The 914,317-nt window shown below is 57.6% G+C and carries 855 protein-coding genes, 13 tRNA genes, 3 other RNA genes and 43 pseudogenes (2 of these 914 only partly in view); 438 read left to right on the top strand and 476 right to left on the bottom strand.

All coding sequences use genetic code 11. From position 1 onward, the window contains the following. The 10 genes and pseudogenes from DY250_RS08335 to DY250_RS08290 form a co-directional block, all read left to right on the top strand. Positions 1-979, top strand: partial view of an ABC transporter substrate-binding protein gene (locus DY250_RS08335; RefSeq protein ID WP_115611892.1) — the 3' portion only. 119 nt of this gene lie to the left of the window's left edge; the window shows 979 of its 1,098 coding nt (coding positions 120-1,098); its start codon lies off the left edge, out of view; it ends in the stop codon at positions 977-979. 3 nt (positions 980-982) lie between these two features. Further along, positions 983-2,110: a FecCD family ABC transporter permease gene (locus DY250_RS08330; protein WP_115611891.1), complete on the top strand. Its 1,128-nt coding sequence runs from the start codon at positions 983-985 to the stop codon at positions 2,108-2,110. Then, positions 2,107-2,913 carry an ABC transporter ATP-binding protein gene (locus DY250_RS08325; RefSeq protein WP_115611890.1) on the top strand — a complete coding sequence of 269 codons (807 nt, stop codon included), beginning with the start codon at positions 2,107-2,109 and terminating at the stop codon, positions 2,911-2,913. Before DY250_RS08330 ends, DY250_RS08325 begins: the two co-directional genes overlap by 4 nt. Beyond that, a pseudogene (locus DY250_RS08320) lies at positions 2,910-3,344 on the top strand (pseudoazurin); the annotation flags it as partial. The gene DY250_RS08325 and the pseudogene DY250_RS08320, both read left to right, overlap by 4 nt. A gap of 448 nt (positions 3,345-3,792) precedes the next feature. Then, the gene (pflA, locus tag DY250_RS08315; protein ID WP_115611888.1) at positions 3,793-4,536 is read left to right on the top strand and encodes a pyruvate formate lyase 1-activating protein; all 744 of its coding nucleotides are present in this window, start codon (positions 3,793-3,795) and stop codon (positions 4,534-4,536) included. A 14-nt stretch (positions 4,537-4,550) separates the two neighbouring features. Then, entirely contained in the window at positions 4,551-5,051 is a 501-nt protein-coding gene (locus DY250_RS08310) for a hypothetical protein (protein WP_115611887.1), read from the top strand. A 64-nt stretch (positions 5,052-5,115) separates the two neighbouring features. After that, a complete protein-coding gene (locus tag DY250_RS08305) occupies positions 5,116-8,838 on the top strand; it encodes a phosphoribosylformylglycinamidine synthase (RefSeq protein WP_115611886.1) in 3,723 nt (1,240 codons plus the stop codon). Positions 8,839-9,313: 475 nt separating this feature from the next. After that, positions 9,314-10,906, top strand: coding sequence for a leucine-rich repeat domain-containing protein (locus tag DY250_RS08300; protein ID WP_115611885.1), 1,593 nt, complete (start codon positions 9,314-9,316; stop codon positions 10,904-10,906). Positions 10,907-10,943: 37 nt separating this feature from the next. Then, the gene (locus DY250_RS08295) at positions 10,944-12,146 is read left to right on the top strand and encodes a coiled-coil domain-containing protein (protein WP_147293495.1); all 1,203 of its coding nucleotides are present in this window, start codon (positions 10,944-10,946) and stop codon (positions 12,144-12,146) included. A 335-nt stretch (positions 12,147-12,481) separates the two neighbouring features. Then, positions 12,482-14,005, top strand: a complete 1,524-nt coding sequence (locus DY250_RS08290) for a leucine-rich repeat domain-containing protein (protein ID WP_115611883.1) — start codon at positions 12,482-12,484, stop codon at positions 14,003-14,005. A 436-nt stretch (positions 14,006-14,441) separates the two neighbouring features. On the opposite strand, the gene DY250_RS08285 is transcribed toward DY250_RS08290, so the two are convergent. From DY250_RS08285 to DY250_RS08270, 4 genes are read right to left on the bottom strand one after another with little or no spacing between them, the layout of a single operon-like run. Then, on the bottom strand, positions 14,442-15,029 hold the full coding sequence (locus DY250_RS08285; RefSeq protein WP_115611882.1) for an ankyrin repeat domain-containing protein: 588 nt from the start codon (positions 15,027-15,029) through the stop codon (positions 14,442-14,444). A 4-nt stretch (positions 15,030-15,033) separates the two neighbouring features. Continuing rightward, on the bottom strand, positions 15,034-16,497 hold the full coding sequence (gene pyk / locus DY250_RS08280; protein WP_115611881.1) for a pyruvate kinase: 1,464 nt from the start codon (positions 16,495-16,497) through the stop codon (positions 15,034-15,036). Further along, positions 16,494-17,093, bottom strand: coding sequence for a 5-formyltetrahydrofolate cyclo-ligase (locus tag DY250_RS08275; protein WP_115611880.1), 600 nt, complete (start codon positions 17,091-17,093; stop codon positions 16,494-16,496). Before DY250_RS08275 ends, pyk begins: the two co-directional genes overlap by 4 nt. Further along, on the bottom strand, positions 17,081-18,055 hold the full coding sequence (locus DY250_RS08270; protein ID WP_115611879.1) for a LysR substrate-binding domain-containing protein: 975 nt from the start codon (positions 18,053-18,055) through the stop codon (positions 17,081-17,083). Before DY250_RS08270 ends, DY250_RS08275 begins: the two co-directional genes overlap by 13 nt. Positions 18,056-18,253: 198 nt before the next feature. Here DY250_RS08270 and cysK point away from each other — a divergent pair, with 198 nt between their 5' ends. Further along, positions 18,254-19,201: a cysteine synthase A gene (cysK, locus tag DY250_RS08265; RefSeq protein WP_115611878.1), complete on the top strand. Its 948-nt coding sequence runs from the start codon at positions 18,254-18,256 to the stop codon at positions 19,199-19,201. Between the two features lie 211 nt (positions 19,202-19,412). Further along, positions 19,413-20,129, top strand: a complete 717-nt coding sequence (locus tag DY250_RS08260; RefSeq protein ID WP_115611877.1) for a DedA family protein — start codon at positions 19,413-19,415, stop codon at positions 20,127-20,129. 23 nt (positions 20,130-20,152) lie between these two features. Here the strand turns inward: DY250_RS08260 and DY250_RS08255 are convergent, their stop codons facing one another. The 4 genes from DY250_RS08255 to gshA all read right to left on the bottom strand — a co-directional run bounded on the left by DY250_RS08255 (position 20,153) and on the right by gshA (position 25,057). After that, positions 20,153-20,707, bottom strand: coding sequence for a DUF4276 family protein (locus DY250_RS08255; RefSeq protein ID WP_115611876.1), 555 nt, complete (start codon positions 20,705-20,707; stop codon positions 20,153-20,155). After that, entirely contained in the window at positions 20,707-21,894 is a 1,188-nt protein-coding gene (locus DY250_RS08250; RefSeq protein ID WP_115611875.1) for an AAA family ATPase, read from the bottom strand. The genes DY250_RS08255 and DY250_RS08250 overlap by 1 nt, the downstream gene beginning before the upstream one ends. A 61-nt stretch (positions 21,895-21,955) precedes the next feature. Then, positions 21,956-23,197 carry a DUF945 family protein gene (locus tag DY250_RS08245; protein ID WP_115611874.1) on the bottom strand — a complete coding sequence of 414 codons (1,242 nt, stop codon included), beginning with the start codon at positions 23,195-23,197 and terminating at the stop codon, positions 21,956-21,958. A 342-nt stretch (positions 23,198-23,539) separates the two neighbouring features. Next, positions 23,540-25,057 carry a glutamate--cysteine ligase gene (gene gshA, locus DY250_RS08240; RefSeq protein ID WP_172542286.1) on the bottom strand — a complete coding sequence of 506 codons (1,518 nt, stop codon included), beginning with the start codon at positions 25,055-25,057 and terminating at the stop codon, positions 23,540-23,542. 74 nt (positions 25,058-25,131) lie between these two features. On the opposite strand from gshA, the gene gshB reads away from it, so the two are divergent. The 8 genes and pseudogenes from gshB to DY250_RS08195 form a co-directional block, all read left to right on the top strand. Continuing rightward, complete coding sequence (gshB, locus tag DY250_RS08235) at positions 25,132-26,064, top strand: glutathione synthase (RefSeq protein WP_115611872.1); 933 nt, start codon at positions 25,132-25,134, stop codon at positions 26,062-26,064. A 259-nt stretch (positions 26,065-26,323) separates the two neighbouring features. Next, positions 26,324-26,791 carry a protein-export chaperone SecB gene (secB, locus tag DY250_RS08225; RefSeq protein ID WP_115611870.1) on the top strand — a complete coding sequence of 156 codons (468 nt, stop codon included), beginning with the start codon at positions 26,324-26,326 and terminating at the stop codon, positions 26,789-26,791. Then, positions 26,791-27,786, top strand: coding sequence for an NAD(P)H-dependent glycerol-3-phosphate dehydrogenase (locus tag DY250_RS08220; protein ID WP_115611869.1), 996 nt, complete (start codon positions 26,791-26,793; stop codon positions 27,784-27,786). The genes secB and DY250_RS08220 overlap by 1 nt, the downstream gene beginning before the upstream one ends. Beyond that, positions 27,786-28,406, top strand: coding sequence for a pseudouridine synthase (locus tag DY250_RS08215; RefSeq protein ID WP_115611868.1), 621 nt, complete (start codon positions 27,786-27,788; stop codon positions 28,404-28,406). Before DY250_RS08220 ends, DY250_RS08215 begins: the two co-directional genes overlap by 1 nt. Before the next feature lie 129 nt (positions 28,407-28,535). After that, complete coding sequence (locus DY250_RS08210; protein ID WP_115611867.1) at positions 28,536-30,257, top strand: DUF945 family protein; 1,722 nt, start codon at positions 28,536-28,538, stop codon at positions 30,255-30,257. Between the two features lie 145 nt (positions 30,258-30,402). Then, positions 30,403-30,798 carry a hypothetical protein gene (locus tag DY250_RS14615; protein ID WP_147293494.1) on the top strand — a complete coding sequence of 132 codons (396 nt, stop codon included), beginning with the start codon at positions 30,403-30,405 and terminating at the stop codon, positions 30,796-30,798. A 33-nt stretch (positions 30,799-30,831) separates the two neighbouring features. Beyond that, positions 30,832-31,182, top strand: a complete 351-nt coding sequence (locus tag DY250_RS08200) for an IS630 transposase-related protein (protein WP_172542185.1) — start codon at positions 30,832-30,834, stop codon at positions 31,180-31,182. 8 nt (positions 31,183-31,190) lie between these two features. Further along, positions 31,191-31,667 (top strand): annotated as a pseudogene (locus tag DY250_RS08195) (IS630 family transposase); the annotation flags it as partial. Positions 31,668-32,150: 483 nt separating this feature from the next. Here the strand turns inward: DY250_RS08195 and DY250_RS08190 are convergent. Then, the gene (locus DY250_RS08190; RefSeq protein ID WP_115611864.1) at positions 32,151-32,504 is read right to left on the bottom strand and encodes a MerR family transcriptional regulator; all 354 of its coding nucleotides are present in this window, start codon (positions 32,502-32,504) and stop codon (positions 32,151-32,153) included. A gap of 70 nt (positions 32,505-32,574) precedes the next feature. On the opposite strand from DY250_RS08190, the gene DY250_RS08185 reads away from it, so the two are divergent. Both DY250_RS08185 and DY250_RS08180 read left to right on the top strand, forming a co-directional pair. Further along, a complete protein-coding gene (locus DY250_RS08185) occupies positions 32,575-33,159 on the top strand; it encodes an RBBP9/YdeN family alpha/beta hydrolase (RefSeq protein WP_115611863.1) in 585 nt (194 codons plus the stop codon). Further along, positions 33,152-33,499, top strand: coding sequence for an EthD domain-containing protein (locus DY250_RS08180; protein WP_115611862.1), 348 nt, complete (start codon positions 33,152-33,154; stop codon positions 33,497-33,499). Before DY250_RS08185 ends, DY250_RS08180 begins: the two co-directional genes overlap by 8 nt. 55 nt (positions 33,500-33,554) lie before the next feature. Here the strand turns inward: DY250_RS08180 and DY250_RS08175 are convergent, their stop codons facing one another. Together DY250_RS08175 and DY250_RS08170 are read right to left on the bottom strand one after the other, a co-directional pair. Further along, complete coding sequence (locus tag DY250_RS08175) at positions 33,555-34,244, bottom strand: peptidoglycan L,D-endopeptidase MepK (RefSeq protein ID WP_225756101.1); 690 nt, start codon at positions 34,242-34,244, stop codon at positions 33,555-33,557. Between the two features lie 35 nt (positions 34,245-34,279). Beyond that, positions 34,280-34,356, bottom strand: a tRNA-Met gene (locus DY250_RS08170). 135 nt (positions 34,357-34,491) lie between these two features. Here DY250_RS08170 and uvrD point away from each other — a divergent pair. Further along, positions 34,492-36,663, top strand: a complete 2,172-nt coding sequence (gene uvrD / locus DY250_RS08165; RefSeq protein WP_172542284.1) for a DNA helicase II — start codon at positions 34,492-34,494, stop codon at positions 36,661-36,663. Positions 36,664-36,731: 68 nt separating this feature from the next. On the opposite strand, the gene DY250_RS08160 is transcribed toward uvrD, so the two are convergent. Then, positions 36,732-37,589: a 4-hydroxybenzoate octaprenyltransferase gene (locus DY250_RS08160; protein ID WP_115611860.1), complete on the bottom strand. Its 858-nt coding sequence runs from the start codon at positions 37,587-37,589 to the stop codon at positions 36,732-36,734. Positions 37,590-37,704: 115 nt separating this feature from the next. Continuing rightward, on the bottom strand, positions 37,705-38,781 hold the full coding sequence (locus DY250_RS08155; protein WP_115611859.1) for a tetratricopeptide repeat protein: 1,077 nt from the start codon (positions 38,779-38,781) through the stop codon (positions 37,705-37,707). Between the two features lie 189 nt (positions 38,782-38,970). On the opposite strand from DY250_RS08155, the gene cysE reads away from it, so the two are divergent. From cysE to DY250_RS08100, 12 genes are all read left to right on the top strand, one after another. Further along, positions 38,971-39,636 carry a serine O-acetyltransferase gene (gene cysE / locus DY250_RS08150; protein WP_115611858.1) on the top strand — a complete coding sequence of 222 codons (666 nt, stop codon included), beginning with the start codon at positions 38,971-38,973 and terminating at the stop codon, positions 39,634-39,636. Continuing rightward, positions 39,623-40,771 (top strand): cysteine desulfurase family protein, encoded by a 1,149-nt coding sequence (locus DY250_RS08145; protein ID WP_115611857.1) that lies wholly within the window; start codon positions 39,623-39,625, stop codon positions 40,769-40,771. The genes cysE and DY250_RS08145 overlap by 14 nt, the downstream gene beginning before the upstream one ends. Further along, positions 40,758-41,540 carry a threonine/serine exporter family protein gene (locus DY250_RS08140; protein WP_006984633.1) on the top strand — a complete coding sequence of 261 codons (783 nt, stop codon included), beginning with the start codon at positions 40,758-40,760 and terminating at the stop codon, positions 41,538-41,540. Before DY250_RS08145 ends, DY250_RS08140 begins: the two co-directional genes overlap by 14 nt. Next, a complete protein-coding gene (locus DY250_RS08135; protein ID WP_115611856.1) occupies positions 41,537-42,013 on the top strand; it encodes a threonine/serine exporter family protein in 477 nt (158 codons plus the stop codon). Before DY250_RS08140 ends, DY250_RS08135 begins: the two co-directional genes overlap by 4 nt. A gap of 18 nt (positions 42,014-42,031) precedes the next feature. Continuing rightward, positions 42,032-43,435 carry an SLC13 family permease gene (locus tag DY250_RS08130; RefSeq protein WP_006984631.1) on the top strand — a complete coding sequence of 468 codons (1,404 nt, stop codon included), beginning with the start codon at positions 42,032-42,034 and terminating at the stop codon, positions 43,433-43,435. Positions 43,436-43,591: 156 nt separating this feature from the next. Beyond that, the gene (locus DY250_RS08125) at positions 43,592-44,374 is read left to right on the top strand and encodes a BUD32 family EKC/KEOPS complex subunit (RefSeq protein ID WP_115611855.1); all 783 of its coding nucleotides are present in this window, start codon (positions 43,592-43,594) and stop codon (positions 44,372-44,374) included. Further along, positions 44,371-45,006 carry an FABP family protein gene (locus DY250_RS08120; RefSeq protein WP_115611854.1) on the top strand — a complete coding sequence of 212 codons (636 nt, stop codon included), beginning with the start codon at positions 44,371-44,373 and terminating at the stop codon, positions 45,004-45,006. Before DY250_RS08125 ends, DY250_RS08120 begins: the two co-directional genes overlap by 4 nt. Positions 45,007-45,053: 47 nt before the next feature. Next, on the top strand, positions 45,054-46,130 hold the full coding sequence (gene serC, locus DY250_RS08115) for a 3-phosphoserine/phosphohydroxythreonine transaminase (protein WP_115611853.1): 1,077 nt from the start codon (positions 45,054-45,056) through the stop codon (positions 46,128-46,130). A 108-nt stretch (positions 46,131-46,238) separates the two neighbouring features. Beyond that, on the top strand, positions 46,239-47,240 hold the full coding sequence (locus DY250_RS08110) for a quinone-dependent dihydroorotate dehydrogenase (RefSeq protein ID WP_115611852.1): 1,002 nt from the start codon (positions 46,239-46,241) through the stop codon (positions 47,238-47,240). 8 nt (positions 47,241-47,248) lie between these two features. Beyond that, positions 47,249-47,614: a hypothetical protein gene (locus DY250_RS08105; protein WP_115611851.1), complete on the top strand. Its 366-nt coding sequence runs from the start codon at positions 47,249-47,251 to the stop codon at positions 47,612-47,614. Continuing rightward, the gene (locus DY250_RS14025) at positions 47,577-47,720 is read left to right on the top strand and encodes a hypothetical protein (protein WP_172542282.1); all 144 of its coding nucleotides are present in this window, start codon (positions 47,577-47,579) and stop codon (positions 47,718-47,720) included. Before DY250_RS08105 ends, DY250_RS14025 begins: the two co-directional genes overlap by 38 nt. 42 nt (positions 47,721-47,762) lie before the next feature. Further along, positions 47,763-48,302, top strand: coding sequence for a DUF4274 domain-containing protein (locus DY250_RS08100; RefSeq protein ID WP_115611850.1), 540 nt, complete (start codon positions 47,763-47,765; stop codon positions 48,300-48,302). A gap of 279 nt (positions 48,303-48,581) precedes the next feature. On the opposite strand, the gene ssrA is transcribed toward DY250_RS08100, so the two are convergent. Beyond that, positions 48,582-48,930, bottom strand: a transfer-messenger RNA (tmRNA) gene (ssrA, locus tag DY250_RS08095). Positions 48,931-49,023: 93 nt separating this feature from the next. On the opposite strand from ssrA, the gene DY250_RS08090 reads away from it, so the two are divergent. Further along, the gene (locus tag DY250_RS08090) at positions 49,024-50,646 is read left to right on the top strand and encodes a SulP family inorganic anion transporter (protein ID WP_115611849.1); all 1,623 of its coding nucleotides are present in this window, start codon (positions 49,024-49,026) and stop codon (positions 50,644-50,646) included. A gap of 488 nt (positions 50,647-51,134) precedes the next feature. Here the strand turns inward: DY250_RS08090 and DY250_RS08080 are convergent, their stop codons facing one another. Beyond that, positions 51,135-51,776 carry a transaldolase family protein gene (locus DY250_RS08080; RefSeq protein WP_115611847.1) on the bottom strand — a complete coding sequence of 214 codons (642 nt, stop codon included), beginning with the start codon at positions 51,774-51,776 and terminating at the stop codon, positions 51,135-51,137. Positions 51,777-51,882: 106 nt separating this feature from the next. On the opposite strand from DY250_RS08080, the gene miaB reads away from it, so the two are divergent. The 6 genes from miaB to DY250_RS08050 all read left to right on the top strand — a co-directional run bounded on the left by miaB (position 51,883) and on the right by DY250_RS08050 (position 58,081). Continuing rightward, positions 51,883-53,253, top strand: a complete 1,371-nt coding sequence (gene miaB, locus DY250_RS08075; protein WP_115612805.1) for a tRNA (N6-isopentenyl adenosine(37)-C2)-methylthiotransferase MiaB — start codon at positions 51,883-51,885, stop codon at positions 53,251-53,253. Between the two features lie 2 nt (positions 53,254-53,255). Next, positions 53,256-54,239 carry a PhoH family protein gene (locus tag DY250_RS08070; RefSeq protein WP_115611846.1) on the top strand — a complete coding sequence of 328 codons (984 nt, stop codon included), beginning with the start codon at positions 53,256-53,258 and terminating at the stop codon, positions 54,237-54,239. After that, entirely contained in the window at positions 54,236-54,712 is a 477-nt protein-coding gene (gene ybeY / locus DY250_RS08065; protein WP_115611845.1) for an rRNA maturation RNase YbeY, read from the top strand. The genes DY250_RS08070 and ybeY overlap by 4 nt, the downstream gene beginning before the upstream one ends. Before the next feature lie 38 nt (positions 54,713-54,750). Next, complete coding sequence (locus DY250_RS08060; RefSeq protein WP_115611844.1) at positions 54,751-55,800, top strand: DUF1176 domain-containing protein; 1,050 nt, start codon at positions 54,751-54,753, stop codon at positions 55,798-55,800. Between the two features lie 42 nt (positions 55,801-55,842). Beyond that, positions 55,843-56,727: a DUF808 domain-containing protein gene (locus DY250_RS08055; protein WP_115611843.1), complete on the top strand. Its 885-nt coding sequence runs from the start codon at positions 55,843-55,845 to the stop codon at positions 56,725-56,727. 130 nt (positions 56,728-56,857) lie between these two features. Beyond that, positions 56,858-58,081, top strand: a complete 1,224-nt coding sequence (locus DY250_RS08050) for a transferrin-binding protein-like solute binding protein (RefSeq protein WP_115611842.1) — start codon at positions 56,858-56,860, stop codon at positions 58,079-58,081. Between the two features lie 286 nt (positions 58,082-58,367). Here DY250_RS08050 and DY250_RS08045 read toward each other — a convergent pair whose 3' ends face one another. Together DY250_RS08045 and secA are read right to left on the bottom strand one after the other, a co-directional pair. Continuing rightward, a complete protein-coding gene (locus tag DY250_RS08045) occupies positions 58,368-58,766 on the bottom strand; it encodes a (deoxy)nucleoside triphosphate pyrophosphohydrolase (protein WP_115611841.1) in 399 nt (132 codons plus the stop codon). Then, positions 58,766-61,483, bottom strand: a complete 2,718-nt coding sequence (secA, locus tag DY250_RS08040) for a preprotein translocase subunit SecA (RefSeq protein ID WP_115611840.1) — start codon at positions 61,481-61,483, stop codon at positions 58,766-58,768. Before secA ends, DY250_RS08045 begins: the two co-directional genes overlap by 1 nt. Positions 61,484-61,633: 150 nt before the next feature. Between secA and DY250_RS08035 the strand changes: the two genes are divergently transcribed. After that, positions 61,634-62,041, top strand: a complete 408-nt coding sequence (locus DY250_RS08035) for a hypothetical protein (RefSeq protein ID WP_115611839.1) — start codon at positions 61,634-61,636, stop codon at positions 62,039-62,041. Between the two features lies 1 nt (position 62,042). Here DY250_RS08035 and DY250_RS08030 read toward each other — a convergent pair whose 3' ends face one another. The 11 genes from DY250_RS08030 to DY250_RS07980 form a co-directional block, all read right to left on the bottom strand. Then, positions 62,043-63,206 (bottom strand): multidrug effflux MFS transporter, encoded by a 1,164-nt coding sequence (locus DY250_RS08030; protein ID WP_115611838.1) that lies wholly within the window; start codon positions 63,204-63,206, stop codon positions 62,043-62,045. A gap of 16 nt (positions 63,207-63,222) precedes the next feature. Further along, complete coding sequence (locus DY250_RS08025) at positions 63,223-63,720, bottom strand: GNAT family N-acetyltransferase (RefSeq protein WP_115611837.1); 498 nt, start codon at positions 63,718-63,720, stop codon at positions 63,223-63,225. 57 nt (positions 63,721-63,777) lie between these two features. Further along, a complete protein-coding gene (locus DY250_RS08020) occupies positions 63,778-65,580 on the bottom strand; it encodes a glycosyltransferase family protein (protein WP_115611836.1) in 1,803 nt (600 codons plus the stop codon). A 499-nt stretch (positions 65,581-66,079) separates the two neighbouring features. Continuing rightward, positions 66,080-67,447, bottom strand: a complete 1,368-nt coding sequence (locus DY250_RS08015) for a sigma-54-dependent transcriptional regulator (RefSeq protein ID WP_006986223.1) — start codon at positions 67,445-67,447, stop codon at positions 66,080-66,082. Next, complete coding sequence (locus tag DY250_RS08010) at positions 67,444-69,663, bottom strand: sensor histidine kinase (protein WP_115611835.1); 2,220 nt, start codon at positions 69,661-69,663, stop codon at positions 67,444-67,446. The genes DY250_RS08015 and DY250_RS08010 overlap by 4 nt, the downstream gene beginning before the upstream one ends. Positions 69,664-69,779: 116 nt before the next feature. Then, a complete protein-coding gene (locus DY250_RS08005; RefSeq protein ID WP_115611834.1) occupies positions 69,780-71,255 on the bottom strand; it encodes a DASS family sodium-coupled anion symporter in 1,476 nt (491 codons plus the stop codon). 219 nt (positions 71,256-71,474) lie between these two features. After that, the gene (locus DY250_RS08000) at positions 71,475-72,110 is read right to left on the bottom strand and encodes a hypothetical protein (protein ID WP_147293493.1); all 636 of its coding nucleotides are present in this window, start codon (positions 72,108-72,110) and stop codon (positions 71,475-71,477) included. A 495-nt stretch (positions 72,111-72,605) separates the two neighbouring features. Then, positions 72,606-74,006, bottom strand: coding sequence for a glucuronate isomerase (gene uxaC, locus DY250_RS07995; protein ID WP_115611832.1), 1,401 nt, complete (start codon positions 74,004-74,006; stop codon positions 72,606-72,608). A gap of 134 nt (positions 74,007-74,140) precedes the next feature. Beyond that, a complete protein-coding gene (locus DY250_RS07990; RefSeq protein ID WP_115611831.1) occupies positions 74,141-76,498 on the bottom strand; it encodes a glycoside hydrolase family 31 protein in 2,358 nt (785 codons plus the stop codon). 3 nt (positions 76,499-76,501) lie between these two features. Beyond that, on the bottom strand, positions 76,502-77,815 hold the full coding sequence (locus DY250_RS07985) for a TRAP transporter large permease (protein ID WP_115611830.1): 1,314 nt from the start codon (positions 77,813-77,815) through the stop codon (positions 76,502-76,504). Next, entirely contained in the window at positions 77,812-78,384 is a 573-nt protein-coding gene (locus DY250_RS07980) for a TRAP transporter small permease (protein WP_225756063.1), read from the bottom strand. The genes DY250_RS07985 and DY250_RS07980 overlap by 4 nt, the downstream gene beginning before the upstream one ends. A 133-nt stretch (positions 78,385-78,517) precedes the next feature. Here DY250_RS07980 and DY250_RS07975 point away from each other — a divergent pair, with 133 nt between their 5' ends. The 9 genes and pseudogenes from DY250_RS07975 (at position 78,518) to DY250_RS07930 (ending at position 87,088) form a co-directional block, all read left to right on the top strand. After that, on the top strand, positions 78,518-79,501 hold the full coding sequence (locus DY250_RS07975) for a TRAP transporter substrate-binding protein (protein WP_115611828.1): 984 nt from the start codon (positions 78,518-78,520) through the stop codon (positions 79,499-79,501). Positions 79,502-79,874: 373 nt separating this feature from the next. Continuing rightward, positions 79,875-80,822 carry a hypothetical protein gene (locus DY250_RS07970; protein WP_115612804.1) on the top strand — a complete coding sequence of 316 codons (948 nt, stop codon included), beginning with the start codon at positions 79,875-79,877 and terminating at the stop codon, positions 80,820-80,822. 87 nt (positions 80,823-80,909) lie between these two features. After that, entirely contained in the window at positions 80,910-81,893 is a 984-nt protein-coding gene (locus DY250_RS07965; RefSeq protein ID WP_115611827.1) for a virulence RhuM family protein/type II toxin-antitoxin system death-on-curing family toxin, read from the top strand. Between the two features lie 301 nt (positions 81,894-82,194). After that, positions 82,195-83,970, top strand: a complete 1,776-nt coding sequence (gene frdA / locus DY250_RS07960; protein ID WP_245951073.1) for a fumarate reductase (quinol) flavoprotein subunit — start codon at positions 82,195-82,197, stop codon at positions 83,968-83,970. A gap of 12 nt (positions 83,971-83,982) precedes the next feature. Next, a complete protein-coding gene (locus DY250_RS07955; protein ID WP_115611825.1) occupies positions 83,983-84,747 on the top strand; it encodes a succinate dehydrogenase/fumarate reductase iron-sulfur subunit in 765 nt (254 codons plus the stop codon). 1 nt (position 84,748) lies between these two features. Beyond that, complete coding sequence (locus tag DY250_RS07950) at positions 84,749-85,141, top strand: fumarate reductase subunit C (protein ID WP_115611824.1); 393 nt, start codon at positions 84,749-84,751, stop codon at positions 85,139-85,141. 10 nt (positions 85,142-85,151) lie between these two features. Continuing rightward, positions 85,152-85,550 carry a fumarate reductase subunit FrdD gene (frdD, locus tag DY250_RS07945; protein ID WP_115611823.1) on the top strand — a complete coding sequence of 133 codons (399 nt, stop codon included), beginning with the start codon at positions 85,152-85,154 and terminating at the stop codon, positions 85,548-85,550. A 187-nt stretch (positions 85,551-85,737) separates the two neighbouring features. Beyond that, a pseudogene (locus DY250_RS15115) lies at positions 85,738-86,605 on the top strand (IS256 family transposase, variant Zn-binding type); the annotation flags it as partial. A 105-nt stretch (positions 86,606-86,710) separates the two neighbouring features. After that, positions 86,711-87,088, top strand: coding sequence for a hypothetical protein (locus DY250_RS07930; RefSeq protein ID WP_115611822.1), 378 nt, complete (start codon positions 86,711-86,713; stop codon positions 87,086-87,088). A 52-nt stretch (positions 87,089-87,140) separates the two neighbouring features. On the opposite strand, the gene DY250_RS07925 is transcribed toward DY250_RS07930, so the two are convergent. The 5 genes from DY250_RS07925 to DY250_RS07905 are packed head-to-tail and all read right to left on the bottom strand — an operon-like array spanning position 87,141 to position 92,237. Continuing rightward, complete coding sequence (locus DY250_RS07925; protein ID WP_115611821.1) at positions 87,141-87,818, bottom strand: epoxyqueuosine reductase QueH; 678 nt, start codon at positions 87,816-87,818, stop codon at positions 87,141-87,143. 5 nt (positions 87,819-87,823) lie between these two features. Continuing rightward, a complete protein-coding gene (locus tag DY250_RS07920; RefSeq protein WP_115611820.1) occupies positions 87,824-88,666 on the bottom strand; it encodes a hypothetical protein in 843 nt (280 codons plus the stop codon). Next, positions 88,659-89,876: a beta-ketoacyl-ACP synthase I gene (fabB, locus tag DY250_RS07915; RefSeq protein WP_115611819.1), complete on the bottom strand. Its 1,218-nt coding sequence runs from the start codon at positions 89,874-89,876 to the stop codon at positions 88,659-88,661. Before fabB ends, DY250_RS07920 begins: the two co-directional genes overlap by 8 nt. 23 nt (positions 89,877-89,899) lie before the next feature. Further along, on the bottom strand, positions 89,900-90,427 hold the full coding sequence (fabA, locus tag DY250_RS07910) for a 3-hydroxyacyl-[acyl-carrier-protein] dehydratase FabA (RefSeq protein ID WP_115611818.1): 528 nt from the start codon (positions 90,425-90,427) through the stop codon (positions 89,900-89,902). Between the two features lie 10 nt (positions 90,428-90,437). Beyond that, positions 90,438-92,237, bottom strand: coding sequence for a L,D-transpeptidase family protein (locus DY250_RS07905; protein WP_115611817.1), 1,800 nt, complete (start codon positions 92,235-92,237; stop codon positions 90,438-90,440). Between the two features lie 125 nt (positions 92,238-92,362). On the opposite strand from DY250_RS07905, the gene DY250_RS07900 reads away from it, so the two are divergent. The 3 genes from DY250_RS07900 to DY250_RS07890 all read left to right on the top strand — a co-directional run bounded on the left by DY250_RS07900 (position 92,363) and on the right by DY250_RS07890 (position 94,649). Further along, positions 92,363-92,839, top strand: coding sequence for an RDD family protein (locus DY250_RS07900; RefSeq protein WP_115611816.1), 477 nt, complete (start codon positions 92,363-92,365; stop codon positions 92,837-92,839). Further along, positions 92,832-94,016 carry an amino acid aminotransferase gene (locus tag DY250_RS07895; protein WP_115611815.1) on the top strand — a complete coding sequence of 395 codons (1,185 nt, stop codon included), beginning with the start codon at positions 92,832-92,834 and terminating at the stop codon, positions 94,014-94,016. The genes DY250_RS07900 and DY250_RS07895 overlap by 8 nt, the downstream gene beginning before the upstream one ends. Positions 94,017-94,202: 186 nt before the next feature. Then, complete coding sequence (locus tag DY250_RS07890) at positions 94,203-94,649, top strand: hypothetical protein (protein ID WP_174904602.1); 447 nt, start codon at positions 94,203-94,205, stop codon at positions 94,647-94,649. A 159-nt stretch (positions 94,650-94,808) separates the two neighbouring features. Here DY250_RS07890 and thrC read toward each other — a convergent pair whose 3' ends face one another. The 3 genes and pseudogenes from thrC to rlmH all read right to left on the bottom strand — a co-directional run bounded on the left by thrC (position 94,809) and on the right by rlmH (position 99,458). Then, positions 94,809-96,221 carry a threonine synthase gene (gene thrC, locus DY250_RS07885; RefSeq protein WP_115611814.1) on the bottom strand — a complete coding sequence of 471 codons (1,413 nt, stop codon included), beginning with the start codon at positions 96,219-96,221 and terminating at the stop codon, positions 94,809-94,811. Between the two features lie 87 nt (positions 96,222-96,308). Next, a pseudogene (mutS, locus tag DY250_RS14915) lies at positions 96,309-98,908 on the bottom strand (DNA mismatch repair protein MutS). 79 nt (positions 98,909-98,987) lie between these two features. Then, positions 98,988-99,458: a 23S rRNA (pseudouridine(1915)-N(3))-methyltransferase RlmH gene (gene rlmH / locus DY250_RS07875; protein WP_115611813.1), complete on the bottom strand. Its 471-nt coding sequence runs from the start codon at positions 99,456-99,458 to the stop codon at positions 98,988-98,990. On the opposite strand from rlmH, the gene DY250_RS13735 reads away from it, so the two are divergent. The 6 genes from DY250_RS13735 (at position 99,453) to DY250_RS07850 (ending at position 104,096) form a co-directional block, all read left to right on the top strand. Beyond that, complete coding sequence (locus DY250_RS13735; RefSeq protein ID WP_147293492.1) at positions 99,453-99,704, top strand: hypothetical protein; 252 nt, start codon at positions 99,453-99,455, stop codon at positions 99,702-99,704. The genes rlmH and DY250_RS13735 overlap by 6 nt on opposite strands. Positions 99,705-99,738: 34 nt before the next feature. Further along, the gene (locus DY250_RS07870) at positions 99,739-100,284 is read left to right on the top strand and encodes a hypothetical protein (protein ID WP_147293491.1); all 546 of its coding nucleotides are present in this window, start codon (positions 99,739-99,741) and stop codon (positions 100,282-100,284) included. Between the two features lie 100 nt (positions 100,285-100,384). Beyond that, entirely contained in the window at positions 100,385-100,825 is a 441-nt protein-coding gene (locus DY250_RS07865; RefSeq protein ID WP_115611811.1) for a DUF4878 domain-containing protein, read from the top strand. 38 nt (positions 100,826-100,863) lie between these two features. Continuing rightward, entirely contained in the window at positions 100,864-101,286 is a 423-nt protein-coding gene (locus DY250_RS07860; RefSeq protein ID WP_115611810.1) for a DUF4878 domain-containing protein, read from the top strand. A 366-nt stretch (positions 101,287-101,652) separates the two neighbouring features. Next, complete coding sequence (locus tag DY250_RS07855; protein ID WP_115611809.1) at positions 101,653-102,210, top strand: YiiX/YebB-like N1pC/P60 family cysteine hydrolase; 558 nt, start codon at positions 101,653-101,655, stop codon at positions 102,208-102,210. After that, positions 102,207-104,096: an ABC-F family ATP-binding cassette domain-containing protein gene (locus DY250_RS07850; protein ID WP_172542419.1), complete on the top strand. Its 1,890-nt coding sequence runs from the start codon at positions 102,207-102,209 to the stop codon at positions 104,094-104,096. Before DY250_RS07855 ends, DY250_RS07850 begins: the two co-directional genes overlap by 4 nt. Before the next feature lie 401 nt (positions 104,097-104,497). Here DY250_RS07850 and DY250_RS07845 read toward each other — a convergent pair whose 3' ends face one another. Continuing rightward, on the bottom strand, positions 104,498-106,369 hold the full coding sequence (locus DY250_RS07845) for a TonB-dependent receptor domain-containing protein (RefSeq protein WP_115611807.1): 1,872 nt from the start codon (positions 106,367-106,369) through the stop codon (positions 104,498-104,500). Positions 106,370-106,543: 174 nt separating this feature from the next. On the opposite strand from DY250_RS07845, the gene DY250_RS07840 reads away from it, so the two are divergent. Both DY250_RS07840 and DY250_RS07835 read left to right on the top strand, forming a co-directional pair. After that, a complete protein-coding gene (locus tag DY250_RS07840) occupies positions 106,544-109,174 on the top strand; it encodes a WG repeat-containing protein (protein WP_245951070.1) in 2,631 nt (876 codons plus the stop codon). A gap of 122 nt (positions 109,175-109,296) precedes the next feature. Then, on the top strand, positions 109,297-111,957 hold the full coding sequence (locus DY250_RS07835) for a WG repeat-containing protein (RefSeq protein WP_115611805.1): 2,661 nt from the start codon (positions 109,297-109,299) through the stop codon (positions 111,955-111,957). A gap of 112 nt (positions 111,958-112,069) precedes the next feature. Here the strand turns inward: DY250_RS07835 and DY250_RS07830 are convergent, their stop codons facing one another. Next, positions 112,070-112,768 (bottom strand): MBL fold metallo-hydrolase, encoded by a 699-nt coding sequence (locus DY250_RS07830; protein ID WP_115611804.1) that lies wholly within the window; start codon positions 112,766-112,768, stop codon positions 112,070-112,072. An 8-nt stretch (positions 112,769-112,776) separates the two neighbouring features. Beyond that, positions 112,777-113,247 (bottom strand): SsrA-binding protein SmpB, encoded by a 471-nt coding sequence (gene smpB, locus DY250_RS07825; RefSeq protein WP_006986951.1) that lies wholly within the window; start codon positions 113,245-113,247, stop codon positions 112,777-112,779. A 40-nt stretch (positions 113,248-113,287) separates the two neighbouring features. On the opposite strand from smpB, the gene DY250_RS07820 reads away from it, so the two are divergent. Both DY250_RS07820 and DY250_RS07815 read left to right on the top strand, forming a co-directional pair. Continuing rightward, positions 113,288-113,728, top strand: a complete 441-nt coding sequence (locus tag DY250_RS07820; protein WP_115611803.1) for a type II toxin-antitoxin system RatA family toxin — start codon at positions 113,288-113,290, stop codon at positions 113,726-113,728. After that, entirely contained in the window at positions 113,709-113,987 is a 279-nt protein-coding gene (locus tag DY250_RS07815) for an RnfH family protein (RefSeq protein ID WP_115611802.1), read from the top strand. Before DY250_RS07820 ends, DY250_RS07815 begins: the two co-directional genes overlap by 20 nt. Positions 113,988-114,136: 149 nt before the next feature. Here DY250_RS07815 and DY250_RS07810 read toward each other — a convergent pair whose 3' ends face one another. The 3 genes from DY250_RS07810 to DY250_RS07800 all read right to left on the bottom strand — a co-directional run bounded on the left by DY250_RS07810 (position 114,137) and on the right by DY250_RS07800 (position 116,112). Then, the gene (locus DY250_RS07810; RefSeq protein ID WP_245951068.1) at positions 114,137-115,051 is read right to left on the bottom strand and encodes an OmpA family protein; all 915 of its coding nucleotides are present in this window, start codon (positions 115,049-115,051) and stop codon (positions 114,137-114,139) included. A 146-nt stretch (positions 115,052-115,197) separates the two neighbouring features. Beyond that, a complete protein-coding gene (locus tag DY250_RS07805) occupies positions 115,198-115,971 on the bottom strand; it encodes a methyltransferase domain-containing protein (protein ID WP_006986947.1) in 774 nt (257 codons plus the stop codon). 64 nt (positions 115,972-116,035) lie between these two features. Continuing rightward, positions 116,036-116,112, bottom strand: a tRNA-Pro gene (locus DY250_RS07800). 182 nt (positions 116,113-116,294) lie between these two features. Between DY250_RS07800 and DY250_RS07795 the strand changes: the two genes are divergently transcribed. Beyond that, positions 116,295-116,966 (top strand): nuclear transport factor 2 family protein, encoded by a 672-nt coding sequence (locus tag DY250_RS07795; protein ID WP_115612802.1) that lies wholly within the window; start codon positions 116,295-116,297, stop codon positions 116,964-116,966. After that, positions 116,945-117,439, top strand: a complete 495-nt coding sequence (locus tag DY250_RS07790) for a hypothetical protein (RefSeq protein ID WP_115611800.1) — start codon at positions 116,945-116,947, stop codon at positions 117,437-117,439. The genes DY250_RS07795 and DY250_RS07790 overlap by 22 nt, the downstream gene beginning before the upstream one ends. 79 nt (positions 117,440-117,518) lie before the next feature. Here the strand turns inward: DY250_RS07790 and DY250_RS07785 are convergent, their stop codons facing one another. From DY250_RS07785 to DY250_RS07750, 8 genes are all read right to left on the bottom strand, one after another. Beyond that, positions 117,519-118,007, bottom strand: a complete 489-nt coding sequence (locus DY250_RS07785; RefSeq protein WP_115611799.1) for a hypothetical protein — start codon at positions 118,005-118,007, stop codon at positions 117,519-117,521. 89 nt (positions 118,008-118,096) lie between these two features. Then, complete coding sequence (rlmKL, locus tag DY250_RS07780; RefSeq protein ID WP_115611798.1) at positions 118,097-120,247, bottom strand: bifunctional 23S rRNA (guanine(2069)-N(7))-methyltransferase RlmK/23S rRNA (guanine(2445)-N(2))-methyltransferase RlmL; 2,151 nt, start codon at positions 120,245-120,247, stop codon at positions 118,097-118,099. A gap of 216 nt (positions 120,248-120,463) precedes the next feature. Next, positions 120,464-121,129 carry a hypothetical protein gene (locus DY250_RS07775; RefSeq protein ID WP_147293490.1) on the bottom strand — a complete coding sequence of 222 codons (666 nt, stop codon included), beginning with the start codon at positions 121,127-121,129 and terminating at the stop codon, positions 120,464-120,466. Positions 121,130-121,183: 54 nt separating this feature from the next. Further along, the gene (locus DY250_RS07770) at positions 121,184-121,927 is read right to left on the bottom strand and encodes a carbonic anhydrase (protein ID WP_115611796.1); all 744 of its coding nucleotides are present in this window, start codon (positions 121,925-121,927) and stop codon (positions 121,184-121,186) included. Positions 121,928-122,101: 174 nt separating this feature from the next. Next, a complete protein-coding gene (gene xseA / locus DY250_RS07765; protein WP_115611795.1) occupies positions 122,102-123,307 on the bottom strand; it encodes an exodeoxyribonuclease VII large subunit in 1,206 nt (401 codons plus the stop codon). After that, positions 123,304-123,687 carry an MAPEG family protein gene (locus tag DY250_RS07760; RefSeq protein WP_115611794.1) on the bottom strand — a complete coding sequence of 128 codons (384 nt, stop codon included), beginning with the start codon at positions 123,685-123,687 and terminating at the stop codon, positions 123,304-123,306. The genes xseA and DY250_RS07760 overlap by 4 nt, the downstream gene beginning before the upstream one ends. Before the next feature lie 53 nt (positions 123,688-123,740). Continuing rightward, complete coding sequence (locus DY250_RS07755; protein WP_115611793.1) at positions 123,741-123,947, bottom strand: hypothetical protein; 207 nt, start codon at positions 123,945-123,947, stop codon at positions 123,741-123,743. 45 nt (positions 123,948-123,992) lie between these two features. Beyond that, positions 123,993-125,042, bottom strand: coding sequence for an alpha/beta hydrolase (locus DY250_RS07750; RefSeq protein WP_376799650.1), 1,050 nt, complete (start codon positions 125,040-125,042; stop codon positions 123,993-123,995). Between the two features lie 272 nt (positions 125,043-125,314). On the opposite strand from DY250_RS07750, the pseudogene DY250_RS14910 reads away from it, so the two are divergent. The 10 genes and pseudogenes from DY250_RS14910 to DY250_RS07715 all read left to right on the top strand — a co-directional run. Beyond that, positions 125,315-125,630, top strand: a pseudogene (locus DY250_RS14910) (ATP-binding protein); the annotation flags it as partial. A gap of 39 nt (positions 125,631-125,669) precedes the next feature. Beyond that, positions 125,670-126,122: an AAA family ATPase gene (locus DY250_RS14295; protein WP_218565564.1), complete on the top strand. Its 453-nt coding sequence runs from the start codon at positions 125,670-125,672 to the stop codon at positions 126,120-126,122. Between the two features lie 92 nt (positions 126,123-126,214). Continuing rightward, positions 126,215-126,649, top strand: a pseudogene (locus DY250_RS14905) (ATP-dependent nuclease); the annotation flags it as partial. 502 nt (positions 126,650-127,151) lie between these two features. Beyond that, a pseudogene (locus DY250_RS14590) lies at positions 127,152-127,804 on the top strand (IS1595 family transposase). 27 nt (positions 127,805-127,831) lie between these two features. After that, the gene (locus DY250_RS13730) at positions 127,832-128,227 is read left to right on the top strand and encodes a hypothetical protein (RefSeq protein WP_147293489.1); all 396 of its coding nucleotides are present in this window, start codon (positions 127,832-127,834) and stop codon (positions 128,225-128,227) included. Positions 128,228-128,238: 11 nt separating this feature from the next. Then, the gene (locus tag DY250_RS07735) at positions 128,239-129,177 is read left to right on the top strand and encodes a LysR family transcriptional regulator (protein ID WP_115611791.1); all 939 of its coding nucleotides are present in this window, start codon (positions 128,239-128,241) and stop codon (positions 129,175-129,177) included. Positions 129,178-129,252: 75 nt separating this feature from the next. Further along, on the top strand, positions 129,253-129,849 hold the full coding sequence (locus DY250_RS07730; protein ID WP_115611790.1) for a CDP-alcohol phosphatidyltransferase family protein: 597 nt from the start codon (positions 129,253-129,255) through the stop codon (positions 129,847-129,849). A gap of 67 nt (positions 129,850-129,916) precedes the next feature. Continuing rightward, positions 129,917-131,659 carry a bifunctional alpha/beta hydrolase/class I SAM-dependent methyltransferase gene (locus DY250_RS14585; RefSeq protein WP_115611789.1) on the top strand — a complete coding sequence of 581 codons (1,743 nt, stop codon included), beginning with the start codon at positions 129,917-129,919 and terminating at the stop codon, positions 131,657-131,659. Continuing rightward, positions 131,656-132,087, top strand: a complete 432-nt coding sequence (locus DY250_RS07720; protein WP_115611788.1) for a hypothetical protein — start codon at positions 131,656-131,658, stop codon at positions 132,085-132,087. Before DY250_RS14585 ends, DY250_RS07720 begins: the two co-directional genes overlap by 4 nt. Positions 132,088-132,214: 127 nt before the next feature. Next, positions 132,215-133,243, top strand: coding sequence for a WG repeat-containing protein (locus DY250_RS07715; RefSeq protein WP_115611787.1), 1,029 nt, complete (start codon positions 132,215-132,217; stop codon positions 133,241-133,243). Positions 133,244-133,420: 177 nt separating this feature from the next. Here DY250_RS07715 and gmk read toward each other — a convergent pair whose 3' ends face one another. Together gmk and DY250_RS07705 are read right to left on the bottom strand one after the other, a co-directional pair. Further along, positions 133,421-134,032, bottom strand: a complete 612-nt coding sequence (gene gmk / locus DY250_RS07710) for a guanylate kinase (RefSeq protein ID WP_115611786.1) — start codon at positions 134,030-134,032, stop codon at positions 133,421-133,423. Between the two features lie 101 nt (positions 134,033-134,133). Next, positions 134,134-134,901: a class I SAM-dependent methyltransferase gene (locus tag DY250_RS07705; protein WP_245951066.1), complete on the bottom strand. Its 768-nt coding sequence runs from the start codon at positions 134,899-134,901 to the stop codon at positions 134,134-134,136. A gap of 74 nt (positions 134,902-134,975) precedes the next feature. Here DY250_RS07705 and nagA point away from each other — a divergent pair, with 74 nt between their 5' ends. The 6 genes from nagA to pcp all read left to right on the top strand — a co-directional run bounded on the left by nagA (position 134,976) and on the right by pcp (position 139,957). Continuing rightward, positions 134,976-136,100, top strand: a complete 1,125-nt coding sequence (gene nagA, locus DY250_RS07700; protein ID WP_115611784.1) for an N-acetylglucosamine-6-phosphate deacetylase — start codon at positions 134,976-134,978, stop codon at positions 136,098-136,100. 36 nt (positions 136,101-136,136) lie between these two features. Then, positions 136,137-136,376 (top strand): hypothetical protein, encoded by a 240-nt coding sequence (locus DY250_RS14020; protein ID WP_172542280.1) that lies wholly within the window; start codon positions 136,137-136,139, stop codon positions 136,374-136,376. Between the two features lie 456 nt (positions 136,377-136,832). After that, positions 136,833-137,276: a gamma-glutamylcyclotransferase family protein gene (locus tag DY250_RS07690; RefSeq protein ID WP_115611782.1), complete on the top strand. Its 444-nt coding sequence runs from the start codon at positions 136,833-136,835 to the stop codon at positions 137,274-137,276. A 314-nt stretch (positions 137,277-137,590) separates the two neighbouring features. After that, on the top strand, positions 137,591-138,334 hold the full coding sequence (locus DY250_RS07685; RefSeq protein WP_115611781.1) for a DUF969 domain-containing protein: 744 nt from the start codon (positions 137,591-137,593) through the stop codon (positions 138,332-138,334). A 9-nt stretch (positions 138,335-138,343) separates the two neighbouring features. Continuing rightward, on the top strand, positions 138,344-139,321 hold the full coding sequence (locus DY250_RS07680; RefSeq protein ID WP_115611780.1) for a DUF979 domain-containing protein: 978 nt from the start codon (positions 138,344-138,346) through the stop codon (positions 139,319-139,321). A gap of 15 nt (positions 139,322-139,336) precedes the next feature. Further along, positions 139,337-139,957, top strand: coding sequence for a pyroglutamyl-peptidase I (gene pcp, locus DY250_RS07675; RefSeq protein WP_115611779.1), 621 nt, complete (start codon positions 139,337-139,339; stop codon positions 139,955-139,957). Here the strand turns inward: pcp and DY250_RS07670 are convergent. The 10 genes from DY250_RS07670 to DY250_RS07620 form a co-directional block, all read right to left on the bottom strand. Next, positions 139,920-140,123 carry a hypothetical protein gene (locus DY250_RS07670; protein ID WP_147293487.1) on the bottom strand — a complete coding sequence of 68 codons (204 nt, stop codon included), beginning with the start codon at positions 140,121-140,123 and terminating at the stop codon, positions 139,920-139,922. The two genes, pcp and DY250_RS07670, sit on opposite strands and share 38 nt — an antisense overlap. Positions 140,124-140,308: 185 nt before the next feature. Further along, positions 140,309-140,890 (bottom strand): IMPACT family protein, encoded by a 582-nt coding sequence (locus DY250_RS07665; RefSeq protein WP_115611777.1) that lies wholly within the window; start codon positions 140,888-140,890, stop codon positions 140,309-140,311. A gap of 325 nt (positions 140,891-141,215) precedes the next feature. After that, positions 141,216-141,731, bottom strand: coding sequence for a protein disulfide oxidoreductase (locus DY250_RS07660; protein WP_115611776.1), 516 nt, complete (start codon positions 141,729-141,731; stop codon positions 141,216-141,218). After that, positions 141,728-142,168: a cytochrome b/b6 domain-containing protein gene (locus DY250_RS07655; protein WP_281270402.1), complete on the bottom strand. Its 441-nt coding sequence runs from the start codon at positions 142,166-142,168 to the stop codon at positions 141,728-141,730. Before DY250_RS07655 ends, DY250_RS07660 begins: the two co-directional genes overlap by 4 nt. 49 nt (positions 142,169-142,217) lie before the next feature. Next, positions 142,218-143,906 carry a caspase family protein gene (locus tag DY250_RS07650; protein WP_115611774.1) on the bottom strand — a complete coding sequence of 563 codons (1,689 nt, stop codon included), beginning with the start codon at positions 143,904-143,906 and terminating at the stop codon, positions 142,218-142,220. A 50-nt stretch (positions 143,907-143,956) separates the two neighbouring features. Next, complete coding sequence (locus DY250_RS07645; protein ID WP_115611773.1) at positions 143,957-144,997, bottom strand: FRG domain-containing protein; 1,041 nt, start codon at positions 144,995-144,997, stop codon at positions 143,957-143,959. Between the two features lie 65 nt (positions 144,998-145,062). Beyond that, entirely contained in the window at positions 145,063-146,394 is a 1,332-nt protein-coding gene (locus tag DY250_RS07640) for a replication-associated recombination protein A (RefSeq protein WP_115612801.1), read from the bottom strand. A gap of 202 nt (positions 146,395-146,596) precedes the next feature. Then, on the bottom strand, positions 146,597-147,403 hold the full coding sequence (gene lolA / locus DY250_RS07635; protein WP_115611772.1) for an outer membrane lipoprotein periplasmic chaperone LolA: 807 nt from the start codon (positions 147,401-147,403) through the stop codon (positions 146,597-146,599). An 80-nt stretch (positions 147,404-147,483) separates the two neighbouring features. Continuing rightward, entirely contained in the window at positions 147,484-150,369 is a 2,886-nt protein-coding gene (locus tag DY250_RS07630) for a DNA translocase FtsK (RefSeq protein WP_115611771.1), read from the bottom strand. A 103-nt stretch (positions 150,370-150,472) separates the two neighbouring features. Beyond that, positions 150,473-150,754 carry a helix-turn-helix domain-containing protein gene (locus tag DY250_RS07620; protein WP_115611770.1) on the bottom strand — a complete coding sequence of 94 codons (282 nt, stop codon included), beginning with the start codon at positions 150,752-150,754 and terminating at the stop codon, positions 150,473-150,475. A gap of 67 nt (positions 150,755-150,821) precedes the next feature. Between DY250_RS07620 and DY250_RS07615 the strand changes: the two genes are divergently transcribed. Further along, a complete protein-coding gene (locus tag DY250_RS07615) occupies positions 150,822-151,781 on the top strand; it encodes a GTPase family protein (protein WP_115611769.1) in 960 nt (319 codons plus the stop codon). Positions 151,782-151,834: 53 nt separating this feature from the next. Here the strand turns inward: DY250_RS07615 and DY250_RS07610 are convergent, their stop codons facing one another. Next, complete coding sequence (locus tag DY250_RS07610; RefSeq protein WP_115612800.1) at positions 151,835-152,287, bottom strand: copper resistance protein NlpE; 453 nt, start codon at positions 152,285-152,287, stop codon at positions 151,835-151,837. Between the two features lie 158 nt (positions 152,288-152,445). Here DY250_RS07610 and DY250_RS07605 point away from each other — a divergent pair, with 158 nt between their 5' ends. The 5 genes from DY250_RS07605 to DY250_RS13725 all read left to right on the top strand — a co-directional run bounded on the left by DY250_RS07605 (position 152,446) and on the right by DY250_RS13725 (position 159,713). Further along, on the top strand, positions 152,446-155,817 hold the full coding sequence (locus DY250_RS07605; protein WP_115611768.1) for a chromosome segregation SMC family protein: 3,372 nt from the start codon (positions 152,446-152,448) through the stop codon (positions 155,815-155,817). A gap of 218 nt (positions 155,818-156,035) precedes the next feature. Beyond that, a complete protein-coding gene (locus tag DY250_RS07600; RefSeq protein ID WP_115612799.1) occupies positions 156,036-156,563 on the top strand; it encodes a GNAT family N-acetyltransferase in 528 nt (175 codons plus the stop codon). Between the two features lie 253 nt (positions 156,564-156,816). After that, a complete protein-coding gene (locus DY250_RS07595; protein ID WP_115611767.1) occupies positions 156,817-157,581 on the top strand; it encodes a ferritin-like domain-containing protein in 765 nt (254 codons plus the stop codon). A gap of 829 nt (positions 157,582-158,410) precedes the next feature. After that, entirely contained in the window at positions 158,411-159,268 is an 858-nt protein-coding gene (locus DY250_RS07590) for a hypothetical protein (protein ID WP_115611766.1), read from the top strand. 112 nt (positions 159,269-159,380) lie between these two features. Then, positions 159,381-159,713 (top strand): hypothetical protein, encoded by a 333-nt coding sequence (locus DY250_RS13725; protein WP_147293486.1) that lies wholly within the window; start codon positions 159,381-159,383, stop codon positions 159,711-159,713. Positions 159,714-159,766: 53 nt separating this feature from the next. On the opposite strand, the gene DY250_RS07585 is transcribed toward DY250_RS13725, so the two are convergent. Beyond that, complete coding sequence (locus DY250_RS07585; protein WP_115611765.1) at positions 159,767-159,952, bottom strand: hypothetical protein; 186 nt, start codon at positions 159,950-159,952, stop codon at positions 159,767-159,769. Between the two features lie 79 nt (positions 159,953-160,031). On the opposite strand from DY250_RS07585, the pseudogene DY250_RS07580 reads away from it, so the two are divergent. From DY250_RS07580 to DY250_RS14015, 9 genes and pseudogenes are all read left to right on the top strand, one after another. Then, a pseudogene (locus DY250_RS07580) lies at positions 160,032-160,169 on the top strand (IS5/IS1182 family transposase); the annotation flags it as partial. 79 nt (positions 160,170-160,248) lie between these two features. Next, a complete protein-coding gene (locus DY250_RS07575; protein WP_115611764.1) occupies positions 160,249-160,767 on the top strand; it encodes a hypothetical protein in 519 nt (172 codons plus the stop codon). A gap of 3 nt (positions 160,768-160,770) precedes the next feature. Further along, positions 160,771-163,149, top strand: coding sequence for a hypothetical protein (locus DY250_RS07570; RefSeq protein ID WP_115611763.1), 2,379 nt, complete (start codon positions 160,771-160,773; stop codon positions 163,147-163,149). Between the two features lie 61 nt (positions 163,150-163,210). After that, a complete protein-coding gene (locus DY250_RS07565) occupies positions 163,211-171,109 on the top strand; it encodes a MuF-C-terminal domain-containing protein (RefSeq protein WP_115611762.1) in 7,899 nt (2,632 codons plus the stop codon). Between the two features lie 83 nt (positions 171,110-171,192). Beyond that, entirely contained in the window at positions 171,193-171,402 is a 210-nt protein-coding gene (locus DY250_RS07560) for a hypothetical protein (RefSeq protein ID WP_115611761.1), read from the top strand. After that, complete coding sequence (locus DY250_RS07555; RefSeq protein WP_172542276.1) at positions 171,402-171,866, top strand: DUF2335 domain-containing protein; 465 nt, start codon at positions 171,402-171,404, stop codon at positions 171,864-171,866. Before DY250_RS07560 ends, DY250_RS07555 begins: the two co-directional genes overlap by 1 nt. Before the next feature lie 77 nt (positions 171,867-171,943). Beyond that, positions 171,944-172,720 (top strand): hypothetical protein, encoded by a 777-nt coding sequence (locus DY250_RS07550; RefSeq protein ID WP_115611759.1) that lies wholly within the window; start codon positions 171,944-171,946, stop codon positions 172,718-172,720. A gap of 9 nt (positions 172,721-172,729) precedes the next feature. Next, positions 172,730-174,058, top strand: a complete 1,329-nt coding sequence (locus DY250_RS07545) for a hypothetical protein (RefSeq protein WP_115611758.1) — start codon at positions 172,730-172,732, stop codon at positions 174,056-174,058. A gap of 9 nt (positions 174,059-174,067) precedes the next feature. Then, positions 174,068-174,244, top strand: coding sequence for a hypothetical protein (locus DY250_RS14015; protein ID WP_172542274.1), 177 nt, complete (start codon positions 174,068-174,070; stop codon positions 174,242-174,244). 7 nt (positions 174,245-174,251) lie between these two features. On the opposite strand, the gene DY250_RS07540 is transcribed toward DY250_RS14015, so the two are convergent. The 3 genes from DY250_RS07540 to hslV all read right to left on the bottom strand — a co-directional run bounded on the left by DY250_RS07540 (position 174,252) and on the right by hslV (position 177,274). Then, positions 174,252-174,905: an IS1595 family transposase gene (locus tag DY250_RS07540; RefSeq protein WP_115611757.1), complete on the bottom strand. Its 654-nt coding sequence runs from the start codon at positions 174,903-174,905 to the stop codon at positions 174,252-174,254. Between the two features lie 294 nt (positions 174,906-175,199). Beyond that, the gene (gene hslU, locus DY250_RS07535) at positions 175,200-176,567 is read right to left on the bottom strand and encodes an ATP-dependent protease ATPase subunit HslU (protein WP_115611756.1); all 1,368 of its coding nucleotides are present in this window, start codon (positions 176,565-176,567) and stop codon (positions 175,200-175,202) included. A gap of 167 nt (positions 176,568-176,734) precedes the next feature. Next, positions 176,735-177,274, bottom strand: coding sequence for an ATP-dependent protease subunit HslV (hslV, locus tag DY250_RS07530; RefSeq protein ID WP_006985110.1), 540 nt, complete (start codon positions 177,272-177,274; stop codon positions 176,735-176,737). 115 nt (positions 177,275-177,389) lie between these two features. Here hslV and DY250_RS07525 point away from each other — a divergent pair, with 115 nt between their 5' ends. Next, positions 177,390-178,229 carry a pilin gene (locus DY250_RS07525; protein WP_172542272.1) on the top strand — a complete coding sequence of 280 codons (840 nt, stop codon included), beginning with the start codon at positions 177,390-177,392 and terminating at the stop codon, positions 178,227-178,229. Positions 178,230-178,750: 521 nt separating this feature from the next. On the opposite strand, the gene DY250_RS07520 is transcribed toward DY250_RS07525, so the two are convergent. The 4 genes from DY250_RS07520 to DY250_RS07505 all read right to left on the bottom strand — a co-directional run bounded on the left by DY250_RS07520 (position 178,751) and on the right by DY250_RS07505 (position 181,913). Beyond that, positions 178,751-179,416 carry a SanA/YdcF family protein gene (locus DY250_RS07520; RefSeq protein ID WP_115611755.1) on the bottom strand — a complete coding sequence of 222 codons (666 nt, stop codon included), beginning with the start codon at positions 179,414-179,416 and terminating at the stop codon, positions 178,751-178,753. Between the two features lie 201 nt (positions 179,417-179,617). Further along, positions 179,618-179,926 (bottom strand): hypothetical protein, encoded by a 309-nt coding sequence (locus DY250_RS07515; protein ID WP_115611754.1) that lies wholly within the window; start codon positions 179,924-179,926, stop codon positions 179,618-179,620. Between the two features lie 80 nt (positions 179,927-180,006). After that, on the bottom strand, positions 180,007-180,999 hold the full coding sequence (locus DY250_RS07510) for a hypothetical protein (RefSeq protein ID WP_245951065.1): 993 nt from the start codon (positions 180,997-180,999) through the stop codon (positions 180,007-180,009). A gap of 143 nt (positions 181,000-181,142) precedes the next feature. Beyond that, entirely contained in the window at positions 181,143-181,913 is a 771-nt protein-coding gene (locus DY250_RS07505; RefSeq protein ID WP_115611752.1) for an SDR family NAD(P)-dependent oxidoreductase, read from the bottom strand. A 165-nt stretch (positions 181,914-182,078) separates the two neighbouring features. Between DY250_RS07505 and DY250_RS07500 the strand changes: the two genes are divergently transcribed. Next, the gene (locus DY250_RS07500; RefSeq protein ID WP_115611751.1) at positions 182,079-182,996 is read left to right on the top strand and encodes a DMT family transporter; all 918 of its coding nucleotides are present in this window, start codon (positions 182,079-182,081) and stop codon (positions 182,994-182,996) included. 41 nt (positions 182,997-183,037) lie between these two features. Here the strand turns inward: DY250_RS07500 and DY250_RS07495 are convergent, their stop codons facing one another. Next, the gene (locus tag DY250_RS07495) at positions 183,038-184,168 is read right to left on the bottom strand and encodes a hypothetical protein (protein WP_147293485.1); all 1,131 of its coding nucleotides are present in this window, start codon (positions 184,166-184,168) and stop codon (positions 183,038-183,040) included. A 223-nt stretch (positions 184,169-184,391) separates the two neighbouring features. On the opposite strand from DY250_RS07495, the gene DY250_RS07490 reads away from it, so the two are divergent. The 3 genes from DY250_RS07490 (at position 184,392) to DY250_RS07480 (ending at position 186,485) form a co-directional block, all read left to right on the top strand. Then, entirely contained in the window at positions 184,392-185,612 is a 1,221-nt protein-coding gene (locus DY250_RS07490) for a solute carrier family 23 protein (protein WP_115612797.1), read from the top strand. Positions 185,613-185,620: 8 nt separating this feature from the next. Further along, a complete protein-coding gene (locus DY250_RS07485; protein WP_115611749.1) occupies positions 185,621-186,352 on the top strand; it encodes a nitroreductase family protein in 732 nt (243 codons plus the stop codon). 46 nt (positions 186,353-186,398) lie between these two features. Next, positions 186,399-186,485 (top strand) — tRNA-Leu (locus DY250_RS07480). A 290-nt stretch (positions 186,486-186,775) separates the two neighbouring features. Here DY250_RS07480 and DY250_RS15110 read toward each other — a convergent pair. From DY250_RS15110 to DY250_RS07455, 5 genes and pseudogenes are all read right to left on the bottom strand, one after another. Then, positions 186,776-187,021, bottom strand: coding sequence for an IS1 family transposase (locus tag DY250_RS15110; protein WP_115611748.1), 246 nt, complete (start codon positions 187,019-187,021; stop codon positions 186,776-186,778). Positions 187,022-187,268: 247 nt separating this feature from the next. Continuing rightward, the gene (locus DY250_RS07470) at positions 187,269-187,922 is read right to left on the bottom strand and encodes an IS1595 family transposase (protein WP_115611747.1); all 654 of its coding nucleotides are present in this window, start codon (positions 187,920-187,922) and stop codon (positions 187,269-187,271) included. A 210-nt stretch (positions 187,923-188,132) separates the two neighbouring features. Next, positions 188,133-188,833, bottom strand: a pseudogene (locus DY250_RS07465) (subtype B tannase); the annotation flags it as partial. Between the two features lie 21 nt (positions 188,834-188,854). Beyond that, entirely contained in the window at positions 188,855-190,282 is a 1,428-nt protein-coding gene (locus tag DY250_RS07460; RefSeq protein WP_115611746.1) for a glycoside hydrolase family 32 protein, read from the bottom strand. A gap of 22 nt (positions 190,283-190,304) precedes the next feature. After that, positions 190,305-190,808: a UPF0149 family protein gene (locus DY250_RS07455; protein ID WP_115611745.1), complete on the bottom strand. Its 504-nt coding sequence runs from the start codon at positions 190,806-190,808 to the stop codon at positions 190,305-190,307. A gap of 96 nt (positions 190,809-190,904) precedes the next feature. Between DY250_RS07455 and DY250_RS07450 the strand changes: the two genes are divergently transcribed. Both DY250_RS07450 and DY250_RS07445 read left to right on the top strand, forming a co-directional pair. Continuing rightward, complete coding sequence (locus DY250_RS07450; RefSeq protein ID WP_115611744.1) at positions 190,905-191,330, top strand: hypothetical protein; 426 nt, start codon at positions 190,905-190,907, stop codon at positions 191,328-191,330. Beyond that, on the top strand, positions 191,323-191,628 hold the full coding sequence (locus DY250_RS07445) for a cell division protein ZapA (protein WP_006984749.1): 306 nt from the start codon (positions 191,323-191,325) through the stop codon (positions 191,626-191,628). Before DY250_RS07450 ends, DY250_RS07445 begins: the two co-directional genes overlap by 8 nt. 296 nt (positions 191,629-191,924) lie before the next feature. Here the strand turns inward: DY250_RS07445 and DY250_RS07435 are convergent. Further along, a pseudogene (locus DY250_RS07435) lies at positions 191,925-192,715 on the bottom strand (IS5 family transposase). A 194-nt stretch (positions 192,716-192,909) separates the two neighbouring features. Between DY250_RS07435 and DY250_RS07430 the strand changes: the two are divergent. The 5 genes from DY250_RS07430 to DY250_RS07395 all read left to right on the top strand — a co-directional run bounded on the left by DY250_RS07430 (position 192,910) and on the right by DY250_RS07395 (position 201,166). Next, the gene (locus tag DY250_RS07430) at positions 192,910-194,457 is read left to right on the top strand and encodes a type I restriction-modification system subunit M (protein WP_115611743.1); all 1,548 of its coding nucleotides are present in this window, start codon (positions 192,910-192,912) and stop codon (positions 194,455-194,457) included. Then, positions 194,454-195,467, top strand: a complete 1,014-nt coding sequence (locus DY250_RS07425) for a virulence RhuM family protein (RefSeq protein WP_115611742.1) — start codon at positions 194,454-194,456, stop codon at positions 195,465-195,467. Before DY250_RS07430 ends, DY250_RS07425 begins: the two co-directional genes overlap by 4 nt. Beyond that, entirely contained in the window at positions 195,464-196,882 is a 1,419-nt protein-coding gene (locus DY250_RS14275) for a restriction endonuclease subunit S (RefSeq protein WP_218565560.1), read from the top strand. The genes DY250_RS07425 and DY250_RS14275 overlap by 4 nt, the downstream gene beginning before the upstream one ends. A gap of 511 nt (positions 196,883-197,393) precedes the next feature. Further along, on the top strand, positions 197,394-197,930 hold the full coding sequence (locus DY250_RS07400; RefSeq protein ID WP_115611741.1) for an REP-associated tyrosine transposase: 537 nt from the start codon (positions 197,394-197,396) through the stop codon (positions 197,928-197,930). A 104-nt stretch (positions 197,931-198,034) separates the two neighbouring features. Next, entirely contained in the window at positions 198,035-201,166 is a 3,132-nt protein-coding gene (locus tag DY250_RS07395; RefSeq protein WP_115611740.1) for a type I restriction endonuclease subunit R, read from the top strand. 288 nt (positions 201,167-201,454) lie between these two features. Here DY250_RS07395 and purM read toward each other — a convergent pair whose 3' ends face one another. Together purM and purC are read right to left on the bottom strand one after the other, a co-directional pair. After that, positions 201,455-202,450: a phosphoribosylformylglycinamidine cyclo-ligase gene (gene purM, locus DY250_RS07390; RefSeq protein ID WP_115611739.1), complete on the bottom strand. Its 996-nt coding sequence runs from the start codon at positions 202,448-202,450 to the stop codon at positions 201,455-201,457. Between the two features lie 102 nt (positions 202,451-202,552). Further along, complete coding sequence (purC, locus tag DY250_RS07385; RefSeq protein WP_115611738.1) at positions 202,553-203,284, bottom strand: phosphoribosylaminoimidazolesuccinocarboxamide synthase; 732 nt, start codon at positions 203,282-203,284, stop codon at positions 202,553-202,555. Positions 203,285-203,387: 103 nt separating this feature from the next. On the opposite strand from purC, the gene DY250_RS07380 reads away from it, so the two are divergent. From DY250_RS07380 to rnhB, 3 genes are read left to right on the top strand one after another with little or no spacing between them, the layout of a single operon-like run. Then, positions 203,388-203,576 carry a 2-hydroxymuconate tautomerase gene (locus DY250_RS07380; RefSeq protein ID WP_006986785.1) on the top strand — a complete coding sequence of 63 codons (189 nt, stop codon included), beginning with the start codon at positions 203,388-203,390 and terminating at the stop codon, positions 203,574-203,576. Further along, positions 203,573-203,785, top strand: a complete 213-nt coding sequence (locus DY250_RS07375; protein ID WP_172542270.1) for a SlyX family protein — start codon at positions 203,573-203,575, stop codon at positions 203,783-203,785. Before DY250_RS07380 ends, DY250_RS07375 begins: the two co-directional genes overlap by 4 nt. After that, complete coding sequence (gene rnhB / locus DY250_RS07370) at positions 203,785-204,372, top strand: ribonuclease HII (RefSeq protein ID WP_115611737.1); 588 nt, start codon at positions 203,785-203,787, stop codon at positions 204,370-204,372. Before DY250_RS07375 ends, rnhB begins: the two co-directional genes overlap by 1 nt. On the opposite strand, the gene mgtE is transcribed toward rnhB, so the two are convergent. The 9 genes from mgtE to DY250_RS07325 form a co-directional block, all read right to left on the bottom strand. Next, complete coding sequence (gene mgtE / locus DY250_RS07365; RefSeq protein WP_115611736.1) at positions 204,358-205,791, bottom strand: magnesium transporter; 1,434 nt, start codon at positions 205,789-205,791, stop codon at positions 204,358-204,360. The genes rnhB and mgtE overlap by 15 nt on opposite strands. A gap of 41 nt (positions 205,792-205,832) precedes the next feature. Further along, positions 205,833-207,212, bottom strand: a complete 1,380-nt coding sequence (locus DY250_RS07360; RefSeq protein ID WP_115611735.1) for a patatin-like phospholipase family protein — start codon at positions 207,210-207,212, stop codon at positions 205,833-205,835. 2 nt (positions 207,213-207,214) lie between these two features. Next, complete coding sequence (locus DY250_RS07355; protein ID WP_115611734.1) at positions 207,215-207,490, bottom strand: hypothetical protein; 276 nt, start codon at positions 207,488-207,490, stop codon at positions 207,215-207,217. 250 nt (positions 207,491-207,740) lie between these two features. After that, on the bottom strand, positions 207,741-209,408 hold the full coding sequence (locus tag DY250_RS07350; protein ID WP_115611733.1) for an ABC transporter ATP-binding protein/permease: 1,668 nt from the start codon (positions 209,406-209,408) through the stop codon (positions 207,741-207,743). Between the two features lie 182 nt (positions 209,409-209,590). Next, entirely contained in the window at positions 209,591-211,783 is a 2,193-nt protein-coding gene (locus DY250_RS07345; RefSeq protein ID WP_115611732.1) for a TonB-dependent siderophore receptor, read from the bottom strand. Between the two features lie 222 nt (positions 211,784-212,005). Continuing rightward, complete coding sequence (locus tag DY250_RS07340; protein ID WP_115611731.1) at positions 212,006-212,869, bottom strand: energy transducer TonB family protein; 864 nt, start codon at positions 212,867-212,869, stop codon at positions 212,006-212,008. A gap of 1 nt (position 212,870) precedes the next feature. After that, positions 212,871-213,266 (bottom strand): biopolymer transporter ExbD, encoded by a 396-nt coding sequence (locus DY250_RS07335; RefSeq protein WP_115611730.1) that lies wholly within the window; start codon positions 213,264-213,266, stop codon positions 212,871-212,873. Continuing rightward, on the bottom strand, positions 213,253-213,699 hold the full coding sequence (exbB, locus tag DY250_RS07330; protein WP_006986796.1) for a TonB-system energizer ExbB: 447 nt from the start codon (positions 213,697-213,699) through the stop codon (positions 213,253-213,255). Before exbB ends, DY250_RS07335 begins: the two co-directional genes overlap by 14 nt. A 246-nt stretch (positions 213,700-213,945) precedes the next feature. Next, on the bottom strand, positions 213,946-214,449 hold the full coding sequence (locus DY250_RS07325) for a retropepsin-like aspartic protease family protein (protein WP_172542268.1): 504 nt from the start codon (positions 214,447-214,449) through the stop codon (positions 213,946-213,948). A 19-nt stretch (positions 214,450-214,468) separates the two neighbouring features. Here DY250_RS07325 and DY250_RS07320 point away from each other — a divergent pair, with 19 nt between their 5' ends. Beyond that, positions 214,469-215,161 (top strand): tellurite resistance TerB family protein, encoded by a 693-nt coding sequence (locus DY250_RS07320; protein ID WP_245951063.1) that lies wholly within the window; start codon positions 214,469-214,471, stop codon positions 215,159-215,161. A gap of 89 nt (positions 215,162-215,250) precedes the next feature. Here the strand turns inward: DY250_RS07320 and speD are convergent, their stop codons facing one another. Next, positions 215,251-217,500, bottom strand: coding sequence for an adenosylmethionine decarboxylase (gene speD, locus DY250_RS14575; protein WP_115611727.1), 2,250 nt, complete (start codon positions 217,498-217,500; stop codon positions 215,251-215,253). A gap of 133 nt (positions 217,501-217,633) precedes the next feature. Then, positions 217,634-218,605 (bottom strand): Acg family FMN-binding oxidoreductase, encoded by a 972-nt coding sequence (locus tag DY250_RS07310; RefSeq protein ID WP_115611726.1) that lies wholly within the window; start codon positions 218,603-218,605, stop codon positions 217,634-217,636. A 127-nt stretch (positions 218,606-218,732) separates the two neighbouring features. On the opposite strand from DY250_RS07310, the gene DY250_RS07305 reads away from it, so the two are divergent. Then, positions 218,733-219,614, top strand: coding sequence for an aldo/keto reductase (locus DY250_RS07305; RefSeq protein ID WP_115611725.1), 882 nt, complete (start codon positions 218,733-218,735; stop codon positions 219,612-219,614). 217 nt (positions 219,615-219,831) lie between these two features. Here the strand turns inward: DY250_RS07305 and DY250_RS07300 are convergent, their stop codons facing one another. From DY250_RS07300 to dacB, 6 genes are all read right to left on the bottom strand, one after another. After that, positions 219,832-221,979, bottom strand: a complete 2,148-nt coding sequence (locus DY250_RS07300) for a S9 family peptidase (RefSeq protein ID WP_115611724.1) — start codon at positions 221,977-221,979, stop codon at positions 219,832-219,834. A gap of 6 nt (positions 221,980-221,985) precedes the next feature. Next, entirely contained in the window at positions 221,986-222,867 is an 882-nt protein-coding gene (locus DY250_RS07295) for a hypothetical protein (protein ID WP_115611723.1), read from the bottom strand. A 398-nt stretch (positions 222,868-223,265) separates the two neighbouring features. After that, positions 223,266-223,577: a hypothetical protein gene (locus DY250_RS13720; RefSeq protein ID WP_147293484.1), complete on the bottom strand. Its 312-nt coding sequence runs from the start codon at positions 223,575-223,577 to the stop codon at positions 223,266-223,268. Between the two features lie 13 nt (positions 223,578-223,590). Beyond that, positions 223,591-223,914: a hypothetical protein gene (locus DY250_RS07285; RefSeq protein ID WP_115611721.1), complete on the bottom strand. Its 324-nt coding sequence runs from the start codon at positions 223,912-223,914 to the stop codon at positions 223,591-223,593. 290 nt (positions 223,915-224,204) lie between these two features. Next, entirely contained in the window at positions 224,205-225,524 is a 1,320-nt protein-coding gene (locus tag DY250_RS07280; RefSeq protein ID WP_115611720.1) for a L,D-transpeptidase family protein, read from the bottom strand. Between the two features lie 12 nt (positions 225,525-225,536). Beyond that, positions 225,537-226,949: a D-alanyl-D-alanine carboxypeptidase/D-alanyl-D-alanine endopeptidase gene (dacB, locus tag DY250_RS07275; protein WP_115611719.1), complete on the bottom strand. Its 1,413-nt coding sequence runs from the start codon at positions 226,947-226,949 to the stop codon at positions 225,537-225,539. Positions 226,950-227,006: 57 nt separating this feature from the next. On the opposite strand from dacB, the gene yjgA reads away from it, so the two are divergent. The 7 genes and pseudogenes from yjgA to DY250_RS07240 all read left to right on the top strand — a co-directional run. Then, a complete protein-coding gene (gene yjgA / locus DY250_RS07270) occupies positions 227,007-227,567 on the top strand; it encodes a ribosome biogenesis factor YjgA (protein ID WP_115611718.1) in 561 nt (186 codons plus the stop codon). 111 nt (positions 227,568-227,678) lie between these two features. Beyond that, positions 227,679-229,184, top strand: a complete 1,506-nt coding sequence (locus DY250_RS07265) for a Fe-S-containing protein (protein ID WP_115611717.1) — start codon at positions 227,679-227,681, stop codon at positions 229,182-229,184. Positions 229,185-229,188: 4 nt separating this feature from the next. Continuing rightward, positions 229,189-230,475, top strand: a complete 1,287-nt coding sequence (locus DY250_RS07260) for an ABC transporter permease (protein WP_115611716.1) — start codon at positions 229,189-229,191, stop codon at positions 230,473-230,475. 4 nt (positions 230,476-230,479) lie between these two features. Then, a complete protein-coding gene (locus tag DY250_RS07255) occupies positions 230,480-231,595 on the top strand; it encodes an FtsX-like permease family protein (RefSeq protein ID WP_172542417.1) in 1,116 nt (371 codons plus the stop codon). 73 nt (positions 231,596-231,668) lie between these two features. Next, positions 231,669-231,845, top strand: coding sequence for an HD domain-containing protein (locus tag DY250_RS07250; protein ID WP_218565558.1), 177 nt, complete (start codon positions 231,669-231,671; stop codon positions 231,843-231,845). Between the two features lie 29 nt (positions 231,846-231,874). Beyond that, entirely contained in the window at positions 231,875-232,225 is a 351-nt protein-coding gene (locus tag DY250_RS07245; RefSeq protein ID WP_172542185.1) for an IS630 transposase-related protein, read from the top strand. 8 nt (positions 232,226-232,233) lie between these two features. Beyond that, positions 232,234-232,710, top strand: a pseudogene (locus DY250_RS07240) (IS630 family transposase); the annotation flags it as partial. 1 nt (position 232,711) lies between these two features. Here DY250_RS07240 and DY250_RS07235 read toward each other — a convergent pair. Beyond that, a pseudogene (locus DY250_RS07235) lies at positions 232,712-232,990 on the bottom strand (transposase); the annotation flags it as partial. 223 nt (positions 232,991-233,213) lie between these two features. On the opposite strand from DY250_RS07235, the gene cas3 reads away from it, so the two are divergent. From cas3 to DY250_RS07190, 11 genes are all read left to right on the top strand, one after another. Beyond that, positions 233,214-235,331 carry a CRISPR-associated helicase Cas3' gene (cas3, locus tag DY250_RS07230; protein ID WP_425455473.1) on the top strand — a complete coding sequence of 706 codons (2,118 nt, stop codon included), beginning with the start codon at positions 233,214-233,216 and terminating at the stop codon, positions 235,329-235,331. A gap of 247 nt (positions 235,332-235,578) precedes the next feature. Beyond that, positions 235,579-236,910, top strand: a complete 1,332-nt coding sequence (locus DY250_RS07225) for a hypothetical protein (protein ID WP_115611712.1) — start codon at positions 235,579-235,581, stop codon at positions 236,908-236,910. Positions 236,911-237,137: 227 nt separating this feature from the next. Beyond that, on the top strand, positions 237,138-237,815 hold the full coding sequence (gene cas5c, locus DY250_RS07220; protein WP_115611711.1) for a type I-C CRISPR-associated protein Cas5c: 678 nt from the start codon (positions 237,138-237,140) through the stop codon (positions 237,813-237,815). After that, positions 237,812-239,668 (top strand): type I-C CRISPR-associated protein Cas8c/Csd1, encoded by a 1,857-nt coding sequence (cas8c, locus tag DY250_RS07215; RefSeq protein ID WP_115611710.1) that lies wholly within the window; start codon positions 237,812-237,814, stop codon positions 239,666-239,668. The genes cas5c and cas8c overlap by 4 nt, the downstream gene beginning before the upstream one ends. Positions 239,669-239,679: 11 nt before the next feature. Beyond that, positions 239,680-240,546: a type I-C CRISPR-associated protein Cas7/Csd2 gene (gene cas7c / locus DY250_RS07210; protein WP_115611709.1), complete on the top strand. Its 867-nt coding sequence runs from the start codon at positions 239,680-239,682 to the stop codon at positions 240,544-240,546. Positions 240,547-240,742: 196 nt separating this feature from the next. Next, positions 240,743-241,417: a CRISPR-associated protein Cas4 gene (cas4, locus tag DY250_RS07205; protein ID WP_342772559.1), complete on the top strand. Its 675-nt coding sequence runs from the start codon at positions 240,743-240,745 to the stop codon at positions 241,415-241,417. A 14-nt stretch (positions 241,418-241,431) separates the two neighbouring features. After that, on the top strand, positions 241,432-241,818 hold the full coding sequence (locus tag DY250_RS13715; RefSeq protein ID WP_147293483.1) for a hypothetical protein: 387 nt from the start codon (positions 241,432-241,434) through the stop codon (positions 241,816-241,818). 51 nt (positions 241,819-241,869) lie between these two features. Beyond that, positions 241,870-242,400 carry a hypothetical protein gene (locus DY250_RS13710; protein ID WP_147293482.1) on the top strand — a complete coding sequence of 177 codons (531 nt, stop codon included), beginning with the start codon at positions 241,870-241,872 and terminating at the stop codon, positions 242,398-242,400. Between the two features lie 123 nt (positions 242,401-242,523). Beyond that, positions 242,524-243,537, top strand: coding sequence for a type I-C CRISPR-associated endonuclease Cas1c (gene cas1c, locus DY250_RS07200; RefSeq protein WP_115611707.1), 1,014 nt, complete (start codon positions 242,524-242,526; stop codon positions 243,535-243,537). Between the two features lie 16 nt (positions 243,538-243,553). Next, on the top strand, positions 243,554-243,847 hold the full coding sequence (cas2, locus tag DY250_RS07195; protein WP_115611706.1) for a CRISPR-associated endonuclease Cas2: 294 nt from the start codon (positions 243,554-243,556) through the stop codon (positions 243,845-243,847). 370 nt (positions 243,848-244,217) lie between these two features. Beyond that, positions 244,218-244,784 carry a YceI family protein gene (locus tag DY250_RS07190; RefSeq protein WP_115611705.1) on the top strand — a complete coding sequence of 189 codons (567 nt, stop codon included), beginning with the start codon at positions 244,218-244,220 and terminating at the stop codon, positions 244,782-244,784. Between the two features lie 168 nt (positions 244,785-244,952). On the opposite strand, the gene DY250_RS07185 is transcribed toward DY250_RS07190, so the two are convergent. The 3 genes from DY250_RS07185 to DY250_RS07175 all read right to left on the bottom strand — a co-directional run bounded on the left by DY250_RS07185 (position 244,953) and on the right by DY250_RS07175 (position 247,505). Further along, positions 244,953-245,900, bottom strand: coding sequence for an ankyrin repeat domain-containing protein (locus tag DY250_RS07185; RefSeq protein ID WP_115611704.1), 948 nt, complete (start codon positions 245,898-245,900; stop codon positions 244,953-244,955). A gap of 203 nt (positions 245,901-246,103) precedes the next feature. Further along, a complete protein-coding gene (locus DY250_RS07180) occupies positions 246,104-247,093 on the bottom strand; it encodes an SPFH domain-containing protein (protein WP_115611703.1) in 990 nt (329 codons plus the stop codon). 10 nt (positions 247,094-247,103) lie between these two features. Then, on the bottom strand, positions 247,104-247,505 hold the full coding sequence (locus DY250_RS07175) for a DUF350 domain-containing protein (protein ID WP_115611702.1): 402 nt from the start codon (positions 247,503-247,505) through the stop codon (positions 247,104-247,106). A gap of 159 nt (positions 247,506-247,664) precedes the next feature. Between DY250_RS07175 and rsxA the strand changes: the two genes are divergently transcribed. The 13 genes from rsxA to DY250_RS07115 all read left to right on the top strand — a co-directional run bounded on the left by rsxA (position 247,665) and on the right by DY250_RS07115 (position 257,856). Further along, positions 247,665-248,240 (top strand): electron transport complex subunit RsxA, encoded by a 576-nt coding sequence (rsxA, locus tag DY250_RS07170; protein WP_115611701.1) that lies wholly within the window; start codon positions 247,665-247,667, stop codon positions 248,238-248,240. Between the two features lie 3 nt (positions 248,241-248,243). Next, the gene (gene rsxB, locus DY250_RS07165; protein ID WP_115611700.1) at positions 248,244-248,828 is read left to right on the top strand and encodes an electron transport complex subunit RsxB; all 585 of its coding nucleotides are present in this window, start codon (positions 248,244-248,246) and stop codon (positions 248,826-248,828) included. Further along, positions 248,825-251,833, top strand: a complete 3,009-nt coding sequence (rsxC, locus tag DY250_RS07160) for an electron transport complex subunit RsxC (RefSeq protein WP_115611699.1) — start codon at positions 248,825-248,827, stop codon at positions 251,831-251,833. Before rsxB ends, rsxC begins: the two co-directional genes overlap by 4 nt. Further along, positions 251,830-253,191, top strand: coding sequence for a DUF6882 domain-containing protein (locus DY250_RS07155; protein ID WP_115611698.1), 1,362 nt, complete (start codon positions 251,830-251,832; stop codon positions 253,189-253,191). The genes rsxC and DY250_RS07155 overlap by 4 nt, the downstream gene beginning before the upstream one ends. A 20-nt stretch (positions 253,192-253,211) precedes the next feature. After that, complete coding sequence (locus DY250_RS14010; protein WP_172542266.1) at positions 253,212-253,361, top strand: hypothetical protein; 150 nt, start codon at positions 253,212-253,214, stop codon at positions 253,359-253,361. Beyond that, on the top strand, positions 253,358-254,278 hold the full coding sequence (locus DY250_RS07150) for an RnfABCDGE type electron transport complex subunit D (RefSeq protein WP_115611697.1): 921 nt from the start codon (positions 253,358-253,360) through the stop codon (positions 254,276-254,278). The genes DY250_RS14010 and DY250_RS07150 overlap by 4 nt, the downstream gene beginning before the upstream one ends. Continuing rightward, entirely contained in the window at positions 254,275-254,871 is a 597-nt protein-coding gene (locus DY250_RS07145; protein WP_115611696.1) for an RnfABCDGE type electron transport complex subunit G, read from the top strand. The genes DY250_RS07150 and DY250_RS07145 overlap by 4 nt, the downstream gene beginning before the upstream one ends. Positions 254,872-255,018: 147 nt before the next feature. After that, positions 255,019-255,939 (top strand): hypothetical protein, encoded by a 921-nt coding sequence (locus DY250_RS07140; protein ID WP_115611695.1) that lies wholly within the window; start codon positions 255,019-255,021, stop codon positions 255,937-255,939. 18 nt (positions 255,940-255,957) lie between these two features. Next, positions 255,958-256,626, top strand: coding sequence for an electron transport complex subunit E (locus DY250_RS07135; protein WP_115611694.1), 669 nt, complete (start codon positions 255,958-255,960; stop codon positions 256,624-256,626). An 83-nt stretch (positions 256,627-256,709) separates the two neighbouring features. Further along, positions 256,710-256,786: transfer RNA gene (locus tag DY250_RS07130), tRNA-Arg, on the top strand. A 24-nt stretch (positions 256,787-256,810) separates the two neighbouring features. Then, positions 256,811-256,887: transfer RNA gene (locus tag DY250_RS07125), tRNA-Arg, on the top strand. 22 nt (positions 256,888-256,909) lie between these two features. Next, positions 256,910-256,988, top strand: a tRNA-Arg gene (locus DY250_RS07120). A 55-nt stretch (positions 256,989-257,043) separates the two neighbouring features. Beyond that, positions 257,044-257,856 carry an ATP-grasp domain-containing protein gene (locus DY250_RS07115; protein WP_115611693.1) on the top strand — a complete coding sequence of 271 codons (813 nt, stop codon included), beginning with the start codon at positions 257,044-257,046 and terminating at the stop codon, positions 257,854-257,856. Positions 257,857-257,974: 118 nt separating this feature from the next. Here the strand turns inward: DY250_RS07115 and DY250_RS07110 are convergent, their stop codons facing one another. The 7 genes from DY250_RS07110 to DY250_RS07080 all read right to left on the bottom strand — a co-directional run bounded on the left by DY250_RS07110 (position 257,975) and on the right by DY250_RS07080 (position 264,139). Further along, complete coding sequence (locus DY250_RS07110; protein ID WP_115611692.1) at positions 257,975-258,340, bottom strand: VOC family protein; 366 nt, start codon at positions 258,338-258,340, stop codon at positions 257,975-257,977. Positions 258,341-258,400: 60 nt separating this feature from the next. Continuing rightward, the gene (locus DY250_RS07105) at positions 258,401-260,461 is read right to left on the bottom strand and encodes a protein-disulfide reductase DsbD (protein WP_115611691.1); all 2,061 of its coding nucleotides are present in this window, start codon (positions 260,459-260,461) and stop codon (positions 258,401-258,403) included. A 404-nt stretch (positions 260,462-260,865) separates the two neighbouring features. Then, positions 260,866-261,006 carry a type II toxin-antitoxin system HicA family toxin gene (locus DY250_RS14900; RefSeq protein ID WP_376799664.1) on the bottom strand — a complete coding sequence of 47 codons (141 nt, stop codon included), beginning with the start codon at positions 261,004-261,006 and terminating at the stop codon, positions 260,866-260,868. Between the two features lie 53 nt (positions 261,007-261,059). Further along, positions 261,060-261,527 carry a nitrous oxide reductase accessory protein NosL gene (locus tag DY250_RS07095; protein ID WP_006987049.1) on the bottom strand — a complete coding sequence of 156 codons (468 nt, stop codon included), beginning with the start codon at positions 261,525-261,527 and terminating at the stop codon, positions 261,060-261,062. Continuing rightward, the gene (locus DY250_RS07090) at positions 261,524-262,315 is read right to left on the bottom strand and encodes a Cof-type HAD-IIB family hydrolase (RefSeq protein ID WP_115611690.1); all 792 of its coding nucleotides are present in this window, start codon (positions 262,313-262,315) and stop codon (positions 261,524-261,526) included. Before DY250_RS07090 ends, DY250_RS07095 begins: the two co-directional genes overlap by 4 nt. Beyond that, positions 262,312-263,127: a Cof-type HAD-IIB family hydrolase gene (locus tag DY250_RS07085; RefSeq protein WP_006987051.1), complete on the bottom strand. Its 816-nt coding sequence runs from the start codon at positions 263,125-263,127 to the stop codon at positions 262,312-262,314. Before DY250_RS07085 ends, DY250_RS07090 begins: the two co-directional genes overlap by 4 nt. Positions 263,128-263,359: 232 nt before the next feature. Then, on the bottom strand, positions 263,360-264,139 hold the full coding sequence (locus DY250_RS07080) for a Slam-dependent surface lipoprotein (RefSeq protein WP_115611689.1): 780 nt from the start codon (positions 264,137-264,139) through the stop codon (positions 263,360-263,362). A gap of 152 nt (positions 264,140-264,291) precedes the next feature. Between DY250_RS07080 and DY250_RS07075 the strand changes: the two genes are divergently transcribed. The 3 genes from DY250_RS07075 (at position 264,292) to asd (ending at position 266,701) form a co-directional block, all read left to right on the top strand. Further along, positions 264,292-264,954 carry a heme exporter protein CcmB gene (locus tag DY250_RS07075; protein ID WP_115611688.1) on the top strand — a complete coding sequence of 221 codons (663 nt, stop codon included), beginning with the start codon at positions 264,292-264,294 and terminating at the stop codon, positions 264,952-264,954. Positions 264,955-264,957: 3 nt separating this feature from the next. Next, positions 264,958-265,521 carry a DUF2726 domain-containing protein gene (locus DY250_RS07070; RefSeq protein WP_115611687.1) on the top strand — a complete coding sequence of 188 codons (564 nt, stop codon included), beginning with the start codon at positions 264,958-264,960 and terminating at the stop codon, positions 265,519-265,521. 70 nt (positions 265,522-265,591) lie between these two features. Then, entirely contained in the window at positions 265,592-266,701 is a 1,110-nt protein-coding gene (gene asd, locus DY250_RS07065; RefSeq protein WP_115611686.1) for an aspartate-semialdehyde dehydrogenase, read from the top strand. Between the two features lie 570 nt (positions 266,702-267,271). Here asd and DY250_RS07055 read toward each other — a convergent pair. The 3 genes from DY250_RS07055 to DY250_RS07045 form a co-directional block, all read right to left on the bottom strand. Next, positions 267,272-267,910, bottom strand: a complete 639-nt coding sequence (locus DY250_RS07055) for a hypothetical protein (protein ID WP_147293481.1) — start codon at positions 267,908-267,910, stop codon at positions 267,272-267,274. A 202-nt stretch (positions 267,911-268,112) separates the two neighbouring features. Next, positions 268,113-270,263, bottom strand: a complete 2,151-nt coding sequence (gene mobH / locus DY250_RS07050; RefSeq protein WP_115611683.1) for a MobH family relaxase — start codon at positions 270,261-270,263, stop codon at positions 268,113-268,115. Positions 270,264-270,266: 3 nt separating this feature from the next. After that, entirely contained in the window at positions 270,267-270,710 is a 444-nt protein-coding gene (locus DY250_RS07045; protein WP_115611682.1) for a hypothetical protein, read from the bottom strand. A 295-nt stretch (positions 270,711-271,005) separates the two neighbouring features. On the opposite strand from DY250_RS07045, the gene DY250_RS07040 reads away from it, so the two are divergent. The 18 genes from DY250_RS07040 (at position 271,006) to DY250_RS13705 (ending at position 290,322) form a co-directional block, all read left to right on the top strand. Continuing rightward, positions 271,006-272,115, top strand: a complete 1,110-nt coding sequence (locus tag DY250_RS07040) for a hypothetical protein (protein WP_115611681.1) — start codon at positions 271,006-271,008, stop codon at positions 272,113-272,115. A gap of 197 nt (positions 272,116-272,312) precedes the next feature. Next, positions 272,313-273,143 (top strand): lytic transglycosylase domain-containing protein, encoded by an 831-nt coding sequence (locus DY250_RS07035; RefSeq protein WP_115611680.1) that lies wholly within the window; start codon positions 272,313-272,315, stop codon positions 273,141-273,143. Next, positions 273,143-274,222 carry a lytic transglycosylase domain-containing protein gene (locus DY250_RS14745; protein WP_281270365.1) on the top strand — a complete coding sequence of 360 codons (1,080 nt, stop codon included), beginning with the start codon at positions 273,143-273,145 and terminating at the stop codon, positions 274,220-274,222. Before DY250_RS07035 ends, DY250_RS14745 begins: the two co-directional genes overlap by 1 nt. Before the next feature lie 23 nt (positions 274,223-274,245). Continuing rightward, positions 274,246-276,516, top strand: coding sequence for a type IV conjugative transfer system coupling protein TraD (gene traD / locus DY250_RS07025; RefSeq protein WP_172542262.1), 2,271 nt, complete (start codon positions 274,246-274,248; stop codon positions 276,514-276,516). Between the two features lie 2 nt (positions 276,517-276,518). Then, the gene (locus DY250_RS07020; protein ID WP_115611678.1) at positions 276,519-277,241 is read left to right on the top strand and encodes an IncC plasmid conjugative DNA transfer DtrJ family protein; all 723 of its coding nucleotides are present in this window, start codon (positions 276,519-276,521) and stop codon (positions 277,239-277,241) included. 9 nt (positions 277,242-277,250) lie between these two features. Beyond that, the gene (locus DY250_RS07015) at positions 277,251-277,688 is read left to right on the top strand and encodes an RAQPRD family integrative conjugative element protein (protein ID WP_115611677.1); all 438 of its coding nucleotides are present in this window, start codon (positions 277,251-277,253) and stop codon (positions 277,686-277,688) included. Continuing rightward, positions 277,688-278,002: a hypothetical protein gene (locus DY250_RS07010; protein WP_115611676.1), complete on the top strand. Its 315-nt coding sequence runs from the start codon at positions 277,688-277,690 to the stop codon at positions 278,000-278,002. The genes DY250_RS07015 and DY250_RS07010 overlap by 1 nt, the downstream gene beginning before the upstream one ends. Positions 278,003-278,114: 112 nt before the next feature. Continuing rightward, positions 278,115-278,588, top strand: coding sequence for a hypothetical protein (locus DY250_RS07005; RefSeq protein ID WP_115611675.1), 474 nt, complete (start codon positions 278,115-278,117; stop codon positions 278,586-278,588). A gap of 11 nt (positions 278,589-278,599) precedes the next feature. Beyond that, the gene (locus tag DY250_RS07000; RefSeq protein ID WP_115611674.1) at positions 278,600-278,974 is read left to right on the top strand and encodes a hypothetical protein; all 375 of its coding nucleotides are present in this window, start codon (positions 278,600-278,602) and stop codon (positions 278,972-278,974) included. Continuing rightward, complete coding sequence (locus tag DY250_RS06995; RefSeq protein WP_115611673.1) at positions 278,958-279,602, top strand: DUF2895 family protein; 645 nt, start codon at positions 278,958-278,960, stop codon at positions 279,600-279,602. The genes DY250_RS07000 and DY250_RS06995 overlap by 17 nt, the downstream gene beginning before the upstream one ends. 59 nt (positions 279,603-279,661) lie before the next feature. Beyond that, complete coding sequence (locus DY250_RS06990) at positions 279,662-280,480, top strand: DUF3438 family protein (RefSeq protein WP_172542260.1); 819 nt, start codon at positions 279,662-279,664, stop codon at positions 280,478-280,480. 11 nt (positions 280,481-280,491) lie between these two features. Continuing rightward, entirely contained in the window at positions 280,492-282,069 is a 1,578-nt protein-coding gene (locus DY250_RS06985; protein ID WP_115611671.1) for a TrbI/VirB10 family protein, read from the top strand. A 13-nt stretch (positions 282,070-282,082) separates the two neighbouring features. Beyond that, positions 282,083-282,502, top strand: a complete 420-nt coding sequence (locus tag DY250_RS06980; protein ID WP_172542258.1) for a TIGR03751 family conjugal transfer lipoprotein — start codon at positions 282,083-282,085, stop codon at positions 282,500-282,502. After that, complete coding sequence (locus DY250_RS06975; protein ID WP_115611669.1) at positions 282,489-285,422, top strand: conjugative transfer ATPase; 2,934 nt, start codon at positions 282,489-282,491, stop codon at positions 285,420-285,422. The genes DY250_RS06980 and DY250_RS06975 overlap by 14 nt, the downstream gene beginning before the upstream one ends. Positions 285,423-285,494: 72 nt before the next feature. Further along, entirely contained in the window at positions 285,495-286,481 is a 987-nt protein-coding gene (locus DY250_RS06970; protein WP_115611668.1) for a hypothetical protein, read from the top strand. Next, a complete protein-coding gene (locus DY250_RS06965) occupies positions 286,478-287,806 on the top strand; it encodes a hypothetical protein (protein WP_115611667.1) in 1,329 nt (442 codons plus the stop codon). Before DY250_RS06970 ends, DY250_RS06965 begins: the two co-directional genes overlap by 4 nt. A gap of 11 nt (positions 287,807-287,817) precedes the next feature. Continuing rightward, positions 287,818-288,498: a hypothetical protein gene (locus DY250_RS06960; protein WP_115611666.1), complete on the top strand. Its 681-nt coding sequence runs from the start codon at positions 287,818-287,820 to the stop codon at positions 288,496-288,498. 15 nt (positions 288,499-288,513) lie between these two features. Then, positions 288,514-290,322, top strand: coding sequence for a hypothetical protein (locus tag DY250_RS13705; protein ID WP_147293480.1), 1,809 nt, complete (start codon positions 288,514-288,516; stop codon positions 290,320-290,322). A gap of 182 nt (positions 290,323-290,504) precedes the next feature. Here DY250_RS13705 and DY250_RS06950 read toward each other — a convergent pair whose 3' ends face one another. The 5 genes from DY250_RS06950 to DY250_RS06930 form a co-directional block, all read right to left on the bottom strand. Further along, a complete protein-coding gene (locus tag DY250_RS06950) occupies positions 290,505-290,852 on the bottom strand; it encodes a hypothetical protein (RefSeq protein ID WP_115611664.1) in 348 nt (115 codons plus the stop codon). A 112-nt stretch (positions 290,853-290,964) separates the two neighbouring features. Continuing rightward, the gene (locus DY250_RS06945) at positions 290,965-291,639 is read right to left on the bottom strand and encodes a hypothetical protein (protein WP_115611663.1); all 675 of its coding nucleotides are present in this window, start codon (positions 291,637-291,639) and stop codon (positions 290,965-290,967) included. A 104-nt stretch (positions 291,640-291,743) separates the two neighbouring features. Continuing rightward, complete coding sequence (locus tag DY250_RS15105) at positions 291,744-292,103, bottom strand: DUF3275 family protein (RefSeq protein WP_115611662.1); 360 nt, start codon at positions 292,101-292,103, stop codon at positions 291,744-291,746. Between the two features lie 197 nt (positions 292,104-292,300). Continuing rightward, entirely contained in the window at positions 292,301-292,522 is a 222-nt protein-coding gene (locus DY250_RS06935) for a hypothetical protein (protein WP_115611661.1), read from the bottom strand. A 320-nt stretch (positions 292,523-292,842) separates the two neighbouring features. Further along, a complete protein-coding gene (locus tag DY250_RS06930; protein ID WP_115611660.1) occupies positions 292,843-293,829 on the bottom strand; it encodes a tyrosine-type recombinase/integrase in 987 nt (328 codons plus the stop codon). A 94-nt stretch (positions 293,830-293,923) separates the two neighbouring features. Here DY250_RS06930 and DY250_RS06925 point away from each other — a divergent pair, with 94 nt between their 5' ends. The 29 genes and pseudogenes from DY250_RS06925 (at position 293,924) to DY250_RS06795 (ending at position 316,168) form a co-directional block, all read left to right on the top strand. Continuing rightward, a complete protein-coding gene (locus DY250_RS06925) occupies positions 293,924-294,820 on the top strand; it encodes a tyrosine-type recombinase/integrase (protein ID WP_172542256.1) in 897 nt (298 codons plus the stop codon). A gap of 104 nt (positions 294,821-294,924) precedes the next feature. After that, positions 294,925-296,208, top strand: coding sequence for an AAA family ATPase (locus tag DY250_RS06920; RefSeq protein ID WP_115611658.1), 1,284 nt, complete (start codon positions 294,925-294,927; stop codon positions 296,206-296,208). A 250-nt stretch (positions 296,209-296,458) separates the two neighbouring features. Further along, a pseudogene (locus DY250_RS06915) lies at positions 296,459-297,004 on the top strand (recombinase family protein); the annotation flags it as partial. A 392-nt stretch (positions 297,005-297,396) separates the two neighbouring features. Next, positions 297,397-298,068, top strand: coding sequence for a DUF3577 domain-containing protein (locus tag DY250_RS06910; protein WP_115611657.1), 672 nt, complete (start codon positions 297,397-297,399; stop codon positions 298,066-298,068). A gap of 723 nt (positions 298,069-298,791) precedes the next feature. Continuing rightward, positions 298,792-299,169, top strand: a complete 378-nt coding sequence (locus tag DY250_RS06905) for a hypothetical protein (RefSeq protein WP_115611656.1) — start codon at positions 298,792-298,794, stop codon at positions 299,167-299,169. Positions 299,170-299,293: 124 nt separating this feature from the next. Beyond that, positions 299,294-299,467 (top strand): hypothetical protein, encoded by a 174-nt coding sequence (locus tag DY250_RS14000; protein WP_172542254.1) that lies wholly within the window; start codon positions 299,294-299,296, stop codon positions 299,465-299,467. Positions 299,468-299,551: 84 nt separating this feature from the next. Next, entirely contained in the window at positions 299,552-300,199 is a 648-nt protein-coding gene (locus DY250_RS06900; protein ID WP_245951060.1) for a hypothetical protein, read from the top strand. 91 nt (positions 300,200-300,290) lie between these two features. Continuing rightward, positions 300,291-300,950 carry a DUF1281 family ferredoxin-like fold protein gene (locus DY250_RS06895; RefSeq protein WP_115611655.1) on the top strand — a complete coding sequence of 220 codons (660 nt, stop codon included), beginning with the start codon at positions 300,291-300,293 and terminating at the stop codon, positions 300,948-300,950. A 70-nt stretch (positions 300,951-301,020) separates the two neighbouring features. After that, positions 301,021-301,719: a hypothetical protein gene (locus DY250_RS06890; RefSeq protein WP_115611654.1), complete on the top strand. Its 699-nt coding sequence runs from the start codon at positions 301,021-301,023 to the stop codon at positions 301,717-301,719. A gap of 417 nt (positions 301,720-302,136) precedes the next feature. Next, positions 302,137-302,499, top strand: coding sequence for a hypothetical protein (locus tag DY250_RS06885; protein ID WP_115611653.1), 363 nt, complete (start codon positions 302,137-302,139; stop codon positions 302,497-302,499). 132 nt (positions 302,500-302,631) lie between these two features. Beyond that, on the top strand, positions 302,632-303,171 hold the full coding sequence (locus DY250_RS06880) for a hypothetical protein (protein ID WP_115611652.1): 540 nt from the start codon (positions 302,632-302,634) through the stop codon (positions 303,169-303,171). Between the two features lie 80 nt (positions 303,172-303,251). Then, the gene (locus DY250_RS13700; protein ID WP_147293479.1) at positions 303,252-303,431 is read left to right on the top strand and encodes a hypothetical protein; all 180 of its coding nucleotides are present in this window, start codon (positions 303,252-303,254) and stop codon (positions 303,429-303,431) included. 86 nt (positions 303,432-303,517) lie between these two features. Then, positions 303,518-304,294, top strand: coding sequence for a DUF3275 family protein (locus DY250_RS06875; RefSeq protein ID WP_115611651.1), 777 nt, complete (start codon positions 303,518-303,520; stop codon positions 304,292-304,294). Between the two features lie 8 nt (positions 304,295-304,302). Continuing rightward, entirely contained in the window at positions 304,303-305,364 is a 1,062-nt protein-coding gene (locus tag DY250_RS06870; protein ID WP_147293478.1) for a DUF6094 domain-containing protein, read from the top strand. Between the two features lie 76 nt (positions 305,365-305,440). Next, positions 305,441-306,016, top strand: coding sequence for a hypothetical protein (locus DY250_RS06865; RefSeq protein ID WP_115611649.1), 576 nt, complete (start codon positions 305,441-305,443; stop codon positions 306,014-306,016). Beyond that, positions 306,013-306,198: a hypothetical protein gene (locus tag DY250_RS06860; RefSeq protein WP_115611648.1), complete on the top strand. Its 186-nt coding sequence runs from the start codon at positions 306,013-306,015 to the stop codon at positions 306,196-306,198. The genes DY250_RS06865 and DY250_RS06860 overlap by 4 nt, the downstream gene beginning before the upstream one ends. Before the next feature lie 288 nt (positions 306,199-306,486). Continuing rightward, positions 306,487-307,263, top strand: coding sequence for a thermonuclease family protein (locus DY250_RS06855; protein ID WP_245951059.1), 777 nt, complete (start codon positions 306,487-306,489; stop codon positions 307,261-307,263). 334 nt (positions 307,264-307,597) lie between these two features. Beyond that, the gene (locus DY250_RS06850) at positions 307,598-308,362 is read left to right on the top strand and encodes a hypothetical protein (RefSeq protein ID WP_115611646.1); all 765 of its coding nucleotides are present in this window, start codon (positions 307,598-307,600) and stop codon (positions 308,360-308,362) included. Between the two features lie 133 nt (positions 308,363-308,495). After that, positions 308,496-308,855: a hypothetical protein gene (locus tag DY250_RS06845; protein ID WP_115611645.1), complete on the top strand. Its 360-nt coding sequence runs from the start codon at positions 308,496-308,498 to the stop codon at positions 308,853-308,855. A gap of 79 nt (positions 308,856-308,934) precedes the next feature. Continuing rightward, positions 308,935-309,390: a hypothetical protein gene (locus tag DY250_RS06840; RefSeq protein ID WP_115611644.1), complete on the top strand. Its 456-nt coding sequence runs from the start codon at positions 308,935-308,937 to the stop codon at positions 309,388-309,390. Beyond that, positions 309,387-309,767, top strand: a complete 381-nt coding sequence (locus DY250_RS06835) for a hypothetical protein (RefSeq protein WP_115611643.1) — start codon at positions 309,387-309,389, stop codon at positions 309,765-309,767. The genes DY250_RS06840 and DY250_RS06835 overlap by 4 nt, the downstream gene beginning before the upstream one ends. A gap of 75 nt (positions 309,768-309,842) precedes the next feature. Then, a complete protein-coding gene (locus DY250_RS06830; RefSeq protein WP_115611642.1) occupies positions 309,843-310,289 on the top strand; it encodes a hypothetical protein in 447 nt (148 codons plus the stop codon). 149 nt (positions 310,290-310,438) lie between these two features. Further along, entirely contained in the window at positions 310,439-310,888 is a 450-nt protein-coding gene (locus DY250_RS06825) for a hypothetical protein (protein ID WP_115611641.1), read from the top strand. A 276-nt stretch (positions 310,889-311,164) separates the two neighbouring features. Beyond that, positions 311,165-311,482 carry an AbrB/MazE/SpoVT family DNA-binding domain-containing protein gene (locus DY250_RS06820; RefSeq protein WP_115611640.1) on the top strand — a complete coding sequence of 106 codons (318 nt, stop codon included), beginning with the start codon at positions 311,165-311,167 and terminating at the stop codon, positions 311,480-311,482. Continuing rightward, positions 311,479-311,814, top strand: a complete 336-nt coding sequence (locus tag DY250_RS06815) for a type II toxin-antitoxin system PemK/MazF family toxin (RefSeq protein WP_115611639.1) — start codon at positions 311,479-311,481, stop codon at positions 311,812-311,814. Before DY250_RS06820 ends, DY250_RS06815 begins: the two co-directional genes overlap by 4 nt. A 105-nt stretch (positions 311,815-311,919) precedes the next feature. Beyond that, positions 311,920-312,177 (top strand): hypothetical protein, encoded by a 258-nt coding sequence (locus tag DY250_RS06810; protein WP_115611638.1) that lies wholly within the window; start codon positions 311,920-311,922, stop codon positions 312,175-312,177. A gap of 90 nt (positions 312,178-312,267) precedes the next feature. Further along, a complete protein-coding gene (locus DY250_RS06805) occupies positions 312,268-312,453 on the top strand; it encodes a hypothetical protein (protein WP_115611637.1) in 186 nt (61 codons plus the stop codon). Between the two features lie 135 nt (positions 312,454-312,588). Next, positions 312,589-315,360 (top strand): DUF2958 domain-containing protein, encoded by a 2,772-nt coding sequence (locus DY250_RS06800; RefSeq protein ID WP_115611636.1) that lies wholly within the window; start codon positions 312,589-312,591, stop codon positions 315,358-315,360. A 124-nt stretch (positions 315,361-315,484) separates the two neighbouring features. Beyond that, on the top strand, positions 315,485-316,168 hold the full coding sequence (locus tag DY250_RS06795) for a DUF1281 family ferredoxin-like fold protein (RefSeq protein ID WP_115611635.1): 684 nt from the start codon (positions 315,485-315,487) through the stop codon (positions 316,166-316,168). Between the two features lie 451 nt (positions 316,169-316,619). Here DY250_RS06795 and DY250_RS06790 read toward each other — a convergent pair whose 3' ends face one another. Both DY250_RS06790 and DY250_RS06785 read right to left on the bottom strand, forming a co-directional pair. Continuing rightward, positions 316,620-317,246, bottom strand: coding sequence for a TIR domain-containing protein (locus DY250_RS06790; RefSeq protein ID WP_115611634.1), 627 nt, complete (start codon positions 317,244-317,246; stop codon positions 316,620-316,622). Positions 317,247-317,741: 495 nt separating this feature from the next. Further along, positions 317,742-318,473, bottom strand: coding sequence for a hypothetical protein (locus tag DY250_RS06785; protein ID WP_115611633.1), 732 nt, complete (start codon positions 318,471-318,473; stop codon positions 317,742-317,744). A 272-nt stretch (positions 318,474-318,745) separates the two neighbouring features. On the opposite strand from DY250_RS06785, the gene DY250_RS06780 reads away from it, so the two are divergent. Beyond that, positions 318,746-319,153 carry a LexA family protein gene (locus DY250_RS06780; RefSeq protein WP_245951058.1) on the top strand — a complete coding sequence of 136 codons (408 nt, stop codon included), beginning with the start codon at positions 318,746-318,748 and terminating at the stop codon, positions 319,151-319,153. Then, complete coding sequence (gene umuC, locus DY250_RS06775; protein WP_115611632.1) at positions 319,137-320,378, top strand: translesion error-prone DNA polymerase V subunit UmuC; 1,242 nt, start codon at positions 319,137-319,139, stop codon at positions 320,376-320,378. Before DY250_RS06780 ends, umuC begins: the two co-directional genes overlap by 17 nt. Positions 320,379-321,173: 795 nt before the next feature. Here umuC and DY250_RS06770 read toward each other — a convergent pair. The 45 genes and pseudogenes from DY250_RS06770 to DY250_RS06550 form a co-directional block, all read right to left on the bottom strand. Continuing rightward, positions 321,174-321,533, bottom strand: coding sequence for a type II toxin-antitoxin system HicB family antitoxin (locus DY250_RS06770; protein WP_006986626.1), 360 nt, complete (start codon positions 321,531-321,533; stop codon positions 321,174-321,176). 229 nt (positions 321,534-321,762) lie between these two features. Continuing rightward, the gene (locus DY250_RS06765; protein WP_174904601.1) at positions 321,763-322,017 is read right to left on the bottom strand and encodes a helix-turn-helix domain-containing protein; all 255 of its coding nucleotides are present in this window, start codon (positions 322,015-322,017) and stop codon (positions 321,763-321,765) included. Between the two features lie 2 nt (positions 322,018-322,019). After that, positions 322,020-322,730, bottom strand: coding sequence for a hypothetical protein (locus DY250_RS14260; protein WP_218565557.1), 711 nt, complete (start codon positions 322,728-322,730; stop codon positions 322,020-322,022). A 217-nt stretch (positions 322,731-322,947) separates the two neighbouring features. After that, complete coding sequence (locus DY250_RS06755; protein ID WP_147293477.1) at positions 322,948-323,985, bottom strand: AcrVA2 family anti-CRISPR protein; 1,038 nt, start codon at positions 323,983-323,985, stop codon at positions 322,948-322,950. Between the two features lie 119 nt (positions 323,986-324,104). Further along, a complete protein-coding gene (locus tag DY250_RS14255; RefSeq protein ID WP_218565556.1) occupies positions 324,105-324,794 on the bottom strand; it encodes a hypothetical protein in 690 nt (229 codons plus the stop codon). 193 nt (positions 324,795-324,987) lie between these two features. Then, positions 324,988-325,590, bottom strand: a complete 603-nt coding sequence (locus tag DY250_RS14170) for a hypothetical protein (RefSeq protein ID WP_174904600.1) — start codon at positions 325,588-325,590, stop codon at positions 324,988-324,990. 49 nt (positions 325,591-325,639) lie between these two features. Beyond that, entirely contained in the window at positions 325,640-326,077 is a 438-nt protein-coding gene (locus DY250_RS06740) for a hypothetical protein (RefSeq protein WP_115611630.1), read from the bottom strand. Between the two features lie 656 nt (positions 326,078-326,733). Beyond that, positions 326,734-328,053: a VWA domain-containing protein gene (locus DY250_RS06735; protein WP_115611629.1), complete on the bottom strand. Its 1,320-nt coding sequence runs from the start codon at positions 328,051-328,053 to the stop codon at positions 326,734-326,736. A 28-nt stretch (positions 328,054-328,081) separates the two neighbouring features. Beyond that, positions 328,082-328,525 carry a hypothetical protein gene (locus DY250_RS06730; RefSeq protein ID WP_115611628.1) on the bottom strand — a complete coding sequence of 148 codons (444 nt, stop codon included), beginning with the start codon at positions 328,523-328,525 and terminating at the stop codon, positions 328,082-328,084. 141 nt (positions 328,526-328,666) lie between these two features. Then, positions 328,667-329,311, bottom strand: a complete 645-nt coding sequence (locus DY250_RS06725; protein ID WP_115611627.1) for an AcaB family transcriptional regulator — start codon at positions 329,309-329,311, stop codon at positions 328,667-328,669. Beyond that, on the bottom strand, positions 329,308-329,580 hold the full coding sequence (locus DY250_RS06720; protein ID WP_115611626.1) for a hypothetical protein: 273 nt from the start codon (positions 329,578-329,580) through the stop codon (positions 329,308-329,310). Before DY250_RS06720 ends, DY250_RS06725 begins: the two co-directional genes overlap by 4 nt. Positions 329,581-329,998: 418 nt before the next feature. Beyond that, the gene (locus tag DY250_RS06715) at positions 329,999-330,847 is read right to left on the bottom strand and encodes a hypothetical protein (RefSeq protein WP_147293476.1); all 849 of its coding nucleotides are present in this window, start codon (positions 330,845-330,847) and stop codon (positions 329,999-330,001) included. Between the two features lie 143 nt (positions 330,848-330,990). Continuing rightward, positions 330,991-332,043, bottom strand: a complete 1,053-nt coding sequence (locus DY250_RS06710) for an AAA family ATPase (protein ID WP_115611624.1) — start codon at positions 332,041-332,043, stop codon at positions 330,991-330,993. 30 nt (positions 332,044-332,073) lie between these two features. Then, entirely contained in the window at positions 332,074-332,346 is a 273-nt protein-coding gene (locus DY250_RS06705) for a hypothetical protein (RefSeq protein WP_115611623.1), read from the bottom strand. A 20-nt stretch (positions 332,347-332,366) separates the two neighbouring features. Next, positions 332,367-333,290, bottom strand: coding sequence for a DNA-methyltransferase (locus DY250_RS06700; protein WP_115611622.1), 924 nt, complete (start codon positions 333,288-333,290; stop codon positions 332,367-332,369). 14 nt (positions 333,291-333,304) lie between these two features. Then, entirely contained in the window at positions 333,305-333,643 is a 339-nt protein-coding gene (locus DY250_RS06695) for a hypothetical protein (protein WP_115611621.1), read from the bottom strand. Next, the gene (locus DY250_RS06690; protein WP_115611620.1) at positions 333,640-334,851 is read right to left on the bottom strand and encodes a hypothetical protein; all 1,212 of its coding nucleotides are present in this window, start codon (positions 334,849-334,851) and stop codon (positions 333,640-333,642) included. The genes DY250_RS06695 and DY250_RS06690 overlap by 4 nt, the downstream gene beginning before the upstream one ends. Then, a complete protein-coding gene (locus DY250_RS06685; protein ID WP_115611619.1) occupies positions 334,848-335,822 on the bottom strand; it encodes a GIN domain-containing protein in 975 nt (324 codons plus the stop codon). Before DY250_RS06685 ends, DY250_RS06690 begins: the two co-directional genes overlap by 4 nt. A gap of 48 nt (positions 335,823-335,870) precedes the next feature. Further along, on the bottom strand, positions 335,871-336,167 hold the full coding sequence (locus DY250_RS06680) for a hypothetical protein (protein WP_115611618.1): 297 nt from the start codon (positions 336,165-336,167) through the stop codon (positions 335,871-335,873). Continuing rightward, a complete protein-coding gene (locus tag DY250_RS06675) occupies positions 336,164-337,009 on the bottom strand; it encodes a DUF1828 domain-containing protein (protein WP_115611617.1) in 846 nt (281 codons plus the stop codon). The genes DY250_RS06680 and DY250_RS06675 overlap by 4 nt, the downstream gene beginning before the upstream one ends. Positions 337,010-337,018: 9 nt before the next feature. Further along, positions 337,019-337,528, bottom strand: a complete 510-nt coding sequence (locus DY250_RS06670; RefSeq protein ID WP_115611616.1) for a single-stranded DNA-binding protein — start codon at positions 337,526-337,528, stop codon at positions 337,019-337,021. 11 nt (positions 337,529-337,539) lie between these two features. Then, positions 337,540-337,977: a hypothetical protein gene (locus DY250_RS06665; protein WP_115611615.1), complete on the bottom strand. Its 438-nt coding sequence runs from the start codon at positions 337,975-337,977 to the stop codon at positions 337,540-337,542. A 36-nt stretch (positions 337,978-338,013) separates the two neighbouring features. Continuing rightward, complete coding sequence (locus DY250_RS06660; protein WP_115611614.1) at positions 338,014-338,283, bottom strand: hypothetical protein; 270 nt, start codon at positions 338,281-338,283, stop codon at positions 338,014-338,016. 51 nt (positions 338,284-338,334) lie between these two features. Next, positions 338,335-339,234, bottom strand: a complete 900-nt coding sequence (locus DY250_RS06655; RefSeq protein ID WP_115611613.1) for a DUF3825 domain-containing protein — start codon at positions 339,232-339,234, stop codon at positions 338,335-338,337. Between the two features lie 789 nt (positions 339,235-340,023). Next, positions 340,024-340,698 carry a hypothetical protein gene (locus tag DY250_RS06645; RefSeq protein WP_115611611.1) on the bottom strand — a complete coding sequence of 225 codons (675 nt, stop codon included), beginning with the start codon at positions 340,696-340,698 and terminating at the stop codon, positions 340,024-340,026. A gap of 29 nt (positions 340,699-340,727) precedes the next feature. After that, positions 340,728-343,142, bottom strand: a complete 2,415-nt coding sequence (gene topA, locus DY250_RS06640) for a type I DNA topoisomerase (RefSeq protein ID WP_115611610.1) — start codon at positions 343,140-343,142, stop codon at positions 340,728-340,730. After that, on the bottom strand, positions 343,139-343,711 hold the full coding sequence (locus DY250_RS06635; RefSeq protein WP_147293475.1) for a hypothetical protein: 573 nt from the start codon (positions 343,709-343,711) through the stop codon (positions 343,139-343,141). The genes topA and DY250_RS06635 overlap by 4 nt, the downstream gene beginning before the upstream one ends. Next, positions 343,708-344,388 (bottom strand): hypothetical protein, encoded by a 681-nt coding sequence (locus DY250_RS06630; RefSeq protein WP_115611608.1) that lies wholly within the window; start codon positions 344,386-344,388, stop codon positions 343,708-343,710. Before DY250_RS06630 ends, DY250_RS06635 begins: the two co-directional genes overlap by 4 nt. 51 nt (positions 344,389-344,439) lie before the next feature. Next, positions 344,440-344,955 (bottom strand): hypothetical protein, encoded by a 516-nt coding sequence (locus DY250_RS06625; RefSeq protein WP_115611607.1) that lies wholly within the window; start codon positions 344,953-344,955, stop codon positions 344,440-344,442. A gap of 4 nt (positions 344,956-344,959) precedes the next feature. Beyond that, the gene (locus DY250_RS06620) at positions 344,960-345,400 is read right to left on the bottom strand and encodes a hypothetical protein (RefSeq protein WP_115611606.1); all 441 of its coding nucleotides are present in this window, start codon (positions 345,398-345,400) and stop codon (positions 344,960-344,962) included. Next, a complete protein-coding gene (locus DY250_RS13695) occupies positions 345,363-345,707 on the bottom strand; it encodes a hypothetical protein (RefSeq protein WP_147293474.1) in 345 nt (114 codons plus the stop codon). The genes DY250_RS06620 and DY250_RS13695 overlap by 38 nt, the downstream gene beginning before the upstream one ends. A gap of 12 nt (positions 345,708-345,719) precedes the next feature. Further along, entirely contained in the window at positions 345,720-346,007 is a 288-nt protein-coding gene (locus DY250_RS06615; RefSeq protein WP_115611605.1) for a hypothetical protein, read from the bottom strand. Between the two features lie 45 nt (positions 346,008-346,052). Further along, positions 346,053-347,618 carry a TraU family protein gene (locus tag DY250_RS06610; RefSeq protein WP_172542252.1) on the bottom strand — a complete coding sequence of 522 codons (1,566 nt, stop codon included), beginning with the start codon at positions 347,616-347,618 and terminating at the stop codon, positions 346,053-346,055. 15 nt (positions 347,619-347,633) lie between these two features. Further along, positions 347,634-348,128: a single-stranded DNA-binding protein gene (locus DY250_RS06605; protein WP_245951057.1), complete on the bottom strand. Its 495-nt coding sequence runs from the start codon at positions 348,126-348,128 to the stop codon at positions 347,634-347,636. Positions 348,129-348,242: 114 nt separating this feature from the next. Continuing rightward, a complete protein-coding gene (locus tag DY250_RS06600; protein WP_115611602.1) occupies positions 348,243-348,950 on the bottom strand; it encodes a hypothetical protein in 708 nt (235 codons plus the stop codon). Then, positions 348,947-349,663: a DUF2786 domain-containing protein gene (locus DY250_RS06595; protein WP_115611601.1), complete on the bottom strand. Its 717-nt coding sequence runs from the start codon at positions 349,661-349,663 to the stop codon at positions 348,947-348,949. The genes DY250_RS06600 and DY250_RS06595 overlap by 4 nt, the downstream gene beginning before the upstream one ends. Then, complete coding sequence (locus DY250_RS06590; protein ID WP_147293473.1) at positions 349,660-350,244, bottom strand: hypothetical protein; 585 nt, start codon at positions 350,242-350,244, stop codon at positions 349,660-349,662. The genes DY250_RS06595 and DY250_RS06590 overlap by 4 nt, the downstream gene beginning before the upstream one ends. Before the next feature lie 353 nt (positions 350,245-350,597). Next, positions 350,598-351,227: a hypothetical protein gene (locus tag DY250_RS06585; protein ID WP_115611599.1), complete on the bottom strand. Its 630-nt coding sequence runs from the start codon at positions 351,225-351,227 to the stop codon at positions 350,598-350,600. After that, entirely contained in the window at positions 351,228-352,394 is a 1,167-nt protein-coding gene (locus tag DY250_RS06580) for an AcaB family transcriptional regulator (protein ID WP_115611598.1), read from the bottom strand. Next, positions 352,391-353,605 (bottom strand): hypothetical protein, encoded by a 1,215-nt coding sequence (locus DY250_RS06575; protein WP_147293472.1) that lies wholly within the window; start codon positions 353,603-353,605, stop codon positions 352,391-352,393. Before DY250_RS06575 ends, DY250_RS06580 begins: the two co-directional genes overlap by 4 nt. Further along, entirely contained in the window at positions 353,602-355,230 is a 1,629-nt protein-coding gene (locus DY250_RS06570; protein WP_115611596.1) for a hypothetical protein, read from the bottom strand. Before DY250_RS06570 ends, DY250_RS06575 begins: the two co-directional genes overlap by 4 nt. Beyond that, a complete protein-coding gene (locus DY250_RS06565) occupies positions 355,223-355,855 on the bottom strand; it encodes an STY4526/YPO1902 family pathogenicity island replication protein (RefSeq protein ID WP_172542250.1) in 633 nt (210 codons plus the stop codon). The genes DY250_RS06570 and DY250_RS06565 overlap by 8 nt, the downstream gene beginning before the upstream one ends. After that, positions 355,852-357,729, bottom strand: coding sequence for a hypothetical protein (locus DY250_RS06560; protein ID WP_115611594.1), 1,878 nt, complete (start codon positions 357,727-357,729; stop codon positions 355,852-355,854). The genes DY250_RS06565 and DY250_RS06560 overlap by 4 nt, the downstream gene beginning before the upstream one ends. A 1-nt stretch (position 357,730) precedes the next feature. After that, on the bottom strand, positions 357,731-358,669 hold the full coding sequence (locus tag DY250_RS06555; protein WP_172542248.1) for a ParA family protein: 939 nt from the start codon (positions 358,667-358,669) through the stop codon (positions 357,731-357,733). A gap of 107 nt (positions 358,670-358,776) precedes the next feature. Further along, positions 358,777-358,929, bottom strand: a pseudogene (locus tag DY250_RS06550) (IS5/IS1182 family transposase); the annotation flags it as partial. Positions 358,930-358,969: 40 nt separating this feature from the next. On the opposite strand from DY250_RS06550, the pseudogene DY250_RS06545 reads away from it, so the two are divergent. Further along, a pseudogene (locus DY250_RS06545) lies at positions 358,970-359,170 on the top strand (cupin domain-containing protein); the annotation flags it as partial. A gap of 70 nt (positions 359,171-359,240) precedes the next feature. Here DY250_RS06545 and DY250_RS06540 read toward each other — a convergent pair. The 10 genes from DY250_RS06540 to DY250_RS06495 all read right to left on the bottom strand — a co-directional run bounded on the left by DY250_RS06540 (position 359,241) and on the right by DY250_RS06495 (position 368,187). Beyond that, complete coding sequence (locus DY250_RS06540) at positions 359,241-359,939, bottom strand: tetratricopeptide repeat protein (protein ID WP_245951056.1); 699 nt, start codon at positions 359,937-359,939, stop codon at positions 359,241-359,243. A 104-nt stretch (positions 359,940-360,043) separates the two neighbouring features. Then, the gene (tal, locus tag DY250_RS06535) at positions 360,044-360,997 is read right to left on the bottom strand and encodes a transaldolase (RefSeq protein WP_115612788.1); all 954 of its coding nucleotides are present in this window, start codon (positions 360,995-360,997) and stop codon (positions 360,044-360,046) included. Positions 360,998-361,016: 19 nt separating this feature from the next. Then, entirely contained in the window at positions 361,017-361,475 is a 459-nt protein-coding gene (locus DY250_RS06530; RefSeq protein ID WP_115611590.1) for a NanQ anomerase/TabA/YiaL family protein, read from the bottom strand. A 194-nt stretch (positions 361,476-361,669) separates the two neighbouring features. Further along, positions 361,670-362,376 (bottom strand): IS5 family transposase gene (locus DY250_RS06525; RefSeq protein WP_172542246.1). Its coding sequence is split into 2 segments (ribosomal slippage): positions 361,670-362,088 and positions 362,088-362,376, totalling 708 coding nucleotides; the frame shifts between segments, so codons are not numbered across the junction. A 13-nt stretch (positions 362,377-362,389) separates the two neighbouring features. After that, entirely contained in the window at positions 362,390-362,833 is a 444-nt protein-coding gene (locus tag DY250_RS06520) for a hypothetical protein (protein WP_115611589.1), read from the bottom strand. A gap of 316 nt (positions 362,834-363,149) precedes the next feature. Then, the gene (locus tag DY250_RS06515; protein ID WP_115611588.1) at positions 363,150-364,655 is read right to left on the bottom strand and encodes a helix-turn-helix domain-containing protein; all 1,506 of its coding nucleotides are present in this window, start codon (positions 364,653-364,655) and stop codon (positions 363,150-363,152) included. Then, on the bottom strand, positions 364,652-365,254 hold the full coding sequence (locus DY250_RS06510) for an STY4526/YPO1902 family pathogenicity island replication protein (protein WP_115611587.1): 603 nt from the start codon (positions 365,252-365,254) through the stop codon (positions 364,652-364,654). The genes DY250_RS06515 and DY250_RS06510 overlap by 4 nt, the downstream gene beginning before the upstream one ends. A gap of 5 nt (positions 365,255-365,259) precedes the next feature. Next, positions 365,260-366,891 (bottom strand): ParB family protein, encoded by a 1,632-nt coding sequence (locus tag DY250_RS06505; RefSeq protein WP_172542244.1) that lies wholly within the window; start codon positions 366,889-366,891, stop codon positions 365,260-365,262. Then, positions 366,881-367,861 carry a ParA family protein gene (locus DY250_RS06500; protein ID WP_115611585.1) on the bottom strand — a complete coding sequence of 327 codons (981 nt, stop codon included), beginning with the start codon at positions 367,859-367,861 and terminating at the stop codon, positions 366,881-366,883. The genes DY250_RS06505 and DY250_RS06500 overlap by 11 nt, the downstream gene beginning before the upstream one ends. Further along, a complete protein-coding gene (locus tag DY250_RS06495) occupies positions 367,858-368,187 on the bottom strand; it encodes a hypothetical protein (protein WP_115611584.1) in 330 nt (109 codons plus the stop codon). The genes DY250_RS06500 and DY250_RS06495 overlap by 4 nt, the downstream gene beginning before the upstream one ends. Before the next feature lie 250 nt (positions 368,188-368,437). Between DY250_RS06495 and DY250_RS06490 the strand changes: the two genes are divergently transcribed. Continuing rightward, positions 368,438-368,791, top strand: a complete 354-nt coding sequence (locus DY250_RS06490) for a hypothetical protein (RefSeq protein ID WP_147293471.1) — start codon at positions 368,438-368,440, stop codon at positions 368,789-368,791. Here the strand turns inward: DY250_RS06490 and DY250_RS06485 are convergent. Then, positions 368,775-369,570 (bottom strand): IS5 family transposase gene (locus tag DY250_RS06485; protein ID WP_115611582.1). Its coding sequence is split into 2 segments (ribosomal slippage): positions 368,775-369,203 and positions 369,205-369,570, totalling 795 coding nucleotides; the frame shifts between segments, so codons are not numbered across the junction. The genes DY250_RS06490 and DY250_RS06485 overlap by 17 nt on opposite strands. Before the next feature lie 42 nt (positions 369,571-369,612). Here DY250_RS06485 and DY250_RS06480 point away from each other — a divergent pair. Next, on the top strand, positions 369,613-369,942 hold the full coding sequence (locus tag DY250_RS06480) for a site-specific integrase (protein WP_115611581.1): 330 nt from the start codon (positions 369,613-369,615) through the stop codon (positions 369,940-369,942). Here DY250_RS06480 and DY250_RS06475 read toward each other — a convergent pair. Next, positions 369,926-370,680 (bottom strand): IS5 family transposase gene (locus DY250_RS06475; protein WP_115612787.1). Its coding sequence is split into 2 segments (ribosomal slippage): positions 369,926-370,344 and positions 370,344-370,680, totalling 756 coding nucleotides; the frame shifts between segments, so codons are not numbered across the junction. The genes DY250_RS06480 and DY250_RS06475 overlap by 17 nt on opposite strands. A gap of 558 nt (positions 370,681-371,238) precedes the next feature. On the opposite strand from DY250_RS06475, the gene DY250_RS06470 reads away from it, so the two are divergent. After that, entirely contained in the window at positions 371,239-371,874 is a 636-nt protein-coding gene (locus DY250_RS06470) for a glutathione S-transferase family protein (RefSeq protein WP_245951055.1), read from the top strand. A gap of 53 nt (positions 371,875-371,927) precedes the next feature. On the opposite strand, the gene DY250_RS06465 is transcribed toward DY250_RS06470, so the two are convergent. The 6 genes and pseudogenes from DY250_RS06465 to rpe form a co-directional block, all read right to left on the bottom strand. Further along, the gene (locus DY250_RS06465) at positions 371,928-372,638 is read right to left on the bottom strand and encodes a helix-turn-helix transcriptional regulator (protein WP_115611579.1); all 711 of its coding nucleotides are present in this window, start codon (positions 372,636-372,638) and stop codon (positions 371,928-371,930) included. Positions 372,639-372,899: 261 nt separating this feature from the next. Then, a pseudogene (locus DY250_RS15100) lies at positions 372,900-373,004 on the bottom strand (Imm7 family immunity protein); the annotation flags it as partial. A gap of 10 nt (positions 373,005-373,014) precedes the next feature. Continuing rightward, on the bottom strand, positions 373,015-373,305 hold the full coding sequence (locus DY250_RS06455; protein WP_115611578.1) for an Imm7 family immunity protein: 291 nt from the start codon (positions 373,303-373,305) through the stop codon (positions 373,015-373,017). A 201-nt stretch (positions 373,306-373,506) separates the two neighbouring features. After that, positions 373,507-374,019, bottom strand: coding sequence for a tetratricopeptide repeat protein (locus DY250_RS06450; protein WP_115611577.1), 513 nt, complete (start codon positions 374,017-374,019; stop codon positions 373,507-373,509). A gap of 30 nt (positions 374,020-374,049) precedes the next feature. Then, a complete protein-coding gene (gene trpE, locus DY250_RS06445) occupies positions 374,050-375,486 on the bottom strand; it encodes an anthranilate synthase component I (RefSeq protein WP_115611576.1) in 1,437 nt (478 codons plus the stop codon). Beyond that, a complete protein-coding gene (gene rpe, locus DY250_RS06440; RefSeq protein WP_115611575.1) occupies positions 375,483-376,160 on the bottom strand; it encodes a ribulose-phosphate 3-epimerase in 678 nt (225 codons plus the stop codon). The genes trpE and rpe overlap by 4 nt, the downstream gene beginning before the upstream one ends. Positions 376,161-376,224: 64 nt before the next feature. On the opposite strand from rpe, the gene DY250_RS06435 reads away from it, so the two are divergent. The 8 genes from DY250_RS06435 (at position 376,225) to dld (ending at position 382,902) form a co-directional block, all read left to right on the top strand. Further along, complete coding sequence (locus DY250_RS06435) at positions 376,225-376,698, top strand: hypothetical protein (protein ID WP_115611574.1); 474 nt, start codon at positions 376,225-376,227, stop codon at positions 376,696-376,698. 2 nt (positions 376,699-376,700) lie between these two features. Then, positions 376,701-377,441 carry a type III pantothenate kinase gene (locus tag DY250_RS06430; RefSeq protein WP_115611573.1) on the top strand — a complete coding sequence of 247 codons (741 nt, stop codon included), beginning with the start codon at positions 376,701-376,703 and terminating at the stop codon, positions 377,439-377,441. 23 nt (positions 377,442-377,464) lie between these two features. After that, complete coding sequence (gene ypfJ / locus DY250_RS06425) at positions 377,465-378,298, top strand: KPN_02809 family neutral zinc metallopeptidase (protein WP_115611572.1); 834 nt, start codon at positions 377,465-377,467, stop codon at positions 378,296-378,298. Positions 378,299-378,378: 80 nt separating this feature from the next. Beyond that, on the top strand, positions 378,379-379,884 hold the full coding sequence (purF, locus tag DY250_RS06420) for an amidophosphoribosyltransferase (RefSeq protein WP_115611571.1): 1,506 nt from the start codon (positions 378,379-378,381) through the stop codon (positions 379,882-379,884). A gap of 10 nt (positions 379,885-379,894) precedes the next feature. Next, positions 379,895-380,143, top strand: a complete 249-nt coding sequence (locus DY250_RS06415) for a DUF1902 domain-containing protein (protein WP_115611570.1) — start codon at positions 379,895-379,897, stop codon at positions 380,141-380,143. A 6-nt stretch (positions 380,144-380,149) separates the two neighbouring features. Then, the gene (locus tag DY250_RS06410) at positions 380,150-380,614 is read left to right on the top strand and encodes a carboxymuconolactone decarboxylase family protein (RefSeq protein WP_115611569.1); all 465 of its coding nucleotides are present in this window, start codon (positions 380,150-380,152) and stop codon (positions 380,612-380,614) included. Positions 380,615-380,761: 147 nt separating this feature from the next. Beyond that, positions 380,762-381,124 carry an immunity 22 family protein gene (locus DY250_RS06405; protein ID WP_115611568.1) on the top strand — a complete coding sequence of 121 codons (363 nt, stop codon included), beginning with the start codon at positions 380,762-380,764 and terminating at the stop codon, positions 381,122-381,124. A gap of 44 nt (positions 381,125-381,168) precedes the next feature. Continuing rightward, positions 381,169-382,902: a D-lactate dehydrogenase gene (dld, locus tag DY250_RS06400; protein WP_115611567.1), complete on the top strand. Its 1,734-nt coding sequence runs from the start codon at positions 381,169-381,171 to the stop codon at positions 382,900-382,902. 507 nt (positions 382,903-383,409) lie between these two features. Here the strand turns inward: dld and clpA are convergent. Both clpA and clpS read right to left on the bottom strand, forming a co-directional pair. Continuing rightward, complete coding sequence (gene clpA, locus DY250_RS06395) at positions 383,410-385,695, bottom strand: ATP-dependent Clp protease ATP-binding subunit ClpA (RefSeq protein WP_115611566.1); 2,286 nt, start codon at positions 385,693-385,695, stop codon at positions 383,410-383,412. A gap of 18 nt (positions 385,696-385,713) precedes the next feature. Further along, on the bottom strand, positions 385,714-386,028 hold the full coding sequence (gene clpS / locus DY250_RS06390) for an ATP-dependent Clp protease adapter ClpS (protein WP_115611565.1): 315 nt from the start codon (positions 386,026-386,028) through the stop codon (positions 385,714-385,716). Between the two features lie 112 nt (positions 386,029-386,140). On the opposite strand from clpS, the gene DY250_RS06385 reads away from it, so the two are divergent. The 3 genes from DY250_RS06385 to rnr are packed head-to-tail and all read left to right on the top strand — an operon-like array spanning position 386,141 to position 391,769. After that, positions 386,141-387,958, top strand: a complete 1,818-nt coding sequence (locus DY250_RS06385; RefSeq protein WP_245951054.1) for a M61 family metallopeptidase — start codon at positions 386,141-386,143, stop codon at positions 387,956-387,958. Between the two features lie 21 nt (positions 387,959-387,979). Further along, on the top strand, positions 387,980-389,017 hold the full coding sequence (gene pyrC, locus DY250_RS06380; protein WP_115611563.1) for a dihydroorotase: 1,038 nt from the start codon (positions 387,980-387,982) through the stop codon (positions 389,015-389,017). Between the two features lie 28 nt (positions 389,018-389,045). Next, positions 389,046-391,769, top strand: coding sequence for a ribonuclease R (gene rnr, locus DY250_RS06375; RefSeq protein ID WP_245951053.1), 2,724 nt, complete (start codon positions 389,046-389,048; stop codon positions 391,767-391,769). A 321-nt stretch (positions 391,770-392,090) separates the two neighbouring features. On the opposite strand, the pseudogene DY250_RS14895 reads toward rnr, so the two are convergent. Further along, positions 392,091-392,958 (bottom strand): annotated as a pseudogene (locus tag DY250_RS14895) (acetamidase/formamidase family protein). Positions 392,959-393,023: 65 nt separating this feature from the next. Here DY250_RS14895 and DY250_RS06365 point away from each other — a divergent pair. The 3 genes from DY250_RS06365 (at position 393,024) to DY250_RS06355 (ending at position 395,205) form a co-directional block, all read left to right on the top strand. Then, a complete protein-coding gene (locus DY250_RS06365) occupies positions 393,024-393,704 on the top strand; it encodes an NUDIX hydrolase (protein WP_115611562.1) in 681 nt (226 codons plus the stop codon). Continuing rightward, on the top strand, positions 393,704-394,903 hold the full coding sequence (locus DY250_RS06360) for a sugar transporter (protein ID WP_115611561.1): 1,200 nt from the start codon (positions 393,704-393,706) through the stop codon (positions 394,901-394,903). The genes DY250_RS06365 and DY250_RS06360 overlap by 1 nt, the downstream gene beginning before the upstream one ends. Before the next feature lie 62 nt (positions 394,904-394,965). After that, the gene (locus DY250_RS06355) at positions 394,966-395,205 is read left to right on the top strand and encodes a hypothetical protein (protein WP_245951052.1); all 240 of its coding nucleotides are present in this window, start codon (positions 394,966-394,968) and stop codon (positions 395,203-395,205) included. 50 nt (positions 395,206-395,255) lie between these two features. On the opposite strand, the gene der is transcribed toward DY250_RS06355, so the two are convergent. The 11 genes from der to DY250_RS06300 all read right to left on the bottom strand — a co-directional run bounded on the left by der (position 395,256) and on the right by DY250_RS06300 (position 405,555). Then, positions 395,256-396,623: a ribosome biogenesis GTPase Der gene (gene der / locus DY250_RS06350; RefSeq protein WP_115611559.1), complete on the bottom strand. Its 1,368-nt coding sequence runs from the start codon at positions 396,621-396,623 to the stop codon at positions 395,256-395,258. A gap of 94 nt (positions 396,624-396,717) precedes the next feature. Then, the gene (gene bamB, locus DY250_RS06345) at positions 396,718-397,884 is read right to left on the bottom strand and encodes an outer membrane protein assembly factor BamB (protein ID WP_115611558.1); all 1,167 of its coding nucleotides are present in this window, start codon (positions 397,882-397,884) and stop codon (positions 396,718-396,720) included. Continuing rightward, positions 397,881-398,510: a YfgM family protein gene (locus DY250_RS06340; RefSeq protein ID WP_115611557.1), complete on the bottom strand. Its 630-nt coding sequence runs from the start codon at positions 398,508-398,510 to the stop codon at positions 397,881-397,883. Before DY250_RS06340 ends, bamB begins: the two co-directional genes overlap by 4 nt. Further along, entirely contained in the window at positions 398,507-399,778 is a 1,272-nt protein-coding gene (gene hisS / locus DY250_RS06335) for a histidine--tRNA ligase (protein WP_115611556.1), read from the bottom strand. Before hisS ends, DY250_RS06340 begins: the two co-directional genes overlap by 4 nt. Further along, entirely contained in the window at positions 399,771-400,709 is a 939-nt protein-coding gene (locus DY250_RS06330) for a helix-turn-helix domain-containing protein (protein WP_115611555.1), read from the bottom strand. Before DY250_RS06330 ends, hisS begins: the two co-directional genes overlap by 8 nt. 2 nt (positions 400,710-400,711) lie before the next feature. Continuing rightward, positions 400,712-401,500 carry a tetratricopeptide repeat protein gene (locus DY250_RS06325; RefSeq protein WP_115611554.1) on the bottom strand — a complete coding sequence of 263 codons (789 nt, stop codon included), beginning with the start codon at positions 401,498-401,500 and terminating at the stop codon, positions 400,712-400,714. Beyond that, positions 401,497-402,600, bottom strand: coding sequence for a dual-specificity RNA methyltransferase RlmN (gene rlmN / locus DY250_RS06320; RefSeq protein ID WP_006985070.1), 1,104 nt, complete (start codon positions 402,598-402,600; stop codon positions 401,497-401,499). The genes DY250_RS06325 and rlmN overlap by 4 nt, the downstream gene beginning before the upstream one ends. After that, a complete protein-coding gene (ndk, locus tag DY250_RS06315) occupies positions 402,600-403,022 on the bottom strand; it encodes a nucleoside-diphosphate kinase (protein ID WP_115611553.1) in 423 nt (140 codons plus the stop codon). Before ndk ends, rlmN begins: the two co-directional genes overlap by 1 nt. A 126-nt stretch (positions 403,023-403,148) precedes the next feature. Beyond that, entirely contained in the window at positions 403,149-403,808 is a 660-nt protein-coding gene (murU, locus tag DY250_RS06310; protein ID WP_115611552.1) for an N-acetylmuramate alpha-1-phosphate uridylyltransferase MurU, read from the bottom strand. After that, positions 403,805-404,779, bottom strand: a complete 975-nt coding sequence (locus DY250_RS06305) for an aminoglycoside phosphotransferase family protein (protein WP_115611551.1) — start codon at positions 404,777-404,779, stop codon at positions 403,805-403,807. The genes murU and DY250_RS06305 overlap by 4 nt, the downstream gene beginning before the upstream one ends. Positions 404,780-404,781: 2 nt before the next feature. Next, positions 404,782-405,555 carry a thiol:disulfide interchange protein DsbA/DsbL gene (locus DY250_RS06300; protein WP_115611550.1) on the bottom strand — a complete coding sequence of 258 codons (774 nt, stop codon included), beginning with the start codon at positions 405,553-405,555 and terminating at the stop codon, positions 404,782-404,784. Between the two features lie 371 nt (positions 405,556-405,926). Between DY250_RS06300 and DY250_RS14890 the strand changes: the two are divergent. Beyond that, positions 405,927-407,112: pseudogene (locus DY250_RS14890) on the top strand (DUF819 family protein). Between the two features lie 50 nt (positions 407,113-407,162). Further along, positions 407,163-407,351, top strand: coding sequence for a hypothetical protein (locus DY250_RS13690; RefSeq protein ID WP_147293470.1), 189 nt, complete (start codon positions 407,163-407,165; stop codon positions 407,349-407,351). A gap of 253 nt (positions 407,352-407,604) precedes the next feature. On the opposite strand, the gene DY250_RS06290 is transcribed toward DY250_RS13690, so the two are convergent. Next, positions 407,605-408,129: a PH domain-containing protein gene (locus tag DY250_RS06290; RefSeq protein WP_218565553.1), complete on the bottom strand. Its 525-nt coding sequence runs from the start codon at positions 408,127-408,129 to the stop codon at positions 407,605-407,607. Between the two features lie 370 nt (positions 408,130-408,499). Between DY250_RS06290 and hemB the strand changes: the two genes are divergently transcribed. The 3 genes from hemB to apbC are packed head-to-tail and all read left to right on the top strand — an operon-like array spanning position 408,500 to position 411,314. Next, on the top strand, positions 408,500-409,510 hold the full coding sequence (gene hemB / locus DY250_RS06285; protein WP_115611549.1) for a porphobilinogen synthase: 1,011 nt from the start codon (positions 408,500-408,502) through the stop codon (positions 409,508-409,510). Then, positions 409,507-410,283, top strand: coding sequence for a shikimate dehydrogenase (aroE, locus tag DY250_RS06280; RefSeq protein WP_115611548.1), 777 nt, complete (start codon positions 409,507-409,509; stop codon positions 410,281-410,283). The genes hemB and aroE overlap by 4 nt, the downstream gene beginning before the upstream one ends. Next, positions 410,280-411,314, top strand: coding sequence for an iron-sulfur cluster carrier protein ApbC (apbC, locus tag DY250_RS06275; RefSeq protein ID WP_115611547.1), 1,035 nt, complete (start codon positions 410,280-410,282; stop codon positions 411,312-411,314). The genes aroE and apbC overlap by 4 nt, the downstream gene beginning before the upstream one ends. 446 nt (positions 411,315-411,760) lie before the next feature. Here the strand turns inward: apbC and DY250_RS06270 are convergent, their stop codons facing one another. The 6 genes from DY250_RS06270 to DY250_RS06245 form a co-directional block, all read right to left on the bottom strand. Then, entirely contained in the window at positions 411,761-412,240 is a 480-nt protein-coding gene (locus DY250_RS06270; RefSeq protein ID WP_006985054.1) for a hypothetical protein, read from the bottom strand. Beyond that, on the bottom strand, positions 412,237-413,274 hold the full coding sequence (gene tsaD, locus DY250_RS06265; RefSeq protein ID WP_115611546.1) for a tRNA (adenosine(37)-N6)-threonylcarbamoyltransferase complex transferase subunit TsaD: 1,038 nt from the start codon (positions 413,272-413,274) through the stop codon (positions 412,237-412,239). The genes DY250_RS06270 and tsaD overlap by 4 nt, the downstream gene beginning before the upstream one ends. Positions 413,275-413,337: 63 nt before the next feature. Then, positions 413,338-413,754: a roadblock/LC7 domain-containing protein gene (locus tag DY250_RS06260; RefSeq protein ID WP_115611545.1), complete on the bottom strand. Its 417-nt coding sequence runs from the start codon at positions 413,752-413,754 to the stop codon at positions 413,338-413,340. Between the two features lie 9 nt (positions 413,755-413,763). Further along, entirely contained in the window at positions 413,764-414,297 is a 534-nt protein-coding gene (locus tag DY250_RS06255) for a GTP-binding protein (protein ID WP_006985051.1), read from the bottom strand. A 24-nt stretch (positions 414,298-414,321) separates the two neighbouring features. Further along, positions 414,322-415,317: a hypothetical protein gene (locus tag DY250_RS06250; RefSeq protein ID WP_115611544.1), complete on the bottom strand. Its 996-nt coding sequence runs from the start codon at positions 415,315-415,317 to the stop codon at positions 414,322-414,324. A gap of 83 nt (positions 415,318-415,400) precedes the next feature. After that, positions 415,401-415,757, bottom strand: a complete 357-nt coding sequence (locus tag DY250_RS06245) for a roadblock/LC7 domain-containing protein (RefSeq protein ID WP_006985049.1) — start codon at positions 415,755-415,757, stop codon at positions 415,401-415,403. Between the two features lie 188 nt (positions 415,758-415,945). Here DY250_RS06245 and tsaE point away from each other — a divergent pair, with 188 nt between their 5' ends. From tsaE to DY250_RS06230, 3 genes are all read left to right on the top strand, one after another. After that, complete coding sequence (gene tsaE, locus DY250_RS06240; protein ID WP_006985048.1) at positions 415,946-416,383, top strand: tRNA (adenosine(37)-N6)-threonylcarbamoyltransferase complex ATPase subunit type 1 TsaE; 438 nt, start codon at positions 415,946-415,948, stop codon at positions 416,381-416,383. A 100-nt stretch (positions 416,384-416,483) separates the two neighbouring features. Then, on the top strand, positions 416,484-418,082 hold the full coding sequence (locus DY250_RS06235; RefSeq protein WP_245951051.1) for an N-acetylmuramoyl-L-alanine amidase: 1,599 nt from the start codon (positions 416,484-416,486) through the stop codon (positions 418,080-418,082). Between the two features lie 9 nt (positions 418,083-418,091). Beyond that, a complete protein-coding gene (locus DY250_RS06230) occupies positions 418,092-418,631 on the top strand; it encodes a shikimate kinase (protein WP_006985045.1) in 540 nt (179 codons plus the stop codon). Positions 418,632-418,695: 64 nt separating this feature from the next. Here DY250_RS06230 and azu read toward each other — a convergent pair whose 3' ends face one another. Further along, positions 418,696-419,187, bottom strand: coding sequence for an azurin (gene azu, locus DY250_RS06225; RefSeq protein ID WP_115611542.1), 492 nt, complete (start codon positions 419,185-419,187; stop codon positions 418,696-418,698). Between the two features lie 242 nt (positions 419,188-419,429). Next, positions 419,430-419,681, bottom strand: coding sequence for a hypothetical protein (locus tag DY250_RS06220; protein ID WP_147293469.1), 252 nt, complete (start codon positions 419,679-419,681; stop codon positions 419,430-419,432). A gap of 25 nt (positions 419,682-419,706) precedes the next feature. On the opposite strand from DY250_RS06220, the gene lipA reads away from it, so the two are divergent. The 7 genes from lipA (at position 419,707) to DY250_RS06190 (ending at position 426,943) form a co-directional block, all read left to right on the top strand. Next, positions 419,707-420,687 (top strand): lipoyl synthase, encoded by a 981-nt coding sequence (gene lipA, locus DY250_RS06215; protein WP_115611540.1) that lies wholly within the window; start codon positions 419,707-419,709, stop codon positions 420,685-420,687. Next, the gene (cmoA, locus tag DY250_RS06210) at positions 420,687-421,400 is read left to right on the top strand and encodes a carboxy-S-adenosyl-L-methionine synthase CmoA (protein WP_115611539.1); all 714 of its coding nucleotides are present in this window, start codon (positions 420,687-420,689) and stop codon (positions 421,398-421,400) included. Before lipA ends, cmoA begins: the two co-directional genes overlap by 1 nt. 48 nt (positions 421,401-421,448) lie before the next feature. Further along, positions 421,449-421,595 (top strand): hypothetical protein, encoded by a 147-nt coding sequence (locus DY250_RS13990; RefSeq protein ID WP_172542242.1) that lies wholly within the window; start codon positions 421,449-421,451, stop codon positions 421,593-421,595. A 180-nt stretch (positions 421,596-421,775) separates the two neighbouring features. Next, positions 421,776-422,135 (top strand): YbaN family protein, encoded by a 360-nt coding sequence (locus tag DY250_RS06205; RefSeq protein WP_115611538.1) that lies wholly within the window; start codon positions 421,776-421,778, stop codon positions 422,133-422,135. 2 nt (positions 422,136-422,137) lie between these two features. Then, entirely contained in the window at positions 422,138-422,791 is a 654-nt protein-coding gene (gene aat, locus DY250_RS06200; RefSeq protein WP_115611537.1) for a leucyl/phenylalanyl-tRNA--protein transferase, read from the top strand. Positions 422,792-422,857: 66 nt separating this feature from the next. Continuing rightward, positions 422,858-425,599 carry a bifunctional [glutamate--ammonia ligase]-adenylyl-L-tyrosine phosphorylase/[glutamate--ammonia-ligase] adenylyltransferase gene (gene glnE, locus DY250_RS06195; RefSeq protein WP_115611536.1) on the top strand — a complete coding sequence of 914 codons (2,742 nt, stop codon included), beginning with the start codon at positions 422,858-422,860 and terminating at the stop codon, positions 425,597-425,599. Positions 425,600-425,830: 231 nt separating this feature from the next. Beyond that, a complete protein-coding gene (locus DY250_RS06190; protein WP_115611535.1) occupies positions 425,831-426,943 on the top strand; it encodes an IS481 family transposase in 1,113 nt (370 codons plus the stop codon). Between the two features lie 657 nt (positions 426,944-427,600). Here DY250_RS06190 and DY250_RS06185 read toward each other — a convergent pair. Further along, entirely contained in the window at positions 427,601-428,713 is a 1,113-nt protein-coding gene (locus DY250_RS06185; protein WP_115611535.1) for an IS481 family transposase, read from the bottom strand. 286 nt (positions 428,714-428,999) lie between these two features. On the opposite strand from DY250_RS06185, the gene DY250_RS14555 reads away from it, so the two are divergent. The 4 genes from DY250_RS14555 to DY250_RS06165 all read left to right on the top strand — a co-directional run bounded on the left by DY250_RS14555 (position 429,000) and on the right by DY250_RS06165 (position 435,723). After that, complete coding sequence (locus DY250_RS14555) at positions 429,000-432,362, top strand: ATP-binding cassette domain-containing protein (protein ID WP_115611534.1); 3,363 nt, start codon at positions 429,000-429,002, stop codon at positions 432,360-432,362. A gap of 2 nt (positions 432,363-432,364) precedes the next feature. After that, on the top strand, positions 432,365-433,486 hold the full coding sequence (locus tag DY250_RS06175; RefSeq protein ID WP_115611533.1) for an ABC transporter permease: 1,122 nt from the start codon (positions 432,365-432,367) through the stop codon (positions 433,484-433,486). Between the two features lie 16 nt (positions 433,487-433,502). Further along, the gene (locus DY250_RS06170; RefSeq protein ID WP_172542240.1) at positions 433,503-434,966 is read left to right on the top strand and encodes an efflux transporter outer membrane subunit; all 1,464 of its coding nucleotides are present in this window, start codon (positions 433,503-433,505) and stop codon (positions 434,964-434,966) included. A gap of 76 nt (positions 434,967-435,042) precedes the next feature. Further along, positions 435,043-435,723, top strand: coding sequence for an HAD-IB family phosphatase (locus DY250_RS06165; RefSeq protein WP_115611531.1), 681 nt, complete (start codon positions 435,043-435,045; stop codon positions 435,721-435,723). A gap of 347 nt (positions 435,724-436,070) precedes the next feature. On the opposite strand, the gene DY250_RS06160 is transcribed toward DY250_RS06165, so the two are convergent. The 5 genes and pseudogenes from DY250_RS06160 to DY250_RS06140 form a co-directional block, all read right to left on the bottom strand. Then, complete coding sequence (locus tag DY250_RS06160; RefSeq protein ID WP_218565550.1) at positions 436,071-436,976, bottom strand: DMT family transporter; 906 nt, start codon at positions 436,974-436,976, stop codon at positions 436,071-436,073. Positions 436,977-437,075: 99 nt separating this feature from the next. Next, positions 437,076-439,229 carry a RelA/SpoT family protein gene (locus DY250_RS06155; RefSeq protein WP_115611530.1) on the bottom strand — a complete coding sequence of 718 codons (2,154 nt, stop codon included), beginning with the start codon at positions 439,227-439,229 and terminating at the stop codon, positions 437,076-437,078. After that, positions 439,226-441,874 carry an aminopeptidase N gene (gene pepN, locus DY250_RS06150; RefSeq protein ID WP_115611529.1) on the bottom strand — a complete coding sequence of 883 codons (2,649 nt, stop codon included), beginning with the start codon at positions 441,872-441,874 and terminating at the stop codon, positions 439,226-439,228. Before pepN ends, DY250_RS06155 begins: the two co-directional genes overlap by 4 nt. Positions 441,875-441,900: 26 nt before the next feature. After that, a complete protein-coding gene (locus tag DY250_RS06145; protein ID WP_115611528.1) occupies positions 441,901-444,186 on the bottom strand; it encodes an NADP-dependent malic enzyme in 2,286 nt (761 codons plus the stop codon). A gap of 147 nt (positions 444,187-444,333) precedes the next feature. Further along, positions 444,334-444,948 (bottom strand): annotated as a pseudogene (locus tag DY250_RS06140) (transposase). A gap of 34 nt (positions 444,949-444,982) precedes the next feature. Between DY250_RS06140 and DY250_RS06135 the strand changes: the two are divergent. Beyond that, positions 444,983-445,116: pseudogene (locus DY250_RS06135) on the top strand (IS5/IS1182 family transposase); the annotation flags it as partial. A 68-nt stretch (positions 445,117-445,184) separates the two neighbouring features. On the opposite strand, the gene rdgB reads toward DY250_RS06135, so the two are convergent. The 6 genes from rdgB to DY250_RS06105 form a co-directional block, all read right to left on the bottom strand. Then, a complete protein-coding gene (gene rdgB, locus DY250_RS06130; RefSeq protein WP_115611527.1) occupies positions 445,185-445,781 on the bottom strand; it encodes an RdgB/HAM1 family non-canonical purine NTP pyrophosphatase in 597 nt (198 codons plus the stop codon). Beyond that, positions 445,778-446,494 (bottom strand): ribonuclease PH, encoded by a 717-nt coding sequence (gene rph / locus DY250_RS06125; RefSeq protein ID WP_115611526.1) that lies wholly within the window; start codon positions 446,492-446,494, stop codon positions 445,778-445,780. The genes rdgB and rph overlap by 4 nt, the downstream gene beginning before the upstream one ends. Positions 446,495-446,582: 88 nt before the next feature. Next, on the bottom strand, positions 446,583-448,007 hold the full coding sequence (lpdA, locus tag DY250_RS06120; RefSeq protein ID WP_115611525.1) for a dihydrolipoyl dehydrogenase: 1,425 nt from the start codon (positions 448,005-448,007) through the stop codon (positions 446,583-446,585). Between the two features lie 78 nt (positions 448,008-448,085). After that, positions 448,086-448,922, bottom strand: coding sequence for a YwqG family protein (locus DY250_RS06115; protein WP_115611524.1), 837 nt, complete (start codon positions 448,920-448,922; stop codon positions 448,086-448,088). A 273-nt stretch (positions 448,923-449,195) separates the two neighbouring features. After that, on the bottom strand, positions 449,196-450,350 hold the full coding sequence (gene odhB, locus DY250_RS06110) for a 2-oxoglutarate dehydrogenase complex dihydrolipoyllysine-residue succinyltransferase (protein ID WP_115611523.1): 1,155 nt from the start codon (positions 450,348-450,350) through the stop codon (positions 449,196-449,198). A gap of 8 nt (positions 450,351-450,358) precedes the next feature. Continuing rightward, entirely contained in the window at positions 450,359-453,187 is a 2,829-nt protein-coding gene (locus tag DY250_RS06105) for a 2-oxoglutarate dehydrogenase E1 component (protein ID WP_115611522.1), read from the bottom strand. Positions 453,188-453,334: 147 nt separating this feature from the next. Between DY250_RS06105 and rlmB the strand changes: the two genes are divergently transcribed. Beyond that, positions 453,335-454,069: a 23S rRNA (guanosine(2251)-2'-O)-methyltransferase RlmB gene (gene rlmB, locus DY250_RS06100; protein ID WP_115611521.1), complete on the top strand. Its 735-nt coding sequence runs from the start codon at positions 453,335-453,337 to the stop codon at positions 454,067-454,069. 250 nt (positions 454,070-454,319) lie between these two features. Further along, positions 454,320-454,627: pseudogene (gene ssb / locus DY250_RS15095) on the top strand (single-stranded DNA-binding protein); the annotation flags it as partial. A 233-nt stretch (positions 454,628-454,860) separates the two neighbouring features. Here ssb and DY250_RS14545 read toward each other — a convergent pair. The 4 genes from DY250_RS14545 to DY250_RS06070 all read right to left on the bottom strand — a co-directional run bounded on the left by DY250_RS14545 (position 454,861) and on the right by DY250_RS06070 (position 456,201). Beyond that, positions 454,861-455,232 (bottom strand): addiction module antidote protein, encoded by a 372-nt coding sequence (locus DY250_RS14545; RefSeq protein ID WP_245951049.1) that lies wholly within the window; start codon positions 455,230-455,232, stop codon positions 454,861-454,863. Next, positions 455,181-455,291 carry a hypothetical protein gene (locus tag DY250_RS15090; protein WP_376799550.1) on the bottom strand — a complete coding sequence of 37 codons (111 nt, stop codon included), beginning with the start codon at positions 455,289-455,291 and terminating at the stop codon, positions 455,181-455,183. Before DY250_RS15090 ends, DY250_RS14545 begins: the two co-directional genes overlap by 52 nt. A 309-nt stretch (positions 455,292-455,600) precedes the next feature. Then, entirely contained in the window at positions 455,601-455,909 is a 309-nt protein-coding gene (locus DY250_RS06075) for a HigA family addiction module antitoxin (RefSeq protein ID WP_115611517.1), read from the bottom strand. Positions 455,910-455,922: 13 nt separating this feature from the next. Then, a complete protein-coding gene (locus DY250_RS06070) occupies positions 455,923-456,201 on the bottom strand; it encodes a type II toxin-antitoxin system RelE/ParE family toxin (protein WP_115611516.1) in 279 nt (92 codons plus the stop codon). A gap of 309 nt (positions 456,202-456,510) precedes the next feature. On the opposite strand from DY250_RS06070, the gene DY250_RS06065 reads away from it, so the two are divergent. The 5 genes from DY250_RS06065 to DY250_RS06050 all read left to right on the top strand — a co-directional run bounded on the left by DY250_RS06065 (position 456,511) and on the right by DY250_RS06050 (position 463,005). Continuing rightward, entirely contained in the window at positions 456,511-457,251 is a 741-nt protein-coding gene (locus tag DY250_RS06065; protein ID WP_147293467.1) for a hypothetical protein, read from the top strand. A gap of 2 nt (positions 457,252-457,253) precedes the next feature. After that, the gene (locus DY250_RS13985) at positions 457,254-457,397 is read left to right on the top strand and encodes a hypothetical protein (protein ID WP_172542236.1); all 144 of its coding nucleotides are present in this window, start codon (positions 457,254-457,256) and stop codon (positions 457,395-457,397) included. 60 nt (positions 457,398-457,457) lie between these two features. After that, the gene (locus DY250_RS06060; protein WP_115611514.1) at positions 457,458-458,201 is read left to right on the top strand and encodes a class I SAM-dependent methyltransferase; all 744 of its coding nucleotides are present in this window, start codon (positions 457,458-457,460) and stop codon (positions 458,199-458,201) included. A 145-nt stretch (positions 458,202-458,346) separates the two neighbouring features. Next, complete coding sequence (locus tag DY250_RS06055) at positions 458,347-459,573, top strand: exonuclease SbcCD subunit D C-terminal domain-containing protein (protein ID WP_115611513.1); 1,227 nt, start codon at positions 458,347-458,349, stop codon at positions 459,571-459,573. Between the two features lie 21 nt (positions 459,574-459,594). After that, entirely contained in the window at positions 459,595-463,005 is a 3,411-nt protein-coding gene (locus DY250_RS06050) for an AAA family ATPase (protein ID WP_115611512.1), read from the top strand. Positions 463,006-463,454: 449 nt separating this feature from the next. On the opposite strand, the gene DY250_RS06045 is transcribed toward DY250_RS06050, so the two are convergent. Both DY250_RS06045 and yccS read right to left on the bottom strand, forming a co-directional pair. Next, a protein-coding gene (locus DY250_RS06045; RefSeq protein ID WP_115611511.1) for an IS5 family transposase occupies positions 463,455-464,250 on the bottom strand; the annotation gives its coding sequence in 2 pieces (ribosomal slippage) (positions 463,455-463,883 and positions 463,885-464,250; 795 coding nt in all). Between the two features lie 268 nt (positions 464,251-464,518). Continuing rightward, entirely contained in the window at positions 464,519-466,669 is a 2,151-nt protein-coding gene (gene yccS, locus DY250_RS06040) for a YccS family putative transporter (RefSeq protein WP_115611510.1), read from the bottom strand. Between the two features lie 135 nt (positions 466,670-466,804). Here yccS and DY250_RS06035 point away from each other — a divergent pair, with 135 nt between their 5' ends. The 7 genes from DY250_RS06035 (at position 466,805) to DY250_RS06005 (ending at position 472,767) form a co-directional block, all read left to right on the top strand. After that, positions 466,805-468,250: a tetraspanin family protein gene (locus tag DY250_RS06035; RefSeq protein WP_115611509.1), complete on the top strand. Its 1,446-nt coding sequence runs from the start codon at positions 466,805-466,807 to the stop codon at positions 468,248-468,250. 16 nt (positions 468,251-468,266) lie between these two features. After that, a complete protein-coding gene (locus tag DY250_RS06030) occupies positions 468,267-468,992 on the top strand; it encodes an HAD family hydrolase (RefSeq protein ID WP_115611508.1) in 726 nt (241 codons plus the stop codon). Between the two features lie 24 nt (positions 468,993-469,016). Further along, positions 469,017-470,081 (top strand): DNA polymerase IV, encoded by a 1,065-nt coding sequence (gene dinB / locus DY250_RS06025; RefSeq protein ID WP_115611507.1) that lies wholly within the window; start codon positions 469,017-469,019, stop codon positions 470,079-470,081. A gap of 71 nt (positions 470,082-470,152) precedes the next feature. After that, a complete protein-coding gene (locus DY250_RS06020) occupies positions 470,153-471,202 on the top strand; it encodes an aldo/keto reductase (protein WP_115611506.1) in 1,050 nt (349 codons plus the stop codon). 10 nt (positions 471,203-471,212) lie between these two features. Further along, positions 471,213-471,626 carry a type II toxin-antitoxin system RelB/DinJ family antitoxin gene (locus tag DY250_RS06015; RefSeq protein WP_115611505.1) on the top strand — a complete coding sequence of 138 codons (414 nt, stop codon included), beginning with the start codon at positions 471,213-471,215 and terminating at the stop codon, positions 471,624-471,626. Next, positions 471,616-471,882 (top strand): type II toxin-antitoxin system YafQ family toxin, encoded by a 267-nt coding sequence (locus DY250_RS06010; RefSeq protein WP_115611504.1) that lies wholly within the window; start codon positions 471,616-471,618, stop codon positions 471,880-471,882. Before DY250_RS06015 ends, DY250_RS06010 begins: the two co-directional genes overlap by 11 nt. Before the next feature lie 12 nt (positions 471,883-471,894). Then, positions 471,895-472,767 carry an alpha/beta fold hydrolase gene (locus DY250_RS06005; RefSeq protein WP_115611503.1) on the top strand — a complete coding sequence of 291 codons (873 nt, stop codon included), beginning with the start codon at positions 471,895-471,897 and terminating at the stop codon, positions 472,765-472,767. Between the two features lie 246 nt (positions 472,768-473,013). Here the strand turns inward: DY250_RS06005 and DY250_RS06000 are convergent, their stop codons facing one another. From DY250_RS06000 to ubiG, 11 genes are all read right to left on the bottom strand, one after another. Next, positions 473,014-473,595, bottom strand: coding sequence for a hypothetical protein (locus DY250_RS06000; RefSeq protein WP_115611502.1), 582 nt, complete (start codon positions 473,593-473,595; stop codon positions 473,014-473,016). Positions 473,596-473,865: 270 nt separating this feature from the next. Further along, entirely contained in the window at positions 473,866-475,959 is a 2,094-nt protein-coding gene (locus tag DY250_RS05995) for a prolyl oligopeptidase family serine peptidase (protein WP_115611501.1), read from the bottom strand. Positions 475,960-476,058: 99 nt separating this feature from the next. Beyond that, positions 476,059-476,589: an inorganic diphosphatase gene (locus tag DY250_RS05990; protein WP_115611500.1), complete on the bottom strand. Its 531-nt coding sequence runs from the start codon at positions 476,587-476,589 to the stop codon at positions 476,059-476,061. Positions 476,590-476,686: 97 nt separating this feature from the next. Beyond that, a complete protein-coding gene (gene rpoN / locus DY250_RS05985) occupies positions 476,687-478,135 on the bottom strand; it encodes an RNA polymerase factor sigma-54 (RefSeq protein WP_115611499.1) in 1,449 nt (482 codons plus the stop codon). Between the two features lie 8 nt (positions 478,136-478,143). After that, positions 478,144-478,866, bottom strand: coding sequence for an LPS export ABC transporter ATP-binding protein (lptB, locus tag DY250_RS05980; protein ID WP_115611498.1), 723 nt, complete (start codon positions 478,864-478,866; stop codon positions 478,144-478,146). A gap of 16 nt (positions 478,867-478,882) precedes the next feature. Continuing rightward, the gene (lptA, locus tag DY250_RS05975; protein WP_115611497.1) at positions 478,883-479,524 is read right to left on the bottom strand and encodes a lipopolysaccharide transport periplasmic protein LptA; all 642 of its coding nucleotides are present in this window, start codon (positions 479,522-479,524) and stop codon (positions 478,883-478,885) included. Next, positions 479,508-480,059 carry an LPS export ABC transporter periplasmic protein LptC gene (lptC, locus tag DY250_RS05970; RefSeq protein ID WP_115611496.1) on the bottom strand — a complete coding sequence of 184 codons (552 nt, stop codon included), beginning with the start codon at positions 480,057-480,059 and terminating at the stop codon, positions 479,508-479,510. Before lptC ends, lptA begins: the two co-directional genes overlap by 17 nt. Beyond that, a complete protein-coding gene (locus DY250_RS05965; protein WP_115611495.1) occupies positions 480,059-481,042 on the bottom strand; it encodes a KpsF/GutQ family sugar-phosphate isomerase in 984 nt (327 codons plus the stop codon). The genes lptC and DY250_RS05965 overlap by 1 nt, the downstream gene beginning before the upstream one ends. Beyond that, positions 481,039-481,716, bottom strand: coding sequence for an SDR family NAD(P)-dependent oxidoreductase (locus DY250_RS05960; RefSeq protein ID WP_115611494.1), 678 nt, complete (start codon positions 481,714-481,716; stop codon positions 481,039-481,041). The genes DY250_RS05965 and DY250_RS05960 overlap by 4 nt, the downstream gene beginning before the upstream one ends. Continuing rightward, positions 481,713-482,384 (bottom strand): HAD family hydrolase, encoded by a 672-nt coding sequence (locus tag DY250_RS05955; protein WP_115611493.1) that lies wholly within the window; start codon positions 482,382-482,384, stop codon positions 481,713-481,715. Before DY250_RS05955 ends, DY250_RS05960 begins: the two co-directional genes overlap by 4 nt. Then, a complete protein-coding gene (ubiG, locus tag DY250_RS05950; RefSeq protein WP_115611492.1) occupies positions 482,381-483,076 on the bottom strand; it encodes a bifunctional 2-polyprenyl-6-hydroxyphenol methylase/3-demethylubiquinol 3-O-methyltransferase UbiG in 696 nt (231 codons plus the stop codon). Before ubiG ends, DY250_RS05955 begins: the two co-directional genes overlap by 4 nt. A 145-nt stretch (positions 483,077-483,221) precedes the next feature. On the opposite strand from ubiG, the gene DY250_RS05945 reads away from it, so the two are divergent. The 11 genes from DY250_RS05945 to DY250_RS14230 all read left to right on the top strand — a co-directional run bounded on the left by DY250_RS05945 (position 483,222) and on the right by DY250_RS14230 (position 494,692). After that, positions 483,222-484,166, top strand: a complete 945-nt coding sequence (locus DY250_RS05945) for an AAA family ATPase (RefSeq protein ID WP_245951048.1) — start codon at positions 483,222-483,224, stop codon at positions 484,164-484,166. Further along, entirely contained in the window at positions 484,166-485,116 is a 951-nt protein-coding gene (locus DY250_RS05940; RefSeq protein WP_115611490.1) for a DUF58 domain-containing protein, read from the top strand. The genes DY250_RS05945 and DY250_RS05940 overlap by 1 nt, the downstream gene beginning before the upstream one ends. Further along, positions 485,113-487,104 (top strand): transglutaminase TgpA family protein, encoded by a 1,992-nt coding sequence (locus DY250_RS05935; RefSeq protein ID WP_115611489.1) that lies wholly within the window; start codon positions 485,113-485,115, stop codon positions 487,102-487,104. The genes DY250_RS05940 and DY250_RS05935 overlap by 4 nt, the downstream gene beginning before the upstream one ends. Before the next feature lie 83 nt (positions 487,105-487,187). Then, complete coding sequence (locus DY250_RS05930; RefSeq protein ID WP_115611488.1) at positions 487,188-487,628, top strand: SUF system Fe-S cluster assembly regulator; 441 nt, start codon at positions 487,188-487,190, stop codon at positions 487,626-487,628. Continuing rightward, positions 487,625-489,067, top strand: a complete 1,443-nt coding sequence (gene sufB, locus DY250_RS05925; protein ID WP_115611487.1) for a Fe-S cluster assembly protein SufB — start codon at positions 487,625-487,627, stop codon at positions 489,065-489,067. Before DY250_RS05930 ends, sufB begins: the two co-directional genes overlap by 4 nt. A 61-nt stretch (positions 489,068-489,128) precedes the next feature. Then, positions 489,129-489,899, top strand: coding sequence for a Fe-S cluster assembly ATPase SufC (sufC, locus tag DY250_RS05920; RefSeq protein ID WP_006984922.1), 771 nt, complete (start codon positions 489,129-489,131; stop codon positions 489,897-489,899). After that, positions 489,899-491,011, top strand: coding sequence for a Fe-S cluster assembly protein SufD (sufD, locus tag DY250_RS05915; protein WP_115611486.1), 1,113 nt, complete (start codon positions 489,899-489,901; stop codon positions 491,009-491,011). The genes sufC and sufD overlap by 1 nt, the downstream gene beginning before the upstream one ends. After that, positions 491,001-492,197 carry an aminotransferase class V-fold PLP-dependent enzyme gene (locus tag DY250_RS05910; RefSeq protein WP_115611485.1) on the top strand — a complete coding sequence of 399 codons (1,197 nt, stop codon included), beginning with the start codon at positions 491,001-491,003 and terminating at the stop codon, positions 492,195-492,197. The genes sufD and DY250_RS05910 overlap by 11 nt, the downstream gene beginning before the upstream one ends. Then, positions 492,197-492,637 carry a Fe-S cluster assembly sulfur transfer protein SufU gene (gene sufU / locus DY250_RS05905; protein WP_006984919.1) on the top strand — a complete coding sequence of 147 codons (441 nt, stop codon included), beginning with the start codon at positions 492,197-492,199 and terminating at the stop codon, positions 492,635-492,637. Before DY250_RS05910 ends, sufU begins: the two co-directional genes overlap by 1 nt. A gap of 389 nt (positions 492,638-493,026) precedes the next feature. Then, positions 493,027-493,386 (top strand): iron-sulfur cluster assembly protein, encoded by a 360-nt coding sequence (locus DY250_RS05900; protein ID WP_115611484.1) that lies wholly within the window; start codon positions 493,027-493,029, stop codon positions 493,384-493,386. Positions 493,387-493,555: 169 nt separating this feature from the next. Further along, entirely contained in the window at positions 493,556-494,692 is a 1,137-nt protein-coding gene (locus DY250_RS14230) for a restriction endonuclease subunit M (RefSeq protein WP_115611483.1), read from the top strand. Between the two features lie 2 nt (positions 494,693-494,694). Here DY250_RS14230 and DY250_RS14225 read toward each other — a convergent pair whose 3' ends face one another. Further along, positions 494,695-494,958, bottom strand: a complete 264-nt coding sequence (locus DY250_RS14225; protein ID WP_218565645.1) for a hypothetical protein — start codon at positions 494,956-494,958, stop codon at positions 494,695-494,697. Here DY250_RS14225 and DY250_RS14220 point away from each other — a divergent pair. The 10 genes from DY250_RS14220 (at position 494,884) to DY250_RS05845 (ending at position 509,769) form a co-directional block, all read left to right on the top strand. Next, complete coding sequence (locus DY250_RS14220) at positions 494,884-496,518, top strand: site-specific DNA-methyltransferase (RefSeq protein WP_218565549.1); 1,635 nt, start codon at positions 494,884-494,886, stop codon at positions 496,516-496,518. The genes DY250_RS14225 and DY250_RS14220 overlap by 75 nt on opposite strands. 836 nt (positions 496,519-497,354) lie before the next feature. After that, positions 497,355-497,897, top strand: coding sequence for an REP-associated tyrosine transposase (locus DY250_RS05885; protein WP_115611481.1), 543 nt, complete (start codon positions 497,355-497,357; stop codon positions 497,895-497,897). A 174-nt stretch (positions 497,898-498,071) separates the two neighbouring features. After that, on the top strand, positions 498,072-501,353 hold the full coding sequence (locus DY250_RS05880; protein WP_115611480.1) for a DEAD/DEAH box helicase family protein: 3,282 nt from the start codon (positions 498,072-498,074) through the stop codon (positions 501,351-501,353). Continuing rightward, positions 501,350-504,178, top strand: coding sequence for an SNF2-related protein (locus tag DY250_RS05875; RefSeq protein WP_115611479.1), 2,829 nt, complete (start codon positions 501,350-501,352; stop codon positions 504,176-504,178). The genes DY250_RS05880 and DY250_RS05875 overlap by 4 nt, the downstream gene beginning before the upstream one ends. 92 nt (positions 504,179-504,270) lie before the next feature. Then, positions 504,271-504,579 (top strand): RNA chaperone Hfq, encoded by a 309-nt coding sequence (gene hfq / locus DY250_RS05870; RefSeq protein WP_006984903.1) that lies wholly within the window; start codon positions 504,271-504,273, stop codon positions 504,577-504,579. A gap of 51 nt (positions 504,580-504,630) precedes the next feature. After that, entirely contained in the window at positions 504,631-505,926 is a 1,296-nt protein-coding gene (gene hflX, locus DY250_RS05865) for a ribosome rescue GTPase HflX (RefSeq protein ID WP_115611478.1), read from the top strand. A 6-nt stretch (positions 505,927-505,932) separates the two neighbouring features. Beyond that, the gene (hflK, locus tag DY250_RS05860; protein ID WP_115611477.1) at positions 505,933-507,189 is read left to right on the top strand and encodes an FtsH protease activity modulator HflK; all 1,257 of its coding nucleotides are present in this window, start codon (positions 505,933-505,935) and stop codon (positions 507,187-507,189) included. Between the two features lie 9 nt (positions 507,190-507,198). Further along, on the top strand, positions 507,199-508,215 hold the full coding sequence (gene hflC, locus DY250_RS05855) for a protease modulator HflC (RefSeq protein ID WP_115611476.1): 1,017 nt from the start codon (positions 507,199-507,201) through the stop codon (positions 508,213-508,215). Further along, positions 508,212-508,412 carry a DUF2065 domain-containing protein gene (locus tag DY250_RS05850; protein WP_006984897.1) on the top strand — a complete coding sequence of 67 codons (201 nt, stop codon included), beginning with the start codon at positions 508,212-508,214 and terminating at the stop codon, positions 508,410-508,412. Before hflC ends, DY250_RS05850 begins: the two co-directional genes overlap by 4 nt. 64 nt (positions 508,413-508,476) lie before the next feature. Continuing rightward, positions 508,477-509,769, top strand: a complete 1,293-nt coding sequence (locus DY250_RS05845; protein WP_115611475.1) for an adenylosuccinate synthase — start codon at positions 508,477-508,479, stop codon at positions 509,767-509,769. Positions 509,770-509,875: 106 nt separating this feature from the next. Here DY250_RS05845 and DY250_RS05840 read toward each other — a convergent pair whose 3' ends face one another. From DY250_RS05840 to DY250_RS05830, 3 genes are all read right to left on the bottom strand, one after another. Continuing rightward, the gene (locus DY250_RS05840; RefSeq protein WP_245951047.1) at positions 509,876-510,865 is read right to left on the bottom strand and encodes a dipeptidase; all 990 of its coding nucleotides are present in this window, start codon (positions 510,863-510,865) and stop codon (positions 509,876-509,878) included. Between the two features lie 131 nt (positions 510,866-510,996). Continuing rightward, positions 510,997-511,914 (bottom strand): oxygen-dependent coproporphyrinogen oxidase, encoded by a 918-nt coding sequence (hemF, locus tag DY250_RS05835; protein ID WP_115611473.1) that lies wholly within the window; start codon positions 511,912-511,914, stop codon positions 510,997-510,999. Further along, positions 511,911-512,369, bottom strand: coding sequence for a hypothetical protein (locus DY250_RS05830; RefSeq protein ID WP_115611472.1), 459 nt, complete (start codon positions 512,367-512,369; stop codon positions 511,911-511,913). Before DY250_RS05830 ends, hemF begins: the two co-directional genes overlap by 4 nt. Positions 512,370-512,550: 181 nt before the next feature. Between DY250_RS05830 and DY250_RS05820 the strand changes: the two genes are divergently transcribed. After that, positions 512,551-514,551, top strand: coding sequence for a hypothetical protein (locus DY250_RS05820; RefSeq protein ID WP_147293466.1), 2,001 nt, complete (start codon positions 512,551-512,553; stop codon positions 514,549-514,551). 329 nt (positions 514,552-514,880) lie between these two features. Here DY250_RS05820 and DY250_RS05815 read toward each other — a convergent pair whose 3' ends face one another. From DY250_RS05815 to DY250_RS05680, 32 genes and pseudogenes are all read right to left on the bottom strand, one after another. Then, entirely contained in the window at positions 514,881-515,294 is a 414-nt protein-coding gene (locus DY250_RS05815) for an SMI1/KNR4 family protein (protein ID WP_115611469.1), read from the bottom strand. Between the two features lie 13 nt (positions 515,295-515,307). After that, positions 515,308-515,568, bottom strand: a complete 261-nt coding sequence (locus DY250_RS05810) for a helix-turn-helix domain-containing protein (protein WP_115611468.1) — start codon at positions 515,566-515,568, stop codon at positions 515,308-515,310. Continuing rightward, on the bottom strand, positions 515,565-516,548 hold the full coding sequence (gene dusB, locus DY250_RS05805) for a tRNA dihydrouridine synthase DusB (RefSeq protein ID WP_115611467.1): 984 nt from the start codon (positions 516,546-516,548) through the stop codon (positions 515,565-515,567). Before dusB ends, DY250_RS05810 begins: the two co-directional genes overlap by 4 nt. Then, positions 516,549-517,430 carry a 50S ribosomal protein L11 methyltransferase gene (gene prmA / locus DY250_RS05800; protein ID WP_115611466.1) on the bottom strand — a complete coding sequence of 294 codons (882 nt, stop codon included), beginning with the start codon at positions 517,428-517,430 and terminating at the stop codon, positions 516,549-516,551. A 50-nt stretch (positions 517,431-517,480) separates the two neighbouring features. Then, a complete protein-coding gene (gene accC, locus DY250_RS05795; RefSeq protein ID WP_115611465.1) occupies positions 517,481-518,824 on the bottom strand; it encodes an acetyl-CoA carboxylase biotin carboxylase subunit in 1,344 nt (447 codons plus the stop codon). Between the two features lie 18 nt (positions 518,825-518,842). Continuing rightward, complete coding sequence (gene accB / locus DY250_RS05790; RefSeq protein WP_006984882.1) at positions 518,843-519,307, bottom strand: acetyl-CoA carboxylase biotin carboxyl carrier protein; 465 nt, start codon at positions 519,305-519,307, stop codon at positions 518,843-518,845. Positions 519,308-519,310: 3 nt separating this feature from the next. Next, positions 519,311-519,766, bottom strand: a complete 456-nt coding sequence (gene aroQ / locus DY250_RS05785) for a type II 3-dehydroquinate dehydratase (protein ID WP_115611464.1) — start codon at positions 519,764-519,766, stop codon at positions 519,311-519,313. Positions 519,767-519,997: 231 nt separating this feature from the next. Then, positions 519,998-520,474: pseudogene (locus tag DY250_RS05780) on the bottom strand (IS630 family transposase); the annotation flags it as partial. A gap of 8 nt (positions 520,475-520,482) precedes the next feature. Beyond that, on the bottom strand, positions 520,483-520,833 hold the full coding sequence (locus DY250_RS05775) for an IS630 transposase-related protein (RefSeq protein ID WP_172542234.1): 351 nt from the start codon (positions 520,831-520,833) through the stop codon (positions 520,483-520,485). Between the two features lie 181 nt (positions 520,834-521,014). Then, the gene (locus DY250_RS05770) at positions 521,015-521,785 is read right to left on the bottom strand and encodes a hypothetical protein (protein WP_115611462.1); all 771 of its coding nucleotides are present in this window, start codon (positions 521,783-521,785) and stop codon (positions 521,015-521,017) included. 3 nt (positions 521,786-521,788) lie between these two features. After that, a complete protein-coding gene (locus DY250_RS13680; protein ID WP_147293465.1) occupies positions 521,789-523,123 on the bottom strand; it encodes a hypothetical protein in 1,335 nt (444 codons plus the stop codon). A 57-nt stretch (positions 523,124-523,180) separates the two neighbouring features. Further along, positions 523,181-524,767: a VENN motif pre-toxin domain-containing protein gene (locus tag DY250_RS05765; protein WP_115611461.1), complete on the bottom strand. Its 1,587-nt coding sequence runs from the start codon at positions 524,765-524,767 to the stop codon at positions 523,181-523,183. 50 nt (positions 524,768-524,817) lie between these two features. After that, positions 524,818-524,982, bottom strand: a pseudogene (locus DY250_RS15085) (hemagglutinin repeat-containing protein); the annotation flags it as partial. Positions 524,983-525,567: 585 nt separating this feature from the next. Then, positions 525,568-526,089, bottom strand: a complete 522-nt coding sequence (locus DY250_RS05755; RefSeq protein ID WP_115611460.1) for an SMI1/KNR4 family protein — start codon at positions 526,087-526,089, stop codon at positions 525,568-525,570. 1 nt (position 526,090) lies between these two features. Further along, the gene (locus DY250_RS05750) at positions 526,091-526,411 is read right to left on the bottom strand and encodes an HNH endonuclease (RefSeq protein ID WP_115611459.1); all 321 of its coding nucleotides are present in this window, start codon (positions 526,409-526,411) and stop codon (positions 526,091-526,093) included. Between the two features lie 370 nt (positions 526,412-526,781). Continuing rightward, complete coding sequence (locus DY250_RS05745; protein ID WP_115611458.1) at positions 526,782-527,402, bottom strand: hypothetical protein; 621 nt, start codon at positions 527,400-527,402, stop codon at positions 526,782-526,784. Between the two features lie 10 nt (positions 527,403-527,412). Next, a pseudogene (locus DY250_RS15080) lies at positions 527,413-527,622 on the bottom strand (hypothetical protein); the annotation flags it as partial. 266 nt (positions 527,623-527,888) lie between these two features. Continuing rightward, positions 527,889-528,203 (bottom strand): hypothetical protein, encoded by a 315-nt coding sequence (locus DY250_RS13675; RefSeq protein ID WP_147293463.1) that lies wholly within the window; start codon positions 528,201-528,203, stop codon positions 527,889-527,891. A gap of 125 nt (positions 528,204-528,328) precedes the next feature. Continuing rightward, the gene (locus tag DY250_RS13670) at positions 528,329-528,643 is read right to left on the bottom strand and encodes a hypothetical protein (RefSeq protein WP_147293462.1); all 315 of its coding nucleotides are present in this window, start codon (positions 528,641-528,643) and stop codon (positions 528,329-528,331) included. Between the two features lie 4 nt (positions 528,644-528,647). Next, positions 528,648-529,607, bottom strand: coding sequence for a hypothetical protein (locus DY250_RS05735; protein WP_115611457.1), 960 nt, complete (start codon positions 529,605-529,607; stop codon positions 528,648-528,650). A 787-nt stretch (positions 529,608-530,394) separates the two neighbouring features. Further along, positions 530,395-532,869: a hemagglutinin repeat-containing protein gene (locus DY250_RS05725; protein ID WP_172542230.1), complete on the bottom strand. Its 2,475-nt coding sequence runs from the start codon at positions 532,867-532,869 to the stop codon at positions 530,395-530,397. Positions 532,870-533,209: 340 nt separating this feature from the next. Then, positions 533,210-533,617 carry a hypothetical protein gene (locus DY250_RS05720; protein WP_115611454.1) on the bottom strand — a complete coding sequence of 136 codons (408 nt, stop codon included), beginning with the start codon at positions 533,615-533,617 and terminating at the stop codon, positions 533,210-533,212. Between the two features lie 2 nt (positions 533,618-533,619). Then, a complete protein-coding gene (locus tag DY250_RS05715; protein ID WP_115611453.1) occupies positions 533,620-533,844 on the bottom strand; it encodes an HNH endonuclease in 225 nt (74 codons plus the stop codon). A 37-nt stretch (positions 533,845-533,881) separates the two neighbouring features. Beyond that, positions 533,882-534,025, bottom strand: a pseudogene (locus DY250_RS15195) (MafB family polymorphic toxin); the annotation flags it as partial. A 279-nt stretch (positions 534,026-534,304) separates the two neighbouring features. Further along, positions 534,305-534,493, bottom strand: a pseudogene (locus DY250_RS15190) (polymorphic toxin-type HINT domain-containing protein); the annotation flags it as partial. After that, a pseudogene (locus tag DY250_RS15070) lies at positions 534,490-534,678 on the bottom strand (polymorphic toxin-type HINT domain-containing protein); the annotation flags it as partial. The pseudogenes DY250_RS15070 and DY250_RS15190, both read right to left, overlap by 4 nt. 107 nt (positions 534,679-534,785) lie before the next feature. Continuing rightward, positions 534,786-535,010, bottom strand: a complete 225-nt coding sequence (locus DY250_RS13665; RefSeq protein ID WP_147293461.1) for a hypothetical protein — start codon at positions 535,008-535,010, stop codon at positions 534,786-534,788. A 129-nt stretch (positions 535,011-535,139) separates the two neighbouring features. Next, positions 535,140-535,373 carry a toxin glutamine deamidase domain-containing protein gene (locus DY250_RS05700; protein ID WP_147293460.1) on the bottom strand — a complete coding sequence of 78 codons (234 nt, stop codon included), beginning with the start codon at positions 535,371-535,373 and terminating at the stop codon, positions 535,140-535,142. Between the two features lie 196 nt (positions 535,374-535,569). Then, positions 535,570-535,896: a hypothetical protein gene (locus DY250_RS05695; RefSeq protein WP_115611450.1), complete on the bottom strand. Its 327-nt coding sequence runs from the start codon at positions 535,894-535,896 to the stop codon at positions 535,570-535,572. Beyond that, a complete protein-coding gene (locus tag DY250_RS05690; RefSeq protein ID WP_115611449.1) occupies positions 535,883-541,552 on the bottom strand; it encodes a hemagglutinin repeat-containing protein in 5,670 nt (1,889 codons plus the stop codon). The genes DY250_RS05695 and DY250_RS05690 overlap by 14 nt, the downstream gene beginning before the upstream one ends. Next, a complete protein-coding gene (locus tag DY250_RS05685) occupies positions 541,537-545,835 on the bottom strand; it encodes a two-partner secretion domain-containing protein (RefSeq protein WP_115611448.1) in 4,299 nt (1,432 codons plus the stop codon). Before DY250_RS05685 ends, DY250_RS05690 begins: the two co-directional genes overlap by 16 nt. Before the next feature lie 102 nt (positions 545,836-545,937). Then, complete coding sequence (locus DY250_RS05680) at positions 545,938-547,680, bottom strand: ShlB/FhaC/HecB family hemolysin secretion/activation protein (RefSeq protein WP_115611447.1); 1,743 nt, start codon at positions 547,678-547,680, stop codon at positions 545,938-545,940. Between the two features lie 582 nt (positions 547,681-548,262). Between DY250_RS05680 and DY250_RS13660 the strand changes: the two genes are divergently transcribed. Next, entirely contained in the window at positions 548,263-548,547 is a 285-nt protein-coding gene (locus tag DY250_RS13660; protein WP_147293459.1) for a hypothetical protein, read from the top strand. Positions 548,548-548,583: 36 nt separating this feature from the next. Here the strand turns inward: DY250_RS13660 and DY250_RS05675 are convergent, their stop codons facing one another. The 6 genes and pseudogenes from DY250_RS05675 to DY250_RS05650 all read right to left on the bottom strand — a co-directional run. Beyond that, a complete protein-coding gene (locus DY250_RS05675; protein ID WP_281270398.1) occupies positions 548,584-549,924 on the bottom strand; it encodes a DUF927 domain-containing protein in 1,341 nt (446 codons plus the stop codon). Between the two features lie 18 nt (positions 549,925-549,942). Beyond that, the gene (locus DY250_RS05670) at positions 549,943-550,263 is read right to left on the bottom strand and encodes a hypothetical protein (RefSeq protein ID WP_115611445.1); all 321 of its coding nucleotides are present in this window, start codon (positions 550,261-550,263) and stop codon (positions 549,943-549,945) included. Between the two features lie 392 nt (positions 550,264-550,655). Next, positions 550,656-550,925 carry a helix-turn-helix transcriptional regulator gene (locus tag DY250_RS05665; protein WP_115611444.1) on the bottom strand — a complete coding sequence of 90 codons (270 nt, stop codon included), beginning with the start codon at positions 550,923-550,925 and terminating at the stop codon, positions 550,656-550,658. A gap of 777 nt (positions 550,926-551,702) precedes the next feature. Beyond that, complete coding sequence (locus tag DY250_RS05660) at positions 551,703-552,875, bottom strand: tyrosine-type recombinase/integrase (protein ID WP_245951045.1); 1,173 nt, start codon at positions 552,873-552,875, stop codon at positions 551,703-551,705. A gap of 200 nt (positions 552,876-553,075) precedes the next feature. After that, positions 553,076-553,165 (bottom strand) — tRNA-Ser (locus DY250_RS05655). Between the two features lie 126 nt (positions 553,166-553,291). Beyond that, positions 553,292-553,596: pseudogene (locus tag DY250_RS05650) on the bottom strand (IS5/IS1182 family transposase); the annotation flags it as partial. Between the two features lie 369 nt (positions 553,597-553,965). Here DY250_RS05650 and DY250_RS15065 point away from each other — a divergent pair. Further along, the gene (locus DY250_RS15065) at positions 553,966-554,220 is read left to right on the top strand and encodes a transposase (RefSeq protein ID WP_115611441.1); all 255 of its coding nucleotides are present in this window, start codon (positions 553,966-553,968) and stop codon (positions 554,218-554,220) included. Positions 554,221-554,242: 22 nt separating this feature from the next. Then, entirely contained in the window at positions 554,243-554,500 is a 258-nt protein-coding gene (locus tag DY250_RS05635) for a transposase (protein WP_147293458.1), read from the top strand. A gap of 275 nt (positions 554,501-554,775) precedes the next feature. On the opposite strand, the gene greA is transcribed toward DY250_RS05635, so the two are convergent. The 3 genes and pseudogenes from greA to DY250_RS14215 all read right to left on the bottom strand — a co-directional run bounded on the left by greA (position 554,776) and on the right by DY250_RS14215 (position 557,286). Further along, entirely contained in the window at positions 554,776-555,258 is a 483-nt protein-coding gene (gene greA, locus DY250_RS05630; protein ID WP_006985167.1) for a transcription elongation factor GreA, read from the bottom strand. Between the two features lie 175 nt (positions 555,259-555,433). Further along, entirely contained in the window at positions 555,434-555,973 is a 540-nt protein-coding gene (locus DY250_RS05625) for a hypothetical protein (protein ID WP_115611439.1), read from the bottom strand. Positions 555,974-556,008: 35 nt separating this feature from the next. Beyond that, a pseudogene (locus DY250_RS14215) lies at positions 556,009-557,286 on the bottom strand (alanine/glycine:cation symporter family protein). On the opposite strand from DY250_RS14215, the gene DY250_RS14205 reads away from it, so the two are divergent. The 3 genes from DY250_RS14205 to recJ all read left to right on the top strand — a co-directional run bounded on the left by DY250_RS14205 (position 557,170) and on the right by recJ (position 560,576). After that, complete coding sequence (locus DY250_RS14205) at positions 557,170-557,463, top strand: hypothetical protein (RefSeq protein WP_218565546.1); 294 nt, start codon at positions 557,170-557,172, stop codon at positions 557,461-557,463. The pseudogene DY250_RS14215 and the gene DY250_RS14205 sit on opposite strands and share 117 nt — an antisense overlap. Positions 557,464-557,534: 71 nt before the next feature. Beyond that, positions 557,535-558,845 carry a homoserine dehydrogenase gene (locus tag DY250_RS05615; protein ID WP_115611438.1) on the top strand — a complete coding sequence of 437 codons (1,311 nt, stop codon included), beginning with the start codon at positions 557,535-557,537 and terminating at the stop codon, positions 558,843-558,845. A 57-nt stretch (positions 558,846-558,902) separates the two neighbouring features. Further along, positions 558,903-560,576, top strand: coding sequence for a single-stranded-DNA-specific exonuclease RecJ (recJ, locus tag DY250_RS05610; protein ID WP_115611437.1), 1,674 nt, complete (start codon positions 558,903-558,905; stop codon positions 560,574-560,576). A 56-nt stretch (positions 560,577-560,632) separates the two neighbouring features. Here recJ and DY250_RS05605 read toward each other — a convergent pair whose 3' ends face one another. After that, entirely contained in the window at positions 560,633-560,995 is a 363-nt protein-coding gene (locus tag DY250_RS05605; RefSeq protein ID WP_115611436.1) for a hypothetical protein, read from the bottom strand. A gap of 110 nt (positions 560,996-561,105) precedes the next feature. Further along, positions 561,106-561,624: a hypothetical protein gene (locus DY250_RS05600; RefSeq protein WP_115612781.1), complete on the bottom strand. Its 519-nt coding sequence runs from the start codon at positions 561,622-561,624 to the stop codon at positions 561,106-561,108. 23 nt (positions 561,625-561,647) lie between these two features. On the opposite strand from DY250_RS05600, the gene trmA reads away from it, so the two are divergent. After that, positions 561,648-562,715: a tRNA (uridine(54)-C5)-methyltransferase TrmA gene (gene trmA, locus DY250_RS05595; protein WP_115611435.1), complete on the top strand. Its 1,068-nt coding sequence runs from the start codon at positions 561,648-561,650 to the stop codon at positions 562,713-562,715. Between the two features lie 501 nt (positions 562,716-563,216). Here trmA and DY250_RS05590 read toward each other — a convergent pair. After that, positions 563,217-564,086 (bottom strand): DUF2167 domain-containing protein, encoded by an 870-nt coding sequence (locus tag DY250_RS05590; RefSeq protein ID WP_172542224.1) that lies wholly within the window; start codon positions 564,084-564,086, stop codon positions 563,217-563,219. 162 nt (positions 564,087-564,248) lie between these two features. Between DY250_RS05590 and DY250_RS05585 the strand changes: the two genes are divergently transcribed. Beyond that, positions 564,249-566,006: a bifunctional chorismate-binding protein/class IV aminotransferase gene (locus DY250_RS05585; protein ID WP_115611433.1), complete on the top strand. Its 1,758-nt coding sequence runs from the start codon at positions 564,249-564,251 to the stop codon at positions 566,004-566,006. On the opposite strand, the gene DY250_RS13655 is transcribed toward DY250_RS05585, so the two are convergent. After that, the gene (locus tag DY250_RS13655; RefSeq protein ID WP_147293457.1) at positions 565,996-566,376 is read right to left on the bottom strand and encodes a hypothetical protein; all 381 of its coding nucleotides are present in this window, start codon (positions 566,374-566,376) and stop codon (positions 565,996-565,998) included. The two genes, DY250_RS05585 and DY250_RS13655, sit on opposite strands and share 11 nt — an antisense overlap. Between DY250_RS13655 and DY250_RS05580 the strand changes: the two genes are divergently transcribed. The 11 genes from DY250_RS05580 to DY250_RS05530 all read left to right on the top strand — a co-directional run bounded on the left by DY250_RS05580 (position 566,352) and on the right by DY250_RS05530 (position 575,750). Next, positions 566,352-567,290 (top strand): DMT family transporter, encoded by a 939-nt coding sequence (locus tag DY250_RS05580; protein WP_115611432.1) that lies wholly within the window; start codon positions 566,352-566,354, stop codon positions 567,288-567,290. The genes DY250_RS13655 and DY250_RS05580 overlap by 25 nt on opposite strands. Before the next feature lie 50 nt (positions 567,291-567,340). Next, positions 567,341-568,075 carry a YebC/PmpR family DNA-binding transcriptional regulator gene (locus DY250_RS05575; protein WP_115611431.1) on the top strand — a complete coding sequence of 245 codons (735 nt, stop codon included), beginning with the start codon at positions 567,341-567,343 and terminating at the stop codon, positions 568,073-568,075. After that, the gene (gene ruvC / locus DY250_RS05570; protein WP_115611430.1) at positions 568,076-568,600 is read left to right on the top strand and encodes a crossover junction endodeoxyribonuclease RuvC; all 525 of its coding nucleotides are present in this window, start codon (positions 568,076-568,078) and stop codon (positions 568,598-568,600) included. A gap of 1 nt (position 568,601) precedes the next feature. Further along, complete coding sequence (gene ruvA / locus DY250_RS05565) at positions 568,602-569,201, top strand: Holliday junction branch migration protein RuvA (protein ID WP_115611429.1); 600 nt, start codon at positions 568,602-568,604, stop codon at positions 569,199-569,201. A 5-nt stretch (positions 569,202-569,206) separates the two neighbouring features. After that, positions 569,207-570,217 carry a Holliday junction branch migration DNA helicase RuvB gene (ruvB, locus tag DY250_RS05560; RefSeq protein WP_040389319.1) on the top strand — a complete coding sequence of 337 codons (1,011 nt, stop codon included), beginning with the start codon at positions 569,207-569,209 and terminating at the stop codon, positions 570,215-570,217. Positions 570,218-570,288: 71 nt separating this feature from the next. Beyond that, complete coding sequence (gene tolQ, locus DY250_RS05555; RefSeq protein ID WP_115611428.1) at positions 570,289-571,008, top strand: protein TolQ; 720 nt, start codon at positions 570,289-570,291, stop codon at positions 571,006-571,008. Further along, on the top strand, positions 571,005-571,463 hold the full coding sequence (locus DY250_RS05550; protein ID WP_006986159.1) for an ExbD/TolR family protein: 459 nt from the start codon (positions 571,005-571,007) through the stop codon (positions 571,461-571,463). Before tolQ ends, DY250_RS05550 begins: the two co-directional genes overlap by 4 nt. After that, the gene (gene tolA / locus DY250_RS05545; protein WP_115611427.1) at positions 571,460-573,202 is read left to right on the top strand and encodes a cell envelope integrity protein TolA; all 1,743 of its coding nucleotides are present in this window, start codon (positions 571,460-571,462) and stop codon (positions 573,200-573,202) included. The genes DY250_RS05550 and tolA overlap by 4 nt, the downstream gene beginning before the upstream one ends. A gap of 82 nt (positions 573,203-573,284) precedes the next feature. Beyond that, entirely contained in the window at positions 573,285-574,541 is a 1,257-nt protein-coding gene (tolB, locus tag DY250_RS05540) for a Tol-Pal system beta propeller repeat protein TolB (RefSeq protein WP_115611426.1), read from the top strand. 37 nt (positions 574,542-574,578) lie between these two features. Further along, entirely contained in the window at positions 574,579-575,148 is a 570-nt protein-coding gene (gene pal / locus DY250_RS05535; protein ID WP_115611425.1) for a peptidoglycan-associated lipoprotein Pal, read from the top strand. A gap of 20 nt (positions 575,149-575,168) precedes the next feature. Beyond that, positions 575,169-575,750, top strand: coding sequence for a tetratricopeptide repeat protein (locus tag DY250_RS05530; RefSeq protein ID WP_115611424.1), 582 nt, complete (start codon positions 575,169-575,171; stop codon positions 575,748-575,750). A gap of 217 nt (positions 575,751-575,967) precedes the next feature. On the opposite strand, the gene mutY is transcribed toward DY250_RS05530, so the two are convergent. The 4 genes from mutY to cutA form a co-directional block, all read right to left on the bottom strand. Continuing rightward, positions 575,968-576,990, bottom strand: a complete 1,023-nt coding sequence (gene mutY / locus DY250_RS05525; RefSeq protein WP_115611423.1) for an A/G-specific adenine glycosylase — start codon at positions 576,988-576,990, stop codon at positions 575,968-575,970. A gap of 2 nt (positions 576,991-576,992) precedes the next feature. Further along, positions 576,993-578,336: a sodium-dependent transporter gene (locus DY250_RS05520; RefSeq protein WP_115611422.1), complete on the bottom strand. Its 1,344-nt coding sequence runs from the start codon at positions 578,334-578,336 to the stop codon at positions 576,993-576,995. Positions 578,337-578,529: 193 nt separating this feature from the next. Next, positions 578,530-579,150 (bottom strand): LysE/ArgO family amino acid transporter, encoded by a 621-nt coding sequence (locus DY250_RS05515; RefSeq protein ID WP_115611421.1) that lies wholly within the window; start codon positions 579,148-579,150, stop codon positions 578,530-578,532. A gap of 146 nt (positions 579,151-579,296) precedes the next feature. Then, positions 579,297-579,632 (bottom strand): divalent-cation tolerance protein CutA, encoded by a 336-nt coding sequence (cutA, locus tag DY250_RS05510; RefSeq protein WP_115611420.1) that lies wholly within the window; start codon positions 579,630-579,632, stop codon positions 579,297-579,299. 78 nt (positions 579,633-579,710) lie between these two features. Between cutA and DY250_RS05505 the strand changes: the two genes are divergently transcribed. Beyond that, a complete protein-coding gene (locus DY250_RS05505) occupies positions 579,711-580,799 on the top strand; it encodes an ABC transporter substrate-binding protein (protein WP_245951043.1) in 1,089 nt (362 codons plus the stop codon). 181 nt (positions 580,800-580,980) lie between these two features. Here DY250_RS05505 and creB read toward each other — a convergent pair whose 3' ends face one another. Beyond that, positions 580,981-581,646, bottom strand: coding sequence for a two-component system response regulator CreB (creB, locus tag DY250_RS05500; RefSeq protein WP_115611419.1), 666 nt, complete (start codon positions 581,644-581,646; stop codon positions 580,981-580,983). A gap of 97 nt (positions 581,647-581,743) precedes the next feature. Between creB and DY250_RS05495 the strand changes: the two genes are divergently transcribed. Next, positions 581,744-582,307 (top strand): cytochrome b562, encoded by a 564-nt coding sequence (locus DY250_RS05495; protein WP_115611418.1) that lies wholly within the window; start codon positions 581,744-581,746, stop codon positions 582,305-582,307. A 33-nt stretch (positions 582,308-582,340) separates the two neighbouring features. Here DY250_RS05495 and DY250_RS05490 read toward each other — a convergent pair whose 3' ends face one another. Next, entirely contained in the window at positions 582,341-582,694 is a 354-nt protein-coding gene (locus tag DY250_RS05490) for a hypothetical protein (RefSeq protein WP_115611417.1), read from the bottom strand. 95 nt (positions 582,695-582,789) lie between these two features. Here DY250_RS05490 and DY250_RS13955 point away from each other — a divergent pair, with 95 nt between their 5' ends. After that, complete coding sequence (locus DY250_RS13955; protein WP_172542222.1) at positions 582,790-582,957, top strand: hypothetical protein; 168 nt, start codon at positions 582,790-582,792, stop codon at positions 582,955-582,957. Here DY250_RS13955 and DY250_RS05485 read toward each other — a convergent pair. Next, positions 582,954-583,340, bottom strand: coding sequence for a helix-turn-helix domain-containing protein (locus tag DY250_RS05485; protein WP_115611416.1), 387 nt, complete (start codon positions 583,338-583,340; stop codon positions 582,954-582,956). The genes DY250_RS13955 and DY250_RS05485 overlap by 4 nt on opposite strands. Positions 583,341-583,511: 171 nt before the next feature. On the opposite strand from DY250_RS05485, the gene DY250_RS05480 reads away from it, so the two are divergent. The 7 genes from DY250_RS05480 (at position 583,512) to DY250_RS05450 (ending at position 589,419) form a co-directional block, all read left to right on the top strand. Next, a complete protein-coding gene (locus DY250_RS05480) occupies positions 583,512-584,414 on the top strand; it encodes a helix-turn-helix transcriptional regulator (RefSeq protein WP_115611415.1) in 903 nt (300 codons plus the stop codon). A gap of 11 nt (positions 584,415-584,425) precedes the next feature. Beyond that, positions 584,426-584,614 carry a hypothetical protein gene (locus DY250_RS05475; protein ID WP_115611414.1) on the top strand — a complete coding sequence of 63 codons (189 nt, stop codon included), beginning with the start codon at positions 584,426-584,428 and terminating at the stop codon, positions 584,612-584,614. Positions 584,615-584,626: 12 nt separating this feature from the next. After that, positions 584,627-586,138: a hypothetical protein gene (locus DY250_RS05470; RefSeq protein ID WP_115611413.1), complete on the top strand. Its 1,512-nt coding sequence runs from the start codon at positions 584,627-584,629 to the stop codon at positions 586,136-586,138. 11 nt (positions 586,139-586,149) lie between these two features. Continuing rightward, positions 586,150-586,893: a hypothetical protein gene (locus DY250_RS05465; RefSeq protein ID WP_115611412.1), complete on the top strand. Its 744-nt coding sequence runs from the start codon at positions 586,150-586,152 to the stop codon at positions 586,891-586,893. Between the two features lie 87 nt (positions 586,894-586,980). Beyond that, a complete protein-coding gene (locus DY250_RS05460; RefSeq protein WP_115611411.1) occupies positions 586,981-588,057 on the top strand; it encodes a tellurite resistance TerB family protein in 1,077 nt (358 codons plus the stop codon). A 10-nt stretch (positions 588,058-588,067) separates the two neighbouring features. Then, the gene (locus DY250_RS05455) at positions 588,068-589,081 is read left to right on the top strand and encodes a hypothetical protein (protein ID WP_115611410.1); all 1,014 of its coding nucleotides are present in this window, start codon (positions 588,068-588,070) and stop codon (positions 589,079-589,081) included. 50 nt (positions 589,082-589,131) lie between these two features. After that, complete coding sequence (locus DY250_RS05450; RefSeq protein ID WP_115611409.1) at positions 589,132-589,419, top strand: YkgJ family cysteine cluster protein; 288 nt, start codon at positions 589,132-589,134, stop codon at positions 589,417-589,419. 398 nt (positions 589,420-589,817) lie between these two features. Here the strand turns inward: DY250_RS05450 and DY250_RS05445 are convergent, their stop codons facing one another. From DY250_RS05445 to DY250_RS05435, 3 genes are all read right to left on the bottom strand, one after another. After that, the gene (locus tag DY250_RS05445) at positions 589,818-590,660 is read right to left on the bottom strand and encodes a 23S rRNA (adenine(2030)-N(6))-methyltransferase RlmJ (RefSeq protein ID WP_115611408.1); all 843 of its coding nucleotides are present in this window, start codon (positions 590,658-590,660) and stop codon (positions 589,818-589,820) included. A gap of 95 nt (positions 590,661-590,755) precedes the next feature. Next, positions 590,756-592,303 (bottom strand): tannase/feruloyl esterase family alpha/beta hydrolase, encoded by a 1,548-nt coding sequence (locus DY250_RS05440; RefSeq protein ID WP_245951042.1) that lies wholly within the window; start codon positions 592,301-592,303, stop codon positions 590,756-590,758. A gap of 20 nt (positions 592,304-592,323) precedes the next feature. Continuing rightward, positions 592,324-592,830 carry a phenolic acid decarboxylase gene (locus DY250_RS05435; RefSeq protein ID WP_115611406.1) on the bottom strand — a complete coding sequence of 169 codons (507 nt, stop codon included), beginning with the start codon at positions 592,828-592,830 and terminating at the stop codon, positions 592,324-592,326. A gap of 99 nt (positions 592,831-592,929) precedes the next feature. Between DY250_RS05435 and DY250_RS05430 the strand changes: the two genes are divergently transcribed. Next, complete coding sequence (locus DY250_RS05430) at positions 592,930-593,898, top strand: LysR family transcriptional regulator (RefSeq protein WP_115611405.1); 969 nt, start codon at positions 592,930-592,932, stop codon at positions 593,896-593,898. 103 nt (positions 593,899-594,001) lie between these two features. On the opposite strand, the gene DY250_RS05425 is transcribed toward DY250_RS05430, so the two are convergent. The 6 genes from DY250_RS05425 to DY250_RS05400 all read right to left on the bottom strand — a co-directional run bounded on the left by DY250_RS05425 (position 594,002) and on the right by DY250_RS05400 (position 598,470). Then, positions 594,002-594,637 carry a carbonic anhydrase gene (locus DY250_RS05425; protein WP_115611404.1) on the bottom strand — a complete coding sequence of 212 codons (636 nt, stop codon included), beginning with the start codon at positions 594,635-594,637 and terminating at the stop codon, positions 594,002-594,004. A 222-nt stretch (positions 594,638-594,859) separates the two neighbouring features. Further along, positions 594,860-596,113: a phosphoribosylamine--glycine ligase gene (purD, locus tag DY250_RS05420; protein ID WP_115611403.1), complete on the bottom strand. Its 1,254-nt coding sequence runs from the start codon at positions 596,111-596,113 to the stop codon at positions 594,860-594,862. 129 nt (positions 596,114-596,242) lie between these two features. Next, the gene (gene purN, locus DY250_RS05415; RefSeq protein WP_115611402.1) at positions 596,243-596,806 is read right to left on the bottom strand and encodes a phosphoribosylglycinamide formyltransferase; all 564 of its coding nucleotides are present in this window, start codon (positions 596,804-596,806) and stop codon (positions 596,243-596,245) included. Further along, positions 596,803-597,414: a YcxB family protein gene (locus DY250_RS05410; protein WP_115611401.1), complete on the bottom strand. Its 612-nt coding sequence runs from the start codon at positions 597,412-597,414 to the stop codon at positions 596,803-596,805. Before DY250_RS05410 ends, purN begins: the two co-directional genes overlap by 4 nt. Then, positions 597,411-597,974, bottom strand: coding sequence for a hypothetical protein (locus DY250_RS05405; protein WP_115611400.1), 564 nt, complete (start codon positions 597,972-597,974; stop codon positions 597,411-597,413). The genes DY250_RS05410 and DY250_RS05405 overlap by 4 nt, the downstream gene beginning before the upstream one ends. Further along, entirely contained in the window at positions 597,964-598,470 is a 507-nt protein-coding gene (locus DY250_RS05400) for a DUF6630 family protein (RefSeq protein WP_115611399.1), read from the bottom strand. The genes DY250_RS05405 and DY250_RS05400 overlap by 11 nt, the downstream gene beginning before the upstream one ends. Before the next feature lie 179 nt (positions 598,471-598,649). On the opposite strand from DY250_RS05400, the gene DY250_RS05395 reads away from it, so the two are divergent. Continuing rightward, positions 598,650-599,663, top strand: a complete 1,014-nt coding sequence (locus DY250_RS05395) for a hypothetical protein (RefSeq protein ID WP_245951041.1) — start codon at positions 598,650-598,652, stop codon at positions 599,661-599,663. 229 nt (positions 599,664-599,892) lie between these two features. Here the strand turns inward: DY250_RS05395 and DY250_RS05390 are convergent, their stop codons facing one another. From DY250_RS05390 to DY250_RS05375, 4 genes are all read right to left on the bottom strand, one after another. Next, positions 599,893-600,792, bottom strand: a complete 900-nt coding sequence (locus DY250_RS05390; protein ID WP_115611397.1) for a TIGR01459 family HAD-type hydrolase — start codon at positions 600,790-600,792, stop codon at positions 599,893-599,895. A gap of 9 nt (positions 600,793-600,801) precedes the next feature. Next, a complete protein-coding gene (locus tag DY250_RS05385; RefSeq protein ID WP_115611396.1) occupies positions 600,802-601,641 on the bottom strand; it encodes an NAD-dependent epimerase/dehydratase family protein in 840 nt (279 codons plus the stop codon). A 240-nt stretch (positions 601,642-601,881) separates the two neighbouring features. Next, positions 601,882-602,241, bottom strand: a complete 360-nt coding sequence (locus DY250_RS05380; RefSeq protein ID WP_115611395.1) for a hypothetical protein — start codon at positions 602,239-602,241, stop codon at positions 601,882-601,884. Positions 602,242-602,341: 100 nt separating this feature from the next. Next, complete coding sequence (locus tag DY250_RS05375; RefSeq protein WP_115611394.1) at positions 602,342-602,683, bottom strand: cupin domain-containing protein; 342 nt, start codon at positions 602,681-602,683, stop codon at positions 602,342-602,344. A 196-nt stretch (positions 602,684-602,879) separates the two neighbouring features. Here DY250_RS05375 and DY250_RS05370 point away from each other — a divergent pair, with 196 nt between their 5' ends. From DY250_RS05370 to epmA, 3 genes are read left to right on the top strand one after another with little or no spacing between them, the layout of a single operon-like run. After that, positions 602,880-604,640: a potassium/proton antiporter gene (locus tag DY250_RS05370; RefSeq protein ID WP_115611393.1), complete on the top strand. Its 1,761-nt coding sequence runs from the start codon at positions 602,880-602,882 to the stop codon at positions 604,638-604,640. Between the two features lie 3 nt (positions 604,641-604,643). Next, positions 604,644-605,618, top strand: a complete 975-nt coding sequence (locus DY250_RS05365) for a DMT family transporter (RefSeq protein WP_245951038.1) — start codon at positions 604,644-604,646, stop codon at positions 605,616-605,618. Between the two features lie 15 nt (positions 605,619-605,633). Then, positions 605,634-606,563 (top strand): EF-P lysine aminoacylase EpmA, encoded by a 930-nt coding sequence (gene epmA / locus DY250_RS05360; protein ID WP_115611392.1) that lies wholly within the window; start codon positions 605,634-605,636, stop codon positions 606,561-606,563. A gap of 197 nt (positions 606,564-606,760) precedes the next feature. Here the strand turns inward: epmA and DY250_RS15060 are convergent. The 3 genes and pseudogenes from DY250_RS15060 to DY250_RS05340 all read right to left on the bottom strand — a co-directional run. Beyond that, a pseudogene (locus DY250_RS15060) lies at positions 606,761-607,628 on the bottom strand (IS256 family transposase, variant Zn-binding type); the annotation flags it as partial. 102 nt (positions 607,629-607,730) lie between these two features. Then, positions 607,731-608,444 (bottom strand): hypothetical protein, encoded by a 714-nt coding sequence (locus DY250_RS05345; RefSeq protein ID WP_115611391.1) that lies wholly within the window; start codon positions 608,442-608,444, stop codon positions 607,731-607,733. A gap of 29 nt (positions 608,445-608,473) precedes the next feature. After that, entirely contained in the window at positions 608,474-608,833 is a 360-nt protein-coding gene (locus DY250_RS05340) for a hypothetical protein (protein ID WP_115611390.1), read from the bottom strand. 261 nt (positions 608,834-609,094) lie between these two features. Between DY250_RS05340 and DY250_RS05335 the strand changes: the two genes are divergently transcribed. The 3 genes from DY250_RS05335 to DY250_RS13950 all read left to right on the top strand — a co-directional run bounded on the left by DY250_RS05335 (position 609,095) and on the right by DY250_RS13950 (position 611,859). Next, positions 609,095-609,430 (top strand): helix-turn-helix domain-containing protein, encoded by a 336-nt coding sequence (locus DY250_RS05335; RefSeq protein ID WP_115611389.1) that lies wholly within the window; start codon positions 609,095-609,097, stop codon positions 609,428-609,430. A gap of 757 nt (positions 609,431-610,187) precedes the next feature. Beyond that, positions 610,188-611,675, top strand: coding sequence for a DUF4178 domain-containing protein (locus DY250_RS05325; RefSeq protein WP_115611385.1), 1,488 nt, complete (start codon positions 610,188-610,190; stop codon positions 611,673-611,675). 16 nt (positions 611,676-611,691) lie between these two features. Then, positions 611,692-611,859 (top strand): hypothetical protein, encoded by a 168-nt coding sequence (locus DY250_RS13950; RefSeq protein WP_172542220.1) that lies wholly within the window; start codon positions 611,692-611,694, stop codon positions 611,857-611,859. A 194-nt stretch (positions 611,860-612,053) separates the two neighbouring features. On the opposite strand, the gene dapE is transcribed toward DY250_RS13950, so the two are convergent. Continuing rightward, positions 612,054-613,202, bottom strand: coding sequence for a succinyl-diaminopimelate desuccinylase (gene dapE / locus DY250_RS05320; protein WP_115611384.1), 1,149 nt, complete (start codon positions 613,200-613,202; stop codon positions 612,054-612,056). 87 nt (positions 613,203-613,289) lie between these two features. Here dapE and DY250_RS05315 point away from each other — a divergent pair, with 87 nt between their 5' ends. Next, positions 613,290-614,063 carry an ABC transporter ATP-binding protein gene (locus DY250_RS05315; protein WP_115611382.1) on the top strand — a complete coding sequence of 258 codons (774 nt, stop codon included), beginning with the start codon at positions 613,290-613,292 and terminating at the stop codon, positions 614,061-614,063. Here DY250_RS05315 and DY250_RS13650 read toward each other — a convergent pair. Beyond that, positions 614,033-614,305, bottom strand: a complete 273-nt coding sequence (locus DY250_RS13650) for a hypothetical protein (protein WP_147293456.1) — start codon at positions 614,303-614,305, stop codon at positions 614,033-614,035. The two genes, DY250_RS05315 and DY250_RS13650, sit on opposite strands and share 31 nt — an antisense overlap. 33 nt (positions 614,306-614,338) lie before the next feature. On the opposite strand from DY250_RS13650, the gene DY250_RS05310 reads away from it, so the two are divergent. From DY250_RS05310 to DY250_RS05280, 7 genes are all read left to right on the top strand, one after another. Next, complete coding sequence (locus DY250_RS05310; protein ID WP_115611381.1) at positions 614,339-615,112, top strand: transporter substrate-binding domain-containing protein; 774 nt, start codon at positions 614,339-614,341, stop codon at positions 615,110-615,112. Positions 615,113-615,129: 17 nt separating this feature from the next. Next, positions 615,130-615,831, top strand: a complete 702-nt coding sequence (locus DY250_RS05305; protein ID WP_376799546.1) for an ABC transporter permease — start codon at positions 615,130-615,132, stop codon at positions 615,829-615,831. Continuing rightward, positions 615,832-616,512 (top strand): ABC transporter permease, encoded by a 681-nt coding sequence (locus tag DY250_RS05300; RefSeq protein WP_115611377.1) that lies wholly within the window; start codon positions 615,832-615,834, stop codon positions 616,510-616,512. 233 nt (positions 616,513-616,745) lie between these two features. Further along, a complete protein-coding gene (locus DY250_RS05295) occupies positions 616,746-617,105 on the top strand; it encodes a hypothetical protein (RefSeq protein WP_147293455.1) in 360 nt (119 codons plus the stop codon). A 162-nt stretch (positions 617,106-617,267) separates the two neighbouring features. After that, the gene (locus DY250_RS05290; RefSeq protein WP_115611373.1) at positions 617,268-617,519 is read left to right on the top strand and encodes a helix-turn-helix transcriptional regulator; all 252 of its coding nucleotides are present in this window, start codon (positions 617,268-617,270) and stop codon (positions 617,517-617,519) included. Next, on the top strand, positions 617,503-617,952 hold the full coding sequence (locus tag DY250_RS13645) for a hypothetical protein (RefSeq protein ID WP_147293454.1): 450 nt from the start codon (positions 617,503-617,505) through the stop codon (positions 617,950-617,952). The genes DY250_RS05290 and DY250_RS13645 overlap by 17 nt, the downstream gene beginning before the upstream one ends. A 91-nt stretch (positions 617,953-618,043) precedes the next feature. Continuing rightward, complete coding sequence (locus DY250_RS05280; protein WP_115611370.1) at positions 618,044-618,580, top strand: hypothetical protein; 537 nt, start codon at positions 618,044-618,046, stop codon at positions 618,578-618,580. An 89-nt stretch (positions 618,581-618,669) separates the two neighbouring features. Here DY250_RS05280 and DY250_RS05275 read toward each other — a convergent pair whose 3' ends face one another. Continuing rightward, the gene (locus DY250_RS05275) at positions 618,670-619,704 is read right to left on the bottom strand and encodes an AraC family transcriptional regulator (RefSeq protein ID WP_245951035.1); all 1,035 of its coding nucleotides are present in this window, start codon (positions 619,702-619,704) and stop codon (positions 618,670-618,672) included. 275 nt (positions 619,705-619,979) lie between these two features. On the opposite strand from DY250_RS05275, the gene hisE reads away from it, so the two are divergent. Next, positions 619,980-620,471, top strand: coding sequence for a phosphoribosyl-ATP diphosphatase (gene hisE, locus DY250_RS05270; protein WP_218565543.1), 492 nt, complete (start codon positions 619,980-619,982; stop codon positions 620,469-620,471). A gap of 662 nt (positions 620,472-621,133) precedes the next feature. Here hisE and DY250_RS05265 read toward each other — a convergent pair. The 11 genes and pseudogenes from DY250_RS05265 to DY250_RS05215 all read right to left on the bottom strand — a co-directional run bounded on the left by DY250_RS05265 (position 621,134) and on the right by DY250_RS05215 (position 629,048). Then, positions 621,134-621,508 carry a hypothetical protein gene (locus DY250_RS05265; protein WP_115611366.1) on the bottom strand — a complete coding sequence of 125 codons (375 nt, stop codon included), beginning with the start codon at positions 621,506-621,508 and terminating at the stop codon, positions 621,134-621,136. 262 nt (positions 621,509-621,770) lie between these two features. Next, positions 621,771-623,345 carry a glutamine-hydrolyzing GMP synthase gene (gene guaA / locus DY250_RS05260; RefSeq protein WP_115611364.1) on the bottom strand — a complete coding sequence of 525 codons (1,575 nt, stop codon included), beginning with the start codon at positions 623,343-623,345 and terminating at the stop codon, positions 621,771-621,773. A gap of 26 nt (positions 623,346-623,371) precedes the next feature. Continuing rightward, positions 623,372-623,572: a type II toxin-antitoxin system RelB family antitoxin gene (relB, locus tag DY250_RS05255; protein WP_218565542.1), complete on the bottom strand. Its 201-nt coding sequence runs from the start codon at positions 623,570-623,572 to the stop codon at positions 623,372-623,374. A gap of 13 nt (positions 623,573-623,585) precedes the next feature. Continuing rightward, the gene (locus DY250_RS05250) at positions 623,586-623,975 is read right to left on the bottom strand and encodes an MmcQ/YjbR family DNA-binding protein (RefSeq protein WP_115611363.1); all 390 of its coding nucleotides are present in this window, start codon (positions 623,973-623,975) and stop codon (positions 623,586-623,588) included. Continuing rightward, positions 623,962-625,035 (bottom strand): hypothetical protein, encoded by a 1,074-nt coding sequence (locus tag DY250_RS05245; RefSeq protein WP_245951034.1) that lies wholly within the window; start codon positions 625,033-625,035, stop codon positions 623,962-623,964. Before DY250_RS05245 ends, DY250_RS05250 begins: the two co-directional genes overlap by 14 nt. A 6-nt stretch (positions 625,036-625,041) precedes the next feature. Further along, a pseudogene (locus DY250_RS14875) lies at positions 625,042-625,209 on the bottom strand (ATPase); the annotation flags it as partial. Positions 625,210-625,331: 122 nt separating this feature from the next. Further along, positions 625,332-625,559: a hypothetical protein gene (locus tag DY250_RS05235; RefSeq protein ID WP_115611359.1), complete on the bottom strand. Its 228-nt coding sequence runs from the start codon at positions 625,557-625,559 to the stop codon at positions 625,332-625,334. Then, a complete protein-coding gene (gene nadE / locus DY250_RS05230) occupies positions 625,556-626,302 on the bottom strand; it encodes an NAD(+) synthase (protein WP_115611358.1) in 747 nt (248 codons plus the stop codon). Before nadE ends, DY250_RS05235 begins: the two co-directional genes overlap by 4 nt. Then, complete coding sequence (locus tag DY250_RS05225) at positions 626,299-627,105, bottom strand: Fic family protein (RefSeq protein WP_115611357.1); 807 nt, start codon at positions 627,103-627,105, stop codon at positions 626,299-626,301. Before DY250_RS05225 ends, nadE begins: the two co-directional genes overlap by 4 nt. A gap of 13 nt (positions 627,106-627,118) precedes the next feature. Beyond that, a complete protein-coding gene (locus DY250_RS05220) occupies positions 627,119-628,564 on the bottom strand; it encodes a nicotinate phosphoribosyltransferase (RefSeq protein ID WP_115611356.1) in 1,446 nt (481 codons plus the stop codon). After that, on the bottom strand, positions 628,557-629,048 hold the full coding sequence (locus DY250_RS05215) for an FxsA family protein (protein WP_115611355.1): 492 nt from the start codon (positions 629,046-629,048) through the stop codon (positions 628,557-628,559). Before DY250_RS05215 ends, DY250_RS05220 begins: the two co-directional genes overlap by 8 nt. A gap of 105 nt (positions 629,049-629,153) precedes the next feature. Between DY250_RS05215 and DY250_RS05210 the strand changes: the two genes are divergently transcribed. Continuing rightward, positions 629,154-629,717 carry an SEL1-like repeat protein gene (locus DY250_RS05210; RefSeq protein ID WP_174904598.1) on the top strand — a complete coding sequence of 188 codons (564 nt, stop codon included), beginning with the start codon at positions 629,154-629,156 and terminating at the stop codon, positions 629,715-629,717. Between the two features lie 183 nt (positions 629,718-629,900). Here DY250_RS05210 and ilvA read toward each other — a convergent pair whose 3' ends face one another. Beyond that, positions 629,901-631,421 carry a threonine ammonia-lyase, biosynthetic gene (gene ilvA, locus DY250_RS05205; protein WP_115611354.1) on the bottom strand — a complete coding sequence of 507 codons (1,521 nt, stop codon included), beginning with the start codon at positions 631,419-631,421 and terminating at the stop codon, positions 629,901-629,903. Positions 631,422-631,451: 30 nt separating this feature from the next. Here ilvA and rpiA point away from each other — a divergent pair, with 30 nt between their 5' ends. The 3 genes from rpiA to DY250_RS05190 all read left to right on the top strand — a co-directional run bounded on the left by rpiA (position 631,452) and on the right by DY250_RS05190 (position 633,653). Continuing rightward, a complete protein-coding gene (gene rpiA, locus DY250_RS05200; protein WP_115611353.1) occupies positions 631,452-632,108 on the top strand; it encodes a ribose-5-phosphate isomerase RpiA in 657 nt (218 codons plus the stop codon). Between the two features lie 100 nt (positions 632,109-632,208). After that, positions 632,209-632,685 (top strand): signal peptidase II, encoded by a 477-nt coding sequence (gene lspA, locus DY250_RS05195; protein ID WP_006984068.1) that lies wholly within the window; start codon positions 632,209-632,211, stop codon positions 632,683-632,685. After that, a complete protein-coding gene (locus tag DY250_RS05190; protein WP_115611352.1) occupies positions 632,682-633,653 on the top strand; it encodes an asparaginase in 972 nt (323 codons plus the stop codon). Before lspA ends, DY250_RS05190 begins: the two co-directional genes overlap by 4 nt. Positions 633,654-633,703: 50 nt before the next feature. Here DY250_RS05190 and DY250_RS05185 read toward each other — a convergent pair. Further along, a tRNA-Pro gene (locus DY250_RS05185) sits at positions 633,704-633,780 on the bottom strand. Between the two features lie 35 nt (positions 633,781-633,815). On the opposite strand from DY250_RS05185, the gene pgeF reads away from it, so the two are divergent. After that, entirely contained in the window at positions 633,816-634,568 is a 753-nt protein-coding gene (pgeF, locus tag DY250_RS05180; RefSeq protein WP_115611351.1) for a peptidoglycan editing factor PgeF, read from the top strand. A gap of 25 nt (positions 634,569-634,593) precedes the next feature. Here pgeF and lpxB read toward each other — a convergent pair whose 3' ends face one another. Beyond that, the gene (gene lpxB / locus DY250_RS05175; protein WP_115611350.1) at positions 634,594-635,733 is read right to left on the bottom strand and encodes a lipid-A-disaccharide synthase; all 1,140 of its coding nucleotides are present in this window, start codon (positions 635,731-635,733) and stop codon (positions 634,594-634,596) included. Between the two features lie 118 nt (positions 635,734-635,851). Between lpxB and DY250_RS05170 the strand changes: the two genes are divergently transcribed. Together DY250_RS05170 and DY250_RS05165 are read left to right on the top strand one after the other, a co-directional pair. Continuing rightward, complete coding sequence (locus DY250_RS05170; protein ID WP_115612778.1) at positions 635,852-637,849, top strand: UvrD-helicase domain-containing protein; 1,998 nt, start codon at positions 635,852-635,854, stop codon at positions 637,847-637,849. Positions 637,850-637,884: 35 nt separating this feature from the next. Further along, positions 637,885-639,366 carry an SEL1-like repeat protein gene (locus DY250_RS05165; RefSeq protein WP_115611349.1) on the top strand — a complete coding sequence of 494 codons (1,482 nt, stop codon included), beginning with the start codon at positions 637,885-637,887 and terminating at the stop codon, positions 639,364-639,366. Positions 639,367-639,537: 171 nt separating this feature from the next. On the opposite strand, the gene DY250_RS05160 is transcribed toward DY250_RS05165, so the two are convergent. The 16 genes and pseudogenes from DY250_RS05160 to DY250_RS05085 all read right to left on the bottom strand — a co-directional run bounded on the left by DY250_RS05160 (position 639,538) and on the right by DY250_RS05085 (position 666,018). Next, positions 639,538-640,026: a PAS domain-containing protein gene (locus tag DY250_RS05160; protein ID WP_006984062.1), complete on the bottom strand. Its 489-nt coding sequence runs from the start codon at positions 640,024-640,026 to the stop codon at positions 639,538-639,540. Positions 640,027-640,150: 124 nt separating this feature from the next. Continuing rightward, complete coding sequence (gene thiE, locus DY250_RS05155) at positions 640,151-640,765, bottom strand: thiamine phosphate synthase (RefSeq protein ID WP_115611348.1); 615 nt, start codon at positions 640,763-640,765, stop codon at positions 640,151-640,153. Then, on the bottom strand, positions 640,762-641,559 hold the full coding sequence (gene thiM / locus DY250_RS05150) for a hydroxyethylthiazole kinase (protein WP_115611347.1): 798 nt from the start codon (positions 641,557-641,559) through the stop codon (positions 640,762-640,764). Before thiM ends, thiE begins: the two co-directional genes overlap by 4 nt. A 36-nt stretch (positions 641,560-641,595) precedes the next feature. Beyond that, on the bottom strand, positions 641,596-642,288 hold the full coding sequence (locus DY250_RS05145) for a LysR substrate-binding domain-containing protein (RefSeq protein WP_115611346.1): 693 nt from the start codon (positions 642,286-642,288) through the stop codon (positions 641,596-641,598). 34 nt (positions 642,289-642,322) lie between these two features. Then, a pseudogene (locus DY250_RS05140) lies at positions 642,323-643,113 on the bottom strand (IS5 family transposase). A 331-nt stretch (positions 643,114-643,444) separates the two neighbouring features. Beyond that, positions 643,445-643,520, bottom strand: a tRNA-Lys gene (locus tag DY250_RS05135). Positions 643,521-643,532: 12 nt separating this feature from the next. Next, positions 643,533-643,607: transfer RNA gene (locus DY250_RS05130), tRNA-Lys, on the bottom strand. 35 nt (positions 643,608-643,642) lie between these two features. Further along, positions 643,643-643,717: transfer RNA gene (locus tag DY250_RS05125), tRNA-Lys, on the bottom strand. A 98-nt stretch (positions 643,718-643,815) separates the two neighbouring features. Further along, positions 643,816-644,343: a GNAT family N-acetyltransferase gene (locus DY250_RS05120; RefSeq protein ID WP_115611345.1), complete on the bottom strand. Its 528-nt coding sequence runs from the start codon at positions 644,341-644,343 to the stop codon at positions 643,816-643,818. Between the two features lie 4 nt (positions 644,344-644,347). Further along, a complete protein-coding gene (locus DY250_RS05115) occupies positions 644,348-645,214 on the bottom strand; it encodes an NUDIX hydrolase (protein ID WP_245951033.1) in 867 nt (288 codons plus the stop codon). Between the two features lies 1 nt (position 645,215). Further along, complete coding sequence (locus DY250_RS05110) at positions 645,216-646,187, bottom strand: bile acid:sodium symporter family protein (protein WP_115611343.1); 972 nt, start codon at positions 646,185-646,187, stop codon at positions 645,216-645,218. A 64-nt stretch (positions 646,188-646,251) separates the two neighbouring features. Then, the gene (locus DY250_RS05105; RefSeq protein WP_115611342.1) at positions 646,252-647,856 is read right to left on the bottom strand and encodes an AmpG family muropeptide MFS transporter; all 1,605 of its coding nucleotides are present in this window, start codon (positions 647,854-647,856) and stop codon (positions 646,252-646,254) included. A 348-nt stretch (positions 647,857-648,204) separates the two neighbouring features. Further along, positions 648,205-653,571 (bottom strand): immunoglobulin-like domain-containing protein, encoded by a 5,367-nt coding sequence (locus tag DY250_RS13945; RefSeq protein WP_172542218.1) that lies wholly within the window; start codon positions 653,569-653,571, stop codon positions 648,205-648,207. Between the two features lie 141 nt (positions 653,572-653,712). Beyond that, positions 653,713-664,701 carry an Ig-like domain-containing protein gene (locus DY250_RS05095; RefSeq protein ID WP_115611341.1) on the bottom strand — a complete coding sequence of 3,663 codons (10,989 nt, stop codon included), beginning with the start codon at positions 664,699-664,701 and terminating at the stop codon, positions 653,713-653,715. A 180-nt stretch (positions 664,702-664,881) separates the two neighbouring features. Continuing rightward, entirely contained in the window at positions 664,882-665,574 is a 693-nt protein-coding gene (locus DY250_RS05090) for a glutamine amidotransferase-related protein (protein WP_115611340.1), read from the bottom strand. A 108-nt stretch (positions 665,575-665,682) separates the two neighbouring features. Beyond that, positions 665,683-666,018: a carboxymuconolactone decarboxylase family protein gene (locus DY250_RS05085; protein WP_040389426.1), complete on the bottom strand. Its 336-nt coding sequence runs from the start codon at positions 666,016-666,018 to the stop codon at positions 665,683-665,685. A 157-nt stretch (positions 666,019-666,175) separates the two neighbouring features. Here DY250_RS05085 and lplA point away from each other — a divergent pair, with 157 nt between their 5' ends. Then, positions 666,176-667,186 carry a lipoate--protein ligase gene (lplA, locus tag DY250_RS05080; protein WP_115611339.1) on the top strand — a complete coding sequence of 337 codons (1,011 nt, stop codon included), beginning with the start codon at positions 666,176-666,178 and terminating at the stop codon, positions 667,184-667,186. A gap of 55 nt (positions 667,187-667,241) precedes the next feature. Here lplA and DY250_RS05075 read toward each other — a convergent pair whose 3' ends face one another. Then, entirely contained in the window at positions 667,242-667,754 is a 513-nt protein-coding gene (locus tag DY250_RS05075; RefSeq protein ID WP_115611337.1) for a Smr/MutS family protein, read from the bottom strand. A gap of 145 nt (positions 667,755-667,899) precedes the next feature. On the opposite strand from DY250_RS05075, the gene dapB reads away from it, so the two are divergent. Genes dapB through fbaA form a run of 8 tightly spaced genes read left to right on the top strand, consistent with a single transcriptional unit; the run spans position 667,900 to position 674,040 of the window. Beyond that, positions 667,900-668,700: a 4-hydroxy-tetrahydrodipicolinate reductase gene (dapB, locus tag DY250_RS05070; protein WP_115611336.1), complete on the top strand. Its 801-nt coding sequence runs from the start codon at positions 667,900-667,902 to the stop codon at positions 668,698-668,700. Between the two features lie 16 nt (positions 668,701-668,716). Then, on the top strand, positions 668,717-669,019 hold the full coding sequence (locus tag DY250_RS05065; RefSeq protein ID WP_115611334.1) for a LapA family protein: 303 nt from the start codon (positions 668,717-668,719) through the stop codon (positions 669,017-669,019). Next, positions 669,019-670,158: a lipopolysaccharide assembly protein LapB gene (locus DY250_RS05060; RefSeq protein ID WP_115611332.1), complete on the top strand. Its 1,140-nt coding sequence runs from the start codon at positions 669,019-669,021 to the stop codon at positions 670,156-670,158. The genes DY250_RS05065 and DY250_RS05060 overlap by 1 nt, the downstream gene beginning before the upstream one ends. Further along, complete coding sequence (gene pyrF / locus DY250_RS05055) at positions 670,155-670,853, top strand: orotidine-5'-phosphate decarboxylase (protein WP_115611330.1); 699 nt, start codon at positions 670,155-670,157, stop codon at positions 670,851-670,853. Before DY250_RS05060 ends, pyrF begins: the two co-directional genes overlap by 4 nt. A gap of 13 nt (positions 670,854-670,866) precedes the next feature. Continuing rightward, positions 670,867-671,619, top strand: a complete 753-nt coding sequence (gene pssA, locus DY250_RS05050) for a CDP-diacylglycerol--serine O-phosphatidyltransferase (protein WP_115611328.1) — start codon at positions 670,867-670,869, stop codon at positions 671,617-671,619. After that, the gene (locus DY250_RS05045; protein ID WP_115611327.1) at positions 671,619-672,272 is read left to right on the top strand and encodes a hypothetical protein; all 654 of its coding nucleotides are present in this window, start codon (positions 671,619-671,621) and stop codon (positions 672,270-672,272) included. Before pssA ends, DY250_RS05045 begins: the two co-directional genes overlap by 1 nt. Further along, complete coding sequence (locus DY250_RS05040) at positions 672,269-672,934, top strand: TIGR04211 family SH3 domain-containing protein (RefSeq protein ID WP_245951032.1); 666 nt, start codon at positions 672,269-672,271, stop codon at positions 672,932-672,934. Before DY250_RS05045 ends, DY250_RS05040 begins: the two co-directional genes overlap by 4 nt. A 26-nt stretch (positions 672,935-672,960) precedes the next feature. After that, a complete protein-coding gene (gene fbaA, locus DY250_RS05035) occupies positions 672,961-674,040 on the top strand; it encodes a class II fructose-bisphosphate aldolase (RefSeq protein WP_115611323.1) in 1,080 nt (359 codons plus the stop codon). A gap of 89 nt (positions 674,041-674,129) precedes the next feature. Here fbaA and DY250_RS05030 read toward each other — a convergent pair whose 3' ends face one another. Next, positions 674,130-675,599, bottom strand: coding sequence for a DUF4139 domain-containing protein (locus DY250_RS05030; RefSeq protein WP_115611321.1), 1,470 nt, complete (start codon positions 675,597-675,599; stop codon positions 674,130-674,132). 278 nt (positions 675,600-675,877) lie between these two features. Here DY250_RS05030 and DY250_RS05025 point away from each other — a divergent pair, with 278 nt between their 5' ends. The 3 genes from DY250_RS05025 (at position 675,878) to DY250_RS05015 (ending at position 678,427) form a co-directional block, all read left to right on the top strand. Beyond that, positions 675,878-676,411: a copper chaperone PCu(A)C gene (locus tag DY250_RS05025; protein WP_115611320.1), complete on the top strand. Its 534-nt coding sequence runs from the start codon at positions 675,878-675,880 to the stop codon at positions 676,409-676,411. 226 nt (positions 676,412-676,637) lie between these two features. Then, a complete protein-coding gene (locus tag DY250_RS05020; RefSeq protein ID WP_115611318.1) occupies positions 676,638-677,789 on the top strand; it encodes a WD40 repeat domain-containing protein in 1,152 nt (383 codons plus the stop codon). Positions 677,790-677,917: 128 nt separating this feature from the next. Further along, positions 677,918-678,427 carry a disulfide bond formation protein B gene (locus DY250_RS05015; protein ID WP_115611316.1) on the top strand — a complete coding sequence of 170 codons (510 nt, stop codon included), beginning with the start codon at positions 677,918-677,920 and terminating at the stop codon, positions 678,425-678,427. Between the two features lie 57 nt (positions 678,428-678,484). Here DY250_RS05015 and hpf read toward each other — a convergent pair whose 3' ends face one another. Then, complete coding sequence (hpf, locus tag DY250_RS05010) at positions 678,485-678,775, bottom strand: ribosome hibernation-promoting factor, HPF/YfiA family (RefSeq protein ID WP_006986675.1); 291 nt, start codon at positions 678,773-678,775, stop codon at positions 678,485-678,487. Positions 678,776-678,853: 78 nt separating this feature from the next. Further along, a complete protein-coding gene (locus DY250_RS05005) occupies positions 678,854-679,210 on the bottom strand; it encodes a YraN family protein (RefSeq protein WP_115611314.1) in 357 nt (118 codons plus the stop codon). A gap of 12 nt (positions 679,211-679,222) precedes the next feature. Between DY250_RS05005 and rsmI the strand changes: the two genes are divergently transcribed. From rsmI to DY250_RS04985, 4 genes are all read left to right on the top strand, one after another. Beyond that, positions 679,223-680,050 carry a 16S rRNA (cytidine(1402)-2'-O)-methyltransferase gene (rsmI, locus tag DY250_RS05000; RefSeq protein ID WP_115611312.1) on the top strand — a complete coding sequence of 276 codons (828 nt, stop codon included), beginning with the start codon at positions 679,223-679,225 and terminating at the stop codon, positions 680,048-680,050. 317 nt (positions 680,051-680,367) lie between these two features. Beyond that, the gene (gene clpB, locus DY250_RS04995; protein ID WP_115611310.1) at positions 680,368-682,935 is read left to right on the top strand and encodes an ATP-dependent chaperone ClpB; all 2,568 of its coding nucleotides are present in this window, start codon (positions 680,368-680,370) and stop codon (positions 682,933-682,935) included. A 126-nt stretch (positions 682,936-683,061) separates the two neighbouring features. Continuing rightward, on the top strand, positions 683,062-684,093 hold the full coding sequence (locus DY250_RS04990) for a hypothetical protein (protein ID WP_115611308.1): 1,032 nt from the start codon (positions 683,062-683,064) through the stop codon (positions 684,091-684,093). Then, positions 684,090-684,734 (top strand): hypothetical protein, encoded by a 645-nt coding sequence (locus tag DY250_RS04985; RefSeq protein WP_115611306.1) that lies wholly within the window; start codon positions 684,090-684,092, stop codon positions 684,732-684,734. Before DY250_RS04990 ends, DY250_RS04985 begins: the two co-directional genes overlap by 4 nt. A 145-nt stretch (positions 684,735-684,879) precedes the next feature. On the opposite strand, the pseudogene DY250_RS14725 reads toward DY250_RS04985, so the two are convergent. From DY250_RS14725 to DY250_RS04970, 3 genes and pseudogenes are all read right to left on the bottom strand, one after another. Next, positions 684,880-685,005 (bottom strand): annotated as a pseudogene (locus DY250_RS14725) (threonine synthase); the annotation flags it as partial. A 138-nt stretch (positions 685,006-685,143) separates the two neighbouring features. Continuing rightward, positions 685,144-687,033 carry a M48 family metalloprotease gene (locus DY250_RS04975; protein ID WP_115611304.1) on the bottom strand — a complete coding sequence of 630 codons (1,890 nt, stop codon included), beginning with the start codon at positions 687,031-687,033 and terminating at the stop codon, positions 685,144-685,146. Next, positions 687,033-687,614, bottom strand: a complete 582-nt coding sequence (locus DY250_RS04970) for a LemA family protein (protein ID WP_115611303.1) — start codon at positions 687,612-687,614, stop codon at positions 687,033-687,035. The genes DY250_RS04975 and DY250_RS04970 overlap by 1 nt, the downstream gene beginning before the upstream one ends. Positions 687,615-687,716: 102 nt before the next feature. Here DY250_RS04970 and rnpB point away from each other — a divergent pair. The 10 genes from rnpB to DY250_RS13635 all read left to right on the top strand — a co-directional run bounded on the left by rnpB (position 687,717) and on the right by DY250_RS13635 (position 695,179). Next, an RNA gene (gene rnpB, locus DY250_RS04965) (RNase P RNA component class A) lies at positions 687,717-688,053 on the top strand. A 10-nt stretch (positions 688,054-688,063) separates the two neighbouring features. After that, positions 688,064-688,140 (top strand) — tRNA-Arg (locus DY250_RS04960). Between the two features lie 113 nt (positions 688,141-688,253). Beyond that, positions 688,254-688,889 (top strand): hypothetical protein, encoded by a 636-nt coding sequence (locus tag DY250_RS04955; protein WP_115611301.1) that lies wholly within the window; start codon positions 688,254-688,256, stop codon positions 688,887-688,889. A 74-nt stretch (positions 688,890-688,963) separates the two neighbouring features. Next, positions 688,964-689,536 (top strand): rhomboid family intramembrane serine protease, encoded by a 573-nt coding sequence (locus tag DY250_RS04950; RefSeq protein WP_115611300.1) that lies wholly within the window; start codon positions 688,964-688,966, stop codon positions 689,534-689,536. A 33-nt stretch (positions 689,537-689,569) separates the two neighbouring features. Next, a complete protein-coding gene (locus tag DY250_RS04945; protein ID WP_115611298.1) occupies positions 689,570-690,208 on the top strand; it encodes an endonuclease III domain-containing protein in 639 nt (212 codons plus the stop codon). Between the two features lie 32 nt (positions 690,209-690,240). Beyond that, complete coding sequence (locus DY250_RS13940; RefSeq protein ID WP_172542216.1) at positions 690,241-690,393, top strand: hypothetical protein; 153 nt, start codon at positions 690,241-690,243, stop codon at positions 690,391-690,393. Between the two features lie 33 nt (positions 690,394-690,426). Next, positions 690,427-691,212, top strand: coding sequence for a prolipoprotein diacylglyceryl transferase (lgt, locus tag DY250_RS04940; protein WP_115611296.1), 786 nt, complete (start codon positions 690,427-690,429; stop codon positions 691,210-691,212). Then, the gene (locus tag DY250_RS04935) at positions 691,196-691,972 is read left to right on the top strand and encodes a thymidylate synthase (protein ID WP_115611294.1); all 777 of its coding nucleotides are present in this window, start codon (positions 691,196-691,198) and stop codon (positions 691,970-691,972) included. Before lgt ends, DY250_RS04935 begins: the two co-directional genes overlap by 17 nt. An 18-nt stretch (positions 691,973-691,990) precedes the next feature. Further along, entirely contained in the window at positions 691,991-694,414 is a 2,424-nt protein-coding gene (mrcB, locus tag DY250_RS04930) for a penicillin-binding protein 1B (RefSeq protein ID WP_115611292.1), read from the top strand. A gap of 252 nt (positions 694,415-694,666) precedes the next feature. Next, positions 694,667-695,179 carry a hypothetical protein gene (locus tag DY250_RS13635; protein ID WP_147293453.1) on the top strand — a complete coding sequence of 171 codons (513 nt, stop codon included), beginning with the start codon at positions 694,667-694,669 and terminating at the stop codon, positions 695,177-695,179. 720 nt (positions 695,180-695,899) lie between these two features. On the opposite strand, the gene DY250_RS14520 is transcribed toward DY250_RS13635, so the two are convergent. From DY250_RS14520 to DY250_RS04905, 3 genes are all read right to left on the bottom strand, one after another. Next, positions 695,900-696,043 (bottom strand): hypothetical protein, encoded by a 144-nt coding sequence (locus DY250_RS14520; protein ID WP_245951031.1) that lies wholly within the window; start codon positions 696,041-696,043, stop codon positions 695,900-695,902. 116 nt (positions 696,044-696,159) lie between these two features. Beyond that, positions 696,160-696,570, bottom strand: a complete 411-nt coding sequence (locus tag DY250_RS04910; RefSeq protein ID WP_115611286.1) for a hypothetical protein — start codon at positions 696,568-696,570, stop codon at positions 696,160-696,162. A gap of 16 nt (positions 696,571-696,586) precedes the next feature. Then, positions 696,587-697,270 (bottom strand): hypothetical protein, encoded by a 684-nt coding sequence (locus tag DY250_RS04905; RefSeq protein ID WP_115611284.1) that lies wholly within the window; start codon positions 697,268-697,270, stop codon positions 696,587-696,589. 105 nt (positions 697,271-697,375) lie between these two features. Between DY250_RS04905 and DY250_RS15055 the strand changes: the two are divergent. Next, a pseudogene (locus DY250_RS15055) lies at positions 697,376-697,879 on the top strand (transposase family protein); the annotation flags it as partial. Between the two features lie 158 nt (positions 697,880-698,037). Here DY250_RS15055 and DY250_RS04895 read toward each other — a convergent pair. From DY250_RS04895 to DY250_RS04885, 3 genes are all read right to left on the bottom strand, one after another. After that, on the bottom strand, positions 698,038-698,508 hold the full coding sequence (locus tag DY250_RS04895) for an invasion associated locus B family protein (protein WP_006986540.1): 471 nt from the start codon (positions 698,506-698,508) through the stop codon (positions 698,038-698,040). A gap of 69 nt (positions 698,509-698,577) precedes the next feature. After that, a complete protein-coding gene (gene ubiM / locus DY250_RS04890) occupies positions 698,578-699,762 on the bottom strand; it encodes a 5-demethoxyubiquinol-8 5-hydroxylase UbiM (protein ID WP_115611282.1) in 1,185 nt (394 codons plus the stop codon). A gap of 86 nt (positions 699,763-699,848) precedes the next feature. Then, complete coding sequence (locus tag DY250_RS04885) at positions 699,849-700,772, bottom strand: LysR family transcriptional regulator (protein WP_115611280.1); 924 nt, start codon at positions 700,770-700,772, stop codon at positions 699,849-699,851. 97 nt (positions 700,773-700,869) lie between these two features. On the opposite strand from DY250_RS04885, the gene DY250_RS04880 reads away from it, so the two are divergent. Further along, entirely contained in the window at positions 700,870-701,454 is a 585-nt protein-coding gene (locus DY250_RS04880; protein ID WP_115612777.1) for an NAD(P)H-dependent oxidoreductase, read from the top strand. Between the two features lie 85 nt (positions 701,455-701,539). Here DY250_RS04880 and recR read toward each other — a convergent pair whose 3' ends face one another. The 6 genes from recR to DY250_RS04850 form a co-directional block, all read right to left on the bottom strand. Beyond that, the gene (gene recR / locus DY250_RS04875) at positions 701,540-702,145 is read right to left on the bottom strand and encodes a recombination mediator RecR (RefSeq protein ID WP_115611279.1); all 606 of its coding nucleotides are present in this window, start codon (positions 702,143-702,145) and stop codon (positions 701,540-701,542) included. Beyond that, positions 702,145-702,471 (bottom strand): YbaB/EbfC family nucleoid-associated protein, encoded by a 327-nt coding sequence (locus tag DY250_RS04870; protein ID WP_115611277.1) that lies wholly within the window; start codon positions 702,469-702,471, stop codon positions 702,145-702,147. The genes recR and DY250_RS04870 overlap by 1 nt, the downstream gene beginning before the upstream one ends. 9 nt (positions 702,472-702,480) lie before the next feature. Next, positions 702,481-704,415, bottom strand: coding sequence for a DNA polymerase III subunit gamma/tau (gene dnaX, locus DY250_RS04865; protein ID WP_115611275.1), 1,935 nt, complete (start codon positions 704,413-704,415; stop codon positions 702,481-702,483). Positions 704,416-704,446: 31 nt separating this feature from the next. Next, positions 704,447-704,543, bottom strand: an RNA gene (gene ffs, locus DY250_RS04860) — signal recognition particle sRNA small type. 73 nt (positions 704,544-704,616) lie between these two features. Continuing rightward, entirely contained in the window at positions 704,617-705,990 is a 1,374-nt protein-coding gene (glmU, locus tag DY250_RS04855; RefSeq protein ID WP_115611273.1) for a bifunctional UDP-N-acetylglucosamine diphosphorylase/glucosamine-1-phosphate N-acetyltransferase GlmU, read from the bottom strand. Between the two features lie 4 nt (positions 705,991-705,994). Further along, complete coding sequence (locus DY250_RS04850) at positions 705,995-706,450, bottom strand: DUF1775 domain-containing protein (protein ID WP_245951028.1); 456 nt, start codon at positions 706,448-706,450, stop codon at positions 705,995-705,997. Between the two features lie 304 nt (positions 706,451-706,754). On the opposite strand from DY250_RS04850, the gene DY250_RS04845 reads away from it, so the two are divergent. Further along, positions 706,755-708,311, top strand: coding sequence for a glycerol-3-phosphate dehydrogenase/oxidase (locus tag DY250_RS04845; RefSeq protein WP_115611271.1), 1,557 nt, complete (start codon positions 706,755-706,757; stop codon positions 708,309-708,311). Between the two features lie 274 nt (positions 708,312-708,585). On the opposite strand, the gene DY250_RS04840 is transcribed toward DY250_RS04845, so the two are convergent. From DY250_RS04840 to ccoS, 4 genes are read right to left on the bottom strand one after another with little or no spacing between them, the layout of a single operon-like run. Then, on the bottom strand, positions 708,586-709,335 hold the full coding sequence (locus tag DY250_RS04840; RefSeq protein WP_115611270.1) for an SDR family oxidoreductase: 750 nt from the start codon (positions 709,333-709,335) through the stop codon (positions 708,586-708,588). Continuing rightward, positions 709,332-710,309 carry a biotin--[acetyl-CoA-carboxylase] ligase gene (locus DY250_RS04835; protein WP_147293452.1) on the bottom strand — a complete coding sequence of 326 codons (978 nt, stop codon included), beginning with the start codon at positions 710,307-710,309 and terminating at the stop codon, positions 709,332-709,334. Before DY250_RS04835 ends, DY250_RS04840 begins: the two co-directional genes overlap by 4 nt. 41 nt (positions 710,310-710,350) lie before the next feature. Next, positions 710,351-711,007 (bottom strand): sulfite exporter TauE/SafE family protein, encoded by a 657-nt coding sequence (locus DY250_RS04830; RefSeq protein ID WP_115611266.1) that lies wholly within the window; start codon positions 711,005-711,007, stop codon positions 710,351-710,353. Further along, the gene (gene ccoS, locus DY250_RS04825; RefSeq protein ID WP_115612775.1) at positions 711,004-711,177 is read right to left on the bottom strand and encodes a cbb3-type cytochrome oxidase assembly protein CcoS; all 174 of its coding nucleotides are present in this window, start codon (positions 711,175-711,177) and stop codon (positions 711,004-711,006) included. Before ccoS ends, DY250_RS04830 begins: the two co-directional genes overlap by 4 nt. 131 nt (positions 711,178-711,308) lie before the next feature. Between ccoS and DY250_RS04820 the strand changes: the two genes are divergently transcribed. The 9 genes from DY250_RS04820 (at position 711,309) to arcC (ending at position 722,931) form a co-directional block, all read left to right on the top strand. Further along, on the top strand, positions 711,309-712,880 hold the full coding sequence (locus tag DY250_RS04820) for a peptide ABC transporter substrate-binding protein (protein ID WP_115611264.1): 1,572 nt from the start codon (positions 711,309-711,311) through the stop codon (positions 712,878-712,880). Positions 712,881-712,904: 24 nt separating this feature from the next. Next, a complete protein-coding gene (locus DY250_RS04815; protein ID WP_115611262.1) occupies positions 712,905-714,470 on the top strand; it encodes a peptide ABC transporter substrate-binding protein in 1,566 nt (521 codons plus the stop codon). A 117-nt stretch (positions 714,471-714,587) separates the two neighbouring features. Continuing rightward, positions 714,588-715,484 (top strand): peptidylprolyl isomerase, encoded by an 897-nt coding sequence (locus DY250_RS04810; RefSeq protein ID WP_115611260.1) that lies wholly within the window; start codon positions 714,588-714,590, stop codon positions 715,482-715,484. Between the two features lie 149 nt (positions 715,485-715,633). Continuing rightward, complete coding sequence (allE, locus tag DY250_RS04805; RefSeq protein WP_115611258.1) at positions 715,634-716,410, top strand: (S)-ureidoglycine aminohydrolase; 777 nt, start codon at positions 715,634-715,636, stop codon at positions 716,408-716,410. Between the two features lie 48 nt (positions 716,411-716,458). Continuing rightward, positions 716,459-717,487 (top strand): aspartate/ornithine carbamoyltransferase family protein, encoded by a 1,029-nt coding sequence (locus DY250_RS04800; RefSeq protein ID WP_040389388.1) that lies wholly within the window; start codon positions 716,459-716,461, stop codon positions 717,485-717,487. Positions 717,488-717,564: 77 nt separating this feature from the next. Further along, entirely contained in the window at positions 717,565-718,995 is a 1,431-nt protein-coding gene (locus tag DY250_RS04795) for a YfcC family protein (protein WP_115611257.1), read from the top strand. A 52-nt stretch (positions 718,996-719,047) separates the two neighbouring features. Further along, positions 719,048-720,472, top strand: a complete 1,425-nt coding sequence (locus tag DY250_RS04790) for a YfcC family protein (RefSeq protein ID WP_115611255.1) — start codon at positions 719,048-719,050, stop codon at positions 720,470-720,472. A gap of 19 nt (positions 720,473-720,491) precedes the next feature. Next, positions 720,492-721,850 (top strand): allantoinase AllB, encoded by a 1,359-nt coding sequence (gene allB / locus DY250_RS04785; protein ID WP_115611254.1) that lies wholly within the window; start codon positions 720,492-720,494, stop codon positions 721,848-721,850. Between the two features lie 151 nt (positions 721,851-722,001). After that, positions 722,002-722,931 carry a carbamate kinase gene (gene arcC, locus DY250_RS04780; protein WP_115611252.1) on the top strand — a complete coding sequence of 310 codons (930 nt, stop codon included), beginning with the start codon at positions 722,002-722,004 and terminating at the stop codon, positions 722,929-722,931. Between the two features lie 123 nt (positions 722,932-723,054). Here arcC and DY250_RS04775 read toward each other — a convergent pair whose 3' ends face one another. The 4 genes from DY250_RS04775 to DY250_RS13625 all read right to left on the bottom strand — a co-directional run bounded on the left by DY250_RS04775 (position 723,055) and on the right by DY250_RS13625 (position 731,484). Continuing rightward, entirely contained in the window at positions 723,055-727,761 is a 4,707-nt protein-coding gene (locus tag DY250_RS04775; RefSeq protein ID WP_172542214.1) for a calcium-binding protein, read from the bottom strand. Between the two features lie 1,374 nt (positions 727,762-729,135). After that, positions 729,136-730,116: a hypothetical protein gene (locus DY250_RS04770; RefSeq protein WP_115611249.1), complete on the bottom strand. Its 981-nt coding sequence runs from the start codon at positions 730,114-730,116 to the stop codon at positions 729,136-729,138. 324 nt (positions 730,117-730,440) lie between these two features. Beyond that, on the bottom strand, positions 730,441-730,722 hold the full coding sequence (locus DY250_RS13630) for a hypothetical protein (protein ID WP_147293451.1): 282 nt from the start codon (positions 730,720-730,722) through the stop codon (positions 730,441-730,443). A gap of 21 nt (positions 730,723-730,743) precedes the next feature. Continuing rightward, positions 730,744-731,484, bottom strand: coding sequence for a hypothetical protein (locus tag DY250_RS13625; protein ID WP_147293450.1), 741 nt, complete (start codon positions 731,482-731,484; stop codon positions 730,744-730,746). 108 nt (positions 731,485-731,592) lie between these two features. Here DY250_RS13625 and DY250_RS04765 point away from each other — a divergent pair. After that, positions 731,593-732,388, top strand: a protein-coding gene (locus DY250_RS04765; protein ID WP_115611247.1) for an IS5 family transposase whose coding sequence is annotated in 2 segments (ribosomal slippage) — positions 731,593-731,958 and positions 731,960-732,388 — 795 coding nt in all. Because the reading frame shifts where the segments join, the coding sequence is not laid out codon by codon here. Between the two features lie 39 nt (positions 732,389-732,427). Here the strand turns inward: DY250_RS04765 and DY250_RS04760 are convergent. From DY250_RS04760 to DY250_RS04725, 9 genes are all read right to left on the bottom strand, one after another. Further along, positions 732,428-732,607: a hypothetical protein gene (locus tag DY250_RS04760; protein ID WP_115611246.1), complete on the bottom strand. Its 180-nt coding sequence runs from the start codon at positions 732,605-732,607 to the stop codon at positions 732,428-732,430. Positions 732,608-733,091: 484 nt separating this feature from the next. After that, the gene (locus DY250_RS13935) at positions 733,092-733,247 is read right to left on the bottom strand and encodes a hypothetical protein (RefSeq protein WP_172542183.1); all 156 of its coding nucleotides are present in this window, start codon (positions 733,245-733,247) and stop codon (positions 733,092-733,094) included. Between the two features lie 14 nt (positions 733,248-733,261). Further along, entirely contained in the window at positions 733,262-734,104 is an 843-nt protein-coding gene (locus DY250_RS04755; RefSeq protein WP_115611244.1) for a hypothetical protein, read from the bottom strand. Between the two features lie 425 nt (positions 734,105-734,529). Continuing rightward, positions 734,530-736,131, bottom strand: a complete 1,602-nt coding sequence (creC, locus tag DY250_RS04750) for a two-component system sensor histidine kinase CreC (RefSeq protein ID WP_115611243.1) — start codon at positions 736,129-736,131, stop codon at positions 734,530-734,532. After that, on the bottom strand, positions 736,128-737,168 hold the full coding sequence (locus tag DY250_RS04745) for a hypothetical protein (RefSeq protein WP_115611241.1): 1,041 nt from the start codon (positions 737,166-737,168) through the stop codon (positions 736,128-736,130). The genes creC and DY250_RS04745 overlap by 4 nt, the downstream gene beginning before the upstream one ends. Before the next feature lie 154 nt (positions 737,169-737,322). Next, positions 737,323-740,097 (bottom strand): isoleucine--tRNA ligase, encoded by a 2,775-nt coding sequence (gene ileS, locus DY250_RS04740; RefSeq protein WP_115611239.1) that lies wholly within the window; start codon positions 740,095-740,097, stop codon positions 737,323-737,325. Next, positions 740,090-741,025 (bottom strand): riboflavin biosynthesis protein RibF, encoded by a 936-nt coding sequence (ribF, locus tag DY250_RS04735; RefSeq protein WP_115611237.1) that lies wholly within the window; start codon positions 741,023-741,025, stop codon positions 740,090-740,092. Before ribF ends, ileS begins: the two co-directional genes overlap by 8 nt. Positions 741,026-741,049: 24 nt before the next feature. Further along, positions 741,050-741,475: a TIGR01244 family sulfur transferase gene (locus DY250_RS04730; RefSeq protein WP_115611235.1), complete on the bottom strand. Its 426-nt coding sequence runs from the start codon at positions 741,473-741,475 to the stop codon at positions 741,050-741,052. A gap of 167 nt (positions 741,476-741,642) precedes the next feature. Next, positions 741,643-742,344 (bottom strand): DUF6796 family protein, encoded by a 702-nt coding sequence (locus DY250_RS04725; RefSeq protein WP_115611234.1) that lies wholly within the window; start codon positions 742,342-742,344, stop codon positions 741,643-741,645. Positions 742,345-742,615: 271 nt separating this feature from the next. Between DY250_RS04725 and pckA the strand changes: the two genes are divergently transcribed. Then, positions 742,616-744,211: a phosphoenolpyruvate carboxykinase (ATP) gene (pckA, locus tag DY250_RS04720; RefSeq protein ID WP_115611232.1), complete on the top strand. Its 1,596-nt coding sequence runs from the start codon at positions 742,616-742,618 to the stop codon at positions 744,209-744,211. A 132-nt stretch (positions 744,212-744,343) separates the two neighbouring features. Here the strand turns inward: pckA and dsr1 are convergent, their stop codons facing one another. Beyond that, positions 744,344-748,129 (bottom strand): anti-phage defense-associated sirtuin Dsr1, encoded by a 3,786-nt coding sequence (dsr1, locus tag DY250_RS04715; RefSeq protein WP_115611230.1) that lies wholly within the window; start codon positions 748,127-748,129, stop codon positions 744,344-744,346. A 393-nt stretch (positions 748,130-748,522) separates the two neighbouring features. Between dsr1 and glpK the strand changes: the two genes are divergently transcribed. The 3 genes from glpK to DY250_RS04700 all read left to right on the top strand — a co-directional run bounded on the left by glpK (position 748,523) and on the right by DY250_RS04700 (position 751,080). Continuing rightward, positions 748,523-750,013, top strand: a complete 1,491-nt coding sequence (gene glpK / locus DY250_RS04710) for a glycerol kinase GlpK (protein WP_115611228.1) — start codon at positions 748,523-748,525, stop codon at positions 750,011-750,013. Positions 750,014-750,025: 12 nt separating this feature from the next. Further along, positions 750,026-750,775, top strand: coding sequence for an MIP/aquaporin family protein (locus tag DY250_RS04705; RefSeq protein ID WP_115611226.1), 750 nt, complete (start codon positions 750,026-750,028; stop codon positions 750,773-750,775). Positions 750,776-750,849: 74 nt separating this feature from the next. After that, complete coding sequence (locus tag DY250_RS04700) at positions 750,850-751,080, top strand: hypothetical protein (protein WP_115611220.1); 231 nt, start codon at positions 750,850-750,852, stop codon at positions 751,078-751,080. 79 nt (positions 751,081-751,159) lie between these two features. On the opposite strand, the gene DY250_RS04695 is transcribed toward DY250_RS04700, so the two are convergent. The 6 genes from DY250_RS04695 to DY250_RS04675 all read right to left on the bottom strand — a co-directional run bounded on the left by DY250_RS04695 (position 751,160) and on the right by DY250_RS04675 (position 757,991). Further along, positions 751,160-752,692, bottom strand: a complete 1,533-nt coding sequence (locus DY250_RS04695; protein ID WP_172542212.1) for a DUF945 family protein — start codon at positions 752,690-752,692, stop codon at positions 751,160-751,162. 31 nt (positions 752,693-752,723) lie between these two features. Beyond that, positions 752,724-753,215: an SMI1/KNR4 family protein gene (locus DY250_RS13930; protein WP_172542210.1), complete on the bottom strand. Its 492-nt coding sequence runs from the start codon at positions 753,213-753,215 to the stop codon at positions 752,724-752,726. 14 nt (positions 753,216-753,229) lie between these two features. Next, entirely contained in the window at positions 753,230-753,646 is a 417-nt protein-coding gene (locus DY250_RS04690; RefSeq protein ID WP_115611216.1) for a putative periplasmic lipoprotein, read from the bottom strand. A gap of 55 nt (positions 753,647-753,701) precedes the next feature. Continuing rightward, positions 753,702-755,777: an EAL domain-containing protein gene (locus DY250_RS04685; protein WP_115611214.1), complete on the bottom strand. Its 2,076-nt coding sequence runs from the start codon at positions 755,775-755,777 to the stop codon at positions 753,702-753,704. Positions 755,778-755,847: 70 nt separating this feature from the next. Beyond that, positions 755,848-757,062 (bottom strand): phosphoglycerate dehydrogenase, encoded by a 1,215-nt coding sequence (serA, locus tag DY250_RS04680; protein WP_115611212.1) that lies wholly within the window; start codon positions 757,060-757,062, stop codon positions 755,848-755,850. Between the two features lie 122 nt (positions 757,063-757,184). Next, the gene (locus DY250_RS04675) at positions 757,185-757,991 is read right to left on the bottom strand and encodes a YwqG family protein (protein ID WP_172542208.1); all 807 of its coding nucleotides are present in this window, start codon (positions 757,989-757,991) and stop codon (positions 757,185-757,187) included. 108 nt (positions 757,992-758,099) lie between these two features. On the opposite strand from DY250_RS04675, the gene DY250_RS04670 reads away from it, so the two are divergent. The 7 genes and pseudogenes from DY250_RS04670 to DY250_RS04645 all read left to right on the top strand — a co-directional run bounded on the left by DY250_RS04670 (position 758,100) and on the right by DY250_RS04645 (position 764,113). Then, complete coding sequence (locus DY250_RS04670) at positions 758,100-758,723, top strand: TetR/AcrR family transcriptional regulator (RefSeq protein WP_172542205.1); 624 nt, start codon at positions 758,100-758,102, stop codon at positions 758,721-758,723. A 10-nt stretch (positions 758,724-758,733) separates the two neighbouring features. Then, positions 758,734-759,792, top strand: coding sequence for an HlyD family secretion protein (locus DY250_RS04665; protein WP_115611209.1), 1,059 nt, complete (start codon positions 758,734-758,736; stop codon positions 759,790-759,792). Between the two features lie 343 nt (positions 759,793-760,135). Beyond that, positions 760,136-761,626: an NCS1 family nucleobase:cation symporter-1 gene (locus tag DY250_RS04660; RefSeq protein ID WP_115611207.1), complete on the top strand. Its 1,491-nt coding sequence runs from the start codon at positions 760,136-760,138 to the stop codon at positions 761,624-761,626. A 107-nt stretch (positions 761,627-761,733) separates the two neighbouring features. Next, positions 761,734-762,108 carry a YqcC family protein gene (locus tag DY250_RS04655; RefSeq protein WP_115611206.1) on the top strand — a complete coding sequence of 125 codons (375 nt, stop codon included), beginning with the start codon at positions 761,734-761,736 and terminating at the stop codon, positions 762,106-762,108. A gap of 206 nt (positions 762,109-762,314) precedes the next feature. Then, positions 762,315-762,407: pseudogene (locus DY250_RS15050) on the top strand (IS1/IS1595 family N-terminal zinc-binding domain-containing protein); the annotation flags it as partial. A 57-nt stretch (positions 762,408-762,464) separates the two neighbouring features. Continuing rightward, positions 762,465-763,193 carry an IS256 family transposase, variant Zn-binding type gene (locus DY250_RS04650; RefSeq protein ID WP_425455472.1) on the top strand — a complete coding sequence of 243 codons (729 nt, stop codon included), beginning with the start codon at positions 762,465-762,467 and terminating at the stop codon, positions 763,191-763,193. Between the two features lie 467 nt (positions 763,194-763,660). Continuing rightward, positions 763,661-764,113, top strand: a complete 453-nt coding sequence (locus DY250_RS04645; RefSeq protein WP_006984305.1) for a nuclear transport factor 2 family protein — start codon at positions 763,661-763,663, stop codon at positions 764,111-764,113. Positions 764,114-764,376: 263 nt separating this feature from the next. Here DY250_RS04645 and era read toward each other — a convergent pair whose 3' ends face one another. From era to DY250_RS04620, 5 genes are all read right to left on the bottom strand, one after another. Continuing rightward, positions 764,377-765,279 (bottom strand): GTPase Era, encoded by a 903-nt coding sequence (gene era / locus DY250_RS04640; RefSeq protein WP_115611202.1) that lies wholly within the window; start codon positions 765,277-765,279, stop codon positions 764,377-764,379. After that, the gene (gene rnc / locus DY250_RS04635) at positions 765,276-765,941 is read right to left on the bottom strand and encodes a ribonuclease III (protein WP_115611201.1); all 666 of its coding nucleotides are present in this window, start codon (positions 765,939-765,941) and stop codon (positions 765,276-765,278) included. The genes era and rnc overlap by 4 nt, the downstream gene beginning before the upstream one ends. Positions 765,942-765,943: 2 nt before the next feature. After that, positions 765,944-766,966 (bottom strand): signal peptidase I, encoded by a 1,023-nt coding sequence (gene lepB, locus DY250_RS04630; protein ID WP_115611199.1) that lies wholly within the window; start codon positions 766,964-766,966, stop codon positions 765,944-765,946. A gap of 13 nt (positions 766,967-766,979) precedes the next feature. Then, positions 766,980-768,785, bottom strand: a complete 1,806-nt coding sequence (lepA, locus tag DY250_RS04625) for a translation elongation factor 4 (RefSeq protein WP_115611197.1) — start codon at positions 768,783-768,785, stop codon at positions 766,980-766,982. Positions 768,786-769,193: 408 nt separating this feature from the next. Beyond that, positions 769,194-769,883, bottom strand: a complete 690-nt coding sequence (locus DY250_RS04620; protein WP_115611196.1) for a class I SAM-dependent methyltransferase — start codon at positions 769,881-769,883, stop codon at positions 769,194-769,196. A gap of 147 nt (positions 769,884-770,030) precedes the next feature. On the opposite strand from DY250_RS04620, the gene DY250_RS04615 reads away from it, so the two are divergent. The 5 genes from DY250_RS04615 to DY250_RS04595 all read left to right on the top strand — a co-directional run bounded on the left by DY250_RS04615 (position 770,031) and on the right by DY250_RS04595 (position 773,963). Continuing rightward, positions 770,031-770,699, top strand: coding sequence for a thiamine diphosphokinase (locus tag DY250_RS04615; protein ID WP_115611194.1), 669 nt, complete (start codon positions 770,031-770,033; stop codon positions 770,697-770,699). Between the two features lie 10 nt (positions 770,700-770,709). Continuing rightward, a complete protein-coding gene (locus DY250_RS04610; protein ID WP_115611192.1) occupies positions 770,710-771,555 on the top strand; it encodes a penicillin-insensitive murein endopeptidase in 846 nt (281 codons plus the stop codon). Then, a complete protein-coding gene (locus DY250_RS04605) occupies positions 771,552-772,385 on the top strand; it encodes a DUF1444 domain-containing protein (protein ID WP_115611190.1) in 834 nt (277 codons plus the stop codon). The genes DY250_RS04610 and DY250_RS04605 overlap by 4 nt, the downstream gene beginning before the upstream one ends. 144 nt (positions 772,386-772,529) lie before the next feature. After that, positions 772,530-772,844, top strand: coding sequence for a hypothetical protein (locus tag DY250_RS04600; RefSeq protein WP_245951027.1), 315 nt, complete (start codon positions 772,530-772,532; stop codon positions 772,842-772,844). A gap of 219 nt (positions 772,845-773,063) precedes the next feature. Next, positions 773,064-773,963, top strand: coding sequence for an AraC family transcriptional regulator (locus DY250_RS04595; protein WP_115611187.1), 900 nt, complete (start codon positions 773,064-773,066; stop codon positions 773,961-773,963). A gap of 43 nt (positions 773,964-774,006) precedes the next feature. Here the strand turns inward: DY250_RS04595 and DY250_RS04590 are convergent, their stop codons facing one another. Both DY250_RS04590 and DY250_RS04585 read right to left on the bottom strand, forming a co-directional pair. Beyond that, positions 774,007-775,098, bottom strand: a complete 1,092-nt coding sequence (locus DY250_RS04590; protein ID WP_115611186.1) for an AI-2E family transporter — start codon at positions 775,096-775,098, stop codon at positions 774,007-774,009. 54 nt (positions 775,099-775,152) lie between these two features. Beyond that, a complete protein-coding gene (locus tag DY250_RS04585; RefSeq protein ID WP_245951026.1) occupies positions 775,153-776,079 on the bottom strand; it encodes a lysophospholipid acyltransferase family protein in 927 nt (308 codons plus the stop codon). Positions 776,080-776,192: 113 nt separating this feature from the next. On the opposite strand from DY250_RS04585, the gene DY250_RS04580 reads away from it, so the two are divergent. Continuing rightward, positions 776,193-776,789, top strand: coding sequence for a Maf family protein (locus DY250_RS04580; RefSeq protein WP_115611184.1), 597 nt, complete (start codon positions 776,193-776,195; stop codon positions 776,787-776,789). Here the strand turns inward: DY250_RS04580 and sppA are convergent. Together sppA and DY250_RS04570 are read right to left on the bottom strand one after the other, a co-directional pair. Further along, complete coding sequence (gene sppA, locus DY250_RS04575) at positions 776,727-777,680, bottom strand: signal peptide peptidase SppA (protein ID WP_115611182.1); 954 nt, start codon at positions 777,678-777,680, stop codon at positions 776,727-776,729. The two genes, DY250_RS04580 and sppA, sit on opposite strands and share 63 nt — an antisense overlap. Beyond that, the gene (locus DY250_RS04570; RefSeq protein ID WP_245951024.1) at positions 777,677-778,615 is read right to left on the bottom strand and encodes an RluA family pseudouridine synthase; all 939 of its coding nucleotides are present in this window, start codon (positions 778,613-778,615) and stop codon (positions 777,677-777,679) included. The genes sppA and DY250_RS04570 overlap by 4 nt, the downstream gene beginning before the upstream one ends. Before the next feature lie 151 nt (positions 778,616-778,766). Between DY250_RS04570 and DY250_RS04565 the strand changes: the two genes are divergently transcribed. From DY250_RS04565 to bfr (DY250_RS04550), 4 genes are all read left to right on the top strand, one after another. Further along, a complete protein-coding gene (locus DY250_RS04565; protein WP_115611179.1) occupies positions 778,767-779,279 on the top strand; it encodes a c-type cytochrome in 513 nt (170 codons plus the stop codon). A 198-nt stretch (positions 779,280-779,477) separates the two neighbouring features. After that, on the top strand, positions 779,478-780,467 hold the full coding sequence (gene lpxK / locus DY250_RS04560; RefSeq protein WP_115611177.1) for a tetraacyldisaccharide 4'-kinase: 990 nt from the start codon (positions 779,478-779,480) through the stop codon (positions 780,465-780,467). Positions 780,468-780,918: 451 nt separating this feature from the next. Further along, a complete protein-coding gene (gene bfr / locus DY250_RS04555) occupies positions 780,919-781,383 on the top strand; it encodes a bacterioferritin (protein ID WP_006984372.1) in 465 nt (154 codons plus the stop codon). 9 nt (positions 781,384-781,392) lie between these two features. Continuing rightward, entirely contained in the window at positions 781,393-781,875 is a 483-nt protein-coding gene (gene bfr / locus DY250_RS04550) for a bacterioferritin (protein ID WP_006984373.1), read from the top strand. A 227-nt stretch (positions 781,876-782,102) separates the two neighbouring features. Here the strand turns inward: bfr (DY250_RS04550) and fbpC are convergent, their stop codons facing one another. The 6 genes from fbpC to DY250_RS04520 all read right to left on the bottom strand — a co-directional run bounded on the left by fbpC (position 782,103) and on the right by DY250_RS04520 (position 790,194). Further along, positions 782,103-783,161, bottom strand: a complete 1,059-nt coding sequence (gene fbpC, locus DY250_RS04545) for a ferric ABC transporter ATP-binding protein (protein ID WP_115611175.1) — start codon at positions 783,159-783,161, stop codon at positions 782,103-782,105. 9 nt (positions 783,162-783,170) lie between these two features. Then, complete coding sequence (locus DY250_RS04540; RefSeq protein ID WP_115611174.1) at positions 783,171-785,228, bottom strand: ABC transporter permease; 2,058 nt, start codon at positions 785,226-785,228, stop codon at positions 783,171-783,173. A gap of 218 nt (positions 785,229-785,446) precedes the next feature. Then, positions 785,447-786,472, bottom strand: coding sequence for an ABC transporter substrate-binding protein (locus DY250_RS04535; RefSeq protein WP_115611172.1), 1,026 nt, complete (start codon positions 786,470-786,472; stop codon positions 785,447-785,449). 59 nt (positions 786,473-786,531) lie between these two features. Next, entirely contained in the window at positions 786,532-787,566 is a 1,035-nt protein-coding gene (locus DY250_RS04530; protein ID WP_115611170.1) for an ABC transporter substrate-binding protein, read from the bottom strand. 168 nt (positions 787,567-787,734) lie between these two features. Continuing rightward, a complete protein-coding gene (locus tag DY250_RS04525; RefSeq protein WP_115611168.1) occupies positions 787,735-788,757 on the bottom strand; it encodes a Gfo/Idh/MocA family oxidoreductase in 1,023 nt (340 codons plus the stop codon). A 240-nt stretch (positions 788,758-788,997) separates the two neighbouring features. Further along, positions 788,998-790,194: a glycerophosphodiester phosphodiesterase family protein gene (locus tag DY250_RS04520; RefSeq protein ID WP_115611167.1), complete on the bottom strand. Its 1,197-nt coding sequence runs from the start codon at positions 790,192-790,194 to the stop codon at positions 788,998-789,000. Positions 790,195-790,312: 118 nt separating this feature from the next. Between DY250_RS04520 and DY250_RS04515 the strand changes: the two genes are divergently transcribed. The 5 genes from DY250_RS04515 to DY250_RS04495 all read left to right on the top strand — a co-directional run bounded on the left by DY250_RS04515 (position 790,313) and on the right by DY250_RS04495 (position 795,997). Beyond that, positions 790,313-790,660, top strand: coding sequence for a hypothetical protein (locus tag DY250_RS04515; RefSeq protein WP_115611165.1), 348 nt, complete (start codon positions 790,313-790,315; stop codon positions 790,658-790,660). Next, complete coding sequence (locus DY250_RS04510; protein WP_115611164.1) at positions 790,657-792,756, top strand: RecQ family ATP-dependent DNA helicase; 2,100 nt, start codon at positions 790,657-790,659, stop codon at positions 792,754-792,756. Before DY250_RS04515 ends, DY250_RS04510 begins: the two co-directional genes overlap by 4 nt. A gap of 2 nt (positions 792,757-792,758) precedes the next feature. Beyond that, positions 792,759-794,093 carry a DNA-processing protein DprA gene (locus DY250_RS04505; protein ID WP_115611162.1) on the top strand — a complete coding sequence of 445 codons (1,335 nt, stop codon included), beginning with the start codon at positions 792,759-792,761 and terminating at the stop codon, positions 794,091-794,093. A 205-nt stretch (positions 794,094-794,298) separates the two neighbouring features. Then, the gene (metK, locus tag DY250_RS04500) at positions 794,299-795,444 is read left to right on the top strand and encodes a methionine adenosyltransferase (protein ID WP_115611160.1); all 1,146 of its coding nucleotides are present in this window, start codon (positions 794,299-794,301) and stop codon (positions 795,442-795,444) included. Between the two features lie 73 nt (positions 795,445-795,517). After that, positions 795,518-795,997, top strand: coding sequence for a DUF2569 domain-containing protein (locus DY250_RS04495; protein ID WP_115611159.1), 480 nt, complete (start codon positions 795,518-795,520; stop codon positions 795,995-795,997). A gap of 359 nt (positions 795,998-796,356) precedes the next feature. Here DY250_RS04495 and DY250_RS04485 read toward each other — a convergent pair whose 3' ends face one another. Beyond that, positions 796,357-798,384: an OPT family oligopeptide transporter gene (locus tag DY250_RS04485; protein WP_115611156.1), complete on the bottom strand. Its 2,028-nt coding sequence runs from the start codon at positions 798,382-798,384 to the stop codon at positions 796,357-796,359. Between the two features lie 131 nt (positions 798,385-798,515). Here DY250_RS04485 and DY250_RS04480 point away from each other — a divergent pair, with 131 nt between their 5' ends. Next, a complete protein-coding gene (locus tag DY250_RS04480) occupies positions 798,516-799,304 on the top strand; it encodes a M48 family metallopeptidase (protein WP_006984387.1) in 789 nt (262 codons plus the stop codon). A gap of 131 nt (positions 799,305-799,435) precedes the next feature. Here DY250_RS04480 and DY250_RS04475 read toward each other — a convergent pair whose 3' ends face one another. The 5 genes from DY250_RS04475 to DY250_RS04455 all read right to left on the bottom strand — a co-directional run bounded on the left by DY250_RS04475 (position 799,436) and on the right by DY250_RS04455 (position 805,387). Then, the gene (locus DY250_RS04475; protein WP_115611154.1) at positions 799,436-800,239 is read right to left on the bottom strand and encodes an alpha/beta hydrolase; all 804 of its coding nucleotides are present in this window, start codon (positions 800,237-800,239) and stop codon (positions 799,436-799,438) included. Further along, the gene (locus tag DY250_RS04470) at positions 800,236-801,360 is read right to left on the bottom strand and encodes an AI-2E family transporter (protein WP_115611153.1); all 1,125 of its coding nucleotides are present in this window, start codon (positions 801,358-801,360) and stop codon (positions 800,236-800,238) included. The genes DY250_RS04475 and DY250_RS04470 overlap by 4 nt, the downstream gene beginning before the upstream one ends. Positions 801,361-801,791: 431 nt before the next feature. Beyond that, positions 801,792-802,940 (bottom strand): mannitol-1-phosphate 5-dehydrogenase, encoded by a 1,149-nt coding sequence (locus tag DY250_RS04465; RefSeq protein ID WP_115611151.1) that lies wholly within the window; start codon positions 802,938-802,940, stop codon positions 801,792-801,794. Positions 802,941-802,949: 9 nt separating this feature from the next. Beyond that, positions 802,950-804,839, bottom strand: a complete 1,890-nt coding sequence (locus tag DY250_RS04460; protein ID WP_115611150.1) for a PTS mannitol transporter subunit IICBA — start codon at positions 804,837-804,839, stop codon at positions 802,950-802,952. A 167-nt stretch (positions 804,840-805,006) separates the two neighbouring features. Continuing rightward, positions 805,007-805,387 carry a MerR family transcriptional regulator gene (locus DY250_RS04455; RefSeq protein ID WP_115612772.1) on the bottom strand — a complete coding sequence of 127 codons (381 nt, stop codon included), beginning with the start codon at positions 805,385-805,387 and terminating at the stop codon, positions 805,007-805,009. Between the two features lie 66 nt (positions 805,388-805,453). On the opposite strand from DY250_RS04455, the gene DY250_RS04450 reads away from it, so the two are divergent. Both DY250_RS04450 and DY250_RS04445 read left to right on the top strand, forming a co-directional pair. Next, entirely contained in the window at positions 805,454-806,083 is a 630-nt protein-coding gene (locus tag DY250_RS04450) for a cation diffusion facilitator family transporter (RefSeq protein WP_115611148.1), read from the top strand. A gap of 112 nt (positions 806,084-806,195) precedes the next feature. Continuing rightward, a complete protein-coding gene (locus tag DY250_RS04445; protein ID WP_115611147.1) occupies positions 806,196-807,512 on the top strand; it encodes a hypothetical protein in 1,317 nt (438 codons plus the stop codon). Between the two features lie 34 nt (positions 807,513-807,546). On the opposite strand, the gene DY250_RS04440 is transcribed toward DY250_RS04445, so the two are convergent. After that, complete coding sequence (locus DY250_RS04440; protein ID WP_245951150.1) at positions 807,547-808,014, bottom strand: flavin reductase family protein; 468 nt, start codon at positions 808,012-808,014, stop codon at positions 807,547-807,549. A 62-nt stretch (positions 808,015-808,076) separates the two neighbouring features. On the opposite strand from DY250_RS04440, the gene DY250_RS13925 reads away from it, so the two are divergent. From DY250_RS13925 to DY250_RS13920, 4 genes and pseudogenes are all read left to right on the top strand, one after another. Beyond that, positions 808,077-808,586: a hypothetical protein gene (locus DY250_RS13925; protein ID WP_172542203.1), complete on the top strand. Its 510-nt coding sequence runs from the start codon at positions 808,077-808,079 to the stop codon at positions 808,584-808,586. A gap of 182 nt (positions 808,587-808,768) precedes the next feature. After that, a complete protein-coding gene (glmS, locus tag DY250_RS04430) occupies positions 808,769-810,586 on the top strand; it encodes a glutamine--fructose-6-phosphate transaminase (isomerizing) (protein WP_115611143.1) in 1,818 nt (605 codons plus the stop codon). A 278-nt stretch (positions 810,587-810,864) separates the two neighbouring features. Then, positions 810,865-811,215, top strand: coding sequence for an IS630 transposase-related protein (locus DY250_RS04425; RefSeq protein WP_218565537.1), 351 nt, complete (start codon positions 810,865-810,867; stop codon positions 811,213-811,215). 8 nt (positions 811,216-811,223) lie between these two features. Continuing rightward, a pseudogene (locus tag DY250_RS13920) lies at positions 811,224-811,634 on the top strand (transposase); the annotation flags it as partial. Between the two features lie 69 nt (positions 811,635-811,703). On the opposite strand, the pseudogene DY250_RS14510 reads toward DY250_RS13920, so the two are convergent. From DY250_RS14510 to rpsF, 5 genes and pseudogenes are all read right to left on the bottom strand, one after another. Further along, positions 811,704-811,839 (bottom strand): annotated as a pseudogene (locus DY250_RS14510) (IS5/IS1182 family transposase); the annotation flags it as partial. 200 nt (positions 811,840-812,039) lie between these two features. Beyond that, complete coding sequence (gene glpT / locus DY250_RS04415) at positions 812,040-813,491, bottom strand: glycerol-3-phosphate transporter (RefSeq protein WP_115611140.1); 1,452 nt, start codon at positions 813,489-813,491, stop codon at positions 812,040-812,042. Positions 813,492-813,859: 368 nt separating this feature from the next. Then, entirely contained in the window at positions 813,860-814,309 is a 450-nt protein-coding gene (rplI, locus tag DY250_RS04410) for a 50S ribosomal protein L9 (protein ID WP_115611138.1), read from the bottom strand. 9 nt (positions 814,310-814,318) lie between these two features. Beyond that, complete coding sequence (gene rpsR / locus DY250_RS04405) at positions 814,319-814,531, bottom strand: 30S ribosomal protein S18 (protein ID WP_006984037.1); 213 nt, start codon at positions 814,529-814,531, stop codon at positions 814,319-814,321. Between the two features lie 3 nt (positions 814,532-814,534). Beyond that, positions 814,535-814,867: a 30S ribosomal protein S6 gene (rpsF, locus tag DY250_RS04400; protein WP_006984038.1), complete on the bottom strand. Its 333-nt coding sequence runs from the start codon at positions 814,865-814,867 to the stop codon at positions 814,535-814,537. A 161-nt stretch (positions 814,868-815,028) separates the two neighbouring features. Here rpsF and DY250_RS04395 point away from each other — a divergent pair, with 161 nt between their 5' ends. From DY250_RS04395 to DY250_RS04385, 3 genes and pseudogenes are all read left to right on the top strand, one after another. Beyond that, the gene (locus DY250_RS04395; RefSeq protein ID WP_115611136.1) at positions 815,029-816,060 is read left to right on the top strand and encodes a ribonuclease D; all 1,032 of its coding nucleotides are present in this window, start codon (positions 815,029-815,031) and stop codon (positions 816,058-816,060) included. 2 nt (positions 816,061-816,062) lie between these two features. Then, positions 816,063-816,416, top strand: a pseudogene (locus DY250_RS14870) (TIGR02328 family protein); the annotation flags it as partial. Positions 816,417-816,458: 42 nt separating this feature from the next. After that, on the top strand, positions 816,459-817,247 hold the full coding sequence (locus DY250_RS04385; RefSeq protein WP_115612771.1) for a Cof-type HAD-IIB family hydrolase: 789 nt from the start codon (positions 816,459-816,461) through the stop codon (positions 817,245-817,247). A gap of 83 nt (positions 817,248-817,330) precedes the next feature. Here DY250_RS04385 and DY250_RS04380 read toward each other — a convergent pair whose 3' ends face one another. Beyond that, positions 817,331-817,789 (bottom strand): hypothetical protein, encoded by a 459-nt coding sequence (locus tag DY250_RS04380; RefSeq protein WP_115611135.1) that lies wholly within the window; start codon positions 817,787-817,789, stop codon positions 817,331-817,333. 84 nt (positions 817,790-817,873) lie between these two features. Beyond that, positions 817,874-818,063, bottom strand: a pseudogene (locus DY250_RS14865) (carbamoyl-phosphate synthase domain-containing protein); the annotation flags it as partial. A gap of 17 nt (positions 818,064-818,080) precedes the next feature. Here DY250_RS14865 and DY250_RS04370 point away from each other — a divergent pair. Next, the gene (locus DY250_RS04370) at positions 818,081-819,622 is read left to right on the top strand and encodes a S41 family peptidase (protein ID WP_245951023.1); all 1,542 of its coding nucleotides are present in this window, start codon (positions 818,081-818,083) and stop codon (positions 819,620-819,622) included. Between the two features lie 161 nt (positions 819,623-819,783). Beyond that, the gene (locus tag DY250_RS04365) at positions 819,784-820,272 is read left to right on the top strand and encodes an O-acetyl-ADP-ribose deacetylase (protein ID WP_115611131.1); all 489 of its coding nucleotides are present in this window, start codon (positions 819,784-819,786) and stop codon (positions 820,270-820,272) included. Positions 820,273-820,352: 80 nt separating this feature from the next. Here the strand turns inward: DY250_RS04365 and DY250_RS04360 are convergent, their stop codons facing one another. From DY250_RS04360 to DY250_RS04280, 18 genes are all read right to left on the bottom strand, one after another. Then, on the bottom strand, positions 820,353-821,138 hold the full coding sequence (locus tag DY250_RS04360; protein ID WP_177720002.1) for a DNA adenine methylase: 786 nt from the start codon (positions 821,136-821,138) through the stop codon (positions 820,353-820,355). A 186-nt stretch (positions 821,139-821,324) separates the two neighbouring features. After that, a complete protein-coding gene (locus tag DY250_RS04355; RefSeq protein WP_115611129.1) occupies positions 821,325-821,708 on the bottom strand; it encodes a Mor transcription activator family protein in 384 nt (127 codons plus the stop codon). Next, positions 821,705-822,118, bottom strand: coding sequence for a regulatory protein GemA (locus DY250_RS04350; RefSeq protein ID WP_172542201.1), 414 nt, complete (start codon positions 822,116-822,118; stop codon positions 821,705-821,707). Before DY250_RS04350 ends, DY250_RS04355 begins: the two co-directional genes overlap by 4 nt. A gap of 1 nt (position 822,119) precedes the next feature. Next, positions 822,120-822,293 carry a hypothetical protein gene (locus DY250_RS13915; protein ID WP_172542199.1) on the bottom strand — a complete coding sequence of 58 codons (174 nt, stop codon included), beginning with the start codon at positions 822,291-822,293 and terminating at the stop codon, positions 822,120-822,122. Beyond that, positions 822,256-822,753 (bottom strand): hypothetical protein, encoded by a 498-nt coding sequence (locus DY250_RS04345; protein WP_147293447.1) that lies wholly within the window; start codon positions 822,751-822,753, stop codon positions 822,256-822,258. The genes DY250_RS13915 and DY250_RS04345 overlap by 38 nt, the downstream gene beginning before the upstream one ends. 7 nt (positions 822,754-822,760) lie before the next feature. Next, positions 822,761-823,234: a hypothetical protein gene (locus tag DY250_RS04340; RefSeq protein ID WP_115611123.1), complete on the bottom strand. Its 474-nt coding sequence runs from the start codon at positions 823,232-823,234 to the stop codon at positions 822,761-822,763. After that, the gene (locus tag DY250_RS04335; RefSeq protein WP_115611122.1) at positions 823,231-823,506 is read right to left on the bottom strand and encodes a hypothetical protein; all 276 of its coding nucleotides are present in this window, start codon (positions 823,504-823,506) and stop codon (positions 823,231-823,233) included. Before DY250_RS04335 ends, DY250_RS04340 begins: the two co-directional genes overlap by 4 nt. Next, on the bottom strand, positions 823,503-823,688 hold the full coding sequence (locus DY250_RS04330) for a hypothetical protein (RefSeq protein WP_115611120.1): 186 nt from the start codon (positions 823,686-823,688) through the stop codon (positions 823,503-823,505). The genes DY250_RS04335 and DY250_RS04330 overlap by 4 nt, the downstream gene beginning before the upstream one ends. Beyond that, complete coding sequence (locus DY250_RS04325; protein WP_115611118.1) at positions 823,688-823,900, bottom strand: hypothetical protein; 213 nt, start codon at positions 823,898-823,900, stop codon at positions 823,688-823,690. The genes DY250_RS04330 and DY250_RS04325 overlap by 1 nt, the downstream gene beginning before the upstream one ends. Continuing rightward, complete coding sequence (locus tag DY250_RS04320) at positions 823,897-824,418, bottom strand: host-nuclease inhibitor Gam family protein (RefSeq protein ID WP_115611116.1); 522 nt, start codon at positions 824,416-824,418, stop codon at positions 823,897-823,899. The genes DY250_RS04325 and DY250_RS04320 overlap by 4 nt, the downstream gene beginning before the upstream one ends. 24 nt (positions 824,419-824,442) lie before the next feature. Further along, a complete protein-coding gene (locus tag DY250_RS04315; RefSeq protein ID WP_115611114.1) occupies positions 824,443-824,970 on the bottom strand; it encodes a hypothetical protein in 528 nt (175 codons plus the stop codon). Continuing rightward, positions 824,967-825,191, bottom strand: coding sequence for a molybdopterin biosynthesis protein MoeC (locus DY250_RS04310; protein WP_115611112.1), 225 nt, complete (start codon positions 825,189-825,191; stop codon positions 824,967-824,969). Before DY250_RS04310 ends, DY250_RS04315 begins: the two co-directional genes overlap by 4 nt. Before the next feature lie 9 nt (positions 825,192-825,200). After that, positions 825,201-826,307 carry an ExeA family protein gene (locus DY250_RS04305; protein WP_218565533.1) on the bottom strand — a complete coding sequence of 369 codons (1,107 nt, stop codon included), beginning with the start codon at positions 826,305-826,307 and terminating at the stop codon, positions 825,201-825,203. Beyond that, positions 826,304-828,064, bottom strand: a complete 1,761-nt coding sequence (locus DY250_RS04300; RefSeq protein ID WP_172542197.1) for a DDE-type integrase/transposase/recombinase — start codon at positions 828,062-828,064, stop codon at positions 826,304-826,306. Before DY250_RS04300 ends, DY250_RS04305 begins: the two co-directional genes overlap by 4 nt. Positions 828,065-828,086: 22 nt before the next feature. Then, the gene (locus tag DY250_RS04295; RefSeq protein WP_115611109.1) at positions 828,087-829,031 is read right to left on the bottom strand and encodes a hypothetical protein; all 945 of its coding nucleotides are present in this window, start codon (positions 829,029-829,031) and stop codon (positions 828,087-828,089) included. Beyond that, entirely contained in the window at positions 829,024-829,398 is a 375-nt protein-coding gene (locus DY250_RS04290; RefSeq protein ID WP_115611107.1) for a hypothetical protein, read from the bottom strand. Before DY250_RS04290 ends, DY250_RS04295 begins: the two co-directional genes overlap by 8 nt. 10 nt (positions 829,399-829,408) lie before the next feature. Then, positions 829,409-829,729, bottom strand: coding sequence for an IclR family transcriptional regulator (locus tag DY250_RS04285; protein WP_115611105.1), 321 nt, complete (start codon positions 829,727-829,729; stop codon positions 829,409-829,411). A gap of 48 nt (positions 829,730-829,777) precedes the next feature. Further along, positions 829,778-830,038: a hypothetical protein gene (locus tag DY250_RS04280; RefSeq protein WP_115611104.1), complete on the bottom strand. Its 261-nt coding sequence runs from the start codon at positions 830,036-830,038 to the stop codon at positions 829,778-829,780. Positions 830,039-830,173: 135 nt separating this feature from the next. Here DY250_RS04280 and DY250_RS04275 point away from each other — a divergent pair, with 135 nt between their 5' ends. Further along, a complete protein-coding gene (locus DY250_RS04275; protein WP_115611102.1) occupies positions 830,174-830,980 on the top strand; it encodes an XRE family transcriptional regulator in 807 nt (268 codons plus the stop codon). Then, positions 830,974-831,444: a thermonuclease family protein gene (locus DY250_RS04270; protein WP_172542195.1), complete on the top strand. Its 471-nt coding sequence runs from the start codon at positions 830,974-830,976 to the stop codon at positions 831,442-831,444. The genes DY250_RS04275 and DY250_RS04270 overlap by 7 nt, the downstream gene beginning before the upstream one ends. Before the next feature lie 342 nt (positions 831,445-831,786). Here the strand turns inward: DY250_RS04270 and DY250_RS13615 are convergent, their stop codons facing one another. The 32 genes and pseudogenes from DY250_RS13615 to DY250_RS04110 form a co-directional block, all read right to left on the bottom strand. Further along, on the bottom strand, positions 831,787-831,987 hold the full coding sequence (locus DY250_RS13615; RefSeq protein ID WP_147293446.1) for a DUF7210 family protein: 201 nt from the start codon (positions 831,985-831,987) through the stop codon (positions 831,787-831,789). Positions 831,988-831,998: 11 nt separating this feature from the next. Then, positions 831,999-832,754, bottom strand: a complete 756-nt coding sequence (locus tag DY250_RS04265) for a phage tail tube protein (protein WP_115611098.1) — start codon at positions 832,752-832,754, stop codon at positions 831,999-832,001. Further along, positions 832,755-833,213 (bottom strand): phage tail terminator protein, encoded by a 459-nt coding sequence (locus DY250_RS04260; RefSeq protein WP_115611097.1) that lies wholly within the window; start codon positions 833,211-833,213, stop codon positions 832,755-832,757. 1 nt (position 833,214) lies between these two features. After that, positions 833,215-833,688 (bottom strand): phage protein Gp36 family protein, encoded by a 474-nt coding sequence (locus tag DY250_RS04255; protein WP_115611095.1) that lies wholly within the window; start codon positions 833,686-833,688, stop codon positions 833,215-833,217. Then, positions 833,685-834,194, bottom strand: a complete 510-nt coding sequence (locus tag DY250_RS04250; RefSeq protein WP_115611093.1) for a DUF7210 family protein — start codon at positions 834,192-834,194, stop codon at positions 833,685-833,687. The genes DY250_RS04255 and DY250_RS04250 overlap by 4 nt, the downstream gene beginning before the upstream one ends. A 9-nt stretch (positions 834,195-834,203) precedes the next feature. Beyond that, positions 834,204-835,151: a major capsid protein gene (locus DY250_RS04245; protein ID WP_115611092.1), complete on the bottom strand. Its 948-nt coding sequence runs from the start codon at positions 835,149-835,151 to the stop codon at positions 834,204-834,206. A gap of 9 nt (positions 835,152-835,160) precedes the next feature. Beyond that, positions 835,161-835,478: a capsid cement protein gene (locus DY250_RS04240; protein ID WP_115611090.1), complete on the bottom strand. Its 318-nt coding sequence runs from the start codon at positions 835,476-835,478 to the stop codon at positions 835,161-835,163. A 3-nt stretch (positions 835,479-835,481) separates the two neighbouring features. Then, positions 835,482-836,438, bottom strand: a complete 957-nt coding sequence (locus DY250_RS04235) for a peptidase (RefSeq protein WP_115611088.1) — start codon at positions 836,436-836,438, stop codon at positions 835,482-835,484. A 227-nt stretch (positions 836,439-836,665) separates the two neighbouring features. Then, positions 836,666-837,124: a phage virion morphogenesis protein gene (locus DY250_RS04230; protein ID WP_218565532.1), complete on the bottom strand. Its 459-nt coding sequence runs from the start codon at positions 837,122-837,124 to the stop codon at positions 836,666-836,668. A gap of 427 nt (positions 837,125-837,551) precedes the next feature. Beyond that, complete coding sequence (locus tag DY250_RS04225) at positions 837,552-838,808, bottom strand: phage head morphogenesis protein (RefSeq protein WP_115611087.1); 1,257 nt, start codon at positions 838,806-838,808, stop codon at positions 837,552-837,554. Beyond that, positions 838,805-840,286, bottom strand: coding sequence for a DUF935 domain-containing protein (locus DY250_RS04220; protein ID WP_115611085.1), 1,482 nt, complete (start codon positions 840,284-840,286; stop codon positions 838,805-838,807). Before DY250_RS04220 ends, DY250_RS04225 begins: the two co-directional genes overlap by 4 nt. Positions 840,287-840,295: 9 nt before the next feature. Then, a complete protein-coding gene (locus DY250_RS04215) occupies positions 840,296-841,738 on the bottom strand; it encodes a terminase large subunit domain-containing protein (protein WP_115611083.1) in 1,443 nt (480 codons plus the stop codon). A 2-nt stretch (positions 841,739-841,740) separates the two neighbouring features. Further along, positions 841,741-842,280, bottom strand: a complete 540-nt coding sequence (locus DY250_RS04210) for a DUF3486 family protein (protein WP_115611081.1) — start codon at positions 842,278-842,280, stop codon at positions 841,741-841,743. Beyond that, positions 842,280-842,597, bottom strand: coding sequence for a VpaChn25_0724 family phage protein (locus DY250_RS04205; RefSeq protein WP_115611080.1), 318 nt, complete (start codon positions 842,595-842,597; stop codon positions 842,280-842,282). Before DY250_RS04205 ends, DY250_RS04210 begins: the two co-directional genes overlap by 1 nt. Further along, entirely contained in the window at positions 842,594-842,941 is a 348-nt protein-coding gene (locus DY250_RS04200) for a DUF2730 family protein (RefSeq protein WP_172542193.1), read from the bottom strand. The genes DY250_RS04205 and DY250_RS04200 overlap by 4 nt, the downstream gene beginning before the upstream one ends. Before the next feature lie 11 nt (positions 842,942-842,952). Beyond that, positions 842,953-843,261: a TraR/DksA family transcriptional regulator gene (locus DY250_RS04195; protein ID WP_115611076.1), complete on the bottom strand. Its 309-nt coding sequence runs from the start codon at positions 843,259-843,261 to the stop codon at positions 842,953-842,955. Next, on the bottom strand, positions 843,204-843,476 hold the full coding sequence (gene lysC / locus DY250_RS13610) for an Rz1-like lysis system protein LysC (protein WP_147293445.1): 273 nt from the start codon (positions 843,474-843,476) through the stop codon (positions 843,204-843,206). The genes DY250_RS04195 and lysC overlap by 58 nt, the downstream gene beginning before the upstream one ends. Then, positions 843,473-843,781, bottom strand: a complete 309-nt coding sequence (locus DY250_RS04190) for a hypothetical protein (RefSeq protein ID WP_115611074.1) — start codon at positions 843,779-843,781, stop codon at positions 843,473-843,475. The genes lysC and DY250_RS04190 overlap by 4 nt, the downstream gene beginning before the upstream one ends. Continuing rightward, positions 843,763-844,383, bottom strand: coding sequence for a transglycosylase SLT domain-containing protein (locus DY250_RS04185; RefSeq protein WP_115611072.1), 621 nt, complete (start codon positions 844,381-844,383; stop codon positions 843,763-843,765). The genes DY250_RS04190 and DY250_RS04185 overlap by 19 nt, the downstream gene beginning before the upstream one ends. A gap of 2 nt (positions 844,384-844,385) precedes the next feature. Then, positions 844,386-844,664, bottom strand: coding sequence for a putative holin (locus tag DY250_RS04180; protein WP_172542191.1), 279 nt, complete (start codon positions 844,662-844,664; stop codon positions 844,386-844,388). Positions 844,665-844,876: 212 nt separating this feature from the next. Further along, entirely contained in the window at positions 844,877-845,104 is a 228-nt protein-coding gene (locus tag DY250_RS04175) for a hypothetical protein (protein ID WP_115611068.1), read from the bottom strand. Position 845,105: 1 nt separating this feature from the next. Then, on the bottom strand, positions 845,106-846,902 hold the full coding sequence (locus tag DY250_RS14505; RefSeq protein ID WP_245951022.1) for a hypothetical protein: 1,797 nt from the start codon (positions 846,900-846,902) through the stop codon (positions 845,106-845,108). After that, positions 846,893-847,210: a hypothetical protein gene (locus DY250_RS04165; RefSeq protein WP_115611066.1), complete on the bottom strand. Its 318-nt coding sequence runs from the start codon at positions 847,208-847,210 to the stop codon at positions 846,893-846,895. Before DY250_RS04165 ends, DY250_RS14505 begins: the two co-directional genes overlap by 10 nt. Before the next feature lies 1 nt (position 847,211). Then, positions 847,212-848,063, bottom strand: coding sequence for a hypothetical protein (locus DY250_RS04160; protein ID WP_115611064.1), 852 nt, complete (start codon positions 848,061-848,063; stop codon positions 847,212-847,214). Between the two features lie 8 nt (positions 848,064-848,071). Further along, positions 848,072-851,683, bottom strand: a complete 3,612-nt coding sequence (locus DY250_RS04155) for a hypothetical protein (protein ID WP_115611062.1) — start codon at positions 851,681-851,683, stop codon at positions 848,072-848,074. Between the two features lie 13 nt (positions 851,684-851,696). Then, positions 851,697-852,095 carry a hypothetical protein gene (locus tag DY250_RS04150; protein ID WP_218565531.1) on the bottom strand — a complete coding sequence of 133 codons (399 nt, stop codon included), beginning with the start codon at positions 852,093-852,095 and terminating at the stop codon, positions 851,697-851,699. Next, positions 852,095-857,110, bottom strand: a complete 5,016-nt coding sequence (locus tag DY250_RS04145) for a phage tail tape measure protein (RefSeq protein ID WP_115611058.1) — start codon at positions 857,108-857,110, stop codon at positions 852,095-852,097. Before DY250_RS04145 ends, DY250_RS04150 begins: the two co-directional genes overlap by 1 nt. Before the next feature lie 458 nt (positions 857,111-857,568). After that, entirely contained in the window at positions 857,569-858,408 is an 840-nt protein-coding gene (locus tag DY250_RS14860; RefSeq protein WP_115612766.1) for an ATP-binding cassette domain-containing protein, read from the bottom strand. A gap of 3 nt (positions 858,409-858,411) precedes the next feature. Continuing rightward, a pseudogene (locus DY250_RS14855) lies at positions 858,412-859,257 on the bottom strand (NAD(P)H-binding protein); the annotation flags it as partial. Beyond that, on the bottom strand, positions 859,254-859,784 hold the full coding sequence (locus tag DY250_RS04120) for a ClbS/DfsB family four-helix bundle protein (RefSeq protein WP_115611054.1): 531 nt from the start codon (positions 859,782-859,784) through the stop codon (positions 859,254-859,256). The gene DY250_RS04120 and the pseudogene DY250_RS14855, both read right to left, overlap by 4 nt. After that, complete coding sequence (locus DY250_RS04115) at positions 859,781-860,734, bottom strand: zinc-binding dehydrogenase (protein ID WP_115611052.1); 954 nt, start codon at positions 860,732-860,734, stop codon at positions 859,781-859,783. Before DY250_RS04115 ends, DY250_RS04120 begins: the two co-directional genes overlap by 4 nt. Before the next feature lies 1 nt (position 860,735). Next, a complete protein-coding gene (locus DY250_RS04110) occupies positions 860,736-862,250 on the bottom strand; it encodes an ABC transporter permease/substrate-binding protein (RefSeq protein ID WP_115611050.1) in 1,515 nt (504 codons plus the stop codon). A 185-nt stretch (positions 862,251-862,435) separates the two neighbouring features. Between DY250_RS04110 and DY250_RS14495 the strand changes: the two are divergent. Both DY250_RS14495 and DY250_RS04100 read left to right on the top strand, forming a co-directional pair. Continuing rightward, a pseudogene (locus DY250_RS14495) lies at positions 862,436-862,672 on the top strand (IS630 transposase-related protein); the annotation flags it as partial. Next, positions 862,602-863,210: pseudogene (locus tag DY250_RS04100) on the top strand (IS630 family transposase); the annotation flags it as partial. The pseudogenes DY250_RS14495 and DY250_RS04100, both read left to right, overlap by 71 nt. Positions 863,211-863,405: 195 nt before the next feature. On the opposite strand, the gene DY250_RS04095 reads toward DY250_RS04100, so the two are convergent. The 3 genes from DY250_RS04095 to DY250_RS04085 all read right to left on the bottom strand — a co-directional run bounded on the left by DY250_RS04095 (position 863,406) and on the right by DY250_RS04085 (position 867,131). Further along, a complete protein-coding gene (locus DY250_RS04095) occupies positions 863,406-864,764 on the bottom strand; it encodes a hypothetical protein (protein WP_115611046.1) in 1,359 nt (452 codons plus the stop codon). 69 nt (positions 864,765-864,833) lie between these two features. After that, positions 864,834-866,627: an aspartate--tRNA ligase gene (gene aspS / locus DY250_RS04090; protein WP_115611044.1), complete on the bottom strand. Its 1,794-nt coding sequence runs from the start codon at positions 866,625-866,627 to the stop codon at positions 864,834-864,836. A gap of 138 nt (positions 866,628-866,765) precedes the next feature. After that, positions 866,766-867,131: a dihydroneopterin aldolase gene (locus DY250_RS04085; RefSeq protein ID WP_115611042.1), complete on the bottom strand. Its 366-nt coding sequence runs from the start codon at positions 867,129-867,131 to the stop codon at positions 866,766-866,768. A 46-nt stretch (positions 867,132-867,177) separates the two neighbouring features. Here DY250_RS04085 and plsY point away from each other — a divergent pair, with 46 nt between their 5' ends. Further along, positions 867,178-867,843, top strand: coding sequence for a glycerol-3-phosphate 1-O-acyltransferase PlsY (plsY, locus tag DY250_RS04080; RefSeq protein ID WP_115611040.1), 666 nt, complete (start codon positions 867,178-867,180; stop codon positions 867,841-867,843). A gap of 43 nt (positions 867,844-867,886) precedes the next feature. Here the strand turns inward: plsY and DY250_RS04075 are convergent, their stop codons facing one another. Then, positions 867,887-868,072, bottom strand: coding sequence for a (2Fe-2S)-binding protein (locus DY250_RS04075; RefSeq protein WP_083826155.1), 186 nt, complete (start codon positions 868,070-868,072; stop codon positions 867,887-867,889). Between the two features lie 113 nt (positions 868,073-868,185). Here DY250_RS04075 and DY250_RS04070 point away from each other — a divergent pair, with 113 nt between their 5' ends. The 11 genes from DY250_RS04070 (at position 868,186) to DY250_RS04020 (ending at position 878,841) form a co-directional block, all read left to right on the top strand. Beyond that, entirely contained in the window at positions 868,186-868,791 is a 606-nt protein-coding gene (locus tag DY250_RS04070) for an RNA pyrophosphohydrolase (RefSeq protein ID WP_006984163.1), read from the top strand. 190 nt (positions 868,792-868,981) lie between these two features. Next, positions 868,982-869,863: a metal ABC transporter substrate-binding protein gene (locus DY250_RS04065; protein WP_006984164.1), complete on the top strand. Its 882-nt coding sequence runs from the start codon at positions 868,982-868,984 to the stop codon at positions 869,861-869,863. Continuing rightward, a complete protein-coding gene (locus tag DY250_RS04060) occupies positions 869,847-870,680 on the top strand; it encodes a metal ABC transporter ATP-binding protein (protein ID WP_115611038.1) in 834 nt (277 codons plus the stop codon). The genes DY250_RS04065 and DY250_RS04060 overlap by 17 nt, the downstream gene beginning before the upstream one ends. Further along, positions 870,677-871,510 (top strand): metal ABC transporter permease, encoded by an 834-nt coding sequence (locus DY250_RS04055; protein WP_115611037.1) that lies wholly within the window; start codon positions 870,677-870,679, stop codon positions 871,508-871,510. Before DY250_RS04060 ends, DY250_RS04055 begins: the two co-directional genes overlap by 4 nt. Further along, positions 871,507-872,334, top strand: coding sequence for a metal ABC transporter permease (locus DY250_RS04050; RefSeq protein ID WP_115611035.1), 828 nt, complete (start codon positions 871,507-871,509; stop codon positions 872,332-872,334). The genes DY250_RS04055 and DY250_RS04050 overlap by 4 nt, the downstream gene beginning before the upstream one ends. 392 nt (positions 872,335-872,726) lie before the next feature. Beyond that, positions 872,727-873,671 (top strand): TPM domain-containing protein, encoded by a 945-nt coding sequence (locus DY250_RS04045; protein WP_115611033.1) that lies wholly within the window; start codon positions 872,727-872,729, stop codon positions 873,669-873,671. A 312-nt stretch (positions 873,672-873,983) separates the two neighbouring features. Beyond that, positions 873,984-874,059: transfer RNA gene (locus DY250_RS04040), tRNA-Thr, on the top strand. A gap of 362 nt (positions 874,060-874,421) precedes the next feature. Then, positions 874,422-875,669, top strand: a complete 1,248-nt coding sequence (gene pepT / locus DY250_RS04035) for a peptidase T (RefSeq protein WP_115611032.1) — start codon at positions 874,422-874,424, stop codon at positions 875,667-875,669. Between the two features lie 126 nt (positions 875,670-875,795). After that, the gene (gene dcuC / locus DY250_RS04030) at positions 875,796-877,172 is read left to right on the top strand and encodes an anaerobic C4-dicarboxylate transporter DcuC (protein ID WP_115611030.1); all 1,377 of its coding nucleotides are present in this window, start codon (positions 875,796-875,798) and stop codon (positions 877,170-877,172) included. Positions 877,173-877,212: 40 nt separating this feature from the next. Further along, positions 877,213-878,376, top strand: coding sequence for a M20 metallopeptidase family protein (locus DY250_RS04025; protein WP_115611028.1), 1,164 nt, complete (start codon positions 877,213-877,215; stop codon positions 878,374-878,376). Positions 878,377-878,427: 51 nt separating this feature from the next. Continuing rightward, positions 878,428-878,841 (top strand): DUF302 domain-containing protein, encoded by a 414-nt coding sequence (locus tag DY250_RS04020; protein WP_083826157.1) that lies wholly within the window; start codon positions 878,428-878,430, stop codon positions 878,839-878,841. A 216-nt stretch (positions 878,842-879,057) separates the two neighbouring features. Here the strand turns inward: DY250_RS04020 and DY250_RS04015 are convergent, their stop codons facing one another. Then, a complete protein-coding gene (locus tag DY250_RS04015; RefSeq protein ID WP_115612765.1) occupies positions 879,058-879,321 on the bottom strand; it encodes a hypothetical protein in 264 nt (87 codons plus the stop codon). Between the two features lie 372 nt (positions 879,322-879,693). Between DY250_RS04015 and DY250_RS04010 the strand changes: the two genes are divergently transcribed. From DY250_RS04010 to DY250_RS03970, 8 genes are all read left to right on the top strand, one after another. Then, positions 879,694-880,245: a pseudouridine synthase gene (locus DY250_RS04010; RefSeq protein ID WP_218565530.1), complete on the top strand. Its 552-nt coding sequence runs from the start codon at positions 879,694-879,696 to the stop codon at positions 880,243-880,245. Between the two features lie 7 nt (positions 880,246-880,252). After that, positions 880,253-881,284, top strand: coding sequence for an anthranilate phosphoribosyltransferase (gene trpD / locus DY250_RS04005; protein WP_115611025.1), 1,032 nt, complete (start codon positions 880,253-880,255; stop codon positions 881,282-881,284). After that, positions 881,284-882,084: an indole-3-glycerol phosphate synthase TrpC gene (gene trpC / locus DY250_RS04000; RefSeq protein WP_115611023.1), complete on the top strand. Its 801-nt coding sequence runs from the start codon at positions 881,284-881,286 to the stop codon at positions 882,082-882,084. The genes trpD and trpC overlap by 1 nt, the downstream gene beginning before the upstream one ends. Before the next feature lie 205 nt (positions 882,085-882,289). Next, positions 882,290-883,000, top strand: coding sequence for a hypothetical protein (locus tag DY250_RS03995; protein ID WP_115611021.1), 711 nt, complete (start codon positions 882,290-882,292; stop codon positions 882,998-883,000). 4 nt (positions 883,001-883,004) lie between these two features. Beyond that, positions 883,005-883,949: a glycosyltransferase gene (locus DY250_RS03990; protein ID WP_115611020.1), complete on the top strand. Its 945-nt coding sequence runs from the start codon at positions 883,005-883,007 to the stop codon at positions 883,947-883,949. Further along, the gene (locus DY250_RS03985) at positions 883,949-885,403 is read left to right on the top strand and encodes a hypothetical protein (protein ID WP_115611018.1); all 1,455 of its coding nucleotides are present in this window, start codon (positions 883,949-883,951) and stop codon (positions 885,401-885,403) included. Before DY250_RS03990 ends, DY250_RS03985 begins: the two co-directional genes overlap by 1 nt. Continuing rightward, positions 885,400-886,380, top strand: a complete 981-nt coding sequence (locus DY250_RS03980; RefSeq protein ID WP_115611017.1) for a KamA family radical SAM protein — start codon at positions 885,400-885,402, stop codon at positions 886,378-886,380. The genes DY250_RS03985 and DY250_RS03980 overlap by 4 nt, the downstream gene beginning before the upstream one ends. 108 nt (positions 886,381-886,488) lie before the next feature. Next, a complete protein-coding gene (locus tag DY250_RS03970; protein ID WP_172542189.1) occupies positions 886,489-892,005 on the top strand; it encodes a spherulation-specific family 4 protein in 5,517 nt (1,838 codons plus the stop codon). A gap of 367 nt (positions 892,006-892,372) precedes the next feature. On the opposite strand, the gene DY250_RS03965 is transcribed toward DY250_RS03970, so the two are convergent. From DY250_RS03965 to DY250_RS03955, 3 genes are read right to left on the bottom strand one after another with little or no spacing between them, the layout of a single operon-like run. Beyond that, the gene (locus DY250_RS03965; RefSeq protein ID WP_115611013.1) at positions 892,373-893,263 is read right to left on the bottom strand and encodes a tyrosine recombinase XerC; all 891 of its coding nucleotides are present in this window, start codon (positions 893,261-893,263) and stop codon (positions 892,373-892,375) included. Continuing rightward, a complete protein-coding gene (dapF, locus tag DY250_RS03960) occupies positions 893,260-894,084 on the bottom strand; it encodes a diaminopimelate epimerase (protein WP_115611012.1) in 825 nt (274 codons plus the stop codon). The genes DY250_RS03965 and dapF overlap by 4 nt, the downstream gene beginning before the upstream one ends. Continuing rightward, entirely contained in the window at positions 894,081-894,344 is a 264-nt protein-coding gene (locus DY250_RS03955) for a GlsB/YeaQ/YmgE family stress response membrane protein (protein ID WP_006985631.1), read from the bottom strand. The genes dapF and DY250_RS03955 overlap by 4 nt, the downstream gene beginning before the upstream one ends. A 164-nt stretch (positions 894,345-894,508) precedes the next feature. Between DY250_RS03955 and hemE the strand changes: the two genes are divergently transcribed. Further along, positions 894,509-895,549, top strand: a complete 1,041-nt coding sequence (gene hemE, locus DY250_RS03950; RefSeq protein WP_115611010.1) for a uroporphyrinogen decarboxylase — start codon at positions 894,509-894,511, stop codon at positions 895,547-895,549. Positions 895,550-895,558: 9 nt separating this feature from the next. Continuing rightward, positions 895,559-895,915, top strand: a complete 357-nt coding sequence (locus tag DY250_RS03945) for a RidA family protein (protein ID WP_115611009.1) — start codon at positions 895,559-895,561, stop codon at positions 895,913-895,915. Between the two features lie 163 nt (positions 895,916-896,078). On the opposite strand, the gene DY250_RS03940 is transcribed toward DY250_RS03945, so the two are convergent. From DY250_RS03940 to DY250_RS03925, 4 genes are all read right to left on the bottom strand, one after another. Continuing rightward, complete coding sequence (locus DY250_RS03940; RefSeq protein WP_115611007.1) at positions 896,079-896,582, bottom strand: DUF4411 family protein; 504 nt, start codon at positions 896,580-896,582, stop codon at positions 896,079-896,081. Beyond that, positions 896,582-897,733 (bottom strand): ImmA/IrrE family metallo-endopeptidase, encoded by a 1,152-nt coding sequence (locus DY250_RS03935; RefSeq protein WP_115611005.1) that lies wholly within the window; start codon positions 897,731-897,733, stop codon positions 896,582-896,584. Before DY250_RS03935 ends, DY250_RS03940 begins: the two co-directional genes overlap by 1 nt. A 391-nt stretch (positions 897,734-898,124) precedes the next feature. Then, entirely contained in the window at positions 898,125-899,684 is a 1,560-nt protein-coding gene (locus DY250_RS03930) for a DUF4139 domain-containing protein (RefSeq protein WP_115611004.1), read from the bottom strand. A gap of 135 nt (positions 899,685-899,819) precedes the next feature. Continuing rightward, a complete protein-coding gene (locus tag DY250_RS03925; protein ID WP_115611002.1) occupies positions 899,820-900,761 on the bottom strand; it encodes a D-2-hydroxyacid dehydrogenase in 942 nt (313 codons plus the stop codon). Between the two features lie 158 nt (positions 900,762-900,919). On the opposite strand from DY250_RS03925, the gene DY250_RS03920 reads away from it, so the two are divergent. From DY250_RS03920 to DY250_RS15040, 8 genes and pseudogenes are all read left to right on the top strand, one after another. Next, positions 900,920-902,434 (top strand): polyamine aminopropyltransferase, encoded by a 1,515-nt coding sequence (locus DY250_RS03920; RefSeq protein WP_115611001.1) that lies wholly within the window; start codon positions 900,920-900,922, stop codon positions 902,432-902,434. 34 nt (positions 902,435-902,468) lie between these two features. Continuing rightward, the gene (locus DY250_RS03915) at positions 902,469-904,109 is read left to right on the top strand and encodes an NAD(P)-binding protein (RefSeq protein ID WP_115612763.1); all 1,641 of its coding nucleotides are present in this window, start codon (positions 902,469-902,471) and stop codon (positions 904,107-904,109) included. 577 nt (positions 904,110-904,686) lie between these two features. Continuing rightward, complete coding sequence (gene queA / locus DY250_RS03910) at positions 904,687-905,727, top strand: tRNA preQ1(34) S-adenosylmethionine ribosyltransferase-isomerase QueA (RefSeq protein WP_172542187.1); 1,041 nt, start codon at positions 904,687-904,689, stop codon at positions 905,725-905,727. A gap of 19 nt (positions 905,728-905,746) precedes the next feature. Then, positions 905,747-906,226 carry a Cys-tRNA(Pro) deacylase gene (gene ybaK / locus DY250_RS03905; RefSeq protein WP_115610998.1) on the top strand — a complete coding sequence of 160 codons (480 nt, stop codon included), beginning with the start codon at positions 905,747-905,749 and terminating at the stop codon, positions 906,224-906,226. A gap of 9 nt (positions 906,227-906,235) precedes the next feature. Then, positions 906,236-907,732: a YifB family Mg chelatase-like AAA ATPase gene (locus DY250_RS03900; protein WP_115610997.1), complete on the top strand. Its 1,497-nt coding sequence runs from the start codon at positions 906,236-906,238 to the stop codon at positions 907,730-907,732. Beyond that, on the top strand, positions 907,729-908,805 hold the full coding sequence (recF, locus tag DY250_RS03895; RefSeq protein ID WP_115610996.1) for a DNA replication/repair protein RecF: 1,077 nt from the start codon (positions 907,729-907,731) through the stop codon (positions 908,803-908,805). The genes DY250_RS03900 and recF overlap by 4 nt, the downstream gene beginning before the upstream one ends. 147 nt (positions 908,806-908,952) lie before the next feature. Further along, positions 908,953-909,243 (top strand): hypothetical protein, encoded by a 291-nt coding sequence (locus tag DY250_RS15045; RefSeq protein WP_376799482.1) that lies wholly within the window; start codon positions 908,953-908,955, stop codon positions 909,241-909,243. Continuing rightward, positions 909,156-909,607: pseudogene (locus DY250_RS15040) on the top strand (IS1595 family transposase). The gene DY250_RS15045 and the pseudogene DY250_RS15040 overlap by 88 nt, the downstream one beginning before the upstream one ends. 83 nt (positions 909,608-909,690) lie before the next feature. On the opposite strand, the gene DY250_RS03885 reads toward DY250_RS15040, so the two are convergent. From DY250_RS03885 to DY250_RS03870, 4 genes are all read right to left on the bottom strand, one after another. Continuing rightward, positions 909,691-910,539, bottom strand: coding sequence for a hypothetical protein (locus DY250_RS03885; protein ID WP_115610995.1), 849 nt, complete (start codon positions 910,537-910,539; stop codon positions 909,691-909,693). 363 nt (positions 910,540-910,902) lie between these two features. Then, positions 910,903-912,063: a polyphosphate kinase 2 gene (gene ppk2, locus DY250_RS03880; protein ID WP_115610994.1), complete on the bottom strand. Its 1,161-nt coding sequence runs from the start codon at positions 912,061-912,063 to the stop codon at positions 910,903-910,905. A gap of 8 nt (positions 912,064-912,071) precedes the next feature. After that, positions 912,072-912,599 (bottom strand): TIGR00645 family protein, encoded by a 528-nt coding sequence (locus DY250_RS03875; RefSeq protein WP_115610993.1) that lies wholly within the window; start codon positions 912,597-912,599, stop codon positions 912,072-912,074. 52 nt (positions 912,600-912,651) lie between these two features. Beyond that, positions 912,652-913,134 carry a TlpA family protein disulfide reductase gene (locus DY250_RS03870; protein WP_115610992.1) on the bottom strand — a complete coding sequence of 161 codons (483 nt, stop codon included), beginning with the start codon at positions 913,132-913,134 and terminating at the stop codon, positions 912,652-912,654. 191 nt (positions 913,135-913,325) lie between these two features. Between DY250_RS03870 and DY250_RS03865 the strand changes: the two genes are divergently transcribed. Further along, positions 913,326-913,784 (top strand): four-helix bundle copper-binding protein, encoded by a 459-nt coding sequence (locus DY250_RS03865; RefSeq protein WP_115610991.1) that lies wholly within the window; start codon positions 913,326-913,328, stop codon positions 913,782-913,784. A 176-nt stretch (positions 913,785-913,960) separates the two neighbouring features. Continuing rightward, positions 913,961-914,317, top strand: the start of a protein-coding gene (locus DY250_RS03860; RefSeq protein ID WP_115610990.1) for a sugar-binding transcriptional regulator. 624 nt of this gene lie beyond the right edge of the window; only the first 357 of its 981 coding nucleotides appear in the window; its start codon is at positions 913,961-913,963; its stop codon lies beyond the right edge, outside the window.

The raw sequence follows: 914,317 nt of genomic DNA, 5'->3' as shown, positions 1-914,317 counted from the left end.
GCGCATCATGCTGGGTTTCTATTACACCGATTACCTCGCGGTTGGCGGTGAAAAAGCGCTGGATAACGTCGTTGGCTTCTCGAAAGCTGTCTGGACCGACTGGACGCCGAGCAGCTGGGAGGTGTACAGCAAGACGCTGCCGAAACTGAACGAACTCGCCGATGTGGGCGAAGTCGAAGTCGGCACCTTCTCGGTGGAAAAAGTGCTGGCGCTGAAGCCGGATCTGGTCATCCTTGCCGACTGGCAATGGCAGGCGATCGAAGACGACCTCGAACCGCTGGAAAAAGCGGGCATCCCCGTCATCGTCCTTGACTACAACAAGGAACAATTGCCGCTGCATCTGGAAAGCACCCGCGTTCTTGGCGAAATCACCGGTCAGGAAGCGCGTGCCAAAGAAATCGCCGCCTGGTATGAAGGCGTGGTGAAAGACGTGCACAGCCGCGTGGAAAAATCCGGCCAGCCCAAGCCGAAAATCTATCTCGAATTCGGCAACAAAGGCCCGACCGAATACGGCAACAGCTTCGGCAACACCATGTGGGGGCCGCTCGCCGAGCAGGCGATGGGCAGCAACATCGCCGTCGGCCACGTCGAATACGCCGGCCCGATGAACCCCGAACAGGTCATCGTCGATAAACCTGAAGTCATCGTTATCAGCGGGCGCGAAACCGAGCTGAAGAAAAACGAACAGGCGCTGGTGATGGGCATCAACATCGCCAAAGACGAAGCGCTGAAACGCCTGAACGGTTACAAAACACGTCAGGGCTGGGCGGAACTGCCAGCCATCAAGGATGGCCGCCTCTACGGCATCTACCAGGGCGCCTCGCGCACACTGGCCGATGCCGCCTCCATCCAGTACATCGCCAAAGCGCTCTATCCGGACACCTTCAAGGATGTCGACCCGCTCGCTACCTACCTCGACTTCCACAAGAAGTATCTGCCGGTCACCCCGGAAGGCACCTTCTTCCTGAAAGCGGAGTAATCCGTGCCGCAGCAAACCGTTCAAGACACGATTGCCGCCCACCGCCGCCGCGAAAAGCGGCGGTGGACCATCATGCTGCTCTTCATCGTGTTCTGCCTCATCACCTTCATTCTCGATCTCACCAATGGCGCGGCCGGCGGCAAAATCAGCGCCAAAGATGTGCTCTACGCCCTGCTGCAATTCCGCGACACCGCGCCGGAAGCGGGCGCGGGCAGCCTCGCCCTGCACTGGTACAGCTTCCAGCAATGGCTCGGCATCGGCGGCGTGGACAACATCACCCACATCATCGTCAACCACCTGCGCCTGCCCATCGCCCTGATGGCGCTCGTCGCCGGCGCAGCGCTTGGCGCGGGCGGCGCGGAAATCCAGACCCTGCTTAACAACCCCATGGCCAGCCCCTATACCCTCGGCATGGCCGCTGCCGCCGGTTTCGGCGCCTCGCTTGTCGTCGTTTTCGGCACCTTCGGCCTCTCCGTGTACGTCGCCCAGCCACTATCCGCCTTCCTCATGACCATGCTCGCCGCCGGCATCATGTTCATCTTCGCCTCCATGCGCCGCTTCTCCTCATCCACGCTGGTGCTGGTCGGCATCGCCCTGCTCTTCATCTTCCAGTCCGCCTCCTCGCTCATGCAATACATCGCCACCCCGGAAGAATCGCAAAAAATCCTCTTCTGGCTCTTCGGCGCCCTCAGCAAAGCCAAATGGCAGACCCTCGCCATCACCGTCGTCGTCACCCTCACCTGCATCCTGCTGCTCTTCGCCAACGTCTGGCAACTCACCGCCCTGCGCCTCGGCGAAGCACGCGCCGCCAGCATGGGTGTGAACCTCACCGCGCTCAGAATGCGCGTACTCGTCATCGTCGCCGTCATGACCGCGACCGTCATCAGCTTCATCGGCACCATCGGCTTCATCGGCCTCGTCTCCCCGCACGTTGCGCGGATGCTCGTCGGCGAAGACCAGCGTTACTTCCTGCCGACCGCCATGCTGGCCGGCTCCGCCTTCCTCTCCGCCGCCTCCGTCCTCTCCAAACTCATCAACCCCGGCGCGGAATTTCCCATCGGCATCATCACCTCCTTCATCGGCGTGCCGTTCTTCTTCTGGATCATCCTCTCGCGCAAGGCCAACACATGATGCAGATAGACCACCTCACCATCCATCGCGGCCAACTCTGCGTCGCCGACAACATCTCGCTCGAATTGCACCACGGCAAAACCTACGCCATCCTCGGGCCGAACGGCGCAGGCAAATCCTCGCTCATCAAAACCCTCTTTGCCGAACTGCCCTACAGCGGACACATCCGCTACCGCGACAAAACCCTCAGCCACGGCCATCACATGGCCTGGCGCAAACCCATCGGCTACATGCCGCAGGACACCATCGTTGATGCCTCGCTCACCGCGCTGGAAATCGTCCTGCTTGGCCAAATGACGAACCTCACCATGCGTGTCTCGGACGAACAACTCGCCCGTGCCGCCGCCATGATGGAAACCCTCGGCATCGCCCACCTTGCCGGACGCGACGTCCTTGCCCTCTCCGGCGGGCAGCGGCAAATGGTCATGTTTGCGCAAGTCCTGCTGCGCGATCCGGAAATCCTCCTGCTTGACGAACCGGTGAGCGCGCTCGACATGCACCACCAGTGCGTCCTGCTCGAAGCCGTGCGCCACCACACCCGCGAACGCGAGCTCATCACCCTGATGATCCTGCACGACCTCAACCTCGCCGCCCAATTTGCCGACGAAATCATCCTGCTGGCGGACGCCAAAATCCAGGCACAAGGCACGCCGCGCGACGTCTTGCAAAAAGAAACCATCGAACGCATCTACCGCGTCGAAGCCGCCGTGTACAACGACCCCGACGGTGCCCCGGCCGTCGTCATGCCGCGCCGCGCCATCCGCGCCCCCAAACCCAACCCACCCACGGAGACAACACCATGAAAAAAGCCCTCCTGCCCCTCGCCCTGCTTGCCGCAGCCGCATCCGCCCACGCTGTCGAACACGAAGTAAAAATGCTCGACATCGGCAGCGACAAAGAGACCATGGTCTTCGAACCCGCCGTGCTGAAAATCGCACCTGGCGACACCGTCACCTTCCTGCCGGCCACGCGCGGCCACAACGTCGAAAGCAAACTCGTCCCCGACGGCGCGGAAGCCTTCAAAAGCGAGCCGGACGAAAAATACAGCGTCAAACTCGATAAAGAAGGCGTGTACATTTACGTCTGCCCGCCACACAGCATGATGAACATGGTCGGCGTCATCCAGGTGGGTGAGGCGACCAACATGGACACCGTCAACAGCCGCCTGCCCAAACTGGAAAAACGCGCGATGAGCAACAAAGGCCGCCTGACCAAATACATCGAACAACTCAAAGGCGACAGCGGCGATAAACCCGCTGAAGCAACGGCAACGGAAAACCAACCCGCTGATGGCAACAAAGCGGCGGCAGCACAATAAAAAAGGCGGGCTTGCCCGCCTTTATTTATGTCCGTTTGGTGGGAAGCCAGCGTTTACACCGCTTGACGGGCTCAGTAATAACGCCGCTTGGCGAGGCCTGTAATGACGCCGCTTGACGGGCGTAGGATGGGCTTTAGCCCATCAAGCAGGTACGGCCTGCTTTTTGCATTTCGGGTAAGCGCAACCGCCAAGCGGGAAACCGCGCGTTTTTTGATTTTGAGATGTTGCAGGCAACGTCTCTACGAAAGTCAGCAACCACGCTGCTTGGCACCACACCCCGCATCACTCGTCGCGGCGGCGAGAGGACAGCCGTCCGGCGCGTAATCCGCTAAAATTACGCCATTCCTCACCCGAGAGTCTCCCCATGCGCTACGGCATCATCCACTCCATCGAAACCTGCGGCACCGTGGACGGCCCCGGGCTGCGCTTCGTCGTCTTTACCCAGGGCTGCCTGATGCGCTGCCTCTACTGCCACAACCGCGATACCTGGGACATGGAAACCGACAAATCGCGCAAAGTCACCGTAGACGAACTGATGCAGCAGGTCATCCAGTACCGCTTCTACCTGAAAGCCACCGGCGGCGGTGTAACCGCCAGCGGCGGCGAATCCCTGCTGCAACCCGAATTCATCCGCGACTGGTTCGTCGCCTGCAAGGCCTACGGCATCCACACCTGTCTTGACACCAACGGCTACGCCCGCCACTACGACGACACCCTGAAAGAACTGCTGGATCACACCGATCTTGTCATGCTCGACCTTAAACAGCTCGATAACGAAATCCACAAAAAACTCGTCGGCGTGCCGAACACCCGTACCCTGATGTTCGCCAAACACCTGCAAGAGCGCGGGCAACTTACCCGCATCCGCTACGTCATCGTGCCGGGATACAGCGACGACGACCGTTCCGCGCATCTCCTCGGCGAATACATCGCGCCGATGGACAACATCGAGAAAGTCGAGCTGCTGCCGTATCACGAACTCGGCGCGCACAAATGGGCGCTGTGCGGCGATACCTACCAGCTCGAAGGCGTGCACCCGCCGCCGAAAGAAACCGTCGCCCACATCGCTGATATCGTCAAAAGCTACGGTAAAGACGTCATCTACTAACCGCAAGGAACGCCATGAAACACGCCTTCATCCTGCTCATCTGCCTACCACTCGCCGCCTGCCAGCTCTTTCAGCCCCGTATCGACGAAGAAGACGCCGTCATCGAACACGTCCCCGACGACGTCAACCTCGCCCAGCTACACCACCTGATGAAAGCCAACCGCGAGTGGATGAAGCCGGGCAAACTCTCGCACAAACCCGTGATCAGCCAACTCTTTCCCGGCGAACAGGCGGATATCGAAATCGAACTGGACGCCGGCAAACCCTACACCTTCTTTGCCAACTGCACCGAAGACTGTCACGATCTCGACCTGGCTCTGACCCGCAGCGACAACCTTAGCCAGCCGCTTGCCGTTGACACCAGCGGCGGCAGCAAAGCCCCTGTGCTGCACTACACCCCGACAGTGAGCGGCAAATACCGCGCCAGCGTCATCATGGCCTCCTGCACCGCCGCCCAGTGCTACTACAGCCTGCAAACCTTTACCACGTCTGCCGACAGCGCGCCGCCGCGTTAAGAAAGCCGCAGATTCCCCCCGCCGCAGTACAATCCCCGCCACTTCCCCTTCACAGGACATCGCCATGCACCAGCGCCTCTACATCGAAAAACGCCCCGAATACGTCGACGACCACGCCCTCACCGAGCGCCTGAAAACCCGCCTCGACCTCGCCGGATTACAGCGGGTGCGCCGGCTTGCGGTGTACGACCTTTACGACTGTCCGGCGGAACTGCTTGACCTCGTCGTCAGCCGCGTTTTCACCGATCCGGTGACCGACCGCACCCGCGACGCCCTGCCGGAAGCGGACTACACCCTCGTCATCGAGCCGCTGCCCGGACAGTACGACCAGCGCGCCGATTCCGCCGGACAATGCCTGCGCCTGCTGGACGATGCCTTCGCGCCGACCGTCGTCACCAGCGCCACCGCCTGGCTGTTTGAAGGCAACCTGGATGACGCAGCTAGGGAAAAACTGCGCGCCCACCTCATCAACCCCATCGACAGCCGCGAAAAGAACCTCGCCGACACCAGCCTGCCGCCGTATCACGCTGCATCCCCCGTGCCGCGCTACGACGACTTCCGCGCGCTGGATGGCGACGGCCTCACCGCCTGGCACGCCGCGCACGGCCTCGCCATGACGCCCGCCGACCTCGCCCACATCCAGCGTTACTACCAGGCGGAAGGCCGCGACCCCAGCGAAACGGAAATTCGCGTCCTCGACACCTACTGGTCGGATCACTGCCGCCACACCACCTTCGCCACCCAATTGCACGATATCCGCTTCCCCGATAGCGCCTTCGGCCAGGCATTGGCCGCCGACTACGCCGACTACCGCGCCCAGCGGGAAGCCGTCTATGGCGAGGCGGCGGCTGCCCGCCCCGACACCCTGATGGAACTTGCCACCATTGACGCCAAACACCGCCGCGCCGCCGGCGGCCTGCAAGATGTGGAAGTCTCGGCGGAAATCAACGCCTGCTCCGTTTACGTGGACGTGGACGAAGACGGCAAAACCCGCCCGTGGCTGCTGCAATTCAAAAACGAAACCCACAACCACCCGACCGAAATCGAGCCCTACGGCGGTGCAGCGACCTGCATCGGCGGCGCCATCCGCGACCCGCTCTCCGGCCGCGCCTACGTCTATCAGGCCATGCGCATCAGCGGCAGCGCCGACCCGCGCGAACCCTACGCCGCCACCCTGCCCGGCAAACTGCCGCAGGCCGTCATCGCCGAAGGCGCGGCGGCAGGCGCCTCGTCCTACGGCAACCAGATCGGCCTCGCCACCGGACAAATCGTCGAGTACTACCACGAAGGCTTCAAAGCCAAACACATGGAAGTTGGTGCCGTCGTCGCAGCCGTGCCCGCCGAAAACGTGCGCCGCGACACCCCGCAGGCGGGCGACCTCGTCCTGCTCATCGGCGGCGCGACCGGCCGCGACGGCTGCGGCGGCGCCACCGGCTCATCCCGCGCCCAGCACACCGACTCCCTGCACGAATCCGCTGCCGAAGTACAAAAAGGCAACCCGCCGGAAGAACGCAAACTGCAACGCCTCTACCGCAACCCCGACTTCGCCCGCCGCATCAAACGCTGCAACGACTTCGGCGCGGGCGGCGTTGCCGTTGCCATCGGCGAACTGGCGGACGGCCTCGACATCAACCTCGACGCCGTCCCCGTCAAATACCAGGGCCTCAGCGGCACCGAACTCGCCATCAGCGAATCACAAGAACGCATGGCCATCGTCATCGCCGCCGAAGACCTCGCCGTGATGCAGGCACACGCCGCTGCCGAAAACCTGGACGCCACCCACGTCGCCACCGTCACCGCCGACGAGACCCTCACCATGCGCTGGCAGGGCGACACCATCGTCAGCCTGAAACGCAGCCTGCTTGACAGCAATGGCGCGGAAAACCACCAGCACGGCGTCGCCCCTGCCGAACCTGATCCTGCCGCCAGCCCGCTTAACATCACAAAAACCGACAACTGGGTGGACGCGCTTAAAACCCAACTTGCCAGCCTCACCCATGCCGACCAGAAAGGCCTCGGCGACCGCTTCGACCACAGCGTCGGCGCCTCCTGCGTCCTCCTCCCCTACGGCGGCAAACACCAGCGCACCCCGGTAGAGGCCAGCGTGTACCAACTGCCGACCGACGGCAAAACCCACACCGCCTCCATCCTCGCGCATGGCTACAACCCCGCCGTCAGCGCCTGGTCGCCCTACCACGGCGGCCTGCTTGCCATCGTCGATGCCACCGCCCGCCTCGTCGCCTGCGGCGGTGACGCCGACTGCGCCCACTACTCCCTGCAAGAATACTACCGCCGCCTCGGCGACGACCCCGCCAACTGGGGACAACCCTACGCCGCCCTGCTCGGCGCGCACCATGCCCTCACCGCCCTCGGTCGCGCTGCTATCGGTGGCAAAGACAGCATGAGCGGCAGCTACCACAACCTGCACGTCCCGCCGACCCTCATCGCCTTCGCCGTCGGCACTGTGGACGTGCGCCACGTCATCAGCCCCGAATACAAACAAAAAAACCAGCAAATCTACTGGCTGCGCTGCCCGCAAGATGCGCTGGGGCGCCCCGACCTCGCCGCCTTTGCCGCCAACAACCGCTTCATCCTTGAAGCCATCCGCGAAGGCAACATCAAAAGCATCCGTGCCGTGCGCCACGGCGGCATCATCCAGGCCCTCTACGAAAGCGCGCTCGGCAACCATATCGGCGTACACATCGACCGCCTCGACGACCCCTTCCAGCCCGAATACGGCGGCTACCTCATCACCAGCGACGGCGGTCTCGGCATCAGCGAACACCTGCACCACCTCGGCTACACCACCGACGACGGCAACCTCACCATCAACGGCCAAACCGCCGCCATCAAAGACCTCTACACCATCGCGAGCGGCGTCCTTGCCGACGTATACCCGCTCAACCCCGCCGATAACGACAGCACCCGCCCGCCGCTTGCCACCGCCAAAGACGCCCAGCGCCAGCCGCGCAACCATAGCAGCCTCGCCACCCCGCGCGTCTGCCTGCCCGTCTTTCCCGGCACCAACAGCGAACTCGACACCGCGCGCACCTTCCGCCGTGCCGGGGGGGAAGTCATCGAGACCGTCATCTGCAACCGCAACCGCGACGCGCTTGCCGCCAGCCTGGATGCCCTTGCCGATAACCTTGCCGCGAGCCAAATCCTTGTGCTCGCAGGCGGCTTCAGCGCTGGCGACGAACCGGACGGCTCCGGCAAATACATGGCGAACCTGCTCGCCAACCCGCGCATCGCCGACGCCGTGATGGCGCTGCTCGAACGAGACGGCCTCATCCTCGGCATCTGCAACGGCTTCCAGGCGCTTATCAAAAGCGGCCTGCTGCCGAACGGCGTCATTGCCGCGCCGCAGCCGGGCGACGCCACCCTCACCCACAACCGCATAGGCCGCCACATCGCCCGCGTCGCGACCACCGTCGTCGCCAACAACCACAGCCCGTGGCTGGCGGACTGCCAAATCGGCGAAGCGCACGACGTCAACTTCTCGCACGGCGAAGGCCGCTTTGCCGCCTCCGATGCCGTGCTGAAAACCCTCATCAAAAACGGGCAAATCGCCTTCCAGTACGCCTCGCCCGGCGACCTCATGCCGAGCATGAAACCGCAGCACAACCCGAACGGCTCCCTGCACGCCATCGAAGGCATCACAAGCATCTGCGGCCGCATCCTCGGCAAAATGGGGCACAGCGAACGCCACCAGCCATTCGGCCAGCAGAACTACCCCGACTTCCGCGCCCAACCCATCATCGCGGCAGGCATCAAGGCCTTCAAATAAACCCACACAAAATCCCCCGCTTGCGGGGGATTGCCTTAAAAGCCGCCAAGCGAGGTAAACACTGGGCTCGCGTAGGGCGGGCTTCAGCCCGCCGGGTAGGTGTCGCCCGCTTCGCGTAATATGGAAAAGTCGCCAAGCGGGACAATCACTGGGTTCGCGTAGGGCGGGCTTCAGCCCGCCGGTTAGGTATCGCCCGCTTCGCGTTCTATGGAAAAGGCGCCAGGCGAGATAAATACTGGGTTTGTGCGTAGCCCGCCGGGCAGGGGTTGCCCGCTTCGCGTTCTATGAAAAAGCCGCCAAGCGAGGTAAACACTGGGTTTGTGCGTAGCCCGCCGAACAGGTGCAGCCTGCTTTTGGGCATTCTCGATAAGGACGGCGCCAAGCGGCGAAAATACTGAACCCGCCAGCAAACCAACCCCGTCCCACACCAGAAAAGACTACAATCCCGCCACCATCAACCCCCGGAAAACCCACCATGACCGACGACGACCACAAACAGCTCAAACCCCGCGCTGACAACCTGCCCGCCGCCCTGCAACGCAGCAAGCAACTGCTCGCACTCAACGCCGCTATCCGCGCCCGTACCCAGGCGCTGGCGACCGCCGATGACGACTGGTTTGAGCGCCTCTGCGCCTGGGCGGATGAATTTTATATTTCGGAAGAAGAATTGCCGAGGGATAAGGCGCAGCTATTAGCTCTGCAAGAACTGGTTTTATTCTGGAATCAACTCACCACCCTGCCAGCCGCAATCGGACAACTCGGCAATCTGCAAGAACTGTATTTATCAGGTAATCATCTCACCACCCTGCCGCCGGAAATTGGGCGACTCGGTAATCTGCAAGAACTGTATTTATCAGGTAATCATCTCACCACCCTGCCGCCGGAAATTGGGCAACTCAATAATCTGCAAAAACTGGATTTAACAGGTAATCGATTAAACACCCTGCCTGCTACAATCGGTCAACTCGAGAATCTGCAAAAATTATTGTTATGCGACAATCAACTCGTCATCCTGCCTGTCGCAATTGGTCAACTCGGCAATCTGCAAGAATTGGATTTATGGCACAATCAACTTACCGCCTTGCCTGCCACAATTGGGCTGCTTGGTAATCTGCAAGTATTGAATTTGCGGGAAAATAAACTTACTACCCTGCCTGCCGGAATTGGTCAACTCGGCAATCTGCAAAAACTGTCTTTAGGCAGCAATCGACTCACCACCCTGCCTGCTGCAATCGGTCAACTTGGTAATCTGCAAAAACTATATTTATCAGCTAATGAACTCACCACCCTGCCTGCCGAAATTGGTCAACTTGGTAATCTGCAAAAACTATATTTATCAGCTAATGAACTCACCACCCTGCCCGCCACGATCAGCCAACTCGACAATCTGCAAGAACTCACTATAGATGGTCATTTGCTTTTAGAACTAGTTGATATGGCACCGCATCTGCCCAAACTCAAATCTCTTCGCTTGATTAAGCTCACCACCCTGTCTGCCGCAATCGGTCAACTCGGCAATCTGCAAGAACTGGATTTATCTGGTAATAAACTCACCACCCTGCCTGCCGAAATTGGGCAACTCGGCAATTTGCAATCACTGAATTTATCAGAAAATCAACTCACCGCCCTGCCTGCCGCAACTGGCCAACTTAGCAATCTGCAAAAACTGGATTTAAGATACAATCAACTCACCGCACTGCCGCCGGAAATCGGCCAACTCAGCAATCTGCAAATATTGGATTTACAGAAGAATCAACTCACTGCTCTGCCTGCTGAAATTGGGCAGCTCGGCAATCTGCAAAAACTGGATTTATCTGGTAATAGACTCACCACGCTTCCTGACACAATTGGTCAACTCGACAATCTGCAAGAACTGGATTTATCTGGTAATAAACTCACCACTCTGCCTGAATCAATGGATCAACTTCGCAATCTGCAAATCATAAATTTAAGGGATAATATGTTAGGTTATATACTTGACATTCTGCCCAATTCTATCCAGCGTCTTTATCACAAGCGCAATGGGGCATTAGAAATATGGCTGAATGACCCTGTCGCTGAGCGATGAAGACCTGATAGCCTGACAATTACCCGCGCTGCGCGCCGTGTTGCCGCAGTTGGACGGCGCGGCGGGCGAGACCCTCGCCGCCATCATCACTGCGCTGGCAGGCGGGCATTACCCGCAGGCGATGCGCCTGATTAACCGCTTCCTTACCGCACAGGCGGCGCTGGTCGTCAGCGAAGATGCCGAGCTCGTCGCGCTGCGCCTCGAACTCGCCGCGCTGGAGCGGCAAATCACCGCCGAAACCCTCGAACGCGACGAAATCCAGGCGCTGCTGGAACGCTTCAACCGCGATTTCCTCCTGCACTGCGGCCCGACGCTGACGGAAATCCTCACGGCGCAGGAGCAAATCGCCAGACTGCAACTGGAAAAAGCGCTACACGCACAGCGCGGGCAGCGGCAGGAAAAGCGCGATACGGGGCATCAGGAAGAAGCGGAAACGGATTACCGCGCGGAAATGGACGAAGAAGAGGTTGCCCGCGCGGAAGCAGAGGACGAAGAACAGGCAGAAATTGCGGCAGAAAGTGCTGACGAATGGGAAGAAACCCTGGCCGCTTACGATGCCTGGTGCGACTGGCTGGAAGAACAGGAAGCATTGGCCAACGCCGCTGCCGAAGACGACCCCGACCTTGAAAACGCCCGCCGCACCTACGAAGAGACCAAACAGCAGCGCGAAGCCTTCAGCGACGAACAGACGCAGGCCGAAATCGAGCAGCAGGACATTGCTGCCCTGGATGCCGACGCGGAAACCCGCCTCAAAGCCGCTTACCGCCGCGCCAGCCAGTTATGCCACCCCGACCGCGTCAGCGCCGAACACAAGGCACAGGCGGAACAACTCTTCAAAGAACTGGGTCAGGCCTACAAGAAAAAAGACCTGCCGACCGTCGAACGCATCCTTGCCCAACTGCAACGCGGCATCTTCACCGCCGCCAGCGACACCCTGAGCGACACTGCCGCCCTGCACGCCCGCATCGCGGAACTGCGCGAGAACCTCGCCATCCTGCGCGCGGAAATCGCCACCTTGCAGGACGACGACACTTACACCCTGCTGCGCGGCTTCGCGGATGAAGCAGCCTATCAAGCCTACCTCGCCGAACAGTGCACCATCCTCGCAGGCGAGCTCGAACAGCTCTACACCCTCTTGCGCAGCCTTACCGAAGAAGAAGCGGATGATGCCGGGGGCGTCGCCGATACGGCTGATGACGACGCTGACGATGACGATGCTGACGAGACATTTTTCTTTTGAGTCGCCAAGCGAGATAAATACTGGGTTTGTGCGTCGTCCACCGGGTAGGTGCTGCCCGCTTCGCGTTCTATGAAAAAGCCGCCAAGCGAGATAAATACTGGGTTTGTGCGTCGCCCGCTTCGCGTTCTATGGAAAAGCCGCCAAGCGACGTCATTACTGGGCTCGTCAAGCGGGGAATATTCCCTTCCCCCGTTTACGGGGGAAGGTGTCGCGCAGCGACGGAAGGGGGGATACGGTCGCCAAGCGACGAAAATACTGAATCCGCCAGCAAACCGGCCCGTCCCACACCCGAAAAGACTACAATCCCGCCACCATCAACCCCCAGGAAACCTACCATGACCGACGACCACAAAAAACCCAAATCCCGCACCCAAACCCTTGCCACCATCGATGACGGCTGGTTCGAACGCCTCTGCGCCTGGGCGGATGAATCTGATATTCAGGAAAAAGAACTGCCGAGGAATAAGGCGAAACTATTGGCGATGCAAGAACTGTGGCTAAATAGAGCACGATTCACCACCCTGCCTGTCGAAATTGGGCAACTCGGCAATCTGCAAGGGCTGTATTTATGGGACAATCAACTCACCTCTCTGCCTGCCGAAATCGGGCAACTTGGCAATCTGCAAACACTGGATTTGTGGAGTAATAAACTTAGCACCCTACCGCCGGAAATCGGCCGACTTGGCAAACTGCAAACACTGGAATTGAGGGGGAATAAACTTAGCACCCTGCCGCCGGAAATCGGTCAACTCGGCAATCTGCAAACACTCGATTTACAGTGGAATAAACTTAGCACCCTGCCACCGGAAATCGGCCAACTCGGCAATCTGCAAAAACTGGATTTAAGAGGAAATCAACTCACTGCCCTGCCTGCTGCCATTGCCCAACTCGGTAATCTGCAAGACATCACCATAGAAGGTCATTTACTTTTAGAACTCATTGATATGGCACCGTATCTGCCAAAACTGAAATCTCTTAGCTTGTTTAATCTCACTGCCCTGCCTGCCGAAATTGGTCAACTCGGCAATCTGCAGACACTGGATTTAAGCGGCAATGAACTCACTGCCCTGCCTGCTGCCATTACCCAACTCGGTAATCTGCAAGAAATCACAATGGACGGTCGTTTGCTTTTAGAACTCATTGATATGGCACCGCATCTGCCAAATCTGAAATCCCTTATCTTGTATAATCTCACCACTGTGCCTGGCGAAATTGGACGACTCGGCAATCTGCAATCACTGGATTTGGCCTGGAATCGACTCACCAACCTGCCTGCCGAAATCGGCCAACTCGGTAATCTGCAATCACTGGATTTGGCCTTGAATCAACTTACCAACCTGCCTGCCGAAATTGGTCAACTCGGCAATCTGCAAAGACTGGATTTATCAGACAATCAACTCTCCACTCTGCCTGCCCAAATTGGCCAACTCAGCAATCTGCAAGAATTAGATTTAGATAACAATGAACTCACCGCTTTGCCTGATTCAATTGGTCAACTCGGCAAGTTGCAAGAACTGAATTTAAGGGAAAATCAACTTACCGCCCTGCCGCCGGAAATCGGTCAATTAAGCGAGTTGAGAAGGCTGGATTTATGGGACAATCAACTCACCGCCCTGCCGCCGGAAATCGGCCAACTCGACAATCTGCAAGGCCTGAATTTAGAGTGGAATAAGCTCACCGTCCTGCCGCCGGAAATTGGTCAACTCGGCAATCTGAAAAGGCTGTATTTAATAAGAAATCCACTCACCGATCTGCCCGATTCCCTTAAACGTCTTTACCTCGAACGCAATGGTGCATTGGAAATAACATTAGATAATAAACTTCTTGATAGAGTTCTTGCGGAAATATTAAACCTCTGACGACGAATTTTTCTTTTAAGCCGCAGGCGGGATAAAACACGGGCCTATCCGACGGTCTGAACCGTCATTAAGCAGCCATCGGGAGGCTATTTGTAAAGCGTCCAAAATAGCAGTGGCAACAAAAAAGTAGGGCGGGCTTTAGCCCGCCGAATATGGTTAAACATCTAAAAAATCGTAACGGCATTGCGTCGCCTGACCAGACTCCATAAGAATCGCTACGCGATTTTTATGAGGCCCGCTGTACTACCTGTACCGTCTGCGGCGACGTGCCTTGTTACGCTTTTTTATCTATTCAACGGTAAAGCTTCCTTACGGTTTGGAATCGCGCCAAGCGGCGTAAACACCGGGTTTGCGGGAGCCGCCAAGCGGGCTGATGGCTTGTCGCCGGGTGGAGACGAAGAAGGTGGGCAAGCCCACCTCTTTGTGATGTATCCGCTCAGCGGTATTTTTGCAGGGCGGTTGCCACTTCACTGTAATCGCGCGGGCTGCCGTTTTTCCGTGCTTTTTCTTTTTCCTGGATTTTTTCAAGGAATTGGAAGCTGTTCATGCCGTCAATCGGGCTGTTCGCTTTGTGGATAGGGCTATAGGGGTCGGCACCTTTTTCCAGCAGCATTTGCACCGCTTCCGCATCGTTGAAGAGGATGGCGGCGTTCAGCGGTTGCAGGCCGGCGGCGTCGGGCTCGTTGATGTCGCAGCCGTTTGCGATCGTGGTGCCGAGGGCGATCAGCAGTTGTGCCTGGTTATTGCTGTTCATGCCGCGTGAGGCGAGCAGGGCGTGGATGACGGGCAGTGGTTTGCCGCCGTCCGGTGTTTTGAAGTGGCATTCTTTGGCGTCGCTGTATTCGAGGTCGGCCATCGGGTTAGCGACGGTTTTTTCTTGGGCGGCGCCGTCGTCTGCAGGAGCGGCAGGTTTGGCTTCGTTTGCGGTTGCCGGGGCAGTGGCTGCGGCAGGTGTGTCGGCGGCATATGTGTTTGCCGCCATCGCAAGGATGGCGGCAAGGGTCAGAATGATCCGTTTTTTCATGTGCTTAGCGAACCCGACGGACTTGCAGGGTGTCAGTTCCACCACTGACGCCGATGGCACCGCTGGTGATGACGTAGAGATCACCGCTTTTCAGCTGGCGGCGTTGCACCAGGTATTCTTCCGCTTCGCGGATAGCATCGTTATGGTCTTTGCTGGTATCCAGGCGGTTGGGGCGGACGCTGCGGTAAATCGCCATTTTGCGTTGCACGCCGAGGCTTGGCGTCAGCGCGTGGATGGGCATGTTGATGCCGAAGCGGCTGATCTGGAAGGGGGTGGTGCCGCTTTCGGTAAGGGTAACGATGGCTTTGGCACCAAGGATTTCGGCACTGAAGACGGCGCTGTTCGCGATGCCCTGGTCAAGACGTTCGACCGGGACTTCGTCGAGTTGGTGCACATCAAAGGGGGAACTGTTTTGTGCCTGTTCGGCGGCAGCACAGATTTGCGCCATGGTGCGCACGGTTTCGAAGGGGTAGTTGCCGGCGGCGGATTCGGCGCTGAGCATGACAGCGTCGGTGCCATCAAGTACGGCGTTGGCGACGTCGGAGACTTCCGCACGGGTCGGCACAGGGTTGGTGATCATGCTTTCCATCATTTGCGTGGCGGTGATGGAGAAGCGGCGCAGACGGCGCGCGGTTTTGATGATGCGTTTTTGCAGGGCCGGAACAGCGGGGTTGCCGACTTCGACAGCAAGGTCGCCACGTGCCACCATGACGCCATCGCTGGCGAGCACGATTTCTTCGAGGTTTTCGATGGCTTCAACGCGTTCGATTTTGGAGATGATGCCGGGTAGGATTTCGCCGCTACCTTCGGCCTGGCTGATGAGCTGGCGCGCGAGCTGGAGGTCGGCAGCGGATTTGACGAAGCTGACGGCGATGTAGTCGGCACCGATAGCGACGGCGGTTTTGAGGTCCTGATAGTCTTTTTCTGTAAGTGCCGGAGCGGTCAGGCCGCCGCCTTGTTTGTTAATGCCTTTGCGGGATTTGAGGACGGCGGGGTTTTGTACGGTGGTGTGGACTTCGGCGTCGATGACTTTTTCGACTTTGAGGGTGAGCAGGCCATCGTCGAGCAGCAGGATGTCACCGGCTTTGACGTCGTTCGGCAGTTCGCGGTAGTCGAGGCCGACGCGACCGTTTTTGCCTTCGCCTTCATAGGCGGCGTCAAGGATAAGGGTGTCGCCGCGTTTGAGTTCCATTTTGCCGCCTTCGATGAGGCCGACACGGATTTTCGGGCCTTGCAGGTCGGCGATGATGGCGACTTCGCGACCGGCACGTTTTGAGGCTTCGCGTACTTTGCGGGTGTTTTCGCCGTGGAAGGCAGCATCACCGTGGCTGAAGTTGAAGCGGACGACGTTCAGACCGACGCGGATCATGTGTTCGAGCATTTCTTCGTCGCTGCTGGCCGGGCCGATGGTGGCGACGATTTTGGTGTGGTGGCTGATGCGGGTGAGATCGCGGTGTTCTTTTGTCATGAGTGTTCCTGTTCGTAGGTATGTAGGGAGTGGGCGCTGGCGAGCGCGTCGAGGGGGATGTCCCAGGCGCGGCGTGGTAGGTGCGCGACCGCTTGACAAGGGTAGGCAATGCCGATAAGCCACGGCCTGGCGCGCGGTATTTTACGCTGAAAGGTACGGTCATAAAACCCGCCGCCCATGCCGAGGCGGGTGCCATGTGCATCATGGGCGACAAGCGGGGTGATGACGACATCGAGATCAAAAGCAGCGATAGCGGGCGCGGTTGCGGGATCGGGCGCGGGGATGCAGGCGGTATCGGGGATGAGCGGGGTGCTTTCGGTATAGGGATACCAGGTGAGCGGCAGGTTTTTGCCTGCAACGTAAGGCAGGTAGAGGTGGTAGCCGTTTTGCCATAGCAGACGGTTCAGCGGGGCGGTATCGATTTCTTCGGGCAGCGAGCGGAAGGTAGCGATGCGGCGCAGGGCAGGGCGGGTTTGCAGCCAGTCGTACACGGTGGTAGCAGTTGCGTGGCTGATGCGCTCGCGTTCAGCGGGGGATACGGCACGGCGGGCGGCACGGATTTCGCGGCGCAGTAGGGCGAGGTTTAGATCGCCCATCCCTGTTCCCCGCCGTTGATGCTTTGCTGGTGGCGGACGTAGTGTTCGACGGCATCGCGGGTCGCTCCCGGCACGATGCGGTCGATAAAATCGTAGTGGTAAGCGCGCAGGCGCAGGTCGCTGTGCCAGACGAGGTAGGTGTTGAAAAGCGGCATCCAGCGGTCAAGCGGGTACATGGCGAGATCGCTATCGCGCTCGGGGTCGTAGGCCATGTCGGCGATGATGCCAAGACCAAGCCCTTGGCGGACGTAATTCTTGATGAGTTCGGCGTTGCGCGCGGTGAGGACGACGCGGGCGGCGAGGCCCCGTCCCGCCATCGCCCGCACCAGCGCCGAGGGTTCTTTGTGCGAGGTGATGTAGGTAATGAGCGGGTAGGGCGCAAGGCTGGTGAGGCCTTCGAAGGGCTTGTTGTTCAGTTCGTGGTCGCGCGGTACCACCAGCACGGAGGTCCAGCTTTCCGCCGGCAGCATGAAGATGCCGCGTAGTTGCAGGCTGTAGGGGGTGAGGTCGCTCGCGGAAAACCAGCCGAAATCGGCGTCACGTTCCTGCACCATTTGCAGGATTTGCGTGTTCGTGCCTTCGATGATGTTCATCGGCAGTTTCGGGTATTCGTGTTGCATCGCCGGCAGGATTTGCACCAGGCGGTAGTGCGACAGGGTATGGGTGGTGGCGATGCCAAGCTGGGCGAGGGCGGCGATGTTGTGGTGCTGGCTGAGGTTGAGGATGTTTTCCACCGAGGCCATGATGCGTTCGATGTCGGGCATGATCGCCTCGCCGACTTCGGTCAGGCCGACTAAGGTTTTGCTGTTGCGCCGGAAAATCGGCAGGCCGAGCAATTCTTCGGCGAGCTTGATGTGTTTGCTCACTGCCGGCTGCGACATATGCAGTTTTTCCGCCGCCGCGGTCACGTTGTAACCGGAGCGGGCCACCGCCGCGATGCACTCCAACTGTTTTAATTTCATGATGTTTTTCTACCTGATGCTGCGGGCCTAACCAGAAGCAGTTTTTATACCAACCTCGCAAAATGCCGCACGCATATTAGCTTGCATGGTGGAAAGGGGGTATAACTAAAACGGCGGCGTACATGCCAAAGTGCTATTTCCCCAGGCTGTGGCGCCGCCTTACCATGCCCCGCAGACACAAACCCCACAGGAATATCCATGAAATACGCTTCCGTACTCGATACCATCGGCAACACCCCGATTATTCGCATCAACCGCCTCGCGCCGAAAAATGTTCAGCTCTACGTCAAAACCGAATCGCGCAACCCCGGCGGCTCCGTCAAAGACCGCCTCGCCTACGCCGTCATCAACGACGCCGAGCGGCGCGGCGTGCTGAAGCCGGGGCAAACCGTGGTTGAAGCCACCTCCGGCAATACCGGTATCGCGCTTGCCATGGTCTGCGCTGCCAAAGGCTATCCGTTTGTCGCCGTGATGACCGAAACCTTCTCCGTTGAGCGGCGCAAACTCATCCGCAGCTTCGGCGGCAAAGTCATCCTGACCCCTGCTGCCGAACGCGGGGTGGGCATGGTGCGCGTCGCCAAAGAACTTGCCGAAAAAAACGGCTGGTTCCTCGCCGACCAGTTTGAAAACCCCGCCAACCCGCAATACCACCGCGAAACCACCGCCGCCGAAATCCTGCGTGACTTCGCCGGCGAACGCCTTGATTACTTCGTCAGCGGCTACGGCACCGGCGGCACCATCTCCGGCACCGGCGAAGTGCTGAAAGCCGCGCGACCTGATCTGAAAATCGTCGCCACCGAACCGGTCAACGCGCAACTGCTCGCCGGCAAAGAGTGGGGACCGCACAAAATCCAGGGCTGGACGCCGGATTTCATCGCCGGCACCATGAACCAGAACATCTACGACTATCTCATCCCGGTCGGCGACGAAGAATCGCGCGATACCGCTCTGGCGCTTGCCGCCCAGGAGGGCATCCTCACCGGCATTTCCGGCGGCGCGACCTTCAATGCGGCGCTGCAATTCGCGCAACAGGCACCGGATGGTTCCGTCATCCTCGCCATGTTGCCGGATGGCAGCGAACGCTATATGTCCACCTTCCTTTTCGAAAGCATTAATGAAGGCTCGGACGACCACCTCTTGCCCTGATGCCATCTGCTGACATCAATCTACCTAAAACAACAGGTTCCGCCGGACGCGCAAGCACCGGCGGTTTTTTCTGCCCGCTTGTGGTGTGCGAGCGCTTGCTGACAAACAACATGGCGGCGCTTTTAGGTCAACATCCGCTGCACAAGCCAAATGCCAACATCCCCCCGGTGGCCGCTATACTGCCCGCCCCGTCACGTTCACCGGTTTCATCATGCACAAAAAAGCCCTTTTCCTCACCGCTTGCGCCGCCGCCGTCCTCCTCGTCCTTGTCTTTATCCTGCATGCAAGCGGCGCACTCGGCCCCATCCTTGATTTTGTCCTGCACATCGACCGTCACCTCGGCGAGATCAGCGCCCGCTACGGCACGCTCATCTACGCCATTCTCTTCCTTATCATCTTCTGCGAGACCGGCCTTGTCGTCACCCCCGTCCTGCCCGGCGATTCCCTGCTTTTCGCCGCCGGTAGCATTGCCGCGCTCGGCGAGATGAACATTCACCTGATGGTGGCGTTGCTCATCACCGCTGCCGTCCTCGGAGATGCCGCCAACTTTGCCATCGGCAAACACCTCGGCGACCGCCTCTTCGCCAATCCCGACTCGCGCCTTTTCCGCCGCGAATATCTGCACCGCACCGAAGCCTTCTATGCCAAACACGGCGGCAAAACCATCATCATCGCCCGCTTCGTCCCCATCGTGCGCACCTTTGCGCCCTTCGTCGCCGGTATGGGGCATATGCACTACCGCCGCTTCCTGCGCTACAACGTGCTGGGTGGCATCGCCTGGGTCATGCTCTTTGCCTACGCGGGCTATGCCTTCGGCCAGCATCCCGTGGTCAAACAGAATCTGACCCTCGTCCTCGCCGCCATCATCGTCATTTCCATCCTGCCCGCCATCATCGAAATTATCCGCCAGCGCCGCCGCACTACTTGAGGTTGCGGCATCGTTATCGCCGCTTATGGCTGGAGCAAGCGGCGAATGCCCCGCACCAGGGCATTGAAACTGGCGGAGCAGTTGTTATCCGGATCCATATAGGGAGCAATGCTGCGTGAGCCGGACAACTTCTGGTATTCCGGTACCAGTTTTTTCAGTTCTTCGGCCGGATTGGCGAGGTGGTCAGGTGTGCGGTATTTGCTGCGTTGCTGTTGTTGCGCCAGCCCGTGCCGGGCAAAGGCCTGCGCGACGGCGGTCAGATCTCCAAGATAGAAACTTTCCAGCTCATGGCAGGCAATGCGTATCAGCACATCCGTGCGGCCTGTACGATAACATTTGTCCTGCAAGGCTGCCTTGATGGCTTTACAGTCCCCCGCATCCTGGTCACGCATCACGATAAAGCGGGTGCTTTCGGTTTGTAGCCAGGCACGCAGGCGTAGAGACAGACGTTTTTCCAAGTCCTGTTTGCCTTCGAAGACGACATACTGGGCGCAAACCCCCGGCGCGATTTTTGGCAGCAAGCCTTGCAGCATGGCTTTGGCAGAGGGCTCTTCCAGAAAAAAGACCAGCGTCATCATCAAGGATTCACGCCCTGAAACAGCCCCTCTTTCCACAGGTATCCCATTTGATCACCAGCTTTCATGAATTCGGCAATCTGTTTGTTGTCGCGGGCGCGGTGAATGGTGGTGTAGCCCTTTTCCTTGATAAGCCAGAAGACTTCGTCTAGGCGCGTGGCGTTCAGGAAATCCGGGGAATGGCTGGAAACGAAGACTTGCCCGCCCCGCTCGGAATAGGCGCGGAATTCTTCCGCCAGTTCCCACAATAGGTTGGGATAGAGCTGATTTTCCGGCTCTTCCACGCACAGCAGCGGATGCGGTTTTGGATCGTATAAAAGCAGCAAATAGGCAAACATTTTAATGGTGCCATCGGAAACGTAGCGGTCGATGAAGGGATCAGTGAAGGACGCATCCTGAAAGCTCAGGATGAGGCGGCCATCCTGGGTCAGCTGCGGTTCGACGTTGCCGATGCCGGGGACACGCTGTTGCATGGCTTCCACGATTTTGCGGAAGAGAGCGGGATCATGTTCGTAGATATGGCGGGCGACAAGTTGTAGGTTTTCACCGGACACCGACAGATGTTCATCTTCACCGATAGCGTCCTTGCTGCCCCGCGCGAGATTGATGTGAAAGTCGGACACATGCCAGTTTTCTACTAGCTGGCGGAAAGCACTAGCAGCTTTGAAACGAGCGAATTGTCCCAGGCCCTTGATTGCAAGGACGTCTGTGCCGACCGCCTGATATTCCCGACTCAGTTCCTTGTCTTCTTTGTCGAAATCCTCTTCATTGGTGATGGCATAGCCTTCGCCGTTGTGGAAATTGAGGAAATGGTAAGGCGAGCCGTGCTCTCCGCGTTTATAGCGCAGAATTTCGTGGCGTACGACGGGTTTGTGTCGCTCCAGCCCAATCTGGATGGCGTAAGTGACCAGCCGTTTGACCCCAGCGATGTCGAGGCGAAACTTGATTTCCAACTCAATGCATTCGTTTATGTCTGCACCACGACTCAGTACTTGGGCAAAGCCGCCACGTGCCTGCAAGGCGCGGCTGACATTGAAGGTCAGACAGTCGCGCAGGAAGCCGAAGACATCGAATAGGGTGGTTTTTCCCGTGCCGTTGGCCCCGATGACAACACAGAATGGCGGGATATCGCGCATTTCGGCATCGCGGAAACCTTTGAAATTCTTGAGCCTGATGGATTCGATTCGCATAGGGAGTCCTTGGTGTAGGGATAACAAAATGCCGCCCGATGGCAGCGCGTTTTTCAGGCGGTCAGTGCAACAGGGCAACCGTCTTGCCGTTGATGCGGACTTCGTTGCCGTTGATGTCCACGTGCAGCGGGTAGTTGCCGTCTGCATCGGCGCGCAGACGGTCGTTGCCGAGGGTCAGGGCCAGTACGGGCAGCAGGCCGCTTTGCCGGGCGTGTTCGCCGTAGAGAAGGAATTCGCCGCGTGTGCCGTTCAGCTGGGCGGTGCTGTACGGCGGCGGGAAAAGCAGCGGGAAGAGCAGGCTGCCGCTTAAATGAGTGGTCTGCTCTTTGTTGCTGGTGAGGATGAGGCGGTTACCGCCGGATTCTTGTTGTAGCGAGAGGTAGAGGCGGTCGCCGCTATAGGCTTTAAGCAGCGGCAGGTCGAAGGTGGTAGTGGCCTGAGCTTCGAGATTGCGCAGGCTGCCGTTCTCGCGGCGGTGGGCGGTGATGAGGCTTTGTTGCAGGCGCTGGGTCTGGGTCGCACCCTGCGCGTTTTTGCTTTTGATGGTGAGGTCTTCGATGCTGTAGCGGCTTTCTTCGCGGGTCAGGTTGCCTTGCAGGTTGTAGAGGACGATGTCTTGCTGTTGTTGGACGGCGTTGGTGTAGCTGAGATTGATCTGGGCAGCGTTCAGACGCAGGCTGTCGCCGTCGCTGCGGTAGGTGCCGCCGCTGCGCGCAATGCTGAGACGGGCACCGTTTTTCTGCCATTGCTGGCTACCGAGCAGCCATTCGCCGTTACCCTGGTTGGGGTGGCGGATGTGGCTGTGCCAGCTGAGGCTGATACCTTCGCTACTGAGGTTGGGGGTTTCGTTTTTCTGTATCCGGATGGTCTGGTGCAGCTGGCCGAGAGCGGCAAGGCTGGCTTTGATATGCAGATGGTTGTCAGGGATGTAAGCGGCGAGGCTGCCATCGGTTGCGCTGTTGGTCAGGGTGGCGCTGAAGAGGTTGATGCCGCTGTTGACCAGCGGCGCGTGATGGATGCGGGCGTGCAGGGTGGTGCTGTACCAGGTCGGCTGGCCGCTGAACGGGCGGATGCTGAGGCGGATGTCGGCTCTGCTGCTGAAGTAGTTGCGCTGGTAGTTTTCCAGGCTGAGTTCGATGCCTTTGTCGTGCAGGCGTTGAATGTCGGCGCTGTTAAAGAAGGCGCGGGTGTGCTTTTCGAGTGCCGGCGCCAGGAAGGATGGTGCGGCAAGGGCGATGAGCAACCAGACGATGGCGACGAAGGCGAGGATTTTGGTGAAGCGGTTTTGGGTGATGTTTGGCATGGTATTGTTGCGGGTGGCGATGGGCTAAGTGTAGGGTTTTTATGGGGTTTCGACAATTATTATGTGGTCACCGTTCAAATAGGAATGAGACAAGGCGGCGTAGTGACTGGGCCCGCCAAACGGTGTAAGTACTGAACCCGCCAAGCGGCGTCATTACTGGACCCGCCGAGCGGCGTCATTACTGGCCAGCCAAGCGGCGTCATTACTGGGCCCGCCAAGCGGCGTAGTTACTGGGTCCGCCAAGCGGCGTCATTACTGGGCTCGCCAAGCGGCGTAATTACTGGCCTCGCCAAGCGGCGTTTTTTGCTGTGTACGAAGGTCGTGCACAAAGCACGCCGGCTATCAATCCAGCAACTGTTGCAGCGGGGCGAAGTGTTCGCGCAGGTAGGTCTCAAAATCCTCTTGTGGGCGGGCTTCGATTTCTGCTTGTTTGCTGAGGCTGGCGGCGGCCTGGGCGGCAAGCGCGGCGCGTTCTGCTTCCGGCAGTGGCTGGTGCAGGGTGGCGTGGTGTTTGTCACGCCAGGCAAGGTGGTAAGCGAGGAAGCCTTCGCGGTTGCCCACCTGGGCGCGGTAGGGCAGGTGGGTTTTGTCTGCGACTTCGCGGGTGAGTGCGGCGAGGGCATCTGTACTGGCGTTGCCACCGCGTTCGGCATCAAGGCGGGCGGCGATGGGCTGCATGGCGGCAAGCAGTTCGAGGGCGGCGTCCTGGATGGGACGGTCACGGCGCGCCTGTTTGAGAGAGAAACCGCCGCTCAGGCCGCAACAGGCGGTGCGCAGGCGGTTATGGTCGTTTTCGTCGCGCACGGCATGATCCTGTGGTCCTTCGGGATGCAGGATGCAGTAGAGCAGGTAGGTTTCGAGGACTTTCAGCTGCGCGGGGCTGATTCCGCAGGGGTCTTCGGGGTTGATATCGGTCAGGCGCAGTTCGAGGTAGGCGATGCCGCGTGTGGCAAGCGCCAGCGTCGGCAGTTCGTTGTTGCGCAATGGCTGTTTGGGGCGGGCAGCGGCGTAGTATTCGTTGGCGATTTGCAGGATGTGGGTGCTGATTTGTTTGCGGCTGCCGTCGGCGTGGTAGAGGCCAATGTGCTCGAAGCGCGGCGCGGGGGTGGCGACGGCGCTGGCAAGGTCGCGCACATAGGTGGCGAGGTCGTTGTTGCTGACGGTGAAGGCGGTTTTGTTCTGGTAGCCAAGTTCGCTCATGCGCAGGCTGGTTGCGCCGCGCCAGCCGAGGGTGTGTGCGGCCAGCGGTTCCAGGATGTTGTGCGCGGGGCGGAAGCTGTCATGCACGGTGGGGCTGGCACCGTAGAGGTAGTTGATGAGCCAGGCGTGGCGGCTGTTGGCGCGCAGTGCGCCCATGTAGCGGCGGTTGATGTAGTCCTGCGTCACGGTTTCGCCGTCGCGCGCGGCGAGTGCCTGCCACAGCGCGGCGGGCGGTGAGTAGTTGTAGTGGATGCCGCTGATCATTTGCATGGTTTTGCCGTAGCGGTGCGCCAGGCCTTCGCGGTAGAGGCGGCGCATTTTGCCGCCGTTGCTCGTGCCGTAGTAGCCGATGGCGATGGCATCGTCGCTTGCCGGCAGGATGCAGGGCATGCTGCCCGGCCACAGTTGTTCATCGTCGATGTGCTGCGCGCAGTAGCGGTGCAGGCTGAGCAGTTGGGCATAAGCAGCGTCCGGCGTGGGGTGCGGGTCGGTAACGAGTTCAAGCAGGGTTTCGGCGTAGTCGGTGGTGATGTTCGGGTGGGTATAGGCGCTGCCGAGAGCGGCGGGGTGGGCGGTGCTGGCGAGGGTGGCATCAGGATTGGTGCGCAGGGTTTCGCGTTCGATGCCGATGTTGCCGTGAGCGAGGGGCAGGGTGTGCATGGTGGTTGGTCCGTAGGGGTTCGGCGGCATGATAGCGTATGATGTGATCTCTGTTTTTTTGTGTGAGGTGTGTGATGGATATTGCAGTGTTGATGGATGATTTGGCGTCAATCAAGCCTTATAAGGACACGACGTTTGCCCTGATGCTGGCGGCGCAGGCACGCGGGCACCGGATGATGGTGTTCGACCAGGGTGACTGGCAGGTGCGCGACGGCAATGTGCAGGCCTATGTGCGCACGGTGCGGCTCGTTGATCAGGATGAGGATTTTTTCCGCGTGCTCAATGAAGAGGTGATCGATTTGTGCGAGGTGGATGTGGTGTTGCAGCGCAAGGATCCGCCTTTCAATCTGCGCTATATCTACGACAGTTATATGCTGGATTTGCTGGAAGCACAGGGTGTGCGGGTGGTCAATCCGCCGCAGGCACTGCGCGATATGAATGAGAAGTTTGCGATTACCCGCCTGCCGCAATGTACGCCGGAAACGCTGATTAGCAAGTCGCGTGACGAGATTTTGGCGTTTCTGCGCGAGTTCGGTGAGGTGGTGGCAAAACCGCTGGACGGTATGGGTGGCAGCGGCGTGTTCAAGCTCACCCTCGGCGACAAAAACACCAATGCCATTCTGGATGCGATGAATCCCGATGGCCTGCAAACGCTGATGGTGCAGCGCTATCTCGACAAGGTTACGGAGGGCGACAAGCGGATTCTGGTGATTAACGGCGAGGCGGCCGATTACGGTCTCGCCCGTCTGCCCGCCGAAGGGGAGTTCCGCGCCAATCTCGCTGCCGGTGGGCGCGGCGTGGTACAGCCGCTTACCGAGCGGGAATGGTGGATTGTCGAGCAGGTGCAGCCGCTGCTCGCCGCCGAACGCCTTTATCTGGTTGGGCTGGATGTCATCGGCGGCTATTTGACGGAATTGAATGTGACCAGCCCGACGTGTATGCGCGAGATCGAAAAGGCGACGGGGCAAAAGATTGCCGAACGTTTCTGGCAGGGGCTGGAAGAATGACGCCGCCGCGTACAGAGACGGCTGACGCGCCGCAGGAAGAAGTCAAGGGCGAGACGCTGTTGTGGCGCTATGCGAAACGCAGCGAGGACGATGACGGCGAGGAACATTCACCGGGTTGCCCGTGTTGCATGAATGAGCAGCGCTAGTCACGGCCTCGCCCGATTAGGCCGCTTGCGGCAAAAGCCGTACAATGCACGCCCCGTTTAGCGGCGCATCCCGCGCCGCTTTCCCATCCGTTAAATACATAAGGAGTCTCCTGATGAGCGAAGAACAACAAACCCAAATCGTCCTCGATATCCGCAAAATCTACGTCAGCGATATCTCGGTGGAAGTCCCGCACGCTCCGGAAATCTTCCAGCAAGAACTCAACCCGGAAATCAGTCTTGGCGTTGCCCACGAAATCCAGAAACTGCCGGAAGACAACCACTACAACATCAAGCTGCGTCTGACTGTTACCGCCAAAAACGGCGAACGTGTCATCTATCTCGTGGAAGTCGCGCAGAACGGCGTCTTCGAAATCAGCGGCCTGCCGGATGCCCAACTGCACCACGCACTGAACGTCTATTGCCCGACCACCCTCTATCCCTACGCGCGCGAAGCCATCAGTAGCGCCATCAATCGCGCCGGCTTCCCCAACCTCTACCTGCAGCCTATCAACTTCGACATCATGTACCAGCAACGCCTGCAACAAGCTGCCGAACAGCAAGACGGACAGCCGACGCAATAATGGCGCGCATCACCGTCCTTGGTGCGGGCAGCTGGGGCACCGCACTGGCCCTGCAACTTGCCCGCAACCGGCACGATATCACCCTTTGGGCCCACCGCCGCGAACATGCGGCGGCGCTCATTTCAGCGCGCGAAAATAGCCGCTATCTGCCCGGCATCGCCCTGCCGGACAATCTCGGCATCAGCGACGACCTTGCTGCCGCTGTGCATGACGCTTCGCTCATCCTTGCCGTCGTCCCCAGCCGCGCCTTCGCGGGACTACTCGTGGATCTCAAACCGCATTTGCGCGATATCCCGCTGATGTGGGCCATTAAAGGTTTCGAAGCGGGCAGCGGACGACTGCTTAGCGACGTTTTCCATGACACCATCGGCGCCAATCACCCACACGCCATCCTGGCCGGCCCCAGCTTCGCCAAAGAAGTCGCCGCCGGGCAGCCTACCGCCGTGACCATCGCCGCTGCCGATAACGCCCTCGCAGAACACATCGCCCACTACTACCACGGCAGCAACTTCCTTTGCTACACCAGTAACGACCTTATCGGCATCCAGGTCGGTGGCGCCGTGAAAAACGTCATCGCCATCGCAACCGGCATTGCTGACGGCCTCGGCTGCGGTGCGAACGCCCGTGCTGCCCTCATTACGCGCGGCTTGCGCGAAATTACCCGCTTGGCGACCTCCCTCGGTGCGCATGAAGAAACCCTGATGGGCCTTGCCGGCATGGGCGACCTCGTCCTCACCTGCACCGATGACCAATCGCGCAACCGCCGCTTCGGCCTCGCCCTCGGACGCGGACAAAGTGCGGCAGACGCCAAGGCCGCGATCGGCCAGACCGTCGAAGGCGAAGGTGCTACCCACGATACCTATACCCTCGCACAGGCACACGGCATCCGTATGCCCATCACGACCCACCTGCACCACATGCTTGCTGGCGAAATCAGCCTGCACGACACCATCGCCAGCCTGCTCGCGCGCGACATCAAACAAGAACGGCACTGATGCCCGACCTCGACATCCACTACGAAGACCCCGACATCCTCGTCATCAACAAACCGGCGGGGCTGCTGTCCGTGCCCGGGCGGGGGGAAGAAAAATACGACAGCGTACAAAGCCGCTGCCAGGAAATTGCGCCGGAAGCCATGGCCGCGCACCGCCTCGACATGGCAACCGGCGGCCTGCTGCTCATCGCTAAACACAAAATCGCCGAACGCCACTACAAACAAGAATTTGCCGCACGCCGCGTCGGCAAACGCTACATCGCCCTCGTCCACGGTATCCTCGCGCAAACCAACGGCGATATCCATTACCCGCTCATCACCGACTGGGAACGCCGCCCCCGGCAAAAAATCGATTACGTACACGGCAAAAGCGCACACACCAGCTATCAGGTTCTCGCCGAAGAAAATGGCAATAGCCGCGTCGCCCTTACTCCGCACACCGGCCGCAGCCACCAACTGCGCGTCCACCTCGCCGCCATCGGCCACCCCATCCTCGGCGACGAATTCTATGCCGATGAACATCTCTCATCCGCGCCGCGCCTGATGCTGCATGCGGAAACCCTCACCGCCACCAATCTGCACGGCATCCGCCAGACCTTCCATCTCGCCGCTCCTTTCTGAACCTGATCACAAACAGACGGCGCTCCTGCCCCGCTTGGCAGGTGAAAAATAACCATAACGTATGCCCATAAAAACACAGCAGTCGTTATAATCCATCTGATTTCTCACCCACAGCCACAGGAAAACACGATGAAAAAGAATCAACTGGCGCTTGCCATCCTCACCGCTGCGGCGCTGCTCAGTGCTTGCGACGATCAGAAGAAACCGGCAGAAAAAAGCGCTGCCACCGAACAATCGGCTGAAAACAAGGTTGCTCCCACTGCGCAAAACGCCGAGCAGATTGAGGCGCGTTATAAAGAAGATGCGGCACAAGCCAATGCGCTTTATGAAAAGTTCTATGCGACTGGTCCGAACGCCAATCTTTTCCGCAAGTACGATTACAGCGTCAGTGATTATCAGAAGAACGAGCAGGGCGCGACTGCCAAGGCGAGCCTGACGCTGGATCTCAACCCGGCGGTTTATGGTGAAAGTGTCCAGCCCGTTATCCTGAATTTCACCGATACCATCACCTACAACAAAGAATTGCTGGATAAAGGTATCGTGGCGCAGGTCGAACATAAAATCGACAATCCGGAAGCCATCAAGACGTTCATTGATAATTTCGGTGGTTCCGTCGGGCAACAGACAACCGGGGAAAATACAGCCGACGGGAAGACAGGCGAGGAAAAACCGACTGAGGAGAAACCAGCCGACAAGGCAACGGCTGCCGGCGATGGCATCAATACAGTGTTTGAACATCTGCAACTGCGCACCGACCTGCTTGCCGATGACAATGCTGTTGCCAACGCGACCATTACGCCCTTCCAGTACCAGAAAGATGATGACAGCCTCGATTTCAAGGGCCTCAGCTACAACGTCCGCTACAACAGCAAAACACTGGCGGAAGGCATTTATGGCCTTGACTTCACTCTCGAGCCGCTGACGTTTACCGCCAGCGATAAAGAAGACGGCGACAGCGCAACGGTCAGTATCGCCCCCGTCAAAGGCGCGATGGATATCAAGGAAGACGGCACTTTCTCGCTTAAAGTTGATCCGATAAAGACCGAAACCACCAATACCGATGGTCTTTCTACCTTCGAGATCGCAGGTATTGACGGCAAAGGGGAAGGCGTGAAGTTCGATAGCGCGCTGGGGACTTATTTGGGTACTTTCGACATCAATGCCAACGGTATCCGTGTCAGCCGCAACAATGAAGCCATTAATCTGGGTGATATCAACATCAAGGCGGACACCAAGAAAAGCGCAGCGGGCAACTATGACACCGCCGGGACTTTTGTGTTCAAACTCGATGGTACTTCACTGAAACAGGCTATCCCGATGTTGTCGGTTGAGCCGCAAAGCCTGCGCCTTCATGTCGGCTTGAATGAACTCTCGGCTGCCGCCAACACCTCTTTGACCGAAGGCCTGCAACTGCTTAATCCACATCTTGCCGCCGGCAAGACTGATCTGCCACCGGAAGCACAGAGCAAGTTCCAGGTTGCCGCGAACGAGATTATTAAGAACAAAACCCGCTTCAATACCGAGATCGAAGTGCAAACCGACAGCGGTAAGGCACAGCTGACCGCTAATGTTGGTATCCGCAGCGACAGCCCGGTCACAGCAGAAGAATGGCAAAAAGCTATTGACGGTGCGCAGGAGAACCCGCTGCCGCTGCAAGACCTGCTGAAAAACAACCTTGACTTGCATGCCGAACTCCGTGTCAGCAAATCGCTGGTAGATAAGCTCGGTTTCAGCGAAATGGTTGAACAGCAAGGCGCCATGTTCGTCACACTTGAAGGCGACGAATACCGCGTCAAAATCGAGGGTAAAGAAGGCAAAATCGAGCTGAATGGCAACCCGCTGCCCTTCTGACTACTGTCGTCATTACATTGCAGAAAAGAACCCCGCTTAAGCGGGGCTCTTTAATTGGCGGGCCCAGATTTTATGCCGCTTGGCGGGCCTAGGTTTTACGCCGCTTGGTGGGTCTAGGATTTACGCCGCTTGGCGGATTTTTGTCATGTATGACGACTGGGTGAGGCCGGATTCAGTCGTCATCACGCATAGCGCCGTAGCTGCCGCTCAGGTTCTGCGTGCTGTCGTGGAAAATGCCGCCCAATTCGCGGGCGTTATCGCCGTAGGAATGACCGGCGGTGTTGACGCCCGCACTGTTGGTGCTGCCGTTAATGGTGGCGATCAGACAGATCGGATTGAATTGAATATTGCTGTCCCGCTCTGCTTTGATACACCCGCTCAATGTCTTGTTGCCGAAGTTGACGGTGAAATCGGCATCGGCGACACCATTACGGCCAACCGCCGCATCGCCGTCATATTCGACGATGCCTCAGCTCGGCATATTGGTGGTGAAGGCGTCCTGGCTGAAGATGTAGTCGGTATTGTCATGTGTGATGTATAGTTAAATAGCAAAAAAACAGTAACCATCAAAATCATGACCTATCCAGCCCATATCCGTAAAAAAATCCTTGCAGAACTCGAAGATAGCACCTATCGCGAAGTGGCAGCCAGACACCGCATCAGCCCCAACACCCTTGCTACCTGGAAGAAACAGCCACAACCCAAAGGCAGCCGCCGTTCTACGCCTCGCCTTCTCACAGAAGAAGTCATCCGGCAAGACGTGGCCGAGCATCCTGATGACTATCAATGGGAAAGGGCTGCACGTCTGGGCTGCTCGCAAAACGGCATCTGCAAGGCGCTCAAACGCTATCGCTTCACCGTTAAAAAAAAGACTTCCGCCACCGCAAGGCAGACGAAGAAAAACGCCGTGAATTCCTCGAAGTAAAAAGTGTCTATGAAGCACGCCTGCATCCATTCGTTTATATCGATGAAAGCGGCTTCAGAAAAGACATTTCCCGTCCTTACGGTTATGCACCACGCGGGCAAAAATGCGCAGGCGTATCCGGATGGAGCAAGGCACAAACCAACGTTATCGGTGCCCTGTGTGGCACTGTGCCATTTGCTTTCACTGCCTTTGATTGCAGCATAGACAGCGATGTTTTTCACACATGGGTGACAGAAATACTGCTGCCGGAGCTGCCCGCCTGCAGCGTGATCGTGATGGACAACGCCTCCTTCCACAAACGGCAGGACACGCTGGATGCGTTGCAGGCTGAGGGACATACGGTGCTGTGGCTTCCGCCCTATAGCCCGGATTTCAACCCGAGAGAGAAGACATGGGCATGGATCAAACGGTTGAGGAAACAATGGCGGTTGGCTGATGTGAATGCCCTGCTGTTTTGGTTCTTTACTCTCGTTACTCTTTATTAGCGATTCGACTATAGCCGAAGCGGCTGTTACGGTAATTGTGGCCGCTGACCAGGAAATTCTTGTAGCTGATGCCGTTAATTTGTATCGAATTGCTGCGGATGTTGGGAAGACCGTCGACGTAAATACCGCTTTGCTGTGCGGCGAGGTGTTTGCCGTCAATGTGTGTACTACACCAAGACGGGTGCTATTCAGGGCTTTGGCGTGACGGACACTGTTAAATGTTACGCCGTTAGGGTGGCGAATGCGGTACCGTGATAGGCGTCATTATTGGAGCGGCCGCTGTTGTCATTTGACGGACGTTGCGGATCAACCGGGGTATCGTTTTTTTGTCATCTTTATCACCGCAAGCGGCGAGTAGCAGGGTTGTGGCGATCATAAGTACGAGAGAAAATTTGTTCATCAGAAAATTCCGTTAATGGCAGAAAGGCGGCTTCCACCCTATTCTATTAGCACGAATGAACAAGAGGTGAACGACTGGGGGCATTATTTAATCTTGGCATCCTCTTCGCGCAGAAGTCGTGCCAAGAGTGTTTGCGTCTCTTGCAACAGCGTGATGCGCGTTGCGGTCTCCGCCTGACAGGCGCGCAGTTTGTCGCGCAATGCGGGGCAGAATGCTTGTGGGCGGTCGTGCAGGCAATCGTGTAGCCGCGCGATATCCTTTAATGCCAGGCCCGCCTGTTGCAGCAAGCGAATTTTCGCCACCTGCGCCATATCTTCCTCGTCATATAGGCGATACCCAGCCGCGTTGCGCGTAGGCGTGAGCAGCCCCAGTGATTCATAAAAACGCAACATCCGCACACTGACTTGCGTGCGCTGCGCCAATTCCCCTATTTTCATGCGTCCTCCGCTTGACCCTGACAAGGTGTCATAGTCTACCCTTGCGTCGTCATTCACACAGGAGCATCCCATGCACGCTTACATCATCCACGGCTATGGCGCGAGCCCAACCGATCACTGGTTTCCCTGGCTGCAAGCACGTTTACAGGCGGCGGGCATTTCAACCATCGTCCCGCCGCTACCCGACAGCGAGCATCCCGATTTTGCCGCTTGGCAGGCGGCACTCACACAAACGATCGGCACGCCCGATCGCAATACTTTGCTTATCGCGCACAGTCTCGGCACCATCAGTCTGCTGCATTACCTGAGTGCGACTTGTCCTGCTGCGGTGGGCGGCCTCGTGCTGGTGGCAGGCTTTGGTGCACGTCTGCCGGAACTGCCAATTATTGGCGGTTTTGATATCGACACCTACATTGACCATACTCGCCTGGATGATGTCGTCCTGCGCCGCTATGCGGCGCACATGCACCACCTCATCAGTGACAACGATTACGTTGTTGCTCCCGCCAACAGCCATGCCCTTGCCGCACGGCTCGGCGGCACGGTACATGCATTGCCGCGATATGGCCATTTCCTGAGCGCTGATGGCATTACCGAGTTGCCCGCCGCATGGGAGGCCTTGCAGAGCTGTTTCAGCGGAAAAGATCATGTTTAAGATCATCATGCTGGTGAAAAAATGTGCCGAACTCGGTACAGACGAATTCCTTGCCTGTTGGCACGAACATTCCGTCAAAATCCTACGCCACCAAGCGGCGCTGGGCATTCGTGGCTACGCCAAAACCCTACCGGAAACAGCTGATACCCTACGCGGCACACAGCCCTTCGCCTACGACGCCATGGGTGAATTGTGGTACGACAGCTGCGATGATTTCCTCCGCGCCCGCAACACGTTCGAGGGACAGGCGGCACTTGCTGAACTGCGCGGGGATGAATTGCGCTTCGTTGATATGACGCAATCGGTGATGTGGTTTGGAACGGAAGAACGTGTTATCTGAGCAGATGGGAAAAATAAAAAAGCGGGCATGACGCCCGCTTTTTCGTATTCATCTGTCAGTAGTACCAGGTACGTACCGGACCAGAATCCACGTGAATAAAATTCGAACCGCGATAAATGCCGATACCGCCCGCATTGAGGCGTTGTGCCATCGCACGCAATTGCCGTGAGGTATAACCCTGAATGGAAATATCTGCCGCTTGGGCTTTCATGTGATAGCTCTGCTTGCCGACATTCTTGGAGCGACGCGCCAACATGGAATTGGTAGCCGGTGAGCGGTAGCCGCTGTGCAATTCGATCGTCGCATTATTGCCGACGTTGCTTTGCATGTAGTGGAGGATATTGAGCAGGTCGATATCCACAGAAACAATCTGATTTTGGCGGAAATCGCGGAAGAAATTGCTGATTTCGTCCATAGCAGGCTGAATATAGCCATATTCCGGAGACCAGAAGACAGCGCGGATATTTTCGCCGGTGTGCGGATTGTGCATCTTGATCATCCGCTCGCGGCTGATGGCCGCCTTGGCCCAGTCAGCAGGTAACAAAAGACCCGCAGTCGCGATCGCAGCAGTTTTCAGGAAAGTGCGTCGGGAATTGCGGGTGCAGCAGGGGCAATCTTCGCCGTGTTCAAAATCGGCAAAAGTAACTGCCCGTTCAGTGTCGGGTTTCTTGAAAAACATATTGAGATTTACCGTTTCGTGTTTGAGGCGGCGGATACTAAAGTAATTGCAATGAATTTGCAACAAATAGGTGCCGGAAACGGGAGTGAAAAGAAAGAATTTGGTGGCTACGCCCTGACTCGAACAGGGGACCCCATCATTATGAGTGATGTGCTCTAACCGACTGAGCTACGTAGCCTTAATGGAGAAAGAGGAAGAAATAAGGCGCGCGATTATGCCGAGCGGGCGGGGGAGTGTCAAGCTCTTTCGGCAAACATTACCAAAGCCGCCGCAGACAGCCACTATAATGCCCGCATTTTTGCGGAGAACACATGTGGATGTCAGCGAAATCCTGAACGGCCTGAACGAACGCCAACGCGAAGCCGTCACCCATCCGGCGCGCGCCCTGCGCATCATCGCCGGGGCGGGCAGCGGCAAAACACGCGTCCTCGTACAGCGGATGCAATGGCTGATGGCGGTTGAAGACATCTCGCCTTACGGTCTGCTGGCGCTCACCTTTACCAACAAAGCCGCACGCGAAATGCGCCAGCGTCTCGAAGCTGCGCTGGAACGTCCGCTTGGACAACTGTGGATGGGTACCTTCCACGGCATCTGCCACCGCATCCTGCGCCGCCACGCCACGCTGCTCGGCTGGCCGGAACAATTCATCATCATGGATAGCGATGACCAGCTGCGCATGGTGAAGCGCATGATGCGCGCGCGGCAGTGGGACGAAAACCACATCAAGCCAAAAGCGCTAGTCTGGCAAATCAACGCCTGGAAAGAAGACGGCCTGCGCGCGGCCGACATCCCGCCCAATCCGCACCCGACCAACATCGCCGTGCGCGATTTCTACGCTGATTACGAACGCCTCTGCCGCCAGCAAGGCACGATGGACTTTGCCGAACTGCTCTTGCTCACCGTCGAACTCTTTACCCACCACGCCGACGTGCTGCGTAACTACCAGCAGCGTTTCCAGAGCATCCTCGTGGACGAATTCCAGGACACCAACGCCCTGCAATACCGCCTTGTCCAACAACTTAGCGCAGGCGGCGCGCAACTCTTCGTCGTCGGTGATGACGACCAGTCCATCTACGGCTGGCGCGGCGCGCGCGTCGAAAACATCCTGCAGCTCGAACACGACTACCCCGGCCTCGCCACCATCCGCCTCGAACAAAACTACCGCTCAACCCAGACCATCCTCGATGCCGCCAACGCGGTCATTGCGCAAAATAGCCAGCGCCTCGGCAAAACCCTGTGGAGCGACGGCGCACGCGGCGCGGCCGTGCGTATCTATCCCGCCATTAACGAACACGACGAAGCACGCTACATCTGCGCTGAAATCCAGCGCTGGCAGGCGGCAGGCGGCCGTTACGACGACTGTGCCATCCTTTACCGCTCAAACGCCCAATCGCGCGTCTTTGAAGAAATGCTTTTGCAGCACCGCCTGCCCTACCGCGTCTATGGCGGCCTGCGCTTCTTCGAACGCGCCGAAATCAAAGACGCGCTCGCCTACCTGCGCCTTGCCCGCTACCGTGATGACGATGGTGCCCTCGAGCGCATCATCAACACCCCGCCGCGCGGCATCGGCCAGAAAACCCTGGCTGATCTGCGCCAGCACGCGCAACAACACGGCGCCAGCCTGTGGCAAATCCTCACCAACGACACCCTTATCAACAGCCACTACCCCGCCCGCGCCAAAAACGCCCTGCGCGACTTCGTCCGCCTCATTGACGACCTCGCGCACAAAATCAATCACGAGCCCTCGCTGAAAAAAGCCCTCGAACACACCGTGCACGACAGCGGCCTTTACGCCGCCCTCGAAGCCGAACACAGCGAACAGGCCGAAGCGCGGCGTGACAACCTCGACGAACTCATCAACGCTGGCAGCTACATCGACCTCACCACCGACCCCGACAGCGACCGCATCATGGACTTCCTTGCCGACGCTGCGCTGGACGCAGGCGACGGTCAGGCCGAAGAAGGCACGGACAGCGTCCAGCTCATGACCCTGCACAGCGCCAAAGGCCTCGAATACCCGAACGTGTACATCGTTGGCATGGAAGAAGGCCTGTTCCCGACCCAGCGCGCCTGCGAAAGCCCGGAAAAACTCGAAGAAGAACGCCGTCTCGCCTACGTCGGCATGACCCGCGCCGAACAGCACCTCACCCTCTGCTTCGCCGAACGCCGCCGCTTCCAGGGTCAGGACACTTATCCGCAGCCCTCGCGCTTTATCCACGAAATCCCGGCGGAACTGACTGAAGCCGTGCGCCCGATGGTGTACAGCGGCATCAGCAAAATGCGGCAGACCCGCCACGCCACCGCACCAACCCGCGACGACGGCGGCCCCTACCCGATCGGCAGCAACGTGCGCCACCCCAAATTCGGCGAAGGCTGCGTCCTCGCGCTGGAAGGCAGCGGCGAACACCGCCGCATCCTCGTCAACTTCGCTGATGCCGGGGAAAAATGGCTGATACTGGCCTATGCCAAACTGGAAAAAGCCTGATGCGCCCGGCAACTATCCCGCTTGGCGGGCCCAGTATTTACGCGCCCGGCGATGTTTATCGTGGCCCGCTAGGGCAGATAGGTGAGCACCAGGGCGAGATAGACGGCGGCGCCGACCCAGTTGTTATGCAGGAAGGCGCGGAAGCAGCGTTCGCGCTCAAAGTGGCGGGTGTCCCACAATTCCCAGGCAAAGAGCAGGGCGGCACCAAGGATGCCTGCGTAGTACCAGACATTCAGCGCGGCGGCGTATCCGGCGGAGAGCAGCAGGGCGAGCATCAGCGTCATTATTGCGGCGAGGAAGCAGTGTTCGCGACCGCGCATGGTGATGGCACTGGAGCGCAGGCCGATTTTCAGGTCGTCGTTGCGGTCCACCAGCGCGTAGAAAGTGTCGTAGATGAGAGTCCAGCAGATGCCCGCGCCGTAGAACAGCACGCCCGGCAGGGTGATGGTGCCGAGGAGGGCGGTTTGCGCGAGCAGGATGGGGCTGGCAAGGGCGATGCCCAGAATGAGTTGCGGCGCGGGAAAGCAGCGTTTGCTGAGCGGGTAAAGCAGCATGACGATGCCGCAGACGCTGGCCAGCAGGATGGTCTGCCAGTTGAGCAGCAGGACGAGTAGAAAATTAAGCAGCATCAGGATGATGCCGAGGACGACGGCAGCGGTAACGCTGATTTCTCCCCGCACCAGCGGGCGATTGCGGGTGCGCTCGACATGGCCGTCGAAATTGCGGTCGGCGAGGTCATTGAAGACGCAGCCGGCGGAGTGGGTCAGCCAGGCACCGAGCAGGAAAATGCAGACGGTGTACGCGGGAGGGCGGCCGCTACCTGCCAGCCACAGCCCCCATAAACAGGTCCAGGCGAGCAGTAATGGCACGATGGGGGCGTCAAGACGCATCAGGCGGATGCAGGCGATGAAGAGGCGGGTGGACATGATGATTTTTCCTCCGGTTCTTTATTACGGTGGGGATATTCTTGCATATACATGACAAGAAGCGGTCATCAGGCGGCGTGGCTGTTGCCTTTGCGGATCGCCAAGCGGCTCAACGCTATGGTGTTGTCCCGTCGCGCCATTCCTGCAAGTGTTTTTCTGCCGCTGCATCGCCCTGCGCGGCGGCTTTTCCCAGCCATTCCCGCGCCTGCGGCAAATCGATGGCCTGACCCCGTTGCAGCAGTAACTCGCCCAGGCGGGATTGGGCATAAACGTCGCCCCTCGTCGCCAGCGGCCGCCAGGCGTTAATCGCCCGGTCGCGCCATGTTTGTGCTTGCGCCATATCGCCGCGCAGGGTGGCGAGGACGCGCAGGTCGTCTAGGGCCATTGCCGTCAGCAACGGGTTTTTCCCGTCTGCCACCACTTGCTCGTACCAATAGCGGGCGCGGCCATCGTTTTTGGCGTTGTCGCGATACCAGGAAGCGGTGGCATAGCGTATCGCTGCATCGCCGTGTGTCGCCGCCTGTTCGCGCCAGTGGATGGCCTGCGCGGGATCGGGCGCCACGCCCCAGCCGTCCGCGTATAAATCGGCGAGTGTATCCATCGCTTCTGCGTGTCCGGCAGCAGCCCGCTCCTGCATGATACCCGCCGCCTTGTTGTAGTCTTCGCGCACGCCCGCGCCCCAAAGGTACATCTGTCCTAACTGGTAGTGTGTTTCTGCGTCGTCGCTGTGCAGGAAGGCATCATAGAGCGGATAGGCCTGAGCACGCGATTGGGTGACGGTTTCTTCAAACCAGCGTCGTGCCTGGGCGTCATCGCTTATCGTGCCTTTGCCGTCCGCATATTGTTGATAGACGCGCAGGCGCGCGAGGATGTTGCCCGCTTCCGCCTGCGGCAGGAAGATTTGCAGCGCTTCCTGATAGTTACCGTCGCGGTACAGCTGCTCCGCCCGCTGCCAGCCCCGCCACTGTGGCGAGGCCAGCGACTCGCCCGCCTCTTGCGCAAAGAGGCCCCACAACTGTCCCAGTTTCGCTGCTGCCTGCGCTTCGTGCGGCAGCGCCTGGATGTAGTCGGCATTGGCGTAGTGGAAATAGCCCGCCGCGTAAGCTTCCTGCGGATCCTGCCAGAGGACGGCGGCAGATGCGCCGCCTGCGGTACAGGCGAGAAGCAGGCTGAAAAGGTGCTGTTTTTTCATGGTTTTCTCCGCTGGGTGGATGACGGTCAGGATAGGGCAGGGTACCCATGCGATTCAATGACCGCTATGGCGTCTAATTGCCCGCCGTTTGCGCCTTTGCTGCCCCGCCTGCGCGAGACGCCGCTATAATCGCCCCTGTTTTTCCCAAAGCGGACGACTGCTTTTCTGATTCCGGTATATTGAGGCGATATGAACTGGTTCCAATTGATTCGTGAGGATTTTTCCGTGGTGTTTGCGCGTGATCCGGCAGTGCGCAGCCGCTGGGCGGTGCTGACCCTGCATTCGGGTTTCCGTGCCGTGGTGCATTACCGCATGCAGCATGCGCTGTGGGGTATCGGCCTGCACTGGCTGGCGCGCTGGCTGTCGCTGTGGTCGCGCTGGACGACGGGGGTGGAGATTCATCCGGCGGTGCATGTCGGGCGCCGTTTTTTTATTGACCACGGCATGGGCATCGTCATCGGCGAAACGGCGGAGCTTGGCGACGATGTCAGTATGTATCAGGGGGTGACGCTCGGCGGCACGACCTGGAACGAAGGCAAGCGCCATCCCACCATTGGCTCTAATGTCATCCTCGGCGCGGGTGCGAAGGTGCTCGGCGCGGTTACGGTGCATGATCATGCCCGCGTTGGCAGCAACGCGGTGGTGGTGAAGGATGTGGAGTCGTACACGACGGTGGTCGGCGTCCCCGCGCGGGCGGTGCGCATCCGTAATGAAGACGGCGAGAAGTTTGAGGCGTATGCGGTCGGACATGATGCGCCCGATCCGGTGATGACGATGCTGGAGCAGTTAAGCGAGCGTGTGGCGAAGCTGGAAGCGGAAAACGTGGCGCTGAGGCAGGGCAATGGCCAGCGTTGACGGCAGCCTCGACGGCTGGGCGTATTTTGATTTTGCCGCGACGATGCCGGTGACAGAGGCCGCACTCGCAGTATTCGTTGAGACGTTATCCCGCTTCCCCGCCAACACTGGCGCGACTTATGCCCCCGGTCTTGCCGCCAGACAGGCTTTGGAAGACGCGCGGGCGCGGTTTGCTGCAGTCATCCATGCCGACCCGCGCGAGGTGGTCTTCACCAGCGGTGCAACGGAGGCAGACAATCTCGCCCTGAAAGGCGCGCTGTGGTACCACGGCGTCAAGCAGCCGCATCTGCTCACGGTGCAGACGGAGCACAAGGCGGTGCTGGATACGGCGGCGGCGCTGGCGAGAACGGCGAAGGTGACGGTGCTGCCGGTGCAGCGCGACGGCCTGCTGGATATGGATGCCCTCGATGCCGCGCTACAAGCCGCGCCGACACTGGTCAGCGTGATGGCAGTCAATAATGAAACAGGCGTGGTGCAGCCGCTTGCCGCGATTGCCGCCCGTGTTCATGCGGCGGGGGCAAAATTCCATGTGGACGCGGCGCAGGTGCTGGGCAAGTTGCCGGTGGACGTGCGCGCCTGGGATGCCGACCTGGTCAGTTTTTCCGGGCATAAATGCGGTGCGCCGCAGGGCATCGGTGCACTGTTCGTGCGCCGCCTGCCGAAGATGCGTTTGCAGGCGCTGGCCCACGGCGGCGGGCAGGAACGCAGCCGCCGCAGCGGCACTTCACCGCTGGCGTTGATACGCGCCTTTACCACTGCTGCGGCGCAGGCGGAAGCGGGGCGTGAGGCGAACGGGGCAACGATTGCTACCAGGCGCGCGCAACTGCTCGCCGCCCTGCCAGCGTCCATGCATGTGAACGTGCCGCCGCAGACGCCGCAAGTGCCGCATATCGTGAATCTCTTTACCGGTGTGCCCTCAGGCGAGGCGCTGCGTCAGGCGGATGCGGCGCAGATTGCGCTGGCAGCGGGCTCGGCCTGCACTTCTGCCGCCGAAGGCTCGCACGTTTTGCAGGCGATGGGGCTTCATGAAGCAGCAGCGCGCAGCCTGCGCATCAGTCTGTCGCATACCACCACAAGCGGGGAAGTATCCCGCTTAGCGGCCTTTCTGGAGGAACTCGGTCATGACCGTTCTTGATGAAGAAGCGCAGCACGAAGTGACCCGTCTGTGCATTCAGGCGGCGCTGCTGCTCTTGCAATACGGCGCGGAAAGCAAGGTGGTGGTGGATGTCTCGACCCGTCTCGGCTACGCCCTCGGTGCGACGCGCGTTGATTGTGCCCTCACCGCCAATTCCATTGTCTTCACCACCCTGTTCAACCATTTCTGCATCACCACCGCGCGGCGCAATATTGATCGCGGCGTGAACATGACCGTCGTCAGCGAAGTGCAGCACATCATGCTCGCCGCTGAAGCGGGGCAAATGGATCGCCACGCGGTGCGCGAGGCGCTGGCCAACCTGCAACCGCGCCCCTATCCGCCGAACCTCGTGCTCGTCATGGTGGCGCTATCCTGTGCCTGTTTCGCCCGCCTCTCCGGCGGCGACTGGGCAGTGTGCAGCCTCACCTTCGCTGCCAGCCTGTGCGGGATGCGGGTGCGGCAATGGCTGGCCGGGCTGCATTTCAACATGGCGCTGGTCTTCATGGCGACTGCCTTCCTCACCAGCCTGATTGCCGGCCTCGGTGTGCGTTACCACATCGGCAACGACCCGCATATCGCCATGGCTGCCGCCGTGCTGATGCTTGTCCCCGGTTTCCCGCTGATTAACTCGCTCTCCGATGTGCTGAAAGGCTACATGAACATGGGCATTGGCCGCTGGGCGCTCGCCACCGTCCTCACCCTCGGCACCTGCCTCGGCATCGTCTCGGCGCTGGCACTGCTCGGCATCGACAGCTGGAGCGGCGTATGAACGCGTTGCACATCCTCCGGCTGCTCGTGAACGATGCCTTTTTCGCTGCCATTCCGGCGGTCGGCTTCGCGCTCCTGTTCAACGTGCCGCCGCGCGCCCTCAAATACTGCGCCGCCCTCGGTGCGCTGGGGCACGCGACGCGTACCGCGCTGCAAATGCTGCAACTGAGCCCCGTCTTTGCCACTTTCTTCGCCGCCAGCCTCGTCGGCGCGCTCGGCGTATGGCTGGCGCGGCGCTATCACCGCGCCCATCCCAAAGTGTTCACCGTCGCTGCCGTCATCCCGATGTTCCCCGGCCTCTCCGCCTACCGCGCCATGCTGTCGCTGGTGCTGATTGAAAAAGAAGGCTACTCGCCAGAGCGCTTCGCGACGATGGTCGAACAATTCGTGCAAACCGGTTTCCTGCTCGCCGCGCTTGTCTTCGGCCTGGCGTTACCCGGATTGCTCTATTACCGGCAAAAACCCGTTGTTTAATAATACTCAGGAGGCAATATGAAACCCCGCAATCCCAACAGCATTTTCGCCCTGCCGCCGGAGGCGACGAAAAAAATCTTCCTCTTCGCCGCCTCGCTGGCCCTCGCCCTGGTGCTGATGCTTACTACTGCCGGTGAAAACTTCACCTACGCCCAGCATTGCGTTCTCTTCCTCCTCTTCTTTGCCGTGCTGCTCTGGGTGACGGAAGCCGCCGCGCCCTTCGCTGTCGGTGTCTTCATCGTCGGCTTCCTCGTTTTCGCCCTCGGCAAAGAAGACGGTATCAACGTTGATATCTACGTCCGTACCTGGTCGGATGGCATCATCATGCTCTTCCTTGGCGGTTTTTTCCTCGCCGAGGGCATGAAAAAAACCCGCCTCGACTACAAACTGTTGCAAAAACTGCTGCCGCTCTTCGGACGCCAGTCCAAATACGTCCTGCTTGGCTTGATGCTTGCCACCGCCTGCATCTCCATGCTGATGAGCAACACCGCAACCACAGCGATGATGATCGCGACTGCCGCACCGCTCTACACCAACGCCAGGGACAACTTCGCCCGCGCCCTGCTGCTTGGTATTCCCGCCGCTGCCTCCATCGGCGGTATGGGCACCCCGGTTGGCTCGCCGCCAAACGCCATCACCATCGGTGCGCTGGCCGCCAAAGACATCCATGTCTCCTTCCTTGGCTGGATGATCGTCGGCATGCCGATCGCCATTCTCCTCACCTTCATTTTCTGGCGCATCCTCACCAGCACCTACCAAATCGGCAGCGACAAACTCGACACCGCCTTCCTCTACGCCGAACCCGACACGCCGAAAGAAGTCAGCAAACTGCAAGAAGTGCTGATGATGTTCATCCTCGTGCTGACGCTGTTCCTGTGGCTGACCGCCAAACAATTCCACATCCCGATTGCCGTCGTCTCCGGCATCCCCATCGCCGGACTAACGCTTACCGGCATCCTCAGCGGCAAAGATGTGCGCGCCCTGCCGTGGGACACGCTGATGCTGGTTGCAGGCGGCCTCGCCCTAGGGCTTGCCATCGAAGAACACCACCTCGCCAACTACTACGTCGCCAAACTGCAAAACGTCCATGTCAACTTTTACCTGCTGGTCGTGCTCTTCGCGCTCGTCACCGTCGGCCTCTCCAACTTCATGAGTAACACGGCAGCGACCGCTATCCTCGTCCCCGTTGCCTTGTCCTCGGCAGCACTCGCGGGTGATGCCAACCCGCTCATCCTGCCGCTGGTCATCGGCCTCTCCGCTTCATGCGCGCTGTTCCTGCCGGTTTCCACCCCGCCGAATGCGATTGCCTACAGCACCGGACTGCTCAAACAATCCGAATTCCGCCTGGGCGGCGTCAGCGTCGGTCTGATTGGCCCAACGCTGATTATCATTTGGGTCCTGACGACCGCACATTGGCTATAAGTCATTCCCCCCAAACGACAAAACCGTGCCCCGGCGCGGTTTTTTATCGCCTGCCAAGCGGCGCAACTTCGTCGTGTATGGGAAACACCACAAAAATTTGCACCGCAAATTCGCGCACGCTACCGTGCCACACATAAAAACCAACCAACCACCATCATGAACAACAGCCCCTACCAGGCGGCGCTTGCCGCCATCCTTCCCCGGCAAACCACCAACATCGCCCGCCATACCCTTGCCAGCGGTGAAACCGTCTGGGTACGTAAAGCAGGGAAAAGTATCCCGCAGTGGCGCTATACCCTGATCGGCTACTTCGCCGCCATTTTCCACCTCAATGCGCTCAAACCCGTGCCTAATCCCGGCGGCCGCGCCGTCATCGCGACCGAAGCCGGGCGGCTGCAAACCCTGGAAGCGCACGGTATCCATGTGCCGCATCTGCTCGCGCGCAGCGCGGACGGCATCATGTTCACCCACCTCGGCGAACACACCCTGCTTGAGCGCATTGAGCACGAAGCCGACGACCTCGCGCGCTGGCAACAGGGCCTTGATGCCATCCGCGCCGTGCATGAACACGGGCAATACCTGAGCGAGCCCTTCGCGCGTAACATCATCGCCTGCTCCGACGGCAGTACGGGATTCATTGATTTCGAAGAAGACCCCGGACAGTACATGTCCTTTACCGCCTGCGAAAGCCGCGACTACCTCTGCTACCTGCAATCCACCGCCATCATCCTCAAACAGCGCGGCCACCTTGATGCTGCCGTCCGTTTGTGGCACGCCCACACCCGCACCTTGTCGCCTGCCGTCGTGCACGACATCCACGCCGCCGTGCGCCCGTTGCTGTGGATGCGCTGCCTGCGCCATCCTCGCTGGGGCAAAGACCCGTTGCGTCTCGCTGCCCTTGCCGAACTGATTCACCTCGAACACCGGACATACGCATGAAATACCCCACAGACATCTATACCGAAGCTGCCGTTGATCCTGACACCCTTGCCCATCTCGGCCCGCTTGCCCGCATGGCGGGCATCTGGCGCGGCGAAAAAGGCATGGACACCAATCCCAAAGCTGACGGCGCGCACCATGACCCCTACATTGAGCACTACGAACTCCAGCCCATTGATGCCCAGACCAACGGCCCGCAGCTCTACTACGGCCTGCGCTATCACACCCATATCCTCCAGCCGGGCGGCGTCGAAACCTTCCACGACCAGGTCGGTTACTGGCTGTGGGAACCCGCCACTGGCAACGTTATCCTTACCTTGGCCATTCCGCGCGGGCAAACCGCGATGGCTGTCGGTAATGCCGCTGCCGACGCCACCACCTTCACCCTGCGTGCCGGGCGCGGCAGCCTTGAAAACGGCATCCTCTCCAACCCCTTCCTCGAACACGCCTTCAAAACCGAGAGCTATACCATCACCGTCACCCACCATCCCGACGGTAGCTGGAGCTACGAACAGGACACCGTACTCATCATTCCTGACCGGGCACAACCCTTCCATCACACCGACCGCAACACCCTCTACAAAATCGCCGAACCCACCCCCAATCCGACCGCCCGCGCGGCGATAAAATAAACCGCCGCAAACGTTGAACCATCCCCAAAACCCCAAGAGAGGCATCCATGACCCACCGCATCTACAATTTCACCGCCGGGCCCTGCACCCTGCCGCTTGCCGTCCTCGAATCCGCCCGGGCCGAACTGCTCGACTTCCAGGGCTGCGGCATGTCCGTGCTGGAAATCAGCCACCGCAGCAAACGCTTCGAAGCCGTGCATGAAGAAACCCTGGCGCTCGCGCAAGAACTCCTCGCCGCGCCTGCCGACTTCCAGCCGCTCCTGCTCGCCGGCGGCGCGCACCAGCAATTCGACATGATCCCGCTCAACCTGCTCGCCGACGGCGGCAGCGCCGCCTACATCAACAGCGGTATCTGGGCGGAAAAAGCATTGAAAGAGGCCGAGCGCGTGGGGGACGCCCGCGAAATCTGGACGGGGCGCGATAGCGGCTTCACTACCCTGCCGGATGCCCTGCCGCCGCTACCCGCCGATTGCTGCTACCTCTACCTCACCAGCAACGAAACCATCAGCGGCGTGCAATACCGCGACTACCCGACCGCCGCCGTGCCGCTGGTTATCGACGCCTCATCCGACTACTACACCCGCGCCATCCCCTGGGAACGCTGCGCCATCGTCTATGGCGGCGTGCAGAAAAACCTCGCCCCGGCAGGTCTCGCCCTCGTTTTCGTCCGCCGCGACCTCATTAAAGACCACCCGCGCGTACCCAAATTCCTCACCTACGCCGCCCACGCCGCCGCAAACAGCCTCTACAACACCCCGCCAACCTGGCAAATCTACATGCTGAACAAAGTCCTGCACTGGATTAAAGACAGCGGCGGTATCGCCCACTTTGAAGCGGAAAGCATCAATAAATCCGGCCTGCTCTACGACTACATCGACTGCAGCAACTACTACCAGAGCGACGTGCCGCCCGCCTGCCGCTCGCGTACCAACGTGACCTTCCGCACCCCCTCGCCCGAACTCGATACCCGCTTCTGGCAAGAAGCCGAACGACAAGGCTTTGCCGGCCTCAAAGGGCACAAACTGCTCGGCGGCATCCGTGCCAGCCTGTACAACGCCATGCCGAAAAGCGGCGTAGAAGCGCTGATTGACTACATGCAAACCTTCGCGGCAAAAAACGCATAAAAATCAAAGCCCGACGTAGCGGCAAAACGCGGCAACTACGCCGCTTGAATGCTGCCAAACTGCCTCCCAGGCGACAAAATTTCATCCCTCATAAACACAGGAAACCGCATGAACCCCTACTACCTCGCCCGACCCTTACTCTTCCGCCTCGACCCCGAAAAAGCGCACGACCTCGCCCTCGGCATGCTGACCCGCTTCCCGACCATCATGCCGAAAATGCAGGGCGGCCAGCCCGTCGAACTGCTGGGGCTGACCTTCCCGAACCGCCTCGGCCTCGCCGCCGGTCTGGATAAAAACGGCGTCGCCATCAGCGCCTTTGACCGCTCTGGACTCGGCTTCATCGAAATTGGCACCGTCACCCCGCGCCCGCAGCCGGGCAATGACCGCCCACGCCTCTACCGCCTGCCCGAACACCAGGCCGTCATCAACCGCATGGGCTTCAACAACGACGGTATCGACGCCCTCATCGAACGCGTTATCGTCACGCCGCGTCCGCGCGCCATCCTCGGCATCAACCTCGGCAAAAACAAAAACACCCCGAACGAACAGGCGCTGGATGACTACCTCATCGGCATCCAGAAAGCCTGGGCACATGCCGACTACCTCGCCATCAACATCTCCTCACCCAACACCGCCGGCCTGCGCGACCTGCAACACGGCGCCGCCCTGCGTACCCTGCTGACGGGCATCAAGAGCGAACAACAGCGCCTTGCCGCCTCCACACAAAAACACGTCCCCATCGTCGTGAAAATCGCCCCCGACCTTGATGACGATGCGCTCAACGACCTGCTCGACACCATCGCCGCCTGCGGCATCGACGGCATCATCGCCACCAACACCACCCTCGACAAAAGCGCCGTCGCCAGCCACCCGCACGGCAGCGAACAAGGAGGGCTGTCCGGCGCGCCGCTCACTGCGCACGCAACCGCCATCCTCACCAAAATCCGCACCCGCCTGCCGAACATCCCGCTCATCGCCGCCGGTGGCGTGATGAACGCCGCCGACATGCAGGCCAAACTCGATGCCGGCGCCGACCTCGTGCAAATCTACACCGGCCTCATCTACCACGGCCCGCAGCTTATCCGCGACTGCCTGCGCCAACTCGGCTAAAGACGCCCATGAACGCCGCCGACTTCGCCCGCCACTGCTACCTCGAAAAAAAGCGCATGACGCAGGAAACCTTTGCCGAGAGCCCTTGCCCCAGCGCAGCGAATGCCAAAATTCGCGCCCTGCACCTGGACGACAGGCAAACCGCGCTCCTCAAAGAAGCCGTATCCCTGCTGCTGACCGATGCCTACTACACCCTCCTGCTGGGGTTGGACGGCAGTTGCCCCATTGGCGATGCCGAACAGCAAACCTACCGGCTCTACGACGAAGCAGATAACCTGCTGACGGGAGACGGCGACCTGGAAGCTGCCGCCTACGCCTACTTCCATGAAGGACAATATGAACAAGAAAACCCATCTGACGGGGCTGATGAATGACAGCAAATGGGCGCGCATCTTTGCCCTTATCACCGGCGCGTGGGTGATCACACATCAAAAAAATCGCTGGCGTATCCGCCCCGCTAGACCGCTGGGCGACTATTGAATAACAGCACGCCCCCTGCTTTCCTTTTCAGGAGACCCCGCAATGAACACCGAATTTGGCCTGGAACCATTTGAAGACACCCGCGACGAACGTGCGCATCAAATAATCATCGCCCATCTCGCGCAGGCATCACCCGCCGAGCAATTCTGCTTTGTGCAGCGCTCGAATTACGATGGCAACGCCCGCGCGTTGCGCTGGCTTGCCGACCGTCCTGAGACCGACCGCGCCGCAATACTCGCCATGTACTGGAACCTGGGCGCGGATTGGTTAATGCAGTTTGCCGCCGAGGCGGATGTGCCTGATTACGAGCGCGCGTCCTGGCAGTTTTGCCGCCTGCTGGAAGCGCGCTATACCAACGGTTTCTATCCTCATGCTGCCGTGTATTTCAATCCCTATGAGACAGACGGTGCCTATCCGTTTGAGTACGACAGCATCACGCGCCAGCGCGAGGCGCCGCCCGCCATGCTGGAAATCATTGCGGGCGCGCAGCACGTTGATGTCGATGCCGATTTCCCCGACTATGACGATGGCTTGCCGCTGGCGGTTGCGGAAGCGGTGTGGACGCTCTATGACGAGGATTGATGCCTCTGCGTAGCGCAGCCCCATGAACTTGCTGCTGTTCGGGCGTACCTCTCACAACAAACCGTCGGCGTCTTTCCCGCGTCTTCGCAGCGTGCACTTTGACATCGGTCAGCATTTGTGGGGCTAAAAAGAGGGTAGGACAGATGCCCCATGTTCTGCCCCACAGATTGGGCTGGATGCAATAGGATTTTTATTGGATGGTATAGGACGGCAGATAAAGAAAAACCGCTGAATTAACAGCGGTTTCTAGACAACATTGGACAGGATAATAATAATGGATGGTGGAGGCGGGGGGATTTGAACCCCCGTCCGGAAACACGCAACCTTCGGTACTACATGTTTAGGCACGTTTTTAATTTAATGGGCGTGCAGCCAACGGCCAGGCAACCCGCACACGATTCCGCTTGATTTGACTGCCTACCGGCGGACGCGATAAGCAGCGGTTCTGTAAAAATGCCACTCAGTTTGAACGTACAGACACATTCAAGTGAGCGTCAGCGGGAATTAAGCCGCCAAAGCGTAGTTGTCGTCGTTTGCAACTATTGATTTGAAAGGGATTTACGAGGTTCTTTCATCCTCGACATGCACCTGGAGTCTTGTCATCCCCGTCGAATCCAGGAACGCCCCCAAGTGGGCGCGATTATAGACAGCGCCAGGCGGGAAATCCAGTAGCTGTAGACCAGCGCGCGGCGTAGAATCCGCGATTTTTTGAGGAAACATCATGATTGCCTGGATAGAAGCCCGCCGTGCCGGGCTCTTCGCCCCTCCGAACTGGTTACGTAACATCATCGCCGGCCTCATCGTCGGCGTGGTTGCCCTGCCGCTTTCCATGGCCTTTGCCATCGCAACGGGCGTCAAACCGGAACAGGGCATCTATACCGCTATCGTCGCCGGCCTCATCGTTTCGGTCTGCGGCGGCTCACGCGTACAAATTGCCGGGCCCACCGGCGCCTTCATCGCCATCCTCGCCGGCATCACCGCGCAATACGGTTTCGACGGTTTGCAAATCGCCACCGTCCTCGCCGGCGTGATGCTGTTTTTTATGGGTCTCTTCCGCCTCGGCATCATGATCCGCTTCATCCCGATGCCGGTCATCCTCGGCTTCACCGCCGGTATCGGTGTCGTCATCTGGGTCGGGCAATGGGCTTCCTTCTTCGGCCTGCCGAAAGCGACGGGCGCGCATTTCCACGAACAGATCTGGGCGCTCCTGCGCAGTTTCCCGCAGGTGCATCTTGCCACCACCGGCCTCGCGCTGATGTCGCTGGCGCTGCTCATCATCGTGCCGAAAATCGCCCTGCTGCGCCGCATCCCGTCGCCGATGTGGGTGCTTATCGCGGCCACCGTCCTGCAAAGCCTCTGCCAGTTTGACGGCGTTGCCACTATCGGCTCGGCCTACGGCGGTATCCCGCAAAAACTGCCGGCCTTCGCCCTGCCGGATTTCAACTGGAGCAAAACCACCACCCTCATCCTGCCCGCCTTCACCATCGCCATGCTCGGCGCTATCGAATCGCTGCTCTCGGCGGTCGTCGCCGACGGCATGACCGGCACGCGCCACAGTTCCAACCAGGAACTCGTCGGCCAGGGGCTTGCCAACATCATCACCCCCTTCTTCGGCGGTTTTGCGGCGACCGGCGCTATCGCCCGTACCGCGACCAACATCCGTCAGGGCGGCAACAGCCCGCTTGCCGGTATCGTCCACGCGCTGACCCTCATCCTCATCCTGCTGGTCGCTGCGCCGCTTGCCGCCAACATCCCGCTCGCCGCGCTGGCCGCCATCCTCTTCCAGGTCGCCTGGAACATGAGCGAGCCGAAACGCTGCCTCAACATGCTGCGCCGTGCACCACGCGCCGACAACGCCCTCTTCCTCATCACCTTTGCCCTTACCGTCTTTGTGGACCTTGTCGTCGCAGTCAACATCGGCGTCATCCTCGCCACCCTGCACTTCCTCGGACAAATGGCGAAGGCGGTCGAAGTCAAAAAAGGCGAACACAGCAGCGACAGCGAAGCACTGCCGGAAGACGTGCAAATGTTCATCGTCAACGGCCCCTTCTTCTTCGGCGCGATGGAAAAATTCGAAAAAACCCTCGCCGACATCAACACCCAGCCGCGCGCCGTTGTCCTGCGCATGCGCTGGGTGCCATATATTGACATGACCGGCATCCTCACCCTGGAACGCGTCATTACCGACTTCCACAAACGCGGCATCCGCGTCCTCATCTCAGGAGCGAATGAACAAGTCCGCGCCAGCCTGAGCCGCAGCGGCATCCTGACCCTGCTCGGTGAAGAGAACTTCATGCGCGATTTCGATACGGCGGTGGCGGTGCTGAAACAGGCACAGGAGTAACGGCTACCAAGCGGGATAAATACGGGCGTTGTGGGCAGGATTCGTCGCCGATGCGAGTGATTTCAGCCCTGCCTCCTGCCAGCGGGGCGAGCTGTCCCAGTCCCGCAGGCGGAGAGGGTTTTGCCCTTTGTTTCCGCAGCTATTTCTACAACTACTGAGATAGGTATAGTTGAATAGATAAAAAAGCGTAACAAGGCGCGTCGCCGCAGACAGTACAGGTAGTACGGCAAGGCGACGCAACGCCGTTACGATTTTTTAGATGTTTAACTATAGATACCTGTGGCCGCTTGGCGGGCTCAGTATTTACGCCGCTTGGCGAACCCAGTGTTTGCGCCGCTTGGCGAACCCAGTGTTTGCGCCGCTTGACGGGCCCAGTGTTTACGCCGCTTGGCGGGCCCAGTGTTTGCGCCGCTTGGCGAACCCAGTGTTTATGCCGCTTGGCGGGCCCAGTATTTATGCCGCTTAGCGCGAGAAGGCATGCGGTGAATTTATAACCCGCCGTCGACGTTAAAGACGCGGATGGCTTCGTTGGCGACGGTTTTTTCCAGCATTTGCCGCAGCAGTTCCGGCGGGATGGTGCAGGTGTGGGCGCCAGCGTTGAGGGCGTGCAGGATTTGCTGGGTGTTTTTGAAACTGGCGCCCATGATGCGGCAGTTGATGGCGTGCTCATCGTAGTAGTGGCGGGCGGTAGCGATGACGGCATACGGGTCAATGCCGTTGTTTTCCATGCGGTTTACATAGGGCGCGACGTAGGCGCAGCCGGCAATGCCGGCGAGGATGGCCTGTTCGGCGGAGTAGATGGCGGTGCCGAGCAGCGGGATGTCCGGCCGCTGTTCACGCATTTGTCTGACGGCACGTAATCCTTCGGTATTGATGGGGACTTTGATGCCGAGCGTTGCGTTGGGGAAGTCGGCGAGGATTTGCGCGAAGTCGCTGACCAGGGTGGCGGCGTCGTTGCCCAGCACTTGCACGAAAAGCCGGTCAGGGTAGGTTTGGAGGATGGCGGCAAGTTGTTCAGCGCGCGGCGCGGGGTGCTGTTTGAGCAGGGTCGGGTTGGTGGTGATGCCTTTGAGGATGCCGAGGTCGCGGTAATGCTGAATGTCGGTCAGGTTGGCGGTGTCGAGGTACATGGCGGGGCTCCGTGGAGGGTTCGCCGCTATTGTACGCCGCCTGCGGTCAGTGGCGAGCCGGGGAAGCGGTATATAATGCCCGCCGTTTTTTTCTTCGCTTATGTGTATGAAGCCTTTACTGAAACACGTCTATATTGAAACTTACGGCTGCCAAATGAACGAGTACGACTCGTCCAAGATGCTTGCCGTGCTCAAGGTGTCGCACGGGATTACACCGGTCGCGACGCCGGAAGAAGCCGATATTCTTTTGCTCAATACTTGTTCTATCCGCGAGAAGGCGCAGGAGAAGGTCTTTTCGCAGATTGGCCGCTGGAAGCCGCTGAAAGACGCCAAGCCGCATGTCATCATCGCGGTTGGCGGTTGTGTTGCCTCGCAGGAAGGTGAGGAGTTGCGCCGCCGCGCGCCGGCGGTGGATGTGGTCTTTGGGCCGCAGACGCTGCACCGTCTGCCGAATCTCATTAGTGAGGCGCAGGAGAAGCGGGACGGCGTGGTCGATGTGTCCTTTCCGGAAATCGAGAAGTTCGACCATCTGCCGGAGCCGCGCGCGGAAGGGCCGACGGCGTTTGTCTCGGTGATGGAAGGCTGCTCGAAGTATTGCACGTTCTGCGTTGTGCCTTATACGCGCGGCGAGGAGGTGAGCCGCCCGTTTGATGATGTGATTGCCGAATGTGCCGCGCTCGCCGCCCAAGGGGTGCGCGAAATCAATCTGCTCGGCCAGAATGTGAACGCTTATCGCGGCGCGATGTTCGACGGCGATACCGCCGATTTGGCGCTGTTGATTGAGTATGTCGCCGCGATTGACGGTATTGACCGCGTCCGCTTCACCACGTCGCATCCTGTGGAATTTACGGACAATTTGATTGAGGTGTACCGCCGCGTGCCGCAGCTCGTCAGCCATTTGCATCTGCCGGTGCAAAGCGGTTCGGACAAGATACTGACTTTGATGAAGCGCGGTCACAAGGCAGCGGAATACAAGGAGAAGCTGGCACGGCTGCGGGAAATCCGCCCGAATATCAGCTTTTCCTCGGATTTCATCGTCGGTTTCCCCGGCGAGGAAGACGAGGACTTTGAGGCGACGATGCAGCTGATTGAGGATGTGTTCTACGACACGTCATTCAGCTTTATTTACAGCCCACGCCCCGGCACGCCTGCCGCTGCTATGCCCGACCGCATCCCGATGGACGTGAAGAAAGCCCGTCTTGCCCGCTTGCAGGCGCGCATTTTGCAAATGGCGGCGCAGATTTCCGCCGATATGGTCGGCAGCGAGCAATGGGTGCTGGTGGACGGCATTTCGAAGAAGAACAAGAACGAAGTCTGTGGGCGCACCGAGAACAACCGCGTCGTCAACTTCCAGGCACCGGCAAGCCTGATCGGCCGCTTCGCCAAGGTTCATATCACCGCTGCTTATAAGAATTCCCTGCGTGGCCGCCTGCTGGAAGCCGAAGCCCAGCCCGCGCCACGCCGTTACACCGCCTGATTATGTCTGATCATTACACTCTCGCTTTCCAGCTCAGCCCGCAAGACCATAGCCGCCTCAGCGAACTGGTCGGGCAATTGAACGCCCACCTGCGCCTGATTGAAGAACAACTGCACGTGCAGATTGAAAGTCGCGGCCACCTTTTCCAAATCATCGGCGACGAAGGCCGCTGCGCCCAGGCGCGGTTCGTCATCGAACACCTTTATGGTCAGACCGGCGGCGGTGTGCTTAACCTGGATGACGTGCACCTCGCCCTGCGCGATGCCGGGGCGACGCTGTCCGGCGAAATCGCTGCGCGTGGCGAAGGCCAGGATATCCGCATCGAGACACGACGCGGCACCATCAGCGGACGCGGCAGTAACCAGCGCCGCTACCTGCGTCGCATCTTCGAGCATGCCGTGAACTTCGGCATCGGCCCGGCGGGCACGGGCAAAACCTATCTCGCCGTCGCGGCCGCTGTGTCGTACCTCGCCGAAGACAAAGTACGCAAACTCGTGCTTGTCCGCCCCGCTGTGGAAGCGGGCGAACGCCTCGGCTTCCTGCCGGGCGATATGACACAGAAAGTGGACCCCTACCTGCGTCCGCTCTACGACGCGCTGAACGACATGCTCGGTGGTGAGCGCGTCGCCAAACTGATGGAACGCGGCGTCATCGAAATCGCCCCGCTCGCCTTCATGCGTGGCCGCACCCTGAACGACGCCTTCATCATCCTTGACGAAGCGCAGAACACCACCGTCGAACAAATGAAAATGTTCCTGACCCGCCTCGGCTTCGGCTCGACAGCCGTTATCACCGGCGATACCACGCAAATTGACCTGCCGAAAGGTACGACCAGCGGCCTCAAACACGCCGCGCGTATCCTGGAAAACGTCGAAGGTATCTCCTTCACCCGCTTCGTAGCACAAGACGTGGTGCGGCACCCATTGGTGCAGCGCATCGTCGAAGCCTACGCAGCCGCTGAGCAACCGGAAAACAACACACCATGACACTCACCATTGACTACCAGACCGAAGAACTCGGTAACGACGAACGCTTCCCCAGCGAAAAACGCCTGCAACGCTGGTTGAACACCGCCTACGAAGCCCTCGCCCTGAGCGAGGCGCTGGAACTCACCGTGCGCCTCGTGGATAACGATGAAATGCAGGAACTCAACCGCGAATATCGGGGCAAAGACGCGCCGACCAACGTTCTCTCCTTCCCCTGCGACTGGGACCTGCCGGAAGAACCGCGCCTCCTCGGCGACGTCGTCATCGCCGCCGCCGTGGTCAACCGCGAAGCCAAAGAGCAGAAAAAAAGCGCCGAAGCACACTGGGCGCACATCACTATCCACGGCTTCCTGCATCTTCTTGGTTACGACCACATCGAAGACGATGAGGCCGAAAAAATGGAGAACACCGAACGCGACATCCTCGCCCGTCTCGGTTACGCCGATCCCTATGCCCCGGTTGCAGACGCCTGATAACCCCCCCCCCTTTTTTTCAATAAAAAGAGACATATATGAATAAACCCTTCCTCCTGCTGGCCTTACTTGGCACCACCGCCACGGCTGCCGTCAGCTTCACCCACGGCGACTGGCAAATAAACTGCGACAACACCCACACCTGCCGCGTCGCCGGTTACCAAACAGACGATGGCGAAAAGGCGCCGGTTTCCGTCCTCCTCACCCGCGCTGCCGGTGCCGATGCGCCCATCAGCGGCAAAATCAGCCTGCTTACCGCCGATGAATCGCCATTACCCGATCACATCACCTTCACCCTCGACGGCAAAAACCTCGGCGAATTGCACCCGGACAAAAATAACGGAGAAGCCGAACTGAATGCCGCCCAAATCGAAGCGCTATTAGCCGCTCTGCAAGCACCGCGTGCTGACATCCAATTCAGCGGCGGAAAAACACAATGGCAACTGTCAGCGGCGGGGGCATCAGCCGTCCTCCTCAAATGGGACGAAGCACAAGGACGCTTGCAGACAGCGAGCGCCGTTACCCTGAAACAACGCGGCAAAAAAGCCGTCACCGTTGCGCCAGCAGCCAAGCCGGAGCTCAAAGCAGTAAACATCCAGCCCGGCAAACCGACACTTATTGCGCCCGATACCGCCGATTACGCCCGCCTCAACAAACTGCTGGATCCGAAAACAGAATGCCTCACCAGCGACAGCAGCGCCGATCAAGAATCTTACAGCGCCGAGGAAAAAACACTGGCGGTTTACGAACTGGATGCCCGGCACAAACTGGTGGCCAAACTCTGCTGGCGCGGCCCTTACAACGAAACCTACTATTACGGCCTCTTTAATGCCGGACTGCAAAACCTGCAACAACGGCTTGGCAGCGACGAAGAACCCATGAACGACTTCAATGGCAAAACCATCAGCGGCCAAATGAAAGGACGTGGCCTCGGCGATTGCTGGTCCGGCAGCGAATACATCTGGAATGGCGAAAAATACGAACTCAGTAGCGCCCTTGATAGTGGTCTCTGTCGCGGCTTCGGCGGCGGGGCATGGCAACTGCCGACATTCGTCTCCACCGTTACCGAGGTCAAAAATGCACAATAAATCCGCACTGCGGATGATTGCACCGCTACGTGGGGGCGGTTGATGGCTGGCGGCTTCTTTGCCCTGCTGGACGACGTTGCCAGCATCCTTGACGACGTGGCGGCAATGACCAAAGTCGCCACCAAAAAAACCGCCGGCGTCCTCGGCGACGATCTGGCACTTAATGCCAACCAGCTCACCGGCATCCGCGCCAGCCGCGAGCTACCCATTATCTGGGCCGTCAGCAAAGGCTCGCTGCTCAACAAAGCCATCATCGTCCCTATCGCCTTCCTGCTCAGCGCCTTCCTGCCCGCTGTCGTGCCGCTTATCCTCATGATCGGCGGCGCCTACCTCTGCTACGAAGGCGTGGAAAAAATCCTGCACCGCCTGCTGCATCACCATGAAGAGGCGGCACCGACACAGGCAGACGACGCACAAACACCCGAACAGCAGGAACAAGACAAAATCCGCAGCGCCATTCGCACCGACTTCATCCTCTCCATCGAAATCATCGTCATCGCACTGGCGAGCTTCGTCGGCAAACCGCTCGTCACACAAATCCTCGGCCTCAGCATTGTCGCCCTCGTCCTCACCGCTGCCGTCTATGGCATCGTCGCCCTCATCGTGAAAATCGACGACCTTGGCCTGTACTGGAGCAAGACCGCCAACCGCTTCCTGCAAACAGCGGGACAAGCCCTGCTGTGGTTCGCGCCCAGATTGCTCAAGGTCCTGTCCGTGGTAGGTACGGCAGCGATGTTTATCGTCGGTGGCCACCTCTGGGTCGAAAACATCGCGCCACTGCACCACCTTGCCCAACGCTGGACGTATAACATAGGCGGCTTTGCTGCCTGGTGCACGGAAGCCGCGCTATCCGTTGTCGTCGGCAGTGTGGTCGGCCTTGCTGCCTATATTGTTGCTGCGAACATAGTAAAACGGCGTCATTGCTGAAAAGTTGCATTTATACAACGTGCTTGTGGTACTCCTGCAAAAGGCTTGCAATCAGGCATTAATCATGTATTATTGTCCACCTTAACGTAAGTTAATTGTTTTCCCCTAACCAACCCTCTATGGAGTACCTATGCAACGGAAAATTCTCAAACCGCAATGGATGCTGTCCGTCCTGAGCGTCGCATTACTGGCTGCCTGCGGTGGTGGACCTGGCACCTTCTCACCCAATGACAAAAGTAGTAACGCGTTGAAACCAAATGTTAACAATAACAACAATGGCGCAAACGGACCAAAAGTGATTGATAAGACGGATCCGACCATCAATAGATTTTTGGTCAATATGGAAAATGAAGGCCAGCAGCTTTCGCCGACAGTCGTTTCTGTTGATAACAATAACAACAAAATTATTGATCCTGCCGATGAAATCCGTTTTAACCAGCCTGGTATCGTGAGTGAAATTACGACATGCTCCAAAAAACCAGGTGGATGTGATCCGCAGGATAGCAATAAAGGTAGTGGTAGTACCAGTGGAAGTGGCGGCAGTAGCGGCACCGATAATAAAGACAAGAACGATCCTATCGTTATGCGAGATGTAAACAACCGCTGGCATTACGTTGTAGCGCATGGCACGGCTGATTTGAATGCGCTTTTGCCCACCCAGTTTCCCCGTGATGCCGGCACCAACAAAATCACCAAGAAACGTGAAAACGGTGTGCTGAGAGATTATGGTGGCACGATTGACCGCAGATTCAACAGTGTCCTGCTCTTTGCCCCGGTTGCAAATGGGGTTGCTAATCCCAATGGTTATTTGAGTGCCTATTTCCGCAATCCTGCTGCTGCGGGTTGGAGTTATCAGACTTTCGGCTACTTCTTTGGTAGCGCCAATAACGGTTTCCTAGATCGTTCACGCGACCCCTTCGTCGGCTACCAAAGTATCGGTAAACAAACCCTGCCAAGCCAAATGCCAAAAGGGGGATCCGCTGATTACAACGGCATCAGCCATGGTTATTACAACGGCAACCAGGTCACAGCGTTGAATAAGCTGCATGCCAATTTCGGCAGACGCAACATCAGCTATGAAACGACCGGTGTGTCACAGTTGCATACCTTTGAAGGTACGGATCATGTGATTGAAGACAAACCTAATTTCAACCTGAGCGGTTCTGCCTCTTGGGCAGCAAATACCAGCGATTTCAGCGGTGACATTCGTACCGCCGAAGGCTTGACCGGGAAATGGCAAGGCCGTTTTTATGGCCCGAATGCTGATGAAGTCGGCGGTGTCTTCGGTTTGCAGGGAACGGCAACCGATGGTTCAGCTGTGCAGTATGTGGGCGGCTTTGGCGCAGAGCGTTAATCTGAACCATCTGGCACTACAAAAAAAGAAAGGCGGGATTTTCCGCCTTTTTATATAGGCGAATTGCTGACCTTTCGGTTTTTTGCTATGCGAAGCCTTATCTGATTACTATTACAAGGCTTTCGAGGCCTTTTGATGCGAATCTACCCGTTTCATCCGTTCAAAATCATCATGCGTGGCCGAAGTAAGGCTTGTCCTACTTAGCTGTAGGATTCTTGACTATTTTTCTATACGCTCAGGCATTCAATCCTGCTAAAACGAAAGTCCCGCATCGCGGGCTTTTTTGTCAGGTATCGTTGTACATCAGTTTTTGCAGGACGACAGTGTTTGGTTCGGGGAAGCGGTAGCTGCCGAGGTCGGCACGTGCCACCCAGCGCCAGCGTTGTCCTTCGAGGCTTTGTGGCTGGAGGTCGCTGGTCGGGCGGCAGTGGTAGAAATCAATGCTGATTTCTGCGCCGCGTACGCCGTGGTAGTAGTGCCTGAGCGGGACGCCGGAGAGGTCAAGGCCAAGTTCTTCGCGCAGTTCACGGATGAGTGCAGCTTCGTGGCTTTCGCCTGCTTCAATCTTACCGCCGGGAAATTCCCAGTAACCCGCCCAGTTTTTGTTGGGCGGGCGTTCGGCGATGAGCAGTTGACTGTCGCGGTTTTCGATGATGGCCGCGACGACAGCGATGGGTGCGATCATTAGGCGAGCTTGCCGTGGCAGTCTTTGACCCGCTTGCCGGAGCCGCAGGGGCAGAGGCCGTTACGGCCGACGCGCGCCAGTTGTTCTTGGGTCGGGTTGGGTATGGGTGCGGCGTCACTGCCGTCGCTACCGCCCTGATAATGGGCGTGGGCGAGTTCGGCGTCGTGCTCTTCACGCGCATGTTGCTGCATGGCGTCGGCTTCGTCAGCAGCGTTTTGTTGCTGGAACTGGATATGAGCGAGGACGCGCACGATTTCCAGCTGGATGTTTTGCAGCAGGTCCTGGAAGAGCTCGAAGGACTCGCGCTGATACTCGCGCTTCGGGTCTTTTTGCGCGCGCGAACGCAGCCAGATGGCCTGGCGCAGCATATCCATGGTTTGCAGGTGCTGTTTCCATTGGGTGTCAATGGTTTGCAGGGCGACGTATTTTTCGACGCGGCGCATGATGTCCGCCCCGACTTGTGCTTCTTTGTCCGCCTGCACGGCATTCAGGAATTCGACCAAGCCGTCCTTGATTTCCTGCGCGGTCATGTTTGGCTTGGCTTCAAGCCAGTGGCCTTTGATGTCCACCGCGTCTTTGCCAATACCGAATTGTTGCAGGAGGGCCGCTTCGAGACCGTCCAGATCCCAGGTTTGCCGCACCTGTTCGTCGCTGATGTAGCGACCAGCGAGGCTGTCAATGACGCTGACGCGCATGTTGGCAATCATGTCGGCGATACTTTCGGCATCCATGATGGCGGCGCGCTGGGTGTAGATGACTTTGCGCTGTTCGTTAGCCACGTTGTCGTATTCGAGCAGGTTTTTGCGCGAGTCGAAGTTGTGCGCTTCGACTTTACGTTGCGCGCCTTCGATTTGCTTGGAGACCATGCGCGATTCGATGGCTTCGTTTTCGCCCATGCCGAGACGCGCCATCATGGAGGCCATGCGTTCGCCGGCGAAGATGCGCACGAGGTTGTCGTCGAGGGCGACGTAGAAGCGGCTGGAACCGGGGTCGCCCTGACGGCCGGATCGGCCGCGCAGCTGGTTGTCGATGCGGCGTGATTCGTGGCGTTCAGCGCCGATAACGTGCAAACCGCCGGCGGCAACCACGGCGTCATGGCGCGCCTGCCATTCGTCGCGCACCGCCTGTTTTTGTTCTTCGCTGGCGTCTTTACCTAGTGCGTTCAGCTCGGCGCGCAGGCTGCCGCCGAGGACGATGTCGGTACCGCGTCCGGCCATGTTGGTGGCGATTGTCACTTGTCCGGGGCGGCCCGCCTGGGCGATGATTTCTGCTTCGCGCGCGTGCTGTTTGGCGTTCAGCACGTTGTGCTCAATGCCGAGTTTGCTGAGCAGGCCGGAGACGAGTTCGGAGGTTTCGATGGAAGCGGTGCCGAGCAGTACCGGCTGGCCTTTTTCCTGACAGGCGCGCACGTCTTCGGCGATAGCGTCGTATTTGCCCTTTTGGTTGAGGTAGATAAGATCGGTGTAGTCTTGGCGCTGTACGGGACGGTTGGTAGGGATGACAACGGTTTCGAGGCCGTAGATGTCCTGGAATTCAAAGGCTTCGGTATCAGCGGTACCGGTCATGCCCGCCAACTTGGTGTAGAGGCGGAAGAAGTTTTGGTAGGTGATGGAAGCGAGCGTCTGCGTTTCTTGTTTGATTGGCACGCCTTCTTTGATTTCGATTGCCTGGTGCAAGCCGTCCGACCAGCGGCGGCCCTCCATGGTGCGGCCGGTGAATTCGTCAACGATGACGACTTCGTCGTTGCGGATGATGTAGTCCACATCTTTGTGGTAGAGGTGGTGTGCGCGCAGGCAGGCGTTCAGGTGGTGGAAGATGCCGAGGTTTTTCTGGTCGTAGAGGCTTTCGTCAGCACTGAGGATACCGCGCTCGACCAGCAGCGTTTCAAGGTGGTCGTGACCGCTTTCGGTGAGGCCGACCTGCTTGGTTTTTTCGTCGATACTGAAATCGCCCGGGCCGTCTTTTTCTTTTTGTGGTTCGAGTTCCGGCACGAGGACATTGAGTTTTTGATAGAGCTCGGTATCCATATCAGCCGCGCCGGAGATAATGAGCGGGGTGCGCGCTTCGTCGATGAGGATGGAGTCCACTTCGTCCACGATGGCGAAATTCAGCTCGCGTTGCAAGCGGTCTTCCGGGGAGAGCGCCATGTTGGTGCGCAGGTAGTCAAAGCCGAATTCGTTATTGGTGCCGTAGGTAATATCGCTGCGGTACGCCGCCTGTTTGTCTTCCTGCGACATGCCGGCAATGATGATGCCGGTCGAGAGGCCGAGAAAGCCGTAAAGCTCGCCCAGTTCTTCGCCGTCGCGGCGGGCGAGGTAGTCGTTGACGGTAACGACGTGTACGCCTTTGCCGGAAAGTGCGTTCAAATACACCGCCAGCGTCGCTACCAGTGTTTTCCCTTCACCGGTGCGCATTTCCGCAATTTTGCCCTGATGCAGGACGATACCGCCGATCATCTGTACGTCGTAATGGCGCAAGCCGAGTACACGCTGGCTCGCTTCGCGCACCACGGCAAACGCTTCGGGCAGGAGCTGGTCCAGCGTTTCGCCCTTGCCCAGGCGCTCGCGGAATTCGACGGTTTTTGCTTTCAGCGCGTCATCATCCAGTGCCTGCATCTGTGGTTCGAACGCATTGATTTTGCTGACTGTTTTGCGGTACTGCTTGATCAGGCGTTCATTACGGGAGCCAAAAATTTTTGCGGCGATATTGTTAAGCATCGTTCCATCCTTTCTAAAGGGTTGCGCCGCGCCAAACGGGCGGCAAGACAGCGCGCATCATACCGTAAACGGTGGCAGCATGACCTTGATATGATGACACGCCTAACGTTCGCGATATGCGTCCGCACCGCGTGAGAATCAAGGCCTGCCATGAAAAAACATTTCACCCAGCCGCAACGGCATTTGAGAAACATCTTGCGTCAGCTGCAGCTTGATGCGGGCAGCGAGCAGGCGGCACGCTACCGGCAACTGCTTGATACCTGTCTGCCGGCAATGTGGCGCGATCGCGTGCTGCTCGGCAGTGTGGAAGGGCTGCGCTGGCAATTGTGGGTGGCAAACGGCAGTGATGGCACCCGTTTGCGCTTCCTGCTTAGTGAAATCCAAAACGTCCTCGCACAAAAGCTGCCGCATCCGCCGCAACTGAGCGTCACCGTCCGCCCCGACATCTGGGCGCAGCAGCGCCGCTTGCCTGCGCCCATCCGCTTGCATCAGCGTCATGATTACACGATGGAAGAAGCCGATGCGGTGATTAGTGCGTTTATTAACGAACTGCGCTGATTCAGGCCTTATCGCGCATTTGCCAGTAGAGGGCGGCAGCGAGGAGGGCGCAGGCGGTGATGGCGGTCGCGGTTGCATAGAAAATATTACCGATGCCGACCAGCGGCGAGACCGCGCCGCCGAGAGTGAAGCCGAAGAAGCCGAGGAAGGCGGAAGCGCTGCCTGCGTATTGGCGCTCGGCGGACATGGCCAGCGCGGACAGGCCGGGATTGACCCCGCCCATGCAGAATAGCAGCAGAAACAGGCCGGTTTCCAGCAGCCACAGCGGCGCGTGGGCGATCAGGAACAGGGCGACCAGCACTGCTGCTGCGGCGAAACCACCGATGCCGTAGCGTAGCGCGCGCTGCACCCGCATCTTGCGCGCCAGCGCCGCACCGGCGACCAGCGCCGCGCCGTTCAGGCCAAAGCAGAGGCCATAGGCGAATTTGCCAACGCCATAAGCCGTTTGAAAGATAAACGACGACGAGGCGATGTAGGCAAACAGCACGCCCATAATCAGCGCCTGAATGCCGGCGAAGCCCATGAAGGTGCGGTTGGTAAGAATCTTGCCGAGCACGGTAAAAATGGATAGCAGCGAGCCGGTCATGCGTTTCTGCGGCGGATGGGTTTCTTCCAGGCGCAGGCAGAAGGCCATCAGCACCACGCCGATCAGTACCAGCACCACAAAAATGCCGCGCCAGTTGGTGAACTGCAACAGCAGCGCACCGAAGACCGGCGAAACAATCGGCGCGATACCGTTCACCGACATCAGCAGGGCGAAAAAGCGGCTGAGTTCCTCGCCCTGATACAAATCGGCGGCAATCGCCCGCGACAGCACCACGCTCCCTGCTGACGACAGGCCCTGAATGGCGCGCAGCACGATCATCCCCTCAATATCCTGGGTGAAGACGATCAGCAGGGTGCTGGCGATATAGATGGCAAGCGACACCATCAGCGGGCGGATGCGTCCGTATTTATCGCTGATGGGGCCGATGAAGAGCTGGCCGAGACCCAGGCCAATCATCGATGTGGTCAGCGTCAGCTGCACCATGGAGGCGCTGGTGTGGAAATACTCGCCCATGCCCGGCAGCGCGGGCAGGTAAAGGTCGGTGATAAAGGGCCCGAAGGCAGAGAGCGAGCCGAGCAGCAGGATGAGAAAAAGACGGCTGTTTTTAGCGTGGGACATGAAGAATCCTTAAAAATCAGAGGGACTTGCCGAGAATGACGATGTCGGCGGTAAAAGACTGCAAATCGCAAACCTGTGGCAGCAGCCCCCAATCGGCAAAACCACGTGCGCGGAAGAGCGCCAGACTAGGCGCATTGTGGGCAAAAATGAATGCCAGCACCTTGCGGATGCCGAGTGCAGGCGCTTCATCCAGCATAAAATCGAGCAACTGCCCGCCCAGACCGATACCACGCCGCTCAGGCGCGACATAAATGCTGATTTCCGCGCTGATGTGATACGCCGTGCGCGGATAAAAATCGCTGAAACTGCTCCAGGCGCAGACCGCACCGTCCGCATCACAGACGACAAACAGCGGGCGGTTGCCGCTGTGCGCGGCAAACCATGCCTGCCGCTCGGCAACCGTGACCGGCTGCAAATCGGCATTGGACTGGCGACTCGCCACCGTGCTGTTGTAAATCGCGACAATCGCAGGAAAATCGGCGGCAGTCGCGGGGCGGATGGAGAAAGCAGACATGGGGAAAACCCTCGCAAATGCGCCATTGTATCCCGCTGGCGGGCGGTCCCGGCGGGATTATCCCTGTGTTTTGTCGTCGTCGGTGTACACCGTCTGCCAGAAGGCACGCGAGGTCATCGCCGGGAAGCGCGTGCGGTATTCCTGCCGCAGTTGCCGGTAGCGTGGTGCGTTGCGCAGCAACATGCCCAGCAGGCGGAAAAGCAGGGCAAAGAAACGTTTGCGGTCGTAATGCGCCAGATAGCCAACATGTCCGCTTTCGTATTCGTAATAGACCCGCTTGAAGCGGAAAATTTCGCGGAAGGAAGCACGGAAGCCTTTGCGCTGCCAGACGGTATCGTCTTTGAGCAGGAAGGAAGGCAGGAGCAGACCGTTCAGGGTGAGGAGGCGGCACAGCTTGCGCCAGCAGCTTTCGTGCATACCGACGAATTGGGCACCGATATCTTCATGCCGTACCGGGGTCATTTTTTCCTGCGCGGTGAGGGGCGCTATTTTTTCGCGCACCTTGGCGGCGCTCATGTCCTGCAAGAAGGTATCCGGCCCCCGGCATACGTCATCCAGGGCGAGCAGGAGTGCTTCGGCGGAGGCGTAGTTATGGGAGAGGGCGCTCGCCGCAAACCAACGCAGGCAGGTCAGCGACAGGTGCGGCCAGGAGACATCGCCCAAGAGCATTGAGCAGACCAGGGTGCTGCGCAGGCCGAGATAGCGGGTGAGCGGATTTTCCTTGATGGCGAAGTCATCGCCCCAGCAGGCGATACCGCTGAGGGTGAGGATGTTGAAGCGGTTGCTGATGCCGAAGAGGATGTCGTCGCCGCGCACGAAGAAAGGATAGGGATACACTTCGACATCGCGGATGTTAAAGGCGAAAAACCACCAGGCGCCGAAATTGGCAGCCATCTCGCCAATTTCCGAGGCAATGACATTTTCTTTCTCACGGATATCCAGACCACGATGCAGGCCATGATTAAGGGTATGGCGATAGACGGCGCCTTTTTCATGCAGGATGGATGGAAAGTTTTCTTGCAATAAGGCGCCCGCGATGGCAAAACGGGATTCTTGTATATATTGCAACAAAACATAGCTGCGCAGGATGGATTCAATTTCGCAGGAAGCGTCATCGTCCATAAAAAGGCAATGGGTAAAATCCCCAGCATCTTGCAAATACAGCAGACCGCGCGTGAATCCGCCGCTACCGCCGAGATTCTGATTGGGAATGACATGCGCCAATCCCGCCTCTTCCGCCGAAATGTTTTGCGAGTTATCAACGACGATCAGGGCGATTTTATCCGCCCATTGCGGATTGCCGAGAATATGGTGGCTAATTCTTGCAATGGCGGGCAGGATATAGTTTTTGCGGTTGAAGTGGGTGATGACCATGCCCAGCTTGATCGGATTTCTCGGCGCGGTCTCCGTCCAATAGGCACCGCCATAAAAAAGAGCGTCTTCTTCCAGGGCGGTGATGGCGAGATAGAGCATGCCGTCCTGCCAGGCGAGGGCGCTATCCAGCGGGAAAGAAACGCCGGTTTCGGTCAGCGTGACGTGCTGCGTCAGGATAATCCGCCGGGTATGGTTCTCGGCTTTTTCCGTCAGGGCATAATCGCTGTGCCGCACCAGGATGAATTGGATTTGGAAAGCACCTTTGCCGTGCAAGGTGGCGTGCAGGCTGTCGATTTTTGCCCGGCCGGACCAGGCATCGAGCATGAAGCCGTTAAAGTAAGTATCAAAGGTATATTGGCCGTATTTTTTGCATTGCAGACAGCTTTCATTGCGCAGGAATACGCCGGCATCGTCGCCACGGAAATACATGTCTGCGGGTGCAAGCGGGTTATAGTCCGGAAAGATAAAGTTTTGCAGGATATTCATGGAAGTATTCGTTGAGATTGTGAGTTTTTTTGCGGCGTTTGCCGCTCGTAAGGCAGCTTTTTTTATGCCGTTCTTTTCCTGTTGTAGTGATAGTGGCTTTTTCATGTCATTCATATGGTTAATTACGCCAATTCTACTCGTGTGCGATAGGCTTCCGGCGGTATGTCTGCATGAAATCTATCGGGATCGCCCAATAGAGGCAGAGATAAAAATATACACGCCAAACAGGAGGCGCGCATTATATCGATCGGGATATGCCGCCGGATGTCCGGATAGCAAGAAAAGCCTCATGTGCAGATGTGCGGCGTAAATACCGGGTCCGCCAAGCGGCGTAGTTACTGAGCCTGCCAAGCGGCGTAAATACTGGGCCCACCAAGCGGCGTGGTTACTGAACCTGCCAAGCGGCGTGGTTACTGAACCTGCCAAGCGGCGTGGTTATTGGGTTTTGTCGCTGCAAAGGTAAACGGCAAGAGAAAGCCGCCTGTGTCGGCGGCGAGTCTTATTTGGGTTTGTGGGTCGGGTCTATGCCCAGGCTGCGCAGTTTGCGGTAGAGGTTGGTGCGGTCCATGCCCACTTTGCCCGCGAGTTTGGCGATGTTGCCGTCGCATTGACGGAAGTATTCGAGCAGGTATTGTCGCTCGAAGACTTCGCGTGCGTCACGCAGTGTCATGTCTTTCGGGATGATTTGCGACCACAGACTGTCCGGGTTGCTGTGTTCATTCGGGATGAGAGCCGCTTTGGCTTCGTCGGCGCCAATTTCCGGTTCGTCGCTATGCACGAGCAGGCGCTGCACCAGGTTTTTCAGTTCGCGGATGTTGCCCGCCGCCCAGTTGTGCTGGCGCAGCAGGTTCTGTGCGGCGAGGCTGAAGTGGCGGTAGGGCAGTTGTTCGGTGTCGGCGTATTGCTGGCTGTAGTAGTCGAGCAGTTCGGGCACGTCTTCGCTGTGCGCTTCGAGCGGGCTGATGGCGAGGGTGGCGATAGTGATGTGGTCGTAGAGGGCGGGGCTCAGGCGTTCTTTGAGGATGTTCAGCGGCAGGCGGGTGGCGGCGATGATGCGCGCCCGGCTTTGCCGTGCCCCGCTGTTGTCACCGGGATAGTATTCGTGGTGTTCGAGCAGGTGTTGCAGGGTGGTCTGGATGTCTTCGCGCAGGTTGCCGATTTCGTCAAGGTAGAGGGTGCCGTCGCCGGCCTGGGCGATGAGGCCGGGGCGTTTATGGTCGCCGAGGAGGATGGTGGGGATGTCGTTACTGTCGATGGCGGCGAGGTTGGTATTGATAAAGGGGGTGTCGCGGCGCACGCTGTTCTGGTGGATGTGGCGGGCGAGGTGCTGTTTGCCGGTGCCAGCGTTGCCGTGGATGAGGATGGGCATGTTCTGTTCGGCCAGTTGTGCGGCACGCTGGCGCAGGGCCTGGGTTTGCACGCTTTTGCCGATGATTTCGGCGGGCGGGTTGATTTTGGCCTTGAGTGCGGCATTTTGGGTTTGCAGGTTGTGGGCTTGCAGGGCGCGCTGCACGGTGAGCAGCAGTTTGGCGCTGGATAGCGGCTTTTCCAGGAAGTCGTAGGCGCCGAGTTTGGTGGCTTCAACAGCGGTTTCGATGGTGCCGTGCCCGCTCATGATGACGACGGGGCATTGCAGGCTGCCGCTTTGTTGCCATTCGCGCAGCAGACTGATGCCGTCGGTATCGGGCATCCAGATGTCAAGGAGGATGAGTTGCGGTTTGTGTTGCAGGTTTTGTTCGCGCGCTTCGGCGGCATTAGCAGCGGTGTAGGTGGTGTAGCCTTCATCGCCGAGGATGTCGGAGAGAGTGTCGAGGATGCCGGTTTCGTCGTCGATGATGAGGATGTCGGCATTGGTCGTGTTGGTCATACGGGGGTACTCGCGGGTTGGGTGGCGGGCAGGGTGAGGGTTATTTTAGCACCGCCCAGTTCGCGGCTATGGCCGGCGCTGATGGTGCCGTCGTGCTCGTGCACGATTTTTTTGACGATGGCGAGGCCGAGGCCGGTGCCTTTGGGTTTATTGGTGACATAGGGTTCAAACGGGTCTTTGGTGAGGTCGGCAAAGCCGGGGCCGTTGTCTTCGATGTCGAGGATGATATTGCCGCCCTCTTCGTAACTGCGCCAGCGGATGCGCGGGCTGGTTTCGTGCTGGGTCGCTTCTATCGCGTTTTTCATGAGGTTGATGAGGATTTGCCGGATGTGGACGGGATCGGCATACACCGGGTGCTGCGGTTCGGCAAGGTCGAGTTCGGGGTGGTGTTCGCGGTAGAGTTCGGCAATTTGCCGGAGCAGCGGGTTGAGTTGCAGGTTCTGCCGCCGGGTGTCGAGCGGTTTGGCGATTTGGCTGAAGTCGGCGACGATTTGTTGCATGGCCTCGACCTGGTCGATGATGGTGCCGGTCGCTTTGCTGAGGATTTGTTGGTCGGCTTCGTTGGCGAGTTTGTCGGTGAGGCGGCGTTGCAGGCGTTCGCTTTGCAGGCGGATGGGGGTGAGCGGGTTTTTGATTTCGTGGGCGAGGCGTTTCGCGACTTCTTCCCAGGCGGCGTTGCGCTGGGCGTGCAGGAATTCGGTGATGTCGTCAATGACGATGACGTGGCCGTGTCGCCCGCGTTTGCCGCTATCCGGTAGGCGGCTGCCGTGGCACATGAGGATTTTGCGCGCGCTGTGGCGGTTTAGGGTGATTTCCTGCTGCCAGTTTTCCTGGCTGGTGGTGATGACGGGCAAGAGCGCCTGCATGAGTTCCTGGTAGCTGTTTTCGCTGGGTTTGTCGGTTTCGGGCAGCGGGGTTTTGTGCAGGTTGACGAGGGAAAGGTCAAGGATTTTGCCGGCGTTCCGGTTCCAGCTTTGCAGGCGGCCGCCGCCGTCAAGGGTGAGCACGCCGCCGGTGATGTTATCCATGATGGTTTCCAGCCGTACTTTTTGTTCGACGAGCAGGCGCTGCACGCGGTCATTGGTCTCGCGCGCGTCTTCGAGGCTCTGGCTCATGTGGTTGAACTGGCGGCCAAGGTTGCCGAGTTCGTTTTGCGGCAGGTCGGTGATGCGTGCGTGATAGTCGCCGCCGGCGATGTTTTCGGCGGCGCGGCTCAGGGCGCGCAGCGGGTGGCCGAGGCGTTCGCTGAAATGCGCCGCCAGCCAGATGATAATGAGGGTAGTGAGCAGGATGGTGGTGGCGAAGACGAGGATGATGTTGGCGCGGATGCGTGGCTGCAAGGCGTTGTAGCTCTGGTGCTGGCGGTATTGTTCGCGCACGTCTTCCGCCTGGGTGTTGAAGGCTTCGGGCATGCTATACATCGCTTGCAGGTAGAAGGTGTTTTCCGGTTTCCGGATGATGGTGAGGACGGTGATGGTGTATTCGCCGTTGTTGTCTCCGTATTCGAAGTGTTCCTGTTCGTCGGTGGCGTTGAGCATCGCGGCGGTGCTTGGCGCTTCGACGATGAGTTTGCCGGTGTCGATGCTGCTGAAGGCGACCATGGTGCCTTGCAGGTCGAAGACGGCGAGTTCGAGTGCGCCGGTCTGCCGCCGCAGTGGCTCAATGTTGGCGATCAGCGTCGCCTGATTCATGTCGCCCATCGCCTGTCGCAGGATGCGGGTTTGTTCGAGGGTTTGGCCGGTGCGGATGGCGATGGCAGTGCGGGACAGTTGCAGGGCGTTGTCAAGAGCGTTGTTGATGCGGGTGTTGAAGACTTTACCGAGGTCGTAGGTGAGGTATTGCCAGCTAAACGCGGCAATGATGGCGGCAGGGATGATGGCGGTAGTGAAGATGCGCCAGCCGTAATAAAAACCGAGGCTGCTTTTTTTCTTGAGGCGGTGGTCGCGCGCGCTGCGGATGATTTGCCACAGGGTGATGAGAATGAGGATGACGAGACCGGCGATGGTAACGTTGATAAGGGCGAGCTGGCTTTGTTGTAGCGGCTGGCCGCTCATTGCTGCCTGACCGAAGCTGTGGATGCTGTTCAGCGTAAGCAGGACGAGGATGGCGCAGATGAGGAGGATGCCGGTGCGGCGCGCTTTGCGCTGGCGGCTGAACTGGCTGGATGCCAGGGGAATCGTGGGGGCGGAGTAGGGTAGGGGCAGGTTAGTCGTCATCTTGGCTTGCGGGCGGGATTAGGCGTGGTGAAAAGATGGACAGCGGACGGATGAAGCACGTCATGGTGTTGCCAATATTTTTTGCCGGACTTTCGTCCGGCCGGTATCGGTGCAGTTTAGTAGTAGCCAAGCGCTTTCCACCACAACATGCCGACGGTAATCCACACGGTGAAGTTGACGACGCTGGAAATGAAGCCCGCCTTCCACCATTCGCCGAGGGTGGCATAGCCGGAGCTGAAGATAACGGGCGCGGTGCCGGTGGCATAGTGGGTGAGGCTCATCATGAGGTTGCCTGCCGCAGCGAGGACGAGGCCGAAGAGGAGCGGCGGCGCACCGAGGGTAACGCCCGCGCTGTAAAAGGCGGCCAGCATGGCGGAGACGTGCGCGGTGGTGCTGGCGAAGACGTAGTGCGCGTAGAGATAGATGAGGGCGAGCAGGATCATCGAGAAGAACCAGGGCAGGGCGAGAGTTTCAATACTGCCCTGGATTTGTCCGGCGAAGTAAGAAACGATGCCGAGCTTGTTCAGCCAGTCGGCCATCATCACCAGTGCGCCAAACCAGATGAGCGTATCCCAGGCGCTTTTTTCCGCCGTGATATCGCCCCAGACGAGCACACCGCTGACAAGCAGCACGCCGAGGCCGAGGAAAGCGGTGGTGGTCGGATTAAGCTTCAGGGCGGCGATGTGGGTGAGGTGGAAAGGAATATCCGCCCAGAAGCAGAGCAACAGGGCAAAAACGCCGAGCATCCACCATTCATCGCGCTTGATCTTGCCGAGGGCGGCGAGTTTTTGCCGGGCGAAGGCAGTGGCATCGGGGGTTTTCTTGATTTCCGGCGGATAAAAGAAATACAGCACCAGCGGCATCAGCAGGATGCAGGCCATGCCCGGAATGAACATGGCGACCGCCCAGGTCGTCCAGCTCATGTGGAAATCGCTACCGACCATCTTGTTGATGGCGTCCACCACCAGCGGGTTGGGAGCGGTGGCGGTGATGAACATGCCGGAAGTGATGGGGTTGGCGTTGTAATTGACCAGGGCGAGATAGCGCCCGATCCTGCCCTGCGTGCCCTTGCCCGGGTCGGAATCGAAGGCGCCGGCGATGGATTTCATGATGGGGTGGATGATGCCGCCGCCGCGTGCGGTGTTTGAAGGCGTGATAGGGGCGAGAACCGTTTCTGACAGCGCCAACGCGTAGGCGATGCCGATGGTGCGTTTGCCGAACAGGGCGATGAAGTAATAACCGATGCGTTCACCGAGACCGGTCTTGATGACGCCACGGGCGACCATGATGGAAATGACGATGAGCCAGATGAGCGGGTTGGAAAAAGAAGAGAGGGCGTCTTTGATCGCCTGAGCACCGGGATTCTTTACGTCGGCACCAACGGTCACGCCGGTGATGGCGACCAGCGCCACAGCAATCACCGATACCGCGCCAAGCGGCAGCGCCTTGCCGATGATGGCAGCGATGGTACCGGCGAAGAGGGCGAGCAGATGCCAGCCGTTTTCGCTAACCCCCGCCGGTACGGGCAGGACAAACCAGATGAAGAGCGTGATGGCAAGCGCGATCAGGGTTGGAATGGGCTTGATGGCCATAGAGATTCTCCCGGTTGAGGTTTCCGGGCAATCATATAGCGGGGGCAGGGGGAAAGCCATACAGCCGCAGCGACAAGCTGCTCATCCGCTGGGCTTCAGCCCATCGAGCAGGTGCAGTCTGCTTTTTGCAATGTTGATAAAGGCACGGAAGAAATGTCGCCAAGCGGCGTCGTTGTGCGGTTTTTCCGTGCATGAAGGTGAACCGCACACCCCGCTGCACTACGGCGTCAGGCAGGCAAGACTTTCCGCGATGCTGGTTGTCCCCGGCGACTGGATGGTCAGGCGGACGCGGTAACTCTCGCCGGCCTGCACCCGTGTTGCCTCTTCCAGCCATTTGCCGTCGCCGAGATACTTGGTAGAGCCGTCGCTCATGCGCGCGGCAAAGGTCTTCGGCAAGGTATCGCCGACGAACACCTCCGGTAACTCCATAAGATCGTCGTCTTTGCTGACGCGGAAATACAGATACGCATTGCCATCGACCACCTCCTGCGAACCATCCCGGGCGGCGATGGTGAAGTGGCCGCTTTTCTGCGGACTGAAACGTTCGCAAACGATGGGGTCTTGCAGATTCTTGGGGGCAGCAGCCTGCCGCGCCTGCGGCGTCATGCGTGCGGCGAGCAGCGCCCGGTCTTCGGCGGAGATCGTTTCAACCGGCAGCGCGGGTTTGGCTTGGGCATCCTCGCACGACTGCCGCGCCCCGGCGTCCAGAATACGGCTGCAATCCACCTCATCCGCGCCAACCAGGCGCCGTATGCCGTCTTCCGGCAGTGCGTCCATGCCGACGAGCCGCCCCGTTTGTGCCTGAGCCATAGCCGCTACCAGCAGGCACAGCATGGCGGGAAAAAATCGATTCACTGCTATCTCCAAGCCTAAGGATGTTGACGTGCGCAATGCCGCCTCATTGCGGTCTCGCACCATTTTTCACCATGCAAACCTTGTGCCGAAAACGCGTTGGCACTGCTCGCCGCTATGCATAGGGGAAAAACAGCATGGCAGGGCTCCGGAGAGAGCTGATGCGGCGGATCGATGTACAGTCCGCTCACCGTCAACACATCGCCACAAGGAGGCAACATGAGCCGGCAACGGCAGCGGCGGTCATCCCGGATGAACCGGCAGCAAAGCACCACGAAGGAGAGGCACGATGATCACCATCTGTGCGAGGCCAGTATTTACGCCGCTTGGTGAGGCCCAGTAACGACGCCGCTCAACGAAGTCAGTAACGCCTGCTCGGTGGGCTGAAGCCCACCCTACGCGAGGCCAGTCTTTATCCCGCTTGGCGCGCGTTGCCTTCTGTTGAAAAACGCCGCCTCGATGCGGGCGGCGTTTGTGGCAGGCAGGGGCGTTGCCGGTCTAGGACTCGAAGTAGCGCTTGGCGTTGCCGTAGCAGATGTCCGCCACCATTTGTCCGAGTAGCGGCAGGTCGCGCGGCGCTTCGCCCGCTTCCACCCAGCCGCCGATGAGGTTGCACAGGATGCGGCGGAAGTATTCGTGGCGGGTGTAGGAGAGGAAGCTGCGGCTGTCAGTCAGCATGCCGACAAAGGTCGAAAGGATGCCCATTTGCGCGTGGGTGGTGAGTTGCGCTTCCATGCCGTCTTTTTGGTCGTTGAACCACCAGCCGGAGCCGAACTGTACTTTGCCACGCACGCCTTCGTCCGCGTAGTTGCCGCACATGGTGACGAGCAGGGCGTTGTCGCGCGGGTTGATGGTGTAGAGGATGGTTTTCGGCAGTTGTCCGGTTTTGTCGAGGGCGTCGAGCAGGGCGGCGAGGTTGTCCGCGATGGGGCGGTCGCCGATGGAGTCGTAGCCGCTGTCCGGGCCGAGGCGGGCGTACATGCGGCTGTTGTTGTTGCGGATGGGGCCGATGTGCAGTTGCATGACCCAGCCGCGCCGCGCGTATTCGCGGCCGAGGTGGACGAGCAGGGCGGTCTGGAATTGTGCGGTTTCTTGTTCGCTGGGGGTTTTGCCACCAAGACGGTTGGCGAGGATGGTATCGAGGGTTTTTTCGTCCGGCACGGCGGCGTAGCGCAGGATTTCCAGGCCGTGGTCGGAGGCGAGACAACCGGATGCCGCGAAGTGTTCCAGGCGTTTGTCGAGGGCGGCGGTGAGGTCGTGGTAGCGGCGGATGGTGATGCCGCTTGCCGCTTCGAGGCGCTCGATGTAGGCGGGGTAGTCGGCGTGTTCGATTTTGATGGCTTTGTCCGGGCGCCAGCTGGGGCGGATTTTGACGGTAAAGGTTTTGTCGGCGGCGATGGCGGCGTGGTGTTCGAGGCTGTCGCAGGGGTCGTCGGTGGTGCCGACCATTTTCACGTTCATTTGTTCGAGGATGCCGCGCGCGCGGAAGGCGGGTTCTTTGAGGCGGGCGTTCGCTTCTTGCCAGACGGCTTCAGCGCTTGCGCCGTTTAGCAGGGTAGTGATGCCGAAGGGGCGTTTGAGTTCGAGGTGTGTCCAGTGATAGAGCGGGTTGCCGATGAAGTGCGGCACGGCTTCGGCGTAGGTTTGGAATTTTTCGCGCGGGCTGGCGTCGCCGGTGATGAGGCGTTCGGGGATGCCGAGGGTACGCAGGCCGCGCCATTTGTAGTGGTCGCCTTCGAGCCAGATGGCGGAGAGGTCGGCAAATTCGCGGTTCGCGGCGATGTCGGCGGGCGGCAGGTGGCAGTGGTAGTCGTAGATGGGCTGGTCTTTGGCGTAGTCGTGGTAGAGGGTGCGCGCGGTGTCGTTGTGCAGGAGGAAGTCGTCGGTCAGGAAGGTCATGGTTGGCTCCGGTTGGTTTGTGTATTGGGGTGTCCCGTCAAGCGGCGTGGTTGCCGGGTTTTGTCGCTGCGCGGTTTTTTAGTCCCTCTCCCACAGGGCGAGGGCTTTTGGCGGGCTGAAGCCCGCCCTACGTTTTATGCCTGCTGCACCGCCATGTTGCCGCTGGTGATGAGGCGGCGTTTTTCGCCGGGCGGCAGGGTGACGCGGATGTTGTCGCGGTAGGCGGGTTCGTAGTCGCCGCTTTCTTTAAGGCGCAGGTAGAGGTTGTGCGCGTCGCCGTGCAGTTTCCAGTCGAGGCGCCAGTAGGGCTCGCCTTCGCGTGCGGTGCCGTTGTCGTCGTAGATTGTGCCGCTGTTCGTGCTGGTGCCGGGGTCGGGGTAGAGGCGCAGGGTGCGCTCGGTGTCGTCGTCCGGGCTGTCGGCGTGCAGCAGGTTGCCTTCGGCGATGAGGCTGCCGGCGCGGATGTAGAGCGGCAGGTGTTCGAGCGGGGCGGCAACATGCAGGGTTTGCCCGCCGCTGTGGTACTGCCCGCTGTAATAGTCGTACCAGCCGCTGTGGTTGTCCGGCAGGTACACGTCGCGTTCGCGCACGCCTTCTGCGGTGACGGGGCAGACGAGGATGTCGCGGCCGATCATGTGGTCGTCGGTGTCGGCGTAGGTGCGCGGGTCGTGTTCGTGGTCGAGGAAGGTGGGGCGGAGGTAGGGTTCGCTGTTTTCGCGGGTCTGCCAGAGCAGGGTGTAGAGGTGCGGGATGAGGCGGTAGCGTTGTTCGATGGCCTGGCGCACGGCGTTGGTGACGCTGGGGTGCATCCACGGTTCGTTCGCGCTGCCGTCGTCGTTCCAGCTGTGGATGGTGAAGCGCGGTAGTAATAGCGCGCTTTGTATCCAGCGCAGGAAGAGTTCGGGCTCGGGTTTGTCGCCGGCGAAGCCGCCGATGTCGTGGCCGATGTGGTACATGCCGGAGAGGCTCATGCCGACGCCCATGCGGATGTTCCATTTGAGGGTATGCCAGCTGGTGCGGTTGTCGCCGCTCCAGGTCTGGACGTAGCGCTGCATTCCCGGGCAGCCGCTGCGCGAGATGAGGTAGGGGCGCTCGTGGCTGGCGGCGGTTTGTGCTTCATGGGAGTTGCGCATCATCAGGAGCGGCATGAGCGGGCGGATGTGGTGGATGGGGATTTCCCGCCCGAAGCCGTGGCAGCGGGCGTTGTCGTCCCAGATTTCGTATTCGTTGTTGTCGTTCCAGGTGGCGTCGATGCCGTAGTCGATGAGTTGTTCGCGGATGTTTTTTTGCCACCACGCGCCGGTGGCGGGGTTGGTGAAGTCGAGGTGTGAGCCGGTGTCGTCCCAGAACATGGATTCTTCGGGGGCGTCGCTGTCGCTGGCGCGGATAAAGAGGCCTTGTTGTGCAGCTTCCTGGTAACGCGGGTGGTCATGCAGCAGGCAGGGTTTGATGTTGGCAGCGAGGCGCACGCCTGCGTCGTGGTAGGCGGCGAAGCAGGCTTTGGGGTCGGGGAATTTGTCGCGGTTCCAGTTGAAGACGTAGCGTTTGCCGTTGATGCTGGTGTAGCCGGAGGAGAGCTGGAAGCTGTCGCAGGGGATGGCGTGGGTGCGGATGTCGCGGATGAAGTGTTGCAGGCGGTTTTGCGCATCCGGGGCGTCGGTGTAGCTCATGGTGGAGCCGGAGTAGCCGAGGCTCCATTTGGGCGGGAAGGTGTAGCGGCCGGTGAGTGCCACGAAGCGGCGGGTGTTGTCGAGGATGCTCGTGCTGTGGATGAGGTAGTAGTCGAGGTCGCCGTCTTCGGCACGGTAGCTGCGGTAGCGCGGGTGGTAGTTGTCCAGCTCGTTGCCCATGTCGAAGGTGCTGGTGTTGAGGTTGTCGTAGTAGAGGCCGTAGTGCGCGCCTTCGCTGTTCACGACCTGGTAGTAGGGCCAGTGTTTGTAGAGCGGGTCGGTGGTTTCGGCGTTGTAGCCCATCGCGTCGAGGCTTTTCATTTGGTAGCGCTTGCCGTAGCGGTCCACGGTGCCGGCTTTTTCGCCGAGGCCGTAGTAGCGGTCGCCTGCGTTCAGTTTCATGTAGTGGGCGATGCCGGGGCGCGAGTGGCCGAGCTGGTAGGCACCGGTCGGGCGGTCGCTGGCGATGGTGCGCCAGTCATCACCGTTTTTCTCTTGCCATTCGAGCCACAGCGGGCGGTGGACGATTAGGCGCAGGGTGCTGCCGGTGAGGGTGAGGTGGTCGTCATCCTGGCGGATGGTGACCGGCGGGCAGGTGAAGCCCGCGCGGCTCGCCCGCTCGCGCCCTTCTATCGGGCAGGGCGCGGTATCGGGTGAGATGAGCCAGGTGCGGTCAAGGCGGCTTGCGCCGTCCTGCATGAGCCAGACGCGCCAGAGGTAGTCTTCGAGGACGATGATGTGCAGCAGGTGGCGTTCGTCGCAGAGAAGCGTCACGCCGTCCGGGTTTTCGCTATGCAGTTGCCAGTGTTTGAGGGTTTTCATGGGTCAGCCTCCGTAGCCGAGCAGCAGTTTCGGCAGAATCAGGGAAATTTGCGGGACGAAGGTCACGAGCAGCAGGGTGATGATGAGCGCGATGTACATCGGCAGCATGAAGGGGATGACTTGCGCGAGGCGCACTTTGCCCACGGAGCAGCCGACGAAGAGGCAGCTGCCGACCGGCGGGGTAACGATGCCCATGCAGAGGTTGAAGGTCATCATCACACCGAAGTGCACGGGGTCCATACCGAGTGATTGTGCGATTGGTAGGAAGATCGGGGTGAAGATGAGGATGGCCGGGGTCATGTCCATGAAAAAGCCGACGATGAGCAATATCAGGTTGATAGTCAGCAGGATGACGATTTTGTTCTCGGACATGGCGAGGATGGCTTCTTCGATGATGAAGGGGATGTCGGCATTGGCCATGGCCCAGCTCATGCCGGAGGAGCAGCCGATGAGCAGCATGACGATGGCGTTCGTCACCATGGAATCGAGGAAGATTTTCGGCAGGTCTTTGAGCTTGACTTCACGATAGACGATCACGGCGAGGAAGAGGGAATAGACCACGGCGATGGCCGCAGCTTCGGTCGCGGTGAAGTAGCCTCCAACAATACCGCCAACGACGATTATCACGAGCGATAGCGGCAGGATAGCCTGGATGAAGGCACCGACGGCGGCGTTAAGCGGCACGCGTTCGTTCACCGGATACTTGCGCCGCCAGGCGATGACACCTGCAACCACCATGATGCCGAGCCCCATCAGGATGCCGGGCAGGTAGCCGGCAAGGAAGAGAACCGCCACCGATGTGCCGTTAGAAATCAACGAATAGACGATGAAGGTGTTGCTGGGCGGAATCAGCAGGCCGGTCGGGCAGGAAGCGATGTTGACTGCTGCCGCGTAACCGGGGTCATAGCCCGCCTTGCGCTGCATCTCGTTCATCGTGCCGCCGACGGCTGCTGCAGCGGCGACCGCCGAGCCGGAAATCGAGCCAAAAAGCATATTGGCGATGACGTTGCAGTGCGCCAGCGCGCCGGGCAGGCGGCCTGCCAGCACCAGCGCCAGATTGATGAGGCGCATGGCAATCCCGCCCCGGTTCATGATGTTGCCCGCGAGGATGAAAAACGGCAGGGCGAGCAGGGCGAAACTATCCAGCGCGGTAATCATCTTCTGCGCGGTAACGAACAGCGCGTTATCAAACGGCATAGTGATCAGAATCGTCGCCACCGTGGCGATACCGATGGAAAACGACACCGGCACACTCAAGAACATCAGCAGGAAAAACAGCCCGAACAGGACCAGAATACTCAACATCTCCGGACTCATGCGGCACCCCCTTCACGGCCTGATAATGTGTTCACGATTTCCACCACGGCAAAAAACACCATCAAGGCGCCTGCAACCGGCACGACCATATAGACATAGCCCATCGGCCATTGCAGTGCGGGCGTGACCTGGTCATTGGCGAACGTCTTGACGGTGAGTTCCCAGCCGCCCTTGATCATCACCAGCGCGGCAAAAGCGATGATGCAGCACTCAATGACCACATTCAGCGCACGTTTCGCTCCGCCTTGCAGCTTCATGGCCAGCAAATCAATCGCCAGATGCTGCTTGTAGGCAGATGCCTGCGCGGCGCCGAGCAGCCCGACCCACATAAACATGAAGCGCGCCAGTTCATCCGTGACCGTGCTGGGCTTGATTAGGCGTAACAGGTCAGCCAGAAAAACCAGGGGCATCTTGTTCGCCCATACCTGCGTATAGCGTGACATCACCTGCCACACCACACAGACCACCAGCGCAAACGCCAGCACCGTCAACACATAACCATTCGCCAAGCGGACGACGGCGGCGAGCCGCGCCAACGGCGAACGGGGGGGAACAGCAACATCAGACATAAACACCTCGCGGAGAATAGGAAATAGGCGCAGATTAACCATTTTTCTGTGAGTGGTCAACCAATGTATTGACAAAAAAACACAGGAAGACATAACATAAACCACAGGCATTCACACACAACGGAGAAAATCCATGACCTTCACGAAAAAAGCCCTTGCCGCCGCCCTTGCCTTTGGCCTCGCTGCCGGTAGCCAGGCCGCCGTCACCCTCAAACTCTCCCACAACCAGAGCAAAGATATCCCCGTGCACAAAGCCATGGAAAACTTCGCTGACAAAGTGAAGGAATACACCAATGGCGAAGTCAAAATCCGCATCTACCCGAACGCCCAGCTCGGCACCCAGCGTGAATCCGTTGAACTCGTGCAATCGGGCGGCCTCGCGCTCGCCAAATCGAACGCCGCCGAACTCGAAGCCTTCGAGCCGCTCTACGGCGTCTTCAACCTGCCCTACATCTTCAAAAACGAACAGCACTACTACGACGTGCTCACCAGCGACATCGGTGACGAAGTATTGAACGCCTCCAAAGACAAAGGCTTCATCGGCATCACCTACTACGACGCAGGCAGCCGCTCCTTCTACGCCGGTAAACCGATTAAAACCCCGGACGATTTGAAAGGCATGAAAATCCGCGTCCAGCCCAGCCCAACAGCGGTGAAAATGGTGGAAACACTCGGTGCCAACCCCACCCCGATTGCCTTCGGCGAACTCTACACCGCCCTGCAACAAGGCGTGGTTGACGGTGCGGAAAACAACGAATCCGCACTGGTTGACAACCGCCACGGCGAAGTCAGCAAGTATTACAGCTACGACCGCCACACCATGATTCCGGACGTCCTCGTCATGAGCACCAAAGACTGGGACAAACTCTCCCCTGAGCAGCAAGCCGCCATCAAAAAAGCCGGTCGCGAATCCATGATGCTGCAAAAAGACCTGTGGAAAGAAAACACCGACAAAGTCATCAAAGAAGCCAAAGACAAACTGGGCGTGACTTTCGTGGAAGACGTGGACACCGCCGCATTTGCCGCAAAAGTCTTGCCGATGCACGAAGATGCGGCAAAAAGCTCGGAAAAAATGGCCGATCTGATCAAACGCATCAAAGACAAAGCGCCGCAATAAGCCAATGAAAACCTCTCTCCCGCTGGGGGAGGGGCTGAACTAACCGTATAGCGACAAAACCCGGCAACCATCCCGCTTGGCTGAATAATCCGTTGCCACACGATTTGCGTCAGATAAAAGCCGCCAAGCGGGACAAACACTGGGCTCGCCGCCAAGCGGGACAAATACTGGGTTCGTAGCAAACCGCTACCAACCCTGACCACCGCCAATGGTGGCGGTCTTTGTCTACGGCACAAGCGACGAACGCCTCCGCTTCGCCCGTGCCGTAGATAAAGGCAGCCGGTACCAACACTCTGCACAGCCAGAGCGCAGCCTGCCGGGCGCGGGAATCCCACACTCGGCTCCCATCCTTCCCCCCAAAAAGGAAAACACCATGCAAAAAGCTCTCCTCGCCGCCACTATTGCGACCATTAGCCTCGCCGCTCAAGCTAAAGACGACCTGCAATACAGCAAAGAAACCGCCGCCACCCTCAAAGACGGCAGCAAAATCGCCTACTTCCTCGAAAGCAAAAAAGGCGCGGGCGAAAAAAACAACGCCGTTTGCGAAGACGGCCTCTTCTATAACGACCACTACCTCGCCGTCTTTGACGGGGCGACCGACAAATCCGGCAAAACCTACGACGGCAAAAAAGGCGGCCGCGTCAGCCGCGACATCATCCAGGACATCTTCCAGAACCTGCCGCCCAACACTGACAAAGAAGAAATCCTGAAACGCATCAACGACAAATACCAGGACTTCTACACCGCGAACAAAGACATCGACTTCGCCAAAGAACCGGTCAACCGACCGACTGCCACCCTCATCTGGTACAACCTCGACAAAAACGAACTCGTCGCCATTGGGGATTCCAAAGCGCGCATCGACGGCAAAGCCTATAACGACGAAGAAAAACTGGTTGACACCCTAAACAGCGCCCTGCGCGTCAAAGTCATCGACGAACTCAAACTGAGCGACGAACAAATCCGTGAGAACGACCTCGGCCGCTACTACATCCTGCCGCTCCTGCAACGCCAGGCCGAATTCCAGAACAACCCCGAAGCGCCCGCCGCCTTCCAGTTCTGGGCCATCGACGGCTTCCCCATCCCGCACGACAAACTGCGCGTATGGCAATTCGACAAAGCGCCGGAAGTCATCGAACTCAGCTCGGACGGATACGAAATCTATCCGCCCGAAGCGAGTGTGGACAGCTACGAAAAAACCCTGCGTGAACAACTCGCCGCAGACCCGATGCGCATCAAGCACCCCTCAACCAAAGGCATCAGCAAAGACAACTACAGCTTTGATGACCGCGCCGTGCTGATATATCAGCGGAAAAAATAAGCCCGTTTCCCTTACCCTTGCTGCGCCCGCATTCCCTGCGGGCGCATTTTGCTAACATAAGCGGTCAACCAAAAAAATGACCGTATCATGACGCATACCCACAACCCCATCGAAATCTACCAAAGTGCGGATGGACAAACCCAAGTCGAAGTCCGCTTCGACACCGACACCGTCTGGCTTTCACAGGCACAAATGGTGACACTGTTTGGCCGTGACCAATCCGTCATTTCCCGCCATATAAACAATGCCTTGGAAGAAGGCGAGATCAATACAGAAAGCAATATGCAAAAAATGCATATTGCTTCTGCCGACCGCCCGGTCACCTACTACGACCTGGAAACCGTCATCTCGGTGGGCTACCGCATCAAGTCACCGCAAGGCGTCGCCTTCCGCCGCTGGGCGACGGCACGTCTGAAAGATTACCTGCTCAAAGGCTACGCGCTGAATCAACAACGTCTGCAACAAAACGCCGCCGAACTCGAACAGGCGCTGCGGCTCATCCAAAAAACCGCTGCTTCCCCCGAACTGACCGTGGACAGCGGGCGCGGTTTGGTGGACATCGTCAGCCGCTACACCCACACCTTCCTCTGGCTGCAGCAATACGACGCAGGCCTGCTGCAAGAACCATCAGGTGAAAGCGGCGGCATCCTGCCCAATGTGCAAGAAGCGCGCACCGCGCTGCATACCTTCAAACAACAACTCATCGCGCGCGGTGAGGCGACCGAACTCTTCGCCCGCGAACGGGAAGACGGTTTCGCCGCCCTGCTGGGCAACCTCGAACAAAGCATTTTCGGCGCCCCTGCCTATCCCACCATCGAAAGCAAAGCGGCGCACCTGCTTTATTTCGTGGTGAAGAATCACCCCTTTGCCGATGGCAACAAGCGCAGCGGCGCCTTCCTGTTCGTGGATTTCCTGCACCGCAACCACCGCCTGCTGCGCGCTGACGGTGACCCCGTCATCAACGACACCGGCCTTGCTGCCCTGACCCTGCTTGTCGCCGAATCCGCCCCGGCACAAAAAGACACGCTTATCCGTCTCATCATGCACATGCTGCAACCGCAAGGAACGTAGCCCAGTATCGCCGCAGTTGCCCATGAACGGCAAGCGGGTGGCATAGAGGGCAAGGAAAAGGAAATACTGCCCTCATCCAATATTGAGAAACAAAAGTATCGTTGCACAAAAATCCTCAATGAAAGCGAGAAATTGCACGAGGACCGGCGGTGGATTGCCACTTGATTTGCCTCAATGCGAACCCATTTGGTGCTTATAAATTCTTATTTTCATTAAGGAAAAAGCCGATTACATTCGCCTGCGCCGATAAAATGATGATAAAATGCGCGTATCCACAAGAAACATAACAAAGAGGTACCCTATGGACATAATCCAGTCCGATGTGGCCATCGTCGGCGCCGGTGGCGCCGGGTTGCGTGCCGCGATCGAAATCGCCCGCAGTGCGCCTAATGCCAAAATCAGCCTGATTTCCAAAGTCTATCCGATGCGCAGCCATACCGTGGCGGCAGAAGGCGGCTCGGCAGGCGTGGTGCGCGAAGACGACTCGCTTGAATACCACTTTAATGACACGGTTTCAGGCGGCGACTGGCTGTGTGAGCAGGACGTGGTGCAATACTTCGTTGAACACGCCACCGAAGAAATGATCCAGCTTGAACACTGGGGCTGCCCGTGGTCGCGCAAACCTGATGGACGCGCCAACGTACGCCGTTTCGGCGGGATGAAAATCCCGCGTACCTGGTTTGCGGCGGATAAAAGCGGCTTCCATATGCTGCACACCCTGTTCCAGACTTCGCTGCAATTCCCCAATATCCACCGCTTGGACGAGCATTTCGCCGTTGACTTGATTGAAGAGAAGGGTGCATTGCATGGTGTCCTTTGCTACGACGTGCAAAATGGCGTCCTGCGTGCCGTGCAGGCTAAATCCGTCATCATCGCAACAGGTGGTGCCGGTCGCGTCTTCGCCTTCAACACCAACGGTGGCATCGTTACCGGCGACGGGATGGCGCTTGCCTACCGCCACGGCGTACCGCTGCGCGACATGGAATTTGTGCAGTATCACCCGACCGGCCTGCCCGGTTCCGGCATCCTGATGACGGAAGGTTGCCGGGGCGAAGGCGGCATTCTCACCAATAAAGACGGCTACCGCTATCTGCAAGATTACGGTCTCGGGCCGGAAACCCCGATTGGTGAACCCAAAAACAAATACATGGAACTCGGCCCGCGCGACAAACTCTCGCAAGCCTTCTATCACGAATGGAAAGCGGGGCGTACTGTGCAGAACCCGCGCGGCGATGTGGTCAACCTCGACCTGCGCCACCTTGGCGAAGCCTACCTTACCGAGCGTCTGCCCTTCATCTGCTCGCTGGCGAAAAAATTCGTTGGCGTTGACCCGGTGCACGAGCCGATCCCTGTCCGCCCGACCGCCCACTACACCATGGGCGGCATTGAAACCGACCAGCGCTGCGAGACCCGCCTGCAAGGCCTCTTTGCTGTCGGCGAATGTTCATCCGTCGGCCTGCACGGCGCAAACCGCCTTGGCTCGAACTCACTCGCCGAACTCTGCGTTTTCGGCAAAGTAGCCGGGGAAGATGCCTGGAAACGCGCCAGCGGCAGCAGCTATCACGCCAGCAAAGAACAATTTGCCCAACTCGCCGAAAAAGCCTGGCAACCGTTCCTTGAACTGAAAAACCGCAGTGGTGGCAGCGAAAAACCGGCAGACATCCGCCGCGAACTCACCGCGATGATGGAAGCGGAAATCGGCATTTACCGCAGCGCTGAAAACTGCGCCCGCGCCAGTGCCAAAATCAAGGAACTGAAAGCGCGTTACCAAAACGTCCGCGTCACCGACCACAGCGATACCTTTAACACCGACTGGCTTACCACCATTGAGCTTGGTTACCTGCTGGATGTCGCCGAAACCATGATCTATTCCGCCGAACAGCGCACTGAATCGCGCGGCTCGCACCAGCGGCTCGATTACCCCGAACGCGACGACGACAAGTTCCTCAAACACACCCTGGCCTTCCGTCAGGAGAACGGGGAAAAACCGGAAATTGCCTACAGCGACGTCTGCATCACTAAGTCCCAGCCGGCCAAACGGGTGTACGGCGCAGAAGCAGAACAAGCGAACCATTAAGAGGCACCCAACATGACACAAAAAATCCGAATCAACCTGATGCGTTACCGTCCCGACGAGGACGAAAAACCCTGGGCGCAGCCCTTTGAAATCGAATGGACGCCCGACATGTCCATTCTCGACGCCCTCGAACTGCTCAAAGCCGACTTCGATCCGAGCATCGCCTACCGCTGGTCGTGCCGCATGGAAGTCTGCGGTTCCTGCGGCATGGTGGTGAACGGTGAGCCTCGTCTCGCCTGTTCGACCTTCGTGCGCGAATATGCGGATGTCGGCGAAATCACCATCGGTGCACTCGACAACTTTCCCATCGAAAAAGATCTCGTTGTTGACCTTGACCCCTTCATCAACAAACTCAACGCCGTCAGCCCCTTTATCGTCACCAAAAACCCGCGCGCACTGGCCGAAAAAGAATACCTGCAAACCCCAGCACAACTGGCCAAATTCAAGCAGTACACCATGTGCATCAACTGCATGCTCTGCTACCAGGCCTGTCCGCAAATCGGCATCAACGCTGACTATTTGGGCCCGGCCGCCATCGCCCTCGCGCAACGCTACAACCTTGACAACCGCGACGAAGGCAACCGCCAGCGATACAGCGCGCTGATTGACGAAAATGGCGTTTGGCCGTGCACTTTCGTCGGCACCTGCTCCGAAGTCTGCCCGAAACACGTTGATCCGGCAGGCGCCATCCAGCAAGTCAAGGCGACAGCTGTGCCGTACTGGGGGCTGAACCTCGTCAAACCCGAAAAAACGCCGAAAAAACAACAGGAGGCATGACATGGCGCGTAAACCCTATCACCACGCCCAACCTGACGACTGGTACAAAGCCAACCGCTTCTACCGCTGGTACATGCTGCGCGAGCTGACCAGCATCACCACCGCTATCGCCGCCTTCAACCTCTTTTACGGTGTCGCCGCTTTGGCAAACAGCGAAGCCGCCTGGCTGGGCTGGGCACACTTTCAGCACAATCCGCTGATGCTGCTCATCAACCTCATCGCCATCGTTGGCTCGCTGCTCAACAGCAAAACCTGGTTTGAAGCCATGCCGAAAGCCATCCGCATCCAGCGCGGCGAAAAATTCGTGCCGGATAACCTCATCATCAAAGGCGGCTGGGCGGCATTTGGCGGCGTTCTCGTCATCCTGCTGATACTCGTCGCCTGCCTGTCCTGAGGAGAGACCCATGAACGAACAAAGCACCAAAAACTACTGGTGGCGTTTCAAACACGAACATGTCCGCCATACCCGTCACCTGAAACCCATCTACTGGGGACTCTTCTCTGTCGGCGGCACTATCGCAGCCCTCGCGCTCGCACCGATTATCCTCGTTCTCTGCGTCCTGCTGCCCTTCGGTATGCTTGGTGATCCGGCGAAGTTCTACCACAGCATTCACTGGCTGGTAGCCAACAACTTCGTTTACCTGATTCTGGTCGGCATCATCTTTGCCATGTTGTGGCACGGCGTGCACCGCTTCTACTACGTTCTGCACGACCTGCACATTCACATCGGCAACCGCACGCGTAATATTTTTTACGCCATTGCCATCCTCGGCGCTCTCATCACCCTCTGCGTAGGTTGGTAAGCAAATCTGAGCGATAAAAAAGCGCGGCGGATGCCGCGCTTTTTTTTCTACGAAAATCCGGCGTAATGGACAAATTTCATGCTAAGAATCGCCGTAGCCCTTACGCTGCAAGGCTTTACGCGAGGTCAAAACCTTTGAACACAAAAAATGCTTTTTCTGCGGCTCAAAACAGGTCAAGAAAAACGGGCATCGTGACAACGGGAAACAGCAATACCATTGCGGCTCCTGCAAGCGCCAATTCATAGGGGGCCAACGCCTTAATCCCAACACCCTTTGGCAGCGCTACAGCGAAGGCAAGCAAAGCGCCGCACAGCTTGCCGCGCAGTACGGATGCAGCATCAAAACGATCCGTCGCCACCTCATCAAAGCCGCTACACAGGCCGAATGCGCGCTGCCACAGGCACCCGTGAACCTCATCATGGACACCACCTGTTTCGGCCGAAAATGGGGCGTCATGGTCCTCTACGACGCTTGCAGCAAGCGCGCCTTGATGGTCGTGGCAGTTGAGCGGGAAACCAACGCGCTCTACACGCAGGCGGTCGCGGCGTTGCGAGAAAAAGGCATTGAGATACAAAGCATTATCTGCGATGGCAAAAGCGGCTTGCTGGATTCGTTCCTGGGTATACCCGTAGATGTGCCAATTTCACCAAATAAAAATCATCGTGCGCCACCTGAGCAGAAAGCCTAAAAGCCGGGCAGCACAGGCGCTGCGGGCCCTGTCATTGACCCTGACGGAGACCACTCAGGCGGCGTTTGAAGTGGCGCTCAAGCGCTGGTACGAGCAGTACGCCGCCTTCCTGAACGAACGCAGCGTGAACGAGAAAACAGGCCACTCACACTACACACATAAGCGCCTGCGCACCGCCTACAACAGCCTGAAACGGCATCTGCCATGGTTGTTTACCTGCGAGCGTTTTCCCGACCCGGGTATCCCGAATACGACCAATTTGCTGGAAGGGAAATTCAGCGAAATGAAGCAGCTTTTGCAGTGTCATCGGGGCTTGAAAAAAGAGAGTAAATTGCGGTTTATAAAAGATTATTTCAGCAAAAAATAGAGGGAAGAGCATGAAATTTGTCCATTAGAGTGCAACGTCTCAAAAAAAGCATGAAATTTGTCCATTACGCCGAATTTTGCGGATAGATTTAAGGATCGCAGTTTAATGATGATTAAACTCGGTGGTGAGAAAGTTTTTCAAGCTGGAAAAATTACGCAAAATGATTATGCAATAAAAGTAGCAACAACTTATGGCGAGAAAGGTATAGCTTTATTGAATAAGGTAGGAGCGAGTAAATTTATGCAGTCTTTATCGAAATATAAGGGGCTTGCCAAGGTGGGCTGGAAACACCGCGCTTCTTTAGCTTTGCCGAATCTATTTAGCGAATTATTCCCCACTTGGGCGCTGTATGTTCTAGCTATTTTCGGTGTTGCGGTATGGTTACCGTTGAAGCGTTGGACGATTGCTGGTTTACGCAAATTGGCGGGCAAGATTCCGTTTTTGCGTAATCGGCTGGAAACAGAAGATGCCGATGCCGCTTGATTTGGCGGGAATGGCAATAAAAAAGCGGGCTTGTCGCCCGCTTTTTTGGTGTTTATTTTTCTGTCGGCGGGTCATCATCGCCGTAGTACATCACGCCGAGTTTGATTTTGCCGCGTCCGTTTTTCAGGCGCCAAGCGTTAGTATCACGCAGGGAATAGATGCAGCCGCAGTATTCCTGCATGTAGAAGTGCTCGCGCTTGCTGATTTCGATCATCCGTTGTGAGCCGCCGCCTTTGCGCCAGTTGAAGGTCCAGTACTGGACATCGGGGTAGGGTTCGGCAGCGCGCAGGCCGCTTTGGTTGACTTGCTCCATGTTTTTCCAGCGGCTGATGCCCAGCGAGCTGGTGATGATGGGGAAGCCATGCTCGTGGGCGTAGAGCGCGGTGCGTTCGAAGCGCATATCAAAGCACATGGTGCAGCGTTTGCCGCGTTCGGGTTCCCATTCCATGCCTTTGGCGCGGGCAAACCAGTTATCGGTGTCGTAGTCGCAATCAACGAAAGGGATGTTGTGTTTTTCTGCGAAGGCAATGTTTTCGTTCTTGCGGATTTCGTATTCGCGGCGCGGGTGGATATTGGGGTTATAGAAGAAGATGGTGTAGTCGATTTCCGAGGCAAGCAAGGCCTCCATGATTTCGCCTGAGCAGGGGGCACAACAGGAATGCAGCAGGACTTTGTTATGGTCGTCGGGCGGGACGAGTTTGGGGCGCTGGAAGGGGGCTTTGGTGTTCATGGTGTTTAGCGGCTGCTGGCAGCCGGGGTCAGGCGGCGAAAGATGTTGTCCGGGATGGGGCAAGGCATGCCGTCGCGGAAGAGGTAGGTGTTGCCCTTGTAGTTGAGGGTGCCACTACAACTGGCATTGCCGCCGGGCAGGGGTTTTTCGGGCTGGCTGCCGACCGGGACTTCTTCGGTTTTTGCAGCGCGGTAAAGGGTGCAGCGACCACGGCCTTTTTTCGCGTCGGCATCGACATAGATATAGCCTTTGCCTTGCGGGCAGCGGTAGATGGCTTGTTCGACGATAACGGTCTCAGTCGGCGGTGGCGGTGGGGTAAGTCGTTCAACGGGCAGGAGGGCGACGTTATCCGCATCATCTTGGGGGGCTTCCACGCCGGGAATTTCGCCGCTATCTGCGCCTTGTGCGGGGAGTTCGGCTACCTGGTTGTCACCGTTTTGTACGACGGCTTGTGTATCCTGGACGGAGCTTTGCGCAGCCGCTTGTTCTGCTGCTGCTTTGGCGGCCGCCTCGGCTTGTGTCGCCTGTTCTGCGGCTTTTTGCGCAGCTTCTTGTTTGGCGGCTGCCTCAGCCTGGGCTTGTTCGACGATTTGTGCGGCAGTATAGGTTTCGAGGTTATCCGCGCTGGGCAGCGGTTGTTCTGCAGCAGCAGGCTGTTCGCCCTTCTTCTGCGTTTTTTTGTTTTTTTTGCCGGCAACCGGGGCTTCAGCAGGTTGTTGCACGGTGTGTTGTCCGGCAGGGATGGGATCAGGACGCAGAGGTTGTTCTTCACCAGTGATGTATTGGGCTCCTGCCTGCACGCCTAGGGTGAGGGCAACGAGCAGGAGGATGGCGCGGGGCTTAGGCATTAACACGGCTGAAGATGAGGGTGGCATTGGTGCCGCCAAAGCCGAAGCTGTTGCTCATGACGGCATTAAGGGTTTGCTGGCGGTTCTCACGCAGGATGGGCAGGTCAACGGCGTTTTCGTCGAGGGTGTCAATATGCGCCGAGGCGGTAAGGAAGCCGTGTTGCAGCATGAGCAGGGAGTAGATGGCTTCGTTTGAGCCTGCGGCACCGAGGGCGTGACCTGTCAGGGATTTGGTTGAGCTGATCGGCGGCACGGTTTTATCGGCAAAGGCGGCTTTAATAGCTTCGAGTTCGCGGGTATCGCCGACGGGAGTAGAGGTGCCGTGGGCGTTGATGTAGTCAATATCGCCCGGGTGGGTGGCCATCGCCATTTGCATGCAGCGCACGGCACCTTCGCCAGAGGGCTGCACCATGTCATAGCCGTCCGAGGTAGCGCCGTAGCCGGTCAGTTCGGCGATGATGTCGGCACCGCGTGCTTTGGCGTGTTCGTATTCTTCAAGGACGAGGACACTGCCGCCGCCAGAGATGACGAAGCCGTCGCGGTTGGCGTCATAGGCACGTGAGGCGGTTTCGGGGGTGGCGTTGTAGTTGGTGGATAGGGCACCCATGGCGTCAAACATGCAGGTCAATGCCCAGTTGACTTCTTCACCGCCGCCGGCGAAGACGATGTCCTGTTTGCCCATCTGGATGAGTTCGGCGGCGTGGCCGATGCAGTGCGCGCTGGTGGAGCAGGCGGAGCTGATGGAATAGTTCACCCCTTTGATGGCAAAAGGGGTTGCTAAACAGGCGGAGGTGGTGGAAGCCATGGTTTTGGTAACGGCGTAGGGGCCAATGCGTTTGACGCCGCTGGTGCGCAGGGTATCCGCCGCTTCGACTTGGGCAGATGGCGTGGCGCCGCCAGTACCGACGACAAGGCCGGTACGGATATTGGAGATGTGTTCGGGCAGGAGACGGGCCTGCTCGATGGCTTCTTTCATGGCGATGTAGCAGTAGGCGGCGGCATCGCCCATGAAGCGCAGGATTTTGCGGTCAATGTGCGCTTTGGTGTCGATATTGATGCGGCCTTCGACTTGGGAACGCAGGCCTTTTTCGGCGTAGTCTGCGCTGTGGGTGATGCCGGATTTGAGATTTTGCAGGGCGGCAAGGACTTCTTTGCAGTTGTTGCCGATGCTGGACACGATGCCCATGCCGGTGACGACGACGCGTTTCATGTTGTTGCTCTCTTTATGGGGGGTTAGAAGCTGTCGGTGCTGGTGAATAGGCCGACTTTGAGGTCGGTACCATTGTAGATTTCGCGCCCATCAACGCTGGCGGTAGCGTCGGCAATGCCGAGGATGAGCTGGCGCATGATGAGGCGTTTGATGTGGATGTGGTAGGTGATTTTTTTGTGGGTCGGCAGGACTTGGCCGCTGAATTTGACTTCACCGCAGCCGAGTGCCCGGCCGCGCCCGACGCCGCCGCTCCAGGCGAGGTAGAAGCCGACGAGTTGCCACATGGCGTCCAGGCCGAGGCAGCCAGGCATGACGGGGTCACCCTGGAAGTGGCAGGCAAAGAACCACAGGTCGGGATGAATATCGAATTCGGCGATGATTTCGCCTTTGCCGTGTTTGCCACCGTCTTTATTAATGGTGGTGATGCGATCCATCATCAGCATGTTGGGCAGCGGCAGCTGGGCATTGCCCGCGCCGAAGATTTCACCGCGTCCGCAGGCGAGCAGTTCTTCTTTGCTGTAGCTGTTTTGCGGGGTATGCGTGCTGGTCATGGTTGCCTCCTTAGTTCAGCGCTTTTTTGTATTGCTGCAAGAGGATGTTGTCCTTGCCGTAGATGTCGCCAGCGGTTTGCAGCCTGCCGTCCGGCTCGGTCCAGGTGGTCCAGTACACGAGGTAGATGGGGGTTTCCGGGGTGTTTACCCATTGTTCTTTGCTCTGGTTCATCGCTTTTTTGATGCGCTCGGATGACCAGCCGTTGTTATTAAGCAGGACGTTGGCAAATTCTTCGGGCTTTTGCAGGCGGACGCAACCGGAACTGAGGGCACGGTCGCTGCGGCTGAAAAGACCTTTGCTCGGAGTATCGTGCAGGTAGATGGCGTGTTTATTCGGGAACAGGAATTTGACCTTGCCCAAGGCGTTACGCGCGCCGGGTTTCTGTCGCAGGGTGTAGTGCACGGCAGCAGGCGAGCCCCAGTTGACGGCGCTTGGGCGCATGACGCGTCCGCCGACAACGGCATCGAAGCTGCCATCGAAGGCAGCGGGATTGCTGCGCAGTTTGTTAATTTTGTCTTTTTTCATGATGGTCGGCGGCACGGTCCAGCTCGGGCTCATCACGATGTGGCGCAGGTGATTGGTGAAAGCGGGGGTTTGTCGGTCGCGACGTCCCATGACGGCTTTGGTTTCGTACACGATTTCGTTGCCGCGATACATCTTGACGTAGTAGGACGGGATGTTCACAAGGACGTAGGTCTCCCCCATGTCCTGCGGCAGCCAGCGTAGCCGCTCCATGTTGATCATCAGACTGTCGGCGCTGGCATTACGCGCACCACCGCTTTTGTTGCCGCCATTGAGCATGCTGCGGGTCTTGCCGCTGACGATGCCGTCGGCTTTCAGGCCGTGGCTTTGCTGGTAGGTAAGGACGGCGTCGGCCAGGGTGTCGTCGTAATAGAAAGGGTCGCCACCTTCTGCCGGGATGCCGAGTTTGTCACGCAGGATGGCGACGGCTTCGTGATTCATGCCGGGACGCAGGGTGACTTTCGGCAGCGGCGCACTATTGCTGCTGTTCGTCGGGGTAAGGATGGCGTTACCTATGACGGCGTTATAGCGCTGTTTCAGCGCTTGATAACGCGGGTTACCGTCGTTGATGGTGCGTATGGCAGTTTCGATGTCACCGGAGACGACACCTTGCGCCAGCATATCACCCAAAGCTTCATCGCTGACACCTTCGGCATTCCACTCAGGATGAGTTTTACGCGGGTTGACCAAGCCGTTAGCAAGGTCACCAGCAAGAGTGAGGTAGGCATCAGTGAGCAACAGTTCCAGCGGAACGATATCATCGTATTGCGCGCCCGCTTGCAGGTTGTTAATCAGCGCACTGTGGTAGCGGGCGGGCGGCAGGGCATCCTGCGGTGCATCGGCAATCAGCCGTTTCAGCCCGTCCACCCGTTCCAGCAGGTTGTTCTCCTGCGTCCATACGGTCGGATATTGCTCGTTCTCATAGAAAAGGCGCAGGCGTTGCGGATTTTTCAGCGGATAAATCTGGCCGCGATAAGCAACTTCTGTCGGATTCAGCGCCAGTGTTTCAATCAATTCGATACGGCGGCTGTTAAACGGGCGCATCGCTTCACTGATGATGGATTGGTGCGCCTGCGTCATGGTTTCTTGCGGTGTAGCGCCGTCAGCAGCCATTTCTGATAGTTCGCTGGTCGCAGCAGACGGGTCAGGTGGCAGATTGTCGGCAAGCGAAGGCGGTGCATCATCAAATACCGCTTCTTCATCAACCGCTTCCTGGGTAAAAGCCGCGCCGGAGACAGCCAGTAGGGCAAAAACGGAAGCGGTGCGATACCGCGAAAAAACATTCATGAACAGTTCCCTGCAAAATAGTGAAAAAACGGCGACATTTTAGCGGCAAACGGTCGCCTCGTCGCGGAATTTTCCGCAAGCCGCCGCCGTGTTAGTATGCGGAAAACCCGCCATACACTGCCGCTATGCCCCTGATTATTGCCGATGCCCGTTCTGCCCCGCTCATGCGTCACCTCGCCGCCATCGTCTACGACACCCTGCTCCTTGTCGCCTGCTGGATTGGCGTCGGCTTCCTCTTCATCATCCTCAACAAAGGCGAAGCCATCACCGGCGGCACGCTACGCTACCTGTTGCAAGCGGCGCTGCTCGTCACCTGGCTCGCCTTCGACCTTTACTTCTGGACGCGGCAGGGGCAGACCCTCGGCATGCGCGCCTGGCGGCTGGCCGTTGCCGACGAAAACGGCCGCCCGCTCACTACCGCGCGCGCCCTCAAACGCTGGTGCTGCGCCCTTCTCACTTGCGCCCCAGCGGGAATCGGCCTATGGTGGCGCTACCTTGATGTGGACGGCTGCACTCTCTACGACCGCCTCTCGCGCACCCGTCTCTACTTCTTGCCCACCAACCCCTATCCCTCAGCCAAAAAAAGGAAACCCCATGTTTGAGCACATCGAAAAACTGCCGGATGATCCCATCCTGAAGCTGTCCAAACTGTGCCGCGACGATCCGCGCCCTGAAAAAATCGACGTTGGCGTTGGCATTTTTCAGGACACTACGGGTGAAACACCGGTTATGCGCGCCGTCAAAGTAGCCGAACAGCGCATCTGGCAGCGGCAGACGACCAAAAAATACGTCGGCGTCAACGGTAACGACGACTACAACCAGTGCATGGCCGAACTCATCCTCGGCAGCGGCTACGACACAAACCGCGTACGCCAGAACCAGGCCGTCGCCGGTACCGGTGCGCTGCGCATCGTCGCTGAAGTCCTGCGGCAAATTGCCGCCGGCAAACAATTCTGGACACCTGACCCAACCTGGGGTAACCACCACGCTATCTTCGGTGCCTGCGGCTTTGCCGCCAAAACCTACCCCTACTACGATCGCGAGAAAAGTATCGTCAACCGCGACGCCTTCCTTGCCGCTCTCGAAAAAATGGGGCCGGACGACATCGTGCTGTTGCACGGCTGCTGCCACAACCCCAGCGGCGCCGACCTGACCCCGGCAGACTGGGACAAAGTCGCCGACATTGCGGCCAAACGTGGCTTCCTGCCCGTAATTGACCTCGCCTACCTCGGCTTCGGCGAAGGCATCGAGCCGGATGCCTACGGCGTGCGCAAACTCGCTTCCAGCCTCGAAACCCTCTTTATTGCCGCCTCCTGCTCGAAAAACTTCGGCCTCTACCGCGAACGCGTCGGTGTCGTTCTCACCATCGCCAAAGACGCGCGCACTGCCGATGCCCTGCGTAGCTACCTTGCGACCGCCAGCCGCGCGATGGTCTCCATGCCGCCCGACCACGGCGCCGCTGTTGTTGCAGAAATCCTGAGTGACAGTGCCCTGCGCGCCGACTGGGAAAAAGAACTGAACGAAGTCAGCGCCTACATACGCCTGCGCCGCCAACAACTTGCTGACGCACTGACCAAGACCTGCGGTGGTGATTGGCGCTTCATCACCGATTCGCACCGGGGCATGTTCACCCTGCTGCCGCTCGGCAAAGAACGCGTCGAACGCCTGCGTAACGACTACGCCGTGTACATGGTCGGCGAAGGCCGCATCAACATCGCCGGCATGAAAAGTGAAGCGGAAGTCGCCCGTCTCGCCGAAGCGGTGAAAGCGGTGCTGTAATGCCGCTCAAAAAGTAAAGAAGCCGCCGTCAGGCGGCTTCTTTATAACCGTGTGCAAAGTGTCATCCGTACAACAAAAACCTTGCCAAAAAACAACAACTCACCGACAATCGCCCGCCGATGCGGCCTTGTCCCATCATCCGTCGCTTGAGGCGGCGGAAAACCATCCCAATCTACGGAGAACCCGATGAAAAAACATGCCTTGTCCCTGCTTGCAGCCGCCTGCCTCCTCGCCGCCTGCGGTGGTGGTAACAAAACCCCGCCAGCCGACCCTGCACCCGCTCCGCCGGAGGCCGATGCTGCTGCGGCACAACAAGCCGTTGAACAACCGGCAGTAGGTGGCGAAAAAGACGCCCACGGCTGCATGCCGTCTGCCGGCCAAACCTGGTCCACCATGCGCAACGAATGCGTGCAAATCTTCGATGCCGCCGACATTCAGCTGATTGACCCGGCCAATGACACCCTCGCCGTGTACGTCATCCTGTCTCAGGACAAGAAAAAAGCCGAAGTCTTCGCTGCCGACCTGCCGGACGGCGTCATCCTGAACGCCAGCAAAGGCGGCTACAAATCCAAAGACGGTAAAGTCCGCCTCACCAAAGGTAAGGGTAAAGACGAATGGAAAATCCGCAAATAAAAAAAGTGGAAACAAAAACGGGGCCCGGCCCCGTTTTTTTATGCCGTTTGCCCAAGACGCGTATGCCAATGCTTTCTGCCCGCCAAGCGGCGTGAATACCGCCCCGTCAGTGCAGGAAACGCTGCGAGCGGCGTCTCTGTGTATGGTGAATAGCGCAGATCAGGCGAGGGCGGCCGTGATGTAGTCTTTCAGCGCGCTAACGTCGTTTGCCATGACGGTAACGCGGCGAGGCGCTTCTTCGATGTCTTCAAATTGTGCGGGGCGTGGGGCGCGCAGGCCGGTCGCTTCGCGCACGGTCGTCTCGAATTTGGCCGGCAGCGCGGTTTCCAGGCAGATAAGCGGACGTTCGCTTTTGTTTTCCGCGCGCCAGTGTTTGGCGACGTACACGCCATCGGCGGTGTGCGGATCGATGAGGCGGTTGTAGACCTGATAGGTCTCACGGATAGTGGCGAGGCGGGCGGCGTGATCACTGCGGCCGGCGGTGAAGCCGGAGGCGCGGATGGCGTCCATGAGCGGTTGCAGGTCAATGGCTCCGTCTGCTACCAGGGTTTTCCAGCGGGCGGCGGTTTGCGCGGCGTTGTTGCCGCTCAGGTTGTAGAGGTAGCGCTCGAAGTTGCTGGCCTTGCCGATGTCCATTGAGGGACTGCTGGTTTTTTCGACTTCTGCCGCCGGACGGGCACGGTAGTGGCCGGTTTGCAGGGCTTCGTAGAGGACGTCGTTTTCGTTGGTGGCAATGATGAGGTGGGCGATGGGCAGCCCCATTTGTTTGGCGAGGTAGCCGGCATAGATGTTGCCGAAGTTGCCGGAGGGCACGCAGAAGTCCACCGGACTGCCGGCGGGCAGGCCGAGGGCGAGCCAGGCTTTGAAGTAGTACACGCTTTGCGCCAGCACCCGCGCCCAGTTGATGGAGTTGACCGCGCCGATGTGGTACGCGGTTTTGTAGGCGGCGTCGCTGTTCACCGCTTTGACGAGGTCCTGGCAGTCGTCGAAGACGCCTTCGATGGCGATGTTGTGGATGTTTTTGTCTTGCAGGCTGTACATCTGCGCCTGCTGGAAGAGGCTCATGCGGCCATGCGGCGAGAGCATGAAGACGTTGATGCGGTCTTTGCCGCGCATGGCGTATTCGGCGGCGGAGCCGGTGTCGCCGGAGGTGGCGCCGAGGATGTTGAGGCGCGCGTCGCGGGTTTCTAGGACGTAGGCCATGGCGTTGCCGAGGAATTGCATGGCGATGTCTTTGAAGGCAAGCGAGGGGCCGTTCGAGAGTTCGAGCAGGTAGGTGTTGCTGTCGCCGAGGCGGGTCAGCGGGGTGATGTCTGCGCTACCGAAGGCGTCTGTGGTGTAGGTGCGGCGCAGGATGGCGCGCAGGTCGTCTTCCGGGATGTCGCCGATGAAGGGGTGCATGACGGCGTAGGCGAGATCGGCGTAGTCGAGCCCGCGCCAGCTTTCGAGGGTTTTGCCGCTGATGTGCGGAATGTTGCTCGGCATGGCCAGGCCGCCATCGGGCGCAAGGCCTTGCAGGAGGATGTCGCAGAAGCCGCCGAGTTTGGCACCACGGGTGGATTGGTATTGCATGGAGGTCTCCTTGTGTTGTCCGACACGGTACGCGGGTTTCTTGGCGACATTTTCCTCTGCCCCCGTTTGTCCTGCAAGGCAACGAGTTCAGTCCTGCAGTTGTTTTTTCCAGCGGTAGATGAGTTCGTGCGCGGCACGCGGGGTGAGGTCGTCCGGGTTGGTGAGGGCGATTTCGTCAGCAAGTGCCTGCAAGCGCGGGTCGGTAGCGGGGGCAGCAGGGGTACTGTCGGCGGCGGGTGGGGCGAGCGGCAGCAGTTCGTGCTGTTGCATTTGCGGGCTGCCGTGGTCACGCCTTGTTTCGAGTTGGCGCAGTTTGGCGGTTGCGGCGTGGATGGTGTCCAGCGGTACGCCGGCCAGCCGCGCGACTTGCAGGCCGTAGCTTTTGCTCGCCGCCCCTTCTTCGACATGGTGCAGGAAGACGATGTTGTCGTGGTGTTCGACGGCGGCGAGGTGGATGTTTTTGATGTTTTTGTGGGTTTCGGCGAGTTCGGTCAGTTCGAAGTAGTGGGTGGCGAACAGGGTAAGGGCGCGGTTGTCGCGCGCCAGGCGTTCGGCGGCAGCCCAGGCGAGGGAGAGGCCGTCGTAGGTGCCGGTGCCGCGTCCGACTTCGTCCATGATGACGAGGCTGTGCGCGTCGGCGTTGTTGAGGATGTTGGCGGTTTCGGTCATTTCGACCATGAAGGTGCTGCGGCCGCCGGCGAGGTCGTCGCTGGCGCCGATGCGGGTGTAGATGCGGTGCAGGCTGCCGATGCGCGCGCTTTTGGCGGGGACGTAGCTGCCGGCACAGGCGAGGATGGTGATGAGGGCGGCCTGACGCATGTAGGTGCTTTTGCCGCCCATGTTCGGGCCGGTGATGATGAGGACCTGGCGGCGTTTGCCGAGTTCGAGGTCGTTGGCGATGAAGGGTTCGCTGTTGTGTTGTTCGACGACAGGGTGGCGGCCTTGTTCGATGGTGAGGATGGGTTCGGGATCGAGGGTCGGGCGGTGGTAGTGGTGTTTGTCGGCGAGGTGGGCGAAGGCGGCGAGGGTGTCGGTCTCGGCAAGCGCGCGGGCGCAGGCGTAGAGGGCGTCGCGTTCGCCGTCAAGCGCGGCGAGCAGGGCGTCGTAGTGTTGTTTTTCGAGGGCGAGCGCCTGGTCGCGCGCGTTCAGCACCTGGTCTTCGAGGGTTTTGAGTTCGTCGGTGATGTAGCGTTCGCTGTTTTTCAGGGTCTGGCGGCGTATCCAGTGCGCAGGCGCGGTGTCGCTCTGGCTGCGCGGGATTTCGATGTAGTAGCCGTGGATGTTGTTGTAGCCCATGCGCAGGTTGGGGATGCCGCTTTTTTCTTTTTCGGCGGCTTCGAGTTCGGCGAGGATGTTTTCGCTGTCACGGGCGAGGTGGTTGAGACGGTCAAGTTCGGGGTCGTAGCCTTGGGCGATGATGCCGCCGTCTTTGAGGGTGAGCGGCGGCGCTTCGACCAGTGCTTTTTCAAGGTGTGCGGTCGCGGCGGTGAGCGCGCTCAAGGCCGGGATGTAGGCGGCGAGCAGGGTGCTCTCCCCGGCGGGCGCTTGCAGTTGGGCGGCGATATGGGGCAGCGTTGCAGGGTGTCGCGCAGTTGCGCGAGTTCGCGCGGGCGGGCGCTGCCGAGGGCAATGCGGGTGGTGATGCGTTCGATGTCGGCGCTGTGGTGCAGCAGGCTGCGCAGTTGTTCGCGCGCGTTGTTGTCGGCAAGCAGGGCGGCGACGGCGTCATGACGGGCGCTGATGGCGTCGTGGTCGCGCAGGGGGCGGTTGATCCAGCGTTTGAGGTTGCGGCTGCCCGCCGGCGTCTGGCAGTGGTTGATGCTGCCAGTAAGGCTGCGTTTGTGGTCGCCGCCCAGGGTGTAGTCAATTTCGAGGTTGCGGCGGCTGGCGGCGTCGATGGCGAGGCTGTCGTCGCCGCTTTCGCGCAGGAGCGGGGCGAGCGGCGGCAGGGTTTGTTTGTGGGTGTCGTAGAGATATTGCAGGAGGCAGCCCGCCGCGCCGAGGGCAGGATCGTCGTCGCGGATGCCGTAGCCGCCGAGGGTTTTGATTTGGTAGTGCTGCAGGATGAGGTTCAGCGCGCTGTCGTGGTCGTAGTACCAGTCCGGCTGGCGGCGAGGGCGTTTTTGGCCGGCGAGGGCAGCGGGCAGGCGGGCACTGTCCGGGATGAGGATTTCCGCCGGTTGCAGGCGCTCGAGTTCGCTTTTCAGCGCGTTTTCATCAAGCGGTTCGCTGATGCGGTAGCGCGCGCTGCTGATATCCGCCCAGGCGAGGTGGTAGTGCTCTTTGTCAGGGGCGATGCTGGCGAGGATGTTGTCGCGGTTTTCGTCCAGGAGCGCTTCGTCGGTGAGGGTGCCGGGGGTGATGATGCGGGTAACGGCGCGCTCGACCGGTCCTTTGGCGAGCGCCGGATCGCCGATTTGTTCGCAGATGACGGCGCTCTGCCCCTGTTTGACGAGCTTGGCGATGTAGGTATCAATGGCATGCACGGGTACGCCCGCCATCGGGATGGGTTGGCCCGCCGACTGGCCGCGCGTGGTGACGCTGATACCGAGCAGTTCGCCGGCGCGGCGCGCGTCATCGTAGAAAAGCTCGTAGAAGTCGCCCATGCGGTAGAGGACGAGGGTGTCGGGGTAGTCTTTTTTGATGCCGAGGTATTGCTGCATCATCGGCGTGTGGGCGCTGTGCATGGTCTTGGTTTGAGGGTTGGGATGTGGATGCGAAGTGTAGCAAGTGATAGAAGCTCGCGCTTCCCGTATCGGCGGCATTTCAGGCGCGGTGATAGGGATGGTTGCGGTTGATGCTCCAGGCGCGGTACAGCGCTTCGGCAACGATGATGCGCACCAGCGGGTGCGGCAGGGTCAGCTTGCCAAGCGACCAGCTTTCATCGGCCAACGCCTTGATTTCCGCTGTGATCCCTTCCGGACCACCGATGATGAGCGCAATGCGGCGGCTGTTTTCCTGCCAGTGTTGCAGGCGGGCAGCAAGCGCCTCGCTCGTGTACTCGCGGCCGGGAATGTCGAGGGTGATGATGCGGTCGCTGCCTTGCAGGGCGGTCTTGATCTGTGCCGCTTCTTTTTGTTGCGCGGCGGCAAGTTGGCTGGCACTGCCGCGTTTTTGCAGGGGGATTTCGCTGAGGCCGAGGGAGAGATCGCCGGAGAAGCGGGCGGCATAGTCGGCAAAGCCATGGTTGACCCAATCCGGCATTTTCTGCCCGACGGCGATGAGTTCGATGTGCATAAGTGGCTCTCCAACGTGGTAATGCTTGCGGTCATGCCGGTTTTCCTGTGCGGCGGGAAGCGGAAAAACGGCATAAGCGATGATAAACAATGGCGCTACAATAGCGCGCTTTCTTTTTCGGAGCATATTGATAATGAAGAAATTATGGCTTTTGGCCGCATGCTTTGCGGCATGCTTTCCCGCTCTTGCCGCCGACGACAGCCTGAGGGTGGATGCGTAGTCGCGTCTGGAAAACATCCGCCGTAAGGCGCCGGAACTGGCGCGGGGCAGCCGTCAGGTGGTGACGCATGTTAGCGCGTCGTTGCAGGTCAACGATGCCACGGTGCTGGAACTCCTCTGCGAGAAGCCGGAAAACGACGGACGGACGCTGCGTTTGTGGAGCGGGGCATTGCTGCGCGAAGGTAATGTGCTGCCGCCGGCGCGGATACTGGCGCATCTGCTGCTGGGCATGGACGGCAGGCAGGACAGCGCTGCTTATTTCAATACAGCAGACGGGGATTACCGCCGGGCGCGCACGCTGGGCTGCTACCTCGGTATCTTGCAGACGGCGTTGCCGGATGCGGGCGATGCGGCGGCACAGCGGATGGTGCTGACGCAATTACTGCACGAAACTGCCCGGCAGGCGGGGGTGGCAGATGTGTACGCCGTCGCCGATGACACCCGGGCGGGCGGGCGCTGGGTGCAGGCGCGCCTCAAACCGCTGTTGCAGAGCAGCGATAATCCCGCCGACTGGCCGGAGGCGTTGATCCCGCCGGCAGATGCAGCGGATGCGGCAGCATTGCAGGCGTTTCGCCGGGGATTAGAGCAGGGCAGGGCGGTGCGTTGAGCAAGAGCCGCTTGCCGCCCGAAAAAATCGGGCAGCTTTTCGGCTAAATCCGTACACTTCGCGTGCCTCACGGCATCTCTTTAACTCAATTGGAAGACCCATGAAAAAACTCATCCAGACTCTTACCCTCGTCTTCTTCGCTGCCATTCTTACTGCCTGCGGCGAGAGCAAAGACAAAGAAGCCGAAGCCGCGCAAAAAATCACCCAAGCCTTCTTCGACGAACTCTTCCAGGGCGATCCCGCCAAAACCGCCGGATACCTCGCCATCCCGCCCGAAGCCAAACAGGCAGGGCTCAACGAAGAAACCGCCCGCCAGGGCATGACTATGGTCATGACCCAGGTACGGAAAGAGGCCCAAAAAGAAGGCGAAATCCCCACCGTCCAAGTCGGCAAAGTCACCTACACCAACGCTGCCAAGAGTGAAGCCAAAATCGCCGTCACCCTCTACAAGCACATCAACGGCAAAAAAGCCCGCCGCGATGCCGAAATCCTGCTCATCAAAGAAGACGGCGTGTGGAAAGTACTCAAACCCGACACCTGAACCGCTGTCTGTCATCTCTTTTTAACAAGGAACCTGCCATGAAAAACCTCCTCCGCACCTTGCTGCTTGGCCTTACCGCCGCCGCTGCAACGATGGCCTACGCCGCCGATGGCCCGAAAGAAACCGTGCAAACCTTCTTCGAATCCCTCATTAACGGTGATGCCAGTAAAGCTGCCGCTGTCACCTATCTGCCGCCCGAAGCCGAACAGCAGGGCGTCACCGAACAAGCCATGACCAGCAAGCTTGACATGGTATCGATGGAGCTGCGTGAAGAAATCAAAAAAGAAGGTGGCAGCATCGCCGTTATCAGCGGCGAACCCACCTACACCAATGCTGCCAGGACCGAAGCCAAAATCCCCGTTACCTTCAAAATGCGCGATAAAAACGGCAAAACCGAGGAAGAAACGGTGACACTCGACCTCATCAAGACGAACAAAGGCTGGAAAATACAAATCCAGTAAATCCCGGAAGCGCCACGCCCACGCCGCGCCAGGCGACGACCCGGCAGCAGTCGCTACCGCTTTCAGCCACATACAAATCACCCCTTCCCAAGAAGGCGGGCAGATCAAAACACTCATCACTGGCGCTGCTACTTATATGCATGAAGAATATAAAGAAATAGCCTGCCAACTCGGCACACCCGACATGACCTATACCAATGCCGACCAAACCGGGGCCAAAGCCCATACCAGACGGATAGGCGAAAAAAAGACGGCGGGTTAGTAGACATCAGTGAAGTCTTCCGGCCCGTCGAAACCCCGCAGGGTTGGAAAATCATCAACCCTAAACAACACAGCACGGGCGGCGCAAGCCGCCCAAAACACACCATGTCCCGCCTCATCCTGCTTCTCCTCCTGCCACTTGCCGCCCTTGCTGCCGAGCCCCCGCCCGATATCGCCGTGGGCGACTGGGTTTTCCGCGCTGGTACCGGCCGCGAAAGCGCCATCATCCGCGAAATTGACCACGGCGAATACTCCCACATCGGCATCGTGACCGCCGTTGAACCGACAGTCCGCATCACCCACGCCACCACCGATGACGACCCCGCCCACCCGAACCAGGTCATCGCAAGCGACTATGCCGCCTACACCGCACCGGCAATCGCCGATAAAACCGCCGTCGCCCGTCCTGCCTTTCTGAGTGCAGACGAACGCCACGCCCTCGCTGCCCAGGCCGCTGCGCGTCTCGGTGAACCCTTCCGCCTCGTCCCCCGCGAAAAGAACCCCAACTACTGCACCACCCTCATCCATGACGCCCTTACCACCCTGCGTCCCGATATCCACGCGCGCTGGCACCATATCAACCTGCCGCTTCTCGGCGGCGACTACCTCTTCCCGCAAGCGCTCGGCGAACTGCCGGGCATACAATGGCTGACCGCACCATGATCGAACTCAACCACCTCACCCTGTCACGCAACGGCAAAAACCTCATCGAAGACGCCGACGCCCGCATCCACCCCGGCCAGCGCGTCGGCCTTACCGGCCGCAATGGCAGCGGCAAAAGCACCCTGCTCGCCCTCCTGCGCCACGACCTAGAACCCGACAGCGGCGACTACCACCTGCCGCCCGGCTGGCGCATCGCCAGTGTCGCCCAGGAAACCCCGGCCCTGCCCGACAGCGCCCATGACTACGTCCTTGCCGGGCACGCCCCCTACCAGGCCGCCCTTGCCGCCATCGCTGCCGCCGAAGCCAGCGGCAACGGTCACGCCATCGCCAAAGCACACGAACAACTCGCCGCTTGCGACGGCTACGCCCAACCCGCGCGTGCCAGCGAACTCCTCGCCGGCCTCGGCTTCCCGCCGGACGAACAGCAGCGCCCCGTCGCCAGTTACTCCGGCGGCTGGCGGATGCGCCTCAACCTCGCCCGCGCCCTCATCGCCCCGGCTGAACTCTTACTACTCGACGAGCCCACCAACCACCTCGATCTTGACGCCATCATCTGGTTGCAGGACTACCTCAAGACCCTGCCCGTCACCCAAATCATCATCGCTCACGACCGCGAATTCCTCGACGCCCTCTGCACCCGCATCCTCAACATCGAAAACCAGCGCCTCACTGCCTACACCGGCAACTACAGCGACTTCGAACGCCTGCGCCACGAACAGCGCCTGCAAGCCGACGCCGAATACCAAAAACAGGCGCGCAGCCGCGCCCACCTGCAAGCCTACATCGACCGCTTCCGCGCCAAAGCGACCAAAGCGCGGCAAGCGCAAAGCCGCCTCAAAGCCCTCGAAAAACTCGACGCCGCCCCGCCCCCGCCGCCAGAAGCCGATTACCGCCTGCAATTCCAGAGCGCCGAACACCACCCCAACCCCGTGCTGAACGCAGACGCTCTCGCCCTCGGCTACGGCGACCACACCATCCTCAGCGGCATCCGCCTGCGCATCGCCGCCGACGCGCGCATCGGCATCCTCGGGCGCAACGGCGCGGGCAAAAGTACCCTGATGAAAGGACTTGCCGGCGTCCTGCCGCCGCTTGCAGGGAGCATAGACACCCACAAAAACACCCGCATCGGCTACTTCACCCAGCACCAAATCGACGCTTTGCGCGGCGAAAACAGCGCCCTCTGGCACCTGCAACAAATCCAGCCCGACAAAACCGGACAAGAACACCGCAACTACCTCGGCGGCTACGGTTACCACGGCGACAAAGCCGATGCCCCGGTCGGGCGCAACTCAGGCGGCGAAAAAGCACGCCTCGCCCTCGCCCTCATCATCGCGCAGCGCCCGAACCTGCTGCTGCTTGACGAACCCACCAACCACCTTGACCTCGCCATGCGCGATGCCCTCACCCTGGCGCTGCAAAACTACGACGGCGCCATGCTTATCATCTCGCACGACCGCAGCCTGCTGCGCGCCACCTGTGACGAATTCCGCCTCGTTGCTGACGGCAAACTGCAACCTTTCGACGGCGACCTCGATGACTACCACCGCTACCTCAGCGGACAAAACAGCGCCGCCGCCAAAAACACCACCAATACCGACGGCACCCCCAACCGCCAGGAACAAAAACGCCTTGATGCCGAACGCCGCAGCCGCCTGCGCCCGCTCAAACAGGCGCTCGAAGCCGCGGAAAAAGCCATCGCGGCAGCTGAAAAAACCCTGGCGAAACACAAAACCATCCTCGCTGACCCTGCGCTTTACGACACCACCAACAAAGACCGCCTGAAAGAAACCCTTGCCGCTGAAAGCGCGGCACAACAAGTACTCGCCCAGGCCGAAGCCGACTGGCTGGAAGCCGCAGAAGCCCTGCAAGCGGCGGAAGACGCCTGACGCACGGTCATCCGTTTAGTGAGAATCCAGCGCTTACCCCGTTTGGCAGCGGTTTGGGAACCCAGTCTTTATCCCGCTTGGTGGAGGTTCAGGAATCCGGTGTTTAACCCGCCTGGTGAGCGTAGTCGGACAAGGTGCGGCACATTTCTGCCATTTCTATCCAAACTCCCCCGCCCGAGGCAGAGAAGGATTTTTGCCGGGTTTCGCTTTGGACGCGCGCCAAGCGGCGTAAACACCGGGCATCCAGAGCTTAGTTTAGAGATGACGCCAGAATCAGGTTGCACTTGCCCGGTGGCCTATAACCGCTGGATTCGTCAAGCGGACAAACGGCGGTCTTGCCAAGCGTGAGCTCATGAAAAAATCCCGCCGCAGCGGGAATTTTTTGCGAGGCCATGCAGCGCTCAGAAGTTGTAGTTGAAGCCCAGCCACACACTGCGTCCGGGGGCGGCAACGGGGTTCGGGTTGATGGCTGCCGTGTGCGGCTGTTCGTTGTAGGCGAAGTAGCGGCGGTTGAAGAGGTTGTTGACGCCAAGGGTCACAGCGAAGCGGTCACGTGTTTGCAGGCTGCCGTAGAGGTTCACGGTGGCGTAGCCCGCCGTCGGGTAGTCGAGGCCGAGGCCGGTTGCCCTGTTGCTGTCGCGGCGGCTGTTTTTGTGGGCGTAGTGCAGGTTGGCGCCGAGGTTGTAGCTGCCAAAGGGGGCGTAGTCATGCCAGTCAAGGGCGATGTCGGCTGTAAACGGGCGGACGTGGTAGAGCGCGCGGTTGTCGCTGTCGTTTTCGCCGTACTGGTAGCGGATTTTGCTGCGCGCGGCGAGGTTCGTACTCAAGCTTTTCGCCGCGCCGATTTCCGCACCGATAAGGGTGGCGTCCACGTTGCGGCTGATAATGCTGCCGTCTTTCTGGCGGATGCCTTTTTGTCCGCGCGCGCGGTCAAGGGTGATGAAGTTGCCCACTTTGTCGTAGTCGGCTTTGGCTTCGATTTGCCAGGCACCGTCGAGGTCGCCGTTCGCCACTTTGCCGTATTCGCGCCAGCCCGCGCCCTGCCAGGTGGCGGCGAGGCTGATGCGGTTGTGGCGTTCGGGCTTGAGGTGGGGGTTGCCGATCCAGCCCATGCCGTTTTGTCCGGGCAGGGCATGGAAGCGCTCGGTGTTGTCGGGCTGGCGGATGAGGCTGTCCACGGCGATGCGGTATTTTTGTTGCCCGTTTGGCCGGAATTCGTAGGCAAGTACCGCGCCGATGCCGTCGGTTTTGGCGTTGTTGTTGAGGCCCCGGCCATAGTAGCGCTGCCAGAGCTGGTTTGGTGCGGGGATGGTTTGTGTGCCGATGCGGGCGGCACGGTTTTTGGCACGCGGGTTGGCGGTGAGATGGTCGTAGCTCAGGCCGCCGCCCAGTTGGTGGGCAGGGGTGATGTTCCAGTAGTGGTCGTAGTAGAGGTGCCAGTGGTCGCTGTGTACGTCCGGGAAGCGGTAGGCATTGCGCACAAGGCCCCGTGGCGTGTTGAGGTAGCGCTCGGCATTGTGGTTGTCGTGGCTGTATTTGAGGCCGATGTGGCTGCGCTGGTCGCTGTATTGCAAGCGGTAGTCGGCACTGAGGTCATAGAGGTTGCGCTCCACTTTCATGTTGACGCGCTGTGGCGTGGCGCGGCGCAGGCTGTAGTTGTCGGCACGGCGGTCGAGGTGGATGTTGCGCGCGCTGAGATTCAGGGTATTGCTCTGGTCCTGAGCGCCGAGGCGGGCCATGCCGTTCACGACGACGCGGCGGGTGGCGAGGGCGTCCATCTGGTTGCCCGGCTGTTTGTCGTTACTGATGTTGTCGCGCACGACGCCGAGGCGGTATTCCTGCATGGCGTTTGGCACGGCGCCGGCGACCAGCGCTTCACCGTCGCGGGTGTAGCCGGCGTTGACGCGTCTGCCGCTGCCGTCTTTGTAGTCGCCAAGATGCTGGCGGTAGGCATTGCCGATGAGGTAGGCGTTGCTGCCGCGCAGCCGCAGGAGGGCGCGTCCGCTGTTGCCGTGGCTGCCAAGCTGCGCGCCGAGTTGCAGCGCCCGGGTGGTGCTGCTGCCGACATCGTTGGCGACGTTCGGGTCAAGCCACGGGCGCTGGTAGTCAAACTGGTTTTCCAGCGGGGTGTTGATGTCGGCCTGCGGGGTAATCACAGGTGGCGGGCCGAAGGTGTATTGCATGCGGTAGGCGTCGGCGGAGGCAAGGTCAGTGGCTTCTTCGGCGTGGGCACCGGCAAGGGCGAGGGCGGGCAGGAGGTAGTAGATGCGCATGGCAGGGTTCCGGTTGGGGTTTGGGTAATGATAGGAATTATTATTAATAAAAGGCATGATTTTTGTCATGATATTTGGTTAGCGCTTTGTTTTTGTTTTGCTTATTTTATGGTAGTGAAATCATGTTACACTGTGTTTTATTATTTTTTTTATTAATGGATGAGGAAATTCATCATGTTCCGTTTTTCTGCCATGCTGCTTGCTGCCGTGCTGTCATTGCCGCAGGTGTATGCCGCTACCCATCACAAGTATCAGCCGATTGATACCAATTACCCTGTTCCCGCCGAAAATGTTCTCTGGGTTGCCGCCGATGCGATGGCTGGCGGCGATGGCAGCCGCGGCAAGCCGCTGGATTCTATCCGCACCGCCGTGCAGCGGGCCAAAGACGGCACGACGATCATCCTGAAGAGCGGGGCGTACCGTGAGCCGCATTTTTTTGTGACCAGGAACCACATCACCCTGCAAGCGGAGCCGCATGGTGATGTGTGGCTGAAAGGCAGCACCGTTGTCCCCGCTGACCGGTTCGAGAAGGAAGGCAATCTCTGGAAGGTGACGGGGGATTTTCAGAATTTCTGCCATGTCTGCACGCTTTCCGCAGATCCGGCACTCGCCAGGATGTCCGCTTATCCTGAGCAGGTGTTTATTAATGATGAGCCATTGCGTCAGGTACTCAGCAAGAATGAAATGACGGCAGGGACGTTTTATGTGGAAGACAAAACGCCGACCACGCTGAAAGACCCGAAGAACAACCGCGCCGGCTACAACATCGGCGAGCAGGATGAGATTACTTATTACATCGGCAGCGATCCGGCCTCCGGCACGGTGGAAATCAGCGAGCGCAGCCGCGCGTTCAGCGCTGGTGGAGGCAAGCACCACTTCACCATGCGCGGCATCAATGTCGCGCAGTTTTCGCCGAACCATGTCTGGAATTTCAAGGATCCGCGTCTTGCCGAGATGAGCGGCCCGGCGGCGGTAGTGATTGCCAGCAGCAACTCGCTGGTGGAAAACGGCATCTTTGCGCAAAATACCAGTTCCGGCCTTGCCGTCATCGAGAACAGCGGCTCGCGTGTGGCGGGAAACCGCTTCGTTGATAACGGCGGTGCGGGCACCGGCGGCAACTACGCGCACAATGTCATCTTTGAAAACAATTATTTTGCCAACAACAATCTCGACGGCTATCCGACCAACGGCAGCATCTGCCAAGCCTACTGCGGCTTTGCCCACCTGAAGATCACCCATGTTGTAAACACCGTCTTTCGCAACAACATCATTGACGACAGTATGCGCCCGCCTGCAACCGACCCTGCCAACCGCGATGACCAGCTGCCCGGCTTCTGGTGCGACGAAGGCTGTATTGACGCGAAAATCACCAACAATTTCTTTACCAACGTGCCGCTGGCCATCTTCTATGAAGTCTCTGATCGCGGCATCATCGCCTCCAATATCATCGAAAACGGCGCAGTCGGCATTTCGCTTTCCGGCTCCAGCAACACGCGCGTGTACAACAACACCATTTCGCGCACCTTCCACCCCATCCGCCTGCGCGAAGACGACCGCATCGGCGGCTGCAACCATTACGAGCACGGCAAATGCCAGTACGAAGAAAAATGGTCGAAAGGCAAAAATCTCAGCTGGGCACAGACCGGCACCGAAATCTATAACAACATCCTCTCCTCGCGCGCCTTCCAGGCGAACGACAGTGGCGGCCCCCACTACGCCTACCCGCTGCGCACCGTCGGCGGCATTGATCAGGACGGCAAGCGCAAAACCTTCACTAACGACATGTTCAAAGGGCTGGACTACAATGCCTACTACCGCAGCAACCTGGAAAACGAGCCTTACGTCATCACCTGGGACCTGCCCGAAGTGGAACACCCGCTCAACATCCTCTTCATGCGCACCGCCGACCTTGCCGCGCACGGCAAAGTCAACAAGAAAATCAATGGTCTGGAACGCCACGCGCTCGATCTTTTCGGCAGCCGTGCGGAAAATCCCTTCTTCATTCGTGAAGCCGAAGGCAATAACGCCTACAAACAAAGCAACTACCACCTGCGTGCCGATAGCCCGGCCAAAGGCAGTGGCAAAGCCCTGCCGCTCGATATCGCCCGCGCTATTGACCCCAGCGGCAGCATCAAGTCCGGCATGGCCGTGGACAGGGGCGCGCTGATGAACATCATGATGGATGCGACTGGTGGCACGCCTGCTGCCGGACGCACCACTGCCGCCAACCTGCACGAAAATCGTGCCGCACCGGTTGCCAACGCACGGCACACTGCGCACGGCGCAGCGGCAAGCGGCAGCGATGGCAGCAACAACACGGGCGGTGCCCATAGCGGCAATCCGGTACTTTTCTACTACGGCATGAATGGCAACGCGGGTGGTGGCGCTGACGAGCAAAACCCCGCTACCAGCGGCGGGGACAACGGCACTCCTGCCACTGCCGCTACTGCTACATATGGCGCCACGGGCCTGCTGCCATCTGACAGAAGCCAGGCGAAATATGACCGCATCCGTCCATATAGCGAAGGCATGGCCGCCGTCGAAAAAAATGGCCGCTGGGGCTTCATTGATCAAAAAGGGCGGGAGATTGTCAAACCGCAGTACCAGGATGTCCTGCCTTATGGCGAATCCCGTGCCGCCGTGAAAAAAGACGGTCACTGGGGCTTCATTGACAAGCACGGCAAAGAAACCGTCAAACCGCGGTACGACACCGTCTGGTCATACAAAGATGGCCGCGCCACCGTGCAGAAAGACGGTGAACGTCACGTCCTTGACCTGAGCGGCGTGCCCGTTCCCACACCCTGAAAACCGTTAAAGACGCAGCAGCCTGCCGGACAATACCCGTCCGGCAGAAGGGCCGTTTTTAACAAAAAGCGCTGGCGTACACCACGCCAGCACCCTCCAAAACCGTAACACAGGAGCAATCCATGAAAGGTCGTCCATTCCTCCGACGCGCACTGCTGTCGGTAACGCTGATAGCGGGAGCATCACAGCTGGCAAATGCCAGACTGAATCACCAGTATCAGGTTGCCGATACCAACTACCCCGTCCCTGCACAAAAAGTGCTGTGGGTCGCGCCGGGCGAGAATCCCGATCCCCGGCATCCCAAAGGAAAAGGGACACGCAACGAACCGCTGGACTCCATCAAGGCTGCCGTATCCAGAGCCAGCAACGGCACGACCATCATCCTGAAAAGCGGTATCTACCGCGAACCGCACTTCTTCATCACCAAGCACCACATCACCCTGCAAGCCGAACCGCACGGCGAAGTCTGGCTGAAAGGCAGCAGGGTCGTCCCCGCCAAAAACTGGCGCAGGGAAGGGCGTGTCTGGAAAATTACCGGTAACTTCCAGAACTTCTGCCACGTCTGCACCCTTTCTGCCGATCCGGCACTGGCCAAAATGTCCGCCTATCCCGAACAGGTCTTTATCAATGACCGCCCCCTGCGCCAGGTCCTGCGCAGACAGGACGTCGTTGCCGGCACCTTCTACGTGGAAGACAAAACGCCGACGACCCTGAAAAACCGCAAAAACAACCGCTACGGCTACAATATCGGCGCACAGGATGACATCACCTACTACATCGGCAGCAATCCGGCCTCCGGCACCGTGGAAATATCTGACCGTGCGCGCGCCTTTACTGCCGTCGGCAAACACTTCACCATGCGCGGCATCAACGTCTCGCAATATTCACCGAACCAGGTCTGGGGCTTCAAGGACCCGCGCATGGGCGACATCAGCGGGCCGATAGCCGTCAGCATCAACGGCGACAACAGCCTGGTGGAAAACGGCATCTTTGCGCAAAATACCAGTTCGGCCCTTGCCGTGTTTGAAAACAGCAACACCCGACTCACCAACAACCGCTTCGTGGATAACGGCGGCTCCGGCAGCGGCGGTAACTACGCCCATAACGTCGTTTTTGAAAACAACCACTTTGCCAACAACAACCTGGACGGCTACCCGACCCGGGGCGGAGAATGCGGCGCTTACTGCGGCTTTGCCCACATCAAGATCACCCACACACTCAACGCCGTTTTCCGCAACAACATCGTGGATGATAGTGCCCGGTCACCCGCCATCCAGCCGGACAACCTGCGCAACAACCACCTGCCAGGCTTCTGGTGTGACGAAGGCTGCATCAACGCGCAAGTGACCAACAACTTCTTCACCAACGTGCCGGGGGCCATTTTCTACGAAGTCTCCGACAGAGGCATCATCGCCTCCAACATCATTGAAGGCGGCGGTACCGGCATCAGCCTCTCCGGTTCCAGCAACACCCGCGTGTACAACAACACCATCTCACGCACCTTCCACCCTATCCGCCTGCGCGAAGACGACCGCATCGGCGGCTGCAACCATTACGAACACGGCAAATGCCAGTACGAAGAAAAATGGTCAAAAAGCAGGGGTCTGAGCTGGGCGCAAACGGGCACCGAAATCTACAACAACATCATCTCCTCCCGCCCCTTCATGCGCAATGACGGCTCAGGCCCGTACTACGCTTACCCGTTGCGTACCGAAGGCGGCATCGACCAGGACGGCAGGCGCAAAACCTTCACCAACGACATGTTCAAGGGGCTGGACTACAACGCCTACTACCGCAGCAGCCCGCAAAACGAGCCCAACCTCATCACCTGGGACCTGGCCGAAGTCAAACACCCCATCAACCTGCTTTTCAAACGGGCGGCAGACCTTGCCAAACACCCGAAAGTCAACCAGAACATTGACGGACTGGAACGCCACGCGCTTGACCTCTTTGGCAGCAGGGCTCAAAACCCCTACTTCATCCACGAAGCCGAGGACAACCGGGCCTACAAACAAAGCGACTACCGCCTGCGTCACGGCAGCCCGGCACGCCGCAGCGGCAGAATGCTGCCGTACAGCGTTGCCCGTGCCATAGACCCAAGCGGCAAAACCGTCAAACCCTGGGAAATCGTGGACCGTGGCGCGCTGATGAACATCAAAAAAAGCGCACTCCCCAGAGCGGCGATGATGAGAACCGATGCCGCCACAGCAGACCGGCACGGACAAGAAACCGCAGCGCCACACAACACCGGACGCGGTACTGCCGCATACAGCGCCGCAGAAAACAGCCGCACCGCCACGGCAGACCTGAAAAACACGCCGAACCAGCCTTACAGCCTGAGCGGCAGCAACGGCGGGACCAGCGGTAACACAAGCGGACAAAGCCTCGCCATCAACGGCGGGAACAACAACACCCCTGCCGCTGCTGCCGAAACACGCGGTACCATGAACCTGCTGCCATCCGATAAAAACCAGGCGAAATACGACCGCATCCGCCCGTATAGCGAAGGCATGGCCGCCGTCGAAAAAAACGGCCGCTGGGGCTTCATTGACCAGCAGGGACGTGAAATCGTCAAACCGCAGTACCAGGATGTCCTGCCTTACGGCGAGTCCCGCGCCGCCGTGAAAAAAGACGGTCACTGGGGCTTTGTCAATAAACGCGGTAAAGAGACTGTCAAACCGCAGTACGACAACGTCTGGTCATACAAAGACGGTCGCGCTACCGTAGAAAAAGACGGCAAACGCCGCGCACTGGATCTCAATGGCAACGAAGTCTCGCCATAAAGTTTGAACCGCTTGACGGCAACCCATAGCAGGGGTTGCCGTCGGCATCAGTGCTATACGATTTCGCCCCGCTACGCATTTGCTTGGCGGGGCGAATTTGTGTGGTGCGGCATTAACCGTGCAGCACAGCATCAAGTTCGGCGCGGCTGATCGGGCCGTAGGGTGTGTGGCGGGTTTTGCCCGCAATTTCCATGCGGTAGCGGACAAAATCAGCCTCGTTGTCGATCATCAGGAAGGGGTTGCCCGCAAGCTGCTCGCCAAGGGTGTTCGTTTCCACAATGCCATAGTTGTGACCGACGTGCAGGGTCGTTTCGGATGGCAGCGTCTTCAGTTTTTGCAGGCTGTGGAAAAGTGCGTGCGGGTCGCTACCTTTGAGGTCGGCACGGCCGCAGCCGTAGATAAAGAGGGTGTCGCCGGTGATGAGATCGCCGCCTATGTGGTAGCAGCAACCGCCGGGGGTGTGCCCGGGGGTTTTGATGATGCCGATGCTGGTGTTGGCAAAGGCGATTTCGTCACCGTCGGTGAGGAGGATGGCATCTTCAGGGCAACCCGGCCAGTGCGGGTGTTCATCCTCGCTGATGAAGAGGCTGACGCGCTCACCATAGAGTTCGGGCACGGCATTGACGTGGTCGTGGTGGCTGTGGGTGATGAGGATGCCGGTCAGCGTCAGGCCTTCTTCGGCGAGCACTTCACGGATGCCTTCGGCGTCCCAGGCGGGATCGACCACAAAGGCTTCGTTGTGCTTGCGGTCGGCGAGGATGTGAATGAAGTTATCGTGGTCTTCGACGATGAGGGTGATGATGTCGTACATGGTGGTTCTCAATGGATTTTCATGAGGCGTTCTTTCTGCCGCGACCAGTCGCGGTCTTTCTCGCTGGCGCGTTTGTCGAAGGCTTTTTTACCTTTGGCAATGGCAAGGTTCACCTTGACGTAGCCGTTTTTCCAGTAGAGGTTGACGGGAACAAGGGTGTAGCCATCGCGCTGCGCCGCACCGATGAGTTTGGCGATTTCGCGGCCATGCAAGAGCAGCTTGCGGGTGCGCGAGGGATCAGCGATAACGTGGGTGGAAGCGGCAGGCAGCGGGGTAATGTAGGCGCCGAAGAGGTAGATTTCCCGATCCTTGACGAGGATGTGGCTTTCCTTGATTTGCACGCGCCCGGCGCGCAGGGCTTTCACTTCCCAGCCCATCAGCGATATGCCGGCTTCAAAGTGCTCTTCGAGAAAGTAGTCGTGGAAGGCTTTGCGGTTGGTGATGATGTTATTGTCGGTCTCTTTGCTTTTCTTGCTCATGGGGTAGAATGCCGCGCAGTTATTGAGATGGGGGCGTATTGTGCCACAAATACACAAGTCAAAAAGACTGCCATACTCACCCGCCCAGATGTTTGATTTGGTGGCGGATGTTGCGCGTTATCCGGAATTTTTGCCGTGGTGTGCCGAAGGGCGGCAGGTCAGCCGCACGGAAAACGAGCTGGTCGGCAAAATCACCGCGCAGAAGGGCGCTTTCCGTAAATCATTCACGACGCGTAACCCCTTCGATTACCCCCACTGGATGAACATCACCCTGGTAGAAGGCCCCTTCCGCCATCTGCGTGGGCGCTGGGAATTCCGCCCGCTGGATGATGGCGGTTGCGAGGTGCACTACTTGATGGATTTTGAAGTGCCGCTGCTGCTTGCGCCGATTTTTGGCGGTCTGATGGAATATATGACGAACACGATGGTGGACGCTTTCGCCCGCCGCGCGGAAGCGATATATGGCCACCATCCGCGTTGAAGTCGCTTATGCCGAGTCCGAGCGGCAGAAAATCATCACTCTGACCATGAATGAAGGCGCGACGTTGCAACAGGCGGTGGAGCGCTCCGGCATGGTGCGCTTCTTCCCGCATCTGGATGTGTCAAAAGCGGATTTCGGCGTGTTCAGCCTGCCGCGCTCGCGTGATTATGTGCTGCGCGACGGCGACCGCGTTGAGATTTACCGTCCGCTGATTGCCGATCCGAAGGAGATGCGGCGGCAGCGGGCGAGGAAGCATTAAATAAGCCGGGGAATCCCCGGCTTATTTGTGAGCAGAAGAACATTTCGGGTGCATTACTGCTCGCGTCGGTTCTCTATTCATACACATGGGCTGCAGTAGAGAAACGGCATTAAAAAAGCGCCCTAGCAGGCGCTTTTGCAGGCGGCAGCTCAGTGCATGTTTTTGCCGTACAGTTTGATTTCGACGCGGCGGTTCGGCTGGTCGCAAGCGGCACGGGCCTTGGCGTTGCGCGGATAACGGGCGCGGCAGTCACTGACGACGAGATCGGTTTCGCCGTGACCGCGTGCTTTGAGCGAGGAAGGACTGAAACCGTTTTCGACCAGCACGCGTTTGACGGTCTGCGCGCGGCGTTGCGAGAGGCGCTGGTTGTAAGCAGGTTTGCCTTCGGGGTCAGCGTAGCCGTCAATGTAGATAACGCTGGTCGCATCGCGATATTGATAGGAGTCAGCGGCGATTTCTTTCAGGCGCTGCTTGCCTTCGGGCAACATGTTGGCGTAGTCGTAGCGGTCGAATTTGAACAGGGTGGAAATATCGATGTTGTATTGCTGCACGAGTTCCGGCGCACAACTGCGGTTCTGCTCAAGGCGCGGCAGGGTATGGGTCTGTTCGCGCAGTTGGCCGAGTTCCTGACTAGCCGTAGCACGGTTCACCGCTTGCAGAGTTGGTCCCATGCCGCCGTCAATGACGCGGAAAAAGCTGACGTAGCCTTGTGGCAGGTCGTAAAACTCGCCTGCGCCCGCTTTGATGTTATAGGCGGTATCCTGCCCGGTATAGGCCGAGGCCAGACGCTGGTTATAGGGGCAGAGCTCAGCATAGCGATAGCCGCCCGGCAGCAGTGAAGCGAGGTATTCGCCGTTGACGTACACGTTCGCCGCCGGACCGCCGGCACCGGCGGGGCGATAGAACATAGCGCCCGCCCAGCCGGGGTTGACCGCTTCGTTGGCCGGGGCCGGTGCGCCGAAGGTTTGCCATTGTTCGGCCAGTTCCGGCATCTGCGCTCCACTTTGAGCGGCAAATAGTCCGGTTATCAGGACGGCGGAGAATATCTTTGCGTTTTTTTTCATTGCGTTTTTCCTTTGTAAACTTTTGTGTCCATACCGCAGCAGCGGTAATTTTTTATTCATGACTATGCAACGTGTCAATACTAAAACTTTCACTACAGCTTGTCAAAAACCCTTTGCAGGCAAATACTTGGGTGACGGCGAGTCATTCAACCCGTCGTGTTTTTACAGCGTAGTTCATGAATATAGCGGGCGACATTCAGATAATGCGGTTCAGTGGACAGGGCAAGTTCACGGGCGGTGATTTCATCCGCGCTGTGGCGGGCACGATCATGCGGTTTCATATAATCATAAAAACAGCGGATGGCCGAGCGATGGACGGGATACAGTGAAAGATTATCCAATGTCGCACCGACTTCTTCAGGGGAACGCGGATGCGCGGGCGTCAGTTTCGCTGTTTTCCGGTAAGGCCGCAGATCGCGATCCAGATAGGCAAAGTTGCCGAAAACATGCTGGGCGAAGCGCAGGGCATGTGCGTTGTAGTACATCAGCGAGAAATACCCGCCCGGGCGAACGCGGGAAGCACAGGAAGCAAGCAATTCAGCACCGTTTTCGACCCATTCCAGCACAGCGTGACAGCAGACAAGATCGTATTGAGCCCCACCCAGTGCTGCTTCCAAAGCAAAAGCATCCGCTTGAACGAAGGCGACGGACACATTCAGTGTCTGCGCAGCGGCACGTCCTTCATCCAGCAGCACTTGCGAAATATCGACAACAGTCACGTTGTGCCCCGATTCCGCATACCACAGGGCCATTTGCCCCGCCCCGCCACCGATGTCAAGGATGCGCAGCGGTCCTGCCGTCAGCAGCGGCTGCAGGTCGCGTTGCAGCACGGCGAGGCGGATACGCCCCTTGACAGTGGCGTAGATGTTTTTCAGGAAATGTGCGCCGATACGGTCAAAAAGCGCGTCGTTTGTCGTCATCTTTCACGTGGCATGGCAGGCATAAAAAAATCGGGCCTAAGCCCGATGAGAGAGGAATAAATAGTGGTCGGGGAGACAGGATTTGAACCTGCGACCTCTTCGTCCCGAACGAAGCGCGCTACCAGACTGCGCTACACCCCGAAAGAAGGCGCGGATTATACACGCAAAGAAAGGCATTGCAAGCCGCGATTCAAGGGAAAACGAATTCCCTTGAAAAACCGCATACTGGCGCGGAAAAGGCGCATAAAAATGTCGTAAAAACGATACTTGACCACCCAAAAGGCAGGCGCTACTTTGTGCGCCCCTTCCCGCAGAGCGCATTGATGCAAATAGCCTTACGATACGGACTCCTCGCCCTCGGCATGTGGCTGCTGGGCGGGTGTAGCAGTTCTCCCGCGCCTTACCAATACGAACACAACGACACCATCGCCCTCGAATCTATCAAGAGCGAGGGCAACGTTGACGATTACTACGAATACCCCGCACTCATCAGCATGGAAAGTGATGACGCAGGTGCAGCCTTGCCCGTAGAGCGTCTGTCACCACCGCCTGTGCCGGACATCGTTGATCATGACTACAGCAGCGACATTATCCTGCGTGAAATTCCGCGCCCAACCGTCAGTGCCAGCGCATACAGCGGCAGCATCGAGGGTGGTAACGACATCAGCGGCATCGCCCACGCTTACCTCAGTGCCCTTTACCGTGGCGACGGCGAAACCGCCTGGCGCTATGCCTTCGTTCCCTACAATCCCAAGCAAAGCTGGTGGGACGAGAGAACCGCCAAAGGGGCACTCCTGATGAAAGCAGGCAGCAGCGAATACTTCGCTGCCGAAAAACAGGGCGTGCGCGACATTGAAATCACCCCGCAAAGCATCCGTCAGGAAGGTAACGACGCCAGTATCAATGCCCGCATCCGTTATGGCAATGGCAGCAGCAGCGACCTCAAACTGAAAATGACGAACCAGGGGGGCAAATGGCTCGTTCCACAAGAATAAAAGCGTTCATCTGCACCTGCGCCCTGAGCCTTGCCGCTTGTGCCACCCTGCCGGGCGGAGCAGAAAAAGAAGTCGGCGAAACCGCCGAGCACTTCATGCAAACCCTTGTCCACAGCGCCAAAGGCCTGGAAAAACAGACCATCGCCGATATTGCCTTCCTTGATAACCACACGACGAACAGCGAAGAAGGACAAAAACGCCTGCGCCGTGCCTTGCAAATGATGGGGCAATACCTGCGTCAGGCCTTCACCGAAGCAGGGATTGACAGCGACAAAGCCGTGTTCACCGCAAAAAAAATGGATATCGAAAATAAAGCGGATGACGAACAGGCGCTCGTCATCCTCTACGCCTATCAGCCGGACAAAAGCAAAGTGGTGGACGGCACTGCGCTCATCACCCGCTGGCGCAAAACCGCCGACGGCTGGAAACTGGACATGAACCCCTACCTAGATAACTTCCGCAGCAGCAAATAACCGGGAAGGTTGAACGCGGAAGGTGGGCAGCTGCCAAGCGGCGTAAAGACTGGGCCCGTCAAGCGGTTCAAACACGCAGTCATTTCCTGCGCTGCCTGCAGCTTAACCCCAGCAGGAAAAGTGAGATGAAAATGCCCGCGAGCCATGTGCGGAAAGCCAGTACTTCCTGCTCGTTCAGCAGGAACCAGCATAGTCCGACTATCGTTAGCAGAACATATCGAATCTGACGTCGTATGAGGCTGTAGATAAGAATGACTGCCAGGATAAAAATTGCCGCTATCCATGCGGGGATAAAGAATTCTTTTAGATAGAACAGTTTCAAGCAGATGGCTATCGCTTGCACCACCTGACATAACAGACCGCAGTGGAGTAGCCGCTGCTGCTGCCAGCGCGCCGCGAGCCATACTTGCAGCGGTGCGGTATTGACGAGGGCAAGGAAGAGGTATTCGTACCAGAAGCTGGGGTTTCTTTCGTGGTAGATCATCAGATTCAAGGCTGTGAGGCCACAGCCGACGATGACGATGGTCAGGGTGGATAACCAATAAAGGATGTTTTGCCAAATGTTCATTGCACGCTTCCTTTTTCGATGAAACGCCGCCAAGCGGCATCGTTACTGACCCCGTCAAGCGGCGTCATTACTGGGCCCGCGCCAACGCGTTAGTTATCTGTCTTCGCCGTGATTTTCCATGCGTGGTGGATGTTCGGGCGGCGGACGTAGTCAAAGTCGATAGTCGCCGCGCTGATGTCTTCGCAGTGGTAGCGCGCGCTGATGGCGGGATCAAGTTTGAAGCTGCGGTAGTTGTTGGAGAAGTACAGCGTGCCGCCGGGGGCGAGGCGCCGCATGCAGCGCTCGATGAGGGTGACGTGGTCGCGCTGCACGTCGAATACGCGCTGTTCTTTTTTGGTGTTGGAGAAGGTCGGCGGGTCGCAGAGGATGAGGTCGTAGCTGCCGCCGTCTTCTGCCAGCCACGCCATCACGTCGGCGCGGATGAGGCGGTGGCGGCTGTCGAGTTCGTTAGCGTCGTAGTTCTGGTGCGCCCAGTCGAGGTAGGTTTGCGAGAGGTCAACGCTGGTGGTGTAGGCCGCGCCGCCCAGTGCTGCCTGTACGCTGGCGCTGGCGGTGTAGCAGAAGAGGTTGAGGAAGCGTTTGCCGGCAGCTTCTGCGTGAATGCGGCGGCGCAGCGGACGGTGGTCAAGGAAGAGGCCGGTGTCGAGGTAGTCGTGCAGGTTGATGTGGTAGCGCGCCTCACCTTCGTGCACGGTGCAGGTCATGCCGCGCGTGGCCTGTTTTTGGTATTGCTGCGCGCCGCGCTGGCGTTCGCGGGTTTTGAGGACGAGGTTGGCAGCGGGGATTTCCAGTACTTGCGGGATGATATGCAGGGTGTCGAGCAGGCGTTTGCGCGCTTTTTCCGGCGCGACGGTCTTCGGCGCGACGTATTCCTGCACGTGGACGTAGTCGCCGTAGCGGTCCACGGCGATGGCGTATTCGGGCATGTCCTGGTCATAGATGCGGTAGGCATCGGTGTCTGCCGCCGCCGCGTGTTTTTGCGCGGCGCGGTTGTTTTTGCGCAGGCGGTTGGCGAACATCCGCGCCTGTTCGTCCACGGGCGCGCCGGGTTCGGCGACGGCGTAGTCTTCGCCTTCGCTCTGTTCGGCGCGGTGGTAGAGGGCGATTTGGGCTTCGATGCTGCCGTTGTAGGCCTGGTAGTATTTGTGGCGGCTGAGGCGCAGGCGTTTCAGCATGTCGGTATTGCTGCTGATGACGCCCATTTGCCAGGCGGCGGGGAAGGTCTTGAAGGCCTGGCCGAGGGTGTCATAGGTGGCGACGAGTTCGGCGATTTCACCCAGTCGCTCGCCGTAGGGCGGGTTGGTGAGGATGAGGCCGCGCGCGCCGTAGCCGGGCTGGGCGGTGAAGCGGTCAAGCGGGCGGCGTTCCAGGTGCAGGCAGTGGGCGAGGTCAAGGCGGGCGGCGTTTTCGCGTGCAGTGGCAAGCGTCGCGGCGTCCTGGTCGTAGCCCCAGACTTTGAGGTCAAGGCGGTTCAGGCCGAGTTCGCGTCGTGTGGCGGCTTCTTCAAGCAGGCGCTTCCACATGACGGGTTTGTGGCTTTGCCAGTGGGTGAAGCCGAAACGCTGCCGTTTCAGGGCGGGGGCGATGTCTGCCGCCATGAGCAGGGCTTCGAGGAGGATGGTGCCGCTGCCGCAGAGCGGGTCGATAAGGTTGTAGCCGCTTGCTGCGAGTTGCGGCCAGCCGGCGCGGTACAGCAGGGTCGCGGCGAGGTGTTCTTTCAAGGGTGCTGCGCCGTGCGCGAGGCGGTAGCCGCGCTGGTGCAGGCCGCCGCCGGAGAGGTCAATAGCGAGGGTCAGGCGACCTTTGCGCAGGTGGGCATCAACGCTGATGTCGGGGGCTTTGGCATCCACGTCGGGGCGGCGATGCAGGGTGTCGCGCAGTTGGTCGGCAATGGCGTCTTTGACTTTGAGCGCGCCGAACTGGGTGTTGCGAATACCCTGGCCGATGCCGTTGAAGTGGACGGCGAAGGTGTTATCGGCGCTCAGGTGCTCGTCCCAGGCGATGGCGCGGGTTACGGCGTAGATGTCATCGGGGTTTGCCACTTCGCTTTCGCCCAATTGCCACAGGACCCGGCTCGCCACGCGTGACCACAGGCAGAGGCGGTAGGCGGTTTCAAGGTCGCCCATGCCACTGACGACGGCGACGCCCTGGCGGATGTTTTGCAGGCCGAGGGCTTCGGCTTCTTGGGCGAGGACTTGTTCGCTGCCTTTGGCGCAGGGCAGGACGAGGGGCTGTTGCATGGGGATTCCTTGTGATAAGCGGAGTTGGGCGGGCATTATCGCGCAGTTTGGTGGCGGCGGTGTGGGCGGGTTCGGAGCGGTAGTGAGCGCCAAGCGGGAAAGGTAGCGGGTTTGTGGAAAGGGTAGGGCGCTAGGCGGGATAAAGGATGGGTTTGTGGAAAGGGCAGGGCGCCAGGCGGGTACAACGGATTTTTGGGTGGCCGCCAAATGGGGGCATCACGCGCCTTTTTCTTCGTACCGTATCAGCGTGTCTCTACCGTACTCCTGCAAGACGGTGGCGATTTCTTTGCCGGCTTTTCTTTCTGCAGCGCGGAAAGGGAGCGTTATGAGCACTATCGCTCCGATAACGGCCCCGGCTTCTTTGCCGAGGAGGATGGCAAACAAGGGGCAGCCCAGCAGGAGAAGCGGCGCGATGAAATCGTTGTAATCGCTGTAAGTAGCGCTGAGGTCAATCACAGCGGGCCGTTCGTAATTGGGGGCGCCGTATTTTTTGATGACGCGCATGCGGTCGATAAGGCCTTCTTTTGTCTTGCCGCCTTGCAAGACGATTTCTGCGATGTCCTCCCACGGTATACCGTCTTCATCGGTGTAGCAGTAGTAGTGGATGCCGCCCGCGTTGATAGCCAGGTATTCCCGCCGCTGGAAGGAGAAAAGCCAGCGCCGCACCCAGTAGCGGTAAATGCCGTAGGCGGGCAGGAGAAATACACCAACGGCGAAAGCTATGGCTTCCAGTGTTACCAGCAGCGAGCGTTCGTAACTACTCGCCCATAAGCCATAAAGGATACCCACGCCAATGATGAGCAGCACCATCATGCAAAAGAGCATGGTGACGCCCAGACGGGCACGAAAATACCAGCAGTATCCTTCTCGTATAGGCGGCATGGTTGTCTTGGAGATGCCGCCCCCTACTGTCGGCAAGGGACGGTTTGTGGTGGGTTATTCTTCGATGACGATACGCGCGTTCAGCGGCTGTACCGGGCGGTTATTCGCCTGGCCAATCATGGCTTCCATCGCTTTGAATTGGGCTTCGCTCGCTTCAACCGGGGTCTTGAAGACGATCCAGTTCACCCCTTCGCTGCATGGCGGCGTGGTGAGCGAGCCGTTCAGGCGGAAGTGGTTCTGGTCTTTGGGGAAGAGGGCGGCGATGTCGAGTTTGTCGGCAATCGCGGTTTTTTCGCCCGCTTTGAGCGGTTTGGCAAGAAGCGGTGCGAGGGCGGCGTTTTCTGCGCCTTTTTCGAACATGACACCGATGACGGCGAGTTCACCACGCTCATTCTGATGAACGAAGTGCGCTTCCATCGGGAAATATTTGCTGAGGAAGGTGTGTTCGCTCGGCGTGTGGAAGTGGAATTGCTTCAGGGTAAATGCTTCGCCGCCCAGTTTCAGGGTTTTGACGGCGTCCGTGGGCGTAGCCTGGATGGTGTGGCCGTTGTTTTCCACGGAGTAGGCGAGCGGCGGATAGGTCGCTTCAACGCTGTTGTCGCCTTTGGCGTTAGCCGAGGAAAGATCAACCGGGGACTGGTTTTTACCCAGTTTGCAGGTGACAAATGCCGGGCTGAGTTCGCCCCAGTGAGTGGGGTCGTCCTTGCCGGTATAGGACCAGTGGGGCTGCCCTTCGCCAGCGAAGGCAGAGAGGGATACGGCGCAGAGCGCAGCAAGCGCGGTGTGTCGTAGTTGCATGATGAAACCTCATGGTTGTCGTGAGTTTGACCCCCGCGCGGTTTTTAAACCTCTTGGGGGAAGCCTTATCCACCTGTAAAAACGGCCTGGCCGGCGGGTGCGCGGTCAGACCGTTTACGGGTGGATAATTGGGTGAGAATTATGCAGTTTGCAGCATTTTTTATCAACGACCACTCACGTTTTTCCCCGCCGATTCACAGTGCAATACAGCCGTCCCACACCGAGACGGACGGTAATTTTCTCGCCCGGCTGCACGGCATCGCTGCGGCTCACCACTTTACCCGCACTGTCGTAGGTAACGGCGTAGCCGCGTTCGAGGATGTTGAGCGGGCTCAAGCTGTGCAGGGTTTGCATCAGGTGGTGTAAGCGGTTTTGTTCTTGCCGGCAGCGGAAGGCGACGGCGCGGCGCATCCGTGTATCAAGTTCGTCCAGACGCTGGCGGATGCGTTCGAAATAACGCGCGGGTTGTTGCTGGTCAAGACGGTGGTCGAGATGGTCAAGCCGCATCCGCATCCGTTCCATCTGCCGGGTGATGGCTCGGTGCAGCTGTTCGCCCAGGCGGTGCAGGCGCTGCGCTTCGCCGCTCAAGTCGGAGCAACTTTGCTCGGCGGCGGCGGTCGGTGTTGGCGCGCGCAGATCGGCGGCCAGGTCGGCGAGGGTCACGTCCGTTTCGTGTCCCACGCCACTGATGATGGGAATACGGCTGGCGGCGATGGCACGGACGAGATCCGGGTCGTTATACGCCCATAAATCTTCGGCGCTGCCGCCGCCTCTGATGAGCAGCAGCGTGTCGCATTCGGCGCGGCGGTTGGCCGTGTGCAGGCGGCGGATGAGCTGCGGTGGCGCTTTTGCCCCCTGCACCAGCGACGGATAGAGGATGACGGATACCAGCGGGTTGCGGCGGCGCAGGGTAGTAATCGCATCATGCACCGCTGCGCCGCTCAGGCTGGTGATGATGCCGATTTGCCGGGGATGGCGCGGGATGGGGCGCTTGTTCGCGGCCAGGAAGCAGCCCTCCGCTGTGAGGATTTCCCGCCGCCGCTGCAATTCCGCTTCCATTGCGCCGATGCCCGCCGCCTCGATCTGGTCAAGGATAAGCTGGTAACCGCCGCGCGGTTCGTAGAGCGTCGCCCGCCCGTGTACGCGCACGGCAATGCCGTTGGTGAGGTTGCGCGCCGGCAGGCGCAGGCCGAAAGTGCTGCCACGAAAGAGGGCGCAGGCGACCTGGGCATCGCTGTCTTTCAGGGAAAAGTAGATGTGCCCGGAGGCGGGACGGCTGAGGTTGGAAATCTCGCCTTCCACCCAAAGATCGCGGAAATCGCCTTCGAGCAAGCGGCGCACATGGGCGTTGAGCTGGCTGACGGTGTAAGTGAGGCTCATGCGGCGGCGATAAAAAGGGCGATGACGCAGAGCAGATTGACGCCAAAAAGCAGCGAGCGCGCCAGCATCTTGTCGTGGATATAGCAGAGGATGAAGGCGATGCGGCTGGCGACAAAGAGCAGCGCCCAGAAGTTGATGACGCCTTGCGCCGCCCCGCCTGTTGCGTGCGCGATGATAACGGCGGTGGCAAACGGCGGGAAGATTTCATAGCTGTTACGCTGTGCCGCATCCGCCCGCGCTGCTTTGCCGCTCAAATTGGCGAGAAAGGCGCGCGGATCGTGGTTGTCGGCCAAGGTGAAGCCACCAAGGCGCTTGGCATAGGCAGCGCAGAGGATGGGCAGGAAAATGGTGATGAAAATGCACCAGTAAGCGAGGGTCATGGGGGCTCCTTAATCGTTAGGAAAAAGCGGCGATAACATAGCACTTGGTACAGCTATCGTGTAGTGAGTTCCCGACGGCGGCATTCGCCGACAAAACTACCGTCACACAGACCGCTGGCGGTTACGACTTTAGCGCGCAAATCGACGTCGTCGGGGGTATCGGCGAGAGTAGCAGTAAAAGTTTGGCCGTTGAGGGTGATGTTCATGGTGTTGCCAAAAACGGTGTTGATACAGAGGGCGGCGAGTAGCAAGGTTTTCATGGCAATTCTCTATTAAAAAGCCGCCTTTGCGGGCGGCTTTTTTACTTATTTCAGGTGCTTCTTGAAGAACTCCTCAAACTTGTCAAAGGGGATTTTACCTGCCGTGTTGTCGTACAAATCGGTGTGGCTCGCGCCTTTGACGATAAACAGCTCTTTATCCTCACTGCCCAGCGATTTAAACGCGTCCTCGCTGAAATAGCGCGAGTGCGCATTTTCGCCGTGCACCAGCAGCGCGGGCGCTTTCAGCTCGGCAGCACGTTGCAGGATGGGCATGTTGATGAAAGCCAACGGCACGGTATTTGCCCACGAACCTTGCGGGTTGGAGTTGACCGCGCGCGGGTGGAAGCCGCGTTTGGTGCGGTAGAACTCAGCATATTCGGCGATGAATTTTGGTGTATCGGCGGTGATGTCCTTTTCCGGGTCGAGATTGTTGGCAGGCGCCAGAGTAGCGTAGCCGTTTTGCGCGCCTTCCCAGCGGTTGTTATTGAGCTGCTCTTTCAACTTGTAGCGCGCGGCAGCGTCCATTTGTGGTTGGGCGCGGTCATAGCCGCCCTGGGCGTTCTGCTTCATGTTGATTTCGTAGCCGTTGGCCATCACGCGGGTCATGTCGTACATCGTGCTGGTGGCGACGGCCTTAATGCGCGTGTCGGCTACCGCCGCATTCAGTGCCATGCCGCCCCAGCCGCAGATGCCGAGAATGCCGATTCCATCGCGGTTCACGAAATTTTGCAGGCCTAGATAGTCCACAGTAGCGCTGAAATCTTCCGTATTGATGTCGGGTGAGGCCATGTTGCGCGGCTCACCGCCGGATTCGCCGAGGTAGGAGGGATCAAACGCCAGGGTAACGAAGCCGCGCTCTGCCATCGCTTGCGCGTACAGTCCACTGGACTGTTCCTTTACTGCGCCAAAAGCACCAGCGACGGCAATTGCGGGCAGCTTCGCGCCGTCCTTGATGTCCTTCGGAACATAAAGATCACCGGCGAGGGTGATGCCGTAGCGGTTTTTGAACAGCACCTTGTGGTGCTCGATCTTGTCGGATTGCGGGAAAATCTTGTCCCATTCCTGGCTGAGTTGCATGGTTTGTGTACCTTTCATTGGGGTGAGGGAAACCTCCGCCTGCGCAGCAAGGCTGAGCGCAAGGGCGGCGGCGAGGGTGGATTTCATCAGGGTTTTTGTCATGGACGATCCGGCGTTTCAGATTGAATGGACGCAGTATGGCGGGGCGATGGTGCGCAAACAATGAATGTTTTGCGAATACAAAATTCCTGAAACAAGAACAAATCGCCCGTTTACACTTTTTCCAAGGAAAAAGTGCGCGGAGACCACATTTTTTCCTTGGAAAAAATGTGGACGCCTAAAATGGCAGGCTGATGCACAGCATGCCGTGCATCAAAAAACCGCCCCCGCCGCTTACCGCCTATCGGGACAACGCCTGCAAACTCTACGGACTGGATGTAGGGCTGTTCGCCACCTCCCTGCTCGAAGACGACTGAAAAAAGCGCAGCGGAAATTGATTTCGTGCTACAACGCGGGTAAATCGTTGTGCCGATAGAAGTCAAAGCGAGAAAAATCTGAAAGCCAAAAGCCTGAAAACCTACGTCGAACAATAAACCGCAACAGGCCATACACTTTTTCATGACGGTCTATCGCAAACAAGACTGGATGGTGAATGTACCGTTGTATGTATGTTCAAAAATTCAACTACAACTTAAGGAACAAAACATGGAATTTCCATTATCAATTACAGCAACTATTAACACTAATGAAGGTGATATTTATCATAGCCTTGAATTAAGAGGGCCACTAACTTTCATTATTGGACCAAATGGTTCAGGGAAAACGCATTTATTAAAAGGATTAAAAAACAGCTTCTCTCAGCATACTAATAAAAAGGTTCGTTTTCTTTCTGCTGGTCGATTAGGGCATTTAGAAAAATATCGTTCAATATCAGGAGATGCTCTTTCTGATTTAATATCGCCAGATGATGCAAGGCATGGAGATAAAAGTTATTCTAAAAATAGACATGAAATAGAATCTATTGATGGAGACCTACATACCTTAGATAGGCGTCCTGATATATTTATTAAAGTAAAATCTCGACTACAAATTCTTTTTAAACGAAATATTGAAATTATTTGGGATAGTGGTTATCTAAAAGTTTTTTTTCAAAACTAGAATGTAAAAAGTCTTATTCATCAGCTCGAGAGGCATCAGGATTGCTAAATTTAGTAGGTATATTATCTGCTTTATATGATGACGAAGTTAGTGTGTTGCTTATTGATGAGCCAGAAATTTCTTTACATCCTCAATTGCAAGCGTTTTTATTAAAAGAAATTTTACATGTAACTAATAGTTGTAATAATGGAGGTTATAAAAAAATCATAATTATGGCTACCCATTCAACAGAAATGATAAAGATATCGAAAGTTAGCGACTTATTATCTTTTATTTTTTGCAATGATTTAAATGAAAAACCTATTCAAATTCCTAGAAATGCAGGTGAATTAGAGAGTGAACGCTTAAAGAGTTTAGTTGCCCGTTTAGGGCAAGAGCATAAACTTTCACTATTTTCCAAAAAACCATTATTAGTAGAAGGTCCTTCTGATGTTATCATCTGTAACGCGCTCTCTGACAAACTAGAGTTATATTTAGAAGCTGCAGGCTCGCAAATCTTACCTATTAATGGTAAGGAAGCCATGTCAGAAACAGTTAAATTACTACGCTTAATGGGTAAAGAGCCAATTGTACTGGCAGATGCAGATGTCTTTGCTGATGGTCCTAAATTAATAAATGCTTTTTTTAATAATAGCATCATAAAGGAAAAGGCAGATGACTTAGCGACTAGATCTGGAGCATCATCTATATTAGAACTCTCTAATAGAATTTATAATGATTTTTGTCATATTGTTAATGAGCATTGGAGTGATATTTCTGAATATGCTGAGCTACATCCTTATTATAATATTTACAAAAGTGAAGATACTGAAGAAAATAAGATGCAAAGAAAACGGCGTTCAGCATTATGTTCTTTATTTACTCATGAAGAACTTAAGGCTGAATGGAATGGTATTAAAAATCAAATACTAGCTTTATTTAATATTTTTCAGGAATGTGGTTTGTTTATTTTAAAGAATGGCGCCATAGAATCTTATTATGAAAAAAAATGGGGCTGTACTAGATTAGCAGATATGTTACCCTCCGAAAATAAAGATAACACACTGCAAATTAAAGAAAAAAGTACAGAAAGAACTACTCCGTTTTTTGTGCTAGAAGTTACTGCACGTTCCGCCGCCGATATTTTGGATATCCATCCCAATTCGGCAGTCCTGTTCTACCGCAAAATTCGTATGGTTATCAGCCATCGTTTGACCTTGGCTGCCGATGAAGTTTTTGATGGTTCTGTCGAATTGGACGAAAGCTATTTCGGCGGACGTCGCAAGGGCAGACGTGGTCGCGGTGCGGCGGGAAAAGTTGTTGTCTTCGGCATTCTGAAACGCAACGGACGGGTCTATACAGTTGTGGTAGATAATGCCGAATCTGAAAGCTTACTACCTGTTATCAAGAAGAAAATCATGCCTGACAGTATTGTTTATACAGACAGCCTGAGCAGTTATGACAAACTGGATGTGAGCGGTCTTATCCATCACCGCATCAACCATTGCAAAGCGTTTGCCGAGCGCCGGAATCATATCAACGGCATTGAAAATTTTTGGAACCAAGCGAAGTGTGTACTGCGCAAATACAACGGCATTGACCGCAAATCTTTTCCGCTGTTCTTGAAAGAATGTGAATTTCGGTTTAACTTCGGTACGCCGTCCCAGCAGCTAAAAACGCTGCGTGATTGGTGTGAAATTTAGGGCTAATCTAGTACAGCCCCAAAAAAATTGGAAAGTTTGGAGGAAAAATTAAATTCATCAATTATAGAAAGCGAGTATATATTATCTATTTCAGTTAATGATAATGAAATAAGGTCTCGATATCAAGATGTCGTTAATTGTTTAAGCTATGCGGCTAATAATATAGTTGTAGATGAATCAAAAGGTATAAGAAAAGAGCTTTTATCGTTTGTATCTCCTATTTATGCAGAATATTCTGAAGGAGAAGTTGATTTATCTACTTTTAATAAAGATAATACTATATTTAGTTGCCATGTTAATGAAGACGAAAAATTAGAAGTGTTAATGAATAGCACAGTCTTAGATACAAAAGGGTTTCCTATCATTCTAGAAAAAGGTGAAGATATTATACGAGTTGTTAATAAACATCTAGGATTGAAATGATTTTATAAGCCATGGACAAACTCAACGCCCTCAAATACTTCTGCACCGCTGCCGATACCCTGCAATTCCGCGAGACGGCGCAGCGCTTGTCCGTGTCGCCGCAGGTGGTGACGCGCGTCATCGCCGAGCTGGAAGATTATCTTGGCGAGACGCTGTTCGTGCGTAACACCCGCAACGTGCAGCTCACCGATTTCGGCGCGCGTTTCCTGCCCGAAGCGCAGCAGCTCCTCGCCGAGAGCGAGCGGCTTTTCACCGCCGCGCGCACCCGCACCCCGGCGGATGAAATGCGCGGCACGGTGCGCATCACCCTGCCGTTTCTGCCGGAAAACGACGCCATCATCGCCGCGCTCTTCGCGCGCTGTGCCGAATACCCTGATTTGCAGCCGGATTGGCGGGTGAACGCTGCCCGCCTGAACAACGTGGAAAACCAGATCGACATCGGCCTGCGCATCGGCAGCGAGCCGGAGTCGTGGATGGTTGTGCGCCACCTCGGCTACACCCGCGAACGGCTGGTGGCCGCGCCGTCGCTGGTAGAAAAACTCGGTCCGCCCGCCGACCTTGACGATCTCCTCGCGCGCTATCCCACCGGCAGCCAGATCAATATCAACACCGGCCGCTCCTGGGGTTGGCCGATCAGTAACACGGTGCAGGTCATGCCGAAAAATCCGCGCTTCGTGTGCGATGACGCTTACAGCGAACTGGCGGCGGTGCTGGCGGGGGCTATCTGTACCCTTATCGGCGATAGCTATTGCCGGCCACACCTCGTCGCCGGGCGGCTGGTGGAACTCCTGCCCGAGCTGGAACGCTACCGCTGGCCGGTCTTTCTCTACCGTCCGCAACGCAGCATCACCAGCCCGCGCGTCCTTGCTGTATTCGACTGGTTGACGGACATCATCGGCGGGATGTACGGCGGGAATAATGCTGCGGGCAGGACGCGTCTTTCATTTTGAATGCGGGTTATGGGTGCGGATTTCCTGGCGAAGCGGCGATAATGCGCACTTTCCACCCTTCCGCTGAGGTCGCCCATGAGCATTTATGAACTGAAACCCAAATTTCAACAGCTGCTACGCCCGCTGGTGCGGCAGCTTTATGCGCGCGGGGTGACCGCCAATCAGGTCACACTTTTTGCCTGTTTGATTTCCGTCGGTTTCGGCATCGGCTTTGCGCTGGATCCGGATTGTGCGCGCAAGTTTGTGTTGCTGCCGCTGTGGCTTTTTCTGCGCATGGCGCTGAATGCGGCGGATGGGATGCTGGCGCGCGAGTTCGGGCAGAAGTCCCGTCTCGGCGGTTATCTCAATGAATTAACAGACGTCATCGCTGATGCCGCGCTCTATCTGCCTTTTGCCCTGATTGCGCCGTTTGGCCCGCTGGTCATTGGTTGTTTTATTTTCTTCGCGGCGCTGACGGAATTTTGCGGCGTACTGGGGCAGGTGCATGGCAACAGTCGCCGCTATGACGGCCCGCTCGGCAAAAGCGACCGCGCCTTTGTCATCGGTGCCTTGGCGCTGTGGTACGCTCTGGCGGGGCAGTTGCCCGCGTGGATGCTGTGGTCGATGTGGGGGCTGGTTGCCCTGCTGGTTGCCACCTGTGTGCAGCGGGTGCGGCTGGGTCTGCGCGATTGAGCGATAGCCTGAGAGGCTGCATAGGCTACAATCCACTCCGTTTTTCTTCCTCCCACAAGGATCCCCCATGAGCGAACAGCAAAAGACTTTCACTACCAGCGACGGCACGGCTCTTTTTTACCGCTACCGCCCCGCTAAAGACGGCAGCACGGACAAGGCTATCGTCCTTTTCCACCGGGGGCACGAGCATTCCGGCCGCCTGATGTTTGTCGCCGACGAGCTGGGTTTCGACGACTTCGCTTATTTTGCCTGGGACGCGCGCGGGCACGGTCACAGCCCCGGCGCGCGCGGGGATTCGCCCAGTGTCGCCCGCTCCGTCGCCGATATTCAGGATTTCATGCAGCACATTGAGCGCGAATACGGCATCCGGCTGGAAAACATCGCCGTCATCGCGCAAAGCGTCGGCGCGGTGCAAGTCGCCGCCTGGCTGCACGATTACGCCCCGCCGGTGCGCTGCGCCGTGCTCGCTTCGCCCGCGTTCAAGGTCAAGCTTTATGTTCCTTTCGCGCGCAGCGGCCTGCGCCTGCTCTACAAACTGCGCGGCAACTTCTTCGTCAACAGTTACGTCAAGGCGCACTATCTCACTCACAACAAGGCGCGGCAGGACGATTTCAACCGCGACCCGCTGATCGTCCGCCCCATCTCAGTGCGCATCCTGCTCGGCCTCTACGACACCGCTGACCGCGTCGTCGCCGATGCCCAGGCCATCACCACGCCGCTGCAACTCTTTGTCTCCGGCGATGACTGGGTGGTACACCACAAACCGCAGCACGACTTCTATAACCACCTCGGCAGCCACATCAAAGAGCGCCACATCCTGCCCGGCTTCTATCACGACACCCTCGGTGAAGAACAACGCGAGCAGGCCTTCGCGCCCATGCGCCGCTTCCTGCGCGAACGCTTCGCCGCACCGCCGCACCGCGTGGACGTGACGAATGCGCATCTCGCGAGCGCCAGCCGCATCAAGGCCGACGAACTCGCCACGCCGCTGCCGCGCTACTCGCCGCGCGGTCTGTATTGGGCGTTTTACCGCGCCATGATGCGCCTCGGCGCATGCTGGAGCGAAGGACTACGCATCGGCCGCGATACCGGCTACGATTCCGGCAGCACCCTCGATTACGTCTATCGCAACACCCCGCAAGGCAAAAACGCCATCGGCCTCGCCTATGACCGCCACTACCTCAATGCCATCGGCTGGCGCGGCATCCGCGAGCGCAAAGTCAACATCGGCAAAGCCATCGCCGCTGCCTTCGGCTACCTGCGCGCGGCGGGCAAACCCGTGCATGTTCTCGATATTGCCTCCGGACATGGCCGCTATGTGCTGGACGCGCTGACGGACAAGGTCAAACCCGACAGCGTCCGCCTGCGTGATTACAGCCCAATCAACGTCGCCGCCGGACGCACGCTCATTCAGGAACGCGGCCTGCAAAACCTCGTCAGCTTCGACGAAGTCAACGCCTTCGACCGCGCCAACTACCAAAACCTCACCCCGCGCCCGACGCTCGGCATCGTCTCCGGCCTGCACGAACTCTTTGCCGACAACGACCTCATCCTGCAATCGCTGATGGGCTTCGGAGACGCCATCGAAAGCGGTGGCTACCTCATCTACACCGGCCAGCCCTGGCACCCACAGCTGGAAATGATTGCCCGCGCGCTTACCAGCCACAAAGCCGGCAGCCCGGACTGGGTCATGCGCCGCCGCAGTCAGCAAGAAATGGACCAACTCGTCGCCAAAGCAGGTTTCCGCAAAATCCACCAATGGATCGACGAATACGGCATCTTCACCGTGAGCCTGGCCGTCAAAGCATGACCCCGGCCCAAGAGCGCCTGCTACGCCAGCGGCAAAACGCCCTGAACCGCCCGCAACGGGCGGTGTACTGGGCGGCGACACTGACCATCAACCTTGCCGGCTGCGGCGCGCTGCTGCTGGTCATGATGTGGCTGAACACACCACAAAACCCGACGCACCTGCCGCGCCTCCTCGCTTGTGCCGCCGCCCTCTTTACCCTCATCAATGCCGCGCCGCTGCAAGTGCACTGCGCGGGAAAATGGCGACAGGCGCGTCTCTTGCGCTGCGGCTGGGGCAACCTGTTGCTGCAAGCACTGCTGGTACTCACCTACACCCTGAGCGGCGGTACCCTGAATATCTCGCTCTACGCCTGGCTGATAGCCGCCATCGCTTCGCTGGCGATGCTGATTGGCGGCTGGTGGCTGCACCGGCAACTGCTGCGTAGTTAGGCGGCAGGCGTAAACCCGGGATGATCCGTCACGATAGATCCCCGGCGTCTGGTACAAATATCTGTTTCTCCTGGCCTGCGGACAGGAGCCGCGCTAAAGTACCTTTCCTATCTGTCCGGAGAATCCCATGCCCCGTCTCTACATCGCCTCACTCCTCACCTTGCTGCTGATGCCGCCGCTCATTGCCGCTCCGCTGCATTATTTTCGGGAAGACGACCGGGTCGGCCTGAAAGACGAGGCGGGGCGGGTACTGGTGCCCGCCCGCTATCCCGATATCGGCTGGACAGTGTATGACGAGGATCCGCAGAGCGGAGAAATCGAATTTATCACCAGCATTCATCAGCCGCGCGCCGCCGACGACGCCCCGGCCTGGGCAGCGGGCGATATCTACGACCGTGCCGGCCACTACCTCTACTCGCCCATTTCTTTTGACAACGGCATGGATTACTGGGAGGAAGGCTACCGCCGTTTCATTGAAGACGGCAAAGTCGGCTTCGTTGATGGCAACGGACGCAAAGTCATCCCCGCGCAATACGCCGCTGCCGATCCTTTCTCGCACGGCTATGCAACCGTCTATACCGGTAACTGGCGCACCAAATGGGTGGATGGCGGCGAACACGCCGTGCTGGATGCCGTGGATGCCAGCGCGCAAACTCACGTCATCAACCAGCGCGGTGAGATCGTGACCGGCAGGGCACAACCGCTCGCGCCGCAAGACGTAAAGATAGGCGGGCGCTACTATCCCTATCCCTTTACCCACAACCCCTTCGAGCAGCACATCGTGGCAAAGCTCAACGCGACCGCTGCGCTGGGAGATTTGGCGTATTACGATGATGGACGCCCGCGTGATGGCCGCAGCCTCGCCTTCGCTATCACCGCCCGCCCCAGCCGTGTCGAACCCTACTACCGCGTGAGTGCCTACGAATACGACCGCGAGCGGCAACCGTACCGCAACGAGGAACTGTCCCGCATCGTTGCTGACCGCGATGGCCGTCTCTACTACCGCGCCTGGGGTGAAAACACGCTGATACCGCTGAAAACCTGGCTGCGCGGCGCCCTGCACGAAGTCCGCACGGACATGGTGCAACGCCGCGATGGACTCAACCGCTTCGATGTCGAACGCCGCCTGCGTGAACTGCCGTTACAGTGGTTTTAGGCGGCCGCTGCATGTGTGGAAAAGGGCCACAAAAAACCTCCCCGCCGGGGAGGCTTTTTTGTCGTATACGAAGACCCGCCAAGCGGGCGAGGGATTTCTCTTTGTTTTTCAGCTATTTTTTCAACTATTAAGATGGGCAGATACCTATGGCCAAGCGGGATAAATTGCAGCTTCCGCTTACTGACCCAGCCGCGCCAGCAGCGGCTGCAAATCCTGCTCGCGCCGTGTGCGGCGCAGGCGGTCGGTGGTAATCAGCGCCTGCAATTCTCCGGCCGCTTGCGCAAACACCTCGTTGACAATCACAAACTCAAACGCGCTGAAGTGGCTGATCTGCTCCTCCGCCTCCGCCATGCGCTTTTCCACCACCGCAGGGTTGTCCTGTCCGCGTGCGGTCAAGCGTTCGCGCAAAACATCCAGCGACGGCGGCAGCAGAAACACCGTCCGCGTATCCGGGCGGCGTGCCATCACCTGCTGCGCGCCCTGCCAGTCAATGCTCAAAATCACGTCCTTGCCTGCCGCAAGCAGCGCGTCCACCTGCGCCGCCGCTGTGCCGTAAGCATTGTGGAAAACCTGCGCATATTCGAGAAAACCGTCAGCATCAATCATCGCCTGGAAGCGCTCGGGCGGGACGAAAAAATAATGCACGCCCTCGATCTCGCCGGGACGCGCTGGCCGCGTCGTGTGCGATACGCTTTCGACCACATCATCCAGCACGCGCACTGCCTCGGCAATCAAGCTTGTTTTGCCGCCGCCGGACGGCGCAGCCACAATCCACAACTGACCCTGCATAAAACCCTCTGAGACATGAAAAAACGGCGCGTACTTTATCACCCCCCCCGACGCTATGCGGCGAAAAATACCGCCTCGCGCGGGCTGCGGTGATGAGCCGCTCAAGCGCAGATTCCTTTCACCGCGTGGGCGCGGGCGGTAACGCGGATGCTGCCGTCAGGTTCGGCAGGCAGGCGTTCTTGTAATACCGCGCGTACTGCCGCCTGCATGTCTGCCGGTAAGGCGGCAAAGCGGGCACCGATGCTGGCGCTATCGGCCAGTGCCTGCCAGTAGGCGGCGAAATCGGGATAGCGTTGGGCGACGGTGAAAGCGCAGGTTTCCACTTCTTGCAGGCCGGCCTGCTCCCACAAGGCCTGCAACTGCGCGAGTGCGGTTGTTTCATCGGAAGCGGCCCGGTCGGGCTGCACACCGCAGTCGAGCAGGGCGGCAAAAGCGTCGGCGTAGGGGAAGCCATGCGGCAAATCCCAAATGTAGGTGGCAATCATCCCGCCACTGCGCACCACGCGCTGCATTTCACGCACGGCTTGCAGCGCATCAGCGAGAAAGACGATAACCAGCGCCATTGCGGCAGCATCGAAACTGCCAGCGGCAAAGGGCAAGGCGTTGGCATCGCCGTGGTGCAGGGCGATTGTCTGCGGTAGACGCTGTCGCGCGTGGGCAAGCAGTTCCGGTGAGATGTCGATGCCGTCCAGTCTTGCCGGTTGTGTCTGTTGCCACAACAGTTCGCTGAATATGCCGCTGCCGCAGCCGTTATCCAGCCAGCGCAGGCCGTGCGGTTGTCCCAGCCAGTCTAAAAACTGTCCGCCTGCCGCGCGGCTCCAGCCGCCCATGTAGCGTTCGTAAGCGGCGGGATCGTTGAATTGGGCCATGTTGATTCTCCACAAAAATATCATCATAAACCCTCAGCGCTACAATAGCCGCCTAACTTTAATCAGGAACTACCATGACCCTCTATTACCAAGGCGCGCGTATCTTTCACGACGGCATCATGTTGCACGAGCACAGCCTGCTCGTTGACGGTGGCAAAACCGTCGCCATCATCGCCGACAGCGATCTGCCCACTGACGCAGCCGTGTGCTGCCTGGACGGCGGCATCCTCAGCCCCGGCTTCATCGAAACACAGGCAAACGGTGGCGGCGGTTATCTGGTGAATGCGCACTGCGACGCGGAAGGTCTGGCGCACATTCTCGCCGCGCACCGTGCCTATGGCACCGTCGCTATGCTGCCGACCTTCATCTGCGACACACAAGACAACTACCTGCGCGGCATTGCCAGCATCGCCGAAGCGAGCCGCCATGTGCACGGCATCCTCGGCGGGCATTTCGAAGGGCCGTTCATCCATCCGGAAAAACACGGCACGCACGATCCGCGCCTCATCCGCGCGCCCGATGACAAAGACTTTGCCTGCTATGAAAAACACGCCGCCGGCCTGCAACACAGCATCATTTCGCTGGCGCCGGAACGCGTTCCGGCGGGCACCGTCCGCCGCATCCGCGACCTCGGTATCCGCGTCAACGCCGCGCACACGATGGCGGCGAAAGCCGATATGCAGCGCGCCTTCACTGAAGGCCTCGGCGGCGTGACCCACCTCTACAATGCCATGCCGCCGCTGGTGGGCCGCGAACCAGGTGTCATCGGCAGCGCCGCCGAACTGCGCCTCTACTGCGGCATCATCGCCGACGGCGTACATGTTGACCCCTTCTCGCTTGCGGCTGCCTGCAAACTCATCAGCAAAGACCGCCTTATCCTCGTCACCGATTCCATGCACACCATCGGCACGGATATCCGCGAATTTACCCTGCCGGGCGGGGTGCGCGTCTTCGTCGAAAAAGACCGTCTGGTTAACGAACACGGCTCGCTTGCCGGTGCGCACGTCACCCTGCTGCAATGCGTGCAAAACGCCATCCGCTACATGCACCTCGCGGTAGAAGACGCACTCGGCATGGTCATCACCAACCCCGCGCGCTACCTTGACCGCCCTGATCTGGCAAGCATTACCCGCCGCGGCGTGAATGACGTGCTATGGCTGAGCGATGCAATGCAGTTGCAGGCATTACCAACCACATAACATCACCCCGCCTCACCACAACCAAGAGAGGTCCTTATGAAAACCACGACACCACTGACGATTGCCTTGCTCTCTCTCAGTGCTCTCACCGCCTGTGGCGGTGGCGGAGGTCGCGAAAACTTTACCGCACCGTCACCGCCGGAAACCCCCACTATGCCGGATGCTTCGGACAGCTCGACCGCCACCCTGGCACCGACGACGGAAGATCCGCACAACTATTGGACCAAAGAGCGGATGAAAAACGCCCAACCCGTGCCAATGCCGGAAACGCCATAAACACTGGCGTCGCCAAGCGGCATAAATACTGGGCTCGCCAAGCGGCGTAAATACCGGTCCCGTCAAGCGGGATAAATACTGACCCCACCAAGCGGCGTAAATACCGGTCCCGTCAAGCGGGATAAATACTGACCCCACCAAGCGGCGTAAATACCGGTCCCGTCAAGCGGGATAAATACTGACCCCACCAAGCGGCGTAAATACCGGTCCCGTCAAGCGGGATAAATACTGGGCTCACCAAGCGGCGTAAATACCGGTCCCGTCAAGCGGGATAAATACTGGGCTCGCCAAGAGGCCACGGGGAAGTTTTTTGTCGTGTAGAAGGATGTCCAAATAAAACACGAGGTTGTAGCGGCAAATAGAAACGATGCTGTGCCGGCATCGGCTCGCCTCCTTCCTATTTAAAGCCACTATACTTTGCGCCGCTTGTTTAACCGATATAAAGGCAAAAAAATCATGAAGCAGAAACTGTATGCGGCATACGGCAGCAATTTGCACCTGGCGGATATGCGGCAGCGTTGCCCGCAGGCGGTGCGTGTTGGCCACGCGTTGCTTGGCGGCTATACCCTGCATTATCGCGGCAGGCCGGGTAATGTGATGCTGACCATCGAGCCGCAGGCGGATGGTGTGGTGCCACTGGGTATCTGGGCGGTCAGCGCTGCCGATGAGCAGGCGCTGGATGTCTATGAGGATTTTCCCGATTTGTACGGGAAGGTAACGATGACGGTCATGCTGCAAGGCAGAGACGGCAGCGAGTCGCCCGTCGAGGTATTTCTCTATGTAATGGTGGATGGGATGCCGCATGGGCAACCTGCCGCGCATTATGTGGAAATCTGTGAAATTGGCTATCGCGATTTCGGCTTCGATGTCAATATTTTGCACAACGCCGTGCGCAGTTGATGTTGTCGCCACAAAACTCTGCCCCTGTTCGCCAGAGCAGGGGATTTTTTCGGCACGAATGATACGAAAGACGCGTTTTTTTGCCCAAAAACAGGGAATCCCCAAGAAAGCGCAATAATCCGCTTGTATTCCACGCATAATTCCACAATTTCTTGACAACTTTATAATGAAAGCGCATATTTCCACACCAATTTCACATATCTTGCCGTGTCGGCGCACTCTTGCAGGAGGTAATCACCCATCACGTGACCGTTTCTATGCCCCTTTATGGCACAACCTCTTTCTTTTTCTTTATCTGATTTAGGAGTTCCCCCATGGAAAATGCCCAACATTTTCTGGATGCGCAGCAATTATGGGTGCTTTCGGGCATTCTGGTGATGGTGGTCGGTCTGGCCCTGCGTTTTAATGCGCTGCTAGTCGTTATCGTCGCCGGTTTTGTTACCGGTCTTGCCGCCAAGATGGGCGTGCGTGAAATTGTGACCATCATTGGTGACGCCTTTATTAAAAACCGCTATATGTCGCTATTTGTACTGGTATTGCCGGTGATTGGTCTCGCCGAGCATTACGGCTTGCGTGAACGCGCGGAAATTTTGATTGGCAAATTGAAAGCCGTGACTGCCGGGCGGATATTCAGCCTTTATATGTTTATCCGTCAATGTATCGTCGCTCTCGGCGTATCGCTGGGCGGCCACCCGACCTTTATCCGTCCGCTGATTGCACCGATGGGCGAAGCGGCAGCGCTGAAAGGACGGCAGGCTTCCAAGGAAACGCTGGACCGCATCCGCGCCCAGGCAGCCGCCAGCGAAAACTACGGCAATTTCTTCGGGCAATTGCTGTTTGTCGCTTCCGGCGGATTATTGCTGATTAAAGGTGTATTGGAACAAAACAATTTGCCCAGCGAATTGGAGACGATGGCGTTCTATTGCCTGCCAACAGCGATCATCGTTTTGCTGCTGGCTATTATCCGTTTCTATCTTTTTGACAAATCCATTGAGAAAGAGATTACCGCTTACAACGCGCAAGGCTCTCATGCCGATACCTCTGTTAATAAATCCTAGGATACTGCCATGAAAGAAGAAAGTATTTCCCTGCTTCAGCTGAAAAGCGTGATTACTCTGGATTATGTCTATATCTTTTGCGCCATTTATCTGCTGATATTCGGCATTCTGACCATTATTGACCGCAAGAACCCGAAGCGGATTGGTACGGCAGTATTCTGGATTGTTTATGCCATTACCTTTTACGGCTGTGATCATCTCGCCAAACTGACCGGCCTGGCTGCCGGGGAAATCGCCGGCTGGCTGGTCATCCTGATGGCTGTCATCGTCGCCACCAAGCAACTGGGCAAAGGCGAATACAAGGAAGCTGCACCAGCCGCGAAACTGGCCGCCGCCACGCGCCTCGGCAACTTGCTTTTCATCCCGGTGCTCGGCGTCGGTGTGCTCACCTTTTTCATTGCCTGGCCGCGTATCACCGACCTCGGTGCGCTCATCGGCTTTGGCGTCGCCGCGCTGCTGTCGCTGCTGCTTGTGTTCCTCATCACCCGTGGCTCGCCGCTGCAATCCTTCCATGAAGGCCGCCGCCTGCTCGATGCTATCGGCTGGGCCGCCATCCTCTCGCAATTGCTCGCCGCTCTCGGTACGCTCTTCGACAAGGCCGGCATTGGCGGCACCGTTTCCTACATCGTCGCGCAAATCGTGCCGACCCATATCGGCTTCGCCGTCGCCGCCGCTTACTGCATCGGCATGGCCTTCTTCACCGTCATCATGGGCAACGCTTTCGCCGCCTTTGCGGTGATGACGACCGGCATCGGCATCCCGCTCGCCATCCAGCTGCATCACGCCAACCCGCTGATTGTCGCACCGATTGCCATGCTGGCCGGTTATTGCGGCACGCTGATGACGCCGATGGCTGCCAACTTCAACATCGTCCCGGCGGCGCTCCTGGAAATGGACAACAAATACGGCGTCATCAAAGCGCAAATCCCGATGGCGCTTATCATGCTCTGCGTCAATATCCTTCTGATGTACTTCCTTGGCTTCTGAATAACGAGGTAAACCATGAAAAAACTGCTGATTACCGGCTTCCAACCCTTCGACGGCGAATCCGTCAACCCCGCGCTGGAAGTGGCGAAAGGCCTGCAAGGCAAAACCATCAACGGCTACGAAGTCATCGCGCGGGAAATCCCGGTGGTGCGTTTTGAGGCGCTGAAAGCCGTGCAGGCGGCAATTGAAGAATTGCAGCCCGATGTCGTCATCACCATCGGCCAGGCGGGCGGTCGCCCGGACATCACGGTGGAACGCGTCGGCATCAACATTGACGACTTCCGCATCCCCGACAACAAAGGCAACCAGCCGATTGACGAACCCATCGTCACCGGCGGCCCGGTCGCCTACTGGGCAACGCTGCCGATCAAAAAAATGGTCGCAAACGTCAAGGCGCAGGGCATCCCGGCCAGCGTATCCAACTCGGCCGGCACCTACGTCTGCAACCACCTGCTCTACGGCCTGTTGCACTACCTCACCACACAAGGCAAAACGGCCATCCCCGCCGGCTTCATCCACATCCCCTACCTGCCAGAACAAATGGCGGTGCGCAGCGGCAAAGACGCGCAAGTCGCCACCATGTCGCTCGATACCCTGCTCAAAGGGTTTGAAGCAATGATTGCGGCTTTGGATTAAGCGGCAGCCACGATAAAAAAACTCCGCTTTCTCGCAATGCAGCGGCCGCCTGCATGTAAAGCGCATCGGTTTCCCGCTCAATTGCCACGACCGTCAAGGCGCGCTTGCTGCGAGCGTCATAGAGGACCATAACGCCCCACTTACGGCCGAAACAGGTGGTGTTCATGACGAGGTTAACAGGCGCTTGTGGCAGCACGCCATTGGCTTGCGTGGCTGCTTTGGCGAGGTAACGACGGAGCAAATCCTTAAGACTTGTTGACGATGAACCTTACTGTGCTGCCCGGCAGCAGTCGTTTTACCGCAAAAATCGGTTGAGCAAGCCAAATGGCAACAGGTTCAAACGCCGTGCTTTCATTCTTCTGCTTGCACTTGAATCTGGTGCTGCGCCAACAGGCTTTGCAGTTGGGTAAATTGTTCCTGCGCCACGCTTGCCCGCAGCCGGCATTGCCAGTCCACTTCCTGTTCCAGAATCTGTGCCCCGGCGCGCTGGCAGTAGTTATAGAGGGTGCTCATCTGGGCGTAGTCGGCGGTGGCACGGAAGATGATTTGGGGAATCAGTGCTTCCAGTTCGGCAGTCTGCAAGGCGGCGCGGGTGCTTTCTTTATAGGCTTTGATGAGGCCGCCAGTGCCAAGCAGAATCCCGCCGAAGTAGCGCACTACAACCGCCAGGGAATCGCTCACGTCAAAGGACAGTAATTGTTGGTAGATGGGAAGTCCGGCGGTGCCTGAGGGTTCGCCGTCGTCATTGCAGCGGTATTCTTCTGCACCGAGACGGTAGGCGTAGCACCAATGGCGCGCTTTGGGATGTTCGCGTTTGACTTGAGCCAGCAGGGTTTCTGCCTCGGTAACGCCCGCAATAGGGAAGAGGTAGGCGATGAATTTGCTGTTTTTTATGCTGATTTCTGCGGAATGGGGCGCTTTGATGCGGTTCATGGGGCGATGTCTGGTTTGGAAGCGGTAGTTTAGGGTGATGAACGCTACTACGATTTTGGCGTGATGCGAAGGGTAATCCAAAGTTTGTCTCGTTTGACGACGATTCAAGCATCCGGGTTTTATCCCGCTTGATGTTTATCCCCCCTTCCGGCCTGCGGCCACCTTCCCCCGCAAGCGGGGGAAGGGATTTCTCCCTCGCTTTGCAACCGCCTGAGAATTTGGTGTTTATCCCGCTTGGCGGCTGGCGGAGAATCCAGTGCTTGTTCCGCTTGGCGGTGTCGGAGAGTCCGGTGTTTGTCCCGCTTGGCGGCGCTTTACTTTGCCGTTATCCGCTGATTTCCGCCCACCACAGACGCAATTTCAGGCCGGTCGCGCTCGTCCAGCCGCTGGTTGAGAGGCGCAGGCGGCCATTTTTGATGATGGCGATGGTCGGCGTGGCACGGACGTGCAGGGCGGCGCTGATGCGACCGTCAGCGTCGTTGACTACCGGGAATTGCCAGCCGTGTTCGCGCAGGTAGGCGGCGATATGGGCATCGTTGCCGGATTTGAGGGCGATGCTGACAACGCGGTAGCCGTCGCGGGCGAGGCGGTCGATGGCGGGCGAGGTGTGGCGGCAGTAGATGCACCAGTCGGCCCAGATGTAGAGCAGGGTAGGGCGGTTGTCGTCGAGGTGGAATGTCTTGCCGTCGCTGCTGGTGAGTGCAGGCAGATTGGCGATGGCGACGCTGTCCGGTGCGCGGTACCAGTCAAGCGCCAGGATAGCAGCGAGGATGATGAGCAGGTTCAGCATGATGCTGCGCAAGGTGCGCCACAGGCGGCGCGGTGGTTTGTTCTCGGTCATGGGGTGTTTTCGGGGTTGTTGCGGCGGACAGCCATGCGTTGGTGGATGGCCGTCATCAGGATGTGTCCGGCGATGAGCAGGAGCAGCAGCCAGGTGGCGCGGCTGTGCCAAAGGTCGACGAAGCGGGTCGCCGCGTTTTCCGCGCTGCCGTCACGGTCAGCGGCGGCGTCGCGGATGAGGGCGATGGTCGGCACGGTGAGCATGAGGAGGTAAAGCGCGAGATGCCCCAAGCGGGCGGCAAGGCTGGCAGCGCGTGGGCGCTGTTCGGCGGCGATTGCCCACAAGATGCGGGCGAAGACGGGCATGGGGGGCAGGGTGCCGGGGGCTTTGTGCACGGGGATGGGGGTTTTTGTGTGGCCGGAGAGGCGCCAGGCAACGGCAAGCAGGCACATGAGGGCGATGGCAACGGCCATGCCCCAGTGCGGGGCATGGCTGATGGTGTCGTAGTGGCTGGAGGTGTCGGGGGATCATGTGTGGCCGGGTGCTTTATTGGTAGGCCTGCAGGGCTTCTTGGGCAATTTTGTTGCCTTGTGCGGCAGCTTTTTCGTACCAGGCGCGGGCGGTGTCGTCATCCTGGGCGACGCCGAGGCCGTTCTGGTAGAGGTAGCCGAGGTTGCTCTGTGCGGCGGCAAACCCTTGTGCTGCCGCCTGTTCGTAGTATGCGCGGGCTTTGTCGTAATCCTGTGCGATACCAAGGCCGTGCTGGTAAAAGTAGCCGAGGTAGTTTTGCGCGGAGGGCAGTCCTTGTGCTGCGGCCTGTTCGTAGTATTCGCGGGCTTTATCGTAATCCTGGGCGACGCCGAGGCCGTTCTGGTAGAAGTAGCCGAGGGCGTTTTGCGTGTCGGCAAGTCCTTGTGCCGCGGCCTGTTCGTAGTATTCGCGCGCTTTGACGTAATCCTGCGCGACGCCGAGGCCGTTCTGGTAGAGGTAGCCGAGGTTGCTCTGCGCGCCGGCAAGTCCTTGTACCGCAGCCTGTTCGTAGTATTCGCGGGCTTTGTCATAATCCAGGGTGACGCCCAGCCCGTTCTGGTAGAGGTAGCCAAGGTTGCTCTGCGCGGCGGCGAGTCCTTGTGCCGCGGCCTGTTCGTAGAGCTTGTGTGCTTTGTGGTAGTCACGGGCGACGCCGAAACCGTTGCGGTAGAGGTAGCCGAGCTTGTTTTGGGCGGTAGCAAGGCCTTGTGCCGCCGCCTGTTCGTACCAGGCGCGGGCTGTAGCGTAGTCCTGATTGGTGCCAAGGCCATGTTCGTAAAGCAGGCCGAGCCGGTATTGTGCGCTGGCATGGCCTTGGGTTGCTAATGGTAGCAGGCGCTGGGCGGCAAGGACGTAGTCCTGTCTGTCGAGGGCGTCCAGGGCGTCCGCCATGACCGGATCGTTATCGCCCATGTTGGGATCTGTCGGGGAGTCCTGTGCGACGGCATTGCCCTGCGCGTCCGGCGCGGTGAAGTAGAAATCGCCTTCGATAGAGGCGTTGTACCACGGGCTTTGTCTGTCGCCGGTTTCGGCGCGCACGTCGCTGCGCACTTTTTTCAGCAGCTGTTCAAGGGGCAGGGGTTCTGCCATGCGTTTGACGAGGCTGGCGGTGTAGGGGCTGTTTTCTCCGAGTCCGTCCAGGGCGACTTTTCCTGGCGCGGTGGCATAGGCGATGAGGGTGCCGTCCGGGTAGTGGTTCATCGCGGCTAAACCACTGGGCACGCTGCGCTGGAAGCTGCGGAAAGGGATGTTGCGGCAGGCATCGAAGATGACGATGTTGAGGCCGCTGTTTTCCATCGAGGCCAGCACGTAGTCCACACTCACCGCTTTGCTGCGCAGATGGGCGGGGGCTTCGATTTTGTCGGTGGTGTCGATGGGCAGCAGGTAATTGTTGCCGTCGTATTGCAGACCGTGGCCGGAATAGTAGAAAAGGCCGACGGTGTTTTTGTCGAGCCTTTTGCTGAATGCGAGGATGGCGCTTTCCATATCTTCCAGCCCGGCGTCTTCCAGCTTGATGACCTGGAATCCGGCGCGTTCCAGCGCGTTTTGCATGGCGCGGGCGTCGTTGACAGGGTTAGCCAGCCGCCCGCCGCCCGGATAGCCGGCATTGCCGATGACAAGGGCGATGCGCTCTTGTGCGGCAAGTGCGGGCAGGGCAAGCAGGATGAATAAAAAAGTGGCGAAGGTGCGGATAAAACGTGACATGGCGTGTTCCAGTGGGGATGAAAGGGGCTATTTTAACGGGAGGGTGGAGGTTATTGGGGTTCGTACTGCTTCATGATTTCTGTCGCTTGCGCTTCCAGTTCGGGGAAGAGGGTGCGTTTGCTGATACCGAAGGATTTGAGTTCTTGCATGATGGCGGATTTGTTTTTCGCTTTAACGAGGATTTTTTGACTGTTTGAGGCGAAGCGTTGCCATTCATCAGGGATGGCAGCGGCTTCTGTTTTGTTACCCTCGATGCCGAATAGCAGGAAACAGCCTTGTTGGCGGGAAATACGGGCGTTGTTGAGTTTGGCGCGGACGCAGAGGACGCGATTAAAGTCACTAGGGTTGATAACAGGGCGGAAACTGGGTTTATCTGTTTGTATATCATGAAGTAGAGAGATTATGTCCGCATTGTTATTAAAAGATAAAAGGAAAGCTTTTTTACCTTCTATTTTTTTGTATTTTCTAATAGTAGAAGCGGTGGGAGAATATTCCCAATACCTATGCGCTCTTTTTCCTCTTTTATATTCATATTCTATTTCATAAATTATTTTTTCTTTACATTTTTCCTCCTTTTCTTTTTCATATTCATATTCTTTTTGAATTCTATCAGAATCTGCATTTTCTATAGCTTTAGATATATTAAATAAAAAATTTCTTAAGCTAATTGCTGACAGTATTGCTATTGTATCGCTATCCCCATATTTAATGTGTTCATTGGGTATGTCGAAAATAATCAGCTCACCATTTTTATTATGGTATTTTTTATTCCAGGTAGCGAAGTACAAAGCAACCAATGCATTCGCCGTCAAATCCAGCAAACGGGTACTGTATCCGTAGTGCTGCAATTTCACCAGTTTTTCAAAGAGGGTATCGCTGGGCGAGAAGTCGTCGGGACAGTAGGTCAGGGCATCTTTGATGATTTTGTCTTCGTTCTCGATGAGATGTTTGGCGCGATAGATACTGGGCAGTAATTTCCAGCCTTCATCGCCATGACCACGGAAGAAACGGGTATGTCCTTTTTCAGGTTCGCCGAGTGTTTGCAGGATTTGGGATAGGTCACTAATGCTGTTGATTTCGGTTGTTTCCATGTTTTGGGTATCCGTTGGGTCAGGTTGGTAAGGAAATGTTGTTTGGCGGCGGGCTGAAGCCCGCCCTACGTTTTTTCAGGGGGCGGCGGAGCGGGGTAGTTCGCCGCTTCATCCAGTGCGCGCAGTTGTTCGAGTTTATCAGCGAGTTTGATTTCAAAGCCGCGCCGGTTCGGCTGGTAGAAGTGGACGCCCGCTGCCGTCATCGCTTCCGGCAGGTAGGTTTGGCCGGCGGCGTAGGCTTGCGGTTCGTCATGGGCGTAGCGGTAGTTCGTGCCGTAGCCTTCGTTTTTATGCACGGCGGTCGGGGCGTTGCGCAGGTGCAGCGGTACGGGGTGGGCGGGGTTCGCGCGGACGTAGGCAAAGGCGGCTTTCATCGCTTTGTAGCTGGCGTTGCTTTTCGGCGCGAGGGCGAGGTAGGTGATGGTCTGGGCAAGCGCCAGGTAGCCTTCAGGGGCGCCGAGGCGTTCGTAGGTCTGGTAGGCGTTCAGGGCGAGGTTAAGGGCGTTCGGGTCGGCATTGCCGATGTCTTCGCTGGCGACGCACAGCATCCGCCGCGCGATAACGAGCGGGTCGGCGCCGCCGTCCACCATGCGCGCGAACCAGTACATGGCGCCGTCCGGATTCGAGCCGCGCAGGGATTTGTGAAAGGCGGAAAGGAGTTCGTAGAACCAGTCGCCCTGTTTGTCCAGCGCTTTCGGCTGGTCGGCGAGCGCTTGCGCGAGGGCGTCTTCGTCGCTTGCGCCCTGGCTGCGCAGCAGTGCCCATTCTTCGAGCCAGCCGATGGCTTTGCGCGCGTCGCCGCCGGACTGGTAGGCGATGGTGGCGAGGACGCTGTCGGCGGTGTCGTCGAGGTTGAGCGCGGCCACGCCCCGGCGCAGTTTTTCGATGAGTTCGTCTTCGCTCAAAGGTTGCAGGTGGAAGACGCGCAGGCGGGAGAGCAGGGCGTTGTTGAGATGGAAGGCGGGGTTTTCGGTGGTGGCACCGATGAGGATGAGGGTGCCGTCCTCGACGTAGGGCAGGAAGGCGTCTTGCTGGGCTTTGTTGAAGCGGTGGATTTCGTCGATAAAGAGGATGGTTTTGCGGCCCAGGCGGCGTTCTTGCTGGGCGTCAAGGACAGCTTCGCGCACTTCTTTGACGCCGGAGAAGACGGCAGAGAGGCGGATGAAGCGCGCAGCGAAGCGGTCGGCGAGCAGCAGGGCAAGGGTGGTTTTGCCGCAGCCGGGCGCGCCCCAGAGCAGCATGGAGAAGGGCTTTTGCTGGGCGATGGCGACGGTGAGCGGCATGCCGGGGCCGAGGATGTGCTTTTGCCCGATGTAGTCGGCAAGGGTTTTGGGGCGCAGGCGTTCGGCAAGTGGAACGTCGCCGCTGCGGCTGAAGAGGGAGGGTTGGCCGGTCATGGTGGGGTGTTGGGTGGTAGGTGTCCGCGTGATTGTACGCAAGTTTGCGGGCAGGTTTGGCAAGAGGGCAGGGCGGTTGTTTGGCGGCATGGGTGCCGGGTTCGGCAAGCGGGATAGTCGTGCGGTTTTTCGCTCATCGTCGGGATAAAAAAAGTGGGCACGATGCCCACTTGTTTTGTTATCCAGGGTGTCCGCCCCGTATTTATTTGCCGACGACGTCAACGCCTTTGGGTGGTGTGAACTCAAATTGACTGGCGGGGATGCCGACGTTGCGCTTCATGTTGGTGAAGTTGAGGATGGTTTGGCTGCTGCCGCCGTCGATCATCACGGCGCTGATGCTGTTGCCGTCAAGGATGACCCAGAGGGCATCGTATTCTTCCTGGCGGGTTTTCGGTTTCAGGCGGTAGGTGACGCCGTTACCCACCCATTTTTGCAGGCGCGGCGGGGTGAGGTTTTTGACGACGCGGTCGATGTTGTAGTTGCGCGAGATGTTGTCTTCGCCGTTCAGGAGTTCAACGGCGACGTCGCCGACGAGTTCGTCACGGCCACGGATGCTGATTTGTTCGAGATCGATGTCGTAGTGGTACACCTTTTTGCCGTTACTGATGATTTTTTGCGGGTTCGGGCTTTGGTAGTCCCAGTAGAATTTGCCGGGTTTGGCGACCCACATCCGGCCTTTGCTGGTTTCTTCGCCGCGCTTGTTGTACACGGTTTGGGTGAAGCTCGCTTGCAGGTCTTTGGTGCCTTTCATGAAGGTATCCAGCGCGTTACCACTGGTGGCGCTACTCGCGGCGGCAGCGGGTTTGTCAGCAGGTCTTTCTGTATTTGCTGCCGGCTGTTCTGTGCTTGCGGTTGGTTTTTTGTCGGCAGCGGGGCGGCGCTGGTAGAGGGAATTGGTGGCGGCCTGTTTGGCAGCGGCAGCATTATCAGCGGGTTTTGTCGCCGCTTGCTGGCTGTATGCGGGCAGGGCGAGGGCTATGCTGAGGCTGATGAGCAGGGTTTTTTTCATGTGGGTTCCTTGTGGTTTAGCGGAGGCGGGATTATGCGGGGCTATGGTTTGCCGCCGCTTTGGCGGCAAGTGACGGGCTTTTAATAGTCGTCGCCGCCTGTGCCGCCGGTAGTGAGGACTTTGCGCACGCCTTTGTGGTCCGGCGGGGAAACAAGACCGGCGCGTTCCATAACGTCCACCATGCGTGCGGCACGGTTGTAGCCGATGCTGAGGTGGCGTTGCAGGCCGGAGATGGAGGCTTTGCCGGATTCGATGACGACTTGCACGGCCTGGTCGTAGAGTGGGTCGAGTTCGGCATCGTCGCCGTCTTTTCCGCCGCCGTTGCCATTACCGTTATTCGTGGCGGCAGGGGCGAGGATGGCGTCTTCGTAGTCGGGCTCGCCCTGGGTTTTGAGGTAGGTGGTGAGGCGATCCACTTCCTGGTCGTCGATGTAGGCGCCGTGAACGCGGCGCGCGCCGCCCACACCGGGCGAGAGGAAGAGCATGTCGCCATTGCCGAGCAGGGTTTCCGCGCCCTGGCCGTTCAGAATGGTGCGCGAGTCGATCTTGGAGGAAACCTGGAAGGCGATGCGCGTCGGGATGTTGGATTTGATAAGGCCGGTGATAACGTCCACGGAGGGGCGCTGGGTAGCGAGGATGAGGTGGATGCCCGCCGCGCGTGCTTTTTGCGCAATGCGCGCGATGAGTTGTTCGACGTTTTTTCCGGCGACCATCATCAGGTCGGCGAGTTCGTCAATAACGATGACGATGTAGGGCAGGGTTTTCAGTACGGGCGGCTGGTTGGCAAGGCCGATATAGAGGGCGGGGTCAACTGTCGGATCGGTGATGCGTTCGCCGCGCGCTTCGGCTTCGCGGATGACTTTGTTGAATTCGTCCATTTTGCGCACTTTCAAGGCGACCATGAGCTGGTAGCGGCGTTCCATTTCGGCCACTGCCCAGCGCAGGGCGTTTTCGGCGTCGCTCATATCGGTGACAACCGGGGTGAGCAGGTGCGGGATGTCGCGGTACATGGCGAGTTCGACGGTTTTCGGATCCACCAGGATGAGTTTGAGTTCGTCCGGCTTGGACTTGTACAGCATACTGGCGAGGATGACGTTGATGCCGACGGATTTGCCCGAGCCGGTGGTACCGGCAACGAGCAGGTGCGGCATTTTGCCGAGGTTGGTGATGATGGGTTTGCCGCTGATGTCCGCGCCGAGGACGACAGTAAGCGGGGAGGTCTCTTTCTGGTATTGTGGGGATTCAAGAACTCCGCGCAGCGGCACCATTTCCCGCTTGCGGTTCGGGATTTCGAGGCCGATGAAGGGGCGGCCAGGGATGACTTCAACAACGCGCACACTAGGCACAGAGAGGAGGCGGGCGATGTCGCGGTCAAGGTTGGTGATGGAGCTGACTTTGATGCCGGGGGCGAGCGAGAGTTCGATGCAGGTAACGACCGGGCCGACGGTGATATTTTCGACGCGCACGCTGAGTTTGTAGTTTTTCAGCGCCTGTTCGACTTGCATCGCCATTTCGTCCAGTTCTTCGTCGCTGTAATCGGCGACGGCGGTGGTACCCGGATTGAGAAGATTCAGGTCGGGCAGCCGATAGGCATTGTTTTGCGGAGCGGTGATAGGAGCAGATACCGCGCGAGTGGCGGTCAGGGTGATAGCGCCGCCCTTGCTGCCGGTGGCGACGTTATTCAGGCGGACACGCAGTTGCGGTTCGTGGCGACCGTCGGTGTTTTCTTCGGCTGTGTTGTCGGCGACGTTATCACCGTCGTTATCCAGCGCGGCGAAGTCTTCTTCGTCCATTTCTTCCAGTGCTTCGTCGTTTGCCGGGTCGTTGATAGCGGGCGGGTAAGCGTCGTTTTCGTCGCCACGCAGTGGCAGTCCAGCGTTCTGGCGGCGGGCGAAATAGTCACTTTTCGGGCGGTATTCTTCTTCGTCGGTAGGTTCGGCAGAGGTTTCTGCGGTGGCATTCTGTGCTTTGTAATGCGCCCAGCTGATGTTTGGCTCGCTGCGCTGCGGCGTCGCCGAGACATCATCTTCCGGCGGGGTGTAACGCGGTGGCGCGCGGAATGGCGGCGGTTCGTCGCCGTCCAGATCGGTCATGCCGCTCAGGCCGAAGGGATTGTTGTTTTGCGGCGGACGCGGTGGCACGGTCTGCATTACCGGCGTGTGCGGCGCGCGTGTACTACGGCGCTGTTTGCTCTTGTTGATGAGGTTCAGCAGGCGATCGCGCAGGTTGGGGAAGATAGCGGCAGCCGAGGCCATCGCGCCGCCGGTACCCGCGTTGCTTGCTTCTGCGTCACCAGGGGTGGCGAATGCGCTGGGACGGCAGGCAGTATCCGTCGTTGCAATTTTGCGCGTATGGAGGGAGTGATGGATTTTGCCATGTACCCAGTTGTAAAGATTGATGCCCCACTGCCCGACGGTATCCAGTATTTTTGCCCAGTTCAGTTCCGCGAGCAGGGTGATGCCGATGAGGAACAGCAGGGTGTAGATGCTCATCACCAGCTGCACCGGCCACATTTTTAGCAATTCAATGGAAATTTTCAGCCCGACCACGCCACCGCCGGTGACGGCAAGCGAGTTGATTTTGACGTCGCAATGCAGCGACAGGATGCCGCACAGCGAGACGATGGCAATTACCAAAGCAAAGCATTTCCAGATCATCAATTCGGCGTCAATTTGTGCGCGGCACACGCTTTGCCAGCCGATGGTTGCCACGCCGAAAGGCAGCAGATAAGCGGCATAACCGAGCAGGGAAAAGAGCAGGTCTGCGGTATAAGCACCGAGCGTACCGAGGAAATGGCGGGTTTCCTGCGCTTCGCCGGATGTACTCCAGCCCGGGTCAGTGTTGTGATAACCGAATAGAACCAAGAGCAGCACGAAGGCGGCGGCAATAGAGAGAATGAACCATAAATCGGAAATGCCACGGCGCAAATGATAACGCCAGCTATCAATCGGGGAGGGAGGGGACATAAGGCGAGTTATTTTGCTAAGACGTAATAAAAGGCGGCATTGTAAAAAAATACCGGCGGGTTTACCACAGAAAAACCCGCCCGGCAGGCGCGCGGGGCGGGGTTCAGTTGCTCTGAGGGCTAGGAATCGTGACTGACGGAAACTCTGTTCTGAACCGCTGCAAAACGTACTCCGGCAGCATATCCAACGCCTCGCAGTACGCCATAAACTCGAAAACATCCAAACGGCGATCGCCTGTTTCCACCTTGCCCACAAAGGAATAAACCACATCCAGCCGTTCTGCCAGTGCCCGCTGCGATAAGCCCAATGCCACACGCCGCTCTGTGAGCAATTGGCGCAGCCATAGGCTTTCGGGTGCATGAACAGACAGGCGGATATTCTTCATTGCACCGATTTTAGGTTCAACGTAAAATGCCCCTGTTTTAGGTGCAAACAACTAGGAGTTGGATTTTATGAATGAAAACAAAGACCCAGTAGTAACAAACGAAACCTCTTATGAAGAACGTAAAAGGCATAAAGAACTTATTGAACGGGCAAATGATAATTTCCCTGCTATACCGCAAGGAAACAGCAGAAATGATTATGCGGAATTGCGCAGGAAAATAGCCGAGAAAATTAAAGAACTGCGCAATTACACCCCCAGAGTAGGTATCTTTGGCGTAACTGGTGTCGGCAAATCTTCTCTATGTAATGCGCTTTTTGGGCAGGAGGTTGCCAAAATCAGTGATATAGCAGCCTGTACCCGAGAACCGCAGGAAATTTTTATAGGGAATTCCAGTGGGCAAGGCGGTATCCGCTTGATTGACGTCCCTGGTGTTGGTGAAACAGGCGCGCGGGACGAAGAATATTTCGCTCTATACAAAAGCCTGGTGCCAGAGCTGGATTTGGTCATTTGGGTCATTAAAGGAGATGACCGTGCTTACTCTATTCCGGAGAAAGTTTATAAAGAAATCTTGGAACCCCAGAAAGAGCGATGCCCGGTCTTATTTGTCATTAATCAGGTGGATAAGATAAATCCTTTATTTGATTGGGATAGGGATAACCACATCCCAGGCAAGGAACAAGAAAAAAACATCCAGCTAAAAATACTGGAAATTGTCAAAACCTTTGATGTGCCGCCAAGTCGCATTCAAACGGCTTCGGCAGAAGAAAAATACAATTTAACTGCCGTAATGGATGCCATTGTTGACATTGTTCCCAAGGAAAAAAAGTTTGCTTTTACCCGTGAAGCAAAAGAGTCTGTCATTACAGAAAAGGCAGCAAAAGCAGGAGAAAAGGGTATCTGGGATACCGTTAAAGAAATGGCAGGTAAGGCTTGGGATAGCGTGAAAGATTTCGCAACTGATGTCATGATTACCACGGCAACAAAGTATGTCAAAAAAATAACAAGCTGGTTGGGCTCGTTGCTTTGAAATCATCACAAGAAAAAACCGCCTGTTCAGGCGGTTTTTTCTTGCAGAAGCTATCACATCATCGCGTCTTTCATCAGCTGAAACGCTTCCGGATTGGCGGTAGGAATCTGTTCGCCGTTGGGCAGGCGCATTTCCAGATGATCGGGGTGCACGCGGAATATCTTGCGCTGCCCCTCACTATCAATGGCGATATGACTGCCGTCTGGCAACCACTCAAAGCGCCCTTTGCTAGTGCGGTCCTTGTCGTCAATGCCGAGCATCCGGGTGCGCGTCTGATAAGTCATATCCGGCTTGAGGACGATCATTGTTGCCACGCCCTCGCAGGTCGAACACGGCAGAATCCCCTGATACGTCCCCGGCCATTGCACCGTCTGCCGGGCATTCTCAACTACCGCCGTATCCCCGCGTTTGACCGGGCGTACCACCACGTCACCCCCTTTCTTGCCGGAAGAAGAACAGCCGCTGAGTACAGCGAGCAGACACAACAGAAAAAAACGATTCAGCATGATGAAAAATCCGAAAAAACAACGGCGGCACATAATAGGAAAAAACCACTGCCGTGCAAGTATCAAAAAGGTCACATCCTGTTGTAAACGCGAAACAAAACCATCGAAACGGGACGCGTATAATACGTGCCCTTTGACCACGGACAGACGACCCAACCATGCGCCTCACCGCCATCCGCCTCGCCGGATTCAAATCCTTTGCCGACAACACCACCTTTCCGGTGGACGCCCCTGTCACCGGCATCATCGGCCCGAACGGCTGCGGCAAATCCAACATCATTGACGCTGTGCGCTGGGTACTGGGCGAGACGGCTGCCAAACAACTGCGCGGCCAGGCGATGACCGACATCATCTTTGCCGGCGCGGCGAACCGGCGGGCAGCGGGCATGGCGAGCGTCGCCCTGCACTTCGACAACAGCGACGGCAGCGCGGGCGGTGCGTTTGCCGACTACGCCGAACTCATCATCGCGCGCAAAGTCGGCAGCGACGGCCAGTCCCAATACAGCATCAACAACAAACGCGTGCGGCGGCGCGACATCGTCGAACTCCTGCAAGGCACCGGCGTGGGCGCGCGCAGCTACGCCGTCATCGAACAAGGCATGATCAGCCGCATCATCGAAGCCAAACCCGAAGAACTGCGCAGCTACATCGAAGAAGCGGCGGGCATCGCCCACTACAAAACGCGGCGTAAAGAAAGCGAAGCGCGCATGACCGACGTGCGCGAACACCTCACCCGCCACGACGACCGCCTGCAACAACTCGGCAAACAGCGCGACAAACTCGCTCAAGAAGCAGCCACCGCCCGGCAGTGGCGCGAACTCAACCAAAAACAACAACTCCTCGCACACCGCCTGCAAAGCTGGCAATACCACCAAACCCAACGCCAGCTGGACGCCGCCCAAAGCCAATACCAAGAGGACCGTGCTGCCCTTGAAGATCTCTTTGCCCACAGCGGCATCGACGAAGCCCAACTCGCCGCCCTCGCCGAACAACACGCCGCCGCCAAAGAAGCACACAAAAACGCCGAAAACCAGACCCTGCAAAGCGCCGCCCAACTCGCCCAACTGCGCCGCGCCCTCGAAAAAGACCGCCAGAGCCAACAACACCTCGCGCAAAACGCGCGCGACCACGAAGCCCGCCTTGCCCGCCTGCGCCAGCAAAACGGCGAAGACGACGGCCAGCAACAACACCACCGCGTCGAAATCGAGCGCCTTGAACAACAACTCACCGCCGAACGCCCCGCCCTCGACGAAGCCCGCGCCGCCAGTGACGCCGCCCGCGCCGCCGCCGAAACCCTACGCCACAAACTCGACGCCAACCGCGAAACCCGTCACCACGCCGAAAACCGCCTCTACACCGCCACCCACCGCTTAAACGACGCCCAAGCCCAATACCAGCGTCTCGAACAGCGTCGCGCCGAGCCCATCGGCCAGGAAGATGAAGAAGACGCCGACACACTCGAAACCCTCGCGCTCGAACAAGAAACCCTCGCTATCGCTCTGGAAACCGCCGCCGATGCCCTCGCCGCCGCCGAAGAGGCCGTGCAGACCGCCCAAGAACAACACCATGCCAACGAGAACCGCCTACGCCAACAACACACCCAGCGCGAACGCCAGCAAACCGAACTCGACACCCTGCGCCGCCTGCAACCCCCGCCTGCCGCTGACAGCGCCCAGCCTGACGCCCCCCGCCTCAGCGAACACCTGCGCGTGGACCCCGTCTGGCAAACCGCCATTGGCCGACACCTCGGCGAACGCCTGCACGCCAGTATCGGCGCCGCGCACTGGCAACACGCCCTCACTCACGGCCATGCCCAACTGAGCGGTGGTGGCGTACCGGCGGCCTGGCAACCCTACCTCGCCAGCGACGCCGACCTGCACCCCTGGCTCGGCCACCTGCAACCGCTCGCCAAACACGATCACGACATCCACCCGGACGACCTCGCCGATGGCATCCAGTACCTCACCCTCGACGGCAGCAGCATCAGCCGCAGCAGCGTCCAGCCCGCCCCCGCCGCCGACGACCAACTCGCCCGACAAAGCCGCATCGTCACCCTCGAAGCCGCCCTCGCCGCAGGCGAAACCGCCCTGCGCACCCTCGAAGCCGAACACCAGACGCACCAGGAAACCCTTGCTGGCGCCATCGCCCAACGCGACAACGCCCGCCGCCAGTACCAACAACACGAACAACAACAACGCGAACATAGCCACCGCCTCGCTCTCAGCCGCCAACAACAACAACACCGCGCCACCCTGCGCGCCCAACAACAGCGCGCCGCGGCCACCCTCGCCGAAGACATCGCCGCTGCCGCGCGCCACCTCGAACAAGCCAGACAAGAACAAACCCAGGCCGAACAAGCCCTCGCCACCCTGCCACCCATCCAGGCCCTCGAATACGAATACCAGGCACAACACGCCCACTACCAGGAAACCGCGCGCATCACCCAACAACACGAAGAACACATCCGCGCCGCTGAAACCGCCCTCGAACAACACCGCGCCCACCTCGCCGCCGGCGAAAAACAACAAACCCGTCTCGCCGAAGACATCGCTGCCACCGAAACCGCCCTCGCCACACTACACGAACAACTCGAAACCCTCGCCCTCACCCTAGAAGAAAACCACCTCAGCCTCGAAACCCACGAACAAACCCACGCCGAAAACGAACAGCACCGCGCCCTGAGCGCACAAACCCTCGAAAAAATCGCCCACGAACTGCACCGTGAACAAGAAGCCCAGCGTGAACGCGCGCACCGCCGCCAACTCGCTGAAGAACGCCTGCAACACCACCAACAACAAATCGAACAACTGCACCAGCAACAACAGCGCATCATCGCCGGACTCCTCAGCGACAACCACGAACCCCTGCCGGAAGCCGCCGAAGACGAAGCCACGCTCAGCGCCGACATCCGCACCCTCAAACAACAAAAAGAAGCACTCGGCGCCGTCAACCTCGCCGCCATCACCGACTACGACAGCGCCGAAAACGAATACAGCGCGCTGGAAACCCAATGCCGCGACCTGCGCGACACCCTGGCGCTGCTCGAAGAAGCCATCAACAAACTCGACGACGAAACGCGCAGCCGCCTGCAAGAAACCCTGGACATCGTCAACCGCCACTTCGCCAACCTCTTCCCCATCCTCTTTCGCGGCGGCGAAGCCGAACTCGCCTGGACCGACGGCGACATACTGGATGCCGGCATCACCATCGCCGTGCGCCCGCCCGGCAAAAAAGTCAAAAACCTGAGCGTCCTCTCCGGCGGCGAAAAAGCCCTGACCGCGCTTGCCCTCGTCTTCGCCCTTTTCCGCCTGAACCCCGCGCCCTTCTGTCTCCTGGACGAAGTGGACGCGCCGCTGGATGATGCAAACGTTGGCCGCCTCAGCAACCTCCTGCGCGACATGGCGACACAAACCCAATTCATCGTCATCACCCACCGCAAACGCACCATGCAGACCTGCGACCACCTCATCGGCGTCACCATGAGCGAACCGGGCGTCTCCCGCCTCGTCGCCGTGCAGTTCGCCGAATGACCCTGACGACGTCAGTAACCACGCCGCTTGACGGCATCCCTGCACGATGACGCGACGAAGTAAAGAAAAACATAGAGACATTGCCTGCAACGTCTCACAAATCCAGCAATGACGCTGCTTGGCGGAGTATCCGTATGCCACCTTTGCAAGCAGCGACCATCTGTCGCGTACAAAAGCAAAACACACAAACCCAATTCAAAACCCAACCCGGAAATACCATGAACAAACCTGCCGCAAACCTCACCCTGAACCACCCAACCGCCGCCGACCTGCCGCGCATCATGCAAATCGAGCGGGCGGGCTTTACCGCCGCCGAAGCCGCCAGCGAAGCGGCGATGGCCGAGCGCATTCGCATCATCAACGACACCTTCATCGTCGCTCGCGACGCAAGCGGTACCGTCATCGGCTTTATCGTTGCGGCCATCATCAACGAGCGCTACCTGCACGACGAACTCTTTGCCAAAAGCGTGCCGAACCCGCTGCACGGCGGCTATTGCGCCATTCTCAGCCTCGCTGTCGCTCCGGAACAGCGGGGGCAGGGCATCGCCGGACAACTGCTGCAAGCGCTGATTGCCACCTGCCGCATCGCCCGTCGCGACGGTATCACCCTCACCTGTCTGGATGCGCTGATCCCGTTCTACGAAAAAAACGGCTTCACCAACGAAGGCATCTCCGCCTCGCAACACGCGGGCGAACAGTGGTTCAATCTGGTACAGGATTTACCGGCGGCGGAAGCGCACGGTTGAGCCGCCTGACGGCGGGTTTTCTGCGGCGTGGTTACTGGACCCGCCAAGCCGGATAAATACTAGGGTTGCGTAGAGTGGGCCTTGGCCCACCGCAAAACCATTGCAATGTGAAGGCCGCCCTACGGTCCAAATCACCATCAAGCGGGACAAACACGGACGGACAAGCCATACATCGTTATCATGCACACCCCCTTAACCTCAAAGCCTTAACCATGACCTGCGAAAACCGCTACCCGCCCTTTACCGTGCCCTGATGGAAAAAGACCCGGCGCGTAAAATCCAGGAAACCTATGCCATTTACTACGGACTGCGCGACGGACTCTATTACCGCGAGCCGACAGAAGTCCTGAGCGTACCTGATGCGGGGCGTCCGGCAGCACCCGCACTGGTTGCGCTCAAAGAAGTGCCACGCCGCCGCCTCGGCACGCGTGAAAGCGTCTGCGCCATGCTGCATGCCATCGCGCACATCGAATTTAACGCCATCAACCTTTCGCTGGACGCCACCTACCGTTTCCAGCAAATGCCGGAAGCGTTCTACCGCGACTGGATCCGGGTCGCCAAAGAAGAGGCCTACCATTTCAGCCTGATCACCGGACGACTCGAACAACTCGGCAGCCATTACGGCGCCTTCACCGCACACGGCGGCCTGTGGCAAGCCTGCGTGGATACCGAATACGACGTCATGGTGCGCATGGCGCTGGTGCCGCGCGTCATGGAAGCGCGCGGGCTGGACGTTACACCGCTGATACAGGAAAAACTGCGCCATCACGGCGAAACGCACACCGCGCGTCTGCTGGATATCATCTACCGCGACGAACAGGGGCACGTCGCCATCGGCTCGCACTGGTTCAAACATTGCTGCGCCGAACGCAATCTGCCCTATCGCGAAACCTTTGCCGAACTGCTCTCCGGCTACCTCAAAGCGACCATCAAAGGGCCCTTTAACGTCGAAGCCCGCCTGCAAGCGGGGTTTGACGATTTGGAAATCGCCATGCTGGAAGAAATCGCCGAGCAATAAACAGACTGCCCAACAAGAAGAACCAATAGCGCCTGTTACAGAAAACCTGCCCTGCACACCTGCCACAAGCCTTCCCAAAAGAAGGCTTACGGATCAAGCGACGGCACCCTGCCAGCGGAGCAGCGCGGCAGAAATATACCGCGCACGCAGAACGCGAGAAAACCCTTCGCCGCCTGCGAACAAAGCATCGCCCCCCGCAGGGAAAAAACATGACAAATCGGCCTAAAACCCGCCCTATGGCATTCATCAAAAAACAGCCATAGAATGCCCAAAAACCGATCTCTAACAACCGGTAACCCCTGCATAAAAGGGATAGATCGGGCGCATAACTAACACCTTGAATGCCCATCCAGATAAAACAAAATACCCCGAACAGACATGGGCCTGAAAAAACCTTGCCTGCCCAGAGACGCTCCCGCTCACAGCAAATAGCCCGGAAATAATCTGTGTGGCAGCAAGACAACAACTTTCCTGCGTTGCAAAAACCTGGAAAGTGTCATCCCAACCTATTGAAACAAAGGAGGAAAAACAATAGCTACGGAATAAAAAACGTCCCTGAACCAAAGGGATTAAGACTTCATGATAGCCTCCGCCTGTTTTTGCGAAAACAGAATAAAAACGTCCCTGAATCAAAGGGATTTAAGGCTCATCACATCCCATCGTCTGCACCAATATCCGCTGGCGATTCAGGCAAGGAGCCACAAGCTTCCTTTTTGTATCCGGCCATCCGCCATACCATGCAGCATGGGTACCGATACATCCAACTTCCTTGCTCTGCCCAAGGCTACGCGCTAGCATCAGGGGAAGTAGCGAAAAACGCGGAGGCATCATGCGATCACCCATCACCCCAACTATCCTGCTCGCCGCACTGCTCTTGGGCGGTTGCGAAGGAAACGGCATGCAGCTCATCGGCAGTGAGAACTGCATCATCTGCATCCGTGATATGTCTAAACCGCGCGACAAGACCAAGGCAACGGCTAAAAAGCCGCAACAAATGCCACAAGACGGCAGCATGGATGACGACGATGTTTTCGGCTTGGCCGATGTGCCGCAATCCCGTTACGGCACATTCAGCAAGCGGATGAATCCTGGCAATGACGGACAGGCGCTGTTTTTCAACGACAAACTCATCACCGATTCCATGGCACCCAGCGGCTATCGGCACCTGGAAGACAGCCCCTATGGCGGCGTTGGCAGCTACATCCACTTTGACGACAAAGCACCCCGCCAACTTGGCACCTACGACATCTACTCCATCTTCATCTCCAACGGCGGCAACATCCAGCGTCGCTATCCCTACATCCTGCTGGCCATCGGTTCGGATAAAGTGCCGCGCACCATGGGAGGCGGTTTGATGGAATCCCTCGAAGCCCACTACCGTATTGAAGGCAATCGCTTTATCGCCGAATATGACGACATCACCGTGACTTTTGCCGACGGGCGATTCATCGACAAGAAAAAAGACCTGTGGAATATCCCCGATAACCTCTGCCGGGAAATGTACGACAACCGCAAAAAACTGGCCGGACTCATCAAAAACAACGAAGATCTGGAAGGTATCGGCTATGCTGCCAAGCGCTATGTCGCGTTCAGCCCCGCTCGTCTCTATCGCGCGGCAAGCCAAAAAAACATCAGCTACCCGGCATTCCAGCAAGAAGCGTGCAGAGAAAGGGTGCGCTTAAAATAAATTGCAGGAAGAGTAGTGCCGCAAAGCCGTACTTCCCGGCAAACGAGTCGCGATATTTGACTATGTCTCGCAATAGACATATAACCCATTCACAAGAAAGAAGATTTAAGAGGTGCCTGCTATAACAGAAAAGGTCGTACAAGAAAAAGATATCAGCCTCTGGCAAGTATTGGTCGCGCTGATTACCGATCCCGGCAGCCGTGCCGTCTTCAGAGAAGGCTGGAAAAGAGGCACCACAATGTGGGAAGTAGAGCAACAAGCCAAAGCAGCAGAAACCGGGAAACTTCGTTTGCAGAAAGCGGTAGAAACTCGGGATAAAGGCGATGACTCGGATGGACGCATCAGATGTATTGTGCCTAATGCGATGCTGGAAGATACATGTGATGACAATCCATACACTAATCCCGAAATAGAGCTAAATCCATATGGACTTACCGAACTCTGATACCTCATCTGACCGACATAAAAAAGGGGCTTTACAGCCCCTTTATTTATTTCTTATTCCTTATTACGCAAACTGGCCATTCTGCTTTTTATATCTTTAATGCTTTCTTTTAAACCAAAAAACATTTTACCGGCGGAACTCTTCATTTTCCCCCAACCTTTACCGGCCCATTGCCGTCCCCAGCCGCCGGTGTAGTCACCCTTGTTGTTTTTGGTGCCGAAGAACAGCCAGCTGCCCACAGCAAAGCTCCTGTTGGTAGTTGCACCTCCAATATTAGACTTCATTGCGAAAGTATTCTGAAGATTTAATAATTCCCAAATGAAATACGAAAACCTCATCCAAAGAAGCGACAGGGAATTCAAACGGCTCACAGGTGTAACGCCCGTCCTTTTTCACGAGATGCTGCAAATCACCACAGAAGCAGAAAGCCGGAAGATCAAGTCAGGCAGACCGCATCCGCAGCGTGTCGTGACGGGCGGCGGGCGACCACGCCATTGCCCGCTATAGCCTGCAAGCGGGCAACGCCAAAGCCGCCATGCGGGCGGGACTGGCGGCAAACGGCGTCGTGCTGGACGAAGGCAGCACGCAGGAACTGATGGACACCGCCGACCTGACGCGCGGCATTGACATGCAGACCATTGAGAACAACGCCATCTTTGAGGCTTTTGGCTACGAGAACAAGGCACAAGACCTGATGGGGCAAGCGGCTATCGCCGAGGCGAACAAAGCCGGGGTAATGGGACAATACTACGGCGCCGATGCCGTGCGCACCGACTACAAGAACTACACCCTTGACGGCAGCCGCTACGCCGGCCGCACCCCGGTGTTCGACCACAGCCGGTCCATCAAGCCCAATCTCTACTTTGCCAACTCGCTGATGGGCAGTGCCAGCGACTTTGCCGCGAACTGGTACGCCTCCTACAAACGCAACAACCCGCAACCAGCGGGGCGGGCCGGCAGCCCGTTTGCGCTGGAAAGCCAACCGGGTAACGACTACTACCGCACGCTGGGCTACCGCAACACCGGCAACACCGGCAAACTGCGCTGGAGATAAACCATGCCCAAAGTCCCCAACCTCAACGAACTCAACATCGAGCGGCGCGGCCTCGCCACAGACGGCTTCAGCGCCGGACAAGCCACCGGCACCCCGGCATTCCGGGGCAGCGACCTCGGCAACGTCGTGGACCAAAGAGGCTTTGCCGCCAATCCCGACTTTGGCCGCCCGGTGCAGGCATTGCAAATCTCCGATGCGCCCGACCGCCTCACCCAGGCGATGGGGCAGAACATCGCACGTTTCGGGGAAACGTGGCAGAAAATCGCCATCGACATGAGCGACCGCGCCGACGCGGCACGGGTGGAAGATGCGCAGAACCAGCTAGACCGCTTTACCTTCGAGGAAAAAACCGGCGACAACGGCTGGGCCTCGCGCAAAGGCCTGAGCGCGCAGAAAAGCCTTGACGGAAAAACCTCGCTGGACGAAGAATTTGGTGAACGTTTCCGCCAGGTGCGCGACCGCATTGATGAAAGCCTCGGCAATGCACGGCAGCGCGCCGCCTTTGCCAAATACGCCGAAGCCAAGCGCTACGAACAGCAGCAGGACATCCTTGGCCACATGCGCGAACAATTCGGCGTTTTCGAGCAGGAAACAAGAAAAGCGAGAGTCGGTGCGGCAGCGGACCGCATTGCGAGCGGCGATAACACCGACATCGCGCGCGGTATCGAAACCATCACGGCGGCGGTGAACGAAATGGCGCACGAAGGCGGCTACGGTGCCGAATGGGCGCAACAGGCCAGAAAAGAAGCCATCTCGCAGGCGCTCACCGAAGCCATCACCACCCGTATCAACAACGGCGACCTCGACGGCGCGCAGGCGCTGATGACGGCCTACCGCGACGACCTGCGCGGCGGCCATCTCGCCAAAGCGACAGCGGAATACCAGACGGCCAGCGACATCCGCGCCGCCGTGGCACAGGCAGATGCCGACTGGGAAGCGGGGAATGCGCCGTTTCAGGCGAGCCGTGACGGCGACTACTACGCCAAATACAACCAGGGCTTCAGCCTCAACTACGCCAAGCAAAAACTCTTCGCCGCCGAATCGGGCGGCAGGGCCAATGCGAAAAACACGGAAACCACGGCCAGTGGCAAGGCGCAATTCATCGAAGGCACCTGGGACCTGTTCGGCAAAAGCGCCATCGGGCGCGAAATCAGGGGGGCATTGGCGCTTGGCAGCCGGGCTTGGTACAACCTGCGCAACGACCCGCGCATCGCCGAAATCGCGACCGAATGGTACTTCGGGGAGAACCGCAAAGAGCTGGTGAAAGCGGGGGTACCCTGGAACAACATGACCGCCTACCTCGCCCACTTCGCCGGGCCCAAAGGAGCGGTTGCCCTCTATACCGCCGATCCTGGCATAAGCGCGGCGGAAGCCCTACGGCGGAAAGGGATAAAGGGCTGGCGCGAGAAAGTGCGGAAAAACCCGGCCATCCTCGGCGGCACGGCGGAACATGCCATTGACATCATTGCCGGGAAAATGGGGGTGAAACCCGATCCAACCCTGCCGACCGGGCGGCCTGCCGAACGTGAAATCCTGAGCGAGACACAAATCAAGCGGCACGCCCTCAACTACGCACCCAACAACCCGCTGGCACGGCAGGCCTATGAGGGGGCGCTCGGACTAAGAAACGCCGAATACGCAGAGGCGAAGAAAGCGGCGCACACCGTGAACGTCAACGCCGCGCTGGATACCGTCTATCGTGGTGGGGGCATCGCCGACATCCCGCCCTCTGTTCTGCAAGACCTGGGCAGCGAGGAAATGCACAAACTGCGCGGGCAGGTGGAAAACGTCGCCAACCTGAACGAAGCCACCCTGAAGCGGGAAAACTTCGACATCTACATGCGCGCCTCGCGCCCGGAAAACCTGACAAAAATGACGGAAGACCAACTGCTCGCCCTGCGCCTCGACCTCGGACAGGACTACACCCAATCCCTGATCGAGAAAAAACGGGCGCTGGAAAAGGCGGGCAAGAGCGCGAAAGAGCAGTACAAGATGGAAGACGGGATGAAAAAAGCCGTCATCCGTACCGCTTTCGGCGACCTGCTCGACCCGTACAACGCGGGCAAAAAGAACAACGAATACCTGTCCAAGGTGAACGTTTTCCTGCAACGGAAAATCGACGACTACGCCCCCGCGCTACTGGCGAAACAAACCACTGAGGGAGAAATGGTGCAGCTGCTGATAAACGACCTGAAGAACGAATTTGTCCTCGAAGCCCCGGAAGAACTCAGCTTCTTTGGTCGCGGCTGGTATCGCTTCGGCATCGACAAGAAGGGCAAGGTGAAGCCACTAGAAGATGTCAATGTCCTGCCGCCGGAAGAAGAACAATATGGCGGCGGAGGTGGCACGAGCGCCAGCACCGGCTGGACGCAAGGATGGTAACAGCCGCGAAAACACAACAACCCGCCCCGGCGGGTTTTTTCATGCCTGAAAAGAGACACCCATGACCGACTTCAACGACCCGAACGCCACCGCCGCGCGCCGCCTGCGCTTGCTGGACGCATTGCACCTCAACCCCGACAAACGCGCCGAAGACCGCACCATCGGCATGGCGACCGGCACGCCCATCGGCCTGGTGGATGACAACACCCGCCGGCAATACCGCGTTAACCAGCTGGACGCGCAGATGCAGGGGCTCGCCGTGCTGCCTGCCGCCGTGCGCAAAAGCGAGACCTTCGCGACGCTGGCGCAGGACGACCTGGAAACCCTGGCCTCACTGGAAAAGGTGACAAAAGCACGGCAGCGGCGGGCAAACGCCATTGCCGCCGCCATCCGCAAGGCGAACGAACCGGGATTGTGGCGTGAGTTCGGCAGCTCGGTGTGGGCGGGGCTGCGCCGCTTCGCCAACAACATTGACCTGCAGCAGGCCGATGCGGCACGGCAACGCATCAACGATGCCGAACGCTGGACGACGTTTGACATTACCCAGCGCAGCCTGCGCGACCCTGACTTTGACATCAACGCCTACCTCGACGAACAGAACGCCTACATCGCCAAAGAAGAAGAAAATATCCGCCGCAACGTTGCCGAATACGAAGAAGACCTGCCCGCACTGCAACCGACCCGCTCCGAACAATCCGCGCGGGAAATGCAGGAATACCACAATTTGCAGGGGCCGCTGGAATCAATAGCGTACCTGGCGACCCACCCGCGCGTCGCCATCAACATGACCGGCGACAGCCTCGGCGTGATGGCCCCCACCCTAATGGCGACCATCGCCAGCGGCGGTGCTTTAGGCGCCCCGGCGGCCATGACGACAATCGGTGTCGGCACCCTGCAAACCGAATACAGCACGACGCTCGCCGAACGTATTGACGCTGCGGTGCAACAGCAGAACAAAAGCCGCGTTGACATCCTCGCCGACCGCAAACTGATGGAAGAAATCCGCCATGCCGCCGGCGTACGCGGCAGCGTGATTGGCGCGACCGAAGCGGCAACCCTCGGCGTGAGTGGCATCCTCTACCGCAGCATCCGCAACAAAATCGCGGCGACAGCGGCAGGGATGGGCAGCGAAATCATCGGCGGCGCGGGCGGTGAGGCAATGGCACAGCTTGCTGTGGACGGACGCATCACCAGCTGGTCGGACGTGGTGGCGGAAGGGATGCTGGAAATCGTGCTGGGCGCGCCGGAAGTCGCCATGCACGCGGCCTTTGCCCGTAACCAGTTGCAGGCCGAACACAATGCCGACCTGGAGAATCAAGACGCCACCGCCGCAGCCGTACGTGACAGCCGCACCCGCGCCCGCGCGCCGGACGTCTTTGCACAGTACGTGCATGACGTGGTGGAAGACAGCGGCCTTGACGACATCTACGCCGACGGCAACGCCCTGCATCAGGACGGGCTGGACGTGGCACTGGCCGAAGCCCTGCCCGAACGCGCCGAAGAAATCCGGGCAGCGGTAGAGAACGGCGGGGCGGTGCAAATCCCGCTGGAAGACTACCTGCTCCGCGTCGCCCCCAACGAAGACCTGACCAACGCCCTGCGCCCGCACATCCGCGACGCCGACAGCATGAGCGCGCAGGAACTCGATAACAACGCCCTCGGCGAACTGGAACAAGACATCCGCAACGAAGTCACGCGCCTGGCCGCAGAGGACACCCGCGCCGCCGAAATACAGGCCCTTGAGCAGTCCATCATTGAACAGCTCGATGCCGCCGGGCAGACCACCACGGAGGCGAACCGCACCTACGCCACCCTCTATTCCGCCAGTGTAGACACCCTGTCACGCCGCATGGGCATCAGCCCACAGGAATACCATGCGCAATACGGCATCCACATCGTCGGCGGGCAGGTTGCCATCCGGACGCAAGCGGGCGAACAGACCCTCACCCCCGCCGAAGCCGCACGCCAGTTGGCGGCGGGTGCAGAAGCGGCGGTGCAAGGCGGGCAGCAGGACACGGCAGCACAAGGCGCCCCGGCAGCAAGCACCGCCGCCGCGCAGCAGAATGGACAACCCCTCTCCACCGCCGAAGTGCTGCGCCGCTGGGCGGCAGGCGAAGAAAAAGCGCTGGTTGACAGCCTGCGCAAACAGGTGGGAGAACTGGGCACGACTGCCTTTGACGCCCGAATAGACGCCCTCGAAGCGCAATACAACAGCGCCGAAGCAGACGCCTTGCCGCTGGAAATCCACGCCTACGCACGCGCAAACGGCTACACCGCGCAGCGCACGGGCAACGGTATCGGCCAATTCGAGTGGGTACAGCAGAATGCACAGGCCAGCGCACAGAACAGCTACCAGCAAGCGGCAAGAAGCGTAGCAACCCGCACCGCTTATGAAGCGCGGATTGACGAACTCTTTGCTGGAGAACCGGCGAACAGGGAAGGAATTACGGTACTGGATCGTTCGGACATTCTTGACCTGCTGGGCTTTGGCGATACACCGGTGCGACTGGTAGAAAGCAAGGTCGTAGCGGGGCAAACCAACCACCCAAATATCACGGCGGAAGTTTGGAAGAAAGTCCCTGAATGGGTAGAAAATCCGGCAATGGTATTTGATTCCGATACGGAGCAAGGGCGGCTAACCGTTATCGCTCCTGAACTGGTAGAAGGCCAGCCAGTGCGCATCATCCTCTCGCCATCTCGGGATGGATTGGAAGCGGCTGTGCTGATAAACGCCTACGACGCTGCGAATGAAATGCCGTTATCGCGCTGGGCAAATGACAGACTGCTGCGTTATGCAGATACAAAAAGAGCCGCGCAGATAAATGAAGCATTTGGGCGACGATTGCCCAATGTGCTCAAAAATCCAGATTTCATGCCCGACGCCCAAATTCATGGGATGGGTCGCGGAAACAAGAAATCCTCGCGGCGGACCAAAATTCTAACAGAAAAAGAGCTGGGTGGCTACCGAAAAAGGAAAGCCGCACAAGAGGCCGCGCAACAAAACCCTGCCCAGGACAGTTACCTGCAAAACTACCGCCGCAACAACCGCGACGTGCCGTTTAACGATGTGCCCTACATGATGTTTGCCGATGATGCCGAAAGTATCGCGTCCTATGGCAAAAACCTGTGGGAGCTGCCGGATGATGTGGGCAACCGTATCAGCGCCAGTGCCACGGCATTCCGGGAAGCGTTGGGCAAATACCTGCGCGAGAACATCGACCGCCTGCGTGAATCCGGCTATGGCGCGGGATTGACCGATGAAGAACTGGTGCAAAACCTGGTGGATGAAGCCGACCCGGGCGACATCGTGGACAGCGCCGGGCTGTGGGACATCAATGAAGATTGGCTGATGAACGGCATCATGGAAGAAGTCCTGCAACCCAACGGCTGGAATGTGGTGGACACCAGCGATGGCGCATTGGCCTTCGACCCTGAGCTGGTGCGCCGCGTGGACATGGACGAAGAAGGCAACATTATCGACTACATCCCGCCGCAAGCGACGACCGAAGAGGAACAGGCCATCAAGGCGGGGCGGGAACAGCTCAGGGAAGCCGAAGCCGCACTACAAGAATCGGAAGAACGCAACGCTAAATCCCGACAACTGCGCGAAAAAGTGGAGGCAGACATCCGCGCCCGTGGGCAGGAGCCGGGGGAAAACTACTGGGAAGCCTTCGACCTCGACACCGAGAAGAGCGCCTACTTCGCCGACCGGGAAAGCGCGCGGGCATGGGCGGACGAACAGGCAGGCAACGATCCGGGCAGATTCAGCGTTTACGAACACGCGATGCCGCGTGAAAAAGACACCACCGCCTTGCAGGAACAGGTAGCGGCCTTGCAAGAATACGCGCCGCAAACCCTCGGCCAATACCTGCAAGAACAGGCCACCCCGCGCGGTGCCTTCAGCCCCGACACCAACACCATCACCCTGACCCCGAATGCCGACCTCTCCACCTTCATCCACGAACTCGGCCACTACTTCCTCGAAACCCTCACCCGGCATGCCACCGAACTGCGCGCACGTAATGACGCAGGCGAGGCGCTGACCGCCGGGCAGCAGCAAATCATCAAGGACGCCGACACCATCCTCGCCAACCTCGGTGTCCCCGGCCTTGACAGCTGGCACAGCATGACCCTGGAAGAAAAACGCAGCCACCACGAACTGGCGGCGCGGCAGTTTGAAACCTACATCCTCGAAGGCAAGGCGCCGTCGCTGGAATTGCAGGGCGCCTTCCAGCGCTTCCGTGCCTGGCTGTTCCGGATTTACAAAAACATCCGCAACCTCAACGCGCCGCTCAACGATGACGTGCGGCAGGTCTTTGACCGCCTGTTGGCGACCGAAGAAGCCATCGAACTGGCCGAACAGAACCGCAGCATGATGCAGCTCTTTACCACCCCGGAAGAAGCGGGGATGACGCCGGAACAGTTTGCCGAATACCAGCAGCAGGGGCGGGACGCGGCCCAGGCGGCGCAGGACGAAATGCAGGCGCGCGCCCTGCGTGATACCAAATACATCCGCAACCTGCGCAACAAGGCGCTGCGCCGCAAACAGCAGGAAGCCCAAGCCGCGCGGCAGCAGGCAGAAATGCAGGCGCGGCAGCTGGTGTTACGCCAGCCGGTGTACCGCGTCTGGCAATTCCTCTCCGGCACGATGAACCCCGACACCACCATTGCCGGCAACAAGCGCGCGTGGACGGACGCGGTGGACCCGGCGCATGACGACCTCAACACCGCCATCGCCAAGCTGGGCGGGCTGAACCGGGAGGCCGTGGAAAAAGAATGGGGCCTTGACCCCCAAGACCGCATCCCCGACATCCGCCCCGGCTTCCCGGTGCTGCGGCGCAATGGCGGCCTCAGCGTGGACGGCATGCGCCAGGCGCTGGTGGAGCAGGGCTACCTCAACGACCGCGACAGCCTCAACGATTTCTACGCCATCTTCGCCGCGCAACAACGCGGCGAAAGCCAGTACAGCAAGCTGCACCAACCCGACCCCGGCAGCGGCAAGGCGGGGGAACACGCGCACCTGCACGACCTGCCGACCCTGCGCCTTGACCACAACGCCCTGCTCGAACTCGGCTACAGCGAAGCGCAAATCAAACAACTGGGGCGCAAAGTGAGCAAGACGGGCGGGGTACATCCCGACCTGGTGGCCGAACTCTTCCAGGACGAAGACGGCAACGCCCTCTACGACAGCGGCGACGCCATGGTGCAAGCCCTGCTGGCGGCCAAACGCCCGCGGGACGCCATCAACGACGTGGCGGATGACATCATGCTGCAACAGTTCGGCGAACTGGCGACCCCGCAAGCGGTGGCGCTCGCCGCCGACATGGCGGTACATAACAACATCCGCCTGCGCATGATTGCCGGCGAATACAACATCCTGGCACAAGCGGTGGGCAACAAGACCCTGCTCAACCGCGCCGCGCGCCAGCTGGCACAAGAGACCATTGCCGCCAAACGCCTGCGCGACATCAGGCCGGCGCAGTACACGCGCATGGAAGCGCGCGCCGCCAAAGCCGCCGCCCTTGCACAGAAAAAAGGCGACATTGCTACCGCCGCTGCGGAAAAACGCAACCAGCTCTTGCAGGCGCATCTGGCGCGTGCCGCCTACGAGGCACAAGAAGAAGCCGCCACCCACCTGCGCTACCTGAAACGGATGGGCCGCCTCAACCCGAAACACATCGACATCAAGCAGCGCGAACAGATCGAGGCCATCCTCGAACGCTACAACCTGCGCGACCAGTCAAACAAAGCCATTGACCGCAGCCAGACGCTGGCGCAATGGGTGGAAGAACAAAGAAAACAGGGCATCGAAGTCAACATTGACCCCAAAGTGCTGGACGAGGCAAAGCGCACCCCGTGGCAGCATTTGAGCCTTACCGACCTGCGCGGCCTGCGTGACAGCATCAAACAAATCGAACACCAGGGCAGGCTGAAAAACGAACTGCTGCTCAACCGGAAAAACCGTGAGCTGGATGCGGTCATCACCGCCCTGGTGGACGGCCTCAAACAGCACGCCACCCGCAGCGGCATCGAAAACCGCACCTCGACCACCACCGGCGGACGGGCGCTGGCGAAATTTCGCCGCTTCTTCTTCGCGCACCGCAAAGTCGCGATGATTGCGCGGCAAATGGACGGCGACCGCGACGGCGGGGCATGGTGGGAAAACCTGATCCGCCCGGCGAACGAACGCGCCGACTGGCAGACCATGGAAAACGCGCGTGCCACCGAAGCACTGGCGCACATCCTCGCGCCGCTGATGGCGCAAAAAGGGCTGAACCGGAAACGCAGCTATACCATCGGCGGCAGACAGCGCAGCTTCACCCTGCTGGATATTTTCGGCATGGGCCTGAACTACGGCAACGACAGCAACGCACAGCGCCTCCTCGGCGGCGAAAACTGGAACGCGGCAGAATTCGAACAACTGCTGTCGCAGCTGAACGCCGATCAGCTCAACGCCCTGCAAGGCGTGTGGGACCTGTTCGAGACGTACAAACCGCAGATTGCCGACATCACCCGCCGCGTGCTGGGGATAGAGCCGGAATGGATCGAAGCGCGCCCCTTCACCATTACCTCTGCCGACGGCCAGACCGTGAGCCTGCGCGGCGGCTACTATCCGGTGATGTACGACCCGCGCGCCTCAGCGGTGTCCGCCGAACAGGAAATGCGCGACATGGAATCAGGGGCTTACTCCGCCGCCGTCATCAACCGTGGTTTCCTGAAAAGCCGCGTCAAGGAAGTCCACGACCGCCCCCTGCTCTACGACATGACAGGCATCTATCGCGGCCTCAACAACGTCATCCACTACATCACCTGGTACGAATTCCAGCTGGACACCAACCGCCTGCTCAACTCGAAACGGGTCAGCGACGCCATCCGCAACCACTACGGCGATGACGTGTACCGCCAGTTCAAAAGCTGGGCGCGCGACACTGCCGTTGGCGATCTGCAAATCGAAAGCGAGGGCGTGGCCCTGGTCAACGCCGTGCGCCGCAATGCGGGCGTGGCCGGTCTGGGCTTCAACATCATCTCCGCCCTGAAACAGCCACTCGGCCTCCTGCAATCGGTGGCGCGCGTCGGCGGGCGGCACATCCTGCCGCAGCTGGGGCGGTGGATGATCCATGCGCCGCAAATGGTGCGCGAGGCCAAAGCGCAGTCCGCCTTCATGCAAAACCGCGCCCGCACCCGCTTCCGCGAACTGAACGAACTGGCAGCCGGCCTGCGCCAGCAAAATAAACTGCAAACCTTCCTGGCGCGGCACAGCTACACCCTGATCATGTTCGTGCAAATGCAGGTGGACACCATCACCTGGCACGCGCAGCAGCAAAAATCGCTGGAAGCGGGGGCGACAGAAGCCGAAGCCATACAGCACGCCGATCAGGCCGTCATCGACAGCCAGGGTTCGGGCATGCTGAAAGATCTGTCGGCGGCAGAACGCGGCCAGGTCATGAAACTGTTCACCATCTACTACGGCTTCATGAACACCATCATGAACCTCAGCTACAACACCCTCACCTCGACGCGGCAGGGCAAAATCGAAAAAGCGGTGAACCTCACCGTGCTGCTGGCGATTGCCCCCATCCTTGAAGCAGCGCTCACCGACCTGCTGAAACCGGGCGACAGCGACCGCTGGGACGAAGAAAACATGGCCAAAACGATGGCGGCAGCGATGATGAACAACCTCCTCGGCCAATTCATCATCCTGCGCGAAATGAACCTGAGCGGCTACGGCTACACGGGCCCGGTCGGGCTGCGCGCGATCGCCGATGCCTACAAACTGCACGATGAAATCCAGCAGGGCGAGTGGGACAGCGGCCTGCGCCGGGCGGTGATCGGCATCGGCGGCAGCGTCTTCGGCCTGCCCGCCGCCCAAATCAACCGCACCCTTGACGGCCTGCAGGCCCTGGATGACGGCACGACCGACAACCCGCTCGCCGTCGCCCTCGGCAAACCGCAGCAATAATCCTTAACGTGGTAATGGCGGCACACCCCGAAGGTGTGTAACATGATGCGACTTACCCGAGTAAGAAAACAAAGGAGACAAAAATGGGCGACATGACAACAAAACGGACAACCTCGTGGCGCGCCTTCCTGAATGGCGTGTCATCCATATTCAACATCATGCCGCGCATCGGCAATGGGAACTACGACTACGAAGAGGACGGCTTCGCGCGGGATGCTGCCAACCTTGCCGGTGACTGGCGCAAAGTCGGCAATGACATCGCCACCGCGATGAAACCTTACAGGAACAAATGATGACAAATGGCGAACTGCCGATAGAGCGCGAAGACGGCAAAAGCGGCGAAGTCCTGCCGCCTGCCAAAGAACCTCAGTCAAAACTGGTAGCCCGTGCGGTTCATTACTCAGGGCCACTACCGCCAGCAAGCGAGTTTCGCCAATATGACGAAATTTTGCCTGGTGCGGCAGAACGTATCCTGGTCATGGCGGAAACCGAGCAAAAACACCGCTTGCAGGCGCAAGACAAAATCATTGATGCCGGCATCAAGACGGAACAAAGAGGGCAAATCATTGCCGCCCTTTTAGCCATGACTTTTAGCGGTGTCGCTATCAGTCTGTTCATCGCCAAACAGTATGCCTACGCCGTCGCCGTGATGGGATTGATTGCAGGCATGGCTTCTGTCTTCATCTACAAAGGGAACTGGAAAGCACAACAAGACGAACGGCGACAGGAGAAAGAAGAACCTTCCACAACAGAATAGCCCCCACCCGTCAAACCCGCCCCGGCGGGTTTTTTCATGCCCGCCTTGCGCGGGCTTTTTTCTGACCAGGAGACCACATGACAGTCAGCAACACCCCGCGCCGGGCGGGCCCCTACCGTGGCGACGGCAGCACCGTGGATTACCCGTTTGCCTTCCGCATCTTCGACACCGCCGACCTGCGCGTGTACGTCGCCGATACAAACGGCAACGAACGCGAACTGGCAACGGGCGAATACACGGTTGAGGCCGACATCAAGGCGCAGCCGAACGCCCCCGGCGGCAGCATCCGCCTGCGCACGCCCCTGCCCGCCGGGCATCTGCTTTCCATCATCACCCGCATGGAATACATCCAGCCGGCCGAATTCACCAACAGCGGCGGCTTCTACCCGCGCGTGCTCAACGACAGCCTTGACCGCCAGACCATCTACGTCCAGCAGCTGGCGGAAATCCAGAGCCGCAGCATCGGCGGCGCGGTGAACGGCGGCAGCAACCTGCGCCTGCCCGTCGGCGCACCAAAGCGCACCCTGATGTGGGACGAAACCGGCAAGCAGCTGACCAACAGCAGCTTCGACATCGAAAACTACGCCGAAACCACACGCCGCAATGCGGAAGCGGCGATTACCGACATACGCAATACAGTGACCGGCATTGATACACACGTCCGTGCCGAGATAACAAGCTTCCGCGCGGCGCTCTCCGCACTGAAAGGCGGCAATGAGGCCCTGGCCCTCAACAGGCGCCTGACCAGCCTGGAAAACAGCGTCAACGCCACCCTGCGCGACATCACGCAAAGCCAGCAGGTACAAAACGCCGCGCTGAAGAAAATCAAAATCCTCGCCCTTGCCGGACTATAAGGAGACCCCATGACCCCCGAACAAAAAGCCGCCATCGCCGCCAAACTCGGCGCCGACCTTGCCCCCCTCGACAATGACCGCCTGATTGAACTGTGCCTTTTGCACCGCGCCCAGCCGAAAGCATTGGAGAGCTTCCCGAACGCGCTCACCGCCGAAATCAACCGCCGCTTTAGCGCCGCCGAAATCGCCCGCGACGACGTGCCATACAGCATCTTGCAACACTTCGCCAACCAGTTCACCGGCGTGGTGCCGTACTTCCACCGCCTGATGCAGGACATGGCGGCGACCGTCAACCGCGACATCTGGTTCACCGACAACGCCGAAGCCTTCAAGGCGGCGCTCGCCAATGAAGAAGCCGCCGCCTGGCTGGCAGGACAAACCGACATCCTCAACAAATGCCTGGGCAACCGTTTGGCATTGGGCTACATTGCACAAAGCACGGTTGCCGCGACCGCCATCCTCACCCGCGCCGAAGCCCTGGCGCAGTGGAAAAACGCCCCCGCCCTGTGGGACATCTGGCCGCAACACGCGGCAGGAATGCAGGTGCTGGCGAAATCGGCAGAGCTGGTGCAGTACATCATCGATACGGCGGCGGCGCTGAAGGCCGTAGTAGCCTCGGAGACAGCGATGAAAGCCGTATTGGCCTCGGAAACAGCGCTGAAGGCCGTAGTAGCCTCGGAGACAGCGATGAAAGCCGTATTGGCCTCGGAAACAGCGCTGAAGGCCGTAGTAGCCTCGGAGACAGCGATGAAAGCCGTATTGGCCTCGGAAACAGCGCTGAAGGCCGTATTGGCTTCGGAGACAGCGATGAAAGCCGTATTGGCTTCGGAAACAGCCATAAAGGCTGTGGTCACCTCGGAAACGGCGATGAAAGCTGTGGCCGCCTCGGAGACAGCCATGAAGGCGGTGGCGGCGTCTTCCTTTGCACTGAAATTCATTGCCACCACGGATGGGAGCCGCAAAATCCTCATGGCCCACAACAAAGCCTTGCAAGCGGTCCGCACCGTCATGTACGAGACGGTGCAGCGCAGTTGGAAAAAAATCCTTGGTACTACACTGCGTGATGGTCAACGCGGTGAGCACTATGACAGCGGTAACAGTGCGCTCACAAGTCCGGCGAATGCGCTGGTGTTTGTCTGCTTGGGTAGTTACTCCTCAAGCTACCCAGGCGGGCGGCACCGGCTCGAACACCCGGACGGGAGTATCTCGGCCGACGGCGGTTACCGCGATACCTCACAGAGCATGATCGCAGTGGACGGGGTCAGCTTTGCCGGAGCCAAAGTGAAGCAGACAGTGGAGTACGGTGGTTCTTATGCCGAAGTCTGGGCGCCCCAATAGGAGGCAACCATGCATTGCATCATCGGCGAAAACGGCAACAACTGCGGCGAAAGCCTCACACTTTTCACCCCGGCGGAAAGCTGGCAGGTAGTCGCAAAGCCCGGCTACAACCCCGACCCAGCAGCCGCAGCGCTTACCAAAGCGAAAGCGGCGAATACCCGCACTAATCCAAAGGGGCTGTACTAGATTAACCCTAAATTCCACACCAATCACGCAGCGTTTTTAGCTGCTGGGACGGCGTAGCGAAGTTAAACCGAAATTCACATTCTTTCAAGAACAGTGGGAAAGATTTGCGGTCAATGCCGTTGTATTTGCGCAGTACACGCTTCGCCTGGTTGCAAAAATTTTCAATGCCGTTGATATGATTCTGGCGCTCGGCAAACGCTTTGCAATGGTTGATGCGGTGATGGATAAAACCGCTCACATCCAGTTTGTCATAACTGCTCAGGCTGTCTGTATAAACAATACTGTCAGGCATGATTTTCTTCTTGATAACAGGTAGTAAGCTTTCAGATTTGGCATTATCTACCACAACTGTATAGACCCGTCCGTTGCGTTTCAGAATGCCGAAGACAACAACTTTTCCCGCCGCACCGCGACCACGTCTGCCCTTGCGAGGTCCGCCGAAATAGCTTTCGTCCAATTCGACAGAACCATCAAAAACTTCATCGGCAGCCAAGGTCAAACGATGGCTGATAACCATACGAATTTTGCGGTAGAACAGGACTGCCGAATTGGGATGGATAGCCAAAATATCGGCGGCGGAACGTGCAGTAACTTCTAGCACAAAAAAACGGAGTAGTTCTTTCTGTGCTTTTTTCTTTAATTTGCAGTGTGTTATCTTCATTTTCGGAGGGTAACATATCTGCTAATCTAGTACAGCCACCTAAAAAATGGTGGTGGCCTGAAATGTATGCTGCTTAGAATTCGAGCAGATTTGACAGATTCTACCAACAGTGAAAACAAAGGAAATTTTCCTTCATATTTATCTGCCTGCACTATTGACAGATTTGCCGAGCATACTTTTCAGGACACCACCATCCCGCTTGGCGGCCTAGTATCTGCACCGCTTGACGGCTGTTCTTCCTCTTCTGTCGCAGCCATAAGAAAGCCCGCTTACGCGCAGGCTTTCTCATATTTATCAGAGGACGAAGCGGCTCAAATCCTCGTTCTGCGACAATTCACCAAGCGCCTGTTCGACGTAAGCGGCATCGATCAGGATGCGGTCACCGTCGGGGCGGTCGGCAGCATCGAAGGAGAGGCTTTCGGTCAGCCGTTCCATCAGGGTGTGCAGGCGGCGCGCGCCGATGTTCTCCGTGGTCTTGTTGACGTGGTAGGCGATTTCCGCGATTTTTTCGATGCCATCATCGGTAAATTCGAGGTGCAGCGCTTCGGTGGCGAGCAGCGCGGTGTATTGTTTGATGAGGCTGTGATCCGGCTCGGTGAGGATGCGGCGGAAGTCTTCGACGCCGAGCGCATCCAGTTCGACCCTGACCGGCATCCGCCCTTGCAGTTCGGGGATGAGATCGGAGGGTTTGGCGAGGTGGAAGGCGCCGGAGGCGATGAAGAGGATGTGGTCGGTTTTGATCATGCCGTATTTGGTGGAGACGGTAGAACCTTCGACCAGCGGCAGGAGGTCGCGTTGCACGCCTTCGCGCGAGACATCGGCGCCGCCGACGTCGCTGCGCTTCGCCACTTTGTCGATTTCGTCGATGAAGACGATGCCGTTCTGCTCGGCGTTCGCAATCGCCTGCTGCTTGATGTCCGCCTCGGAGACGAGGTTGTCCGCTTCTTCTTCGGCGAGCTGGATGAGCGCGTCGGCGATTCTGATTTTCTGCTTGCTGGTTTTTTGTTTGCCGAGGCTCTGGAAGAGTTCGGAGAGCTGGCTGCTCATGTCTTCCATACCCGGCGGCGCCATGATTTCAACGTGGGCGGCAGTGGGCTGGTCGCGCACGTCGATTTCGATGATTTTGTCGTTCAGTTCTTCGCGCAGGATACGTTCGCGGTAGGTCTTGCGCGCGGGGTTGTCTTCGGGGACGTTCGCGCCGTCGTGCCAGCTGTTGCCCTTTGACGGCGGCACGAGTACGTCGAGGACGCGTTCCAGCGCCGCTTCACGCGCCTTGGTTTGCACCTGCTTGCGCGCGCGTTCGCGTTCGAGTTTGAGGCTGGTTTCGACGAGATCACGGATGATGCTGTCCACATCGCGGCCAACGTAGCCGACTTCGGTGAATTTGGTCGCTTCCACTTTGACGAAAGGCGCTTCGGCGAGTTTGGCGAGGCGACGCGCGATTTCCGTTTTGCCGACACCGGTCGGCCCGATCATGAGGATGTTCTTTGGGGTGATTTCGCTGCGCATCGGCTCAGGAATCTGGCGGCGGCGCCAGCGGCTGCGCAGGGCGTTTGCCACGGCGCGCTTCGCCGCTTTCTGACCGATGATGTGGCGGTCGAGTTCTTCAACAATCTCGCGCGGTGTCATGTTGAGGTCGCGATATTCAGTGGTTTTTTCCATATTCGGTTCCTTTATCAGGTTTGGGTATTCGCCGCGAGCGCTGGGGCGGCGGTGGGTTAGGCAAGGGCTGGGGGGCTAAAGGCATTGGGCGGAACGGATAACGCCACCATTTGCCGCCTTCGTGTCTCTAGGCGTCATGTTGAGGTGTGTCCATGTGGGGGCCTGGTTTAGCCTTTCAGTTCGTCGGTGATGATGTTGTGGTTGGTATAGACGCAGATGTCGCTCGCGATTTCGAGGCTCTTGCGGGCGATGGTGAGCGCGTCCATCTCGGTGTTGTGATACAGCGCGCGTGCGGCGGAAAGGGCAAACATCCCGCCGGAGCCGATGGCGGCGATGCTGTCTTCCGGTTCAACCACGTCGCCGTTGCCGGAGAGAATGAGGGTGCTGGTTTCGTCGGCGACGATGAGCATCGCTTCCAGGCGGCGCAACATGCGGTCAGTACGCCAGTCTTTGGCGAGCTCGACCGCTGCGCGCAGCAGTTGCCCATCTTGTTCTTCCAGCTTGCCTTCAAAGCGCTCGAAAAGGGTGAAGGCATCAGCGGTACCGCCGGCGAATCCGGCGAGGATGCGGTTTTTGTAGAGACGGCGGATTTTGCGCGCGTTGCCCTTCATGATGGTGTTGCCGAGCGAGACCTGGCCGTCGCCGGCGATGGCGACGTGGCGACCACGACGGACAGAGAGGATGGTGGTGGAATGTGCGTCAAACATGATGTGCCTTGGGTTGGTGAATGTCCTGCCGTTTTGGGGGCGGGTAGGGCGCTTTCAAGTTTTTGCACGGTATGGGTATGATGCGGCGAATCCTCAACCCAATATGGAGTGCATCATGGCAAAAAACATCTACCCCCTTGGCCTCGCTGTTTTACTTGCTCTCGCGCCAACCGCTTATGCGGCGGATACGCAGGATATTGAGAAGGGCAAGGAACAGGTAAAAGAAGCAGGCTTTTTTATTGGCCAACAAATAGAAGTTATCGAGAACAACTCCCGCTATGGCGATATGCCGGCAGATAATGCCACTGCGGGTTTAGCTGCTGCCGAAGACCTCAACAACAAATACATCAGGGAAATCAAAATAGGTGAAACCCTATTTGGTGACAAAATGCCGGGGGCAGTTACCGCTACTTTTTATAATGACGAACCTACCATTCCAGAATTACGAGGCAAGAAAATTTCAATAATGCCTATTAATAGTAGATATCAAAGTTGCGCATCTAATATAGAGAGCCTGTATTTTCCTAAAGAGATGTCTGTTTGTGCATACATTACTAATAAAAAAGAGCTCAAAACCTATAACGACCATATTCTCATGAAAGATCAGACTGCTGAAATGCATAAACTTGCCAGCAGCCTAAGAGCTGATGTAACTGAAACGCGTGGAAATAAAGGAGTATGGCCGGAAGATAATAAAACTTCTGGTTTGGCCGAACCTTTCGATATCCGTGGAAAATATGTCAAAGAAGTCAGGGTTGGCGTCAATTTATCTGGCGATAAGCAGCCAGGGGTAATTACAGCAACTTTGTATAACGAAGAACCTGTTGCTCCAGAATTGCGTGGCAAGAAATTGTCTTATGTGCCAAGCGTAAAAGACGGTGCATATCAATGGGATTGTGTATCCAATATAGACAGCCAATATCTGCCTGAGCATTGTCGCCATGTTGATAAATAAAGCTATCTTTCAAATAAAAAAGCAGGCATCCGCCTGCTTTTTTATTCCCGTACGGCTTTGTGCATGATAAAAGCACACCCCGTGCGCTTGGCGTGCCCAGTATTTCCGCCGCTTGGCGGTGTTTCTTCCGTACCGCTCAAGAATGCAAAAAGCAGGCTTACGCCTGCTCGGTGGGCTGAAGCCCACCCTACGCGGGCCCAATATTTCCGCCGCTTGGCGGTGTTTCTTCCGTACCGCTCAAGAACGCAAAAACAGGCTTATGCCTGCTCGGTGGGCTGAAACCCACTCTACGCGGGCCCAATATTTCCGCCGCTTGGCGTTGTTTCTTCCGTACCGCTCAAGAACGCAAAAAGCAGGCTTGCGCCTGCTCGGTGGGCTGAAGCCCACCCTACGCGGGCCCAATATTTCCGCTGCTTGGCGGTGTTTCTTCCGTACCGCTCAAGAACGCAAAAAGCAGGCTTGCGCCTGCTCGGTGGGCTGAAGTTCATCCTACGCTGCCCCAGTTACACCACTTGACGCCGTTATTGTTGTTGTGTCGTGTCAGTGGCGGGCGGAAAGGGAATCGGGTCGCCGTAATGGCGTGCTTCGGTGCCGCGCAGTAAGTCCCACACGGCGCGCAGGCGGGCGGCAATTTCCCGCACCTGGGTTTTCAAGCGGTATTTGACGGCGCCGGGGTTGGCGGCGTTGTAGGCGATAACCTGCTGACCATTTTTGCGGGCCAGGAAGACGGCGCGCGCGTTATGAAAGGGCTGGCTGACGATAATGTAGTCGCGGTTGCCGAAGACTTTGTCGGCGCGCAGGACGCTATCGAGCGTGCGCAGGCCGGCGTAGTCGGGCTGAATGCGCTCCGCCGGCACGCCCGCATTGATGAGGTCATTGCGCATTTGCGCCGGTTCGTTGTAGGTGAGGGTGCGGTTGTCGCCGCTGACGATGAAGTACTGCGCCTTGCCACGTCGGTACAGTTCGGCGGCGGCATTGATGCGGGCGCGGTAGTAGAGGTTGATGCGACCGTCGGTGGTGTATTTGGCGGTGCCGAGGACGACGGCGAGCGGACGGGCGGGGAGGGCGTCAATGTCGTCATACAGATAGGGGCGGCTACTCACAGTTATCCACGCGTAACACAGCGCCGGGATGAGGATGGCAATAGCGAGTAGGGCAAGCAGGATGTAGTAAATGCGGCGTATCACGGGAATCTCCTTGGGGTGCTAATGGTAGCGGTTTTGGTGGCGATCTGAAAAGTATGCCGGGTTAGAAGGGCCGAAAAAGAGTCGCAGAGCGTCCAGTCTGTGTGTGATAAAAATTCGCCAAGCGACATAAATTCCGGGCCGTCAAGCGGTGAGATTTCAGCGCTGCGCGGGTGTTTGCTGCCCCTATCGTCAGCACTGCCATCAGCCGCTCTTCTTCGCAGGCGCCATCATATGCGTGTCTTCCAGATAGAACGCTTTGCTTTTCCGATGGCCAAAAGAGGGCTCTATAGAAGCGCAGATACACCAATCATTTATGGGTAAAAAGCGCTGTTCACAGCGACAGGAAAGTGCCGTCTTGGCCTTTGACGGCAAGGTATCTTTGCGCCCAACGAGGTTAAGGGTTGGGCGGACAAGCATCGCGGTGAGGATGCCGGCGAGGTAATCCGCTCCTGCTTTGTGCCAGGGAGGGTGTTGCTTGAAGAAGTCGGAAAACCCGCTGGAAATTGGCATGCTGTTCGGCGTTCAAATCTTACACCTTGCTATATTTTTTAGCGGCTTTCCTTTCTTTATTGTGTGCAAAGATAAGATATTTATTCACGCAATTCTGCTTGAAATCCCTGGATAAACTGCACCGCTTTATTCTGAATAGTTTGCCATTGCGCTAAATTCTGCCTCGGATACATCATGGAAATACGGATTTTCATAGGCGGGGGAAAATTAAAGTCATGTGTACAAGGTGGAGATTTTACATCATCATTTGCACATTTTATGATGGTTTGCACGTTGCCCTGTTCGTCCCTGAAGACAAACATATCTTCAGCACGCCAATGTTCTCGAAGTGGACGCTGTGTTTTAGGATCTGTTCCCCCATTTATGTAAAGGGCCAATCCATATATCTTCTCGCCAGTATTGACATATGGGATCGATGATATTTTCGCTAAATGTAAGCTGCTATCAAAATAATCATCCAAAGCGTGCGGATTGGTTCCATAGCGGGAGCCTGCACTGATATTGAGGGAAACCCAATCATCGCCTCCCCGCCTGCGCTCAGTATCGTATTCCTGGCGTAAAGTGGGATCATTCCTGTCATAAAGCACAGAATCATGATTGCGGAAATCGAATCCCAAAGACTCAATAATGGCTTGATAATTGCGTGTGGGCGGGTCGTAGGTACGCAATTTTTCCGGATCAAAACCGGGTGAATCATCGTATTCCACAAGCTCAACGATCGAAGGCGGCAGGTTGACCGGTACGCCGCCGAGGTTACCGATGATGTAGGGTTGCCCGTATTTATCTTTTGGCGCATCGTCCGGCTGCTGGTTGGCCGCGCCGTGCATGGCGCGGGCGAGGTTGCCCATGTCCTCGGCGGTGATGTTCGGCGTCTCAGCGGCAGCGGCAGCGGAGTTTGCCGCCGCTGCGGTAGCGGCAGTCTGCGGTGCGGGCTTTGCGGTTTTTTCTGCTGGCGCTTTGTCGCAGGCGGTGAGCAAGGCAGCAGAAGCCAGGCACAAGGCGAGCAGCAGCGGTTTGCAGGTGGTGTGGGTAGGTTTGCTTGTCATGCGGTGTCCTTGAAGGTTGGTTTTCAAGCGGTCTCGGTGTGGGGGTTAGTGTATAGCCTTGCTACACGACAAGACGCCTTCCCCGGTGGGGAGGAGGAATTTGCGGACTCGCGGAGCCCGCGCTTTCGCAGGATGCCGCCAGCGAGCTGGGATTTTTGTCGTGTATCCAGTTATTTGCGGTTGAAGAATTTTACGGTGAGCCAATCGCCGAGGCGCGGCGCCAGCGGGTAAAGGCGGGCGGCGATTTCCATCAGGCGGGGCCGGTTAATTTCGCGCACGTTTTTGTCAATGGCGGCGACGGTGAGCGCGGCGATGCGCTCCGGGTCGAGCAGCCAGAAACGGCCCAGTTTTTTCTGATAACTGCCGCCAGGATCGGCGGTGTCAAAAAACGGTGTAGCCATCGGCCCTGGGTTGACGGTGGTCACGGTGATGCCGCTGCCGCGCAGTTCGAGGCGTAAGGCGTTGGCATAACCCAGCAGGGCGTGCTTGCTTGCGGCATAGACGGCTGCTTTCGGTGTGGCAATTTTTCCTGCCTGCGAGGCGATAAAGATGAGCTGACCGCTACCGCGTGCCTGCATGGGCGGTAGCAGCGCAGCGCTGATTTGCATCGCCGCCAACACGTTCAGGCGCAGCATGGCGCTGTTTTCCGCGTCATTACAAGCGGTTGCTTCTTTGAAGAGCCCGAAACCGGCGTTATTGATGAGCACGTCCACCGGTGGCAGGGCGGCAAGCCAAGCGGCGACGGCGGCGCTGTCGGCAAGGTCAAGCGGGTAGATGGTGACTTCTGCCGCACCCGTCTGACGGCAGCTGTCGGCAACTTGTTGCAAGGCATCCGCACGGCGGGCGGTGAGGAGCAGGCGGTGCCCACGAGCGGCGGCGTGGCGGGCGATGGCGGCACCGAGTCCGGCAGAAGCGCCGGTGATGAGGAGGGTTTTGGACATGGGGTCTTCCGGGGTGATAGATGTGGCGAGTATATAGCGGCTTCCCCGGCGCAGCGGCGTATAGCCGTGCCAAACTGGATTGATACGGCGTTGGCGCGCCGCCTTGTCGCAATTCCTATTTGAAACGGCTATACAATAGCGTGCGTCATCCTACGCTTCCCGCTTATGAAATCTCCGCTCAAAGGCTTCTTCCTCTCACTGGTCACCGCTGTGATGTGGGGCGCCCTGCCGCTTATCATGCAGCAGGTGCTGACCGTGATGCACCCGCAGACGGTCGTCGCCAGTCGTTTTCTCGCTGCTGCCCTGATTCTCGGCGTATTTTTGCAGCGCCGCCAGCGCCTGCCGTCCTGGCGGACCTTAAGTCAGCCACGCTACGGCTGGCTGTTGCTGGTGGGGGTTGTCGGCCTGGTCGGCAATTTCTGGCTGTTCAGCACCGCACTGCTGTTTCTGCCCGCCGCTGCCTCGCAGGTGCTGGCGCAGTTGTCACCGTTTTTCCTGCTCTTTGCCGGGGTGTTTTTCTTGAGGGAACCGCTGGGGCGCAATCAGCGAATCGGCGCCGCCATTCTCTTTAGTGGCATCCTGCTTTTTTTCAACCGCGAGTTGCCGACGCTGTTCGCCGGCGGTTTGGGCGGGAAATCGCTGGGGATCCTTCTCAGTGTCGCCGCCTGCCTTGTCTGGACCTGCTACGGGCTGGCACAGAAAATCCTGCTGCGTGATTTTCCCGCGCAACAGATTCTCTTTGTCCTCTACTGCGGCAGCGCGCTGGCCGCCGCGCCGTTTGCCACCTGGGATGAATTGCAGGCGCTGGACGGCTATCAGTGGCTCTGCCTGCTGTTTTGCTGCCTGAATACGCCGATTGCCTATGGTGCCTTTGCCGAGGCGCTTAATTATTGGGAGGTCAGCAAGGTCTCCACGACGATTACCCTGGTGCCGCTCTTTACCATCGCTTTCGCCGCTCTCGGTCACTGGCTGCAACCGCAACGCTTCGCGGCGGCTGATGTGAACCTGCTTGCCGCCGTCGGTGCGGCGCTGGTCGTTTCCGGCGCGATTTGTTCGGCCTTGCAACAGCGGCAGAAGAGATAAAAATCCCTCCCGGCAAATAATCCGGCTGTGTTGGTGCCGCCTTATCGGGAAGATTCGTTTATCCGCGAACCGGGCAGCGGTAATGCCACTACCTGCCATGTTTCTTTTTCATGATTAAAGCGGGGATGACGCAGGAAATAGAGTTTGCCGTCTTCGCGTCGATAGCCTTGCGGCAGCGGTGCGGCAGGATTGCGCAGGGCAGCGAAGGCGCGCAGGTAGCGGTTCACATTGAGCAAGCGTGCCTGATAAAAGCGGCTGTCCGGCCGGCCCATCCGGCACAGGGGATTGAGCGGTGAGCAATAGCGCGGCCATTTATCCAGCGTCGGCTGCAGCACTTCATCCCGTCTGACGGCGGCCAGCATGGCTGGCGCGCAGTATTTTGTGTTTTCGACCAGATATTGCGTCTCGGCTTGCCGCATCAGAATGAAATAGAGCGCTTTTTCCGCAATATCCCGCTGCCTGTCCGCGATGATGGCGGCATCGTCGTGGCGCATGATGTGCCGGAATTCCAGCCAGTCGCTGTACATCAGCGGGCAAAGGGCGAGGGCCTCCTGTGGCAACAGTTGCAATTCATCACACAATGCGGGCCACGGCGTCTCTGGCGGTAATTCCGCCCGCATCTGTGCCAGCAGGGCAATGTTGCGTTCGACCAGTCCGGCCCCGCCGATGCTGCCGAGGAATATGCCCTGACTGCGTACCAGGCGCATGCCCAATAGCGCGCCCCGACAGGCACCGTGCTGCGCCGTCTCTGTCTCACCGGCGGCAAAACGGTAGGCGTTCAGGCTGACCGCCTCAACCAGCAAGCGGAACGATGGTGATTTTTCCGTTGCATACTCTTCTACTGTGGGTGGGCGGAAATAGGCGTAAGCCAGTAACGTTTCCAGGGGCTCATCCCGCTTCTGCAAGGAAACGGCGACCGCTCGGTATGCGTCCAGGTGTTCCCGCGCCCAAGCGAGACAGTCATCTGTCTCGCGCGGGCAGAGAGGGACGACATCCTGTGGCCAGCGTTCTTGCGGCCAATCCTTTGGCAAGGCGTGGTAACCATTGTCCCCCGTTACCGGTGTCCGTGCTGCTGCCAGCTCTGCCTCCAATGTGGCATCGGGTTGTTCTCCGGGCCAATACACAGCAAAGAAAAAAGCGATGCCGAGTACATGATAAATCGCTGAAAGCATGACTTCCTCCTGTTGGGATGATGGCAGAGTATGGCAAAACCGTCTGATGGTGTAGGGCAGGGTAAGGCACTACAGGCGGGAATATCGCACGTTTTCAGACCTTGCAGAAACGCTGCTCCTTGTCAGATGGTGGGGCGAGGTTATGCTTTATTCGCCGTTTGGTTCGCTCATGCGTGAGCGTATAATGCCGCCGCTTTTTTTCAAGGGGTTTTATATGCAACAAATGAAAGAAATCTTGGTGGGCGCGCAGATGCTGTTTGTCGCCTTCGGGGCGCTGGTGCTGGTGCCGCTGCTCACCGGCATCAGTCCAGCGGTGGCGCTGTTATCGGCCGGTATCGGGACGCTATGTTTTCAGTTTTTTACAGGTCGGCAGGTGCCGATTTTTTTGGGCTCGTCGTTTGCTTTCATCGCACCGCTGTCGCTCGCCATCGGGCAGTGGGGACTGGCAGCGACGCAGGGCGCGATTATCGCGGTATCACTGGTGTATCTGCTGCTGGCACTGCTGGTACGCCAGCTCGGCACGGGTTTTATTGACCGCCTTTTCCCGCCGATTGTGGTTGCGCCGGTGATTATGGTCATCGGCCTTTCGCTCGCGCCTGCCGCCGCCAATATGGCGATGGGGTTGTCTGGCGACGGCGGTACGGTGCTGTTTGCCAAGGGGCCGGCGCTTGTGGTCGCGATAGTGGCGCTACTGGTGACGATTGTGATCGCCCTCTACACCAGCGGCTTGACCAAGTTGCTCGCAGTATTTGCCGGCATTGTCGCGGGCTATATCTGCGCCTTTGCGCTGGGGCTGACCAGTTTCGCCGCCGTGCGCGATGCCGCCTGGCTGCAACTGCCGCCTGTCACGCCGCCTGCGTTTGATATCAACGCGATTTTATTCCTGCTGCCGGTCGCACTTGCCCCTGCCATTGAACATATTGGCGATATCGCCGTCATCAGCCAGGTCTGCGACAAGCCGTTTTTGCAAAAACCGGGACTGCACAAAACACTGGCAGGCGACGGTATCGCTATTGCCATTGCCGGTTGTCTTGGCGGGCCACCGGTAACGACGTATTCGGAAGTCACTGGCGCAGTGTCCATCACTGGTGCGAAACAGCCGCGCATCATGATTTATGCGGCGCTCACCGCCATCGTGCTGGCTTTTTCCGGCAAGCTGGAAGCGCTGTTGCGCCAGATGCCGACACCGATTATGGGCGGCATCATGCTGCTGCTTTTCGGCTCGATTGCGGCGATGGGTGCGCGTTCGCTGCTCGCGCCGAATGCCCGTGTGCGCAGTGAGCGCAGCGTCATCATCATTGCGGTTACGCTGGTCGCCGGGCTTGGCCATTTATCCATTGACCTCGGCCCTGTGCATCTGGAAGGCATCGGCCTCTCGGCCATCATTGCCATTATCTTGAATCTCGCCCTGCCGCAACCCACGGATGACGGCAATGCGAACTAGGGATTTTTATGCTGCTTGATCTACTGAAGCACCGCCGTGCGGTGCGCCATTTCGACGCGGATAAACCGCTGGACAGCGCTACCGTCCGTCACTGTCTCGAACAGGCGCAACTCGCGCCCAGCAGTTCCAACCTGCAACTCTACGAGTTCTATCACATCACCGGAAAAGCGACACTCGAAGCCCTCGCCACGGCCTGCCTCAGCCAGCAGGCGGCAACAACCGCGACACAGATGGTGGTTTTTGTCTGTCGCCAGGATTTATACCGCCAGCGCACTCAGGCGATGTTTGCACTGGAAAGCGAAAATCTGCGCCGCCACAGCCCGCCGGACAAACTGGAAAAACGGCTGAAAGCCAACGTTGGTTACTACGGCAAATTTCTACCATTTCTCTACGCACGTGATTTCGGCTTGCTGGGACCGCTGCGCAAGGTACTGTTCGGCACGGTGGCACTGTTCCGGCCGATGTACCGCGATTGCGGCGAAGCGGATATACGCGTAGTTGTGCACAAGAGCTGTGGTCTTGCCGCACAGACGTTCATGCTGGCAATGAGCGAGGCGGGCTACGACACCTGTCCGCTGGAAGGGCTGGACAGTGGCCGTGTCAAAAAAATCCTCGGCCTGCCGCGCGGCGCGGAAATCAACATGATCGTCGCCTGCGGTATCCGCAAGGAAGGGCATGGTATCTGGGGCGACCGCCAGCGCCTGCCATTTGCCGAGGTGTACCGCGAACGCACCGACTGACGCCGCTTGACATTGTACGGGTAGCCGCTATGATGCCGCCCGCGTTGCCCGGATGGCGAAATTGGTAGACGCAAGGGACTTAAAATCCCTCGGTAGCGATACCGTGCCGGTTCAAGTCCGGCTCCGGGCACCAATAAAGCATGTATAACATGCTGTTTTATAAGATTTATTCTGAATTACAAAGATGGTGGGGACAAATCAGGGGCTGTAAGCCCCGAACCCTGCCAATATTTATGCCTTTCTCACGGCTTCGTAGGGAAGCGATGAAATCACCATGACGTGTTCAACTGTTGGTGGTGGCCTGAAATGTATTCTGCTTAGAATTCGAGCAGGTTTGACAGATTCTCCCAACAGTGAAAACAAAGGAAATTTTCCTTCATATTTATCTGCCTGCACTATTGACAGATTTGCTGAGCATACTTTTTAAAACACCACCTTCGATTTTTCACTACCAAATATTTCAACAAAACTCTGCCATTTATCCATCGCGATATTCCAATAAGTAACCTTTAGCGCGTTTAAACGCGCTTCCAATTCCCTCACGGTGGCAATATCCCTCTTTCCCCAGGCATAAGCCACTATCTCGCCGCCACTACGGTCATAAGCGTAGATAAGCCATACCTTGTTCTTCTTGCTGCCAACAAAAGTCCAAAGCTCGTCAACTTCCAAAGAGTCATAATGATTTTCTTAGGGAGAACATGATGTTGTGATATTTTTAGTACCTTCTGAACTTTGTACCTGCTGCATCCCGTTATTTCAGAAATATCACGAATGCCACAATTGCGGACAAGCATTTTGAGGATAGTTCGATCTATTCCTGAGTGGCATCCGGGATAAGTCAAATTGTGGTCGCCAACAAATTGGCGATTGCAATCTCTGCAAAGATAATTTTGTTTGGGGCTGTACTAGATTAGTCCTAAATTTCACACCAATCACGCAGCGTTTTTAGCTGCTGGGACGGCGTACCGAAGTTAAACCGAAATTCACATTCTTTCAAGAACAGTGGGAAAGATTTGCGGTCAATGCCGTTGTATTTGCGCAGTACACGCTTCGCTTGGTTCCAAAAATTTTCAATGCCGTTGATATGATTCTGGCGCTCGGCAAACGCTTTGCAATGGTTAATGCGGTGATGGATAAAACCGCTCACATCCAGTTTGTCATAACTGCTCAGGCTGTCTGTATAAACAATACTGTCAGGCATGATTTTCTTCTTGATAACAGGTAGTAAGCTTTCAGACTTGGCATTGTCCACCACAACCGTATAGACCCGTCCGTTGCGTTTCAGAATGCCGAAGACAACAACTTTTTCTGCCGCACCGCGACCACGTCTGCCCTTGCGACGTCCGCCGAAATAGCTTTCGTCTAATTCGACAGAACCATCAAAAACTTCATCGGCAGCCAAGGTCAAACGATGGCTGATAACCATACGAATTTTGCGGTAGAACAGGACTGCTGAATTGGGATGGATAGCCAAAATATCGGCGGCGGAACGTGCAGTAACTTCTAGCACAAAAAAACGGAGTAGTTCTTTCTGTACTTTTTTCTTTAATTTGCAGTGTGTTATCTTCATTTTTGGAGGGTAACATATCTGCTAATCTAGTACAGCCCCTTTTGTTTACCGTCGTGCTTAGTACCATTTTTCTTCATACTCTGCCCGTGGCAACGGGGGCAACAGAGCGTTGATTGTATTTTCACAGAGACAAAATAACGCATCTGCCCGTTGCCTTTTTAGTTCCTGTTTACCGACATTCCTGTCAGCATACTTTTCAGGACACCACCCCCATTCGTAGGCGCTGTCGGCATGGTCAAGGATACTGATGGGGCAGTAGGCGGATACGGCGTAGATGTCATCCGGAGCATTCGCTGCGCCGAGGGTTTTCAGGGCAGCGTCGTAGTCGGGGCGTTGCCGCTAGCGCCGAGCAGGATGGAGAGGGCACCGCCCGCGCTGGTGCCGTTGCTGATGATTTTGCTGGCATCGCCTGCCATGTTGGCGTCGTTGTGCTTGGGGTAACGCACCGCTGCTTTGAGGTCGATGATGGCGACGGGCGCTTTGCCGTCGGCGCTGGTACGGCCGCGTGCGCCGGGTGAGGCGACGATGTAGCCTTTGGTCAGCGCGGTTTGCATGGCGTCCGCTCCTTCTTTTTTCGGGCCGAGACCGCTGACGCCGGGGACGACGGCGCTGGCGGGCATGTAGCCGCCGATTTGGTTCGGCAGGTAGATGGGCGCGGTGACGGTGGTGTAGCCGTTGATGCTGTCGCCGTTGTAGTAGGCGGCGGGGATGTAGATGTTGATGGTTTGGTGTGCGGCGTCCACGGGGTTGGCGACGTAGGGGATGTTTTCGTAGGCGCGGTAGGTGATGGTTTCGCCGTTGACGGTAGCGGTTTTTTCGCTGTATTGAGCGGGGTCGAAGTCAAGGCTTGCACCACTGGCGAGGGTGGCGCTACCGAAGGCGAGAGCGGTGAAGAGCGGTTTGCGGCTCATGGAGACTCTTCTTTGTGGCGTTCAAGCTTTGTGGAGCGGGTAGGTGGTGATTTGCACGCTGTCGGCGGCGGCGAGGTGCAGGTCGGTTGCGTCCGGAGCGGGGTAGAGGGCGGCGGTCATGGTCGCTTCGCCGTCGTTAAGGAAAATTTCCAGCGATGAGGTGTCGGAATAGAGTTGCAGGCGGCGCAGGTCGCGCAGGGCGAGGCGGCGGATGTGCCCGCCTTTGCCGGGGGCGTCTTTTTCGGGTTCGGGCAAGGCGCCGCTTTGGCTGCGGTCGAGGATGACGGCTTCGCCGTTGTAGGTGAGGACGGTTTTTTCCCGCGCCGAAGCGCGCAGGGTGAGGATGAAGGGCTGGTTGTCGGGGTTATCCAGGATGAGTTCGTAATGCACGCCGTCATGTGTGCCGCTGTCACGCAGTTGGGTGAGGTTCGGATGCGGGCGCTGGCGCAGTTGGCCGTTTTCGACGGTGAGCACGCGCGGCAGGGTGAGGCAGTGCGCCCAGCCGTCGCGCGCGCTGGGGCAGATGGTGTCCGGCAGGCCCATCCAGGCGATGAGCAGGCGTTCGCCGTTCGCGCCAAGGCTGCTTTGCGGCGCGTAGTAGTCAAAGCCGTGGTCGAGTTCGCGGAAGCCATCGTGCGTGAAGCGGCAGGCGGTTTTGTCGAAGTGGCCGATGAGGTAGCCGCTCTGGTAGAGGTTGCGGCAATTGTCGCCATCGGCAGGCAGGCCCTGCGGGCAGTAGGTGAGGATGTCGTGGTCGTCAAGCGGGAAGTAGTCGGGACATTCCCACATGTAGCCGAAGGCGGGTTGGGCGGTGTCGATTTCACCGTGCAATTGCCAGTCGCGCGCGTCTTTTGAGGTGAGATACAGCGCGGTACCGCTCAGGTCTGCGCGCTGCGCGCCAAGGATAATGCCGTAGCTGCCGTCTGCTTCGCGCCAAATTTTCGGATCGCGGACGTGTTCGGTATAGCCTCCCGGTGCGCCTTTGAGGAAGGGTTCGTCTTTGCGCAGGTGGTTGTGCGTATCGAGGTGGGCGGTGAGTTGGTAGGGGATACGCGTCCAGTCCGCTTCGCGGTGGTTGCCGGTGTAGGCGATGAGCAGTTCGTCGCCGTCGGCGATGGCGCTACCGCTGTAGGCACCGTGGCTATCCCAATCGCTGTCGGGGGCGATACCGGTGCCGTGGTCGGTGTAGTGGACGAGGTTGGTGCTGCTCAGGTGGCGCCAGTATTTGAGGCCGTGCACCGGGCCGAGCGGGAACCATTGGTAGAAGAGGTGGTAGGCGCCCTGCCAATAGCTGAAGCCGTTTGGGTCGTTGAGCAGACCGGCGGGTGGTTGGATATGGTAGTGTTGCCGCCACGGGCTGGTCTCGGCTTCGGCGCAGAGGGCCTCGTAGCGGGCGAGGGTGGCGGCGGTAAGCGGGGTGTAGCGGGCGTCGCGGGTCCAGGTGGTCATGGTGGGGCTCCTTTTTAGCAGGTTATTTGTTGTGGCGGTGGCAATAGGCGTAGAGCATTAGCGCGCCCATGCGGCAGTGTTCTTCGAGGCTGGTGAGCATTTGCCGGTTCTCTTCGCTGTCTGCCAAGCGATCGTCGAGTTTGCTGATTTCGTCAAGATCGGCAAGGAAGGCGCGGCAGTCGTCATCCAGTTTGGGATTGAGCCAGTGCGCGGCGACGGTGAATCCCTGCACCCAGGTAACGAGCGCTTCAGCGCGTGCGGCGAGGGTACCTTCTTCGGGCAGCAGTAGTTGGTAGTCAAGCGCCTCACCAGCGAGGGTTTCTTCGATTTGTGCGGCAAGGCGGTCGAATGCTTCGCGCGCAAGCGCATCGACTTCCCCTTGTGCGAAGAGGATTTCCGGCCAGCGCGCACCGCTACCGCAGGCGACAAGGGCAGTTTGCATGCCGTGCGCTTCGCTGGCGGCAAACCACCAACCGCGTTCACGGATAAGGGCTTCGAGGGCATCATAATGAGGCTGTGTGGTCATGGTTTTGTCCGTATCTTCTGGAAAATGGTAGTATAGATGAAAGAGAGGTAATGGCTTTGGCCATTATGGTTTTTTAGTTTGAAAACGGGAATGTGCATGAAGCCAGTTCAGGAACGTTTACATATCGACGAATTAAAACGCGTCGAAAAGCAAACCAATATTTTGCTTAAAGCATGGCGGACGCTTAATAAAGAGCATCGGCAATTACAGGATGATTATGACCAACTCAATACACGCCATAATCAAAGCATTCAGGAACATCAGGAAGCGCAGGCGCAGCGCGCCGAGGAATATCGCGCCTCTTTGGAAAGTGCCGATGCCCGCTGGCGCAGTCGTTATGATGAAGAAAAAGCGAATTGGGCAGCGGAAAAAGAAGCGTTAATTCAGGCGCAGACCGATGCGCTAAAAGCGCAGGCGGAAGAACATCAGCGCGCCTATGCTGCCCTGCAAGCGGAATTGGATCGCTGCAATATGCGTAAACAGGCAATGATTGACCGGATTCGCGGGGTGGATCATGAGTAAGATGAAAGTAACTTTACAGATTCTGGAAAATACCTATCCGCTGATGTGTGAACCGCATGAACGCGATTTATTGCTTGAAGCAGCGGAGCAATTAAATCTTTCCCTCGCCGATATGCGACGAGATAATCCTAAAGTACCATTAGAGCGGTTAGTCATTCTTGGTGCTTTGCAAATGACCTTTGATTTGCTGTTGGAGAGACAAACGATTGCCCGCGAAGTCAGTATGGTCAATCAGGTCAGCGAGAAATTAATCAGTGCACTCAGTCAGGCGATCGCCGAAGAAAATCTGGGGGATTGATTGAGGCCCGGCCTTCGCCAATGCGGAGGCCTTTTTGTTTGTTCAATGAGGTAATTGCGATAAAAGTATTTTTGGTAAGCGCATTATGTGCCAGTGCCATGTTTGTAGGGGCGCAGGCGGAAACAGCGACCGATAAAGGCGGTAATGTTACCGAACCCAAGACTGCATAGCAGGTTTTTCATGGCGAAACGTTTGACAGTGTGCAGGTCTATCCGAAGGCGACATTACATACCTGGAACCGGAAAAAGGCAGCGGGCGGTGAGGGCGATTTGCTTGGTGAATTGCTTAGAACGTGTTTATAGTCTTCGTAGCAGGATTCCCAAGAAAGCCAAAACGACCATTTGCAAACTGGTACTCAACTTACGCTCGCAGTTTTTCCAAAGCCGCCTGTGCTTTTCCAACCAGGAAAAACTGCGCCCTACTACCCATCGCTTCGGCAATACCGCAAAACGGTGCAATTCGTTTCGCTTGGCAATCCCTACCCCGCACCCATCAACCCCTGTACCGACGAAGCAAATGCCTTACCCGTGTAACCACCGTCGCAAGGACTTTTGTACCGCACCAAGATTATCCCGCTCACGTTCCAATGCCGGCAGGCTGCCTTTCCTATCCGTAACATCCACCGTCGTCACCGCAAGGGCATGCGGCAAACCCTGCGTGTCAACCGCTATATGCCGCTTGATACCGCTCACTTTCTTGCCGGCATCGTAGCCTTTTCCACAAGCTGTATCCGTGTTCTTCACGCTTTGCGCGTCCAATAATCAGGAAAATGGTTGCTTCATTACGTCCCTGCTTTCGACGTGCTGCGGCCACCTGATTTTTTTAACGCTTCCTCAAGGATACTGATGCCACTTTCGCGGGGTTCGCTCCATCTCCGGAAGTAGGAATGAACGGTGCGCCATTTGGGAAAATCGCCCGGTAAGGCGCGCCAGGCACAACCGTTGCGCAGAAGATAGAGAATGGCAAAAAAGACATCGTACAAGTCCGCTTTGCGTGGTGCTGTGCGTTTACGGGCACTTTCCAAAAGAGGGAGAAGGGGGGCAAATTGTGTGCGACTGATATCGCTTGGGTAGGCTTTTCTGTTCATGCCGATAGTTTATAGCTGAGGCGAAGACTATGAACACGTTCTTAGACGGCGGAAAAATCCGACGCGCCAGTGTCGGATTTTTTCATGCCTACGTCGCTTGGTAGATACAAAGTCCGCCAGTATCAAACAGACCCCGAACCGCTGAACGGGGGCGCCTATAATGCCCACTCCGAACCCACAGCATAGGATCCCCCATGACAGCGACCCAACAACGCGCCCAACTGCACCGCCAAATCTGGAAAATCGCCGACGACGTGCGCGGCGCTGTGGACGGCTGGGACTTCAAACAATACGTCCTCGGCACCCTCTTTTACCGCTTCATCAGCGAACATTTCACCGACTACATCCAGGGTGGCGATGCCAGTGTCGGATATGCCGCCATGACCGACGACATTATCACCCCGGAAATTATGGATAACGCCGTCAAAACCAAAGGCTACTTCATCTACCCCAGCCAGCTCTTTTGCAACGTCGTCGCCCATGCCCACAAGAACGACCAGCTCAATACCGAGCTGAAAGCCATCTTCAGCGCCATTGAAAAATCCGCTTCCGGCTACCCGTCAGAAGCGGCAATCAAAGGCCTCTTTGACGACTTCGACACCACCAGCCCCCGCCTTGGCAGCACCGTCGCCGACAAAAACAAACGCCTCACCGCCGTCCTCAAAGGCGTGGCGGAGCTCGATTTCGGCGACTTCGCCGACCATCACATCGACCTCTTCGGCGATGCCTACGAATACCTGATTTCCAACTACGCCGCCAATGCGGGCAAATCTGGTGGCGAATTCTTCACTCCGCAGAACGTCTCGCAACTGATTGCCCGCCTCGCCCTATTCGGGCAGGAAAGCGTGAACAAAATCTACGACCCTGCCTGCGGCTCCGGCTCGCTGCTGCTGCAGGCAAAAAAACAGTTCGACGAACACAAAATAGAAGAAGGCTTCTTCGGGCAGGAAATCAACCACACTACCTACAACCTCGCCCGCATGAACATGTTCCTGCACAACATCAACTACGACAAATTCCACCTCGCCCTCGGCGACACCCTGCTCAACCCGCAACTCAAGGACGACAAACCCTTTGACGCCATCGTCTCTAACCCGCCCTATTCCCTCAACTGGATCGGCAGCGACGACCCCACCCTGATTAACGATGACCGTTTCGCCCCCGCTGGTGTATTGGCGCCTAAAAAATATGCAGATTTTGCCTTTATCCTGCACGCCCTCAGCTACCTCTCCGCCAAAGGCCGCGCCGCCATCGTCTCTTTTCCCGGCATTTTTTACCGTACACACCCGTTAGCAGAGCAGAAAATCCGCCGCTACCTGGTGGATAATAATTACGTGGAAACCGTGATTGCCCTCGCGCCCAACCTCTTCTACGGCACCACCATCGCCGTCAACATCCTGGTGCTCTCCAAACACAAAACCGACACCAGCATCCAATTCATTGACGCTGGCCGCTACTTCAAAAAAGAAACCAACAACAACATCCTCACCGCCGAACACATCGAACAAATCCTGCAACACTTCGCCGCAAAAGCCGACGTGCCGCACATCGCCTGCAACGTTGCGCAAGAAACCATCCGCGCCAACGACTACAACCTGGCGGTGAGCAGCTACGTTGAAGCCGAAGACACCCGCGAAATCATCGACATCGCGCAGCTCAACGCCGACATCCGCGCCACCGTCGCCAAAATCGACCAACTACGCCGCGAGATAGATGACGTCATCGCGGAGATAGAGGCATGAGCATCATCCTTTACACCGCCAGCGACGGTACCGCCCAATTCGCCTTGCAAGAATTTGACGAACAACTGTGGCTGACCCAGGCAGACCTGGCGGAGCTGTACCAAATTACACCGCAAGGCATCACGCAGCACATCCAGGCCGTTTATCGGGAAGGAGAATTAACAGAAGAGGCAACTTGTAAGAAATCCTTACAAGTTCAAACAGAGGGCGGCAGAACCATCAGACGACAGCGCAAATACTATTCCCTGCCCATGATCATCGCCGTCGGCTACCGCGTCCGCTCCGCGCGCGGCACCCAATTCCGCCAATGGGCAACCGAACGGCTGGGCGAATACCTGAGCAAAGGCTTCACCATGGACGATGAACGGCTGAAAGGCGCAGGCGGCGGCGACTACTGGAAAGAACTGCTCAACCGCATCCGCAACATCCGCAGCAGCGAAAAAGCCCTGTACCGCCAAGTGCTCGACTTATACGCCACCAGCCAGGATTACAACCCGAAAAGCAGCGAAACCAGAACCTTCTTTGCCGCCGTACAAAACAAACTGCACTATGCCGCCAGCCGCCAAACCGCCCCCGAACTGATATACAGCCGCGCCGACAGCAGCAAAGACTTCATGGGGTTGACCACCTTTCAGGGCGCAATGCCTACCCTGGACGAAGCCAAAATCGCCAAAAACTACCTGAACGAAGACGAACTGTTCCGCCTGAACCGCCTGGTTTCCGCCTTTTTCGACCTGGCGGAAATCAAGGCACAGGCGCAACACCCCATGTACATGCGCGACTGGATTGCCGAACTCGACAAATTTTCCGGACTGTACGGCCAGGGCGTATTGCAGGACACAGGCAGCATCAGCCGCAAACAGGCGGAACAAAAAGCCGAACACGAATACCGCGCCTACGAAGCCCGCACCCTGTCGCCGATCGAACAAGCCTATCTGGAAAGCGTCAAAGCCCTGGAAAAAACAGCAGTGCAACACCTGAAACAACAAAAAGGAGGCAAAACATCATGAACCATCAAGACGAAGCTAAAAACCTGATGGCATTAGTGCAAAACATGACGGTGGAGTGGAAGCCGTTGGGGGAGGTTGCTCCTATCTCAAGAGGTAAAAGATTGGTTCGCAGCCAGCTACAAGATAATGGTCAGTACCCTGTGTATCAAAATAGTTTGCAACCGTTAGGGTTTTACGACGACCAGAATTGCAGGGCATATATGACTTTTGTGATTGCAGCAGGAGCAGCAGGCGAAATCGGTTTTAGCGATATTGAATTTTGGGCAGCCGATGATTGTTATTACTTTGACTGTCCCAAAGAAATATTGCATGACAAATTTTTATATTATTTTCTTCTTTCAGAAAGACACCAATTGACAAGCCAAATTAGAAAAGCAAGCGTTCCAAGGCTTGGGCGGGTATCAATCGAAAAAATAAAAATCCCCATCCCGCCTCTGGAAACCCAACAAAAAATTGTAAAAATACTTGACAAATTCACCGAGCTGGAAGCCACGCTAGAAGCCACGCTAGAAGCAGAATTACACCTTAGAAAGCAACAATACAATTATTATCGCGATTACCTCTTGACATTTGACGAAAGCGGCAAACAATCCTTGACAGACAGACAGACAGACAGACAGACAGACAGACAGACAGACAGACAGACAGACAGACAGACAGACAGACAGACAGACAGACAGACAGACAGACAGACAGACAGACAGACAGACAGACAGACAGACAGACAGACAGACAGACAGACAGACAGACAGACAGACAGACAGACAGACAGACAGACAGACAGACAGACAGACAGACAGACAGACAGACAGACAGACAGACAGACAGACAGACAGACAGACAGATTAAATGGGCTGCCTGAAAAAGTTGTTTGGAAACGATTGGGGGAAATATTTGATATTTCTGCTGGTGGTGACGCACCAAAAGATGCTTTATCTGAAGTAGAAACAGAAGAATTTTGTATTCCTATTTTATCTAATGGTATAGGAAGTAAGGCACTATATGGCTGGACTAATGTTGCTAAAATTAATCAACCCAGTTTAACTATATCAGCTAGAGGAACGATAGGCTGGACTAGCTTTCAGGATAGACCATTTTTTCCAATAGTCCGCCTGCTAGCATTAACGCCAAAAATTGAAATAAACGTAAAATATGCCTACTACTTTATGAAAACCATTGAAGCAGATTATAAAATTCCTGAAAGTGGCATCCCACAACTAACAAAGCCAATGATAAAAGATATTGAAATCCCCATCCCCCCGCTTGCCGAGCAAGCCCGTATCGTCGCTATACTTGATAAATTCGACACCTTGACCACATCCCTCAGCGAAGGCTTGCCGTATGAAATCGCCCTGCACCGCAAACAATACGAGTACTACCGCGAACAACTGCTGAACTTTCCAAAAAGCCATTAAAGTAGGGTGGGCTTTAGCCCACCATGTGTTTATGCCGATATATTTGTGGTGGGCTGAAGCCCACTCTACATAACCATGTAAAATATATTTATGGGTTGGTGTTTATACGAATACTTTGCGGCAGGTTAAAACCCACCCGCATAGAATACAAAAACGTACGTTTGTAGGGTGGGCTTTAGCCCACCATGTGTTTATGCCGATATATTTGCGGTGGGCTGAAGCCCACCCTACATAACCATGTAAAATATATTTATGGGTTGGTGTTTATACGAATACTTTGCGGCAGGTTAAAACTCACCCTGCTTAAAAAACAAAAACGTGCGTTTGTAGCCCACCAAGTATTTATCTTTTGATGTATATTGTGTTGAGCTAGAACCCACTCTACATGACTGCCTTGCTTGCTTTGCGGTAGGTTAGGTAATAATGCAAAATATGTTTGCAGATGAATTTATACCTACCAATAAAAACAAAAGAACCGGGCAAAACTATCTACATTTAAAGGATAAATGAAATGGCTGATTACCGGAGAGTATTCGTACGCGGCGGCTTGTATTTTTTTACTTTGGTACTGCAAGACCGCTCAAAAAGTTATTTGACGGATTATATTGATATTATCCGTGCCGCATATAAAGAAACCATCGCCCGTCATCCCTTTGAAACGGTCGCCATTTGTATCTTGCCGGATCATGTCCATTTGCTGATACGCTTGCCGGAAGGAGAAGATGATTATCCGACGCGGATAGCGTATTTAAAAACACAATTTTCCCGTAATCTGCCAATACAAATCAGAAATCCTAATCAAAGCAAATTTAAGCGCAGGGAAACTGGTATTTGGCAACGACGCTATTGGGAGCATTTGATTCGGGATAATGCCGATTTGGCGAGACATATGGATTATATTTATTACAACCCTGTCAAACATGGCTATGTAAGCATGGTACAAGAATGGCCGTTTTCGTCGTTCCATCGTGATGTGAAAGCAGGGTTGTATCCATTAAATTGGGGCAACAGCATCAGCGAAGCCGCTTGGGATTTATATGATGACTGAAGTAGGGTGGGCTTTAGTCCGCCATAAAACATACTGGATAACCCATATGGTGGGCTAAAGCCCACCCTACTTGTTTTAACGCTACCTTATTTGGGAGAAATAACATGACTGAAACCACCAGACCCATCGCCGAGACCGATCATTTCATCGTCCTCGACAAATATGAAAAAATCGTGCAATCTGGCAATTATCAATCGGAAAAGCAGCTTGAAGAGGAATTGCTGGCCGATTTGCAACAGCAGGGCTATGAATACCGCCATGATTTGAACAGCCACAGCAAACTGCTGGCTAATCTGCGTGCGCAAGTGCAGCGGCTGAATGATGTCGTCTTCACTGATAGCGAATGGCAGCGTTTTTTGGCGGAATATCTGGATAAACCCTCAGATGGCATTGTCGATAAGACCCGCAAAATCCAGGATAACCACATTTATGATTTCGCTTTTGATGATGGCCGTCTAAAGAATATTTATCTTATTGATAAAAAGCAGCTTGCTCGCAATCAGGTGCAGGTTATCAACCAGTTTGAACAGACAGGGACACACGCCAACCGCTATGACGTGACTATACTGGTGAATGGCCTGCCGTTGGTGCATATCGAATTAAAGAAACGCGGCGTGGCGATTCGCGAGGCTTTTAATCAGGTGCACCGTTATAGCAAGGAGAGTTTCAACAGCGACAATTCGCTCTTCAAATTCCTGCAAATTTTCGTGATTTCCAACGGCACGGATACGCGCTATTTCGCCAATACCACCAAGCGCGATAAACGCAGCTTTGATTTCACCATGAATTGGGCGAAAGCAGATAATTACCCCATCAAGGATTTGAAGGATTTCACCGCCACTTTTTTGCAAAAACACACCCTGCTCAGCGTCCTGCTGCGTTACAGCGTCTTTGATGTGAATAACACGCTGCTGATTATGCGTCCTTATCAGATTGCTGCCGTCGAGCGGATTTTGTGGAAGATTAACAGTTCGGCGCAGACCAAAAACTGGTGCAAACCGGAAAGCGGCGGCTATATCTGGCACACCACCGGCAGCGGCAAAACCCTGACCAGCTTCAAGGCAGCGCGCCTCGCCACGGAGCTGGATTGCATCGATAAAGTGCTCTTTGTGGTGGACAGGAAAGATCTGGATTTCCAGACCATGAAGGAATATCAGCGTTTTTCGCCCGACAGCGTCAACGGCTCAAACAGTACGGCGGGACTGAAACGCAATCTGGAAAATGGCGATAATAAAATCATCGTTACCACCATCCAGAAGCTGAATAATCTGATGAAAAGCGAAGACAGTCTGCCGGTATATCAAAAGCCGGTCATTTTTATCTTCGATGAATGCCACCGCTCGCAATTCGGCGAGGCGCAAAAGAATCTGAAAAAGAAATTCAAGCAATTCTGCCAATTCGGCTTTACCGGTACGCCCATTTTTCCCGATAACGCCCTGGGAGCGGAAACGACAGTGGGTGTCTTTGGCCGTGAATTGCATTCCTATGTGATTACTGACGCCATCCGCGATGAAAAAGTGCTGAAATTCAAAGTGGATTACAACGACACGCGCCCGCAATTCCAATCGCTGGAAAGCGAGCAGGATGAAAAGAAACTGACTGCCGCCGAAAACCGACAGGCACTCTTGCATCCCGAACGCATCCGTAAAATCACTGAATATATCCTGCAACATTTCCGCGAAAAAACGCACCGCCTGAATGCGGGCGGCAAAGGCTTTAATGCCATGTTTGCGGTAAGCAGCATTGAGGCAGCGAAAAGTTATTATCAGGCATTCAAGGAACAGCAGGCAGGCAAGAATAATCCGCTGAAAGTCGCCACCATTTTTTCTTTTGCTGCCAATGAAGAGCAAAACGCTATTGGTGAAATCGTTGATGAAACCTTTGAGCCCACGGCGATGGAAAATAGCGCGAAAGAATTTTTGCAATCGGCCATTGAGGATTACAACGCCTGTTTCCACACCAGTTACAGCGTGGAAAGCAAGGCTTTTGAAAACTACTACAAGGATTTGGCCAAGCGGGTGAAAGGCAGGGACAGCGATGACAAACCGCTGCCCTATGCCGAGCGAGTGGATTTGCTGATTGTGGTCGGGATGTTCCTGACCGGCTTTGATGCGCCGGAACTCAATACCCTGTTTGTCGATAAAAACCTGCGCTATCACGGCCTGATTCAGGCGTTTTCCCGCACCAACCGCATTTTTAATGCCAGCAAAACCTTTGGCAATATCGTGACCTTTCGCGATTTGGAAGATGCGACGATTAAAGCCATTACCCTGTTCGGTGATAAAAACACCAAAAATGTAGTGCTGGAAAAAAGCTATCAGGAATACATGGAAGGCTATACCGATAATCTCACCGGCGAAGCACGGCGCGGCTATCTCGATGTGGTGCAGGAATTGCAGGATCGTTTCCCCGATCCCGATAAAATCGAAACAGAAAAAGACAAAAAGGATTTTGCCAAACTCTTTGGCGAATACCTGCGTGTGGAAAATGTCTTGCAGAATTATGATGAATTTGCCGCCTTGCAAGCTTTGCAGCAAATTGATGCCGATGACGCGGCGGCCATGCAGGGATTGCAGGAAAAATATTATTTGCAGGATGACGAACTGGCGAAAATGCAGGCAATCGCTATTCTCTCTGCGCGTCAGTTGCAGGATTACCGCTCCACTTATAACGACATCCGCGACTGGCTGCGGCAGAGCAAAGCGGGCGAAGCACAGGAAGCCTCCAAGCTGGATTGGGATGATGTGGTGTTTGAAATTGATTTGCTCAAATCGCAGGAAATTAATCTGGATTACATCCTGGAATTGATTTTCGAGCGGAACAAGAAAGTCAAAAACAAAACGGAACTGGTGGAAGAAATCCGCCGCATCATCCGTGCCAGCATTGGTAACCGCGCTAAGGAAAGCCTGATTGTCGATTTCATCAACCAGACAGATTTAGATGATATCCCCAACGTGCCGGCCATTATTGAGGCCTTTTTTACCTTCGCGCAGGAAGAGCAGCGGCGCGAGGCGGCGGAACTGGTTGCTGCCGAGGGGCTGAACGAAGCTGCCGCGAAACGCTATCTCGAAGTCTCGTTCAAACGCGGTTACGCTAGCGAAAACGGCACGGAATTGAGTGATGCCTTGCCGAAGATGAGCCCGCTCAACCCTCTGCATCTGGCAAAGAAACAAAGTGTCTTCCGAAAAATCGCCGCCTTCGTGGAAAAATTCCTGGGAGTCGGCGGCGGGCTGTGATACCGGTTCTGTGCATGAAGCCAGTATTTACGCCGCTTGGCGGACTTTTCTGATGATGTGAAGATGGCTGGCAATGTTGTGGTGGGAGAAGACCATTCTGCGCATGAAGCCAATGTTTACGCCGCCTGGCGGGCTTTTCCGATGGTGTGAAGATGAAAACGGCGGGCAATGTTGTGGTGGGCTGAAGCCCACCCTACGCATGAAGGCAGTGATTACGCCGCTTGGCGGGGATTTCCGGTGATGCGGAAATGGAAACAGCGGGTATTGGCCGCAGTTTTATAAGGTCGTTTAGCGCAATATCAGCGGTGTATCGCCGCTTTGCATTTCCCCGATGATGCGCGCAGCTTCGCCGTGGGTTTGCAGGGTGGCGAGGATGGCGTCCGCTTCGCTTGCCGGAGCGATGAGGATGAAACCGATGCCCATGTTGAAGGTGCCGTAGCTTTCTTCCCGCTTGACGTGTTGCAGGACGGTGTCCACAAGCGGCAGGGTGGGGAAGGCGGCGGTATCGACCACGGCGGTAAGGCCTTTGCGGTAGGCGCGCGGCAGGTTTTCCGGCAGGCCGCCGCCGGTGATGTGGGCGAGGCCGTGGATGCGGTGTTTGCCGAGGACGTCGAGGACGGGTTTGACGTAGATTTTGGTCGGGGTGAGCAGGTGTTCGCCGATGGTTTTGCCGTCACGCGTGACGCTGAGGTCGGTGAAGATTTTGCGCAGCAGTGAGTAACCGTTGCTGTGGTAGCCGCTGGATGGCAGGCCGATGAGGATGTCGCCCGCTTCTACTTTGCTGCCGTCGATAAGGTCGTCTTTTTCAACGACACCGACGGCAAATCCCGCGATGTCGTATTCGCCCGCCTGGTAGAAACCGGGCATTTCGGCGGTTTCGCCGCCGATGAGGGCGGCGCCCGCCTGTGCGCAGCCTTCGGCTACGCCTTTGACGATGTCGGCGGCGACCGCCGGTTCGAGTTTGCCGCAGGCGAGGTAGTCAAGGAAGTATTGCGGCGCGGCGCCGTGGCAGAGGATGTCGTTCACGCACATGGCGACGGCGTCGATGCCGATGGTGTCGTATTTTTCGAGAGCGAAAGCGATTTTGAGTTTGGTACCGACGCCGTCGGTGCCGGATACGAGGATGGGGTGCTTGTAACCGCTCAGGTCGTAAAAGGCGCCAAAGGCGCCGATTTGTCCGAGGACGCGGGCGTTGTGTGTCGCACCTGCGTATTGTTTGATGCGTTCGACGGTGTCGTAGCCCGCTTCTTTGTCCACGCCCGCGCTTTTGTAGTCGAGGTTCATGTGTTCTCCGGTTTGTTGGGTTAGTGGGCCGGTTGATGTGTTGCCCCCTCCGTCGCAAAGCGACACCTCCCCCGCAAGCGGGTGGAGGGACTTTTAGTGGTTTTATTCGTCCTCTTCTTCTTCCTCGAGTTCTTCGAGGCGGTCAAGGATGTCCTGGTAGGCTTCGATCAGGCCACCCATGTCGCGGCGGAAGCGGTCTTTGTCGAGTTTTTCGTTGGTATCGGCGTCCCAGAGACGGCAGCTGTCAGGGCTGATTTCATCAGCGAGGACGATTTCACCGTCGGCGGTGCGGCCAAATTCGATTTTGAAATCCACCAGCAGGACATCACATTCGTCGAAGATGTCAAAGAGGGTGGCGTTGATCTGGTCGGTGAGTTCGTAGATGCGGTCGAGTTCTTCGTAGGTGGCGATGCCGAGGGCAACGGCGTGGTCGTCGTTGATGAGCGGGTCGCTCAGAGCGTCGTTTTTATAGCAGATTTCGAAGATGGGGTATTCGGTTTCGGTACCTTCTTCGAAGCCGAGGCGTGCCGCCATGGAGCCGGCGATGACGTTCCTGACGATGACTTCGAGCGGGATGATTTCGACTTTTTCGCAGAGTTGCTCGCGCTCGTTCAGGGTGTCGCGGTAGTGGGTGGGGATGCCGGCGGCGATGAGAGCACGGAAGATCAGCGTGGCTATGCGGTTGTTGAGGATGCCTTTGCCTTCGATGATTTCATGTTTGGCGCCGTTGCCGGCGGTGGCATCGTCGTTGTAGTGGATGATGACGAGCTCCGGATCGTCGGTCGCATAGATGGCCTTGGATTTGCCGGTATAAAGCAGCGCTTTTTTTTCCATGTTACACCTCGGTTAGGGTTGAAGGACGCGGGCATTATAGCGAGTTCGCGCGGCTTGGGACTATAATCCAAGTCCCTTAATTGCATCTGTTTTCGAGGTATTTATGCCCATTGTCAATATCAAGATTGTGGAAGGCCGCAGTGTCGAACAGAAACGTGCGCTCGCGAAGAATGTTACCCGCGCCGTGGCCGAGAGCATCGGTGTGCCGGAAAGCGCCATCTGGATCAGCATTGAGGATTTGAAGGCGGAAAATCTCGCCCAGGGCGGCGAACTGCGTCTGGACCGTCAGTGACGGGCGAGGTGGAGGCGCGTTTGGAGCGCCTGGAATCGCGCCTGGCGTATCAGGAGGATTTGCTGATGGAGCTGAATGCGGGCGTCGCTGCCTTGCGCGAGACGCTGGATTTGCAGCAGGGGCAGTTGCGCCTGCTGTGGCAGCAGTTGCAGGAGCGCGATGTGCGCGAACCGCGTAATCCGGCGGACGAGATTCCGCCGCATTTTTGATGGCGGAGCTAGTTGCCGGCGTGGACGAAGCCGGACGCGGTGCGCTGGTCGGCAATGTCGTCGCGGCAGCGGTGATTCTGCCTGCAACGTTCAATTTGCCCGGCCTGACCGACAGCAAGAAACTCAGTGCCCGGCAGCGTGAGGCGTTATTCGACGCTATCACTGCGCAGGCGCTGGCGTGGTGCGCCGCTGCCGCCTCTTCCGCCGAGATTGATGCGGTGAATATTCATCACGCGACGCTGCTGGCAATGCGGCGTGCGGTGGAGGGGTTGGTAACGCCGCCGCAGTCCGTGCTGGTGGACGGCAAGTTCACACCGGAGCTCGCCATGCCGGCGCGGGCGATTGTGGGCGGCGACGCAAGCGAGGCCTGCATTGCCGCCGCATCCATCATCGCCAAGGTCACGCGGGACAGGCAGATGGCGGAGTTGGAGGCGCGCTTTCCCGGCTATGGTTTTGCCGCGCACAAGGGCTATGGCACGAAGGCGCATCTCGCCGCGCTCGCCCGTCTCGGCGCAACGCCGGAGCACCGCCGCAGTTATGCGCCGGTCAGGGCGGTGATGGCGGGTGGCTTTTTACAGCAGGAATAGGGTCGCGAGGCCGAGAAAGATAAAGAAGCCGCCGGAGTCGGTGACGGCGGTAATCAGCACTGAGCTGCCGAGTGCCGGGTCGCGTCCGGTTTTTTCCATGATGACCGGGATAAGGACGCCGACGGTTGCCGCAAGGAGCAGGTTCAGCGTCATCGCTGCCACCATGACGAAGCCGATACCGATGTTGTCGTAGAGCAGCCAGGAGGCAAGCCCCATCACGCTACCCCAGAGAAGACCGTTCACCAGTGCCACACCGATTTCTTTGCGCAGCAGTTTGCCCGCTTGTGCGGTGGAGAGCTGCCCCATCGCCAGCGCACGCACGATCATGGTGATGGTCTGGTTGCCGGAGTTGCCGCCGATGCCGGCGACGATCGGCATCAGGGTGGCAAGCGCCACAATTTTTTCGATGGAGCCTTCAAAGGCGCCGATGACGCGGCTGGCGAAAAAGGCGGTGCAGAGGTTGATGGCAAGCCACATCCAGCGGTTTTTTACGGAATCGAGCACCGGCGCAAAGAGGTCTTCTTCTTCCTGCAAACCCGCCATGTTAAGCATGTCGGCATCGGATTCTTCGCGGATAACGTCCACGATTTCGTCGATGGTGATGCGGCCGATAAGTTTGCGGTTTGCATCCACCACCGGCGCGGTAACGAGGTCGTAGCGCTCGAAAGCCTGCGCGGCGTCTTCGACGTCGTCTTCGGGGTGAAAAAGGACGACGTCTTTGATCATGATGTCTTCAACGCATTTGTCCGGCGCGGAAACGAGCAGTTTGCGCAGGAGTAGCACGCCGCGCAGGACGTCGTCTTCATCGGTAACAAATATTTTATCGGTGTGATCCGGCAGGCGGTCGAAGCGGCGCAGGTAGCGCAGGACGACTTCGCAGGTGACGTCCGCGCGGATGTCGAGCATTTCAAAGTCCATGATGGCGCCGACCTGGTTGTCTTCGTAGGACATCGCCGCCTGGATTTGCGCGCGCTCTTCGGCATCCCGCGTGCTCAGGGCTTCGTGCACTACTTCGCGCGGCAGGTCGTCGGCGAGTTCCGCCAGTTCGTCGGCATCCAGATCATCAACTGCCGCCAGCATTTCTTCTTGATCCATCATGCCGATGAGGCTTTCGCGCACGGCATCCGAGACTTCGAGCAAGACTTCGCCGTCTTCTTCCGGCACGGCGAGATGCCAGACGAGCATCCGCTCTTCCTGCGGCAGGGATTCGAGAATGTCAGCGACGTCAGCGGGGTGCAGCTCGACAAGGTTGGTGTTAAGTTCTGCCAATGCCGCTTGTTGCGCAGGATCGTCCAGTTGTGTCGCCCCGGTCATAATGGCGGCAGCAGCGGGCATCAGGGTTTCAACGAGCTGGTGGATGCGCTCGATGTTAGCTGAGGGGCGTTCGCGGGTATCGTCGGTGCGGTGTTCTTCGGTCATGGCGGTTTCCTCGCTGGATGGCTGCGCAAAAACAGCGGATTTTACCTGTTTTGTGCGGCGGGCGACGGCGATCTGCTCCGGTAAAGATGCAGCGGATCGACGGGCAGGGCAGGGCGGTTACCTTTCAGGCCGGGCAGGTTGCGGTAGGTCGTATTTTGTTCGAGCAGGATTTTTGCGCTTTGCCGCAGGGCGCGGATATCCGCTTCCGGCAGGTAGAAGGTGGTGCCGATGTTGAGCACCTGCTGTTTTAGAGGGCCGTCAGGCAGGTCATCCAGGCTGAGGTTGATGAAGTGCAGGGCGACGCGGTTTTTACCGCCGCGCGCGTTCCAGTCATCAGCGAAGCGGCGGAAGTTGCGGATGCTTTCCCGGGTGTTGCCGTCGATGGGGACGTTGATGATGGCGCTTGCCACGTCGTACAGGCCGGGGATGGCCGGGCTCTGGTCGATGCTGCTATCGAGGCGGTTTTGTGCGTTGACGCTGATGATGACGACATCGCGCACTTTGCCATCGGTGATGTGGCGGTAAATGTTGTCGCCGCCGTAGATATCGGCGAAATCAAGCAGGCTGCGCAGGCCGAGGTTATCGGTCAGGCCGCCGTCGAGCAGGTGGATGTAGGGGCGGGCGGCGCTGTTCTGATAGGGTGCGGTGAAGCGCTGCACGGCCTGTTCGCCCGTGGCGCGCGACGGCGGCTGGTAGTGGCAGTGGCCGCCGTGGTTATTGAGGGTCAGCGGCGCGAAGACCAGCGGCACGGCGCTGGAAGCAGCGACGGCGCGGGCAATCGGCAGACGGTTCAGGTCGAGGCAGAGCGCGTCAAAAAATTCCTGGGTGAATTCGATGCGCTGGCCGATGCTCATATCGGTGGCGCTGATGACGGCAAACGGCCCTTTGCGTCCGCTATCCAGCGCGGCGAAGGTCGCGCCGTGGTAAAGCAGGCGGTCAAGTTCTTCGGCAAGCAGGTCGCCACGCCCGTATTCGGGAGCGGTGAGGCGTGGCAGGTTGGCGAGCGAGAAGAGTTGGCGCAGTACCGCGCTTTGCAGATTCTGACGCAGGAACTGCCGCTCGAATTGCGGCACGGTATCCACGCCATGCAGGGCGAAATAGGTGGCGAGGATGGAGCCGCCGGAGACGCCGTGCACGAGGTCGATTTTCGCGAGCAGCGATTCGGTTTTGCCGTAACCGGTCACCGGCGTCGCCGCCAGTGTTTCCAGCACACCGTAGCCGAAGGCAGCCGCACGCGTGCCGCCGCCGGAGAAGAGGAGGACAAGCAGCAGGCCGTCGTCGTTTTGTGTGGTATCGAGAGCTGCTTCCAGGCGGTAACCGCGACTGCGGTCAACGTGGTCAAGGGTAGCGAGCGGCTGATATTCGATGAGCGAACAGGCAGCGAGGAGGAACGGTAGCAGGAAGAGGATGAGGCGGCGCATGGTCAGGCAAGGTGGGTGAAGAAGCGGATGGCAATCAGGATGGCTACGACAATTTCTGCGGCGAGAAACACGGCAAAACAGGTGTAGCCGACTCGCGGTGGCTGACGGCGGGTGATGATGCCGATGATGACGAGTGCGAGGAAAGCAATGGCCGCGAGCGCAACGAGGTAGCCGATGACGACGAGGCCGACCAGGGAATAGCGGGCGATAGGCTGATGCGCGGATTCCGCCGCGATCCAGGCGGCGAGCAGGAGGAGGATGTTGTCAATGCCAAACATGGAGACTCCGGGGATTGGGCGGTCAGGAGAAGCGGCGCGGTTACCGGGTTTTGTTGCTATCGCGATTCGTCTGGCCCTTTCTCGCGGCGCGAACGCTTCGTGTCTTCAACCCCTACCGCCGGGCATCCGTAAAAATGCTTGTGTTGTTGTGAAATTAGCCGCTGAGGGAGGCCTTTTTGTCGTGTACGAAGCCCAAGGGGATCGTGAAATCGCTAATAGGGTAACAAGAGTCAGGAAGCGAAACAGCAAGTTATGGTTGTGCATAGCCGTTCAGATCGAGGCGACGGGTGAAGAGTGCCTTGATCGGTGGCTGGTGGCTGATGGCGAGGCAGAGGGTCTGCGGCAGGGCTTCTATCAGGGTTTGCATCAGGGTGCAGGCGGCAGCGTCATCGAGCTGGTTGGTTGCTTCGTCAAGGATGAGGATGTGTGGCTGGGCGATGAGGGCGCGGGCGAGGCTGATGCGCTGTTGTTCGCCGCCGGAGAGGATGCGCTGCCATTCTTGTTCGTAATCAAGCTGGTCGGCGAGGCGGCCGAGGCCGACTTGTTGTAATGCGGCGCGGAGGTGTTCGTCCGCGATGCCGTCGTGCGCGGGGTAGCAGAGGATGGCGCGCAGGGTGTCCTGCGGCAGGTAGGGACGCTGTGGCAGGGTGAGGACGCCGTGCGCGGGCAGACGGTAACGCCCCCGGTAGTATGGCCAGATGCCAGCGAGGGTACGCAGCAGGGTGGTTTTGCCGATGCCGCTTTTGCCGTCAAGCAGCAGCCAGTCGGGTGCAGCGGCGTGCAGGTTGAGGTTCTGGAGCAGGGGGCGGCCATCGGCGGTGCTGATACAGAGCCCGGTGGTGCTGATGTGGCCGTTATCGCCGCTGTCGCTTTGTTTGTGCTCGGGCAGTCGGGCGAGGGCGTCCTGGAAACGGGCCAGGCGTTCGATGACCGCTGCCCAGAGGATGAGCTGTTTGTACACGTCGAGGAACCAGCCGAAGCCATCCTGCACGCGGGCAAAGGAGGAGCGGGTCTGCATCACGTCGCCGAAGGTGAGGGTTTTGGCGAGGTACATCGGCAGGGTGGCGAAGATGGGGATGAAGATGCTGATGCGGACGTAGCTGGCAAAGAAGGTACCGAACCAGAGTTCGCGGTTGATGAGGGCGCGCCAGTTGTCTTTGATGTGCTCGAAGCGCTGTTGCAGGCGGGCTTCTTCTGCCGCTTCGCCCCGGTACAGGGCGATTTGTTCGCTGTGATCGCGGATGCGTAGCAGGGTGGCACGGTAGTCGGCTTCGCGGTGCTGGCGCTCGACGTTAAGGTGTTGCAGTTTGTGGCCGATGAGGTGGCCGATGAGGGTGGTCAGGGCGGAATAGGCCAGCGCTATCCAGACGAGGTAGCCGTGGATGGTGATGTTGTATCCGAAGAGGGTGATGGTGTGGACGCCGGAGAGTCCCCAGAGGATGCCGAGGTAGGTGATGAGGGTCACGCTTTTCGAGATGAGGTTGCGGATGAGTTCGAGGGTTTGTTCGGCGAGCAGGGCGATGTCTTCGGCGATGCGCTGGTCAGGGTTGTCGGGTTCGTCGCCGAGTTGCAGGCGGTAGTGTTTGTGGTTTTGCAGCCAGGCGCGCTGGAAGTCGCGGCTCATGTGTTCACGCCAGCGGATGCGCAGCACTTTGCGCAGCCATTCGCCACTGACCATGAAGGCGACGACCAGGCCGAGGTAGCCGAGGTATTCGATGACGAGTCCGGGCAGGATGGCACCGTCCAGCGCGGCAAGGGCGTCGTAGAAGCGTTTGTCCCAGCGGACAATCCACACGCCGATGAGGATGAGGATGAGCGTGCAGGCGGTGTCGGCAGCGAGCAGTCCCCAGGCGGCAAGGCTGCGGCGGGTGAACCAGTAGGAGGCGATGAGGCGGTAGAAGCGGGCGAGGGTTTTCATGTAGCAGGTGTGGTTGGGACGTGGCGTCAGGTGGTGCTGTGTGGTTTTGGGGGTTGTCTGCGACCGGACGCCCCCTCCCTGCCTCTTTCGCGCAAGCGGGAGGGCGGGCAAGGTGTGGTTTTTTTCTGCGGACGCAAAGGGTCAGGTTGGTCCGCCTGCCCTGATTCAGGCAGGCGGGAGGTTCAGAAGTCCCAGCGGAAGGTGAGCATGGCGTTGCGTGGTTCGCCGTAGAAGTGTCCCTGGCTGGTGCCACGGTGTGCGTAGCTTTCGTAGTAGTGCTTGTCGGTCAGGTTGTTGATGTTGAGGCCGATGCGCAGGTTTTTTTCCGGCTCGTACTGTACGTTGGCGTGCCAGACGGTGTAGCCGCCGAGGTAGTGTTTGTTGCCATCCACGGTGATGGGGCTGCTTTTGCTTTGCATGTTGAAGCCGCCGCCGATGCTCCATTTGCTTGCCGCACCGGGCAGGCGGTATTGGGTACTGGTGCGCAGGATGTGGCGCGGGGTGTGCTGGCTGAAGTCCACGCCTTTGCCGTTGCGGGTGATGGTTTTGGTCGCCGCTGTCGAGGTGTATTCGCGGGTGTTGTAGGTGTAGCCTGCGAAGATGCGCCAGTCATCCGTGAGGTTGCCCGCGATTTCGGCGTCAATGCCGCGACTTTGCAAGCGTACCGGGGTGTAGATGCTGCGGTCGCCACGCTGCCATTCGCGCACGGCACCGGTCGCCGGGTCGATGCCTTTCCAGGTGTCGATGGGCTGGTTGTGTTTTTCGGTCTGGAAGAAGGCGAGGGTGGTGTTGATGCGGTCATCGTTCCAGCTGCCTTTCCAGCCGATTTCGTAGTTGTTGCCCATCACCGGCGGCAGTGTTTTGCCGTTGATGTCAAGGTAGTCGCCGCTGTATTTGAAGATGCTGCTGTAACTGGCGTAGAGGCTTTGTTGCGGGGTGAGGTCGTAGGTGATGCCCGTGTAGGGGATGAGGCGGCCTTTGCCGTATTTGCTGTCCGGCTTGCTCATCCATGAGAGGTGCTGATGCTGCTGCCAGCGGCTGTAGCTCGCCCCGATGAGGAGGTGCCAGCGCTCTATGGGGTTGAGGCGGGTGGCCAGGCCGAGGGTGTGGGTATGGATGGTGGTGTGGCGGACTTCTTCGGGCAGGGCGTTCCAGTCAGCGGGTTGGGCGATTTCCGTACCTTGCCAGCGGAAAATGTTGTATTCGCCTGCGATTTTTTTGCCGTGCCAGGTGTTGTCGAATTTTTCGCGGTTGTAGTTGTAGCCTGCGTAGAGTTCGTGTTCGCGGCCGAACAGGGTGTATTTGCCGTCAAGGTCGCTGCGGAAATTCCACTGGTTGCTGTGGCGGTCGCTGTGGCCGATAAAGCCGTCGCTAACGGTGCCGCTTGCGCTGACATTGCTACGCTGCGGCACGTAGCCATAAGCGGTTTGCGAGGTACTGTGTTTGTATTCGAGGGCGCTGTTTAGTTTCCAATTGTCATTGAATTGGTGGTCAAGTTCGATAAAGGCATCCTGTTTGTGGTAGGTGCTGCGGTTCCAGCTTGCGCCGAGGTAGGTGCTGCGTGGCAGACGCAGGTCGCGTCCTTTTACGTCGGCGGGCAGGCCGAATAGGCTCGGCGTGTCGTGTTCGTGGTGGTAGGTTCCGCCCAGGGTCAGGGTGGTGCTGTCGCCGAGGTTTTTGTCCAGGACGCCGTAAAGGACTTGTTTGTCGCCATCCACGTGGTCGCGGAAGGTGTTATCGCGTTCGAGGGTGCCGACGACCCGGCCGCGCAGACCGTATTCTTCGCTGAGGGTGCCGGAAAAGTCGCCGCTTGTCCGCACTTTGCCGAAGCGGTCCACTTGTCCTTCGATGCTGCGTCGGTTGTCTGCCGTCGGACGTTTGCGGATAGCGTTGATGCTGCCGCCCGGTTCGCTTGCCGCTTTTTTCAGGCCGGTCGCGCCGCGCACGACTTCTATGCGTTCGTATAACGAGAGGTCGTTCAGCTGTTTCTGGTCGTGCGGGTTGTTGCCGCACATGGTGCAAACGGTGCTGTTAACGCCGTCTTCGCTGATTTGCGCGATGTCGAAGCCGCGCGACTGGTAGCGGTACTGGTAGCCCTGGCGGTAGATGTTGAGGCCGGTGGTGGTTTTCAGGGCATCTTCCAGGGTGGTGAGGCCGCGATCATCCATCTGCTGGCGGGTGATGACACTGACGGATTGCGGGGTATCCTTGACGGAGAGGTTGAGGCCGGTGGCAGTGGTTGTTGCAGGGGCGGTGTAGCTGTCGGATGTGTCCCTGTTAACGGTGATGGGGGCAAGGGTGTCGCTGTGTTGCGCGTATGTCTGCGTGGCGATGAGCAGGGCGGCGGTGAGGGTGGTGTTGTGGTGGCAGTGCATAGACGGGTTCTCCAGTGTCAAGGGTGGGAATAACGGGTGTGAAAAGTGATTTTCATTAATGATTATAAAGATTTCTTGTGTTCTTTTGATAGTTGTAACATTGGCTGCGGCACGATGCCTACTGGAGCGCAGTGTTCGTCCGCCGTCCGGGAAGGCGGTGTTATGAAGCTCGCCTTCGTACACCACAAAAAAGCCCGCACAAGCGGGCTTTGGGGGCTGGCTTTATTTGACGTTGAGCGGGATGCGTTTACTCACCGTCCGTCCTTCCGGTGGCGCGGCGTAGCGGCCGACGCTGCGCACAGCGTCCAGGATGAGGTCGTCAATTTGCTGCACGCCTGAGCTTTGTTCGATGCGGATATTGCTGAATGCGCCACTTGCCTGAATATCGAAAGCGACGATGGCGGTGCCTCGCTCGCGGATGCGTCCTTTGCGCTTGGCGACGGCACTGGCAATGCGCTGTTGCAGGCCCGTGTTGTAGTTTTTGGTGGTGATGCCGCCGCCCGGTTTGCCGTCGGGTTTGCCATCCGGCGAGCCGCCACGGCTGGCGTTGGCATCCGCATTTGGGCGCGCGTTTGGCGTTTGCCCCTGGCCATAAGTGGCGGAAGGTACGGGCGGCGTGATGACCCGCGCCGGTGGTGGGGTGAAGACGGGGCGTGCGCGCACTTCCGGCTCGGGTTCACGCGGCTCCGGTTTTGGCTGCGGTTTTTCTTTGGGCTTGGGTTTTTCTTTCGGTTTTTCTTTTTTCGGCTTGGGCTTTTCTTTGGGTTTCTCTTTTTTCGGCGGCGGTTTTTTTTCGATTTCGACAGGCGCGGGCGTTTCTTCGACAACCGGCTCGGGCTCCGCTTCCGGCTGGATTCCCGGCTCCGATTCGGGAGGTGGTGGAGGCGGTAGGGGAGGGGAGGGCGGTGCGGCCGGCTCTGGTTCGGGGGCATATTCGGCCCATTCCCAGTCAAGGATGGGGTTCATGGCGACGGCGGGCGGCGGGTCTTGCCGGTAGATCCAGACGGCCCCGGCAAAAATGCCGGCGTGTACGGCAAGTGAGATGGCCAGGCCCGCGAGGCTCGCCGCACGGCTGTATCCGGCCATATCAGTGATCCTCAGGGATGGCGAGGACAGCGACGCGGAATTTTTTGTCTTTCAGCATGTCCTGGATGGCAATGAAATGCTGGAACGGTGTCGCGGCATCGATTTTCAGGGTGACGCGCTGGTTTTCCTGCCAACCGTCGATAGCGGTTTTCAGGGCGTCCGTCCCGATTTTTTCTTCGCTTTGTCCGCCGTCTTTGAGGTAGTACACGCCATCTTTGTCAATGGTGATGAGTTTCAGGGTGTCTTCGGCTTCGAGTTTGGCCGGGGTTTTCGAAGTCGGCAGATTCACTTCAATCTTGCCTTGGGCGATGAAACTTGCCGTCATCAGCACAATGGCCAGCAGCACCAGCATGATGTCGATGAAGGGGATGACGTTGATCTGGTCAAATTTTTTCATCGTTAAACCCCGCCTGGTAGGACTGCCATTTTTCGCGGCGCACTTCGACTTTGCGCGAGAGCAGGTTGTAGAACATGATGGATGGAATAGCGACAAGGATGCCGAAGGCGGTCGCTTTCAGCGCGAGCGCGAGGCCGATCATAATCTGCGCGGCATCAATGTTGCCGCCCTGTTGGCCCATGTCGTAGAAGGTGATGAGGATGCCGGTGACGGTGCCGAGCAGGCCGACATAGGGTGCGTTCGAGCCGATGGTGTAGATGGGGGTGAGGTTGCGCTCGAGGGCGATGTTGAGTTCATGGACGTTGGGATAGCGGCGCACGTCGAGGCGGGCAAAGAAGATGTAACGCTCGACGACTTTCCATAGCATGATGAGGCTCATCAGGCCGAGGGTACCGAGGATGATGTAATCAATATGGGCTTTGAGGAATTCCATGATGGGTATGCTCCGGTCGTTGAAAGGCCTGCACTATACGCAGGGCATAAGGGTGTGTAAATACGAGGAATTATTGTTTGCCTGCTTGAAGCGATAATTTGCAGTATGGCCGCAACATATTTGAAATCAACGACTTACGCTATCACACTATCACCTGCGCAAAAAAAAAGCAGGGTAAAAAAACTGTTGTGCGAACATGGGATAAGCGTTTTTTTCCCGTTCTTATACACAGTTTTTGTGGATAACTCAGGGTGCCGGTTGCAGGCGCAGTTCGCCGCCTGATTGCTTCCATTCAAAGTGGCGCAGGATTTGCATGCCGAGCAGCACTTCATCTTCCATCTGTGGCATCACCGTGGCGGGAACACGCTCGAATTGCCAGCCGCCGAAGCCGAGTTCGTCGAGGGTGACGAGGCCGGCATCGGTGACGCCATTGGCGGTGCTGACCCGGCTGCGCCCGCGCGGTTGCAGGCCGATGCGCCGCGCCAGATTCTCGCTCAGGGCGACGCCGCTGGCGCCGGTGTCGAGCATGAAAATGACCGCTTCGCCGTTGATGGTGCCAGGGGTGCGGAAGTGGCCGTCGGCGGAGATTTTCAGGGTAAGCACATCATCCACCGCCTGCGCGTGGCGGTTCGGTAGATGAGCAGTGGATTCGTGGCCGTTGTAAGCGAAGAAGAACAGCGTGCAAAAAAGCAGGAAGACGATGAGTGCGAAGGCGGTGGCGTAGCGGCGGGCAAACGGCTGGGATTGCATGGATTCTCCGGAGCATGACATGATGACGACCCCATTCAACCGGCGACAAGGAGCCAATCTCGTGGACTTCAACAGCATTCTAAATCAGGTATTAAGCGGTGGGCAGCAAATCGCGCGCCAAGGCGGCAACCTGCTCGGCGGCGTCAACCGCGACACCCTCAAAGGTTTTGGCGGCGGTGTGGCGGCGACCGGCCTACTCTCATTGCTCATGGGACGCAAAGGCTTTGGCCGCAGTGCCCTGGAACTCGGCTCGATGGCCGCCCTCGGCGCGCTTGCCTATAACGCCTGGAAAAACTATCAGGGTGGGCAGCAGACAGCGGGGCAACAGCAACCGCTTTTGCCCGCTACCGAACGCTCCCCGGCACAAGCCGCACAGGCGGGCGAACTGACGGTGAAAGTGATGATTGCCGCCGCTGCCGCCGATGGCCGCATTGATGAAGCGGAAAGCCAGAGCATCCTCACGCAGATCGGCGCGGAAAGCGCGGAAGTGCGGCAATGGCTGGAAGGGCAACTGCAACGCCCGGCGACGCCGCAGGAAATTGCTGCCGCTGCGGGGGATGACCGTGTGCTTGCTTCCGAACTCTATCTCGCTGCGCGCGTGGTCTGCGGCGAACTGGACCGCAAGGAAATCGTCTTCCTGCATGAACTCGCCACCGCGCTTAAGCTCGATGACGGCATCGTCGCCCAGCTGGAGCAGCAGGCGGGATTCTGACCCGCAAGAAAAAGCCCGCTTAGGCGGGCTTTTTTACATCCTTCCTGCCAAAGAATCGCGGCTTATTCCTTGAGGCGGAGTTTCCTGACTCAGGACGGTTCCTTATCGCCGTAGCCGCGCGGAAATGCCCGCCAATCGCTGTGCGCAGGGCGCAGTGCCGCCTCAATCATGCGGCGGGCACGGGCGATATCGCCGCTGCAGAGATAGACGTCGAGAGCGGCGAAGCGGTGTTCCGGCCAGGTATGGATGCTGAGGTGCGATTCGGCGAGCAGCAACACGCCGGTCACGCCCGCCCCCGCGCCGAAATGGTGGAAATGGGCGGCGAGGATGTTCGCGCCCGCCGCTTGCGCCGCCTCGCGCAGGATGTTCTCAAGGCGCCCGGCATTACCGAGTAGGGCGGCGTCGCAACCGTAGCAGTCAAGCAGGGCGTGGGTGCCGGTGATGTGACGCGGGGCATCTACCACGGTTTGCGGCAGGTAGCGGGTGTAAGTGTTTTCGCCTGTGGCCGTGAGGCAGAGGTAGTGTTGCGCCCGGGTCATGCCGACGTAGAGCAGGCGGGCATTTTGCTGTTGTTGCTCTTCGCTGTTATCGGGCAGGTTATCGATGCTTGCGACGATAACGCGCGGGAATTCGCCGCCTTTGCTGCTGTGGATGGTGCAGACCAGCAAACGCTGCGGATCGGGGCGGTAGTTTTTGCGATCAGCGCTGCTGACAGGGTTTTGCAGGGGGATGCCGGCATTGCCCAGGGTATTCGCTAGCGCCTCGCATTGTTTGTTGGTGTGGCAGAGGACGGCGATGTCACCATAGGGGACGCCTTCTGCGTGCCAGGCATGGATTTGAGCGATGATGGCCTTGATTTCTTCGCCACGCGAGGCGAAACGCAGAAACTCCGGCTCGTAGCCGCTGTGTTCACCGCCCGCTTCAACGGCGACAGTGGGTACGCCTTCATCAGTGCCGGTTGTGTCTTCCTCCGGTGTGAAGATGTCCATGTCGTCTTTGACCGTGATGGGCGTGTCGTCCATAAAGCGGTGCTTGAAATCATCGGCATAGCGGCAGATTTCTTCGCTGTTGCGGTAGTTGGTGTTCAGGATATCAGTACGCCCCTGAGCCTGGATGCCGACGGATTTTAGCGAGAAGTCGAGACCACGCCGTTTGGGGAAATAGAGGTTCTGCGCGTCGTCATAAAGGAAAAGCAGCCGTTGTTCTTTGGCATCCGCGCCTTCCGGCATCGTGGTGAGCGCACGCAACCAGTCTTCGGCGAAGTCATGTCCTTCGTCTATCAATACCGCATGATATTGGCCGCCGGGAATCTGGCCATTGGCGACGGCGGTACAGGTGGCATTGGCAAGCGCTTCGGGATAGTTGTTGCTGAGTGGAACGCTGATGCCATAGCTGTTTTTCATTTCCCCGCACCATTCGTGGAAATGATGGATTTCAAGGTGCGGCACTCCGGCAAGGCGCGCCCTGAGCAGGCTGGCGAGCATGATGTTGTAGCAGATGATAAGGATGGGTTTGTCGGGGTTTTCTGCGGCAAGTTGGCGGGCGCGGTGTTGCAGGATGATGGTCTTGCCCGAGCCGGCTACACCGTGGATGACGCGGTGGCCTTCGCCCAGTTTGCGGGCAAGTTCTTCCTGCCTGGCATCCATGATGTGGATGATGTCGTCGTGATCAGGCTCTACTTCAAAAATTCTTTTTTGTGATTCGTCAATAATGAATTCGGGATAGATGTGCGCACGCACCCGCTCGCTTTGCCCGTCGGTGAGAAGTTCAAGCGGACGGAAGGGCTGCATGGCATGCAGTTTGGCAAGGAAGGTATTGCGCTCCAGTCCACCCGCTTCAATGTCTTCTTTGTACCAGGTGAGGTGCGGCGGAAAGCAGTCTTCCAGTAACGTCCGTGCGGCTTCGCTGATGCGGCTGCGCTGCCAGTTGCACATTACCGCGCCAAAGGCCCAGGGAAAGCGCAGTTTTCCCTGATATTTGCCGTTGGCATGGCGCAGGCGGCGGTCTTTTTTCATGCGGTCGATGATCGGCAGACAGCAACCGCGCGCCTGTTCCAGCGGGTTAGCTATCGTGATGCGCTGGTCGCCACTTTTCAGGATGACGTGTTCCTTGTCCATCCCCTTGATGTTGCCCATATGCCAGTCCTTGATTTCCAGGCACCACAGGCCGTGACCGGGGTGGAAGATGAGGAAATCCGGGTAGCGGCGGATGCTGCCGCTGGTGGCGACGTTGTACCAGACGAGGTAATCATCATCGAGGTAGTCGCTAAGGAGCTGGGCGAAGCGTTTTTCGCCGACGGTCATTTTGCTTTTTTTCAGGGAGGTAAGGATTTGTGCCACAGAGAGTCCTTGTGTGGGCAATTGATTGGATAGACGGTAAAAACCGCACGATAAGAGGCGCTTATTTTACGCACATGCGCTTCACACTTCGCAGGTGCTTTTATTTAGCGATTTTCCCGGTTAGAAGATGGGCTCAAGCCTCGGATGCAATCACCTCGTCGACAGGGCGGCGGAGCGAGTAGGGTTGTTCAGCGGCATAGCCGATGCGTAGCAGGATCTGCGGATAGGCGTGGCCGATGGGCAGCGTTTCGCGCAGTTCGGCGCGGATGGCCGCCACTTCGCAGGGCTGGTTGAGGAAGGCGCAGGCGAGGTTCGCTGCGCTCAAGCGCAGCAGCAGGCGTTGCAGGACACGGCCGGTCGCGATGCGTGCGGCGTTATCGTCGCTGTCGCTGCTGATAAGGAGCAGATGTGAGGCAGCGGCGAGATGTTTGGCGTCGGTTTTGTTCTGGGTTTTGCCGTTCATCATGCTTTTGACGATGATTTTCGCCAGCCAGCGCGGCAGGTTGGGCGCGCCCAGCACGGCGTTGCTGATGCCGTCGTTGTGCGCCTCGCTGTGTTTCCGGTTATAGCGTATCCAGCTCAGCAGTTCGTTTTTGAAGGCGGGGTCATTCATCTGTACGTCGTTACCCCGGCGGATGGCGTCACCCAGTTGGGTGAAGGTCGGCGTGTCGCGGGCGAAGGCATGGATGTGGATGTTCGCGGTTGCTTCCGCCAGCAGAATTTGCAGGACATCATCCGGCACCATCCGCCCGTCGCAGGTCGCGCGGTTAGTCTGGCGGCGCGTGATGCTGGCAGCGAGCGGATCGGCGGGCAGGGCATCATCCGCGCGCAGGTGTATATCAATGCGGCCATCGGCGCCAATGGTCGCTGTGCTGGCGTAGTGCAGGGTGGTGGCGTGTAAGCAGAGGTTTTCCAGCGCGCAGCCGAGGCTGATGCGGAGTTCGCGCTGGTCGCCATCAACGGCAGGCAGTATCCGCGCCGGGTCGGGCAGGATGGTGATGCCGTCGGCGGTGGCGTGAAAACGCCAGGGCTGGCTGTTGTGTCCGGACGGCGCCCGGGTGGCGGCTGTGACCAGTTGGCGGAAAACGGTGTCGTCGATGTTCATGGGGTCTCCTTATTTGTCTTGACGTCGCTCATTAAAGCACTTCCCCCGACTGCCCGCTTGTTGCAGCGTTTATTCGTTCGTTCCCGCTGCTTACAATGCCCGCTTCATCCACCATCAGGAAAACCCCATGACTCAGCCCACCACTATTCTTACCAACGGCATTGCCATCCCGATACTCGGCTTCGGCGTCTATCAAGTGCCCCCTGAAGAATGCGAACGCGTCGTTACGGATGCCATTGCCAGCGGCTACCGCCATATTGATACCGCTGCCGCCTATTTCAACGAAGAACAAGTCGGTCGTGCTATCCGCGCGAGCGGCATCAGGCGGGAAGAAATCTTCATCACCACCAAACTGTGGCTGAACAGCGCCAGCTACGATGCCGCTAAAGCGCAATTCGAGCGCAGCCTGAACCGTCTGCAACTCGATTACCTCGACCTCTACCTCATTCACCAGCCCTACGGCGACGTACACGGGGCATGGCGCGCCATCGAAGAACTCTTCGACGCGGGGAAAATCCGCGCCATCGGCGTCAGCAATTTCCACAGCGACCGCCTCGTTGATCTCGCCACCTTCAACCGCATCGCGCCGATGGTGAACCAGATTGAGGTCAACCCCTTCCACCAGCAGACGCGCGAAGTGGGCTACATGCAGGCGAACGGCATCACCGTCGTAGCCTGGGGTTCATTCGCCGAGGGCAAATACGACTTCTTCAACCAGCCGCTGCTCGTCGAAATCGGCCGGAAATACGGTAAAACGGCGGGACAAGTGGCACTACGCTGGCTTTACCAACGTGACATCGTCTCGCTGGTGAAAACCGTGCGCCCCGAACGGATGCGGGAAAATCAGGCCATCTTCGACTTCGAGCTGAGCAGCGACGACATGCTGCGCCTCACCACGCTGGATACCGGCCACAGCGCACTGGCTACCAGCCTGCCAAACAGCTTCTTTGACCACCGCGACCCCAACTTCGCGCGTTGGCTGACCGGCTTCAAGAACTGGGAAGTGTGATGATGCCCAACAAAAAACCGCCCTCCGGGGCGGTTTTTATTAGGAACTGTTGACCTTGTCGCCTTGCAATAATGTCAACAAGCCCTAGTCTTCCTTCCATAATCAACTAATATAGTTAGAAATTTACTTGTCAACAGACCTTGGTTAATTTTAATAGTATTTTTCCCCACTTGTCTTCCACTGCAAACACAAAAAAGCGGGGCATTGCCCCGCTTCCTTATTTTGTAACCCCCAGCTGATTCAGCATGAAGGCGTACATTTCCGCCGTTTCGCGGTAGCGGCGGAAGCGACCGGATTTGCCGCCGTGACCTGCTTCCATGTTGGTGCGGAAGAGGACGGGGTGGCTGCCGGTGTTCACGTCACGCAGGCGGGCGACGTATTTCGCCGGTTCCCAGTATTGCACCTGCGAGTCCCACAGGCCGGTGCCGACGAACATCGCCGGATAGGCTTGCGCTTTCAGGTTGTCGTAGGGCGAGTAGGAGAGCATGTAGGCATAGCTGTCGGCGCTCGCTTCCGGGTTGCCCCATTCATCGTATTCGTTGGTGGTGAGCGGGATGCTCGGGTCGAGCATGGTCGTCACCACGTCAACGAAAGGCACTTGCGAGAGGATGACGCGGTAGTCTTCTGGCGCCATGTTGCTGATAGCCCCCATCAGCAGGCCACCGGCGCTGCCGCCCAGCGCCGCAACGCGGTCTTTCGCGGCGTATTGGTGCTCAACAAGGTAACGCGTAATGTCGATGAAGTCGGTAAAGGTGTTCTTTTTATGGAGCAATTTGCCGTTTTCATACCATTCGCGCCCCATTTCCTGGCCGCCGCGTATGTGTGCCAGTGCATAGACCATGCCACGGTCAAGCAGGCTGACGGTGCTGGCGCTGAAGCCCGGATCCATCGAAAGGCCATAGCTGCCGTAGCCATATTGCAAGAGCGCCGCCGTGCCGTCGCGCTTGAAATCCTTGCGGTACACCAGCGTGACCGGCACTTTCGTGCCATCGCGCACCGGTACCCACAGCCGCTCGGTGGTGTACTGGTGGCGGTCATAACCCGGCACCGGCTGCTGTTTCAGCTCGCGCCGCTCGCCCGTCGCCATGTTCATTTCATAAACAATCGCGGGCGTGGTCATCGAGGTGTAGCTATAGCGCAGCCAGGGCGTGTCCGCTTCGGGATTGGCGGAAAGCCCCATCGAATAGGCGGGTTCGTCCGCCTTCACATATTCGCTCGTGCCGTCTTTTTTCAGGATGCGGATGCGTTCCAACCCTTCGGAACGCTCGGCAATAACGCTGAAATCGTCAAAAAGTTCGACATCTTCGAGGAAGATAGCGGGATCGTGCGCGATCCACGCCTGCCAGTCCTTACGCGCGGTGGCATTATCGGCGGCGGTCATGATTTTGAAATTGCGCGCGCCGTCGGCGTTGGTGCGGATGACCCAGCGTCCGTCAAAGTGATCGGCGCTGTATTCCACGTCGCGCTCGCGCGGAGCGAACAGTTTAAACTCGCCAGGGTTTTTCGCATCGGCATAGTGCACTTCATCGGAGACGGTGCTGCTGGCATGAATCAGCAGATAGGCTTCGTCGCGGGTGCGGCCAAGGTCGAGATAGAAACTGTCGTCCGTCTCTTCATAGACCACCGCATCATCCTTGCTGTCCGTACCGAGAACGTGCTTCTTCACCCGCTTGCTGAGTAGCGTTTCCGGGTCATTCTCGATATAAAACAGCGTTTTGCCGTCATCCGCCCACAGTGCGCTGCCGTTCGTGCCAATGATGGTGTCAGGCAGAAGCTTGCCGCCCGCCAAATCCGTGATGCGCAGCGTGTACTGGCGGCGGCCATTCGTATCTTCCGCCCAGACTATCTTCTGATTATCAAGCGTAATATCCACCGGCGCGGCGCTGAAATAATCGTGCCCTTCGGCGAGTTTATTTACATCAAGCAGGACCTCTTCCTTGGCAAAATCGCCCGCATCATTCGCCTTGCGGATAGACAGGGCGTCCACGCCGTCGCCCGCGGCGCGGCGCGCATGCACCGGATAATCCTTGCCGTTTTCAAAGCGCGTGTAATACCAGAAACCATGCTCGCGATAAGGCACGGAACTGTCATCCTGCTTGATGCGGCTGACAATCTCGTCGAACAACTTGTCTTCAAGCGGCTTTAACGGTTTCAGTAACGCATCGGCATAATCATTTTCCGCCTGCAAATACGCGAGCATCTTGGCATCCTTGCGCGCATCATCGCGCAGCCAGTAATACTCATCCTGCCGCTCGCCATGCGGGGATTTCACGGTGTGCGGGCGTTTCTCGACATCGGGCGGGGTTTGGGCTTGAGCTATATTCATCGCAAGTACCAGGGATAACAAAAAAGAAGAAACTTTCATGCCGGATTATTCCTCGGACAATTTGGGAAAACCTTTCGGTTCAATATAAGCGTGCTTATCGGCATCAAATGGCCAGATAAATTTCTCGCCTTTAAACGTTTTAGCAGGTTTTGGCCTGGCATTCTTATCCTTGCCGGATTTAGCCATGCCGATAAAACCATCCAGCGATAATTCCAGCGGATAAACATTGCCAACAGCAGGCAAATCCTCGCGCACCGCGTATTTCACCTGTACATCCGCGCACCGTGACAAATCTTCCGGCTCGCAGCCGTCTTCCTCGCTGAAATTACTAAAACCGGACGGCACGAACGCGGCATGTACCGCCTTGCCATCATCCAGCAAAATCACCTGCGACGACCACGAACCGCCCCAGGCGGCATCACCGGTAAACGTCGTCGCGCCCCACACCTCCTTGCCGAAAAGTTGCCATTGCCACTCAGTCGGGGCAATGCCGTACTTGCCGAACCCCTCTCCCTGGTACTGCACCGCAGGCTGCCAGTCCTTGCCGTCCGCAGATGAAAATGCAAACAGCGCGACCATGCCCGGTGCACTGTGCGGCGTGTGCAGATTATCGCCGGCAAACAGCAAATAGCGGCGCTTGCCAGCGGCAACATCCACCACCTTCTCGCTGACAAGGCGCAGACAGTAACCTTCCAGACCACCATCACTGTCGGCATTCTCAACTTCCTTCATCGGCGCAAAATGACAAGTCTTGAGCTTGTCCCCGGCAGCGGGATGATTGGCGTCATCATTGAAGACCTCTAACGCCCCGGCATTCGCCGGAAAATGCTGGTTCAACGTCTCCTGCGCGAGCGTATCGGCATCAGCGGCCAGTGCCTGCACGGCGGCGAAAGCAGATAAAACCAGCAAAGAACGGGGAAATGGCATACAAACCTCTCGGAATTAAAGAAAAACCAAGGGCGGATAATCATCCGCCACAAAAACATCATAACGCAAAAGGCGGGATAACTCCCTGCCTGTGCAGGATGCAAATATTTACGGCTTCTTACGGAACTGCCGGTATTCCCCGAAAATATGAAAAGTTAAGCGACGAGGGATAATCGGCAGGCGTAATATATTCATGCATATTCGCATCATAAGAGAAGAGGAATTTTCCTGCTTGTATTCCTTGACAGGCTGCGTCTTGGCATCTTTACCCTCGCCCACTAGCTTCATCCCGTCATAACCATTCACCGTTACCTGCAAAGGATATTGTCCACGGCAGGCAAATCATGGCGTACTTCAACCGTGGCTTCTAATACAGCTTCATTCGCATAGCATTCCGCCTAGCCCTTTTTCGTGATTTGCAAATATTCTTCATCATCGCAATCTGCCATCCCGCTATTCTCAAAAGAGGTGGGAATCACGGTTTCGTGAATATTCCTGCCATCATCATGCAATATTTGCACAGTTCCTTTACTTACACCGCCCTGCATATAACCGCCTTCGCCAATAGTGCCCCATAAACCCTGTCCGGTTTCCAGCCAGCTGATTTGACTGGTGTCCAGATTCCATCCCGAATTTGCATGGGTTTCCTTGTGCGCAAGCAATTTCCAGTCTTTACCATCATCGGAAGTAAACAAAAACAGGCTGTTCAAACCGGAACAGCGGTCACAGCCGGCAAGTCTGTAACCGGAAAAGAAGACGTAGCGCCGCTTGCCTTGTATCAGCAATCTTCTTGTCAATAAAATTCATGCAATAGCCATTTATTTGTGTATTTTTATCTTCAGGGTCTTTAAGCTCTTTGAAATGACATTGTTTGATAGCCCCCTCACTCTCTTTGCCTTTATTAAAAGCTTTCAGCACTTTTTCATCATTGGGATATTGTTTCTCTAGTAACTGCTGTACAAACGCATCCGGTTTATTTTCCTGTGCGGTTACCAATTGTGCAGCGGTAAATAGCGATGCTGCCAAAAGGGTACGGATGAATTTCATAAAAAATTTTCTTGGTTAGCTTGATAAATGTATGAAATGCGCGGAAAGATTTTACGTTTACCGCCAGATGGCGGTCAATCAGCAGCATCTTCAAGGGAATATTGCCGTCAAGCGGGATAAATGCTGGATTCGCTACCAAGCTGCGTAAATACTGGCTCCACCAAGCGGCGTAATTATTGGGCTCGTCAAGTCGCGTAAATTTGTAGGCGGATGATTTTTTGATTTTGGCAGCGGCGATAAAAATATCCCGCATGGACGTCATGCGGGATGCTGTGTATTTATCGTTGCAATCAGAGTTCAAAGTCATAGCTTTGCGGCAATTCGTCGCCGGGGGGAATGATTTCCGGCCCCCAGTCGGTAGGCAGGGGATGTGCTGCGGTGGCTGGAGGGTTAGATGTAGGGGAGGCGAGGGTAGGGCGACGCTGCGGTATGGGCGCAGCGTTGCTGCTGTCGAGGCTGGTGATGCTCAGGTTGCTGCCTGCGATGGTGGGAGGGGAGGTCAGTCTGTCCGGCGGAGCGACTGTGCGCAAGCCGCTTGCGGGGAGCGAGGTGTTTGTCGGGGTGCGGGTGGACGGGATGACGCCGCCAGGCGTGCTGTTGGCCCAGCCGGTATCAGGCCGGGTGCTGTTACCGGTCAGGTTGCTGCTGCTCAGGTTATCCGTAGATATTGAACCACCGCCGGAGATAAGCGGCGGGGTGTTGTTGGCCAGTAATGGATTGGTCGGAGTCGGGCTGCGTGCGGCGAGCAGGGCGTTGCTGGGCACGGGGTTGTTGCCGGCAATTTGCAGCGGTGTACCGCTGAGCGGGTTGGTGTTCAGGTTGTCTTCGGGGATGACGGGGTTGGAACGCATCGGCGGCAGGCGGCTGCCCGGCAGCGGGGCACGGTGCGGGTTGCGCTCGCTCAGGGCGTATTGGCCGCCGATGACGTCAATTTCCGGCGGCTGGCGGTAGGTTTCGAAGTAGTCGTAGCCGGGTTTGAGCATGCGCCAGAAGTCGTACCAGCGGTGGTCGCTGTAGGCGGCGAGGTTGGCTTCTGTCAGGCGGAAGGGGAAGGCGTGTACGCGTACGAAGGGCTGGCCGCGTTGCAGGGCGGCACCAACGAGGCTGTAGATTTCTTCGATTTGCCGGTCACCCATGGCGTAGCAGCCGATGGAGACGCATTTGCCGTGCACCATCAGCATACTGCCGGTGTAGCCGTGGCTGCGGTCATAGGCGTTGGGGTAGCCGAGGTTGAAGGAGAGGTGGTAGTTGCTGTTCGGGTTCATCGCTTCGCGGCCGACGGCGTAGAAGCCTTCCGGCGATTGTTTGTCGCCTTCGCGGGTTTTCGGGCCGAGCTCGCCGGAGTAGATGCAGATGGGGTAGTCAAGGAAGAGGGCGTATTCGCCGCTGTCTTTTTGCAGCCAGACTTCGAGTTTTTCTTCTTTTTTGAAGATGCGGATGAAGGTGGGCGCGCCAAAGCGGAAGCCTTTGGCTTCGAGGCGGTCTTGCAGGGTCAGCTGTTGCGGGCGGCGGATGAGCCGGCTGTCGCGCGGGCTGTCTTTCGGCGCCGGGCTGCTGCACGCGGCAAGGATAAGGGTGATGAGGACAAGGAAGTGGGTACGGATGTTCATGGCAGAGGGGGGTTATTGTTTGTAGAGCCAGCGGAAGAGTTCGTCTTGCACGGTGCGGCTGCGCACGGCGCTTTTGCCGTTGCCGATGACGACGACGACGTAGTTGCGCCCGCTTTCGGCGCGGATGTAGCCCGCGAAGCTGCGCACGTTGTCAATGGTGCCGGTTTTGCCGATGACGCGGCCGGCAAGTGCTTCACCCCGGTAGCGTTTGCGCAGGGTGCCGCTTTCGCCGGCAACGGCGAGTGAGGCGAGGAAGGTTTCGCCCTGGTCGGAAAGGTAGATGTCGCGCAGCAGGGTGGCGAGTTGTCTGGCACTGACGAGTTCGAGGCGCGAGAGTCCTGAGCCGTTGTCGATAATCATGCCGTCGGTATTGATGCCAAAGGCTTCAAGCGTTATGCGTACGGCGTTCCTGCCTTTTTCCAGACTGCCGGGCGGATCGAAGGTTTTGGTGCCGAGGGTAAGCATGAGCTGGCGGGTCATGACGTTGTTGCTTTCTTGGTTCATGCGCTGGATTTGCAGGGCAAGCGGGTCGGAGTAGCCGGTGAAGATGTGTTTGGCGGTGGACGGGGTTTTGGCGACTTTGCCCGCGCCGTCGAAGCTGCCGCCCAAGCGGTACCAGAGGTCGCGGAAGAGGTAGTAGAACTGTTCGCTGGCTTCGCCGAGGACGAGCTGTACGTCTTGTGAGCCACAGCCTGTAGCGTAGGTACCGGCGACGTGCATGACGGCGTAGCCCTTGTCATCGCGCTCAAGTACGGCGGACGGGGTGAAGCCGTCACCGCTGCACTGGCCCTTTTTGACTTTGAGCTGGTTGTCGATTTTCCAGTTGACGATTTCCGGCACGAGGGTGAGTCGCGGCTTGCCCGCCTGCGGTGTGACCTGCATTTTCACGGTGCGGAAGTTGACCATCAGCGGGTGCGGGATGGCGTTGTACGCAGCCCAGGGTTTGCCGTCAAACGAGGCAGCGTCGCGCTCTTCCGGGGTGAGGCGGTAGAGGGAATCATCCAGCACGATGTCGCCGGTGATGTGGCGCACGCCCACTTGTTGCAGGGCTTGCAGCATGGTGAGCAGCTGTTCTTCGACGAGGAAGGGGTCACCGCCGCCGACGATATAGAGGTTGCCTTCGACGATGCCGTTCGCATCGGGCAAGGTGTCCACATAGAAATTGGTCTCCCAGCGGTAATCCTTGCCGAGGCGCAACAGGCCGGCTGCAGTGGTGAGGACTTTGGCCACGGATGCCGGATGGCGCAGGGTGGTGCCGTTCAGTTCGACCAGTGGTTCTTCGGCTTCCATCGCCTGCACCCAGATGCTGATGTCGGCGCTGGCGACATTGTTCTTTTGCAGCATCTCCGTCACGGCAGCAGGCACCTGCTCTGCCTGCACTGCCAGGCTAATCCATATTGTTAGCACGATGAGCCAGCCGCGCATCCGTCCCCTCCAAAAAGGTTGCTATTATAGGTGTCCTGCCGAAAAACGAAACCAGACATGACCGAGAACTTTGAGAGCCCAGGAAAGGAAAAACAGTACGACGAGGAAGGCCGCGTCATCCGCGCCAACCGCTCGCAGGCCAAGCGCGAACGCGAGCCGATTAAAGCCTTTGCCGGCGAGCTGCTGAAACTGCCCGCGCATCAGTATCCGCTGCTGCCGATTGATGACACCCTTATTGCCGCCTTGCGGGAAGGCAAGCGCCTGAGCGGCAACGCCCTGTCGCGCCATTTGAATTATCTGACCCGCCTGCTTGACGAGCAGGACTATCCGGCGATTCTCGCCGCGCACGAACACATCAACCACCCTTATCTGCACAGTCCTGGCAAGCAGCAGCGCATCCGCCGCGAGATAGAACGGCTGCTGGCGGATGATGCAGGGGTTTACGGCGAACTGCTGGGGCGTTATGCCGATCTGGATGTGCAGCATGTGCGGCAACTGGTGCGCGAGGCGAAGAAACAGCGGGCGGCGGACGATGCGGACTCGCCTTTGCCACCGAATAAGTACCAGCGCCGCTTGCAGAAATATTTGCAGGGATTGGCGCTTTATTATGAGGAATGAAGCAGACGGCTCCGAAAAGGAGCCGTTTTTTCGTGCTTTTCTCATTAGGCAAGCGGTAAAATTGCGAACCTTTCTTATCTCGTATTTTTCTTACGTTTTCACGGATTCACCATGAGCCTGTTCTTTTCGTTATTTGTCCGCTGTTTTTGGCTGCCGCTCTTTTTTGCGACGGCGTTGTCTGCCGCGCAACCGCCGCGCCCGCAGCGGATGTTTGCCGCATTTGTGTGCGGGTTGCTCGCAGCGGGGGTGGCAGTTGCCGCCTTGCCGTTACAGAGTGCGGCAGTGATGTTCTGGTTCGCGCCATTGCAACTGGCGCTGCTGGCTGCCGTGTGGCTGTGGGCGCTGGTCAAACCCGCTGCTGCCCGTGACGGGTTGTGGTTCACCGCCGGCTTTCTCGGCGCGGTGCCGTTTTTTTCGGCGCCGGTGATGAGCGCGTTTTCTTCCACCAGTGTGGTGAATTCGACGTTTATTTTGCATTTGGCAGCGGTGCTCACGGCGGCGGGTTTGTCGGCGCTGGTGGTGTTGTGGCTGTTTGTGCTGCGCTCGCTGGTCGCACCCAGGGTGTGGCGCGGGCTCGCGGTGCTGATGGTCGCGGTGATAGTGCTGCTGTGGGTGGTGTGGCTGGGGGCGGATTTCGGGCTTGCCACCATCAAGTTGCAGAAGGCCGAGGTAACGGCTTTCCGTTTGCGCTGGCTGGCGCGGGCGGAATTTGCGCGTAACTGGTTTGCCTATGTGGCGCTGTTATTGCCCGCACTCGCAACGGTTGCTGCACTGTTTTCTGCCTGGTTGCCGGCGCGGCGGCGCTTGCAGATGGCGGATAGCAAGGCAGACGTGTCGCTTGTCCATCCCGACCCTGTCCCGCAAGCAGGGGAGGGGGCTGCTTCTGTGCCAGCGGACGAGAAAGCGATACCGACCGGCAGCGCAGATGTCCGCTCTGCCGCTGTTCATCATCGTCTGCTGCTCGCCGGGGTGCGGCGGGCGCGGCGCGCGTGCGTGCAGGGGTTCGCTGCATGTGCGCTGGCGCTCGCGGTCTGTTTGTTCTGGGATTTGGTTGCGTCCAGGCCGCCGTCGCTCTCAAAGGCGACGCCGGTCATGCTTGCCGCTGATGATGCGGTGCATTTGCCGATTGCTGCGGACAAGCTGAAAGATGGCGATTTGCACCGTTATGCCTGGGTGTCGTCCGAGGGCAAGGTTGTACGCTTTTTTGTGATTGACCGTTTTCCTGGCGAGTGGTCGCCAGCGGTGGTCTTTGATGCCTGTATGCTTTGCGGCGACACGGGTTATGCGATGCAGGGCGATCAGGTAATGTGCATCGGCTGCGGTGTGCGCCTGTTCCGCCCCAGCGTTGGCAAGACTGGCGGTTGTAATCCGGTGCCGATTGAGGATTGGGTGATGAATGCCGATGAAATCCGCATTCCGCGCAAGTCGCTGGAAGCGGGCTTGCAGCTCTTCAAGGCGGTGGTCGAGCTGGAGGTGGTCGATCCGGTAGATGGTTCCCGCTTGAAGAACACTACTGCACCGCACCGTTATAGTTATGGCACGAAGACGTATTTTTTTGCGAGTGAGGCGAATTATCAGCGCTTCGTGGATGACCCTGAGTTGTTTATCAAGGATTAAGGTTATGTTCTGGCGTATGATTTTCCAGCTTTGGCATCACGATTTGCCGCGCAAGGCCCTTGCGTTTGCCACGATTTTTCTCGCTTCCAGCCTGATTGCCGGGCTGTTGGCGGTGTCTATCGACATCGGTGACAAGATGTCGCGCGAGTTGAAGTCTTATGGCGCGAATATTCTGATTGAGCCGGCGGGCGGCGCGCTGTTGCCCGATGATGTCGCCGGGCAGCCCTATTATCTGGAAGAGAAGGTGTTGCCGTCGGTGATGGATATTTTCTGGCGGAACAACATCTACGGCTTCGCGCCGCTCTTGAACGGCCATGTGCGCGCAGGCGGGGTGGAAGTCGCGGCGCTGGGCACGTTTTTTGATCACCCGCTGGATATCGCCGACGAGTCGGATTTTCACACCGGGCAGAAGGCGGTCAGCCCGTTCTGGCAGGTTGCGGGCGACTGGCCTGATGACAGCAAGCCGTTTCCCGCTGATGCCCCCATTCCCGTGCTGGTCGGGGTCAAACTCGCCGCTGCGCAGGGTTGGCAGGTGGGCGACGTGCTGCCGCTGACATCCACCACGGCCAGTACGCCGGAAAAATCCGCCCGCATCAGCGGCATCCTCACCAGCGGCGCAGCGCAGGACGGGCAAATCGTCCTGCCGCTCGCCGCGCTGCAAGAGGTGATCGGTTTGCCGGGGAATATCAGCGCCATTCAGGTAGCGGCGATGACCGTGCCGGAAAACGATTTGTCGCGCAAGGCGCACGAGAACCCCTCGACACTGGATGCCAAACAATATGATCAGTGGTATTGCACCGCCTACGTTTCTACCATCACCCACCAGCTTGAAGAGACAGTCAGCGGCTCGGTCGTCCACCCCGTATGGCAGGTTGCCGCATCCGAAGGCGTCATCATCGGCAAAATCCAGCTACTGCTGATTGTGTGCAGCCTCGCCGCCCTGATTTCCGCCGGCATGGGCATTGCCTCGCTCACCGGCAGCGGCATCATGGCGCGCGCCAAGGAAATCGGCCTGATGCGCGCGCTCGGCGCGAAGCCGTGGCAAATCTCGCTGCTCTACTACGCCGAAGCCATTCTCGTCGGCGCACTCGGCGGCCTGACCGGTTGCGCGGGCGGCGCCGTCCTCGGTTGGGGTATCGGTCAGGCGCTCTTCGGCGCGGCGCTGGGCTTCACCTGGATTGTCGTCCCCGTCGTCGTCTGCGCCGCCATCCTGATTGCCCTCACCGGCACCTGGTTTCCGGTGCGCAGTATTGCTCGCCAAGTCCCCATTGAGGTGTTGTATGAAAGATAACAATATGCGCTGGCTGCTGCCCGGCAAAGCCCTGCGCCACAAATGGCGGCGTACCCTTACCATCATCGCCGCGCTGGCCATCGGCGCCGCCATCGTGACTGCGATGGCGGCCATCTACTTCGATATCAACGAAAAGATGAGCCACGAGCTGCGCTCCTTCGGCGCCAATTTCTACCTCGGCGCCAAAAACGAACAGCCCTTCACCCTTACCGAATACCGCCGCATCACCGCTGCCATGCCGCCTGCGCTCTACCACGCATCCAGCCCCTACCTCTACACCGTGGCACGCAGTGAACGCGAACCCGTGGCGCTGGTCGGCGTTGATTTCCCCGCACTGCCCGCGCTCGTCCCTTATTGGCAGGTGCAGGGTGGCTGGATCAGCATTGATTTCGACGACAGGAACACCATGCTCGGCAAAACCCTCGCCCGCCAGCTTGAACTCAATCTCGGCGACGACATCACCCTGGTAAAAGACAACGGTGAGAAAAAAACCTTCCGCATCAAAGGCATCATCGAAAGCGGTGATGCGATGGACAACGTCATGCTGCTTAACATCGGCGTTGTGCAGGCCTGGACGGATAACCATGACCGCATCAGCTATGCACTCGCCAGCCTCGCTAACGACAACGACACCGTCACCGCCTATGCCGGCCGCCTCAGCGCGGAAAACCCGCAACTCGACATCCACCCCATCCGCAAAGTCAGTGCCGCTGAAGGACAAATCCTGCACAAAATCAAAGGTCTGATGGGACTAGTCTGCATCATCATCCTGCTGCTCTCCAGCCTGTGCGTAAACACCTCGCTTACCGCCATGACGCACGAACGCCGCCGCGAATTTGCCCTGCAAAGCGCGCTTGGCGCGTCCGACCGGCAAATCACTGCGCAAATCGTGCGCGAAACCCTCGCCATGACCACGCTCGCCATCACCATCGGCATCTTCCTCGGCCTCGTCCTCGCGCAAATCCTCGGCCACGTCGTCTTCCACGCCAGCATCGCCCCGCGCTGGCCGGTCATCCCGCTTGCCGCCGTGCTGTCGCTCGCCGTCGCCGCTGCTGCCGTCGCCCTGCCGCTCAAACGCGTCCTCGCCCTGCAAGCGGCGGTCGTCCTCAAAGGCGCGTAAATCCCCCAAACCGTCAATAGCAAACCGCCCCACGGGGCGGTTTTCCGTATCCGCACCCTATCCGGAGAAAACCATGCCCACAACCTACTACGCCCATTCCGCCGACAACCAACCCTATGCCCACTGGCAAACTCTCGCCGACCACGCGCATAAAGTCGGCGAAATGGCAGCTGCCTTTGCTGCTGCCTTCGGTGCGCAGGAAATCGCCCGTTACACCGGCGAGCTGCACGACCTCGGCAAATATAGTTAAATAGCAAAAAAACAGTAACCATCAAAATTATGACCTATCCAGCCCATATCCGTAAAAAAATCCTTGCAGAACTCGAAGATAGCACCTATCGCGAAGTGGCAGCCAGACACCGCATCAGCCCCAACACCCTTGCTACCTGGAAGAAACAGCCACAACCCAAAGGCAGCCGCCGTTCTACGCCTCGCCTTCTTACAGAAGAAGTCATCCGGCAAGACGTGGCCGAGCACCCTGATGACTATCAATGGGAAAGGGCTGCACGTCTGGGCTGCTCGCAAAACGGCATCTGCAAGGCGCTCAAACGCTATCGCTTCACCGTTAAAAAAAAGACTTCCGCCACCGCAAGGCAGACGAAGAAAAACGCCGTGAATTCCTCGAAGTAAAAAGTGTCTACGAAGAACGCCTGCATCCCTTTGTTTATATCGATGAAAGCGGCTTCAGAAAAGACATCTCCCGTCCTTACGGTTATGCACCACGCGGGCAAAAATGCGCAGGGGTATCCGGATGGAGCAAGGCACAAACCAACGTTATAGGCGCCCTGTGTGGCACTGTGCCATTTGCTTTCACTGCCTTTGATTGCAGCATAGACAGCGATGTTTTTCATACATGGGCGACAGAAATACTGCTACCGGAGCTGCCCGCCTGCAGTGTGATCGTGATGGACAACGCCTCCTTCCACAAGCGGCAGGACACGCTGGATGCATTGCAGGCTGAGGGACATACGGTGCTGTGGCTTCCGCCCTATAGCCCGGATTTCAACCCGATAGAGAAGACATGGGCATGGATCAAACGGTTGAGGAAACAATGGCGGTTGGCTGATGTGAATGCCCTGCTGTTTTGGTTCTTTACTCTCGTTACTCTTTATTAGCAATTCGACTATATTCCATATCCGCCTCACCGCTGATTTCCTCAAAGATTCTGGTAAAGCGCCCTGCTTTGCCCCAGCGGCGATAACGCTGAAATACGCTGTTCCATTTGCCAAATTCCTTGGGTAAATCCCGCCACGGGCTGCCGGTGCGGGTTATCCACAACACGGCTTCTATAAACATGCGGTTATCGGCGGTTGGTCCGCGATCGTTAGCCTTGCCTGTACACAGGGGATCAATTCTTGCCCATTGGGCATCGGTCAGTATTAATCTTTCTTTCATAATCATATGATATGGCTTGGATATTACTTGTCAACAGACCCTAAAAAGTATGCTCGGCAAATCTGTCAATAGTGCAGGCAGATAAATATGAAGGAGAATTTCCTTTGTTTTCACTGTTGGGAGAATCTGTCAAATCTGCTCGAATTCTAAGCAGCAAACATTTCAGGTCACCACCGGATTTTTTTTCGGATATGAGCTGGATAGGTCATGATTTTGATGGTTACTGTTTTTTTGCTATTTAACTATACAGGCCTTTCAAGAGCGCCTGCACGGCAGCAGTAAACCCGTCGATCACGCCACCGCTGGCGCCAGAATCGCCATTGAACGCTGGGGAAAGAGCATCGGCAAAATGATGGCCTACTGCATCGCCGGCCACCATGCCGGACTCGCCAATGGCAGCGATGAAGGCGAAAACCGCCGCACCCTGAAAAAACGTCTGGCCCTGCAATTTGGCGCGGACATCCAGCCGCTGGATGACATCTGGCAACAAGAAATCCGTCTGCCGCCCACCCTGGCCGTACCGCCGCTCAAACCCGACATCCATCACTCCGGATTTTCCCGCGCCTTCTTTATCCGCATGCTCTACTCCTGCCTGGTTGATGCCAACTACCTCGACACCGAAGCCTTTTACGCCGCCATAGAAAACAAAACGATTAAGCGCGGCAACTATCCCGCCTTAAGCGACCTGCAAACGAACCTCCGCCATTACCTTACCGCGCTCTGCGATAGCGCCGCGCAACAAAGCGGGGAAGAACCTGCCCATGCCGCCTTGAACCGCCTGCGCAGCGACATCCTGCACCACGCCACCGCTCAAGCGGCAGAACCGCCCGGCCTCTTTCGCCTCACCGTGCCCACCGGCGGCGGCAAAACCTTCACCTCCATGTCATTCGCGCTGGAACACGCCCGGCAGCACGGCCTGCGCCGTATCATCTACGTCATCCCCTTCACCAGCATCATCGAACGAAATGCCGCCGAGTTCCGCAAAGCCTTCGCCCCGCTTGACGAAGCGGTGCTGGAACACCACAGCACCTTTGACGACAGCAAACTGAAAGACCAGGACAGCAAAGACAAACTGCGCCGCGCCTCGGAAAACTGGGACGCGCCCGTCGTCGTCACCACCGCCGTGCAATTCTTCGAATCCCTCTTTGCCGACCGCTCCGCGCGCTGCCGCAAACTGCACAACATCGCCGGTAGCGTCATCATCCTCGACGAAGCGCAAATGCTGCCGCCCGATTTCCTCCTGCCCATCATGCAGACCATCAAAGAACTGGCGCAGAACTACCGCTGCAGCATCGTCATGTGCACCGCTACCCAGCCCGCCGTACAAGTGGCAGACGGCTTCTACCGCGGCTTTGAAAACGTGCGCGAAATCGCGCCTGAGCCGGCAGCCCTATTCGTGCAACTGCGCCGCACCACCGCGCAATACATCGGGCAACAAAGCGATGCTGACCTGCTCGCCAAACTTGCCGAACACCCGCAAATGCTCGTCATCGTCAATAACCGCCGCCAGGCCCGCAGCCTCTACGACGAAGCGGCAAAACTTGCCCTGGACGGCGTTTTTCACCTCAGTACCCTGATGTGCGCCGCCCACCGCAGCCAAACACTGGACAACATCCGCACTCACCTGCGCAGCGGCGCACCCTGCCGCGTCATCGCCACCTCGCTCATCGAAGCCGGCGTTGACGTTGATTTCCCACTGGTGATGCGTGCTGAAGCAGGTTTAGACAGCGTCGCCCAAGCCGCCGGACGCTGCAACCGCGAAGGCAAACAAACGCCGGAGAGCAGCCATGTGTGGATATTCACCCCCGAAGATGGCTGGAAAAACCCATCCGAACTAGCCTTTCAGGCGGGCGTGATGCGTGCCATCGTTCGCCACCATGCGGATGACCTCCTCTCTACCGCCGCCATCACCGCCTACTTCCGCGAACTCTACGCCCTAAAAGGCCGCGAACTGGATAAAGAAAATATCCTGCAAAAGCACAGCAAAGCCGCAAAAAGCCTCGATTTCCCCTTCCAGACCATCGCCGACAAATTCCGCATGATTAAAAGCCCGATGCTGCCGCTCATCATCCCGTTCGACCGCAAAGCGGAAAAGCTCATTGACGCCCTGCGCCACGCCGACCACATCGGCGGGCTGCTACGCAAACTGCAACCTTATACCGTCCAAATCCCCGAAAAAGCCCTTGCTGCTTTGTATAAAGCAGGACACATCGAACTGGTTAATGAACAGGACTTCGGGAGGCAGTTCTACACGTTGATAGGGCTGGATTTGTACGACGAGGTGGCCGGACTGAGCTGGGAGGATTTGGGGTTTTTGAAGGAGGAGAGTTTGGTGTTTTAGTCAAAGGCAAATTTTACTTACACTAAATTGAAGAAATATGTTGCAATGCATGGGGTATCACTGATAAATTATGAGTCGCCCCAATTATGGTTGACTATTACTCTCACATGTTGAGAGTTTTGTGGAATACGGAACTAGTAACAATGCTAAAGCAAGAGCTAAAAATGACTGTTACACAATTCCGATCATAGCGGCTGTGACTGGCAGCAAAAGAAAACCTATAAATCATAGAATGGAAGTACATTAAATGATAGACAAGAATACTATTCTCGTGACAGGTGCTGGTGTTGATAAGACGCCAGGGATTGATTTTCCACTGGCGGCAGAGCTTTTGCCGGCAATTAGTGATTACCTAAATAATACGGAAGAGGGTAAGAGTATTGATAAGTTATTGCGTAGTAAGATCAATGGATTAAGATTTCGTTTTGAACGTGTCATTAATGATGCAATTTCAGATATCACCCAGAGAGAGCCAGTGCAATTAAAGGGAACTATTCAGCGTATTCAGGAAATTGTTGATCAACTTCCGGATGATGAAGAACATAGTATCCAGAAAAAACAGGGACAGCTTATTGTTCGACTTTTTAATCAATTACAGCAAATTGCTACCGCCAACTATATCGACGATGAGACACGTAAGTTAATCGAAGAGGTCTTTGGAGATCATGCGCCTGAGTTCGGCTTAGATGACTGCATTGTTGATATTCGAAAACTTAGCGTTTCTGATACATTTAAGTCTATTTTACAATATACCTTACGGCAAGGTCTAAATTCCGCCTCCAATCAAATCTCTTATGCATTAGTTAGTGATCTTTTAAATATTGAAAAACTCTTGATAGAAAAATTTCTTGGATTTTACAATAATAAGCTGTCAGATATCAAAAACTATGTCTATATTGCGTGGTGTTTCTGGGCGTTTTTGCTTTGTCGTGATCGTGAAGTTCATGGTAAAGTAGAACAATTGCCTTTTTATGCTTACATCCCTAAGAGTTGGAAGGGTATAACGCTTAACTACACCTCATTTCTTGCCTCTCATCTTGAAGAGAGAAATACCATTTACTTCCATGGTGGACTCTCTACCTATATTCGTATGGATAATCGTGAACTTTTGAACTTTGATAATTTTAAAGATAAACCTCCGCAGGAATTATTGGCATCACATATTTGTGATAACTGGTTTTTTGATGATGATAATCCAGTTAATTCTCGCTGTCTAATTCCTTCATTAGTTCCACCACTGCGACTAAAGCCCATTCTCTCTAAAGAATATATTGATCTCTGGTATAAAGCTGGTCAGTGGTTACAGGAGGCAGGTCATGTTGTGATTGTTGGTTATTCACTTAATACGGCTGATGAACATTTTAATGATTTGCTAAGGTCGCTGCAAGGAAAGAGAATAACTGTAATTGGACCAGATGTGTTAAGCGATTCTTATATGAAACGCGTTGAGTCAATCTGGGGCGTTAGCCATAATCAGTTTACTAATAAACAACTACAAGGGAAAGAAGCTGCTCAACATCGCGAAATCACGTTAATAAAATCACTTGCAAATGAAATTAATTTTGATGAGTTTTTATGACAAAATCTTTTTAAAATAATTTAGATTTATATTGCAATAAGGCTATGTTAATATAAATATTTTTTGCAATCAATAACTAAATGACTTTAGCTAATAAGATTAAAAAACTTATTATGTAATTTCAGCATTCAAGTTGTATGCTGTGGGTTGAAACAATTTAGTGTAGGCATAAAATCGCCTCCCCATAGGGAGGCGTGTGTTAATTATTCTGAGTCGAGGAAAATACCATGCAAAACCAAATCCGCTTACACGTTTGGGGTGATTACGCCTGTTTTACCCGCCCGGAGATGAAGGTGGAGCGGGTGTCTTATGATGTGATGACGCCGTCGGCGGCGCGCGGGATTTTGTCCGCGGTGCACTGGAAGCCCGCCATGCGCTGGGTGGTGGACAAGATTCATGTGCTGAAGCCGATTCGGTTTGAATCGGTGCGGCGCAATGAATTGGGCGGCAAGATTTCGGCGGGCAAGGTCAGCGGCGCGATGAAGCGCAACAGCGTTGCCGATTTATATACGTTGATTGAAGATGACCGCCAGCAGCGAGCGGCGACAGTGCTCAAAGACGTGGCTTATGTGATTGAAGCCCATATAGCGCTGACGGCACGGGCGGGCAAGGATGAGACCGTTACCAAGCATATCGAGATGTTTGCGCGCCGCGCGCGCAAGGGGCAGTGTTTCCAGCAGCCGTGCTTGGGCGTGCGTGAATTTCCTGCCGATTTTGCCTTGATTGACGAGGGCGAGCCGCTGCCGCCGTCCGATTTATCGGCAAGCGAGGCAAACCGCGATTTGGGCTGGATGCTGCACGATATAGATTTTGACCACGGCAACACGCCGCATTTCTTCCGCGCGGAAATGAAAGAAGGCGTCATTCTTGTGCCGCCGTTTTATGCCGAGGAGGTGAAAGCATGATTCTTGCGTCCCTTGCCCGCTATTACTACCGCTTGGCGGCGGAAAACGATGAAATGGGCAATCCGAAGGTGCCGTCTTATGGCTTTAGCGAGGAGAAAATCGGCTGGATATTGGTACTGGATAGCGAAGGGAATCTGCAAGACGTGATATCGAATCTCAGCGCAGATATAAAACCGCGGCCAAAATTAATGATAGTGCCGCGTCCAGATAAACGTACATCAGGCATCAAACCGAATTTCTTGTGGGATAAAACGGCTTATGCGCTGGGCGTGGAAGCCAATAAAAACAAAGCCGAAGCAAAGAAAAAACCGTTTATCCCGGCAGAAAAAACCTTTGCCGCCTTCAAGCAATATCATCTCGAATTATTGCAAGACAGCGCAGATGAAGGCCTGCTGGCCATATACTGCTTCTTGCAAAATTGGCAGCCCGAACATTTCGCGGCGCAGCATTTGCCGCTGGAAATGCTCGATACCAATATCGTTTTTTCCCTGGAAATGCCAAGTGCCTTTATTCATAAACGTGAGGCGGCGCAAACCCTGTGGGCAAAGCTGTTGCAAAACAATCAAGCAGAAAAGGGCTTATGCCTAATCAGCGGCGAAACGGCCCCGATTGCGCGGTTGCATCCGGCCATTAAAGGCGTATTCGGCGGGCAAAGTTCCGGCGGCTCGATTGTCTCGTTCAATAACGAGGCATTTACCTCTTTCGGTAAAGTGCAAGGGGCAAATGCCCCAATGTCGGAAGCGTCCGCTTTTGCCTACACCACCGCGCTCAATTATCTATTGCGCTTGGAAAATGGGCATTCTTTAGTAATAGGGCTAGGCAGAATCCGGGCAGCGCTTCAGGCGGCAAAGAATCAAGACAAATCACAAGATATTGATAAAAGACCGAGCGTTGCCGATACCAGCACCATTTTCTGGGCGGAAGCTGCCGATCGCGCCTCCGCGCAAGCTGCCGAAGCATTCTTTGCAGAAACAGCATCACCCAGTGACGATGAAGAAAGCGCCAAGGTCTTTGAAGTGCTGGAGCAACTTGCTAAAGGCCGGCCACTGCAAGAAGTGGCGCCCGAACTCTCGCCGGATACCCGTTTTTATATCTTGGGCCTTGCCCCTAACGCTTCGCGGCTCTCTATCCGCTTCTGGCTGGATACCACCTTTGGGCAGTTGGCGCAGAATCTGGCTCAGCATTGGCAGGATTTGGCCATTGAGCCCCGGCCCTGGAAAACCCCACCGTCTATTTGGCGACTCTTATTGCAAACTGCCGTATTGGGCAAAAGCGAAAACATCTCGCCCGTATTGGCAGGTGAGATGACCCGCGCCGTGATTTGCGGCACGCCGTACCCATTAAGTTTGCTGTCGCAACTGATTACCCGAATCCGCGCCGACGGCGATGTAAACGGCCTGCGCGTGGCAATGATGAAAGCCGTATTACAGCGGCGTTTTAGAAAAGGTTTCATTCAAGAAGGAGTCCCCATGAGCTTACATACTGAAAGTAAAAACCCCGCCTATTTATTGGGGCGGCTATTTGCCGTATTGGAGCGCATCCAGCATCAGGCACTTGGTGAATTAAATGCCGGTATTGCTGATCGTTACTACGGCTCGGCTTCCGCCATGCCGTATTTTGTCTTTCCCCGTTTATTGGCAGGCGTCAAAAACCACTTGTCGCGCCTGCGTAAAGATAAGGCCGGCATGGCGGTCAATCTGGATAAAGATTTGGGCACGATCATTGAAAACTTGCCGGAAACCTTTCCCCGCCATTTAAGCATTGAAGAACAAGGTCGCTTTGCCATCGGTTATTACCAGCAAAAGCAAAGCTATTTCACTAAAAAAGATACTACTGAAATCATTGACGATTAAGGAGCCAGAAAATGTCTGCCATTCAAAACCGCTATGAGTTTGTCTATTTCTTCGACGTAACCAACGGCAACCCCAACGGTGACCCCGATGCGGGCAATATGCCGCGCCTTGATCCGGGATCCAGCAAAGGACTGGTCACTGATGTTTGCCTGAAACGCAAAATCCGCAATTTCATCGAAATCAGTGCGGAGAATCAGGCCGGCTATGAAATCTATATAAAAGAAAAAAGCGTGCTGAATCTGCAAAACAAGCGCGCCTATGACGCGCTCGGCATTGAGCAAGAAACCAAAAAACTGCCCAAGGATGAAAAACAAGCGCGCGACATTACCGCCTGGATGTGCAAAAACTTCTTCGATATTCGTACCTTCGGCGCCGTGATGACTACCGAAGTCAACAGCGGGCAAGTGCGCGGCCCAGTGCAACTGGCATTCGCCCAATCCATTGACCCCATCGTGCCGCTGGAAATTTCCATCACCCGCATGGCCGTCACCAACGAAAAAGACCTGGACAAAGAACGCACCATGGGCCGCAAATACATCGTCCCCTACGCGCTCTACCGCGTGCACGGCTTTATCTCCGCCAACCTTGCCGCTAAAACCGGCTTCTCCGATGACGATCTGGATAAACTCTGGCAAGCACTGAAGCTAATGCTCGAATACGACCGCTCAGCCGCGCGCGGCGAAATGGCAGCCCGCAAACTGATTGTTTTTAAACACGACAGCACGCTCGGCAGCCAGCCTGCACATAAACTGTTTGACGCCGTGAAAGTTGAACGCATAAACGGCGAATCAGGTACGCCCGCCAGCGCTTTCGGCGATTACAAGATTAGCGTACATGCAGACGGTCTGGACGGCGTGACCATGCAAGAGTTGCTGTAAAACCCCTCCGCACGCGCAACCACGCCGCATGGTGGATTCAGTAATCACACCGCTTGGTGGGGCCAGCGTACGCCGCTTGACGAGCACAGTAACGACGTGCTTGGTGGGGTCAGTGTACGCCGCTTAGCAGGCCCAGTAACGACACCGCTTGACGGACCCAGTGACCACACCGCTTGGTGGATCCAGTGTACGCCGCTTGGCAGAACATCAACAAAGGAAAACGGCCATGCCCGAAACTCAAAGGGAAAATCAGGATGAGTACCTGATCTCTCTTTCCGCTCTGCAACACTACGCCTTCTGCCCGCGTCAGTGTGCGCTAATCCACAGCGAACAGATGTGGGTGGAAAACCTGCTCACCGCACAGGGACGAGCATTGCACGAGCGGGTGGATTCGGGTGAGCCGGAAACACGCAAGGGCGTGCGCTTTGAGCGGACGGTGCATGTGTCGGCGGAGAAGCTGGGCATCAGCGGCATATTGGATTTGGTGGAAGTGGAAACGAAAACAGGTCGTCTGAAACCCGTGGAATACAAACGCGGCAAGCCCAAACCCGACCCGATGGACGAAATCCAGCTTTGCGCCCAAGGCTTGTGTTTGGAAGAAATGACGGGGCAAACCGTTAGCGAAGGTGCGCTGTGGTATATGCAAACCCGCCACCGCATTCCCGTCGTGTTTTCAGACGACCTGCGTGCCCAAATGCTCGCTACCATCGCCGCCGTGCGCGACCTTCTAAACAGCGGACAAACCCCGCCGCCCGACTACGGCAAACGCTGCAAAGCCTGCTCGCTGGCGGAAATTTGCCAGCCGGAGTTGTTGGGGAAACGGGATAGGAGTGTGGGGTATGTGAAGGGGTTGTTTTGTAAAAATTTTTGAATTAAGGAAATAAAGTGTCAATAGTACTGAATAACGAAGACCACAAACTTGTTAAGTTCGAAATAATACAAGCCATTAACAAATCTTTCAAAAATATAACATCATCAGAACCAAAATTGATTTCAAGATTAACTTACGAGTTGCCCAAGGCTTTGAATTCTATTTGTTTAAGTAATATCAGATTTGAATGTGGTGGAATATTTATTCATCAGAAGCCATATGTGAAAAATATATCCAATCCAAATAAGTGGCGTAAGAAATATGTTGAGCTAGGAGATTTGCTGCTGGTAAATAATATTGTAATAAATAATAAAATTAAACAAAGATTGGCTTTGCTATTACAAGCAAAAAAGAGTTATATTAATTCGACAGTAAATATTGAATCAGATAATGCGGACTAATGGGATTTATATGCCACTTGGCCGGAATTTGAATATGTAAAAAATTCTAAATTGCGTAACCAAAAACGATATATTAATTGCATTAAAGATCCAGATATTTTTGATGGAGCAAAATATTTATTTATAAGTGACTGTAGAAAAAATTATCGATGTTCTTTCTGTTTAAGTGATTATGTTGCTCATGCTACTAAACCATTGAGTAAGTTTAAGCCGTTTTATTGCGAGGTATTTGATTTTATTACTAGAAATTCTGGAAAAATTTTTAATTTAGATAATGTGAAAAATAATGGCAATAAGGGATGGGATAAGATTATTGATGATTTAATTTCTGAAGTATTAAGCTCTATCCTATCAAAGGGCATTGTTAGAGGCTTTCCAAATCAAGGAAAATTAACAAGAGGACAAGGTGTTTTATATCTTCACGGTAATTTTTCTAATCCTGCAAGTCTTTTTAACAGATTGAATATAGTAAATAATGGAGATAATTTTCCACCATTTCGTGATAATTTAGAAGATTCTTTTGGGGAAGATGGTGGAATATCAATAATAGAAATTAATACATTAATTAGCCAGGATAAATAATGATTTTTAACTAAATTCGCAAGCGATACTGTTTAATAGGTTTTTGTTATCTTAATGACTGTCTGAAACCAAAATATAATTCAGACAACCTTTAAAGCACGGTTAAACCCTAAGGAATTTCCCATGCGCAAACTGCAAAATACGCTCTACATTACCACCCAAGGCAGTTATTTGCATAAAGAGCGGGAGACGCTGGTGGTGGAGCAGGAGCGCAAGAAGGTGGCGCAGTTGCCGGTGCATTCCATCGGGCATATTTTCTGTTTTGGGAATGTGTTGGTGTCGCCGTTTTTGCTGGGGTTTTGCGGCGAAAATAATGTGAATTTGGTGTTTTTTACCGAAAACGGACGTTATTTGGGGCGGCTTCAGGGGCGGCAGAGCGGCAATGTGCTGCTGCGTCGGGCGCAGTATCCGGTGTCGGAGCAAAATCCCGTGCCGATTGCGCGCAATATCATTGCGGCGAAGATTCAGGCGGGTAAACGAGTGCTTCAGCGGCAGATTCGCAATTATGGCGAGAATGCGGCGATTCAAAGTGCGGTCGATTCTTTGAACATTTCGCTGCGGCAGTTGAAGAGCGCGGCGGAGCTGGACGTGGTGCGTGGTATTGAGGGCGATGCGGCGTCGCGTTATTTCGGCGTGTTCGGACAGCTTTTGAGCAAAAAAAGCGGTTTTGCTTTTGACGGGCGCAACCGCCGTCCGCCTAGAGATGGGGTAAATGCGCTGTTGTCGTTTGTGTACAGTCTGTTGGGCAAGGACATCAGCGGTGCGCTGCAAGGCGTGGGGCTGGATCCTCAGGTGGGTTTTCTGCACGCCGACCGATCGGGGCGCGACAGTTTGGCGCAGGATATTTTGGAAGAGTTCCGTGCATGGTGGGCAGACAGGTTGGTGTTGTCGCTAATTAACCGAGGGCAAATCAAACCGCAGGATTTTGTGCAGGAGGCAAGCGGTGCAGTGAGTTTGAAGGCAGAGGCTAGGAAGTTGCTGTTCCAGTCTTTGCAGGCGAAAAAGCAGGAGAAAATCGTTCATCCATTTTTGGGAGAAGAGGTGGAAATCGGCTTGCTGCCCTATATTCAGGCAATGCTTTTGACGCGGCATTTGCGTGGGGATTTGGCGGAATATCCGCCATTTTTGATGCGCTGATGCAAAGGAGGCGGTCATGATGATGCTAATTACTTACGATATTTCGCTTGAAAATCCGGAAGGCCCGACGCGGCTGCGACGCATGGCGAAACTTTGTCAGGATTATGGCGTGCGGGTGCAATTTTCCGTATTTGAATGCGATATCGCGCCGGATCAGTGGGTAAAACTAAAAACCGGGCTGCTGGATATTTTTAAACCCGAAACGGACAGCCTGCGTTTCTATCATCTTGGCAGCAAATGGCGGGGCAAAGTGGAACATCATGGCGCGAAGCCGGCCGTGGATGTGTTCAAGGATACGCTGATTATTTAGCGCGCTAACCGGCGATTCCCATAAAAATGCAGGCAGGCTAGCGAATGCAGTAGTTCTTTAACAATTGGGCTATTTATAGACTTGTATGGCGTAAAAAGCGGGCGCTATACTTGCTATACTCTCTGCTGCCGGAACAGGTTAGCGAAAGGGTAGTTGTATTTGACTGATTCTTCGCGGATTTTGGCGCAGAGAGCAGCCGCCTTCGGGCGGCTGTGAATTGAAACGGGGCATCATCCAGCCCATAACGCGTGATGCTTTTGCATCTGTTTGCAGCGGCTTTTGTGCACAGGGTGGCAATAGCCAAACCGTAATCACCCCGCAAACCATAGCCGCTACCATGCGGCATCTCACCCATAACCGGAGAACCTCCATGACAACTATCCGCAGTGCACTTTTAACTGCCGCCCTGTTTGCCGGTAGCGCCGCCATCGCCGCCCCGGTCAAATACGACATCGACCCAACCCACTTCTACGTGCAAATCGGCGTCTCCCACCTCGGTTACAGCACCATTCCCGGCCTCTTCAAAGGCGTGAGCGGCAGCTACACTTATGACAGCGACAGCGGCGAAATCAAAGACGTGAGCGTGACCGTCAAAATCCCTTCGCTGGATACCGGCTTCGGCGAGCGCGACGAACACCTGCAAAAATACCTGGAAAGCAGCGCATACCCGGAAGCCACCTTCAAATCCACCGCCTGGAAAGACGGTCAACTTACCGGCAACCTCACCTTCCACGGCAAAACGCAAAGCATCACCGTGCCAGTTAGCAAAGTAGGCGAAGGCAGCGACCCGTGGGGCGGCTACCGCAGCGGCTTCAGCACCGCCTTTGATCTGAAGCCCGCCGATTACGGCGCCAATATCGAAGTTGCACCGCTGGTAAAAGTCAGCGTTAGCGGCGAAGGCATCCGTGCCGGTGACAAGAAAGAAGCAGCGAAGTAAAAGGCTTTGCCTGAATAAGAAAAGCCCCGCTTGAGCGGGGTTTTCTTTTGCGCGAAATTCGAGTTTGGATGTGCGCCAAGCGGCGTATGTCGGATGGTGAAAGTGAAGGAATGCATGGCAGACTGAATTTCGCTCTGCACTATCCCGCAACTACCCCGCTCTTGGCATTTACCGTTGTGCCGGTTTTACACTGTGTGGCATCCTGCGCTCCCAGTATTTGCTGAGTTTGGCTGGAACGGGGTGACAATCCGCCTCGCTGTCGAGCGGGATGCCGCGAGCGGTCAACCAGTCGCGTACCTGGGTGGCAAAAGGCTCATCACTCGGAACCTTGAAGAAAAAATCGCATTGGAAGGTGTTGCCGTAGCGGTTTTTGGCGCGCGGGTCGACACCCATTTGCAGTAATCGCCAGAAAGTATCGTTATTTCTGAAACCATATCTGGCGCTGGCGTGCAGCAGTGTGTTGCCGTCATTATCGGTGGCATGAATATCCGCGCCCGCATCCAGCAGTTGCGTAAAACTGCCTTTATTCAAACTACCAATCGCGGCAAAAAGCGGTGTTTGCCCATCCTCGTCTTTTGCCTGTATATCTGCCCCTGCCCGCACCAGCCGCTCAATACTCCCGCTGCCTCCAAGACTCGCAGCAGCAAAGAGCGGCGTTTTGCCATCAATGTCGCGTACATTGGCATCACCACCGTGGGCGAGCAGGGTTTCGAGATACCACGGGTCTTCTTTTTTGGCCGCAGCATGCATCGGCGTCTCCTCTTGTTTACCGAGAAAATTTGGGTCGGCACCAAGAGCGAGCAGGGTGGCAAAGGCTTGTTTATCCTCCTCGAAAAGGCTCAGATTGAGCAGGGAATGGGGCAGAAAACCTGCTCTTTCGTAGACTCTATTGAGGTCGTTCCCTTCCCGGATGAGCACTTCACCGCCCGCCTTGTCGCCCGCTCTTGCCGCCTGATAGAGCGGATGCCTATAGGTAAGTCTGGTGACGATAGCTTGTGGTGTGCACTCACTGCGGATGACATACATATACATATCGTCGCAGTAAGTCCAGGTGTTTACCGCCCATGCGGTCAATGATGCGGAGGAGAAAGCGAGAGCAAGCAGGATTTTTTTCATAACAATGTTGGGTAGTTTGGGGTGGATGTTTCATTGTGCTACTGAACGTGCCAAGCGGCATAAACACCGGGTTCGCCAAGCGGTGTAAATACTGGCTCTGCCATGCGGCAAGTCGAGGCCTTGGCGGCGTGGTAGCGGGTGTTTTTTCTTGCATGGTTTTGCTCCAGACAATACGCCCCTCCGGCGGGAGGGGCGTGCTGCGTTTAGCTGGTCAGTTTCTTAAGGACTTCCGCCTTGGCTTTTTCGTAGTCATCGGCGCTGATGAGCCCCTGATCGTGCAGGGTTTTGAGTTGGATGAGGCGCGCCTGGATGTCGTTCGCTGCACTGGCGTTGTTCAGGCCGGTGCTCATCGCTGCCGCCATGTTCTGCCCGATGCCGGCGCCGACGCCGATGCCCGCACCGAGTCCGGCGAGTCCGCCTTCGTTCTGCGCGGCAAGCGGGATGGCTTGTGCGGTCTGGTATTGGGTGTAGCGGTTCAAATCGCCGATGACGCCCATGCTGATGCGCTCGTCCAGCGCCTTCTGGATAGCCTCCGGCAGGGTGATGCTTTCGACGGTGATGCTTTCGAGGGTGAGGCCCAAGGCGGCAAAGGCGGGGGCGACGTGTTCGGCGAGTTTTTGCGCGAGCAGGGGCTGGTTCGCCGCCATGTCAAGAAAGGGGATGCCTGAGGTACCGAAGAGGCCGGCGAGCTGGCTGGTGATGGTGTTGCGCAGCGGATCGTCAAGCTGGCCGACGCGGTATTCGCCGACAACGCCGCTGACTTCGTTGAAGAATTTGGCGGGGTCGCTCAGGCGGTAGGCGTACATGCCGAAGGCGCGCAGTTGCACGGCGCCAAATTCGCTGTCGCGGACGGTTACGGGTTGGGCGGTACCCCAGCGGCGGCCGAGTTGCTGACGGGTGCCGAAGTAGTACACGTCACTCTTGAAGGGCGAGGCAAAGGCTTTGTCCCAGTTTTTCAGGTTGGTGAGGATGGGCAGCGTCTGGGTGCTGAGGGTATGGGTGCCGGCGGCGAAGATGTCCGCCGTTTTGCCTTCGTCCACGAACATGGCGAGCTGGCTTTCGCGCACGATAAGGGTGGCGCCGGTCTGGATTTCACGGTCGATGGCGGGGTAGCGCCAGATGAGCTGGTCGTCTTCCGGATCCGGCCATTCGATGACGTCGATGAACTGTTTGCGGATAAAGCTTCCGAACATGGGGGTCTCCTTAGCTGAGGCAGGCGGCGTTGAGCAGGCCGATGCTGATGGACAGCGCGGCGAGCAGGGTGCCGACGGCGGTGTTGTTATTGGCGAGTTCGCGGCTGGCGTTTCTGATGATGAGGCGGGTGGCGATGTGATAGAGCGCTATCTGGATGACAGCGGCGACGACGCCCCAAAGGATGAAATCCACCAGCTGCACGCTTTGCCGGATGCTGGCGGCAAGCGGCAGGCTGAAACCGATGAGTGCACCGCCAAACGACAGGGCGCAGGCGGTATTGCCCTCGCGGGTGAGGTGCAGCTCGGCGTTGGGGGTGCTGTGCAGATAAGCGGCGGCGAAGACGGCTTCCAGCACGATGGCAAGACCGAGGTATTGCAGGTAGAGCAGGTATTCTTGGGGGGAAATGTGCATGGGAGAAACCTCATAAATAAAGGGTTTGGCGAATTATAACGGCTTATCTGCCCTGAAAAAATCAGCGGGAATGCAGGATTGACCCTTTGCGTTTATCAACCGTCATCCGGTGGCCGTTGCGCTAGAATGCACGTAGCTTTTTACTGCCGCCAACCCCTCATGCACAGCTACTTCTATATCGTGTTGAGCACCGTTTTGGTGAACAACTTTGTCCTCTCGCAATTCCTCGGCCTCTGCCCCTTCATGGGCGTCTCGCGCAAAATCGATACCGCCCTCGGCATGGGCTTTGCCACCGCATTCGTCCTCACCCTCTCCGCCGTCAGCGCCTACCTGCTCGATACCTACCTGCTCACCCCCTTCGGCATCACCTACCTGCGCACCATCGGCTTCATCGTCGCCATCGCCGTCCTCGTCGGCCTGACCGAAATGTACATCGCCAAAACCAGCCCCGTGCTGCACCGCCTGCTCGGCGTGTACCTGCCGCTGATTACCACCAACTGTGCCGTGCTCGGTGTCGCCCTCCTGAACGCCAACCAGCAGCACAACCTGTTGCAATCCGCGCTGTACGGCTTCGGTGCGGCGGTTGGCTTCACCCTCGTCCTCGTCATTTTCGCTGCCATCCGCGAACGCATCGACGCTGCCGACGTGCCCGCACCCTTCAAAGGCACCCCGGCGGCACTGATGACGGCGGGCATTCTCGCTATCGCCTTTATGGGCTTCGGCGGCTGGGTGTAAACCATGATTTGGCTCGCCATCATCCTCCTGCTCGCCGTCATCGCCCTGTGTGGCCTGCTGCTCGGCGTCTTCGCGCAAAAATACAAAGTCGAAGGCGACCCGCTTGCCGAAAAAATCGACGCCATCCTGCCGCAGACCCAGTGCGGCCAATGCGGCTTCCCCGGTTGCAAACCCTACGCCGAAGCTATTGCCAAAGGCGAGGCGGACATCAACCGCTGCCCGCCCGGCGGCCAGGAAGGCGTGGACAAACTCGCCGAACTGCTTGGTGTGGAAAGCAAACCGCTCAACGCCGAAAACGGCGCAGAGACCGCGCCGCAAGTCGCCTTTATCATTGAAGACTGGTGCATCGGCTGCACCAAATGCATCAAAGCCTGCCCGGTGGATGCCATCCTCGGCAGCAACCAGAAAATGCACACCATCATCAGCGACGAATGCACCGGTTGCCGCCTCTGTGTGGACCCCTGCCCGGTCAACTGCATCATCATGAAGCCGCGCGACGAACCCTGGAACTGGGACAAACCGCAGAACCCGCAACAACCGCAAACCCCGCCACCGGCACCGCAGCCGCCGCAACCCACCGAATCATGATCAAACAACTCCTCGCCCGCCTCCTCCCCGGCAAAACCACCTTCCACGGCGGCATCCACATCACCCCGCCCGGGCACAAAACCATGAGCACCACCCGCCCCTCGCGGGAAGCCGCCCTTTGCGACGAATACGCCATCAGCCTCACCCAGCACGACGGCACCCCGTTCATTGCCCAAGTTGCCGTCGGTGATCGCGTCCTGCGCGGAGCGCTCCTCGCCGCGCCAGCAAATCACAGGGACGCCCCCGTCCACGCCCCCACCTCCGGCACCATCCGCGCCATCGAGCCGCGCCCGGACATGCACCCATCCAACCGCTCCGTGCCGCACCTCATCCTCGCGAGCGACGGTGAAGACCAAAGCGCGCCGCCGCTGCCCGCTCTCGATATCGAGACCGCCACGCCGGACGAACTGCGCGCGCGCATCCACGACTGCGGCATCGTCGGCCTCGGCGGGGCGGGTTTCCCCACCGCGCGCAAACTCGGTCACCCCGCCAACACCCTCGTCATCAACGCCGCCGAATGCGAGCCCTACATCACCTGCGACGACCTGCAAATCCGCGAAAACGCCGCCGCCATCATCCGTGGCGCACAAATCACCGCGCGCATCCTCGGCGCGGACAACATCCACTTCGGCATCGAAGACGACAAACCCGAAGCCATCGCCGCCCTGCGCGCCGCGCTCGATGCTGCCGCCGATCCGCGTATCCGCATCAGCAGCGTCCCCGTACGCTACCCCAGCGGCAACGCCCGCCAACTCTTCGAACTGCTGCTCGGCATCCGCGTCCCCGCCGACGCCCACGCCAGCGACTACGGCCTCATCTGCCACAACAGCGGCACCATGAAAGCCGTGTATGACGCCGTCAGCCTCGGCCTGCCGCTCACCGAACGCTACACCACCATCAGCGGCGAAGGCATCCGCGAGCCGCAAGTCCTGCGCATCCGCATCGGCACCGCCGCGTGCGAACTCATCCAGCAGAGCGGCGGCGAGCGGCACGAACACAGCGCGGAAAACCGCCACATCATCGGCGGCCCGATGATGGGCTACGAAATCGCCTCTCCTGACACCCCATTACAAAAAACCGGCAACAGCCTGCTCATCCTGCCTGCCGCTCCCGCGCCCGAAGAAACCCCGTGCATCCGCTGCTCGCGCTGCGCCGACGCCTGCCCGATGGAACTCCTGCCGCAACAACTCCTCTGGTACAGCCAAAGCAACCAGCACAACCGCCTCAAACAATACCGCCTGTTTGACTGCATCGAATGCGGCATCTGTGCCGCCGTCTGCCCGTCCGCCATCCCGCTCGTCCAGTACTACCGCCACAGCAAAGGCGACATCCGCGCCGCCGACAAAAAAGCGCGCGACGCCGAACACGCCCGCGCCCGCCACGAAGCGCGCACCGCCCGCCTCGAACGCGAAGCTGCCGAAAGACAGGCACAAATGGACGCCCGCCGCGCCAAACTGCGCGAAGCCGCCGCGAGCCCGACCCCTGCTGCGCCACCATCACCTATCACCCGCCAAGACCCCAACCCGCCGGAAAAATACACCCCGAACCGCTCGCCAAGCGGGGCAACCACTGCCTCCGGCGACAAAACCGCTGCCATCGAAGCGGCAAAAACCCGCGCTGCTGCGCGCAAAGCCGCCCGCCTCGCTACCAGTGAAGAAAAAAAACCTTCCCCCGCAAGCGGGGGAAGGTGGCCGGAGGCCGGAAGGGGGGAACAAACCACAGAGGCCCCGCCAAGCGAGACAACCACGGCCTCCGCCGATAAAACCGCCGCTATCGAAGCGGCGAAAGCCCGCGCTACCGCGCGCAAAGCAGCCCGCCTCGCCGCCGCAGACAACAGCGCACAAACCGACGCGCCTCCAGAAAAAAGCCCTTCCCCCTATGGGGGAAGGGATGGGATGGGGGTTGAGCAAACAGACCACCCAAGCGAGATAACTACGCCTCCCACGGCAGAAACCCCACCCTTCGCCCAAGCCACCGATCCTGCAAAATCAGCCGCTATCGAAGCCGCCAAAGCCCGCGCCGCTGCGCATAAAGCCGCCCGCCTTGCTGCCAGCGACAAAACCACAGAACCAACCGTCAGCGAAGAGACTAACCCTTCCCCCGCTTGCGGGGGAAGGTGTCGCGAAGCGACGGAAGGGGGGACACAATCCCCCGAACCCGCCACCAGCACCATCCGACCTACAGCCACGGAAAACGTAGAGACGTTGCCTGCAACGTCTCAAACCCCGCCAAGCGAGATAACTGCGGGCTCCGCCGGCAAAACCGCCGCCATCGAAGCGGCGAAAGCCCGCGCCGCTGCGCGCAAAGCAGCCCGCCTTGCCGCCAGCGGCAACAGCGCTGAAGTATCCGCAGCCGAAGAAAAAAGCCCTTCCCCCTATGGGGGAAGGGATGGGATGGGGGTTGAGCAAACAGACCGCCCAAGCGAGACAACCACGCCGCCCTTCGCCCAAGCCACCGATCCTGCAAAATCAGCCGCCATCGAAGCAGCGAAAGCCCGTGCTGCTGCGCGTAAAGTCGCCTGCCTTGCCGCCAGCGACAAAACCACAGAACCAACCATCAGCGAAGAGACCAACCCTTCCCCCGCTCGCGGGGGAAGGTGGCCGGAGGCCGGAAGGGGGGAACAAACCACAGAGGCCCCGCCAAGCGGGATAACTGCGCCCCCCACGACAGAACCCCCACCCTTCGCCCAACCTGCTGACCCTGCAAAATCAGCCGCCATCGAAGCGGCAAAAGCCCGTGCTGCAGCGCGCAAAGCTGCCCGCCTCGCTGCCAGCGGCAACACCGCCGAAGTATCCGCAGACGAAGAAAAAAGCCCTTCCCCCTATGGGGGAAGGGATGGGATGGGGGTTGAGCAAACAGACCGCCCAAGCGAGACAAACATGGCAGAACCCCCGCCCTTCGCCCAGCCCACCGATCCTGCAAAATCAGCCACTATCGAAGCCGCCAAAGCTCGCGCTGCTGCACGTAAAGCCGCCCGCCTTGCCAACAAGGACAACCCATCATGACCCTCTACGACAACCCCTTACCCGTTGCCGACTACCCCGCCTATCTCGCCCTGCGCGACGACATGCTCGCTGCCGCCTTGCCCTACCTCGGTCTGGCGCAAGAACGGCAAAAACAACTGCAACGCTGGGCGAACGACAGTAAATACCTGAGCGACGTTGACCGCAGCGCCGCCACCGCCCTGCTCGGCAAACACCCCTGCCGCCTGCAATACATCGGGCGCAGCGAAAACAACCGCTGGCGTTGGGCCTGGGATGACCCTGCCGATTACTACCCGCCGGAAGCCCTGCGTGATGCCCTGCGCCTCAAACAATACGGCGAAGCACACAACATCGAATGGCTGACCCGCAGTGGCTGGCCGGCCGACCTGCCCGGACAATACCAGGCCCTGTGCGCACTGGCGGTAATGCTGAATGACGCCCCCGGCCACGGCTTCGAAAACCCCGCCTACCTCTTGCGCGACCTGAACCCGCCGCCGGACAAAGGCATTGGCCGGATGCTGATGACTGTGTACCCCGAAGCCGCCGTTACCCATAGCATTCCCCGCCCCGACCTCGTCCCGCGCGTCGTCAACGACCTTGCTTACGCCTACGGCCCCAACAGCCTCGGTGCGGCGACACAACCCGCCATCGAAGCCTACCTCGCCACCCTGCCGCCGCAAGAACGCATCCCCGTCCCCGCCGACATCCGCTCAGAACGCCGCCCCGCACATATCGACTACTTCCCCGACGCCGCTACCGTCTTCACCACCGCGCAACCCTGGCTTGCCGACCACTTCCTGCCGCTTGCCACCTTCGACCTCGCCTCGCTTGACCCCGCCCTCGGCGACGTCCGCTTGCACCTCGTCAAACCGCTCGAACCCTACGAAGGCTACATCGGCATGGAAACCACCGCCGCGCACACTGACTACTGCGGCACCAACTGGATTGCCTTCCATCTCGAAGATGACGGCAACTACCGCTTCCTCGCCGACAAAAACTACTTCCTCGGCGACAACGACGATCCGGAAGCCGCAGCATACTTCACCGAAATGCGCGACAGCTACGCCGCGCGCAAACAACACTACCGCGCTAGCGGCTTCCTCGGCGACGTGGATGACACCGGCCTGCCCTGCTTCGGAGAAGAACCCGAATACCTGCCCTACCTCGGTGGTGGCAACTGGACCAGCGAAGCCCCGCCACCCGCCTTCACCATGAAAGACAGCGCCGATAGCGCCGTGGACATCCGCTACCAAAACCACCGCTTCACCTGCATTGCCATGACCGCAGGCTACGACTGGGGCGAAGGTGGCGCGGACGCGATGATCCTGCTCTACGAACCCGTGAACCGCATCGCCCTGATGACCTTTGACTACACCTGAACCCGCAACCCTCAAACACCATGACTGACCACAACCCCGACCCCCGCGCGGCGCGCCTTGCTGCCGCCCGCGCCAAGACCGAAGAACGCCGCATCGCCCGCGCCAAACTCAAACAGCACCTGCGCGATACCGCCGTGCCCATCCGTAAAACTGACGACGACACCCCATGACCCCATCCACCTCGCCCTACCTGCACACTGCGCCGCCGCTGCGCCGCGTCATGCTGCAAGTCGCCGCCGCGCTCTTTCCCGGCGTCCTCGTCCTCATCTGGTGGCAGGGCAGCCGCTGGCTGGGACAACTCGCCGTTGCCGTTGTGACCGCCTACGCCTGCGAAACCGCCGTGCTGCTCATGCGCAAAAAAACGCTTGCGCCATTGCGCGACGGCAGCGTCCTCATCACCGCGCTGCTGCTCGCCCTGTCGCTCCCCGTTCTTGCGCCGTGGTGGCTGGTGGCGCTTGGCACCGCCTTCGCCGTCCTCCTCGGCAAACATCTCTACGGCGGCCTTGGACAAAACCCCTTCAACCCCGCCATGGTCGGTTTCGCCATCCTCCTCATCAGCTTTCCGGCGCTGATGGGCGGCATGCCCGCCACGCCTGTCGCCCTCGGCAGCGTGGACGCCACCAGCGCCGCCACCCTGCTTGACCACAGCCGCACCCTGCGCATCGCCGGCGAATCACTGCACGCCCTTTTCCCGCCCTGGCAACAACAACTCCTTGCTGCCGCCTGGCTTGCGGGCGGCATCTGGCTCACCACTACCCGCGCCGCCGATTACCGCCTGCTCGCCTCAACCCTCATCGGTGCGACCATCTGCGCACTCGCCTTCTGGCTGGGCGGCGCCACCACCCTCAACCCCTACGCCCAACTCGGCAGCGGCGCCATCATCTTCGGTGCCTGCTTCATCGCTACCGACCCCGTGACCGCCGCCACCACCCCGCTGGGCCGCTGGCTCTACGGCATCCTCGTCGGCGCGCTCGCCATCGCCATCCGCAACCTCGGCAACTTCCCCGATGGTGTCGCCTTCGCCATCCTCATTGGCAACGCCCTTGTCCCCCTCATCGACCCCCTCACCCAGCCCCGCTACCGATGAAAGCCCCCACGAACGCCGCCCTGCGCCTCCTCACCTATGCCGCCATCACCATCAGCGCCGTCAGCATCACCTGGCTGGCCGCCAAAAACCGCATCGAAGCGCAGCGAACTGCCGCTTTCCTGAGCACCTTCCGCGACATCTCGCCCACCCTTGACGCCGACGACGCCTTCCGTGCCAGCCGCGAAGCCGTCACCATCGCTGGCAGCCCGGGCGAACGCTACACCGTCAAAGACGGCAGCACCTACTACCGCAGCCACACCGACAAAGGCTACAACGGCAACATCACCCTGCTCATCGGCATTGCCCCCGACCAGCGCACCCTGCTCGGCGTACGCGTCCTCGAACACAAAGAAACCCCCGGCCTCGGCGACAAAATCGACACCCGCATCAGCCCGTGGATACACACCTTCGCCGGCAAAAGCCTGGATAACAGCCGCCTGGCGGTGAAAAAAGACGGCGGCGACATCGACAGCTTCACTGGCGCGACCATCACCCCGCGCGCCGTCACCAACCAGGTCAATACCGTCCTGCACGCCGTGCGGGATGGGACTATCGCCAGTCCGCCGCCAAGCGAGAGAAAAGAAACACCATGACCCCACAAACCATCCTTGACCATTGGTTCACCAAGAACAAAACCTTTGATACCGACATCCTTAGCCACGCCAGCAGTGCGGAAGGAATCGCCACCTGCAACAACTAGTTCGTCCTTCTAACCTGCCACAACCATCACGAGAAACATCATGAAAAAATCACTTCTACTGCTAGCTCTGATTGCCACTGCTACCCAAGCGGATGACCATAGCGCCGCACTCAAGTCCATTGATCTCAGAAACTCTACTGCACAAATGTTGGGTGCGTCCGAGGCCTCAATGCAAAACGTCCTGCCGACAGATGAAAAACCTGCCATCATCACCCGTGCCTTGCCGAAAGAACGGATGACGGCGCAAATCGCTACGCAGACAACGCTTTCATATCACAAGCAGAAAAGTGATGATATCTACTACCTTAATGCGAACTATCAGCCGACGGATACACCCGATCCCAAAGGCTTTTATTACAAAGCTGTCGGCATAACAGACGATAGCCGCATAGTCGTACAAACCTTCTACCAAAGCAGTGGAAAGCCCTTTACATCCCCCATAGCTTTGGTGAAGGATACTACGCCAGACGATATAAACCTTATTCTGCCGAATGGACATAACATTCAGCCTATGGATGGTCGCCTCGTCAAATATCTGCCAGATGGCAGCGTTTTCCAAATTAATGACTTTGATCGTGGCAACCTCGATAGCTATATCGCCACCTATCGGGACGGTCAGTTGATCAGCTTGCACGCCCCTTTGCTATACCACATAGCCGAAAAGCTGCCCTTTGCCAATCCACGCGCTGGCGTACCCTTCAACATCCATCTCTACCCTAACGGCAAGCCGATGGTCATCAATTACATCCATGCGAATGGTACCGATATCATCTATTACCGCGCTGACGGCAGTCCTGTTGCAATGATGAATAGCAGCGGCATACGTATGTGGGATAGCGCGGGCAACCTCGTAGACCCAGCGACTGCCAGCGCAAAGAAAGTGGAAAAAGAATTTGATGCCATTGGGGATGCCATAGAAAAGAACGTAGATTATGCGCAGAATGCTTGGCAAACACCCTGAAAAATCTATTTAGCGCCCATGACCCCCGAAACCCGCAAAACCCTCGCCAACGGCCTGTGGCACAACAACCCCGCCCTGGTGCAAATCCTCGGTCTCTGCCCGCTGCTCGCCACCTCGACCGACACCGTGAACGCCATCGGCCTCGGCCTTGCCACCATCTTCGTCCTCACCCTTTCTAACACCCTTGTCGCCGCCACCCGCCGCTGGCTGCGTCCGGAAATCCGCATCCCCGTCTTCGTCCTGCTCATCGCGGGCGCGGTGACCGTGGTCGAAATCCTCATCCAGGCGTTGGCCTACCCGCTCTACCAGTCGCTCGGCATCTACCTCGCACTCATCGTCACCAACTGCGTCATCATCGCCCGCGCCGAAGCTTATGCCGCGAAAAACCCTGTCCTGCCCGCCGCCATTGATGGCGCAGCGATGGGCACCGGCTTCGCCTTTGTCCTCATCCTCCTCGGCGGCCTGCGGGAAATCCTTGCAACCGGCACCCTGTTAGCCGGTGCTGACCGTATCTTCGGCGCCGGTACCGACTGGACAATTCGCCTCTATGACAGCGAGCACCACCTCATCCTCGCCGCCCTGCCACCTGGTGCCTTCCTCTGCTACGGCCTGCTGATTGCGGGGAAAAACATCATCAACGAACAATACGAGCACCGCCGCAAGAAGCGCACTGCCTCTGGCAGTTGAAATGGAGAAAATGGAAGCAAAAAGCCCGAAAAATACTTGACGCCCCTGCTGCTCCTATGGATAATGCGCGACCTCGCAAAGACGCGCCCGTAGCTCAGTTGGATAGAGTACCTGGCTACGAACCAGGCGGTCGGAGGTTCGAATCCTTCCGGGCGCGCCATCTTTCTTTCTCCTTTGCGTTTGCGCGCCCGTAGCTCAGTTGGATAGAGTACCTGGCTACGAACCAGGCGGTCGGAGGTTCGAATCCTTCCGGGCGCGCCATCTTTCTTTCTCCTTTGCGTTTGCGCACCCGTAGCTCAGTTGGATAGAGTACCTGGCTACGAACCAGGCGGTCGGAGGTTCGAATCCTTCCGGGCGCGCCATTTTTTCTTATGCGGCGAAAAGCCGCATTTTTTGTGCCTTTTGTCGGGGAATACCATGCAGACGATCATCGCCACTTGTCCCGCCTGGCCGCAGGGCAATGCGGATCTGCGTGCTTTGGCTGCCGCTCTTGATGCCGCGCTCATCCCCTGGCCGGACATTCCTCCCGGCCCCGCCATTATCCTGCCGCTCGCCGTGTGGGATTACAGCACGGATCCGGCGGCGTATCGCCGCTGGCTGCGTGAGCAGGTGCAGGCCGGGGTACGCTTCATCAATTCGCCGGCGCTGCAAATATGGAATATGGACAAACGCTATTTGTGTGATCTCGCCGCACAGGGATTAGCGGTAACGCCAGGGATGACGCTTGTGTCTGGCGACGACTGGGCGGTGCGTATTGCGGCAAGCGGCTGGGACAATCCGGTTATCAAGCCGCTCATTGGGCAAAGTGGCCGTGGCGTGCGCCGCCTTGCCGCTGGCTTGCCGCATCTCGCTGATTATCCGCAGGGTATGCTGGTTCAGCCCTTTGTTGATGCACCTTTTGGTGAGGTCTGCCTGGTGTATCTCGACGGGCATTATTCTCATGCTGCGCACCGTCGCCCCGCAGCGGGGGAATGGCGCGCCAATTCTGCCTACGGCGTCGATATTTTGCCGATTGAACCCGAAGCCGCCTGGCGTGCGCGGGCGCAAGCGGCGCTTGCTGCCTTGCCCGAGCATTCCGCTTATGCGCGGGTGGACGGCCTCATCACAGCGGACGGCGACTATCTCATCAATGAAATCGAGCTGATCGAACCGGCGCTGTATCTTGCGCAGAACCCCGCGGCCATTACCGCATTCGCCCGCCTGATTCAGAAGATAGGGTTAAATATCTAAGAAATCGTAACGGCGTCGCCTTGCCGTACTGCTTGTACTGTCTGCGGGACGCGCCTTGTTACGCTTTTTTATCTATCTATTCAACTACATAGGCAAGGCATGGAGTCTCGCTCTTTTCTCAGGCCACAGCGGATTGAACCGCCTTATCCGACCACACCGCGAGGATGTTGTCCGCCGGATCGCGGAAATGGAAACGGCGGCCACCGGGGAAGCTGAAGATTTCCTGGACGATATTGCCGCCCGCCGCAATGACGGCGTTGTAGGCGGCTTCCAACTGCGCGCAGTAGATCACCGCCAGCGGCGGCATGACGGTCGCGTTGACGCAAAGGCCGCTGCCGATACCGCTGTCGCCAGTATCGAGGTAGTCGTCACCCCAGCTTCGGTACTGCCAGCCGAAGACGGCACCGTAGAATTGTTGCGCGGCGCGCAGCTGATCGCGGTCAGCTGCGGCGAATTCGAGATAGGTGATGGTGTTGTCGTTCATGTTACGGTTCCTCGTGCGTACGCAAACGGGCGCTTCCGCGCCCGTTTTTCTTTTTCCCGCTCAGTTGCCCCAGCTTTGCAGTTTGGCGGCAAAGGCTTCCGGCGCCATTTCGCCGATGAGGGTTTCTTTTGGCGCATTCAGCGTGCCGTGCGGCGGGTAGTAGAGCACGGCGGGCGGGCCGACGAGGTTGAGCCGGTTGAACATCGCCTTGTGCTCGGCGGTGAAGTCGGTGACGTCGATTTTCAACAGGGTGTAAGCAGCGAGTGGCGCGGCGAAGTCGGGGTTATCCCAAATATGAGCTTCCCATTTTTTGCAGGCGACACACCAGTCGGCGTAGAAGTCGAGCAGCACGGGTTTGTCGCTGGCGGCAATGGCGGCATCCAGCGCGGCGACGCTGTCCACGTGGCGGAAGGCGCTGTGTGTTTGCGGCGCAGTATGGGCGGCGGGTGTGCCGAGGAGCTGGTTGGTGCTCTGTATGCCGAGGGCGAGGGCGGCGATGAAGGCGCTGCCGGCGAGGAAGCGGCGGGTTTTGCTGTCGCCGTAGAGGTAGGCAGCGGCGAACATGGCGTACAGCGCCCAAGCGGTGAGCGCCCAGGCCAGCGGCAGGATGCGGGCAATCAGCCACACGCCGATGGCGAGCAGGGCGAAGGCAAAGGTTTTTTTGACGTTATCCATCCATGCACCCGCCTTCGGCATGAAGCGGCGGAAGGCGCCTGCAAAGAGCAGGAGCGGCAGACCAGTGCCGAGGCCGAAGGTGAAGAGGGCGGTTGCGCCTTTGAGCGGGCTGGTCTGGGTGGTGAAGAGGAGGAGGGCGGTCAGGACGGGCGTGGCGCAGGGGCTGACGACGAGGATGGAGAGCGCGCCCATCACCGCTGCACCGCCGTAGGAGCCGCTTTGTTGCTGGCGGTTGAGTTTATCAACGGGTTTTTGCAGCCAGCGCGGGGTTTGCAGGGTGTACACATCGAAAAGCGAGAGCGATAGGCCGGCGAAGAGCAGTGCGACCAGTACGGTTATCCACGGTTTTTGCAGGATGACTTGCAGGTTGATCTGGAAGATGCCGAAGACGGCACCAAGCAGCCCCATCGCCACGCCCATTGCCAGCACGTAAACGCTGATGAGGCGGTAGGCGCGGCCGCTGCTGGTATTTTGCCCGACGACGAGGCTGGTGACGATGGGTACTAGCGGGTAGATGCAGGCGGTGAAGCTGACGCCGATGCCGAGGAGGAGCACGAAGGGCAGGGCGATGAGGAAGTTGTCGTTCAGGCGGCGGATGAGGCGATCAATGGTGCTTTCCGGGGTATCATCTTGGGCGATGGCGGCAGCCTGCGCCGGGGTTTTTTCCGCTGTCGCGGCTGGTGGTGCGGCGGTGAGCGGGAAGTCCCGCGTCATCGGCGGATAGCAGATGCGGCCTTCGGCGCAGCCTTGCAGATGCAGGGTCAGCTTGCTGCCCGTCGCCGGGTGCGGCAGGCTGAGGTTGAGTTCGCCCCGGTAAATCTGCTGTTCGCCGAGAAATTCGTCTTGATGCGTTTCGCCTGCTGGCAGCGGCAGGTCAAGCGGCTTGCCATCAACTTCGGCGCGCAGGCTATGGCGGTAGAGGTAGTAGCCGTCCGGCATACGGTAATGCAGGGCGAGTTCGTCGCCTGTTTCCGTCGCACTCACGGCAAAGGCCTGATCTTCCGGCAACACCTCGTGCTTGTCCGTCTTGAAAAGCTGCGGCTTGGCCGTAGCAGCGGGCTCGGCTTGCAGCGTCCAGGTCGTCGGCGGATAGCAGAGGACGTTTTCCTGACAGCCTTGAGTAGTTAGAGTAAAGGTATGCGCGGCGTCGTGGTGGCGTAAGGTAATGGTCGGCGAGGTATGCCAGACCATCACCTGCCCCAGATAGGGGTCATCTTTGGCTTCTGCGGGAGTGCGTTCTTCCATGCCTGCTGCGCCTTCCAGGGTGGTTTTGTCGGCATAGAGGTAATAGCCTGCGGGGAAGTCAATGGTGATTTTGGTGAGGTAGCCGTCACCGTTATCCAGCTGATGAATGGTAGGCTTGAAGACTTCTTCGGCGGGCAGCGGCTCGGCAGCATGGACAAACATCGGGAACAGGGCGGCAAGCAGCCACAGTAGTCGGGTCATGAGAATTTCCTTGATAAGTGAAAACAGCGCGATTGTAGTGAATGAATAGGGGCATTCTGTTGATTTTTGGCAACAAAAGACGATACAGCAGCGCTTTGCGACGGTAGAAGGGAGAGGACGGTATTGACGCTGCTTGGCGGCCCCGGGTTTTACACCGCTTGACGGGCGTAGGGCGGGCTTTAGACCGCCGAGCAGGCGCAGCCTGCTTTTGCGTTTCGGGCAGGCGCACCGCCAAGCGGGGAAACTGCGCGTTTTTTGATTTTGAGATGTTGCAGGCAACGTCTCTACAAACCCGGTATTTACGCCGCTTGACGGGGTAAGGTTAGTGCTGCGATTTTTCCCGCACAGCCTCGCTGAGAGGCGACGTAGGCATCCATGGCAGTCCGGCGGGGTCGAAGACAGTTTCAGCCGGCCTGACTGTATATGCTGCGCAAGGTTCCGATACGGATGTCTTTGCGTGAGTGCGGAACGGCGACATGTCCGGTTTTTCCGGATGAGAGAAGCGCATATGGTCGCCCTTGCCCCGTTTTGTATCCAGCTTTCACGTCGCAGTCGCCCTATCTCTCTTCTCTGCTGTTCATGCGGATGCGTTATGCATTCACAGCCCCAAATCCGCTGCGCTGATGTCTTTGCCGCGCAGCACTTTGCCTTGGTGCACATTGGCAAAGGCTTGCGCCGTTTCTTCGCTGGGGAAAGGGAAGTAGTCATCCTTGCCGATAAGTTCGGCGGACTGCGGTGTCTGCACGAACCAGGCGTCATCAACCGGCAGCCAGTGCGCCGGCGGCTCGAAGGTGCTGATGTAGGCGGTGAGCGGCTGGTTGGCGGTTTCCGGCAGGCGCAGGTAGGTGAGCAGGGTGCGGGCGCTGTCGAACCACACGGTTTCGCCGCTTTCGCTCAGGCGCACCTGGCCTTTGCTGCCGCGTGTGTCGTGCAGGCCCATGTGGTTGAAGTAGTCGTGCGCGTCGGCGGGGATGGTCGCCTCCGCTTCGAGGCGGACGGCGGGTTTGTCGTCGCCGCAGGCGGTGAGCAGGCTGGCGGCGAGGATGAGGGCGAGGAAGTTTTTCATGGGATGATTTCCAGTTTTTTCAGGGCGTTGTAGATGCCGTCTTCTTCGACGGTGCCGGTTTGCATTTGGGCAACGGCGCGCAGTTCCGGTACGGCGTCGCCCATTGCCACACCAAAACCGACGGTTTTGAACATTTCCACGTCGTTCAGGCCGTCGCCGAAGGCCATCGTCTCGGCAAGCGGCACGCCCAGCGCGGCACAGACGCTGCGGATGCCGCGTGCCTTGCTGCCTTCGGCGTGCAGGAGGTCCACAGAAAACGGGTGCCAGCGCATGGCGTGATATTCGCGGCCCAATTCGCCGCTGTCATTCAGCGTCGTTTCTTCGGTGGGGTCAATGTAGAGCAGGAATTGGTACACCGGTTGGTGTCGGTAGTAATCGGGGTCAACGATATACGGACCGATGCCCGCCAATGCTTCATTGACGCGCGGATTGCTGCTGGATGACGCCATTTTCTCTGCGCCGACGAAGGTGTAATCCCAGCCATGGCGACGGAAAAGCGCGGTGAAACGCTCGATTTCGGTGAGGCCCATCGGGTTGCAGGCGATGGGTTCGCCGCGAAAGGCGTTGTACTGGCCGTTGATGGTGACGAAAAGCTCGATGCCTTCGGCGTCCGCCAGGGCGCGCACCTTGTCCGGCAGCGCAGCGAGCGTGCGGCCAGTCGCAATTGCCGGGATGATGCCGCGCGCTTTCAGGGCACGGATGGCGCGGGCGGTGGAATCGGGCAGGTAATTCGTCGCCTTGCGGTAGAGCGTCTCGTCGATGTCGAAGAAGATGATTTTCGGTGTCATGCGGCCCCCCAGGGCTTGCGGTCAATCACGCCGAGCTGCACCAGCGCGTTAAAGACACCGTGTTCTTCCAGCGGGGTGGTCACGTATTTGGCCAGCGCTTTCAATTCCTCGCGCCCGTCGCCCATCGCCACGCCGAAGCCGACGGTTTTGAACATTTCCAGATCGTTCAGTTCGTCGCCGAAGGCCATCACCTGCGCCAGCGGTATATCAAGTACCGCGCAGACTTCGCGGATGCCGCGCGCCTTGCTGCCGTCTGCGTGCAATAAATCCATAGCCAGCGGATGCCAGCGGATCGTCTGATAGCCGCGCTGCAAAAAGCCGCTTGCGGCGAGTTCAGCCTCTTCCTCGGCGGTGATAAAGACGTTCATCTGATAGATGGGGTGGCGCTGCCAATAATCCGGGTCGGTCTCATACGGCACCGTACCGTAGAGCGAATCGTGCACGCGCTGGCGGTCGGAGGAGAGCGCCATTTTTTCTTCCGAGATAAAGCCGTAGTCCCAGTCATGGGCGCGGCAGATGCGGATGACCTCGGCAATATCGGCGGGATCGATGGGATGCGAGGCGATGGTCTCACCGCGAAAACGGTTGAACTGACCGTTGATGGACACCAGCACGTCAAGGCCGACCGCCTCTATCACCGCCTGCACTTTGGTGGGAATGGCACAGGGGCTGCGGCCAGTGGCGATCGCCACCATCACGCCTGCTTCATGCAGCGCCTGAAAGGCGGGCAGCACCGATTCGGGCAGGAAGTTTTCCCATTTGCGGAACAGGGTGTCGTCAATATCAAAAAAGACCAGTTGCGGCTTGAACATAAATATCTCCTCAAAAAAGCCGCGTCATCATAGCAAAACGCGGGAGCAGGGTAGGGCGGTGGTGCGGCGCCCCGCCAATGAAAAAGGGCTGCAATGCAGCCCTTTTTGCCGTTACGCGGTGAGCGCGTATGCCAATCCCGGAAATAAGGTGAGAAGGTGGTGCGGCAAAGACAGTATGTTTAATACGGCGAGACGCGCCAACACACTCAGATTATTTTCCAGGGGGGTGGTATTAATTGCTGCGGATGGCGCCGAAGCTACCCACCAGCGATTGGCTGCTGTCATGGAAGACACCGCCGACTTCGCGGGCGTTATCACCGTAGAAGTGCCCGGTGCTTCTGACGGTGGCGTTATCCGCCGTGCTGAAAGCGTTGCCATTGATGGTGGCGTTGATGTTGACCGGTTGGAACTGCACATCGCTCCTCGCTGCCTGTGTGATGCTGCCGGTGAGGGTTTTTTTACCAAAATCAGCCGTGAAGCTGGAAATAGCGGTATTGGCGACAGCGGAGCGACCAACGGCGGCATCCCCTTGGTAGGTAACCGTGCCGCTGGTCGGCATATTGGTGGTATAGGCACCCTGACTGAAGATGTAGTCTTCGTTGCCGTTGTTGATATAGCCGAATTTACTGTTGGCATAGCGGCTGCCACTGGCGATGAAGAGCTTGTAGCTTTGTCCGTTGATAGTGGCGCCTTTCATACTGGTCATGCCGCCGGAAAAGATGCCGGGCAGTTGCAGGGCAATCTGTTTGCCATTGGCGTTCAGGACAGCGAGATTGTTGCTGCTGGTCGCTCTGGCATCGGCGAGGCTGCCCGGCATGGAGCCGACCGGCACCACGAAGACGTTGCCTTTATACGTGCCGCTGACGTTGTTGTTGCCCGGTGGCGGGGTAGTAGGCTTTTGCGGGTTAGAGGGTTTTTGCGGGTCAGCCGGGGTGGTGTTGTCGCTGCCGCCGCCGCAGGCAGCCAGCAAGAGGGCGGTGGCGATACTCAGTCCGAGGGTTTGTAATTTCATCCGTTAACTCCTTGATGTTTATGGATTGGGCGACAAAGTCGCAGTGATATTATGCCGCGAAACGGCGCGATAACAAACCGGCAGCAAAAAGCGTATGACACACACCGCGCGGTGGGTATATCCTTGCGCGCCCCGTTATTACCGCCTGCCCCATGCTTGCCACCCTCATCCGCCGCGAACTGCACACCAGTCTGCGTAATCCGCAGACTATCCTGCAACCGCTCCTCTTCTACACCCTCACCATCATCCTCTTCCCGCTCGCAAGCGGTGCGGATAACGACACCCTGCTGCGCACCGCTCCCGCCGCACTGTGGATTGCGCTGTTGCTTGCCGCCCTGCTTGCCGGCGAACAACTCTTCGCCGCCGATTACGCCGACGGTACCCTCAGTCAGGACCGCCTCCACCTGCCCGATCTATGGCTACTCCTGCCCGCCAAACTCGCCGCCGCCTGGCTGCGTTTCACCCTGCCGCTCCTCGCCATCCTGCCGCTGCTCGCACTGATGCTGCACATCCCCGTCGCGAACATCCCCGCCACCGCAGCGCTGCTCGCCCTCGGCAGCCTGCCGCTGCTGCTCATCGGCGCGCTCGGCGCCGTGCTGACGCTTGCGCAAACGCACGGTACCTTCCTGCGCTTCCTTATCGTCGTGCCGCTCTACATCCCCATCCTCATCATCGGTGTCACCGCCGGGCATGACAACCTGCTCGGCCTCGCCATTGGCGGTCATTACGCCCTGCTCGGTGCCTTCAGCCTCTTTGCCCTCATCACCATCATCCCCTTCGCCACCCTCGCCCTCAAAGCGCAGCACCTGCCCTGAACCATGCCGCATAACTGCCTTATCGGCGTCGCCCTCTTTATCATCGCGGCGCTGCTCATTCTCGGCATCATTCGCCTGCGCCGCCGCCAGCGGCAAAAAAGCGACAAGAACAACCCCATCCTGCAACGCGCCCGCGAACACCTGCAAGCGGTGCGCGGGGCGCCCTTTCAGGCGAAGCCGCTCGCCAACCGTCTCGAAAAAGCCGCCTACCAGACCGCCGTTGACATCGTGCAAAAACGCCGCCGCAACGAACAAGTGCTCCTGCAAGTCAGCCTCGGCGAAATCCTGCAAAGCAAAGACCGTTGTGCCTATTGGGCGGTGAACAGCAAGCGGGTGGATCTGCTTGTCATCGACCACGAACTGCGCCCGCTGGCCGTTATCGAAATCGACGGCAGCGGGCACGGCCTCAGCCGCGACATTGCCCGCATCAACGACAAAATCAAGGACATCGTTCTGGCGGCGGCGGGTATCCCGCTTATCCGCATTCCCGCGCCGGATGACAACCTCGGCGCCATCCGCGCCCTGGTGCAGCAACAGCTTACCGCCTGCCTCAAGCGGCTCGCCTGAGTCCCCGCTTGCCTGTCCGTGGGCAAAAGTGATAAAACCCCGCTCCCATTCAAAATTTAGAGGAACACCCATGAAAAAACTCGGCATCGTCGGCTGGCGCGGCATGGTCGGCTCCGTACTCATCGAGCGGATGCAGGCAGAAGGCGACTTCGCCCACGTTGAGACCACCCTCTTTTCTACCTCACAAGCAGGCGAAGCGGCACCCACCTTCGCCGGAAGCGGTAAAACCCTGCAAGACGCACACAACCTTGATGCCCTTGCCGCGATGGACATCATCCTCACCTGCCAGGGCGGCGATTACAGCAAGGCCATCCACCCGCAACTGCGCGCGCACGGCTGGGACGGCTACTGGATTGACGCCGCCTCTGCCCTGCGCATGGACGATCGCGCCGTCATCATCCTTGACCCGGTCAACCGCCACGTCATTGACGCCGCCATCCGCGACGGCAAAAAAGACTTCATCGGCGGTAACTGCACCGTTTCCCTGATGCTGATGGCGCTCGGCGGCCTCTTTGAAAACGACCTCGTCGCATGGGCAACCAGCATGACCTATCAGGCAGCCTCCGGCGCGGGCGCGAAAAACATGCGCGAACTGCTCGCCGGCATGGGCTACCTGCACGCACAAGTGGCGGACGAACTCGCTGACGCGCACAGCGCCATCCTCGACATCGACCGCAAAGTCAGCGCCGCCCTGCGCAGCGATGACTACCCCAAAGCCAACTTTGGCGTGCCGCTCGCCGGCAGCCTCATCCCCTGGATTGACGCCGACCTCGGTAACGGCCAATCCAAAGAAGAATGGAAAGGCGGGGTGGAAAGCAACAAAATCCTGGGCCGCAGTGCCAACCCCATTCCGGTGGACGGCCTCTGCATCCGCGTCGGCGCGATGCGTTGCCACAGCCAGGCGCTGACCCTGAAACTGAAAAAAGACCTGCCGATTGCCGAAATCGAACAACTGCTCGCCAAACACAACGACTGGGTGAAAGTCGTCCCCAACGAAAAAGAAGCGAGCATGCAGGAACTCAGTCCGGCCAAAGTCAGCGGCACCCTGAGCGTCCCGGTCGGCCGCCTGCGCAAACTGGCGATGGGCGGGGAATACATCAGCGCCTTCACCGTCGGCGACCAGCTGCTGTGGGGCGCGGCAGAACCACTGCGCCGTATGTTGCGCATCCTGGTGGACTGATTAGCCGCTTGATGAAGCAAAAACGGCGGGTAACCGCCGTTTTTTATTTCCTGTTTAGCATTTATCCCGCTTGGCCATAGGTATCTACCCATCTCCACCCCGAACAACAGCCCCCTTATCTCTTCCAGTGTCATAAACTCCAATAATTCTTGTGCTGACAACAGCTTAAGCATCCCTTCCAGGAGCGCAGGGGCGGTAATCTCACGCCCCTTCTTCGTCTGTCGGCCCGATAGCCGCATCAGAAACTCACACAGCCGCCGCCCCGCTTCACTCCGGTCACTTTGCAGCTGCCACACCTGCAGGCAGCTCTGCGCCACAATCAGCAACCGATTGCAAATCCTTTCCCCCGTTTCCTGCTACCAGCCCTCCACCCGGTAGCCCGCGCTCTTCAACAGTTTGCAGTCGCTCTCGATCCGCCAGCGGTAGTCTCGTCATACTGTGCCGCTTCCCGCGCCGTAATTCCCGTATTCGTCAGCAGTATCCACAACGCCATCGTCTTCCCCGCCGTCTTCAACCGTACGCAGTTCATTTTTGCTTTCAGCGGGGTATGCCGCCCTTTGCCCGTTTGCGTCAATACAACTTCCGTCCCCGCCACTTCCAGCGCCACCTGTTTGCCCTGGTAATGCACGTTTTTGTAGAAGGTTCCCGCTCAAGTTCTTGTGCTTTGTACGTTTTGCCGTCGCGTGTCACGCCGCTGTATCCGCGCATCCGCACCAGGAATGGATGCCCCGCTGCGTTCCATTCGCACAGGTGGTAAACGCTATCGGCTTCGCGGTCAATAATTATGGATAAGGCTCTGTTTTTCCGTGGGGTGATTTTGCGCGGCAATGTGCGCCATGCGCAGTCCAAGTGCAACATTTTGTCGCTGTGGCCATAGCTTCTGTGCACGGTGTCTTTGGTCACGGGGTTTTGCGCCAATACGGCGGGAGGCTGCTCGTCAGCGGCGTTGATGGCGGAGATGCTTTGTAGTTCGTAGCCCCGGTCATATGGGGGTGACAGGGTGTCGATTTTGTTTTTGTGTTCAACGCCGTTTTTCGACCAGTCGTGAGCAACGGGGATGTGTTTCGCTGCGTGACGGCTGATGTTGTCACGCGCACACGGAATCAGGGCGGCACTGGGTTTTTCGATGCTAATCACTGGATTTTTCAGGAAACAGGACAGCTTTTGCGTGTGGGTTTTGCGCTTGACGACGCTAAAGGGAGCGCGCATACCGCCGAATGGTGTGCAGGGGCTGATGTGGTTTTTTACGTATCCTTGATAGCTGCGGACAAGGCGCTTGTCGGTTTGGGGCAGTGCAGGTTCATTGTGTGTATGGTCGCTGGGTTTGAGTTGGGAAGAAACCTTTGCGTCATAGAATCCATTCCCTGCCGTAGCATCCTGAACTGCTACGCTGCAAAATGTAATGACTTTCTCAGCAAAGTGCAAGATTTCCATTGTTTTTCGTCTTCATAATAATTTCTTTCACCTCTGCATCATTCTCACAAAATTTATCTATTTCAAATAAATAGTGATGGATTGGCTTATTTCCACCGAGAGGATTGCTCTCGGATTTCTTGATAATAAATTTATGAATTTGTCCGCGCGGAGCGGGGATATTGAGCTTTTTCGCGTGAATGGCGTTTTGAATGCGTTTGACAGTTGTTGAGTGGTCGGACAGCCCAAGGCTGGTACCAAACATGATAAAAATACGGGGGGTGACAACCGCGATTGCTTGCCGTTGCTTGTATGCCACTTTTTGAATGACACCGCTGGATTGGTTGATGACGATGGCTTTTTGGCGGATTTGCGCTCGGCACCAAAGCAGGAACTGTTCACCCAAATCGCTTTCAGCATCCACTACCCCTGTGTGCTCTGCTGAAACAGTATCTGCATTCCCCCCTGCGTCAGTAGAAACCGTACTTTCACCTGTTGCAGGCGTTTCTTTCCCCTGACCTGTTTCAGGATTCTGTTTTTCTTCTTTGCCGTAGCCGCTAGGGACGTCATCGATGATTTCATCCGTGCTGTCTTCAAAATTTGCTGCTGACGTAGTACCTGTTTCTGCTGCTTCAGCTATCAACGGACTGGGCACCGGTACAGTTGTGCCAAATGGGTCTTCATCAGGTTCAACCTCTCCCCCGTTCTTATTCGATATACCTGGCGCAGGATTAGCGCTTTCTCTTTTCTCTGTTTCAGGGGATTGTAGGTTTCTACCTGTTTCAGGAAAGGCTTCATCAACGCTGTCCGGGAAGGGGGATTTCTCTGGCTCAGGTGCCCACGCCTCTTTAACTACCGCTGCAACAGCCATCGTATGTGCCGGGACGCCGGCTACAGCGGCTTCAGGCCGAACTGCCGACTGCTCTGCCGGGCGCATACTGCTTGCTGGCAAGCTGCTAGGCTCCGCTGATTTTCCGGCGACCTCGGTAATCGTTCCGCCGACAAGTTCAGGAGGCGGCACCCTGAACAGACGGTTGCTGCGGAATTTGATCACGCTAAATGTTTGTACTTTGTCTCCCCAGGCACGACGGATGTAGTGAATGATCTGACCCGTATCGGGGTTTGTTTCTGCGAACGCGTATTCTTGGAAAATGTCAAAGATGCGGTTGTTATCGCTGGGAATATCTTTCTGTCCCTGTTCCGCCAACGTGGATCGCAGATCATCGGCCAGCGTCTTACTGACGATGTAGGTGAAGTGGCCGTCTGCCGAGGTATAGACGTTTCCGTTGCCCCGATTGATGACAAAATGATTGCTCGACAACAAAAGTCTCAGTTGGGTCATCAGCCGTTCGCCAATATTTTCCAGATTTGCACTGGCGAACTTGCGGCTGTCGCTGTGCGCCAAACTATGCCCGGTTGAGGCTTGGTCGGCCAAACGCAAGATCAGGCCTATGGAACCGTCGTTTTCCACATTGCCGTGGATATAGGCCAGCAGTTCCTTCATCACATGAATTTCCGGTAGCAGAAAATCCAGCCCGACGCGGGGGAACAAATGAGCCATGAAGGCCAGTCCCATCTGCTCGTGCATTTTGTGGTAACGGGGCTGATGAAAGACGATCTGATAGCGCTGCCCCGCCAGTTTGCCAATATCCGCCGCAAACGGATCGAAAAAGTGGTTGTCCCTGTTAAGGACAAAACGTCCCAAGGTCAGGCGCTTGCCCACGTCGTGCAGGATCGCGGCGGCAAAAATGGCGTATGTCCAGAGGTGTCGCTGTGCTTCTTGTATTTCCTGTGCTTCCAGCAGCGGCAATTTGTATTGCTGGCGCAGGGTAAGTGCATGTTCCAATACCTCTACCGTGTGAATAAAGAGCCCGCCGGGAACAGCATGGTGGTGTGCCTGTGACGCCGGCATCAGTTGTACCAACTCGGCAAAACGTTCAATCACTTCCTGATACAGAATTCTGTAACGCGTATCGTCAATCTGCACGATGCGCTTGATGTTGCGCAGCCGTGTTTGCTGTTTGGTGAAGGCAAATAATTCCTCAGCCGTCATCACAGGTAATTCGCGGTAATCCAGCATCCTGTCTGCATCACTTCCCTGTCCGCGAGCAGCTGTAAATGACGTGATTTTGCGCAATAGTCTGAGCATGATTCAACCGGGCTGCATGTCGCTGAAAAGGCTGACCCGGCTGTTGATCCAGTCCTGAATCAGGTCAGTCGAAGGATAAGCTTCTGACTGCGGCCGACAAAACACACGCTGTCCACGGTTACGTTGCAAGAACTGTTCCAGAGGTTCGACCAGTGCATCCCATGTGGCGACATTATGGTTAGCGCTGTCTCTGGCGACCACTCTGTAGCGGAAGCATTCCAGGTCTGTGATGAAATGCCGGATGGCAATTTTCAGCTTCTGCACGGATGCCGAGGGATAAATGATGTCCAGGCGGGACAGGAATTGTTCAAGTTGATGCTGTGGCAGATGTTCGCTGGCCACATCCTGGCGCTCAAACCCTTTGTAGTGCGCCAGCAGTGTATCAATGACCGGATCATACGCGGCGATCGCTTCCCGATAGTGGGGGGCAAGCTCGTCTGTTGTCATGTGCACGTACCTTTAAACCTTTACGCCTTTAAAAACCTTTAAAGGCCCTTAAAAAGCCCTTAGACCCTTGAGAAGGCCCTTCGGCCCTGGATCCCCTTCCCCTGGCCTTTACCACGCGAGGCCCGCATGGGCCGAGCGTTCCTTTAGGAGTAGGAACCCTTCGGCCATTCTAGCCATTAAGCCATTAGCCTCTCGCAAATACGGCATTTTTTATCCCGCTAATTTTTACCGCAAATTCTGACATCCGCTGTTGCCGTCATGAGAATGCCCACATCCAAATCACCACGGAGAGGCAATGTCAGCATTTCGCAAAATTCCGGTTGCAACACTGTTCGTTGCCACCGCAGCCGGCGCACAGACCTACTATGGCAACGGCTACACCATTGTTGAGGGCACAGATAGCGGACAACTTGCCAGTGATTTGGATGCGAAGGTGTTCAAAACTATCAACGCCTACTCCGTCGAGGACGGCCTGCGACAGCTGCTCGCCGGCAGCGGCTGGGAACTGGCGCAACCGATGCATGCTGACCCACAAATCTGGCGGCTCTACCGCCAACCGTGGCCGGACAACAAACGCACCATCAGCCCGATGCCGCTGGGCGAAGCCCTATCGTGGGTTGCCGGCGACGGATGGGCACTTGTCGTCGACCCCGTCAACCGGCTTGTCTCTTTTGAAGTTGCCCCCCGTTACGCCCACGCCGCACTATCGGCGCGACCCACCACCGCTCCGTCCGCAGCCGCACCGGCAGCAGCACCCATGCCGACAACGGCGTACGGTAATGATGTCTACGCGGATATTCCCCCCGGCAACAGCCAACCTTCGCTGCAAATCCCGTATGGCAGCTATGGCACATCCTCCTATACCAACAGTTATCCACCTACCTCCCAGCCGCTGACGACCACCTCTCGTGGCAGTGGTGGCAACAGCTGGCGGGATCAGCACTATGCCGTCAGCAATGACAGCTACGGTGACGGACAAACCTATTTTGCCGACACCATCACCCAGCGCAGTGCGGCAAAACCGACCTCAGATAAACGTGAGACAAAGACCAAGGAGCGCAAAGAACGTACTGCCTTACGCCCGACGGTGGATGCTGCGGCAGCAAAAACATCGGTCACGACTAAATCAGTCGCAGAGAAGAAAGTTGCCCCAAAAAACCCGACAGCAAGCAAGGAATCGACGGCTGCCACAGTGAACACCACAAAAACCGCTGCCGCTGCAAAAGACAGCAAGCTGGACGGCGGTAAAAAAGCCACCATCCCCGGCAAAGCTGCTACTGACAAGGCCAAAAGTGCAAACAGTGCAACTGAAAAAACCGGGACCGGCAAAGAAACTGCCACCCCGCCACCCACAAACAAGACAGCAACAGAGAACACAGCCGCCAACCCGGAGAAACAGCCGTGAGATTGTTTGCCCTTACCGTCATTGCCTCCTCTCTCATGGCCTGCAGCAGCACAACACCGCCGGATCCGGCCAAGACCTGCAATTACCGCCTGCGTGATCTCACCGTCAACTGGTACGAACGAAACTATTGGTGCGTACCAGAAGGCAAAGCCCCGGTGAGCTCCCCACGGATCCACAACAGGCAGGGTGAGTAACTGATGAGTCTGTCACGCAGTCTGCTAACCGCCGTATTTCTGTCGTTGCTTCTCGTTGGCTGTAAACAAAAAAGTCATACGACTAATAAAAGCTCTGCGGAGAGCGGTAATAGCAGCTATGCCTTTTCTAATGCTTCCGGTGAGACTCTGCCGACGGACGAAGCAATAGACAGTGCGGATGCTGCCGCCATGGTGGATGAAGGCTATCCCGTTCGCACACCTAATTACAGTGGCGCATGGGATCCACCCCCGGAAAACCAAAAACCTTTGCGGGGTGAAGCCCGCGCAAGGCAATTGAAGTATATGCATATGGCAAACCGCTATGCACGTGCCGGTGGACAGAATCCGTTTTTCATTCAGGCCATCATCACGATTGAAAGTAAATACCGCCCATGTGTCAAATCTCCGGCGGGAGCAGTCGGTTTGATGCAGTTTATGCCCGGTACGGCAAACGGACTGAGAAGAGTAACCGGTATAACTGCAGCGACACGCTGTAATCCGGATCTGAATGTCCGGTCCGGGGTTGCGTATTTCAATCAAATGGGGTGGGCCAAGGGCAACTTGCAGGCCATGGCAGCCGGATATAACAGCGGCCCGGCGAGAGCCAAGGCGCTGCTGTACCGGAATACGAAAAGTAAATACTGGCGCAGCGCCCAACCCAGCACATCAAATGGTGTCCCAGGTCCGCATTACTGGGGCGGTGAAACCTATAACTACGCCCGGCGCATGGCTGGTTACTATGAACTGTACAAAGCCAATCCTCACCTGGTAGGACTGGCAGACAGTAATAGTGGTATCGAAGGCTCCGGCTGTGACGCTCGGGGGGAATGCTGATGCGTTCCCTGTTGCTCGCCGCCTTGAGCTCGTTGGCTTGTCCTGCTTTTGCCGATAATACTGTACCGATGGAGGGTAATACCACGGTGGCTACCCCGCGCGCTGCTCTTGCCAATGCGCCGATACCGGCCGATTTGCCCGATTTTTACCGGCAGGTGGCGGCTCGTCGTGGCATCCCCGGTGAAACGCTGTACCGACATGCGCTCGATCGTGCCGGCTGGGTAAACGAGCACAAATTGCTCGTACCCTGGCCATGGACGGTGCGCGTCAACGGCCAGCTCTACCGCTTCCGCTCGCGCCAGGAGATGTTTACCTGGCTGCTCAATCAGCGCGGCAAAGCCGGCATTGTCTTTGGCATTGACGAACGTCCGCTCCGCCAGCAAAGCCGCGAGGTACTGTGGGCTGAGATGGAGGTCGCGACGATGCTCGACCGCGCTGCCCTGCGCTTGTCACTGCCCCTACAACAAGTGGCACCCGCGCCCCAGGGCGGTAAAGCGGTGGCTGCGTCCCGACCAGCAAAATCCCTGCCGGCTCCAGCCAGTGAAGAATTGTCCGCCCTCATCGCCCAGGTCAGCCGCGAGACCGGAGTTGACCCCCTGTTGCTACATGCCGTTACCCGGCAAGAATCGGGGTTCAAGGCATCGGCTCGATCGCCCAAAGGGGCGATGGGCTTGATGCAGCTCATGCCAGGTACTGCACGTGAACTCGGCCTGAGCCCGGCACAGTATTACGACCCCTATGCCAACCTCTTTGGTGGGGCAACCTACCTCAAGCGACAGATCGACACCTTCGGTTCTCTCGAATTGGCCCTGGCTGCCTATAACGCAGGACCGAACGCGGTGCGCAAATATCGCGGCGTACCGCCTTACCGCGAGACCCGTGACTACGTCAGCCGCATCAGCAGCCACTACCGCACCTTGCTGGCACAGCACCGCCCGGCACCGGCCAAGACCAAGAAAGTGGCATCCGGAGAGAAACAGGGCAAGCCGCAACGCCTGGCACAGAGCAAACAGCGCCGTGTTGCCCTGGCACAGGAAACGCCGGTGATGCTGCTCAATCCGGCACAGGGGTACGACTGATGGAACAGGGTAAAGAAGTCCTCTTGCGCGACATCTACGAGTATGTCCCAGCCACCGCCTACACCGCCGGCTCCGGCATACTGCTGCTCGCCTCCGAATTCGCGTTTACCGTCCCCACCGTCGCCTACACCCTCTCCGGCCTGTTCATGGCACGCGCCGCTCAGCTCTACCGCCGTGGCCGGCGTGTAAAACGCTATCAGAAGAACCTGACCCGTCTGCCGATGTACCGCATGCGCAGCAAAGACATCCCGGTATCGGATAAGGTACAGTTTATGGGCCTCGGCTTCGAATGGCAGAGCATCCACACTCAGCGTGCCTTTGACCTCTCGCTGCCGCAGAACATCAAATACCGCCAGTACCCTAAATGGTACAAGCGGATGCGCAAGCTTGAAATTGCTCTTGAGAAGGCGCATCACATGCGCTGGCTGACCCGTTTTACTTCGTCCACCTGTGCCGCCGAGCATCCGCTGTGGTTTTTAAACCCGTGGCCGCCGGCCCCGCCGCTGGAAGGCCAGCCGTGGCTGCACGGTGTCGGGCTCTACGAACCGGAAGAAAAACTCTTCCAGGATCTGGGCAACCGCGTCGGTCACACCCTGGTCATCGGCACCACCCGGGTCGGCAAGACACGTTTTGCCGAACTCATCATCACCCAAGACATAGCGCGTGGCGATGTCGTCATCGTCATCGATCCCAAGGGCGATGCCGACCTGATGTTGCGCTGCTACACGGAAGCGGTGCGCGCCGGGCGCGAAGACAAATTTTTCTTCTTTCATTTGGGCTACCCGGAAATATCGGCGCAGTACAACCCGATCGGCAGCTATATGCGCATCACCGAGGTCGCCTCGCGTATTGCCGGCCAGATGCCGGCAGAAGGGCAGAGTGCCGCCTTTAAGGAATTCGTGTGGGGCTATGTTAACCAGGTCGCGAAAGGCCTGGTCGGTATCGGCCAGACCCCCAATTATCCCCTCATCAAAAAATACAGCCAGCAGCTGGAGCCGCTCTACAACGAGTACATCGACCGCCTCCTCGGTGAGCGTATCCCCAATTATCAGGCCGAGCTGCGGCGCTACATTGAACTGATGCGGCTGGAGCCCAAGGAGCGCAGGGAGCAGGGGCTGATGGACGATGTCTCGCAAATCAAGCGCGACCGCGATGCCGTCGCCCGTTATCTCCTCTACAAGCACAATCTCGGCAAGTATGCCTTTTCCGAAACGGAGCTCGATACCGCGCAATCGCTGACAAAAGCCTTCATCACCGACCAGCAGTATTTGTCGAAGCTCATCGCTTCGCTGGATCCTTTCCTCGAGAAGATGACGACTGGTGCAGTCGCGCAGCTGATTTCGCCAACCTACCTGGATCCAAAAAAACCGACGTTTGATTGGGGCTCCATCATCCAGTCCGGCGGCATCGTCTACGTCGGCCTCGATGCCCTCTCCGACCAGGAAGTAGCGCGCACCGTCGGTGCCTCCATGCTCGCCGACCTGACCTCGCAGTATGGCCGCATTTATAAGGAAGGGCGCAACCACGGCCTGCCTGATGTCGGCGTGGAGATCAAGGACCGGCCCATCCGCATCCACATTGACGAAGCGAATGAGCCGGCCGACAAGACCCTGATCCCCTCACTCAACAAGGCAGGTGGTGCCAACGTATCCGTCACCGCCTACACCCAGACTATCTCTGACTTTGAAGCGCGGCTCGGCAACCGTGCCTATGCACAGCAGATGCTCGGTAACTTCAATACCGTCATCTTCTTCCGCGTCCAGGAAGAGGATACGGCGCGGACCTTCACCGGCAAGCAGCGCAAGGTACGGGTCAAGAGCATGCAGACCTTCTCCGGCGCAGCCGACAACCCGGATATTCATTCCGGCATCGACTTCACCTCAAGCACAACCTCCCGGATGACCGAGACGGATATTGAATCAATCAGCCTCACCGACCTGACGCAATTGCCCAAGGGGCAGTTTTTCGGGATCTGGGACGGCAACAAGCCCTTCAAGGGTCGGGTGCCGCTGCTCATCCCCGAGCGCAATGACCGCATCCCCAATGATATCCGCCAGGTAGCCGCCAAGATGCGCGAGCACTATCAATCCAACATTCCGCAGTGGTACGGCTATCAGGACCGGTTCAACCCGGTGGCGGTTTTGAACGAAGGGGAAAACGGTTTTGATGCAGCCAGCCAGTTCAAGACAGAAATTCAGCAGTGGGTGAATGAGAGCGACATTGACTTTATCGGTACTGACTACTGGGATTCCCCGGCCGACAGTCTGCACGACAACATGGATCTGGATGAATAGCTATGGCCAAGAAGAAACAGCAGCAGAACAACGTCGCAGAGAAACCGAAGAAACGCAGCCTGCTCGGGCTGTTGTTCATGCCGTTTGGTTTGGTGCTCGCCATGGTGAGTTACCTCATCCTCTCGGTCATTGTCAGCACCGGTATTGAATGGGCCGGAATGCTGTTTGGCTGGTGGGATTACGGCCATGCCGAGCGGACGCTGGCGGTCGAGCTGACCTATCTAGGCGACAACTTCACCACCACCCTGCTGGGTATGTCGGCACAGGATGCCGGCCAGACGGTCATTGCCTGGTTCAAACACTGGCTGGTGCTGCCACAGGACGCGCCACATGGTATCGGGCAGAAGCTCATTTCCACCCAAGTATTGGAACAATTCTTGGCGAAATGGGCCTATTACCGCAATGCCTTCATTTTTACCCTGATGGTAACCGGTATTCGCTGCCTCATAGTCTCCCTCTCCACTGTGCTTCTGGTGCTAGTCGGTATGCTGGCCGCCATTGATGGTCTGCACATGCGTGAGCTGCGCAAGGTCACCGGCGGCGTCGAGCATGCTGGCGTCTATCACCACGCCAAAGCCCTGGTGCCCTACACCATCGGTCTCTCGCCGGTCATCTATCTCAGCTGGCCCAACCCGGTCAATCCCAATTACATCCTGCTGCCCGGGGTGGGTCTGTTCTACCTCGCCATCCTCACCAGTTTCGCCACCTTCAAAAAGATTGTTTAGGAGTTCGTCATGTCCAAGTCTTCGCCTCCCACAAAATCGTCTAGCCGAGTATGCAGCCGTCGCACCGGAATTACAGCGCTCTTGTCAATTTGCGCCGCCTTATTACCCCTCAACGTAATGGCTGATGAGGCTGACATGCCACCACCGCAAAAGGTACCGAAAAAGCGCAAGGCCAAACCCGTAGCGCAGCCGCAACGAAGTGAACAGGCAGAAATCGAGTCTTTATTGCGAGAAATGGAATTTTTACGCGAGCGCGCACAGAGCCTGCAGGGTCGTTATGGCAGATCGGGCAACGGCAAGATTCGTTTCAACTACGACGCTCTCATTGCGCAAATGCGTACGACCGAAGCGGGTATTCGCGATTATCTCAATGCCCGTATTGACGTCATCCATACCACACCACCACCGACAGTAGGTGGCAGCTTGATTCGCGTGAGGCCGAACTAATGGCAGACCAAAAAAACGAAAAACTTTCATCTGGCTCTATGAAGAACGACGTCGCCCTAATTAAGGCCGCATTCAATGATAACGCTGAGATCCAGGGACTGAGAAAAGACTACGGCAGTAGCGGTTTTTTCACCGTGGTTATCGTGGCAATCGTGCTCGCCATGCCGCTTTTACTCGGCCTTTATGCCCTGGGGCGTAAAGCAAAGGAAGAAAAGAGCGAAGAGGCCGTCAACGGGATGGTCGGCACGATCATGTTACTGGTTGGCACCCTGGTTGTCCTTCTTGCCTACATCAGTATCGCGACGGTTCGTTGAATCAGGATTTTTAACTCGAGACAGCAATGGAGGCAACGGCAACAGACACACAAACACAGCGGTTATACACGTACCACAGCAATTCCTTCTACAACCCGAAACCGGAGAATTTATGAATCCTATTTCAACCCCACCTGCTTTATCCCTGCCCAACCAGAGCCTTTTCCGCTTGCCGGCAGGCTTTTCCATAGACAAAGGCGCGTTGTTGCGGCTGTTGTTTGTTGTCGGGATAGCTGCCCTCTTCCTCTGGGGCAATGATGTCTTTGCGGATCAGCTCAAACTGCCTACTGGTGATACCGATCTTGGTATTCCCGGTGTCGCGGCAAATGATTCCTGGGGCAAGAAAATCGTGATGGCTATTGCCTACATCATCATCATCATGGCCTTGCTCGGATTGGGGCTTATCTTGGTCAACGTACTGTTTTCCCTCGCCGGGGTATCGGATGATGCTCGCAGTCAAGATGGCGGCATGGTTCTTGTGCTGAAAAAAATCGGCATCGTAGTTACCGTCGTCGTACTCGGGATCCTTATTTTTACACTAATAAATTCATACATATTGGATCCGATCTACAAGATGTTCTCGTAAGGCTATCTATCATGGCAGAAACCCGTAGCGGCAAACGCAGCAAGCCGGCCAAGACCCTGAGCCAGTTGGAAGAAGAACCTCAAACCGGTTTTTTCGGCTTGACCTATACCGAGGTCAATCTGGTATTCCGAAAATGTCTTTTGGTCATTGTGCTTGCGACCTTGGCCCTGATGCCGTTTATACGCTGGGAAATCGCCGCGATCGTGTCCATTTTTATCGGCTGCGGCTACGGCTGGATGATCATTGTAAAAATGTCATCCCGCCGGGCCGGCAAGCCACTCTTCTATCACCTGCATATCAGGACTTGGCGCAGCCGTCGTTTTATCCAACCCGGCAGCATTGTCCGCTTTCAACGGGAGAGGAATCCCTATGCCGGCCCAAAATAAATTTCAAAACGAAGAACGTAATCAGCGATTTTTGCATCGCGCCATTGTCGGTTTGATTTGCGCCTTTTTTTTCATGGCTTGGAGCGTGTGGCGCTTGCCACAGCAAATTACCGTCTATCACCCTCCAGACATTAGCCAAGGCTACGTTGACAAAGTAGGTGATGTGCCATTGGCGACCATCTATGGTTTTGCCCGTACCTTGTGGGAAACGATCAACTATTGCGACAAGGATTGCGGCGAAGAATACCCAAAACAGTTGGAAAAATACCGCGCTTACCTGACCCGTAGTTGCTATGAAGATCTCTACGAGCACTACCGCACGCATCGCAGTCTGTTCAGCTTCCGTAGCCGCTTATTGTTACCTACTGACAATGCCATGTTCAGCACGGATCGTGTACGCAAACGGGAGGGGGCATATGAATGGGGGGTCAAACTGGAATACGAGCTGCGCGACGTGGTTAATGGTACAGAAACCCGTATCAGCACCATGGAATACCCCTTAAAAATCGTCAAATCCGGTCGTCCCCGAGATGTCAATCCCCATGGTCTTGAGGTGGACTGTTACTTCAATGACGGGCCGGTGGTCATCGTGCCCGAACAAAAAGAGAAAAAAGAGGAGGACCGGTGATGAAGCGTTTTCTTCGCCACTTATTGCTTGGCACGTTACTGATAATTAGCACTACAAGCATGACCACAGCACAGCAGAATAACGGCGTGAAAGAAATCACCTTGAGCGAGAAACCGATTAGCCTGCGGCTCCCCTTGCAGAAAGAAGTCATCGTACGCTTTCCGCAGCCGGTCACGCATACCGATTTACAGGATCAAAGTAAGGTCAATGCTTTCACAAACCTGCTTACACCGGATGGCGTGCTGTATCTACGTGCGGTAGAAGCCTTTGAACCTACACGGATGATCGCCCAGCTGGTTGATGGCAGATTGGTGATGCTGGATGTTTCCGGGGCAACGATGGGGCCTTACGACGGTGATCTGCTGATTCGTGATCCTGCCGCACAGCCGGTAGCACAGGAACCCGCCAAGAATCCCTACAAACCTGCTTTTCTGGAAGATGGAGCAGCCAAAACCCTCAATATGGCAGAGGGCGATCTAGGTGGAGCTGCGACTGTACAAAGTGGCGATGCGGAATTTCACCAGATGGTGCGTTACGGCTTCAGGCATTTTGTGGGACCTGCCCGCCTGATCGGGGATGATCTCGGCAAACCGGTCAAGGTAGGCAAAAGCGATGTCGCCGCAACTTTATTGCGCATGAACGATGGCCGTCTTTCGGTAAAAGCACTGAAGCAATGGGAAATTGGCGATTACTATTTAACGGTTCTACTGGTAAACAATAAATCCCCCTCTGCGGTCGAGTTTGATCCTCGCACTATCCGTGGGCGTTGGGTCTTTGCCGCTGCGCTTTACCCCGTTTTGGAAGCGCGTGGTAGCCGTTTTGATCAGACACTGTGGGCACTGATTAGTCAGGTGCCTTTTGATAAGGCGCGACAGTAGGAGGAAATGCCATGACCGTAGGTAAATTCCTGATGATAATGGTGCTGGCAATGCTGTTCGGTGTTGCCTGGTTCGTCTTTCAATTTTCCCATTCACCTGCCGTCAGCACGCAGCAATCTGACAATTTCTTTAGCGATAACTCTTCCGAGACAAAACGCCGTGCGGATGACCCGACGTACAGCGAAGAGTTACGCAGGAACACGGAATTGACCCGTGACACGCAAAACCGGCAGCGCAACCTGGAAGCCGATCTGAATAACGTCCGCGAAGCCATGACCAGTAGTCGTGAGCAACAGCAGGAGACCAAGGACAAAGTCGAAAACGTCAGTGCCCAGGTAAAGGAACTGCAACGCACGCTAGAAAGTAGCAATAAACCTGATCCGGCCCTTGCCAAACAGATGGCCGAGCTGAATGAAAAACTGACGGGCATGCAGGAACTGCAACAACAGCAACAGGCGCAAAATGAGACGCGTGAAGCCCGTATTCGCGAACTGGAAGGACTGTTGGAGCAACAGAAGCAGGCGCAAGTTGTTACCCCACCGGATCCCAAGAGTTTGCTGCCGGATAACGGGCAACAGGGCGACATTTTGCAGGGTATCACCACTAACACAAGTCAAACCCTGGGCGATACGGATGGTAGAGCAAACAACGGAAATAATCAGCCGCGCAGCCACATTACACTGCCTTATGGCAGCAAGGGTTATGCCGCCGCCTCGCAAACCGGGAACAATGACATCCTCAGTTCAGTATTGGGAGGCATCGGAAATATCGGTAATCCGGTACCGCCGGCAAAACTCCAGCCCGGTATGTTGCCGGTCGCAGGCGAGCGGAAGAAAGAAGACCAATGGCCGACCGTTTTCCCGGTCTATACCCTGCCGCCTTCCACCATTCTCAGTGATGCCCTCCTGGTCACGCCCATTATTGGCCGGGTGCCACTAGAACGCAGTGGCAATATTGAAGACCCGTTCTTTTTCAAGGTTGAAATCGGCGGTAAAAACCTCGCCGCTAATGGGCATCAGATTCCGGGGGTCGCCAAAATGATTGCCAGCGGATACGCCACCGGGGTGCGCGAGCAGGAATGCGCGCGCGGCTACATCGACAGCCTCACCTTTATTTTTATTGATGGCCGGATAGTCACTCAGGGCAAAACCAGTGGCGAAGGCTCCAGTAGCGGCAAAGCGCTCGGTTACCTCACCGATCCTTGGGGCACTCCCTGCATCAGGGGGCGCTACATCAGTAACGCCGGCGATTACATCAAATCGCGCGGTATGGCCGCTTTCGTAGAGGCAGCTGCCGACGCGCTTTCGCAAGGGCAGGTGAGTTACCGCCAGGACAGCAACGGCAATTACAGCGCCATGCTTGACGGCAGTATCTATCCCTACATCTTTGGCCGTGGCGTCTCCGGTACCGCGAAAGAAATCGCCGACTACATTCGCGAACGCACCTCTGCTGCGTTTGATGTGATTTATGTAGCCCAGGGTAAACCGGTACAAATCATGATCAACGACATGATTCAGATTGACTATGACGCAAATGCGCGCAAAGTCAATTATTACCGTGAACCCAAGCGAAAAAGCGCTTATGACTAAGCAGGAGTTTCCCATGATCAATTGTAAATATAACCGGCTTCTGCTCCTTGCCCTGTGTGGCCTGGCATTTAGCGGTTGCTCCATGATGCGTCCGAAGCAGGAAAAGCTGTTGCCGGAATCCGGACCGACGACGGCAGAGTTGCTGACGGGCAAACGGGAGGGGAACTCTGCTTATTACGGAGACGGTATCCGGGCAGATTATCTTGGTATACCGCTAACGGAAGGCTATGCGCCCAACAGCAGCTACTCGCTCGCGCATGTTAACGAACTACGGCGTGATTTCCGGCAGGTACCTAACCCGGAAATAACAGCGTACGTCTTCCCGCACATCAACAACGGGGAATTGCCGGTTCCAGGCTATTTCACGGTATTCCGCCTCTACGAGCGGGACCATTACGCACTGGAACAGGAGGGCTTCCATGAGGATCGCTGATGAACTGCTCGGCATGCTGCGTCGGCGCAAGTCTGAATCCGTACTGTCGTTAGACAAAGGGGATAAGGGCGCTTCGGCAAAAGTGCACCGAACCGCACCACACCAGGATGAAGAACCCGGCCTGACCCAGTTCAAGGTTAATCCCTTCGTCAGCGCCCTGTTGCGCCTTTCCGGGGAATGGCCGCTTTTTGGAACTCCACCGCTGTCGCAGAAGCAGTATCGTGCTTTGTTCAGCAATGCCCCCTCATTCTGCGATTATTTTCCGATCTACGACTACTGCGATGAAGATGAAACCTATCTGCTCAATGACGGTATCAATATCGCCAAGATCTGGCGGGTAAATACCCGTTATATGAGTGCGCGCAGTCCGGAAGCGCTGAATCAGTTCAATGAAGCGCTGACGCGCGCGCTCGACCTGCTGCCGGCCAATAATGGCGATGAAGATTATCCCTACATCGCCCAAATTTTTGTACGTGCACTGGAGGCGGAAAATATCGCCGACGATTTCGAGGCCGCCGTTGCTGCCAATGGCTTGAGCGATGATCCCCTGAGCCGCCACACGCTGGATATTACGCGTGAGCATCTGAATCTGCTCACCCACGAAAAAGGAGTCTTCCCTGACAGCCGCATCAGTGGTGAACATCAGGGGTGGCGGGTAGCCGATCAAGCTGTTTACCTCTGCATTTACAGCCGCCGTCCTGAGCGTTTTTGGAAAAAACATAACCGCAGCCCTGCGGAACAGGCCAAACATGACCTGAGTGCCTTCGTCAATGCGATGAGCGCTGCCGGTATCAGCCTGAAGCCGTTGTTGCCACATGACCTGGTGAACTGGCTGGCCCCCTATTTTGGGCACAAGCGCTTCACTGCTGCTGATATTGCTTCGCGTCGCGAAACGGCCGCCTTCGATCTTGGGCAGCTGATTTTCCATCACCCGGCACGATACCACCGCAGTGAAGAAGCCAACGAGCGAGGCATCTGGCGTTTCGGGGATTACTGGTATCGCTACCTCACCATTGGCGGTATTGATCACCCGCCCCGCGATGGCGAGATCACCATCGGCGTACAGGAAGAAGACAACGACGGTACCAAAATCAATGCCTCTCTGTTTGAACGTCTGCCGCAGGGCGCGATGATGACCTGGAACATCATTCCCCAGACCGATCACCAGATGGAGATGGAGATTGACCTGATGCGCGGCATGGCCAAAGGCGGGGCGTCCAAGCGAGCCAAATTTGCGGCAGAGCAGGCGGATGAAGTCCAGGAAGAGATGATGCGGTACCACCATAAGGTGTTTTATGCACAAATGGGGCTATTCTTGCGCGGTACTTCGTTGCGCGATTTGCTCGACGCAACCGAAAGGGCCAGCGCAACCATTGCCACCACCAACTGCATTGCAGTTATTGATCCCAGGGATGATCTCATCAGCCAGGACAGTTTTGTGCGTGCCCTGCCGGCAGTTTATGACTTCAACCATGACCGCAATGCTGCCTTGCGCGCCCGCAAATGCTACACCGTGCATCTGGCTTCCCTGCTGCCGTTTTATGGCAATAAGAGCGGTTCCACTCATCCCTGCTACCTGATGTTTTCGCGTAGCGGCGAGCCGTTCTATCTCAACCCGTTCCATCCCGGCGACCGCTCACGCGTTTCGCACGAGGTGTTCTTTGGTCCAACCGGTTCCGGTAAATCGGCCACCATCGTCTATATGACGCTGATGAGCATGGCGGTCAATAACCCGCGCATGTTCATTTTTGACTACGGTAACAGCTTCGGCTTGCTGGCAGATCACATGGAGCGCTATGGCAAGCGTGTACGCCGCTTCACTCTTAATGCGAACTCCAATGATGTCCTCGCTCCCTTCTTCGAGACACAGAAAGCGTTGGCTGAAGCTGAAAAAGCTAAGGCCATCAGTGCCGGAACCTGGGTACCTGATGCCGATGAGATCAAGGAAAACGAAGACGAAAAACGCTCCTATCTGAACGAGATGGAATACATCCTGCGCATCATGGTCAGCAAGGATGGACAGCAGCTCAGTCCCTCGGAAATTTCTCGCCTCAACAAGGCATTGGTTCGCGGTCTGCAGATTTCTGTCGAAAGAGGCGAACCCCATGCCCGCCCTGTGCATATCCGTGATGCTTTTCTAGAAATGTCGGTTGAAGAGGCACAGAGCCCCAACAAGGTTGATGACATCGTCAAGGAACTGCGCGAACGTGCTGATGCCATGGACGGTTGGACCCAGGGGTTGCGCGGCACGCTCTTTAACCGGACTGCCAAAGGCTTTGATCCTGATGATGATCTGACTGTCATTGAGCTGGGCGCTCTTGGCGGGCTGGGCAACGAGTCGTTGCTGGCGGTTGCCGGCCTCTCCGCCATCTACACCATCACCGCCATGGCGGAAAAACTGCAAAACAGTGGCCGAGCCATTGAAGTAAAAATTGATGAGGCTCACTTGTGGGCCAAAATCAAGTTGCTGATGTCCGGACTGGTCGTCGGCTCCAAGGTTTTCCGCAAACTCAACTGCTGGCTGAACGTGATCACCCAGGATATTTCCGACTTTACCGGTGATGCCGCAAAGATTCTGTCCAACGCGGAATTCTGGTGGCTGATGAAGATGAGCCGCAAAGAGGTGAACGAGTTGGAAACCATCCGCAATCTCACGCCCGAAGAGCGGCATCTGCTCGATTTTCCGCGCAAGGAGCAACAACGCTTCGTAGAGGGTGTGTCTTTTTCCGGCAAATTCCCGGCGACATTGGTGCGTTATATCCCGCCCTCCCTCATTCTCGCGCTTGGTCAAACCGACGGTAACGAAAAAGACGCTCGTAACCGTCTGATGAAAGAACACGAAATCAGTGAGTTGGAGGCGGCCTACATGATTGCCGACCAAATCACCGCTGCTCGACGCAAATACCAAGAAGCTGCCTGACTTTGGGGCTTAAAGGAGACTCTTTATGCCGCCATTTATCACACCATCGCGAAAACCAACCGGAGAACATTCATGAACAAAATAAGGATATTGGCGTTGCCTCTGGCTCTAGCCTTAGCAACAACAGCGAATCATGCTGCCACAGTGAATTACAGCCGAATAGGCTCAGGCGAGTCCGGCTTCAAACAATATTGGGGGCTATCCGATGATGAATATCGTCGTTATCGCAATTATATGGAAATCACCAATAACCGTTATCAGAACTCCAGTCCATTGATGGTACTTTCCATGATTGCGGAAAAAGATGAGGAAAAGATTTACTACGCGCGCGAGGCAGCCAGATACGAACACGAAATGGTCAAACGAGAAATCCATACGGCCTGGCTGGTCAGCCAGTCAATGAGTGAACTGCAATTGACGAAAGAAATGCAGAAATTTACTGATGATCTGACAGGTATTAAAACCTTAGGTTATGTGCCGGATGATCAAAATCCGGAATGGCGCGATGGCGATACGCTGGTGCTTCTGGTTGATGATTCCTGTTTGACTGCCGGCTGTATCGGTCAATTTACCGACCGAATTAAGGCGGTCAAAGGAAAAGTGAAACGTCAGGTAGTGGTTAATAGCAAGCAACCGCTATCAGAAGCCGCGCAAGCGATTATTAAAGGTTGGCCGGAGACGTATATCACCCGTTATGACCCAATTGAACATCATTATCTTAACGCCAACCAGGGCTACAACGTGCTGCTACATGTGCGCGATCGCACGACCGTCAACATTGTGCCGGACATACGCTCATCTGCTTCAGCAGAGGCGGTCAATCGGGGAAATAGCGGTATAGCTCCCGCTTCCGGGAAAACGGACGCCCCTATCACAGTTAATGTGTCTCCCTCTGCCTCAGTGAACCAACCAAGCACATCAGCCAATTCGTCTTCCTCAAACGGGAAAGTTCCTGCCACGAGCACAAAACCGGCAGCAATCGCTACGAAGCCCGCGTCATCTACGACAACTTCGCCTAAAAATACTATCAATCCATCCAAACAGGGAGGTAAATCATGAAGTCCCAGTCTAACCGTCTCGCCCTGCTGATGACATTGGCGCTCACAGCAAGTCCCCTTTTGGCACAAACAAAATCGCAGCCCACAGAAGATGACGGCAGCAATGATGTTGAAGCGGTGTTGGGAGAAATTCGTGGCGACAAGGTACCAGCCGGGGACAACGGCCGTTTCTATTTGCCGGGATCAGCTGCTGCCCGTGACAATATCAATCCCGGTTCCTATTCAAAACAATTCCGCCTAGATGCACATCTGCGTGCCGGGCTGACCAATCGCTGCGGTTCTCTGAATTTCTTCCATAATATCGAAGCGGAGGCCAGACGCCTGCAACACAAGATTTCAGAAACACTTCACAAAGCTCAGGCAACCATCATGGCCTCAATATCGGGGGCAGTTTCCAGCCTGTTTCAATACATGCTGATGAAGATCAATCCAACTTTGGGTGAACTCGCCACCAAACAGTTGGATGAAGATATTGAACTGTTCAATCTCAAAGTAAAACAATGTGAGGACTACGAGCGGGAAGTACGCCAAGGGAAAAATCCTTTTGATGAAATTGCGGAAATTGCCGTAGGGGAGCAATGGAAACAGACCATTGGTATGGTCAATGCCAAGGAAACCACGCTGGTAGAGGCGGAAAAGCATCTTTTTGAAAGGGCTCGCAAGAATGGGGTGCCAATGGCGGATGGCAAAAACTACGGGGGGGAGGGGCAAGAACCGATCAATATCACCAAGTCTTTGCTGAAAGCTGGTATGAACCTGACGCTTTCTCGCGGTGATAAAGAACAATGGGATAACGATTTTAGCGGTGATGTGAAGAACAACCCGATTTTGGGAGATTTCAAAAACGCTAAAGAGTTATACAACTTCATAGAGGAAATTTACGGCGCAAACGAGATTACTATCGGCGAAAGCGGTGCACAGCCAACCAATGTTAATGCTATTGCAGGGCGAGGATATGAACGGAAATATACGAAGTATCGCAACGAATATATCAAGGATTTGCGAGATTATGTGTATTACCGCATCAATCGTCCAACGTTTGAGAAAAAAACAGGGCAAATTATTCCCCCGGCAGAGCTGGATGATATTCGCAAGATGCCGGAATATCCAATGGAAATGGAGATCGAAGCACGTGCACAGCAATATGCGATCAATCGCTTGCGCCGTAATCTCTATTTTGCAAAACAGGCGCTCAAGACAGGGGTTTACGCACCTGACTTACAGCAATCAGGTATGAAAGGACCATCCGAGATCGAGTATCGATCGCTCTACTACCGCATTCTGGATGATATTCGCGAAATCGGCCAACGTGCCTGGCAGTATTGAAGGGAAGAATAATGATGCAAAAGCAGTACAACACACCAGCTAATGACGAGAAAGAAGCCGCTTCCGCACAACCATCATTACCTTCGGATATGCCGGTTTCTGGAAACGATATGATGGCTGAACAGGGGCAATCACTCACTGCGAATAACTCATCCCCGACAACAAGGGGTAATCAAGCGCCAGTGGAGATAGAAAACGCCTCCCTCGCTTATTATCAGGGAGGCAATGAAACAGCACCCAAAAGCGGCGATACCATCGTCATTATCAATCCTACGAAACCCCGCTGGCGGCGGTTCAAGCGCGGATTCAGGGCGCTGGGGGTGATATTTGGATTAGCACTGCTGGCGGTTTTGCTGGACGCTATTTTAGGCGAAGAAGCAGTACCCCAAATGCGGGGCATAGTGGAGCAACTTTGGTGGCCGGCCACTCTGCTTCGTTGGACAATTTATATTGTAATTTCCTTCCTAATATTGCCGGTATTTATGAAGCATGTGCGTAGTCGGGCCATGACCAATCTTGAAGAACAACAGCGGCAACTGTTCCTAAACGGAACCCCTGATCAAGTGGCATTACAGCAAATTGAAACGGCCAGGTTACGTATTGCGCGTTCTGGGGTCAAAGCTCGCTATGTATTTTTAGTCCTTATGTGCTTTGATTTACTTACCCTGCAACTGCCTTATATTTTACGTTAAGGCAAGGAGATTAAGATGAATGTTAATAACTACTTGGAAGCATTTCTTACTGTCTATGGATGGGAATTCTATTACATGCTCTATTTGCTATTGGCATCACTAGGGCTGTTCCTTTACCCTGTTTTAAGAAGCTTTGCCGGAATTTACATTGATTATTTATCTGATACGAGAAGTAACGGGGATGAATATTTAGCAAAAATGCTAACTGTAGGTATATTAACAACCTTAGTCTTTTTATTTTCTGTTGTACCAATAGTACCAGTAAAACTCAATCAATTCTCATTAAAAGGAGTATGTGGTACTGAGAAGTATGAAATTGATAAAGTAAATGGCAATGGAAAGTATTTTGCTGAAGACAAGACAAGCATTCCGGTACTTCCCTGGATTGCCATGATGATTGGGCAAGGGATCAACAATACTATCTATAAATTAACTCCGTGTGCACCAGATGTGACCGAGGGTCAAAAAGCCATTTGGAATGCAAATTTGGATCATAATAAAGCTCTTTATACAGAGTATGAGAGGTATCGAAATGAATGCCACGTACCTATTACTAATAGATTTAAACAAATACTTGACGGGAAATTTACAACAAAAGAAGAACAAGATCAGCAAAGATGGTTAGAGAGATGGATTGAAGATTTAGGTGGAAAAGATGAGCAAACACGTAATATCTTACTTAATGGTTTAGATTCAAAGTTAATTAAAGAGGTTGTATACAACGAAAAACTAACATCCCCCAATGGCATACCCGTATATAAATATTTTAAAGCACAAAATCCTGTCACTGGATTTACAGGGGACGATGGCTCCGGGCAAGCCTCTAAAGATGCCCCCCCTACTTGTAAAGAATGGTGGACTGGACAGGGAGGAAAAGCTGGGCTGAGGACAAGATTAGCTGAAGAGTTATCCTTTGATGTGGTTCGAAGACTAGCAGCAAAGCAAGGAGGAGATTCTTTATTTGGTAAATATAAAAGATGCGATCCTAGATCTTCCGAAAATAGCGATTTAGTTACAAAGGACAAAAAAGGTCAAATCACCGATTTCAGCAATCAATTTTATCAAAATTGTAGAGCACAACTTTCACAAGTGATATTCTCAGGAGATGACGATAAACTAGTCACAAGACTTCTAAATTTCGATCAGGGGAATTTTGCTCGAGATGACGTACTTTCTGCGGGAGAAAAGAATAATTTACAGGATGCCGTAGCTGCTACTATTGTTGCTGGAATAGCATCTTTTATTTTAAGTTTCTTTACAGACGTAGACCTGACAGGAGGCGTAATGAATACTGTAGTTAGTTTTTATGCATCATTTTTCATGTTATCGCTTCTCCTAAAATTCTTACTACCCTTAATTTTGATGGTTATTTATATGTTTTGGGGGATTTTTATGGTTAGTGCACGACTAGCCATAGATGGAGTAATAAAAGGAATGTTTCTAATAGTTTCTTTGATTGTAATGCCCGGTATATGGGCGGTTATGAATCATCTAGATGATAAAATATGGGAGTCCATGCATGGCACGGAAGCATCTAGCATGTCCTTTGACTTTATACTATTAGATGCTTCGTTTCAGGTTATCAAAGTCGCTGCCGTGTTTATCTTGTTCTATATGATTAATCTGGGCGAAGGGGTAAATCCGGGGCAAGTAGTGAATAGCAGTCAAAGTGAAGCGAAAAATTTATCTAGTGGTTTAGGTAGCACAACTGGAAGAGCAGCAGGTGGAGCGGCACGTGGATCATTCCGTGCTATAGGAAGAGGGTTGCGTAGAGTCGGCCGTGGTATAAAGTCCGGTTTAGGAAAAATATGGAGAGGGCGGTAGAAACTATGTGGGGCACAACAATACTTTAAGTTGGGCAACGGACAATGACGAACATAGTATTTCAAAGAAAACCAATCCCAGAAAATAATCTGAATTCTTTGGCGCGCCTCTCCTTACTAGCGGGACTGTCTTCGGCGCGCCACCTTCTAACCTTAATTTCTGATATTGGTATAAGATTGCTATTAATCTGAAATCTTTAAATAGTTATCATACCTATCGTAGCTATCATAATCATCATAGCTATGATTCAGAAACGAATGATTTCTTTGATTATCATTCAATTCTTCTAATTTTCGTTGCTTCAATGTCGACATTACCTTAGCTTCTTTCCATCCTTCGGCAAACCCTTCTACAAAAAGCCCCAGCAGACTCTTTCTGTCACGTTGCATGGGTTGCTTTTCGTCTGGCACTTGGACATGCCATCCGTGTGCCAATCGGGTAGCTTGCTGCTGTGCCGACAATGCGGTAAGTTGCTGACGCAGAAGCGCTAGTTCTGCTGGCGTTGGTGGCAGTTGCGTTTTGTCCCACATATCCGTCTCCTTTTTGATTTTTTTCAGATATACGCCCAATGTAGCAGGAAGTCAAGAGCAGTGTGGCTCTTGCGCGAGACGGGGGAGCCTATGGTAATCAACGCAGGCTTCATTACTTCTTGCGTTTTTGCGCCTTGTTCTGCTGCTGGAATTCTTTTCCCGAAAAAGTGACAGTGGTCTTGTCATATGTAGCAATAAAATGATTACCTTGAACTTTATAAGCAGCTTTTTTAGATAGCATCCGATTGTCACTATATATAATAGGTTTCTTATCTGCACCAATAGCAAGAATAAAGTAGGGAAAACGATCCTGTCTATTGCCACCATCATCCGTAAATAGTGGATAAACTTCATACTCACCAATCGAATATGGCTTTTTACTATCGAATCGAATGAAACTGCCATACATGTATTCTTCGGTATCACGGGTTTCCTTGTATCCGGGAGGATACATGGAGTCAAGCACTACCATGCCGTTGAAAAGCAGTTGCTGGCCCTCTCCTGCAACCCGCTTACTGAACTTCCCATAACGGGAAGGCAATACATCATCCAGTCCCAGGTTCAATGCTTCATTTTCATCCCCCACATTTTCTGTCGAAACTACTGGCAGTATGTTCATTGCGCTGGGGGCTTCGCCGGACCCTGCTAGCCGTGGTGTTGAGGTGTCCCGGATGCAAATAATACAATCTTCGCTCCCAATCAGCTTGAGCGTTCCCCTGCTCTCAATGCAGCCGCTTAATAGTAGGGTAGCAATAACGATGACCGTAGTTGTGCGATGTGCTTTCATGTGTTCTCCTCCAGATGGTTCTTTGATATTTCACATTAGACAGCAAGTGTACACAAAAAAAGGGAGCCAAGGCTCCCAATTGAAAGATTTGCGGATTTGGAAAATCAGGTTGGATATTTTTCTCCTTCGTCCAAGAAACCCTCGCTAAAGGCAAAGGCCAGGTCTAGCAAGGTAGGACGTTCCCTCTCAGTTTTAGGGGTACTGAGGCTATAGGACAGGAGTATCGCACGGATAGCCGTGTGATACGTTTTCCCTACTTTGTAGGAAAAAGCCTCGAGCGCAGCGATCTCGAACACGCCGTCGTATGTACCTTCAGCAAAATTCTCGAAGCACTCGGCTTCGTCAATGACGAAGTCCCCGACGTTGCTTTTCAGCAACGTCTCCTGATTACCCTGATGATAACTTACTTCCAAGGACGCAGATAAAGAGAGCGAGGCATCTGCCTCGCTATGGTACGCATACATTGATGCCTCCTAACAAAATGAAGACATCATTCCCACGAGGAAATGACGTCCTCATGGGATTGAGTTATTGAAAATATCTTTATTTCTTTTCTTCTTCGCTATGTTTTTTTCCATAGTGAATTACACCATAGCCATAAGCGGCTAGGGAAAAACAGAAAATCAAAAAGATCACGTCACCCGCAGTGATGTTTGTCATGTTACTCTCCTTCACCTTTATAGGTGATTTTGACGGCTATGAGCAATAATGCATATGAGGCTATCATTGCAAATATTGCATATAGAAAACCTTTGCTTGCAATATTAAAAAGGCATGCAACGGCTGAACCCGCGCACGTGTTGGCGATGATACGCCGCTGCTCAAATTGCAGCGCGAATATTTTTTCTTTTTGACGCAGAAGATGCGTTTTTATTATTTTCATGATTACTCCGATGGATTGATGTTCCCAAAGGAGTAAACTTTTCCCCAAGGGGAAAGGTTTTCCCCTATGGGTTGGTTGAGGCCGTATCCGACCAGACACTGCGAAGAGCTTCGTCACGGCGATGATGCCGTTGCCGGTATCACAGACGATTTTCACATCTCAAGATGAGGTGCTTTTGCGAAACGCTCCGGCTCTTTTTAACGTGCTAGGCACGATAATCAGTTTTACCTTACGCTATATGCCCGGACAGTTCAACTCACAAAACATCCTATTATTCAGTAGGATGAAATAGGGGTCGCTTCTGCCGAAGTATCAGCGAATCATGAATTGGGCTTGCTGTCAGACTCTTCCCCTGTGCCGTCGGTCTGGGCCTTGATGGCATGCGGATGGAACGCACTCACGGCTTTCATCTGTTCATCAAAATCAAGGTGACAATAACGGGTGGTTGTATTGATGCTCTTGTGACCCAACATCACCTGCACCGAGCGGATACTGTGACAAGCGCGCAGCATTTCCGTCGCAAAAGTATGGCGGAACATGTGCGGGGTGACCGGACAGCCGCAACGCTGGATGCCCATGGCTTTGACGATTGCGATAAGTGTTCTTGCACTCATCCTTTGGCCGTGGCAATTGAGGAAGACATATCGGTTGGCATCCTTTTGCCGGTCAACGTTTTCGCACAGTAAATAGCGTTGTAGGGCATTGACGGCCGCTTCGCCGAGGTACACAGTACGGTTGACCCCTCCTTTCAGCGTGGCAATTGTGCATTCTGTCAGGTCTACAGAGAGATGCCTCACCCGAATATTGCGCAATTCGCTGTTGCGCACCCCGGTGCTGAACAGCACTTCCACGATGGCCTGATTCCGCAAGGCCAGGCGGGATGGCAGCAAATCAGCTTCCTGCTCTGCAGGGGTGCAAATCTGTTCCATCTGGAAAAGCGGGATATTGCGTGGCAGACTGTCCTCTACCGGTTTGCTGTGTAGCAACCAGCTCATGGGAGCTATCTGGTGGTTGCGTTCCAGCCAGGTCAGAAATTGCCGCAAATAGATCAGGTAATTGTTATAGGTGCTGGTTTCGAAATCTCGCAGAGTAAAGAGGAATTCATGTATGGTCTCAAGCCGTAATTTGCGTAGATTACGGGTTCTGCTCTGGTGCGATTCGAGAAAACCCAGAAAATACCGCACCACCCGGGTTTTGCAGCAGAGAGTGTTCCGATGTTGTTTCTTGCAGTTCAAATAGGCGGCATACTCTTCGTAAATTGCGCGAAAATGGCGCAGCGTTCCTTTTTCTAGATACTTCTTTTGCATGTTGCACTCCACTGGTTGTTAGAAGTGCTAACATGCTAATAACTAGATGTTTTTTAACTGTGTTTGCATCCCTTTGATGGTGCCGGAGTCATTAATGTCCACAGAAGAAACTGATGCGTTAGATGCTTACGCCGAATATCTGACCGATATCGTGGGCCAGGACCAGCAAACCACGACGTGGCATATCCGTTATACCAAGCGATTTCTCGAATATGCGGTATCTCACCAACTTAGTTTGGCTGAATTAGAAGAAAGACATTTACAACAATATTTTCGGGAAGAAAACCTGACCGAATCCGCCATTGGCAAAACCTGTACTGCTGTCAAATTCTATTTCCGCTATCGGGTTCAGCTTGGTGAGCAAAGCAATAATCCCTTTGAATTTATTTCCCATCCTGGCTATCCGGACCGGATTCACCGGTTTTACACCTGCGCAGAGTTAGAGCGTTTATTGGCGATGCCGGATACGTCAACGGATCTCGGCTTGCGGGATCGCACCATCATGCAATTGCTCTACGATACCGGGATACGTAACACCGAATTGCGTTTGTTGACTTTGCCAGACGTTGATTTACGACAGAAGACGATCCGTATCATCCGCAAACGTCGTAAAGAGCGCTTGGTGCCTTTATTGGAAACCACGGTGGACTGGCTCACCCGTTACCTGAAACGCCGTATGCTTTTGTTCCATGAACAAGGCTCAAATGTCCTTTTCCCTTCAACCAAGACGGGACAGGTCATGGATATTTCCACACTATGGCGTATTATCAAGAAGTACGCGCAACAGGCTTGTCTGGATGATGGTTTTACAGTCCACACCTTACGTCACGCCTTTGCCTCACACATGCTGGCCAATGGTGCCGACCTGCGGGTCGTGCAAATTTTACTTGGCCACTCAAATATCAGCACAACACAAATCTACGCCCAACTGGAGCAGCAGCAGCTCAAAACCCTGCATCAGCAATATCATCCGCGCAGCAGAAGCCAATAATTGTCATACTCCCCTAATTGGTTGAAGACACAGCAAGCAGGTAAATAGAGCCATCCATCCCAGAATCCAAGGACGCTTACCATTCCTGAGCAATATAGACGTTCATGCATATTTCTCTTCTCTCACTGCAAGATTTTCGCGGTTTTAGAGAACTTTCTTTGCCATTACACCCTAAACTGAATATTGTTTATGGCGTTAACGGAACCGGTAAATCTACTATACTGGATGCAACAGCTATTCTTTTGTCATGGCTGGCAAGCCGTATAAGAATGCACAATGGCAAAGGTAAATTTCCCACTGAATCAGAAATACATAATGATGCGTTGCTAACCCAATTATCCTTGACACTCGGTTGCAAGAATAAACAAACACACTGGCAAATTGTAAAAAGACGCCGTGGAAGGAATATACGGGATGCGAAAGTAAGTCGCACTTCCCTCGTCTTTTTGTCGAACCTGGCTCAGGAAATTCGGGGCAGCAACTTTGCAGAAGGCGAGGTGCTATCCCTGCCCGTATTTGCTCATTATTCCGTCCATCGTGCTGTGCTGTGCCCTAAGGCCAAACATGGCGGATGGAATTTCCTCGCTCCTTTTTCTGCCGACGTGTATGCACTGCCCGGTGATGCAGATTTCCCGGCCTTTCTTGCCTGGCTCAGTGGGCCTGAATGCTTGGGAGAAGAGAACCAGCGCAGAAATAGCCGGTCAGCTGGAAAGAAATCGTCTGTTGTTAAGGAATCATCGAAGCGATCGAGCTCGTTTTTCAGAGCCTTATCCCTGGTGATGCCGGATCACGATCTGCCGGTGCCGCCACAGGGGGCAGACGGGGAAGATGACTTTCGTCTTGCTTTCGAGCAATTGTCAGAAGGTGATAAATGCTTGGTAGCCCTAGTGGGTGACATGGCGCTACGTTTGACTGCGGCCAATCCGCAAAGTGAAGATCCTCTCTTAGGTGAAGGCATCTTTTTGATTGATGAAGTCGACTTACATCTGCATCCGTACCAGCAGCAAACTGTTGTGCCTGGTCTGCTCGCCGCTTTCCCCCACTGCCAATTCTTGATCTCAACAAATTCGCCGTTGGTTCTTGGCTCGGCCAAGGGAGGTCTTTGTTTTTGCCTGGATGAGGGGTCTGACGCGCCGCACAATATTGTTCCGCTTGAAATGCCCTATGGCAAAAATGTGGATCGGGTGTTGCAAGACCAGATGGGGCTGGCAACCACACGCCCACCTCTGGTAGCGGAGTTGCTGACTCGAATCTATCAGGATATCGAGCGCAAGGCGTACACGAGTGCTCAATTCAGAATCGACGCGTTGGAAAGGTTGATCGGAAATGATCCCGAGTTGTGTTGGGTACGTCAATTGATCAAGCGGTGTGAACTATTGGGGAAATGAGTATTGCTGCTAAGTTTGCAAAATAAATTAATTTCTTTGATTATCCATAACGCTATTACTCTGTCCTACGTTATCAGGTGATTCATTATCAACTGTGATATTATGTTTTGACTGTCTATTTAGAGTATACCCTAATTAAACAGAGTTGTTGGTTATTTAAATATGTCTATTTAGAGTCCTTTTCTGATTTTACTGACACATTCCGGAAATAATTTAGGACCCTATTTATACACTTTAGAGGTTGAGCAGCATGCAAGGGCAAAGAATCGGCTACATCAGGGTCAGTACCTTTGATCAAAATTCGGAGCGCCAGTTAGAAAAAGTTGATCTTGACAGGACTTTTACAGACAAAGCATCCGGCAAAAGCAGAGCGCGGCCACAGCTTGAGGCACTCCTTTCCTACATCCGGGAAGGAGATACCCTGATCGTACATAGCATGGACCGTTTAGCGCGAAACCTGGATGATTTGCGTGCGCTGGTGTATGGACTTACTTCGAAGGGCATCCGCGTTGAGTTCTACAGAGAACAATTGGTTTTTGTTGGAGACGATTCACCGATGGCAAAATTGCTTCTTTCTGTTATGGGGGCCTTTGCCGAGTTAGAGCGTGCACTAATTCTTGAGCGCCAGCGTGAAGGCATAGCACTGGCCAAGCAACGAGGTGCGTACAAAGGCCGGAAAAAAGCTCTCACGGTTGAGCAAGTAGAAGACTTACGGCGACGCGCAGCTGCGGGTGAGAAAAAAGTGCAACTAGCCAAGTTTTTCGGGATCAGCAGGGCAACCGTGTACCAATATTTATATCTCCCGGTAAGTCCCGAAACAGGGGAACTACCAAACGCCTTGAGCGAGGCACCCGTTTCCTCCGGTAGCTCAAATTGCCCAGCCGTTATCAGTACAAAACGTGGATAGCTTTGTATTGCGGGGAGGTAGTTCTTACCTCTTGACGCTGGCAGTGATTTTTGCTAGGTTAATGCTAGATGTCAGGCGTAGACAATAAAACGCAGCAAAGCCGGGGCGTTTCGCAAAAGCACCTCATCTTGAGATGTGAAAATCGTCTGTGATCCGGCAACGGCATCATCGCCGTGACGATCGCTTTTCCAAAGTCCTTTTCTTAGGACATTCAACCCAACGGGGTGTACATTTCCCCGTTGTCGGGTTCATGTGCATCCTTTTCATTAACGGAGGTTCACATGAATCAAAATAACTTCTTTGATTTCACCGCTGATGCGGTGGCATTCATCAATGAAATCAAGATACATTGCTCTGAAAAGAGCAAGAAAGGGCGATTCATTGGAATAAAGGCAGCCATTCTCGAAGGTGAGAATGGTGAGAATAAGGTCTTCTGCGACCTTATTGTCAGGGGTCAACAAGCGTTGCAGGTGCTTGAGCACCTGCAACAGGGGTGGCCGCAAGGAAACGGCGGTGATCCAAACTGGCTCGCCGGTCTTAGGATTGGATCGCTGTACGCGAAAGCGTACACCTCCCGCAAGGGAGAGGCGAAGGCGGTTCTGGGCGGTCGTCTTTTGGCCATAAAATGGTTAAAGGTCGACGGTGAGCGTATCGAAGTGCCAGAATGGCGCAGCGATACGACTATTGAGGAAGAACAACCTCAGCGCCGGTCTCAACCGCAGCAGCCACGCAATCAACCCCAGCCCCAGAGACAACCCCAAACACCGCCGCAACGCGAGGATCAAGGGAAGTCACAGGATTGGCAACAGCAGTCTCAACGGCGCCCCCAACATCCGCCGCAAGGTGGGTATCAGGGGCAGCCTCAGCGACATCAGCGACAGCAATATCAACCTGCGCGTTCGCAAAACCCGCAGAGGAGTAGGTATCAGGAAGAGCAAAGCCAATTTGCTTGACCTGAGTTTTCTCGTAACCCCACAGGGAACTCCCTTGTGGGGGTTCCTTGTTTTCACACCTTAAACAGCGTACCTCGATAGCGGGGGCGTTGGAAAAGTTGGCAACGGGAACCATGATTCCCGTTGTATTTAAACTCATGAGCGATGGTAAGGCCGGTGACGGCTTTGCCATCTTCATGTGGTTGATGTGTGCTATCTTATCCAGATAACACAATTGGGTGTCTTCACCGAAGATGCCCTGAGTGTTATCTGCATGTAACCGCCGGCTGAAGCGGAGGGCGGACAAATACTCCAGCTTTGGGCCAAGCCCGCAGTAGTCAGTCATCCGGGTTTCCCGGGTGGCTCCCCAAAGCCTTGTGACAGATGGTTTCGGGGAGCCACAAGCGACCCTTATAGTTGGCGAACTTTACACGCAAAAGAGCCGGAGCGATCGCATAGCATCTGAAAAGATGTGAAATTCGCCTGTGATTCCGGCAACTGCATAATTTATGTGGTGGCGAAAAAACACCTGCTTGACCATGGGATGTAGCATCGGAAAAGCGTATTGGATACCCCCATTATGCTCTTCTGTGCAGGCAAACCCCGTCGGCAGGATTTTGCAAGTAAACCGTGGTTCTGCCACGGTTCTTTCTTATCCTGATCACAAAATCAGGACTCCCAGCGGGAGACACATCCCGCTGGATGCGTCTCCCTTTATCATTTATCTGCATAAAGGAGATATTGATGAAAGTCATCAACCTCACTCAACACACCCCGACCCCGTCTCAAGCGGCCGAGGTGACCTTTATCACCATCCCAGACGAAATCCGGGCTCAGGTGCTCGCTCTCATCACCTTCGCACCGGCTGAGGTGAACTACGAGACCCTCCGTTACCGTGCTGACACCCTGGCGCAAATCGCTGCCAACAGCGGTGCCGACGTCGCCATGCTCGGCGGCGCGCCATTCTTCCAGTCTTTTCTGGAAAACGCCCTGCTCGCGCAAGGCGTGGGGTTTTGCTACGCACTCTCCGAGCGCGTAGCCCGGGATGAAGTACAAGCGGACGGTTCCGTCCGCAAAGTCAGCGTGTTTGAGCACGCCGGCTTCTATTTCTCGCCAGAGTAAGGCGCACCGGCGCTGATATCTGTCGAGCGCCATCTGTTCATCACGCCCGGTGCGTGATGCCACCCGCAGGGGAAATATCCCCAACGGGTGTTTCTCCTGTTTTTCCCAACCCAGGAGAATACCCATGAGCTTTCATTTTCAGTCCGCGTGTCTCTGCGCACGCTATCTCTGCCTCGTCTTTGCCGCCCTGTCCGGCAAGGACGCGTTGCCACTGTTGCTACGCGCCCACGATGTCCTGAAACAGCGGCAACTGCTGATGCAGAAAAAACAGGCTGCGCTGTCCGGCGAGCAGCCATAAAACCTCATAACCCGCTCCGGCGGGTTTTCCTTTCCCACGGGAGACCTTTCCCGTCGGGGCGGTCTCCCTTTTTTGGAGACCGTCATGAACCATCCCCTCGAAACTTTCACCTTCTGCGGTTATACCGTCGAGATCCATCCCGACCACGATGCGGAAAACCCACGCACCTGGTGCAGCAGTACCCTGTGTACCCGACACCGCCGCCGTACTTTCGGTGGCGAGATGCTCCCGAACGCCCCTGCCACCATCGAAGAGGCATTCGCCGAGCACCTGGCTGACAGGGGACTGACCGAGCGCGACGTCATCTGGCTACCGGTCTACAGCTTTGAGCACAGCGGCTTGGCATTAGGCTGCACACCCTTCAGCGACCGCTGGGATTCCGGGCAAGTGGGGTACATCTACATGAGCCATGCCGATATCCGCCGTGAATACGGGGTCAAACGCATCACCCGCCCGACGAAGGTCGCGGTGTATCACCGTCTCGAGGCCGAGATCGCCACCCTGGTCGATTGGGTCAATGGCGAGACCTACTACTTCGCCATTCCTGCACTGGATGATCTCAGCATCGGCAGCTTCTACGGCTCTGACCATGAGGCGTCCGGTCTGCTCGCCGCCGCCCGTTCCGAAATCCGCCATGCCATCCAGCAAAAACGCCGGGCGCATTACATGCGCCTCAAACGGCTGATCCGCGCCGGTGTGCCGCTGCAATACCGGCCGCAGTTCGCGATCTAAGGGCTGCACCGACCGCTTGCCGGTCATTCTTTCACCCACGGGGTATCAGCCCCGTCGGGCAGATCCCCTTCTTTCTTTAAAAGGAGGCTGTATGCCCATGCTCTACCGCGTCAGCAACGACGTTTCTTGTAAAAACACCGAGGCACTGATGTTGCTGCGTGATTTCAACCTGATTGTGCCGTCATCTGCCGCTGACAGCCGGAGCATTGCCCCGACTGTGGCAGAGGCGCTGGAAGGCCTGTGGCAGAACGATGCTTTGACCATTGATCAGGCTGCCGCTGCTGTACACCATCATTTCGATGATTTCGAGACCGCGCGCGAAATCGTGCGGCAAGCCTTCCTGGCCACCATGGCGCGTCCTTATCACGCCGCCGAAGACTTTTTCTCGCTGGCCAACATGCTGCTCTGGGGCAGTCCAAATAATGCGGAGCTGCCCAACCTCGATTTCGATGAAGAAACGATGTCGTTCAACACCGCGCTCGCCCATCCCTTTACCGTCATCCGTCAGCTGTCTTTCCGTTTCCCGGACGACATCTTTGCGGTGACGTTCGCCGAGGAAAACCCCGGCTTCAACACCGGGCGCTACCGCATCCGCAACGGCCACTACCTGGAATACCAGCGTCCGGCCGATGGCTCGACGGCCGCCTACACGTTGACCCGGATACATTGGGGCCTCGATGAGGACTATGTCTTCGAGGATGCGCGTTATCAGCTGCGCAGCCTGACAGAGGCCGCAACCGGCTCTGTCTGAGTCGTTCCTTCACCACCCGCAGGGGCCCCTGCGGGGTGCTCCTGTCTGTTTTACCCATCAGGAGTATTAGATGAATTCCCAAATCCATGATTTGCACGAATTGCACCGGTTGCAGCAGCTGCTGGCCGGCATCCTCACCACCATGCCGGCCGGCCGTCTCGACAGAGACCTGCTGCAGCGGCAGTTACGGGCGGTCAATATCACCCTGTACGAATGCCACCCGGTCAGCGGCGGCTTTGCCCTGTTGCTGGCGACGAGCGCGAAAACCTGGCTCGGCCGTCTCGCTATGAGCGACGGACAGCTGCACCTGACGTTGCTCACCGAACTGACCGCCGAGGTTGATCCGTATGAGGTCATACTCTTCTATGCCGCTCAAGTCGTCCTCTGGCACGGTCGGCCGGGCGTAGAAGACGGCTGGCTGGCCGACGTCGTCAACGCGCACATTGTGCGGGTCCGGTCGGTAGATGCCTACCAGGGCATCGTGCATTATGCCGTGCTGTCTGATGACGACCACAAAAGTTGTATGCGCATCCCCGGCTGGCTGGTGCTGCACCATGCAGCGGCCCTGGATGGGGCCACGGCGGTGCTGGCCGCGATGAGCCGGGATCTGCTCGACCCAGAATGGGTGTTGCGCCGCTACGGCTATCCGGAAGCATGCTGTGAGCCCTGCACCACCTGCTTTGTCTGCGTCAGCGTCGTGATCGGTGCCTACCGTTATCACCTTGACCTCCGTGATGAGACCATCACCCGCATCGAGGCGGTTGACTGACACACCACCCTGCCTTGCCGCCGGACAGTGCCTGACCGGCGGTAAGGCTCCCCACCCGGGAACATCCGTTTACATTGGCAAAAAGCCTTGCTAGACTTTTTGCCAATGCCGACGGGCTTTAAACGTGAGAAAGCCGGCGCGAATGCACAGCGTCATCCGTGACGTCAAACTCGTCTGTAATCCGGCGTCATACCGCAAGGTATGTGACGACTTTACACCTGCCGGCCATGTGTATTCCCCTCTTAGAGGGTGAAGCTACACCGCCGTCGGCAGGATTCGCAAGTACGTCGTGGTCTCCGACCACGGCCTCTTTTCTTTTACCCATGCCGCAAGCATGGGCATCCACCCGCAGGGGAAACCGTCCCCTCCGGGCGCATGGTTTCCCCTGCTTTTTTGTTTCATAAAGGGAGAAAAACCATGCAAACTTCCAATACCCTCAGCACCCGCCAGGTGATAGAAACCCTCGCCGCCACCCGCCTTGACGGTTTCGATGGCTGCCTTGCCTCGTATCGGGACAAGGCCTGGGTCGTACTGCCTAATGGGCAGACACGAACCCTCCCCCTCGCATACCGCGAGGAGTACGGCAGTAACTATCAGGAGCCGTACGAACGGCCCTGCGATCCGGACGGCATCGCCCGTCTGATGCGCCGCGCCGAGCGCGTCGTTATCCAGTACGAAAACTGCCAGGATGGCGGTTCAATTGAGAGCATAACGCTCTACCAGCGCTGCACGGACAACCCGCACCGCTGGGTAGAGTCGGTCGAGTTTCCCGAAGATTAGGGAAACCGGCCGCCACCGGGACAGTCATCCGGCTGCCCCCCCCTCTTCATTCACTTACCACCCGTAGGGGAACCCTCCCCGGCGGGGAACGGTTCCCCCTGCTTTTTCTTTTTTCACCGGAGGAACCTGACTATGCCCGGCAGTTTCAACATCTCAACAAGAGTAAGCTGCCAAAATACCGCAGCAATCCTGCTGCTACGGGATTTTGACCAGATTATCCCGATGCCACCGCACCTGAAGCGCCTGCCGGATCGCTGGTTGTCTCAGGAACGCCGCGACTGGCAGCAGGAACATTGGGGGTTTGCACGTACCCCCGGGTTTTTCACCTTCCACCAGGCTTCGAGCCGCGTCTTCCTGCGCACCAGCGAACAGGCCCCGCACTGGATCATCGCCACCCTCAGCCGCCAGTACCCGGACGATATCTTCCGGGTCAGCGTCGCCACAGAAACTATCGGCTGTGGTTGCAGCACCTACGCCATCAGGAACGGGACCATGAGCGGCAAGCAAGTGCTGCCGGACTATTCCCGCGAGGCCTATGAGCTGGCCTTTCAGCACTTCCCCCTGCGCCGCTACGGCTACGTCTATTCGGCGACGCTCGGCACTTACCGGGAACGGGAGCCGGCAGAGCTGGCCCGTATCGAGCGCATGCTCCACGAGATCGGCCTGATCTGACTGCTTCTTACCCGACACGGGGCATCACCCCGTGAGGTGGTTCCCCGTTTCTTCTTGTCCTTTAACCCGGAGAACCACCTATGCGAAATATGCGCCAACTGGTGAACGGCTGTTGGGCGGTCATGCCGCCTTCCTGCCCGACGTCCAGCTTGACCAGCAGCGTTTACCCGGCCAGCGTGCCGGAAACCATGCCGCAGCCAACCGCTGCCGGCGATACCCCGGCCGTAACCGTACTGGATGGCAAGTCCGCCGGACGGTAGCCGGATAATTTTCTGCCATTAGGCAGCTCACCCAAACGGGGGAACTCCCCGTGGGGTTCCTCCGTTTTTCTTATCGGAGAACCCCCATGTCCTATCCCCAACATTTCCCTGCGTCCTACCCCACTGCAGACGAGACAGCGGAGGCTACACCTGACGGGCAAACCCTGGTGCCCTTTACGGGGACCTTGCACGTCAAGCTCATCAGCGGCCGTTTCGGCCCGTTTCCGGTCGGCACTTTGTACACCACCGTCGGTTCCTTCACTGTCCGCGACGAGTGGCTGCAAGAACTGGACGAAGGTGAGCATGAAGGCCTCTTCCAGGTCGCGGAACTGCTGCTCTACAGCTACCGCGCCTACGGCGAGCAGCGCACCTGCATCCGCGCCGTCATCAGCAGTTACACGCTCTTCACGGCCGGTGCCGAAGAGGAGGCTTACCTCGCGCATGACGCCGCCAATGACGGCTTCATGCCGTATACCGATGACAGCGACTGTTATATCCCGGAGACGGATGTATCAAGCTCCACACTGCCAGAAACGTCATCGGACGGCGTGGGCGCAGCATGCCCGGGCGAGGCCAGCGGCGGAAACCGCGCCGCAGTGCCGTCACTACCGGAGGCCACAGCTGCGGACGACGATATGTCCGTCACACTGGCCGCCTACGAGGATGAAAACGTGCGGCTGTTGCGCGCTTTCCTTGCTGGTACCGAGCGTGAGGGCTGGTGTTACGGCGATCCCTACAAGATCGACACCACAATAGGCAGGGCGCATATCGCCAAATGCCGTGCCGCACTGGATGCCCTCGGCTATGTCCTCGACACCCGACGCCAGTTGTGGCTGCCGGCCGATGACGGGGGTGTCCTATGAGGCAGCTCATGCACCCGCGCGTTGCCCACAACTACGCCAAGCAGGGGTACTATCCGACTGATGACGGTACCCTGCGCGGCATTGATCACCTGCTCGCTAGAAGCGAGCAGCCCCTGAAATTCCTCGACCCCTGCTGCGGCTGTGGCGATGCCCTAGTCTATCTTGCCCGGGGCGAGCGCTTTCCGTTTGCCACCTGCTACGGGATCGAGGACGACGTCGAGCGTGCCGCCCTGGCACGGCAAAAAATACGGCAACTGCTGCAGGGCGATGCCCTGGATAGCAAGGTCACGACCGGCGCGGTCGACGTGCTCTTTCTAAATCCGCCCTATGGCTGGAGCCTGCGCGACAGCGAGGCCGGCGAAAAGAGCGAAAAGCTCGAACATCGCTTCCTACGCCATTTTTACCCGGCTCTGCATGCCGGTGGCCTGCTCATCTACATCGTGCCTGAGTACAGCGTTGATAAAGACTGCCTCGGCTGGTTACAGGCCCGCTTCGAAGATATCGGGGTATGGGCGGCCGCGACCGACCGCTTCAAGCAGATCGTCATCGTCGCGAAGAAGCGCGCCATGCCCGGGGCTGCAGATAAAGCGCTGCGAACCCAGTTTGAGCGCTGGCAAGCCGGCGAGGAAGCCTGGCCGGTCTTACCGGACCAGCCCCTGGACCGCTACGTCACCAGCGACAACAACAAGGCCCTGCACATGCAGGTAACGGATCTGGATGTCGCAGGGGTCACTGCCGTGCTCGCCGAATATGGCGGCCTGTGGCAGGACTTCAACACCCGTTTCGGCGTTAGCGATTCCGGGATGGCCATCCGTCCGGTACACGACCTGACCGACTGGCATACCAGCCTGCTCATCGCCTCCGGGATCGTGAGCGGCCTGGTCGACAATGGCCGGCAACGGCTGCTGGTCAAAGGCCGTACCGTCAAAATGAAGACGGTCAGGCAACGTGAGGATGAGAACGGCGAGATTGTCGCGGAAGAACACCGCGACCGTTTTGAAACTGTGATCAAGGCCATCGACCTCACCCCGGATGCGCCGACCTACGGCGACATCCTCATCATCAAATAACGGCGCAACGCGCCGCAACCCGCAGGGGTACCCCTGCGGGGGTACTCCCTTGCTTTCTTTAAAACGGAGTATCCCTATGTCATACCAAACCCCCACGGCGGCTACGTCCGCTCGCCAGGTGCTGCCGGTTGAGAATTTTCCCGGTATCTTTTGCGATGCCTGGGTCCTGCACGGCAGTGACCTGGTCTTTGTTTCCCTTATCGGCCGGGACGGCAAGATTATGTCGCTCTACGGCAATATCGTGGCCGGCCTCTGCAACGCCCTGCAAGTGGACGGCCGCCGGCTCGAGATCCGCAAGGAACTGGACAAACGGCAGACCAAAATGCCACCCACTTGCCGCTACGGCAAGGACTGCGTCCATGCCATGCTCTATGCCCCGATCATCGCCGGCAACAGCACATATCATCAGGTGCTGCTCGGCAATACCGGGGATGACGAGCTCTGGTCGGTTTTAAACCGTCTCTCACCGCTCGGCTTGCTGCCGCATTGGCGTACGCCGCTGCTAGCTGCCTTGCGCGAGACCGACATGATCAATGCCCTCCCCTCACACGGCGTTGACGCCTGTCTGCTCGATCTTGGTGACTACAAGCGTTATCAGCAGCTCGTCACTACCCTGATCAAAGACGGTCGTCTGACCGGGGAGGCCGCATGAAGCATGTACCTGCCATGTTCTGCTCGGCCCTCGCCATCGAGTTGCTGGCCCAGACGCTTACCAGCGTCTTCAGCCTGCGCGTGATCATTGCCCTCATCTGTGTCAGCGCCCTGGTGTGCTGGTATCACCATCAGCCCTCGCATCACCGTCCCTGGTTTGGCGATGATGACGACTGGCTGTAACCCTACGACCCGGCTCCGGCCGGGTTTTTTCTGCCTGGTCATCGTCTGCCGCATCTGTCAGCACGGTAACCCGGCCACGCCGCCCGGCGGTGTGGCCTAACCTGACACCGTGCTATACTTGGGCAACCATGAACGGTATCTATGAACTCCTCCATCGGAACAGGTCCCTCCTACCTGTTTCCTCCTCCATCATTCCCGGCCTTAGAGCCGGTTTTTTTTTGTTGCGGTGCCGGTCGGTAGCTTTGCCGCCGGACTGACGGAACGCCACGGCCGACGCAGCACCGTATAATGACGCAACCTGCCGCGATCGGCGGGCTTTTACCTTGTCTTGCCGGCTCGCGCCGGTTTTTTATGACCCATCATCCAGAGGAGGAGGACATGAAGGGATTACGCTGGCTGCTGACGGCAGCACTGGCCGTTAGCACGGACGCCCAGGCCTATACTATTGAGGGGAAAGTCGTCGGTATCAGCGACGGCGACACCCTGACCGTGCTTGATGCCGGCAAAAAGCAGCACAAAATAAGATTGGCCGACATTGATGCGCCGGAATCAAGCCAGCCCTATGGCAACCGGGCACGGCAGCGCCTGAGCGAGCTGGCCTTTGGCAAGCAGGTCGTGGCCGACTGCCGCGAACAAGACCGCTACAAGCGTGATGTTTGCACGCTTACCGTGGACGGGACCGACGTCAACGCCGATCTGGTCGCAACCGGTCATGCCTGGGTCTACAGCCAATACAACCGGCGAGATGACCTGCCGGCGATCCAGGACGAAGCCAAGACAGCGGCTAAGGGTCTGTGGGGACAACCCGAGGCGCAAATTGTTGAGCCCTCGCAATGGCGGAAAGGCCAAAAAGAAGTACAGCTGCAGGTACAGCAAGCGAAACAGAAAAAGGGCGGCAAGGCAAAAGCGGCCGTCGGCGCCGATTTCGGTAGTTGCGGCAGCAAGCGTTACTGTGGCGAGATGCGTTCTTGCGCCGAGGCGCAGTACTACTACCGTCAGTGCGGGGTCAGCCGTCTCGACGGGGACAAGGATGGTATTCCGTGTGAAAAGCTCTGCGGCAATTGAGGCGCAGCGGCTACCGACATTACACAGCGCACCCACAACCCCGAATCCAAACCGCCGCACCGCCGGCGGTTTTTGCTTGCGCCGCAAAGCGGCGGTGCTATACTCAAACTCAACAGTTGGCGAACTCAAAACGCAAAGAGCCGGCGCGAATGCACAGCGTCATCCGTGACGTCAAACTCGTCTGTGATCCGGCAACGTCATCCGTGTGATGGCGTGACGACCTGACTCTACACGCTGCCACCACCCGGCAGCATCACCCAACCCGCAGGGGCAACGTTCCCCTGTGCGGCGCGTTCTCCTGTATTTCTTTTTTGTTTTTTACAGGAGAAAAACCATGGTCACTTATCCCAAACCCACTTTTACGTTCAAAACCACCATCGCCATCGATGGCGACCTCATTAGCCGGCTGGTAGAAGAAAAGCCCTCAGACGAGCTAGAGAGCCTCATTGAGGCGAGGAAGGGCAAGCTCTTGGCCCGCCCCTCCGCCTATTTGTCCTATGCCAACGCAGACGGCGAATGGCTCTACGCCTTTTATGAGGCGCTGGAGCGCCTGACCGGGCCGGACTACCGTGTCCTGTTGTCAGAAGAGGCCGTCACCTTCCTGAATGACTTGGCTCCGGCTGCGCGTGCGCAATTACGTCGCAATAGCCGGTATTTTATGGAAAAAATCAGCCTCTTGGTCGATGTTCCCGACTGGGAAATCTACTATCCCGAGCGCCGGCTGGAGCAGCTGGCTGCGGCCTTCTGCCGGGTGCAGCTCAAGAATGACCGGATTTTCCAGGCCATGCAAAGCGAGCTGGACAGCATACGTGCGCAACTTCGCACGCTGCCGGTGCCGGATGATCCCGAGCCGGACCGTCTGTTTGGGCCGGATGAAGAAGAAATCTTCAGCTGGCAGCTTCCCATGCTGCCGGAAGCCCAACAACAACGCTACCGCCGGCTGGTGGTACTGGTGGATAAACGCGAATGTCAGTTGTATGACAAACAATTTGATCTTTGCGATTATTGTTGGGTTCTGACGGGCCAAAGCCGTTTCCCACCGGCACTCATAGAGGAACGCAACGCCGCCTACTGGCGCGTGTATGCCTCGCATCCCTAGCAGCCCATAGGCCGCCTTCATCCACCCGCAGGGGCACTTCCCTGTGGGTGGTGCCCCTGTTGCCTGAACCGGCCACCCGTCGGGGCGTCTCTCTTGCGGGGGCGTCCCTGTTCATCAACTCAGAGGAGGGCAGATGACCTTTTCTATCCCCAATGCCGATCTCGCCTATCTGCTGGACGGCTACCTCATCGACGAGGAAAACTACCGCCGCGTCCTGGACAGTGTCGTCCGTGACCCGGTCAATACCGTCTGGCTGTATCAGCGCAACCGGGACGATATTCTTGCCTGGCTGTCCCGGCAAAATGTTGCCGATCAGCTGGGCGCACATCTCATCCGGGACGACCGGCTGAAAGAAGGGTTGGCACGGGCGATTAGCGCCATGCTGCATGACCCCGAACAGGCCCGTGCCGATTTACTCTACCGCTGGGCCTGCGATCGCTGCTCGCCCAAGCAGCACTCAACCGACGGAGATGGTACAGCCACCCTGGCTTGAACCGTCTTCCTTTTCATCCACCCTGTGCGGGAACATCCCCGCCGGGGATGCTCCCGCCTGTTTCAACCGGGAGTTTTTTATGCACACCCCAACTGCAACCTCTCCGCGCTTTGTGCCGGAAACCCGTGACGGCCGCTTGCTGCTGTCTTTGACCTTACCCGCCGACTGCCCGACCCTGGACGATGTGATCCTGCCGGATTCGGGCGCACTGCCGGTACCGGATGCGGTCATCCGCCTTGATGTCGCCCGGCTGGCGCAAGCCATTGACCTGCTGCGTGAACACGGCGACACCCTACGCTACTTGGGCATCGCCGCCGAGGTCAAATCAGAAGGCTTTGAGGGGTACCTGATCCGTCCCTATGTGCATCTTTCCGTCTTCCCCGACTATATCGCGCTCGATTTGCTTTTTCAGGACGAATGGGCGGAAACATCGGCGCAATACTTTTTCGATATCGGTGCCTGCTTTAGCGTGCCGGAACGGGACGTACCCGGCTATCTGGCCGGCTTATTGCGGCAAGACGGAGACGGCGCATGACGACAGAGGCTGTTTTTGCTCATGCGGATCTCGCCTATCTGTTCCGCGACGTGCCGCTTGCGGCGGATGGCTATGTTGACCAGGTCGATGATCTGCTCAGTGATGGCGTTGTCCGCTGGCTGTTGCTGCGCAACCGGGCAGCGATTGACCACTGGCTGCGCGAGCAGTCCCTGTGCCGGTTGCTGGACCATTTCCTGTTGACGGATAGCGGCGGCGGTCTCGCCGCCGATGTGGCGTCCCTCCTCTGCACCGTCCTCGATGACCCGCAATACGCGAGGCGCAGTACGGTGTTTTGCTGGGTCTGCGAACAAGTGGAGTCGGCCCTGACACCGCACCTTATCGCCGCCGACGGCCAGTCAGCCCGGCAGCAGCGCTGATCTTTTTTCTCTTCCCCCGCACGGGCGTTTTCCCGGCGGGGAAGGCTCCCGTGCTTTTTTTCACCGGAGTCTGTTATGAACACTGCCATCCCTGTCACCGAACCCGCCTTCGTGGTTTCCGAAAAGAACGGCCGCTGCGTCTTGCGGCTGGCATTGCCGCCGGGTGCGTCCCTGCTGGCCGATGTCGTGCCTCCGCACGACGATGCCCTGCCGCTGCCCGATGCGGTGATCGACATTGACGTGGCGCGTTTTGCGGCCGCCCTCGCGGTCTCGCAACGCGAAGATGCTCTTCTGCATCATGTCGCCCTGCGCATCGATGTTTCGTCCGCCGGTTTTGCCGGCGACATCCTCTCGCCCTGTCTCTACCTCTTCACCGGGTCCCAGCTTGACCTGGAGCTGCATTTCTACGATGCGGCCGTCGACGGGAACGGGGAGTATTTTCTCGACCTGAGTCAGTGCTTTCCCTTTGCGGAGGCGGATGCCCTGCAAGCCTGGCTGGAGAGCCTGCCGGCACAGGCATAAACCGATCCCTTCCTGTTACAGCCCGGATTCCGGTCCGGCCTGAAGCAGCCCTGTTTGTCCGGTCCGCCCCGGCGGACCATCACCCCCACGACGGGAGTCTTTCCACGTGGGGAGGCTCCCGTGTTTTTCAACCCTGCACAGGAGCCTTTATGTCCACATCAACCACTGCCCCGGCGGCTCTTTTCCTCCCGGTACACGAAGACGGCCGTCTCTGGCTGCGTCTGGAACTGCCGGCGGGGTCAGCCGAACTGGATCAGGTTTACATGTCCGACCCCAACGATCTACCCTTGCCGGATCTTGTCATCGACATTGATGTTGCCGCGTTGCAGCGCATCCTCTCGGTGTTCTGGGAATTCCGGCAACACCTTTACGACCTTGCCATCCCGCTCGGCATGACCTCGGCAGAGTTCGGCGGCAAATTAAAACTGGCGCGGCTCAGGCTGTGTCCCTATGTCGATGACCGGGCTATCCTCAGCGCCTGTTTCACCAACGAGTGGAGCGGTACCGAGTATGCCCTGGATATTGGCCAATACCTGCCGGTGGCGGTTGACCGCAACCTGGCATGCTATCTGGCCCAACTTCAGCAGAGTCCGGCATAACCGGCCAGCCAACCGCCTTCCGGGGCGGTTTTTTCTTGCCGGGTGCCGGTGCTATACTCGCCCCTAGTAGTTGGCGAACTCTAAACGCAACAGAGCCGGCGCGATCGCACAGCACCCGTACGCGGGTGTCAAACTCGTCTGTAACCCGGCAACGTCATCCTCGCGATGGCGTGACGACCCAACTCTACCCGCGCTGCCACCACCCGGCAGCATCACCCAACCCGCAGGGGAACGCCCCTGTACCGGGTCGTTCTCCTGTTTTTTTAGGAGAACACCATGAATTTCTTCATCCATGGGTTATACTTCGGTAAAACTGAGCCGGAGATTACCATGCCATCCATCACCATCCGCAAGAGCGGCAATGCCAACATCGTTGCCCTGCCGAAAGCCCTGCTAGAACAGCTCGGTGTCGGCATCGGTGATCATTTCGATGTTGCCCTGCAAGACGGCGCGATAGTCCTGAGTCCGTCCAGGGCCAAGGTCAAACGTCTGAGGCTGGAAGAAATTCTTAAAGGGGTTACACCCGATACCTTCCAGACCGAAGAAGATCGCGAGTGGATGGACATGCGCCCCGTCGGGAGGGAGCTGCTATGAGCCGCTACATTCCCGCCAGAGGCGACATCATCTACATTGATTTTGACCCAGCCATGGGACGTGAAATCCAGAAACGCCGCCCGGCGTTGGTAGTCAGCGACCAGCTGCTATCACGACTGACCGGCTTCGTATTGGTATGCCCGATAACCTCCACCATTCGCGGCAACAATGCCGAGGTGGCCATTGATGGCGACATCATTCGTGGCGTGGCCATTTCCATCCAGCTCAAATCATTAGATTACCGTGAACGTAATATTGAGTTCGTCGAAAAGGCGGACCAAACGGTGGTCGAGACGATGAGCATGTTGTTGCAAGAATTGGTCGCCGTCTGATCTTTCGCACCTTCCGGTGCCTCTTCCGCGTGTCTTGGGCACGCATCCAACCCGCAGGGGAACGCCCCTGTCCGGGTCGTTCTCCTGTTTTTCTAGGAGAACACCATGTCCAACTACATCTACCATCAAGACCCCAGCCACGGCTGGGTAGAAGTGCCCATGGCCGAATTGCGCGCTCTGGGTATCGCCGGACGCATAAGTCCCTGGTCCTACCGGGACGACGAGACTGCCTACCTGGAAGAAGACGACGACGCGTCGCTCTTCCTCGACACCATGCGTGCGCGTGGTACACCGGCCGAACTGGTCGTGCTCCGCCACGAGTATTCACCCGTTCGTAACTACCTCCCGTACCGGGCCGATTAACCTCCCGGGCCGCCGTGCCCTCACCCCACGGGGAATACTTCCCCGCCGGGTGGTGTTCCCCTTTTTCTTTTTCCCGAACTGGAGAACACCATGGAAATCCAAATCTCGTTTCTCGGCGACGATAGACACGATGCCGACACCACCACCCGCGCCACCCGCTTCGAGCAGGCGCTGCGAGCACGCCTCGCCCAAGACTTCGGGCCGGGCATTGTCGGTTTGATCACAACTAACCCGGCAGACGATGCCAATTCTGTCACGGAAGACGGGAAGCCGTAACCGTTGACGTCAACCACTACTCGAGCCGTATGCGGCCCGAGCTGATTCTGGGCTCTGCCCAACATCCCACAGGGGAACACTTCCCCTGTGGTGGTGTTCCCCTTTATTCATTCCCAATGTTCAAAGGAGAACACCATGTCCGATACTATCAACGTAGCCGCTGTCAAACCTACCAGCATGGCTACGCTGCTTTTCACCCCACAGCAAATCGCCACCCTGCATGCCAACCACCAACGGCACTATGCTGAAGGTCACGACCCCATGCCGGTCGTACATTTGGCTGTCCCCGGGCACGAGCACCATTGGCTCTTGTCGGAAATCGATGATGACATCGCCTTCGGCCTATGCGACCTAGGCATGGGATTCCCTGAGCTGGGTTATGTTGACCTGAACGAGATTGTTGACGCCACCAGCTCATTCGGCATTCCCTTGGTCAACGATCCCGACTTCCGCGCCACCGCCCCGCTCTCAGTGTATGCCCATCATGCCCGCCAGGCCCGACGCATTGTCCTGGATTGGGACGATATGCCGCCAAGTGGAACCACACCTGCCGTCGCAAGCGAGGGTGGCGAACCTCTTGGCGACGATGCCACGACAGTGGCCCTACCATCGGCTGAGGATGAAAAGCCCGAGGATGATGAACATGTCATGCCGCTGGCGCAGTTCCTCACCGACTTTAGCACGCCGCTGCTCGAGCAGATCAGCAAACAGACACCGGTCCTCTATGACGGCACCCATGCTCCCTGGCAGGATGAAGTCCTCGCCAGTTTGCAGCGTCAACCCTTTGCCGCCCAGAAACACCGCATTCTTGCCTGCTATGCCGGGCTGGTCGAGCACAACTTGCCGGCAATTTTTTTGAACGGCGAAATGGGCACGGGCAAAACCATGATGGGCATCTGCGTCTCGGCGCTGATGCAGCGTGGTTTCTCCCGCAAACCTGTCCTGGTGATTTCACCGCCGCACCTGGTTTACAAATGGCGGCGCGAGATCCTCGACACTGTGCCGGACGCGGTGGTTACCGTTATCAATGGCAGTAACGCCATCCGCGAGCTGCAGCTGTTCCGCAAACGTCTGCGTGACATCACGCAGAGTGGCCGGCCGCACTATCTGGTCATCGGCCGTGTGCGGATGCGCATGGGTTTTTTCTGGCGGCCGTCCTACTGGACCCGTCCCTACCGTTTTATGGCCACACTCAGTGACGGCAAACAACGCCTCGAGAGTTACCCGGCCATCGCCTGCCAGCATTGCGGCAGCTACTGCACCGACAGCGAGGGTAGACCGCTGCACGCCGGCGGCAGCTGGGGCAAGGAACGGCGCGAGCATTGCAAAAATTGCGGTGCGGCGCTGTGGACGATGCGGCATCAGGATAACGGCGAACAAACGCCGGAAGATCGCCTGCGCAAGTTCCTCGGTTCCCTGCCGGGCATCGGTGCGGCCACCACGACCCGCCTGCTCGACACCTTCGGCACCGAGACGCTGGAGACGGTCATCGACGATAACATCTTCGATTTCGTCAACCTGCAAACGGCCGACGGCGGTTTCTTCTTCAACGACCGTCAGGCCGAGCGCCTCGAAAAAGCCTTGGGGCGGCAAGAGTTTGCCCTGCGCAATGTCAGCTATCAGCCGTCCGAGTTCGTCAAGCGCTTCTTTCCGCGCACGGCGTTTTCCCTGGCGCTGGTTGACGAAGCACACGAGTACAAGAATGCCGGCTCTGCCCAGGGGCAGGCCATGGCCGTGCTCTGTGACCGTGCTGACAAGGTGCTATGCCTCACCGGTACATTGATGGGCGGCTACGCCTCCGACCTTTTCTACCTCTTGTTTCGCGCCATGCCCGGCGTCATGACGAAGTTGGGCTTCGGTGTCGCGAAAAACAACTCGCTTGCGGCCTCTGAGACCAATTTCATGCGCCATTATGGTTGCTTGATCGATATTGTGCACTTGAACCAGGAAGGTGAGAGTTTTCAGACATCACGCGCGAAAAAGTCGACGACGTCGTCACGCAAAGCACCGGGATTTTCGCCACTCGGCATAGCCCGCTTCGTACTGCCGTATACGGTGTTCATGCGCCTCAGCGATCTGGGTGACAACATCCTGCCGGACTTCACAGAAGAAACGCGCGTCATTGACATGCCGGTCTGGATGGCGGATGCGAACCGTTCCCTGACCCAGCAACTGCAAACGGCATTGCGTGAAGCGCTGGCCCATCGTGACAATTCCCTTACGGGGGTGGTCATCAATGCCCTGCTGCGCTGGCCAGAAACCTGTTTCCGCGACGAAAAGGTCGTGCACCCGCACGACAAACAGGATCTGCTGGCGCAACAGGCCGCGCTATACGACGCCGATACGCCGACGCCGAAGGAGGCAGATGTGATCGAGCTATGCCTCGCCGAAAAGGCCTTGGGCCGGCGTGTCATCGTCTATACCACCTACACCGGCGGCCATGACACCTCAACCCGGCTGCGCAATCTGTTGCAGGCCCATGGGTTGAGTGTGGCGGTGCTGCGCTCAACCGTTGGCAGCGATGCGCGTGAAGACTGGATCAACGACCAGGTCGAACGCGGTGTGGATGTCCTTATCACCAATCCGGAGCTGGTGAAAACCGGCCTTGACCTGCTCGCCTTTCCGACGCTGTATTTCATGCAGACGGGCTACAACGTCTATACGGTCGCCCAGGCCTCGCGCCGCAGCTGGCGGATCGGGCAAAAAGAGGCCGTCAAGGTCTATTACGCCTGTTATGCCGGTAGTGCCCAGGTGCAGTGCATGGAACTGATGGCGCGCAAGATCAAGACCGCGCTGTCCACCATGGGGGTGATGCCGGAAACCGGACTCGACGCTTTGGTCGAGGAGGGAGACGGCGAGAACTCCATCACGGAAGCGTTGGCCAAGCAGCTGCTCGGCCGCGCCTAACCCACCGGCCGCAAGGCCATCATCGGCGGTAACGCCACCACCGGGTCACAAGACCCATTCCCTGACGGGGCAGTCCCCCGTTGGGGGATTGCTCCTTTTTTTCATGCAAACAAAGGAGTTATTTATGCCAAATTGGGTAGCCAATTCTGTCCGCTGCGACAACCTCGAAGTCCTTGGCAAGCTGCGAGACTTCAACCGCATCATCCCGATGCCGCTGGCACTGGAAAAAACCGAGAGCGGCTCGAACAGCGGCCATTACGAAAGGCTGATTTTCGACGGTCTGTCCTTTCGGGACATCATCCAGCCGGAAAATGCCCCACCCAGTTTCCTACGTTTCGGGCAAGACGACTACGGCAATACTTACAACATTTGCCGGCCCATGCCGCTTGCCGAGTGGCTGCCCCTGGCACGCCGCTATCACCTCTGCCGCAGCCTCTACGGTTACGCGACCTGGTACGACTGGTGTGTAGAGGAGTGGGGTACCAAGTGGAACTGCCATGAATACCGCCTAGAAGACAGTGACCGCTGTACCTTTGAAACGGCTTGGGCACATCCGGGCCCCATTATTGATGCGCTGTCACGGCAACATCCGCAGCTGACGTTTGAAGTCCGCTACGCTGATGAAGACCTCGGCAACAATGCTGGTCGCTACACCATCAAAAATGGGAAGTGGTTTGATGCTGGCTGGGTACTTGACGGCAGCCGCGAAGCCTACGAGATTGCTTTTTCGTTGTGGGGCGGTGAGGAAGAATACCGCTGGGATGGAGCGCAACACCGCTACGTCTATATCGATCACGACCATGACTGAGCTACAAATAAAGCGCCTACGGGCGCTTTTTTTAGTCGTACATCTGTGCGAATGACTTCTGGAAGCGCTAGCAGAGCAATCCGGGGAATCTGCCGGACAGGTAGTCGCTAAAAAAGATGGCGGTAGCCGCATGGTACCTGCAACTACCGCCTCGCTTCGAGTGTCTGGGCAGGGGAGCTGTCTCTGGTATTAACTCGCGCAACCTGTCCCCGACTGGCCGGATTTAAAGCAGCTATTTCGTCCGGCAAGGCTGCTACAGCACGATGATACGCGTTAGACGCTCGTGCGGACGTCCAAGGTCATTATACAAAATTAAGGGGAATTAGCGAGAGATTGTTCAGGGATATCTACAAGGTCGTTTGCCGTTTTGGGGGGTGGTGACAGTGATTATTGCCGGGACGACATGACAATGGACGCGAGATCGTCTGTACTGGAACATTAAGACAACGGATCAATCTACCTGTATGGTAATATCGTAACGTTCAGCAAAATGTCGCTGCCGGTCGGCATTGGCAATCCAGAAATGCCTTTGCGACAAGAACTGATCCCATGTACAACTTATAAAATATGATGCCGGAAGCCTTAATAATGGATCATTTTTGAATGGTTTAATATTATCTTGATTCCTACGGATAATTGTAAATTCGGCTTGATATCTTCCATCGTTATAATTGTATTGCCCAAATAGATCCGGAAGGTAAATCAATAATATGCCGTTACGATTACTTCTGTTATCCCCAGCACGCTTGAGACGTAATGAATAAGAAATTTCCCATGGGATCCATTGATCCCTTTCTGGAACATGGAACTCCCGCATATTGGGTGACATGAGAACAATCGTCACCGAGCTGTCAAAAATTTTCCTGGCTAGATGGGAGCGAATAGTATCATCACGAAATTCGCTAAGATCTTCATTATCCAGCTCACCCTTGTTGATGTGGGTGCCGTCTCGTTCTAGTTTTTGCTGAATGATGTTGACATAATGCCGCGCCGTAGTAGGCGCATGATAACTAGCGCTGGGCAATTGCTTTACGCTATCATCTGCATACTTATATGAAATGAATATTTTATTCCCCATTTTATAATCCTAATAAATATTATTAAGATCTAATTTATATTAGATGTTGATTTATATAGAAATAATATTTTATTTAAGTAGATATTTAAGTAGAGAAAATAGGCAATAAGATAGCAGCAGTGCAGCTATGGTTACATAAAAAGGAGCTATTGATCGCGAAAAGGCTGCCGCTTGGAGTTTTGTTTTATTATTCTCGCAATTCTTTGTGCACAGCGAATATTTAACTACTGCCTGATCTCCGACTATAATCTTATTATATAAGTTCCTATATAAACGCTCTTGACGAAGATAAAAACTATCAAGATACCAGAATAATATTAAGGGAATAAACATTATCCAGAGGTGTCCTTTTTCCCATAGCACAGTCAACAACGCAGAAAGTAAAGTTATAGCCCATCCTTTTATTAAAAAGCAATTATTACCCATGCGGTTTATTACATTCTGCACCATGTTTAGGTGTGCTATTTTATATTGTTCATTATCCATATAAATACCCTAAGAAGATAACGCTTCTTCATATAACTTCTCTAATTTTTCTATAACGCTGGAAGGACACTTCCTCATCATTGTTATTGAATAGAATGATTTCCATGATTGTAGTGCCTTAAGAGAAAGTGGTACCAAGTTTTCTGGATAAATTGAATATTCAATGGATGGTCTCGAATCTTTTCTCTCCTCCAAGGAAAACCTTTCTTTTGACAAGAATATTTGGCTCATGGTCATCTCAAAATAGAGCCAAGGAGAGTTGGTGAACCCTTTTGATTTTTGAAATTTATAGGAGTTTGGCGTTTCTATAAAAAAGAAACCCTTGCATTGATTCATAGTCTTCGCAAGTGAAGAGGCTAACATTATATATTTGTGAACAGCATTACGATTATCTTCTGCTACAAGCTCTGGTAGTAATTCATCAATATGTTTCCAGACGGTAGAATCAACGAAACCACTCAGATTAAAGTTTTCTTTCAGCCATCCAGATAGAGCTACAACTAACTTCTCATCTTCGTGGGAGTGAGAAAGAAAAATATCGACAGGAACTTGTGGAAACCATTCTTTTATAATCTTATCAGCATTTATTATTCGAGGTAAGTCAACATGATTTTCCAAACTCTCCATTATTTTTTCTTTTTGAGTATTCTGTTGTCCACTTCCAATATTAAAATAGTAATCTACCCTATTTCCAAGTAATGAAGTAATATCCTCTTCATTCAGGTTAAACCCATATTCCATTTTTCCTCCACAAACAAATTTTTTGTGAGTGTATTATACTATTTTTCTTATGATTGCCACCAGTTTTGTCTTGGTGCCTAGAACATAATCATTTAGCCTGTGCTCAAAGCACCCCAAATACAACAGTATCAAATGATCATGCCCGCATGAAATCCTTCTCCTCCCCACCACCTGCCAACTCTGCGGTTCCATCCTCTAGCCCGACTCCTCCGGCGCAAGTTGCCTACATCGGCTGCGCCCCGGCGGAACCACCATACCTACCTCTGCCGCTCATGCTCACCTGCGTCGCTGCCGGTTTCCCCAGCCCGGCCGATGACTACGTCGAGCAGATGCTCGACCTCAACGAGTATTGCGTGCGCAACGCGCCGGCGACCTTTTATTTACGCGTCGAACCCGATGGGGATTCCATGATTGATGCCGGGATTTTCCCCGGCGACGTGTTGTGTGTGGACCGCTCTTTGCAGGCGCAGAGTGGCGATATCATCATCGCCGCCCTGGATGGCGGCTTTACCGTTAAGGAGCTGGGCTTTGTTGACGGCGCACCTTTATTGATTCCGCACAATGCTGCCTACAAGGCGCAGCCGGTTTCCGCTGACAGCGATTTTGAGATTGTCGGTGTGGTGACGGCCGTCATCCGCAAATTGCGCCGGGGTAAGGCCCGCCATGATCGCGCTGATTGATGCCAATTCTTTCTTCGCCTCTTGCGAGCAGGTCTATCGCCCGGATTTGCGCGGCAAGCCAGTGGTGGTGCTGTCCAATAACGACGGCTGTGTCATTGCCCGTAATGCCGAGGCCAAGCTGTTGGGTATTCCGATGGGGGAGCCTTATTTCCGCTGCCGGGATTACCTCCGCACGCGCGGTGTTGCGGTCTTTTCCAGTAACTACGGTCTCTATGCCGATATTTCCAACCGGGTGATGCAGACCATCGCCACTTTTGCCCCGGCGCTTGAGGTGTACAGCATTGACGAGTGTTTTGTCGATGCCGGCGGTTTTTCTGGTCTGGAAGCGCTGGGGCGCGAGTGGCGACAGGTCATCCGGCAATGGACCGGTATCACCTGCGGTATTGGTTTTGGGCCGAGCAAGACTTTGGCGAAACTCGCCAACCATGCTGCCAAGCAGTATCCCAAGACCGGCGGGGTAGTGGATTTGTCCGACCCGGTCCGGCAGCGCCGCCTGCTTGCCATCACCCCGGTGGAAGAGGTGTGGGGTATTGGTCGCCGTCTGGGACAGCATCTGCGTGCCCTAGGTATCCAAACCGCGCTACAGCTCGCCGACAGTCATCCGGGATGGATCCGGCAGCGCTTCAACATTGTCCTGGCGCGTACGGTGGCCGAGTTAAACGGGCAAAGCTGCCTGCTGCTGGAAGAGGTGCGTCCCCCGAAGCAGCAAATCATCAGCAGCCGTTCTTTCTCAAGTGCGATCACTGACCCAGAGGCATTATGTGAAGCGGTGGCTGAGTACACCGCACGTGCCGCCGAGAAACTACGCCAGGAGAAGCAGGAATGCCGCATGGTGACGGTCTTTGCCCGTAGCGCTCGTTATGGGCAACAGCCCTACAGTGCGCAGCGCACCGTTGCCCTGGCAGCATCGACGGCCGACACCCGCGACCTGTTGCGAGCGGTACGCCCGGCGGCGCTGGAGATATTTCGGGCTGGGGTCAAATTTGCCAAGGCCGGTGTCCTGCTCTCCGAGTTCAGCCGGGGCGAGCGGCAGCCGCCGTTGTTCCCCGTGCCAGGCATCCGCAATGATCACCGGCTGATGCAGGTCATTGATGCCCTGAACCAGCGCAAGCGTCATGATGTCTTTCTTGCGGCGCAGGGCATCGGCCAACCATGGGCGATGCGGCGCGGCATGCTCAGTCCGGCCTATACCACCCGCTGGGAGGATTTGCCTCGCTGCCGGTGACGGGGACAAAAAATACGGCGTCGGTTGCCCGACGCCCTCCTTATTGAATTGTTTACCTACTGATGCAGAACTTGAAGCGGAACTGCAGATGGAAACCAAACAAACACAGTTCCCTGGATTTTTTCAGGGTTAAACGGAAAGTATCTTCCCGTTGTATCTGTTGGTTACGTTGAAGTTTTTTCATGGGATTCCTCCATTGAGTTTTTTGTTCTCTTTATTTGTGAAAAGAGGCCTTCCGTAATAGAACAACCTGAAAAAACCTGTAGAATACTGCTTGTGTGTAACAAACTCTGTACCTAGGCTCTTTCATGGGACTGTGGCTACGGATCCACCGGGGATACGGTACGGCAATACCGTATCCCAATTCCTGAGCTGCCGTATGATTGGCAGCTCTTTTGTCTCTAGGGCCAATTGTAAGATTGATTCTGGAGAATAGAAAGTAGATGCACCCTTAATTATCTTATCCCCTTGTTATTGAAGGGGTTTTTATATTTTATGGTTATCTTGCGGCATAATAGGTGTTTTATCGCAAGATAACCCTTTCAAAGAAAGAATTTGAATTAGTTTTGGGTATTGAGGTAATTTGTCGTAACCACGGTTTATTTACTTTAACGATACCTATGAACACCAATTTTTCTTTCCAAACATGTCTTCTGTGTCTTAAAGGTGGTTAGAGACAGTTAACCATTCTTCGCAGTTTTGGTGCCTGATAACCGTTGTAAACGATCCTGTGCCGAGAAATACAGGCCATTTTGCGATGTTGTCGCCGAATTCCAGGCTTCCGGTTAGCGTCCATCAGCGGACTTCACGCCCATACTCGTCAATCGGGTAGGTGTACCACAGGCGCAAACCCGATGGTCTTGTCTCAATGTTCACAAGTTCGTACTGGGGATGGTCAGCAAGGAATTCGGTGATCCCGTCAGCAGCTCGCAGTATGTAATCATCCGTAAAGTCTTGGGCACTACTGTGCTTGGTGTTCCAGTCGTTGTATATAAGCCGTCGATTCCGCCGTTTTTCGAAGCGGACAGCCTGCTCCAGGGCTTCAAGAAAATATTGGTTCAGCGACAGTCGCTTTTTCTCACAAATCTCTTTGAGCTGTGCATACAGCTCTTCGGGCAAGCGTACTTGCATTCTGGTGAACTCGTGTTGTTGCATGATCTACCTCCGGTTATTTTCGAGGTGGCTAGGATATTCCGTTCCTAAATAGCATGCAACACTGATTATGATATGTTCTTGGCATTATTTTTAGTGTTTCATTATCGAAGCCTTGATCTCCCCAAATTCTCGGTCGGCGTCGTTATACAAAAAACCCCTCAAATTGAGGGGTCGTTTGGGGCGACACAGTCAGCGCATCGCTGTTGAGGGTCAGCAGGGTAACCCGCTGCTATTCCACCGGTGGCTTGTACTTGCGCTTCAGCAGCCGGATGGCCGTCCCGACTTCAGCCTTGTTTGCCTCAAGCAGGGCAATGATGTCCAGCATCACCCCCGGCCGGGGTCGGCGCTCACCGGCAAGCCATTGCCGAACCCGGCGCGGATCCACCCCTAGGCTGTGCGCGAGTTTGCTCTGCCACTCGCGGCCATACAGGGCTTTGCCGGCGGTCTCCATGTCCGCCGGGTCAAACTTAAATGCCGATTCCATTTTTAATTCCACATGTTTATTTCATTCGTCCAGTTATCGAGGATAGCGGTCGCTTCATCGAGGCTGCCGCCGCTCAGGAGCAGCTCTTTGGCTTTCTTGCCCGCCTTTGCCAACATGAAATGGGAGCCGTTTTCGCAGTCAATCGCCCTCATATAGACCGCCGCACGAGGATATTTGAGTCTCAGCTCGTCCATGTCCACTTTCGGCATGGTCGGCATGTTGACCCCGTCCATGTCCTCAGACTCCATGGCAGCGGCAAAATCTGCATGGTATTTTGACCAAAGCCGGCGTGCGTCGCGAAGTTGCAAGTATCCCGGTATAACCGCTTCAACCGCCGCCTCCTCGGCGGCATATTTTGCCTCCCTCACGGCTAATGCCGCCTGGTTTCTGGCGTGGTTAAAATCGCGCAGGGCGTCGCTGCTGGCCTTGTCAAAGACTATACGACCGCGCATGGGGTGGGTAGCCTCTATAACGAAGTAGGTTTCTTCCGGGTCAATATCGCATCCCTCAAACAGGCCGGACTCCATGAGTGTTCTCCCATCGGGCATAAGGACGGTTGCATACCCTGCGGCATCCGTATCACCGACGCCTTCGACCCATGCACCGCCGAAGAGGGTTTTTGCCTCTAATCCCAAGACTTTGAGAATAACTTTGCGGCCATGTAAAGTCCGCAGTTCCAGTTCTTTGTAGTCTTCAAATTTTTTCTTTTCCATCGTACACCTCGTGTTTCATTAGGGCGGCACGATTGCCATCCCTGGTTAGATATTGTGCCTAAATCTAGGAACATTGCAAGCAACTTTTCCTCACCCGCACATACCCCACAGGCATCAATAAGCCGGAGTGGAGGATATACCAGGGTGGAGGCATTTCCGTCGTTTCTTGGTTTCGCTCTGCATTGTTATATCGACCGCTGGAAAATCCGCTGCTCTCCTATCCGTGCTTTAGCGGGGATTTTTTCACTGGGTGAACCACCGCCGGCAGCTCGCCGTGATGATCGCCCACCAGGATGGGCGAAAGCCAGCGCAGTCGGAAGGTGCGTTTTTCTGCCTGGTCCAGTTTGCCGTACCAGTACCCGTGCCAGTGAGCACGGCGCACATGCGGCCGCACACTTCCGCCATGGCCGCTGTCTGCTCCTTCACTCGTGTGGCTGCCTTGCCAGGCGCGGTATTGGGTACCAAAACGCAGGCCGACGTCCCAGACTTTGGGCTGTACGGCCTCGACAATCACTGCACCCCGTTTGTCGCGTCGCGGCAGTGGCCGGGCGCGCGGGGCCGGGGTGTCCGGCTCTTCACTGCACAGATAGAGCACCAGGGAGAGACACCGGGCGAGGTCGGCCACAAAGTCGGCATCTTCCCGTAGCGGCGATATCGTCCCGGCAGCCTCACGGCCAAGGTGTTTTTGCAGGCTGTGGACACCCGATACCTGCAAGGCATCCAGACAGTCACCGATGGTGCCACCGGTCAACGGCAGGGGAAACGAGACGATGCTATCGCCGCGTCCGGCGACAAAGACCAGCCGCAATTCCAGGCCATAGCCTTCGCTGGCGCTGTCATCGCTCAAAGAGACAAATACCCCATCCACTGCGCGGCCGGCAAAGCGCCCATCCTGCAACTCGAGATAGATCCCCCATGCCGGCAAGGTGAAGAATGCTTCGACTGGCAGGGTCGAGGTGAGGGGCGTGGCTGCGATTTCCCGGTACAGGTCAGGATCGAAACGGTAGATGCCCTGGGTGGCGCGCCAGGACAGGATGCTTTGCAGGGCTAACATTTCCCGGAAAGTCTCCTGCCGCTGTGGCGGCTCAGTGTCGACGGCGTAGTTGATGAGCGCCGTCGACGGCAGATAACAGGCACTGTGCCAGTTGCGGTCCTTGCCCCCGACTTCCCCCAGTGCCCAGGATACGGTGATCGGAAAATGCTTGAGCAAGCGCTCTGTGACGCGCTGCGCCGGATGTTTGCCTTGCGGTTTCACGGGGTCTCCCGACATAGTGTCGTTAGCATGGGCGAGTTTGTTCAGTCATTTGCTGCTGTAGAGGGTTGTCGGCAGACGTCCTGTCTGCCGGTTCAAAATTGAAATAGCCTGTTTTACGCTCAATCTACATAGACGTCGCTTAACCAGCCATCGAGGATGGCTGCCGCCTCCTCAATCGTGCCACCCTCACGCAAGAGTGTCATAGCCTTTCGGCCTGCGCTAGCCTTGGCGTAATGGGATGCGTCGGTGTACCCTTCGGCCTTAAGATAGAGGTTGGCACGTGGGTATTGCGCCGCTAAGGCGTCAATATCCGTCCGTGGCGCTACGGGCATATTCACGCCATCGCGCATTTCGTCCTCCATGGCGGCGGCGAAGTCGGAGCGGTATTTTTCCTCCGCGTCATACGCGGCGCGTAATTCCCTCAATCCAGGGATGGCGGCTTCTTCCGCTGCCTTCTCTTCTTGCGCACGCACACCGGCTTGTTCAATCCGTGCCCAAAATAGAGCCCGTTTGAATTCTCGCAACGCGTCTGTACTCGCTTTGTCTAAGCAAGCCGCGCCATCCACGGGGCTTGTGAACTTGAAACACTCGTAACTGGCATCTGGGTCAATCATGTTCTCGAATCCCTTAAAAGAGCTCCATGCTCTGAGGGAAGCCCCGGAGCAAAAACCTAATGTGCTGGCATTGGTCTCACCCAACCCCTCTATCCAAGCCCCGCCGATGACGCCGATTTCGCTCCCTTCTTCCGGGCTTTTGATAATGACCTTGTTACCTTTCAGGGTCCGTAGTTCCAGATCTTCATATTTCATAGTACACCTCGTGTTATAACAGGGCGGCACGATTGCCTTCCCTTCATGGTTATGAATTGTACCTAAATTAAGGAACAATACAAGTCATATTTAATCGCCAGATCATGCTTAACAAGCATCAGTAAGCTGACCTGGCACATTCTGTGGTATTCCCAATTTCGGTTTTCACCGTCGTTAAGAGGAGAACCACCGTCTATCCCGCGTTGGCGGGATTCTCAGCGTGTGAATCTCCATTGGGCAAATTGGCATCATCATCTTGAGCTGCTACGTTCTCACTCGCGTTCAGCAGTGCGCTTATGCGACTCTTACGCTCGCGCAACATGCCGTCTAATTCCGACCAAATACCCACAGGCACCTTGCTCCCCTTGAGCCAGCCACGGATGCGAGCCGTATCACTCAGGCCAAGAGCCTGGGCCATAGGCTTCTGCCAATGTTCGCCAAAGAGAAGGTTCCCAGCCTCGTTGAGCATGGGCGGGGTGAACCGTCCTTCTTCATCCCGCAAATTTTTGCGGTGGTAGTAGCCTAACCAAAAGGCACATTGGCCGGCTTCACTGACCCCACCTTGGGGGTCTTCTATATCGCCTGGCAATTTTCCGAACAACATCCGTAGTTCTTCTTCTACGGTTGTATCTGTTACGGTTTGGCGCCAACAGTCTTTTCCGTTGAGCAGACCAAGACCATAGACAGGACGACGCACTAGTGCGTCGAACACGGATACAGGGATTTTGCCGTGCTCTTCAGCAACGGCAACAATCTTCCCAAAGGTGTACATGTTTTTTTCGGATGGAATTGTCATGATAGTCTCCTATTGTTAGGAGCCGCCCTCGCGGGCGGCGAGGGCAAATTTAGATATCCAGCTTGCGGCAAACCCAAGACTGACCAAAACCGTCAGCCTGGTGATCTATCCACCAAGCGGCTGAAGTAATTGCTTTGGTTTCGGCGATAAGGGCATGGATGCGACTCAAGGTTGCGAGCCGTTGGGAATCTCCCGCGATCTGAGCGGGGTCAACAAGTTGGCTGCCAAAAGCGTCCATTGCCTGGACGGCAGCACAGCGAATGGTCTCCGCCCAAGCTATCTGCTTGGGGGAGCCTTCGAGTTGTGGAAGTCCCTTCTCCCTGTTTGATTGAGCCGCAGCGGCGTTTTCCTCTGCCCTTCGGCAATCCGGGCAGGGCTGTGACGCATACCACTTGGCCTTACGCCCCCTCTCTCCGTGGACATCTGTCCCGCAAATGTTGTAGGTCCGGGAATGCCCACAAGAGTGGGTTATATGATATTTAGACATGTTCGACTCCTTAAGTCTTAACTAACCGCCCCTATAGGCAGGTCTTTTTGCAGTATCAGCAAGATGCCTCTGTGCTGATGTGTTTATATTACTGCCTGCAAAGTAATATTGCAAGCAAACGGATTGATGGATTCTGTGGCAGAGCCACGCTTTACATTCTCCTCTTCGTACACGACAAAAATCCATCGCCCGCCGAAGTAGTGGATATCAATGCTTCGTCAAGCGGCGTGGTTATCAGGTTTGTCGCTTCGCGGATTTATCAAACCCTCTCCCCAACCCCCTCCCCCAATGGGGGAGGGGCTTTTTTGTCGTGTACGAAGCATTCTCCTATAAAACATAAAGGGAAAAGCAGCGGAAAGACCCAGCTAGGGGCGTTCCCCTGCGGGTTGAATGATGACGGCAGCATGGCTGCCGGATTGGGTCGTCACGCCATCGCGAGGATGACGTTGCCGGGTTACAGACGAGTTTGACACCCGTGGGTGCTGTGCGTTCGCGCCGGCTCTTTGCGTTTTCAGTTCGCCAACTGTGAGTTCGAGTATAGCACCGGCTTACTCACCTCGCCATGTTCGCCACTGACAATGTGGCGGATTATCGCGTGTTTTCCTTTTGGGGCATGTGGGAAACGGGTCGTCCCTGTCACAGGGAAAGCGAATTTCTCAAGCTGTCCCAGGCAGAATTCCGGCCCTCTTCGCCGCCCGTTGCCAGCTGTCGAGTTCATTCACAAGGAGGTCGAACAGCTCGGTATCCGGCAGAGTGACACCGGCATCCACGGTAAAGAAATCGGCATTGTCAATGCTTCGGCCGGCCACATCATCGAGTTCTTCGAGGAAACCCAAGTTGTCCCGGGAGAAGAAGCCTCTTTTGCCCCGACGGATGCCCATGAATTTCCAAAAAATCGGCTCTGCCGAAACGTCTATCATGAAGCGCTTTACCGCCGCCTCGTTTGCGGTTGCCCCGTCAGTAATAAACAGCACCAGTGTCGGATACTGATGCCCGGCCGCAGTCGCATCTTCGCGCACCATTTTCATCGGCAGCAGGTATTGGGTGTTGCCCTCCAGCCGGATGCGCAATTCGTCTATGTAATGCCGCACGTTGTCGAGCGACAGCGGCGGCTTGCGGTGTGCCTTTTTCCCGAAGAGATAGACCTTGACCTCACCTTCGTCATTCAGCCGTGCTGCCAGGGCCAGGGCACGTTCGGCCAGTTTTTGCACTGTACCCTTCAGGTACTCCTGATCCATGCTGGCACTGATGTCGAGCACCAGGCAGACCCGGTAGCGTGCTTCGGCCAGACCGCGTTTTTCCAGGCTGATACCGGCCTGTTTGATCAGTTTGGCCATGCGCGGCTGTTTTTTTTCCGCCTTCTCGAGCAAGCGTTGTTGCCGTTCTTTGGCCAGGCTGAGTGTCGGGGCAGTGGGTACGGCAGCGGCCAGAGGTGGTGTCGTGGTCGTTGTAGCAGCCGGTGCCGGCGCTGCGGCGGCATCATCGGCAATCTCCACGCCGTAGTGCTCGGACAGCGGTTTGAGGCCGCCGTTAAAACCCTGGCCGACAAAGCGGAATTTCCATACCCCGTTGCGGCGGTAGCACTCGCCAAGGATCAGCGCGGTTTCGCGGCGGCCACTGCCGTCGACCGGACATTGCAGCTGGGTTTGTCCGTCGGCCTCGACCGAGAGCGTCAAGCTGCCGAGCTGCGCCAACGGCAGCGCCGCCGAGAAGGCAATAGCGATGCGCTCGATCACCGCCGGTTGTGCCGCCAGGTCAACGGCCAGCGTTGATTCGCGCTCGTGACCGCTGTAGGACACACTGCCGTCATCGCACTGCGTCTGGCCGTAGAAGATCATGTCACCGTCGCCGCGTACCTTGCCGTTGCTGGCAAGGCGGTAGGCGGCAATATCAATGTCCGCCCCGCTGCGTACGCGGATGACGATGTTGTCGCTGTTGAGGGCGGCGTTGCCACCGGGGATGAGGGTTTGGCTCATATCAACTCCCGGTTGGGTGTCAGTCAGGTCAGGATCGTTGCATCAACTGTTGCAGGATTTCAACACGGGAGGCCCGGGCTGCCAATAAACGCTGCACCAGGCGGCGATGCTTGAGTCCTAACTGCCCCAACGTGAACCGGGCATTGGATACCGCGCGTTCTTCGCTGACGCCACGCGCCAGGACATGCTGCCGACCTTCCTCGTCATGCCAGGTGCAAAGCACCTGATCACCAACGGGCAATAAGCTCACTTGGAAATCCGTCTGGAACCGCCGGACTTCCTCTGCGCTCAGAGAGCGGAGGAAATCCCGCTTGCCCCAGATGAGGTCATCATATCGGCAGATATCGGCTAGGCGATTCAGCTTGTATTGCGATTTCAGCACCCGGGCAAAGGGATTGAAGATGAAATAGCTAAAGACGGTCAATAGAAAAATGGACAGCAAGAGAAGCAAAAGGGACATTAATGTCGACATGACGAATCAATCTCCGGTGGGTCATCGGGTGAAATAGAACCATAAGAGTGTGGCATGGATAGCCGCAAAACGAAAGACGAAGATAGATGATTGCTGTTCTCTCCAGAAACCACTAGTACTGTGCGCAAGCGTCCGGCGTGGTTACGGGGATACCGTCGGTTCGTCGGCGTGGGCTGGCATGCCCTCCCGGTGGCGGGGTGCCCTCTTTTCCGCCATCCCAAGCAGCCGGCGCAGATGGGTCCCCAGCTGCACGCACTCGCGATAGCGTGCTTTGTCGAGCAGCCCGGCGCGGTAGTAAGGGATAGCGAGGCAGAGGATGTCGTCGTACCGGGCAATCAGCTGCAACGCCTGCCAGGCGTAGGCAGAGCGGAAGGTAAACTGTAATGGCTGCGCCGTGCTGTCCCGGTAGGGGTCAAAGCTGATGCGGGTTGTCCGTTCCAGGTCGTCCCGCAAAAGTGTCTGTGCCTCAACGAGGATATCCTCAATGTCGGCGATTTCGGCGGCAATACTATCCAGCACTGCCCGTGCCCGACGATTGCCCTGTCTGGCCACCCGCTCCAGTTCGCGCACTTCTTTCGCAAACGCGTAAAGGCCGACGATGCGGCCGCGTCCGCCCTTGCGCCCGGCAAGCAGCTGTTGCGCGTCGCGGCTATGCAGTTGCAAATCGGCCGCGCCGGGCGGTCTCTTGCGCGGCTTACCCGGTGCAGCTTCGTTTGTCGTGTTTGCTGCCGGTGGTGACGGCTGCTGGCCGAACCACGTCCGCAGCCGGGCGAGAATGGATTTCATCGTGGTGAGTCCTCCTTGTCGGTGGAAACCGGCTCCTTCGGCGACGGTGTGCCGGGGGCGGTTTCCGGCATATCGGCCTGTGCCAGTAATGCTAAAAATGCCTTTTTGATCCCGCCTTCGCGGCTGACAAGCGGCGTGAAGCGCTGCGCCTCGTCGGCATTAAGCAGGATGCTGATCCGCATCCCGCCCTCGTCCAGACGACGCTGATTGGCCTCCCGGGCGGTTTTGGCGCGTAGTTTTTTACTGTGCGCTGTATTTGCGTTCGCCACAGCCGGGCTCCGTGGAAAAAAGGATTACAGATTCTGTCATGGTTCTCCTTGCAGGCTGTGCGGCTTCTGCCACAACCGGCAGAGATCGCGTATGCGGACCTTTCAAGAGTTGATGGAGTTTGACTTGTACATTACTTAAACAAAGTAATCCTGGCAAGCGATCCCACTTCCCTGCGACGTACGGCAACGCCCATGCGGCAGTGATCCTTGCTTTCTGCCGGGCGTCGGATGGCCGGCCATTCATGATGAAGCCGGCGCAGCCAGCAGCGCCCGGTTGTAGGCGGTAACCAGTTTCTTCGGAGTGGCGTCCGTCATGTGTCCGTACCACAAAGACCCCGCCGTATCGGTATTGCCACTGCATCTGCCGTGCGGAGTTGTGTTGCCCAGATTTTATCTGGGGGCGGAATGTCGTTGCTTGTCATCGCGTGGTCTCACTCGAAGCGACAAACTCCTCCCGCATAACTTCTAACAGTTTTTCCTGCACTCCTTGGGCGAAGGCCCTTAGTGCCGCCTCTTGGTCTTTGGTGTCTTCATCCAGGTAATCAAATGATAATGTCGGCGCAGCTGCATTAAGGTCGGCCATCAAAGCCTCAAGGCTGCAGCATCGGCCGCTAAACGGTAAACCGGCGCTATCCTCTTCCAGCGAACGTAGGTAATGGGTGCAAGCGGCAGTGCTCAGTCTGGTTGTCTGCCACAGACGGATACCGGGCTTTCGCCTGTGCAGGTAATCGCGTTCGATGTCGTCCAGCCATTCCGCACCGGCGACCGCTTCTTCTTCCCGCCTGTCTGTACGCCACTGTATATCAGCGCGGACACAAGCCACGATGTTGTCATACAGGGCATCCGCCTCGATAACTTCTGTTGTGCTAAACACCGGCATCTTGCCGCAGAGTAGCCATTTGCCACTGTCGCGCAAACGGGAGATGGCACGCGCAGCCTCCTGCGGCCGATAAAAATAAAGAACGCCGTTGCGTGTACTGCCACGCTCCAAGAGATATTCGTCGATGATTCCGCTGACAAGATACAGGGCATCGTGTGCCGAAGACACTTGCACCGTCAGCCACTCACCATGCGACAGTTTTTCCACTTCGCCGATAAATCCCGGCAATAAGGGGCGGATCTCGAGCTGAATGTTGAGACAGTTCCAATCATTGTTGCACGCTTCAAGGATGAAATTATCGCCTTCCTCTGTATGCTCGCTGTCCCAGCACAGCGCTGTCATATTGCCGAGATGTCGATGCAACAAGGCGAGAAGCTGGGGCTTCATTGCGGCTGCAGGGCGTTGGTGGGTATCGTTACAGTACATATACATTCTCTCCTTGGTTTTCCTGGACTGGTTGCCTTCGTTCTTGGTTATTGATGTGGCGACTGTTTAGTAGCCCCCGGTGCGTCCGGCATCGCCGCGCCGCCTCATATCGGTAATGCCTCCTGTGTTGCCCCGCGACGTCGCCGCTGCTTGCGCACGGGTACCACTCCCGTCTCTACCGTCAGCGGCTGCAAGCGTTGCTGCCACTGTTCCAGTTTCGACCGCGTGATGACCCGGGGATCGGCAGCCGATCCGGCGAGCACAATGCGGCGGACGATGTCTAGGCAAAATTCTTCCGTCTCGGCAAAGTTCAGGCCGGCGAGCTGCGCCGCGATGGCTTCTGCCGTGTCGCCGAAACCCACTTCGCAGCGGTCGCTGATCACCCGGATGAAATGTGCCAGCTGCGCTTCTGTCGGCAGCGGCAGTTCGAGGCGCAATTGAAAACGCCGCCATACGGCACGGTCGAGCATTTCCGGATGGTTACTGGCGGCGACGATGACGACGTAGTCCGGCATGGCATCCAGTTGCAGCAGCAGGGTGCTGACAATGCGTTTGATCTCGCCGACTTCGCGGCTGTCGCCGCGTTCCTTGCCCAGCGTTTCAAACTCGTCCAAAAAGAGGACGCAGCGTCGGGTACGCGCGTAGTCAAGTACGCTTTTCAAGCGTCCCGAAGTCTCGCCGAGATAGCTGCCCATCAGCGACTCATAGCGGATGGTGATAAGCGGATAGGCGAGCTCGCCGGCCAAGGCCTCCGCGAGGGAAGTCTTGCCATTGCCCGGCGGCCCGGCCAGGAGGACACGATGTCGGGCACAGAGGTTATGCGCGTGCAGCAGCTCGACCCGTTGCTGCTCTTCCACCAGTTCGCGGATTTGCGCGCTGATGTAGGGCGCAAGGACCAGGCTGTCGAGTCGGCGTGCGGGTTGGGTCTCGTAATAGAGCGCTTTCTGCGACGCAGCGCCGCCTTGCCCGGAGAAAGGCGATGGGGACGTTCGGGGCGGCGTATGCGGCGCTTGTAGGGCTTTCTGCAAGCGCTCGGCCAAGATGCGGTGTCCCCTCTGTTCTTCATCGGCAATCAGTCGCTCTACTGACTGCCGGATGGCAGGCTGGTTTCCGCCCATTGCATGACGGACAAGTTCCACCAGCACATCCGCTTGCATCTTGTACTCCCCGTCGCTGTGGTTGCTTACTTATTCATCCACGCCGCAATCGGCATCGGCAGATGCGCCTTCCTCTTCGTCAGCCGGCATCAGCCCGGCCAGTTGTGCTGCCCACACTTGCGCACGAAATGCGCGGACAGAAAGGAAGCGCAGGAAAGCCTGCCTTTGTTCCGGCGTGTAATTGTTGAGGCGCTGCCGGAACTCTTTCATCCATATCTCGGCCTCGTCACGGGGCACGACGGGCTTTTGCTGATCGTCAATGACGGAGGTCTGCGCTGCGGTTTCAGGGTTTTCAATTTGCATGGTTTTCTCCCGGTTTGGGTTTAGGAACAAGAAAGACCGCTCTCTGCTGCAAGACTTTGCAGCAAGGGCAATGGCCGCTGTACGGTGCGATCTTCGTGCAGCGGCGCAAAGGCAGGATCGATCTCGATCGCCAGCCATTCGCGTTCGAGGCGGTTGGCGACATCAATGACGGTGCCGGAACCGGAAAAGGGATCAAGGACGATATCGCCCGGGCGGCTGCCGGCGAGGATGCAGGGTTCGACCAGGGTAGTCGGCATCGCCGCCACGTGCGCATGCCCAGTCGGACGGGTGGCGAGCGACCACACGTCACGCTTGTTGCGCTCCGGCTTGACGGCGGTCGGCAGCCGGTCGGCACGGTGTTGCGGTGCCACACCGCGCCCGGGCAGTACCACCTGTGCCCGTTTGCCCTCTGCCCGGGCAAAGTCGTTGCGGCGACTGTCTTTGCTCTGTGGATAGGTCAGTGAGGGTTCTTGAATCGCGCGGTGATCAAAGTAATAGCGCGGTTGTTTGGCGAGCAAGAAGAGATACTCGTGCGCCCCGACGCAGCGGTCGGTGACCGGCTCGGGCAGGGGGTTGGTCTTGTGCCAGATGATGTCCTGGCGCAGATACCAGCCGTCATCCTGCAAGGCCAGGGCGAGCCGCCACGGGATACCGAGCAGGTTCTTGGCGCGCAGGTCGCCGCCACGCGCGGCATAGCTGTCGCCAAGGTTGAGCCACAGGGTGCCGTCATCGGCCAGCACCTCACGCACCAGGCGGAATACCCCGACCAGGGCATCCAGGTAGTCCGCCATGCAGCTCTCACAGCCGATCTGCCCCGGCATGCCGTAGTCGCGCAAGCGATAATACGGCGGCGAGGTAATGCAGGTCTGCACACGCAGTCCGTCGGCTGCCAGTTGCGGCAGTACGCTACGGCAATCCCCGATGATGAGGCGGCTATCGAACATGGCGGTGTCTCCACTCAGTTTGTGTCATCCCCTAGCCTTGCCGGCTCTTGGAGGACGTTTATGCGGCTTTTGCCTTTGCACACCGTCCCGATCACATAGCGGTGAGAGATGCCGTTCTCTTGTGTTTCAATATATTTGTGACCATGGGTATCCGTGTTCCAATCTGTCGGCAGGGCATCCAGGGCGGTGGCGAGACCGTCTATATCGCCAGCCGTGATGTTGACCCTCTCAGACGCCACCCCTTCCGGAAAATTTGCCAGCTGTGCCGGTCGTACTTCTCCAGTGGGTATGGGAGTGCCTGGCTGGGCAAATATGTGCCGGCCAAGGCGACGTAGTACGGCAAGCATTTTCATACGACACCGCCCGGGCGCGGAAAATGGTCCGGGAAGGTGACCCGGGCGAAGAAGGGCTGCAGGTCGTCACGGCTCAGGACGCTTTTGCTGCGGATGAGCGTTGCAAGTTCGCGCAATACCGTTTCGTTTTGGTTTACGAAACTCGTGACGATGCCCATTTGCTGCCCATGCAGGATATCAACGATAGTATCAATTTGTTCGGCCCACATTGCTTCGACGGCGTTTCGCGGGTTGGGGAAGTAAGTCTGGCGGTAGTAAAAGGCGAGATAATCGCGGATGGCGACCTGCCAACGGGCATTATCGTCGGCGGCCTGGCGGACCAGAGGACGGCTGAGGCTGTCGCGAAGGCGGATATCGGCCGCACCTCCGGCCAGCAGACACAGGAGCAGCCAATCTTCCAGCTCACGCAACCGGCGCAGACTGTCCATGCCGGCTGCCATTGCGTCAAGGAAATCCCAATCCACCGGGCTGTACATACGGGTATCGATCCGGGCCGGCACCCGGGGTAACGCCGCGCAGCACAAGACTTGGCCGGCCAGGTAGGCGGCCATCTGCTGCTGCTCGAAGGGGCGCGGTGCAGTATGGGTAGCCCGGAGTTCCGTTTTCAGCTGTTTGAGGCGTGCCGCCACAGGGTCATCCTCTGGCACCATCTCTTCCAGACGGATGCGCAATGCGTCTTGCCGCCGGAACAGCAGCAGCATCACGGCAGAGAGCACGAGCAGGATAAATATTCCGCTGGCCAGACCGGCTGCCGCCATTCTCTCCGGATATTCGCGCGCCGCCTGCAAGACGACCGGGCCGACGGCCTGCAAGAGGACGATAGCGGAGAAAAGGAACAGGATGATGTCCAGTATCCAGTACAAGCCGGAGCGCGCCACGGTGCAGTCAAAACTCCGCGCAGCGGCCGACGGTTGCTTCCGTACGCCAAAGGACAGCAGCATGCGCAGCAGGGTCACGAGGACAGAACCGCTCAACAGCAAGCCGGTCAGCACGGTCAGGGTGTTTGCCATCACCTGCAGCAACGGATCCGTGAGCGTCCCGGCACGCAGCACCCAGTAACCGGTAATGCCGATAGCCACAGCACGCCAGCCCAGCCGCCACGGTGTGCTCTGCCACAGCTCGCGGAGGGCGGTGGTGGCAGCCGAAAGACCGGTGTACAGTTTGTGCCCTGCGCCGCGCAGGGTGGAAAAGTGACCAATAACAATCATGCGGTTCCCTCCCGGTTGATGACATAGACCACGCACCCTCGTATTGTCAGCTGCCGCTCGCGCGGTTCCTGCATCAGGGCCAGCTGACCGTCGCCGATGAGGGTACCGCTGACGCTGTCGGTTGCATTGAGACGGATGTCGCCGGAACCTGAGAGCGACACCCTGGCCTCTGCCACCGGGCAATCGCCGAGATGGATGCTGCCACTGCCGCTCAGGGAGATGTCGGCGCTTTTCGCCCGGCCACACACACGGATATCACCGCTGCCGAAGAGCTGCGCATGGAGCTGCTGCAGTTCCGACTCTGTTTTACCCCGCCCGAAACCGTGCAATCCTAGCAGTACGTCGCCGCTTCCGCAGACTTTCAGTTTGGCTGTTGCCGTGTCCGCTTCGTCATGACGGATATTGCCGCTGCCGGCAACGCAATAGTCTATTGCTTGCCCGGCAAAGCCCTGTACATGCAGGCTGCCGGCTTTGACTATAATCTTTGGCAACTGTGGTGTGCGGATGGTACAGCTTCTTGGCCGTATGACCATCCCTGTGCCATCGTCCATCACCCGGCCATTGATGATACTGACCGACTGTCCGGTCTTACTCACCACTCGCCCGTCAATCATCACCTGTCCGTTGCTGCTGACGCTTACCGAGTGTCCCTCAGGAACATCGGAAAGCTTAAGGTGTCTGCTTTGCGTGATTGAGCCAATAAAGCTGCCATGGATGTTGTTGATAATGTTGCCGCCGACTACGACTGTACCCTCCCTGTTACCACCGACATGCAACGTGTCAACGTCGTGCCAACAGAGGGAAGATGCATCGCCGTCATCACTGCTGATGCAGCTTTCGGGACTTTCGATGAGTTGCACCTGCACCCTGCCATCGATGACGAGACAGGTAAAAGGTGCCAATGTTGCTGTCTTGGCGGTGGTGGGGGTTGGCTCTGCCGTCCGACGGCTGAAGCGGTCAAATAATCCCATGGGGTTCTTCCTCGTTATAGGGTTGGGTAAATGGTGGTTTGTGTTGCGTCAATCCGCGCTATCGGTGGCTGCTCTGACGATGACGGCACTATCCACCGGGAAAGCGTGATGCTGGCGGCCGTCCCTGTCATCCGGCAGCAGCGGCATCAGCGGCAGCAGTTTTTCGACCAGATTGCAAAACCCGGAGAAGTCACAGCCGAACCGTTTTTCCAGCGCGCCGTCTAAATCCCATCCCATTTCAGCGTTGCGGTCATTGCGCTCTTCCCACATGTTAACAGCGGAGGCTTGGTCAAAACCGATCACTCTCCATGCAAGGATTTCCAGATCATCAAGGGTTAGGGTCATGGTTGTTCCTCCGTTTCAGATGTAAAGGTAAATGCCGGGTCGGCAACAACCAGCAGGGCATGCAGGTAATCACCAAATTTGTGCGAAAACTGCCCGGCATTGCAGCGCATGTAGAGCGCATCGCCGTTGAGCTCCACCCCAAAAACGGCCAGCCTCGCCGCCAGTGACTGTCGCCAGCTCCCGGCATCCGTCGGCAGTTGACCGCCGGCCTGCAGGTCGCAGACAAGGGCACCGTCATCACTGAGCTGATAGGTCTCGCCCTCATGGCGGAAAAAGTATTGCAACTGGTCGCCGTGCCGGTCACAAAAAGGCAGGGTAGCCCGTACCCAGCCGTTGGACGCTGCCTCGTAACGGGTCTCTGTCGCTATCTGTCGCCAAACAGCCGCCTTGAGGACACCGATGGCGTCCGCCCGGCTTTCTTGTCCTGCGCCCGGTGCGGCCAGCGGCAGCATGCGGTAAGTCCACACTTCGCCGTTGGCGTCGCAGTCTTCTTCCCAGGCATCATGCGCTTGGGTGTAGGCGGAGGCGTCGGCGTAATCCGCCGGCTGCGGTTCGGTTTGCAGCAGCACGCGCTGCGGTGAGTGGGTGACGACACCCACGGCGATTTGCGCGACGGCCGCCTCGTCCCAATCACCATCGACGCAACAGGAGCGGAGGATGGCGGCAGCGGCCCGTTGTTGCAGCGCTTCGCTGCGGTAGTAAAGCGTTGTCTTATCCAGCGGGTTATGGACAAAGTAGCGGTATTCGCTATCCGGGGCAGTTTGGCTTTCTGCCGCGATGTTTTCCATTTCTTCCCTCTCGGCCGGGGTAAGGTTGCGTGGTCCGATCATGGTCATTTCCATGGGTTCACCTCAGTTTCGTGTGTCGGGGTTGATATCGTCATAGGCAAAAGGTTCATTCGGTTGCAGTAGGTCATCCATGGGCGGTATCTCGTCAGGTACAGCATCTACAGCATCAGACTGCTCACCCGGATTTTCGGAAGAATCCTGTTTTTCGCCCCATGGCGGTGGAAAACGTTCACCACCGGCATTGGCGACAAACTGGATATTGTGGGCGATGATTTCGGTGCGGAAATGCTTCATCCCGTCTCCATCGATCCATTGCCTGGTTTGCATGGGTCCTTCAACGTACAGTTTTGTGCGTTTTTGACAGTGGTCACGGATAACTTCGGCGAACCGACCGAAGGCCACAATCTGATGCCAATCGGTGCGTTCGACTGTTTCGTCGTTCTCGTTCTGCCACGTTTCGGTGGTGGCAATGGATATGTGTGCCCGCAAACCGCCATTGACGGTGGTGGTAATATGAGGATCCTTGCCCAGATAACCCAAAACGGTTGCCCGATTTATGCCGCGTGTGGTCATTTATCTTTCCCCTATTCTTCTGCTTCTACTTCGCTTTCTGCCCATCCCCGAGCCTCTTCCAGCACTGCTGCATAGGTTTCCGCGTAAAAGTACCCAATTTGGTTACAACCCCAAGAATCCTTCATCGGTCGTGCCGCCTCCAACAAATAGCCACAGGTACCGGTCTCAAGCAATATCTCACTGACTTGTTGATAAGCATCACTATCCATCATGCCGACCTCCGCAATCAGTTGTGAGACCTGTTCATAAAATTCGCGCACATAAGGCAACCGGTGTTCGGCCAGGTCATTAGGGATGTGGTAGACAATGCAGTTACAAAAATCCTCCATGATCTCTTCATTACAAGAAGCAGCCAATGTCGCAAGATGGATAATTCGGTTTACCCTGCAATTACCGTGTTCGGCAATTTGCTGTGCCAGTGCTATGTTATTTTCTCTATCAGTTTTCATCTCCCTTTCTCTCTTCTAGCATCAAGATCTGAAAGATCAGATTTTCTCTATTGTTGATATTCTTTTGTCTGTTACCTGATCTGCTTTATTAGTATTATTAGCTTCTTTCTTCTGCTTATTTTTTTCATGGAACGATTCCAAGATTCGCGGTAAAAAAGCAACAGATAAAATTACCGGGATAAAGAGGATAGTTAAGCCTTTCGTGATACTCAATAAAAGATCCGGTGAATAGTCACCTAGAAATATAGAAATGACAAGCAGTATTCCGCAAAGGGCGGTTGTTGCAAGAAAAGAGGGATCATTCATATTTATTTCCTAATTTTTTTGAAATGGGCAACTCTACATTCAGGGTATTTTTTATTGGCTAACGCGATTAAGCGGATTAAGTACCGATTCGAGCGGCGCATCCACCTGCTGCATGGGAATGCCTTGCAGCCAGGGTCGATGCAGAACACGCAGGACGCGGGCATTGATGTAGGCCATCTGCGGCGTAAGGATGGTTTTGACGATGTACTTGCGCCGCTCGTCATCCCGTTCGGCCACCAGTACAGTGTCGGGGGTATCGGTCCTGGTGATGCACAGCGGCATGAGCAGCTGCACCTGATTGTTGTACCAATGCGGGGTAGCCAGCATGCAGTCCCGGCGCAGCCGGGATTGCAGCATGCTCACGGCACCGTCCAGGGCACTCAGGGCCAGGATCAGGTTGTCTTGCAGAATGAGCGGCAAGCGCTCGCGGTTATCTTCCAGAATGTGGCGCTTGTCGATCTCGAATTCGTAGCGGTCATCAAAGACCAAACTGCTGGGGTCGTCGATGTAGGTGGCAATATCCGGCAACGGCTCGAATTCACGTAATTTGTCAGAATGGGCGGGATAGAAGCCATGCCATACCCAATCGGTGCGGTTCAAGGCAACCGCCATATCACTCCAGTAGAAGGTGGCATAAATGTCGTTCCCCTCTTTGGTCTGCAAGCCGGTGTTGAAACAGGATCTACGTTTGTCGGGGCTATAATTGATTTTGTCTTGTGCCTGAACGCGCAAAAACGTGTGGTTCAGGTAGTTGGTCAGAATGGGATAGTCACGGCTTTTATGGGTATCACCGCCACCGAAGCCCCAAGGCTCCGGTGCGGCCAATTCCGCCAAATGCGCGAAAGGCGCCTGCCAGGTCTCGCCCTCGTGGCTTTTCCAGTGAAAATGGGCAAAGACCTCCGCCTTGTTTTGGTCCGGGAAGCGGGTAAATAAACTCGTATAGGTTCGCATGGGAATATAAGTAATGTTGAAAAGAAATATTTATCTTGTTTTGGATTGCTATGGTCGTGATAGGTTTTAAGGGCTATGTATTCTCTGTCAATATTCGCGCTTTACCTCCAGCTGATGAACTTTACCTCCCCAATCTCTTTTCACAGCGATATAGTAAGTAAGTTCATGACTATGGTGCTTACTTGAATTTAAATTTTCTGAGCAAGCGGTTCATTATCTGCCTTCTCTTCCTTCTCTTCAGCCATGCCCGTATCCTTCCTTTATATAAACAGCATAATAGATAAACGCACATGCTTAAAATTAACGATGCACTGCCAAGAAAAATAACTATCCTAACGTCCTTGGCCAAGTCAGGATCCATTGGTAGAAGACTGAGGAGTATTCCAGTGAATAGTCCCAAAAGCAAGATTGAAATGAGATCAGACATTTTTTGCCTCCCTATTTCTCGTGTATTTTACCCTATCTTCTAAAGCCCATATTTTGATTATGAGTAGTTTAGCCATAGTGCCCGAATGGCAGATATCAGAAATAATCCTACACTGCCATACTCGCACAGATACAGTATTTTTATTCCTGCTTGGCTGCCATTATCCCCTTTATTTCTTTCGTTCCTGATTTCTTTGCTACAGATAATGAACATAACTATCGTGAATATGAAAGCAATAGCCATTAATAGCAATCCCGGGTAAGCAATCTGCAACGTGGAAAGCGCTGCACCTATGGTAGGTGCAAACCAGTACGCCAGGATAAATAATATTAGGCAAACAATAATATCCATCCCGATTCCCCTTAGTCTACCAACACCTGGATATTTTTCTGATTCGCAGCCTGCTCACGCAACTTGCGCAAAACAAAGGTTTCGAATTGTTCAGCGTAAAGTCTCTCTATTTTGTCTTCGGCACGCCAGTTATCAATGCGCATTTTGGCCCGTTTGATAGCCAGTGCTCGTGATCCGCCACGACCAAGTTCGATAAACTCCTCTACCTCCTCTTTGCCGGTCTGTGCCGTGTGTGCGTAGAAACCGCAGATCACCTGGTAGCACCTGCAGTTTTCTTTTTCGTGTTCGTGCTGCTCTCCGCAACAATATTCACGTCGGCATTGCAGGTGATACGTTTCCCGGAATTGTTGCCAGTTGCCAATCTGGGGCACGATATCCTTGTATATGCGATTTTCCAGCCAGTCATCCCAAGTCATATAAGCTAGAAACAATAGCATACTTATGGAAAAGAGAATTATTAGTCCATAGACTAAAACAGGGTCATTTTTATCAAAATGTTCCGCCCCCAAGAAGAAGGCAAGAAACATAATTAGAAAGACAGCGACTATAAACGTCGTATGCCATATCGTGGATTTATTCTCTTTTTCACGTTTGGCTATTGCCTCCGGCAATAATCCCAAAGGCACGTCCAAGGCATGACTATTCATCACCTTGTTATACTTTGTGCTGTTTCTATCAATTTTCATGATATTTTCCTCGTCTGTTGCTATTAATCTTATTCTGTTGCCGCGAAACGGGGCTCACCGTGCGCGTCCGGCTCGGTGTGTTTGCACTTGGGATAGTTTTTGCACCCCCAGAACACCCCTTTGCTGCCTGAGCGCTGCACCAGTTCGCCCCCGCAATCCGGACAGCGGTATCCACCCCCGCTAAATGCCGTACTGCTCCCTCTACGGTTATTGGCTGTTTTGGTGCCTGTCCCAGGTTTGCCGGACGGCTTGCCTGTTGCAGGTTTGCTCGACGCTTGCCCTGAAGCAGGTTTATCACCCCATACCCCCGGTTTGCCGTCGTTATCCGGGGCAGTGTGTTTGCATGCGGGGTAGGCGTTGCAACCCCACCAGTAAGTTCCTGGTTTCTTGCCGGCGCGCCGTTGCAGGTAGCCCTTACCGCAGGCTGGACAAGGATGATCGTGGCTTTGCTCCGGGCGCTGTCCGGGCTTGCCCTTGTTGTCCGGAAAAGTCGCCTTGCAGGGATTCCCCTCACGGTTGTAGTTGCTGCATCCCCAGAAGAAGCCGGCTTTGCTCTTGAGGCGGCGCAATACGCCATCACCACAGTCAGGGCAGGGATAGGTGGCGCTGTCCTCCGTCCCGGCACCGGCGAAGCGCGGCAGATCGACCTGCGTGAACTGCGCCAGCTGACCGTCCAGGGCCTGGTCATAGTGGGCGACCACCTGCTGATAGTCAGCCTTCCCGGCGGCGATGGCATCCAGCTCGTCTTCCATCCCCTTGGTGTAACCGACCTCCATGAAGTCGAAGCGGTTGCGCAGGCCATTGACGATGGCCTCGCCGAGTGCAGACGGGACGAAGAAACGGTTGACCGTCTCGACATAGCCTTTGCCGGTCAAGGTGCCGATGATGGCTGCGTAGGTCGCCGGGCGGCCGATGCCTTCGGCTTCCAGTTTTTTCACCAATCCGGCTTCACTGAAGCGGCCCGGTGGCTTGGTCTCAAGCTCAAGGACACGGCCATCCTGTGGGGTATGGTGGTCACCGACACGCAGCAGCGGCAACAAGCCGGAGGCATCCTCTTCACCCTCGATTTTTTTCTCGCCGGTTTCGTCACCGCCCTGGGCAAGGCGCATCCAGCCGGCAAAGATCATCTCCTGGCCGCGCGCGGTGAAGGTGACTTGCTGTTGTCCCGGTACGCCGTCCGCCGGGACGGCCACGGCATCAAGGGCGGCGACCGGCGCTGTGGTGACGAGCGTAGCGCTGCGCACCTTGAATTGGGCGGCCTTCATTTGTGAAGCGACGGCTCGCCGCCAGATGAGCTGGTAGAGCTGGATCTGCATGGCATTGACGCCACGTTCTGCGCAGTCTGCGCCTTTGTAAAGGCTGAAATCGGTGGGACGGATGGCTTCGTGCGCCTCTTGTGCGCCGTCTTTGGCTTTCCAGGTATTGGGTTTCTCGGGAATGTAGGCGTCCTGGCCGCGCTGCCGCAGCAGCGCCCACACGGCCTGTATTCCGTCATCAGAGAGGTTGGGGTTGTCGGTGCGGTGGTAAGTAATCAACCCTGCTTCGAAGAGGGCCTGCGCCGCCTGCATGGTGGCATTGACGCCCAGGTGCAGCTGCACCGAGGCGGCCTGTTGCAGGGTCGAGGTGGTAAAGGGCGGCGGCGGTTTGCGCGCCTGGGTCTTTTCGGCGAAGTCGGTCACGACCACCCCTTGCCGTGCCGCTGCCAGCACTGCCTCGGCAATGGCGCGGTCGGTGACCAGTGGGGTTTCGTCGGCATTGTCCGCCGGGGATAGATGGGCATCCTTGCCCGGTCGGACGGTGAGCGGGGGTGTCCAACGGGCGCTCCATTGCCCGTTATCCGGGCTGCCGTTGCTAGAGGCAAACGACAACAGCACCCCGAAATGCTTCACTTTCTGGAAATTGCGGATGGTCTCTTCGCGCTCAACAACGAGACGCAAAGCGACGGACTGTACCCGTCCGGCGGAAAGACCATGCTGGCCGAGTTTGTTGCCGAGCGCCGGCGAGACCTTGTAGCCGTAGAGACGGTCAAGCACACGCCGCCCCTGTTGGGCGAGAAAGAGGCAGCGGTCAATTTGCCGTGGCGCGGCGATGGCCTTGTGGATGGCGGTTTTGCTGATCTCGTTGAAGGTGACCCGCTTGTAGACGTGCTCCTTGCCTAACACCTGCGCCAGATGCCAGGCGATCGCCTCGCCTTCGCGATCGGGGTCGGTTGCCAGCCACACTTCGGTGGCTGACTGTGCCAGCTTGCGCAGCCGGGCGATGACTGCACCGCCACGATCGGTATTCACGTACTGCGGCCAGTAGTCCGGACCGGCAACGCCCATTTCATTCTGAGGCAGGTCTCGCACATGGCCGGCAGAGGCAGCGACCTGCCAGCCGTCACCAAGGTGATGCTCGATGTGCTTGACCTTATTCGGGGATTCCACGATCAATAGACGGGTCATGACAGTTTTTCTTGCCCTTCTGTATGATTGGTTCGCATCTGTCGCCACAGCCGTTTATACAGATAATACTGCCGCATGGTCAGGAGTATTTCTCCCACTGCGACCAAGAGATAAATAGCACTTAATACATAACAAATACGGCGCAACAGGGTGATATCACCGCCGACGGCTATGCCCTGTTTCGTTTGGTGGACGGCAACATTGACCTGATGTAGGCCATCATGACACTGCCAGGTAGTCAGTGGCACAGCATTGCCTATGGTTTCCTCAGACACAAACTTACAATGCTGTTGCTCTACATAGGCTTGCCACTGCCGTTCTTGTTTGCCCAAAAAGTTGTCGCCATGTACGACATACAGCAGGGGACCAATCACCACTGGTACACACAGGATGATTATGATCGAGGCACGAAGGTAGCGTTTGATATCGGGCGGTTCTTCTGATAGCGGCGAATCCATCATTAAGCGGTGGCGAATCGGCTTAAGGATGGCAGGCACTATCAACAGATTGAGGATGAGGCTTGCAATACCGGCAATTATGACTGAAACAGGCAATAAGGTATTCATCATGAATCTTCACAGGTGAATGGTTCTGTCGGCAACGGTATTGACAGCGACAACAGCGATTCCTCTTCAGTGCCCTGATAATCCGGCTGCATCCGCCTCTGGTGGGTTTTCAGGACGAAAACCAGCCACTTGAGTTGCGCGAAATGCTGCTGGAGATCGAGTAGGTCCTCTTCCTTCTGCTGCTCAATGCGCAGGTATGCAGCGGCCCGCTTGTTAAAATCATCGGAGAGTTCGGATAAATCCCCCCATTCATTCTTGATAGACTGTGTTAGCTCTTGGGGAAACACGTGCTCGGGATCTTCTTCCATCTTCCGCAAAAACTGTTCAAATGGCTCGTCATCCAGTAGATCGGGCAGGGAAGCATCGATGGCGTTTTTGAGATGTTCTTTCCGTTGCCCCAACGCTTTGGTGGTGCCTTGCAGCTGCAAGCGTTCTTCCCGGCAAATTGCCAGGGTCTGTTTTTCATAGCTTATATTGGCCGCTACCTCACGTAGGCTCTCACCGGCAAGGGCCAGTAATCTTTCTTGCGCTTCCGCTGATAGCGCATCAATACGCGCCACCGTCAGGGTAAGCACTTCTTCGGGCCGGAACGTCGGATCGACGGTAGAGAGCAGATCGTGCAGATATTCGCCGGCCATCGGCATGCGGTAGATTTTGGGAGATTCGGATGTTTGGGTCATGGTGATTTCCTTCGGTTTAAAGGTGTTGACGTGTGGAAGCGCTGATGGACTTTATGGATGCTCGGTATTGTTTTTGCGAAAAACTTTAATCAATTGCTCTATGACAATAATCGCGACATATAGCAATGCAATCAAGAAGCAAAGAACCGTGACAAGATTGAAAAACGGACGGGAATGATCAATATTCTTGCCAACCAATACACCGTTATCGGTGGCATGGGTTGCAATATTGACTTTATGTTCGCCATTATCGCAACGCCATGTGCTCAGAGGTAATCCGGCTTCCGTTTGCGTCGCTTCGACAAACTCGCAATGATGCTGCTGGATATAGTGTTGCCAATCTTTCTCCTCCCTACTCAGGTTACTGCCTCCCGTGGTAATAACACCTGCGAAGGCCAAGATGACCAGGGCATAGGCTGAAGAAAGAAGTATGGGCTTTATATAACCCCCAAGATGGGCATTCCCCTCTTGTCGAATCAAACGTAATACTGATATACAGCACTTAATAATAAAACCAATAGAAATAATAGCTAAAATAATGACAACGATAGATAGTAAGTTATGCATGGTTTTACTCCTTGCCCCATAATAGCTGCATAACCTGTTGCCGACGTTTTACAAGAATCATATCTCCACAAACCGCGCTAATAGAAATCCCAATATAGAGACAAAGCATAAAAACACTTTCCCCATCTAACGGATTTTGCCAAACTCGTGCCACTATCACCGGAACGGCTTCCCACAACAGAACTACCACACCAATATTATGGAATATTATGAGAAAAGGCAAAATAACATAACGAAGATTGAAATAAAGAAATTTCCCTATTACCGATTCTAAATACTGTTCTTTCTTTTTTACGACAACTTTATCAAAATTATCAAGCAGGAATGTATAGCAATTAATATATGCTGTAACCACCAGAAATATCATTACTAAAGATAATGTATAAATACCGCAAAATTTTAATATTTCAATAACAGTAGCCGTAACCATATGTTCCTCTCTCATTATTTGTATTCCGGATGTTGAGACGGCATGCTTGAATGACCTGCTCCAAGAATTCAGCCAGCAATGCTTCCTCAGCATAAAACGCGGTATCATCATCCTGACCCATCCAGTTCAGGGCGGATGCCTCCCCTTCATAGACACAGCGCCCATAGCGGTAACCAACAAGTACCAGCGTCTCGCCATAGGGTCCCCGGAGATAGGTCTCATAACGGCAGCCCGGGCATTGCGGCAAGGGATGCCAAACAGCCTGCGGATAACGGATAACCGGGGTTGCCCTTTTGCGGCGGTAGGGGTGATGGGTTTTCATATTACTTGGGATTTATTGCTTAAATTCTTCCTTAAATCTGGCAAAGATTTCGGGCTCATTTGAGCGCCACATATCATAGGTTTCTTTTATGGCACATATTTCCATCCCTATTAACCCCAGCAACAATATTAACATTACCTGTACATAGCCTATTGCAGCTACAAAAAACAGCATGGAGGCTCCTCGCTGTTCGTACATCCAAATAACGGGAAGAATCAGCATTACAAAATTTGTAAACATAACAAAAAATACTGTCCCTATAAAAATCAAAAAAGCCGCAATTCTCTCTGATTTTTTCATTTGATTTCTCCCATCTCGATGGCTAGCGATATCGTTTTTATTACTTTATTCCGGTATCGCCGGCGTGACATAGATCGGCCCAATCGGCACGGTGACAATCGGAATACCATGTCGGAACAGGTCGCAGTCATGCGAAGTCCACAATGTCCACGCATAGCGTGAGTGCTTTTCAATGTCTGCGCCGGTATTGGCGATGTTACGGTGACAGATCGTTTGTACGGGGTGCATCTTCGACCAGGCAGCACCGTTCATGATGTATTTCGGGATACGGTAGATGCGGTTCAGTGGCTTCTTGCTTTCGGCAAGCAGGCTACGTCCGCGTTCGGCGACGACTGCGCCGTGTTTGCTGGTATCTGGCTGATCCAGCGCCCCTTCGCGTGGATAGACGTGCCCCCAGCGCGGGGTAAGGAACTTCACCAGTTCGGGCGGCAAGTTGAAGAGCACCTTGCCATAATCCTCTTCGGATGACGGGGCAATCTTGTCGCGGGAGAGTGGGTTCATGATCGTCAGCGACTTATCGGGGTCGGCTACCGGATAGCCAAGCCGCCAGGCATAGGCATCAAGGCCGGATAGGTAATAGGGTTCGAACGGTGTAGCATTAACCGGACAGAAAGGCGAATCGCCGACTTTGCCATTGATGCTCGACAGCGCCGCGTCAATTTGCTGCATCAGCTGTTTGATGCTTTGCACGACAGGGCTGTTAGCCATCATCATCATCACCTGGGTGTAACCGAGGTTTTGCGAGAATATCGGCAACCAGTTGGTATTGCCATTCGCCCAGCTCGACAGCCAGTTCTTCACGGTGTCTGTCGGGACCTGTGGGCCGCTGTTCCCGTTCCCCGAGCTCTGACCGCCGACCGAGGGTGTCCGTCCGCCGCGATTACCTCCGCTTTTGTTACCGGACTGTTTTTCGTCACTCGGGTTGCTGCGCTTGGTATTCTGGTTGCTGTTGTCCGCCGGCTGCGGCAGGTTAATGCCCTTGAAGGTAAAAGCATCGATGAACATCGCCACCGGGTTGCCGACGATGGTGGATTCCGTGAATTGCACGGCCTGATGCTTTCCCCATCCTTTGTCGAGATAGCGTCCGCCACCGATTTCGGTCTGCGGCAGCCCGAACAGGGTGCTGAGGATCTTGGCAAAAAGCACATTGCTCACCTGTTTATACGCCTCGCCGAAGAGCGCGTTGTACTCGACCCACGGCATGGCGTTAAGTTCAGCATGGCTCATTGCCAGCAAATCCGGTGAGTAGTGCTCGACGTGGGGCGTCCAGAAATAGTAGACAAACCACGGGGTGATGATGACGCGTAGCGTAATCCCGGTGATCTTGTACTCCAGACACATCGGCAACTGTTCCAGGGTCGCTTCTGCGAGCTCCATGGACGTAAATCCGGGTGACATCGGTTCCAGGTTCGCCACATCCTCGGCTGTGACGATGGTAGGGGTTTGGTCGGTCGCATTCCCGGCTGGACTGGTGCCGGAAGTGCTACTCTGAGCCAGGGCGGGTGCCATCCCCCCTACCACACTAAGAACAGCGGCCAGTATGGCGGCAGAAAGGGTCTTGCGTCCGCCGGTCATATGCCGGCTGCGTTTCTTTGCATTACAGTACTTCATGCGCATCCTCCTCCCTCAGAACGGGATATCGTCATCCATCCCGTCGTAATTTGGGATTTCACTGGGCAGTGGCGGTTCTTCATCCATGTCCGGCCCCGGCGGTGTTTGCTTTGATCCCTGGGGATTTGTTCCAGCTGCGGTTGCGGCATTTCCTTGCGCCGGAGGGCGTTTTTCGCCTTGCGGCGGTGGGTAGCTGCTGCCCTGTTTCGAGTCGACCAGTTGCACGTTATTGGCGATGACCTCGGTTACATAATGGTCGATGCCGTTCTGATCGGTCCATTTACGGGTTTGCAGCCTGCCCTCGATATAGAGCTTGGTGCCCTTGTGACAAAACTGGCCCACGATTTCGGCGAACCTGCGGAAGGCGACGATGCGGTGCCAGTCTGTATGTTCGCGCTTTTCCTTCGTCGCCTTGTCTGTCCACACTTCCGAAGTGGCGATGGAAAAATTGGCGACGGGGTCGCCGTTCGGCATGTAGCGTACGTCGGGCTCGTTGCCGAGGTGGCCCATGATCGTGACTCTGTTTACGCCTCGAGTTGCCATGGTGTTACTCCTATGTTGGGTTAAGTTATCGGGTAAAGTCGAAAAGGGGTGAAGTTAGGGAAATAGCGGTGACTGCCCGCATCAGTGCCCGCCGTCCACGGTCCGGACCAGGTGGTCGGCATGCACGATCAGACGGGTGCAGACATCATCCATGCTGTCATGTGCGGTTTTCTTGCGCCCTGCCAGCAGATTGAACAAATCCTGCCGTGAAAGACTGTCCCTCCTGCCCGGAGCCCGGGTCAGCCAGGCGCGCAGTTCCTCTTGCTGTGCCAGACAGGAACGGGCAAACGCCAACAAATTCGGATCGGCAGCCAGCAAATCCCTCACCGTCGGGCGAAGCATCAACAGGGTGCAGGGACATCCGTCTTGCTCTTCCAATTCGGCCAGCAGGGTCATTACCGGCCCGGATAAAGGCATCAAAACAATGCCCTGCAAGCGCAACACCAGCAGACTGAGGAAGAACTGCCGCCAGTTGTCCTCCAGACTCCACTTGGCGAGGACGCGTAACCCGGGATAAGCACCGTCCCGGGCGGGCTTGCCGGCCAGGGATTCTCCGGCTTGCAGGGTGAGATAGGTTTTGATTTCGCAGGGGTGCATGCAGAGCATGTCCAGTTCGATATAGGCGAATACCGGACCCTCCGGGCGGTCATCGCGGGGCATCGGCTCGGCGCCATGATCATCGGCATAGGCGGCGCGTACCGACCGGTTCATTGCCAGCAAGGGCAGAGGTTGCAGGAAATTGCCCTGTCCCCTGTCGGGTCGGAAAAGAGAAGGCTGAAAGGCACTCATGGTTGCTGCTCCAACAAAGTCGGTCGTCTGCCGCGCATACCGCGACGCACTTCAACCTGCCGACCATCGTGATAACCACTGGAGCGGTAATCGGGCTGTCTGTTGCGGGCACGTTGTGCATTCGCCGTATCCCGGGCATAACCGGCCTTGCCCAGCATTCCGAAGCGGCGTTGCAGATAGGTTTCCAGCACAGCCTGTTCTTCGTCCTCCATCGCCAGTTGCTCTGCCTGTTCCGCCAGGGCAAGGACAAAGCCCTCACAGTAGCTGTCGGCGCGCAGGGTCTTGGTGTGCGTCTTGCAGCGGGGTGGCAGCGAAGAGATAAAACGTTGTCGCGCGGCCAGCACATGGCGGCGCATGACGGTGTAGGTGTAAGCGGCAATCTCGCAGCGATCATGGCGGCCGACGAAGAGGATCTGCGTCCCGCCTAGCCCGCCGGAGATAATGTTCTGGCAGCCAAAAGCCCGGGCGACCGTAGAGACCAGCCAGCCATGCCATTTGGGGAGGGAGGCGCTGCGGTTGCCGACCGCACTCTCCCCCATCGCCGCCAGCCGGATTTCCTCGTTACCGAGGCCGTACATCTGCATCAGCTTTTGCGCCTGGCGCAACGCGGCAGCCGCCTCATGCGGGTTGTCCGATTTAGCCAGCGCCAGACATTTGCGGATGCGCTGCAGTAGTTCGGGGGTGAGCTTGGGCTTACCGGTGTTGTCCGTCATGGCGTACCCCTACCGGTCGCCGGAGTCACGTCTTCTGTTGCTGAAGGAGACTTCGGTAAATTTTGTTCCAGGGTCGCGCGCACCTCTGCACTGGCACGTTGCGCTTCCTCAGCTTGATATTGCTGCAGTAAAGCCTGTTCCAGGGCACGTTGCTGGGCATCATTGTCCTGTTCCAGGGCAGCCGATTGATTGCCACCCTGTTCCAGCGTAGTGGAGGGGGCCTCTGTAGCAGCACCGGCTCTCCCACCTGAACCAGGGAGAGAGGCAGAGAATGCGGCTTCGGGTACCACTTCCCTGACCTGCCACACCACCGGACCTTCCACGACCGCCGGAATCGTGGTGATACCGAGCCTCTGCAACATGCCGTCGAGGAAGATGCGTGGCTCAGGGCCGATGCCAACCATCAGCCCCTTTTGGGCATAACCGCGAAAATGCTGTTCCAGGTCTGACTGAGTTCCTTCCAGTACCATTACTGGGATTCTCTTCTTGACCAAGTAATCGGTGTATTTGTCCAGCCAGCGACGTGAGGCAGCCGAGCTATCAATGAATGCCAGACGTAATCCGGCATTGGCGACTGCCACAGACGCTTCGGCTTGCGCAACCTGTTGCGCGCTGGGAGAAAGAGTGTCCGCTGTCCCGGTTGCTGCTTGCGCAGCCCCACCTGTGGCAGGCTGGGCAAGGGAGCCGGCGTATTGCCAGCTGAACGTGCCTTGCTCAACCGCTTGCGCGGGGTTCAGCACTTGGCTGCAGCCAAGCAGTACGGCCAGAAAGGCCGGGTGCTTGCCCGCGAGTCGTCTTGATTTGCAAGCCCGGGGGGCGGACTGGTGTGATCCCGTCATCATACCTGTGTCCTTTGTTGTGTTTGCCTGGATGTGCATCGTATAGAATCCAATAACATATTGAAGGAAAAGCGGTAATGGCTTCGCTATTACCATCAACGGCGAATGGAATGGGTATTGAGACAGTTATCTACCCGCATGCTGTCGCAGAGCTGTACTGTCTGAAGCAAATTCCCGAGAGACAACACAATCTGCCGACAATGCTGACGACGAAAATTCAACTCAACCCGATATGATTCAGTTGCCATCACCTCCTCCAGCAATGGCCTTACGGCAGAAAGGTCATCCAAGAACTGAGTTAAGAAGGCATAACCGGGTTTATCGGCATTCTCCAGTGTTTCGGCAAATGGCAGCATCTGGTAAATCCGTTTGCCTCCGATTTGCCAATACCAGCGCAGCTGTGGAATTTGCGGTAATCCCGTATCTGTCGCTTGGCGTGCCGTCCATGCATGCAGGGTGACGCTGGCGCTACCCCGACGATAGGGTTTAGTGCCGAAAGTCTGGCGTAAGGTAAGCATGTGTGAACGGATGACATCCAATTCCGTTAAATAGTAAAAACGGCAGGATTCGAGATCGGCACGCCGCATGCCCCTTACCCTTTCCTTTAAAGGAATAGGAAATCCCATAGCATCAACGCTCTTATCACCCATAGCATTAAGGCAAAAATCCTGCGTAGCATGACGGCTCTTACCAAAACCCGGGTTAAACATCTCTTCTTGCCGCATTTAATCCTCCCGACGCAGTTCAATCAGTTTTGGTTTCAGCGAACCGTCCAAGTATCCTTCCGGTAAAATCCCCATTTGCTGTTCGGCAATTAAGAAAGGGGCGGTTTGTTGCAGCACGGCATCCCGTCCGACAAAGCGCCACCGCCCCGGCAAATAGAACAGACGGCGTAAGGGCTTGCCCATCCGGCCCTCTATTGCCTTGTACTCGTCCCGATTGATAAAACCGGCATCCATATAGGCCCGGACCATCCGCAAAATTTCGTCGTACTGCTTGAGCAGATCCGTGAAAAGGAAGCCGTACTTCACCTTGAAAACCAGGTGCACATCCGAGGGACCTTTCGAGGTATAAGGCTCCATACGGATAGATGTTGTCTGGGCGATCAAGTTCTCTGCTTCCTGCCGCACCACTTTCAAAGTTGTCCGGAACTGAACCATCAATTCTTCGATTTGCACCAGATACCAAGCAGCATAAGGACAGCCGGCGTGATAGCCGCGCACCACCTGATTGACCGATGCCGCTGCTTCAAACAGACCGGCAATAAAATGCTTGCTACCGCGATTACGTCCAAGAAGAAAGCTGTATGAATCCCGCATATGGAATTGCACAGCTCCCATCACCTGCCCAAATGTCGGACGCTTGATCAACATCTCAGCCGGCACCGAGGGATTGACGGCCTGTTTCGCCTTGCGCATTGCTTGCTGGCGCAGTTTCTCACCTTCAGCTTCCTGACGCAGTTCCTGCTGCTCCTCCTCACTTTCGGCAATATCAGCAATATTCCGCAATTCTGCCGGCGATAAAGTTACGCCCTCGGTGGCAGCCTCGTTTTTAGCATTGCGCAACTCAGATGACAGCCGGTTATCGACCAGCCTGCGCGTACGGGCTTCGCGGGAAAGACCACTGGTCTTACTTCCTGCGCCAGATGACAACTGGTCATCCTTCCCTGATTCAGTTGACGCATGTAACCGTGCTGATTCAGCCAATGCATTGGCACTACCTGAAACAGCGGATGAGGTTTCGGCTGATTCAGGTGATACCTCCGCCACAGAGCCGTCCGCAGAAGACGCACTACCAATGCTCGCAGATTGCCGGGGCAGATCTAAAGTGCTACCTGTCTCAGTTGACACATCCGGGGAGACGGTTTGGGGTTCTTGTTCATTCGTAGTCATAAGGTTTTACCTGCAATGGTGAGATGGGAAATGGGAAAAAAGGATCCCTGCCATGAACGGCATGACAAAAGGGGTGGAAGGGGGAAGCATTGAAGTCCGGTTTTGACATCAGTGGTGTCAGCTGCAAAGTCGGTATTGGTTTTGACATCAGTGGTGTCAGCGTCGAAGCCGACGTTGGTTTTGATACCCCGGGTATCAACCGCGAAGTCGGTGGCTGTTTTGATACCCCGGGTATCAACTGCGGAGCCGGTGTTGGTTTTGATACCCCGGGTATCAACCGCGAAGTCGGTGGCTGTTTTGATACCCCGGGTATCAACCGCGAAGTCGGTGGCTGTTTTGATACCCCGGGTATCAACCGCGAAGTCGGTGGCTGTTTTGATACCCCGGGTATCAACTGCGGAGCCGGTGGCTGTTTTGATACCCCGGGTATCAACCGCGAAGTCGGTGGCTGTTTTGATACCCCGGGTATCAACTGCGGAGCCGGTGGCTGTTTTGATACCCCGGGTATCAGCCGCGAAGTCGGTGGCTGTTTTGATACCCCGGGTATCAACCGCGAAGTCGGTGGCTGTTTTGATACCCCGGGTATCAACTGCGGAGCCGGTGGCTGTTTTGATACCCCGGGTATCAGCCGCGAAGTCGGTGGCTGTTTTGATACCCCGGGTATCAACCGCGAAGTCGGTGGCTGTTTTGATACCCCGGGTATCAACTGCGGAGCCGGTGTTGGTTTTGATACCCCGGGTATCAACTGCGGAGCCGGTGTTGGTTTTGATACCCCGGGTATCAACCGCGAAGTCGGTGGCTGTTTTGATACCCCGGGTATCAGCCGCGAAGTCGGTGCCGGTTTTGATACCCCGGGTATCAGCCGCGAAGTCGGTGCCGGTTTTGATACCCCGGGTATCAACTGCGGAGCCGGTGTTGGTTTTGATACCCCGGGTATCAACTGCGGAGCCGGTGTTGGTTTTGATACCCCGGGTATCAACTGCGGAGCCGGTGTTGGTTTTGATACCCCGGGTATCAGCCGCGAAGTCGGTGCCGGGAAAAGTTACACCACTGATGTAACTCGGCAGTCCGTCCATCGTGCCGGAAAAAGTTATACCACTGGTATAAGTCGGCAGCCCGTCCATCGTGCCGAAAAAAGTTACACCCGGGGTGTCGTCACCGTAAGAACCAACGTCATTTTCTTTGCCGCTGCACAACAATCCACCGTTCATGTCGATTTACCCGTGTTTGCGTGCAGGTTGCGGTAGAACGCTTCCGTGGCTGCATCTTCTTCCGCCCGTTTACGCTGGTATGTTGCTGCAATACGCTGTGTAGTCGCATCATCCGCTACCCGTAGTTTGCCTTGCACAATCGCCAATTTGGCTTCTTTCATACTGCGTCCGTGCCACAGGCCGCCGTTGATACGCCCAAAGTTGCTGGTTTGGCTGTCCCTGACCAGGGTTTCGCCGTCCAGATACTCTCCGGCAACGTAGTAGGCGCGATTGTATTCATCGAGCAGGACGCTGCCATCACCGATCTGCACCGCTGCCGCCTGTTCCTGTAATGCCCTGTCCGCCAGCTCCTTGCGGATAGCCTGTAATTGCGCGTGCTGGTCGCCGAGGTAGGTGAGTTCGTTGCAGTGGGCGCGGTAGAGCAATGCTTCAACGTATTTGCCTGGCGCATTAACCCGCTGGCCGAGAAGGCTTACCAGCATCATCGTCACGTCTTCCTCGTCCGCCCAATGACAAAAATCTACCCCGTCATACCGGTAATGGCCGCGTTTCAGCAAGCCAAGCAAGGTCCGCATGGTGCCTTTGCCATACTTGCGGTTCAGTCGGCTCAGGAGTTCAGCGAAGAGTGGTTTTTCGAGAAAAGTGAATTTTTCATCAACCTTCCCCCCACACCCCCCATCCGAAGGATGGGAGTAAGTATTAAAACCAAAGGTTTTAATTCCACCGGGCGCGCGCGTGTACGTGCGCGTATGTGCGTGCTCGCGCGCGGTTATATATACATCCCCGCTTTCTGCTCCGCTGCCAGGATTTTTGACAGCGGAGGTTTCCCCGCTGCCAGGATTTTTGACAGCGGAGGCTCCCCCGCTGCCAGGATTTTTGACAGCGGAGGTTTCCCCGCTGCCAGGATTTTTGACAGCGGAGGTTTCCCCGCTGCCAGGATTTTTGACAGCGGAGGTTTCCCCGCTGCCAGGATTTTTGACAGCGGACGTTTCCCCGCTGCCAGGATTTTTGACAGCGGAGGTTTCCCCGCTGCCAGGATTTTTGACAGCGAGGGCTACTTTTTCTTCGATGACACGTTGACGGACAGCCTCCTGTTCGCTATTCAGCAGGGTAAGCAGTTCGTCATCCAGTTCGATAAGTAGACGGCGACAGTAGCGATATAAACGTTCGACACTTTTGTTCTCTGCTTCGGCCAGGATGAACGCCATATATCCCGGGTCAAACCTGCAAGCATCTTCAATGCTGATACTGAGATCATGGATGGCATAGCTGTAGCGGGTAGGCAGGTTATTGACGACGATCTTGTCAATAACGGATATCCAACGAGTTGCCCGCAACATTTTTTGATAATTGCTGATGGACTGGCGCGACTTGCCGAGACGGTCGGCCAGGGTGCCCTGATCCGGCACCCGCTTGATTTCACCCACTTCGGAACAAATAAAACGTAGCGCTGCCCAGTAGATTTTGTCATCACCGGAAAGATCTCGGTCAAAAACCAGTTCGCCTGGCATGATGACGCTTGGTCGCCCGGTAAATACGATGAGATCTTCCCGGCCCAGATTGTCACCTTGCATGAGGGAACGCAGTTCTTGTAGCTGCCGGTTATCGCGCAAGCGGTCAAGCATAGGTCGTCACCTCTGCGTCGTTGGGAGACGCGGTCTGGATTTTTTGCCCTGTAAAGAGATGCTCGTTATCGCTGTAGTAGTACCAGAACACCCGGTTAATATCGATATTGCAGCGTTCGGACAAAAAAAGCAGACAGCGCAGATGATCCCCTTTGTGATGCAGGGAATGCGTACTGCCATAGTAGCGATGCGCTTCAATCAGGTCGTCATACTCACGGTCACTGAGCCGTACCGGGCGACTGCGTATTTCCTCTATCCCGAGCTCATTGCGTTGCTTGTTGAAGGCGTTGTAAGACATATTGGCGTAACGGGCCATCACGCTGCGTGAAGCTCCATGCAGCATAGCCTGTTTCAACAAATCATCCCGGTTGCGTCTGGCCAATACTCCCTGAATGGCCAGATTGAGCACCCTTTCGTCAACACTGAGACGCAGGATGGGGTTACGGGCCACACTAGACAGCTCGGCAATATTCAGGGAACACAGATTGTTGAATGCCTCCCGGCTGATACCCAGCTGACGGTAGAAGTCTTTGCCTTGTTGCGCCGCCAGAATGAGTTCCGTCAGGAGGGTGAAAGCGGTCCTGCCGCTGATGTCCCGGTCAATGGTAGTAAAGGGCTCATTCATGTTCCCTCCGGTGGATCGATGGGACGGGTTTCGATTGCCCATAGCAGTAGCTGGTATTCGATGATGATTTTATCGATCAGGTTGAAGCGGTTGATGGCGTCCTTACCACGCCTGTAAAGCAGACCAATACGGCACTGCAGCTGACAATCGGCGAAATGATGGGCGTATTCCTGCCAAAGTAAACGAAGATTGTCATAAGTGGCACGTTCACTTTCCGACAGCTGGTCGTTAGTTTCCGCATGAAACACCTGCTCCAGATAAAACAGCCAGAGGTGCAAGCAGTAGAGAGCCGCATAACGTTCATGCTCGCTGCCTTCGGTCAGCAGTCTTTCCATGCGTTCGAATTGCTCCCCGTTATCCAGTGTCAGATAAAAATAGGGCGCATTGACCAAGGTAGGGGTTTCGGCGGCATCCCCATCCAGCCGGATGAGTTCGTGCAATAGGCCGCCGGTATCGTAGTTATCCAGCAGACAGCGCAGCCGTTTTTTACACTCCTGCCCAATACTCTCGTTATAGCGATCCCAGGGCAGCTTCTTGTCCGGCAGCTGTACCGGAGGACCGAAAGGCATCTGAACCCGGTTTGGGTAGCGTTCCGACAGCATGGTGAGTGTGCCGTCCGGCTTTGCGGCTGTTACAGTATTATCTTCTTCAGCCAGTACCGGTGTCGCAGCGTTCCCATCTGACGGAGCAGTACTATTCTCGAAACCTGATTCAGTCGATTCGGACTCTCCGGAGAGCGGTTCTTCTTCTCCTCCGGTTTTGCTTTCCCTGGGCTTACGGGGTGTTGGGAAATTGGCAGGTGGCATGTTTGATGTTTGCTGGGCTTGCCGCCACAGTTCTTCCATCGGGACTTCTTCGCCAACCTTGCCGGTTTTGCGAATCTGCTCGACCTCGAAATGAATACGTGCCGAATTCAGTCCCGGGTCATACTGCATCAGGATGTCTGCCAGCCTGTAACGGTATTGCTCGAAGAAGGAAGCCAAATCAATAAGGCGGTTATTGCCGCTTTCATCATCGTCCCCGCTCACGCGATTGATAACCGTGACATCCTCCGGCATGGCCGGGTCATCACTTAAATCCGTATCAAATTCCGCCAGCACTGAGAAATACAGCGCCCGGGCCTGCGCGGCGTTGTAAGTCTCATAAACCTCTTCGCCATTACGCTGCACGGTGCGCTGCAAGACACCCTTTTCTTCCAGCCAGGTCACAAACTGATCAATATCGCGCAGCCAAAGGCGCAGTTGCGTAATTTTGCGTTTGCCGAGACCTGCGGCTAATGCCAATGGGATGACATCCTGTAATTCCTGATAGGCAAAATTGAGTTCAGTCATGATTGGCTGATTGACCCTTGTCCAACCCAAGCCGTGAATGAAACTGACCAGATCCCGTTGAGAGACACTTTCGACCTGTTTCTGTTGCAGATACATCTCCCGTATCTGAAAGACCGCCCGGGCCTTATCAATCAGAGTCATGCCGGAACGCTCTTCGTTCTCTGCCATGTGCTTGACCAGCACGTCGAGATCATCGGTATAGGGAACAAAACGACATTGCTGCAAGCGTAGCCGGTTCGCCGTATCCTCATCTCCGCTGGCCAGAGCCTCGTTCACCAATTCTTTCAAGATGGTGAGGCGGGTGTTGCCGCCATAGTAGAGGGAATAATGTTCGTCCCCGGGCCGCTTCGTGACCGTCAGCATATTTTGCAGTCCGGTGTTACGGATCGATTCCTTGGTGCTCTCATAATGCACCCCACGGGAGGTGCGGGGGTTGAAGCGGGAACACTCGATTTCACTGATGTCCAGAGGAATAACCCTCACCGATTCTGTGGCTCCGTCCGGACTTGCCACGTTTCGCGCGAAATTCAGCATATCGGACATCTCAACCTCCATTTACCTGTTGTTCTGCCGGTTCATGGGACGTATCAGCCAGCTCCGGAAAAATCTCTATGGCGAGCGCCGGAATGACCTCATTGATCCGGTCGTACTGGTTTGAATCACGGTATTGATGGGCAAAAATCCGCTCGCGGTGGAAGTTTTCAAAGAACTTTCGTTTCAGCGGTATCACGGTTTGCAGCAAACTCGCACAAGCAAACCTATCGTTATCTGCAAACGCCTCCTGTAATTCCCGCAGAACTTCAATTGCGATATTGAGACTTCGATCATGCTCGTTGAGAACGAATTTCAAGGGTGGGCGGCAGTCTTTACCGACAAATGCGTATTCCTTCAGCGCGTTGTTGTAAACATCAACAACTCGCAGCACTTCCATGGCAAACTGGATTTTTGTTTTGGTAACCGAAATGACCTGGCTCGGCTCCGCTAGCAGGGCCGCATTCTGTACCGAACGCCCGTCATGATCCCGGCCATCAGTCCCTTCCGTGTCGATAAAAATGTAGTCGTAATTTGCTTTGACCTGTTTGATCAGGACACCCAACTGGAAAACGGCACCGGCCGCGCTGTGCAGGAAACGCGGTACCATCCATTTCTCTTGGTCGTCGTTGGCGATAATGTCGATATTGGCGACGCTAGTCTGGCGGATGACTTGACGGGAAGTGGCGGCTCCGGTCAGCCATTTGCCGAAGCCGTCAAATTGCATGGCCTGCAAGACATCCTGCCAGGACATTGGCGAATGTTCATTCGAGGACTCGGTAAAATTTGCCGGCAGTTGGTAATCAAAAGAAGCGCTGAGTGACTGCTGGGAATCTGCGTCAATCAGCAGCACCCTCTTGCCGCGAGATGCGATAAAACCGGCGATTTGAATGAGCAGTGCGGTCTTACCGACGCTGCCTTTGGTCGAGATGAAAGGAACGATTTGTGCCATAACGGATACCCCCATAAAACGGCTGTTTGCAAAGGGCAGCCAGGTTTCGGCAGAGTATTGTTTCGTTTGACTTTTGGGTTCCTAGGGTAAAAATAGGTAGATACCTATGCCGAAGCGAGCGTATGCGGCCTGCCTGGCTTGGTCTTCCGGCTTTCTGCTTCTGTGGTGATTCGCAGCATCTCGTGAAAAAGGATGGGGGCTACGCCTGTAAGCCGTTTGAATTCCCTGTCACTTCTTTGGATGAGGTTTTCGTACTTCATCCGGGAATTGTAAATCTTCGGGATACTTTCGAATAGATCTATTATTGCCGGCACAGGTATTTTTACCGACGGCAATGGTAAGGAAACCGCTGTTGGCGCAGGTGATGCGACAATTGCCCGCCCGGGGCAGAGGCATGCCTTGCGTAATAATGGCAATGAACCGCTGGTGTTTCTCGATGTGATTGCGCAGACGAAATTGCCGCCGGCAACAAATGAAGCCAGTGCGACAGAAAAGAAATAATGCTGTCTTGATCAGCCCGCTTTTTTATACGTTTATTTGGTGTAGACATATTACTCGGAGAATAAACCATTTACTCACGGCGAATTTCAAACTGCCCACTGTTAACCGCTTCCAGCACTTGCTGCGGACGCGGGTCGTTAGGATTTTTCTGTGCATAGTCTTGCAGGATGCGGATGGCTTCTTCTTTTTGTCCCTGTATGAGAAGGGTCATGCCAAGCGGGAAACCACTATCGGTATAGCCGCTCTTATAGGCGTTACGCAGGTACTGCACGGCTTCATCACCTTTACCAACGGATGCCAAAAAGCGGCCAAGTTCGTCTTCGACTTCAGCTTTACGGTTTTTCGGCGCAAGTTTCAGGAGCTGGGCGTAAGCGTTGTGCGCCTTCTCGGCGTAACCTGGTTGGTCCAGGTTATGACCGATCCAATAGAGGCGCGCACTCATTTGCAGGCTGGCAAGATGCGCTTCGTTATCTTTTTTGCCGCTCGCTGCGCTATTTTTGGTCATGTCTTCCAGCAAGATGGCAAGCGGGGCGAGGTCTTTGATAGCTTGTGCACGGTCAGTATCGCTATCAAAACGTGGTGGATAATCGCCGGCATGATCGCCAAGATTTTGCAGAGCATTTTGCAGCGCGGCGATATTGACAGTGATGGGCGGGTTGTCTGGGCTGCCGTTGATGAGACTGTTTGGATCAAGTCTGGGATAGGGCTCGGCGTAGGTGGTGGTTGTCAGCAGACAGGCGAGGATCAGAGCGGCTTTGTTGAGTTTCATGGGTTTCATCGGTTTTGGAATGCGTAAGATGGTGAGAGCACCATCCTGTTCCCCCGCCACTGCGACAAGAGTAGCGAGCGGGGTGGTAGAGGCTTTTGAGTGTTTTAGATTTTTGCAACAAGCAGGGCTTCGAGTTTTTCCTGGTCAACAGCAAATTTACGGATACCTTCAGCGAGTTTGTCTACAGCCATCGGATCACTGTTGTGCTGCCAGAGGAATTCGGCCTCGGTGAGTGGGGTAGGGCGGGGTTTACTCACGCCGGGATCATTCAGTTTGCGCGGCAGAGGAGCATTACTCGCCTGCAGCTCCGCCAGTAGTGGCGGGGCAATTGTGAGACGATCACAGCCCGCGAGCTCTGTAATTTCACCGATATTGCGGAAGCTCGCCCCCATGACAATGGTCGAATAGCCATGTTCTTTGTAATAACGATAGATTGCGGTGACAGATTGCACACCGGGATCTTCAGCCGGGGCATAGTCTTTTTTATCACTGTGGGCTTTGTACCAATCGAGAATGCGACCAACAAAAGGCGAGATGAGCGTTACCCCCGCTTCGGCACAGGCGCGAGCTTGTGCCTGGGAAAAGAGCAGAGTGAGGTTGCAGTTAATCCCTTCCTTTTCAAGGATTTCAGCGGCACGTATGCCCTGCCAGGTAGAGGCAATTTTAATGAGAATACGGTCGTTCTTGATGCCCGCGGCATTGTAGTGAGCGATAATTTTGCGCGCTTTGGCAATGGTGGCATCACGATCATAGGAAAGACGAGCATCTACTTCGGTTGAGACGCGACCGGGAACAATTTTGAGGATTTCCAGGCCAATGTTGACGGCGAGTTTGTCTTCAGCCTCACTAATCTGTGAGGCGCGATCGTGCCCGTGTGCCTTGCCATAAGCGACAGCTTCATCAATGAGTGACGCATATTGCGGCAGGGCAGCAGCGCTCAGGATCAGTGAAGGATTGGTAGTGGCATCCTGCGGCTGATATTTGCGGATAGCTTCAATATCGCCAGTATCGGCGACGATAGTTGTCATGCCTTTAAGGGTATCTAATTGGTTCATGATGTTGCTCCTGTTGTAGGGTTCAGAGAGTATCGAAGCGGATTTTAATAACAATTTTGTCTACGATGTTGCCTGTGCCACAACCGGGACGGTGAATTTCGCCCGGGTAAAGAATAGCGAAGTCACCAGCCTGCAAGTGCAGCAGGCTTTCACCATCCAGGGTTTGGGGATAAAAAGCAACATCCCGCGAGGGATCGTAGGCTCCGCTTGGCGCGATAGTGCCGTCATCAAGCCGGCAGGCTATGTCTTCAATCCCACTGATGAGGTACTGAATATCAATATGGTCACAGTGTACTTCAGGTGTAATCTCTTCGCGGGGGCGGGTGGTCAGGCCGAATCTTTCAGCTCGCATGCCAGAATCAATGTCGTAGCAACCAGCAGCAAGAATAGAAAAATCTTGCGCACGCAGCCAATCAAGGGCGGTATTAATTCGTGCGGAATAACGGCGAGGGTCAATATGGTGCAAATTATCAATGTTCATGGTTTAGGTGGTTGCGTTAAAAATCATTGATATGTTTTAAATTATATGCTTCATAACCGAACGAAACAAATTCAGGGAACTATAAATAATGCCAGTCTCGACTTCATGGCAAAAGCACCTCAAATCATAACAATGGGTTGCTTGACGACAAGGCTCAGAAGCTCGCATGCTGAATGTACTAGGGCCTGTTGACATTATCGCAAGGCGATAACGGTAGCAGCTAGATAAATATTGGCGGAAAAGGACGAATCTGTCTTTTCCGCCCGCATGGCAACCTTCTTGAACTCTTTCAATTTACAGAAGAAATTTTCAACCAGATGCCGCCACTTATACATCTCCTTGTCATACTCACGCGCCGCCTTACGGTTACTGCGCGGCGGGATAACCACTTTACTGCCCCGTTCCGTCAAATCCTTAACCAGCCAATCCGCATCAAACGCCTTATCCGCCAGCAATGCCCCAAATTCCCTGTCCCTAATCAAAGGTTCAACCCCGCAAATGTCATGACGTTGCCCGGGTAGCAGGCGGAATCCCACCAGATTGCCCAAGGCATCCACCAAAGCCAGTATTTTGGTGGTTATGCCGCCTTTGGATTTACCTATAGCCTGATTCAGGGTCCCCCTTTTGCCCCCTGACCGTGGCGGTGAACTTTGACTATGCTGCCATCAATCATGGCATATTCCATATCCGCCTCACCGCTGATTTCCTCAAAGATTCTGGTAAAGCGCCCTGCTTTGCTCCAGCGGCGATAACGCTGGAATACGCTGTTCCATTTGCCAAATCCCTTGGGCAAATCCCGCCACGGGCTGCCGGTGCGGGCTATCCACAGCACGGCTTCTATAAACATGCGGTTATCGGCGGTTGGTCCGCGATCGTTAGCCTTGCCTGCTTTCATAATCATTGGATAACACTTGTCAACGGACCCTAGTCACCGGACCGCAACCGGTTGACACACTGCGGCCAATGCAGAGCAGCCAGCTGGAATGCATATGCAGCTCGCCGACCGCACCGGTAATGCCCCAGGCCGGACGTTCGAGCAACATGCGTGACGGCGTCGCCTGGTTCACCATCTTCTGCGCCTCACTCAGGGCTTTGGCATGACGGACCTCCTGCTCCAGGGCGATGGCTGCTTCTGCCTCTTCCTCACTCTCCGACTCGGCGTGGATGATGTCCTGTTCCAGCGGGGTCAACAGCCCGACATCGTCACCGAGTGCATCCAGTGACTGTTGCACCTCCTGGCTGCGCGTTTCCGTTACCAAACGGTTGCGGTGCTTCGTCGCAGCGATTTTATTTCCGGCGGCCTCTGCGGCGGCGTCTTTGCCCGGAACAGGCATTTCTTTGTCGGTATCAGTCATCATAGAACCTCCGATAACAGCAAACGGTTCCCCCTTACCCTTAATCCTTTAAAGGAAGAAGGAGCGGGTCGAACCAAGGGAAAATCAAAAACAATGGAATCATCACGACGGAAAAAAAATACTTGCATCGCGACATATTGAGCAGGGCAGGATGTAACAAGGGAGTTCTGCCGCAGCCAAAACGACATGCCGGCCACAGTAAAAGTGTGTCCCCCCGACACAGCGGCAGCGTCTTTGCCACCGGCAGGAATTTTGTCCCCAGTAGGGATAGCGGCACGGTCATCCCTGCGGCAGTAAGTTTCGGCAAATCCGCTGCACATCAGGGATTCCCCGCTTTCGGTTGGTATCTTCTACCGGTAATTTGCGACCAGAAGGCATCGCTGGCTGCGGCTTCTGCGGCAGCACCGGCTTGATGGGCGGCCGCAATCCGTTGCGTAGTGTCTTCATCGGCGATGCGCAGATGTTCCCGGGCAACGGCAACTCTGGCGTCGTGCACACTGCGTCCATGCCAGGGTAAATCGCCGTCAGTGTTGCCAGCATGAGTTTTGCCGTCCAGCTCGCCTTTGACGAGAAGGTAGGCTTGTCCCTGCCCGTCCAGCAGTACCATACCGTCAGTCAGGCGGATGGCCGCCAGTTTGTTGCGCAGCGCCGCTTGTTCCCGGGCTTCCTCCGCATCAAGCAGGCGTTGGCGGATGGCCTGCAAGCGCACATGCTGGTCGCCGAGGTAGGTCAGTGTGCCGCAATGTGCGCAGTAGAGCAGGGCTTCCGCGTACTTGTGCGGCACGTTCACGCGGCTGTCAAGCAACCCCAGCAGGACGATGGCAGCGGTGTCTTCGTCGGTCCGGAAAGAGAATTCCTGGCCGTTATGCGTGTAGTGGCCGCGCTTGAACAGATTGAGCACGGCATGCACGGTGGGCTTGCCGTATTTGTTTTCCAGCGGCGCGAGCAGTTCGGCAAAGCAGTCTGTGGCGAGAAAGGAGAAATCTTTACCTCCCTTCCCCCCACACCCCCCTTCCCTGGAGGGAAGATTTATTAAACCCGTAGGGTTTAATTCAACCACGCGCGTGGGTGCGCACGCGTCCGCGCGGGTACGCGCGCGATTATATATATCTCCGCCATTTTCCGCTGTGGATAACGGGATTTCGGTTTCCCCGTCCCGTGATTCATTTTTGGATAACGGTGATGCATCCGTGGATAACGGGATTTCGGTGTCCCCGTCCCGTGATTCATTCGTGGATAACGAGGATTCTCCGCTGCACAATGGCAGCAGGCTGATGTCATGATGTTTGCCGTCCTGCCCCAGTACCGCGCTGTCCTCCGCCGTCAGGTCGAGATAGATGTCGTAACGCTCCCGGGGCAGGGCAAAGAGTTCGTCCCTGCATAACTGCCGCAGCCGCTTGCTGCCGTGCAGTCCTTCTTCTTGCAAAAACACCAGATAACTGCTGTCCAGCGCCAATACTGTGTCAACCGGTGCCGGTTCGGCAAAAACGGTGTAGCGCTGGCGCTCACGCCGGCTTTTTGCCATCTGCGGCAGCAGGGCGATGACCCGTAGCGCCCGGAGCACTTTCAGCCGCCGGCTGATGCTCGACTGAGCGGTGCCAAGCATCTCCGCAATCTGGCGCTGGTCGGGGGTAATGTGGTTTCGCCCCTGCTGCATGTCACGGAAGAGCATCCACAGGCGGATTTCATTGCCGTCCATGGTACGCAGGGTGTCCACATCGACCGAGAGGCGCGGCCGCAACACGCGGATGAAAGGCGAGGGCGGTTGTGCCTTTGCCACTGTCTGCTGGCGGCTGATGAAGAGGGTGGGGTAGAGGTTGTTCATTCCACACCTGCCTCTTTGCTATCCCCGTCTTTCTCACCGCTGAAGACGGCGTAGTTCTTGCAGTAGTAGCCGTCATAGACGCGGTTCAGTTCGAGGTTTGTAGCCTCTGCCATGCGGATCAGCAGTTGCAGCGGATGCGGCTCGCTGCCCTGACGGCGGTAGCAGTTGAACAGGTTGTTATGGATGGTCGCCAGCATGTCCTGCATGTCCAGCGAGAGGGATTGTGGCCGGTTGCGCTCTGCTTTCGGTACCCCTGCCATCGTTTTGAGGCGGTTGTACTCGGCCTCGCTGAGGCCAAGCAGTTCGTGCAGCATCCGCCGCGAGGCACCGAGGCGCAGCGCGGTTATGACCAGTGCATCCATTTCATCGCGTGCCGCAAGGCGGCCAAGCTGGGTTTTGAGTATGTCCGAGAGCCGCACATCAAAGGGGCTGCTGCGTATCAGAATCTGCTGGGCGTCCAGGGTGAGGCGGCGCAACTGGGCAATCATGCCGACGGAGAAGCCTTTACGCTGTAACCAGCGGTGGTGGCGGGTATTGGCCGCTGCCGCGCAATACTGTTGCAGGATGAAGGCCTGGATGTGGTAATCGTAGTCCTGCATGATGGCTACTCCTCACGGTTGGCAACCCGCAGGTAATCATGGATGGCAGCAGCGAGACGGGCAAACTGGCGCTGCGCTTCCTGTCCCTTGGCATGGATGCTGAAGCCGTAATGCAGGGCGGACAGGTAGGGACGCAGCGGCTGCAGCTGTGCCTGGATGGCACGTACCTGTTGCAGGCAGTCTGCCCAGTAGGGCAGGGTATCCTCCTCGCCCTGGGTACGGCGGTAGTCCCATTGCAGGTGATACCAGCCGGCAAACAGGTCGGTCAATTCCATGTACAGCACTGCTTCTTCATCGTTGAAGGCCGCATCCAGCGGGTCAAGGCGCGAACCGGCCTGCGCCAGCTCTTCGCGGATAGCGGTCAGGGCGTGTTCGGCGGGGATGCAGAAAGGCGGGTCTCGCTGTTCATCAAGATGGCGCTGCACCAGGGGATAGCGCAGACGCAGATGACGGATTTGCTCGTGCAATACGTCATCGGCTTTTTCCAGTGGTGACAGGGCAGGGGGTTCTGTTACCGTTGATACCGCACCTTCTGTGCCAGCGGGGTGAATATGACTGTCTGTGTCAGCAGGATGGTTGCTGCCAGTCGCACCAGTAGGGGGATTGTCGCTGGCTGTGTTGGGGGAAGGATGGTCATCCTGCTCCGTACCGGCTTCACTATCTGCCGGGGCAGGGTTCCGCTGTGCGGCTGCATGTGCGGCCTGATCGCACTCGAACTGCGCGACATCGGCCAGCGGCTCGCTGCGGTAGAGGGTGCCGGTCTCACAAAGCTGTTGCAGCTCGAAATACACCAGCTGCTTGTCCATGGCGAAGGCCTTGCCGATGTCGGCGCAACAGTCCGACAGCGCCGCATCAAGGCAGTCGGCGGCAAAGTCGGCATCATCAGTGGCGGCAAGGTGATCGAGATAGCCGCGTTGCGCCGCTTCGCCACTCAGGGTTTGCGGCGCAGCGAATCGTTCATCCACGTATTTGCGGATGGCGTGGAAGGTCTTGCGGATTTCTTCAATTCTTGCGCGTCCCATCCCGGCGGCCAGAGCTTGTGGCAGACGCTCAGCCAGATGTTGCGCGGTAAAAACGAAGATTGACACGGTTTTATGCTTAATGGCCCAACCCTGTGTTGACAACAACTCGGCCAACTCGCGCACCGACAAGCTTTTGCCTTGCGTCTGTTCATAGAGGCTTTTCAAACGCCATACCGCCAGCGACTTGTCGAGCAGGGTCATCTCGCCGCGCACCTCGTTCTCGACCATATGGTGCAGGAGTATGTCCGCATCCGAGACATAAGGAACGAAGTGGCAGCGCTGGTAAAAGAATTTCTCGTCGTGCGTTTCCTGCCACAGCTGTTTCAGGGCACGCAGGCGGGTGTTGCCGCCATCGTAGAGGGTGTAACCGGCCTCACCCGGGCGACGGGTCACTTTCAGCGGCTGCTGCAGGCCGATGGTGGCGATGGAAGCCTTGATTTCGGCGAAGAGCGGGTTGTCAGTACGGCGCGGGTTGAGGGCAAACTCGTGGATGTCGTCAAGATTGATGGAGATGACCGCATTGCGCCCGACCAGAGTCTTGTCATCAGCCAGGGCATCAAGATTGAGGTCAATACTGCCGAGGACAGCATCGTAGGCGTTTTCGTTATTGACCATGGTGACCTCCTTGCGCGGCGTATCCGCTTTCTGCTTCCGGGCGGGATGATGCGTTGCTTGCCGCTGCAGCCAGCGCAGGGGATTGAAGACCATCGGTGGGGTTCTCCGTATCGGATGATGATACCGGTACCTTGCTGCTATCAAGACGCAAATCGGCATAATGCGGCAGCAGCTCGTGGATGACCGCCTCCATCACCGACATGGCACTGCGCGGGTCATGCCGTACCGTTTCCAGACGGTGCGCCGGCTGACGCTGGCTGATGCACTGCTTCCATACCACCCGTTGCGGGATGGTGGTGCGCAATACGGCAATATGACGGGCGATAGCGCCAAAATTCTTGCGGATGGCGGCGATTGCCGAACGGGTCTCGGTAGTGTGGTCTTCGCGGTTGATGAGGATGCGCAGCAGCGGCGGCTGGTCGGTGAAGCCCATTGTCGCCAGGCCGCGTACCACGTTGGAATAGATATTGATGGAGCGGGGCAGCTCCTGCGTACTGATGAGGTCGGGGGTAGTCGGGACAATAACAATGTCGGAGGCAACCAGCGCCATTTCCTGCAACTGGCCCCGGCCATCCTTGCCCTGGGTATCAATGACGATGATGTCAAAGTCGCCCTCCACCCTGGCCAGCATGGTTTTCAGGGCGAAAGAGGCGGAAAACTCCTCGCGCATCCACTGGTTGAGGGTCTCGCCGTCATCATTGTTGGCAATCAGTCTGATGCGGGGGAAAAGGGTGTTGCGGATGGCGGAAGTGTCTGATTGGGTGACAAATTCCACCAGCCCCGGGCCCTGCCGCAGTTCTTGTGGAGTGCAGAAGAACTTGCTCAGTGAGCCCTGCGGGTCAAGATCAATGCAGAGGACGTTGAGCCCCATATCGGCCAGGGCACAAGCGCCGTTAATTGCCCAGGTGGATTTGCCAACGCCCCCCTTGCTGGATACCAGAGACAGCTTTTGTGCGCGATTGAGGTTCATGGGCGGCCTCCGCTGGTAGCAAAAAGCGAGCCCTGGACGGCAGCGGGCTCATCGGCCGATGTCGAAATGACCGCATCGTCGCTTGGGGCAAGAATGCTCTCGGGCAACTGTTCATAGGGGCCGAGATACTGGCGGATATCATCAAGACTGGCATGGGCAAAAAAATCGGTTTCGAGCACCTTGCGGATGCGGGAAGACAATTTCTTGGCGGGGCCGGCCTCGCGGAAATAGGCGTAAATGCCGGGATGGAGATAGATGCGCACCAGGACGGGGCTGGCGGTCAGGTTGAGCAGGTGAAACTGCGGGGGTTGCTGGTTGCCGGGCATGGATGTACTCCGTTGAGATGGACTGCATGGTTCTATAACCGGCAATACCCGGCATGCGATAAAATATGCCACTGCTTAGCGGGTGAGAATCATTCAGGGCTGCTGGGGGGTAGATTCAACCGCACCCAACTTCCTAGAATGAATATTATGTCTGTTTTTTGTCGCTAAATCTGGGGCTAGCGTGTCAGCCGGACATTGCGCGGGATCGGCTTGACCAGCGCCGCATGTCAACCATGCGGGAAACCGCGCCATGCTTGTCCCTACTCTTTGTCTTTCGTCCCCATTCTTTGCTATTTTGTGGCAAATTGTCCCCGGATTTGCCCCTATGCCGTCAGCAGAAAAAATTGGGAAACGCTGGAAAGGCATCGCCCGCAGAATGGTCAATGGCGAGAAGTTAAAGCGTACCAAAAACTTCGACACCAAGCGCGAAGCGCTCGCGTGGGCACGTGCTGAAGAGGAGCGGTTGGAGGTCGGGATTGATTTCAGCGCATTGGACGCCCTGCCCTTCTCGTACCTCATCCGCCGTTATCTCGACGAGGTGACGCCGCTGAAGAAGTCGGCACACAATAGACCTCTTGCGAAAATATTCATCCCATCGCATTAACCAATCCCGCAATCAAATTTGCCCTTAATCCGAACCGTTTCCGCCTGTTGCGGTAAGGCAGCGACAATATTTTGAATATCTTCAGTTTCCTGTTGATGTGCTCGACGACGGTTCTGAGTTTGCCTAACAGCCTGTTCGCCTCTTTATCCTGTTTGTTCAGCGGATGATGTTTGGATTTCTTTTTTGGGGTCTGCAATCCGGTTTTAGCTAATCCTTGGTAACCCTTATCCGCAATGACTATTTTGTAGGGATAAAGCTCTGTAAGGTGCCTCCTGGCTAAACGCATGTCATGCTGAGCATCCATCCCCGTCCGGATGCTGATGATTTTTTCGGTTTCTCTGCCGTATACGACCTGGATTTTAACCGTGTGCCGCTTTTTCTTGCCGCTGTAATACTGCCGCTGTTTTTTTGGGACGTTCAATCGGGCTTTCGGTCACGTCAATAATGACCGTTTGGTCGGCCGGATTCTTGTGCTTTGGCAGGGAAAAACGTTTGCAACGGATGAGGGCATCCCCGGTTTTACGGATGGTGCGGCAGACATTGCTTTCGGAAAGGCCGTAGATGGCGGCCAATTCGAGTTGGGTATGGTAATGGCGCAGATAGCTCAGGGTAAGCAGCAGTTGGTCTGCCAAGCTGAGCGTATGCGGCCTGCCTGACTTGATCTTCCGGCTTTCTGCTTCTGTGATGACTTGCAGCATTTCGTGAAAAAGGACGGGCGTTACACCTGTGAGCCGTTTGAATTCCCTGTCGCTTCTTTGGGTGAGGTTTTCGTATTTCATACGGGGATTGTAAATCTTCAGGATATTTTCGCAAGAGGTCTAATGAACGGTTGCGCCTCAACCGCTTCCTCGCTGATTATCCCCCTCCTCGCACGCAAGCCGGTATCGAAGTTCGGGCGTCAGGATGTAGTCGCCTGGAAAGAACACCGTAGCGGGTGCGTTTCGCCGGCGATGGTAACGCGCGAGTGGAATAATTTGAGCGCGATTTTTTCATACGCGCAGAAGGATTGGGGGCTGCTCTTACCGGAAAACCCATTCCACATGGTTCGCAGGCCGAAGGGTGCCGCACCTCGCAATCAGCGCATCAGCGCCGAGGCTGCGCAAACCATCATTGAGACGCTAGGGGCTGTTGACATTATCGCAAGGCGATAACGGTAGCAGCCAGATAAATATTGGCGGAAAAGGACGAATCTGTCTTTTCCGCCCGCATGGCAATCTTCTTGAACTCTTTCAATTTACAGAAGAAATTTTCAACCAGATGCCGCCACTTATACATCTTCTTGTCATACTCACGCGCCGCCTTACGGTTACTGCGCGGCGGGATGACCACTTTACTGCCGCGTTCTGTCAAATCCTTAACCAGCCAATCCACATCAAACGCCTTATCCGCCAGCAGTGCCCCAAATTCCCTGTCCCTAATCAAAGGTCCAACCCCGCAAATGTCATGACGTTGCCCGGGTAGCAGGCGGAATCCCACCAGATTGCCCAAAGCATCCACCAGAGTCAGTATTTTGGTGGTCATGCCGCCTTTGGATTTACCTATAGCCTGATTCAGGGTCCCCCTTTTGCCCCCTGACCGTGGCGGTGGACTTTGACGATGCTGCCATCAACCATGGCATATTCCATATCCGCCTCACCGCTGATTTCCTCAAAGATTCTGGCAAAGCGCCCTGCTTTGCTCCAGCGGCGGTAACGCTGGAATACGCTGTTCCATTTGCCAAATCCCTTGGGCAAATCCCGCCACGGGCTGCCGGTGCGGGTTATCCACAGCACGGCTTCTATAAACATGCGGTTATCGGCGGTTGGTCCGCGATCATTAGCCTTGCCTGTACACAGGGGCTCAATTCTTGCCCATTGGGCATCGGTCAGTATTAATCTTTCTTTCATAATCATATGATATGGCTTGGATAACACTTGTCAACAGCCCCTAAAAAGTATGCTCGGCAAATCTGTCAATAGTGCAGGTAGATAAATATGAAGGAAAATTTCCTTTGTTTTCACTGTTGGTAGAATTTGTCAAATCTGCTCGAATTCTAAGCAGCATACATTTCAGGCCACCACCATTTTTTTAACACTTCCTCAAGGATACTGATGCCACTTTTGCGGGGCTCGCTCCATCTCTGGAAGTTAGGCATAAACGGTGCGCCATTTGGGAAAGACGCCGCTTACCAAAGCCGCCGCGCCACGCCACACTTCAAAGCGTATCTGGAGAAAATGCTGATCTCCTCGCCGGCAAACAGGCTATCGCCATCACCCCGAGCCTGCTTGCCAACAAAGGCGGGCTGAACTACGCGGCAGAATGAACGCTTATTCCGTCCCCTGAAAAGAAAAGTTGGAAAAGCGCATGGCCCGACAAAACTGCCGCCGGATGGATGATGCTCCTGCTGCTGCCAAAAACTGACACGCCCCACCGTTACCATGCGCGCCGTTTTCAACCACGGAGCAACTATGCCTCACCTGACTTTCTACACCCACCCGCAATCGCGCGGTCACAATGTCCGCTGGATGCTGGAAGAATGCGGCGCGCATTACGAGACTGTCGGCCTTGCCTATGGCACGACGATGAAGCAGGCCGACTACCTCGCCATCAACCCGATGGGCAAGGTGCCGGCACTGAAGGTGGATGACGCGGTCATCACCGAAACCGCCGCCATCCTCACCCACCTCGCCGACCTCTATCCGGAAAAAGCGCTGATTCCCGCCGTCGGCACCAGCGCGCGCGGCGAGTATTACCGCTGGCTCTGCTTTGCCTTGCACCTCGAATACGCGGCGGTGGATAAATGGCGCGGCGTCAGCAATAACGACGAGCAGCGCCTCGCCATCGGCTATGGCGATTTTGACACCATCGTCAGCACCCTGAAAAAGCATCTCGCCGGACGGGAATTTTTCCTCGGCGATCATTTCAGCGCGCTAGACCTGTATTACAGCGGCTTGCTCGCCTGGATGATTCACAAGGTGCAGGTGCTGCCCGCTGATGCGGTGTGCACCGATTACATGAACCGCCACTTCACCCGCCCCGCCCATCTGCGCGCGCAGGAGCTGGACGCGGCATTATTAGCCCAGATAGAAGCGGGCAACGCCTGATACAGCAACTGCCCTCGACCGCCACCCGGCTCGCCGCGTGGCGGTTTTTTTCGTCAAAAACCGTAGCGTTTGAAGAGGTCGATTTCCTCCTGCGCCTGCCAGCGGCGCAGCAGGACGGTATGCGGCACGGGATAAGGTTTGCCGGGATCGGCACTGGTGATGCGCTCGCAACGGAAATGACGGAAATCGCCGCGCAGTTCGCACCAGGCCGCGAGCAGGCGCGCGTCCTCAAAATAGCCCAACGCCAGCGGCCAGATAGTGCGGCGGGTGCTCTCGCCCTTGGCGTCGGTGTAGTGGATATGCAGGCGACTTGCCGTGCGCAGGGCATGGCGCACACGCGGCAGAATACGGGCTTCATCGGCACGATAAGGGACTTTGGCAACCAGCGGATACACCGCTTGCGCAGCGAGACGGTCGCGCCATTCCTCGCTGAGCACATCGCGGATTTTATTGATGACGCGCCAGGCTGCCTCAGCCAAATCATCATCGCCCTGGGCGACGGCGCTGCGCATACCGAAGACCAGCGCCTCGGTTTCGGCGGCATCGAAAGTGAGCGGCGGCAAAAGAAAGTCGGTGCGGTGCAAGAGATAGCCCGTGCCTGCGCCGCCCCGGATGTCCGCGCCCTGCGCACGCAGGGTTTCAATATCGCGATAGAGGGTGCGCAGACTGATGCCCAGAGTTTCTGCGAGGGTTTGCGCGGTGATGGCACGACGGCTGTCGCGCAGATACTGCAAAAGGGTGAGCAGACGGTTGGTGCGGGTCATGGTGCGGGTTTCGGGATGAACGGGCGGCTAGTGTAACGGTATCTGCGGTTTGCGGATTGCTATAAGTCCAATGTTTATCCCGCTTGGCGGGCCCAATATTGACGCCGCTTGGCGGGCCCAGTATTTATACCGCTTGGCGGGGCCAGTATTTACGCCGCTTGGCGGGCCCAGTATTTACGCCGCTTGGCGGGCCCAGTATTTATACCGCTTGGCGGGGCCAGTATTTACAACGCTTACAGGCTTCTCAGCCGTAGGGCCATCTTATATTTCTTCGATTTCAGGGACGCAGGGAGACAGCCAGATGTCATCGGTTTCTATGATGCGTCCTTTTTTCAATATAAAAATCTGGAATGCGTTGTTTTTGACCGGGTCTTCATCAAAGGAGGCCGCAAGAACCCGGGGCTTTCACGGCCAGAGTCTGAAAGTAGGCCATGATTTCTTCCCATTCCTGGCAGCGGTGGTTGCTGTATCCCATGAACCAGCAACGCAAATGCCCATTCATGTAACCGATGCCGCATGCGTTGTTGATGTTGCAAGCTTTGTGATCAGCGGCAAGTTTTTCCAGTTCCGCGATGAGTTCTGCGGCAGTTTCGTCAAAGGCGTCTTCTGCGGCGTCGTCTTCGTAGTATGTGGGCAAGATGGTGGCCCAGCCTTGGTATTCAAACATGATGTTTTGTTCTGGTTGTTAGGGTTGTTTCGAGATGTTTTGGGACGTTGCAGGCAACGTCTCTACATGGTTGCGCTACCGTAAGTCGGGCAAGGGGCGATCAGGCAAGAATAGGGGCTGCGCTGGGGTGCGCAAATCCGGTGTTTACGCCGCCTGACGGATCTGCTCGGCAGACGATGATACCCAGCGGGTAGGGATGGGTTATGCCAAATCGTCCAGCATTTGCAGGGCGATTTGTGCCTTGGCATCTCCCTGCGCGGCGGCCTTTTCCCACCATGCGCGGGCCAGGACGTAGTCCTGCACTCCGGCCCGCCCGTCAGCGTATAACACGCCGAGGTTGGTTTGTGCCTTGGCATCGCCCTGTTCGGCCGCCCGTTCATACCATGCGCGGGCCTGTCCGTTATCTTTCGGCCCTCCCCAGCCGTTGGCGCACATGATGCCGAGGTTGTATTGCGCAGCGGCATACCCCTGCACGGCGGCTTTTTCGTACCAGGCGCGGGCTTGCACGTAGTCTTGTGGCACGCCCCGTCCTTCGCTGTACAACACGCCGAGGTTGTATTGGCCGAGGGCATCGCCTGCTTCGGCCAGGATGGTGTTGGTGTGCCAGGCGGCGGCGTAGTTTCCCTGTTCGTAGGCGATGGTGGCGTCAGCGCGCAAGGTTTCTTTTTCGCTGTCGCTGAGGTCAGCAGCGGGTAGCGGGGTTGGTGTTTTCATGGGTGTTTTCTGTGAGGGTGGAAGGGGGTTTTATTCCCCCTCGTCCAGCAGGCTGGCGGCGGCGATGACGGCGCCGGCTTTGTTGAGGGTTTCCTGCCATTCGCTGTCGGGGTTGGAGTCGTACACGATGCCCGCGCCCGCCTGTGCGTAGAGGCGGCCATTTTTGATGATGGCGGTGCGGATAGCGATCGCCATGTCCATGTTGCCGCCCCATGACCAGTAGCCGACGGCGCCGCCGTACACGCCGCGCCGTTCGGGTTCGACTTCGTCGATGATTTCCATCGCGCGGATTTTTGGTGCGCCGCTGAGTGTTCCCGCCGGGAAGGTGGCGCGCAGCACGTCCATCGGCCCGACGTCGTCGCGCAAGGTGCCTTCGACGTTGGAGACGATGTGCATGACGTGCGAGTAGCGCTCGATCACCATTTTTTCGCTAATTTTGACGGTGCCGGCTTTGCTGACACGACCAACGTCGTTCCTGCCCAAATCGATGAGCATGATGTGCTCGGCGATTTCTTTGGCATCTGCCAGCAGTTCTTGTTCGAGTGCTTTGTCTTCTGCCGGGGTTTTGCCGCGTTTGCGTGTGCCGGCGAGCGGGCGCACGGTGACGGTGTCGCCCTGGACGCGGGCGAGGATTTCCGGGGAGGAGCCGATGATGTGGAAGTCGTCAAGGTCGAGCAGGTACATGTACGGCGATGGGTTGGTGTGGCGCAGGGCGCGGTAGTAGTCGAGCGGTGCGTGGGTGTAGGCGCAGCTCATGCGCTGTGAGGGCACGACTTGCATGCAGTCGCCCGCTTTGATGTATTCGCGGATTTTGGCGACGTCTGCCTTGAACTGGGCTTCGGGGTAGTGGTGCTGAATGGCGGGTGGCCGGGCGTGGCGGTTCAGGGCGCGCACTTGTGCCGTGCCGGGGCGGTTGATGGCGGCGACCATGGCATCCAGTCGCGCTTCGGCAGCGGCGAGGCCGTTCGGGTCGGCGAGGTCGGCGTGGCTGATGAGGTGGACTTCGCCGCGCAGGTTGTCAAGTACGGCGACGTCGAGGCTTTGCATGTAGAGGATGTCCGGCACACCAAGCGGGTCGTTCTGCGGGCGATTGGCGAGACGTGCTTCGATGTAGCCGATGCTGTCGTAGGCCAGGTAGCCAACGAGGCCGCCGCTGAACGGCAGGTCAATGGGCAGTGGTGCGGGGCGGATGGTGGCGTGGTAGTCGGCGAGCCAGGCAAGCGGGTCGGCGAGCTCGCGTTCTTCGATGACGGCACCGTCGCGGCGGATGGTGAGATGGTGGTCGCGGATGGTGGCGACTTCGCGCGCGGGCAGGCCGATCATGCTGTAACGCGCCCAGCGTTCGCCGCCTTCGACGGATTCGAGCAGGTAGGTGTAGGGCGCGCCTGCAAGGCGGTCATAGAGGGCGACGGGGGTGAGCAGGTCAGCGAGGATGGTGCGGACGACGGGTTGGTGGGTGTAGTTCATGCGGTTTGTCCTTTGGCGATTTCCTGGCGCATGGTGTTGATGACGGCGGCGTAGTCGGCCGCGTTGAAGATGGCTGATCCCGCCACGAACATGTCCGCGCCCGCCGCAGCGATTGCGGCGATGTTGTCGGTTTTGACGCCGCCATCGACTTCGAGGCGGATGTCGCGGCCGCTTGCGTCGATAAGGCGGCGCACGGCGCGCAGTTTGGCCAGGGCGGACGGCAGGAAGCTCTGCCCGCCAAAGCCGGGGTTGACGGACATGATGAGGATGAGGTCGAGTTTGTCCATGATGTATTCGAGGCAGGTGAGCGGGGTGGCGGGGTTGAAGACGAGCCCCGCTTTCAGGCCGTGGTCCTTGATTTGTTGCAGGCTGCGGTCAATGTGGATGGTCGCTTCGGGATGGAAGCTGATGTAGTCCGCGCCCGCTTTGGCGAAGGGTTCGATGAGGCTGTCCACCGGGCTGGTCATGAGGTGCACGTCAATCGGTGCGGTGATGCCGTAGTCGCGCAGAGCTTTGCAGATGGGCGCGCCGAAGCTGAGGTTGGGGACGAAGTGGTTATCCATCACGTCGAAGTGGATGATGTCCGCACCGGCAGCGAGAACGGCGGCCACGTCGTCGCCAAGGCGGGCGAAATCGGCGGATAGGATGGAGGGAGCGATGAGGGCTGGACGCATGATGTTTGTTCCTGTGTTATGTACAATGCCGCGCCATTCTACTAAGCAATTTCAGGTTTTTCCCGTGCACGACTTGCCCCGCCACGACGGCGTTTTTCCCGATGTTGATGCCCTCAGCCGCTGGCTGGCGCAGCAGTCTGCCCCCGCCTGCGGGCGCGGCGGTGGCTGGCTTGCCCTCTGTTATCCGCTGGACGGTACCCCCGCGCTGCATCAGGGTTTGTTGCAGGCGGTAACGCTCTGCGCGGCGGAAAGCAGCGATTTGCGCCTGCGTCGTGACGGCTCGCTTTTCCGCGACGACATACCGCTGGGACAGGTCGTCGTTAACGTCAGCCCGCATGGCGAGGGCTCACTGGCGCGGATCACCGTTCCCGATCTGGACGGGCTGGAAAGCGCGCTGTTATCCCGCTTGACCGACTGGAACCTGTGTCCCTACCTGCCCGCCATCAACCGCTGGCGCGAGTTCGCCCTTGACGGCGACATCGACCAGAAAGGCCGCGCCGTGCGCATCGTGAACGGCAAACCCGTCTTCGAGGATTAACCGTGTATCTCCTGATCGACGCGGGCAATTCCCGCATCAAATGGCTCTACGGCAGCAGCGTGCCGGGTATCGTCGAAGCGGCGTCTTACCGCGAAGACTGGCGCACCAAACTGTGGCGCGCCTGGCACCTCCTGCCCGAACCGAAACGCATCGCCATGAGCAGCGTCAAAAACGACGATATCGTTGACGACGTTGCCACCATTGCCGATGACCTGTGGCGCAAACCGGTACACGTCTTCACCGCGCAAAAAGAAACCAACCACACCCTCACCGTTGCCTACGAAGACGCTACCCTGCTTGGCAGCGACCGCTACCTTGCCATGCTCGGCGCACGCGGGCTCACCCACGAGCCGCTCTGCGTCGTCGGCTGCGGCACGGCCATCACCCTTGATGTCGTTGAGCACGACGGCCAGCACCTCGGCGGCCTTATCCTGCCCGGCATCCGGTTGGCCGAAAACGCCCTGCTGCAACACACACAAAAACTCAAACCCATGCGCTGGACACCCAACCCGCTTGGCAATGACACCGCTTCCTGCATCGGCGCAGGCATCCACCACGCTCTGCCAGCAGGCATCAACGGCATCATGGACGAACTCGAAACCGCAACCGGCCACTACTACCACCGCTTCGCCTTCGGCGGCGACGCACAAATCCTTTTCGGCAACCGACCGGACTACCGCATTGAGCCCGATCTTATGTTTCGCGGCATGATCGACCGTCTGGCCGCCGAAAATACCGACTAACCCACACAACAGAGGCAAACAATATGGAATGGCAAAACAATCGTCGCAGTAGCAACGTCGAAGACCGACGCGGCGGAGGCGCACTCGTCGGCGGCGGCATCGGCCTCGGCGGACTCCTCATCGTCCTCATCGGCTGGGCATTCGGCATCGATCCCGGCACCATGCTCGGCTTCGTCGAAGGCAGTGGCATCGGCCAAAGCCAGAGCAGCACCGGCAGCGGCAAAGACGACGAAGCCAAACGCTTCCTCGGCGCCGTCCTCGCTTCCACCGAAGACGTCTGGCAACCCATCTTCCGCCAGTACGGCAAATCCTACCGTGAGCCGACCCTCGTCCTCTTTGAGGGACAGGTGCAATCCGCCTGCGGCATCAGCAGCAGCGCCACCGGCCCCTTCTACTGCTCCGCCGACCAAAAACTCTACATCGATCCCGCCTTCTACCGCGAAATGCAAAAAATGGGTGCCAGCGGCGAATTTGCCTTCGCCTACGTCGTCGCGCACGAAGTCGGCCACCACGTGCAAAACCTGCTCGGCACCCTCGGCCAGGCGCACACACAAATGCGCCGCAGCAACAAAGCCACTGCCAACCAAATCTCCGTGCGCATCGAACTGCAAGCGGACTGCTACGCCGGCATCTGGGGCAACAAACTCGAAAAATACAGCAAGATCCGCATCAACGAAGCCGATATCCGCAATGGCCTGAAAGCCGCCGAAGCCGTCGGCGACGACACCCTGATGCAGCGTGCCGGACAGCGGGTCAACCCCGCCAACTTCACCCACGGCAGCTCCGCTGACCGCATGAAATGGCTCAACACCGGCCTGCAATATGGCGAAATCAGCCGCTGCAACACCTTCAACTGAGCGCGCAGCAGCCGGGGCGTGTAGTAACCATACCGGGCGCGGCAGTATAATCCGTGCCCGTCTTAACCAAGGGGAACACCATGTGCGGCATCGTCGGAATCGTCGGCAAACACTACGTCAACCAGGCGCTTTACGACGCCCTCACCGTCCTGCAGCACCGTGGGCAGGATGCCGCCGGTATCGCCACCTGCGACGAAGACGGGCGCTTCTTCCTGCACAAAGACAACGGCCTTGTGCGCGACGTCTTCGACGAGCGGGAAATGCGCCGCCTCATCGGCTGCTTTGGCATCGGCCATGTGCGCTACCCCACCGCCGGCACCACCAGCGCTGCCGAAGCACAGCCGCTCTACGTCAACTCGCCCTACGGCATCGCCCTCGCCCATAACGGCAACCTTACCAACAGCGACGAACTCATCCGCGACATCTACGCCAGCGACCTGCGCCACATCAACACCCGCTCCGATTCCGAAGCCCTGCTCAACGTCTTCGCCCACGAACTGCAACGCCAGGCGCAACTGCGCCCGAACCCGGACGCCATCTTCACCGCCGTCGCCGCCACCCACCGCCGTGTGCGCGGTGCCTACGCCGTCGTCGCCATGATCAGCGGCTACGGCCTCGTCGCCTTCCGCGACCCGTTCGCCATCCGCCCGCTCATCTACGGCGTGCGCGACGGCGAAGACGGCCTCGAATACATGATTGCCAGCGAATCCGTCGCCCTCGAATCCCAGGGCTACAGCATCGTGCGCGACCTCGAACCCGGCGAATGCCTCATCATCACCGCCGACGGCAGCGTGCACCACCGCCAGTGTGCGGACGCGCCGAAACGCGTCCCCTGCATCTTTGAGTACGTTTACTTCGCCCGCCCCGATTCCACCATTGACGGCATCAACGTCTACAAAGCCCGCCTGCGCATGGGCGAAAAACTCGCCGAACGCATCCGCCATGAATGGCCGGAACACGACATCGACGTCGTTATCCCCATCCCCGACACCAGCCGCTGCTCGGCTATCCAGCTCGCTGCGCACCTCGGCGTCAAATACCGCGAAGGCTTCGTGAAAAACCGCTACATCGGCCGCACCTTCATTATGCCCGGGCAAAAACAGCGGAAAAAATCCGTGCGGCAAAAACTGAACGCGATGACCCTCGAATTTCGCAACAAGAACGTCCTGCTTGTTGACGATTCCATCGTGCGCGGCACCACCAGCGAACAAATCATCCAGATGGCGCGCGATGCAGGCGCGAAAAAAGTGTACTTCGCCAGCGCCGCGCCGCCGGTTCGCTACCCGAACGTCTATGGCATCGACATGCCGACGCACAGCGAACTCATCGCCTACAAACTCGAAGAAAACGAAGTTGCCGCTGCCATCGGTGCCGACCGCGTCATCTACCAGCGTCTTCCCGACCTCATCGACGCCTGCATGGACACTAAATACAGCCTGCCGCAAGACTTCGACTGCTCCGTCTTCAACGGCTGCTACATCACCGGCGACATTGACGACGCCTACCTCGCCCGCCTCGAAGAAGCGCGCCGCGACAACAAAGCCTCACGCAAAACGCCGATGGAAGCTGTCGCGGAACAAAATTAGGAGTTATCCAATGAATACCAAAACATATTTTTTACAAAACCAGCATCCGGAGAATCCGGCAAAGTCTTTTACTGTGGACATTATTCGTGACAGGGAAAGTAGTGGACTGACCGCTGTCTGCGAACCTCTCGGCATCGTTACCGAAGCAGAAAGCTACGAAGCATTGATTAAGCGCGTATGGGCTGTTGCGCCGGAAATGTACGAACTGTGCGGCTATGGCACAGCCGATGACCGCTTCCACCTGCACTTTCCTGATTAAAACACCATGCGCCTGCATTACTCCCAACACGCAACTGCCACCTACCAAGCATTGCTCTCCCTCGAAGCCAGCCTCAAACTGGATAACCCCCTCAAAGACCTCATCAAAATCCGCGTCTCGCAAATCAACGGCTGCGTCTTCTGCGTTGATATGCACGTCAAAGAAGCCAAACTGCACGGTGAGCGCGAACTGCGCCTCTACCACCTGCCCGTCTGGCGCGAATCCGCCCTGTTCAGCGAGAAAGAACGCGCCGCGCTGCAATGGGCGGAAACCCTCACCCGCCTGGCCGACCACCATGTCAGCGATGCCGACTACGCTGCCGTGCGCGCCCATTTCGACGAAGAAGAACTGGTCGCCCTCACCCACGTCATCAACACCATCAACACCTGGAACCGCCTCAACGCCGCCTTCGCCACCCCCGCTGGCGGCATGGACAAAATTATAGGACTGGATAAAGCGGCATTGGCCTAATGAAACCCTCTCATCCACTCACCATCGTCAACAAACTATTCAGATGAATTCAAATACTGATGGCATTTTTGAATAAACAACCAATAGCAATGAACAACATTGGCAATTTGCCTGACATTCTCAATCAAATATCGAGCTGAAATACAAATGCCATATAAAGAAAACACCTTTTCTCTTTGGGTAGGCATATTCACCGATGAAGCATCCCTGCAAGAATACGTTGAGCCCATATATTCCGATAATGCCCTGATAAGCAGCGATTTCATTAAAGAAACGGGCATCGATTGGTATGATGCGGATTTGGCAGAAGCCAGTTTTTGCAAAAATAACACTCCCGATACTTGTTTACGGATGCATTCATATGGCGATAGTTTCCCCCAAGAGGCTGTTAATGATCTAAAACAAGCCGGAGAATTCAATTCACTCTACTTAATCTATGATTTTCTGGCCAAACCGGCCAAGAGTAGCGGGCGCATAAAATTTGTGGGCGCCTATTCTTACAAAAAATAATTTTCCGGCATCCCCATAACCCATTAAACACAACAGGAACCCCCATGAAAAAACCAACTGCCAACCACCCTGCCCTCGCCGCCTTGCGCGCCATCGTTGGCAAACGCCACACCATCACCGACCCGGCAAAAACCGTGCCTTACCGCAAAGGCATCCGCTACGGCGAAGGCGACGTGCTTGCCGTTGTCCAGCCACAAACCCTCTACCAACTCTGGCAAATCGCCGAAACCTGCGTCGCGCACGACCTCATCATCATCATGCAGGCGAGCAACACCGGCCTCACCGGCGGATCATCCCCCTACGGCGACTACGACCGCCCCGTCGTCCTCGTCTCCACGCGCCGCCTGAAAGGCATCCGCCTCATCGAAAACGGCGAACAGGCCATCGCCCTGCCCGGCGCCACCCTCTACGAACTCGAAGACGCCCTTGCCGCCATTGGCCGCGAACCGCACAGCGTCATCGGCTCCTCCTGCATCGGTGCCTCCATCATCGGCGGCATCTGCAACAACAGCGGCGGCGCGCTTATCCACCGCGGCCCCGCCTACACCGAAATGGCCGCCTATGCCCGCCTGAACGAAAACGGCCAGCTTGAACTCATCAACCACCTCGGCCTTGACCTCGGCAGCCACCCTGAAGCCCTGCTTAACCGCCTGCAAAACGGCGACTACACGGACGCCGACATCCAGCCCGCAAACAGCCAAACCTCCGACCACGAATACCAGACCCGCGTGCGCGACATCGACGCCGACACCCCCGCGCGCTACAACAACGACGGCCGCCGCCTCTACGAAGCCTCCGGTTCAGCAGGCCGCCTTATCGTCTTCGCCGTGCGCATCGACACCTTCGCCAAACCCGCGCGCCAACAAACCTACTACATCGGCGCCCACGACCCCGACACCCTCACCGAGCTGCGCCGCCACATCCTCGGCACCTTCAAAAACCTGCCCGTCTCCGGCGAATACATGCACCGCGACTGCTATGACATCGCCGAACGCTACGGCCGCGACACCTACCTCGTCATCGACCGCCTTGGCAGCAAACACATCCCGCGCTTCTTCCGCTGGAAAAACACCTTTGACCGCTGGGCGGCCAAACTGCACCTGCCGACGGCAAGCAGCGACCGCCTCATCCAGTGCATCACCGACGCCCTGCCCTCGCACCTGCCCGCCTTCATGCGCGACATGCGCGCCAAATACGAACACCACCTCATCCTGAAAATGGCCGATGGCGGTGTGGACGAAGCCGCTGCCTACCTCGACGAATACTTCAGCGCGTACCCCGAACGCGGCGCCTACTACGCCTGCAACGGTGCCGAAGGCGCACAGGCGACCCTGCACCGCTTCGCTGCTGCCGGCGCCGCGAACCGCTACCACGCCGTGCACGGCAAACAAGTCGGCGACCTGCTCGCGCTCGACATCGCCCTGCGCCGCAACGAACGCGACTGGTTCGAACGCCTGCCGCCGGAAATCGACCAGTACATCGCGCACAAACTCTACTACGGCCACTTCTTCTGCCACGTCATGCACCAGGACTACATCCTCAAACCCGGTACCGACGCCGCTGCCGTCAAACACCTGCTGCTTGAGTACCTCGACGGCAAAGGCGCGGAATACCCGGCAGAACACAACGTCGGCCACCTCTACCATGCCAAAGAAGCCCTGGCGGACTTCTACCGCGCGCAAGACCCGACCAACAGCCTGAACCCCGGCATCGGCAAGACCACGAAGAAAAAACACTGGGTGGACGATAACAAAATCTGCTCTTGCGGCGAACACTGAACCAACCCACAAAAAGCCGGAAACAATCCGGCTTTACTTCACCCTGAAGGCTGTCAAGCGGGATAAATACGGGCTTCCCGAACGTCGGTCAAGCATCCGAATTCCCTCCCTGCTTGCGGGGGAGGGTCAGGGTGGGGGGGTGTTCGTCCGTAGGGCGAAAATGCCCACCAAGCGGGACAAACACCGGGCTCACAAACCACCGCCAAGCGGGATAAACATGGGCTCGCAAATTGCCGCCAAGCGGGATAAACACTGGGCTCGCAAACCGCCGCCAAGCGGGACAAACACTGGGCTCACAAGCCGCCAAGCGGGATAAACACTGAGTTCGCAAACCGTCACCAAGCGGGATAGATATGGGCTCGCAAATTGCCGCCAAGCGGGATAAACACTGGGTTCGCAAATCGCCGCCAAGCGCGATAAATCCTGGCTTTTCAGGACAGGTAGGGCGGTCGTCGCAAGGCTATGAAAAAAGCCCCCGTTATGCGGGGGCTTGGTGTGTTGGCAGGTTTACAGTTCCGGCAGGCTTTTTTCTTGCGGTGTTGGGGTTTCGGCGGTAATGACCAGCGCCGGTGCATCGTCGCGGATGGTCACGTCCACATGGCCGCCGTTTTCGGCCAGTTCGCCGAAGAGCAGTTGTTCGGCCAGCGGCTGCTTGATGTGTTTCTGGATGAGGCGGGCCATCGGTCGCGCGCCCATTTTCGGGTCGTAGCCGTGTTTGGCCAGCCAGTCTTTGGCACTTTCTTCGAGGCTGATGCTGACGTGTTTGTCTTCCAGCTGTTGTTCGAGTTCGATGATGAATTTGTCAATGACGTGACGGATGGCGTCGTTACCCAGCGGGGCAAAGCGGATGATGGCGTCCAGGCGGTTCCTGAATTCGGGGGTGAAGTGGCGTTTGACGGCGGCTTCGGCTTGGGCGTCGCTGCTTTCTTTGTTGTTTGCGGCGGCGAAGCCGATGCGGTTTTTTTCCATTTCGAAGGCGCCGACGTTGCTGGTGAGGATGAGGATGAGGTTGCGGCAGTTAATTTCGCGCCCGGTCGCATCGGTCACCATGCCGTGATCCATGATTTGCAGCAGCAGGTTCATGATGTCGGGGTGGGCTTTTTCGATTTCGTCCAAAAGCAGCACGGCGTGCGGGTTTTTCTGGATCTGGTTGGTGAGCAGCCCCGCCTGTTCGTGGCCGACGTAGCCGGGCGGCGCGCCGATGAGGCGGCTGACGGTATGCGCTTCCATGTATTCGCTCATGTCGAAGCGCAGCAGTTTAATGCCGAGGACGTGCGCGAGTTGGCGGCAGACTTCGGTTTTGCCGACGCCGGTCGGGCCGGTAAAGAGGAAGCTGCCGATGGGTTTTTCGTTGTCACGCAGGCCGGCGCGGCTCAGTTTGATGGCGGCGGCGAGGTGTTCGATGGCGTCGTCCTGGCCGAAGACGACGGTTTTCAGGTCGCGTTCAAGGGTTTTGAGCTGGTTGCGGTCGTCTTTGTTGACGCTTTTTTCCGGGATGCGCGCGACGCTGGCGATGAGTTTTTCAATGGTGAGGGCGTCAATGGTGTCGCCGCGTTCGGCTTCGGGGATGAGGTGCTGGCGCGCGCCGGCTTCGTCGATGAGGTCAATGGCTTTGTCCGGCAGGCGGCGGTCGTTGATGTAGCGGTCGGAGAGGCGCACGGCGGCTTCGATGGCTTCCATGCTGTAGCGGATGTGGTGGAAGTCTTCGTAGCGCGGCACGAGGCCTTGCAGGATGGCGATAGCGTCGTCAATGGCGGGTTCGACGATGTCCACTTTCTGGAAGCGGCGGGCCAGCGCGTGGTCTTTTTCGAAGATTTGCCGGTATTCTTTGTCGGTGGTGGCGCCGATGCAGCGCAGTTCACCGTTCGCCAGCGCCGGTTTGATGAGGTTGGAGGCATCCATGCTGCTGCTGTTTGCCGAGCCCGCGCCGATGATGGTGTGGATTTCGTCGATAAAGAGGATGGCGTCGGGGATGGCGCGCAGTTCTTTGAGCAGGGCTTTGATGCGGTTTTCGAAGTCGCCCCGGTATTTGGTGCCGGCGAGCAGCGAGCCGATGTCGAGGCTGTAGATGGTGGCGTTTTTGAGGATGGGTGGCACGTCACCTTCGACGATGGCTTTGGCAAGGCCTTCGGCGATGGCAGTTTTGCCCACACCCGCTTCGCCGACGAGGATGGGGTTGTTTTTGCGGCGGCGGCAAAGGGTCTGGATGGTGCGCTCGATTTCGCGGCTGCGCCCGATGAGCGGGTCAATGCGGCCTTCCTGGGCGCGCTGGTTAAGGTTGTTGGTAAATTCGCTTATGGCGGATTTGCGTGGCCCTTCGTTTTCTTCGCCTTCTTTCGCTTCTTCGCTTTCTTTGGCGGGTTGGGCGCCGCCGTGGGTGATGTAGTTGACGAGGTCGAGGCGTTCGACTTCTTGTTGGCGCAGGAAGTAGGCGGCGTAGCTGTCGCGTTCGCTGATGATGGCGACAAGCGCGTTCAGGCAGCTGACTTCCTGTTTGCCGGCGTTGCGCGCGTGCAGCACGGCGCGCTGGATCATGCGCTGGAAGGCGGTGGTCGGCTGGGTGACGCGGCCGCCGTTGTCCTGCGGGAATTGCGGGCAGTGTTCGTTCAGGTATTTGTTGAGTTGTTCACGCAGTTTGGCAAGATCCACGCCGAAGGTGAGCAAGGCGTCGACGACGCTGCGTTCGTCCAATAGCGCGAGCAGCAGGTGTTCGAGGGTGAGAAATTCGTGGTTGGCGCTTTGCGCGCTGTGATAAGCGCGGTCAACGGCTTTTTCCAAGGCGGTGGATAGCATGGGGTTTCTCCTTCTCCTTTAATGGGGTCGCAGCACGCACAGTAGCGGGAAGTTATGACTGCGCGCGTGTTCGATGACTTGGTTGACTTTGCTTTCGGCGATTTCATACGGGTAGATGCCGCAAACGCCGCTGCCTCTTTCGTGCACTTGCCACATGATGTTTTCGGCTTCGGTGTGGTTTTTGCGGAAGAAGCGCATCAGTACGTCAATAACAAATTCCATCGTGGTGTAATCGTCGTTTAGGAGGACAACTTCAAACAGGCGGGGTTCGTCGAGTTCGGGGTCGGCGGTCAGGGTGTCGGTATCGGTCTCAAAATCGTGTTGGGGGCTCATGGCAATGCTTCGGGGAAGACTGGCGCAGACATGGCGGCGGCAGGGCTTTTTTCAAGCCGCAGATAGCGCAAATGGTAAGATAACGCGACTTAACTTCGCTCCTGAGGTCATTATGTCAGCTTCCGTTATCTCTTTCCAAGTTGCCCCCGCGCCCGGCGGACACCGCTTCAATGTGCAGCAGCGTGTACCGGTGGCGGCAATGAGTGAAATCGTCTTCTATCTGCCAATATGGATACCGGGCAGCTACATGCGCCGCGACTTTGCTCGCCTGCTCTCCCGTCTCGCTGTGCGTGACCGCGACGGCAACCTTATTCCGCATACCTTCGAAACCCCTTCACGCTGGCGGGTCAGCGTTCCCGAACACTGCGACGAACTCCTTATCACATACAGTATCTACGCACGCGACATCAGCGTGCGTGGCTGCTACCTCGACCACGAACGCGGCATTCTGAACCCCTGCTGCGCCTGTCTCGCCATCGAAGGGATGGAACACCTGCCGCAACGTCTCGTTCTCGCGCTGGAAGGACACCGCGCCGGTTGGCAAGTGGCGGGGGCACAGACCAACAGTGACGGCGCCTACTGGTTCGACAACTACGACCAGATGATCGACACCCCCTTAATGTTCGCCCATGAACTGACCATCCTTTCCTTCACCGCCGGCGGCGTGCCGCACGACATCGTCATCAGCGGCCGTTGCTGGGACTACGGCCATGAACGCCTGCGCCGCGACGTGCAGACCATCTGCCGCGAAGCCGTCATGCTCTTCGGCGGCCTGCCGCCGATGAACCGCTACACCTTCCTCCTTCACCTCGGTGACAATCTCTACGGCGGCCTCGAACACAGCTGCTCCACCCTGCTCATGGCCTCGCGCGACAGCCTGCCCGAGCCGGACAACCGGGGCAGCACCCGCTACGCCCAACTGCTCGGTCTCTTCTCGCACGAATACTTCCACACCTGGAACATCAAAGCGATGCGCCCGCCCGAATACCGCCACTACGACCTGCAAAATGAACAGCCGACCGAAATGCTCTGGCTCTTCGAAGGCTTTACCGCCTTCTTCGACAACTGGTTGCTGGTCAGAAGCGGTGTCATCACCATCCACAGCTACCTCGAACTCCTCGCGCAGGACATCGCCCGTTACCGCCAGCGGCCAGGGCGGCACGTGCAGACCCTTGCCCAATCCAGCTACGAAGCCTGGACCAAACTCTACAACGGCGGCGAAGACGCGGTGAACAGCAGCACCACCTACTACATCCAGGGTGCGCTGGCTGCTTTCTGCCTCGACATCTACCTGCGCGCACACAGCGAAGACGGCGTCAGCCTGCCGATGATCATGCACCGCCTCTGGCACGACTACCACAGAAGCGGCGAAGCCATCGACGAAGAACGCTTCATCCGCCTGACCGCCGACCTCTTGCCGGACGACCTCGAAACCCCGCTGCGCGGCTTCCTCCGCCGCCTCGTACACAGCACCGACCCGCTGCCGCTGGACGAAGCCGCCGCATACATCGGTCTCACCATCCACATGCTGCCCGCCGCCAGCAACGGCGACCTCGGCAGCGACGTACCCACCGCGCAGCGCTATCAGAGCGACCCCGGCATCCGCTGGCAAAAACACGGAAACCATTACCACGTGACCCGCATTGACGACACCAGCCCGGCGGCACTGGCGGGTATCGCCGTGGACGACCAGCTTGTCGCCGTGAACGGCTACCGCGCCGACGACACCCAACTGGCGCGCCACCTGCGCTATGCCGCGCCGGGCAACGCCGCCGTGCTGCACGTCTTCCGCGACAACGTCTTGCACGCCATCGCCTTCACCCTCGAACCCACCTCACTCGACACCTGCCTCATCCAGCGCAACAGCGACGCCGATGACATCACCCGCATGCGCCAGCGGCACTGGTTCAACCGCAACGAACACAACTGAATCCCCAACCGGAACCCAAACATGACCCAAACCCTCACCCTGCCCACCCCGGACGACCTGCACATCCACCTGCGCGACGGCGCCGCCCTCGCCCGCACCGTGCCCGACGCCACGCGACAATGCGCCCGCGCCCTCATCATGCCCAACCTCACCCCGGCAGTGGACAGCATAGAGGCCGTCTCTGCCTACCGCGAACGCATCACTGCCCACATCCCGGCGGGCGCCCGCTTCACCCCGCTGATGAGCCTCTACCTCAGCGACAACCTCAGCGTGGACACCGTACGCGCCGCCAAAGCCGCCGGCGTCGTCGCCGTCAAATGGTATCCCAAAGGTGCGACCACCAACTCTGCCCAGGGTGTGGCCGATGCCGCCGCGCTTGATCCCATCCTCGACGCCATCGCCCAAGCGGGCCTGCTGCTGCTTATCCACGGCGAAGTAACGACCGACGGCATCGACATCTTTGACCGCGAAGCCACCTTCATCGACACCGTGCTCGACCCGCTGCGTCAGCGCCACCCGGCACTACGCATCGTCCTCGAACACATCACCACCGCGCACGCCGTCGCCTACATCCGCGCCCAAAAAGAAAACCTCGCCGCGACCATCACCGCCCACCACCTCCTCTACAACCGCAACGCCCTGCTCGTCGGCGGCATCAAACCGCACTACTACTGCCTGCCCATCCTTAAAACCGAGAACGACCGCCGCGCCCTGCTTGACGCCGTCGCGAGCGGCGACCCGCGCTTCTTCATGGGCACCGACAGCGCCCCGCACGCCAAACACAGCAAAGAAAACGCCTGCGGCTGCGCCGGCTGCTACACCGGCCACGCCACCCTGCCGCTCTACGCCGCCGCCTTCGAACAGGCGGGCGCGCTCGACAAACTGCCGGCCTTCGCCGCCAGACACGGCGCCGACTACTACGGCCTGCCCTACAACAGCGGCGAAATCACCCTCGAACGCTGCCCGCAAACCTTCCCGGATACCCTGCCCTACGGCGATAGCGAAGTCGTCCCCTTCCTGGCGGGGCAGAAATGGCCGTGGCGCATCAAAACCGCCTAACCCCATCGCCAACACACATAGAAACACCATGAAAAACGCAAAAAACTGGCGGACGGAAGACCCCTACCACGCCCGCGAACAACGCAAATACGGCGCGAATCCCCTGCCCAGCCGCGAATACATCCTCAGCTGGCTGGAAGCGCAGGGCAAACCGCTCACCTTCACGCAAATCACCAAAGCCTTCGCCATGGACAGCGAAGAAGCCGACCGCCTGCAATACCGCCTGAAAGCCATGCTCAGCGCCGGGCAGCTCATGTGCAACCGCCAGGGCCGCTACGGTGTCACCCGCAAAATGGACCTTGTCGCCGGTTTCGTCATCGCCCACCAGGAAGGCTACGGCTTCCTCAGCCCGGAAAGCGGCGAACCGGACGGCTTCATCCCGCCCAAATACATGGCCGAACTCATGCACGGCGACAAAATCCTTGCCCGCGTCAAACATGAAGACGACAGCGGCCGCAAAGACTACGCGCCAGTGGAAATCCTCGAACGCGCACAAAAACGCATCGTCGGCAAACTCGCCGTACAGCATGGCGTGTGGACCCTCGTCCCGGAAAACCGCCGCCTGACCCAGCACATGCTCATACCGGCGGGCGAACTCGGTGGCGGCAAGGCGGGACAAGTCGTCATCGGCGAAATCACCGCCTACCCCTCGCGCTACCGGCAGCCCATCGGCAAAATCATCGCCGTCCTCGGCGAAGCCATGTCGGCCGGCATGGAAACCGACATCGCCATCGAAAACCACAACATCCCTGCTGAATTCCCCGCCGACGTCCTCGCCGAAAGCGAACACCTGCCCGACGAACTGCAAGCGGAAGACTATGACAGCCGCCTCGATCTGCGCCACCTGCCCTTCGTCACCATCGACGGCATCACCGCGCGCGACTTCGACGACGCCGTCTATGCCGAAAAACGCGGCAGCAACTACCGCCTCTACGTCGCCATTGCCGACGTCGCCCACTACGTCCGCCCCGACAGCCCGCTCGACACAGAAGCCTACAACCGGGGCACCTCCGTGTACTTCCCCGACCGCGTCATCCCCATGCTGCCGGAAAAACTCTCCAACGGCCTCTGCTCGCTCAACCCCGAGGTGGACCGCCTGGCGATGGTCTGCGAAATCACCCTCGCGCCGGACGGCAGCATCAAGCGCAGCGCCTTCCACGACGCCGTCATCCACTCGCATGCCCGCCTTACCTACGAAACCGTTGAAGAAATCCTCTTTGCCGACAACACCCTGCTGCGTGACAGCTTCGCCAAACTCGCCCGCCCGCTCGACACCCTGAAAAGCGTGTACCAGATCCTGCACGCCGCCAGAGAAGCGCGCAGCGTCATCGACTTCCACGCCGCCGAGCCCGAATTCATCTACGACAGCGAAGGCAAAATCGAAACCATCAAAACCCGCGAACGCCTCGAATCGCACCGCCTCATCGAAGAATGCATGATTGCGGCAAACATCTGCGCGGCCAAAACCATCGGCAAACACAAAATCCCCGCCCTCTACCGCGTCCACGACGACCCCAGCGAAGAACGCCTCGCCCGCCTCATCGACTTCCTTGGCAAACGCGGCATCCGCTGGCAGGGCGGAGCAGAAAGCGCTACCCCGCAACAATTCTCCGAACTGCTCACCCGCTGCGCCGAACGCCCCGACTACGCCCAAATCGAAACCATGGTACTGCGCAGCATGAGCCAGGCCATCTACGTCCCGGACAACCGTGGCCACTTCGGCCTCGCGCTCGAACACTACGCGCACTTCACCTCGCCCATCCGCCGCTACCCCGACCTGCTTGTGCACCGCGCCATCCGCCACCACCTGCACGGCGGCAGCCGCGAAGACTACCCGTACAGCGCCGAAAGCATGGTCGAAAAAGGCAAACACTGCTCGATGACCGAACGCCGCGCCGACGAAGCCACCCGTGACGCCATGGACTTCCTCAAATGCGAATTCATGAGCCACCGCATCGGCGAGCACTACCATGGCCGCATCGCCGGCATCACCAACTTCGGCTTCTTCGTGGCGCTGGACGACCTCGGCATCGACGGCCTCGTCCACGTCTCGACCCTGACCAACGACTACTACCACTACCACAGCGACACCTTCACCCTCACCGGCGAACGCAGCGGCTACCGCTTCGCGCTGATGGACGAAGTGGAAATCCAGGTTGCCAAAGTCGATCTCGAAGACCGCAAAATCGACTTCGAACTCATCGCCCACCAGGGCAAAGCACTCGGCGGCGGCAAAAAACGCGGCAAGACCACCGCTCCGCCTGCCCAGACAACAACGCCGGCGGCCAAAACGACAGAACCCGCGCAAGCGACAAAAACCGCGAAAGCCGCCAAAACCACGAAGACTGCGGAAAAAGCGACCAAACCCGCCAAAGCGGAGAAAGCTGCGAAGACTGCAGAAAACGCAGCAAAACCCGACAAAGCGGCCAAAGCCGCGAAGACTGCGGAAAAAGCGGCAAAACCCGCCAAAGCGGCCAAAGCCGCGAAGACCACAGAAAAAGCAGCAAAACCCGCCAAGACAGCTAAAGCCGAGAAGACTGCGGAAAAAGCAGCGAAACCCGCCAAGGCAGCTAAAGCCGCGAAGACTGCGGAAAAAACAGTAAAACCCGCCAAAGCGACCAAAGCCGCAAAAACTGTGGAAAAAGCAGCGAAACCCGCCAAAGCGGCGAAAGCCACAAAAACAGCGGCCAAAACAGAAAAAACAGCGAAAAAAACCGCTGCCAAAGCCAAGCGGACAAAAAAGAACGCCTGACATCCTGACGGATCCGGCACTTACGCCGCTTGGTGGGCTCAGTATTTACGGTGCTTAACAAGGCCAGCATTCATGCCACTTGGTGAGGCCAGTATTTACGTCGTTTGGCGCGTACCCAAACCTAAAACCCGCACGAAAAAGCCCCTCCCCCAGTGGGGAAGGGGTTGGGGGAGAGGGTTGAGAAAAATCGCGCAGCGGCAACAGCGATTTTGTAATCCCCAGCATCTATCCCGCTTGGCGAGTCCAGTGGGCACCTGCCCCAGCCTTTTCCATCGCCCGGCGCTGCGGCTTACGAAGCGATACCGGGGCATAAAGGCCGCTTTACGGCAGCGCAATCCCCAGGGTTTCGCACACCGTGCGCGGCAGGGTGAAGCGGCAGGTGCGGTTCGGGTCAACCATCTGGCAGATATGTACGTCGCCAGCGATGCTTTGCAGGGCGATCGCGCGATTGGCATCCAGCCCGCCGTGGGCGCAGAGCAGATCGCTCATCATCAGCGTCACCATTTCCGCCGCCTGATCCAGAGTCGGGGCGGAGGCAATGGTGTGGCAGGCATCCGCCGTGACCGCCAGCGGCGGCCTTTGATGACGTGCGCTTCCACCTCAACCACGCCCTTGATTTCCAGGCCGGAGACGCCGACTTCGCCGTCGCCCATCGCCAGCAGTGCACCCGCCACGTTGACCGGCAGGAGCAGGGTCGTGCCTTCGCTGATGATTTTGGTGTCCATATAGCCGCCATACGTATCCGGCGTGCCGCAGCTGACCGCTTCTCCAGCGGGTGCGGTGCCAATGACGCCGATCATCGGATTGCGCGGCAGGCGCAGCGTATCGAAAAGCACGACGTGATCTTCCGCCACTGGCACAAAGTCAATGCGTCCGGCCGTCAGACGCGCTCCCGCTACACCCGCGCCGGGCAGGGTCGCCAGCACCGCGCGCTTGTCCAGCTCGATGCGGTGGATATGCACGCGCAGGGTGTCGCCCGGCTCGGCGCCTTCGATGTAAAGCGGCTGGTCGATGGATTGATGCGGTTCCAGTCCAGTTGCTCAAAGGTGTCGCCGGGCTGCTGAATCTAGTCGGTAAAACAGTCGCAGGTCTCGAAGCGGACACGACTGCCGTCTACCACACGCAGCACGAATGGGTTTTGCGGCGACATGGCATAGATTATGTGGCCGGCGGCAATGGTAGGGATCATGGGAAGCTCCTGATGGGAATGGGAAGTTGTAGAATACCACCCCTGTTTTCTACCGCTATCCCGTTATGACCCCGACCGCTTTCCCACAACCGTACACCACCGTCGATGTGGTGATTTTCACCGTCGCCGACGGTGCCTTGCGCGTCCTCCTCAGCCGCCGTCCACCCGACCCCAGCGAGCCCTACCCCGCCACGCCCTGTCTGCCCGGCGGCTATATCGACATCGCGCTAGACGCCACCCTCTACGACTGTGCCCTGCGCAAACTGCGCGAGAAAACCGGCTTTGCCGCCCCCTATCTGGAACAGCTCGGCAGCTGGGGCAGCGCCGGCCGCGATCCGCGCGGCTGGACGGCGACGCACGTTTATTTCGCCCTGGTGCCACCGCCGCCCGATGCCGCTGCCTGGCCGCAGGCTGATGCCGCCTGCGCGCAGCCCTTGGCCTTTGACCACAACGACATTCTGCGCACCGCCCTGGCGCGTCTGCGCAGCAAAGTGGAATACACTTCGCTGCCCGCCTTCCTGCTGGCGGAGCCGTTCACCCTGCCACAGTTGCAGCGCGTTTATGAAATCATCCTCGGCAGGGCGCTCGACAAAAGCGCCTTCCGCAAACGTACCCTGGATGCGGGGCTTTTGGTCGAAGACGGCATGACCAGCGGTGGCTTCGGCCGCAATGCGATGGGCTACCGCCTGGCACAGCGCGACAGCGCCATCCATTTCCCACGTCCCTTCCGCTCAGGAGAGCAATAATGCCACTTGAACACAGTGCCCCCATACCCCTGCACCACGCCGCGCACCGTCTCGCCTGGTCGCGCGTGCTGACGCTTGCCGTCGCTGCCTTCGTCTTCAATACCACCGAATTCATCCCCATCGCGCTGCTCTCCGACATCGGCGCCGGCTTCGACATGAGCGCGGCGCAGACCGGGGTGATGCTGACGGTGTATGCCTGGGTCGTGTCGCTTGCCTCTCTGCCCTGTATGCTGCTGGTAGCACAGCGGGAACGGCGCGGCCTGCTGCTCGCCCTCTTCGTCCTTTTCATCGCCAGCCACGCAGTCAGCGCGTTGGCGTGGAATTTCGGTGTCCTGCTCGTCTCGCGTATCGGCGTGGCACTGGCGCATGCGGTGTTTTGGGCGATTACCACCGCGCTGGCGGTGCGCCTTGCGCCGCCGGGCAAACAACAACAGGCCATCGGTTGGCTGTCGATGGGCACGGCGCTGGCGACGGTGCTGGGTCTGCCGCTTGGCCGTCTGATCGGACAACTGCTCGGCTGGCGCACCACCTTTGCCCTGATTGCCGCCGCTGCTGCCGCCGTGATGCTCGCCGTTTTTCTGCTGCTGCCGCGCCTGCCCAGCCGCAACGCAGGTTCCCTCACCAGCCTGCCCCTGCTGGCACGCCGTCCGCTGCTGCTCGGCCTCTACGCCTTCACCGCCCTCATCATCGCCGCCCATTTCACCGCTTACAGCTACATCGAGCCGTTTGCCCGCCAATTCAGCCATCTCGGCGAAGGGGCGACGACGGCACTGCTCCTCGTCTTCGGCCTCTCCGGCATGGTGGCGAGCGTGCTCTTCGCCCGTCTGCACGCGCGCATGCCGACGCGCTTCCTCACCTGTGCCGTCGTGCTGCTCTGCGCTTCCCTGCTGTTATTACGCCCGCTGGGGGCGTCATCGCTGGCGTTGTTTGCGCTGGTCTTCTGCTGGGGTATCGGCATCGCCGCCCTCAGCCTCGCGCTGATGGTGCGCGTGCTGCACCTTGCGCCGGACGCAACCGATGTCGCCACTGCCATCTTCTCCGGCATTTACAACATCGGTATCGGCGGCGGTGCGCTTATCGGGCGACTGGTGATGCAGCACGGCGACCTCGCCCTCATCGGCCTGAGCGGGGCGGTTTTAGCACTTGTCGGCAGCGCGTTCTTTGCCTGGACGCAGTGGCGTTTTGGCGCGCTACGCTGAAGTAGTCGCCCACCGGGGCGTCGCATGCTATGCTTGCGTGCGTTTTTTCCGAAGGAGTTTCTATGGACATCATCGTGGTCATGTTTTTCCTCGCGGTCTGCATCATCATTCCGCGTTTCTATGCCAACCGCCCTTGGGTGTGGGCGATTGCCCTCACCGTGTGGCTGGCGGTTATCCGCGCACCCTGGCCGTTTTTTATCGCACTGTGGCTCGTCTGCTGGGCGGCTCGAGAAAAAATCTGGCGCGACACCTACCTGATTGCGCCGATTGAGAATTGGGTAAAGCGCATTCTGCATACGTGAAGAACGCGAATAAAAAGCCGGACGTTGTCCGGCTTTTTTATAGTGCTGCATCACTCGTTGGCGTAGGGGTTCGCCTTGTCACGGTAACTGATACGGATCGGTGTGCCGTGCAGTTTGAACTGTTTGCGGAAGAATTTGCTGAGGTAGGTGGTGTAGCTGTCGGGGACGTTCGTGGTACGCGTGCCGTGAATGATGATGTGCGGCGGATTGCGCCCGCCCTGGTGCGCATATTGCAGTTTGATGGAGCGGCCCTGCACCAGTGGCGGCTGGTGGCGGTGGTAGGCGGTTTCCAGTGCTTCAGTGAGTTTGTTGGTGGAAAGTTCCGTCATCGCCGAGCGATAGACTTTCTTCACCGCTGGCAGCAGTTTGCGGATGTTGCTGCCGTGCAGCGCCGAGATGTAGAAGACCTCGGCGTAGTCCACGAAGTGCAGTTTGCGCGTGAATTGCTGGCGGATGGTTTCGCGCTGTTCGGCGTCAAGGTGGTCCCATTTGTTGATGGCGATGATGAGACCGCGTCCGCGTCGGGTGATTTCGCCCAGGAGGTGCGCGTCCTGCTCGCTCACGCCTTCGTGCGCATCCAGCATGAGGATGACGACGTTGGCGCGCTCAATGGCGTCCAGGGTTTTGACGATGGAGAATTTTTCGATTTTGTCATTGACCCGCGCTTTGCGGCGGATGCCGGCGGTGTCAATAAGGGTGAAGCGGTCACCGGCGTCGTCTTCGTAGGGGATGGCGATGGCGTCGCGGGTGGTTCCGGCAACGGGGCTGGCAACGAGGCGATCTTCACCGATGAGGCGGTTGAGCAGGGTGGATTTGCCGGTGTTGGGGCGGCCGATGACGGCAAGGGCAATGCTGTCATCCGCGTTTCCTCCGGCTTCCTCCGGTTCGCCGAATTGCCCGGCGTCGGGCAGTGAGTGCAGGTGGGCAATAATGCGCTCTGCCAGGCGGTTGATGCCGCGCCGGTGTTCCGCCGCAATCGCGAGGGTGTCGGCGATGCCGAGGGCATAGAAGTCGGCAAGGATGAGGTCGGGATCGGCGAAGTCGGTTTTGTTGACGGCGAGGATGACGGGCTTGTGGCTGCGCCGCAGTTCCTGGGCGATTTGTTCGTCCACGGCGGTGAGGCCGTCGCGTCCGTCCACGAGGAAGACGACGACATCGGCTTCGCTGACGGCGGCGCGCGCCTGCTGGTCCACGCGGTAGTCGATTTGTGCTTCTTCTTCACGCAGGAGGCCGCCGGTGTCAATGATGCGGCAGGGCATGTCCATGAGGCGCGCTTCGCCGTAGTTGCGGTCGCGGGTGAGGCCGGGGGTGTCGGCAACGAGGCTGTCGCGGCTGCGGGTCAGGGCGTTAAACAGGGTCGATTTGCCGACGTTGGGGCGGCCGACCAGCGCCACCAGTGGTTTGCGCAGGGTGTTCATGGGGTGTCCTTTGTGGTTTTTTGTGCGTGTATTGAGGGCGAATGTGCGTGCCAAGCGAGAATACGGCGCGGTTTTTGCCGCGCCGTGGGGAGGGTTATTCAGGCCGGAAGTTGATGAGGTTACCGTCTTTGAGTTGCCAAACGATGCTGTCGCGCAGAACGAGGGCGGGCACATCGGCAGTACTGGATGCGAGGCGCTGCTGGCCGATGAGGTCGCCGCTGGCGCCGTCCAGCCAGTGCAGCCAGCCCTGGTAGTCAATGACGCCGACGCGGCCGTCCGGCAGGGTGAAGGGCGGCGAGAGGTAGCGCCCTTCAAGGCGGTCGTTTTTCCAGCGGATGCTGCCGTCGCGGCGGTTCAGGGCGATGACGTGGTCAATATCGCTGACGAGGTACACGCCGTCACGGCTGAGGGCGATGTCTTTTTGTGTCGAGACCTGTTCTTGCTGCCACAACGGCTGGCCTTTTTGCAGGTCAACGGCGAAGAGCATGGATTGGTAGGCGGCACCGTAGAGGATACCGTCGCCGACTTGCGGGGTACTGTCCATGTCCACCAGGCGGGCGACGGGGTTGCTGCCGGCGCTGCTGGCGATGCGCTGTTCGACGACGGGCAGGCCAGAGCGCTGGTCAAGGACGACGAAGTAGCCGTTGTCGGTGGTGAGGATGACGACACCGCCGCCCACGACGGGTTCAGCGTTACCGCGCACGCTGAGGACTGGTTCTTTGATGCGGTAACGCCACAGTTCGCTGCCATTGGCAGCGTCGAAGGCGGTGAGGACGCCGTCAATGCTGCGCGCAAAGACGAGGCCGTCGGCAACGACCGGTGCGGCCAGCATCAGGCTGGACAGCGGTGCGCGCCATTCGGTTTCACCGTCTGCGGCAGAGAGCGCAAGCAGGTCACCGTTGCTGGTGCCGAGGTAAACGTTGCGGCGATCCACGGCAACACCAGCGCTGATGTTGTTGCCGAGTTTTTGTTGCCAGGCGGTACTGCCATCGCTGTTGTAGGCATAGAGGCGGCCATTGGCGGAGACGGCATAGATGCGCCCACCCCAGGTGGCGGGTTTGAGGGCAAGGCCTTCGTCTGCACCGCCGCTGCCGAGTTTGTGTTTCCACAACAGGGTAGCGCCTGCGCCGCCGCTGGCAGCGGGCAGGGGTTTGGGCGCAGGGCGGTTGTCTTTGCCGAGGAAGAAGTCAGAAGTGGACGAGCAGGCGCTCAGGGCCAGAGCGCCGGCAAGCAGCAGGACACTGCGGCGGGTGGTTTTCATTGGCCGTTTCCTTCAAGCGCCAGGCGGGCTTGCAGGGCGTTGATTTGCAGGGCGGTGGCGGGCGCAGGCGCGAGTTGCTGGCTGCGTTCGTAATCGGCCAGTGCCTCTCTGGTTTTACCCTGTTTGTCGTGGATGTAACCTTGCAACGCTGCCGCCTGGGCAGTGTAGGCGCTGTCGCGCAGTGATTCGCTTTGTTGCAGGGCTTCGTCATAGTTACCTTGGGCAGCAAGCGTGAGGGCCAGTTGCCAGCTGGCGCTTTGCGCGAGCAGTTCGTCTTTGCTGGCAGCAGCCAGTTTCAGCGCAGCCATTGCGTCATCGGTTTTGTTTTCTTTAAGGTAGGCACCCGCCATGTTCAGCGCGGCCAGTTCGGCGATTTCCCCGCCTTTTTTGAGCAGGCTGTCGTAAGCGTCCGCAGCATCTTGCGGTTTGTCCTGTTCAAGGGCTTGCAGGATGGTGTCGAGTTGGGCCGATTCGTTGTTGCGCTGTTCCGCCTGTTGGCCTTGCCAGTAGCGGTAGCCGCTGATAGCGCCAAGCCCCAGGACCAGGCCGATGATGATGGTCAGGCCGTATTGTTGCAGCCATTCGCGGATGAGTTCGAGGGTTTCTTCGTCGGTTCTGTCGCTCATGGGGTTTCCTTGTTGCGTGCTTCGAGGTAGGCGGGCAGGTCGGCAAGCGGCAGGGTCTGCTGGCTGCCGTCGCGCAGGTTTTTCAGGGCGGCGCTGCGGGTAGCCGCTTCGTCATCGCCAATGATAAGGGCGTAGTGCGCGCCTTCCTGGTCGGCTTTGCGGATTTGCGCTTTCAGCGGCTGGATTTGGTTGTGGGCGATGACGCTGATGCCGCGCGCGCGCAGGGTTTGCACCAGCGGCAACAGCAGGCAGAGGTGGGCATCAGCGGTGGCAATGGCGTATACCAGCGGTTGCGGCATGTGGAAGATGCCGCGCTGTTGTGCGAGCAGCATGATGCGCTCAATGCCGAAGGCGAAGCCGGCTGCCGGGGTCGGTTTGCCGCCGAGTTGTTCGATGAGGCCGTCGTAGCGGCCACCGGCGGTAACGGTGCCCTGGGCGCCAAGGGCATCGGTCGTCCACTCAAAGACGGTGTGACAGTAGTAGTCAAGGCCGCGAACCAGGCGCGGATTGCGCTGCCAGGCGATGCCGAGGGCGTCCAGCAGTGCGCAGAGTTGCGCGAAGTGGCTGCGGCTGGCTTCGCCGAGGTAATCGTCAAGGATAGGGGCACCATCCAGCACGCGCTGCACGCCCGCATTTTTGCTGTCGAGGATGCGCAGCGGGTTGGTGGTGAGACGGCGGCGGCTGTCTTCATCCAGGGCGTCGATGTGCTGTTGCAGGTAGGCAACGAGTGCCTGCTGGAAGGCGTGGCGCTCTTCAGCGAGGCCGATGGTGTTGATTTCAAGCGTCAGCAGATCAAGGATGTTCAGGCGACGGAAAAGGTCGGCGCAAAGGCTGATGAGTTCGGCGTCTTGTGCCGCGCCGGCGATGCCTAGCGCTTCAACGCTCACTTGTGAAAATTGACGGCTGCGCCCTTTTTGCGGGCGTTCGTAGCGGAACATCGGCCCTTCGGCGTATACGCGCTGCGGCTGTTGCAGTTTGCCGTGCTGGATCATCGCCCGCACCACGCCGGCAGTCGCTTCCGGACGCAGGGTGATGCTTTCGTCGTTACGATCAGCGAAGGTGTACATCTCTTTGCTGACCACGTCGGTTTCTTCACCAACAGCGCGTTTGAACAGGCCGGTTTGTTCGAGCAGCGGCAGCTGCAGCGGGTGATAGCCGTAGCAGGCGAGCACGTCGTGGATGCGGTCGTGCAGTTGTTGCAGGTAGTCGGCTTCGGGCGGGAAGATGTCGTTCATCCCGCGCAGGGACTGGATTTGCGGTTTAGCCATTGGGGATGTCTACGTTGAAGCGGCGGCCGGAATTTTTCTGACGGTAGTTGTCCAGTGGCTGTTCCTGGCCGTTGATGAGCATGACGACACCGTCCGGACGGCCGATATTGAAGTTGTACGGTGCTCCGTCGGCAGGCAGTTCGACTTTTTCACCTGGCTTGATGATGCGCGATACTACGGATTTGCGTTTGTTGTCCTGGATTTGTACCCAGCTTTCGGTTGAGAAAGTGAGCTGGATACCGCGTGAATCCTCGCTCACTACCGGGGCTTGTGTGATGCTGTTATCAGTAGCAGGCGGAGTTTCGCTGCTGCCAGCCATTGTCGCGGTGTCAGCAGGCGGGGTAATGCCGTTGATAACTTCGGGATTGACTGGCACGCCTTCCGGAGTGGTCGGCGGGACTTGCGGGTTACCGCCGACTTCCAGCACGATGTCTTCGCTATTGTTACCGCCTGGCGGGGTCAGGACTTCGCCTTCTTGCTGTGCCGGCTGGTTAAAAGCGCCGTTGATTTGCTTCATCAACCACGAGTTGTTATCAAAGAGCTGGTAGAGCAGAAAGCCGCCAACCAGCACAACCGGAACCAGGAGCAACCATGAACCAAGATAGCTGCGACGGTAGGAACGGCTTTGGCTTTCGACGTTGGCAGCGCTCAGACGCAGGGCCGGCGGCGGTTCACGCCCGATTTTATTGAATGCCTGACCGACAGCAGCCTCGTTCAGACCGAGAAAGCGGGCATAGAGACTGAGGTAGCCCCGAGTAAAAACCGGCGCACCAATTTCTCCGAAGCGGTTTTGTTCGAGTTTTTCGATGATTTCCTGGCTGAGGTTGGATTGCATTGCGGCAGTGGCGATGGACAGCTCGCGCTTCATTCGTGCCGCCGAGAGGACAGCACCGATGTCAAGGCCGCCCGTGGTGGTGGTTTTTTCGCTCATGGTCAGATCCCCAGCGATTGTGCCTGCGGTGTGTTCTTGTAATTGGCCCGCATGACGCGCACCAATTCTTCTTCCATGCGGCTATCGCCGCCTTTACGCGCCGCTTCGATGCCAATTTTCACGCTTTGCGGGCTGTAGCCGACATAGGTGTGCACCACTTTCAGGTAGCGCAGGGCGCCTGCGGCATCGCCTTTTTGCAGGGAGATTTCCGCCAGTGGCAAGAGGGCGCCTTCGGCCTGCGGATTAACGGCAATGGCCTGTTTGTAGGCGTTTTCCGCCTGCCCGATCTGGTTGCGGGTCGCCATGCAGTTGCCTTCAGCGATGTAGGCTGCCGCCTTGAATTCGGCGTTACGGGCACGCATCTGGTTCAACAGTGTCTGCATTTCACTGTCGCGGTCAAACTTGCAGAGGAAGGTCGCGTAGTTGACGTGGCCAAGCAGGTACTCGGGATGGCTGCGGATAAGTTTTTGGTAAATCTGGTTGCCAGAGGAGATATCGCGTGCTTCTTCGTAAAGCACGGCGAGGATGTTCCAGGCATCCGGCGGGTGTGAGTCGATTTCAATGGCGCGTTTCAGTTTGGGCTCGGCGAGGTCGTAACGCCCCATCTGCACATATTTGGCGCCCAGTTCGACGTAATCCTGATACGCTTGTTTGTAATCGGTTTTCTTTTCGATGCGGGTGGGCAGATCGTTGCTGTCGTCGCTTTTGCTGCCGAAGCCGAAGCTGCTGCAGCCACCCAGCATGACAGCGGCAGCCAGGGCGCTGAATCGTGTGATGGTCTTTGTTTTCATAGGGTTTCCACCTCTTTTCTGGAAAGTTTGCGTTCACGGCGGCTGCGGTCTTTGACCTGTCCCACCAGCTGCCCGCAGGCAGCATCTATGTCTTCTCCGCGTGTTTTGCGGATGGTCGCCACGTAACCGTTTTCGGTCAGATAGCGTTGGAATGCGAGGATGTCGCCGCGTTTCGAGCATTCAAAGCGGCTGCCCGGAAAGGCATTGAAGGGAATGAGGTTGATTTTGCCGGGAATGCCACGCAGCAATTCGACCAGCTGCCGCGCGTGTTCAAGGCTGTCGTTAACACCGCGCAGCATGACGTATTCCCAGGTTACGCCACCGTGCTGACCGTTATGCTGCACGTATTGATGGCAGGCATCAAGCAGGGCATCCAGTCCGTAGCGGGCGTTGACCGGCACAATCTGATTGCGCAGTTCATCGTTTGGTGCATGCAGCGAAACGGCGAGGCTGAGATCAGTCACTTCGCGCAAAGCGTGAATGGCGGGGACAATACCGGAAGTGCTGAGGGTGACGCGCCGTTTTGATAGGCCAAAGGCGTAGTCATCCATCATCAGGCGGGTAGCGGGCAGGACGTTATTGAAGTTGACCAAAGGTTCGCCCATACCCATTAGTACGACATTGGTGACGACGCGGTTGTTGCCGTGGCGGTCACAGTTAAGCATTTCTTTGGCAAGCCAAACTTGCACGATGATTTCACCGCTGGTCAGATTGCGGTTAAAACCTTCGTGAGCGGTCGAGCAGAACGGGCAGGCCAGCGCACAGCCCGCTTGTGAAGAGATGCAGAGGGTGCCGCGATCGTCTTCGGGGATGAAGACGGTTTCAATACTATTGCCGCAGTCGTAGCGGAAGACCCATTTACGCGTGCCGTCGCTGGCAAGGCGGTCGGCGATGACGGTAGGGAAACGCAATTCGGCGGTGGCTTTCAGTTTCTCGCGCAGCGGTTTGCTGAGATCGGTCATCGCGTCGAAATCCGTGACGCGTTCGTGGTAAATCCATTTCATCAGCTGCCGCGCACGGAAGGGTTTTTCTCCCTGTTCGGCGAACCACGCCGTCAACGCTTCGCGGTCAAAGTCGAAGAGGTTGACTTTATCCGTCATCAGCAGCACAGCTCGCGTTCGGCGAAGAAGAAGGCGATTTCGCGGGCGGCGTTTTCTGCACTGTCCGAACCGTGCACGGCGTTCTCGCTCTTGCTACCGGCAAATTCGGCGCGCAAGGTGCCGGAAGCAGCTTCGGCGGGATCGGTCGCGCCCATCAGTTCACGATAACGGGTGACAGCGTTATCACCGCGCAGCACCTGTACCAAGACAGGCCCAGAGGTCATGAAGGCGACCAGTTCGGCAAAAAAAGGACGTTCACGGTGAACGTCATAAAAGCGCGCGGCGTCATCGTGGCTGAGGCGCAACATTTTTGCCGCAACGATAGCAAGTCCCTGTTGTTCGATACGGGCGAGAATTGCCCCGGTATGATGATTGCGCACGGCGTCGGGCTTAACGATGGATAGCGTCAATTGCACAGACATGGATGCTCCGTGAAGAATGTGTGAGGGTAAAAACGGGCGGTATGGTAGCACATAAGGCAATAGTGATTGAAATCAAACACCGCTGCTGTCAGGGAAGAAGACGCGTGGTTGTCCCGCGCAAGCGATTTAATCATATAGCGCGCGCAGGGCGGCAAGGCGTTCCGGCGTGCCGATGTCGCGCCATTCGCCGCTGTATGCTTCGCCGCTCAGTTCGCCGCGCGGCAGGTGGGCGCACAAGATGGGTGCCAGCGGGCGGAAGCCGGGCAGGACGTCCGCAAAGAGGCGCGGATGCAGTACGGCGATGCCGGTGTAGGTCAGGGTTTCACCCGCAATCAGGATGTTGCCCGCCAGCGAGAAGTCACCGCGCGCTTTCCAGGCGGGCGTGGCGGTGAGCAGCAGGTGGGCGAGGCTGTCGGCAGGGTGGTTTTCGCTGAAGCGGCGTAAATCCACGTCGCACCACACGTCTGCGTTAACCACAAGAAACGGCGCGTCTTCCAGCAGCGGCAGGGCCTGGACGATGCCGCCCGCTGTTTCCAGCCCTTCTTCCGGCTCGTGCGAGTAGGTGATGTGCAGGCCGTAAGCACTACCGTCGCCAAGCGCGCTTTCTATCATCGCGCCGCGATAGCCGAGATTGATGACGGCTTCCAGAAAGCCGGCTCGCGCCAGGCGGCGCAGTTGCCAGCCGATCAGGGTGTCACCACCGACACGCAACAGCGGTTTCGGGCAGCTGTCGGTGAGTGCGCCCATGCGTTTGCCGCGTCCGGCGGCGAGGATCATCGCTTTCATGTCAGTCTCTCTTGTAATCGGGGGATAGCGCGGCGCAGTTCGTCCGCCATCCAGGCAGTGTGCGGTAATGCCGCCGCTTCGTCGCAGGCGTAGGTTAGCACCAGGGGCAGGTCGGCGAGATAGCCGCGCTTGCCATCGCGTTCGGCGAGGCGGACGAACAGCCCCAGCACTTTGAGGTGGCGTTGCAGGGAGACGGCATCGCAGGTCTGCGCCCAGTCATCACTGTTTTCTTGTAGCAGGTAGCGGGCGCGGAAACCGGCTTCCCAGCGGCGCACGTCCGCTTGCGGGTAGCGGATGTAGCAGTCGCGGGTGAGTGAGACGAGGTCGTAGGCGGGGCTGCCCCATAGCGCGTCCTGAAAGTCGAGGATACCGATGCTGCCGTCGGCGCGGCGCATCAGGTTGCGACAATGGTAGTCACGGTGTACGCACAGCGCCCTGCCCTGTCCTGCCCGCCCAACCAGCCAGTTTTCGCTTTCCTGCCAGCGCATTGTGTCCACCGCGATGTCCAGCCACGGCAGGAACCATTCGCGGGTGAGCGCCACTTCAGTATGCAGGCGGGAGAATTCGTAAGGCGGGATGTCCGCTTGCAGGGCTGTGGTCGCCCGCTGCCATTGTCCCAGGAGCGTCAGCGCCTGCGGCAGGGTTGCGGCGGCGTTTTCCCGCAGGTCTTGCCAGAGCCAGCGGTCGCCGAAGTCGTCCAGCAGCAGGAATCCCTGCGTGCTGTCGGCGGCATGGATATGTGGCACAGGCAGGCCGCAAGCGGCGAATTGCTGCGCACGTTGCACGAAGAGGTCAATGCCGCCTGCGGCCACAGGTGCATCCATGAGGATGTAGCTAGCGCCATTTGCCTGGTAGCGGTAATAGCTGCGGTAGCTGGCATCGCCGCCCAGTGGTGTGAGGGTTGCCGCCTGTCCCATACAAGAAACCGCGAAAGCACGGCGGGCACTTTCGCGGTCGGTTGTCTGCGTCATGTTCAGGCGGCAGGTTTGGTTTCTGCCGGTTTTTCCTCGGCGGCGGGTTTGGCCTCTTCGGTTTTAGCCCCGGCAGGTTTCGCTTCTTCGATTTTTACTTCGTCAGCCTTTGCTTCTTCCGTAGGCGTAGCGTCAGCTGGCTTGGCTTCTTCTTTCTTAGCGGTGTTCTTTGTCGCCAGCGTATTCAGCTTGTCAAAAAGGCGTGGGTAGTTGTTATCAGCAGCGATGACGTATTTGCCGTCCACGATAAAGCCCGGCACGCCATCCAGTTGCGAGGCATTGAACAAATCGCGTGCTTGGTTGAGCTTCTGCTGCACCGCAAGCGACTTCCAGGCTTTTTCCACATCTTCCTGCTTGGCGCCGTTTTCGACGAGGAATTTCAGCGCCGCGCCCTTGTCGAAGATGATGCCGCGTTTGCCGTCCTTGTGAACCGCGTCAAATATTTTTTCGTCCATTTCCGGGACGGCCATACCGAGTTCACGCACTACATAGAATAGGCGCGCACCACCTTCCCAGTTGCCCGTAAACGCCGGGATGCGGATGAAGTCGATGGAAGCGTCTTTACCGTCGCCCAGCCATTTCTGCAAAGACGGCTCCATGGCATAACAGTGCCCGCAACCATACCAGAAGAAATTGATCACCTGCCCAGCCTTTGCTTCGGTAACCGGCGCAGTCAGTGTGGTGTAATCCGCGCCTTCCACATATTTCAGCTGCGCCTGCGCCCCTCCGGCGAGGGCGGCAGCGAGCAGCATGGCGACAATAGATTTCTTCAACATAAAAACTCCATGAACTAAGAGAGAATAGGGAAAAATGAGGCGCGCATTATACGCATCCGCTCCATCACGCCACGGTGCCTATCCGAACCGTAACGCAGTCAATTTGGCAGCAGTGGAAACCAACCGTGTCTTTGCCCATTTTCCACAGTATTCCCTTTTCTTTCACCGAGTTACACAATAGTTAATAAAATACTTAACTTAATATAAATCCCTAAAATCGTCATTTATATCAATTATCTGGAGAGCCTCGCATGAACGAAATCCTCGCAATTTATTTTGCTGAAGCCTGCCGTGTTGCGGCGCAATTAGCCGATTATTCCCCGCCGCCCACGCCGCTGATTACCAGCGACGCGGTTGCCTTCGGTGTGCTGATGGGGGTGCTGGGGCTGATTTTTCATACCGGCTCGCGCAAGAGCGGTTTTTGGGCAAAGTTTTATACCCATATTCCCATGCTGCTGCTGTGTTATTTCATTCCCGGCCTGCTCAGTACGTTTCATATTGTCAGCCTGGAAAGCAGCAAGCATATTTATTACATCGCCTCGCGCTATCTGCTGCCTGCCGCCTTATTCTTGTTGACGCTTTCTATTGATTTACAAAAGATTATCGGCCTGGGCTGGAAGGCGCTTGTCATGTTTTTCGCCGCAACCGTCGGTGTGGTTCTTGGCGGCCCGCTTGCTGTTGGCTGTTCCATATGTTTAACCCGGAATGGGTGGCAGATGATTTGTGGAAGGGCTTTTCCACGGTCGCCGGCAGCTGGATCGGCGGTGGCGCGAACCAGACCGCGATGAAGGAGCTCCATCATGTCAATGACACGCTCTTCGGCACGATGGTCGTGGTTGATGTGGTAGTTGCGGAGCTGTGGATGATCGGCCTGCTATTCATGGCGAAGAAGTCCGACAGCGTTGACCGCTGGTTGAAAGCGGACACCAGCGCTATTGATACGCTCAAGCATACCGTCGAAAAATATGTACGCGAAAACGAGCGCATTGCACAACTCTCTGATTTCATGGTTATTCTTGGCCTTACCTTTGCCATCATCGGCGTGAGCCATCTCTTTGGCGATCACATCGCCTCTTGGTTCAAACAATTCCCGTGGGCCAAGAGCTACAGCCTGAACAGCGCCTTCCTCTGGCTGGTGATATTGGCGACGGTGTTTGACATCGTATTTTTCTTCACCCGCGCCCGTGAACCAGAACACGCCGGTGGGGCAAAGCTCGGCTCGGTGTTTATTTATTATTGGTCGGCTCTATCGGCATGCAGATGGAGCTGGACAAGATTTTCGAGCATATCGGCGTCATCATGGTCGGCGTTTTCTGGATGCTGTTCCATATCATCTTCATCTTTATAGTCGCCAAGCTCATCCGTGCTCCGAGTTTCTTTCTCGCTGTCGGTTCCAAGGCGAATATTGGCGGTGCAGCCTCAGCGCCGGTCGTCGCTGCCGCATTCCATCCCTCACTGGCACCCGTCGGTGTATTGCTCGCCATCTTGGGCTATGCCATCGGTACCGCCGGCGGTTATCTCACCGGCGAAATGATGCGCCTGATAGTCGGCGGTTAATCGTCATCATGCCGCCCTACGGGGCGGTTTTTTATAGCATTAAGCGAGCAATGCAGCCATATCTGAAAGCCCGCCACAACATCCTGCGCAGCAGCGATAAAGAACTGTGGCACTGTAGCACCAGCATCCAGATCGCCACATCTTTTAACGACTGCCACCTGCAACCTACAACGCCTCTAACCAGCATCACCGCAAGAAGCCACTACTGTCAAACGCAGAAAGTGGGGACTCTTTTCTAAATAGTCTCCCAATAATATATTTATTCATCATCGCTCTAATCCAGATAGCAGGATTCTTATTCCGTCATTCATGGATGCGCAGGGTGAATGGGGCACATTTCCCCACCAAGTGGAATAGCGTCGTCTCCAATAGTGCTGATGCTGGGCATCTCGCTTAATTGACTTTATTTCGTAGTGGATTTAATGGATTAAAGTCTGCCCGAAAGTAGCAAAACCTGCTTTCAGACGACCTGTTTTGGGTAGCGCAAAAATATTAAGGCTTATACCGGGTCTGATAGCCCGGATTTTCTTGAGGACGCAATTGGTTGGGAAATTGACGGTCTGTGGTAATATCCATCGCGGTTTGCTGAATCTGCTTATAAACCTCATAGGGCTTTTCCACAAAACATAGGGCGTTTGTATTACAAAAACGAATGGTCCCCCGCTTGAACAGGGTTTCCATCAAGCCCACATACACGTGCAAATTCTGTATTTCAGGCAGCTCGGCACTGGTGACATCCAGCTCGACAAGCCCAGCGGTGAAATACAGGCGTTTATCGGTAAGTGCATAATCAATGCGGTACCAATTAAAGAAACGGTAAATGGGCGAAAACAGCGCGTACCACACCGGGGCCAGATGAAGAAGCATAAAGAAATCCATATATGGGAAGATTCCGTGCAATGCGGCATTGAACTTCGTCATAAAAAACAAGTCAAAAATCCCCCAACACAGAGCAAAAGGATAAATGAGCGGATTACCCAGTGTATATAAAAAATGATGCGGTTTACCCTGCCACAAGATAGTTTCGTTTTAATCGATGAGATTTTTGAGCATTTTTTCCTCCTGACGGATGGTGGAACATAATTATCGCATCATTAAACCAAAATCTTTCAATTTCATACAACGGTTCCCGGCGATATAGCTTCCATAATCTCTCGTCATTTTTATATCCAGATAGCCCGAATATCGGCATCAAACTTAACCGACTACATATCGCGGGATTGCGCGCTGTACTCTGTCGGAATCTAACACCCTCCACATCCGCTACCCCTCAACACCTTCCCAATAAAACGCTACGAGCCTGCGTCCTCAGTAACGAATCAAGCCTGCCCTGTAAAAAAGCCGGGCGGGTAGTAAGATAGCCGCCCCTTCCCACGGATACCCCGCCATGCACATCCCCGCCCAAACCTACCCGCTCACCCGCAAACGCCGCAACCGCAAGGACGATTTCAGCCGCCGCCTCACCCGCGAACACACCCTGACCGTTGACGACCTCATCCAGCCCGTTTTCATCTGCGAAGGCGAGCAGAAGCGAGAAGCTATCCCGTCCATGCCCGGCATTGCCCGCCTTTCCATTGACCTCCTCCTGGAAGAATGCCGCGAACTGGTCGCCCTCGGCATCCCCGTCATTGCCCCTTTCCCCGTCATCGGCCAGGAACACAAGAGCGCCGATGCTGCCGCCGCTTACGACCCGGACGGCCTCGTCCCCCGCGCCGTGCGCGCCGTGAAAGCGGCCTTTCCGGAACTCGGCATCATGACGGATGTCGCGCTTGACCCCTACACCATTCACGGACAGGACGGCATCACCGATGCCGGCGGCTACATCCTGAACGACATCACCGTCGCTACCCTCATCAAACAGGCGCTCTGCCATGCGGACGCGGGCGTAGACATCGTCGCCCCGTCCGACATGATGGATGGCCGCATCGGCGCCATCCGCCAGGCGCTCGAACAGCACGGCCACGATAACGTGCGCATCATGGCCTATTCCGCCAAATACGCCAGCGCCTACTACGGCCCCTTCCGCGACGCCGTCGGCTCGGCGGCCAACCTCGGCAAAGCCGACAAACGCACCTACCAGATGGATCCCGCGAACAGCGACGAAGCCCTGCACGAAATCGCCCTCGACATCAGCGAAGGCGCGGATTACGTCATGGTCAAACCCGGCATGCCTTACCTCGACATCGTCCGCCGCGCCAAAGACCAGTTCGCCTTCCCGCTTGCCGTGTACCAAGTGAGCGGCGAATACGCCATGCTGAACGCCGCCTTCGCCAACGGCTGGCTCACGCGCGAAACCATCATCATGGAAACCCTGCTCGGCTTCAAACGTGCCGGCGCCGACATCATCATCACCTACTTCGCAAAAGAAGCCGCCCGGCTGCTCAAACACCGCACATGACCTACCGCTGTGCCGTAATCGGCAACCCCATCGCCCATTCCCGCTCGCCGGACATCCACGCCGCCTTCGCGCAAGCGCGCGGCATTGACCTGCGTTACGACCGCATCCTCGCCGAAGCGGATAACTTCGCCACCATCGTTGCCCAATTCTTCGCCAACGGCGGGCGCGGCCTCAACATCACCCTGCCCTACAAAGAAAGCGCCTACCGCCTCTGCGAACAAACCAGCGCCGATGCGCGCCGCGCCGAAGCCGTCAATACCCTGTGGCAGGAAAACGGCAGACTCTGCGGCGACAACACCGATGGCCGCGGCCTGCGCCACGCTCTCGAACACGAGCACGCCTACCCACTCGCTGGCAAACACATCCTCATCCTCGGCGCGGGCGGTGCGGCGCGCGGCGTCATCGCCCCCCTCTGCGCCGCCCGCCCGGCCAGACTGCACATCGCCAACCGCACTACCGCCAAAGCCGCTGCTATCATCGCCGCGCAACAACTGCACACCACCGTGCCGCTCACGGCAGGTAGCCTCGAAGACCTCGCTGCCGCGCCCGCTTACGACCTCATCATCAACGCCACCTCGGCGGCGTTCAACAACACCGCCTTCACCCTGCCGGACAACATCGCCCACCCGCAGACCTACGCCTACGACATGACCTATGGCCGTGACACCCCCTTCCTTGACTGGGCACGCTCGCACCACCTCACCGCCCACGACGGCAGCACCATGCTGCAAGCCCAAGCCTGGCTCTCCTTCCAACAATGGTTCCCCGCATGAAAACCGACCTCATCCAAAACTACCACGACCCCGAACTTGACCTCGCCCCCTTCGCCGCTGCCGGGGCCATCCAGACGAACGATGACGACAGCCTCACCCTCTCCCCCGGCTTCCCCGCACAACAAGAAGAAACCCGCTGGCGCGACGCGCTGGCCGCACTCGGCATCGACACTGCCCGCATCCGCTTCGACTACCGCGTGCGCGCACATGCAAGCGGCATCAAAGCCAACCCGCAAATCAAAAATATCATCGCCGTCGCCTCCGGCAAAGGCGGCGTCGGCAAATCCACCCTCTCCGTCAACCTTGCCATTGCCCTGCACCAACTTGGTGCGCGCACCGGCCTGCTGGATGCCGACATCTACGGCCCCAGCCAGGCGCGGATGCTCGGCGGCGCGACCCGCCCGACCAGCGAAGACGGCAAAACCATGCAGCCCGTCAACCGTCACGGCATCCAGACCCTCTCCATCGGCGACCTCGTAGATGAAGACACCGCCATGATCTGGCGCGGCCCGATGATCAACCAGACCCTGCTGCAACTCTACCGCGAAACCCGCTGGCACGACCTTGACTACCTCATTATCGACCTGCCGCCCGGTACCGGCGATACCCAGCTCACCCTCGCCCAGCAAATCCCGGTCGCGGGCGCCGTCATCATCACCACCCCGCAGGACATCGCCCTGCTCGACGCCAAAAAAGCCAAAACCATGTTCGACAAAGTGAACATCCCCATCCTCGGCCTCGTCGAAAACATGAGCGTGTATACCTGCCCAAACTGCGGCCATGAAGCGCATATCTTCGGCAAAGACGGCGGCAAACTGCTCGCCGTCAGCCACCACATGCCCTACCTCGGCGGCGTGCCGCTCGACATCCGCATCCGCGAAGAAACCGACAACGGCAACCCGACCACCGCCGCCGCACCGGATAGCGACATCGCCCGCCGCTACCGCCGCATCGCCCTGCGCACCATGGCGCAACTCGCTGCAAGAGAAAGCATCACGCAGGCCTTCCCCAACATCGTCGTCGAAAAATAAGCGAGACGCCGCCTCTCACGCCCGGTAGCCTAGGCTCACCGGGCAGGGACTAATCCGCCGTTACAAGTCCGGTTTTATCCCGCTTGGCGGCTTGCTACGAGCCCAGTGTTTATCCCGCTTGACATGTGTCTACAAAGACGCTTTGTTGTGCTGGCTTGCGCCTTCGCCATTGACCCTACTGGCTTGACAACAACTACCTGCTCTTTCAATTCGACCGTAAACGGGTGTTGTCGCTGGCGACATTGTTTACTCCGGTTTAATCAGCGACGCTTGTGTTGTTCGCTGTAATCCCAGTACGACAAAAAGCCCCTCGCCAACTGCAAGGGGCTTTTTGTGTAGACACATCAAGCAAAGCCCGTAAGTATCACGGGTTTGCTGCTTTTCTCTGTTTCGCTGCCGTCATTAAATCCCTTTGCCGCTGAAAACGTTAAGGACTGTGCTTGCTGTCAGCCAGTGTAGTCGTTGCGGTATCTGCCTACGCTGAAGAGGAGAAGGAGGAAGGTCAGAAAATTGATGTTCAGCAGCAAGATCCCACCGGTGCGGGGGATGGGGTGCTGGTAGTAAAAGTTGAGCGCGGTCGGCAGGTAGTAGCTGAAAGCGCCGTATTCGAAGCGGACGGTTTGCAGGCCGTAGAGGACAATAAGGGTGAGATAACCGCTTTTTTGTCCCCGGATGATTTGTACGGCGCCGTAGATACCGGCGATGGCGGTCGCGAGCGCAATGAGGGCTGCAAAACCACTGTAACCGCTGTTACGCAGGGTGGCGCAGGCGATTTTGTACGGCAGGGCGGCGTCGTATGCGCAACCGGCAGCGGCGAGATTAAGGCCGCTACCGAAGAGGCGTTTCAGCATCCACAGGGCAAAAATGCCGCTTGCGGCGGCGAGCAGGTAGGTTTCGAGAACGGGGCGGTGCTGGATTTTTTTCATGGTTGACGAATAGGGTGAGGGGGCAGGTCGGTAAGATCCCAGCGGGCTTTGACGGCGATATTGAGCGGACTGTCATGCCCGTCGTAACGTTGCGCGGCGGCGTAGGCGATCATCAGGGCGTTATCTCCGCAGAGCGCAAGCGGTGGGAAATACACACGTTTGCCGCGTTTATCGGCTTCTTGTTGCAGGGCTTGGCGCAGGGTGCGGTTGGCACTGACGCCACCGGCAACGACGAGGTCGCGGTAACCGGTTTCTTGCCAGGCACGGCGGCTTTTGATGACGAGGGTATCCACCACAGCCTGCTGGAAGGCGGCAGCGATGTCAGCATGGGTTTGCGGGTCATCGCCCTGTTCTTCGATGAGCAGGCGCACTTGGGTTTTGAGTCCGCTGAAGCTGAAGTCCATGCCGGGGCGGTTGGTCATCGGGCGCGGCAGCGGGAAACGGTCGGCATTACCCTGTGCGGCGAGTGCTGCCAGCTCAGGACCGCCGGGATAGGGCAGACCGAGCAGTTTCGCGGTTTTATCGAAGGCTTCGCCGACGGCGTCATCCAGGGTTTGCCCCAACAGACGGTAGCTGCCTGGTGCATCCACAGCCATGAGCTGGGTGTGCCCACCGGAGACCAGCAGGGCGATATAGGGCAGTTGTGGCCGGGCAGCAGTATCCAGCAAGGGTGAGAGCAGGTGTCCTTCCATGTGGTGGATGGCGATAGCGGGGATATTGAGGCCGTAGGCGAGTGCGCGTGCGTATCCCGCTCCGGTCATCAGCGCACCGAGTAGGCCGGGGCCAGCGGTATAGGCGATGAGGTTGATGTCGGTGAGCGTTTTGCCCGCACGTTCGAGGGCCTGTTGCAGGATATGCGGCAGGCGGCGCAGGTGGTCGCGCGCGGCAAGCTCGGGGACGACGCCGCCGTGGACACGGTGCAGTTCGATTTGGGAATAGACTTCGTTGGCGAGGATACCTTCGTCTGCGCTGTACAGGGCGACGGCGGTTTCGTCGCAGGAGCTTTCAACGGCGAGGATGAGCGGTGTGGTCATGGTCGTTGTAAAAAGCGGCAGCCCCGCACTGGGACGGGGCTGCCGTGGTGTTCGTGGGAATGGTCAGGAGAGGAGCATCAGGCGTTTGGCAATCTGATCGGCCAGTTTGTTTGCACCGTGCAGGATGTGTGCCAGCATAGCGCTTTGGGTGGACTGGATGAGGATGATGAGTGCTTTGTCGTCAACGCTGACGGCGCTGATATAGACTTTGCCTTTTTCGCTGTCAATGGTGATGGATTTGCTGTTGCCGAGGTCAAATTCGGAGATAAGCGAGGAGCCGAGGGCAAAGAGCGAGCTACCTACGGCGGCAAGGTTGTCGGCACTATGTTTGTTGTCATCAGTGTGGGCGGCAATCTCGAAGCCGTCAGGCGTGGCAAGCAAGACATTTTTGACGCCCGGCGTGTCTACGGCAAAGGTTTCCAGTGCGCGGGTGCAGTAACTGACAAAGGTACTTTCGCGGTAGTCTTCTAATGTTGCCATGGGCGTTCCTTAGTTGATCTCTGCTTCGATGGAAGCTATCAGGGTTTCGACCAGCAATAATACATCATCCCGTTTCCGGGCATCCACTTCGAATATCGGGAATTTGAAATCGCGCGCTTCGAGGATTTTGAAGCTTTCGGCAAGGGTCAGATAGTTGTGTTCGACGTCGCAATGGGTGATGCCAACGACGATGCTGTTCATTTTGTGTTTATGGAAATAGTCCACGTAATACGGCAGTTCTTTCACTGCTTTCGGCATGGAGCTATCCACCAGGACGATGGCGCCAAGTGCCCCTTCGGTAACGACACGCCAAACCAGTTCGAAACGTTCTTGCCCGGGTGTGCCATAGAGGCCGACTTTGGTGTCCGGTGGCAGGATGATTTGCCCGTAGTCAATGCCAACAGTGGTCAGCAGTTTGTTATGCGCTTTTTTATCGCTGTTGACGACATCGGTTGAGACAACTTCTTTGTCTGAGAGCGCCTTGATTGCTGTAGTTTTGCCGGCACCCATACTGCCTGCGAAGATGATTTTGAATTCTTGCATGATGTGTTGGTTATCCGATAAATGTTAGAGGCCGAGCTTTTCACGCAGACGTTGCAGCAGACTGCGCTTTTGTTCCACTTTTTCTTTTTCTTGCGAGCTATATGCACGTTTGACTTGTTCTTCGGCAACGAAGCTGCCCTGTTCGAGTCTCTGCACTTGTCCCGCCATCAGGGTGGCAAAGAGGAAGCGACGGATGCGGTCATAGGAATAGGAGGTTTTTTCGAAGAGGGTCTCGATGTTGACCGGATGGGTCTGCGCGCAGGTGGCAAGACGTAGTGCTTCGGTACGTCCATGTCTACCAAGCGGTTGCGGGAAACGGATCAGGCGGTAATAGGCCTGATCGTCAATGTCCTGGCGACCGTCCATATTCGATTGCCATAGGCTTTCAAAGAGCCACAAGTCGAATTGCAGTTTGCGTGCATTGTCGGGAATATCGTCATTGTCAGTCGCGACCCAAGTCCAAGAATCAAAACCGGGTACGGCTTCGCGCGGGTAGTTGATGTACACCAACCCTTCACGCGGCTTGATCCAGGTAATATTGCGCTCGTGCGTGGCGCGGATAACCATGTGATCGCGGCGGCGGATATGATTGAGTAGTTCGCGTGTATTGCTGCTTGGCACAGCATCCGTGGTGCTGTGGTGGGTCGGTGCCGACGCTGCAGTCGTAGCCGTCGCTGCAGGTGAGCCGTGGCCACCAAAGAGTTGATCCAGCCACGAAACGGCGTTGCCATTGTCGGTATCACGCAAATCCAGGGCGGGGAAATGGTACTGTTTAGCCTGAGCGGCACCGTCATCGTTGTTATAGGCGCAAACAATGGGGCAACGCACCAGCGAGATATATTTCTGAATCTGGGGAGTGGGCAGGAAACTGGCGTTAATAACCACGCCGTTCAGCCCCTTGTGGTTGGCAGCGACCCACACAATGGATGAGCCTTGCGGCGCGCTGTTGATAAGTTTCTTGATACGGGTTTCCGATTCAGGAGAGAACCCGAGCAGGCAGATATTATGGTTATCCGGCATGACGAGAGTTTCCATGTCACTGAGTTACATAAAAATAACGCTCCCTATTTGGTGGTAGGGAGCGCGTGATGATATCCCCCCGATCAGGAAAAATCGAGTTCTTTTTCGAAGCTGCGCAACTCGTGACGAGCCATAGCCAAATTGGAACGGGCACGATCCAAAACGAGATAGAGGAACAATTTTTCGTTGCGTTCCAGCGGACGGATCAGGTGGTAGCTTTTGCTAAGGGTGATAAGGATGTCTTCAATACCGTCGTTCAAACCCAAGGATTTGGATACACGACGTTTGGCATTGAGAACTTCGGTGTTACCGGCGGCTGCCAGCTCAAGATCAATACCTGAACCTTCGGTAGCAAGTGCGAGACCGCTGTCAGAATCTACCAGTGCTGCAGCTTTGAAACCGTCAATATCTTGCAGGCTGCTGAGATCAATTTTAGCCATTGTGATTTACTCCAAGTGATATAACTATTTTGCATAACGCCTAAGGCACCTGCCACTATGCTTCAATCATACCTATTCCCAAAAAACATTTGATAACAATAGACTGTATGCCTAAATGCCCCCATCCCTTTACCTGATAGGGCAATATTGCTGTAATGCTGCCCTAGTTTTGAACCTCTTGAACGCCAATGCAACAAGATTTTGACATCGCCACACTAGAATTGCTGGATGCGGCTGTTGCAGAAATCAGGCAACATGCTAATAACAAAGTCTATTATCTGGAAGGTACGCTGGGGGCGGGGAAGACGGCTTTTGTTCGCAGCTGGTTGCGACAGGCGGGTTATCCGGGTGCCGTACAGAGTCCGACTTACGCCCTTATGCACGAATATTATATAGGTCAACATACTATTATTCATGCAGATTTATACCGCTTGGCGACAGTGGATGAGCTCTTGTACCTTGATGTACGCGACTGGGAAACACGAGCCACCTATATATTTATCGAATGGGCACAAAACGGCGGTGATCTGCTGCCTAAGGCTGACGTAATCTGTCAGTTCTCCTACCAAGGTGGCTGCCGCACATTGTCGGTCACGGATGTTTCCTGCGGCAAAAGCCACTACTGATTTCAGAAACAGATGGGGCATAATAGCGCCTTGACCACATTCAACGGAAAACCCCGTGTTGCGAAAAGGACTCTTGTTCATCCGATTATGGCGCAAATTGTTGCTTATTCTGCTGGGATGCAGTTTTTTTTGTTATCCATCGTCCGCTTGGGCGGTTGTTTTACAAGACGTACGCTATAACCGCCTGCCGGACAAAATCCAGCTCGTTCTTGATCTTGACCGCCCAACGATCTTTCAACAATTCAGCCTCGCCGGACCGCCGCGCATCGTTCTTGACATTCCTGATGCCAGCCGCAGCGGGCGGGCGGGTATTACTATCGGCGCCGGTGCGGTAAACAGCATCCGCACCGGCTTCAGCAACGAGACCACCCTGCGCGTCGTTATCGATCTGCGCTACACCGCCAAGGCCAATATTTACACGATGCCGCCGGAAGGAAATCGCGGCAACCGCATCGTGATTGACATCTACGACAACCTCGCCGCCCCAGCGCTGACCCTGGAATCGCTCGAAAGTGAAGCGCAGCCGCCCTACGTCGTCTTTGCCGGCGCAGCGCTGGAGAATATGCACGACAACGGCATCAGTATTAACAACAATATGTCTATCGGCAATGCCCCCCCCTCTCCCGGCGGCGGACAAGTTGCCATTCAGCCTCCCCCACCACCGCGCAGCAGCGGTGTCCCTGTTGCTATCGATGCGCCACCACGTAGCACAGGCGTTCCCGTCACCATCAACGCACCGCCGCGTAGCACGGGTGTACCCGTCGCTATCGATGCACCGCCACCTAACAGCGCACCACCATCCTTCCTGCAAAACGCTCCGCTGCCCACCTTCCCACAAGACCGTGTAGCTGGCAGCAAAACCGTCACCCAAGCCCCGCCGCGTCCGCCAGAAAGCCGCCCCGCCACCGTTACCGTTGAGCGTAAAATCTCGGCGACCGGGAAAGTCGAAAAACAGAGCAACATCATTGCGCCCGCGTCTATCTCAAAGAAAACCATTGTCGTCGCCATTGACCCTGGCCACGGCGGCAAAGACACCGGCGCAGTCAACCCCGGCAGCGGCCTGCGCGAAAAAGACGTCGTTCTGCAAATCGCATACCGCCTGAAACAACACATAAACAGTAAAAAAGGCTTCAGCGCCTTCCTTACCCGCAGCGACGATACCTACATCCCGCTACCCGAGCGCCCCAGCAGCGCTCGCCGCCGTGGTGCCGATCTCTTTATCTCCATCCACGCCGATGCCGTGGAAAACAGCACACCCAGCGGTTCGTCTGTATACATCCTCTCCACCAAGGGGGCAACTACCGCCATCGGGAAGTACCTCGAACGCACTGAAAACTCGGTAGACCTGCGCTGGGGTGTGGATGTCAGCAAATACGATGATGATATCCAGCAGGCTCTGCTCGGTATGCAGCAAGAAGCGACCATCGAATCCAGCTACATCCTTGCGCAAAAAACCCTGAATGAACTGGGCCGCATCGGTAAAGTCCATAAAGGGCAAGTGCAGCGTGCCAACTTCGTCGTACTGCGCTCGCCGGACATCCCTTCGATGCTGGTCGAAACCGCTTTTATCTCCAACCCCGACGAAGCGCGCAAACTCGCTTCACCTGCCTATCAGGAACAACTGGCACAAGGCATCGCAAACGGCGTGGTCAGTTACTACAAAGAACACCTGCCGCAGCATATGCTGCTCGGGAAATAAGGAAATTACATGACGATAGGCCGCAAAATCGTCCTCATCGGCCCGATGGGTGCGGGGAAAACCTCACTGGGCAAACGACTTGCTGCGCGCCTGCGCTGGGATTTTGTTGATACCGACCATGCCTTGTGCGCGCGCACCGGTGTGGACATTCCGACCATTTTCGCGCAAGAAGGCGAAGCGGGCTTTCGCAAACGCGAACACGCCACCCTTGCCGCCGAACTTGCCGACCCGCGTGAACGCGTCGTTGCCTGCGGCGGCGGCATCGTCATTAATGCCGGCAACCGCCGCCTGATCGCTGGACAATTTTTGGTGGTCTTCATTGATGTCTCCGTGCACCGGCAAATCCTGCGCATCGGTCGCGACCGCAACCGCCCGCTGGTGCAAAATACGGACAATCTGCAAGCTAAACTCGAGCAACTGCGCGACGAACGCCTCGGCCTCTACGAAGGCCTGGCTGATATCCGTATCGATACCGACAATAATCACTTCACCAATTCCTTCAAGCAGCTGCTGCACGAAGTGGAAAGCCGTCTGCGCCACGAACGCTGAATTCGCCGCCTTCTCACCCAAACAAAAAAGCGCCCCGCAGGGCGCTTTTTTACATCAGACCGATTTATTCGACGATGACTTTACCACGCATGACGGCGTAGTGCCCCGGGAAAGAGCAGAAGAAGTCATAGTCGCCTTTAGCTTCAAACACCTCGGTTTTGAAGGTGACATCGGCTTTTTCGCCACCACCAATGAGTTTGGTGTGAGCGATCACTTTGCCGCCTTCTTCATCCACGTAGTTTTTGGTCGGGCCAGCTTTAATGCCTGCTTGTGCAGCGGCATCCACATCGGCGGTTTTGGTGATAACGACGTTGTGGCCCATTGCAGCAGCAGGCAGCTTGCCAACGTGGTCAAGCTCTACGGTAAATTCCGGGCAGGTGGCTTTGTTGATCTTGAATTCTTTCAGGTCGAATTTCATCGCATCGTCAGCCTTCAGCACGACTTTGCAATCACCACCGGCTGGAGCAGCAGCACCTTCGGCAGGTTTGGCAGCATCTTCAGCGAGAGCACCGACGCTCATCAAGGCGACAATAGCGGGGATCATCAGTTTTTTCATGGTGTATACCTCTTGAGTTGAAGGGAAGGAAAATTCGCGGCGCATAGTAGGAGGGTACCCGGCAAAATGCAATTCGTTCGCGCTTGTATTGCGTGAATGTCACGCTTTTGCACAACGTTGTTCACACACTATCACAACCGCGTTTCCGTTTAATAACCGAGCGTGGCTGCATCCTGAATACGCGGGTCGCTGTATGACGCCTCCGGCAAGAGGGCGGTGTCACCGCTCAGCGCATATTCAACTCATGCATGCACGACACAGGCGGAAAAATCATCCATTTCGTTATTGGACAGGATGCCCATGCCTTCCCCACCGGCCCCGTGCCGCCACAGCCGACATTTATGGTGTAGGTGCTGGAACCGCATCACTGTTTTCATCAACGGCGGCGTAATGTGTGGGCTGATCACTTTTATTGTAATTTTTACCGGTTCCGCTTGCGTGACATCAAGCCATCCCCCACGGCGATACACAGGCTGCGTTAAAATAAGCGACATAAACCAGTTTCCAAGGATAACCATCATGAGCGACAACGAACAGGCAGAACCAGTCGTCTTCAAGCCCAAATCCATGGGCGTCAAGAAAAAAGGCGCGGAAAAAATCCGCCAGATTGCGGAAAATACCGGCCACGTCGGCGAAGAACGTCTGCGCAAACCACGCTGGATACGCGCCCAGTTCCCCGGCGGCGAAGAAGTACAGCGGATGAAGGCGCTGATGCGCGAGCAGAAACTGCACAGCGTCTGCGAAGAAGCCTCCTGCCCGAACATTGGCGAATGCTTCCGCCACAGCACGGCCTCGTTCATGATCATGGGCGACATCTGCACGCGCCGCTGCCCGTTCTGCGATGTTGGCCATGGCCGCCCCAACCCGCTGGATGCGATGGAACCCATCCACCTCGCCGAAACCGTGCGCAACCTCGGCTTGCACCACGTCGTCATCACCTCGGTGGACCGCGATGATCTGCTTGACGGTGGTGCGGCGCACTTCGCCGCCTGCGTGCGTGAAATCCGCCGCCAGGCGCCGCGCATGACCGTGGAAATCCTCACCCCCGACTTTCGCGGCCGCATGGAAAAAGCCCTCGAAATCCTGCGTCACACCCCGCCCGACATCTTCAATCACAACCTAGAAACCGTTAAACGGCTGTACGAAGAAGTGCGCCCCGGCGCGAACTACGAGCACTCGCTGGAACTTTTGCGCGCATACAAAAAAGTGAGCAACAAACCCGTCATCACCAAATCGGGGCTGATGGTCGGACTCGGCGAAGAAGTGGAGGAAATCCTCGCGGTGATGGAAGACCTGCGCCGTCACGACGTGCAAATGCTGACCGTTGGCCAGTACCTGCAACCCTCGGTGCACCACCTGCCGGTCAAGCGCTACTACACGCCGGAAGAATTCCAGATCTTCACCGACGAAGGCCTGAAAATGGGCTTTACCCACGTCGCCTCCGGGCCAATGGTGCGATCCTCCTTCCATGCCGACATGTCGGCGAAGGCCGTCCTCTGATGAGCGGCTACAACCGCGACAACCTCTACGATCGCCCGCAGGCGGTCGTTGATTTCCGCTTCGACGAACGCACCGCCGCCGTCTTCCCCGACATGATCCACCGCTCCGTGCCGGGTTATGCGACGCTGCTGCAACTCTTTGCCGTCATCGGCGCGGGTATCGTGCCGCCGGGCGGGCGGGTGTACGACCTCGGCTGTGCCCTCGGCGGTGCCAGCATTGCCCTGCAACAGCAGATGACGGCAGATACCGCCATCATCGCCGTGGATAATTCAGCAGCGATGACCGACCGCCTCACCGCCTACATTGCCGGTGCCGGCATCGCCAACATCCGCGTCGAACAGGCGGACATCACCACGCTCGAACTCGCCCCCGCTGACCTCGTCCTCATGACCTTCACCCTGCAATTCATCCCGCCGCAAGCACGCGACGCCCTGCTTGCCCGCATCCATCGCGCCCTGCACCCCGGCGGCGCGCTGCTGCTTGCGGAAAAAACCCGCCCGGACGACGACCGCCTGCGACTCTGGCACGAAGCCTTCAAAGCCTCACAGGGCTACTCGCAACTGGCCATCGCGCAAAAACGCGAATCGCTGGAACACGTCATGCAGACCGACCGCTACGCCACGGTAGAAGAGCGCCTGCACCGCGCCGGCTTCAGCGACATCACGCCGTGCTTCCGCACCCTGCCCTTCTGCGCCTGGGTGGCTATGGCATAAGCGGGATGAGGCGTATCCTTGCCACCTACCTACGCGCAGGGAGACCCCATGAAAACCATCCGCCAAATCCTCGCCTTCCTCATCGCCGCCACCCTCGCCGTCCTCAAAGGCATCTGGCGCCTTTTCCGCGCCATTTTCCGCTTCATCTGGGACGACATCCTCGGCGGCATCATCAATTGGCTGTTCGGCAACTAAATCAAGGCATATCAACAGCGGCGCACATATGCGCACGATAAAACCCAAAAAATCACCAGTGGTGGGGGTCTTTTCCCCATCACCTATCAGAAAACCACAACCTTTTGAAAAACCAAAATAAATTTTCAAAATCACCGATATGGCGCGTAAAATGCAGCCAAGCCACCAGCCAACTGCACCATGCAACGCCACCTTTGGACACTTGCGGGCTGTCTCGCCTTCATACTCGGACTCATCGGCATCCCGCTCCCCTTCCTGCCGACCGTCCCCTTCCTCATCCTCGCCGCATGGTGCTGGGCAAAAGGCAGCCCGCGTTTTCACCACTGGCTCACCACCCATCCTCACCTCGGCCCGCCGATTGCCGCCTGGCGTACTCGCCGCGTCGTGCCTTACCGCGCTAAAACCCTTGCTATCCTCATGCTCGCCGCCTCACTCAGCGGCGGCATCTACCTGCTCGATAACAACGACCACCTGAAACTGGCGTTCGCCCTCATCATCCTGGCCCTGATGCTGTGGGTGCGCCGCCTGCCGGAGGCATAGCCATGACAGAACACCGCTTCCCCAACCCTGAGCGCGCCGACCACCACGGCCTGCTCGCCCACAGCGACAGCATTGACGCCGGACTCGTCTTTGCCGCGCACAGCGAAGGCGTCTTTCCCTGGTATGACAGCGGCGACCCCGTCCTGTGGTGGAGTCCCGACCCGCGCGGCATCATCCCGACCGATGGCGTGCACGTGAGCCGCAGCCTGCGCAAACAGCTGCGCACCATGCCGTACCACCTTACCCTCGATACTGCCTTTGGCCGCGTCATCGACTACTGCGCCAACGTCCACGGCGACAGCTGGATCACCGCCGACATCCGCCGCTGCTACACCGAACTCTACCGTCAGGGCCGCGCGCACAGCTGCGAACTCTGGCACGGCGATTCCCTCATCGGCGGCATGTACGGCGTCAGCCTGGAACGCATCTTCTGCGGCGAATCCATGTTCAGCCTGCGTCCATCGGCGTCAAAAATCGTCCTCGTCCGCCTCTGCCAATACCTCGTCCGCCTCGGCATTGACACCCTCGATACCCAATTCCTCACCCCGCACCTCATCAGCATGGGCGGCATCCATATCCCGCGCCGCGACTACCTCGCCCGCCTCACCGACAACCCCGACGCCCACCGTGGTCGCTGGCAGTGGCAGGAGCCCTAAACAAAAACACCCCAACGGGCGGGGGCGCACTACACTATCCCCTCTTTTCTAACCCACTCGCCGCCCATGACCCGCCCCGACCTCACCCGCCTCTACCAAGCCAGCCCCTACGCCGCTGCCCAACTCGAACGCCACCCCGACTGGCTGGCCGACCTTGACCCCGCTGCCAGCCCCGACGAAGACTACCGCGCCACTTACGCCGCCGAAAACCCGCCGCCGGAAGACGAAGCGACGCTGATGCGGCAACTGCGCCAATACAAACACCGCCGACAAATCCGCCACATCCACGCCATCGTGAATGGCCACATCGACGAACCCACCTTCCTCGCCCGCACCAGCGCGCTCGCCGAAACCCTGATTGCCGCCGCGCATGACTGGCAATTCGCCGCCCACTGCGCCCGTTACGGCACCCCGCTGGATAGCGACGGCAACCCCATGCCCATGCTCATCCTCGGCATGGGCAAACTCGGCGGAGGCGAACTCAACTTCTCCTCCGACATCGACCTCATCTACGCCTACCGCGCAAACGGCACAACCAGCGGCGGGCGCAAACCCGAAGAACACGAAACCTGGTACCGCAAACTCGCGCAGCGCCTCATCCACACCCTCGACGCCGTCACCGAAGACGGCAACGTTTACCGCGTGGACATGCGCCTGCGCCCCTTCGGTCAGACCGGCCCGCTCGCCCTGACCTACACCGCGATGGAACAGTACTACCTCATCCACGGCCGCGACTGGGAACGCTACGCCCTGATGAAAGCCCGCCCCGTCGCCGGCGACATCGACGGCGGCCGCGAACTGCTCGCCACCCTGCGCCCCTTCACCTACCGCCGCTACCTCGACTACGCCGCCCTGAACGCCCTGGCCGACATGAAACAAAGCATCAACCGGCAAATCCGCGAAGAAGGCATGGAACGCCACATCAAACTCGGCGCGGGCGGCATCCGCGAAGCCGAATTCACCGTGCAGGCCATCCAGATGATCTACGGCGGCCAATACCCGGCACTACAAACCCCGTCACTCCTCACCGCCCTTGACCACATCCGCGCGCGCGGCCTCATGTCCACCGCTGACACACAGGCCCTGCAAGACGCCTACCTCACCCTGCGCAGCGTCGAAAACGCCCTGCAATACCGCGACGACCAACAAACCCACAGCCTACCGGACAACGATGACGACAACGCCTGGCAGCGCCTCGCCACCGCCTGCCACGCCGAGAACATCCCCGCCCTGCAAACACGTATCCAGCAGGCGCGCGACACCATCCACCAACACTACACCGCAACCATCGCCGACGAAGACACCCCCGCACCCGACCCCATCGCCGACGGCCTCGCCGCCGTGGACTGGACCGACCCGGACGATCCCCACCTCGCGCGCTGGCTTAACGACAACATCAGCGACGACAACAGCCGCACCCAAACCGCCGCCACCCTCGCCGCCTACACCCGCTCCAACAACTGGCACCGCCTGCCACAACAGACCAACAGCCGCCTGCACCGCCTCATCCCTGCCGTCCTCAGCCAGGCCGTACAAAACGCCCAACTTGACGGCCTCGCCGGCATCCTCGACCTCATCACCGCCGTCAGCGGCCGCAACAACTACATCACCCTGCTCACCGAACAACCCGCACTCACCAACCACCTGCTCAACATCGCCGCCAACGCCGCCTGGCTCATCCACTACATCGCCGCGCACCCGCTCGTCCTCGACGACCTCAACAACGAACGCCGCCTGCCGCCGGGCCGCACCGCCCTGCAACAAGACCTCGCCGCGCGCCTGCAAAACATCGACGACGAAGAAACCTGGCAACACGCCCTGCGCGACTACAAACACGTCCAGACCTTCAAAACCGCCTGGGCGGACATCCACGGCCACCTGCCGCTGATGCAAGTGAGCGACCAACTCAGCCACATCGCCGAAACCACCCTGCAAGCCGCACTCGAACACGCTGAGCACACCCTGCGCGAAAAACACGGCATCCCGCGCAAAGCCGACGGCAGCCCGGCCGAAATCGCCATCATCGGCTACGGCAAACTGGGCGGCCTCGAACTCGGCTACGGCTCAGACCTCGACATCATCTACCTCTACGACGACGGCGACACAGACGGCATGACCGACGGCGAAAAACCCATCGACAACCAGCGCTACTACACCCGCCTCGCCCAACGCACCAGCAACCTGCTCGGCGCCGCCAGCAGCAACGGCACCATCTACACCATCGACACCCGCCTGCGCCCCGGCGGGGCAAGTGGCCTGCCCGCCGTCAGCATCCAGGGATTCGCCCGCTACCAGCGCGAAAACGCCTGGACCTGGGAACACCAGGCACTCACCCGCAGCCGCGCCGTAGCAGGAAGCCCTGCCCTCGGCGAGCGCTACACCCGCCTGCGCCACGAACTGCTCACCCGCCCGGCCAAAGCGACCCTGCGCGAAGACATCCTCGCCATGCGGCAAAAAATGCACGACAACGCCGCGCCACTGCCGTCGGACACCTTCCACCTCAAACAAAGCGCGGGCGGCCTCATCGACATCGAATTCATCGTCCAATACCTACTGCTCGCCCACGGCGCGGCAGAACCCATCCTCAGCCGCATGAGCGACAACATCCGCCAGCTCGCCGCACTGGAAGCCACCGGCATCCTCACCTCATCGCAGGCCATGACCCTGCGCGACGCCTACCGCAAACTGCGCGCGGAAGCCCACCACCGCCAACTGAACGACCGCGACAAACGTGTCCCCGCCGCCCCCTGGCAAGCACTGCGCGACAACATCTGCGCCATCTGGCGCGACATCTTCGCCCTCAACTGAAAACGGGCATTACGCTGCTTGGCGACTGCCCGCAAACCCAGTATTCATCCCGCTCGACGGCCTGCCACGAGCCCGGCATCTATCCCGCTCGACGGCCTGCTACGAGCCCAGAAACCAGAAAGCTGCACCAATAAGCCCCTCGCCCCGTGGGATGTATGGACCGGAGACATGGGTAATACATGTGCGAAGAGATGGGTAACACTTACCCCGTCCCAACCGACGGAGGACCCCATGCCTTGGAGAACCCAAACCGTGAAAGAACAACGCATAGAACTCGTTACCCTCGCCCGCAAGCCCGGCGCCAACATCAGCGAGCTTGCCCGCCGCTTCGGCGTCAGCCGTAAAACCATCTACAAATGGCTCAACCGCGACGATATGGACGACCGATCCCGCCGTCCGAAGAACAGCCCCAAGCGCACTCCGCAGGCCCAGGAAGCCCGTATCCTCGCCACGCGCGATGACCATCCCGCCTGGGGCGCGCGCAAAATTGCCCACGTCCTCTCGCGCGACAGCGGCATCGTCCTTGCGTCCAGCACGGTCAACAGCATCCTGCGCCGCAATGGCCGCATCAGCCCTGAGGCCAGCTGTGCCGCGACTCCGTGGCAGCGTTTCGAGCATCCGTTTCCTAACGACCTGTGGCAGATGGATTTCAAAGGCTACTTCAGCACAAGCCACGAGGGGCGCTGCCACCCGCTGACCATCCTTGACGACCATTCACGCTACAACCTCTGCCTTGACGCGCAGGGCAACGAACGCCACGAGAGCGTGCAGGTGGCGCTCTTACGGGTGTTCGGGCGCTATGGCCTGCCGAAGTGCATCAACACTGATAACGGCTCGCCCTGGGGCAACGGTGGGCAAGACCCGCTAACCAAGCTTGGCGTGTGGCTCATCCGCCTGGGTATTCACGTTAGCCATAGCCGTCCTCACCATCCGCAGACGAACGGCAAGGACGAGCGTTTCCACCGCACACTCAAGGCAGAACTGATTGATCGCTATGACTTTATTGATTTACTTGATGTGCAAAGACGTTTTGATTCCTGGCGGCACATCTACAACCACGAACGTCCGCATCAAGCGCTGGGCATGGCGACTCCGTCGGAGTGCTACCAGCCCAGCACACGTAGCCTGCCGACGCAATTGCCGCCGGTGGAGTATCCGGGAGATGACTTTGTGCGCAAGGTGCAACAGGGCGGCTGGGTGAGTTTTCAGGGTAAGGCCCTACGCACCAGCAAGGCATTGGCAGGCCAGCCGGTAGCCCTGCGTCCGGTCGTTGGAGAGGATGGTGTTTTTGCCCTGTATTTTTGTCATCAATTTGTGGAGGAGTTTGATTTGAGAAACGCCTGATAGACTATCCCCGGACTGTTACCTATGTCCTCGCACGTTGTTACCTATGTATCTGGTCTATACATGGGAGAGGGGTTGGGGAGAGGATTAGACAAACTGCGCAGCGACAAAACCCAAGCTTTATCCCGCTCGGCGGCCTGCCACGAGCCCAGAAACCAGAAAACTGCACTAACAAGCCCCTCACCCCGTGTGAGAGGGGTTGGGGAGAGGGTTAGACAAACTGCGCAGCAACAAAACCCTGGCTTTATCCCGTTTGGTGGTCTACCACGAGCCCAGCATCTATCCCGCTTGGCGGCCTGTTACGAGCCCAGAAACCAGAAAGCTGCACCAACAAGCCCCTCGCCCCGTGGGAGAGGGGTTGGGGAGAGGGTTAAACAAACTGCGCAGCGACAAAACCCAAGCTTTATCCCGCTCGGCGGCCTGCCACGAGCCCAGAAACCAGAAAGCTGCACCAGCAAGCCCCTCGCCCTGTGGGAGAGGGTTAGGCAAACTGCGCAGCGACAAAACCCAGGCTTTATCCCGCTCGGCGGCTTGCCGCGAGCCCAGAAACCAGAAAGCTGCACCAACAAGCTCCTCGTCCCGTGGGAGAGGGGTGTATAGACCGGATACATAGGTAACAACGTGCGAGGACATAGGTAACAGTCCGGGGATAGTCTATCAGGCGTTTCTCAAATCAAACTCCTCCACAAATTGATGACAAAAATACAGGGCAAAAACACCATCCTCTCCAACGACCGGACGCAGGGCTACCGGCTGGCCTGCCAATGCCTTGCTGGTGCGTAGGGCCTTACCCTGAAAACTCACCCAGCCGCCCTGTTGCACCTTGCGCACAAAGTCATCTCCCGGATACTCCACCGGCGGCAATTGCGTCGGCAGGCTACGTGTGCTGGGCTGGTAGCACTCCGACGGAGTCGCCATGCCCAGCGCTTGATGCGGACGTTCGTGGTTGTAGATGTGCCGCCAGGAATCAAAACGTCTTTGCACATCAAGTAAATCAATAAAGTCATAGCGATCAATCAGTTCTGCCTTGAGTGTGCGGTGGAAACGCTCGTCCTTGCCGTTCGTCTGCGGATGGTGAGGACGGCTATGGCTAACGTGAATACCCAGGCGGATGAGCCACACGCCAAGCTTGGTTAGCGGGTCTTGCCCACCGTTGCCCCAGGGCGAGCCGTTATCAGTGTTGATGCACTTCGGCAGGCCATAGCGCCCGAACACCCGTAAGAGCGCCACCTGCACGCTCTCGTGGCGTTCGTTGCCCTGCGCGTCAAGGCAGAGGTTGTAGCGTGAATGGTCGTCAAGGATGGTCAGCGGGTGGCAGCGCCCCTCGTGGCTTGTGCTGAAGTAGCCTTTGAAATCCATCTGCCACAGGTCGTTAGGAAACGGATGCTCGAAACGCTGCCACGGAGTCGCGGCACAGCTGGCCTCAGGGCTGATGCGGCCATTGCGGCGCAGGATGCTGTTGACCGTGCTGGACGCAAGGACGATGCCGCTGTCGCGCGAGAGGACGTGGGCAATTTTGCGCGCGCCCCAGGCGGGATGGTCATCGCGCGTGGCGAGGATACGGGCTTCCTGGGCCTGCGGAGTGCGCTTGGGGCTGTTCTTCGGACGGCGGGATCGGTCGTCCATATCGTCGCGGTTGAGCCATTTGTAGATGGTTTTACGGCTGACGCCGAAGCGGCGGGCAAGCTCGCTGATGTTGGCGCCGGGCTTGCGGGCGAGGGTAACGAGTTCTATGCGTTGTTCTTTCACGGTTTGGGTTCTCCAAGGCATGGGGTCCTCCGTCGGTTGGGACGGGGTAAGTGTTACCCATCTCTTCGCACATGTATTACCCATGTCTCCGGTCCATACAAGGGGTTAGGGAGAGGGTTAGACAAACTGCGCGCCGAGAGCCCAGCATTCATCCCGCTTGGCGGAGCCAGCAATTACCCCGCTTGGCAGGCTTCAGTCCACCATCCGCATGAAGCATCCCCATCACAGCAAATAACCGTCCAAGTGCCATTGGACAACCGTCCAATGGCGCACTATACTCTTGGACAACTGTCCAAACGACCTGACCATGACCGCCATCACCATTGACCACCTCACCCACCGCTACGGCAAAACCACCGCGCTGGACAACATCAGCCTCACCCTGCCGCGCGGGGCGACCACCGGCCTCATCGGCCCGGACGGCGTCGGCAAAAGTACCCTGCTCGGCATCATCGCCGGCGTGCGCCGCATCCAGAGCGGGCAAGTGCGTGTCCTCGACGGCGACATGACCCGCGCGCGCGACCGCCTTGCCCTCTCGCACCGCATCGCCTACATGCCGCAAGGACTGGGGCGCAACCTCTACCCCACCCTCAGCGTTTACGAAAACATCGACTTCCACGCCCGCCTCTTCGGCCTTGACCGCCGCGAACGCCGCGCGCGCATCCAGCGCCTCCTGGATGCAACCGGCCTCGCCCCCTTCCCCGACCGCGCTGCCGGCAAACTCTCCGGCGGGATGAAACAAAAAGTCAGCCTCTGCTGCGCCCTCGTCCACTCGCCCGACCTGCTCATCCTCGACGAACCGACCACCGGCGTTGACCCCCTGTCGCGCCGCCAGTTCTGGGCGCTGGTGCACGACCTGCAACAAGAAACCACGGGCATGACCACCCTCGTCGCTACCGCCTACATCGAAGAAGCCGAACAATTCCGGCAACTGCTGGCGATGGACGCGGGCAAACTGCTCATCAACGCGCCGACCGCCGCCACCATGCGCGACTACGGCTGCGCCACCCTCGAAGAAACCTACATCAAACTGCTGCCGCCGGAAAAACAACAAGGCACCGGCGGCCTCGACCCTACCCCTTTCGTTCCCGACCCCCACGCCCCGCCCGCCATCGAAGCACACAGCCTCACCAAAACCTTCGGCAACTTCACCGCCGTGGATCACGTCAGCTTCACCATCGAAAAAGGCGAAATCTTCGGCTTCCTTGGCAGCAACGGCTGCGGCAAGACCACCACCATGAAAATGCTCACCGGCCTCTTGCAGGCCAGCAGTGGCAGCGCCAGCCTGCTTGGCGCGCCGGTGGACGCGGGCAGTGTCGCCACCCGGATGCGCGTCGGTTACATGTCGCAAGCCTTCAGCCTCTACGAAGAACTCACCGTCAGACAAAACCTCGAACTGCACGCCCGCCTCTACCGCTTGGGCGCGGGCAGCAAAGCCGCCATCAGCGAAGCACTCACCCAATACGACCTCGCCACCGTCGCCGAACAAAAACCCGCTGCGCTGCCGCTCGGCATCCGCCAGCGCCTGCAACTCGCCGCTGCCTGCCTGCACCGCCCCGAAGTACTTATCCTCGACGAACCGACCTCCGGCGTGGACCCCGCCGCGCGCGACATGTTCTGGCGACACCTGCTGCGCATGTCGCGTGAAGACAAAATCACCATCTTCGTCTCCACCCACTTCATGAACGAAGCGGCAAGATGCGACCGCATCTCCTTCATGCACCAGGGCCGCGTGCTGGCCGTGGGCAGCCCCGCCACCCTCACCGCACAAAGCGGCGCGACCAACCTCGAAGAAGCCTTCATCGCTTACCTGATAGCGGATGAAAAACGGCAGAACCCAGCAAATACGTCGCTTGGCACCCCATCCACCGAATCCGTAGGGTGGGCTTCAGCCCACCAGACAAATCCCGCAGACGCCACAGCAAGCGGCACCGGCACAGAAAATCCGGCAACTACCCCGCTTGGCACCCCGTCCACCGCAGCCGTAGGGTGGGCTTCAGCCCACCAGACAAATCCCGCAGACGCCACAGCAAGCAGCACCGGCACAGAAAATCCGGCAACAGCCCCGCTTGACGCCCCATCCACCGAATCCGTAGAGTGGGCTTCAGCCCACCAAACAAATCCCGCAGACGCCACAGTAAGCGGCACCGGCACAGAAAATCCGGCAACTACCCCGCTTGACACCCCGTCCACCGCAGCCGTAGGGTGGGCTTCAGCCCACCAGACAAATCCCGCAGACGCCACAACAAGCGGCACCGATACAGAAAACCCGGTAAATACGCCGCTCAATACCACCGCACCAGCCGCCGACACAGGAACCATCCCTTCCCCCGCTTGCGGGGGAAGGTGGCCGGAGGCCGGAAGGGGGGAAACAGCAAACCCGGTAACCACCCCGCTTGGCACCCCGTCCACCGCAGCCGTAGGGTGGGCTTCAGCCCACCAGACAAATCCCGCAGACGCCACAACAAGCGGCACCGGCACAGAAAACCCGGTAATCACCCCGCTTGACGCAAGCACCCCCGCTACCGCCACCACCTCCACCCTGCGCTACTGGTTCGCCACCACCTGGACCTTTGCCCGCCGCGAAGGTACAGAATTGCTGCGCGACCACGTCCGCACCTTCTTCGCCCTCTTCGGCCCGGTCATCCTCATGACCGCGCTTACCTGGGGCGTCTCCTTCGACATCAAAAACCTCACCTACGCCGTCCTCGACCACGACCACAGCGCCGAAAGCCGCGCCATCATCGAGCCACTCGCCGGTTCGCGTTACTTCAACGAACTGCCGCCACTTACCGACGAAAGCCAACTGCTCGACCGCCTCGCCAGCCGCGAAGCCAAACTCACCATCGACATCCCGCCCGACTTTGGCCGCGACCTGCTGCGCGACAGGCACCCCGAAATCCACTATCACATCGACGGCGCCGAATCCTTTAACGCCGCCAACATCAACGCCTACATCCCCGCTATCCTCGCCACTTACACCCGCGAACAGGCACGCGCACGCGGCATCACCCTGCCGCCGCCCGCTGCCTCGCTCGAACCCCGCTACGCCTACAACCAGGACTTCAAAAGCGTGAACGCCATCGCCCCCGGCGTCCTCATGCTCGCCCTCACCCTCTTTCCGGCGATGATGGCCGCCGTCGGCGTCGTCCGCGAACGCGAAATCGGCAGCATCGCCAACTACTACACCTCGCCCGCCAGCCGCCTGCAATACCTCGTCGGCAAACAACTCCCCTACATCGCCACCGCCATGCTGAGTTTCGCCATCCTCTACCTGATGATGCGCTACTGGTTCGGCCTGCCGATGAGAGGCTCGCTCGCCGCCCTCACCCTCGCCACCCTGCTGATGAGCTGCACCTCGACCGCCATCGGCCTACTCTTTTCCACCTTTACCCGCTCGCAAGTCGCCGCCATCTTCCTCACCGCCATCGCCACCATCATGCCGGCGCTGAACTTCTCCGGCTTCCTCGTCCCCGTCTCGGCGCTTGAAGGCGGCGCACATATCTTCGGCAAAATCATCCCCTCCACCTGGTACGCCGTGACCACCACCGGCACCTTCAGCAAAGGCCTCGGCGTCCACGAACTGCACCGGGAAATCCTGCTGCTTGCGCTCTACTACGCCGTCTTCCTCACCGCCGCCTGCCTCAACCTGAAAAAGCAGGAAAAATGACCATGAACACCCTGAAAAACATCCTCACCCTCGCCGGCAAAGAACTGCGCAGCCTGCTTGGTGACCCCATCCTTATCATCCTTACCCTCTACATGTACACCGGCGTTGTCATTGCCATGAGCCAAAGCAACACCGACCTCAAACACGCCGCCGTCGCCGTCATCGACGAAGACCACAGCACCCTTTCCTACCGCATCCGCGACGCCATCCTGCCGCCCTACTTCCAGCCTCCCGTGGAAATCGCGCGCGACAGCGCCGACAGCCATATGGACAAAGGCGACTACACCTTCATCATCAACATCCCGCCCAACTACGAGCGCGACATCCTGCAAAACCGCAGCCCGCAGGCACAACTCACCATTGACGCCACCCGCATGAGCCAGGGCGGGGTCGGCGCTGCCTACCTCAGCCAAATCCACAACCGCGAAGTGAACCGCTTCCTCGGCCGCCCGGACGACGCCAGCCTCCTGCCCATCCGCCCCGTCCTGCGCACCCACTACAACCCCAACAGCGAAAACGCCTACCAAATGCCCGTCGCCGCCCTCGGCACTGCCACCATGCTCCTCTTCCTCCTCCTCATCGGTGCCGCCGTCATCCGCGAACGCGAACACGGCACCCTCGAACACCTCCTCGTCATGCCCGTCACCCCGCCGGAAATCATGCTCGCCAAAATCCTCGCCAACGGCATCTTCATCCTCACCACCTCGACCGCCTCCCTGTGGTTCATCGTCCACATCACCCTCGGCATCCCCATTAACGGCAGCATCCCGCTCTACATCGCCGGCAGCGCCGTGTACCTCTTCAGCGTCGCCTCGCTTGCCATCATGCTCGCCACCCTCACCCCCACCATGCAGCAATACAGCCTGCTCATGCTGCCCGTCTTCATCATCATGAACCTCTTCTCCGGTTCCGTGACCTCGCGCGTCAACATGCCGGACTTCACCCGCATCATCAGCGAATACTGGCCGCACACCCAATACACCCTCTTCAGCCAGAGCCTCATCTTTCGCGGCGCAGGCCTCGACACCCTCTGGCCGCAACTCCTCGCCATGGGCGTCGTCGGCGCGCTCTTCCTCGGCTACGCCCTGCTGCGCTTCCGCAAAATGCTCGAACAACAGAACTGACCCAAGGAATATAACCATGACCCCCCGCCCCCTCCTCCTCACCCTCACCGTCGCCCTCCTCAGCGCCTGCCAAACCACCACCATCACCACCGCGAGCCGCGTCCCCCTGCCCGCCGCCTACGAAAGCGCCCCGGCAGCCGCCCAACCCGACGACATCAGCCGCTGGTGGCGGCAGTGGCAAGACCCCGTCCTCGACCGCCTCATCGCCCGCGCCCTCGCCCACAACCCCGACATCGCCATCACCCGCAGCCGCCTGCAAGAAGCGCGTGCCATCGCCCGCCTCGCCGACGCCGACCTCGGCCCGACCGTCGGCCTCGGCGCAAACGCGTATCGCCTCGACACCAACCTGCAAAACCCCATCAGCGCCGACACCCGCGCCCTCCTCGCGCAAAACCCGCTTGCGGGCAGCATCCGCGATAACCGCCTGCAAAAACACGCTGACATCCTCAGCCTCGGCCTCAGCGCCAGCTGGGAACCCGACCTCTTTGGGCAAAAACAAAGCGACGCCGATGCCGCCCGCCACGCTGCCCTCGCGACCGCCGAACAAACCCACGCCGCACAACTGCTCATCAGCGCCGAAATCGCTGACCAATACCACCGCGCCCGCGCCACCGAAGCCCGCAAACGCGCTGCCGACACCACCATCGCCACCCTCGAACAACTCGCGCGCTACATCGAAGCGCGCTACCAGGCCGGCCACACCACCGCCTACGAAAAAGACGAAATCCAGAGCCGCCTCAGCGCCGCCAAAGCCAAACGCAGCACCCTCGACGCCGAAAAAAATGCCGCTGTGCGCGCCATTGCCATCCTCTGCGGCGACACCCCGCAACACTATCGCCTGCCGGACAGCCCGCGTGACACCCTCGCCCACCCGCCTGCCGCCCCACGTGGCCAAACCCCGCAAGGCCTCATCGAACGCCGCCCCGACCTGCGCGCCCGTGCCACCGAAACCCAGGCCTACGCCGCGAAACTTGCCAGCGCCAAAGCCGACCTCCTGCCGCGCATCAAACTCGACTTCCTCGGCCAGGGCGTACTCAACATCGACGGCGACCACGCCCTCAAAGGCTGGATGAGCCTGCTCACCGCCGGCATCCAGGTGCCGCTCTACACCCACGGCAGAATCCAGGCCAACATTGATGCCGCCGACGCCCGCCTTAAAACCGCGTTGCTGCAATACGACCGTACCCTGCTACAAGCGCTGGCCGACGTGGATAACGCCTACCAGGGCGAAGCCGCGCTCGCCGAACAAGAACGACACCTCAGCGAAGCACTCGCAAACGCCGAACAACAGGCGGCGGATGCCGAAAAACTCTACCGCTACGGCAACAAAACCCTCGCCGAGGCGCTGACCGCCCGCCTGAATGCCGTGCAGACCAAGGAAGCCCTCATCCAGAACCGCCTCGCCCACGCGCAAATGCTCACCGCCCTCTACAAAGCCCTCGGCGGCGGCTGGACAGCAGACAGCACCCCCAACCCATAACCGCCCCCGCCCTGTCGAAAACACGCCGGACAAACCGATACAATGCCCGCCCTGACACCCACTAACAGGACGAACCATGCCCTATCCCACTCCCGACGGCGTCGTCTTCGATTGCGACGCCACCCTCTCCGCCCTTGAAGGCATTGACGAACTTGCCGCACAAGCGGGCGTCGCCGCAGAAGTCAGCACTCTCACCCACCGCGCTATGAACGGCGACATCCCGCTAGAAACCATCTACGGCGAACGTCTCGCCCTCATCCGCCCACCGCGTGCCTCTCTTGCCGCTATCGCCCGCCGCTACCAGGAAACCATCGTCCCCGGAGCGCGCGAAATCATCGCCGCCTTGCAGGCACGCGGCATCAAAACCGCCATCGTCAGCGGTGGCTTGCTTGACGCGGTGCTGCCACTGGCAGCTGCCGTTGGCGTGGCAGCGGCTGACACCTTCGCGGTCAGCCTGCAATTCGACGATGCCGGTAACTATCTGCACTATCTCGATAACCCGCTTACCACCGCTGGCGGCAAGGCGGAGGTTGTCGCTGCCTGGAAAAAGCAGCATGGCCTCAAACACGTGGTGATGGTCGGTGACGGTATGAGCGACGTTGCCGCCCGCGCCCCGAACGCCGCCGACCGCATCATCGGCTATGGCGGCGTGGTCGAACGCGCCGCCGTACGCGCCGCTGCCGATCAATACAGCACCGCCCGCGACCTGCGTGAACTCTTGCCGCTTGTCCTGGGTGATGCGGCAGCAGGCAGGTAGCGCAATATCATGGAGTGAAGAGAGAAAGAAGGCGGGTTAAATACCCGCCTTCTTCATCAAAGTAGTGTCATAGACGCTAAAGGTGGCGTTGCACAACTATCAAAGTTGCTCAGAGACACCCAGTTTTTCCCGTGCTTCCATCACCGTTTCCGATAGCCGGCGTTCTTAAGGATGGCGCTGTGTTTGAAAAGGGGCGCAGCGGAGTCGGGTTCAGGCGGAAGAAGATCCCAGAATTGCAGGTACTGGGGCATGATGGCCTCGTGTGCTGACAGGCGGTGTACGCATGTGGCACAGGCGGAGGCAAATGGGGAATAGCGGTTTGTTCTCGGCTTATAACCAATGCACGACTACCGCCGCCCGGCGTAATTCATCAGCCACATGCCGGCGACGACCATCGTGCCACCGATAAGCAGTGAAGCATGCAGCGGTTCATGCAGCCACAGGGTGGCGATGGTGATGCCAAATACAGGTACAAGCGTCATATACGACGTAGCAGTACCGACGCCGAGGTGACGGATGCCGTCGAAGTACCACAGGTAGCAGAGCATGGTGCCGCCCAGCGCCATCGCGGCAAGAATACCCCACGTTCGTACCGGAGCATGCAGGGTTTGCTGCCAAAAGACGCTGCCGTCAAATGCAAGCGCGAGGACAAGCAGCATCAGCGCACCAATAAGAACTGTCACTGTCGTTGTGGTCAGCGGGCTGATGCCGCGCAGCAGGACGCGGCTAATGAGGGCATAACCCGTCCAGCAGAGGACTGTAGCGAGCAGCAGGTATTCCCCAACACTAACGCCGCCGGAGAAAATGGCGAACGGATTCCCGCGCGCAATGGCGGTCAATGCACCGAAGACGGCCAGCGCCATGCCGCAGCAGATACCGCCGTTCAGCTTTTCTTTGAACAGCCATGCGGCGAGCAGCAGCGGCGGCACGGGGTTGAGGGCGACGACGGTCGCCGCCTTGCCTGCGGGGACATATTGCAGTGCCAGCATGAAGAAAACGGCGTAACCGCAAACACCGCAGGTTGCCGCAGCGGTCAATCCCAACCATTGCCGTGCATTGAGCTGCATGAATGGTGCGCGGCCTTCGCGATAGAGCAGCCAGAGGGTGAGCGGCACGGTGGCGAGCAGGAGGCGCAATGCGGCAGCAGTGAGCGGAGACAGGGTTTGCACGACCACCCTGCCCCACGACCAGGTTGCGCCCCACAGTAATGCCATGGCGATGAGTTGCAGGTGGCAGCGGACATAGGGAGTCATGTGTTTTCTCCGGTAGAGAGGGGAAGAGGCGACTCGGTCCGCCCGTCGCTGTCTGCAAGGCGGTGCAAGATACCGCTCGTTGCGGGTTCCGTCTGCCGCCTATTTCTGCTCACGGCGGACGCTTGCCACGTCTTTGACTTGCGCGATGCGGTCAATGACGCGCGAGAGTTGTTCCATATCGGTGATTTCGAGGGTGAAGGTGCCGTAGATGCGGTTGCGGTTGTCCTGCTGCATTTTGACGTCGAGGATGGCGATTTTTTCGTTGGCGAGGATCTGGCTGATGTCGCGCAGGAGGTGTGGGCGGTCGAAGGCTTCGATGGCAATGACCACGGTGAAAAGGCCGCTTGCGCCGGCGTTCCAGTGTACGTCTAGGATGCGTTCGGGGTGGGCTTTGGCGAGGTGTTGCAGGTTGGGGCAGTCGGCACGGTGGATGTTCACCCCCCGCCCCTGGCTGATGAAGCCGCGTATGGCGACGGGCGGCACCGGCTGGCAGCAGGTAGCGTAGTTGACGAGGAGGTTGTCCACGCCGTCGATATCAATGTTTTGCCGGCTTTGTTTGCGCGGCGCTTTGACCGGGATCCGCGCCAGGCGTTCGTCCAGGGTCGGCTGTTCGGCGCTTTTCTGCTGGCGGGCGCTGAGTTCGTGGATGATGTTAAGGACGCCGATGTCGCCGAAGCCGATACCGGCGTAGAGGTCGGTGATGCTGTGAACGTTGCTTTGCCGCGCGATGTCTTCCAGCATTTTGTTATCGGGGGTGATGCCAAGGCGGCGGCTTTCCCGCTCAAGCATTTCTTGCCCGGCCTGGACGCTTTTTTCTTTTTCGAGTTTTTTGAAGTAGCTGCGTACTTTGGCTTTGGCACGGCCGCTTTGCAGGTAGCCGAGGTGGTCGTTCAGCCAGTCGCGGCTGGGGTTGGCTTCTTTTTGGGTGAGAATTTCGACGCTGTCGCCGTTTTTCAGCGCGGTGGTGAGCGGCACAATTTGGCCGTTGATTTTGGCGCCCCGGCAGCGGTGACCAAGCTGGGTGTGGATGTGGTAGGCGAAATCCAGCGGGGTCGCACCTTCGGGCAGATCCACAACGCGGCCTTGCGGCGAGACGACGTAAACGCGGTCACGGAAGGCTTCGTTTTTGAACTGGTCGAAGACGATGTCGCCCCGGCTGTGGTCGCCGCCTTCGATCATGCGGCGCAGCCATTCGATTTGTTGTTCGAATTGTTTGCTGTGGCGGATGCCTTTTTCTTTGTAGAGCCAGTGCGCAGCAACGCCGAGTTCGGCGTGTTCGTGCATTTTGCTGGTACGGATTTGCACTTCGATGACGCGGTTTTCCGGGCCGATGAGCGAGGTGTGCAGGGACTGGTAGCCGTTCGCTTTGGGGTGGGCGATGTAGTCGTCGAATTCGGCGGCAATCGGCTGCCACAGGTCGTTGACGACGGAGAGGACGCGGTAGCAGTCCGCTTCGGTTTCGACTTCAACGCGCACGGCGCGGATGTCGTTGAGTTGTTCGAAGCGCAGGCCTTTGCGCTTCATTTTCAGGTAGATGCTGTTGATGTGTTTGACGCGGCCATAGAGGCGTTTGACGTGTATGCCGGCGTCGGTCAGTTTGTAGCGCAGCAGGTCGATGATGCGGTTGATGTAGCGCTCGCGGTCCACGCGTTTGCCTTCGAGCTCGCCGGCGATTTCCTGGTAGATATCGGGTTCGAGGACGCGCAGGGCACGATCTTCGAGTTCGCTTTTGAGTTGGGCGATACCGAGACGGTTCGCCAGCGGGGCGAGCAGGTCGCGGGTCTGCAGGGCGGAGCGTTGTTGTTCTTGTGCGCTGTAAGCGCTGAGGTTGCGCATGAGGACAACTTGCAGCGTCAGTTTGAGGATGACGGCGCGCATGTCGCTGGCCATGGCGAGGAGCATTTTGCGCAGGCGCTCAATGTCGCTTTGTTCTTGTTCGTGCAGCTGGTCGATGAGGGCGAGGTCATCAAGAGCTTGCAGGAGGCCGATGACGCCGTGGCAGGGGCTGGCGGCAAGGGCTTCCAGGTCGAGTTGTTTTTTGCGCCACGGTTCGACGAGGAGACCGGCGGCAAGCAGGGTGGCGTCGCTGCGCAGGTTGAGCAGGAGTTTGACGAGGGTGCGGCTGCGTTCGTCAGGCGGGGTGGGTGTGGCCGCCGCGATGGCGTAGGCGGCAGCGAGTTGTTCGCGGGCGGCGTTGTCGGTGTAGTGTTCTTGCGCCTCCCGCAGCCATGCGGGTTGCTGGGTGGTGTTCATGTCAATCCACGTTGCAGGCGTTCAAGGACTTCGCGCACGTCAATGCTGATGTTTTCGACGGCAGCAAGGACTTCAAGTTCGGTTTTTACCAGTGCTCTACGGGCACTGTCCATGCGGCTGACGATAGCGTAGCCGTTAAGCATCCGCGCTGCGATTTGCGGGTTGCTGAGGAGGACGCGGCGGATTTGCCCGGCGGCGAAGCGGTAGCCGCTGCCGTCAGCGGCATGGAAGATGGCGGGGTTGGCCTGCATCAATGTGCCGACGAGGGCGCGGAAGCGGTTGGGGTTGTCCACATGGAAGTCAGGGTGTCCGGCAAGCGCGGTGATGCGCGCCAGCGCCCCTTCGCTTTCGTCTTTGGCCTGGATGGCAAACCATTTATCCACGACAAGCGGCTGGGTGCGGTAGTTTTCGTAGAAGGCGGCCAGTGCGGCTTCGCGGCATGGGTCGTGGCGGGTATTGAGCGCGTGCAGGGCGTTGATGCGCACGGTCATGTTGTCGGCGTTGTTGTGAATGTCCAGCAGTTGCTGGCGGTGGGGTTCGTCTTCAAAGAGGGCGAGGGTTTTGGCAGCCAGTCCGCGCAAGCGGCGGATACCCGCATCTTTGACGCTGTATTTGGGCGAGGCAGCTTGTGGTGCGGTGTCAAGCCAGTCCAGCCAGTCGCGCCGCATTTTCAGGGCAAGGATACGGGTGATGCGGTCATAGGCGGCGATAGCGGCCGTCATGTCGATGGGGTCGGGCAGGTTGTTGAGCAGGGTCGCAAGCGTCGGGATTTCCAGCAGCAAGGCTTTTTCGCCTTCGCTGCGTTTGTCGTGGTTGAGGACGGCCCGCATGATGTCGCTCACCGCGTTGCTGTTTTCGCGCAGTTCGCGCGGTTTGTACAGCGCCTGTTCGAAGAGGCGGCGGTAGAGGGTTTGCATGGCTTCGAAGCGGGCGAAGCCGTCCGGCGCGTGAGCGACGATGGCGGCGAGTTCGTCATTGTCGTAGCGGTGCTGGTAGTACACGGGCGCCGAGAAGTTTTCCATCAGCACGGGGATAAGGTCGGCTTCGGCACGCTCAAAGGTCCAGGTGGCGCTGGTTTTGTGCAGGAGCAGGGTTTGCTCGTAACTGCCGTCGGGGAAGCGGTAGGCACGGCCATTCTTGCTGATGAGGGCAAGGCGGATGGGGATGACGAGCGGGCGCGGCGGGTTGACGGCACTGGTATCTTGCATGGCGGCGATGGTGATGCTGCGCTCGTGCTGGTTCCAGGAAGAGGTGAAGGTGATTTTCGGCGTGCCTTTGGTGGTGTACCACTGGAAGAACTGGCCGGTAAAATCGTAGTCACCGCCGTCGCTCATCGCCTGCGCGAAGTCTTCTATGCGCACGGCCTGACCGTCGTGACGCTCGATGTAGCGTTTCATGCCGGCCTGGAAGGCTTTTTCGCCGAGGATGGTGTGGTACATGCGGATGATTTCCGCGCCTTTTTCGTACACAGTGGCAGTATAGAAGTTGTCGATAGCCGCGTATTCTTGCGGCTGCACAGGGTGCGACATCGGCCCGGCGTCTTCGGGGAATTGCAGGTTGCGCAGGCGGACGACGTCGCCGATGCGCTCCAGCGGGCGTTCACCCATGTCGGCGGAAAATTCCTGATCGCGGAAGACGGTCAGACCTTCTTTGAGCGAGAGCTGGAACCAGTCGCGGCAGGTGATGCGGTTGCCGGTCCAGTTGTGGAAGTATTCGTGGCCGATGACGGCGCGGATGCCGTGATAGTCTTCGTCGGTGGCGGTATCGGTATCGGCCAGGACGAAGCGGGTATTGAAGATGTTGAGCGATTTGTTTTCCATCGCCCCCATGTTGAAGTCGCTGATGGCGACGATATTGAACTGTTTGAGGTCGTAGCTGAGGCCGAAGCGCTTTTCGTCCCAGTGGATGGCGTCAATCAGCGATTGCAGGGCGAACGCCGTCTGGTTGATGAAGGGTGGCTCGGTGTAGATGCCGAGGCTGATCTTCCGCCCTTTCGGCGTGGTGATGCGGCGATTGACGCTGGCGAGGTTGCCGGCGACGAGGGCGAAGAGGTAGCTCGGCTTGGGATGCGGGTCATACCACTGCGCGTAGTGCCGCCCGCCGGGCAGTTCGCCCTGCGCCTCGCGGTTGCCATTCGAGAGCAGGACAGGGTAGTTTTTTTGATCCGCTTCGATGCGTACACGGTAGGTGGCGAGCACATCGGGACGGTCAAGCGTCGGGGTGATACGGCGGAAGCCTTCGGCTTCGCATTGGGTGCAATAGATACCATTCGAGCGGTAGAGGCCGGAGAGTTCTTTGTTTTCGTCCGGTTTCAGGCGCACCACGGTACGCAGGTTGAAGTTGCTGCTGACGTCTTTCAGGCGCAGCAGCAGGCCGTCATAGTCGTATTGTTCGGCGGCAAGCGGTTTGCCGTCGATTTCAATATTTTCCAGCGCGAGATGTTCGGCATGCAGGACAACGTGCTTGTCTTGCGGCAGTTCCCAGCCGTGTTCGTCGTGACTGGGTTGGCAGCGCACGATTTTCTGGACATGGCTGACCAGCACTTCGCCGTTGTTTTGCAGGTCAAATTTGAGTTCGTGGTGTTTGACTGTAAAAGCCGGCGGACGGTAGTCCGCCAGTCGGGTAGTGTTGAGTGCAGCCGTCATCTCGTGCCGTCCGTGTTGTAGAGGGGTTACAGGGATTTGATTCCGCTTTTTACCATTTGCGCTTCGACCACGGCAATCGCCGCCATATTGAGGATGCGGCGGGTGGTCGAGTTGTTGGTCAGTACATGCACCGGCGCATCTACACCGAGCAGCATCGGCCCGATCATGGTGGCGTCAGTCGCGGCTTTCAGCACGTTGAGGCTGATATTGCCAGCTTCCACATCGGGCATGATGAGTAGGTTGGCTATACCGCTCAGGCGGTTACCGGGGAAGACCTCGTCGCGCAGTTGCGGAATCAGCGCGTAGTCCGCCTTCATTTCGCCCTCGATTTCGAGTTCGGGGTGCGAAGCACGGATTTTCGCCAGCGCTTCGCGCATATTGGTGGAGCTGGGCAGATCCATACGGGTGCCGAAGTTGGAGGCCGACAGCAGCGCAATTTTCGGGGTGATGCCAAAGAGTTCGACGGCGCGCGCGGCGCGCAGGGTAATGGCGACGAGTTCGTCAGCCGTCGGATGTTCGTGCACCTGGGTGTCAGTAATGAAAATCGGGCCTTTCGGGGTCAGCATCAGGCTGAGTGCCGCCGGTTGCTTCATGTCCGGCTGCATATCGAAGACGCCGCGTACACGGCGCAGGTGGCGGTGATACTGACCAAGTACGCCGCAGAGCATGGTGTCGGCATGCCCCAGTTTGACCAACATGGAAGCCAGTGCAGTGGTGCTGGTGTTCATTTGCAGGCGGGCTTCGGCGGGATCAATGCCTTCACGTGCGCGCAGTTCGTGATAAGCGCGCCAACATTCTTCGTAATGCGGGTTGTTCATCGGTTCGATGATTTCAATACCCGGCTCAAGTTGCTGCTGGTTTTCCGCCAAACGTTCTTCGATACGTTTGCGGCGGCCGATCAAAATCGGTTTGGCGATACCTTCCTGCACACAAGCGGTAGCGGCGCGGATGACGCGGATGTCTTCCCCTTCGGCAAATGCCACTTTAAGCGGGTTCGCACGGGCGCGTTCAATGATGGGTTTCATCACGAAACCGCTCTTGTTGAAAAGGCCCGCCAGCTTGTCGCGATAGGCTTTCAGATCCGCAATCGGACGGCGGGCGACGCCGCTTTCCATGGCTGCTTTGGCGACGGCAACCGGAATGGTGGAAATCAGGCGCGGGTCAAACGGTTTGGGGATGACGTATTCTTTGCCATACACCAGCGACTGTCCGCCGTAAGCGGCCATAACCTCTTCACCCGCCGGGGATTTGGCGAGATCGGCGATGGCGCGCACGGCGGCCATTTTCATCGCTTCATTGATAGTGGTCGCCCCCACATCGAGCGCCCCCCGGAACAGGTACGGGAAGCAGAGGACGTTATTCACCTGGTTCGGGTAATCGGAACGACCGGTGGCAACAATGGCGTCATTACGTGCGGCATGCACCTCTTCCGGCATAATTTCCGGCACGGGGTTGGCTAGCGCCAGCACCAGCGGTTGCGCCGCCATGGTTTTCACCATCTCGCCGGTGAGCAGTCCCGCTTGCGAGACACCCAGGAACACATCCGCGCCGACCAGGGCTTCTGCAAGCGAACGCGCTTCCGTCTTGGCGACAAATTCCGCCTTGCGTCCGTCCAGCTTACCGGGGCGACCTTCATAAATCGGGCCCTTGGAGTCGCAGACGATGATGTTTTCCCTCTTCACGCCGAGGTTGACGAAAAGATCCAGGCAGGCCATGCCTGCTGCCCCCGCGCCGGAAGCGACCACACGCACCTTGCCGATATCCTTGCCTTGCAGGTGCAGGGCGTTTAACAACGCGGCGGAAGCGATGATGGCGGTACCGTGCTGGTCGTCGTGGAAAACGGGGATATTCATCCGTTCTTTCAGGCGGTTCTCAATTTCAAAACATTCCGGCGCCTTGATATCTTCCAGGTTGATGCCGCCGAAAGTCGGTTCCAGCGCGGCGACGGCTTCGATGAATTTTTCCGGATCGGCCTGATTGACTTCGATGTCAAACACATCAATGCCGGCAAACTTCTTGAAGAGCACGCCCTTGCCTTCCATGACCGGCTTGCCGGCGAGTGCACCGATATTGCCGAGACCGAGCACGGCAGAACCGTTGGAAATGACGGCGACGAGATTGGCGCGCGAAGTGAGGAAATCCGCTTGCAGCGGATCGGCTTCAATGGCCTGACAGGCGTAGGCGACGCCGGGGGAGTAAGCGAGCGACAAGTCGCGCTGGTTATCGAGGGCCTTGGTCGGGGTTACCGACACCTTACCGGCGGTGGGGAAACTGTGATAACGTAGTGCTTCTTCTTTTAGCGAATCGCTCATGACTGAATACTCCGAATTAAGGTTGAGGAAAAGTCGCGGCAGTTTAACAGAATGCCACAGGGGTGGCGTGCCAATTCAGGCAAACAACCGCTGTCTGGTTGGGAAGCCTGTGAGCGAAATCATCTTTTTCGCCCTGTAAGAACGTGTTCATAGTCTTCGTAGCAGGATTCCCAAGAAAGCCAAAACGACCATTTGCAGACCGGTACTCAACTTACGCTTGCAGTTTTTCCAAAGTCGCCTGTTCTTTTCCAACCAGGAAAAACTGCGCTCTACTACCCATCGCCTCGGCAATACCGCAAAACGGTACAACTCGTTTCGCAATCTCTACCTCCGCACCTATCAATTATATGCCGCTTGATACCGCTCACTTTCTTGCCGGCATCGTAGCCTTTTTCCATGGCCGTATCCGTGTTCCTCACACTCTGCGCATCAATAATCAGGAAAGTGGTTGCTTCATTACGTCCCTGCTTGCGGCGCTCCGCAACCACCTGATTTTTTTAACGCTTCCTCAAGGATGCTGATGCCGTTTTCGCGGGGCTCGCTCCATCTCTGGAAGTAGGAATGAACGGTGCGCCATTTGGGAAAATCGCCCGGTAAGGCACGCCAGGAACAGCCGGTACGCTGCAGATAGAGGATGGCGCAAAAGACATCGTACAAGTCCACTTTGCGCGGTGCTGTGCGTTTACGGGCACTTTCCAAAAGAGGGAGAAGGGGGGCAAATTTTGTGCGACTGATATCGCTTGGATAGGCTTTTCTGTTCATACCGATAGTTTACAGCAGAGACTATGAACACGTTCTCAGAACCGTCGTCAAGCACATCAACAGAAACTGAAGATATTCAAAATATTGTCGCTGCCTTACCGCAACAGGCGGAAACGGTTCGGGTTAAGGACAAATTTGATTGCGGGGCTGGTTAATGCAATGGGATGAATATTTTCGCAAGAGGTCTACTGGGTTTTCAGGAAAAGGCAGGGCGGCTTGAAAGCTGCCCTGTGTCGTTATTTTTCTTTAGCGATGCGCCGATAAGCGGCAGCAAAGGCGGTAAGCGCCTGCGCACGGTGGCTGAGGCGGTTTTTTTCGTCCGTTGTCAGTTCGGCGGCGGTTTGCGTGTAGCCGTCCGGGATGAAGAGTGGATCGTAGCCGAAGCCGCCGTCGCCGCGCGGGGTGTCGGTGATGTGTCCGTGCCACAGCCCTTCTGCGATGAGCGGCAGCGGGTCGTCGGCGTGGCGCAGGTAAACGATGAGGCAGGCGTAGTAAGCGCGACGGTCGCCGTAATCGGCAAGGGCGGCGAGCAGTTTGCGGTTGTTGCCGGCGTCGCCTTCGCCGCTGTAGCGCGCCGAGTAGATACCGGGCGCGCCGCCGAGCGCCGGTACGCACAGGCCGGAGTCGTCGGCAATGGCGGGCAGGCCGCTGATGGCGGCGGCATGGCGTGCCTTGATGAGGGCGTTTTCGATGAAGGTCGTGCCGGTTTCCGCAACTTCTCCGATGCCGAAATCGCTTTGCGGTTGGATATGGATGCCGCTGGCAGCAAGGATAGCGCCGAGTTCGCGGATTTTTTTGCCGTTGTTGCTGGCAAGCACGATGCGGTTTTTCATAGCCCCAGCGCCTGTTTCTGTATGTCCATAATCTCGCGGATGCCTTGCTGGGCGAGCTGCATCATTGCCTGCATTTCTTCGGGGCGGAAGGCGTGACCTTCGGCGGTGCCCTGCACTTCGATGAAGCCGCCGCCGTCGTTCATGACGATGTTCATGTCCGTCTCGGCTTCGCTGTCCTCACTGTATTCGAGGTCGAGCAGCGGTGTGCCGCGATAGATGCCGACCGAGACGGCGGCTATCTGGCCGTGCAACGGGTTCTGTTTGAGTTTGCCGCGCTGGATGAGGGTGCGGATGGCGTCAGCAAGTGCCACGAAACCGCCGCTGATGGCGGCGGTGCGGGTGCCACCGTCGGCTTGCAGCACGTCGCAGTCGATGGTGATGGCGCGTTCGCCGAGGGCGGTGAGATCCACGGCAGCGCGCAGTGAGCGGCCGATAAGGCGCTGGATTTCCACGGTGCGCCCTTGCTGTTTGCCGCGAGCGGCTTCGCGTACGGTGCGCTCATGGGTAGCACGCGGCAGCATGCCGTATTCGGCGGTGACCCAGCCCTGGTTTTTGCCGCGCAGGAAGGGCGGGAGTTTTTCATCTACGCTGGCGGTGCAGAGGACGTGGGTGTCGCCGCAGCGGATGAGCGCCGAGCCTTCGGCATGTTTGTTGACACCGCGCTCAATGGTGATGGGGCGGAGTTGGTCGGGGCGACGGTTGCTTGCGCGCATGATGATTCCTTGGTTTTGTTAGCGGGCGGGCATTATGCGGCGCGGCTGCTGATGTGAGAAGCCCCCCGCCCCACCGGGGGCCTGGTTTTCAGGGGCGTTTTTTCGGGTTGGCCTTGTGTATCGCGCGGCCTTCCACGGCGAGGGCGGCTTCGTGGATGGCTTCGGCCAGTGTTGGGTGGGCGTGCATGGTGCAGGCGATGTCTTCGCTTGCCGCGTAGTATTCCATTGCCACGGCGAGTTCGTGGATGAGTTCGGAGGCGTTCGGGCCGATGATATGCGCGCCGAGGATTTCATCCGTGTTGCTGTCGCAGAGGATTTTCACGAAGCCTTCCGCTGCGCCGAGGGCTTTGGCGCGGCCGTTCGCAGCGAAGGGGAAGTCGCCTTTTTGGTAGTCGATACCTGCCGCTTTGAGTTGTTCTTCGTTTTGTCCCAGCCATGCCATTTCCGGGTGGGTGTAGATGATGGCGGGGATGAGGTCGTAGCGGATGTGACCCGCCTGGCCGTCAATGATTTCGGCGACCATCACGCCTTCTTCGCTGGCTTTGTGCGCGAGCATGGCACCGCGCACGCAGTCGCCGATGGCGTACACGCCGGGTTCGGCGGTGGCGCAGTGTTCGTCCACTTCGATGTAGCCGCGCGCATCCAGGGTGACTTTGCAACCTGCACCGATGACGCCGACGGTATTGGGTTTGCGGCCGACGGCAACGAGCAGTTTGTTCACGCTGAGTTGTTGTTCGCCGTTTTTGTCCTGGTAGGTGACGGTCACTTGGCCGCCCTGGACTTCGGCTTTGCTGACTTTGGCGCCGAGGCGGATGTCGAGACCCTGTTTTTTGAGGTGTTTTTGGGCTTCGCGCGCGAGTTGGCGGTCGGCCATCGGCAGGAGGTCGTCCACGGCTTCGAGGATGGTAACTTCCGCACCGGCGGCACGCCAGACGCTGCCGAGTTCGAGGCCGATGACGCCTGCACCGATGATGCCGAGGTGTTCGGGCACGGCGGTGAGCGACAGGGCTTCGTTGGAGCTGATGATGTGGGTGCCGTCCATTTTGGCGACGGGGATGTCCACCGGCACAGAGCCGACGGCGAGGATGACGGCTTTTGTCGCCTGGGTTTGGCTGACGCTGCCGTCAGCGGCGGTGATGGCGACGGTTTTGCCGGCGAGGAGTTGTCCGCGTCCTTGCAGCCAGTCGATGCCGTTCGCTTTGAAGAGTTGGGCAATGCCGCCGGTGAGTTGTTTGACGATGTCGTCTTTGCGGGCAATCATCGTGGCCACATCGAGGGTGGCGGTGCCGGTGCCGATACCGTGTGCGGCGCTGTCGTACTGGATTTTTTCGTAGAAGGCAGTGCTTTCCAACAGGGCTTTGGACGGGATGCAGCCGACGTTCAGGCAGGTGCCGCCGAGGGTCGCAGCGGTTTCGACGCAGGCGGTTTTGTAGCCAAGCTGGGCGGCGCGGATGGCGGCAACGTAGCCACCGGGGCCGCCGCCGATGACGATGATGTCGTAGGTTGGGTTCATGGGTGTTGTCCTTAGGTTTTGGGAGAGGGGGTGGTTGCCGCAAGTCCAGGTTTTATCCCGCTTGGCGGGTGGTTGGTATCAGTAGCATTGCAAGACCAGCCAGCTTTTGTCGAAGACGCGGGCGGCGAGGTCGTCTTTGCGTATCCACAGGTAGAGGCGACCGCTGTCGCCCCACATCATGTTGCAGTTGTCTTCGTCGGAATCGATTTGCAGCAGCAGCTCCCAGTCGGCAGCGCCGGGCGCCAGCGCTTTGCCGCGTTCGCTTTCGTAGGCGGCGCTGTCGCCGCAGTATTCGCCGTGGCTGACCAGTTGGCATTCGAGTTCCATATCGCCCTGGATGTTGTCGGAATGGCCGAGCAGTTTGTGGCGGATGTCTTCGTTCCAGGTTTCCCAGTATTCCCACCAGGCGTCGCTTTCTTCGTCTGTCCAGTCGTAATCGCGCACCAGCCAGCTTGACCAGTTGGGAATTTCCGCCCGGCTGGCGAAGCTGAGGCTGGCGGCGGGGAAGGTGTAATCGCTGCTGGGGGCGGGACGCGCTTGCAGGGCAGTGGGGTCGCCGTCGTAATAGAGGACTTTGAAACCGCTTTTGTCTCTGGGATCGAAGCCCCAGTTTTCAGCTTCGCAGTCGTAGAAAAGGTAGAGGATGCCGCTGGCAGGCAGGCGGTCATCATGATCATGGGGTTTGCTATCGGCAAAGTTGATTTGCGCGATGAAACTGAGCGGGGTTTTGCCGTTGTAGGGCCAGTCGATATGCGGCGGTAGGTCCGGGTCGCCGCCGAGGCGGGAGGCGCCAAGCGGGATGTGCCCGGCCTTATGGGTGGTGAGGGTGATGGCGTTGCGCACCAGCGGTTTGACGGTTTGCCAGTAGTGGTGCAGGCCGTGGGCGCTGAGGGTTTGTTCGAGGGTTGTGGTCATGGCGGTTCCTCTGTTTTGGGTGAATTTTGTTCGGCAAGCGGCGGGAAGCCAGTGTTTATGCCGCTTTGCGGTTCCAGTGTTTACACCGCTTGACGGGGCAAGTGGTGGGCTAAAGCCCACCCTACGGGAAGCCAGTAGTTATATCGCTTGGCGGGGGATTTGATTTTTATCACCCTTCCGCCCTGCGGGCACCTTCCCCCGTAAACGGGGGAAGGGCTTTCTGTTTGAGGGGTAAGCGGCGGGCTGAAGCCCGCCCTACGGTTTGTCCTGCGTTTATAGTCCCAGCACGAGGCGGGTCGGGTCTTCGATGTGCTGTTTGATTTCGACAAGGAAGCCGACGGCTTCGCGGCCATCGATGATGCAGTGGTCGTAGGACAGCGCGATGTACATCATCGGCGCGATGACGACCTGGCCGTTTTCAGCGATGGGGCGTTCGACGATGTTGTGCATGCCGAGGATGCCGCTTTGTGGCGGGTTGATGATGGGGGTGGACATCATCGAGCCGAAGGTGCCGCCGTTGGTGATGGTGAAGGTGCCGCCGGTCATTTCTTCGATGGTGAGGCTGCCGTCTTTGGCTTTGCCCGCGTAGTCAATGATTTGTTGTTCGATGTCGGCAAAGCCCATGTGTTCGGCGTTTCTCAGGATGGGGACGACGAGGCCGCGCGGCGAGGAGACGGCGATGCCGATGTCGCAGTAGTTGTGGTAGATGATGTCGTCGCCGTCGATGGAGGCGTTTACCGCCGGGTATTTTTTCAGCGCGGCAACGGCGGCTTTGACGAAGAAGGACATGAAGCCGAGTTTGACGCCGTTTTTGGCGACGAAGGCGTCCTGGTGGGTTTTGCGCAGTTTCATGACGGCGGCCATGTTCACTTCGTTGAAGGTGGTGAGCATGGCGGCGTTATGCTGGGCGTCGAGCAGGCGTTCGGCGATGCGTTTGCGCAGGCGGGTCATCGGTACGCGTTCTTCGTGGCGGCGACTGCCACCGACGAGGTGCTGGCGGATGTCGGCTTTGGTGATGCGGCCACCTTTGCCGCTGCCTGCCACGTCGCCTGCGGCCACGCTGTTTTCAGCGGCGATTTTGCGCGCGGCGGGACTCAGGGTTTTGTCGTCGGTGGGGGTGGCGGCTTTGGCGGCAGCCGGGGTGCTGGCAGCGGCAACCGGAGCGGCTGCGGCGGGGGCATCGGCTATTTCGCCTTCTTCGATGTAGGCGATGGTGTCGCCGCTGGTGACGGTGGTGCCGTCCTGGGCGAGGATTTGTTTGAGGATACCGCTTACCGGTGCGGGCAATTCGAGGACAACTTTGTCGGTTTCGAGGTCAACGAGGTTTTCGCCGATGTGCACGGGGTCGCCGGGTTTTTTGGTCCAGTTGATGAGGGTGGCGTCGGCGACGGATTCGGGCAGGGCGGGTACGGTTATGGCTGTGGTCATGGGGTTCCTCACGGGGTTTCGGGGATATCGAGGGCTTCGCGCACGAGCGCGGCTTGTTCGGCATTGTGCATTTTCAGGTAGCCGGCGGCGGTGGAGGCAGAGGCGGCACGGCCGATGTACTGCAGTTTTTTGTTTGCCGGCAGGGCGGGGGCAAGCCATTCGTAGATTTGCCGCCACGCGCCCTGGTTACGCGGTTCTTCCTGGCACCAGATGATGTCGGCACTGGTGTAGGGCGCCAGCTGTGCTGCGAGTTCTGCCTCCGGGAAGGGGTAGAGTTGTTCGAGGCGCAGGATGGCGATGTCGTTGATGTTTTCGTCGCGGCGTTTTTGCAGGAGGTCGTAATAGACTTTGCCGCTGCACAGGATGACGCGGCGGATTTTGTCTGCCGCCTTGAGGGTGTCCTTCTCGCCGATGACGGGCTGGAAGTGGCCTTCGGCCAGTTCGCTCAGGTCGCTGACGGCGAGTTTGTGGCGCAAGAGGGATTTGGGCGAGATGGCGATGAGCGGTTTGCGGAAGCGGCGCAGAACCTGGCGGCGCAGCAGGTGGAAGATTTGCGCGGGCGTAGTCGGTACGCAGACTTGCACGTTGTTATCGGCGCAGAGTTGCAGGTAGCGCTCGATGCGGGCGGAGGAGTGTTCCGGGCCTTGTCCTTCGTAGCCGTGCGGCAGCAGCATGGTGAGGCCGCTGTAGCGGCCCCATTTGGCCTCGCCGGAGGTGATGAACTGGTCGATGATGACTTGCGCACCGTTGGCGAAGTCGCCGAACTGGGCTTCCCAGATGGTGAGGCCTTGCGGCTCGGCGGTGCTGTAGCCGTATTCGAAGCCGAGCACGGCGCATTCGGAGAGGATGGAGTCGATGATGCGCACGTTCGGCTGGCCGTCGTAGAGGTGGGCGAGCGGGGTGTAGCTGTCGCCGGTGGTTTGGTCGTGGATGACGGCATGGCGGTGCGAGAAGGTGCCGCGCCCGCAGTCTTCGCCGGAAACGCGCACGCTGTAACGCTGTTCGAGCAGGCTGGCATAGGCGAGGTTTTCGGCAGCGCCCCAGTCAAGCGGCGCTTTGCCGCGTACCATGTCAAGGCGGGCCGCCATGAGTTTTTCGACGATGGGGTGCGGCACGAAGTCGCCGGGCAGGGTGTAGATTTTTTCGCCGAGTCGGGTCAGCGCTTCTCGCGGATAGGCGGTGTTGACGGGCGCGTTCCAGTCCTGGTTAGAAAGGGCTTTCCAGGCGAGGCGCAGCGGGTCGTCGGCGCGGCGCGGCAGGCTGCGGGTGACGGCTTCGCCCGCTTCAAGGCGCGCGCGGTAGTCGTCTTGCAGTTTTTCGTAGTCGCCCGCCGCTATCACGCCTTCTGCGATGAGATGGTCGGCATAGACTTTGGCCGGCACGTCGTGGGCGCGGATTTTTTTGTACATCATCGGCTGGGTGGCTGATGGTTCATCCGCTTCGTTGTGGCCGAGGCGGCGGTAGCAGACGATGTCGATAAAGATGTCTTTATGGAAGGTGCGCAGGTAGTCCACGGCGATTTCGCCGGCAAAGGCCAACGCTTCGGGATCGTCACCGTTGACGTGCAGCACGGGTGCCTGGATGAGTTTGGCGGCATCCGAGCAGTACATGGCCGAGCGGGTGTCGAGCGGGTTCGAGGTGGTGAAGCCGATCTGGTTGTTGACGATGATGTGCAGGGTGCCACCGACGCGGTAGCCGCGTACTTGCGAGAGCTGCAGGGTTTCGAGGTTCACGCCCTGCCCGGCAAAGGCAGCGTCGCCGTGAATCTGGATGGGCACGGCGTAGTTGTCGGCGAAGAGGTGATCGGCCTGGCGTTCTTCCTGGGCACGCTCGATGCGGGCGCGCATGGAGCCCTGCATGACGGGGTTCACAAATTCGAGGTGCGAGGGGTTGTAGGCAAGGGTCAGGTCAACGAGGCCGCCAGCGGTTTCGACGCTGGACGAGAAGCCCATGTGGTATTTGACGTCGCCGCTGCGCCCGCCCTGCGGCGTGTATTTGCCTTCGAATTCGTCGAAGAGGTCAGCGGGACGTTTGCCGAGGATGTTGATCAGCATGTTGAGGCGGCCACGGTGTGCCATCGCAATGCCGATTTCTTTGCTGCCGCTGGCGCCGAGACGGTTAATCAGGGTTTCGGTGAGCGGGATGAGGCCATCACCGCCTTCCAGCGAGAAGCGTTTTTGCCCGACGAAACGTTTGTGCAGGTATTTTTCCAAACCGTCGGCGGCGACGAGTTGTTGCAGGAAGGCGTGTTTTTCTTCGTCGCTGTAGCCGTAGCCGTTTACCGCTTTTTCCAGGCGCTCTTGCAGCCAGCGGCGTTCTTCGGTGGTGTGGATGTGCAAAATCTCTGCACCGATGTGGTGTTTATACGTCTTGTCAAGGTAGGCGATGATGTCGCGCAGGGTCATGTCACCGCTGAACAGCGTGCCGGTATTAAAGGTGCGGTCAAGGTCAGCGTCAGTCAGGCCGTGCCAGCGGTAATCAATATCCGGCACTTCACGGCGCGGGCGCAGGTGAATCGGGCAGAGGTCGGCGGCCTGGTGGCCACGCGTGCGGTAGCCGGAAATCAGCCCCAGCACGGCAACCTGTTTCGCAATCGCTTCAGGGTCGGCTTCACCGCCCGGCAGGTCGGGCAAATCAGCCATCGCCTCAAAGCGCTCCTGCACTGGCAGACGCGGTTTCTCGTTACTGGCGCCGGCGCGGATGCCGTCGAAATACGCACGCCACTCGGCAGCGACGCTGTCCGGCGCGTCCAGATATTGCTCGTACAACGCCTCAATATAAGCGGCATTACCGCCGCTGAGTTGGCTGGTGGCGCGTTGTGTCTGGTAATTTCCCATGTGTGTTCCCCGTGTAATCTGAATATCAGGCAAGCGTTATAATACGCACTGTTATGGTTAATAACAACGTTAAATCACAGCAAAACCACACAAAGCCACAGGAATATCCCGGCGGCAAGTGGTGCTTTTTTCACAGGATTCAGCTTTATGTCTCGCGAAAAATACACCGGCGGCGTGCATGCCGTGCGGCAGCTACTCGATGATGGCGCGGTACGTCGCCTTTTCGTCGCCGATAACAAGAAATCGAAAAATGTCGCCGCGCTGGTCGCCGATGCCCGGGCGTGCCACGTGCCGGTGGAAACCGTCGCCTTCTACGAAATTGACATGATGCTGCCCGGCGTGCGCCATCAAGGCATCGCCGCCCTCAGCGAAAGCCAGGAGCAGGCAGCAAACTGGCAGGATGCGGTAGCGGGCATCGACAAGCCGCTTATCCTTGTGCTGGATAGCATCCAGGACCCGCACAACCTTGGCGCTTGCCTGCGTAGCGCGCTCGCCGCCGGTGTGCACGCGGTGCTGATTCCGAACAACCGTGCCGCCGACATCACCCCGGCAGTGGCAAAAGTCGCCTGCGGCGCGGCGGATGTGCTGCCCATATATAAAGTCAGCAACCTGCGCCGCGAAGTGGAAGCGATGCAGCATCAAGGCATCTGGGTAGTCGGCGGTGCGGGCGAAGCGGCGCAGACCATTTATGCCACCGACCTTAACCTGCCGCTCGCCATCATCGTCGGCAATGAAGCAGAAGGCATCCGCCACGGTCTGCGCGAACAGTGCGATTTCCTCGCCCGCATCCCGATTGATGCGGCGATGGAAAGCCTGAATGTTTCTGTCGCTTGCGGCGTAATGCTGTTTGAAGCGCGCCGCCAGCGGCTGTTTGCCGGATGAGGATTTGGCCTTAGAGCGTGTTCATAGTCTTCGTAGCAGGACTCCCAAGAAAGCCAAAACTACCATTTGCAGACTGGTACTCACACTGGATCACCCTGACAGGAGGCTTGATCCGGTCATGTCCGGAGTGCTGTTGGCCTACATCAAGGAGAAGCTGCTCAAATCAAGATGAAGAGATTGATCGCTTGCGCGGCAAGATTAGGCGCTGTCACGCCAAGCGTAAACAACGTGGATTGGTAAATCATAAGTAATGGAGGTTTGCAGCCTGCTTCGGTGGGCTGCCTTTGCGGAGGACAAGATGAAAAGTTTGAACAGGGTTGAATTGATTGGCCACTTGGGCGGCGACCCCAATATACGTTATTCCCAAAAAGGCGATCCGGTCACTTCGTTTTCTATTGCCACATCAGATTCCTGGACGGATCAGCAAACCGGACAGAAGCGTGAAAAACCGAGTGGCACCGTTTGGTGGCATTCGGCAAGATGGCGGAAATCATCGGTCAGTATTGCAAGTCCGGCCACCGCCTGTGGATTGAGGGAAAACTGGAAACCAGCAAGTACACGGATCCAGAAGGCATAACGCGTTACAGCACGCAAATCATTGTTAATGACCTGATTTTCCTGAACAGTGCGGACAAAAATCAGGGGAATGGACAGCAGCAACGCCCTGCTGCCCAGTCACGCCCGCCACAGCCGCCGCAGCATCCGGCGGCACGATGCGGGATAGTGGCGGGACAAATCAGCAGGATTGCGGGGAATTTGACGATGACATCCCTTCTGATCCTGCACTGCAATCAAACAATCTCCAAACGAAACCCCAATGCCTTGATTACCCGAAACAAGGTATCTGCGCTGGGATTACCGTCGGCAGAAAGTGCTTTATACAGGTTCTGCCGCGTCAGGCCGGTTTTTTCGGCTACATCGGTCATCTTTTTGGCACGCGCCACGTCCCCCAAGGCTTTTTGCAGACCTTTCAGGCCGTTTTCTTCATAGGAAATCTGCAAATGCAGGCGGTAATGTGCTTCGTCTTTCAGCAATTCCGCCACGTCATAGGGCGTGATTTCGCAGTCTTCTTTTGCAATTACAATTCCATCTTCATACTTCATCGTTTTTCCTATACCAGCAATTCCAAATCTGCATCCAGCGCCGCAGACAAATGTTTCCATACTTTCAGCGAATCTTCTTTTTTACCGGTTTCGATCTCGGACAAGTATGCCTGCGAAATTCCAGCAGCCTGCGCCAGATCCTGCGCAGAAAATCCGCGACATTCACGCTACATCCGCAACTTGTTCTCGCTACAAAACAACCTGTTCACAAAGTCAGCAGGGAAAACTTCATCTGTTCTTGACAGTATCAGTGCATCAAAGCTCGACTTTTCCAAAATGACGTACTCAATTATTGCCACAAGATGAAGTGGATTTTTTCATGATGGGTAACCTCAAGGCGTTTCTCTATATTCGGCAAGAAGCGGAAAAAGGTGCCGGGTATGGCAGGGAAGTCATGGAAGGGACGGCACGACAAGGCGGTACAAAATTTATGCGTGGCTTTCGGTCAGTTCTGCCGGTTGCTGGACAACTTGCACACGGGCGGTGCATTGCGGGTCAGTATGCGCAAGATCATATGTGGATTGCATTCTCAACCAGAATTCTGCTTGGCTATTGAATGCTTTTTCTATTCTTAATGCGACTTGCGGGCTGATGCCTCGTCTTTCGTTAACAATTTCTGATAAGGCCGCACGTGGCATATCAAGCACTTTTGCAACTTCTGTGATGGTCAAACCCAAAGGCTCAAGGCACATTGTTTTCAAGACTAGTCCTGGATGGGCGGGGTTTTTCATTTTCATGGATATTCTCCAGTCAGTGATAATCGAGATAATCAACGATGTAGGCACTACCACCCTCGAAACGGAAGAACAATCGCCAATTCGCGTTAACCTTGACACTCCAAAAGCCATCAAGATTATGTTTCAGTGGATACAGATCTGCGCCGGGCAGTGCCATTTGCTCTATGGCTTCTGCTTCATTCAATGCTGTCAGCAAAACCCTCAGTTTCTGTCGGTGTTCCGGTTGAATGCCGCTGGCCTCGTCTTTGAGGAAGAAGCGTTTGAGTCCCTTGTGGGCGAAGCTCTTAATCACTGTAAATCCTTGGATTATTTATATATTGTATCGCGTAGCGATACGCAAGTCATTTTTTTGTTGAAGCGCCTGCAAACGGGAAGAAGAGAAAGATATACTTTGTCCATCGCAGCACACAAAGCCGCGGTCAGGATTGGAAGCCCGCTATTCAGCAAGCGCTATTTTTGTGCCCCTTTGCAATGGCAGTGTGCGTGGGAGAACCTTCGGGTTCGCCGTTTCTTGTTGAGCGGTAGTTCCAATCCCATGTACGCTGTCGCCCTCGATTGGAACCGAGACGGCAGTCATCCGCTCATACGAAAGGAGACTGCCATGTCTGCATCTACTACGGTGGTGCTCGAATGCACCAATTCCGCCGAATTCTACCGCGCCATCGATTGCGTCAAAGCCCTGAATGAAGTGCTTGGCATCGTGGCCGATCACCCCAGCCGCCAGCCATCCCCCGACAACCTTTGCATCCTGCACACCCTGCTGGGCGATTTTTGGGCCAGAATCCTTGATGGTGTCGAGGAAATCGAGGTCGTGGACCACGGCGACGAAGAAAATCCCCAGCGCGGTTTCATCCTTGATGACGACGAGGACGCAGAAGCCTGTGAACTGCTGGGAATTGACGACATCAAGGGCATCCTGATCGATGCCGCCAAGCGCCACGCCGCCGATTCGTCGCTAACCAGTGACCGCACTTACAGCAAGGGTTTGACCGCTCATGAATTTGTCTTGGGCGACACCCACCGCCCGATCCGCATTGACCTGAATCTCAACAGCCACGACTCGCACGGTGCCGTTGATATTGCCCTACTGACTGGCGCGGCACATATCTCCATCACCCTCTTCCGCCGGGCAGAGAGTCCGGCCAAATACTTGAAAGACTGGCTGGCGGCTTCCCTGCGCATCATCACCAAACACGAACCGGATGCTTGGGCAGGCACGCAAAACCATTCGTGCAAAGGGGTGCTCGCCAGCCTGTACCGTGCCGGAGAGGCTGAATCACCCGTTGTTGTGCCGGATAGCACCGTCAAACAGGCATCCCGCCTCATGCGATCCGGTAACTGACGATGTTCATGCAAGGCGCAGCAGACCCCAAACAGCCGTACACCTACGCTGACTTTGACTACAACGACATCTATCATGTGCCGGTCAAGGCAGACGGCAGTGTCTATCCCGCTTGGCGAGATGACGGGATACAATACCTTGAATAAGCAAGTCACCCTGAGCGTTAAACACACCACATTTCCCCAAACGAAAAAAGAGACAACCCCATGCCATCCCCTAAATTACGCGCCAAACTGCAAGCCGCCTATCAGGATTTGCCGCTGCAAAACGGAATCCTGCGTTGCCTGCAACCTGCTGAAATCAGCGGCGAAAATGCCAAATACATGAAAATGTACGACTGGATGGGCCGCTGGTACGACTTCGGCGAACAATGGATAGGGCGGATTAAATACGGCAACAGCGTCATCACCACGCGCCGAGCCCTGATGCGCGAACTGGAATGGCGGCAGGACGCCACAGCCCTTTACGTTTCCATCGGCACCGGTATCGACCTGAATTACCTGCCTGCGGATATCGACATTGCCACCCTGGACATTACCGGCCTTGACCTGTCGCTCGGCATGCTGCGCCGTTGTCAGCGGGTCTGGCAGAAAAAAGCACCGGGACTGGATTTGGTGCACGCCAATGCCGAAACCCTCCCCTTCTGGGATAACGGTTTCGATATCGTCTTTCACGTTGGCGGCATCAACTTTTTCAACGACAAAGCGCGCGCCATCCGGGAAATGCTGCGCGTCGCCAAGCCCGGCAGCAAAATCATGATTGCTGACGAAACCAGCGATTTCATCGACCAGCAATATAAAAAAAGCAGCTTCACCCGCCGCTACTTTGCCGATACCCACTTTGATCTGGGCGAAATAGAAAACAGCATCCCGGCTGATGTGGTTGAGCGGCGCACCCAGCTGCTGTGGGATAACCGCTTCTACTGCATCACTTTCCGCAAACCCTGCTAAAAACCACCACACCGCCGCCGCCCTCCTCGCCGCCTGCACCAAAGCACGCACGCTGCACAGTCGTAAACAGGACTGGGCCAACGCCGTATCAGCCCATTGGGGATGCCTATAAAATAGCCATCCCCACCCATCTCCCCACCACCCCTTGAAACTCATCCACACCGCCGACTGGCACCTTGGCCGCGCCCTCTACGGCCGCAAACGTTACGACGAACAGGGCGCCTTTCTCGACTGGCTGCTCGCCACCCTCAGCGCAGAACACGCCGACGCCCTCATCATCGCAGGCGACATCTTCGACAGCGGCAACCCGCCGAACCGCGCCCAGGCGCTCTACTACGACTTCCTCTGCCGCGCCGCCGCGACAACCTGCCGCCACATCATCATCACCGCCGGCAACCACGACTCCCCCACCTTCCTTGATGCCCCGCGCGAACTCCTGCGCGCCCTCAACATCCACATCATCGGCAGTGCAGGCAGCCCGGTGGACGAAACCCTGCTGCTGCGCGCCCCCGATGGCAGCGTCGAAGCCATCTGCTGCGCCGTACCCTACCTGCGCGAACGCGACATCCGCAGCGTTGACGCCGGCGAAAGCGGCGACGACAAAGCGCGCAAACTGCTCGAAGGCATCCGCGCCCACTACGCGGCGACCATAGCCCACGCCGAAACCCTGCGCGCCACCCACGGCGCGGACATCCCGCTTATCGCGACCGGCCACCTCTTTGCCGCCGGCGGCAGCACCACCGACGGCGACGGCACACGCGACCTCTACATCGGCAGCCTCGCCCACGTTCCCGCCGATGCCTTCCCCGCCACCATCGACTACCTCGCCCTCGGCCACCTGCACCGCCCGCAAACCGTCGGCGGCGACCCGACCCGCCGCTACAGCGGCGCACCACTAGCCTTCGGCTTCGGCGAAGCCGGACAAGAAAAAAGCCTTACCCTCGTCACCTTTGCCGGCCGCCGCCCGCACATCAGCACCCTCGCCATCCCCTGCTGGCAAACCCTCGTCCGCATCCACGGTGACTGGCCGGCCATCAAAAACCGCCTGCACGACCTCGCCGCCAGCACCGCCCCCGTCTGGCTGGAAATCGAATACGACGGCGCCGAACACATCGCCGACCTGCGCGAACGCCTGCAACAACAAACCGAGGGCACCCTGCTCGACATCCTGCGCATCAAAAACAACCGCATCACCGCGCGCGTCCTCGCCCAGGACCACGCCGCCGAACGCCTTGACGACCTCGATCCCAACGACGTCTTCAGCCGCTGCCTCGACGCCCACAACATTCCCGCAGAACAGCGCCCCGACCTGCACGCCGCCTACCGGCAAATCCTCACCGACATCCGCGAAGCCGACAACAACGCCGAATAACCCTTCTCCAAAGCCCACCCCATGCGCATCGAACACATCCGCCTGCACAACCTCAACTCCCTCGTCGGCACCTGGGAAATCGACCTCACCGCCCCCGCCTACCGCGACGACAACCTCTACGCCATCACCGGCCCGACCGGTGCGGGCAAAACCACCATCCTTGACGCCATCTGCCTCGCCCTCTATGGCCGTACCCCGCGCCTCGCCCGCATCAACAAAAACACGAACGACATCATGAGCCGCCACACCGGCACCTGCTTCGCCGAAGCCACCATCGCCGTGCATGACCGCCGCTACCGCTGCTACTGGAGCCAGCACCGCGCCCGTCGCCGCGCCGACGGCGAACTGCAAAACCCCAAACACGAAATCGCCGACGCCACGAGCGGCCAACTCCTCGCCAGCAGCCTCAAAACCACCGCCGCCACCATCGAACAACTCACCGGCATGGACTACAGCCGCTTCACCCGCGCCATGCTCCTCGCCCAGGGCGAATTTGCCGCCTACCTGCAAGCCACACCGGACGAACGCGCGCCGCTGCTCGAACAAATCACCGGCACCGCTATCTACAGCCAACTCTCCATCCGCGCCCACGAAAACTACAAAGCCGCGCGCGACACCCTAAACACCCTGCAAGCCGAAACCGCCGGCATCACCCTGCTCACTGCCGACGAAACCGCCGCCCTCGAAGCCGAGCGGGACACCGCCCGACACGCAGCCGCCACCCTCGCCACGACACAACAACAAACCGCCGCCGCCCTCGCCTGGCTGGCCGACATCGCCCGCTTGCGCGCCGAACACGCTGCCCTGCGCGACAAAGCCGCCCAACTCGCCGCAGAAGCCGCCGCCTTCGCCCCCGAACGCGCCCGCCTCGAACGCGCCAACCGTGCCGCTACCCTCGACGCCGCCTACACCCACCTCAACACCCTGCGCCAACAACAACACGACGACGAACACAACCTCGCCACCCTCAGCGCTGCCCTGCCCGGCCAACAAAGCGCGCTTGCCGCCGCCGACACCGCCCTGGCCAGCGTCCAGGCCGCCCTTGCTGCCGCGAGACAACAACACGACGCCAACCAGCCACACTGGCAGAACATGCGCGCCTACGACCAGCGCCTCGCCGACCAGCAACACAACCTGTGCGAACACGAACAGCGCGTCGCCACAACCCAAGCCGACCTCACCAACGCTGCCGCGCGCCACAGCACCCTGCAACAACAGCACGACGACGAAACCCGGCAGCTCACCGCCTGCGCCGCCTGGCTTGACATTCACGCCGCCGACGCCGCCCTCGCCCGCGACCTCGACACCATCACCCTGCGCGTCCAGGACCTCGCCGCCCAACAAAAACAAAACGACGAAACCGCTGCCCATACCCGCGACACCCTCGCCCGACACCAAAAAAACGAACGCGCCCTCGCCGCCGCTGAAACCGCCTGCCAAAAAACCGCCGCCCACGCTGCCACCCTCGCCGCCGCTCACGACCACGTCAGCAAACACCTCACACAACACCTCGCCGGACGCAGCCTGCGCGACTACCGCGCCGACAAAGACCGGCTTGCCGCCCAACTCGCCGCTGCGCAAAACATCGCCGACCTCGCCACCCGTCGCGCCCAACTGCACGACGGCGAACCCTGCCCGCTGTGTGGCGCGACCGAACACCCCTACACCCACGGCCACACCCCGCAGCCGGACAGCCTCCGCGCCCAATACGACGCGCTCAACCGCTACATCACCGAGGCAGAAACCTGCGAAAACGAAGAACACAACGCCGCCAGCGCTGCCCGGGCCGCCGCACAAAACGCCACTGCCGCCGCACACAACCGCGACCTCGCCGCGCAAAACCACGCCAACAGCCGCGCCAACCACGACGCCGCCTGCCAACAACAAAAACAAAGCGACGAGGCCCTCGCTACCGCCCGAGCTGCCCTAGCCCAACAACTCGCGCCCTACACCCCCACCACGGCGGCAACACCGTACAACCCCGACGACCCCGCCGCCATCCTGAAAACCCTGCGCCAACGCCTGCACGACTGGCAAACCCACACAAAAAAACACACCGACCTCCAACAACAACACGCCGCCACTAGCGCTGACCTCAGCGGCAGCCGGGCCACCCTCGACGCCTGCCAAAGCGCCCACGCCCAAGCCGTCGCCCAACACAACACCGCCCTCACTACCTGGCAGCACACCCAAAACGAACGCCGCGCCCACTACGGCACACGCGACCCCGACGCCGAAGCCCGCGCCGCGCAACACACCATAACCCGCAGCGAACACGACGCCCAACGCGCCCAAACCGTCCGCCAACAAGCGCACGACACCCTGCGCGACAGCGAAACCCGCCTCCACGACCTGCGCCAACGCCTCGCACAAAACAGCGCCGCCATCAGCGAAGCCGCCGCCCAATTCCAAAAAGACAGCGAAGCGGCGGGCATCATCGCAGATACCAGCGCACAAAACGTAGGGTGGGCTTTAGCCCACCAAACAGAAGCTACACCAAGCGACGCCCGCACAGAAAAACCCCCTCTCCCGCTTGCGGGAGAGGGCGGGGGTGAGGGCATCTCGCGCAGCGAGACCCAGCCCTCTCCCGCCGAAACCGCCTACCTCGCTGCCCGCCTGCCCGCCGCTGCCCGCGCCCAACTCGCCGCCCGCGCCGCCGACCTCGACCGCCGCCAACAAGACAACCACAGCCGCCTGCACGACCGCGCCGCCCGCCTCGACGCCACCCTTGCCCAGGCACTGACCGACGAAGACGAAAGCACCCTGCGCGAACGCGAGGAAACCGCACGCGCCCAACAGCAGACTCACGACCAAACCATCGCCACCATCAACTACCGCCTTGCAGAAAACCAAAAAGCCCACGCCGCCCTGCGCGACAAACAGGCGGCCATCGCCGCCCAACAAGCCGAAACCCGCCGCTGGCAGGCGCTGCACGACCTCATCGGCTCGGCAGACGGCAAAAAATACCGCAACTTCGCGCAAGGCCTCACCTTCGCCAGCGTCATCGCCCACGCCAACCGCCAACTGGCGCGGATGAACGACCGCTACCTGCTCACCCACGACCCCGCGCGCCCGCTCGAACTCGACATCATCGACAACTACCAGGGCGGCGAAACCCGCACCACCAAAAACCTCTCCGGCGGCGAAACCTTCCTCGTCAGCCTTGCCCTCGCCCTCGGCCTCTCGCATATGGCGGGGGAAAACATCCGCATTGACACCCTCTTCCTCGACGAAGGCTTCGGCACCCTCGACGAAGAAACCCTGGAAAGCGCCCTCGACACCCTGAGCGCCCTGCGCGCGGACGGCAAACACATCGGCGTCATCTCGCACATCGCGGCACTGACCGAACGCATCCCGACACAAATCCGCATCACCCCCGAACAGGGCGGCAGAAGCCGCATCGACGGCCCCGGCTGCCGCCGTGGCGACTGACTGCCTATCGGCACCCGCCAAGTGGGCATAGGTATCCACCCACCTCGTAGCGAGAGAAAATCTTTTTAAAAACAGCGGATAATCCCTTCTCCCGCTTGCGGGAGGAGGGGCTCCCATGAAAAAAATGCCTGCATTTTTTTCATGGGTACCCGGGAGCTGTCGCGAAGCGACGGAGGAGGGCAAAAAACGCCCGTCTGTCCCGCTTGACGAGATTCGTCCTGCGGACGAACACCCTCACCCCGACCCCTCTCCCGCAAACGGGCGAGGGATTTCTCTTTGTTTTTCAGCTATTGAGATAGGTAGATACCTATGGCCAAGCGGGATAAATGCTGGATTCTGCGACAATCGTCAAGCGAGACAAATACCAAGATTGCGCGTCAGCGCAACATCCCTTCCCCCATGGGGGAAGGTCAGGATGGGGGCAGCCAATAGACCTCTTGCGAAAATATTCATCCCATCGCATTAACCAGTCCTGCAATCAGATTTGCCCTTAACCCGAACCGTTTCCGCCTGTTGCGGTAAGGCAGCGACAATATTTTGAATATCTTCAGTTTCCTGTTGATGTGCTCGACGACGGTTCTGAGTTTGCCTAACAGCCTGTTCGCCTCTTTATCCTGTTTGTTCAGCGGATGATGTTTGGATTTCTTTTTTGGGGTCTGCAATCCGGTTTTAGCTAATCCTTGGTAACCCTTATCCGCAATGACTATTTTGTAGGGATAAAGCTCTGTAAGGTGCCTCTTGGCTAAACGCATGTCATGCTGAGCACCCATCCCCGTCCGGATGCTGATGATTTTTTCAGTTTCTCTGCCGTATATGACCTGGATTTTAACCGTGTGCCGCTTTTTCTTGCCGCTGTAATACTGCCGCTGTTTTTTTGGGACGTTCAATTGGGCTTTCGGTCACGTCAATGATGACCGTTTGATCGCCCGGATTCTTGTGTTTTGGCAGGGAAAAGCGTTTGCAACGGATGAGGGCGTCCTCGGTTTTACGGATGGTACGGCAGACATTACTTTCGGAAAGGCCGTAGATGGCGGCCAATTCGAGTTGGGTATGGTAATGACGCAGATAGCTTAGGGTAAGCAGCAGTTGGTCTGCCAAGCTGAGCGTATGCGGCCTGCCTGACTTGATCTTCCGGCTTTCTGCTTCTGTGGTAACTTGCAGCATCTCGTGAAAAAGGACGGGCGTTACACCTGTGAGCCGTTTGAATTCGCTATTGCTTCTTTGGATGAGGTTTTCGTATTTCATTTGGGAATTGTAAATCTTCAGGATACTTTCGCAAGAGGTCTAATAAACGGATGAAGCTGCAAACTGCCAAGCGGGGTAAAACCTGTCTTCTTGAGCAACCCGCCTAGCGAGATAAACGCCAGAATTGCGCGCCAGCGCAATATCCCTTCCCCCCGTGGGGGAAGGTCAGGATGGGGGCAGCCAATACAACGGGCGAAGCCGCAAAACCGCCAAGCGGGACAAATACTGGATTCTTGGGCCACCGTCAGGCCGTTCAGGCGCGCGGTTTTCAGGCCTGCTGCGAATGCAGGGCGCGGTAGCAGGGTTCGATGGTGCGGCTGATCATCAGCAGTTGTTGCCAGAGGTGGCTGTGTTGTTCTTGCGGGTCGTTTTCATCCGGGCGCAGGCGGTCGAGTTCGGTGCGGATGTGCTCGTGCCGCTTCTGGTAGTCGGCTACGGTGAGGGTGTCGAGTTGTTCGAGCAGGTCGGCGATGTCTTCGCCCAAGTGGTAGTAGGCGGTTAGCAGCGAGTCGCTATCTATGCCGCTTGTTTGTTGTCCCTGTTCTTTCTCCTCCGCTAGCGGAGAGCTTTTGGGTTTGCGGTAGGCGCCGAGCGCCGAGATGTAGGCGAGGAGGGTGTAGTTGAGGTTGAGCAGGTTGAAGGCGTTGTCGAGCTGATTTGCGTATTTGCGCGGTTCGCTGCTGATGTCGGAGACGGTGCTGCCGAGCTGGGCGGCGTTTTCGTGCGCGACGCGGCGGATGCTGCGGTAGGCGACGTCGTCGCTGCCGCCCGCTTGTAGTTGGCCGAGGATATGACGCAGGTAGGCGGCGTCGCTTTTGATGGCGGTTCGCGCGGTGTTGTCCAGGGTCAGGTAGCGCCAGTCCGGCCAGAGGTAGGTGACGGCGGTCCAGGAGATAGCGACGCCGATGAGGGTGTCGATGATGCGCAGCGGGATGGCGGCGGTGAGGTCGTAGCCTGCCAGTGAGAAGCTGGTGAAGGCCTGGATGGTGATGAAGAGGGTGGAGATGCTGTATTTGCGGTTGCGGTAGTAGAAGAAGAGGGTGGTGCTCGCGATGATGAGCCACAGTTTGGTGGCGACCGTCGGGGTGAAGAGCGGCGCGACGGAGCCGATGATGACGCCGAGGATGGTGCCGAGGACGCGCTGGTTGACGCGGCTTTTGGTCGCCGAGTAGTTCGGCTGGCAGACGAAGATGGCGGTGAGCAGGATCCAGTAGCCGAGTTCGAGGTGCAGTGCGGCGACGATGGCGCAGCAGGTGAGGACGACGAGGCTGAGGCGCACGGCATGGCGGTAGGCGGGCGAGCGGAAGCTGAGGTGGTGGCGCAGGGCGGGCAGGATTTCGCGCAGGCTTGGTTCCTGGCGGGCGGCGATGGTGCTGTCGGCGTTGTCTTCTTGCACCGTGTCGAGGTGGGCGAGCTGGTAGTTGATGCTGCGCAGGTTATCGAGCAGGCGGGTAAGCGGGCGGCGCGCGGGGTCTTGCGCGAGGTGGTATTGCAGGGATTGGCGCAAGCCGTCGCTGTCGCGTTCGAGGCGGGCGTCGCTGTGGTAGGCGCTGTTTTGGTGCAAGGCGGTCGCGATGTCACGACAGGCTTGTGCCTGGCGTTCGATGAGGTGCCAGAGTCGGTAAGGCAGGTCGCTGTGTTTGTGTTTTTCCGCGAGTTCGCGGTAGTCGATGTGCGCCGAGCTGATGCGTTCGTGGATGTCTTGGGCGGCAAAGTAGTAGCGCAGCATCCGTGCGGTGCGCGGGTGGCGGTGCTGGCCGCGCATCCGGTAGTAAAGGGTGCTGCGGCACTGGTTGAAGGCCTGGATGAGGGCGGTGTTCGCGCGCGAGAGTTGGGTTTGCCGCCCGCCGTAGTCGTGGTCGTCCGGGTCGAAGTAGCAGGCCTTGGCGTCAATGTAGTCGGCAAGCGCGGCGTAGGCGGCAGCCATGTTTTCCTGCACCTGGCGGTGCGGGAAGGCGAGTTGCACGATGAGCGCGCCGCCGCCGTAAATGAGGGCGCCGGCAAGGATGAAGAGCGGGTTCGCATACCACGGCTGGGCGGCGTTGTAGGCAAGCGTGGTGTAGATGGCGACGGTCAGCCCGCCGAAGGCGATGGTACGGTAACGCAGCCCGGCGGCCCCCATGTAGGTGAGGGTGAAGGTCATCAGCAGCATGGCGGTGATGTAGGCGACGGTGTGGTTGAGGGTAAGCTGCACGGTGAGCGAGGTGGCGGCAAAGGCGGCGAGGACGATGCCGAGGTCTTTGATGCGCCCGCGCAGGCGGTTATCGAGGTCGGCAAGGCCGCCGGCGATGACGCCGAGGATGAGCGGCATGGCGTAATGCGGGATGTTGAGCGTCCAGATGATGAGAGCGGCAGCGCTGATGCTGAGGATGACGGGCAGGGTCGAAATGAGGTTGGCATTGGGCAGGGGGATTTTCACGGGGCGGTGCGATGGTGGTGATTGGGCGCGGGATTGTATAAGCGCGACAGCGGGTTGGCTACCGCCCTAGGGAAACGTGCCTATTCCCCGGCCCCGCTATACAATGCGGGTACACCAATACCACAGGGATTTTTTATGAACGACATCAAAGACAATTTTGACAAGCTGCTGCGCGCCATCCGCTATCTCTTCAAGGGCGGCAATCTGCTTTATTGGGGGTTGCTGGCCGTTGTCCTTTGCATCAACGGTTTCCACGACTACCAGCAGGCGGAAATCGCGCACAAAATTTTTGCTGACGCGGGGGTATCGCCGGATTGCAGCATCACCGATCCAAAATGTTTCGACGCCATGCTGGATGTCAGCGAAGCCACTTCGGGTAATTTCGGCTTCTTCCTGCTGCAAATGGCCGCCGGTTTCCTCCTTGCCTGCAAGATGTTCGACGGCATCATGCGCATTTCCGAGGGACTGGAAGAGGAGCCTGTGCCTTACGCGCCGGTCACGCTCGTACCCTTCCTGACGCCGCTTAAATACCTCGTCGGCATGATCATCATCGGCATTGTCCTCCTCCCGCTATGGCTGCTGGGCGGCCCTCATGCCTGGCTGTATCCCTTCTTGCTCGTCACCTGGTTCTTCGCCCCGGCGATGATCATGAACCTTATCGGTAATGACAGCATCGGCAGCATGATTAGCCCCGGCGGCTGGGTTCAGGTCATCCGCAACATGGGCATCGGGAATTATCTGTCCATCCTGCTCTTTCCGCTCATCACGCTTATCGGTATCGGCTTCATACTGGGCTTCATTGTCGGCATCATCGCCGGCATCACCCATTCCCCCATGCTGGTCGTGTTCATGATCGCCATCATCCAGGCCTTTGCCACCGCACTTACCTATCTCTACATCGGCTACTTCATGCGCGAAAAAGAATCGCAGGAACTGAGCGAAGCCGAGCAGCGCGCGCTCTACGAAGCCGATACCTACCGCATGGACGAGGAGGAGAAAAAACAGTTTGCGCAAGACTTGCTCGCTGTTGACGTGCTGATGCAGGAAGGCGGCTTCCGCGAGGCCGAGACGCTGCTGCTCAATTACACCAGCATGCACCGCGACATCGGCCAGTATTTCCCCGCTTATCGCATTCTTTATGAGTTCTACCAGGTGCATCATCGCTATGAAGAACTGCCCGCCCTCGAACAGCGCCTGATTGAAGCCGCCGTGCATGGCAACGAACGCTGCTACCTCTGCGTGCGCAAAGCAGTGGAAAACATCGCCCTGGACGACATCGCCCGTTTGCCCGCCGACTGGATCAAGCCGCTTGCGCGTATGGCCGGCGAGCACCACGATTACAACACTGTGCTGGCACTGACCCGCAATTTTGCGCAGCGTCATAAAGGGCACAAAGACATCCTTGAAAACTACTACTTCGCCGCCCGTGCGCTGGACAAAACCGGCAAACGCGACCAGGCCCTGCACCTGCTTGCGCAGCTCATCAGCCATTACCCCGACCACCCGAAAACCGCGCAAATCCGCCACAGCTACGAACTGCTGCAAAAACAGACCAACCCAAAACCGGAGCAAGGCGCATAACCCGCAGGAGAACACCATGCCCGACACCATCCTCTTTCTCGACATCGACGGCTGCCTGACCCGTGGCAAATTCGCCCGCTACGACCTCGCCGCCCTGCAAACGCTGGAACAGCTCGTGCAACAATCGCCGACCGAAGTCGTCCTCTGCACCGGCCGCTCGCTTTCCTACATCGAAGCGCTGGCGCAAATCGTCCGCTTCGGCCGCTACGCCATCACCGATCAGGGCGCGCTGCTCTACGACTACCTCAACGACGACGTCATCCCCGCGCCGCAAATGACCCCCGCCGTGCGCGAACGCACGCAGCAGATGTCGCAATACCTCGCTGCACACAAAAACAGCCTGGACGTACACTGGGAAATGAGCCACGGCAAAGAAGCCTGCCTCTCGCTCGTCGCCGAAAAAGGCAAAACGGCGGAAGACGTGTATACCGTGGTTACGGCCAACCTGAACACCGACGGCTTCGACCTGCACTGCTCCGGGCGCGCCCTCGATATCGCCCCGCACGGTGTCAACAAATGGACGGGTGTGCAGCATTTCCTGCACCACACCGGGCGCGAAGCGGCGTCGCTCCGTCTCGCCGCCATCGGCGATTCCCAGGGCGACCTGCCCATCCTCAGCCGGGTCAATTTCGCCGCCTGTCCCGCCAACGCCGTTGACGTCATCAAAGACCTCTGCCACTACGTCAGCCCGGAAGCGGAAATCTACGGCGTCCTCGACATCTACCGCCGCCATTTCGCCTGAACAAACGCGCAGCCGGGGCGGGCCATGAGCAACCGCAAAATCATCCACATCGACATGGATGCCTTCTTTGCCTCCGTCGAACAGCGCGACAACCCCGCCTGGCGCGGCAAACCGCTTATCGTCGCGCGCCCGCCGCAGGAGCGCGGCGTGGTGGCAGCAGCCAGCTACGAAGCGCGGCGCTTCGGCCTGCATTCGGCGATGTCCTCACACCGCGCCCTGCAACTCTGCCCGCACGTCATCCTCGTACCGCCGCGTTTCGAGACCTATCGCGCCGTCAGCCTGCAAATCCGCGCACTGATGCTCGCCATCACCGACCTGGTCGAACCGCTCTCGCTGGACGAAGCCTATCTGGACGTAAGCAACAGCCCGCACGAGCGCGGCTCGGCAACACGCATCGCCGAGCGCCTGCGCGCGGAAATCCGCGCCGCGACCGGGCTTACCGCTTCGGCGGGCGTTTCCTACAACAAAATGCTGGCGAAAATCGCCTCCGACCTGAACAAACCGGACGGCCTTGCCGTCATCACCCCCGCCAAAGGCCCGGCCTTCGCCGCTTCATTACCAATCGAGCGCTTTCACGGCATCGGCAAGGCGACCGCCGCCCATATGCACGCACTTGGCATCCAAACCGGCGCCGACCTGCTGCGTTTCTCGGCGGAAAGCCTGCGTCAGGCCTTCGGCAAACATGGCGACTTCTACTACCACATGGCGCGTGGCATCGACCTGCGCCCCGTCGAACCCACGCGCGAGCGCAAATCCATCGGCAGCGAAACCACCTTTATCCACGACCTCGAAGGCATCCCCGCCCTCTATCAGGCGCTCCTTGCGCAAAACCAGGACGCCTTCGCCGACGTACAAAAACGCCACCTGCACCCGCATACCCTGACCATCAAGCTGAAATACCACGACTTCTCGCAAATCACCCGCAGCCGCAGCGTCTCCACCCCGTTCACCCGGGAAAACGACGCGCACTACTGGATCGCGCGCCTGCTGCACGACATTGCGCCGGCGAAACCCGTGCGCCTCGTCGGCGTCACCTATTCCGGCCTGCAAGAAGCGGTGGAAACGCGGCAGGCTGCACTGCCACTGTAACCGCCCCGCCTGCGCTACCCGCGCAAACAGGAGTAAAGTAGCGCCCTTTCCCATCCCAACAGGAGAACCTCATGGAATACCGCCCGCTCGGCAACACCGACATCCGCGTCAGCGCCATCTGCCTCGGCACCATGACCTTCGGCGAACAGAACACGGAAGCCGAAGCCCACGCCCAGCTCGACTACGCCACCGCGCACGGCGTGAACTTCATCGACACCGCCGAAATGTATCCCGTGCCGCCCTGCCGCGAGACCTACACCCGCACCGAACAATACATCGGCAGCTGGCTCGCCAAACGCGGCAAACGCGACGACATCATCCTCGCCAGCAAAATCGCCGGCCCCTCGCGCGGCAACGACGGCCAGGACTACATACGCGGCGGCTCGCGTTTCACCCGTGCGCAAATCCACGCCGCCTGCGACGCCTCGCTCGCCCGCCTGCACACCGACTACCTTGACCTCTACCAGCTGCACTGGCCGGAACGCCGCGTCAACTACTTCGGCACCCTCGGCCTCAATAACCTCGACGACCCCGCCGACCTGACGCCCATCGCCGAAACCGTCGCCGCGCTGGACGAACTCGTGCAAGCGGGGAAAATCCGCAGCTACGGCCTCTCCAACGAAACCCCGTGGGGCGTGATGACGCACCTGCACGAATCCGCGCTCAGCGGCAAAACCCGTGCCGTCTCCGTGCAAAACCCCTACAACCTCTTGAACCGCAGCTACGAAGTCGGCCTCGCCGAAATATCGCTGCGCGAACACATCGGTCTGCTCGCCTACTCGCCGCTGGCCTTCGGCCTGCTTTCCGGCAAATACCGCCGCCTGCCCTGGCATCAGGACTGGCGCATCGCCAAATACAGCCGCTTCACCCGCTACACCAAGCCGCAGGGCTTTGCCGCCGTCGAGCGCTATGCCGCCGTGGCAGAAGCCGCCGGCATCAGCCTCGCCCAGCTCGCGCTGGCTTTTGTTACCAGCCGCCCCTTCGTCACCAGCAACATCATTGGCGCAACCAGCCTGGAACAACTCGCGGAAAACATCGCCAGCGCCGACATCACCCTCAGCGACGACACCCTCGCCGCCATCAACGCCATCCATGCGGAAATCAGCAACCCCTGCCCGTAAGGAGCCCGTCATGCACAGCACCGCCTACACCTTCCACATCCCGACCAAAACCAAAAACAAAGCCTTCACCATCATCCGCCAGCACGGCAAAACCCCGGCGCAAATACTCAATCATCTGCTGCAACAAATCGCCGACAACGGCCAGTTGCCGGAGGCGGACGAACAGCCCAACGCCACGACCGCCACTGCCATCGCCGAACTCGTACGTGGGGAAGGAGAAACCATCGAAACCGCTAATGCAAAAGAAGCCGTGGCAAAACTCCGACAAATTGCCGGGGATGACCGTCCGCCGGACACAAACGAACAACCCAATGCCACCACCGCCGCCGCCATCGCCGAACTCGTGCGCGGAGAGGGAAAACACTACGAAACGTTGGAAGCCTTCCACTTGTCATTGCTACAAGAGAGCAGCGATGAAGCTTGAAGCATCCAAACAGTATCGACGCGAAATCCGTAAAAACATTGACGCGCTACTCGTCTCGCCCGAATACATTGAAGTCATGTACTGCCTGCAAAACCGGCTGCCTCTGCCCGCCAAATATAAAGATCACCCACTCAGCGGCGATTGGCAGGGCTTTCGTGATTGCCACATCAAAAACGACCTGCCGCTGATCTACCGTATCAGCGGCGATATCCTCGAACTGGCCCGCCTGAACACCCATGCGGAAATCTTTGGCTAATCCCACCCCACCATGACCCACCCCATTACCCCCCGCGAAATCTGCATCGACCTGCCCCACATCCGCCTCGCCGGCCAGCGCTGGGGCGAAGGCGAACACATCGTCCTCGCCCTGCACGGCTGGCTCGATAACGCCGCCAGCTTCGCCCCGCTCGCGCCCTACCTCATTGACGACAACACCTCGCTCATCGCCCTCGAATTTGCCGGCCACGGCCGCAGCGCGCACCGCCCGCTCGGCGCGGGCTACCACTTCACCGACCATATGCGCGACGCCATGTTTGCCGCTGACGCCCTCGGCATCGACAAAATCGACTTCGTCTGCCACTCCCTCGGTGCGGCAGTCGCGAGCATGGTGGCCGGCACCTTCTACGACCGCATCAGCCGCCTCGTCTGCATCGAATGCTACGGCACACCCTACGTCTCCAACCACAACGACCTGCCGGAACGGATGCGCGAACGCCTGCTGACCATGGACTACATGAACCCGCGCAGCAACCGCTACTACCAGGATCTCGCCCCGCTCATCGCCGCACGCATCAAGGCCGGGGCGATGAAGCCGGAGAGCGCCGAACGCCTGGTGCGGCGCAACCTCAACCACGAGGCCGCCGGCTACCGCTTCATCAGCGACAAGCGCCTCACCGTGTGGCAGCCGATGATGCTCTCCGAAGAACAAGTACAAGAATTCATCCCGCGCATCACCGCGCCGGTCTTGATGATTGAAGGCCACAGCGGCTTTACCGCGCACTGGCATTACCTGCCTGACCGCTACCGCCTGACCCAGGACATCCGCGTCGTCCGCCTGGATGGCGGTCACCATTTGCATATGGACGAACCCGCCGCCGTCGCAGACGTCATCAAACAATTCTGGGCGGAAAAGCCGCTGTAATATAGTTGAATAGATAAAAAAGCGTAACAAGGCGCGTCGCCGCAGACAGTACAGGTAGTACGGCAAGGCGACGCAACGCCGTTACGATTTTTTAGATGTTTAACTATACGCGCGTGCCTGCCCGCTTGGCAGCACGACACAATAAAGCCCGCTTCGGCGGGTTTTGTTCGCTTGGCGGCATAAGGCATGGCGCAAAAAAACAGGCCGACACATGGTCAGCCTGTTTCTGTGTCCATCGTTGCGGTTTTATTTTGTGGCAGCTTTGCCGAACGCAACGGTATCCACGACACCGCGTGAAATAATCAGCGCTTCCGGCAAGGCCACAATGCCTACCACCAGCACTTTGCCATCCGGATGTATGGCGCCGTCTTTGGCTTTGCCGCATTGTCCCCAGCACAGCACTTTGTTGACTTTGCCGAGCTCTGCTCCGCCCATTTTCACGGCGCTGTTATCGGCGACGAGATCCGGTTTGCCATATTCTTTGCTCAATTTATCCACCTGTGCCTGTATGGCTTTGTTCACTGCCGCTTGATCGGCACCTTTCGGCAGAGGCTCTTGCTGTTGGTAGCCCGCGCTAATAACGGTGTTATCCAGTCTGACGGACAGGGGCTGTTTGCTCGCCGGTGCGCAGTTAAAGATAGCGGACTGCGCTGCCTGCGCATTTTTTTCTTCTTGATAACCGGGGCAGCTTTTATCCAGCGTTTTTGTCACTTGCGCACGTGTCATGCCCAATTCGATACCGCCGATGGCGATTTTGCCGGCATCCGTTGCCGCGCTAACGGTGTGTGCTAACAGCAAGGCGCAGGTGAATGTGAGGGTTCTTTTCATGGTTTCTCCTGGTAATAAAAGAAGCTGTTCAAAGGCAGCGCGGCTATTTTCCCACATCGCTCTGGCAATTCCATACCAGGGTTTATTGCCTTCATGCACGAAGCCAGTATTTATAGTTAAACATCTAAAAAATCGTAACGGCGTTGCGTCGCCTTGCCGTACTACCTGTACTGTCTGCGGCGACGCGCCTTGTTACGCTTTTTTATCTATCCAACTATATCCCGCTTGGCGGCGCGCGCAAAAAAGCCCGCAGCAGCGGGCTTTTCGTGTTTATTTGGCGAGCTGTTCCCAGAGGAAGGTGTAGGCCAGCGCGCTCATGTAGGCGCGCTGTTTGTTGTCTGCCGCGCCGCCGTGGCCGCCTTCGATATTTTCGTAGTAGAGGGCGTTTTTGCCCGCCGCCTGCATTTTCGCCATCATTTTCCGCGCGTGGCCGGGGTGGACGCGGTCGTCGCGGGTTGAGGTGGTGAAGAGCACCGGCGGGTAGGTTTTTGCCGCGTCAAACTGGTGGTAGGGCGAGTATTTTTCCAGGTAGGCCCATTCGGCGGGGTTGTCCGGATCGCCGTATTCGGCCATCCACGAGGCGCCCGCCAGCAGTTTGTTGTAGCGCTGCATGTCGAGCAGCGGTACCTGGATGACGATGGCGCCGAAGCGTTCCGGGTATTGGGTCAGCATGTTGCCCATCAGCAGGCCGCCATTGCTGCCGCCCTGGATGCCGAGGTGCGCCGGGTCGGCGATGCCGCGTTGGGTGAGGTCGCGCGCAACGGCGGCAAAGTCTTCGTAGGCTTTGTGGCGGTGTTCTTTCAGGGCGGCCTGGTGCCAGCGCGGGCCGTATTCGCCACCGCCCCGGATGTTGGCAACGACGTACACGCCGCCCCGCCCGTCCTGGGTGCGGCGGTTCAGCCAGGCTTTGCCCACGCCTGCTGCGTAGCCGGGGGTGAGCGAGATTTCAAAGCCGCCGTAGCCGTAAAGCAGGGTCGGGTTTTTGCCGTCGAGCGGCAAGTTTTTGTGGTGGACGATGAAGTAAGGGACTTCAGTGCCGTCATCGCTTTTCGCGAAATGCTGGGCGACGGTGATGTCGCTCGCGTCGTAGAAGGCGGGCAGGGATTTGAGCGCGGTGGGCGTGCCGCCGACGCGGGTGTGGTAGAGGGTGGTCGGCAGGGTGTAGTCGTTCGCGGTCAGCCACAGGTCGTCGTTTTCGTCGGGATCCACGGCGGCAACGCTGGCGGTGCTGTTTGCCGGCACGCCTTCCAGCGGTTTTTCCGCCCAGTTTTTGGCGGGATCCAGGACGACGAGGCGGGTTTTCACGTCTTCGAGTTTGTTGAGGATGAGGTAGTTTTTGGTCCAGGTGACACCCGCGAGCGAGGTGTGCGCGTCGGGGGTGAAGAGCGCGGTGGGTTCGCGTTTGCCCGCCTGCCAGTCGGCGTAGTTGGCGACGAGGTAGCTGCCGGACGGGTAGGTTTTGCCGTTCAGTGTCCAGTCTTCGCGCAGGGTGATGTTGAGCCAGTCGCGATAGACGCCTTTGTCGGCGGTGTCGGGGACGTCGACTTTGTGCAGTGTGCCGTCCGGTGCGTGTTCGTAGAGTTCGTTGTGGTAGAAGTCGATAACGCGGCTGACGAAGTCGCGGTGGTAGCCGGGGGTGTCGTCGTGTGCGGCGGTGATGAGCATGTCGTTTTCTTCGCCACGATAGACGGTTTTGGCGTCGGCAAGCGATGTGCCGCGTTGCCACAGGCGGGCTTCGCGCGGGTAACCGGAGGCGGTCATGCTGCCTGCGCCGAAATCGGTCTGCACGAAGACGTGGTCTTTGTCTATCCAGCCCATTGAGCCTTTGGCTTCGGGACGGTAGAAGCCGTCTTTGATGAACTCGCGGGTTTCCAGGTCGTATTCGCGGGTTTCGTCCGCATCTGCGCCGCCGCGCGAAAGGCTGATGAGGCTGTGGCGGTAGTCAGGGCGCAGGCAGTCCGCGCCGTGCCACACCCAGGTGGCGTTTTCGCTTTTGTTGAGGGCATCGAGGTCGATGAGGGTGTCCCATTTGGGCTCGGCTTTTTGGTATTCGTCCCAGGTAGTGCGCCGCCAGATGCCGCGCGGATGGTCTTTGTCCTGCCAGTAGTTGTAGTAGTAGTCGCCGCGCTTCACGACATAGGGGATTTTGTCGTCAGAATCGAGGATGGCGAGCAGGTCGGCCTCGATGGTTTTGAAGGCAGGGTTTTGCGTGAGGGCTTTCTCGCTGGTGGCGTTTTGCGCACGCACCCAAGCGAGGGATTTTTCGCTGTCGATGTCTTCCAGCCAGAGGTTGGGGTCTTGGGTTGCGGTCATGGCAGTACTCGTGTGGATGAGGGTAAGGAGGGCGAGGGTGAGTTTTTTCATGGGGTTGATGTGATGTAGGGCGGGCTTCAGCCCGCCACTTGATGGTAATGGCGGGCTGAAGCCCGCCCTACGGTTGTGCCGCAAGCGGGGACGGCAGGTTTATTGCTGTTTCCAGCGTTGTTGTGAGTCGCGGATGACTTGTTTGGCTTCTTCGATATCGCCCCAGTGGTCAACTTTGGTCGAGCCAGGTTTTTTCAGCGCTTTGTAGTGGTTGAAGTGGAATTCGATTTGTTTGATGAGCTGCGCGGGCAGGTCGGCCAGGGTCTTGATGGCATCGCCCGTTTGGCGGTCATCGGCAGGGACGACGACGATTTTGTCATCGACTTCGCCATCATCGACGAATTTCATCACGCCGATAATGCGCGCCTGCATGTAGATGCCGGTTGGCAGCGGGGTGTCGGTGATGATGAGGGCGTCGAGTTCGTCGCCGTCTTCGTCGAGGGTTTGCGGGATGAAGCCGTAGTTGGTGGGTTTGGCGAAGATGAGCGGCTCAACGCGGTCGAGCATCAGCGCGCCGATTTTGCGTTTCCACTCGATTTTGTGGTTCGAGCCGGCCGGGATTTCGATGACGACGTTGATGATGCCGCCGTCCACGTCGCCTGCGTCGAGGATTTTGTTGAAGTCTGCCATAGGGGCTCCTGTTTGGTTAAAAGGGAGCGGGATTATAGCAAGCGGGAAGTCCGGGCGGTTTTAGTCGCCCTGCCCTTTCCTCCCCGCAGGTACTGCATCAGCGCTTGCGGTGGCGGCGCAGGGTGGTAACAGGGATGCCGAGGCTTTCGCGGTATTTGGTCACGGTACGGCGGGCGATTTTGTGGCCGCGTTCGGCGAGGATGTCGGTGATTTTCTGGTCGGAATAGGGTTTATCCGGGTTTTCTTCGCCGATAACTTCAGTGATCAGCGCCTTGATGGCGACGACCGACTGGTCATCGCCGTCGGTGTTCTCAAACTGAGCGGAGAAGAAGTAGCGCAGTTCGTAGATGCCGCGTTTGCATTGCAGGTATTTGTCGTTGACCGCGCGGCTGACGGTGCTCTCGTGGATGTCGAGGATTTCCGCCACTTTTTGCCGCGTCAGCGGCCGCATCGCGCTTTCGCCTTCCTGGAAGAAGTCTTGTTGCAGGGCAACGATGACGCCCGCCACGCGGCGGATGGTGTCGGCGCGTTTGTCGATGGCGGTCAGGAACCAGCGTGCTTCTTGCAGTTGCGCTTGCAGGAGGGTTTTATCCGCGCCTTTTGCCACTTCCGCCAGCGCGGCGTAAGCCTGGTTGATGCTGAGGTCAGGATGGATGTTGTCGGTGGTTTCGATGTAGCTGATGCCGTTTTTTTCGCGCACGATGATGTCCGGCTCGACGTGCTGCACTCGCGCGGCGTTGTATTTTTGGCCGGGGCGGGGATCAAGGCTGCGCAGGAGCGCCATGGCGTGGTTGTAGGTGGCAATGTCCATATCCAGACGCTGCCGGATCATTTGCGGGCTGCGCGCGATGAAGCCGTAGTAGCGCTTCATGATGAGTTGCAGCGCTTCCAGGTAGGGGGTGTGCGGCGGCAGGGCGGCGAGTTGCAGGTTCAGGCATTCTTCGAGATCGCGCGCACCGACCCCGCCCGGCTGGCATTGTTGCACGATGCGGATACCGTCTTCGATGTCGGCCACGCGGAGTTGTTGTTGGGCGGCAACGGCTTCCGTCTCGCTGCGGAAGTAGCCGTCGTCATCCAGTTCGAAGGCAACGGCGAGGGCCGCGCGGCGCTGCGTGTCATCCAGCGGCATCTGGTTGATTTGTTCTTCGAGGTAGGCGGCCAGGGTCGGTTTGGCGCTGAGATAGAGTTCGGGGTTATCGTCTTCTTCGCGGTAGGGGGCGTGGTCTTTCCAGTCGTGGTCGTAGTGTTCTTCCCAGGTGCTGTCGTATTCGAGTTCGCCGCTCAGGTGTTGCAGCAGGCCGTCTGTGTCTTCGCCGCTATCACCGCTGTCGCTCTCGCTTCCCGGATTTTCATAGAGGATGTCGCCCTTGCGCTCCAGCATGATGTTCTGCGCCAGCATGTTGCTAATTTCGACGTTCAGATCCAGGTTGCCCATGTTGAGCAGTTTGATCGCCTGTTGTAACTGCGGGGTGAGGGTGAGGGTCTGTTTGAGGGCGAGGTCGAGGCTTTGGCTTGTACCCGGGGCGACTTTGCTGGCTTTGCTCATGGTCGTCCTTAGTGGAGTTCAAAGTCTTCGCCGAGGTACACGCGCCGCGCTTCTTCGTTGGCAACGATTTCTGCCGGACTACCTGCGGCAATGACGCTGCCTTCGGAGAGAATGTAGGCGTAATCACAGCTTTTCAGGGTTTCGCGCACGTTGTGGTCGGTAATGAGGACGCCGATGCCGCGATCGGTGAGGTGGGTGATGATGTTTCGAATGTCGCCAACGGCGATGGGATCCACACCGGCAAAGGGTTCGTCGAGCAGGATAAAGCGCGGGTTGCAGGCAAGCGTCCGCGCGATTTCGCAGCGGCGTCTTTCCCCGCCGGAGAGGCTTTGTCCGGGGATGTCCGCGCGGTCGGCGATGCCGAGGTCTTGCATGAGTTCTTGCGCGCGGGCTTCGCGCTCGTGTTTGCCGAGGCTGGTGGCGAGTTCGAGGATGGCGAGGATGTTGTCGCGCACGCTGAGTTTGCGGAAAACGCTGGCTTCTTGCGGCAGGTAGGAGAGGCCGAGCTGGGCACGACGATGCACGGGCAGGCGGGTAATGTCGGTGCCGTCCAGGAGGATGTGTCCGTGGTCGGGGCGCACCAGGCCGATGGTCATGTAGAAGCTGGTGGTTTTGCCGGCGCCGTTCGGTCCGAGCAGGCCGACAACTTTGGCAGCATCCACCTGGAAGCTGGCGTCATTGACGACACGCCGTTTGCGGTAGGTTTTTTGTAGTTTTTCGGCGATGAGCATGGCGCGTGTTTTGTCTTTATTTGGTCTTCGGCTGGAAGGTCATGTTCACGCCCCGGCCTTTGACGCTTTCGCTTTTCAGGTTGTAGGTGAGGTGGTCGGCGCGGGTTTCGTTTTTGTCCTGCTTGACGTGGGCGTTTTGGTTGATTTCGACGGTTGAGGCCGGCACGGTGTATTTCATGTGGTTGCCGCTGCCGTCAATCGGCGGTTCGCTGGCCGGGACGTAGTGGAAGGTGGTCGGCTTGCCCCAGCTTTCGATGGTGTGGATTTTCCCGTCTTGCAGGCGGATGGTGACGCGGTCTCCCTTGAGGTTCATTTCGCCCTGGGTGATGACGACGTGGCCGGTGTAGGTGGCAACGCCGGTGTTGGCGTCGTATTCGCCGCTATCGGCTTTGAGGTTGACCGGCAGTTGCTGCGGGTTGTTGGTTTTTTTGTTGCCACTTTTTTCTGCGCTGTCGGCGGCTTTTTTGGCGGTGTCGCTTTCGTCCCAGCCGAAGGCGGTGTTGCTGTCCACGGTTTTGTTGTCTGTGCCGCTTTGGACGACGACAGGGGCCGGTTTGTTTTTGGCGCGCGTGGTTTTTTTGCGGGTTTCGGCATGGCCGCTGCTGATTAGCGCCAGCAGGATGGTGGCGGCGATGAGGGTTTTAGTTTGCCGGGTCATAGCTGCTCCTTACGTTGTTTTTGAGTGTGATGTGGTTATTGTTCATGTCCCAGTGTGCGCCGCCGGCATCGGTGCGGCTGTTGTCGCTTTCCAGGGTGACAGGGTCATCGGTTGCGGCGTAGCGGTGTTCGGGGTAGTAGTCGAGGCGGGTGGTGCGGAGACGGTAGTGGTGGCCGCCGTCGTCCTGCTCACCGCGCACGTTGCCGCTCAGGGTAATGCGGTTTTTTTCGCTGTTGCGCACGGCGTGATCGGCGCGCAGGCGGCGTTCGCCGTTTGCCAGCAGGGTCTGCACGTCGGGATGGTCGAGGTGGTTTTCGCCGTCTTTACGGTGTTCGGCGTAGGGGGCACGCACGGTGGTGCTGCGTTTGCCGCCGGCGTCGTACTGGTAGAGCACACCGCCCGTGAGCGAGAGGCGGACGGGATCGGCGGTAGCCGGCTGGCTGATTGTGCCCGCTTCGCGCTGCCACCACCACAGGGTAACGGCGACGGCGGCAAGCAGCCAGCAGGCGAGGCGCAGTTGGCGGCGTCGGCTCATCAGGCGACTCCGGCGCGCAAGAGGTCATGGATGTGCAGGATGCCGACGATGCGATCATCTGCGACGACGGGCAGAGCGGTGATGTGGCGTTTTTCCATGTGTTGCAGGGCTTCGGCAGCGCGTTCGTCTGCCGTGGTGGTCTGCGGTGAGCGGGTCATCACGTCGCTAATCGGGCGGTTGAGCGCGTCAGGGTATTTTTCCAGGGCGCGGCGCAGGTCGCCGTCGGTGAAGATGCCAAGCAGTTGGTCGTTATCCGCGACGAGGGTGACGCCGAGGCCTTTGTCGGTAATCTGGAACAACGCGGTTTGCACACTGGCATCGCTGGCGACAACGGGGATGTCGGCACCGCTGCGCATCACGTCACGGTTTTTTGTCATCAGGCGGCGGCCAAGGCGGCCATAGGGGTGCGAGCGGGCAAAGTCCTGTTCGCCGAAGTTGCGGCTCTGCATCAGGGTGATGGCGAGGGCGTCGCCGAGGGCAAGAGTGGCAGTGGTGCTGGTGGTCGGGGCGAGTCCGAGCGGGCAGGCTTCTTTGTCGATGTAGATAGGCAGATGAATGTCGGCTTCTTGCGCGAGGTGTGAGGCGGGGCGGCCAGTAATCGCGATGGTTTTCACGCCGATGTCGCGCACGATGGGCAGCATCATCAGGATTTCCGCGCTCTCGCCGGAATAGCTGATGGCGAGCAGGACATCATCGGCGGTAATCATGCCGAGGTCGCCATGCCCCGCTTCGGCGGCGTGGACGAAGAAGGCGGGGGTGCCGGTGCTGGCGAGCGTCGCTGCGATTTTTTCGCCGATGTGTCCCGATTTGCCGAGGCCGGTGACGATGACGTGGCCGCGCGCGGTAGCAATGCAGTCGTGGGCAGCGAGGAAGGCAGCGCCGAGATGGCTGATTTGCGCGCGCACGGCTTCGGCTTCCTGCGCAAGGACGGTGCGGGCATGGGCAAGAACGGCGTTGTCGTGGGCGAGACGGGAATCGGTCATGGGTAGTGTTCCAGTTGGTCAGGGTCGCCAGCGAGGGCGGCGAGGTAGTGCGGGGCGACGGCGCCAGCGCTCTGCCAGTGCGGCTGTCCGGCGGGGAAAACGCTGCGGCTGAGCGGGGTATCGACCCAGCCGGGGTCAACGGTGGCAAAGCCGAGGGTCGGGTAGGCATGCCTTTCCTGATAGAGGTCGTGGACGAGCTGGGTGAGCGCCGCTTGCGCGATGCCGTAGCTGTGCCAGTAGGCGCTTTGTGTACGGTGTTCGCGGTGCAGGCTGACGATAAAACGAGGTGCGGCGGCGGCCTGCATCAGTGGCAGCAAGGTCTGGAACAGCCACAGCGGCGCGGTGAGGTTTACTTGTAGCCCTTGCAGCCAGCCGGTCGGATCGGCATGGGCCAGCGGGCGCAGGCCACCGCAGACGGCGGCGAGATTGATGACGGCATCCAGTTTGCCGTGGTCTTCTTGAATCAAGCCGGCAAGGCGGGTGTAGGCGTCGAAACCGCTGCGCCACAGGTCAAAGGGGACAAGGGTATGGTCGCCCTGCAAACCGTCATCCAGCGCTTCCAGCGCCAGCGGGTCAAGGTCGAGCAAGAGCAGGTGATGTCCCGCCGCATCAAGGACGCTGGCGACGGCGCTGCCGATACCGCCGCAGGCGCCGGTGAGCAGGATGGTCTTCATGGCGCATCTCCAAACAGCAGCGGCGCGAGGGCGGCAGGGCTATCGACAAAAGCGATAGGGCGGTCATCTTCTGCGAGATCGGCGCGGCTGGTGTAGCCGTAATCACAATAAATAGACGGCATTCCGGCGCGGGCAGCTGCGCGGATATCGGCAGCGCTGTCGCCAACCATCACCGCTTGTTCAGGCCGTACCCCCGCTAGCGCACAGGCGTAGGCAAGTGGCGCGGGATCGGGTTTGGCAGTAGCGAGCGTATCGCCGCAAACGATGGCGGCCACGCGCTGATCGAGGGCGAAATGGCGTGTCAGCGCGTAAGTAAAGCGTTCCAGCTTGTTGGTGATGATGCCCCAAGGCACGTTACAGGCATCAAGATCGTCCACAATCGCCGCCATACCGGGGAACCAGCGCGTTTCTTCGGCGACATGGCGCAGATAGTGCGCATAAAACGCTTCCTGCAAGGCGGGCAGGCGCGGGTCGTCCGCCGTGGTTGAGAGTGCGTGTTGCAGCATCTGCCGCGAACCGTGGCCGGTGTAGGGCAGGATGACCCCGGCGGGGGCTGACGGATAACCGTGTTCTGCCAGAGTGCGGTTGACGGTGGCAATCAGATCAGGGGCGGTGTCAAACAGGGTGCCGTCAAGATCGAACCAAACGGCTTGATAACGGGCTTTCATGCAGCGTCCCGGCGGGCGACCATCAGATAATTAATCGCCGTGCGGCACGACAGGCGGGCACTGCGGCTGAGGGGAAGATAATCCATGCCGCTGATGGCAAGCGGCGTCAACCCGGCGCGGCGCACCATGCGCGTCAACTCGGCCGGGCGGATAAACCAGTCATATTGATGCGTGCCTTTGGGGACGAGATTCAGCAGATACTCGGCGGCGCAGATAACGCCAAGACGCGCCGGTAGGGTGCGGTTCACCGTTGAAAGGAAGACCAGACCACCCGGACGCAGCAGGGCGTGAATATCGCGCAGAATGGCGGCGGGGTCGGCGACATGTTCCAGCATTTCCATGCAGGTGATGACATCAAACGACTCACCGCGCGCGACCAGATCGGCACCGGAGGCATGAATATAGTCAACCGCCTTGTCGCCACGATGGGCGCGGGCTGCTTCCAGCACGGCGGCAGCAAGGTCAATGCCGACCACCTGCGCACCACTATCCGCCAGCGCCTCGCTCAAAATCCCGCCGCCGCAGCCGAAATCGAGGACGCGCTTGTCTTGCAAATCCGCGTACTGGGTGATGAATTGCAGGCGGGCGGGATTGATGTGGTGCAGGGTGCGGTAAGGGCCGTTCTTGTCCCAAAACGCGCTGCCGTGTTGCTCGAAACTGTGAATATCGGCGGAATGCGGAATGGTGTGCATGACTGGTCTCTCATGAGGAAAAGTGCGCGGATTTTAGCATGTTGCCGCCGCAGACGGGGCGGACGACCGGGACGCCACCGCTGTCCAGCCCGCTTTTTTGCTACTATTCGCGCCGTTTTCTTTACGTTCGTTCATGGAGGTTTTTATGTCGCTGTCCCCGTTATCCGCCGATGTCCGCCAGCGTTTGCAGCAGGCACTCGCCCAGTTGGCTTCGATTATCGTCGGCAAGGAAGAGGTGATTTCGCTGGCGGCGGCGTGTCTGCTCGCGCGCGGGCATTTGTTGCTGGAGGATTTGCCGGGGGCAGGCAAGACGACGCTTGCCAAGGCGTTTGCTGCCACGCTTGGGCTGGATTTCCGCCGTATTCAGTTCACGTCCGATTTGTTGCCGGCCGATGTGGTCGGTTTTTCGACGCTGGACCCGCAGTCGCAGGCGCTGGTCTTTCATCAGGGGCCGGTATTCACGCAGTTGTTGCTTGCCGATGAGGTGAACCGTGCGTCGCCGAAGAGTCAGTCGGCGCTGCTGGAAGCGATGGAGGAACGGCAGGTGTCGGTGGATCACCGCACGCATCCGCTGCCGTCGCCGTTCTTTGTGATTGCCACGCAGAATCCGCTGGAACAGATTGGCACGTTTGCCCTGCCGGAGGCGCAGGTGGACCGTTTTTTGATGCGTCTTTCGCTCGGTTATCCGGATGCGGCCAGCGAGGTGGAGGTACTGCGCGGGCGTGATCGCAGTGAGTTGCTGGCCTCCGCCCGGCCGCTGTTGTCGCGCGAGGATGTGCTGGCGTTGCAACAGGCGGCAGCGCAGGTGGCGGTCTCGGAGGCGTTGGCGCTGTATGTGCAGCATTTGCTGGCGTTTTCGCGTTCGTGCGGCGATTTTGTCCACGGGCTGTCAACGCGGGCCGGGTTGTCGCTGGTGCGCGCGGCGCAGGCGTATGCGCTGCTGCGCGGTGAGTCGGCGGTGCTGCCGGAGTTTGTGCAGGCGGTATTTCCGGCGGTGGCCTGGCACCGTCTGCATTCGGTGCATGCGGATAATGATGGTCACGCGGCGGCGCTGGCGCGGGTGCTGGCGCAGGTGGCGGTGCCGCTCTGATGGCGCTGGTCAAGCGTTTGCGCGCACGCTGGATGGCGCGGCTGGATGCGGCGGTGGCGCAGCGGAATTTGCCTTCGGCGTTACGGATGCCGGTCGTGCCGTCGTATTTTGGTTTGGCGTTTTTTGCCGTGCTGGCGGTGATGTTTTTGTGGTCGGCCAATCATCAGCTCAATTTGGGTTATGCCTTGACGTTTTTGGCGTTCACGGTGTTTTTGTTGGGCGGCACGATTACGGCGGGGCAGCTCGCCGGTTTGTCGTTTTCTGCGCGCGGCGGTGCACCGGTGTGGGCGGGCGATGAGGCGGCGTTTGTGGTGTCGGTCACGGAACGCGATGGGCGCCTGCGCGGTCTGCTCACGCTGCGCAATGCCTGGCATGGGGCGCGCTGTGAGGATGTGCTGCCGCGCGCGACGGCGCAGGTGGTATTGCGTGAACCGGCGCAGCGGCGCGGCTGGCAGCGGATGACGCCAATCGAGGTGTTTTGTCTGCATCCGCTCGGCGCATTTGTGACGTGGACGTGGTTGTGGCTGGATGCGCGGGTGCTGGTGTATCCGCGTCCGGTCGGCGAACAGCCGCTACCGTGGGTGCCGATAGCGGGTGAAGGCAAGGTGGTCGGTGCAGCGACGGGCGATGATGAGTTGTCCGGACTGCGGCCGTATGTGCTCGGCGATGCGCTTTCCCGCGTCGCCTGGAAGCGTTTTGGCCGGGGCGAGTTGTTGTTGAAGCAGTTTGCCGGCGAGGGCGCGCCGCGTTTGTTGCTGGATTTTGCCGCTGCAAAGGGCGGCACGGAGCAGCGTTTGTCGCAGCTCGCCAAGTGGGTGATGGATGCCGACAGGCAGGGGCTGCTGTATGCGCTGCGTCTGCCGCCGGATGTGTTTTTTGATTTTGGTCATGGTTGCGAGCACCGCGAGGCCTGTTTGCGCGCCTTGGCGCTGTTTGGAGGTGGGGCATGATCCGCTGGGTGAGTGCCGGGGATTTCCATAACCGCCTGGATGCGGGTGAGTGGCGGCGCGTGACGGCGACGTTTTTGTTTGTCGCCCTGCCGCTGTTTTTCTTTTTGCCGACGGAACTGGGGATGCTGCTTGCTGCCGGTGTGGTGCTGAAGTTTGTCGCGCTCGCGCTGAAAAACGAGCGTTTTGCCCTCGGTGCGGCGCTGGTGCTGATGTTTGCCGGCTGCACTTTGGTGTATTCGCGCCTGTATTCGGTGGGGATAACGATGTCGTTTGTGGCGATGCTGGTGACGATGAGCGTGTGCAAGTTGCTGGAATCGCGCAACCGCCGCGATGTGCATGTGCTGTTTTTGTTGCAGATGCTGCTGATGCTGGCGTTCTTGATGTATTCGCAGTCGATTCCGATGTTTGTCTATCTGCTCTTTACGCTGGTGATCAGTCTGCGCGGGCTGCTGCGCTTCGAGCAGTTGGGGCGGGCGCGGGTGCAGTTTGCCCGCTGGCGCGATGTGGTGCGGATGTTTGCCATTGCCCTGCCGTTCGCCGCCGCGATGTTTTTCCTTTTCCCGCGCGTGCAGCCGCTGTGGGGCATGCCGCAGCAAGGCGGGGCAAAGACGGGATTGCCGGAAGAGATGCATATGGGCGATTTGTCGTCGCTGGCGCAATCAAACGAGATCGCCTTCCGCGTCCGCTTCCTCGGCGACTCGCGTCCGGATTTGAACCAGCTCTACTGGCGCGGGCCGGTGCTGTGGTTTTTTGACGGCATTCAGTGGCATCAGCGCCCGGGTGAGGTGCATGAACGCCCGCCGCGTTTCGGTTATCGGGAAAACAGCGTGGTGCGCTATGAATTGACGCCGGTGAAGAAAACCCTGCGCTGGCTGACGGTGCTGGATCTGCCTCTCAATCTGCCGGTGGAGGCGCGCGCCGGTCATGCCTGGCAGGTGCAAATGCCGATAACGCCGCGCGGGGTCACGGCCAACCGCTTCGAGGTATCTTCGGCGCTCAGTTACCGCATGGAAGATGCCCTGCCGGCGCGCGACCGCAAAGACGCCCTGCAACTGCCGCGCAATTATCCGATGCCGCAGACGGAAGGGCTGGCGCGGCGGCTGTTGCAAGAAAACGGCGGCGACACGCGCGGCTTTGCCAATGCCTTTCTCGCCTACCTGCACGACAACGAGTTCTACTACACCCTGGAACCGCCGCCCGGCGCGGGCAACCCGGAAACCTTCCTTTTTGGCAACCGCATGGGCTTCTGCGAACACTACACCAACGCGATGGTGCTGGCTGCGCGCAGTGTCGGTATTCCGGCGCGGGTCGTCATCGGCTATCAGGGCGGCGAACCGAACTCGGTCAGCGGTGACTGGGCAGTGCGCGAAGAAGCAGCGCACGCTTGGGCGGAACTGTGGATTGACGGCGAAGGCTGGGTGCGCTTCGACCCGACCGCCGCTGTCGCCCCGGAACGCATCCTGCAAGGGCGCATTTCCAGTGGCGGCCTCGAAGGCGAAGACAGCCGCTCACTCACCTCGCGCATCGCCGAAACTCTCAGCGCCGTCGCCTGGCTGCGCGACGCCCTGGAAGCGACACAGGCCTTCTGGCAGGACTGGGTTATCGACCTTGACCGCGACCAGCAGCAAAGCATCCTGCGCGGTCTCGGCCTGCAAAACCTCGGTGCCATCGGCCTCCTTTTCATCCTCGTCCCCGCCCTGCTCATCGGCGCGGCGCTGCTCTACTGGTTCTGGCACAACCGCCCGCGCTACGACGAAGACGCCGTCGCCCGCCTGCTGCGCCGCCGCCTCGCGCGCTGGGCGAAACGCGGTTACGTGAAAGACGACAGCGAATCCGTCGCTGTTTTCTTCCGCCGCCTCGCACAGAACGCCGCGCCACCGCAAGCGGCGCAGTTGCAGGCCGCAGCGGCGGGCTACGAAGCCCTGCGCTACCGCGAAAATGCTAACGCCGTGCAAGTGATTGATTTAATCAAACGAATCCGGCTTTAAGAACAGAAAAGCAGGGCGTGCGGCTTGCACGCCCCACACGAACCCGATAAAGTACATTTCTTGTCCTGATTCAGAAACACCCCATGCTGCGCATCACCAAAGAAACCGAATACGCCTTCATGCTGCTCGGCGCGGTACTGGCTGCCGATGGCGCCGCCAAAAACACCGCCTACCTCGCCGGGCAGACCCGCATCGCCGTACCGATGTCCGGCAAAGTGCTGAAACGCCTCACCCAGCGGGGCATCCTCGAATCCACCCGTGGTGCCTACGGTGGCTACCAGCTTGCCCGCGAAGCCGCCGGCATCACCGCGCTGGACGTAGTGGAAGCGATGGAAGGCACACCGGAACTGGTCGAATGCGCGGCAAGCGAGAACAATTGCGCGCTGGCCGGACACTGCCAGCTCAGCCCCTTCTGGCTGACCCTAAACAACGACATCCGCACCCTGCTGGCCGATAAAACCCTGGCCGATATGCAGCGCTACGAACGCCTGCACTCCACCCAAAACCAAAGTAAAGCCTCATGAGCAACGAAGAACTGAAAAAAATTGCCGAAACCGAATACCAGTACGGCTTTGAGACCCGCATTGAGCAGGAAACCCTGCCGCCCGGCCTTGACGAAAGCATCATCGAACACATCTCGCGCATGAAAAACGAGCCGGACTGGCTGCGCGAATTCCGCCTTGCCGCCTACCGCCACTGGCTGACCCTGGAACAACCCGACTGGGGACACCTCAACATCAATCCCATCGATTATCAGGCGATTTCCTACTACTCCGCGCCGAAAACGCAGAAAGATGGTCCCAAATCGCTGGACGAAGTTGATCCCGAACTGCTGCGCACCTACGAAAAACTCGGCATCCCGCTGCAAGAGCGGGAAATGCTGGCGGGTGTGGCAGTTGATGCTGTCTTCGATTCCGTCTCGGTCGCGACCAGCTTCAAGGACCGCCTCGGCAAAGAAGGCATCATCTTCTGCTCCTTCTCCGAAGCCGTTAAAGAACACCCCGACCTCGTGCGGGAGTACCTCGGCTCCGTCGTGCGCATGGACGACAACTACTTCAGCGCGCTCAACTCCGCCGTCTTCACTGACGGCTCCTTCTGCTACATCCCTCCCGGCGTGCGTTGTCCGATGGAACTCTCCACCTACTTCCGCATCAACGCCGCCAACACCGGCCAGTTTGAGCGCACCCTCATCATCGCCGACAAAGGTGCCTACGTCTCCTACCTCGAAGGCTGCACCGCGCCGAAGCGGGAAGAACACCAGCTGCACGCCGCCGTCGTCGAAATCATCGCCCACGAAAACGCCGAAGTGAAATACTCCACCGTGCAGAACTGGTTTCCCGGCGACAAAGACGGCAATGGCGGCATCTACAACTTCGTCACCAAACGCGGCCTGTGCGAAGGCGCGCGCAGCAAAATCTCGTGGACACAAGTGGAAACCGGCTCGGCCATCACGTGGAAATACCCCGGCGTCGTCCTGAAAGGCGATGACAGCATCGGCGAGTTCTACTCCGTCGCCCTCGCCCGCGACTACCAGCAGATCGATTCCGGCTCGAAAATGATCCACATCGGCAAAAACACCAAATCCACCATCATCTCCAAAGGCATCTCGCTCGGTCACGCGCAAAACGCCTATCGCGGCCTGGTCAAAATCCTGCCGAAAGCCGACGGCGCGCGCAACTTCTCACAATGCGACTCCCTGCTCATCGGCAGCGACTGTGGCGCGCACACCTTCCCCTACCTGATGGTGCAAAATCCCAGCGCACAAGTCGAACACGAAGCGACCACCGCAAAAATCGGCGAAGACCAAATCTTCTACTGCATGCAGCGCGGCCTTTCCGAAGAAGACGCGGTCAGCCTCATCGTTAACGGCTTCTGCAAAGAAATCTTCCAGGAACTACCAATGGAATTTGCCGTCGAAGCACAACGCCTGATCGAACTCAAACTCGAAGGCAGCGTCGGCTAAAAAGCCGCCAAGCGAGACAACCACGCGTCCCAACGCATCACAGAAGAATAAAGGAAACACCATGCTCAACATCGAAAACCTGCATGTCGCCACCCCCGACGGTAAAAAAATCCTAAACGGCGTCAACCTCCACATCGGCGCGGGCGAAGTCCACGCCATCATGGGGCCGAACGGCTCCGGCAAATCCACCCTCGCCAACGTCATCGCCGGCCAGGAAAACTACCAAATCACCGCAGGCAGCATCACCTACAACGGCAAAAACCTGCTCGACATGGAAGCGGACGAACGCGCCTGCGCCGGCATCTTCCTCGCCTTCCAGTATCCGGTGGAAATCCCCGGCGTCAGCAACCTCTACTTCCTGAAAGCCGCTGTCAACGCCAAACGCGCCTACGAAGGCAAAGGCGAAATGGATGCGATGGAATTCTACGAACTGCTGCAACAGCGCATGAAGACCGTCAAAATGAACGAAAGCTTCCTCTCGCGCCCGGTCAACGTCGGTTTCTCTGGTGGCGAAAAAAAACGTAACGAAATCATGCAAATGTCCGTTCTCGAACCGCGCCTCGCCGTGCTGGACGAAACCGATTCCGGCCTTGACATTGACGCCCTGCGCGTCGTCTCCGACGGCGTCAACGCCCTGCGTGACCCTGCACGGTCCTTCCTCGTCATCACCCACTACCAGCGCCTGCTCGACTACATCGTGCCCGACTACGTCCACGTCCTCGTCAACGGCGAAATCGTCGAAAGCGGCGATAAAACCCTCGCCCTCGAACTTGAGGCCAAAGGCTATGCCGACTTCCGGGGTGAAGAAACCGGTGCGGCACGGAGCGCATAATGACCAGCATCCAACAACAAGCCCAAGTCTATCGCGCACAATACGGCGAACTGCGCCGCCACGAAACCTGGCGCTGGACCCCGCTTGACGCCCTCACCATGCGCGAGCGCAAAAGCGAAGGCGGCGACTACCAGAGCGACCTGCCCGACGCAGTACAAGAAAAATACGGCACCTTCATATATGCCGACCGTTGCCTGCTTGACTTGCCGGACGCGCCCTTTGCCGCGCAAAACCTCGCCGAGCAGCGCGAATCCCTCATGCTTGTCGTGCCGGATGACACCCTGCTAGACCAGCCCATCGCGTTCAACATTGACCTTGCCGTGCCGCGCCTGCAACACACCCGTATCCACCTGTACGTCGGCAAAAACAGCCGTGCCGCCTGCTGGCTTGACTACCAGGTAAGCCGTGCCGGCGCACAACTGCCCGTCCTCAGCATTAATGCCGCCGAAGGCGCGGAAATTGACCTCGCCCTGTGGTTTCATGGCGAAGACAACACCGCCCAACTCATGCATATCGCGAGCCAGCAGGCCGCCAACAGCCGCATCCGCATCAACGCCCTGCAAGCGGGCGGCAGCCTGCACCGCCTCGACGTGCATAGCGAACTGCGCGGCGAAGGCAGCCACTTCGCCTTCGGCGGCATCCAGCACCTGCGCGGCAGCCAGATCGCCGACTACCACCTCAACGTGCGCCATCACACCGAAAACAGCGAAAGCCACCAAATCGTGCGCGGTGCGCTGGATGACAGCGCCCAAGGCTACTTTGACGGCACAATCTACGTCGCTCACGGCGCGCAAAAAACCGACGCACGACAAAACAGCCGCTACATCCTCCTGCATGACAACGCCCGTTCACAGAGCGTGCCGCGCCTCGAAATCTACGCCGACGACGTGCAATGCGCGCACGGCTCCACCACCGGCCGCCTTGATCCCGACGCCCTGTTCTACCTGCAAAGCCGGGGCATCAGCCTTGAAAACGCGCGGAAAATGCTCATCCTCAGCTTCCTGCACGAAGCCGTCGTTATTGAGCATCCGGCTATCCTTGACGCCGTCCACGATGCCATCAGTCGCGACTGGCTCGGCGACAACAACGAGGACACCCCCGATGCGGCATGAATTCCCCATCCTCGCGCAGACTATCCACGGCCAGCCGCTGACCTACCTTGACAACGCCGCCAGCACACAAAAACCGCTGGCCGTCATTGACGCAATGGATCACTGCTACCGCCACGAATACAGCAACATCCACCGTGGCGTGCATACCCTGTCGCAGCGCCTCAGCGCCCGTTACGACGCCGTGCGCGAAAAAACCGCACGCTTCCTCAACGCCGCCCGCCCCGAAGAAATCGTCTTTACCAAAAGCACCACCGAAGGCCTGAACCTGCTTGCCAGCTCGCTTGGCGAACTCGTCTTGAGACCTGGCGACAAAATCCTCCTCACCACGCTCGAACACCACGCCAACATCGTGCCGTGGCAGCGCGCCTGCCAGCGCTTCGGTGCCGAACTCGTCGTACTGCCCATCAACGACGCGGGCGAACTTGATACGACCCATTTCAGCGACTACCTCGACGGCGTCAAAATCTTCTCCGCCGCCCTCGTCTCCAATGCCCTCGGCACCATCAACGACCTTGCCCCGCTCATCGCCGAGGCCAAAGCACGCGGCATCCACACCATTGTGGACGCCGCCCAGGCCGTCGCCCATCTGCCCTGCGACGTCCAAGCCCTCGGCTGCGACTTCCTCGTCTTCTCCGCACACAAAATCTACGGCCCGACCGGCATCGGCGTCCTCTATGGCAGACACGACCTGCTTGACGCCATGCCACCCTACCAGACCGGTGGCGACATGATTTTGAGCGTCAGCTTCGAGCGCACCCACTACGCCGCCGTCCCGCAAAAATTCGAAGCCGGCACCCCGCCCATCGTCGAAGTGATCGGCCTCGGCGCCGCGCTGGACTGGGTTACCGACAAAGGCCTCGCCGACCTCGCCGCGCACGAAGAAACCCTGCGCCAGGCGGCAGAACAGGCGCTCACCGCCCTGCCCTGCCTGCGCATCATCGGCACCGCCCGCCACAAAGCCGCCGTCATCTCCTTCACCCTGGACGGCATCCACCCGCATGACGCCGGCACCGTCCTTGACCAGCACGGCGTTGCCGTCCGCGCCGGCCAGCACTGCGCCGAACCCGTCATGCGCCGCTTCGGCATCCCTGCCACCATCCGCGCCTCCTTCGCCGCCTACAACAACCACGACGACATCGGGCGCCTTGTCGCTGCCGTCCAAGCCACCCAACAACTCTTCCAATAATGAACGACCTCAAAAACCTTTACCAGGAAGTCATCCTTGACCACAGCAAACACCCGCGCCACTTCCACGCGCTTGACCCCTGCGACCACAGCGCCACCGGCTACAACCCGCTCTGCGGCGACAACCTCAAAATCTACGTGCGCATGGACGGCGACACCATCGCCGACGTCAGCTTCGTCGGCGACGGCTGCGCCATCTCCAAAGCCAGCGCCTCACTGATGACCGACCTTGCACGCGGCAAAACCCTTGCCGAATTCGCGCACCTCTACCACGACTTCCACCACATCGCGACCACGCAAGACCCCATCCCGGACAGCGTCGGCAAACTCAAAGTGCTGGCCGGCGTGCGCGAATACCCCTCGCGCGTCAAATGCGCCACCCTCGCCTGGCACACCCTTGATGCCGCGCTGCACGGCAAAAACGAAGCGAAGACCGAATAAACCCGTAGGGCGGGCTTCAGCCCGCCATAACAACAAATGCCCTGCCCAAGCGGACATAGATGCCTACCAGCTTTGATAAATAAACAAATCTTTAATAACCAAAGAGAAAGCCCCTCCTCCGCTTGCGGGGGACCGTTACCCACAAAAACGCAAGCGTTTTTATGGGTATCCGGACGGGCTAGGGTAGGGGTGTTCATCCGCAGGACGAAAGCGGTAAAAGCCCCGCTCCAAGTGAATAAGCACGTATCCAGCAGATGTCCCGCTCAAAACCCCTCCCCCACTGGGGGAGGGGTTGGGGAGAGGGTTAGATAAACCGCGACAGCGACCAAAGTCCGCTCAAGCGGGACAACGATCGCGAACCTCACCCACCATAAACCCTAGGAAACCCCATGTACGACCCGGACAACGTCCCCTACCAAAAAGACCCCGAAGACCCCACCCTGAGCCCGGTCGAAAAAGACATCATCCTTGCCCTGAAAGGCATCTACGACCCGGAAATCCCGGTGGACATCTACGAACTCGGCCTTATCTACAACATCGAATATGACAAAAAAACCGGCAAGACAGACATCCATATGACCCTCACCGCGCCTGGCTGCCCGGTAGCAGGCGTCATGCCGGACTGGGTCAAAGACGGCGTCGAACAAGTGGACGGCGTCGAAGAATGCGAAGTGCACATGGAATGGGACCCGCCATGGGGCATGGACATGATGACCCTGCGCGCCAAAATCGAATTGAACATGATCTGAAAAAAAACCGGCTTCGGCCGGTTTCATTTTGCCGCCGCCCGGCCCGTACAATAGTCATCTCAAATAGGACTGAGACAAGGCGGCGAGCTGAAGACAGTATGCTTGCCAACACAGTATCAGTTCTAGTTGGAACGACTATACCGCCCTGCCCTACCTAACCGGAGCCTATATGACCACCCTTGACGAACTGACCACCAAACTCAGGGAAATCTTCCAGATAGATCGTCCCGACCTCGATTTCGGCATCTACCGCATCATGAACAGCCGCGCCAAAGACATGGACGACTACCTGCGCCTCCGCCTGCCTGCTGCCGTCAAAGCCGCCTTTCCGGCGGGGAATGATGCCAGCGAAGCGGCGGTGTACAACCACCTGCTCACCTTCTTCGCACGCTACTACGACGCGGGCGACTTCATCAGCCAGCGCCGCTACAAAGGCGACACCTACGCCATCCCGTACAGTGGCGAAGAAGTCATGCTGCACTGGGCGAACAAAGACCAGTACTACACCAAAAGCGGCGAAAACTTCAGCAACTACCGCTTCACCCTTGACGACGGGCGCAGCGTCGTCTTCCGCCTGATCGCGGCCGACACCGCCAAAGATAACCGCAAGGATAACAATGGCTGCCGCCTCTTCACCCTCGTGCAAGAACAGCGCATCAGCCGCACGGACGACGATGGCAACGACTACGAAGAAACCCTCCACCCGCTTGCCATCAGCGACGACGGCAGCACCCTGGAAATCCATTTCACCTACCGGCAGGTGGCAGAAAGCAACCAGGACAAAGAAAACGACAACACCCTTGCCCAACTGCGCGGCCTGATACCTGACAACTGGCAGGCCGTGTGGCAAAGCGCCCCGACCGAAAAAAACCCGAAGCGCCCCCTGCTTGGCAAACACCTCAGCGACTACACCCGCAAAAACAGCGCCGACTACTTCATCCACAAAGACTTCGGCGGCTTCCTGCGCCGCGAACTTGACTACTACATCAAAAACGAAGTCATGCAGCTCGACAACATCCAGGACGCCGCCGACTTCACCGCCATCGAACGCGACCTGCGCCTGATCCAGACCCTGCGCCACATCGCCCGCGACATCATCGACTTCCTCGCCCAACTGGAAAACTTCCAGAAAAAACTGTGGCTGAAAAAGAAATTCGTTGCCGCCTGCCACTGGCTGATTACCCTGAACCACGTACCGGAACGCTTGCTGGACACAGTCCTTAACAACGAAAAACAGCTTGCCGCCTGGAAAAACCTGTTTGCAATCAAGGAGTTACCCCCCCCCTCAATAATAATTCCTTTGTAAAATCAAACCCTTACCTCACCGTCGATACCTCGCTCTACCCGCCCGCCTTCCAGGCGGAGCTGCTTTCCGAACTGTCGCTCGCCGACGACCCCACCCTCAGCAAAGGCCTTGACGCCGCCACCGACGGCCTGCTGATTCACGCCGACAACTTTCAAGCCCTGCAACTCCTGCAAACGCGCTACCGCGAGCAGGTGAAATGTATCTATATCGATCCGCCGTATAACAAAGGTTACGATGGATTTCTTTACAAAGATAGTTATAAACATAGCTCCTGGTTAGGCATGATTTATGATCGTATATTCATAAGCCGAAGATTACTAAAACAATCAGGAGTTTTCTCGATTAGCATTGATGATGATGAAGACGCTCTTTTAGTAACAATACTGAACGAAATATTTGGCAACGAAAATCTACTTGGGCATTTAATCTGGAACAGGAATCACTCTGCACAGGCTGGATATTTCAAAATCTATCACGAATATATCTGTAATTATGCAAATAAGAAATCAGCACTTTCAGTTTCTTTACATGGTGAGGGAGAAATTGAAGCTGGAGCAATGAAAAAACCATCTAATCGCCATAAGTTGCAAAAATTTACTTTCCCAGCAGGCACCCACTTTTTTGCTCCTAACGATACAGAATTTTCTGGAAGATGGGGAGATGTAGAATTTGTTGAACTAGTATCAGGAAGAATGGTCTCAGAAAATAATAAATTAAAATTTCCCGTTACATTAAAAGCTGCATGGACACAATTTGGACAAATGACCTCTTTTTTCAAAGGAGAAAAAGTATTTGACTCAAAAGGACAATTAGTTACAGATTTCTTCTTTACATCAACGGGAAAACTAAAATATAAAAAACAAAGAACTTCTGAAATTCCATCTTCTGTCCATAATTTTGGTACAGCTAGTCAATCGACTAACGCATTAACCAATATTTTAGGTTCCGAACCAGAACACACTCCAAAACCATTGAAATTAAATGAATTTTTAGCTTCATATTTTTGTGATAACAAGGATTTAATCCTAGATTATTTCGCCGGTTCCGGCACCACCGCCCATGCGGTCATCAATCTCAACCGAGAAGACGGCGGCAAGCGCAAATATATCCTGGTCGAGCAGGGCGAATATTTTGATACCGTCCTCAAACCGCGTGTACAGAAAGTCATTTACAGCGAAAACTGGAAAGACGGCAAGCCGCAGGCGGATAAAGACGACGATTTGCACGGCGTGCCGCAAATAGTCAAAGTCCTGCAACTGGAAAGCTATGAAGACACGCTGAATAATCTCACGCTGGTGCGGCAGGATGATGTCTTTGACCACCTGCCGGAAGCGGCGCAGGAAGATTATTTACTGCGCTATATGCTCACGCACGAAAGCCGCGATTCCCTGTTAAGTACAGACGATTTCAAGCACCCCTTTGCTTACCGCCTCAATATTGCCACTTCCTCCGCCGGCAGTTATGAAAGTCGCGTTATCGATTTGGTGGAAACCTTTAATTACCTGCTCGGCATTAGCGTGCAGGCGGTGGATGACCAGCGCCATGACCTGCGCCGGCAATTTGTTTTTATCGAAGGGCGCTTGCCCAATGGGGAAAATTGCCTGATTGTCTGGCGCGATTGCGAGCGCTGGGATTATCAGCAATTACCCGAATTGCTGAAGAAACGCCGCATCAATCCCAACAACCATGAATTTGACGTGATTTATATCAATGGCGACCACAATATTCCCACCGTCTTGCAAGAAGCGGACGGCATCAAAACATTGAAACTGCGCCCGATTGAGCCGGAATTTTTGTCGCTGATGTTTGATGTGGAAGATGTGTGATGCGACACCACCACAACCGTAGGGCGGGCTTCAGCCCGCCGCAATGCCGCAGCGCGCACAGTTTCAGCCACGATACTGGGCGTAGGGCGGGCTTCAGCTCGCCGCCAAACCGCAGCGCGCACAGTTTCAGCCACGACACCGGGCGTAGGGCGGGCTTCAGCCCGCCGCAATATCACAGCGCGCACAGTTTCAGCCACGATAGCGGGCGTAGGGCGGGCTTCAGCCCGCCGCCAAACCGCAGCGCGCACAGTTTCAGCCACGACACCGTGCGTAGGGCGGGCTTCAGCCCGCCGCAATGCCGCAGCGCGCACAGTTTCAGTCACGATACCGGGCGTAGGGCGGGCTTCAGCCCGCCGCCAAACCGCAGCGCGCACAAACCCAGCCACAGCTCGCCCGACCAAGACGCATCCTCCTTGCGACAAAATGGATATCGCCCATTTATTCACCGGCGGGCTGAAGCCCGCCCTACGTCCCGCTTCGCGGATGTTTCTTTGCGGCGGGCTGAAGCCTGCCCTACGTTCCGCTTCGTGGGGCTTCCTTTGCGGCGGGCTGAAGCCCGCCCTACGTCCCGCTTCGTGGGGTGTTCTTTGCGGCGGGCTGAATTCCGCCCTACGTCCCGCTTCGTGGATATTTCTTTGCGGCGGGCTGAAGCCCGCCCTACGTCCTGCTTCGCGGATGTTTCTTTGCGGCGGGCTGAAGCCTGCCCTATGTTCTGCTTCGCGGGCGTTTCTTTGCGGCGGGCTGAAGCCCGCCCTACGTCCCGCTTCGTGGATGTTTCTTTGCGGCGGGATAAATACCGCCCGACGTATTGCCCCATTTTTTATGTAAGGACTTTTATGCCTAATTACCGACGCGATTATGTCCAAGGCGGGATTTATTTTTTCACGATTGCCTTGCAAAACCGTCAGGCGCGTTACCTGATTGACTATATCGGGGATTTGCGGACGGCGTATCGTCATACGCAAGAACGCTATCCATTTGAGACTTTGGCGTTTACGGTTTTACCGGATCATCTGCATTGGGTCATGCAGCTTCCGGCAGGCGACAAGGATTATTCACGGCGGATTGCTTCGTTAAAAAGCGGATTTTCTCGCCACCTGCCTGATTTTTTGCGCGCCCCGAATGATTGGAGTGTGCATAAACGGGAAGCGGGTATTTGGCAGCGCCGTTTTTGGGAGCACCGCATCCGCGACGAGCGGGATTTGCAGAATCATATTTTTTATACCTATTACAACCCCGTTAAGCATGGTTTGGTTGCCCAGGTGTGCGATTGGCCTTATTCGTCATTTCATCGTGATGTGGCGCGCGGGATTTTTCCCCGGTATTGGGGCGGCGATATTGATACCACGATTTTGGCGCTTTGTGATTATGACGATTGATGCAGGGTGTAAATGGATGTGGGTTTATCGGCGGGCTGAAGCCCGCCCTACGTTCCGTTTCGTGGGGCTTTCTTTGCGGCGGGCTGAAGCCCGCCCTACGTTCCGCTTCGTGGGGCTTCCTTTGCGGCGGGATGAAGCCTGCCCTACGGCAGGATGAATTTTGGAGGATTTTTTATGGCAAATTTTCATGAGCATTTGATTATCAACCGTTGGTCGCTTTCTCTTTTTAATCAGCGAGATTTGCATACTTTCAAGGAACGTTTGGGTGATGACCGTTTTGTCGGTATCGATGAAGAAACGGGGCAGACACGGTTTTTCGAGCAGTTGAATAACAGCATTTTTCATACGGACGCTTTGCCGGTGCATGATTTGCGCCGTTATGATTTGCATATCATCGCCCATTGGCGACGTATTACCGCACGGCGTAATCGTCAGGAAGGGTATGTATTGCAGATGAAGTATTTTCAGTATTTGTCGCTGCTTTTCACCGAGATTTATCTGGACCGGTATTTCAACCGCCGTGAGGAATTATTGGCAGCGCTGAATGACACCTTGCTGCGTTATCGGCAGGAAAAGGAAAGCAGGGAATTGCAGCCGTGTATTGCTGAGGATTTGAACAGGATTGCGTTTTGGAATGCCACCGGCAGTGGCAAGACGCTATTAATGCACGTCAATATTCTGCAATTCCGTCATTATTGTCAGGGCAAGATGGATAAAACCATTATCCTCACCCCAAATGAAGGATTGAGCCGGCAACACGTTGAGGAATTGACGTTATCCGGTCTGAACGGCGTGCTCTTTGACAAGAACAAAAGCAAAAGCGGCAGTGTGTTTGATATTGAGGTGATTGATATCAACAAGCTGGCGGAAAGCGGGCGCGAGAAGACGGTCGCGGTTGAGGCTTTTGCCGGCCGCAATCTGGTGCTGGTTGATGAAGGGCATCGCGGTACTTCCGGCGAGGCCTGGATGCAGCGGCGCGAGGCGTTAATCGGCAGCGGCTTTGCCTTCGAGTATTCGGCAACGTTCGGGCAGGCGGTCGCCAAAGGTAAAACGGTTGCCGCGCAGGAAGAGGATATGCGGAAGAAGAAAGCCAAATGGATGTTCGGCACCGGTTCGCTGAAAAAACTGGATGACGCGCAGCAAGCGCAATTGGCGTTAAGCACCGCTGAAAAGGCGGAAGCGCGGCAGGATGCGTTATTTGAGGTATATGCCAAAGCGGTGCTTTTCGATTATTCCTACAAGTTCTTTTATGCCGATGGTTATGGCAAGGAAAGCCTGATTCTCAATATGGAGGCGGCGGATTATGCGCGGCATGACCGCTTGTATTTCACCGCTTGTCTGCTCGCTTTTTATCAGCAAATTTATTTGTTTGAACAGGGGGGGAAATTGCTGGATGAATGGAATCTGGCACCGCCGTTGTGGATTTTTGTCGGCTATAAGGTAAACGATGAAAACAGCGATATTTTTCAGGTGCTGGATTTTCTGGCTTTCTTTTTGCGGGAGCGGGCGAGGGTTTTACCGTGGCTACAGGATTTATTGGCCGACAGGGCGCAGATTGTGAATAAGGCGGGCAATAATTTGTTTGCCCGCCGTTTTGTGCCATTGGCGGATTTTATCGGCAAGGAAGCGGCGTTATATACCGACATTCTGCGCCGCTTGTTCGGGAATGAATCCGGCGGGCAGTTGACGGTGTCGTTATTAAAGAAAACGGATGGGGAATTGGCACTCTCTGTCGGCAATGCCAAGCCATTCGGCGTGATTAATATCGGCAAGGCTGCTGATTTTTTCAAAACGGCACAGGGCAATGCAGCGTTTCTTTGTCGCAGCGATGAATTCGGGGAAAGTCTGTTTAGTGACATTAATAAGCGCAATAGTGAAATCAAGGTGCTGATTGGCTCGCGCAAGTTCAGCGAGGGGTGGTCGAGCTGGCGCGTTGCCACGATGGGGCTGCTCAATATGGGCAAGTCGGAAGGGACGCAGATTATCCAGCTCTTCGGGCGCGGTGTGCGTCTGAAAGGGCGCGGTTTTTCGCTGAAACGCTCGCTGCCGCATGAACGCCCCAAAGGCTTGCATCTGGACAAGCTGGAAACGCTGAATATTTTTGCGGTCAATGCCGACTATATGAAGCAGTTTAAGGAATATTTGCGCGGCGAAGGCATCACCCCGCCGGACGAGGTGCTGACGCTGGATTTCAAGGTGCAGCCCAATTTGCCCGCTGTGCCGTTGCAAACGCTGCAACTGAAAGACGGCTACAAGGACAATCAGAAGTTGGGTTTCAAGCGGCAGGAAATGGTGCCGCTGTTTGAGGTGCCAGAGAAATGGCAGGGAAGAATCAAGGAAATAGAGGCCGTGCTGGATGCTTATCCGCGTGTGCAGGCGATGTCCGGCACGGCAGATGAAGCCGCTGCCGCGCGGCAACAGCGTGAACCGCAAAAGCTCGATAGCCGCCTCTTCCCTGCTTTTGACTGGGAGGCGGTGTATTTGCAATTGCTGGAATACAAGCTGGCGCGCACCTGGAGCAATCTGCGCCTGGACAAGTCCCGTCTGCGCGCATTTGCGGAAGGCAATGACTGGTACAAGCTGTATATCCCGCCATCGGAATTGGCGGTGCATTCGTTTGCCGCCGTGCAAAAGCAGCAGGATTTGCTGGTGGAATTGTTGTGTCTCTATATGGAGCGTTTTTATAGCCGCTTGAAAGCAGCGTACGAGGGGCAGTTTTATGAATTAGCGACGGTTGATGCCTCGCAGGGTGCGTTTTCCGACAGTTATCAGTTTGAAATTGAGCCCGGCGATGATGGCGGCGTTTATGAGCGGCGTCTGCTGGAATTGAAGGCTATCGTGGAAGCGGGGGATTTGCAGCAAGCGATGCGGTGGCAATCGCCCAGCGAGTGTATTGAAGCGATTTGTTTCCCGCCGCATTTGTTTTATCCGCTGATGGTGTTGCAGGGGGACGAATCGCTGCCCATCAAGATGAAGCCGCTGCTGCTGAATGCCGACAGTGAAATCAACTTTGTCCGGGATTTGCAAAAGGCGCATAAAGCGGGGCAGTTGCGCGATTGGGCAGGCGGGCGCGATTTGTTTTTGCTGCGCAATGCTGCCAATAAGAGCAAGGGATTGGGCTTTGCCCTCGCCGGAAATTTTTATCCCGATTTTTTATTGTGGCTGGTGGATAGGAATAACACGAAGCGGCAATGGCTGGCGTTTGTTGACCCGAAAGGTATCCGTCATCTGGGTCTGGATAATCCGAAATTTGCTTTGCACGAGGAAGTAAAGCGTCTGGAAAGGGATTTGTCGCTCGATATTTCCCTCAGCGGTTTTATTTTGTCGCAAACGCCACTTGGGGATTTGCTCAATGTGGATGCCAACGCTGAAGCGTTGCGCGCACGTCATATTCTTTTTATGGCTGACGAGGATTATCTGCCGTCGCTGTTTTCGTTAATGCTGGAGGATGTATGAAGGTTACGCCGCATCAGGCGCGTTATTGTGCCGAGGAATTGTTGTGCCGCCGCGCGGATGAGGCCTTGGGGCGCCTGTCACATTCGCTGCTCGATACGCGGGTGGAATTGAACCCGCACCAGATTGATGCCGCGCTGTTTGCGCTGCAGAACCCATTGCAACAGGGGGTGTTGCTCGCCGATGAGGTCGGTCTCGGCAAAACGATTGAGGCGGGGTTGGTGTTGTGTCAGTTGTGGGCGGAGCGCAAGCGGCGTTTGCTGGTGGTCTGTCCCGCCAGTCTGCGCAAGCAGTGGGCGCAGGAGATGGCCGACAAATTCGCCCTGCCCGCCCTGATTGCGGATGCGACAGTGCTGCGCAAGAGCGGCCTTTCTGCGGCGGCGTTTTTGCGCGCGCAGGCAGGCCAGGCTGTCGTGGTGGTGTCGTATCCGTTTGTGGTCAAGCACGAGGAGGCGTTTCTTGCCGAGGCTTGGGATATGGTCGTACTGGATGAGGCGCACAAGCTGCGCAATGCACACCAGCGCAGTAACCGCAGCGGGCAGGCTTTGCGCCGCGCTTTTGCCGGGCGGCAGAAACTGCTGCTCACCGCGACGCCGTTGCAAAATTCGCTGATGGAACTGTACGGGCTGTCCACGCTGCTGGACGAGCACTTGTTCGGCGACGAGAAGTCCTTTCGCAAGAGTTTTGTCCAGCAGCCGGATACGGCAGCGCTCAAGGCACGCCTCGCTTCTTTCGTCAAGCGCACACTGCGCCGCGATGTACTGGAATATGTGCGCTACACCGAGCGGCATGCCCTGACGCAGCGCTTTACCCCAACCGACGCGGAGCGGGCACTCTATGAGCGGATCTCTGCCTTTTTGCAACGCGGGCATTCGTATGCCCTGCCGAAGCAGCAGCGGCATTTGACCGGGCTGATTCTGCGTAAGCTGCTCGCTTCCAGCCCGCAGGCGGTCGCAGCGACGCTGACGGTCATCCGCGAACGCTTGCGTAAACGGCAGCTTGGTGCGGAAACGGCGGATTTGCTCGCGGCGGCGGACTGGGGCAGCGATTATGCGGAGGTAGTCGAAGAGGCGGCGGAAACGGAGGCGAATACCGTTGAGGTCATCGATCATCAGGCGCTGGCTGCCGAGATTGCTGAGCTGGACGGCTTTATCGCGGCGGCACAGGCGCTCACTGTGGACAGCAAGGCGTTGGCTCTGCTGGATGCCTTGCAGCTCGGCTTTGCGGAAATGGACAGGCTGGGCGCGCCGCACAAGGCGCTGGTCTTCACGGAATCGCGGCGCACGCAGCAATTTTTGTTCGATTTCCTGCAACAAGCGGGTTATGCGGCAGTGATGTTTTCCGGCGAGAACAATGATGCCGCCGCGACTGCCGTCTATGAGCGCTGGAAGGCGGCATACGCCGGCAGCGACCGCATCAGCGGCTCACCGCAGGTGGATAGGCGCAGCGCGCTGATCGACTGTTTCCGCGACGAAGCGCAGGTGATGATTGCCACCGAAGCTGCCGCTGAGGGCGTCAACCTGCAATTCTGCTCGCTGGTCATCAATTACGACCTGCCGTGGAATCCGCAACGCATCGAGCAGCGGATTGGCCGCTGCCACCGCTACGGGCAGCAGTTCGATGTGGTCGTCATCAATTTCCTCAACGAGCGCAATGAGGCCGACCGCCGCGTACTGGAACTGTTGAGCGACAAATTCCGCCTCTTCAGCGGGGTGTTTGGCGCTTCCGATGACATCCTCGGCAAGATTGAAGCGGGCATTGACCTGGAACAGCGGATTGCCGCCATTTACGACCGGTGCCGCAGCCCTGCCGAGATTGCGCGCGCCTTCGACGATTTGCAGCGCGAACTGGAAGATGAAATCAGCCGGACACTCGCCGCAACGCAGGACAAGTTGCTGGACAATTTTGATGTGGACGTACACGAGCGCCTCAAACTACGCCGTGATGCCTGGCTGGACAAAATCACCGCCTGGTTCTGGCGGCTAACGCACTACGCGCTTGCCGGTCGTGCCGATTTCGACGAACAGCATTACCGCTTCACCCTGCACCGGCCACCGTCGCCGGATATTGCCGCTGGCGAATACCGCCTGCTGCGCGATAGCGACAAGAAGCGGCGTTGCCACGACTACCGCCCCGGTCATCCGCTTGGCCTGTGGTGTATCCGGCAGAGTGTGCAGGCAACGACACCTGACGTGAGCATAACCTTCGATTACAGCGGCCAGCGCACGCAAATCAGCGTCCTCGCCGCGGCGGTCGGACAAAGCGGCTGGCTGCGCCTCGACAAGCTGCGTTTTCATAACGACGCCGATGACTTCGCCACCCTGCTCTTCACCGCCTGCAACGATCATGACGAAGCACTGGATGACGATTTCTGCCGCAAACTGCTGTCACTGGGTGCCCGCGTAGAAAGCGGTGCCCCGGTTATCCCCCCTGCTGCCCTCGCCCAGGCGGCGGAAACCCGCATTGCTGCCGCCAAAGAAGCAGAACGGGCGCGCAATCATGCCCTGTGGCAGCAGGAAAGCGAGCGGATAGACCGCTGGGCGCAAGACAAAATTGATGCGGCCCAACACGCCATCGAAGAAACAACACAGCAAATCAACCAGGCGCAGCGCGACAAACGCCAGGCGACAACAGACGAGGCACTGCTTACCTGCGAAGAGACTATCAGCAGGCTGACAAAGCAGCGGAAACGCCAGCGGCGGGAGATTGATGAAGTGGAAGACGACATCTCGGCACGGCGCGATGCGCTGATTGACGACATCCGCAAACGCCTGCAACAAAGCGTGACAAACAAACCGCTTTTCACCCTGCGCTGGCGTATCACATAGGCGACAAAAAGCGCGGGTGGCGGGTGAAGTGTGATACATTGCGCGCGCACCGCCAGCCGGTGTTTCTACAAACCTTTCGGAGCACAACAACAATGAGTAAATCCCAATCCCTGCAAGACCCTTACCTCAATGCCCTGCGCAAAGAACGCATCCCGGTATCCGTATATCTGGTCAACGGCATCAAACTTCAGGGACAAATCGAATCGTTTGACGCCTTCGTCCTTCTGCTGCGTAACAACATCTCACAGATGGTTTACAAACACGCCATCTCGACCATCGTTCCGGCACGCAACGTGCGCATCCCCGGCGAAGGCGAAGAAGGCGAGGAACAACAACAAGACGGCGAGCACGCCGCTGCCCCGGCAGAAGCCACCCGTCCGAGTAGCGATCCGCTGTATTAATAATGCATCAACCACACAGCACCGCGCTTTCCGTCCCACGGGAGGCGCGTTTTGTTTGAACGGCCGAAAAGCGGCGAACGCGCCGCCCTCGTCCAGGTGGACATCAACTGCATCCCCGATGCCGCCGTCGAAGAAGAATTTCACCAACTCGCCCTTTCTGCCGGCGCACAAATCATCCTCGCCGAGCGCTTCAGCCGGGGCGAAGTCGAGCCGCGCTACTACATTGGCCGTGGTCAGGCAGAAGCCCTGGCCACAGCGGTAAAAGCGCATGACATCGAACTCATCATCGTCAACGCCCCGCTTTCTCCCTCGCAGGAGCGCAACCTCGAAAAACTGTGCAACACACGTGTGCTTGACCGCAGCGGTCTGGTGCTCGACATCTTCGCGCAGCGCGCCCGCAGCCACGAAGGCAAACTGCAAGTCGAACTCGCCCAGCTGAACCACCTTGCCACCCGCCTGGTGCGCGGCTGGACGCACTTGGAGCGGCAAAAAGGCGGCATCGGCCTGCGCGGCCCCGGCGAAACCCAGCTCGAAACCGACCGCCGTCTGCTTGCTGCCCGCATCAAGCAATTGCAACGCCGCCTCGACAAAGTGCAAAAACAGCGCGAAGAAAACCGCAAGGCGCGCATCCGCCGCGACATGCCGACCGTGGCACTAGCGGGCTACACCAACTCCGGCAAATCCACCCTCTTTAATATGCTGACCGAAGCGGATGTGTACGCGCAGGACCAACTCTTCGCCACCCTTGACCCGACCTGGCGCCGCCTCAAACAGGCGGGCGGACAGACCATTCTCATGGCCGACACCGTCGGCTTCGTCAGCGACCTGCCGCACGAACTCGTCGCCGCCTTCTCGGCCACCCTGGAAGAAACCGCGCGCGCCGACCTGCTGCTGCATGTTATTGACGTAGCCGATCCGCACCATCTCGAACGTGAAGAAGTGGTGATGGACGTCCTGAAAAGCATCGAAGCGGACGACGTGCCGACCCTGCGCGTGTACAACAAAATCGACCTGCGCGGCGAAGCGCCCTACATCAGAACCGGTGCCGGCGGCATGGCGGAAGCCGTTTTCGTCTCGGCGCTCACCGGCGCAGGCGTGGGGCTGCTTACTGACGCCATCGTCGCCTACTTCAACCGCGACCAGAAAAACGGCTGGCTGCACCTCGCCCCGCACGAAGGTGCCCTGCGTTCTGCCCTCTACGCCGAACACGCTGTCAGCGAAGAACGCATCGCTGCGGACGGCAGCCAATGGCTGCACATCACCCTGCGGGAAAAGCGCTATCAGCAAATACAATCACAGTATAATCGCCGCCTTGACCTACAAACCCAGACAGACGACCAGGAATAACACCTCATGTTCATCCTCATCAGCAGCCTGCTCAAAAAACACACCCGCCCCCTCGCCATGGCGCAAGACCCTTGGGGCAACAACAACGAACCGGATAAAAAAAACAACGACCAGCCGCCGGATCTTGACGAATTTTTCAGCAGACTCATCGGCCGTCGACCAAACCGGGGCAATAACAATAGCGGCAACGGCAGCAGTAGCCGCGCCCCGCTGCACCTGCCCGTAAAACTCATCACGCTCATCACCGCCGCCTTCCTCTGCATCTGGCTGGCCAGCGGCGTCTATACCGTACGCGAACGCGAAAACGGCGTGGAAACCTTCCTTGGCCGCTACACTCGCACCACCAAAGCCGGCCTCAACTGGCATTTCCCCACCCCCTTCGGTCAGGTTACCAAAGTGGATGTAACCTCCATCTCGTCAATGAAAGTCGGCGAACTCAAAAGCCAGAGCGGCCGCATCAGCACCAGCAACCAGCGCAACGGACAAATGCTGACCAGCGACGAAAACATCGTCGAAATCGGCGCTGCCGTGCAATACCGCATCCGCGACGCGAAAAACTACCTCTTCCAGGCCAACCAGCCCGAAGAAGTGCTGCGCGACATCGTCATCTCGGCCATCCGCGAAGTCGTTGGCAGCAATACCGTCGATGACATCCTCATTGACAAGCGCGGCGAGTGGCCGCAAGAAGCCAAACAAATCATTGATAAAACCCTCATCCAGTATGACCTCGGCTTTGAAATCGTCGCCTTCGAACTGCAAGACGCGCGTGCACCGGTCGAAGTGCAGGACGCCTTCGAAGACGCCGTTCGTGCCCGTGAAGACGAAGAACGCCTCGGCCTAGAAGCCGAAGCCTACGCCCGCGAACGCATCCCCGTCGCACGCGGTGAGGCCAAACGCCTTGTCCAGGCAGCACAGGCCTACAAAGCCGAAACCCTAGCCCGCGCTACTGCCGACAGCAGCCGTTTCAACAACCTGCTCGCCGCCTACCGCGAAAATCCCGCCGTCATGCGCGAGCGCCTCTACCTTGACACCATGGCGGGCATCTACGCGCAAAGCAACAAAGTGCTGATTGACGCTGACAACAGCCGCCCCATCATCAACCTCGGCGGCGCACCTGCCACCGTCACCCCACCACAACTCGCGGCACAAGACAGCACCAATACCACCCCCGCTCCGGCAAACAGCAACAGTACGACCGGCAAAACCCCTGCCGCCGCCATCCCGGCCAACAGCCGCAGCAACGAACGCAGCCGTAGCCGCTAAGGAAACCGCATGAACAACAAATTCAACACCCTCATCGCTGTCATCGCCGTCGCCCTCGTCCTGCTCGTCAGCAGCGCCTACATCATCAACGAACGGCAAATCGCTGTCGTCACCCAATTCTCGCGCCTCATCAGCACCGACGACGAAGCCGGCCTCAAATTCAAAGTCCCCTTCGTGCAAAACGTCGAATTCTTTGACGCGCGCATCCAGCGCCTTGATGTCGAACCCGAACGCTTCATGACCAACGAAAAAAAATGGCTCATCGTTGATTACTTCGTCGAATGGCGTATCAAAGACATCCGCACCTTTTACACCAGCGTTCAGGGCAACTTCGAGCAGGCCAGCCGCCTGCTTGACAACATGGTCAAGGAAACCCTGCGTGGCGAATTCGTGCAGCGTTCCGTCAAAGAAGCCATCTCGCAAGATCGTGGCACCATCATGGGTGCTGCCAGCGAACGCATCTCGCGTCAGGCCGAATCCCGCTATGGCATTGAAGTCCTCGGTGTGCGCCTGAAGCGTGTGGACTTCTCCGACGAAATCCGTGACCGCGTCTTTGACCGCATGCGCGCCGAACGCGAACGCGTCAGCAAAGACTTCCGTGCACGCGGTCAGGAAAAATCCTCCGTCATCCGTGCCACTGCTGAACGTGAGGCTGCCGAACTCCTCGCCCATGCCCGCGAAGAAGCCGACATCATGCGTGGCGAAGCCGATGCTACCGCCGCCAAACAATACGCCGCCGCCTACGGTGCCGACCTTGATTTTTACCGCTACTGGCGCAGCCTCAGTGCCTACAGGGACAGCCTCGGCGGCAGCACCCTCATCGTTAACCCGCATAGCCGCTACTTCCACTACCTGAACGGCACAGACAGTAGCGTCTTGCCCGCTGACGCCGAAAACATCCTGCCGCTTGAAGAAGCGCCGCTGCAAGACAAACTGCCCCTGCCGCCTTTTAACCCCGTTGCCGATCCCGTCATCCCGCCGGAAGCCGCCGCAACGGATCCTGAAAACGAACCAGCCCTGCCATGAACATGACTATCTGGTGGCTGTCGCTGGCCCTCATGCTGCTCTGCGAAGGCGCGCTCATTGGCATCGCGCCTGCCGCCTGGCGGCGCACCATCAAACAAATCAGCGCCCTGCCCGATCAGACCCTGCGCCGCATCGGGCTGGGCATGGCGGCCGTTGCCCTGCTTATCGTTGCCCTGCTCTACTGGGCGACCCCATAAAAAATCACGCACACCACCCCGCAACCCCACGCCTTAAAATCCCAACAAACCGAGGAACCAACACATGAGCACCAAACTCGTCGTTATCGGCGCCCAATGGGGCGACGAAGGCAAAGGCAAAGTCGTCGACCTGCTCACCGAAAAAGCGGGCGCCGTCGTGCGTTACCAGGGCGGCCACAACGCCGGGCATACCCTCGTCATCAGCGGCAAAAAAACCGTCCTGCACCTTATCCCCGCCGGCATCCTGCATGCAGGCGTACAAAGCTACATCGGCAACGGCGTCGTCCTCTGCCTGCGTGCCCTCAAGCAAGAAAGCGATGCCCTCGAAGCTGCCGGTGTTCCTGTGCGCGAACGCCTGCATATCTCGCCCGCCTGCGCCCTCATCCTGCCGACGCACAGCGCGTTGGATCAGGCACGCGAAGCAGCACGCGGCGCAAACAGAATCGGCACCACCGGACGCGGCATCGGCCCCGCCTACGAAGACAAAATCGCGCGACGCGGCCTGCGCCTCGCCGACCTGCAACACCCCGACATCTTCCGCGAGCGCCTGCGCGAACTGATGGATTTCCACAACTTCCAGCTCGAACACTACTACCATCAAGAGCCGCTGGACTACGCCGCCGTCTGTGACGAATGGCTGGCCTATGGTGAACACGTCCGCCCGCTCATCACCGATGTTACCCTCGCCATCACCCACCACAGCGCAAAAGGCGAGCACATCATCTTCGAAGGCGCACAAGGTGCGATGCTTGACATCGACCACGGTACCTACCCCTTCGTCACCTCGTCCAGCACCGCTGCCGGTGGCGCGGCGACCGGCAGCGGCATCGGCCCGCGCGCGCTGGACTACATTCTTGGCATTGCCAAAGCGTACAGCACCCGTGTTGGCGGCGGCCCCTTCCCGACAGAACTGAGCGATGACACCGGCGCACACCTTGCCAAAGTCGGCAACGAATATGGCGCGACCACCGGCCGCGCGCGCCGCTGCGGCTGGATTGACCTGCCCGCCCTGCGCCGCGCCATCATCAATTCCAGCATCAGCGGCCTGTGCCTGACCAAGCCGGACGTGCTGGATGCCCTGGCGGAAATCAAAGTCTGCACTGCCTACGACATGGACGGTACCCGCCTTGATACCGCCCCCGTTGGCGCGGATGAACTGGCCCGCTGCACCCCGGTGTACGACACTCTGCCCGGTTGGCAAAGCGACACCGTCGGCATCACTGCCTACGACCAGCTACCGGAAAAAGCGCGCGCCTACATCGCCTATCTCGAACAACAACTGGGCGTACCCATCGCCATCGTCTCGACCGGCCCCGACCGCGCCCACACCATCCAGCGGCAAACCCTGCTGGCATGATGAAAAAACCGCCCTTCGGGGCGGTTTTTCATTTGGACGGCGGGGCGGGCTACGGCCCGCCATGTCCATGATGCGTGCGACAGACCAAGGTCTATCCCTACGCTAATCACTTCCCTGCTTCGCTGGGAGCCTGCCATACCCGCTTGATGAGCGCCAGCAGGTTGTCGCGCATGATGGCGCGGATATCCGCATCCGTGTAGCCGCGCTGGGCGAGGCCATCGCGGATGTCATCAAGCGCGGCGGGGCTGATGTATTTGCCGCTCAGGCCTTTTTTCGGGTCGTAGCCCGCGCTCGGCGGCCACCAGTATTGGCGGTTCACCTCGGCGGGAATGTCCGGCACGCCGTCGTCGTAGCAGTAATCCAGACCGATGGCGGTGTGGGCCACGCCGACGAGTTGGGCGACGTAGTCGATGTGCGGGATGAGCGAGGCGGGTTTGAGTTCAAGATCGCCGATGAAGCTGCCGACACCGTTCAGGGCGATGAGACCGCCCGTGGCCGCCACGGCACGGATGGCACGATCGGTAATGTTGCGGCCATGCGGCACGAGGGCGTGCGGGTTGGCGTGGCTGTACAGCACGGGGCGGTCGCCGCTGTAAGTGCAGATGTCGAGCGCGGTCTGTTCGTTACTGTGGCTGAGATCCATGAGGATGCCGGCGGCGTGGATGGCGTCCACAATGCGCTCGCCCAGCGGGGTCAGACCGCCTTCGTCGTGGGCACCACCGGCGACGCTGTTGCGGCGGTTGTAGGCGAGGTGGATTTGCCGTACGCCGAGGCGGTGGTAGAGCGCGACCATGTCCGGGGTTTCCAAAAGCGGCAACGCGCCTTCGAGGTCGAAGCTGAGGGCGAGTTTGCCGCTCGCGGCGATACGTTCGATGTCGGCAGCAGTGTCGGCGAGTTCGAGCCAGTCGGCTTCGGCTATCTGGCGACGGTAACCGGCGATGGTGGTCATGATTTGTGCGAGCGGATTCATATCCATGCCGACGTTGACGGAGAGGTAGCGTACGCCGGCGTCGTAGTGCAAGCGCAGCTGGTTGATATCGGTATCGCCGTGCAGCGGCAGGCAACTGTGGGCGTCGGCGTACCAGTAGTGATTCATATGGGGCTCCAGGATTGGGTTCGGCGGCGATATTGCCATGTTTTCGGACGGTCTGCCTGAGTGTGTTTGCAGACACCTTTACTGGCGCGGCGGCGGCGCCGTTCCGCCTGGCGCGGGGTGAGGGGCGTCATTTACAGCCACTCGCGCGGTTTGAGGTAATCGGCGAGACGGGCTTCGGCACTACCGGCTGCCGGCTGGTAGTCGTAAGCGAAGCGCACCAGCGGCGGCAGGCTCATCAGGATGGATTCGGTGCGGCCGCCGCTTTGCAGGCCGAAGTGGGTGCCCCGGTCGTAGAGCAGGTTGAATTCGACGTAGCGACCGCGCCGATAAAGCTGGAAAGCGCGTTCGCCCTCACCGTAAGCGGTGTCTTTGCGCTTCTCGACGATGGGCAGGTAGGCGGCAAGCCAGCTTTCGCCAACGGCACGGGTGAAGGCAGCGCCTGCCGCAAAGTCGGCGGGCTGGTAGTCGTCGTAGAAAAGGCCGCCAATGCCGCGCGTTTCGCCGCGATGCGGCAGGTAGAAGTAGCGGTCGCACCAGGCTTTGTAGCGCGGGTAGAAGTCGGCACCGAAGGGGGCGCAGGCATCATGGACGGTGCGGTGCCAGGCGCGGCAGTCGTCATCAAACGGGTAATACGGGGTAAGGTCGATACCGCCGCCGAACCACCAGGCGCGGATGCGCTCGCCGTCGTGCGCGGTGAAAAGGCGGATATTGGCATGGCTGGTCGGGACGTAGGGGTTGCGCGGGTGGATAACCAGCGACAGGCCATGCGCGGTGTAGGCGCAATCCGCGAGTTCGGGGCGTTTTTCCGTCGCTGCCGCCGGTAGTTGGTCGCCAGCGATATGCGAGACGTTGACGCCGCCCTGCTCGAAAACAGTGCCGTCTTGCAGCACCATCGTCAGCCCGTGTCCGCGCAGGCGGGGCTCGTCGCGCTGCCAGGCATCGCGGCGGAAGGGGCTGCCGTCTGTCGCGGTCAGGGCGGTAGTGATGCGTTGTTGCAGGTCATCAAGGTAGGCGGCGAAGGTGCTGATGTCGGCGTGACTGGGGGTCATGGTTGCTCCGGGGTGTGATGGCAATGGCGGATGTCGGCTTTCACCAGGGCGTAGCCGGGGCTGCGCAGGCTGACGCAGCGGCTATCGCGTTCGTAGAGGTAGTGCTTGTCAAGGTAACGGCGGTATTGGATAACCTGCGGCACACAGGTCTCACCGGCAGGGCAGACGGGAAAGGCGACAATCTGTGCGGCGGTAAGATTGTCGATAGCGTGGTAGGTGCGCCAGGCGAAGGCGAAAGTCAGCAGGTAGAGCAGCAGGCTCAGGAGCGGGTAATGCAGCCAGGCTTTGCGAAACGGCGCGCGGCGGTAACGGATGACGAGGGTGAGGCCGTAGAGGACGAAGTAAACGGGGCTGGCGATAAGCAGGGTGCTGAGGTAGAACTCGCCGCCGAGAATAGCGGCGATGAGCGCGGCGGTAGCGACGACAAAGTGAAGGATGAAGGTTTTGTGCGACATGAGCGGGACCGGTGGAGACAGAGCCGAATTATAGTGGCATTACTACCATCTACGCAGACACCGCTTCGGTATCGCCCGGCAGCGGGGTTTCCATAGGTCGTTTCAAACAGGCTCACCAACGCCGCATCAGTTCCATTCGGAACGACTATACTTGCCGCCTTGTTTTTCAGGGATTTTCTGCATGTTGATTGAGGGTTATGACTCGGAGGATTTGGCCGCCACCTTGCTGCGCCAGCTCAAGAATCTGGCGCATGGCAACCAAGTGGATGCGCAGGAGGTACAAGAGGTGGCGCATGAGGCCGAGGCGTTCACCGTCGAGCTGAACGTCGTGTGGCGTTTCAGCGGCGATGTCGAGGAGCGGCGCATTGCCGGCGGCGAAACGGCCGCGCGGCATTGCGGCGAGGACATGGAGGCTTTCGAGCGGGAAACAGTGGCGCTGCTGCACCAGGCGCAGACGGGCACCGCGCTGCGCCAACCGTTTATCAACAGCCTCAGCGAGGCAGGGCGGCAGGGGCTGGCGCAGTCGTTGCAGGAAACTGTCTTTCACCGCTTCGCGCCGCTTTCCGTGCAGGAAGACTGCCCGCTGTGTCAGGGCAAGGGACGGACGACCTGCCGCCGTTGCGGCGGTGTCGGTCGCCAAACCTGCACCACCTGCGGCGGTGCCGGGCAGCACAGCGAGCAGGTGCCGGAATACCGTGACGGGCAATACAGCGGCAGCCGCACGGTGCAGCACGTCTGCGAGACATGCAGCGGCAGCGGCCAGATGACTTGTGCCGATTGCGTTGGCGCGGGCGCGGTGCGCTGCGAGCACTGCGGCGGGCATGGCTTTTTCATGCTGACGCGCGACATCGCGGCGCGGGCGGTGCCGGAATATACCATCGGCACCACAACCTGCTTCGCGCATGACGTGCTGGATACGCTGCTCATGCAGGAAGGGCCGGATTTTTGCCGCCAGAAAATCCCGCTTGACCTCACCAGCCATTGTCCGAACGGCGTCAGCAGCCACCTCTTTGCCTATTCGGGCAGAAGCATCGCGCTGCGCCTCGATTTCACCCTGAACCGCGCTCTGATGAAGGGCAACACCTACACCTGCTACGCCTTTGCCAACCCGCCCCATCCCTATGTGCGCCCCGCCTTTTTCGATGACCTCTTTGCCCTGGAACTGGACTGGCTGGCGGATGCCGTGCCGCTGACGGGCATCGTCAAGCGCAGTAAAGCCGTTGCTTTCTTCTACCGCCACGCCGGGCAGCCGGTGCTGGACAGCGTCCTGCGCGACATGGCGAGAACGCCGGATCATTCCGCCGCCGCGCTGGCCGCCGCCATGAAAAAAGCCTGCCAGGGCTTCATCAGCACGGAGATGGCCGAAGAACTGGCGTCCTACCTGAACCGCATCCTCGATAAAGTTTCGCCTACCCATGCCGCCGGGGTCTGGTGGCTGTTTGCCGCGCCCACCCTGCTCTACGCCACCCTGTACGCGGAAGCGCAGATGGAAACCCGCTTCGCCGACCAGCCCTTCTTTGCCGTATTTGATACCGCCGTACGCGTTGTCTTGATGGTGGTCATACCGCTCGGCATCGCCTGGCTGGGCAGCACGCTGCTCACCCTGTGGCGGCGCAGCAAAGTGCCGCGCGAATACTGGCAGGAGTTACGCGACGGCATCATCATGCGCCGCCTGCTGCGCACGGCGCGCAATCTGGGCATCGCTGCCGCACTCTATGGCGCGCTGGCGGCACACGATCTCGTGCCGCGCACGGACAGCGTGTGGCTGAACAACATCCGCCGCACCATGAGCGAAGACATCTGCCCCTACATGCCGACGCGTGGCTGCGAAAACCTGTTCCGCCTACCGCCGGAACCGCCGCCACAACCGGAAACGGTACCGGAGCCGGCAACGGCAGAGACGGCAGCGGAAGTAACGGTGCGGCCGCAGGCGACGACGACACAAGCGACCGTCCTGGATGAGCGGGAAAAAGCGCGACGGATACAGCAATTCCTCGCCCGCCAAGGCTACCAGCTCACCGTGGACGGCCATTTTGGCGCGCAATCACGCCGCGCGGCGGACGATTATTTACGCCACGGTAGCGCCATTAGCCTAGATACCGATGCGACCGTTGAAACCTACTACCGGGCAGTGTTCGGCCTGCCGCCGCTGGAAACGACAACAGCAGAGGAAGAAAATTGACGGCGGCATGCCGGGCCCGCCAAGCGGCGTCAATGCTGGATTCTTGCGTAAGGGTGGGCTTCAGCCCACCATCGAGAAAGAAAAAATACTTTTGCGGCGGGCTGAAGCCCGCCCTACGTTTTGGTTTGCCGCCAAGCGGCGTCAATACTGCCCTTGCCAGGCGGCGTAGTTGCTGGATTTGTGAGGCGGTGCAGGCAACGTTTCTACATTTTCCTTCTTCCGTCGTGCCGCCCTGCCCTCTTCCACAAACCGCGCAACCGCGCCGCTTGGCGCAGTACCGGTACTGCATTTTCGGCAAGTGGCACGAGGTCGTTGTCTGCGCAGGCGGCTCAAAAGAAATTACGCAGATCGACTTCGCGGTCAAACACCGCCCGCTCAAAGAAATCGGCGAAGGTGGCGGCGAGCAGGCGGGCGCTGTCGTTCGGCGCGATTTCCCATATGCCGTGGTTTTCGGGGTGGAAGAAGAGGATGCCGTCGCCGTCCGTGGCATGGCCGAAGGCAAACGCGGTTTTGTTGCGCAGGTGTTTGGCCTGTTGCCGTTGCGCCCAATAGTCCTGATAGTAGGGGGTGCGGATGACGGGCTGTTTTTCTTCGATGGTGCGCAGCGACCACAGGCAGTAGGTCCTGGTGTCTTTCAGCGGGCGCTTGCGCTCGCGGAAGGTGTAGTAGGCGTCAACAGCCGGGTCACGCGTCGCCATGTAGGCGCGGTAGCTGTCGGGCAGGTCGTAGGTGTCGAGGTTCATCAGGATGCCTTGGTTATTTGAGTTTGGGATAGGGGATGTGGTGTTCGTCGAGCTTTTTCTTGAGGGTGTTGCGCGTGATCCCGAGGATTTTCGCCGCCCGGCTCTGGTTGTGGGCGCAGCGCAGCATGATGTGGCTGATGACGGCGTGTTCGGCTTCATGGATGATGAGGTGATAAAGGCCGCAGGCTTCTCCGGCATATTCGTCTGCTTCGAGCATGGCGTAGTACTGCTCAATGCTGTGCTCGATGGCAGCACGGATGGTCGTGGTTTTCATGGGGCGGGTCGGTGCGTATGGGGCGCGCAGTATATCGCGGCGAGGTCAAGGATGGCGCTTTGTGCGGCGAGGTCGGCGGCGCGGTTGACGGCGGTACGTAGCGCGTTATAGGCAGGATGCCCGCGCAGGTAGGCGTGCAGGTGTTTGCGCGCGATACAGGTGGCTTGTGCGCCGTAGTGCCGGTGCAGGTCGTGCAGGTGAGTGCGGATTTGCGCGTTTTTGTCAGCAGCGGGCGCGGGGGCGCCGTTTACCGCCGCCTGGCAGCGGGCGAAGAGCCACGGATCGCCGAGGGCGGCGCGGCCAATCATGAGTCCGTCGAAACCGTAGCGGTCAATAAGGGTTTTCGCTTGCGCGGCATCGCTGATGTCGCCATTGGCAATGACGGGCAGTCGGGTGCGGTTTTTCAGGGTAGCAATGGCAGCGTGATCCGCAGCGCCATTGTATTTTTGTGCGCGGCTGCGGCCATGCACGGCAAGGGCGGCGATGCCGTTATCTTCCGCGATGGCGGCGAGGTCAAGCAGGGTCGGCTGGTTGTCGTGGTAGCCGAGGCGGGTTTTCACGGTGACGGGAATGGATACGGCGCGGCTGACGGCGGCAAGGATTTTCGCGGCCTGGCCGAGGTCGGCAAGCAGCGCCGAGCCTGCCTGCTGGCGGGCGACGGTTTTCGCCGGACAGCCGAGGTTGATGTCGATGATGTCTGCGCCTTTGGCCTGCATGACGAGCGCCGCTTCCGCCATTAGCGCAGGATCGCCACCAACAAGCTGGACGATTTTCGGGTAGCGCGGGTCGGGGTCGAATTGCAGGCGGTTTTGCGCGAGGCCGGTGTGCAGCAGGTCAGGCTTGGCACTGACCATTTCGGCGGTGCTGTAATCGGCGCCGTTCGCTTGGCAGAGGCGGCGGAAAGGCAAGTCGCTGACGCCGGCCATCGGCGCAAGGAGGATGACGGGGCGGGGGTAGGTGAAGCGGCCGAGGGTGAGCATTTATTTGCGCTGCAGTTCGAGCAGTATCCAGCTGTCGCGTTCGTCGGCACGGCGGATGTGGTAGGCGTCGGCGTAAGCGGCGTGGATGCGTTCTTCCTGGCGTTCGAGCAGGCCGGCGAAGATGAGGCGGCTTGCGGTGTGCAGGTGTTTTTCGAATTGCGGGCGCAGGGCGCAGAGGGGTTCAAGGAGTATGTTGGCGATGATGAGGTCCACTTGTGGCGCATCGTCCGGATTGGCGCAGAGGGTGATGCACGCGGCGACGCCGTTTTTTTCGGCGTTGTCGTGGCTGGCGGTGAGCGCCTGCGGGTCGATGTCGGTCTGCCAGATGTGCGTGGCACCCAGCAGGGCGGCGGCGATACCGAGGATGCCGCTGCCGCAGCCGTAGTCGTAGGCGGTTTTGCCGTGCAGGTCGTGATGCACCAGCCAGTTGAGGCACATGGCGGTGGAGGGGTGGGTGCCGGTGCCGAAGGCAAGGCCGGGATCAAGGCGCAGCACGGTGGCATCCGCTTCGGGGATGGTGTGTTCGGTCGCGGCCACCCAAAAGCCGTTGCCAAAGGGGATGGGCTGGAAGTGGTCAAGCCAGGCGCGCACCCAGTCGCTGTCGTGCAGGAGGTGTTCGGCGATGGGGTAGTCGTCGCCGAGGGCGGCGCGCAGGACAGTGAGGATGGCGTCACGGTCACTGTCTAGCGGGTAGAGGCCGGTCACGCGTGTGGTCTGCCACAGCGGGGTGGTACCGACAGGGGGTTCGAAGATTTCTTCGTCATCGGAGGCGGTGTAGGTGACGGCAATGGCGCCACTTGCTTCCAGCGCGGCTTCGAGTTGTCCGGCTTCGGTGTCGCTATGGGCGGTGAGGGTGAGTTCAAGCCAGGTTTGGTTGGTCATGCAGGGTTCCGTGGGTGGATATGTTTTGCCCCCGCAAGCGGGGGCAGGATTCAGGCGAGGCCGAGTTTGTGTTCGAGGTAGTGGATGTCCATGCCGCCGTGGTTGACGGTGGGGTCGTCCAGCAGGTCCTGATGCAGTTCGATGTTGGTGTTGATGCCTTCGATGACCAGTTCGCGCAGTGCCATTTTGGCGCGGGCGATGGCGGTTTCGCGCGTGTCGCCCCAGGTGACGAGTTTGCCGATCATGGAATCGTAGTGCGGCGGCACGGTGTAGCCGTCGTAGAGGTGGGATTCGACGCGTACGCCAAGGCCGCCTGGTGCGTGGAATTCGCTGACTCTACCTGGCGAGGGGATGAAGGTTTTGGCGTTTTCGGCGTTGATGCGGCATTCGATGGCGTGCCCCCGGATATGGATGTCGTCCTGGGTGTAGGCAAGCGGCAGCCCGGCGGCGATGCGGATTTGTTCGCGCACGATGTCTACGCCGGTGATCATCTCGGTGACGGGGTGTTCGACCTGGACGCGGGTGTTCATTTCGATGAAGTAGAACTCGCCGTCCTGGTAGAGGAATTCGAAGGTGCCGGCGCCGTGATAGCCGATGCGTTTGCAGGCTTCGACGCAGATGCCGCCGATTTTGGCGCGTTGTTCGGGGGTGATGCCGGGAGCGGGCGCTTCTTCCATGACTTTCTGGTGGCGGCGTTGCAGGGAGCAGTCGCGTTCGCCAAGATGGATGGCGTTGCCGTGTTTGTCGGACAGCACCTGGATTTCGATGTGGCGCGGGGTTTCAAGGAATTTTTCCATGTACACCATGTCGTTGCCAAAGGCCTGGCGCGCTTCGGTTTTGGTGAGGCGCACGGCATCAACGACTTCATCGGCGTTTTTGACGACGCGCATGCCGCGCCCGCCGCCGCCGCCCGCAGCCTTGATGATGACGGGGTAGCCGATGCGTTCGGCGGTCGCGCGAATGTCGTCCGGATCGGTGCTGAGCGGGCCGTCCGAGCCGGGCACACAGGGGATACCGGCGGCTTTCATTGCTTTGATGGCTTCGACTTTGTCGCCCATCATGCGGATGGTTTCGGCACGCGGGCCGATGAAGGTGAAGCCGGATTGTTCGACGCGCTCGGCGAAGTCGGCGTTTTCCGAGAGAAAGCCGTAGCCGGGGTGGATGGCGTCAGCGTTCGTCACTTCGGCGGCGGCGATAATGGCGGGCATGTTGAGGTAGCTTTCGGACGAGGGCGCCGGACCGATACACACGGACTCGTCGGCGAGGACGACGTGCTTCAGGTCGGCATCGGCCTTGGAATGCACGGCGACGGTTTCGATGCCCATTTCGCGGCAGGCACGCAGGATGCGCAGCGCGATTTCCCCACGGTTGGCAATCAGCACTTTCTGGAACATGGCGGTTTCCCCCAGGACTTATTTGACGACAAAGAGGGGTTCGTCGTATTCGACCGGCTGTCCGTTCTCAACGAGGATTTCCACGACTTTGCCGCCGAAGTCGGCTTCGATGCGGTTGAACATTTTCATGGCTTCGATGATGCAGACGGTGTCACCCGCCTTGATGTCGTCGCCGAGTTTGATGAAAGGGTCGGCATCGGGCGCGGGGGCGTTGTAGAAGGTACCGACCATCGGCGAGCGGATCAGTTTGCCGTCCGGTGCGGCTTTGCCGGCAGGGGCTGCTTCGGCGGCAGGCGCAGGGGCGGCAGCGGGCGCTTGCGGCGCTGCCGGATAGGGCATGGGATATGGCGCAGGCGGCATCATCGGCGGCATTTGCCCGTAGCGGTTGATACGCACGGATTCTTCGCCTTCGGTGATTTCGAGTTCGGCGATACCGCTCGCTTCGAGCATTTCGATGAGTTTCTTGATTTTGCGGATGTCCATGGGTCAGGTCTCTTGTTTGGGTTGGGTTAAATAGTGGTGGGCGGCGGTGAGCGCCAGTTCGTAACCGGTCGCGCCGAGGCCGCTGATGACGCCGAGGGCGAGGTCGCTGAAACAGGAATGCCGGCGGAAGGGTTCGCGGCGGTAGATGTTTGAGAGGTGCACTTCGATGAAGGGAATGGCGACGGCAGCCAGCGCATCGCGCAGGGCTACGCTGGTATGGGTATAGGCAGCAGGATTGATAATGATGAAATCGACTTCGTGTTTACCCGCTTCGTGGATAAGGTCGATAAGGGTGCCTTCATGATTATGCTGGATGTGTTCGAGCTGGTGGCCGAGGTCTTGCGCCATGCTTTTCAGGCGGAGTTCGATGTCTTCCAGGGTGTTATTGCCGTAGTGGTTGGGCTCGCGGCTGCCGAGCAGGTTCAGGTTGGGGCCGTTAATGACAAATATCAGTGCCATAGGGTATTGGGTTCTCAGGGTGGGATGATCGCGGTATCGCCTGCGAAAGGGGGGCTTTGGGTTAGGCCACAGGCGTCGCTTGAAAAGCGGGCATTATAGCGGCTTCATCGGGAAAGCCGTACTGTTTTGACGGCTTGCTTAAGCACCGCAGCAGGCAGTTTCTGTTGCCGTTGTGACAGTTGCAAACATTAGGGTCTGCTGACAAGTAAATTTCTAACTATAGTCGAATCGCTAATAAAGAGTAACGAGAGTAAAGAACCAAAACAGCAGGGCATTCACATCAGCCAACCGCCATTGTTTCCTCAACCGTTTGATCCATGCCCATGTCTTCTCTATCGGGTTGAAATCCGGGCTATAGGGCGGAAGCCACAGCACCGTATGTCCCTCAGCCTGTAACGCATCCGGCGTGTCCTGCCGTTTGTGGAAGGAGGCGTTGTCCATCACGATCACGCTGCAGGCGGGCAGTTCCGGCAGCAGTATTTCTGTCGCCCATGTATGAAAAACATCGCTGTCCATGCTGCAATCAAAGGCAGTGAAAGCAAATGGCACGGTGCCACACAGGGCGCCTATAACGTTGGTTTGTGCCTTGCTCCATCCGGATACCCCTGCGCATTTTTGCCCGCGTGGTGCATAACCGTAAGGACGGGAAATGTCTTTTCTGAAGCCGCTTTCATCGATATAAACAAATGGATGCAGGCGTGCTTCATAGACACTTTTTACTTCGAGGAATTCACGGCGTTTTTCTTCGTCTGCCTTGCGGTGGCGGAAGTCTTTTTTTTAACGGTGAAGCGATAGCGTTTGAGCGCCTTGCAGATGCCGTTTTGCGAGCAGCCCAAACGTGCAGCCCTTTCCCATTGATAGTCATCAGGGTGCTCGGCCACGTCTTGCCGGATGACTTCTTCTGTGAGGAGGCGAGGCGTAGAACGGCGGCTGCCTTTGGGTTGTGGCTGTTTCTTCCAGGTAGCAAGGGTGTTGGGGCTGATGCGGTGTCTGGCTGCCACTTCGCGATAGGTGCTATTTTCAAGTTCTGCAAGGATTTTTTTACGGATATGGGCCGGATAGGTCATAATTTTGATGGTTACTGTTTTTTTGCTATTTAACTATAAATGCTGGGCTCGTCGTCAAGCGGCGTGATTACGGGCTTCGCGCAAAAAATCCGCCGCAGGGCAGCAGATTTTTGGTTTTCGCCAAGGTGAAAGTGTCGGCTTTATTTATTGCAAACTGTGTGGATAACACAAATGGCTAATTCTACGCTTGCTCTTCTATATTGAAATTATTTTTAAAAAAATCCAGCCATATTTGTAATGGTTCGGTATTCTCTCGTTCGTTCCAATATAATACTTTTAGCCATGACAATACATGTAAAGAACTGCCTGACATTAAGCATCCGTCATTTATGTTATGTATCAGCATATTTTTGGCTGCCAAAAACAATTCTTCTTTATCATATACTCCTTGCTCATTATGCAAGCAATAAGCGTATTCTATTGTCTTCTCATTTTTTATCCTTTTTATGTTTGGTGTTTTTTTACCGTAAGCTCTTTCATAAATTTCTATACCTGTTTTATAGGATTTTGCATGTAAGCAACACAATATAATGTCTTCATTATATAAAGAATTATCATACAAAGGATCAGTATCGGAATCAGGATTATCTAAGAGATCGATCTGATAGAATTCAATTGCCTTATGCCATAAAGAAAAACAGTTTTCTCTATCTCTTATCCAATACGCCAAGGCTAGATTAATATGTAATTCTTTTTGCCTGAAGTTAATGTATTCATCTAGATTAGGCCCCATACCCTCATTTCTAGATATGGCAAACTGCAACCAATCTATAACTCTATCTAGCAGAGGTTGATATTCCTGCGCTAGCCCAACTAAGGTCGCTTTTATATAGGCATCAAAATCGTTTATAGCGAAATTACCTATAGGATCATTTTTTAAATCAACCTCTCTATCCATGGCATATTGATAATACCATTCTGCATTATCTTTACTGAGCGGTAACTCAAACATTGTTTACTCCTGAAGAACGCCGTTGACAACTTTGTTTATAGTAGAGAATTTAACTCCACCGCTTGCCGGTGTATATACGGTTACATTTCCTTTATCTATATTATTCATAGCTTTTGTTTTAAGTGAAGGCGGGAGATTGGAATGCTGAATATAATCTCTTGCTTCTCTCAATGCTGCAGATAAGGTTTTTTGATTACGGAAGGTTGGTGATATTTCACCGGCAGCCGGAGTACTACGGAATTTATTATCCCAAAGTTCAACCGCTCCTGTTTTAGGGTTTACTGTGATGACATCATTGCCATGTTTGCCAATTCTATCGCCCCATTTTAATACACGCCTTCCTGAAGCGGCAAGATCATTTGCCAAATCAATTTCTGCCAAATAGCCATTTATATGCGAATAACGCGTGTTAATGTTAGGGTTATTGAGTTGTTTGGGAACATAATCTAAGCCCGCGACGGGAGGAGGTAAATCAGGGTGCAGTATTTTCCCGTTAAAGACTCGTGATTGAGATAATGAAGAGTCTATTGCGCTTCCTGAAGGAGGAATAGAGGGTGGCGTAGTCTTTCCTAGATGCTTCGTTTGCGAAATAATTTCTGGAATTTTCGTTCCTTTATAAGGATTTAAAGAGCCAGGTTTTATGTAATTTCTTCTCCAATTGCTATCAAAGACAAAATATCTACCATTTTCAAAATATACTTCTCCCCATGGTCCATATCTAACACCTGTTCTGGCTATAGATCCCCCATTAGGACCTCGTAGTATATTTGTATTATTTGGCTCGAACGCATACCCTGTATTGTTTAAAACATATCTAGGTTCACCGGGTCTTATAGGGGTCGCTTCTGCTAGAGAAGTAGGAGAAGACTTATATAAGTCTGCTAGATTTTTATATTCTGAGGCAACAGCAGGTTTGTTGATACTTAACTCTTTAGATATTATTCCGCTCGTACCGGCGCTAATAATATCTATAATACCCAGTGCCGAGTAAAATATTCCCGTTTTTGTATTGCCTTGCTCTATTTCATTTTTACCCTGGTAAATAGTCCCTGCTCCGGAGGTGGCAACAGCAGTACGCACTATGCTACTCAGTACTCCCGGGCCACCCATTGCCAATACGGATCCCTGCCCCATCTGCGCGTAGTATTGATCTTCTGAGCTCCATCGATTTTTATTTAGCGCACTATGATAGATTCTGGAGTTCTTCTGGAAGCCACCTTGATCAATAACTTCACCGACTATGGGTTTATCTTTAACAAGTTCGGGATTAAGCTGTTTCCATTTTTCTTTATGCGCATCTGTACCGGCAAACGGATAGGAGTAATTGGTCTGCCGCATCACGGGCTTGTTATCAAGTAAAAGTGCGACTGCTTTATCAGCATATTCTTTACCGTATTATTTTTCGGTTTCGGCATAGTATTTGTCAATAGCATCACCAAGGTCACGCCATTCTAGTTTGCTAAGTTTTTCACCTCTTTTTGCTTTGTCGAGAAGATAGTCACTCTTTTGGTTTATTTCGTTTTCTTCAATGACGATTGACCGGTCTAATGGTGAATCTGTTCCTTTTTCTACACGTTCTTCGCTTGCGGTAAGTCTTGCCCAAGCGAGATCGCTGAGGAAGTTATTCTCCACCGCATTCTGCGCGGTTTTCCCTGCGTTGTAGATCGTGGCGCTATTGCCGCCCGTCATCGCGCCTGCCCCCGTCGCCAGGGCGCCAATGGTCTGGCCGAGCGCGCTTTTTTCCGCCGCCGTCAGTTGGCTGATGTCTTTGTCGTAGAGGAGTTTGGCCAGCTGCGGCGCGCTGTATTCGGCGGTACCGGTTATTGCGGCACTGGCCAATACTTCGCCGGTGCTGCCGCCATTCAACGCAGTCCTCGCCCCTGCCAGCAGGGTGTGCGCGGCGATGTGTCCTGGGGTGCCTTCCAGTCCGCGTTGTTTGGCTTCTTGTCCGATTTTGTAGGCGATGGCCGGCGCCAGGGTGTTGGCTATGCTGCCGGCTGCGCTGTTCGCCGGGGCGAGGGCGCCGCCGAGCATGTCCACCGCAACGGCCAGTTGTTCTTGTTGTTCTGCGCGTTGCAGTTGGGCAGCCCGCTTTTCCGGGTCTCGTTGGTATATGGATTCTCGGCGATTTTCTTCTGCCCACTTGCGCAGGTCGCCTTTGACTTCTTGTACGGTGCCGGTGAAGGTTTTCATCACTTGTGCGTTGGTGCGCACGCTGTTTTCGACTTTCGCCGCATCAAAGTGGGCATCGGCCGCGCCGCTTTGCTCTTTCGCGGTCGCGAGCGTCATGCCACGGTTGGCGTTACGGATGGTATCGGCCACGCTTTCTCCCGTCAGCGCTTGTTGGCCCGCCGCGTCGTTGATGGTGATGTTCGCAGTGTTGATGCTCGCGTAGGTGGTGCCGCGATCGTTTTTATTGGTGCGGTCATAGCCGAAGCGGCTGCTCAGGCCGCTTTCACCTACGTTGATGGGGCTGAAGTTTTCGCCCAGCCACTGGATTTGTTGTGAGGTGCCGTTGTTTTTGTCGCCACTAAAGACGGCGCTCAGGCCGAGCGCCACGCTTTTGCCTTTGTATTCGCTGTGGTTTTCCAGGTCTTTGCGGATAAGGCGGTCGGTGCTGAAGTGGTTTCTGCCTTCGGCTTCGGCTTTAGCCGTGCTGACAAAGGTCGCACCTTCGAGGGTGGCGGTGCCGCTGTTTTTGATGCGGAAGCCGTCGTCGCCCGCGAAGAAGCCGCTCTGCCCGCCGATGGTGCCCTGCTGGGCATTGGCGACGGCGTCGTTTTGTTGGACGTCTTTTTTCCAGGCGTTGATGCGGGCGTTATTGCTGTTGACGCTCGTGATGACGTCTCTGCCGCCGCTTTCTTTGTTGATGGTTTTTTCGTTTGCCCAGACGCGGGTTTTTTCGTAATCGAGTCCGGCAGAGAAGCCGTAACCGTAGAGGACGTAGCCGGAGAGGGCGAAGTTGTTGCTGTCGTAGTCCATGGGCTGATGGCGACGAGGTCGCGCGTGTTGCCTTCCAGGCTTTTGCCGAGGATTTGGGCGCCGCTCAACAGGGTTTTGCCGTCGCCGATGTCGGTGTGGCCCTGCAGACCGCCGATGTGGCTCAGGCGGTAGGTGGTGCTGTTGCCGTTGGTTTCGCCTTTGCCAATGTTGGCGTTGGCGGTAAAGCCGAAACCGCCGCCGTTCGGGCCCCACATGATGGCGACGCCGCCACCGCCGCCGCCACTGTGCTGGCTGCTTTCGATGGTTTTGTGCACGCTGTCGGCAGCGAAGGTCTTTTTGCCTTCGGCGGTGATGCTGTGGCAACCGGAAAGGCAGGCAAGCAAAACCGGCAGCAGCATCACTATCGCCCATAGGCGGTGTTGAGGCTGTGCCGGTTTTGCGGTAGAAGTCATGGGGTTACTGGATGCATAAAGGATGCGGGCATTATGCTTGTTTGGGCGCCAGGCGAGATAAACACTAGATCCGCCGCCAAGCGAGGTAAACACTGGGCGCATCGTCAGGCGAGATAAACACTGGGCTCGCCAAGCGAGACAAACGCTGGGTTTGCCGTCAAGCGAGGTAAATGCTGGGCACCTCAAGCGAGACAAAAGCTGGCTTCGTGCACAAAATCTGCCGTCCCGCGACGGATTTTCGTTTTCGCCAAGGCGAACATGTCGGCTTTGAGCCCGTCTCGCCGCATGGGTAAACGGCAAGAAGCCAGTGTTGATCCCGCTTGGCGAGTTTTCTTATCTATTGCAAACCGCGTGGGCAACTTGTTACCCACGCGGCGCTTACTTCAATCAGCCTTCTTTCTTAGGATCATAAAGCATATCCATGAATGCATCAAAGCTATCCGCTATAGGAATCAGGATCATTTTATCTTCGCCATTTTCATCCTTTATATATTCGTCATGCAGCATTAATACTATTTTGGGGTCATGATTTCTTTCTCTGTAATCAAAGCAAACTGCATCACCATTGGCACAACTACCAAACTCAATGACACTATTGCCATAGTTTGTTGTGTCTGTTTCGTCATTAGTCATATTTTCGTATATTAAAGAAGATATAAGAGATGGTATTGGGTAGTTATTTCTATCTTTATTATATCCATCAAATGAGATATCACGTTCATCATATTCAAACCTTTTTTCCAGATAGTTTTTAAATCTAAATATTCTATTATGTAATCGAAGAAAATTATATTGACTAATTAAGTCAATGTAACTTTTTGGAAAAATAACTCCTTTTTCTTGTGCAAATTCTTCAATTAATGCTCTGTCAACTTTTCCTTCATGATGAAAAATATCTAGTGGTTTCATATTACTTACCTTTACTTAAGGCGCCTTGCCCAATATGTTTTATTTCATAATGCACTTTGAATGGAACAAGCTGCATACTATTTGGCCCACTTTGCGCATTATGATGCCAAGTATAACCTTCTACTTGCTCAGCTCCTGCAAAAATATCCCTCAATTGATTTTTATTAAACTGACTTTTAGGAATTCTGCCGCTAATAATTTCATCCCTAAGTTGTAGAGTTGCATCAATCATTTGCCCCTTGTAACTTTTAATTTTATCTAATTTGGCCGTAAATTTCGTTATATTATCAAAGACGGGTAGTCCCCGCTGATCATAAGGAATATTAGCTTCGATGCTTCGTTTGCGAAATAATTTCTGGAATTTTCGTTCCTTTTATAAGGATTTAAAGAGCCAGGTTTTATGTAATTTCTTCTCCAATTGCTATCAAAGGCAAAATATCTACCATTTTCAAAATATACTTCTCCCCATGGTCCATATCTAACACCTGTTCTGGCTATTGTCTGTGTTTTCGTCGGTAAATTACAGAAATTCAGCGTTTATCCCGCTTGGCGGCTTTTTCAACTATCGCAAATTGCGTGGGCAATGAGCTGCCATGTGGCTTACTTAGAACACCTATCCGCTAGATGGTTTTTAAGTATTTACGGTATGGCTATCGCTACATCGAGACTTTCTAGTGGGATAGGTTATTAATTTATAAAAATATACTTCCTATTTCTTGGTAGCGTTGCTCCCAAATAGGTAATATTTTTTTAAGATCTTCTATTTCTAGGTCCTTAGGTGCTATTGTCTTGATTTCATCATTGATATAACTACGAATAAAATCAAAGTCATGCAATACTGCCTTGGCCAGGCAATAGCCTATTCCTAAAGAACCCTCCAAATCTATAGGCATTTTTTCTAGCAATTCGTGCTCTTCTTTATATGGGTAGTAAGTGTTGATCACATTGATACCGCGCTGAAAAAAATCACGAATATAATCGTCTGCTTCTTCCAGTGTTTTCACAACTTTTCTATAAACTTGCGTTTCTAATACGGCGTCAGGTCGTAAAATTATTTTTCTTGATACTGAATAAAACTTGACTCCATAATAGTCCTTTCCCCATATTTCTCTAAATAGCTTTGTTGCCTTTTTGTTTTCTAAGTGTACATAAGGTTGTGCACCAATATTAGAATACCATAAGGGTTGAATATGAAAAATACTATGCTTCAGCGTTTTATTAATAAAATTTTCGGCTATATATTCCCATCCGGGATGGGTGGCAGCAATCTCTCTGCACAGTGGTGCAATGCTTCTCTTGGTTAGTAAAGCCATTATAAACTCCTTAGTTGGGGGTAATTATATAGAGCGGTAGTCCTTGCCGCAGTTTGGCGGCTTCGATCCATTGCGCGTTTTTTATTTCGCCCCGGTAGTCATGCCCCGGCGCGGCGGTGAGCGGGGTGTCGGCCTGCGCAAGGAAGGGGTGGATGGTGTTGGAGACGATGGTTTGGCTTTCGCCGCCCGGCGCGGTGAGGGTGAGGTAAACCGTTTCGGCGTAGTCGTTTTGGTAGTGTGCCGTGACGGATTTGTAGGCAGTGTTGCCTGTTTTTTCGTTGGCAAATTATAGAAAAGCCAGTGTTTATAGTTAAACATCTAAAAAATCGTAACGGCTTTGCGTCGCCTTACCGTACTACCTGTACTGTCTGCGGCGGCGCTTCTTGTTACGCTTTTTTATCTATTCAACTATATCTCGCTTGGCGGGTTTTCTATTTATCACCAACCGGGTGGGCAATAAGTTGCCCACCCGGTTGGTCTCAGGTTTCATTTTTCGGAGAATCTTGGATCTTCTCTTAATTTATCTAGCACTTCTTTCCAAGGTGATGTTGGTATGCTAGTACTTGTTGATTTTATGAATTTTTCATATGAATAAAAACATGCCAAGTAAAAAGTCATAAAATCTTTATTACTTAGCTCACCTAGATCCATTACATTAAAAGTATCGACATCTGCATATAATTCTTCTATAACTTCATTATCTAAAATTAAATAAGGCTTTATTTCCTTTATAATAAGATCAAATGTTAGAGTGCTCATTGAAACGCCACCCGTATCTGATATTGCTATATATCCAGCCATAAAATTACTCCATGATAATAATTCGTGATTTCTGTTCTTTTGTCATTTCTTTATTGATAAAATCTATAACTTTTACTCTGCATTCAGGTTCCAGATTTCTAAATTTCAAAGGAACAATATCTGCGTTAGGTTTCGTTTTTGGAAAATCTTGGGTCTTCTCTTAATTTATCTAATACTTCTTCCCAAGAAGGTATTCTTACTTTTTCTAACTCTTTGAATTTTTCATATGACTGAAAACATGCTGAGTAAAAATTCATAAAATCTTTATTACTTAGTTCACTTATGTCCATTAAAATAAAAATATCAGCACTTTCATATAATTCTTCTATGATGTGATTATCTATTGTTAGGTAGGGTCTCATTTCACTTGTAATAAGATCGAATGACAGGCTATTCATTGATATGCCAATTCCTTCCGATATTCCTATATGTCCAGCCATAAAATTACTCCATAATAATGATTTGCGATTTCTGTTCCTTTGTCATTTCTCTATTGATAAAATCTGTAACCATTGCTCTATTTTCAGGATTTAGATTTCTAAAATCTAAAGGAACAATATGCGCCTTATTTGTATGATCAATTAATGTGTCCTTAATTCCTGCTTTTCTTCTGTTAAAGTTTTTTATAAAATAATCATTTATGCCTATTCTACTCCTTTCATTATTTACTGTAAACATAAAATCTACGGTCTTGCCATTATTAGGGCCACCTTCAATGACAAAATCGGCATTTGAATTATCTTTTTCATTTAGTCTTCTTAATTTTCCTCCTAGAATATTTTGAAGTTCTACTGCTGCACCAGCTTCTCCATGTCTGAGGGTATTCTTTGTGTGCAAGTCAGGCACGTTAAGTCTATTAAACTCATCCAAATTTACAGCTTCCGTTAGCTTAATACGAGTCGGCCCCTCTAGCACAATAGTAGTTGTTCCTGCATTCACTCCTTTCTGCGGCTGAATCACGATTGGTTTCATGCCGCTTGGCGGATAGCCGCCAAGCTCATGGGGGGTTGCTATGCCTTTATAAAAATTGACGGGATCGACTTCTATTTTAGGCGACGCTTTTGTAACAACACTTGTCCCATTTGCATATAATGCACTATTCGCCGTTTGAGAAATTGGTGCAAGATTGCTGTTTCGCAAGAGATTGGCGGTAGCATTCTCTTTTATTGCTGCATTAATAATGTCGTTTCCGATGCTTGCATCGGTCGAAACACGCGACCATCTTCCCATTCCTGCCGCAAAGAAATTACCACCGGCCTCTACTGTGGTCTTTTTCCATTGTGGGTCACCTTCCCATGCCTCTTTTATGCCTTTGAGGACACCGCCGATGCCCTGTCCAACCGCAAAGCTACCCGGGGTGGTGTTTCCTTTCCACTGTACCGCGTAGGGTTGGATGAAGACCACAGCCTATCGGGCTGCTGATTTCGTTGCGGGTCAAACGCGATTAGTGAAAAAGCCAGTGTTTATCCCGCTTGGCGGCTCTTCCATCTAGCGTAAGCCACGTGGACAAATAAGTTGCCACCCTACGCTTGCTTAGGATTAAAAAATTAAGACTCCTATAAAAATGATATAGAGAGCTAATCTAGAAAAAAGTAATAAAAATACAAATCCAACCCTTACTATAGAATAAGAAAATACTTTCGATATTCTATTTATACTAAATAAGATAAGTATTACAAAATAAGTGATTAGTATAAATGGAAATATATTACGATTGACGATATCCTAATCTCTTATGTTTAAGAAGGAAAAAATTGAGAAGCTAATATATGAATATATATCTATAAGAACAATTAATACTAGAAATTCTTTCTTACTCATTTGTTTTTCTCTCTTTGTCAATTTAGTGTTTACCCCGCTTGGCGACTTTTACCTATTGCAAACCGTGTGGGCAACAAGTTGTCCACTCTACGCATTGCTACGAGATCAATGAAATAATAATGCCTGCACAAAAAAATAAACGATGACTCTGGAAAGAAGTAATAAAAATGCAAATAGCATTCTTACAACAGGATAAGATAATGCTTTGGATGTTTTCTTTATGCTAAACAGGATGATGATTATGAGATATGTAACTATCATAACCGGAATAAAATTATACCTAAAAACATTCCAATAATAATCTTGAAATAACATACCTGCAAAGAAAATATATGTATATATATCAATCATTATGAACAAACATAAGGTTTCAATCTTGCCCATTACTCGTTTTCTCCTTATCAATTCTCTGAAATTCATCTATTGCCTTATAATTTGGATCTCCAAATTCACCAAATATATACTTAAGACCACCAGAATTATTTCTTCTACTATCATATGTAGTATTATCTCCTCGTCCACTGCCAAAATCCATCCATGGATCAACGTCATAATCCATATGGTGCATTGAGGCAACTGAAACTTTGGATGCTCCAGGAGGATAATAATTAAATGTTCCTGCATTGGAAGGTAAGGTAACAATTTCACCAGTATTTTTATTAACGATAACTTCGTACTGCCCATTCTTGTGAGAATATTTTGCATTAGGATAGAGTCCTTTTGGAGGAACTGTTGTTCCATCATCACTAAAATTATGGAAAGCATTTCTGTCGTTAGGCTCTAATTTCCAATTGTCTTCTAATTTTCCATTCTTTCTATCCCGCTTAAATTGCTCTATACCAGGTTTGTTTAGTTTATCTCTTAGAGTCACATGCAAGTAATAAAATTGTTCGCAATTAGCATTGTTTCTGCAATTATCATAGGCTTGATTGAATTCATGGTCTCTCTTTTCACTTAGTTCATCTAAGTCTCTCAGTTCCTTATATGCCTTCAGATATTCATCAGAAGGTAGCTTTCTATTGTAGCTAAAGTTTTCACTGCTCATTTCTTCTATAGTCTTATCAATAAAACTTTGTAGTTCTTTTCTCCGCGCATTCTCTTCCGGTGTTAGCCAGTTATTCTCCACCGCATTCTGTGCGGTTTTCCCTGCGTTGTAGGCCGTGGCGCTGTTGCCGCCCGTCATCGCGCCTGCCCCTGTCGCCAGGGCACCGATGGTCTGGCCGAGCGCGCTTTTTTCCGCCGCCGTCAGTTGGTCGATGTTTTTACCGTAGAGGCGTTTGGCCAGTTGCGGCGTACTGTATTCGGCGGTACCGGTTATCGCGGCACTGGCCAATACTTCGCCGGTGCTGCCGCCGTTCAGCGCAGTCCTCGCCCCTGCCATCACGGTGTGCAGGGCGATGTGCTCCGGCGTGCCTTCCAGTCCGCGTTTTTTGATTTCTTGGCCGATTTTGTGGGTGATGGCTGGCGCCAGGGTGTTGGCTATGCCGCCGGCTACGCTGTTCGTCGGCGTCAGTGCGCCGCCGAGCATATCCACCGCGACGGCCAGTTGTTCTTGTTGCTCGGCGCGTTGCAGTTGGGCAGCCCGCTTTTCCGGGTCTCTTTGGTATATCGCTTCCCGGCGGTTTTTTTCCGCCCGTTCGCGCAGCTCGCCTTTGGCTTCTTGTACGGTGCCGGTGAAGTTTTTCATCACTTGGGCGTTGGTGCGCACGCTGTTTTCGACTTTCGCCGCATCAAAGTGGGCATCGGCCGCGCCGCTTTGCTCTTTCGCGGTCGCGAGCGTCATGCCACGGTTGGCGTTACGGATGGTATCGGCCACGCTTTCTCCCGTCAGCGCTTGTTGGCCCGCCGCGTCGTTGATGGTGATGTTCGCAGTGTTGATGCTCGCGTAGGTGGTGCCGCGATCGTTTTTATTGGTGCGGTCATAGCCGAAGCGGCTGCTCATGCCGCTTTCGCCTACGTTGATGGGGCTGAAGTTTTCGCCCAGCCACTGGATTTGTTGTGAGGTGCCGTTGTTTTTGTCGCCACTAAAGACGGCGCTCAGGCCGAGTGCCATGCTTTTGCCTTTGTATTCGCTGTGGTTTTCCAGGTCTTTGCGGATAAGGCGGTCGGTGCTGAAGTGGTTTTTGCCTTCGGCTTCGGCTTTAGCCGTGCTGACAAAGGTCGCGCCTTCAAGGGTGGCGGTGCCGCTGTTTTTGATGCGGAAGCCGTCGTCGCCTGCGAAGAAGCCGCTCTGCCCGCCGAGGGTGGCCTGCTGGGCATTGGCAACGGCGTCGTTTTGCTGGACGTCTTTTTTCCAGGCGTTGATGCGGGCGTTATTGCTGTTGACGCTCGTGATGGCGTCTCTGCCGCCGCTTTCTTTGTTGATGGTTTTTTCGTTTGCCCAGACGCGGGTTTTTTCGTAATCGATGCCAAGGGCGGCGCCGGCGCCGTAGAGGACGAAGCCGGAGAGGGCGAAGTTGTTGCTGTCGTAGTCCATGGTGCCTTGCGGGCTGATGGCGACAAGGTCGCGCGTGTTGCCTTCCAGGCTTTTGCCGAGGAGTTGGGCGCCGTTGATCAGGGTTTTGCCGTCGCCGATGTCGGTGTGGCCCTGCAGGCCGCCGATGTGGCTCAGGCGGTAGGTGGTGCTGTTGCCGTTGGTTTCGCCTTTGCCGATGTTGGCATTGGCGGTAAAGCCGAAACCGCCGCCGTTCGGGCCCCACATGATGGCGACGCCGCCACCGCCGCCGCCACTGTGCCGGCTGCTCTCGATGGTTTTGTGCACGCTGTCGGCAGCGAAGGTCTTTTTGCCTTCAGCGGTGATGCTGTGGCAACCGGAAAGGCAGACAAGCAAAACCGGCAGCAGCATCACTATTGCCCATAGGCTAAATGTACGCTGTGCCGGTTTTGCGGTAGAAGTCATGTGGTTACTGGATATGTAAGGGATACAGGCATTATGCATGTTTGAGCGCCAGGCGAGATAAACACAGGGTTTGCCGTCAAGCGAGGTGTACTAGCTTCGCCCTCAAGCGAGGTAAACGCTGGGCTCCCGTCAAGCGAGATAAATGCTGGGTTCGTGCAAAAAAAAAATCCGCCGCAGGGCGGCAGATTTTTGGTTTTTGCCAAGGCGAAAGTGTCGGTTTTTGGCATTGGTACCTGTTTCACCATATAGACAAGCAGCAAGTTGGCCTACCCTATGCTTGCCTGTTTTATTTTGAAACATCCGCATTTAATTCGGGGAGTTTGATAAATGGGAAGAAAATTTTGTATTTATCGTATATATGCGAATTATCACGTAATAGCTTGATTGCTTCTTCCTTGCCGATCCTAGGATCATAAATATCTATGCCTCTTAGGAAAGTAATACCTAGGATGGCGTCTTCCTCTTTATCATTAAGCTCACTGTGAGGTACAAATCCTATAACTTGGGTTAACTCTGATAGATAATCATCAAAGGTAACAAGGTCAAACATATATAAGGGTATGTTATCAAACTCTGTATCATTAATTACTCTTTCAAGCCACAATTGAAATTCTTTACTAGAAATTGCCTTACAAAATAAACAATGTATAGCAAATGATAAATCCGAGCTTCTCTCTCTATAGATATTCCACATTTTTATTTCCCTTTGCTCATAGCATTTCCGCCAATGTGACCAGTTTCTTTATGTAAAGTTTTATCAATCAATTGCATTCTACCATTATCCTGATGGTGATGCCAGATAAAATCCGGAATTTCGGGGCTTCCGCTACGAATAGCTGCTAATTGCTCAGGCGTAAACATTGATGCCCTAACCTTGCCATTATCTATAGCCTTCGCTAAATCTTTAGTAGCAAGTCTCATTTGTCCTTTTATAGGAAGCAGAGTTAAAAACTGAATATTCAATCTTGGTGTCAAATTTGGCATATTTATCAAATATTGGGAATCCTTTTAGATCAAAAGGTACACCGGTTTCCGGATGCCGCTTTCCTGCGAGTCTTACGTTTTTCATATTGACGGGTGGGACAGTCGTTGATGTAACGTTGGCAGCAGTAAAATTATTTTCGTAATAGCCACGCCATTCTCTACCAAACTGTAGTGTGTAGTCATTGACGGTGTTTGGCAGCCTTATATTGATATCAACTGCCTTGCCATTAACGATCTGGACTTCTGAATATTTAGGACCACCACCTGCTTTCCAGTTCGGATTTTCGATATAGCTAACGGTTTTCCCTTTTGTATTTTCAAAGAAATAGACAGTCTGGCCGCTAATTTTTGCTTCTCTTACATTAGGTGGCAGTGCATTCAGGCAATCGTTATGCACCCAAACGCCGCCGGTACCTTTTTCTCCTTTGATGAAGTAAGTGTGATAGTCGGCGATGGTCAGGTTGTAGGCTTGGAGTGGTTCTTCCGCGATGCGGACGCTGTGCACGGTGTGCCAGCGTTTGTCATCTCCCAGCAGGCGGTAGCCTTGTTGCAGTTTGGCGGCTTCGACCCATTGCGCGTTCTTTATTTCGCCCCGGTAGTCGTGTCCCGGCGCGGCGGTGAGCGGGGTGTCAGCCTGTGCGAGGAAGGGGTGGATGGTGTGTTGGAGACGATAGTTTGGCTTTCGCCGCCCGGTGCCGTGAGGGTGAGGTAAACCGTTTCGGCGTAGTCGTTTTGGTAGTGTGCCGTGACGGGTTTGTAGGCAGTGTTGCCTGGTTTTTCGTCGGCAAATTACAGAAATTCAGTGTTTATCCCGCTTGGCGGCTTTTTCAGCGATCACAAACTGCGTGGGCAATGAATTGCCCACGCTATGCTTGCTGCTACCTATCATTATTTTTTTGCTTTTGGATAAAGTATTCAGACATTGTTTTTAAATATTTTTTTGCTTCTTCTGGTGAGGATTGAAAATTTACGACTCCTCTGACTTCTCCCGTTTTACTCACCACAACAGCGCAATCCAATAACCAATTTTCTGGTGGAAAAACTATTCTTTCATCGCGAAAGAACATCCAGCATGCCTCTTCTTCTAAATAAGTATCAGACATATATGGTGGTTCAATATTATCTAGATGAACTCTCTTAAATATTAAATACTTTATATAATCTAATGCCAATTCTTTAGCTTTTTCAAGTGAGATTTTTTTTGTCTGTCATCATCTAACTCCAAATGAAATTTATAAATTATCTTTCAGAGTTACCACTTTGCCAATTTGAGGATCAATAAAATATACCTCCCCGTTTCTTTTTACTATGCTTATTGCATGCGATATACCACTGGGCTGTTCAATTATAACAGCTTCAATTGCACCATTTGGTTGTTCCATCATGAATTTAATAGCCTGTGTGGGGGGCTTTATACTAGTGTTATAGCCAAACGGTATGGTTTCTAATAAACCATTTTTGTCCACATATCGAGTGGCCTTTTCTGTAATGGCATCATGTTTTCACCCATTAATCTTTTTGTCGCCGCATTAACGCAATTTACACAATTTATGTTTATTTCAGACGGTATCCTTTTTTAAGATTAACACTTTGCTAATTTTAGGTATTTCAAGCATAATTCTTATGATTTTTTAATATCGGTGAGCTATTCAGATATGAATATCAAAGATTGCTCTTAATAAAATACTCAGACATAAATTTCAAATATTTATTAGCCATTTCAGGAGTTGCACGAAAATCTGCTATTAATCTAACTTCACCTCTTTTACTTACCGCAACAGCGCTATCTGCGGGGCCTTTATCCGGAGAGATAAAAATATTATCATGCCGAAAAAAGAACCAACATCCTTCACTTTCCATATAATGGTCTGAAAGGAAGCAAATATCTTCTCCTGCATCTAAGTCGGCCCAGTCAATGAGTATATCTTTGAGAGCCTTTTGGGCTACTTCTCTTGCTTCTGAGAAAGTAATAATACTATTGTTTGACATCTAAAAACTCCTTATATTTTATACCAAGCCTAATCTCTAAATTAGGACTTAATTCTACTATTTTCCCAAGTTGTCCATCAATGAAGTATACTTCACCGCCTCGATTGACTACACTTATTGCATGAGATATTCCACTAGGTTGCTTAATAACTATAGCGCCTGTAATACCATCACCAGCTTCTTTCATTGCAGCTATTGCTTGTGCAGGCGTTACAACATCTGGACTAAATCCAGTCGGCATGCTAGGTAATAGGCCATTTGGATTAGCATATAATTTAGTATTATCTGCTATTGCTTTGATATCTCTAGGATTTTTTCCTGTTAGCCGTTGTGTAACTGTATTTACACAGTTTACACAATTTATATTAGTTCCAGGTGGTGCACCTACTTTGTAATGAGGGTTGATGTCCGGATTGGTTAATTCTGGGAAAACTTCATCAAGAGACTTTACGCTAGTATATATTCCGTATTCCGCACTACCAACACCTTTAGACTTGGGTATCAATTTATTAGTTACATTACCTTTGATGCTTTGAACATTCCTATTGCTATAGAAATTCGTACCATCTGTTATCCCCGGCACCTGCAATGTTTTTGTATCCAATGCTCCGGCAGTTTTGTCCGGTAAAGAGGCTTTATTCCACTCTACTCCCTCGATACGCCATGTAGTACTCGCCGGGTTGGGATGAGGAAAACTGCTAGTACCAACAGGAGATTCATTATTAATCGCCGCACGGTTTACATAGTTATTTTCTGTAGGTCGAGCTTTGCCTCTAGCCGTCTCAATAGCTGAAGATTTGTTGCTAATTATCGCACGGTTTGTATATTTAGAGGGGGCAATATTGGTACTAATAGGGTGCATGTACCCCATACTAGCAACCAGTCCTATATTATGGGTGAAATTTATTGTTTTATACCATAGTTCTGCTGCTTCTTGGCTTATATTCCAATTATTTGCGATTGTTTTAACAATATTATCCCGATTTATTTTTTCATCTTGTGCCGCATATAACCCTATAAGCCTATTTACATTTTTTTCTCCTATGGGATATATATCACGCATACGAGCAGTATATGAATTTCCAATAGAGTTATTATAGCTATTTTGCATGTCTGTTAGAATTTTTCTGTTTTCGACACATGCTGCTGATGATAACTCTTGGCAAGAGTTTATTAAATTATAATCAAAAACCTCATCCTTTATATTAAGTTCTTTAATTGTATTTTCTAGCTTGTTTTTCTCTTCTTCGTTTTTATAGGCTTTATGCTTAAGTAGTACTCTTGCATCATGTCGTTCTTTTTCTTCATTCGCATACAAGGCATTATTCTCCACCGCATTCTGCGCGGTTTTCCCTGTGTTGTAGGTCGTGGCACTATTGCCGCCCGTCATCGCGCCTGCCCCCGTCGTCAGGGCACCGATAGTCTGGCCGAGCGCGCTTTTTTCCGCCGCCGTCAGTTGGCTGATGTCTTTGTCGTAGAGGAGTTTGGCCAGCTGCGGCGCGCTGTATTCGGCGGTACCGGTTATTGCGGCACTGGCCAATACTTCGCCGGTGCTGCCGCCATTCAACGCAGTCCTCGCCCCTGCCAGCAGGGTGTGCGCGGCGATGTGTCCTGGGGTGCCTTCCAGTCCGCGTTGTTTGGCTTCTTGTCCGATTTTGTAGGCGATGGCCGGCGCCAGGGTGTTGGCTATGCTGCCGGCTGCGCTGTTCGCCGGGGCGAGGGCGCCGCCGAGCATGTCCACCGCAACGGCCAGTTGTTCTTGTTGTTCTGCGCGTTGCAGTTGGGCAGCCCGCTTTTCCGGGTCTCGTTGGTATATGGATTCTCGGCGATTTTCTTCTGCCCACTTGCGCAGGTCGCCTTTGACTTCTTGTACGGTGCCGGTGAAGGTTTTCATCACTTGTGCGTTGGTGCGCACGCTGTTTTCGACTTTCGCCGCATCAAAGTGGGCATCGGCCGCGCCGCTTTGCTCTTTCGCGGTCGCGAGCGTCATGCCACGGTTGGCGTTACGGATGGTATCGGCCACGCTTTCTCCCGTCAGCGCTTGTTGGCCCGCCGCGTCGTTGATGGTGATGTTCGCAGTGTTGATGCTCGCGTAGGTGGTGCCGCGATCGTTTTTATTGGTGCGGTCATAGCCGAAGCGGCTGCTCAGGCCGCTTTCACCTACGTTGATGGGGCTGAAGTTTTCGCCCAGCCACTGGATTTGTTGTGAGGTGCCGTTGTTTTTGTCGCCACTAAAGACGGCGCTCAGGCCGAGCGCCACGCTTTTGCCTTTGTATTCGCTGTGGTTTTCCAGGTCTTTGCGGATAAGGCGGTCGGTGCTGAAGTGGTTTCTGCCTTCGGCTTCGGCTTTAGCCGTGCTGACAAAGGTCGCACCTTCGAGGGTGGCGGTGCCGCTGTTTTTGATGCGGAAGCCGTCGTCGCCCGCGAAGAAGCCGCTCTGCCCGCCGATGGTGCCCTGCTGGGCATTGGCGACGGCGTCGTTTTGTTGGACGTCTTTTTTCCAGGCGTTGATGCGGGCGTTGTTGCTGTTGACGCTCGTAATGGCGTCTCTGCCGCCGCTTTCTTTGTTGATGGTTTTTTCGTTTGCCCAGACGCGGGTTTTTTCGCCGTTCAGGTCGGCTGCGAAGCCGTAGCCGTAGAGGACGGAGCCGGATAGGGCGAAGTTTTTGCTGTCGTAGTCCATGGTGCCTTGCGGGCTGATGGCGACGAGGTCGCGCGTGTTGCCTTCCAGGCTTTTGCCGAGGATTTGGGCGCCGTTGAGCAGGGTTTTGCCGTCGCCGATGTCGGTGTGGCCCTGCAGGCCGCCGATGTGGCTCAGGCGGTAGGTGGTGCTGTTGCCGCTGGTTTTGCCTTTACCGATGTTGGCGTTGCCGGTAAAGCCGAAACCGCCGCCGCCCGAGCCCCACATGATGGCGACGCCGCCACCACCGCCGCCACTGTGCTGGCTGCTCTCGATGGTTTTGTGCACGCTGTCGGCAGCGAAGGTCTTTTTGCCTTCGACGTTGAGGCGGGTGATGGCGCTGCCCGCCAGGTCGGAACTGATGACGTCCAGGGTGCTGCCTTCGCCTTTACCTTTGATGTCAACGTACACGCCGCTGTCGCCGGTCATCTGACTGGGCAGCAGGGTATCTTCGTGGGCTTTGTGGTGCACGGTGCTGTGCTGGCCGCCCAGGGTAATCTGGATGTTGATGAGGTTTTTGTCGGTGTTGCCCTCGGATCTGTCCAGGGCTTTGCGGAGGGCTTCGATGCCTTTGTAGTTGGCCCAGGTGTTGTTGAGCGTGTTCATGGTCCGGACGCGGGCGTTATCGCCCTCGCTCAGGGTTTTCATGGTTTGCAGGGCGGTCTGGGCGACGTTGACCACGGCGCCGCCCAGGTTGGCGGTGAAGCCGGTCTGTTTGTAGTGGCTGTGCATTTCGTGGTCTTGGCTGCCGCGCGCCGCACGCAGGCTGCCGCTTTCGGCGCTGAAGTAGATGTTGCCGGCGCGGTTGCGTTCGGTTTCGCTCATCTGCAGCCATTGTTCTTTGGTGAGCGGCCCGCCTTCGCGTCCAGCATGTACCAGGGCGCCCGTGCCATCGTAGTGGCCGCCCGCCTGGATGTGGATGTTGCCGTCGATCGCGCCAACCAGGGTCGGGGCGGGGGCCTTGATGTCGAGTTCGGTCTCGCCGCTCTGACGGCGGCTGCCGAGGAATACGCCCCAGCCGCCGGAACCCATCAGACCGGTTTTGTGTTTGCTGTGTTTTTCGACGCTGCGATAGCTGTTTTTGCCGGCTTTAAGGTTGATGTCGCCTTTGTCAGTATGCAGCATGGTGCCGTGGTCGCTGACGATGTGCATGCCGGTGGCGTTGATGTCGCCTTGTCCCGCCGCCACGACGACGGTATCGCCGGTGATGGTGCCGGCTTTGTTCTGATGGATTTCGGTTTCGACGTAGTCGCGCGTGTGGGTGCGTTTGAGGAAGCCGCGTTGTTTGCTTTCGCGGGCGCTGATGGTGTGCTCAACAATTTCCCCCGCCTCGGCGTCAACGCCTTTGGCACCGTAGAGGTATACCTGGCTTTTGCCGCTGTCGAGTTCGGCGGCTTTCATGGTCAGTTTGCCATCGGTGGCGATGACGGCCAGTTTGCCGTCGCCGCTGGTGTGCACGCCTTTGTGTTCGCCCCGGTAGTGGTAGTCGTAGTTGCCCGCGTTCTTTTTGTCGAGGGTTTGTTCGTAGACAAATTCTGCACCCAGGTCGGTTTTTTTGCCCTGGATGAGGGTGGTGCTGGTTTTGTCGCCGAGGTCGAGTGCGGTGGTGCCGATGTTGGTTTCGTCTGCTTCGCCGAGGATAACGGTGCTGCCCGTGGCGTAGCGTTTGAGCCGGCCTTCAGCAATGATGGTGTGGCTGTTGTGGTAGCTCTTGCCCGCGTCTTTGGCAGCGTTTTCGTTGTGGTCGGCGGTTTTGGGCTGGAAGTTGAACTGTTTGCCGGCAGTGGCTTTGAAGTATTTGCCGGCATTGATGGTGCCCGCGCTGCCGTTGTAGGTGTCGCTGGCATGGACGTCGCCGTGGTTGCTGGTGTATGTACCGCTGTGGTCAATGTTGCGGTAATCAAGTTTGAGGGTGTCGCGACCACCAATGTCGCCGGCGTTGTTGTGGTAGTTACCTTTGAGGGCGATGCGGTTTGCGCCAATGGTTGGGCGGCTGGTGTCAAGGTCATCCGGGCGTTTTTGTGCATAAACTTGCGGCACCTGGCGCACGATCTGGCGGCCATCGGGCAGGGTGATGGTTTTGTTGACCATCAGCACGACGTCTTCGCTGAGGCTCTTCATGTGCTCGGCTGTCAGAGCAACGCCGGGGGCAAGTTGCAGTTTGGCCCGCAGGCGTTCGCCGGCAGCAACCAGCGCGTTGAATTGGCTGCTGTCGTCCTGGTAGCCCTTGAGGTAGCGGTAGCCGGTAAGGCGGGCGATTTGGTTTCTGACGAGTTCCTGGTTGTAGTAGCGGTCGCCGATGCTGCGGCTGAAGTCGATGTAGGGCACGCCCTGCGTGGTACCGCTGTATGCCGCGCCTTTGTCGTTCAGGTCGCTGTAGCGGTCGTAGTGCGGGTTCATCGGCGTGCGCATCAGCTCGCCGTTCTCGAAGAGTTCGGGGCGGCGTTTTTGCAGGATGCGGGCGAAGGTCGGGTCAAGGGTGTAGAGGCCCCGGGCCGGGTTGGTCGGGATGCTGTCCGGAGCGGCGATGTTGTCCGGGTTGATTTGGTAGAGGCTGTTTTGCGGCAGTGCGGGCTGGTAGTCGCTGATGGTTTGGTAGGTGACGGTTTTGCCGTTTTTGTCAATGGTGTCCACGATGGTGGTGCCGTTGTTGCCACCGCCACCGTTGCCGCCACCGTTGCCGCCGGGGGAGGGAACGCCGCCACCACCAGTACCGTCGTAGCGGTTGCCACCGATATTTAAGCTCCCCAAGGAAATTTGAACTGGTTCGGTAATATTGGGCGGGGTGTAATTATTGAACATCTGGTAGTCATCACGAAACCAGCTGCCAAATTTGCCATTTACCGCGCGGGTAGTGCGCCAACCGTCCCACAGGCTGCCGTTCAACATGTTTTGCGCCGTGCCGTCAATGCTGCCTGCCGTGATGTGTCCTTCGTTGTTCGCGCTGTCGGCATTGACGGTTAGGTTGCCGCCCACACTGATCTTGCCGGGTGCAACGTTGCGTACCACACCGACACTTTTTCTAATATGTAATGATATTTGGTGTGGTGTCCATGAGGGGTCTGGCTTCGATATTCTTCCGGGATCCACTCGTTCTTCCTACTTCGGTCCGAATAGAAGGTGACTTCTTTCAACTCGTAAATATCGTTACCGATAAATTTCCGGCTGTCGATGTTTTCGATGCGGGCCGCATTGAAAGTAGCATCGCCATCCGCATTGATTTCGCCATTGTTGTCATTGCGCAGAAGATCTGCCTGTCCGGTTGCCTGGTGATTGCCATCGAGGGTGCGGCCAACATGGAGGCCGCCCACGCTTTCGATTTTCGCGCCGTGTTCGTTGATGATTTCACCGGCAGCCAGGTCAATGCGATCGGCGGCAGCGATGGTGGCACCATCGAAGTTTTTCAGGCTTTGCGCCTCCATCGCAACGTGTCCGCCCTGGATTTTTGCCCTGTGTCTGTTTTCGATGGTGGTGCCGGCTTTGAGCAGCAGGGTACCGTAGGCGGCAATCTGGCCTTCGTTGTTGATGAAGCCATCGCTGGTGATTTCGGCGTTTTCTTTGAATTCGAATTTGGCATCGGGTGTGAAAGTTACGCCCTCCTTGGCACCAATCTTCGCCCAGCCGCCGCTGTAGTGCGGCGCATTGAAGGTGTAGCGTTCTTTGGTCTGGATGTCCATGTTGCCGCCGGTGCGCACTTCTTCCAGGTCATCAATACGGCGCGCGCGCATTTGCAGGTCGGCCCAGCTTTTCACTTTGCCGCCTTTGACGCTATCGACGTCAACGTTCAGGTTGTTGCCGACGATGTGGCCGCCGCTGCTGTCAATGGTGGTTTTTTTGCCATCAATGCGCAGTTCGTCCTGGCTGACGATTTGTCCGCCCCGGTTATTCAGTTGTTCGCCGTCGGTCTCTATGTGCAGTTTGTTGCGCCCGATGAGGTGTCCGCCCTGGTTGTTGATGTCGCTGCTTTGCAGGTGGTATTCGCTGCCGTCAATGCTGCCGCCCGTGTTATCGAGCTTCGGGGTTTCTATGTGCAGCTTTTTGCCGCTGTGGATGTTGCCGCCGTTGTTATTGAGTTGCGGGGTTTTGATGTGCCAGTCTTCTTCGGTAGCCAGCACGCCGCCGCTGTTGTTAATGTTGCCGGCGACATTCAGGGTGAGGCGGCCCCGGCTGGCGATTTGTCCCTGACTGTTATTAAGCTCAGGGGTATTGATGATGACTTCCTTGTCGCTGCCGATGTTGCCGCCTTTGTTCGCAAACTGCGGCGTGTTTACGGTGATACGGGTTTTGCCGGCCAGTTTGCCATTGTTATCCAGCTCGGCGGCATCAATGGTAGTTTCGTCTGAGGCGGTTACCGTGCCGCTGTTTTTGAGGTGGCGGTTGCGCAGGTAGAGTTGTTGTTGGGCGTGGATAAGGCCGCTGTTGTCGAGTTTTTCGCCGCTGATGCGGCTGTTCTGGTTGCTAATGATGCGGCCGCTGTTCGTCGTGTTTTGTGCTTGTAATCCGATGTCACCGCCCGCCTGGAGTTCTCCCCGGTTGTTGACGTTTTGGCTGTTGACGGTGAGCGTCTCTGCCGCGCTGAGCTTGCCGCTGTTTTCAGTGGTATCGCTGTGGATGGTGATGTGCTGCGCACTGGCGGTGGTGCCGCTGTTGCTCAGTGTCTTGCCATGCAGGGCGATGTTGTTGCTGTACAGTTCGCCTTGCTGGTTCAGCTGGGTGAAATTCTGGTATTTCAGTTCGCCGCCCGCCTGGATGCGGCCCCGGTTATCCAAGGTACCGTCATTTAGGGTCATGTCACCGCCGGCCAGCAGCTGGCCGCTTCCGTTGTCCCAGTGTCCCCGGTTGTAGAGGTGCAGGTTGTTCTGGGCACTGATGCTGCCGCCGTCGTTACTGGTTTTTATGCTGTCAATACGCAGGGTGCCGGCTTTCACCTGACCGTGACTGTTGTCCCACCGTTTGCTGATGTTGAATTCGGCTTTATCCGCGACTTCTATGCGCCCGAAACGGTTGTCCAGATTCTGGCTTTTCAGGTGCAGGGTGTTGGTTTGCAGGCTGCCGTGCTGGTTGTTGATGTCGCCTGCATCAAAACGCATGCTTTGGCTGCGCAGGGTGCCGTGGCTGTTGTCGAGGTTTGCGCCCTGAGTCAGGGTGAGGCGGGCAAATTCGCTGTCCTGGTGATTGGTGAAGCTCTTGCTTGCCGTGACCGAGAGCAAGTGATTGATTTCAAAGACGCCCCGGTTGTTGAAGCCGGAGCGGATTTTCAGGCTGCCTTCGGGGCCGGCGGATTCGCCCCCGCTCGTGCCCGCCGCGCTGCCTGCGCTTGTCCCCGGTTTTCGGGTGCGGATGCTGTTGTACGGGCTGGTCGCAGTGTCGTAGTCGGCGGTATGGATGTTGAGCGAGTAGGGGCCGCGCTGGGTGATGGTGCCGCTCTCGCGATTTTCCAGGCTGTCAGCGCTGATATTAAGTAGCTCGCCGGAGATGTTGCCGCTATTGTCAATGGTGTTACCCGCGTTGAGATCGAGGGTGCTGCCCGCATAGAGGGAGCCGCTGTTTTCAATGTTATTGCCGGCGTCAAGAGCCAGGGCTTCGCCTGCGCTGATCAAGCCGCTGTTTGTAATATTTTGTCCTGCTTTCAGGTTGGCGCTGCTGCCAGCGCTAATGCTGCCGTCGTTGGCAATGTCACGACGGGCGTAGAGACTGAGGGTGGTCGCGCTACTGATGTTACCCCCTCCGGTGTTGCTGATTTGCCCGGCGCTGATGTCAAGCGGCGCGATGCTGTTGATGCCGCCCCGGTGGTTATCCAGCTGACCCTGAATGATGATGGGTTTTGCGCGTTCGAAGTTGAGGGTACCGCTGCGGTTGTCGAGGCTGCTCGCCCGAATGTCGGCATTTTCAAAGTGGCTTGTGCCGCCGCGGTTGTCGAAATTGCCGTCGCGCAGGGTGATTTGGCTGATGGTGACGGTGCCGCTGTTTTGGTAGTCACGAGTATTGAGGTCGATATTGCCGCCACTACTGATGTTGCCCCGGTTGTCTATCTTGCCGCTGGCGGTGATGCGGCCAATGGCGTTGCTGTTTTTGCTGTCGGCGTTGTTTTGGGTTTCCGGGGTGTTCTTTTCTGCTTGCTCTTGTCCGGCTGTACGCGCCTGCAAGGTAGCCTTGTCGCGGTTGCTGAATGCGTTACTGCGCAGGTAGAGGGTGTTGTTGCTGTTGTGCCACAGTTCGCCGCTGTTTTGCAGGTTTTCCAGCTGGATGTCGAGGGCATTGGCTCTGATGTTGCCGCTGTTTTCCAAGGTGCCAGGCAGCTGGATATTCAGACTCTCTGCCTGGAGGGTGCCGGCATGATGCACGCCGACGCCCTGTTCTGTGCCGATGAGGCGGATGCGGCCTGCGTACATGCCTCCAAGTGCACTGCTGTCCACGGCGAAGCGCGGCGCTGCATATTGTTCGTCCGTATTTTTAGGGGTGATGCTGCCGTCGGCTCCCAGGCTGTTGTTGCCGGTGATGAGATCCACTTGCCCGGCACCTGCCTGGATTTCTCCGTTTAGCTTGATTTGCCGTGCTAGCAGGGTGGTGTAGTCGTGTTGCTGCGCGTTCAGTCCACCGGGGGTGATTTCGATCAGGCCATTCGGTGCACTGTGTTGCACCGGCCTGCCCTGTTCGATAGCGACTTGTCCGGCGGTGTATTGCACTTTGCCGGCGTTGATAAATCCTCCGTTCACCATCAGCCCCGCCGGATTCGCCACGATGACGTCGGCTTTTTGTCCGGCAATTTCCACCATGCCCTGCAAGTGGGAAGGGTTTTGGCTGCGTACCTGGTTGACGATAAGCGCCGCTTCGCCCTTGGCCAGATGCGGGTTGCCCGCCACCACACCACCACTCAGGGTCGCACTGTCTTTGCGCGCGTTATTCATTACGGCGCCTGCCGCGTCTATGTCAAATTGACTGTAGCGGTTCATCGAGATGCCGGAGGCGTCCGGAGTCTGGATGTCGATTTGTGGCAGGCCGTTCGCCGTTTTCAGGATGACCGGACGTTCGTGGGCAGGGGCGCGATCATCTTCGCTAATTACGCTTTCTGCCCAGAGTAGTTGTGGGCTGAGGCCACAGGCCAGGGCAATGCAGGCCGGCAGCAGACGGATGCGGATTCCTGGCGTCCGTCTGCTATATCCGCCATGGCTTTTGCCCTTACCGCGTGCGTATTCCCAGGTAACAATAATTTGTTGCAGGGCTGCACTGTAGATGGTTTTGTAAATTCCTTTGTTCATGGTTGTCCTCTGTATTCAGGTGGTGCGGGCAAGGCCCGTGGTTGTTGTACTTGATGGCAAATTCAGCGGTTTTCCCGCTTGACGGCGGTTATTCAGGCTTCGTCATTGCCAGTGGTAGCCGGCGCTGAAGCCAAGCACGAAGCGGTCGGTTTTTTTCCAGTCTCGTGATTTGAGAATCGGGGTGCCGATAAAGGCGTCGTATTGCCAGCTCCCGTGGTAATTCACCGCGCCGCGTACGCCCAGTACCGTACCGGCGATGAATTTGTCCCGTAGCCAGGCGGTGTTTTTGCCCCATACCTGGCCCATGTCCGCCCCTAGGTAGAGCTGGTGATTCGGTTGGTAGGCCCAATTCAGGGTGTTGCGCCAGTACCAGCCGCTGTCGCCGGAAAGGCTGTTGTTCTCGCTGAAGCCGCGTACGCTGTTGCGCCCACCCAAGGTCAACAGATCTAGGGAGATGAGGCGCCTGTCGCTGTATTGCAGGTGCAGGTCGTTCTGCCAGCTCCAGTTGCGGTTTTTATCCAGCTGAACATGCCAGCCCGAATCCAGCGTCCAGATGCCCGCTTTGGCGTTGCCTTCGTTAAAGCCTTCCTCCGGTACAGGGTCGGCACCAAGCATCCGCGTTCCTTTTTTGTAATGGATAGCGCCCTGAAAGACGGCTTGTGGGAAGAGGATGCTCTGCCGTATGCCCAGCTGCCAGCCAGCCGTGCGTCTTTTTTGCACGTCAATTTCCGCACTACCGATGTAGTTTCGGTTTTCTCGCCACCACAATCCGGCATCAAGCGTGGTCTTCTTGTTCTGATCGCGATAAATGGTATTGCTGATGTCGGCGGCAAATTTCTGGTTGTTGCCCTTGTAGTGGTAAACGCGGGCATAGCCGGGGATGACTTGGTCGTAGTGGTAACGGCTCGCACTCAGACCTAGCTGCCAGTCACGGTAGGGGATCGTGTAGTTGAGGTAGTAGTTATCCGTAGAGGTTTTGTGCCGCTTACCCTCGCGGTCGCGCAAGCGTGTACCCGGTTTGAGGGTACGGGTGTAGCTCGCATAAAAACTGTCACTAAAGTTCAGCGGGTTGTCCACCGCAATACTGGCGGTTGCCAGGTATTTGCCCAACGCGTTGCTGCCGCTGTCATCAATGAGGAAACTAAACTGGTAGGGGCGTCCGGTCTTCGTCCAATGCACGATCAGCTCGCTCTCACCTTCGCGTGCCGCTGGCGCAATGTCAATGTTGGCGTCCAGACCGCTGAGACGGCGCACGTTATCTAGCGCTTGCTCTAGTTCACGTAGGTTGAGCACTCGTCCGCGCAGGTGTGTAAAGGTTTTTGGTGTCCGCTGTACGCCGTTTTTCTCCTCGCGGATGGCCGCTATTTTCCCTGGTAGTACGGCAAGTTGCAGGGTGTCCTGCTGTGCGCCTTGTGTCTGCAAGACAACGCGTGTTGTCACCCAACCATCGGCAATCAACTGGTTTTGCGCCGCTTTGATGATATCCATCACTTCCCCGGCGCGGATGCAGCCTTGTGCTTTGCCGTAAGTGTTTGATCCTCTCGCTTGCAGATGCTGGGTGTCCACAGCCCGTTCCAAATAGCGGTAAAAAGCACGACTGGGCGCTTGCAGCGTGAGGTTCTTATAGCTGGTGCAGGCTTCGCGTGCTTCTTGCGATAGCGGCGTTTCGTCAGCAGCGGGGGCAGAGAAGTCAAGAGTGGAAAAATCTTGCGGTGTCACGCTTTGGTTGAGGCGCTGCTGTCGTGCCTCGGCACGGCGGTAGATCAAGTCGGGGTCAACGGGAGCGGTTTGTTGTGCCGTGGTAGAAATAGCTCCCAGCAGCAAGAAACAGGGGAGGTAGCGCATAGGCCTTCCTTGGATGATGGTCCATCCGTAGTTTGATTGTATAAATCGTATTATACCACCTTTTTGAACGCCCCTAAAAAATAGGCGATGTCCTGACAAAGGATGCGCAATGAATTTGTCAATGGCTTTATGACGGGAAACCCGAGGGAATTTTCCTTGAGTTCAGAGATCGTCCAATACCAAAGAACAATAGGTAGAGAAAGAGGGGAGGGGAGCTTGATAGAAAGAGAAAGCCCCAGTGCCGCTCTGGGTTCTACCGGACCTTCCACATCATCCGATGCGGGGGTTCCTCGGCCCAGGCGGTACTGGAAGCATTAAACAAACTACGCTATCGGCTTTGTTCCGTCAAATTGGGGAAGCGGGGTGGATGACACGCTGACGTGGGTGAGCGTGGCAGAGGAGAAACATTAACAGCCCAAGCGGTAAACATTACGGTTCATCTTGTGGGGAAAAGCAGGGTGTGATGTAAAAGTGGGCAAAAATCGAAAAACAGCGGGAACCACGGGAACCACATTGTTTTTTAAAGAAATAGGGCGGGAACGTTGCTGGGAACCCGGCGGGAACCGGCTAGGTGCCATCTGCTTGATCTATATCAAAATTCCCATCGGGTTCCCGTTAGATTCCCGTTATGGTTCCCGTTGTGCTGGTAATAAAATCAATGGGGTTCCCGCTGTTTTTGCCGTTCTCGCATCAGGCGTGCGAGTGCGTGATGCGATCCTTTCTGATTTCTTGCCGTTACAGATTGCCCATATTTTATCCATGTTCACCTGCCTTCCCGGGCGGATTTCGGGGCATCCCGGCGATTCCCATGTACCCGCTAGGCAGCATCATTCCACCGCCGCCGCTGTACCGCCCAAACACAAATAAACCGCCCGTAGGCGGCTTGTCGCATTTGTGGACGGATCAGGTGTCTTTCCCTTCCTCCGCCTCTTCTTCGCCTGCTACAGGCAGCTGGGCACCTTTGAAGCGGTAAACGCGCAATAAATTGCCCCTGACCTTGCGGCGGTGCTGCCAGCGGCGGTCGCCATGGCGGCTGCCTGCAGGGCGCGCCAGCCAGCCCATTTTGCCGCCGAGGATGTCACAGGCATCGGCGATGCGTTCTTTGTCGCCGTCGCAGAAGTGGGCGACGAAGACGGCGGGCAGTACATCGTACAGTGCGCCGTTTGCCTCGTCCCAGACGTAACCCGCCCAGTCGTTGGGATAGAACATTTGCCCCTCGCTCAAGCGCACGAAACGCGGCAGCAACAGGGGAAAGCGTTCTGCCGCTTCGCGTATCCGTGCTTCTTCGTAGCTGCCCCGGGGTTGCAAGGCGTACCAGTCGGCGAAAGCTTGCATGACGCCTTCGCGCGCGGCTTCTGCGCTGATGCCGCTGATGCCCCAGTCACTCGCCTGCATCAACGCGGCGGCGCAGAGGGCGAAGATACGCGCGCTACGTCCCTGTTGCGCGGTCATGGGGTGGCAGTCGTGTGCCTCTCCCAAGAACGCTGTGTACAGTGTTTTCAGCCGTTTTTCCGCCTGGGTGATGTCCTTCATCAGGATTTGGATAAAAAGCCGCCCTGCGCTGCCATAGGTGGTTATAGCGGTATAGTTGAGGTGGTCAGTGAAAGCACGGAAGTCGGGGAAGCCGTGTTTGTCCTCCAACCGGTGCGGGATGGACGGGCAACGCACCATCTGCCCGGCCATCATTTGCCGTCCCTGTTTGCCGAAGTGGGCTTGCAGGCTGGTTTCGCCGCTGGAGATCGCGAGGACGCGGAAGCGTAATTCCGGGCGATTGCCGCCTTCTTTCGCCCCTTGCAGACGGGCGCGTCCGTTGGCAATGGCGTAGGCGCAGGTTTCTACGGCCTGTTTGCTGTCTTCGCCGATTTCGTTGAGGGAGAGCAGGCCGTCGTTGCGCGCGGCGGCGGCGTTGGTCAGGGCGTAACCGGTGGCGTTCCAGCTATGGCCGGCGTCGCGGCCGTGTCCCCACACCGATAGCGCCACGCGTTGCAGGGTGCTTTTGCCACTCGATGACGGGCCGTAGAGGTGCAGGATGCCGCCTTCCAGTCCGAAACGTTGCAGCAGCGGGGCGGCAAAGGCGGCGCCCAGCATCAGGCACATGCGGCTGTTACCGGCGGCGTAACGGCCGATGCTGTCGCGCCATTCGGCAAGAGTGCCGCGCGGGGTGAAGGCGTCATGACCATGACGCGGTGCGGGTTGCTGGAAGAGAATATTGTTCGCGCTGCCGAGGGTGTCGCCGTTGGGCAGGATGTAGCCGTGTCCGTGTCAACCGGCGGTATCGGTCAGTGTCCAGCGTTGCGGCAGAGGTTGGGCTTGCAGGTAGTCGGCCAGGCGTTCCTGCTGGCGGCGGGAAGTCGGAATGCGGCGGATGTGGCGGCGCATGATGCGCCAGCCGTTGCGTTCACCCACTTCCGCCCAGGGTAAGGCGAAGTGCTGACCGTTGTGCTTGAGGATGTAGTGCGGTTCGCCGTTGTCGTCGTAGGCATCGCCGACCACCTCGAAGGCATCGCTGATGCGTTGCGGCTCGCCGTTGCCACTATCGAACCACAAACCGCCATCGCGGCAGGTAAAGCGGGGATCGCTCATGCGGCACCGCCCGTCATTTGGCAGCAAGCGTTGCTTGCGAGGGGTACGCAGACACTAGCGGCGATATCGCTGCGCGGCAAGGGAAAATGGCACGACATGACAGTCTCCTTGCTGATTTCAGAATAACCATTGCCATTGCTGCGAACCCAAAAGGCGACGTACAGGGGATTCGCATTACCGATCAAGTAAGAAAATAGCGTTACCACGTATACCGCCATAAAAACGGGCGCAAGAATAGGGCATAAAAAGAGCGCACATAGCACTCATTACGCTTGTTGAAATTCGGGCTGCATAATTTGATTGCCGTTTCTTACGGTAATGATATTAAATGACACAATCACGATAACCATGGCAATAATCAATAGGAAAACATTTATCCTTGATGAATTGAATTAACCGGAATGGCCTTGTGCGGTAATAGCAGCAATCCATGTTTGAATATCGCGGCTGTTCCAGGCAATCCATCGGCTGCCAATACGGATGGGTTTTGGGAAACTCGCATCGTAATAGGGACTATCCGGATTACACCGATGCCAAATCGTGGTGCGCTTCAAACCCACTATCGCGCTGACTTCATCAATGCGTAACAGGCGTGCTTCGCTTTCCTGTGTTGCAAAAGAGGGAGACGGGGGTTCGTTCATGACAGCTTCGCTTTCCTTCATGGCTTCTTCTCGCTGGTTTGTAGGTCATCGCATCATAGCGGGGTTGCAAAGGGGCGTCGCCCCTTTGGCACGAACGGTTGGGGCAAATCGTCAGATTTGTAAACAACCGCCGTCGTGCCCTGTCAAAAAACGGCAAATTGGTAATGGCTTGAAAAAGCAGACTTCGAACACTATTGAAAGAAACAAATAATACAGAATTACCATTTATTCAGAATAGTCAAAAATGGTTTAATTGAACCAATGACAGAGAAGGGTTATTAGCAGAATGGATATAGGGATTGGCACGAAAGTGTGTCAATACTGACACAAAGTTGGGTCAATAATTAGGGTCAACATTGATACAAAGCAGGGTTAATTAAGTGGTTATTGACACAAAAGGGAGCAATATAGGTATAGTGTGCCAATGCTATTTATCTCGCCGTAATACAGCGGCCGGATGCCGGAATAACTATTGTCATGACATCCGTTCATAATTTGAAGAAAAGGATAGATACGATGCCAATAAAGAAGATAAAAATAAAACCCGAACAGTTCTTGAAAACAGTTCGGGCCAATCGCCGACCGGCGCATAATGACCGGCCCACCGCAGGTTTATACTCCTAAGCGATTAAGTCGCATATTATTCCGCATGATGGCTAAAGGCAATGCGCCTATGGTTTCGACTAGCCCCTACATGGCAAGCGGTAGGCTGCTGATGAAAAGTCATGATATAGGTCGCCATTATCTGTACCAGGATCAACGGAATGACAAATTGGGCAGTTATTATCAATAATCGCTCTATCCCCCGCTGCTAATCTGCGCGCGTAAATAATCGGCATACCATTGCATCATGCGTTGCCGTTCTTCCAGATATTCGGCGCGGTTATAGGCTGCCCTGACCTGATTGCCCTCACGGTGCGCCAGCTGTCGCTCGATGGCATCGGGATTCCATTGCCCGCTTTCGTTGAGGATGCTCGAACCCATCGCGCGAAAACCGTGCGGCACGGCGCGTCCGCCATAGCCCATGCGCTTCATCGCCAGCGACAGGGTTGTGTCGCTAAGGGACTGGTTGCGGTTGCCAGTGATGAAATAGGGGCTGTTGTAGCGGTTCAGGGCACGCAGTTCGTCCAGTGTTGCCAGTGCCCAATCTGACAGTGGCACTACATGGGCAATGCCCATCTTCATGCGCTCGGCGGGAATATGCCATTGATCGCCGTGCAGTTCCGCCCATTGTCCCAGCCTGACTTCGCCGCTACGGGTCAGGGTCAAGATCAAGAGGCGCAATGCCAACGCCGTTTTACGGTTAGGATAGCGCTCGAGGCATTGAAAGAAGGCAGGGATTTCTGCCGTCGGCAAAGATGGCTGGTGTCGAACCCGGTTTTGCGCGCTGCGTACCGTTTTTGGGGCGGATAAGGCGGGATTGAGCGTCGCCCTGCCGGTTTGGATGGCGAAGGCGAAAACAGCACTGATGCGCTGTTTGACGCGGGTTCTGGTTTCGGGTTTATCGGCCAGCCGGTTCAGGATGCTGACGATGGCAGGCGGCTGGATCTCGCTGACGGCTTTACTGCCGATATGTGGGAAAACGTACTGCTCCAGGGTGTGGATGACCTGCCAGGCGTGTTTCTCGTTCTTCCACGCGGGGCGCTGGTGGGCGTACCACTCACGCGCGACTTTCTCAAAGTTTTCTTGCTGCTTTTCTGCCTGTTTCTGCTTCTGCTTGTGGCGGTGCGGGTCGGTGTCTTGCGCAAGCAGGCTTTGTGCGTCACGGTGCAGTTGCCGCGCCTGTTTCAGCCTGACTTTTGGATATACACCCAGTGACAGGGTGCAATCCTGGCCGTCAAAGCGGTAATCGTAACGCCAGTGTTTGCCGCCAGGCGGGGTAATGAACAGATGCAGCCCGCCGCCGTCAAACAGTTTGTAAGGGCGCTCGCCTGCCGGGGCATTTTTGATGGTCTTTTTGGTCAATCGCACAGGGTCGGCGGGATTGTAACCAGCGGGAATGAATCCCAAAAGAACCCCGTTTTTCATTCGTTGCGCTTAAACGGACATGCAACTTGCAAACACAAATAAACAGGAACTTCTTGTTACAGTCTGTTTATCGAGGACTCTTTACGAAATACCAAACGGATGCAGACGAAAAAACGCCATGAAACATGGCGTTTTTGCTGAATTGGCGGAGAGACAGGGATTCGAACCCTGGGAGGGCGTGAACCCTCGCCGGTTTTCAAGACCGGTGCATTAAACCACTCTGCCATCTCTCCGTTGTAAGGGAGTGTATAGTACGCACTTTTTTATTTCAGCACAACACCCGCTTGGGGCTGCCATCTTTTTAAGAAAGATGTTCATAGCCTTCATAGCAGGACTCCCTAGAAAGCCAAAACCACCATTTACAGACTGGTGCTCAACTTACGCTCGCAGTTTCTCCAAAGCCGTCTGTTCTTTTCCAGCCAGGAAAAACTGCGCTCTACTACCCATCGCTTCGGCAATACCTCAAAACGGTGCAACTCGTTTCGCAATCTCTACCTCCGCACCTATCAATTATATGCCGCTTGATACCGCTCACTTTCTTACCCGCATCGTAGCCTTTTTCCATAGCGGTATCCGTGTTCATCACACTCTGCACATCAATAATCAGGAAGGTGGTTTCTTCATGGCGTCCCTGCTTTCGACGTGCTGCGGCCACCTGATTTTTTTAACGCTTCCTCCTTCGTACACGACAAAAAAATAAAACCCGCTGAAAAACATAGCAAAGTGTAAGTTTTGCGACGACGCACACCATGCCAAATTCCAGCGGGTTTTCCGACATCTTAAAGCAACACCTTTCCTGGCACAAAGCAAGAATTGACTGCCTCGCCAGCATCATCACCGCACTGTTTGTCCGCCAAACCGTCAATCTGTCCGCGCTCAAAAACGCCTTTTCCTCAAAGGCCAGGCCGGAGTCCATCTATCGCCGTATGCAGCGTTTCTTTGCCGGGGACCTTATCGGCAGAACCGATGTAGCCTGCTTCGTCTTCCCGGTTTTCGGCTGGCAAAACCTCCGCCTCACCCTCGAGCGCACAACATGGGAATACGGCAAATCCTGTATCAACATCCTGGTGCTGGCTGTAGTCTGGCATGGTGTCGCTATCCCGGTTCCAACACAGGCGAACGAATGCTTTTGCTGGAACTTTTCCGTGAGACCTTTCCCGAAGTCCATATCGAAACCCTCTATGCTGACCGGAAGTTCTTTGGCAATGAATGGCTGGCGTATCTGCGTCAAGCAGGGATTTCTTACTGCACCCGCTGCAAGGAAAACGCGCAGATAGCGGGAAGGTGAAGGGAAAAGATTGGGGCCGGTGATGATGTATGGGCAACAGCACTATCTTGAGGCGACCCGTCTGACCGACGGGCAACTGCCGGTGGTTTGCAGTGACGAAGAGGGCAAGGGGATTGAAGCATACGGCGAGCGTTGGCAGATAGAGACGCTGTTTGGCAGCCTGAAAAGCAAAGGGTTCAACCTGGAAGACACACATATGACCGCCCCGGCAAAGATAGACAGGTTGATGTCAGTGCTGGCGATAGGCTTTGTGCTGTCCTGCCGCGCGGAGGAAGCATAAGATAAACGGCGACCGATCAAGGTGAAGACGCATGGCAGGTCTGCACAAAGTTTATTCCGGGCGGGGTTGGACCGGCTGGTTTCTGTGTTATTCAGGGGGATGAGGCTGTTGGAGGTATTAGGCGGTGAGGTGATGGATTTACTGGCGGTCAAGGAGGATGTGGGATGAAGGTTTTTTTGTCGTGTACGAAGCTATAGATAAAAAAACAGTCTGATTTTCGTCAGACTGCTTTTTGTTTTTACGTCCCAAGCGGAGTTATATGAATGTCGTGACTGCTAGGCTTCGTAACGTACGCTGACGATTTCCAGCATCTTGTGCCCGCCAGGAATAATAACTTCCACAGTCTCACCTTCTTCTTTGCCAAGCAGGGCGCGGGCGATGGGTGAGGTGTTGGAGAGCAGGCCGTTTTTGATATCTGCTTCATCTTCGCCAACAATTTTGTAGGTCATTTCTTCGCCGCTGTCGGCGTCTTCGAGTTCAACGGTAGTGCCGAAGACGACTTTGCCATTCTGCGGCAGGGTGGTCACGTCAATAACGTTCGCATGGCTTAGTTTGTGTTCAAGTTCGCGGATGCGCCCTTCGATGAACCCCTGCTGTTCGCGGGCAGCGTGATATTCGGCGTTTTCTTTCAAATCACCGTGCTCACGCGCCTCGGCAATCGCTTCAATGACGCGTGGGCGGTCTTCACTTTTCAGTTTTTCGAGTTCGGCGCGCAATGCCTGCTCGCCTTTTTTGGTCATGGGGATCTTGGCTACCATGTCTTCCTCTGTTAATCGTAAATGCCGGATGTTCTGACGCCTCACCGCAGCGGATGCATGCGGCGAGATACAAAAGAAACGGCGGGGATGGATATAAGAAAAAGCCTTGCGGCTGCAAGGCTTTCTATGGGACGTATTTTACTGGATTACGTTCTTTTCTGCCTGCTGTTTTTTCTCACTCGAATAATGCCTCGTCGTTGCCACGCTTGCCTTCTTTTGGGCGGTGAAAGAGCTGGTTTTTGATGCGCTTGCGCTCGCTGCTGTTGCGCATCCGGATTTTCCACGCCTGCATGACTTTCTGTCGCAGGTTTTCTTGCGAGGCGGCCAATTCGCTGACAATGCCGATGCCGGACTGGATACTCGCCTGGCGCAGGTCGTTGCACAGTTCGTTCAGGATAGGATTGTCTTCGACGATGGCGTTGATGTCGCTGGCCATCACGGGTTCTTTACCATCAAAAAGACGGGCAGCGTTGAGATAGGCCAGCATTTCATACATGACATCGGCGCTTGCAAAGAAGCTATCCTGCAACGCGTCAGCGCGTGCTTTCTGTTCCAGGTACTGACGATAGAGCTTGTCGTATTCAGCTTGGGTGTAGACGGCTTCCCTGTATTCTTCCGCCGTAGCAGCGGCTTGCGCTACCACGGCGGGATTGATTTCCTGCTGGAGCAGTTGCCAGGCGGGAACAAACGGGTTGTCGATTTCCTTGTCTTGCATGGGGTTCTCTGATTACGCGGTCATGATGACGCGCATTATAGGTCGCCCGGCGGCGGTTGCACTGCTTTGTCTTCTTGCTGTCGTTGCAGTTTTTCTTCCCAGAAGGTTGCCCCCTTGATGCCAAGCGCCTGCGGGTCGAAGGTATAGACGGGCAGATTTGCTTTCTGTTGCCGCTCGTAGTCGCGCAGGGCAACAATGGTCGGGCGGCCAACAGTAAGGAAGATAATGAGCATGCCGATGATGTTCAGCCAGGTGGTCATGCCCACGCCAATGAAGAAAATGGCGATGGCAACCAGCACCGGTCCAATTTTGCCAAAGACGCTTTCCATGCCGATTTGCGTGAAGGCGGGCAAGTTTGGATCGGCATGAATGACTGCGTCTGCCGCATCATGTAGATAGGAAGCGATATATTGCGTGCCAGCGCCAGCAAAGGCTTGGTCGGCGACAATGTTGTATTGCTTGGTCATGAGGATGACCAGTGCGATCACGGAGCAAACCAGAAGCATGGTGATATAAACGGAAAACGCCTGAATCAGCCCCTGCTGCACGGGGTGCTCAACGTCAGCGGCAGCAGCGGGATGCGCGCCGGAGCCCTGTCCGGCTTCGTTAGAATAAATACCACGCTTCACGCCCCGGCCGATGGCAGCACCAAAGCCCACCTGCGGACTGAATGCATCGCCGATAATCAGGGCGAGACCAATGTAGGCAATAGCCATGAACGGCACTACTACTTCAGCGAAGTGGGCGATGCGCTTGATGCCGCCGAAGATGATAAAGTCGGACAAAAGCAGGGTGAATGCGGTGGCCGTCAGGCGATAAATGCTGATTTCACCGGCAATGCCACTATTGGCAGCAGTGCCTTCACCGATGACCTGCACCACGGCGTTGGCCATGCCGTTGGCCTGCGGGTCGAGCAGGAAAATGCTACAACGGCGGAGATGACGAACACGATGCCGTACCACTTCCAGCCAAGGCAACACTCGAAATAATAGGCGGGACCACCAAGATGCTGCCCGGTTTCCGGATCACGCGACTTATAAATCTGCGCCAGTTGGATCCAACATAAGCGGTGACCGCGCAGAAGAAAGTACCAAGCCACATCCAAAACACGACGCCCGGCCCACCAAAACCAATAGCGACGGCGGCACGACACGGCCGGAGAGCGACACCGTCACCGCCTGAAACGAAGAAATACCATGCTCGGACTGCCCGCCGGATTTCAGCAGCAAACGACACATCTCACCGAGATGCCGCACCTGTACGAAACGGGTCATGATGGAATAAAACAACCCAGCGGCCAGAATCAGCCAGATGAAAGCGGGATTTCAGATAATGCCGTTCAACCAAGAAATGGCGGATTCAAGGAAAGAAGGGGACATACTGAGTACCTCTTGGATGATGACCGCGATATGCGGCAAGGCAATCCAGCACAGAATGCTCAAATATCCACAACCATGCCTACAAAAACAGCCTGTGTTACCGCTGCCTGAGGCTATATTGACAGCCCACAAGCCCGCCTTATACTGCCCCGCCTTACCTCATTGAAACAAGGCAGAAAAACGTGAAGACCGTGGCCATCGGCATCATCGGATACGGCACCGTCGGACAAGGCGTGGTCGAAGTCCTCGCCCGCAACGCCCGCGAAATCGAGCGGCGCAGCGGCTACCAGTTACAAGTCAAACGTGTCGCGAAACGCAGCTGGCAAGGCATTGACACCAGCGCCCTGCCCTTCGCCTGCGACACTGACCCCTTTGCCATCGCCAGCGACCCGGATATCGGCATCGTCATCGAATTGGCTGGTGGCGAACACCCCGCCTTTGAAATCATCAAAACCGCCCTCGAACACGGCAAACACGTCATCACTGCCAACAAAGCCCTCATCGCCCGCCACGGCGACACCCTCTTCACTTTAGCCCGCGAAAAAGGACTGGAGCTTACCTTTGAAGCGGCGGTCGCAGGCGGCATCCCGGTCATCAAAGTGCTGCGCGAAAGCATGAGCGGCAACGAAGTCAAACGCGTCGCCGGCATCATCAACGGCACCAGCAACTACATCCTCAGCGAAATGACACAAAAAGGCCGCGGCTTCGCCGACGTGCTTAAAGAAGCGCAAGCGCTGGGCTACGCCGAAGCCGACCCGTCCTTTGACATCAACGGCACCGATGCCGCGCACAAAATCACCATCCTCGCCTCGCTGGCTTTTGGCATTCCTTTGCAATTCGACAGCGTCTACATTGAAGGCATTGACGCCCTCACCCCGGACGACATCCAGGACGCCGCCGAACTCGGTTACACCATCAAGCACCTCGGTCTGGCGGTGCGGCGCGATAACGGCGTGGAAATCCGTGTTCACCCGACCCTTGTCCCTCAAGACGCATTGATTGCGAGCGTAAACGGCGTAATGAACGCCGTGCAAATCCAGGGCAACGCCATCGGCAACAGCCTCTACTACGGCCCTGGTGCGGGCAAACTGCCGACTGCCTCGGCGGTTGTCGCCGACCTCATCGACGTCGTGCGCGAACTCAACCTCAAAAGCGAAGACCGCCTCGCCGAATTCGGCTACAGCCAGGTGCTGGACCGCAACACCCTGCCCGTGCTGCCGCCTGAAGACTTCAACAGCGCCTACTACCTGCGCCTGACAGTAGCCGACCGCGCCGGTGTCCTCGCCGACATCACCCGCATCCTCGCGGATAACGGCATATCCATCAACTCCGTCAGCCAGAAAAACCGCCACAAACACAACAGCTACATCCCGCTGGTGCTGCTCACCGAAAAAGTCCGCGAAGCACAGATGGACGCTGCCTGCGCGCAACTTGCCGCCCTGCCCGCCGTATCGGGTGCCGTCAAACGCATCCGTGTCGAACACTTCGGATAAGGCCAAAAAACAGGCGAGCGCAACGCCCGCCATCCTTATTAACACGACTCACACCCCATGATCACCCCCCGCCCCCTGCGCATCGACACCGCCGCGCTGCCCGCCGACTGGCATCCGCTCGTCAAAAACATCTACGCCAGCCGCCTCAACCATCACGACGAAATCGAAAAACGCCTGCAACACCTGCTACCACCGGACAACCTCACCGGTCTCGACGCCGCGCTTGACCGCCTCGATCACGCCATCCGCGCCCGCGAACCCATCCTCGTCTACGGTGATTACGACGTGGACGGCGCAACCGCGACTGCACTTACCGTGCGCGTCCTGCGTCAACTCGGCGCGAACGTTGCCTGGTTCATCCCCAACCGCAGCGTGCACGGCTACGGCTTCAGCCTCGCCGGACTCGCCGACCTGCCAGTCACGCCGCGCCTCATCCTCACCGTGGATAACGGTACCCAGAGCCACGATGCCATTGCCGCCGCGCGCGCGCGCGGCATTGACGTTGTCGTCACCGACCACCACCTGCCCGGCGAAACCCTGCCGCCTGCGAACGCCATCGTCAACCCGAACCGGCGCGACTGCCCCTTTGCCGGCAAACACCTCGCCGGCGTCGGCGTCGCCTTCTACCTGCTGCTCGCCCTGCGCAGCCGCCTGCTCGCGGACAACCGCTGGCCGGATACCCTGCGCCTCTCCGACTACCTCGACCTCGTCGCCCTCGGCACCGTCGCCGACCTCGTCCCGCTCGACTACAACAACCGCATCCTCGTCAACCACGGCCTCGCCCGTATCCGCAGCGGCCACGGCAATACCGGCATCAATGCCCTGATGGCGGTCGCCAACCTCGATCCCGCCCGCCTCACCGCGCAAGACATCGCCTTTTCCCTCGCCCCGCGCCTGAACGCGCTCGGCCGCCTCGGCGACATGGCCGATGGCGTCGCCCTGCTGCTTGCTAAAGACCGCCAGACCGCACTCGACTACGCACAACAATGCGACGACCTGAACCGCGACCGCAAAGCGCTGGAAAACGAAGCCGTACAAGAAGCCGCACGGCAAGTCTCGCCGGCGCTGCCGCTTGCCGCCGCCTACGATCCCGCCTGGCACGAAGGCATCATCGGCATCCTTGCCGCCCGCCTGAAAAGCCGCTTCGCCCGCCCGGCACTGGTCGCCACCGACAGCGGCGAAACAGGCTGGATCAAAGCCTCGCTGCGCTCCGTCAGTGCCGTGCCGCTGGTGCCGCTCCTGGACAGTGCCGCGCGCGACCTGCCGTCTGCCGCCCTGCGCTACGGCGGCCATGCCGCTGCCGCCGGACTCTCCGTGCAGCGCGAACACTATCCGGCGCTTATTGCCGCCATCAACCGCGCCTTTGCCGAACGCTACGGCGCAACCGTCCCGCCCGAACCTGTCTATATCGACGGCGAACTGCCCGCGACCCTGCTCAACCTCAACTGGGCACGCTACCTCGAACGCCTCGAACCCTGGGGCGCGGCATTGCCCGTGCCCGTTTTTGCCAACCCCTTTGAAGTACTGGATTGTCGCCTGCTCGGCAGTGCACATACCCGCCTCGTCCTGCGCGAACTGGACAGCGACAACGTCTATAACGCCTCATGGTTCTTCCACACCGCCGATTACAAAAGCGGCACCCGCCTGCGCATCGCCTACCAACTGCAAGTCAACCGCTTCTACCGCGACGAACGCCTCGACCTGCTCGTGCAATATGCCGAAGCGCTATAACCGCTTCCCATAAAAAAGCCCCTTTCTTGCGCAAGGGGCTTTTTTATTGCAGAAGCTTAGATCAGCCAGCTGGCGGGATTGACCGGTCCATTGCTCAATAATTTCACCAGCCCGTATATCGAGCGCACCAGGAAGAGAAGCCCCACCGCAATCAGGATGAAGCCGAAGCTAATGCCAACCGCAAACAGCCCGATGCCGATAATGACGCCCACAAACATTATCCAGAAGGTTTTAATCAGATAACGCAGGTGGTCGCCGTAGAGCAACATTCCGAGCTCATCGCGGCATTGGATGTACGCCATGATGACGCCAACGAAAGAAGTAAACGGCACCACGAAACTGACGATATACAAGATGTAAATCACCATAATGGATATCTTGTACGGCGCGCGTTCCGGGCCAGTCCGGTTTTGCGGCATGGAAAACTCCTTGTCAATCTAAAAAGAAAAAACATCCTCAACTCATCAGAATTACAGGACGGGCAGCATTCTAACTTTTCATTCACCATTGACAAAAACCGCCTGCCTCTTCAGCGCGGCCGCGTCACCTGATACACATGCGATAAATCATAGACCTTATAGCGTCCCGGCTCGCCCCGACCCTCGCCGGCGTAGCTCAAAATCAGCCCTTGCCGCCGCTCATAATCCGTCCAGCCGATAAACACACCGCTGTGCTCGATGTCGTTATACGAATGGTTGACGTAATACAGCCAGTCGCCCGGCTCCAACAGCTCCGCCGGGGCATACGGCCCACCGCGCAGGGTGCCGGAAAACAACACCTGCCGCCGCTTGGTAGGAATACCGGCGCGGTTGAAGCCCGCATGCAGATAATCCCAGCAGCCGCCGCGCACGATCTCGCGGTTCTGCACCATCTGCCGCAGGGTGAACAGCACATTGCGCGCCGGCGGTTCGGCAGACTTCTCGGCAAACTCAATAAACGCCTGTTGCGCCGAAGCCTCGGCGGTAAACGGTGGGCGAATAGGCTGCGGCGTACTGCACCCGCTGGCAAGCAGGCTGAAAATACCCACATAACATACAATGTTCAGCATCAAAGACTCCCTGAAAGAACCGCATGCCAGCATACCAAAGCCAGTTAGCCGAAAAAACCGCGCGCCTTGCCGCCCTGCTCGCCCCCTTCACCGCTCCGCCGCCCGCCGTGTATCCCTCGCTGCCGGTGGGCTACCGGATGCGCGCCGAATTCCGCGTCTGGCATGATGGGGATGACTGCTACTTTGCCATGACCAACGCTACCAGAGAGCGTATCCGCTGCGACAGTTTCCCGTCCGCCTGTGAGGCCATCAACCGTCTGATGACGCCGCTTATGGCCGCCATCCGCAACCGTCCCGCCCTGCGCTACCGCCTCTTTCAGGCCGAATTTCACGCCGCGCAAACGGGTGAAGTGATGGTCAGCCTCGTTTATCACCGCCCGCTGGATGATGCCTGGCAGACGGAAGCGCAAACGCTCGCCGCCACGCTCGGCGTCAGCCTTATCGGCCGCGCCCGCAAACAGAAAATCATCCTCGGCCACGACTTCGTGCAGGAAACCTTCCATGTCGGCGGGCAGGATTTCCACTACCGCCAATACGAAAACAGCTTCAGCCAGCCAAACGCTGCCGTCTGCGCGCAAATGCTCGCCTGGGCCTGCCAGCAGGCGGGCAACCTGCAAGCCGACCTGCTCGAACTCTACTGCGGCAACGGCAACTTCACCCTGCCGCTCGCGAAGCGTTACCGCCGCGTGCTTGCCACCGAAGTGAGCAAGAGCGGCATCCGCGCCCTGCGTGAAAACATCCTTCTGAATGACTGCACCAACATCGCCGTCGCCCGCCTTTCGGCGGCAGAACTGAGCGAGGCGATGCGCGGTGAGCGCAGCTTCCGCCGCCTGCAACAGGATGGCATTGTGCTTGCTGCCTATAACTTCGATACCGTCTTTGTTGATCCGCCGCGCGCAGGCATCGATGACGCAACCCTCGCCCTGCTCGCCCGCTTTCCGCGCATCCTCTACATCTCCTGCAACCCGGAAACCCTCGCTGCCAATCTCACCGTGCTGGACGCTACGCACCGCATCAGTGCCTGCGCCCTCTTCGATCAATTCCCCTTCACCCCGCACATCGAAAGCGGCGTACTGCTGGAACGACGTTGAGCGGGGCAGACACATATCCGTTGATAAGGCACTTGCACGGCATAAAAAGCCTCTCTCTTGACAAACCCAGTGTTTGCGCTGCTTAACCATAGGTATCTACACATCTCAATAGCCAAAAAATAGCTGCAAAAACGAAGAGGAACCCCTCGCCCGCTTGCGGGAGAGGGGCAGGGGTGAGGGTGTTCGTCCGCAGGATGAATCTCGGCAAGCGGGACAGATTGGCCTTTTTTGCCCTCCTCCGTCGCTTCGCGACACCTCCTCCCGCAAGCGGGAGGAGGGATTGTTCATTGTTTTATAAGAGATTTTTCTCGCTGCGAGATAGGTAGATACCTATGGCCGCTTGGCAGACCCAGTATTTACGCCGCTTGGCGGCCGCCCTGCCCCCTTCCATAAACCGCACGACTATCCTGCCTGGTAGGTTCAGTGTTTGCGCCGCTTAGCGCATCCAAAGACAACCATAAAAAAACGGCGGAATAACCGCCGTTTTTTACCGAAACCATTTCATTTCCAATCATCTTCATCGCGACGACGGCGGATAGAAAACAGCTTTTTCAGACCAACCAGCAAAGCCACACCGGCAATGGCGAATATCTTGGCAAATTTCAGGATAAAGGCACCGATAATGGCAAAGAGGCCGAATTTCTTCGCGGCCAAACCGCCAGCGACTAATGCTGTCAAACCATATTCGGCAATTTTATCAGTTGTGGGATTGAAATCACTATAACGGTTACCATCCTTGAAAGTAATAGCCGCCAATAATTCATTAGCACTGGTTTTGATTTCATTCAGTTTGTCTTCGCTATTAACAATCGTCATGTCCATCATGCCCTTACGTCCCAAGGCAATAATGCTGTAATTGATAGTTGGGCTGGGGTCATTAGAAGAATGCACTTTAACGGCCCAAATCAGGCGATGATTGGTGCTGTCGTAGCTCGGTTCCTGTGCCCAACCATCCAGATAAAGCTCTGGAACACCGCGTTCACGTCGGCTTTTATTACCCTCTTTCTCGGCATCTTTCATCATCTTCATGATTTTATCGCCTTTGAGTTGTTGGGCATCATCGTCTTTAATATGACCACTATCAACATAATTCAAATCGGCAAACCAGCCTTCGTCCCCCATAATAATGCCGTAACGGTCAGGATCTGAACCATTGCCATAGGCTTCCATAATTTTATTGGCGGCGTCTTTTTTAATAAACGTCATGCCGGCGGGTAATTGCAACGTCGCCTCGCTACCCAAATCAATTGTTTGTGGCCCGACTTGGGAGTTCTGCATGATCAGAGCTTCCAATTCAGCATCACTCTTCTGCGCCCAGAGCGGCACGGCAATGACAAAAAAAGCGGCAGTTGCCATCAAAAACTTCTTCATTATTTTTCCTTTAACCATAGAGAAAATTGCACAAAATTCCCGTAAGCGGGGCGGAAACTATAACCGATTCTTCATGATTGGGTTATCACAATTGAGCATCTGCCAATAAGCAAACGACTGACTAGCCAAGCGGGTCAGCCACGCCATCGTTACAATACCTGCATGAACGACACCTTTATCCTCCTTGACGACGCCCGCGCCAACCGCGCCCGTCTCTACCAAGATCACCGCGCCCGCATCCTGCTGCCAGCCGCCCGCCTTGACGAACTGGACGAACTGCTGGCAGACGGCTGGGCACGCGGCCTGCATGCCACCCTGCGCATCCCCTACGAATTCGGCCATGCCCTGCTCGGCCTTGCTGCTCCTGCCGCACCGCTTGCCCTTGACTGGTACGCCGCGCTGCACCATTTGCATGGCGACGCTATTGACGCCTGGCTGGCCACACAGGACGACGGTGCTCCCGCCGGCCTGGCAGGCCTGCACGCCGACAGCGACCCTGCCACCTATACCGCGGTCATCGCTGCCATCCACGAAGAACTGCGCGCGGGCAACAGCTACCAAATCAACCACACCATCCGCCTGCATGGCGCAGCCTACGGCCAGCCCGCCGCCCTCTACCGCCGCCTGCGCGCCCGCCAGCCCGCGCCTTACGCCGCCTATGCCTGGCATCCCGACGACGGCTACACCCTCTGCCTCTCGCCCGAACTCTACCTCGCCCGCGACGGCGGCCTGCTGCACACCCTGCCGATGAAGGGCACCGCGCCCGCAACAGGCGACGATGCCACGGACACGGCGGCAGCTGCCACCCTCGCCGCCGACCCCAAAAACCGCGCCGAAAACCTGATGATTGTTGACCTGCTGCGTAACGATCTGAGCCGCCTCGCCGAGCCCTTCGGCGTGAACGTCGAACAGCCCTTCCACGTCGAGCGGCATGGCCGCGTCCTGCAAATGACCAGCCGCGTCAACGCCCGCCTGCGCCAAGGCACCGGCACCGCCGCCATCCTGCACGCCACCTTTCCCTGCGGCTCCATCACCGGCGCGCCGAAACACAACACCATGCGCCTCATCCACCGCTTTGAAACCAGCCCGCGCGGCATCTACACCGGCGCCCTCGGCTATGTTGAGCGTGACCGCCTGCGCCTGAACGTCGCCATCCGCACCCTCGCAATAAACGAAGAAAACGCCACCTTCGGCGTCGGCGGCGGCATCACCATCCTGAGCGACGCTGCCGACGAATACCGCGAATGCCAAACCAAAGCTGCCTTCCTGCACGCCCTGCCCGACTTCGGCCTCATCGAAACCCTGTTCGTTGCAGACGGGCAAGCACGGTTTCTTGCCAACCACCTCGCACGCCTTGCCGCAAGCGCCGCCACCTTCGCCATCCCCTGCGACATCGCTGTCATCCAGGCTGCCGTACAACGCACCATCGCGGCTACCATTGCCCCACACCGCCTGAAAATCACCCTGCACCCCGATGGCCGTCACGACATCGGAGAGCACCCGCTGGACGAGCAACCCGCCACCGTCACCTGCTACCTTTACCCCGAAGCGCTGCCCGTGCGCGACCTGCTGCGCCGCCACAAAACCAGCCACCGCGTCATGAATGACCGCGCCCTCGCCTGCGCCACCACGCGCGGCGCCTTCGATGCCATCCTCACCAACACACGCGGCGAACTGCTCGAAGGCAGCCGCAGCAGCCTCATCCTGCGTCTTGACGGCGCCTGGTACACCCCGCCGCTTGCCGCCGACATCCTGCCCGGCATCCGGCGCGCCCGCCTCCTGGCCAACCCGCTCCCGCTCGGCGGCGGACCGCTCTGCGAACGCGTCCTCACCACCGCCGACCTCGCCCGCGCCGAGGCCGTCATCCTCTGCAACAGTCTGCGCGGAATGATGCGGGTGGATCACATCATCAAGGAATAAGGTCATGGCAGGCTTCCTCATGTGGCGGCATTACCATCCGCGAGAAGCGACGTTCCACCTGCGCGAAACCGCATGACTGCTGATCGCCGTCCTTCTGGATCATCGCAGACTGCCAACAGGCATCATCCAGCGGTGGAATCGCAGGCCTCCAAGCGGAATAAATGCCGAAGTTTCTTGATTTTGGAGACGTTGCAGCAACGTCTCTGCATTTCTCGCTCTGCCATAGCGCGTGCGAGCGGTGCATAGCTGCCCAATAATCTCTTTGTACTGCCATCGCACAACCGGATTTTTCCGGCGGGGCGGGCTTGGTATGATTCCGCCGTTTTTTCTTATGAGGGTTTTCCTGTGTCTTTTCGTTTTTGGCAGGCAAACGGCCTGCCGCATCCGTATGTCATGCTTTTTTTGGCGCCGCTCTTTTGGGCGACGAGTAATGTCACCGGCAAGCTCGGCAAGGCCTGGCTGACGCCGTATGAATTCACTTTCTGGCGCTGGGTGCTGGCGTCAGCGTTGTTGTCGTGGCTGTTCCGTGCGCGGATTCGTCATGATTTGCCCGTGCTCAAGCGGCGGGCAGGATGGCTGCTGGTCGTCGGCGGCAGCGGTTTCGCGCTTTTTAATATTGTGTTGTACAGCGCGTTTGCGCGTGGTGCGTCGGTGGTCAATGTGTCGATTATCACCGCCCTGATTCCGGTGATGGTGCTGCTGGTCGAGGTCTTTTGTCTGCGCGGGCGGGCGCATCCGTTGCAATGGCTGGGGGTGACACTGTCGTTTGCCGGCGTGGTCTGGGTGGTGAGCAAGGGCAATCCGCGCACGTTGCTGGATACGGGGCTGGCCCAGGGCGATGCACTGGCTCTGGTGACATCGGCAATTTATGTGGGTTATTCGCTGGCACTACGTCGCGCCCCGGCAGTGCATTGGGCGAGCCTGCTCTGGGCGATGTGCGTCGCGGCAGTGGTGGTGTCCGTGCCGTTTTTTCTCTGGGAAGGCCTCTCGCGCGGGTTCCGTCTGCCTGTGTGGCAGGCCTGGCTGCTGCTCGTCTATGTGACGGTATTTATTGCGATTTTGTCGAAACTATTTTATATGGAGAGCGTGATTGCCATCGGCGCGGGACGGGCGGCGCTCACCATGAATTTGCTGCCGGTGTTCGGTGCGCTGGTCGGGGTGGCGGTGTTTGCCGATGAGCGCTTGGGCGGCTATGTGCTGATCGCGCTTGTGCTGGTCGCAGCGGGGATTGTCGCTTCGGAGTGGGGCGCGGCGCGTTTGCGTGGGTTATTGCCTGAAAGCTAGAATACGCGCCTTTCTGTTTCTTTTATTTTGTTTTTTATTGGAGGATTTTTATGGCCGGTCATAGTAAATGGGCGAATATCAAGCACAAGAAGGCAAAGGAAGATGCCAAGCGCGGCAAGGTATTCACCCGTCTGATTCGCGAGTTGACGATTGCCGCGCGCCACGGCGGCTCGGATCCCGGCAGTAATCCGCGCCTGCGTCTCGCCATCACCAAGGCGCAGGCCGAGAATATGTCGAAAGACACGATGGATCGCGCCATCAAGCGCGGCGCGGGCGAACTCGGCGGCGCGCAGATGGAGGAGATTCGTTATGAGGGCTACGGTCCGGGCGGCATCGCGGTAATGGTTGACTGTTTGACAGACAACAAGAACCGCACGGTCGGCGAGGTGCGCCATGCTTTCACTAAGGCAGGCGGCAATCTCGGCACCTCCGGCTCGGTCGCTTTCCAGTTCACTGAGCGCGGTGTGCTCTTTTTCGAGAAGGTCGAGAATGAGGACGCTTTTATGGAAGTGGCGCTGGATGCGGGCGCGGATGATTTGGAAATCGATGAGAACGGTGCCGAGGTGCTGACGTCGCCGGATAATTATGCGGCGGTGTATGACGCGCTGGTCGCCGCCGGTTATACCCCGGATGAGAGCGAGGTGACGATGCGCGCCGATAATCTTTCGCCCGTCTCCGCCGAGGACGCCGACAAGGTGATGCGCATGATCGAGCGGCTGGAAGAGCTGGACGATGTGCAAAGCGTCTATACCAACGCCGATTTTCCTGAAGATTTTGCCGGCTAGATGGCTGTTACCCGTCGCATTCTCGGCACTGACCCCGGCTCGCGCGTCACCGGTTACGGCATTATTGATGTCACGGGGCAGGAGGTGCGCTATGTCGATAGCGGCTGTATCCGCCTCGCGGATGAAGCGATGCCGCTGCGCCTGATGATGATTCATCAGGGTATCAGCGAGCTGATCCGCATGTACCGCCCGCAGGAGTTTGCGATTGAGGCGATTTTTGTGCACAAGAATCCGAACTCGGCGCTGAAACTGGGGCAGGCGCGCGGCGTTGCCATTTGTGCGGCGGTACTGGCGCAATTGCCCGTCGCCGAGTATGCGGCGAAAAGCATCAAGCAGGCGGTGGTCGGCAAGGGTGGTGCGGAAAAAGCGCAGGTGCAGCATATGGTGAAGATACTGCTAAACCGCAGCGGCGTGATTCAAAGCGACGCCGCCGACGCCCTCGCCGTCGCCCTCACCCACGCGCACCATCTGCAAACGCAAAAGCGGCAACAGCAGGCGGGCCTGCTCGCTACCTGGGAGACTTAGAATGATCGCTTACCTGCGCGGCACGGTCCTGCTCAAACAGGCCGGACAAATCATCATCGAAACCGGCGGCGTCGGCTATGAAGTCTCCGTGCCGCTTGCGGTTCTGGAACGCGTCCATGAAGGGCAGGAAGCGGCGCTGTTCGTGCATCATGCCGTGCGCGATGACGGCCACTACCTCTACGGCTTCCTCACCCTGCAACAGCGCGGCTGGTTCCGCGAAATGATCCGCGTCAGCGGCGTCGGTCCGAAAATCGCCCTGCTCATCCTCTCCGGCTTTGACGTCGATATGCTGACGCAAATCGTGCGCAACCAGGACAGCGCGGCACTGATAAAACTGCCCGGCGTCGGCAAAAAAACCGCCGAACGCCTACTCATCGAACTGAACGACCGCGTCGCCCGCCTGCCGGTCGGCGTAGCCAGCAGCCAGGGCATCATCCGCCCCTCATCCGCCAAGCTGGACGCCGAAGAAGCCCTTATCGCCCTCGGCTACAAACCTGGTGAGGCGGCGCAACTCATCGAACGCGTCGGCGGTGATGACGACGCCGATACCGACACCCTCATCCGCCGCGCTCTGCAACTCAAATTCACCGGCAAACCATGAAAGCCATGATCGAATCCGACCGCCTCATCCACGGCGCCAGCCAGGGCAACGACGAACAGGCCGTCGAACGAGCCGTCCGCCCCAAGCGCCTCGCCGAATACATCGGACAAAGCGCGCTGAAAGCGCAAATGACCATCTTCATCGAAGCGGCACTCGCGCGCGGCGAAGCCCTGGATCACGTCCTGCTCTTCGGCCCGCCCGGCCTCGGCAAAACGACAATGGCGAACATCATCGCCGCCGAACTGGGAGTGAACCTGCGCCAGACATCCGGCCCCATCCTCGACAAAGGCGGCGACCTTGCGGCGATGCTGACCAACCTCGAAAGCCACGACGTCCTCTTCATCGACGAAATCCACCGCCTCTCCCCCGCCGTTGAAGAAGTTCTCTACTCGGCGATGGAAGACTACCGCATCGACATCATGATCGGCGAAGGCCCGGCAGCGCGCTCCATCATCCTGCCGATCAAACCCTTTACCCTCGTCGGCGCGACCACCCGCAGCGGCCTGCTCAGTGCACCGCTGCGCGACCGCTTCGGCATCACCCAGCACCTGCAGTTTTACAGCGAAAGCGAACTGACCGAAGTCGTGCTGCGCGCCGGCCACCTGCTCGGCGTAAAAATGGAAGACGAAGGCGCGGTAGAGATCGGCAAACGCGCGCGCGGCACCCCGCGCATCGCCAACCGCCTCCTGCGCCGCGTGCGCGACTACGCCGACGTGCGCGGCAGCGGCGTCATCACCCGCACCATTGCCGATGAAGCCCTGTCGCTGCTCGCCATTGACGGCCTCGGCTTCGACAACCTCGACCGCCGCCTGCTTACCATCATCATCGACCACTTCACGGGCGGGCCGGTCGGTCTCGACACCCTTGCTGCCAGCATCGGCGAAGAACGCGGTACCCTTGAAGACGTCGTCGAACCCTACCTCATCCAGCAAGGCTACCTGCAACGCACCCCGCGCGGCCGCGTCGCCACCGCCCGCGCCTACGCCCACCTCGGCAGAGAAATGCCCAAACCGTAACGCACACACGGCAAAGTCCTTACGTTACACTACCGCAATCCCCCGCTCATCCAGCCAAAAAGGAGACCACCTTGGAGCCCACCGCACAAACCGGCCTATCCGTCACCCATCTCATCAGCAACGCCAGCATGCCGGTCAAAGTCATCATGGCCATCCTCTTCCTGATGTTCCTCAGCACCCTCTACCTCACCGGCAAAAAATACGTCCAATTCATCCGCCTGCGCCGCAAAAACCGCGAATTTGACCAAACCTTCTGGTCCGGCAGCGACCTCGAAATCCTCTATACCAACTACGAAAAACGCCATCCCGAAAGCATCGAACGCATCTTCATCGACGGCTTCCGCGAATTCACCCAATTCAACGGCAACAACCTCGAAGACCCCGACGTCATCGTCCACAACTGCCGCCGCGCCATGACCGCCGCGCATAACCGCGAAACCGCCCAACAAGAACGCGGCCTGAACGTCCTCGCCACCATCGGCTCCGCCGCACCCTACATCGGCCTGCTCGGCACCGTGTACGGCATCATGAACTCCTTCATCGCCATCGGCGGCGAAAAAACCGCCAGCATCTCAAGCGTCGCGCCGGGTATCGCCGAAGCCCTGATTGCCACCGCCATCGGCCTGCTCGCGGCCATCCCGTCCGTCCTCTCCTACAACTACTTCGTCGCCCGCTCCGAAACCCTCGTCGTCGAATACGACGCCTTCATCGAAGAATTCTCCAACCTCTTGCAGCGACAAATCCTCCTCGCTCGCGACTACCAGCGCAGACAACAGAGAAAACCCGCATGAGCCGCAACCGCCGCCACAAACTCAAAGCCGAAATGAACGTCGTCCCCTACATCGACGTCATGCTCGTGCTCCTCGTCATCTTCATGATCGCCGCCCCGCTCATCCACCAGCAAAGCATCGAAATCGACCTGCCCGACACCAGCTCGGACACCCTCGAAATGCCTGCTGACGCCGGTAACGACACCCTGCCGCTCATCCTCAGCGTGGATGCAAGCGGCAGCTACTACCTGAACCGGGGCAACGGCAAACAGCCGCTGCTGCCGGAAGACGTGACCGCGCTGACCGCCCAGGCGCTCGCCGAGCACCCGGACCTGCCTGTCCTCGTCCAAGGCGATACCAACGCCAACTACAACCGCGTCATCGACGGCATCGTCCTCCTGCAACAAGGCGGCGCCAAAAAAGTCGGCCTCGTCACCGAGCAGCCCCCAGAAAACGGCGCAGGGAGAGCGCAGTGAGAGAAAGCCGCCAACCACAAAACATCCTCCGGCAAGAAAAACTGGGCGGCATCGCGGGCATAATCCTCGGCGTCCTCGGCCTCATCCTCATCTTCCTGCTTGGCCGCGAACATCCCATTGAAATTGACGGCGGCAAAACCCCGCCGCCAAACAGCTACGCCGAGCCCATTGCCACCCAAATCGTGGACGCGCGCACCCTGCAAAACACCCTCGACAACATCACCGCCAGACAAGAAGCCGAAGAACGCGCCCGCCTCGAAGCCGAACGACAAGCCGAAGAAGCCAGACGGCGGGAAGAAGAAGCCGCGCGCCGCGCCGAAGAAGAACAACAGCGCAAAGCAGAAGAAGCCGAACGTCGCGCTGAAGCTGCACGCCAGGCTGCCGCTGCACAAGCCGCACGCGAACAAGCGGCGAGAGAAGCAGCCCGCGAAGCCGCTGAAAAAGCCGCACAAGACGCTGCTGCCAAACAAACCGCCAAAGAACGTTCCGCTCAGGAAGTCAAAGCCGCCAAAGAACAGGCGGACAAAGAAGCGCGCGAAGCCGCCGCTGCCAAGACCAAAGCCGACAAAGAAGCAAGAGCTGCCGCTGAAAAAGCCGCTGCAGAAAAACGCGCTGCCGAACAGGCTGAGAAAAAAGCTGCCGCCGAAAAAGCCGCTGCAGAAAAAGCTGTGAAGGCCAAAGAAGCTGCTGAAAAACGTGCCGCTGAAAAAGCCAAGGCGGAAAAAGAAGCTGCCGCCAAAGCCGCGAAAGAAAAAGCGGCTGCCGAAAAAGCAGCTAAAGCAAAAGCCGAGAAAGAAGCAGCAGCCAAAGAAGCAAAAGAAAAAGCGGCTGCCGAAAAAGCAGCTAAAGCAAAAGCCGAGAAAGAAGCAGCAGCCAAAGAAGCAAAAGAAAAAGCGGCTGCCGAAAAAGCAGCTAAAGCAAAAGCCGAGAAAGAAGCAGCGGCCAAAGAAGCAAAAGAAAAAGCTGCCGCCGAAAAAGCAGCTAAAGCCAAAGCCGAAAAAGAAGCAGCGGCTAAAGCAGCAAAAGAAAAAGCCGCCGCTGAAAAAGCAGCTAAAGCCAAGGAAGCTGCTGCTGCCGAAAAAGCAGCGGCAGAAAAGGCGGCCAAAGAAGCGGCAGCGGCGAAAGCCAAGGCGGAAAAAGAAGCTGCCGCTAAAGCCGCGAAAGAAAAAGCCGCTGCTGAAAAAGCAGTGGCAGAAAAGGCGGCCAAAGAAGCGGCAGCGGCAAAAGCCAAGGCGGAAAAAGAAGCTGCCGCCAAAGCCGCAAAAGAAAAAGCGGCCGCCGAAAAAGCAGCGGCAGAAAAAGCCGCCAAAGAAGCCGCTGCGAAAAAGGCTAAAGAAGAAGCTGCTGCCAAAGCCAAAGCAGAAGCCGACAAAAAAGCGGCAATGGCGAGCCTTGCCGCAGAACTTGATAGCGATGCCGAAAAAGCCGCCGGCAAAGAAAGCGCCGAAGCCAAAGCCGCTCTCGGCGACTTCGGCACCAATATCCTTGGTGCCAGAATGAAAAAATTCTGGCGTCTGCCGCCAAACATACCGGGCAACCTCAAAGTCAAACTCTTCGTGAAGCTTGATAAAAAAGGCAACGTCACCAAAGCCGCCATCAAACAAAGCAGCGGCAACAAACTCTTCGACGACGCCGCCCTGCGCGCCGTGCACGATGCCTCACCGCTGCCACTGCCGAAACATCCCGGCGCCGTTGAAGCCCTCGTGACCGATGGCATCATCGCCAACTTTGACCCCTAACCGCACATTCACTGCCGCAACCGCCACAAGCGGCTACAATGCGCGCCCCTCGCAACCATAACCCCAACACAAGGTGAACCTTATGAAACACAGCAACAAATGGAAACTGCTCGGCCTCAGCCTGCTCCTCCCGTGGTTCAGCGCACAGGCCCAAGTCGAAGTCAACGTTTCCGGCGCCCAAGTCGCCGCCCGCCCCATCGCCATCTTGCCCATACAGGGTGATCCGGGCGTCAAAATGGACTACCTCATCGCCAGCGACCTGCACAAAACCGGCCTCTTCCAGCCGCTTGACCCCGGCAGCTTCCCTGCCGCCGGTGCCGACAACTACCCTGCTTGGAAACAGGCCGGTGCGGATTACGTCGTCTCCGGCAACATGCAGGGCGGCAGCAGCGGCCAGTTCAGCCTCGGCGACATCAACGCCGGCGGCGTGCTCGCCAGCGACAACCTCAGCGACGCCGATGCGCGCCAGCTCGCGCACCAAGTCTCCGACTGGATCCTCTACCGCCTCACCGGCAAACGCGGCGTCTTCGGGACCCAGCTCGCCTACATCCTCGAACAGGGCGGCAAAAACGGCCGCAAATACAGCCTCATCGTCTCCGACGTGGATGGCGCCAACCGCCGCGAACTCTACACCTCCTCCGAGCCCATCCTTTCCCCGTCCTGGGCACCGAACGGTCGCGCCATTGCTTTTGTTACCTATGCCAACCACTACGCGCAAATCGTCATCCAGGAACTCGGCGGTGGCCGCCGCGTCGTCGCCCAAGGCAACGGTATCAGCAGCGCCCCGGCCTTCTCGCCGGATGGCAACTACCTCGCCTTTGTGCAGTCGGACAACAACAACCCCGACATCTACCTGCTTAACCTTGCCAGCGGTAGCAAAACCCGCCTGACCGACCACAGCGCGATTGACACCGAGCCCGCTTTCTCGCCGGACGGCAACTACATCTACTTCACCTCCGACCGCTCCGGCAGCCCGCAAATCTACCGGATGGGCCGCAATGGCGGATCTGCCGAACGCGTCGTTTCCGGCAACGGCTACAGTGCCAACAGTGATCTCTCGCCAGACGGCAGCTCGCTCGTCCTCACCCGGCAAAGCGGCGGCGGTTACCAAATCGGCACCTACGATCTCGCCAGCAAACGCTTTGACGCGCTCACCAATGGCCGCCTTGACGAAGGCGCGAGCTTTGCCCCAAACGGCCAACTCATCATCTATGCCACCAAAGAAGGCGGCAGATCCGTCCTCAAAGTCATCAACAGCAAAGGCGGCGTGGCACAAACCCTGTCCGACCCGAACGGCCGCCTGCGTGACCCGGCCTGGAGCCCGGATACCCGCCCCTAATCCCATCTACTAAAAACAACAACAGGAAGACCCGACAATGAAACGCAAACACTACCTTGGTACCCTCCTCTTCACCCTGCTCGCTGCCGCCTGCTCCAGCCCCTACGGCCTCGAAGGCGAGGAAGGCGCTGCTGGCGCGGGCGCAGACGGCATGGGCGGCTACGGCGACGGCGCCACCTATGGCAGCAACACCAGCTACGGACGCGGCAACGCCGGCACCGCCGACTACTACAACGACCCGCAATACGGACACAACGTCACCGGCGGGCCGCAAGCGGCAGACAAAGACCGCATCATCTATTTCGCCTACGACAGCAGCACCATCGACAGCCGCTCCGAAGCCGTCATCCGCGAACACGCCGCCTACCTGCGCGCACACCCGCAAGCCAACGTCGTTCTCGAAGGCCACACCGACGAACGCGGCACCCGCGAATACAACATCAGCCTCGGCGAACGGCGCGGCTACTCGGTCAAAGAACACTTCGCCGCCCAGGGCGTCGCACCGCAACAAATGCGCGTTCTCAGCTACGGTGAAGAACGCCCTGCTGCCTACGGTTCAAGCGAAGAAGACTACGCAAAGAACCGCCGTGTCGTCATCATGTACTGAGAAACCACAGGAGAGCACCCATGAAAAAACATACCGGCATCGCCCTCATCACCTTGGCCCTTACCCTTGGCGGCTGTGCCACTGTTGATCCGGCCGAACTCGCCGCCACCCGCCGCCAGGTGGATGAACTGAACAACCGCATCAAACAGATAGAAAGCGACCAAGCCTCCATAAAAGTGCGCATCGACGAAGTCGGCAAAAGTCCCCGCCTGCCGAGCGGCGTTTCCGCCGTGCCAACTGCGCGCCGTGGCGAAGCAGCCCCGCAGGGCAGCCAGCAAAGCGACGGCGGTTACGAAACCGGCCTTGCCCAATACCGTGCCGGCGACCTGAATGGCGCCATCGGCACCCTCGAACAATATCTGAACAGCGGCAGCGCCAGCGGCAATGAAGCCGCGCTCGCCCAGTACTGGCTGGGCGATGCCTACTACATGCAGCGCAACTTCGACATGGCCAGCCGCTACCTCGGTGCCTACCTCAAAGCCCAGCCCAACGGCGAACGCTCACAAGCGGCGCTGAACAAACTGGTGGAAAGCCTGCGCGCCCTCGGCCGCACGGCTGACGCCGATACCCTGGCCAGCCAAGGCGTCAGCGCCTTGCAATAAAGCGCACGACATCAAGCCGACAGCCGAAGCCCCGCTTCGGCTTTTTTATACCTATCGCGCCAAGCGGCGTGTACTGGACCCGCCAAGCGGCATCAATGCTGGAACTGCCAAGCGGCGTAAACACTGGTCTCACCAAGCAGCGTAACACTGAACCCGCCAAGCTGCGTGTACTGAACCTGCCAAGATGCCAATATTGGCGACGGGCTCAAGCCCATTTCTACCCTATCGTCGTCAGCAGGCGACGTACCGGTGCGGGCAAGCCTTTATCGAGTGCAGCTTCCCGCGGCAGCCAGTCGGCCGGATTGGCAGGGTGTCCGATTTGCACAGCAAGCGGGGTGATGTGCAGGGTGTAGTGGGTGAAGGTGTGGGTGATGACGGGCAGGAGGCGTTGCGTGGTGATATTACCGAGCCGGCGGGCGGCGTGCAGGGCGGCATCTGCATCATCGTATTCGGGTAATGACCACAGGCTGCGCCAGATGCCGCTGTCGGGACGGCGGTAGAGGTGGACGCTATCGCCGCAGTGGGCGAGTAGCATCACGGTCGTTTTTTCCGGCCTGGTTTTAGGACGGCGTTTTTCCGGCAGTACTGCGGTAGCATCGTGGGCAAGGGCATAGCAGTCGGCAGCGATGGGACAGGCGCCACACTGCGGACGGCTGCGCGTGCAAATGGCGCTGCCGAGGTCCATCAGGCCCTGGGTATAGCGGCGCAGAGTAGCGGCGTCGTCCGGCAGGCAGGCTTCGGCTGCCGCCCACAATGCCTGCTGTGTGGCAGGGCGCTCCGGCGCACCGTAAATGCCGGCGTGACGGGCGAGAATGCGTTTAACGTTGCCATCGAGGATGGCTTCTTTGTGGCCGTAGGCGAAGACGGCGATGGCGGCGGCGGTACTGCGCCCGACGCCGCGCAGGGTTTCAAGCGCGGCGCGGTTGGCGGGGAAGTGCCCGCCGTAGTCGCGCATCACTTGCTGCGCGGCGTGGTGCAGGTTGCGCGCGCGGCTGTAGTAGCCGAGCCCCGACCAGCAGGCGAGCACGTCGTCTTCTGCGGCAGCGGCCAGTGCGGCGACGTCGGGGAAGCGGGCGAGGAAGTGCGGGTAGTAGACGAGCACGGTTGCCACCTGCGTCTGTTGCAGCATGATTTCCGAGAGCCAGATACGGTAAGGGTCGTCACATTGCCACGGCAGGTGGTGGCGGCCATGCCGCGTCTGCCAGGCGGCAATGCGGGCGGCAAAGGACAGCAGAGGCATTTTCAGATAATGCCGATGCCGTGCAGGAAAACGACGATGATGGCGAGCGGCGCGAGGTAGCACACGAGGAAGTACCACAGGTTAAACAGCCACACGGGCAGGGTGCTGCCGGTCATCGCTTCCTGCCGCACTGCGTTTTTGCGCCAGGCCCAAGCGGTGAAGACTGCAATCAGCAACGCACCAAGCGGCATTGACCAGCCGGTGACGAGGTGATCGAGGGTATCGAAGATGCCGCGTTCGCCGATGAGTTTAATGTCAGCGAGACGACCAAAGGACAGCGCCGAGGGGATGCCGCAGAGGAAGATGGCGCTGCCGATGGCCCGGGTGTAGCGAGCGCGGGTGTGCGGTTTTTTGTAGGCGAGCACGGCGACGATATTTTCCAGCATGGAGAAGGCCGAGGTCAGGGTGGCGAAGAGAACAAGCACCATGAAGACGACGAAGAGCGGCACGCCGAGCGGCAGTTTAGCGAAGACGGCGGGCAGGATAACGAAAATCAGGCCGGGGCCCTGGTCGGGCTGGTAGCCGAGGACGAAGACAGCGGGGAAGATGACGAGGCCGGCAAGAAGCGAGATGGCGAGATTCATCCACACGATGCTGTTGGCGCTGCGCAGCAGGTCGTAATCATCGCGCAGATAGGAGGCGTAGGTAATCATCACCGAGACGCCAATACTGAGGGCAAAGAAGGCCTGCCCCAGCGCAGCGAGCAGGGTCTCGCCGGTGAAATACGACCAGTCGGGTTTGAGCAGGAAAACCACACCCTGCCAGGCGCCGGGCAGGGTCAGCGAGCGCACGGCAAGAAGGAGGAACATGACAAACAGGGCGGGCATCATGTATTTGTTCGCCTTTTCGATGCCTTGGCTGATGCCTGCACTGACGACGTAGATGGTCGCGACCATAAACAGTCCTTGGAAGAGGACGGCCTCAGTGGGGTTGGCAATCATCGCGCCGAAGAAGTTGCCGTAATCCGTGCCTGCGCTCAGGTCGCCGATAAGGCCGTGATAGAGGTAAGCAATGACCCAGCCGCCGACTACGCTGTAAAACGAGAGCAGGACGAAGCAGGTGATGACACCGAGCCAGCCGACCAGCGGCCAGGCGCTGCCGGGACGGATGCGGTGGAAAGCCTGGATGGCGTTGTGGCGGCTGTGGCGGCCGATGACAAATTCGGCGATGAGCACGGGCGCGGCGACGAGGAAGGTCATGACAGTAAAGAACAGGAAAAACAACGCGCCGCCGTGGGTACCGGCGGTATAAGGGAATTTCCAGATGGCACCTAGGCCGATGGCGGAGCCGGCGGCAGAGAGAATGAAACCGAGGCGGGAAGTCCAGTTATCGTGCGTTTTTTTCATGAGTAATGACGGAATGTTTGGTGGAAAGGGGCGACATTATGCCCGCTTCCGCCACCATAGTCGCTGCAAATAGGGCTGATACGGTGTTGGCGAGCCTGACCGGACGCCCATAAAAATCGCGCAGTACTATCTGTACTGTCTTCGGCTCGCCGCCTTGTCTCAGCCCTATTTGAAACGACTATATCCCCCACAATCACAGCAAACTGATGCCGTAACTCACCAGACCATAGGCAATGCCCCACATGACGAGACCGATAACGACATCGAGCAGCCGCCAGGTGACGGGGCGGCGGAACAGCGGAATCAGCAGGCGCGCGCCGTAGCCGAGGGCGAAGAACCACAAGGCGGAGGCACTCACCGCGCCGAGCAGGAACAGGCCCCGCGCCAGTGGCGACAAAGTGCCGGCGATGCCGCCGATGATGACCACCGTATCGAGATAGACGTGCGGATTGAGCAGGGTGATGGCAAGCGTCAGCAGCACCGCCTGCCAGACACCTCCCTGCGTGCCGTCGCTGTCCACCACCAGCGCTTCGCCGCCACGCCATGCACTGCGCCACGCCTGCGCGCCATAAACGAACAGGAACAGCGCACCGACGAAAGCCAGCGCAACCGAAGCCGTGCGGCTCTGGCTGATGAGTGCGCCGAGGCCGAAGACGCCGACACTGATGAGGAGAAAATCGCAGAAAAAACAGGTGAGGACGATGGGTAGGACGTGCCAGCAACGCAGCCCCTGTTTAAGGACGAAGGCATTTTGCGCGCCGATGGCGATGATGAGCCCGCCGGAGACGAGAAAACCTTGAATAATGGTGTGCATGATGTGGCCTGTGAGGGTTGAAAAAATGCTTTATACACGACAAAGCCTCTCCCGTGGACGCTGACGGGGCCAGTAACGTCGCCGCTTGACGAACCCAGTAATGACACCGCTTGGCGAGCCCGGTATTTATGCCGCTTGGCATCTCCTTATCCGATATCCGCCGCCGCTGACAAGACCCCGGCCGCCCAATCGCGGTAAGCGGTACTGACGGCGTCCACATTCACGCAGACAATCTGCGGACAGTTATACGGGTGCTGCGCCAGAAGCAACGCCTCCACCACCGCATACAGATGCCGCGCCGTTTTGATCACCAGCCGCACCTCGTCATCGCAGCACAGCTCGCCCTGCCACCAGTAGCGGCTTTCGATCGCCTCACATTGCACACAGGCGGCGAGGTGCGCCGTCAGCAGGGCATCTGCCAGCCGCGCGGCATCGTCGCGGTTGGCAACCGTCGTCAGCACCAGACACAATTCAATATTCATGGCAAACCTCACGGGTCAACAAAAAAACACGCTTATTGTCATATAATAAAAGTTCTCAACAACATTGGAGATGATAACATGCTGAAAAGACGACAATTTATTACCACTGCTACCGCGTCATTTGCCGCCTTGTCCCTGCCGCTCTCCGCGCAAACGGGCAACAAACTCTCCCTGTGGGGGCCGCCGGTCACGCCGAGCGTGCTGCTCGCCATCGCCGCCCGCGACGGCAAGGCAAAAGACATCCGCCCGTTTACCGTGCAAATCTGGCGCAGCCCCGACCAGCTCCGTGCCGGTCTGCTAAATGGCGACATCGCCGCCTCCATCGTGCCGAGCTATGTCGCCGCCAACCTCTACAACCAGGGCAAAAAGGTCAAACTCTTCAACATCATGAGTGAGGGGCTGAACTACATCGCCGCGCCAATCGCCGCCGGCAAGCCGTTGGTAACAAGCCTTGCCGAGCTTGCCACGCACAGCGTCGTCATCCCCTTCAAAAACGACATGCCCGACCTGCTCCTGCAAATCCTCTACAAAAAAGCGGGGCTTGAATTTGCGAACATCCACTACACCGCGACGCCGCCAGAAGCGCTGGTGATGTTCCTGAGCGGCAAGGTGGACTGCGCCATGCTGCCCGAACCGCTCCTGAGCCTCGCGCAAATCAAGGGCAAAGAAAAAGACAGGGAGATCGTGCGCGCGCTGGACGTGCAGCAACTGTGGGGCAAAGCCTTCGGCACTGCGCCGCGCGTGCCCATCGCCGGCCTGCTCTTCACCGACGATTTCATCCGCGACAACCAAGATTTCATCACCGCCCTCAACGAGGATCTCACTACCGCCGTCGCCTGGAGCAAAGAGAACCCGCAGGAAACCGCCGCCCTCGCCGCAGAATATCTGCCCTTCCCGAAAGAAGCGCTGGCGGAGGCCATCCCGCATTCGCGCTTTGCTGCCATTCCCGCTGCGAGCATTGATAGCGAACTGCTCAATTTTTACACCGAACTGCATGCACTGAATGCGAAAATTACCGGCGGCAAAGTGCCGGATGCGGGATTGTTCTACCGCAGACCGCAAACACTCACACGAATTGACGGACCCGGTGATGGCGCTGCTTGGCACAGAATGTTCCTTCCACCGCTTGCGGGGGAAGGGATTGCGGAGGGACGGAAGAGGGGATAAAAGCCTTTTGACGGCTTTTGAAATAGCACGATAGCGCTACGATAGAAGAAAAATGTAGAGACGCTGCCTGCAACGTCTCAAAGATCCTGCATCTACGCGGGCCCAGTAACTACGCCGCTTGGCGAGGCCCGCTTCTTGCATTCCGGGTAAACGTGACCACCAGGCGGGATTCCGGCTCGCTTCAGCGTTCCAGCACATAGCCATAACCGCGCCGCGTGCGGATGGGGTCGGCGTCCGGTGCGATGGCGCGCAGTTTCTGGCGCAGCGTCTTGATATGGCTGTCCACAGTACGGTTATCGATATGGTCGGGGTGGTCCCAGAGCGTGTTCACCAGCTGGTCGCGGTCGAAAGTCTGCCCGGCGTGGGCGAGCAGATGACGCAGCAGGCGGAATTCATAGCGGGTGAGATCCAGCATCTGCCCGTGATAGGCAATCGTCTGCGCGCTTTCATTCACCTGCCAGACATCGGCGGCTGCCCTACCCTGCCCTTCACTGCGGCGGCACACCGCCTTGATGCGCGAAATCAGCTCGCGGCTGCTGAACGGCTTGCCGCAGTAATCATCCGCACCAAGTTCGAGGCCGACGATGCGGTCCACCTCCTCATTGCGCGCGGTAAGGAAAATCAGCGGCGTCGCCCAGTCGCGGCGAATGCGGCGGCACAGCTCGAAGCCGTCCGTATCCGGCAGGCCGACATCCAAAATGATGCAGTCGAACGCCTGCTGTTGCAGGGCCGCAAGGGCGGCGATGCCAGTATCGTGCCAAACGACCTGCCAGTTCTCGCGCGCCAGCGCGTAAGTCAGCGGATCGGCAATGGCGGGATCGTCTTCAATCAAAAGAATCTGTTTCATGGCCGGATTATAACGTGGCGTTAAGCGGCCGTTCAGGGCGGAGGACTAAGATAGCCCGCGCCTGCATACCGGCAGGCGACAACCAAAGAGGTAAACCATGAAAAAAACATTTTTGCCACTTTTACTCGCCCTTGGCGCCCCCGCGCTGGCCTATAATGACAACGCGGTGGACATGGCCGAACCCACCCCGCCCTCCAAAGTTACGACCACATCGACCATCACCACCAACCGCACCGTCAGCACAGGCGCAGACAGCACGACCACACAGGAAACCGCCGCGCCGGTCACGACAGTGCAGGAAGCGGTAGCCACCGACAAACTGCCCGCGCCGCAAAAATACGACGGCGCCAACGCACAGCAAACCATGAAATTGCTCAACCGGAACTTCCGCGCCCTGCAACGGGCGGGCTCCGTAGAAGAAATGGCCGGACCGCTGCATCTCCTCTCCGCTTACGCCGACCAAGCCCAAGTACTGGGCCTCGGTCGCGACGTACCGAACAGCCAGCAGCAAGTCTACGTGGATGAACTGGCGCAATTCCGTCAAGAAGTCGCCACACTGCGCGGCCACGTGGAGGTAGGTGATTTTGACGCTGCCAAAGCACAGTTGCAGGTTCTCGACCAACTGCGACAAAGCGGCAACAAAATGTTCCGCCTGGAATGACCATAAAAAAAGCCCCGCAACGGGGCTTTTCTATCAATAAAACACAAAATACTTGGCAGCCTCGCCTTCGCCTTCCTGAATAATCATCAGCCAGTCCACATCACCCTTTTCGGCAATATACACATCGCGGTGGATGGATTGCTGAATCGGCGAATTGTGGCGGATCGCCTCTTCCACCAGCGCCACCATACCGTTATAAGCGCGCGGCGTAAGAGTGGCGGCGGAATACGCGATGATCTTCGGGCGCGGACACTTGTTAATTAGCGACAACACCGTAATTAAGGCGGCATTGGAACTGAGCAGGCTGCCGATTTTGCCGAACAATTCCTGCTTTTCATAAACAGCGGTGCTGGTGATGGTTTTCAAATAATCAGCCAGATTCTTCATGATGACCCCAGAGGTTTAGCGGTTTGAGATATATGAATTATAGGCCCTTTTTCCGCCGGAATGGGTGGATTAACACCGCTTAAACGGGGATTTTTATGTGGATTTCTGTGGAGATGCCGCTTTACCGCTTGCCGGATGCCAGAGTGACCGAAAAATCCGTCTCACCCTGCCCTTCCCGCCAAACCGTTACCCATAAAAACCTCCTGCAAAAGCCGCCGCTACTGGCACAAAAAACCGCAAGCAAAGTTGCGGCAACATTTTAATCAAGCACCTCACCTGCCGACATTTCCACCAGCAACTCAACTGCCTGCAATAGCAACTGCCGCTGTGGCGCATCCAGCCGCGTTAACAGCCCTTGCAGCCGCAGCGCCTGATCACGGCTGTGCGGACTGCTGTCATTGATCAAATCCGCAACCTCGCAGCCAAAAACCTCAGCCAACTCAAAAAGCCGCAGCGCCGACGGCACAATATTGCCGCGTTCCAGACGGGATACCGCGTCATTACTCAAATCCAGCCGCTCTGCCACATCCGCCTGCGTCAACCCGGCGGCCTTGCGCTGCCTGGCAATCGCCCTGCCGATGGCCTGTTGCAACCGACGTTTCGCATCCACATCCATAAACACCTCCAGCGCGCGAATATCCGGCATCTATCCGCACACCAAAAGAGAGTTAAATTCTTGTTACACAGAATAAGACTCTGTAATATTTCCCGTGACTGACCACCTGCGACAAGAAACACAAAAAAGCGTACACGCGACACAACCGCGCAAACCGGCTTCCTATAATCCGTCCCAACTACAAACCATCCAACATAACCCATGAAAAACAAAAACGAGCGCCTGGTCTACCGCTTGGGCGGCATCCTCGAACGGCTAAACGCAGGTGAACGCATCTCGGTCAGCGAACTGGCGGAAACCTACGCCGTCACCCCGCGCACCATCCAGCGTGACATTGCCGAACGCCTTGCCTTCCTTGAGGACAAATTCCTCGAAAAAGGCCCCGGTTACTACCGCCTGGACAAAGCCAGACTCGGCCACCTCTGCCAAGCCGACATTGAACGCTTCGCGCGCTTTTCCAGCGTGCAGGACATGTTCCCGAAAATCGACCAGCGTTTTTACCAGGAACAACTCATCCGCAGCATCCAGGTCAAAGGCTTCCAATACGAAGACATCAAACCGCGCCAGCGCGACTTTGATCGCCTGCAACAAGCCATCGAACAGCACCGCCGCATCGAATTCCACTACACCAAAGCGGGGCAGGAAGACGGCAAATACTACCGCCTCGACCCCTACCGCTTGCTCAACAAAAACGGCATCTGGTACCTAGTCGGCCTCTCGGCGGACGACGGCGGCGAGCGCACCTTCTGCTTCAGCCAAATCCGCGCCATCAACGAAAAAGCCGAAACCTTCACCCCGGACGAAACCCTACTGGCGAAAATCGACAACAGCGACAGCATCTACTACGGCAACCAGCTTGCGGAAATCATCATCCGCATCAACGCACACGCCGCGCCCTACTTCCTGCGCCGCAGCCTACTGCCCAACCAGGAACTCATCCGCAAACTTGACGACGGCGGCTTGCTGCTCGCCTGCAAAAACGTCAACGAAATGGAAGTCGTACCCATCGTCCAGTACTGGATACCGCACCTCAGCATCATCAGCCCGGCTGACATACAGGACAAAATGCTCGCCCGCCTCAAACACTATTTGGAAAATAACTGAAAGGAGACCACATGGGCCCATTCATCGGACTATCGCTGCTCATCCTCGTCGCCTACGGCATCCTCCGCAACAGCGGCGAGCGCAAACACCGCCAACTCGAACAACAGCACTACTGGCAAGAAAAAATCGAAGCCGCCTACCGCAAAGGCTATCAGGACGGCATGACGCAGACACAAATCAACAAACTGGAACAACACTGACAAGGACACACCATGAAAAACACCATAGACAGCAACATCAGCATTGGCGCAGGACTCTATGAAACCGTCAGCCGCCACGGTGCCGCCGGCACGGAATTTCTGAAAGGACTGCGCGGCATTGATTACGAAACCGGACAAACCTTTGACCGCAGCCTGCTGGACATCAGCCGCCACAAACTCCATCCGGACTACATAGAGCGCAACATCAAACAACAAGCGGGCTACTCCGCCGAAATCGCGAGCGTCTCGAAACGCAACGCACAGGCCATAAAAGAAGGCGGCACAGCCCGCTTCAGCCGCAGCGAAGACATCGCCCGCTACGGCAAAAACCATCCCGTTGTGGACATCGTCGAACTCATGGAGGGAGAAGAAATCACCTCGCAGATGAAATTCGTCACCAATCAGAAAGCACTACTGAAAAAAATCGCCTGTGGCAAAGGAGGCGGGAAAACCGACCTGTCACGCTATATGCAGGCCGACAAACTGGAAGTCCCGACCGAACAAGTCGAAAACATGAAAGAGATTTGCCGTAAACAGGCAAAAAAACTGCGCGAAGAAGCCGAAAGCACTATGAAACAGGGCAAAACGGACATTGCCTTGCAGAAACAAACAGAAGCCCGCAACTACGAACGCCTCGAACAAAAAATCAGCGACTCCGGCATGACCACCGATGAAGCCATCGCCTATCGCCTGCGCCCCCGCTGGGAAACCGCCAAAGACATCGCCGCCGTCAGCCACGACGCAGGCATCGCCGGCGCCAAACTGGGCGCCGCCATCGGCGGCAGCATCTCGCTCGTCGGCAACCTCGTCGCCATGTACAGCGGCGACAAAACCTTTGGCGAAGCCGTGCTCGATACCGGCAAAGACACCCTGGCTGCCGCCGGGGTTGGCTACGCCTCGGCGTTCAGCGGCAGCGCCGTCAAGACCCTGATGCAACAATCCTCCGGCACTATCATGCGCGAACTCAGCCGCACCGGCCTGCCCGCCATGATCGTATCCGCCTGCCTCAGCACCGGTAAAAGCATCACCCGCTTTGCCAGTGGCGAAATCGATGCCGAAGCCATGCTGCACGAAATTGGCGTCAGCACCAGCGGCATGCTCTCCGCCTCCATGTTCACCGTCATCGGCCAGGTCGCCATCCCCGTACCGGTACTCGGTAGCATGATTGGCGGCATGATCGGCTACGCCCTCACCAACACCTTCTACCAAAGCTTCTTTGACGTGCTGAAAGAGAAAAAACTCTCCGCCGAACGCCTCGCCATCGTCACCATGCAATGCGAAGCGGCGCGGATGCTGGCACGTGCCTACCAACAGGAGCTCTGCCGCCTGTTTGACGAAAAACTGACCCAACTGGATCACGAAAGCCGCGCCCTGTTCGCCACGCTGGACGATCCGGACATCAGTGCCGACGACTACTGCGCCGGCATGAACCGCTTTGCCGCTATGCTGGGCAAACGGCTCACCATCAACAACATGGCGGAACTTGATGCCGCCATGCTTTCCGACAAACCACTGATTATTTAAGGACTAACTCCATGTATCTGCACGAAATATCCGGCTTGCTGGAAAAAGTCTTCTTTCTGGAATGCGCCACCCTCCTCCTGATGCGGGAGGGTGATGGTCAGAAAGAATTACTGACAAAAGAAGAAGAAAAGAGAGAAGACATTATTGAGCCCTACGCATATAACCTTAGCGAATTGGATAAAAACGTATTGCAGGAATCTGCTCAGGAAATGCAGAAAAATGAACCAAACAAATTCATTTCCCTGCCATCGTTTTGCGAGAAGACAATAGAAAATAAATACGTTAAATATTCTGATAACCTGAAATTCTACACTGACCTTAACACAGATTCTCATTGTAATCATGACACGCTCAGCCTTATTTTCAAAAGAACATTAGACAAATATTACAATAGAAATGCAGATAAAGATGGTGCTATGGCAGTTTTTAGCAGCATAATTGGAACAATGACGAGATTATACAGTAAATATAAAAACACTACTGATGAAATAATTTTTTCAAATGCCTTAAGCTATATTATCAAAAACAAAAGAGATGTCATTCAATCATTCGACTCAAGAACAAAGAAGATATTTATCTACGAACTAATAAATATAGGAACCAAAACCAAAGGCTATAAAGATTCTCAGCATAAATTATTATGTAGAATAGCGGAATCTATAGGATTAGATGCAGAAACTGTCAAAGAGTTTCAAGAAGCATCTGCCAGTTTGCACAAAGCAGAGCATGATTTATCAGAACTGATTTACGAATAAACATGACTTGCTTACTCTTCACAGCATGATAGGATTTACATCCGTCATTACTTTTTAACAAACCTTTTTCTATCCAAGGAGTTAACCATGTACCTACATGAACTGTCATCCCCCATCCACAAAGCATTTTTTCTGCAATGCGCCTGTTTGGTCGCCATGCGGGAAAAAAACAACAAACCTGTTGCAAATAAAATCACGAAAATAGATGCTGTAAAGCCATACTCTACCTGCATTGACGAGGATAAATTTAAGATATTAGACTTCTTTACAGAAGAAATGCAAAAACTTGAAGAAGGATGGAGTAACGATTATTTCTCTATCTTAAAAAGAATACTATCTTACGATGCTGAATACATAGAAGGTGATAGTTCTGTTTCAGTAGTAAATGATGGTAATATTTTTCCAATAACAGAAATAACTGATGAAAAATTAAAAGAGCTTAAAAATCAAGAGAATAATAATAAAGACACTATAATTGCTGTAGAGCAATTTATAGACAGTATAAATGAGATAAGAAATAAAGCATCTTCTGAAAAACTAGTTTACCTATGTAACAAACTAATAAAGCTAGTTGAAGGGGATAATGAATATATAGAAAATATCATAAAGAAACTAACCCATGCTGGCTTTAAGGAAGAAGTTGCTGAAAACTTATGTTACTTATTATTGGCTCAAGGAGCGGGAGTGCTTATTGATGGCATTGAAAAAGGCAAGGAAAGCAGATTTACTGGGTTGGGATTCTCACTTACCAGCACAAGCCTTATCCCGCTGGTTATATATTATGATGCCCCCGAAATCCAGCAAAAAATGATGCAAAACATCATGCAGGGAGGAAAGTTATTTAATCTTGATAAAAGTGAAATTATCAGTTCTTTACTGGAAATGTCTGAACTGAAATCTGTGGTATTCAATCTTGCCATTGAAATATTGAATTTCTCCGCCTATGCCTTGGCACCATTTGGCATAAAAGAACAACGGGTTTTCATTTTGGGATTACTGCAAGTAGCCCTTGCCGACAATCAGGTTGGCGAAGAGGAACTGGCAGTTATTCAAAGAATTGCTGTCGCAATCGGCAGTGATACGGAAACGGTTGACGAATTGCAGGAAGCGATAACACGCCTGCACCGCGCCAATCAGGAAATTAGCAATCTTATTAGCGAATAAGGAGAAAATCATGGCTATCCCATTAATTGTAGGTCTTGCGGCCGGTGCTGTCGGTTTGTACAAGGGCGGCAAAGCAATCATGGATAACAATAAAGCGGGTGATATTAATGCCAGCGCAAAAGACATCATGCAATCGGCAGAGAAGTGCGTAAAAGATTCGCGTGAGGCTTGCCGTACCGCACTGGAAGAATTGGGGCAACACAAAGCCAAAACGCTGGAAAACAACGTGCAGGATTTCCTGCAAACTTTCAACCAAATCAAAAATGTGGATTTTGCCCGCGACAGCGGTCTTGGTAATTTGGTGCCACGCAATTTCAATACCGACCTGAAAGAAATGGCAGCCAGCGTATCGATGGTAGTTAGTGCAGGCTTGGGTGTTGGCGGCAGCGCAGTCAGCGGGGCATTGGTCGCCTTTGGCGCTTATAACGGCACCATGCTTTTTGCTGCCGCCGGCACCGGCACCGCCATCAGCACACTGAGCGGCGCAGCAGCCACCAATGCCACGCTGGCATGGCTTGGTGGCGGCACAATAGCATCCGGCGGAATGGGCGTTGCCGGTGGGGTCATGGCACTGCAAGCTCTTGTCGCCGGCCCCGCTCTACTGGTTGCCGGTTGGTATATGGGTTCCAAAGCAGAAGCCAATCTGAATAATGCCCGCAGCAATAAAGAACAAGCACTGAAATATGCTACGGATATGGACGTGGTCGTAACCATGCTGGATGGCATTACCGCTGTCGCTAAAACCGCATCGGGTATCCTCTCCACCCTGCGCACCCATGCCCGCCGTAATCTGAAAACCCTCAAATCGGTCATAGAAGAACAAGGCTTGGATTATGCGCAGTACAATCAGGAGGGCAAACTGTCCGTAATGAAAAACGTCAAAATCATGCAGGTCATTAAAGCCATCATTGATACCCCGATACTGGATGAAGAAGGCAATCTGATGGGCGATGCCACTAGCAATTTGACACAAATCGAGCAATGCGTACAAAGCGGCTTTATTGATGCCTTACCGCAAAAATAAACTACAAACCTTATATCTGCCCGCTTCAAGCGGGCAGATAACTTTCCACTATGACCCACAACATATTGACCCCCTTCCCCTGCAATAGCTGCGGCCAATGCTGCCGCCGCGTCGGCTTGAGCCCGCAAACCGCCTTCCTTGATCGCGGCGATGGTGTCTGCCGCCATTTCGATGAAACAACCAACCTGTGCACCATCTACGAAGAACGCCCGCTGGTGTGCCGCGTGGAAGCGTATTACCGTCGTTATCTTTCCCACCAAATAGCGTGGGACGAATTTGTCGAACTCAATCTGGCGATGTGTCGCAAGTTTCAGGAAGAAGGTAATCCGCAATCTTGAGCATAGGTGTCTGCCCATCTCGCACTCGTAGCAAAGAGTCTTTTTCTTGCTAAAGGTGGTGTGCCTGCGGGCGAATGCCCTCCCCCCTGCCTTTGTATGTTCTCCTCACAGGCCGCATGAAGCGGCTTACACAACAAACCCCGGCCGTGGCTCTTCTCAAACGGGCGTGGGAGGCTCAGATTGTTTTCTGGAATTGGTATCAAATAAAAATCGCGACCGAAGTCGCGGCACTATTCTAATCAAGCGCTCCGCCCGCCGACATCTTCACCGCTTGCAACGACTACACCCTACGCGAGCGGTTCCAGCCTCAAAGGGCGGAAGGCTCAAATGCAGGACGAATTTAGCCAATCGGGCAGACGTCGCCTGCTTTTCATTGTGTACGAAATCCCAGCCGAACCTCAGCGAATATCCGCTTCGAGGACAATACTGCCGTCGCCGTCTGCCGCGCAGAGGCGTTGCAGGGCAGGCAGCGTGGTGGCGAGTTCCACCGGCAAGGTGTAGGGCGGATTGATGAGGAAAAGGCCGCTGCCGTGCATACCGTAATCGTCACGGGCGGGGCAGACATGCAGTTCGGTGCGCAGGTAATCGTGCGGGAAGCGCGCGCGCAGGGCGGCGGGAAAGCGGCGGCTTTCAGCGCGGGCAATGCAGGGATACCAGATGAGATAGCAGCCATCGGCGAAGCGCTTGTGCGCGGCGGCGAGGGTATCGAGGACGGTTTGGTAGTCGCTTTTTTGTTCGTAAGGCGGGTCGATAAGGATGACGGCTCGCCGGCTCGGCGGCGGCAGGCGGGCAATGAGGCCGGCAAAGCCGTCACTCTGTGCGACGTGCAGGCAGCGGCCGAGGCGGAGCGGACGCAGGTTATCCTGCAAGGCCTGATAATCGGCGGGATGCAATTCGTAGAGATGCAATTTGCCGGGCGGTGGCAGGGTTTTGGCGGCAATCAGGGCGGAGCCGGGATAGGTGTCCGCCGCCGGCAGCAGGGCACGCAGTTCATCCCGCCATGCGGCGAGCGCAGCGGGCAGATCGGTAGCGGCAAGGAGACGGGTAAAGCCACTATCGTATTCGCGGTTTTTCTGCGCGTAATCGCCGCTGAGGTCGTATTGCCCCGCTCCGGCGTGGGTATCGATGTAGTCGTAGGGCTTCTGTTTGCCGTTGTAGTAGGCAAGCACGCGACTGAGCAGGTAGTGTTTCAGGAGGTCGGCGTGATTGCCGGCGTGGTAGGCGTGGCGGTAACTGAGCATAGCGGGTTCCGGAGAAAGTGTCCGCATCATTGTCGCGCGTGCGCGGCGTGGTGGCAAAAAGCCCCGCATGGGCGGGGCTTCGTGGTGCGGGGCGGTTACTGGCAACGATAGCCGCCGTCTTGATATGTCGCCACTTGCGGATAGGCGCAGAGCGGCATTTCCTGATTGGGGAAGGCTTTGCCGCGCGCCAGCAACCGCTTCGGCGCTTCGCCTTTTTCTTGCCAGTTTTCCAGCGCGGTGAGCGGGTCGAAATCGTCATAGGCTTGGCCACCGCCGCAGTGGTTCATGCCCGGCACCATGAACAGGCGGCTAAAGCTGGCCGCATCGGCAGTGTCCTGTTGCAGTGCTTTGTACCACTCGACCTGGTCTTTGGCGGAGAAGACGGGGTCGGAAACGCCGGTAACGACGATGAGTTTGCCGCCGCCCGCCTTGAAGCTGCTGAGGTCGGTGCTGATGGCGTCGTTGAGCGCGCCGGTCTGGTAGGTTTTTAGCGGGTCGCGGTCGAAGTCGAATTTTTCTAAATTGAAATCGGGTACGGCCGGGGTCATGAAGTACCACAGCAGCGAGCCTGCGCCGAGGGTGACGCTGCGCGCATCCGCTTTGCCTGTTTGCGAGGTGCCCAGTTTCCAGGCGCGCCAGTCGGGCTGGTTCAGCCCCGTGTCGTAGTACCAGCCGCTGTAGATGGGGTTGCCCTTGCTGTCGCGCGCGCCGTCCATCACGGCTTTGAGCGCGGCAATTTTGGCTTGGGGCAGGTCAAGGCTGTCGGGCTGGAAGTCGCAGTTTTCCCAGGCGTTGATGATGCCGTCGGCGCGGCCGTCTTTGCTGTCGCATTGTTTGAGGACGGCGGCGCTGACTTTGTCGAGGTCTTCTTGGGTCAGCGCGTTGGCGAGGATTTTTTCGCCTTTGTCGTTGGCCGGCGCGATTTTCATGAGCTGCTGGTAGTCCCACTGTTGGGCGACGGCAGCACGCGAGAGACGGAAGCCGGGGTTGGCGGCGATGACGCCGTCAAATTCCAGCGGATAGCGCTGCGCGGCAATCAGCGCTTCCCGTCCGCCATTCGAGCAGCCCATGAAGGTGCTGTGTTTGGGGGCTTGCTGGTAGTGCTGCCGGATAAGCGCTTTGGCGACGGTGGTCACTTTGCCGGTCGCCTGATAGGCAAAGTCGAGGCGCGCCTGCTGGTCAGCGCCGAAATCAGGGGTAGGCGTAGGATGGCCGCCATCCATGCTGACCACGGCATAGCCGCGCATCAGCGCCGGGGTGGCGGTGGAACTGCGCACGGGGATGTTGCCGACCGCCGGGGCGACGAAGCCGTCCACGCCACCGCCACCCTGGAAGAGGAAGCGCTGGTTCCAGTTTTCCGGCAGGCGCAGTTGGAATTTGATGCCGTAATGCTTGCCGTCGGCACCGGTGCGCGCGCCGATTTCTCCGCTGACAACGCAATGCGGCGGCGCTTTTTGCGCAGCGGCAGAGCCGCCGGTGAGGGCGGCCATATCATCGCCAGCGATGGCGCCGTCTGACCAGGTGACGCTATTGATGACGGTATCAGGCAGCGTGGTTTGTTGCAGGGCGAGGCAGTTTTTTTCGTCGGCCTGGGCGGTGAGCGCGACGGCGGTGAGGCTTAAGGTGATAAGGGTTTTCTTCATGCTGGCTCCTGTGGTTTGCATCAGCGCAGATTATCGGGGAAGTTGGCGGGCAGTTCACTTGCGGCGCAGTTGATGATGCTGTCGTCGTTTTCCCCGCAGTCACGCACGAAGGTAATGGTGGCAAATTCGTCGATGACTTCGGTCGGGTAGGCGGGGCCGGCAGCACGGTATGCTTCCATCTGCGGGATATGTTCGTTCTGGAAGCAGACGGTTTTCTGCGGGTCGTTTATTACCCAGCACGGAAAGAAAATGGTGCCGTGGAAAAGGCGGTCGCCGAGGTTGACGATGAGGCTGACATCCGTGCCGGTCGGCTCGGTCCAGGAGATTTTGTAGCTGTCGCGGCCCACCCTGGCGATATAGACGCGCTGATCTTTGACCCAGCGGTTGCCGACGATGCCGCTATGGATGCGGTAATCAAGCGTCTGTGCGTTTTTGACGTAGATTTCGTAGTTCCAGCCGTTGTCGTAGGTATAAACCAGGTGTTTGCCGAGCAGGCCGCGCAAATCGTGTTTATCAAAAGTCGTCATGGATTTTTCCTTGGTTTGGATGATGCGGGCATGATAGCGGCGCTGCTTTTAGGGAAAAATGCGATAATCGCTAAATAGCTTTTAACAAAATGATGCCTAATGGAACCGCAGAATCCCGATTTGCGCACCCTGACTTTCTTCCTCGATGTGTATCGTTGGCACAGTTTTTCCGCCACGGCGCGGCAACACAATCTGTCCGTGCCGGTCATCACCCGCTGCATCAGCCAACTGGAAGCCGTCCTGCGCACCCCACTCTTTTACCGCACCACCCGTGCCGTTCTGCCTACCGAAGCCGGACACCGTTTTGCCGAGTACGCCGAGGCGATGTTGCAACACTGGCGGGAGGCGCAGCAGGCGCTGGCCGATTTGCACGAAACGCCATCCGGCACCATCCGCATTCATGCCCCGCTGGTCTTCGGACAACGGCATATCGCGCCGTGGTTGAGTGGGCTGCTGCGTCGCTATCCGCAGTTGAACGTAGAGCTGCTGCAACGTGATGAACAGGCCGATTTTCAGGCCGACCGTCTTGATCTGGCCTTTTGCATTGGCAGCCGCCCCGATTCCGCGCTGAAGATGCGTACCTTTGCCCGCGAGCATCATTATCTTGCTGCCGCCCCATCCTATCTGGCGGCACACGGCAAACCGCAGACACCGGATGAACTGGGCGCGCATTACTGCCTGCTTTATCGGGGAAAAAATGGTCTGGACCGCTGGTTTTTCCGCACGGATTCGGCCCGTGACTGGGCAAGCCCGCCCCTGCGCGGCAAGATTGTCGCCGATAATGTGGAAATGCTGCTGCGGGCAGCGCTGGATGGTGCCGGACTGGTGCTGTTTCCCGACTGGCTTCTCGGTGAATATATCCGCCGTGGCGAACTGATATCCCTCTCCTGCGGTAGCCGGCAGGTAGCGACCGATCCCCATGAACATTATGTTGGCGCCGTCTATCCCCGCACCTGTCAGCCGTCACGCAATCTCTGCGCCGTGCTGGACTATTTCAGCGAGGTCTTTGGTGAGAGGGCGTATTGGCTGCTGGATGGCGAGGATGACGGTCATGGTCATTCCCCATAGTTCTGAACCGGGTTGTCTTCGGCTCGCTGCCTTTCTCTGCCCTATTTGAAGCGACGATAAAAGGCGGCTCGAACGGCAACGATACCGCCCGGCGCCGCCGCACTCACAGTTTCAGGCGGTAGATTTCTTCCAGTGCGTCGTTGCTGTCCACCGAGCAGTTGAGGTCGCGCAGGCGGCCGTCGTGCACGCTGTAGATCAGGCCGTGCACGCACAAGTTTTGTCCGCGCGCCCAGGCGCGTTGCACTTCGTCCGATTTGCAGACGTTTTTGACTTGTTCGATGACGTTCAGTTCGCACAGGCGGTCTTTTTTGGCCTGTTCGTCGATAAGGGCGAAGTTGGCGCGGTTGTTGTTATAGACGTCTTTGATGCTGCTCAACCAGTTGTTCATCATGCCGTAGTCTTTTTTGCTGAGGACGGCTTTGATGGCGCCGCAGTCGTAGTGGCCGCCGACGATGATGTCGCTCACTTGCAGTTCGTCCACGGCAAACTGGATGACGCTGTGGCAGTTGAGATCCATGGCGTGGACGATGTTGCCGACGTTTCTGTGCACGAAGACTTCGCCCGGCAGGAGCCCCATCACCTGGTTAGCGGGGATGCGGCTGTCCGAGCAGCCGATCCACAGGTAGGCGGGGTTTTGCTGGGCGGCGAGGGCGTCGAAGATGCCGGGGTTGTCGGCGGCAAAGGTTTCCGCCCAGCGGCTGTTGTTTTCCAGGAGGGCTTCGATGTGGGCTTTTTTCATGGTCTGTTGGGTGGTGGCAGCCAAGCGGGATGGCTACTGGGCCCGCCAAGCGGGATAGTTGCTGGACTCGCCAAGCGGGATGACTACTGGGCCCGCCAAGTGGGATGGTTACTGGACCCGTCAAGCGGGATAGTTACTGGACTCGCCAAGCGGGATAGTTACTGGGCCCGCCAAGCGGGATGGTTGCCGGGCCGCCAGGTGGCATAGCCACGCACTTTCGCTTTAGGCCCCGATGTCGCGGCGCCAAGTGATGCCGTCAAACTGTACGCGGGCAATGGCATCGTAGGCTTTTTGCCGCGCTTCGGCAGCGGTTTGGGCGACGCCGACGAGGTTCAGTACGCGGCCGCCACTGGTCAGATATTGGCCGTCGCTGTATTTGGCACCGGCAATGAAGACTTGCGCGTAGAAACGCGCCTGTTCGAGGTGGTGGATGGGCAGGCCGGTGCGGTAGTCGCCGGGGTAACCTTTCGAGGCGGCGACAACGCAGCAGGCATGCGCGTCTTTCCAGCGGAAGACGTTGGCGTCAAGGCGACGTTCCAGCGCGGCCTGCACGGCGTCAAGCAGTTCGCTGTCGAGTAGTGGCAGCACGGCCTGGGTTTCGGGGTCGCCGAAGCGCATGTTGTATTCGAGCAGGTACACGCCGCGCACCGTCACCATCAGGCCGAAGAAGATGACGCCGGCGAAGTTCATGCCTTCCGCCTGGATGCCGCGCAGGGTGGGTTCGAGGATGTCGCGGCGGAAGGCGTCCATTTCGGCGGCGCCGAAGCGGGGATGCGGCGCGATGACGCCCATGCCGCCGGTGTTTTCGCCGGTATTGTTTTCGCCGATGGTTTTGTGGTCGCGCGCGCTGACCAGCGGCACGATGCTGCGGCTGTCGCAGAAGCTGAGTAGCGAGCATTCGTAGCCGTCGAGGTATTCTTCGATGACGATTTCCGCGCCCGCCTCACCGAAGCGGCGTTTTTCCATCATGGCGCGCACGGCGGCTTCGGCCTCGGCCTGATTCTGGCAGATGACGACGCCTTTACCGGCGGCGAGGCCGCTGGCTTTGACCACGGTCGGGTAGGGGCAGTCGTGCAGGTGGGCAAGTGCCGCATCCAGTTCGTGGAAGGCGGCATAAGCGGCGGTTTTCACGCCGTATTTGTGCATGAAGTCTTTGGCGAAGCGCTTGCTGCCTTCGAGTTGCGCCGCCTGCTGGTCGGGGCCGAAGATGGTGAGCCCTTGGGCCTGGAAGGTATCAACGATGCCTTCAACCAAAAGCGCTTCTGCGCCGACGAAGGTGAGGCCGATGTCGTTCTGTTTGGCAAAGGTCAGGAGGTCGCTGACGCGCGTGAGCGGGATATTGCGCACCCGCTGCATATTGGCGGTGCCGGCGTTGCCGGGAGCGACGTAAATCTGCCGGACGCGGGCGTCTTGCGCGAATTTCCAGGCCAGCGCGTGTTCGCGCCCGCCTGCGCCGATGATCAGGATATTAAGCATGGTGGTGTTCCTCTATGGCTTGGTTGTGTGGGAGGCGGTAAAAGCGCGTGGTTTTCTCGCTTGGCGCGTGTTTGCCGTATCCGTGAAAGGTCGTGATTATAGTCGGTTCGAACGGGCTGTTTTAGGCGACTATGTCGCCAGCAGGCGGGCGACGGTTTCCGTGAGCAAGCGGTGTTCCTGCGGCTGAATACGCGCTTGCAGGGTGTGCGGCATGTCATCCGCCAACACCGGCACCCGTGCCTGGGCGATGACCGCGCCGCTGTCAATGCCGCTGTCCACATAATGCACGGTGCAGCCGCTTTCCCGCTCGCCCGCGTCCAGCACTGCCTGATGCACGCGCAGGCCGTACATCCCCGCGCCGCCGTATTTCGGCAGCAGCGACGGATGCAGGTTGATGATGCGCTGCGGAAAATGCGCGACCAGCGCGGGCGGCAGGATGCTGAGGAAGCCGGCAAGCACCACCAGATCCGTGGCGGCAGGCATGGCGGCAGCCAGCGCAGCGGCAAAATCCGCACGTTTGCGGTCAACGAGGACAAACGGCACGGCAGCGGCTTCGGCGTGCTGCCTGCCGCTGCACTCGCGATCGGCGATGACGGTGTTGACGCGCGCGGGAATCTCGCCGCATGCGCAGGCATCCAGCAGGGCTTTGAGGTTGCTGCCGCCGCCGGAAATCAGGACGGTAAAGGATTTCATGCGTTCTCCTTGAATTGCCGGGCTTGTAGAAAAAAGGCATGGCTATCCCTATTGGCGGCAGCAAATGCCGCTTGCGGAATGAAATAAGCGATATTGCGATCCACATAAAAAAGCAGAAAATCCTTGTCTTCAATGATGCGGTAAACCATAGGCCAAGAATAAAAATGTCTGGCGCGTCCCGCTTCTTCATGCGTCAGACCTTCCGGGGACAGGGTAATGGTGAATTGCCGCCCATCCAATGGATAAAACATACTGCGAATAAAATTGCCATATTGCCAGCGCTGAAAAAATATCACGGCAAGGAGCAAAGCGCCCAGCAAATAGAGCAAATGCCGCAAGGCTTGATAAGCATCATCGGCGACCGCAAGACAAATATCCAAACCTGCTTCATCGCCAAATAGATGGCAATTCCCGTATAACGTACTGCCGACATTAGCCATCGCCTGTCCATACCAATAGAAAAGGGCGAATATCATCAGCGTGAATGCCGCCATACCAAGCCACTGTCTCCGCCGCAAGGCAGGCTCACGATAGCGGCAAAGCCGTCGCCCCGCCTGCCGTTTCTCGCGCTCCGTTGCCGCGAAAGTAATTTGCATGGCGTTTGTCATGAAAGATCCTTGTAGTATTGCAATAACTGAAAATAGCGGTTTTCCGTTTCCTTATCGGCAAATACACGTTGCGGAATCACAAAGGCCGCGGCCTGATCAATAAATACAAACCACGGCTCCTGTTCACATATTACCCGCTCAATGGTTGGCCAAAAATAAAGCATACGGTTTTTATCCAGCTCCTCACTATAAAATCCTTGCGGCGCTACCGTGTAAACAAATTGCCGCTGGGGCAATGGACGGAAGGCGGCATGCCGTTTAATGCGGATTTCATAAAAAATAGAAATTGACAGCGCCATTGCCGCAAAAATAACTGCCTGAATAATGAACCATAGCGCGCGGATACCATCTGCGTCAGCAAGTAGCGCCCCATCTTTCAAGAAAGAAAAACGATTAACGGCAATATAAGTGCAGACAATAAAAATCAGCATACAAAGTGCATCCACCCAACGCACACGCCGCAATACCGGCTTGGACAAAAAGCGCTGCAATACACGCGAGGCCGTGCGCTGTTCTGTGGCCGTCAGCACAACCGTCACCGACAAAGACTCACCATTCATCCGCCACCTCTTCATCGCGCACGGCGACAATGACCGCATCCAGCACCGCCGCACAGCGCTGCACCGCCGCCTCGTCTTCCTCACGACTGATGAAGCCGACACACAAATCCGGATTGTCCGCCCGCCAGCGCCACAACGTCAGGCCGTAACCCTGCAATTCTTGCGCGGCATGAGCAAGCAGCAGGCGCGGGTCAGTCTCATAAATCAACGGCTCGTCATCCGTTTCCTGCACGCCGAAAAACACATCCGCCTGCCAGTTCGCCGCAACTGCGCGCAAATCATCCACCAAATCAAATATATCCGCCCATTCAGCGGCAAACACCGCCTCATGCTGCAACAAATGGTACGTCGCCCAAAACGGTGGCAAATCGTGATTGCGCGCTTCCAGCAGCGCATCATCCAGCGTTTCCTCAGCGTCCACAAAGCGGTCTGGCTCAGCATCAATCAATTGCAGCAACTGCCGCAAGGCAGCAGCGTGATGTTCCCGTTCCGACATAAATTCTTCCCCCTGAAAACGGCGCGTATCATAAACGACACTTATTTTTCCATCGCAACCCGTTGATTACACAAAGCTAAAAAAGAAATATGGAAAGAATGTCATTTTTCCTATCGCAAAATGGCAAATATGTTACATTACTGCAATCTCTTCTTAATCCGCACAGGAGTGTTTACACAATGAAAAAAACCCTCGTCCTATTACTCGCTGTTGCCCTTGCGACCACAGTTGACGCTGCCCCGCGCCAAAAAAGCAAAGCCAAGGCGAACCGTTCGGCAAAAACGAGCCAGGTCACGAACTACAATGAAACCTACACTGTTGGTGGCCAGAAAATCCCTGCCATCCGCAACCGACACCTGCTGAAAGCCATCCCACCCGGCACGCCGCTCATGCCGCCGAATGCCGCTGCCGCGCGTGACCGCATTGGCGTCCGCCCGCTCAATTTCAGCGGCGGTCAGGCGCACATCTCCGGCAGCATCCGCGGTCTCGGCATAGCCGCATACAGCTTCAGTGGCAGCGCCGGGCAATCCATCCGCATGGTGCCGAACAGCAAAAACTTTGCGATGGAGTTCGCCCTCTTCAATCCGCAGATGGGGATGCGCTTCGGCTCGGTACACACCCTGCCCTACAGCGGCGAATACGAAGTGCGCATCGTGCAGAACCACAAAAATGCCGCACACAGCAAGACCGCACGCCCTTATAACGTCACCGTTTACCTTGATGGCGCGGCAGACGGCATAGCAATGCCGGTCGGCGGCGACATGGGCATGGGCGGTAACGATCCGATGCCGGTAAAACGCAGCGTGCCAATGCGTGCCGCCCCGGCTGCTGCCATGTCGGCCCCGGAAATGGATGCCGAACCGGAAGCCGCACCGGCGCCGCGCAAAGCTGCCCGTACCCCGGCAAAAGGCAAAGGCAAATCGCGCAACTATCAGTGTGAAAACGGTGCCAAATTCAACGTCGAATACCTGGACATCAACACGCCAAGCCCGACCGCCGTCGTCCACAGCGATTCTGGAGATTCCAGCCTGCCGCTTGACACCTCGGCCAGCAGCGGCAAGAACCTGATTTTCAGCTCGGACGAAGGTATGCTGCACTTGGTCAAAACCCAGGGCAACAACCTCGCCCGAGCCGAAGTGCTATCGTTTGACCACAACGGTTCGCCGATTGGCTTCGGCTGCAAACCGCGCTAAGCACTCAGGTTTGACGATAAAAAAGGATGCTGCGGCATCCTTTTTTATTTCCGGATGTTAGGGCCAGACGACCCGCCAAGCGGCATCAATACTGGTTTTGCGCGTTAGCACAATATCCCTTCCCCCGTTCACGGAGGAAGAGGGCGCGCAGCGACGGAAAGGGGGATGGGAGGATAAAGTCGCCAAGCGGCGTAGTTGCTGGGTTTATGGCAAGCCGGAATCACCAGTTTTACAGCTGTGGCAGGATGTAATCGGGGGAAATCCCGCTGTCCTTAATGTAGTGCGCATAATCCAGGCCGCGATAGAAGCCGTGTGCGGTGAAGAGCGCAGTGCGCACACCATAGGCGTTGCCACCGAGGATGTCGGTGTGCAGGGTGTCGCCGCACATCAGCGTCCGCGTCGATTCGTAGTGATCAAGGCGGCGCACGGCGATGTCATAGATGGCGGGATAGGGCTTGCCGCAGACGCGCACATTGGCAAAGAGCGCATCCGGCAGGGTGAGGATATAGCTGCCCGGCTCATAACTGATGTGATCCGGCATCGGCGCGATAAGGTCGGGGTTGCCGAGGATGATGGGGCGCGGACGGGCATCCAGCGCGGCAACCAGTGCCTGCTGGCGGGCGGCGTCCCAGTCAGCGGTGGCGAGGAAGAGGTAGCCGTCAACGCATTCATGAAAATAGGCGTCGCTCTGGTGAATGACACGCAGGCCGAGGGCATCGAGGTCTTGCTGGCGGTCGGCGAGGCCGATCAGCCCCCAGGTCATGTCGCGCGGATAATCGGCGAGCATGGCCAGCACGGCGTCACGGCTGGTGACAATTTCTTCGGCGCTGAAGTCGTAACCGAGGCCCGCGAAGCGCTCGACCATATGCGGTTTGCCGACGCTGGCGGCATTGGAGAGGACAAAGACACGTTTGCCCTGGGCGCGCAAGGCAGCGACGGCCTGCACCGCGCCGTCGATGGCGACAGGACCGACGTTGAGCACGCCAAAGGCATCAAACCAGAACACATCAAACTCATCGGCGATGGCGAGAACGTTATCGGCGTGCTGCGGTGCGCGGTCGTGCGGGTGGTAAGTCGGCAGGCGGTAGCGGATATCTTCAAGTTGGCGGTAAGCATTAAGAGCGGGCATGGGGATTCCTTAAGGTTGGGCGGCAAAAGCGGTGGGGGCAAGCGGCGCGCGTTGCAGCAAGGCGGCCAAGGCATGATTATCGGCGGTTGAGCCTTCCTGCAACAGACGGATATTGCCGGCACTGAGCACGCCGTTACTGAGCAGATTGGTCAGCGGCAGGAAGGGGCGCAGCAGCGTCAGCGGGATAGGCAGAATGCGCGGCGGACGGCGCCGGTGTATCGTCTGCCGCAGCACACCGAGATAGGCGGCAAGCGATAGCACTTCCGCACCGCACATATTCATGACCGTACCGTGCGCGGGCGCATCTGCGACCAGCGCAGCCATGCCGTCGGCCACATCCTGCACATGCACCGGTTGCAGGGCAAAACGGCCACCGGCAGGCAGGGCGAGGACAGGCAGACGGGTGAGCTTCAAGAACAATTCCGTGCTGTGCCCGCCACGCCCGTACACCAGCGACGGACGGGCGATAGCAACCTGCATACCGCTTGCCACGACTGCCGCATCCCCGCGTCCCTTGCTGCCCACAAAAGCGACCGGATGGGCGGCATCGGCGCCGAGCGCGGAGAGCTGCACCCAGCGCGGTACGCCCGCTTCCACCGCCCAAGCGGCGAGTTGCGCGGGCGCGTGATGATGCACCGTTTCCAGCACATCTGCGCGGCGGTGCATGATGCCGACTGCGTTCACCACCACATCCTGCCCGGTAAACAGCGGACGGACGCGGACAGGGTCAAGCGCAAAAAAATCGGCCTCACGATGACCAGGCGTGGTGAGCGTATGCCCACGGGCGCGCAGCACCGCAGCGATGCGGCTGCCGATAAAACCGCTTGCGCCAAAAAGCAGAATTTTCATAAAACCCCTGTATCAAGAAAGCGGCAAGGGTAAAACAAACCACGCGCGGATGCGACCAGCAACGCCATGCTGGACTGGTGCCTGGGCAAATTCGGGGATGACGTGTGGGAGGTGGAGAAAGTGCCGTTAACGGCAAAGGCGTGATTTTTCCCAATCCCGGAAAATGATTTGGGTGTGTTGACGTTCCTTCCTTTAATTACCATCCGCTTTTTTGCAGAAAGCCATTCAATAATGACGATTTCATTCTATACCGTCTTCCCGGTTATATTCGATCATCTCATTTATGGCATAAACAACCCATTCCCAAAAATCATTAAATTCCTTGCGCTGTTCCCAGCCGGGGCTGGCAAAATCGTGGATAAGTTGCACCTTGCTGCCTTTGCCAATTTCAAAACAGGCAATATCGTCGCAATCTCCCCTGCGGGCAAAAGGAATTAATTTCCTGTCGGGATAGCGTTTTTGCAAGCCGTCATAACGAAGTTTGGCGTGTTCGGCATCCATGAGATACCACACATCAAAATCCACCAGATTCAGCTTCACAATCTTCTTGAATGATGCCGGATACTGAAATATGGATTCATTGAGCATATAAGTATTCATTACGTTATCTTCTGTAAGCGGTAGGTGTCATCATCTGCCTTTGATAAATAAAAAAAAGGATAGTTGCCTATCCTTCTTTTTATTCGCGCATACATGGCTGTCAGCTTTCCGGGAAGATGACACTCAGCAGCATTTTGAAGTTTTCTTTGCCATAGACGGCGTGGGGATGGTTGGCGGGCATCACGATGGATTCACCGCTGTGCAGCAGGTAGGGCATGCCGTCGATGGTGAATTCGCCTTCGCCGTCAAGAACGGTAACGAGGGCATCGCCTTTGGATTCGTGCGTGCTGATGCCTTCGCCTTTGGCAAAGGCGAACAAGGTCAGGCCGACGCCCTTGTTTTGCACCAGGGTTTTGCTGACCACTTGCCCTTCGCTGTAATCAACAAGTGAGGCGAGGGTCAGTACTTCGGCCTTGCTGATGTTCTTGAGTATGTCGCTCATGGTTGTCCTCCGTTGCAGTAGCGCATATTGCTACACCGTCATCATACGCCCCGCTTAATGCGATTGCAGTACGCGCCTGCCTGCCCCGTTTTTACCGTCGGGACAGGCGCTTTTCCCGCCGCAGGCGGGCGGGTTTCCTTTTACAATAGCCGCCCGTTTTCCCGTTTTTTCCGTAGCCTAGAGAGGATGGCCGCTTATGGAAAGCATGAACCTGTTATTCCTGATTTTTGCCTTTTTGTTCTTCATCAGCGTTATCGCGACTCGTCTCTCAGCGCATTTGGGGATGCCGTTGCTCCTGGTGTTCCTCGGCGTCGGTATGCTCGCGGGGGAACAGGGCATCGGCGGGATACAGTTCAACAACTTCCTTGTGGCCAACCTCATCGGCCAGCTCGCACTCGCCATCATCCTGCTTGACGGCGGCCTGCGTACCAGCATTGCCAGTTTCCGTATCTCGCTCAAACCGGCGGCGGTGCTGGCAAGCTGGGGCGTTATCGGCACGGTGCTGGCGCTGGGCCTTTTCATCACCTTCTTCCTCAAAGTGAGCTGGCAAATGGGCTTCCTGATGGCGGCAATCGTCGGCTCGACGGACGCGGCAGCAGTATTCTCGCTCTTGCGCAGCAGCGGCGTGCGCCTCAATTCGCGGGTCATTTCCACGCTGGAACTGGAAAGCGGCGCGAACGACCCGACGGCAATATTCCTCGTTACCGCCATGATTACCCTGTTTGATACGACACAAGCGGCAGGGGTGTGGTCATTCCTGACGATCCTGTTCCAGCAACTGGGTCTCGGCCTGCTCTTCGGCTGGCTGGCAGGACGCGGCCTTGCCTGGCTGCTGCACCGCATCCCGCTTGCCGAAGGGCTCTACGCCCTGCTCGTCGCCTCCGGCGGGATGATGCTCTTTGCTTTCACCAACCTCTTTGGCGGCAGCGGCTTCCTCGCCGTCTATATCGCGGGTATCCTCATCGGCAACTCGCGCAACCCCGCCAATGAGCACATCTTCAACGTCATGGACGGCTTCGCCTGGCTGGCGCAGGCCACCATGTTCCTCGTGCTGGGGCTGCTTGTTACCCCCAGCCGCCTGCTGGAAAAAAGCTTCGCCGCACTCATCATCGCCGGATTCCTCATCCTCATCGCCCGCCCCTTTGCGGTCGCCACCGGCCTCTGCTGGTTCCCCTCATACAGCAGACGTGAAATGGCCTACATCAGCTGGGTCGGACTGCGCGGCGCAGTGCCGATTACCCTGGCAATGATGCCGCTCATGGCGGGCGTGCCGGAAGCGCGCTTCATCTTCGACATCATCTGCGCCGTAGTCATTCTCTCGCTGCTCATCCAGGGCACGACCATCGGCTACATGGCGCGCAAACTCAAAGTCGTGCTGCCGCCGCATCCCGAACCGCTGGACAGCAAGGAAATCTGGCTGACCGACAAACTCACCATGCAACTGCAATCCTTCAAAGTCGCCGAGCACTCGAAGGCCGAGCGCAGCCACCCCTACGCACTCACCCGCCTCAAACCATTCGCCAACGCCCGCCTCTTCGCCCTGCTGCGCGACGGCGCCATCATGAAAGTCGGCATGAATACACAGATGAAAAAGGGCGACATCGCCTGGTATGTCTTCCCTGAAGACCGGGGCAACGAATTTGCCGAACAGTTCGCCGGACACCAGCAAAGCGCGGACGAACAGGCATTTTACGGGGAAATCGAAGTCAAACCCTATGTGCGCATGGGCGAACTGGCAGCGGCGCAGGGTATTAACATCGGCGAAGGCAACGATGGCCGCACCCTCGGGGAGCTCTTCCGCGAACGCTTCGGCGATGTGCCGGTCGCGGGCGACCGCCTTGACCTGAACGGCTGCGAAATCACCGTCAAGGAACTGGACGAACGCGGCTATATGAAATGGCTGGCGGTGAAAAGGCCGCCGCCCAAACCCACCATCACCATCGTTGCAGCGGAATAAAACATGAACAATCATTCAACCACCACACATTGGAGCGTGCACCTGCGCCTGCTGGGCATGGTGATGTTTTGGGGCGCATCGTATTCCTGGGCAAAGACCGTGGTCGCCACAGTGCCGCCGATCACCGCCGCTACCCTGCGCTTCTTTCTCGCTTCTTTTGCCCTGCTTGTCTGGCTGCACCGCCTGCGCCGCACCCGCCTGCTGCTGACCATCACCGCACGGCAATGGGCGGGGCTAACGCTCGCTGCCATCAGCGGCATCGTTCTCTACACCATGTGCTTCATGATCGCGCTGCGCCATATCGATGCGGGACGGGCAGCAGTCTTGTTCGCACTCAGTCCGGTGCTGACCCTGTTGCTTGCCGCCTGGCTCTTCCGCGAGAAGCTGAACACGCTGATCGTAACGGGGATTCTGCTCGCGGTCGTCGGTTCGGCCATCGTCATCGCCCACGGCAACCCACTGACATTGTTACGCGGACACATCGGCCTCGGTGAATGGCTGATCTTCGCCAGTATCTTCCTGTGGACAGGCTACACCCTGATCGGACGCAAGATGCTGGGCGGCATGGACGCCCTGAGCACGACGGTAGCGACGCTGCTGATCGGCGCCGCCCTGCTGCTACCGGTCAGCCTGATCGTGGAAGGCACGGCGGGCTGGGCGACCTTGCTACACGCCACGCCTGCCACCTGGGGTGCCCTGCTGGCATTGACCTTCGGCTCAACCGTGCTCGCCTACGCTTGGTATTTCGACGGCATCCGCGCCCTCGGCGCGGGCAATGCCGCCGCTTACCTGACCCTGGAACCCGTCTTCGGCGTCCTCTTTGCCGCCTTATGGCTGGGTGAAAGCCTGCATCTGTCGCTCATCGGCGGCGGTGTGCTGGCAGTCGGCGGCATGGTACTAACCTACCTCGGTCGCCGACGTCATGGCAGTGCCCTGCGGAGAAAGCGCCGTCTCTCACAAGCGGATACCTCGTCATAATCCGGAAAATCTCACATGAACCTCCTGCGCCAACGCCTGCACCAGCGCGCTGCCTTCCTCGCCACCATCCGAGCCTTTTTTGCCGCACGCGACGTCATCGAAGTTGATAGCGAACAACTGCGCGCCTACGGCGTCACTGACCCGCAACTCGTTCCGCTTGCCGCCGACGGCGGCTATCTGCAAACCTCGCCCGAATACGCACTGAAAATCCTGCTGGCAGCGGGCGCGGGCGACCTCTACCAGCTGGCGCACGTCTTTCGCGGCGAAGAACAGGGACGCAAGCACCGGCGCGAATTCATGCTACTCGAATGGTACCGCTGCGGCTACGACCACCTACGCCTGATGGACGAAGTGACCGACCTCGTCCGCACCCTGCTTCCCGCCTGCCGCGCTTGGCCAGTACGCCACACGCCCTACGCTGCCCTTTTCCGCGACCGCTTCGCCATCGACATTCACCGCGCCGAGGACGCCGCCATTCGCCGCCTGACCACCGCGCACATTCCGGAAAGCGCTACCTGGCAGCTCAACCGTGACGCCATGCTGGATCTGCTGTACAGCCATTACATTGAGCCGCAACTGGGGCGCGGCGCACTGGAATACATCTGCGACTACCCACTCTCGCAGGCGGCGCTGGCGCGTATCAGCGAGAACGCTGACGGCGAGGCCGTCGCTGCCCGCTTCGAGCTCTACATCGACGGTATGGAACTGTGCAACGGCTTCTGGGAACTGACGGACGCCACCGAACAGCGCGCCCGCTTCCTCGCCGACAACCGCACCCGTGTACAAGCGGGACTGCCGCCTATCCCGCTCGATGAAGACTTCCTCGCCGCTCTCGCCCACGGTCTGCCGGACTGCGCCGGTGTCGCCCTTGGTGTGGATCGCTTGCTGATGCTGGCAAGCGACGCAACGCATATAGAGGATGTCGTTCCGCCGTCACGGCTGTGAAATAGTCCTTCACACATGACAAACAAAATCCCGCTAAGCGGCGTAATTACTGAGTTTTGTCGCTGCGCTTTTCATTTTTGATATGTTGCCTGCAACGTGGCCAAGCGACATAAATGCCGGATTTTCGGCGTAATGGACAAATTTCATGCTTTTTTTGAGACGTTGCGCTCTAATGGACAAATTTCATGCTCTTCCCTCTATTTTTTGCTGAAATAATCTTTTATAAACCGCAACTTACTCTCTTTTTTCAAGCCCCGATGACACTGCAAAAGCTGCTTCATTTCGCTGAATTTCCCTTCCAGCAAATTGGTCGTATTCGGGATACCCAGGTCGGGAAAACGCTCGCAGGTAAACAACCATGGCAGATGCCGTTTCAGGCTGTTGTAGGCGGTGCGCAGGCGCTTATGTGTGTAGTGTGAGCGGCCTGTTTTCTCGTTCACGCTGCGTTCGTTCAGGAAGGCGGCGTACTGCTCGTACCAGCGCTTGAGCGCCGCTTCAAACGCCGCCTGAGTGGTCTCCGTCAGGGTCAATGACAGGGCCCGCAGCGCCTGTGCCGCCCGGCTTTTAGGCTTTCTGCTCAGGTGGCGCACGATGATTTTTATTTGGTGAAATTGGCACATCTACGGGTATACCCAGGAACGAATCCAGCAAGCCGCTTTTGCCATCGCAGATAATGCTTTGTATCTCAATGCCTTTTTCTCGCAACGCCGCGACCGCCTGCGTGTAGAGCGCGTTGGTTTCCCGCTCAACTGCCACGACCATCAAGGCGCGCTTGCTGCAAGCGTCGTAGAGGACCATGACGCCCCATTTTCGGCCGAAATAGGTGGTGTCCATGATGAGGTTCACGGGTGCCTGTGGCAGCGCGCATTCGGCCTGTGTAGCGGCTTTGATGAGGTGGCGACGGATCGTTTTGATGCTGCATCCGTACTGCGCGGCAAGTTGTGCGGCGCTTTGCTTGCCTTCGCTGTAGCGCCGCCAAAGGGTGTTGGGATTAAGGCGTTGGCCCCCTATGAATTGGCGCTTGCAGGAGCCGCAATGGTATTGCTGTTTCCCGTTGTCACGATGCCCGTTTTTCTTGACCTGTTTTGAGCCGCAGAAAAAGCATTTTTTGTGTTCAAAGGTTTTGACCTCGCGTAAAGCCTTGCAGCGTAAGGGCTACGGCGATTCTTAGCATGAAATTTGTCCATTACGCCCAAAATTCGCCATTCTCTTTAAAGAAGCTGCATCCGTTGTCTTGCTCAGAATTTCCAAACCGCCTTTGGTTTTTGCCAACTTATAAACATCATCAAAAAGATCCGTCAATTTTGCAATACTCTTGCTTTCCTTAACAGCTACAGCTGCTTCCTTGATGCCTTTCAGCAACCATTTTGGTAATTTCCCCAATTTCCTTGCTGTCTTCAGCATCACAATCGAAGTCTTTGCTGTTGTTGATGCGCTCACTGTTGGTGCTGCAGCGCCCCCTGTTACGGCTGCACCCGCGGCACTGGCAACCTGCGTTCCCGTCGCAACAACGCCAATTGTTGATAAAGCCACCAAAACCTCATCAACTTCTTCGCCCTTTACATATTTCACTCCTTCAATGCTCAGATCTCTGATGTCGCCAATAACCAGGAAATCAGACACCGCTCCCGTTACATTCCCGATTGTTTCATCGCTTTTCCCCTTGATAAGACCTTCACCTATCTTCTTCAGATTATACGACCAACTACTACGGGTGCTTTCAATCTGAGCATATAACTCAACAGCCTGTGGGTTATCTTTCACATAATCGAATTCCATAAAATAGCCGAGATAATCTTCCGCTTCTGCAAATCTTTTCTCTGCAACCAGTTCCTGTGCATGGGGCACGGGGTCAATTCGCGATAACGCCATCGCATCCATCTCTGTTTGTTTATAAATAGCAACAACGGCTATAAAGGCGAAAAAAGAGAAAGCGAATTTCCACAGCAGACGTTTAAAAGAAAAGTTTCTGATAAAGCTAAATCTGGAGCGTTTTCATCATCCTGATCCGGCTCTCTATTGGCGAAACCATTTTGCAGCAGGTGTTTGTTTTTTTCGCGCATAGAGGCAAACTGCTCGTCAGAAATCAAGCCTTCCCGCAGAATATGTTTTGCTTTCTGTTGCAGCACTGCAAACTGCTCATCAGAAATTACCCCTTCCTTCAATAAATGTTGGGCTCTTTTCTGCAAGGCTTCAGCCTTATCCCGAATTTCCTGTTTGAGTTTCTCTTTATCGATGTTCTCAATTTTATCTTTCCATTTTCCGGACATATAATCACCATTTTCCAAAAGAAAAATAAACAAATTGCTAACTCAAGCCTTCTCGTGAAGGCGATGGCATTTGTTTCCCCATAATGAATTTTTCATATTATAATACGACCTAAATGGGTAAACAACCAACCTACAGTAGGCTTTTTACCCATTTTGATAGGCTGAAAACAGCAATACTATTCCTGAACCAATGGAGGTATCACGATGCTGAGCGATAAAACTCGCCTTCTGCGCGAAATGAAAGGCTAGTCACAAGAAGAGATGGCGGAGCGTATTCATATGTCAAAAAACGGTTATGCCAAAATTGAGCGGGGCGAAAGCAAGCTGAATCTAGATCGTTTGACGCAAATCACCCAGGCATTTGATATGGATCTTGTCGAACTCATTAATATCAGCGAAAAAGGATTAATCTGTTTATTCTCTGAAAATAATAGTGGCACACACTATGGAAATTACTATCAGGGCGCAGAAACTATCGCAGCCGAGAATGAAAAGCTGCAACTTATCATTGCCCATAAAGACGAATTGCTAAAACAAAAAGAAAACGAACTCATCGCCTTGCGCGCCCTGGTCGCCGTGCTGCAAAAGGAAAAATGACAAGTCGCGCGCCACAGCGGCCATGCTATCGGTAGCTCTGTCATGGAAAGATGATGGGAGTGATGAACAGGCTTTGCCGCGCATGCGCTTGGATGGTATTGCCCCAAATCTTCGTACATGACAAAAATGCTCTCCCAGCTTGGTTTACCCAACAATTACGCCGCTTGGCGGACCCAGTAACGACGCCGCTTGGCGAGCCCAGCAATCACGCCGCTTGGCGAGCCCAGCAATCACACCGCTTGGCGGACCCAGTAACGACGCCGCTTGGCGAGCCCAGCAATCACGCCGCTTGGCGAGCCCAGCAATCACGTCGCTTGACGGGCCCAGTAACACGACGCCGCTTGACGGATCCAGCAATCACACCGCTTGGCGAGCCCAGCAATGACGTCGCTTGGCGAGCCCAGCAATGACGTCGCTTGGCGGCCCCAGCAAGCACGTCGCTTGACGGGCCCAGTAACGACGCCGCTTGGCAGCTTTCTATCGTGTACAAAGGCCCCACATATAAGGCGCGCATTATCACCATTGGGGTGTTGCAAACAGCGGGCAATCCTCATGATTTTCCGGCTCGAATAGCATGAAATGTGGCCGTATCCGTGTGCGAGCCAATCAATCAGCGGGAAACACTGTCATCTGCCAGAGAAGCACGGCGATATGGTTTGTTCCGATGTTAATTTTCCGTACTATACTCCACAAAAACAGGCAATTTGCCGCTTATCTGCCATCCACTCAAAGAATCACCGCCCGGTACGAGTTAGCCATGACCCAAGGCATCTTCCACACCACCTGCCCCAGCTGCGGCGGCCCCGTGCACAGCCACAGCGCCAGCGCCAAAACTCTCGTTTGTCCCTACTGCCGCAGCCTGCTCATCCGCGATGGCGCGAGCGTCAGCGACAGCGGTGAAGACAGCGCGCCTTTCGAGGATTACAGCCCGCTGCAAATCGGCACCACCGGGCACGATCAAGGGCAAGCCTTTACCATCGTCGGTCGCCTGCAAGCCCGCTACGATGCCGGCGTCTGGAATGAATGGTATCTCTTCTACAATGACGGCAGCAGCGGCTGGTTATCCGAAAGTGGCGATCAGTACGTCCTCACCCGCCCCGCCACCAGCAATGCCACCCTGCCCCGCTTCACTGACATTCGCGCCGGCGAAAGCCGTCTCACTGTGGACGGCAATGTTTATCTGGCCGCCGACGTACGCGACATCACGCTTGAACGCGCCAGCGCCGAAGGCGAACTGCCCTACCCTTTCAGCGGCACGCGCCACAATCGCGTTGCCGATTACCGCTGCGAAAGCCACTTCCTGACTCTGGATTACGGTGAAGATCCGCCCGAAATTTTTATCGGACGTGGGGTTGTCCTCGCCAACCTTGCTCTCGCCAATACCCGCAGCGACGCGCAGATTCTCGACACCGCCGGTGCCCTCAAAGGCAGCCGCGCCAGCGGTAATTGTCCGCACTGCGGCGCTCCGGTGGACTGGCTGCGCGGCCTCACCCCAACCATTATCTGCCCCAGTTGCGGCAGCGATCTGGAGAGCAACAGCCTCATTGCCAGCGCCCGTACCACCAGCGAGCGGCAGCAAAAGATTGCCGAGCGCCATTCTTTGCCGCTTGGTGCCGAAGCCAATATTGATGGCAACAAATACACGCTCATCGGCTTGGTTTATAAGGAAGAAATCGGCGAAGACAGCGGCTGGACGGAATATTTGCTCTATCATCCGCAGCAAGGTTTTCTGTGGCTGGTCGAAACCGATGACGGTGAATGGAGCGTCAGCCATACTTTGAATGACTGGCCGGCATTGAAGGGCAATGGTGCGCCACGCGGCATGGAGAAACTTTATGATTACCGCAGCCGTGTTCGCCATGCTGCCGGGGCTTTTTACTGGCACATCAAGAAAGGCGACGAACTCGCGCACCATGATTATGACGCCGGTAAACGGGAGAAACTGAGCGCTGAACAAAACGCGCACGAGCTTAACTGGAGCCGCAGCGTGCCAACCAGCCGCGCCCAAATTGAGACCTGGTTCGGGCGGGAACTCGCAGATAACGGCACGGGCAACAACAACCTCCAAAGCGGCTTCATCATCCTCGTCATCACCTACTTCATCATCAACATCCCCGCCTGGCTGGGCATGAGCGGCGACACCCTCGCCGCTTCCATCGTGATGAGCGGCTTCATCATCAACGCCCTCTACCGTATTGGCAAAAAGAGCGGCGGCGAAGACGAAGACGAAGAAGACGACGACTGAACCCACAGACAAATCCATGAACCGCAACACCTACTACATCCTCGTTCTTATTGGTCTTGGCATCAGCACCGCCATCAATTACAGCATGAGCGGCTTCATATCTGACAGCAACAGCGGCAGTCGCAGCTATTCCGGCAGCAGTACCAACTGGGGTAGTGGCGGTGGCAGCAGCTGGCACAAATAGCTGCCGCGCTTCGGATGGCGCAACCCTTGCTTATAGCAAGATGCCGCCAAGCGGCGTAGTTACTGGATTTCGTAGAGACGTTGCCTACGACGTCTCTACGTTTTTCTTTTTGCGTAGCGTCATCGCGCTAACGGAAGCGCGCCAAGCGGCGTAATTATTGGGCTCGTCAAGCAGGGAAGAGGGAGGCGGTTTTGCTATTGCCGTTTCAGCCGCTGCCACAGTTCGCGCACGGTGTCTTCATAGATGGCGGCAAGTGGGGCGAGGTCGGCGACGCGGACGTGTTCGTCAATCTGGTGCAGGCTGCTGCCGACGGGGCCAAATTCGATGGTTGCCGTGCCACTTTTGGCGAGGAAGCGGGCGTCCGAGGTGCCGCCGCCGGTGTCGTAATCAAGACCGGTGCCGCAGTGGCAAGCCACTGCACTACGTAGCGCCTGCATCAGGGCGGCGTTTTCAGTGAGAAACGGCTCGCCGGCAAGTTTCCATTGGTATTCGGCGCGGGTTTCGCGCTCTTCCATGAGGGGTTCGATGAGGGCAATGGTTTTTTGTTGCAGGTGGCCGCTGTGGTGCCGGTTGTTGTAGCGCCAGTTCATTTTGCAGGTGGCACTGGCGGGGACGACGTTTTCCGCACCGTTGCCGCCCATGATGTTGCTGACCTGGAAGGAGGTTGGCGGGAAGTGGGTGTTGCCGCTGTCCCAAACGGTGGTGCTGAGGCGATGGATGACGGCGGCAAGCGCATGGATGGGGTTGCGCGCGTTGTCCGGATAGGCAACATGACCCTGTTTGCCATGAATGGTGAGGTGCAGGTGCAGCGAGCCGCGCCGTCCGTGCCGCGCCTGGTCGCCAAGCTGGACGCGGCAGGAGGGCTCGCCGACGATGGCGTAGTCAATATGGGTGCCTTCTTCGCGCAGTTGTTGCAGTACTGCTTGGGTGCCGTGGGCGCCGTCGCCTTCTTCGTCGCTGGTGAGCAGCAGGGCGAGGGTGCCGTGGTGCGCTGTGGCAGCGAGACGTTCAAGGGCGACGGTCATCGCCGCCACGCCTGCTTTCATATCGGCGGCACCACGTCCGTAGAGGTTGCCGTCGCGAATGGTGGGCGCAAATGGCGGTGATTGCCATAGCGCCTCGTCGCCAGGCGGAACAACGTCGGTATGTCCGGCGAAAGCGACGAGCGGTGTACCGCTACCGTGTGTCGCCCAAAGGTTGTCAGTGTCGCCGAGGCGGAGGTGGCGCACGGTAAAGCCAGCCGCTTGCAGGCGTTCACTAATGAGTTGCTGGCAACCGGCGTCATCGGGCGTGATGGAAGGGCGGCGGATGAGGTCTTGCAGGAGGTCGAGTGTAGGGTTCATGGGCTTGTTTCCGAAAGAAAGGCATTGTATAGACAAGCGGGGCGGTTGGTGTAGAATCGGCCCCTTTCTTTACTTTTGGAGGCCCTGGTGAGCGCGATTCCCGCTTTGCAAGCTGTTGATATTCACAAGTCCTTCGGCGATGTCGAGGTGCTCAAGGGGATCTCCCTGACCGCGCAGCGCGGTGATGTGGTGTCCATTCTCGGTTCGTCCGGTTCGGGCAAGAGCACATTCCTGCGCTGCCTTAATTTTCTCGAAATGCCGGATCGCGGCGAGGTGCGCGTTGCCGGTGAAGTCGTGCAGATTAAGGAGAAGAAGGGGACGCGCGAGGCGGGCAGTCTGCGCCAGATTCAGCGGGTACGCTCGAAGCTGGCGATGGTCTTCCAGAATTTCAACCTGTGGCAGCACAAGACAGTGTTGCAGAATCTGATTGAGGCGCCGGTGCACGTTTTGAAAGTGCCGAAGGCGGAAGCGACGGAACGCGCAGCGGCGCTGTTGCACAAGGTCGGCCTCTATGACCGGCGCGATTATTATCCGAACAGGCTTTCCGGCGGCCAGCAGCAGCGGGTGGCGATTGCTCGCGCGCTTGCGATGGAACCGGATGCGCTTTTGTTCGACGAACCGACTTCGGCGCTTGACCCGGAACTGGTCGGCGATGTGCTGCGCTTGATGCAGGAACTGGCAGCCGAGGGGCGGACGATGATTGTCGTCACCCACGAAATGGGCTTCGCCCGCGAGGTATCAAGCCATGTGATGTTCCTGCATCAGGGGCAGATCGAAGAAGAGGGACGGCCGGAAAAGCTGTTTTTCCACAGCGATTCCGAGCGCGTCCGTCAATTTTTGTCCAACAGCCTCAAAGGATAAATCATGAAAAAACACCCGCCCTTGCCCTTGCGGCAGGTTTTGCCTCCCGGACATTCGCCGTTGATGACGCCCTCATCCCCGCTACCGGCGCCACCTGCCCACCTTTTCCCGAAATTGACAGCCAATTGCGCGGAGCTTTCAACACTGCGCTGAAAACTATCAAAGAAAATGGCGAATACAAAAAAATCGGGGGCAAATACTTCAAGTACGGCATCTCCGGCAGTACCGCCAAATAACGCCAATCCCTTTTATCCAACAGACATCAAGGTGTAAACATGAAAAAAATCCTGACCCTCACCCTTGCGGCAGCCTTCGCCGCCCCGGCTTTTGCTGCCGGCGACGTGCTGGTGTTTTCCACCGACGGCTCCTACCCGCCATTCTCCGAAACCGGCAGCGACGGCAAAATGACCGGCTTCGACATTGACATCGGCCTTGCCCTCTGCGCAGAAATGAAGCGCGAATGCCGCTACGAACAAATGGATTGGGAAGGGCTGATTCCGGCGCTGAAAACCAACAAAATCGACGCCATCGTCGCCTCCATGAACGACACCCCGGAACGCCGCGAAAGCGTCGCCTTCACCGACCCCTATTACTCGAACCCTGGCCTCTTTGTCCGCGCCAAAGGCAGCAGCATCGAGCCGACGCCGGAAAGTATAAAAGGCAAAACCATCGGTGTGCTGCGCGCCTCCATCTTCGACACCTACGTCACCGACAAATTCCCCGACGCCAACATCCAGCGCTACACTTCGCAGGAAGACGCCAACCAGGATGCCATCGCAGGACGCGTTGACCTGCTCTTTGCCGACAAAATCGTGATGGAAGACGGCTTCCTGCAACGCGAAGAAGGCAAAGACTTCGAGCAGGCCGGCGCCGACGTGAACGATGAAAAATACTTCGGCGCGGGCATCTCCATCGCCGTGCGCAAAGGCGACGACAAACTGCGCGAAGACCTCAATGCCGCGCTCAAAGCCATCAAAGAAAACGGCGCGTACAAAAAAGTCAACGACAAATACTTCAAGTACGACATCTCCGGCGGCACGGCAAAATAACCATGCACGGCTACACCATCCTGCTTGAATACAAAGGGCAACTGCTCAAGGGTGCGCTTGTCACCCTTGAGCTTGCCCTCTCCGGCCTCCTCGTCTCGCTTGTCTTCGGCATCCTCGCCTGCCTCGGCAGCATGCACAAAAACCCGTGGCTGCGCCTGCCAGCCCTCACCTACACCACCTTCGTGCGCGGCGTGCCCGACCTCATCCAGCTCTTCCTCATCTACTACGGCGGCCAATACCTGCTGAACGCGCTGACTACCCGTCTCGGCTGGCCGCACATTGACATTGACCCGCTCTACACTGGCATCTTCGTCATCGGCTTCGTCATGGGGGCCTACATGGCCGAATCCTTCCGGGGCGGCTTCCTCGCCGTCCCCAAAGGACAGATCGAAGCCGCGCGCGCCTACGGTTTCCCGCGCCGCACCATCTTCTGGCGCGTCTCCTGGCCGCAAATGCTGCGCTACGCCCTGCCGTCGCTCGGCAACAACTGGCTGGTGCTGATGAAAAACACCGCCCTCGTCTCCATCATCGGCCTGCAAGACATCGTACGTATCGCCAACGCCGCCGCACGCACCGCCCAAAAAAAAGACCTCTACGCCGGCTTCTGGTTCTACGGCGCCATGGCGGGTTACTTCCTCCTCCTTACCACCCTCTCCATTGCCATCCTCTGGTGGCTGCGGCGGCGCTACTCCGTGGGCTTTGAAGTACAAGGACAATAAATGGACAACACCCAACTCCTCATGTGGCTCGGGGGCCTGTGGCAAACCCTGTGGCTGGTCGCCTGCTCCCTTGCCATCGGCCTCACCATCGCCATCCCCTGCGGTGTCCTGCTCGCCGCGCGCTGCTCCATTATCTGGAAGCTGCCCGTCCACATCTTCAGCTACATCTTTCGCGGCACCCCGATGCTCGTCCAGCTCTACGTCTTCTACTACGGCATCGGGCTCGTCATCGGCCGCATCCCTGGCGTACGCGAACTTGCCCTGTGGCCGCTCATGCGTCAGGCCTGGCCGTGGGTCATGCTCTCTTTCATATTGAACACCGCCGCCTACACCGCCGAAATCGTGCGCGGCGCGATTGAGACCACCCCGCGCGGCGAAATCGAAGCTGCCAGATCCCTTGGCATGAGCCGCAACCAAATCCGCACTCGCATCATCCTGCCGGGGGCGCTGCGCCGCGCCCTGCCGGCCTACGGCAACGAAATCATCTTCATGTTGCACGGCTCGGCGATTGCCAGCACCGCGACCCTGCTCGACATCACCGGCGTCGCCAACACCCTTTTCACCAAAACCTACGAACCCTTCCAACCCTTCCTCATCGCCGCCGGCATCTACCTCGCCATCACCCTGTGCATCGTCGGCAGCTTCCGCCTCATCGAAAAACGGTTAAGTGCCTCCGCCTAGCCGCGCAGATACACGCCAAGCGGGATAACTACGCGGTTTTTACCCAAACAACCAGGAAAACACATGCGCCATATCCTGCCCACAACCCTCACCACCTGCCTGCTCGTCGCCTGTGCCACGGGCGACGGAGTATCCCCGATACCGTCGCCACCAGCATCGCCCGAAGCGTACCGCCCGGCAGCAAAATCCTCATCGCAGTCGTCCCCGCATCGGTCGATTTCCTCGCTAACGGCATGATTGCGGCTCTCCAAAGCAGCGGCATGGCTGCCTCCGGTTCCGTCCACAACATCCTGCAAGCACTCGCCGCCAACAACGCCTGTCTGCAAGCGGCACAACGCGGCAACCCCTTCCGCAGCATGACTCCCGGCCGCCTTGACAACATCCGCCTCTACCGCTTGGGCGACGACTACGCCCTCGGTGACGATACCGGCCACCTGCCCATCATCCACCCCGGCGATGAAACCGCCGCCCTGCTCGCGCACACCGGCGGCAGCCCCTTCACTGCCTTCATCCGCTACGACCATCTCGATCGCCGCTGCTACCTGCTCGCTACCTACACCCACGGCAGCTACCGCTACTACCATCAGCCATAACGTCCCGCCAGCTACAAACGACCGCCCGCTAATCCCATCGCTTCCTTGCTAACGCCGCTTGCAAAGCTCTCTTGCAAGCGGTGTTTCTGTATGCCTTTCATCAGGTGCACTCGCGGCAAAAATGTCGCTTATAGTTGACACCTTTGCGTAAAAATCCTTAACATGTCGGCTATACACGACAAAAGAGACACTGTGAACCGCGTAAAAATCTACCGGCAAGAAAAAGGACTCTCGCAACAGGCATTGGCGCAAGCCGTCAACGTCTCGCGCCAGACCATCAACCTGCTGGAAAACCAGGACTACAACCCAACGCTGGCGCTTGCCATCCGCATCGCCCGCGCGCTGGACAGTGACTTGAACACCCTTTTCTGGGAAGAGAACCACGGGAGAGATACCGATGAGCCCACTACATAAAGCCCTGTACCGTGATTTCTTTAAAAGTGAGCCTGATGAACGACAGGAAGGCATCATCAATGCCGAACTGGCACGATGCTTGATTTATATCTATTGGCTCAATTTTGCGCTGTTCATCCTGAAAACCGCGCATGAGCGCCTAGAAGGCGTGTTTATGAGCGGGATGGCAGCCATTTTATTCTTGAACCTTATCTTTATTTCGGTTTTTATCTTTACCAACAGCGCCAGCCGAGAATTACAAAAGCAAAAGCCAGACATCACTCGCAAAACCTGGCGCAACACTTGGCATACCATCAAAAATGGGCCGTATTACTGGGTGTCTTTTCTGTCGTCATCATATCCGCGCTCTGTTTCAACAGCCTGGCATTTGCCATATATCCGCTACCCAGTACGATTCTCTTTTTATATAGCTACGGGCTATTTTTGGGTCTAATCTACTATCGCCGCAGCAAAAAAGAAGCTCTAAAAATCCTCGCCGATAAACAGGCGGCAACCGCCAAATCTGAAACCGACAAGGAGGCCTGATGTCTTCGCTCCCGCAATATCTTTGGCGCAGTATTGTTGATAGTCGTCAATATCCTGATGAGCGACAGGAACATGCCATCAATACAGAAATGGCACGTTGTCTGGCTTGTGTGTATTACTTTTTATTTGCCGTGATCATTATTGGATATATACACGACAAAATCCAAAATAATTCGCCCAGTCTTCATATGGCAATATTTGTCAGCCTCTTTGCCTTTATTCATCTTTATGTAACGGGCAGCACCACTTATCAGGAATTGATCATGCGCAGCGACACCGAGGAAAGAGTTGAATATTATTTATCCAGACTGGCTTTTTATTCCGCAGGTTATACCTTGCTGCTTATTGCCAGTATAACTGTCTTTGACCTTTTTGATTTTTTCTTGAGAGACAAAAAAACTTTGCCCGATATCCTGAGGAAAAACATTATCGTTGGCGGTCTCATGGGAATGTATCTTCACCGCAGAAAGAAAAAGCTGCTGATGCAGATTCTGGAAAGAAAACAGGCGGAAAAGGATGAAGCTCCGGCAGGATAAAAATCACCGCTTGCCTTGCTCCATTTGGTTTGGGGTGCGCCAAGCGGCGTAAATACTGGTCGCACGCCGGACAGGGCCTTTTGATTCCGCTAAGTGGCAATACCCAAGCTGCGCTGGCGGTGCTGGATGGGTGCGCAGGAAAACCAGCGTTTGCTGGCACGGCTGAAGTTGCTGGGGTCGGAGAAACCGAGCAGGAAGCTGATTTCGGTGATGCTGTGTTCGCTGTGCGCCAACAGGTCGTGGGCGATGTTTTTCCGCTCCCGGTCAAGCAGGGCATTAAAGGTATGCCCTTCTTCTTCCAGGCGGCGTTGCAGGGTGCGCGGGGTGAGGTTGATGTGGGCGGCGATATCGGTCAGTTTCGGTTCGCCTTGCGGCAGCAGGCGGTGGATTTGCGCCAGGACGCGGGTAGTGAAATCATTTTTGGCGAGCTGTTGCAGGTATTCGTTGATGACGGCTTCGTTGACGGCGACCAGTTGCGCATTGCCGCCGGCGTAAGGCTCGATGGTGTCGGCGTAGCGGAAGCTGATGGCGTCCTCTTCCGCGCCGAGGTTGACGGGAATGTGGAAGTAATCATCGAGCCGCTGCTGGATGTCGCCGTCGCAAGGCAGGGTGAGGGTAACGTAGCGCGGCCTGATTTCGTGCTGCGCCAAGCTGCATGCCTGACGGAAGATGAAAGCCAGCGAAGCAAGGCGGGCAGCACACATCGGCTCGCTGCCGTCGTTGGTCTTGACGGTCAGGGTAGTACCGTCGCGATCGTGGGTGAGATCGAGCTGCATGGTGGTGGAGATGACTTTGCCGTAGCGGACAAACAGACTGAGCAGCATGGATAGCGAACTGCTGGAAACCATGGCGAGGCCGAGGCCGTGCAGGGTGGAAACCTGGATTTCCCGCCCAACGCGCAGGCCGACCAGGGGATCGCCCGTCGTCGTGATAATCAGCCGCCACAAACGACGCACGCCGCTCACTGCATAGCGGGCATCGGGGATATTGAGCAGTCTGCCATCCAGCCCGGCGCGCTCCATCAGCGGGAGCGGGTCGATGCCATAGCCGCGCACAGTCTGGCAGATGGAGCGGATCCAGCTGGAGAGGATGCTGGGGCCGGTGATACGCTCGTTGGTTCTCATTGTTGACCTCGTGTTGAAACAAACGATGAAAAACAAATAGTTTGAGTGAATTTTCTCAACCTTCGTCATTTTCTTTCTTTTTCGGGGAAAGGCAAGCCGGTACGAACGACAAAATTTTGTGCGGCGCTTGCCTTAATCCTGCCTAATCGTTGTAAAGTCCGCCGCGTCTTGACTGGAAAACTTCATCATGAACCGCATCAACCGCCAGCATCACCATCATCCTGAAAGTCTTTCGGGCTGATGTGCTGTCGTCCGGAAGAAATGCTTCCAGGCCGGTGCGGGATTCCCCTCTCTTTCCTCCAACCTCCCGGAAGTCCACTTCCGGGAGGCTTTTTTATCCCCCGAGGCGCCCCCATGACCCAGCCCCGCCTGCGTATCGCCTTGCAAAAAAAAAAAAAAAAGGACGACTGAGCGCTGATCCCGCCGAACTGCTGCGCCGCTGCAGCGTAAAAATCTACCTCGCCGAACCGCAGGGCCCCACCTGCCACACCGGCGCGACGAGCTGCTTTCACGTCTACGACCGCGAACCGCCGCCGGGTTGGCCGTGGTTCACGCAACTGGCAGACGAACTCGCCGCCCGCAAAAACGCCGACCCGGCCACCTCCTACACCGCCCACCTGCATGCGCGCGACCTCACAAAAATCGCGCAAAAAGTCGGCGAAGAAGGCGTGGAAACCGCGCTGGCGGCGGTCAGCGGCGACGATAACGGACTCGCCGACCTGCTCTACCACCTCACCGTGCTGATGCACGCACGCGGCCTGGACTGATCGGCTGTCCTCACCCGCCTGCACGAACGGCACCGTGGCATCGGCCTGCACCCCGAAGGTGCCAACAAACCCTGAACCCACGCAAGCGAAATAAACACTGGGCTCGCCAAGCGGCGTACACATTAGGCTCGCCAAGCAACGCAAACACTGGGTTCTCGCCAAGCGGCGTAAACACTACGTTCTCGCCAAACGGCGTAAACATAGGATTCTTGCCAAGCGGTGAAAATGCTGGGCTTGCGCCAAGCGACGCAAACACTGGGCTCGCCAAGCGACGCAAACACTGCGTTCTCGCCAAGCGGCGAAAATGCTGGGCTTGCGCCAAGCGGCGCAAACACTGGGTTTTCGCCAAGCGGCGAAAATGCTGGGCTTGCGCCAAGCGGCGAAAATGCTGGGCTTGCGCCAAGCGACGCAAACACTGGGCTCGCCAAGCGACGCAAACACTGCGTTCTCGCCAAGCGGCGCAAACACTGGGCCCGCCAAGCGGCGAAAATGCTGGGCTTGCGCCAAGCGGTTACGGGGTTGTCGTGTACGAAGAGCGCACAAAAAAACAGGGCGGTTTTAACCGCCCTGCCCTGCTACATTCCTGCCGCTTATTCTTTTCATTAAAGTCACCTCTGCAACTTCTAATTTAATGCACTGCAGATTATTTCTTATTTTACATACTACATCTGAAATGCCGTTATCCAAAAACATATTCCGGCTATAAGTGAAAGCGGAGTCATAACATATTTTTCTTTCCTGCTTTTTGAAATCATGTTCATAATAGTATTCAAAGATAGGTAAGCGGCAAAGAAGAAACAAATATATTTAGTAACCTTAAAAGATAACCACAAGGGAATAAAACCTCCGGCTTGCAGAATAATTATCATTGCAAAAATTTGGATAGCCACCGAAATAGCTGCCATAACTCTAAATTTCTTAGGTAAGATTTTATGTTGCCCACCCATTGTAAATTCGCCCAAAGGCAAACCGCAAGCAACAAGAACTGTCATAATTGCTATAGCTCCAAATAATACTGCACCTAATATTGAAAACATAAATCAATATTCCCCCTTCGCGAAACACAAAAAAATTTCAGTTACAAATTCTAATTTACCATTCTCTATCTTCCGCAAAAGCCTCCCACCAAAATGATGGAAGGCTTTCTAAACTTTTTACCTAAATTCAACAACTCCCTTTGGAACCTACTCTTTCAGCTTTTTAGTATCAAAATAGTATCTCTCAAGCGTTTTTTGTTCCCACAAATCGCTAATATCCACTATTTTCAACGGCTTTATAACGGTAACAACTTTGCTTCCGTCATTCCCACTCAATCGTCGCCGGCGGTTTGCTGCTCACGTCATAGACCACGCGGTTGATGCCGCGCACTTCGTTGATGATGCGGTTCGATACTTTGCCGAGCAGCACATAGGGCAATTCCGCCCAGTGCGCGGTCATGAAATCGCTGGTGATGACGGCGCGCAGTGCCACAACGTAATCGTAGGTGCGGCCATCGCCCATCACCCCCACCGATTTCACCGGCAGGAAGACGGCAAAGGCCTGGCTGGTGAGGTCGTACCACGAGGTGCCGTATTCGTCCGCCGTCGCGCGCAGTTCTTCGATGAAGATGGCATCCGCCTGGCGCAGCAAGTCGGCATATTCCCGCTTCACTTCGCCGAGGATGCGCACGCCGAGGCCGGGGCCGGGGAAGGGGTGGCGATAGACCATTTCGCGCGGCAGGCCAAGGGCGACACCGAGCTCGCGCACTTCGTCCTTAAAGAGGTCGCGCAGCGGTTCAAGCAGGCGCAGGTTCAGCGTCTCCGGCAGACCGCCAACGTTGTGGTGGCTCTTGATGGCGTGGGCTTTTTTCGTCTTCGCGCCCGCGCTTTCGATGACATCCGGGTAAATCGTGCCTTGCGCCAGCCAGCGCGCGTTCTGCCGCTTGCCCGCCTCGCGCTGGAAGACTTCGACAAATTCCGCGCCGATGATTTTCCGTTTCTGCTCTGGATCGGTCACGCCCACCAGTTTTGCCATGAAATCCGCCGAGGCATCAACGTGGATGACGTTCACGCCGAGGTTGCGCGCAAACATGTCCATCACCGCTTCCGCTTCGCCGAGACGCAGCAGGCCGTGGTCAACGAAAACGCAGGTGAGCTGGTCGCCGATGGCGCGATGGATCAGGGCGGCGGCAACCGAGGAATCCACGCCACCGGACAGGCCGAGGATGACTTCGTCGCTGCCGGCCTGGGCGCGGATATTGGCAACGGCTTCGTCGATGTAGTTCGGCATCGTCCAGCTGGGGCGCGCGCCACAGATGTTGAGGACGAAGCGATCCAGCAGCGCCCGCCCCTGTTTGGTGTGGGTCACTTCGGGGTGGAACTGGATGCCGTAGAAGCGCTTGGCGGCGTGTTCCATCATCGCAATCGGGCAGGACGGCGTATCGCCGATGACGACGAAACCGTCGGGCAGTTTGCTCACTTTGTCGCCGTGGCTCATCCACACGTCCAGCCTGTGCGGCGCGTCGTCAAAAATCCCGCTGGTCAGCTCGCTATCGACCGTTTTTACCTGCGCATAGCCAAACTCGCGCTGATTGCCGGGCTGTACCGCGCCGCCCAAATGATGCGCCATGAACTGCATGCCGTAGCAGATGCCGAGCACGGGCACGCCCAGGGCAAAAATGCCGGTATCGGCCTGATAGTCGGAGTCATAAACAGAATTGGGGCCGCCGGAGAGGATGATGCCTTTCGGATTGAAGGCTTTGATGTCGGCGAGCGGCATATCGTAAGGGTGCAATTCGCAATAGACATGCGCCTCGCGCACGCGGCGGGCGATCAGCTGCGTGACTTGCGAGCCGAAATCGAGGATAAGGATTTTGTCGGAGTGGGGGGAGGTCATGGGTTTACTCTATATAAGGATATTTATCAGCAATGAATGGTGGCAGCACTTGCCCTGCGCCGCATTAATTCCGCTTCAACCTGCGCCATCGCTTCATCATGCGGTATGGCCGGGCGCGGATCATGAAGCGAACGGGTGACTTTTTCACGGAACCATTGCTCGTAAGCAGCGTCTGTCGCAGTTTGCGCGGCGGGTTCATGTTTCAGAGTATCGGTAATGTCATTCATGATGCTTTCCTAGTCATAAAAAGTCGTTCGGGGGCGGGGCACGGCGCATTTTAGCGCGGGTCAGGTCATAACTGTCTGCCAGCAAATCCAGCAGCGTGTCATCAGGCAGCATATCAAGGCGCAGGCTGACCCAGTGTTCCTTGTTCATGTGGTAGGCGGGCAGGACGCCATCCATGCCGCGCAAGAGGCTGTTCTCCCCGGCGCGGATTTTGACATTGAGGATGGCGACTTCATCTTCCGTCGCGAGGCCGAGTTTGCGCCCCGGCGGGTTCATCAGCACGGCAAACCATTTGCGGTTGCCCGCATGACGGAAAACCGCATATTGCGGATAGCGCCGCCACGGGTATTCCGCCGCCACGCCGTAGCGGTCACTGATGGTCTGTAATAACTCAGCGCGATGCATACCGCCTCCGTAAATAAAAACGCCACAGCACCTTAATCAAGGCATACAAAAAAGCAGCGGGAAAAGCGGCAAAAATAATCATCATGGCGCGCGCCATCAACAACCCCCTACGCTGTTTAAGCGGGGTAATCCTGTCATTATCGGCGCGGTAAACATATTCAAACGGATCAGCGGGACTGTCATTCCAATTTGCCGCATAAAAAACATCGCCTTCACGCTGAATAGTCACGCGATAAAAACTTTCTTCATTCTGGAAATCATAGGGTGCCGGACAGAGGGTTTTCCCCTGCCATTGCTCCTTATCGGTAAAACGGATAAAGCGCGGATAATCTTCTGCCAGTACGCAGACGCTGAAAAAATTATCCGGTGGCCGCCAATCCGGTATAGCCGCGTAATACATCACAACCCCGCATAGCGCCCAGCAGCAAAGCCCCAGCGGCATCCGTGCCCAGCGCGGACAGGGATTATCCAGCCTTTCCTGCCATGCCCATTCCGGCTTTAGCCGGCTTAATAACGGCAGAAAAGAACGGGGGACGCGCAGAATAACGGCATTGCCGTCGGCAAAGAGCAGTTGCAGATACTCTCGCGGCTGGAAATGCCCGGCTGCCCATATTCCAATGACAATACAGATAAGACCGACAAAAGAAATGACGGTTTCCAGCAAATCGGCACCATAAACGACATAAAAAAACAGGGCGGACAATAACAGGCAACTGAGCGACACGGCCAGAAACAATAAAAGCGACCACAACGCCCGTGCCGGATAGCCGATAGTGCCAAAATGCATATTGACCAATGCCCCGGCGGGATAACTTTTGCCGTTATCCAGGGTGAATTGCTTGCCGTCAAAGACGGCCATGCCGACGGTCTTATCAATCAAGCGGCGGGGAATGATGATGGGGTAGCGGTGCGGCTTCATGATTGGAGTAGCTTTCTTATTTGGATGACGGAGAGAGGGAGTGCCATTTTTGGTTTTTTGAGGCAGCCTGCGGACATGATAAAACGCTGCCAGGCGGCGTAAATACTGGGTTCGCGGGCGGACGCCAAGCGGCGTAACCACGCCGCTTCAGCCCATGTTACGGGCGGCGCGGTACAGGTCTTTCCAGTCCTCGCGCGGTTTGACGGCGGTTTCCAGGTATTCGCGCCAGACGATGACGTCCTGCACCGGGTCTTTGACGACCGCGCCGAGGAGTCCGGCGATGAGGTCGTGCGCGCGCAGAACGCCGCCGACGAAGTAGGTGACGACAGCGGCGGGCGAGAGTTGCCAGTTTTCCGGACGCGGGTTGTTGTCCTGTTTTTGCAGTTCGTACAGTCCTTCGGCGTTTTGCTGTTCGGCGTGTTGGCGGAGGGTGTCGCTCATGGCTGGGGTTCCTGTGGGTTGGGATGGGGTTGGCCGGGCTGGCTGTCCAGCAGGTCGAGGAAGGTTTGTTTTTCACCCGCGTATTGATGGAGGGTGTCGAGGAAGGTGCCGTGCGGATAGGCGGGGTGCGCGGGCAAGGCGGCGATGGTATCCGCCGTGGCGCGGGTGCCGAGGCAGACGGCGCAGCGCTCGTAAAAAAAGCGGGCATGGCCCGCTTTTTTCAAAGTGCGTCCGGTGCCGGGGGCACGGGCGGCAGCATCCGTTTGTGGCGTGAGCGTTCATGCCACCAGGCGATGGTTTTTTCTGCATCCATGCTCACCGCTTCGCCGCGCAGGAAGGCGTCCAGCTCGCGGTAGCTCACGCCCATTTCGTCTTCGTCAGTTTGTCCTGCCCAGAGTCCCGCGCTGGGCGCTTTGTTGACGACGCGCTCCGGCACGCCGAGGTGGCGCGCAAGTTCGTAAACTTGTTCTTTGCGCAGGGCGGCAAGCGGCAGGACGTCTGCGCCACCGTCACCGTATTTGGTGTAGTAACCGGTGTAGATTTCGGCGGCGTTGTCGGTGCCGACGACGATGGCGCGGTGGCTCTGCGCGGTGGTGTAAAGCAGGATCATGCGCAGGCGCGCCATGAGGTTGCCGCGCAGGACGTTGACGCGTTCGGGGTCGGGGTTGAGCACGGGCGCGAGTTGTTGCATGGCGAGATCGTAAAGCGGCGCGATGCTGATGGTTGCACCACCAAGCCCAGCGCTGGCGAGGACGGCTTCGGCGTCGCTCTGGTCTGTCTCGCTGCTGACGGCGGCAGGCAGCATCAGCGCGTGTACGGGGGCACCGGTGCGTGCAAGCAGGTGGGCACAGACGGCGCTGTCCACGCCGCCGCTGACGCCGAGGGTGTAGGCGTCCATTTGGTAGAGTTCTTGCCGCTTGTTTTCCAGCCAGTGGATGAGGTAGTCGGTGTAGGCGGTGAGGTTCATTGGGGTTCCTGTTTTTTGGGGGGGCGTGCGATATCAATGTCGGGTTGGGTTCCGTAACGGGCTGCGGTCTGTTCGTAGGCACTGATATGGTAGATGGCGCTGGGGCGGTAATCGCCGCTTTCGTAGTAGGTAATCAGGCCGTTGATGTAGTCGCGGTAGCTCTCCTGGGGATAGATGCAGGGGAAATGACCCGCGTTCATCAGGGCGTAGTTGTGGCTGTTGCGCCCAGTGCGCTTGTTGCAGTCAATGAAGTATTGCAGGTAGGCGAGGTTGTTGTGCAGGTACAGCGCCTGTTCAAAGGGGTCATGGATGGCGGCGGCGGTATGCAGCAGGTATTTGAGTTCGGCGTCGAGTTGTTGCGGGTTATCAAGCGGGATGTAATCGGTTTCGGTGATGGTGATGTGTTTGCGCCGTACCACACCTGCTTCCTCCGGCAAGACGAGGTCGCGCGCGATGAGGCTGTGCGTGGTTTTGACGAAGTCGGGCCAGTCCGGTGGCTGGCCGAGTTGTGCCAGCAGGTATTGGTAGCTACGGCGCAGGTTCAGCAGCATCACGGCGTCGCTGTATTGTTTGCCGCCGGCGGTCTGCCCCATGTTGAAGAGGGCGAGGGTGTCGGCTTTGCTGTAGCCGTTGCCTTCGAGTTGCGCCGAGCTGTAGATGAATTCGATGCCGATAGCTTCGAGGTTGCGTGGGGTGACAAGCAGTTCTGCCAGCGAGAGTTTGCCCGCCAGTTGGTGCAGGTGCTGCAATTCGCTGGCGGTGTAGATGGGACGGTAGTTGAGGTTGTCGGGCTGATAGCGCATGGCAGCTTCGGGGTTATTGGGGTTTCCCGGCGTGTTCGCGGATGAGGTCCTGTTTGAGCTGCCACAGGGCTACCGAGAGGTCCACGTAGTAGCCATGCGGGTTTTCCAGGCGGCGGATTTCATCCCACAGCGTCTGTTGTTCGGCGGCGCAGTGGGCGCGGATTTCGTCCAGCGAGGGGTTATGGGCGCTGCGCGTGCCGTGTTCCATCCATTGCTGCATGAGTTTTTTGGCGCGGTAGTTGGTGACGGTTTTCCTTTTCCACGGGTATTCGGGATCGAAGAGTTCGTAGGGCTGGCTGTCGTCTATGATTTCGTCATGCAGGGTGATAAGGTCGGCGATGGCTTTGCCGCTTGTGTTGTCATAAAGGCGCCACAGTTGTTTGAAGCCGGGCGTGGTGGTTTTGCTGAGGGTTTCGCTGATTTTGATTTTCGGGATGACGCTGCCCGCTTTTTCAAGGGCGACGATTTTGTACACGCCGCCGAAAACAGGCTCGCTTTTCGCGGTGATGAGCCGCTCGCCGACGCCGAAGGCGTCTATCGCCGCCCGCTGTTGCACCAGGTCTTTGATGAGGTATTCGTCCAGCGCGTTTGAGACGCTGATGATGGTGTCGTGCATTCCGGCGGCATCGAGCATTTCCCGCGCGCGGTTGCTGAGGTAGGCAAGGTCGCCGCTGTCAATGCGGATGCCGCGCAGTTTGTAGCCGTTCGGTGCGAGGTATTCCTGGTGGACACGGATGGCGTTCGGGATGCCCTGGCGCAGGGTGTCGTAGGTGTCAACGAGCAGCACGGTGTTGTCCGGCCAGGTTTTGGCGTATTGCAGGAAGGCGTCGTATTCGCTGTCATGGCTTTGCACAAAGGCGTGCGCCATGGTGCCGGCGGTGGGGATGCCGCTCGCAAATTCGCTATAAACGTTCGAGGTGGCCGCGACTCCGCCGATGTAGGCAGCGCGGGCGCCGTAGTTGGCGGCATCTCCGCCGTGGGCACGGCGGGCGCCAAATTCCAGCACGGGGCGACCGGCAGCGGCGTGGACGACGCGCGTTGCTTTGGTCGCGATCAGTGACTGGTGATTCAGGGAGAGAAGGAGGTAAGTTTCGATGATGTGGCAGTCAATCAGCGGTGCGCGCACGCTGAGGAGCGGCGCGTTGGGGAAGACGACGCTGCCTTCCGGCACCGCCCAGATGTCACCCTGGAAGTGGAAATCGGCGAGGTAATCGAGAAAGGCGTCGCTGAACATGCCCTTGCTGCGCAGGAAGGCGATGTCTTCTTTGTCGAAATGCAGGTATTGCAGGTAATCCAGCACCTGGCTGAGTCCGGCGAAGACGGCGTAACCACCGCCATCCGGCACACGGCGGAAGTAGTAGTCAAAGTAGGCGATTTCGTCCTGCCGGCCTTCGTTGAAATGGCTTTGCGCCATGGTCAGTTCGTAGAGGTCGGTCAGGAGGGCGCGGTGATTAATCATGGGGATTTCCTCGTTTGTCAATGAGTTCGCCGTGGATGACGCTGCCGTCTTCACGGGTGGCGGTGATATTTTCCTGGGACGATTCGGCATCCACCTCGTCATTATCGGCGTGGAAGGTCTGCTGCTGCCAGCTGAATGCGCTGTACACCGCCTGCGGCTGTACGATGCGCAGCAGGGTTGAAGCGAAAAGTGCGCGCAGCGGCGGAATCAGGAAGATGAGAGCAAGGATGCTGCTGATGAAACCGGGGACGAGTAGCAGGACGCCTGCGGTCAGGCGGTACACGCTTTCGCGGGCCACATCGCGGTTTTGCGTCTGCCCCATGCGCAGCACCGCCTGCTGCTGGCTGCGCAAGAGATAGGAACCCGCCGCGCTGGACAGCACCAACAGGGCGATGGTCGGGAAAAAGCCGATTTTTATGACGGCGAAAATTAGGGTGGCAAGCTCAACGGCCCCCCAAAGGCCCAGCAGGGCGATAAACGGCATGGTGATTTCCTGTGTTGTGGTCTGCCGGGATTATTGGTGCTGGTCAAGGAGATTGCAAGCCAGGATAATGCGCGTCGTCTGAAATGACTTCCACAGGAACCGCTTATGAAAAATGTATTCGCCCTCACCCTTGCTGCCTTGCTGCTTGCCCCCGCCCATGCCCGTGACTATACGAATCTTGACGAAAAGGGCGCGGAAAAACTGTTGCAAGAATGCGAGAAAGATCAACTGGATAGCTGCGTCACTCTTGCCTTGTGGCTGCGCGATGTCATGGAGGCACCTGCCTCGGCCTACGAGCTGCTGAAAAAAGCCTGCGACGGCGGCAACATGAAAGGCTGCAACGTCCTCGGCAATCTCTACCTCGATCCGTACAGCGGCTTGGGCATGGATCAAAAGCAGGCCAAAGCGCTGTACGAGAAAGCCTGCACTGGCGGCTACTCCAACGCCTGCACCAATCTGCGCGGATTGAAAGAAGAAAAGGCCACAACGCCGGCAGAAGACGACAACGCCAAACAGGCTCGCCTGCAATCGCTGTATAACAGCTGCATGATGGAAAATGATGCCGCCTGCGCCGCCTTGCAACGCGAGATGGAGAGCCAGCCAGCAGCTGGTGGGCAGCAGCGCAAAGAGCAGCAGCGCAAAGAAAAGCCTAGCAGGCTAGATAAATAGCGCCATCCCCATAAGTAGCCAATATCACTGCTTCATCAGAAAAGCCCCGCAAGCGGGGCTTTTTTATGCGTTACCTTTTCGCACACAACCAATATTCGCGGCTTGCCCAAGCAGCATGAACCGTTGTGTCGTCAAGCAGTGTAAATACTGGGCTCTTCAAGCGGCGTGATTGCCGGGTTGGCATCAGGCACTTTTCAGGAAGCGGTGATAGGCACTGTTGCCGGTTTCTTCGGCGTAGTCGTAGCCGATGGCGGCGAGATGCGCTTCCAGTGCTTCCAGGCGGTCGCTCTGGATGCCCGCCAGCACGCGGCCATAGTCGCTGCCATGGTTGCGGTAGTGAAAGAGGCTGATGTTGTTTTCCGTGCCGAGGGTGTGCAGGAAGTGCAGCAGCGCGCCGGGGCGTTCCGGGAAACCGAAGCGGAAGAGGCGCTCGCCAGTCGCGCCCGGGCTGATGCCGCCGATCATGTAGCGCAGATGCGATTTGGCGAGTTCGTTGTCGCTCAAGTCCTCGCTGTCGTAGCCGTTTTCACGCAGTTTGTCGATAAGGGCGGCGAGCTGGGCGCGGCCACCGGTGAGTTGTACGCCAACGAAGATTTGCGCGCGTTCGGTGTTTTGGTAGCGGTAGTTGAACTCGGTGATGTTCTGGTCACCGAGCAGGGTGCAGAAGGTGAGGAAGCTGCCGGGGCGTTCGGGGATGGTGACGGCGAGCAGGCCTTCGCGCTGTTCGCCGATTTCGGTGCGCTCGGCGACGTAACGCAGGCGGTCGAAGTTGATGTTGGCACCGGAGACGATGTTGATGAGGGTGAGGTTTTTGCCGCGCTGTCCGGCCACCCATTTTTTGCTGCCGGCGGCAGCGACGGCACCGGAGGGTTCGGCGATGGCGCGGGTGTCGTCAAAGAGGTCTTTCATCGCCGCGCAGATTTCATCGGTGCTGACGGTGACGAAATCATCCACGTGCTGCTTGATGAGTTCGTAGGTGAGTTCGCCCGGCATTTTCACCGCGACGCCGTCGGCGAAGATGCCGACGTGATCCAGCGTCTGGCGCGTGCCGCCGCGCACGGCGGTAGTCATGGAGGCAGCGTCTTCCGGCTCGACACCGATGATTTTGATGTCCGGACGCAGGCTTTTCGCCAGCACGGCGATGCCGGCGAGCAGGCCGCCGCCGCCGCAGGGCACGAAGATGGCATCAATGTGGTGCGGATGCTGGGTGAGGATTTCCAGCGCAATGGTGCCTTGTCCGGCAATCACGTCCGGGTCGTCGAAGGGGTGGATATAGGTGTAGCCGTGTTGTTCTTGCAGGGCTTTGGCGTGCTGCGAGGCAGCGTCGTAGAAGTCGCCGTGCAGGACGATTTCCACGTTTGCCCCGCCGAAGCGGCGCACCGCATCGATTTTGATGGCAGGGGTAGTGACGGGCATGACGATGACGGCGCGGATGCCGAGGCGGTTGGCGGCAAGTGCCACGCCCTGAGCGTGGTTGCCTGCCGAGGCGCAGATAACGCCGCGCGCGCGTTCACCCGAACTCAGGCGGTACATCTTGGTGTAGGCACCGCGCAGCTTGAAGGAAAAAACGGGTTGCAGGTCTTCGCGTTTGCAGAGAATGTTGTGCCCCAAGCGGTCAGAGAGGCGCGGCATGGCTTCCAGCGGGGTTTTCGTCGCCACGTCGTACACGGGTGCGGTAAAAATTTTCTCTATATAATGCTGCATGTTTTTTCCTTAACGTATGAGGTACTTGCGATGGATCAGAACGCGATGAAAGCGCTGGTCGCCAAAGAGGCGCTGCATTATATAGAAGACGGTATGACGCTGGGCGTCGGCAGCGGCTCGACGGTGAACTGCTTTATCGAGGCACTCGGTGCGGCACGGCTGCAATTTGCCGAGATTGTCACGGCGTCTGAGGAAAGTACGCGCCGCTTGCAGGCACTCGGTTACCGCGTCAGCGATTTGAACGCGGTTGGGCGGCTGGATGTGTATGTGGATGGCTGTGACGAGATCAATCCGCTGAAAGCGATGATCAAGGGCGGTGGCGCGGCGCTAACCAGGGAAAAGGTGACGGCGGCGTGCGCGGCGAAATTCGTCTGCATTATCGACGAGACAAAGCAGGTGCCAGTGTTGGGGCGCTTCCCGCTGCCGGTTGAGGTGGTGCCGATGGCGCGCAGCTTCGTCGCCCGCGAACTGGTCAAACTCGGCGGTGAACCGCGCTGGCGCGAGGGTGTGGTCACGGATAACGGCAACTGGATTCTCGACGTGCATCATCTGGAAATCACCGAACCGTTCAAACTGGAAGAAACCATCAACAACATCCCCGGCGTGGTGACGAACGGCATTTTCGCGCGGCAATCGGCGGATGTGGTGCTGACGGCGTACGCCAGCGGCAAGGTGAAAATATCCTGATTGCCACGCCGGAGCGCGCGTCCTGCCGCGTGGCGGCGATAGATTCGATCAAACAGCGGCTGTACCATGCCGCGTTTCTTTTCTTGGAGACTTTAAAAATATGCAGAAAATATTTGCCTTTATCAGCGCCATCTTGTGGTTCGCTGCCGATTATTTCAGCAAAGTGTGGGCACAAGAGGCGCTGGCGGCGGGAAACGTCATCACCGTTAACGGCTGGATGAATTTCAAGCTTGCCTTCAACAGCGGCGCAGCGTTCAGCCTCTTTGCCGACGGTGGCGGCTGGCAGCGCTGGTTCTTCATGGCGATCGCCGTCGCTATCGGCGCCTGGCTGTGCTACGCGATTCTCTTCGAGCGCACCACGGCGCTGATTCGCTTCGCCTATGCCGGCATCCTCGGCGGCGCACTGGGCAATCTGTATGACCGCATCGTGCATGGTCATGTGGTCGATTTCATCCGCTGGCACGTCGGCGATGCCTATTGGCCGACTTTTAACGTCGCCGATGTTGGCATCTGCACGGGCGTTGGTCTGCTGGTCATCGCCTGGATTTGGGATTGGCACAAGGGGAAACAAGCATGAGCGACATTCTGGTTATCCACAGCGGCGGTACGATCGGCATGGTGCCGAGCGCGGCGGGACTTGTTCCCGATCCCAACTTCGTCGCGCGCCTGCAAGCGGCGCTACCGGAGGCGGATTTTGATGTCTTCGTCTGCGAACCGGCGATCGACAGCTCTTCGGCGACGCCCGCCGCCTGGCAGCGTCTCGCCAATGCCGTCGCCGCGCATCGTGAGCAGTATCGCGCCTTTGTCGTCCTGCATGGCACGGACACGCTGGCGTACAGCGCCGCTGCCCTGAGCGGGATGCTGTGCGGCCTGGGCAAGGCGGTGGTCATCACCGGCTCGCAAATCCCGCTGGGGATGCCGGAAAGCGATGCGCTACGCAACATACGCGGCGCGCTGGCCTTCGCTGCCCTGCCGGAACTGCAACAGGTGGCGGTATTTTTCTATGACCGCCTGCTGCGCGGTGAAGCGACGCGCAAGGTGGACGCGCAAAGCTATGCCGGTTTCGACAGTCCGAATGCCGACTGGCTCGGCGTGTTCGATGGCAACACCGCGCAATTGAGCGCCCCCGTCTTTGAAGAACGCGAAGAAAGTGCCTACCTGCGCGGCGCGTGGCGCGGTTTTCAGGAAGAAGCGGTGGCGACGCTGCTGATTACGCCGGGGATGCCGTCATCCGCCTTCGCGCCGCTGCTCGCCGATGACAAACTGCGCGGCCTGGTGCTACTCAGCTATGGCGTCGGCAACCTGCCGGAACGCGACGATTTGCACGCAGCTCTGCGGGTAGCTATCGCGCGCGGCGTGTGTGTGGTGAATGTCAGCCAATGTCTGCGCGGCGAAGTGGCGGGACACAGCTACGCGGTCGGCGCGGCACGCCTCGGCGCCCTCGGTGGCGGTCGCCTGACTCCGGAAGCGGTCTATACCCGCCTGCACTGCCTGCTGGCGGAAAGCGATACACGTCCGCTGGCAGAGCGCTGGTCCAGCCAATGAGCGCACATAAAAAAACGCCCAACCGGAAAGGTTGGGCGTTTTTTGTTCGATGGTCGGAGAGACAGGATTTGAACCTGCGACCCCTTGCACCCCATGCAAGTGCGCTACCAGGCTGCGCTACACTCCGACGCGAGGCGTGCATTATAGGAATTTGGAGGGTCTATGCAAGCGCTTTTTCTTGAGGAGAAACCGTGGCTGGCGGCGGATTGGCCGCTGGCCGACCGCTTCATCGCCGGGACAACGCTGACGGCATCGCCGCTGGTCAATGAGGGTTTCAATCTCGCGCGGCACGTTGCCGATACGCCGGAACGCGTCGCTGCCGCGCGGATGCTGTTTGCCACGCATCTGCCGCCGGACGCTCGCCCCTTGTGGCTGAGTCAGGTACACAGCGCCACAGTGTGGCAGGCAGCGGATTATCAGGCGGGCTGCGAGGGCGACGCGCTGATTAGCCGCACGGCGCGCGACGTGCCGGTGGTGATGACGGCGGACTGCCTGCCGGTGTTGCTGGCCGATGAAGCGGCAACCGTCTGGGCAGCGGTACACGCCGGTTGGCCGGGGCTCTCCAAAGGCATTCTCGCGGCGACGATTGCGGCGATGAACGTGCCACCCCAGCGGCTGTTCGCCTGGATTGGGCCATGCATCCGCCAGGATAACTATGAAGTGGATGAACTGTTTTTCCAGCGCTTTGCCACGCTGGATACGCGCTTCGCCGTTGCCTTCCGCGCCAACCGCCCCGGCCACTGGCTCGCTGATTTACCCGCCATTGCCCGCCTGCAACTGCATGACGCTGGCCTGCCTGCCACGCAGATAACCGACTGCGGCCTGTGTTCCTATGCTGATCCGCGCTTTTTCTCGCACCGCCGCAACGGTGCACAAGCGGGGCGGATGGCGAGCTTCATCGTCGCCACCGTTTGAAGCGCCGCTGATTTTGCGTAGCGCATCACCAGCCGAAGCGGTGCACGATTGCGTCCGCCGCACGTGCCGACACATCCGGCGGCAATTGCGCAGCGACAGCCGCCAGCGCCGCACGTTGCCGTGCTGCCGCCTCGCCATCCGCCAGCAGCGGCGTCAGCTCGGCAACAAGACGGGCGGGGTTGCATTCTTCCTGCATACATTCCGGCACGATGTCCGCTCCTGCAAGCAGATTAGGCAGGGAAAAGCGGTTGATTTTCAGCAGCTTCAACGCCCGCGCCAGTGCCGCCGAGACAGGGTGGACGCGGTAGGCGACTACCATCGGACGATTCAGCAGTGCCGCTTCCAGGGTAATCGTGCCGCTCGCCAGCAGCAGCGCATCGCTGGCCGCCATCAGCGTGGCACTGTCCGCATCGAAGCGGTGCACATGGGGCAACGTCGCCAGCAGTGCGGCACTGGCCTTGTCCGGTGGTTGCCGCAGCGACAATACCGCTTGTAACGCAGGATCGGCTGCCTGCAAACGTTGCCAGGTCTCTAAAAACACCGGCAACAGGCGGCGTACCTCGCCTCGGCGCGAACCGGGGAAAAGACCGAGGATGCGCGCCTGCGGCGGCAAACCCAGCGCCGTACGCGCCTCGGCAGCGGGCACCATGCGCAGACGGTCGCGCAGCGGGTGCCCGACGCACACCGCCGCCACACCGTGCTTGTCGTACACCGCCGTTTCAAAAGGAAACAGGCACAGCATCAGATCGATGCAGCGGCGGATTTTATGAATGCGCTTTTCTTTCCACGCCCACAGCGACGGACTGACGTAATGCACGGTGCGCACCCCGCGCGCATGCAGGGCGCGGGCAATGCGCAGATTGAAATCGGGGGCGTCGATGCCGATGAACACATCCGGCGGGTCAGCCGCCCAATGCGCCAGCAGCGTGCGCTCGGCGGCGAGAATATCGGGCAGATGCCGCAACACCTCGACCAACCCCATCACCGACAGGCGCTCCATATCAATAAGCGAATGCAGGCCCGCCGCCTGCATGGCGGGGCCGCCGACGCCGCTAAAACGCGCATGAGGCAGACGTTCGCGCAGCGCTTGCAAGAGCGGCGCGCCAAGCAAGTCGCCGGAGGCCTCACCGGCGAGCAGGGCTATGTGAAGAGAAGGCGTGGTCATAGAAAAATCTCAAAGAAAGAACGATGCCCGCCATTATCAGCGAAAACGGCGTTAGGCGACGTCAGAACGCTTCCACACCTTGCGCTACAATGCCCACCCGCTCACATCCCACCCCCTTATGACCACCGCTATTCCCGCCCTGAATCCCCAACAAACCGAAGCCGTCACCTACCTCGGCGGCCCGCTGCTCGTCGTTGCCGGTGCCGGCAGCGGCAAGACCGGCGTCATCACCCAGAAAATCGCCTGGCTGGTGCGTCAGGCGCGTTATCCGGCGAACAGCATCTACGCCCTCACCTTCACCAACAAAGCCGCACGGGAGATGGGCGAGCGGGTGCGCGTCATCCTCGGCAAAGAAGCGCGCGGCCTGCATATCTCAACCTTTCACCGCCTGGGTCTCGACATCCTGCAAAAAGAACACCTGGCGGCAGGATTGCGGCGCAACTTCACCATCTTCGACGCCCGTGACGGCGCGACCCTTATCAAGGAACTGAGCAAACAGGAGGACGACGCGCAAGTCCGGCAGATACAGGCGCAAATATCGGCCTGCAAAAACGCCAACATCGCGCCCGCGACTGCGCGCAGCCTCGCCCAAAACGACGAACAGGTGCTGGCTGCGCACATCTACCACCACTACAACGAACGCCTGCGCGCCTACAACGCCGTCGATTTCGACGACCTCATCACCCTGCCGCTTGCCCTTTTCAAAAACCACGACGACGTGCGCACCCGCTGGCAGCACCGCATCCGCTACCTGCTCATTGACGAATACCAGGACACCAACGACAGCCAGTACCAACTGCTGCAACTGCTCGTCGGCGCAGCCGCCGCCTTTACCGCCGTCGGTGACGACGACCAGTCCATCTACGCCTGGCGCGGCGCGCGGCCGGAAAACATCGCCCACCTGCACGAAGACTACCCGACCCTGAAAACCGTCAAACTCGAACAAAACTACCGCTGCCACCAGAAAATCCTCGCTGCCGCCAACGCTCTGATCGCCCACAACCCGCACATCGTCGAAAAAGCCCTGTGGTCCACCCTGACCGAAGGCGAAGGCGTGCACGTCATCGCCGCGCGCACCGACGAAGGCGAAGCCGAACAAATCATCCGCGACATCCACCTGCGCAAAATCCGCGAAAACCGCAAAAACAGCGACTTCGCCATCCTCTACCGCAGCAACATCCAGGCGCGCCAATTCGAACAGCAACTGCGCGAACAAAACCTGCCCTACAAAATCAGCGGTGGCACCAGCTTCTTCGAACACAGCGAAATCCGCGACCTGCTCGGCTACCTGCGCCTCATCAACAACCCCGACGACGATGCCGCCTACCTGCGCGTCGTCAATACCCCCAAGCGAGAAATCGGCGCGGCCACGCTCGCAAAACTTGGCGAATACGCCGCGCGCCGCCGCGTCTCGCTCAGTACCGCCGCCGGCGAAATCGGCTTCGCCAGCGAAATCGGCAACAAAGCCTACCAGCACCTGCAAACCTACAACCAATGGCTGCGGCAAATGCAGCGTGAGGCGGAAAGCGCCCTGCCGCTCGACATCCTGAACCGCGTCATCAACGACATCGAATACGACGACTACCTCTACGACCTGCACAAAACCCCGGCCAAAATCGAAGTCCGGCAAAAACGCGTCAACCAACTGCGCGACTGGATCGGCAAACTGCAAGAAGAACGCGACAGCCTCGACGCCCTCATGCAACACCTCACCCTGCTCGACATCCTCGACCGGGAAGACAGAGAACAAGACGCCATCCAGCTCATGACCCTGCACAGCGCCAAAGGCCTCGAATACCCCATCGTATACATTGCCGGCTGCGAAGAAGAACTCCTGCCGCACAGAAACAGCATGGAAAACGACGACGGCATCCGCGAAGAACGCCGCCTGCTCTACGTCGGCATGACCCGTGCCAAAGAAACCCTCATCCTCAGCTACGCCAGAACCCGCCGCCGGGGCGCCGAACTGCAAACGGGCGAGCCCAGCCGCTACCTCGACGAACTGCCCGAAGACGGCGTGCAATGGCACGACGGGCGCACCCCGCCCGACCCCGCCGCCGAACAACAAAAAAACGAAGAATTCTTTGCCGACCTGCAAACAATGCTGCGACAATAAAGCCACACACCGGCACACAAACCAAGGAGCAACCCGTGAGCCTGCTGAAAAAAAACAAAAAAGACCTGCCCCCCGAAGAACAGCACGACGCCGAACAATACGCCGCCTGGCACCAGGAAGCCCTGCAAGGCGACGCCGCCGCCCAGTTCCGCATCGGCTGGATGCACGCCAACGGCCACGGCGTCGCCCGGGATGACCGCCGTGCACTGGACTGGTACCAAAAATCCGCCGCCCAGGGCTTCGCTGCCGCCCAGTGCAACCTCGGCTGGATGTATGGCGAAGGCCGGGGCGTTGAAAAAAACGACGAACAGGCCGCCTACTGGTACGAAAAAGCCGCCATCCAAGGCGACAAACAAGCCCAATACAACCTCGGCAACCTCTACATCGCCGGCATCGGTGTGGACAAAGACGAACGCCGCGCCGCCTTCTGGTTCGTCCAGGCCGCGCAGCAGGACGACGTCGAAGCCCAGTACAACCTCGGCAACCTCTACTTCCGGGGCGAAGGCGTCACCCAGGACGACCGCCGCGCCGTGCGCTGGTACGAAAAAGCCGCACAACAAGGCTACGCCAAAGCCCAATGCAACCTGGCCATGATGTACGAACGAGGCCGGGGCGTTGCGCAAAACCCCGAAATCGCCGCCGAATGGTACGGCTGCGCCGCCGAACAGGGCGACAGCAAAGCCCAATACCGCCTCGCCCTGCTCTACGAAAAAGGCGAAGGCGTGCCGCAGGACGACAACATGGCCTACTACTGGCTGGAAAGCGCCGCCGCCCAGGACAACGAAAGCGCCATCGCACGCCTCGAATACTACCAGGAGCGCACCGTGGTGGACTGGTACCGCCAGACCACCAACCAGGGTACCCCGCCGCTTGCTGACGACGGCGAACACTACTACGACATGACCTACGACGGCGCGACCGACTACTACCCGCTCGGCGTCCTGCACCGCGAAGGCTGGCAAAAACTCGACAAATACCAGCAAAGCCTGAAAAGCATCGAATACAACATCAGCCCCGAAACCATCGCCGCTGTCGAAGCCGAAAACAGGCGCAGCCCCATCTGGATTGACCCGATTGCCGACGAAGACGACAACGACGCCTACTACGACCCCATTCTCAACACCCGCGAAAACAACGGCCTCCTGTACAGCGACGCCGGCTACCGCCGTGCCATCGCCAGCTTCAACCGCGCCGCCCGCCACGCCGCGCACAGCTTCGAACAGGCCGCCAGGCAGGGCAACAGCGACGCCCAATACAACCTCGGCGTCATGTACGAAAACGGCCAGGGCATCGAGCAGGACTACGCCCGCGCCGCCTACTGGTACGAACTCGCCGCCGAGCAGGGGCACGCCCGTGCCCAATACCAGCTCGGCAACCTCTACCGTGAAGGCCTTGGTGTCAAAGAAGACCCGAAAATCATGCAAGCCTGGTGGCAGCGTGCTGCCGAACAAGGCCTGCAACAAGCCGCACGCCAGCTCGACAAGTGGAAACGCCCGCGCCACGCGCACATCGCCTGATACTATCGAAGCGATAAAACGGTGCAGGACGGGCTTCAGCCCGTCCTGCTTCTTTTTGTTGTTACAGTTTGGAGCTTTAACTGCACCGGATAAGTATCTTGCTTTTTTCTCAAACAGATACCGCATAAAAAAACCGCCCTGTGGGGGCGGTTTTTTTATGCGGCGAAAGCCTTACAGCTCGGCGGCGCGCAGTTGTGCATACAACGCTTCATGTTCCTTGATGGTCGCGTTGTCAATGCGGCGGCGCACCGAGTTGTAGCCAATAATCTTGTCGTTTTCAATAATCGGGCTGATGACGGCGCGTACCCAATAATAGCCGCCGTCCTTGCGCAGGTTCTTCACGCACCCCGTCCATTGTTTGCCCGCTTGTACCGTTGCCCACATGTCTTCAAAGGCTGAAGCCGGCATGTGCGGATGACGCAGGATGTAGTGCGGCTGGCCAACCAGTTCTTCTTTTTCCCAACCACTCGCCTCAATGAAGGGGATATTGACGTCGGTGATAAAGCCGGCGGTATCGGTGCGCGAGAAGATCATCATGGTGTTAGTCAGGTAGAACTGGGCATCGGTCACATAGACACGGCGTTTATGCCCGTCGTAATAGGTCAGGTCAAACGCTTCGGATGCACCGGCGGGTTTTTCCATATCGGGGATCGGTTTCATAATAAAGCCTCGTAATTGATGTACAAAAGGACGTTCGCCATCCTCGGTAGGATGGCGAATACCGCTATAAAGCAGATTTCGTGCCATCTTGGGTAGCTATATTACTTTTGGTTATTTTGCCTGCCTATTGCAGCGCCTGCGTCGCTACCAGCGCGTCGGCGGCACCGCAGATGGCACCAATAACCGCGATGCCGTCCGGACTGGTCGCACGCACGGCGGCGACATTGTCCGTATTGATGCCGCCGATGGCAACACCGGGCAGGCATTTGGCGGCGACCATCGCCGCGAGGCCATCCAGACCGATGGCCGGATCGGCATCTGCCTTCGAGCGGGTCGGGAACACTGGCCCCATGCCGATATAGTCCACGATGCCGCTATCCACCGCCTGCACCTGGGCGACGCTGTGCGTGGATAGCCCCAAAATCCGCTCGCTGCCGATGAGGCGGCGCACCACCGCCGCCGGCAAATCGCTTTGGCCGATATGCACCCCATCCGCGCCGACGGCGAGGGCAATATCCACCTGATCATTGATGATGAACGGTACCTGATGCGCGGCGCAACGCGCCTTGACGGCAAGCGCAGTGTCGTACCAGACCCGCTTGCTCCAGGCAGTCTTGTGGCCGCGCAACTGCAACACGCTGACGCCGCCCTGCAAGGCGGCTTCGGCGACGGCGAGCAGTCGCTCGCCACAGGCGGCAGCGTCCAAGACCAGATAAAGATGCAGATTGCAGGCGTTCATGATTGCACCTCCTCGGCAAACGGGGCGTCGTAACTCAGCGCATCCAGCAGCGCCACCGCAAACGCGCCCATGCCGACCGCGCGCGCGGCATGACTCCCCGCCTGCTTCATCAGCCAGGCAGCACTCGCTGCCGCATCCAGCGGCGGGGCAACGGTACAAAACGCCGCTACCAGCGCAGAAAGCGCACAACCGCAAGCGGTGACCCGCGTCTGGCGCACATCGCCGCCATCGTTGAACCACAGCACCTCGCCGTCGGTGATGTAATCACGGGCACCGCTGACCAGTACGACGCATTGCTGCTTCTGCGCCAGTTCCAGCGCCGCGCCCGCTGCTTCCTCCGGCGTCGAAAGGCTGTCGGCACCGCGCAGCCGCGCAGCTTGACCGTTCAGCCATAAAATCTCGGCGGCATTGCCACGGATGACCGTTGGCCGGAAAGCAAGCAATTCGCGGGCAAAATCACTGCGGAAAGTGAGCAGGTCGCCGACCGCGACCGGATCAAGCACCCACGGCTTACTGTTCTTGGCTGCCGTGCGCGCGGCACGGCGCATCCCCGGCAGGCGGCCGTTGTGTAGGGTGCCGATATTGATGAGCAGACTGTCGGCGGCGGCGGTGAACGCGCCGCATTCCTCCTCTGCCTCGATCATCGCCGGCGACGCCCCTGCTGCCAGCAGCACATTGGCGGTGAAATTTTTTGCGACATCGTTGGTCAGACAATGAACGAGCGGGACGGATTGTGCCAGTTTTTGCCAATGGGCGCGGGCGGATGCAGCGGGATAAGGTTGGGATGGCTTCATGCGGACTCCTGAAAGTGAGAGAAGATGGATAGCAGTTTATAGCGGCTTCCCCAATAGATAGTCAATCAGCACCTGCACGCAGCAGGCCTTTTGCGCGTGCTGGCGGTAGTAGAGGTGCACCGGTGGATAGCGGCGCCAGTAGGGTTCGAGGACGGGGATGAAGGCATCGTGGTCGCCCTGCAAGTCGCGGATAGGCTCAAAAATACGGGCAATAGCGAGGCTGTCGCGCACGACGTCCGCCATCACCTCGATGTCGTTACAGATAAGCGGCGTCGGCATGGTGATGCTGATGCCCTGCCCGTCTTCATGCAGGGTCAGCGGGTAGAGGTGGTTCGCAGTCACGAAGCGGTAAGCGACGAGACGGTGGTGCAGCAGGTCGGCAGGCGTCTGCGGCGTGCCGTGCGCATCAAGGCAGGCGCGAGTGGCATAAAGACCCTCACGCATCGCCGGATAGAGCAGGCGGGCGACGACACCGTCTTCTAGCGCGTTGCCGAAGCGGATACCGAGGTCGAAGCCGCTGCTGATGAGGCCAATGGTGCCGTCGTGAACGAAGATTATCAGTTGCAGTTGCGGATAGCGACGGCAGAAGTTGGCAAAAACAAGACGCAAGATAAGCTGGTAGGCGAAGCATGACAGGGTGATACGCACCCGTCCCGCCGGTTCGTCGCCCGCTTGCCTTACTTCGTCCACCGCTTGGTGCAGGGCGAGCAGGGCATCGGCGGTGCGCATCAGCAGTTGTTCACCTGCCTCTGTCAGAACGTGTTCATAGTCTTCGTAGCAGGACTCCCAAGAAAGCCAAAGCTACCATTTGCAGACCGGTACTCAACTTACGCTCGCAGTTTTTCCAAAGCCGCCTGTTCTTTTCCAACCAGGAAAAGCTGCGCTCTACTACCCATCGCTTCGGCAATACCGCAAAGCGGTGCAATTCGTTTCGTTTGGCAACCTCTACCTCCGCACCAATCAACTCCTGTACCGACGAAGCAAATGCCTTACCCGTGTAACCACCGTCAGCAAGGACTTTTTGTACCGCATCAAGATTATCCCTGTCACGTTCCAAGGCTAGCAGGCAGCCTTTTCTATCCGTAATATCCGCCGTCGTTACCGCAAGCGCATGCGGCAAACCCTGCGTGTCAACCGCTATATGCCGCTTGATACCGCTAACCTTTTTGCCCGCATCGTAGCCTTTTTCCATGGCGGTATCCGTGTTCTTCACACTCTGCGCATCAATAATCAGGAAAGTGGTTGCTTCATGGCGCCCCTGCTTGCGGCGCTCCGCAACTACCTGATTTTTTTAATGCTTCCTCAAGGATGCTGATGCCACTCTCGCGTGGCTCAGTCCATCTCCGGAAGTAGGAATGCACGGTGCGCCATTTGGGGAAATCGCCCGGCAAAGCGCGCCAGGAGCAGCCAGTGCGTTGCAGATAGAGAATGGCACGAGACATCGTACAAATCCACTTTGCGCGGTGCTGTGCGTTTACGGGCACTTTCCAAAAGAGGGAGAAGGGGGGCGAATTGTGTGCGACTGATATCGCTTGGGTAGGCTTTTCTGTTCATGCCGATAGTTTACAGCAGAGACGGAGACTATGAACACGTTATAAGGGCTGCGGCGTTTTTTAGCACCCGTTTTGTCCATTACGCCTCTTTATACTCTGCCCGTGGCAACGGGGGTAACAGAGTGTTGATTGTATTTTCACCGACATAAAATAATGCATCTGCCCGTTGCCTTTTTAGTTCCTGTTTACCGATATTCCTGTCAGCATACTTTTCAGGACACCACCTGAAATTTGTCCATTACGCCGAAAACAGAGCTTCCGGCAAACGGATATAAAAAAGCCGCGCTATTTGCGCGGCATCTCAACAAGGAGATTATAATCAAAGAAGGATTTGGTGGGCCGTAAAGGGCTCGAACCTTTGACCGATTGATTAAGAGTCAACTGCTCTACCAACTGAGCTAACGGCCCGTTTAAAAGCGGTGGTGGGTCGTGAAGGATTCGAACCTTCGACCAATTGGTTAAAAGCCAACTGCTCTACCACTGAGCTAACGACCCCAAGGTATAAAGAAAAAGGCAAACGGAAGGTTAAATGGTGGGTCGTGAAGGATTCGAACCTTCGACCAATTGGTTAAAAGCCAACTGCTCTACCACTGAGCTAACGACCCATTATCCGTTTGAGGGCGCGCATTATGCCAAATTATTTTTTCGATGCAAGGCATTTGCGGCAATCTTTTGCTAGGTTTTTGTTTTTGCTGACACGGGGCTATGCATCGTTGCGGCGGATGCGGTAGCGGTAGAGGAGCTCACCTTCATGGTTGACGATATCCAGTCGTTCGCCGCCGTTTTTTTCGATGACTCGTGCCGAAGCGGGATTATCCACCGCGCACACCAGCAGTAATTCACGGAGGCCGAGAGAATCGCTGTATTGCAACGCGTGCGTCAGCATCCGGGTAGCGATACCCTGATTCCAACAAGCGGGATGGACACCGTAGCCAATGTGACCGCCGTAGGCACGCAGGTAATCGTTCAGCGTGTGACGCAGGTTAATCACGCCAATCACGCGAGCGCTGTCGTCATCCCAGGCAATCCAGTTGCTATCCGCCACTTTGATGATGCCGTTTGGCAGCTGTGTTCCCGCCGGGGCGGCGCAGGCGGCAAGCCAGGACGGAATGTCCGGAAAGAGGTCGAAATAGGCACCGTGCACGGGAACACCGGTCGCCGCCAGTGCCTGCTGGTAGGCAAGCAAGGCGGCTTCATGGGCAAGGGTCGGGGTAATGATGCGGATCTGCATGGGCTTATTGTCCTAACAGCGGGTGAATGCGGCGGATGTCGCGGCAGAGGTTGGGATACTCGGGAATGTCGTCCGGCGTGAGGTAACCGTGGCGAATGAGGTAGTCAATGGCGACCACGGCGGAATTCAGCTTGAATTCTTCCGTTTCTCGTACAAGGCGGGCGACCTCGTCCAACGGCAGGCAGAGGAATTCCGCGACTTCGCCGTCACGGTTTACGGGGCGGAAATCCGCTGGCAGATGCAGATCGTAGAGGTAGAGCAGATCGGCGCGGATGCCGTTTTCGGTTTGCGCGGTGTAGCTGATGGTGCCGACGGGTCGCGCCTGCCGCGCCAGAGCTTCGGGAATAGCCGCCTCTTCGCCGCTTTCTTTGATGAGGTTGGCAAGGATACCGATGCCATGCGGGATGCCGCCAGCGGCAATCTGGTCGAGTTTGCCCGGTTCGACGGATTTGCTTGCCGCGCGGCGGGCAATCCACATATGCGGCACGCCGTCGCGTTCGGTGATGCCGTTTGCATGTACGCCGTAACCGCAGACACCCAGCACCGGCGCGGCGGCACGTTCGATCAGGGCGCGGGCGGGATGATGCAGGCTGGCAAGTAGCGGCAGTTTTTCGTCCCGCCAGCCGCTGATGTAGCCGCTGCGATAGAGCGCGGCGGCGAGATTGGCGAGCAGACGGTTGCGAGCGGCGAAGTCGGCGGGGGCGTCCCAGATGTAGCGCGCGCCCTCTTCTCGCAGAACGATGCCGTGCGCCTGCAGGCGGGCAAGGTTGTGTTCCCAGATGAGGCCGACGGCGTCGCCGTCCAGAATGAGCGGGCGGTATTCGGCGAGGTTGGCGCTGTTGAGTTGCTGGATGCGGGTGAGGTAGGTCATGTCAGTTCTCTTGTGGACGGCGGGCATAGCGCTGCGCGAGGACGGCGCAGACCATCAGCTGAATCTGGTGGAAGAGCATCAGCGGCAACACCAAGATGCCGACGGTCGCAGGCGGAAAGAGGATGTTCGCCATCGGGATACCGTTGGCGAGGCTTTTCTTCGAGCCGCAGAAGACAATGGTGATTTCATCTTCCTTGCTGAAACCGAGGGCGCGGGCGCTGTAAGTGGTGAAGACGAGGACGATGGCGAGCAGCAGGCAGGAGACGACGGCGATGAGAATCAGCGTCGCCACGCTCACTTTTCCCCAGATGCCTTCCAGCACCGCCTCGCTGAACGCGGTATAGACGACGAGCAAGATAGAAGACTGGTCGGTGATTTTAATCAGGCGGCGGTTTTTGCTGATCCAGTTGGCAAGCCATGGCCGCGAGAGATGACCGAGGACGAAAGGCAGCAGCAGTTGCAGCATGACCGCCTGCACCGAATGGAACAGATCCGTCTGCCCCTGCGCACTGAGGAGCAGGCCGACGAGCACAGGCGAGAGGAAGACGCCAAGCAGGCTGGATAGCGCGGCGCTGCACACGGCGGCGGCGATGTTGCCGCGCGCCACCGAGGTGAAGGCGATGGCGGATTGCACCGTAGCGGGTAGGGCGCAGAGATAGAGGAAACCCTGGTAAATATCAGGCGGAATGAGCGACGGCGTCAGTGGGTACAAGGCGAGGCCGAGCAGCGGAAAGAGGATGAACGTCGTCGCCAGCACCAGACTGTGCAGCCGCCAGTGGCCGACGCCGGCAAGAATGGCTTCGCGCGAGAGCTTGGCGCCGTGCATGAAAAACAGCAGGGCGATGGCAGCGGTGGTGAGGTGCTTGAAGAAGGTCTTGCCGATGCCTTGTGCGGGGACGATGGTCGCGGCGAGCACCATCAGCAGGATCATCATGAGGAAAGGGTCAAGCCGCAGACGGCGGATGGGATTCATGGGCAAGCGAAAGAATAAAGGGGGCGGCTATTGTATAGCCGCGCCCCGCCGAAACCCATACGCATCACGGGCGCAGGCGTCGCTCCGCCCAGTACACGAGCAGCAGCACCGGCACGCCGATCAGCGAGGTAATCATGAAAAAGGCGGGATAGCCGACGGCGGTGACGATGCTGCCGGAGTAGCCGCCAAGCGTTTTCGGCAGGAGCGTCATCAGCGAACTGAAAATGGCGTACTGCACGGCGGTAAAGCGGATACTGGTCAGCGACGACAGGAAGGCGACGAAGACCGAGCTGGCCAGCCCCGCCGCAAGATTGTCGAAACCGACCACACCGTAGAGCAGCCAGTTATGGCTGCGGAAAGCGGTGGCAACACCCGCCTGCATGGCGTGGATCACCCCTTCCAGCGGCGGCAACACGGGCAAACCCTGCGCGGTGGCAAGCAGCGATTTGTCGCCGTACCAAGCCAGCAGAATGAAAAGCAGATTGGTGCCGACGGTGAGTAGCGCGCCGAGCATCATCATCCGCATCAGCGCATAACGCTGCGCCAGCATCCCGCCGAGGAAACCGCCCACCAGCGTCATCACCACGCCAAAAACCTTCACGGCACTGGCGATCTCCGTCTTGCTGTAGCCCAAATCCTGATAGAACACGTTGCTGATGGCACCGGAAACAATATCCGTGCTGCGGTAAAGGCCGATGAGCGCCAGGAGTAACACCGCCACGCGCCCGTAGCGGCGGAAAAAATCGGCGACAGGTTCCAGCCACGTCTGCCACGCCAGCTCACGGCTGACCAGCCCCGCACGCACGCACACCGTGCCGACCAAAGCCGCTGCCGCCAGTCCGCCGGTAAGACGCAGACTCTCGCGCAGAAAACCGCCGAGGACGCTGCTAGCGGCGGGCAGACCGCTGAGCAGGCGGTAAACGGCAATCAGCACGACGACGGCAACGGCAAAGAGCGCAAGCAGGCGCAGATTATCGGCGACGGGACGCAGCGTGTTGACGCTGCCGGAGGTCGGCGGTTCACGCAATATCAACGTCGTGGCGAGGCCGATACCCATCACCGCCGCCATGCAGAAATACGTCGCCCGCCAGGCGGCGTAATCGTAATGCTGCATGGTCGAGCCGAACCAGGTCGCCAGCAGCAACGCCCCCGCACCGGAAACAATCATGCCGCAGCGGTAACCCGCCGTGTAGGTCGCCGCCATCGCCGCCTGCATCGCGCTGTCGCCCGCCGCCGCTTCGATGCGGTAGGCGTCAATCACAATATCCTGCGTCGCCGCCGAAAAACCAAGGAGGACAGCGGCGAGCGCCATCAGCGACAGCGCTTCGCCATCGGCGGGATTGATGAGCGCCATCAGGCAGATGGCAGCGGTGACGACGCACTGCGCGGCGGCGAGCCAGGCCCGGCGCCGCCCGAGACGGCGGGTCAAGAGCGGCAGCGGCAAGGTATCGACCAGCGGCGACCAGATGAACTTGCAGGAATAAGCGAGCGCCGCCCAGCTGAAACGGGTTACCGTGCCGCGCTCAACGCCCGCTTCATTCAGCCAGATAGACAAGCTGGAAAAGATAAGGAGGAACGGGAGGCCAGCGGCAAAGCCGAGGAAAAAGAGGCTGATGGCGCGGCGGTCGGTGTAAATGGCGGCAGAGCGGAAGAAACGGGGATTGGTCATGGGGAGCGGTCGGTCGGAAAAAGGTGGCAATCATAGACCTTCCCGCCGCCGTGTTCACCTACTGAGGGGGTTCTGCGTTACTGTCCCCTACCCCGCCCTACCCGCTTTGGCAAGAAAGCCCGCCCTGCGAGCGGAATGCCGCCAGGCGGCGTGATTACCGGGTTTCGTACATGATGGGCTTCAGCCCATCATGATGAAAATAAAGCAGTGTTGTTGCGGCGGGCTGAAGCCCGCCCTACGCCCACCAAGCGGCGTCGTTGTTGGCTTCGTCAAGCGGTGTGGGCATAAAAAAATCCGACGCTGGCGCGTCGGATTTTTTCCGCCGTCCTACGGCGGGCCGCCCTGGCTTCAGATGATCTGGATGTGGTTGTATTCCAGTTCGGTGTTGATGCCGAGGCGGGCGATGGTCACCGCTGCGCCGCTGCCGTTGCCGTCCGCGTCGTAGGCGAGTTCGCCCGTCGCTTGGTTGTAGATAATGCGGTCGTCGGCATCTTTTGCCTCCGTCCCTTTCACAAATTGTTCTGCACTCAGGCTGCCTTTTTGCAGGCCGGTGAAGATGTTGTGGTCGAGCTGGATGCGGTCGCCTTCGGCGGCATTGAAGTCGAGCAGGGTGTCAATCGTGCCGTCGAACGGGCTGCGGAAGAGGAAGGTGTCCGCACCTGCACCGCCTTTCAGGGTGTCGTTACCACGTCCGCCTTCGATTTGGTCGTTGCCCGCGCCACCGTCAATGTTGTCGTCGCCGTCGAAGCCGAAGAGGTAGTTGGCCGCACTGTTGCCCTTGATGGTGTCGTTGCCCGTGCCGCCTTTCGCGCTCTCTATCTGTGTGCCGTAGCCGATAAAGGCTTGTCCGGTGGTCGGGTTGCCGCTGTCATCCAGCGCCAGATGTCCGGCTTTGCTGCCAGCGTAGATCCAGCTGCCGGGGGTGAGGTCAATGTTGAGATCCAGCGTTTGTTCGCTGGCGTCAAAGGTGTCCTGCCCGCCGCCGTCATGGATGTAGATGTCGTTGCCGACGGCATCTTTGTTGAAGGGTTTGAAGCCGTAGGTGTCATCGCCGCTGTGGTAGTTGGGATTGACGCCGTAGGCATGGTGCAGCGCGGCCAGGTCGTAGATGCCGAGTTTGGTTGGCGAAAGCGGCACTTTCGGCGATGTCCAGCCCTGGCCGAGGTCAACGTCGTAGTCGTACTGTCCGGTGGTGTAGGACATCACGGTGAGGTCGTTACGGTCTTCGGCTTTGTTGATGTCCAGGCTGCTGTCATCGTGACCGAAGGGATGATCCATGCCGAGGCTGTGCCCGATTTCGTGCAATACGGTGCCCCAACCGTGTTTGAGGGTCAGGTTGTGATTCGCGGTATCGATGGTGTATGGCGGTTTTTGGGCGAAGGCATCGTCTGCGGCGTAATACTGCGTATTGAGGTGAACGTTGCCGCCGTAGACGCCATAGCCGGATGTACCGTCTTCGAGACGATGCAGGTAGAAGTTCAGGGTGGCATTGCTGCCCTCCGTGAATTTCACGTTAACGTGTTCTTCGAGGTGATCCAGCACGGTACGGATATCTGCTTTTTGTTGCGCGCTGAACGGGCGGTGGCCCTCCACAGCTTTGCCGTTTTCCATGCCGTTTTCGGAGAAGGCGTAGGTAATGCGCAGTCCCTCACCGGCTTTGTGCCCGTGATAGTGACCGTAGGTCGCCCGTTGGGTACTGTCCAGGCTGTCAACGAAGTAGTGGTTATTCGCGGAGCGGTCACCGGCGAAGGTGCTGTCGGCGACGCTGCCGGTGTGATAGGCGGCTTTTTCGTCGTTATCCACAATGGCGGTGGTAACGGCTTTGTCCGCACCGACGACCGCGCCTTCCGCCCCGCTGATGCTGAGGGTGTAGTGCTCGGTGTTTTCCGGGATGCCGTCGGCATTCGTTTGCAGGCTCAGTTTCGCGCTGGTTTCACCCGCCGGGATGGTCAGGGTTTTGCTGATGCTGCCGAGGTCGCCGTCCGTCGTCTCGCCGTGGGTGAGGGTGAGGGTGAGGGTGACGGGGCGGTCACTGGCTTTGTCCAGTGTCACGGTGTATTCCACCGCCCCGCCTTCGTTGACGTTTTCCGCACCGCTGAGGGTGGCAGTTGGCGGGGTGACGGGTTCGCCGATAGCGGCTGTACCTTCGCTTTCGACGGCTTCCGGAGTACCCTTGCCGTCGGTGTAAGTCGCTTTAACCGTGATGCTTTTGCCTTTTTCGGCTTCGGTCAGGGTGTAGCTCGCGCCCTGCCCTATTTCGCGACCATCGGCCAACCAGTGGTAGGTGATGCTGCCGAGGCCGTCTTCGTCAGCGAGGGTATTGGCAGCAGTGAGGGTCGCACCAACGTGGGGGCTGCCGCTGATGGTAACGCTACCCGTCGGTGCGTGGTTCTCTGCTGGCGGCGGTGCGGTGTCGGTGACGGCGTTTGTAGCGTTACTGAGCAGGTTTTCCTCATGCCCCGCCTTGTCGTAGTAATACACCTGCACGCTGATGACCTTGCCGATATCGGCGGCGGTGATGGTATAGCTGCTACCGTTTGCGCCGTTGATCGCCGCTCCGTTTGCCAGCCAGGTGTACTGGATGCGCTCAGGCAGACCGTCACCATCGCTGACGTTCGCGGTCAGGGTCTCGCCGACGACGGCTGTGCCGCTCAGGGTGACTTGGCCCCGTTGGTTCGCGCCGCCGTCATTGCCACTGTCCACTACGGCTGTGGGCGGGCTGATGACGCTTTCCACTTTGCCGGTGCTATCGGTATAGGTGATGCGCACGCTGATAATTTTGCCGCTGTTATCCGCTGTGACGGTGTAGGTCTCGCCGGTTGCGCCGCTGATTTCCTTGCCGGCGGCCATCCACTGATAGCTGACGTTGCTGACAGCACCATCACCATCGCTGACGGTGGCATGCAATACTTCGCCGGTCGCGGCCTTACCGCTGATGGAGGCCACGCCGCCGTGATTGGCAGTGCCGGTGATATTGGCCGCTGCCGTCAGGTTGATGTCATCGGCGACGATGCGCGCATCTTCGGTATAGAGACCGATTGTGCCGCCGGTGTAGGGATTTTCATCATCGGTAAAGGTAGTAATCACCTTGCCGTTGATGCTGATTTCCACGGTGTTGCCTCTCTTCGTGACGACAAAATTTTTGGGCTCCGCCAACGGCCAGCTTTCGCTGCCGCTCGCCATGAAGCGCTGGCCGCCGCTGTAAGCAGGGTCGCGTTTGCCGAGCTCCCAGCCGTTAGCGCGGGCGACGAAGTAGTAGTAGTGGTCGTTGTCGGTGTGATTCCACACGAGCCAGGCGGTTTCCCAAGCATTGGGCGTCGCTCCCTGGCGCAGTTGTTCAGGGGTGGCGATGGTGCCGCTGTAAGTAAATTCATCGCCTGTCTGCACCGTGCCCAGCACCATCGCGGATGACGTTTCCGTCTCACCGCTGCGCGCCATCGGCTTCAATTGCAAGGCCTGGTTGCCGCCGCCGTTATCGATGATTTCGACGTTGCCATAGCCGGCAAAAGCCACTTTCCACGCGCCAAAAGTATCGTTGTCAACGTAGGTTTTGTGCAGCGGGTAGGAAGAAAAATCGTCGTGCATCAACGGTGCGTTAGTGTTATCTGCCACGCTCGCCGTCGCCTCGCTCGTCGGATTTTCATCGTGTCCGGCGTTGTCTTTGTAGGTCGCGCGCACGCTGATTTTGTGTCCCACGTCGTCTTTGGTGAGCGTATAGCTGCTGCCTGTCTGCCCGCTAATGGGGCTCCCGTCGCGCAGCCATTGGTATTGCACGTTGCCCGGTACGCCGTCGTTATCGGTAACGGTAGCGGTCAGGGTTTTGCCCACTTGCGCCTCGCCGCTGATGCTGATTTTGCCTGCGTGATTGGGTTGGGGCGCGGGGGTATCAGTAACGGTAGCGGTGGCTTCACTGAGCGGGTTTTCGTCGTGCCCGGCGTTGTCTTTGTAGGCGGCGCGCACGCTGATTTTGTGTCCCACGTCGTCTTTGGCGAGTGTATAGCTGCTGCCCGTCTGCCCGCTGATGGGCTGACCGTCGCGTAGCCATTGGTATTGCACGTTGCCCGGTACGCCGTCGTTATCGGTAACGGTAGCTGTCAGCGTTTGCCCGACTTTGGCCTCGCCGCTGATGCTGATTTTGCCTGCGTGATTGGGTTGGGGCGCGGGGGTATCAGTAACGGTAGCGGTGGCTTCACTGAGCGGGTTTTCGTCGTGCCCGGCGTTGTCTTTGTAGGCGGCGCGCACGCTGATTTTGTGCCCGGCATCGTCTTTGGCGAGTGTATAGCTGCTGCCCGTCTGCCCGCTGATGGGCTGACCGTCGCGTAGCCATTGGTATTGCACGTTGCCCGGTACGCCGTCGTTATCGGTAACGGTAGCGGTCAGGGTTTTGCCCACTTGCGCCTCGCCGCTGATGCTGATTTTGCCTGCGTGATTCGGTTGTGGCGCGGGGGTATCAGTAACGGTAGCGGTGGCTTCACTGAGCGGGTTTTCGTCGTGCCCGGCGTTGTCTTTGTAGGCGGCGCGCACGCTGATTTTGTGTCCCGCGTCGTCTTTGGTGAGCGTATAGCTGCTGCCCGTCTGCCCGCTGATGGGCTGACCGTCGCGTAGCCATTGGTATTGCACGTTGCCCGGTACGCCGTCGTTATCGGTAACGGTAGCGGTCAGGGTTTTGCCCACTTGCGCCTCGCCGCTGATGCTGATTTTGCCTGCGTGATTGGGTTGTGGGTTCGGTTGCGGGTTCGGTTGTGGGTTCGGTTGCGGGTTCGGTTGCGGGTTCGGTTGTGGGTTCGGTTGTGGGTTCGGTTGTGGGTTCGGTTGTGGGTTCGGTTGTGGGTTCGGTTGTGGGTTCGGTTGTGGGTTCGGTTGTGGGTTCGGTTGTGGGTTCGGTTGTGGGTTCGGTTGTGGGTTCGGTTGTGGGTTCGGTTGTGGGTTCGGTTGTGGGTTCGGTTGTGGGTTCGGTTGTGGGTTCGGTTGTGGGTTCGGTTGTGGGTTCGGTTGTGGGTTCGGTTGTGGGTTCGGTTGTGGGTTCGGTTGTGGGTTCGGTTGTGGGTTCGGTTGTGGGTTCGGTTGTGGGTTCGGTTGTGGGTTCGGTTGTGGGTTCGGTTGTGGGTTCGGTTGTGGGTTCGGTTGTGGGTTCGGTTGTGGGTTCGGTTGTGGGTTCGGTTGTGGGTTCGGTTGTGGGTTCGGTTGTGGGTTCGGTTGTGGGTTCGGTTGTGGGTTCGGTTGCGGCTTCGGATTGGGCTGCGGCGCCACATTGCCGTCGTGATGGTGCTTGTCGTGGTTGTGTGCGGCGATGGCGATGCCGCCTGCGGTCAGCGCTATGCCGCTGATGATGCCGGCGACTGCCTCCGGGGGCAGGCTGCTGCCCGCTGCCGTCCCTGTGCCGATTTCGCTCGCCAGGATATGTTCCGGGGTGTTATCCACCACCGGGTAGATATACGGCGTATCGTCGGCCTGCATACCGAGCAGCACACCCTGGCCGTTGTTGAAGTAATCTTTGATGATCAGGCGGTTATTGTTGTCAATGCTCACCACGAGGTCATCGCCGCTGCGTGTGCCGCTGACCGCGGCTGGGCCGCGTCCGCCAGCTTCGGCAAATTCATAGTAGACGTTATTTACGGCTTCAATTTGTAGCGGCGCGCCATCGGCGTTGATGGTGTATTCGCCGATAACGCGGCCGGTGGTGTCCTTGACGGTGAGATTGACGGGTTGCGCCATGTTGCGTTCCTTTTCGTTAGGTAGTGGTTTATGACCGTTACGGAATTATGATCTGTTTCTTAGCAAAAAACGCTTGCCACGGTTTTCCGTGGCAAGCGCGCAGTTAAAAACCGCTCGCAAATGGGCGGTTATTGTTTATGGTCAGAAGTTGTTGCCGTGATTATGGTTATCTTCCAGATGCGGGTTGTAGTTGCTGCTGTAAGCAGGTTCATCGTAACCCTGCGGCGTCATGACTTTTACATGCGTGAGGATGTCTTTTTCGCTTAACTTGCCGTTGGCGCCGACGATATCCACCGTCCGGGTATGGCCTTCGCTGTCACTGATGCTCAGGCGCTGACTTTCGCCGTGATCCTCCAGCGTCAGTTTGGCACCGGCCAGATGTTCGCCTGCAAAGACAATGCGGTCACCTTCCGCCGGGTTGAAGTCAAGGATCTTGTTTCCAGGCCCGTCGTTGCCGTCGAAGAGGAAGGCGAAGGTATCCGCACCCTTGCCGCCACTGAACTGGTGTGCACCATGTGCGGCGACAAAGATATCGTCACCATCACTGCCATGCAGGTTTTGCACGTTACCGTTATCCGCTGTCTTGGCAAGGATCTCCGTACTGTGCTGACCAAGGTAGTTGAGGATGTCCTCTCCTTCCATATTGACCAGCTGCCTGTAATCCGCCGCACTGATTCCCTGGCTGAGGTGCAATGTACCCTGAGCGGTATGTACCGCACTTTCATGCGCATCATGGCTATCCGCATCATGCTGTCCGTGGCTGGCATCCTGCACATCATCGGCAAGATGGCTATGCTCGGTGATCGGCTGTTCCGGCGCAATATGCGGTGCCTGCGGTGCTTCTCCGGCTTTCATGGTTGCCACTTCACTGTTGGCACTGCCGTAGGCATCATTGAAGTTCTGCGCGGTGACCTCACTGCCTGCTTTCAGCATATGCGCCGGAATGGTCACGGTACCTGTTTGGGCATTCAGGGTAATACCGCTTGCCGGCGATATTTTATAGTCGTCATCAAAGGCCCATTCCGTTTCGGCAGCATGGATATTCTTCCGCACAATCAGCTTGTATGCTTGACCCGTAGGATCGGTAAAACGCACTTCCATGAAGGTTAGCTCGTTCATGGTGTAGGTATTTGCCGGATTTTTCAGATCCATGCCGGAGGTAATGCTGACATTGCCGGTTTTCCCATCCCGTACCATCGTCGGCGTTACCGGCGGATCGTTATCCAGGATGCCTACGTTATAGCGCACATCGGTAATGGCTCTTGCCCCTTCGGCTTTTTTAATGGCGACTTGAAGGCCGCTGTGATAGCTCTGCACCACACTGTCGTCAACGGTTGTCAGTGTGAAATCAACGCTGGTCTTCCCTTTTGGAATTACGAAAGTCTTTTTATTGCCCTCTTTGAACGCAGCATTTCCGGATGCGGCAAATTCAACGGTTACGCTGACATCGTGATCTGCCGCCTTGTTCATCTGCAGCCTGTAGCTGATGCTCTCGCCTTCACGCACGACGGCGTTTTTGCCTACCAAAGAAACAACCGGTTCGCCGTCACTGTCGGCAATGGTGCTGTACACCGAATCGTTTTGAGGAGCAGAAGCCCTTGGTGCACGTTCAAGCGTAGCGCCTTTCGGGTTGATCAGCTTGATAGAGAAGCCTTCTACGCCTTCCGCCGCACTGTCTGCATTGGCAGTCACTGTGAACGTGGCCTGGGTTTCTCCCGCCGGGATGGTGACGCGTTTGGTGCTTAACCTCACATCATCCTCGGAGGCGCTCTTTTCAACACCGAGACCAGAAGGTACGAATTTAATATCAACACTGACCGGATGATTCGTCGCCTTGCTCAGGGTGACCGTATAGGTCGCCGTACCGCCTTCCGTCAGGGACGGTTGGTCGGTATTGAGGGTAAGGCTCGGCAACGCAGCCTCATCATCAATCACCAGTGCTTTGATCAGTTTGGCGGCATCGTTAACCTTCGCCCCGGACGCACCGGTAATCTCAATGCCGAAGCGTCCCGTGGATGGATGCCCGGGTCTGTCATTGACGTCGTTATTGTCGTCAGCCGAAACGGTGAAGGTTGCCCGGGTCTCTCCGGCCGGGATGGTCACCTGCTTATTACTCAGGCGAATGGTTCCCTGTTCGGCACCATTGACATAGTGGTTCAATTTAAGAGAAACCGTCACATCATGATCCGTCGCTTTATCCAGCTGCGCCACATAGGTAGCTTTCCCGCCTTCCGGAAGGTTGAGCGGACCAACCAGGCTGACCGCAGGATCAACGCCGTCCCCCTGAACCTTGCCTGTGGGCTCGCTACCCGGGTTTTCATGATGCCGGATATTGTCATCATATTCGGCCTTGACGCTAATGTTCTTGCCCACATCGCTGGGACGCAGGGTATAGGTCTTCTCCGTCGCACCATTTATGGGTTGCCCGTTGGCCAGCCACTGATAGCGGATGGCATCTTCGGCAACGCCATCAGGGTCAACCACATTAGCCGTCAGCGTTTCACCAACTTTGGCGGTACCGCTGATAGTAACGCGACCATTATCTACCACAGGCGGATAGGCCGGATCGTCCTGCACTTGCAAGGTGAATTCCTTGCTGAAAGTACCGCCGTGTCCATCATTAGTTGTAATTGTCAGTTTTACCGTCTGTTCTTTGGCAAAGTCAAGATGCTCACCGGCTTTCAGCTTCAACGTGCCGTCAACAACCTCAAAGCGGCTGTCGCTTACTGTGTAAGTATGCGTATCACCCTTGTCTTCGTCAGTTGTGGTCAGCTTGCCAACTTCTGCGCCGTCCTTGCCTTCCATAATTTGGGTGGCATTCAGACTGATATCCGTTGGTGCGTGGTTTTTATTAGCTGGCGGAATATTCGGTACATCCTGCGCATCGCTGGTCGGTTTTTCCGCAGTACCTATATTGTCGGTATATTCAACATGGACACTGATCTTGTGCCCCGCATCGTCATTAGTGAGCGTATAGGTCTTGTTGGTTGCTGCAGAGATCGGTTCCCCATCACGCAGCCATTGGTATCGGACACTATCTTCCGCAAAGCCGTTACCATCACTGACTTTCGCTGTCAGCTCACTGCCGACTTTGGCTTCTCCTTCAATGATTACGCTACCCGGCTGATTCACCGGTGCCTGACCGTTGTCATAGCCCGCATTCAGGCTGGCACTGGTACCTTCCCTATATTCGGAATCGTTGTGCGCACTGACCGGGCTGCCATCTTTCAGTGCCTTGCCGCCAAGGGTGACGACTCCGCTGTTTTCGTCCAGGCTGATGTTGTCGCGTGGCAGATCAGAGCTCGTCCATGTGCCGTTGTCATTGCGGGTAACTGTCAGCGTCTGCTCGTTATCATCATTGTCGCGATAAGTAATGACTAGGCGTTTGATACCGCTATCTGTCTGCGGCGTTACTACCACACTACCATTCTCACTGCCTGCTGCCAGCGTTGGAGCAGACGGTGGATCGTTGTCGGCGATGGTTGTCTCTACCGCTTTGGCCTTATTCACCGCACCGGTGACATTTTCCACGCTGACGCTGAAAGTGCGGTTCGGCTGATAACTGTCGTTATCCAGCGCCGCTACTTCAAAATTGTGGCTGGTTTTCCCTTTCGGGATAGTGATGGTGCGAGTTTCTGTCTTGACGTTGCCATCATCTGTCGTGCCATGTTTGATGCTCACGGTAACCGTCACATCACTGTCTGCCGCCTTGTTGAGTGTCAAGGTATAAGCAGCGCTTTCACCTTCGACAACATTACCGTCGCCACTCAGAGTCAGCTCGGCCTCAACCGGCTGCGGTGTGCCGTTATCGGGGTCAGTCGTTATAGAAACACGATTACTGTACGCAGTACCTTTACCGGCAATAGCACTCAGAGTGGTGTTGTCATCCACTGCTGCCGGAGCGACTTTCACCACACCACTTGTGGCATCAAAATCAACACCAACCGGTTTCTGCGTACCATCCTGTACCTGCCATGGACTGGAGGCACCTGCACGGGTGAGAGTCAGGCTTCTTGCTTGCCCGTTACTTTCGTAATCCACACGCAGATAGGTCGCCTCATCCGGCGGTGTGATGGTCACACCACCTTGTTCGGCGCCTTCACCCTTGGTCAGGGTCGGCTGCGTGAATGAAGGTTGAGGCGGTTGCGGTGTAGTGTTATCCATATCACTTGTCACGCTGTTTTCCGCTGTAGTCGGATTTGTACCGTTGTGAGCGACAGCCTTGACTTCCGTCTTGTCCGCGACCGCATCCGGCGGCAGTTTTACTGCGCCACTCGCGGCATCCACGGTAATACCCTGGTTCTCGGGCACGCCTGCCGCCACCCATTGACCGTTCGTTTTTGTCACTGTGATGGTGTGATCAGCGTTCTGTTCGTCTTTATAAGTAATCACTACCTTGTCAGTATTACCCTGCGGAGTAATGGTGACACCACCCTGCTCCGTATCCGCACCTTTAGTTACAAGCGGTTGCTCCGGATCGGCAAGCTTCGGCGGATTGTTACCTGCGACGAAGCTGGTTTCTCCTTGGAAGACTGAATGAATGCTAATAGCCGATATCGAGACAGTACTGCCATCCTGCACCACTTTGGCTGCCATGATGACTTTGCCGGTCTTTGCATCCACCGTAATGCCTTCGATCGGATCACCATCCATCTTCCACATGCCATTAGTTTTCAGGGTAGAAAATTCCTTCTTTTCTCCCGTTTGCTCATCTATATATGAGACGGCCAGCCTATCGGTGCGTTCCTTCGGAGTGATAACGACACTGCCCTGTTCCTCACCCTCGCTAACCTCCGGTTTCTCGGGTCTGGGCTCATTTTTATCAATACCCGTGGTGATTTCAGCGGGTGCACTGGTTTGGGTCGCGTTGCTGTTGATAGCGGTAACCTTGCTTTCATCGAGCACCTGATCCGGCTCAAAGCGGGTCTCACCAGTATCGGCATCCACATAGCTACCATTATCGGCGCTCCACTTACCTGTCGCAGCATCTTTAGTCACCGTTGCTGTGTGTGTAGCCGGTGGTGTCCCCTCATCCTGATACTTGATCACCATCTTGGTTGCCCCCTTTGCTGGAGTGACAGTGAAGGCATCACCGTATTCACCAATACCCGTTTGGAAAGTCGGCGGATCTAACGGTAGTGGAGCACTGTCGTAGGTCACGGTCACGCTCGCCGGCTCGCTCACGTTGCCGTCCGTGTCCGATACGGTGTATTTGACCGGTTTCGGGTTGCCGCTAAAGCCCGCCGCCGGGGTAAAGGTGATTTTGCCGGTCGTGCTGTTAACCGTCCAGGTGCCTTCGCCCGCCACGCTCAGGGTGGTCACCGGGCGGTTGTTGGCATCCAGCAGTTTGACGCTGCTCTTGTCCAGGGTGTGGTTGCCCTGCGGGTCGCTGTCGTTGGCAAGAACGTCCACTTCAACCGGCTGCCCTGTCGTGCCTTTGCCTGTGTCGTCAGCCGCTACCGGTTTGACGTTGCCCGGCGGCGGCGTGCTGCCGCTGTAGGTCACGGTCACGCTCGCCGGCTCGCTCACGTTGCCGTCCGTGTCCGATACGGTGTATTTGACCGGTTTCGGGTTGCCGCTAAAGCCCGCCGCCGGGGTAAAGGTGATTTTGCCGGTCGTGCTGTTAACCGTCCAGGTGCCTTCGCCCGCCACGCTCAGGGTGGTCACCGGGCGGTTGTTGGCATCCAGCAGTTTGACGCTGCTCTTGTCCAGGGTGTGGTTGCCCTGCGGGTCGCTGTCGTTGGCAAGAACGTCCACTTCAACCGGCTGGCCTGTCGTGCCTTTGCCCGTGTCGTCAGCCGCCACCGGTTTGACGTTGCCCGGCGGGGTGGTGCCACTGTAGGTCACGGTCACGCTCGCCGGCTCGCTCACGTTGCCATCCGTGTCCGATACGGTGTATTTGACCGGTTTCGGGTTGCCGCTAAAGCCCGCCGCCGGGGTAAAGGTGATTTTGCCGGTCGTGCTGTTAACCGTCCAGGTGCCTTCGCCCGCCACGCTCAGGGTGGTCACCGGGCGGTTGTTGGCATCCAGCAGTTTGACGCTGCTCTTGTCCAGGGTGTGGTTGCCCTGCGGGTCGCTGTCGTTGGCAAGAACGTCCACTTCAACCGGCTGCCCTGTCGTGCCTTTGCCTGTGTCGTCAGCCGCCACCGGTTTGACGTTGCCCGGCGGCGGCGTGCTGCCGCTGTAGGTCACGGTCACGCTCGCCGGCTCGCTCACGTTGCCATCCGTGTCCGATACGGTGTATTTGACCGGTTTCGGGTTGCCGCTAAAGCCCGCCGCCGGGGTAAAGGTGATTTTGCCGGTCGTGCTGTTAACCGTCCAGGTGCCTTCGCCCGCCACTCTCAGGGTGGTCACCGGGCGGTTGTTGGCATCCAGCAGTTTGACGCTGCTCTTGTCCAGGGTGTGGTTGCCCTGCGGGTCGCTGTCGTTGGCAAGAACGTCCACTTCAACCGGCTGCCCTGTCGTGCCTTTGCCTGTGTCGTCAGCCGCCACCGGTTTGACGTTGCCCGGCGGCGGCGTGCTGCCGCTGTAGGTCACGGTCACGTTCGCCGGCTCGCTCACGTTGCCGTCCGTGTCCGATACGGTGTATTTGACCGGTTTCGGGTTGCCGCTAAAGCCCGCCGCCGGGGTAAAGGTGATTTTGCCGGTCGTGCTGTTAACCGTCCAGGTGCCTTCGCCCGCCACGCTCAGGGTGGTCACCGGGCGGTTGTTGGCATCCAGCAGTTTGACGCTGCTCTTGTCCAGGGTGTGGTTGCCCTGCGGGTCGCTGTCGTTGGCAAGAACGTCCACTTCAACCGGCTGGCCCGTCGTGCCTTTGCCCGTGTCGTCAGCCGCCACCGGTTTGACGTTGGTTGGCGGCGGCGTGCTGCCGCTGTAGGTCACGGTCACGCTCGCCGGCTCGCTCACGTTGCCGTCCGTGTCCGATACGGTGTATTTGACCGGTTTCGGGTTGCCGCTAAAGCCCGCTGCCGGGGTAAAGGTGATTTTGCCGGTCGTGCTGTTAACCGTCCAGGTGCCTTCGCCCGCCACGCTCAGGGTGGTCACCGGGCGGTTGTTGGCATCCAGCAGTTTGACGCTGCTCTTGTCCAGGGTGTGGTTGCCCTGCGGGTCGCTGTCGTTGGCAAGAACGTCCACTTCAACCGGCTGCCCTGTCGTGCCTTTGCCTGTGTCGTCAGCCGCCACCGGTTTGACGTTGCCCGGCGGCGGCGTGCTGCCGCTGTAGGTCACGGTCACGCTCGCCGGCTCGCTCACGTTGCCATCCGTGTCCGATACGGTGTATTTGACCGGTTTCGGGTTGCCGCTAAAGCCCGCCGCCGGGGTAAAGGTGATTTTGCCGGTCGTGCTGTTAACCGTCCAGGTGCCTTCGCCCGCCACGCTCAGGGTGGTCACCGGGCGGTTGTTGGCATCCAGCAGTTTGACGCTGCTCTTGTCCAGGGTGTGGTTGCCCTGCGGGTCGCTGTCGTTGGCAAGAACGTCCACTTCAACCGGCTGCCCTGTCGTGCCTTTGCCTGTGTCGTCAGCCGCCACCGGTTTGACGTTGCCCGGCGGCGGCGTGCTGCCGCTGTAGGTCACGGTCACGCTCGCCGGCTCGCTCACGTTGCCATCCGTGTCCGATACGGTGTATTTGACCGGTTTCGGGTTGCCGCTAAAGCCCGCCGCCGGGGTAAAGGTGATTTTGCCGGTCGTGCTGTTAACCGTCCAGGTGCCTTCGCCCGCCACGCTCAGGGTGGTCACCGGGCGGTTGTTGGCATCCAGCAGTTTGACGCTGCTCTTGTCCAGGGTGTGGTTGCCCTGCGGGTCGCTGTCGTTGGCAAGAACGTCCACTTCAACCGGCTGGCCCGTCGTGCCTTTGCCCGTGTCGTCAGCCGCTACCGGTTTGACGTTGCCCGGCGGCGGCGTGCTGCCGCTGTAGGTCACGGTCACGCTCGCCGGCTCGCTCACGTTGCCGTCCGTGTCCGATACGGTGTATTTGACCGGTTTCGGGTTGCCGGTAAAGCCCGCTACCGGGGTAAAGGTGATTTTGCCGGTCATGCTGTTAACCGTCCAGGTGCCTTCGCCGGCAACGGTCAGGGTGGTCACCGGGCGGTTGTTGGCATCCAGCAGTTTGACGCTGCTCTTGTCCAGGGTGTGGTTGCCCTGCGGGTCGCTGTCGTTGGCAAGAACGTCCACTTCAACCGGCTGGCCCGTCGTGCCTTTGCCCGTGTCGTCAGCCGCTACCGGTTTGACGTTGCCCGGCGGGGTGCTGCCGCTGTAGGTCACGGTCACGCTCGCCGGCTCGCTCACGTTGCCGTCCGTGTCCGATACGGTGTATTTGACCGGTTTCGGGTTGCCGGTAAAGCCCGCCGCCGGGGTAAAGGTGATTTTGCCGGTCGCACTGTTAACCGTCCAGGTGCCTTCGCCCGCCACGCTCAGGGTGGTCACCGGGCGGTTGTTGGCATCCAGCAGTTTGACGCTGCTCTTGTCTAGGGTGTGGTTGCCCTGCGGGTCGCTGTCGTTGGCAAGAACGTCCACTTCAACCGGCTGGCCCGTCGTGCCTTTGCCCGTGTCGTCAGCCGCCACCGGTTTGACGTTGCCCGGCGGCGGCGTGCTGCCGCTGTAGGTCACGGTCACGCTCGCCGGCTCGCTCACGTTGCCGTCCGTGTCCGATACGGTGTATTTGACCGGTTTCGGGTTGCCGGTAAAGCCCGCTACCGGGGTAAAGGTGATTTTGCCGGTCGCGCTGTTAACCGTCCAGGTGCCTTCGCCCGCCACGCTCAGGGTGGTCACCGGGCAGTTGTTGGCATCCAGCAGTTTGACGCTGCTCTTGTCCAGGGTGTGGTTGCCCTGCGGGTCGCTGTCGTTGGCAAGAACGTCCACTTCAACCGGCTGGCCCGTCGTGCCTTTGCCCGTGTCGTCAGCCGCCACCGGTTTGACGTTGCCCGGCGGCGGCGTGCTGCCGCTGTAGGTCACAGTCACGCTCGCCGGCTCGCTCACGTTGCCGTCCGTGTCCGATACGGTGTATTTGACCGGTTTCGGGTTGCCGGTAAAGCCCGCCGCCGGGGTAAAGGTGATTTTGCCGGTCGCGCTGTTAACCGTCCAGGTGCCTTCGCCCGCCACGCTCAGGGTGGTCACCGGGCGGTTGTTGGCATCCAGCAGTTTGACGCTGCTCTTGTCTAGGGTGTGGTTGCCCTGCGGGTCGCTGTCGTTGGCAAGAACGTCCACTTCAACCGGCTGGCCCGTCGTGCCTTTGCCCGTGTCGTCAGCCGCTACCGGTTTGACGTTGCCCGGCGGGGTGCTGCCGCTGTAGGTCACGGTCACGCTCGCCGGCTCGCTCACGTTGCCGTCCGTGTCCGATACGGTGTATTTGACCGGTTTCGGGTTGCCGGTAAAGCCCGCTACCGGGGTAAAGGTGATTTTGCCGGTCATGCTGTTAACCGTCCAGGTGCCTTCGCCGGCAACGGTCAGGGTGGTCACCGGGCGGTTGTTGGCATCCAGCAGTTTGACGCTGCTCTTGTCCAGGGTGTGGTTGCCCTGCGGGTCGCTGTCGTTGGCAAGAACGTCCACTTCAACCGGCTGGCCCGTCGTGCCTTTGCCCGTGTCGTCAGCCGCTACCGGTTTGACGTTGCCCGGCGGGGTGCTGCCGCTGTAGGTCACGGTCACGCTCGCCGGCTCGCTCACGTTGCCGTCCGTGTCCGATACGGTGTATTTGACCGGTTTCGGGTTGCCGGTAAAGCCCGCCGCCGGGGTAAAGGTGATTTTGCCGGTCGCGCTGTTAACCGTCCAGGTGCCTTCGCCCGCCACGCTCAGGGTGGTCACCGGGCGGTTGTTGGCATCCAGCAGTTTGACGCTGCTCTTGTCTAGGGTGTGGTTGCCCTGCGGGTCGCTGTCGTTGGCAAGAACGTCCACTTCAACCGGCTGGCCCGTCGTGCCTTTGCCCGTGTCGTCAGCCGCCACCGGTTTGACGTTGCCCGGCGGCGGCGTGCTGCCGCTGTAGGTCACGGTCACGCTCGCCGGCTCGCTCACGTTGCCGTCCGTGTCCGATACGGTGTATTTGACCGGTTTCGGGTTGCCGGTAAAGCCCGCTACCGGGGTAAAGGTGATTTTGCCGGTCATGCTGTTAACCGTCCAGGTGCCTTCGCCCGCCACGCTCAGGGTGGTCACCGGGCGGTTGTTGGCATCCAGCAGTTTGACGCTGCTCTTGTCCAGGGTGTGGTTGCCCTGCGGGTCGCTGTCGTTGGCAAGAACGTCCACTTCAACCGGCTGGCCCGTCGTGCCTTTGCCCGTGTCGTCAGCCGCCACCGGTTTGACGTTGCCCGGCAGGCTTCCATCGGTAATTTCTGCCGTCGGTCGGCTGGTGATATTTTCTTGATGTCCCGCGTTATCGGTGTAGCGCACTTCGACGGTAATGGTCTTGCCTTTATCGCCCGGTTGGATGGTGTAGGTTTGTCCGGTGCCGATTTCCTGACCGTTAGCCAACCAGCGGTACGTGATACCGTTTGCCGGTACGCCGTCCGGGTCAGAAATAGTCGCACTCAGGGTTTGTCCCACTTGTGCCTTGCCGCTGATGGTAACGCTGCCGGGTTGATTTTGTCCGGGTTGGGGATTGGGGTTCGGTGATGGTGGCTGCGGGTTCGGATTTGGTTGTGGTCCGATATTGTCTGGCGGAATAGGAGTGGGATTGCTGGGACTGCCGTCGTCATCATTATGGTTATTTTTCGCGATGCCGATAGCTGCGGCTATCAGGCCGATTCCGCCTGCTACACCCAGAGGGGCAAGCACAGGCTGTCCCTGTTCAGCAGCGAAGGCTTGTGATGCTTCAATTTCGGAAGCCAGCACATGCTCCGGGGCACTGGCAACGGGATAATCAAATAACCCACCATCAGCTTGCGTGCCGACCAATGCACCCTGTCCCTGGGTAAAGTAGTTTTCAATGACAAGATCGGTACCGTCATCAAAGGACACCAGTAGATTGTCGCCTACGCGCTCGGTGATAATGCTTTCTGGACCAATACCGGTTGCCTGTTCGGTGAACTGGTAGTACACGCCATCTATTGCCTGGATGTGCTGTGCACTACCTGCGGTATTGATGTTGTATTGTTCAATGGTATTACCGGCGTTGTCTTTCAGGGCCAGGATGATTTGCTTTGCCATAAGCTAATTCCTTTTATTGGTGGTTGGTTACTAGTTATTCATGTCAAGATACATGAAGGTTTCTTCACTATTATACAAAAGTTAATATTTAATTACTACTTCATGAAAGCACGCCGCATGCCAAAATAAAAACCGTCCTAAATGGACGGTTTTCTATTTTTGTTCAACAGGATACGCCGTTTATTTCCGTAACCATTTATCCAAAAAACTGTTCAACCAACGGCGGATGTCTTCATTAAATCGCTCCTGATAGGTCCATTGTGAGGCAACGGTCTGCGCTCCAGGGTTGGATAATTCCTCACTATCGCGAGTGTGCCAATAGCGAATTTGTTCTGGCGTCGCTTCGGGGTGGAACTGAAACCCGTAGGCGTGCGCACCAAGGCGGAAAGCCTGATTGGGGAAGGCGTCGCTGGCCACCAGTTTGACGGCGCCCTCCGGCAAGGTGAATCCTTCATTGTGCCACTGAAAAAAGCGCTCCGGCATATCGGCAAAAATATCGCTGAAACCTTCAACCGTCGGATAGAGGTGGTAATAGCCGATTTCTACAACATGCTCGGCGTGACGGGTAATTTTTCCGCCATAAGCCATCGCCAGTAGTTGTGCACCGAGGCAGATGCCAAGGAAGGGTTTGCCGCTTTCGACCACGCTGCGTATCCACAACAATTCCGCGAGCAATTCGGGCAGGGTATTGCAATCATTGGCGCTCATCTTGCCACCGAAGACGATCGCTGCATCGAAACTATCTGCCTCTGGCAGAGGATCACCTGCAAGCGGGCAAAGTACGCGGAATTCGTGCTGTTGTGCTTGCAAAATATTGCCGATATGACCGGTCGAACCGGCAGGGTTGTGCAAGATCGCCACGATACGCAGCATGGTCAAGTGCCTTAGTCCAATTAAGAAAGGCGCGTAATGTAGCGCAATCGCCAGGTAACAAAAAGGGCGTGACGCCAAGCGCCACGCCCTTCATGCGGAAGATAAGACCTACTGCCCCTGCTGGAATGCATCCAGCGCGCGGGCGGAATACACCATTGCCGCACCAGCATTCATGGCGACGGCCACACCCAATGCCTCGGCAAGCTCCTGCTCGGTAGCACCGACCTTACGTGCCGCTTCAGCATGCATCGTAATACAGCCGTCGCAACGGGTTGTGACTGCGACAGCCATCGCAATCAATTCGCGTGTTTTCGCATCCAGTACGCCACCTTCGCCGTTGGCTTTGGCAAGGGTTTGATAACCCTTCATCGTGTCGGGGCTGAGTTTGCTGAAACCACCCAGTTTGCCCATGAGCCAAGTCCGATATTCTTTCCAGTTCAACATAATAAAAACCTCATAACTAACAAAGGGAAGGTCGGGCATTGTAGAGGTGGCGTGTTAAGCTGATAAGCTGGAAAACACGCAAAAAAACGCCCCAGCGTCTCAATACCGCATCATCATGAACCTTCCCCCCCCTACATCTACATAAAGGAACCCCATCATGCTATTTGTGGACAACCAGGAAAACACCGACCCGCGCACCAATATCGCGCTGGAAACCTACCTCGTCGAAAACCGCCTCACCGACCAGCCACTGCTGCTTTTCTACATCAATGAACCCTCCATCATCATTGGCCGTAACCAAAATACCGTTGAAGAAGTGAACCAGCGCTACGTCGAAGAGCACGGTGTCCACGTCGTCCGCCGTATGTCTGGCGGCGGCGCGGTCTATCACGACCTCGGCAACTTTTCCTACTGCTTCATCCAGGAAGAACACGGCCCGGCACGCGATTTCAGCGTTTTTACCCGCCCCGTCATCGAAGCCCTGCACCAGATGGGTGTCGCCGGCGCCAAACTCGAAGGCCGGAACGACCTGCTTATTGACGGCAAAAAATTCTCCGGCAACGCCATGTACATCAAAAATGGCCGCATGACCGCACACGGCACCATCCTCTATGACGCCGACCTTGACGCCGTCACTGCCGCCCTCAAACCGCGCGCCGACAAAATCGAATCCAAGGGCATCAAATCCGTGCGCAGCCGCGTGACCAACATCCGCCCCTACGTCGCTGACGCCTACCAGCACCTGAACACACGCGAATTTCGTGACCACCTGCTCCTGCGTATCTTCGGCGTGAACAACCGTGCCGACGTGCCCGAATACACACTCAGCACCGACGACTGGGCACAAGTCGCGGCCATCCGTGCCGAACGCTTTGCCAACTGGGACTGGAATTATGGCCGCTCCCCAGCCTTCACCAGCGAGCGCTACCACAAATACCCGCAAGGTGCGGTGGATTTCCGCTTCAACGTCGCCCAGGGCGGCAACATCAGCGACATCAAAATCTACGGAGATTTCTTCGGCGTGGGCGACATCGCCGACGTGGAAAAACGGCTGACCGGCATCCCTTACCGCCGCGACGCTATCACCGCTGCCTTTGCCGACATTGACACTGCGCTTTATTTTGGCGGCATCGCTGCGAAAAACCTCATTGATCAACTGGTCGGCTAACCGAAGGTACACAATAGCCGGCATCGTAAAGCTGAAAAACTTGGCAGCTTGCTTCCTATCGCGGGTTTCTCCCCGTTCTGCCTATCCCGACCTCAATACACACCGCCCCGCTGAGGCCGTCCTGATCCAGTACGCCGGCCAGAGCATTCACCGCCGGATGGCGCAAGAGCAAATCCAGTATCGCCTGTTTCAGCGGGGCGCGATCGTAATGCGGACTATTGCGCCCCTTACCATGTACCACCAGCCAGCATTCTTCGCGACGGTTTTGCCGCTCATCCAGCATATCGCCGAGGTAACGCAGGGCCTCGTCCACAAAAAATCCATGCAAATCAATCTCGCGCGCAAGCGGCAGACGCCCGGCACATAGCGCACGGAAGCGGGCATCCGGAATCTGCGCCAGATTAACGGACAGTGTTTCGCGAATATCCGCCGCATGGCGGATACGTTGCGCTTCAATGCGGCGGCGCTGTAAAATTTTCATCCGTCTGCCGAAGCCTTCCGCCCTCGGCGGCGTTTGCAGAGGGGTGACCGTACCAATCAGGTCGGCAAATCGTTCTTTTCCCGTCATAAGTAAAAAGACTGGTGGCAGGCAGCGGTTTTATTCATACATTCCTTACCGGTTTCGGGGCGGACAAAAATATCGGTGCCGCACTTTACGTGTAGCCCTATAATCAAAACATCATACACTGCGGCAATATCCAAGAGGACGAATCATGAAAATCGGCATTCACGGTATCAACGGCAAAATGGGCCAAGCTATTGCCCACGAAATTATCTCTCACCCCGATTTAGAACTCGCTGCTGCATCCGTGCGCAATGGCCATGAATGGGCGGGCAAGCGCCTCTGTGACGTAACCGATCTACCGCACGACTGCACCGTACGCGTCACCAGCAACCTCGAACAATTCTGCGCCGCTGTGGATGTAGCCGTGGATTTCACCCGCCCTGATGCAACGCTCGCCATCTTGCCAGTCTGCCAAAAGCTGAAAAAACCGCTGATGATCGGCACCACCGGCTTCAATAATGACACTACCGCCTGGATTCATCGTGCGGCACAGGAAATCCCGGTCGTGCTTGCCGCCAATACCAGCCTCGGCGTCAACATTCTTTTTGAAGTCAGCCGCCGCGTCGCGGAAGTGCTGGATTATCAGCACTGGGATGTCGATATCGCCGAAGCCCATCACCGCAATAAAGTGGATGCGCCTTCCGGTACCGCATTGCGCATCGGTGAAATGATCGCTCAGGCACAAAACAGCGATTTCGAAGCACGCAAACGCTACCCCTATACCAATCGCCGCAAGACCGGCGATATCGGTTTCTCCGTACTGCGTGCCGGTGACAACATCGGTGAACATACGGTGTACTTCACGGCAGAAGACGAGCGGCTGGAATTCACCCACCGCGCGAACAACCGCCGTATCTTTGCACGCGGCGCCCTGACGGCGGCCATCTGGCTGGACAAACGTCCGGCAGGGCTGTACAACATGGCGGACGTGCTTGGCTTTACTTCATAAACAAGAGGAAATACCCATGAAATGGTTGGGCTATCTGATTACCATCATCCTGTGCGTCGCCTTCGCTGCCATCGGCCTGCTCAATAGCGGCAAGGTTTCTGTCAATTACATCGTAGGTAGCATTGATCTGCCGCTGGTAGCCGTCATGCTGCTGTCTTTCCTTTTCGGTGCACTGATGATTCTTGTCCTCTTTGGTTTCAAAGCCTTCTACTGGAAACAGCGTGCCAAATCCCTGCAATACCGCTTGGAACAAGACCATGCAGCCGCTGAAAAAGCGGCCATTCAGGCACAATTTAACGCTGACCAGAAAGCTGCCTGATGGCCGACTGGCTGATTATCCTGTTGCTGCCGCTGGCCGCCTGGTCCGGTTGGTGGTTGGCGATGCGCAAAGAAGCGCGGGAATGGCGGGCCAATAAGACCCACGCCGCCTACTTTGAAGGTGTGGGTTTTTTGCTGAACGACCAAACTGACCGCGCGGTGGACGTTTTTCTCCACATGGCGGATCTTGATCAGCAAATGCTGGAAAACCAGCTTACCCTCGGCAGCCTATTCCGTAAACGTGGCGAACTGGATCGTGCCTTGCATCTGCATCGCCAACTGCGCAGCCACGAACAACTCAGCGACACACAGCGTCTCGCGATTGATTACGAACTCGCCGAAGATTACACCGCCGCTGGCATGTACAGTCAGGCACAAAGCCTCTTTGAAGCCCTACTGCAGGCACAATACCGCCAGACCGATATCTTGCCTGCGCTGGCGCATATCTACGAACGTACCAAACAATGGTCGCAAGCCATCATGCTTGCTGCCCACTTTCCTGCGCAAGATAACGCCATACGTCGCAAGGCCCTGTCTCACTACCATTGCGAACTGGCCGAACAGGCGCTGGCGCGCAGCGCTGACGATGAAACCGCCAACCAACTTGCTCAGGCACTTGCGGCCGACCGCGATTGCGTCCGCGCCAACCGGATGCGCGGCCAACTCTTCCTTCGACACGGCGAATACGTCAATGCCATTCATGCCCTGCAAACCATTGGTGAGCAATCAGCGGAACTGCTGCCCGATGTACTGCCGGATATTGCCAACGCTTACCACGCCATCACTCGCGACGATGAATACCGTAACTGGCTCGAAACCGTCGAAGTGCGCGAAAAAAATCCACGCCTGACACTGGTACTGGCTGAACTTATTGCTGCGACCTCGCGCGAGGCTGCCGCCGACCTGCTGCAACAGCGTATGGCTGATAAACAAACGCCGCTGCTGCTTGCTGCCTACCTGGATTACCGTGACACCTACGCCCCACTGGCACAAAATGCGGGTAAACTTGTGCGTCCGCGCACCGTGTACCAATGCGACGAATGCGGCTTCCGCCAGCAAAACCTTATTTGGCACTGCCCTGCCTGCTTCGCCTGGAGCAGTTTCCGCCCATTGCTCGAACTCAAAGTGGAAAACCGATGAGCCGCCGACCTGTTCTTGTTGCCCTTGACGTCAATCACCGTGATGACGCCCTGCGTCTTGCCGCACAACTGGCTCCCAGGCAATGCCGGCTCAAAATAGGCAAAGAACTCTATACCCGCGAAGGGCGAGCACTGCTGGAAACCCTGCACCAACAAGGGCACGACATTTTTCTTGATCTCAAATTCCACGACATCCCAAACACCGTTGCTGCAGCCGTCCGCGTTGCCGCCGATATGGGCGTGTGGATGGTCAACGTTCATGCGAGCGGCGGACGCAAAATGCTCGAAGCCGCCGCCGATGCCTTGGCGCATTACCCCAAACCGCCGCTACTCATTGCTGTAACGGTTCTCACCAGCATGAATGCCGCCGACCTACGCGAGACCGGCGTGGAAGAGCCGCTTGCAGCGCATGTCACCCGCCTGACTGCTCTCGCCGCCGACAGTGGCCTGAACGGCGTTGTTTGTTCTGCTCAGGAGGCCGCTGCCGTCAAAGCTGCCCATGGCGATACCTTCCTCACCATCACCCCTGGCATTCGTCCCGCTTGGGCGGCCAACGATGACCAAAGCCGTATCATGACCCCGGAAGCTGCTATTGCCGCTGGCAGCGACTATCTCGTCATCGGTCGTCCCATCACCCGGGCAACGGATCCGGTGGCAGCACTTGCGGCCATCAACCGCAGCATCACCCCTGATTAAAAAAGGAAACCCCATGCGAGGCGCCAAAACTGTCTACATCCTGCCAAACCTCTTCACTACGGCATCCCTTTTCTGCGGCTTCTATGCCATTCTCGCCGCTATTGACGGCCGCTTCAGCTTCGCCGCCATTCTCATTTTCGTAGCCATGATCTTCGATGGCTGTGATGGGCGTGTTGCCCGTCTGACCCACACCGAATCTGCCTTCGGTGTCCAGTACGACTCGCTCGCCGATCTCATTTCCTTCGGTGCGGCCCCGGCACTCATCATCTATCGCTGGTCACTGCATTACGCCGCTATCGAACCGCTGGTACCGAGCAAACTCGGCTGGTTTACCGCCTTTGTCTATACCGCCTGCACCGCGCTACGTCTGGCCCGCTTCAACGTCCAGGTCGATCATGCGGATAAGGCTGTCTTCATCGGCCTGCCCAGCCCATCCGCCGCTGCCCTTGTCGCCGGTTTTGTCTGGGTAGGCAGCGAATTTCACTGGGACGGCAGCCGCCTCATCATGCTCTCCACCATCCTCACCTGGTTCGCCGCCTTAGCGATGGTCAGCAACTTCAAATACTACAGCTTCAAAACCTTCAAACCGCAAAGCCGTCTATCCTTCAGCAAAGCTATCCTGCCAGGCTGCATCATCGGTCTCATCTTCCTTGAACCCGCTCCTATCCTTTTCATCTTCTTCCTCGCTTACGGCCTGCATGGCCCCATCTGGACCCTGTGGCGAATGAACAAACGGCGGCAGGGACAACAGGGGCAAGGTCACTGATGCTCACCCTGCAGCCACAACAACGCACCGCGCTAACACTGCTCGGTTACAAACTGTGGCTGCCGCGTGCCGAACTTGCCACCCTGCGTGACGCCGTACCATCTGCCCCAACTCCCCTTCCTACCAACGCAGCCTTACCCACCCCGCGATCTGCCGCGCCGGAACCAATACCTGCCCAAGCCCTCACCCTGCCGTTGCCCGGTCTTTCCGCCCAACTGCACTGGGGGCGTGATTACCTTTGGCTCAGCGGTGATGACCTCAGTTGCAACTGGTTGTTACCACCGCCCTGGGCGGAAGCGGGACGCCCTACCCTCTTCGCCACCGAAAATGAACGCCGCCTGTTGCTCGCGCTTTTTGCGGCTACCGGCAGTCAAGAAGCGTACAGCGCCTTTACCGCCCTCTTTGCCCTCGTCTGTAACTATCCGCTGCCCCTACCGCAAAATACCGCTACAGCGCCAGCTGATCTTGCAATAAAACCGCTACTCATCTGCGGCGACACCCTCTCCTCACATCTGAACGCTGCCCCCACTGCGTTTGGCACACTTCCGGCAAACGCCTATAATTTCCTGCACCCACACACCGTCCTCGCCGATCCGTCCCGTAAAGGCGACTGGTGGCGACAATGGATATACATCAAGAGGAACCTGTTTTGAAAAAAACCATCAGCCTGCTGTCCCTCGCTTGCACCACAAGCATCATGGCCGCCCCGCAAAATGCCTGGATCAGCGACGAACTGCGCACTGCCGTGTACGACAAACCCGGCAGCGATGCTAAATTCCTCGGTACCCTGCGCTCCGGTGAACCCGTGCAGCTTCTCGACAAAAATGGCGATTACGTCCGCGTCAAAACCGACAGCATCAACGGCTGGGTATCCACTCACAGCATCATGGACACCCCCAGCGTACAAAGCCGTTATGCTGAAGCCCAACAGCAACTTGACCAACTACAAAGCCGCGCGCAAAGCCTGCAAACTACTACCGACAACCAGAACCAAACCCTCAACACTTTGAAAAACCGCGTTGAAGCTTTGCAGAATGCCGAACAGCAGGCGCGTGACGAACTCGTCGCCCTGCAACGCGCCTCCGGTAACGCCATCGCTATTGACCAGCGCAACCGCGAACTACAAGCCGCCGTTGTCACCCTCGAACAAGAAAACCTCAGCCTCAAACATAAAAACACCCGCCTCGAAGAAAGCCTCAACCAAAAGCAGCTCTACATTGGCGGCTTCCTTGTCTTCGCGGGTTTCGTCCTGCACTGGCTCTCCGGCCTGTTCCGCCTCGGCACGGCTCGCCGCAGCAGCTACGATGACCTCTGATTTCTCAACAACCCAAGGAAAAAACCATGACGAAAATCCTCGACATTGTAAAACCGGGCGTCGTAACCGGCGATGACGTACAAAAAATCTTTGCCATCGCCAAAGAAAAACAATTCGCCATCCCGGCCGTGAACTGCGTCGGTAGTGACTCCGTCAACGCCGCGCTGGAAACCGCTGTCCGCGTCAAAGCCCCGATTATCATCCAATTCTCCAACGGCGGTGCTTCCTTCTACGCCGGCAAAGGCATCAAACCGACCAGCGGCACCCGCCCCGACGTTCTGGGCGCTATTGCTGGGGCAAAACACGTCCATACCCTCGCCGCCGAATATGGCGTCCCGGTTATCTTGCATACCGACCACTGCGCGAAAAAACTGCTTCCGTGGATTGACGGTCTGCTAGATGCCGGCGAAAAACACTTCGCCGAAACCGGCAAACCGCTCTTCTCCTCGCACATGATTGACCTCTCCGAAGAACCGATCGAAGAAAATATGGAAATCTGCCGCAAATACCTCGAGCGCATGAACAAAATGGGCATGACCCTCGAAATTGAGATCGGTATCACCGGTGGTGAAGAAGACGGCGTGGATAACAGCGGTGTGGATGAATCCCGCCTCTACTCCCAGCCGCAAGATGTGCTCTACGTTTATGACCAGCTGAGCCCGGTCAGCCCGCGTTTCACCGTCGCTGCCGCCTTCGGCAACGTCCACGGTGTGTACAAACCCGGTAACGTCAAACTCAAACCGAGCATCCTCGGGGCTTCCCAAGAATACGTCGCCAAAGAACGCGGTCTTCCCGCCAAGCCGATCAATTTCGTCTTCCACGGCGGCTCCGGCTCTTCTCAAGCGGAAATCCGCGAAGCCATCAGCTACGGTGCGATCAAAATGAATATCGACACCGACACCCAATGGGCTTCCTGGGACGGCATCCTCAACTTCTACAAGAAGAACGAAGCCTACCTGCAAGGCCAGCTCGGCAACCCGGAAGGCCCGGATGCGCCGAACAAAAAATACTACGACCCACGCGTCTGGCTACGCAAAATGGAAGAATCCATGTCCGCCCGCCTGGAGCAAGCCTTCATCGATCTTAACTGCCGCGATCTCCTTTAAGGATAGCGCCCAACAAAAATGCAGCCCTTTGGGCTGCATTTTTTATAGCGACAACGCCCCTTAACGGGGCGTTTTATGGCGCACACATATCAGAGCTTGATACGTACCTTGTATTGCAACTCGGTTTTACTATCGGCGGGGATGTTTACTTGCCACATTGCGCTATTAGCGCTGGTTTTTTCATGCGGCAGGCTTTCCTCAATGATCTTCCAATCGCCCGGAATAGGCTCGACGACTTTTACGGTTACCGCTTCTTTTTTAGCGTTATTCAGTTCGATGCGGTAGGTCGCTTCAAATTCGTCATTTTCGAGCAGTTTGCCCAGTTTGCCTTTGTCCACGCGTTTTGCGTCCACCATTTTCCATACACCGTTCACGTCGAAGGCGCTGCCGAGTTTCAGGCGCACTTCGTCATTTTTCGCGGTGTGGTCAATGCGGTCTTCGCCAATGAACTGGGTGCGTTTGTCGCTGTCGTTTTTATAGACGCGGATGACGCCTTTCGGCAGCGGCATACCAAGTTGGCTCGCTTCATCGTTCTTGAACGTCATGAACACATCCACTTTACGTTTGTCACCCATTTCCAGCACTCTGGTGTCCGCACCGTAGTAATACCAGCCACTGCTGCCTTGCAAGCGGTATTCTTTTTGCACCGGCACCTGTGCGGCAGAAAGCAGCGCCACCTGTTTGTTCTGGTTGTTTTTCAGGGTGGTTGGGTGATCAAGGGTATAGAGGTGGTATTCGAAGAGGTTTTCTTCGCGCACCGGCACAGCCGCTTTCTCAACCGCCATCGGCGCCATGCGCGCATGGTAATTAAGGCCGAATTCTTCTTCCTGGGCTCGCGCCACATCGCCGGCCACGAGTTGCAGGGTGGCATTTTCATAAGCGGTGCCGCTCTGGTTATTCAGCGTTACCCAGCCGGCGAGATTGAGGGTTTTTTCATCATCCGCGAGGCTGACGACGTAATCGGCTTTCCAGCCAAGACCCTGACTGAGGTAGGCAAGGTCCACGCTCTGCTCGCCCGCTTTGTCGCTGGTGAGGTCAACGGTGAGGGTCGGGCGGTCACGCAGGTTAGCGGGCACGTCGTGGAAGGCGAGACGGACGTTTGCCGGCAGACCGGTTTCGATCCGGTCGGCATATTGCAGGACGACGCCGTTGTTATCGGCAAGAACGGTCGCTTCTTCACGCGTTTCTTCGCCGGTCGCAGGGTTGGTACGAATGGTGGTGACGCGTTTGCCGACATTTTTCATGAGCAGCGCTTCACCGCTTAACAGGTCGTAATCGAAGTTTTGCTCCAGCAGTTGCAGCACGGCGTCACCACGAGCAACCAGGCTGGCGGTCTGCGGCATGATGCGCGCGGAAACGTCGCGCAGAGCAATGCGGTTGATGCCGGCATTCAGCGGCACTTTGCGCGTTTCGCGGATGAGAGCGAGGTCATCGTTATAGATGGTGACAGCGACGCTTTCACGGTCTGCACCCTGGCTAGCCGTTTCGGTGGGGTCAGCAGCAAAGGCGGTGTGCGCAGCTGCGAGGACTAGGGCAGTGGCAAGGACAGTCTTAGTCATGATGTCTCCTGTGGGTTATGTGGGGTGAGAAATGGTATGTAATCTAGCGATAATTCGCTGCCAACGTGATGAGCAAGCTGTCATTACGGCCCTATGCCGTAGCCTGTTTGCCGGGCAAGAGATTGCACATCGTCAAGTTTTAATATTTAGCAATCACTTGACCCGCATCAACCCACACGCTGTGCAAAGCCGTGATATAGTTGTGCATACTTTGTGCAGTAGTGTAAAAACCCTGTGATTCTACACAAAGTATTCCCGCAAACTATTCAGGAGCTCCCATGAAAAAAATCCTCTTCCTCGGCGCACTCATTAGCGGCAGTGCAATGGCGGCTGATATTAACGTCAAAGACTGCCTCATTCAGGAAGTCGTTCCGGGCAAAGAAATGACCGGCGGCTTCTTCACCCTGGAGAACGACGGCAAGGATACCGTCAAACTTGTCGGTGCGTCCGTGGAAAAAATCACCGACAAAGTTGAACTGCACGAAATGATCCATAAAGACGGAAAAATGGAGATGGGCCAGATTCAGAGCTACGATGTTACCCCGGGTGAGCACCAGTTCAAGAAAGGCGGTTACCACATCATGTTCATGGAAGTAAAACACTTCCCGAAAGCTGGCGAAACTTATCCGGTCGAGCTGAAATTTGACAACAAAGAAACCCTCAAATGTGATGCCAAAGTTCTCACCGTTGAAGAAACCATCAAGCACTTCAAGCGGGATGGCGAGAAAGCGGGTGAACACGACATGAAAGCGGATGACAAAAAAGCCGACGATCATGGCCACGGCAAAGAAGACGGCAAAGCCAAAGGCTGATTCTCTGTCTCGTTGACTACAAGCCCTCTACCGTCCAGCGGCAGAGGGCTAAAATTTTGCCCAGTTTCTGCAATAATTGGGCCGTGCGGGCGGTAGCCGTTTCAAATGGAAATGGGACAAGGCGGCGAACCAAAAGCAATATCGCGAGGTGAGCCAACACCATGCCAGTTCTATTAGGAACGACGATACGCCACTGCCATACCATCCCCACCAATCCTCTATTGCCATGAAAAAGCCCCTGCTCATCCTTGCTATCCTCGTCTGCACTGTTGCGCTCTACATCGCCTACCAATACAGCAAAGGCCTCACCCCCGAAGCGGTGATGCAAGAACTCTTCGACATGAACGCACCTGCGCGTTACGCTTTCGTCAGCGACGAAACGGCGCCGAAACTGGCCGTCATTGATATGGACAGCCTGCAACAAACCAGCCTGCTTGACCTCAAAGCCCCGGCACGCCGCCTCGCTATCCACAAAACCTACGGCCTGCTCGCCTATAGCGACGGCAGTGACACTATCACCATCCGCAATCTTGCCGATCACAGCGAAAGCACACGGCACATCAGTCACCCCGTCACCCGTCTGCAATACGATGCCGACAGCGCCTGGCTCATCGCCTCAGGCGACGACCGCCTGACCCTGCTTGATAGCCGTAGCGGCGAACAACGTCTGCTCGAAGGCTACGGCCATATCCAGGCCTGGCTGTACAGCCCGCTCTCGCAGCAACTCTGGATATTCGACGATACCCCCGCCCTCTACCGCTACAATCCCGGCGACCAAAACCAGATCCGCTATCCATTGCCCGCTGACTGGCGCAACCTCAGTGCTGCCGCCATCAGCCCGGATGACCAGCACCTGCTCTTCGGCGCCGAAAACGGTAACGGTCAACCTATCGCCGTGGACTGGGCTATTGATAAAGGCGAAATCGCGCGACAAACCCCGCTCACCGCCCCGCTGGTGCAACCCTACATTGACAACAGCGGCCAGACCTACGTCTATATCGACCAAAAAGGCGGTGGTCACCTCATCAACCAGACTGCCCCCGATACCCTCCAGTCCTTTACCGCGCCGAACCCGACTGACCACTATGCCACCGGCTGGCTCGATACCCGCCTGATCGTTGCCGGCAGCCAACTGCACAACTACGACCTGAGTGATGCCGCCGCGCCGCCACATCTGATTGATGACAAAACACTGCCTGGTCGCAGCCGTGCCCTGTTCATCACCGCCGACAGCAAAACTGCGCTGCTTGCCCACGAGAACAGCCACGACATCAGCGTCTATAACCTGCACGACGGCAGCCTGCACAACGTGCCGCTCACCGGCATCCACCGCCCCGAAAACCTCATCATGGGCGCGGGCAACACCCTGTGCCACTGAAAAAGGCGCGCAAAATTACGAAACTGGCAACCCCACCGCTTGGCGGGGCCAGTATTTAGGCCCGGCACGGGGGCGATGGCGACAATCTGCTATCATTCGCGCCGTTTCCAACTACACCACGAGGATTCATGACCCTTACCGACACTCATCGCCGTGCCGCTCTCGCCATCTGCGGCCTTGCTTCCTGGGCTTCCATCGCCTTCGCCTACTATTACCTGGAGAGAACGCTGTGGCTGACGCCGTGTAACCTGTGCATGATGCAGCGCCTCGCCTTCGGCCTTGTCGGCTTCTTCTTCCTGCTCGACGCCATCTGCTGGCCGAGCCGGCCCGCGACGCGCTTCCTCATGCGTCTCGGCAAATACCTTTCCATCTTCTTCGGTATCGGCCTTGCTGCCCGCCACCTCTACATCCAAAGCCTGCCCGCCGACCAAGTCCCCGCCTGCGGTTTCGATTTCTACGCTACGCTGGATAAAAACGGTTTCTGGGGCGGCCTGCTCACCGCCATGCAGGGTGATGGCGACTGCGCCACCCGCGACCTGTTCCTCGGCCTGCGTATTCCGGTATGGTCAATGATGCTGTTTATCGGCCTACTGCTGGTGTGCGTCATCTGCGAACGCCACAAAGCTAATACCCCCTGAGCCTTTATCAAGCAAAAGAAAACCCCCGCCGCAGCGGGGGTTTTTCATGTTTGCGCATCAGCGGTGTTCGTGCAGTTTTTCCTTGTGCTTGCGGATTTGCTTATCGAGGACATCACTGAGCAAGTCAATCGCGGCATACATATCCTCATGCGCAGCATCGCCGTGGATTGTCTTGCCGGAAGCAAGGTGGATTGTCGCTTCGGCAATTTTCAGGTGATTCTCCGCACGCAGTGTCACCTGAGCACTGGTGACATTCTGCGTATCCAGCCCGCCGAGTTTGTCCTCGACATAACTGTGGACCGCCTCACTGATATCCAGATGTTTGCCGGTGATGTTGTAGTTCATCATCCACTCCTTCTGTTGCTTTGGGTTGAAATTTGTGATTAACGTATCAAAAGCAACAAAAATCCGCAAGTAATTTCACGCTTAAAACGCCGCCCGCAGCCAGGTGATGTCCGCACCGTCAATACACACCGCATCAAAGCGGCATGCCGGCAGCGTCCGGTAGTGTTGCTGCAAATACACCTGCGCCGTTTTGCGGATTTTCTCCCGCTTGGCGGCGTTGATACTGGCTGCGGCACTGACCTGCGCCCCTGCCTCGCGACTACGCACCTCGACGAAAACCAGCTCCGCGCCATCGCGGGCGATGAAGTCAATCTCGCCATAACGGGAGCGAAAGTTGTTCGTTACAATGACGAGCCCCTGCGCTTTCAGATAGGCGGCGGCGCGTCTTTCGCCCGCCCGGCCGCGACGCAGATGGGGAGCAAGTCTGGCAAAAAACATGAAGGAAACCCGATGAGTGGAACGTTGTACATCGTCGCCACGCCGATAGGCAATCTGGACGACATCAGCAGGCGCGCGCTGGCGACCCTGCAAGCGGCAGACATTATAGCCTGCGAGGATACCCGCCACAGTCGCCGCCTGCTTGATGCCTACGCTATTGACCGCCCGCTCACCGCGCTGCACCAGCACAACGAACGCGGTGCGGCGGAAGCCCTTATCCGCCGCCTGCAAGCGGGCGAAAACGTCGCTCTCGTCAGCGACGCCGGCACGCCGCTTGTCTCCGATCCCGGCGCCCTGCTCACCCGTCTCGCGCACGAAGCGGGCATCCGCATCAGCCCGCTGCCGGGGGCGAGCAGCGTCATTACTGCGCTTTCCGCAAGCGGCCTGCCTGCTGACCGCTTCACCTTCGCCGGCTTCATCCCCGCCAAAGCGGGCGAGCGGCAGCGTTTTCTTGACGACTACCGCACCGCCATGCACACCACCATCTTCTTTGAAGCGCCGCACCGCATCAGCGAAACCCTCGCCACGATGGCCGGAACCTTCGACGGCGCGCGCCCGCTCGTCATCGCCCGCGAACTGAGCAAACAGTTCGAACAAATCGCGCATCTCAGCGTTGCCACCGCCCCCGCCTGGCTGGCTGGGGATGACAACCGACGGCGCGGCGAATTTGTGCTGCTCCTCGGAGCGGCAGTAGCACAAACTACCGCCGACTGGCAGCCGCTGGCCGACGACCTGCGCGATGCGGGCCTTGCCGCCAAAACCACCGCTGCCCTGGTCGCCAAACACACCGGTGCAAACAAAAAAGCCGTTTACCAGTACCTGCTTGACCGCATCGGGTAAGGCCGGTATCTACGCCGCTTGGCGGGCCCAGTATTTATGCCGCTTGACGGGCGTAGGATGGGCTTCAGCCCATCGAGCAAGCGCAGCCTGCTTTTGCGTTTCGGGCAAGCGGGGAAACTACGCGGTTTTCATTTTTGAGACGTTGCAGGCAACGTCTCTACAAAAGCCAGTAACCACGCCGCTTGGCGGGTCCAGTGTTTACGCCGCTTGGCGGGCCCCCATATTGATGCCGCTTGCAAAAAGTTAATTGGAAAAACTTGAAAAATCCCACTCGTCCCATAAATAGAACTCATCGTTAACCAACCACAGGAAAAACCATGCAACCCTTTACCAGCCGCTTCCAGGAAGCCCTGCAAACCGCGCAGTCCATTGCTGTCGGCAAGGACAACAACTACATCGAACCCGCGCACGTCTATCTCGCCCTGCTGCGGCAAGAAGGTGGCGCTGCCGCTTCCATCCTGCGTCAGGCGGGCGTGGATGCAAACGCCCTGCGCCAGCAAGTCGAAAAAATCGTGGATGACCTGCCGCGCGTCAGCAACGCCACCGGACAAATCAACGTCTCGCCGGAAACCAGCCGCCTGCTCAACCTCTGCGACAAATACGCGCAGCAAAACGGCGATCAATACCTCTCCTCCGAGCTCTACCTGCTCGCTGCCTGCGAAGACAGCGGCGCGCTCGGCAAGGCGCTGAAACAGGCGGGCCTGCAAAAAGCCAAACTGCAACACGTCATCAACGAACTGCGCGGCGGCGAACCCGTCACCGACGAAGCTGCCGAAGACAAACGCGAGGCGCTGAAAAAATACACCATTGACGTGACCGCCCGCGCCGAGCAGGGCAAAATCGACCCCGTCATCGGCCGCGACGAAGAAATCCGCCGCGCCATGCAAATCCTGCAACGCCGCAACAAAAACAACCCTGTCCTCATCGGCGAACCGGGCGTGGGCAAAACCGCCATCGTCGAAGGCCTCGCGCAACGCATCGTCAACGGCGAAGTGCCGGAAAGCCTGAAAGGCAAACGCCTGCTCTCGCTGGATCTCGCCGCCTTGATGGCCGGCAGCAAATACCGGGGCGACTTTGAAGAACGCCTGAAAGCCGTCCTCAGCGACATCGAAAAAGCGAACGGGCAAATCATCCTCTTCATTGACGAAATCCACACCATGGTCGGCGCGGGCAAAACCGAAGGCTCAATGGATGCCGGCAACATGCTCAAACCGGCGCTGGCGCGCGGCGAACTGCACTGCATCGGCGCGACCACACTGGACGAATACCGCCAGTACATGGAAAAAGACGCCGCCCTCGAACGCCGCTTCCAGAAAGTCATGGTCGAAGAGCCGAGCGTGGAAGACACCATCGCCATCCTGCGCGGCCTGCAAGAACGCTACGAAGTCCACCACGGCATCGACATCACCGACCCAGCACTCGTCGCCGCCGCCGTCCTCTCGAACCGCTACATCACCAACCGCCAGCTGCCGGACAAAGCCATCGACCTCATCGACGAAGCCGCCGCGCAAATCCGCATGGAACTCGACAGCAAGCCGGAGGCGATGGACCGCATCGACCGCCGCCTCATCCAGCTGAAAATGGAACGCCTGGCGCTTGAAAAAGAACATGACGACGCCTCGAAAAAACGCCTCGCCGACCTCGAAGACGACATCCAGAAACTGGAAAAAGAATACGCCGACCTGAACGAAATCTGGCAGGCGGAAAAAGCAAGCAACCAGGGCAGCGCGGGCATCAAAGAAGGAATCGACCGCCTGCGCATCGAACTCGAAGCCGCGAAACGGCGCGGCGATCTCGCCACCATGAGCGAAATCCAGTACGGCAAAATCCCGGCGCTGGAAAAGCAACTGACTGCCGCGAACGCTGCCGACAGCACCCCGCACCAGCTCATGCGCAGCAAAGTCACCGAAGAAGAAATCGCACAAATCGTCTCGCGCTGGACGGGCATCCCCGTCGCGAAAATGCTCGAAAGCGAAAAAGAAAAACTGCTGGCACTGGAAAGCGCGCTCAGTGCCCGCGTCGTCGGCCAGCAAACTGCCGTCGAAGCGGTGGCAAACGCCATCCGCCGCAACCGCGCCGGACTGTCCGACCCGAACCGCCCCATCGGTTCCTTCCTCTTCCTCGGCCCGACCGGCGTCGGCAAAACCGAACTGTGCCGCACCCTTGCCGCCTTCCTCTTTGACAGCGACGAAGCCGTCGTCCGCCTCGACATGAGCGAATACATGGAAAAACACAGCGTTGCCCGCCTCATCGGCGCGCCGCCCGGCTACGTTGGCTATGACCAGGGCGGCTACCTGACCGAAGCCGTGCGCCGCCGCCCGTACAGCGTCGTCCTCTTCGACGAAATCGAAAAAGCGCATCCGGATGTGTTCAACGTGCTGCTGCAAGTGCTGGATGATGGCCGCTTGACCGATGGCCAGGGTCGCACCGTGGATTTCCGCAACACCGTCATCATCATGACTTCGAACCTCGGCTCGCACCTCATCCAGGAAGCACCGCAGGACAACTACGAAACCATGAAAATCAAAGTGATGGAAGTCGTCGCGGCGCATTTCCGCCCGGAATTCATCAACCGTATCGACGAAACCGTCGTCTTCCATTCACTCGGCAAAGAACACATGGCGGGCATTGCCAAAATCCAGCTGGGACGGCTGGAAAAACGCCTCGCCGAACGCGACCTCAAACTGGATATCAGCCCGGCCGCGCTCGACCGACTGGTGGAAGTCGGCTACGACCCGACCTTCGGTGCGCGCCCGCTGAAACGCGCCATCCAGACCCATCTGGAAAACCCGCTGGCACAGCGCATCCTCGCCGGCGACTTCCTTCCGGGCAGCGCCGTCCATGTGGACTACAAAGACGGCGAAGGCTTCATCTTCCACGCCTGATGCTGCTTTCACGCACAGAAAAACCCGCCGCAAGGCGGGTTTTGTATAGCGGCAGAGGCAAAAGTAACGCTTTTAAAACATTTAGTAGTATGATGAAAAAGAAATCTTCACTTACAGGTAATCAGGATGAACACTTATCGCAAAGCCATTTTAATACTGCTATCACTGGCATTTTTAATCAACCCGCTTCACCTATCTGCACAAACGGCTGCAGCTATCAACGGTTGGGAGCTTCAAGAAATATCAAGAGCAGGTGCAACAAGCAGTTATACAGCCATCAAACATATGCCCAATGGATCTTACATAAGCACTGCCAAAATCACACCTAATGTCGGAAATATTACCAAGTTTATTGGGCGAGCAAGTTTTCTTGGTGCGGTACTCTTGGCCATAAAAGGATTATTCGATATGGTGGATTATGTGATGGATCCGGAAAATAACCGGGTAAGGTTTACAAGAGATACGGGATTATGGACGGATCATGATAGAAAAATAGTAGGCGATATTGCGACAGTTGGACGCTATGAATGTGCAAAACCGCATGGATGGGGCGGTGGTGGCGGCCCTATAGTTATGGACTATACCGATACAGGACATGCGTATGTGAAATGTAACAATGGCTATGGGCATATCTGGATGCACAGAGAAGAAAAATCGCTCACGTTCAACCAAATAGCAGCTCAAATCTTTAAAAATGCGCAAGCGGGACAACCGGAAGCCATTGCCGCCATTGGAAAAGTAGCGGATGAGCAGATAACGCCGCAATGGCTTGCCACTCAATGGGAGCGCAACAAAAGACCGATGGCTAAAACCAACGGGCAGCAAAACATCAGTCCGACAGCGATTGCATTGAGCCAGGCGCATCGTTCTGGGAAAAAGTACGGAGGAAACTGCACACCGAAAGAGTTTAACGAACTGGAAGCAAAAAAGAAAAAAAATTGTTCCGAGTCAGGAACAATTAGTTGCACAACTACTTTGTCAGAAGAAGAAATAGGTCGTCGTACTGGTATTTTAGAACAATGCGCCCTTGCGCGCACCACAATTAACAATAAATGCTTTGCCGGTGGGGACGAAAATCATAGAAAAGAAGCAGGTAACTATTGGCAAGCCTATACTAACTGCTTCAAAATATTACAAAATAGATGGAATCAGCGATGAAAAATATAGCCCCATTCGATCAAATATTGTCCATAGAAAAAGTTGTAAAAAAATATTTCCCAAGTAATGAAAAATTATATAGCCTGACAGAAGATGAAGTTGCCATGTGCGGTGCTGCTCATGATGTAGATATCATGTATATGTTTAATGGCAGGACCTGGCTTGACGTCTGGAATGATTCTGATGCTTTTTGGATAGACCATATGATAGGTATGTTTTTTTACTCCTTAACGATACCAGCTGAATATCACAGAGAAATAAATAATTATCCAAAAATCTGCAGCGAAGAAAATGAGAATAATGTCCGCTTTTTTTTAACCGGATTGCTTTATATGTGTGCGGTAGCAGGCTTTAATGATAAATCTTCCCCACCGCGAGCCTCTTATTCTATTTTGAATCACTGGGATCCCAAAGAACCTTATGAAACATATGATGGATATATTGATCCAGTTAAAGATTTCTTCCCTTCATTGATAGAGAAATACACGTCAGAACAGTTGTTTTTACTCTCTATTCTGTTTATGGAATTGCCCAAACATGCTGATATAAGTGAACTGGGTAAGAAATATTGGACATGGATTTATGAAAATACCGATGATGATATCCGGGAGAAAATCATGAAAGAGTTTGAAGAAGGTTAAAAATTATAATGTGTACATGATTTTTCCAGCATCGTCATCATTATGATCTCGAACCTCAGCTCGCACCTCTTTCAGGACATGGACTACAACAACTACGAAGCAATGAAAACTGCAGTCATTGCAGTAGTCACCGACGACTTCCGCTGCAGTGGGCGACGAGGACAGCCGCACCCCGGTCTTTGAAGGACAGGGTCGGCATGAGGTAGTCCATTTTCAGCAGGACATCGTCATCGAAGCGGATGACGGGCGTCATGCCCTCGCCCATGGGAACTGCGTGTCAGACATCACCGTTGAGCGCCATGATGCTTTCTTCATGGTGACAGTGCGAGCAGATGTATTTCATGCGATTTTCTCCCAAGGGCGGAAATAAAGAAGATGACGCCATGCGTTGCCGCTACCGGCAAATAGTTCAGGCGCGTGTCTTGTGCGTGTGTCGGGTGGGGCGGTCGGGAGCAAGGGCCTGTTGCAGGGCTAAGCGCAGGTAGGCCTGTTTGAGGGTGAGTTGCTGTTTGTGGCGGTAGTAGGTGTTGATGCTATCGAGCAGGGTTTGGCGGTAGCTTGGAGCGAGTTGGCACAGGGTTTCAAGATGGCGACAAAGGAGCAGGCCGTTTTGGTGCGCTGCGGTGTCAATGGGGTCGTAGGCGGGGGCATCGGTAAGCGGCAGGCCGTTCACCAGCAGTTTTTGGTAGGTTGCAGCGGGGTTGTCGTCGTCCGGGTCGTCGCTCGCCAGGTAGGCGTAGAGGCAGGTGATGGCGTCGCGGTGGGCGCGGTAGTCAGCGGCGTTGCCACCGGGGATGCGGCTCGCGCGCCAGACGATGTAGGCGGCGAGTTCGTAGCGGCTGAGTTGGCGGTCGTGCTTGATGAGCTGGCGGATGTGTTGTTCGAGGGTGTTTTTTTGTTCTTCGCCGAGGGCGGCGGTTGCTTGTGTGAGGTGGGCAAGCAGGGCGATTTGTGCGACGGGTTCGCTGTGTTCGATGGTGGTATAGGCGTTGCGGCTGGCGTCGAGAGTGGCGCGCGGGATGGTGCCTTCGTCTTCGAGGGTGTAGTAGTAGGCGCCGCTGTGGTAGATGTAGAGGGCGAGCAGGGCGGCAGCGGGATCTACAGGTGCAGGATAGTGGACGGCAGCGAGGCTGCGGTCAAGGCTGAGGATGGGGTAGGTGGGGTTGAGTGCGAGGGCGTCCTGGCTGCGTTTGGCCGGGTCGGTTTCGTATTGGCTGCGGCGGTGTTCCTGGATATCGAAGAGGATGGCATCGAGTTCTTCGGCGCTGATGTCGCCGCCGCCCCAGGTGCGGATGCGCTCGGCCAGCGGCGGGTGGGTGCGTAGCAGGCGGTTCAGCCCGCTTTGGTAGTGGATGAAGTAGATGTGGGCACGGTCGCGCGGCGGGCGGCGCGGGTTGATGCCGTTTTCTTGCAAAGCCCAGGCTTTTTTCAGGGCGCTGACGAGGGCGTCAGGGTTGCGGGTGTATTGCACGGCACGGGCGTCCGCCATTTCTTCGCGGCGGCGCGAGAAGGCGGCTTGCAGCAGGCGGCCATAGAGGTAGAGGATGGAGCCGAGGATGGTGAAGGCGGCGGCACCGAGGTTGTAGCTGGGGCCGTCGTCGCGGCTCATGAGGCCGCGCAAATCGAAGAGCTGGGCTTCGGGGGCGGTGTGGATGCGCTCCTGGCGGTTCGGCCAGTCGCTGATGATGTAGTAGCCATGCACCATCGCGGTGAGGCGGGCGTAAATGGCGAGGTCGCCGTTTTCGATGTGGCCGTATTCGTGGCCGATGATGGCTTGCAGTTCGTCGCGGGTGAGGCTGTCTATCGCGCCCTGGCTGACGGTGAGGGCGAGGCTGCCGTCTGCACCGCCGACGATGAAGGCGTTGATGCTGTCGTCGTTGCGCTGGATGTAGGTGGCGGGTACGGCGTTGCCGGATGCGGCGCTCATTTCGGCGACAAGGTTGGTGTAGAGGCGGTCGGCGCGGTGTTTTTCCGGGCAGGCGGGCTCAGCACCGAGGGCGCGCGCCTGCTCGTCGGCGCTCGTTGCGCGCATTTTGCGCTGCATATCGGTGTAAGCGATGAGCAGCGCGGCGGTGGGGATGAGGCCGGCGATGAGGCTGATGTGGAGATAGAGGCTGCTGAAGGTGTGCGGGCCGTCCTGCGTAACGGCAGCGATGATGGGGCTTACGCCGAAGAGGGCGAGCGCGCAGGCGAGGCTGTAAGTGAGGTAGCTGGCGAGCGCCCCCAGCCAGAAGGCGATGTGCAAGCGGCGGCTGGCGACGTCCGCCTGCTGGTGTTCTTCGCGGAAGAGGGTCGCCATCAGTTGAATTTCACTTGTACCGGGGCGCGTTTGGTGTCGATATCGTCAATTTCCAGCAGGCTGTTTGCGCGGAAGGCAAAGATGCCAGCGATGATGTTGGCGGGGAATTGCTGCACGGCGTTGTTGTAGTCGGTGACGCTGTCGTTGTAGTACTGGCGCGCGAAGGCAATGCGGTTCTCGGTAGAGGCGATTTCTTCGCGCAAGGCGGCAAGCTGGTTGTCCGCTTTGAGGTCGGGGTAGTTTTCAAAGGTGGCGTAAAGGCCGCCGAGGCGCGCGCCAAGGGCTTGTTCGGCAGCGGCGAGTTCGCCGATGCCCGCTGTGCCGCCGCTGGTGTTTTTCAGGGCGTTCGCGGCGTGGTTGCGCGCGGCGATGACGCTGGTCAGGGTTTCTTGTTCGTGTTGCAGGTATTTGCGCGCGACTTCAACGAGATTGGGGATAAGGTCGTAGCGGCGGGTAAGCTGCACGTCAATTTGTGCAAAAGCATTTTTGTATTCGTTGCGCTTGTTGACGAGGCTGTTGTAGATGCCGACGGAGGTGGCAATGGCGATGATGACGAGGGCGAGGATAATCCAGCCGGTCATGGGTTTTCTCCTTGTTTTTGGTGGGGTTAAGGGACGTTTGACATTGTAATTTTCGCGGTTTCTGCTTGCAAGGCAGGCGGGCTCTGCCTACAATCCGCGCCCTGAGTTCGCCAGGCAATCGCTGTGCTCCGGTGCAGAGGAAAGTCCGGGCTCCACAGGGCAGGGTGCCGGGTAACACCCGGGCGGCGTGAGCCGACGGAAAGTGCCACAGAAAAGATACCGCCTGCGTTGCAGGTAAGGGTGAAATGGTGCGGTAAGAGCGCACCGCAAGGCCGGTAACGGGCTTGGCAGGGTAAACCCCACCCGGAGCAAGACCAAATAGGGAATCCATGCGGCGGCCCGCCGTGATTCCGGGTAGGTTGCTACAGGTATCCGGTAACGGGTATCGCAGAGGAATGATTGCCCACGACAGAACCCGGCTTATCGGCGAACTCTTTTTCTTTCAATATGTCCCCGTAGCTCAACCGGATAGAGCGTTCCCCTCCTAAGGGAAAGGCTGGAGGTTCAATTCCTCTCGGGGACGCCATCTTTCTTTTCTTCTACTTGATTCTCGGCGAAAAAATGCCGCGCGGTGCCGCGAAACGGTACGGTTCTTGCATATAATTCATGCACCAATACCTACCCGCACCGGAATCCCCCATGAACGCCCCCTCTCCTTCCGCCGGCAAGGCGGCGCATATTGCCGCGAAGATCGCCGCCATCGAAATTTACGAAAATCTCAACGCGATTTTGCACGAAGAGAAAAGTGCGCAAGCCGCCAGTGCCTTTGCCGCCCTCGGTAGCCTCGCCGGGCAGGCCTGCCTGCAAGAAGCGCTCTTCCTCCACGCCGACAAGTCCGACGCTCTCATCACGGTCAGCGACGTGGCCGGTCGCCATTATTATTACGGCGAGACGATTGACCGCTTGCTCCTGCAAGACCGTCTTTCCGTCTGGTCGCTGCTCGCTACCGCCATGCAGAAATATGAAGACGCCGCCCTGCCGGACACCGAAGCCATCCGCTATCACGTGACGCAAACTATCGGTGCGCCGCTCTTTGGTATCCCACGTCTGCCGCTGGGGCTGCGCATCCGTATGGCACCGCTGGAATGCCTGCAACTGTGGCAACCGCTCAAAGCCGGTGTGCTGGACCGTCTGCATGTCCCGCCGCAAGACTGGCACCTCGCCTACGGCCTCGCCATCCAGAAAATGCTGGCGCAAGACGCCCTGCCGCCGACGCAGGCGGCGCTCATCGTCATGGAATGCGCGATTCCGATGAGCAAAATCCTCAATACATGACCCCGCCCGCTGCAAGCCTCGAAAGCGCCCATGCCGCGCAGTAGAATGCTGCCGAACCTGCTACTCTCCGGAAGATGCTCCCCGATCCCGCAACCCTCTGGCACTACGCCGTCCGCTATCCGCTGCTCGCCCTGCTCGCCCTGATCTGGGCGGGATTTATCCTTGATTTCCTGACCTGCAAAATCCTGCGCCCCGTGTTCGGCATCCATCCGCGTCGCTTCCTCAGCCTGCCCACCATCTTTACCGCCCCACTCCTGCACGTTGACCTCGCCCATCTGCTCTCCAACTCCATCCCGCTCGCCATCCTCGGTTTCCTCAGCGGGGATTTGCTGCCGCCGCACCAGTTCTTCCTGCTGCTCTTCATCGCCATTGGCGGCAGCGGGCTGGGCGTCTGGCTATTCGGGCGGCGGGCGATCATGCTCGGCGCCTCCGGCCTGGTTTTCGCCCTGTTCGGCTTCCTTCTCGCCTATGCCTGGTTCAGCCGCGACAAGCACGCGCTCTTTTACGCCGCCGCCGCTTTCCTCCTTTATGGCGGTCTGCTGCTCTCGCTGTTCAAATATCGCCCGCAAATCTCCTGGGCGGCGCATATCTGGGGCTTTGCCGCCGGTATCCTGGCGGCCTGGTGGCTAACCGCCTATGCGGTATGAACCTGCCTTTTTCCCGCTACCTCGGAGCCCCGCATGAACCGCACCCGCATCATCACCACCCTGGAACGGCTGCGCCGACATTACGGTGAACAGCGCTGGTGGTGTCAGGAAAATCGCCTCGCCGACTGGGTCTCGATGATCCTGATCCAGCAGACGACCCAGCAGAATGCCGAGAAAGCGCTGGCGGGACTGGCAGACGTGCTGACCCCCGCCGCCCTGGTGGCGTTACCTTTGGATGCCTTGCAGGCGCGCATCCGTCCCGCCGGGTTCTACAAACAAAAAAGCGTGTACATCAAGGAACTGGTGCAGTGGTTTATCGACAAAGGCGGAGATCTTGCCGCTTTTACCGGGGTGCCGACCGCCGCGCTACTCACGGAATTGCTGACCCTCAAAGGCGTGGGACAGGAAACGGCGGACGCCATGCTGCTTTACATCTTTGAGCGCAAAGTCTTCATTGCCGACCGCTACGCCCTGCGCCTCTTTCAGCGCCTGGGATTGAGCACCGCCGGCGATTACTCCACCCTGCGTGCCGAGTGCATGCCGCTGCTGGATGACGTCAGCCTGCACACCGCGCAGGAATGGCATGCGGTGATTGACGAACACGGCAAAGCCTTCCGCAAGAACCCGCAGCTGGATGAAAGCTGGCTGTGCCCGCCTGCCAGTCCCGCCTGACTACCCTGCCCTTCACCGTACGGTCCACCGCAATGACCACCCTGCTCACGATCCTTTTCCTGAACTGCTGCTGGCGCGGCAAGATGATGATGCCATATCGGATTATCCCGCTGCGCTGCCGCCTCGCCGTGCACAGGCTTTGTGCTATTATCGCGCGCGTTTTTTATGTCTTGATGCGACTGTAATGCGCTGTTTTTTCAGTAGAAGGTTTTAGGTTCATGCTGCAATTCCCCAATTTCAACCCCTATATTTTCAAGCTCGGCCCGATTCACCCAACCTGGTACGGCCTGATGTATGTCATCGGTTTCGGCTGCGCCTATCTGCTCGGTGTGCGGCGCACCAAGTCGAATCCCGCCTGGACCAAGGAAGATGTCAGCGATTTGATGACGTACTTGATGCTCGGCGTGGTGTTGGGCGGGCGGATTGGCTATGTGCTGTTCTACGGCATGGGCTATTGGGCGCGTGACTGGTTTTATCCGCTGAAAATCTGGGAAGGCGGGATGTCTTTTCACGGTGGCCTGCTCGGTGTCACGTTCCTGCTCTGGCTGTTCGGGCGCAAGAAGGGCAAGACGTTCTGGCAGGTGGCCGATTATGTCGCGCCGATGATTCCGCCGGGGCTGTTCTTTGGCCGCATTGGCAATTTTATTAACGGCGAGCTGTGGGGCCGCCCGACTGACCTGCCTTGGGGCATGGTCTTCCCCGGCACGGGCGACGGCATCCCGCGCCACCCTTCGCAGCTCTATGAAGCGGGGCTGGAAGGCATCGTCCTCTTCATCGCTGTGTGGTTCTATTCCGCCAAGCCGCGCCGCAGCGGGCAAGTAGCGGGGCTATTCCTCGTCCTCTACGGCATTTTCCGTTCGCTGGTTGAGATGGTGCGCCAGCCGGACGGGCAGGTGAATTTCCTTATCGGCGAGATCACGATGGGGCAGGCGCTCAGTCTGCCGATGATTGTCTTCGGCCTGTGGCTGATGCTGCGACGGGGGCCGCGTGCAAGCGTATCTTGACCTTCTGCGCCATGTGCTGGAGCACGGCAGCGCCAAGGCTGACCGCACCGGCACGGGGACGCGCTCCGTTTTCGGCTACCAGATGCGTCTGAATTTGCAGGATGGCTTCCCGCTGCTCACTACCAAGCGCGTGCATTTCAAATCCATCGTACATGAGCTGCTGTGGTTCCTGCGCGGCGAAACCAACATCGGTTACCTGCGCGACAACGGCGTGACCATTTGGGACGAATGGGCGGACGAGCATGGCGACCTCGGCCCGATTTACGGCAAGCAGTGGCGCGACTGGGCCGGGCACGACCAGATTGCCCACGTCCTGCATCTCCTGAAAACCGACCCCGACTCGCGCCGCATGATCGTCTCGGCCTGGAACGTTGGCGAACTGGCGGACATGGCGCTGATGCCCTGCCACACCCTGTTCCAGTTCTACGTTGCGGGTGGCCGCCTTTCCTGCCAACTCTACCAGCGCTCGGCGGACGTCTTCCTCGGCGTGCCGTTTAACATCGCAAGCTACACCCTGCTGACGCATATGATGGCGCAGCAGGCCGGACTGCAAGTCGGCGACTTCATCTGGACGGGCGGCGACGTGCACCTCTACAACAACCACTTCGACCAGGCGCGCGAACAACTCAGCCGCACGCCCTACCCGCTGCCCGCACTCTCCCTGCGCCAGGCGGCAAGCATTGACAGCTACCACTACGACGACATCCAGTTACAGCACTACCACAGCCATCCGCCCATCAAAGCGCCTGTGGCCGTCTAACCCAACCGGAGAACACCCTTGCTACGCCTCATCCGTAACACCTTCTACTTCCTGATTATCCTCGGCATCTTCGGCTGCGTGCTGCTCTTCATGTACGCAATGAAACTCGAAAAAGAGTACCACCTTGATGACCGCAAACTGGGTGGCGCGCTGTGGTCCATGCCGGCGCGCGTGTACGCCCGTCCGCTCGAACTCTACAAAGGCGCGACGCTTACCCCCGAAGACCTTATCAACGAACTGAAACTGCTTGACTACCGCGAAGTCGCCAGTCCGAACAGCATCAAACAGTACCACCGCGACGGCAACACCGTCGAATACTACGCCCAGCCCTTCAACTTCTGGGACGGTCAGCGTCCGGCACGACGGATGCAAGTGCAGTTCGACAAAAACAAAGTCAGCGGCGTGCAAAACCTCAGCACCCTCGAAGAAGAAGTCCTCGAACGCCTCGAACCGCTACACATCGCCAGCATCTATCCGGCGAGCAAACAGGACCGTGTGCTGGTCAACCTCGAAGACGTGCCGCCGGTGCTCATTGACAGCCTGATCGCCGTCGAAGACAAAAACTTCTGGCGCCACCCCGGCATTGACCCGCGCGGCCTCGCTCGCTCCATCTACGTCACCTACATCCAGAAATCCGGCAAACAGGGTGCCAGTACCCTCACCCAGCAATTCATCAAAAACCACTACCTCACCAACGAACAAACCCTGTCGCGCAAACTCAAAGAAGTGCTGATGGCGCTTGTCCTCGAATACCACAACAGCAAAAAAGACATCCTCGAAGGTTATCTCAACGAAATCTACCTCGGCCAGGACGGCCAGCGCGCCATCCACGGCTTCGGCCTTGCCAGCGAATACTACTTCGACAAAGAACTCAAAGACCTCGGCCTGCACGAAATCGCCATGCTCATCGGCCTCGTGCGCGAACCCGGTCTCGCCGACCCGCGCCGTCACCCCGAATACGCCCTGCAACGGCGCAACATGATGCTCAGCCTCATGCAGCAGAACAACCTCATCAGCGAAACCGACATGAAACTCGCGCAATCGCTGCCGCTTGACGTCGTGCCGGTGGATGCCCAGCGGGCGCGGGTGCGCTTCCCCGCCTTCGTTGACCTCGTCTACCAGCAGCTCGGCGAACACTACAAAGAAGAAGACCTCACCAAAGACGGTCTCAACATCTTCACCACCCTCGACCCGCTCATCCAGCAAAAAACCCAGGATGCCTTGACCGGCGCCCTGCCTACCCTGGAAAAACGCAACGGTCTGAAAAAAGACTTCCTGCAAAGCTCCGCCGTCGTCGTCAACACCGGCAACGCCGAAGTGCTGGCTGTCATCGGCTCGCGCGTACCGAACGAACAGGGCTACAACCGCGCCCTCTACTCCCTGCGCAACATCGGCTCCGTCGTCAAACCGATGGTGTACCTGACCGCGCTCGAATACCCGCAACTCTACACCCTCGCTACCCCGCTTGATGACAGCCCGCTCAACTACAAAACCGGCGGCAAAACCTGGTCGCCGAAAAACTACGACAAACGCAACCACGGCAAAGTCACCCTGCAAGAATCGCTCATCCGCTCCTACAACATCCCGACCGCGCGCATCGCGCTTGATGTCGGCATCAAAGACGTCACCGACACCCTGCAACGCCTCGGCTACAAACCGCGCCCGGACAACCCCATCCGTAACAACCCCTCCGTCTCGCTCGGCGCCATCAGCATGAGCGCTATCGACGTCGCGCAAATCTACGAAACCTTCGCGAGCGGCGGCTACCTCATCCCGCTGCGCTCCATCCGCGAAATCACCACCCAGGAAGGCACCATCGTCAGCCGGTTTGACCTCAAAGCCGTGAAAGCCATTGAGCCGGGGCCGCACTACCTCATCACCTCGACCATGCAGGAAATCCCGCGCCGGGGCACCGCCACCGCGCTCAAAGAAAAAGTCAGCGCCTCGCTAAACGTCGCAGGCAAAACCGGCACCACCGACAGCTACCGCGACAGCTGGTTTGCGGGCTTCACCGGCAACTTCCTGACCGTCGTCTGGGTCGGCAACGACGAAAACAAAATCACCCGCCTGACCGGCGGCAAAGGCGCGATGCGGGTGTGGATGGACATCATGAAAAGCCTGCCGAACGAACCGCTGGAACTGAAAAAACCGGACGGCGTCATCACCCGCATGGTGGACAAATACAGTGGAGCACTGGCTGGACAAGGCTGCGGCGGTCGTGCGGCAGAATTTGCCTTCATCGCCGGCTCCGAGCCGACCCACTACCAGAGCTGCGCTGCGCCCCGCCCCGTGCAGCGTGACGATGATGAAGACGGCACCGGCGTCTTCGATAACAACAACAGCGGCGGCCTGCAATGGGAACAGCCGGCAGGCGGCGGCAACTGGGGTGGCGGCGGTGGCAGCACCGGAGTACCCGTCGAAGGTTGGGGTCCGGGCAACTGAGCCCGCCGCCAAGCGGCGCAAATACCGGGTCCGCGTAGGATGAGCCTCGGTCCACCGGGCAGGCAATACCTGCTTTTTGCGCCCTCGGCAAGAACAACGCGGTGTAATGGACAAAAAAGTGTTAGAAACCGCTGTAGCCCTTACGCTGCAAGGCTTTACGCGAGGTCAAAACCTTTGAACCTTCGTACACGATAAAAAAACAAAACCCGCTGAAAAACATAGCAAAGTGTAAGTTTTGCGACGACGCACACCATGCCAAATTCCAGCGGGTTTTCCGACATCTTAAAGCAACACCTTTCCTGGCACAAAGCAAGAATTGACTGCCTCGCCAGCATCATCACCGCACTGTTTGTCCGCCAAACCGTCAGTCTGTCCGCGCTCAAAAACGCCTTTTCCTCAAAGGCCAGGCCGGAATCCATCTATCGCCGCATGCAGCGTTTCTTTGCCGGGAACCTTATCGGCAGAACCGGTGTTGCCCGCTTCGTCTTCCCGGTTTTCGGCTGGCAAAACCTCCGCCTCACCCTCGACCGCACGACATGGGAATACGGCAAATCCTGTATCAACATCCTGGTTCTGGCTGTAGTCTGGCGTGGTGTCGCTATCCCGGTTCCAACACAGGCGAACGAATGCTTTTGCTGGAACTTTTCCGTGAGACCTTTCCCGAAGTCCATATCGAAACCCTCTACATTGGCAATGGATGGCTGGCGTATCTGCGTCAAGCAGGGATTTCTTACTGCATCCGCTGCAAGGAAAACGCGCAGATAGCGGGAAAAGGTGGCACAAGGCAGGCGTTGAGTAGCCACTTTCGGGCGCTGAAAACAGGTGAAGGGAAAAGATTGGGGCCGGTGATGATGTATGGGCAACAGCACTATAGTTGAATAGATAAAAAATCGTAACGGCGTTATGTCGCCTAACCCAGGTTCCCATAAAAATCGCGTAACGATTTTTATGGGAACCCGCCGTACTACCTACACTGTCTGCGGCAACGCGCCTTGTTACGCTTTTTTTATCTATACAACTATATCCCGCGCGGGACTGGACTGGCTAGTTTCTGTGTTATTCAGGGGATCAGTCTATTGAAGTCCAGGCGGTGAGGTGATGGATTCCTTTGTTGTGTACGAAGTTTTAAAGAAATATTTTTATTAGAAAATATACTATTTAGCCTTTGTAAATCGTTATTTTCTTCTTCAGCGGTAAGTTTGCCCATAATTTACTCCAAGATTAAAAATCAAAAGTAACCGTAAAGTCAGGATGGATTTCATTTTGGACACCCATTCCATATACAGATAAGCCGTCTTTGAGTATTTCTAACAGTTCTTCATCCTTATATGTACACATATTAATCCTCTCAAAATAATCAATACTCCAATTATATATTGCTTCGTCTCCTGGCGTAATATGCTCATTCCCATTAGGTAGATATTCTTTATCACAAGATAAGATAAAAAAGCAATCTTCGCATAGTCCTTTGCAATATAAAAACGTTCATAATAAAATCCCATCTCTCTCCGTCCAATGCACATATCCTTGCCATATAATAATGTTAGCAGACTTATCAATTACGCATAAATAGGCATCAGAATCAAGCTTCTTCTTCATTTCTTCTGTCATTTTCATAAACTCAAACATTATTTCTTCCTCTCATTTATTTGGCAATTTCACGTATTAGTTTCGTATGTTCTATTGTATTTCAAGTGCTTTATTAGCTTCTTCAGCGGTAAGTTTGCCCATAATTTTCTCCAAGATTAAAAATCAAAAGTAACTGCAAAGTCAGGATGACTTTTATTATAAACACCACCTCCATACACACTTAAACCATCTTTGAGCATTTCTAGCAATTCATCATCCTGATATGCGCAAGCATGAAGTCTCTCAAAAGAAATAATACTCCAATTATATATTGCTTTATCTCTAGCTTTAAAATGCTCGCTACCATTAGGCAAATATGTCACATCATAAGATAAAATAAAAAAAGCAATTTTCGTATAGTCCTTTGCAATATAAAAGCGTTCATAATAAAATCCCATCTCTCTCTCTGTCCAATGCACAGCCTCGCTCCATATAATAATATTATTTATCTTGTCAATTGCACATAAATGTGCATCAGAATCAAGCTTCTTCTTCATTTCTTCTGTCATTTCTATAAACTCAAACATTCTATCTTCCTCTCTTTCATTCGCTGATTTTACTCATGGGTACGGCGCATTCCATGACAATGATTCCTGCTTCTGCCGGTGACAAGGTACCTTTTGCCTGCTCTATCAGGTTTTGAATCGCGAGCGCATAGGCAAGATGCCAGTCATTTGCCGGCACAGGGAGGATATCGATGATTTCTGTTTTCAATGGCTGCCAAAGTTGCAGACATTCTCTCGGCTGAAAGCGGATTTGGCGGTTGGCTGGCAGGCGGGGAATGCCAAATGCGGGTTTGCCAATGCTTGCGGTGACATGAGTGATGATGTCCTGGATATCCGGCAGTTTTGCGCCATACGCTTGCAATGTGCCAGCGAGTAATGACCAAACGGAATAGCGGTCTTCCAGCAAGGGGCGGTTGATAGGGTCACCGTAATAGTAGGTACGCCCTTCTGTATCGGTCACGGTCATGATGGCGCCAACCACATCCTGCCCTGCTTCTGTCGTGAGGCGGGCGAATGCTTCTTGCAGGCAGGCTTGCCCGGCAAGGCTGCCAAGCAATGCGAGGGCACTTTCCGCGTGTACCCCTTTGCCGTCATTCAAAACGGCGAAGATTTTTTCCAGAATGGCTTGCGCTGCTATTTTTGCCGCGATATGCGGGTCGGTGGCACTTTGCTCGCGAATTTGCGCGCGCAGAGACTCAAGGGCGGGGTCGATGTGATCCATAGGTTCTTTCCAGCGAAACTTTGTACAAAATCACCTTCGTACACGACAAAAAAACAAAACCCGCTGAAAAAATAGCAAAGTGTAAGTTTTACAACGACGCACACCATGTCAAGTTCCAGCAGGTTTTCCGATATCTTAAAGCAACGCCTTTCCTGGCACAAAGCAAGAATCGACTGCCTCGCCAGCATCATCACCGCGCTGTTTGTCCGCCAAACCGTCAATCTGTCCACGCTCAAAAACGCCTTTTCCTCAAAGGCCAAGCCGGAATCCATCTATCGCCGTATGCAGCGTTTCTTTGCCGGGAATCTTATCGGCAGAACCGGTGTTGCCCGCTTCGTCTTCTCGGTTTCCGGCTGGCAAAACCTCCGCCTCACCCTCGACCGCACGACATGGGAATACGGCAAATCCTGTATCAACATCCTGGTACTGGCCGTAGTCTGGCGTGGTGTCGCTATCCCGGTACTGTGGGAAACGTTGGATAAAAAGGGAAACTCCAACACAGGCGAACGAATGGTTTTGCTGGAACTTTTCCGTGAGACCTTTCCCGAAGTCCATATTGAAACCCTCTATGCTGACCGGGAGTTCATTGGCAATGAATGGCTGGCGTATCTGCGTCAAGCAGGGATTTCTTACTGCATCCGCTGCAAGGAAAACGCGCAGATAGCGGGAAGAGGATGTGGGATGAAGGATATTTTGTCGTGTACGAGGGGGGAAACGGGTATAAAAAAAACCGGACTTATGTCCGGCTTTTTTATGTTCCCTGCGAATTACAGGTTCTTGATGACTTCGCTGACGCCTTTCAGCGAGAAGCCCATGGTTTGCTGTTTGTCGCCAACGAAGGCCGCAACTTGCAGGACGTTGCCTTTTTTGACGCTGGCTTCGATGTTGCCTTCCAGCGGGATAGCCGCGTTACAGCCGCCGTTGTCGCAGAAGTCGTACGGGGTGACGACGAGTTCTTTGCCATCTACGGCGAGCGCCATGCCGGCACGCAGGTTAACGCCAAGCGGCACGGTAACGAAGGCGACGACGCTGTTTTGCGCTTCCGGGATACGGCGCAGCAGGATGCGGCCCACCGGCTCACCTTGCGGATTGTTGACGATTTGCACAGCACCGCATTCGTTGCCTTGGCAGGTGCCTTTCCAGTCGCCGTAGGCTTTGCCTTCGCTCAGTTTGGCGGCGGCGGTCAGGCTGACAGCGGCGAGCGCGGCAACTGCGGCGATTTTTACTGTGTTTTTCATGGGTTCTCCTGTGTGGGATGGTGAAGGCGGCGAAGTGTAGCAGCTTTGGCTAAGGGGGTCTAGGAAGCCTTAGCCGGTTAACTGCCGTGTAATCAAGCGTTTCAGCGGTGCCAGATGGTCGGACAGGCGCAGGACACCATGGCGCAGGATACGGGCCGACGGGGTCTCGCGGGTGAAGAGTTTGACGATGGCGTTGGTGCCGTGATACAGCGGACGGGTATTCAGCTGGTGGCGGCGGCCGTAGGCGGCAAGCATGGTTGGGTCGCCAATGTCTTTGCCCTGCCCTGCTTGACGCAGAATGAGGCGCGAGAGGATTTCCTGGCTTTGCAAGCCGAGGTTGTAACCGTGCGCGGTGACGGGGTGCATGCCGCAAGCTGCATCGCCGATAAGCGCGCAGCGGTTGGTATGGAAGCGGCGGGCGTGCACGCCAACCAGCGGGTAGTCGTGGATGGTGCTGATGAGTTTCATCGCGCCGAGACGGTGGTCGATTTCAGCGGCGACGTGTGCGGCAATGCCGTCGCCCAAAGCGATAAGTGCCGGGGCTTTGCGGCTGTCGACGGTGATAACGCAGTTAGTGATGTGGTCAGTGAGCGGCAGGAGGGCAAGGGTGCTGCCGTAGAAGAAGCATTCGCTCGCGGTATGATCGTTTGTGTGTTCGTGTTCGAGGCGGAAGACGAGGACGTTACGCCCGAATTCGTGGGTGTCGGCAGCGATGCCCATCGCGCGACGGATGAAGGAAAAGCGGCTGTCGGCAGCGACCAGCAGCTTGCCGCTGATGGTATCTCCGTTATCGAGGGTGACGTGGGCGCTACTGGTATCGCTGCCGCAGGCGACGACGCGGCGCCCGGTATGCCAGCGGATATTGGCCTGGTTTTGTACGGATTCATAGGCGCCGCGACGGATGATGTGGTTCGGCACGAGGTAGCCGAGGGTATCGATCGGTCGTTTATGGCTGTCCGCCGGCGGCAGCGGGAAGTGCAGGCGGTAAGGCGAGTTGCCGTTTAATACAGAGGCTTCGCGCAGGTTATAGACTTCATCCGCGGGAAAGCGCTGCCAGATGCCGAGGTTTTCAAGGATGGCTTTGGAGGGATGGGTCAGGGCGATTTCGCGGCCGTCGTAAGGCGGATCGGCGAGGACGTCTTTGCTGTGGATTTCGACAACGCTGATGTTGAGCTGGCTGCCGGCGAGTGAGCGACAGAAGGCGAGTCCGGCGGGGCCGGCGCCAACGACGATGATGTCGGTTTGTTCTTGCATGGGGTTCTCCGCTGTGGATGTCTGTGAAAGGGCGGGCATTATAGCCTGTTTGATTGGTCATTCACTGTGACGGTGATTAGGTTTTTTCATGTATCAGCAGAAACGCGGCCTGGCAGCGGTATTTCCGCCATACGCAGGCTGTCAATGAGGGCGCGCAGGGCGGCACTGGTGTGGCGGCTGGGGTAGTAGAGGTAGAAGCCGGGGTAGCGCGGGCAGTAGTCGCCGAGGATGACCGTCAGGCGACCATCGCGCAGATAGGACGCGCAGACGATGTCCATGCCGTAGCTGATGCCGAGGCCGCGCACCGTGGCTTCTGCCATGAGTTCGGGGTCGTCAAAGATAAGCGGATGTGGCAGGACGAGGTTTTGCGCGGCGCCGTCATGTTCGATTTCCCAACGGTAGAGGTCTTGCCCGCCCGACTGACGGAAGCCGAGGCAGCGGTGTTGCAGCAGTTCCTGCGGGGTTTGCGGGGTACCGTAGCGGGCGAGGTAAGCGGGGGCAGCGACGATGACACTATGCAGTTCGCCGATCAGCGGCACGGCGACCATATCGCCCGCGAGGTTTTCGCCGAGGCGGATGCCCGCATCGAAGCCGTCGCGCACGATGTCAATGGCGCGGTTGTCGGCGGTGATGTCGAGACGGATATCGGGGTAGCGGGCACAGAAGTCGTGCAGGCGCGGCAGCAGGATAGCCGTCGCAGCGCAGCGCGGCACACTGAGACGGATGCTGCCCGCAGGCTGGGCACGGTGTGCATTCACGCTGTCGAGGGCGTCGCTTAATGCGCCCAGGGCGGGCGCAACCTGGGCAAGGAGTGCCTGCCCCGCTTCGGTCAGGGCTACGCTGCGGGTGGTGCGGTGCAGCAGGCGCACGCCGAGGCGTTCTTCCAGGGCGTGCATGGCATGCGAGATGGTGGATGGTTTGCGATCCAGACGGGCGGCGGCGCGGCGGAAGCTGCCGGTTTCGGCAATGGCAACGAAGGTGGCGAGTTCGGCGTAGTCGTTGGGGCGCATTGGTGGCTCTCCTGCATGATGGTATGCGATGCCGGGTGGCTTATGGCGGGCAGCGGCGCGACCTATGATAGCGACCTCTTTTTTCTGCGAGGTTTTTATGCAAGTTTTGGTCAATGTTTTTCATCCGCGCCTTGCGCAATCGACGGTCAACCGTGCCTGGGTAGCACGTCTTGCCACCGCAGGCGTGACGTTGCGCGATATGTATGCGCTGTATCCGGACGGCAAAATTGATGTCGCTGCCGAACAGGCCGCGCTGCTCGCGCATGAGCGTATCGTCTTTCAGCATCCGTTTTACTGGTACTCAACGCCGCCTTTGATGAAGCAATGGCTGGATGATGTGCTGATTTACGGCTGGGCCTACGGCGGTGGGCAGGCGCTGGCGGGTAAGGAATGGCTGTCGGTGATTTCTACGGGCGGCCCGGCGGATTCGTATCAGGCGGGCGGCTATAACCGCTTTGCCATGAGCGAGTTTTTAAAGCCGCTGGTGCAAACGGCACATTTGTTGCAGATGACGTTCCTGCCGCCGTTTGTTTTCCACGGCGCGGTGCGTGCGGATGCCGGGGCGGTCGCTGCTTCGGCGGAGCAGCTGGCGACGTATGTGCATGACCCGCTGCTTGATCCGGTGAAACGCCTCGCCGCGTTGCAGGCGCAGATGACGCAGGACGGGGTGAAGCTGGGGTAAACGTTATCGGCAGGCCAGTGTGTACCTGCTGCACGGCTGCCCTGCCCTCTTCCACAAACCGCGTGGTTATCCCGCTTGGCGGTGGTTATTCACTACGGTAGCGGCTGCGAGTGTTGAAGGCGAGCGCGAGGGTGCTTTTATCGATGTAAGCGAGTTCGCCGCCCATTGGCACGCCGTGAGCGAGGCGGGTGGCGGGGATGTCGTGTTTCGCTGCCAGTTCGGCGAGAAAGTAGGCGGTAGTTTCGCCTTCCATGGTGCTGTTGGTGGCAAGCACGAGTTCGTGGATGTCGCCGCTGGCGAGGCGTTGGTCAAGGAGGTCGAGGCCGAGTTCTTCCGGACCAATGCCGTCCAGCGGCGAGATGTGGCCCATGAGCACGAAGTAGTGGCCGCGATAGTCGGTGGATTGTTCGATGGCGAGCACGTCGGCAGGAGCTTCGACGACGCAGATGGTGCCTGCATCACGGCGCGGGTTGGCGCAGATGAGACAGAGTGCTTCGTCGCTGATGTTGCGGCACTGTTCGCAGCGGCGCACGGTGTGCAGGGCGTGGTTGGTGGCGTCTGCCAGTTCTTGTGCCTGTGCGGTTTTGTTGAGCAGGAGTTGCAACGCCATGCGCTGCGCGGTTTTGTTGCCGACGCCCGGCAGGCAGGTGAGAGCCTGCACGAGGCGGTCAAAGGCGGGGGAAAAGCTCATCAGAAGGGCAGTTTGAAGCCGCCAGGCAGACCCATGCCGCCGGTGATGGCTGCCATTTCGTCCTGGGTCATTTGGTTAACTTTGCTGGCGGCATCGCTGATAGCGGCAGTGATGAGGGCTTCCAGCATTTCTTTGTCTTCTTTCAGGGCTTCTTCGCCGAGTTCGACGCGCTGACAGGCGTAGTGGCCGTTCAGGGTCACTTTGACGGCACCTGCACCGGCGATGCCAACAACGTGTTTGTTCGCCAGTTCTTCTTGCATTTTCTGCATGTTCGCCTGCATTTCCTGCGCTTTTTTCATCATGTTGCCCAATTTTCCGGGAAGCATTGTGTCTCCTTATGTTTGTGAAGGGTTTGTGGGTTGGATGTTGTCCACGCGCAGGCTGTCGCCGAAGACGGCTTGGGCAGCCTGCACTTGCGGATGGTTATGGAAGTCGGTTTCCGCCTGTTTTTGTTGTGCAGCGCTTTGTTGGCGGCGGTAGTCAATGGGGGTGGTAACGGCGTCACCCGGCTGGATGTCGATGATGCAATCGATGCCGAGTTTGGCGGCGATGGCAGCGGCAGCCTGTTCGCGGTTCTGTTTTTGGTCAAAGATGATGCCGCTGGCGCCGGTTTGCAGGCTGAGGCGCGGTGCTTGCCAGGCGACGGGGATGCTGTTTTCAAGCAGCAACAGCGGGTATTCATACAGGTCGAGAGTGGTGAGGAAGCTGCTCCAGCGTTCGAGATTGTCCACCAGCAGTTCAAGACTTGGTGCGTCGTCGCAGGCAGGTGCGTCAGCTACCGTTTTTTTTTCTGTGGTAGCAGCGACAGGCGGTGCGGACGCGGGGGCGCTTTCGTCAGGGATGGTTTCGCTCACCCACGGCGGGATGTCATTGTCGTCAGCGGCGGGTATATCTTCCCACGGCGGCGGGGTTTCTTCTGGGTTTGCAGCGACAGGTGGTGGAGTCGTCCCGCTTGGCAACGCGGGCGGTTCGGTGTGTGCGCTGTTGTCCGTGTTAATAGATGCTGCTGTTGTCTCGCCTGATGGCGCGGGCAGTCTGGTTTGTGTGTTGTTGTCCGTATTAATGGATACCGCTGTTGTCTCGCTTGGTGGACTGTCTTGCAGAATCGCGGTGAGGTCATCGGCAGCGGTAGCAGGCGCGGCTTCACGGATGATAGGTGCTTGTTGCGGTTCGGCATCCGGCAGCAGTGGTTGCAGGGCAATCATGCGTAGCAGGTTCATTTCCAGCGCCATGCGCGCGTCGGGCTGGTAGGGCAGGTTTTGCCAGGTGTCGCCGCCGATTTGATACCACAGTTGCACGAGTTCGACGGGCAGGCGCGCGGCCAGCGCATGCAGTTCAGCGGGGATTTCACCCGGATAGCGCTCGGCGTTGAGGCGCACGATGGTGATTTTCTGGATTTGCTGCAAGAGACGCAGCAGCAGGTTGGCGTAGTCTGGTGCGTATTCGTCCAGTGCATCAAGGATTTGCCGCAGTCCGGCAGCATTGCCATCCGCCAGCATGTGCAGCATTTGGTTGAGTTGCGGTTCGGGCACGGCACCGAGCAGGGTGGCAACATCGCGGCTGCGCACTTCACCCTGACCGTAGGCGAGGGCCTGGTCAAGCAGGCTGAGGCTGTCGCGCATACTGCCGGCGGCGGCGTTGGCTAATAGTTGCAGGGCGTCACGATCGTAAGCGGCGTGTTCGCTATCAAGAATATGGACGAGGTGGTCGGTGATTTGCCGCTCGCTCATGTTTTTCAGGTGAAATTGCAGGCAACGCGAGAGGATGGTCGCGGGCAGTTTTTGCGGGTCAGTGGTAGCAAGAATGAATTTGACGTGTTCCGGCGGCTCTTCGAGGGTCTTCAGCAGGGCATTGAAACTGCTGGCAGAAAACATATGTACTTCGTCAATGAGATAGACTTTGTAGTTACCTTTGACCGGAGCATAGGGGATGTTGTCCAAGAGCTCGCGGGTTTCTTCTACACGTGAACGCGAGGCGGCGTCCACTTCGATAAGGTCGGGGAAGCGGCCTTCGTCAATTTCGCGGCAGTGTTCGCATTCACCGCAGGGCTCAGAGCTGACACCGCGCGTTTTGCAGTTGAGGGATTTGGCGAAGATGCGGGCGATGGTAGTTTTACCGACGCCGCGTGTGCCGGTGAAGAGATAGGCGTGGTGGATGCGGTTGTGATCAAGCGCGTAGGTCAGCGCTTGGGTTACATGTGTCTGGCCAACCAGTTGGTGAAAGTTTTTCGGGCGCCAGCGACGGGCGAGTACCTGATAAGCCTCAGACATGGGATTTTTGCTGCTTATAAATAGAAAAAGGCCTGCACCAGCTTACTCCGGCACCCGATTTCACCACTACCGCTGCTTCCTTCCGGACCTGACGGGGTTTGCGGCTGATCGTTGCGAAGCGCCAATGCAGACCAGCGGCGCATTTTATGGATTTTTCATGCGTTTGCAAGGTGCTTTTCACATTGTACGCTAGCGCATTGTTTATTTTGCTTTTTTTACGGGTCGCTGCCAACCGCTGATGATTTTCTGTTCGCTCCGGGTGAGGGCAAGTTGCTCTGTCGGAACGTCTTTGGTGATGACGGAGCCCGCACCGATAGTTGCGCCATCACCGATGTTGACCGGAGCGACGAGGGCGCTGTTCGAGCCGACAAAGACGCGATCGCCGAGGGTGGTACGGTATTTGTTTGCGCCGTCGTAGTTGCAGGTAATGGTCCCGGCACCGATGTTGACCGCACTGCCGATGACGGCGTCACCGATATAGCTCAGATGATTGACTTTGCTGCCTTTGCCGATGGTTGCTGCTTTGGTTTCGACAAAGTTGCCAACGCGCACGCCTTCATCAAGCACGGTTTTGGGGCGCAGACGAGCAAAGGGACCGACTTGCGCATTGGCACCAACGCTGCAATGTTCGAGGCGCGAGTGACTGTACACACGCGCACGCGCGCCGATGTCGCAGTTATCGAGCACACAGCCGCTTTCGATATAGACATTGTCGCCGAGACTGACCGTACCCTTGATGACAACATTTGCCTCAATGACCACATCACGTCCGGCACTGACTGTGCCGTGGATGTCAATGCGCGCCGGGTCAATCAGCGTGACGCCCGCATCCAGTAAGGATTGCGCCTGACGACGGCGGTACACCTCTTCCGCCCGCGCCTGCTGTGCGCGAGTATTGATGCCCATCGCTTCTTCAGCGTTATCAGCGATTACGGCAGCAATCCTTCCTCCTGCCGCGCGGTGCAGGGCAACGAGATCGGGCAGATAGTATTCGCCTTGTGCGTTGTCGTTTTGCAACTGCGGCAAGTGCGTGGTGAGGATGTCGCGCGCAACCACCATCATGCCGGTGTTAATCTCGGTAATCGCCCGCTCAGTCTCGCTGGCGTCCTTTTCCTCAACCACTGCGCTGATACTGCCGTCAGCCCCGCGCACGATACGTCCGTAACCGAAAGGGTTATCCACCACAGCAGAAAGCAGGGCGAAACCGCTTTCCTGCGACGCATCCAGCAGCCGCTGCAATGTTGCCGCACGTACCAGCGGTGTATCGCCGAAAAGAATCAGCACCCGCTCGGCCTGGGCGATTTCAGCCATTGCCATCTGCACCGCATGCCCCGTACCGCGCTGCTCGGTCTGCGCAATCCACTGCACCTGCGGCCAGGCGGGCTCAATACAGGCGCGCAACTGCCCGCCCTGATGCCCGAACACTACCGCCGTACGCTCGGGCGCGAGCTCCTGCAACATTTCCAGCAGATGCACAATCATGGCCTTACCGCCAACGGGTTGCAGCACCTTGGCCTGAGATGAGCGCATTCGCGTACCTTGGCCGGCCGCGAGAATCAGGGCGAGAGTACGCATATGATTATTTGAGCTGAATAGTCGGCTGATAACCTTTTGCTTCTTCCGAACCGTCGAAAGGCACAATTACCCCATCCTCATATGTTACATATGCTTTATATTTGACTGGTTCGACAGCACTTTTGGGATTTAGTGCAATAAATGGAAATGACGTGAATTCACCCGCTTCCATTCGTCCTTTGTAAGTAATACTGACAATATTTCCTTCATCATTTTTTTCTGTTGTATAAGTCCAGCCGGGAACCGGATGTATGAATAACAGTTTTACCCCCTCTGCAACAACCATTTTTACCTCGGTTACTGCTTTTCCTCGATTGGTAGGCACATTCAAGCGAAAAGAATCCGATTTTCCTGCAATGCTATCCACACCATTAGCAAAATTGCGAATAGTAACGTGTGCCTGGGCATTAATGATAAATGCGGATAGGGCCAAAGCTGAAAGTAATACTTTCATTTTCATCGGACAATACTCCATTGTAAAGTGTGGATTAAATCTTACCATTTAAGGCTTGCACAAATTCTAACAGAGAATATCTATCAAACAAACATATATTTTCACTGCAGATGCTACTCTGGATTCAGGATATCAAACCAGTACATCGGAATCGGATAATCGCGAGGATGCGGCAGTGGGCAGCAAGAACCTGTGAATTTACCGTTAACTTTATACATTTTCTGAGATGGCTTTGTGAATGTAGTGTTAAAATGTCCCACATTTTCCGGTAAAGACCAGTTAAATTCAGAGAAAAATTGGAGAAAAACACATGAAAAGACAAGAACAACTCGAACGTATCAAAAGCGGGGAAGAATGGGATATCGTCGTCATCGGCGGCGGTGCAACCGGCCTTGGTATCGCCGTTGATGCGACCACGCGCGGCTTCAAAACCTTATTGCTCGAACGCATGGACTTCGCCAAAGGCACATCCAGCCGCAGTACCAAGCTCGTGCACGGTGGCGTGCGCTACCTCGCCCAGGGTGACGTAGCTCTCGTACGTGAAGCCCTGCGTGAACGCGGCCGCCTCGGCAAAAACGCACCGCACCTCTTCAAAAGTGAAGCTTTCATCATCCCCGGCGAAAAATGGTGGACCGCGCCGTACTACACCTTTGGCCTGTGGCTCTACGATCGCCTCGCCGGCAAACTCGGCATCGGCCGTACTCGCTACCTCGGCAAAGATGAAGCGAACCGCCTGCTCCAAGGCGTCAAGCCCGAAAAATTGCGCAACGGCGTCTGCTACTACGATGGCCAGTTCGACGACGCCCGTCTTGCCGTCAACCTCGCACAAACCGCTGTCGATCACGGTGCAACCGTCGTTAACTACTGCGAAGTCACTGGTCTCAGCAAAAACGACGCCGGCAAAATCAACGGCGTCAAAGCCAAAGACATCCTCAGCGGCGACGCCTTCGACATCAAAGCCAACTGCGTCGTCAACGCTACCGGCGTCTTCACTAACGAAATCAATGCAATGGACAATCCGGAAGGTATGGACGGCGTCGTTCCCAGTCAGGGCGTACACATTGTCATCGATCGCGAATTTCTGCCGGGCGACAGCGCACTGATGGTGCCGAAAACCTCGGACGGCCGCGTTCTCTTCGCTGTGCCGTGGCACGACAAACTCGTCGTCGGCACCACCGATACCCTCGTCAAAGACGCTGAATACGAGCCGAAGCCGCTGGAAAAAGAGATTGACTTCATCCTGAACACCGCCAAAGACTACCTCGTCAAAGCGCCGACCCGCGCCGACATCAAAAGCGTCTTCGTCGGCCTGCGTCCGCTTGCCGCACCGAAAGACGGCGGCAAAAGCACCAAAGAAGTCTCGCGCAGCCACAAAGTGCACGTTACCCCGTCCGGTATGGTGGACATCATCGGCGGCAAATGGACGACCTACCGGCAAATGGCTGAAGACGCCGTTGATGCCGCTATCAAAGAAAACGTCCTGCCCGCCAAAGACTGTAAAACCGTTGATCTGAAAATCCACGGCTACCAACCGGCAGACGAAAAAAGCCACCTTGGCCTCTACGGCAGCGACCGCGCCGCTATCGAAGCCTTGGCGAAAAGCGATGCCAAAGCCGGCAGCAAAATCCACCCGGATCATCCTTTCCTCTACGCCGAAGCCCTGTGGGCTGTGCGTGAAGAAATGGCGCAAACCCTGGAAGACGTGCTGGCGCGCCGCATCCGCCTCCTCTTCCTTGATGCCCGTGCCGCCGCTGAAGTCGCCGAAGATGTCGCCCGCTACATCGCCGCCGAACTCGGCAAAGACGAAGCCTGGGTAAAAGAACAAACCGCCTCCTTCCGTGAACTGGCGAAGCAGTACCACTTCTGAGTCTGCGCTTTGCGTAATAATAAAAAAACGCTGCCTCGGCAGCGTTTTTTATTGGGCTGCGTCATACCCGACGGGAAAAGGATCAGGCTCGCGGTAATGGGTAAACAGTCTTGTAGAGAGGTTGCCTGCAACGATTCCATGTCATCTATCCGTTTACGCCAGATGCCGCCAAGCGGGAAAAACACGGGGTATATGGGCAGGGCGGTTGTTAGTGGGATAGACCCTGGGCAAAAAGAAACCCGCCGTAGCGGGTTTCTTTGCATTACGCGGCAGTTCAGGCTTTCTTTTTCACCGCGAGGCCGCCGGAGGCCTGCGCGACCGGCATGATTTCCACGCGGTTGATGTTCACATGTGCCGGGCGCTCGGCGATCCACAGCACGGTGTCGGCAATATCGTCGGCAGTAAGGTAGTCCACGTTGGCGTAGAGCGCAGCGGCTTTGGCGTCGTCGCCGTGGTAGCGCACGTTGGAAAATTCGGTGCCGCCACAGAGGCCGGGTTCGACGTTGGAGACGCGCACGTTGGTGCCGAGCAGGTCAGCGCGCAGGTTGAGGCTGAATTGTTTGACGAAGGCCTTGGTCGCGCCGTAGATGTTACCGCCTGCGTACTGGTAGGTGCCGGCAGTCGAGCCGAAGTTGATGATGTGGCCGCGATTGCGCGCCACCATACCGCTGAGTACGGCATAAGTAACGGTAACGAGGCCGCCGATGTTGGTCGCGATCATTTGTTTCCAGTCAGCGAGGTTGCAGTTGGGGAAGGGATCGGCGCCGAGAGCGAGTCCGGCGTTATTCACGAGCAGATCAATATCCTGCCAGGCGGCGGGCAGGCTTTTTAATGCTGCCAGCGTCGCCGCTTCGTCGCTGATGTCGAAGGCGAGTGGCAGGCAGGCATCGCCAAGTTCGTCGCGGAGGGCTTGCAGGCGTTCGGTGCGGCGGCCGGTGATGATGACTTGATGACCGCGAGCGACGAGTTTGCGCGCAATGGCGGTGCCAAATCCGGAGGTAGCGCCGGTAACGAGGGCTTTCATGAGTTGTCTCCTGTGTTGTGAAAGGATACGGGGCGCAGGCTGATGTCGCCTGCTGCCCAGGGGTGGATGTTGCCGTCGGTATCTTCGAGCAGCAGTTGGCCCGCTGCATCAATGCCACAATTGATGCCGCGACTGCTGCCCTGGGCATGGCTGAGGCAGACGCTTTGTCCGTAATACAGGTCAAGCTCACGCCAACGGGCGGGATAGTCGGTGCGGGCAGCGGGGTGAGCTGCACAGGCGGCGCGCCAGGCGTTGATGAGCGCAGCAGTGAGGGCGTTGCGCGCGATGGGCCCCGCTTCGCTCAGAGCCGCGTGTGGCTGGTTGATACCGGGCAGCGGTTGCAGATTGATGCCGATGCCGGCGATGGTGGCGATACCCTGCGCGCCGGTATGGGTTTCGACGAGGATGCCGCCGAGTTTGCGTCCGTCGAGATAGAGATCATTCGGCCATTTGAGGCGCACGGGGAAACCCGCCTGCAGCAACGCTTCAGCAGCAGTGAGGCCGAGGCCGATGCTAAGGGCGGCAGCGGCAGCGGGTTCGGGGTAGTGCCAGTAGTGACTGAGGATAATTTGTCCGGCGAAGGGGGATTGCCAATGGCGGCCACGGCGGCCACGTCCGGCGCTTTGGTATTCAGCGAGGGCGATCGTGCCGTTTGCCGGCGAATGCAAGCGGGCGAGAACGCTGTTGGTGGAATCGGTTACGACATCGAGGTAGATGGGAGCCTGCGGGCAGGCGGCGCGCAGGTAGGCGGCGTCAAGCAGTTCGGGCGGCGGGTTAAGCCGCCAGCCGTCTGCGCTTTCCGCGACGTGCAGGATGCCGCGTGCGTGCAGATCGGCCAAGAGCATGCGCAGCGCGGCAGGGGTAGTGGCGAGGTGTTGGGCGAGTTCGCTTTCCGCCCAGGCGGGTTGGGCGGCAAAGGCTTCAAATAAGCGGGTTTCCGGCATGGCAGGAGGGGATGTGTGGGTGTGCGGCAAGGATAGTCCCGCGCACCGGGTTTTGCCAGTTCGCGGCGCTTTTATACCGCCAGAAACGGCCACACCGTCCACAAAGCAGTCGCGATAACCAGCCCGCCGAGCAGCAGGCGGCTACCTTCCCGGGTAAGCGCTTGCAACAGCGTGCCGGAGAAGACGCCGAGCAACAGCATCGCGGGCAGTGTTCCCAGACCGAATGTCAGCATCACCAGCGCCGCCGTCAGCGGATTGCCGCTGACCAGGGCGAGGCCGAGGGCGCTGTAAATCAGGCCGCAGGGTAAGAATCCCCAGAGGAAGCCGAGCAGCAGCGCATCGCTGGCGCTGCGCACCGGCAGCAAGGTTTGCACGAATCCGGCCAGCGGCCGCCACAGTCTGATGCCGTAGCGTTCCAGGCGGCGCAGCCAGTTGACGCCCAGGATGATTTGCACCCCCACCAGCAGCATCGCCAGCGCTGCCACGATTCGCAACGCCGCTCCCCAGGCGGGGTTGTGCGGGCGGAAGCCGAAGAGCGGCAGCAGGCAGCCGAAGATCAGCCCCAAGGTGCTGTAACTCAGCAGGCGCCCACCGTGATACACCAGCAGGTAGCGCTTGCGTGTGCTGCCCAGACCGAGCGAGGCGCTGATACCGCCACACATCGCCACACAATGTGCGCTGCCGGCGAGGCCGGTGGCGAGAGCGGTGAGCAATACCGCGCCGTTCATTGATCTTGCCGCTCGCGCCGGCGTTCTTCGTCGGTGTCGTCAAGGAGCGGGATCATGCCGGGCGATTCAAGGTCGTCGAACTGGCGGTGTTTGACCGCCCAGGAGAAGGCTAACACCGCCGCCACGATAAGGACGACGGACATCGGGATCAGAAGGTAGAGAATCTGCATGTAAAACCAGCGGAATGGGAAAAGGCGCATTATGCGGCAAACCCGCTTGCCTGGCAGGGGAAAGCACGCTTGCCTTCAATATGAATTGCCGTAAAGTATGTGTTTCCACCCGACATCATGAGGAAACCTCAATGAACAAGCGCCTCCTGTTATCCACCCTGCTCGCCCTCGCCTTCTCCGCCCAGGCCGAGACCGTTTTCCGCCGCGCCAACGGCAGCGAGCCGAAGAGTATCGATCCGCAGCTTGCCAGCGAAAGTGCCGGTTCAGCGGTCATCTACGACAACTTCGAAGGCCTCGCCAGCGCCGCCGCCGACGGCACCATCATCCCCGGTGTCGCCGAAAAATGGGAGGTATCGGCAGACGGCCTGACCTACACCTTCCACCTGCGCGACAACGCCAAATGGTCGGACGGCAGCCCCGTCACCGCCGCCGATTTCGTCTATGCCTGGCAGCGAGCGGTCAACCCCGCCAGCGGCGGTGAATACGCCTTCATCCTCTATCCGGTGAAAAACGCCGAAGCCATCGCGACCGGTGCGGAAAAAGACCTGAACGCTCTCGGCATCAAGGCGCTGGACGAACGCACCCTGCAAGTCGAGCTGAACGCGCCGACGCCATATTTCATCAGCCTGCTCACCCACTACACCAGCTACCCCGTGCCGCAGAAAGCCATTGAGCAACACGGCGACAAATGGACGCAACCCGGCAACATCGTTACCAATGGCGCCTACCGCGTCAGCGAATGGAAACCGCAGGCGTTGCTGGCGGCGGAAAAATCGCCGACGTACTGGAACCACGAGCAAGTCGCCATCGACAAAGTCATCTACTACCCGATCGAATCCGAAAGCAGTGCCTTTGCCCGCTACCGCGCCGGAGAAGTGGACTACGTCGACTCCCTCTCGCCGGAAAGCCTGGAAACCGCGAAAAAAGATTACGCCGCCGAGTTGCACATTGATCCCTACCTTTCCACCTACTGGTACGGCTTCAACCTGACCAAGCCGCCTTTCAAGGACAACGTTAAGCTGCGCGAGGCGCTGACCATCGCCATCGACCGCCAGGCCATCGTGGACAAAATCACCAAAGCGGGACAAATCCCCGCTTACAGCGTCGTCCCGCCCGCCACCAACAACAGCGCCCCCTACCTGCCGGATTACGCCAAACTCGACCGCAAGGCACAAATCGAGCGCGCCCGCGCGCTGTACGCCGAAGCGGGATACAGCAAGGACAAGCCGCTCAAAGTTACCATCACCTACAACACCAGCGACGCACACAAAAAAATCGCCGTTGCCGTCGCCGCCATGTGGAAACAGGTGCTGGGCGTGCAGGCCGAACTGGAAAACCAGGAATGGAAAGTCATGCTCTCCAACCTGAACCAGAAAAATGTCGAAGTGTACCGCTACGCCTGGATCGGCGATTACAACGATCCTTACACCTTCCTCGAAATCTTCCAGCAAAACGCCAGCATGAACCATTCCGGCTTTGCTGCCCCCGCCTATGACGCCGCCCTCAAAACCGCAGCAGGCACGCTCGATCTGCCAACGCGCGCCCAGCAGTTACAAGAAGCGGAAAAAATCGTCACCGACAGCTACGCCGTCGCCCCGATCTACCACTACGTCACCGTGCGCCTGCTCAAGCCCTACGTCAAAGGCTACGAGCCGAACATCATGGGGCAAGTGCGGAGCCAGTACCTGCGCATCGAAAAATAAAATCCGCCGAAAGGAAAACAGCACATGCAAAAACACCTGCTCGCCACCCTCCTGCTCGCCGCCCTCTGCGGCGGCGCGCAGGCCGAAACCATCTTCCGCCGCAGCAACGACGCCGAACCCGCCAGCATGGACCCGCAACTCGCCCAAGGCATGCCGGAAATGCACATCCTGCGCGACATGTTCGTTGGCCTCGTCGATGAAGACGCCGGCGCGCGGCCCATCCCCGGAGCCGCCGCCAGCTGGGACGTGAGTAGCGACGGCAAAACCTGGACCTTCTATCTGCGCGACGCCAACTGGTCAGACGGCAAACCCGTCACCGCCGACGACTTCGTCTATGCCTGGCGGCGCGCCGTTGATCCGGAGACCGGCAGCAAATACGCCTTCTTCCTTTACCCCGTCAAAAATGCCAAAGAAATCGCCGAAGGTACAGCAGCGGTGGACAGCCTCGGCATCACCGCCGTGGACGCGCGCACCCTGCGCGTTGAGCTGAACAACCCGACGCCATACTTCACCGGCCTGCTCAGCAACGCCGCCACCTACCCCGTGCCACGTCACGTCGTGGAAAAATACGGTAAAGACTGGACGCGCGCCGAACACATCGTCGGCAACGGCGCATTCAAAATGCGCGAATGGAAACCATCGGCCAGCATCACCCTGGAAAAATCGCCTAACTACTACGGCGCCGCCCAAGTCGCACTCGACAAAGTCATCTACTACGTCAGCGAAGACAAAAACGCCGAACTGCAACGCTACCGCGCCGGCGAACTCGACTGGACGGCGGACGTGCCGAACGACCAGATCAAATGGCTGAGCGAAAACCTCGGTGACGAACTGAGCGTCCACAACTACCTCGGCACCTACTACTTCGGCTTCAACCTGACCAAAGAACCGTTCAAAGACGCGCCCAAACTGCGCGAAGCGCTGAACCTAGCGCTCGACCGCGACCGCATCGTCAAACTGGCGGGCAGCGGCGAAACCCCGGCCTACGGCTTCATCACCCCGGGCGTGAGCGGCTACACCCCCTACACTCCCGACTACGCCGCCTGGGACTATGCCAAACGCCTCGAACGCGCGAAAAAACTCTACAGCGAAGCAGGCTACAGCAAAGACAAGCCGTTCAAAGTCGAGCTGCTCTACAACAGCAACGACAACAACAAAAAAGTCGCCATCGCCGTCGCTGCCCTGTGGAAAGAAGGCCTGGGCGTAGAAACCACCTTGACCAACAAAGAATGGAAGGCCTACCTCAATGACCGCCGCGAATACAAAACCCAAATCTTCCGGGGCTCGTGGATGGGCGACTACGACGACGCCAATACCTACCTCGACCTCTTCATCAGCGGCGGCGGCAGCAATACCATCGGCCTGAACGACCCCGAATACGACAAAATCCTCGCTGCCGCCGCAGCGGAAACCGATACCGGAAAACGCGCCGCCCTGCTACAGAGTGCGGAAAAACGGCTGATTGACCAGAACGGCCTCATCCCGGTGTATTACTTCGTCTCCAAACACCTGGTGAAGCCCTACGTCAAAGGCTACGAAGCCAACGTGATGAACCACTGGCCGAGCAAATACATCCGCATCGAAAAATAAGCCGAAACCCCGAAAACCACCCCTGTGGCGGTTTTTTTAGCGGCAGAATTGACGCTGCCGCGCCATGCGGGTAGTTTGGCCCTGCCACAATCCGCTGGTGTTCCCTGGAGAAAAGACATGAAAAGAACCCTGCTTGCCGCCGCCCTGTGTTGCGCCCTGCCGGTACTTGCCACCCCGGGCCGCTCCACCCAGGAGATTATCGACACCGCGCCGGCCGATGCCTGGCGCACGCCGAATCCCGCCAACCTGCTCTATATGCAGCTTGATAAGGGCACGGTGGTCTTCGAACTGGCGCCGGACTTCGCTCCGGAGCATGTCGCACAAGTCAAACTGCTGGCGCAGCAACACTTTTGGGACGGCCTGAGCGTGTACCGCGTGCAGGACAACTACGTCGCCCAGTTTGGCGATCCCAATGCCGAGGACAAAACCAAGGCGAAACCGCTGCCGCCGGAAAGCAAGGCGCTGCCCGCCGAATTTACCCGCCCGCTGGCCGGACTGGCGTTTACCGCCCTGCCGGATAAGGATGGCTGGGCCAAACAAGTCGGATTTGCCGACGGTTTTGCTGTGGCGAACGATGACAAAAATGCCTGGCTAACCCACTGCTACGGCGTGCTCGGTTCCGGACGCGACAATCCGCCGGATAGCAGCAACGGCGCCGAACTCTATGTCGTCATCGGCCAGTCGCCGCGCTACCTTGACCGCAACATCACCCTGGTCGGCCGTGTCGTGCACGGCATGGAACTACTCAGCAGCCTGCCGCGCGGCACCAACAACAACGCGGGTTACGCCGGCTACTACAACAGCCCGGCGGAATACACCCCGATCAAGAATATCCGCCTCGGCAGCGAAGTGCCGGAGAGCGAACGCCTGGCGCTGCAAATCATGAAGACCGACAGCCCGGCCTTCGCCGAGATGGTGGAATCGCGGCGCAACCGCAGCGGCGACTGGTTCGTGCGCACCGCCGGTTACACCGATGTGTGCAATATCAGCGTGCCGTCGCGCGTGCAGCGATAAACGTCCAACCTATAAAAATCCCGCCATCCGGCGGGATTTTTTATGGCATGCAAAGACACTTGCTTGTCACCGGCGGCTATCGGGATGGATTGGTGGCGGGCGTATATTCTTTTTCGACAAGTTGTTTTGTCGCCAAATAGGAGAGAAAAATGCCAGGTTATCCCGCCGGTTTGTTAAAAAACCGCTCTGTCGTCAAGCATGGTAATTATGCCGTGATTACTCCGGAAGGACGGGTTATCAATACGGTTCCCGGTCTGACAGATTGCAAGATGACGATTCTTGCCACGCCCAAAATGGGCGCCAGCTTTATTCAGCTCATCGGCACGCTTGGCCCGAATGCGAAAAGTACGATTACTTACGGCGCCAAGGCGCATGAGGAATCGTTTATTTATTTGCTCGAAGGTCCGGCAGAATTAAAAGTCAAAGTCGGTGATAAAAGCGAAGTATTAAAGCAAGGTGGCTATGCTTATGCCCCACCCGGCGTCGGCATTGATTTTGAAAACGCAAACCACAAGGAAGGCCGCATCCTGCTCTACAAGCAGCGTTATGTGCCGCATCCGGGCGGTATCGCTCCCTACGCCGTATTTGGCAATGTCAATGCCATTCAATGGGCGGATTATGACGGTATGGCCAATGTCCATATCAAGGATTTGCTGCCGGTAGAAGAAGCTTTTGATATGAATATGCATATTCTCAGTTTCGATCCGGGCGCCAGCCACAATATTATCGAAACGCATGTGCAGGAACATGGCGCTTATGTGTATGAAGGACAAGGCTGCTATTTGCTGGATGAAGACTGGTATTTGATTCAGGAAGAGGATTTCATCTGGTTCGGCCCGTATTGCAAGCAGGCATCTTATGCCGTTGGCCGTGGCCCATTCAGCTACATTTATTCCAAAGATTGTAACCGCGACGTGGAAATCTGATTTTTTTATTCCTGTTTCTTCTACCCGATTTCACAAGAGGTATCCGTTATGGCACTTAACAGTCAATTCAAAACGCTCGATATTCGCGAGGTATTGGCCGAAACCCATATGAAGGGGAAAAATATTACTTTCCTCGATGATTTCAGCCGCGATGAGCTGCTCGCCCTTTTCCGTGCCGCCGAAATGCTGGAACCCTTCCTGCGCACCGGCCTCAACCTGCTGCAAGGCAAGGTGCTTTATACCCTGTTCTTCCAGCCTTCCACCCGCACCCGTTGCAGCCATGAAAACGCCATGCTGCGTCTCGGCGGCAATGTGATTACGGAATCCGACCCGACGCACAATTCCGCCGTCGCCAAGAATGAGAGCCTTTATGACTCGCTGCGGGTGACTTCGGAATATGCCGACGTCATCGTCATGCGTCACCCGGATGACAAGGAAGCCCTCGGCGCATTGGCAGAGCTCGGCCCGTATGTCTCTCCGGTGATCTCCGGCGGCTACGGCCACGTGACCCACCCGACCCAGGGCCTGCTGGACTGTTACACCTGCTGGCGCGCTTTCGGCGACCTCACCAATACAACGGTGGCGATTGCCACGCCGGATTTGTCCCGTGCCCGCTCCGGGCAGTCGTTCGCGCTGGCGCTGGCCGCGATGGGCGCGAAGATTGTTTACACCGGCACCAGCGAGCTGCGCACCCCGGAAATCGTGCGCAACAAGCTGGTCGCGATGGGTGCCGACTTCGAAGAGCATTTCGACCTCACCATGAAGCAGAACGAGGAACTCTATGCCGACAAGGGGGTGGATGTGATTTATCTGCCGGGCAGCTCGCTGAAGAAAGACGACCCGAACCGCGAGGACTTCATGAAGACGATGGCGCAGTACTACGTCTCGCTGGAGATGCTGCAAAACATCAAGAAGAAGACCGGCAAGGTTGTCGGCGTGCACCATTCGCTGCCGCGCAACCCGGGCGAGTTCGACTTCGGCATCGACAACACCGAGCACCAGCTCTATTTCCGTGGCATCGGCTTCTCAATCGCCGTGCGCATGGCGCTGCTCTCCGCCGTCGTCGGCGTCAATTAAAGTCAGCCCCGTCTTTCCTCCCGAACCGTTGCCGCCGCCCGGCGGCAACACCCCCACCATTTTGCAGGAGAACCTTCATGTCAGCGCAACCGCCGGAAGCTCCGGCCAAAAAGAAATTCAAGATGCCCGATATTTATATCGTGCTGGTGATCTTCATCCTGTTGGTCGCCGCCTTCACTTACATCATCCCTGCGGGGCAGTACGAACGCGAAACTATCCAGACGGCGCACGGCACGCAGACGATGGTGGTGAAGGATACTTACCACACCATCGAGCAGCATCCCGTCGGCTTCATGGATCTGGTTACCGCCATTCCGGACGGTCTGAAACGCGCCGCCGGTATTGTCTTCCTCACCTTCATGGTCGGCGGCTGCATGGGCCTCATCAAACGTGCCGGCCTGATCGATATGGGCGTGCAGAACCTGAACCGCGCCGTCGACGACAAGGGCTACCTGGTCATTCCCATCCTTATCAGCGTCTTCACCAGCCTTGCCGCCTTCATCGGCGTGCCAGAACTGTCGCTGGCCTACCTGCCGGTGCTCCTGCCGCTCTTCTACCGTTTGGGGTATGACGGCATGACCGCTACCGCCGTGTCGCTGCTCGGCCCCTGCATGGGCTTCACCTTCGGCCTCACCATCCCCGGTTCGGTCGGCGTCGGCCAGCAGATCGCCCAGTTGCCAATGTTCTCCGGCTCCGGCATGCGCGCCTTGGTGCTGCTCACCGTGCTCGTCATCACCATCATCTACGTGATGCGCTATGCCGCGAAGGTCAAGGCTGACCCGCAAAAAAGCCTGACGCTCGAAACCGACCGCGCCATGCGCGAAGCTATCGCCGCTGAAGATGCCGCCAAAGGCGAGATGACCTTCAGCAAGCGGCAGAAATACGCCGGTATCGCCTGCTTCATCATGTTCCCCATCGCTATCGCGATGATCCTCATCAAAAACCTCGGCTTTGAAGCCATCGGCGGTCTGTTCCTGCTGATCGGTATCGCCGCCGCTGCGATTGCGGGCAAGAAACCGCAAGAAATCTGCGACGACGTCAACGCCGGTATGCGCGACATGATGGTTGCCGCCCTGCTCTGCGGTGTCGCCAGCGCCATCGCCGTCGTCATGGACAAGGGCATGATTACCGACACCATCGTGTACTGGCTGGAAAGCGCGACCCGCTCCGTGCCGCAGGAAGTCACCGCTATCACTATCTTCTGGGAACAGTCACTGTTTAACTTCCTCATCCCTGGTGCTACCGCCCTGACCCTGCTCACCATGCCGATTCTCTCGCCGCTGGCAGAACTGCTCAATATCGACCAGCAGACCGTAGTCTCGGCCAACGCCTGGGGCGGACAGCTTACCGACATCTTCTTCCCCACCTCCGGCTTCTTCGTCGCCACCCTGGTGATCGCCAAAGTGGAATACGGCAAATGGCTGCGCTTTTACACCCCGCTGATGTTTATGCTGGGCGGCGTCGCCTGTATCGCCCTCTACCTCATGCAGACCTTCGCAGGCCGATGACCCAGCCCCTACGGCGTGCCACCCGGCACGCCGTCCCCAAGGAGGAACCGCCATGATTGACAAACCATCCCGCAAACCCTTCAAAATGCCGGATATCTACATCGTGCTGGTCATCTTCATCCTGCTGGTGGCCGCACTCACCTACCTCATCCCCGCCGGGCAGTTCGAGCGGCAAAGCCTCGAAACAGCGAACGGCGTGCGCACCGTCGTCGTCCCCGGCACCTACCACGCGACCGATGCCCACCCCGCCGGCTTCATGGACCTCGTTACCGCCATCCCGGACGGGCTGAAACGCGCCGCCAGCGTCGTCTTCCTCACCTTCATGGTCGGTGGCTGCATGGGCCTCCTGAAACGCGCCGGGCTCATCGACATGGGTGTGCACAACCTCATCCGCGCCGTCGGCACCAAGGGCTACCTGGTCATCCCCATCCTCTTCACCGTCTTCTCCTGCATGGCCGCCTTCGTTGGCACGCCGGAACTCTCGCTCGCCTACCTGCCCGTCCTCCTGCCGCTCTTCTACCGCCTGGGCTACGACGGCATGACCGCGACCGCCGTCGCCCTGCTCGGCCCCTGTACCGGCTTCATCTTCGGCCTGACCATCCCCAGCTCCATCGGCCTCGGCCAGCAAATCGCCGAAATCACCCTCTTCTCCGGCACCGGTTTCCGCGCCATCGTCTTCATCAGCGCGCTCCTCATCGCCATCGCCTACGTCATGCGCTACGCCGCCAGAGTGAAAGCGCATCCCGAAAAAAGCCTGAGCCTCGCCAGCGACGCGCTCGTGCGTGCCGCCCTCAGCGCGGAAAACGCTGACCGGCCCGCAGAAATACACTTCACCGCCCGCCAGCGCTACGCCGGCATCGCCTGCCTGATCATGTTCCCCGGCATCATCTTCATGATCCTGAAAAACAACCTCGGCTTCGAAGCCATCGGCGGCCTCTTCCTCTGCATGGGCATCGCGGGCGCGGCGATCGCGGGCAAAAAACCGCAGGAAATCTGCGACGATGTCAACGCCGGCATGCGCGACATGATGGTTGCCTCGCTCATCTGCGGCGTCGCCAGCGCCATCGCCGTCGTCATGGACAAAGGCATGATCACCGACACCTTTGTTTACTGGCTGGAAAGCCTACTGCACAGCGTGCCGCAAGAATGGACGACCATCGCCGTCTTTTGGGAACAATCGCTGTTCAACTTCCTCATCCCCAGCGCCTCCGCCCTGACCCTGCTCACCATGCCCGTCCTCTCTCCGCTTGCCGACCTGCTTGACATCTCGCGCCAAGCCGTTGTCTCCGCCAATGCCTGGGGCGGTCAGCTCACCGACATCTTCTTCCCCACCTCCGGCTTCTTCGTTGCCACCCTCGTCATCGGCAAAATCGAATTCGGCAAATGGATCCGCTTCTACACCCCGCTGATGCTCATTTTTGGCACGCTCGCCAGCATCGCGCTCTACCTCATGCAAATCCTTGCCATCACCTTCTGAACCCACCGGGAGACCCACCATGTACGACACCCTCATCAAAAACGGCCTGCTCGTCCTGCCCAACACCTGCCTGAGCGGCGACATCGCCATCCAGGACGGCAAAATCGCCCGCATCGCGCCGCAGATAGATGCAGCAGCGGCGGAAACCATCGATGCCGCCGGCAACTACGTCCTGCCCGGCATGGTGGACGTGCACATGCACATCTCCGAACCGGGGCGTACCGAATGGGAAGGCTACCTCACCGGCACCAAAGCTATGGTTGCCGGCGGCACCACCGCCTTCGTCGAAATGCCGCTGAACACCATCCCGGCGACGATGGACATCAACAGCCTCAATCTCAAACTCGAAGCCGCCAAAAACCAGTGCTACGCCGACTACACCCCGATGGGCGGCCTCCTGCCCTGGAACCACGACGACCTCAAACCGCTGTCGGAAGCGGGCGTCGCCGCCTTCAAAGCCTTCGTCGCCACCTGCGGCAGCGGCAAACCGGGCGACTTCAAAAACGTAACCGACTACGAACTCTACGCCGGCATGCAAATACTGGCCGAGACCGGCGACCTGCTCATCGTCCACTGCGAAAACGCCAGCATCACCGACAAACTCGGCGAAAAAGCCCAACAAGAAGGAAAAAAACTGCTCTCCGACTACGTCGCCACCCGCCCCGTCTTCACCGAAGTCGAAGCCGTACGCCGCGTCCTGCTGCTCGCCAAAGAGACCGGCTGCCGCATCCACATCGCCCATTGCAGCTGCCCGGAAGCCGTCGCCGCCGTCCTCGAAGCCCAGGCGGAAGGCGTGGATGCCAGCTGCGAATCCTGCCCACACTACTTCCTGCTCGCGACCGAAGACCTCAACGCCATCGGCAACAAAGCCAAATGCTCGCCGCCCATCCGCGACCGCAAAAACCAGGCGCGCATGTGGGAACTGCTGGCAAACGGCCTCCTCAACATCATCGGATCCGACCACTCGCCCTGCACCTCCGACCTCAAAGCGGGCGACGACGCCTTCAAAGCCTGGGGCGGCATCAGCGGTACCCAAAACAGCGTGGACATGATGTTTGATGCGGCAGTGAAAAAACGCAACATCAGCCCCGTCACCCTCATGCAGGCACTGGCCACCCAGCCCGCCGCCCGCTTCCGCCTCGCCGACAAAGGTGCGCTGGCCCTCGGCAAAGACGCCGACATCGTCATCCTCGACCCCAACCAGTGCTACACCCTGCACGCTGAAGACCTCTACTACAAAAACCCCTTCAGCGCCTACGAAGGCTTCGACATCGGCTGCCGCATCACCCGCACCCTGCTGCGCGGCAAAACCGTGTACACCCTCGCCGACGGCATCATCGGCCAACCGCAGGGCAAAAGGATGTACATCGCCAAATAAAGCGCAAAACCCGGTAACCGCGCCGCTTGACGGGCCCAGTAATCACGCCGCTTGACGGGCCCAGTAATCACGCCGCTTGGCGGGCCCGGCAACCACGCCGTTTGCCCCCCCCCGCAGCACAAAACCCATCACCCCAACCCAAGGACACACCATGAAAATCGTCATCGCCCTCGGCGGCAACGCCCTCCTGAAACGCGGCGAACCCATGACCGCAGAAAACCAGCGGGAAAACGTCAAAACCGCCTGCGGCCAAATCGCCCGCGTTTACGACGGCAACCAACTCATCATCACCCACGGCAACGGTCCGCAAGTCGGCCTGCTCGCGCTGCAAAACAACGCCTACAAAGAAGTGCCGATGTACCCGCTTGACGTCCTCGGCGCCGAAACCGTCGGCATGATCGGCTATATGATCCAGCAAGAACTCTCCAATGCCGTGCCGCGTAGTGCCTCCATCGCCACCGTACTCACCCAAATCCAGGTGGACCCGCAAGACCCCGCCTTCCAGAAACCCAGCAAACCCGTCGGCCCGGTGTACAGCAAAGAAGAAGCAGACAAAATCGCCGCCGAAAAAGGCTGGACCATGGCGCCGGACAACGACAAATACCGCCGTGTCGTCGCCAGCCCCAAACCCGTCAACATCTACGGCCTGCGCCCGCTGAAAACCCTCATCGAAAACAACTACATCGTCGTCTGCGGCGGCGGTGGCGGCATCCCGACCTGGGTTGATGATGCGGGCAAACAGCACGGTGCCGAAGCCGTCATCGACAAAGACCTCGCCAGCGCCCTGCTCGCCACCCTGATTGACGCCGACCTCTTCGTCATCGCCACCGATGTGGATGGCGCCTACATTGACTGGGGCAAACCCGAACAAAAACGCATCGCCCTCGCCACGCCGGACGCCGCCCTTGCCTTCGGCTTCGCCAGCGGCTCAATGGGCCCGAAAATCGAAGCGGCGGCCAACTTCGCCAAAGCGACCGGCAAAGACGCCGTCATCGGCGCACTCGCCGACATCGAACAAATCGTCGCCGGCAAAGCGGGCACCCGTATCAGCGGCAAAGCTGAAGGCGTCACCTACGCTTGAGTCCTGACGAACATTCCTCCCGCAGACAACGCCTTTCCGCAGGGAAAGGCGTTTCTTACTAACGAATCCGCCGATAAAAACCCTTCCCCGTTGCCGGAGAAGGGTTGCGGGTTAGCACACCGGTTACGGCAGCAGCGGTTTTGCCGTGCTGTCCGCTGCGGCGGCTGCAAGCGGCGGCTGTTGCAGCGGCGGAGTGGCGAGGTTGTCCGTCGTTGCGCTGCGGGCATCGAAGGCAGCCATGGCTTCGATCAGATGCTGTGCCTGGGCGGCAGCCTTGGTATCACGTGCGGTGGCAGCACTTTGTGTGCCGCCCGTCGTTGGTGTTGCCGGATGGCTGTCCGTCGTGGCAGCACCGCCTTGTTGCCCGGCACTTTTGGCCTGTGCCGCCAAAGCCTTGGTCGGAGCGGTAGCAGTGGTATCACGATCAGCCGCAGCGGCTTGTTGTGCGACGGCCGCTTTTTCTGTTGATGACGTCCCAACAGATGTCGCAGGCGCGGTTTCCGCTTTCGCTTCTTTAACCGTCTGTGCAGAGGCTGCCGTATCCGTCGCTGTTTGCGCAGCGGGATTTTTCTCCGTTGCGGCGACACTCGCAGATGGCAGACCATCCTTGAGCAAATCGCGGCTGCGGATGTCGGCGACACTGTATGAAGCGTCATCAAAAGCGAAGTTGTAACGGCTGTGACTGTCGCTGTAGAAGTAATCCTTGACCGTAACCTGATCTTCGCTGCCGTAAGCCTTGATGTTGAGGTTCCAGCCGTCGCGGCTAAAGACGGCATCTTGTGCTTTTGCACCGTTGAAGCGCAGGGTATCGGCCTGCTCGTCTTTGCTGGCGTAATCGCTGACAACGTCTTTGCCGTGACCCGCGCGGAAGAGGTAGGTGTCACTCTCGTAGGAACCGCCATTCAGGCTGTCATTACCGGTGCCGCCGTCAAGGGTGTCGTGACCGGCACCTCCATTGAGCGTGTCGTCACCCTCGCCACCGTTGAGGGTATCGTCGCCTTCGCCGCCGTTGAGGCTGTCGTTGCCGGTACCGCCGTCAAGGGTGTCGTGACCGGCACCTCCATTGAGCGTGTCGTCACCCTCGCCACCGTTGAGGGTATCGTCGCCTTCGCCGCCGTTGAGGCTGTCGTTGCCGGTACCGCCGTTGAGAACGTCGTTGCCACCGTGACCTTCCAGGGTATCGTGACCCGCACCACCGTTAATGATGTCGGCGGTCGCCCGACCGGTCAGTTGGTCATTGCCGTCCGTGCCGTTCAGGGTGAATACCCGGGCGGCCAGGTCTGCCGCACCGAGGGTGCTGTCGTCGAACTGGAAGTGGTAGCGGCTGTAGCTGTCGCTGTAGAAGTAATCCTTGACCGTAACCTGATCTTCGCTGCCGTAAGCCTTGATGTTGAGGTTCCAGCCGTCGCGGCTAAAGACGGCATCTTGCGCTTTTGCACCGTTGAAGCGCAGGGTGTCGGCCTGCTCGTCTTTGCTGGTGTAATCGCTGACAACGTCTTTGCCGTGACCCGCGCGGAAAAGGTAGGTGTCACTCTCGTAGGAACCGCCATTCAGGCTGTCATTACCGGTGCCACCGTCAAGGGTATCGTGACCGGCACCGCCATTGAGTGTGTCGTCACCCTCGCCACCGTTGAGGGTATCGTCACCTTCGCCGCCGTTGAGGCTGTCGTTGCCGGTACCGCCGTTGAGAACGTCGTTGCCACCGTGACCTTCCAGGGTGTCGTGACCCGCACCACCATTAATGATGTCGGCGGTCGCCCGACCGGTCAGTTGGTCATTGCCGTCCGTGCCGTTCAGGGTGAATACCCGGGCGGCCAGGTCTGCCGCACCGAGGGTGCTGTCGTCGAACTGGAAGTGGTAGCGGCTGTAGCTGTCGCTGTAGAAGTAATCCTTAACCGTAACCTGATCTTCGCTGCCGTAAGCCTTGATGTTGAGGTTCCAGCCGTCGCGGCTAAAGACGGCATCTTGTGCTTTTGCACCGTTGAAGCGCAGGGTGTCGGCCTGCTCGTCTTTGCTGGCGTAATCGCTGACAACGTCTTTGCCGTGACCCGCGCGGAAGAGGTAGGTGTCACTCCCGTAGGAACCGCCATTCAGGCTGTCATTACCGGTGCCGCCGTCAAGGGTGTCGTGACCGGCACCGCCATTGAGCGTGTCGTCACCCTCGCCACCGTTGAGGGTATCGTCACCTTCGCCGCCGTTGAGGCTGTCGTTGCCGGTACCGCCGTTGAGAACATCGTTGCCACCGTGACCTTCCAGGGTGTCGTGACCCGCACCGCCGTTAATGATGTCGGCGGTCGCCCGACCAGTCAGTTGGTCATTGCCATCCGTGCCGTTCAGGGTGAATACCCGGGCGGCCAGGTCTGCCGCACCGAGGGTGCTGTCGTCGAACTGGAAGTGGTAGCGGCTGTAGCTGTCGCTGTAGAAGTAATCCTTAACCGTAACCTGATCTTCGCTGCCGTAAGCCTTGATGTTGAGGTTCCAGCCGTCGCGGCTAAAGACGGCATCTTGTGCTTTTGCACCGTTGAAGCGCAGGGTATCGGCCTGCTCGTCTTTGCTGGTGTAATCGCTGACAACGTCTTTGCCGTGACCCGCGCGGAAGAGGTAGGTGTCACTCTCGTAGGAACCGCCATTCAGGCTGTCATTACCGGTGCCACCGTCAAGGGTGTCGTGACCGGCACCGCCATTGAGTGTGTCGTCACCCTCGCCACCGTTGAGGGTATCGTCACCTTCGCCGCCGTTGAGGTTGTCGTTGCCGGTACCGCCGTCGAGAACGTCGTTGCCACCGTGACCTTCCAGGGTGTCGTGACCCGCACCGCCGTTAATGATGTCGGCGGTCGCCCGACCAGTCAGTTGGTCATCGCTGTCCGTGCCGTTCAGGGTGAATACCCGGGCGGCCAGGTCTGCTGCACCGAGGGTGCTGTCGTCGAACTGGAAGTTGTAGCGGCTGTAGCTGTCGCTGTAGAAGTAATCCTTGACCGTAACCTGATCTTCGCTGCCGTAAGCCTTGATGTTGAGGTTCCAGCCGTCGCGGCTAAAGACGGCATCTTGCGCTTTTGCACCGTTGAAGCGCAGGGTATCGGCCTGTTCGTCTTTGCTGGTGTAATCGCTGACAACGTCTTTACCGTGACCCGCGCGGAAGAGGTAGGTGTCACTCTCGTAGGAACCGCCATTCAGGCTGTCATTACCGGTGCCGCCGTCAAGGGTGTCGTGACCGGCACCGCCATTGAGTGTGTCGTCACCCTCGCCACCGTTGAGGGTATCGTTACCTTCGCCGCCGTTGAGGCTGTCGTTGCCGGTACCGCCGTTGAGAATGTCGTTGCCACCATGACCTTCCAGGGTGTCGTGACCCGCACCGCCGGCAAGATAGTTGGCGCTGTCATTACCGCCCAAGGTGTCGTTGCCGTCGCCGCCAATGCGGTGTCCCAGGGTTTCCAGGTTCTTTTTACCGAGGACGTCGGCGTATTGGGCGAAGGTGCCGTTTTGTGCCGCTTCGGCTATGTATTGCACGAATTGTTCGGCCAGTGGTGCCATTGCGGTGTTTTTGCCGTCGGCATTGCCTTTGGCCAGCAGTTCGCCGAGGTCGGTGAAGACTTTGCCGGGGTTTTTCCGGTGAATTTCGGCGAAGAGTGCGGAGACGCCGCTGTAATCAATGCTGTATTCGCCTTTTTCGTTCATGCGCAGGCGCATGGCGTCCAGGTAGGGGCGCAGGCGGGTCTGGAAGAGCAGGCCGTCGTAGAGGCTGTCGGCGAGGCGTTCATAGGTATCGTTGACGGTATCGACGATATGCTGCGCTTCTTTTTTGCTGAAGTAGTAGAGGTTTGGAGAACGGGTGCCGGTGAAGGCGTCAAGAATGGCGATCCTGCGGTTCAGTTCGGCCTGTTTTTGTCCGGTAGGATCAGGTTGACCGATAAGTTCCCAAAAATCCATCATCATGATTTCATTCATATGTTCGATCTGGGACGGGGTGAGGCCAATGCCCCTGCGCCGGTCCTGTTGGCCTGCGGAGGTAAAGTCGGCACTTATCTTGATGTTTGGGTCACGACGCTTGTCGGTATCCGCCCAAGCTTTGAGCAGTTTGTGGCGCAGGGCGAGCTGTTCTTCTTTGGTTGCCGCGTTTTTGTACTGCTGCAGCACCTCCGCCAGTTCGGAGGACTGGGCAGCGGCTTCGCGCAGGTCGCGCAGTCTGCCGCTGCCGCGCAGGTTCACTTCGCGCCGCTGTTCGTCCGTGAGCGGGATGCGGTCGCTGAAACGGCTGTGGAAGCGATCGGCGGAAAGTTGTAAGTCACCCATAATGTGTTCGTTGCCGTCTTCATCGGTGTAGCTGCCGACTTCGGCCAGCGTATTGCCGTTGCCGAGGTCTTTGTCCGCCTGTCTATAGCCAAGGTTGAGCGACTTGATGCGCAGGTCTTTGAGTGTAAAGAGCTCGCCTTCTTCGCTGATGCCGTTGTGATTGAGGTCGCGCCAGACGCCGAGTTTCTTGAAAGCGCTGTCGGCGGCATCCACTTTGCCATCGCCGTTTTCATCCAGTTCGGCCAGTGCGGCAAAACCATGCGCGGCGGTCTTACCACTCTTGAGCGGGGTGTTGTCGCCAAAGATTTCGCTACCGTCGTTGATTTTGCCGTCGCCGTTGCGGTCATGCACGAGGATGCCGTCGTTGCCGTGCACCCAGCCGGTGGCGGTGCGGATGCCGCTGCGTTCGTGGTCAAACATCGCGCCATCATGACCATTGGCAGCGAGGGTTTCGATGCCGTTGCCGTTCAGGTCAAGAGCGAGGGGGTCAACTTTGTGGAAAAACATCTCGCGCAGCAGACCGGTCCAGTTACCTGTCAAGAGATGTCCCCATGTTGAGGGCTTTTTCAAGAAATCAGGGATCTTTTCAATTATGTCATTTATACTAAACCCTGATATATCAGATACAGGCTTTTTAGGATCTTTCGGAGGTTCTTCCAGCATTGTATTGACAAAGAAATCTGCTATCTCTTTCTTCCTTCTGTCAGATATATAGCTCAAACCAATATCTTTAAGGAATCCTGGAAAGAAATCTATAAAATTACTATAAGTCTTATCCTCACCATTAAGACGCTGATTAGTTACATTAATTGTGAAATCAGTAGATATTCCGATATTAGTCATGCTGTTATGTATCGCAAGATAATCTATTGCCGTTCCTCCGCCGCCACGTATTGTAGCAATAGCTTGAGCCATTTTTGTCATCGCTCCGAAACCACTCATGATGCTATAACCAACCATAGCAATATCTGCCATCAGTCGTGCACCTTTAACAACCTCCAAGTTGTTAAACTGCATTAATCCTCTATCAAAATTTGTCCCATATTTCTCTATAGCATCAGTTGCGATTCCCACGGATAATGCACCATATTTATCAGTTTTTTCCTGCATTCGAGCAAGTTTGCTCTCATAATCAAGAGCTGCCATAGCACTACTTTCTGGTGCAGATGAATTATATTCAGGCTTAGTTAACCCTCGAACAGCCATTTCTTCCATCTCACTGCGTAGATTTTTTAGCTTTCCTTCTTGGCTAAGGGAATTATTATAATCAATTGCTATATTACCTAGCTGTTCGCCAGTAAATGAAAAATCTTTCATGTCATAAGAATCAACAGGATGCGTCTTGCTAATTCTGTCAAAAGATTCTTTGGAATGTTCCGCTATTCCTTCAGCGTTGGAACGGATAGTATTATTATCTATTGAGCTATTATCTATAAGCCCTTGAAATTTTTCTTCTGCTTTTTTGTTACCTAATAGCTGTCTTTGAACTTCCATATATGAATCAAGAACAGACTTATTCTTATTTGTTTCTAATCCAGCATCTCGACTAGCTTTTTCACGAGACAATCTGATCTCATCATAGGTTAGATCACGGTTAACGACCCCCTCTTCTCTTGATATTTTTAATAAAGAATTTAGATTATTTATAGCAGTTTTCTGATAAAGAGCATCAGCCAGAGTATCATTCATTCTGATTTTGCTGCCTCTATTTTGATTATCAAAATAGACAGCATTGGCAGCGCCATATGTTGTGCTACGGTCATATTCATTTTTTGCCCATGCAGCACTGGAAAATCCCCAATCATTCAACTGACGATAGACTTCATCTATTCCTTTTCTTCCTTGTCCAGCTTTTGTGATTAGATCACTAATCTCAGCTTGCGTTGGTGAATGTTTGATAGCCATTATTTTCTCCTATTTTGCTTGAAAACTATTAACTAATTTAATAGTATTTCTTTGCATGCTTTTCCACTGTGAAAGTCGTGGTCTAACATAATCTATCTTGATATAAATATTAATTGGTGGCGGAAAGATAAAATAGTGCAGGCATGTTGGAGCAGGAACAGGAGAATTAGAACACTCAATATATGTTTGCACATGTCCTTCTTTATCACGACCAATAAATATATCACTAGAAAATTCATTCTCCCGCCAAGGTCTTCCACTCTTTTGATCTATTCCCGGATTTGCATAGACTTCCAGTCCATATAATTGCTCTGATGTCTTCTCATAAAAACCCAAGTAATTAGGAGAAGGTACAGATAGTTGTTCTTTATCTATGTCCGCTGCCAGCATTCGATCCAGGTTTTTATATTTTGGCGGAAGCGTTGGATTAAAAGAAATATGTACACCTACCCTATCACTTTTAGTGCCATTAATGCCCCAGTCTTTATCGTCGCGTTCGCGTAGCGCAGGGTCGTTGTTGTCCAGCAATTGCGCATCACTGTTAAAGAAATAAAAGCCGAAGGAGGTAATCACGGATTGATAGCTACGCGTCGGCGGATTGTAGGTGCGCAGTTTTTCCGGATCCCAGCCGGGGGAGTCGTCGTATTCGACAAGGCTGACCACCGAAGACGGCAGGTTGACCGGAACGCCGCCGAGGTTGCCGATGATGTAGGGCTGGCCGTATTTGTCCTTCGGCGCATCGTCAGGTTGTTGACTTGCCGCACCGTGCATGGCGCGGGCAAGGTTGCCCATGTCTTCGGCGGTGATATTCGGCATCCCGTCGGCGGCGGGTGCGGAGCTTACTGCCGCAGCGGTGGCGGTTGCCTGCGCTGCGGGTTTTGCCGTTTTATCCGCCTGCGGTTTGTCGCAGGCAAAGAGCAAGGCAGCAAATGCAAGGCTCAAGGCGAACAACAGCGGCTTGCGGGTGATGTTGGTCGGTTGGTTTGTCATGTGGTGTCCTTAGATGTTTGTCTTTCAAGAGCACAACGTGTTGTTATGCGGTTTTTGTAGGGAGACTATACACCTCCGTTACGGATTCGTAAAGAGTCTGTCATGTGCGTTTTGGCGCATTTGGGGCGAAGCTCCGCCGGGCGGGGACGATATTTGCGCCGCTTGGCGGGGGTGGTATTGATGCCGCTTGGCATGGTTCGTCCTGCGGACGAATGCCCCTCCCCAACCCCTCCGCCGGGTACCCAAAAACGCTCGCATTTTTGGGGTGCGGTCACGGATGAGGGGCTTTTTACCTCGCTTGGCGGTGTTTCTTCCGTGCTGTTATCAAGGACTCAAAAAGCAGGCTGTGCCTGCTGAATAGCCTTTATGAGGTCCCAAATGCGTCGAAGAACCCATTGATGTATCTGTTACACCTGCACCATGCATATCCTGCATAATTTTTGCCTGATCAGGGTCGGTAAACAGTCCCATCCGGTTATTGTAGGACTGCATAAAGGCTTCCGGAGTTATCCCAAATATTTTTGCTAGTCTTGTTCCATGTATTCTCAATATCTCCAATGGAATTACATGGTGAATCTGATAGCTAATATTATTTGTGGTGCTCATAAATATCTCCCTAAAGATTATTTAGACTAAACGGCATGGAAAAGCCGGTACGGAGCGGTTATTTATGCCTACATCCCTAATGACTTTCATTAAGTTGTCCGATATAAATATTGAATCACAAATCCACGGATCATGCCAAAGATCAACAGGTGCATGAAGCGCGTCCTTAGAAAAAGCAAACTCTAGGCAACCTTCCTTATCCCGTGGTGAATGATAATATTCATGTCCATCTATAGGTCCAGAAAATTTTAAATACGGCATGGAAGAGCCTTCGGATTTCTCTGGAAGAAAATAATGATGCGCCTCGCAGACATTAATAAAATAATAGAATTTGTTATCGACATATTCATCCAACTGCAAGTCATAAAAACGTACAGGATAAATTTCCGTAATACCTGTCCTAAATTGTTGAAAAATTTCTGCCAATTTGGTGGATAAGATTAGATAACCATCATTAATTATAAAGATATCTGGGAATATTACATCTTTACCTACTTTTGAGGAGGAGTACATAGTCGTTGGTAAATGTTCAAGATGTAAAGGTTTATTTATTGAATATGGATCAATAACTCTATTAATATAAGCTTCATTAATCCTATGAAATCCACTTTTCTCTTCCTCAGTAGGTGATTTTTTTTTACTAAATTCATACCTGTCTTTAACATAATCGTAGATTCCAGGAAAGCTAAGCTCAAATCCTCGCAATTTGCGCGCTATTTTTCTGACATCAAGCATCCAAATAGTAGGTTTCTTTATTGCCATAAATTATCTCCTTAAATTAAAGTTACCAAGCATACAGCTTTATGCTTTTTTACATAAAATTTTTATTAGACCTCTTGCGAAAGTATCCTGAAGATTTACAATTCCCAAATGAAATACGAAAACCTCATCCAAAGAAGCAATAGCGAATTCAAACGGCTCACAGGTGTAACGCCCGTCCTTTTTCACGAGATGCTGCAAGTTACCACAGAAGCAGAAAGCCGGAAGATCAAGTCAGGCAGGCCGCATACGCTCAGCTTGGCAGACCAACTGCTGCTTACCCTAAGCTATCTGCGTCATTACCATACCCAACTCGAATTGGCCGCCATCTACGGCCTTTCCGAAAGTAATGTCTGCCGTACCATTCGTAAAACCGAGGACACCCTTATCCGTTCCAAACGCTTTTCCCTGCCAAAACACAAGAATCCGGCCGACCAAACGGTCATCATTGACGTGACCGAAAGCCCGATTGAACGTCCCAAAAAAACAGCGGCAGTATTACAGCGGCAAGAAAAAGCGGCACACGGTTAAAATCCAGGTCGTATACGGCAGAGAAACCGAAAAAATCATCAGCATCCGGACGGGGGTGGGTGCTCAGCACGATATGCGTTTAGCCAGGAGGCACCTTACAGAGCTTTATCCCTACAAAATGGTCATTGCGGATAAGGGTTATCAAGGATTGGCTAAAACCGGATTACAGACCCCGAAAAAGAAATCCAAACATCATCCGCTGAACAAACAGGATAAAGAGGCGAACAGGCTGTTAGGTAAACTCAGAACCGTCGTCGAGCACATCAACAGGAAACTGAAGATATTCAAAATATTGTCGCTGCCTTACCGCAACAGGCGGAAACGGTTCGGGTTAAGGGCAAATCTGATTGCAGGACTGGTTAATGCGATGGGATGAATATTTTCGCAAGAGGTCTATTAAGTTTAACCAAGCCTCTTATGTGTATATCCCTTTTGAGGTGATATTTGCCGCCGCTGCGGTGGCGGCTGCCTGCGGCGCGGGTTTCGCGGCTTTATCCGCTTGCGGCTTGTCGCAGGCGGCAAGCAGGGAAAAGAAGGCAAGGCTCAGGGCGAAGAGCAGCGGCTTGCGGGCGGTATTGGTCGGTTGGTTTGCCATGCGGTGTCCTTAATTTATATGTTTGCCTTCCAAGGGAACAACGTGTTGTTATGCGGTTTTTGTGGGGAAACGATACACCTCCGTTACGGATTCGTAAAGAGTCTGTCATGTGCGTTTTGGCGCATTTGGGGCGAAGCTCCGCCGGGCGGGGACGGTATTTGCGCCGCTTGGCGGGGGTAGTATTGATGCGGCTTGGCATGGTTCGTCCTGCGGACGAATGCCCCTCCCCAACCCCTCCGCCGGGTACCCAAAAACGCTCGCATTTTTGGGGTGCGGTCACGGATGAGGGGCTTTTTACCTCGCTTGGTGGTGTTTCTTCCGTGCTGCTATCAAGGACTCAAAAAGCAGGCTGTGCCTGCCCGGCGGGCTGAAGCTCGCCCTACGTAAAGCTGGTCAGCTTCAGAATCGGCATTAGCGCCATGAGCGGCTTCATTAGGTCTGATCATCCCCTTGTTACTCTTGCCGTTTTGCAGATTGCGTTCCATCATGTTCTGCAAATTCTGCCGTGCGGAAGGAGAGTTATATAAGGCGTCTGCAATTTCTGAAATGGCATTTTTGCCAAATTTTTTTCACTTTGCAAATCGTTTCTTACCTCATCGGAAAACATCTCTTCTATATCGCGTCTGGTTATGTCATCCATAAAACACTCCTGAGTTAGTCATCTGTCTGTTTGGGAGAATATGTAATCCATAATTGAAATGCATATGCTTCAGTCGTCATTTCTAGCCCCCAGCTGCTTTTCAATTCTTGACCATAGCTATACTTAATGCCAGAATAATATTCTATTGGTTTTTTTCTGTCTATGCTGATATAAGGATTATAGCGCTTTGTTATACCCATGTCTCCCTCCTTTATAGGATCATGGTAACCATGTCTTGCAGTATCAGTAAAATACTTGTCTAAAACAGGAATCGGGTTAAAATCCTTATCTATCCCGCTTAGGGTAATTGTATACCCTTTATCTTGGGAATCATACAATACCTCAAATTCATAGTCCTCGCTTGGAAGAATATGAAGAATATTGAGGCTATCAACCCCATCAATACCCCAAATGTCCGGAAGTTCAATAAGTACTTCTTTCTTTTTATCACCTTCATTATCACCTTTACTAAATACTATCCAGTTTATATCGCCCTGAAAATAGCAGGCAATATTATGGCGCGAGTAAAACTCCCGTCCTTTATCCCGCGCGTTTTTAGCAAAAGAAAGCATGTTCTCAGTCAGTTGCTCCCTGGTTTGTGCAGGCGAGATGCCTGTTGGGCATTCATGCTGTGTTTTTGTGTCCGCTTGCGGTAATGCCTGCCTGCTGGCAGGGACTTTACCTGCCGACACGTCAGCATCCGATGCACGGCTCTCTGCCGCACTCTCCGACAAGTCCGCCACTTTTGCTGTTTCTTCTGCCTGCGCGTTATCACATACGGCAAGCATGGCGATGGTGGCAAGCCCTAGGGCAAGAAGCAGCAGCTTGCGGGCGGTGTTGGTCGGTTGGTTTATCATGCGGTGTCCTTATTTATATGTTTGCCTTCCAGGGGAACAACGTGTTGTTATGCGGTTTTTGTGGGGAAACGATACACCTCCGTTACGGATTCGTAAAGAGTCTGTCATGTGCGTTTTGGCGCATTTGGGGCGAAGCTCCGCCGGGCGGGGACGGTATTTGCGCTGCTTGGCGGGGGTGGTATTGATGCCGCTTGGCATGGTTCGTCCTGCGGACGAATGCCCCTACCCAACTTCTCCGCCGGGTACCCCAAAAACGCTCGCATTTTTGGAGCGCGGTCACGGGCGAGGGGCTTTTTACCTCGCTTGGCGATGTTTCTTCCGTGCTGCTATCAAGGACTCAAAAAGCAGGTTGTGCCTGCCCGGCGGGCTGAAGCCCGCCCTACGTAAAGCCCAGCATTTACGCCGCTTGGTGGGGGACGGGTGGTTTAGCGCGGGAAGCTCAGGGTGATGCGCAAGCCGTCGGCGTGGTTTTCAGCGGTGGCACTACCGCCGTGGCGGTGCATGGTTTCGGCGACCAGTGTCAGGCCGAGGCCGCTGTTTTCTTTGCGGTTCAAGGTGTAGTAGCGCTCAAAGAGGCGCGGCAGGGCGTAGTCGGGGATGGGTGCTGCGGTGCGGTTGTGCAGGCTGAGGGTGGTGTGGCTGCGGCTTTGTGCAACGGTGAAGGTGAGGGTACTGCCTTCCGGGGCGGCGCGGATGGCGTTTTCCAGCAGGTTGGCGAGGGTTTGTTCGAGCCAGAAGGGATCGGCGCGAAGGGTAAGCGGTGGTTTGGAGGGAGCGTTGGCGGTTATGGGTTGGTTCGCTGTCGCGGGCTGTTCCAGCTCCCTCCCGTCTTCTTCCGGGAAATGGGCTTTTCCCGCAGTGTCTGCGTTGTGCATTGGCGCATCAACAGCCTCTTTTTTGCTGCCCCCACCCCAGTTCTTCCCGCCGGATACCCGCGTGGGAAGCGGCCACGAGGAAGGGGCTTTTTCTTCCGTGATGTTTTCGTGGAAGCTGAGGTGTTTTTGTGCGAGTCGCGCTTGTTGGGCGTGCACGAGTTTGTGCCAGAGGGCGGCGATATCAAGCGGTTGTTTGTTGAGCGGGTCTTTTTCAAGGCGTGAGAGTTCGAGCAGGCGGCGCACGAGTTCGTGCAGGCGGTTGCTTTGTTGGGCGATGTTCGCCGCAAAGCGGGCGCGGTCGGCGGCGGGCAGGTCGTCTTGCAGCAATTCGGCGCTGGTGGTGATGGCGGTGAGCGGGCTTTTCAGTTCGTGGGTGAGGGTTTCGATGTAGCGGGTGACGTAGTCGCGGTCTTCGAGTTCGCGCCGCATGTTGCCGATGGCGTCCGTCAGGCGGTTCAGTTCGGAGGCGAGGTGGAAGCGCGGCGCGGGCGGGATAGGCGCGTGGGCGGTGGCGTAGCGGCGGACAAGGTTGATGCTGCGCCGTATCCACAGGGTAAGCAGGGCGATGAGGGCGAGGCTGGCGGTGAGGTAGAGCGCACCGCTGCGGCGCAGTTCATGCTGGGTTTGTGTCTGGTAAGGCTGGATGTCGGCGCTGGGTTTGCCGAGGCTGACGACGCCGAGCAAGCGGCCATCGCTATCACGGATGGGGGCGGCGACGTACATGGTGCTGCCGTCTGCACCGTGGCTGCTGCGTGCGCCGTATTCGCCGCGCAGGGTGCGCAGGATGTCGTTCCAGCGGCTGTAGTCTTTGCCGGTTTCAAGCGGGTTGGTGTGGTAGAGGACGATGCCGCGCGCATCGGTGATGATGAGTTGTTGGTGGTTCGCGGTTTTGTGGTTTTGGTAGATGTGGACGTCGCGTGGGCGGGCGAGGTCAGCGCGCAGAGCGGCCTGCCAGGCAGGATCGCGGATGTCGCCGTTTTGCAGGGCGGGAGCGAGGCTGGCGGCGAGGATTTGTGCGTTGTCAGCGAGGGTGTCTTCCAGCACTTGCCGCATGCCGGGGCGCAGTTGTTGCTGCACGTCGCGCATGAGCAATGCCCCGCCCAGGGTGAGAACAAGCCCATAGACGAGGAAGAGACGGACAAAGATGGTCATTGCAGGGTAGGCGGGGTGAGCAGCGACTCTATTTGGTTACGGAAGTAGTGGTTGCCGTTGCGGTTGTCGTACTGTTCGGCGAGGGTGCGGGCGTGTTCGGCGGCGTCCGGATAGTAGGGTGCGGCGGCGGTCAGGTATTGCAGGTAGGTGAAGCTGTTGTTGGCACAGGAGGCGTAGATGGCGTCGCTGTGTTTGTCAAAGAGCGCGCGGGCGTCGCTGTGCTCGCCCAAGCGGTTTTTTAGCTGGATGAGGCGCGGCATGATGTGGATGTGTTCGTCACCGGCATTTTCGATGAGTTTAACGGCGTCATTCAGGGTTTCGGCGGCGCGCGTCCAGTCGCCGATGTGGATCATGCTGCTGATGGCGGGATAGTAGGTGATATGCGGCACTTCGGCACAGGTGAGTTCGCCGGCGAGGATCGGCGCGGCGAGTTCGACGGCTTTTTGGTACTGGCCGATGAAGTGGTGGTAGTTGACGAGTTCGGTCTGTTCGCAGGCGGGGCAGTCGGCGCTGTCATCGGCTTCGGTCTCCTGCCAGGCGGTGTAGTGCGCTTTCGCAGCATTGACGTCGCCCATGTCCATGCTCATGAGCATTTGGGTTTTGTGTACGGCGGACTGGCTGAGGCCCGCCCAGTCGTAGCGGTCGCGCATGATTTCGCCGGCGAGGGTCAGGCGTTCTTTTTCGACGCCGAGGTCTTGCGCCAGTTTGGCAATGACCCATTTGTGCTGCCACAGGTTGAGCATCAGCGGCTGCCAGGCGGTATTTTTTTCGTCTTCGCTCGCGTTTTCGTCGTTGTAACAGGCGACGAATTGTTCGGCGTGGTAATCGGTCAGCCATTGCAGGCAGTGCATTTGCAGGCTGGGGCTAAAGCGCTCGTCCAGGATTTCTTCACCGATGATGTGTTCGGCAATGGCGGCGCAGGTGTCGTTGTCGCCGGCTTTTTCGGCTTCATTGAAGGCGGCGATGACGGTTTGCTGGCGTTGTTCGTTGTTATCAAGAGCAGCGAGTTGTTCGCGCAGTTGGCTGATGTCGGTCATGGTGTATTCGTGGTGATGGATTAAGCGGCGTAAGCCCGGTGTTTGTCCCGCTTGGCGGGTGATGGGAGGGTTTGCAGGGCGGGTTTTGTCCCGTCGCACGTTATGGTAATGGCGGGCCGAAGCCCGCCTTATGACAGGTGATTTCAGGTTTGTTTTAAACGTATTTCCGGTGTTCTCCGCCGTGGGCGACGTTGTCGATGCAGCGCGGGCAGAGGCCGGGGTAGGCGGCGTTCTGGTTCACGGTCGGCAGGATGTGCCAGCAGCGTTCGCATTTTTCGCCCTGTGCTTTTTTCACGGTGATCGCGAGTGCGTCGCCGGCGCGCAAGGTAACTTTGGAGACGATGTACACGTAGCGCAGTTCGTCTTCGAGGCGTTCGAGGGTGGCAAGCGTCGCCGCCGGTGCGGTGATGTCGAGTTCGGCTTCGAGCGAGCCGCCAATGTCGCCGTTTTTGCGCGCGGCTTCCAGCGCGGTGTTGACTTCTTCACGCACGCGGTTGATTTCAGCCCAGAAGGCGGCGTCATATTGCGGGTCGTAATCGGCGAGGTCGTCGTAGAAACGGGTGAGGAAGACGGATTCGGCGCGTTCGCCCGGCATATGCCGCCAGATTTCTTCGGCGGTGTAGCTGAGTATCGGCGCGAGCCAGCGCACCATTGCTTCGAGGATGTGCCAGATGGCAGTTTGCGCGCTGCGGCGGGCGATGTTGTCGGTGGCGACGGTGTATTGGCGGTCTTTGATGATGTCGAGGTAGAAACCGCCCATGTCCACCGCGCAGAAGTTGAAGAGTTGCTGGTAGATGAGGTGGAACTCGTAGTTCTGGTAGGCGGTGATGATGTTGTGGTGCAGTTCGTTGGCGCGGGCGAGGGCGTAGCGGTCCAGTGCCAGCAGTTGTTCCAGCGGCACGGCGTGGCGCGCGGGGTCAAAGTCGTGCAGGTTGGCGAGCAGGAAGCGGCAGGTGTTGCGGATGCGGCGGTAGGCATCGGCGCGCTGTTTGAGGATGTTGTCCGAGAGGCTGACTTCAGCGCTGTAATCGGCGGAGGATACCCAGAGTCGCAGGATGTCCGCCCCGAGGCTGTTGATGACTTTTTGCGGCTCGACGACGTTGCCCAGCGATTTGCTCATTTTCCGCCCGCTTTCGTCCACGGTGAAGCCGTGGGTGAGGAGGCCGCGATACGGCGGTTTGCCGTCGATGGCGCAGCCGGTGAGCAGCGAGGAATGGAACCAGCCGCGATGCTGATCTGAACCTTCGAGGTAGAGGTCGGCAGGGTAGCCGATGTCGTCGCGTCCGCGCAGGACGGCGTAGTGGGTACTGCCGGAATCGAACCACACGTCCAGCACGTCATTGAGTTTTTCGTATTTATCGCAGTCGGCGGCGGGAATGAGGTCTTCGAGGGCGAGGGTAAACCATGCTTCGATGCCGTCTTTGGCGATGACGGCAGCGGCTTTGTCCATGATGGAGAGGATGTCCGGATGCAGTTCGCCGGTGTCTTTATGCTGCACGAAGCACAGCGGCACGCCCCAGTAGCGCTGGCGGGTGATGCCCCAATCCGGGCGGGTGGCGATCATGTTGGTCAGGCGGCTGCGGCCCCATTCGGGGGTGAAGCGGACGTTTTGCAGGCCATCCAGCGCGGTTTGGCGCAGGCCGTTTTTGTCCATGCTGATGAACCATTGCGCAGTGGCACGGTAGATGGTCGGGCTGTGGTGTCGCCAGCAGTGCGGGTAGCTGTGGCGGATGGGGGCGTAGTGGGCAAGGCGGTCTTTTTCTTTGAGGAGTTCGACGACTTTGGGGTTGGCCTTGAAGACGTTTTCACCGGCGAAATAGGGGGTATCGTCGGCAAAGCGGCCATCGGCAAGAACGGGGTTCACATCCACGCCGATACCGTAGTGGCGGCAGACTTCAAAGTCTTCGACACCGTGCGCGGGGGCGCTGTGGACGCAGCCGGTACCGGCATCGAGGGTGACGTGCTCACCGTTGATGAGCAGACTGTCGCGCTCGATAAAGGGGTGGGCGAGGACGAGGCGATCCAGCGCTTTACCACTGGCGGTAGCGACCGTTTGCCACGGGGTTTCCACGCCCCAGCGCTCGCGTACGCTGTCGATGAGGTCTTGGGCGATGATGAAGTGGCGGCTGCCGTCGTGGATGAGGGCGTATTCGAGTTCGGGGTGCAGGGCAACGGCAAGGTTCGCGGGCAGGGTCCACGGTGTGGTGGTCCAGATGATGACATCCACGGCGTCAGGCGCGGTGGCGAGATTCATGCGGCGGGCGAGGTCGGCGGTGTCGCGCACGGCAAAGCGCACATCGATAGATTCCGAGGTTTTGTCTTCGTATTCGACTTCCGCTTCAGCCAGCGAGGAGCGGCAGTCCAGACACCAGTTGACCGGCTTGAAACCGCGCACCACATGGCCGTTAGCGACGATATCGCGCAGGGCGCGGACGATGCCCGCTTCCGTCTGCGGCTGCATGGTGAGATAGGGGTGCGCCCAATCGCCAAAGACGCCGAGGCGGATGAAATCAGCCTTTTGCAACTCGACCTGACTTGCGGCATAGCTACGGCAGGCGGCGCGGAATTCCGTCGCGCTCACCTTCGCGCCCGGCTTGCCGATTTTCTGCTCGACCTTCTGCTCAATCGGCAGACCGTGGCAGTCCCAGCCGGGAACGTAGGGGCAGTCAAAGCCGAGCATATGGCGCGATTTGGTGACGATGTCTTTCAGGATTTTATTGAGCGCATGGCCGACGTGAATCGCGCCGTTGGCGTAGGGCGGGCCGTCGTGCAGGATAAATTTCGGGCTGCCCGCGAACGCTGCGCGCTGCTTGCCGTAAATATCATTGTCCTGCCAGAAAGCGAGGATTTCCGGCTCGCGTTGCGGCAGATTGCCGCGCATTGGGAAATCGGTGGTGGGCAGATTCAGAGTATCTTTATAGTCAGCCATGTTGTTGTTCCTGTTGAATAAAAAATCGGGTATCGGCGATGTCCTGCCGAATTTGCGCTTGCAGCGCAGCGGCGTCGGCAAAGCGGCGGGTGCTGCGCAAAAAATGGCGGATGTGAACGCGCAGCGTCGTGCCATAGAGGGCGGCACCATGGTCAAGCAAATGCACTTCCAGCTTGCGTTGCCTGCCACCGAACGTCGGGGTAGTGCCGATATTGGCGACGCCCCAATGCAGCGCGTCATCGGGAGTGATAGCCACCTGCACCACATACACCCCGTCCGGCAGGCACCAGTTGGCAGGCAAATGCACATTGGCCGTCGGCGTGCTGAGTTCATGACCGCGCCCCGCGCCGTGCCGTACCTTGCCGGTAAACGTCACATCGTGTCCGAGCAAGTCGCGGGCGCGGGCGATGTCATGCGCGGCCAGCGCCGCACGAATACGCGAACTGGAAATGCGTGCGTCATCCGCCTGCACCGTCGGCAAAGCCTGCAAACGGAAACCCGCTTGAGCCGCAAAACGCGTCAGCAGGACAAAATCACCGCGCCCGCGAAAGCCGAAGCGAAAATCGTCGCCCACCAGCAAAAAACGCAGCCGCAGCGGCAGCAAATACTCGCGGATAAAATCTTCCGGCTCCTTGCGCATCAGGGCGTGTGTAAACGACAGCAGCAGCCAGTGCTGCAAACCGCACTGCGCGAGCCAGTGGGCACGGTCACGCAGCGGCGTCAGCAGGGCGGGCGGCTCAGCGCTGACCAGCGACTTCGGATGCGGGAAAAAACTGAGCAGGGCGGTGGTGAGATTATCCGCCGCTGCTTCCGCTGCGAGCGTATGCAAAATGGCCTGATGACCACGGTGGACGCCATCAAAATTACCGATGGCAAGGGCGACCGGATGCGGCAACGCCGGATGACGCTGCCAACGGTGAATGAGCATGGGGCCTCGCGCAAAAAGAGCGCATTATAAAGACTTGCCTGCCGCCGCGACCAGCATCGCGCGGTGCGGTTCCAGGTCATAACCGCAAACAGCTGCGCGGGCGACGAGTTCATCCACCGGCGTCCCGGCTGCCGCTTCGCCCAAGGCCCAGGTGAGCGTGCTGCGCATCCCGCTCTTGCAGAACATCAGCGTCGTTTCACCGCCGGCAAGCACCTTGCGGGTGGCCTCAACCACTTCCGGCGGGAACAGCCCGCCCTTCACCGGCAAATGCAGGGTGCGGATACCCTCTGCGGCAGCAGCAGCGGCGATATCAGCAAACGCGGGTTGCAACGTGCCTTCGCCGTCGGGGCGGTGGCAGATAATCTGCGTGATGCCCTGTGCGCGCAGGGCGGGAAGATCGCCGGGCTGGATTTGCTCGCTGATATAAAGATGATTGTGCAGGTGCTGCATGGGATTTCTCGGTTGATTTCTCGGTTATATGAAAGAAGACAGGATGATAACGCCTCGCTTGGTGCCTGTCAGGACAGAAACACACAGGGTTATCCCGCTTGACGGCGGCCCCAGTATTTACGCCGCTTGGCGGAGCCAGTAACTATGCCGCTTGGCGGGGACAGCAACTATGCCGCCTGGCGAAATCCTGTCGTGTACAAAGCCGCCAGATAAAAAATCAGTTGGGCAAGATTGAACGTTGCGCCACCAATCATTGCCGCCACGGTTGATGCCGGAAAGAAGCTGCATGTGGCGGCAATGACGATACCGGCCGGCACGGGCGTCAGGCAGGCGAGCGCGCGTGGCAGAGTGCTTTGCCCGCGTGCGATGGCAAAGAGCAGCAGTAGATAACCGCAGGTGATGAGGCCGATGGATGTTGCCCAGTGGAGGATAAGGACGCGGTAGAAATCGTTATACAGCGCGATGAAGAGACTTTTGTCTGCGCCCGGGTCGGCAACAAGCGCCTGCACGCTGCGGCCAAGAAAATAAAACCCCGCATGGCCAAGTGGCGACAGGGCAACGCCGCAGGCGAGCAGGGCGAAACAAATGCGGGCAAGACGGGACGGGTATAGCAGGCGGTACACACCGCAGGCGGCGGCGAAATAGAAAATGATACTGAACGTGGCAGGCAGCACACCCCACAACAGCCGCTGCGGCGAACCGCCGAGCATTAGCGCGGCAAGGTCAACGTCACCCGCCATCACGCTATCCAGCGTGGCGAGCAGCGGATAAGCGGCCGTTTGCGGCACGAAGCCAACGAGCAGCATGTCGGCAAGCGTCCAGCAGCAGGCGGCGAAAACACCGCAGAGAAGCAGGCAGCGGATATTCACAGGGATCTCCGAAAGCGGCAGGCTTTTGAAATGGGATGGTTCATATTTTTTGCAATCAGGGGAAGGAAGCAGAATGTAGTGGGTCGCTGCAGCTTTTGCAAAGCTGCCGTCTGCATGGGCGACTACGATAAAATAATGTCAAAAATTTACTATATCACCCGTTACGGCTATTTTTACCCGCGTAACACCGCTATAATTCCCCAGCCAACAAACGAAAAAACACACGTTTTCGGCTTGAAATCAAACCTCCATCCAACTCAGGTGAACATCCATGGCAATCCAAACCCCCAATTTCCTTGACCTTTCCTCCTACGGTATCCATAAACAGGCTTACCGCAACCTCTCGCCTTCCGCGCTCTACAAAGCCGCGTTGCAGGCGGGCGACGAATCCGTGATTTCCTCCACCGGTGCGCTGATTGCCTTCTCCGGCGCGAAAACCGGCCGTTCACCGAAAGACAAACGCATCGTGAAAAACCCCGCCTCCGAAAACGACATTTGGTGGGGCAAAGTCAACATCCCCTTCCCGCCGGAATCCCACGCCGCCAACCGCAGCCGCGCCGTGCGTTTCCTCAATGAAGCCGAAAGCGTGTATGTCCTCGATGGCTATGCCGGCTGGGACGAAAAATACCGCCTGAAAATCCGCGTCATCACCACCCGCCCGTATCACGCGCTCTTCATGCACAACATGCTCATCCGTCCGACCGATACCGAACTGGCTGCTTTCGGCGAACCGGATTACGTCATCTACAACGCCGGACACAAACCGGCTGACCGTACCGTTGTCGGCGTCACCAGCACCACCTCCGTCTCACTCTCCTTTGAAGAACGCGACATGGTCATCCTCGGCACTGAATACGCGGGCGAAATGAAAAAAGGCGTATTCACCATCATGAATTACCTCATGCCGAAACAGGGCGAGCTCTCCATGCACTGCTCCGCCACTGCCGAACAGGGCGGCGAGCGCTCTGCCGTGCTCTTCGGCCTCTCCGGCACCGGCAAAACCACCCTCTCTGCCGACCCGAACCGCAACCTCATTGGCGACGATGAACACGTCTGGACTGAAGACGGCATCTTCAACATTGAAGGCGGCTGCTATGCCAAAGTCATTGACCTCTCCGCCGAAAAAGAACCGGAAATCTTTGGCGCCATCAAATTCGGCACTGTGCTGGAAAACGTCGCCTACGACGAACACTACGTCGTGCAATACGACTACACCCCGCTGACCAGCAACACCCGCGCCAGCTACCCGATCGAATACATCAGCAACGCGCGCATCCCCTGCAAAGCCGGGCAGCCGACTGACATCATCTTCCTCACCTGCGATGCCTTCGGCGTCCTACCGCCGGTGTCCCGCCTCAATCCGGCACAAGCGATGTACCACTTCATCAGCGGCTACACCGCAAAAGTGGCCGGTACCGAAGTTGGCGTCACCGAACCGGAAGCCACTTTCTCCGCCTGCTTCGGCGCACCGTTCATGGTTTGGCACCCGGCCAAATACGCCGAACTGCTCGCCGAAAAAATGAAAAAACACAACACCAACGTCTGGCTCATCAACACCGGTTGGGCGGGGGGTGCCTACGGCGTCGGCGAACGCATCAAGCTGAAATACAGCCGCGCCATCATCGACGCCATCAACAGCGGCGAACTGGCGAAAATGCCGACTGAGGCCGATCCGGTCTTTGGCTTCGACGTCGTCACCGAATGCCCGAACGTACCGTCTGAAATCCTCAAACCGCGCAACGCGTGGGCAGATAAAGCCGCCTACGACGCCCAGGCGAAAAAACTGGCGAAAATGTTTAACGACAACTTCGTCCAGTTCGCCGATGGTGCAAGTGCGGAAGTCAAAGCCGCTGCGCCGAAAGGCTAAGACGTCTTACCAACAAAACACCGTCCTTCTGGGCGGTGTTTTTTATGTTGCTTTTCATAGCATTGCGCCATGACTCATGTATATCAATACCCATAGATTATTCTCTGGAATTGGCACAAAAACGATATGCTGTTAACTAAATTCCAGTAACCTTTTATAGCGTGCGTCTTTCTCTAACTGCGGGGCTGCATCTTTTATTTCATCCAAACATTTTTTTAATTCATCGTAATTCCATAAACGATCATGCCCTATTATTTTATTTAACAATTCTAAAGATTCTTCTGGAAAACGACTACATAGTTTATTAGAGTTCACTAGTAAATGAATAATAAGGTATGCATTTTCAATTGGTTGTAACCAATATTTAAATTCGTCAATAGCAGAAGGTAAATTTTCATCGGCTGTGATTGCCAGGCGAGCTAGATATTCACTGATTTTTTGGGTTACTTTACGGCGTTCTTTTGGCCAAATTTTTTCCCAGAAAGGCAAAATGCGATGCTGCCAAAAAGCCTTGCTCTGTTTATCTGATGCTTCAAGGGCCTGTATAAGCGTTTGCACAATAATTTCCAATCCTTCCTGAGGCAGATTGCCAAGCATTTCCCGCCATTCTTCTGTGCTGTCACTCTCTATGGTTTCTAATGCTACGTAAGTCAAGAAAGATATAAATTGTTCACGAGATTCATCGAGATCATTGTAGTGTTGCGCGGTCTCAATAAAATCTTTTTTGCATTTGCTCAATAATGGTTGATACAGACGAGGGGAGAAAAGGAAACCTTCCCATACAGCTTGAGCCTCTATTGGATTTTGCCAATTTAATAATGGTAAAAGGTGTTTTTCTGTCCAAATGCGATCTACACGAAATAAGGCAATCAAATTCATGCCCAATATAACTCGTCCATAGCGATATTTTCCTATCTTGTCATCACATAGCTCGGTAAATATGGCTTTAATATCATCTGGTAAACCATCATTATCACTTGGTCGTCGCTTAAACCAGAATTCAATCAATGCTTGTGTGATGTGACCGATGGAATGCCTCATAGCAGCTGTTACGGATGCATGTGCTTCCGTATCCAAAGGTAATGCCATGATCTTACGGCACAAATCCAGTAGGATTTCTTCGTGATACGCGAGGGGTTTAGATGCCGTTTCTATCCACCAAGACACTTCATATGCGAGAACTTGCAATTTTTCTTCAGGCATAGTTTGCACCAGCGGGGCGGCATATCGCCAAGAGCACTGCACCATTTCGTCCTTGCTCCATACCTGTAATGCTGTTTTCCAACGCTCTTCCGGCCACTCACCTTTTTTTGCCAAATCGCATAATGCGTGCAGGCTGTGAAAGAAACAGGTACGACAAACATCGGACCAATCATCTTGGTAGAAGAAATCTTGCTTCGGTGGTTGCGCTAGCCATTGCACCAGTTCATGCCGTTTGCGCGGTGCGCGGGTAATCATCCGTTTATCTTCATAATCAGGATCTCCGCTGGTACTGATCCAACTAGAAAACTCATCTCTTTCATTACTCGCCAAGCGCCATTCCGGATATGCGCTAGACAGCTCAAGCAAGCGGGTTGCCGCCGGCTCACCCAAACTGAGGCCTGAAGATTGCAGCTTGGCCAGCCGCAGCCAGATGGAATGCGCTTTGAACTCTTGCCACCGTGCTTCTTCCATATCATCACGATACATGCTGCTTGGTGGACCATTAAGAATAGTCATTTCCAAATGTAGTTGACTGGTTCCAGTTAAATGCCGCCCTTGCAACACCAGTAGGCGGAACATTTCCCGCTGTGTATCAGGTGTCCATAGCCACCATGCATCATCCGCCAGCAACCATTCGGTCCATTGTTCCGGCGAGAGGCACTCTTCTTTGCTGGCAGCAAACAGGGCAAGACGTTTGAAGGTCGGATAGGGCTGCTCAAACCAATAGCGCGCAATCTGCGCTGCCCGTTCGCGGTCTTCGGTATAGGCTGCCAGCCATGTGTTACGCAAAAGCTCAATCAAGATAGTCCATGGGCGGTACCGCCAGTTTTGCCTATGTGGGGCAATAGATGGTAAATCCCAAAAAGACCTATCATGCCGGCTGTCGGCTTCCCCCAATTCATGCATTAAATCCAGAGCGTCGCGCAGCAGCAATTGAAATTCATCCAACAGCGATGGTGGTATGGATGATGCTTGTTCCCCAACTTTTAGCCAATCACGCAATATGTGGGCTACACCATCAACGGTTAATACAATATCCCAGTCTACTAATTGTCTGATTCGTGTAGGCGGCTCTTTATTATTGCTTTCGTTACTGATAGATCTATGCGGTTTTCTTATTTTAATCTTAGGCGCTAATAGTTTGCGTAATACTAAACGTAAATCAACCGTTAATCCATTTCGTTTAAAGTTATCGAGCCACTCATATAAAGCATTATTATCCTGACAAGTCATAATCTGTCCATTCAATAATAAGTGCCATAAAGTTTGCATTAGCAGGCTAGGAATTGCTTTTGGTGCTGCCGAGCGGATACGTTCTAACTCAGTAGTCTCACCATTACGCTCTAACTCAGCAAACTCTTTTAATTGGTTTCTTATTCGCCATGACAGTTGATGATGCAAGCGGGAGCCTTGCTGCACCAACCAAAGCAGTAGCTTTGGATCATCCAAATGACGTAGCAGCCAGCGTGCCAGTTGTTCCATTCTTTTGTCCCATTGTCCATCGCTATTTTTTATCAAGACTAATGACATCCACGGCGCATATTGGTAGGGCGAAGGACGTTTGATCAGGCTAAAAGATAGTTTTGTATCCACTTCTTCATGCGGCTGCACACCAAAACGAATTAAATCGCTATGATTAAATTGTTCTTTCAATAACACATCCAGCCAATCCAAAGAAGGTACAGGATTGATTTCTGCGAAGAGTTTAGCCGGGTCCCCTGATTTATCCGCTAATGCCCATAGAACCCGACCAACAAAATCATCCTGTTGCGTAGTGTTGTGTAGAGGCATAGCGGCATGTCGAGCGATGATGGCTTTTTTGCCTTGTATACCATCACGATAAGTGGCCGCCCACGCATGCAGTGTTTGGTGCAGTGCGGAATGATCTCCCCCATTAGCCGGATAAAGAATAGGCGTAACGCCTTTGGCTTCCCATTCTTCTCGTTCCTGTTGCTCTTTTCCCGATTTATAGCCACCGAACGCCCATGCCTGCGACGTCCTTTCGCCCAATAAGCGGTCAGCAGCCAAGGCATCCATCATGTAGCGCAATATTGGATCATTGATGCTGTATCCGACGAAGCAGACAACGTAGTTACGAAACAGTTCGCTAACAAAGCGGGCCGCCCAGCGCTCAACTAAATAGGCCAAGCCGAAGTCACCGCTGGTGACAATTAGGCGATTCAGCGCTTCTTTGTTCGGTTGCTCAGGCAACAAACCATGTAAATAAGCCACCCCATTCCAGCGACTATCCTTGGGCACAGGTAACATCGGGGCTTCATAGGCATGAAAGGTTTGTCCGATGCGCTTGGCAGCCTTATGGAAAACACGGTCAAAGTTGGTTGTGACCAGACGTAGTATGCCCTCCCGATCACACCCCAAGTGCAGCAACGATTCATGAGTTTTGGTGGCATTTTTGCGCCGCAATTTAGGCTGCAAAATCTCCTTTATGGTTTCCCGCACTACCTGTCGCTGCCCGGGCAAGCGCTGTTCAAGCAAATTCAACGCGACGTCAAATTGTTCTCGCTCGAAAGCCCTCTGTTCAATGGTCAAACAAGTTGTGTTGTTGCGCTTATAGATTTCCTTTGTCAGTTCTTTGAATCCGGGTAGTCCTGCAAGATAAGAAATACCTGCACCGCAAAAAAATACGACTTCTCCCTCTTCGTGAGCATGGATAAGAGCATCCGGAATATCCGGCCCATTGGCGACAAATTGCATTGGTTTTCCTCCTGATAGGTTATTTTTTACTCCGTTTGTCAATGTCGTCGCATGACTTGGGTGACAAAGGCCACAGATAGTAGCCCTGAGCAACTATATAGGTTGTTCAGTACATCTTCAAGACATAAAGCACAAAAGTCAGTAAAACAATGATGTTGGAATATTACATAGTCCCGAAACAACCTTACGGCTTCTCAATAGAAATCCCGAAACGGGAACTACGATTCTGTATCACCACCGATAGAAATTACCTATTTACTCTCAAATAGATAACAAAAACAGACGTTGTTGCACTTGCACGCATTCTGTGAAAAAAACTATATTTTCCACGTTAAAAAACCGCACACCTTGTGGATTTTTTAGCGTCCCCCGTTCACTTGATGAGGAATGTGTATGCACAACAAATTCATCATGTCGCTTGACCAGGGTACCACCTCGTCGCGCGCCATCATCTTCAACCGTCACGGCGAGACCATGAGCGTCGCGCAAAAGCCGTTCACTCAATACTTCCCCAAGCCGGGCTGGGTTGAGCACGACGCCAAAGAAATCTGGGGCTCGCAAATCGCGGTGCTGACCGAAGCGCTGGCCAAATCCGGCCTGGAAGCGGAAGACCTCGCCGCCATCGGCGTCACCAACCAGCGTGAGACCACCATCGTTTGGGACCGCGCTACCGGCGAACCCGTCTACAATGCCATCGTCTGGCAAGACCGCCGCACCGCCAAATATTGCGACTCTTTGCGCGATCGCAGCGACTGGATCCGCAGTAAGACCGGCCTCATCATTGATGCCTACTTTTCTGCTACTAAAGTCAAATGGATCCTCGACAACGTCGAGAACGCGCGCAAGCGGGCGGAAGCGGGCGAACTCTGCTTCGGCACGGTGGACACCTGGCTCATCTGGAACCTGACCAAGGGAGAGACCTTCGTCACCGACCCCAGCAATGCCAGCCGCACCATGCTCTACAACATCCATACGATGGACTGGGACGACGAACTGCTCGCCCTCTTCGATATCCCGCGCTGCATGCTGCCCGCCGTGCGTGCCAGTAGCGAAGTCTATGGCACCGTATCCAGCCGCTTCCTTGACCACCCCGTACCCGTCGCCGGCATCGCGGGCGACCAGCAGGCCGCGCTATTCGGCCAGCTCTGCACCGAAAAAGGGATGTTGAAAAACACCTACGGCACCGGCTGCTTCCTGCTGATGAACACCGGCGAACAGGCGGTGACCAGCAAAAACAACCTGCTCACCACCATCGCTTGGAAAATCGGCGGCAAAACCACCTACGCCCTCGAAGGCGGCGTTTTTGTCGGCGGCGCGGCAGTGCAATGGCTGCGCGACGGTGCACGTATCATCCGCACCTCGGCGGACATCAATACCCTCGCCGCTACCGTAGAAGACAACGGCGGCGTGTATTTCGTCCCGGCACTGACCGGCCTCGGCGCGCCCTACTGGGATTCCTACGCGCGCGGCACTATCCTCGGCATCACCCGTGGGACCACCGATGGCCACATCGCCCGCGCCACGCTTGAAGGCATCGCCTTCCAGGTGTACGACATCGTCAAAGCGATGGAAGCCGACGCTGGCGAAAAAACCTGCGAACTACGTGTAGACGGTGGCGCAAGTATGAGCGACTATCTCATGCAGACACAGGCGGATATTTTCGGTTTTAATATCGTCCGCCCGAAAACCGTCGAAACCACTGCACTCGGCGCTGCCTACCTCGCCGGCCTTGCCGTCGGCTACTGGGCGGACATTGACAGTATCCGCAAGCAGTGGAAAATTGACAAAACCTTCACCCCGCAGCTCGCGCCTGAGCGCGTCAAAGAAATGCTGCACTACTGGCACAAGGCGGTGAAAGCCGCCCGTAACTGGATCGAAGAATAGGAGACCTAAAATATGAATATCTTTATTGCAGAAACCATTGGCACCGCGCTGCTTATCCTGCTCGGTAACGGCGTTGTTGCCGCCTGCTGCCTGAAAAACACCAAATCCGGCCCGGCAGGCTGGATGGTCATCACCACAGCATGGGCATTCGCCGTGTACGTCGGCGTCATTGCCGCGACCGCGCTTGGCAGTGGCGCACACATCAACCCTGCCGTCACCCTCGCCTTTGCCGTGAACGGCAACATCGGCTGGGATGTTGTCCCTGCCTACATCGGCGGCCAGTTCCTCGGTGCCATCATCGGTGCACTGCTTGTGTGGATACATTATCTTGACCACTTCGCCGTTACCCTTGACGAAGACGCCAAACGCGCCTGCTTCTGCACCTACCCCGCCATGCGCAACTACCCGATCAACTTCATTAACGAGCTGGTGGGTACCTTCGTGCTCATGATCACTATCTTTTATATTGCAGGTGCGAGCGTCACCCTGCCCGGTGAAGCCGCCGCCACCCCGGTCGGCCTCGGTTCCATCGGTGCCCTGCCGGTTGCCATCACTGTGTGGGCTATCGGCCTCAGCCTCGGCGCAACCACCGGTTACGCCATCAACCCGGCACGGGACCTCGGCCCGCGCATCGTGCTCGCCTGCGTACCGCTGCGTACCGATCCCGACTGGGCATACAGCTGGGTACCCGTCCTCGGCCCCTGCGCCGGTGGTGTCCTCGCGGCAGTCGTCTATCAAATACTGCAACGGCTAACCGCCTGAACCTGATCTGCCTGAATGTATCCCGCCTGCGGCAACGCCGGCGGGATTTTCTTTATCCATAAGCCCCTCACCACATGACCATGCTGGTCAATCTCCCGCTCTTTATCCTTTTCTATGCAATGTCCCCGCTTTGGGCGAAAGCCGCCATCTATACCGGCATTACCAAAGCCAGGTACCTCTTCCTATTACGCAGCCGACCTGCGCCCGCGCACCACTATCATTTGGGGCGTGGTGATATGGCTGGTATTCGCTACCGCTTCACCGTGTGGCTGGATGCCGACATGGTCAAAATGCTCAAGCATTGAACCCTCCGCACGCGCATGGCACCCGACACTAAAAACCCCGCTGATGCGGGGTTTTTGCGTGGGTCATGCATTAGCTCATTCAGAATGGTAACGGCATACCGTTCAGTTTGATTTTACCGTCGCTGTTTTCGATTTTGAGGCGGTATTCACCGTCGCTGAGGGTGACGAACATCGCTCCTCGACCTTCAATCATCGGGGTCAGGCCGATTTTGTCGGTGAGGCTTTTGCTGATGCGGACGTTGATGTGGAGGTCGAGGTTCTTTTTCAGCAGGTTTTGCAGGGTGGCCGGGTTTTCTTTGGCCTCATTCAGCGCCGCCTGCCAGGTTTCGGCGCTGTCGCTACTGTCTTTGCGGATACCGAGGTACGCGTTCACGCTGGCGCTGCCGCTGTCGGTTTCAGCGAGGAGGTCGGCACTGAGGCGGGTTTTGTCACGGATGAGGTTGGTGAGGGCGGCATTCAGTTTGTCCTGCGCCTCTGCCGGCATATTGTTGCTGCCTTGTTGTGCCTGTTCGCCAATCAGCTGCATCGCTTCGCTGAGGTTGGTGTTGGCGCGGGCACTGATATCGTTGACGGTCACGTTCAGGCGCAGGTTTTTTGGGGCGACGGGCAGCATGGGGATGCTTTGTTGCAGCGAGGCACCGTCGAGTTTGAAGGTGAGACCGAAGGTGCTGTTGTAATTGCCAACAGCGGTTTTGTTGTTATCGAGGTCGAAGATAATGTCGCCGATGTTGGTGACGCGACCATTGTTGGTGTAGCGGATATTGTTGATGCTGATGTCGCCTTTACCGAGGTAGGCACCCAAAGCATCGTCGTAGGTAACCCCGCTGCCGCTGCCTTTGATGCCGGCGATTTCAAGCCCGCTCAGACCGTTGATATCGGTAGCTTCGATTTTAATGGGATCAACGTTGAGGTAGGCGCTGCCGTCGGCTTTGTTGCCCCAGTTACCCTTGACAGCAGTGAGGGTGGCAGTGCCGCCTTTGCCTTCTTTACCGCTGCTGGTCATGGTGATAGGTTCGACGTTAAGCTGGCCATCAAAGATGTCCGCGCTTTTTTCGTTGTAGTATGTTTCGTATTGCATCCCTTTGAAATCAAAGCTGTTACCGTCGTCCTGAGTCTGGAAGGGGGTAACGGCGAGGGTATTACGGATATTGTTGTCGGCAAGAAGGTCTTTGCGCAGTTGCAGGTGGCCGGCGATGCCGTTGACCATGTTTTCATCCGTTACGGGTAGTGGTGCCAGGGCTTTCATGGTGCTAACCAGGGCATCATGCGGGGTAATACGGCGCTCAACGCGAGCAATGACGCCCTGGTCGCGCAGTTCTTGTCCGTAGGTGATGGTGTCAGTAACGGTCAGGGTAACGGGTTCTGCACTTTCTTGCAGCGGCAGGGGATGGGTGATAGTCGCAATCGCACTGCTGCCTTCACGGCGGTATTCGCTATCTGCAATGGCTTCGCTGCTGCTTTTGTAGCGCGCTTCGGCTTCATCGGCCATTTGCTCGACGGAGACGGCGGCGAGTTTGACCGGTTCGCTTTTTTTCTCTGCTGGCTTGTCGTCTGAGCAGGCAGCGAGCAGGGCGGCGGTGATGGCGGTACTGAGGAGCAGTTTGTATTGCATGAGGTTTCCTTGGTTTGTAGATAGATAGGATTCAGATGAGGGGCATATCGTGCGGGTCACCGTTTGGACGGTAGGTTTTGTACAGCCAGTACCAGATGTCCCCCTTACGGTGGTAAAGCAATGCGAGGAGTTCGGTGAAATTATGCGCGATGGCCGGGGCATAGCGATCGTTATGACGGTTGTCGTAGCACTCGCCGTGTCGTGCTCCAGTGAGGTCAATGTTGATGTACTGCCCTTGTGCAGCGCGAGCAATGAGGTACCAGTGGCGGCGGATATCGCCAATCGTTTCCGCCCATTCGTCTGGATAAAGGCTGCGGTTGGTCGGGATGAAGTCGCGTCGACCAACAATTTCGATGTGGTGCACAGGATCGTCTTTGTAGAGGAGCATGCCGTCGGTTTCCGTATAGAAGCGGGCGAGGTCGAGCGGCAATTCCGCTTCGGGCAGCGGTCTATCCGGCTCGGCGGGATAGACTTCGCAGCGCGGATCGGCCTTGATTTCGTTGATAAGGTCGTGGATGTCCATGGGTAGCGGTTCTGTTATTTACGGCAATCGTTGCCTTCCCAGTTCCATTGCTGAATGTCGCCCTGTTGGCTCACGATGAAGCGGGTGCGGCATTCGAGGTAGCGGCTGTCGCCGGGCGTTTCTTCGGCAAGGAAGATGGTGCTGCTGCCGCGATATTCGCCACCAAGACTACCGTCGGCGTTGTAGGTTTGCCCTTCTTGGTAAATGGTATGCGGGTGGTGCCAGGTGAAGCCGGGGGTGTGGATGATGCGCTGACGCAGGTATTCGACGACTTGGCGTCCGTCCCGCAGGGTGTAGCTGCTTTGCGGCGGCCCCCAGGCGAGAACGAGATCATCCAGCGGCCGTCCGACCCATTGTTGCAGGGATGCTTCGTAGTTGGCGGTGCTGGCGCAGCCGCTAAGAAGCAGTGCGGCAATCAGGGCTTTTTTCATGCTTTTTCCTGCCGGTTGATAAAGTTTTCCCGCCGGGGAGCGGCGGGAAGCTGGCTTAGAACAGCGGTTCGTTAAAGTCGAAGGCGAATTTTTCCATCGGTGGCACGATGCCGTCGCCCTGGATGTACTGGATATCGTGCGGCCAGACACGCGACAGCTGTGCCGGCGATTCCATGTGGTCAGCAATGAGCATGGCGTGGTTCGCCTCCGCATAGGCCTTGATTTCTCTCATGAAGTCTTCTTCTTCTTTATCTTCGAAGGTGTCGATTTCGCGCATATCAAGTTTGATGACTTCCGGTTTGACCCGTTCCAGCATTTCGCGCACGTTGGTATCGAGGCGGCCAATGTCAGTCAGCGCGAAGCGGCTACCCTGCGGGCGCATCTTGTCGATGAGGTGCATCGCGCCGGTGAAGCCGCTGGCGAGGTTGTCAAGGCGCAGCTCGAAGACGATTTGTGCAGGCGCAATCCCGGTTGCACGCAGCTGGCTGTTGATCCAGTCCGGGAAGGTTTCATCCAGCAGGGTATCGGTGCTGAGTGAGATGAAGCATTGCAGGGCGCGCTGGTCGCCGTTGTAGGAGAGGATGTCCTGCAACATGGTGTTGATCTTGATGCGATCGAACTGGCGCGCGAGGCCAAAGCGTTCGGCGACCTGGAGCAGTTTGTCAATTTCCATGATTTCGGCGTTACCACCTTCGCTATCGTCCTGCAAGACTTGCATGCGGTCGGCATAGCGCGGCACACCATCGACTTCCAGGGCGCTGATCGGCTGGTAGAGGATACGAATGCGTTGTTCGTCAAGGATACTCTGGATGGCGTTGACGCGGCGTTCGTCTTTGCGCGAGAGGTTACCGCTCATCGGCTCGGCGACGCGATCGCTGCTCTGGCTGGCAGCGAGGCCGCGCACAGCGCGAAATCCTTTGCTGACGAGGTCTTCCCAAGTACTTTCCGTGGTGATTTCGTTGATGCCGGCAAAGACTTTCGGGTGCACGAGGCGACCGATGTTTTCCGGCACCACTTCGTCCAGGTGGGTGATCAGGCCGTTGACCCGCTTGATGGTTTCTTCTTTGTTGCCGGTGAGCCACAGCGCCAGGCCATCATCGGTGAAGCGGACGATTTCCGTGCTCGGCGGCAAGAGACGTTTGGTATTTTCCGCCACGGAGGCGATGAGGATTTCCGCTGCCTTGTAACCGTCGCGCTGCCAGAGTTCACGGTAGTTTTCGACCCAGGCATAGACCCAGTAGCCGAGCACGGTTTTCGCTTCGCTGCGTTCCTGCGTCTGCTTGATGGAGGCGGCGAGGACACGGGGGCCGGCAAGACTGGTGGTCGGGTCGATACCGGTGCCGACACTGCCACCGCCGGCATCTGCACTGCGCAGGTACATTTGCAGGCCGGGTTCGCCATCAATGGTGATGCCGGAGACGCTGACGTTCATATCCACTTTGCCGCCTTCGATGGTCTGCAATTCAAAGCGTTCGCTCGGTACCACTTCTTTTTCCGTTGCTTTTTTCAAGAGCAGTTTCAGCCCTTTTTCGCTTTTGTGCGGCACGAAGCTCATCAGGGTCAGCTCATCCAGGGCAGCGCGGTTTTTGACACCGAAGGTGCGCAGGAAGGCAGGGTTGGCGTCGATAAAGAGGCCGTCCTGCACATAGGCGACCGGGTCAGGCAGATCGTGATAGATACGTTCGTAACGGTCAGCGACGGCTTTGGCGTTTTTTTCGACCTCGTGCAGGATACCGTCGAAACGGGTGGCACGCATGATTTGCTGCACGTGCTTGACGGCGCTTAATAAATCGCGGCGGGCGCAAGCGTATTCAGCACCCTGCTTGATCCATTGATCCAGCCCTTCCGGTCTGCTGTCAATAACAATGACCGGCACCGGCGGATGCATTTTTTCCCGCACGATGGGGCGCAGTTTATCCATCGACGGCAAGCCATCCTGCACGGCAAGAATGACGAGGTCGGGGCGGCTTTCCAGCATGCGTGATTCGGCTGCTTCCAGGGTTTCTGCGCGGCGTTCGTTCAGGAGGTAAAAACGCTGCACGCCTTTGCCAAATGCCAGCATCCATTCCATATCCTTACTGATCATCAGGATCGAGCAGGATTCTTTTACGGTTTCTTCTGTTTCTGCCATGACTGGACTTCCCTTTTGAGGTTTCGTAGGTGAAAAAATGCCGCATTATAGCGGCGTCCCTTGCCAAAGGTTAATAAATGCGGCGGCTGCGGATGGTGCCGTCCACGCCTTGCAGCTGTTCCAGGGCGACTTCGGAATCGCTGCGCGCCACGTCCATCACCAGATAGCCGACGCTGTCTTTGGTGGAAAGCGTTTGCGCGGCGATATTGATGTTGTGCTCAGCGAAAAGACGGTTGACTGCGGAGAGCACCCCGGGGCGGTTTTCGTGGATATGCAGCAAACGGTGAGTGTTGTCGCGCAGCGGTAGCGACACTTCGGGGAAGTTCACCGCACCGATGGTCGTACCGTTTTTCAAATATTGAATGAAGCGCCCCGCCACTTCCAGGCCAATATTGGCCTGCGCTTCGATGGTAGAGCCGCCGATATGCGGGGTAAGGATGACGTTTTCCATGCCGCGCAGCGGCGATTCCAGCGCTTCATCGGCGGATTTTGGTTCCTGCGGGAACACGTCCAGCGCGGCACCGGCGATATGGCCACTTTGCAAGGCTTCGCAGAGGTCGTCAATTACCACGCACTGCCCGCGTGCAGCATTCACCAGCATCGCCCCTTTTTTCATTTGATACAGCTCACGCGCACTGATGAGCTCGCGCGTCGCCGGGCTTTCCGGCACATGCAGGCTGACAATATCCGCCTGGGCAAGAAGCGCATCCAGCGACGGCGCCGCTTCGGCGTTGCCCAGCGGCAGGCGCGACTGGATATCGTAGAAGATGACGCGCATCCCCAGGTTTTCCGCCAGTATCGACAACTGCGCGCCGATGTTGCCGTAGCCGATGATGCCCAGCGTTTTGCCGCGCGCCTCGCAGGCACCATGTGCGTCCTTCGGCCAGCGGCCTTCGTGCACTGCCTGATTGCGCCGCATCAGGCCGCGCAGCAGGCAGATAATTTCGGCAATCACCAACTCGGCGACCGAGCGCGTATTGGAATAAGGCGCGTTGAACACCGGAATGCCCAATGCCTGGGCACGATCCAGAGCCACCTGATTAGTGCCGATGCAAAAACAGCCGATAGCCTGCAAATGCGGCGCGGTTTGCAATACGGCATCGCTCAACTGTGTACGAGAGCGGATGCCGACCACGTCGGCGCGTTGCAGAGCATCTGCCAGCGCATTACCTTCGAGCGCACCCGACAGCAGTTCAACGCGAGCAAATCCTGCCTGTTTCAGGGTGGTAACGGCATTTTGGTGTACGCCTTCCAGCAGCAGGATGCGGGTATCTTGGTGTGGCATGGTTTATATCCGTTTTTTAATGGAGCTTGAAGCGGATTATAGACCCTCGCTCCCACCTGTGCAGCGACAAAGCCGCTCCCGTCCACTTACTTGAGCGGTTCTCAAGCACTCTGCAATACCACTCAGCAGCGGCTGAAGTCGCGTGCAGCAAGATCCTGGCGGCGAATCCACACATAGAGGCGACCATTGCCATGCCAGTGCATGGCGCAGCGGCCATCGCTGTCAATCTGCAACAGCAGCAACCAGTCTGCTGCACCCTCCGTCAAGCCCTCTTCCTGCTGTGACGCCGTCGCCGCGCGGTAGGGGATGCCGTGGCTGGCAAGCTGACATTGCAGCTCCATTGCTCCCTGGATATTGTCGGAATGACCGAGCAGTTTGTGCCGTTTTTCGCCAGTAAATTTATCCCAGCGCTCCCACCAGGCGACATTCTCGAAATCCTCCCACCAGTAGTCGCGCATCAGCCAGCATTCGCGGTCGGGGATTTCCCAGCGCCTGCCGCATTGCAGTGCCGCCGCCGGGAAATTCCAGCCTTCTGGCGCATAGCGCCTGAGCAGGAAAGCGCGGTCACCGTCGTAGAACCACACGCGGAAACTGTCGCGGTCTTGCGGTTCGCTCCCCCAGCCACCGTCTACACAGTCGTAGAACAGATAGAGCATGCCGCGCTCCGGCAGTACATTGTTCATATCAAAACCCTGACAGTCAGCGAAATTGATCTGCACGACCAGCGACAACGGCGTGTCGCCACGCATCGGCCATGCCCAGTCAAGAGGCAAATCCGCCGCACCGCCGAGATGTGAGCGGCCGAAGGGCACCTCGTCTGCCGCCTGCGCCGTGAGCGTGACCGCGTTGCGCACATACACCTGTGCCGCCTGCCAATAGCGGCGCAACCCGCAGCGCAGCAGCTCCGCTTCCAGTGCACTCTTTGTCATAAAACACCTCCGGAGATTCGGCTGATGGTACACAAGCGGATTATAGCGGATTGGACAAGCGTCCAGCGCCTGTTTATACTCTTGGACAATCGTCCAACCCTTACCATCATGACCGATTCCGCCAAAACTCACCCGCGTGACGCTTTTATCGCCGCCGGCAAAACCCTCTACCCCCGCTACGGCTACCGCCAGCTTTCCGTGCGCCTGCTCGCCGCCGAAGCGGGACTCAGCCCGGGCATGTTCCATCACCTCTTTGCCGACAAAGAGGCGTATATCGCCGAAGTCTTGCAACACAAATACGACGAAGCCTTCGCCCAGCTCAGTCTGCACATCCGCCCCGGCCGCAGCGAACGCGACAACCTGCGCGCCATGCTCACCTACCTCGCCGTCTTCGTGCAGGAAAACATTGACTGGGTTTCGCACATCTTCGCCGACGCCGCCGAAGTAACGGGCATCCGCGACTTCATCCGCTTGCACGCCACGCGCCACATTGAGCTGCTCTATAACCTGCTCAATAACGCCGCACGACGCGGCCTGCTCAAACCCGCTGCCACCGTACAGCGCAGCGGCTTCCTGATGGGGGCGATTGCTGCACCGCTGCTCATCGGCAGCCGCATGCAGGCGACAGGCATCCTGCCGGACATTATCGCCGCCGACTTTGCCCCTGCCGTGATGAGCGACGCCGCCATCGCCGAACGCATCGACTGGGCGCTCACCGCCCTTTTCATCTAAGGAGCACCCCATGAGAAAACTCGCCTATCTGCTGTTCGTCGCCGCCCTTGCCGCTGGTGGCTGGTGGGCGTGGCGTCAGCAAGAAGCCGCCGCCCTGCCCGACTACATCGCCACCTCGAATGGCCGTCTGGAAATGAACCGCATTGACGTCGCCACCCTCTACCCGGGCCGCATCAGGGCCGTACATGTGAACGAAGGCGACGAAGTCGCCAAAGACGCCGTCCTCGTCGAACTCGCGAGCGATCAGAGTGCGGGGCAACTAGCCGCCGCCCGCGCCGCGACCGAAGGCGCGGAAGACACCGTGCAGCGCGCGCAAGCGGGCATCAAACAGGCCAAACAGACCGTCGCTCGCGCCGAAGCAGAAATCGCCGCCTACCGCCAACAACAAAAAGTCGCCAAACTCGAACTCGACAACGCCCGGCAAATGCGCCGCGACAACCTCATCTCCGCCTCCGAATACAGCAAGCGCGAAGCCGACTACCAGCGCGCTGTTGCCAGCGTCAAAGCCGCCGAAGCCGCGCGCGCCGAAGCACAAGCCGCTGTCGCCCAAGTCGAAGCACAAGCCAAAGAAGCTGCCGCCGGTGTACGCCGTGCCAAAGCGACCGCCGACACCGCCGCCGCTGCCGATGCCGACATGACCGTACGCAGCCCGCTGGCCGCGCGCGTTGAATACCGCCTGGTCGAGCCGGGCAACGTCGTCGGCGCGGGCAGCCGCGTCATCAGCCTGCTTGATCCCGGCGACATCAGCATGAACCTCTTTCTGCCAAACGCCGCCATGGCACCGCTGCAAACCGGTGACGAAGCGCGCATCGTGCTGGACGGCATCAACGCCGTCTTCCCCGCCACCATCAGCTACATCGCGAGCGACGCCCAATTCACGCCGAAAGCCGTGGAGACCCCGAACGAGCGGGAAAAACTCATGTACAAAATCAAGCTGAAAATCCCGCCCGACACCGCCAAGCGCTACAACCGCCTGCTCAAAGGCGGCATGACCGGCAACGGCTATGTCCGCACCGACCGCAGCCAGCCGTGGCCAATCACCCTCAACACGCACCTGCCGCCGCAGTGAATATTCAGCCCCTTTAAAAGATAAAAGCCCACGCAAGCGGGCTTTTGGGTGAAGAATCCAAGCGAGTTCAAGCCCGCCAAGCGGTATAAACATTGGGTTTCCCCCTTCCATCGCTGAGCGGCACCTTCCCCCGCAAGCGAGGGAAGGGATTTTTCGTGCTAAACAGCGTGGTTGCCGGGCCCTTCAAGCGGCGTAGATACAGGTTTTGCACGACAGGTAGCGGGGAAGTGCCCGCCACATACCGCCTGCTGTCGCGAAAAGAATGTCGCTTGTCACGCGCACACAGGCAGAGGCGTTGCCCGCCAGGTAAAGTCATGGCAAACCGCAATGAACGGAGGTTGCCATGCCAAGGTCCAACATCAGTTTCAGCTTCAGTCGCCGGCGCCGCATTTATCGCGCCCTGAGCAAGCGGCTGGCCAATGCCGACCTGATTCCCGCCCAACAACAATGGACGTGGTACAACATCTTCGCTTTCTGGATGTCCGACGTGCACAGCGTCGGCGGCTACATCTTCGCCGGCACCCTGTTCTCGCTCGGCCTCACCTCCTGGCAAATCTTCCTCGTCCTCATCGGCGGCATCTGGGTGGTGATGCTGCTCGCCAACCTCATCGCCCGCCCCAGCCAGTTAAGCGGCGTGCCCTACCCCGTCGTCTCGCGGATGCCTTTCGGCGTGTACGGTGCCAATATCCCCGCCATGCTGCGCGGCATCATCGCCATCGTCTGGTACGGCATCCAGACGTATCTCGCCTCGGTCGCCCTCGCCATCATCCTGCTCAAATTCTTTCCCGGACTCGCTTCCCTGCAAGAGGAACGCTTCCTCAATCTTTCCTATCTCGGCTGGCTCAGTTTCGCCATCATGTGGAGTATGCAGACGGTGCTGTTCCTGATGAAGATGCAGGCCATCAAGGTCTTCCTCGACTGGGCAGGGCCGGCGGTATATGTGGTGATGTTCCTGCTAATGGCCTGGATCGTGCACCGCGCCGGCTGGGAGAACATCAACTTCAACCTTTCCACCCATCGGCTTAATTTCGGTCAGACGATCGCCGAAATGCTGGTCGGCATGTCGCTCATCATCAACTACTTCGCCGGCCCCACCCTCAACTTCGGCGACTTTTCGCGCTACTGCAAAAACATGAAAGAGGTGCACCGGGGCAATTTCTGGGGTTTGCCGGTGAACTTCACCTTCTTCTCGATGATCGCCGTCATCACCATCAGCGGCACGCCGCTGGTTTTCGGCAAAGTCATCGAAGACCCTCTGGAAATCGTCGCCCATATCGATAACGTCACCATCGCCCTGCTGCTCACCTTCACCTTCGTCACCGCCACCGTCGGCATCAACATCGTCGCCAATTTCGTCTCCGCCGCCAACGACATCTCCAACCTCTACCCCGGCAAAATCAGCTGGCGCAAGGGCGGCATGATCGCGGCCGTCGTCTCCACCCTCATTACCCCCTGGAACCTCTACAACTCGCCGGAAATCATCCACTACACCATTGACATGCTGGCGGCAACCGTCGGCCCGATGTACGGCATCTTCCTCGTGGATTATTACCTGCTGAAAAAACAGGAAATCCACGTGCCCGATCTCTTCCGCGACACCCCGGAAGGTCAATACTGGTATCGCGGCGGCGTCAATCCGGCGGCAGTCAAGGCGCTCATCCCGGCCTCGCTGCTCAGTATCTGCTGCGTCATCATCCCCGGCCTGAACATCCTCGCCGCCATGCCCGGCATCGAAGCTCTGAAAATGATCAGTAACTTCTCGTTGCTGATTGCCATGGTCGCCAGCGGCTGGCTGTATTACTACTACTCGACCCGGCCAACGTCCCGTCGCTGACCGCTCACCGCCCGCCTATGCGGGCGGTTTTCCATTTGCCGGACGGCATCGTGCCGGGAAGCGGCGATACAATGATTGCCTGTTTTATTGAAAACCACAGGAATCCCATGCACCCGACCGAGCATATGCACGAGCTGCTGGCCGCCCTCGAACTCTCCCTGCTGGAAAGTGGCCGCTGGAGCGAGAAAAGCCCAGATGACACTGCCCTGGCCAGCACTGAACCCTTTTGCGTTGACACCCTGCACTTCCACGAATGGCTGCAATGGGTGTATATCCCGAAGATGCGCGCCTTTATTGCTGCCCATGCCGCCCTGCCCGAGCGCAGCGGACTGCTGCCGATGGCGGAAGAAGCCTGGAAAAGCGATGCGCATACCAGCGGCGGACTGCTGCTGGTGATGCGCGCGCTGGATGCCCTGGTCAACGGCGATGCCGACTGCGCGCAACACCTCGCGCTGGTTGAGAAACGTTACCGCCGCCATTAAAAGCGGCGGCACGTTACCCTGCGGCGCGGGCGATGACAGGACAAAAACGCACCAAGCGGCGCAAATGCCGGATTTTTAGGTGTAATGGACAAAAAAGGTGTTAAAAATCGCTGTAGCCCTTACGCTGCAAGGCTTTACGCGAGGTCAAAACCTTTGAACACAAAAAATGCCTTTTTTGCGGCTCAAAACAGGTCAGGAAAGATGGCACCCAAAATGGCAAACAACGCTACAGATGCGTGTCCTGTCACAAGCGTTTCAGCGGCGGGCAAACGCCAAATCCCAACATCCTTTGGCAGTAGTACTACAGTGAAGGCAAGCAAACCGCCGCACAGCTTGCCGGGCAGTACGGATGCAGCATCAAAACCATCCGTCGTTACCTCGCCAAAGCAGCCACGCAAGCCAATGGCGTGCTGCCTCAAGCGCCTGTTAACCTCGTCATGGACACCACCTGTTTCGGTCGTAAGTGGGGCGTGTTATGGTCCTCTATGACGCTCGCAGCAAGCGCTGCCTTGACGGTCGTGGCAATTGAGCGGGAAACCAATGCGCTTTACATGCAGGCGCTCGCTTTATTGCGAGAAAAAGGTGTCGTGATACAAAGCATTATCTGTGATAGACGTAGCGGACTGCTGCAAGCCTTCCTGGGCATTCCGGCGCAAATGTGCCGGTTTCACCAGATCAAAATTATCGTGCGCCACCTGAGCAGAAAGCCTAAAAGCCGGGCAGCACAGGCGCTGCGGGCCCTGTCATTGACCCTGACGGAGACCACTCAGGCGGCGTTTGAAGCAGCGCTCAAGTGCTGGTACGAGCAGTACGCCGCCTTCCTGAACGAACGCAGCGTGAATGAGAAAACAGGCCACTCACGCTACACGCATAGGCGCCTGCGCGCTGCCTACAACAGGCTGAAACGGCATCTGCCATGGTTGTTTACCTGCGAGCGTTTTCCCAACCTGGGCATCCCGAATACGACCAATTTGCTGGAAGGGAGATTCAGCGAAATAAAGCCGCTTTTGCGGCGTCACCGGGGCTTGAAAAAGGAGAGTAATTTTTGGTTTATAAAAGATTATTTCGCAAAGAATCCGCCCTAAAAACACCTATTTTGTTCATTACGCCGGATTTTATCCCGCTTGACCAATAGGTATAGCCGTTTCAAATAGGGTGAGACAAGGCGGCGAGCCGAAGACAATGCAGATATAGTACGGCGAGGATTTCCAATAAAAATCGTACAGCGATTTTTATGAGTGCCCTGTCAGGCGAGCCAACACGAATCCGTTCTATTTGAAACGACTATACAAAGACAGGCAGACACCTATGGCCATGTGTCCTCCCTGTCTGCTTCGGATTAAGGGATGCCACAGATTTTGAACGCTACTGTTGCGGCAGAACCTGGCATTTTGGCTCTACCGGATAATGATTTGAGCCGCAGCGATAATATCGGGCGGCGCTATTACACCTACAATGGTTCCTTCGTACTGCGCCACCCAGAATTGGGGCGCGGGAGGGTAATTCCGCCAGCGTGTAGCCGCCGGATTTTGTTTTGATTTGAGAGGAAATTATGAAGAAATTACTGCTTGCAACTCTGCTTGCCGCCGCCCCGCTTGCGTTTGCCGCCAACGATGCTACAACCAACACGGCGCGCAACAAGGAAAACGCGCTGGCGTTTTATGAACTCGTATTCAATCAACATAAGGTGCAAGAAGCGGTTGATAAATACATCGCAGAACCCTACATCCAGCACAATCCGTCCGTCGGTGACGGCGGTGCAGCTTTCGCCGCCATTTTCATCCCGTTCCTGAAAGAGCACCCGCAGTCGCATGCGGAGATCAAGCGGGTTATTGCCGAGGGGGATCTGGTCGCACTGCATGTATTCATTAAACATTCACCGGACGAAAGGGGCGAAGCAGTGGTTGATATCTTCCGCTTCAATGATGACGGCAAAATCGTTGAGCATTGGGATGTCGTCCAATCAATACCTGCGGAGATGGTGCACAAGAACGGGATGTTTTGAGCATCCTCCCTTGTCCATGACGAGGAATCACTGCCTGCCTTCAATAGGCACGAGACGGTTTTCGCCAGGCCGTATGCATCATTGCAGGCCCGTCAGGCAGCATGATTCTGGCCTTGTGGACAGATTTTGACACTATCACGATTTTCTGCCTACCTCCCTCACCTGCAAAGGCGGGGGAGTTTTTTTTGTGTGCGTATTTCAGGCAGCCAAGTGCAGGGCGAGCCGGGGTACACTTAGTCAAACTGTGCAGCTGCGGTGTTCGTCTAATTGTCTTCCGTCCCGCTACCGCTGCCCATACTGTGCACGATGGCGTCGTTGTCGCGCCAGTTGTCTTTGACTTTGACGTGGTTGCGCAGCATCACTTTTTTTTCCAGCATTTGTTCGAGTTCTTCACGCGCGCGCTGGCCAATGAGGCGCAGGGTCTGGCCGCCTTTGCCGATGACGATGCCTTTCTGGCTGGCGCGTTCGACAAGGATGGTGGCGTCAATGTCCACCAGGCGTTCGTTTTCCTGGTATTGGTCGATGATGACGCCGAGGGCGTAGGGGATTTCCTGGTGCAGGTAGCGGAAGATTTTTTCGCGGATGATTTCCGCCGCCATGAAGCGCATCCCCGCCGTGGTGATGTGGTCTTCGGGGTAGATCCACGGCTGTTCGGGCAGGAGCGGGGTGATGGTGGTTTCGAGGTCGGCAAGGTTTTGTTCGTGCAGGGCGGAGACGGGAATAATGGCCTGCCAGTTGCCGCGTTCATGGATGCGGGCGAGTTCGGGCATCAGCGCGCTTTTGTCGCGCAGGCGGTCGATTTTGTTGAGGATTTGCAGTACGGGTTTGCTTTGTTTTTGCAGGGCCTCGGCGATACGGTCGTCTTCGTCCGTCCAGTTTCCCGCTTCGCTGACGTGCAGGATGAGGTCAACGTAGTCCATGCTTTGCCAAGCGGTGCGGTTCATGTGGCGGTTGATGGCTTTGTCGCGGTTTTGGTGGATGCCGGGGGTATCGACGAAGATGAGCTGGTTATCGCCGCTGCTGTGGATGCCGAGCAGGGCATGCCGCGTGGTTTGCGGTTTGCGGCTGGTGATGGCGATTTTCTGGCCGAGAAGGTGGTTGATGAGGGTGGATTTGCCGACGTTGGGGCGGCCGACGACGGCGATGTATCCGGCACGTTGGGTCATGGTTTGTTCCTGTATTGGGCGAGCAGTGCGGCTGCAGCCTGCTGTTCGGCTTTTTTGCGGCTGCTGCCATGCGCTTCGGCAATGTATTCGCCGCTGCTGGCGCGGATTTGAAATTCACGCGCATGTTCGGGGCCGCTTTCGCTGATGATTTGGTAGTCCGGCAGCGGCAGGCCACGGCCTTGCAGGTATTCTTGCAGTTGCGTCTTGGGGTCTTTGAGCGGGGTGGCGGTCTGCGGCAGGGCGACGAGTTCCGGGGCAATCAGCGCAAGCGTGACGCTTTCGCAGGTGGCATAGTCGCTGTCGAGGTACACGGCGGCGATGAGGGCTTCGACGGCGTCGGCAAGGATGGAGGCACGCCGTGCGCCGCCGGTTTTGAGTTCGCCTGAGCCAAGGCGCAGGTGCTCGCCGAGGTTGAGGCGACGGGCAACGCCGACCAGGCTGTCTTCTTTGACGATGGTGGCGCGCAGGCGGGTGAGGTCGCCTTCGGGGACAGCGGGGCGGTTGTTGTAGATCCAGATGCTGCTGATGGTTTCCAGCAGGGCGTCGCCGAGGTATTCGAGGCGTTCGTTGTGTTTGGCGCTGTGGCTGCGGTGGGTCAGGGCGCGGGTGAGGTGGTCAGGGTCGCGGAAGGTGTAGCCGAGCGCTTTTTCGATGGGATGCATGATTAGTGAATGGTTTTGCCGATGTGGTTGCACTCGCCCTTGCCAAGCAGGCAGTTGCTGTTCATCCAGATGAAGGTCGCTTTGCCGACGAGGTTGGCTTCGGGGACGAAACCCCAGGCGCGGCTGTCTTCGCTGTCGTCGCGGTTGTCACCCATGACGAAGTAGTGGCCTTCGGGGACGGTGAGGCTGCCTTCAACCATGCCGGGGCGAGTGTTCGGATGCTGCGGATAGAGTTGGGCGAGGTGCGCGCGGCCGCCGAGGGTTTCTTTGTAGGTGACGGCGGGGATGGTAATTTTCAGGCCGCCTTCGTATTCGCGGGTAATTTCGCGGGTTTCGCCGACGGGTTCGAGCGGTTGGGCTTCGCCGTTGATCCAGACTTGGTCATGGTCGTAGCGGATGTGGTCGCCGGGTAGGCCGATGACGCGCTTGATGTAGTGCAGCGCGGGGTTTTGCGGGTAGCGGAAGACGACGACGTCACCGCGCTGCACGCTGCCGGTCGGGATGATGGTGCTGCGCAGTACGGGCAGTTTGATGCCGTAGCTGTATTTGCTGGTGAGGATAAAGTCGCCGTCGTAGAGGTTCGGCTCCATCGAGCCGGAGGGGATGCGGAAGGGTTCCCAGAGGAAGGAGCGGATGAACCACACGGCAAAGAGCACCCAGAACATGCCGCCGAAGAATTCGATGAATTTTTCCTGCGGGTAAACGGGGTGTTTCAGCCAGTAGAGTTCGCCGCCACTGAGACGCTCGCCGTTCGCGAGTTTGTTTTGCGCGCTGTCGAAGGCTTTTTGGTGTTTGCGCGGTACACCGCGCCGGCTTTGCAATACGGTGGCGAGGCGGTTGGCGTAAGCGAGGCGGTCTTCGGGGCTGATGTCATCCCGCTTGAAGGCGCGGTAGAGGCGCTTGCGGGTTTTGCGGTAGCTGTGGCCGTCAATGAGGTAGAAGACGAAGCAGACGAGGACGGTGATGGTGAGGATCAGCTCGAAGTGGGTCATGAAGGCACCCAGTATCTGCTGCAAATAGTTCATGTGTGTTTCCTTGTTAGTTGCTGTTGTTATCGACTTTGAGGACGGCGAGGAAGGCTTCTTGCGGGATTTCCACGCTGCCGACCTGTTTCATCCGCTTTTTGCCTGCTTTTTGTTTTTCCAGCAGTTTGCGTTTGCGGGTCACGTCGCCGCCGTAGCATTTCGCCAGCACGTTTTTGCGCAACGCTTTCACGGTCGAGCGGGCGATAATCTGGTTGCCGATGGCAGCCTGGATGGCGACTTCAAACATTTGCCGGGGGATGAGGTCGCGCATGCGTTCCACCAGTTCGCGGCCACGCATCTGCGCGTGTTCGCGGTGGATGATGATGGAGAGGGAATCGACTTTGTCGCCGTTAATCAGCACGTCGAGGCGGACGAGGTTGGCCGGCTCGAAGCGGCGGAATTCGTAGTCAAAGGAAGCAAAGCCGCGCGAGACGGATTTGAGGCGGTCGAAGAAATCAAGCACCACTTCGCTCATCGGCATTTCAAAGTGCAGCTGCACCTGCTGCCCGGCGAACTGCATATCCTTCTGCACGCCGCGTTTTTCGATACACAGGCCAATGACCGCGCCGAGATAGTCTTTCGGCACGAGGATGTTGGCGATGATGATCGGCTCGCGGATTTCGGCGATGTGGTTGGTTGGCGGCAGTTTGCTGGGGTTGTCAATGTGGATGGTTTCCCCGGCGATGGTTTCGACTTCATAGATGACAGTCGGCGCGGTGGTGATGAGGTCGAGGTCGTATTCGCGTTCAAGGCGTTCCTGCACGATTTCCATGTGCAGCATCCCCAGGAAACCGCAACGGAAGCCGAAGCCGAGTGCCTGCGAAGTTTCCGGTTCGTAGAAGAGCGAAGCATCGTTCAGGCGCAATTTGGCCAGCGCCTCACGCAGATCTTCGTAATCATCCGATTCGACCGGAAAGAGGCCGGCAAAAACGCGCGGCTGCACCTTCTGGAAACCGGGCAGACGTTCAGCGGTGGGGCGGGCAGCGTCAGTCAGGGTATCGCCGACGGGCGCGCCGTTGATGTCCTTGATACCGGCGATGACGAAGCCGACTTCGCCCGCGCACAATTCGCTGCGATCCTGCGCCTTCGGGGTGAAGATGCCGAGTTTGGTGATAAGGTGCTCGTCGCCGCTGCTCATTACGCGCATCTTCTGCCGCACTTTCAGCGTACCGTCAAACACGCGCACCAGCGACACCACGCCGACATAACTATCGAACCACGAATCGATGATGAGCGCCTTCACCGGCGCATCGGGGTCGCCCTGCGGCGCGGGGATTTTCTCGATAATCTGTTCCAGCAGTTCCTCAATGCCCACGCCCGTTTTTGCGCTGACCTTCAGCGTCTCTGACGTATCCAGGCCGATGATTTCCTCGATTTCTTCCATGACGCGTTCTGGCTCGGCACTGGGCAGGTCAATCTTGTTGAGGACGGGCAGCACTTCCAGATTTTGCTCAATGGCGGTGTAACAGTTGGCGACCGACTGCGCCTCGACGCCTTGCGCCGCGTCCACCACCAGTAGCGCGCCCTCGCAGGCATAGAGCGAACGCGAGACTTCATAAGAAAAATCCACGTGGCCGGGGGTGTCGATAAAGTTGAACTGATAGGTCTGCCCGTCTTTCTTCGAGGTGTAATTGAGCGAGACGCTTTGCGCCTTGATGGTAATGCCGCGTTCCCGTTCCAAATCCATGGAATCAAGGACTTGCGCTTCCATTTCGCGCTCGGACAGGCCGCCGCACATCTGGATGAAGCGGTCGGAAAGGGTGGATTTGCCGTGATCGATGTGGGCGATGATGGAAAAATTGCGAATGCGCTCAAGCATGGGCGTAGTGTCTGGGTAATGGGAAGGGGCGGCATTATACAGCGGGGGTCAAGTGAAGCCACAGCAGGCGGCAGACGGCTCTCGTTTCCTGAGCCGCACCCATTCGCTGTTTTGCACGGTACGGGCGGAAAGCCCTTTCGGCGCTGTGACGTTGTGCAATGTCGGCGATAACCGGATGCACCACATCAGGAGAAGTTGCCCGCAACGTTTCGCAAACCCGATGTTTCCCCCGCTTAGCGGGCTTAATCATTCACCGCAAAATTATGCAAAATCTGCCGGCTTCTTCACTTTGCCAACTTCTTCTTCAACGTATTCAACAAGCGCTGCGCGGAAATCGGCGGTTTTGGATCCGGCAATTTGTCGTTATCCGCATGACGTTTGAGCCCGTTTTATAGATTTTTTAGATGATTAACTATAGATGTCGTAGCGGGTGTTGGGGCCATCAATATGGTAATCAGGGGCGGCACCCGCCAGCGGTGGCGCATGTTGCGGACGTTTGACGATGACGCGGCGGGTGGCGGCGAGGCGAGCGCGGGCGAGGAGTGCCGCATCGTCGCCGTCGTGGCCGATAAGCTGTTGCAACGCCTGCATGTGCTTTTTGACTTTCGCGCTTTTGCGCCGCTCCGGGTACATCGGGTCAAGATACACCGCGTCAAAACCTTGCGGCGGCAGGGCGGTTGCGGCGTCGGCGTAGACAAGCGTCAAGCGGGCAGCGATAGCGGCGGTTTTGGGATTGTCGCGGGCGTCCGTGAGGGCGGCGGCAAGCAGGGTGTGCAGGTAGGGGTTTTGCTCGTAGAGGGTGAGAGTGAAGCCGCGCGAGGCAAGCAGCCAGGCGTCTTTGCCCCAGCCGGCGGTGGCGTCCGCCACCTGCGCACCTGTCATGCCGCGCAGGGTTTTTGGCAGGGTTTCGCTGCCGCTGCGTTTGAGGTAACTGCTGAAATCAAGGCCCAGCGGCGGATGGCGCTGCCCGCAGTCGCAGAGGTGGTAGCGGCCTTCCTGCCAGAGCAGGTAGTAGCCGCCTGCAGCTTCTTCGGGGTAATGAATACGGCAGGCGGCAGGCGGCGGGTCGGGCGGGTCGCCAAGCAGGTAGAGGGTCATGGTATTCCGGGGATACGGGCTTGCGCGGATTGTCAGGTGTTTGGCAGAAACTGTCAAAATACCCTTCAATTTTTCCGATAGTATTTTTGGGGCTGCTGCGCGCGTCGCCAAGCGGGCAAAATAGTATCTTTTTCAGGAGGACGAGGGATGGATGTCTGGTTGCTGCTTGCCGGGGAATTTGCCCCGCCGCCGCATCTGCCGCAGGCGGGTGATGTGGCCGTGGCGGTTGATGGCGGGATGCGTCATGCTGCCGCGCTCGGCGTCGTGCCGTCGCTGTGGCTGGGCGATTTCGACAGCAGTGATGCCGCGCTTGCTGCGCAATATGCCGCCGTGCCGCGTCTCGCTTTTCCCACCGATAAGGACGAAACGGATGCCGAGCTTGCCCTTGCCTACGTCTCGCGACACTTCTCACAGGCGCGTGTGGTGCAGATCATCGGCGCAGCTGGCGGCGAAGCGGATCATGCCTTTGCCAACCTGTGGGTGCTGCCACGCTTTGCCCTGCCAGCCTTGCTCTACGCGCGCACGGCAATGTACGCCTTCGCGCACGGCCCCGTGTCCTGGGACGTACACGGCCAGGCAGGCGGCAAGGTCAGCATGTTCGCATTGACGGCAATCCACGGCCTTGCCAACAGCGGCCTGCGCTGGACAGCGGATAACCTCAGCCTGACACCGTTTCGCGCCCACGGTGCGCGTAACGAACTCTGCGCCGCACACGCCACCATCCGCTGGCAGCGCGGCGCCGGGCTGGTTATCGCCCCCGCCGCCGCAAGCGGCACATTACATTCATGTATCATTTCCCCTTCATTCACCCGATAACGCACAACAAATGAAATACCTGCCCCTCCTGTTGATCTCCCTGCTAGGCACAACCGTCGCCGCCAAAGACCCCGACAAAAGCAATGCATGGAGCCGCATCCCCGCCCCCATCGGCCACACCCCGCAGGCCGTTGGCGGCGCCGCAAACGGCTGCCAGCTCGGCGCGCAGCCCCTGGAAGCACAAGGCGAAGGCTTCATCAGCATCCGCCGCTGGCGCAACCGCTATTACAGCCAGCCCGTCACCCTGCGCCTGGTGCGTCACGTCGGCCATGAAATCGCCAGACTGCACCAGTCATCCATCCTCATTGGCGACCTCAGCCAGCCCGCCGGCGGGGAAATGCCCTTCGGCCACGGCAGCCACCGCAACGGCCTCGACGTGGACATCTGGTTCTACACCGTGCCACGCGGCCACCAGCCTGACCCGGAAATCGAGCCGCCGTCGATGGTGGACGCCGCCGCCGGCACCCTCGCCCCCGGCCAATGGCAAACCGCCTACCGCGACGCCCTGCACGCCGCCGCCACCTTCCCGGAAACCAACCGCATCTTCGTCAACCCCGTCATCAAACAGCACCTCTGCGACAGCGAGTCCGATACCCGCTGGCTGCGCAAAATCCGCCCGTGGATTGGCCATGACGCCCATTTCCACGTCCGCCTGAACTGCCCGCCCGGCAGCCCCGAATGCATCACCCAGCCCGCCATTCCGGCAGGCGATGGTTGCGATGCCGACCTGCGCAAATGGGTGGCCGACCAGAGCGACGCCGTCCTGAACCCCAGACCGCAGCCGCCACGCCCGCCCAAACCGCCGAAAACCCCGCCTGACACCTGCCTGACACTGCTACAAGGAAGCACGCCATGACCGACACCCTTCTCACCCCCGAACAATTCGCGCGCGACCTCGCCGAGACCATCAGCCGCCAATTCCAGACACGCGTCTCCATCCAGCTCAACCGTCACCAGCCCGAACACACCCTCCTGCACGTTCATCTCGCCCAGCCGCTGACCCTGCCGCTACAACACCTCTACCGCCGCTACCAGGAACACCCCGAAGAACTGCCGAAACTCATCGCCTTCGAGTTGCAGCGCATCAGCGAGCACACCATCCGCCAGACCCCGGCGGACGACCCCGAAGCCATCCTGCCGCAAATCAAAAGCGCAGGCTGGCTGCAAGAACTGCAAAAACAACTCTCCGAGCGCCAGCCGGACAAAGAACTGAAAGACCTCATCACCGCCCAGCCCTACCTCGCCGACCTCTTCATCTGCTACGTGTACGAATGCCCAGCCGGGCTGCGCTACCTCTCGCAGGCAGAAAGCGAAGCGCTGGGCTACGGCAACCCGCTGCTGCTGCGCACCCGCGCCATCAAAAACCTGCGCAAACGCAAACACCGCAGCAAACTCTACCGCCTCGAAGGCGGCGCTTACAGCCTCGTGCTGGACGGCGTGTACGACGCCTCATTGCTGCTCATCATCGACGAAATCCTGCCGCCTGGCTGGCTGCACAGCGCTGTCTTTGCCGCCCCCTCACGTGGCGAACTGCTCTTCGCCAAAGACGACAGCCCCGCCAACCTGCAAGAACTGCAAACGCTGGTAAACGAAGTCAGCACCAAAACCGCCCACCCCGTCAGTCCGCACCTCTACCGCTGGCAGGACGGCCAACTGCGCCTCTACCGCGCCAATACCGGACTCTGATTCGCCGATAACTTTCCCCTGTAGGCGAAAAACCGCAACAAAAGCCTCTCCCCCTCCGCCGCACCCCACAGTGGGGTGCGGCGGAGGGGGAGAGGGTTGAAAAAACCACGCCAGCGACAAATGGCACAACCGAGGGCATTTACCATGACCCAAACCAACGACCCCTTTGCCCGCATCCAGCTACCGGACAGTGCGGAAACCCTCGAAGAACACCGCTTCCCGCTCTACGGCCTCACCGGCCTCTACCAGAAACTGCGCGTACCTGCAGCAGGCGTACAAGTCGAAAGCATCACCGTCAGCCTCAGCGAGGCGGCAGGACAGAACACGCAAGAACTGCTGAACCTTGTCCTCGCCTCCGGCTACGTCGCGGCAGACGCCGAACTGACTTTTCGCGAAAACCGCGCCGGCGGCTACCTCTACACCTACTTCAACATCGTGCCGCTTGCGAATGCGTCATAAAAAAGCCGCCTGCGGGCGGTTTCCTAATCATCGCCCGGCGGCGAACCCGGGTTTTATAGCTAAACATCTAAAAAATCGTAACGGCGCTGTGCCGCCTTGCCGTACTACCTCTGTCTGCGGTGGCGTGCCTTGTCACGCTTTTATCTATTCAGCTATTCCCGCTTGCCCACCTTTTCCCCGCGCGGCGATAATGCCGCCCTCACACCTTCGGAGATTGATATGGACAGCATCGACCGCCTTGTCGCCATGCTCGACTTACAAACCGGCATCGACCTCTATTGCCATCTGCAAGCGCCCTTCCGCCTGCAACACGAAGCTGATGCCCCCGGCACTGCATGGTTCCATCTGCTGCTGGACGGACAATGCACTATGCAGCACGCTACCACGCAGTACGCACTGCATGCCGGGGATTTCTGCCTGTGGACGAACGGTAGCGCGCACAGCATTAACGCCGGAGAAGGCGTTTCCAGACTGACGGAAGCGCGGGAAAACGGCCTGCTGCACCTGCACAACGACGGCGACGGCGAACCGCTCAGGATGCTGTGCGGCGCCTTTGTGGCGCGCAACCGTGCCGCCGCCGGGCTGTGGCGGATATTGCCTGAGCCGCTGATCGTCCCGCTCAGCGACGTGCCGCAACTGCGAGCAGTGTGCGCGCTGATTCACGACGAGGCGCTGGCGCGGCATACAGGCAGCGTCGGCATCGTGCGCGCCCTGAGTGAAGTATTGCTGCTCCTTGCCTTGCGCCGCGCCGGCGATCTGCCACAGCAGCACCGTCTGACCGCGCTCTTTGCCGATGCCGGCCTGGCGCGGGTGCTGGCGCGCATCCTCGCCGCGCCGTTCGCTCCCTGTACCACGGAAGAACTGGCCGAAACCGCCTGCATGTCGCGCGCGACTTTTGCGCGTAAATTCCAGGCGGCGGCGGGCTGCGGCGTGCAGACCTTCATCCGGACACTGAAAATGTCGGCGGCAGCGAAAATGCTGCGCGACAGCAATCTGGCGGTCGCCCGCGTCGCAGAAGAAACGGGTTACCAATCGGAAGCGGCCTTCAACAATGCCTTCAAGGCGCAATTCGGGGTTACGCCCGCCGGCTACCGGCGGCAAGAAAGCACTGCGGCATAAAAAAGAAACCCCTCTACGGCGGGGTGATGACAGGGTAGGATACTCAGGCCGTCTCGCCGTTTTCTTCGCCTTTAATCTGGTAGCGGCGCCAGGCTTCCATGCAGGCTTTGACCACGGTGGCGAGCGGGATGGCGAAGAAGATACCCCAGAAGCCCCACAGGCCGCCGAAGATGAGTACGGCGATGATGATGCCGATGGGGTGGATATTCACCGCTTCGGAGAAGATGAGCGGCACGATGACGTTACCGTCAAGGATTTGCACCACGGAGTAGAGCGCGCTCACCCAGTAGAAATCCTGGGTCAGGCCGTATTGCGCGTAGGCAACGACCAGTACGGGGATGGTGACGATGGTCACGCCGATGTAGGGGATGAGCACGGAGATGCCGACCATGAAGCTCAGGAGCAGGCCGTATTGCAGGTCGAAGATGTGGAAGGGGATGTAGGTGATAAGCCACACGACGAGGATTTCGCTGAATTTGCCCCGGATGTAGTTGCCGATCTGGATGTCCACTTCCGCCCAGACATCGCGGATGATTTGTCCGTGTTTGGGCAGGAAGCGCCCTCCCAGCCAGCGGAGGATGAGCGCTTTATCCTTGAGGAAGAAGAAGATGAGCAGCGGCACGAGGATGATGTACACCAGCGCTTTGATGACGACGAAGAGGGAGTTGAAGATTTTGCCGGAGAGCGCTTTGCTGTAGTTGCCAATTTCGCTGTTGATGCTGTCCAGCAGGTTTTTGATGTCGGTTTCGCTGAAGGTGTTGGGGAATTTTTTCGGCAGTAGCAGCAATTTTTCCTGGGCGAGGCGGAAGTAGTCCGGCAGCGCGGTAATGAGCAGTTTGGCCTGGGCGACGATGTCCGGGATGAGGATGACAGTGAGGTAGAGGATGGCAGCGATAAAGAGGGTGTAAACGAAGGTGACGGCGAACATGCGGCGCATACCGTAGTGTTCGAGTTTGCCGATGATGCCTTCAAGCAGGTAGGCCAGCGCGATGGAGACGATGACCGGGAAGAGCCATTCGCCGAGGAAGTAGAAGATGGCGAGAAGGCTGATACCGAAGGCGACGAGGGCAACCAGCGGTGGGTTGTTGAGGAAGCGGAGGAAGGGGGCCCAGAGGGAGGTAGGGGTGCTGTGCATGGTGTTTTCGGGTGGGCTGCGAGGGGGAGGAAAAGGGGCGGAGGCGGGGTGGATTCAGCGTCGTCGCCGTTCCGGATAAGGGTAGCGGCTGCCGTCCGGGCGGTTTTTGTAGCGGCGGTGCAGCCAGTAGTACTGTTCGGGGTAGCGGCAGATTTCCGCTTCGTAGTCGGCGTTGACGCGGCGCATGACGTCGGTATCCGTCTCGCCTTCTTCCGGCTTGATTTCGGCGGCAACACGCACGATGTAGCGGTTCTCTTCGCGCCACATGTACACCGGCACCCAGTGCGCGCCGGTGCGTTCGCGCAGTTTTGGCAGGATATTGACGCTTGCCGCGTCCAGGCCGAAGAACGGTGCGAAGACGCTGACGCGCGGCCCCATGTCCTGATCGAGCGCGTACCAGAGGTTGCCGCCCGCCTGCAGGAAGTGCAGGGTGTGGCGCATGTCTTTGTAATGGATGAGTTCGGTGGCGGCGCGGGCGCGGTGGTGGCGGATCCAGTGGTGGAAGAAAGGGTCGTTCAGCGGGCGGTACATGCCGCCGGCTTTGACGTAGAGGCCGAGCAGGCGCACACCGAGTTCCATCAGGGTGCTGTGCGAGCCGATGAGGATGACCGGCGTGTGCGGGTCGCGCAGGAGGGCGAGCGCGGCGGGGTCGGCCTCGAAGCGCGACAGGGCAAGGAGGCGTTTTTCGCTGAGAAACCAGGCCATGCCGGTTTCGATGATGCCGCGTCCGATGCTTTCGGCGTGGGCACGCAATAGTTCTTGCCGCGTCGCATCGTCGAGCGCGGAGAAGGCGATGGCGAGGTTGGTGGCGCTGATGGCGCGGCGGTAGGGGGTGAGGCGGAAGAACAGGCGGCCAAGCCAGCCGCCGAGGGTCATGCGCAGCGGTTGCGGCAGTTGCACGATAAGCCACAAGAGGCCGCAGAGCAGCCAGTGGCCGAGGTAGCGCGGGCGGGCCAGGGGCGGGGTGTGTTCTTCTTGCAAGGGGCTTCCTTTATGATGTGTTAGTCGTTCCAGATAGAACTGATACGGTGTTGGCTCGCCTCGCCGCCCTGTCTCAGCCCTGTTTGAAACGACTGGTGCTTTTTGGAGGTTTTATGCAGTTGCTTTTAGCGAGTACGTCGCCGTTTCGCGCGGCTATTTTACAGACTTTGCGCCTGCCCTTTGCGACGGCGCGGCCAGAGGTGGATGAGTCGCCGCTTGTTGGGGAAACGCCTGCGCAGCTGGTTGAACGGCTGGCTGTCGCGAAGGCCCGGGCGGTTGCCGCTGATGCCGGGACGTTTGTGATTGGTTCGGATCAGGTGGCAACGGTTGACGGCGATATTCTCGGCAAGCCGCATACGGTTGAGCGGGCGGTAGCGCAGCTTATGCGGTTCAGCGGGCGGCGTGTGCTGTTTTTGACGGGGCTGTGCCTGCGCCGGGGCGGGGTGGTGCACAGTGTGGTGGAGCGTTTCGAGGTGCAGTTCCGCCCGCTTGGCGAGGAGGCGGTGCGTGCTTATGTAGCGCTGGAATCGCCGCTCAACTGCGCGGGCAGTTTCAAGTCGGAAGGTTTGGGCATTCTGCTGTTCGACGCGCTGCTTGGCCGCGACCCGAATGCCCTGATTGGTTTGCCGTTGATAGCGCTGCGCGGGTTATTTGAGCTGCATGGGGTTGACCTGCTCGCTGAAATCAAGCGCGCGGCGCAGGCTGGCTGAGGTTTCGCTGCCCACGTCGCGAAGCAGGCGCTCCAAAGCATTGCGGTCACGTTTGTATTCGATCATTTTCAGGTCTTTGTATTTGGCGTCGCGCAGGGTGTTTTTGTCGCCGAGGGCATCAATGAGGCCGAGCGGCAATGCCTGTTCGCCTGTCCAGAAGAGACCGCTGAACATCTCCGGCGTTTCTTTCAGGCGGCTGCCGCGCCCGTCGCGCACGGCCTTGATGAATTGCTGGTGGATGTTGTCGAGAAGTCCCTGCATATGCGCAACTTCTTCGGGTTTGAGCGGCTGATCGCCGGCGAGGAAGTTTTTGTGCTCCCCGGCGGTGAAGGTGCGCGGGTCAAGGCCGAGTTTGCCGAGCAGTTCGCGGTAGCCGAAGTTCTGGCTGATGACACCGATGGAACCGACGATGCTGGCCGGATCGGCATAGATTTCGTCCGCTGAGGCGGCGATGAAGTACGCGCCCGAAGCGCCCGCGTCGGCAATCACGGCATAGACGGGCAGTTTGCGTTCGCCTTTGAGGCGCATCACTGCGCGGTATATTTCGCCGGATTGCACGGGTGAGCCGCCGCCGGAGTTGATGTCAAGGAAGACGGCTTCGGTGTGCGGGTTCTTGAAGGCTTTTTCCAGGCTGCGGATGGTGTCGTCAGCGTTGGCGTCGCTGTCGGCGGCAATCAGCCCCTGAATCGGTACGACGGCAATGTGTTTGCTGCCGGGGCTGCTGGACGTGCTGTCGCGATCGCCGCCCACATTGAGCATGATCAGCAGGAGCAGCAGGAAATAGCCCATCCAGATGAACCGGAAAAAGATTTGCCAGCGGCGGCGGCGGCGGGTCTCGACAATGGCTTCGTGGGCAACGGCAGCAAGGGCGCGTTCTTCATCAAAATTCATAAGGCTTCCTTATCAAGGGTGGTTAATAACTGGGCAGCCGGTGCGGGCAGCGGGGCGCTGACGGCAACGGCGTGGTCATCATAAACGAAACAGATTGAGGCCGCGTGCAGAAACATCCCTTTGAAACCGAGGCGGCGGATGACGCGGTTGAAGTCGCGCCTGCCGTATTTGTCGTCGCCGGCGATGCCGTGTCCGCGCGACTGCACGGCGACACGAATCTGATGCGTCCGCCCCGTATCCAGCCGTGCTTCCAGCAGCGTCGCTTGGGCAAAACGCCGCTCGATGCGGAACAGCGTGCGCGCCTCCTGCCCCGTCGCCGCGCTGACCACCATGCGCTCGCCGCCGCGCAATTGCCCCTTCTCCATACGCAGCCGCACCTCGCGCACCTTGTCGTCCCAGATGCCGTCCACCAGGCAGAGATAGCGTTTCTCTACCCCGCCCGCCTGCATCAACGCCTGAAAGCCTGCCAGCGCCTGCCGGTGCTTGCCCAAAACCAATACGCCGGAAGTATCGCGGTCAAGGCGGTGTGCGAGTTCGGCATAACCCGCACCCCACACCTGCCGCACCACGTCAATCAGGCCGAAATCCTGCCCGCTGCCGCCATGCACCGGCAGTCCGGCGGGCTTGTTCAAAATCAGAAAATCATCGTCCTCAAACAGCACTGCCGCCTGCACACGCCCGCGCCAGAACACCGGTACCGCCTGCGTCTCGCGCTGCCCGGCGGCAATCGGCGGCAGGCGCAGCGAATCGCCCGCGCCAACGCGTGATTCCGGCTTGACCCGCCCGCCGTTCAGGCGCACTTCACCCCGACGCAGCATCTGGTAAATGCGGCTCTTCGGCAGCGCCGGATACAGCTTGCGCAAAAAATTATCGAGCCGCTGGCCGCTATCCGCCGCCGATACCGTTACAAAATGCACCTTCGTTGCATCCACCATCACAATCTCCGCTGAAAAAGCGCAAAGTATAGGCGACAAGCGAAAAAGCCACATCATGTGCAGATAAACCGCACACAGATTGTATCGCTCCTATAGAATAAGAGCGACGCGGCATGCCGCAGACGCAAACCAAACACATAAGGACCCCATCATGACGCAAAACATCCCGCAAAAGACCAAACTCATCATGGTCATCCTGGCCCTCTTTATGCCGGCTTTCCTCGTCCTGCCGCTGGTGATATGGGGCGGCGACACCATACCGCCCGCCATCAATAAAGACCTGCAAGCGGCGCGTCTTGCCCCCGTCGGCGTGCTGACCGTGGGTAAAGTAGCGGACAATACCGCCGTGGCCACCGCTCCTGCACCTGCTGACGGTACCCCTGCTGTGGCTGCCGTCGACAGTGCTCCCGCCTTTGATGCGGCAGGCACCTACAAAACCGTCTGCTCAGCTTGCCACGACAACCTGCCGAATGCGCCAAAACCCAGTGATACCGCCGCTTGGCAAGCCCGTCTCGACAAAGCGGGCAGCCTGGATGCCCTGGTTAAGAACGGTATTCAAGGCACGACAGGCGGTATGCCGCCCAAAGGCGGTTCAGCGCTTGACGACGCGCAATTCCACGACATGGTCGTCTATATGCTCGACCAGGCCAAAGTTGCCCACTAAAAACTTTCCAGGCAACTAAGAAAGATAACGCGGCGAACCGAAGACCGTGCAAATAAACACGGCACGGCTTGCCAATACCGTATCAGCTTTAATAAGAATCACGAGCGTGTGGCAAAAGCCGAATAGCTTGATTAAACAACAAAAGGGCGGGTTTCCGCCCTTTTGCGTATCCCAACCCAACAAAACAGGACTCCCTCCATGAGCGACATCCCCCGCTTCTGGCGCAGCCGTAACCCCATCAGCCTCCTCCTCCTGCCGTTTGCTGCCCTCTTTGCCGCGATCAGTACCGCCCGCCGCATGCTCTACCGCTGTGGCATCCTGAAGAGCTGGCGGGCGCCCGTGCCCGTCCTCATCGTCGGCAACCTCACCGTCGGCGGCAGCGGCAAAACCCCGCTGGTGCAGGCACTCACACGAGGGTTGCAAACACGCGGCATTAACGTCGGCATCATCAGCCGTGGCTACGGCGGCAGTGCAAAAACCGCTACCAATGTCGCCACCTGCCCGGATGCCGCTGTAGTTGGCGACGAACCGCTGCTGCTCTGGCAAACCACCGGTGCGCCGGTAGTCGTCGCCAGAAAGCGCGCTACCGCCGCGCAAAAACTCCTGCACGACTACCCGGCGACCCACCTGCTCATCGCCGATGACGGCCTGCAACACTACGCCCTCGCCCGCGACGCGGAAATCGTCGTCATCGCCGCCGACCTCGGCCTGGGCAACGGCTTCCTCCTGCCCGCCGGCCCCCTGCGCGAAACATCCGCCCGCTTGCGCCGTGCCGACATCGTACTGAGCCGCGATCCGGCGCGTTACCCGCATCCGCACAGTTATCCGCTGCACTACGCCAGCGACGGTGTGCACCCGCTTGATGGCGGCGAACGACGCCCGCTAACGGCTCTCGCCGCACCGCTGTACGCACTAACCGCCATCGCCCGCCCGGAACGCTTCTTCGCCAGCCTGCGCGCGCAAGGCGCAAACCTCGCCGCCTGCCGCAGCCTGCCCGACCATGCCGCCCTGCCGGCGGCAGAGGCCGATTTTGCTGCCAACGGCAGTCTCATCATCAGCGGCAAAGATGCGGTGAAAACCGCCGCCTGGCCGGAAACACTCAAACAGCACACCTACATCGCCGATTACCGCGCCGAACTGCCGCCCGAACTGCTGCCGCTGCTCCTGCACCGTCTGGGGCTGGCATAACCAGCGGTTTCCTTCGCATGCCAAAGCCTTTTCCACCGTTTGTTCCTGCGCAGATTGTCTGCTGCCCCATCCCAACCTTTCCCCACGGGGGAGGGACTTGTCTGTGCCAAGCGGCGTAAATACCGGGCTCTTCAAGCGGCCGCGGGAAGTTTTTTGTCGTGTACGAAGGCTGAATAGATAAAAATCGTAGCAGCGCTGCCGCTATCTTCCTGGCTAACGCCGGACTTGGTGTTACCAAGCCGCCTGTCGATAAGTATTTTTATTTGTTTATCCGTATCATGATTTGGAATTCAAATGGGAAGAGTTCTTCTCAGCGTTAAATAATTACGTTTTTTCAATATGTTACGCCTTGCCTGCAAAAACTGGTAGATGACAGCAAAATTTCTGTTTGACGCTGTGTGCCGCGCCCGTAATATTCGCCCCCCCTTTATTTATTTACCGGAGAAATCCCATGCAAGGAAATCCAGAAGTTATCGCTTATCTGAACAAACTGATTGCCGGCGAACTCGGCGCACGCGACCAGTATTTCATCCACGCCCGCATGTACGACGAATGGGGCTACACCAAGCTGTTTGATGCCAACCATCACGAAATGGAGCACGAAACCGAGCATGCCACGCAGATGATCAAGCGCGTATTGATGCTGGGTGGCACGCCGAACATGGTGCCGGCGCCGCTGAACGTTGGCAGCGACGTGAAATCGATGATGGAAAACGACCTGCAAGCGGAATATTCGGTGCGTGACAATCTGAAAACCGGTATCGCCCTCTGCGAGCAGCATCACGATTATGTCACCCGTAACATGCTGATTGAGCAGCTGAAAGATACGGAGGAAGACCACGCGCACTGGCTGGAACAGCAACTGCGCCAGATCGAGCAGATGGGCTTGCAGAACTACCTGCAAAGCCAGCTCTAAGGAGGCGTCATGCAGATTGCTCCCGAAGTGCTCACCTGCTTGAACAAGCTGCTCAGGCACGAGCTGACCGTCATCAACCAGTATTTCCTGCACGCGCGGATGCTGAACAACTGGGGCTACGACAGCGTCGGGCATACCATGTACAAGCAATCCATCCGCGCCATGAAAAACGCCGACAAACTTATCGCCCGCATTTTTCTGCTGGAAGGGCTGCCGAACCTGCAAGACCTCGGCAAGCTCTTCATCGGCGAGACGGTGGCGGAAGCGATTGCCTGTGACCTGCAAGCGGCCTATGCCCAGCATGGTGACTTGCGTGACGCGGTGAAACTGCTCGGCGAGGCGCGCGATTTCGTCTCCCGCACGCTGGTGGAAGAACTGCTGGATGATGTCGAGGAATACATTGACTGGCTGGAAACGCAGCAGGATTTGATCGCCGAGATAGGCGAGGCGAATTATCTGCAACAGGCGGTCGGCGACAACGACGCGCACTGATTTCAGCGAATCATGCAGCAAAAACCCCTCCTTTGCCGGAGGGGTTTTGCTTTTGTGCAATTCTTCGGTTGAGGGCACGCCAAGCGGGATAAATGCTGGTTTTGTAGGGTAGGCCTCAAACCCACCAAGAGGGCGCGGAGGGCATCGTGGGGGTTAATCCCGCCCTACCCTGCCGCACCTGCAAGGAGGCACTGCCCCACTTCTCTGGTTGTCCAAGACAACCTTAATCAATCCTGCGGCGGCAGCAGGAACACGCCCGCGCGGGCAAGGTGGACGTAGCCTTCGCGGCTGCCTTCGCGGAATTCTTCCGGCTTCAGGTTCACCAGTAGCGGTTTGCCCTGCCAGTCGGCGACGATTTCCCAGTGGTTGCCCATGTACACCGCGCTCTGGATGGTGCAGTGCTGTGCCGCTTCGCCCGTGTCTTTGAGGGTGACGGCTTCGGGGCGGATGCCGACGAGACAGGCACCGTCTTTAAGGCCGAAGGCGGCCGCGTCCGCCAGGTCGAAGCTGTAGCCGTTCACGGTGAGGCGGTTGCCGGCGAGTTCGGCGGTAAAGATGCTGGATTCGCCCATGAAGTTGGCGAGGAAAAGCGAGTTGGGGCGCTGGTAGAGTTCGCGCGCGCTCGCTTTTTGCATGATGCGGCCTTTGTCCATGACGATGACCTGGTCGGAGACGGCAAAGGCTTCGCTCTGGTCGTGGGTGACGTAGAGCGAGGTGATGCCGAGGCTTTGTTGCAATTCGCGGATTTTTTCGCGCATGCTGCGGCGCAGGTTGGCGTCGAGATTGGAGAGTGGTTCGTCGAAGAGCAGCACTTTCGGCTTGAGAACGAGGGCACGGGCGAGGGCCACGCGTTGTTGTTGGCCGCCGGAGATTTGGTCGACGTAGCGTTCGCCGAATCCGGCCAAATCCACGAGCGCCAAGGCTTCTTCGATGCGGCGCTTGCGTTCGTCTTTGCCGACGTTCAGCATTTTCAGGCCGTAGCCGACGTTATCGGCGATGCTCATGTGCGGGAAGAGCGCGTAGGACTGGAAGACGATACAGATATCACGATGCTGGATGGAGGCTTTGGTGACGTCTTCGCCGTCAATGCAGATTTGCCCGGAGGTCGGGCTTTCGAGACCGGCGACGAGGCGCAGGATGGTGGTTTTGCCGCAACCGGAGGGGCCAAGCAGGGTGGTCATGGTGCCGCGCTCGATGTTAAGGTCGAGGTTGTCGATGACGACGGCCTTGCCGAAGCGCTTGCTGACGTTTTTCAGGACGAGAAAGGCGTTGTTTTCTGTACTCATGGGAATCTCTTATTGTGCGGGTTGGCGGGCTTTCGAGCGGGCGATGCGGGTGTCGCCGATGATCCAGTCGAAGAAGAGGATGATGCTCATCATGACGACAATCAGGATCGAGCCATAGGCGATGGCAATGCCGTATTCGCCGTCTTCGACGCGGTTCAGGATGTAGGCCGTCGCGACGCGCGTGTCGGCGGTCACCAGGAAGATGATGGCGCTGACGGTGGTCATGGCTTTCACGAAACTGGTCACGAGCGCCGAGAGTAGCGCGGGCTTCAAGAGCGGCAGGATGATGTAGAGGATGGTCTTGAAGGAGCTGCCTTTGAGCGAGAGCGAGGCTTCATCCAGCGATTTGTCGAGCTGGCCGAGACCGGCGATAGCGGCACGCATCCCCACCGGCAGGTCACGCATGACCATCGAGATGATGACGATGATGCCGGTGCCGGTGAGATAAAGCGGGGCGTTATTGAAGGCGAGGATGTAGGATACGCCCGCTGCCGTGCCGGGGATGGCGAAGCAGAGCATGGTGAGGAATTCCAGCGCCTTCTTGCCGCGAAACTGTTTGCGCACCACGATATAGGCAATCAGCAAGCCAAGCAGGGCGGTGAGCACAGCGGCGATGCCGGCGTAAATCAGGGTGTTAATCAGGGACGGCCAGGCACCGTCACTCAGCCCCTGCCCGAAGAGCATGGCGTAGTTCTTCGTGGTGAGCGTGTAATCCACACCCCAGTTCACGGTGAAGCTGCCGTAGAAAATGCTGCCGTAGAGGACGATATTGAAGACCACCCACACCGCGAGCAGCGCGGTAATCGTGTTCTTCAGGCCGCGCGGCAGTTCCTGCACCTCGCCGCGATAGGACTTGCCGGAAACGGTGATGTAAGAGCGGTTGCCAATCCACAAATACTGCACGATAAAGATACCGAGCGAGAACAGCAGCAGGATGGTGCCGAGGGTACTGGCCGAGGCATAATCCAGCTGGGAACCGGCGATGTAGAAATAAATCTGCGTGGCGATTACGTCGAAGCTGCCGCCGAGCACCAAGGGGTTACTGAAATCGGCGAGCGACTGGATGAAGACCAGCAGGAAAGCGTTGGCCAGCGCCGGACGCAGCAGCGGGAAAATAATCTGGAAGAACGTCTGATAACGGTTGGCGCGCAGCGTGTAGGACGCTTCCTCGATGGACGGGTGAATGGATTTCAGCGCACCGTCAAGAATCATGAAGGCAAGCGGGGTGAAGGCGAGGATCTGCGCGATGGCGATACCGTTGAAACCGTAGAGCCAGTTAGTATTGGTGAAGCCGAGGTGCATCAGCCATTCCGTGACATAACCGGAACGGCCCAGCATCAGCGTCACACCGAGGCCGACCACAAACGGCGGCGTGACAATCGGCAGAATCGAGAAAATCTTGCCGACAAAGGCAGTGCGGCGGGCAATCCGCGTCGTATAAAGCGCAAAAGCGAGACCGAACAGCGTGGACATCAGGCCGACAAAGCCGGAGAGCATCAGCGAATTGCCGATGACGCGCACGATATAGCTGCGCCCCAGAATATCGAGCACCTGACCGGGCACGAACGCGCCGCTTTCGTCATAAAACATCGCCTTGAAAATGGCGATCGTCGGGAAGACGATGAAAAGTGCGATTAGCAAAATGATTAAGAGCAGCGACGCGATGATGAACTTGTCGCCTTGCAACACCTTCAAGCGGGCAAGCGCGAGGGTCGCCAGCGCAATCAGCGCCAGGGCGAGGCCAATTACCGCATAGCCCAGCGAGACATGACGCAGATCGGCACTGATGACGACCAGCGCGGTGATAACAGCGGCAAGCGCCAGCTCACTCTTGGCCTGCACGGCAGGTGCGAGCTTGAGCGCGGGCAAAAGCAGGAAACCGGCGAGCGGCGCGAACCATAGCCAGCTCACATTGAGCGAACGCCAGCCCATCGCGGCGAGACGCTCATCGCGCGTCGCCTCAAACAGCCCATAATCGAGGGCAAAAGACGGCAGCAGCAAAAACGCCGCGAATGCCAGCACGACCCAAAATACGGGTCGCTGCAAAAAACGTGAAAACAGATTCATAAAACCTCGATTGCAGGGTGGGATGACGCCCACCGGAAAAACGGTTTAAAGTTATCAACGCCCGCCAAGCGGGATAAATACTGGATTTATTGCGGAGCGATTGCTGCCCCATCCCGCCCCTCCCCCACGGGGGAAGGGCCTTTTTCATCTAACTCCCTACTGGGGGGTACGGGCCAAGCGGGATAAACACTGAGCCCGCCAAGCGGGAGACCACGCTCCTATTTCCCCAATTTGACCTCATCGACCCAGCGTTTAATCAAACGTTTGCGCAAATCACTGGCGCCGTATTTATCAAAATCGTAGTTAATCAGATTGACGGACTTGAAATCCAGCGAATAGGGCGACAATTCCGCTTCACTGTTCGTCAGGATTTGGTGCGTTTCCCCTTTCTTCCACGACAATTCCTGCGCTTCTTTCGATAACGCCCAATCGACAAACAATTTCGCGTTTTCCGGATTTCTGGCGCCTTTAATAATACTGACGCCGCCAATTTCATACCCCGTACCTTCACACGGCACGATTAATTCCACCGGTGCACCCTTTTCCTTTTCGATGGAATGCTCATGCAAAAAGCCGATGCCAATCGCCGCTTCCCCGCGCGCGGTATTACGAGTAGCGGTATTGCCGGATTTCGTATATTGCGAGACATTTTTATTGAGTTCCTTCAAGAATTTGAAAGCCTCTTCCTCGCCCCAGAGCTGCACAAAAGTGGCAATCTGCGTATAAGCCGTGCCGGAACTTTGCGGGTCGGCAGCCTGGATTTCGTTCCTGTATTTCGGGTCAGTCAAATCCTTCCAGCATTTCGGCACCGGCAGATTCAGCTTTTGCAGGCGTTCCGTATTCACGCCAAAGCCGAGAATACCCAGATAAATTGCCGAAGAATAATTACCTTTCACTTTGGCCGGATCTTTCAGCGCATCGGGGATGTATTGCAAATTGGGCGATTTATAGGCTTCGAGCAATCCCATTTCGCCCGCTTGTGAATGCGGATCCAATGTACCGCCATACCAGACATCGCCTTGCGGATTGGCTTTCTCCGCCTCAATCCGCGCAAAGATGCTGCCGGTGCTGCCGCGAATGAAACTGGTCTTGATTTTATGCTTCTGCTCGAATGCCAGCACTTCCTGCTCACACATCGTATTTTGCGCGCTGCAATACACCACCAGGCGGCTTTCTGCCGCTGCAAAAACCGCACCGCTTAATACAATTCCTGACAGGACAAGCGCCATCCGGGAAATATTCATGATTGTATCCTCAGTATTAAAAAAGTACGGCCTGACGCACAGGCCGTACTTAATAGCTGTTATTTACCCATCTTGACCGTTTCTACCCATTTATCGATCAACCGTTTGCGCTCATCGGCAGAACCATATTTCGCAAAATCGTAGTCAATCAATTTCAGTTGCGCGGGATCCGGCGTATTCGGCGCCTGTTCGGCGGTGGTATTGGTCAGAATCTGCAAAGACTCGCCCTGTTTCCAGGCAGATTCCTGCCCTTCTTTTGAGAGCGCCCAATCCACGAACAGCTTGGCGTTATCCATGTTGCGCGCACCTTTCAGGATGCTGACACCGCCCAGTTCGTAACCCGTACCTTCACACGGCACAACCAGTTCCAGCGGCGCGCCTTTGTTCTTTTCCAGGGTGTAATCGTGCAGGAAGCCGATGCCGATGGCCGTTTCACCGCGTGCGGCATTGCGCGACGGGGTCACGCCGGATTTGGTGTACTGCGAAATATTCGGATGCAACTGGCGGAAATAATTGAAGGCTTCGTCCTCACCCCAGAGTTGCACGAAGGTGGCGAGCGCGGTGTAGGCCGTACCGGCACTTTGCGGGTCAGCGATTTGCACCTCACCCTTGTATTCCGGTTTGACCAGATCCTTCCAGCATTTCGGTACTTCTTTGATGCCGAGCTTGTTCAGGCGGTCAGTATTCACACCAAAGCCGAGGATGCCCATGTAAATGGCGGATGTGGCATTGCCTTTCACCTTGCCGGGATCGCGGAAACGCTCAATAATCTGCGGCAGATTGGGCGACTGATAGGCTTCCAGGAGACCCAGTTCACCGGCCTGCGACTGCGGATCGAAGGTGCCGCCGTACCAGACGTCAGCCTGCGGGTTGTTCTTTTCTGCTTCCACCTTGGCAAAGGTGCTGCCGGAGCCGTTGCGGATAAACGAAGCCTTCACGTCGTGCTTCTTGCCGAATTCCTTCACCGCGTTTTCACACATGGCATTCGTTGCGCTGCAATAGACAACGAGCCGCCCGGCAGCGTGGGCGTGAACGGCCAAGAGGGAACCGGCGGCAACAGCGGCGGCGAGTTTGGTGAAGCGAGACCATTTCATAACATTGACTCCTGATGGGTGGGAAGGGACAACCGCCTGCAACACAAGCGGTGGCGGTGAAATATGTGGACAGGATTAGGCGGAATCAACACATTCCAACACCGTGTGCACATTATAACCACGCGGGATTGGGGAAAGGAAGGGGAAAATTCACACTCACCATAATTTTCACGCTGGCAAAGCAATTGGCAGGCGCCGCCCTTCATCACTGCTTTGCTGCGCCAGCTCGGTGAGGTAGATGACGCACAGGGCTTGTTCGGCAGTCACTATCAGTGGTGCCCCGCCACGGATAGCGGCAGCAATGTTGTCGTAGTAAGCAAGAAAATTGCCGCGCCGGCTTTCGATGCGGCGGCTACCGTCTTCGGTGTAAAGGGTGCCGTGCTGGTCAGTAGGTTCTGTGCCGTAAGCGGGATCATCAGGGTGCATACCCGCTTTGAGTTGGGCTTCTTGCGGGTCAAGGCCGTATTTGACATAGGTGGCGCGTTCGCCTTCGAGATGAAAGCGGGCGACCGGCGCGTTGCAGTAAGGGGCGGTATGCAGAATGACTTCGTGCGTGGCGTAGTGCAGCTGAACGTGGGCGTAATCCACGGTCTGGCTACCGGGACGCAGGGCGCGGCAGTGACCGGTTACGGCTTGCGGCAGGCCGAAGAGGTCAAGCGCCTGGTCTAGCAGATGCGCGCCGAGGTCGTACCAGATACCAGCGCCTGCGCCGGGGTTTTCGCGCCAGCGGTCGCGCACGTGCGGGCGGTAGCGGTCCCAGCGGGAAATGAGGAGGCGCGGCGCGCCAAGAACATTGTCAGCGAGGAGCTGTTTCAGGGTGAGAAAGTCGCCGTCCCAGCGGCGATTGTGGAAGACACTGAGCAGGCGGCTGTTTTCGGCAGCAAGCCGGATGAGGGCTTGCCCTTCGGCGAAGGTGTTCACCATCGGTTTTTCGAGGACGACATGGCGGCCTGCGGCGAGGCATTGCGCGGCCAGGCTGTAGTGGACGGTATTCGGCGCAGTGATGATGACGAGTTCGGCGTCGCTTTCTGCCAGCATGGTAGCGGCATCGGGGTAGCGCGGGACAGGGATGCCGGGCTGCTCTTTGCTGCTAACCAATGCGGTCAGGCGGTAGGCGAGGTTCGCGGCGATGAGCGGCAGGTGGAAGGTGCGGGCGGACATGCCGCAGCCGATGATGGCGGTGTTAATCATGGGGTTCTCCGGTCTCTGTTCACGGCAAATTTTATTATCGTCTCTTCTCGCACTGCGCAACACTTTCCTGCGTGTACCGTGCCTTTATGTGCGACAAGATTTCGCCAAGCGGTGTAGCGTTACTGGCCTCGCGTCAAGCGGCGTGGTTACTGGGTCTGCCAAGCGGTGTAGTTGCCGGGTTATGCCGTCTGCAAATGTTTAAAGGCGCTGCCGGAGTAGCGCCTTTTGGGGTAGATATTTTTACAGCCCTTTGCAGTTGGCGTAGTAGGTAACGGTCGCCGGCCAGTCGCTGAAGATGCCGATGATGCCGACATCTTTGGCGAGCACGTCGAGGTAGTTATAGATGTCGCCGTCTTTTTTGCCGAGCTCTTCCACGCCGGTGAAGTACCAGCCGCCGCCTTTGGCAATCGGGCCGGAGCGTTCCAGCGTCCAGGTGATGAGTTTGAGGCCGTTGTCTTTCGCGGCTTTGGCGTAGTCAGAGACGCCGAATTTGCCGCCGTCGTTTTTGACGAGCATCGGCATCGCCGGTGAGAGGTATTGCAGGCCGAGTTTGCGCCATTCAGGCATTTCTTTGATGCGCGGCGCGGTATCGAGGGTTTCGTCGAGGAAAACCGCCTGTTTGCCGTAGTTGCCGCCTTTTGTCAGCCAGTAGCGGACGACTTCCGGCTGGAAGGATTGCGGGAAGACGTCGCCTGGGGCAACGCCGGCTTCGGCGTAATCATCAAGCATTTTTTGCGCGTATTGTTCGAGGGTAAAGCCGTCATAGGGCATGGCAATGACCGGTTCTTTCAGTTCCGGGGTCATTTTCACGCCGTGGCTTTTGAATAGGGCGATGCTTTCTTTGTGCGTCATCAATTCGCCGTTTTGCGCATACATTTCGGTGCGCCAGGCGGGTGTACCCTGCATGTATTCTTCAATGCTGCGCGCGCCTTTATTGCCACCATCCATTTTGCCTTTCAGCGTTTTGAATTCGGCGAGGGTGATGTCCGAGGTGCGGCATTCGACTTCGGCTTCTTTCACCAGTTTGCCGTCAGCATCGTATTCGGCGGGTTTGAACGGCACGCTGCATTTGGCAGCCAGCGGGGTGACGAGAATGTTGGTGGTGTTATGCAGGTCGTTTTGCGCGTGGCGGCAGACGAGTTCTTTGTCTTTGGTGAAGGCAACGTCGCATTCGAGGATGCCCGCCCCTTCACGAATACCCGCAAGGTAGGAATCGCGGGTATGTTCCGGGAATTGCAGCGCTGCGCCCCGGTGGGCGATGCTGAATTCGCTTCTTTTCGGGGTCTGCTGCGCGCAGGCTTTGAGTTCGTCTTTCAGGGCGCCGTCTTCGAGGTTGTCGATGAGGTAGAACGGACGCACGCCGTAGGTCAGCGGCTCGGCAGCATAAGCGGCGCTGGCGAGGGCGGCACAGACAGCCAGGGTGAGGAAACGTGGCATTTTGTTACTCCGGTGTGTAAATTCGCATGCATTTTAGGCGTATTTCACACAATGCACACGGATTTTTCACATGGCTTCGCCGCTATAATGCGACCTTTTCTTTCTACCGGAATGTGTTATGCAAAAAATTCTGCTGTCCTCTTTCGCCATCCTGCTCGCCGCTTGTGCCGCCGATGGGCGCGTCCCGGAAAGCATGGCGCGGGAAATCGTCTCACCGCTGGTTGACCAGCAATGCCGCACCCAGCTCAACAAACGCCAGGAATGGCAGCTTGCCTCCGCCCTGATGGGCAGCGAGGTGAAAAGCCAGTGGGAAAACAAGATTTGCGGCTGCGTCAGCGAGGAAGCACCGGCGAATATGACGAATCAGGAAATGTTGCAGGTTATCAACCCGGCGACGCGCAACCAGGCGGTAACGAATGTGGCGGTGAAAACGCTTAGCGCCTGCATCAAGCGGGTATTGCACTGATGCGGGCGCAATGGCGCGAGGTGTTACGGCAGGCTGTGGGCAATCCTGCCGCCGATTTTCACCCCGGACAATGGGAAGCGATGGATGCGCTCGTCAATCAGCGCAAGAAGTTATTGGTGGTCGAACGCACCGGCTGGGGGAAAAGTCTGGTCTATTTCCTGAGCGCCAAAATGATGCGCGAAAAAGGCATGGGGCCGACCATCATCATTTCCCCGCTGCTGGCCCTGATGCGCAACCAGATTGAATCAGCGCGCCGCTTCGGCGTGACGGCCGCCAGCATCAATTCCACCAACGTCGAGGAATGGGATGCCGTCGCCATCCGCCTGCACCGCGATGAAATCGATTGCCTGCTGATTTCACCGGAGCGTTTGGCGAATGACAGTTTTATTGACAGGGTATTAAACCCAATCATAAGCCGCATCGCCATGCTGGTCATTGATGAAGCCCACTGCATCTCCGACTGGGGGCACGATTTCCGTCCCGATTACCGCCGCATTGGCAATATTCTGCGCCTGTTGCCGCCCAATACCCCGGTGCTGTGTACCACGGCGACCGCCAATGACCGCGTCGTTGCCGACATCCGCGCACAAATTGGCAACATTGAAGTACAACGCGGCCCGCTGGTGCGCGAGAACCTCTACCTGCAAACCCTGCACCTGCCCGATCAGGCGGCGCGCCTCGCCTGGCTGGCGCAAGTGCTGCCAAAGCTGCACCATCCCGCCATCATCTACACCCTGACCGTGAACGACAGCGAATACGTTGCCGCCTGGTTACAGCAAAACGGCATCCGTGCCGAAGCCTACTACGGCACAATGGATAACAGCAGCCCTGCCGATGGCAACGCCCGCCGCGAACAGCTGGAAAGCCTGCTCTACCACCACGAATTACAGGCACTCGTTGCCACCAGCGCCCTTGGCATGGGTTACGACCAACCTGACCTCAGCTTCATCTGCCATTACCAGATGCCGGGCTCGGTGATTGCCTACTACCAGCAGGTAGGCCGGGCCGGACGCGGCATCGCGCAAGCGGCGGGCGTCCTGATGTTGGGTACGGAAGACAGCGAAATCCACGACTACTTCCGCTGCAGTGCCTTCCCGCCGGAACAGCACGTCCGCGAAATCTTGAGCGCCCTGGAACAAAGCGACGGCCTCAACCTGCGCGAAATCGAAGCGTGTTGCAACCTGCGCCGGGGGCAAATCAAAAAAGTCCTGAAACTGCTTAGCGTCGAAAATCCCGCACCGGTTATCAAAGTCGGAAGCCAGTGGCGGCGCACGGCCACCCCTTACCACATGGATCACGCGCGCATCGCCCGCCTCACCGCACAGCGCGAACAAGAATGGGCGCAAATGCAGGACTATCTGCACAGCACGGACTGCCGCATGCAATACCTGCGTCACGCCCTCGACGACCACAGCAGCGACGGCACCCCCTGCGGCAAATGCGACAACTGCCGCGACACCCCGGCGCTGCCGGTACAACTCGACCCCACCCTCGTCGCGCAAGCGACCACCTACCTGCGCAACCTGACCCTCCCCATCAAGCCGCGCCGGCAAATCAGCGGCAACCCGCTGCAGCAATACCGCTTCCCGCCCTACCTCAAAGAACTTGCCGCCCAAGAAGGCCGCATCCTTGCCCGCTGGAACAGCGGTGCCTGGGGGCGGTTGATTGCAGAAGGCAAACACAGCGGCCATTTCAGCGACGAACTGGTCGCGGCAATGGCGGACATGATTAACAAACGCTGGCACCCCGACCCTGCACCGCAGTGGGTCTGCGCCATCCCCTCCCTGCGCCACCCCGCGCTCGTCCCCGACTTCGCCCGCCGCCTCGCCGCCCGCCTGAATCTCCCCTACATTGACGCCCTGCACAAAGTGCGTGACAACCCGCCACAAAAAGAACAAAACAACAGCTACCACCAATGCGCCAACCTCGACGGCGTCTTTGCCGTTACCGCCGGCATTCCGCACACCCCGGTGCTGCTCATTGACGACATCACCGACTCTGGCTGGACATTCACCATCGCTGCCGCCCTGCTGCGCCAGGCGGGCAGCGGCGTCGTCTATCCTGCCGCCCTCGCCACCTCCGCCAACAAAGACTGACCATGAACCCCACCACCCAGGCCATCCTGCTGCTCACCGCCCACCTCGACAAACACGACGCGGCGAAACCGCTCGGTCCCGCCGAATGGGGTCGTCTCGCCGCCCACCTACACCGCCACCAGCACACCCCGGCCGACCTGCTGCAACGCGAACTGCCCACTCTGCTCGACGGCTGGACAGACAAAACCGTCAGCATCGAACGCCTCGAAAAACTGCTGCAACGCGGCAGCGGCCTCGCCATCGCCCTGGAAAAATGGCAGCGCGCCGGCCTCTGCATCCTCACCCGCGCCGACAGCGACTACCCGCAACGCCTGAAAAAACACCTCGGCGCCAGCGCACCGCCCTTCTTCCACGCCATCGGCAACCTGGCACTCGCCAACCCGCCGCAGGCATTGGCCGTTGTCGGCTCGCGCAATGCCGACCCTGCCGACATCAAAGCCACCGCCGACCTTGCCACACGCGCCGCCCAGGCGCACATCACCATCACCTCCGGCGGGGCGCGCGGCGTGGACGAAGCCGCCATGTGCGCCGCACTCGATGCGGGCGGATACAGCGTCGGCATCCTCGCCGACAGCCTGCTGCGTGCCAGCACCAACCGCAAATGGCGCACCGCCCTGCAAGCGGGACACCTGCTACTACTCACCACCTGCCACCCCGAAGCCGCCTTCAACAGCGGCAACGCGATGGCGCGCAACCGCTACATCTATACCATGAGCGACGCAGCAGCCGTCATCCACGCCGGACAAAAAGGCGGCACCATCAGCGGCGCAGGCGAAAATCTCAAACACCACTGGGTGCCGCTCTGGGTCAAACCCAGCGACGACCCCACAGCGGCAAACGCCACCCTCGTCGCCCAGGGTGGCCACTGGCTGCCCGCAGATGGGGACATCAGCGCCCTGCTTGCCACCACTGCCAGCAGCCAAAGCAGCCTGCCAATAGAAAGCCCGCCAGACAACACCGCATCCGTCGCTGCTGAAACCGCTATCGCAGAAACACCGCAGGATAGCGCTTCCACACAAACCGAACTGCCGGGTACACCGCCCGCCGCAGAAAAAACCGAAAAAAAGCCCCGCCGCCGCAACAAAAAATCCGCACCGGAACTCATCACCACCTTCACCCTGCCCGACCTCTACCAAACCTTCCTTGCTGCCCTGCCAAAGGACGCCGAATTTGGCCACACTGCCCTGCTGACCCAGCTCAAAACCCTCGGCATACGGCGGGTACAACTTCTGGACTGGCTGAAACGCGCCGTCGCCGAAAACACCCTGGAACGCAAAGAACGCCCTGTCCGTTACCGCTTCACCGAGCCGGACCTGCCCCTGACAAAAAATGCGTAGCCGCCACATTTCCCGATCTATCGTAGTCATGCTCATAAACAGCAGTAATCCATGCATGAATGGCGCAGAATCGATCAAGTATCAACTCGCCCCCGATTCCTATTTGAAACGACGATATCGGCTAATTTTGATACGATAACGCCGCCCGCCGCAGAGGGTTGACGCAGCGGCATTTCTTTTACTTTTTAACACCTAGGAGAACGGCATGAGCCATTACCTGTTTACATCCGAATCCGTGTCCGAAGGGCACCCCGACAAAATCGCCGACCAGATTTCCGATGCGGTGCTGGACGCCATCATCGCGCAAGATCCGAACGCCCGCGTCGCCTGCGAAACCCTCATCAAAACCGGCATGGCAATGATCGCTGGCGAAGTCACCACCTCCGCTTGGGTTGATCTCGAAAGCATCGTGCGCCAGACCATCTCCGACATCGGCTACAACAGCTCCGATGTCGGCTTCGACGGCGCGACCTGCGCCGTGCTGAACGTCATCGGCAAGCAGTCTTCCGACATCGCCCAGGGCGTGGACCGCGAAGAAAAACGCAAGCAGGGCGCCGGCGACCAGGGCCTGATGTTCGGCTACGCCTGCGACGAAACGCCGACCCTGATGCCTGCGCCAATTACCTACGCGCACCGCCTGGTCGAGCGGCAGTCCAAAGTGCGCCGCGACGGCGTGCTGCCGTGGCTGCGCCCCGATGCCAAATCACAAGTCACCTTCCGCTACGAAGATGACAAAATCACCGGCATTGACGCCGTTGTCCTCTCCACCCAGCACGATCCGGAGATTTCGCAAAAAGACCTGCAAGAAGCCGTGCGCGAACTCATCATTGACAAAGTCCTGCCCGCCGAATGGCTCGACAAGGACACCAAATACCACATCAACCCGACCGGCAAATTTGTTATCGGCGGGCCGGTGGGCGATTGCGGCCTGACCGGGCGCAAAATCATCGTCGATACCTACGGTGGCTCCGCACACCACGGCGGTGGCGCCTTCTCCGGCAAAGACCCCTCAAAAGTGGATCGCAGCGCCGCTTATGCGGGCCGCTACGTGGCGAAAAACATCGTCGCCGCCGGGCTCGCCAAACGCTGCGAAGTGCAAGTCTCTTACGCCATCGGCATTGCCGAGCCGACCTCCGTCATGGTCAACACCTTCGGCACCGGCACCATTCCGGACGACGAAATCATCAAACGCGTCCGCGCGGTGTTCGATCTCACCCCCTACGGCATCATCGAAATGCTTGACCTCATCCGCCCGATTTACCGCCAAACCGCCGCTTACGGTCACTTTGGCCGCGAGTTGCCGGACTTCACCTGGGAAAAAACCGACCGCGCTGACGCGCTGAAACGGTAAGAATTTCCCGCCATTGCAAAACGCCGAATGCCGCAAGCATTCGGTGTTTTCATATAGAAGCTAGGAATACACGATGCAAACAGAAAAGAAAAATCTCGAAGGATTGGGCGGCTGGCTGATATTGGTTGGCATCAGTTTATTTGTCAGCCCGATACGCTTGTGGATAGAAATAACGCAAATTTATCAGGAGATGAAGAGCAACGGTTCCTGGGAATTGATTATGTCGGGCGAGGCAGATATGCATTATCCGGGTATAAAAGCGCTTATTCTAGGTGAGATCGCCATCAACAGTGTGCAAATCATCGCCTGCATCGTACTGATTATCCTGTTTTTTATGAAGAAAAAGCTGTTCCCTATAGTTTTTATCGCAGCAGCAGCTTTTAATGTCATATTCCTTTTTGTCGATAGCGTAGTGGCGTCCAGCATTATGCCGGATGAATTCTTTGCAGAAGAAGAAAGCGGCAAAGAAATTGCCCGAAGCTTTATGTATCTTGCTATTTGGGGAACCTATATGCTGGTATCGAAGCGGGTAAAAGCGACCTTTATTCATTAAGCGTTCTTGGTGGTAACACAGGGGAAAATACCGTTTATATTCTTGGCAAGAACGACTCCAAGCGGGATAAACACTGGGTTTTCTCCCTCCTTCCGTTGCTATGCGAAATCTTCCCCCGCAAGCAGGAAGGGATTTCGTGCCAAACAGCGTAAATACTGACCCCATCAAGCGGCATAAATGCTGGGCCCGCCAAGCGGCGTAAATGCTGGACTTGCCTGGAACGGATTTCCAGCCAGCCTGCCTGTTGCGACGGGCTAAAACCCACCCTACAGCTGGTGACAGATGCTTTTATTTTGGGACGCCGATTTCCCATAAAAAAACGCCCCCGCAGGGGGCGTTTTTTTATTTATACCGCGCCATCAGCGCTTGGCAGCGGCGAGGGTGCGGCGGGCGAAGATGAGCATACCGCCGATAAAGAAGGCGAGGCCTAGCCAGGCGGCGGTGGTGCCCCAGTTGCTGAGCGGCAGCGCGAGCGGTGCTTCGGAGCCGCCGTTGGTCACGGAAACGACAATAATGAAAGCGAGGATAACGCCAATCAGGCTTTCGCCGACGATGAGCCCGGCGGCAAAGAGGGTACCGATGCGATCAGCGGCAGCAACGCGTTTTTCGCTGTCCGCGCCATAGCGGCTGCGAATACGGCCACGCAGGAAGGCAGCGAGGAAGGCGCCGATGATAATCGGCATGTTAATAGACGGCGGCAGGTAGATGCCCATGCCGACCGCCAGCACCGGCAATGCTTTGCGGCCACCGCTGCCCTTGCGCAGCAGGACATCAACGACAATCAGCGCCACACCGATGGCGACGCCGCTCAGGATATACTGCCATTGCAGGTCGTGCGCGAAGATGCCTTTAGTGATACTGGTCATCAGCGTTGCCTGCGGTGCGGACATTGCTTGGGCGGGATTCATGCCTGCACGCGGCATGGCATCCGGGAAGCCGTAGGCCTGATAGAGCAGTTGCAGCACCGGTGCGACGACGATGGCGCCGGCCACCACGCCGATGATCAACGCCACCTGTTGCCGCCACGGCGTCGCTTGCAGCAGGTAGCCGGTTTTCAGGTCTTGCAGGTTGTCGTTGGAGATGGAGGCGACGGAAACGACCGCCGTGCCACAGAAGAGGGTGAGCGCCAGTAGGAATTGGCGGTTGGCCGCATCGGCGAAGAGGCCGCCGGATTCACCGATCAGGAGCAGTACCAGCGAGATGATGATGATGGAGATGATGCCGATGCCGGAAATCGGGCTGGATGAGGAGCCAACCAGCCCCGCCATGTAACCGCAGGCGGCGGCAACGAGGAAGCCGATGATGACGGTGAGCAGCACGCAGGCAACAACCAGCAGCCAGGCGATGCCGCTGGGGATCGTCGCAGCATCAATGAAGTGGTAGAAGCTGAAGCCGAGCAGCACCATCATGCCGAGGGTGGTGAAAATCATCGCCTGCGGCGAGAGATCTTGCTCAATGCGCGCGGTGGAGGCGGCTGCATTGCCGCTCAGGGTGCGGAAGGACTGCTTCATGCCTTCGATGGTCGGTCTCAACAGGGTAATCAGCGTCCAGATGGCGGCGATACCGATGGTGCCAGCGCCGATGAAGCGCACTTTGTTTTTCCACAGGCTCATGGCAAAGGCGGTCATATCCATGCCGTCCGGCATCGGCGTGGTGGCGGTAAACCACGGCACCGCACCGCCCCAGGCAAAGGCAATGCCGATGAGGATGGCGATACCGCCGGTCAGGCCGACCAGATAACCCGCGCCGAGCAGCGCCAGCGAATAGCCCATCGGTAACTGGAACACGGCGTTGCCGCTCTTGAACCAGTAACTGGCGCTGTCACTGATGACGCGCAGGCCATTGCTCAACAAGCCGAACAACCCGGCAAGCAGGCCGCCGGCGACGATTTCGCGGATGCCGCTGCCTTCGCTGCCTGCTGTCTCGCTATGGCTGCCGACCTTGAGGATCTCCGCTGCGGCAACGCCTTCCGGGTAGGGCAAATCACTCTTCACCACCATCGCATAGCGCAGCGGCACAGTGAAAATCACGCCGAGGATACCGCCGGCGGTGCAGAGCAGCGTCGTCTGCCAAAAAGGAAAACCGGCCCAGTAACCCGCCATTAGCAGGCCGGGCAGGACAAAAATCACACTGGAAATGGTGCCGGCGGCGGACGCCTGTGTCTGCACCATGTTGTTTTCCAGGATATTGCTGCCGCTGGCAAATTTCAGCACCGCCATGGAAATTACCGCCGCCGGGATGGAGGAGGCGAAGGTCAGACCGACTTTCAGACCGAGATAAACGTTGGACGCGGTGAATACCACCGTAATCAGCGCACCGAGCACCATTCCGCGCAAGGTCAGCTCGCGCACGTTGGCAAGAGGGTCAGAGAGAGTATTAGTGGACATATAAAACCTCATGAAGAAAGAAAGTCTGAATGTTGAAATTTAGTTAATGGAAAGTCAAGAAACCGCGCAGAAAAAATATCAGATTCTATGGAAAAATAGCGACTCTCACCTCTCTATCCATTGGAAGACGCATGAAATTCAAAAAAATCCTGTACATCAGCGCCATCACCCTCATCGCCGGTTGTGAATCCATGGCCGATCTTGCCGGCTACAACTCGCAGGCGCTAAACCTCAAAGCCGCACAAAGCTACAACACCCTGCTATCCGAAGCACAAAGTGAAAATGCGCTCGATACCCGTTCGCCGACCGCACAGCGCGTGCACCAAGTCTTCAACCGCATGGTGCCGATCGCCGACGCTGACAACCGCACCGGTGTCCCCTTCCAGTGGCAGATGAACGTCATCCGCTCAAGCGAGCTCAACGCCTGGGCGATGCCGGGCGGGAAAATGGCGGTATACAGCGGCCTTGTCGAAAAACTGCATCTCACAGATGACGAACTTGCCGCCGTTATCGGTCACGAAATGACCCATGCCCTGCGCGAGCACACCAAGGCGCAAGTCGGCCAGCAACTGCTGACCGGTCTCGGCATGCAAATCGGCGGTGCGGTGCTGGCCAGCCAGGGCAACATCAACCCGAACATGATTGATATGGGCTCAGGTCTGCTCGCCGAATACGGCATTAACAAACCGTTCAGCCGCCAACATGAGACCGAAGCGGATATCGGCGGCCTGATGCTGATGGCGCGCGCCGGCTACAACCCGCAGGCAGCCATCAATGTCTGGCAGAAAATGGCACAGGCAGGCGGCGGCAGCACGCCAACCTTCCTCTCCACCCACCCCAGCGGTGCCGACCGCATCGCCGTCTTGCAGCAATACCTGCCGGAAGCGATGGGCATCTACCAGCAAAGCCGGGGCCGATAAACATCCTTGTCGCACTTGCCAAAATCCCCCCGCTTGCGGGGGATTTTTTATTCCGTGAGGCGAGAAGCTATCCCGCTTGGTCCAAAAACACTTCTCAGCGGGAAAGCTGCCGCCCCATCCTTCTGCTCCTGTTAGCGCAGCGTCTCGCCAACGACCTTCCATATCGCCGGATCATTCCAGACATCGCCATGTCCCGCGTCCAGTTCATGCAGGATGGCACGATCAGGGAATTGTGCGCGCAGGCGGTGGCTGTGCGCTGGCGGAATCAGGGTGTCGCGTCTGCCGTGGAAGAGCAGGATGGGCGTTTCGGGGCTTTGCGCCAGGTATTCGGCGCTCGGCAGCGGGTATTTGATGAGCGGCGCGGGCACGATGGGGTATTCTTCCTGAATCAGCCCGCGCAGGGTGTGAAAGGGCGAAACCAGGATGAGGCGCTCGACGGGATAGTGTGCTGCGGCATAAGCCGCCATGCCGCTGCCGAGGGAATAGCCGATGAGCGTCAGTGGTTTGTCGCCGCTGTCGCGGCGGATGTAGGCCATCATTGCGTCCACGTCGGCCAGCATTTGCGTCTCGCTGCGCAGGCGGCCTGTGCTTTTGCCGTAGCCGCGATAGTCAAAGAGGTAGCAGTCGTAGCCAAGTGCGGCAAGGCGCGCACCGATGTTGCCCCAATGGGCGAGCGAGCCGGCGTTGCCATGGAAGAAGACGATGACACCTTTGGGGTTGTCATGGCGGAAGTGCAGGCCGTGCAGTTCTGCGCCCGCGACCGGCAGGCGGATTTCGCGGTAGGGCACGGGGAAATGGAAAGTGTAATCGGCGGCGAGGGTTTGCGGGTGGAAGAGCAGTTTTTCCTGCACGAGGTAAAGCGTGCCCAGTGTCGCCGCGTAGAGGGCAGCAACGGTGGGGACAGCGCAGAGGAGGTATTTTTTCAGGCGCTTCATGGTAGGGACGGTTCGTCAGGCGGTGTGGTTTTTTCGGCGTTGTCCCGCGCGTCGGCGATAAATTCGTCGACGTTTTCGGCGAGCAGCACTGCCAGCGGGCGGGTGGGAGCAAAGGCGGCGAGGATGATGGTGATGATGGAGGTGAGCGGGATAGCCAGCACCGCCCCGGCCACGCCCCACAGTGATGTCCACAGCGACAACGCTACCAGCACCACGAAGGGGGAGAGGTTAACCTGCTTGCCGATCATTTTTGGTTCGAGGACGTTGCCGACGTACATCTGCGCCGCACTGAGCAAAATCAGTACCAGCAGCATCATGTGCAGCGAGCCGAATTGCGCCAGCGCGAGCACGACCGGGAAGAGCACGCCGAGGAAGGAGCCGAGGTAGGGGATGTAGTTCAAGAGGCCGATGACCACCGCCCAGAACAGCGCGAAATCCACACCGCACAGCCAGAGGATGATGAAGGACAGCGCGGCGAGGATGGCGTTCACCAGCGTCTTCACCGCCAGATAGTCGCCTATGCGGCGGTTGATGTCGCCGATGAGTTTGCGGGTTTGCGCCGCACTTTCGCCCGGCATGGCGATTTCCAGCTTGTGTGCGAAACCGTCGCGCTCACTGAGGAGGAACATGGCGTAAACCGCCATCATGATAACGCTGCCGAGCAGCGAGCCAACCGAGCCCAGCACCGTCCCCAGCAGCGCGGCGAGATCAACGCTATCGATGGTGGCGGCGCGGATGCTTTGCCAGTCGGGACTTTGCGCCATGCCCAGCCAGGCGGTCACACTGTCCAGCAGACGCTTCAGATTGTCCTGATAGGTTGGCGCGGTGGCAATCATCTTCTCACCGGTGCTGATGACGATCCCCGTCAGCAACAGCAATACGCCGACGAAGCCGCAGAGCACCAGCAAGCGCCGCAACCAGGCGGGCGCGCTGCCGAGACGCGGCACCTTGCGCAGCCAGTCGGCCAGCGCCACCAGCACATAGACGGAAATCAGCGCCAGGAAAACGGGCAGCAACAAATTTTTGCCGACCTGCAACAGCCAGCCGCTGAGGATGGCAAGCAGCAGCGACAGTACGAGGGTGTGCAGGGGATGCAGACGGCGCGGGCGGGATTCGTTCATCGGAACCTCTCTATGACGGGGCTTGTCATGATAGCGGCTTCGCCGGGCGATTTGTCGCTTGCAGGGTCGGGATTGATACCGCTTGGCGAGCCCAGTATTGACGCCGCTTGGCGAGCCCGGTGTTTATGCCGCTTGGCGGCATCGGCGCAAACGGATAGCGCGATGGAGATGCTGCAGGCAACGTCCCTACGTCTTTCTTTCTGCGTAGCACCGTCGTGCTATTCAAAACTGCGCCAAGCGGCGTAAATGCTGATTTCTCGCGTAGTGCAGGCTTTCGCCCGCCGCAAAGGCTTCTTCGTTTTCACGATGGCGGGCTGAAACCCGCCCTACGGTATGAAATGCCGCCAAGCGGCGTAAACACCGGGCCCACCAAGCATCCACCTCTCACAAAAAAATCCTGCCGGAGCAGGATTTTTTTGTGGTTGAGCGCCTCAGGCGAGGGCTTGATAGGCGGCTTCGATTTCCACCACCACGGCGGCATCGGTGAAGTCGCTGTATTTGGCGAGTGTCGCCGCGACGCCGTTGGCGTGCAGGTAGTACTCCATTTCTTCTGCCTGCGGGTCGTCGGCGTTGTGGTAACGCAGGGTAGCGGCGATGGCGCGCACGGTCGCGTCATGCGGCAGCTTGTATTCAAGCATGCCGTTAAGCGGCCTGATGAAGCGTTCTTGCGCACCGAGTTTGCGCAGTGGCTGGCGACCGACGCGGTCCACGTCGTCGTGCAGGTAGGGGTTTGCGAAGCGTTTGAGGATTTTTTCGATGTAGGCACGATGTGTGGCCGGGTCGAAGTTGTAGCGGCGGATGAGTACGGCGCCGCTTTCTTGCATCACGGCTTCGGCAGCGCGGCGTACGTTCTCGTCCTGCATGGCGTCGCCGACGGTGTGTTTGCCCGCCAGTTTGCCGAAGTAGGCCAGCGCGGTGTGGCCGGTGTTCAGGGTGAAGAGTTTGCGCTCGATGAAGGCCATGAGTTTGTCGGTCGGCAGCATGCCGGCGATGGCGGGCAGCGCGCCTTTGAATTGGGTGCTGTCCACGATCCATTCGCTGAAGACTTCGACGGTGACGGCGAGCGGGTCGTCGTTGCCGCCGGTGACGGGTGGGACGATGCGATCCACGGCGCTGTCAACGAAGCCGGTGTTGGCGCTGATAAGCGCGACGTCCTCTCCTGCGGCCGCGAGGACTTTTTCTTTGAGGTGGCTGCTGCCGCGCACCATGTTTTCGCAGGCGATGATGTTCAGCGGTGCACCGCCCGCACGGTAGCGGGCCGCGAGGGTACGGGCGAGTTGCGGCGCGATGATGTCGAGCACGGTCGGGCCGACGGCGGTAGTGACGAGGTCGGCTTCGGCGATGGCAGCAGTCATCACGGCTTCGTCGCCGGAGTGGACGCCGCGCACGTTTTCGACGGTTTCCAGGCGGTCCACACCTTCGCCGACGACGTGCACAGTGTAGTGATGGTCGCGGTTCAGACGGTCAATGACGGTGGTGTTGATGTCGGCGAAGGTGACTTCGTAGCCGGCTTCGGCAAGGATTTTACCGATGAAGCCGCGCCCGATGTTGCCACCGCCGAAGTGTAGTGCTTTTGGCATGTGTCCCCCTTAGTTGCGGCTGAGGATGTCCAGCACCGCTTGCGGGTCGCTGGTGATTTTCAGCATTTCGATGTCGTCTTCGCTGTCAAGCGCGTTGGTGAGCGCGGCGATGACGCCGATGTGTTCGTTGTTTTGCGCGGCGATGCCGATGACGAGGTAGGCTTTGTCGCTGTCGTTCGTGCCGAAGCTGACGCCTTCGGGGTATTGGCAGAAGACGATGCCGGTTTTCAGTACGGCGTCTTTGGCGACGAGGGTGCCGTGCGGGATGGCGATGCCTTCGCCGAGGTAGGTCGAGCTGTCGTTTTCGCGGGTGATCATCGCTTCAACGTAGTCGGGGGTGACGAAGCCGCCTTCGACGAGTTTGCGTCCGGCGAAGCGGATGGCTTCTTCTTTGCTGAGGGCGCGGCGGCCAAGGAAGATTTGTTCCGGGCCGAAGGCGTAGCGCGGGCTGCCGCCTTTGTTGCTGCGGCTGTCTGCGGCAGCGGGCGGGTGGTGGCCGACTTTCAGCTTGGCGACGACCTGGTCGTAGAAAGCGCGGTCGAGGAAGTTGGTGAGCGGGAGGTGCTCGGCCTCGGGGCGCAGGGCTTTGGCGCGCGGGGTGAGGTCCTGGTGGGTGATGACGAGGCGGGCATCGGCGGGCAGGTCGTTGATGGCGCAGTTTTTCACGTCAATGGCAAGCCCCGCATCCTGCACTTTTTTGCGCAACATGCTGGCGCCGGTCGCGCTGGATCCCATGCCGGCGTCGCAGGCGACGTACACGGTTTTCAGGTCATCATACTGATGCGTATCGGTACCGGCGCCCAGTTTCAGGGTCTGCATTTTGTCACGCGCGGCGGAGAGTTCTTCGTCCCCGCTCGCCGGCATACGGCGCACAAAGAAGCTGGCGACGAGGAAGGACACCGCACAGGCGGCGGCAACGGAGCAGAGCACACCGAGATAGGTATCTTTCGGGGTCATGGCCATGACGGCGATGATGGAGCCGGGCGAGGCGGGCGAGACAAGGCCGGCGTGCATAACGGTGAGGGTGAAGACGCCGGTCATGCCGCCTGCAATCACGGCGAGCAGGAGGCGCGGGTTCATCAGCACGTAGGGGAAGTAGATTTCGTGGATGCCGCCGAAGAAGTGGATGATGGCAGCGCCGCCTGAGGTCTGCCGTGCCGAACCTTTGCCGAACAGCATGTAGGCGAGCAGTACGCCGAGGCCGGGGCCGGGGTTGGCTTCTATCAGGAAGAAGATGGATTTGCCAACGTCGTGCGATTGCTGGATGCCGAGCGGCGAGAAGATGCCGTGGTTGATGGCGTTGTTGAGGAACAGCACTTTGGCAGGCTCAACGAAGATGGAGGTCAGCGGCAGCAATTCGTTTTTGACGAGCACGTCCACCCCCGCCGCGAGCAGGCCGGACAGCCCTTTCACCGCCGGACCGATGGCGAAGAAGGCGAGCAGGGCGAGAATCATGCCGATGATGCCGGCGGAGAAGTTGTTGACCAGCATCTCGAAGCCGCTCTTGATTTTGCCGTCCACAGCGCGGTCGAAGGTTTTGATCGCCCAGCCGCCGAGTGGGCCGACGATCATCGCACCGAGGAACATCGGGATGTCTGAACCGACGATGACGCCCATCGTCGTAATTGCGCCAACCACCGCGCCGCGATCACCGCCGGCGAGTTTGCCGCCGGTGTAGCCGATGAGCAGCGGCAGCAGGTAGGTAATCATCGGGCCGACGATGCCTTTGCCTTCGTACTCGCCGAAGCCGCCGAGGACGGCCACAGGGAACCAGCCGGTTTTGATAAACAGGGCGGTAATAAAGCCCCAGGCGATAAATGCGCCGATATTCGGCATCACCATATTGGAAAGGAAGCGGCCAAATTGCTGCACCTTCAACTTCGTGGATTCAGAAAACATCAAGCCTCCGCAGGTTATTTCGCATAAATGAACAGAACTTTACGTTCTACCGTCGCGCATCATATAGCGGGGGGGCGGTGAAAGCTATACGGAAAGACGGAGAAGAGGGCCGCCAAGCGGCGTGGTTACTGGCCCCAGCGGCGTAAATGCTGGGTGCTCCAAGTCGCTTATCCGCCCAGGCTGCCCAACACCGGACAATCGGCAGCGTCATGCGCCCCGACGTACACAATCGACTGCAAAAAGGCGCGGATTTCCATGAGCTGCGCAATCTTCTCCTCCACCTGCTGCAACTGCGCTGCCACCAGTGCATCGGCGCGGTCATGCTCTGCTGGATGACTTTTCAGCCGCTGCAACAGGCGGATGTCGTCCAGCGCGAAGCCCAGCGCACGGCAGGATTTGATGAACGCCAGCGCGTGTAACGTCGCCTCGTCATAAATGCGGTAGCCGTTGGCGGCGCGCTGCGGCGGCGGTAACAGCCCGCTCTTTTCATAAAAGCGCACCGTCTCGGCATTCACCCCGCTACGCGCACTCAATTCCCGGATTTTCATCTGCTTGACCTCGTAGTAACTACGGACTTTACCATGCCCATCACAAACCACCGCGAGGAAATCGCCATGAACAATCACTCCCTGCGCCTGCCCGCCGTGCATGGCCACCGCCACAGACATACGCACAGCCACGTCCCGCAGAACCGCAAAATCCTGGCGCTGAGTTTCGCCATCATCACCGCCTACATGGGCGTGGAATTGCTCGGCGGCTGGCTCTTCCACAGCCTGACGCTGCTCGCCGACGCCGGGCATATGGCGAACGACAGCCTCTCGCTCTTCCTTGCCCTGCTCGCCCTCTTCCTCCCGCCGCGCGGGCAGAAAGGGTTTGCCCTGCTTAACGGCGCCTCGCTACTACTGGTGGCCGTGCTAATCCTGCATGAAGCGTGGGAACGCTGGGCATCCCCCACGCCCATGCTGGCCGGGCCGATGCTGGCGGTGGCATTCGCCGGCCTGCTGGTCAACCTTATCGTCGCCCGCCTGATGCTGCACGGCGATCATGGCAACCTCAACGTCAAAGCCGCCTACCTGCATGTGCTGGCCGACCTGCTCGGCTCGGTGGTCGCCATCGTCGCGGGCCTATCCGCCTGGCTGCTCGGCTGGCAATGGGTCGATAGCGCAGCCAGCGCCCTGCTCGCCCTCTTCATCCTGAAAAGCGGCTGGCAGATCAGCTACCAGGCTTGGCGGGAATGGCGCTGAAAAAGAATCGTCGTGTGCATGGCAGATATACAGGCCAAGCAAACCGGCCCCACTTGCTCCCGCTGCACCGCCCCGGCAAAATCTGACGCAATTTCCACTCACAGAAACCCTCATGCCCCAATTTATTCCCGACCTTGACGATCCGCGCACTCATGGCTGGGGCGGGCGTGAATACAGTAGCGACAAAAGCGCTGCCTGGACGATGCTGTTGATCTTGCTGCCTGTCGCCATCCTCTTCGCCATCCCCGTCGCCTCGGTATCAGGCTTCGCGCACTATTTCATCCCATGCGTGGGACTCGCGCTCTGTGCCTTTGCCATCCATGACATATGCACTACCCATGGTGTGGACAACAAACCCCGCGCCCCCGCCATCGTCTGCGACCCGCAGGGTCTGACCGTCTATACCGACAGGGGAAGAATCTACGAACAGTGGTGCTGGCAGGACATTGATAGCGTCAGTGCCCACATCGACTATCTACGTATCAGTCATCTGCGCATTATCCTGCGTAGCGAAGCGCCACAGACCTTTCGCGATTTTCACGACTATCGCTTCAACGAAATCCATATTTACACTGAAATTGCCGCCGTTGCCACGGATTTCCTGCATGGCACACCTCCGCCAGCCCCACCCGCGCTGCCGGCTTACTTCAGCCATACCTGGAGCGAAACGCAGCCGGCCATCGTCTGGACAAGCATCGGCCACCTCTTGCTGCTGCTATTGGCGCTGGCTGTCTGCTGGCCTGGCATCGCACAGCACTTGTACGATATTTTTCCTGCCAAGAAAGTGCACGATATGCTGGAAAAAAGCATAGCCATTGCGCCATTAGCCGGTTTTCTCATCCTGACCATCCTCATCACTTACTACCGCAATTACATCCTGCACAAAGGCGCTTGCCGCCAGATCACCATCAATGCCAGCGGTCTGCATTTCCTCAAAGCTACCGATGACGACATTATCGGCAACCCACTGACCCTGTATTGGACGGACATCACCCACATCGAACCCTGTATCGAAGAACAGAAAGATGACAATGGCGATATTAGCCGCCGCTACTACCTGCGCATCCGCGACCGCCTCAGCAACCACTACAAAATGGATGTTGGCTACCTGCCTGATGTTGAGAACAGCAGCAAGGAAATTGCTGCCGCCGTGGATGCTGTCATCCACAGCCGCCCGTCACCACCACTTACAGCGGAAAACGAACCCACCTTTCCTACCACAATACCGCTCATGACTATCCGTCTTTTCTGGATAAACGTCCTGCTTACCACTGTAACTACCCTCGGCATCGGCAGCTGCCTGTACCTGCACCGCTGCCTCACCTTCCCCAGCGATAAAACCCTGCATATCCTCGCCTGCGCCTGTATCACCCTAACCTGCGTAACGTTCTTCATCGAAGTTGACTACTACCAAAACAAACGGCGCTGAGTTGAGCAGCTGCCAAGTGGGATAAACACCGGGTTTACGCTGCACAACCTAATACCGCCCCGAAGGGCGGTTTTGGGTATCCGCCGGAACTATGGCCGACGTTCAAGCCGCTGCCGATGCGGTAGAACTGCCCACCGGCGACGTAGTGCAGGGTTTTGAGATCGTCGCCGACATCATCGAAGTGCCAGTGCCCGTCGCGGAAGATGCGTTCATCCGCCCAGGCGGCGACGGCTTCAGCGAGGAAAAGGTCGTAGTTTTCCTGATTATGCGGCTCTGGGATGAGGCGGCAGATGAGGTAGGCGGCGCAACCTTTAATGAGCGGGGTGCCATGCCCTTCCGGATAGAAGGTTTCGGCGCCGCAATCCGCCAGTTTGTGCGGGTTGTTGCGGCCACTCGTGCTGCCGAAGGCAACGACTTGTGCGGCCTGCCCCGCAAACGGCACTTGTACGCCGAGGTAGCCGCTTTCTTCGATGAGGCGGCGGGTGTAGGCAGCGCGGTCAATGATGGCGGTGATTTTGGTTGGCGCGAAGTTGAAGAGACCAACCCAGGACGCGCTCTTAGACCGTGCAGGATGCGAGCGCCGATTTTTTCGCCGGGGCGGTCGCTGTCCGGGCGGATAAGCAACGGCGGACGGAAGATACGCAGGCGCGAGTAACCAAGCGCAGTGATCGCCTCTTCCAGCGCGCCTTTCATGCGCGGATAAAAGAAGGGCGAGCGGGCATTGGCGCCGGCGGCAGAAACCAATACCAGTGTGCCCGCACCGTTTTGCCGGGCGGCACGGGCAAAATCAAGCGCGGCCTGGTCGTCAATTTGCCATTGCGCGTCTTTGCTGCCCGCTGCTTTCAGCGTCGTGTCGAGGCAGATGAAGACGGTATCGCCGCGCACTTCGTCCACCCATTGCTGCGGCTGATGGAAGTCGATGACGTGATTGTGCAGCTTGGCGTCGATCACATCCGGAGCACGGCGACCATAGCTATCGATACGTTCTACCGCCGGGGCAGAGGCAGCAGGGCGCGGCCAGTGGCGCCCGTCGCGCCGATGATGAGGGTTTTCATCAATTACCTTGCAGAGTGATGAGGAAGAGGTTGTGATTGGGGCAGCGGCGGGATTTTCAATTGGCAGGGTTAACCATCGCACCCGCCAAGCGGGATAGCGGGTTACTCCGTTACCCGCTTCTTTGTCGCAACGCTTTAGGTTTTGCGACCAAGCGGCTATATTGCGCGCCCATCATTACTCACACCCCTAAGGAGCATCCCATGTGCGGAATCGTCGCCGGCGTTGCTGAACGCAACATCACCCCCATCCTGCTTGAAGGCCTGAAACGCCTCGAATATCGCGGCTATGACTCGGCAGGACTCGCCATCTGTCACGATGGCCGCATTGAGCGCTGCCGCGCCGTCGGTAAAGTGGCGAGCCTCGTCGCCAAAGTACAGGAAGAGCAACTCAGCGGCACGAGCGGCATTGCCCACACCCGCTGGGCGACGCACGGCGTGCCAAGCGAACGGAATGCCCACCCGCATATGAGCGGCGATCGCATCGCCGTCGTCCACAACGGCATCATCGAAAACTACCAGGAAATCCGCGACGAGTTGCGCACGCGCGGCTACACCTTCCACAGCGACACCGACACCGAAGTCATCGCCCACCTCATCGACAGCCATTACCGCGACGACCTGCACGCCGCCGTGCTCGCCGCTACTGCCTGTCTGCGCGGCGCCTACGCCATCGCCGTGCTCGCTGCCGACCGTCCCGGCGAAATCATCGCCGCCCGCCACGGTTCGCCGATGGTCATCGGCCTCGGCATCGGCGAACACTTTGCCGCCTCCGACATCTATGCCCTCCTGCCCGTCACCCGCCGCTTCGTCTCCATGCAGGAAAACGATAGTGCGCGCATCACAAAAGACGGCTACCAGATATACGACGCTTTCGGTGCCCCCGTCTCCCGCGTCGAAAGCGAAAGTGAACAAAGCGCCGACCTCACCGGTAAAGGCGGCTACAAACACTACATGCAAAAAGAAATCTTCGAACAGCCGACCGCGATTGCCGACACCCTCGAAGGCCGCCTCGCTCACGGCGAACTGCATCTCACCAGCCTGCGCCCGGAACTGCTCGCGAGCCTCGCGCGCACGCGGCAAATCCACATCATCGCCTGCGGCACCAGCTACCACGCCGGGCTGGTCATGAAATACCACTTCGAACAAAACAGCATCCCGACCAGCGTTGAATACGCCAGCGAATACCTCTACCGCCCCATCGCCGTGCCGGCAGACACCCTGCTTATCACCCTCTCCCAATCCGGCGAAACCGCCGACACCCTCGCCGCATTAGAAAAAGGCAAACAGGACGGGCGCTATCTCGACAATCTCGCCATCTGCAACGTTCCCGAAAGCGCGCTGACCCGCGCCGCCGCGCACACCATCCTCACCCGCGCCGGGCGGGAAATCGGCGTCGCCTCCACCAAAGCCTTCGTCACCCAGCTTGCCGTGCTGCACCTCGTCAACGCCATCATCGCCGAACTGCAAGGCCGCGCCTACAGCCGCGAAAGGCTCGCCGCCTTCGACCGCCTGCCGCGTGAATTGCACGACATCCTCGCCCTCGAACCCGCCATCGCCCAAGCAGCGAAAAGCCTCGAACACCGCCACGGCTGCCTCTACCTGGGGCGCGGCGAAAACTACCCGCTCGCCGCCGAAGGCGCGCTCAAACTGAAAGAACTCGCCTACATCCACGCCGAAGCGCATCCCGCCGGCGAACTCAAACACGGTCCGCTGGCGCTGGTGGACGAACACATGCCCGTCATCGCCCTCATCAAACACGACGCATTGGCTGAAAAAGTCATCAGCAACCTTGAAGTCGTGCAGGCGCGCGGCGGCCGCCTCATCCTCTTTGCCGATGACCGCGTCGCCCTCGAAGGCTTCCCCAGCGCACAAATCATCCGCCTCGGCCAGCTTGACGACCTCACCGCCGCCATCGCCGGCATCATCCCGCTACAACTTTTTGCCTACCACGTCGCACTGCTGAAAGGCACGGACGTAGACCAGCCGCGCAACCTCGCCAAATCGGTGACGGTGGAATAAGGTCGTACAAAGAGACTGCCTGGTTGCAAAATCGGGCGTATACCCATTCCCTGATAGCAGAGCCATCATCCTTGCAGAAACCATCGCCAACAGCCCCAACGTGAACATCTCCAAAGCCTGCGAAGAATGGCAGGCGGCGTACATCCTGAACAAAAAGACGGTACCACCGCCAGGCGAGATGGTGCAGCTGATAGCGTAGAGAGGCGGACATATCGGACGCAAACCCGACGGCGAACCGGGGGTAGTTAAATAGCAAAAAAACAGTAACCATCAAAATTATGACCTATCCAGCCCATATCCGTAAAAAAATCCTTGCAGAACTCGAAGATAGCACCTATCGCGAAGTGGCAGCCAGACACCGCATCAGCCCCAACACCCTTGCTACCTGGAAGAAACAGCCACAACCCAAAGGCAGCCGCCGTTCTACGCCCCGTCTTCTCACAGAAGAAGTCATCCGGCAAGACGTCGCCGAGCACCCTGATGACTATCAATGGGAAAGGGCTGCACGTTTGGGCTGCTCGCAAAACGGCATCTGCAAGGCGCTCAAACGCTATCGCTTCACCGTTAAAAAAAAGACTTCCGCCACCGCAAGGCAGACGAAGAAAAACGCCGTGAATTCCCCGAAGTAAAAAGTGTCTATGAAGCACGCCTGCATCCATTTGTTTATATCGATGAAAGCGGCTTCAGAAAAGACATCTCCCGTCCTTACGGCTATGCACCACGCGGGCAAAAATGCGCAGGCGTATCCGGATGGAGCAAGGCACAAACCAACGTTATAGGCGCCCTGTGTGGCACCGTGCCATTTGCTTTCACTGCCTTTGATTGCAGCATAGACAGCGATGTTTTCCACACATGGGCGACAGAAATACTGCTGCCGGAACTGCCCGCCTGCAGCGTGATCGTGATGGACAACGCCTCCTTCCACAAACGGCAGGACACGCTGGATGCGTTACAGGCTGAGGGACATACGGTGCTGTGGCTTCCGCCCTATAGCCCGGATTTCAACCCGATAGAGAAGACATGGGCATGGATCAAACGGTTGAGGAAACAATGGCGGTTGGCTGATGTGAATGCCCTGCTGTTTTGGTTCTTTACTCTCGTTATTAGCGATTCGACTATAGAGAATGGCACAAAAGACATCGTACAAGTCCACTTTGCGCGGTGCTGTGCGTTTATGGGCACTTTCCAAAAGAGGGAGAAGGGGGCAAATTGTGTGCGACTTAAATATCGCTTGGGTAGGCTTTCCTGTTCATGCCGATAGTTTATAGCAGAGATTATGAACACGTTTTAAGCCTTCCCCACGGGGGAAGAATTTTTTCTGTGCCAAGCGGCATAAATGCTGGACTCGACGCGATTACAGGGGATTTTTTGTCGCGTACGAAGGGACTGATACTTACACAAGAAAAAGAGGGGAATCCATTGGGTTCCCCTCTTTTTTGCCGTTAGACAGGGTTTATTTTTGCAAACGTTCGGATTCGGGAATTTTGGCTTTGTGTTTGCCTTCTTCGATGGTGGTGATAACCAGCAGGATGATGGCAATCACACCGCCCGTGACCATAACACGGAAGCCACCGTCCCAGCCGAAGCGATCCGCCGCCCAACCGATAACAGCAGACGCAGCCACGGTGCCACCGAGGTAACCGAAGAGACCTGTGAAGCCTGCGGCGGTACCAGCAGCTTTTTTCGGCGCGAGCTCCAGGGCGTGCAAACCGATGAGCATAACCGGGCCGTAGATGAGGAAGCCGATGGTGGTCATCAGGATGAAGTCAGTGAGCTGGTAGGGGTTTTCGTACCAATGAGCGTAGTTGGCCAGTTGGTCTTCCGGGGTAGCCGGGTTCAGCCACAGAGCAACAACGGCGGCAGTGGTCATTATCATGAAGACAACACCGGTCAGGCCACGACGGCCTTTGAAGAGTTTGTCCGATACCCAGCCGCAGAGCAGTGTGCCCGGGATAGCGGCGAGTTCGTAAATGGTGTAAGCCCAAGCGGTGCCCTTGATGTTGAAGTGTTTAACTTCACCGAGATACACCGGTGACCATTTGAGTACGCCGTAGCGAATGAGGTACACAAAGATGTTGGCAAAGGCGATATACCACAGCAGACGGTTCTTCAGAACGTAGGTCAGGAAGATTTCTTTAGTGGTGAGGTTCTTTTCTGCCGTTTTCTCGTCGTAGTTTTCTGGGTAGTCGTTTTTCCACTGCTCAATCGGCGGCAGGCCGCAGGATTGTGGGGTGTCTTTCATGACGAAGTACACTGGCACGGCGAGCAGCATAGCGACTACACCTGGATAGTAGAGAGCTTGTTGCCAGACGTGCATGGCTTTGACGTCGGTAATTTCCGGGTGATTTCTGGCGAAGATGAAAGTAGCAAGCAGAACCATAGCGCCCGGCATCATGCCGCCGAGGTTATGCGCGCAGTTCCAAATGGACACGATGGTGCCGCGTTCTTTTTTTGACCACCAGTGCACCATAGTCTTGCCACAGGGCGGCCAGCCCATGCCTTGGAACCAGCCGTTGAGGAAGATGAAGGCAAACATGATAGCGACGCTGGATGTAGCCCAGGGCGCAAGGCCCATCAGGGTCATGCACAGGCCGGACAGCAGCAAGCCGCAGGGCAGGAAGGCTTTGGGGTTGGAACGGTCAGAGATAGATGCCATCAGGAATTTGGACAGGCCGTAGGCAAGACCAGTACCGGTACCGATGATACCAAGCTGGGTTTTGGTGTACATTCCAGCTTCAATCAGACCTTTTTGCGCAAGGTCGAAGTTACCACGCACGAAGTAGTAGGCGGCGTAACCGAAGAAGATGCCTGCGAATACTTGCCAACGCAGGCGACGGTAGGTGGAATCGACTTTGTCAGCCGGTAAGCGAGGGGCATCTGACGATGGTTTGAATATGCCAATCATAAGGGCTCCAAAGGGGTTAACAGGATTGAAACGGCATGTCATGCCGCATCTTGGGCGCGGATTGTAGTGGTTTCTCGGTGAAGTACCAAATTTTTGTGATTGTCGCGTGAATTTACGTTTTTTTCTGGGGATTCGCAGCGGCGGTCAGCGGAGGGTACGCAATATAATCCTGGGGTAGGCGATGCCATATTTTATTTGAGGAAACTGCTGTGATTTCCACACGAATTAAGGCGGTAGGGCAGATAATGATGTCCGCCGCGCCGGATATTGATCTCTTTGGGCACGACCAGTGATCTATGCTAGGGGCGCATATAAAAAAACCGGAAGGCGTTGTCGCTTTCCGGTCTTGATATGTCGTCATGTAGGAGTTATTCGCCAGCGACGACGCGCACCAGCACTTCGGTGCTGATACCGGCGAAGAGGTGCAGGGAGATGGTGTATTCCCCAATCTCGCGGATGGTGCCGTGCGGCATCATCACTTCGCTGCGGGCCAGTTTCAGTCCTTGTTGCATGGCGGCATCGGCGATGTCTTGGGTGCCGACGGAGCCGAACAGTTTGCCTTCGTCACCGGCTTTGGCGAGGATGGTCAGTACTTTGCCAGACAATGCGGCGGCGCGTTGTTCGGCATCGGCCAGTTTGGCAGCTTGCTGTTTTTCCAGCTCGGCGCGGCGGGCTTCAAAACGCTCAATATTCGCTTTGGTCGCTTCGGTAGCCTTGCGTTGCGGAATGAGGAAGTTGCGGGCATAGCCTGCTCTGACGTCCACACGGTCGCCAAGTTCGCCCAGTCCGGCCACTTTTTCTAACAGGATGATGTTCATGCGTCCTCCTTAGTGCTGGTCGGAATAGGGCAGAAGCGCCAGGAAACGTGCACGCTTGATAGCAGTCGCGAGTTGGCGTTGATAGAACGCGTTGGTGCCGGTAATGCGTGCAGGGACGATTTTGCCGGTTTCGCTGATAAACGCTTTCAAGGTTTCAAGATCTTTGTAGTCAATTTCTTTCACGCCTTCGGCAGTGAAGCGACAGGTTCTGCGACGTGCCATGATTTAGCCCTCCTTCTTCTTGCTTTCGGCCATCGGCGAGGCTTCGGTAACGGCTTCGTCGCGACGGATGGTGAGGTGACGCAAAATGGCGTCGTTGAAACGGAAGCTGGTTTCCAGTTCTTCCAGTGTTTTGGCATCACATTCGATGTTCATCATCACGTAGTGCGCCTTGACCAGCTTGTTGATCGGATAAGCCAGCACGCGGCGGCCCCAGTCTTCGAAGCGGTGGATTTTGCCACCGGCGGCTTCCACGACGGCGCGGTAACGTTCGCTCATCGCATTGACCTGTTCGCTCTGGTCGGGGTGGACCAGGAAAACGATTTCATAATGTCTCATCAGAAGATTCCTTATGGATAAACAAAGCCGCCATATGGCGGCAAGGAAATGCCGGTGAACCGGCAAGTGCGCGGATTATACGGAAAAGCCGCCGCAAAACAAACTTTCCCGCCAGCATCGTTCATGCTACCGTGCCGCGCCGTATCCAACCGGGAACCCTTATGGAAGATTTTGACCCCCACCACATCCTCTGCTACGACAGCGAATTCGTGCGTGAGCACAGCTACATCCCCAAACTCGCCCTGGTACAAACCTGCCAGCCGGGCAGCAGCGCGCATTTGTATGACCCGCTGGATGGCGCAGACGCTGTGCCGTGGCACAACATCCTGCATCACTCCGCGCCTGTTGTCCTGCACGCTGGCGCACAGGACCTCGAACTCATGCAACTCTGTGGCGGCGCACTGCCGCGGACTGTGCGCGATACTCAAATCGGCTTCGCCCTCTGCTCGCCGTATCTCGCTGTTAGCTATGCGCAGCTCGTCGAACACTTCCTTGGCATCAGCCCGGACAAAAGCCAGACCCGCAGCGACTGGCTAGCGCGCCCGCTTAATGCCGAACAGCGCGCCTATGCTGCCGCCGATGTCGAACTGCTTGCCCGCCTCTATCCCTATCTGGTCGCTGAATTGCGCCGCTTGAACCGCCTGGGCTGGTGGGCGGAAGAAAACGCGGCGTTGCTAGCGCGGCAGACACGTCCGCGCGAACCCTGGCACTGGTACCGCCTGCAAGGCGCACCACAACTGCGCGCAAGCGACCGCCGCGTCGCGCAAATCCTTACCGAAGCCCGCGAACGCCTTGCCGCTGCGCAAGACCTGCCGCGCCGCACCATCATGAGCGACCGCCAGCTCATCGCTATCGCGCAAAAACAGCCGCCAACCCTCGAAGCGCTTGCTGAATATCTGAGCGCAGACCACCCGCTCTGGCAAGAGCTGCCCTACCTTAGCGAGCGTTTTGCCGCTGATACGCCCCCGCCCGCCCAACCGTCCAGCCCGCGACTCAGTCATACGCGTCGCCAGCAGTACGAAAAACTCTGCCGCTATGTGGCCGACACCGCCATTGATCTTGGTATCCACCCCGACCTGCTCGCCACCGCGCGCACCCTCAAACACTTCTGCGCCAATCCAAGCGCCGACAGCCCGCTACTGTATGGCTGGCGCGCTGCCTATCTGCGTGAAGAACTGCAAAAACTGCTCTGACCATGCGACTCTGGCATCAGACCCTTATCCCCCACCTGCCCCGCCAACAACTGCTGGGGCAACACCGCGAATGTGCAGCCCTGCGCGGTAACGGCTGGGGACGGGCACACGCGACCGTTAACTACGTCTTCACCCACAGCCCCTACCTGCTCTACGCCTACCATCGCCTCATCATGGAAGAAATGCGGCGGCGCGGCTACCATCCTGACCCCGTCTGGGACGAACCGGGCCATCGCGGCAAAAACCGCGCGCCTTACCACGACCTGCCCGCCGTCGCTGTCGCCAACCCTATCTATCCCGAACACGATGCCGCCTACCTGCGCGAATGTTTAGACAACCTCGCAGGCAAAGGCATCCATTATATACACGACTACCCACCAACCCCCGGAGTCCCACCCATGACCTACCGCGCCATCTACAGCGACATTGACGGCACCCTGCTCAACCGCGCACACCGCATGAGCCCGCGCACCCTCGCTATCACCCAGCGACTCGCCCAAGCGGGCATTCCCATCATCCTCGTCTCGGCGAGACCGCCGCTGGCCATCACCCCCTTCACCGACGCCATTGGTGGCAAACAGCCGCTCATTGCCTTCAACGGCGCCCTCATCCTGGATGGCGATCTTAACGAACTCTACAGCGTCACTTTGGACGACGCCGACCTGCACCACCTCGAACCCCTGCTGGAAAACGACCCCGCCATAACCTCTATCAACTACTACCAGGGCACGCACTGGTACAGCCCAGATCCAGATAACTTCTGGACAGTGCAGGAAGGCGACATCACCGGTCTGCGTGCGACAAAACGCCCCGCAAGCCTGACTAACGTGCATAAAATCCTCGTCATGGGCGACGCACCCGTTATCCGCGCCCTGCAAGAGCGGCTCAAACCCCAGTTTCCGCACCTCGAAATCCACCGCTCCAAAGACGAATACCTTGAAATCGTCAACAAGCGTGCGACCAAAGCCCAGGCCATCGCCTTCATGGGCGGACGTCTCGGTGTCCCCGCCGCTGAAAGCGTAGCCTTCGGCGATAACTACAACGACCTCGACATGCTGCGCTACGCGGGCTACAGCGTGGCGATGGGCAACGCGCCAGACGACATCAAGGCCGAGTGCAGCATCGTCACCGCATCGAATGACGAAGATGGCTTGGCACAAGTGCTGGAACGGCTATTTCCCGCTTAAACCGAATGACAACAGCGGGAAGTTATCCCGCTTGGCGACCGCCAGACGCAAAAAAAGCAGCACGAATTCGTGCTGCTTTTTAATTATGACCGGATTCTCTTCCTGATAACGATAAAAGTGCTGTATATCGGGTAAAACAGGCAAGTCAGCACCATGATTATTCCGCATAAGCTACTAATAGCGTTCAGCCATATCCTTAATTCCCCAAGCGGATATGAGACGGGACGCATAATGGATTCTACCGATGCAAAGTCATCAGAGTTTTGGGGCTCCAAATAATAGTCAAATAAAGGCTCTGTATATATCCGGATAATTGGGATCGCAATGATTATTGCCAGGATAATTCTGGTCGCCAGTGAAAGTCTGACCAGTCTTTTGCCGAGCGGGATATACAGCGATATTCCCGCCACCAAAAAGCAAGTCAGGGTTGGGATGCCCCAGTATTCCTGGTACTCCGGCGGGCGCCCGCTTACAAGGTAAAATAAATGATAGCCAAAGAAGTCATAGAAGATAGCCGCATAGTAGAAGGCGATGACGATCATACCCGCCACTCCCGCATCGCCACCACAAGGCGGACAAACAGGTTTTCCGTGTCATGCGAGCCGGGGGCACACTTTGGAAAGTGAAGACGGGGCGGTAAAGATTTCCTGGTCCGGTCATGACAGTATTGAAGACGATTTTGCCGTAGCAACTGCTGGTGGCAGCGATGGAGCGTCCTTGAAATATACTGCCGTCGGCGAGGGCGAGAATGCGTTGGTCTGCATGAGCAGCGGCTCCAGTTTGTGCAAAAACGCGCGAATTATACTGCCATGACATTTAGAGGTGACGCTGCTATGCTGACCGCCCATTTTTTTCCGAACTGCTGCACCATGTTCCGTTATCTTCCGCTGGCCGCTGTTTTATTGTCCGCATCTACCTTCGCGCAAAATACCCCGGTAACGGCCAATCCCACCCCGAATAACGACAACGCATTTGACCTCACCCTCACCTCGCTCGACAGCAGCAAGCCTGATGACGAGATCCCCTTTGAAGCGCTGAAAACCTTTGTCGATGTCTTCGATACCGTGAAAGGCAACTACATCGAAACCATCAGCAATGAAGCGCTAATGGAAAAGGCTATACGCGGGATGCTCGTCCGCCTTGACCCGCACTCGGTCTATATGAATGACAAGGAATACCAGGACTTTGAGCAGCAAAGCGACGGCCAGTATGCGGGCATCGGCGTCGTCCTTGACATCAAGGCGGGCTCGATGCGCGTCGTCTCGGCGATAGAAGGCTCGCCTGCGGCGCGTGCCGGCATTCAGAGTGGCGACATCATCGCTCAGGTAAACGGGCAAAACGTCGCCGACCTCACCCTGAATGAAACTGCCAAACTGATGAACGGCGAGGCGGGTACCGAAGTCAAAATCATCGTGCAGCGCGGCGACAGCATCGTCGAATACAGCCTGCTGCGCGAAATCATCGCGACGAGCAGCGTCAATTCGCGCATCCTTGCCGACGAATATGCCTATCTGCGCATCAGCCAGTTCCAGGACGACACCACCGAAGCGCTGGAAAAAGAAGTCGCCGCGCTGCGCGTCAAACACACCCTGCGCGGCGCTATCATCGACCTGCGCAACAACCCCGGCGGCTACCTCGACAGCGCTGTCGCCACCGCCGATCTTTTCCTCAACAATGGCCCCATCCTCTATGTGCGCGGTCGCGATCCTGACCAGGAAGAACAATACCTCGCGAGCGATGGCGACATCCTCGCAGGGCTCCCCATCGTTGTCCTCGTGGACGAGGGCTCGGCATCCGGCTCAGAAATCGTCGCTGGTGCCCTGCAAGACCAGCGTCGCGCCGTCATCGTCGGCCAACCAACCTTCGGCAAAGGCAGCGTGCAGACCGTCATCCCGCTCTACCACGGCGGCGCCGTCAAACTCACCACCGCGCACTACTACACCCCGTCCGGCAATTCCATACAGGTAAAAGGCATCACCCCGCAAGTCATCCTCACCCCGCTACGCGTGCAGCCGGCGGAAAACGAAGGCATCAGCGAGCGGGAAAGTTCGCTGCCTAACCATCTCATCAACCCCACCAACCAGATAACCGCTCAAAACCCGCAAAGTCCCGATCTCGCCAAACAGGATTTCGCCCTCTACGAAGCGCTGAACGTGCTGAAAACCATGGCCATCCTGCAAGCCACCATCGCTCCGGAAACCCAGCTACCTGCCAACGCTGTACCGCCTGCGGAAGGACAAGCGGCGGATAGTGCCCCCACAACACAGGCCGCAAAGACTACGGACAATACCACTAACAAAAACGCCGGGAAGACAGAAGCAAAACCTGCGGACAAAACAGAAACACAGAAAATCCCGGCTGGATTCAGCCGCTGATACCAATTCCAGGGCTAAGCTGAGAAGGTGGCGCGGCAAAAACAGTACAGATAGTACGGCGCGGCTTTCCCATATAAATTGCTGCGCGATTTTTATGGGAGATCAGTGAGGCACGCCAACACACTTGGATTATTTCCAGGATTGGTATAACAGGAGAATCCATGAACAATACCCATCACAATATCACCATCACCGTTGCTGACATCACCACCCTGCATGTGGATGCTATCGTCAATGCCGCCAACGAAACCCTGCTCGGCGGTGGTGGTGTGGACGGTGCTATCCACCGCGCCGCTGGCCCGGAATTGCTCGAAGAATGTCGTGGGCTCGGTGGCTGTACAACGGGTGAAGCAAAAATCACTGCGGGCTACCGCCTGAGCGCTCGCTACATCATCCACACCGTCGGCCCCGTCTGGCACGGTGGTGGACACCGCGAAGCTGCGCTGCTCGCTGCCGCTTACGCCAATTCCCTGCGTCTCGCCGCAGCACACCACGTGCGCAGCATCGCCTTCCCCTGCATCAGCACCGGCATATACGGCTATCCGGGCAAAGAAGCGGCGGCCATTGCGCTGAAAACCGTACGCGATACCCTGCCGCAATGCCCGTCTATTAATCCCGCGCGTGATAATTCAGGGCGAAACGCGTTATAAATCGGATTTTGGAAATCCGCAAATATGGAAACATTGTTGCGAATGTTGGAAAAGGCCGCCGGTGAGGGCGGCTTTTTTTGTTAGCGGTAGTTTCGGATGACGAGTTCGCCACTGGGTGCTTTTCCTTTCGTCCGGCTCATGGTGTAGGTTAGCTGCAGCGGGGATTGTTCGAAGGCTTTGAAGAGTGTGCGGATGTCGGGGTGGTCGTTGATAGACAGCATCATTTTGCCTTTGCAGGTCCCCATCATTTCGGCCAACAGTTGGTATTGTTCCCAGCCGAATGCCCTGCCGTAGCCTTCGCATTGCCAGTAGGGCGGGTCAGCGTAGAAGAAGCTGTGCGGGCGGTCGTAACGTTTGAGACAGCGGTCCCAGGGTTCGTTTTCGATATACACGCCGTCCAGTCTGCGCCGCGCTGCCCGCAGATCTTCAGCAATGCCGGCAATGCGCCATGCCCTTGCGGTGGTGGCCGTGCCAAAGCTCTGTCCGGTGGTTTTACCGCCGAAGGCGGTGTGTTGCAGGTAGTAGAAACGCGCGGCGCGCTGGATGTCAGTGAGGGTTTCGGAAGGGGTGCTTTGCAGCAGGGCGAAGGTTTGGCGGCTGGTCAAGGTCCATGCAAACTGCCGCATGAATTCGTCGTAGTGGTGTTGCAGGACGCGGTAGAGGTTGGTCAGGTCGCCGTTGATGTCGTTGAGCACTTCGACTTTGGCAGGCGTCTCGCGCATGAAGAATAGCGCTGCGCCGCCGGCAAAGAGTTCGATGTAGCAGGAATGGTCGGGGAAGAGTGGCAGCAGATGTTTGGCGAGGCGGCGTTTGCCACCCATCCACGGGATGATGGGACGCGGTTGTGTCGCTGCTTTGGTCGGCATGGATACCTCTTGCAAGTGTAGAGATTCTTCTTGTAGGCTTGCCGCCCTCTCGCGAGAGGAGCGGGCCTTGCTTGCAGCGGTGCTTTCGCTGTGAGGGCTGGCGCGGTGTCCCCACACTGCGCCGGTCGTCCGTTTGCTTGAGGCGGGATTATCCATGCAGCGGCGCTTGGCCGCGATCAGACTCGTTTAGGATTTCTCTATCGGCAGACGCAGCTGCGTGCGGCGCTGCATCAATGCCTGTATCTTCTCTTTGATTTTGAGGCTGTAGCCCTGGCTCCAGCCGTATTTGCGGTCCACGTCGCGGTAGTCCATGTAGCGCAGGTCGTGATACGCGCACAGCCAACGCGCGAAGTTGGCCGGATTCTTGGTGATGTAGATTTTTTCGCCGGCGAATGCCTGTGACAGGCGCACCAGCGTTTCGTGAATGGCTTTGCTGGCAGTGGCTTCGGTGATGCCCTCGCTCGTCAGGATCGCATGGAGGTGATCGGCGAGCGCGGCGAAAAACTCGCCGCTCACGTCAAACCGGGGTTCGGGGATGCTGACGCCCCATTTGAAATTGTCCCCGCTCATGGTTGCCCCAAGCCGCGCTTGGCGCGTTCATCACGCAGCCAGCCTTCCAGCATGTTGTAGAGCTTGTTGGTTTCTTCGTCCGTCAAATCGGCGACATTCCATTTGCCCAGGAATTTTTTGACGTAGCGGTTCAGGCTGGATTTATCCTTGCTTACTATCGCGCCAATTTTGCGCAGGTCGTACCACTTGGCGATGCAGGCGCGTTGCTGGCGGGTCAGCGGACGGCGTTCGTCCTTGAAGGCGCCAAGGTGGGTCATTTCAAAGATAACGCGGCTACGCTCTCTCATCGTCATGTGCTTGCTGCTGTCCTTGCCGGTCAGGCGGATGAGGAAAGCGCGGTAGGTGTCATCGTCCATACCCAGCTTTTTCTTGCCGATATGGATACGCGCGGATTGGTTGCCTGCATACATGTTAATCCTCCAGGTCTTTGCATACTTCTTGCAGCGCGGCAGTGATGTTGCGCAGCTTAACCAGTGCCTTGCTGCGGTCATCGCGCCCCAGGGTCAGGGCGGCATCCATCAGTTCTGCCACCAGTACACCGAGAGTTTTAGCGGCTTTGACGTCTGCGGCTTTTTTCTTCGTCATGTTCGTCTCCTTGTTGCCAGTCTTGCAGAATGGTGTGCGTCACGCCGCCGGCTTGAGTGAAGTCGCGCACGGCCACATTGCGGATGATTTGTGGGGGGCGTTTGGATGGAGGGCAGTCCAGTTGTTGCGCGATTTCGCCCCAAAAGCGCGCAGCGTCGGCGTAATCGGCGGCAGTGCGGGGATTATCGGGTGGCGGCAATACCGGACGCGGCGGCAGGTAGGCAAAAAACTGGTGCGGCGTTGGCCATTTGTCCAGCTCGATAGCAAGACGGACAAAGGCGTGCTCCACCCGTACCGCGTCGTCCGGTATCCAGCCACCTTTGCGCGCCGCCATTTCCAGCCAAACCATTGCCGTGTCCGGCAGTTGCCGTTCATTGGGCGCAAAGGCGAGGCGCAGCACCGCCAGCTTTTGCAGGCCATAGAGGATGGCGTTGTGGACCTCGCAGGGCAGTTCTTGCACCACATCATCATCCCCTGCGTTTCATGGCTTCGAGGGCGGCAATACCGGTCAGCGGGGTCGCCGGGTTGGGGGTCGCCGTCATGACCGGCGACACGCCCCCATCGGCGGAGCGGTAGCCGGTCAGCACCTCATACAAATAGCCGTGGTTTTTGAGCGGGGTGTTGAGGCGCCCGGCCTCGCGCGCGGCCAGTGTTTGCCGCATGGCCCATGCCCACGCGTCAGGCGGGGCGTCATAAACGCGCCCGTCACGCTCAATGCGCTGCGCCTGCATATCCGGCAGCAGGTCATTGAGCAGTTTGGCCACGCGGGCAAAGGACAGCTCCGTTTGCGCTGGACGAAACAGACCGAGATAGCGCATGGTCAGGGCAGGCAACTCGCCGCCAAGTTTGATCAGCAACATCAGCACGGTGCGGGCATCGTCGTGGGCGATGAGCGCATCCAGGCTGTTGGTGGCGCCGCAACAAGGACAACGCACTCTCACGGCAGCCTCTCTTTGCGCACGTCCATCACCCGCCCTTCCGGCGACGTGAGGAAGGTATGGGCGAAGGTGCCGTCTGCATCGTTGCGGGTAAAAACCAGCTCGCCGTTGTGCTGCGCGTCTCTTTTGAGATCGATGGCGATGACGCTGCCGCAAAAGTCTTTGGCCTGGTCATAGGTCAGCCCGAAACCGACCAGCGCTTTTTCCATGAAGCCCAGCATCGGGTGGAAAAGCTCCGGTTGCTCGGTGATGCTGCAATGGATGTGGGTAATCATGGTTGTTGCACCTCTGCATGGTCTTTTATTTTGAAACGTAGTTGGGTATCTACGATTTCTATTGCCTCGACATTGCGCTTGAAGGCTTCAACATCGCTAATTTCCACACCTTGTTTCTGTACGGCATCAATGGCAGCGTTTAGGGCACTGTTAAAATCCGGGTGTTCGCGATTGATTCCCATCAGACTACTGCCTCGCTTCGTAGATGACGCGTGATGGTGGCGCGATCATCGTCGTCTAAATAGGGCATTACATAGTCGCTTTGTAGCTGTTCCCATTCGGCAAGGGACAAGCCCATCGCGTCAACCAGCTCCGTCAGGCCATATCCTGCACGATGATGACCGTATCCGAGCAGTTGGGCTTCGGCTAGCCCCAGCTGATCTTCGGCGGTCATTGCTGCGTCTCCACCTCAAACGGGGTAATGGCAAAGTCCTCCTTCCCCTTGATGACGCTGACACCGGCGACAGTCACCGCCAGTTCGGGTTCGTTGAGCATTGCCTCTTTGTTCACCTCGTCTTTCGTCCTGATGAAGCGGTGCAGGCCGAGGGTGCGCAGACTTTCCAATACCGCCTCGGCGCCGCGCACCGCGATGGATGGCGGGCGTTGCCGCCAGCTCACTTCGCCCGTAATCAGGTTGACGGTCTTGCCGCCGCTGGCGGTGAGTTCGGCGCGGTGCGCTTCGCACCACGTTTGCACGCCCTGTTGCAGTTCTTTGATACGGTCGGCGAGTGCGTTCAGCGCGGGCTTGTGCTCTTCAGTGAGCGCGGCGATTTGGTCATTGAGGGCGGCGGAAACGCGCGCGTGTTCGCGCTGGGTGTCGCCGAGTTCTTTAATCCATGACTGGGTTTGCTCAAGGGTTTGCGGGGTTTCAAGGGTTGCCGCCTTGATGCGTTTGTTGCTGGTTTTGGCCATGTTTAGTCTCCTGTTAGGCGGGTTTTAAGGGTTGATTAAGGGCAAATCGGCTTTCGCTGCGCGACGCTCGTCCAGAAATTTTTGCAAGTGATGGTTCTCACTGCGTAACCAGGCGAGGTGTCGTAGCGCTAGGGTGGTAATGCTGTAATCGCAGGCGGCAAGGGTGTCGGGGGTGTAGCGATTGCGTTTTTCGCTGATGAGGGTGTCGCGGTAATAGCTAGCGCTGTGGATGCTGTACGCGCCGATATTCATGATGGCCCTACCGTGATCAACGTATGACAGCTCAAGGATCACCGCGCCGGTCGGCCATATTTCATTACGCACCTCAACCACGTTAGGTTCCGCCGACTCTGCGTTAATGGTTTGCGCCAGTTGCAAGGCGGTCATCATGAGCCGCCCCTCGCGTTTATCTACACTGAGGAGGAAGGCGTTGAGTTTTTCGGCAAGGTCTTGCAGTTCCGGATGTCGCGCCTTCAATTCAAAGCAAAAACGTTCGTCAATGGCTTCGTTGTAGTCAGCCCACAGTTGCTTCTCGGCGTCTGCTCGGTTCATGCGTCGCCCTCCTCGTCGTCTTCCCAAAAGTCATCCATTTCCCAGTCTTCATCCTCCTCTTCGGGGGTAACGATGCGCAGCGAGAGCTCGCCGTCTTTGCCGCTGGCGAGTTGCAGGACGGGGGCAATGCGTGTCATGCCTTGCGCCTCCATCACTGCGGCCAGTTCCAGCGAGGCGTTTATCCATGCTTGCAGCACGGTTTCCAGGTCTTTTTGATTCATATGGCCTCCTCAAATGGCGTTGAAAATATCGGCGGTGACTTGGCGGTAGCCGAGTTTGGCCGCTTCGTTGAGGGCGCAAATTACGGTGTTGTTGACTACCAGCGGATAGAGCATGGAGACGGTTTGCTTGCCGTTCTGCCGCGTCAGGCGCTGGGTCAGGCCGCTTGCCGCGTCAGCGGCGAAGATTTCGCCGTAGTCTTTGCCGGCGCGTTTGAATTTGTGCTTGAGGTAGTCTTCGACGTAGGCGTTGAGCGGCTGCAGCTCAATCTGCTCGCAGCGGCGCACCACTTCGCGCAGGTCGGCGTTGCGTTCGGACAACTTCAGTTTGAGTTCCGGCTGGCCGATGAGGACGATGCCGAGCAGGCGGCGCATCCCGTCTTCCAGCTCCCAAAAGCGTTTGAGGTACTTCAGCATGGCGATGGTGAGGTCGTGCGCCTCGTCGATGATGAGACAGTGTTTATTGCCGGCACGGCTGCTGTCGGTGAGCAGGCGCTGGATTTGCCGCGCCTTGGCTTCCATCGTGCGGCGCGGTGTGGCCGTTCCCTGTGAGACGTCCTCAATGATGGCGTCGCACAGGTGGGCGACGGTGAGGCGGGTTTTATCAATGCTTTGCGGCTGGATAATGATGACTGACTCGTTCTCCTGCTTGATGCCCTCGATCAGGTCGCGCTTGAGCGTGGTCTTGCCGGCGCCGGATTCGCCAATGATGGCGATGAATCCCGACTGCTTGGCGGCAAAAAGCATGTTTTGGCGTATGTAGCGCTGTTCGTCGCTCAAATAGACGTCCTCGCGGGTCTGGACATCATCCACAAACGGGCTGCGAAAAAGGCCGAAGGCCTGCCGCGCTTGTTGGGTTAAGGCTTGCATTTCCGGGTACTCCCATGTGTTGGTTTTTTCAGTTGGCCATGCCACGGTCTCGGTCACACCGAGGGCGGCAAGGCGGTCTTGTATCTGTGCGCGGATGGCGTCGCGGTCAGCGGATTTCGGGTATTCGCCGTGGCGGACAATGCGGTTGATGGCGGCAGTGCTGTACGGCTTGCCGTCGGATTTCATGACCCCGGCAGCCAGTTGCGGCTGGCTGATGCCGTAGGCGGTGAGGATGGCGGCGAGGTTCATGCGATCACCTCCAGCAGGCTCGGTTGCAACAAGCACTTGAGCGCGTCTTCATAGGCGCTTTCCGGCAGGCCGTCCGGGTAAGCAGCGCGAATTTCCTCGCTGAGTTCCGGGGTAATGGTCATCTCGCGCGCGCAATAGCGGATGAATTCGATGATGGGCAGCACCCGCTCCTCGCGCTTGACCTCTGCGGGGACAAAGGCGGGATTGACATCCAGCACCTGCGGCGCGGTCTGCTCAACCTGACGCGGCCTGCCGTGGCGCGGCATGTGCAGGATTTTGGATGGTGTCGCGGCGGGCTTGCCGAGGTAGTCCATCGTGTCGACACGCCCGCCAAATGCCGGGGCGCTTTTCGTGTTGCGCAGCTTGTCGATGGCCTGCTGGTCGCGCGTCCCCCATGCCAGTTCGTCCAGATCCTGACGGATGCGGTCGGTCGTGGTGAGCGGCGCCTGCTGAAAGTGTCCGTCCACCGGCACGGCGTCGGCGGTGAAGCCCCATGCGTCTTTGGCCAGCGGCGCGATTTCATAGCGCTGCATCGTGCCAAAGCGGTCGGGATGCGATACCCAAATGCTCGGTGCGGCGTAAGGGTTGACCTGCACCAGCACCTTCTCGCCGATGCGGACGTTATCCACGTCGGCGACGCGGTATTGCTGGCTGCCGTAGCCGTCAATGGCGAAGCTGATGTGGTAATTCCCGCCGACCATGCGTTCCTGCGGTTCACTGGTGAGGAGGATGCGGCAGATTTCCAAAGGCGGGCGGGCCACAAGCTGCTCCGGCGTAATTCTGCGCCAAGCGGCAAAGCGGGTCATGCCGTGGCGGCTGTGTCGCTGCTCGGCCTGAAAACGGCGTTGCCATTGCTCGCAGCAGGCATTCAGCTGCTCAATGGACTGGATGTGGGTGAAGGCCAGACGCGATTCAAAGGCGCGCTCAATGATGTCGTTGTGCTTCTCAACGCTACCCTTGGCGCGGCTGTTGCCCTTGATGTGGGCGTGCCACTCAATGCCGAGGCCGCGCAGCAGGTTGATAATCAGCGACGAGCCGTTGGCGCTGCCCTTGTCCCAGTACAGGAGACGCGGCACACCCTCGAAGGGGTTGTGCTGCTTGTCTTTCGGCCCCATCGCGTGCATCAGGAAATCAAACATCGTCTCGGCGTTCTCGCCGGGGACGTTGTAATAACGGCAGTAGAAAGCACCGCTGCAATGGTCCACCGCGACATAGCGCAGCACGCGTTTGCTGGCTATCTTCGCGAAGTTGTCCGGCTTGTTCTTGTAGAATTGAGCCTCGTCCATCACCGCCATGCCGCCGCCGTCGCGCAGGTAATAGAGCACGCAGAAAGACGGGTCCACCTGCCACATATGATTGGGGTGGGCGGTGGCCAGGGTCACATGCGGCGTGGCGCGGCGCATCTGTGCCTGCGTCATGCCCTTTTCGCGCAGGACGCGGTTGACGGTGGCGGGGTGGTAGTTTTTATCGAGAATGCCGTTTTCGGCGGCAATCTCCACAGCGAGATTGGTGCTCATCATTGCCTTGCCGTTCTTGCGGTCGGCGGCGCGCTTCAGCGCCGCCACCTGCTTGATGGCGTCATCACTGATGCTGCTCTTGCCATGGTCGGTGCGGGTTTTGCGCCCCGACGTCCAGCCCAGTTTCTTCAACATGCGGTACACCGTCATTTTGGATTTGCCGAGTGCAGCGGCAGCGGCACAGACCAGGCCGTCACGCTCGCCGTGCGGTGCGGCGTCGAGTTTTGCGATCAGTTCCATCAGGTACTCCGCGCTCATGGCATCACTTCAATTCATTGGCCGCCTGGATGTCTTCTTCCGTCACATTCATCCAGCTGTCATCCGGATTGGTGACATCACCCAGTGCAAAGCGGATTTGAATCTGCACGATGGCTTCCTTCAGCTCATGCAGGGCATTGGCGGCGTGCAGGTGCATAGCGTTGTCTTCGTACGCGAGGCAGGCGGTGATGGCATCCTCCAGTGCGGCGCGGGGTTTCAGAAACTCCACCACGGCGAGGTCGAGGGCATGCAGGTCATCCTCCTGTTTCTCGTCCATCGTGCGGTTCTCCTGCCGGACAATTTGCTTTTGCAGCGTCTTGATGCGCTCGTCCTTGTCAGCGAGGATGCGGGCGGTAGCCTTTGCCTCGGCGCGCTGCTCGTCCAGTTCCTTTTGCATCGCCTCTTTTTCCTTGACGTGACGGGCGCTCATGTCGGTAATAAGATCGATGATGGCGTCCTTGTCGCCGACGGCGGCTTCCAGTTCACCAATCACGACCTTTTGGTCAGCGGCATCCAGCTTGCGCAGCTTTTGCAACTCGCGCGTGGTCATGCCCAGCTCCTGCGTGCGTGCCAATGCCGCTTCGCCAAGCAGTTTCAGGTTTTCCAGACGGTCTTCTACGTTCTGACGACTTGAACCCAGTGCTTTGCAAAAGCCTTCCCAAGTATCCAGACGGACTTCCACCCCGTCGATCAGCATCACCTGATCCTTCAGGGCGCGATAGCCCTTTTCCTCCTTGATCTTGGCAATCTGTGCCAGGCTGACAGTCTCGATAAAAGAGGATATGGCCTGTGTTGCCTCTATCCGCCCGAGCAGGCGGTTCATCTCCAGCTTGTCCTGCGCCATATGTTCGGCAGCGGCGACCACGGCGGCATTCGCCTTGTCCTGGGCAAAGGCCTGCTCTGCGGTGGTGGGCAGGTCGGCGGGTTGTGAGGGGACTTTTTTAGCCATGATGTTCTCCATGCAAAGGGGTGTAGATGCCGTCGGCCCAGTTGCCTACATTGATGCGGTACGCGGGACTGAGGGTGACGAGGCGGTGTGAAGCAGCGGCGCAAACGGCGACCATTTCGCGGTGCATCCGTTCTTCCCGCATGCCGGCATAACTTTCCGTCAGGAAGACGATATCGCCGGTGCCGGGCACGGCGTCGGGGTCATCCCCTGTTCGTGGCGAGCGCAGGGAAAAGCGCAGGGTCAGCGGCTTGGTCAGCAGGGCATCAAACCTTTTACCGCCGACGGTCGCCAGCCAGTAGGCCTTGTTCGCGCCAAAGGAGGGCTCTGCCGGGCGGTACTGGCAAAGTCTGATGGTGGGATAGGTCATGACAGCCTCCTTAGTTCATGCCATAGCGACGCATGGTTTCTGCGATGCGGTCCTGCGCAGCCTGCACGGCGTGAAATATCTTGACGGCTTCGCGCCCGTATTCCGGGGCGATGCGCCAGTTCTTGTTCGGCAGTTGCTCGGCGAGGCCGGCTGCGGCGAGGGTTTGCAAATCGCGCAGCATTACCGCCCGCCCTGTGTCGAAACGCTCGGCCAGCTGCTGGCAACTGATGCCGTTCTGCTCGTGGCCGAACAGCGCCTTGAAGACGGCGTAGCCGCGCATCTGCGTGCTGGAAAAGCCTTCATTTACGCTCGCGGGTTTTGTGTCGTTCATCTTGCTTGCCTTGTTATTTACAACTTTGTTTCAAATAGCGATAATTGCTTAAGCATTTACTATTTTTGCAAGCTCTTTGACTTTGTCTGCACGCCGTCTTTTAGCTATTTCACGCTCGACGTATTCGGGGAAGACTTCTGAAAATGGTTTACCAACAGCGCGCGCAATCTTTGTAGCGATAGGTTTACTGACTGTAGTACGGTTTGCCACGTTAGAAATGTGACTAATACTGGTGTTACAGGCATTAGCCAAAAGTGCAAAATTCAACTGTTTTTGCTTAAGTGCCTGCAGGATTTCTCTCCCATTCATCTTGCATTCCTGTATTTGGTGAATTTGCGCAAAGTATATTTACTACATTTGTTGAAGTCAAATAGGATATTTCTATATTTGCTTAATTTGTTGTAACATTCCCCGCACCACCTCTACGTTTGACATATCTGAATAATGAGCATTGGAAAACGACTCTCAGAACAACGCCGTGCCGCTGGATACAGCAAGCAAGAAATGCTTGGTGACAAGCTAGGCGTTAGCTTCACGACCATCTCCCGCTGGGAGCAAGACCAAAACCCCATACCATCCGACAAACTCGTCATGATGGGGGAGGTTGGTTTGGATGTGACTTACATACTTACTGGTAAAAAAACAGCGACGGTCGCCGCTTTTGAAAATACAGAGCTGTTAGAAGACAAAGAGGCAAATGAAGTTCAAGAACACGAAGTTGCGATGTCGCCGATGTTTGCACTTACTAGTAGTCGTGACAAACACCTGCCACTTGCTGAGGATGTTGCAATTTACGCCGTACCAGACGATCTCGTTGCAGCCCCGCGTGGTAAAGCCGCGCCAAAAATGGATGGCTATGTATTTGTCCCCCTATATGACATAGAAGCAAGCAGCGGTGATGGATCGCTGTTGGCGAATGAATACATAGTGGAGTACATCCCTTTTGCCCTTTCTGACCTCCATGCCAACTACCTCAACCCCAAAGACCTCGGCGCGGCTCGCAACAAGGGCGACAGCATGGTGCCGACACTTCCCCCAAGAGGCCGCTTCGTTTTTGATGAGAGTAAGAGGCGCGTGGATGGAGACGTGTTCTTCTTCCGTTACCATGACGAGTTCTATATCAAACGACTCTCGCGAGAGGGCAGCAGCATCCGTGTTATTAGTGACAATAAAGCCTATCCGGCTTGGGTTATTAGTGACCCCGAAAACTGCCAAATCATCGGCAAAAAAGTATGGAGCGAACAATGGTAATGAAATGGGTAGCGGCCTTGTTGCTGCTGCTAGGCTGCACCGCGCAGGCCTATGTGTTAAACGGCAAGGTGGACAGAGTCAGCGATGGTGACACGTTTTTACTGATTACTGCCGAAGGTGTGCCGCATAAAGTGCGGATGCTCTACATTGACAGCCCTGAGCGGGGCAGACCGTTCTATAAGCGCGCCAAGCAAATGCTGGCAGGGATAATCGAAAAGAAAACGGTCAAAGCGGACTGCACATGGCTAGACAGCTTCAACCGCCACCTCTGCGTAGTGTTCCTCGGTGAGGAAAGCATCAACCGCACGATGATTGCGCGTGGCAGCGCATGGCTGCATCCCAAATACTACGATGCAGCCAAAGACCCCGCCAAGCTGGTACCAGTACAAGAACAAGCCCAGCGAGAAAAAGTGGGGCTGTGGGGCATAACCGAATACAAAGACGAAGAGCCTTGGAATAGGTAGTAGGCACATTGTCTCACGGTTACACAAACGCTCAAAAGCGGCGACTGTCGCCGCTTTTGATTTTTAACGGCTAATAAAAACAATAGGATGTCCAAGAGAGCCGAATTAAAAACGGCGACGTGTCGCCGCTTTTGCGGAAAGGTGTCTCTCGCGCAAGAAGTAAAAACCGCCAGCGCTGGCGGTTTGTCAAAACAGTGAACCTGTAAAAAACAATGGGTTGCAAAAAACAGTAGGAAAAAAACCGCCAGCAGCTGGCGGTTTTTACTCCGCCCTGCCGCCGAAAAAAGACGGTCACATTGCTGCGACCGCCTAACGTAAAAACAGACAAGGATTGCGTGTTATTCACTTCTTGCGATAGCCGTCCTCCTTCCGCTCTTCACGGATGATGGCCGCCGCGCCGTGTTGCACCAGCCAGTCAGCGGTGTCGGGAGCGACGGCGACGGTGGCGCCTGCTTTCATCGGTACATTGCCGATAGTGGTGTCGGCGGTGAGACGCACCGGCACACTGTTCTCCGCTGGCGTGGTAGTGGGTAATCCAGTCATGGGGGTGCCTCTTATTCATACAGTTCAATGGTAAATGGGGCTTCACCGTTTTTGCCGACAGCCGCCGTGCCTTTCATGGTGACGCTGTTGAAGTCGTCACTGAACCAGTCCAGTTCGCCATCAACGGCCAGCGAGACGTTCGGCAGGGTGAGTTTGGCGCGTTTCTTGGTGACCTCGTTTTGCCCGTCAATGATGAGCGCTCCCTTGAAGCTGCTGACACGGGCACCGTCCACCGTGACTTTACTCAAGGCTAGGGTCTTGTAGCTAACGGTGATGTCGTCGCCTTCGGCGGCTGCCGTGCCATCAGTGATTTGCAGTAATCCCACCTCGGTATTGAGGGTGTACTTGGCCGCCGCCATGGTTGAGCCGCCTTTTTTGACTTCGACGGTAGCAGGGTCAATGTCGCCATGCGCCAGTTTGTGGTAACCGCTGAGGCGGGCTTTGGCGGGTTCGTCTGCGACGGTTTGCACGGTGGTGGTCACATCCACAGCCTTGCCCATCATCGCCATCGCCCAGGTGAGCGGCTGGAAGGTGTCGGTTTGAATGGTGACGTCCGGTGCTTTCGGGGTGGTGATACTGTCAAGAATGGCTCCGGCATCGTGTTTACGCCGCGATTTGCGGGTTTTGACGTCGGAGGATTGCGCGATCTTGGCCGAGACGGGATTACCGAGGTAAAACGCCGGGGTATTGGGGTCGTCCGGGATGAAATACGGCACACCAGTGCCGATAAAGCCGTGGTCGTTAAGGATGCTGTTGAGGGTTGGCATTTAACTGCTCCGTAGGTTGATGATGTCAATGGTGAAAGAGACCGGATAGATGCCCCAGCCATCGGGGCGATAGAAGGCATCGTCGGCAACGCCGAGGGTGAAGCGCTTGCCGTATCCGGGATTGGTGTGGGTGTCGCCGTCGCTGACGGCAAGGCCTTCGACATGCGCCATCAGCGCGGCCAGGACGGTGCCTGCCTCCATATCGGGTTCGGCGCGGCGGGCATGGCGCATGGTGAGATAGACGGTGTAATGCTGCGTCATCTTCTGCGTGCGGCCCTGCACCGAAACGTTGCTGTATTTGTCATAGACCACATAGGCGGCACGGTGGACAAAGGGCTGTTTGCCGTCGAGCAAGTCCGCAAATTCGTTGGCGCTTTCGACGCTGCGCAGAGTGTTGCTGTCAATCAGCAGGCGCAGGTGGCGGATGAGGGTGTCGCGCGGAGCGAAGAGGTTGGCCATGTCAATATCCCTGCAGGCGGTCATCGGTCCAGTAGGCGGCGGGGCCGTCGGTTTGCGCGCTACCGTAGGCAGCCTCCTGTCTTTTCGCGGCGGCGCCGGTGATGAGGCGGTTGAAGAAGGCGTGGCGCGCATCGTTGAGCTGCTTGACCACGGATTTGTCGTCAAGTACGTCAAAGAGGCGGTACAGCGCCATGTCCATGCACGCCGTTTTCAGTGTTTCCACCGGGAAGCGCATATCCGGCAATAGCGTCAGGTAGCCGTCGATGTCGCCAGCGGCAAGACTGATGGCCTGCTCGACGCGCGCTTTCAGGTCGGAGAGCGCCTGTTCGTAGCCCGGCGCAACGATGCCCTGCGTGAAGTATTGCTGCACATCATCGGCGGCAGGCAGCGGTGCATAGTCGCTGCCCGCCAACTGCCCGATGAGGCGGGCTCGGTTGGCGTGGGCGATGAGTTCCTGCGGTGTGCAGTAGGTCATGCCGCGTCACCGGGATCGAGGTAGAGAATCCAGGCGGTATCCAGCATTTCTTGCGTGAGCGTCTGTGGGTCGATGGTAAGGCGGATGCCGTCTTCGGTTGCGCCGGCGTCGCGGTGCCGGTCCAGCATTTCAATAGCCTTTTTCAGCGTCGGCTTGCGGTCCGGTTTTTCCTCGTAGAGGATGCCGACGACGACTTCCGGCGTCAGTTCCAGTTCGCCCTCTACCGCTACGGGGTCGTTGGCCGCTTCCGCCGGTTCATGGGTTTCTGCCGGGGGGGCATTATCCGGTTCCGGCTCATTGGCAGGTTCTGATTCATTGATCGGTATCGGTTCATTAGCCGGCGCCGGGGCGCTGTCCTGTTGCAGGGCCGCGCCGATATCCGCGAGCAGGATAAGGCCGCGTTCGATAAGTCCGGCGGCAACGGCCTCGTCAATGTCGTCTATCACGTCTCCGGCCTCATAGCGTTTGCCGTTATGGCGCAGGGGTTGCAATACGGTGTAGCGCATATGGCCTCCTTATTTGATGGTGGCGGTGTTGGTGAAGAGGAAACCGGCGCTGTTGTCGGTCAGCACCGCCTGATCGGCCATTGCCACCGGATAGTGCCACGAGCGGTCGCTGTTCTCGAAGTAGCCCTTTTCCACTTTGGGCGTACCGGTGAGGACGTAGTTGTAGCCAAAGGACGGCACGGCCTGCGCGCGCATGGCAGCCGGGGGGACGTAGGCAAGGATGGTGTTGTTGCCCCACACTTCGGCAAAGGGCGCGTCCTTGTCGGCGACAGAAACAGCCTTGGCGACAACGACAGTGTCAATGTCGAAGTAGGACGCAAGCATGTCGCTGGTAATACTGGTCTTGCCGGTGTATTTGAATTGTTCCAGGATTTTCGGATGGGTTTTCAGCGCCTCGTAAGCGTAGAGGTCGAGGTGCAGCACGTTCGGATAGCGCCCGGTTGCCTTGCGGATTTTTGCCTTGGCGTCCCGGATGGCGTCAAGCGGCTTGGATGCGGCGTTATCCCACATATCGTTGCCGGTGAGCGCTTCGGTGTGACCGGTGGCATAGAGGCTGGCGGTAGTAGCCAGCTTGGCTTTTTTTACCTCGCCTTCGAGACGCATTTTTTGCATGACCTGATTGACGGCCAGGGTTTGCGCGTTGATGCCCGGCACCTTGTTCATCTCGGTGGCAAACTCTTCCGGCACCGTTCCTTCGAGGAGGCGGTTGACGAGGGCGTAATCGTCGCTGCTATAGATGATGCCGATACTACGCACGGTTTCGCCGGGGGCGCGGGTGGTATCGGTGACGATGTAGGATTCTTTGCCGAATTTGATGATTTTGCCGCCCATCGCGCTGACGCTGACATCCGGGAAAAGATGGTGACCGGAAAATTCCTGGTCGAGGTTGTAGCCGAGGACGACTTTGGTGAGGATGGTGTCAACGACGCGCAGGCGCTTGAATTCACTTTGTGACATGGATGCTCCTTACTTGATGAAGATTTCGACGCGGCTGCCCTCGACGCTGTGGACGAAGGCAAAGGCTTCAGCGGTGCTGGTTGCCTTTTCCGCATTGCCGGCGTTGGCCTTGACTCCGTCGCCGACAGCAAGGCCGCTGGCGGTGATGTCGGCAAGGCCGAGGGCGATTGCCGGGATACGCTCCCCCGCCTTGCCGTCGTACTGCGCGACGCCGATGGGTTCTTTGCTACCAGTGGTGGCGAGTTCGCCGGTCATGCTGACGAGCTGGCCGCGCTTGACGGCTTCTTTGAGGTTGATGCCGAGGGAGAGGATGTTGGCTTGTGGCATGGGTTACTCCTGGAATTGGGCGGCAGCCTGGGCAAAGGTCAGGCCTTTTTTATCGGCGAAGTCCTGGATTTTTTTCTCCAGCGCAGCGGCGGCTTTGTCTTCGTCGTTGCCGTCGCCCGCTTGTGGCAGGGTGCGCTTGTTCGGGTCTTCCGGGGTGCGTTCGGCAAAGTCCACCGTGGCCGGCAGGCGGTCAAGTACGGCCTTGATGCCGTCGCTGGTGCGTTTCTGCACCGTCTTGCCGCCCTCGGCAAAGTCGAAGGTGGCGTCTTTGCCGGTGAGTAACACCGAGACCACGGCGGCTTTTTCACCCGGCAGCAATTTGCCGGCCTTCACCAGCCCTTCGGCATAGTCATCGGCTTCAGCCTGCTCGCGCGCGGCTTCTTCGGCGGCAAGTTCTTCTTCGCGCCGCTTCACCGCAGCTTCGCGGTCGGCGAGCTCTTTCTCGCGCGCGGCAAGTTCCTCTTCTTTCTTCTTCAGTTCGTCTTCATTCATGGGCATCTCCGTAGGGGGTGGGGGTGTTGCGGCGGGGTCGCCGAATTCGTACACGGGCGCTGCGGCGGCGGCAAAATCGGCCAGGCCTTTGACTGCCGGCGGCTGCGCGCCCAAGAAACCGACATGGCGCAGATACGGCTTGCCGGGGGTGGGGTTGTTGGGATGGCCTGGGTCGTAGATGGAGGCGCTGCGTTTCTTGAAGCGCCCAGCCGCCAGTAACGCGGCAAATTGCGGCTCGACTTGTGCAAGGTCGGCATAGAGCGTGCCGCTGCCTTCGTCGAAGGTAAGAGCGCGCACCCAGCCGTAAGCCGGGGCGTTGTCCTTGGGATGGCCGATGACGACCGGCGCCTCGTGCAGCGCAGGGTCGTAGGCGGCAGCGATGGCGCGGACGTAGTCCGCTGTGGCGTCAAGCGTCTCGCCGGAGGTGGCGGCGTGGTGGCCGGTTTTGAAAATTGCGATTCTGTCCATGCCGCCGATTATCGGGACGGCACATGGGGGCAGCGACTAGACAAGTTGGGGAATTGCAGCAGGGATTTCGCGAGTTACGCGACCATTTCAACCGGATGGTTAAAATGCCGGTCACGCAAGCGGGACGGATGGGCTTTTACGGCGATTGCTAAATGGGGCAGGCGGCGTTTTACAGACGCGCGGCAATACTTGCCCACCTTTTGCCATACAACGCCTGAAAACGCCGCTCAGGGCGTCATGGCCGTAAAGGCATCCTGCACAGTGTCGAGGATTTCCTGCTGGTCTTCGTTCGAGAGACCGAGATAGGGACGGGCGGGCATGACGGCATCATGCGTACCGAAGGCGCGGAAATGGCCGCCGAATTGATGCAAGGCGGCATAGACGCGGTTGCTGCCGAGGCGCAACTCGGTATCTGAAGCCTGATAGCGGATGGTGTCGCGCAGATAGCCGCGCAAGCGCAGGATTTTGTCCTCGCCGAAAATCCGCATCTTGCGCTGCCGGTACTTGGGCGAGAGAGGTTCCCACGGTGTGCCGTCCGGTGCTTCCTCGCGGTCGAAACGCTCGGCGGTGGAAATCATCAGTGCCTCACCGATGGCGGAAAAGAAGGCCTTATCGAGAAATCCCGCCACCTTGAGCTTGGTGAGGGCGGCGACCATTTGCTGGTTGGTAATGGTGAGTGTTGGCATGGTGTTTTTCAGGATGTAGTATGGCTGGCAGATGCTTCGCCGTAGAGCCCCATTCAGGCAGACGGGACGGGCACCTTAAGGACGCGCTGAAAGCAGGAATGCACTTTCACGCGGCTGGTGTGCGGTTACGGTGGTTCGAATCCGCCCCGGCACAGCATCGCATTCACAGGCTGCGGAGGTTTCCTACTGGAAAGGTTAGTGATCGCCACTATGATCCTGTTCGAATCAGGCAAACCGCAGCCCTTCATGATTTCCTGTGTGTTTTTGGCGTATACTTCTAGGCAAGCATTAGGGCGAAGGGCCCAATTAAGGTGAGTGGGGAGCTTGGCTTAAGGTTTGCTGTTTTATACAACGGGGTAAAACAACAAGCTGCCTTTCTTCATAGTGCAGGTTCGAATCCTGCCCGTCCTGATGCTCCCGTTACTATTTATTTTTGCCAAATGGCTATTTCTCCTTTGAGGCTGTTTATTTCGGCCTGTGTCAGCAACATTGAGCCAGTGCGCACAATGTTTCCCTTCACCTTTCTTTTGCCTTGCGGCGTTTTGACTGCAAGGTCGTAATCCATTTTTAGCGCAATCTTGCCCTTGTCCCCGCCCAAGTCGTACACATAAAGCAGCACCGGCGGATTCTCGTTTTTCATCAGTAGTACGCGTTCCGGGGTCATCAAATGATCCGCGAGATCCCGCCAGAATTGCACTGGCAAGGGCTGGTGTTTACCCGGACGTAACGCGTGCAAAACATCCTGATCGCGCAAGGTGATGACGGATGTGGACGGTGTCAGGCCGCGCTGATCCAGCGCCTTGATGATGCCCGGCGCGATGGCGCCAACGGAGAGACTGGCGCCTCGTGATACGCCATCCCGCACGAGCTTGTCCACCATTGCCGCGACTTCACGGTTGAGCATACCGCGTGCCTGGGGATTGGATAACAGGGAAGAGACCGAAGTGCTACTGAGCAGCGGTGGCAAGCCCTTCGCCTTGTCAAAGAAAAACTGTGTCGGAGATTTGTCGCGGCTGGCACCGGGGATGTGGTCAAAGCCGGGGTCCAGCCCTTTCGGTACCTGCACCGTGCGCGGGTTGGCGCTATTCTTGCCGATGACTCTGTCCTCGTATTCCAGCGGTGGCGCGGTACCGACTTTCAGACCGCGCTTGGCGAGGCTGCGTGCGTTGTGCGCGATGACCGTGCATTTGCAGCCGTAGGCATTGACGGGGTAATGCGTCTGCCACCACGGGTCGTCGCAGTGCAAGACAAGGCCATCCCAGGCTTCGTGTTCCGGGCGGGGGTGGCGCTGTCCCTCGCGGTGCTTGTATTCCCAGTACGGGCGGTAGCGGCTGGCCTCGCGCTGCTGTTCGTAGCGCCCGGCCTGATAGCTGCTGTGCAGGTTGGTGTCGTAGATGATGCGGCTGCGCCAGTCACGTCCGCCGTTGTACTCCCAGCCGTATTTGGCGACGATCGCGTCGAAGTCGCGGCGGAATTCTTCCAGCGTGGTGCCGTCGGCAATGGCCTTGTCCACGGCGGTGCGGAAGTCCGCCAGCAGGTCGAGGCGGTTAGCGCCGGCGACGACAAAGGCGTGGTCGTGTTCGGCGCCGTAGATGTCGGCATAGCTTTCAGTCGGGATGTTCAGCTTGTTGCGAAAGAAACGCAGCTGCTCGTCAAACGGCAGTTTGCCGTAGGCGACGGTCATGGTGCCCTGCCTTCGTCCTGCACTTCAGCGCGCCCGGCAAGATGGGCGGCGGTCGAGGCGCGCGCCAGCACCGCCGCATAATCATCCAGCGAGAGCTGCGGCGCCAGGGCGTCCAGCCGCTCACGGAATTGCAACAGCGTTTCCGATGCGGCGAGTTCGGCGGCGATTTTGTCCAGCCACGCCTGCCCGTGCGGGGCGATTTCGCGAGCGAGGCGGTCGGCGAGGTGATCGGCGGTATCGGGGGCTTCGTCGTCTCCTTCGGCAAAGTCGGTAGCCGATTCTCCGGCTTGGCTTGATGCCACCGGCTGCATGGTTTCCCATTTGCCGCCAAAGGTCTCCTCAATGGTCTCCAGTGTCGGGCGGTAGCCGAGGACGGCCAGCTTGGCGTAAGTGGCGGCGATGGTGGCGGTATCCTTGACTTCTTCCGTACGCAGCCACAGCTTCGGTGGGTGCGCCCCCGGAAAATTCCACTCGGTGAGCCATGTGGCAATGCTGGCGTTAAACGAGGCACAGAGCAGGTCGGCGTCAGCCTTGATGATGTCCTGCTTGACTTCGTTTTGCACTTCAGCCTTGTATTGCCCACCGACAGCCTGCGAGGTCATGACCTGGCCGAGGGTGACAAGCGCAATGGCCTCGTCCATGTAGGTGCAGAGGGTCTTGTAGTCGGCGCTGCCGGATTCTCCCTTGAGCAATTCAATCGTCGTGCCCAGCGGTGTCACTGTCGCGGCGGCATTCTTGATGCCGACCAGGGCGGCAAGCAGTTGCTGTTTATCACGTTCGACGGTGGGCGAGCGCGGGTCAAAGCTGCCATGCGGCACCGAGGTGGCGGCTTTTTCGTTGCCGACCAGCCAAAACTTCACGTTCGTCTTTTTGAAGAGCACCGGCCAGTAGAGGTAGTGCGCCAGTCCCAAGCCGTAGGGGTTGTCGGTGGTATCGCCACCGGCGGAAAACGTCCAGAATTTGCGCGGTGGCATGACCTCGTCCCCGCCGTTGCCGGTGTAGAGCAGTTGCTGCTCGACGTCGAATTTGAATTTGCTGCGGTCACGCACCAGCACATCGACCAAAACTACCTTGCCGTCCTCAATATCCCACATCGCTTCACCTACGGCCAGACCGTAGAACACGCCCCAGTGCATGGCCTTGAGGATGTGGTCGAAGTTGATGCGGCTCAACTGTGCCTCGACAAACTTTGCCGCCTCAACGTCGGCGGCATTGTTGGCGTCATAGGGGACAATCTGCCGCTCCATCTTGGTTAGCGCCGTCTGCCGCTGCGTCCATGTGCCGGTGACGGTGGTATCGGTGAGCAGATCGCGGTAGGCGCTGCTATCGCCGCCAAGGCGGTCAGTGAGCACCTTGTCGATGCTTTCCAGGGTAGTCAGGTTGCGTTCGATGGCCACCTCGGTGGAAGCCGAGGTGGGTTTGGCCAGTGCCTTGTCGTTGCGGGTTTGATTGGGGCGCGGTTTATTTCTCTTGGCCACGGGAGGCTCCTAGTAATCCTGATATGGGCTGATGTAGGCGGATTGGTCTTCGATGGCGACTTCGACGGGCAGGACGGTGTCGCTCCTGGATGCTGCGTAGGCAAGGCAGAGGGCGATGGCGGCGTCGCCGTGGCGATCGTGGCTGCGTCCGGTACGGCGCTTGCCCAGTTTGATGATGCCGTCAATACGTTCGAGGGCGCGCAGGTCGTCGAGGATGTCGGCGTCGCGCGGGATGCGCAGCAAGTCGTCCTCGAAGGCGGCAACAAAGGGCGGCATATGCTCGCCGTACCACTGGTTGTTGAGCTTGACCGGATTGACGCGTCTGCCGTAGCGGTCAGCGGCGGTTTCGGCGAGATATTCGCCATTACCGGTGGCATCGAACCAAGCAGCAGTGAGGCGCGGCAGGCGGTCGAGCAGGTAGAAGACAATTTGCCGCTGCTGCGCGTGCGGGATGTTGCGCAGCTCGACCACAAACGGCGCGTGACGGCGGGTGTCATCAGCAATGGCCAGCGGCACGAGGACGGACAAGTCGCCGTGGCGGGCGAAGTCCATACCAAAAACGTGCTCCTGTCCGCCGTCCAGGGTTTCCAGCAACGGTAGCAGTTCGGTGGCGCACCAGTCAGCGATATCGGCGGCGCGCAGGTGTTCGGCGTATTCGGTCCAGCTGTCGTGCTTGGCGAGGCGTAGCACGGGCACAGCCTCGGTGCGCAGTTCGAGCAGGGCACGCGAGAGGACGGCACCGCCGCTATTTGAGGGGATGACGCGGAGTTCCTCGTCAGCGGCGTCGCCATATTGTTCGTACATATCCGCCACCCATGCCGCCTCGCCTGCCGCCGTCCATGCCTGTTTGCGTACTTGGCAAATGCGGCGATAGAGGCCGTCGGCGACGGCATCGTCAAAGGTGGTTTTGTGCAGGGCGTAGGGTTTCCTGCCAGCGCGGATGTCTTCGCAGAGCTGGTTGAAGGGGTTGTCCACGCCGTCGTGGGTACTGATGATGGCGACTTTGCCGCCCCACATCAGCAGGGCAATGGCGGCTTTGATGAGTTCGTCGAGCTGGTCGTGGAAGGCGGCCTCGTCAATGATGACGTAGCCCTGTTTGCCGCGCAGGTTGGAGGGACGACTGGACAGGGCGGTGATACGGTAGCCGCTGGCGCAGCGAATGACGAAGGTGAGGATGTCCTTGTCGCCGTCCTTGATAATTTCTTCTGCCACGGCTTCCGCGACCAGCTGGTAATGCTTGATCCAGTCGGTTGCATCGCGGATAAATTCTTCGGCCATGTCCTTGTTGTAGCCGATGTACCACACGTCCATGCCGGATTGCGCCGCAGCAACCAGCGCGGCCTCGGCGGCGGTGGACCAGCTGATGCCGATGCGGCGTGATTTTTCGTACACGCGCACCGGCGTCGGGTCGTTAATCCACTGCATCTGGTAGGGCAAAAGGACGCCGGCCATACTTAACCCCCCAAGATTTTTTGCTTGATGAGTTCGACCGCTTCATCCGAAAGGCCCTGTGATTTGGCGGTGGCTTCGACATCTGCGGCAGCTTTGGCTAGGGCGGCACGCTCAATTTCCTGCTGCCGTTTTTCGTTAATCGTGGATGCCCGCTCCAGTTTTTCGATGGCTTGTGCCAAGTCTTTGAGCAGAGCTGGATGGGGCGGCTCTTCGCCTTCGGATAATTGCAACGCCGTATTAAATGCGAGGTTGCGCACCACTTCATTCAGCAGTATGCCCACCTTGCCCTGCGGTGCATTGCCGAATTTCGCCACCCACATGTCGGCGATTTCCCGTGACTGCTGGATTTTGGCGCCGATTTCCTGCATTTGTAGCGCGTAGCGGTTGACGGCACTCTTGCTGCGCGGCTTTTCGCCAAGCTCGGCCAGCACAGCGTTCAGACGCTCGGTTGCCTCTGTTTGCGTAATGGCCGGATCGCGCAGCCAGCCCTGCAACTGTTCGAGCAGCGCCGGTGGCAGGGATTTGATGCTGCTTTGCGCCATCAGCGTGCGGCCATTTCGCTGATTTCGGAGGGGCGCAGGTCGCGGATGCCGTGCGCGCGTGCCTTACCGCGTGCGATTTCGAGCCCCCGGTCGGTGAGCGCCGCAACGGTGAGGCCGGGTGCAGGATAGAGGCGCGTCACCAGGCCCTGTTCTTCAAGCCACAGCACCTCGTTTTCCAAGCGGTCACGGGTGATAGCCTGCCCGGCGGCTTCGAGGATAAGGTCGAGCATGTCGAGCGAGAGGCGGTAGTCGCTGTCATAGACCAGAGCCGAGAGGATGGCGCGGCGGTTATAACTATGCTGGATGTCCTGCATCATGATTTTTCTCCTTTAAGCAGTGCTTCGAGGATGAGGCAGCTTGTGTTGTTGACGCCTTCCAGGGTTCCCTCCAGTTTGTGCAGGGTTTTCGCCTGTTCGTCGAGGCGGCGGTGAATGTTGCCGATAGCGGTGCGGTCAGGCATTTGTTCAACCTTGGTTTCAATTACGGTTAACCGCTGTGTAACTTCGTGTATATCGGCAGTGGTTTTATCTTCGAGTGCGTTGATGCGGCTGGCGTTGGCCTTGTGCTTGGCCACAATCCAGACGTAGATGGCGATGCCGACGGTGAACATCGTCTGAATCAAATCAAAGACAAATTTCCAAAATGGGATGTTGATATTCATCAGAACCTCTTTCATGGTTTCCAAACTTTGCCATTTATGGCGGATAATCCTGCCCTGTGGGGGGTGCCTTCCCTTGCGTTCAGGGTTGCGCGGCGCGCTTCCCCTGTGTGTTGAAACCTTTCAAAAATTTCCTGACATTCAATGCAGCGGATGGCAGCAGGGAAGGCCTGCCGCCGCGCTGCCGGTATAGGCTCGCCACAGTCGGCGCATACGGCCTGCCCGTGCCCGCTGGCAGCGGCGTGCAGTTTGGCAAGGCCGGCATTTAACGTTTGCTCGATGGTGATATCGGCTTGGTCGGCGGGGTCCAATGGTGGCTCCATGTGGCAATGGCGGCGAGGCGCGCGCGATACACGGCGAGCGTCTGATGCTGCTCTATCAGCAGCAGCGCCACGTCGCGCTGGGTCGCAGTCTGCGGGTCGGGGATGATGGGATGCGTAACTGGCTGTAACAGCCCGGCAGGGACGGGGACAGGTCGATAGACGATGCGTTCATGCGCACAGCCCGCCAGCAAAAGACAAAGCAACAGGCGGGTCATGGTGTAAGCTCCTGCAAAGTCTGCCGCAAGACTGGCGACAGCGGGGCATCGTCCCCGGTGGGGGCCTGCTGTATGCGGCGGATGATGGGGCGATGCCGTGCATCTATTTGTGACTGGGTTGCAAGGAGTGCCTGATAGGCCTCATCGCTTGCCTGATGCTGCTCGGCTAGCGCCTGATAGGCGGCCTGCACAGCATCACGCTCCTGTTTGGCTGTATTCAGGGCATCGTTCAAGTGGTTAACACGCATCCCCAGCCCGGCGATGCCCAACCCCAGCAAGAGCCCGATCATGATTGTGGCGCGCATACGCGTACCCCTCCCCAACCGAGATAGTGCGGCTGATGTGCATAGATGATGGCGCGCGGGTAGCCACGGTTCTCTTTGATGGCCCATTTGGCGCGGCGGCTGTAGCGCTCAACGCTTCCCCACCAGTAGGCGGGGTTGCCGCCACGTTGCGCAGTCAGACGCTGGTCACGCTGCAGCCAGCCGAGGCCGCCGTTGTACGCCGAGAGGGTCATCGCCCAGCGCTCGCAGTCATTGGCGGCCTTGATGTGTTGATAGAGCCAATGGTCGTATTTGACCAAGGCGCGGATGGCCCACTGTGGGTTAAAGGCATTACCTACGCCCAGTTCTTGCGGGAAGACGGTCTTAATCCATGCCTCGGTTTCGGGGGTAAATTGGGTGAGACCGTTGGCATAGGCAGAACGGGCATCTGGTCGCCATAGGGATTCCTGGTGGATTTGTCCGGCGAAGAGAGGGATGGGGGCGTTGAGGCCCAGTTCCAGCCGCGCCTCGCGGATGAGGGCGCGCTGGTAGGCCTTGGCACGTCCCTGCCAATCATCAGCAGCGGATGCCGTATGACATCCGGCTGCTGCGATGACAAGTGCAAGGAAGCAAGCAATACGCATGGTTACATCCCGATGGCGAAGGCCAATACAACGGCAGCAACGACGATGGCACGCCGCAGCATGACGGCGGCAAAGACAATGTCGTCCTTACGCATCTCGAATGGACGGTAACGGGCAAATATGGTGCGGTCAGCGTAGTAGCCGAGCGCCAGGGCGATAGTGACGTAAGCTGCTTTGAGCAACAGCAAGCCTATTTGCTGCGGTGCGATGATGGCGAGAACCGCCAGTAGGATGATACTGCCGATGTGCCACACGGCCATTTTGTCGATGAGCTTTTTCATGATTACCTCGTGCTTGGTTGATGACGGGGCAAGCATAAAAAACGCCGCTGCAAGCGGCGATTAGACTAGTTTGGGATTTGCGGCTTGGCCGCAATAGGTATTGTGGATGGGTAGGTACTTTGGAACGGTACCTGTTTATTGTGCCACAGCGAGCAAGCGCATCATCGCCTCATTTGAGGAGAAAAAACAGGAAACGCCCACACGGCACCTGATCACACCTTGATTTCCGCCCACGTCACCGCCGGGGCCTCACCCTCAATCTCCAGCGTGTAAGCGTTGTAGTACACGTTTTGCCCGGTTTGTCCTTGTCCGGTGAGGACGACCACAGCGCCGGTCGGGGTTTCGGCCACCCATACGTTTGCGCCTTTGCCGCCGGTGATTTTCGCGGTCATGCGCCGTTTGGGGTTGAGCAAGCTCTCAAATTGCTGGCGGATGTTCATGTTAGTCCCCCATGTAGCGGTCAATGGTGAGGGTTTGCGTGACCACCGGCGCGTTGTTGTCCAGCGTCACTTCGACCTGGATGCCCTTGATGACGCCCTGCCATGTGCTGCCGTTCTCTGTAAATGCCCACACTGCGCCGAGGCTTGCCAGCGGCAGTTGGTATTTTTCTGCCCAAGGCAAGGTGACGGTCTCGATTTTGTGCGTTCCGGTTTCGGACAGGGCATGGATGCCTGCGGCACGGTGTGCGGTTTCGTCGGTGTAGAGGGCGTGTTCGCGTAGCGCCGCTTCCGGGGTTTGGTCGGTGCCTTCACGCCAGACCAGCGCGCCTTTGGCCGTACTGCCTTTGCCGACCACACGCACACCGTTGCAGCGTTCGCTGATGCGCCGCTGGCCGCTGACGCTGAGGATCAGGTTGGACGGGATGGTGAGCGCCGGTGTCGGCTTTTCCCACGCTGCTTTGACCCACACCGGGCGCACGAAGAGCTGCGGCTCGTAGGGGTGGCTCTCGACAAAGGCACCAATGGCCTGCGCGATGTCCATCACGACGGCAATCGGGGTTTGCCCGCTCACGGTGTAGTTGTCGCCTGGGACGAGCCAGTCCACCGCGTCCCAGCCCGCGATGGTGTAGGGCGTTGGCTGCAACTGCTCGTCGGCAATCTGCCGCGCGTAGCGGCTTTGCTCGTATTTGATATGCCGCCCTTGTGTGTAGTCCGCGCCCAGTTTGGCGGTGATGGATCTGCCCGTGATGGTGTAGCTGTGGCCGATGAAGCGCCGCGTGTCGCGATAGTCCTCCGCCAAGATGTCCCAGCGCTGGTGGTTGATGCGCAGGGTGATGACGGCTTCGTCGCCCGCTTGGCGGGTGTCCATTTGCAGCTTGGCAAAATCGGCGGGGGCAAGGGTGAGGTCGCCCTGCCAGCAGTAGCCGTCGGTGTCGGCTTTGAGGGTAAGGGCGAGGATTTGTAAGGTCTGGCCGTTAAATTCGGCGCTGATTTTGTTGTGCATGATGTATCCGGGCAGGGTGGGCAGGTCGGTGGTGTCGCTGTCGTGCCAGCAGCGCAGCGGCAGGGGCAGGCGGCTGGGGTCGCGATTGACGCGGCGCCGGGTAAAGGGCAACGGCAGGCGGTGCGATGGCGGTCGCACCCGGCAGGGCGAGACGTCCGGCGGCGGTGGCGGTAGCGGGATGGGGTAATACTCGCAGGGTGGACGCACGGCGCGCTGGTAGCGCAGGCTGTGGCAATGGGCCAGTGGCAACCCCCAGCCGTGCTGGCGGTGGCAGTTGACAAGCGGCGGCGCGATGGTGATGCGCGGCGTTTTGCAGCCTTGGAGCAGGGGGTTGCCCGGCTGCATGGCGCTCGCGCAGTTGGCAAGCGGTGGCGCAGTGCCGACCGTCGGTATGGCGCAGTTGCCCATGCGCGGGTAGGCGTTGAGGGTGACGGGCAGGCAGGTGGCGAGGCGGTAGGTCGGTGTGGTGGCGGCCTGGGTGCAGGCGGTGAGTGACGGTAATCCTGCGACGGTAAACATCATGCAGCGCACCACATCCAGCATGGGCGTGTGGTTCGCGGACAGGCAGGTAGCGACGGGGACGACGCGGTTGTGCTGGTCGAGGCAGGTGGTGACGTCCAGCGTCGGCGCCGTCGCCACGCTGGCGCAGCCACTGATTTTCACCCATTTTGGCTGTGGCTTCGGGCCGGGTGCGTCGCCCACGCGGCGGGTAAACGGCAGCGGCAGTTTATTTGATGCCTGTTTGCCGGTGCGGGTGACAAAGCTGATCGGCAGTTTGCTGACGTCTATTGCCATGCGCGCCATACCTCGCGCTGTTCAGAGATAGTCAGGTTATTGGCCGGGCGCAGCTGGTCGTAGCAGACTGGCTCATAATGCCCTTGCGGGTGCCGCGCCATGAGGACGTAACGCCGCGCCGGGTCAAGGTAGGGCACGAGGTAATGGCCGCTTGCCAGCGAGCGGGCGCGCTGTACCAGCAGCATCGTCCTCGCATCAAAGACGTAGAGGTTGCCCACAGCCCCCTGACCCGCGACGGTGACGATGCCGTCGTCCTGGCCGGCGAAGTAGCCCCGGTGGTCGGGGATGTAATGCGGTTCGAGCAGCATGTCAGTAACGCCATTTGTCAGTGCGGATGACCAGGCGCGCAAAGGTGCGTGACAGACTGTTATAACCGTAGCTGTGCAAGACGATGTACGGGATGCCGTCGTCGTTGATTTCCGTCAGATTATCGGCGGCGCGGGTGCTGGTGTGGATGCCGGGGACAGGATAGAGATTGGCACCATTTTGCATATAGACGGGCGCCAGGTATTGCCCTGCTGTTTCGCGCGGCACGCTAAACAGGCTGAGAAAATCCTGTTCTCTTACCCCGTTATCGTCGCGGTAGCTTCGCGCTTTGGCGCCGGCGTCGGCACTGTCATAGTGAAACAGGCTGCTCGTCGAACCGTCACGATAACTCCCGCCGCTGTGCGCCAGCAGCAGGCAACGGCTGCCGTCGTGAGCGCTTGCGGTGTCGCCGTAAAACAGCATCTGGCCGATGTGTCCACCGGTGCTGTAACCGCTGTATATCCACACGACTACGCTGCGTGCTGAGGCAATGACGGCCCAGCGCCCATCCAGGTTATTGCGTCCGTATTCGTAGGGACTGGCTAATTCGAGGATTTTTTCCCCGGCGTCAATGCCCGTCATCTCGCGATACGCCTGCACGGTACTGTTCCCGCTGCCGTTATCCTTGATGCGCAGATAGCTGTCGAGTTCGCCCGCGTGCTTGGGGGCAAAGACACGGGTATTGCGGGCGGCGTCTTCGTAGGGCATGGTCCAGCCCGCACCCGTCTTGCTGCCGTAACCGGTGACGAGGCAGGCTTTGAGGATGACGCTAAGGTTGGCGTTGGTGAGCACCGGCGCCTGGTCATCGCTGGAGAGATAGAGCGTGACCGGCATTTCGATATTGTTGACGTACATGTTGCCTCCTAAATCTCGGTGGTGTTGCCTCTGAGACAGACCATAAAGCCGTCCGTGGTGTTCTGCCGCTTGGCGGACGGCTGCACCGCGCGCAGTATCCACACGCCCATGTGGGTGCCATAGCTATTAAAGCGGATGGTGTTGCCGTAGGCCCAGGCACTGGCGCCGTTGTTGATACCAAACGCCCCTTTCGGCAGGACAAAATAAGGCTTGTCGGTGGCGGGGTTGATAGGGGCAAGGTCGGAGAGCGTGTCAAACTTGCCGACAAAGCCGACCGCTTCGCTGAACAACTCAAACTGGTTGCCGTCCTTGAAGACGATTGCCCAGCGGTCGGTGACGGCGCCGTCATCAGTGAGGCGGAAGGGGTAATCCTTGCTGTTCAGCTTGGCGGCGATGGTGTCGCCCCTGGGCTCGTCCGCCCAGACGTTGTCGAAGGTCTTTTGCGAGAACGGCGGCGAGACGCGGCATTGCAGGTCGCCACCAATCAGGGCGGAGGAGATATAGGTCTCACCGGCGGGATAGTCACGCGCCACCGGGAATTGCAGCGTCAACGTGCCGTCGATGTCGGCGACCATGATGCGGTTCTCCTCCTCGCGGCTATGGCCTGCCTTGATCGGCAGGGTGTAGGCGGAGAGGTCAAGCGGCGTCGCCCAGGTGATTTTCCCGCTTTGCAGGTCATAGTCGTACCACTTGGCCTCAATCGGCACCCCTTTCGCGTCGCGCAGGCAGATATCGTCCAGATCGTTACGGCTGAGCTGCACGGTTTGTCCGGCGGTGTGGGCGCTGCCGAGGTCGTCTTCGAGACGGTGACCGATGACAATCATGTCCCCCCTTCTGAAGATGGGCACCCGCCCGTCGGCGGGCAGACGCACGGCGTCGATGCCGATGATGGAGGTATCCAGCGGCAGGTAGGCGTAGCTGACCGCCGAGTAGGTGATGGTGTCGGCATAGACCGGGATAGGTTCCCAGATTTTGCCGTTCTCTACCGCGTCGGGGTTGTACCAGTATTTGCCCTCATTCCCGGCGGCGGTGACCAGGCGGCCAAAGCGCACCCGCACCACGCCCGTTTCGTAGTCAATGCTGCCCTCGATATTGCTGCCCTCAATCTTGCCGCCCGCATCCGCGCGCACACTGAGCTGGCCGCCGGTGAGCGGGGTAGCGGTGATGTGCAGCGAGGCCGGGCGCACCGGTGCCGAGGGGATACGCCACACCGCCTCGTCCACCGGGTTGCCCTTGACCGTCCCCGCCAGGGCCAGCAGACGCACCGCGCTGCCTTCGGCCAGTTCGACCACGGCAATGCCGGTCTCGTAGTTGATGCTGCCCGCTTTGGTGGCGGCACCGGTGGCGGGATTGAGGCGGTAGTAGAGTTCGCCCCGGCGGTCAAAGTAGGTCTCGCTGCCGCTGGTGAAGCAGACGCTGCCGGGGACAACGCGCTCGTGCAAGGTGGGCAGCAGATCCACACGCAAGACGCCGCTGGTCGCCTGTTTCGTACGCGCGTCCTCACTTTGCTGGCCGCGATAGCGCACCGTCACCACAAAGCTGTCGTCAATCGGCGCACTGGCAAGGGCATTGATGTATTCAAACCCGGCAAAGACAAGGCGGTAAAGCGGCTTGACGGTCTGCTGGTTGCCCTGGGTGCTGACGATGCGCTCGCCCATCGGCTGCTTGCGGTAGATGGGTTTGGGGATACGGGTGGTGTAGTCCGGTTTGAATTTGACCGACCCCGTGGCGTAGTTGATGCTGCCGAAGTTCGTGCCGTTGCCATCGACCAGGCCGCCGCTGCCGTTGTCGCGCACGGTGACGTAGGGGTCCACCTGCCGCGTGTAGGCCTCGCCTTCCTGCACCTTGTGATCGTAGTCCTCGATCAACACGTTAAAGGTCATCTCAAAGCTGCGCGGCTTGATTTGCCGCTGCGCGAGGTTGAGGGTGACGTTGCCGTCGTGCCCGCGCGCCGGTGCCTTAAACTCCTGTGTCTGCGGCTCGCCCACTGAGTAATCCACTTTCACGTCGAGATGCTGCTCGCCGCCAGGGTAATTGGTGAGGGTAATGTCGCCGCTGCGGTAGTCCACCGTCCCCGTCCACGCCCCGGTGATATTGCCCATGCCGTCATCCTGCGCGGCTTTGCCGCCATTGTCCGTCCAGCTCAGTTTGACGCTGCCGGGCGCGACACCCGCCTCCATTTGCAGCAGCATGGTGACAGCGGGGGTGCTGTCGCTGCGGTTCTTGGCGGTGGCCGGACTGCCCCAGGCGTAGAGGATTTCGGAGCCGACATCGGGCAGCTCGCCGCAGGTGATGGTGACGGTGCCGCTGCGGTAATCAACCGCGCCGCTGCCGTGTGCGGCGCTGATGCCGCGCAGGGCACCGGTGCCGTTGTCGCGCAGGTCATACCAGCGGCCCTGCGCACGGTAGGAGACTTGCAGGCTGCCCGGCGCCGGGGCGGGGTTGATGGTCATCACGTAGTTGTAGGAGCGTGTCCCCGTCGATACGGCTATCGCCGCCGTATCCGCTACTTGCAGATACTCGGCAGCGGGGCGGCTGTACAGCGTCCAGCCGCTGCCGAGGTTCTCGTCAATCGTGATGCGTCCGGCGGCGTAATCGACGGTGCCGATGTCGTTGCCGGCGCTGCTGATGACGCCGCCGCTGTCGCGCGCATCAACACCGCCAACGACCAGGCGCAGGCTGCCGGGGAGGATGGCGCGCCGCGTATAGACCACCGCCCCCTTGTTCAGCGACAGGTTGCCGTTAATGCGGTCTTCCTCGCGCGCGGCGTCAAAAAGGATTTGCTTCTCGCCGGCGGCGGTGAGATCCACCAGCGACGTTTCAATCTGACTGGTGGGTACCAGCTTTTCCATCAGCGAGGAGACGCGCAAGCTCTGTGCCTGTGCCTTGATGGCGGCGGCCAACGGCTTGACCCCGTAATACTGCGCCCCGTCGGCGACGTGGGTCTCACGGATTTTGCAGGGGTTGTCGATGTAGTTGCGCTGCGGTGCCTCGGCACCAACAAAATCATGGGTGAGGGCGGTCGAGGTCTCCATCTTGACGACCGTGCGCACAAAATCAATGCCGTCGTGCGTGGTAAAGGTACGGTCTTCGGACGATACGCGGATGACCTGCACATACTGCTCAATGGCGGGATAGCCCGCCTTGTCCTGGCGCAGGCAGTACACATCACCAATCAGCGGCAGCGGCTCGCCGGGGCGCTGATAGGCCTGGACGATGCGCGAACCCTGCGATTGCGTCGAGAGCAGGGTCATGCGCGATTCAATCGTCGCCACCGAGTAGGCGGCAATGCGCTTGATGATGTCGCGGCGCACCTCGCCGTAGCGGACACCGCGATAAAGCAGGTAGCTGACGTTCTCCGCTTTCGGCGGGCGCGAGATAATCATGTGCGCGCCGCCAAGCGGGATGTTATCGGCAACGCGCACCGCGCCATGCACCGAGCGCGCGTTGAAGGCGCCGATGGTGCGGGCGACGTCGGAAATGGGCGTAAACAGCTCGTTCTCGCGTCCGGTGAGCGCGTCCTTGACCATCAGCCCGCCGCCGTCGTCGGCATCGGTGAGGCGTTCGGTCGGATAGATTTGCAGGTTCTGTTTGGTGAGGGCGGTGTGTTTTTGTGGCATTTTTGACTCGGTTTCAAATGGTCATTAAATGGATGACAGGGGCTTCGTACTGAGCGCTGCCGTCTTCGGGAGCGAGGTAATAGGCTGGAGTGATATTGGACAAGGCGGGGCGAGCAAAGCAGGTGTTAAAGCTGCGTCCGTCGGGATGGCTGAGGGTCATTTCCAGTTCCGGCACATCTGCCCAAGCCGTCAGCGTGAGCAGCGTCGCGCGGGGTAGCCAAATCCATTCACCGCTAAGGGTAATGGGGCGCCCGGCCAGCATGGTGCCCTGCTGCACGATGACCGCACCACCCAGCGAGTATTGCGGTGTCGCTTGGGCAAGGGCCTGCCAGTCAAACTCGTCCTGCCAGTACATGTCTTCCGGTAGATCGACGTGGTCGGATGTATCTTTACGGGTGAGTTTCCAATGCATCAGGTCCTCCGTTTCATTTCGTCGTGCAGTTCGCGGGCAAAATCATCTCTGCCCTCCCGGCGTGATTGGGCAATGCGGGCGTCAAAAGCATCGGCCACTTCGGCGGCGGTATAACCGCGTCCGTTGCCGCGTGAGTTACCGCTGCTGCTGTTGCCGCGCCCGTTGTTGCCCCGCCCGTTGTTGCCGCTTGTTTGCTGCTGCTGTTGCTGTTGTCGTTGCTGCTGCTCTTCGGCTTTCTTTGCTGCTGCCTGCCGCGCTTTCTCATCACCAATCTGCCGTTGCAGTTCAATCGCGCGGCGGTACTGCGCGATTTCCTCGTCATTGCGGCGGACTTCGGCCTCGTGCAGCTTGGCGTTCAGTTCGCGCAGTTTGCGCTCCTGTTCCAGCGCCGCCGTTTTGCTGTCGTCGCCCCTGAGTTGCGCCAGCTCGGCTTCAAGGCTGGCGGTGGTGTCCCGCGCCTGTTGTGCAAGGTCGGCCAGTTTTTGCCGGGCGGCATCAATGGCACTGTGCAGGTTGTTCAGGGTGGCGCTATCCAGCTGGGCAATGCGGCTGGAGGCGGCATGGGTCGCTTCGGCGATGTCCTGCATGGAGACGGTGCCGTCGGACGTTTTACGGTTGAGCATTTCGACGGCATCGGTCGCCTTTTGTACGTCCGCCACATATTGCGCCGCCGCATTTGCCTGCTTCGCCCACATGTCAATCACGCCCTGCGTACCGAGGATGGTGTTGCTGTTCATGCGGTTAAGCGCATCATCCAGATTGTTGATAGCCTCGGTGGTAAGGTTGGTTTTGTCGTAGAGGTAGAGTCTGCTGTCACCCGCTTTCTTGTTTGCAGCAGTACTCTTTTCGGTAGCGTCAACATCCTCGCCTTTGGCCTTGGCATTTTCTTTGACCGCTTCTGTATTGGCCTTGATGGCTTCGGTGTCGTCGGCTTTGGCGTCACGGTCGGCTTTTGTGCCTTCGGCTGCTTTCCCGGTCTCTTCGTTGTTCTGCCGCTTGGCTTCGGTGTTGTCGCCGAGGCTTTCACTAAGAGCCTTGACGGCTTCCGCCCCGCCCTGCATCCCGGCGCGTAACGCCCGCATCCTTTCCGCTCCGAGCTGGGCAGCCGTACCGGTCTGTTGCAAGGCATCATTAAAGGCTTTGAAATCATCCGTGGTTTTCAGCTTGGCAAGATTGGTGTCAAAAGCATCGCGTACCGCAGTGGCGGTTCTTTTCCCTTCTTCACGCAAGCCTGCCATGCCGGTTTTCCAGTTTTCGGTCATCTCATGCACCCCGGCAGAGAGTCCCCGGACGGTGTCTTCATATGACAGACCGATGGCGGACAGGCTTTTTTCCGTCTCGGCATGGGCACTCTTGGCTGCTTCGCTTAACTTGCCCATCGCTTCCGCCGCTTCTTTTACCGCTTCGGCTTTCTGCTTGTCGCCATTGACGCTAGCCAGCAGCTTGGCATTGAGCTGTTCGAGGGCGTCGCTACTGCCGCTGACCTGTTTGCCGGCGGCAGCGTAGGCGCGCGCCAGTAATTCGGTGCTACCGCCCGCATTGGCGGCCAGCGTGCCAAAGGCTTCCAGCGCCTTCCCTGCTTTGTCGCTGATGCCGGTTGCAAATTCTTGCAGGTCGAGGTTGAGGGTTTTCAGCGCTTCCCCCATGCCGCTGCCAATGCGCGACACGCTGCCCACCATCATTTCTTGTATCCGCTGTGCCTCCGTTTCGCTGATGTCAGCAGTTTTCGCCCATTCATGATAGATGCGGTTGATAGCGGCCACGCCCTCGGTGGTATCTATTTTGTTCAGCGCGTTTTGCAGGAGTTGCTGCATTTCATCGGCAGTCGGTTTGACTTTGTCAACGATGCTTTGCAGTGCTTCCGTGACCTCTTTTTCCGCTTCGCTCATGCTGCGGTAGGCTTGTGGCACATCTTGCCCCAGCTTCTGATAGGCCTTGGCGAGATTCTCCACTTCGTCGCGCGTCAGCTTGTGTGCTTTTTGCAGGCCGCTGGCCGTGATAATGCCGATGTCGCCGAGCGATACGGTGCGGTTTTGCAGTTCATCCAGCAGGTCGCGCTCTTCCTGCCAGGTGATTTTGTTCTCGTCGCGCAGTTTGCGGATGGCTTTTTCGGCTTCATCTACGGCGGCAGAGGATGACAGGGTGCGTAGTGATTGCCGCACGGCGTCCACTTGTTCTTGCGTCAGCGCGGCGGCACTGCCCGCCAGTTTGTTGAGATTGTCGAGAGTGACACGGGTTTCGTTGCTGATGTGTTTGGCGGCGTCGGCAGCCTGCTTCTGTTTGGCAAGCATGTCGTCCATCGCCTTGCTTGCCGCCGCCTGCGCCGCCAGTTTTTCCTGCTCGGCGCCGAGACGCTCGGCTTCATGCCGCATCCGTTCGTATTCTTTTTGTGCCTTAGCCAGCTTTTCGGCATGACTGTCCCATAGCGGGGTGATGTCTTTCAGCCCGTCCAGCGCACGGTCAAACATTCCCGGTGCCGTATCGAAACGCTTCATCTCGCGTTCGAGTTTGAGGATGGCGTCGCGGCTTTGTTCGGCGGCAGCATTGGCCTTCGCCAGGGCATCGCTGACACCGGCGGCGTCCAGTTCCATCCCTTTTGCCAGTTGCGCGTTCAGTTTGTTGATCGCGGCATCAGCCTCGTCCACCTTGTCACGCATGTCGCCCACAGATTTGTTGGCACTGTCGGCCCGCTCGCTGAATATGGCTACTGCCGACGCGGCGGCAATCATGGTGATGCCGATGGGGTTACTAACCAGCCAGCGCGCCGAGGCAACAAAACCGCGCATGGCTGTACTCGCCGCCGCACTTGCCGAGGTAATCCCCGCCAGTTGCGCGCGTACGGTCGCCATTGCTGCCGCCGTCCGGCGGTATCCGGCAGTCACGGCAGAGGTAACGGTCACACCCTCGCGCCCCATTGCTGTCATCGCCGCTGCAAAGGCGACGGAGGACGTCTTGGCGGCGACCAGCAGGGCGACAAAAGCGGTCAGTTGCGGATGGGCTTCGGCGAATTTGCCGAGTGCCTGCCCGGCGTTCCCTACGGTCTGCGCCATATTGGCCACGACCGGCAACATTTGCTGGCCGATGGATGTGGTCAGGTTGCTGATGGCGGCTTTAGCCTGCTCGATTTTCTGCGCGGTGGTATCCATGCGCGCCTGAAACTCTTTCTGCATCGCGCCTGCCGTCTGGCTTTTGTCGGCAACGAGTGCCAGGGCATCATCAAAGGTTTTCAGGCTGCCGACGGCAAGGCTGATGTCGTCGCTGTATTCCTGGCCAAACAGCTTGGTCAGGGTGATGGCGCGCTGCTGCTCGTCCAGTTCCTGCAAGCGTCCCAAAAAATCACGCAGGGCAGCATTCGGGTTGTTCTTGATGTTCTCGGCCAGTGTCTTGCTCGACAGACCGAGGTCTTCCAACCCTTCGGCAAAGGATTTGACACCTTCGCCGCCGGTTTGCAGGCGGTTGAGCATGGCATTGATGGCGGTACTGGCCACTTCCGGGGATTTGCCGAGTGAGATAAAGGCGGCAGACAGGGCAGCGGCCTGTTCACTGGCCAACCCAAACTGCTTGGCACTGCCGCCGATGCGCAGCAATGCTTCGGTGATTTCGTTTTCGGTTGCGGCGGTGTTGTTGCCGAGGGTGTTGATGGCGTCACCCAGCTGGCGCACGTCGCTCAGGGGTATTTGAAAAACGTTGGACAGTTTGGCCGCTGCATTCCCGGCTTCATCGGCGGTCATACCGAAGGCAATGCTCATTTGTCCGGCCAGCTCGATAAATTGTGGCAGATCATCAAAGGCAACACCCAGCTGCCCGCCGGCAGCGGCCATTTCGGCTACTTCTTCCTTGGCCAGCCCCATTTGTACAGCCAGCTCTTTCACCGTGCCGGACAGGGCCTCCATTTGTGCAGGGGTAGCGTCCACCACTTTCTTGACGCCCGCCATCGCCTCTTCAAACTGCACCGCTTCATTGATGACGGCGGTGAGGCTGCCCGCTGCGGCGGCCAGCTCGCTCAGGCCGCTGATGACCTGCTCAAGACGGTCACCGGATTTCTCGGCGGCCTCGCCAAGGTTGCCAAGCTGCTCTTCCAGTTCAGCTAGACGCTGGCTGTGCAGTTCTGCCGCACGTGCCAGCTCTTCCTCGGTCAGGTTGCCCTGGTCGCGCAACAGCTCGTAGGCGCGGGTGACGGCCTCAATCTGCTCGCGGATGCGGTCGTCATCGTCAAGCCCCAGGGTAACGCGCGCCTGCGCAACTTCCTGCAAACGTTGCGCCTCACTGGTCAGGGCTTCGAGTTCAGCACGCGCTGCCTCAGCACTTTCGCCGATACTGCGCTGCTGTTCGGCCAGATCGCCGGTTGAGATCCCCGCCTCGTGCATGGCGTCGCTCACGCGTTGCAGGTTCTGCGCCAGTTCGTCATTCTGACCGGCGGCGGTCGCCGCTTCCCGTCGTGCCGCTTCGGTGGCCCGCGTCAGTTCATCCACCTGCCGTTGCGCCTCGCGCTGCGCCCTGCCGACTTCGGCCTGCTCCTGCCGGTAACCTTTTGCCTCCTCGCGGGCGGCGGCAAGCGCCGCTTTCAAGTCCTCAAGACGGGTGCGCTGTTCATCCGTCGCGCCGCCGGACGCGTTGATTTCTTCCTTGAGCCGGGCGATTTCATCCTGCAAAGCGCTGGTGTGCTCGCGGTTGTCGGCAAGCGCTGTCTGCAACAGCGTGGCGCGGTCGGCAAATGATTGGACCGCGCCGCGCGCCGCTTGCGTTTCACTGGCAAGACGGTTGAGTTTGGCTTCGGCTTCGGCAAATGCCTCGGCAGCGGCGCGGCTACCTTCTTGCAGGCGGGTAAATTGAGTGATGAGCGCTTGCTGATTTTCAAGACGGGCTAGCTCCGCAACCAGACGAGCGCCCTCTTCCCTGAGCTTTGAGGCGTCACCACCCGCGTTTTCAATCGCGTGTGCGAGCTGTTCAATGCGTTCAGCACCTTCGACGGCGGCGCTGATGAGTAGTTCCGTTCGTAATTGGTTGGTTGCCATCGTCTCACCTGCTGTTGGTGAGACAAAATTTAAGCCCCGTTCAAAGGGGCCGCGATTAGACTAGTTTGATATTTGCGAGGGTGTTTTTGGGTCATTCCCAAGCGCTCAATATTTGCAACGCCGTCTCAATTTTTCTTCCCGTATTTTCCCGCTGCTTCCCGATTTTTCCCATTTATAACATTCTCGCCCCTAGATTTATAACATCCCCCATCAGTCTATTGAAACCGTAATTTTCTGCTGCTTCAGCGAAAGGGATGCGGAGATTTATCGCGTGATGCTGTAGTTGACTGCCCGTCCTTTCGCCACCCTGCGCCTTCGTTCACGATAAATTTGTGCTGCCTTGCCGCAGACTGCGCTGATGTCTCGCCAAGCGGCATAACTGCTGGGCCCGCCAAGCAGTGCAAATACCGGGGCTGCCAAGCGGCGTAAATACTGGTTCGCCCTGCGCAATCTCGTTTTTATCCCGCCTGCCGCGCGCAATAAGCCCGTATTTTTGCCTGCTCGGCGCTGTTTAACTGCTCAATCATGGCGATAATGCTGGCGGCGTTGTCATTCGTCTGCGTCGCGCTGAAGAGCGAACGCACATAGTCATCCGCCGGGTAGTTCTGGATGTCCTGCGGTGTTGCGACTTGCACCAGCCGCCCCTGGTGCATCACGCCGATGCGGCAGGCGAGTTTCAGCGCTTCCGCCATGTCGTGGGTGACGAAGACGATGGTGGTACCGAGTTTTTTATGGATCAGCGACACGGTTTCTTGCAGGGAGGCGCGGGCGAGCGGATCGAGAGCGGAAAAGGGTTCGTCCATCAACAGGATGTCGGGTTTGGCGGCAATGGCACGCAGGATGCCGACGCGCTGTTGCTCGCCGCCGGAGAGTTCGTGCGGATAGCGGTTTTGGTATTGCGTGGGCGAGAGGCCGACGAGTTCGAGCAGTTCGCTAGCGCGCGCTTTGCGTTGCGCCTTGTCCCAGCCGAGGATGTCGGGCATCAGTTCGATGTTCTGCGCAACGGTCATGGTGGGGAAGAGGGCAATTTGTTGCAGCACGTAGCCGATGCGGTGGCGCAGCGGGCGGATGTCGTAGTCTTTGATGCGCCGGCCGTTGAAGTACACGTCGCCGTCGGTCGGCTCGGTAAGCGCATTAATCATGCGCAGGGTAGTGGATTTGCCGCTGCCGGAGCCGCCCACCAGCACAAAGAATTCGCCCTGGTAGATGGTGAGGTTCAGTTCGCTCACGGCGGCGTGGCTGTCGTAGCGTTTGCTGACGTTTTTGAATTCGATCAGCGGGATGCGTTCAGGCTGCATAAAATCCCTCACGACTTCGGCAAAACGGCGTGGTGCGTGGCCCAATAGTTGCGGCAGGTCGTCTGAAACTGTGGCGAGTTCGCCGCCTGCGATCGCGGTGTAGGTAGACACCCACGCTTCGATTTGCCAGGCGGGCGTGTCGGGGTAGTCGCGTTCGCGGCTGGCATAGGCTTCTGCAAGGGTTTGGTTGTGGTAGCGGTGCGGTTTGCCGGTGATGTCGGTCAAAACGGCGGCGATGGCGGCGAAAGTCAGCGCTTCGCTGCCGGTGAGGGTGTAGCTGCGGTTGTGGTGGCGGTCGTCGCCGGAGGCGATAGCGGCAAGGATGTTGGCCGCCGCTTGTGCTACGTCCTGCTGCGAGACGCAGGCAACACGGCCATCGCCCGCAGGGCCGGCGATGATGCCGTCGGCGTTAGCAATCGTCGCTATCATTTCGCTGTAGAAGTTGTCGCGCAGGAAGGTGTAGCGCATGGTGGTTTGCTGGATGGCAGCTTCGGTCGCGGCGTGGGTGCGCGCCAGGGTGAAAGTGCTGCTGGCGCTGGCACTGGCGAAGGACAGATACACCAAATGCTGCACACCCGCCGCTGCTGCCGCGCGTACCAGAGTCAGGTGCTCCTGCTCGCGCGTTGGGCTTTCGGCGGCGGACACCATAAAGAGCACATCCACGCCGCTTAACGCCTGCCGGGCCAGTTCGAAATCGCCGTAGGTAAAGGGGCGCGCTTCGCAAGCGGGCAGATCGGGTGCTTTGGCGGGGTTGCGCAGCGGCAAAATCAGCGGCAAACCGCGTGCGCTGAGGTGGCGGGCGACCATGCCGCCGATGTGACCGCTGGCGCCGGTGATGGCGAGGTTCATGTTGTGTCTCCTTGGGTTGGATAAATGGCTTTCTTCCATTTGCGAATTTGTGTGCGGAAGTTGGTAAACGGGGCGACGGTGTTGATGTGTATCCACTTCCATAATGGCCATTGGGCGGCGGTGGTCGCCCATTGCCGTTGTCCGGGCAGGAACAGTTCGTCGTCGCTTAGGCCGTCAATCCATGCGCACAGGGTGGTAACTTTTTCCCGCAGCATCGTCTGCTGCCCGGGCAGTGTGAGTGCGCCGTAGGTGTGATAGTAGTGCTGGTTCAAATCGCCGAGGGCGTTCCATTTGTATCCGGGGGCGGGTGTTTGTACCGCTTCACCCGCCTGTTCGCGCCGCTCCCAGTCCAAGAGGGCGGTCACCCAGCCCAGTTGATAAGCGAGGTGTTCCGAGGGCGTCTTGCCGCTGTCCGTCGCGCGGGTATGCCTGGCTGCTTCGGGGATGTCGGCAAATTCGGCGAGGTATTTGTCCAGCGCCGTCTGTATCGTGGCGATCAGTTCCGCTTTGCTCTGATAGTGCTTCATTCATTCACCACCACGACTTTGCCGAAGCTGCCCGCGCTTTGCAGAAAGCGGTGCGCGTCGGGCACCTGTTCGAGGGTGTAGCGGCGTTCGATGGGAACGGGCACGTTGTACGCGTCGATGTCGCGGAACAATGCAGCGATTCGCTCACCCGACACCAGGGCGGAATGGAAGGTGGTGAGGTAGCTGTTGTGCTTGAGTTCGACGATGGGGTCGAAGTCGTTGAGGTACCACTGGTTGCCGAGTTGCCCCGTTTGGCAGACGATACCGCCTTCATTGATATGCGCCAGGCTGTCACGCAGGGTGGCAGGGCCGACCAGTTCAAGGATTTTGTCGTAGCTTTCATCTGTTTGCAGCACGCCGTTGCTATCAGCGATGATGGCATCGAAACCCACCGCCCGCAGGCGCTCGGCCTTTTCTAATTTGCGGCAGGCTCCGTGCAGGGTGATGTGCGGCAGGCGTGCTTTCAGCAGCAGGGCAAAGGCAACGCCAACACCGCTGGCCGCCGCCCGCACCAGCACACGGTCATGTGGCGCGATGCGCAGTTGTTGCAACGAGCCGAAGGCGGTGTAGTAGGTTTCGGGGATGGCGGCGAGGGTCGCCCAGTCGCGGTCGCTTTCGATGGGGTAAATCTGCGCGTTCGGCAGCAGGACGTATTCGGCGTAGCTGCCGTCGAACGCCCGCCCCATCTCGCCCATGATGGAGACAACTTTCTGCCCCGCTTGCAGGGCGGGCGTGCTGCTTTCCGCAACTTCGCCAACGCACTCGATGCCGAGGATGCGCGGGAACTGCACGCTGGGGCTTTTCCCTTCGCGGGTGAAAATTTCGGAATGGTTGATGCCGAAGCCTTTGACTTTGACGAGCGACCAGCCTTCTTTGACCTGCAGCGTCGGCACGTCTTGGTAAATCAGCTTGTCCGGGCCGCCGGGTTCGTAGATAACGATGGCTTTCATGCTATTTCCCCTGTGTTAACCAGCCTTTCTGCTGCAAAAAATCTTTGGCAACCGTTGCCGCGCTTTCGCCCTGTGCTTTGACGCGGTAATTCATCTCGCTCATCTCTTCCGCGCTGATCTGCCCGGCCAGCACGTTCAGCGCCTGCACGATGCCGGGGTGCGCTTCGGCGAAGGCTGCCTTCATCAGCGGCGCGCCCTGGTAGTGGGGGAAGAGGGCGATGTCGTCTTGCAACACGGTGAGGTGGTATTGGCGCAGCTCGCTGTCGGTGGAAAAGGCTTCGAGCAGATTGATGTGGCCGCTGTCCAGCGCGGTGTAGCGCAGCGCCGGCTCAAGGCTGACGACGTGGGCGAAGCGGATGCCGTGCCGCTGCAAACCGAGGTAGCCGTCCTGCCGGTTCATGAATTCCAGGGTAAAGCCGGCGCGGACGCTGTTTTGCACGCGCGCCAGATCGGATATGCGCTGTAAGCGGTGCGTGGCGGCGTAGCTTTGCGGCACGGCGAGGGCGTAGGTGTTTTCATAGGCCATCGGCGGCAGCAGGCGCAGGCCGAATTGTTCATTGAGCAGGCGCGCGCCCAGTTGATAGGTCTCGTCCTGGCTTAATGCGCGGCTGTTTTCGCCGGGCGGCACTTGCACCAGTGTTTCCAGCACCGTGCCGGTAAATTCGGGGTAGATGTCGATGTCGCCGCTTTTCAGGGCGTTGAAAAGAAAAGCCGTTTTGCCAAAATTGGGCTTGACCTCGACGCGCAGCTGCGGATCGTGTTGCTCAATCAAGAGCTTGTACATATGAATCAGCAGCTCAGGCTCGCTGCCCATTTTGCCCGCGACCACTACCGTCTGCCGCGTTGGCGCGGCGGCGAATTGCGCCAGCCCGACCGCGCCCAGCCCCAGCAACAACACGCCAAGCAATGCCACCTTGTGGCGGGAGGCTTGCAGCCAAGCGAAGAACGCGCTCATCAGCACCGCCAGCACAGCGGCCAGCGCCGCGCCGGTAAAGGTCAGCACCATGTCGTTGCGGTCGATGCCGAGCAGAATCAGGTTGCCCAGCCCGCCTGCGCCAATCAGCGCTGCCAGCGTTGCCGTGCCGATGACCAGAACGGCAGCGGTGCGGATGCCGGAAATAATCGCCGGCAACGCCATCGGTAGCTCAATCCGCGCCAGTGCCTGCGCGCGCGACAGGCCAAAGGCAGTGTGCGCTTCCTTGATGGCGGGGTCAATCTGGCGCAGGCCGAGTAAGGTGTTCTGGAAAATCGGCAACAAGGCATAGAGCGTGAGCGCAATCAAGACCGGCGGCGAGCCGATGCCGACCAGCGGAATCAACAACCCCAGCAAGGCCAGCGACGGAATCGTCTGCAACACGCCGGTGCCTTGCAACACCAGCTCGGCCGGGCGGCGCTTCTCGGCCAGCCACACGGCAAGCGGCACGGCAATAACAATCGCCGCCGCCAGCGACAACGCCGACAACCACAGATGTTCCAGCATCGCCTGCCACAGATACGCGAAAGAAAGAGAGTCCATCGGCCTGCCCCCATGAGAAGAAAAGGGCATCGTACCGTGTCGACCAGCGTTTGATAATCTCCGCGAGCGGGGAAACCGTTTGCAGTGGGCTTCATAATAGCAATCGGCAAATTCGTCACGCATTCATTGCTGGTGTGCCAAGCGGGATATAGTTAAATAGAAAAAAAACAGTAACCATCAAAATCATGACCTATCCAGCCTATATCCGGAAAAAAATCCTTGCAGAACTCGAAGATAGCACCTATCGCGAAGTGGCAGCCAGATACCGCATCAGCCCCAACACCCTTGCTACCTGGAAGAAACAGCCAGAGCCCAAAGGCAGCCGCCGTTCTACGCCCTGCCTTCTCACAGAAGAAGTCATCCGGCAAGACGTGGCCGAGCACCCTGATGACTATCAATGGGAAAGGGCTGCACGTCTGGGCTGCTCGCAAAACGGCATCTGCAAGGCGCTCAAACGCTATCGCTTCACCGTTAAAAAAAGACTTCCGCCACCGCAAGGCAGACGAAGAAAAACGCCGTGAATTCCTCGAAGTAAAAAGTGTCTACGAAGAACGCCTGCATCCATTCGTTTATATCGATGAAAGCGGCTTCAAAAAAGACATCTCCCGTCCTTACGGCTATGCACCACGCGGGCAAAAATGCGCAGGCGTATCCGGATGGAGCAAGGCACAAACCAACGTTATCGGTGCCCTGTGTGGCACCGTGCCATTTGCTTTCGCTGCCTTCGATTGCAGCATGGACAGCGATGTTTTTCATACATGGGCGACAGAAATACTGCTGCCGGAACTGCCCGCCTGCAGCGTGATCGTGATGGACAACACCTCCTTCCACAAACGGCAGGACACGCCGGGTGCGTTACAGGCTGAGGGACATACGGTGCTGTGGCTTCCGCCCTATAGCCCGGATTTCAACCCGATAGAGAAGACATGGGCATGGATCAAACGGTTGAGGAAACAATGACGGTTGGCTGATGTGAATGCCCTGCTGTTTTGGTTCTTTACTCTCGTTACTCTTTATTAGCGATTCGACTATAAAGTAATTAAAGAGAATCAACCATTTAACCCAGAGCTGGCGTTGAGGCATTGACAGTTGATTACAGTACCTTGGCGAGCCAATATTTACGTCGCTTGGCAAATTTTTATCGTGTACGAAGCATCAGTCATTAAAAGAAATCTGGGCAGACTCACTGACGGTCATCTGCGGTTTCTTCCGGTTTTCCTCGATCTTGCCAGTTACGCAAATATCGGCATGCATCAGATGAGAAGCCTGGCGACTCAATACCCGACTTGTCTTCCAGACTACGGCGGTAAAGGACTGGTTGGGGGAAGGCGCATCAAAATGGAGCGCAATACTTTTCTTCGCTTCTTTCAAGGCGGCGACTTTACCGCAGACGCGACGGGTTTCGCCGATGTACTGCCCTGCTTCACGTGCCATGATGCTGCCATCACTGGTACGCGTTTCCGGTTGTGGCTGTTGTTCAGCAGTTGCGGCAACTGGTGTCGGTGGTACAACGTCGCTGCTCACGACAGGGCGCGTGTTTGATATCCCTGTATTGCTGACGGCCTGCCCGATAACCGGTAATTCGGTCAGCACTGCCGGTGAATCTTCCTCCACCGGAAGCGGCGTTTTTTTCCCCGCTACTTTGGCAAAATAGTAGTAACCGCCCACCGCAGCTGCACCAAGCGCCAACACGGCAACAATACCCAGCACCCAGGGTGCCGCTGATTTTCGTTCATATCCACCCTGCGAGTCCTCAACCGAGGCTTGGCGGAGATCGGCCATGATGTCTTTGAGAGTTTGAATTTCTGCGATGAGGGCCTTGATGTCGATTTCGTTGGCAATCACGGTGGCAATGGATGCCCGCTGATATTGGCGGATTTTCTCTTCATAGGTGCGGATTTCCGCATCCAGCAGCTGCATTTTCGCATGCAGCTGGGCATCATTTCTGCCCTTGCCCGCCGCTTGCGCGACCACGCGGTCCGCCTGCTCTTTCAGACCGCTCGCTTCCGTCGCCCATATTTTTTTCAACGCCAGAATGTCCTCCTGATAGGCCTCGACAATGGCGGCGTATTCCTCTTTCTTGTTTTTCGGGGTGTAATCGCCCTGTGCCTGCGCACGCAAGATGTCGCCAATTTCGCTCATGATGACATCAGGCGCATGCTGCATTTTGGTGGCGCTGTAGCGCAGGACGACGCCAAAGGCATTGAGCAGCGCGTTTTGCTGTTCGAGAAATTCATTAAAGCGGCGGTAATCGATGTCGCCATCGGCAGATTTATAGGGGGCGAGACCGTCCAGTTCGATAGCCAGCCGCTGATTCTTTTCCGGATTTTCAATGAGGATGTCGATACTGCGCTCGCTGCCTTTGGCATCGGTAAAGCGGTGTGTCACGCTGAGATCTTCCGGACTGACGTCGTCAATTTTGCTCAGGATTTGCCGGACAAACTGCTCTTTGAGATTCGCCGGATGTTGGAGATGTTCTTTATTGCGCTGTATCCACAGTTCCCAGTTTTTCATTTGTCGTAATATTCCATTCTTGTCGCAGTTTGTGAAAAACGCCTCCTTGCGGAGGCGTTGGGTTGGTCATCAGCCCGTTGGTTTTTCCCGCTTGCGGATATGCAGTTCTTTGAGTTGTTCTTCGCTGGCTTCCGAGGGAGCGTCGGTGAGCGGGTCATAGGCGGTCTGGGTTTTCGGGAAGGCCATGACGTCGCGGATAGATTTGGCTCCCGCCATCAGCATGATGAGGCGATCAAGGCCAAAGGCGATGCCGCCGTGCGGCGGGCAGCCGTATTTGAGGGCGTTCAGCAGGAAGCCGAATTTTTGTTGGGCTTCTTCTTCACCAATGCCGAGGCTTTGGAAGACACGTTGTTGCATATCGTCGCGGTGGATACGAATGGAGCCGCCGCCAACTTCGGTGCCGTTCAGCACCATGTCGTAGGCGCGCGAGAGGACTTCGCCGGGGTTGCGGTCGAGGTCGTCAAGGTTCGCGGTTTTGGGCTGGGTAAAGGGGTGGTGCATGGAGTACCAGCGTTTGTCTTTTTCGTCGTATTCGAACATCGGGAATTCGATAACCCACAGCGGTGCCCAAGGGCCAGTGAGCATATTGAGGTCGTGGCCGACTTTGATACGCAGCGCACCGATGGCGTCGTTGACGATGCTGGCTTTGTCTGCACCGAAGAAGATGAGGTCGCCGTTTTCAGCACCGACACGTTGCACGATGTCAAGCGCGATAGCGCCTTCTGCACCGCCTTCTTTGGTCAGGAATTTGACGATGGGCGATTGCAGGCCTTCGGTGCTGGTTTTGTCGTTGACTTTGATGTAGGCGAGGCCTTTGGCGCCGTAGCGGGCGACGTAGGCGGTGTAATCGTCGATTTCTTTGCGGGTGAGTTTATTGCCGCCGGGGATTCTCAGGGCGACGACGCGACCGTTTTCTTGAGCGGCGACGCTGGCAAAGACTTTGAAACCGCTGTCTTTGACGAGGTCGGCGATGTCCACGAGTTCGAGCGGGATACGCAGGTCAGGTTTGTCCGAGGCGTAGCGGCGCATGGCTTCGCGGTAGGTCATGCGCGGGAAGGGGTCAGGCAGATCGACGTTCAGGTGTTCTTTGAAGATGCCACGAATCATGGTTTCCATGATCTGCATGATGTCTTCTTCTTCAAGGAAGGAGGTTTCGATATCAAGCTGGGTAAATTCGGGCTGGCGGTCAGCGCGCAGGTCTTCGTCGCGGAAGCAGCGCACAATTTGGTAGTAGCGGTCAAAGCCGCTCATCATCAGCATTTGTTTGAAGAGTTGCGGCGATTGCGGCAGGGCGAAGAATTTACCGGGGTGGGTACGTGAGGGAACGAGGTAGTCGCGCGCGCCTTCCGGGGTGGCTTTGGTCAGCATCGGGGTTTCGATATCGAGGAAGCCGTGATCATCCAGGTAACGACGCAGGGAGGAAGCGACTTTGCTGCGCAGGATGAGGTTTTTCTGCATGACTTCGCGGCGCAGGTCAATAGTGCGGTTTTTCAGGCGCACTTCTTCGGAGACGTTGTCTTCGTCAAGCTGGAAGGGCAGCGCTTCGGATTTGGAGAGGACGGTGAGCATTTTGCCGAGGATTTCGATTTTGCCGCTGGCCATGTCGGGATTTTCGGTACCAGCCGGACGCAGGCGGACGCGGCCTTCGATGGCGAGGCAGTATTCGCTGCGCACTTGTTCGGCAAGAGCGAAGGCTTCGGCGGTGTCGGGGTCAATAACGATTTGCACGAGGCCGCTGCGGTCGCGCAGGTCAATGAAGATGACGCCGCCGTGGTCGCGTCGGCGGTGTACCCAGCCGGCAACTTTGACGGTCTCTCCGTTGAGTTTTTCAGTCACGTCTGCCGCATAGTGTTGTCTGTACATGTGTTTTCCTTTTTGGGTAATAACGGTGAATGAGGCGGCCAAGGGAATAGCGACCGCTGTGTTTGATGTGGTTTTTTTGTGCGGCAGGCTGCCCTACGCCGGATACCGCCAGATTTTAAGCGGCTGCATTATAGTGCCTCACTTTCGCTCACGGTAGATTCGCAGCCCGACTTCCCGCGTGGCTTCGAGTGCGCCGGGTTTCTGGATGTCGAGGCAGATGTTGGCGGCAAGCGGGTAGGCGGTGAGCAGGTACGCGGCAAGGTGTTCGGCGAAGGCTTCGATGAGGCTGTATTGGCTGTTTTCTGCATATTTTATGATGTCAGCACAGATGGCGGCATAATCTAGCGCCTGCTTGATTTCATCCGCTTCGCCGGCAGCACGGGTGTTGGTGCCCAGTTCGCAGCTGATGATGAGGGTTTGCTTCGCCGCGCGTTCATGGGGCAAAATGCCGATGACGGTTCGTACCCGTATTGCATGGATGTAGATGATGTCTTGCATAGTCATAGGGTTATGAATGGTTTTTTCTGAATTATCGCACTCAGGGGGTGTTATGCAACATTTTCTTTTTTGCCTTTTCGGCGCAATTGCCGGCTATGTTTGCGGCTCGTTATCATCGGCGGTGATTGTCTGCCGCGCCATGGGTTTTGGCGATCCGCGTACGCTCGGCTCAGGCAATCCGGGGGCGACAAATGTGTTGCGCATTGCCGGGGAAAAGGCTGCTGCCATCACCTTGGCAGGCGATTTGCTGAAAGGCCTTATCCCTGTGGTAGTCTTCATTATTTTGCGTCGTTTTTTCCCAGTCGGCATCGACGATTTGGTGATTGTGCTGGTCGGTCTCGGCGCATTTTTCGGCCATTTGTATCCAATGTTCTTCAACTTTGAAGGCGGTAAAGGGGTGGCAACGGCCTTTGGCGTACTGCTTGCCTGGAATCCAATCGTTGCCCTGCTTGGTGCCGCTATTTGGGGCGCGGTGTTTTATAACACGCGCATTTCTTCGCTTTCCGCCTTGTCTGCCGCTGCCTTTGTCGCGATCGCCTCTATTTTTTATACGCCGGGGAAAGACTGGGCCTATATGTTGACGGCGGTATTCATCATCGTCGGCATGCTGTTCTACCGCCACCGCAGCAATATCGAGCGGCTCCTCAAAGGTGAGGAGGCTCCTTTTGGCGGCGGCAAAATGAAAGACCCGTTTGCGGATGAGGACGATGACGAGTAATTGAGTCCATAAAAAAGCCCCGAGAATCCGGGGCTTTTTTGATTCAGGCCGCGTGATAAACCGCTGGCTTGGTGTGGGACGCAACCAGATGTTCCACCGTCTCGCAGCATCTGCCGCAGCAACTGCCTGCGCCCAACGTGGAGGCAATGGCGGCAGTGCTGTCATGTCCCTGGGCGATAGCGTCAATGATTTGGCGATCGGTAATGCCTTGGCAAATACAAACGTACATGTGGATGGGAAGTAATGTTATTTGAATTTAATGTAACGGCAAACCGCCGTATAGTCAAACCTTTTCACGGGCGGCGCGTTGTGCGGCGGCGGTGCATATGAAAGAATAGCCACATGGATAATGATCAACCTGATAACAATATTTTTGATGCAAAGGGCTACCGCTTTAATGTTGGTATCGTCCTGCTTAACGCACACAACCAGGCCTTTTGGGGACGCCGCAGCGGGCAGGATTCCTGGCAATTCCCGCAGGGCGGGATTAACGCCGGCGAATCAAGCGAACAAGCGATGTGGCGCGAGCTGTTTGAGGAAACCGGCCTTGGCCCGGCGGATGTGTCGCTGCTCGGTGAAACGCGTGACTGGCTCTATTATCGCCTGCCGGTGCGCTACCGCCGTCGCCGTCGCCCCGGCATGGTGCAATGCATCGGGCAGAAGCAAAAATGGTTCCTGCTGCGCCTGGAAAGCAGCGATCCGGCGGTAAATTTGCACGCTTCCGGGCAACCGCCGGAATTCGACGAATGGTGCTGGATTGATTACTTCGCACCACCCTCGCAGGTCGTGCATTTCAAACGTAAGGTTTATCGCCAGGCACTAGACGAATTGGCACAACTGCTGCCGCCAGATGCCGTGCAGCGACCGGTGTCCCCGTCACAGCAACACAGCGCAACGGCATCGGCTGACAAACAGAAAGCACCATCGTTTGCCCGCATAAGGAAATAAAAAAGCCCGCAGAGCGGTTTTTTTCACGCCAGATACCACCTGAGCGGACACTGCCGAGCATCACGGAATATCCGCTAATTCATGATAGAAAATTACAAATGCGATAGTTTCCTATTTACAGAAAAGATATAACAGCGTATCGTAGCGTACGGGCAAACACCCAGTTTTTCACACATTTTTAACGAGGTTTATGATGAAAAAACTCTTCTTTTTGTTGTTTTGCGGCTTTTGCGCACCGCTTTTTGCCGCCGACAAGCCGTTCACCGTGGTCACCACCTTCACCGTCATCGCCGATATGGCGCAAGAAGTCGCGGGTAATGATGCGCAGGTGCTGTCCATCACCAAGCCGGGCGCGGAAATCCACGATTATGAACCGACGCCGCAGGATTTGGTCAAGGCGCAGCAGGCAGACTTGATTCTCTGGAACGGGCTCAATCTGGAACGCTGGTTTGAGCGCTTCTTTGCCAACGTCAAAGATGTGCCGTCCGTGGTTGTGACCGAAGGCATTGAGCCGATGTCCATTCACGGCGGCGATTATGACGGCAAGCCGAACCCGCACGCGTGGATGTCGGTCGCCAACGCCAAAATCTATGTGCAAAACATCGAAAAGGCGCTTGCCAAGCACGACCCCAGCCACGCAGACAATTACCACAAGAACGCCGCCGCTTATCTCGCGAAACTGGATGCGATGGACGCCAAACTGAAGGAAGAAGTCGCGAAAATCCCGCCGGAAAAACGCTGGCTGGTTTCCAGCGAAGGGGCATTCAGCTATCTCGCCAAAGATCTCGGCTTCAAAGAAGCCTATCTGTGGCCGATCAACGCCGAACAGCAGGGTACACCGCAACAGGTCAGCGCACTGATTGAAACTGTCCGTGCCAACAAGATTCCGGTGGTGTTCAGCGAAAGCACCATTTCCGACAAGCCTGCGAAACAGGTCGCCAAAGAAACCGGTGCCAAATACGGTGGCGTGCTCTATGTGGATTCCCTCTCGACTGCCGATGGCCCGGTGCCGACCTTTCTTGACCTGCTTAAAGTAACCACGGATACCGTTATCAATGGCTTCCAACCCTGATATGCCTTCGCTTGCGGTAGAAAACGTCAGCGTTACCTATCCGAACGGACATCGCGCCATTGAAAACATCAGCTTCACCCTCACGGGTAGCACTGTGTGCGCCCTCGTCGGGGTGAACGGCTCAGGCAAATCAACCCTGTTCAACACCATCATGGGTATCGTCCGCCCGCAAACCGGCACGGTGCAGGTCAATGGCCTGCCCGTCGCCCAGGCGATGCGGCAGAACGGCATTGCCTACGTCCCGCAAAGCGAGAATATTGACTGGCACTTCCCCATCCTCGTCAAAGACGTGGTCATGCTTGGCCGCTATGGCCATATGGGGATGCTGCGCCGCGCGCGGTCGCAAGACCGCTCTGCTGTTGCCGCCGCGCTGGACCGCCTCGGCATTGCCGATCTCGCCGGGCGGCAAATCGGCGCGCTGTCCGGCGGGCAGAAAAAGCGCGTCTTCCTCGCCCGCGCGCTCGCCCAGGAAAGCCGAATCATTCTCTTAGACGAACCCTTTACCGGTGTGGACGCGAAGACCGAATATGCGGCGATGGAACTCCTGAAAACCCTGCGCAGCGAGGGCTACCTCATGCTCGTCTCCACGCACAACCTCGGTGCCGTGCCGCAATACTGCAACGAAGTCGTCCTTATCAACCGTAGCATCATCGCCCACGGTGGCATTGACGACATCTATACCGTTGACAACCTTGAACGCGCCTTCGGCAGTGTCTTGAAAAACATCGGCCTTGGCGAGGTTGCCCCGCAAGTACGTATTGTCAGTGACGACGAACACCCTGCCGTCTTTGTGGACGACCGGAGCAGTCAGCCATGAACACCCTGCTCGAACCGCTCTCTTACGACTTCATGCTCAAAGCGCTACTGAGTAGCGCAGCAGTCGGCGGCGTCTGTGCCCTGCTCTCGGTGTTCCTCATGCTCAAAGGCTGGTCGCTGATAGGTGATGCGCTTTCCCATGCTGTCGTCCCTGGCGTCGCGCTCGCCTACCTGTGGCGCCTGCCCTACGCCCTCGGCGCCTTCACCACCGGCATCCTCGCCGCTGCCGCCATGCTGCTCCTGAAACGCCTGCCCATGTTGCGTCAGGACGCCATCATCGGCTTCGTCTTCACCCTTTTTTTCGCTGCCGGGCTCTATATCATCTCGCTCTACCCGACGGCGGTGAACCTGCAAGCCGTTATCTACGGAAACATCCTCGGTATTGACGATCACGATCTGTGGCAAATGCTCGCCATCTGCGCCATCTCGCTCAGCATCCTCGCTTTCAAATGGCGCGACCTGATGCTGCTCTTTTTCGACGACATCCAGGCTACGACCGCCGGACTTGCCGTTACCCGCCTGCGCTGGCTCTTCTTCCTGCTCGTCAGCGCAGCCGTCGTTGCCGCCCTGCAAACCGTCGGTGCCATCCTCGTCATTGCCCTGCTCATCACCCCTGGCGCGACCGCCTTCCTGCTCTGCCGCAGCTTTGGCCGCGTGCTTGTTACCGCCTTTGCCATCGGCACCATCACCGCCGTCCTCGGTACCTACCTTAGCTACTTTCTTGACAGTATCACCGGTGCCGTCGTCGTCGTCCTGCAAGGCGGCCTCTTTCTCGCCGTCTTCACCGTCCGCCGCCTGCAACACCTCGCCGCCCTGCGCCAAAGCTCATGAACATCCTCACCGACGTCCTGCAATACCCCTTCATGCAACAGGCGCTCGCTATCGCCCTGTTGCTCGGCATTACCTGCGCGCTGCTCTCTTGCTACATCGTCCTCAAAGGCTGGGCGCTGATGGGGGACGCTATCTCGCACGCCATTCTGCCCGGCATCGTCATCGCCGTCATAACTGGCCTGCCGCTGGTACTTGGCGCCTTCGCTGCCGGTCTCACCTGCACCCTGGCTACTGGCTGGCTCGAACGGCGCAGCACCCTGCGCAGCGATACCCTGCTTGGCATCATCTTCTCGACCCTCTTCGCTGCCGGTATCCTCCTCTTCCAGTATAGTGGCAGTGACCAGCACCTCACCCATATCCTCTTCGGCAACCTGCTAGGGATGCTGCCCGAACAACGCTGGCAAGTCATTGCTATCTGCGCGCCAGTGCTCCTCATCCTTGCTGTCAAATGGCGGGACTACATGCTGTTTGTCTTCGACGAAGCCCAATCCCGCCTTGCCGGCCTCTCCGTGCCATTCCTGCACACCAGCCTACTCATCATGCTGACGCTCACCGCCATCGGTGCCATGCAAGCCGTCGGTGTCGTCCTCGTCGTCGCCATGCTGATAGCCCCCGGTGTCAGCGCCCAACTCGTCACCAAGCGTTTCCACCACACTCTCGCCGTCGCGGTGGTACTGGCGGTTGCCGCCAACATTGCGGGCGTACTTATCAGCTTCCACTGGGACTCCTCAACCGGTGCCAGCATCGTTCTCTGCCAGGCGGCAGGCTTCTTCCTCATGCTGGGATTGCGCGCCTTGCAACACATGGGCAAGCGGGCGGGATAGCCCCGTATCTATCACGCTTGGCGGCAGCGCGTGAGCCCAGGTTTTATCTCGCTTGGCGGCTGCTCGCGAATCCAGGTTTTATCCCGCTTGGCGGCAGCCCGTGAACCCAGCATTTATCCCGCTTGGCGGCTGCCCGCGAATCCAGGCTTTATCCCGCTTGGCGGCTGCCCACGAACCCAGGTTTTATCCCGCTTGGCGGCAGCCCGTGAACCCAGCATTTATCCCGCTTGGCGGCTGCCCGCGAATCCAGGCTTTATCCCGCTTGGCGGCTGCCCACGAACCCAGGTTTTATCCCGCTTGGCGGCAGCGCGTGAGCCCAGCATTTATCCCGCTTGGCGGCTGCTTTACCCATAACGCTACAATGTCGCTGCCATCCCTGCCGAGAACGCCCCATGATCCGCATCCTCTTCAGCCTTATCCTCGCCCTTTGCATCCCGGCCTATGCCGTCAGCCCCGATGCCCTGAAACTTGACCATCCCGTCATTGACCAGGCGGAAATTCTCAGTGATGCCCAGGAAGCCGTCCTTACCACCCGGCTGCGCGGTTGGTATGACAACGGTCTGATGCAGGCAGCCGTCGTCATTGTGGACAGCACCGACGGCATCCCGCTACAGGACTACACCCAAACCCTCTTTGCCCGCTGGCAACTGGGCGATGCCACTAAAAACGACGGACTGCTCATCCTCATCGCCCATCGCGACCACCGCCTGCGCATCCAGCCTGGGCGCGGGCTGGACGACATCCTCAGCACAAACCGCCTGCAAGACATCATCAACACCCGCATCACCCCCGCCTTCAAGCGCGGCGACTACGTCGGCGGCATTGATAACGGCCTTGATGCCATCGTTTCCCACCTCACCGCCCCGCCAGCGGCGCCAGTCACGCAGCGCGACTACAACTTCTTCCTGCTCACCCTGGTCTACACCTGCGTACTCGGCTGGCACCTTGGCAAACGCCGTCGCTTCCACATCTACATCCCGCCGCTCTGCGGTGCCGGCTGGGCGCTGTTCGGCATCTTCTATGGCGTCAACAGCGGCCTTGTTTTTGGCAGTGTCATCTTGCTCATCCTCGGCAGCACCATCCTTGCCTGGCTCCGCATCGCCCTTGGCAAAGCACGGACGAGCACTGCAGATAGCCTCGTCGGTCTGGAAGAAGCAGACGACGACAATGACGATGGGAATGACGGGGATGTTGATACTGTCGCCCGTCGCCGCGAACGCCGCGACGATAGCGACTCCTACCGCAGCACATACAGCAGCAGCGACAGCAGTAGCAGCAGTTACGACGGCGGCGGTGGCAGCAGTAGCGACAGCGGTGGCGCAGACGGTTCATGGTGAGGTGGCATCCGGCAGTACTTCCCGTCACAGCAGTGCACCCAGTATTAGGCACAGCGCTTCTTCAACAGGTGGGGCACGTCGTTTCCCTACCATGGCAACGCCTCACAGAAGACGCAGCATCTCGCCATCGGCGGCCTGCTCAAGCAGGATGGTACGCACAGATCCGCAAGATGGGCGGCAAGCAGCAGGCGTATTTGAGGGTGGGAGACTACTACCCGGCGTTAATAAAGAAGGGCGGCAGGTAAGGGGCATAGGAAGCCTTTGCCTGGCGTTGTGTTGGCGGAGGCTTCTGTGTATGATTGCGCGCGTTTCGCCGGTATAGCTCAGTTGGTAGAGCAGCGCATTCGTAACGCGCAGGTCATGGGTTCAAGTCCCTTTACCGGCTCCACTATAACCCTCTATTGATCTATATTTCCCTTAGAAACCGCCTGATTAGGCGGTTTTTTCTTGCCGTTTCCCTCGCCGATTTTTGCACTTTGACTGTACCAAACCTGTACCAATAAACAGGGAGAGAAGATAGCAACCATTCAATCAGTGCGGGAATAAGTATCGGACTTTTCTCATCACCCTGCCCTTTCTGTCTATACCGCTCACCGCCATCGCTATACGCACATGACCGATCGGGCCCATCATCTATATGTGGTTTTTCGTGATAACAATGTGAATTTAATTGATTACCCAGTGTTGTATCCACCTCATTCAGAGGTAATGTGTTAGAATCCACGCGGATTTTTAACCATGAGGTGCTATATGCCTGCTTTGATTCCGCTCAGAAAACCGCTTTTGGAACGGCTGCAACGTTATGTGAAGGTGCACACCACCTCCGATGCGGCCAGCACGACCGTGCCGACCACACCGCAGCAGTGGGATTTGCTGAAACTCCTGCGCGATGAAGTGACGGCACTGGGCATGACGGAAATCTCGCTTGACGACAAGGGCTATCTCTTTGCCACCCTGCCCGCCACTACTGACAAGAAAGTACCGGTACTGGGCTTCATGGCGCACGTTGATACCGCGCCGGGATGCAGCGGCGAGAACGTCAAACCACAAGTCATCGAGAACTATGGCGGTGGTGACATCCCGCTCAAAGGCAGCGGTGCCGTACTTTCACCTAAAGAATTTCCGGCGCTGGACAGCCTGCACGGGCACACGCTCGTCACCACTGACGGCACAACCCTGCTCGGCGCGGATGACAAGTCCGGCATCGCCATCATTCTTTCAGCGGTGGAATACCTGCTGGCGCATCCGGAAATCCCGCACGGCAAAATCCGCGTCGCCTTCACCCCGGATGAAGAAATCGGGCGCGGACCGAAACATTTTGACGTGAAGGCTTTCGGCGCGGATGTCGCTTATACCGTGGACGGCGGCCCGCTGGGCGAGTTGCAGTACGAAAACTTCAACGCCGACGAAGGCGTTGTGACCTTCTATGGCCGCAGCGTACACACCGGCACGGCGAAAGGCGTGATGGTGAACGGTCTTGCCCGCGCCTGCGAATTTCACAACCGCCTGCCTGCGCACCTCACCCCGGAAGAAAGCGAGGGACGCGAGGGCTTCATCCACCTCTATAATTTCGAGGGCACGCTGGAAGAATGCCGCCTGCGCTATCTGCTGCGCAGTTTCACCCGTGAGGAACTGGCCGATCTCGGCAAGATGCTCAGCGACACGATGGCGGCGATGCAGCGTGATTACGGCGAGCATTGCGGCAAGGTCGAAATCCACGAGCAGTACCGCAATATGCGCGAAAAAGTCGAACCGCACCGCTACGTTGTCGACATTGCTGAAAAAGTGATGCGCGATTTCGGCATCACCCCGCTCACCGCACCGATTCGTGGCGGTACCGACGGCGCGCAGATTTCCTACATGGGCCTGCCGACGCCAAACCTCTTCACCGGCGGGGAAAACTTCCACGGCGCGTTTGAATTTATCTCGCTGGATGTGATGGAACAGGCGGCAAACGTCGTCCTTGGCATCATCAGCGAGTTCGCCCAACGCGATTAGACAAGAGACGCGCGCAGCCGTTAGCGGTTGCGCGCGGATAAAGATAGATCTCCGCCAGGCGGGTAACGACTGACCCGCCGGGCGGGATAACGACACGTCCTCCGCTAATCCCACCGGAATACCCTCATGCACAGTGCCACACTCAGTATCCTCATCGGCGTCTTCGCCCTCATCGCCGCCGGTGGATTCATCATCAAAGGTTACAACGCCAAAGGCGTGCTCTTTACCATCGGCATCGCCCTGCTCGTCGTCGCCCTCGCTCTCGGTAACGACGTGGTCAAAACGCCCGGCGGCCACCCCGTCGCCGATGTCAGCAACAGCATCTACGCCCTTTTTGAGAAACGCGGTGGCGGCCTGGGGATGATCATCATGATCCTCATCGGCTTCTCCGCCTACATGTCGCATGTCGGTGCCAACGACGTTGTCATCCGCGTCCTCTACAAACCACTGCGCCATGTGCGCTCGCCCTATGTGCTGATGATCGGCGGCTTCATTCTCGCCGGACTGATGTCGTTTGCTATCCACTCGGCGACCGCCCTCGGCGTCTTCCTCATGGCGACGCTGTTCCCCATCATGACCCGCCTCGGCATCAGCGCGCCGTCGGCGGCAGCCATCTGCTCGTCCACCACTGTGGTCAACCTTGCGCCGACGGCAGCCGACGTCATCCTCGCCGCTGAAAAAGCCAACGCCGACCTGATCGACTTCGCCTTCAAGACCATCCTGCCGATGTCGCTGGTCGCACTGTTCTTCGTCGCCATCGCCCATTACTACTGGCAGCGTTATTGCGACCGCCGCGAAGGACTGGTGCAAACCACGAACGGTACGCCACTTTGCAGCACCGAAGCGACCGCACTGCAAAGCGATGCGCCGCTCGGCTACTTCGTCCTGCCCTTCCTGCCGATCATCGGCCTCTTTATCTTCGACGGCGCCATCGCCGAAAAAGTCGAACTGGGCGGGCTGGTCGTCCTAACCATCTTCATCACCGCCCTGCTGGAATTTGCCCGCACGAAAAAAGTGGCGAAAGTCTATGAAGGCCTCGAAGTCTGCTACCGGGGCATGGCGGAAGGTTTCTCCGCCGTGGTCGTGCTTCTCGTCGCCGCCGGTATCTTCGCGCACGGCCTGGAAAGCATCGGCTTCGTCAAGGCGCTGATCGAATCCGCGCAAAGCACCGGCGCGGCGGCAAACATCGTCATGCTGGCGCTGGTCATCATCACCCTGATCGTCGCCATCGCCGCCGGATCGGGCAATGCCGCCTTCTTCGCCTTCGTCGAACTTGCGCCGAAACTCGCCGGCCAGATGGGAATCAACCCCGCCTACCTTATCGCACCGATGATGCAGGTCTCAAATACCGGACGCAGCCTGTCACCGGTTTCCGGGGTGATGGTCGCCGTCTCCGGCGCAGCCAAAATCTCGCCGCTGCTGCTCGTCAAACGCAACAGCGTGCCTGGCCTGGTAGCGGTACTCGTGGTAGTGGTATACACCATGATGTTCATCCCGAAATAAAGACCAAATCCATCACAGCCCCTACCCCATCACAAACCCCATGACCCCATACCTGCAACGACTTGTCGAGTGGCGCCGCCACCTGCACCAACACCCCGAACTCTCCTTCGAAGAAGTGGAAACCAGCCGCTTCATTGCCGAAGAAATGGGCAGGCTCAAACACGCAAGCCGCATCGAACGCCTGACCCCGACCAGTGTCGTCGTCGTCTTTGCCACCGGCAAACCCGGCGCCAAAATCGGCCTGCGCGCCGACATAGATGCCCTGCCCATCCAGGAAGAGCGAGACGACCTGCCCTTCCGCTCGGTGAACGACGGCAAAATGCACGCCTGCGGCCATGACGGCCATACCGCCATACTGATGGCCGCCTGCCAATACCTGGACGACCACTACGACCACCTCAGCGGCGAAATCCACGCCATCTTCCAGCATGCCGAAGAAAAACTGCCCGGCGGCGCACGGGAAATGGTCGCCACCGGCTACTTCGACGACTTCGACTTCATCTACGGCCAGCACCTCTTTTCCACCTCGCCTGTCGGCATCCTCGACATCAAAGACGGCATGGCCAGCGCCAATACCGACGCCTACTACCTCACCATACGCGGCAAAGGTGGACACGCCGCCATGCCCGAAGGCAGCATTGACCCCGTCGTCATCGGCGCCCAGTTCATCACCCTGCTGCAAAGCATCGTCTCCCGCCGCGTCTCACCGCACGATGCCCTGGTCATCTCCAACACCGTCTTCCGCGCCGGCCACGCGCAGAACGTTATCCCCGACAGCGCCGAACTCGTCGGCAGCGTCCGCACTACCAGCGAAGAACACCGCCAGTTTGCGCGCAAAGCCATCGAAGACCTCATTAAAAACCTCTGCACGGCAAACGGCGCGAGCTACGAACTCGACTACCAAATCGGCTACGACGTCACCTGGAACGATCCGGCAAAAACTGCTATCGTGCGTGAACTGGCCACCGCCCGCTTCGGCGCAGACCACGTTGTCAGCCTGCCTGGCATGATGGCGGGTGAAGACTTCAGTGCCTTTGCCCGCTGCGTGCCTTCTACCTATGCCGTAATCGGCTCCGGCTCGCCCGGCTTCGACTACCCGCACCACCATCCGCAATTCGGCCTGGACGAACGCAGCTTCAGCATAGGCCTGCACATGATGGTGGATATCGCCATGAACAGCGCCCGCTTCAAAACACCAACCTAACCCACAGGAATCCCCATGCACACCATCCGTCGCCTCCTCCTCACCCTGCCCATGCTTGCCACCACCGCCCTCGCGCAAGACACACCGCTGACCATTGACAGCCGCTATGACTTCCCTGCCACCGTCGCCGCCCTGGAAACCGCCATCCAGGAAAAAGGCATGACCCTCTTCGCCCGTATCGACCACCAAGCGGCGGCGAAAAAAGCGGGGCTGGACATGCAGCCCGCGACTGTCCTCATCTACGGCTCGCCCAAAGCCGGCACGCCGCTGATGCAAAACGACCCAACCCTCGCCCTGCAACTGCCGCTGAAAGTCCTCATTACTGAGAACGACGGCAAAGTACAGGTACTGCTGAACAGTGCCGAACAAGTGGTGGCGCGCAGCAACACCCCGTACAGCGCCGTGGAAAACACCCTCGCTAATGCGGAAAAACTGATACGCGCGACCATCGAAACACAGCCTTAAAACCGCGCAACATCCCGCTTGGCGGCCCCAGTAATCACGACGCTTGGCGGACGCCCTGCCCTCTTCCACAAACCGCGCAGCTATCCCGCTTGATGGGTTCAGAATTTACGCCGCTTGACGTAGTTCGTCCCGTGAACGAACGCTCTGTAGCTGCACTCCACACCATTCCCCATAAAAAAATCCCGCCCAAAAGGCGGGATTCGCGGTCAATCACACTCAGCGCATGCTGAAGCCAATCGCGGCCAACAATATCGGCGAAGTGAAAAAGCCGACCAGCACCAATACCCAAGCCAGCACGTTGACGCCAATGCCGGCAATATTTCGTCCCTTCACAGCAATAATCGTACCGATTAAAGCCACTATCGCTGCCAGCGGCACAAACACAATGCCTAAAAATAGAATACCGAGCACAGCGAGAACGCAGGCAATAATCCCCGCCACCATACCGCTGCTACGAGATTGAATACTGACTTCTGTCATTAGATACAACTCCATAACTTAAAAATAAAAATCACCGGATTGCAGCATTGCCATGTATCCAGATTGCGCGAACAGAACCGCGCAAATTACAGGAAATTGCCACACATCCAGCGCTAACATTCTGACAAAAAAAAAAAAAAACAAGTCAAGCACAAATAACGAAAATTTGCGCTTGCACAAGGCGCCCGCGTTCATAGCGTTTGGCGAACCCGGTATTTACGCCGCTTGACGGCCCCCGTTAGCACGATGATGCTACGCGGAAGGGAAAAGCCCGCAACGTCTCAAAAGCCAAAGCGCAGCAACAAATCCTGTGTTTATCCCGCTTGGCGGGTGGTAGCGTACAATGCCGCCCGCTTCTGTTATGGAGGGATAATGCTGATTTTGCTGAACAAGCCGTTTAACGTGCTATGCCAGTTCACCGACAAATCCGGGCGGGCGACGCTCGCCGATTATGTGAAAGTGCCGAACGTCTATCCGGCGGGACTGCTGGATTTTGACAGCGAGGGACTGGTCGTGCTCACCGATGATGGCCGCTTGCAGGCGCGTATCGCCGATCCGCGTTTCAAGCTGGCGAAGCGTTATTGGGTACAGGTGGAGGGCGAAGCGGATGAAGCGGCGCTCGCACAGTTGTGCGCCGGAGTGTGGCTGAAGGACAAGAAGGCGCAGACGGCGCGCAAGACGCTGCCCGCCGAAGTGCGCCGCATCGCGCCACCTACGCTGTGGCCGCGCGAGCCGCCGGTGCGGTTCCGCAAAACGGTGCCGGATTCATGGCTGGAAATCGTCATCCGCGAAGGACGTAACCGCCAGGTGCGGCGGATGACGGCGGCGGTCGGCCTGCCGACGCTACGCCTGGTGCGGGTGCAGGTTGGTGATTGGTCTTTGGGCGCGCTACAATCCGGGCATTGGCAATTTGTTAAAAAATGAGGTTTTTATGTTGAAGGAAGCGATTGATTTGCTGGTGCACGGCCAGGATGTGCCGCCTGAGTTGATGCGTCGCGTCATGCTGGCACTGATGAACGGCGAGGCCGATCCGGCAGCGGTTGGTGCCTTCTTGACGGTACTCACCATGAAAGGCGAGACGGCAAGCGAGGTGACGGCAGCGGCGCAGGTGATGCGCGAACTGGCGAAACCTGCCGATTTGGGCGAGGGCGTGCTGGTTGACCCGGTTGGCACCGGCGGCGATGGCGCCAGCCTCTTTAATGTCTCGACAGCGGCAGCGGTGATTGCCTCTGCCGGCGGGGTGAAGATTGCCAAGCACGGCAACGTCGCCGCCAGCAGCGCTTCCGGTAGTGCCGATGTCTTGCGTCAGGCAGGCGTGGTCGTGGATCTCGAACCCGCGCAGGTGAAGGAATGCATTGCGGAAACGGGTTTCGGCTTCATGTTCGCCCAGACCTATCACCAGGCGATGCGCCATGTCGTGCCCATCCGTCGTGCTATCGGCATCCGCACCGTGTTTAACGTCCTGGGTCCGCTAGCCAACCCCGCCGGAGTCAAGCATCAGGTGCTAGGCGTGTTCAGCAAAGCATGGCTGTGGCCGATGGTCGAAGTGGCGCGCTCGCTCGGTGCCAAGCGGGTGCTGGCGGTGCATTCGCAGAACGGACTGGACGAATTCAGCGTCACGGCGGTGAATCACGTCGTCGAACTGCGTAACGACGGCATCATTTTCGATCACGAAGTAGATCCCAAGAGTTTTGGCATGACATACAGCGACTACCGCCCGCTGCAAGTCAAGGACGCAGCGCAAAGCCTGGCGCTGATTGAGCAAGTATTTGCGACAGGTGAACCCGCCATCGGCTTCGACATGCTGGCGCTGAACGCGGCGGCGATATTCCTCGTCGCCGGGAAAGTACCTAATCTGGCGGAAGGGGTGGAGCTCGCCCGCAGCCTGATGCGCGACGGCAGCGCGACGCGGCAGTTAAGCCGCATTGCCGCCTGCTCACAACGTTTACAAGGAAAACAATGATGGCAACGATTCTGGATGAAATCCTCGCGCACAAGCGGCAGGAAGTGGCCGCGCAAAAACAGCGCTTCGATATGGACCAACTGGTCGCGAACATCGCTGCCAGCAACGACGCGCCGCGCGGCTTCATGAAAGCGCTGCTGGCGCGGGTTGCGGTCGGCGGCACGGCAGTCATCGCCGAAATCAAAAAAGCCTCGCCCAGCCTCGGCGTCATCCGCGCCAACTTCGATCCGGTGACGGTTGCCGAAAGCTATGCGGCAGCGGGCGCCGCCTGCCTGTCGGTCTTGACCGACGAAAAATACTTTCAGGGCAGCGCCCGCTACCTGCGCCTGATCCGCAGCGCGGTCGGCCTGCCGCTTTTGCGCAAAGACTTCATCATTGACGAATACCAAATCGTCGAAGCACGCGCCCTCGGTGCCGATGCCGTGCTGCTTATTGCCGCCGCCCTGAGCGACGCCGAACTGACGCAATTCACCCGTGTCGCCCACGACCTGGGGCTGGACGTGCTGGTCGAAGTGCATGACGAAGCCGAATGTGAGCGCGCGCTCAAACTGCCGCTGCGCGTTATCGGCGTCAACAACCGCAACCTGCATGACTTCTCTGTCTCGCTCGACACCTCAAAACGCATCAAGGCGATGCTGCCGTCAGATTACCTGCTGGTTTGCGAAAGCGGCATCCACACCCGCGCCGACATTGATGAAATGCGGGCGGCAGACATTCACGCCTTCCTCGTCGGTAGCGCGCTGATGCAGGCGGAAGATCCCGGCGCAGCGCTGGCCACGCTGCTTGCTCCGGCGGAATAAATCCGCCTTGCAAAACATGAAGGCAGACTACCGCGTCTGCCTTTTTGATGATCGCCGCCAAGCGGGATAAACACCGGGCTCGCGAAGTAAGTGTTCATGTCGTCATTGGATGCGATAGTCGTACCAAGCTCTTCATGGGAATTTGGTATGGGTCGCTACCCGGTGCCTGTGGCACAATCCACCGCTTCTTTTCTGTGGAGGTCTTATGTTCCGCTTGTTCCGTCCAGCTGTTGCCGTTTTATTATTGTCCGTCTCTTTTACCGCCACCGCCCTGCAAAGTTACGTCGCCGAGTATGATTTGACCATTCGCGGCGTCGGCGCCGGGCGGGTACGGCATGAGGCGTTTTTTAACGATTTGGGCTATCGCATGGAAGCAACCGGCAGCCCGTCGCTGGCCGCAAAGATGCTGGGTTATGGCCAGATTCGCGAGAAAGCAGAAGGCCGCATCGCCGGCGAACAGGTGATGCCCGCTTCCTACCGCCGCGAGATGGACGGCAAGGAAAACCAGTTTGTTTACTACAATTATGGCGATATGGCGAACGGCAAGATTCAGGCGGTCATCGGTTCGCAAAACAAGGAACTGCGCGTCAACCCGAACGAACCTGCACTCGATATGCTCGCCCTCGTGGTACAAAGCACCCTGGATGTGGAGCGTAATCGTGTCGGCGAACATAAATACACCCTGGTCAATGAAGACCGCGTGCGTAGCTATGAAGTAAAGCAGTTACCGGACGAAAAATGGAAGGACGGCAAGAGCGGCAAAACAGTCGTGGTCAAGGTGTTTGTGCAGACCAGCGGCAACCGCCAGACCAAAATTTACTTCGCCGAAAATCCCCTCCGTTTGGTAAAATTACAACAACTCAAGGATGGGGAATCCCGCTTCACCCTGAAACTGTTGAATTACAAAGCACTCTAATGTAATGAAAGTACTCCTGCTCGCACCCAAAGACTCGCCGACATATCTGAATGCACTCTATGCCGCTTTGCGTGTGCAGGTTGGTACTTGCGATCTCTATGCGCTGGATGCCAAGCAAAGCGCCAATCTGGATGATTTTTTTCGCCATTTCGTGCGCCTGCCGCATTATGACCGCATCGTTTTGATGTACGACGGCGATTATATCTATCAGCAGGGGCGCTTTCTGCGCACCTTGCCGAGTCTCGCGATGCTGCGCCCGGAGTTTGAACCACCGGAAACGCGGCGCAAGATGAAATCCAATTTTCATGCGATGCCGTGGCTGCGCTGGATTGGTAGTGATGTCAGTGTGGCGCAGGAATACAGCACACAGGGACACGATGTGTTCTGGATTCCGCAGATTTATGATCCCGAGCATTTTTACGCGCGCAGCAAAACGCGCGAGTTACCCGCCTGTCATATCTATGATGCCCGGGGCGACACTGCGCAGCAGTTGCAGAAGGCGCTCTCCGGCAAAATCGCGCTTAATGTGCTCAGCTGCAACCGCGAGGAATTGTGGAAGAACATGAGCAGCGGCACCGTCGGACGCGAAGATCTGTTCATCTTTATTCCGGAAAACGGCCATTACGACCCGACACCGATGATTTGGGCGATGGCCTGCGGCGCTGTTGCCCTGACCCCCGACCCGGGCAACGATATCCGCATGATTTACCGCTGGCGTAATCTGCACGATACGATTTTTTTCAACAAAAAAGATGCGCTCCTCCCTATCATCGAGAAAATCCTCACCAACCCGCACCGCCTTGCCAGCCTGGCACAACACGCTCTCGCCCGCGTCAAGATTTTTCAACCACAAAGCATCGGGCAGCGCGTCGGCGAATTTCTGGAAACACAGGTGCGCAATCCGGCGGACTATCCGAAGCGGCAACGTATTTTCGGCTTTGAAATCTGATGTTGTCCTCTTTTAATACCGCCCTGCGGCAAGCGGTACAACGCCCCGCCTGGCAACAAAACCTGTTTATTCCCGCGCTTGCGCTGTTGACGGCTGTGTGGATTTGGCTGGAAGGTGGACGCGTGCTGGATGTGGAATCGCTGCAAATACTGTGGCGCAGTGTGCATGGGCCCCAAACGCTGTTTGAGTGTCTGCTTGCACCATTCAAGGCGTCAAGCGACGCGGTGGTCGCCCTGATGGCACTTTTTTCCACGCTGTCCCTTTGGCTGTTCTGCCGTATCACACGCCTTATCGGTATCGGCTCGCAGACGACGTTTCTGCTTTTTCTACTGCTTAACTTTAATCCGGAATATAACGATGTCCGCTTGCAAGTAAGCGCGTTTCAGCCGGCGATGCTGCTGTGGCTTACAGGGCTGTATCTCTTCCTCGCCTATTACCGCAATTATCTGTATTGGGCTTTTCTCGCTTGGGCGCTGACCGCCTGGCTGGCGGCACTATTTGTTCCCGCCGCCGCCTTTTGGGCGGGCGGTTTCCCACTGCTGTTCCTCTTTTGGCCGGGGTGTAGTAACTGGCGGCAGCGTCTGCGTGAACGCGGCCTATTCCTCCTCGCTTATTACGCCCTGATCGTCTGCATCATCCTGATAGTTGCACCGTGGCGGGAAACAGTTACCGCTTGGTTGCCCGCTTTCTTCCAGAATCTCGATTTGAAGCGGCACGATATGTCCTTCTTCATCAACGCCAATAATCCCGTGGATCTCAATCTCTTTGAGGGCTTCCTGATCGCGCTACTGCTGGTCGCCGTCAACGCCGCCAAAATCATCGGCCCGGTCATTGTGCTGCTGATTATCCTCGCCGTGACGCGTCGCGCGATGAACACTGTGCTGGAAATGCGGGTGCGCCTTTTCTTTGCTTTCTCACTGGGTTACTTCTGGGTACTGTCGGCGTTTGCCTTCATGTATTACGACGCGCTGCCGAGTGATCTTTATTACACCCCCATCACCATGCTAACGCTGTGGCTGGTGTCCGGCGTCGTTTTCTACGCCCTGCAACGCGTCAAAAGCGGGCGTATCCCGCCGCAACGCCTGCTGATTCTTGCCTGGCTGATGGTCGCTTATGCCTTGGCCAGTATCATCACTTTCGGCCCCTCGCTGACCTACCTGCGTGAAGCGGGCGAGTGGGCGCGGCAGCAGCGTGCTGGCGGTCGTGTTTTCAGCAACAGCCTGACCGCCCTCTATTACGGCGGCGGTGCCCCTTTCCGTAATAGCGACGGTTTTGCCGAAATGGGCAATGCCGTATCGCATTACTATGACATCAGCACCGGCGACCTCTACATCCATATTCAGGGGCGGAAGAACCCGCAACAGCCGGAAGACTTCGAACTCTTCGACATCCTGCACACCTTTACCAACGAGCGCGGCGACAAGGCCTACATCCTGCGCCCGAAAGCCGAATGACCCCGGAAGAACTGGCGCGGCGGCGCGGCCTGCCCGTTGCCACCATGCACCGCCTGCTCGCCGAATACCAGTTTGCCCTGACTGATGAAATGGCCGCCGTCCTCGGCGACGATCCCGCTAATCCCATTGCCGCGCAATTCCTTCCTGATGCACGCGAATTTACAGTCGCTGAAAGTGAGCTGAGTGACCCCATTGGCGATGCACCGCATTCACCACTGCCCTCGCTGGTACACCGCTATCCGAACCGCGTCCTGTGGAAAATCTCGCCAACCTGTGCTGTGTACTGCCGCTTCTGCTTCCGCAAAGAACACATCGGACGACGCGGCACCGCCTTGCGACAAGTAGAAATCGCCGACGTCGCCGCTTACCTCACCGCCCATACAGAAGTCGAAGAAGTCATCTACAGCGGTGGCGACCCGCTCATGCTGACCACCCCAAAACTGCAACAATGCGCCGCTGCTTACCGCGACCTAGCGCATATCCGCCGCCTGCGCATCCACAGCCGCATTCCCGTTGTCCAGCCTGCTGCCATTAATGACGCATTACTGACCCACCTCAGCGACTTGCCGCAAAGCCTGCACATCGTCGTACACATCAACCACAGCACCGAGCTGACCGCCAATGCCCGTGCTGCCCTGCGAGCCCTGCGCACCAGCGGTGCCCTGCTCTACTCGCAAACCGTATTGCTCAAAGGCGTCAATGCCGATGCGGCCACCCTCTCCCGCTTGATAAACGACCTGCTGGATGTCGGCGTTGTCCCCTATTACCTGCATCACCCCGACCTCGCACGCGGCACCGGCCACTTCCGCACTGCCCTCGCCGAAGGTAAAGAAATCGTGCGTGAACTACGCCAACGCCTGTCCGGTATCGCCATGCCGGCCTATATCGTCGAAATCCCCGGCGGTGGCGGCAAAGTCCCAGTCAACGAACTCAGCGCCGAACAAGAGGCCTATCTCAACAAACTTGGCATCTGGTGATGCCAATTTCACGAGAAAAACGATTAAGATACACGGATCATTACCGGCACATTACCTATTCATAACAACGGTAGATGCCGGTACCCCCCAAACGAAAAGGAGCGCAACATGGCACAACAAGTCAATCTCGTCATCAAAGAAATCTCCGGCCGGGTCGTCGGTGAATATACGATCAACGCCGGTAGTGCACCGCTGCAAATAGAAGCAGTAAACAACGTCTATTATGAATTCATTGACACAGCCAGTGGACATGGCCCGGCGGTGGTTAGTGGCACTCGCAACGGTGATGACCTAGTAGTGAGCATAGACAACAATAACAGCCTGATAATCAAGGATTATTTCACTAATGGTCAAGGAGCGCTAGTTGGAATGCGCGGTGATGGTTCGCCCTATATCTATCCAACAATTGAGGCCATAGAACATACGTTGGCAAGCGAGATTGGCAGCGCCACAGGTGCGGCTACAACAAATAGCAGCAGCCTGTCACCCGCAGCAGTAGCGGGCATTATCGGCGGTGTGGCATTAACGGCAGGCGGCATTGCCATTGCCAAACACAATCATGACAAGCATCACCATCATGGTAACAATCCGAACCCGCAACCACAGCCCAATCCGCAACCACAGCCCAATCCGCAACCACAACCCAATCCGCAACCACAACCCAATCCGCAACCACAACCCAATCCGCAACCACAACCCAATCCGCAACCACAGCCCAATCCGCAACCCAATCCGAACCCGCAGCCCAATAACAACAAAGGCACCATTACTGTCAGCGGCGAAGCCAAAGTCGGCTCGACCCTGACCGCGAGCGTCAAGGACGCCGACGGCACCAGCAAGGCGAACATCAAATACAGCTGGTACGCCAACGGAGAAAAAGTGGGCGAAGGCGCGAACTACACCATCAAGGATGCGGATAAAGGCAAAACCCTCACCGCCAAAGCCGAATACACCGACGACAAAGGCCATGCAGAAAACATCGAAAGCAAACCGACAGCGCCGGTAGCTGACGGCACCCCGCCGCAACCGCAGAACCAGCCAGGCGAAATCAACATCAACGGCGAAGCCAAAGTCGGCTCGACCCTGACCGCAAGCGTCAAAGACGCCGACGGCACCAGCAAGGCGAACATCAAATACAGCTGGTACGCCAACGGAGAAAAAGTGGGCGAAGGCGCGAACTACACCATCAAGGACGCGGACAAAGGCAAAACCCTCACCGCCAAAGCCGAATACACCGACGACAAAGGCCATGCAGAAAACATCGAAAGCAAACCGACAGCGCCGGTAGCTGACGGCACCCCGCCGCAACCACAGAACCAGCCAGGCGAAATCAACATCAACGGCGAAGCCAAAGTCGGCTCGACCCTGACCGCGAGCGTCAAGGACGCCGACGGCACCAGCAAGGCGAACATCAAATACAGCTGGTACGCCAACGGAGAAAAAGTGGGCGAAGGCGCGAACTACACCATCAAGGATGCGGACAAAGGCAAAACCCTCACCGCCAAAGCCGAATACACCGACGACAAAGGCCACGCAGAAAACATCGAAAGCAAACCGACAGCACCAGTAGCTGATAGCACCCCGCCGCAACCACAGAACCAGCCAGGCGAAATCAACATCAACGGCGAAGCCAAAGTCGGCTCGACCCTGACCGCGAGCGTCAAGGACGCCGACGGCACCAGCAAGGCGAACATCAAATACAGCTGGTACGCCAACGGAGAAAAAGTGGGCGAAGGCGCGAACTACACCATCAAGGATGCGGACAAAGGCAAAACCCTCACCGCCAAAGCCGAATACACCGACGACAAAGGCCATGCAGAAAACATCGAAAGCAAACCGACAGCGCCGGTAGCTGACGGCACCCCGCCGCAACCGCAGAACCAGCCAGGCGAAATCAACATCAACGGCGAAGCCAAAGTCGGCTCGACCCTGACCGCGAGCGTCAAGGACGCCGACGGCACCAGCAAGGCGAACATCAAATACAGCTGGTACGCCAACGGAGAAAAAGTGGGCGAAGGCGCGAACTACACCATCAAGGACGCGGACAAAGGCAAAACCCTCACCGCCAAAGCCGAATACACCGACGACAAAGGCCATGCAGAAAACATCGAAAGCAAACCGACAGCACCGGTAGCTGATGGCACCCCGCCGCAACCACAGCCCAGCTTCCCACAACCGACTTTGACGAAAGGTGCAGGTGCCGAGCAAGGTGGTGTAACTATTACTCCGCCAGATGAGGCCACTTATCTGCGTGTGGATTATGAGAGTAACGGACATCCACAAAGTCTTACTTTGACCCGGGCCAATACTTCCAGCCCGTGGCAGGTGAAGGAAGGTACGCAGAAACCAGACGGCGTTAATTTTGATGCCAAGACTGGTGTAACCAAGATTGCTCCGGCCGCCGTGGATGACAACTCTACGCTGAGCGCTATTGCCGGCAAAGGCACTTCGTACAGTAATCGTGCTTCTGTCACTACTGATCCCGATAGCGGCACACCACAGCCGAATGAAGCAGAATTGACCCTGTCAGGCGACAACAGCGTGGTTGAAGGCGAGAAAGCCGGTTATACCCTGCGTTTGAGCAAGCCTGCGGAAAAAGATGTTACGGTTACGGTCAGCATCAAACATGGCACGACCGATGACGGCAATGTCAAAACGGAAACCCGTACTATCACTATCCCGAAGGGCTCGCAGAGTGCGACTTTTGACGTTCAGGCCCTGAACAACAACAGTTATCAGCCGAATCGTACTTTCAATGTCGGCGTGGACAGTGTTAGCGGCGCAAAAAATAAGGCCACGACAGTAGAAACGACCATCTCTGACAATGATCCGCCGCCGGCCCCATCCCTGACGGCAGGAAGTGAGCAGGGCAGTGTTGTTGTCAAGCCTTTGCAGGACGGCATCAAGAAATTGACTGTCAGTTATCGTGATGAAAACAATAATGAACAGACCCTGACTGTAACCCGTAACGATAATGGTAAATGGAGCAGTACCGATTTGCCACGTGACCACGTGACACTTGATGAGAACAGCGGCACCGTCACTCTTGGTGGCAAAGCCTTAAAAGACGGCAGCCCCGTCACGGCACACAATGATTCCGAATACGCGGAAGGATCGAGCGCTACCCTGAATGCGGGTTATGACAACGGGCAGCCGCCGGCAAACCAGCAAGGTACTGTGGCCATTGCGGGTGATGCCAAAGTCGGTTCTACCCTTACCGCTACTGTAACTGACGGTGATGGTGTGCCGGATAACGGTGTGCAATATCAATGGCTGCGTGACGGCAAGCCTATTGACAAGGCGACGGGCAAGACTTACACCCTGAGCAAAGACGATGCCGGTCACAAAATCAGCGTGCAGGCGACCTACAAAGACAACGCCAACCATGATGAAAACCCGATCAGTCCCGCCCGGGATATTGCCAATCCTCCAGGCAGTGGAAACCATGCCGGCAGTGTCGCCATCAAAGGGGAAGCCAAAGTGGGCAACACCCTGACAGCGGAAGTCAGTGACCGCGATGGCGTACCAGAAAATGGCGTGACCTATCAGTGGTTTGGTAATGACAAACCGATTAATGGTGCGAATGGGCAAACCTTCCAGCTTACGGCAGCGCAACAAGGCATGCAGATGCGGGTGGAAGCAGCTTATACAGACAAGGCCGGACACAAAGAAAAACCCATCAGTGACCTTTCGCCTGCTGTTGTTCCGGAAAACAGCAGCAACCACAGCAATCTCTTCCCGCCACCTGCCGCAAATGCGCCGCGCGTGTCACTAAGCGGAGTCAGCAGCGTAACCGAAGGGCAGCAGGCGAAATACAAGCTTACGCTGGACAAACCCGCAGATGAAGACGTGAGCGTGGACGTCCGTATAGTGCATGGCACAACCGACGCCAGCGATGCCAAAGTGACCTATGGTTTGAAGCGGGTAGTCATTCCGAAAGGACAGACCAGTCGGGAATTCACTGTGGATACCGTGGCTGACGGCAAAGCGGAAGGTAATGAAAAATATACTCTGGAAATCCACAATGCCGTCGTTGGGAATATCCAGCCGCGCGACGTGCCACCGTTCAGCGGCAGCGTGACGGCACAATCGCAGATTATCCCTGCCTACAAATATCCGACCGGAGCCTGGGAAAAAGATACCTATTGGGACACCGTGCACAAACTGGGCGGCGGCAAAATCCCCTACACCATCATCAATCCGGCAAGCGGCGCAGGCGAAAAAACTGATCCCAATTACAGCAAACTCGTTGATGACAACATCGCGGCAGGCATCAAAAATATCGGCTATATCCGCACCATCTACCAGAGCAGGCCGATTGAAGAAGTCAAAGCCGAAGTGGACAAATACCTTAAATATTACGGTAAAGACAAAATCCACGGATTTTTCTTTGATGAAATCGACTCGCAAAGTAACGGTTCGACCGCATATATGGCGGAACTCTACCGCTACGTGAAAAGCAAAGCCGGCAACAAAACCGTCATTGCCAACCCGGGGACACACATCACTGATGACATCGCCCCCTATGCCGACATCTTCGTCACTACCGAAGTTGGCGCGAACCAATACATCAACGGCTACGAAAAACCAAAATCCGCCTTTGAAAACGATCCGAAAAACGCATCGCGCATCTATCACATGATTCATGACGTGCCGCCGGAGCAGTATGACCAGGTGCTGAAACTGGCGCGTGAACGTAACGCTGGCTGGGTTTACATTACCAGTGACAAGCAGGAAAACCCGCTGCCGCCGTCAGAGCATGAAAAGCATCCGGAGCAGGATGGTAACCCGTACAACGTGCTGCCGCAAAACATGGAATCGCTGACCGAACGCATCAATAACCTGGGCAAAATGCCGGATTCCCCAACCAAACATGCCGAAGGTAAAATCGTCAGCGCCAACATCGGCAATAGCAGCGTGACCACGGAAATCATTGATGCCGACTCGGCAAGCGGCAACCTGCATGCACCAAAACAGACTCCCATCCAGCGTGATGATGCGACCGATGCCCAAAGCGCGCACCACGACCAGAGTGGGGCAGAGCAGCACAGTGGTAGCGCAGGGCACAATCTGCTGCTTGGTGAAGAACTGCATCATGCTAACCTCAGCGGCCTGCTCAACCTTGAAAGCGAAGCCATGCTGAACTACCTCGGTGAACACAGCAGCAGCTTGCTGTCGCAAGCCCGGGCACACAGCGGCGCGCACGGCATACAGGGTAGCGACGCAGCGGAAACTTTCATCACTGCGCATGGCAATCACCTGTTGAGCGGTGGAAAAGGTGCCGATACCTTCGCCTTCCTGCTTGATGGCCGCAGCAGCGGTGACCGCATCACTGATTTCAACATCGCCGAAGGTGACCGCCTTGTCTTTGCCGGCGAACACATGAAAGGTGCGCGAGTATCCGTTTCGCATGAGCGCGGCGGCACACAAGTAAACGTTACTGACAGCGCGGGTAATAGCCACAGCGTGGATATCACCTCAAAAGGCGGTAAGCCACTCAGTGACAAAGACATCCTGAGCCATGTCGAACTCCGTGGCCCGCAGGAATATCACGAGAGCGCTTACCACGGAAACGTGAACCAGCACCTGCCGGAAGAGGGGCACCATAGCGGCATCGTCATCTAAGCAATAGCGCACACCGACTGACCGCCTGCCATCACACCGGCAGGCGTTTTTTTTGGCAGCATCATTCGCGCACGAGACACCCACAATCCCGCCGCTTGGCGGGCCCAGCATCGATGCCGCTTGACAGGCCCGGTATTGACGCCGATTGGCGGACCCAGCATTGACGCCGCCTAGCGGGCCCGGTATTGACGCCGCCTGGCGGGCCCGGTATTGACGCCGCTTAGCGGTTCCTGTGTTCAGGCCGGCGGGGCGTCGCCACCCGCCTCCAGCTTTTGTAGTACCGCCATGCCGAAGTATTCGCGCGCTTTTTCTTTGTTTTCTTTGCCGCTGTATCCGTTGTGGTAGATGGCTGGCAGGAAGAGGGGCGTTATTTTGCCGTTTTTTTCTTCGCGCGCGGATGGTGGGCGTCGTAGTCTTTTATGAGGAACTGTTCATCAAGATGGGTGTAGATTTGCGTGGTGGCGAGGTTTTTGTGTCCAAGCAGTTCTTGCACGCTGCGGATGTCGCCAGAGGATTGCAGGATATGGGTGGCGAAGGTGTGGCGCAGGGTATGCGGATGGATGTTGAGGTGGATTTTGTCGTAGGCGTAGGCTTTGAGGCGCAAGGCAATGCCGCGTTCGCTGATGCGGGTGCCGTTTTTGTTGAGAAAGAGCGCGGTTTCTTCCGGCTTTTTTTGCAGGCTTCCGCGCACTGCGCGCCAGCGCGCCAGCGCCTCCCGCGCTTTGCTGCCGATGAAGACGAGGCGTTCGACACCGCCTTTGCCGCGCACGATGGTGTGGCCGTTTGTTTCGGGCAGGTCTGCGTTCAGCGCGGCGAGTTCGGCGAGGCGCAGTCCGGCCGAGTAGAAGAGTTCGAGGATGGCGTGGTCACGCAGTTTGAGCGGGTCGCTGTCTTCCGGCGGCGTAAGCAGGGCGGTAATTTGTTCGGGGGTGAGGACTTCCGGTAATGGACGTTTGCTTTTGCGCGGCAGTTTGAGGTGGGCGCTGGGATCAGCGGCGAGGCCGCGCTGGCGGTGCAGCCAGCCGTAGTAGCCGCGCAGGGCGGCGCGGTGCTGGTTCAGGGTGGCAGCGCTGTATTTGCGCTCTTTGGTGAGGACGAGGAGGTAGTCTTTCAGGGTTTGCACGTCCAGCGCGCGCAGGTTTTCTTCCGGGAAGGCGGCGGCGAATTGGGCAAGCAGGCGGCGGTAGGTGGCGATAGTCTGCGCGGCGGCGGCGCGTTCGTAGCGCAGGTAGGCGAGGTAGTCGTCAAGATCGCTCATGCGAGTTCGCCGTGGTAGACGGTGGCGGCGGGGCCGCTCATGATGAGTTGGGCGTTATCATCCGGCCAGGTGATGCGCAGTTCGCCGCGCGTGAGGCGGACGGTCACGTCGCAATCCAGCAGGCCGCGCTTGATACCAACGGCGACAGCCGCGCAGGCACCGGTGCCGCAAGCTTGGGTTTCGCCCGCACCGCGTTCGTACACGCGCAGGCGGATGTGGCGGCGGTCGTCGATTTGCATGAAGCCGACGTTGACAGCGGCGGGGAAGAGGGGATGGGTTTGCAGCGCGGCGCCGACGGCAGCAACGGGCGCGGTCGTAACGTCGTCCACAACGCAAACAGCATGCGGGTTGCCCATGCTGACGATGCCGAGTTGCAGGTTCACTCCTGCGACGTTGACGGGCTGATAGAGGCAATCGCTCTGCGCGGCGGTGAACGGGGTGAAATCCGGCACGCCCATGTCAACGCGGTAGTTGTCGCCACCGTCGCGGGCGATGGTGATGCTGCCGCGCTTGACGGCGACGCGGACAGGGCGGTCAAGCGGGTGCAAGCCGTGGTCGTGCAGGTATTTGCCGAAGCAGCGCGCGCCGTTGCCGCAGTGTTCGACTTCGCCGCCGTCGGCGTTGTAGATGCGGTAGGCGAAGTCATGCGCGGCATCGGGCGCGGCTTCGATGATCAGCAGTTGGTCGAAGCCGATGCCGCTATGGCGGTCAGCCAGCGCGAGGATTTTTTCGCGCGGCCAGTCGAAGGTCTCGTGCAGGGCGTTGAGGACGATGAAGTCGTTACCGAGGCCGTGCATTTTGCTGAAAGTGCGGATACTCATCGGTTTGATACCAGGCGCAAGAGGGCGAGTATCAGGATGGCGCCGAGGACGGAGGCGATGAATCCTGCCGGTTGGCCGAGGCGGTACAAGCCGAGTTCGCGTCCAATCAACCCGGCAGCAACGGCGCCGGCGATGCCGAGACCTGTCGTCAATACGCAGCCGAGGTTGTCACGCCCCGGCATCAGCGCGCGGGCAATCAGGCCGATGATGAAGCCGATGGCAATCATGTACAGCAGGTTCTGGTTGAGATGGATAGTCATGTGTTGTTGCTCCTGTGATACAAATTAGTGGGTCGCACTATAGCCACAAGCTGCCGCCCTTTCCAAACCTGACTGCTGCCCGCATCCGCTGTCTGCCCGCGCCAATAGCCAGCACCAAGGGCACGCTATACAATGTTGCCGTCTGTCCATAGTAAGGAAAAATCATGCAAAACGACCTGTTGCTCCGCGTCCTCAGAGGCGAACCTGTCCCCCGCACCCCCGTCTGGATGATGCGCCAGGCCGGGCGTTACCTGCCCGAATACCGCGCCATGCGCGAGCAGGCCGGTGATTTCATGACGATGTGCCAGACACCGGAACTCGCCTGTGAAGTGACACTGCAACCGCTGGAACGCTTCCGCCTCGACGCCGCCATTCTTTTTTCCGACATTCTCACCATTCCTGATGCGATGGGGCTCGGCCTGAATTTCATCCCCGGCGAGGGGCCGACTTTCAACCACCCCATCGAAAGTGCTGCTGACGTGGCCGCGCTCGGCATTCCCGACATGGAACGAGAACTCCGCTACGTCATGGATGCCGTGCGCCTCATCCGCCGCGAGCTGGACGGGCGTGTGCCGCTCATCGGTTTCAGCGGCAGCCCGTGGACACTCGCCACCTACATGATTGAAGGCGGATCCAGCCGTGATTTCGCCCGCGCCAAAGCGATGCTCTACCGCGAACCGCGCACCCTGCACCAGTTGCTCGACAAACTCGCCACCGCCGTCACCGCTTATCTGACCGCGCAAATTGAAGCGGGCGCACAGGCGGTCATGCTATTCGACACCTGGGGCGGCGTTCTCGCCTGGCCGGCGTATCGCGACTACTCACTGGCCTACATGCAGCGCATCATCACCGCCATCGGCGACAGAGCCCCGCTCATCCTCTTCACCAAAGGCGGTGGGCAATGGCTGCCGATGATGAAAGACAGCGGCGCGGCAGTCATCGGCCTGGATTGGACGGCATCATTAGGTACTGCCCGCACCATCCTTGGCGATAACATCGCGCTGCAAGGCAACCTTGATCCCGCCATCCTGCGCGCCGAGCCCGCCGTTATCGAAAACGAAGTGCGCCGCGTGCTCGCCGACTACGGCTACGGCCACCGCCACATCTTCAACCTCGGCCACGGCATCACCCCGGACATCCCACCGGAACATGCAGCGGCGATGATTGAAGCGGTGCATAAATACAGTCCGCCGTATCACAAATAAGGATTGTGCATGATTACCTACATCGACCCCGAAAAGCGTTACAGCGATGCGACTATCCATAACGGCATCATTTATCTCGGTGGCCAGGTACCCGAAGACGCGAAAGCTGACGCTGCCGCGCAAACCCGCAGCGTACTTGCGCAAATTGACGCCCTGCTGGCCCGCACAAGCTCCGACAAAGCGCATATCCTGGAAGCGACCATCTACCTCGCCGATTTCACTGACTACGACACCATGAACCGCGAATGGGATGCCTGGACTGCCCCCGGTCGTGCCCCGGCACGCGTCTGCGTGCAGGCCAAGCTTGCCGACCCGCGCTGGAAGGTGGAAATCCGTCTGACGGCGGCAGTAAAAACAGCCAACTGATCAAGGGGAGAAATGATGGACTTTCACCAAGGTGGGTATAACGCCCACCATTTTTTTGCGTAGCGCCAAGCGGGACAAAACACTGGCCCTGCCAAGCGAGATAAACACTGAACCCCGCCAAGTGGGATAAAACACAGCGCCAGAACAATCTGCCGCTTCATCGTCATTTCCGCTCAAAATTACCTTTGGCGACCTTTTCCAAAAAATCATAAATATGCACACAAGGTACACTTAAATGCTGCGCCGCATTGGGAATCTTGATAGCCTTTTTAATGTAGGGTTCCAGCACCTCATGCGTAACAACTGTCATTCCCTGCTTGGCGGCATAAACAACCAGCCAAGCATCAGCCCTGTCTTTATTGGCAAATACTCGTTTGGCATTATTATAAAATTGCGGATTGCTATAAGCCCATTGCATCAAATGACCATATTCAGCTCCGGCAATTTTCTCATCATGAAAGAAGTCATCTGGTAGCTTATTTTTCACCCAATCGCTCAAATCATCATTTCTTTGAGTCAATTCTCTTTTAACCGTTTTAATACTGCATATAACATCATTTTGGTACAAGTCTTGCAACAAATCCCAAAAACCACTGCAAAAAGAAAATCTGTATTCTCGATTAGCCGATTGAATAAAAATATTGCTATCCAATACATATTTGGGCATCAGTGACTCCCTTCGCGGTACAATGACAATACCGTAGCAGGCTGAATATTGAGCAAATGCCCGGCATCACGTAGCAGCAACTGATTATTCATAGCTGCACAGACAACGGCATCAGTAAGTCTTTTGCTGTTACGGACGGGCAGCACACGATAAAAATTACCTCCTCCGCCACTATTTTCCCGTTTGTCACGTAGCTCCGCCTCACGCAATTCAAGCCATCCGGACGGAGACATCAAGCCCAATTGTACTGCCTTAATTGCAATTACCTGTTTACTAACGCAGAAATAACTTGCCAACTTGTCCAAGCGATCTGCTTCGTCATTTTTTCCCCATTCATGCTGCAACATCTCACCAGGCACCAAAAATTCGGCCGCAACCCGATTACAAAATCGTTCTGCCTGCTGTTCTTCTTTTGGGGAAGGATTGGAAATTGCACTCTCACCTATCCAAATATGGGTAGCTTCATGCAGCAAGGTAAACAATTGCGCAGATTTAGCATCCGCATTATTGACAAAAATAACTGGGACTTGCTTATCGGCAATAGCAAAGCCGCGAAATTCGTGTACATCTAATGGACGATTGTTATTGTTTTTAACAACCCCATTATTAAAAATCAAAATGCCAACAGACTCTAGTTGCTTGTATAAATGAGAAAAATAGCTACCATTGCCGCCTTTATTACGCCATTCCGCAGCATTTGACACTTTAAGTGTGGAACGCATATCAGCAATAACGGCCTCAACAGAAGGATTATCTTGCAGAGGAAATTTACCGACAAAAGGTAGATATTCTGGTAATGCGCCGATATTTGCCAAATATTCTCTGTACCAATCCACCTTTGTCTGTATATCGGCCAGCGTATCAAAAAAATTGCGGCTCAAGGGAACAGCATCTTGTGTCGTACGGAAATCAGGCAAGGCAGGTGACTGTAGCTGCGGCGGCTTGTCCAAGAATAGAAATCCGAAAGGAATATCTGCCATTTTTGCCAATTTTTCTGCTTGGGTTGGGGTAATAAAACCCTGCAGAAAACGTGCACGTTCCTTTTCGGTTCTGCTCAATTCCTGCGCCAACATATCTACATTCTTTTTTGGAACTTGTTGGGCGGCAATCCAATCCAGTATGGCTCGGGAAATCTGAAATTCGATACTCATAATAATGCATTAGTTACGAAGCCAAGCTGATTACCAACTATATTGGCATTGTAAAACGAAGGCAGCTAAACACAAAATAGTAGAGTGCTTCGCGAAATATACAAAAACATCCCTATAAAATTACTTTTTTCAAAAGGTTATAAATAATTAACTGTACATGTTTTATGGGTATGGGGATACGACTGCATTTCCTCGCTTGGCAAGGCCCTGCTTTTTTTGTCTCGCTTGGCAGTTTTTCTCAAAGTAGAAACTGCCATGCGGAATAAATGCTGGATTTCGTAGAGACGTTACCTGCAAAGGTTTCCATCCCAACCATCCCTTTTCCACACCTCATCAAGCGGCGTCAACACCGGGCCCAGCCGCTGGACGGTATGGCTTGGGGAAAACCGCCTCACTCAATGCCGATAAGTTTTTTCCCTTCGGGATAGTGGATGTCGTAGCCGTTTTCCACGCGCAGGCTATCGCCGTGCGCGAGATTTTTTTCCCAGAGGACGATGCCTTTGACGTTATCGACGTTTTCGGCATCCGGTTTGGGGGAGAATTTGGCTTCGACGCTGACATCGGGCTGGGTCGAAAGCGGCAGGCGAGCGTAGAGGCGGACGTTATGCGCGGTTTTGCCGTGATTGGTCAGGGTAACGGTCTGGCGGCGTTCGAGGCGGTCGCGCAGGATGAGGCCATTGCCGACGTGGCCGGGCGGCACGCTGTAAGCGACGTTGATATGCGGGTCTTCGCCAAAGCTCATGATTTGCCGGCTGTTGGCGCTCATGGTGCGATCGAGACGCTGATTGCCGATGCGGTTACCATCGCGGAAGAAGCTGGCGTTGCCGGGGTAGAAGCCATGCCCGTCCGGCTGCTGCCATTCGGCGACGAGCAGGGCCTTGCTCGTGACCCAGGCGTAAGCGGCGCTGTAGAGTTTGGCGTGGCTGCGGTTTTGCCAGTAGGTGAGCTGGTAGCGGTCACGTGAGCTGGCCAGGCTGTGTTTGCCAGGGATTTTGACGGCGAAATCAACGCCGGAGATGGAGACGTCATCCGTCGCTGCCTTGTCGTTTGTGCCGGTCTTGGCCGCTTTAGCAGGCAGGCCGCCCTTGTTGAGCAGGGCGGTGTTGGTGGAGAAGGGAGCGTTGTCGCCAATGATAGAGGTCACGGTGCGGTCGGCGATAGCGACGGTGGTGCTTTGCAGGGCGGGCTGTTCGCGGTAATCGGGCGGGGCGAAGGAGAGGGCGATGTCGCTGTTCTGCCAGTCCAGACCGCTTTGTTGCACGACTTGCGCGTAGGCGCGGATGTCGAGGGTGCCGCTGTCGCTGTTCAGGCTGAATTCGCTGTAGGGCTGCCAGTAGGCTTTTTTGGTGTGCTCACGCAGGGTCAGGGTGACTTCGCCGCTACGATCGCTGTAAATGTCGAAGATGCCCGCATACTGGCGGCTGTCGCGGCCCTTGTTCTGCCAGGCGAGTTGTTCCTGCAATTTTTTCAGTTCGTCCTGCTGTTCGCGCTCAGTGCTCAGCAGTTTCTCGCGCACGCGCGCCAAGGCGTCCAGCTGACGCTGGACGTTATCAACGGTGCTGTTCTGGTTTTGCAGTCGCTGGATGAGGGCGCGGCTCATGTCGCGGTTGTCTTCGATGGTCTGGCGGGTGATGGTCAGCGCCTGTTCGGCAGCATCGGCCTGTTTCAGCAGCGGGTCGCTGGTATCCGGTGCCGGCAGTGGGCGCATACCCTGCCCGGTGAGGCGGGCGCCTTCGATGCTGAGGGAGACGTCGGCGATGTTGTCACCGAGCAGCGGCGAGACGATCAGGCGGTGCGCGCCGTGTTTGACGGTCACCCGCGCTTCGCGGACAAGTTCGGCTTCATTGCTGTACAAACGCGCGGTGACGACAGGCGCGTCCAATTCGTAATCTTCAGTGTGCGCAACGCTTATCGCAGCAGCCGCCAGCCAAGCGGCTATCCATAGGCGCATTAGGGGTTCTCCTTTGTAAAACGCGCGCCATGATAGCAGAGAAGGTTTCTATTTTTTCATTTTCCAGCAATATTTCGATACCCAACAACGCAGCCGGGGCACTGCCCCGGCTACGATTCTTAAAAGAACAGGGGTTCAAATGCCGTTGATAAATGCGCTCACCTGCGCCATGAGGATGCGCCACAATTCCTGCTGCGCGCCGACGCTGGCCCAGGCGTTGTGCGGGGTGTAGATGACGCGCGGGTGCTGGCGCAGGCTGAGCAGCGGTTCGTCGGCAGGCGGCGGTTCTTCGGCGAAGACGTCGCTGGCATAGCCGAGGATTTTGCCGTTGTTCAAGGCTTCGACCACGGCGGCGGCATCGGCGACGGGGCCGCGCGCCATGTTGAGGATAAGCGGGGTGCGCTCGCACAGCGCCAGTGTTTCAGCGTTGATGAGGTGATGGGAGGCGTCGTTGAACGGGCAATGCAGGGTGATGATGTCGGATGTGGTAAACACTTCGTCAAACGGCGTGTATTCGGGCGAACGCGGCGCGGCGTGGCGGCGTTCCGCCCAGAGGACGTGCATACCGAAGACGCGCGCAATCTCGGTGACGCGTTTGCCGATATTGCCGACACCGACGATGCCGAGCGTTTTGCCGCGCAGGTCGAGGATGGGCAGTTCGTTCAGGCAGAAACGGCCATCGCGCTGCCAGTCGCCGCTGATCACCGCCTGATGGTAAGGCAGAAGGCCGCGCATCGCCGCCAGCATCATGGCGAAGGTGTGCTCCGGCACGGTAGTGGTCGAGTAACCGGCAACGTTGTAGAGCTTGACGCCGTGTTCCTCGCAGGCGGCGGCATCGACGTTATTAACCCCGGTCGCGGTAATCTGGATGAGGCGCAGCTCAGGAAGCTGGGCGAGGATCTCGCGCGTCATCAACACCTTGTTGGTGATGGCAATTTGCGCACCTTGCAGGCGGGCGACGACGGTCGCGGTGTCGTTTGCCGTGGCATCGAACACTTGCCAGTCCGTCACACCGGCGGGGGCAGGCAGATCGATGGTCGGCGAAAAGGTGTTGCGGTCAAGGAATACGGCTTTCATGGTGGCTCCTGTCTGGTTCGGGGATGGGGGTACACTTTCCGCAGCACTATGCGCAAAAACGTGATTACTGCTGAGGAAACCTGTGAACGCGTGAGTATCTTAACGCCTGCGCCGCCGCGACGAAACGCCGCTGCCGCTTCCCCGCTATAATTTGCCGCATGAACGCCCACCGCACCCTTATCATCTCCGTCTTCATCGTCGCCAGTTGCGGCCTCGCCTACGAACTCATCATGGCGGCGCTCGCCAGTTACCTCCTCGGCGACAGCATCCTGCAATTCTCCAGCATCATCGGTCTGTACCTCTTCGCGATGGGCATCGGCGCGCACCTCACCCGCTACATCAAAGACGAAGACGCGCTCGCCCGCTTCATCGAAATCGAGCTGCTGGTCGGCATCGTCGGCGGCCTTTCCGCGCTCGCCCTCTTTGTCGCCTTCGGCCTTGCCGCCGCGCCCTTCCGCAGCCTGCTTTACGCCTTTGTGCTGATTACCGGCATCATCGTCGGCATGGAAATTCCGCTGGTGATGCGCGTGTTGCACCGCGAGCAGGCCACCTTTGCCGACCTCGTCGCGCGCGTGCTCACCTTCGACTACCTCGGCGCGCTCGCTGTTTCCCTGCTCTTCCCGCTCGTCCTCGCGCCGCGCCTCGGCATGGCGCGCTCGGCGCTGCTCTTTGGCCTCCTGAATGCTGCCGTCGCCCTGCTCACCGCGCGCATCTTCCGCGCGCAACTGCCGCATTACCCCGCCCTGCGCCGCCGCGCCCTGCTCGTCCTCGCCGCGCTTACCGCCGCCTTTGTCTATGCCGACCGTATCACCTTCCACGCCGAGCAGAGCTACTTCGGCGACCCCATCGTGTACGAGCGGCATACGCCCTACCAGCGCCTCGTCATCACCCGCTGGAAGGACGACACCCGCCTTTATCTCAATGGCAACCTGCAATTCTCCTCGCGGGACGAAGCGCGTTACCACGAAGCGCTGGTTCTGCCCGCGATGCAGATGGCGGCGCGCGCCGAACGCGTCCTCATCCTCGGCGGCGGTGATGGCCTTGCCGCGCGCGAAGTGCTGAAATACCCGCAAGTGCAAAGCCTGACCCTGGTTGATCTCGATGCCGAGATGACGCAAACCTTTGCCACCTCGGCGACACTGACCGCGCTGAACGGCGGCGCACTCACGCATCCGAAAACGCGCGTCATCAACGCCGATGCCGCACAATGGCTGGAAGAAAGCAGCGAGCGGTTTGATGTCATCCTCATCGACCTGCCCGATCCGTCCAACTTCTCGCTGGGCAAACTCTATTCCGTGCCGATGTACCGCCAGGTGGCGCGGCACCTCACAGACGGCGGCCTCATCGTCGTGCAGTCCACCTCGCCCTATTTCGCACCAAACGCCTACTGGTCGGTGGTTGCCACCCTGGAAGCGGCGGGACTGCATACCGCGCCGTACCACGTCTATGTGCCGTCCTTCGGCGAATGGGGTTTTGTCCTCGCGGGCAAAGGGGCGGCCTTCCCCGTGCCGGAACGCTTCGACGTGCCGACGCGTTACCTCACCGCGGCCACAGCAGCGGAAATGTTCCGCTTCCCGCCAGATATGGCGCGCCGCGATGTTGAGCCGAACTACCTCAACACGCAAATCCTCGTCCACTACTTCGAAGAAGACTGGCGCGATGTGCAACGCTGAAGCACACCACACCACAACCCACCCCCACCTTCCCATGAAACCCGCCCGCCGCCGCTTCCTCGCCGCCACCGCCGCTATCGGCGCCGCTGCTGCCACCTCGCGCCACCTTTATTCCCGCCTCAACCCGCCGCCGGCGTTGCGCGTGAACCGCGTCGGCCTGCCGCTTGGCCACCTGCTGCGTGACGGCGCGCTCGCCGCGACCACCCCGCAAAGCACGCACGACTGCGATACCCTCATCCTCGGCAGCGGCGCGGCAGCGCTGTCCGCACTGTGGCAACTCACCCGCCACGGTGCGCGCAACATCCTCCTCGCCGAAGGCATCGAACGCGACGGCAACAACGCCGCCTACCAAAACGGCGACCTGCGTGCGCCCAGCGGCGCGCACTACCTCGCCCTGCCCTCGGCGGAAAGCCACGAACTGCGCGCCATGCTCGCCGACCTCGGCATCCTCGAAGACGCAAGCGACCCCGCCCGCCCGCGCTACCGCGAGACTGATCTCGTCCACGCCCCCAGCGAGCGTCTCTATTACCAAAACCGCTGGCAGGACGAACTGTTACCGCAGGAAGACGACGACAGTCGCCGCTTCCACGCCCTCATCCGCCGCCTGCAACACGCGCGTGGCCGCGACGGGCGCAAAACCTTCGCCATCCCTATCGTCCGCTCCAGCGAGGACAGCGACTGGCGCGCCCTTGACCAGCTCACTTTTGCCGACTGGCTGGCGCGCGAAAACTACCGCTCGCCGACCCTGCTCTGGTACCTCGACTACTGCTGCCGCGACGACTACGGCCACGGCATCCACACCGTCTCCGCCTACGCCGGCCTGCACTACTTCGCCGCGCGCGGCCACGATGGCAACGCCGTCCTCACCTGGCCGGACGGCCTCGCCCACCTCTCCCGCCTGCTGCGCGAGAAAAGCGGCCTGCACCGCCTCGCCGCCCTGCCCTCCGAGCCCGTGTTGCGCTTTGCCCAGCCCACCGCTTGGAACGCCAGCGCCATCCGCATTCAGGAACACGCCGGGCACATCGAAGTCCACCTGCGCGACAACGACAGCGGCGCCGTCCACCGCCTCCGCGCCCGCCACGTCATCAGCGCCATGCCGCTTCACATCGCTGCCCGCCTCATCGCCGAACCCGCCCGCTACGGCCTTGACGGCAGCGGCCTCTATGCGCCGTGGCTCATCAGCAACTTCGCCCTGCACCAATTCCCGCGCGAGCCCGACGAACAGCCGCTGGCCTGGGATAACGTCCTTTACGGCAGCCCGGCACTGGGCTACATCGCGGGCAGCAACCAAAGCATCCGCGTCGCCAAACCGCTGCGCGTCCTCTTCACCGCTTACCGCGCCCTCGCCCACGACAGCCCGCCGGCGGTGCGGCAATGGCTCTTAACCGCGCCGGATGACGAATTACTCGCCTATGCCGCCGCCGACCTGCACGCCGTGTATGGCCGCCATTTTTGGCGCCTGGTGGACAGCGTGGACATCACCGTGCGCGCCCACGCCATGCGCATCCCCTTGCCCGGCTACCTCGATGACACGCAACTGCGCACCCTGCGCGCGCACCGCTCGCGCCTGCACTTCGCGCATAGCGACCTGAGCGGCTACTCCGTCTTTGAAGAAGCGGCATACTGGGGCATCACCGCTGCGCAACAGGTGCTGGCAGCACCGCGCGAGACATGACCTGCCTTGCACATCCCGCTTGGCGGAACCAGCATTTACGCCGCTTGGCACGAAATCCCTTCCCCCGCTTGCGGGGGAAGGTGGCCGGAAGGGGGAAAATAAAAATCCGGCACTGACACCACTCAGCAAGCCCAGTATTTACGCCGCTTGGCACGAAATCCCTTCCCTCGCTTGCGGGGGAAGATGGCCGGAGGCCGGAAGGGGGGAAAATAAAAATCCGGCACAGACACTGTTCAGCAAGCCCAGCATTTACGCCGCTTGGCACGAAATCCCTTCCCCCGCTTGCGGGGAAGGTGGCTGGAGGCCGGAAGGGGGAAAATAAAAATCCAGCACTGACACCGCTCAGCAAGCCCAGCATTTACGCCGCTTGGCACGAAATCCCTTCCCCCGCTTGCGGGGGAAGGTGGCCGGAGGCCGGAAGGGGGGAAATAAAAATCCAGCACTGATACCGCTCAGCAAGCCCAGTATTTACGCCGCTTGACGGAGCCAGTGTTTACCCCGCTTGGCGCATTTACGAAGACGTTGCCAAAACTCCCGCCCGGCACAACAATACCGCCTTTCCCCATCCTCTATCGTCATGACCTACCACAAATCCGATTTCCACTACGACCTGCCCGATGAACGCATCGCCCGCTATCCGCTGCCTGAGCGCAGCGCGGCGCGGATGCTCGTCGCCCGCGTCATGGATGCCGATACCGTCGAACTCGGCGACCGCCAAGTGCGCGACCTGCCCGACTACCTCGATCCCGCCGACTTACTCGTTTTTAACAACACCCGCGTCCTCCCCGCCCGTCTCTACGGCCACAAAGCCAGCGGCGGCAAAATCGAAATCCTCATCGAGCGCCTGAAAAGCCCGCATGAAGCCAGCGCCTACATCCGTGCCTCGAAAAGCCCGCAGACGGGCAGCACCCTCCACATCGGCAACGCCACCCTCCGCGTCGGCGACCGTGATGACGCCCTTTTTACCCTGTACAGCGACGGCGCGCCGTGGCAGGAACTCCTCGCCGCGCATGGCGAAATGCCTATCCCGCCCTACCTCGAACGGCGCGCGCAGGACAGCGACAGTGAGCGCTACCAGACCGTGTACGCCAAACACAGCGGCGCCGTCGCCGCTCCCACCGCCGGCCTGCACTTCGATGATGCCTTGCTCGCTGCCATCGCCGCGCGCGGCGTGCAGCGCGCCGAAATCACCCTGCACGTCGGCGCGGGCACCTTCCAGCCGGTGCGCCACGAAAACCTTGCCGAGCACATCATGCACGAAGAATGGCTCACCGTCGGTGAAGACGTGGTAGATGCCGTCGCCGCCTGCCGCGCACGCGGTGGCCGCGTTATCGCCGTTGGCACCACCGCCCTACGTGCCCTGGAAAGCGCGGCGGCAGGCGGCAATCTTGCGCCATACACTGGCGACACCCGCCTCTTTATCACCCCCGGCTACCGTTTCCGCGTCGTCGATGCCCTTTTCACCAACTTCCATCTGCCCGAATCCACCCTGCTGATGCTGGTCAGCGCTTTTGCCGGCTACGACAACATCCGCCGCGCCTATCAGCATGCCATTGCCCACGACTACCGCTTTTACAGCTACGGCGATGCCATGTTCCTGCCCAAGCGCCTGTATTAACCCCTTTTCGAGACCCGCCATGTCCAAAGAGAAATACCCCGTCACCCCTGCCATCCGCCAACTGCGCGAACACCACATCGCCTACGAACCGCACATCTTCACCTACGAAGAACACGGCGGCACCGCACAGACCGCCGCCGAGCTTGGCATCCCCGAACACCAGGTCATCAAGACCATCGTCCTTGTTGATGACAACCACCACGGCCTTATCGTGCTCATGCACGGCGACCGCGAAATCTCGACGCGCAACCTCGCGCGCCAGCTCGGCAAAAAACACATCGAACCGGCAGAAGCCAACCAGGCACACAAATGGACGGGTTACCTCTTCGGCGGCACCTCGCCCTTCGGCTGCAAAACCGCGCTGCCGGTGTACGTCGAAGAAAGCATCTACGCGCTGGACACCCTCTGCATCAACGGCGGCAAGCGCGGCTTCCAGGTCATCATCACCCCGCAAGACCTCGCCATCCTCAACCCGCAGACCGTCAACGTCGCTGTTTAACCGCTGCCTATGACCCTCGCCACCGTTTACACCCGCGCCCCCCTCAGCATGCACGCGCCGCTGGTGCGCGTCGAAGTCCACCTCGCGGGCGGCCTGCCGGCCATGACCCTGGTCGGCCTGCCGGAAAAAGCCGTCAAAGAAAGCAAAGACCGCGTCCGCGCCGCCATCATCAATAGCGGCTTCGAATTCCCCTCCAAACACATCACCATCAACCTCGCCCCGGCGGAACTGCCGAAAGACGGCGCCAGATACGACCTCGCCATCGCCCTCGGCATCCTCATCGCTTCCGGCCAACTACCCGCCGACGACATCGCCCAATACGAATTTCACGGCGAACTCGCCCTCAGCGGCGCACTGCGCCCCGTTGGCGGCATCCTGCCCTGCGCGCTCGCCGCCACGGACGCGCACCACCGCATCATCACCGCGCCGGACAACCATCACGAAGCCGCACTCGTCGCCGCCGATAACGTCCACAGCGCGGAAAGCCTCGCCGAAATCGCCGCCGTCCTGCACCGCCGTCAGGACTGGCCGCCGCCACCACTACCGCCCATCCGCCCGCCACGCAGCTACCCCGACTACGCCGACGTCATCGGCCAGCACCAAGCCAAACGCGCCCTGCTCGTCGCTGCCAGCGGCGGTCACCACGTCCTGATGAGCGGCCCGCCCGGCACCGGCAAATCCATGCTGGCGCAGCGCTTCCCCGGCATCCTGCCGCCGATGGACGAACGCGAAGCCATCGAAAGCGCTGCCGTGCGCTCGCTGGCGGGCAGCTTCAGCCCCGCCGACTGGCGCATCCGCCCCTACCGTGCCCCGCACCACAGCAGCTCATCCAGCGCCCTCGTCGGCGGCGGCACCATCCCCCGTCCCGGCGAAATCAGCCTCGCCCACCACGGCGTCCTTTTCCTGGACGAACTGCCCGAATACGACCGCCGCGTCCTCGAAATGCTGCGCGAACCGCTGGAAAACGGCCACATCACCATCAGCCGCGCCGCGATGAAAAGCGACTTCCCCGCCCGCTTCCAGCTCATCGCCGCCATGAACCCCTGCCCCTGCGGCTACCACGGCGACCCCGAACGCGCCTGCAACGACACCCCCGACCAAATCGCGCGCTACCGCCAGAAAATCTCCGGCCCGCTGCTCGACCGTATCGACATCCACCTCACCGTTGCCCGCCTCACCCCAGCACAACTGCGCGAACAACAGCAAGCCCACCCCGAAACCAGCGCCGACCTGCGCGCCCAAAGCACCGCCGCGCGCCGCATCCAGCTCGAACGTCAGGGACGACCCAACGCTGCCCTCAGTGGCAGCCTGCTGGAACGCCACCTGCACGCCGAAGCGGACGTATTGCCGCTCCTCGACCGCGCCGCCGAACGCATGCACCTCTCCATGCGCAGCTACCAGCGCATCCTCAAAGTTGCGCGCAGCATCGCCGACCTCGCCGCCAGCCCAACCGTGAGCCGCCAACACCTCGCCGAAGCCCTGCAATACCGGGGCGGCAGCGTATGAGCCGCATCCGCCAACTGCGCCTGGACGGCATCCGCAACCTCGCCGCCGCCACCCTCGACCTGCACCCGCGCTGCACCCTCATCAGCGGCGACAACGGCAGCGGCAAAACTGCCCTGCTCGAAGCCCTCTACCTCCTGGGGCGCGGCAAAAGCTTCCGCGAAAACCAGACCCGCCATCTCATCAACCACGGCAAACCGCACCTGCGCCTCATCGCCCGCATCGAGCGCGACGGGCGCGAACACCTGCTCGGCATCGAAAAAAGCGCGCGCGAACACCGCCTGCGCCTTGACGGCGAAAACCTCAAAACCCTGAGCGGTCTTGCCGCCCTCACCCCAAACCAAATACTCAACAGCGACAACTTCGCCCTCATCGACCAGGGTCCGGAACACCGCCGCCGCTACCTCGACTACGGCCTCTACTACCACAACCCCGCTTTCCTCCCCGACTGGCAGCGCTACAACTACGCCCTGAAAAACCGCAACGCCGCGCTGCGGCAAAACTGGCGCGCCGCCGATCTCGCCCCCTGGAACCACATTCTCGGCGAAACCGGCAGCCGCATCGACGCCTACCGCCGCGCCTACCTCGCCGCCCTCGAACAGGCGCTCAATACCTACCACGCCGAACTCGGCGGCCTTGACCCCATCCACATCCACTACCAGCGCGGCTGGACGGGCGACGACCTCGCCGCGCAACTCACCGCCAACAACGAACGCGACAGCCAGCTCAAACACACCCGCGACGGCATCCACCGCGCCGACATCCGCTTCCACGCAGACGGACGCGACATCGCGCACCACTACTCGCGCGGCCAGCAAAAAACCCTCATCTGCGCCCTCATCCTTGCGCAGACCCGCCTGATTACCGCCGACAACGGCAGCCACCCCGTCATCCTCATCGACGACATCGCCGCCGAACTCGATCGCCGCCGCCAGCACATGCTGCTGAACTTCCTTGCCGACAGCGGCGCACAGCTCTACATCACCCACATCGACGGCGACCTGCCGCTGCCGGACGCCCTCGCCGACCACCAGCACCTGCACATCGACGCGGGCCACATCACGGAAAAACCGTAGCCGCGCCGCTACCCGATAATGCCTGCCGGCGGCCACCCTAACGGGACAGCGCCAAGCAGGCATAGGTGTCATCTTGGTAAGCAGAGAAGCCTTTAGATAAAAAAGAAAGGGGCTGTACTAGATTAGCAGATATGTTACCCTCCAAAAATGAAGATAACACACTGCAAATTAAAGAAAAAAGTACAGAAAGAACTACTCCGTTTTTTTGTACTGGAAGTTACTGCACGTTCCGCCGCCGATATTTTGGGTATCCATCCCAATTCGGCAGTCCTGTTCTACCGCAAAATCCGTATGGTTATCAGCCATCGTTTGACCTTGGCTGCCGATGAAGTTTTTGATGGTTCTGTCGAATTGGACGAAAGCTATTTCGGCGGACCTCGCAAGGGCAGACGTGGCCGCGGTGCGGCAGGAAAAGTTGTGTTGTCTTCGGCATTCTGAAACGCAACGGACGGGTCTATACAGTTGTGGTAGATAATGCCAAGTCTGAAAGCTTACTACCTGTTATCAAGAAGGAAATCATGCCTGACAGTATTGTTTATACAGACAGCCTGAGCAGTTATGACAAACTGGATGTGAGCGGTTTTACCATCACCGCATCAACCATTGCAAAGCGTTTGCCGAGCGCCGGAATCATATCAACGACATTGAAAATTTTTGGAACCAGGCGAAGCGTGTACTGCGCAAATACAACGGCATTAACCGCAAATCTTTCCCGCTGTTTTTGAAAGAATGCGAATTTCGGTTTAACTTCGGTACACCGTCCCAGCAGCTAAAAACGCTGCGTGATTGGTGTGAAATTTAGGGCTAATCTAGTACAGCCCCAAACATATTCCTGATGTCTTGCTTTGTAATTCCCATTTTTGTCTCCTGTTAAGGTAAAAACCATTAAATGGTTGATATAGAAAGCACAAAATCAAATTCAGTGCCTGCTTTCCACCCATTTCCTTCTTCAAAGAGCTGTCTATAATCGTACATAATTCCTTGAAAATCATTAATAGGTTTCTCTCTTCGAAGGTAGATATACGGAACTGTAAAAAAAGATACAGCTTTACCATCCTTGGCCGGATTAACGTACCCACTTTTTTCTGTATCAGTAAAGTATTTATCTAAGATAGGCAGAGGATTAAACAACGGATCCTGTCCTTCGACTTCAATTGCCATTGTATTTCTTGACGGACTAAAGTATATAGTAACTTCATATTCCTTTTCAGGGAGAATATGGGTAATTTTCATCAAACCTGAGTCATCATCAACCCCCCATTTTTCCGGCAGCTGGTTATAATACCTGGTGTTTTTTTTCATTTCTTCTATATTGAAGGCTGAGGGATCTGTGGGTGATTCTATTATTATTCGCCAATGAAATTCTCCCCGAAAATAACAGGAAAGATTATCCTCAGCATAGAAATCCCTTCCTTTATGTCGAGCATTTTTTGCAAAGAACAGCATATTCTCAATCAGTTGCTCCGTAGTTTGTGCCGGTGAGATGCCTTCCGGACATTCATGTTGTGTTTTTGCATCTGCTTCCGGTGAATGTCGCCCGCTGGCAGGGATTTTGTCTGGTGCAGATACGTCAGCATTCGATACGCGATTCTTTGCCGTGTTTCCTGACAAATCTGCAGCTTTTACCGCTTCTTCTGCTTGCGCGTTATCACATACGGCAAGTATGGTGATGGTGGCGAACCCTAGGGCAAGAAGCAGCGGCTTGCGGGTGGTCTTGGTCGGTTGGTTTGTCATGTGGTGTCCTTAGATGTTTGTCTTCCAAGAGAACAATATGTTGTTATGTGGTTTTTGTGTTGTTTTCTGGGAAACTGTACGGCTCCGTTGCGGCTCTTGTAAAGAGTTTGTTATGTGCGTTTTGGCGCATTTACGGCAAAGCTCGCGGGGTGTCTTTGCCGCGGCTTTTGTCGTGTGCGGAGGTTGCCAAAAAACAGGGATCCGACGCTGACGAGATGGTCATCGCCGCACGGCACAGATACGCGATTTCTGCGTTGCGGAGTACGCTTTGGACTGTTCTTCGGGCGATCGTCCATATCATCGCGGTTGAGCCATTTAGACGGTCTTGCAGCTGACGCCGCAGCGGGGTTCTTTTTGGGTTCATCAACCAAGATCCATCGCCGAGCGCGGATGGCTGGGGTCCAGGCCGGTTTCGTACATCGCTCCGGCGCGCACGACGAGGAGCGGATCAATCGCGCCGATTTGTGCGTTATCTTTTTCGGCATAGGGCACACGGTGCAGGACGTAGCGCATCGCGTTCAGCCGCGCCCGTTTTTTGCAGTTGGATTTGACCACGATCCACGGGCTTTCCGCCGTGTCGGTGTGGAAGAACATCGCTTCTTTTGCGGCGGTGTAGTCTTCCCATTTATCAACTGAGGCTTTATCCATCGGGCTGAGTTTCCATTGTTTGAGCGGGTGCGCTTCGCGCTCTTTGAAGCGGCGGCGCTGCTCGTCCTGGCTGACGGAGAACCAGAATTTGATGAGGATGATGCCGCTCCGGACCAGGTTGCGCTCGAAGTCGGGCACTTCGCGCATGAATTCATCATATTCGGCGTCGGTACAGAAACCCATGACGCGTTCCACCCCGGCGCGGTTGTACCAGGAACGGTCGAAAAGGACGATTTCCCCTTTGGTCGGCAGGTGCTTGATGTAGCGCTGGAAGTACCATTGCCCCTGTTCTTCCGAGGTTGGTTTTTCGAGCGCGACCACGCGGGCGCCGCGCGGGTTCATGTGCTCCATGAAGCGCTTGATGGTGCCGCCTTTGCCCGCTGCGTCGCGTCCTTCAAAGAGGATGACGACGCGCTGCCCGGTTTCTTTCACCCATTTTTGCAGTTTGAGCAGCTCGACTTGCAGGTGGTATTTCTGCTTTTCGTAGTTTTTTCGGCTCATGCGGTTTTTGTACGGATAGACGCCTTCGCGCCAGCCTTCGACCAGTTCGTCATCGGCGCGCACGGTGGTTGCCGGCGGCTGCGTGCTGCTGTGTTTCTGGAACAGCGCCTGCACCCGCGCGAGTTCGTCCGGCGAGAAGCTGGCGAGGACGGTGTCGAGATAGCTACCCGGCGCACCGACGCGGCCATCCGCGATGTCGCGTAGGATGATGTCGCTCAAGCCTTCGGCGTGGTGGTCTTCGGCGCGCTGCGTTTTGGTGCTGATTTCGTGGGCTTCGACTTGCGGCGCGGGCGCCTTGTTGATGGGTTCGATGTCGATGACGATGTCTTCGCTCGGTTTCTTGCGGCGCACGGGGGCTTTTTTCACGGTTGTCATGGGGTGTCCTAGTGAGGTTGGGCGGTATGGTTGCTGTTGATGATTTTGTCAGTGTAGGCCATCGCCAGCGCCGAGAGCAGGAAGGTGAGGTGCAAAAGGATTTGCCACTGGATTTTCTCCGCCGGTATCGCGCCCGCGTTGATGAAGGTTTGCAGCAGGTGGATGGAAGAGATGCTGATAATCGCCATCGAAAGTTTGACTTTGAGCACCGAGGCGTTGACGTGATCCAGCCATTCCGGCTGGTCGGGGTGGTTGTCGGTGTTGAGACGCGAAACGAAGGTTTCGTAGCCGCCGACAATGACCATCAGCAGGAGGTTGGCGATCATCACCACGTCGATGAGGTTAAGGACCGCGAGCATGATGGTGTTTTCGTCCATGACGCTGAGGTTGACGATGAGGTGCCATAGCGCTTTCAGGAATTTCCAGGCATAAATCATCTGCACGACGATCAGGCCGAGGTAAATCGGTAACTGTATCCAGCGGCTGGCGAAAATGATGCGGGCAATGGGATTGGGGTGGGAAGACACCGGGTTCATGGTTCTCCTGAAAAAGCGGGCATCGTACGGGATTGGCCAAGAGACAAAGACATCAGCGGGCACTAAACCAGCGTTGCAGGTCGGCGGCATCAAGCATCCCCGCCTTGTGTTCGAGAATGCGCCCGTCACGGCCAATCAGATAATTGGTCGGTGTGCCGCTGACGCGGTAGCGTTCCGCTGTCACCCCCATCTGGTCGGCGGCAAGCGGCAGCGTCAGGCCGCGCTGCGTAGCCAGCGCTTGCAGGGTTTTGCTGTCGGCGCCATCGATATTGACCGCAAGCACATCCACTGCCTGCGGATGCGCCGCCTGCAAATCCTGAATCTCGCGCAATTCCTTGATGCACATGCCGCAGGTTGCCGACCAGAAGTTCAGAATCAATGGCCGCTCCGCTGATGCGGGCAGCAACACCACCTCGTCATGCGGCCCCAGCGTGAGAAGCGGCGGCGCGGGCTGCCCCGTTTCTGCTTTTGCGACTTCTTCCTGCCCGCAGGCGGCAAGCAGGAGCGCGCAACACAACATCCAGACAGATTTCATAACGTAAACCTCAATAAAAACGTAAACCTTAATAAAAAAGTGGCGGGCACCTTAGAGAAACGGGGGAAAAACGTCAACCGCTATCGATACCTACATTTTGACGAATAAAATTGAGAGAAACAGGGGGACGTCGTTATACTGCGCCGCCCCAAAAACGGGGAACTTATTCCAACGTCATTCCGGAGAACAACATGGAACGCAGAACATTCATCGGCGCCGCTGCCGCCACCCTCGCCCTCACCGCCGCCGCGACCGCCGCTGCCGAAGAACACACCCACGCTCACGCTCATGCCCACGGCGCCGCTGCTGCCACCGGCAAAGTTAACGAAGACCTGCTCAAAGCCACCGCTGCCTGCCTTGCTGCCGGCCGCGTCTGCCTCAACCACTGCATCAACCAGCTTGCCGCCGGCGACAAAACCATGGAAGCCTGCGCCAAAGCCGTCAACCAAATGCTGGCATTGTGTGATGCGACCAACAACCTCGCCGCCCAAAACGCCCCCCTGCTGGCTGCTGTCGCCAAACAATGCGCCGAAGCCTGCAAACAGTGTGCTGAGGCCTGCAAAGAACATGCCGAGCACCACGCAGAGTGCAAAGCCTGCCACGAAGCCTGCCTCGAATGCGTTGAAGCTTGCAACAAAACCGCCGCTTGAGCACGCAATCCGTTACGAAACCCGCCGCATGGCGGGTTTTTAGTGTATGCAAATAAGGCATTGGTATTAGACTATCTGCTCTTCTCATGTTTTAAGGCAGCCTCATGTTTTTCACCCCATCCATCGCCTGTTTCATCTGCCATCCCGCCCATATCGCGATTCTGTAAGTCGGCATCATGGACGACAACAACAAACAGGGCGGTCTTACGCGCAAGGACATTCAAGCCATCGAAGCTGCCCGCCTGTACTATCAGCACAATAAATCCCAGCATGATGTGGCGGAGGCATTGGGCATATCCCGCCCGACGGTGTCCAAGTTGTTGCAACACGCCACGGCAGCCGGTTTTGTCCGCATCACCATTCATGACCCGCGCGATGATCAAAGTACGCTGGCCGAAACACTGCGTGCATGTTACGGCCTGTCCGAGGTGCGCGTTACGCCCACACCTGCCGATGGCGACATCGCCGCATTGCGTCGCTCTATCGGCAGTGCCGGTGCGCGGTTGCTGGAAGCGCTGGTCCGGGATGGTGAT

The organism is Cardiobacterium valvarum, assembly GCF_900460955.1.
GTDB classification, from domain to species: domain Bacteria; phylum Pseudomonadota; class Gammaproteobacteria; order Cardiobacteriales; family Cardiobacteriaceae; genus Cardiobacterium; species Cardiobacterium valvarum.
This window is presented reverse-complemented; position numbering and strand designations above follow the sequence as displayed.

Coding starts and splice junctions, on each gene's coding strand:
- DY250_RS04950 (WP_115611300.1), top strand. CDS start 688,964: ATGCTCCCCGATCCCGCAACCCTCTGGCACTACGCCGTCCGCTATCCG.
- DY250_RS04045 (WP_115611033.1), top strand. CDS start 872,727: ATGATCCGCATCCTCTTCAGCCTTATCCTCGCCCTTTGCATCCCGGCC.
- DY250_RS13915 (WP_172542199.1), bottom strand. CDS start 822,293: ATGACGAAGAAAAAAGCCGCAGACGTCAAAGCCGCTAAAACTCTCGGT.
- DY250_RS07730 (WP_115611790.1), top strand. CDS start 129,253: ATGAGCATTTATGAACTGAAACCCAAATTTCAACAGCTGCTACGCCCG.
- DY250_RS05815 (WP_115611469.1), bottom strand. CDS start 515,294: ATGAACCTCGACACCTACGACCTGCCCGACAGCTACCGCGCCTACATG.
- DY250_RS04610 (WP_115611192.1), top strand. CDS start 770,710: ATGAAATACCTGCCCCTCCTGTTGATCTCCCTGCTAGGCACAACCGTC.
- DY250_RS07450 (WP_115611744.1), top strand. CDS start 190,905: ATGAAGCCAGTTCAGGAACGTTTACATATCGACGAATTAAAACGCGTC.
- DY250_RS07280 (WP_115611720.1), bottom strand. CDS start 225,524: ATGAACATCCGTACCCACTTCCTTGTCCTCATCACCCTTATCCTTGCC.
- dacB (WP_115611719.1), bottom strand. CDS start 226,949: ATGCGCGGCTGGCTCATCGTGCTAACAATATGGATTAGCCTGGCAGTG.
- DY250_RS04335 (WP_115611122.1), bottom strand. CDS start 823,506: ATGATTACCCACATCCATTGCAGCATCACCGAGCAACCGGAGCTTTTC.
- DY250_RS06000 (WP_115611502.1), bottom strand. CDS start 473,595: ATGAAAAGAACCCTCACATTCACCTGCGCCTTGCTGTTAGCACACACC.
- DY250_RS04480 (WP_006984387.1), top strand. CDS start 798,516: ATGAAATTCAAAAAAATCCTGTACATCAGCGCCATCACCCTCATCGCC.
- DY250_RS06690 (WP_115611620.1), bottom strand. CDS start 334,851: ATGATTGTTATTGGTCACTTTTCCACCCTGCGCGGCGCAGGGCACAAA.
- DY250_RS06010 (WP_115611504.1), top strand. CDS start 471,616: ATGAAGCTTGAAGCATCCAAACAGTATCGACGCGAAATCCGTAAAAAC.
- DY250_RS04210 (WP_115611081.1), bottom strand. CDS start 842,280: ATGGCGCAAAGCAGCATCAAATCCCTGCCACCGGCGCTGCTCGAACAG.
- greA (WP_006985167.1), bottom strand. CDS start 555,258: ATGGTAGCCAAGATCCCCATGACCAAAAAAGGCGAGCAGGCATTGCGC.
- DY250_RS03940 (WP_115611007.1), bottom strand. CDS start 896,582: ATGCCCAAATATGTATTGGATAGCAATATTTTTATTCAATCGGCTAAT.
- DY250_RS04190 (WP_115611074.1), bottom strand. CDS start 843,781: ATGCGCGCCACAATCATGATCGGGCTCTTGCTGGGGTTGGGCATCGCC.
- DY250_RS04675 (WP_172542208.1), bottom strand. CDS start 757,991: ATGACAAAGAGTGCACTGGAAGCGGAGCTGCTGCGCTGCGGGTTGCGC.
- DY250_RS05105 (WP_115611342.1), bottom strand. CDS start 647,856: ATGACCAATCCCCGTTTCTTCCGCTCTGCCGCCATTTACACCGACCGC.
- metK (WP_115611160.1), top strand. CDS start 794,299: ATGAGCCATTACCTGTTTACATCCGAATCCGTGTCCGAAGGGCACCCC.
- rlmN (WP_006985070.1), bottom strand. CDS start 402,600: ATGACGGATAAAGTCAACCTCTTCGACTTTGACCGCGAAGCGTTGACG.
- DY250_RS06165 (WP_115611531.1), top strand. CDS start 435,043: ATGCCCTATCCCACTCCCGACGGCGTCGTCTTCGATTGCGACGCCACC.
- DY250_RS07320 (WP_245951063.1), top strand. CDS start 214,469: ATGATGACGACCCCATTCAACCGGCGACAAGGAGCCAATCTCGTGGAC.
- DY250_RS04275 (WP_115611102.1), top strand. CDS start 830,174: ATGAGCATTGGAAAACGACTCTCAGAACAACGCCGTGCCGCTGGATAC.
- DY250_RS07715 (WP_115611787.1), top strand. CDS start 132,215: ATGCCCCGTCTCTACATCGCCTCACTCCTCACCTTGCTGCTGATGCCG.
- lpdA (WP_115611525.1), bottom strand. CDS start 448,007: ATGAACCCAACCTACGACATCATCGTCATCGGCGGCGGCCCCGGTGGC.
- miaB (WP_115612805.1), top strand. CDS start 51,883: ATGAAGCCTTTACTGAAACACGTCTATATTGAAACTTACGGCTGCCAA.
- DY250_RS05335 (WP_115611389.1), top strand. CDS start 609,095: ATGGCGGAGCGTATTCATATGTCAAAAAACGGTTATGCCAAAATTGAG.
- clpS (WP_115611565.1), bottom strand. CDS start 386,028: ATGAGCCCCCAACACGATTTTGAGACCGATACCGACACCCTGACCGCC.
- ruvB (WP_040389319.1), top strand. CDS start 569,207: ATGATCGAATCCGACCGCCTCATCCACGGCGCCAGCCAGGGCAACGAC.
- DY250_RS07140 (WP_115611695.1), top strand. CDS start 255,019: ATGAAAAAATCACTTCTACTGCTAGCTCTGATTGCCACTGCTACCCAA.
- DY250_RS07045 (WP_115611682.1), bottom strand. CDS start 270,710: ATGACAACAGACGAGCTTGCCCCCCACTATCGGGAAGCGATCGCCGCG.
- DY250_RS05605 (WP_115611436.1), bottom strand. CDS start 560,995: ATGCCGCAAAACCGGACTGGCCCGGAACGCGCGCCGTACAAGATATCC.
- DY250_RS05725 (WP_172542230.1), bottom strand. CDS start 532,869: ATGCTGCTGCCGGTTTTGCTTGTCTGCCTTTCCGGTTGCCACAGCATC.
- rpoN (WP_115611499.1), bottom strand. CDS start 478,135: ATGAGCAAAGCCAGCAAAGTCGCCCCGGGTACAAGCCAAAGCCTCGAC.
- mobH (WP_115611683.1), bottom strand. CDS start 270,263: ATGCTCAGACTATTGCGCAAAATCACGTCATTTACAGCTGCTCGCGGA.
- DY250_RS08275 (WP_115611880.1), bottom strand. CDS start 17,093: ATGGGCGATCTAAACCTCGCCCTACTGCGCCGCGAAATCCGTGCCGCC.
- DY250_RS06680 (WP_115611618.1), bottom strand. CDS start 336,167: ATGACCCTAACCCTTGATGATCTGGAAATCCTTGCATGGAGAGTGATC.
- DY250_RS05515 (WP_115611421.1), bottom strand. CDS start 579,150: ATGCACACCATTATTCAAGGTTTTCTCGTCTCCGGCGGGCTCATCATC.
- dld (WP_115611567.1), top strand. CDS start 381,169: ATGAAAAAACCAACTGCCAACCACCCTGCCCTCGCCGCCTTGCGCGCC.
- DY250_RS13695 (WP_147293474.1), bottom strand. CDS start 345,707: ATGAAAACCCATCACCCCTACCGCCGCAAAAGGGCAACCCCGGTTATC.
- DY250_RS07755 (WP_115611793.1), bottom strand. CDS start 123,947: ATGAAAACCTTGCTACTCGCCGCCCTCTGTATCAACACCGTTTTTGGC.
- DY250_RS04895 (WP_006986540.1), bottom strand. CDS start 698,508: ATGAAAAACACAGTAAAAATCGCCGCAGTTGCCGCGCTCGCCGCTGTC.
- DY250_RS07660 (WP_115611776.1), bottom strand. CDS start 141,731: ATGACCGAGAACAAACCACCGCGCCGCCTGTGGCGCACCTTGCGCAGC.
- DY250_RS13985 (WP_172542236.1), top strand. CDS start 457,254: ATGTTCATGCAAGGCGCAGCAGACCCCAAACAGCCGTACACCTACGCT.
- DY250_RS04955 (WP_115611301.1), top strand. CDS start 688,254: ATGAACGCCCCCTCTCCTTCCGCCGGCAAGGCGGCGCATATTGCCGCG.
- plsY (WP_115611040.1), top strand. CDS start 867,178: ATGCAACATTTTCTTTTTTGCCTTTTCGGCGCAATTGCCGGCTATGTT.
- DY250_RS07010 (WP_115611676.1), top strand. CDS start 277,688: ATGGCAGACCAAAAAAACGAAAAACTTTCATCTGGCTCTATGAAGAAC.
- DY250_RS04870 (WP_115611277.1), bottom strand. CDS start 702,471: ATGCTTCCCGGAAAATTGGGCAACATGATGAAAAAAGCGCAGGAAATG.
- DY250_RS06115 (WP_115611524.1), bottom strand. CDS start 448,922: ATGACCACAACCCTCGAACAAACCCTCAGCGCCCACGGCCTGCACCAC.
- DY250_RS05600 (WP_115612781.1), bottom strand. CDS start 561,624: ATGCTGAACATTGTATGTTATGTGGGTATTTTCAGCCTGCTTGCCAGC.
- purD (WP_115611403.1), bottom strand. CDS start 596,113: ATGCTTAATATCCTGATCATCGGCGCAGGCGGGCGCGAACACGCGCTG.
- DY250_RS04910 (WP_115611286.1), bottom strand. CDS start 696,570: ATGTTTGAGTTTATAGAAATGACAGAAGAAATGAAGAAGAAGCTTGAT.
- DY250_RS05300 (WP_115611377.1), top strand. CDS start 615,832: ATGGACAACACCCAACTCCTCATGTGGCTCGGGGGCCTGTGGCAAACC.
- DY250_RS05380 (WP_115611395.1), bottom strand. CDS start 602,241: ATGAATACTTATATGCTCAATGAATCCATATTTCAGTATCCGGCATCA.
- DY250_RS04095 (WP_115611046.1), bottom strand. CDS start 864,764: ATGAAAAACTGGGAACTGTGGATACAGCGCAATAAAGAACATCTCCAA.
- ileS (WP_115611239.1), bottom strand. CDS start 740,097: ATGGCTGACTATAAAGATACTCTGAATCTGCCCACCACCGATTTCCCA.
- DY250_RS04605 (WP_115611190.1), top strand. CDS start 771,552: ATGACCGACACCCTTCTCACCCCCGAACAATTCGCGCGCGACCTCGCC.
- hfq (WP_006984903.1), top strand. CDS start 504,271: ATGAGTAAATCCCAATCCCTGCAAGACCCTTACCTCAATGCCCTGCGC.
- DY250_RS08105 (WP_115611851.1), top strand. CDS start 47,249: ATGAACGCCGCCGACTTCGCCCGCCACTGCTACCTCGAAAAAAAGCGC.
- DY250_RS08215 (WP_115611868.1), top strand. CDS start 27,786: ATGCCCGACCTCGACATCCACTACGAAGACCCCGACATCCTCGTCATC.
- DY250_RS06105 (WP_115611522.1), bottom strand. CDS start 453,187: ATGGGAAATTACCAGACACAACGCGCCACCAGCCAACTCAGCGGCGGT.
- DY250_RS05340 (WP_115611390.1), bottom strand. CDS start 608,833: ATGTCCGGAAAATGGAAAGATAAAATTGAGAACATCGATAAAGAGAAA.
- DY250_RS07175 (WP_115611702.1), bottom strand. CDS start 247,505: ATGCACATTTCCCCCCAAGAATACCTGCTCTACCTGCAATACCTCGGT.
- DY250_RS07055 (WP_147293481.1), bottom strand. CDS start 267,910: ATGCGCGCTCCCTTTAGCGTCGTCAAGCGCAAAACCCACACGCAAAAG.
- DY250_RS07005 (WP_115611675.1), top strand. CDS start 278,115: ATGAATCCTATTTCAACCCCACCTGCTTTATCCCTGCCCAACCAGAGC.
- odhB (WP_115611523.1), bottom strand. CDS start 450,350: ATGACCACAGCCATAACCGTACCCGCCCTGCCCGAATCCGTCGCCGAC.
- secB (WP_115611870.1), top strand. CDS start 26,324: ATGAGCGAAGAACAACAAACCCAAATCGTCCTCGATATCCGCAAAATC.
- DY250_RS07495 (WP_147293485.1), bottom strand. CDS start 184,168: ATGCTTTCAGCGATTTATCATGTACTCGGCATCGCTTTTTTCTTTGCT.
- DY250_RS06875 (WP_115611651.1), top strand. CDS start 303,518: ATGTCCTATCCCCAACATTTCCCTGCGTCCTACCCCACTGCAGACGAG.
- lpxB (WP_115611350.1), bottom strand. CDS start 635,733: ATGACCACGCCTTCTCTTCACATAGCCCTGCTCGCCGGTGAGGCCTCC.
- DY250_RS04020 (WP_083826157.1), top strand. CDS start 878,428: ATGCTTGCCACCACCGCCCTCGCGCAAGACACACCGCTGACCATTGAC.
- DY250_RS07265 (WP_115611717.1), top strand. CDS start 227,679: ATGAGCCTGTTCTTTTCGTTATTTGTCCGCTGTTTTTGGCTGCCGCTC.
- DY250_RS05065 (WP_115611334.1), top strand. CDS start 668,717: ATGAAATGGTTGGGCTATCTGATTACCATCATCCTGTGCGTCGCCTTC.
- DY250_RS06845 (WP_115611645.1), top strand. CDS start 308,496: ATGACCTTTTCTATCCCCAATGCCGATCTCGCCTATCTGCTGGACGGC.
- DY250_RS08145 (WP_115611857.1), top strand. CDS start 39,623: ATGGCCAGCGTTGACGGCAGCCTCGACGGCTGGGCGTATTTTGATTTT.
- hemE (WP_115611010.1), top strand. CDS start 894,509: ATGCAAAACGACCTGTTGCTCCGCGTCCTCAGAGGCGAACCTGTCCCC.
- guaA (WP_115611364.1), bottom strand. CDS start 623,345: ATGACCTCCCCCCACTCCGACAAAATCCTTATCCTCGATTTCGGCTCG.
- DY250_RS08100 (WP_115611850.1), top strand. CDS start 47,763: ATGAACACCGAATTTGGCCTGGAACCATTTGAAGACACCCGCGACGAA.
- DY250_RS14255 (WP_218565556.1), bottom strand. CDS start 324,794: ATGAAATATGAAGATCTGGAACTACGGACCCTGAAAGGTAACAAGGTC.
- DY250_RS07810 (WP_245951068.1), bottom strand. CDS start 115,051: ATGAAAAAAAACGCAAAGATATTCTCCGCCGTCCTGATAACCGGACTA.
- DY250_RS06740 (WP_115611630.1), bottom strand. CDS start 326,077: ATGTCTAAATATCATATAACCCACTCTTGTGGGCATTCCCGGACCTAC.
- DY250_RS07985 (WP_115611830.1), bottom strand. CDS start 77,815: ATGAGTCCGGAGATGTTGAGTATTCTGGTCCTGTTCGGGCTGTTTTTC.
- DY250_RS05325 (WP_115611385.1), top strand. CDS start 610,188: ATGACCCAAGGCATCTTCCACACCACCTGCCCCAGCTGCGGCGGCCCC.
- DY250_RS08125 (WP_115611855.1), top strand. CDS start 43,592: ATGAACAACAGCCCCTACCAGGCGGCGCTTGCCGCCATCCTTCCCCGG.
- DY250_RS08200 (WP_172542185.1), top strand. CDS start 30,832: ATGACCTATCCAGCCCATATCCGTAAAAAAATCCTTGCAGAACTCGAA.
- DY250_RS06330 (WP_115611555.1), bottom strand. CDS start 400,709: ATGAGCGAAAAAACCACCACCACGGGCGGCCTTGACATCGGTGCTGTC.
- DY250_RS08305 (WP_115611886.1), top strand. CDS start 5,116: ATGCACCAGCGCCTCTACATCGAAAAACGCCCCGAATACGTCGACGAC.
- DY250_RS07460 (WP_115611746.1), bottom strand. CDS start 190,282: ATGACCACCTGGACCCGCGACGCCCGCTACACCCCGCTTACCGCCGCC.
- DY250_RS07225 (WP_115611712.1), top strand. CDS start 235,579: ATGATAGACAAGAATACTATTCTCGTGACAGGTGCTGGTGTTGATAAG.
- DY250_RS04470 (WP_115611153.1), bottom strand. CDS start 801,360: ATGAACGAATCCCGCCCGCGCCGTCTGCATCCCCTGCACACCCTCGTA.
- DY250_RS04250 (WP_115611093.1), bottom strand. CDS start 834,194: ATGCGCTACACCGTATTGCAACCCCTGCGCCATAACGGCAAACGCTAT.
- hemB (WP_115611549.1), top strand. CDS start 408,500: ATGCACATCCCCGCCCAAACCTACCCGCTCACCCGCAAACGCCGCAAC.
- DY250_RS04700 (WP_115611220.1), top strand. CDS start 750,850: ATGACCATGCTGGTCAATCTCCCGCTCTTTATCCTTTTCTATGCAATG.
- lipA (WP_115611540.1), top strand. CDS start 419,707: ATGAGCGACAACGAACAGGCAGAACCAGTCGTCTTCAAGCCCAAATCC.
- DY250_RS06605 (WP_245951057.1), bottom strand. CDS start 348,128: ATGGGCCACCTCGGCAACGAGCCCGACGTACGCTACATGCCGAACGGC.
- DY250_RS04115 (WP_115611052.1), bottom strand. CDS start 860,734: ATGAAAGCCATCGTTATCTACGAACCCGGCGGCCCGGACAAGCTGATT.
- rnr (WP_245951053.1), top strand. CDS start 389,046: ATGAAAAACGCAAAAAACTGGCGGACGGAAGACCCCTACCACGCCCGC.
- DY250_RS04085 (WP_115611042.1), bottom strand. CDS start 867,131: ATGACTATGCAAGACATCATCTACATCCATGCAATACGGGTACGAACC.
- DY250_RS04290 (WP_115611107.1), bottom strand. CDS start 829,398: ATGACCTATCCCACCATCAGACTTTGCCAGTACCGCCCGGCAGAGCCC.
- cysE (WP_115611858.1), top strand. CDS start 38,971: ATGAACTGGTTCCAATTGATTCGTGAGGATTTTTCCGTGGTGTTTGCG.
- DY250_RS05875 (WP_115611479.1), top strand. CDS start 501,350: ATGAAGGTTACGCCGCATCAGGCGCGTTATTGTGCCGAGGAATTGTTG.
- DY250_RS08025 (WP_115611837.1), bottom strand. CDS start 63,720: ATGTCTGCTTTCTCCATCCGCCCCGCGACTGCCGCCGATTTTCCTGCG.
- DY250_RS04465 (WP_115611151.1), bottom strand. CDS start 802,940: ATGCCAAAAGCACTACACTTCGGCGGTGGCAACATCGGGCGCGGCTTC.
- rlmH (WP_115611813.1), bottom strand. CDS start 99,458: ATGCACATCGAACTCATCGCCGTCGGGCAGAAAATGCCGGATTGGGTC.
- DY250_RS06700 (WP_115611622.1), bottom strand. CDS start 333,290: ATGTTCGATAGCCGCCTCATCATCGGGGATTGCCGTAGCGTACTGCCG.
- DY250_RS07155 (WP_115611698.1), top strand. CDS start 251,830: ATGACCCTCTACGACAACCCCTTACCCGTTGCCGACTACCCCGCCTAT.
- DY250_RS07400 (WP_115611741.1), top strand. CDS start 197,394: ATGGCTGATTACCGGAGAGTATTCGTACGCGGCGGCTTGTATTTTTTT.
- DY250_RS06675 (WP_115611617.1), bottom strand. CDS start 337,009: ATGGAAATGACCATGATCGGACCACGCAACCTTACCCCGGCCGAGAGG.
- DY250_RS04445 (WP_115611147.1), top strand. CDS start 806,196: ATGCCCCAATTTATTCCCGACCTTGACGATCCGCGCACTCATGGCTGG.
- DY250_RS06980 (WP_172542258.1), top strand. CDS start 282,083: ATGATCAATTGTAAATATAACCGGCTTCTGCTCCTTGCCCTGTGTGGC.
- DY250_RS04175 (WP_115611068.1), bottom strand. CDS start 845,104: ATGAACATCCGCCAGCAATTTGAGAGCTTGCTCAACCCCAAACGGCGC.
- rsxB (WP_115611700.1), top strand. CDS start 248,244: ATGATTTGGCTCGCCATCATCCTCCTGCTCGCCGTCATCGCCCTGTGT.
- DY250_RS05210 (WP_174904598.1), top strand. CDS start 629,154: ATGAAAAATGTATTCGCCCTCACCCTTGCTGCCTTGCTGCTTGCCCCC.
- DY250_RS07105 (WP_115611691.1), bottom strand. CDS start 260,461: ATGACCCGACTACTGTGGCTGCTTGCCGCCCTGTTCCCGATGTTTGTC.
- DY250_RS07610 (WP_115612800.1), bottom strand. CDS start 152,287: ATGCTGAATCGTTTTTTTCTGTTGTGTCTGCTCGCTGTACTCAGCGGC.
- DY250_RS06660 (WP_115611614.1), bottom strand. CDS start 338,283: ATGAATGATCCCTCTTTTCTTGCAACAACCGCCCTTTGCGGAATACTG.
- DY250_RS07135 (WP_115611694.1), top strand. CDS start 255,958: ATGACCCCCGAAACCCGCAAAACCCTCGCCAACGGCCTGTGGCACAAC.
- DY250_RS07795 (WP_115612802.1), top strand. CDS start 116,295: ATGCAAATAGCCTTACGATACGGACTCCTCGCCCTCGGCATGTGGCTG.
- DY250_RS14230 (WP_115611483.1), top strand. CDS start 493,556: ATGACCACCCTTGACGAACTGACCACCAAACTCAGGGAAATCTTCCAG.
- DY250_RS05715 (WP_115611453.1), bottom strand. CDS start 533,844: ATGAGACTTGCTACTAAAGATTTAGCGAAGGCTATAGATAATGGCAAG.
- DY250_RS04320 (WP_115611116.1), bottom strand. CDS start 824,418: ATGGCCAAAACCAGCAACAAACGCATCAAGGCGGCAACCCTTGAAACC.
- DY250_RS06780 (WP_245951058.1), top strand. CDS start 318,746: ATGCTCACCTGCGTCGCTGCCGGTTTCCCCAGCCCGGCCGATGACTAC.
- DY250_RS07930 (WP_115611822.1), top strand. CDS start 86,711: ATGATGATTAAACTCGGTGGTGAGAAAGTTTTTCAAGCTGGAAAAATT.
- DY250_RS03925 (WP_115611002.1), bottom strand. CDS start 900,761: ATGAAAGCCGTATTCCTTGACCGCAACACCTTTTCGCCGACCATCGAT.
- dapB (WP_115611336.1), top strand. CDS start 667,900: ATGAAAATCGGCATTCACGGTATCAACGGCAAAATGGGCCAAGCTATT.
- DY250_RS05365 (WP_245951038.1), top strand. CDS start 604,644: ATGAACAATCATTCAACCACCACACATTGGAGCGTGCACCTGCGCCTG.
- DY250_RS04280 (WP_115611104.1), bottom strand. CDS start 830,038: ATGAATGGGAGAGAAATCCTGCAGGCACTTAAGCAAAAACAGTTGAAT.
- DY250_RS06340 (WP_115611557.1), bottom strand. CDS start 398,510: ATGAGCGACAGAACCGACGAAGAAACCCTCGAACTCATCCGCGAATGG.
- DY250_RS07080 (WP_115611689.1), bottom strand. CDS start 264,139: ATGAAATTACAAACCCTCGGACTGAGTATCGCCACCGCCCTCTTGCTG.
- DY250_RS06470 (WP_245951055.1), top strand. CDS start 371,239: ATGCCTCACCTGACTTTCTACACCCACCCGCAATCGCGCGGTCACAAT.
- DY250_RS07110 (WP_115611692.1), bottom strand. CDS start 258,340: ATGAACGACAACACCATCACCTATCTCGAATTCGCCGCAGCTGACCGC.
- DY250_RS03945 (WP_115611009.1), top strand. CDS start 895,559: ATGATTACCTACATCGACCCCGAAAAGCGTTACAGCGATGCGACTATC.
- DY250_RS06935 (WP_115611661.1), bottom strand. CDS start 292,522: ATGAAAATAATAAAAACGCATCTTCTGCGTCAAAAAGAAAAAATATTC.
- sufD (WP_115611486.1), top strand. CDS start 489,899: ATGACCAGCATCCAACAACAAGCCCAAGTCTATCGCGCACAATACGGC.
- DY250_RS06305 (WP_115611551.1), bottom strand. CDS start 404,779: ATGACGCAGACAACCGACCGCGAAAGTGCCCGCCGTGCTTTCGCGGTT.
- DY250_RS06950 (WP_115611664.1), bottom strand. CDS start 290,852: ATGTGGGACAAAACGCAACTGCCACCAACGCCAGCAGAACTAGCGCTT.
- DY250_RS13990 (WP_172542242.1), top strand. CDS start 421,449: ATGAAAACCATCCGCCAAATCCTCGCCTTCCTCATCGCCGCCACCCTC.
- cas5c (WP_115611711.1), top strand. CDS start 237,138: ATGCAAAACCAAATCCGCTTACACGTTTGGGGTGATTACGCCTGTTTT.
- cysK (WP_115611878.1), top strand. CDS start 18,254: ATGAAATACGCTTCCGTACTCGATACCATCGGCAACACCCCGATTATT.
- DY250_RS07705 (WP_245951066.1), bottom strand. CDS start 134,901: ATGGCCCAATTCAACGATCCCGCCGCTTACGAACGCTACATGGGCGGC.
- DY250_RS05770 (WP_115611462.1), bottom strand. CDS start 521,785: ATGTTTGAGTTACCGCTCAGTAAAGATAATGCAGAATGGTATTATCAA.
- mgtE (WP_115611736.1), bottom strand. CDS start 205,791: ATGACCGAAGAACACCGCACCGACGATACCCGCGAACGCCCCTCAGCT.
- cmoA (WP_115611539.1), top strand. CDS start 420,687: ATGAGCGGCTACAACCGCGACAACCTCTACGATCGCCCGCAGGCGGTC.
- bfr (WP_006984373.1), top strand. CDS start 781,393: ATGCAGATTGCTCCCGAAGTGCTCACCTGCTTGAACAAGCTGCTCAGG.
- frdA (WP_245951073.1), top strand. CDS start 82,195: ATGGACATAATCCAGTCCGATGTGGCCATCGTCGGCGCCGGTGGCGCC.
- DY250_RS04310 (WP_115611112.1), bottom strand. CDS start 825,191: ATGAATCAAAAAGACCTGGAAACCGTGCTGCAAGCATGGATAAACGCC.
- DY250_RS06890 (WP_115611654.1), top strand. CDS start 301,021: ATGAATTCCCAAATCCATGATTTGCACGAATTGCACCGGTTGCAGCAG.
- dinB (WP_115611507.1), top strand. CDS start 469,017: ATGAGCAACCGCAAAATCATCCACATCGACATGGATGCCTTCTTTGCC.
- murU (WP_115611552.1), bottom strand. CDS start 403,808: ATGAAAGCGATGATCCTCGCCGCCGGACGCGGCAAACGCATGGGCGCA.
- exbB (WP_006986796.1), bottom strand. CDS start 213,699: ATGGAATTCCTCAAAGCCCATATTGATTACATCATCCTCGGTACCCTC.
- glpK (WP_115611228.1), top strand. CDS start 748,523: ATGCACAACAAATTCATCATGTCGCTTGACCAGGGTACCACCTCGTCG.
- ribF (WP_115611237.1), bottom strand. CDS start 741,025: ATGCTCATTCACCGTTGGCAGCGTCATCCGGCGTTGCCGCATCCGGTC.
- DY250_RS05160 (WP_006984062.1), bottom strand. CDS start 640,026: ATGAAACCGATCCCCGATATGGAAAAACCCGCCGGTGCATCCGAAGCG.
- rlmKL (WP_115611798.1), bottom strand. CDS start 120,247: ATGCAACAGCCCCTCGTCCTGCCCTGCGCCAAAGGCAGCGAACAAGTC.
- DY250_RS07980 (WP_225756063.1), bottom strand. CDS start 78,384: ATGTCTGATGTTGCTGTTCCCCCCCGTTCGCCGTTGGCGCGGCTCGCC.
- DY250_RS06005 (WP_115611503.1), top strand. CDS start 471,895: ATGACCCACCCCATTACCCCCCGCGAAATCTGCATCGACCTGCCCCAC.
- DY250_RS04990 (WP_115611308.1), top strand. CDS start 683,062: ATGAACACTTATCGCAAAGCCATTTTAATACTGCTATCACTGGCATTT.
- DY250_RS05045 (WP_115611327.1), top strand. CDS start 671,619: ATGCTCACCCTGCAGCCACAACAACGCACCGCGCTAACACTGCTCGGT.
- rnc (WP_115611201.1), bottom strand. CDS start 765,941: ATGCATCCCATCGAAAAAGCGCTCGGCTACACCTTCCGCGACCCTGAC.
- DY250_RS04505 (WP_115611162.1), top strand. CDS start 792,759: ATGAACCCCACCACCCAGGCCATCCTGCTGCTCACCGCCCACCTCGAC.
- DY250_RS05505 (WP_245951043.1), top strand. CDS start 579,711: ATGCTGAAAAGACGACAATTTATTACCACTGCTACCGCGTCATTTGCC.
- DY250_RS04745 (WP_115611241.1), bottom strand. CDS start 737,168: ATGACCGACATCAGCCAACTGCGCGAACAACTCGCTGCTCTTGATAAC.
- glnE (WP_115611536.1), top strand. CDS start 422,858: ATGACCCGCCCCGACCTCACCCGCCTCTACCAAGCCAGCCCCTACGCC.
- DY250_RS05385 (WP_115611396.1), bottom strand. CDS start 601,641: ATGAAAATTCTGCTTTTTGGCGCAAGCGGTTTTATCGGCAGCCGCATC.
- allB (WP_115611254.1), top strand. CDS start 720,492: ATGTACGACACCCTCATCAAAAACGGCCTGCTCGTCCTGCCCAACACC.
- DY250_RS08130 (WP_006984631.1), top strand. CDS start 42,032: ATGAAACCCCGCAATCCCAACAGCATTTTCGCCCTGCCGCCGGAGGCG.
- DY250_RS07515 (WP_115611754.1), bottom strand. CDS start 179,926: ATGCCAATTTCCAGCGGGTTTTCCGACTTCTTCAAGCAACACCCTCCC.
- DY250_RS06415 (WP_115611570.1), top strand. CDS start 379,895: ATGAATACCAAAACATATTTTTTACAAAACCAGCATCCGGAGAATCCG.
- DY250_RS06520 (WP_115611589.1), bottom strand. CDS start 362,833: ATGATGACTGATACCGACAAAGAAATGCCTGTTCCGGGCAAAGACGCC.
- DY250_RS07615 (WP_115611769.1), top strand. CDS start 150,822: ATGAATGAAAACAAAGACCCAGTAGTAACAAACGAAACCTCTTATGAA.
- lspA (WP_006984068.1), top strand. CDS start 632,209: ATGCAGAAAATATTTGCCTTTATCAGCGCCATCTTGTGGTTCGCTGCC.
- recJ (WP_115611437.1), top strand. CDS start 558,903: ATGATCACCCCCCGCCCCCTGCGCATCGACACCGCCGCGCTGCCCGCC.
- lplA (WP_115611339.1), top strand. CDS start 666,176: ATGCTATTTGTGGACAACCAGGAAAACACCGACCCGCGCACCAATATC.
- DY250_RS07560 (WP_115611761.1), top strand. CDS start 171,193: ATGGGCGACATGACAACAAAACGGACAACCTCGTGGCGCGCCTTCCTG.
- DY250_RS04450 (WP_115611148.1), top strand. CDS start 805,454: ATGAACAATCACTCCCTGCGCCTGCCCGCCGTGCATGGCCACCGCCAC.
- DY250_RS07380 (WP_006986785.1), top strand. CDS start 203,388: ATGCCCATTGTCAATATCAAGATTGTGGAAGGCCGCAGTGTCGAACAG.
- DY250_RS03985 (WP_115611018.1), top strand. CDS start 883,949: ATGTTGTCCTCTTTTAATACCGCCCTGCGGCAAGCGGTACAACGCCCC.
- DY250_RS07805 (WP_006986947.1), bottom strand. CDS start 115,971: ATGACGACAAACGACGCGCTTTTTGACCGTATCGGCGCACATTTCCTG.
- DY250_RS06685 (WP_115611619.1), bottom strand. CDS start 335,822: ATGGGATTATTTGACCGCTTCAGCCGTCGGACGGCAGAGCCAACCCCC.
- rlmB (WP_115611521.1), top strand. CDS start 453,335: ATGTCTCGCGAAAAATACACCGGCGGCGTGCATGCCGTGCGGCAGCTA.
- DY250_RS03955 (WP_006985631.1), bottom strand. CDS start 894,344: ATGACTATCCATCTCAACCAGAACCTGCTGTACATGATTGCCATCGGC.
- DY250_RS08060 (WP_115611844.1), top strand. CDS start 54,751: ATGAATAAACCCTTCCTCCTGCTGGCCTTACTTGGCACCACCGCCACG.
- DY250_RS03930 (WP_115611004.1), bottom strand. CDS start 899,684: ATGCGCCTATGGATAGCCGCTTGGCTGGCGGCTGCTGCGATAAGCGTT.
- DY250_RS07350 (WP_115611733.1), bottom strand. CDS start 209,408: ATGAAAACCCTCGCCCGCTTCTACCGCCTCATCGCCTCCTACTGGTTC.
- DY250_RS14020 (WP_172542280.1), top strand. CDS start 136,137: ATGAAAACCACGACACCACTGACGATTGCCTTGCTCTCTCTCAGTGCT.
- DY250_RS07085 (WP_006987051.1), bottom strand. CDS start 263,127: ATGTTCAAGCCGCAACTGGTCTTTTTTGATATTGACGACACCCTGTTC.
- DY250_RS07485 (WP_115611749.1), top strand. CDS start 185,621: ATGCTGCTTGATCTACTGAAGCACCGCCGTGCGGTGCGCCATTTCGAC.
- DY250_RS05430 (WP_115611405.1), top strand. CDS start 592,930: ATGGAACCGCAGAATCCCGATTTGCGCACCCTGACTTTCTTCCTCGAT.
- DY250_RS04985 (WP_115611306.1), top strand. CDS start 684,090: ATGAAAAATATAGCCCCATTCGATCAAATATTGTCCATAGAAAAAGTT.
- hflC (WP_115611476.1), top strand. CDS start 507,199: ATGAACAACAAATTCAACACCCTCATCGCTGTCATCGCCGTCGCCCTC.
- DY250_RS04385 (WP_115612771.1), top strand. CDS start 816,459: ATGACCTACCGCGCCATCTACAGCGACATTGACGGCACCCTGCTCAAC.
- DY250_RS05900 (WP_115611484.1), top strand. CDS start 493,027: ATGTACGACCCGGACAACGTCCCCTACCAAAAAGACCCCGAAGACCCC.
- epmA (WP_115611392.1), top strand. CDS start 605,634: ATGAACCTCCTGCGCCAACGCCTGCACCAGCGCGCTGCCTTCCTCGCC.
- cas1c (WP_115611707.1), top strand. CDS start 242,524: ATGCGCAAACTGCAAAATACGCTCTACATTACCACCCAAGGCAGTTAT.
- lepB (WP_115611199.1), bottom strand. CDS start 766,966: ATGAACTATTTGCAGCAGATACTGGGTGCCTTCATGACCCACTTCGAG.
- DY250_RS06500 (WP_115611585.1), bottom strand. CDS start 367,861: ATGAACCTCAATCGCGCACAAAAGCTGTCTCTGGTATCCAGCAAGGGG.
- DY250_RS06860 (WP_115611648.1), top strand. CDS start 306,013: ATGAAGCATGTACCTGCCATGTTCTGCTCGGCCCTCGCCATCGAGTTG.
- DY250_RS04905 (WP_115611284.1), bottom strand. CDS start 697,270: ATGGATCACATCGACCCCGCCCTTGAGTCTCTGCGCGCGCAAATTCGC.
- DY250_RS14860 (WP_115612766.1), bottom strand. CDS start 858,408: ATGCAGCCTGAACGCATCCCGCTGATCGAATTCAAAAACGTCAGCAAA.
- DY250_RS05965 (WP_115611495.1), bottom strand. CDS start 481,042: ATGACCGATTCCCGTCTCGCCCACGACAACGCCGTTCTTGCCCATGCC.
- DY250_RS05190 (WP_115611352.1), top strand. CDS start 632,682: ATGAGCGACATTCTGGTTATCCACAGCGGCGGTACGATCGGCATGGTG.
- DY250_RS06880 (WP_115611652.1), top strand. CDS start 302,632: ATGCCCGGCAGTTTCAACATCTCAACAAGAGTAAGCTGCCAAAATACC.
- DY250_RS07305 (WP_115611725.1), top strand. CDS start 218,733: ATGACTCAGCCCACCACTATTCTTACCAACGGCATTGCCATCCCGATA.
- DY250_RS08270 (WP_115611879.1), bottom strand. CDS start 18,055: ATGAAATTAAAACAGTTGGAGTGCATCGCGGCGGTGGCCCGCTCCGGT.
- DY250_RS07855 (WP_115611809.1), top strand. CDS start 101,653: ATGTCCCGCCTCATCCTGCTTCTCCTCCTGCCACTTGCCGCCCTTGCT.
- rsmI (WP_115611312.1), top strand. CDS start 679,223: ATGAGTGGAACGTTGTACATCGTCGCCACGCCGATAGGCAATCTGGAC.
- lysC (WP_147293445.1), bottom strand. CDS start 843,476: ATGACCCGCCTGTTGCTTTGTCTTTTGCTGGCGGGCTGTGCGCATGAA.
- DY250_RS05445 (WP_115611408.1), bottom strand. CDS start 590,660: ATGCTCAGTTACCGCCACGCCTACCACGCCGGCAATCACGCCGACCTC.
- rpsR (WP_006984037.1), bottom strand. CDS start 814,531: ATGGCACGTCGCAGAACCTGTCGCTTCACTGCCGAAGGCGTGAAAGAA.
- DY250_RS07565 (WP_115611762.1), top strand. CDS start 163,211: ATGACCGACTTCAACGACCCGAACGCCACCGCCGCGCGCCGCCTGCGC.
- DY250_RS03920 (WP_115611001.1), top strand. CDS start 900,920: ATGAACGCCCACCGCACCCTTATCATCTCCGTCTTCATCGTCGCCAGT.
- DY250_RS04195 (WP_115611076.1), bottom strand. CDS start 843,261: ATGGAGCCACCATTGGACCCCGCCGACCAAGCCGATATCACCATCGAG.
- DY250_RS07455 (WP_115611745.1), bottom strand. CDS start 190,808: ATGACCACACAGCCTCATTATGATGCCCTCGAAGCCCTTATCCGTGAA.
- DY250_RS03915 (WP_115612763.1), top strand. CDS start 902,469: ATGAAACCCGCCCGCCGCCGCTTCCTCGCCGCCACCGCCGCTATCGGC.
- rdgB (WP_115611527.1), bottom strand. CDS start 445,781: ATGAAAAACCGCATCGTGCTTGCCAGCAACAACGGCAAAAAAATCCGC.
- DY250_RS06260 (WP_115611545.1), bottom strand. CDS start 413,754: ATGGCAACATTAGAAGACTACCGCGAAAGTACCTTTGTCAGTTACTGC.
- DY250_RS08325 (WP_115611890.1), top strand. CDS start 2,107: ATGATGCAGATAGACCACCTCACCATCCATCGCGGCCAACTCTGCGTC.
- DY250_RS06785 (WP_115611633.1), bottom strand. CDS start 318,473: ATGGAATATGGGTTTAACCTGAATGAAGAGGATATTACTTCATTACTT.
- DY250_RS13625 (WP_147293450.1), bottom strand. CDS start 731,484: ATGGCAATAAAGAAACCTACTATTTGGATGCTTGATGTCAGAAAAATA.
- DY250_RS06725 (WP_115611627.1), bottom strand. CDS start 329,311: ATGAAATCCATTCTCGCCCGGCTGCGGACGTGGTTCGGCCAGCAGCCG.
- DY250_RS04110 (WP_115611050.1), bottom strand. CDS start 862,250: ATGGACTCTCTTTCTTTCGCGTATCTGTGGCAGGCGATGCTGGAACAT.
- dusB (WP_115611467.1), bottom strand. CDS start 516,548: ATGCTCACCCTCGGCCGCTTCACCTACCCCCGCCCCGTCATCCTCCTT.
- cutA (WP_115611420.1), bottom strand. CDS start 579,632: ATGAATATTGAATTGTGTCTGGTGCTGACGACGGTTGCCAACCGCGAC.
- DY250_RS08155 (WP_115611859.1), bottom strand. CDS start 38,781: ATGAAAAAACAGCACCTTTTCAGCCTGCTTCTCGCCTGTACCGCAGGC.
- DY250_RS06995 (WP_115611673.1), top strand. CDS start 278,958: ATGCCGGCCCAAAATAAATTTCAAAACGAAGAACGTAATCAGCGATTT.
- DY250_RS05720 (WP_115611454.1), bottom strand. CDS start 533,617: ATGTGGAATATCTATAGAGAGAGAAGCTCGGATTTATCATTTGCTATA.
- aspS (WP_115611044.1), bottom strand. CDS start 866,627: ATGTACAGACAACACTATGCGGCAGACGTGACTGAAAAACTCAACGGA.
- DY250_RS07665 (WP_115611777.1), bottom strand. CDS start 140,890: ATGAACCGCATCAAAGCGCCCCATTCCGCAGAAATCAGCATAAAAAAC.
- DY250_RS07905 (WP_115611817.1), bottom strand. CDS start 92,237: ATGAATGTTTTTTCGCGGTATCGCACCGCTTCCGTTTTTGCCCTACTG.
- DY250_RS04970 (WP_115611303.1), bottom strand. CDS start 687,614: ATGACCGGCTGGATTATCCTCGCCCTCGTCATCATCGCCATTGCCACC.
- DY250_RS06730 (WP_115611628.1), bottom strand. CDS start 328,525: ATGTCGACATTAATGTCCCTTTTGCTTCTCTTGCTGTCCATTTTTCTA.
- DY250_RS13680 (WP_147293465.1), bottom strand. CDS start 523,123: ATGCGGCAGACCAATTACTCCTATCCGTTTGCCGGTACAGATGCGCAT.
- DY250_RS04760 (WP_115611246.1), bottom strand. CDS start 732,607: ATGGCAAACCAACCGACCAATACCGCCCGCAAGCCGCTGCTCTTCGCC.
- DY250_RS06580 (WP_115611598.1), bottom strand. CDS start 352,394: ATGACTACGAATGAACAAGAACCCCAAACCGTCTCCCCGGATGTGTCA.
- DY250_RS13635 (WP_147293453.1), top strand. CDS start 694,667: ATGCCAAATTCCAGCGGGTTTTCCGACATCTTAAAGCAACACCTTTCC.
- DY250_RS08030 (WP_115611838.1), bottom strand. CDS start 63,206: ATGTCCCACGCTAAAAACAGCCGTCTTTTTCTCATCCTGCTGCTCGGC.
- DY250_RS04595 (WP_115611187.1), top strand. CDS start 773,064: ATGGACAGCATCGACCGCCTTGTCGCCATGCTCGACTTACAAACCGGC.
- dapE (WP_115611384.1), bottom strand. CDS start 613,202: ATGAACCCTACACTCGACCTCCTGCAAGACCTCATCCGCCGCCCTTCC.
- DY250_RS06585 (WP_115611599.1), bottom strand. CDS start 351,227: ATGCGGCAAGAAGAGATGTTTAACCCGGGTTTTGGTAAGAGCCGTCAT.
- DY250_RS04600 (WP_245951027.1), top strand. CDS start 772,530: ATGACCCAAACCAACGACCCCTTTGCCCGCATCCAGCTACCGGACAGT.
- DY250_RS15065 (WP_115611441.1), top strand. CDS start 553,966: ATGGGAATACGGCAAATCCTGTATCAACATCCTGGTGCTGGCTGTAGT.
- hisS (WP_115611556.1), bottom strand. CDS start 399,778: ATGGCTAAACCGCAAATCCAGTCCCTGCGCGGGATGAACGACATCTTC.
- DY250_RS07650 (WP_115611774.1), bottom strand. CDS start 143,906: ATGTCACGTTTTATCCGCACCTTCGCCACTTTTTTATTCATCCTGCTT.
- sufB (WP_115611487.1), top strand. CDS start 487,625: ATGAGCAACGAAGAACTGAAAAAAATTGCCGAAACCGAATACCAGTAC.
- DY250_RS03970 (WP_172542189.1), top strand. CDS start 886,489: ATGGCACAACAAGTCAATCTCGTCATCAAAGAAATCTCCGGCCGGGTC.
- DY250_RS07300 (WP_115611724.1), bottom strand. CDS start 221,979: ATGAAAGTTTCTTCTTTTTTGTTATCCCTGGTACTTGCGATGAATATA.
- DY250_RS05460 (WP_115611411.1), top strand. CDS start 586,981: ATGTACCTACATGAACTGTCATCCCCCATCCACAAAGCATTTTTTCTG.
- DY250_RS05025 (WP_115611320.1), top strand. CDS start 675,878: ATGAAAAAAATCCTCTTCCTCGGCGCACTCATTAGCGGCAGTGCAATG.
- DY250_RS06245 (WP_006985049.1), bottom strand. CDS start 415,757: ATGGCTAAAATTGATCTCAGCAGCCTGCAAGATATTGACGGTTTCAAA.
- DY250_RS04800 (WP_040389388.1), top strand. CDS start 716,459: ATGGCACTTAACAGTCAATTCAAAACGCTCGATATTCGCGAGGTATTG.
- DY250_RS06405 (WP_115611568.1), top strand. CDS start 380,762: ATGCCATATAAAGAAAACACCTTTTCTCTTTGGGTAGGCATATTCACC.
- DY250_RS07860 (WP_115611810.1), top strand. CDS start 100,864: ATGAAAAACCTCCTCCGCACCTTGCTGCTTGGCCTTACCGCCGCCGCT.
- DY250_RS04570 (WP_245951024.1), bottom strand. CDS start 778,615: ATGGTGGATGCAACGAAGGTGCATTTTGTAACGGTATCGGCGGCGGAT.
- rpsF (WP_006984038.1), bottom strand. CDS start 814,867: ATGAGACATTATGAAATCGTTTTCCTGGTCCACCCCGACCAGAGCGAA.
- DY250_RS04475 (WP_115611154.1), bottom strand. CDS start 800,239: ATGAAGCGCCTGAAAAAATACCTCCTCTGCGCTGTCCCCACCGTTGCT.
- DY250_RS08190 (WP_115611864.1), bottom strand. CDS start 32,504: ATGAAAATAGGGGAATTGGCGCAGCGCACGCAAGTCAGTGTGCGGATG.
- lptA (WP_115611497.1), bottom strand. CDS start 479,524: ATGACCCGGCAAACTAAAACCCTCATCGCCGCCACCATCCTGCTGGCG.
- DY250_RS07865 (WP_115611811.1), top strand. CDS start 100,385: ATGAAAAAACTCATCCAGACTCTTACCCTCGTCTTCTTCGCTGCCATT.
- nagA (WP_115611784.1), top strand. CDS start 134,976: ATGACCCTCTATTACCAAGGCGCGCGTATCTTTCACGACGGCATCATG.
- DY250_RS04790 (WP_115611255.1), top strand. CDS start 719,048: ATGATTGACAAACCATCCCGCAAACCCTTCAAAATGCCGGATATCTAC.
- DY250_RS06835 (WP_115611643.1), top strand. CDS start 309,387: ATGACGACAGAGGCTGTTTTTGCTCATGCGGATCTCGCCTATCTGTTC.
- DY250_RS06920 (WP_115611658.1), top strand. CDS start 294,925: ATGCATATTTCTCTTCTCTCACTGCAAGATTTTCGCGGTTTTAGAGAA.
- DY250_RS05820 (WP_147293466.1), top strand. CDS start 512,551: ATGTTGATTGAGGGTTATGACTCGGAGGATTTGGCCGCCACCTTGCTG.
- DY250_RS04655 (WP_115611206.1), top strand. CDS start 761,734: ATGCACCCGACCGAGCATATGCACGAGCTGCTGGCCGCCCTCGAACTC.
- tsaD (WP_115611546.1), bottom strand. CDS start 413,274: ATGACCACACCGCTCATCCTCGCCGTTGAAAGCTCCTGCGACGAAACC.
- DY250_RS04215 (WP_115611083.1), bottom strand. CDS start 841,738: ATGGCCGGCGTCCTTTTGCCCTACCAGATGCAGTGGATTAACGACCCG.
- DY250_RS05405 (WP_115611400.1), bottom strand. CDS start 597,974: ATGAATGGTGAGTCTTTGTCGGTGACGGTTGTGCTGACGGCCACAGAA.
- DY250_RS13645 (WP_147293454.1), top strand. CDS start 617,503: ATGAGCCCACTACATAAAGCCCTGTACCGTGATTTCTTTAAAAGTGAG.
- DY250_RS05670 (WP_115611445.1), bottom strand. CDS start 550,263: ATGAGCGATCCCCGCTTTACCTGCCGCGATGGCGGTTTGTGGTTCGAT.
- gmk (WP_115611786.1), bottom strand. CDS start 134,032: ATGCAGGGTCAGTTGTGGATTGTGGCTGCGCCGTCCGGCGGCGGCAAA.
- fbaA (WP_115611323.1), top strand. CDS start 672,961: ATGACGAAAATCCTCGACATTGTAAAACCGGGCGTCGTAACCGGCGAT.
- DY250_RS14275 (WP_218565560.1), top strand. CDS start 195,464: ATGAACCATCAAGACGAAGCTAAAAACCTGATGGCATTAGTGCAAAAC.
- DY250_RS05425 (WP_115611404.1), bottom strand. CDS start 594,637: ATGAAAAAAGCCCACATCGAAGCCCTCCTGGAAAACAACAGCCGCTGG.
- sufC (WP_006984922.1), top strand. CDS start 489,129: ATGCTCAACATCGAAAACCTGCATGTCGCCACCCCCGACGGTAAAAAA.
- DY250_RS08285 (WP_115611882.1), bottom strand. CDS start 15,029: ATGAAAAAACGGATCATTCTGACCCTTGCCGCCATCCTTGCGATGGCG.
- DY250_RS06850 (WP_115611646.1), top strand. CDS start 307,598: ATGGTCACTTATCCCAAACCCACTTTTACGTTCAAAACCACCATCGCC.
- thiM (WP_115611347.1), bottom strand. CDS start 641,559: ATGAAGCCATCCCAACCTTATCCCGCTGCATCCGCCCGCGCCCATTGG.
- DY250_RS07015 (WP_115611677.1), top strand. CDS start 277,251: ATGTCCAAGTCTTCGCCTCCCACAAAATCGTCTAGCCGAGTATGCAGC.
- DY250_RS04495 (WP_115611159.1), top strand. CDS start 795,518: ATGCAAACAGAAAAGAAAAATCTCGAAGGATTGGGCGGCTGGCTGATA.
- DY250_RS06075 (WP_115611517.1), bottom strand. CDS start 455,909: ATGAAAATGAAAAACCCCGCCCATCCAGGACTAGTCTTGAAAACAATG.
- DY250_RS06575 (WP_147293472.1), bottom strand. CDS start 353,605: ATGAACGGTGGATTGTTGTGCAGCGGCAAAGAAAATGACGTTGGTTCT.
- sufU (WP_006984919.1), top strand. CDS start 492,197: ATGAACGACCTCAAAAACCTTTACCAGGAAGTCATCCTTGACCACAGC.
- DY250_RS05110 (WP_115611343.1), bottom strand. CDS start 646,187: ATGAATCCCATCCGCCGTCTGCGGCTTGACCCTTTCCTCATGATGATC.
- DY250_RS04185 (WP_115611072.1), bottom strand. CDS start 844,383: ATGCGTATTGCTTGCTTCCTTGCACTTGTCATCGCAGCAGCCGGATGT.
- DY250_RS08050 (WP_115611842.1), top strand. CDS start 56,858: ATGCAACGGAAAATTCTCAAACCGCAATGGATGCTGTCCGTCCTGAGC.
- DY250_RS08135 (WP_115611856.1), top strand. CDS start 41,537: ATGAACGCGTTGCACATCCTCCGGCTGCTCGTGAACGATGCCTTTTTC.
- DY250_RS04535 (WP_115611172.1), bottom strand. CDS start 786,472: ATGAATATTTCCCGGATGGCGCTTGTCCTGTCAGGAATTGTATTAAGC.
- DY250_RS07540 (WP_115611757.1), bottom strand. CDS start 174,905: ATGAAGATAACACACTGCAAATTAAAGAAAAAAGCACAGAAAGAACTA.
- DY250_RS04330 (WP_115611120.1), bottom strand. CDS start 823,688: ATGGGAATCAATCGCGAACACCCGGATTTTAACAGTGCCCTAAACGCT.
- lepA (WP_115611197.1), bottom strand. CDS start 768,785: ATGCTTGAGCGCATTCGCAATTTTTCCATCATCGCCCACATCGATCAC.
- DY250_RS15105 (WP_115611662.1), bottom strand. CDS start 292,103: ATGTATGCGTACCATAGCGAGGCAGATGCCTCGCTCTCTTTATCTGCG.
- gshA (WP_172542286.1), bottom strand. CDS start 25,057: ATGCACACCCTGCCCCTCGCTCACGGCAACATCGGCATCGAACGCGAA.
- DY250_RS07095 (WP_006987049.1), bottom strand. CDS start 261,527: ATGAAAAACTTCCTCGCCCTCATCCTCGCCGCCAGCCTGCTCACCGCC.
- DY250_RS06885 (WP_115611653.1), top strand. CDS start 302,137: ATGCAAACTTCCAATACCCTCAGCACCCGCCAGGTGATAGAAACCCTC.
- DY250_RS14000 (WP_172542254.1), top strand. CDS start 299,294: ATGAGCTTTCATTTTCAGTCCGCGTGTCTCTGCGCACGCTATCTCTGC.
- DY250_RS14025 (WP_172542282.1), top strand. CDS start 47,577: ATGAACAAGAAAACCCATCTGACGGGGCTGATGAATGACAGCAAATGG.
- DY250_RS08090 (WP_115611849.1), top strand. CDS start 49,024: ATGATTGCCTGGATAGAAGCCCGCCGTGCCGGGCTCTTCGCCCCTCCG.
- DY250_RS07950 (WP_115611824.1), top strand. CDS start 84,749: ATGGCGCGTAAACCCTATCACCACGCCCAACCTGACGACTGGTACAAA.
- DY250_RS04010 (WP_218565530.1), top strand. CDS start 879,694: ATGCTGATTTTGCTGAACAAGCCGTTTAACGTGCTATGCCAGTTCACC.
- DY250_RS14520 (WP_245951031.1), bottom strand. CDS start 696,043: ATGTTTGAGTTTATGAAAATGACAGAAGAAATGAAGAAGAAGCTTGAT.
- DY250_RS13930 (WP_172542210.1), bottom strand. CDS start 753,215: ATGGACATCCACGACCTTATCAACGAAATCAAGGCCGATCCGCGCTGC.
- DY250_RS06050 (WP_115611512.1), top strand. CDS start 459,595: ATGCGCATCGAACACATCCGCCTGCACAACCTCAACTCCCTCGTCGGC.
- DY250_RS06615 (WP_115611605.1), bottom strand. CDS start 346,007: ATGAAAAAATCAGAGAGAATTGCGGCTTTTTTGATTTTTATAGGGACA.
- DY250_RS07335 (WP_115611730.1), bottom strand. CDS start 213,266: ATGAAAAAATTTGACCAGATCAACGTCATCCCCTTCATCGACATCATG.
- frdD (WP_115611823.1), top strand. CDS start 85,152: ATGAACGAACAAAGCACCAAAAACTACTGGTGGCGTTTCAAACACGAA.
- DY250_RS14585 (WP_115611789.1), top strand. CDS start 129,917: ATGAGCGAACAGCAAAAGACTTTCACTACCAGCGACGGCACGGCTCTT.
- lgt (WP_115611296.1), top strand. CDS start 690,427: ATGCTGCAATTCCCCAATTTCAACCCCTATATTTTCAAGCTCGGCCCG.
- DY250_RS08250 (WP_115611875.1), bottom strand. CDS start 21,894: ATGCGAATCGAATCCATCAGGCTCAAGAATTTCAAAGGTTTCCGCGAT.
- DY250_RS03965 (WP_115611013.1), bottom strand. CDS start 893,263: ATGAGCGATCTTGACGACTACCTCGCCTACCTGCGCTACGAACGCGCC.
- DY250_RS07310 (WP_115611726.1), bottom strand. CDS start 218,605: ATGAACATCGACGACACCGTTTTCCGCCAACTGGTCACAGCCGCCACC.
- DY250_RS04245 (WP_115611092.1), bottom strand. CDS start 835,151: ATGTCACAAAGTGAATTCAAGCGCCTGCGCGTCGTTGACACCATCCTC.
- yjgA (WP_115611718.1), top strand. CDS start 227,007: ATGACCGAGAACTTTGAGAGCCCAGGAAAGGAAAAACAGTACGACGAG.
- DY250_RS05220 (WP_115611356.1), bottom strand. CDS start 628,564: ATGATTAATCACCGCGCCCTCCTGACCGACCTCTACGAACTGACCATG.
- DY250_RS04065 (WP_006984164.1), top strand. CDS start 868,982: ATGATGAAAAAACTCTTCTTTTTGTTGTTTTGCGGCTTTTGCGCACCG.
- DY250_RS04690 (WP_115611216.1), bottom strand. CDS start 753,646: ATGAAAAAAGCCCTGATTGCCGCACTGCTTCTTAGCGGCTGCGCCAGC.
- thiE (WP_115611348.1), bottom strand. CDS start 640,765: ATGAACGCCTGCAATCTGCATCTTTATCTGGTCTTGGACGCTGCCGCC.
- DY250_RS07470 (WP_115611747.1), bottom strand. CDS start 187,922: ATGAAGATAACACACTGCAAATTAAAGAAAAAAGTACAGAAAGAACTA.
- DY250_RS13615 (WP_147293446.1), bottom strand. CDS start 831,987: ATGACTGGATTACCCACTACCACGCCAGCGGAGAACAGTGTGCCGGTG.
- DY250_RS06895 (WP_115611655.1), top strand. CDS start 300,291: ATGCCCATGCTCTACCGCGTCAGCAACGACGTTTCTTGTAAAAACACC.
- DY250_RS05745 (WP_115611458.1), bottom strand. CDS start 527,402: ATGGCTTTACTAACCAAGAGAAGCATTGCACCACTGTGCAGAGAGATT.
- DY250_RS07425 (WP_115611742.1), top strand. CDS start 194,454: ATGAGCATCATCCTTTACACCGCCAGCGACGGTACCGCCCAATTCGCC.
- DY250_RS08015 (WP_006986223.1), bottom strand. CDS start 67,447: ATGACCAACACGACCAATGCCGACATCCTCATCATCGACGACGAAACC.
- DY250_RS08160 (WP_115611860.1), bottom strand. CDS start 37,589: ATGTCCACCCGCCTCTTCATCGCCTGCATCCGCCTGATGCGTCTTGAC.
- DY250_RS13665 (WP_147293461.1), bottom strand. CDS start 535,010: ATGTCTGATACTTATTTAGAAGAAGAGGCATGCTGGATGTTCTTTCGC.
- DY250_RS06540 (WP_245951056.1), bottom strand. CDS start 359,939: ATGAAACTCAACAAAGCCGCTCTGATCCTCGCCTGTCTGCTGACAACC.
- DY250_RS04305 (WP_218565533.1), bottom strand. CDS start 826,307: ATGAACCTCGCCGCCATCCTCACCGCCTACGGCATCAGCCAGCCGCAA.
- DY250_RS14615 (WP_147293494.1), top strand. CDS start 30,403: ATGTATGACGACTGGGTGAGGCCGGATTCAGTCGTCATCACGCATAGC.
- lolA (WP_115611772.1), bottom strand. CDS start 147,403: ATGAAAAAAACCCTGCTCATCAGCCTCAGCATAGCCCTCGCCCTGCCC.
- DY250_RS04755 (WP_115611244.1), bottom strand. CDS start 734,104: ATGATAAACCAACCGACCAACACCGCCCGCAAGCTGCTGCTTCTTGCC.
- DY250_RS06555 (WP_172542248.1), bottom strand. CDS start 358,669: ATGGCACAAATCGTTCCTTTCATCTCGACCAAAGGCAGCGTCGGTAAG.
- DY250_RS05170 (WP_115612778.1), top strand. CDS start 635,852: ATGACCACCGCTATTCCCGCCCTGAATCCCCAACAAACCGAAGCCGTC.
- fbpC (WP_115611175.1), bottom strand. CDS start 783,161: ATGAGTACAGAAAACAACGCCTTTCTCGTCCTGAAAAACGTCAGCAAG.
- DY250_RS06035 (WP_115611509.1), top strand. CDS start 466,805: ATGAACGACATCAAAGACAATTTTGACAAGCTGCTGCGCGCCATCCGC.
- DY250_RS04615 (WP_115611194.1), top strand. CDS start 770,031: ATGGATGTCTGGTTGCTGCTTGCCGGGGAATTTGCCCCGCCGCCGCAT.
- DY250_RS07965 (WP_115611827.1), top strand. CDS start 80,910: ATGACGCATACCCACAACCCCATCGAAATCTACCAAAGTGCGGATGGA.
- DY250_RS04425 (WP_218565537.1), top strand. CDS start 810,865: ATGACCTATCCAGCCCATATCCGTAAAAAAATCCTTGCAGAACTCGAA.
- DY250_RS04695 (WP_172542212.1), bottom strand. CDS start 752,692: ATGCAATACAAACTGCTCCTCAGTACCGCCATCACCGCCGCCCTGCTC.
- hslV (WP_006985110.1), bottom strand. CDS start 177,274: ATGTTTGACGCACATTCCACCACCATCCTCTCTGTCCGTCGTGGTCGC.
- relB (WP_218565542.1), bottom strand. CDS start 623,572: ATGAATGACATTACCGATACTCTGAAACATGAACCCGCCGCGCAAACT.
- DY250_RS03935 (WP_115611005.1), bottom strand. CDS start 897,733: ATGAGTATCGAATTTCAGATTTCCCGAGCCATACTGGATTGGATTGCC.
- DY250_RS05480 (WP_115611415.1), top strand. CDS start 583,512: ATGAAAAACAAAAACGAGCGCCTGGTCTACCGCTTGGGCGGCATCCTC.
- DY250_RS06600 (WP_115611602.1), bottom strand. CDS start 348,950: ATGAGTGCCTTTCAGCCTTCTCTTTTCCGACCCGACAGGGGACAGGGC.
- DY250_RS14505 (WP_245951022.1), bottom strand. CDS start 846,902: ATGGCAATAGACGTCAGCAAACTGCCGATCAGCTTTGTCACCCGCACC.
- DY250_RS07285 (WP_115611721.1), bottom strand. CDS start 223,914: ATGAAATTCATCCGTACCCTTTTGGCAGCATCGCTATTTACCGCTGCA.
- DY250_RS05115 (WP_245951033.1), bottom strand. CDS start 645,214: ATGACCTACCTCACCCGCATCCAGCAACTCAACAGCGCCAACCTCGCC.
- DY250_RS08300 (WP_115611885.1), top strand. CDS start 9,314: ATGACCGACGACGACCACAAACAGCTCAAACCCCGCGCTGACAACCTG.
- DY250_RS06805 (WP_115611637.1), top strand. CDS start 312,268: ATGGAAATCCAAATCTCGTTTCTCGGCGACGATAGACACGATGCCGAC.
- DY250_RS05145 (WP_115611346.1), bottom strand. CDS start 642,288: ATGCGCACCGCCGATGCCCTGCTCGCCCTGCACCAAGCGGTGGACGAA.
- DY250_RS06870 (WP_147293478.1), top strand. CDS start 304,303: ATGCACCCGCGCGTTGCCCACAACTACGCCAAGCAGGGGTACTATCCG.
- pepT (WP_115611032.1), top strand. CDS start 874,422: ATGCCTGCTTTGATTCCGCTCAGAAAACCGCTTTTGGAACGGCTGCAA.
- DY250_RS05850 (WP_006984897.1), top strand. CDS start 508,212: ATGAACATGACTATCTGGTGGCTGTCGCTGGCCCTCATGCTGCTCTGC.
- DY250_RS06065 (WP_147293467.1), top strand. CDS start 456,511: ATGTCTGCATCTACTACGGTGGTGCTCGAATGCACCAATTCCGCCGAA.
- DY250_RS06855 (WP_245951059.1), top strand. CDS start 306,487: ATGACGCAACCTGCCGCGATCGGCGGGCTTTTACCTTGTCTTGCCGGC.
- DY250_RS06530 (WP_115611590.1), bottom strand. CDS start 361,475: ATGAACATTGATAATTTGCACCATATTGACCCTCGCCGTTATTCCGCA.
- dnaX (WP_115611275.1), bottom strand. CDS start 704,415: ATGTCTGAGGCTTATCAGGTACTCGCCCGTCGCTGGCGCCCGAAAAAC.
- DY250_RS05295 (WP_147293455.1), top strand. CDS start 616,746: ATGATTGCGGCTCTCCAAAGCAGCGGCATGGCTGCCTCCGGTTCCGTC.
- DY250_RS08220 (WP_115611869.1), top strand. CDS start 26,791: ATGGCGCGCATCACCGTCCTTGGTGCGGGCAGCTGGGGCACCGCACTG.
- DY250_RS04945 (WP_115611298.1), top strand. CDS start 689,570: ATGAACCGCACCCGCATCATCACCACCCTGGAACGGCTGCGCCGACAT.
- DY250_RS04580 (WP_115611184.1), top strand. CDS start 776,193: ATGCAGTTGCTTTTAGCGAGTACGTCGCCGTTTCGCGCGGCTATTTTA.
- DY250_RS04050 (WP_115611035.1), top strand. CDS start 871,507: ATGAACATCCTCACCGACGTCCTGCAATACCCCTTCATGCAACAGGCG.
- DY250_RS04055 (WP_115611037.1), top strand. CDS start 870,677: ATGAACACCCTGCTCGAACCGCTCTCTTACGACTTCATGCTCAAAGCG.
- rplI (WP_115611138.1), bottom strand. CDS start 814,309: ATGAACATCATCCTGTTAGAAAAAGTGGCCGGACTGGGCGAACTTGGC.
- DY250_RS06985 (WP_115611671.1), top strand. CDS start 280,492: ATGACCGTAGGTAAATTCCTGATGATAATGGTGCTGGCAATGCTGTTC.
- DY250_RS04590 (WP_115611186.1), bottom strand. CDS start 775,098: ATGCACAGCACCCCTACCTCCCTCTGGGCCCCCTTCCTCCGCTTCCTC.
- DY250_RS03980 (WP_115611017.1), top strand. CDS start 885,400: ATGACCCCGGAAGAACTGGCGCGGCGGCGCGGCCTGCCCGTTGCCACC.
- bamB (WP_115611558.1), bottom strand. CDS start 397,884: ATGAAAACCACCCGCCGCAGTGTCCTGCTGCTTGCCGGCGCTCTGGCC.
- DY250_RS05275 (WP_245951035.1), bottom strand. CDS start 619,704: ATGAGAACCAACGAGCGTATCACCGGCCCCAGCATCCTCTCCAGCTGG.
- DY250_RS13675 (WP_147293463.1), bottom strand. CDS start 528,203: ATGGCTGGATATATAGCAATATCAGATACGGGTGGCGTTTCAATGAGC.
- DY250_RS08185 (WP_115611863.1), top strand. CDS start 32,575: ATGCACGCTTACATCATCCACGGCTATGGCGCGAGCCCAACCGATCAC.
- DY250_RS06015 (WP_115611505.1), top strand. CDS start 471,213: ATGCACAGCACCGCCTACACCTTCCACATCCCGACCAAAACCAAAAAC.
- DY250_RS14295 (WP_218565564.1), top strand. CDS start 125,670: ATGGAATTTCCATTATCAATTACAGCAACTATTAACACTAATGAAGGT.
- bfr (WP_006984372.1), top strand. CDS start 780,919: ATGCAAGGAAATCCAGAAGTTATCGCTTATCTGAACAAACTGATTGCC.
- prmA (WP_115611466.1), bottom strand. CDS start 517,430: ATGACCAACCAAACCTGGCTTGAACTCACCCTCACCGCCCATAGCGAC.
- DY250_RS06840 (WP_115611644.1), top strand. CDS start 308,935: ATGCACACCCCAACTGCAACCTCTCCGCGCTTTGTGCCGGAAACCCGT.
- DY250_RS05960 (WP_115611494.1), bottom strand. CDS start 481,716: ATGAAGACCATCCTGCTCACCGGCGCCTGCGGCGGTATCGGCAGCGCC.
- DY250_RS14015 (WP_172542274.1), top strand. CDS start 174,068: ATGCATTGCATCATCGGCGAAAACGGCAACAACTGCGGCGAAAGCCTC.
- ruvC (WP_115611430.1), top strand. CDS start 568,076: ATGGCTGTTACCCGTCGCATTCTCGGCACTGACCCCGGCTCGCGCGTC.
- DY250_RS06270 (WP_006985054.1), bottom strand. CDS start 412,240: ATGAAAAAAATCCAGCACCGCCCCGTTCTCGAAACCTACCTGCTCGCC.
- DY250_RS08180 (WP_115611862.1), top strand. CDS start 33,152: ATGTTTAAGATCATCATGCTGGTGAAAAAATGTGCCGAACTCGGTACA.
- DY250_RS07900 (WP_115611816.1), top strand. CDS start 92,363: ATGCCCCTGATTATTGCCGATGCCCGTTCTGCCCCGCTCATGCGTCAC.
- DY250_RS06190 (WP_115611535.1), top strand. CDS start 425,831: ATGCCTTGGAGAACCCAAACCGTGAAAGAACAACGCATAGAACTCGTT.
- DY250_RS04150 (WP_218565531.1), bottom strand. CDS start 852,095: ATGCATTGGAAACTCACCCGTAAAGATACATCCGACCACGTCGATCTA.
- DY250_RS05370 (WP_115611393.1), top strand. CDS start 602,880: ATGGAAAGCATGAACCTGTTATTCCTGATTTTTGCCTTTTTGTTCTTC.
- DY250_RS14170 (WP_174904600.1), bottom strand. CDS start 325,590: ATGACAATTCCATCCGAAAAAAACATGTACACCTTTGGGAAGATTGTT.
- DY250_RS06220 (WP_147293469.1), bottom strand. CDS start 419,681: ATGTCGCTTATTTTAACGCAGCCTGTGTATCGCCGTGGGGGATGGCTT.
- DY250_RS07245 (WP_172542185.1), top strand. CDS start 231,875: ATGACCTATCCAGCCCATATCCGTAAAAAAATCCTTGCAGAACTCGAA.
- DY250_RS06695 (WP_115611621.1), bottom strand. CDS start 333,643: ATGAAAATGCTTGCCGTACTACGTCGCCTTGGCCGGCACATATTTGCC.
- DY250_RS06630 (WP_115611608.1), bottom strand. CDS start 344,388: ATGACCCAAACATCCGAATCTCCCAAAATCTACCGCATGCCGATGGCC.
- DY250_RS06060 (WP_115611514.1), top strand. CDS start 457,458: ATGCCATCCCCTAAATTACGCGCCAAACTGCAAGCCGCCTATCAGGAT.
- DY250_RS13630 (WP_147293451.1), bottom strand. CDS start 730,722: ATGAGCACCACAAATAATATTAGCTATCAGATTCACCATGTAATTCCA.
- DY250_RS03885 (WP_115610995.1), bottom strand. CDS start 910,539: ATGACAAACCAACCGACCAAGACCACCCGCAAGCCGCTGCTTCTTGCC.
- pflA (WP_115611888.1), top strand. CDS start 3,793: ATGCGCTACGGCATCATCCACTCCATCGAAACCTGCGGCACCGTGGAC.
- DY250_RS14225 (WP_218565645.1), bottom strand. CDS start 494,958: ATGTTTATAACTATCTTTGTAAAGAAATCCATCGTAACCTTTGTTATA.
- DY250_RS06900 (WP_245951060.1), top strand. CDS start 299,552: ATGAACCATCCCCTCGAAACTTTCACCTTCTGCGGTTATACCGTCGAG.
- DY250_RS03870 (WP_115610992.1), bottom strand. CDS start 913,134: ATGAAATCTGTCTGGATGTTGTGTTGCGCGCTCCTGCTTGCCGCCTGC.
- DY250_RS04975 (WP_115611304.1), bottom strand. CDS start 687,033: ATGGCGACCCTCTTCCGCGAAGAACACCAGCAGGCGGACGTCGCCAGC.
- DY250_RS04840 (WP_115611270.1), bottom strand. CDS start 709,335: ATGAAAGCCCTCGTTACCGGCGCTACCTCCGGATTTGGCACCGCCATT.
- DY250_RS06960 (WP_115611666.1), top strand. CDS start 287,818: ATGATGCAAAAGCAGTACAACACACCAGCTAATGACGAGAAAGAAGCC.
- ilvA (WP_115611354.1), bottom strand. CDS start 631,421: ATGCAGCATTATATAGAGAAAATTTTTACCGCACCCGTGTACGACGTG.
- DY250_RS05625 (WP_115611439.1), bottom strand. CDS start 555,973: ATGCAAGACAAGGAAATCGACAACCCGTTTGTTCCCGCCTGGCAACTG.
- DY250_RS07505 (WP_115611752.1), bottom strand. CDS start 181,913: ATGTCCAAAACCCTCCTCATCACCGGCGCTTCTGCCGGACTCGGTGCC.
- DY250_RS04265 (WP_115611098.1), bottom strand. CDS start 832,754: ATGCCAACCCTCAACAGCATCCTTAACGACCACGGCTTTATCGGCACT.
- DY250_RS07000 (WP_115611674.1), top strand. CDS start 278,600: ATGGCAGAAACCCGTAGCGGCAAACGCAGCAAGCCGGCCAAGACCCTG.
- DY250_RS07570 (WP_115611763.1), top strand. CDS start 160,771: ATGCCCAAAGTCCCCAACCTCAACGAACTCAACATCGAGCGGCGCGGC.
- DY250_RS05225 (WP_115611357.1), bottom strand. CDS start 627,105: ATGCGCTATCAGCCCGACAACCTCAACTACCGTCCCATCTACACCGCC.
- DY250_RS03990 (WP_115611020.1), top strand. CDS start 883,005: ATGAAAGTACTCCTGCTCGCACCCAAAGACTCGCCGACATATCTGAAT.
- DY250_RS04885 (WP_115611280.1), bottom strand. CDS start 700,772: ATGCGCCCCAACGACTACGCCGAACTCGCCACCTTCGTTGCCATTGCC.
- DY250_RS05485 (WP_115611416.1), bottom strand. CDS start 583,340: ATGCCGGATATTCGCGCGCTGGAGGTGTTTATGGATGTGGATGCGAAA.
- xseA (WP_115611795.1), bottom strand. CDS start 123,307: ATGAGCCTCACTTACACCGTCAGCCAGCTCAACGCCCATGTGCGCCGC.
- DY250_RS04060 (WP_115611038.1), top strand. CDS start 869,847: ATGGCTTCCAACCCTGATATGCCTTCGCTTGCGGTAGAAAACGTCAGC.
- DY250_RS06185 (WP_115611535.1), bottom strand. CDS start 428,713: ATGCCTTGGAGAACCCAAACCGTGAAAGAACAACGCATAGAACTCGTT.
- DY250_RS13945 (WP_172542218.1), bottom strand. CDS start 653,571: ATGGCGCAACCCGTCAATCTCACCGTCAAGGACACCACCGGCCGCGTT.
- DY250_RS04620 (WP_115611196.1), bottom strand. CDS start 769,883: ATGACCCTCTACCTGCTTGGCGACCCGCCCGACCCGCCGCCTGCCGCC.
- clpA (WP_115611566.1), bottom strand. CDS start 385,695: ATGCTATCCACCGCCTTGGAAAAAGCCGTTGACCGCGCTTATCACAGC.
- DY250_RS04685 (WP_115611214.1), bottom strand. CDS start 755,777: ATGGCAGAAACAGAAGAAACCGTAAAAGAATCCTGCTCGATCCTGATG.
- DY250_RS05280 (WP_115611370.1), top strand. CDS start 618,044: ATGTCTTCGCTCCCGCAATATCTTTGGCGCAGTATTGTTGATAGTCGT.
- DY250_RS05635 (WP_147293458.1), top strand. CDS start 554,243: ATGATGTATGGGCAACAGCACTATCTTGAGGCGACCCGTCTGACCGAC.
- DY250_RS06495 (WP_115611584.1), bottom strand. CDS start 368,187: ATGCCCGGCAACCAGCAACCCCCGCAGTTTCACCTGCTCAACCTGACC.
- DY250_RS04200 (WP_172542193.1), bottom strand. CDS start 842,941: ATGAATATCAACATCCCATTTTGGAAATTTGTCTTTGATTTGATTCAG.
- DY250_RS08245 (WP_115611874.1), bottom strand. CDS start 23,197: ATGCCAAACATCACCCAAAACCGCTTCACCAAAATCCTCGCCTTCGTC.
- DY250_RS07430 (WP_115611743.1), top strand. CDS start 192,910: ATGACAGCGACCCAACAACGCGCCCAACTGCACCGCCAAATCTGGAAA.
- DY250_RS07525 (WP_172542272.1), top strand. CDS start 177,390: ATGGCAAAAAACATCTACCCCCTTGGCCTCGCTGTTTTACTTGCTCTC.
- DY250_RS07345 (WP_115611732.1), bottom strand. CDS start 211,783: ATGCACTGCCACCACAACACCACCCTCACCGCCGCCCTGCTCATCGCC.
- DY250_RS04455 (WP_115612772.1), bottom strand. CDS start 805,387: ATGAAAATCCGGGAATTGAGTGCGCGTAGCGGGGTGAATGCCGAGACG.
- DY250_RS05060 (WP_115611332.1), top strand. CDS start 669,019: ATGGCCGACTGGCTGATTATCCTGTTGCTGCCGCTGGCCGCCTGGTCC.
- DY250_RS13705 (WP_147293480.1), top strand. CDS start 288,514: ATGAATGTTAATAACTACTTGGAAGCATTTCTTACTGTCTATGGATGG.
- lptC (WP_115611496.1), bottom strand. CDS start 480,059: ATGAGCCGACGCCGCCAACTGCGCCTCGCCTGCTGGCTGCTTGCCGCC.
- cas2 (WP_115611706.1), top strand. CDS start 243,554: ATGATGATGCTAATTACTTACGATATTTCGCTTGAAAATCCGGAAGGC.
- DY250_RS06610 (WP_172542252.1), bottom strand. CDS start 347,618: ATGAAGTACTGTAATGCAAAGAAACGCAGCCGGCATATGACCGGCGGA.
- DY250_RS06300 (WP_115611550.1), bottom strand. CDS start 405,555: ATGTTGAAGAAATCTATTGTCGCCATGCTGCTCGCTGCCGCCCTCGCC.
- DY250_RS06800 (WP_115611636.1), top strand. CDS start 312,589: ATGTCCGATACTATCAACGTAGCCGCTGTCAAACCTACCAGCATGGCT.
- DY250_RS06510 (WP_115611587.1), bottom strand. CDS start 365,254: ATGCAGGACTACGATTACCACATCCAGGCCTTCATCCTGCAACAGTAT.
- ubiM (WP_115611282.1), bottom strand. CDS start 699,762: ATGCAAGAACAAACCGACATCATCGTCGTTGGCGCCGGCCCCGCCGGA.
- DY250_RS06815 (WP_115611639.1), top strand. CDS start 311,479: ATGAGCCGCTACATTCCCGCCAGAGGCGACATCATCTACATTGATTTT.
- DY250_RS04325 (WP_115611118.1), bottom strand. CDS start 823,900: ATGACCGCCGAAGATCAGCTGGGGCTAGCCGAAGCCCAACTGCTCGGA.
- purN (WP_115611402.1), bottom strand. CDS start 596,806: ATGAAATCCTTTACCGTCCTGATTTCCGGCGGCGGCAGCAACCTCAAA.
- DY250_RS05375 (WP_115611394.1), bottom strand. CDS start 602,683: ATGAGCGACATACTCAAGAACATCAGCAAGGCCGAAGTACTGACCCTC.
- DY250_RS07020 (WP_115611678.1), top strand. CDS start 276,519: ATGGCCAAGAAGAAACAGCAGCAGAACAACGTCGCAGAGAAACCGAAG.
- DY250_RS07670 (WP_147293487.1), bottom strand. CDS start 140,123: ATGAACACCACCTGTTTCGGCCGTAAGTGGGGCGTTATGGTCCTCTAT.
- DY250_RS07790 (WP_115611800.1), top strand. CDS start 116,945: ATGGCTCGTTCCACAAGAATAAAAGCGTTCATCTGCACCTGCGCCCTG.
- DY250_RS07550 (WP_115611759.1), top strand. CDS start 171,944: ATGACAGTCAGCAACACCCCGCGCCGGGCGGGCCCCTACCGTGGCGAC.
- dsr1 (WP_115611230.1), bottom strand. CDS start 748,129: ATGCAATTTGTCGCCAATGGGCCGGATATTCCGGATGCTCTTATCCAT.
- DY250_RS06565 (WP_172542250.1), bottom strand. CDS start 355,855: ATGAATGAGCCCTTTACTACCATTGACCGGGACATCAGCGGCAGGACC.
- DY250_RS04240 (WP_115611090.1), bottom strand. CDS start 835,478: ATGCCACAAGCCAACATCCTCTCCCTCGGCATCAACCTCAAAGAAGCC.
- DY250_RS04235 (WP_115611088.1), bottom strand. CDS start 836,438: ATGGACAGAATCGCAATTTTCAAAACCGGCCACCACGCCGCCACCTCC.
- DY250_RS07555 (WP_172542276.1), top strand. CDS start 171,402: ATGACAAATGGCGAACTGCCGATAGAGCGCGAAGACGGCAAAAGCGGC.
- DY250_RS05990 (WP_115611500.1), bottom strand. CDS start 476,589: ATGGCAGACTTCAACAAAATCCTCGACGCAGGCGACGTGGACGGCGGC.
- DY250_RS07690 (WP_115611782.1), top strand. CDS start 136,833: ATGAAGCAGAAACTGTATGCGGCATACGGCAGCAATTTGCACCTGGCG.
- ndk (WP_115611553.1), bottom strand. CDS start 403,022: ATGTCTGTGCAATTGACGCTATCCATCGTTAAGCCCGACGCCGTGCGC.
- accB (WP_006984882.1), bottom strand. CDS start 519,307: ATGGACATCCGCAAAATCAAGAAACTCATCGAAATGCTCGAAGCGAGC.
- DY250_RS07955 (WP_115611825.1), top strand. CDS start 83,983: ATGACACAAAAAATCCGAATCAACCTGATGCGTTACCGTCCCGACGAG.
- pyrC (WP_115611563.1), top strand. CDS start 387,980: ATGACCCAAACCCTCACCCTGCCCACCCCGGACGACCTGCACATCCAC.
- DY250_RS07720 (WP_115611788.1), top strand. CDS start 131,656: ATGACCCCGGCCCAAGAGCGCCTGCTACGCCAGCGGCAAAACGCCCTG.
- DY250_RS07445 (WP_006984749.1), top strand. CDS start 191,323: ATGAGTAAGATGAAAGTAACTTTACAGATTCTGGAAAATACCTATCCG.
- DY250_RS06255 (WP_006985051.1), bottom strand. CDS start 414,297: ATGCAAGAATTCAAAATCATCTTCGCAGGCAGTATGGGTGCCGGCAAA.
- DY250_RS05345 (WP_115611391.1), bottom strand. CDS start 608,444: ATGGATGCGATGGCGTTATCGCGAATTGACCCCGTGCCCCATGCACAG.
- DY250_RS05590 (WP_172542224.1), bottom strand. CDS start 564,086: ATGAAGAAGTTTTTGATGGCAACTGCCGCTTTTTTTGTCATTGCCGTG.
- queA (WP_172542187.1), top strand. CDS start 904,687: ATGACCTACCACAAATCCGATTTCCACTACGACCTGCCCGATGAACGC.
- DY250_RS07180 (WP_115611703.1), bottom strand. CDS start 247,093: ATGTTCGGAAGCTTTATCCGCAAACAGTTCATCGACGTCATCGAATGG.
- DY250_RS07575 (WP_115611764.1), top strand. CDS start 160,249: ATGCGGGCGGGACTGGCGGCAAACGGCGTCGTGCTGGACGAAGGCAGC.
- DY250_RS04565 (WP_115611179.1), top strand. CDS start 778,767: ATGACGCAAAACATCCCGCAAAAGACCAAACTCATCATGGTCATCCTG.
- DY250_RS04540 (WP_115611174.1), bottom strand. CDS start 785,228: ATGAATCTGTTTTCACGTTTTTTGCAGCGACCCGTATTTTGGGTCGTG.
- DY250_RS07255 (WP_172542417.1), top strand. CDS start 230,480: ATGCGCTGGCTGCTGCCCGGCAAAGCCCTGCGCCACAAATGGCGGCGT.
- azu (WP_115611542.1), bottom strand. CDS start 419,187: ATGAAAAAACTGATGATCCCCGCTATTGTCGCCTTGATGAGCGTCGGT.
- DY250_RS04260 (WP_115611097.1), bottom strand. CDS start 833,213: ATGGCCAACCTCTTCGCTCCGCGCGACACCCTCATCCGCCACCTGCGC.
- ubiG (WP_115611492.1), bottom strand. CDS start 483,076: ATGCACACCATTCCGCATTCCGCCGATATTCACAGTTTCGAGCAACAC.
- DY250_RS06990 (WP_172542260.1), top strand. CDS start 279,662: ATGACCACAGCACAGCAGAATAACGGCGTGAAAGAAATCACCTTGAGC.
- DY250_RS05775 (WP_172542234.1), bottom strand. CDS start 520,833: ATGACCTATCCGGCCCATATCCGTAAAAAAATCCTTGCAGAACTTGAA.
- DY250_RS04850 (WP_245951028.1), bottom strand. CDS start 706,450: ATGAAAATGAAAGTATTACTTTCAGCTTTGGCCCTATCCGCATTTATC.
- DY250_RS05840 (WP_245951047.1), bottom strand. CDS start 510,865: ATGAATCACTACTGGTACGCCGACGCCCACAGTTGCCTGCCGCTGCAC.
- der (WP_115611559.1), bottom strand. CDS start 396,623: ATGAACACCCTGCGCAAACCACTGGTGGCGCTGGTCGGCCGCCCCAAC.
- DY250_RS07975 (WP_115611828.1), top strand. CDS start 78,518: ATGACCTTCACGAAAAAAGCCCTTGCCGCCGCCCTTGCCTTTGGCCTC.
- DY250_RS05885 (WP_115611481.1), top strand. CDS start 497,355: ATGCCTAATTACCGACGCGATTATGTCCAAGGCGGGATTTATTTTTTC.
- DY250_RS04145 (WP_115611058.1), bottom strand. CDS start 857,110: ATGGCAACCAACCAATTACGAACGGAACTACTCATCAGCGCCGCCGTC.
- DY250_RS07630 (WP_115611771.1), bottom strand. CDS start 150,369: ATGTCCCCTCCCTCCCCGATTGATAGCTGGCGTTATCATTTGCGCCGT.
- DY250_RS14205 (WP_218565546.1), top strand. CDS start 557,170: ATGCTCGGACTGCCCGCCGGATTTCAGCAGCAAACGACACATCTCACC.
- DY250_RS08110 (WP_115611852.1), top strand. CDS start 46,239: ATGAACCCCTACTACCTCGCCCGACCCTTACTCTTCCGCCTCGACCCC.
- DY250_RS04845 (WP_115611271.1), top strand. CDS start 706,755: ATGAAAAGACAAGAACAACTCGAACGTATCAAAAGCGGGGAAGAATGG.
- DY250_RS05940 (WP_115611490.1), top strand. CDS start 484,166: ATGGCGCTGGTCAAGCGTTTGCGCGCACGCTGGATGGCGCGGCTGGAT.
- DY250_RS06790 (WP_115611634.1), bottom strand. CDS start 317,246: ATGGGGAATAAAATATTCATTTCATATAAGTATGCAGATGATAGCGTA.
- DY250_RS07090 (WP_115611690.1), bottom strand. CDS start 262,315: ATGACACCGAAAATCATCTTCTTCGACATCGACGAGACGCTCTACCGC.
- DY250_RS05755 (WP_115611460.1), bottom strand. CDS start 526,089: ATGAAACCACTAGATATTTTTCATCATGAAGGAAAAGTTGACAGAGCA.
- DY250_RS13935 (WP_172542183.1), bottom strand. CDS start 733,247: ATGGATGACATAACCAGACGCGATATAGAAGAGATGTTTTCCGATGAG.
- DY250_RS07775 (WP_147293490.1), bottom strand. CDS start 121,129: ATGCCGCCTATACGAGAAGGATACTGCTGGTATTTTCGTGCCCGTCTG.
- DY250_RS05910 (WP_115611485.1), top strand. CDS start 491,001: ATGCGGCATGAATTCCCCATCCTCGCGCAGACTATCCACGGCCAGCCG.
- DY250_RS05395 (WP_245951041.1), top strand. CDS start 598,650: ATGAAAAAAACCCTCGTCCTATTACTCGCTGTTGCCCTTGCGACCACA.
- DY250_RS06450 (WP_115611577.1), bottom strand. CDS start 374,019: ATGAAAACACCAACCCCGCTACCCGCTGCTGACCTCAGCGACAGCGAA.
- DY250_RS03865 (WP_115610991.1), top strand. CDS start 913,326: ATGGAACGCAGAACATTCATCGGCGCCGCTGCCGCCACCCTCGCCCTC.
- DY250_RS04075 (WP_083826155.1), bottom strand. CDS start 868,072: ATGTACGTTTGTATTTGCCAAGGCATTACCGATCGCCAAATCATTGAC.
- DY250_RS05945 (WP_245951048.1), top strand. CDS start 483,222: ATGTCGCTGTCCCCGTTATCCGCCGATGTCCGCCAGCGTTTGCAGCAG.
- DY250_RS04255 (WP_115611095.1), bottom strand. CDS start 833,688: ATGACCTACTGCACACCGCAGGAACTCATCGCCCACGCCAACCGAGCC.
- DY250_RS05455 (WP_115611410.1), top strand. CDS start 588,068: ATGGCTATCCCATTAATTGTAGGTCTTGCGGCCGGTGCTGTCGGTTTG.
- DY250_RS06965 (WP_115611667.1), top strand. CDS start 286,478: ATGAAGTCCCAGTCTAACCGTCTCGCCCTGCTGATGACATTGGCGCTC.
- mutY (WP_115611423.1), bottom strand. CDS start 576,990: ATGCCTCTGCTGTCCTTTGCCGCCCGCATTGCCGCCTGGCAGACGCGG.
- DY250_RS05845 (WP_115611475.1), top strand. CDS start 508,477: ATGAGCACCAAACTCGTCGTTATCGGCGCCCAATGGGGCGACGAAGGC.
- DY250_RS05120 (WP_115611345.1), bottom strand. CDS start 644,343: ATGCAGATCCGCATCATTACCCCGACCCTTGCCCATGAAGCCGCCTTG.
- DY250_RS05090 (WP_115611340.1), bottom strand. CDS start 665,574: ATGCTGCGTATCGTGGCGATCTTGCACAACCCTGCCGGTTCGACCGGT.
- DY250_RS06645 (WP_115611611.1), bottom strand. CDS start 340,698: ATGAAAATTGATAGAAACAGCACAAAGTATAACAAGGTGATGAATAGT.
- DY250_RS07685 (WP_115611781.1), top strand. CDS start 137,591: ATGGAAAATGCCCAACATTTTCTGGATGCGCAGCAATTATGGGTGCTT.
- DY250_RS07360 (WP_115611735.1), bottom strand. CDS start 207,212: ATGCGCCGCCTCATCCTCTTCCTGCTACCGTTCCTCCTCGCTGCCTGT.
- DY250_RS07835 (WP_115611805.1), top strand. CDS start 109,297: ATGAAAGGTCGTCCATTCCTCCGACGCGCACTGCTGTCGGTAACGCTG.
- DY250_RS06205 (WP_115611538.1), top strand. CDS start 421,776: ATGCAACGCCACCTTTGGACACTTGCGGGCTGTCTCGCCTTCATACTC.
- DY250_RS07035 (WP_115611680.1), top strand. CDS start 272,313: ATGAGTCTGTCACGCAGTCTGCTAACCGCCGTATTTCTGTCGTTGCTT.
- topA (WP_115611610.1), bottom strand. CDS start 343,142: ATGACCCGTCTATTGATCGTGGAATCCCCGAATAAGGTCAAGCACATC.
- DY250_RS07920 (WP_115611820.1), bottom strand. CDS start 88,666: ATGCCTAAGCCCCGCGCCATCCTCCTGCTCGTTGCCCTCACCCTAGGC.
- DY250_RS07070 (WP_115611687.1), top strand. CDS start 264,958: ATGCCGCATAACTGCCTTATCGGCGTCGCCCTCTTTATCATCGCGGCG.
- DY250_RS07770 (WP_115611796.1), bottom strand. CDS start 121,927: ATGCAACTACGACACACCGCGCTTGCTGCGCTCTGCGCCGTATCCCTC.
- pssA (WP_115611328.1), top strand. CDS start 670,867: ATGCGAGGCGCCAAAACTGTCTACATCCTGCCAAACCTCTTCACTACG.
- DY250_RS04770 (WP_115611249.1), bottom strand. CDS start 730,116: ATGACAAACCAACCGACCAACATCACCCGCAAGCCGCTGTTGTTCGCC.
- trpE (WP_115611576.1), bottom strand. CDS start 375,486: ATGAACTACACCCACCAACCCGTCGTCCGCACCATCCTCGCTGACCTG.
- serC (WP_115611853.1), top strand. CDS start 45,054: ATGACCCACCGCATCTACAATTTCACCGCCGGGCCCTGCACCCTGCCG.
- DY250_RS08210 (WP_115611867.1), top strand. CDS start 28,536: ATGAAAAAGAATCAACTGGCGCTTGCCATCCTCACCGCTGCGGCGCTG.
- DY250_RS06360 (WP_115611561.1), top strand. CDS start 393,704: ATGCCACTTGAACACAGTGCCCCCATACCCCTGCACCACGCCGCGCAC.
- DY250_RS06705 (WP_115611623.1), bottom strand. CDS start 332,346: ATGCAAATTGAAAACCCTGAAACCGCAGCGCAGACCTCCGTCATTGAC.
- rsxA (WP_115611701.1), top strand. CDS start 247,665: ATGCACAGCTACTTCTATATCGTGTTGAGCACCGTTTTGGTGAACAAC.
- DY250_RS06570 (WP_115611596.1), bottom strand. CDS start 355,230: ATGCTTGACCGCTTGCGCGATAACCGGCAGCTACAAGAACTGCGTTCC.
- DY250_RS07595 (WP_115611767.1), top strand. CDS start 156,817: ATGGAAAAAGACCCGGCGCGTAAAATCCAGGAAACCTATGCCATTTAC.
- DY250_RS07645 (WP_115611773.1), bottom strand. CDS start 144,997: ATGGAAACAACCGAAATCAACAGCATTAGTGACCTATCCCAAATCCTG.
- DY250_RS05995 (WP_115611501.1), bottom strand. CDS start 475,959: ATGAAAAAACTCACCCTCGCCCTCCTTACCCTCATCCACACGAGTACT.
- DY250_RS07040 (WP_115611681.1), top strand. CDS start 271,006: ATGTCAGCATTTCGCAAAATTCCGGTTGCAACACTGTTCGTTGCCACC.
- DY250_RS05015 (WP_115611316.1), top strand. CDS start 677,918: ATGACCCTTACCGACACTCATCGCCGTGCCGCTCTCGCCATCTGCGGC.
- DY250_RS08055 (WP_115611843.1), top strand. CDS start 55,843: ATGGCTGGCGGCTTCTTTGCCCTGCTGGACGACGTTGCCAGCATCCTT.
- DY250_RS06355 (WP_245951052.1), top strand. CDS start 394,966: ATGGACATCATCGTGGTCATGTTTTTCCTCGCGGTCTGCATCATCATT.
- glmU (WP_115611273.1), bottom strand. CDS start 705,990: ATGCGTACTCTCGCCCTGATTCTCGCGGCCGGCCAAGGTACGCGAATG.
- DY250_RS04355 (WP_115611129.1), bottom strand. CDS start 821,708: ATGAGCGGGGACAATTTCAAATGGGGCGTCAGCATCCCCGAACCCCGG.
- DY250_RS04120 (WP_115611054.1), bottom strand. CDS start 859,784: ATGAAGCACTATCAGAGCAAAGCGGAACTGATCGCCACGATACAGACG.
- dapF (WP_115611012.1), bottom strand. CDS start 894,084: ATGAGTATCCGCACTTTCAGCAAAATGCACGGCCTCGGTAACGACTTC.
- DY250_RS05680 (WP_115611447.1), bottom strand. CDS start 547,680: ATGCGCTACCTCCCCTGTTTCTTGCTGCTGGGAGCTATTTCTACCACG.
- DY250_RS04370 (WP_245951023.1), top strand. CDS start 818,081: ATGCTGACCGCCCATTTTTTTCCGAACTGCTGCACCATGTTCCGTTAT.
- DY250_RS06385 (WP_245951054.1), top strand. CDS start 386,141: ATGTCAGCTTCCGTTATCTCTTTCCAAGTTGCCCCCGCGCCCGGCGGA.
- DY250_RS07840 (WP_245951070.1), top strand. CDS start 106,544: ATGTTCCGTTTTTCTGCCATGCTGCTTGCTGCCGTGCTGTCATTGCCG.
- DY250_RS06250 (WP_115611544.1), bottom strand. CDS start 415,317: ATGCCGGATAACCATAATATCTGCCTGCTCGGGTTCTCTCCTGAATCG.
- DY250_RS05490 (WP_115611417.1), bottom strand. CDS start 582,694: ATGAAGAATCTGGCTGATTATTTGAAAACCATCACCAGCACCGCTGTT.
- fabA (WP_115611818.1), bottom strand. CDS start 90,427: ATGACCAGCACGCATACCCCGCAAAACAGCTACAGCAAAGAAGAACTG.
- DY250_RS03900 (WP_115610997.1), top strand. CDS start 906,236: ATGACCCTCGCCACCGTTTACACCCGCGCCCCCCTCAGCATGCACGCG.
- DY250_RS07190 (WP_115611705.1), top strand. CDS start 244,218: ATGACAACTATCCGCAGTGCACTTTTAACTGCCGCCCTGTTTGCCGGT.
- DY250_RS05470 (WP_115611413.1), top strand. CDS start 584,627: ATGAAAAACACCATAGACAGCAACATCAGCATTGGCGCAGGACTCTAT.
- DY250_RS04165 (WP_115611066.1), bottom strand. CDS start 847,210: ATGCTGCTCGAACCGCATTACATCCCCGACCACCGGGGCTACTTCGCC.
- DY250_RS08290 (WP_115611883.1), top strand. CDS start 12,482: ATGACCGACGACCACAAAAAACCCAAATCCCGCACCCAAACCCTTGCC.
- DY250_RS06665 (WP_115611615.1), bottom strand. CDS start 337,977: ATGAAAACTGATAGAGAAAATAACATAGCACTGGCACAGCAAATTGCC.
- DY250_RS06945 (WP_115611663.1), bottom strand. CDS start 291,639: ATGAAAGCACATCGCACAACTACGGTCATCGTTATTGCTACCCTACTA.
- DY250_RS06825 (WP_115611641.1), top strand. CDS start 310,439: ATGTCCACATCAACCACTGCCCCGGCGGCTCTTTTCCTCCCGGTACAC.
- DY250_RS04815 (WP_115611262.1), top strand. CDS start 712,905: ATGCAAAAACACCTGCTCGCCACCCTCCTGCTCGCCGCCCTCTGCGGC.
- DY250_RS06515 (WP_115611588.1), bottom strand. CDS start 364,655: ATGAACAACCTCTACCCCACCCTCTTCATCAGCCGCCAGCAGACAGTG.
- DY250_RS05575 (WP_115611431.1), top strand. CDS start 567,341: ATGGCCGGTCATAGTAAATGGGCGAATATCAAGCACAAGAAGGCAAAG.
- DY250_RS07600 (WP_115612799.1), top strand. CDS start 156,036: ATGAACAAACCTGCCGCAAACCTCACCCTGAACCACCCAACCGCCGCC.
- DY250_RS04295 (WP_115611109.1), bottom strand. CDS start 829,031: ATGGCTAAAAAAGTCCCCTCACAACCCGCCGACCTGCCCACCACCGCA.
- DY250_RS04730 (WP_115611235.1), bottom strand. CDS start 741,475: ATGCAGCACCTGCACAATCATCTTTATATCAGCGAGCAAATCCAGCCC.
- DY250_RS07075 (WP_115611688.1), top strand. CDS start 264,292: ATGCTTGCCACCCTCATCCGCCGCGAACTGCACACCAGTCTGCGTAAT.
- nadE (WP_115611358.1), bottom strand. CDS start 626,302: ATGAACCTCACCGCCTACACCGACTACCTCATCCACTGGCTGGAAAAC.
- DY250_RS07150 (WP_115611697.1), top strand. CDS start 253,358: ATGACCCCATCCACCTCGCCCTACCTGCACACTGCGCCGCCGCTGCGC.
- DY250_RS06715 (WP_147293476.1), bottom strand. CDS start 330,847: ATGAAGCCCCAGCTTCTCGCCTTGTTGCATCGACATCTCGGCAATATG.
- DY250_RS06465 (WP_115611579.1), bottom strand. CDS start 372,638: ATGACCCGCACCAACCGTCTGCTCACCCTTTTGCAGTATCTGCGCGAC.
- DY250_RS06160 (WP_218565550.1), bottom strand. CDS start 436,976: ATGACTCCCTATGTCCGCTGCCACCTGCAACTCATCGCCATGGCATTA.
- DY250_RS04230 (WP_218565532.1), bottom strand. CDS start 837,124: ATGCCAACACTCACCATTACCAACCAGCAAATGGTCGCCGCCCTCACC.
- DY250_RS04525 (WP_115611168.1), bottom strand. CDS start 788,757: ATGATTAACACCGCCATCATCGGCTGCGGCATGTCCGCCCGCACCTTC.
- DY250_RS04485 (WP_115611156.1), bottom strand. CDS start 798,384: ATGTCCACTAATACTCTCTCTGACCCTCTTGCCAACGTGCGCGAGCTG.
- DY250_RS07845 (WP_115611807.1), bottom strand. CDS start 106,369: ATGCGCATCTACTACCTCCTGCCCGCCCTCGCCCTTGCCGGTGCCCAC.
- DY250_RS04360 (WP_177720002.1), bottom strand. CDS start 821,138: ATGCCGACCAAAGCAGCGACACAACCGCGTCCCATCATCCCGTGGATG.
- rnhB (WP_115611737.1), top strand. CDS start 203,785: ATGGCGGAGCTAGTTGCCGGCGTGGACGAAGCCGGACGCGGTGCGCTG.
- DY250_RS06230 (WP_006985045.1), top strand. CDS start 418,092: ATGACGATAGGCCGCAAAATCGTCCTCATCGGCCCGATGGGTGCGGGG.
- DY250_RS05265 (WP_115611366.1), bottom strand. CDS start 621,508: ATGTTTTCAATATTAGGTGCAGTATTATTTGGAGCTATAGCAATTATG.
- DY250_RS07735 (WP_115611791.1), top strand. CDS start 128,239: ATGGACAAACTCAACGCCCTCAAATACTTCTGCACCGCTGCCGATACC.
- pgeF (WP_115611351.1), top strand. CDS start 633,816: ATGCAAGCGCTTTTTCTTGAGGAGAAACCGTGGCTGGCGGCGGATTGG.
- DY250_RS04665 (WP_115611209.1), top strand. CDS start 758,734: ATGAGAAAACTCGCCTATCTGCTGTTCGTCGCCGCCCTTGCCGCTGGT.
- DY250_RS08080 (WP_115611847.1), bottom strand. CDS start 51,776: ATGTACCTCGACACCGCCAACCTGACCGACATTCAGCATTACCGCGAC.
- DY250_RS04160 (WP_115611064.1), bottom strand. CDS start 848,063: ATGTACGTCAACAATATCGAAATGCCGGTCACGCTCTATCTCTCCAGC.
- dcuC (WP_115611030.1), top strand. CDS start 875,796: ATGCACAGTGCCACACTCAGTATCCTCATCGGCGTCTTCGCCCTCATC.
- trmA (WP_115611435.1), top strand. CDS start 561,648: ATGCCAGCATACCAAAGCCAGTTAGCCGAAAAAACCGCGCGCCTTGCC.
- cas7c (WP_115611709.1), top strand. CDS start 239,680: ATGTCTGCCATTCAAAACCGCTATGAGTTTGTCTATTTCTTCGACGTA.
- DY250_RS05465 (WP_115611412.1), top strand. CDS start 586,150: ATGTATCTGCACGAAATATCCGGCTTGCTGGAAAAAGTCTTCTTTCTG.
- DY250_RS08140 (WP_006984633.1), top strand. CDS start 40,758: ATGACCGTTCTTGATGAAGAAGCGCAGCACGAAGTGACCCGTCTGTGC.
- DY250_RS07925 (WP_115611821.1), bottom strand. CDS start 87,818: ATGAACACCAAAGCCCCCTTCCAGCGCCCCAAACTCGTCCCGCCCGAC.
- DY250_RS07640 (WP_115612801.1), bottom strand. CDS start 146,394: ATGACCGGCCAACCCTCCCTCTTCAGCCGCAGCGGCGACGTTCCACTT.
- DY250_RS05520 (WP_115611422.1), bottom strand. CDS start 578,336: ATGAAAAAAACGCACGATAACTGGACTTCCCGCCTCGGTTTCATTCTC.
- DY250_RS06710 (WP_115611624.1), bottom strand. CDS start 332,043: ATGCAAGCGGATGTGCTGGTGGAACTTGTCCGTCATGCAATGGGCGGA.
- DY250_RS05085 (WP_040389426.1), bottom strand. CDS start 666,018: ATGTTGAACTGGAAAGAATATCGGACTTGGCTCATGGGCAAACTGGGT.
- clpB (WP_115611310.1), top strand. CDS start 680,368: ATGCAACCCTTTACCAGCCGCTTCCAGGAAGCCCTGCAAACCGCGCAG.
- DY250_RS07325 (WP_172542268.1), bottom strand. CDS start 214,449: ATGCAATCCCAGCCGTTTGCCCGCCGCTACGCCACCGCCTTCGCACTC.
- DY250_RS06030 (WP_115611508.1), top strand. CDS start 468,267: ATGCCCGACACCATCCTCTTTCTCGACATCGACGGCTGCCTGACCCGT.
- gshB (WP_115611872.1), top strand. CDS start 25,132: ATGGATATTGCAGTGTTGATGGATGATTTGGCGTCAATCAAGCCTTAT.
- hflK (WP_115611477.1), top strand. CDS start 505,933: ATGTTCATCCTCATCAGCAGCCTGCTCAAAAAACACACCCGCCCCCTC.
- DY250_RS13955 (WP_172542222.1), top strand. CDS start 582,790: ATGTGGATTTCTGTGGAGATGCCGCTTTACCGCTTGCCGGATGCCAGA.
- DY250_RS05005 (WP_115611314.1), bottom strand. CDS start 679,210: ATGTTTTTTGCCAGACTTGCTCCCCATCTGCGTCGCGGCCGGGCGGGC.
- hemF (WP_115611473.1), bottom strand. CDS start 511,914: ATGACCCCCAGTCACGCCGACATCAGCACCTTCGCCGCCTACCTTGAT.
- DY250_RS14555 (WP_115611534.1), top strand. CDS start 429,000: ATGACCGCCATCACCATTGACCACCTCACCCACCGCTACGGCAAAACC.
- DY250_RS08035 (WP_115611839.1), top strand. CDS start 61,634: ATGAAAAAACATTTCACCCAGCCGCAACGGCATTTGAGAAACATCTTG.
- DY250_RS06865 (WP_115611649.1), top strand. CDS start 305,441: ATGTCATACCAAACCCCCACGGCGGCTACGTCCGCTCGCCAGGTGCTG.
- arcC (WP_115611252.1), top strand. CDS start 722,002: ATGAAAATCGTCATCGCCCTCGGCGGCAACGCCCTCCTGAAACGCGGC.
- DY250_RS07260 (WP_115611716.1), top strand. CDS start 229,189: ATGTTCTGGCGTATGATTTTCCAGCTTTGGCATCACGATTTGCCGCGC.
- DY250_RS05250 (WP_115611363.1), bottom strand. CDS start 623,975: ATGCATCGCGCTGAGTTATTACAGACCATCAGTGACCGCTACGGCGTG.
- DY250_RS07760 (WP_115611794.1), bottom strand. CDS start 123,687: ATGACCCTCGCTTACTGGTGCATTTTCATCACCATTTTCCTGCCCATC.
- DY250_RS05475 (WP_115611414.1), top strand. CDS start 584,426: ATGGGCCCATTCATCGGACTATCGCTGCTCATCCTCGTCGCCTACGGC.
- DY250_RS04810 (WP_115611260.1), top strand. CDS start 714,588: ATGAAAAGAACCCTGCTTGCCGCCGCCCTGTGTTGCGCCCTGCCGGTA.
- DY250_RS06175 (WP_115611533.1), top strand. CDS start 432,365: ATGAACACCCTGAAAAACATCCTCACCCTCGCCGGCAAAGAACTGCGC.
- DY250_RS06810 (WP_115611638.1), top strand. CDS start 311,920: ATGTCCAACTACATCTACCATCAAGACCCCAGCCACGGCTGGGTAGAA.
- creB (WP_115611419.1), bottom strand. CDS start 581,646: ATGAAACAGATTCTTTTGATTGAAGACGATCCCGCCATTGCCGATCCG.
- DY250_RS05450 (WP_115611409.1), top strand. CDS start 589,132: ATGACCCACAACATATTGACCCCCTTCCCCTGCAATAGCTGCGGCCAA.
- DY250_RS07895 (WP_115611815.1), top strand. CDS start 92,832: ATGTTTGAGCACATCGAAAAACTGCCGGATGATCCCATCCTGAAGCTG.
- uxaC (WP_115611832.1), bottom strand. CDS start 74,006: ATGACCTTCCTGACCGACGACTTCCTCCTGCACAACGACACCGCGCGC.
- trpC (WP_115611023.1), top strand. CDS start 881,284: ATGGCAACGATTCTGGATGAAATCCTCGCGCACAAGCGGCAGGAAGTG.
- DY250_RS07815 (WP_115611802.1), top strand. CDS start 113,709: ATGGCCACCATCCGCGTTGAAGTCGCTTATGCCGAGTCCGAGCGGCAG.
- DY250_RS04365 (WP_115611131.1), top strand. CDS start 819,784: ATGAACAATACCCATCACAATATCACCATCACCGTTGCTGACATCACC.
- DY250_RS08255 (WP_115611876.1), bottom strand. CDS start 20,707: ATGATGACGCTGGTCTTTTTTCTGGAAGAGCCCTCTGCCAAAGCCATG.
- rsxC (WP_115611699.1), top strand. CDS start 248,825: ATGATCAAACAACTCCTCGCCCGCCTCCTCCCCGGCAAAACCACCTTC.
- DY250_RS04830 (WP_115611266.1), bottom strand. CDS start 711,007: ATGAACGGCGCGGTATTGCTCACCGCTCTCGCCACCGGCCTCGCCGGC.
- DY250_RS04520 (WP_115611167.1), bottom strand. CDS start 790,194: ATGCCACGTTTCCTCACCCTGGCTGTCTGTGCCGCCCTCGCCAGCGCC.
- DY250_RS13690 (WP_147293470.1), top strand. CDS start 407,163: ATGCAGCCATATCTGAAAGCCCGCCACAACATCCTGCGCAGCAGCGAT.
- DY250_RS06635 (WP_147293475.1), bottom strand. CDS start 343,711: ATGATGAATACCTTATTGCCTGTTTCAGTCATAATTGCCGGTATTGCA.
- DY250_RS07395 (WP_115611740.1), top strand. CDS start 198,035: ATGACTGAAACCACCAGACCCATCGCCGAGACCGATCATTTCATCGTC.
- DY250_RS06595 (WP_115611601.1), bottom strand. CDS start 349,663: ATGACGGACAACACCGGTAAGCCCAAGCTCACCCCCGAACTACTGCAG.
- DY250_RS07115 (WP_115611693.1), top strand. CDS start 257,044: ATGCAGACGATCATCGCCACTTGTCCCGCCTGGCCGCAGGGCAATGCG.
- ypfJ (WP_115611572.1), top strand. CDS start 377,465: ATGGAATGGCAAAACAATCGTCGCAGTAGCAACGTCGAAGACCGACGC.
- apbC (WP_115611547.1), top strand. CDS start 410,280: ATGAAAACCGACCTCATCCAAAACTACCACGACCCCGAACTTGACCTC.
- DY250_RS05075 (WP_115611337.1), bottom strand. CDS start 667,754: ATGACGGGAAAAGAACGATTTGCCGACCTGATTGGTACGGTCACCCCT.
- DY250_RS06930 (WP_115611660.1), bottom strand. CDS start 293,829: ATGCAAAAGAAGTATCTAGAAAAAGGAACGCTGCGCCATTTTCGCGCA.
- DY250_RS05585 (WP_115611433.1), top strand. CDS start 564,249: ATGAACGACACCTTTATCCTCCTTGACGACGCCCGCGCCAACCGCGCC.
- DY250_RS04515 (WP_115611165.1), top strand. CDS start 790,313: ATGCAAAAAATTCTGCTGTCCTCTTTCGCCATCCTGCTCGCCGCTTGT.
- rpiA (WP_115611353.1), top strand. CDS start 631,452: ATGGATCAGAACGCGATGAAAGCGCTGGTCGCCAAAGAGGCGCTGCAT.
- DY250_RS04645 (WP_006984305.1), top strand. CDS start 763,661: ATGAAGAAATTACTGCTTGCAACTCTGCTTGCCGCCGCCCCGCTTGCG.
- sppA (WP_115611182.1), bottom strand. CDS start 777,680: ATGAATTTTGATGAAGAACGCGCCCTTGCTGCCGTTGCCCACGAAGCC.
- DY250_RS15045 (WP_376799482.1), top strand. CDS start 908,953: ATGAAGATAACACACTGCAAATTAAAGAAAAAAGTACAGAAAGAACTA.
- aroQ (WP_115611464.1), bottom strand. CDS start 519,766: ATGGCACTGATATTTGTCATTAACGGCCCCAACCTGAACCTGCTCGGC.
- DY250_RS14745 (WP_281270365.1), top strand. CDS start 273,143: ATGCGTTCCCTGTTGCTCGCCGCCTTGAGCTCGTTGGCTTGTCCTGCT.
- DY250_RS04705 (WP_115611226.1), top strand. CDS start 750,026: ATGAATATCTTTATTGCAGAAACCATTGGCACCGCGCTGCTTATCCTG.
- DY250_RS05495 (WP_115611418.1), top strand. CDS start 581,744: ATGAAAAAAACATTTTTGCCACTTTTACTCGCCCTTGGCGCCCCCGCG.
- lptB (WP_115611498.1), bottom strand. CDS start 478,866: ATGCTCATCGCCGAAAAACTACAAAAAACCTACCGCAAACGGCGTGTC.
- DY250_RS06830 (WP_115611642.1), top strand. CDS start 309,843: ATGAACACTGCCATCCCTGTCACCGAACCCGCCTTCGTGGTTTCCGAA.
- DY250_RS05020 (WP_115611318.1), top strand. CDS start 676,638: ATGAAAAAGCCCCTGCTCATCCTTGCTATCCTCGTCTGCACTGTTGCG.
- DY250_RS08310 (WP_115611887.1), top strand. CDS start 4,551: ATGAAACACGCCTTCATCCTGCTCATCTGCCTACCACTCGCCGCCTGC.
- DY250_RS04025 (WP_115611028.1), top strand. CDS start 877,213: ATGACCCCATACCTGCAACGACTTGTCGAGTGGCGCCGCCACCTGCAC.
- DY250_RS06910 (WP_115611657.1), top strand. CDS start 297,397: ATGAATCAAAATAACTTCTTTGATTTCACCGCTGATGCGGTGGCATTC.
- DY250_RS06155 (WP_115611530.1), bottom strand. CDS start 439,229: ATGAACACCACCCAGCAACCCGCATGGCTGCGGGAGGCGCAAGAACAC.
- DY250_RS04225 (WP_115611087.1), bottom strand. CDS start 838,808: ATGACCGTCGCCTACGGCAAACTGCCGTTTGACGAGCAGCTGCGTTTC.
- DY250_RS07750 (WP_376799650.1), bottom strand. CDS start 125,042: ATGAAAGGTACACAAACCATGCAACTCAGCCAGGAATGGGACAAGATT.
- rph (WP_115611526.1), bottom strand. CDS start 446,494: ATGCGCGCAAGCAACCGTCGCCCCGACCAACTCCGCCCCATCACCATT.
- cas8c (WP_115611710.1), top strand. CDS start 237,812: ATGATTCTTGCGTCCCTTGCCCGCTATTACTACCGCTTGGCGGCGGAA.
- DY250_RS04795 (WP_115611257.1), top strand. CDS start 717,565: ATGTCAGCGCAACCGCCGGAAGCTCCGGCCAAAAAGAAATTCAAGATG.
- smpB (WP_006986951.1), bottom strand. CDS start 113,247: ATGAGCAAGAAAAGCAAAGAGACCGACAATAACATCATCACCAACCGC.
- DY250_RS07680 (WP_115611780.1), top strand. CDS start 138,344: ATGAAAGAAGAAAGTATTTCCCTGCTTCAGCTGAAAAGCGTGATTACT.
- DY250_RS06970 (WP_115611668.1), top strand. CDS start 285,495: ATGAACAAAATAAGGATATTGGCGTTGCCTCTGGCTCTAGCCTTAGCA.
- DY250_RS04015 (WP_115612765.1), bottom strand. CDS start 879,321: ATGACAGAAGTCAGTATTCAATCTCGTAGCAGCGGTATGGTGGCGGGG.
- DY250_RS04070 (WP_006984163.1), top strand. CDS start 868,186: ATGGATAATGATCAACCTGATAACAATATTTTTGATGCAAAGGGCTAC.
- pckA (WP_115611232.1), top strand. CDS start 742,616: ATGGCAATCCAAACCCCCAATTTCCTTGACCTTTCCTCCTACGGTATC.
- aat (WP_115611537.1), top strand. CDS start 422,138: ATGACAGAACACCGCTTCCCCAACCCTGAGCGCGCCGACCACCACGGC.
- DY250_RS06655 (WP_115611613.1), bottom strand. CDS start 339,234: ATGCGAACCTATACGAGTTTATTTACCCGCTTCCCGGACCAAAACAAG.
- ppk2 (WP_115610994.1), bottom strand. CDS start 912,063: ATGACAACCGTGAAAAAAGCCCCCGTGCGCCGCAAGAAACCGAGCGAA.
- pcp (WP_115611779.1), top strand. CDS start 139,337: ATGAAAAAACTGCTGATTACCGGCTTCCAACCCTTCGACGGCGAATCC.
- ccoS (WP_115612775.1), bottom strand. CDS start 711,177: ATGCAGATTCTCTACCTTCTGATCCCGATGTCCGTCGTCCTTATCGTG.
- DY250_RS06325 (WP_115611554.1), bottom strand. CDS start 401,500: ATGAAAACAAAGACCATCACACGATTCAGCGCCCTGGCTGCCGCTGTC.
- glmS (WP_115611143.1), top strand. CDS start 808,769: ATGTGCGGAATCGTCGCCGGCGTTGCTGAACGCAACATCACCCCCATC.
- DY250_RS06505 (WP_172542244.1), bottom strand. CDS start 366,891: ATGGTCAATAACGAAAACGCCTACGATGCTGTCCTCGGCAGTATTGAC.
- DY250_RS06145 (WP_115611528.1), bottom strand. CDS start 444,186: ATGAGCGATTCGCTAAAAGAAGAAGCACTACGTTATCACAGTTTCCCC.
- DY250_RS08260 (WP_115611877.1), top strand. CDS start 19,413: ATGCACAAAAAAGCCCTTTTCCTCACCGCTTGCGCCGCCGCCGTCCTC.
- DY250_RS14260 (WP_218565557.1), bottom strand. CDS start 322,730: ATGGAAAAGAAAAAATTTGAAGACTACAAAGAACTGGAACTGCGGACT.
- DY250_RS14010 (WP_172542266.1), top strand. CDS start 253,212: ATGACTGACCACAACCCCGACCCCCGCGCGGCGCGCCTTGCTGCCGCC.
- DY250_RS04350 (WP_172542201.1), bottom strand. CDS start 822,118: ATGTATGCAGGCAACCAATCCGCGCGTATCCATATCGGCAAGAAAAAG.
- DY250_RS05215 (WP_115611355.1), bottom strand. CDS start 629,048: ATGCCGTTTATCGCCCTGCTGGGCCTTTGGGGGGCCGTTGAGCTTGCC.
- DY250_RS06625 (WP_115611607.1), bottom strand. CDS start 344,955: ATGCATAACTTACTATCTATCGTTGTCATTATTTTAGCTATTATTTCT.
- accC (WP_115611465.1), bottom strand. CDS start 518,824: ATGTTCCAGAAAGTGCTGATTGCCAACCGTGGGGAAATCGCGCTGCGC.
- DY250_RS08070 (WP_115611846.1), top strand. CDS start 53,256: ATGTCTGATCATTACACTCTCGCTTTCCAGCTCAGCCCGCAAGACCAT.
- DY250_RS06820 (WP_115611640.1), top strand. CDS start 311,165: ATGAATTTCTTCATCCATGGGTTATACTTCGGTAAAACTGAGCCGGAG.
- DY250_RS05935 (WP_115611489.1), top strand. CDS start 485,113: ATGATCCGCTGGGTGAGTGCCGGGGATTTCCATAACCGCCTGGATGCG.
- DY250_RS07990 (WP_115611831.1), bottom strand. CDS start 76,498: ATGAAAACCCTCAAACACTGGCAACTGCATAGCGAAAACCCGGACGGC.
- tolB (WP_115611426.1), top strand. CDS start 573,285: ATGAAACACAGCAACAAATGGAAACTGCTCGGCCTCAGCCTGCTCCTC.
- era (WP_115611202.1), bottom strand. CDS start 765,279: ATGACCCAACGTGCCGGATACATCGCCGTCGTCGGCCGCCCCAACGTC.
- DY250_RS08005 (WP_115611834.1), bottom strand. CDS start 71,255: ATGGCCATCAAGCCCATTCCAACCCTGATCGCGCTTGCCATCACGCTC.
- DY250_RS07295 (WP_115611723.1), bottom strand. CDS start 222,867: ATGCCATTTCCCCGTTCTTTGCTGGTTTTATCTGCTTTCGCCGCCGTG.
- creC (WP_115611243.1), bottom strand. CDS start 736,131: ATGACCATCTTTGTCCGTCTCTTCCTCGTCTATGGGCTTGTTCTCACC.
- DY250_RS06735 (WP_115611629.1), bottom strand. CDS start 328,053: ATGAGCCAAACCCTCATCCCCGGTGGCAACGCCGCCCTCAACAGCGAC.
- DY250_RS07340 (WP_115611731.1), bottom strand. CDS start 212,869: ATGGCCGGATACAGCCGTGCGGCGAGCCTCGCGGGCCTGGCCATCTCA.
- DY250_RS04270 (WP_172542195.1), top strand. CDS start 830,974: ATGGTAATGAAATGGGTAGCGGCCTTGTTGCTGCTGCTAGGCTGCACC.
- rpe (WP_115611575.1), bottom strand. CDS start 376,160: ATGCGTCCAGCCCTCATCGCTCCCTCCATCCTATCCGCCGATTTCGCC.
- DY250_RS04660 (WP_115611207.1), top strand. CDS start 760,136: ATGCCAAGGTCCAACATCAGTTTCAGCTTCAGTCGCCGGCGCCGCATT.
- ruvA (WP_115611429.1), top strand. CDS start 568,602: ATGATCGCTTACCTGCGCGGCACGGTCCTGCTCAAACAGGCCGGACAA.
- DY250_RS07490 (WP_115612797.1), top strand. CDS start 184,392: ATGAAAGAAATCTTGGTGGGCGCGCAGATGCTGTTTGTCGCCTTCGGG.
- DY250_RS03995 (WP_115611021.1), top strand. CDS start 882,290: ATGTTCCGCTTGTTCCGTCCAGCTGTTGCCGTTTTATTATTGTCCGTC.
- DY250_RS04180 (WP_172542191.1), bottom strand. CDS start 844,664: ATGAAAAAGCTCATCGACAAAATGGCCGTGTGGCACATCGGCAGTATC.
- DY250_RS04820 (WP_115611264.1), top strand. CDS start 711,309: ATGAACAAGCGCCTCCTGTTATCCACCCTGCTCGCCCTCGCCTTCTCC.
- DY250_RS05290 (WP_115611373.1), top strand. CDS start 617,268: ATGTCGGCTATACACGACAAAAGAGACACTGTGAACCGCGTAAAAATC.
- secA (WP_115611840.1), bottom strand. CDS start 61,483: ATGCTTAACAATATCGCCGCAAAAATTTTTGGCTCCCGTAATGAACGC.
- DY250_RS05930 (WP_115611488.1), top strand. CDS start 487,188: ATGCTGCGCATCACCAAAGAAACCGAATACGCCTTCATGCTGCTCGGC.
- DY250_RS08010 (WP_115611835.1), bottom strand. CDS start 69,663: ATGACGACTAACCTGCCCCTACCCTACTCCGCCCCCACGATTCCCCTG.
- DY250_RS06975 (WP_115611669.1), top strand. CDS start 282,489: ATGAGGATCGCTGATGAACTGCTCGGCATGCTGCGTCGGCGCAAGTCT.
- DY250_RS05410 (WP_115611401.1), bottom strand. CDS start 597,414: ATGACAAACGCCATGCAAATTACTTTCGCGGCAACGGAGCGCGAGAAA.
- DY250_RS05400 (WP_115611399.1), bottom strand. CDS start 598,470: ATGTCGGAACGGGAACATCACGCTGCTGCCTTGCGGCAGTTGCTGCAA.
- DY250_RS07890 (WP_174904602.1), top strand. CDS start 94,203: ATGAAAAAACATGCCTTGTCCCTGCTTGCAGCCGCCTGCCTCCTCGCC.
- DY250_RS06480 (WP_115611581.1), top strand. CDS start 369,613: ATGAACGGTTGCGCCTCAACCGCTTCCTCGCTGATTATCCCCCTCCTC.
- DY250_RS07185 (WP_115611704.1), bottom strand. CDS start 245,900: ATGAAAAAAATCCTGCTTGCTCTCGCTTTCTCCTCCGCATCATTGACC.
- ybeY (WP_115611845.1), top strand. CDS start 54,236: ATGACACTCACCATTGACTACCAGACCGAAGAACTCGGTAACGACGAA.
- DY250_RS04530 (WP_115611170.1), bottom strand. CDS start 787,566: ATGAAATGGTCTCGCTTCACCAAACTCGCCGCCGCTGTTGCCGCCGGT.
- DY250_RS07145 (WP_115611696.1), top strand. CDS start 254,275: ATGAAAGCCCCCACGAACGCCGCCCTGCGCCTCCTCACCTATGCCGCC.
- DY250_RS05955 (WP_115611493.1), bottom strand. CDS start 482,384: ATGAAAGCCCGTTATCAAGCCGTTTGGTTCGATCTTGACGGCACCCTG.
- DY250_RS07785 (WP_115611799.1), bottom strand. CDS start 118,007: ATGAACATTTGGCAAAACATCCTTTATTGGTTATCCACCCTGACCATC.
- DY250_RS06670 (WP_115611616.1), bottom strand. CDS start 337,528: ATGACCACACGCGGCATAAATCGGGCAACCGTTTTGGGTTATCTGGGC.
- DY250_RS07250 (WP_218565558.1), top strand. CDS start 231,669: ATGCCCACAACCTACTACGCCCATTCCGCCGACAACCAACCCTATGCC.
- serA (WP_115611212.1), bottom strand. CDS start 757,062: ATGCCACACCAAGATACCCGCATCCTGCTGCTGGAAGGCGTACACCAA.
- pal (WP_115611425.1), top strand. CDS start 574,579: ATGAAACGCAAACACTACCTTGGTACCCTCCTCTTCACCCTGCTCGCT.
- DY250_RS04300 (WP_172542197.1), bottom strand. CDS start 828,064: ATGGAACTGATCGCAAAACTCGACGCCGCACCGCACGGCGAGCGTGAC.
- asd (WP_115611686.1), top strand. CDS start 265,592: ATGAAAAAACTCGGCATCGTCGGCTGGCGCGGCATGGTCGGCTCCGTA.
- DY250_RS07590 (WP_115611766.1), top strand. CDS start 158,411: ATGCGATCACCCATCACCCCAACTATCCTGCTCGCCGCACTGCTCTTG.
- DY250_RS04460 (WP_115611150.1), bottom strand. CDS start 804,839: ATGTTTTCTGAATCCACGAAGTTGAAGGTGCAGCAATTTGGCCGCTTC.
- DY250_RS04395 (WP_115611136.1), top strand. CDS start 815,029: ATGGAAGATTTTGACCCCCACCACATCCTCTGCTACGACAGCGAATTC.
- DY250_RS08045 (WP_115611841.1), bottom strand. CDS start 58,766: ATGATCGCACCCATCGCTGTCGTCGCGGCCATCATCGAAAACCGCGAC.
- DY250_RS06765 (WP_174904601.1), bottom strand. CDS start 322,017: ATGGAATCGGCATTTAAGTTTGACCCGGCGGACATGGAGACCGCCGGC.
- DY250_RS07850 (WP_172542419.1), top strand. CDS start 102,207: ATGATCGAACTCAACCACCTCACCCTGTCACGCAACGGCAAAAACCTC.
- DY250_RS04205 (WP_115611080.1), bottom strand. CDS start 842,597: ATGATGCAGGACATCCAGCATAGTTATAACCGCCGCGCCATCCTCTCG.
- DY250_RS13700 (WP_147293479.1), top strand. CDS start 303,252: ATGCGAAATATGCGCCAACTGGTGAACGGCTGTTGGGCGGTCATGCCG.
- DY250_RS06365 (WP_115611562.1), top strand. CDS start 393,024: ATGACCCCGACCGCTTTCCCACAACCGTACACCACCGTCGATGTGGTG.
- DY250_RS05030 (WP_115611321.1), bottom strand. CDS start 675,599: ATGACTAAGACTGTCCTTGCCACTGCCCTAGTCCTCGCAGCTGCGCAC.
- DY250_RS04155 (WP_115611062.1), bottom strand. CDS start 851,683: ATGCCACAAAAACACACCGCCCTCACCAAACAGAACCTGCAAATCTAT.
- DY250_RS06905 (WP_115611656.1), top strand. CDS start 298,792: ATGAAAGTCATCAACCTCACTCAACACACCCCGACCCCGTCTCAAGCG.
- recR (WP_115611279.1), bottom strand. CDS start 702,145: ATGAGCTTTTCCCCCGCCTTTGACCGCCTCGTGCAGGCTCTCACCTGC.
- DY250_RS06925 (WP_172542256.1), top strand. CDS start 293,924: ATGTCCACAGAAGAAACTGATGCGTTAGATGCTTACGCCGAATATCTG.
- DY250_RS08120 (WP_115611854.1), top strand. CDS start 44,371: ATGAAATACCCCACAGACATCTATACCGAAGCTGCCGTTGATCCTGAC.
- DY250_RS04880 (WP_115612777.1), top strand. CDS start 700,870: ATGCAAGTTTTGGTCAATGTTTTTCATCCGCGCCTTGCGCAATCGACG.
- DY250_RS05435 (WP_115611406.1), bottom strand. CDS start 592,830: ATGACGACTTTTGATAAACACGATTTGCGCGGCCTGCTCGGCAAACAC.
- DY250_RS07355 (WP_115611734.1), bottom strand. CDS start 207,490: ATGTTTGGCATTGACAACATCCTCCTCCTGCTCGCCGCCTGGATCGCG.
- DY250_RS05390 (WP_115611397.1), bottom strand. CDS start 600,792: ATGCCCGCTCTTAATGCTTACCGCCAACTTGAAGATATCCGCTACCGC.
- DY250_RS07500 (WP_115611751.1), top strand. CDS start 182,079: ATGAAATCTCCGCTCAAAGGCTTCTTCCTCTCACTGGTCACCGCTGTG.
- DY250_RS04380 (WP_115611135.1), bottom strand. CDS start 817,789: ATGATCGTCATCGCCTTCTACTATGCGGCTATCTTCTATGACTTCTTT.
- DY250_RS05440 (WP_245951042.1), bottom strand. CDS start 592,303: ATGAAGAAAACCCTTATCACCTTAAGCCTCACCGCCGTCGCGCTCACC.
- DY250_RS05550 (WP_006986159.1), top strand. CDS start 571,005: ATGAGCCGCAACCGCCGCCACAAACTCAAAGCCGAAATGAACGTCGTC.
- DY250_RS06020 (WP_115611506.1), top strand. CDS start 470,153: ATGGAATACCGCCCGCTCGGCAACACCGACATCCGCGTCAGCGCCATC.
- DY250_RS07620 (WP_115611770.1), bottom strand. CDS start 150,754: ATGAAGAATATCCGCCTGTCTGTTCATGCACCCGAAAGCCTATGGCTG.
- fabB (WP_115611819.1), bottom strand. CDS start 89,876: ATGAAACGCGTCGTCGTCACCGGCATGGGCATCGTGTCCAGCATCGGC.
- recF (WP_115610996.1), top strand. CDS start 907,729: ATGAGCCGCATCCGCCAACTGCGCCTGGACGGCATCCGCAACCTCGCC.
- DY250_RS05665 (WP_115611444.1), bottom strand. CDS start 550,925: ATGAAGGAAAGCGAAGCTGTCATGAACGAACCCCCGTCTCCCTCTTTT.
- trpD (WP_115611025.1), top strand. CDS start 880,253: ATGTTGAAGGAAGCGATTGATTTGCTGGTGCACGGCCAGGATGTGCCG.
- DY250_RS13670 (WP_147293462.1), bottom strand. CDS start 528,643: ATGGCTGGACATATAGGAATATCGGAAGGAATTGGCATATCAATGAAT.
- DY250_RS06770 (WP_006986626.1), bottom strand. CDS start 321,533: ATGCAACAACACGAGTTCACCAGAATGCAAGTACGCTTGCCCGAAGAG.
- purM (WP_115611739.1), bottom strand. CDS start 202,450: ATGAACCTCGACTACAAAAGCGCGGGCGTGGACAAAGAAGCGGGCTAC.
- DY250_RS07970 (WP_115612804.1), top strand. CDS start 79,875: ATGCAAAAAGCTCTCCTCGCCGCCACTATTGCGACCATTAGCCTCGCC.
- pepN (WP_115611529.1), bottom strand. CDS start 441,874: ATGACGGCTGCACTCAACACTACCCGACTGGCGGACTACCGTCCGCCG.
- hpf (WP_006986675.1), bottom strand. CDS start 678,775: ATGATGAACTACAACATCACCGGCAAACATCTGGATATCAGTGAGGCG.
- DY250_RS05830 (WP_115611472.1), bottom strand. CDS start 512,369: ATGTCGCACAAAACCTTCATCCTTCACTTTGTCGTCGCTACCGCCGCG.
- thrC (WP_115611814.1), bottom strand. CDS start 96,221: ATGCAATACCAATCCACCCGTGGTGCCAAACTCGGCGGCTTCTGCGAC.
- DY250_RS06455 (WP_115611578.1), bottom strand. CDS start 373,305: ATGTTTGAATACCAAGGCTGGGCCACCATCTTGCCCACATACTACGAA.
- pyrF (WP_115611330.1), top strand. CDS start 670,155: ATGAGCCGCCGACCTGTTCTTGTTGCCCTTGACGTCAATCACCGTGAT.
- allE (WP_115611258.1), top strand. CDS start 715,634: ATGCCAGGTTATCCCGCCGGTTTGTTAAAAAACCGCTCTGTCGTCAAG.
- purC (WP_115611738.1), bottom strand. CDS start 203,284: ATGGAAAAAAAAGCGCTGCTTTATACCGGCAAATCCAAGGCCATCTAT.
- DY250_RS05695 (WP_115611450.1), bottom strand. CDS start 535,896: ATGTCAAACAATAGTATTATTACTTTCTCAGAAGCAAGAGAAGTAGCC.
- DY250_RS05685 (WP_115611448.1), bottom strand. CDS start 545,835: ATGAACAAAGGAATTTACAAAACCATCTACAGTGCAGCCCTGCAACAA.
- pyk (WP_115611881.1), bottom strand. CDS start 16,497: ATGACAAAAGAACACCGCGATCTCACCCGCATCAGCCACCACACCAAA.
- lpxK (WP_115611177.1), top strand. CDS start 779,478: ATGAGCGACATCCCCCGCTTCTGGCGCAGCCGTAACCCCATCAGCCTC.
- DY250_RS06795 (WP_115611635.1), top strand. CDS start 315,485: ATGCCAAATTGGGTAGCCAATTCTGTCCGCTGCGACAACCTCGAAGTC.
- DY250_RS04285 (WP_115611105.1), bottom strand. CDS start 829,729: ATGAACGACACAAAACCCGCGAGCGTAAATGAAGGCTTTTCCAGCACG.
- DY250_RS05880 (WP_115611480.1), top strand. CDS start 498,072: ATGGCAAATTTTCATGAGCATTTGATTATCAACCGTTGGTCGCTTTCT.
- DY250_RS13940 (WP_172542216.1), top strand. CDS start 690,241: ATGACCACCCTGCTCACGATCCTTTTCCTGAACTGCTGCTGGCGCGGC.
- DY250_RS07830 (WP_115611804.1), bottom strand. CDS start 112,768: ATGTACGACATCATCACCCTCATCGTCGAAGACCACGATAACTTCATT.
- DY250_RS14545 (WP_245951049.1), bottom strand. CDS start 455,232: ATGGAAACATTTGTCTGCGGCGCTGGATGCAGATTTGGAATTGCTGGT.
- DY250_RS04315 (WP_115611114.1), bottom strand. CDS start 824,970: ATGAACCGAGCAGACGCCGAGAAGCAACTGTGGGCTGACTACAACGAA.
- DY250_RS05765 (WP_115611461.1), bottom strand. CDS start 524,767: ATGGACTACGACAGCAACAACTTCGCCCTCTCCGGCTACGTCCTCTAC.
- DY250_RS13950 (WP_172542220.1), top strand. CDS start 611,692: ATGAACCGCAACACCTACTACATCCTCGTTCTTATTGGTCTTGGCATC.
- DY250_RS08020 (WP_115611836.1), bottom strand. CDS start 65,580: ATGAATATCCTGCAAAACTTTATCTTTCCGGACTATAACCCGCTTGCA.
- DY250_RS06620 (WP_115611606.1), bottom strand. CDS start 345,400: ATGAGAGAGGAACATATGGTTACGGCTACTGTTATTGAAATATTAAAA.
- DY250_RS05095 (WP_115611341.1), bottom strand. CDS start 664,701: ATGGCAAAGCAAATCATCCTGGCCCTGAAAGACAACGCCGGTAATACC.
- DY250_RS07605 (WP_115611768.1), top strand. CDS start 152,446: ATGCGCCTCACCGCCATCCGCCTCGCCGGATTCAAATCCTTTGCCGAC.
- umuC (WP_115611632.1), top strand. CDS start 319,137: ATGATCGCGCTGATTGATGCCAATTCTTTCTTCGCCTCTTGCGAGCAG.
- DY250_RS06490 (WP_147293471.1), top strand. CDS start 368,438: ATGCTTGTCCCTACTCTTTGTCTTTCGTCCCCATTCTTTGCTATTTTG.
- tsaE (WP_006985048.1), top strand. CDS start 415,946: ATGCAACAAGATTTTGACATCGCCACACTAGAATTGCTGGATGCGGCT.
- hslU (WP_115611756.1), bottom strand. CDS start 176,567: ATGGAAAAAACCACTGAATATCGCGACCTCAACATGACACCGCGCGAG.
- DY250_RS06170 (WP_172542240.1), top strand. CDS start 433,503: ATGACCCCCCGCCCCCTCCTCCTCACCCTCACCGTCGCCCTCCTCAGC.
- aroE (WP_115611548.1), top strand. CDS start 409,507: ATGACCTACCGCTGTGCCGTAATCGGCAACCCCATCGCCCATTCCCGC.
- glpT (WP_115611140.1), bottom strand. CDS start 813,491: ATGATTGGCATATTCAAACCATCGTCAGATGCCCCTCGCTTACCGGCT.
- DY250_RS07545 (WP_115611758.1), top strand. CDS start 172,730: ATGACCCCCGAACAAAAAGCCGCCATCGCCGCCAAACTCGGCGCCGAC.
- DY250_RS05810 (WP_115611468.1), bottom strand. CDS start 515,568: ATGAAAACCACGACCATCCGTGCTGCCATCGAGCACAGCATTGAGCAG.
- DY250_RS06410 (WP_115611569.1), top strand. CDS start 380,150: ATGCGCCTGCATTACTCCCAACACGCAACTGCCACCTACCAAGCATTG.
- DY250_RS03875 (WP_115610993.1), bottom strand. CDS start 912,599: ATGAACCCGGTGTCTTCCCACCCCAATCCCATTGCCCGCATCATTTTC.
- DY250_RS04670 (WP_172542205.1), top strand. CDS start 758,100: ATGACCGATTCCGCCAAAACTCACCCGCGTGACGCTTTTATCGCCGCC.
- DY250_RS05530 (WP_115611424.1), top strand. CDS start 575,169: ATGAAAAAACATACCGGCATCGCCCTCATCACCTTGGCCCTTACCCTT.
- ybaK (WP_115610998.1), top strand. CDS start 905,747: ATGTCCAAAGAGAAATACCCCGTCACCCCTGCCATCCGCCAACTGCGC.
- DY250_RS05310 (WP_115611381.1), top strand. CDS start 614,339: ATGAAAAAAATCCTGACCCTCACCCTTGCGGCAGCCTTCGCCGCCCCG.
- purF (WP_115611571.1), top strand. CDS start 378,379: ATGTGCGGCATCGTCGGAATCGTCGGCAAACACTACGTCAACCAGGCG.
- DY250_RS06560 (WP_115611594.1), bottom strand. CDS start 357,729: ATGTCCGATATGCTGAATTTCGCGCGAAACGTGGCAAGTCCGGACGGA.